General features: G+C 51.9%; 681 protein-coding genes, 18 tRNA genes, 1 other RNA gene, 3 pseudogenes and 1 riboswitch (1 of these 704 only partly in view). Of the genes and pseudogenes, 282 read left to right on the top strand and 421 right to left on the bottom strand.

What is annotated here, in order from left to right; translation table 11 throughout:
- Window positions 1-809 precede the first annotated feature (809 nt).
- Together ATY27_RS11240 and ATY27_RS11235 are read left to right on the top strand one after the other, a co-directional pair.
- On the top strand, window positions 810-971 hold the full coding sequence (locus ATY27_RS11240) for a hypothetical protein (RefSeq protein WP_208930739.1): 162 nt from the start codon (window positions 810-812) through the stop codon (window positions 969-971).
- A gap of 43 nt (window positions 972-1014) precedes the next feature.
- Window positions 1015-1872 (top strand): DUF481 domain-containing protein, encoded by an 858-nt coding sequence (locus tag ATY27_RS11235; RefSeq protein ID WP_208930738.1) that lies wholly within the window; start codon window positions 1015-1017, stop codon window positions 1870-1872.
- Window positions 1873-1900: 28 nt separating this feature from the next.
- Here the strand turns inward: ATY27_RS11235 and rlmM are convergent, their stop codons facing one another.
- From rlmM to mutY, 6 genes are all read right to left on the bottom strand, one after another.
- Window positions 1901-2971: a 23S rRNA (cytidine(2498)-2'-O)-methyltransferase RlmM gene (gene rlmM, locus ATY27_RS11230; protein WP_208930737.1), complete on the bottom strand. Its 1071-nt coding sequence runs from the start codon at window positions 2969-2971 to the stop codon at window positions 1901-1903.
- Complete coding sequence (locus tag ATY27_RS11225; RefSeq protein WP_208930736.1) at window positions 2971-3387, bottom strand: hypothetical protein; 417 nt, start codon at window positions 3385-3387, stop codon at window positions 2971-2973. Before ATY27_RS11225 ends, rlmM begins: the two co-directional genes overlap by 1 nt.
- Before the next feature lie 4 nt (window positions 3388-3391).
- Entirely contained in the window at window positions 3392-4153 is a 762-nt protein-coding gene (locus tag ATY27_RS11220) for an alpha/beta family hydrolase (protein ID WP_208930735.1), read from the bottom strand.
- Window positions 4154-4156: 3 nt separating this feature from the next.
- Window positions 4157-5098, bottom strand: coding sequence for a transcriptional regulator GcvA (locus tag ATY27_RS11215; protein WP_208930734.1), 942 nt, complete (start codon window positions 5096-5098; stop codon window positions 4157-4159).
- Window positions 5099-5112: 14 nt separating this feature from the next.
- On the bottom strand, window positions 5113-5388 hold the full coding sequence (locus ATY27_RS11210; protein WP_208930733.1) for an oxidative damage protection protein: 276 nt from the start codon (window positions 5386-5388) through the stop codon (window positions 5113-5115).
- Window positions 5389-5473: 85 nt separating this feature from the next.
- Window positions 5474-6520: an A/G-specific adenine glycosylase gene (gene mutY / locus ATY27_RS11205; RefSeq protein ID WP_244151276.1), complete on the bottom strand. Its 1047-nt coding sequence runs from the start codon at window positions 6518-6520 to the stop codon at window positions 5474-5476.
- Between the two features lie 130 nt (window positions 6521-6650).
- On the opposite strand from mutY, the gene trmB reads away from it, so the two are divergent.
- A complete protein-coding gene (gene trmB / locus ATY27_RS11200; RefSeq protein ID WP_208930732.1) occupies window positions 6651-7409 on the top strand; it encodes a tRNA (guanosine(46)-N7)-methyltransferase TrmB in 759 nt (252 codons plus the stop codon).
- Window positions 7409-8434, top strand: a complete 1026-nt coding sequence (locus ATY27_RS11195; RefSeq protein WP_208930731.1) for a methyltransferase — start codon at window positions 7409-7411, stop codon at window positions 8432-8434. Before trmB ends, ATY27_RS11195 begins: the two co-directional genes overlap by 1 nt.
- A 60-nt stretch (window positions 8435-8494) precedes the next feature.
- Here the strand turns inward: ATY27_RS11195 and ATY27_RS11190 are convergent, their stop codons facing one another.
- Entirely contained in the window at window positions 8495-8893 is a 399-nt protein-coding gene (locus tag ATY27_RS11190; RefSeq protein WP_208930730.1) for a DUF3293 domain-containing protein, read from the bottom strand.
- A 195-nt stretch (window positions 8894-9088) separates the two neighbouring features.
- On the opposite strand from ATY27_RS11190, the gene ATY27_RS11185 reads away from it, so the two are divergent.
- Together ATY27_RS11185 and arcA are read left to right on the top strand one after the other, a co-directional pair.
- Window positions 9089-10726 (top strand): ATP-binding protein, encoded by a 1638-nt coding sequence (locus ATY27_RS11185; protein ID WP_208930729.1) that lies wholly within the window; start codon window positions 9089-9091, stop codon window positions 10724-10726.
- A gap of 196 nt (window positions 10727-10922) precedes the next feature.
- The gene (arcA, locus tag ATY27_RS11180) at window positions 10923-11630 is read left to right on the top strand and encodes a two-component system response regulator ArcA (RefSeq protein WP_208930728.1); all 708 of its coding nucleotides are present in this window, start codon (window positions 10923-10925) and stop codon (window positions 11628-11630) included.
- 88 nt (window positions 11631-11718) lie between these two features.
- On the opposite strand, the gene ATY27_RS11175 is transcribed toward arcA, so the two are convergent.
- Complete coding sequence (locus ATY27_RS11175) at window positions 11719-14019, bottom strand: ATP-binding protein (RefSeq protein WP_208930727.1); 2301 nt, start codon at window positions 14017-14019, stop codon at window positions 11719-11721.
- 518 nt (window positions 14020-14537) lie between these two features.
- Between ATY27_RS11175 and folE2 the strand changes: the two genes are divergently transcribed.
- The 3 genes from folE2 (at window position 14538) to ATY27_RS11160 (ending at window position 21777) form a co-directional block, all read left to right on the top strand.
- On the top strand, window positions 14538-15464 hold the full coding sequence (gene folE2, locus ATY27_RS11170; protein ID WP_208930726.1) for a GTP cyclohydrolase FolE2: 927 nt from the start codon (window positions 14538-14540) through the stop codon (window positions 15462-15464).
- A 414-nt stretch (window positions 15465-15878) separates the two neighbouring features.
- Window positions 15879-20354 carry a glutamate synthase large subunit gene (gene gltB, locus ATY27_RS11165; RefSeq protein ID WP_208930725.1) on the top strand — a complete coding sequence of 1492 codons (4476 nt, stop codon included), beginning with the start codon at window positions 15879-15881 and terminating at the stop codon, window positions 20352-20354.
- A gap of 10 nt (window positions 20355-20364) precedes the next feature.
- On the top strand, window positions 20365-21777 hold the full coding sequence (locus ATY27_RS11160) for an FAD-dependent oxidoreductase (RefSeq protein WP_208930724.1): 1413 nt from the start codon (window positions 20365-20367) through the stop codon (window positions 21775-21777).
- Window positions 21778-21886: 109 nt separating this feature from the next.
- Here the strand turns inward: ATY27_RS11160 and ATY27_RS11155 are convergent, their stop codons facing one another.
- Window positions 21887-22606, bottom strand: coding sequence for a PEP-CTERM sorting domain-containing protein (locus ATY27_RS11155; protein ID WP_208930723.1), 720 nt, complete (start codon window positions 22604-22606; stop codon window positions 21887-21889).
- A 301-nt stretch (window positions 22607-22907) separates the two neighbouring features.
- Between ATY27_RS11155 and ATY27_RS11150 the strand changes: the two genes are divergently transcribed.
- A complete protein-coding gene (locus ATY27_RS11150) occupies window positions 22908-24431 on the top strand; it encodes an amidase (RefSeq protein ID WP_208930722.1) in 1524 nt (507 codons plus the stop codon).
- Window positions 24432-24485: 54 nt separating this feature from the next.
- On the opposite strand, the gene ATY27_RS11145 is transcribed toward ATY27_RS11150, so the two are convergent.
- A complete protein-coding gene (locus ATY27_RS11145; protein ID WP_208930721.1) occupies window positions 24486-24779 on the bottom strand; it encodes a DUF1840 domain-containing protein in 294 nt (97 codons plus the stop codon).
- A 198-nt stretch (window positions 24780-24977) separates the two neighbouring features.
- On the opposite strand from ATY27_RS11145, the gene aceK reads away from it, so the two are divergent.
- The gene (gene aceK, locus ATY27_RS11140) at window positions 24978-26726 is read left to right on the top strand and encodes a bifunctional isocitrate dehydrogenase kinase/phosphatase (protein ID WP_208930720.1); all 1749 of its coding nucleotides are present in this window, start codon (window positions 24978-24980) and stop codon (window positions 26724-26726) included.
- A 61-nt stretch (window positions 26727-26787) separates the two neighbouring features.
- Window positions 26788-27474, top strand: coding sequence for a tRNA-uridine aminocarboxypropyltransferase (locus ATY27_RS11135; protein WP_244151275.1), 687 nt, complete (start codon window positions 26788-26790; stop codon window positions 27472-27474).
- Here the strand turns inward: ATY27_RS11135 and ATY27_RS11130 are convergent.
- Entirely contained in the window at window positions 27471-28208 is a 738-nt protein-coding gene (locus ATY27_RS11130; RefSeq protein ID WP_208930719.1) for an alpha/beta hydrolase, read from the bottom strand. The two genes, ATY27_RS11135 and ATY27_RS11130, sit on opposite strands and share 4 nt — an antisense overlap.
- Window positions 28193-29197 (bottom strand): M14 family zinc carboxypeptidase, encoded by a 1005-nt coding sequence (locus tag ATY27_RS11125; RefSeq protein WP_244151274.1) that lies wholly within the window; start codon window positions 29195-29197, stop codon window positions 28193-28195. The genes ATY27_RS11130 and ATY27_RS11125 overlap by 16 nt, the downstream gene beginning before the upstream one ends.
- A gap of 168 nt (window positions 29198-29365) precedes the next feature.
- On the opposite strand from ATY27_RS11125, the gene ATY27_RS11120 reads away from it, so the two are divergent.
- Window positions 29366-29590, top strand: a complete 225-nt coding sequence (locus tag ATY27_RS11120) for a hypothetical protein (RefSeq protein ID WP_208930718.1) — start codon at window positions 29366-29368, stop codon at window positions 29588-29590.
- Here the strand turns inward: ATY27_RS11120 and ATY27_RS11115 are convergent, their stop codons facing one another.
- The 5 genes from ATY27_RS11115 to ATY27_RS11095 all read right to left on the bottom strand — a co-directional run bounded on the left by ATY27_RS11115 (window position 29591) and on the right by ATY27_RS11095 (window position 34872).
- Window positions 29591-30106, bottom strand: coding sequence for a GNAT family N-acetyltransferase (locus tag ATY27_RS11115; protein ID WP_208930717.1), 516 nt, complete (start codon window positions 30104-30106; stop codon window positions 29591-29593).
- A 63-nt stretch (window positions 30107-30169) separates the two neighbouring features.
- Window positions 30170-31663: an alanine/glycine:cation symporter family protein gene (locus tag ATY27_RS11110; protein WP_208930716.1), complete on the bottom strand. Its 1494-nt coding sequence runs from the start codon at window positions 31661-31663 to the stop codon at window positions 30170-30172.
- A gap of 210 nt (window positions 31664-31873) precedes the next feature.
- On the bottom strand, window positions 31874-32599 hold the full coding sequence (gene mtgA, locus ATY27_RS11105; RefSeq protein ID WP_244151273.1) for a monofunctional biosynthetic peptidoglycan transglycosylase: 726 nt from the start codon (window positions 32597-32599) through the stop codon (window positions 31874-31876).
- 57 nt (window positions 32600-32656) lie between these two features.
- Complete coding sequence (gene tyrA / locus ATY27_RS11100; protein WP_208930715.1) at window positions 32657-33805, bottom strand: bifunctional chorismate mutase/prephenate dehydrogenase; 1149 nt, start codon at window positions 33803-33805, stop codon at window positions 32657-32659.
- A gap of 8 nt (window positions 33806-33813) precedes the next feature.
- On the bottom strand, window positions 33814-34872 hold the full coding sequence (locus tag ATY27_RS11095; protein WP_208930714.1) for a 3-deoxy-7-phosphoheptulonate synthase: 1059 nt from the start codon (window positions 34870-34872) through the stop codon (window positions 33814-33816).
- Between the two features lie 365 nt (window positions 34873-35237).
- On the opposite strand from ATY27_RS11095, the gene ATY27_RS11090 reads away from it, so the two are divergent.
- The gene (locus ATY27_RS11090) at window positions 35238-35996 is read left to right on the top strand and encodes a transporter substrate-binding domain-containing protein (protein WP_208930713.1); all 759 of its coding nucleotides are present in this window, start codon (window positions 35238-35240) and stop codon (window positions 35994-35996) included.
- A gap of 17 nt (window positions 35997-36013) precedes the next feature.
- Here ATY27_RS11090 and ATY27_RS11085 read toward each other — a convergent pair whose 3' ends face one another.
- From ATY27_RS11085 to ffh, 6 genes are all read right to left on the bottom strand, one after another.
- Window positions 36014-37240, bottom strand: coding sequence for a threonine/serine exporter family protein (locus tag ATY27_RS11085; protein ID WP_208930712.1), 1227 nt, complete (start codon window positions 37238-37240; stop codon window positions 36014-36016).
- Window positions 37241-37491: 251 nt separating this feature from the next.
- Window positions 37492-37851 (bottom strand): 50S ribosomal protein L19, encoded by a 360-nt coding sequence (gene rplS / locus ATY27_RS11080; protein ID WP_208930711.1) that lies wholly within the window; start codon window positions 37849-37851, stop codon window positions 37492-37494.
- Window positions 37852-37885: 34 nt separating this feature from the next.
- Window positions 37886-38629: a tRNA (guanosine(37)-N1)-methyltransferase TrmD gene (gene trmD / locus ATY27_RS11075; RefSeq protein WP_208930710.1), complete on the bottom strand. Its 744-nt coding sequence runs from the start codon at window positions 38627-38629 to the stop codon at window positions 37886-37888.
- A gap of 17 nt (window positions 38630-38646) precedes the next feature.
- The gene (gene rimM, locus ATY27_RS11070; RefSeq protein ID WP_208930709.1) at window positions 38647-39171 is read right to left on the bottom strand and encodes a ribosome maturation factor RimM; all 525 of its coding nucleotides are present in this window, start codon (window positions 39169-39171) and stop codon (window positions 38647-38649) included.
- Window positions 39172-39199: 28 nt separating this feature from the next.
- Complete coding sequence (gene rpsP / locus ATY27_RS11065) at window positions 39200-39451, bottom strand: 30S ribosomal protein S16 (protein WP_208930708.1); 252 nt, start codon at window positions 39449-39451, stop codon at window positions 39200-39202.
- 337 nt (window positions 39452-39788) lie between these two features.
- The gene (gene ffh / locus ATY27_RS11060) at window positions 39789-41159 is read right to left on the bottom strand and encodes a signal recognition particle protein (RefSeq protein WP_208930707.1); all 1371 of its coding nucleotides are present in this window, start codon (window positions 41157-41159) and stop codon (window positions 39789-39791) included.
- A gap of 135 nt (window positions 41160-41294) precedes the next feature.
- Here ffh and ccsA point away from each other — a divergent pair, with 135 nt between their 5' ends.
- Window positions 41295-42092 carry a cytochrome c biogenesis protein CcsA gene (gene ccsA, locus ATY27_RS11055; protein ID WP_208930706.1) on the top strand — a complete coding sequence of 266 codons (798 nt, stop codon included), beginning with the start codon at window positions 41295-41297 and terminating at the stop codon, window positions 42090-42092.
- Between the two features lie 69 nt (window positions 42093-42161).
- Window positions 42162-43430 (top strand): CNNM domain-containing protein, encoded by a 1269-nt coding sequence (locus ATY27_RS11050; protein ID WP_208930705.1) that lies wholly within the window; start codon window positions 42162-42164, stop codon window positions 43428-43430.
- A gap of 279 nt (window positions 43431-43709) precedes the next feature.
- On the opposite strand, the gene gshA is transcribed toward ATY27_RS11050, so the two are convergent.
- On the bottom strand, window positions 43710-45305 hold the full coding sequence (gshA, locus tag ATY27_RS11045; protein ID WP_244151271.1) for a glutamate--cysteine ligase: 1596 nt from the start codon (window positions 45303-45305) through the stop codon (window positions 43710-43712).
- A gap of 114 nt (window positions 45306-45419) precedes the next feature.
- A complete protein-coding gene (locus ATY27_RS11040) occupies window positions 45420-45863 on the bottom strand; it encodes a CBS domain-containing protein (protein WP_208930703.1) in 444 nt (147 codons plus the stop codon).
- A gap of 156 nt (window positions 45864-46019) precedes the next feature.
- On the opposite strand from ATY27_RS11040, the gene ATY27_RS11035 reads away from it, so the two are divergent.
- Entirely contained in the window at window positions 46020-46487 is a 468-nt protein-coding gene (locus ATY27_RS11035; RefSeq protein ID WP_208930702.1) for a DUF4124 domain-containing protein, read from the top strand.
- A 58-nt stretch (window positions 46488-46545) separates the two neighbouring features.
- Here ATY27_RS11035 and clpB read toward each other — a convergent pair whose 3' ends face one another.
- The 3 genes from clpB to rluD all read right to left on the bottom strand — a co-directional run bounded on the left by clpB (window position 46546) and on the right by rluD (window position 50996).
- On the bottom strand, window positions 46546-49131 hold the full coding sequence (clpB, locus tag ATY27_RS11030; RefSeq protein ID WP_208930701.1) for an ATP-dependent chaperone ClpB: 2586 nt from the start codon (window positions 49129-49131) through the stop codon (window positions 46546-46548).
- A 114-nt stretch (window positions 49132-49245) separates the two neighbouring features.
- Window positions 49246-50022 (bottom strand): peptidoglycan editing factor PgeF, encoded by a 777-nt coding sequence (gene pgeF, locus ATY27_RS11025; RefSeq protein WP_208930700.1) that lies wholly within the window; start codon window positions 50020-50022, stop codon window positions 49246-49248.
- Window positions 50022-50996: a 23S rRNA pseudouridine(1911/1915/1917) synthase RluD gene (rluD, locus tag ATY27_RS11020; RefSeq protein ID WP_208930699.1), complete on the bottom strand. Its 975-nt coding sequence runs from the start codon at window positions 50994-50996 to the stop codon at window positions 50022-50024. Before rluD ends, pgeF begins: the two co-directional genes overlap by 1 nt.
- 125 nt (window positions 50997-51121) lie before the next feature.
- On the opposite strand from rluD, the gene ATY27_RS11015 reads away from it, so the two are divergent.
- On the top strand, window positions 51122-51871 hold the full coding sequence (locus ATY27_RS11015) for an outer membrane protein assembly factor BamD (RefSeq protein ID WP_208930698.1): 750 nt from the start codon (window positions 51122-51124) through the stop codon (window positions 51869-51871).
- Between the two features lie 67 nt (window positions 51872-51938).
- Here ATY27_RS11015 and radA read toward each other — a convergent pair whose 3' ends face one another.
- On the bottom strand, window positions 51939-53303 hold the full coding sequence (gene radA, locus ATY27_RS11010; protein WP_208930697.1) for a DNA repair protein RadA: 1365 nt from the start codon (window positions 53301-53303) through the stop codon (window positions 51939-51941).
- Between the two features lie 94 nt (window positions 53304-53397).
- Between radA and ATY27_RS11005 the strand changes: the two genes are divergently transcribed.
- Complete coding sequence (locus ATY27_RS11005) at window positions 53398-55935, top strand: PilZ domain-containing protein (protein WP_208930696.1); 2538 nt, start codon at window positions 53398-53400, stop codon at window positions 55933-55935.
- 28 nt (window positions 55936-55963) lie between these two features.
- Here ATY27_RS11005 and ATY27_RS11000 read toward each other — a convergent pair whose 3' ends face one another.
- Window positions 55964-56860, bottom strand: a complete 897-nt coding sequence (locus ATY27_RS11000) for an alpha/beta fold hydrolase (protein WP_208930695.1) — start codon at window positions 56858-56860, stop codon at window positions 55964-55966.
- Window positions 56857-57888 carry a phosphoserine phosphatase SerB gene (gene serB, locus ATY27_RS10995; RefSeq protein ID WP_244151270.1) on the bottom strand — a complete coding sequence of 344 codons (1032 nt, stop codon included), beginning with the start codon at window positions 57886-57888 and terminating at the stop codon, window positions 56857-56859. The genes ATY27_RS11000 and serB overlap by 4 nt, the downstream gene beginning before the upstream one ends.
- A gap of 79 nt (window positions 57889-57967) precedes the next feature.
- Here serB and ATY27_RS10990 point away from each other — a divergent pair, with 79 nt between their 5' ends.
- Complete coding sequence (locus ATY27_RS10990) at window positions 57968-58606, top strand: AhpA/YtjB family protein (protein ID WP_208930694.1); 639 nt, start codon at window positions 57968-57970, stop codon at window positions 58604-58606.
- Between the two features lie 16 nt (window positions 58607-58622).
- Here ATY27_RS10990 and ATY27_RS10985 read toward each other — a convergent pair whose 3' ends face one another.
- A complete protein-coding gene (locus ATY27_RS10985; protein WP_208930693.1) occupies window positions 58623-59438 on the bottom strand; it encodes a TatD family hydrolase in 816 nt (271 codons plus the stop codon).
- Between the two features lie 2 nt (window positions 59439-59440).
- Between ATY27_RS10985 and ATY27_RS10980 the strand changes: the two genes are divergently transcribed.
- Together ATY27_RS10980 and ATY27_RS10975 are read left to right on the top strand one after the other, a co-directional pair.
- Window positions 59441-59608, top strand: coding sequence for a hypothetical protein (locus ATY27_RS10980; RefSeq protein ID WP_208930692.1), 168 nt, complete (start codon window positions 59441-59443; stop codon window positions 59606-59608).
- Between the two features lie 141 nt (window positions 59609-59749).
- Window positions 59750-60718, top strand: coding sequence for a hypothetical protein (locus ATY27_RS10975; protein WP_208930691.1), 969 nt, complete (start codon window positions 59750-59752; stop codon window positions 60716-60718).
- Between the two features lie 327 nt (window positions 60719-61045).
- Here ATY27_RS10975 and ATY27_RS10970 read toward each other — a convergent pair whose 3' ends face one another.
- The 9 genes from ATY27_RS10970 to prfC all read right to left on the bottom strand — a co-directional run bounded on the left by ATY27_RS10970 (window position 61046) and on the right by prfC (window position 71433).
- On the bottom strand, window positions 61046-62734 hold the full coding sequence (locus tag ATY27_RS10970) for a M20/M25/M40 family metallo-hydrolase (RefSeq protein ID WP_208930690.1): 1689 nt from the start codon (window positions 62732-62734) through the stop codon (window positions 61046-61048).
- Between the two features lie 195 nt (window positions 62735-62929).
- The gene (locus ATY27_RS10965) at window positions 62930-64051 is read right to left on the bottom strand and encodes an ABC transporter permease (protein ID WP_208930689.1); all 1122 of its coding nucleotides are present in this window, start codon (window positions 64049-64051) and stop codon (window positions 62930-62932) included.
- Window positions 64014-65018: an ABC transporter ATP-binding protein gene (locus tag ATY27_RS10960; protein WP_208930688.1), complete on the bottom strand. Its 1005-nt coding sequence runs from the start codon at window positions 65016-65018 to the stop codon at window positions 64014-64016. Before ATY27_RS10960 ends, ATY27_RS10965 begins: the two co-directional genes overlap by 38 nt.
- A complete protein-coding gene (locus tag ATY27_RS10955) occupies window positions 65005-65964 on the bottom strand; it encodes an HlyD family efflux transporter periplasmic adaptor subunit (RefSeq protein WP_208930687.1) in 960 nt (319 codons plus the stop codon). Before ATY27_RS10955 ends, ATY27_RS10960 begins: the two co-directional genes overlap by 14 nt.
- Window positions 65957-66613: a TetR/AcrR family transcriptional regulator gene (locus ATY27_RS10950; protein WP_208930686.1), complete on the bottom strand. Its 657-nt coding sequence runs from the start codon at window positions 66611-66613 to the stop codon at window positions 65957-65959. The genes ATY27_RS10955 and ATY27_RS10950 overlap by 8 nt, the downstream gene beginning before the upstream one ends.
- A 66-nt stretch (window positions 66614-66679) precedes the next feature.
- The gene (locus ATY27_RS10945; protein ID WP_208930685.1) at window positions 66680-67258 is read right to left on the bottom strand and encodes a GNAT family N-acetyltransferase; all 579 of its coding nucleotides are present in this window, start codon (window positions 67256-67258) and stop codon (window positions 66680-66682) included.
- 101 nt (window positions 67259-67359) lie between these two features.
- Window positions 67360-67998 (bottom strand): pyridoxamine 5'-phosphate oxidase, encoded by a 639-nt coding sequence (pdxH, locus tag ATY27_RS10940; protein WP_208933488.1) that lies wholly within the window; start codon window positions 67996-67998, stop codon window positions 67360-67362.
- 70 nt (window positions 67999-68068) lie between these two features.
- Window positions 68069-69808 carry an arginine--tRNA ligase gene (gene argS / locus ATY27_RS10935; protein WP_208930684.1) on the bottom strand — a complete coding sequence of 580 codons (1740 nt, stop codon included), beginning with the start codon at window positions 69806-69808 and terminating at the stop codon, window positions 68069-68071.
- 26 nt (window positions 69809-69834) lie between these two features.
- On the bottom strand, window positions 69835-71433 hold the full coding sequence (gene prfC, locus ATY27_RS10930; RefSeq protein WP_208930683.1) for a peptide chain release factor 3: 1599 nt from the start codon (window positions 71431-71433) through the stop codon (window positions 69835-69837).
- A gap of 626 nt (window positions 71434-72059) precedes the next feature.
- On the opposite strand from prfC, the gene ATY27_RS10925 reads away from it, so the two are divergent.
- From ATY27_RS10925 to ATY27_RS10910, 4 genes are all read left to right on the top strand, one after another.
- Window positions 72060-72218 (top strand): hypothetical protein, encoded by a 159-nt coding sequence (locus ATY27_RS10925; RefSeq protein ID WP_208930682.1) that lies wholly within the window; start codon window positions 72060-72062, stop codon window positions 72216-72218.
- 18 nt (window positions 72219-72236) lie between these two features.
- Window positions 72237-72902 (top strand): hypothetical protein, encoded by a 666-nt coding sequence (locus tag ATY27_RS10920; RefSeq protein WP_208930681.1) that lies wholly within the window; start codon window positions 72237-72239, stop codon window positions 72900-72902.
- Window positions 72903-73265: 363 nt separating this feature from the next.
- A complete protein-coding gene (locus tag ATY27_RS10915) occupies window positions 73266-73805 on the top strand; it encodes a transposase (protein WP_208930680.1) in 540 nt (179 codons plus the stop codon).
- A gap of 95 nt (window positions 73806-73900) precedes the next feature.
- On the top strand, window positions 73901-74248 hold the full coding sequence (locus ATY27_RS10910) for a hypothetical protein (protein WP_208933544.1): 348 nt from the start codon (window positions 73901-73903) through the stop codon (window positions 74246-74248).
- A 20-nt stretch (window positions 74249-74268) separates the two neighbouring features.
- Here ATY27_RS10910 and ATY27_RS10905 read toward each other — a convergent pair.
- From ATY27_RS10905 to ATY27_RS10885, 5 genes and pseudogenes are all read right to left on the bottom strand, one after another.
- A pseudogene (locus ATY27_RS10905) lies at window positions 74269-74518 on the bottom strand (transposase); the annotation flags it as partial.
- A 469-nt stretch (window positions 74519-74987) separates the two neighbouring features.
- Window positions 74988-76166, bottom strand: a complete 1179-nt coding sequence (locus tag ATY27_RS10900; RefSeq protein ID WP_208930679.1) for a serine hydrolase domain-containing protein — start codon at window positions 76164-76166, stop codon at window positions 74988-74990.
- Window positions 76167-76194: 28 nt separating this feature from the next.
- Window positions 76195-76650 (bottom strand): ribosomal protein S18-alanine N-acetyltransferase, encoded by a 456-nt coding sequence (gene rimI / locus ATY27_RS10895; protein WP_208930678.1) that lies wholly within the window; start codon window positions 76648-76650, stop codon window positions 76195-76197.
- Entirely contained in the window at window positions 76647-77120 is a 474-nt protein-coding gene (locus ATY27_RS10890; protein ID WP_208930677.1) for a hypothetical protein, read from the bottom strand. Before ATY27_RS10890 ends, rimI begins: the two co-directional genes overlap by 4 nt.
- A gap of 33 nt (window positions 77121-77153) precedes the next feature.
- Window positions 77154-77230: transfer RNA gene (locus ATY27_RS10885), tRNA-Trp, on the bottom strand.
- Between the two features lie 273 nt (window positions 77231-77503).
- On the opposite strand from ATY27_RS10885, the gene ATY27_RS10880 reads away from it, so the two are divergent.
- Entirely contained in the window at window positions 77504-77890 is a 387-nt protein-coding gene (locus ATY27_RS10880) for a response regulator (RefSeq protein WP_208930676.1), read from the top strand.
- Between the two features lie 26 nt (window positions 77891-77916).
- Here the strand turns inward: ATY27_RS10880 and ATY27_RS10875 are convergent, their stop codons facing one another.
- On the bottom strand, window positions 77917-78261 hold the full coding sequence (locus ATY27_RS10875; RefSeq protein ID WP_208930675.1) for a HopJ type III effector protein: 345 nt from the start codon (window positions 78259-78261) through the stop codon (window positions 77917-77919).
- A gap of 74 nt (window positions 78262-78335) precedes the next feature.
- Between ATY27_RS10875 and ATY27_RS10870 the strand changes: the two genes are divergently transcribed.
- The 8 genes from ATY27_RS10870 (at window position 78336) to ATY27_RS10835 (ending at window position 89692) form a co-directional block, all read left to right on the top strand.
- Window positions 78336-79313, top strand: a complete 978-nt coding sequence (locus ATY27_RS10870) for a hypothetical protein (RefSeq protein WP_208930674.1) — start codon at window positions 78336-78338, stop codon at window positions 79311-79313.
- Between the two features lie 80 nt (window positions 79314-79393).
- On the top strand, window positions 79394-80839 hold the full coding sequence (locus ATY27_RS10865; RefSeq protein ID WP_208930673.1) for an AlkA N-terminal domain-containing protein: 1446 nt from the start codon (window positions 79394-79396) through the stop codon (window positions 80837-80839).
- A gap of 1 nt (window position 80840) precedes the next feature.
- Window positions 80841-81413: a methylated-DNA--[protein]-cysteine S-methyltransferase gene (locus tag ATY27_RS19985; protein ID WP_208930672.1), complete on the top strand. Its 573-nt coding sequence runs from the start codon at window positions 80841-80843 to the stop codon at window positions 81411-81413.
- Between the two features lie 85 nt (window positions 81414-81498).
- Window positions 81499-82386, top strand: a complete 888-nt coding sequence (locus tag ATY27_RS10855; protein ID WP_208930671.1) for a pirin family protein — start codon at window positions 81499-81501, stop codon at window positions 82384-82386.
- Between the two features lie 120 nt (window positions 82387-82506).
- The gene (gene mtnN, locus ATY27_RS10850) at window positions 82507-83211 is read left to right on the top strand and encodes a 5'-methylthioadenosine/S-adenosylhomocysteine nucleosidase (protein WP_208930670.1); all 705 of its coding nucleotides are present in this window, start codon (window positions 82507-82509) and stop codon (window positions 83209-83211) included.
- Window positions 83212-83217: 6 nt separating this feature from the next.
- Window positions 83218-84210 carry a cobalamin biosynthesis protein gene (locus ATY27_RS10845; protein ID WP_208930669.1) on the top strand — a complete coding sequence of 331 codons (993 nt, stop codon included), beginning with the start codon at window positions 83218-83220 and terminating at the stop codon, window positions 84208-84210.
- 20 nt (window positions 84211-84230) lie between these two features.
- Window positions 84231-88832 (top strand): EAL domain-containing protein, encoded by a 4602-nt coding sequence (locus ATY27_RS10840; protein ID WP_244151269.1) that lies wholly within the window; start codon window positions 84231-84233, stop codon window positions 88830-88832.
- A 5-nt stretch (window positions 88833-88837) separates the two neighbouring features.
- Window positions 88838-89692, top strand: a complete 855-nt coding sequence (locus ATY27_RS10835; RefSeq protein ID WP_208930668.1) for a DMT family transporter — start codon at window positions 88838-88840, stop codon at window positions 89690-89692.
- 16 nt (window positions 89693-89708) lie between these two features.
- On the opposite strand, the gene ATY27_RS10830 is transcribed toward ATY27_RS10835, so the two are convergent.
- Both ATY27_RS10830 and ATY27_RS10825 read right to left on the bottom strand, forming a co-directional pair.
- Complete coding sequence (locus ATY27_RS10830) at window positions 89709-90524, bottom strand: hypothetical protein (RefSeq protein ID WP_208930667.1); 816 nt, start codon at window positions 90522-90524, stop codon at window positions 89709-89711.
- 318 nt (window positions 90525-90842) lie between these two features.
- Window positions 90843-91250 carry a phosphate ABC transporter substrate-binding protein gene (locus ATY27_RS10825; RefSeq protein ID WP_208930666.1) on the bottom strand — a complete coding sequence of 136 codons (408 nt, stop codon included), beginning with the start codon at window positions 91248-91250 and terminating at the stop codon, window positions 90843-90845.
- A 205-nt stretch (window positions 91251-91455) separates the two neighbouring features.
- On the opposite strand from ATY27_RS10825, the gene miaB reads away from it, so the two are divergent.
- From miaB to ATY27_RS10795, 6 genes are all read left to right on the top strand, one after another.
- Window positions 91456-92892 (top strand): tRNA (N6-isopentenyl adenosine(37)-C2)-methylthiotransferase MiaB, encoded by a 1437-nt coding sequence (gene miaB, locus ATY27_RS10820; protein WP_208930665.1) that lies wholly within the window; start codon window positions 91456-91458, stop codon window positions 92890-92892.
- 93 nt (window positions 92893-92985) lie between these two features.
- Window positions 92986-94098, top strand: a complete 1113-nt coding sequence (locus ATY27_RS10815; protein WP_244151268.1) for a PhoH family protein — start codon at window positions 92986-92988, stop codon at window positions 94096-94098.
- Entirely contained in the window at window positions 94099-94554 is a 456-nt protein-coding gene (gene ybeY / locus ATY27_RS10810) for an rRNA maturation RNase YbeY (protein ID WP_208930663.1), read from the top strand.
- A gap of 21 nt (window positions 94555-94575) precedes the next feature.
- A complete protein-coding gene (locus ATY27_RS10805; RefSeq protein ID WP_208930662.1) occupies window positions 94576-95442 on the top strand; it encodes a transporter associated domain-containing protein in 867 nt (288 codons plus the stop codon).
- A gap of 33 nt (window positions 95443-95475) precedes the next feature.
- Entirely contained in the window at window positions 95476-97140 is a 1665-nt protein-coding gene (lnt, locus tag ATY27_RS10800; protein WP_244151267.1) for an apolipoprotein N-acyltransferase, read from the top strand.
- A 133-nt stretch (window positions 97141-97273) separates the two neighbouring features.
- Window positions 97274-97822, top strand: a complete 549-nt coding sequence (locus tag ATY27_RS10795; protein WP_279614555.1) for a glycine zipper 2TM domain-containing protein — start codon at window positions 97274-97276, stop codon at window positions 97820-97822.
- A gap of 64 nt (window positions 97823-97886) precedes the next feature.
- Here the strand turns inward: ATY27_RS10795 and ATY27_RS10790 are convergent, their stop codons facing one another.
- From ATY27_RS10790 to ATY27_RS10770, 5 genes are all read right to left on the bottom strand, one after another.
- Window positions 97887-98417, bottom strand: coding sequence for a cytochrome b (locus ATY27_RS10790; RefSeq protein WP_208930660.1), 531 nt, complete (start codon window positions 98415-98417; stop codon window positions 97887-97889).
- 119 nt (window positions 98418-98536) lie between these two features.
- Window positions 98537-98860, bottom strand: coding sequence for a hypothetical protein (locus tag ATY27_RS10785; protein WP_208930659.1), 324 nt, complete (start codon window positions 98858-98860; stop codon window positions 98537-98539).
- 18 nt (window positions 98861-98878) lie between these two features.
- Window positions 98879-99529 (bottom strand): DUF2959 domain-containing protein, encoded by a 651-nt coding sequence (locus ATY27_RS10780; protein ID WP_244151266.1) that lies wholly within the window; start codon window positions 99527-99529, stop codon window positions 98879-98881.
- A gap of 4 nt (window positions 99530-99533) precedes the next feature.
- On the bottom strand, window positions 99534-101954 hold the full coding sequence (locus ATY27_RS10775; RefSeq protein WP_208930658.1) for an ATP-binding protein: 2421 nt from the start codon (window positions 101952-101954) through the stop codon (window positions 99534-99536).
- A gap of 107 nt (window positions 101955-102061) precedes the next feature.
- Complete coding sequence (locus tag ATY27_RS10770; RefSeq protein ID WP_208930657.1) at window positions 102062-102523, bottom strand: hypothetical protein; 462 nt, start codon at window positions 102521-102523, stop codon at window positions 102062-102064.
- A gap of 326 nt (window positions 102524-102849) precedes the next feature.
- Here ATY27_RS10770 and ATY27_RS10765 point away from each other — a divergent pair, with 326 nt between their 5' ends.
- From ATY27_RS10765 to ATY27_RS10690, 16 genes are all read left to right on the top strand, one after another.
- Entirely contained in the window at window positions 102850-105723 is a 2874-nt protein-coding gene (locus tag ATY27_RS10765) for a TonB-dependent receptor (protein ID WP_208930656.1), read from the top strand.
- Window positions 105724-105865: 142 nt separating this feature from the next.
- Window positions 105866-107038, top strand: a complete 1173-nt coding sequence (locus tag ATY27_RS10760) for a serine hydrolase (protein WP_244151265.1) — start codon at window positions 105866-105868, stop codon at window positions 107036-107038.
- Window positions 107039-107186: 148 nt separating this feature from the next.
- On the top strand, window positions 107187-109835 hold the full coding sequence (gene leuS, locus ATY27_RS10755; protein WP_208930655.1) for a leucine--tRNA ligase: 2649 nt from the start codon (window positions 107187-107189) through the stop codon (window positions 109833-109835).
- Window positions 109835-110323, top strand: coding sequence for an LPS assembly lipoprotein LptE (lptE, locus tag ATY27_RS10750; protein ID WP_208930654.1), 489 nt, complete (start codon window positions 109835-109837; stop codon window positions 110321-110323). Before leuS ends, lptE begins: the two co-directional genes overlap by 1 nt.
- A 3-nt stretch (window positions 110324-110326) precedes the next feature.
- Window positions 110327-111367: a DNA polymerase III subunit delta gene (gene holA, locus ATY27_RS10745; RefSeq protein ID WP_208930653.1), complete on the top strand. Its 1041-nt coding sequence runs from the start codon at window positions 110327-110329 to the stop codon at window positions 111365-111367.
- Between the two features lie 4 nt (window positions 111368-111371).
- Entirely contained in the window at window positions 111372-112010 is a 639-nt protein-coding gene (nadD, locus tag ATY27_RS10740; protein ID WP_208930652.1) for a nicotinate-nucleotide adenylyltransferase, read from the top strand.
- Window positions 112011-112108: 98 nt separating this feature from the next.
- Window positions 112109-112429 (top strand): ribosome silencing factor, encoded by a 321-nt coding sequence (gene rsfS, locus ATY27_RS10735; RefSeq protein WP_208930651.1) that lies wholly within the window; start codon window positions 112109-112111, stop codon window positions 112427-112429.
- Window positions 112430-112432: 3 nt separating this feature from the next.
- Window positions 112433-112903 (top strand): 23S rRNA (pseudouridine(1915)-N(3))-methyltransferase RlmH, encoded by a 471-nt coding sequence (rlmH, locus tag ATY27_RS10730; RefSeq protein WP_208930650.1) that lies wholly within the window; start codon window positions 112433-112435, stop codon window positions 112901-112903.
- 3 nt (window positions 112904-112906) lie between these two features.
- Entirely contained in the window at window positions 112907-115126 is a 2220-nt protein-coding gene (mrdA, locus tag ATY27_RS10725; RefSeq protein ID WP_208930649.1) for a penicillin-binding protein 2, read from the top strand.
- Window positions 115123-116238 (top strand): rod shape-determining protein RodA, encoded by a 1116-nt coding sequence (gene rodA / locus ATY27_RS10720; RefSeq protein WP_208930648.1) that lies wholly within the window; start codon window positions 115123-115125, stop codon window positions 116236-116238. The genes mrdA and rodA overlap by 4 nt, the downstream gene beginning before the upstream one ends.
- Window positions 116235-117293, top strand: coding sequence for a septal ring lytic transglycosylase RlpA family protein (locus ATY27_RS19980; protein WP_279614554.1), 1059 nt, complete (start codon window positions 116235-116237; stop codon window positions 117291-117293). The genes rodA and ATY27_RS19980 overlap by 4 nt, the downstream gene beginning before the upstream one ends.
- Before the next feature lie 45 nt (window positions 117294-117338).
- Window positions 117339-118496 (top strand): D-alanyl-D-alanine carboxypeptidase family protein, encoded by a 1158-nt coding sequence (locus ATY27_RS10710; RefSeq protein WP_208930647.1) that lies wholly within the window; start codon window positions 117339-117341, stop codon window positions 118494-118496.
- A 110-nt stretch (window positions 118497-118606) separates the two neighbouring features.
- A complete protein-coding gene (gene ybeD / locus ATY27_RS10705) occupies window positions 118607-118888 on the top strand; it encodes a DUF493 family protein YbeD (RefSeq protein ID WP_208930646.1) in 282 nt (93 codons plus the stop codon).
- A gap of 86 nt (window positions 118889-118974) precedes the next feature.
- The gene (lipB, locus tag ATY27_RS10700) at window positions 118975-119622 is read left to right on the top strand and encodes a lipoyl(octanoyl) transferase LipB (RefSeq protein WP_208930645.1); all 648 of its coding nucleotides are present in this window, start codon (window positions 118975-118977) and stop codon (window positions 119620-119622) included.
- 5 nt (window positions 119623-119627) lie between these two features.
- Window positions 119628-120593, top strand: coding sequence for a lipoyl synthase (lipA, locus tag ATY27_RS10695; protein ID WP_208930644.1), 966 nt, complete (start codon window positions 119628-119630; stop codon window positions 120591-120593).
- Window positions 120594-120697: 104 nt separating this feature from the next.
- Entirely contained in the window at window positions 120698-121051 is a 354-nt protein-coding gene (locus tag ATY27_RS10690; protein ID WP_208930643.1) for a PilZ domain-containing protein, read from the top strand.
- Here the strand turns inward: ATY27_RS10690 and ATY27_RS10685 are convergent.
- The 17 genes from ATY27_RS10685 to rlmE all read right to left on the bottom strand — a co-directional run bounded on the left by ATY27_RS10685 (window position 121032) and on the right by rlmE (window position 138612).
- Entirely contained in the window at window positions 121032-122186 is a 1155-nt protein-coding gene (locus tag ATY27_RS10685) for a hypothetical protein (RefSeq protein WP_208930642.1), read from the bottom strand. The genes ATY27_RS10690 and ATY27_RS10685 overlap by 20 nt on opposite strands.
- Complete coding sequence (nlpI, locus tag ATY27_RS10680) at window positions 122176-123153, bottom strand: lipoprotein NlpI (RefSeq protein WP_208930641.1); 978 nt, start codon at window positions 123151-123153, stop codon at window positions 122176-122178. The genes ATY27_RS10685 and nlpI overlap by 11 nt, the downstream gene beginning before the upstream one ends.
- The gene (gene pnp / locus ATY27_RS10675; protein ID WP_208930640.1) at window positions 123134-125257 is read right to left on the bottom strand and encodes a polyribonucleotide nucleotidyltransferase; all 2124 of its coding nucleotides are present in this window, start codon (window positions 125255-125257) and stop codon (window positions 123134-123136) included. Before pnp ends, nlpI begins: the two co-directional genes overlap by 20 nt.
- Before the next feature lie 267 nt (window positions 125258-125524).
- Window positions 125525-125794 carry a 30S ribosomal protein S15 gene (rpsO, locus tag ATY27_RS10670; protein WP_208930639.1) on the bottom strand — a complete coding sequence of 90 codons (270 nt, stop codon included), beginning with the start codon at window positions 125792-125794 and terminating at the stop codon, window positions 125525-125527.
- A gap of 107 nt (window positions 125795-125901) precedes the next feature.
- The gene (gene truB / locus ATY27_RS10665; RefSeq protein WP_208930638.1) at window positions 125902-126828 is read right to left on the bottom strand and encodes a tRNA pseudouridine(55) synthase TruB; all 927 of its coding nucleotides are present in this window, start codon (window positions 126826-126828) and stop codon (window positions 125902-125904) included.
- 2 nt (window positions 126829-126830) lie between these two features.
- The gene (gene rbfA, locus ATY27_RS10660; protein WP_208930637.1) at window positions 126831-127265 is read right to left on the bottom strand and encodes a 30S ribosome-binding factor RbfA; all 435 of its coding nucleotides are present in this window, start codon (window positions 127263-127265) and stop codon (window positions 126831-126833) included.
- 77 nt (window positions 127266-127342) lie between these two features.
- Complete coding sequence (gene infB, locus ATY27_RS10655) at window positions 127343-130015, bottom strand: translation initiation factor IF-2 (protein WP_208930636.1); 2673 nt, start codon at window positions 130013-130015, stop codon at window positions 127343-127345.
- 24 nt (window positions 130016-130039) lie between these two features.
- Complete coding sequence (nusA, locus tag ATY27_RS10650; protein WP_208930635.1) at window positions 130040-131536, bottom strand: transcription termination factor NusA; 1497 nt, start codon at window positions 131534-131536, stop codon at window positions 130040-130042.
- 31 nt (window positions 131537-131567) lie between these two features.
- A complete protein-coding gene (gene rimP, locus ATY27_RS10645) occupies window positions 131568-132023 on the bottom strand; it encodes a ribosome maturation factor RimP (protein WP_208930634.1) in 456 nt (151 codons plus the stop codon).
- Between the two features lie 213 nt (window positions 132024-132236).
- A tRNA-Met gene (locus ATY27_RS10640) sits at window positions 132237-132313 on the bottom strand.
- A 119-nt stretch (window positions 132314-132432) separates the two neighbouring features.
- A tRNA-Leu gene (locus ATY27_RS10635) sits at window positions 132433-132516 on the bottom strand.
- Between the two features lie 25 nt (window positions 132517-132541).
- Complete coding sequence (gene secG / locus ATY27_RS10630) at window positions 132542-132886, bottom strand: preprotein translocase subunit SecG (RefSeq protein ID WP_208930633.1); 345 nt, start codon at window positions 132884-132886, stop codon at window positions 132542-132544.
- A gap of 2 nt (window positions 132887-132888) precedes the next feature.
- Window positions 132889-133629: a triose-phosphate isomerase gene (gene tpiA / locus ATY27_RS10625; RefSeq protein WP_208930632.1), complete on the bottom strand. Its 741-nt coding sequence runs from the start codon at window positions 133627-133629 to the stop codon at window positions 132889-132891.
- A 150-nt stretch (window positions 133630-133779) separates the two neighbouring features.
- The gene (gene glmM, locus ATY27_RS10620; protein WP_208930631.1) at window positions 133780-135114 is read right to left on the bottom strand and encodes a phosphoglucosamine mutase; all 1335 of its coding nucleotides are present in this window, start codon (window positions 135112-135114) and stop codon (window positions 133780-133782) included.
- Complete coding sequence (gene folP / locus ATY27_RS10615; protein WP_208930630.1) at window positions 135114-135953, bottom strand: dihydropteroate synthase; 840 nt, start codon at window positions 135951-135953, stop codon at window positions 135114-135116. Before folP ends, glmM begins: the two co-directional genes overlap by 1 nt.
- A gap of 56 nt (window positions 135954-136009) precedes the next feature.
- A complete protein-coding gene (gene ftsH, locus ATY27_RS10610; protein WP_208930629.1) occupies window positions 136010-137929 on the bottom strand; it encodes an ATP-dependent zinc metalloprotease FtsH in 1920 nt (639 codons plus the stop codon).
- A gap of 53 nt (window positions 137930-137982) precedes the next feature.
- Complete coding sequence (gene rlmE / locus ATY27_RS10605) at window positions 137983-138612, bottom strand: 23S rRNA (uridine(2552)-2'-O)-methyltransferase RlmE (protein ID WP_208930628.1); 630 nt, start codon at window positions 138610-138612, stop codon at window positions 137983-137985.
- Between the two features lie 83 nt (window positions 138613-138695).
- Between rlmE and yhbY the strand changes: the two genes are divergently transcribed.
- A complete protein-coding gene (gene yhbY, locus ATY27_RS10600) occupies window positions 138696-138992 on the top strand; it encodes a ribosome assembly RNA-binding protein YhbY (RefSeq protein WP_208930627.1) in 297 nt (98 codons plus the stop codon).
- An 11-nt stretch (window positions 138993-139003) separates the two neighbouring features.
- On the opposite strand, the gene ATY27_RS10595 is transcribed toward yhbY, so the two are convergent.
- From ATY27_RS10595 to ATY27_RS10560, 8 genes are all read right to left on the bottom strand, one after another.
- Window positions 139004-139435, bottom strand: coding sequence for a hypothetical protein (locus tag ATY27_RS10595; protein WP_208930626.1), 432 nt, complete (start codon window positions 139433-139435; stop codon window positions 139004-139006).
- A gap of 149 nt (window positions 139436-139584) precedes the next feature.
- Window positions 139585-140061: a transcription elongation factor GreA gene (gene greA / locus ATY27_RS10590; RefSeq protein WP_208930625.1), complete on the bottom strand. Its 477-nt coding sequence runs from the start codon at window positions 140059-140061 to the stop codon at window positions 139585-139587.
- A complete protein-coding gene (carB, locus tag ATY27_RS10585) occupies window positions 140058-143279 on the bottom strand; it encodes a carbamoyl-phosphate synthase large subunit (RefSeq protein WP_208930624.1) in 3222 nt (1073 codons plus the stop codon). The genes greA and carB overlap by 4 nt, the downstream gene beginning before the upstream one ends.
- Before the next feature lie 18 nt (window positions 143280-143297).
- Window positions 143298-144428 carry a glutamine-hydrolyzing carbamoyl-phosphate synthase small subunit gene (gene carA / locus ATY27_RS10580; protein ID WP_208930623.1) on the bottom strand — a complete coding sequence of 377 codons (1131 nt, stop codon included), beginning with the start codon at window positions 144426-144428 and terminating at the stop codon, window positions 143298-143300.
- A gap of 197 nt (window positions 144429-144625) precedes the next feature.
- Window positions 144626-145435 carry a 4-hydroxy-tetrahydrodipicolinate reductase gene (gene dapB / locus ATY27_RS10575; protein ID WP_208930622.1) on the bottom strand — a complete coding sequence of 270 codons (810 nt, stop codon included), beginning with the start codon at window positions 145433-145435 and terminating at the stop codon, window positions 144626-144628.
- 363 nt (window positions 145436-145798) lie between these two features.
- On the bottom strand, window positions 145799-146884 hold the full coding sequence (locus tag ATY27_RS10570; protein ID WP_208930621.1) for an aminoglycoside phosphotransferase family protein: 1086 nt from the start codon (window positions 146882-146884) through the stop codon (window positions 145799-145801).
- The gene (locus ATY27_RS10565) at window positions 146874-147803 is read right to left on the bottom strand and encodes an NDP-sugar synthase (RefSeq protein ID WP_208930620.1); all 930 of its coding nucleotides are present in this window, start codon (window positions 147801-147803) and stop codon (window positions 146874-146876) included. Before ATY27_RS10565 ends, ATY27_RS10570 begins: the two co-directional genes overlap by 11 nt.
- 108 nt (window positions 147804-147911) lie before the next feature.
- Window positions 147912-149066 carry an iron-containing alcohol dehydrogenase gene (locus ATY27_RS10560; protein ID WP_208930619.1) on the bottom strand — a complete coding sequence of 385 codons (1155 nt, stop codon included), beginning with the start codon at window positions 149064-149066 and terminating at the stop codon, window positions 147912-147914.
- A gap of 267 nt (window positions 149067-149333) precedes the next feature.
- Here ATY27_RS10560 and ATY27_RS10555 point away from each other — a divergent pair, with 267 nt between their 5' ends.
- The gene (locus ATY27_RS10555; protein WP_208930618.1) at window positions 149334-150644 is read left to right on the top strand and encodes a Na+/H+ antiporter NhaC family protein; all 1311 of its coding nucleotides are present in this window, start codon (window positions 149334-149336) and stop codon (window positions 150642-150644) included.
- A gap of 70 nt (window positions 150645-150714) precedes the next feature.
- Here the strand turns inward: ATY27_RS10555 and ATY27_RS10550 are convergent, their stop codons facing one another.
- The 3 genes from ATY27_RS10550 to dnaK form a co-directional block, all read right to left on the bottom strand.
- Window positions 150715-151518 (bottom strand): M48 family metallopeptidase, encoded by an 804-nt coding sequence (locus ATY27_RS10550; protein ID WP_208930617.1) that lies wholly within the window; start codon window positions 151516-151518, stop codon window positions 150715-150717.
- Between the two features lie 90 nt (window positions 151519-151608).
- The gene (gene dnaJ, locus ATY27_RS10545) at window positions 151609-152751 is read right to left on the bottom strand and encodes a molecular chaperone DnaJ (protein WP_208930616.1); all 1143 of its coding nucleotides are present in this window, start codon (window positions 152749-152751) and stop codon (window positions 151609-151611) included.
- 117 nt (window positions 152752-152868) lie between these two features.
- The gene (gene dnaK, locus ATY27_RS10540; RefSeq protein ID WP_208930615.1) at window positions 152869-154770 is read right to left on the bottom strand and encodes a molecular chaperone DnaK; all 1902 of its coding nucleotides are present in this window, start codon (window positions 154768-154770) and stop codon (window positions 152869-152871) included.
- Between the two features lie 251 nt (window positions 154771-155021).
- On the opposite strand from dnaK, the gene luxS reads away from it, so the two are divergent.
- On the top strand, window positions 155022-155528 hold the full coding sequence (gene luxS, locus ATY27_RS10535) for an S-ribosylhomocysteine lyase (RefSeq protein ID WP_208930614.1): 507 nt from the start codon (window positions 155022-155024) through the stop codon (window positions 155526-155528).
- 85 nt (window positions 155529-155613) lie between these two features.
- Here the strand turns inward: luxS and ATY27_RS10530 are convergent, their stop codons facing one another.
- The 6 genes from ATY27_RS10530 to ATY27_RS10505 all read right to left on the bottom strand — a co-directional run bounded on the left by ATY27_RS10530 (window position 155614) and on the right by ATY27_RS10505 (window position 165116).
- Window positions 155614-157812 carry a carbohydrate-binding protein gene (locus ATY27_RS10530; RefSeq protein WP_208930613.1) on the bottom strand — a complete coding sequence of 733 codons (2199 nt, stop codon included), beginning with the start codon at window positions 157810-157812 and terminating at the stop codon, window positions 155614-155616.
- A gap of 140 nt (window positions 157813-157952) precedes the next feature.
- Window positions 157953-160472, bottom strand: coding sequence for a TonB-dependent receptor (locus tag ATY27_RS10525; protein WP_208930612.1), 2520 nt, complete (start codon window positions 160470-160472; stop codon window positions 157953-157955).
- A gap of 207 nt (window positions 160473-160679) precedes the next feature.
- Window positions 160680-162302 (bottom strand): glycoside hydrolase family 3 N-terminal domain-containing protein, encoded by a 1623-nt coding sequence (locus ATY27_RS10520; RefSeq protein WP_208930611.1) that lies wholly within the window; start codon window positions 162300-162302, stop codon window positions 160680-160682.
- A gap of 6 nt (window positions 162303-162308) precedes the next feature.
- Window positions 162309-163082 carry an ATP-binding cassette domain-containing protein gene (locus ATY27_RS10515; RefSeq protein ID WP_208930610.1) on the bottom strand — a complete coding sequence of 258 codons (774 nt, stop codon included), beginning with the start codon at window positions 163080-163082 and terminating at the stop codon, window positions 162309-162311.
- Complete coding sequence (locus ATY27_RS10510) at window positions 163075-164040, bottom strand: ABC transporter permease (protein ID WP_244151264.1); 966 nt, start codon at window positions 164038-164040, stop codon at window positions 163075-163077. Before ATY27_RS10510 ends, ATY27_RS10515 begins: the two co-directional genes overlap by 8 nt.
- Entirely contained in the window at window positions 164037-165116 is a 1080-nt protein-coding gene (locus ATY27_RS10505; protein ID WP_208930609.1) for a substrate-binding domain-containing protein, read from the bottom strand. Before ATY27_RS10505 ends, ATY27_RS10510 begins: the two co-directional genes overlap by 4 nt.
- Window positions 165117-165299: 183 nt before the next feature.
- Between ATY27_RS10505 and ATY27_RS10500 the strand changes: the two genes are divergently transcribed.
- Window positions 165300-166532 (top strand): ROK family transcriptional regulator, encoded by a 1233-nt coding sequence (locus ATY27_RS10500; protein ID WP_208930608.1) that lies wholly within the window; start codon window positions 165300-165302, stop codon window positions 166530-166532.
- A 5-nt stretch (window positions 166533-166537) separates the two neighbouring features.
- On the opposite strand, the gene ATY27_RS10495 is transcribed toward ATY27_RS10500, so the two are convergent.
- The 4 genes from ATY27_RS10495 to ATY27_RS10480 form a co-directional block, all read right to left on the bottom strand.
- On the bottom strand, window positions 166538-168670 hold the full coding sequence (locus ATY27_RS10495; protein WP_208930607.1) for a polysaccharide biosynthesis tyrosine autokinase: 2133 nt from the start codon (window positions 168668-168670) through the stop codon (window positions 166538-166540).
- Entirely contained in the window at window positions 168670-169203 is a 534-nt protein-coding gene (locus tag ATY27_RS10490) for a polysaccharide biosynthesis/export family protein (protein ID WP_208930606.1), read from the bottom strand. Before ATY27_RS10490 ends, ATY27_RS10495 begins: the two co-directional genes overlap by 1 nt.
- The gene (locus ATY27_RS10485) at window positions 169197-170339 is read right to left on the bottom strand and encodes a hypothetical protein (RefSeq protein ID WP_208930605.1); all 1143 of its coding nucleotides are present in this window, start codon (window positions 170337-170339) and stop codon (window positions 169197-169199) included. Before ATY27_RS10485 ends, ATY27_RS10490 begins: the two co-directional genes overlap by 7 nt.
- 264 nt (window positions 170340-170603) lie before the next feature.
- Window positions 170604-172682: a methyl-accepting chemotaxis protein gene (locus ATY27_RS10480; RefSeq protein WP_208930604.1), complete on the bottom strand. Its 2079-nt coding sequence runs from the start codon at window positions 172680-172682 to the stop codon at window positions 170604-170606.
- A gap of 458 nt (window positions 172683-173140) precedes the next feature.
- Here ATY27_RS10480 and ATY27_RS10475 point away from each other — a divergent pair, with 458 nt between their 5' ends.
- Window positions 173141-173398 (top strand): hypothetical protein, encoded by a 258-nt coding sequence (locus tag ATY27_RS10475; protein ID WP_208930603.1) that lies wholly within the window; start codon window positions 173141-173143, stop codon window positions 173396-173398.
- Between the two features lie 522 nt (window positions 173399-173920).
- Here the strand turns inward: ATY27_RS10475 and ATY27_RS10470 are convergent.
- From ATY27_RS10470 to ATY27_RS10425, 10 genes are all read right to left on the bottom strand, one after another.
- Window positions 173921-173997 (bottom strand) — tRNA-Arg (locus tag ATY27_RS10470).
- 64 nt (window positions 173998-174061) lie between these two features.
- Window positions 174062-174138, bottom strand: a tRNA-Arg gene (locus ATY27_RS10465).
- An 18-nt stretch (window positions 174139-174156) separates the two neighbouring features.
- A tRNA-Ser gene (locus ATY27_RS10460) sits at window positions 174157-174246 on the bottom strand.
- Between the two features lie 167 nt (window positions 174247-174413).
- On the bottom strand, window positions 174414-174617 hold the full coding sequence (gene csrA / locus ATY27_RS10455; protein ID WP_031568392.1) for a carbon storage regulator CsrA: 204 nt from the start codon (window positions 174615-174617) through the stop codon (window positions 174414-174416).
- A gap of 111 nt (window positions 174618-174728) precedes the next feature.
- On the bottom strand, window positions 174729-175940 hold the full coding sequence (locus ATY27_RS10450) for an aspartate kinase (RefSeq protein ID WP_208930602.1): 1212 nt from the start codon (window positions 175938-175940) through the stop codon (window positions 174729-174731).
- A gap of 3 nt (window positions 175941-175943) precedes the next feature.
- Window positions 175944-178562: an alanine--tRNA ligase gene (gene alaS / locus ATY27_RS10445; RefSeq protein ID WP_347876422.1), complete on the bottom strand. Its 2619-nt coding sequence runs from the start codon at window positions 178560-178562 to the stop codon at window positions 175944-175946.
- 14 nt (window positions 178563-178576) lie between these two features.
- Window positions 178577-179044, bottom strand: a complete 468-nt coding sequence (locus tag ATY27_RS10440) for a regulatory protein RecX (protein ID WP_208930600.1) — start codon at window positions 179042-179044, stop codon at window positions 178577-178579.
- The gene (locus ATY27_RS10435; RefSeq protein WP_208930599.1) at window positions 179034-179777 is read right to left on the bottom strand and encodes a hypothetical protein; all 744 of its coding nucleotides are present in this window, start codon (window positions 179775-179777) and stop codon (window positions 179034-179036) included. The genes ATY27_RS10440 and ATY27_RS10435 overlap by 11 nt, the downstream gene beginning before the upstream one ends.
- Window positions 179774-180274: a WbuC family cupin fold metalloprotein gene (locus ATY27_RS10430; RefSeq protein ID WP_208930598.1), complete on the bottom strand. Its 501-nt coding sequence runs from the start codon at window positions 180272-180274 to the stop codon at window positions 179774-179776. The genes ATY27_RS10435 and ATY27_RS10430 overlap by 4 nt, the downstream gene beginning before the upstream one ends.
- A gap of 160 nt (window positions 180275-180434) precedes the next feature.
- Window positions 180435-182606, bottom strand: coding sequence for a S46 family peptidase (locus ATY27_RS10425; RefSeq protein WP_208930597.1), 2172 nt, complete (start codon window positions 182604-182606; stop codon window positions 180435-180437).
- 208 nt (window positions 182607-182814) lie between these two features.
- On the opposite strand from ATY27_RS10425, the gene ATY27_RS10420 reads away from it, so the two are divergent.
- Both ATY27_RS10420 and ATY27_RS10415 read left to right on the top strand, forming a co-directional pair.
- Window positions 182815-183309, top strand: coding sequence for a TIGR00645 family protein (locus tag ATY27_RS10420; protein WP_208930596.1), 495 nt, complete (start codon window positions 182815-182817; stop codon window positions 183307-183309).
- A gap of 79 nt (window positions 183310-183388) precedes the next feature.
- Window positions 183389-186979 (top strand): hybrid sensor histidine kinase/response regulator, encoded by a 3591-nt coding sequence (locus ATY27_RS10415; RefSeq protein ID WP_208930595.1) that lies wholly within the window; start codon window positions 183389-183391, stop codon window positions 186977-186979.
- A gap of 46 nt (window positions 186980-187025) precedes the next feature.
- Here the strand turns inward: ATY27_RS10415 and ATY27_RS10410 are convergent, their stop codons facing one another.
- The 5 genes from ATY27_RS10410 to hrcA all read right to left on the bottom strand — a co-directional run bounded on the left by ATY27_RS10410 (window position 187026) and on the right by hrcA (window position 194086).
- Complete coding sequence (locus ATY27_RS10410) at window positions 187026-187754, bottom strand: transporter substrate-binding domain-containing protein (RefSeq protein WP_208930594.1); 729 nt, start codon at window positions 187752-187754, stop codon at window positions 187026-187028.
- A gap of 54 nt (window positions 187755-187808) precedes the next feature.
- Window positions 187809-190760 carry a ligand-binding sensor domain-containing diguanylate cyclase gene (locus tag ATY27_RS10405; protein ID WP_208930593.1) on the bottom strand — a complete coding sequence of 984 codons (2952 nt, stop codon included), beginning with the start codon at window positions 190758-190760 and terminating at the stop codon, window positions 187809-187811.
- A gap of 40 nt (window positions 190761-190800) precedes the next feature.
- Window positions 190801-192288 carry an NAD-dependent succinate-semialdehyde dehydrogenase gene (locus tag ATY27_RS10400; protein WP_244151263.1) on the bottom strand — a complete coding sequence of 496 codons (1488 nt, stop codon included), beginning with the start codon at window positions 192286-192288 and terminating at the stop codon, window positions 190801-190803.
- 187 nt (window positions 192289-192475) lie between these two features.
- Complete coding sequence (grpE, locus tag ATY27_RS10395) at window positions 192476-193036, bottom strand: nucleotide exchange factor GrpE (RefSeq protein WP_208930592.1); 561 nt, start codon at window positions 193034-193036, stop codon at window positions 192476-192478.
- A gap of 42 nt (window positions 193037-193078) precedes the next feature.
- Window positions 193079-194086 (bottom strand): heat-inducible transcriptional repressor HrcA, encoded by a 1008-nt coding sequence (gene hrcA, locus ATY27_RS10390; protein WP_208930591.1) that lies wholly within the window; start codon window positions 194084-194086, stop codon window positions 193079-193081.
- Between the two features lie 201 nt (window positions 194087-194287).
- On the opposite strand from hrcA, the gene nadK reads away from it, so the two are divergent.
- The 3 genes from nadK to ATY27_RS10375 all read left to right on the top strand — a co-directional run bounded on the left by nadK (window position 194288) and on the right by ATY27_RS10375 (window position 197392).
- Window positions 194288-195169 (top strand): NAD(+) kinase, encoded by an 882-nt coding sequence (nadK, locus tag ATY27_RS10385; protein ID WP_208930590.1) that lies wholly within the window; start codon window positions 194288-194290, stop codon window positions 195167-195169.
- Window positions 195170-195272: 103 nt separating this feature from the next.
- Window positions 195273-196940: a DNA repair protein RecN gene (gene recN, locus ATY27_RS10380; RefSeq protein ID WP_208930589.1), complete on the top strand. Its 1668-nt coding sequence runs from the start codon at window positions 195273-195275 to the stop codon at window positions 196938-196940.
- A gap of 86 nt (window positions 196941-197026) precedes the next feature.
- Complete coding sequence (locus tag ATY27_RS10375; RefSeq protein ID WP_208930588.1) at window positions 197027-197392, top strand: outer membrane protein assembly factor BamE; 366 nt, start codon at window positions 197027-197029, stop codon at window positions 197390-197392.
- Window positions 197393-197602: 210 nt separating this feature from the next.
- Here the strand turns inward: ATY27_RS10375 and ATY27_RS10370 are convergent, their stop codons facing one another.
- Together ATY27_RS10370 and ATY27_RS10365 are read right to left on the bottom strand one after the other, a co-directional pair.
- The gene (locus ATY27_RS10370; RefSeq protein ID WP_208930587.1) at window positions 197603-197971 is read right to left on the bottom strand and encodes an RnfH family protein; all 369 of its coding nucleotides are present in this window, start codon (window positions 197969-197971) and stop codon (window positions 197603-197605) included.
- Entirely contained in the window at window positions 197964-198407 is a 444-nt protein-coding gene (locus ATY27_RS10365; RefSeq protein ID WP_208930586.1) for an SRPBCC family protein, read from the bottom strand. Before ATY27_RS10365 ends, ATY27_RS10370 begins: the two co-directional genes overlap by 8 nt.
- Window positions 198408-198521: 114 nt before the next feature.
- On the opposite strand from ATY27_RS10365, the gene smpB reads away from it, so the two are divergent.
- From smpB to ATY27_RS10315, 10 genes are all read left to right on the top strand, one after another.
- Entirely contained in the window at window positions 198522-199004 is a 483-nt protein-coding gene (gene smpB, locus ATY27_RS10360; protein WP_208930585.1) for an SsrA-binding protein SmpB, read from the top strand.
- Between the two features lie 154 nt (window positions 199005-199158).
- Window positions 199159-199516: a transfer-messenger RNA gene (ssrA, locus tag ATY27_RS10355) on the top strand.
- Between the two features lie 635 nt (window positions 199517-200151).
- Window positions 200152-200559, top strand: coding sequence for a nucleotidyltransferase domain-containing protein (locus ATY27_RS10350; RefSeq protein WP_244151262.1), 408 nt, complete (start codon window positions 200152-200154; stop codon window positions 200557-200559).
- Window positions 200549-200986: a DUF86 domain-containing protein gene (locus ATY27_RS10345; RefSeq protein ID WP_244151261.1), complete on the top strand. Its 438-nt coding sequence runs from the start codon at window positions 200549-200551 to the stop codon at window positions 200984-200986. Before ATY27_RS10350 ends, ATY27_RS10345 begins: the two co-directional genes overlap by 11 nt.
- Window positions 200987-201066: 80 nt before the next feature.
- Window positions 201067-201690: a DUF1294 domain-containing protein gene (locus tag ATY27_RS10340; protein ID WP_208930584.1), complete on the top strand. Its 624-nt coding sequence runs from the start codon at window positions 201067-201069 to the stop codon at window positions 201688-201690.
- A 73-nt stretch (window positions 201691-201763) separates the two neighbouring features.
- Window positions 201764-201985 carry a hypothetical protein gene (locus ATY27_RS10335; RefSeq protein ID WP_208930583.1) on the top strand — a complete coding sequence of 74 codons (222 nt, stop codon included), beginning with the start codon at window positions 201764-201766 and terminating at the stop codon, window positions 201983-201985.
- A 171-nt stretch (window positions 201986-202156) separates the two neighbouring features.
- Window positions 202157-203581 (top strand): APC family permease, encoded by a 1425-nt coding sequence (locus ATY27_RS10330; protein WP_208930582.1) that lies wholly within the window; start codon window positions 202157-202159, stop codon window positions 203579-203581.
- Window positions 203582-203807: 226 nt separating this feature from the next.
- Window positions 203808-204302 (top strand): Dps family protein, encoded by a 495-nt coding sequence (locus tag ATY27_RS10325; RefSeq protein ID WP_208930581.1) that lies wholly within the window; start codon window positions 203808-203810, stop codon window positions 204300-204302.
- Between the two features lie 158 nt (window positions 204303-204460).
- The gene (locus ATY27_RS10320) at window positions 204461-204937 is read left to right on the top strand and encodes a hypothetical protein (RefSeq protein WP_208930580.1); all 477 of its coding nucleotides are present in this window, start codon (window positions 204461-204463) and stop codon (window positions 204935-204937) included.
- Between the two features lie 83 nt (window positions 204938-205020).
- Window positions 205021-207828 carry a PAS domain S-box protein gene (locus ATY27_RS10315; RefSeq protein WP_208930579.1) on the top strand — a complete coding sequence of 936 codons (2808 nt, stop codon included), beginning with the start codon at window positions 205021-205023 and terminating at the stop codon, window positions 207826-207828.
- Window positions 207829-207876: 48 nt separating this feature from the next.
- Here the strand turns inward: ATY27_RS10315 and ATY27_RS10310 are convergent, their stop codons facing one another.
- The 3 genes from ATY27_RS10310 to ATY27_RS10300 form a co-directional block, all read right to left on the bottom strand.
- On the bottom strand, window positions 207877-209544 hold the full coding sequence (locus ATY27_RS10310) for a response regulator (RefSeq protein WP_208930578.1): 1668 nt from the start codon (window positions 209542-209544) through the stop codon (window positions 207877-207879).
- Between the two features lie 70 nt (window positions 209545-209614).
- The gene (locus ATY27_RS10305; protein ID WP_208930577.1) at window positions 209615-210874 is read right to left on the bottom strand and encodes an ABC transporter permease; all 1260 of its coding nucleotides are present in this window, start codon (window positions 210872-210874) and stop codon (window positions 209615-209617) included.
- Window positions 210865-211572 (bottom strand): ATP-binding cassette domain-containing protein, encoded by a 708-nt coding sequence (locus ATY27_RS10300; RefSeq protein WP_208930576.1) that lies wholly within the window; start codon window positions 211570-211572, stop codon window positions 210865-210867. Before ATY27_RS10300 ends, ATY27_RS10305 begins: the two co-directional genes overlap by 10 nt.
- A 72-nt stretch (window positions 211573-211644) precedes the next feature.
- Between ATY27_RS10300 and ATY27_RS10295 the strand changes: the two genes are divergently transcribed.
- Window positions 211645-212256, top strand: a complete 612-nt coding sequence (locus ATY27_RS10295) for a DUF3299 domain-containing protein (RefSeq protein WP_208930575.1) — start codon at window positions 211645-211647, stop codon at window positions 212254-212256.
- Between the two features lie 63 nt (window positions 212257-212319).
- Here the strand turns inward: ATY27_RS10295 and ATY27_RS10290 are convergent, their stop codons facing one another.
- Together ATY27_RS10290 and ATY27_RS10285 are read right to left on the bottom strand one after the other, a co-directional pair.
- Window positions 212320-212859, bottom strand: a complete 540-nt coding sequence (locus ATY27_RS10290) for a DUF2796 domain-containing protein (protein ID WP_208930574.1) — start codon at window positions 212857-212859, stop codon at window positions 212320-212322.
- 80 nt (window positions 212860-212939) lie between these two features.
- Complete coding sequence (locus ATY27_RS10285; RefSeq protein ID WP_208930573.1) at window positions 212940-214289, bottom strand: GAF domain-containing protein; 1350 nt, start codon at window positions 214287-214289, stop codon at window positions 212940-212942.
- A gap of 177 nt (window positions 214290-214466) precedes the next feature.
- Between ATY27_RS10285 and ATY27_RS10280 the strand changes: the two genes are divergently transcribed.
- The 3 genes from ATY27_RS10280 to ATY27_RS10270 are packed head-to-tail and all read left to right on the top strand — an operon-like array spanning window position 214467 to window position 218893.
- Window positions 214467-215990: a cryptochrome/photolyase family protein gene (locus ATY27_RS10280; protein WP_208930572.1), complete on the top strand. Its 1524-nt coding sequence runs from the start codon at window positions 214467-214469 to the stop codon at window positions 215988-215990.
- Entirely contained in the window at window positions 215987-217375 is a 1389-nt protein-coding gene (locus ATY27_RS10275; protein WP_208930571.1) for an FAD-binding domain-containing protein, read from the top strand. The genes ATY27_RS10280 and ATY27_RS10275 overlap by 4 nt, the downstream gene beginning before the upstream one ends.
- A gap of 3 nt (window positions 217376-217378) precedes the next feature.
- Window positions 217379-218893 carry an FAD-binding domain-containing protein gene (locus tag ATY27_RS10270; protein WP_208930570.1) on the top strand — a complete coding sequence of 505 codons (1515 nt, stop codon included), beginning with the start codon at window positions 217379-217381 and terminating at the stop codon, window positions 218891-218893.
- On the opposite strand, the gene ATY27_RS10265 is transcribed toward ATY27_RS10270, so the two are convergent.
- The 9 genes from ATY27_RS10265 to ATY27_RS10225 form a co-directional block, all read right to left on the bottom strand.
- Window positions 218872-219864, bottom strand: a complete 993-nt coding sequence (locus ATY27_RS10265; RefSeq protein WP_208930569.1) for a M28 family peptidase — start codon at window positions 219862-219864, stop codon at window positions 218872-218874. The genes ATY27_RS10270 and ATY27_RS10265 overlap by 22 nt on opposite strands.
- Window positions 219842-221017, bottom strand: coding sequence for a tetratricopeptide repeat protein (locus ATY27_RS10260; RefSeq protein WP_208930568.1), 1176 nt, complete (start codon window positions 221015-221017; stop codon window positions 219842-219844). Before ATY27_RS10260 ends, ATY27_RS10265 begins: the two co-directional genes overlap by 23 nt.
- A gap of 183 nt (window positions 221018-221200) precedes the next feature.
- On the bottom strand, window positions 221201-221689 hold the full coding sequence (gene sixA / locus ATY27_RS10255) for a phosphohistidine phosphatase SixA (RefSeq protein WP_208930567.1): 489 nt from the start codon (window positions 221687-221689) through the stop codon (window positions 221201-221203).
- A gap of 542 nt (window positions 221690-222231) precedes the next feature.
- Window positions 222232-222316: transfer RNA gene (locus tag ATY27_RS10250), tRNA-Leu, on the bottom strand.
- A gap of 46 nt (window positions 222317-222362) precedes the next feature.
- A tRNA-Leu gene (locus ATY27_RS10245) sits at window positions 222363-222447 on the bottom strand.
- Window positions 222448-222667: 220 nt separating this feature from the next.
- The gene (locus ATY27_RS10240) at window positions 222668-223621 is read right to left on the bottom strand and encodes a 2-oxoglutarate and iron-dependent oxygenase domain-containing protein (RefSeq protein WP_208930566.1); all 954 of its coding nucleotides are present in this window, start codon (window positions 223619-223621) and stop codon (window positions 222668-222670) included.
- Window positions 223622-223636: 15 nt separating this feature from the next.
- Window positions 223637-224851 (bottom strand): NupC/NupG family nucleoside CNT transporter, encoded by a 1215-nt coding sequence (locus ATY27_RS10235; protein WP_208930565.1) that lies wholly within the window; start codon window positions 224849-224851, stop codon window positions 223637-223639.
- 354 nt (window positions 224852-225205) lie between these two features.
- On the bottom strand, window positions 225206-225838 hold the full coding sequence (udk, locus tag ATY27_RS10230) for a uridine kinase (RefSeq protein ID WP_208930564.1): 633 nt from the start codon (window positions 225836-225838) through the stop codon (window positions 225206-225208).
- Window positions 225839-225996: 158 nt separating this feature from the next.
- Window positions 225997-229185 carry a TonB-dependent receptor gene (locus ATY27_RS10225; protein ID WP_208930563.1) on the bottom strand — a complete coding sequence of 1063 codons (3189 nt, stop codon included), beginning with the start codon at window positions 229183-229185 and terminating at the stop codon, window positions 225997-225999.
- Window positions 229186-229546: 361 nt separating this feature from the next.
- On the opposite strand from ATY27_RS10225, the gene ATY27_RS10220 reads away from it, so the two are divergent.
- Window positions 229547-230725, top strand: a complete 1179-nt coding sequence (locus ATY27_RS10220) for an endonuclease/exonuclease/phosphatase family protein (protein WP_208930562.1) — start codon at window positions 229547-229549, stop codon at window positions 230723-230725.
- A gap of 111 nt (window positions 230726-230836) precedes the next feature.
- Here the strand turns inward: ATY27_RS10220 and gpt are convergent, their stop codons facing one another.
- The 6 genes from gpt to ATY27_RS10190 form a co-directional block, all read right to left on the bottom strand.
- Window positions 230837-231313, bottom strand: a complete 477-nt coding sequence (gpt, locus tag ATY27_RS10215; protein WP_208930561.1) for a xanthine phosphoribosyltransferase — start codon at window positions 231311-231313, stop codon at window positions 230837-230839.
- A 15-nt stretch (window positions 231314-231328) separates the two neighbouring features.
- The gene (gene deoD / locus ATY27_RS10210; RefSeq protein WP_208930560.1) at window positions 231329-232030 is read right to left on the bottom strand and encodes a purine-nucleoside phosphorylase; all 702 of its coding nucleotides are present in this window, start codon (window positions 232028-232030) and stop codon (window positions 231329-231331) included.
- A gap of 20 nt (window positions 232031-232050) precedes the next feature.
- Window positions 232051-233268 carry a phosphopentomutase gene (locus ATY27_RS10205; RefSeq protein ID WP_208930559.1) on the bottom strand — a complete coding sequence of 406 codons (1218 nt, stop codon included), beginning with the start codon at window positions 233266-233268 and terminating at the stop codon, window positions 232051-232053.
- A gap of 323 nt (window positions 233269-233591) precedes the next feature.
- Window positions 233592-233667: transfer RNA gene (locus tag ATY27_RS10200), tRNA-Phe, on the bottom strand.
- A gap of 15 nt (window positions 233668-233682) precedes the next feature.
- A tRNA-Thr gene (locus tag ATY27_RS10195) sits at window positions 233683-233758 on the bottom strand.
- 69 nt (window positions 233759-233827) lie between these two features.
- Window positions 233828-233903: transfer RNA gene (locus ATY27_RS10190), tRNA-Phe, on the bottom strand.
- A 254-nt stretch (window positions 233904-234157) separates the two neighbouring features.
- Here ATY27_RS10190 and ATY27_RS10185 point away from each other — a divergent pair.
- The gene (locus ATY27_RS10185) at window positions 234158-236854 is read left to right on the top strand and encodes an ATP-binding protein (RefSeq protein WP_208930558.1); all 2697 of its coding nucleotides are present in this window, start codon (window positions 234158-234160) and stop codon (window positions 236852-236854) included.
- Window positions 236855-236894: 40 nt separating this feature from the next.
- Here the strand turns inward: ATY27_RS10185 and kdsA are convergent, their stop codons facing one another.
- The 6 genes from kdsA to hemA all read right to left on the bottom strand — a co-directional run bounded on the left by kdsA (window position 236895) and on the right by hemA (window position 243298).
- The gene (gene kdsA, locus ATY27_RS10180; protein WP_208933478.1) at window positions 236895-237734 is read right to left on the bottom strand and encodes a 3-deoxy-8-phosphooctulonate synthase; all 840 of its coding nucleotides are present in this window, start codon (window positions 237732-237734) and stop codon (window positions 236895-236897) included.
- A 63-nt stretch (window positions 237735-237797) separates the two neighbouring features.
- Window positions 237798-238172, bottom strand: coding sequence for a SirB2 family protein (locus ATY27_RS10175; protein WP_208930557.1), 375 nt, complete (start codon window positions 238170-238172; stop codon window positions 237798-237800).
- 160 nt (window positions 238173-238332) lie between these two features.
- Entirely contained in the window at window positions 238333-239886 is a 1554-nt protein-coding gene (locus ATY27_RS10170) for a DUF3369 domain-containing protein (RefSeq protein WP_208930556.1), read from the bottom strand.
- Between the two features lie 194 nt (window positions 239887-240080).
- Window positions 240081-240935, bottom strand: coding sequence for a peptide chain release factor N(5)-glutamine methyltransferase (gene prmC, locus ATY27_RS10165; protein ID WP_208930555.1), 855 nt, complete (start codon window positions 240933-240935; stop codon window positions 240081-240083).
- Window positions 240935-242026, bottom strand: a complete 1092-nt coding sequence (prfA, locus tag ATY27_RS10160) for a peptide chain release factor 1 (RefSeq protein ID WP_208930554.1) — start codon at window positions 242024-242026, stop codon at window positions 240935-240937. The genes prmC and prfA overlap by 1 nt, the downstream gene beginning before the upstream one ends.
- Before the next feature lie 30 nt (window positions 242027-242056).
- Window positions 242057-243298, bottom strand: coding sequence for a glutamyl-tRNA reductase (hemA, locus tag ATY27_RS10155; RefSeq protein ID WP_347876421.1), 1242 nt, complete (start codon window positions 243296-243298; stop codon window positions 242057-242059).
- Window positions 243299-243448: 150 nt separating this feature from the next.
- Between hemA and lolB the strand changes: the two genes are divergently transcribed.
- The 6 genes from lolB to ychF all read left to right on the top strand — a co-directional run bounded on the left by lolB (window position 243449) and on the right by ychF (window position 248454).
- Window positions 243449-244051: a lipoprotein insertase outer membrane protein LolB gene (gene lolB, locus ATY27_RS10150; protein ID WP_208930553.1), complete on the top strand. Its 603-nt coding sequence runs from the start codon at window positions 243449-243451 to the stop codon at window positions 244049-244051.
- Window positions 244048-244911 (top strand): 4-(cytidine 5'-diphospho)-2-C-methyl-D-erythritol kinase, encoded by an 864-nt coding sequence (gene ispE / locus ATY27_RS10145; protein ID WP_208930552.1) that lies wholly within the window; start codon window positions 244048-244050, stop codon window positions 244909-244911. Before lolB ends, ispE begins: the two co-directional genes overlap by 4 nt.
- Window positions 244912-244994: 83 nt before the next feature.
- A complete protein-coding gene (locus ATY27_RS10140) occupies window positions 244995-245930 on the top strand; it encodes a ribose-phosphate pyrophosphokinase (protein WP_106388982.1) in 936 nt (311 codons plus the stop codon).
- 181 nt (window positions 245931-246111) lie between these two features.
- Entirely contained in the window at window positions 246112-246711 is a 600-nt protein-coding gene (locus ATY27_RS10135) for a 50S ribosomal protein L25/general stress protein Ctc (protein WP_208930551.1), read from the top strand.
- The gene (pth, locus tag ATY27_RS10130; protein WP_208930550.1) at window positions 246711-247304 is read left to right on the top strand and encodes an aminoacyl-tRNA hydrolase; all 594 of its coding nucleotides are present in this window, start codon (window positions 246711-246713) and stop codon (window positions 247302-247304) included. The genes ATY27_RS10135 and pth overlap by 1 nt, the downstream gene beginning before the upstream one ends.
- Window positions 247305-247362: 58 nt before the next feature.
- Window positions 247363-248454, top strand: a complete 1092-nt coding sequence (gene ychF / locus ATY27_RS10125; RefSeq protein ID WP_208930549.1) for a redox-regulated ATPase YchF — start codon at window positions 247363-247365, stop codon at window positions 248452-248454.
- A 61-nt stretch (window positions 248455-248515) separates the two neighbouring features.
- Here the strand turns inward: ychF and ATY27_RS10120 are convergent, their stop codons facing one another.
- Window positions 248516-250060, bottom strand: a complete 1545-nt coding sequence (locus ATY27_RS10120; protein ID WP_208930548.1) for an oligopeptide:H+ symporter — start codon at window positions 250058-250060, stop codon at window positions 248516-248518.
- Between the two features lie 247 nt (window positions 250061-250307).
- Here ATY27_RS10120 and ATY27_RS10115 point away from each other — a divergent pair.
- The 4 genes from ATY27_RS10115 (at window position 250308) to ATY27_RS10100 (ending at window position 250732) form a co-directional block, all read left to right on the top strand.
- Window positions 250308-250384 (top strand) — tRNA-Met (locus ATY27_RS10115).
- Between the two features lie 27 nt (window positions 250385-250411).
- Window positions 250412-250496, top strand: a tRNA-Leu gene (locus ATY27_RS10110).
- A gap of 28 nt (window positions 250497-250524) precedes the next feature.
- A tRNA-Gln gene (locus ATY27_RS10105) sits at window positions 250525-250599 on the top strand.
- A 58-nt stretch (window positions 250600-250657) separates the two neighbouring features.
- Window positions 250658-250732: transfer RNA gene (locus ATY27_RS10100), tRNA-Gln, on the top strand.
- A 103-nt stretch (window positions 250733-250835) separates the two neighbouring features.
- Here ATY27_RS10100 and ATY27_RS10095 read toward each other — a convergent pair.
- Complete coding sequence (locus ATY27_RS10095; RefSeq protein WP_208930547.1) at window positions 250836-251993, bottom strand: FAD-dependent oxidoreductase; 1158 nt, start codon at window positions 251991-251993, stop codon at window positions 250836-250838.
- Between the two features lie 182 nt (window positions 251994-252175).
- On the opposite strand from ATY27_RS10095, the gene ATY27_RS10090 reads away from it, so the two are divergent.
- From ATY27_RS10090 to aguA, 3 genes are all read left to right on the top strand, one after another.
- The gene (locus ATY27_RS10090; RefSeq protein ID WP_244151260.1) at window positions 252176-252814 is read left to right on the top strand and encodes a peroxiredoxin-like family protein; all 639 of its coding nucleotides are present in this window, start codon (window positions 252176-252178) and stop codon (window positions 252812-252814) included.
- A gap of 250 nt (window positions 252815-253064) precedes the next feature.
- Entirely contained in the window at window positions 253065-253952 is an 888-nt protein-coding gene (gene aguB / locus ATY27_RS10085; protein ID WP_208930546.1) for an N-carbamoylputrescine amidase, read from the top strand.
- 110 nt (window positions 253953-254062) lie between these two features.
- The gene (gene aguA, locus ATY27_RS10080; RefSeq protein WP_244151259.1) at window positions 254063-255184 is read left to right on the top strand and encodes an agmatine deiminase; all 1122 of its coding nucleotides are present in this window, start codon (window positions 254063-254065) and stop codon (window positions 255182-255184) included.
- 66 nt (window positions 255185-255250) lie between these two features.
- Here aguA and ATY27_RS10075 read toward each other — a convergent pair whose 3' ends face one another.
- Complete coding sequence (locus ATY27_RS10075) at window positions 255251-257062, bottom strand: DUF885 domain-containing protein (RefSeq protein ID WP_208930545.1); 1812 nt, start codon at window positions 257060-257062, stop codon at window positions 255251-255253.
- A gap of 216 nt (window positions 257063-257278) precedes the next feature.
- Between ATY27_RS10075 and ppiC the strand changes: the two genes are divergently transcribed.
- The 3 genes and pseudogenes from ppiC to ATY27_RS19845 all read left to right on the top strand — a co-directional run.
- The gene (gene ppiC, locus ATY27_RS10070) at window positions 257279-257557 is read left to right on the top strand and encodes a peptidylprolyl isomerase PpiC (protein WP_031568523.1); all 279 of its coding nucleotides are present in this window, start codon (window positions 257279-257281) and stop codon (window positions 257555-257557) included.
- A 23-nt stretch (window positions 257558-257580) separates the two neighbouring features.
- Window positions 257581-258102 carry a GNAT family N-acetyltransferase gene (locus tag ATY27_RS10065; protein WP_208930544.1) on the top strand — a complete coding sequence of 174 codons (522 nt, stop codon included), beginning with the start codon at window positions 257581-257583 and terminating at the stop codon, window positions 258100-258102.
- A gap of 62 nt (window positions 258103-258164) precedes the next feature.
- Window positions 258165-258724 (top strand): annotated as a pseudogene (locus ATY27_RS19845) (transposase domain-containing protein); the annotation flags it as partial.
- A 12-nt stretch (window positions 258725-258736) separates the two neighbouring features.
- Here the strand turns inward: ATY27_RS19845 and ATY27_RS10050 are convergent.
- A complete protein-coding gene (locus ATY27_RS10050; protein ID WP_208930542.1) occupies window positions 258737-260023 on the bottom strand; it encodes a DEAD/DEAH box helicase in 1287 nt (428 codons plus the stop codon).
- A 36-nt stretch (window positions 260024-260059) separates the two neighbouring features.
- On the opposite strand from ATY27_RS10050, the gene ATY27_RS10045 reads away from it, so the two are divergent.
- On the top strand, window positions 260060-260434 hold the full coding sequence (locus tag ATY27_RS10045) for a GIY-YIG nuclease family protein (protein ID WP_244151258.1): 375 nt from the start codon (window positions 260060-260062) through the stop codon (window positions 260432-260434).
- A 69-nt stretch (window positions 260435-260503) separates the two neighbouring features.
- The gene (locus ATY27_RS10040; RefSeq protein WP_208930541.1) at window positions 260504-261442 is read left to right on the top strand and encodes an AEC family transporter; all 939 of its coding nucleotides are present in this window, start codon (window positions 260504-260506) and stop codon (window positions 261440-261442) included.
- Window positions 261443-261471: 29 nt separating this feature from the next.
- Here the strand turns inward: ATY27_RS10040 and ATY27_RS10035 are convergent, their stop codons facing one another.
- From ATY27_RS10035 to mpl, 6 genes are all read right to left on the bottom strand, one after another.
- Window positions 261472-262503, bottom strand: coding sequence for a M20/M25/M40 family metallo-hydrolase (locus tag ATY27_RS10035; protein WP_208930540.1), 1032 nt, complete (start codon window positions 262501-262503; stop codon window positions 261472-261474).
- Between the two features lie 133 nt (window positions 262504-262636).
- On the bottom strand, window positions 262637-264286 hold the full coding sequence (gene panP / locus ATY27_RS10030; RefSeq protein WP_208930539.1) for a pyridoxal-dependent aspartate 1-decarboxylase PanP: 1650 nt from the start codon (window positions 264284-264286) through the stop codon (window positions 262637-262639).
- Between the two features lie 208 nt (window positions 264287-264494).
- Window positions 264495-265268, bottom strand: a complete 774-nt coding sequence (locus tag ATY27_RS10025; protein WP_208930538.1) for an ABC transporter permease — start codon at window positions 265266-265268, stop codon at window positions 264495-264497.
- The gene (locus ATY27_RS10020; RefSeq protein WP_208930537.1) at window positions 265268-266185 is read right to left on the bottom strand and encodes an ABC transporter ATP-binding protein; all 918 of its coding nucleotides are present in this window, start codon (window positions 266183-266185) and stop codon (window positions 265268-265270) included. The genes ATY27_RS10025 and ATY27_RS10020 overlap by 1 nt, the downstream gene beginning before the upstream one ends.
- Window positions 266186-266247: 62 nt before the next feature.
- Complete coding sequence (locus ATY27_RS10015) at window positions 266248-266913, bottom strand: flavin prenyltransferase UbiX (RefSeq protein ID WP_208930536.1); 666 nt, start codon at window positions 266911-266913, stop codon at window positions 266248-266250.
- Window positions 266914-266993: 80 nt separating this feature from the next.
- Entirely contained in the window at window positions 266994-268355 is a 1362-nt protein-coding gene (gene mpl, locus ATY27_RS10010) for a UDP-N-acetylmuramate:L-alanyl-gamma-D-glutamyl-meso-diaminopimelate ligase (protein WP_208930535.1), read from the bottom strand.
- A 235-nt stretch (window positions 268356-268590) separates the two neighbouring features.
- On the opposite strand from mpl, the gene ATY27_RS10005 reads away from it, so the two are divergent.
- The 3 genes from ATY27_RS10005 (at window position 268591) to ATY27_RS09995 (ending at window position 272061) form a co-directional block, all read left to right on the top strand.
- Entirely contained in the window at window positions 268591-269583 is a 993-nt protein-coding gene (locus ATY27_RS10005; RefSeq protein WP_279614578.1) for a class 1 fructose-bisphosphatase, read from the top strand.
- Window positions 269584-269684: 101 nt separating this feature from the next.
- A complete protein-coding gene (gene ppa / locus ATY27_RS10000) occupies window positions 269685-270215 on the top strand; it encodes an inorganic diphosphatase (RefSeq protein ID WP_208930533.1) in 531 nt (176 codons plus the stop codon).
- A 292-nt stretch (window positions 270216-270507) separates the two neighbouring features.
- Window positions 270508-272061, top strand: a complete 1554-nt coding sequence (locus ATY27_RS09995) for a methyl-accepting chemotaxis protein (RefSeq protein ID WP_244151257.1) — start codon at window positions 270508-270510, stop codon at window positions 272059-272061.
- Between the two features lie 84 nt (window positions 272062-272145).
- Here the strand turns inward: ATY27_RS09995 and ATY27_RS09990 are convergent, their stop codons facing one another.
- Window positions 272146-274368, bottom strand: coding sequence for an EAL domain-containing protein (locus ATY27_RS09990; RefSeq protein ID WP_208930531.1), 2223 nt, complete (start codon window positions 274366-274368; stop codon window positions 272146-272148).
- 295 nt (window positions 274369-274663) lie between these two features.
- On the opposite strand from ATY27_RS09990, the gene ATY27_RS09985 reads away from it, so the two are divergent.
- Window positions 274664-275581, top strand: a complete 918-nt coding sequence (locus ATY27_RS09985; RefSeq protein WP_208930530.1) for a TIGR03899 family protein — start codon at window positions 274664-274666, stop codon at window positions 275579-275581.
- Here ATY27_RS09985 and ATY27_RS09980 read toward each other — a convergent pair.
- From ATY27_RS09980 to dusA, 7 genes are all read right to left on the bottom strand, one after another.
- A complete protein-coding gene (locus ATY27_RS09980; protein WP_208930529.1) occupies window positions 275556-277574 on the bottom strand; it encodes a response regulator in 2019 nt (672 codons plus the stop codon). The genes ATY27_RS09985 and ATY27_RS09980 overlap by 26 nt on opposite strands.
- Window positions 277575-277719: 145 nt before the next feature.
- A complete protein-coding gene (locus ATY27_RS09975) occupies window positions 277720-278463 on the bottom strand; it encodes a TIGR04219 family outer membrane beta-barrel protein (RefSeq protein WP_208930528.1) in 744 nt (247 codons plus the stop codon).
- 3 nt (window positions 278464-278466) lie between these two features.
- Complete coding sequence (locus ATY27_RS09970) at window positions 278467-279444, bottom strand: DUF2333 family protein (RefSeq protein WP_208930527.1); 978 nt, start codon at window positions 279442-279444, stop codon at window positions 278467-278469.
- A gap of 9 nt (window positions 279445-279453) precedes the next feature.
- Window positions 279454-279879, bottom strand: coding sequence for a copper chaperone PCu(A)C (locus ATY27_RS09965; protein WP_208930526.1), 426 nt, complete (start codon window positions 279877-279879; stop codon window positions 279454-279456).
- 53 nt (window positions 279880-279932) lie between these two features.
- A complete protein-coding gene (locus ATY27_RS09960; protein WP_208930525.1) occupies window positions 279933-280139 on the bottom strand; it encodes a PspC domain-containing protein in 207 nt (68 codons plus the stop codon).
- Between the two features lie 336 nt (window positions 280140-280475).
- Window positions 280476-280739, bottom strand: a complete 264-nt coding sequence (locus tag ATY27_RS09955) for a hypothetical protein (protein ID WP_208930524.1) — start codon at window positions 280737-280739, stop codon at window positions 280476-280478.
- A gap of 181 nt (window positions 280740-280920) precedes the next feature.
- Window positions 280921-281880 (bottom strand): tRNA dihydrouridine(20/20a) synthase DusA, encoded by a 960-nt coding sequence (gene dusA / locus ATY27_RS09950; protein ID WP_279614572.1) that lies wholly within the window; start codon window positions 281878-281880, stop codon window positions 280921-280923.
- A gap of 124 nt (window positions 281881-282004) precedes the next feature.
- On the opposite strand from dusA, the gene ATY27_RS09945 reads away from it, so the two are divergent.
- Together ATY27_RS09945 and ATY27_RS09940 are read left to right on the top strand one after the other, a co-directional pair.
- On the top strand, window positions 282005-282439 hold the full coding sequence (locus ATY27_RS09945) for a transcriptional repressor (protein WP_208933361.1): 435 nt from the start codon (window positions 282005-282007) through the stop codon (window positions 282437-282439).
- 184 nt (window positions 282440-282623) lie between these two features.
- Window positions 282624-283100 carry a chemotaxis protein CheX gene (locus ATY27_RS09940; RefSeq protein WP_031568563.1) on the top strand — a complete coding sequence of 159 codons (477 nt, stop codon included), beginning with the start codon at window positions 282624-282626 and terminating at the stop codon, window positions 283098-283100.
- Window positions 283101-283165: 65 nt separating this feature from the next.
- On the opposite strand, the gene alr is transcribed toward ATY27_RS09940, so the two are convergent.
- From alr to tsaE, 20 genes are all read right to left on the bottom strand, one after another.
- Window positions 283166-284245 carry an alanine racemase gene (gene alr, locus ATY27_RS09935; protein WP_208933360.1) on the bottom strand — a complete coding sequence of 360 codons (1080 nt, stop codon included), beginning with the start codon at window positions 284243-284245 and terminating at the stop codon, window positions 283166-283168.
- Window positions 284245-285633, bottom strand: a complete 1389-nt coding sequence (gene dnaB / locus ATY27_RS09930; RefSeq protein WP_208933359.1) for a replicative DNA helicase — start codon at window positions 285631-285633, stop codon at window positions 284245-284247. Before dnaB ends, alr begins: the two co-directional genes overlap by 1 nt.
- 258 nt (window positions 285634-285891) lie before the next feature.
- Window positions 285892-286344, bottom strand: coding sequence for a 50S ribosomal protein L9 (rplI, locus tag ATY27_RS09925; RefSeq protein ID WP_208933358.1), 453 nt, complete (start codon window positions 286342-286344; stop codon window positions 285892-285894).
- 32 nt (window positions 286345-286376) lie between these two features.
- On the bottom strand, window positions 286377-286604 hold the full coding sequence (gene rpsR, locus ATY27_RS09920) for a 30S ribosomal protein S18 (RefSeq protein ID WP_031568572.1): 228 nt from the start codon (window positions 286602-286604) through the stop codon (window positions 286377-286379).
- A 10-nt stretch (window positions 286605-286614) separates the two neighbouring features.
- The gene (priB, locus tag ATY27_RS09915) at window positions 286615-286917 is read right to left on the bottom strand and encodes a primosomal replication protein N (protein WP_208933357.1); all 303 of its coding nucleotides are present in this window, start codon (window positions 286915-286917) and stop codon (window positions 286615-286617) included.
- Between the two features lie 4 nt (window positions 286918-286921).
- Window positions 286922-287299 carry a 30S ribosomal protein S6 gene (rpsF, locus tag ATY27_RS09910; RefSeq protein WP_208933356.1) on the bottom strand — a complete coding sequence of 126 codons (378 nt, stop codon included), beginning with the start codon at window positions 287297-287299 and terminating at the stop codon, window positions 286922-286924.
- A 162-nt stretch (window positions 287300-287461) separates the two neighbouring features.
- Window positions 287462-288202 carry a 23S rRNA (guanosine(2251)-2'-O)-methyltransferase RlmB gene (gene rlmB / locus ATY27_RS09905; protein WP_208933355.1) on the bottom strand — a complete coding sequence of 247 codons (741 nt, stop codon included), beginning with the start codon at window positions 288200-288202 and terminating at the stop codon, window positions 287462-287464.
- 127 nt (window positions 288203-288329) lie between these two features.
- Complete coding sequence (rnr, locus tag ATY27_RS09900; protein ID WP_208933354.1) at window positions 288330-290711, bottom strand: ribonuclease R; 2382 nt, start codon at window positions 290709-290711, stop codon at window positions 288330-288332.
- A 152-nt stretch (window positions 290712-290863) separates the two neighbouring features.
- The gene (locus tag ATY27_RS09895) at window positions 290864-291403 is read right to left on the bottom strand and encodes a flagellar protein MotX (protein WP_244151429.1); all 540 of its coding nucleotides are present in this window, start codon (window positions 291401-291403) and stop codon (window positions 290864-290866) included.
- Window positions 291404-291651: 248 nt separating this feature from the next.
- A complete protein-coding gene (locus ATY27_RS09890) occupies window positions 291652-292950 on the bottom strand; it encodes an adenylosuccinate synthase (protein WP_208933353.1) in 1299 nt (432 codons plus the stop codon).
- Window positions 292951-293090: 140 nt separating this feature from the next.
- The gene (locus ATY27_RS09885; protein ID WP_208933352.1) at window positions 293091-293285 is read right to left on the bottom strand and encodes a DUF2065 domain-containing protein; all 195 of its coding nucleotides are present in this window, start codon (window positions 293283-293285) and stop codon (window positions 293091-293093) included.
- Entirely contained in the window at window positions 293282-294454 is a 1173-nt protein-coding gene (locus ATY27_RS09880) for an aminotransferase class V-fold PLP-dependent enzyme (RefSeq protein ID WP_208933351.1), read from the bottom strand. The genes ATY27_RS09885 and ATY27_RS09880 overlap by 4 nt, the downstream gene beginning before the upstream one ends.
- A 114-nt stretch (window positions 294455-294568) precedes the next feature.
- Window positions 294569-295447 (bottom strand): protease modulator HflC, encoded by an 879-nt coding sequence (hflC, locus tag ATY27_RS09875; RefSeq protein WP_208933350.1) that lies wholly within the window; start codon window positions 295445-295447, stop codon window positions 294569-294571.
- A 3-nt stretch (window positions 295448-295450) separates the two neighbouring features.
- Window positions 295451-296605 carry an FtsH protease activity modulator HflK gene (gene hflK / locus ATY27_RS09870; protein WP_208933349.1) on the bottom strand — a complete coding sequence of 385 codons (1155 nt, stop codon included), beginning with the start codon at window positions 296603-296605 and terminating at the stop codon, window positions 295451-295453.
- 49 nt (window positions 296606-296654) lie between these two features.
- On the bottom strand, window positions 296655-297938 hold the full coding sequence (gene hflX / locus ATY27_RS09865) for a ribosome rescue GTPase HflX (protein ID WP_208933348.1): 1284 nt from the start codon (window positions 297936-297938) through the stop codon (window positions 296655-296657).
- Between the two features lie 15 nt (window positions 297939-297953).
- Entirely contained in the window at window positions 297954-298211 is a 258-nt protein-coding gene (gene hfq, locus ATY27_RS09860) for an RNA chaperone Hfq (RefSeq protein WP_208933347.1), read from the bottom strand.
- A 93-nt stretch (window positions 298212-298304) separates the two neighbouring features.
- Entirely contained in the window at window positions 298305-299225 is a 921-nt protein-coding gene (gene miaA / locus ATY27_RS09855; protein ID WP_208933346.1) for a tRNA (adenosine(37)-N6)-dimethylallyltransferase MiaA, read from the bottom strand.
- Entirely contained in the window at window positions 299222-300997 is a 1776-nt protein-coding gene (gene mutL / locus ATY27_RS09850) for a DNA mismatch repair endonuclease MutL (RefSeq protein ID WP_208933345.1), read from the bottom strand. The genes miaA and mutL overlap by 4 nt, the downstream gene beginning before the upstream one ends.
- Entirely contained in the window at window positions 300994-302481 is a 1488-nt protein-coding gene (locus tag ATY27_RS09845; RefSeq protein WP_208933344.1) for an N-acetylmuramoyl-L-alanine amidase, read from the bottom strand. Before ATY27_RS09845 ends, mutL begins: the two co-directional genes overlap by 4 nt.
- 1 nt (window position 302482) lies before the next feature.
- On the bottom strand, window positions 302483-302950 hold the full coding sequence (gene tsaE / locus ATY27_RS09840) for a tRNA (adenosine(37)-N6)-threonylcarbamoyltransferase complex ATPase subunit type 1 TsaE (protein WP_208933343.1): 468 nt from the start codon (window positions 302948-302950) through the stop codon (window positions 302483-302485).
- Window positions 302951-303076: 126 nt separating this feature from the next.
- Between tsaE and queG the strand changes: the two genes are divergently transcribed.
- On the top strand, window positions 303077-304207 hold the full coding sequence (gene queG, locus ATY27_RS09835) for a tRNA epoxyqueuosine(34) reductase QueG (protein ID WP_208933342.1): 1131 nt from the start codon (window positions 303077-303079) through the stop codon (window positions 304205-304207).
- Here the strand turns inward: queG and ATY27_RS09830 are convergent.
- The 7 genes from ATY27_RS09830 to orn all read right to left on the bottom strand — a co-directional run bounded on the left by ATY27_RS09830 (window position 304176) and on the right by orn (window position 308291).
- Window positions 304176-304379, bottom strand: a complete 204-nt coding sequence (locus tag ATY27_RS09830) for a DUF1289 domain-containing protein (RefSeq protein WP_208933341.1) — start codon at window positions 304377-304379, stop codon at window positions 304176-304178. The genes queG and ATY27_RS09830 overlap by 32 nt on opposite strands.
- Window positions 304376-306601, bottom strand: a complete 2226-nt coding sequence (locus tag ATY27_RS09825) for an EAL domain-containing protein (protein WP_208933340.1) — start codon at window positions 306599-306601, stop codon at window positions 304376-304378. Before ATY27_RS09825 ends, ATY27_RS09830 begins: the two co-directional genes overlap by 4 nt.
- A 76-nt stretch (window positions 306602-306677) precedes the next feature.
- Window positions 306678-307172: a DUF4442 domain-containing protein gene (locus ATY27_RS09820; RefSeq protein WP_244151428.1), complete on the bottom strand. Its 495-nt coding sequence runs from the start codon at window positions 307170-307172 to the stop codon at window positions 306678-306680.
- A 204-nt stretch (window positions 307173-307376) separates the two neighbouring features.
- Window positions 307377-307452: transfer RNA gene (locus tag ATY27_RS09815), tRNA-Gly, on the bottom strand.
- Window positions 307453-307478: 26 nt separating this feature from the next.
- A tRNA-Gly gene (locus ATY27_RS09810) sits at window positions 307479-307554 on the bottom strand.
- A 17-nt stretch (window positions 307555-307571) separates the two neighbouring features.
- Window positions 307572-307647 (bottom strand) — tRNA-Gly (locus tag ATY27_RS09805).
- A 92-nt stretch (window positions 307648-307739) separates the two neighbouring features.
- A complete protein-coding gene (gene orn / locus ATY27_RS09800; protein WP_208933338.1) occupies window positions 307740-308291 on the bottom strand; it encodes an oligoribonuclease in 552 nt (183 codons plus the stop codon).
- A gap of 122 nt (window positions 308292-308413) precedes the next feature.
- On the opposite strand from orn, the gene rsgA reads away from it, so the two are divergent.
- Genes rsgA through ATY27_RS09785 form a run of 3 tightly spaced genes read left to right on the top strand, consistent with a single transcriptional unit; the run spans window position 308414 to window position 311065 of the window.
- Window positions 308414-309457 (top strand): small ribosomal subunit biogenesis GTPase RsgA, encoded by a 1044-nt coding sequence (gene rsgA, locus ATY27_RS09795; RefSeq protein WP_208933337.1) that lies wholly within the window; start codon window positions 308414-308416, stop codon window positions 309455-309457.
- A 21-nt stretch (window positions 309458-309478) separates the two neighbouring features.
- On the top strand, window positions 309479-310339 hold the full coding sequence (gene asd / locus ATY27_RS09790) for an archaetidylserine decarboxylase (protein WP_208933336.1): 861 nt from the start codon (window positions 309479-309481) through the stop codon (window positions 310337-310339).
- Between the two features lie 27 nt (window positions 310340-310366).
- Window positions 310367-311065 carry a glycerophosphodiester phosphodiesterase family protein gene (locus tag ATY27_RS09785; RefSeq protein WP_208933335.1) on the top strand — a complete coding sequence of 233 codons (699 nt, stop codon included), beginning with the start codon at window positions 310367-310369 and terminating at the stop codon, window positions 311063-311065.
- Between the two features lies 1 nt (window position 311066).
- On the opposite strand, the gene ATY27_RS09780 is transcribed toward ATY27_RS09785, so the two are convergent.
- Window positions 311067-311456, bottom strand: coding sequence for a MerC domain-containing protein (locus ATY27_RS09780; RefSeq protein ID WP_208933334.1), 390 nt, complete (start codon window positions 311454-311456; stop codon window positions 311067-311069).
- A 137-nt stretch (window positions 311457-311593) separates the two neighbouring features.
- On the opposite strand from ATY27_RS09780, the gene priC reads away from it, so the two are divergent.
- Window positions 311594-311899 carry a primosomal replication protein PriC gene (gene priC, locus ATY27_RS09775; protein WP_208933333.1) on the top strand — a complete coding sequence of 102 codons (306 nt, stop codon included), beginning with the start codon at window positions 311594-311596 and terminating at the stop codon, window positions 311897-311899.
- A 58-nt stretch (window positions 311900-311957) separates the two neighbouring features.
- Window positions 311958-312251: a hypothetical protein gene (locus ATY27_RS09770; RefSeq protein WP_208933332.1), complete on the top strand. Its 294-nt coding sequence runs from the start codon at window positions 311958-311960 to the stop codon at window positions 312249-312251.
- A 113-nt stretch (window positions 312252-312364) separates the two neighbouring features.
- Here ATY27_RS09770 and ATY27_RS09765 read toward each other — a convergent pair whose 3' ends face one another.
- A complete protein-coding gene (locus ATY27_RS09765) occupies window positions 312365-312880 on the bottom strand; it encodes a DUF3016 domain-containing protein (RefSeq protein WP_208933331.1) in 516 nt (171 codons plus the stop codon).
- Between the two features lie 163 nt (window positions 312881-313043).
- The gene (locus tag ATY27_RS09760) at window positions 313044-313496 is read right to left on the bottom strand and encodes a hypothetical protein (RefSeq protein ID WP_208933330.1); all 453 of its coding nucleotides are present in this window, start codon (window positions 313494-313496) and stop codon (window positions 313044-313046) included.
- Between the two features lie 156 nt (window positions 313497-313652).
- Between ATY27_RS09760 and ATY27_RS09755 the strand changes: the two genes are divergently transcribed.
- Complete coding sequence (locus tag ATY27_RS09755) at window positions 313653-317615, top strand: rhombosortase-dependent M36 family metallopeptidase (protein WP_208933329.1); 3963 nt, start codon at window positions 313653-313655, stop codon at window positions 317613-317615.
- Window positions 317616-317871: 256 nt separating this feature from the next.
- Here ATY27_RS09755 and groL read toward each other — a convergent pair whose 3' ends face one another.
- Both groL and ATY27_RS09745 read right to left on the bottom strand, forming a co-directional pair.
- Window positions 317872-319509: a chaperonin GroEL gene (gene groL / locus ATY27_RS09750; RefSeq protein ID WP_208933328.1), complete on the bottom strand. Its 1638-nt coding sequence runs from the start codon at window positions 319507-319509 to the stop codon at window positions 317872-317874.
- 49 nt (window positions 319510-319558) lie between these two features.
- Complete coding sequence (locus tag ATY27_RS09745; protein WP_208933327.1) at window positions 319559-319849, bottom strand: co-chaperone GroES; 291 nt, start codon at window positions 319847-319849, stop codon at window positions 319559-319561.
- Between the two features lie 234 nt (window positions 319850-320083).
- On the opposite strand from ATY27_RS09745, the gene cutA reads away from it, so the two are divergent.
- The 5 genes from cutA (at window position 320084) to accC (ending at window position 324809) form a co-directional block, all read left to right on the top strand.
- On the top strand, window positions 320084-320413 hold the full coding sequence (cutA, locus tag ATY27_RS09740; RefSeq protein WP_244151427.1) for a divalent-cation tolerance protein CutA: 330 nt from the start codon (window positions 320084-320086) through the stop codon (window positions 320411-320413).
- A complete protein-coding gene (locus ATY27_RS09735) occupies window positions 320406-322250 on the top strand; it encodes a protein-disulfide reductase DsbD (RefSeq protein WP_208933325.1) in 1845 nt (614 codons plus the stop codon). The genes cutA and ATY27_RS09735 overlap by 8 nt, the downstream gene beginning before the upstream one ends.
- A 260-nt stretch (window positions 322251-322510) precedes the next feature.
- Complete coding sequence (gene aroQ, locus ATY27_RS09730) at window positions 322511-322972, top strand: type II 3-dehydroquinate dehydratase (protein WP_208933324.1); 462 nt, start codon at window positions 322511-322513, stop codon at window positions 322970-322972.
- Between the two features lie 27 nt (window positions 322973-322999).
- Window positions 323000-323449 carry an acetyl-CoA carboxylase biotin carboxyl carrier protein gene (accB, locus tag ATY27_RS09725; RefSeq protein WP_208933323.1) on the top strand — a complete coding sequence of 150 codons (450 nt, stop codon included), beginning with the start codon at window positions 323000-323002 and terminating at the stop codon, window positions 323447-323449.
- Between the two features lie 16 nt (window positions 323450-323465).
- A complete protein-coding gene (gene accC / locus ATY27_RS09720; protein WP_208933322.1) occupies window positions 323466-324809 on the top strand; it encodes an acetyl-CoA carboxylase biotin carboxylase subunit in 1344 nt (447 codons plus the stop codon).
- Window positions 324810-324870: 61 nt separating this feature from the next.
- Here the strand turns inward: accC and ATY27_RS09715 are convergent, their stop codons facing one another.
- Window positions 324871-326010 carry a glycosyltransferase family 4 protein gene (locus ATY27_RS09715; RefSeq protein WP_244151445.1) on the bottom strand — a complete coding sequence of 380 codons (1140 nt, stop codon included), beginning with the start codon at window positions 326008-326010 and terminating at the stop codon, window positions 324871-324873.
- A 198-nt stretch (window positions 326011-326208) separates the two neighbouring features.
- Here ATY27_RS09715 and prmA point away from each other — a divergent pair, with 198 nt between their 5' ends.
- A complete protein-coding gene (prmA, locus tag ATY27_RS09710) occupies window positions 326209-327090 on the top strand; it encodes a 50S ribosomal protein L11 methyltransferase (protein ID WP_208933320.1) in 882 nt (293 codons plus the stop codon).
- Here the strand turns inward: prmA and ATY27_RS09705 are convergent.
- A complete protein-coding gene (locus tag ATY27_RS09705) occupies window positions 327087-327815 on the bottom strand; it encodes a 4'-phosphopantetheinyl transferase superfamily protein (RefSeq protein ID WP_208933319.1) in 729 nt (242 codons plus the stop codon). The genes prmA and ATY27_RS09705 overlap by 4 nt on opposite strands.
- A gap of 160 nt (window positions 327816-327975) precedes the next feature.
- On the opposite strand from ATY27_RS09705, the gene ATY27_RS09700 reads away from it, so the two are divergent.
- Entirely contained in the window at window positions 327976-328767 is a 792-nt protein-coding gene (locus tag ATY27_RS09700; protein WP_208933318.1) for a MipA/OmpV family protein, read from the top strand.
- A gap of 107 nt (window positions 328768-328874) precedes the next feature.
- Here ATY27_RS09700 and ATY27_RS09695 read toward each other — a convergent pair whose 3' ends face one another.
- Window positions 328875-339470: a non-ribosomal peptide synthetase gene (locus ATY27_RS09695; RefSeq protein ID WP_208933317.1), complete on the bottom strand. Its 10596-nt coding sequence runs from the start codon at window positions 339468-339470 to the stop codon at window positions 328875-328877.
- 32 nt (window positions 339471-339502) lie between these two features.
- Entirely contained in the window at window positions 339503-340981 is a 1479-nt protein-coding gene (locus tag ATY27_RS09690) for an MATE family efflux transporter (protein WP_208933316.1), read from the bottom strand.
- A gap of 284 nt (window positions 340982-341265) precedes the next feature.
- Between ATY27_RS09690 and ATY27_RS09685 the strand changes: the two genes are divergently transcribed.
- Genes ATY27_RS09685 through ATY27_RS09650 form a run of 8 tightly spaced genes read left to right on the top strand, consistent with a single transcriptional unit; the run spans window position 341266 to window position 348816 of the window.
- Window positions 341266-341961: an ABC transporter ATP-binding protein gene (locus ATY27_RS09685; protein ID WP_208933315.1), complete on the top strand. Its 696-nt coding sequence runs from the start codon at window positions 341266-341268 to the stop codon at window positions 341959-341961.
- Window positions 341958-343352 carry an FtsX-like permease family protein gene (locus ATY27_RS09680; RefSeq protein WP_208933314.1) on the top strand — a complete coding sequence of 465 codons (1395 nt, stop codon included), beginning with the start codon at window positions 341958-341960 and terminating at the stop codon, window positions 343350-343352. The genes ATY27_RS09685 and ATY27_RS09680 overlap by 4 nt, the downstream gene beginning before the upstream one ends.
- A 35-nt stretch (window positions 343353-343387) precedes the next feature.
- Complete coding sequence (locus tag ATY27_RS09675; RefSeq protein ID WP_208933313.1) at window positions 343388-344203, top strand: outer membrane lipoprotein-sorting protein; 816 nt, start codon at window positions 343388-343390, stop codon at window positions 344201-344203.
- Window positions 344204-344206: 3 nt separating this feature from the next.
- A complete protein-coding gene (locus ATY27_RS09670; RefSeq protein ID WP_208933312.1) occupies window positions 344207-345436 on the top strand; it encodes a hypothetical protein in 1230 nt (409 codons plus the stop codon).
- Window positions 345437-345450: 14 nt separating this feature from the next.
- Window positions 345451-346584 (top strand): histidine kinase, encoded by a 1134-nt coding sequence (locus tag ATY27_RS09665; protein ID WP_208933311.1) that lies wholly within the window; start codon window positions 345451-345453, stop codon window positions 346582-346584.
- A gap of 6 nt (window positions 346585-346590) precedes the next feature.
- Window positions 346591-347322, top strand: coding sequence for a LytTR family DNA-binding domain-containing protein (locus ATY27_RS09660; protein ID WP_208933310.1), 732 nt, complete (start codon window positions 346591-346593; stop codon window positions 347320-347322).
- Window positions 347323-347341: 19 nt separating this feature from the next.
- Window positions 347342-347998 (top strand): hypothetical protein, encoded by a 657-nt coding sequence (locus tag ATY27_RS09655; RefSeq protein WP_208933309.1) that lies wholly within the window; start codon window positions 347342-347344, stop codon window positions 347996-347998.
- Window positions 347998-348816 carry an alpha/beta fold hydrolase gene (locus ATY27_RS09650; protein ID WP_208933308.1) on the top strand — a complete coding sequence of 273 codons (819 nt, stop codon included), beginning with the start codon at window positions 347998-348000 and terminating at the stop codon, window positions 348814-348816. Before ATY27_RS09655 ends, ATY27_RS09650 begins: the two co-directional genes overlap by 1 nt.
- Here ATY27_RS09650 and ATY27_RS09645 read toward each other — a convergent pair.
- The 7 genes from ATY27_RS09645 to ATY27_RS09615 form a co-directional block, all read right to left on the bottom strand.
- Window positions 348796-349794, bottom strand: coding sequence for a hypothetical protein (locus ATY27_RS09645; protein WP_208933307.1), 999 nt, complete (start codon window positions 349792-349794; stop codon window positions 348796-348798). The two genes, ATY27_RS09650 and ATY27_RS09645, sit on opposite strands and share 21 nt — an antisense overlap.
- A 100-nt stretch (window positions 349795-349894) precedes the next feature.
- Complete coding sequence (locus ATY27_RS09640; protein ID WP_244151426.1) at window positions 349895-350947, bottom strand: hypothetical protein; 1053 nt, start codon at window positions 350945-350947, stop codon at window positions 349895-349897.
- Between the two features lie 224 nt (window positions 350948-351171).
- Window positions 351172-353175, bottom strand: a complete 2004-nt coding sequence (locus ATY27_RS09635; RefSeq protein WP_208933306.1) for a thiamine pyrophosphate-dependent enzyme — start codon at window positions 353173-353175, stop codon at window positions 351172-351174.
- Window positions 353176-353221: 46 nt separating this feature from the next.
- A complete protein-coding gene (locus ATY27_RS09630; RefSeq protein WP_208933305.1) occupies window positions 353222-353857 on the bottom strand; it encodes a 2-oxoacid:acceptor oxidoreductase family protein in 636 nt (211 codons plus the stop codon).
- Between the two features lie 17 nt (window positions 353858-353874).
- On the bottom strand, window positions 353875-358860 hold the full coding sequence (locus tag ATY27_RS09625; RefSeq protein ID WP_208933304.1) for a type I polyketide synthase: 4986 nt from the start codon (window positions 358858-358860) through the stop codon (window positions 353875-353877).
- A 9-nt stretch (window positions 358861-358869) separates the two neighbouring features.
- Window positions 358870-364548: a type I polyketide synthase gene (locus ATY27_RS09620; protein ID WP_208933303.1), complete on the bottom strand. Its 5679-nt coding sequence runs from the start codon at window positions 364546-364548 to the stop codon at window positions 358870-358872.
- Window positions 364549-364569: 21 nt separating this feature from the next.
- The gene (locus ATY27_RS09615; protein ID WP_208933302.1) at window positions 364570-370722 is read right to left on the bottom strand and encodes a type I polyketide synthase; all 6153 of its coding nucleotides are present in this window, start codon (window positions 370720-370722) and stop codon (window positions 364570-364572) included.
- A gap of 1232 nt (window positions 370723-371954) precedes the next feature.
- Between ATY27_RS09615 and dusB the strand changes: the two genes are divergently transcribed.
- The 6 genes from dusB (at window position 371955) to suhB (ending at window position 378427) form a co-directional block, all read left to right on the top strand.
- Window positions 371955-372926, top strand: coding sequence for a tRNA dihydrouridine synthase DusB (gene dusB / locus ATY27_RS09610; RefSeq protein WP_208933301.1), 972 nt, complete (start codon window positions 371955-371957; stop codon window positions 372924-372926).
- A gap of 18 nt (window positions 372927-372944) precedes the next feature.
- Window positions 372945-373235, top strand: a complete 291-nt coding sequence (gene fis / locus ATY27_RS09605; RefSeq protein ID WP_031568655.1) for a DNA-binding transcriptional regulator Fis — start codon at window positions 372945-372947, stop codon at window positions 373233-373235.
- A gap of 172 nt (window positions 373236-373407) precedes the next feature.
- A complete protein-coding gene (purH, locus tag ATY27_RS09600; RefSeq protein WP_208933300.1) occupies window positions 373408-374994 on the top strand; it encodes a bifunctional phosphoribosylaminoimidazolecarboxamide formyltransferase/IMP cyclohydrolase in 1587 nt (528 codons plus the stop codon).
- A gap of 74 nt (window positions 374995-375068) precedes the next feature.
- The gene (locus ATY27_RS09595; protein ID WP_208933299.1) at window positions 375069-375407 is read left to right on the top strand and encodes a DUF4144 family protein; all 339 of its coding nucleotides are present in this window, start codon (window positions 375069-375071) and stop codon (window positions 375405-375407) included.
- Between the two features lie 253 nt (window positions 375408-375660).
- Window positions 375661-377388, top strand: a complete 1728-nt coding sequence (locus tag ATY27_RS09590) for a potassium/proton antiporter (protein WP_208933298.1) — start codon at window positions 375661-375663, stop codon at window positions 377386-377388.
- Window positions 377389-377623: 235 nt separating this feature from the next.
- Window positions 377624-378427 (top strand): inositol-1-monophosphatase, encoded by an 804-nt coding sequence (gene suhB / locus ATY27_RS09585; protein WP_208933297.1) that lies wholly within the window; start codon window positions 377624-377626, stop codon window positions 378425-378427.
- A 67-nt stretch (window positions 378428-378494) separates the two neighbouring features.
- On the opposite strand, the gene ATY27_RS09580 is transcribed toward suhB, so the two are convergent.
- The 6 genes from ATY27_RS09580 to queA all read right to left on the bottom strand — a co-directional run bounded on the left by ATY27_RS09580 (window position 378495) and on the right by queA (window position 384548).
- Window positions 378495-378863 (bottom strand): rhodanese-like domain-containing protein, encoded by a 369-nt coding sequence (locus tag ATY27_RS09580; protein WP_208933296.1) that lies wholly within the window; start codon window positions 378861-378863, stop codon window positions 378495-378497.
- Window positions 378864-379042: 179 nt separating this feature from the next.
- The gene (gene secF, locus ATY27_RS09575) at window positions 379043-379984 is read right to left on the bottom strand and encodes a protein translocase subunit SecF (RefSeq protein WP_208933470.1); all 942 of its coding nucleotides are present in this window, start codon (window positions 379982-379984) and stop codon (window positions 379043-379045) included.
- A gap of 10 nt (window positions 379985-379994) precedes the next feature.
- Window positions 379995-381845 carry a protein translocase subunit SecD gene (secD, locus tag ATY27_RS09570; RefSeq protein WP_208933295.1) on the bottom strand — a complete coding sequence of 617 codons (1851 nt, stop codon included), beginning with the start codon at window positions 381843-381845 and terminating at the stop codon, window positions 379995-379997.
- Between the two features lie 26 nt (window positions 381846-381871).
- Window positions 381872-382210 carry a preprotein translocase subunit YajC gene (gene yajC, locus ATY27_RS09565; RefSeq protein ID WP_208933294.1) on the bottom strand — a complete coding sequence of 113 codons (339 nt, stop codon included), beginning with the start codon at window positions 382208-382210 and terminating at the stop codon, window positions 381872-381874.
- Between the two features lie 39 nt (window positions 382211-382249).
- Window positions 382250-383413, bottom strand: a complete 1164-nt coding sequence (tgt, locus tag ATY27_RS09560; RefSeq protein ID WP_208933293.1) for a tRNA guanosine(34) transglycosylase Tgt — start codon at window positions 383411-383413, stop codon at window positions 382250-382252.
- A gap of 100 nt (window positions 383414-383513) precedes the next feature.
- Complete coding sequence (queA, locus tag ATY27_RS09555; protein ID WP_208933292.1) at window positions 383514-384548, bottom strand: tRNA preQ1(34) S-adenosylmethionine ribosyltransferase-isomerase QueA; 1035 nt, start codon at window positions 384546-384548, stop codon at window positions 383514-383516.
- 211 nt (window positions 384549-384759) lie between these two features.
- Here queA and ATY27_RS09550 point away from each other — a divergent pair, with 211 nt between their 5' ends.
- Window positions 384760-384984, top strand: a complete 225-nt coding sequence (locus ATY27_RS09550) for a hypothetical protein (protein WP_208933291.1) — start codon at window positions 384760-384762, stop codon at window positions 384982-384984.
- 22 nt (window positions 384985-385006) lie between these two features.
- On the opposite strand, the gene ATY27_RS09545 is transcribed toward ATY27_RS09550, so the two are convergent.
- The 8 genes from ATY27_RS09545 to ATY27_RS09510 form a co-directional block, all read right to left on the bottom strand.
- Window positions 385007-385918 (bottom strand): hydrogen peroxide-inducible genes activator, encoded by a 912-nt coding sequence (locus ATY27_RS09545; protein WP_208933290.1) that lies wholly within the window; start codon window positions 385916-385918, stop codon window positions 385007-385009.
- 179 nt (window positions 385919-386097) lie between these two features.
- Window positions 386098-387369 (bottom strand): inorganic phosphate transporter, encoded by a 1272-nt coding sequence (locus ATY27_RS09540; RefSeq protein WP_208933289.1) that lies wholly within the window; start codon window positions 387367-387369, stop codon window positions 386098-386100.
- A 19-nt stretch (window positions 387370-387388) separates the two neighbouring features.
- On the bottom strand, window positions 387389-388063 hold the full coding sequence (locus tag ATY27_RS09535; RefSeq protein ID WP_208933288.1) for a TIGR00153 family protein: 675 nt from the start codon (window positions 388061-388063) through the stop codon (window positions 387389-387391).
- A gap of 163 nt (window positions 388064-388226) precedes the next feature.
- Window positions 388227-388937 (bottom strand): phosphate signaling complex protein PhoU, encoded by a 711-nt coding sequence (phoU, locus tag ATY27_RS09530; protein WP_208933287.1) that lies wholly within the window; start codon window positions 388935-388937, stop codon window positions 388227-388229.
- 26 nt (window positions 388938-388963) lie between these two features.
- Window positions 388964-389770, bottom strand: coding sequence for a phosphate ABC transporter ATP-binding protein PstB (pstB, locus tag ATY27_RS09525; protein ID WP_208933286.1), 807 nt, complete (start codon window positions 389768-389770; stop codon window positions 388964-388966).
- A 96-nt stretch (window positions 389771-389866) separates the two neighbouring features.
- Window positions 389867-391528, bottom strand: a complete 1662-nt coding sequence (gene pstA / locus ATY27_RS09520; RefSeq protein WP_208933285.1) for a phosphate ABC transporter permease PstA — start codon at window positions 391526-391528, stop codon at window positions 389867-389869.
- Window positions 391529-391543: 15 nt separating this feature from the next.
- Window positions 391544-393823, bottom strand: a complete 2280-nt coding sequence (locus tag ATY27_RS09515; protein WP_208933284.1) for an ABC transporter permease subunit — start codon at window positions 393821-393823, stop codon at window positions 391544-391546.
- A 200-nt stretch (window positions 393824-394023) separates the two neighbouring features.
- Window positions 394024-394968, bottom strand: coding sequence for a phosphate ABC transporter substrate-binding protein PstS family protein (locus ATY27_RS09510; RefSeq protein ID WP_279614577.1), 945 nt, complete (start codon window positions 394966-394968; stop codon window positions 394024-394026).
- Window positions 394969-395313: 345 nt separating this feature from the next.
- Between ATY27_RS09510 and ATY27_RS09505 the strand changes: the two genes are divergently transcribed.
- The 3 genes from ATY27_RS09505 to ppx all read left to right on the top strand — a co-directional run bounded on the left by ATY27_RS09505 (window position 395314) and on the right by ppx (window position 399594).
- Window positions 395314-395820, top strand: a complete 507-nt coding sequence (locus ATY27_RS09505) for an ACT domain-containing protein (protein ID WP_208933282.1) — start codon at window positions 395314-395316, stop codon at window positions 395818-395820.
- A gap of 121 nt (window positions 395821-395941) precedes the next feature.
- On the top strand, window positions 395942-398062 hold the full coding sequence (gene ppk1, locus ATY27_RS09500) for a polyphosphate kinase 1 (protein WP_244151425.1): 2121 nt from the start codon (window positions 395942-395944) through the stop codon (window positions 398060-398062).
- On the top strand, window positions 398059-399594 hold the full coding sequence (ppx, locus tag ATY27_RS09495) for an exopolyphosphatase (protein ID WP_208933281.1): 1536 nt from the start codon (window positions 398059-398061) through the stop codon (window positions 399592-399594). Before ppk1 ends, ppx begins: the two co-directional genes overlap by 4 nt.
- A 43-nt stretch (window positions 399595-399637) precedes the next feature.
- On the opposite strand, the gene ATY27_RS09490 is transcribed toward ppx, so the two are convergent.
- Entirely contained in the window at window positions 399638-400852 is a 1215-nt protein-coding gene (locus tag ATY27_RS09490; protein ID WP_208933280.1) for a DUF547 domain-containing protein, read from the bottom strand.
- Window positions 400853-401063: 211 nt separating this feature from the next.
- Between ATY27_RS09490 and ATY27_RS09485 the strand changes: the two genes are divergently transcribed.
- Window positions 401064-402380, top strand: coding sequence for an amidohydrolase (locus tag ATY27_RS09485; protein ID WP_208933279.1), 1317 nt, complete (start codon window positions 401064-401066; stop codon window positions 402378-402380).
- Window positions 402381-402456: 76 nt separating this feature from the next.
- Here ATY27_RS09485 and phoR read toward each other — a convergent pair whose 3' ends face one another.
- Together phoR and phoB are read right to left on the bottom strand one after the other, a co-directional pair.
- On the bottom strand, window positions 402457-403797 hold the full coding sequence (gene phoR / locus ATY27_RS09480; RefSeq protein WP_208933278.1) for a phosphate regulon sensor histidine kinase PhoR: 1341 nt from the start codon (window positions 403795-403797) through the stop codon (window positions 402457-402459).
- 57 nt (window positions 403798-403854) lie between these two features.
- On the bottom strand, window positions 403855-404541 hold the full coding sequence (gene phoB / locus ATY27_RS09475; RefSeq protein ID WP_031568707.1) for a phosphate regulon transcriptional regulator PhoB: 687 nt from the start codon (window positions 404539-404541) through the stop codon (window positions 403855-403857).
- A gap of 372 nt (window positions 404542-404913) precedes the next feature.
- Here phoB and ATY27_RS09470 point away from each other — a divergent pair, with 372 nt between their 5' ends.
- The 3 genes from ATY27_RS09470 to corA all read left to right on the top strand — a co-directional run bounded on the left by ATY27_RS09470 (window position 404914) and on the right by corA (window position 411735).
- Window positions 404914-407613, top strand: a complete 2700-nt coding sequence (locus tag ATY27_RS09470; protein ID WP_208933277.1) for a hypothetical protein — start codon at window positions 404914-404916, stop codon at window positions 407611-407613.
- Window positions 407614-407746: 133 nt separating this feature from the next.
- Window positions 407747-410449, top strand: a complete 2703-nt coding sequence (locus tag ATY27_RS09465; protein ID WP_208933276.1) for a TonB-dependent receptor — start codon at window positions 407747-407749, stop codon at window positions 410447-410449.
- 341 nt (window positions 410450-410790) lie between these two features.
- Window positions 410791-411735 carry a magnesium/cobalt transporter CorA gene (corA, locus tag ATY27_RS09460; RefSeq protein WP_208933275.1) on the top strand — a complete coding sequence of 315 codons (945 nt, stop codon included), beginning with the start codon at window positions 410791-410793 and terminating at the stop codon, window positions 411733-411735.
- Between the two features lie 46 nt (window positions 411736-411781).
- On the opposite strand, the gene ATY27_RS09455 is transcribed toward corA, so the two are convergent.
- Both ATY27_RS09455 and ATY27_RS09450 read right to left on the bottom strand, forming a co-directional pair.
- Window positions 411782-412696 (bottom strand): porin, encoded by a 915-nt coding sequence (locus ATY27_RS09455; protein WP_208933274.1) that lies wholly within the window; start codon window positions 412694-412696, stop codon window positions 411782-411784.
- Between the two features lie 214 nt (window positions 412697-412910).
- A complete protein-coding gene (locus tag ATY27_RS09450; RefSeq protein ID WP_208933273.1) occupies window positions 412911-414677 on the bottom strand; it encodes a phosphoethanolamine transferase in 1767 nt (588 codons plus the stop codon).
- A 256-nt stretch (window positions 414678-414933) separates the two neighbouring features.
- Between ATY27_RS09450 and ATY27_RS09445 the strand changes: the two genes are divergently transcribed.
- Window positions 414934-415644, top strand: a complete 711-nt coding sequence (locus tag ATY27_RS09445) for a SapC family protein (RefSeq protein WP_208933272.1) — start codon at window positions 414934-414936, stop codon at window positions 415642-415644.
- Between the two features lie 72 nt (window positions 415645-415716).
- Here the strand turns inward: ATY27_RS09445 and ATY27_RS09440 are convergent, their stop codons facing one another.
- A complete protein-coding gene (locus tag ATY27_RS09440; RefSeq protein ID WP_208933271.1) occupies window positions 415717-417501 on the bottom strand; it encodes a diguanylate cyclase in 1785 nt (594 codons plus the stop codon).
- 186 nt (window positions 417502-417687) lie between these two features.
- Between ATY27_RS09440 and ATY27_RS09435 the strand changes: the two genes are divergently transcribed.
- Window positions 417688-417903 carry a hypothetical protein gene (locus ATY27_RS09435; protein WP_208933270.1) on the top strand — a complete coding sequence of 72 codons (216 nt, stop codon included), beginning with the start codon at window positions 417688-417690 and terminating at the stop codon, window positions 417901-417903.
- Here the strand turns inward: ATY27_RS09435 and ATY27_RS09430 are convergent.
- Complete coding sequence (locus tag ATY27_RS09430) at window positions 417900-418538, bottom strand: TetR/AcrR family transcriptional regulator (RefSeq protein ID WP_208933269.1); 639 nt, start codon at window positions 418536-418538, stop codon at window positions 417900-417902. The genes ATY27_RS09435 and ATY27_RS09430 overlap by 4 nt on opposite strands.
- A gap of 374 nt (window positions 418539-418912) precedes the next feature.
- Here ATY27_RS09430 and ATY27_RS09425 point away from each other — a divergent pair, with 374 nt between their 5' ends.
- The 3 genes from ATY27_RS09425 to ATY27_RS09415 are packed head-to-tail and all read left to right on the top strand — an operon-like array spanning window position 418913 to window position 424719.
- On the top strand, window positions 418913-420178 hold the full coding sequence (locus ATY27_RS09425; protein ID WP_208933268.1) for an efflux RND transporter periplasmic adaptor subunit: 1266 nt from the start codon (window positions 418913-418915) through the stop codon (window positions 420176-420178).
- 13 nt (window positions 420179-420191) lie between these two features.
- On the top strand, window positions 420192-423368 hold the full coding sequence (locus tag ATY27_RS09420) for a multidrug efflux RND transporter permease subunit (RefSeq protein WP_208933267.1): 3177 nt from the start codon (window positions 420192-420194) through the stop codon (window positions 423366-423368).
- Window positions 423361-424719, top strand: coding sequence for a TolC family protein (locus tag ATY27_RS09415; RefSeq protein ID WP_208933266.1), 1359 nt, complete (start codon window positions 423361-423363; stop codon window positions 424717-424719). The genes ATY27_RS09420 and ATY27_RS09415 overlap by 8 nt, the downstream gene beginning before the upstream one ends.
- On the opposite strand, the gene ATY27_RS09410 is transcribed toward ATY27_RS09415, so the two are convergent.
- The gene (locus ATY27_RS09410; RefSeq protein ID WP_208933265.1) at window positions 424714-425478 is read right to left on the bottom strand and encodes a transporter substrate-binding domain-containing protein; all 765 of its coding nucleotides are present in this window, start codon (window positions 425476-425478) and stop codon (window positions 424714-424716) included. The genes ATY27_RS09415 and ATY27_RS09410 overlap by 6 nt on opposite strands.
- 58 nt (window positions 425479-425536) lie before the next feature.
- The gene (locus ATY27_RS09405; RefSeq protein WP_208933264.1) at window positions 425537-425878 is read right to left on the bottom strand and encodes a hypothetical protein; all 342 of its coding nucleotides are present in this window, start codon (window positions 425876-425878) and stop codon (window positions 425537-425539) included.
- A 232-nt stretch (window positions 425879-426110) separates the two neighbouring features.
- Here ATY27_RS09405 and ATY27_RS09400 point away from each other — a divergent pair, with 232 nt between their 5' ends.
- The gene (locus tag ATY27_RS09400) at window positions 426111-427049 is read left to right on the top strand and encodes a carbohydrate kinase (RefSeq protein ID WP_208933263.1); all 939 of its coding nucleotides are present in this window, start codon (window positions 426111-426113) and stop codon (window positions 427047-427049) included.
- A 72-nt stretch (window positions 427050-427121) separates the two neighbouring features.
- Window positions 427122-427505, top strand: a complete 384-nt coding sequence (locus ATY27_RS09395; protein WP_208933262.1) for a potassium channel family protein — start codon at window positions 427122-427124, stop codon at window positions 427503-427505.
- A 34-nt stretch (window positions 427506-427539) separates the two neighbouring features.
- Here the strand turns inward: ATY27_RS09395 and ATY27_RS09390 are convergent, their stop codons facing one another.
- The 4 genes from ATY27_RS09390 to ATY27_RS09375 all read right to left on the bottom strand — a co-directional run bounded on the left by ATY27_RS09390 (window position 427540) and on the right by ATY27_RS09375 (window position 437793).
- A complete protein-coding gene (locus ATY27_RS09390; RefSeq protein WP_208933261.1) occupies window positions 427540-429237 on the bottom strand; it encodes an alkaline phosphatase D family protein in 1698 nt (565 codons plus the stop codon).
- 293 nt (window positions 429238-429530) lie between these two features.
- Complete coding sequence (locus tag ATY27_RS09385; protein WP_208933260.1) at window positions 429531-431978, bottom strand: EAL domain-containing protein; 2448 nt, start codon at window positions 431976-431978, stop codon at window positions 429531-429533.
- 68 nt (window positions 431979-432046) lie between these two features.
- Window positions 432047-432988: a diguanylate cyclase gene (locus ATY27_RS09380; protein ID WP_208933259.1), complete on the bottom strand. Its 942-nt coding sequence runs from the start codon at window positions 432986-432988 to the stop codon at window positions 432047-432049.
- The gene (locus ATY27_RS09375) at window positions 432988-437793 is read right to left on the bottom strand and encodes a PAS domain S-box protein (protein WP_208933258.1); all 4806 of its coding nucleotides are present in this window, start codon (window positions 437791-437793) and stop codon (window positions 432988-432990) included. The genes ATY27_RS09380 and ATY27_RS09375 overlap by 1 nt, the downstream gene beginning before the upstream one ends.
- A 280-nt stretch (window positions 437794-438073) precedes the next feature.
- Between ATY27_RS09375 and ATY27_RS09370 the strand changes: the two genes are divergently transcribed.
- A complete protein-coding gene (locus ATY27_RS09370; protein WP_208933257.1) occupies window positions 438074-439552 on the top strand; it encodes a M20 family peptidase in 1479 nt (492 codons plus the stop codon).
- Between the two features lie 46 nt (window positions 439553-439598).
- Here ATY27_RS09370 and ATY27_RS09365 read toward each other — a convergent pair whose 3' ends face one another.
- The 4 genes from ATY27_RS09365 to ATY27_RS09350 form a co-directional block, all read right to left on the bottom strand.
- A complete protein-coding gene (locus tag ATY27_RS09365; RefSeq protein ID WP_208933256.1) occupies window positions 439599-440099 on the bottom strand; it encodes an Mpo1-like protein in 501 nt (166 codons plus the stop codon).
- Between the two features lie 452 nt (window positions 440100-440551).
- A complete protein-coding gene (locus ATY27_RS09360) occupies window positions 440552-441241 on the bottom strand; it encodes a Crp/Fnr family transcriptional regulator (protein WP_244151424.1) in 690 nt (229 codons plus the stop codon).
- A 7-nt stretch (window positions 441242-441248) separates the two neighbouring features.
- Window positions 441249-442322, bottom strand: a complete 1074-nt coding sequence (locus tag ATY27_RS09355; protein ID WP_208933255.1) for an HDOD domain-containing protein — start codon at window positions 442320-442322, stop codon at window positions 441249-441251.
- A 227-nt stretch (window positions 442323-442549) separates the two neighbouring features.
- A complete protein-coding gene (locus tag ATY27_RS09350; RefSeq protein WP_208933254.1) occupies window positions 442550-442927 on the bottom strand; it encodes a DUF6694 family lipoprotein in 378 nt (125 codons plus the stop codon).
- A 269-nt stretch (window positions 442928-443196) separates the two neighbouring features.
- On the opposite strand from ATY27_RS09350, the gene ATY27_RS09345 reads away from it, so the two are divergent.
- Both ATY27_RS09345 and ATY27_RS09340 read left to right on the top strand, forming a co-directional pair.
- Window positions 443197-443991, top strand: a complete 795-nt coding sequence (locus tag ATY27_RS09345) for a hypothetical protein (RefSeq protein WP_208933253.1) — start codon at window positions 443197-443199, stop codon at window positions 443989-443991.
- 99 nt (window positions 443992-444090) lie between these two features.
- The gene (locus tag ATY27_RS09340; RefSeq protein WP_208933252.1) at window positions 444091-445140 is read left to right on the top strand and encodes an alpha/beta fold hydrolase; all 1050 of its coding nucleotides are present in this window, start codon (window positions 444091-444093) and stop codon (window positions 445138-445140) included.
- 22 nt (window positions 445141-445162) lie between these two features.
- On the opposite strand, the gene ATY27_RS09335 is transcribed toward ATY27_RS09340, so the two are convergent.
- The 4 genes from ATY27_RS09335 to agaR are packed head-to-tail and all read right to left on the bottom strand — an operon-like array spanning window position 445163 to window position 449379.
- Complete coding sequence (locus tag ATY27_RS09335; RefSeq protein WP_208933251.1) at window positions 445163-446071, bottom strand: ROK family protein; 909 nt, start codon at window positions 446069-446071, stop codon at window positions 445163-445165.
- 5 nt (window positions 446072-446076) lie between these two features.
- The gene (locus tag ATY27_RS09330; protein ID WP_244151423.1) at window positions 446077-447249 is read right to left on the bottom strand and encodes an SIS domain-containing protein; all 1173 of its coding nucleotides are present in this window, start codon (window positions 447247-447249) and stop codon (window positions 446077-446079) included.
- 22 nt (window positions 447250-447271) lie between these two features.
- Window positions 447272-448594, bottom strand: a complete 1323-nt coding sequence (locus ATY27_RS09325; RefSeq protein ID WP_208933250.1) for a D-tagatose-bisphosphate aldolase, class II, non-catalytic subunit — start codon at window positions 448592-448594, stop codon at window positions 447272-447274.
- An 8-nt stretch (window positions 448595-448602) separates the two neighbouring features.
- Window positions 448603-449379: a transcriptional repressor AgaR gene (gene agaR, locus ATY27_RS09320; RefSeq protein WP_208933249.1), complete on the bottom strand. Its 777-nt coding sequence runs from the start codon at window positions 449377-449379 to the stop codon at window positions 448603-448605.
- 455 nt (window positions 449380-449834) lie between these two features.
- Here agaR and ATY27_RS09315 point away from each other — a divergent pair, with 455 nt between their 5' ends.
- The 6 genes from ATY27_RS09315 (at window position 449835) to ATY27_RS09290 (ending at window position 460550) form a co-directional block, all read left to right on the top strand.
- Complete coding sequence (locus ATY27_RS09315) at window positions 449835-452651, top strand: TonB-dependent receptor (RefSeq protein ID WP_208933248.1); 2817 nt, start codon at window positions 449835-449837, stop codon at window positions 452649-452651.
- Between the two features lie 239 nt (window positions 452652-452890).
- A complete protein-coding gene (locus ATY27_RS09310) occupies window positions 452891-453604 on the top strand; it encodes a hypothetical protein (RefSeq protein ID WP_208933247.1) in 714 nt (237 codons plus the stop codon).
- A gap of 119 nt (window positions 453605-453723) precedes the next feature.
- Entirely contained in the window at window positions 453724-454635 is a 912-nt protein-coding gene (locus tag ATY27_RS09305) for a glycosyltransferase (protein ID WP_208933246.1), read from the top strand.
- 83 nt (window positions 454636-454718) lie between these two features.
- Window positions 454719-458090: an NPCBM/NEW2 domain-containing protein gene (locus tag ATY27_RS09300; RefSeq protein WP_208933245.1), complete on the top strand. Its 3372-nt coding sequence runs from the start codon at window positions 454719-454721 to the stop codon at window positions 458088-458090.
- 150 nt (window positions 458091-458240) lie between these two features.
- Entirely contained in the window at window positions 458241-459740 is a 1500-nt protein-coding gene (locus ATY27_RS09295) for a leucyl aminopeptidase (RefSeq protein ID WP_208933244.1), read from the top strand.
- Between the two features lie 105 nt (window positions 459741-459845).
- Window positions 459846-460550, top strand: coding sequence for a PepSY domain-containing protein (locus tag ATY27_RS09290; RefSeq protein WP_244151422.1), 705 nt, complete (start codon window positions 459846-459848; stop codon window positions 460548-460550).
- Window positions 460551-460774: 224 nt separating this feature from the next.
- On the opposite strand, the gene ATY27_RS09285 is transcribed toward ATY27_RS09290, so the two are convergent.
- Complete coding sequence (locus ATY27_RS09285) at window positions 460775-463777, bottom strand: TonB-dependent receptor (protein WP_208933242.1); 3003 nt, start codon at window positions 463775-463777, stop codon at window positions 460775-460777.
- A gap of 294 nt (window positions 463778-464071) precedes the next feature.
- Between ATY27_RS09285 and ATY27_RS09280 the strand changes: the two genes are divergently transcribed.
- On the top strand, window positions 464072-464299 hold the full coding sequence (locus tag ATY27_RS09280) for a DUF2789 family protein (protein ID WP_208933240.1): 228 nt from the start codon (window positions 464072-464074) through the stop codon (window positions 464297-464299).
- Between the two features lie 8 nt (window positions 464300-464307).
- On the opposite strand, the gene ATY27_RS09275 is transcribed toward ATY27_RS09280, so the two are convergent.
- On the bottom strand, window positions 464308-465627 hold the full coding sequence (locus ATY27_RS09275) for a hypothetical protein (protein ID WP_208933238.1): 1320 nt from the start codon (window positions 465625-465627) through the stop codon (window positions 464308-464310).
- Between the two features lie 223 nt (window positions 465628-465850).
- On the opposite strand from ATY27_RS09275, the gene ATY27_RS09270 reads away from it, so the two are divergent.
- On the top strand, window positions 465851-467893 hold the full coding sequence (locus tag ATY27_RS09270; RefSeq protein WP_208933236.1) for a diguanylate cyclase: 2043 nt from the start codon (window positions 465851-465853) through the stop codon (window positions 467891-467893).
- A 20-nt stretch (window positions 467894-467913) separates the two neighbouring features.
- Here the strand turns inward: ATY27_RS09270 and ATY27_RS09265 are convergent, their stop codons facing one another.
- Entirely contained in the window at window positions 467914-468675 is a 762-nt protein-coding gene (locus tag ATY27_RS09265) for a transporter substrate-binding domain-containing protein (RefSeq protein ID WP_208933235.1), read from the bottom strand.
- A gap of 102 nt (window positions 468676-468777) precedes the next feature.
- Between ATY27_RS09265 and ATY27_RS09260 the strand changes: the two genes are divergently transcribed.
- A complete protein-coding gene (locus ATY27_RS09260; protein ID WP_244151421.1) occupies window positions 468778-469515 on the top strand; it encodes an outer membrane protein OmpK in 738 nt (245 codons plus the stop codon).
- Window positions 469516-469575: 60 nt separating this feature from the next.
- Here ATY27_RS09260 and tdh read toward each other — a convergent pair whose 3' ends face one another.
- The 9 genes and pseudogenes from tdh to ampD form a co-directional block, all read right to left on the bottom strand.
- Window positions 469576-470601, bottom strand: coding sequence for an L-threonine 3-dehydrogenase (gene tdh / locus ATY27_RS09255; protein ID WP_208933233.1), 1026 nt, complete (start codon window positions 470599-470601; stop codon window positions 469576-469578).
- Window positions 470602-470610: 9 nt separating this feature from the next.
- Window positions 470611-471807: a glycine C-acetyltransferase gene (locus ATY27_RS09250; RefSeq protein ID WP_208933231.1), complete on the bottom strand. Its 1197-nt coding sequence runs from the start codon at window positions 471805-471807 to the stop codon at window positions 470611-470613.
- 369 nt (window positions 471808-472176) lie between these two features.
- A complete protein-coding gene (gene lpdA, locus ATY27_RS09245) occupies window positions 472177-473589 on the bottom strand; it encodes a dihydrolipoyl dehydrogenase (RefSeq protein ID WP_208933229.1) in 1413 nt (470 codons plus the stop codon).
- 220 nt (window positions 473590-473809) lie between these two features.
- Window positions 473810-475441 carry a pyruvate dehydrogenase complex dihydrolipoyllysine-residue acetyltransferase gene (gene aceF / locus ATY27_RS09240; protein WP_208933228.1) on the bottom strand — a complete coding sequence of 544 codons (1632 nt, stop codon included), beginning with the start codon at window positions 475439-475441 and terminating at the stop codon, window positions 473810-473812.
- A gap of 11 nt (window positions 475442-475452) precedes the next feature.
- Window positions 475453-478119, bottom strand: a complete 2667-nt coding sequence (gene aceE / locus ATY27_RS09235) for a pyruvate dehydrogenase (acetyl-transferring), homodimeric type (protein WP_208933227.1) — start codon at window positions 478117-478119, stop codon at window positions 475453-475455.
- Window positions 478120-478181: 62 nt separating this feature from the next.
- Window positions 478182-478943 (bottom strand): pyruvate dehydrogenase complex transcriptional repressor PdhR, encoded by a 762-nt coding sequence (gene pdhR / locus ATY27_RS09230; RefSeq protein ID WP_208933226.1) that lies wholly within the window; start codon window positions 478941-478943, stop codon window positions 478182-478184.
- A 502-nt stretch (window positions 478944-479445) separates the two neighbouring features.
- Window positions 479446-480293 (bottom strand): annotated as a pseudogene (locus tag ATY27_RS09225) (IS1182 family transposase).
- A 112-nt stretch (window positions 480294-480405) separates the two neighbouring features.
- Complete coding sequence (ampE, locus tag ATY27_RS09220; RefSeq protein WP_208933225.1) at window positions 480406-481332, bottom strand: regulatory signaling modulator protein AmpE; 927 nt, start codon at window positions 481330-481332, stop codon at window positions 480406-480408.
- Window positions 481329-481949, bottom strand: a complete 621-nt coding sequence (ampD, locus tag ATY27_RS09215) for a 1,6-anhydro-N-acetylmuramyl-L-alanine amidase AmpD (protein WP_208933224.1) — start codon at window positions 481947-481949, stop codon at window positions 481329-481331. Before ampD ends, ampE begins: the two co-directional genes overlap by 4 nt.
- A 63-nt stretch (window positions 481950-482012) precedes the next feature.
- On the opposite strand from ampD, the gene ATY27_RS09210 reads away from it, so the two are divergent.
- The 9 genes from ATY27_RS09210 (at window position 482013) to yacG (ending at window position 490105) form a co-directional block, all read left to right on the top strand.
- Window positions 482013-482558: a retropepsin-like aspartic protease gene (locus tag ATY27_RS09210; RefSeq protein ID WP_208933223.1), complete on the top strand. Its 546-nt coding sequence runs from the start codon at window positions 482013-482015 to the stop codon at window positions 482556-482558.
- Window positions 482559-482582: 24 nt separating this feature from the next.
- The gene (nadC, locus tag ATY27_RS09205; RefSeq protein WP_208933222.1) at window positions 482583-483464 is read left to right on the top strand and encodes a carboxylating nicotinate-nucleotide diphosphorylase; all 882 of its coding nucleotides are present in this window, start codon (window positions 482583-482585) and stop codon (window positions 483462-483464) included.
- Window positions 483465-483882: 418 nt separating this feature from the next.
- Entirely contained in the window at window positions 483883-484302 is a 420-nt protein-coding gene (locus ATY27_RS09200) for a prepilin-type N-terminal cleavage/methylation domain-containing protein (protein WP_208933220.1), read from the top strand.
- Between the two features lie 185 nt (window positions 484303-484487).
- Window positions 484488-486182, top strand: a complete 1695-nt coding sequence (pilB, locus tag ATY27_RS09195) for a type IV-A pilus assembly ATPase PilB (protein WP_208933218.1) — start codon at window positions 484488-484490, stop codon at window positions 486180-486182.
- A gap of 42 nt (window positions 486183-486224) precedes the next feature.
- Entirely contained in the window at window positions 486225-487451 is a 1227-nt protein-coding gene (locus ATY27_RS09190) for a type II secretion system F family protein (protein ID WP_208933216.1), read from the top strand.
- Entirely contained in the window at window positions 487451-488359 is a 909-nt protein-coding gene (locus tag ATY27_RS09185; protein WP_208933214.1) for an A24 family peptidase, read from the top strand. Before ATY27_RS09190 ends, ATY27_RS09185 begins: the two co-directional genes overlap by 1 nt.
- Window positions 488360-488377: 18 nt before the next feature.
- A complete protein-coding gene (coaE, locus tag ATY27_RS09180) occupies window positions 488378-489001 on the top strand; it encodes a dephospho-CoA kinase (RefSeq protein ID WP_208933212.1) in 624 nt (207 codons plus the stop codon).
- A gap of 37 nt (window positions 489002-489038) precedes the next feature.
- Entirely contained in the window at window positions 489039-489800 is a 762-nt protein-coding gene (gene zapD / locus ATY27_RS09175) for a cell division protein ZapD (protein ID WP_208933210.1), read from the top strand.
- Between the two features lie 68 nt (window positions 489801-489868).
- Window positions 489869-490105, top strand: a complete 237-nt coding sequence (gene yacG, locus ATY27_RS09170) for a DNA gyrase inhibitor YacG (RefSeq protein ID WP_208933208.1) — start codon at window positions 489869-489871, stop codon at window positions 490103-490105.
- Between the two features lie 12 nt (window positions 490106-490117).
- On the opposite strand, the gene mutT is transcribed toward yacG, so the two are convergent.
- The 3 genes from mutT to ATY27_RS09155 form a co-directional block, all read right to left on the bottom strand.
- Entirely contained in the window at window positions 490118-490507 is a 390-nt protein-coding gene (gene mutT, locus ATY27_RS09165; RefSeq protein WP_208933206.1) for an 8-oxo-dGTP diphosphatase MutT, read from the bottom strand.
- Between the two features lie 424 nt (window positions 490508-490931).
- Window positions 490932-493643 (bottom strand): preprotein translocase subunit SecA, encoded by a 2712-nt coding sequence (gene secA, locus ATY27_RS09160; protein WP_208933205.1) that lies wholly within the window; start codon window positions 493641-493643, stop codon window positions 490932-490934.
- A gap of 18 nt (window positions 493644-493661) precedes the next feature.
- Window positions 493662-494618 (bottom strand): M23 family metallopeptidase, encoded by a 957-nt coding sequence (locus ATY27_RS09155; RefSeq protein WP_208933203.1) that lies wholly within the window; start codon window positions 494616-494618, stop codon window positions 493662-493664.
- 26 nt (window positions 494619-494644) lie between these two features.
- On the opposite strand from ATY27_RS09155, the gene ATY27_RS09150 reads away from it, so the two are divergent.
- Window positions 494645-495121: a DciA family protein gene (locus ATY27_RS09150; protein ID WP_208933201.1), complete on the top strand. Its 477-nt coding sequence runs from the start codon at window positions 494645-494647 to the stop codon at window positions 495119-495121.
- 66 nt (window positions 495122-495187) lie between these two features.
- Here the strand turns inward: ATY27_RS09150 and lpxC are convergent, their stop codons facing one another.
- The 20 genes from lpxC to ATY27_RS09050 all read right to left on the bottom strand — a co-directional run bounded on the left by lpxC (window position 495188) and on the right by ATY27_RS09050 (window position 518939).
- Entirely contained in the window at window positions 495188-496099 is a 912-nt protein-coding gene (gene lpxC, locus ATY27_RS09145; RefSeq protein WP_208933464.1) for a UDP-3-O-acyl-N-acetylglucosamine deacetylase, read from the bottom strand.
- Between the two features lie 142 nt (window positions 496100-496241).
- Window positions 496242-497456 carry a cell division protein FtsZ gene (gene ftsZ, locus ATY27_RS09140; RefSeq protein ID WP_208933199.1) on the bottom strand — a complete coding sequence of 405 codons (1215 nt, stop codon included), beginning with the start codon at window positions 497454-497456 and terminating at the stop codon, window positions 496242-496244.
- Between the two features lie 25 nt (window positions 497457-497481).
- Window positions 497482-498717 (bottom strand): cell division protein FtsA, encoded by a 1236-nt coding sequence (gene ftsA, locus ATY27_RS09135; protein WP_208933198.1) that lies wholly within the window; start codon window positions 498715-498717, stop codon window positions 497482-497484.
- Entirely contained in the window at window positions 498714-499475 is a 762-nt protein-coding gene (locus ATY27_RS09130; RefSeq protein WP_208933197.1) for a cell division protein FtsQ/DivIB, read from the bottom strand. Before ATY27_RS09130 ends, ftsA begins: the two co-directional genes overlap by 4 nt.
- Window positions 499472-500386 carry a D-alanine--D-alanine ligase gene (locus ATY27_RS09125; RefSeq protein ID WP_208933196.1) on the bottom strand — a complete coding sequence of 305 codons (915 nt, stop codon included), beginning with the start codon at window positions 500384-500386 and terminating at the stop codon, window positions 499472-499474. Before ATY27_RS09125 ends, ATY27_RS09130 begins: the two co-directional genes overlap by 4 nt.
- Window positions 500383-501804, bottom strand: coding sequence for a UDP-N-acetylmuramate--L-alanine ligase (gene murC, locus ATY27_RS09120; RefSeq protein ID WP_244151420.1), 1422 nt, complete (start codon window positions 501802-501804; stop codon window positions 500383-500385). Before murC ends, ATY27_RS09125 begins: the two co-directional genes overlap by 4 nt.
- A gap of 37 nt (window positions 501805-501841) precedes the next feature.
- A complete protein-coding gene (murG, locus tag ATY27_RS09115; RefSeq protein ID WP_208933194.1) occupies window positions 501842-502957 on the bottom strand; it encodes an undecaprenyldiphospho-muramoylpentapeptide beta-N-acetylglucosaminyltransferase in 1116 nt (371 codons plus the stop codon).
- Window positions 502950-504149 (bottom strand): putative lipid II flippase FtsW, encoded by a 1200-nt coding sequence (gene ftsW / locus ATY27_RS09110; protein WP_208933193.1) that lies wholly within the window; start codon window positions 504147-504149, stop codon window positions 502950-502952. Before ftsW ends, murG begins: the two co-directional genes overlap by 8 nt.
- A complete protein-coding gene (murD, locus tag ATY27_RS09105) occupies window positions 504146-505480 on the bottom strand; it encodes a UDP-N-acetylmuramoyl-L-alanine--D-glutamate ligase (RefSeq protein WP_208933192.1) in 1335 nt (444 codons plus the stop codon). The genes ftsW and murD overlap by 4 nt, the downstream gene beginning before the upstream one ends.
- Window positions 505481-505499: 19 nt before the next feature.
- A complete protein-coding gene (gene mraY, locus ATY27_RS09100) occupies window positions 505500-506582 on the bottom strand; it encodes a phospho-N-acetylmuramoyl-pentapeptide-transferase (RefSeq protein WP_208933190.1) in 1083 nt (360 codons plus the stop codon).
- On the bottom strand, window positions 506576-507952 hold the full coding sequence (gene murF / locus ATY27_RS09095) for a UDP-N-acetylmuramoyl-tripeptide--D-alanyl-D-alanine ligase (RefSeq protein ID WP_208933189.1): 1377 nt from the start codon (window positions 507950-507952) through the stop codon (window positions 506576-506578). Before murF ends, mraY begins: the two co-directional genes overlap by 7 nt.
- Window positions 507952-509463 carry a UDP-N-acetylmuramoyl-L-alanyl-D-glutamate--2,6-diaminopimelate ligase gene (locus ATY27_RS09090; protein ID WP_208933187.1) on the bottom strand — a complete coding sequence of 504 codons (1512 nt, stop codon included), beginning with the start codon at window positions 509461-509463 and terminating at the stop codon, window positions 507952-507954. Before ATY27_RS09090 ends, murF begins: the two co-directional genes overlap by 1 nt.
- Window positions 509453-511198: a penicillin-binding transpeptidase domain-containing protein gene (locus ATY27_RS09085; RefSeq protein ID WP_208933186.1), complete on the bottom strand. Its 1746-nt coding sequence runs from the start codon at window positions 511196-511198 to the stop codon at window positions 509453-509455. The genes ATY27_RS09090 and ATY27_RS09085 overlap by 11 nt, the downstream gene beginning before the upstream one ends.
- Complete coding sequence (gene ftsL / locus ATY27_RS09080; RefSeq protein WP_208933185.1) at window positions 511195-511503, bottom strand: cell division protein FtsL; 309 nt, start codon at window positions 511501-511503, stop codon at window positions 511195-511197. Before ftsL ends, ATY27_RS09085 begins: the two co-directional genes overlap by 4 nt.
- Window positions 511500-512468 carry a 16S rRNA (cytosine(1402)-N(4))-methyltransferase RsmH gene (gene rsmH, locus ATY27_RS09075; protein ID WP_208933184.1) on the bottom strand — a complete coding sequence of 323 codons (969 nt, stop codon included), beginning with the start codon at window positions 512466-512468 and terminating at the stop codon, window positions 511500-511502. The genes ftsL and rsmH overlap by 4 nt, the downstream gene beginning before the upstream one ends.
- The gene (mraZ, locus tag ATY27_RS09070) at window positions 512465-512935 is read right to left on the bottom strand and encodes a division/cell wall cluster transcriptional repressor MraZ (protein ID WP_208933183.1); all 471 of its coding nucleotides are present in this window, start codon (window positions 512933-512935) and stop codon (window positions 512465-512467) included. Before mraZ ends, rsmH begins: the two co-directional genes overlap by 4 nt.
- Before the next feature lie 506 nt (window positions 512936-513441).
- Window positions 513442-514533 (bottom strand): efflux RND transporter periplasmic adaptor subunit, encoded by a 1092-nt coding sequence (locus tag ATY27_RS09065; RefSeq protein WP_208933182.1) that lies wholly within the window; start codon window positions 514531-514533, stop codon window positions 513442-513444.
- Complete coding sequence (locus ATY27_RS09060; RefSeq protein WP_208933181.1) at window positions 514520-517606, bottom strand: efflux RND transporter permease subunit; 3087 nt, start codon at window positions 517604-517606, stop codon at window positions 514520-514522. Before ATY27_RS09060 ends, ATY27_RS09065 begins: the two co-directional genes overlap by 14 nt.
- A gap of 202 nt (window positions 517607-517808) precedes the next feature.
- Window positions 517809-518177: a VOC family protein gene (locus ATY27_RS09055; protein ID WP_208933180.1), complete on the bottom strand. Its 369-nt coding sequence runs from the start codon at window positions 518175-518177 to the stop codon at window positions 517809-517811.
- A 261-nt stretch (window positions 518178-518438) separates the two neighbouring features.
- Window positions 518439-518939, bottom strand: coding sequence for a hypothetical protein (locus ATY27_RS09050; protein ID WP_208933179.1), 501 nt, complete (start codon window positions 518937-518939; stop codon window positions 518439-518441).
- A gap of 410 nt (window positions 518940-519349) precedes the next feature.
- Between ATY27_RS09050 and ATY27_RS09045 the strand changes: the two genes are divergently transcribed.
- The gene (locus ATY27_RS09045) at window positions 519350-519676 is read left to right on the top strand and encodes a DUF4870 domain-containing protein (protein WP_208933178.1); all 327 of its coding nucleotides are present in this window, start codon (window positions 519350-519352) and stop codon (window positions 519674-519676) included.
- Window positions 519677-519680: 4 nt separating this feature from the next.
- On the opposite strand, the gene ATY27_RS09040 is transcribed toward ATY27_RS09045, so the two are convergent.
- Both ATY27_RS09040 and ATY27_RS09035 read right to left on the bottom strand, forming a co-directional pair.
- Window positions 519681-520517, bottom strand: coding sequence for an alpha/beta hydrolase-fold protein (locus tag ATY27_RS09040; RefSeq protein WP_208933177.1), 837 nt, complete (start codon window positions 520515-520517; stop codon window positions 519681-519683).
- A gap of 66 nt (window positions 520518-520583) precedes the next feature.
- Window positions 520584-521162, bottom strand: coding sequence for an outer membrane beta-barrel protein (locus ATY27_RS09035; RefSeq protein WP_208933176.1), 579 nt, complete (start codon window positions 521160-521162; stop codon window positions 520584-520586).
- A 233-nt stretch (window positions 521163-521395) separates the two neighbouring features.
- On the opposite strand from ATY27_RS09035, the gene ATY27_RS09030 reads away from it, so the two are divergent.
- Window positions 521396-521656: a superinfection immunity protein gene (locus ATY27_RS09030; protein WP_208933175.1), complete on the top strand. Its 261-nt coding sequence runs from the start codon at window positions 521396-521398 to the stop codon at window positions 521654-521656.
- 30 nt (window positions 521657-521686) lie between these two features.
- On the opposite strand, the gene ATY27_RS09025 is transcribed toward ATY27_RS09030, so the two are convergent.
- Window positions 521687-523300, bottom strand: coding sequence for a methyl-accepting chemotaxis protein (locus ATY27_RS09025; protein ID WP_208933174.1), 1614 nt, complete (start codon window positions 523298-523300; stop codon window positions 521687-521689).
- Between the two features lie 177 nt (window positions 523301-523477).
- Between ATY27_RS09025 and ATY27_RS09020 the strand changes: the two genes are divergently transcribed.
- Window positions 523478-524533: an ROK family transcriptional regulator gene (locus ATY27_RS09020; protein WP_208933173.1), complete on the top strand. Its 1056-nt coding sequence runs from the start codon at window positions 523478-523480 to the stop codon at window positions 524531-524533.
- A gap of 25 nt (window positions 524534-524558) precedes the next feature.
- Here the strand turns inward: ATY27_RS09020 and ATY27_RS09015 are convergent, their stop codons facing one another.
- From ATY27_RS09015 to ATY27_RS09000, 4 genes are all read right to left on the bottom strand, one after another.
- A complete protein-coding gene (locus ATY27_RS09015) occupies window positions 524559-526658 on the bottom strand; it encodes a hypothetical protein (protein ID WP_208933172.1) in 2100 nt (699 codons plus the stop codon).
- Window positions 526659-526776: 118 nt separating this feature from the next.
- Entirely contained in the window at window positions 526777-527664 is an 888-nt protein-coding gene (gene melR / locus ATY27_RS09010; protein WP_208933171.1) for a transcriptional regulator MelR, read from the bottom strand.
- 169 nt (window positions 527665-527833) lie between these two features.
- On the bottom strand, window positions 527834-529045 hold the full coding sequence (locus ATY27_RS09005) for an MFS transporter (RefSeq protein ID WP_208933170.1): 1212 nt from the start codon (window positions 529043-529045) through the stop codon (window positions 527834-527836).
- 10 nt (window positions 529046-529055) lie between these two features.
- Window positions 529056-529331, bottom strand: coding sequence for a hypothetical protein (locus tag ATY27_RS09000; protein WP_208933169.1), 276 nt, complete (start codon window positions 529329-529331; stop codon window positions 529056-529058).
- A 76-nt stretch (window positions 529332-529407) separates the two neighbouring features.
- Here ATY27_RS09000 and ATY27_RS08995 point away from each other — a divergent pair, with 76 nt between their 5' ends.
- Window positions 529408-530850, top strand: coding sequence for an IS1182 family transposase (locus ATY27_RS08995; RefSeq protein WP_208930740.1), 1443 nt, complete (start codon window positions 529408-529410; stop codon window positions 530848-530850).
- 249 nt (window positions 530851-531099) lie between these two features.
- Here ATY27_RS08995 and ATY27_RS08990 read toward each other — a convergent pair whose 3' ends face one another.
- Together ATY27_RS08990 and ilvC are read right to left on the bottom strand one after the other, a co-directional pair.
- Complete coding sequence (locus ATY27_RS08990) at window positions 531100-531534, bottom strand: methylglyoxal synthase (RefSeq protein ID WP_208932819.1); 435 nt, start codon at window positions 531532-531534, stop codon at window positions 531100-531102.
- Window positions 531535-531789: 255 nt separating this feature from the next.
- Window positions 531790-533271, bottom strand: a complete 1482-nt coding sequence (gene ilvC / locus ATY27_RS08985) for a ketol-acid reductoisomerase (RefSeq protein ID WP_208932820.1) — start codon at window positions 533269-533271, stop codon at window positions 531790-531792.
- 182 nt (window positions 533272-533453) lie between these two features.
- Between ilvC and ilvY the strand changes: the two genes are divergently transcribed.
- On the top strand, window positions 533454-534350 hold the full coding sequence (gene ilvY, locus ATY27_RS08980; protein WP_208932821.1) for an HTH-type transcriptional activator IlvY: 897 nt from the start codon (window positions 533454-533456) through the stop codon (window positions 534348-534350).
- On the opposite strand, the gene ATY27_RS08975 is transcribed toward ilvY, so the two are convergent.
- From ATY27_RS08975 to ATY27_RS08960, 4 genes are read right to left on the bottom strand one after another with little or no spacing between them, the layout of a single operon-like run.
- Window positions 534324-536735: an FtsX-like permease family protein gene (locus tag ATY27_RS08975; protein WP_208932822.1), complete on the bottom strand. Its 2412-nt coding sequence runs from the start codon at window positions 536733-536735 to the stop codon at window positions 534324-534326. The two genes, ilvY and ATY27_RS08975, sit on opposite strands and share 27 nt — an antisense overlap.
- On the bottom strand, window positions 536735-537517 hold the full coding sequence (locus ATY27_RS08970) for an ABC transporter ATP-binding protein (RefSeq protein WP_208932823.1): 783 nt from the start codon (window positions 537515-537517) through the stop codon (window positions 536735-536737). The genes ATY27_RS08975 and ATY27_RS08970 overlap by 1 nt, the downstream gene beginning before the upstream one ends.
- The gene (locus ATY27_RS08965; RefSeq protein WP_279614574.1) at window positions 537510-538055 is read right to left on the bottom strand and encodes an HlyD family efflux transporter periplasmic adaptor subunit; all 546 of its coding nucleotides are present in this window, start codon (window positions 538053-538055) and stop codon (window positions 537510-537512) included. The genes ATY27_RS08970 and ATY27_RS08965 overlap by 8 nt, the downstream gene beginning before the upstream one ends.
- A 3-nt stretch (window positions 538056-538058) precedes the next feature.
- Window positions 538059-538769 (bottom strand): hypothetical protein, encoded by a 711-nt coding sequence (locus tag ATY27_RS08960; protein ID WP_208932825.1) that lies wholly within the window; start codon window positions 538767-538769, stop codon window positions 538059-538061.
- Window positions 538770-539078: 309 nt separating this feature from the next.
- On the opposite strand from ATY27_RS08960, the gene ATY27_RS08955 reads away from it, so the two are divergent.
- Entirely contained in the window at window positions 539079-539273 is a 195-nt protein-coding gene (locus tag ATY27_RS08955; RefSeq protein ID WP_208932826.1) for a hypothetical protein, read from the top strand.
- 211 nt (window positions 539274-539484) lie between these two features.
- Here the strand turns inward: ATY27_RS08955 and ATY27_RS08950 are convergent, their stop codons facing one another.
- From ATY27_RS08950 to zapE, 9 genes are all read right to left on the bottom strand, one after another.
- Window positions 539485-540834 carry an IS1182 family transposase gene (locus ATY27_RS08950; RefSeq protein WP_208933168.1) on the bottom strand — a complete coding sequence of 450 codons (1350 nt, stop codon included), beginning with the start codon at window positions 540832-540834 and terminating at the stop codon, window positions 539485-539487.
- A 117-nt stretch (window positions 540835-540951) separates the two neighbouring features.
- Window positions 540952-541389 (bottom strand): ClpXP protease specificity-enhancing factor, encoded by a 438-nt coding sequence (locus ATY27_RS08945; protein ID WP_208933434.1) that lies wholly within the window; start codon window positions 541387-541389, stop codon window positions 540952-540954.
- Window positions 541390-541406: 17 nt separating this feature from the next.
- Window positions 541407-542042, bottom strand: a complete 636-nt coding sequence (gene sspA / locus ATY27_RS08940) for a stringent starvation protein SspA (protein ID WP_208932827.1) — start codon at window positions 542040-542042, stop codon at window positions 541407-541409.
- A gap of 60 nt (window positions 542043-542102) precedes the next feature.
- A complete protein-coding gene (locus ATY27_RS08935; protein ID WP_208932828.1) occupies window positions 542103-542843 on the bottom strand; it encodes a cytochrome c1 in 741 nt (246 codons plus the stop codon).
- Entirely contained in the window at window positions 542843-544117 is a 1275-nt protein-coding gene (locus tag ATY27_RS08930) for a cytochrome bc complex cytochrome b subunit (RefSeq protein WP_208932829.1), read from the bottom strand. Before ATY27_RS08930 ends, ATY27_RS08935 begins: the two co-directional genes overlap by 1 nt.
- The gene (gene petA, locus ATY27_RS08925; protein ID WP_208932830.1) at window positions 544117-544707 is read right to left on the bottom strand and encodes a ubiquinol-cytochrome c reductase iron-sulfur subunit; all 591 of its coding nucleotides are present in this window, start codon (window positions 544705-544707) and stop codon (window positions 544117-544119) included. The genes ATY27_RS08930 and petA overlap by 1 nt, the downstream gene beginning before the upstream one ends.
- Window positions 544708-545089: 382 nt before the next feature.
- Window positions 545090-545482: a 30S ribosomal protein S9 gene (gene rpsI / locus ATY27_RS08920; RefSeq protein WP_208932831.1), complete on the bottom strand. Its 393-nt coding sequence runs from the start codon at window positions 545480-545482 to the stop codon at window positions 545090-545092.
- A 13-nt stretch (window positions 545483-545495) separates the two neighbouring features.
- Window positions 545496-545924 carry a 50S ribosomal protein L13 gene (gene rplM / locus ATY27_RS08915; protein WP_208932832.1) on the bottom strand — a complete coding sequence of 143 codons (429 nt, stop codon included), beginning with the start codon at window positions 545922-545924 and terminating at the stop codon, window positions 545496-545498.
- A gap of 197 nt (window positions 545925-546121) precedes the next feature.
- Entirely contained in the window at window positions 546122-547213 is a 1092-nt protein-coding gene (gene zapE, locus ATY27_RS08910; RefSeq protein WP_208933435.1) for a cell division protein ZapE, read from the bottom strand.
- A 124-nt stretch (window positions 547214-547337) separates the two neighbouring features.
- On the opposite strand from zapE, the gene ATY27_RS08905 reads away from it, so the two are divergent.
- From ATY27_RS08905 to ATY27_RS08895, 3 genes are all read left to right on the top strand, one after another.
- Window positions 547338-547787, top strand: coding sequence for a YhcB family protein (locus tag ATY27_RS08905; protein WP_208932833.1), 450 nt, complete (start codon window positions 547338-547340; stop codon window positions 547785-547787).
- A gap of 58 nt (window positions 547788-547845) precedes the next feature.
- On the top strand, window positions 547846-549207 hold the full coding sequence (locus ATY27_RS08900; RefSeq protein WP_208932834.1) for a Do family serine endopeptidase: 1362 nt from the start codon (window positions 547846-547848) through the stop codon (window positions 549205-549207).
- Between the two features lie 179 nt (window positions 549208-549386).
- On the top strand, window positions 549387-550472 hold the full coding sequence (locus ATY27_RS08895; RefSeq protein ID WP_244151404.1) for a trypsin-like peptidase domain-containing protein: 1086 nt from the start codon (window positions 549387-549389) through the stop codon (window positions 550470-550472).
- Window positions 550473-550539: 67 nt separating this feature from the next.
- Here ATY27_RS08895 and murA read toward each other — a convergent pair whose 3' ends face one another.
- The 7 genes from murA to mlaF all read right to left on the bottom strand — a co-directional run bounded on the left by murA (window position 550540) and on the right by mlaF (window position 555203).
- A complete protein-coding gene (murA, locus tag ATY27_RS08890; protein ID WP_208932835.1) occupies window positions 550540-551802 on the bottom strand; it encodes a UDP-N-acetylglucosamine 1-carboxyvinyltransferase in 1263 nt (420 codons plus the stop codon).
- A gap of 6 nt (window positions 551803-551808) precedes the next feature.
- The gene (locus tag ATY27_RS08885) at window positions 551809-552066 is read right to left on the bottom strand and encodes a BolA family protein (protein WP_208932836.1); all 258 of its coding nucleotides are present in this window, start codon (window positions 552064-552066) and stop codon (window positions 551809-551811) included.
- 120 nt (window positions 552067-552186) lie between these two features.
- The gene (locus tag ATY27_RS08880; RefSeq protein ID WP_208932837.1) at window positions 552187-552477 is read right to left on the bottom strand and encodes an STAS domain-containing protein; all 291 of its coding nucleotides are present in this window, start codon (window positions 552475-552477) and stop codon (window positions 552187-552189) included.
- Complete coding sequence (locus ATY27_RS08875; protein WP_244151405.1) at window positions 552470-553141, bottom strand: ABC transporter substrate-binding protein; 672 nt, start codon at window positions 553139-553141, stop codon at window positions 552470-552472. The genes ATY27_RS08880 and ATY27_RS08875 overlap by 8 nt, the downstream gene beginning before the upstream one ends.
- On the bottom strand, window positions 553138-553605 hold the full coding sequence (gene mlaD / locus ATY27_RS08870; RefSeq protein WP_208932838.1) for an outer membrane lipid asymmetry maintenance protein MlaD: 468 nt from the start codon (window positions 553603-553605) through the stop codon (window positions 553138-553140). The genes ATY27_RS08875 and mlaD overlap by 4 nt, the downstream gene beginning before the upstream one ends.
- A 3-nt stretch (window positions 553606-553608) precedes the next feature.
- Entirely contained in the window at window positions 553609-554391 is a 783-nt protein-coding gene (mlaE, locus tag ATY27_RS08865) for a lipid asymmetry maintenance ABC transporter permease subunit MlaE (RefSeq protein ID WP_208933438.1), read from the bottom strand.
- Window positions 554388-555203, bottom strand: a complete 816-nt coding sequence (gene mlaF, locus ATY27_RS08860; RefSeq protein ID WP_208933439.1) for a phospholipid ABC transporter ATP-binding protein MlaF — start codon at window positions 555201-555203, stop codon at window positions 554388-554390. Before mlaF ends, mlaE begins: the two co-directional genes overlap by 4 nt.
- A 477-nt stretch (window positions 555204-555680) precedes the next feature.
- On the opposite strand from mlaF, the gene ATY27_RS08855 reads away from it, so the two are divergent.
- The 10 genes from ATY27_RS08855 to ATY27_RS08810 are packed head-to-tail and all read left to right on the top strand — an operon-like array spanning window position 555681 to window position 562409.
- The gene (locus ATY27_RS08855) at window positions 555681-556649 is read left to right on the top strand and encodes a KpsF/GutQ family sugar-phosphate isomerase (RefSeq protein WP_244151407.1); all 969 of its coding nucleotides are present in this window, start codon (window positions 555681-555683) and stop codon (window positions 556647-556649) included.
- Window positions 556650-557207 (top strand): 3-deoxy-manno-octulosonate-8-phosphatase KdsC, encoded by a 558-nt coding sequence (kdsC, locus tag ATY27_RS08850; protein WP_208932840.1) that lies wholly within the window; start codon window positions 556650-556652, stop codon window positions 557205-557207.
- On the top strand, window positions 557204-557761 hold the full coding sequence (gene lptC, locus ATY27_RS08845; RefSeq protein ID WP_208932841.1) for an LPS export ABC transporter periplasmic protein LptC: 558 nt from the start codon (window positions 557204-557206) through the stop codon (window positions 557759-557761). The genes kdsC and lptC overlap by 4 nt, the downstream gene beginning before the upstream one ends.
- Window positions 557748-558236 (top strand): lipopolysaccharide transport periplasmic protein LptA, encoded by a 489-nt coding sequence (lptA, locus tag ATY27_RS08840; protein ID WP_208932842.1) that lies wholly within the window; start codon window positions 557748-557750, stop codon window positions 558234-558236. Before lptC ends, lptA begins: the two co-directional genes overlap by 14 nt.
- Window position 558237: 1 nt before the next feature.
- The gene (lptB, locus tag ATY27_RS08835; RefSeq protein ID WP_208932843.1) at window positions 558238-558963 is read left to right on the top strand and encodes an LPS export ABC transporter ATP-binding protein; all 726 of its coding nucleotides are present in this window, start codon (window positions 558238-558240) and stop codon (window positions 558961-558963) included.
- Window positions 558964-559012: 49 nt separating this feature from the next.
- The gene (locus ATY27_RS08830) at window positions 559013-560491 is read left to right on the top strand and encodes an RNA polymerase factor sigma-54 (RefSeq protein ID WP_208932844.1); all 1479 of its coding nucleotides are present in this window, start codon (window positions 559013-559015) and stop codon (window positions 560489-560491) included.
- A 29-nt stretch (window positions 560492-560520) separates the two neighbouring features.
- Window positions 560521-560808, top strand: coding sequence for a ribosome hibernation promoting factor (hpf, locus tag ATY27_RS08825; RefSeq protein ID WP_031566773.1), 288 nt, complete (start codon window positions 560521-560523; stop codon window positions 560806-560808).
- A gap of 11 nt (window positions 560809-560819) precedes the next feature.
- Window positions 560820-561290, top strand: coding sequence for a PTS IIA-like nitrogen regulatory protein PtsN (gene ptsN, locus ATY27_RS08820; RefSeq protein ID WP_244151408.1), 471 nt, complete (start codon window positions 560820-560822; stop codon window positions 561288-561290).
- On the top strand, window positions 561287-562144 hold the full coding sequence (gene rapZ / locus ATY27_RS08815; protein WP_031566769.1) for an RNase adapter RapZ: 858 nt from the start codon (window positions 561287-561289) through the stop codon (window positions 562142-562144). The genes ptsN and rapZ overlap by 4 nt, the downstream gene beginning before the upstream one ends.
- On the top strand, window positions 562134-562409 hold the full coding sequence (locus ATY27_RS08810; RefSeq protein WP_208932845.1) for an HPr family phosphocarrier protein: 276 nt from the start codon (window positions 562134-562136) through the stop codon (window positions 562407-562409). The genes rapZ and ATY27_RS08810 overlap by 11 nt, the downstream gene beginning before the upstream one ends.
- 34 nt (window positions 562410-562443) lie before the next feature.
- On the opposite strand, the gene ATY27_RS08805 is transcribed toward ATY27_RS08810, so the two are convergent.
- From ATY27_RS08805 to ATY27_RS08770, 8 genes are all read right to left on the bottom strand, one after another.
- Window positions 562444-562779, bottom strand: coding sequence for a Na+/H+ antiporter subunit G (locus ATY27_RS08805; RefSeq protein WP_208932846.1), 336 nt, complete (start codon window positions 562777-562779; stop codon window positions 562444-562446).
- An 8-nt stretch (window positions 562780-562787) separates the two neighbouring features.
- On the bottom strand, window positions 562788-563057 hold the full coding sequence (locus ATY27_RS08800) for a K+/H+ antiporter subunit F (protein WP_208932847.1): 270 nt from the start codon (window positions 563055-563057) through the stop codon (window positions 562788-562790).
- The gene (locus tag ATY27_RS08795) at window positions 563045-563554 is read right to left on the bottom strand and encodes a Na+/H+ antiporter subunit E (protein ID WP_208932848.1); all 510 of its coding nucleotides are present in this window, start codon (window positions 563552-563554) and stop codon (window positions 563045-563047) included. The genes ATY27_RS08800 and ATY27_RS08795 overlap by 13 nt, the downstream gene beginning before the upstream one ends.
- On the bottom strand, window positions 563554-565035 hold the full coding sequence (locus ATY27_RS08790) for a monovalent cation/H+ antiporter subunit D (protein WP_208932849.1): 1482 nt from the start codon (window positions 565033-565035) through the stop codon (window positions 563554-563556). The genes ATY27_RS08795 and ATY27_RS08790 overlap by 1 nt, the downstream gene beginning before the upstream one ends.
- Window positions 565035-565376, bottom strand: a complete 342-nt coding sequence (locus tag ATY27_RS08785) for a Na+/H+ antiporter subunit C (protein WP_208932850.1) — start codon at window positions 565374-565376, stop codon at window positions 565035-565037. The genes ATY27_RS08790 and ATY27_RS08785 overlap by 1 nt, the downstream gene beginning before the upstream one ends.
- Window positions 565376-568177 (bottom strand): monovalent cation/H+ antiporter subunit A, encoded by a 2802-nt coding sequence (locus tag ATY27_RS08780; RefSeq protein ID WP_208932851.1) that lies wholly within the window; start codon window positions 568175-568177, stop codon window positions 565376-565378. The genes ATY27_RS08785 and ATY27_RS08780 overlap by 1 nt, the downstream gene beginning before the upstream one ends.
- Window positions 568178-568350: 173 nt before the next feature.
- The gene (gene nhaB / locus ATY27_RS08775) at window positions 568351-569919 is read right to left on the bottom strand and encodes a sodium/proton antiporter NhaB (RefSeq protein WP_208932852.1); all 1569 of its coding nucleotides are present in this window, start codon (window positions 569917-569919) and stop codon (window positions 568351-568353) included.
- A 332-nt stretch (window positions 569920-570251) separates the two neighbouring features.
- On the bottom strand, window positions 570252-572390 hold the full coding sequence (locus ATY27_RS08770; protein ID WP_244151409.1) for a S9 family peptidase: 2139 nt from the start codon (window positions 572388-572390) through the stop codon (window positions 570252-570254).
- Window positions 572391-572633: 243 nt separating this feature from the next.
- Here ATY27_RS08770 and ATY27_RS08765 point away from each other — a divergent pair, with 243 nt between their 5' ends.
- Complete coding sequence (locus tag ATY27_RS08765) at window positions 572634-572816, top strand: helix-turn-helix domain-containing protein (RefSeq protein WP_208932853.1); 183 nt, start codon at window positions 572634-572636, stop codon at window positions 572814-572816.
- Here ATY27_RS08765 and ATY27_RS08760 read toward each other — a convergent pair.
- The 4 genes from ATY27_RS08760 to ATY27_RS08745 are packed head-to-tail and all read right to left on the bottom strand — an operon-like array spanning window position 572790 to window position 576672.
- Window positions 572790-573686 (bottom strand): phosphotransferase, encoded by an 897-nt coding sequence (locus ATY27_RS08760; protein WP_208932854.1) that lies wholly within the window; start codon window positions 573684-573686, stop codon window positions 572790-572792. The genes ATY27_RS08765 and ATY27_RS08760 overlap by 27 nt on opposite strands.
- Window positions 573623-574264, bottom strand: a complete 642-nt coding sequence (pnuC, locus tag ATY27_RS08755; protein ID WP_208932855.1) for a nicotinamide riboside transporter PnuC — start codon at window positions 574262-574264, stop codon at window positions 573623-573625. Before pnuC ends, ATY27_RS08760 begins: the two co-directional genes overlap by 64 nt.
- Window positions 574261-574509: a YkoF family thiamine/hydroxymethylpyrimidine-binding protein gene (locus ATY27_RS08750; RefSeq protein WP_208932856.1), complete on the bottom strand. Its 249-nt coding sequence runs from the start codon at window positions 574507-574509 to the stop codon at window positions 574261-574263. Before ATY27_RS08750 ends, pnuC begins: the two co-directional genes overlap by 4 nt.
- A 21-nt stretch (window positions 574510-574530) precedes the next feature.
- Window positions 574531-576672: a TonB-dependent receptor gene (locus ATY27_RS08745; protein WP_208932857.1), complete on the bottom strand. Its 2142-nt coding sequence runs from the start codon at window positions 576670-576672 to the stop codon at window positions 574531-574533.
- Window positions 576673-576712: 40 nt separating this feature from the next.
- Window positions 576713-576809: riboswitch (TPP riboswitch) on the bottom strand.
- Between the two features lie 137 nt (window positions 576810-576946).
- Here ATY27_RS08745 and ATY27_RS08740 point away from each other — a divergent pair.
- On the top strand, window positions 576947-577282 hold the full coding sequence (locus ATY27_RS08740) for a hypothetical protein (protein WP_208932858.1): 336 nt from the start codon (window positions 576947-576949) through the stop codon (window positions 577280-577282).
- A 132-nt stretch (window positions 577283-577414) separates the two neighbouring features.
- Window positions 577415-579064, top strand: coding sequence for a BamA/TamA family outer membrane protein (locus ATY27_RS08735; RefSeq protein WP_208932859.1), 1650 nt, complete (start codon window positions 577415-577417; stop codon window positions 579062-579064).
- Between the two features lie 10 nt (window positions 579065-579074).
- Here the strand turns inward: ATY27_RS08735 and mutM are convergent, their stop codons facing one another.
- The 5 genes from mutM to radC all read right to left on the bottom strand — a co-directional run bounded on the left by mutM (window position 579075) and on the right by radC (window position 581796).
- Entirely contained in the window at window positions 579075-579884 is an 810-nt protein-coding gene (mutM, locus tag ATY27_RS08730) for a bifunctional DNA-formamidopyrimidine glycosylase/DNA-(apurinic or apyrimidinic site) lyase (RefSeq protein WP_208932860.1), read from the bottom strand.
- Between the two features lie 12 nt (window positions 579885-579896).
- Window positions 579897-580361, bottom strand: a complete 465-nt coding sequence (locus tag ATY27_RS08725) for a hypothetical protein (protein ID WP_208932861.1) — start codon at window positions 580359-580361, stop codon at window positions 579897-579899.
- Window positions 580362-580552: 191 nt separating this feature from the next.
- Entirely contained in the window at window positions 580553-580708 is a 156-nt protein-coding gene (gene rpmG, locus ATY27_RS08720; RefSeq protein WP_031566726.1) for a 50S ribosomal protein L33, read from the bottom strand.
- 11 nt (window positions 580709-580719) lie between these two features.
- A complete protein-coding gene (rpmB, locus tag ATY27_RS08715; RefSeq protein ID WP_208932862.1) occupies window positions 580720-580956 on the bottom strand; it encodes a 50S ribosomal protein L28 in 237 nt (78 codons plus the stop codon).
- Between the two features lie 165 nt (window positions 580957-581121).
- Window positions 581122-581796, bottom strand: coding sequence for a DNA repair protein RadC (radC, locus tag ATY27_RS08710; protein ID WP_208932863.1), 675 nt, complete (start codon window positions 581794-581796; stop codon window positions 581122-581124).
- Between the two features lie 60 nt (window positions 581797-581856).
- Between radC and coaBC the strand changes: the two genes are divergently transcribed.
- Genes coaBC through ATY27_RS08690 form a run of 4 tightly spaced genes read left to right on the top strand, consistent with a single transcriptional unit; the run spans window position 581857 to window position 585467 of the window.
- A complete protein-coding gene (gene coaBC, locus ATY27_RS08705; RefSeq protein WP_208932864.1) occupies window positions 581857-583086 on the top strand; it encodes a bifunctional phosphopantothenoylcysteine decarboxylase/phosphopantothenate--cysteine ligase CoaBC in 1230 nt (409 codons plus the stop codon).
- Window positions 583070-583528, top strand: coding sequence for a dUTP diphosphatase (gene dut, locus ATY27_RS08700; RefSeq protein ID WP_031566718.1), 459 nt, complete (start codon window positions 583070-583072; stop codon window positions 583526-583528). Before coaBC ends, dut begins: the two co-directional genes overlap by 17 nt.
- Before the next feature lie 6 nt (window positions 583529-583534).
- On the top strand, window positions 583535-584128 hold the full coding sequence (slmA, locus tag ATY27_RS08695; RefSeq protein ID WP_208932865.1) for a nucleoid occlusion factor SlmA: 594 nt from the start codon (window positions 583535-583537) through the stop codon (window positions 584126-584128).
- Between the two features lies 1 nt (window position 584129).
- Window positions 584130-585467 (top strand): sialate O-acetylesterase, encoded by a 1338-nt coding sequence (locus ATY27_RS08690; RefSeq protein ID WP_208932866.1) that lies wholly within the window; start codon window positions 584130-584132, stop codon window positions 585465-585467.
- On the opposite strand, the gene ATY27_RS08685 is transcribed toward ATY27_RS08690, so the two are convergent.
- From ATY27_RS08685 to rph, 4 genes are all read right to left on the bottom strand, one after another.
- A complete protein-coding gene (locus ATY27_RS08685) occupies window positions 585461-586228 on the bottom strand; it encodes a transporter substrate-binding domain-containing protein (RefSeq protein WP_208932867.1) in 768 nt (255 codons plus the stop codon). The two genes, ATY27_RS08690 and ATY27_RS08685, sit on opposite strands and share 7 nt — an antisense overlap.
- A gap of 92 nt (window positions 586229-586320) precedes the next feature.
- A complete protein-coding gene (locus ATY27_RS08680; protein WP_208933442.1) occupies window positions 586321-586692 on the bottom strand; it encodes a diacylglycerol kinase in 372 nt (123 codons plus the stop codon).
- Between the two features lie 130 nt (window positions 586693-586822).
- Complete coding sequence (gene pyrE / locus ATY27_RS08675; RefSeq protein WP_208932868.1) at window positions 586823-587464, bottom strand: orotate phosphoribosyltransferase; 642 nt, start codon at window positions 587462-587464, stop codon at window positions 586823-586825.
- Window positions 587465-587488: 24 nt separating this feature from the next.
- On the bottom strand, window positions 587489-588202 hold the full coding sequence (rph, locus tag ATY27_RS08670; protein ID WP_208932869.1) for a ribonuclease PH: 714 nt from the start codon (window positions 588200-588202) through the stop codon (window positions 587489-587491).
- Between the two features lie 241 nt (window positions 588203-588443).
- Here rph and ATY27_RS08665 point away from each other — a divergent pair, with 241 nt between their 5' ends.
- Window positions 588444-589304: a YicC/YloC family endoribonuclease gene (locus ATY27_RS08665; protein ID WP_208932870.1), complete on the top strand. Its 861-nt coding sequence runs from the start codon at window positions 588444-588446 to the stop codon at window positions 589302-589304.
- A gap of 201 nt (window positions 589305-589505) precedes the next feature.
- Entirely contained in the window at window positions 589506-590750 is a 1245-nt protein-coding gene (locus tag ATY27_RS08660) for a site-specific integrase (RefSeq protein WP_208933167.1), read from the top strand.
- Here ATY27_RS08660 and ATY27_RS08655 read toward each other — a convergent pair.
- Window positions 590737-591291: a hypothetical protein gene (locus ATY27_RS08655; protein WP_208932873.1), complete on the bottom strand. Its 555-nt coding sequence runs from the start codon at window positions 591289-591291 to the stop codon at window positions 590737-590739. The genes ATY27_RS08660 and ATY27_RS08655 overlap by 14 nt on opposite strands.
- Before the next feature lie 103 nt (window positions 591292-591394).
- Between ATY27_RS08655 and ATY27_RS08650 the strand changes: the two genes are divergently transcribed.
- Window positions 591395-591922: an H-NS histone family protein gene (locus ATY27_RS08650; RefSeq protein WP_208932874.1), complete on the top strand. Its 528-nt coding sequence runs from the start codon at window positions 591395-591397 to the stop codon at window positions 591920-591922.
- Between the two features lie 226 nt (window positions 591923-592148).
- Here ATY27_RS08650 and ATY27_RS08645 read toward each other — a convergent pair whose 3' ends face one another.
- The 10 genes from ATY27_RS08645 to ATY27_RS08600 all read right to left on the bottom strand — a co-directional run bounded on the left by ATY27_RS08645 (window position 592149) and on the right by ATY27_RS08600 (window position 603190).
- Entirely contained in the window at window positions 592149-593057 is a 909-nt protein-coding gene (locus ATY27_RS08645) for a hypothetical protein (RefSeq protein WP_208932875.1), read from the bottom strand.
- The gene (locus ATY27_RS08640) at window positions 593054-595030 is read right to left on the bottom strand and encodes a hypothetical protein (protein ID WP_208932876.1); all 1977 of its coding nucleotides are present in this window, start codon (window positions 595028-595030) and stop codon (window positions 593054-593056) included. Before ATY27_RS08640 ends, ATY27_RS08645 begins: the two co-directional genes overlap by 4 nt.
- Before the next feature lie 2 nt (window positions 595031-595032).
- Complete coding sequence (locus ATY27_RS08635) at window positions 595033-595929, bottom strand: hypothetical protein (protein WP_208932877.1); 897 nt, start codon at window positions 595927-595929, stop codon at window positions 595033-595035.
- Between the two features lie 4 nt (window positions 595930-595933).
- Entirely contained in the window at window positions 595934-597085 is a 1152-nt protein-coding gene (locus ATY27_RS08630) for an N-6 DNA methylase (protein WP_208932878.1), read from the bottom strand.
- 925 nt (window positions 597086-598010) lie between these two features.
- Window positions 598011-598841: a DUF2971 domain-containing protein gene (locus ATY27_RS08625; RefSeq protein ID WP_208932879.1), complete on the bottom strand. Its 831-nt coding sequence runs from the start codon at window positions 598839-598841 to the stop codon at window positions 598011-598013.
- A gap of 121 nt (window positions 598842-598962) precedes the next feature.
- Complete coding sequence (locus tag ATY27_RS08620) at window positions 598963-600267, bottom strand: type II toxin-antitoxin system HipA family toxin (RefSeq protein ID WP_208932880.1); 1305 nt, start codon at window positions 600265-600267, stop codon at window positions 598963-598965.
- Window positions 600254-600547 carry a helix-turn-helix transcriptional regulator gene (locus ATY27_RS08615; RefSeq protein WP_208932881.1) on the bottom strand — a complete coding sequence of 98 codons (294 nt, stop codon included), beginning with the start codon at window positions 600545-600547 and terminating at the stop codon, window positions 600254-600256. The genes ATY27_RS08620 and ATY27_RS08615 overlap by 14 nt, the downstream gene beginning before the upstream one ends.
- 129 nt (window positions 600548-600676) lie before the next feature.
- Complete coding sequence (locus tag ATY27_RS08610) at window positions 600677-601258, bottom strand: hypothetical protein (RefSeq protein ID WP_208932882.1); 582 nt, start codon at window positions 601256-601258, stop codon at window positions 600677-600679.
- 67 nt (window positions 601259-601325) lie between these two features.
- Window positions 601326-601844: a hypothetical protein gene (locus ATY27_RS08605; RefSeq protein WP_208932883.1), complete on the bottom strand. Its 519-nt coding sequence runs from the start codon at window positions 601842-601844 to the stop codon at window positions 601326-601328.
- A 122-nt stretch (window positions 601845-601966) separates the two neighbouring features.
- Window positions 601967-603190, bottom strand: a complete 1224-nt coding sequence (locus ATY27_RS08600) for a hypothetical protein (protein ID WP_208932884.1) — start codon at window positions 603188-603190, stop codon at window positions 601967-601969.
- A 229-nt stretch (window positions 603191-603419) separates the two neighbouring features.
- On the opposite strand from ATY27_RS08600, the gene ATY27_RS08595 reads away from it, so the two are divergent.
- From ATY27_RS08595 to ATY27_RS08530, 13 genes are all read left to right on the top strand, one after another.
- Entirely contained in the window at window positions 603420-605426 is a 2007-nt protein-coding gene (locus ATY27_RS08595) for an ATP-binding protein (RefSeq protein WP_208932885.1), read from the top strand.
- 16 nt (window positions 605427-605442) lie between these two features.
- Entirely contained in the window at window positions 605443-605940 is a 498-nt protein-coding gene (locus ATY27_RS08590) for a DUF6641 family protein (RefSeq protein WP_208932886.1), read from the top strand.
- A 117-nt stretch (window positions 605941-606057) separates the two neighbouring features.
- Window positions 606058-606465, top strand: a complete 408-nt coding sequence (locus ATY27_RS08585; protein ID WP_208932887.1) for a DUF2787 family protein — start codon at window positions 606058-606060, stop codon at window positions 606463-606465.
- A gap of 206 nt (window positions 606466-606671) precedes the next feature.
- Entirely contained in the window at window positions 606672-607091 is a 420-nt protein-coding gene (locus tag ATY27_RS08580) for a hypothetical protein (RefSeq protein ID WP_208932888.1), read from the top strand.
- A gap of 95 nt (window positions 607092-607186) precedes the next feature.
- On the top strand, window positions 607187-607501 hold the full coding sequence (locus ATY27_RS08575; RefSeq protein WP_208932889.1) for a hypothetical protein: 315 nt from the start codon (window positions 607187-607189) through the stop codon (window positions 607499-607501).
- A 1351-nt stretch (window positions 607502-608852) separates the two neighbouring features.
- Complete coding sequence (umuD, locus tag ATY27_RS08570) at window positions 608853-609293, top strand: translesion error-prone DNA polymerase V autoproteolytic subunit (protein ID WP_208932890.1); 441 nt, start codon at window positions 608853-608855, stop codon at window positions 609291-609293.
- Window positions 609294-609298: 5 nt separating this feature from the next.
- On the top strand, window positions 609299-610576 hold the full coding sequence (gene umuC / locus ATY27_RS08565; protein ID WP_208932891.1) for a translesion error-prone DNA polymerase V subunit UmuC: 1278 nt from the start codon (window positions 609299-609301) through the stop codon (window positions 610574-610576).
- 135 nt (window positions 610577-610711) lie between these two features.
- Window positions 610712-610963 carry a helix-turn-helix transcriptional regulator gene (locus ATY27_RS08560; RefSeq protein ID WP_208932892.1) on the top strand — a complete coding sequence of 84 codons (252 nt, stop codon included), beginning with the start codon at window positions 610712-610714 and terminating at the stop codon, window positions 610961-610963.
- A 177-nt stretch (window positions 610964-611140) separates the two neighbouring features.
- Window positions 611141-612379, top strand: coding sequence for a flagellin (locus ATY27_RS08555; RefSeq protein WP_208932893.1), 1239 nt, complete (start codon window positions 611141-611143; stop codon window positions 612377-612379).
- Between the two features lie 930 nt (window positions 612380-613309).
- The gene (locus tag ATY27_RS08545; protein ID WP_208932894.1) at window positions 613310-613813 is read left to right on the top strand and encodes a ParB N-terminal domain-containing protein; all 504 of its coding nucleotides are present in this window, start codon (window positions 613310-613312) and stop codon (window positions 613811-613813) included.
- Window positions 613814-613951: 138 nt separating this feature from the next.
- Entirely contained in the window at window positions 613952-614812 is an 861-nt protein-coding gene (locus tag ATY27_RS08540; protein WP_208932895.1) for a hypothetical protein, read from the top strand.
- A complete protein-coding gene (locus ATY27_RS08535) occupies window positions 614805-615383 on the top strand; it encodes a hypothetical protein (protein WP_208932896.1) in 579 nt (192 codons plus the stop codon). The genes ATY27_RS08540 and ATY27_RS08535 overlap by 8 nt, the downstream gene beginning before the upstream one ends.
- A complete protein-coding gene (locus tag ATY27_RS08530) occupies window positions 615352-616275 on the top strand; it encodes a hypothetical protein (RefSeq protein ID WP_208932897.1) in 924 nt (307 codons plus the stop codon). The genes ATY27_RS08535 and ATY27_RS08530 overlap by 32 nt, the downstream gene beginning before the upstream one ends.
- 298 nt (window positions 616276-616573) lie before the next feature.
- Here the strand turns inward: ATY27_RS08530 and ATY27_RS08525 are convergent, their stop codons facing one another.
- From ATY27_RS08525 to ATY27_RS08505, 5 genes are all read right to left on the bottom strand, one after another.
- Window positions 616574-617344, bottom strand: coding sequence for a hypothetical protein (locus ATY27_RS08525; protein ID WP_208932898.1), 771 nt, complete (start codon window positions 617342-617344; stop codon window positions 616574-616576).
- A 129-nt stretch (window positions 617345-617473) separates the two neighbouring features.
- Window positions 617474-617806 carry a hypothetical protein gene (locus tag ATY27_RS08520; protein WP_208932899.1) on the bottom strand — a complete coding sequence of 111 codons (333 nt, stop codon included), beginning with the start codon at window positions 617804-617806 and terminating at the stop codon, window positions 617474-617476.
- 281 nt (window positions 617807-618087) lie between these two features.
- On the bottom strand, window positions 618088-619230 hold the full coding sequence (locus ATY27_RS08515; RefSeq protein WP_208932900.1) for a hypothetical protein: 1143 nt from the start codon (window positions 619228-619230) through the stop codon (window positions 618088-618090).
- 908 nt (window positions 619231-620138) lie between these two features.
- The gene (locus ATY27_RS08510; protein WP_208932901.1) at window positions 620139-621260 is read right to left on the bottom strand and encodes a Fic family protein; all 1122 of its coding nucleotides are present in this window, start codon (window positions 621258-621260) and stop codon (window positions 620139-620141) included.
- A 74-nt stretch (window positions 621261-621334) separates the two neighbouring features.
- The gene (locus tag ATY27_RS08505; protein WP_208933545.1) at window positions 621335-621541 is read right to left on the bottom strand and encodes a hypothetical protein; all 207 of its coding nucleotides are present in this window, start codon (window positions 621539-621541) and stop codon (window positions 621335-621337) included.
- 220 nt (window positions 621542-621761) lie between these two features.
- Between ATY27_RS08505 and ATY27_RS08495 the strand changes: the two genes are divergently transcribed.
- From ATY27_RS08495 to ATY27_RS08485, 3 genes are all read left to right on the top strand, one after another.
- Window positions 621762-622487, top strand: coding sequence for a hypothetical protein (locus ATY27_RS08495; protein WP_208932904.1), 726 nt, complete (start codon window positions 621762-621764; stop codon window positions 622485-622487).
- 109 nt (window positions 622488-622596) lie between these two features.
- Window positions 622597-623193, top strand: a complete 597-nt coding sequence (locus tag ATY27_RS08490; protein ID WP_208932906.1) for a methyltransferase domain-containing protein — start codon at window positions 622597-622599, stop codon at window positions 623191-623193.
- Between the two features lie 15 nt (window positions 623194-623208).
- Complete coding sequence (locus ATY27_RS08485) at window positions 623209-624333, top strand: HNH endonuclease (protein WP_208932908.1); 1125 nt, start codon at window positions 623209-623211, stop codon at window positions 624331-624333.
- A gap of 88 nt (window positions 624334-624421) precedes the next feature.
- On the opposite strand, the gene ATY27_RS08480 is transcribed toward ATY27_RS08485, so the two are convergent.
- Window positions 624422-624871, bottom strand: coding sequence for a hypothetical protein (locus ATY27_RS08480; protein WP_208932910.1), 450 nt, complete (start codon window positions 624869-624871; stop codon window positions 624422-624424).
- 163 nt (window positions 624872-625034) lie between these two features.
- Between ATY27_RS08480 and ATY27_RS08475 the strand changes: the two genes are divergently transcribed.
- Window positions 625035-626030, top strand: coding sequence for a tetratricopeptide repeat protein (locus ATY27_RS08475; RefSeq protein WP_208932911.1), 996 nt, complete (start codon window positions 625035-625037; stop codon window positions 626028-626030).
- A 29-nt stretch (window positions 626031-626059) separates the two neighbouring features.
- Here the strand turns inward: ATY27_RS08475 and ATY27_RS08470 are convergent, their stop codons facing one another.
- From ATY27_RS08470 to ATY27_RS08460, 3 genes are read right to left on the bottom strand one after another with little or no spacing between them, the layout of a single operon-like run.
- A complete protein-coding gene (locus ATY27_RS08470) occupies window positions 626060-627031 on the bottom strand; it encodes a TlpA disulfide reductase family protein (RefSeq protein WP_208932918.1) in 972 nt (323 codons plus the stop codon).
- Window positions 627032-627046: 15 nt separating this feature from the next.
- Window positions 627047-627499, bottom strand: a complete 453-nt coding sequence (locus ATY27_RS08465) for a carboxymuconolactone decarboxylase family protein (protein ID WP_208932921.1) — start codon at window positions 627497-627499, stop codon at window positions 627047-627049.
- A 40-nt stretch (window positions 627500-627539) separates the two neighbouring features.
- Window positions 627540-628370, bottom strand: coding sequence for a helix-turn-helix domain-containing protein (locus ATY27_RS08460; protein ID WP_208932923.1), 831 nt, complete (start codon window positions 628368-628370; stop codon window positions 627540-627542).
- Window positions 628371-628721: 351 nt separating this feature from the next.
- On the opposite strand from ATY27_RS08460, the gene ATY27_RS08455 reads away from it, so the two are divergent.
- On the top strand, window positions 628722-629714 hold the full coding sequence (locus ATY27_RS08455; RefSeq protein WP_208932112.1) for an IS110 family transposase: 993 nt from the start codon (window positions 628722-628724) through the stop codon (window positions 629712-629714).
- A 101-nt stretch (window positions 629715-629815) separates the two neighbouring features.
- On the opposite strand, the gene ATY27_RS08450 is transcribed toward ATY27_RS08455, so the two are convergent.
- The 3 genes from ATY27_RS08450 to ATY27_RS08440 form a co-directional block, all read right to left on the bottom strand.
- A complete protein-coding gene (locus ATY27_RS08450) occupies window positions 629816-631003 on the bottom strand; it encodes a GGDEF domain-containing protein (protein WP_208933166.1) in 1188 nt (395 codons plus the stop codon).
- A 246-nt stretch (window positions 631004-631249) separates the two neighbouring features.
- Window positions 631250-634312: an efflux RND transporter permease subunit gene (locus ATY27_RS08445; RefSeq protein WP_208933165.1), complete on the bottom strand. Its 3063-nt coding sequence runs from the start codon at window positions 634310-634312 to the stop codon at window positions 631250-631252.
- Window positions 634309-635484: an efflux RND transporter periplasmic adaptor subunit gene (locus ATY27_RS08440; protein ID WP_208933164.1), complete on the bottom strand. Its 1176-nt coding sequence runs from the start codon at window positions 635482-635484 to the stop codon at window positions 634309-634311. The genes ATY27_RS08445 and ATY27_RS08440 overlap by 4 nt, the downstream gene beginning before the upstream one ends.
- Window positions 635485-635767: 283 nt before the next feature.
- Here ATY27_RS08440 and ATY27_RS08435 point away from each other — a divergent pair, with 283 nt between their 5' ends.
- From ATY27_RS08435 to ATY27_RS08405, 7 genes are all read left to right on the top strand, one after another.
- Window positions 635768-637561 carry an ATP-binding protein gene (locus tag ATY27_RS08435; protein WP_244151443.1) on the top strand — a complete coding sequence of 598 codons (1794 nt, stop codon included), beginning with the start codon at window positions 635768-635770 and terminating at the stop codon, window positions 637559-637561.
- A complete protein-coding gene (locus ATY27_RS08430; RefSeq protein ID WP_208933162.1) occupies window positions 637561-638946 on the top strand; it encodes a sigma-54 dependent transcriptional regulator in 1386 nt (461 codons plus the stop codon). Before ATY27_RS08435 ends, ATY27_RS08430 begins: the two co-directional genes overlap by 1 nt.
- A gap of 811 nt (window positions 638947-639757) precedes the next feature.
- Entirely contained in the window at window positions 639758-641074 is a 1317-nt protein-coding gene (locus tag ATY27_RS08425; protein ID WP_208933161.1) for a dicarboxylate/amino acid:cation symporter, read from the top strand.
- Window positions 641067-642029 (top strand): porin, encoded by a 963-nt coding sequence (locus ATY27_RS08420; RefSeq protein ID WP_208933160.1) that lies wholly within the window; start codon window positions 641067-641069, stop codon window positions 642027-642029. Before ATY27_RS08425 ends, ATY27_RS08420 begins: the two co-directional genes overlap by 8 nt.
- A 185-nt stretch (window positions 642030-642214) precedes the next feature.
- A complete protein-coding gene (locus tag ATY27_RS08415) occupies window positions 642215-642886 on the top strand; it encodes a CsgG/HfaB family protein (protein WP_208933159.1) in 672 nt (223 codons plus the stop codon).
- An 11-nt stretch (window positions 642887-642897) separates the two neighbouring features.
- Window positions 642898-643269, top strand: a complete 372-nt coding sequence (locus tag ATY27_RS08410; RefSeq protein ID WP_208933158.1) for a DUF4810 domain-containing protein — start codon at window positions 642898-642900, stop codon at window positions 643267-643269.
- 5 nt (window positions 643270-643274) lie between these two features.
- Entirely contained in the window at window positions 643275-643934 is a 660-nt protein-coding gene (locus ATY27_RS08405) for a DUF799 domain-containing protein (RefSeq protein WP_208933157.1), read from the top strand.
- Between the two features lie 72 nt (window positions 643935-644006).
- Here ATY27_RS08405 and ATY27_RS08400 read toward each other — a convergent pair whose 3' ends face one another.
- The 3 genes from ATY27_RS08400 to ATY27_RS08390 are packed head-to-tail and all read right to left on the bottom strand — an operon-like array spanning window position 644007 to window position 646140.
- A complete protein-coding gene (locus ATY27_RS08400) occupies window positions 644007-645035 on the bottom strand; it encodes a S41 family peptidase (RefSeq protein ID WP_208933156.1) in 1029 nt (342 codons plus the stop codon).
- Between the two features lie 52 nt (window positions 645036-645087).
- On the bottom strand, window positions 645088-645522 hold the full coding sequence (locus ATY27_RS08395) for a hypothetical protein (RefSeq protein ID WP_208933155.1): 435 nt from the start codon (window positions 645520-645522) through the stop codon (window positions 645088-645090).
- Window positions 645523-645576: 54 nt separating this feature from the next.
- Window positions 645577-646140 (bottom strand): nucleotidyltransferase family protein, encoded by a 564-nt coding sequence (locus ATY27_RS08390; RefSeq protein ID WP_208933154.1) that lies wholly within the window; start codon window positions 646138-646140, stop codon window positions 645577-645579.
- A 248-nt stretch (window positions 646141-646388) separates the two neighbouring features.
- Here ATY27_RS08390 and ATY27_RS08385 point away from each other — a divergent pair, with 248 nt between their 5' ends.
- From ATY27_RS08385 to ATY27_RS08360, 6 genes are all read left to right on the top strand, one after another.
- Complete coding sequence (locus tag ATY27_RS08385) at window positions 646389-647183, top strand: DUF4198 domain-containing protein (RefSeq protein WP_208933153.1); 795 nt, start codon at window positions 646389-646391, stop codon at window positions 647181-647183.
- A gap of 38 nt (window positions 647184-647221) precedes the next feature.
- Entirely contained in the window at window positions 647222-648193 is a 972-nt protein-coding gene (locus ATY27_RS08380) for a hypothetical protein (protein WP_208933152.1), read from the top strand.
- A 1-nt stretch (window position 648194) separates the two neighbouring features.
- A complete protein-coding gene (locus ATY27_RS08375) occupies window positions 648195-649628 on the top strand; it encodes a DUF2271 domain-containing protein (RefSeq protein ID WP_208933151.1) in 1434 nt (477 codons plus the stop codon).
- Between the two features lie 122 nt (window positions 649629-649750).
- Entirely contained in the window at window positions 649751-652057 is a 2307-nt protein-coding gene (locus tag ATY27_RS08370) for a TonB-dependent hemoglobin/transferrin/lactoferrin family receptor (protein ID WP_208933150.1), read from the top strand.
- Between the two features lie 277 nt (window positions 652058-652334).
- Entirely contained in the window at window positions 652335-652826 is a 492-nt protein-coding gene (locus ATY27_RS08365) for a cache domain-containing protein (RefSeq protein WP_208933149.1), read from the top strand.
- Between the two features lie 14 nt (window positions 652827-652840).
- Window positions 652841-654760: an ATP-binding protein gene (locus ATY27_RS08360; protein ID WP_208933148.1), complete on the top strand. Its 1920-nt coding sequence runs from the start codon at window positions 652841-652843 to the stop codon at window positions 654758-654760.
- A gap of 10 nt (window positions 654761-654770) precedes the next feature.
- On the opposite strand, the gene ATY27_RS08355 is transcribed toward ATY27_RS08360, so the two are convergent.
- The 11 genes from ATY27_RS08355 to ATY27_RS08305 all read right to left on the bottom strand — a co-directional run bounded on the left by ATY27_RS08355 (window position 654771) and on the right by ATY27_RS08305 (window position 667792).
- Window positions 654771-655703 (bottom strand): tetratricopeptide repeat protein, encoded by a 933-nt coding sequence (locus tag ATY27_RS08355; RefSeq protein WP_208933147.1) that lies wholly within the window; start codon window positions 655701-655703, stop codon window positions 654771-654773.
- A gap of 32 nt (window positions 655704-655735) precedes the next feature.
- Entirely contained in the window at window positions 655736-656605 is an 870-nt protein-coding gene (locus ATY27_RS08350; RefSeq protein ID WP_208933146.1) for a tetratricopeptide repeat protein, read from the bottom strand.
- A 296-nt stretch (window positions 656606-656901) separates the two neighbouring features.
- Window positions 656902-658020, bottom strand: a complete 1119-nt coding sequence (locus ATY27_RS08345; RefSeq protein ID WP_208933145.1) for a methyltransferase — start codon at window positions 658018-658020, stop codon at window positions 656902-656904.
- A 3-nt stretch (window positions 658021-658023) separates the two neighbouring features.
- A complete protein-coding gene (locus ATY27_RS08340) occupies window positions 658024-658650 on the bottom strand; it encodes a TetR/AcrR family transcriptional regulator (protein ID WP_208933144.1) in 627 nt (208 codons plus the stop codon).
- Between the two features lie 121 nt (window positions 658651-658771).
- Window positions 658772-661165: a family 20 glycosylhydrolase gene (locus ATY27_RS08335; RefSeq protein WP_208933143.1), complete on the bottom strand. Its 2394-nt coding sequence runs from the start codon at window positions 661163-661165 to the stop codon at window positions 658772-658774.
- The gene (locus tag ATY27_RS08330) at window positions 661155-662123 is read right to left on the bottom strand and encodes a PfkB family carbohydrate kinase (protein WP_208933142.1); all 969 of its coding nucleotides are present in this window, start codon (window positions 662121-662123) and stop codon (window positions 661155-661157) included. The genes ATY27_RS08335 and ATY27_RS08330 overlap by 11 nt, the downstream gene beginning before the upstream one ends.
- Window positions 662123-663667, bottom strand: a complete 1545-nt coding sequence (locus tag ATY27_RS08325; protein WP_208933141.1) for a sodium:solute symporter family protein — start codon at window positions 663665-663667, stop codon at window positions 662123-662125. Before ATY27_RS08325 ends, ATY27_RS08330 begins: the two co-directional genes overlap by 1 nt.
- 85 nt (window positions 663668-663752) lie before the next feature.
- Entirely contained in the window at window positions 663753-664136 is a 384-nt protein-coding gene (locus ATY27_RS08320; RefSeq protein WP_208933140.1) for a RidA family protein, read from the bottom strand.
- Window positions 664137-664141: 5 nt separating this feature from the next.
- Window positions 664142-665611, bottom strand: a complete 1470-nt coding sequence (locus ATY27_RS08315) for a D-aminoacylase (RefSeq protein ID WP_208933139.1) — start codon at window positions 665609-665611, stop codon at window positions 664142-664144.
- 23 nt (window positions 665612-665634) lie between these two features.
- Window positions 665635-666477: a MurR/RpiR family transcriptional regulator gene (locus tag ATY27_RS08310; protein WP_208933138.1), complete on the bottom strand. Its 843-nt coding sequence runs from the start codon at window positions 666475-666477 to the stop codon at window positions 665635-665637.
- A gap of 52 nt (window positions 666478-666529) precedes the next feature.
- Window positions 666530-667792: an alanine racemase gene (locus tag ATY27_RS08305; protein ID WP_208933137.1), complete on the bottom strand. Its 1263-nt coding sequence runs from the start codon at window positions 667790-667792 to the stop codon at window positions 666530-666532.
- A gap of 293 nt (window positions 667793-668085) precedes the next feature.
- Here ATY27_RS08305 and ATY27_RS08300 point away from each other — a divergent pair, with 293 nt between their 5' ends.
- Window positions 668086-671025 (top strand): TonB-dependent receptor, encoded by a 2940-nt coding sequence (locus ATY27_RS08300; protein ID WP_208933136.1) that lies wholly within the window; start codon window positions 668086-668088, stop codon window positions 671023-671025.
- A gap of 200 nt (window positions 671026-671225) precedes the next feature.
- Window positions 671226-671417 (top strand): DUF6435 family protein, encoded by a 192-nt coding sequence (locus tag ATY27_RS08295; protein ID WP_208933135.1) that lies wholly within the window; start codon window positions 671226-671228, stop codon window positions 671415-671417.
- Between the two features lie 259 nt (window positions 671418-671676).
- Here ATY27_RS08295 and ATY27_RS08290 read toward each other — a convergent pair whose 3' ends face one another.
- Together ATY27_RS08290 and ATY27_RS08285 are read right to left on the bottom strand one after the other, a co-directional pair.
- Entirely contained in the window at window positions 671677-674319 is a 2643-nt protein-coding gene (locus ATY27_RS08290; protein ID WP_208933134.1) for a CHASE domain-containing protein, read from the bottom strand.
- Window positions 674320-674408: 89 nt separating this feature from the next.
- The gene (locus ATY27_RS08285; RefSeq protein ID WP_208933133.1) at window positions 674409-675281 is read right to left on the bottom strand and encodes a LysR family transcriptional regulator ArgP; all 873 of its coding nucleotides are present in this window, start codon (window positions 675279-675281) and stop codon (window positions 674409-674411) included.
- Between the two features lie 131 nt (window positions 675282-675412).
- Here ATY27_RS08285 and ATY27_RS08280 point away from each other — a divergent pair, with 131 nt between their 5' ends.
- Together ATY27_RS08280 and ATY27_RS08275 are read left to right on the top strand one after the other, a co-directional pair.
- Entirely contained in the window at window positions 675413-676009 is a 597-nt protein-coding gene (locus ATY27_RS08280; RefSeq protein ID WP_208933132.1) for a LysE family transporter, read from the top strand.
- Window positions 676010-676270: 261 nt separating this feature from the next.
- Entirely contained in the window at window positions 676271-676630 is a 360-nt protein-coding gene (locus ATY27_RS08275) for a DUF4440 domain-containing protein (protein ID WP_347876420.1), read from the top strand.
- Window positions 676631-676649: 19 nt separating this feature from the next.
- On the opposite strand, the gene ATY27_RS08270 is transcribed toward ATY27_RS08275, so the two are convergent.
- On the bottom strand, window positions 676650-677483 hold the full coding sequence (locus ATY27_RS08270; RefSeq protein ID WP_208933130.1) for a CPBP family intramembrane glutamic endopeptidase: 834 nt from the start codon (window positions 677481-677483) through the stop codon (window positions 676650-676652).
- 166 nt (window positions 677484-677649) lie between these two features.
- Between ATY27_RS08270 and ATY27_RS08265 the strand changes: the two genes are divergently transcribed.
- From ATY27_RS08265 to recG, 11 genes are all read left to right on the top strand, one after another.
- Window positions 677650-678531, top strand: a complete 882-nt coding sequence (locus ATY27_RS08265) for a MaoC/PaaZ C-terminal domain-containing protein (RefSeq protein WP_208933129.1) — start codon at window positions 677650-677652, stop codon at window positions 678529-678531.
- Window positions 678512-680719 (top strand): alpha/beta fold hydrolase, encoded by a 2208-nt coding sequence (locus ATY27_RS08260; RefSeq protein WP_208933128.1) that lies wholly within the window; start codon window positions 678512-678514, stop codon window positions 680717-680719. Before ATY27_RS08265 ends, ATY27_RS08260 begins: the two co-directional genes overlap by 20 nt.
- A 95-nt stretch (window positions 680720-680814) precedes the next feature.
- Window positions 680815-681348, top strand: a complete 534-nt coding sequence (locus tag ATY27_RS08255) for a hypothetical protein (protein ID WP_208933127.1) — start codon at window positions 680815-680817, stop codon at window positions 681346-681348.
- A gap of 61 nt (window positions 681349-681409) precedes the next feature.
- On the top strand, window positions 681410-681898 hold the full coding sequence (locus ATY27_RS08250) for a DUF4442 domain-containing protein (protein WP_208933126.1): 489 nt from the start codon (window positions 681410-681412) through the stop codon (window positions 681896-681898).
- A 109-nt stretch (window positions 681899-682007) separates the two neighbouring features.
- The gene (gene gmk / locus ATY27_RS08245) at window positions 682008-682640 is read left to right on the top strand and encodes a guanylate kinase (protein ID WP_208933125.1); all 633 of its coding nucleotides are present in this window, start codon (window positions 682008-682010) and stop codon (window positions 682638-682640) included.
- Window positions 682641-682688: 48 nt separating this feature from the next.
- Complete coding sequence (rpoZ, locus tag ATY27_RS08240) at window positions 682689-682964, top strand: DNA-directed RNA polymerase subunit omega (protein WP_208933124.1); 276 nt, start codon at window positions 682689-682691, stop codon at window positions 682962-682964.
- A 120-nt stretch (window positions 682965-683084) separates the two neighbouring features.
- Complete coding sequence (gene spoT, locus ATY27_RS08235; RefSeq protein WP_208933123.1) at window positions 683085-685214, top strand: bifunctional GTP diphosphokinase/guanosine-3',5'-bis pyrophosphate 3'-pyrophosphohydrolase; 2130 nt, start codon at window positions 683085-683087, stop codon at window positions 685212-685214.
- Between the two features lie 5 nt (window positions 685215-685219).
- On the top strand, window positions 685220-685612 hold the full coding sequence (locus ATY27_RS08230) for a RidA family protein (RefSeq protein ID WP_208933122.1): 393 nt from the start codon (window positions 685220-685222) through the stop codon (window positions 685610-685612).
- A gap of 86 nt (window positions 685613-685698) precedes the next feature.
- Window positions 685699-686421 carry a transporter substrate-binding domain-containing protein gene (locus tag ATY27_RS08225; protein WP_208933121.1) on the top strand — a complete coding sequence of 241 codons (723 nt, stop codon included), beginning with the start codon at window positions 685699-685701 and terminating at the stop codon, window positions 686419-686421.
- Between the two features lie 30 nt (window positions 686422-686451).
- Window positions 686452-687219, top strand: coding sequence for a transporter substrate-binding domain-containing protein (locus tag ATY27_RS08220; RefSeq protein WP_208933120.1), 768 nt, complete (start codon window positions 686452-686454; stop codon window positions 687217-687219).
- Window positions 687220-687297: 78 nt separating this feature from the next.
- Window positions 687298-689403 (top strand): ATP-dependent DNA helicase RecG, encoded by a 2106-nt coding sequence (gene recG, locus ATY27_RS08215; protein WP_208933119.1) that lies wholly within the window; start codon window positions 687298-687300, stop codon window positions 689401-689403.
- Here recG and ATY27_RS08210 read toward each other — a convergent pair whose 3' ends face one another.
- Entirely contained in the window at window positions 689404-689667 is a 264-nt protein-coding gene (locus ATY27_RS08210) for a hypothetical protein (RefSeq protein ID WP_208933118.1), read from the bottom strand.
- A gap of 172 nt (window positions 689668-689839) precedes the next feature.
- On the opposite strand from ATY27_RS08210, the gene ATY27_RS08205 reads away from it, so the two are divergent.
- Both ATY27_RS08205 and fusA read left to right on the top strand, forming a co-directional pair.
- Complete coding sequence (locus ATY27_RS08205) at window positions 689840-690505, top strand: GntR family transcriptional regulator (RefSeq protein WP_208933117.1); 666 nt, start codon at window positions 689840-689842, stop codon at window positions 690503-690505.
- 187 nt (window positions 690506-690692) lie between these two features.
- Window positions 690693-692792, top strand: coding sequence for an elongation factor G (gene fusA / locus ATY27_RS08200; RefSeq protein WP_208933116.1), 2100 nt, complete (start codon window positions 690693-690695; stop codon window positions 692790-692792).
- Between the two features lie 74 nt (window positions 692793-692866).
- On the opposite strand, the gene ATY27_RS08195 is transcribed toward fusA, so the two are convergent.
- The 3 genes from ATY27_RS08195 to ATY27_RS08185 are packed head-to-tail and all read right to left on the bottom strand — an operon-like array spanning window position 692867 to window position 696418.
- Window positions 692867-694405, bottom strand: a complete 1539-nt coding sequence (locus ATY27_RS08195) for an aldehyde dehydrogenase (NADP(+)) (protein WP_208933115.1) — start codon at window positions 694403-694405, stop codon at window positions 692867-692869.
- Entirely contained in the window at window positions 694405-695406 is a 1002-nt protein-coding gene (locus ATY27_RS08190) for a 4-hydroxyproline epimerase (protein WP_208933114.1), read from the bottom strand. Before ATY27_RS08190 ends, ATY27_RS08195 begins: the two co-directional genes overlap by 1 nt.
- A 40-nt stretch (window positions 695407-695446) precedes the next feature.
- The gene (locus ATY27_RS08185) at window positions 695447-696418 is read right to left on the bottom strand and encodes a dihydrodipicolinate synthase family protein (RefSeq protein WP_208933113.1); all 972 of its coding nucleotides are present in this window, start codon (window positions 696416-696418) and stop codon (window positions 695447-695449) included.
- A 117-nt stretch (window positions 696419-696535) separates the two neighbouring features.
- Here ATY27_RS08185 and ATY27_RS08180 point away from each other — a divergent pair, with 117 nt between their 5' ends.
- The gene (locus tag ATY27_RS08180) at window positions 696536-697798 is read left to right on the top strand and encodes an FAD-dependent oxidoreductase (RefSeq protein WP_208933112.1); all 1263 of its coding nucleotides are present in this window, start codon (window positions 696536-696538) and stop codon (window positions 697796-697798) included.
- Between the two features lie 4 nt (window positions 697799-697802).
- Here ATY27_RS08180 and rarD read toward each other — a convergent pair whose 3' ends face one another.
- The 3 genes from rarD to ATY27_RS08165 form a co-directional block, all read right to left on the bottom strand.
- Window positions 697803-698693, bottom strand: a complete 891-nt coding sequence (rarD, locus tag ATY27_RS08175) for an EamA family transporter RarD (protein ID WP_208933111.1) — start codon at window positions 698691-698693, stop codon at window positions 697803-697805.
- A 208-nt stretch (window positions 698694-698901) separates the two neighbouring features.
- A complete protein-coding gene (locus tag ATY27_RS08170) occupies window positions 698902-699534 on the bottom strand; it encodes a hypothetical protein (RefSeq protein ID WP_208933110.1) in 633 nt (210 codons plus the stop codon).
- Entirely contained in the window at window positions 699521-699688 is a 168-nt protein-coding gene (locus tag ATY27_RS08165) for a hypothetical protein (protein WP_208933109.1), read from the bottom strand. Before ATY27_RS08165 ends, ATY27_RS08170 begins: the two co-directional genes overlap by 14 nt.
- Before the next feature lie 286 nt (window positions 699689-699974).
- Here ATY27_RS08165 and ATY27_RS08160 point away from each other — a divergent pair, with 286 nt between their 5' ends.
- Both ATY27_RS08160 and ATY27_RS08155 read left to right on the top strand, forming a co-directional pair.
- Window positions 699975-700664 (top strand): YafY family protein, encoded by a 690-nt coding sequence (locus ATY27_RS08160; protein WP_208933108.1) that lies wholly within the window; start codon window positions 699975-699977, stop codon window positions 700662-700664.
- A gap of 78 nt (window positions 700665-700742) precedes the next feature.
- Complete coding sequence (locus ATY27_RS08155) at window positions 700743-701129, top strand: VOC family protein (protein ID WP_208933107.1); 387 nt, start codon at window positions 700743-700745, stop codon at window positions 701127-701129.
- Window positions 701130-701402: 273 nt separating this feature from the next.
- On the opposite strand, the gene ATY27_RS08150 is transcribed toward ATY27_RS08155, so the two are convergent.
- Window positions 701403-701855, bottom strand: coding sequence for a thioesterase family protein (locus ATY27_RS08150; RefSeq protein ID WP_208933106.1), 453 nt, complete (start codon window positions 701853-701855; stop codon window positions 701403-701405).
- A 241-nt stretch (window positions 701856-702096) separates the two neighbouring features.
- Between ATY27_RS08150 and ATY27_RS08145 the strand changes: the two genes are divergently transcribed.
- From ATY27_RS08145 to ATY27_RS08135, 3 genes are all read left to right on the top strand, one after another.
- Window positions 702097-702786: a heavy metal response regulator transcription factor gene (locus ATY27_RS08145; RefSeq protein ID WP_208933105.1), complete on the top strand. Its 690-nt coding sequence runs from the start codon at window positions 702097-702099 to the stop codon at window positions 702784-702786.
- Window positions 702770-704188, top strand: coding sequence for a heavy metal sensor histidine kinase (locus ATY27_RS08140; RefSeq protein ID WP_208933104.1), 1419 nt, complete (start codon window positions 702770-702772; stop codon window positions 704186-704188). Before ATY27_RS08145 ends, ATY27_RS08140 begins: the two co-directional genes overlap by 17 nt.
- A gap of 191 nt (window positions 704189-704379) precedes the next feature.
- The gene (locus ATY27_RS08135) at window positions 704380-705339 is read left to right on the top strand and encodes an aspartyl/asparaginyl beta-hydroxylase domain-containing protein (RefSeq protein ID WP_208933103.1); all 960 of its coding nucleotides are present in this window, start codon (window positions 704380-704382) and stop codon (window positions 705337-705339) included.
- Window positions 705340-705408: 69 nt separating this feature from the next.
- On the opposite strand, the gene ATY27_RS08130 is transcribed toward ATY27_RS08135, so the two are convergent.
- Window positions 705409-707220 carry a PDZ domain-containing protein gene (locus tag ATY27_RS08130; RefSeq protein ID WP_208933102.1) on the bottom strand — a complete coding sequence of 604 codons (1812 nt, stop codon included), beginning with the start codon at window positions 707218-707220 and terminating at the stop codon, window positions 705409-705411.
- 299 nt (window positions 707221-707519) lie between these two features.
- Between ATY27_RS08130 and ATY27_RS08125 the strand changes: the two genes are divergently transcribed.
- Window positions 707520-708035 (top strand): PAS domain-containing protein, encoded by a 516-nt coding sequence (locus ATY27_RS08125; protein ID WP_208933101.1) that lies wholly within the window; start codon window positions 707520-707522, stop codon window positions 708033-708035.
- Complete coding sequence (locus tag ATY27_RS19975; RefSeq protein WP_208933100.1) at window positions 708010-709485, top strand: methyl-accepting chemotaxis protein; 1476 nt, start codon at window positions 708010-708012, stop codon at window positions 709483-709485. The genes ATY27_RS08125 and ATY27_RS19975 overlap by 26 nt, the downstream gene beginning before the upstream one ends.
- A 59-nt stretch (window positions 709486-709544) precedes the next feature.
- Here the strand turns inward: ATY27_RS19975 and ATY27_RS08115 are convergent, their stop codons facing one another.
- The 10 genes from ATY27_RS08115 to ATY27_RS08070 all read right to left on the bottom strand — a co-directional run bounded on the left by ATY27_RS08115 (window position 709545) and on the right by ATY27_RS08070 (window position 722477).
- Window positions 709545-710180 (bottom strand): outer membrane beta-barrel protein, encoded by a 636-nt coding sequence (locus ATY27_RS08115; protein WP_208933099.1) that lies wholly within the window; start codon window positions 710178-710180, stop codon window positions 709545-709547.
- A 176-nt stretch (window positions 710181-710356) separates the two neighbouring features.
- On the bottom strand, window positions 710357-712009 hold the full coding sequence (locus ATY27_RS08110; protein WP_208933098.1) for an ATP-binding cassette domain-containing protein: 1653 nt from the start codon (window positions 712007-712009) through the stop codon (window positions 710357-710359).
- Entirely contained in the window at window positions 712006-713793 is a 1788-nt protein-coding gene (gene cydD / locus ATY27_RS08105; RefSeq protein WP_208933097.1) for a thiol reductant ABC exporter subunit CydD, read from the bottom strand. The genes ATY27_RS08110 and cydD overlap by 4 nt, the downstream gene beginning before the upstream one ends.
- A complete protein-coding gene (gene cydX, locus ATY27_RS08100) occupies window positions 713765-713878 on the bottom strand; it encodes a cytochrome bd-I oxidase subunit CydX (protein WP_208933096.1) in 114 nt (37 codons plus the stop codon). The genes cydD and cydX overlap by 29 nt, the downstream gene beginning before the upstream one ends.
- Window positions 713879-713890: 12 nt before the next feature.
- Window positions 713891-715027 (bottom strand): cytochrome d ubiquinol oxidase subunit II, encoded by a 1137-nt coding sequence (cydB, locus tag ATY27_RS08095; protein WP_208933095.1) that lies wholly within the window; start codon window positions 715025-715027, stop codon window positions 713891-713893.
- Between the two features lies 1 nt (window position 715028).
- Window positions 715029-716585 (bottom strand): cytochrome ubiquinol oxidase subunit I, encoded by a 1557-nt coding sequence (locus ATY27_RS08090; RefSeq protein WP_208933094.1) that lies wholly within the window; start codon window positions 716583-716585, stop codon window positions 715029-715031.
- Between the two features lie 316 nt (window positions 716586-716901).
- Entirely contained in the window at window positions 716902-717972 is a 1071-nt protein-coding gene (locus ATY27_RS08085; protein ID WP_208933093.1) for a Gfo/Idh/MocA family oxidoreductase, read from the bottom strand.
- A 38-nt stretch (window positions 717973-718010) separates the two neighbouring features.
- Complete coding sequence (locus ATY27_RS08080) at window positions 718011-720392, bottom strand: NdvB protein (RefSeq protein WP_208933092.1); 2382 nt, start codon at window positions 720390-720392, stop codon at window positions 718011-718013.
- A complete protein-coding gene (locus tag ATY27_RS08075; RefSeq protein ID WP_208933091.1) occupies window positions 720392-721816 on the bottom strand; it encodes an MFS transporter in 1425 nt (474 codons plus the stop codon). The genes ATY27_RS08080 and ATY27_RS08075 overlap by 1 nt, the downstream gene beginning before the upstream one ends.
- 28 nt (window positions 721817-721844) lie before the next feature.
- Entirely contained in the window at window positions 721845-722477 is a 633-nt protein-coding gene (locus ATY27_RS08070) for a gluconokinase, GntK/IdnK-type (protein ID WP_244151419.1), read from the bottom strand.
- A gap of 198 nt (window positions 722478-722675) precedes the next feature.
- On the opposite strand from ATY27_RS08070, the gene ATY27_RS08065 reads away from it, so the two are divergent.
- The 5 genes from ATY27_RS08065 to ATY27_RS08045 all read left to right on the top strand — a co-directional run bounded on the left by ATY27_RS08065 (window position 722676) and on the right by ATY27_RS08045 (window position 726576).
- The gene (locus ATY27_RS08065; RefSeq protein WP_208933090.1) at window positions 722676-723701 is read left to right on the top strand and encodes a LacI family DNA-binding transcriptional regulator; all 1026 of its coding nucleotides are present in this window, start codon (window positions 722676-722678) and stop codon (window positions 723699-723701) included.
- A gap of 141 nt (window positions 723702-723842) precedes the next feature.
- Entirely contained in the window at window positions 723843-725357 is a 1515-nt protein-coding gene (locus tag ATY27_RS08060) for a serine hydrolase (protein ID WP_208933089.1), read from the top strand.
- 26 nt (window positions 725358-725383) lie between these two features.
- Window positions 725384-725776 carry a DUF6249 domain-containing protein gene (locus tag ATY27_RS08055; protein ID WP_208933088.1) on the top strand — a complete coding sequence of 131 codons (393 nt, stop codon included), beginning with the start codon at window positions 725384-725386 and terminating at the stop codon, window positions 725774-725776.
- A gap of 9 nt (window positions 725777-725785) precedes the next feature.
- Window positions 725786-726346 (top strand): RNA polymerase sigma factor, encoded by a 561-nt coding sequence (locus ATY27_RS08050; RefSeq protein ID WP_208933087.1) that lies wholly within the window; start codon window positions 725786-725788, stop codon window positions 726344-726346.
- On the top strand, window positions 726346-726576 hold the full coding sequence (locus tag ATY27_RS08045; RefSeq protein ID WP_208933086.1) for a hypothetical protein: 231 nt from the start codon (window positions 726346-726348) through the stop codon (window positions 726574-726576). The genes ATY27_RS08050 and ATY27_RS08045 overlap by 1 nt, the downstream gene beginning before the upstream one ends.
- A gap of 3 nt (window positions 726577-726579) precedes the next feature.
- Here the strand turns inward: ATY27_RS08045 and ATY27_RS08040 are convergent, their stop codons facing one another.
- Window positions 726580-727125, bottom strand: coding sequence for a DUF4256 domain-containing protein (locus ATY27_RS08040; RefSeq protein ID WP_208933085.1), 546 nt, complete (start codon window positions 727123-727125; stop codon window positions 726580-726582).
- 22 nt (window positions 727126-727147) lie between these two features.
- Entirely contained in the window at window positions 727148-727960 is an 813-nt protein-coding gene (locus tag ATY27_RS08035) for an AraC family transcriptional regulator (RefSeq protein ID WP_208933084.1), read from the bottom strand.
- Between the two features lie 111 nt (window positions 727961-728071).
- Between ATY27_RS08035 and ggt the strand changes: the two genes are divergently transcribed.
- Window positions 728072-729814: a gamma-glutamyltransferase gene (ggt, locus tag ATY27_RS08030; RefSeq protein WP_208933083.1), complete on the top strand. Its 1743-nt coding sequence runs from the start codon at window positions 728072-728074 to the stop codon at window positions 729812-729814.
- Between the two features lie 193 nt (window positions 729815-730007).
- Here the strand turns inward: ggt and ATY27_RS08025 are convergent, their stop codons facing one another.
- From ATY27_RS08025 to ATY27_RS08000, 6 genes are all read right to left on the bottom strand, one after another.
- Window positions 730008-732470, bottom strand: coding sequence for a TonB-dependent receptor (locus ATY27_RS08025; protein ID WP_208933082.1), 2463 nt, complete (start codon window positions 732468-732470; stop codon window positions 730008-730010).
- Between the two features lie 414 nt (window positions 732471-732884).
- A complete protein-coding gene (locus ATY27_RS08020) occupies window positions 732885-734078 on the bottom strand; it encodes a metallophosphoesterase (protein WP_208933081.1) in 1194 nt (397 codons plus the stop codon).
- Between the two features lie 25 nt (window positions 734079-734103).
- A complete protein-coding gene (locus ATY27_RS08015) occupies window positions 734104-734673 on the bottom strand; it encodes a hypothetical protein (protein ID WP_208933080.1) in 570 nt (189 codons plus the stop codon).
- Between the two features lies 1 nt (window position 734674).
- Window positions 734675-735052: a PadR family transcriptional regulator gene (locus ATY27_RS08010; protein WP_208933079.1), complete on the bottom strand. Its 378-nt coding sequence runs from the start codon at window positions 735050-735052 to the stop codon at window positions 734675-734677.
- A 377-nt stretch (window positions 735053-735429) separates the two neighbouring features.
- Complete coding sequence (locus ATY27_RS08005; RefSeq protein ID WP_208933078.1) at window positions 735430-736200, bottom strand: DUF3800 domain-containing protein; 771 nt, start codon at window positions 736198-736200, stop codon at window positions 735430-735432.
- Window positions 736193-738877, bottom strand: coding sequence for a DUF2339 domain-containing protein (locus ATY27_RS08000; protein WP_208933077.1), 2685 nt, complete (start codon window positions 738875-738877; stop codon window positions 736193-736195). The genes ATY27_RS08005 and ATY27_RS08000 overlap by 8 nt, the downstream gene beginning before the upstream one ends.
- Before the next feature lie 285 nt (window positions 738878-739162).
- On the opposite strand from ATY27_RS08000, the gene ATY27_RS07995 reads away from it, so the two are divergent.
- Complete coding sequence (locus ATY27_RS07995) at window positions 739163-739633, top strand: nuclear transport factor 2 family protein (RefSeq protein ID WP_208933076.1); 471 nt, start codon at window positions 739163-739165, stop codon at window positions 739631-739633.
- A gap of 96 nt (window positions 739634-739729) precedes the next feature.
- Here ATY27_RS07995 and ATY27_RS07990 read toward each other — a convergent pair whose 3' ends face one another.
- Window positions 739730-740602, bottom strand: a complete 873-nt coding sequence (locus tag ATY27_RS07990) for a LysR family transcriptional regulator (protein WP_208933075.1) — start codon at window positions 740600-740602, stop codon at window positions 739730-739732.
- A gap of 86 nt (window positions 740603-740688) precedes the next feature.
- Between ATY27_RS07990 and ATY27_RS07985 the strand changes: the two genes are divergently transcribed.
- Entirely contained in the window at window positions 740689-741156 is a 468-nt protein-coding gene (locus tag ATY27_RS07985; RefSeq protein WP_208933074.1) for a PACE efflux transporter, read from the top strand.
- 300 nt (window positions 741157-741456) lie between these two features.
- Here ATY27_RS07985 and ATY27_RS07980 read toward each other — a convergent pair whose 3' ends face one another.
- The 24 genes from ATY27_RS07980 to ATY27_RS07860 all read right to left on the bottom strand — a co-directional run bounded on the left by ATY27_RS07980 (window position 741457) and on the right by ATY27_RS07860 (window position 778273).
- Window positions 741457-744120 (bottom strand): ATP-binding domain-containing protein, encoded by a 2664-nt coding sequence (locus ATY27_RS07980; protein WP_208933073.1) that lies wholly within the window; start codon window positions 744118-744120, stop codon window positions 741457-741459.
- 127 nt (window positions 744121-744247) lie between these two features.
- The gene (locus ATY27_RS07975; RefSeq protein ID WP_208933072.1) at window positions 744248-746866 is read right to left on the bottom strand and encodes a S8 family peptidase; all 2619 of its coding nucleotides are present in this window, start codon (window positions 746864-746866) and stop codon (window positions 744248-744250) included.
- Between the two features lie 49 nt (window positions 746867-746915).
- On the bottom strand, window positions 746916-747905 hold the full coding sequence (locus ATY27_RS07970; protein WP_208933071.1) for an ATP-binding protein: 990 nt from the start codon (window positions 747903-747905) through the stop codon (window positions 746916-746918).
- A 490-nt stretch (window positions 747906-748395) separates the two neighbouring features.
- On the bottom strand, window positions 748396-749997 hold the full coding sequence (locus tag ATY27_RS07960; protein WP_208933069.1) for a Tn7-like element transposition protein TnsE: 1602 nt from the start codon (window positions 749995-749997) through the stop codon (window positions 748396-748398).
- 11 nt (window positions 749998-750008) lie between these two features.
- Complete coding sequence (locus tag ATY27_RS07955) at window positions 750009-751520, bottom strand: TnsD family Tn7-like transposition protein (protein WP_208933068.1); 1512 nt, start codon at window positions 751518-751520, stop codon at window positions 750009-750011.
- Between the two features lie 100 nt (window positions 751521-751620).
- Window positions 751621-752694 (bottom strand): hypothetical protein, encoded by a 1074-nt coding sequence (locus ATY27_RS07950; RefSeq protein ID WP_208933067.1) that lies wholly within the window; start codon window positions 752692-752694, stop codon window positions 751621-751623.
- A gap of 133 nt (window positions 752695-752827) precedes the next feature.
- Window positions 752828-754468 (bottom strand): AAA family ATPase, encoded by a 1641-nt coding sequence (locus ATY27_RS07945; protein ID WP_208933066.1) that lies wholly within the window; start codon window positions 754466-754468, stop codon window positions 752828-752830.
- The gene (locus ATY27_RS07940; protein ID WP_208933065.1) at window positions 754465-756558 is read right to left on the bottom strand and encodes a DDE-type integrase/transposase/recombinase; all 2094 of its coding nucleotides are present in this window, start codon (window positions 756556-756558) and stop codon (window positions 754465-754467) included. Before ATY27_RS07940 ends, ATY27_RS07945 begins: the two co-directional genes overlap by 4 nt.
- Complete coding sequence (locus ATY27_RS07935; RefSeq protein ID WP_208933064.1) at window positions 756542-757369, bottom strand: TnsA endonuclease N-terminal domain-containing protein; 828 nt, start codon at window positions 757367-757369, stop codon at window positions 756542-756544. The genes ATY27_RS07940 and ATY27_RS07935 overlap by 17 nt, the downstream gene beginning before the upstream one ends.
- Before the next feature lie 293 nt (window positions 757370-757662).
- Window positions 757663-760440, bottom strand: coding sequence for a ParA family protein (locus ATY27_RS07930; protein WP_208933063.1), 2778 nt, complete (start codon window positions 760438-760440; stop codon window positions 757663-757665).
- On the bottom strand, window positions 760437-760865 hold the full coding sequence (locus ATY27_RS07925; protein ID WP_208933062.1) for a hypothetical protein: 429 nt from the start codon (window positions 760863-760865) through the stop codon (window positions 760437-760439). Before ATY27_RS07925 ends, ATY27_RS07930 begins: the two co-directional genes overlap by 4 nt.
- A 361-nt stretch (window positions 760866-761226) precedes the next feature.
- Window positions 761227-763056, bottom strand: coding sequence for a glutamine--fructose-6-phosphate transaminase (isomerizing) (glmS, locus tag ATY27_RS07920; RefSeq protein WP_208933061.1), 1830 nt, complete (start codon window positions 763054-763056; stop codon window positions 761227-761229).
- 2 nt (window positions 763057-763058) lie between these two features.
- Entirely contained in the window at window positions 763059-763850 is a 792-nt protein-coding gene (locus ATY27_RS07915) for a DeoR family transcriptional regulator (RefSeq protein ID WP_208933060.1), read from the bottom strand.
- A gap of 94 nt (window positions 763851-763944) precedes the next feature.
- On the bottom strand, window positions 763945-767751 hold the full coding sequence (locus ATY27_RS07910) for a two-component regulator propeller domain-containing protein (RefSeq protein WP_208933059.1): 3807 nt from the start codon (window positions 767749-767751) through the stop codon (window positions 763945-763947).
- Window positions 767752-767868: 117 nt separating this feature from the next.
- A complete protein-coding gene (locus ATY27_RS07905; protein WP_208933058.1) occupies window positions 767869-768027 on the bottom strand; it encodes a hypothetical protein in 159 nt (52 codons plus the stop codon).
- A gap of 315 nt (window positions 768028-768342) precedes the next feature.
- Window positions 768343-769755, bottom strand: a complete 1413-nt coding sequence (locus tag ATY27_RS07900) for an HDOD domain-containing protein (RefSeq protein ID WP_208933057.1) — start codon at window positions 769753-769755, stop codon at window positions 768343-768345.
- A gap of 100 nt (window positions 769756-769855) precedes the next feature.
- Window positions 769856-770173 carry a DUF2288 domain-containing protein gene (locus tag ATY27_RS07895; protein WP_208933056.1) on the bottom strand — a complete coding sequence of 106 codons (318 nt, stop codon included), beginning with the start codon at window positions 770171-770173 and terminating at the stop codon, window positions 769856-769858.
- A 35-nt stretch (window positions 770174-770208) separates the two neighbouring features.
- The gene (locus tag ATY27_RS07890; protein WP_208933055.1) at window positions 770209-771573 is read right to left on the bottom strand and encodes a sigma 54-interacting transcriptional regulator; all 1365 of its coding nucleotides are present in this window, start codon (window positions 771571-771573) and stop codon (window positions 770209-770211) included.
- Window position 771574: 1 nt separating this feature from the next.
- Complete coding sequence (locus ATY27_RS07885) at window positions 771575-772153, bottom strand: hypothetical protein (RefSeq protein ID WP_208933054.1); 579 nt, start codon at window positions 772151-772153, stop codon at window positions 771575-771577.
- On the bottom strand, window positions 772150-773568 hold the full coding sequence (locus tag ATY27_RS07880; protein ID WP_208933053.1) for a HAMP domain-containing sensor histidine kinase: 1419 nt from the start codon (window positions 773566-773568) through the stop codon (window positions 772150-772152). The genes ATY27_RS07885 and ATY27_RS07880 overlap by 4 nt, the downstream gene beginning before the upstream one ends.
- A 127-nt stretch (window positions 773569-773695) precedes the next feature.
- Window positions 773696-774163, bottom strand: a complete 468-nt coding sequence (locus tag ATY27_RS07875) for a hypothetical protein (RefSeq protein ID WP_208933052.1) — start codon at window positions 774161-774163, stop codon at window positions 773696-773698.
- On the bottom strand, window positions 774147-776162 hold the full coding sequence (locus tag ATY27_RS07870) for a M64 family metallopeptidase (protein ID WP_208933051.1): 2016 nt from the start codon (window positions 776160-776162) through the stop codon (window positions 774147-774149). Before ATY27_RS07870 ends, ATY27_RS07875 begins: the two co-directional genes overlap by 17 nt.
- A gap of 174 nt (window positions 776163-776336) precedes the next feature.
- Window positions 776337-776531: a hypothetical protein gene (locus tag ATY27_RS07865; protein ID WP_208933050.1), complete on the bottom strand. Its 195-nt coding sequence runs from the start codon at window positions 776529-776531 to the stop codon at window positions 776337-776339.
- A 512-nt stretch (window positions 776532-777043) separates the two neighbouring features.
- Window positions 777044-778273: an adenosine deaminase family protein gene (locus ATY27_RS07860; RefSeq protein WP_208933049.1), complete on the bottom strand. Its 1230-nt coding sequence runs from the start codon at window positions 778271-778273 to the stop codon at window positions 777044-777046.
- A 392-nt stretch (window positions 778274-778665) separates the two neighbouring features.
- Between ATY27_RS07860 and ATY27_RS07855 the strand changes: the two genes are divergently transcribed.
- From ATY27_RS07855 to ATY27_RS07835, 5 genes are all read left to right on the top strand, one after another.
- Window positions 778666-779577, top strand: coding sequence for an ABC transporter substrate binding protein (locus ATY27_RS07855; RefSeq protein ID WP_208933048.1), 912 nt, complete (start codon window positions 778666-778668; stop codon window positions 779575-779577).
- A gap of 14 nt (window positions 779578-779591) precedes the next feature.
- On the top strand, window positions 779592-781145 hold the full coding sequence (locus ATY27_RS07850) for an ATP-binding protein (protein ID WP_208933047.1): 1554 nt from the start codon (window positions 779592-779594) through the stop codon (window positions 781143-781145).
- 76 nt (window positions 781146-781221) lie between these two features.
- Window positions 781222-783360 (top strand): TonB-dependent receptor, encoded by a 2139-nt coding sequence (locus tag ATY27_RS07845; RefSeq protein ID WP_208933046.1) that lies wholly within the window; start codon window positions 781222-781224, stop codon window positions 783358-783360.
- Window position 783361: 1 nt separating this feature from the next.
- Window positions 783362-784120 (top strand): citrate/2-methylcitrate synthase, encoded by a 759-nt coding sequence (locus ATY27_RS07840; protein ID WP_208933045.1) that lies wholly within the window; start codon window positions 783362-783364, stop codon window positions 784118-784120.
- Window positions 784098-784934, top strand: coding sequence for a hypothetical protein (locus tag ATY27_RS07835; protein ID WP_208933044.1), 837 nt, complete (start codon window positions 784098-784100; stop codon window positions 784932-784934). The genes ATY27_RS07840 and ATY27_RS07835 overlap by 23 nt, the downstream gene beginning before the upstream one ends.
- Before the next feature lie 58 nt (window positions 784935-784992).
- Here the strand turns inward: ATY27_RS07835 and ATY27_RS07830 are convergent, their stop codons facing one another.
- The 3 genes from ATY27_RS07830 to ATY27_RS07820 all read right to left on the bottom strand — a co-directional run bounded on the left by ATY27_RS07830 (window position 784993) and on the right by ATY27_RS07820 (window position 792805).
- Window positions 784993-786777 carry a thiamine pyrophosphate-binding protein gene (locus tag ATY27_RS07830; protein ID WP_208933043.1) on the bottom strand — a complete coding sequence of 595 codons (1785 nt, stop codon included), beginning with the start codon at window positions 786775-786777 and terminating at the stop codon, window positions 784993-784995.
- A gap of 102 nt (window positions 786778-786879) precedes the next feature.
- Window positions 786880-789291: an EAL domain-containing protein gene (locus ATY27_RS07825; protein WP_244151418.1), complete on the bottom strand. Its 2412-nt coding sequence runs from the start codon at window positions 789289-789291 to the stop codon at window positions 786880-786882.
- Between the two features lie 346 nt (window positions 789292-789637).
- Window positions 789638-792805: a DEAD/DEAH box helicase gene (locus ATY27_RS07820; protein WP_208933042.1), complete on the bottom strand. Its 3168-nt coding sequence runs from the start codon at window positions 792803-792805 to the stop codon at window positions 789638-789640.
- 236 nt (window positions 792806-793041) lie between these two features.
- On the opposite strand from ATY27_RS07820, the gene ATY27_RS07815 reads away from it, so the two are divergent.
- Window positions 793042-795138, top strand: coding sequence for an amidohydrolase family protein (locus ATY27_RS07815; RefSeq protein WP_208933041.1), 2097 nt, complete (start codon window positions 793042-793044; stop codon window positions 795136-795138).
- A 99-nt stretch (window positions 795139-795237) separates the two neighbouring features.
- Here ATY27_RS07815 and ATY27_RS07810 read toward each other — a convergent pair whose 3' ends face one another.
- The 4 genes from ATY27_RS07810 to ATY27_RS07795 form a co-directional block, all read right to left on the bottom strand.
- A complete protein-coding gene (locus tag ATY27_RS07810) occupies window positions 795238-795672 on the bottom strand; it encodes a DUF3429 domain-containing protein (RefSeq protein WP_208933040.1) in 435 nt (144 codons plus the stop codon).
- Window positions 795673-795796: 124 nt separating this feature from the next.
- Window positions 795797-796597 (bottom strand): hypothetical protein, encoded by an 801-nt coding sequence (locus ATY27_RS07805; RefSeq protein ID WP_208933039.1) that lies wholly within the window; start codon window positions 796595-796597, stop codon window positions 795797-795799.
- A 42-nt stretch (window positions 796598-796639) separates the two neighbouring features.
- Window positions 796640-797500, bottom strand: a complete 861-nt coding sequence (gene ubiA, locus ATY27_RS07800; protein ID WP_208933038.1) for a 4-hydroxybenzoate octaprenyltransferase — start codon at window positions 797498-797500, stop codon at window positions 796640-796642.
- A gap of 2 nt (window positions 797501-797502) precedes the next feature.
- Window positions 797503-798030: a chorismate lyase gene (locus ATY27_RS07795; RefSeq protein WP_208933037.1), complete on the bottom strand. Its 528-nt coding sequence runs from the start codon at window positions 798028-798030 to the stop codon at window positions 797503-797505.
- A gap of 246 nt (window positions 798031-798276) precedes the next feature.
- Between ATY27_RS07795 and ATY27_RS07790 the strand changes: the two genes are divergently transcribed.
- The gene (locus ATY27_RS07790; protein ID WP_244151417.1) at window positions 798277-798696 is read left to right on the top strand and encodes a flagellar basal body-associated FliL family protein; all 420 of its coding nucleotides are present in this window, start codon (window positions 798277-798279) and stop codon (window positions 798694-798696) included.
- Window positions 798697-798708: 12 nt separating this feature from the next.
- Here ATY27_RS07790 and ATY27_RS07785 read toward each other — a convergent pair whose 3' ends face one another.
- Together ATY27_RS07785 and glpE are read right to left on the bottom strand one after the other, a co-directional pair.
- A complete protein-coding gene (locus ATY27_RS07785; RefSeq protein ID WP_208933036.1) occupies window positions 798709-799533 on the bottom strand; it encodes a rhomboid family intramembrane serine protease in 825 nt (274 codons plus the stop codon).
- A gap of 5 nt (window positions 799534-799538) precedes the next feature.
- Window positions 799539-799862, bottom strand: a complete 324-nt coding sequence (gene glpE / locus ATY27_RS07780) for a thiosulfate sulfurtransferase GlpE (protein WP_208933035.1) — start codon at window positions 799860-799862, stop codon at window positions 799539-799541.
- Window positions 799863-800022: 160 nt separating this feature from the next.
- Here glpE and ATY27_RS07775 point away from each other — a divergent pair, with 160 nt between their 5' ends.
- From ATY27_RS07775 to ATY27_RS07750, 6 genes are all read left to right on the top strand, one after another.
- A complete protein-coding gene (locus tag ATY27_RS07775) occupies window positions 800023-800487 on the top strand; it encodes a hypothetical protein (RefSeq protein ID WP_208933034.1) in 465 nt (154 codons plus the stop codon).
- A gap of 150 nt (window positions 800488-800637) precedes the next feature.
- Window positions 800638-800784: a DUF2256 domain-containing protein gene (locus ATY27_RS19970; RefSeq protein ID WP_208933033.1), complete on the top strand. Its 147-nt coding sequence runs from the start codon at window positions 800638-800640 to the stop codon at window positions 800782-800784.
- A gap of 72 nt (window positions 800785-800856) precedes the next feature.
- Complete coding sequence (locus ATY27_RS07765) at window positions 800857-801852, top strand: hypothetical protein (protein WP_208933032.1); 996 nt, start codon at window positions 800857-800859, stop codon at window positions 801850-801852.
- A 131-nt stretch (window positions 801853-801983) separates the two neighbouring features.
- Window positions 801984-802856, top strand: coding sequence for an HDOD domain-containing protein (locus tag ATY27_RS07760; RefSeq protein WP_208933031.1), 873 nt, complete (start codon window positions 801984-801986; stop codon window positions 802854-802856).
- A 399-nt stretch (window positions 802857-803255) separates the two neighbouring features.
- Window positions 803256-804737: an MFS transporter gene (locus ATY27_RS07755; RefSeq protein ID WP_208933030.1), complete on the top strand. Its 1482-nt coding sequence runs from the start codon at window positions 803256-803258 to the stop codon at window positions 804735-804737.
- Window positions 804738-804760: 23 nt separating this feature from the next.
- Window positions 804761-807178: a glycoside hydrolase family 15 protein gene (locus ATY27_RS07750; protein ID WP_208933029.1), complete on the top strand. Its 2418-nt coding sequence runs from the start codon at window positions 804761-804763 to the stop codon at window positions 807176-807178.
- 112 nt (window positions 807179-807290) lie between these two features.
- Here the strand turns inward: ATY27_RS07750 and rlmF are convergent, their stop codons facing one another.
- The 3 genes from rlmF to ATY27_RS07735 are packed head-to-tail and all read right to left on the bottom strand — an operon-like array spanning window position 807291 to window position 809627.
- Entirely contained in the window at window positions 807291-808238 is a 948-nt protein-coding gene (gene rlmF / locus ATY27_RS07745; RefSeq protein ID WP_208933028.1) for a 23S rRNA (adenine(1618)-N(6))-methyltransferase RlmF, read from the bottom strand.
- Window positions 808238-809437 carry a LacI family DNA-binding transcriptional regulator gene (locus ATY27_RS07740; protein WP_244151416.1) on the bottom strand — a complete coding sequence of 400 codons (1200 nt, stop codon included), beginning with the start codon at window positions 809435-809437 and terminating at the stop codon, window positions 808238-808240. The genes rlmF and ATY27_RS07740 overlap by 1 nt, the downstream gene beginning before the upstream one ends.
- A 16-nt stretch (window positions 809438-809453) precedes the next feature.
- Window positions 809454-809627: a hypothetical protein gene (locus tag ATY27_RS07735; protein WP_208933027.1), complete on the bottom strand. Its 174-nt coding sequence runs from the start codon at window positions 809625-809627 to the stop codon at window positions 809454-809456.
- A gap of 58 nt (window positions 809628-809685) precedes the next feature.
- Here ATY27_RS07735 and ATY27_RS07730 point away from each other — a divergent pair, with 58 nt between their 5' ends.
- The 4 genes from ATY27_RS07730 to ATY27_RS07715 are packed head-to-tail and all read left to right on the top strand — an operon-like array spanning window position 809686 to window position 813015.
- A complete protein-coding gene (locus ATY27_RS07730) occupies window positions 809686-810675 on the top strand; it encodes a MipA/OmpV family protein (RefSeq protein WP_208933026.1) in 990 nt (329 codons plus the stop codon).
- Window positions 810675-811061: a DUF3019 domain-containing protein gene (locus tag ATY27_RS07725; protein ID WP_208933025.1), complete on the top strand. Its 387-nt coding sequence runs from the start codon at window positions 810675-810677 to the stop codon at window positions 811059-811061. The genes ATY27_RS07730 and ATY27_RS07725 overlap by 1 nt, the downstream gene beginning before the upstream one ends.
- On the top strand, window positions 811061-811753 hold the full coding sequence (locus ATY27_RS07720; protein WP_208933024.1) for a response regulator transcription factor: 693 nt from the start codon (window positions 811061-811063) through the stop codon (window positions 811751-811753). Before ATY27_RS07725 ends, ATY27_RS07720 begins: the two co-directional genes overlap by 1 nt.
- A 2-nt stretch (window positions 811754-811755) precedes the next feature.
- On the top strand, window positions 811756-813015 hold the full coding sequence (locus ATY27_RS07715) for an ATP-binding protein (protein WP_208933023.1): 1260 nt from the start codon (window positions 811756-811758) through the stop codon (window positions 813013-813015).
- 36 nt (window positions 813016-813051) lie between these two features.
- Here ATY27_RS07715 and ATY27_RS07710 read toward each other — a convergent pair whose 3' ends face one another.
- Window positions 813052-813138: the final stretch of a DUF3334 family protein gene (locus ATY27_RS07710; protein WP_208933022.1), read on the bottom strand. 591 nt of this gene lie beyond the right edge of the window; 87 of the gene's 678 nt are visible here — the last part of the coding sequence; its start codon lies off the right edge, out of view — the gene reads right to left on this strand; the stop codon is at window positions 813052-813054.

Raw genomic sequence — 813138 nt, 5'->3', positions numbered from 1 at the left:
CATCACGATGAGTTCAGGGGCTAGCTTTTGTAGCTTGCGCACCACAGCAGCATGGCCATCAGGTGTTTGGCTGAACTGTTCGGACTTACTGGTTTTGTCATCATCTCTGACGACCAAATCAACAGTCTTCGCAGCAACGTCAATCCCAACAAAACCACTCATATGCTTCCCCTTTGAACATCAAATAGGCCAGAATAGTCACCGGCTCCCCGACCTCGCACTTGATGCCCGGCTCGACCTTGTGATGCGAAGTCCTTGTAATACAAGGCTTCCGGATACTCTTCGAGTTGAGCAATGAGGCGGGGGGCTACTCTACGAACGAGGTCAGAATAAACAGCCTCAAGGTACGGACAGCCTCCCCGGTAAACTGGTTTTATTATCAATTCATTAAGGTTCAACATACAAGGTGCGGTCAGCGAAGCGCCACCGTACATGACGTTTAAAAAATGTCCGCTATTGGCACAAAGCGGTGAATCAAATGCGCTATCAAAACGGTCGGACGATAACAAAAGCAGACCGTCAGCCGCAGGGATAGCGGCTGACGAGCCTACATGGACGTATTTACGGCGTGTCTGCGTTGTTGTCGTCTGTGCCGTTTGGCACTGTTTTCTGACTTAATCATGTACGGAGTGTGACGCCCAAAGTGTTTCGCTTGCTGTTACCTGCGGCTATTCGTGGCGCCAAGTCTGTTTGCCGTGCAGATTCAATCGTTCTTGATGTACCAGTCCATATTGGTGCAATTCGCTTCGCTCCTCGCCCCCCTACCTCAGCACCAATGTGGTTCTAACAGCAAAACTCATTGAGTTTCAATGTCACTTCAAGCCATGATGCGGTATATCGCAAACGAATTTGGTGAAGCGACTGATGAGGTTTATTGGAATAAAAACTGCGTTAACGGTACTGAGTTTGCTACCTATACTGGCATTCGCAGCCAGCAGCGATCTCTATCAGGTGCGGCTGAAAAATGGTGATTGACTTAGTGGTGAGCTCAAAAGCAGTTCGGCGAGGGAGCTGGTGATCCATACCGCTTATGCCGGTGATGTGACGATTAAACGCAGTGAAGTGCAGGCGTTTAGTCCGCTACGCCAAAAGAACGAACAATCATCAACAGTAACCTCAGTTGCAACCACGCCACCAGCAGCCGCAGCGCCGGCCAAACCATGGTCTTTGCAGCTGGATTTAAGTGCGGCGACCCGTGCCGGTAAAGAGCAGGCACAAAACTACAGTCTGACTGAACGCTTTGAATATCGCCGTGGTGACTGGCGCAGTAAGTTTGATGCCAATTACGACTACGAAACCAAAGAAGCGGCGCGTAAAACCCACAAATATCAGTTAAATCCGGGGCTCGATTATTTCTACAGCCCGCAGCTGTTCTGGCGCGTCAATGCCGACTACAGCTACAACTATCTGGCCAGTGATTACAAAAATATTGATGCCAGTACCGGCCCCGGTTATGCGGTGTGGCAACAAGGTCCGACCCGGCTGGATTTGATTTTGCTGGTGGGTCACAAACTGGCTTATTTTCGTGAAGACGAAACCTTCCGGCTGCTGCCAGACTTTCATTCGCCGCTTGGTTATAACACAGCGTCTTTAGCCTGGGATTTCAGCCACAAATGGCCGGGGACTTTGCTGGAAGTGTATAGCGAAGGCAACTTGCTGGAGCTGCTAAGCCAGCCTTTCAGCATTTTTGATTTTGAGCGCGAACTGAATATAGAAACCGGCCTGCGTTATGCGCTGACCGACAAGATCCGCATCAGCTGGTCCTGGCATTACGACAGAACCGAACTGACGCTGTTACTACCGAAAATGCCACGCACCTCACTGGATTTGTTTGATTCCAAACAGAAAATCAGCATAGGTGCGGCGTTTTGAGTGCAAAGCCTGCAGCCGGAACTACGGCTCAGGCCTTACACAAATGTACGGTCACTTCTTCGCGGTCGTGAAACAGGTGGCGGACCTGGAATTTCACTTTTAAGCCGGCTTCGTCAAAACGTTGCTGCATTTCTGCCAGTACTTCCTGCACTGTTTCATAACGTTTTTTCATCGGCAGTTTCAGGTTAAAAATACTTTCCTGACACCAGCCGTTGATCAGCCAGTCGCAGATCAGCTGGCCTACCCGCTGCGGTTTTTCAATCATGTCGCAGACCAGCCAGTACACGTTGAATTTTTCTGGTTTGTACTTAAAGCCGTCAACCATAAAATGTTTGACCTGGCCGGTATTCATCAGGCTTTCGGCCATAGCGCCGTTGTCGATCGCCACGACCATCATTGAGCGTTTGACCAGCTGATAAGTCCAGCCGCCGGGGCAAGCGCCTAAATCGACCGCGCGCATACCGGATGCCAGCCGCGTGTCCCACTCATCACGCGGGATAAATTCGAGGAAAGCTTCTTCCAGTTTCAGCGTGCTACGACTTGGTGCTTCTGACGGGAACTTCAGCCGGCGGATGCCGTTTTCCAGCGAGTTGTTGTTCTCCGGGTAAGACATTGCCAGCAAGGCTTTTTGCCCGCTTTGCATAAACAGGTGCAATACCGGTGCGCGTAAATTTTCTTTTTTCAGCATAACGCCGGCCTGGCGCAGGCTTTGGCGCAGCGGCACTGTTAATTTACGCGCCAGCGTCGACAGTTCTTTGCCGTCGTTGGTGTCCGGATATTCAATCCGCAGCTCACCAATGCCGCTGACTTCGGCGCCGAGCAGCGTTTCCAGCACTGGCGCTATCCGATCGGTTGACGGCAACTCCAGCCAGTCGCCAATCACTAAGGCCCACTGGCGGATAAAAATCAGTTTTGAAAATGGGAAATCAATTAAAAACCGGTCCAGCGCGTCGCCGTCATAGGCTTCAAAAATGACAAAAGCATCATTGGCTTTGAGCTTACAAAAGCCAAACACACCATGTTGGCCGGCTTTGTCCTGAATTTCTGCCGCACATTCTTTTTCAAAACCTGAGCGGCAATACATCAACAATTGTTTCATTAGTTCTTCCGAAGCCAGGGGAGCAACATTAAGCCTACCCAGCAAAAAATCAGCATCTGACCGCCAATAGGTGCCAACTGGCGCCAATACAGCGGTAACTCAAATAATCCGGCCCAAACAGTGTAGACAAAACACCACAGGCCCAGATGAAAACCCAACATCACCAAACCAAGCAACATATGCTGCGGCCGGTTGAATTCGTCACGCCAGCCGCTATTGCGCGGCAGGCAATACAGCGACAGCACCAGTAGCGCTATCGCCTGAAACGCCAGTACGCCGGTACTGGAGACCAGCCGGCTAAATTCTTCTGTGACCATCACAAACTGAAAATGATGCGAAATCGCAGCGCTCATGCCAACAACCGCAGCACCATACAAACCGCACAGACTCAAACTCAGTTTCCAGATCCATTGCATGTGGTTACTCCTTGGTTGTTATAGGCGTCAAAACAGCATGGTGACTGCGGATAAATTCCGCCGCCGCTGTTGCTGCTTGCACAAATGCCGCATCCGGCGCTGTCGCAGCTTGCCGGGCCCGACTTTTCGGCAGCGCAAAATCGTGATCTGCCAGCGCCAGTTCCAGCACCGTTGCCGGCATAAAATCTGGTGACGGATCTGGCCCAGCTTGGCCGACACCGGCCTTTTGCAGATCTGCAGCTGAGCCAAAAGCATCCCGGCTGCCCTGACAAATCAGCAGCGGTCGTTGTAACTGCTGCAGAAAACTGCTGCGTAACAAAGTCACTTGCGCAGCTTTCACCGGATCTTTCGCCTTGGCTGGTGGACACAGCGGATAACCAAATACCAGCCCGCCTGCGACCTGCGGTGCTACTTCCGCGCCCGCCAGATACAAGCTGACGACCCGACCGCCTAAACTTTTACCAGCAAGCCACAAAGGCACTTGTTCTGCAGCCAGTGCAGCGCCGTTTTCGGCCTGGCTTAAGCTCTGAATCATCGCTTCCAGCTCTGGCAGCAGCTTTTCCGCTTTTGGCGCCACCTGCCGCTGGCCAGCCATAGTTTTTGCCATATAAGCAAAATTTGCAGCATGCACTTCAATGCCGGCTGCGGTTAACAGTGGGATCAACTGCTGAAAAAAAGCCGACTGTACTGATGCCCCGGCGCCATGCAGCAACAATAACCGCGCCAGCGTTGGCTGGGTCGCCGCCGGAAAAACCGATATAGCCATGGTTTAATCCTGCTCAGAGACCAGCGCAATATTAAACTGCTGCTCGTTAAAGGCTTCCTGCTCCTGCGCCACCAGTTTATTCATCCAGTCGCGAAACGCGGCAATTTTGCCAAGTTCAATCTGATTGTCGCGGCACACCAGATAATAAGCATCTTTACTTTGCAACACATGGTTAAATGGCACAATCAAGCGGCCAGATGTAATGTCCGGTCGCGCCAGAATATTGTGTGCCAGCGCCACGCCCTGGCCATGAATAGCGGCCTGTAACACCATCGCGGTATGACTGAAAATCGGCCCCTGATTGACATTAAAATGCTTAAAACCCTGGCTGGTAAACCAGGCTTTCCAGGCTTCACGGGTGCCATCATGCAATAGCGTATGAAAACGTAAATCCGCCGGTTCGTTTAAAGGTTTGGCACGATTTAACAACATCGGAGAACACACCGGCACCAGATATTCGGTATGCAGCTTGTCTGCGTGCAGATTGCGCCAGCTGCCGCGGCCATAATAAATCGCCACGTCGACATCGTCGGTCAGCGAACCTTCTTCGTAGTCGACAGCACGAATGCGCACATCAATATCTGGATTCAGTTCACTGAACAGGCTTAACCGAGGCACCAGCCACTGGATGGCAAAACTAGGCGGCAGACTGACCGTCAACGAGCCTTTGGCGCCGCGTGCCAGCAGTTTTTCAGTGGCTTCGTGTAATTGCAGGAAAATTTCTTTGATATCGAGGAAATAACCCTGGCCTTCTTCAGTGAGCAATAAAGAGCGGTTTTTCCGCATAAACAACTTGAGGCCAAGGTGATCTTCCAGCGCTTTGATTTGATGGCTGATCGCCGCCTGAGTGACGAACATTTCCTCTGCCGCTTTGGTAAAGCTTAAATGGCGGGCGGCCGTTTCAAAGGCTTTTAATGCGTTTAGCGGCGGCAGGCGACGGGCCATAGGTCAGTTCCGGCTTAAGATTTAGCTTGTGGCACATAGCCTTCAATATCAACAGCTTCGCCTTCAAACAAAAACTTCTGCATCTGCTCTTCCAGCAGTTTGCGATGTTCGAGGTTCATCATGTTGAGCTTTTTCTCATTGATCAGCATGGTCTGTTTGCTTTGCCACTGCGAAAACGCTTCTTTGCTGATGTTGTCGAAGATTTTTTTACCAAGCTCACCCGGATATAGCTGGAAATCCAGACCAGGGGCGGTTTTTTTCAGGAATACACAATATACATCGCGGGCCATTTAATATCTCCGAATAGCACAAGTGGCGCTATTGTAATGCATTTTAGTTTGGCTGCAGGCGTTTTTCGTAAATGCCGTCACAGCACTAGCCTGCTTTTAGCATTGATTGCAGGTAGAGCCGCACCGGCGCCGGTAAGCCAAAATCATCCAGACAACTCAGATCAACCCAGGCTTGTTCGGCGTTTTGCAGCGTCAATTCAGCTGCCCAGACTTTTGCCTGCAATTTGTAATGGGTGAACTGATGACTGAATTCGCCGGCAAGATCAGCATCTGCCGGTGCCAACTCAGGTTGCGGCAAACACCAAAGAGCTGGCCAGATGCCGGCGCCTGGTCTTTTTACCAGCAAGACTTTTTGTTGTTGGCGGATCAGCAAAAAATGGCCGTCTTTGACCGGTATGGTTTTTTTCGGTTTGGCATTGGGCAATGACGCAATCCGATTTTGCGCTAACGCCTGGCAATGCGTGGCCAGCGGACACAACTCACACAAAGGCTGGCGTGGTTTACAGACTGTAGTGCCTAAATCCAACAAACCCTGAGCAAAAGCGCGGCAATCCGCGTGTGTTTGTTGATGATTCGGCGTCAGCAACTCGGCTTTCGCCCAGAGTTGTTTTTCCAGCGCAGGAGTATTCGGGATACCGTCAAGCGCAAACAAGCGGCAATACAGGCGCCTGACGTTACCGTCGACGATAGGCCCATATTGCAGATAGGCAAACGACATGATGGCACCTGCGGTATAACGGCCCACGCCCGGCACCTGCAATAAAGCATCGAGCGTTGCCGGAAATTCGCCGAGCTCAGCGATATAACGGGCGGCTTTTTGTAAATTACGTGCCCGGGCATAATAACCAAGGCCCTGCCACAACCGCATCACTTCATCTTCAGCAGCAGCTGCCAGCGCTTCGGCATTTGGGAAGACCTGCATCCAGCGATTAAAATACGGGATCACAGTCGCAACCTGAGTCTGCTGCAGCATTAATTCAGACACCAGCACTTTGTATGGCGTGACGTCCTGTTGCCAGGGTAACTGATGACGACCATGACTGCGCTGCCACTCAATGACTTTGGCGCTAATCACAGCAAGTTCGGCACTGCCCGCACCTGGCGTTGTGTCTTTAATTCGCGTACTGCTCAAACTTATTTCCCGGCAACCGACTACTCAGGCCCGCAGTCTAAACGCATCGGCGCCAACTGCCAACAGATGCAGGTTGAGCATTGTGGCCACAGGCGGCATAATATGCGGCCTTTTTTAAGCGGAGTTCCCGATGAGTCAGCAAGCCAATCCCGACCAGTCAGTTTTAGCGCAACCGGATCTGCCGGATGCAGCAACATCGGCTGAAGAGCCGAAATATCTGCGTCGGATCCGCAGTTTTGTCCTGCGTGAAGGCCGCTTGACCAAAGGTCAGCAACGCAGCCTTGAACTGTTCTGGCCAACGATGGGGCTGGAATATCAGGCAGAGCTCTATGATTTAGAACAGGTTTTTGGTCGTAAAGCACCTTTAGTGCTGGAGATCGGTTTTGGCATGGGTAAATCGCTGGTGTCGATGGCCAAAGCGGCGCCACAGATGGATTTCATCGGCATCGAAGTGCACAAACCTGGCGTCGGCGCCTGTTTGGGTGAAGCCGAAACTGAAGCGGTGCAAAACCTGCGTTTGTTCGAACATGATGCGGTAGAAGTGCTGCGTGACTGCATTCCGGATGCGTCATTAGACACTATTCAATTATTCTTCCCGGACCCGTGGCATAAAAAACGCCACCATAAACGCCGTATTGTGCAGCCGGATTTTGTTCAGATGTTGCGGCAAAAACTGAAGATCGGCGGTGTGTTCCATCTGGCGACCGATTGGGAAAACTACGCGGAACATATGCTGGAAGTGATGATGGCTGCCGATGGTTACCGCAATCAGGCGGAAGATCAGCAGTACGTACCAAGACCTGATCACCGGCCATTAACTAAATTCGAAAACCGTGGCGTGAAACTTGGCCATGGCGTGTGGGATCTGATGTTTGAGCGGCAATCCTGATGTTGTTCCCACAAAGCCAGCTGGTGCTGCGCAACCGCAATGATTTACAGGGCAAAGTGCTGCTGGTCGAGCCAATGGCTGATGATCTGGCGCAGGAACTTCAGGCCGCCGCCGTCGATTTCAGTGTGTATTGCACCAACGCGGCTGTCGCTAAAGCTTTTGACCGTGCCCGCAACTGCTTTTTTTCCGCCCGGCTGGACTGCAAGGAACAATTCGACACTGTGGTGTTGTTTTATCCAAAAAGCAAAGAGCAGCTGGCGTTTACGCTGGCTGAACTGGCGCCTGTGATCAACGCCGACACGCTGGTGTATCTGGTTGGTGATAACAAAGGCGGGATTAAAAGCCTGGTCGCCCATGCCGAAAAGCTCGGGTTACATGCGCATAAGCTTGATAATGCTAAACATTGTCTGTGGTTTGTATTAAACGGGCTGTTTGATAAGCCGTTGCCAAAACAGGATTTTGGCCGGTTCACGCTGACAGCGCAGGTTGGCTCCAACAGCCAACAGCTGCAGTTTTGCTCGCTTCCCGGCGTGTTTAATCACGGAAAACTGGATGCTGGCACTGCACTGTTATTAAAAAATCTTGGTCATGTGCAGGCTGGCAAGGTACTGGATTTTGCCTGTGGCGCTGGCATCATCGGCGCCTTGCTGAAGCTGCAACAGCCAGCGCTGGAACTGTATGCCACTGATATCTGCGCGCTCGCTGTCGCATCGGCCCAAGCTACGCTGCAGCTGAATCAATTGCAGGGCACCACTTTGTGTCAGGACGGCCTGACTGCAAACTTGCCGAAGTTCCAGCACATTGTCAGTAACCCGCCATTTCATACCGGTTTAAAAACCGATTTGTCGGTAGCAGAGTTATTTATCAGCCAATGTAAGCAACATTTAACCACGGGCGGCACGCTGACGCTGGTCGCTAACGCCCATCTGCCTTATGCCCAGTGGCTGCAGGCAGCCTTTGGCAATGTCAAAGAACTGGCGCGCCAACAGGGCTTTGTTGTGTATTACAGTAAGTTTGCCGGCTGATTAGCATAAAAACTGGTCAACAGAAAAAGGCGCCTCAGGCGCCTTTTTTACAGCTGAACATCAGTCCGCCAGATAGATCTGCCGGCTTTGGTAAGTGCCAAGATATTCTTCGTGATTTTTAAACAAGGCCGGCACCAGATACAGCTCACCGGCTTCGACCCAATAAATGGCGTTCTGGCAAAATTTCCGCGCCAGTTCAACTGCTGTGGCTTTGTCACATAACACTGCCCAGCTATGTTCCTGAAATGATAAATCCGGTGAAGCGCCAATCAGTCGGCGATGAGGTAAATGTGCAGCATTTAAACGGGTTTCAAATTGACAGTCTAAAGTCAGATTCAACTGATGATGCTTTAAATCACCAAAAGGATTTTGCGCGCTGATGATGGCGAAATTGATTTGGTCGCCCAAAGGCTGGTGACACAAAAACACGCTGGTTTTATAGCTTTCCCACAGATCCATCAAGGGCTCCTGTCAGCAATTGCATGTCGGCGCTGACTATAACTCAGCCAAAGAATTTTGTCAGGTCGTTTGCTTAATTACCTGAAAGTGCATAACATCAGTCAGCGCTATCTCAAACGCGAAAGTCTCCGCCAAATCAATCAGATGTCGGAGCAATGCCTGGTGGGAATGTTGTAAGGGGCTGTGAACGGATACATGAATTCCTTATTACGTACGACATCTATCAAAGCAGCACTGAGCTGGGTTGTGATGCTGATCTGCAGTGTCACTCTGCTGGCATCGCTGACTATTTCCACGCTGCAGGACATCAGTTTTCAAAAGAAAAAGCTGATAGATCAGCTGCACGCCTACGCCAACATCATCGCATTTAACTCCGTTGCCGGCATTTTATATGATGATCCGGAGATCGAAGAAAACCGGTTGAAATCTTTTGCTGCTGTTGAAATTTTGCACAACATTCATATCTACAAATTAACAGCTGAAACCGGCGAGCTTAGTTTTTTTTCCAGTTATAACAGACGTGACGTCGGCCCCCACCCTACGCAATTCAGCAAAGTTGAAAAACTTCAGCAGCCACAGTTTGAAGGCGACATAGTCGAAATCAGCAAAGTTGTTGAGTTTGAAGGGAAAAAACTTGGTTATATCTACATTCGCGCCAGCATGGAAGAGCTTGGTAAATATATACAAAGCCGGGTTTTGTTTGATTTGCTGATCGCCGTCATTGCTTTGCTTTGCGCTTATTTTATCAGCCGCATGCTACAGCGCCGGTTTACCGCGCCGATTGAAACATTGCTAACAACTGTGCAAAAAGTAACCAAAGAAAAAAACTATTCGGTCAGAATGCCTGTCACCGACATTGAAGAGCTGCAAATGCTCGGTCGCGCCGTCAACAACATGCTCGAACGCATTGAACAGCAAATCAATAAACTGCAACAGGCAGAACAGGAAATTCGCCAGTTAAACCAAGGTCTTGAAGCAAAAATCAATGAACGGACTGTCGCGCTAAAAAGTTCGAATCAAGATCTGTTAAACACGCTCGAGACACTGCATCAGTACCAGAATCAGATTGTTGAAACCGAAAAAATGGCCAGTCTTGGCCAGATGGTGGCCGGCGTTGCGCATGAAGTAAATACGCCGATTGGACTCGGTGTAACGGCTTCGACGCTGATGCAGGACAAACTGACTGACATCCAAAAAGCCTTTGATGATAAAAAACTGACGTCGAACCAGCTGTCGAAATTCTTAAGTGAAAGCAAAGAAAATCTCGGCATCATCTATCGGAATCTGGAACGCGCCGCCAGTCTGATCCGCAGCTTCAAGCAGGTTGCGGTGGACCAATCAAACGAAAACCGCAGACAATTTAATATGTTGCAGCTGATGAATGAAGTCTTGTTGTCGCTGCGTCCTAATCTGAAAAAGACTCAGCATCAGGTGCTGGTCGAGTGTGATCCACAGCTTGAGATCGACAGCAAACCTGGCCCGATCAATCAGATCCTGATTAACCTGATTATGAATAGCCTGATCCACGCCTTTGAACACACCGATCACGGCACGATCAGCATCACGGTTAAATTTGAACAAAACCGCTGTCAGATCCGCTACAAAGACAACGGCTCTGGCGTGCCTGAACATATCAAAAAACGCATCTTCGACCCCTTCGTCACAACAAAACGTGGTGAAGGCGGCAGCGGCCTTGGCATGCACCTGGTTTATAACCTGGTGACCCAGGCACTAAACGGCAAAATAAGTCTGGAAAGTTCGTTGGGTGAAGGTGTCGATATCCTGTTTGATTTTCCGGTTATCGTCAAAAGTAGCGCAGCCTCCACGGTTTGAAATTCATAAGCACCTGTTTTAAAAAGAATATTTTTGGTGCAACCCCACATAATTAAGCAAATTCTAATTGTTAACAAAATCACTTGTTAACAATTGGACCCAAAGCTATAATTGCAAAAAAAATGACAACCGCTTGTCATTTGACCAGTTTCGACTCGCGCGAAAATCCAACATAGTTAACATAAGGTTTATCTCCATGCAGACGCCGGTGATTTTGATCGTTGAAGACGAGGAAGTAACCCGTTTAAACCTGGTCCAGTTGTTCGAAGGCGAAGGCTATGATGTCCTCGAAGCCATTAATGGTGAAGAGATGCATCAGCAACTGACCGACAATGCTGTCAATCTGATCGTTATGGACATTAATCTGCCAGGGAAAAATGGCTTAATTCTGGCGCGTGAATTACGCCAGAAAGAAAATATCGGTTTAATTTTCCTGACCGGCCGCGACAGCGAAGTTGATCGCATTCTGGGTCTGGAAATTGGCGCCGATGACTACCTGACCAAACCATTTAACCCACGTGAACTGACTATTCGCGCCCGCAATCTGTTAAGCCGCACTGTGGCTCAGCCTGTGGTCGAAGAACATAAGAGCGTCGTGAAGTTTAATGGCTGGACGCTGGACGAAAACAGCCGCAACCTGACATCACCAAAAGGTGTGTCACGCCGTCTGCCAAAAGGCGAATACCGCGCGCTGCGTCTGATGCTGGATACACCGGGTAAAATCTTCACCCGTGAACAGTTAATCCGCCACATGACAGGCCGTGATCTGCGTCCAAACGACCGGACCGTTGACGTGACTATCCGCCGCATTCGTAAGCATTTCGAATCGGACATCGATAGCCCGGAACTGATCAGCACTATCCACGGCGAAGGCTACCGCTTCGTCGGCAAGATTGAGAAATAATTCAGTCTGCAAAAACAACAACGGCGACTTTGGTCGCCGTTTTTATTTCCGACAGCTGAACATTGCGTTCCATCATGCGGTTTATCACCTAGCCCTCATAAGCACAGAGATACTCGTCAAGCAACTGCAGGTGCGCATCAATGGTCAGGTGGAATTCAATTAACTGACGTTGTACGGCAGTCCAGTTCGGTTCTTCAAGCTGCTCTAACTGCTTCGCCTGTTGCTGTACCCACAATAAACCAACCGATGCTGCGGCGCCTTTAAGCTTGTGCGCTGCATCCTGAAATTCCTGCAATTGCTGCATAGTGGCGGCTTCAACCATTTTATTGACGTAACCAGGCACTAATTGCTGAAACAGTTGCATACTGCGCTGCATCGGGCCTTTGCCCAGCGATTGCAGATAATCCTGCAACGTATTGGTATCAAGCACAGTATCCTGCGGCTCTTTATCGTCCTGTTCCTGAATTTGCTGCTGCCGCGAGGCGCTCGGCGAGAATAATCTGGCCAGCACCTGGTCCAGTTTATTGGTATTGATTGGTTTGGCTAAAGCACCGGCGATGCTGATGCCTTCAAGCTGTTGCTCGGCTTTACGCACATTGGCGCTTAACACGACAATCGGAATTTGCGCCAGATGCGGTTCTTGCTGCATAAAGCGCGCGATTTGGTCACCATTCATGTCCGGCAATTGCATATCGAGCAGCACCAAATCGATATCATCTTCTGTTTCCAGCAATGCCAGCGCATCTTCGCCGGTTTCAGCATGCACCACAGTATGGCCACGTTGTTCCAGTAAATTAGTGGCGATTTCAGCATTCAGTGGGACGTCTTCCACCAGCAAAACAGTCAGTTCCGGGCAAACCAACAGTTGGTTCAATTCAGGAGCCCGCTGTACTTCAGTTGGTAACCGGACTGTGAAATGGCTGCCCTGATTCATCTGGCTTTGCACAGTCACATGGCCACCCATGGCCTCCACCAGCGCTTTGGACACCGACAAACCAATGCCGGAGCCAACAATACTCAGACGCCGGCCGTCGCTGGATTTGTAATACATATCAAAGATGCGCTGTTGTTCATGCAGTGAAATACCAATGCCGGTATCGCTGACGACAAAAATCAGCTCTTGCCCGCACAATTCAGCATACAAACTGATTTCGCCACGCGCCGTGAACTTCACCGCATTACTGAGTAAATTCCACAACACCTGCCGCACCCGTGTCGGGTCCATCTTCAGGTAACCATGCAGTTCGCCGACTTGTTGTAACTTAAACGCCAGGCCTTTTTGCTGACAAATCAGTTCGGCAAAGTTGGCGATATCAAGAATAAACTGAGCTATATCGGTGCTTTGATACAGGATGTCCAAATCCTGCCGGTCGATTTTGTCTAAGTCGATGATGTCATTAAAGATATTGCCGAGTGTTTCGGCACTGCTGAAAATGGTATTGGCCCAGCTGCGCTGCTCGTTCGTTAAACGGGTTTCCAGCAAGCGCCGGGTCAGCCCTACAATACCATTTAGCGGCGTACGAAGTTCATGGCTTAATGTCGCGATAAACTTACCTTTATCCTGATAAGCGCGTTCCAGTGCCTGCTCTGCCATTTTCCTCGACGTGATATCACGACCAAAGCCAAGTAACCCGATGTATCTGCCCTGGCGATCGAAAAACGGCACCTTACGCATTTCAAACCACATTAACTGGCCATCCGGTGTGTTGTATTCCACATCCAGTGTCAGCTCGGCCTGATTCACCGACACTTCGTGGTCGGTCAGTATTGCCGCCGGCGCCATATCCGGCGCGTAAATCTCCGACGGATAATGGCCAATCAGCTCGCTCGAGCTTTTGCCTATCATCCGTTCGAACATTTTATTGCAGCTGGCGAATCGGCCGGTTTCGTCACGGTAATAAAACAAATCCGGCGAGCTGTCGACGATCGACTTCATCAGTAAGCTTTGTTCTTCGACTAATAGCTGGGTCTTTTTGCGCTCGGTAATTTCTTTGCGCAGTTCATCCACCGCCTGGCGTTTGGCCTGAAAGGCTTTTTTCCGCTCTTCAATTTCGAAGTTCAGCTGACGGATATTCTCCTGCAGGTTTTCGTTCAGGCGTTTTTCCTGCCGGGCAGAGTCCTGCAGATAAAATAAAGTGGCGTCGAGGTGTTTAATCAGATAAAGGCAGGCTGACACCAGAGGCGGCGCTGCCACTACAGCAAATAACACCGCACCGCTGATAAATTCCCAGTCAACCCGGTTATGCAGCGTCAGACTAAACGCTAATGCGATCAGGCCTGATGCGACAATGATCAGCAGAGTCGTCAGACTGAATAACTGCAACCAGCCCCACTGCTTCAGCACCAGCGCCAGCTGACTGACCCAGGGATGGATCCGGTATTGACTCATGCAGTTTGTACCTCTCCCTGCAACTGCAGGACTAAATCGCAACAGGTTCAGTCACAGCGTACCGCGTCTGACCGATAAAAAAGCAGGATAAAATCTGGCTGAACTATTAATAGTGCAGCCCTGTTTTGTCCCGGTTAGATTATCTTGTCCTGACTTCTTTGCCAATTGCAGATCATGGACCTGGCCGATTATTGCCCAGCAAATATCGGTGCAATCGCACTATTGCAACTCTGGCCACAGCAGAAGCCGCTGATCCGGCTTGCTTGTCAGTGCGTAAAGGAAAGGGGTAAAATACCCGACTAATTTTATCAGGTATTTATTCTTGTTTCTGCCAGAGCCGCCCCCACATAGCAGCTTATGACAGAGTAAATCCGAATCCGGTACGCAGATCGAACGAAAAAATGGATGGCACCTTTGCAAATTTTTCATAAGACAAATGTGTGAAGCTTGATAGAATGCCGGCCTTTTTACAGACAAAGCGTGCTGAAGTAGTCGCAACAGACAGTCCCGGAGATTTCATGCCGATAGCGATGCCAGATGTAGCCAACCAATCATGTGCCACCACTGAGGGCACTTTAGACTGGGTTGGCATGAGCCATATTGAAGTGCCATTGATGCTGGCGTTACACGGTGAAGCCCCGCGTCAGGTCAGCGCCAAAGTCGAAGCATTCGTCAACCTGGCCGACCCGAAAGCTAAAGGTATTCACATGTCGCGGCTGTACCTGGCGCTGGACGAATTGTCCCGTGAGTCCAGCCTGAGCCATGCCACCTTGTGTAACCTGCTCGACACTTTTATTACTACCCATGAAGATTTAAGCGATCAGGCTTTTGTGAAGTTTGATTTTGATCTGCATTTACGCCGCAAAGCCCTCATCACCGAAAAACAAGGCTGGAAAGCCTATCCGGTGACAATCACCGGTCAGGTGGTAGAAAAGCAGTTGCAGGTGGAACTGAAGGTTAATGTGCCTTATTCCTCGACATGTCCTTGTTCTGCCGCATTGGCGCGTCAGCTGATCCAGGAAGCTTTTGTCACCCGTTTTGCCGGTCAGCAGCAAATCAGCAGCGAATTAGTCGTCGATTGGCTTGGCACGACGCAAGGCATTGTCGCAACACCACACAGCCAGCGCTCAGTTGCTGAAGTTAAAGTGAAACTGCAACACAATGTAACCGAGTTTCCGATTGTGGCACTGATTGATGCGATTGAAGATGCACTGAAAACACCTGTGCAGGCAGCAGTCAAACGCGCTGACGAACAGGAATTTGCCCGCTTAAACGGTCAAAACCTGATGTTCTGTGAAGACGCCGCGCGCCGGCTGAAACATGCCTTAAATGGTTTGACTGAGTTTGAAGACTTCTGGCTGCGGGTGAATCATTATGAATCGCTGCATGCACACGATGCAGTTGCCGTGACCGTCAAAGGTTTGCAAGGTGGTTATCGCGCCTGAACCGGCCGACTATCACCCTGCTGAATAGCGCGCATATTTACCGCATATATCAGCGACTAAAAACCAACAAAAAGCTGCCAGTGGCAGCTTTTTTTTTATCTATCCTCAGGCATTAACCGGTTAAAAATGTCTATTTCTGTAATTTTATTACATTTCAACCGCCAATACAGATGCGATGAAGTACCGGCGTTCCGCCAAAAGTCATCTTGCAATTTCCAGCAAAAATCGGTATATCTGATAGCAGGTCTTTACGTTCAGACGTCCAGACCCCACTAGAATAAAAACTCTAACAGCCATTGACCCTTGAAAGTACGACCGTTATTTTCTTTCACACGTAAAAACCAAAATTAAAAGAATATAAATTCACTATTTTTACATTTTTATTTATGCAGGACAGGTTGGAGGGAGTGTGTCATGGCGTTGTATCACCACAGCCAGGCCAGAGAAAACTGTGGCTTTGGTCTGATCACCCATCTTGAAGGGGTGGCAAGTCACCGGATCGTCAGAACTGCAATCAGCGGTCTGGCCCGGATGCAGCATCGCGGTGGCATTTCAGCAGACGGCAAAACCGGTGACGGTTGCGGTCTGCTGATGCAGAAACCTGATAGTTTTTTCCGCGCTATTGCCGCGGAGAATAACTGGGTGCTGGGCAAAAAATATGGCGTCGGGATGATTTTTTTAAGTCAGGACCCGATTAAAGCAGAGCTGGCCAAATCCATTATTGAAGCTGAAATTACCCGCGAGACCTTAACACTGGTCGGCTGGCGCGAAGTGCCTACCGATGCCGCAGTGCTGGGACCTATTGCGGTCAGTTCAATGCCGAAAATTATGCAGGTGTTTGTCAGTGCCCAGCCAGGCTGGGGTGACCACGACCTGGAACGCCGCTTATATATGCTGCGTCGTCGCGCCGAAAAGCTGGTCGCCGAGCAATTGCCGGATGACAGCGATTTTTATATTCCGAGTTTTTCCAGTCTGGTCACCGTATTTAAAGGCCTGATGATGCCGGCTGATTTGCCGGGATTTTATCTGGACTTAGCGGATATCCGCATGGAAACGGCGATTTGCGTGTTCCACCAGCGCTTCTCAACCAACACCATGCCACGCTGGGCCTTAGCTCAGCCATTCCGTTTCCTGGCACATAACGGTGAAATCAATACCATCACCGGCAACCGGCAGTGGGCGCGGGCCCGGCAATACAAGTTTGCCTCGCCACTCATCCCGGATATGTCGCAGGCAGCACCTTATGTCAGCACCAAAGGCTCAGATTCCAGCTCGCTGGATAATATGCTGGAGTTGTTTTTAGCCGGTGGCATGGACTTGTTCCGCGCCATGCGCTTGCTGGTGCCGCCGGCATGGCAAGGCAATAAGGTGATGGACGACGACTTAAAAGCCTTTTATGAATTCAACTCGATGCATATGGAGCCGTGGGACGGTCCGGCCGGTATCGTGCTGACCAATGGTCAGCATGTCGCCTGTAATCTGGATCGTAACGGCTTGCGCCCTGCCCGTTTTGTTATCACCAAAGACAAGTTAATTACGCTGGCTTCTGAAGTCGGGATCTGGGATTACACTGCAGATGAAGTGCTGGAAAAAGGCCGCGTGGGCCCGGGCGAGATGCTGGCGATCGATACTCAAACCGGTACCATCTGGCGCTCCGACGAAATCGACGCCGACTTAAAAGCGCGTCACCCGTACCGGCATTGGCTGAACCAGAACGTGCAGCGCCTGGTGCCGTACGAGAAGTTTGAAACTGACCTCATCGGTAAACGTGTATTCTCTGATGACGAAATGCTGGTGCTGCATAAGCTGTTTAACTACAGCTATGAAGAAATTGACCAGGTCATCACAGTGCTGGCCAAAGACGGTCAGGAAGCGGTTGGCTCTATGGGCGACGATACGCCGATGGCGGTGCTGTCGCGTAAACCACGCACTTTCTACGATTATTTCCGTCAGCAATTTGCCCAGGTCACTAACCCGCCAATAGATCCATTGCGTGAAGCGCATGTGATGTCGCTGGCGACCAGTATTGGCCGCGAACACAATGTGTTCAGTGAAACAGCAGGCTATGCCCGTCGTATTCAGTTTGAATCGCCGGTGATGATGTATTCCGATCTGAAACAGCTGAAAACCGCAGATCAGAACTTCTATAAACATCACATTATCTCGCTGAACTATGCACCGGAAGAAGGTCTGGAAAATGCGCTGCGCCGCATTGCCGCTGAAGCAGTGTCCGTCGTGCGTGAAGACAATGTGGTGCTGGTGATCCTGACCGACCGCAAAATCCAGCAAGGTTTTGTGCCGGTACCGGCAGCCATGGGTGTTGGCGCCGTGCATCATGCCCTCGTCGACAACCAGCTGCGCTGTGATTCCAACATCATTATTGAAACCGCCGGCGCCCGTGACCCGCATCATTTCGCGGTGCTGGTCGGTTTAGGCGCCACCGGGATTTATCCGTTCCTGGCCTACGAGACCATCGAACAGCTGGTGGAAAAAGGCAATATCAACCTGACCGCCCGTCAGGCCGTGTTGAATTACCGCAAAGGCATCAACAAAGGTCTGTATAAGATCATGTCGAAAATGGGTATCTCCACAGTGGCCAGTTACCGCTGTTCGAACCTGTTTGAAGCAGTCGGGATCAATAAAAACGTGATGCAGCTGTGCTTCCCGGACGTGCCTTCGCGTTTAGGTGGTGCTGATTTCACTGATTTTGAAGCCGATGTACTGGTTCGCGCCAATACGGCATGGCTAAAACGTAAGCCGCTGACACACGGTGGTTTGCTGAAGTATGTGCATGACGGCGAATACCACGCCTATAACCCGGATGTGGTACAGACCTTACAAAAAGCGGTACGTAGCGGCGATTACGAGGACTACAAAGTCTATCGTGATGTGGTGAACACCCGCCCGGTTGCGCACATCCGCGATTTGTTTGCCCTCGATAAGACCAAAGCGACTCCGGTTGCGCTGGATAAAGTCGCGCCGCCAGAACGGCTGTATCCGCGTTTTGACAGTGCGGCGATGTCGATTGGCGCCTTGAGCCCGGAAGCGCATGAAGCGTTAGCTATTGCGATGAACCGGTTAGGTGGTCGTTCTAACTCGGGTGAAGGTGGTGAAGATCCACGCCGCTTTGGTACTGAAAAGAACAGTAAAATCAAACAAGTGGCTTCTGGCCGCTTCGGTGTAACGCCGCATTATCTGGTCAATGCAGAAGTTATCCAGATTAAAGTGGCACAGGGCGCCAAACCTGGTGAAGGTGGTCAGTTGCCGGGTGAAAAAGTCACAGCTGAAATAGCGCGGCTGCGTTATTCAGTGCCGGGCGTGACGCTGATCTCCCCTCCGCCGCATCACGATATTTATTCGATTGAAGATTTGTCGCAGCTGATTTTCGACTTAAAACAAGTTAATCCACAGGCGCTTATTTCGGTCAAACTGGTGTCAGAACCAGGTGTCGGTACTATCGCGACTGGTGTGGCTAAAGCTTATGCCGATCTCATTACAGTATCCGGCTATGACGGTGGCACCGGCGCCAGCCCGCTGACTTCGGTTAAATATGCCGGTAGCCCGTGGGAGCTGGGCCTTGCCGAAGTGCATCAGGCTTTAGTTGAAAACGGCCTGCGTGACCGCGTGCGGTTACAGGTGGACGGTGGTCTGAAAACTGGTCTGGACGTGGTCAAAGCTGCCATTTTAGGCGCCGAAAGCTTTGGTTTTGGTACCGGACCTATGGTGGCGCTTGGCTGTAAATTTCTGCGGATTTGCCACCTGAATAACTGCGCTACCGGCGTCGCAACGCAAGATGCCACGTTACGCCGCGATCATTTCAACGGTTTACCGGAAATGGTGATGAACTACTTTAAGTTTATCTCGCAGGAAGTGCGCGAACTGATGGCTGAACTGGGCGTCACCGAACTGACTGACCTCATTGGCCGCACTGATTTACTCAGCGTCAAACCGGGGGAAACTACGCGTCAGGCCAAGCTTGATTTAACGCCGATTTTGCTGGCGAGCGGTGTCCGTTCAGATAAATCACTGCATTGCATGCAAAGCAACGACCCGTTCGACAATGGCCCGCTGAACCAGTTGTTAGTGGAACGCTGCGCCGACATGGTTAAGTATAAAACCGGTGGCCGGCTCAATCTGGCGATCCGCAATACGGACCGTTCGGTTGGTGCCAAGTTATCCGGTTTAATTGCCCGCACCCACGGCAATCAGGGCATGGCGACTGAGCCGATTGAAGTGCAGTTTAACGGCACTGCGGGCCAGAGCTTCGGCGTCTGGAACGCCGGTGGTTTGCATCTGTCACTGCAAGGTGATGCCAACGACTATGTCGGGAAAGGCATGACTGGCGGGCAACTGGCGGTGTATCCACCTAAAGGCTGCAGCTTCGCCAAAGACAACGCCGCTATCGTCGGCAACACTTGCCTGTATGGCGCAACCGGCGGCCGTTTATATGCGGCGGGCCGCGCTGGCGAACGTTTTGCCGTGCGTAACTCCGGCGCTATTGCGGTGATTGAAGGCACTGGTGACAACTGCTGTGAATATATGACCGGCGGTGTGGTTGTAGTGCTGGGGCAGACTGGCGTGAACTTTGGCGCGGGTATGACCGGTGGTTTCGCTTATCTGTATGACGAGCAAAACGACCTCGACTTGCGTGTGAACAGCGAGCTGGTCGAAAGTCTGGAGATTAGTACACCTATTCTGCAGGAACATTTGCGTAGCCTGATCCATCAACATTTTGAAGCCACAGGCTCCGAACGCGCGCATCAGATCTTGTCGTCGTTCCAGAGCTGTTTAAGTAAATTTAAGCTGGTAAAACCAAAAACCAGCGACGTTAATACCCTGCTGGGCCACCGTGCCCGCTCGTCCGCCGAGCTGCGGGTTCAGGCGATGTAAGGAGGAACCTATGGCTCAGAACGTTTATCAGTTTATCGATGTAAAGCGGGTCGACCCACCGAAAAAATCGCTGGATGCCCGCACTATTGAGTTTGTTGAAATTTATCAGCCGATGACCGACACCCAGGCGGCTGGTCAGGCAGATCGCTGTTTGGACTGCGGCAATCCATATTGTGAATGGAAATGCCCGGTGCATAACTATATCCCGCAGTGGCTGAAGCTCGCCAATGACGGTCGCATTGTTGAAGCGGCGGAACTGGCTCACAAAACCAACTCGCTACCGGAAGTTTGTGGCCGCGTTTGTCCGCAGGACCGGCTTTGTGAAGGCGCCTGCACGCTCAACGAGGGGTTTGGCGCTGTCACTATCGGCTCTATCGAGAAGTACATCACCGACAAAGCCTTCCAGATGGGCTGGCGGCCAGATTTATCCGCCGTGGTGAAAACCGACAAAAAGGTGGCGGTGATTGGCGCAGGCCCGGCAGGCCTGGCTTGTGCCGACGTACTGGTCCGTAACGGCGTGACTCCAGTGGTGTTTGATAAATATCCGGAAATCGGCGGCCTGCTGACCTTTGGTATTCCGCCATTTAAGCTGGAAAAAGACGTACTGAAACTGCGCCGCGAGATCTTCACGGAAATGGGCATTGAGTTTCGCCTCAATACTACTGTGGGTGTCGAAGTCAGCTTTGACAGTCTGCTGGAACAGTATGATGCGGTGTTCCTGGCGCTTGGCACTTACACACCGATGCAAGGTGGCCTTGCCAATGAAAACGCGCCGGGTGTGTATGAAGCACTGCCGTATTTAATCGGCAATGTGAACAATCTGCACAACTGGACTACTGAACATCCGTTTGTCGATTTAAAAGGCAAAAAAGTCGTGGTACTGGGTGGTGGTGATACCGCGATGGACTGTGTGCGTACAGCTATTCGTCAGGGCGCCAGCAAAGTGATTTGTGCTTATCGTCGTGACGAAGCCAACATGCCGGGTTCGCGTCGTGAAGTACAGAATGCGCGTGAAGAAGGCGTCGAGTTCATGTTTAACCTGCAACCGCTGGGGATTGAAGTGAATGCCCAAGGTGAAGCCGTCGGTGTGAACGTGGTGACGACTGCTTTGGGTGCGCCGGATGCGAAAGGCCGCCGCTCACCAGAGCCGGTCGCAGGTTCAGAACAGGTGCTGGACGCGGATGCGGTGATCGTGGCATTTGGTTTCCAGCCAAGCCCGCCAAAATGGCTGGCTGATCAAGGCGTTGCGCTTGATAGCAAAGGCCGGGTTGTGGCGGCAGAAGACAGTCTGTTTCCGCTGCAAACCAGCCAACAGAAGATTTTTGCCGGTGGTGATATGGTGCGTGGCTCTGACTTAGTCGTCACAGCGATCGCGCAAGGCCGCAAAGCCGCCGAAGGTATTCTGGATTATCTGGCAGTTTAAAAGACTGTAGGCTCGACATCGCCGAAAATTGCTCCTGCATTTTCGGCGTACCGTCCTTCCATGGACATAAAAAAACCCGGCAAGCCGGGTTTTTTCTTAGCTGTGCAAATTAAGCACGTTTGCGTAAACGCAGAGCCAGTAAACCTAAGCCCAGCAGTGCAGCAGAAGCTGGTGCCGGAACGCCAGGAGTTGGTGGCAGGCTGCCTTCGTCGATCAGGGCATATTTCACCATGCCACCGGCGACCAGTACTTCACCAAAACCGTTACCCCAGAATTGGACTTTAGAGAACGATCCACTGTCATCAAATGCAGCAACAAAGATCTCATGGACTAAATCGCCGAATCTATTTTTAAACAGACCATCGCCATATTGAGAAGCTGAAGCAACCAGAATTGGTGCGCCATTGTCAAACGAGATGTATAAGTCAGTCGTTGGTTCGTGACAGCAAGTCGCCCAGTCACCTACTTCAAAACCAAATGAATTGATTGGATTGTCAAAAGTGAAAGTAATACCACTTACTTTTGAACCTAGAGCATCACGAGATGAACCATACGGGTCGATGCTCATGACGTCACCAGACATAGTGCCGTAGCTACCAAACCATACCGAACCACCATCGGTGCGCGAGATAGTGTAATCGCCGCGATCAACGACTGGACCACCCATCAGATCGGTCCAAATGTCAGTTTTAACAGTACCGCCGGCGTTGATGACTGTGGTGTTGAATTTTGCAGAACCTGTTGGGATCCCTTCAAACACAGTTGCAATAGTGGCTTGGGCAGAAGAAGCGGCTAACAGCAGTGCAGCTGCGAATAACTTAGATTTCACGATTAAAGTTCCTTGTCATTGGTTATTAAAGCGAGGTTCAATAAGCAGAAATTGTGCCATCGCAATTTAACTATTTAACTCATATAGTTAACCAATAATTAGCTGAACCTGTTTTAGCAACTTGTAAAAATATCAGACAAAGAAATTCGTTTTGTAAACAGAATAATTTTGAAAACAACGTTTAGTTGCGCATAGAAAAAATAACACAACATCTGCTGCAACTCTGTCACTGTTGAAATGTAATTTTTTTGTGAATTCAATTTTGGCGTGTTAGGGTAAGAACCTAGCACAGGAGATTGATATGTCTTTGATTCGTTTATCATCGCTCGTTATGACAGTTGCCACAGCCCTGGCCTTTTCTGCACAAAGCGCTGAACTGGCACGATTATCATTGTCACAAGCTCAGCAATTGCAACAGCAAGGCAAACTCAGTTCAGAAGCTCTGACACGCTATTATCTGAATCAAATCGCCACGATGGATAAACAAGGCCCTGCCCTGCATGCCATGACCGATATGGATCCTACAGCACTGACACAGGCCAGAATACTGGATGCCGAAAGGAAAGCAGGAAAAGTTCGCGGCCCGCTACATGGCATCCCTGTTGTACTCAAAGCCAACATCGCCACGGCAGACCAATTGCCAACTACGGCCGGGGCCCTGGTGCTGAAAGACTTTAAAACCAGTCAGGACGCCAGCTTAGTCCGGCAACTACGCGAGGCTGGCGTTGTGATCCTTGGCAAAACCAATTTATCAGAATGGGCAAACTTTCGTGGTGAGGGCTCAGCCAGTGGCTGGTCCGCGCTGGGCGGCCAAACTAAAAACCCTTATGTATTGAGCCAAAGCCCCTGTGGTTCCAGTTCAGGCTCAGGTGCTGCTGTCGCAGCGGATTTAACTTTATTGGCCATCGGCACTGAAACCGACGGCTCTATTACCTGCCCTGCCGCGATTAACAATATTGTCGGCATCAAACCGACGCACGGCGCTGTATCTGGCCACGGTATTATCCCTATCGCCAGCTCACAGGATACGGCAGGCCCAATGACACGCAACGTCGCCGATGCTGCAGCTTTGTTACAGGTCATCGCCACACCGCAAGCACAACAACGTTATGGCGACCTGAATGCAGCCATCGCGCAGCAGTCGGTGAAGCAAGTGGTGTTAGTGCGGCACTATGACAAAGATTATCCGGCGGTCGGCAAGATGCTGGACGAGCTGAAACAGCAGCTGACCGCTTTAGGGGTAACGGTGAAAGAACGTCAGACCTGGCAGTTGGCAGATTCTGTGTACCAGGATGAATTTAACGTCTTGGTTTATGAATACAAACGCGATTTAAATCAGTGGTTGCAGGATTTCAAAGCGCCGCCTGCCGCAACAGACATTAAAAGCATCATTGCCTTTAACCAACAACAAGGCAAAAGCGCTTTAGCATTTTTTGGTCAGCAATATTTAGAACAGGCGGAAGCCATCGACCTTGAGAAACAAAAAGCAGCCTATCAACAAGCCCGTCAGCGCTCGCAACAGCTGGCTGCGGCTTTATTAGATGAAGATTTGACCAATGATGCTTTAGTGATTGTGCCAGCGACCGGTCCCGCCTGGGCCATTGACCACGTTAAAGGCGATCAATATAACTTCGGCTCGGCCAGTGCAGCGGCCATTTCCGGTTATCCATCTTTAACCTTGCCGGCAGGCTTTGACGGTCATCTGCCGCTCGGCGTCAGTATCATCGGAAAACCATGGCAGGAAGCGCGCATAATTGGCCTGGCGCATGCGCTGGAACAACAACGCGGTCCGGCTGCGGCGCCGACGTACCGCACCAGCCTGTAAGACTGCTATGCCATAGAAGCCAGCAGTTTTAGCTGGCTTCTGGCCCCGTTTTAATCAATCCCAATGAATACTATGCTGTGCTTTCACTGCAGCTTTGAGCATAGCCAATAAAGGCACAGCCCTTTGTTTCAGGCCAACAGCCGGCTCTTCCCCGGGTTGCTGCGGCATTGGCGCGTCAGTCACATCTTCCAATGCTTCCTGCAACTGCCACAATGCCTGCGGTACATCGTCGGCATAAAATGCGCCCGGCACTTTTGGCTGCGCGCCCATCAGCTGAATGAGCTGTAATGCCGGCTCGCCAAACATAGTGATAGGGTAATGATCTTTGCTGTGGAAAGTGACTAGCATTTGTTTGCACTCCTCTGACACTGATAGCTCAAACAACGAAACGGGCGGGACCGACACTATACTCTGCTCCGGCCGCGTAGCTCAAGCGTCTCTGATTGCCCGGCAAAACAGACCTCTGAACAGTGCACTAAAGTTCGATTTACAGCCTGAACCGAACAAGGTATAACCAATAAATTGAGCATTAACTCTAAATATTCTATGCCACAAGCTCAGCATATCGCCGACATCATCATGCGTGGTTTTCGCCGCCATTTCCGGTTGTTTCAGCAAATTACCGCCAATGCGCAACAAAGATTCGCTGCCGCCGACTGGAGCGGTTTTTTAACCGACAATGCCGAACGCATCTCTTATTACGACACCAGAGTCAGCGAAACTATCGCCGTGCTACAACAGGAATTACCGGTCCATTGTCTGGATAAAGCCTTGTGGCAGCAAGTGAAACAGCATTATCTGGTTTACCTGCAATTCCACCCGCAGGCTGAACTGGCAGAAACCTTTTATAACTCGGTGTTTTGCCAGCTGTTCGACCGGCAATATTTCCATAATCAGAATATTTTTGTTGAATCAACCTTAAGCAAACAGCAATTGCCGGCGCCGGTGGCCTCGGTCTATGACAGTTATTTTCCGGCACAAGATGGCTTGCGCCAGTGTCTGCGCCGTATTCTGAGCGGTTTTAGTCTCGGTGTGCCTTTTGAAGATTTGGACCGTGACATCCGCCTGATCGTCAAAACCTTTGTGGCTCAGTCCAGCCATGGCCGCCATCCGGTCCATCAAATCCGTTTTGATATTCTAAAATCGGTGTTTTATCGCAATAAAGCAGCTTATGTGGTGGGCCGGGTGGTCAGTCCGGATGGCCAGCAGCCATTTATCATGCCGCTGCTCCATCAGCGCAGCCGCGGGCTTTATGTCGACAGCCTGCTCACAGACACCCAGCAAATGACCATCATCTTCGGTTTTTCCCGCGCCTATTTTATGGTCGATGTGCCGGTCCCTTCGGCCTTAGTGCATTTTTTAAAAGAACTGTTGCCGCATAAGACACTGGCTGAGCTGTATGCTTCCATCGGCCTGCATAAACAAGGCAAAACCGAGTTCTACCGGGAGCTGCTGCAACATCTGGCGCAAAGCCGCGATGCTTTTGTCGCGGCCCCCGGTATCCGCGGCATGGTGATGATGGTGTTTACACTGCCGTCATTTCCTTATGTGTTTAAAGTGATCCGCGACCGCTTCGCCGATACCAAACCCTTTGGTCGCGATACCGTTAAACGCCGCTATCACCTGGTCAAAACCCACGACCGGGTCGGCCGGATGGCTGATACACTGGAATATTCTGATGTTGCATTGCCGAGAAATCGCTTTTCGGCGGAACTACTGGCTGAGCTGCAACAAAGCATCGCCAGCTCGCTGGTGATCGAAGATGAGCTGGTGGTGATCAAGCATCTGTATATCGAACGCCGTATGTTGCCGCTGAATCTGGCGCTGGAGCAGGCCGGACCGGAGGAAAAACGCCGGCTGATGCAGGATTATGGTCAGGCACTGAAAGATATGATTGCCGCCAATATTTTTCCCGGCGATATGCTGCTGAAAAACTTTGGTGTCACCCGTCATGGCCGCGTGGTGTTTTACGACTACGACGAAGTGCAGTATTTGCTCGATATGAATTTCCGCGCTATACCAGCGCCACAGAACTGGGACGATATGCTCAGTGCCGAGCCCTGGTATCCAATCCACCCGGGCGATGTATTTCCGGAACAGATCGCCACTTTTGTCACAGCCCAGCCCGAACTGCGTGAGCTATTGCAGGCGCTGCACCCGGAACTGCTCGATGCCAGCTATTGGCAACAAAAACAGCAACGTATCCGTAGTGGCATAGTGGAAGATGTCTTCGCCTATCCGCAGCAGCAGCGGTTTGTCCGTTTGTACCCGCAGGAATTCAACCCGAAAAGCTAAAACACACTTCAGCACGGAACTACGTTAAAATGCCGGCCTTTTCAGCGGTCCGGATTTTATTTTGGCTAATGTAGTGCTGGAGCTGCGCCTGCGCGAGCTCGCTAAAACCACCAAACCTTTTAATGCCCGCGGCAGCAAAGTGATCCGTTGTGACGGTTGCCTACTGCCGAAAGCTGATTGTATCTGCGCGGCTATTCCAGCGCCTTCAGCCCGTAGCGCGTTTTTATTTCTGATGTATACCGGTGAATGCTATAAACCCAGCAACACAGGCCGGTTGATTGCGGATGTGGCCGCAGACAGTTATGCCTTTGTCTGGGATCGCACCAATCCGGATCCGGCATTACTACAACTGCTGCAGCAGCCGGACTACGCCCCCATTTTGGTATTCCCGCATGAATATGCCGCAGCTGAACGTTGCATCAGTACTGTCCCGGCCGTACTGCAAACAGGCACGAAGAAGCCACTTTTTGTGATGCTGGATGGCACCTGGCGCGAAGCTAAAAAGATGTTTACTAAAAGTCCCTATCTGGATGATTTTCCGGTCCTTGGCATCAATCCAACTGTCTCTTCAAGCTATTTGCTGCGCGAAGCTGTGCATTTGCATCAGCTATGTACTGCTGAAGTTGGCATAGAAGTGCTGCAACTGGCCGGCGACCATCAGGCATCACAGGATTTAACCGGTTATTTCCAGCATTTTCGTCGCCAATATATGGCGGGCAAACCGCATCTGCATTTTGACGAGAGCTAATCTGCATTCGCATAAAACTGTAGTAGCTGACCAAGTAACCAACCTGGTGCGTCCAATACCAGATCATGTCCGGCGTCAGGCAGCTGCCGATGCGGCACCTGCCAGTATTCTGCCAGCCGTTGGCTGCAGATCGGATGAACCAGCTGGTCCGCGCCACCGCTTAACAATAATATCGGGCATTGTGGTTTGGCTGGCAGACTAAACCGGCTGGCGGCCATCAGTTGCCGCAGCACATTGCGGCGCAGCACCGGCCTGTGTCTGGCAATATCAACGGCATGAAGTAATTGTTGTGGCTGCCAGTACTGGCTGGTCAACTGTAAGATCAGCCGTTCCCGTTGCAGCACAGGCGCAAAAAAAGCACTTAATACTTTCGGATACTGTTGCCAGCGTAAACGCTGATAAAATGGTGTAAGCGCGCCGGCACTGGTATTTATCAATACCAGAGATGCGACCTGTTGCGGTGCTAAGGCTTCCAGTTGCACGGCGAGCATGGCTCCAAGTGACATCGCCACCAAATGCCAGGGACCGGGATGCTGCCGGCGTATTCTGGGCAACATCAGTTCTGCCAGCCGCGCCATATCCGCCGGGCTTTGCTCCCGATGAAACTGACCCATCCCGGGCAGATCCTGACACAAAACTAACCTTCGGCTCTGCTGCGCCAGCGTTGTCGGGAAATCCCCCCAATGTGCTCTCTCGCGGGCTAAGCCGCGTAACAACACTACTGGCTGTACCATAAGTCATTCGCCTCCACGGCATTGCGACTATCCACTGTGGGCAGCCAATGTGCCGAAGCTGCCGTCGCCTGTAGCAAAAATTCGAACAAAATCAGGTGGCTGCGCAACACCCGTTTCACCCGGTGTGGTTTCACCGGATGGAACAAACCATGACTTTTAAATAGCTGAAACGGATTTTTCCGCACCCAATTCCAGGAGCCCATTTCCAGCGTCAGTGGCAGCATCAGGTGGTTATGCAATAAAGATTGATCAAACAGGTGGTCCCATAAATCACCGTGACATAAATAATGCCGGCACTGTGGCTCAAAAATGTAATTCTGATGTGGATAAGTCTGAAACAATAATTCCCGTAGCCGGTGCATTTGCGCCAGATGGGCAATCGGCTGCGTACTGGATTTCGCGTAAGGAAACCACAAGCGATCGGTCTGACCAAAACCGGAATGGCAATCCAGTACCAGTGAAAACGGTGCGCTGAACAACCGTTGCTGCACGAAATCGCACAACACCCGGCTTTCTGTTTCCAGCTGGTCGGCAGCGCCGCGAAACCAGGGAATAAATTTACTGTAACGTTGGCCACCGACTAAAAACGCCGCACCTTCCACACAGTCTTGCGGGCCATTACGCATTAAATCGACATGCCGGGCGTTAGAGCGCCAGCCCCGCGCCATTCCACCCGGGTTCAGCAAAGGCAATATATAAAGCTGGACCCGGTCGAACAGCGCGGCAAATTGCTGGTCCCAACGCAACCTGCTACACAAACTTTCCAGATAGGCCAACAACACCTGCGTGCCGATCCGTTCCAGCCCATGAATGCCACCCGTGAGCAACAATACCGGCTTGTCTGGCGCTGCATTGCCGATAGAGATCGCGTAAAGCGGAAATTGTTGGTCAGCAGCGCTGATCATCGCCAGGATCTGCGCACTGACGGGCGCTGGCGCATGCCGTAGCAGCAATTCCAGCTGATGCAGCTCTGGCAGAGAATCTTGCAAAGCCACTCCGGCAATAGTGGATAAAAACTCAGCATAAGGCACCACTGCCGCAGTTTTATGGCAATTTAGTGAAATTTCACCGCAAGCCACTGCTGGCCTTATCGTCAGTAGCGGACCATAGCCCGGCTGTGGCATAGTACCCGAAGGAATTATGCAATGGACCACACCATGACGTGCAAAACGCTGTTATTGCTAAGCCTGGTACTGCCAGCGCTGGTTGCCTGTCAGAACCCGCAACGCGGCAGCGAAGAATATTGGTTCAATAAGATGCGTGACGAGCAGCGCGCGCAGTGCCGGCTATTGCCGTCACCGTTGTCCGAAAGCTGCCTGAAGGATGTAGCGTCGAAAAAATACGAGGATTTTCAGCGCCAGCGTGACGGCGCTGAAAGCTGATTAAAGTGGGTCTAACTGATAAAAATCAACCAGTTTGTCTGAGCCCGGTATAATTTTTTGTCCGGCAGGCCGCATGCCGGTTTTCACAAGGATACGCTTGGACGCTAGGTTATCCGGCGACACGATGCCGCAAAGTTGATCCAGACCCAACACATCACGGGCATAAGCGACTACCGCTAACGCCGCCTCTGAGGTGTAGCCCTGTCCGCTATACTGGCGGAACAAAGCGTAACCGACATCCGGGAGCTGCAAATAATCTCGTTGCACCAGTCCGCACAAACCTAAAGTGGCGTTATCGGACAACCGCTCGACCAGAAATAAACCAAAGCCATGTTGCTGATAACTGGCGATTGCACCGTTAAGCAGATACTGCTCCGCCTGCTCGAGATTCCGCACTTGTTTATCACCGATATTCTGCAGAAACTCAGGTTCATTGACTAACAGCAGCATAGCCGGCGCATCTTTCAGTTCGGCGTGACGTAAGCGCAATCGGTCGGTGGTCAGGACTGTAGACATCAACTTTTCTCCCAAAAGAGCTGAATAAAACAAAGCCAGTCTTTGACTGGCTTTGTTCAGCGATTATCCGACGCGTTTCTGGTCTTGTTCTGCCAGTTTAGTCAGACTGGAACTTAACAATTCTTCGTCGGTTTTGCCTTCCCAATAATGGGCATTCTTAATACCGAGTTTTTCCGGATGGAATACCGGATCTTTGCCTTCCGCTTTTTGTGCTTCATAGTCACGCAAGCATTTAAAGGCGGTTTTGTGCAGCAGGATAATGGCAATGATGTTCAGCCAGGCCATCAGACCGACGCCAATATCACCCAATGCCCATGCCATATCTGCAGTTTTTACTGTGCCATAGACCACAGCCGCCATGATGCCGATTTTCAACAGGAAACCCAGCCAAGGCCGCGATACTGTGCGGTTGATATAGGCAATATTAGTTTCAGCGATGTAGTAATAAGCCACGATGGTAGTAAAAGCGAAGAACAACAGTGCAAAGGCTACGAACATTGAGCCAAATCCCGGCATGACGTTTTCAAGCGCGGTCTGGACATAACCAGGACCAGCTGCAACACCAGCCACACCGGTATAAATGGCCTGACCATCAGCAGCCTGCACATTGTACTGGCCAGTGATTAACAACATAAATGCAGTGGCGGAACAGACAAACAGCGTGTCTACATATACTGAAAACCCTTGTACCAGACCTTGTTTGGCCGGATGGGACACCGCAGCTGCCGACGATGCGTGTGGACCTGTACCCTGGCCGGCTTCATTTGAATAGACGCCGCGTTTAACGCCCCATTCGATTGCCAGGCCCAGAATAGCGCCATAAGCCGCTTCAGTGCCAAAAGCACTATTGATAATCAGTTTTAACACTACTGGCAATTGATCAATGTTTAATGCAATGACCACACAAGCCACAATAATGTATCCCAGCGCCATAAACGGTACGACGATTTCAGCAAAGGTTGCGATACGCTTTACACCGCCAAAAATTATAAAGCCAAGCGCAATAGCGAGAACTCCGGCTGTGACATTTGGTGAAACACCGACTGCCGTTTCCAGACTGGACGCGATAGAATTTGCCTGCACACCTGGTAATAAAAGACCCGTTGCAATCACTGTCGCGACAGCAAAAATCCAGGCATACCATTTCATGCCCAGACCTTTTTCGATGTAGAAGGCCGGACCGCCGCGATACTGGCCGTTGATTTTTTCTTTATAAACCTGGCCTAAAGTCGACTCGACAAACGCCGAACTGGCGCCTAAAAATGCCACCATCCACATCCAGAATACCGCGCCCGGACCACCAAAAGTGATCGCGGTTGCGACACCAGCGATATTGCCTGTGCCAACCCGTCCGGCCAGCGTCATCGTTAATGCCTGAAACGACGAAACACCACTGTCAGAGCTTTTGCCGTCAAACATCAGCCGGATCATTTCGCGCACATGACGTAATTGCAGGAAACGTGAGCGTATGGAGAAATACAGGCCCACCCCGAGACAAAGTGCGATTAACGCCTTGCTCCAGATGATGCCGTTCACCACAGCAACAAATTCATTCATTAGTACATTCCTCGGAGATTGTTATAGTGCGGTGCTATTGCTGCACCGTTGTCTGACAAGAGTCTGGCAAGGTCAGTAAGATGTCCCAAAGCCCACGGCAGATCAGCGTCATAAGATAACGACTAAAGTCGGATGCGCCCAGTATTATTTCGCTAATGTACGGCAGTTCTGCCGGGAAAAGCGGCAAAATGAGCAGAGGTAGGAGTAGTTTCAGCGCAGCTGCCGGTGCACTGACGTAAGCTGCTGCATTTGTTTCTGGATCCATTGCTGGCGTTTACGCACATATGGCGATGGCGCCTGAACCAAAAAACGGTGGGGGTTTGGCAACACAGCAGCCAATAATGCGGCTTGCGGCCGGGACAGTCGGGCCGCTGAAACGCCAAAATAACGCTGCGCCGCCGCTTCTGCGCCAAAGATACCAGGTCCAAATTCGACGCTGTTTAAATAGACTTCCAGAATGCGATTTTTGCCCCAGGCCCCCTCGATCAATAGGGTCAGGCCGCTCTCCAGGCCTTTACGCAACCAGCTGCGGCCAGTCCATAAAAATACGTTTTTAGCTGTTTGCTGACTGATTGTCGAAGCGCCACGCACTTTGCGGCCTTTGCTGTTATAGACCAGTGCTTTTTCAATGGCCTGCAAATCAAAGCCACTGTGTTGCAAAAATTTCTGATCCTCTGCTGCGACCACCGCCTGCATCAGATTTGGTGATATCTGCGTTAACGAACGCCACTGATGTCGTGCCTGATACTGAGTTTTACCATCCAGCCAGGCACTGAGCTGACGCTCCAGCATCACGCCGGTATAAGGCACAGGCAAGTATGCAAACAGCAACACCAGCGTCAGTACGCCAAGACTGCAGTAACGCAGCAGCAACAGCAGCGGGCGGAACAGAAAATTGAGGGATAATTTCAGCAAGTGATTGCAGACATTGAACAAAACCGGAGACCAGTCTAACTTGGTACTCCGGCTTTTAATAGTCAGAAAAAGTACAGTTTAACTGCGCTCATCCGCAGCCTTTTGCAGTAAACGCCGGCTTTCCTGCAGGAATTGGCTGGCAAGGGGACCAAAAAACTGCTGACCTTTGGCAAATTCTGCCATCAGTCCGGCTTTATCGCGCGCCGCCAGTAAATGTGATAACTGATTAAATCTGTGCTGATAACGCTGCAATAGCCCGGTAACAGCGACTGAACTCAGCATGATATCGGCATAGAGTTCGGCGTTCTGCGCAAACAGCCGGCCTACCATTGCCAGTTCCAGCCGGTAAATTGGCGAACTCAGCTCCAACAGTTGTGGCAAATCTGCCTGTTCTTCTGCCAGATGGACACCATAGACCAGTGAACTGAAATGGCGCATCGCCTGAATTAACTGCATCAGTTCATCGTGTTGCCGGGCATCTTTTTCGGTCAATACCGCGCCCCAGACACTGAACTGCTGCAATAACCATTGATATTGCTCTGCTGCACGACCGTGACAAACCACAACCACTTGTTTAACTATATTACTGATATCCGGGCCAAACATTGGATGCAGGCCAAGCACTGGCCCTGCATGTTGCTGTAGCATGGCAGCTAATGGCGCGGCTTTGATACTGGTAATATCGGCCAGGATACAGTTTGCCGGCAGCGTTGGAAGTTGCCGGATCACCTGTTCAGTCACCGCAATAGGTACTGCGAGTAATACAAGAGATGCATCAGCACAAATTTCTGCTGCCTGTGGCCAATCCGTTTGTTCCAGCACTGACACAACAAAACCCGAGCGCTGGAACAAACTAACAAAACGTTGACCCAGTGCGCCACGGCCACCGACTACAACGACCTTGCCGCCGCCTTCACGACAGCAGACAAAACCGGTTTCCTGCGTGGAATAGGATTCACGCATGACCCGGCGCAGTACATCTTCCACCAGCTCCGGCGACACACCTACTGTTTCTGCCTGTGCTCTGCGCGCCTCCAGCAACGCCTTCTCGCGCTCTGGCACATACAAAGGTAAGGCATATTGCTGTTTAACCTGACCGACCTGCGCCGTGACTTTGGCTCTGGCCGCTAAAAGCTGCACCAGCTGCGTATCAATCGCATCAATTTGCTGACGCAGCGGCGCCAACTCAGCGGCAGAAGCGGCTTGCGCCGAAGTAGAAATTGTCATGATGTTCCTCAGGCCGCCTGGCACACGCCTAACATCTGATGGTGCAGACCTGCCAAAAGTTGTGCTGTTGTCGCCCAGTCAATACAGGCATCAGTGACTGATACACCATATAACTCAGCCTTGCCGTTAACGATATTCTGTTTGCCACCACAGATGTTACTTTCCAGCATCAGGCCAATAATAGCGTCATTGCCCATCACCCGTTGTGCCACCACAGCTTCTGCCACCAATGGCTGCCGGTTATGGTCTTTGTTGGAATTGCCGTGGCTGCAATCAACCACAATGCCACGCGGTAACTGATGTTTGTCGAGTACGGCGACAGCCGCATTGATGCTTTCTGCGTCATAGTTCGGCTTGCTGCCGCCACGCAGAATAATATGTCCATCCGGGTTGCCCGCGGTTTGCACTAAAGCCACTTCGCCGCGTTGGTTAATCCCAATAAAACTATGCGGACTGGCAGCAGACTGCAGTGCGTTTAAGGCGATATTCAAATTACCATCAGTACCATTTTTGAAACCAACCGGCATCGATAAGCCGCTGGCCATTTCACGGTGGGTTTGGCTTTCTACTGTACGGGCGCCTATTGCCGCCCACGACACCAAATCTGACAGATATTGCGGGCTGATCGGGTCCAGAGCTTCAGTTGCCGTTGGCAACCCCATCTCAACAAGCTTCAGTAACAGCTCACGGCCGCGCGTCAGGCCGGTTTCCAAATCAAAGGAGTCGTCCAGGTGCGGATCGTTGATATAGCCTTTCCAGCCCACTGTTGTGCGTGGTTTTTCAAAATAGACCCGCATCACAATGTACAGACTGTCAGCGTATTTTAACTGCAAGGTTTTCAATTTTTCAGCGTAATCAATCGCCGCAACCGGATCATGGATCGAGCAGGGCCCGGTGATCACTAATAACCGTTTATCCCGGCCATGCACAATATCGGCGATCTCCCGGCGCGATTGTTGTACAAACAAGGCTCCCTGTTCTGATAATGGCAGCGCTTTTTTCAGCACCAGCGGCGGACTCAACGGTTTTTCCGCCAGAATACGTAAATCGTCAACTATTTTGCTCATCGCGTTCGCTCCTAAACTCAGCGGAAGTAAGTGTCAATTCGACTGGCCTTCCCTTAAAATCACATGTACATATATATGTACACTCTGTATTTTTATAATTACAATTTGCCGACATCTTAAAAAGCGCACGAAGTAATGTCAATGCCAGAAGTCAATAAATATGGCTAACACAATTAACATTGCGAGATAGTTACTTTTGTACACTTTTAATTACAATGTGAATTTTTGAGATCGACCATTTTGATCAAAACACAGCTTTTCTCCCGTTCTGACCAGCCCAGCGAACATTTTCCAGCCAGCGCTTGCCTGACCAGCCCGAGCTGATTACAGTTAGGATCCCGGAACTTCAAAGGTGTAGCAGCCGCGTGTCTAAAATACGAATCTGCAGCAATATTACTTTGCTACTGATGCTGGCCCCGGTGTCTGGCGCAGAGATCCGGGTATTGACGGAACACCTGCCGCCATTTCAGATTGATACACCTGGCGCTGCAACTGGCTTTGCTACCGATATAGTGCGGCAAACATTTCAGGATGCCGGGATTTCCTATCAGATTGAGTTTCAGTCCTGGAGCCGTGCTTACCAATTGGCTTTGCGTGACCCAAACACTTGTATTTATTCTATTTCTAAAAGCAAAGAGCGGCAGGCGCTGTTTCAGTGGATTGGCGAGCTGTCGTATAACACAACCGCAATTTACGGCATGGCGAGCCGGAGGGACATAAATCTGCAGTCGCTGGAACAGGCAAAAAATTATGTCACCGCGGTAACAAGAGACGATGTCACACATCACTATTTACTGCGGCATGGTTTTGAAGAAGGGAAAAATCTGTATGTGCTGGAAAATGTCTCCAGTATGCTGAATGTGCTGGCAAACCGGCGTCAGGGCATCGATTTGGTCATCATTAATGAAACCATTCTGAAGTATCGTGCAATAGAAGCCGGCCTGGCACCGGCTGAATTTCATAGACTGCTGGTGTTACCTGATTTGCCGCTGGACTTTCATCTGGCCTGCAGCCTGAAAACGCCGCCGGCCGTATTAACGCAATTACGCCACAGTCTGCAGGCTCTTAAAGCAGATGGCCGTTTTGATAAAATTGTCGCCGGCTGGTCAGAACGTCTGAACTAACGCTCAAACCCGCGCGGCTACAAACTCTTCTTCGGCGGCAATGCCACATTTGCAAAGATAAAACCTGCCACCAGAGACATAAAAATCAAAAAAGTCTGTTGGCCGATATGGTCGGTTGGCACCATATGTTCACCCGAGATAAAACTATTCAGGCCAATATAAGTTTTACTGCCTGGCACCAGTACAATCATGCCTTGCAACGAAACGATACTGGCTGGAGCATTCATCAATCGGGTAAACAAATTGCCATACACGCCAACGGCAAAAGCACCGACAAAAGCACCCAACGCTAAATCAAGATAGATCCCACCAAGCTGACTGGCACCATAAGCGATAAAGCCAGACATCAGGCCCCAGCTGATATGTTTGCGCCGGGCGCGAAAAACGATCACCAGGGATCCACATAAAATGGCGACAGCAAGCCAGGCCGTCCAGGCTTCAACCGCCTGCGTCGGCACATAATCGACTTTACCAAACAGGCGCTCGCCTAAGGCCATGCCTAGAAAGGCGCCAAAATACAATTTAAACAGGATCATGACGGCATCCATGATCCTGGCCGTGCCGGACACTAAATGCCGGGCAGCGGTTTCAGCAAAACCCAGTGTCAGGGCGAGCCCGGGTATAAACACGATAATCGCCGACAACACGACGATAGGGATATTTATTCGGGGATCAATATATGCAGCAAGTGCAGTGGCGCCTAAGGCTGAACTCATCGCCACCAGCGGTTCCAGCATATGAGTAACACGGCGGCTTTTTTCGGCCCACAGCACAAATAAATAGACGATTAAACTCAGACCAGTGGCATAAGCCACATCGAGCCAGCTGGCACGCATCAGCATGGCAAAAGCACCGCCGGCGGCACCATAAGCGAAAAAAGTCGCCCAGCGTGAGTATGGATTCGGCATCACCGCAATAGTATTCAGCCGCTCAGTCGCTTCTTGCAAAGTCATCTGATGCTTCAGTACGGCATCCACTACTTCGTCTGCACGCGATAAAGAGCCTAAATCCAGATCGCCAGGCATCACCCGCGCAACATGGGTATATTCGCTGTCTTCACCCGGTACCCAAATGACAAAAGTAAGTACGGTTGGGGTAATCGCAAATGAAGCACCAATATTGAGATCTTTGGCTACGTCCTGCAGGTGCGCTTCCAGTCGGTACGCTGGTGTGCCGAACTTATGCAGCATCTTGCCAAGCTTGACGATAAACTTTCGTTTTTCATTGAAATCAGAAGATTGCACTGGATTGTCCTTGTGGCACGGCTACCCGTCTACAGTTTGTTCATTCCATACTAACAGTGCAGAGTGACAAAACAAGGGATTAGACTAAGGTGATGATTTAATTGCTGTACTTTTAGCCGTCAGCCTGAATTTGCAGTAAAACGGACAATGAAGATCGTAGCAGGTCAGGAATTCATTTGAGATAAAGTGTATGACATTACCGGGCGTGATGAGGCATAAAAAAAGGCTGCCCGGGGGCAGCCTTCAAGTGCTTAGTTAAGCTTTTCGCGGATACGCGCTGATTTACCTGAACGATCGCGTAAGAAGTAAAGCTTGGCACGGCGTACTGCACCACGACGTTTCAGCGTGATGCTGTCAATCATTGGGCTGTGCGTTTGGAATACACGCTCAACACCTTCACCGTTCGAAATTTTACGAACTGTGAACGCTGAGTGTAAACCACGGTTACGTTTGGCAATAACAACGCCTTCGTAAGCCTGCAGACGAGTTTTATCGCCTTCTTTAACTTTAACTTGAACAATCACAGTGTCACCTGGACCGAAAGCTGGAACGTCTGTTTTCAGCTGTTCGTTTTCAAGTTCTTTGATGATGTTTTGGCTAACTTTGCTCATAACAATCTCACTTTACCTGGATAAACTATCGTTGCTACAACGCCTGGTGTTCCAATTGGAACTCTTCCAGAAGTTTGCGTTGCTCCTTAGTCAGAGCCAGGACATTTAACAATTCCGGACGCCGAAGCCAGGTTCTCCCGAGAGACTGCTTCAAACGCCAGCGTCTGATGTTTTCATGGTGTCCGCTGAGTAGTACAGCGGGAACCTGTTTGCCGTCTAACACTTCTGGTCTGGTATAGTGCGGACAATCCAGCAATCCGGAGGCAAACGAATCCTCAACTGCTGACATGTCATGCCCCAGTACGCCTGGTACCAGTCGCGATACCGCATCAATCAGCGTCATCGCAGGCAATTCGCCCCCACTCAGCACGTAATCGCCGATTGACCATTCTTCGTCAATTTCCGACTCTATTACGCGTTCATCAATCCCTTCGTAGCGACCTGCTACCAGCAACAGCTTTGGACGTTTCGCCAGTTCCGCGACCCCTGCCTGATCTAACTTACGGCCTTGCGGCGATAAGTAGATGGTATGGACCCCTTCCCCTGCGGCAGCTTTGGCGGCGCGAATTGCGTCGGTCAACGGCTGCACCATCATCAACATACCGGGACCGCCACCAAAAGGTCTGTCGTCAACAGTGTTATGTCTGTCCGAGGTAAAATCCCGCGGATTCCAGCACTGTAATTCAATCAGGCCATTTTTGACTGCCCGGCTGGTCACACCATATTTTGTGATTGCCTCGAACATCTGCGGAAACAGGGTTATCACCCCAAACCACATGTTGTACTGTCCGGACATTAAAAATCTGGGTCCCAGTCGACGATAATTCGTCCTTGCGCTTTATCCACAGTTTTGATGACAGAATCAGTCAAAAATGGAATCAAACGCTCTTTCTTACCAAATGCATCGGTCCGGTTTGCCTTCACAACGAGAACGTCGTTTGAGCCCGTTTCCATGATGTCATCCACTACGCCTAAGTCATAACCGGCTTCGTTTACCACGGTCAGACCCATCAGGTCTTTCCAGTAAAAGTCACCGTCATCAAGCGCGGGCAGACTGGTTTGAGTCACAGCGATTTCCGCATTCACGAAAACTTGTGCCTGGTCCCGGTCACTAACACCTTCCAGTTTGACGATTAAGCCATTGCTATGGCGTTTCCAACTGGAGATTTGCACTGGTTGCCATTTGCCCTGAGATTGGATCTGCCAGGGTGTGTAATCAAAAATCCCTTCCGGGATATCTGTGTAGGAAATTACTTTTAGCCACCCGTTGATACCGTAAACAGCACCAAACTTACCTAAGACAACTAAATCTTTACCCATCAAGGTTAATTCCTACCCAGTTTGCTAATTAAGCAGCAGCTTTTTTAGCAGCTTTTACCAGTGACGCAACGCGATCGCTCAGAGATGCACCTTGTGCAACCCAGTGATCAACGCGGTCCAGGTCGATGCGCGCTTTCTCTTCAGAACCGCCAGCGATTGGGTTAAAGAAACCCACGCGCTCAATGAAGCGGCCATCACGAGCAAAACGGCTGTCAGCGACCACAACTTGGTAAAATGGACGCTTTTTCGCGCCACCACGTTGTAAACGAATAGTTACCATACCGTCCTCTATTTCAATCGTTCAGGTTTTTGTAAATCAAAATCCCCGCGGTCAGGCCGCAGGGACGCCGAATTGTACGCGTTTTTCATTGTAATGCAAGGGATTTCAGGCTTTGCAGCCGGTTATCAGGCCAGTAATGCCAGTGGATGACTCTGTGGATAAGCTCTTGACAAGCTGTTGGGACAAGCGCTGAAGATACTGTGCGGATCACAAGGATCCAGCATGAAAATCGCTGCAGTCATCAGGCGTTTACTGAAGCGACATGGCAATTCTTAAGGCCATAAATACAAAAAGGCCACTGCGATGCAATGGCCCCTTGAACTAGTCCGTTCGAAGATTAACGTCCGCCGCCCGGCAAACCTGGCGGTAATTTACCACCCATCGCCCGCATCATTTTCATCATGCCACCTTTGCCACTCATTTGTTTCATCATTTTTTGCATCTGAGTGAATTGCTTCAGCAACTGATTGACGTCCTGCACTAAGGTGCCCGATCCGGCCGCGATGCGCTTTTTCCGCGAGCCTTTAATCAAATCCGGGAACTGGCGTTCTTTTGGCGTCATCGAATTGATGATGGCTTCCATTTTATTAAAGCTTTTATTGTTGATCTGATCTTTGGCGCCAGCCGGCAGATTCTTCATGCCCGGCAATTTGTCCAGCATCGACATCATGCCGCCCATACTGCGCATTTGTACCAGCTGGTCACGGAAATCTTCCAGACTAAAACCCTGACCCTTCATCATCTTTGCCGCGACTTTAGCAGCCTGATCGCGATCAACTTTCTGTTCCAGCTCTTCAATCAGGCTAAGAACATCGCCCATGCCGAGAATTCGCGATGCGATCCGATCCGGGTGGAATGGCTCTAAGGCATCGGTTTTTTCGCCCATACCGATAAACTTAATCGGTTTACCAGTGATGTGGCGGATAGATAAAGCAGCGCCACCGCGGGCATCACCGTCGGCTTTGGTCAGGATCACACCGGTCAGTGGCAGTGCTTCGTTAAAAGCTTTAGCGGTATTGGCGGCATCCTGACCTGTCATTGCATCAACAACAAACAGCGTTTCAATTGGTTTGATCGCCGCATGTAACGCTTTGATCTCATCCATCATTTCACTGTCGACGTGTAAACGGCCAGCGGTGTCGACCAACAGGATATCGTAGAAACCTAACTTAGCCGCGCTGATGGCTGCATTGGCGATATCCACCGGTTTTTGTGAAATATCACTGGGGAAAAACTCAACGCCTACATCTTTTGCCAACGTTTCCAGCTGTTTGATTGCCGCAGGGCGATACACGTCCGCCGATACCACCATCACTTTTTTCTTTTTACGTTCTTTTAAGAACTTGGCCAGTTTCGCCACTGAGGTGGTTTTACCTGCGCCTTGTAAACCGGCCATCAATACCACAGCCGGTGGCTGCGTATTCAGGGTCAGCTCTTCATTGGCTTCCCCCATCGCCTCTTCCAGCGCTTTTTTAACGATTTTGAGAAATTCCTGACCTGGTGTCAGACTCTTACTGACTTCAAGGCCTACCGAGCGCTCTTTCACCTGATTGACGAAATCACGTACGACTGGCAACGCCACGTCAGCTTCCAGCAGCGCCATGCGCACTTCACGCAAGGTTTCCTTGATGTTGTCTTCGGTCAGGCGGCCACGGCCACTGATATTTTTCAGCGTTCGGGTCAGGCGATCCGACAAATTCTCAAACATGGTCAAATCCGGTTCTGTCAAAAATGACCGCGATTATAACAAAGCAGGGGCAAGGCGTCAGCCTCAGGCTCTGTCAATCTGTCGCCTCTTCCCATACAATGCAGAAAAATATGCATTCAAATTGGAATTATTTGCATGTCGGCCGCATTCTTGCCTGTACTCGCCCTGTTATGTTACCTGGTCGCTGCTGTGATTGTGTCGCAGCGGCTTTATCACGCCGATGGGCCACGCCTGAAATTGCTGTTTTCAGTCGCCATTGCCGGCGTAGTCCTGCATATGCTGGGACTAAGTCAGAGCCTGTTTACTGCAGCAGGCCAGAATTTTAGCTTGCTGAATGTCAGTTCTCTGGTGTGCTGGCTAATTACCGCAGCTTTTACTGTCACCGCGCTGCGCACGCCGATTTTGTTACTGTTACCTATCGTGTATGGCTTTGCCGCTATGGTGCAACTGGCTGTCATTCTGTTGCCAGACGCTGTACAGCTGCAGCATTTTGAACACAGCCCCTGGTTGCTTATCCATATCATGGTCGCGTTTATTGCCTATGTGATTCTGATTATGGCGACTTTATATTCATTTCAGGTCAGCCTGATCAGTCAGCGGCTGAAACAGAGAACCCCGCTGCCAAGTGGCACTGTATTGCCACCTTTGATGCAGGCCGAACAACTTCTGTTCCGGCTGATTTTATTAGGCACTGTTCTACTGGGCATTACTGTATTCAGTGGCGCTGTGTTTAGCCAGGACTGGTTTGCCCGTCACAACTTGCATAAAAACGTACTGAGTACGCTTGGCTTTGTCGTTTTTGTCGTGTTGTTAGCGGGTCATCGGTTAGCCGGGTGGCGTGGACGGATCGCCAATGGTCTGACGATGAGCGGTAGCCTGTTACTGACTTTAGCTTACTTCGGCAGTCGCTTTGTGCGCGAAGTGCTGCTGTAGTCTGACTTGACGCTGTATCTGATTTCGCATATTAATTGAGGCTGAACGGCAACACAGGCATATTCCGACTTGGACGCAATCTCTACCAGCACGCTGCTGCTCATTCTGGCGTTTCTGGTGCTCTGCTCTGCTTATTTCTCCGCAACTGAAACTGCGATGATGTCGGTAAACCCCTACCGGCTGAAGCATTTATTAACCGAAAATCATCCCGGCGCCCAGCGTACGCATGCTCTATTACAACGACGGGACCGGCTGATTGGTCTCATTCTGGTCGGCAACAATCTGGTGAATATTGCCGCGTCAGCGATTGGTACAATTATCGGGATGCGTCTGTATGGTGACTATGGTATTGCAATTGCAACGGCCGTACTGACCCTGATAATTCTCATTTTCGGTGAAGTCACCCCGAAAACTTTGGCGGCATTACATCCGGAACGCGTCGCATTTCCCAGTAGTATATTGTTACGTCCGCTGATGAAGGTCTTTTACCCAGCGGTCTGGCTGGTTAATCATATTTGTAATAGCTTTCTCGGCTTGTTTGGCGTCAGTGCTGAACAACATCACGGTCACAGTCTCAGTAATGAAGAACTCAGGACTGTCGTGCACGAAGCCAGTGCTATATTGCCAGGTCAGCATCAGAGTATGCTGGTTGGTGTACTGGATCTGGAAAAAGCGACAGTTGAAGACATTATGGTGCCGCGCAACGAACTGGTTGGTATCGATATCAACGACGAGTGGAAAGATATCCTGCATCAACTGTCCATCACCCAGCACAGCCGTATTTTGCTGTACCGGGATAGCGTCGACGATGCCCTTGGTTTTTTGCACACGCGAGACATTATGCGGCTGGTGCTGAAAGAGCAGCTGAATAAAGCCAGTTTGTTACGGGCGGTGCATGATATTTATTTCATTCCGGAAGGCACCAGCCTGAACACCCAGTTAGTGAAGTTCCAGCATTCTAAGGAACGGATTGGCCTGGTGGTCGATGAATTTGGCGATATTCAGGGTTTGGTGACGCTGGAAGATATTCTGGAAGAAGTTGTTGGCGAATTCACCACAGATACCGCCGAAGCCAATAGTGAAGAGATCCGACCGCAGCCAGATGGCTCTTTTCTGGTTGAAGGCAGTATTAACCTGCGCGACCTGAACCGCGAGTTGCATCTGAACTTCCCTACCGACGGCCCGAAGACTTTTAATGGACTGGTGCTGGAGTATCTGGAAGACATCCCGCAATCAAACCTCAGTCTGAAACTGCTGGGATATCCTTTGGAGATCGTCGAAGTGCAGGACAATATGATAAAACTGGTCCGGCTTTATCCACATTTGAAGCAAGATTAAACCAGCTAAAAATCCCGAAAAAGCAAAGACTTGTAAAATAATTAAAAAAAACACAAATATTTCTGAACTTTCTTTTGCCGGCTTCGTCTGACTATTTGAATGGATTCTGCCAAGTTTTTGTTTTCATCCCTGGATTCTCCCTATCCTTAGTTTTACGGCCACTGATGTGGCCGTTTTTTTTGCCTGCTACTTATGACACAGAGCAGTTAAACCGCAGCCAGATGATAAAAAGCCCGCATTTTTGCGGGCTCTGGGTACGTCAATGCAACATGCTGCCGGCTAACAAGGTTTCTCAGCGAAATACTGTTGCAGGTACTCATCAAAACCGACGGTGTCCGCAGCTTCAATCTGTTGCTGCTCCTTCAGTGAATCTGCCGCCATCTGCATAAACTCGGCCTGCTGATAATGCTGATAATCACTGGCTAATAACTGCTGACGATACAAATTTGTCAGTTGCAGATTAACCTGGCCATTATCCTGTTGATTGGCCTGTAACATCGCCAGCATTTTGCCGGATGGTGTCCGCGCCGGGTCCAGTAAGCTCAGATAATACTGCTTCAGAACACTCTGGTAAGATCGGGCCGGGTCATCGGCACTTTGATAAGCATCATCCAGCCATGCCGCCAATGGCGACAGCTCAGCAAAAATCTCTTCTGCCCAGTCCTGCATCAACCGTGGCTGTCCGTCCTGATCTAATTCAAGATTCAACCGGCGACCATCGGTCACGACCTTTTTCAGATTCTGCTCTGTGACGGCCTGCGCCTGCGCATCTTGTTCCGGACTCTCTTCGAGCAGGCAATACAACAAAAACAAATCGAGAAAGCGCATTTGCTCGGCAGTGATCCCGACTGCACAGAATGGGTTCACATCCAGCGCACGTACTTCAATATACTCGACACCGCGCTTGGCTAGTGCACAAGTCGGCCGTTCACCGCTTTTGATTGTCCGTTTTGGCCGGATGGTCGAATAAAACTCGTTTTCAATTTGCAGGATATTGCTGTTCAGTTGCTGATGTTCACCTGTGTTTTCTTGTCCAATCCCCTGGTATTCAGGCGACGGCGTCGTGATCGCCTGATGCAACCCGCGAATATATTCCGGCAGATTGTTATAGGTAATCGCCAGACTGGACTGTGCACTGTTGGTATAACCCAAATCGCTCATCCGCAGTGAAGTGGCATAGGGCAGATACAAAGTACCGCTGCCAAGCGTCTGGAAACTGTATTTACTTTGCCGCCCCTGCAGAAATGATTTACACATTGCAGGCGACGCACCAAACAGGTACACAATCAGCCAGACATAACGCTTATAGTTGCGGATCAAATGCAGGTACTGTGCAGAAATAAACTCCTGCAGCGGCTGCGTATCACCAAGCATTTGCTGGTAATGCTGCCAGAAAGCCTCTGGGATTGAGAAGTTAAAATGCACGCCGCTGATGGCCTGCATCATGCTGCCATAGCGGTTCTTCAAGCCCTGGCGGTATAGCGTTTTCATTTTGCCAACATTCGATTCGCCATAATAGGCCAGTCGGATCTCGTCCTGATGCGCAATATAACAAGGCATACTGCCGGCACCGATCCGCTCATCCCCCAGCTGACGCATGGCAAAACGGTGAATATCGGTGAGCTGCGCCAGAGTGGTTTCAATGCTGGTCGTTGCCGGCGTAATAAACTCCAGCAAAGATTCGGAAAAATCTGTGGTGATCAGCGGATGCGTTAATGCCGAGCCCAGCGCCAGCGGGTGATCCTGCTGCGATAAACTGCCATCGGGCCTGATCCGTAAAGTTTCGCGTTCAATACCGCGACGAATACCAGTGATGTCGTTGCGCCACGGCGCGGTGCGCAAAGCGGCGATACGGGAGGTAAACAGCTGACTCAATTGCATTCCTTATCGGGTGATCAATGCACCCTCTAGTGTGAAAACGCGGCAGCAAGGCGCGGTCCGGATCCCTATCATTGGGGAGCTGAGCGTAAAAAACAAGGGAAGTTCAGCCTATTCCTCTTCTTCCTGTTGTCGGCGTCTGGACTGCTGACGTTGTACAATCAACCGCATTATATCTTTCCAGGACACAATACCCAGCAGCTTATGCTGTTGATTTGTCACCAGTAAACAGCTGATGTTGCGTTCAATCAATAAAGTTGCGGCCTGGATCACGGAAGTATCTGGCCCGACACAGACGACGGGACTGGTCATAATCGAACGTACTTTCCGACCTTGCGCAAACAGTTCTGCCGTTTGTTCTGAAGCTGAATCGACGACCGGACTCATCGCTTTATAAAAATCTTTGACCGACACAATACCAACGACCCGTTGCATACTGTCCACCACAGGAACATGTTGGTAATGCGCTTCGGTAAATATACTGCGCAGGCTGGCCAGGGTTGCTTCCGTATGTGTCACAACCACTTTTTTCGACATAATGGCGTCGATGGACATTGAGCGCCTCCGGTCAATTTCATTTATGAATCATTACTCTACCACTTGCAGCTGTCGAATCGCAAAGTGCAGCAGGTCAACGACAATTGCCCGTTAGCAGCAGCCAGGAATTCAGGTACACTGTGAGAAAGAACGGATTTTGGCAAGGGGTTCCCGATGAATGTTGCTTTGTATTGTCGCTTGCTGTGTGCTGCGCTGCTGGCGTTCGCCGTCAATGCTCAGGAATATTATCGCTGGCAGGATAACAACGGCCAGTTACATGTCAGTCAGACACCTCCGCCTGCCGGTATCGACTACGAAATTGTCGATACCCAGGCAAAGTCAACAGTGACCAAAGTGAAAGTCCCAGCTGCGGCCATACCAGTTAAACCGCTGGACGCAAAACAGATAGCGGCGTTAAACCAACAGGTTGAACAGGTTAATCAGCAACTGAAACAACAGAACTGCCAGCAGGCACGGATGAATAAACAGCGGCTGACGGCAGAAGCACCTGTATCTATAACCAATGCCGAAGGCGCAGAAGTTGCTTTAACAATGGAAATGCGGGCAGAGCAACTGGTGGTCACTGAACAACATATTCGCGAATTTTGCCAGCCAGAGTCCCCAGCCCCACGCAAAAAATAAAACAGCACACCGCCGCGTTTATGACGACGCAGCGGTGTGCTGTTGCATGCAATGATGCTCAGTGCAGGGGTTGGCTACTGATAATGAATTTATCAGCGGCAACATCAATGCGGATCAGGCTGTTGGGCGGGATATCGCCCCGCAACAGACTTTGCGCCAATGCGTTTTCGACATATTGCTGTACCGCGCGTTTGAGCGGCCTTGCCCCAAATACCGGGTCAAACCCAACTGCAGCAATGTGCTCAAGTGCGGCTTCGGACACCTCCAGACCATATTGCCGTTCAGCCAGCCGTTGCCGTAACCGATTTAGCTGGATACCTGCGATATTCTTAATTTGCGCATGATCGAGCGGATGGAACACCACCGTTTCATCGACACGGTTTAAAAACTCCGGTCTGAACTGCTGCGTCAGCACCTGCATCAGCATGCTTTTCATTTGCTCATAACTTTGGTCGGCATAGTGCTCCTGGATAAGATCTGAGCCTAAGTTCGATGTCATGATGATCACGGTATTCTTAAAGTCGACGGTACGGCCCTGCCCATCAGTCAACCGGCCATCATCCAGCACTTGTAGCAGGATGTTAAACACATCCGGATGGGCTTTTTCCACTTCATCCAACAACACCACTGAATAAGGCCGGCGGCGTACCGCTTCAGTCAGATAACCGCCTTCTTCATACCCGACATATCCCGGCGGTGCACCGACCAGGCGTGACACCGCGTGTTTCTCCATAAACTCCGACATATCAATACGTACCAACGCATCTTCACTGTCAAACAGGAAATTGGCCAATGCTTTAGTCAGCTCAGTTTTACCGACACCAGTCGGGCCTAAGAATAAAAACGACCCAATCGGTTTATTCGGATCAGACAAGCCGGCACGCGAACGGCGAATCGCATTCGATACTGCCGCCACCGCTTCAACCTGGCCGATAACCCGGCGCGCCAGCGCTTCTTCCATTCTGAGTAGTTTGTCGCGCTCACCTTCGAGCATTTTGCTGACCGGGATGCCGGTGGCTTTGGACAGTACTTCGGCAATTTCCTGCTCCGTCACTTTATTGCGCAGCAGTTTCATTTCATGCATTTCAGCCTGTGAAGCCAAATCCAGCCGTTTTTCCAGCGCCGGGATCCGTTCATATTTCAACTGTGACATGCGGTTCAAATCGCCGGCACGTCGCGCTACTTCCATATCAAGCCGTGCCTGTTCCAGATCGGCTTTGATACTTTGTGTGCCTTGTAATGCAGCTTTTTCCGAACTCCAGACCTCGTCCAGTTCGTTGTATTTAGCGTCCAACTCACGAATTTGCTCAAGAATAAAATCACGGCGTTTTTTACTGGCATCGTCGGTTTCTTTCGATAGCGCATTGTCTTCCAGCTTCAGCTGAATAATACGCCGCTCCAGCCGGTCCAGTTCTTCAGGTTTGGAATCCATCTGCATCCGGATGCTGGATGCCGCTTCATCAATTAAATCAATGGCTTTGTCGGGTAATTGCCGGTCTGCCACGTACCGGTGTGACAACATCGCCGCGGCAACTATCGCCGGATCTGTAATATCGACACCATGGTGCAACTCATAGCGCTCTTTCAGGCCGCGTAAAATAGCGATGGTGTCTTCCACTGAGGGTTCTTCCACCAGCACTTTTTGAAAACGCCGCTCCAGCGCCGCGTCTTTTTCGATGTATTTGCGGTATTCATCCAGTGTGGTTGCGCCTAAACAATGCAGCTCACCGCGCGCTAATGCCGGTTTTAACATATTGCCGGCATCCATCGCGCCATCGGCTTTACCGGCGCCGACCATCGTATGGATTTCGTCAATAAACAGAATGACACGGCCTTCTTCTTTAGCCAGTTCACTGAGTACCGCTTTTAACCGCTCTTCAAACTCGCCGCGATATTTGGCGCCAGCCAGCAATGCGCCTAAATCCAGCGACAGCACCCGTTTGTCTTTTAAACCTTCCGGCACTTCTTTATTGATAATGCGCAGTGCCAGCCCTTCAACAATGGCGGTTTTACCAACGCCTGGCTCGCCAATCAGCACCGGATTGTTTTTGGTACGGCGTTGCAGCACCTGAATACAACGGCGGATCTCTTCGTCGCGGCCAATGACCGGGTCTAGTTTGCCGGCTTCGGCGCGGGCAGTCAGGTCAATGGTGTATTTATTCAGTGCCTGCCGCGTATCTTCAGCGTTTGGATCATCGACTTTCTGACCAGCTCGCATTTGCTCGATAGCTTTTTCTACCGCATCTTTACTGACACCCAGACTTTTAAATAATGCACCGAGTTCGGCTTTGTCCTCACAGGCCGCCAGCACAAACAATTCACTGGAAATAAACTGGTCTTTGCGCTTTTGCGCCAGTTTGTCACACAGATTCAGCAGGTTGATCATGCTGGCCGACAGCTGCAGATTACCTTCAGTGCCTTCGACTTTCGGCAACCGTTCAATCGCCTGCGAAATTTTTGAGCGCAGGTCATGCAGATTGACGCCTATTTTGCTCAGCAGATCACGGACGGAGCCCCCTTCCTGATTCAGCAAAGCATGCATCAAATGTACAGGCTCAATAAACTGATGGTCACGGCCAAGCGCCAGCGACTGAGCTGTAGCGATGGCCTCCTGAAACTTGCTGGTGAAGCGATCTAAACGCATTGGAATACTCCCATCTGAAAACCTTGTTATGGCATAGATGGGGAACGCCTGCTGTTTTTTCAAGCGTTAGCCGTCAAAAAATTGACTTATGTCAAAAAACTATGGGGAATGCGGTCAATTAGCGGCAGTCAACCAAATCAAACTGGCTTGACGGCCGGTCTGACCGTCGCGTCGATAAGAATAGAACCGCTGCGGATCTGCAACAGTACAAAAGTCACCGCCATAAATTGCGCTGACACCGGCGGCTTGCAGCCGTTGTCTGGCCAGCAGATAGATGTCTGCCAGATATTTACCGGGGTTATGCGAGGGCACAAAAGCAGCTGCTGCCTGTGGATCTTTGGCGACAAAAGCCGCCCGCACTTCGCTGCCGACTTCAAAATTAATCGGGCCTATTGCCGGTCCGAGCCAGGCCAGCACTTCGGCCGGCTCAGGAAAATGCTGAAGTGTCGCTTCCAGCACACCATCACACAGGCCACGCCAGCCAGCATGCGCGGCCGCAACTTTTCGCCCTTGACGGTCACAAAACAACACCGGCAGACAATCCGCTGTCATCACAACCGCAGCAAGCCCGGGTATAGAAGTGACACTGGCATCGGCATCAGTCAGCTGACCTTGCCACAGATCTAGATCCAGCACCGCAATGCCATGCACCTGATTAAGCCAGGCTGGTTGCCGGGGCAAATCACAGTATTGCTGCAGCAACTGGCGATTTGCCAAAACAGCATCAGGTATATCACCAACATGAGTGCCAAGATTCAGCCCGGCATACACGCCTGCCGAGCTACCAAACTGAGACTGCGGCGCCAAACCGCGGCTGGTTGACAGCGCACGAACATGCGCCGGCGCCGGCCAGTCTGGCAACAGAAAATCCGGCGCGTCCAACCGCTGCATCAGCTGTTGTCCATGCCGTGTTGTAAGGTGTCGTTTCGCAGTGCCACAGTCAATGTGACCATATCTTCTGGTACCGGCGCATGCCATTCCAGCAATTCAAGGGTAATTGGATGCGCAAAACGTAACATCGCGGCATGCAGCGCCTGGCGGCGGAATGCGCGCAGTACCACTAACAAAGATTCATCCGCTTTGCGTGGCGGACGCGGCCGGCCAGCGTATACCGGATCGCCAACCAACGGATAGTTGATATACGTCATGTGCACACGGATTTGGTGGGTACGCCCCGTTTCGAGACGTAACCGCAACCGGGTGTGATTACGGAACTTCTCCATGACGCGGTAGTGTGTGACCGCTGGTTTACCACTGGACGTAACCGCCATGTGCGTACGTTTGGTTGGGTGACGGCCAATCGGCTCATCCACCATACCACCCGCGGTCATCGAACCATGCACAATGGCTTCATATTCGCGGGTGATTTCGCGGTTTTGCATCATCTCAACTAAATGGGTCTGCGCCGGGATGGTTTTCGCCACCACCATCAAACCCGTGGTGTCTTTGTCGAGGCGGTGAATAATGCCAGCGCGCGGCACTTCGCCAATGCCCGGACAATGATGCAATAACGCATTCAGCAGCGTGCCATCGTGATTGCCGGCGCCCGGGTGGACCACTAGTCCCGCCGGTTTGTTGATCACCAGAATATGTTCATCTTCATAAACAATATTCAGATCAATCGGTTCGGCTTCAAACCGCTCGTCTTCTTCAATCTCGGCATTGATCACGATATGTTCACCGCCGAGCAATTTTTCCCGCGGTGTGTCACACAGGCGGTTGTTGACGTTGACCCAGCCAGCCAGGATCCACTCTTTTATCCGCGAACGCGAATAATCGGGGAACATTTCGGCCAGAACCTGATCCAAGCGTTTGCCGTAAAGATGATCAGGTACTGTTTCTGTAAGTTTTATCTGTTTTGTCATGTCGGAACCGGTTATCCTCTGTGCATCACTGCACGCTCTGGGGTAGAATCGAAACTATTCTGCCTATTTTAACGATTTTATGCAGGACTAGACAGCCAAAGGCTGCAGTCTGAGTGGGTTTTTTAATGAAAGTGAAATTTTTCGCAGTTTTAGCAGTCGCCGCACTGCTGTCCGGATGTGCCGGCAACAAGCCAGCTGATGAGCTGGTTAACACCAACCAAACCGCCCAACAATCTTATAATGAAGCAAAAGCTGTATTAGATTCAGGCCTTTACAGTCGTGCCATCGAATTACTTAAAGGGATGGAAAGTCGCTATCCATTTGGTCCGATGGCCCGCCAGGTGCAACTAGACCTGATTTTCGCCTACAACCAGTCTGGTGATATAAAACAGTCACTGGCCAGTATTGACCGCTTTATTCGCCTCAATCCTAACCATCCGGACCTGGATTACGTGTATTACATGCGCGGCGTCAGCAATCTGCAGTCCGATCAGAACTCATTTCAGGAATTTTTTGGCATTGACCGGGCTGACCGCGACATCGCCAGTACGAAACAGGCATTCGACGATTTCAAGATCCTGACCAGTACTTATCCAAACAGTAAATATGCTGCAGCTGCCAAAACGCAGATGATTGTGATCAAAGAAAAACTGGTACGCCATGAATTGCTGATCGCTGATTATTACAGTCGCCGTGGCGCCCATTTAGCTGCTGCGAACCGTGCACGTTTTGTACTGGAAAATTATCGCGATTCTCCGCTGGTCCCGCAGGCGTTAGCACTGATGGTGAAAAGTTATGACGAGTTAGGTCTGACTAAACTGCGTGACGACGCCAAAGCGGTGTTGCAGTTGAACTTCCCGAACCAGCAAAGCTAAACCCATATCTCGTTGAAAAAGGCCACTGATGTGGCCTTTTTGCTATGTAGCGGGTTCAAAAAACTCCTCAGAGTGCTTCCAGCGCGTCACTGAGTTTGTTCACGCCAATCACCTGCATGCCCTCCAGCGGTTCTTTGGGGACATTGCTGTGCGGCACAATAGCCCGGCGAAAACCATGTTTGGCGGCCTCACGCAGACGTTCCTGGCCACTGGGCACTGGCCGGATCTCGCCGGATAACCCCACTTCACCAAACACCACCAAATCCATTGGCAGTGGTTTATTGCGAAAACTCGACACCAGCGCCAGCAAAGTAGCGAGGTCGGCGCCAGTCTCACCAACACGGACCCCACCGACCACGTTGACAAACACATCCTGATCAGCCATTTGGATCCCTGCGTGGCGGTGCATCACCGCCAGCAACATCGACAGCCGGTTTTGCTCCATCCCGACCGCAACTCGGCGTGGGTTATTCAGAGGCGAATAATCCACCAGCCCCTGAATTTCGACCAACAGCGGTCTGGTGCCTTCCCACAACACCATGACCAGCGAACCCGGCGCTTCTTCCTTGCCACGACTTAAAAAAATCGCGGATGGATTTTTCACTTCTTTCATGCCCTGGCCGGTCATCGCGAACACGCCTAACTCGTTTACTGCACCGAAACGGTTTTTATTGCCGCGCAGCGTGCGATAACGGCTGTCGCTGTCGCCGTCAAACATCACAGAACAATCGATACAATGTTCCAGCACTTTAGGCCCTGCTAAAGAACCATCTTTAGTCACATGCCCCACCATAATGACGGCGATTTGATGCTGTTTGGCAAAACGTGTCAGGTAGGCTGCACTTTCGCGCACCTGCGACACACTGCCCGGCGCCGACTGAATATCGGCCATCTGCATCACCTGAATCGAATCGATGACGATAATGCGGGGTTTTTCCTGCAGCGCCAGCTCACAAATGGTCTCGACCTGAGTTTCAGCCAACATTTTTAACTGGTTGGTCGGCAGCCCCAGCCGGTTGGCGCGCATTGCCACCTGCTGCAGTGATTCTTCCCCGGTGACATACAGCGCCGGCCCGGTCGATGCCAGATGACACATGATTTGTAGCAGCAAGGTACTTTTACCGGCGCCGGGATGACCGCCAATCAAAATCGCCGACCCCGGTACGATACCACCGCCAAGCACCCGATCAAACTCAGCAAAACCAGAGCTAAATCGCGGCACTTCCTGCAAATCGACCTGATCGAGCCGGATCACTTTAGCGACCGTTGCACCGGCATATCCGCCACTGCCGCCGCGACTGCCTTTGGCTGGCGCCGTCATTCTTACTTCACTGATGGTGTTCCATGCCCCACACTCTGTACACTGTCCTTGCCAGCGTACAAAATCGGCACCACATTCGTTACAGACATAAGCCGTCTTGGTTTTTGCCATCTTTGGCCTCAAAGTGATTGATAGGCATAATAATTGCTTTTATTGTATCGATATTAACACAGACCGTCGCAGTCAGACGGCACTACAGGGCAGAATGACAACACAGGATCTCCTCCCTTATCAGGGCATTATTGAGCGATTAAAACCCTTGCTGAACTCCAATGAGTTCAGCGAGGTTTTCGCCATTTTGACGCAAGAGATCCCGAAGCCCAAACAATTCCTGTTAAAAATGGAGCTGAAACGACTTGGTCAGCCCTGTAATTACTACATCGATTTGCGCGGTAGGGTCGACGGCGAAGTGCGCCCTTACGACCATGCCGGCAAAACCCATTATATGGACGACACTGCCGTCAAAGCCTTTGAACGCGGCATCAAACGTTATGGCCAGTACACACTTGGGCTGTACGAAGAAGTAATGAACACCGATAACAATTATCGGGTACGGCACAAACAGGAAACTGAACAACGGCTGCAGGCCGTGATTGCCGGCGAACCGTTGATCAATAAAGAATCCGCTTTGGAGACTGAGCAGGAACAAGACAAAGCCGGCCCCCGTATCGTGCAGTTCGCCAGTTATTGCAGCCGCGGTGAAGAACGGATGAACTTCACGATTGATATCGAAGTGGAGCTCGACAGTGGCGAAAAATTTCAGGCCAGCACCGTCGACTTGTCTGTTTCTGGCAGCAAACTGAAAGTCCCTGGCAGTCGCCGTCTGCAAAGTGGGCAGAAAATTGCCATCCATTTCACCGGTTTAGAGCAAGAGTTTGCCTTAGGTTTGTCGCATGGCATTCCCTACCAGGTGATTGACAGCGAAATCATTGATCGGGCGCAATATGTGCGGGTGAAACGGCTGCCGCTGGCGGATGAGCGTGGTTTTACCGATTTTCTCAAGCAGTTTATTCATGGCAATAAACGGCGCTACAAAGTCAATCTGGACAATACGCTGGATGCGGTGATCGTCAAAGGCTATGAGCAGTTTTATTTACCGCGCATCGCCTCTTTGCCGGTGTTTCTCGCGGTCAGAGATGGTTTGCCGGTGCCAATGTGTGCACTGACGACTGAAAATAACCGGCAGCACGTCCAGTATTTTCAGGACGAACGGCAACAATCAGTGCTGATGCAGATTCTGGCCGGAAAACGGCTGAAAAGCTGCTTACAAAAAGCGCCGGCTGAACGTTCCACTGTGTTGTATTGCTTCACTCATGCCGCCAAAGGCAAACTTTATTTTTATTCTGCTACCGCCGACGAGCTCGCTCAGCAACCACAGCTGCAGAACGTATTTTTTGGCTTTGGGGCACAGAAACCCAGCTGGCGGGTCTTTCATCTGGTCGTGCACCGCACGCACCCACAAGATGCCCATATCCTGATGTCGTTACCGGATACAGCCGATCAGGAAATTCAAAAACTGAATCAGCCGCCGCCACCGCAAGTGCTGCAGTTGATCCAGGAGTTCCGTTACGTTGCGGCACTGACCGAGATCAACCACAACGAAAGCAATCTGTTGTATCAACAAATTAGTTTTGATGAAAATTTACTTAGTCAGCTGAAGGTGTTTGGCCATCCGAAACTGGACGATCTGCCGCCGTTGGAATCGGTGGCAGTGCAATATGTCAATTTGCGCGCGGAAGGACGCTTTTTATACAAAACCCGCGTACTGCTAAAAATCAATAAAGAACAGTTTTTTGACGCGCACACCCGCGATTTTTCATCGCGTGGCTTACAAATTGAGTCGCACGAACCAGTGGCCTATCAAAAAGGCGACAAAATACAGCTGTCATTGCCGGACATGCAGAAGATCTCCAGTAAATATGGCCTGCAGGAACTCGACTACGAAGTCATGGCAGTCAGTAAAAATCAGCTGATTATGAATCTGCGGATCATTGAACAGGATCTGCCACACCAGGGAAGGTTGTTTTTTGAACAGCTGATCAAAAATAACAGAGCCAAACTGACGATGGCGGAAGAAACGCCAAAATTTGCCGGCCTCGGTCAGGCGCTGCGGAATATGTACGTGAAGGCCCTGAACAGCTTCCCGTTTTTTATGCACCGTCATGGCATCCGTTATGACTTAAATGTGCTGGGACGAGGCGCCGAACCGAATAATTTACATCGCTTGCTTGGCGTCTTTGCAGATGACAAAAGCAAACCGAATCTGCAGCCGTTATTGAAAAACAGCGCGACCAATCTGCATTTTGCCAACCAGCTCAAAGGCATGAAACGGCAGGACCCACCACGGACTTACGAAGTGTTTATCCGCTACCGGCAGAATCAACAAAAGTTTGAACAGAGCTTTATTACCGAATTCGATTTTGACCTGAAAACCACGCAGGCCAAACATTATTTTATTCAGGATGCACTCGCCAACGATTTATTGTTCTGTTTCCGCATTCATTTATCGCGCACCGGCCGGCCGGATACCGAGCACATTAATAAAGAACTGAGTTACATCAGCGTCTATGCCATTCACAAAGCCAAGGTGCTAGAAGAAGAGTTATGGAGTGTGGTTGGCGTCGGTGATGTCATTGATATCAGTGATGAGATCCTGTTGCGTTACAGCATCGCACCGGAACAAATCCAGCTACAACAGCAAAAACGCCGGACTTTTGTGCAGCAACAGGATCAGCAAAGCTAATCCAGCACCGCTAAACTGCACGCAGAGTTCATCCCGGCAATTTCAGCCATTCAGCCAGTTCAGCAAAATGCCCGGTCCGTGCTTTGGCCGAAGTCAGCATCGAAATATGGTCATAATCCAATGCATCGCCTTGCGCTTTGCCCAGTAGCCGGTATTGTGCTTGGTGCAGACCCGTTTCCTGCATCAGCAGTTTGACATCGGTCGCATGTCCGAGCACTAAATCATTTACGGCGGCGAAGAACATAGCCGGCGGCCAGTGCAGTTGCTGTGCAGCGGCACTGTAATCAAAGTTATCGGTCGGATCGACGAAATGAGGCTGTCTAATCCAATGAATGGTATCGCGTAAAAACTGTACCGGTTCATCGTCGGCCCCCAGTTTCCATTGCCTTGCCGGCAGATAACCACGCTTACCGGCCAGCCAAGGACAGAACTTGTTCCAGACCCAATCAACTTGCAGACTTTTACGCCAGGAACGGACGCTGATCCGCCTTTTGCTGCCAAAACAGACGATAGCCCGCACTTTGGCCAATAACTCAGGCTGGCGTGCCAAAGCAGCCAGCGCCACAACCCCACCCCAGCTATGGCAGACGATGCTGACCTTTTGTTGATGTCGGGCATAAATATCTTCGATCAGCGCCGGGATATCCTGACAAATCAACTGATGCTGGTTTTGATCAAAGCCACTGCTGACATGAGGTCTGGATAAACCACGGCCGGCAAAATCGGCACAGTATACGGAGAAGCCCTGATCGGCGAGAAAACAGCCCAGACCTTTGCCGGACTGGCTATAAAAAATCCGGCCGTTTTCAATAGCACCATGCAACATCAGCACCGGCGTTGCGCTGGCGTGGTGTGGCACCAGTGCTTTTACATGCAACTGGTAGACGCCCTGGTCCAGATAAATGGAATGTTGCTGATGCTTCATGCGCTGATATCTGAAGTATCAAACAAATATAATAACTGCAGTAATGAACCCTGGCGGATAGCGTATTGCGCTTTGGCCTGAACCAGCGGTTTAGCGTGGAAAGCGACACCAAGTCCGGCCACGGCCAGCATCGGCAGGTCATTGGCACCATCGCCGATAGCAACAGTCTGTCCATGCGGAATGTCCCGGCCAGCGGCGAGTTGTTGTACCACCTGCGCTTTGACTTGCGCATCGACAATATCCCCAACTACCTGTCCAGTCAGTTTGCCGTCGCGGATCTCCAGTACATTGGCAAAAGTCGCACTGAGCGCCAGACGTTGTTTCAAAGCTTCGGTAAAATAGGTAAAACCACCGGACGCAATCGCCACGGTCCAGTTGTGCTGCAGCAAGGTGGCAACTAACGCTTCGAGCCCCGGCATCAACGGCAATTGTTCAAGGACGGTCGCGAGCACCTGCTCCGGCGCATCTTTTAAAGTAGCAACACGCTGACGCAGGCTTTGGGCAAAATCCAGCTCACCGCGCATGGCGGCGGCAGTCACTGCCGCCACTTGTGGCCCGACACCAGCTAACAGCGCAATTTCATCAATACATTCAATCTGGATCGCAGTACTGTCCATATCCATCACTAACACGCCTGGCGTGGTCAGTTTGGGCTGTGTGGTCAGATAATTCAGTTCCAGTGTCAGCGTCGCGGCCAGTTCCCGCAATTGACTGACGGTTTCAGCACTCAGCTGCGTCTGCAGACGCAGCTCCAGTGCCGGCGCTAAATCCGCATGGGGCTGACAAGACAACGCCAGAACCGGCTGCGCCAGCGGCTGCAATATTTGTCGCAGCGTCATCATATTCAGTGCATCCGGCACACTGTCCCAGATCCGCAGTGTCGCTGCTGCAGGGGCTGAGATTTGCGCCGGACTGACCTGTAAGCCTTCTGCAGTCTCCTGCAAAAGCACGATCGGATGCTGTTGAAATAATTCAGGAAAAAACTGCTTTACTGGCTGAACTGCAATGTCGGACGAAAGACGACTCACGGGCGTACCTGTACTTTAAGTGGGCTGCGTGGCATTCTACCGGCATTTTTCCGGCCTTGTCAGCGGATCATCAGGTCAAATGTCAGTAAAAAAGCCAAAAAAATCAGCAAACATCTGGCGCAGCGTACAATTTGTACTGGCGATCAGTGGATTCGTGTTGTTACTGCAATGGTGGCAACAAAGCAATAAACATGGTGAGCAGCTGTTTGCTGAACAAAGTGCCGTGCTGATGCGCGAAACCTTAAAAGCGCTGGCACAAACCTGTGCTTATCTGATTGAAAACGACCAGCTCGAAGGCCTCAAAGCACTGACGCAACAAATGGCGTCCAATCCCTATCTGCACGATGTCGTGGTGTACGATGCCAATGGCGTACGTCTCAGTGAATCAGTGGGCAGCGAACCAGCGCGTTTATTGTACGCCCCGCAGACGCCGGATCATTTATTGCCGATGGTGCAGGAAATTTATCAGGGTAATCAGTTGCTTGGTTACATCAAAATCAGTCTGAAGCAATACAGCAGCTTTGATGCGGTGAGTAAAAGCTGGCATCAGCTGATGGAACAGGTGTTGTGGATGCTCGGTTTTACTGTCTTACTGGCACTGATGTTACGCGGATCGTTACAGGCGCTGTCGCATCGGCTGGCCTCCAATAAAGAATTGCACCACGCCGCACTCGACAGTCCCGAGCATCAGATCCACCACGTCCCGGCAAAAGACTAATACAAAAAGCCAGCAGCTAAACCGGCAGCTGCAGCGCATCCAGACTGTTTTGCCATAAAGCCTGTGCCAGCACATCGACAGACTCATGGCGCAGCGCGCATAGCTGGTTAAACACCAGCGCCAGTTGCGCCGGCGTGTTGACCTGGCCCTGAAAACCAGCCAGCGGCATCGCTGGTGCATCAGTTTCCAGCACCAAAGCTGACAGCGGCAGCTTTTTCACTGTATCGCGGGTTTTCTGTGCCCGTTCATAACTGATAGTGCCACCAATACCGAGTTTAAATCCCAGATCTAAAAAAGCATGTGCTTGCGCTGTACTGCCAGAAAATGCATGCAAAATACCGCCCTGACTAAACTGCTGGCGTTTTATTTCAGCTAATAATGCCGGCTGTGATTTGCGATGGTGCAGGATCACTGGTTTGCCAGCTTTGGCGGCAAGTGTCAGTTGCGCACTGAATAGCTGCTGTTGCCGTTGCTGCAGCTGCGTTGTGGCGGCGTCATCCGGTCCGCTTAAGGCAAAATCCAGCCCAATCTCGCCGACCGCGCATACGCCGGGTTCGGTGTGCAGACACTGCTGCAGTTGCGCCAGCTGCGCGTCCGTTGCGGTATCGGCCCACCAGGGATGAATGCCCAGTGCCAGTTCGATCTGCAGCGCTGACGTGTGTTGTTGCAGTTGTAATAACCCTGGCCAGCGTGCGGCTTCCACCGCAGGCACCAATATCCGCGTTACGCCGACGGCGGCAGCATCTGCGACGTGCAGCGGCAAGTCCGCCGCCAGCTCCGGTAAATCCAGATGGCAGTGCGTGTCAAATAATGGGGGGACAAGGCTTGGCATACATGAACTTCATCATTAGAAAGTTTGAAACGCAAGCAATTTCACGTTTGATGCAGCGGGAAAAAAGCAGAAAGCTGAGAACCCCCGCGAAAAAAAGGGTGCTGATGTTGGATAAAGATTATCTGGATATCGTGTTAGAAGCAGGAGTTGGCGTGATGCAGGCTAATTAGTAAGTATTCAAACGTCCACCTTGAGTGGGCCCTAATTCTGAATGCCGGTGATTAGGAGCATTACCTTGCAAATTCAAGAATTCAGAACTAGATAATTAACACTATTAGATAAAAGATAACAATAATCTGGAGCTGGTTTGAATGTCAAATGTGGACCCCCCAACTGGTGGAACTAAATCAAACGATGGAATGTACACTGCCGTCAAAGAATTCCTTGAAAGTTCAAAAGGAATAGCTCTTGTTGAGCAATCAATCATAGGATATGCAGTTGAACGCGCTGTACATGATGCAATAAAAAATTATCTTGTGCATCGAGTTTATCCTACTTTAACTTTTATAGTTGTAGTGCTAGGTTATTTTGGGTATTCATTATCTGATGCCAAAAACTCTGTAGAGACACAGCTCAAGATAATCGAGGAGCAAAAAAAATTGGTTGCTGCCAACTTGGAGACCTTGCAACAGAACATTGTAAATGCAAGGTTGAAAGTCGATAACTTAGTGCAGAAAGCTGAAATAACAGAGGAATTACTCCAAAGTCGCGCTGGCCATCAAGAAAAAATGTTACTTCATCAGTCAAATTATGCAATCCGATTGATTGAAGAAAATCAGCAAAAGCTTCAAAAGGAAGCAACTTCGATTAAAGAGTTAGATAATATAATTAGTGAAAACAAAGAAAAACTTATTAGTCTTGAACAACGTTCTGACCAAACTGAACAAAAAATACAATTGGGACTAAAAAAGGCAACAGTCCTCACAGATCTTGCAGAATTGCATGGCCGTTTAATAGATGCTGCAGTCATTGAATATGTCATTATGCGCTCAGGAACAAGGTCAGGCATGATTGAGTTACCACGGCAGAAAGGGGCATTTAAACTCCAGTTTGAGGTGCCTGACATCAAAGACAAATTTGAGCTGGTGTATAGACTTGACGGACGCAAACACAAATTGATGATAAGCAACAGTGATAAGTGGATTTGGTATCCAATAGTTGGAACTGACGGGTTATATGAGTTCCGTATAGATCATGTTTTTCATTCTGAAGGTAAAAAAGTACCTGATTTTTTGGCACTGCGGGTTCGGAGTACAATGCGACTTGCCCATGAGCCCTAGTGTGCGTGTATGAATAGAATTAGTTTCGACTTAATCTGATACAACGCCTTGGCATACAACGTCTTGAGCTGCAGGGGGTATCAGGAATTCCAACAGCAGCCAGCCGAAAAAGCAAGCCGGCAGTGGGGACTTTGTCACAAGCAGACATGTGATACCCGGTATCGCATACCGTTTATCGCAGAACGGCAATGTCATGGTGCGCATCGCTTCGCTCAGCGGCACCCTACGGATCATAAGCAAACGTAGGGTGCTGCCACGCGAAGCGCGGCGCACCAAAAAACAACCCAATCAAATGTCAGCTATTCGCCCACAACAGACTGCGACAGATCAAAGCTGACCACTTTCCAACGTGCGCTTTGCCTCAAGCTCAGCTTTGCGTTGTTCTTTCTGACTGTCCAGATCCTGCTGTTGTTGCTGCACAGCAGATGCCGGCGTTGGCATCGGTTTACGTGGCAGCTTTTTATCGGACATCGCTGCTTCATACAGGAAACCAGCCATGATCACCGACGCCTGTTTCAGGTCATCTTCAATCACATGATCAATAGAATCAATGTGCGTGTGATGCAGGCGGGTACTGTAATCCAGTGGGTCCTGAATAAACTGGAAGCCCGGCAAACCAACGTCATCAAAGGACTCATGGTCAGTGCCGCCGGTCGACCGTGGAGATACCGTGCCGCTCGTTAGATCCATATAAGGGCCAAACCAGTCGGTAAATACTGGCTTCACCGCCACATTGCCTTCGGTGTAAATACCGCGGAACTGGCCACTGCCGTTATCCATATTTAAGTAAACCGATAGCTTGTCATAACCAGCTTTTGGCGAAATTGGCCAGCCCGGGCTGGACCATAAATAACGCGGTAAGGCTTTTTCTGCTGGGTCTGTTGGCATTGGCCGACTCGCCAGGAAATCATTGACATAAGCGCGTGAGCCATACAGCCCCTGCTCTTCACCCGACCACAACGCGATACGAATGGTGCGTTTTGGTTTCACTTTCAGTTTCGACAAAATGCGTACCGCTTCCATCGCGACGGCGACACCGGCACCATTGTCCACCGCACCATCGCTGGCATGCCAGGAATCCAGATGCGCGCCGACCATCACCACTTCGGCGTTTTTATCCGTACCCGGAATTTCAGCAATAGTGTTGTAGGCGTTTTTGTCGTCATCATGGAACTGCGCTTTGATATCCAGCGTCAGCTGCGGCTGCTCTTTGCGGTCGAGCATCCGCAGCAATTGACCATAGTCTTCTTGTTCGATAATGATCGCCGGCACACCAAAGGTTTCACCGATTTTGTGCGATTTACCAAACACCCGCACCAATCCGCCCTGACGGCTGGAACGATAAATCACACCTGCAACCTGCTCTTTGACTAAAAAGGCACTCAGGGCTTTATTAAACTGGTAGGCCTGTTTGCGGCTGGCGCGCAGAGCCTTGGTCATCGCCGATTCATAACTCGGTCTGGCACCTGCTTCGCTGTCTTTTAGTTTATTGAGTTTGTCGCTACCCAGCCGTTCGAAAATGATAGTGTTTGGCGGCTCAATCTTCAGATCTTCGCCCATCATCAGAAATTTACCGCGTAACTTGCCGGCATATTGAGCAAGTTCGGCTTCAGTGTTGACATCAAACATCATCACGTCGCCGGCCACAGGCCCGTTGGTGCCGGGCGTCCAGGCCACCGGGATCCCATGCAAAGACACCGCTCTTGGCGCTGTCAGTGCGATGCTGGATGCCGATGAGCTCCAGCCACGACCAAATTCAAATGGATGCAATTCGGCATTTTTCAGGCCCCAGCTTTGCAGTTGTTTTAAAGTCCACTGGTTCGCAGCAGTCATTTGTGGCGATGCAGTCAGGCGCGGCCCAATTTCATCGGTCAGATATTCCAGTGTATGCAGCACTTCACTTTGATAGAGGCCTTCGTGGCGGATTTTGTTGGCCATTTCTAAGTCGGCGGCCAATGCCTGAGACACCGCGAGCGCCAGCACTGAAGCTGTCGTCGCTGCTAAAATTCGTTTCATAATCATGTTCCCGCTTTTATTTATTGTTGCTCTTTTGCCTCGCATAGCCGCAAGGTGTTCCCTTTCAGTGTTCCTTCGCAATGGCAGGAACAGGCAGAGATCAGACTCAGCCAGCACAAGACACAAGGCAACGGCTTTGCGGTCAACACAATATTTGTAACGACAATCCGCCGGCAACTTATCCGCAGCCAGGCTTCAATCCAGTCGCTTGCGAAATTGCAGCGTCGCCAGCGTCATGCCCACCACAATAAAAGCCGCTAACACCATGATATCGTTTAAAAGTGCAGTCCAATGGGCGTCACGCAATACCACAGCACGCACCAGCCGCACATAGTGCGTGGCCGGCAACAATTCTGCGATGTATTGCGCCGGTTTCGGCATCGCGACATAAGGGAACATAAAACCGGACAACAAAATCGATGGCAACAGGATAAACACCGTCAGTTGCATTGCCTGCAGCTGCGTTTGCGCTTTGGTCGAAATCAACAACCCCAGCGTCAGACTGGCCAGAATAAACAGCAAGGTCACCAGCCACAACGACAGCCATTGCTCAGGTAACGGCACGGCAAAGAGACCATGCCCGAGGCCAAGAATAATCGCCACCTGCAACAAACCAATCGCGATATAAGGCAGAATTTTCCCCAGCATCAGCTCAATCGGACGGATCGGCGTATTGATCAGAAACTCCATATTGCCTTGCTCGCGCTCGCGCACGATGGCTGCAGAAGTAAACAGGATCATTGTCATCGTCAGGATCACCGCAATCAGCCCTGGTACTATATTGACCGCGCTGCGCCGCTCCGGATTATAAAAATTCACCACATCAAATAACGCAGCGGGCGGCACTGCTGCTTCACGATGCACCGGCGCCAGCTGTGGCAACGGCATCTGCCTGAGCGCATTAATCGCATTGCTCAGCATCGGATCTGAACCATCGGTGATCCACTGCGCAATGGCCTTGCTGCTACCTCGCCGACGCTCGTCCAGCCGGCGCTCGAAATCGGCCGGGATCAGCAAAATCGCATTGACTTCACCAGCCGTCAGAGCCACCTGCGCGGACTGAACGTCGAAGCGACCTGTCACAAAACGCACCGCCTGCGATGCCTGCAAATCAGTGGTTAACTGCCTGGCGGCGCTGCTGCCGCTGTGGTCGACCAGCGCAGCCGGCACCTGACGCACATCGGTGTTGATGGCGTAACCAAACAGCATCAGCTGCACCAGCGGGATCATCACGATCATCGCAAAGGTGATGCGGTCACGCGATAACTGCCAGATCTCTTTACGAAAAATCGCGTGAATGCGAGACAGACTCAGCATATGCAGCTCCGGTGTTGGCAACAAAGACATCTTCAAGTGATGGGCGAACCGATTCAATCTGGTAGTCAGCACCGAGCCGGTGTTGCAGCTGCCCAAGATCCCAGCCGGCAGATTTATACACCAGCAACCGCAGGCGCTGGCCAATCTGTGCCGCCGACATGATTTGTGGCCACAGCAACAGTTGCCGGCGTAACCGGCGTAACTCAGGCCCACTGACCTCAAACACATCGGCCGCCATTTGCGCCATCAATTCGGTTGGGCTGCCGTCAGCTCTTTTTTCGCCGCGCTCGAGGATCGCCAACCGATGACAGCGCTCAGCTTCATCCATGTAATGGGTCGACACCAAAATCGTGGTGCCGGCATCGCTTAAATCAAACAGCCGCTCCCAGAATTCACGGCGGTTTTCCGGGTCGACTGCGGACGTCGGCTCATCGAGAAATAACAACGCCGGTTTGTGTATAGTTGCAGCGGCCAGCGCCAGGCGCTGCTTTTGGCCGCCGCTTAAGCTGCCGGCCCGCACCTGCTGTTTATCAGCCAGCTGGTACAAATCCAGCAATTCGCCGATGCGCTGAGTCCTTACGGCACGGCGGATTTGATAGATGCCAGCGACAAACTCCAGGTTCTCCCGCACTGTCAGATTGTCGTACAGCGAAAACTTTTGCGTCATGTAGCCGATGCGCTGGCGCAGTTGGTCCGCCTGACGCGGTAGTTCCAGCCCCAGCACTTTAATCACGCCACTACTTGGCGTTAACAAGCCGGTCAGCATCCGGATCGAGGTCGATTTGCCACAGCCATTGGGCCCGAGAAAGCCATAAATACAGCCCGTGGGAATTTGCAAATCAAGCAGATTCACCGCCAGATAGTCACCAAACCGCCGGCTCATGCCTTTGACATCGATCGCCAAAGCGCTATTGGCCACTTCAGCTGGCAACTGCTCTGAGGCAGCTGTCGGGTTATTGCGCAGCATCAGCAGACTCCGGTAATGCCAGCTGCACCGGCAGCCCGGTCGCCAGCGTCAGTTCTGTATGCAGGCTGATTTCGGTGACATACATCAGATGCGCCCGTTCGGCCTGATGTAACGCAAAATAAGGCGTAAAGCTGGCTTCAGTGGCAATTTTGCGCACGATGCCGGCGATCGGCTGAGACTGACCGTCCACGCGGATCTGCACCTGCTGACCAATTCTGAACTGTGATAACGCCGTTTGTGGCAAATAAACTCTGGCATAAGGCGCCGCGTCTGCTGCGATCACCGCCAGCACAGCACCTTGTGGTACCCGTTCACCAATATGGTACGGCAGATCTTCCAACACGCCGTCGCGACTGGCCACCAGCGTTAAGTCCGCCAGCAGTTTACGTTCGACATTCAGTGACTGCTGCGCACTTTCCAGTGCAAACCGGGCCTGACTGACTTGTTCTGGGCGACTGCCAGCCTGCAATTCCTGTAACTGCTGTGCGGCATCGGCATATTGCGCCTGGGCCAGCTGGCTACTCAGTTCCGCCGCATCCAGCTCAGCTTGTGCGACTAGTTTCTGCACACGTAGTTGCTTTGCCCTGTTGAGCTGACGCTCACTGTCAGCACGCCTGAGCTTCGCCTGTGCCAGCCGCGCCGCTGCGGCAGCAATTTGCTCAGCTCTGTTGCCCTGCAACAGCAATTCCAGTGCCGCCTGCGCACGCTGCACTTCAGCGCTGGCCTTATCGACTTTCAACTGCTGCAGTTTTGGGTCAAGTTGCAACAACACCTGGCCGGCTTTGATTTTGCTGCCTACCAACGCCGATTGCGTCAGGATCAGTTCGGTTGCCGGCGCCGTCAACAGCACCCGCTCCCGTTCCAGCGTGCCAAAAGCCGACGGCGGTTCTTGTGGCTGACAGGCGACCATTGCAACGCAAAGACTCAGTAAAACCAGTTTACGCATGGCTGTCTCCATTGGGTGCGGTTTGTAACAAACCATGACGCAGCACGTGCTGTTGGTGCGCCGCCAGTTGCTGCAAAAATTCCGGCGTCAGTTGCAGCCCAAGCGCCTGTTTCATAAAAGGCGGAATCACAAAAGGGAAAATCGCCAGGCTAAAACAGGTCAGCAGTGCATTAAATGGCAACAAACCTTGTTGTAGCTGGTCGGGAGCGCTCAGCACTTGCGCCAGGCTGCTCAACATCTGTTGGACAAAACCAGCAAACACCCGGCTGACAATCTGATATTCCGCCGAATCCACATTGTGCAGGGCGCGGAAAATTAAGGTCGGTAACAGCGGATGCGGTGCCATCACCGCATAATAAGCGGCCACTATCGCAGCCGGGTCGCGCAGCTCGGCCAGCCGCGCCTGCTGCTGTGCCAGTTGCAGCAAAGGTGCGATAGTTTCGCGTAACATAGCTTCAAACAAGCCGGCTTTATCGACAAAATAATAACGGATCATGCCGGCATTGACGCCGGCGGCCTGCGCAATCATCCGGGTGGTGACGCGCTCATAGCCCAGTTCAGAGAATAACAGCCGCGCCTGCACCAGCAGATGCTGCCGGGTATTATTCTGCTGCGCCACAGCGGCCGGGCGTCCGGCTTTGGTATTCATCAGCAAGTCTCCAAATTATCCAGCTGATGAATATGCTAGCCGCCGGTGAAACATTAAGCGATGAGATTAATTCTCCACCAGGGGCGGTTTTGGATAGTACCCACAGTCAGCAGGCAGATTGCGCGCCTGCCAGCATGTTTTATCCAGCCGGTAAAACACTGTGGCGCGGGCGACGCCGGTTGGGGATGTTGTTTCCGTGTGGGTATAACAAGCGCCGAGTTTTTCCACGGCGCGGCGTGAACGCAGATTGTGTTCACCGACGTGAAACCAAACTGTACTTACAAAACTAAAGGCATGGCTGAGCATCAGATGTTTTAATTCGCTATTAGTCGACCCGCCCCAACGTGAACGCACTAAGAAGGTGTAGCCAATCGCCACTTCGCGTTTGCCCGCGTCAAAATCGTAATAGCGGCTGGTCCCCAGCACTTCACTACTCTGCTTGTCGCAGATCAGATAAGCACCGCCACTGGCGAGACCGCTGTCAAATACCGGCCGGAACAGCTCCGGTTTATACCGTTCGGGCTCTGGGTGCAGAGTCCAAATCAACGGGTCGCTGGCCGCTTGCATCAGGGCCGGCCAATGTTCGGGTTGTAGCGGGATTAAGCGCAGGGTTGGGCTGGTTAAGACTTGTTGCAGAAGGTTCACTTGGTAAATCCGGTGCTGAAAACTGCCCCGAGCTTAAAGCGAAAACGGCGCAGCTATCAAGAGCTGCGCCGTAAACACTACGTTCACTGGACGACGCTGTTTTACGGGCAAAGCCGCTCGATGATCCAGCTGCCATCGGCTTGCTGGCTGTACATAAATCGGTCGTGCAAGCGGTGTTCACCACCCTGCCAAAACTCTATTTTATGCGGTTTGACCAAAAAGCCGCCCCAGAAACTCGGCACCGGCACTTCGCCGTGTTCGAACTTGTGTTTGATCTCGGCGAATTTCTGCATCAGCGCGAGGCGGGTCGACACAGGCCGGCTTTGTTCAGAGGCCCAGGCAGCGAGCTGGCTTTCTTTTGGTCTCGAGGTGAAATAATGCAACACCTGAGAGGTCGGAACGCGCTCGGCAGTGCCATAAACAATGACCTGACGCTCCAGTGGATGCCACGGAAAATGCAGACAGACTTTCGGATTGGCGCTGAGTTCCTGCGCTTTGCGGCTGCCGAGGTTAGTGTAAAACACAAAACCGTTCTGGCTGACGTCTTTTAGCAACACCAACCGCTGTGACGGCTGGCCTTCAGCATCGACACTGGCCACACACATTGCTGTAGGGTCTGGCAATTCGGCCGCGATGGCGTCTTTCAGCCAACCTTCAAACTGCACAAATGGATCCGGATTTAACTTATCCATGTCCAGTTTATCTTTGCTGTAGCTGCGGCGGATATCCGCGACATTCACACTCATGAACACTTCCTCTTTACAGAAACAGGCAGAAAAAAGGCCGGTTCTGACCAGCCTTTTTAACAGATTACATCCGCTCCATCACATCGATGCCAAGCAGATCCAACCCTTTGGCCAGCAGTTTAGCCACCAGGATACTGAGCATTAAACGGCTGTCGCGCAGCGCTGGTTCAATACCGTCTTTTAAAATCGGGCAGGCCTCGTAAAAACTCATGTACTGACTCGCCAGTTCATACAGGTAATTACACAGCAAGTTTGGCTGCGCATCTTTCATCACCTGTTGCAGCGTTTCTTCAAACTGCAGCACTTTCAGCGCCAGTTGTTTTTCCTGCAGCTCACCCAGTTGCAGCGTGGCACTGAAGCTGGCGCTGATGCCGGCGCGGCGCAAAATACTGCTGACGCGGGTGTAGGCATATTGCAGGTACGGCGCGGTGGCGCCTTCAAAGCTCAGCATGGCATCCCAGCTGAAGATATAGTCTGAGGTGCGGTTTTTCGACAGATCCGCAAATTTCACTGCACCAATGCCGACTTTGCGCGCCACTTCGGCGATTTCCTCAGCAGTTAATTCTGTTGATTTGCCTTTCACCACGGCTTCAGCGCGCACTACTGCTTCTTCCAGCAGTTCAGCCAGTTTAACGGTGCCACCGGTACGGGTTTTAAACGGCTTGCCGTCTTCACCCATCATAGTGCCGAACGGGCAATGCTCGTAAGCAGTGTCGTCGCGCAACAGTCCGGCTTTACGCGCCACCAGTTCCACTTGTTTAAAGTGCAGCGCCTGGCGGGCATCGGTGAAAATAATGATGCGGTCAACATTGAGTTCGTGGCTGCGATACTGACAGGCCGCCAAATCGGTGGTGGCATATAAAAAGCCGCCGCCGGTTTTTTGAATAATAAAAGGCGATGGATTGCCTTCTTTGTCGGCCAGCTCATGCAGGAACACAACTAAAGCGCCCTGATCTTCCACGGCAATGCCACGAGCCATTAAATCATCAACAATCGGCTGCAACATCGGGTTATAGGCCGATTCCGGCTTAATGTGGTCATGACCCAAAGTCACATTGAGCGTACGGTACACTTCTTCACTGTGCTTGACTGACGTATCGATAAACAGCTGCCACAGTTTTTGACAATGCGCGTCGCCGCCTTGCAGTTTCACCACATAATCACGCGATTTGTCAGCAAAACCGACTTCGTCATCAAAGCGTTTTTTCGCTTCGCGGTAGAAATCTTCTAAGTCCGCCAGCGCCACAGCTTCCAAATCAACGCCTGCAGCCAGCTTGTCTTCCAGATGCGCGATCAGCATGCCAAATTGCGTGCCCCAGTCGCCCATATGGTTCTGCCGGATAACTTTATCGCCCCAGAATTCCAGCGCGCGCACCACAGCATCACCGATAATAGTGGAACGTAAATGACCGACGTGCATCTCTTTGGCCAGGTTTGGTGCTGAATAATCGACAACAACCGTTTGCGGCGTGGTGTTGGCACTGACCCCTAAACGTGGGTCTGCCACTGCGTGCTGTAACTGCATCGCCAGCCAGTCTGGTTTTAACGTCACGTTGATAAAACCCGGGCCGGCGATCTCGACTTTATCGGCGATATCAGCCAATTCCAGCACGTCCACCAGTTGCTGCGCTAACGCGCGCGGGTTAGTTTTTAATAACTTGGCGGCCGCCATAGCGCCGTTAATCTGGTAATCACCAAATTCCACTTTGGTGCTTTGCGTCACGGCGGTATTGGTATCCGCCGGCAAGCCGACTTTGATCATTGCGGCCTGCGTTTTGGCGGCCAATAACTGTTTGATATTCATTTCGTATCCTGTGTAAAACCTTGAAATTAACCGGCGTGCGCGTGTTCGCGGGTCTTATGGAAACGGATCTTCGGATGCCGCTCCATCGACAAATTCAGGTTCACCATTGTCGGGGCCAGGTAACTTAAGTTATCCCCACCATCGAGCGCCAGATTGGTGCTGGCTTTGTTTTTAAATTCTTCCAGCGCTTTGCCATCTTCTGAATAGACCCAACGCGCCGTGCTGACGTTAACGCTTTCGTAAATCGCATCAACGTTGTATTCCGATTTCAAGCGGTGCACGACCACATCAAACTGCAGCACACCGACGGCGCCGACGATCAGGTCGTTGTTATCCAGCGGCCGGAATACCTGCACTGCGCCTTCTTCGGCCAACTGCACCAACCCTTTTAAAAGCTGCTTTTGTTTCAGCGGGTCACGCAGACGGATGCGGCGGAACAGTTCAGGCGCGAAGTTCGGAATACCGGTGAAAGTGAATTTTTCACCTGCGGTAAAAGTGTCGCCGATTTGAATGGTGCCGTGGTTATGTAAACCAATGATATCGCCCGGAAACGCTTCTTCAACGTGTTCGCGGTCGCCGGCGAGGAACGTCAGCGCATGCGGCACCAGCACATCTTTACCGATGCGGACATGATGCATTTTCATGCCTTTTTCGTATTTGCCGGAACAGATGCGTAAAAACGCCACGCGGTCGCGGTGTTTCGGGTCCATATTGGCCTGAATTTTAAACACAAAACCGGAGAAACCTTCTTCGGTCGGCTCGACGGTACGGCCGGTCGTCGCGCGGTGCTGTGGCGCCGGTGCCCATTCCGTCAGGCCATCCAGCATGTGGTCCACACCAAAGTTACCGAGGGCGGTACCAAAGAATACCGGTGTTAATTCACCTTTTAAGAAGGCTTCACGGTCAAATTCATGACTGGCGCCCTGCACCAGTTCCATTTGCTCGCGTAAATCCGCAGCAAAATAACCTAAACGTGCATCAAGCTCCGGATTATTGATGCCTTTGATGATATCGACATCCTGAATGGTGTGACCCATACCGGATTTATAAAAAATCACTTCATCGCGCAGGATATGGTAGATGCCTTTAAATTCTTTGCCTGAGCCAATTGGCCAGGTAATGGGCGCGCAGGCAATTTTCAGTACACTTTCCACTTCATCAAGCAAATCAATCGGATCGCGGATATCACGGTCCATTTTGTTCATAAAGGTGATGATTGGCGTGTCGCGCAGCCGGGTGACTTCCATCAGTTTGATGGTGCGTTCTTCGACACCTTTGGCGCCGTCGATCACCATCAGACAGCTATCGACTGCCGTCAGCGTGCGGTAAGTATCTTCCGAGAAGTCTTCGTGGCCCGGCGTATCGAGCAGGTTGACCAGACAATCAGCATATGGAAACTGCATCACAGAAGTCGTGACCGAGATCCCACGTTCTTTTTCCATTTCCATCCAGTCAGACGTAGCGTACTGGCCAGATTTTTTACCTTTCACGGTACCGGCTTTTTGGATCAAATGTCCGAATAACAGCACCTTTTCTGTAATGGTGGTTTTACCGGCATCCGGGTGAGAGATGATCGCAAAGGTGCGTCTACTATTGATTTCATTCAAAAAATCTTTATTTGCCATATCGAATTCTTAATTTATGTACACCGCTATGTAGTCAGCAGTAAAAGTACCTATGAAACGTGGCGCGCATTTTACCAGACCAGCTCCCTTGATTGAAATTTATCTCCGGATGTCTCAATTCACTGATTCCAACTATTGAACTTGGCCAGCACGCGGGTATCGGCAATGACAGTGGCTATCCGACGATAACAATCAGAAACAGATGCAAATTTACATCTAGTAAACACTATTAACATATTGACACACTTTTTGTTTTCATTGTAATCTCGATTTGCTTACAAAATAGCTATTTATGTTAATTTATAGTTAACTCTGGTAAGCGCTAATATTTAGATTCAATTCGACAAATTTCCGATGGATTATAGAAATGCAAATAGCTAAATATGGAATTAGTAAAGTATCTTCACGCTATTCAATGCTCGCGGCACTATTAGTCACAATCCCTTTATTTTCAGCACCAGCGCATGCAGATCTAACTATCTGCGTCGACGGAAAAGTAAGGGTTTGCACTGATTTAGGTTGTGGTACGTATGAGACGCCTCCCGGTGGTCTGTGTTTTGATAATAGTGGTGGCGGTGGCAGTGGTGGCGGTAGTGGCGGCCCTATCGCTTCTCCAGGCGGCGGCAATGGTGGCGGAACTGGTGGCGGAACTGGTGGCGGTGGCGGTGGCGGTGGCGCTGGCAGTGGAGACAGCGGTACAAACAAGGGCGGAAAAAAGAAAAAGAAATAACTTACAAGAAATTGAATTAGAAACTGAAAGACCGCATCATTTGCGGTCTTTGTAAAGATTGGAAGGTAAACTAATGAAAAAGGAAATCACTATTCTTCTGATTGGTTTGGTTACAGGAGCTGGTATTCTACACCTGCTCGAAACTGAGCCGGTGCGTGAAGTTCAGCTTGATATTGCCAACAATACTCAGTCGGTGATGACATCAGCAGCAGTAACTGATAATACCCGGCGAGGTGAAAACGGGCCAACTCGTGAAAACTCAGAACGAGCTACCCATGATTATCCAGAGCAGCCTTCTGGTAAGTCTGAAAGCTCTCCCTCGGCTTCGCCGACAGATCCCTATCAGGCCACAACGCTGCAACTTGCCAAAATTGCCGACAATGCGCAGTGGGCACAGAGTTTTCAAGGAAACTACAGTCCAGAAGCGGAAGCGGCAAACAAACATTTGACCCAACTTGCCGACACTTTTACGCGACAGTTTGGTAGTTATTACACTTCAGGCTGCAACCAACAATTTTGTGCGATGCTACTGCAAGGCTTTACAGAGAAACAGCAAGCGGAAGAGGCAATTGAACAAATGTTGATTAGCAAACAGCTGCCTAATTTTAAGTTCTACCGGCTCATGGAAGATGAAACAGGTATTGCAGTGCGTTTTAGTATTCCAATAGATAAAAATTATACGCCGACGACCGCAGAGTGGCAGTCATTTTCAGATAAGTTCAAGCCACAATCTCCATAATCAAAAATATTTCTTCTATGCCATCGTGTATGGTAAATATTTGTGGAGACCTACCAGGCTCACGACGAAGATTCGGGCGGGTGTCAGCAAATGCTCGCCTATTGAAGTACACTGCTAGGTAGTCGGCAGTTTATGCGGCCAAATTTAGTTGGCCACTAAAACCCACATATAGCTCGGTCGACAGCATCTTGAACCAAAGCTATAAGCCGATTGTTGAATCACGCCGGTAGAAGATTGACTTAAAAACCTGAAGTATCCCCAGAAGTTGTGTAGGTAAAACAATAATTCAGGCGCGGGAGGGAACATTCATGGCAGTCCCTGATCTGATCCTTCGCCAAAAATCACAAACCATGAATAACCGCCATGAAAGCTCAAGCTATGCTCGCCGATTTTCTCGACCTTGTCACCCCAAAAAATTTCCATAAACATCTTTTAAACTCGCTGACGGCATCGCTGCAGAGTTTACTCACCAACGGCCAGTGCACTGTCACTGCGATTGGTCGCGGCATTGATAGTGACGCCTCAGAGCGACATTGCATTAAACGGGCAGCCGATTACAACTGTCCGCATCTGCATAAGGCATTTTTAGCGAGATTGAAGGCGATGCTGCCCAAGCGCTGCTGGCCGGTCATCGTCACCGATGCAGGCTTCAAAGTGCCGTGGTTTAAGGAAGTGAGTGCCTTAGGCTGGCATTTTATTGGTCGGGTGCGCGGTCAGGTATCGCTCAGATTACCGGGCCAGAGTGAATTTATCAGCGTGGCGAAGGTGTATAAAAAGGCCCGGCAGCAGCCGATGGTTCTCGGCGAGATTGCGCTTGGTCAATCTCAGCAATATGCCTGTCGCGCCGTGCTTGCCGGTAAAGGCTGGAAACTGAAAAAAAAGCGACAAACATCTGCCGTTTAAAGAGCCATGGCTGCTGGTATCTAACCTGGCGTATTGCTTCAATTATGCAAAGAAAATCAACAAGCTTTATGCTGCAAGGATGCAAGGATGCAAGGATGCAAATTGAAGAAGCATTCCGCGACCAGAAAAGCCAGACGTACGGCCTTGGCAGCAACGCGCATCGGACGAAAAAGAAAGGCCGTTTAGCAGTGCTGCTTCTCTGGCGGCCTTGGCGATTCTGGGGATCCGTCAGCTTAAAAACACTTTCCCTCATTGTGCCACAATCACCCCCGCTTCATTTCAACCACGTTGTGATACAGCTCCGGATTCCTGATGCGCTGGATCCGATTCCACCAAGTCGTATAAGCCTCAACCTGCTCTGGCAGATAGTGGCAATGGTCATATGCCCCAGCATAAATGCAAATGTCGCTACGTTTGATTTTTGGCAAAGTAGGTTGCTTTGACCATTTGAATCTACAGCGGCCTTTTTTAGGATGGCTAAATCCTCAGCCTGATCAGCCAGTTGGCGACGCAACTTCTGCAGCCAGTTCCACTTCACGTTGACTGGTATTGGATATTTTCTCAGACGCTTTACGCCAGTTATAAATTTGGGTTTCAGAAATCTTCAGCTGTCTGGCGGCTTCGGCCACACCAACACGTTCTGCCAGTTTCAAGGCTTCTGCTTTACATTCAGCGGTATAGTTCTTGAGGTTCTTTTTGATTGTTAAAGTCACCTCGTTATGTGATTTCACTCACTTAGCGAGGTGTCCAGTACTGCTGGATCAGATTGGTAACCTAAAAACTGAAATTCTGTACACAGCTATGTAGTCAGTGCTGGTGAATGCAGATGAAATGTTTTGAGGCTTTTTGAATAAAATGAGCGGAGGATTTTTCTTTATCTATCGGGATCGGGCTTTGCAAAGGTGCGTTGAAATCGAATGAATTGGTTTGAAATGTTTTGAATTAAAGGCAATCGTCCAGATGCGAGATGATCGCAAAGGTTCTGCGTATACTGACTTCTTGGAGAAATTCTGCGCTGGCCATGCCTGAGTGAGTTCCGAATATAAGCTTAATGGGCGGCCGGCTCTGATGCAGTGTTGTACAGCAGCTGGAGTCCGGCGAAAAATGGCGCCGATTATAGCAGCAACCACGGCTTTGGCGAAGTGTGAAAACCAGCATTGCCAGCCGGATTTATCCCTGTTTTTATTGCACTGCCGGCAAAAACCATTGTGTCGCCAACTGCATCACAGCATTTTCCTGTGGCGCCACTTCCGTTGTCTGATTATTGGCCATCAGCAATAAGGTCAATTCCTGCTCCGGGATTGTAAAAACAAACTGGCCGCCATAACCCCAGGCCAGCTGACCGGCCGGTTGATTATTCTGTTTGAACAACCACCAGCCATAACCATATCCGCCGATACTTAACCCGGCAAAAGTGCGGCTGCGTGGTTGCTGTACACTTGCGCTCGTCATGACATAGGCCTGATCCAACACCTGCTGACTGCCCCAACGCCCCTGTTGCTGCCACAACAGACCTAGTTTAGCCAGATCACGTGCGGTGAGTTCCAGACCGGCGCCACCATTGTCATAACCATCTTTTAGTTTTTCCCAGCGAAAGTTACTGATGCCAAGCGGCATAAAAAGGACCTGACGGGCGTAGTCACGGGTGGCCATGCCGGTTTTCTCGCTGAGGATCACCGACAACAAATGAAAGTTGGCTGAGTTATAGCTAAATTCGGTACCTGGCTGCCGGGTTTGCTCTTGTTCCAGCACATAGCGGGTAGGATCTGCCGCCATCACCCATTGCTCAAAACCCGCCAGGGTGCTTTCGTCCCAGGCAAATCCGCTACGCATGCTGAGTAAATCCGCAACTGTGACAGGTGCTTTGCCATTTAGCAGCGCACGATAACGCTGTGGCAATAATTCGCTGATTGGCTGTTGCAGACTCTGAATTTTGCCCTGACTGATAGCAGCACCAATCAAATGACTGATCACCGTTTTGGTCACCGAACGCAAATGCAATAAATCAGTCGACTTGCGGCCGCTGAAATAAGCCTCGCCGACTAACCGGCCACGGCGTAACACCAATACTGCATACAATCCTGATGTAGCACGCGCGGCGTTGTAACCTTGCTCCAGCATCGATTCATTGAAGCCTTCCGCAGCTGCGGTACTGACCGGAAACGCCGGATTTTCGCTGGCGCGCCAGAGGACAGAGCCACTCACCGGGTTGTCACCGGTACTGTCTACCTGGTCAGTACCACCACAGGCACTGAGACAGACCAGCATCAGACAACACAGGCTGTAGCGTAAAAATGAAATGCCATTAGCAGAAAAATGTTTGCAGTACTGGACGAGAAAAATTTTGCAGATCAATTGCATAGAGCATCCCTGTTGCAGGTATGCCGTTTCAGAGTGACGGCATCGCCAATGACATGGCCATCAGGATAGCATCTTCTTTTCCACCCGGAGCCGGGTAGTATGCTGGTCTGACCCCAACCTGATGAAACCCCTGCTGGTGGTATAACGCAATCGCTTTATGATTCGATGCACGGACTTCCAGCCAGCAATCAGTCGCTTGCCGGCGCTCGGCTTCATCGAGAAAATGGTTTAACAGCGCTTTACCAATCGCCTTGCCCTGCTGCTGTGGATGCACGGCAATATCAAACAGGCTGGCTTCGCCGGCAACCAGCTCACCGATATAAAACCCTACCACCTGCTCATTGATAAGCGCTACGGCATTAAAATAGCGTTCGGAAAAACTGCTTAAAAAAGAGGATTCTGCCCAGGGATACGAAGTTGCGGCTTGTTCTGTGGCCAGCATCGCCGGAATATCTGCCGGCCTGGCACTGCGGATTTGGATCATGTCGGGTCCGTGTCGGTGGAGATTTCAGCCGGCAACTGCTGGACAAGACTTTGCCAGAGTTGTTTTTTGCTAGCTGCGGCCAAAAAATGTTGCGGAGGCGCGCTGAACAAACCTTCTGCGGTCAGATGAATGTCTGTTACAGCAGCCTGATAGAACCATTGAGCCTGAACACCGGCTTGCTGCAAAAACATCAACATATCCTGCACCAACGGTAAACTGGTCTCAGCGGTAGTCCACTGCGGGAGCACCGGTTCTGGTGGCATGGCTGCTGGTATGGATTGCAGTGCAGTCTTTTGCGAAACCGCGAAGTCTTGTGCCGCAGGGGCTGTGATCACAGCCGCATATTGAGGCGCCTGATAATCAGGCGCAGCCAAATCGGTTTGTAATGGTTGGATTTTTAAATGCTGTAAGAACTGCAGCTGCAGTTCTGACATGGCTGATGTGATGTTATTTGTCACTTCTGGATTCATCTCAGTACCTCGTTGGGTCTTGCCTGAGAGAATTGGCAGGGGCAGAGGGATTCGAACCCCCAACCATCGGTTTTGGAGACCGCTGTTCTACCAATTGGAACTATGCCCCTGTGATTGAGGCGCCATTATACAAAAGGAGTTGCAAAGGTAAAGCAAAAATCTCAGACAAAGCAATCGATTGCGCATAAATCAGCCAGAACGCTGACCAATCATCCAACTGATGCTGCACAATTCAGCTATATGCAGTTTTGCTTGTGTTAAAAAGATGCAATTGAAGAATGACTTTGCTAGCATGGCGCGCCTTTGGCAAAGCAAGGTTGCGGTCTTTGAAATCAACGACTACAACTTAGGAAGCAGGAAGTTGGATTACCAAGGATGTTTGCATGAAAATGACCGATTGTTCCGTACTAATCATTGACGATGTACCTTCAGTCAGAGAGTATTTACGTCAGACCCTGATGCTACTCGGCATCACCCATGTCAGCGAGGCGTCCAATGGTAGCCTCGGAATTAGTAGCTACACCAAACAACATCAGGATGTGGTGTTCCTCGATATAGAACTACCGGATTGCGACGGGAAGTCGCTGCTACGCCAACTGAAAGAAATCAATCCAAATGCTAATGTCGTGATTATGACAGCCCACAGCACAGTAGAAAATGTGCAGCAAAGTATCCTGGCTGGCGCTTGTGGTTTTATTGCTAAACCATTTTCGGCGAAAAAAATTGAATCTGTACTGGTGAAATGCCAGAAAAAAAGCCTGACTGCCTGAGCATTAACAGACTTGTCATTTGTGCGTTAAGGCTTGCCACTTAACGGCGCGCCGTGAAATTCCACACCATCCCAGCCGGTCCGGATAAAATTGCGGATATTGGCGTGATTGGTGCCTTTGACATCCGGCAATACCTCTAACCGGTAAAAATCACCAAATAGCTGCAGTGTCTGCGGCTCTGACAGCTGATGCAACAAGGCAAAAGCCAGAATTTTGCAAGAACCGTTGTTCTCCCCCGCCGCATTGGCTTGTTCACCATTCTGAAACGCCGTCGGGGTGAAATCGTATAAAGCATCAATTAACGTTATGGTTTGCTGGAAGCTGATGCTGTCCGGCTCGCTACTTAACTGTCGAAAAAAAGTTTCCAGCATAAAACCGCCTAAAGTTTGACCAAGTCCTGCCGATTACGCGATCAGCAATCCATCAATTCCGATGGGAGGATCCAATGAACATCATTAGCGCCACACAGGCCTTTAGTGCCCGTGAACAGCAGTTATTTCAACACAGCCGGATCGAAGTACAATCTTCACCGGTAGCACCCGCCACTCCCGCGACAACGACATCAGCGCAAACAGTTGATCCAAAGAGCGAAACCGAGTCTAAGTCATCCGACGAACAAAATGAAGATGGTCAGCAATTCAGCGCCAAAGAAAGTATTGGCACCGTCAAACGTATTCTGGAACAACTAAGCAGTGGCAAACTGCTGAGTTGGCTCGACGGCACAGCTTTTGACAAGATTCAGGCGCAGCAACAGCAACTGCACGACGAAGTGGCGCCGCCACCAGCGCCTGCTGAACGCACCATCATGGAATTTAATTATCGCTATCAGGCGGTCGAAGCCAGCTTTGCCGGTGCAGTACAGCTCGAAGATGGCAGCAGCCAGAGTTTTGCTTTTAGCTTCAGTATGCAGGAAACATATGCCAGCTTCAGTATCCGGCAAGAAGCGGTACTGCAAGACCCGTTAGTGCTCAGCACCACAGGCCAAAGCTTTCAGTGGACAGGCGCCAGTCAATCCTTTGATTTTTTCAGTAACGACACCAGTGCAGAACTTCCCACACTTGCTAATGGCCAGTATTACCTGAGTTATGATCGCAATCAGGATGGTCGTATCACGCAAGGTAAAGAATTATTTGGTCCCAGTACCGGCAGTGGTTTTGCTGAATTGGCCGCATTGGACGAAGATCAGGACGGCTTTGTCGATAGCAGCGACAGCGCCTGGCAACAACTGAGTATCTGGCGGCCCGGCGAAGCGCTGCAAAGTCTGACCGACGCCGGCATTGGTGCCATCTCGGCACAATCGGTTGCGACTTCGTTTGGGCTATATGATGGCGATGCACTGATGGCCCGTATTGCACGCAGCGGCATCTTTTTGTCTGAACAAGGCAATGTTGGCCTGCTGCAACAGGTCGATTTGAATATCTGATATTCAGTGCCGGATCTGGCTGATCCGCCATGATACTTCGCTGTACACTGCAGGCATAACTTAGTAGTGGAGCGCCGCCTGTGTACAGTGAAGTGTTACCCGCCGCCGAAACCTGCCAACAAGCCCGGTTAAGCCGTGACGCCCGCTTTGACGGACTGTTTTATATCGCAGTGAAAAGCACCGGCATCTACTGTCGCCCGGTTTGCCCGGCGCGTGCACCGGCAGAACATCAGGTGCAGTATTTTGCTTCTGCAGCCTCCGCTGCTGCTGCTGGCTTTCGGCCCTGTTTACGTTGCCGGCCTGACAGTGCACCCGGCTCTCCCGCCTGGCAAGGCAATCAAACTAGTCTGCGCCGTGCAATGAAACTGATCGATCAAGGTGCCCTGCAGGATGGCAATCAGGCCAGTCTGTGTGAACGCCTCGGCATCAGCGAGCGCTACTTACGCAAACTCTTTGCACAATATCTGGGCGTTTCGCCGAAACAATATGCCTTGTATCAACAAATCCTGTTTGCAAAACAACTGCTGCATCAAACCACCATGCCGGTGACTGATATTGCGGCCATGGCCGGATTTCACAGTCTGCGCCGCTTCCACGATGCGTTTAAACAACAACTACAACTGACACCAACACAAATACGGGGACAACGCATGTCGCAACATTCCGCAGTGATTGAGCTGGAATTGAGTTATCGCCCACCACTGGCCTGGCATTTATTGCTGGAGTTCTGGCAACTTCGCACCTTAACTGGGCTGGAATGGCTCGATGGCGAGCGTTATGGCCGATTGATTGACTGGCCGCCCGGCCAGGGTCAGCAACAAGGTTGGTTTGAGGTGCGACCAGTCCCGGATAAACATGCGCTGCAATTGCAACTACACTGGCAGCATCACGACACGCTATTGCCGGTGGTGAAACATATCCGGCGTTTACTGGATCTGGATGCCGATTTACAGGTCATCGAACAACATCTGCGCGGGCAACTGGGCGATAAAGTCAAAACCGGCCTGCGGATTCCGGGTGTCTGGTCCGCCTGGGAAGCAGGCATCCGCGCAATTTTGGGTCAACAGGTCAGTATTGCCGGCGCACGCGCACAGCTCAATCGCCTGTTGGTGCTGGGCTGCGAACAGGAGACGCCAAGCTGCGCTGCCGAGCATACCAGCGATTTGCAATGGCGGCAGTTTCCAACACCAGCACAAGTTCACGCCGATGCGTTATTGATGCTGAAAATTCCCGGCGCCCGGCGCCAAACCCTGTTAGCCCTTGCCGTCAGCATGATCACAGTGCCAGACCAACATCCATCGCAATGGCTGCCGATCAAAGGCATCGGTCCCTGGACTGTGGCTTATGCCTGTATGCGGGGTCTGTCAGAAACTGACGTCTGGCTCGGTGGCGATTTAGGCATTCAAAAAGCGCTGGCACGCCAGCACGCCGGTTTTGATGCGCAAAGCCTGTCACCCTGGCGCAGTTATGCCACATTACAACTTTGGTTTGGCCTGGCGGACAGCCCGGCGGCGCAAGGAGAATAAGATGTCATTACCGTTAAATACCGCTTATTGCCTGTCACCGCTAGGTGAACTGGAGATCCATGCCAGTACGGCCGGTCTTGTGGCCGTGCATTTCCCTGCAGTGCAGCAGGACCGAAGTCTGGCCAGCGCCCGGCATACGGAGTTGCCGGCGGCACTCGGTGCAAATACAGCTTTTGAACTGCTGCATCTACAAACGGACAGCCACACAAAGTCACTATTACAGGAAGCCGCAGAGCAGCTCCGACAATATTTCGCCGGCGAGCGCCAGACTTTTAACCTGCCCCTCGCCGCGCCCGGTACGACGTTTCAGCAGCAGGTCTGGCATCAATTGCGGCAGATCCCGTTTGGCCACACCCAAAGTTATGGCGAGCTGGCGCAGCGTCTTGGCAATAAAAATGCGATGCGCGCCGTCGGTGCCGCCAATGGCCGTAACCCAATCGCCATTATTGTGCCTTGTCACCGCGTCATCGGCGCTGACGGCAAACTGACCGGCTACGCCGGAGGGCTGGATCGGAAAATCTGGCTGCTGCAACATGAACAGCGTGTAGCTGGCCATTTTCATTCGATTATTTAGAACAAAAATGTGGATTCATTGCAATTTTACTTCGATTAGTTTTAGGGTTAACTAAGCTCCTCTCAAATCGCAGGATTTATTCATCATGAAAATTCGCCGCCTTGCCCAACTCTGGCCCGCCAAGCAAGTCTCTGACGGTGCCGGCGTCAAAATCCGCCGCAGCATTGGGCTGCAACCGCAATGGCGGCTCGATCCATTTCTGATGCTGGACTGTTTTGGCTCCGATGAAGCCGCTGATTATATCGCCGGCTTCCCGCCGCACCCGCATCGTGGCTTTGAGACCGTCACTTATATGCTGGACGGGCACATGCTGCATGAAGACCATCTGGGTAATCAGGGCCATCTGAAAAGCGGCGGAGTGCAATGGATGACGGCCGGCCGCGGCATTATCCACTCGGAAATGCCGCAGCAGGAATCAGGCCTGATGCGCGGTTTTCAACTGTGGCTGAATCTGCCGGCGGCGGAGAAAATGCAGGAACCTGCTTATCTGGATTTAGATCCGGCGCAAATCCCGTTGGCTGAGATCCCACAAGGTTTGATAAAAGTCATCGCCGGAACATTACAAAGCCCGGCCGATGCCGGTGCACCACTGCTGCCCGTGACCACAGGCCCGATCCGCGCGGCGTCGACGCAGCCGTTGTATCTGGACCTGCAACTGCACAGTGCGGCTGATTTAACGCTCGCCGTACCGGGCGGCCACAATGCGCTGATTTATCCCTACGAAGGCGAAGCCTGGCTCGGCGACCATCGGGTGCCGCAGCACCATGCGGGCGTGCTCACTGATGGCGATAGTCTGCAGCTGCGTACCGAAGGACCGGCCCGGATCATCGTGCTCGCCGGCAAACCGTTACAGGAACCTGTCGTGCAATACGGGCCTTTTGTGATGAACTCAGTGGCTGAGATTGAACAGGCGATTCAGGATTATCAGCAAGGCAAATTGACGGAAGGCGCCGCTAAAGTCCTGCAAATTTAAGCCGCGGCAAAGGCCACTGACGCACCCGAAGCACCCGGCGCGAAATCGCGCTGGGCCATTATCCTTCCGGCTTGTATAATGCCATTTTTGTCACAGGACTTATGTCACAGGACTATCCCTATGCAATTAATCGGTATTATCGGCGCAATGGAACAGGAAGTTGCGATCCTCAAAGCACAGCTCAGCAATATTGAAACCACCCGCGTCGCCAGTTTTGAATTTCACCGTGGCCAACTACAGGGCCATGACGTTGTGCTGGTTCAGTCCGGCATCGGTAAAGTCACCGCAGCTATTGCGACCACTTTGTTAATTCAGTTATTTCAGCCGTCGGCAGTGATTAACACCGGCTCTGCCGGTGGTTTTGACCCTGAACTGAATGTCGGCGATATCGTTGTCTCCACTGAATTACGCCATCACGATGTTGACGTCACCGCTTTTGGCTATGAACCAGGCCAGCTGCCACGTTTACCTGCCGCTTTTACCGCGGATCCAGCCTTAATGGCCGCCGCAGTGCGCAGTATCAATACGTTGGGTTTCTGCAAAACCAAAACCGGCCTTATTACCACCGGTGATGTGTTTATGTGCGATCCGGAACGGATCAATAAAACCCGTGCCACCTTCCCACAAATGCTTGCAGTCGAAATGGAAGGCGCGGCTATTGCGCAGGTTTGCCATCAGCTCAACACGCCATTTGTCGTGATCCGTAGCTTAAGTGATATTGCCGGCAAAGAATCACCAACCTCTTTTGACGCCTATCTGGAAATTGCGTCGAAAAACAGTAGCGCCATGGTGCTGGAATTGTTGCGCGAACTGCACGCAGCATAAGCAACGATGCCACAACTCGCTGCCCAATACTGGCAACTGCTGACACAGATCCCGGCCTTCGAGCCGGGACTGCTGTTTTTGCTGGCGGTCGTGCTGGCGCAATACGCCGCATTGCCACAGCAATATCAGTTTTGGCCACTGCTGCGCCTGCTCGCTCAACGCATCGAACTGAAAGTAAATAAAAGCACTGATAGCCGCTCACAGCAACGACTCGCCGGGGCATTGGCACTTTCAGTGATCTTGTTGCCAGTGCTGCTGTTGAGCTGGACTATGCGCCAGCTGTCAGAATGGCCGGTTGGCTTTGATGCCGTTCTGCTATATCTGTGCCTGGATTATCGTAATTACCAGTTACAGGTCCAGAGTGTGGCCAGCAGTTTACAACGCCAGCAATACCAGTTGGCCAAAGATCAGCTGCAACCACTGCTGCGACGTGAATGTGGAGCACTGTCTGCCACAGGTCTGGCTAAAGCCGGCATTGAAGTACTGGCGCAGCGTCAGGTCCGGCATGTGATAGCAGTACTGCTGTGGTATTTACTTGGCGGCGCGATGCTGGCTCTCAGTTACCGCTTATTACTGGAGCTGCAACAAGTCTGGTCCGGCAAATTACCCAGCCAGCGCGCTTTTAGCGGCGCAGTCAGTATCGGCGGGCGTTTTTTTACTGTGCCTGCGTTGTGGTTACAAGGGGCTCTAGTCGGATTGTTGTACCGATTTCGCCCAACTTTGCGTTATTTTCATACCAGCCTGGGCGCAGGGTTGCCCGCAGCTGATCATTGGTATCTGTCGGCCTGGAGCGCTGCGCTGCAACGCAATCTGGCCGGCCCTGTGATGTATCAGGGCACTAAACTGCGACGCGAGCGGATTGGTCCGGCAGAAAACCCGCAGCTCGCCGATTTGCAGCTGGCGCTGCAACTGAGCCGGCAAATTCAGCGCACGCTTTTTTTGCTGCTGTGCTGCGGTTTTGCACTGACGATGCTTTATCAATGGCCGCTGCCCTTCTGATGGATCCCACTGGACTTTTGATGAGTTTCTGCGTTATGTTCGCCGCCATACTTCAACAGCTGGTCAAAATATTGGCAACAAAAATGTCTGTGCTACGCCACAATTTATGCCATTTCCTGCTGTTGTTGCTCATCGGCGTCTGGACGCCGCAATCAACGGCCGCGCATACTGAACATGCAAATCCACCACTTTTAGCACCACTGACGACTGAGCAGGGTCTGATTAGCGGCACCATCAATCGTCTTTACATCGATAACACCGGTTTTTTGTGGCTGGCCACCGACCGGGGTCTGAACCGGTATGATGCCTATAAGGTGCAACAATTACCTTTGGCCGGTGATACACAGGTTGAACTGGATATTTCTCAGCTGCTGGAAGACAGTCAGCAACGCTTTTTTGTTGCAGCGAAAAATCAAGGGCTGTATCAGGTTGATCTACAGACGTCCGCGGCAGAACTGCTGACGCCGCTGCAGCAACTGGAAAGCGACACTACCCCGCAATTGTTTGATGTGATTGAACAACAACCTGATTTACTGCTGCTGGCAATCAATAAAGCCGTCTACCAACTGCAATTACCCGGCAGGCAACTGACTCAAATTTTTGAATTTGATGGCGGTAACAGCCTGATGTCGCGGATACGGCTGCTAAAAAAATTCAACCAGTTGCTGCTCATCGGCACGACACGTGGGCTCTATGTTTATGATTTAAAGAGCCAACAACACTGGCTGGTCGCGCTGACACAACTAAGCCCCGAACGCGGCGCTCAGCTGGTCCGGTCACTGGAAGTGACCAATAATCAGCTTTACCTGGCGATTGGCTCGCAACTTTATCAACTGACTGAAGACCAGTTGCGCCAGAGTGCCGTCGCGCCAATTGCTACAGCACCGTTTTTAACTGATTTGCAGATTAATAAAATCCTGCCGTATTTCGGCAAACTTTTACTTGGCTCCCATAAAGGCCTGTATCTGGCTACACCCGGCGCCGCGCAGGCGGAATTGCTCTGGCGTTTTACCGACAGCGTGCATGAAGTCGATCAGGACAGCATTACCGATCTGGTCCGCACACCAGATGGCGGCTTTTGGGTGGCCAGTCGCTTACAAGGCGCCTATTACTGGCACCCCCGCAGTACCCATTTTAATCATGTCCGGCTCGCCATGCCGCCAGTGGAACAGCCAATGTCTGCCCAGCCAGCCGGATACAGCCCCAGAGCGGTGCTGGCGTTGGCCGAAAGCCCGGCGAATCAGCTCGTGCTTGGCACCATTAATGGTTTAAAACGGCTGGATTTGCCGTCAGGCGCGGTGCAGGATCTGGCCTACCCGGATCCGTTGCCCGCCCTTTTTTCCCGAATTGTGGCGCGTATTTATCCGGATACCGCCGACAGACTTTGGCTACGTAGTGGCAACTCATTACATCTGTACTCAGCCAGCAGCGCGGAGTTTTTACCGCTACCGCTGCAAGACAGCCAGCAGCAACCCCTGATCCAGCTCCAGGCTGCCGGGCACTGGCGCGACCATGCTGGCGCCTTCTGGTACTACAACGCGGAAGATTATTATCGTTATCAACCGGCCGACGGCACACTGACAACTTTATCTGAGTTAAAACAAGCAGAGCCGCCCCATAGGGCGGGTCGTTTCCTTGGGCAGCGTCCGCAGCATCCGGAGCAAATATTTTTCAGTGCATCCGACCGGATCTGGTTGTTTAATCAGCGCGATCGCAGTGTGCAGAAGATCTATGAAGCGATGCCGTACCAACCAGGTCTTGCGCGACAGGCTGACAAAATGTGTGTCGATGGCCGCGGTGATCTGTGGTTTACCATCAGTGGCCTTGGCTTGCTGAGTTTTGACGGTCAGCAGTTAAAACTGAAACATCATCTGCATAAACAAAACGGTTTACCCAATAACGCCATCTATTCATGCGAAACCGACCTGAACGGCCAGCTATGGTTTGCCAGCCAACAAGGGCTGACCCGGCTCGACCCGGCCACACTGCGGCTGGAAGCCTTTGATAAAAACGATGGCCTGTCCGGCAGTGAGTTTACTTATGCCGCCAGCCTGAAGTTGTCCAATGGAAACCTGGCGTATGGCACCAATGCCGGTGTCACCTGGTTTAACCCGGCCGAGCTGCTAGAACCACCACAAAAGCCGGTGATTGCCATTACCCATATCGGGGCAATGAATCAGGCTAAGTCGACGTCGTTAAGCAATTTAAACGGCGCATCGTTCCGGTTTGCTTATGACAGCCTGGGCATTGAAGTCAGTTTTTCTGCGTTGAATTTTCGCGACAACGACAAAATCCTGTATAAATTCTGGCTTGAAGGCAACCGCGAAATTCGCTTTCCACAGCAACAGAGCGCCAGCGTTACTTTTCCACAGCTCGAGCCCGGCCTCTACACCTTTCACGTCAAAGCTCTTTCTCCACACAATGGGCTGGAAAGTGACACCGCAGTATTAACGCTGCGTATCGATCCGGCGCCTTGGTATTCACCAACGGCCCTGGCAAGCTATGCCGTGCTGGCGCTGATCCTGTTATTTTTGTGGCAGCACAATCGTTTGGCGCAAAAGCGCTTGCTGGCGCAGGCGCATTACAAAGTAAAAGCCAGTGAGCAGCGGCTGAAACAGGCACTGGAAGCAGTCAACAGCGGCGTGTGGGACTATCTAGTGCCAAAAAACAGCATGTATGCCCAACGTGTGCATGCGATGCTTGGTTACAGCGAAGAGTTAAATCCACTGTCGATGCAGCAACATCTGGCCCTGATCCACCCGGACGACCGCGATAGTTATCAACAAGCCTGGAACAAGTTTGTCAGTGCGCCCGACCGCAGTTTTGATTTTACTTATCGTATGCAGCATAAAAATGGCAGCTGGTTATGGTTCCGCGATATCGGCAAGGTAACAGAGACCAACAGTAATCAGGCACTACGTGTCATCGGCACCTATAGCAATATCACCGAAACTCGGGCCACCAAAGAAAAAGCGCGGTTATTTGGCGAAGCATTCCAGCAAACCCGCGATTGGGTGGTATTGCTCGACCCGGAACAACGGGTACTCGCCGCCAACCAGTCGTTTGCCGATGTGTTTGGCAACATGGATGACTATCTCGGCAATCCGCGTGTGCATGAACTGGGCATCAGTCTGAGCAGACGACGTTTTTACACCCGCCTGCTCGGTGGCATGCAGGCCAATCAGCACTGGCAAGGCGAAGAGCTGGTGTTAAGCCCGGACGGCACCGAACGCCCCACTCTGCTAAATATCAGCGCGGTGGGCGACGACGAACGGGTCGATTTCTATGTTTTGGTGTTTACCGATATTACCGCACAGAAACAAGCTGAAGATGATCTGCGTTATCTGGCGAATTATGATGCGCTGACCGGTTTACCAAACCGCGCACTGCTGACGGACCGTATTCTGCACGGTATCGAAACGGCCAAACGGGAAAAACGCTCACTGGCATTGTGTTTTATCGATTTGGACCGTTTTAAACAAATCAATGACAGTCTGGGTCATGACATCGGTGACTTGTTGCTAAAACAAGTGGCAAAACGTCTGAGCTCTATTTTACGGCTGACTGATACCGTGGCCCGGTTAGGCGGTGATGAGTTTGTCGTGCTGCTGGAAAGTTATAAAAACGACGACAATATCAGCCACGTGGCGCGCAAGATGTTGAAATCAATCGGGGAACCGATGCAGCTTGGCGTGCATTCGGTCAGTGTGTCCCCCAGTATCGGTATTGCCGTATATCCGGAAGACGCAGCCGACGCCGGTGAGTTGCTGAAACATGCAGACGTTGCGATGTACCATGCAAAAGATCTCGGCCGCAATAACTTCCAGTTTTTCATTCAGGAAATGAATGACAAAGCGCATATGCAACTGGCGCGTGAAACCCGGCTGCGCAGCGCCTGGCAACACAATGAATTCCTGAACTACTACCAGCCGATTTACGACAGCGTGCAACAGAAAATTGTTGGAGTCGAAGTGCTGATGCGCTGGCAGGATAGCGACCGTTTAGTGCCGCCAAATGATTTTATTCCGTTGGCGGAAGATTTACGGCTGATAGTGCCGATGACGCAGGCGTTGCTGGTCAGGGCGTTGGCTGATTTACAGCGCTGGCATCAGGCAGGTTTTCCATTGTATGTGTCAGTGAACCTGTCGCCCAGCCATCTGGAGCAGCAAAATCTGGCGCTGGAAACCGCGGCGTTATTGGCGCAGTACCAGTTACCGGCCAGTTGCCTGCGCTTTGAAGTCACCGAAAGTGCGCTGATGCAGGATCACCAAAGTGCCATCGCGACCATGCTGGCGCTGAGTGAATTGGGCGTTCAGCTGGCGCTCGACGATTTTGGTACCGGTTATTCTTCGCTGAAATATCTGAAAGAATTACCGATAGACGGCATTAAAATTGACCGCAGCTTTGTCAAAGATATCGGTATCGACCGCAATGATGAAACCATTATCGATGCCATGTTGAGCATGGCTAGCAGTCTTGGGATGTATTGTGTGGCCGAAGGCGTCGAAACGGAACAACAACTGGCGTTTTTCAGCCAGCGTGGTTGTCATTTAATTCAGGGGTATCTGTTTGGCAAACCGATGGCCGCGGATCAACTGCTCCGCAAGCTTCTACAAGATTGAACCCTGTGACACCTTCCCGACTCTATCTGGCTGCGGCTTTATTGTTATTGGCGGAAGCCTGCTTTGCCGGCATCGGTGCGCTGGTCAAACTGACCAGTGAGTCTGCCAGCCAGGTGCAGGTGGTGTTTTTCCGCAATTTTTTTGCGCTGTTGGTGATGCTGCCGTGGATCTACCTGCAAGGCATGCAAATACTGAAAACTGACCGCTGGTATTTACATCTGAGCCGGGCCACTACCGGCATCATTTCCATGTACTGTTTTTTCTATGTGATCAGCCAATTACCTTTAGCACAGGCCATGTTGGTCTTGCTGCTCTCGCCTTTTGTTGTGCCCATTATTGCCCGCTTCTGGCTAAATGAACGGCCAAGCCGCTTAACGTTGTTTGCCATTGGTTTGGGCTTTGTCGGCGTCTTTATTGCGATCCCAGTCAGTGAAGGCCCTGGCAATTGGTTGATGCTGGCGATTGGACTGTTGTCAGCGGTGCTGGTGGCGGTAACCAAAACCACCATCCGTTATATGTCGGATACCGAACCTGCCGCCCGCATCGTGTTTTATTTCTCGCTGCTGACGGCCATTATTTCTTTTATCCCGGTACCATTTGACTGGCATCCGTTGCCGGCAATCGCCTGGTGGGCCTTTGCCGGGATGGGGGTATTGGCCGCTGCCGGACAGATGGCAATGACCCGTGCTTATGCCTTAGCACCCGCCAGTGATATCGGGATGTGGACATACAGCAGCGTGGTATTTGCCGGATTGTTTGGTTATTTGTTCTGGCAGGAGCCGGTGTCAATGGCCTGGTCTGCCGGTGTGCTGATTATCTTTTATGCCGGTTATGTCACAAGCCGGCAGCGCTTGTTCTGAACGCTGCCGGTCTTGCTCAGAACACGCGATCGTAACTGATACTCAGCGCATTGGCATCGCCATAGGTTTGTTTAAACCACTGCCCACCACAATCCTGCCAGTGGTCCAGCTGTACTTTAACAGCAGCAGCAGAGCTGACGTCAAACCGCACCACAGCAGAGGATAACCGGTGTTTCTCCTGGTCCGCTTCTGTGGTCAGTTCCAGCGGATTCATTACATTGATTTTTTGCTGGTACAAACCATGTGTCAAATACCAGGCCCAGCCATCGAGCCTTTTGCCGCTTGTCAGGGTATAAGCCAAATCACGGCCATAAGACTCTGTGCGGTCGGAGAAAAACAACTCGGCACTGAAGATCCAGTCCTGATAATCAATCAAACCAGATGCACCAAACAGCATTTGTTCAGCAGGCGTGGACCAATCCTCGTTGTCACTGACTAAACGGCTTTGCGTATCGGACTTCATCAGCATCAGGCGGCCTTCAAACCAGTCGCGGTTCATCAGCACTTCGGCGCCGATGATTTTGCGCCAGCGCGTATCGGTTTCACTGTCGATGCCGTTATAAATTTTCATGTAATCATTGTCTTTGCGGGTTTCGCTGCCAGCAAAAGTATTGACCAGCCCACTCCAGTCGCCGGCCTGAAAACTATGATTCCAGTTAATCCCGTTGTAATTGACCGCTTCCCAACCATAGGTTTGCGGTGGCAGGTGCACCCACGGATAAGTGAAGCTGACATCCTGTTGTTCTGAGTAATAAAATAACGGTAAGCGCTTTCGGCCAACCTGTAGTAAATCATTGTCGCCCAGTTGCCAACCGGCATAAACCCATTCCACAGTTGGTCAGACAGCTGCAGATTGCCTTGCAAGCCCAATTTCGAGTCGGCAGCAAAATCCCAGCTGCTGTCAATGACACCCGACTGGGAAAAATCGGAAATCATACAAGGACAATTTATACCAATTTCATTTTTTCCCTGCACCGAGCCACTCAGCGTTTTGCCGGCAGCCAGAGTCATAAAACCACTCCAGTTAAACTCTGCCGCATACCCATTGTTGACAAACAACGTACACACAAGCAAAGGCAAAGCCTGCTGCTTAGGATTCAGCCAATTCATGTTATTTACTCCGGCATTAATAAAAGGCTAGCCCTGCGGCTCAGAAAGTGGCCAGTACTTTGACCTTATCTGTGACAGATGCTTTGTCGACGTAACCTATGACGCTCGGATTCTGACTGACCAGTTCGAGCATTTCTGCATCGGTACTGATCTCTTTTGGTGGTGTGCCTTTGCCGGTAAATACCAGCTTGGACCAATAAGCTTTAATCTGGCTGCCGGATTTATTCAGCACCTTCTGATTAAATTGTTCTGTGGTTTTGCTGCCTTCTGCCTGACCTAACGGTAAAGCAGCTTTGCCATCCGGAAAGCTTTTACTGCGTCCAAGGTAAATTTGCGCTATGGCTTCAGGATTTAACGCTGCGGCATTGGACGGATGTACAACAACTGCAACTTCGGCGAATACGGATGCACTGAGAAGTGCCAAAGGCACCCAAAGAATTTTCTTCATTTTAAGCTCCACGCTTGCCTTACAACTTTTTTGAAGTGTAGACCAGTATTCTGAACATACTGAACTGAAAGCAAAATTTTACCAATTCGCCAGATTGGCCCAAGGCTGCCACCGAATAACCTGCACAAGGCTGGTACTTGTGCGGGGTGTCAGTTAAAATACGCGCCATTTTTCCGTCCGACTTTTTTACAGGCAAATTCTGACCATGAGCAAAAAGCTGCACATTAAAACCTGGGGCTGCCAGATGAACGAATACGATTCATCCAAAATGGCTGACTTACTGGATGCCACTCATGGCTATACCCTGACTGAAGAAGCAGAAGAAGCGGATGTTATTTTATTAAACACCTGCTCTATCCGCGAAAAAGCCCAGGAAAAAGTGTTTCATCAGTTGGGCCGCTGGCGTCCGCTGAAAAAGAAAAATCCGAATTTAATCATTGGTGTTGGTGGCTGTGTCGCCTCGCAGGAAGGCGCCGCTATCCGTGAACGCGCGCCTTATGTTGACATCGTGTTTGGTCCGCAAACCTTGCACCGCCTGCCAGAAATGATCAATGCCGTCCGCGGTGACCGCTCTCCGGTGGTCGATGTTTCTTTCCCGGAAATTGAAAAATTTGACCGGCTGCCAGAACCAAAAGCCGAAGGTCCCAGCGCTTTTGTATCCATTATGGAAGGCTGCTCAAAATACTGTACGTTCTGCGTCGTGCCTTACACCCGCGGTGAAGAAGTCAGCCGCCCGCTCGATGATGTACTGCTGGAGATCGCGCAGCTGGCCGAACAAGGCGTGCGGGAAGTCAATCTGCTGGGGCAGAACGTCAACGCTTATCGCGGTGAAACGCACGATGGCCAGATTTGTCACTTTTCTGAATTACTGCGCCTGGTCGCCGCCATCGACGGCATTGACCGTATTCGCTACACCACGTCGCATCCGGTTGAATTTACTGACGATATTATTGAAGTCTATCGCGATATTCCTGAACTGGTAGACCATCTGCATTTACCGGTGCAAAGCGGATCTGACCGGATCCTGACGCTGATGAAACGCAACCATACCGCGATTGAGTACAAAGCCCAGATCCGTAAGCTGAAAAAAATCCGGCCCAATCTGTCGATGTCATCCGATTTTATCATCGGTTTCCCTGGTGAAACGGCGGAAGATTTTGCCCAGACCATGGACCTTATCAGCGCCATCGGCTTTGATATGAGTTTCAGCTTTATCTACAGCGCGCGGCCAGGCACGCCGGCGGCCGACCTGCCGGATGATGTGTCGGAAGACGAAAAAAAGCAGCGTCTTTATATTCTGCAGGACCGCATCAACCAGCAATCACTGCAAATCGCCCGTGGCATGTTGGGCACTGAACAGCGTATTCTGGTGGAAGGTCCGTCGAAAAAAGATCTGATGGAATTGACCGGCCGCACCGAGAACAATCGGGTGGTGAATTTCGAAGGCACGCCTGATATGATTGGGCAGTTCGTTGATGTCCGGATCACCGATGTGTTCACCAATTCCCTCAAAGGTGTAGTGATCAGAACGGAAGCAGAGATGGACCTGCGCCGGGAAATTTCCCCGCAACAAATTATGGCCCGGCAAAACCGGCCAGAAGGCAGCGCCGATGCACTCGGCGTCGCTACTTACCAACCCTGAACACCAGCTGCAGTTGCTGCAGGCCTGTAGTGTTGATAAGCAAGTCCGGTCACCATACCGGACTTTGTTTATCCAGCGATGAGAGAAGGACATTTGGACAACCCGATCAGCAGCCTAGAATTCAGTTTTACCCCCGCTGACCACCAGCGTCTTGCGATGTTATGTGGCCCTTTTGACGATCACCTGCATCAGATTGAACGGCGTTTTCGCGTACAAATCCAAAACCGCGAAGAAAAATTCCGCCTGCTTGGCCTGACCGAGCAACTACCACTGGTGCGTCAGTTGCTGGAGTCGCTGTATCTGGAAACTGTCTCCGCCAATGGCAAAATACAGCCATTGAGCCCGGAACAGGTCCATCTGAGTCTGAGCAGTGTGGAAAACCCAAGCAGTCTGGTCAGTGTGGATGCGGCGCAGAACGAAGTCAGCATCAAAACCAAAAAAGGGTTGATTAAAGGCCGCAACGCCAATCAAAGCCGTTATGTCGCCAATGTGCTGACCCATGACGTGACCTTTGGCATCGGTCCGGCTGGCACCGGTAAAACCTATCTGGCAGTCGCCTGTGCCGTCGATGCACTGGAAAAACAGCAGGTGCGCCGTATTGTGCTAACCCGCCCTGCCGTTGAAGCTGGTGAAAAGCTCGGCTTCCTGCCTGGTGATCTGGCGCAAAAAGTCGACCCGTATTTACGGCCTTTGTACGACGCGCTGTTTGATATGCTGGGCTTTGAAAAGGTTGAAAAGTACCTCGAACGCGGCACGATCGAAATCGCACCGCTGGCCTATATGCGCGGACGCACTTTAAGTGATGCCTTTATCATTCTCGACGAAAGCCAAAACACCACGGTCGAGCAAATGAAAATGTTTTTAACCCGGATTGGCTTTAATTCCAAAGCAGTGATCACCGGCGATGTCACCCAGATCGATTTACCACGCGGTCAGTATTCAGGTCTGAAACATGCTATCGACGTGTTGTCTGCAGTCGACGCACTGAGTTTCAACTATTTCCAGGCCAAAGATGTGGTGCGCCACCCAGTGGTGCAGAAGATTGTGATCGCTTATGAAGCGCACGAAAAAGCCGTGGCCGATGCCAAAGCGGCGGCACGTGCTGCTGAACAAGCTGAAATCGTTGAAAAAGCCGCCCAGCAGGCGCTTGCCGCTACGGCAGATCCTGTGGCCAAACCGGTACGCCGGCGCAGCAAAGAGGTTTAAATGGCGATTATCCTGGATTTACAGCAAGCCAGCACGGCAACAGACTTACCGACTGAAGCGGAGCTGCAACGGGTACTGGAAGCAGCGATTACGCCTTTTCAGGCTGACGCGGAAGTGACCATCCGCATCGTAGATGAAACCGAAAGCCAGCAGCTTAATTTTGATTATCGGGAAAAAGACAAACCGACCAATGTGCTGAGTTTCCCATTTCAGTGCCCACCGGGTATTGAGTTACCGTTGCTGGGTGATTTGGTGATCTGTGCTCAGGTTGTCGCGCGCGAAGCGCAGGAACAACAAAAAACCCTGCAGGCACATTGGGCGCATATGGTGGTACATGGCAGCTTGCATTTGCTCGGCTTTGACCATATAAATGACGCTGACGCCGAAGAAATGGAAGCGGAAGAGATCCAAATATTACAGGAACTTGGCTTTGCCAATCCCTATTTGATTGACTGAACATGGAGCTGATTTGAAGTCATGAGTGACGACAATCCACACTCGGGACGCGGTTCTGCCGTAAAATCCTGGTTAGAGCGCATTGCCGCGATTTTTACTGCAGAACCCCAAGACCTGTCCGATTTACAAGCGATCATCACCGAGGCCAATGCCCGCGCGTTAATCGACACTGATACCAAAGGCATGCTGCAAGGCGTGCTGGCAATCTCCAAAATGCGGGCACGCGATATCATGGTGCCACGCTCACAGATGGCGACTATTGATATCGACCAGCCACTGGAAGAATATCTGCCGATTTTATTGGAAAATAATCACAGCCGTTACCCGGTGGTCAATGAAGATAAAGACCACATCGAAGGCATTCTGATTGTTAAAGATATCCTGCAATATGCACTAAAGCCGCAGACTGAATGGCAGCTGCGCGACATCTTAAGACCGGCCGTCATTATTCCGGAAAGTAAAAGGGTTGATGCGCTGCTGAAAGATTTCCGCCAGCAACGTTACCATATGGCCATTGTGGTTGATGAATATGGCGGCGTGTCCGGCCTTATCACTATCGAAGATATTCTGGAGCAAATCGTCGGTGAAATTGAAGATGAGCACGATGAAATTGAAGGCTCCGACATTCGTAAGCTCGGCAGCCATGTATTTTTGGTCAGCGCTTTAACGCCCCTCGATGAATTTAATGAAGCCTTTGCCACCAGTTTTGATGAGGACGAAGCCAGTACCATTGGCGGTATTGTGCTACATGCCTTTGGTCATATGCCGGTGAAGGGTGAAAGTATCAGTCTCGGCGGTCTGACTTTTAAAGTGAACAAAGCGAACAATCGTCGTTTGGTGCAGTTACAGGTCATTAAGCCCAAAACTGACAGTGCCCAGGATGAATAATAGCGGCACGGACCGTGCCGCAGGATGAACTCAGTGCAATTCAGAATTTCCGCCCGCACCGGGCTGCTCAGCCTGCTGCTGCTATGCGCAGGTCTACTTAATACTTTTGCATTTGCGCCATATAGCTGGCACGCCCTGCCCCTGTTGACCCTAACTATATTGGCAGTCACTTTACGCCAGAGCCAGACCCCAGGTCAGGCTGCCTGGCTGGCCTATTGTTATGGTCTCGGCTGGTTTGGCCTGGGCGTCAGTTGGGTCCATGTCAGCATCGCCACTTTTGGCGGTATGCCACTGATTGCCAGTCTTGGTATTATGGCGTTGCTGGTTGCTTATTTGTCCTTGTTTCCTGCTCTCGCAGCCTATACTGCGGCCCGTTTGGTCGCAAATCGGTCGCACTACTGGCCATTGTTGTTAGCTGTCTGCTGGACGCTCAGCGAGAACCTGCGCTCCTGGCTCTTTACCGGCTTCCCGTGGTTATCACTCGGTTATAGTCAAACAGATGGTTGGCTCGCCAGTTATGCGCCGCTGGTTGGCGAAACCGGCATTAACTTTATCCTGCTGTTGGCCGCCGGTAGTTTTGCGTTGTTATGGCGTTATCAAGCAAACCGGGTGGCGCAGTGGCAGTTAGCCGCTGCGGTCATGTTGCTGGTGCTGGCCCCTGCGCCAAATCACTTCAAAGGCTGGCAGACAACTGGCGCACAAGTGCCGGTCGCGCTGGTACAGGGCAATATCCGTCAGGAGCTGCGCTGGGCGCCAGAGCAGGAACTGCCGACGATGAAAAAATATATGCAGCTGACCCGGCCGCAGCTGGCGGAGCGGCTGGTGATTTGGCCGGAAGCGGCGATCCCGCAGGTAGAACCTGAAGCGCAGGCTTATTTGTTTAACCTTGATATGCTGGCTGCAGAAAACAAAGCGGCGGTGGTCACCGGGATCCTCGATTGGAAACGCAATGGCGATGCCTACAATGGCATGATTGTGGTCGGTGATACCGGCGTGAAAGGCCAGATTTATCATTACGAAACGCGCAACCGCTACCAGAAACACCACCTGTTACCGATTGGCGAATTTGTGCCGTTTGAACGCTTCCTGCGTGACGTGGCACCATTTTTTGACCTGCCAAACAGTTCCTTCGCCCGCGGTGAATGGCAACAGCCGAATCTGCAGGCCAAAGGTTATCAGCTACTGGCAGCACTTTGTTTTGAAATCGCTTTTCCACGGCAGATCCGCGCCAATTTCAGCGATGACACCGATTTTTTGTTAACTGTCAGCAACGACGCCTGGTTTGGTGATTCACATGGCCCCTGGCAACATCTGGAAATTGCCCGGATGCGGGCGCTTGAATTTGGTCGTCCTCTGCTGCGTGCCACGAACACCGGCGTGACCGCGGCCGTTGGCGCCGATGGCCAGGTGCTGGCACAGCTGCCGCAATTTCAGGATGGCGTGCTGACGCTGGATGTTCCATTGACTCAGGGCCGTACGCTGTATAGCCAGGTTGGTGACTGGCCGCTATACGCGTTCTGCCTGCTGACCTGCGCCATGCTGTGGTGGCGGCAGCGCCAGCGCAAAGAGACGGCTCCTGCAGCGTTGTTCACGCCAGCCAACACTGCTGAACCTGTGAGTGTCACGCCGGTCGAGCCAATGGCTGAGCATGCGCCAGCAGAACCACCAACAAAAGAACGGATTGAGCCACATTTCTGAAACTTGTCTAACCTGCAGATGCTTGCACTTAAAGGGACAACTAATTTAGTAGTCCCTTTTTTCATTCAGCCACAATACAGTTACAGCCGGTTAGTCTGTCCACCAAGTCAGTCGGACTTTTCGGAGTATCTTTATGAGTAAAATGATGATCGTTGGTTCTATGTTAGGCGCAGCCGCTATTACTGCCTTAGGCGCCGTCGCCACCAACTACACCAGCAGCAAAAACAATCAACCACAATGGGTTGAAATCGTCAGCAGTAAAGCGCTGACAGAAACCTCCACTGAACCGCAACAACAATGCACCACTAAAAAAATCGCCAAGACCGCACCGGTACAGGACCAGCATGAAATTGCCGGCACTGTGATAGGAGCAGTGGTTGGTGGTGTACTGGGTAATCAGGTCGGTGGTGGTTCAGGTAAAAAACTGGCAACGGTTGCCGGTGCTGCCGCCGGTGGTTATGCCGGCAAACAAGTCCAGGAAGACATGCAGCAAAAAGATGTGAGCTATCAGGAACAACAAGTGTGCAAAACGGTGCAAAAGACCGTCGAGAAAACTATCGGCTATGAAGTGCGTTATCTGCATGATGGCGAGCTGAAGACCACGCAGGTCAGTCAGAAACCATCAGGCCGGATGTTATTGCAAGATGGCAAGCTGATGGCGGTAGAACCCGTCAGTTCGTAACCTTCAGCCGGGTTCCCGGCAGCGCTCTGGCCATTAATCCTGAAGGCCAAAGCGCTGCTTTTTCTTACTTCAGTTTCATCCGCACCAAGGTGTTGTCTTTGACAATATGGTGGTGGTAAATCGCCGCCAGCGCATGGATACCGATCAGTGCGTAACCGGCATCCGCCAGCAATTCGTGTAAATCTTCAAAAGTCCCGGCCAGCTCTTCATTCGGCGCGATCAACGCCGGTAATTCGAGCCCCCAAAACGGGATCACTTTGCCCTCGGCCGATAAAATCAGCCAACCCAACAATGGTAAACCAATTAACAGCGCGTACAGTGCCAGATGCACCAGCGCCGCCAGTTTGTGCTGCCACACCGGCGGCACAGGTTCAATCGCCGGATAAGGCTGGCGGCTGCGAAACCAGAGCCGCGCCACAGTCAACAGCAATACACTGAGTCCCAGCATATAGTGTACGGTCTTCATCAATTCACGTTCTGGACTGCCGCGTTCAAAATTACTGCGAAACTCCATGGTGCAATACACGGCAATAATCAGCAGAACAGTGATCCAGTGCAAAGCAATGGTTGGAAACGAATAACGGGATGTGCTCATCGGGTGGCTCCGTATCAAAATAATAATCTGCGCTCAGCATGCAGTATGCGATCGCAACAAACCTTGCGGTACCGCAAAGATAACAGCGAATGCTGAAGAAACTCTGAGTTACCAGCTAGTCACCAGCGGCCAAAATACTGGTCAATTAACAACATCAGATGATGATTTAGCTCTTCGACCAGTGTATCGGCGTCTGTCTGGTAACTGCTGCACAGCCGTTCGGCCTGACTGTCAGTCAGCACCCGACCAGCCAGCGAAAACTCTAACTCAGGTAACGATTTATCAAATCGTGGCGTCAACACCCATTGCATAAAGGCCGGGGTGTGACTACTCACCAGCGGCTGGGCAAACTGACAAAACTCGGTAATATATTGCGCGCCATCTGGCCCCAGACAACCAGGCTCCAGCCGGTAAGTCGCTACCACCACAGGTTTGTTTGTCATGCCCATTCCTTCGTGCTGTTAAGACTGTTTGATCGCTGCGATAAACTGGTTCGAGTCGGCAATAGCCCGGTTCATGTCCTGCACCAATTGCTCGACATCCTGTTGCAACACAGAGAATTCACCGGAAATTGCCCCGACCGCTTTCGCGTTCAGATTATGTTTTAAATACAATACATTATCCTGCAATACCCGCAATACCGGCGGCATTTTGCTCTCGGCGCGGCGCATGACTTTAACCAGTGCATCAAACTGACGTTTGGTATCGAGCAGCTTTTGTTTGCTCTCAGCCCGCAGTTTTTTATTCTGGTATTGTTTTAACTCATCATCCCATTCGTTAAACAGGTCAAACGCCACCAGCTCGACTTTATTGATGCGGCTACTGACGTCCGCCGCCGCTTTTTTACTGTCTTCATACTGGCTGTTCAGCGCTTCATAGCGGCCTTGCAGATCGCCGCCATGGAATCCGATCAACTGTGACAGCTGATCCAACGCATCTTTAAATTCCTGCTGACCGGCAATCTGCGCATCCCGCGCTTCTTCAACCCGGTCGATCAGGATGTCACGTTTATGAATACCCACCTTTTCCATCGCCGCATAATAAGCCGTCGAGCAGCCCCCCTGCGCCAACAATGTCGCCAGCATTAGCGCCAGCCATCCCATTTTTTTCATCAATTTAATTTTCCTCAGCGCCGCCATTGACCAATTCAGCAATGGCAGCAAGTTTTTGCATCGTCAGTGCGTTTAAGGTTTTTTTCGCATACTGGCCTTTGGCATTACGCTCGCCGGCGGTCAGACCGGTTAACAGCTCCAGCGCTTCATCCACAGTGCGCACCGTGTAAATGCTAAACAAGCCGGCTTCAACCGCATTGATCACATCCTGATGCAGCACCAAATGCAGCAGATTGCTGGCCGGGATCACCACGCCCTGCCGGCCGGTCAGGCCACGCGACTGACACAGCTTAAAGAAACCTTCAATTTTTTCGTTCACGCCGCCAATGGCCTGGACCTGACCATGTTGGTTGATCGAGCCGGTGATCGCCAGATCCTGCCGCAGTGGCATGCCGGAGATCGCCGAGATCAGCGCCAGCACTTCCGCCAGCGACGCACTGTCGCCGTCAATCAGGCCGTAAGATTGTTCCATCGCAATATTGGCGGACAGCGTCAGCGGGAATTGCTGCGCATATTTGGCGCCGAGATAACCGGTCAGCAACATCACACCTTTGGAATGGATGGCTTTACCGAGTTCGACTTCCCGCTCGATGTCGATCACACCATTTGAACCCGGATAGACAGTGGCACTGATCCGTGCCGGCGTACCAAAGGCAGTGTCGCCAATTTCGAGCACTGTCAGGCCGTTGATTTTACCAACGGCCCAGCCGTCGGAATCAATCAGGATCTGGCCTTCCTGAATATCTTCCAAAAATGACTCGCTGATGCGGCCGGTGCGGTATTGTTTGCCGGCTAAGGCCTGCTGCACATGGGCGCCGGTCAGCTCGGCATCGCCTTGCTGATTGGCGTAATAACAGGCTTCGCGCACCAGTTCCAGCACGTCGGCAAAGCGCGCCGATAGTTTGCGCTGATGTTCGGCCTGGCGGAAACTGAATAACAACAATTGCTTCAGACCACAGACCGTCAGCGGGCCTGCTTCCAGCTGCTGGATCTGATCCTGCAGCTGCAGCGACATATATTTAATGGTTTGATCATTAAGCGGCAGATAACTTTCAAAATCGGCCAGCACGCGGAACAATTCGTTAAATTCATCGTCAACGTCCTGCACCAGATAATACAAATCGCGCGAGCCGAGCAGCACCACTTTGACGCTAAGCGGAATGGCTTTGGGTGTGATAATGGTCGAGTTAGTAACCGCGTGTTCACTCAAGGTATCGATAACAATCTCGCCGGATTTCAGTGCCAGTTTCAGCGCGTCCCACACTGCGGGTTGCGTCAGCAGCCGGTCTGCGTCCAGGATCAGGTAACCGCCGTTGGCTTTATGCAAAGCGCCGGCGCGGATCATGCGGTAATTGGTGTACAAAGACCCCTGCGCCGAGCTGTATTCAACCCGGCCAAACAAATTGCCGTAACTGGGGTTGGCTTCAAACACAATAGGCGCGCCGGACATCGATTCGTGATGCACCAGCACATTGGGTACAAAGTCGTTGATAAAAAAGCTGCGGATATCCAGCTCTTCGGCTTTGTCGCTCTCCAGCTCTTCCGGCAACAATTCCAGCACCGCTTTCACCAGTTCCGGCCGCATTTCGCGTAAGTAACGCAAAATACCCAGCTCAGTGACATAGTCGTGTTCCAGCTGCTTTAACAGCGGTTTGATCGCCTGTTCGATCGTTTCGCGGCGCAGCGTACGCAGATTTTCCGATAACTCACGTTTCCACTGCGGCAATTCCAGCAGCTGCTCGTTCAGAATGGTTTCCAGCTCGCTGACCAGTTCGTAAAAAAACTGCCGTTTATCATCGGCCAGATTGGCAAATTCAGCATCGTCCAGCGGTTTGCCGTCGATCATTGGTGAAAAACTAACGGCGCCGTTTTCTTCGTACAGCACCACCTGTTTTTCCAGTGCTTTACGTTCCACCAGCGCGATGGCAGCTTCGTATTTATTGTCAAAAGCGGCATGGATGGCTTTTTTGCGCCGTTGATAACCCGGGTTATCAAAGGCGGCCGGGAAGGTGTCGAGCAGTTCGTCGATCAGCGCTTCGAGTTTTTTCACCAGCACGCGGCCTTCACCCGGCAACAGGCGCAGTGTTTGCGGTGTGCGTTCGTCGTCAAAATTATTCAGATAACACCAGTCATCCGGCGTTTCTTTTTCACTGGCCGCCTGCTGCAGAATATCCTGCACCAATGTGAAACGGCCCAAGGCCGGTTCGCCCATCACATACAGGTTATAGCCCGGCATATCCATGCCGATAGCAAAACCCAGCGCGGCCTTGGCACGGTCCTGACCGATAAAGGTGCTGCTGTATCCCGCCACGTCTAATGCATCTTTGATCTGGGCGTCGTCCAGTTGCGGGGATAGCTGCGCCGCACTAAGGGCGAGCAGCTGAAGTTTAGCGTCGGCAGCTTTGGTTACTGCAATTTGCGTCATGCCGTAGATTCCTTACAGGGATATACCGGCATACTAACAAAATCAGTAGCATGCCGAAAACATATCTGTGCTGTGGCACCAGATCTCTTTGGCACCACAGGAAAAGATCAGACCGGCAGGCCACGACGCAAAAAGTGCCCACCGCCGCAAGCCTGACAAGGGATCAGTTCCGCTGGATGGTTGTAATGCAACACTTCGTTGCATACACGACAAACATACAGCCCCATCCCGACCGGTTCGCCCTGCAGATACAACCCCTGATGCGACAGATCCTGCTCCAGTTCCTGCCATTCCACCTGGGTTTTATCAGTGACCTGGGCCAGCAGCTGCCACAAGGTTTCCGGCCAGATCGACGGCGGCTGCGGCTGTTGTTGCTGATGAAAAAAAGTTTCGATAAAAAGCTGGGTCTCGTAGGCGGTCAGCTCCCGGCCGGCTTTGACATAAGCACTGATGGTGTCGGCCAGCTGCAGCGCCGGTTTCAGCGTCGGATCAACGCCAGGCGGCTGTCGCTGCAGCATCTGATCAAGTTGCTGCAGCCAGTGCCGGTATTTTTGCATTAAATCAGCCATCTTCACCTCGTACCACAGACCCGTTGTAAGCCGAGTATAGCTGGCTGCGGTCAGGACATCCGCACAACATCAGCACACACAGCCCCAGATCAATGCCGGCCCCCATTGCAATCAGTGCCGGGCCAGCCCTGTATATTAATTGTACCGATTTTGTCGTTCATTATGATTTTTCTGTGAAATCACCGCAATTTTGTTGTTCCCGATTCATCAACTGTCTAGGTTGTCGCCGCTGCGGCCCCTAGTACCTATTTTATGAAAACAACTTCTCCCTGCGATCATGACGAACCGGGGGCTGCAGTACACAAGCCAATTAGAGGATATCCAGGATGTACAAAAATAATAAGCTGGCGATTGCCGTACAAATCGCCCTGAGTTTGGGTCTGGTCAGCCAGGCGCAGGCGCAACAAACCCAGACCGACGACAAAGTCGAACGGATTGAAGTGACGGGTTCAAAAATCAAACGGATCGGTGAATTATCGCCTACGCCAGTGACCGTGATCACTGGTGATTCTATCGTTGATGCGGGTGTCACCAACGTCGGTGAACTGCTCAATGACATGCCAAATGCTGTTACCGGACTGTCACCAGAAACCACCAACGGCACAATTTTCGCTTCCGGTCTGAACAACACAGCATTACGCGGTCTTGGTACTAACCGCACGCTGGTGCTGGTAAATGGCCGCCGTTTTGTTGGTTCTAACCCGGGCAACAGCGCAGTCGATTTAAACAACATTCCAACGGCGATGATCGAACGCATCGAAGTGTCCACCGGCGGTGCTTCCGCCGTGTACGGCTCTGACGCCGTGGCAGGTGTAGTGAACATCATCACGAAAAAATCATTTAACGGCTTTGAAGTCGATGCAGCGACCAGCCGGCCGTCACAAAGTGGCGGTGAAGAAGATTTTTACAGCCTGACTTTTGGCAACAGCGAAGGAAAATCCGATTTTATCGCTAACCTGACGTACGCAGAGCAGTCACAGATCCGCGGCAGTCAGCGTGATTTTGTCCGCGATGGTCTGATCATGATCGACAACCCGGATAACAAAACCGGCACTGACGGTATTCCTGGCCGTATTGTCTGGGAAAAAACCGGTAATCCAATTCTGATCAACTATGGCAAAACCGGTACTTTCGCAGTCGGCGGTAAGAATTATGTGTTTGCCAATGACGGTTCAGTACGTCCATTTGATATGAATGGCGGCACGGCTTATCCGTTCGTTACAGGCAGCGCCAACAACAGCCGTTATTTATCTGCGGACGGTGCGCCGGGCGATGGTTACAACACGCTGGACCACACTTACCTGCGCACCCCGCTGGAACGTCTGAACCTGAATATGAATTATGGTTATCAGATTAACGATGACCACCGTTTTACCTTTGAATCCACATATTCGAATACAAAAGCCTTTGGCGAAAGCTCTCCGGCATTTTTTGTATTAAGCGGTGCTAACGGTATCGACCCGCTGAACCCAATGCTGACTGACAGCGCGCGCAAGTTTTTTGCCGACAACAAAGTCACTTCACAAATCCAGAATACCTATCTGGCGGATATTTTCGGTAACCGTAAATACGACCAGAACCGTACTCTGGCCCGTGCGGCTATTGGCCTGGAAGGTGTGTTGACGGATACCTGGGGCTACGAAGCATATGCCCAGAAAGGCCATGTCGATGCCAATTCAAAATGGTTTGGTGAAATGCTGGAAGACCGCTTTTATGCCGCGATCCAGGCCACCCGTGATGCCAACGGCAATATTGTCTGTAAAGACGTGACCGCCCGTGCCCAAGGCTGTGTGCCGCTGAACATTTACGGCTCCGGCATGGCTTCTCAGTCTGCATTGGATTGGATCCGCACCGATGCAATGCGTGATGCCACATTGGATCAGGATGTTGCCGGTTTCACCCTGACCGGTGATATCTATGAATTGCCGGCCGGTATTGTTGGCTCGGCTTTCAGTGTGGAATACCGCAAAGAGCGTTCATCATCGTTGCCAGATCCGGCAATGCGTTCAGGCGCGTTATTTAACAACCAGTCCTCGCCTTTATCCGGTGAGTTCTCTGTGCGCGAAGCCTCTGCCGAATTCTCCGTGCCGTTACTGGCTGACCTGGCTTATGTCAAAGACCTGACGCTGGAAACTGCAGTCCGCGCGATGGATTACAGCACCACTGGCGGTGAAAATGCCTGGAAAATCAGTCTGAACTACACCATCAACGATGACCTGAAACTGCGGCTGAACCGGTCGAAATCCGTCCGGGCACCCAACATTGGTGAACTGTATAACCCGCCGGGCCAGACCTACAGTACGCTGGTGGATCCATGCCAGCAACTGCGCATCGACAGCGCCGGTGTGTACAAAGCCAACGTCGAGAAAAACTGTCGCGCTGATGGTATGCCACAAGGCTGGTCGCCAACACCAGCATGGGTCAATGGCGGCAATAAACCTGGCTTTATCATCGGTAACACCGATCTGAACAGCGAGCGCGCTTACGACATCACAGCCGGCTTCATCTATACACCGTCATACCTGGATGGTTTCAGCCTGACCGTGGATTACTGGAGCTTTAAGATCGCGGATATGATCGAAAGCCACACCGCCCAAAACGTGGTGAACTTCTGCTATCAGCTGGACAGCCTGGATAACCCGTATTGCTCACTGTTCACCCGCGATACAGTGACACGTGATATCACCAACTACTTCGTGAAGCCGGTGAACTCTGCGTCTGCCGAACTGGCAGGTTACGATATCGAAACCAACTATAAGTTTGATCTCGGCAACTACGGCAACCTGGACCTGCGTTTGATTGCAACTTACACCGATTATTGGAACCAAAACACCACAGGCCGGGCCGGTGATAACCGCAAGTATGCCGGCAGCTACGACACGTTCCGCTGGAAAGGCCGTTTTAACGCCAACTACAGCTATGACGACCTGTCGCTGGCATTAGGCGCAACCTATATCCACAGTTCAGTCTGGGATCGTAACGCCTGGACACCGGAAGTGAACAACTACAACGATATCGGCTCTTATATTGCCTGGGACTTAACCGGTAAATATAACCTGACCCCAGAGCTGCAATTACGCGCTGGCGTGCTGAATCTGGCGGACCGTCAACCGGTGCGCAACCCGAATACTTATAACTCGGGTGAGCACTACGACATTCTGGGTCGTCGTCTGACGCTGGGTGTGAACTACAAGTTCTAATCCCTACCCGGATTTAGTCCATAACCAAAGGAGAGCTTGCCTCTCCTTTTTTTCGCCCGCGATTTACCTGCATTGGTCGCAGCCCGGTTGCCTGTCGCCAATTCCGCCGACATGCTGCTGATTTGCATCAGGAGTGCAGCAATTGACCTGCCATGCTATTCGTCGCTTATGTGCTGTGCTGTTTGTGATCTCTATCCCGTCAATGGCCACGCTGTATTTCCCGCCGGCCGGCCAGTGGGCCGAAGCCACACCACAGAGCCTGCAGCTTAATCCACAGCGGCTGCAACAGGCGGTCGATTATGCAATCGCCAGCGAAAACAAAGCTCCCAAAGATCAAGCCATAGTGCAGGCCACCACTTTTGGTGCGCGCGAGCCTTATGATCAAATCATCGGGCCTATGAGTGTGCGGGCCGGCGCTAATGGCCTGATTGTGTATCAGGGCAAAGTCGTGGCGCGCTGGGGTGATGTCGACAAAGTTGATATGACGCACAGCATTACCAAAACTTTTTTAACCACTGTGACTGGTCTTGCGCTGCAACAGGGCCTGATCCACAACCTAAACGATAAAGTCGCAGCTTATATGCCACCGGGTGTGGATTTGTATCAGGGCGCGCATAACAGTCAGATCCGCTGGGAGCATTTATTACGTCAGAGCAGTGACTGGCAAGGCACCTTGTGGGGTAAACCGGACTGGGCCGACCGGCCGGAAGGCAAAACACCGGCCGACTGGCCACAGCGCCCACTGCGCACCCCCGGCAGTTTTTACAAATACAACGACGTGCGGATGAATCTGTTGGCGCTGTCCACTTTATATGTCTGGCGCAAACCACTGCCGCAGGTGTTACACGAACGGATTATGCAGCCGATTGGCGCATCGTCGACCTGGCGCTGGGTTGGCTATGACAATAGCTGGCTAGAGCTTGATGGTCAGAACATGCAGTCAGTGTCCGGTGGCGGTCACTGGGGCGGCGGTATGTTTATCAATGCCTGGGATTTGGCCCGTTTTGGTTATCTGTTTTTGCGTGACGGTAACTGGAATGGCCAGCAACTGGTCAGCCAGCAGTTTATTCAGCAAGCTCGCACGGGTGGCCCGGCTAACCCACAATATGGTTTTGCCAACTGGTTTTTAAATACCGATCAAAAAGCCCTGCCGAGTGCCCCCACCTCTGCGGTGACCTTTGAAGGCGCCGGCCGTAATGTGATTTATCTCGATAAAGAACATGATCTGCTGATTGTCACCCGCTGGATTGGCAATGGCCCCGAGCTCAATCAGCTGGTCGGCAAAGTACTGGCGGCGCTGCCTGCGGCAAATTAAGCCGATTCAGCTGCTATATGGCAGCAAGAAGCCGCTGTCAGGCCATCGTGGCAGTTGTTGCCACTGGCCTGAATGCGTTATCCTAACGGTAATAGTTTTTATTTTTTGCCCATATCCCCCGTGATATTTATCTGTTGAGATCCTTTGCATGCAAGCACCAGAAAACAGCACTCAGGCCCCTTCAGCGCAAGCCGTTGCAGCGCCATACGAACCGCGCCTGATTGAAACCGCGTTACAACAGCACTGGGCGAGCTCAAACGCCTTTAAAGTGACCGAAGACCCAAGCAAAGAAAAATACTACTGCCTGTCGATGTTTCCTTATCCAAGTGGCCGTTTGCACATGGGCCACGTGCGTAACTACACCATCGGTGATGTGATCAGCCGCTTCCAGCGCATGCAGGGTAAAAACGTCATGCAGCCAATGGGCTGGGATGCGTTTGGTCTGCCGGCAGAAAACGCCGCGATTGCTAACAAAACCGCGCCGGCCAAGTGGACCTACGCCAACATCGAGTACATGAAAAACCAGTTAAAACGCCTCGGTTTTGGTTATGACTGGGACCGCGAAATCGCCACCTGCAAACCAGAATATTACAAATGGGAACAATGGTTCTTCACCAAGCTGTTTGAAAAAGGTCTGGTCTACAAAAAAATGGCTACCGTCAACTGGGACCCGGTTGATCAGTGTGTACTGGCGAACGAGCAGGTCATTGACGGTCGCGGCTGGCGCTCAGGCGCGTTAGTAGAACAACGCGAGCTGGCGCAGTGGTTTATCAAAATCACCGACTATGCCGAAGAATTACTCAATGACCTAGACCAGCTGGACGAATGGCCAGAGCAGGTCAAAACCATGCAACGCAACTGGATCGGCCGCTCTGAAGGCGTCGAAATCAAGTTCAGCCTCGGCGGTTCCAGCTACGATTTCACCATTTACACGACGCGCCCGGATACGTTATTCGGCGTCACTTATGTCGCTATTGCGCCACAACACCCGCTGGCGCAAAAAGCAGCAAAGCTTGACGACAAGCTGGCGGCCTTTATTGAAGACTGCAAAGGCAATAAAGTTGCTGAAGCCGACATGGCCACCATGGAGAAAAAAGGTCATCCAACCGGTTTCTTCGCGGTCCACCCACTGACCGGCGAACAAGTGCCAATTTTTGTCGCCAACTTCGTGCTGATGGATTACGGCTCAGGCGCAGTAATGGCGGTGCCTGGCCATGACCAGCGTGATTTTGAATTCGCGACCAAATACGGCCTGCGGATCAAACAAGTGGTTGCACCGGCTGCAGGTTCTACATCTGTGGTGGATCTCAGCAAAGCGGCATTTACCGAAAAAGGCGTGTTAATCAACTCTGGTGAGTTTGACGGGCTGGAATTCAGCGCTGCATTTAAAGCGATCTCTGACAAGCTGGTGGCGAAAGGCGTCGGTCAGGTCAAAGTCAATTACCGGCTGCGCGACTGGGGCGTATCCCGTCAGCGCTATTGGGGCGCGCCAATTCCGGTACTGACGCTGGAAGACGGCACGCAAGTGCCGGTGCCTGCCGATCAACTGCCAGTGCGTTTACCGGAAGATGTGGTGATGGATGGCGTGAAATCGCCTATCAAAGCTGACCCGGAATGGGCCAAAACCAGCTATAACGGCAAAGCTGCTTTCCACGAAACAGATACGTTCGACACCTTTATGGAATCGAGCTGGTACTACGCCCGTTATTGCAGCCCGGACAGTACCGATATGATGTTGGACCCGACCAAAGCCAATTACTGGCTGCCGGTTGATCAGTACATCGGCGGCATTGAACATGCCATTCTGCACTTACTGTACTCGCGTTTTTTCCACAAACTGATGCGTGACGTTGGCCTGGTGCAATCGGATGAGCCATTCAAACGCCTGCTGTGTCAGGGCATGGTGCTGGCGGAAACTTTCTACCGCGACAACGAAGGCGGCAGCAAAACCTGGTTCTCGCCACAAGATGTCGCAGTTGAACGCGACGACAAAGGCCGTATCACCGGTGCTGTGCTGAAATCCGACGGTCAGAAAGTTGAATCGGCTGGCATGAGCAAAATGTCGAAGTCAAAAAATAACGGCATTGACCCGCAAACGGTGATCGACCAGTACGGCGCTGATACAGTACGACTGTTTATGATGTTCACGTCACCGCCAGAACAAACGCTGGAATGGCAGGATTCTGCCGTGGAAGGTGCGATGCGTTTCCTGCGCCGCGTCTGGACGCTGGTCAATGAATTTAACGCTTTTGGCCCGATTGACACACAACTCGCCGCGCTGGATAAAGCAGCATTAAATGCCGACCAGAAAGCGCTGCGCCGTGAACTGCATAAAACCATTGCCAAAGTGACCGACGACCTCGGCCGGCGTTATACCTTTAACACCGCAGTTGCCGCCATTATGGAGCTGATGAACAAGCTGCAAAAAGCCGCAACTGAGACCGCGCAGGATAAAGCCGTGTTGGCTGAAGCCATCATTGCCGTATTGCAGCTGCTGAACCCAATCACGCCGCATTTATCCCAATATCTGTGGAAAACACTGGGCCATAGCACTGAGCTGGAACAGAGCGGCTGGCCGCTGCTGGATGAATCCGCGCTGGTGGAAGACGCTAAGCTGGTAGTGGTACAGATCAACGGCAAAGTGCGCAGCAAAGTCACAGTGGCGCTTGATGCGACACAAGACGACGTGTTGGCACTGGCGATGGCCGAAGACATAGTTCAGAAGTACTTAGAGGGCGTTGAACTGAAAAAAGTCGTCTATGTACCAGGTAAACTGCTGAGCCTGGTGGTCGGCTGATGCGCGGCTGGCGTCTGTCTGTACAGGTGCTGCTGCCGCTGCTGCTGAGTCTGTTGCTCAGCAGCTGCGGATTTCAGTTACGCGGTTCATTACCTTTGGAAAAATATCCGGCGGTGTACCTGCAAGGCGATAAGCATTCCGAACTGCTGCAGCAATTGGGTTTGCAACTGGAACGTAATCAGGTCAAATTGCTCGACAGTTCAGACGCCGGCGCCGCCATTTTTGTGCTGGATTCTGACAGTCTGCAGCGCCGTACTTTGTCGTTGTTCCCAAACGGCCAGGTGGCGGAATATGAACTGATTTACAAAGTGAATTATCAGCTGGTATTGCCGGGGCAAGAGCCACGGCCATATCAGATTGAGCTGTACCGCGATTATCAGGACGACCCGTCCCGCGCGCTGGCAAAATCAAAAGAACTGGACCTGATGCTGACCGAGCTGCGCTCGCAGGCGGTCGCCCGCATTATCCGTCAGTTCGGCCGGCTGTAAGCCATGCTGAAACTCTATGCCAATCAACTGGCGGCCAGCTTAAAAAAACAGCTGGCCACCATTTATCTGGTATTTGGTGAAGAACCGCTGCAAAAACTGGAAAGCCTTGATGAGATCCGCGTGGCGGCCAAATCTAAGGGTTTTACCGAGCGGCAAAGTTATTTATTGGAAGCCCAATTAGACTGGGACAGTCTGTTCGGTGAATTTAACAGTCTGTCGCTGTTCTCCGATCGCAAGCTGATTGAGCTGGATCTCGGCACCAGTAAAATCACGCCGGCACAACAAGACCAGCTGAAAAAAATCCCGGCGATGCTGCATCCGGACATTTGTCTGGTGTTGCACGGCGCGCGAAACAGCGGTGAATTCAGTAAAACCAGCTGGTTTAAGACCTTGTCAGAACAAGGTGTGCAGGTGCAGTTTTACCCGCTGGACGACCATCAGTTTATGCGCTGGCTGAAAGAGCGAGCGCAGCAACTTGGCCTGAAGCTGCAAACTGACGCACTGCAATTATTGCAACACCATGCTGCCGGCAACTTACTGGCGGCACGGCAGGAGCTGGAAAAACTGGCGCTGACGGCTCAGGGCCAATGGCTCGATGGCGCCTTTTTACAACAATATCTGGCTGACCAATCGCATTTTACTGTGTTCCAGCTGGTTGACGCGCTGCTGGCGGGCCAGGGCGAAGAAGCCTTACATCGGCTGGATCGGCTGCTACAGCAGGATACCGAGCCGGTGATTATCGCCTGGCAGCTGCAAAAAGAAGCCACAACTTTACTGGCGCTGCAACAGGCAGGTCAGGTCGGTGACGAACAGTATAAAAAATATGGTATCTGGCCGAAGCGCCAGCCGCTTTACCAGCAGGCACTGCTGCGATTGTCAGCGAACTGGCTGCATTTTTTACTGCAGGAACTACAGACTTTTGACCGCGGTTTTAAATCCGGTCAGTTGACCCACACCGAAACCGCGCTGGCGCACCTGGTAACGCTGTTTATCAAACCGGTGCCCAAAGTTTTTTCGCTGCAGCAACTGGTTGCCGGGGACTAAGACAATGTCAACGCCCGCCCCGTCGCCCAAACTCCGTGGCTTTTACGGTGGTACTTTTGACCCTATTCATCAGGGGCATCTGCAGTCGGCGTTATTTGTGCAGCAATATTGTCAGCTCGATAGTCTGGACCTGCTACCTTGTCATTTACCACCACACCGCGACTCGCCAAGCAGTAGTCTGCACCGCGCCGAAATGGTGCGTCTGGCCATCGCACCTTATCCGCAGCTGCAGCTCAATTTACTGGAGTTGACACGGCATACGCCCTCTTACACCGTCGATACGCTGGAACAACTAAAACAGCAATATCCCGGCGATATCTTGTGCTTTGTCATCGGTATGGATTCACTGGCCTATCTGACGCGCTGGCACCGCTGGCGCGAGATCCTGACACTTTGCCATTTACTGGTGTTAGCCAGACCGGGTTACAGCAGCGCTGATGGCGATGCACCAGAGTTATTGCAACAGTTTGGTGCGACCAGCTTCACACAATTAAAACAAGCCAATTGCGGTCAAATTTTGCTGCTACCCAATCCACCGGTCGACGTCTCCGCCACGGCAATTCGCAGCGGTCAGGCCCCGGCGGCGCTGCAAATTTCAGCAGTGCAGGCTTACATCCGTCAGCATGGTCTGTATCCACAATAAAAATTGCGCAAAAGCCGGCACAAAGCCGGCTTCGCCGCTTTGGTTTGACCGGTAGAAACTGTTAACATGCAGTGTTAGCAATTGAAGGACTCCGCTCTGTGCACAGCCACCAATTAGTCGCCTTTGTGGTCGACAAACTCGACGACATGAAAGGCCGCGATATCATCCAGCTCGACGTCAAAGGCAAGTCTTCCGAAACCGAATATATGGTGATTTGTTCCGGCACTTCCAACCGCCACACGCGGTCTGTTGCCGGTTATCTGGTCAACGAAGCGCGCAAAGCCGGCCTGCATATCATCGGTACTGAAGGCGATCGCGGCGGAGAATGGGTGCTGATTGATTTGGGTGACGTGGTCGTGCATGTAATGCAGGAAGAATCCCGTCAGTTTTATCAACTGGAAAAACTCTGGGCGGCCTGATCAATGAAGCTGATGCTGATTGCCGTTGGCACCAAAATGCCTGCCTGGGTAACCACCGGATTTGAAGAATACGCCCGGCGTTTCCCGCGTGATATGCCGCTGGAGCTGATTGAGATCCCGGCCGGTAAACGCGGCAAAAATGCCGACATCAAACGTATTCTGGATCTTGAAGGCGAAAAAATGCTGGCAGCCGTGCCCAAAGGCGCCCGCATCATCACCTTGGAAGTAGAAGGCGGATATTGGTCCAGTCCACAGCTGTCACAAAAACTGGTGCAATGGCAACTCGATGGCCGCGATGTTTGTCTGCTGGTCGGCGGGCCTGAAGGCCTGGCGCCGGCCTGTATCGCGGCCAGTGAAGGCAAATGGTCGTTATCGGCCCTGACGTTGCCACATCCGCTGGTGCGGGTCGTGCTGGCTGAAAGCCTGTACCGCGCATGGAGTATCAGTACCAACCATCCTTATCACCGCGAGTAACGGATGCGTAAATCCCGTATTGCCATCGCCGACCTGGCCTTTGAAACCCTGCTGTTTAATCGCCGGGCATTATTTGCTTTTGGTTTTGTTCTGCTGTGTTTTGGCATCCTGATCGCCAACCTGTATAACCTGCAGGTGGTGCGTTATGAAGAATATTCCACCCGCGCCGACGGCAACCGCATCAAGCTGGTGCCACTGTCGCCGAATCGCGGCATGATTTTCGACCGGCGCGGCACTTTACTGGCGGAAAACGCACCAGTACATTCAGTGGAACTGGTCCCGGAACAAGTGCCGGATCTAGTCGCAGCAGTAGAGCAAATATCCGCCATTATCGACATCACGCCGGAGCAAAAAGCCGATTTTTTTAAAGAAGTGAAAGCGCAGCGCCGGTTTAAAAGTATCGCACTGAAAGAGTTACTGAGTGAGCAGGAAGTCGCGCGTCTCGCTGTGCATTTGCACAAACTCAAAGGCGTAACGCTGGAAGCACGCTTGACCCGCCATTATCCGTATGGTGACCTGCTGACGCATGCGCTGGGTTATATTGGCAAAATCAACGACAAAGAATTTAAGAAAATCGAAGAAGACGGCCAAAGCCCAAACTATGCCGCCACCCGGGATATGGGCAAAATCGGTATTGAACGTTTCTACGAAACCCAGCTACACGGCACTGTCGGATTTCAGGAAGTCGAAGTGAACAACCGTGGCCGGGTGATCCGCACGCTGCGCGAACAACCCGCTGTATCCGGCGATGACTTACATCTGACGCTGGATTTAGGCTTGCAATTAAAAGCTCAGGAAGCGCTGGGCGAGAACCGCGGCGCTATTGTCGCGCTGGATCCGCGCACCGGTGGCATTCTGGCGTTTTATTCGAACCCGTCGTATAACCCGAATTTATTTGTGCATGGCATCAGCGGCAAAGATTACCGCATGCTGCTCAATTCTCCCGACCGCCCGCTGGTGAACCGGATGACCCAAGGCGTTTACCCGCCGGCATCAACAGTGAAGCCTTTGATGGCTGTGGCAGGCCTGGAATCCGGCATCGTCACCGAACATACCCGAGTCCCGGATCCGGGCTTTTATCGTTTGCCAAAAGTCAGCCGGCCCTGGCGTGACCATATTAAGTATGGCCATGGTTATGTGGATGTTTATACCGGCATTATCAAAAGCTGTGATACCTATTTCTACGATCTGGCCTATAAAATGGGCGTCGACCGCATCTCCGACTTTATGCAAAAAGCAGGCTATGGCCATTTGTCCGGCATTGATATCGGTGAAGAAACCGCAGGTCTGATGCCCAGTCGCGAGTGGAAAAAAGTCCGGCGTAAACAAAACTGGGGGCCGGGTGATACCATCAACATCGGTATTGGTCAGGGTTACTGGCAGTCTACGCCGCTACAGATCGCGCTGACCACAGCGACACTGATCAACGATGGCGCCCGCATCACACCGCGCCTGGGTGAGAGCTTTCGTAACAGCACCGGCCAGACGTCGCTGTTAATGCCGTTGCAGCAGGTGATTGAAGTGGTCAATCCCCAAAACTGGGCCATCGCACGCGAAGCCATGTATCGCACAGCACATCAGGAAGGTGGGACCGCACGCGGTGCTTTTATCGGCGTCCCTTACACTGTCGGTGGTAAAACCGGCACGGCGCAAGTCATTAATATCGCCGCTGGCGTGAAATACAAAGCCAGCAACGTCAACGAACGTCATCGCGATAATGCATTGTTTGTCGGTTATGCGCCGCATGACAAACCGGAAATTGTTATTTCAGTCATTGTGGAAAACGTCGCCAGTGGCGGTGGTGGCACCAATGCTGCGCCCGTTGCCCGCCAGCTGATGGACTACTATTTCTCCGAGCAATACAACACACCGCAGTTGCCAGACCGCGCGACTGTACAAAAAATGCAGACTGAGCGCGCAGCGGCAATGGTGGCAAGGGAACAGCGTTATGCTGAACAGGCGGCGCGCGATAAAGCTGAAAAAGAGCTGGCGGCGCTTAAAGCCACTACCACTCAGGTGAATACAACGCCACCAGCTGCAGCAGCGGAGACCAACGCCGACAACGTACCGGCGCGTGGCCAGCCGCAAAATGCTGCGCCAGTGATCCTCACACCGGAGCCGGAAGATCTACCGGCGCCACAGCTGGACGATGAAACCCAACAAAATGGTCAGCAGCAAAATGGCGGCAACAACGCCACGGCCCCCACCGGAGGCGGTTTATGAATAGTTTCGCGGAAACCAGCAGCAACCGCCTGCAGCGCTGGCACATTGATTTACCATTACTGATTGGCTTGCTGTGCGCAACGATACTGGGCCTGCTCACCCTGTACAGCGCTGACGGACAAGACCTGGTCAAACTGGAACAGCAAGTTGCGCGGCTTGGCTTTGCGCTGGTGGTGATGTTTACACTGGCGCAAATTAATCCCAAAACCTATCAGCATTGGTCAGTACCGCTGTACTCTGTCGGTGTCGTGATGTTGGTGCTGGTCGAGTTGTTTGGTTATACCGCCAAAGGTTCCACCCGCTGGCTTGACCTCGGATTTACCAAATTCCAGCCATCCGAACTAATGAAGCTGGCAGTACCGATGGCCGTCGCCTGGTATATGGGGAATCAACCGATCCCGCCCCGGATCCGCGATATTCTGATTGGATTTGTCATCTGTCTGGTGCCGACATTGTTGATTGCCAAACAGCCGGATCTCGGCACGTCGATCCTGGTCTGTGTTGCCGGGGTCTTCGTGATATTTTTAAGCGGCATGAGCTGGAAGATCATCGGCGTGATCGCAGCACTAATCGCCGGTTTTATCCCCGTACTGTGGAATTTTCTGATGCATGATTACCAGCGCCAGCGGGTGTTAACGCTGCTGGACGAAGAGCGGGATCCACTTGGGAAAGGCTTCCAGATCATTCAGTCAAAAATCGCGATTGGTTCCGGCGGTATTGAAGGCAAAGGCTGGTTGCACGGTACTCAGTCACAGCTGGAGTTTTTGCCGGAACGGCATACCGACTTTATTTTTGCGGTTTATTCCGAAGAATTTGGTCTGATGGGTGTGCTGGCTCTGCTGGCGATTTACCTGTTTATTCTCGGACGCGGCCTGGTGATCGCCAGCCAGGCGCAGGACAATTACAGTAAGTTTCTCGCCGGTAGCATCACCCTGACGTTTTTTGTCTATGTGTTCGTCAATATCGGTATGGTATCTGGTATCCTGCCAGTAGTCGGTGTGCCGTTACCGCTAATTAGTTACGGCGGCACATCGATGGTTACTTTATTGGCCGGCTTTGGCATTCTGATGTCGATCAGTACCCACAAACGGATGTTAGCAAAACAATCATGAAGCACAGTTCCGCATTTTTCTCCCTGCCCTTTTGCGGCAAAAAAATATCCGTCATTGCGTTCGCAGTCGTGCTCAGCGCCTGTTCCAGTGCGCCTGAGCAATCAGACACTGGCCTGCGCGACAACATGGACCCGAATGCCGGCCGTTATTCGCAGGACAAAGACAGTATTCCGCTGCGATTGCCGACAGAAGATGAACTGCGTGACCCGGAACCAACGGTCGAAGGCTTAAGCCGTGGTGGCAACAAACCATACAATATTTATGGCGTAAATTACTCGCCTCGTACCGATATTCTGCAGTATGAAGAGCAAGGCACAGCAAGCTGGTATGGCAGTAAATTCCATGGTCATTTGACGTCAAACGGCGAAGTTTACAATGTCTTTTCGATGACCGCGGCGCATAAAACTCTGCCATTACCATCGTATGTGCGGGTGACCAACCTCGACAATTACCGCACGGCCATTGTGCGGGTCAATGATCGCGGGCCATTTCACGACAACCGCATTATCGATTTGTCATATTCAGCCGCCTACAAGCTCGGTATTTTTCCTGGCGGCACCGGACGGGTCAAACTGGAATTAATCTCATCGCCGGCGATGGCATCCCAGGAAAGTTTCGCCACGCCAATTGCCAAATTGCCGGATATTCCCTATCAGCCAGTGACACCCAGCGATCGTCCCAGCCGCAGCAATGAATTTGTCGAGCGGCCTTATAATCCGGCCGGGACTGCGACTGTCGCGGCACCGGTAACATCACCACAGATCGCGCCAACACAGGCGCGCAATACCAGCGCTAACCGCCCGCAGCTTGCTACTGCATCAAGTGCGGACGGCTGTTATATCCAGTTGCTCGCCAGCAGCGACAAAGCCAAAGTACAGCGGCTCGGGAACGAATTGCAGCAGCAGTTGTCCGTACCTACAGCGATTGAAACAGTGAACGGCTTATTCCGGCTACTGGCTGGTCCGTTACAAAACAATGCGCAGCATGTGCTGGACACAGTGCGTTCAGGTGAATATCCAAAAGCATATTTCACCAACAAAAGCTTATGTGGCTGAAAAGTCGAATTAAATTAACCTGTTAGCACAATAAGAAAGAGTCTCATGAATCAGTATCGTCGTCTTTTACTTGCCAGCAGCCTGAGCTGCTTTAGTTTTTTTGCCCATAGCCAGGCCGTGCAAATCACCCCTACTGCGCCGGAAGTCAACGCCAAAGGTTATATCCTGATTGATTTTCATACCGGTAAAGTATTGGCCGAAGGCAATGCTGATACCTCACTGGCACCAGCCAGTCTGACCAAGATGATGACCAGTTATGTTATTGGCACCGAAATCAAAAATGGTAATGTGAAGCCCACCGATCAGGTCACCATCAGTGAAAATGCCTGGGCCAAACAATACAGCGACTCCAGTAAAATGTTTATTGAAGTCGGCGCCACCATCTCAGTCGAAGAGTTAAACCGTGGCATTATCATCCAGTCGGGCAATGATGCCTGTGTCGCGATGGCCGAACATATCGCCGGCACTGAAGGCGCCTTTGTTGAGCTGATGAATGCACACGCCAAGCGGATTGGCATGGACAATACTACTTATGTCAATTCCCACGGCCTGCCGGATGAAGCACAGCGCACCACAGCGCGCGATATGGCGAAACTGTCTGTCGCGCTGATTAAAGATGTGCCGGACGAATACAAAATTTACTCAGAAAAAGAGTATGTATTTAATGGCATCAAGCAATACAACCGTAATGGCTTGTTATGGGATAAAAGCCTGAATGTTGACGGCATCAAAACCGGTCACACCTCAGAAGCCGGTTACAGCCTGATCACTTCTGCCACCAAAGATGGCATGCGGTTAATTTCCGTGGTGATGGGCACAGACAGCGCCAAAACCCGCGAAGCCGAAAACAAAAAACTGCTGACCTATGGCTTCCGCTTTTTCGAAACTTTCTCGCCATACAAGGCCGGTGAAGAATTTGCATCGCAGCGCGTCTGGCAAGGCAGCAAAGAAATGATCAGCCTGGGTGTCTTGAGCGAAACGCCAATCACCTTACAACGCGGTCAACGCAAGAATATCAAAGCCGATTTTAAACTGAGCCAACAGTTGGTAGCGCCTATCGCCAAAGGTCAGGTGGTGGGCACTGTTTATCTGAAACTGAATGAGGCCGATGTGGCAGAGTACCCATTAGTTGCTCTGGAAGATATTGAACAGGCAGGCATTTTTGGTCGTCTGGTCGATTACGTGAAGATGCAGTTGCAATAAACGCCACGTCAATATTGGCGCAATGCAGAAAGTCCCGGCACAGCCCGGGACTTTTTGTTAGAATAAGGCCCGTTTTTTTGCTGTTCCCCACCACAAGCAAGAGGTGACCTATGGTGACTGTGGTTAAAGATACCAAATTTGACGAATTTCTGGAGTTCCCCTGCGCTTTCACTTTCAAAGTGCTTGGCGTCGCACATGAGGATTTAGTGCCGCAAGTCATTGCAACACTGCATCAACATGCCGGTGCCAACGACTATGCTCCCAGCGTCAAACCATCCAGCAAAGGCAATTACCATTCTGTTTCGGTATCTGTTGTGGTGCGCGATAAAGACCATATCGAACTGCTGTATACCGAACTTGGCCGGCTTGAACTGGTCCGCTATGTCATGTAACGGCGATGTAATGCTCGCTCCGCGTGACACACACCGTATAATGCCGCCGGCGCTACGCTCTGCAGTACTGATCTGAGGAATGCATATTGGCCTGTTCTGATGCACTGATAATCCGCGATTTAGGTCAGGTTGATTACACGTCCACCTGGCAACGGATGCAGCAATTTACTGATCAGCGTGATGACAGCACTGTCGATGAGATCTGGTTGCTGGAACATCCGCCCGTATTCACCCAAGGCCAGGCCGGTAAAGCTGAGCACCTGCTGTTTCCTGGTGACATTCCGGTGGTCCAGGTGGATCGTGGTGGTCAGGTGACTTACCACGGCCCAGGCCAGCTAGTCGCTTATGTGCTGCTGAATATCAAACGTCGCAATTTAGGCGTTCGCCAGCTGGTGAACCTGATCGAACAAAGCATTATTGATACACTGGCGGCCAATCGGGTCAAGGCTTATGCCAAGAGTGACGCGCCCGGTGTCTATGTTGATGAAAAAAAAGTGGCCTCATTAGGCCTGCGCGTACGTAAAGGCTGTACCTTTCATGGTCTGGCGCTGAACGTCGATATGGATCTGTCGCCATTCTCCCGGATTAACCCTTGTGGGTATGCCGGCATGCAGATGGTACAAAGCAAAGATTTGGGCGGACCTGTCAGCATGCTGCAGGCAAAACAACAACTGACCGCACAGCTGGTAAAGCTGTTGAACGTCAGTGAATTTCAGGAAATAACAGGGTTTTAGTACAGATGACCAAAACTGCCCGTATGGAACCAGGCGTCAAGCTGCGTGATGCTGACAAAATGGCGTTAATTCCGGTAAAAGTGTTGCCAACGGAACCGGCAGAAATGCTGCGTAAGCCGGCCTGGCTAAAAATCAAATTACCGAAAAGTTCTGAACGCATCGACGAAATCAAAGGCGCGCTGCGAAAGCACGGCCTGCACTCCGTCTGCGAAGAAGCGTCTTGCCCGAATTTAACTGAATGTTTTAACCACGGCACTGCCACTTTTATGATCCTCGGCGCCATTTGTACCCGCCGTTGTCCGTTTTGCGACGTTGCGCATGGCCGCCCGCTGCCACCGAGCGCTGAAGAGCCGGAAAAACTGGCACTGACCATTAAAGACATGAAGCTGAAATATGTCGTGATCACCTCGGTTGATCGGGACGATCTGCGTGACGGTGGTGCTCAGCATTTTGCCGATTGTATCAGCGCCATCCGTCGTGAAACGCCGGCAATCAAAATTGAAGTGCTGGTACCGGATTTTCGCGGCCGCATGGACACGGCGCTGGATATTCTGACTCAGACACCGCCAGACGTGTTTAACCACAACCTGGAAACTGCTCCGCGCCTGTACAAACTGGCGCGGCCGGGTGCTGACTACAAATGGTCGCTGGAGCTGTTACGCCGTTATAAAGAGGCACATCCGGAAGTGTCGACCAAATCAGGACTGATGGTTGGCCTCGGTGAAACCACTGAAGAAATCATCGAAGTGATGAAAGACTTACGGGCGCACAACGTGGATATGCTGACGGTAGGTCAATATCTGCAACCAAGTAAACATCACCTGCCGGTCAAACGCTATATGCCACCGGAAGAGTTTGATGAAATCAAACGGATCGGCTTCGAACTTGGTTTTAAACATGTTGCCGCCGGGCCATTTGTCCGGTCGAGCTACCATGCTGACCGTCAGGCTGCCGGCGAAGACATCAGTTAATTCTGATTGGTGGATATGCGTTGATCTGGAACAGGCTGTGTCGCAACAGCCTGTTTTTTTTCAGCAAAAGGGCTTATGCTCTAAAAGTTTCTCAAGGAGCTGTCATGGACAACCGTAAGTTCAGCCGTATTTTATATAGTAATCAGGCGACCCTGCGTTTTCAGGGACAGAATTTCTTCACGCAAGTGACAGATCTGTCGTTAAAAGGCGCGCTGATCCAGCGCCCTGCAGAGTTCAAGGGACTGGTAGGTGAACATGCCCAATTGCAATTTCAGTTAGATCAATCTGAGTTAGTACTGGAAATGGACGTCAGTATTGCGCATATGCACCCTGGCTCAATTGGGCTGCGCTGTGAACGAATTGATATTGAAAGTGCCAGCCATCTGCGCCGGTTACTTGAGCTGAATCTTGGCGATGCTGAATTGTTAAGTCGCGAACTCAACGAGCTGTCGAACTAAGTCCTGCCGCGGTCAGGCCGTCCTGTGCGGCCGGATAGCCAAATGCAGCAGCCTGCTGCATCAACTGTTGCCAACTGACCATATCCTGCCGCTGGCGTGCCAGCGCCGCAAAATAATACTGCACCGGCATTACCTGTTGCGGCTGTTTCAACTGTTGCTGCATTAAATTGATATATAGAGCCGGAACCGGCAATTCAAAGTGCTGCATGTGGCTGTTTGCCTGAACCACGCGGAACACTTGTTTGTTTGCTGCGTCGCAGGTCGCGACTGGCGTTAACCGTACTTGCTCGGGGGCCAGTTGCCAATAATCGGCATAACGCGCCAAATCGGCGGCAGCAAACAGAATATTCGGCGTCAGATCTGTACGTTGGCATTCCGCTGCTGCCACAGGTGCCGGTAAAGCATATTCATCCAGAAAGCCCAAGGCATGACTGAATTCGTGGCGAAATAACGCTGGCGTGAAATTTTCCGGCAATTGCAACCAACCATTGTTAAAACTGGCTTGTCCGCGTCCGGCAACGACCATCAGCAGCTGTGCGCGGCCGCTGCTGACGATCCCCTGCAGCACCTGCGCATTGCATTGAATTCGTCTGCCTGGTGTCTCAGAACATTGCAGCGCCCGACTATCGACAAAGGCTGGCGGCAGAAAACATAAAGGTAAAGTGGCAAAAGAAGAAGCCGGCCAGTCCTGCCGAAACCGCTGCCAGTGACTGATAGCTGAGGCTGACGTCAGCACTGGCTGAATGTGCAGCTGACACTGCGCGGTGACCGGTTCTGGTGATAACTGAGGTGCGGCCAGGCCCTGTTGCTGCCAAAGTCCTAATAACGCAGCAGAATCTGGATCTGGTTGCTGCTGGCGCCATCGTTGTAATTGTTGATACTGCTTTAGTGGCCCTTGCTCAGGCTGCGTGAGCTGCAACCATTGTAATGCAGCAGCCGGATGGCCTTGCTGAATGGCTAACGCAAGATGTTCAGCGGCCTTCATTGGCAGCTGCGCCTGGATGGCCTGCTGCGCCTTGCTAAACTCCAAAGCGCCGGGCACAACCGTCTCGCTGGGCTGGCAAGCACTTAACAGCAATAAAAAAAAGCCAGCAAGCCGGCCTTTTTGTTGTGACAGCGCCTGATTAGTGCGCATGACCACTGTCCGGCGTTTCCGCAGGTTCTTGTGTTTGCTCGTGCTGATGATCTGGCTCTTGTTCGTGCGCCTGTTCGACCACCGCCTGACGTAAGCGGGTCATTTCCAGACGGGCATAACGATGTTCAACAAACTCATACACGTTCGTCGCCAGTGACTTTTTATAATATGCCACTGCCTGCGTCGGGTTTTGTTTCAGACCATGCCAGCGAGCCAGATAAAAATACACTTCGCACAGTTGCTCTGCTAATTGCCGCGGCTCTGTGACATCGCTGCTGGCTGCTTTTAACAGCTGTGCTTCGCTGATTTGCCCGAGGTAAAACGCCACAATCTGTGAAGACCAGGCTTTTTTATCCAAAGCGCTCTGATGTTTGGTCAGAGTGTCCAGTGCTTGTGGGGCAGATTGTTCAACCTGAGCCAGGTACAACCACAAACTACGATATGGATCGTCCGGTTTCATTGCCTGAAACTGTTGGAAATCGTTGATCGCCAACGCCAGTTTGCCATCATACTGCAACGCAATACCACGATTCAGATAGGCATACTGATACTTAGGTTCCAGCTCTAAAGCCGAATCAAACGCATCGTAGGCCTGCTCAAAATCACCGCTGACTGTATGCTGGATCCCGATAAAATTATAGGCATCCGCCATATCTGGCTGTAAACGCAGCGCACGCATAAAATCATAGCGCGCTAACGCCGACAAGCCGACGCTGTCGTACATCACACCGCGGTCATAATGCAGGCGGGCACGTTCAGGTTCAGACAGTTTGGCATTTTGTAACATTTCGCTGATACGGGCGACCGCTATTTCAGTGCGAAATGGTGCAGCAAGAGGTTCTGGTTCAAGCGGATCTTCAACGAGGATACCAACTGGCGCTGTTGGCACCAGTTGGCAGGCAGGCAATGCCACTACTGCAGCAAGCAGTAGTGGCGCCAGCAGCAGCTTAGTTAACTGCTTCGGCATGGGCTTCGCCCGCTTTGCTGTTGGCTTCTTTGATAGACAGACGGACACGGCCTTGTTTGTCTACTTCCAGTACCTTCACTTTGACTTTCTGACCCAGTTGCAGGTGTTCTGCCACATTGTTCACGCGCTCATCAGAGATTTGTGAAATGTGAACCAGACCATCTTTACCCGGTAATACGTTAACGAAGGCACCGAAATCAACAATACGCACCACTTCACCGTCATAGATAGCACCAACTTCAATCTCAGCAGTAATAGCTTCGATTTTGGCGATGGCGATACCAGCAGCGGCGCTGTTGGTGGCGGCAATTTTCACGGTACCATCATCTTCGATTTCGATAGTCGTGCCTGATTCTTCAGTGATCTGACGGATCACCGCGCCGCCTTTACCAATCACATCACGGATTTTCTCCGGGTTGATGTGTAAGGTATAGATACGTGGTGCGTGCTCAGACAGCTCTGAACGGTGCGTGCTGATTGCAGAATCCATTACGCCAAGGATATGGATCCGGGCGGCTTTGGCTTGTTTCAGTGCGATCTGCATGATTTCTTTGGTGATACCTTCGATCTTGATATCCATCTGCAGTGCAGTGATACCAGCAGTGGTACCGGCCACTTTGAAGTCCATGTCGCCCAGGTGATCTTCGTCACCGAGGATGTCTGACAGTACTACAAAGTTGTCGCCTTCTTTGACCAGACCCATCGCGATACCAGCAACAGATGCTTTGATTGGTACACCAGCGTCCATCAGCGCCAGAGAAGAACCACACACTGATGCCATTGAGCTTGAACCGTTTGATTCAGTGATTTCAGACACCATCCGTACTGTGTACGGGAATTTGTCGAATTCTGGCATCACTGCAGCAACACCACGTTTCGCCAGACGACCATGACCGATTTCACGGCGTTTTGGTGAACCGACCATGCCGGTTTCGCCAACCGAGAACGGAGGGAAGTTGTAGTGGAACAGGAAGTTATCGGTTTTGTCTGACAGCAGATCGTCTACTGTCTGCGCATCACGGGCAGTACCTAAAGTACAGGTCACCAGCGCCTGCGTCTCACCACGGGTGAACAGTGCAGAGCCGTGTGTGCGTGGCAGTAAGCCAGTCATCACAGACAAACCACGGATCATTTCGTTATCACGACCATCGATACGCGGCTCACCGGCGATGATACGGCTACGAACAATTTTTGATTCCAGGTTATGGAAGATGTCGCCGGCTTCGGTTTCGTTGAAGCTTTCACCTTCAGCCAGTTCAGCTTTGATTTTGGCAAACACTTCAGCTTTTATCGCGCCGATACGCTCGTAACGTTTTGCTTTCTCAGTAATACGGTACGCTTCGCCAACAGGGGCAGTCGACAGTGTTTCAATTTTGCTGATCAGCGTGTCATTTTTCGGTTTTGCGACCCAGTTCCAGGCCGGTTTTGCTGCTTCTGCGGCAAATTCAGCGATGGCTTTGATGGCGATCTGCATTTGGTCATGACCATAAACCACAGCACCTAACATGACGTCTTCTGACAGCACTTCAGCTTCAGATTCAACCATCAGTACTGCATTAGCAGTACCGGCTACAACCAGGTCCAGCTTGCTTGATTTCAGATCAGTTTCTGAAGGGTTCAGTACGTACTGGTCGTTGATATAACCAACGCGGGCAGCGCCAAGTGGACCGCTGAACGGAATACCAGAAATCGCCAGTGCGGCAGAAGTACCGAGCAAAGAGATGATGTCCGGCTGAATGTCCGGCTCAACAGAAACTACAGTCGCGATAACCTGAACTTCGTTAGTGAAGCCTTCAGGGAATAATGGGCGGATTGGGCGGTCAATCAGGCGCGAGGTTAATGTTTCGCCTTCACTCGGACGGCCTTCACGTTTGAAAAAGCCACCTGGGATACGACCGGCAGCATACATCTTTTCCTGATAGTTTACAGTCAGAGGGAAAAAGTCCTGACCTGGTTTTGGTTCTCTTTTACCAACAACAGTGACCAGCACTGCGGTGTCGCCCATGCTGGCTAATACGGCACCGTCAGCCTGACGGGCGATAACGCCTGTTTCTAACGTGACGGTATGCTGACCAAACTGGAATGATTTTACGATAGGATTCACTTGATATTTTTCCTTTGTCTTGTACGCGTGGATGAGGGCGCCTGATGGGCCTTTTACGCGGTGTATTTTTGGCTCGATATTGCGCGGCACAGTATAGCTGTTTCAGAGGCGGAAAAGATAGTTCAGGACCAGACAGTGGCAGGAAAAAGCGTCGCTTTTTATTGCAGGAAAACGGGCATCACAGGATTTTGCGGTATTCTCAGATCGGCATCGATTTCAGCCATAAAAAAAGGGGCCAAAAGCCCCTTTTCTCACTGGTTTGGTCGATTAACGACGCAGACCTAAACGCTCGATCAGTGCAGCGTAACGTGCAGAGTCTGAACGCTTCAGGTAATCCAGCAGTTTACGACGCTGAGAAACCATCCGTAACAGACCACGACGTGAGTGGAAGTCGTGTTTGTGTTCAGCGAAGTGTGGTTGCAGCTTGGCGATAGAGCCAGTCAGCAGAGCAACCTGAACTTCAGTAGAACCTGAGTCAGCAGCGTTTGCACCGAAATCGGCCAGGATTTTTGCTTTTTCAGCAGTAGTTAGTGACATAGTATCCTCCAGGATATTAAATACGATCGCAGCCAGGCACTAATCCAGCCTACGACCAAAAATGAGCGCGCATTCTAACACAGCATACTCGCAGTACAAGGATTATCTTAACTATTCGCCGTATTGAGCAAACGACGAACTTTGAGCTCAGCAGCGTCCTGCATGCCGACGCCAATAAAAGCCTGGCTTTCGTCATACAGTGCTATTGCATCACTCGGTCCCACTGGCAGTAATTCCAGTAGTTCAGGCGTTAACAACACAGTCTGGCCATGGCGAAGGCGTTTCACCGCAGCAGGGTCCAGCATCAGACGCGGCAAACCAGCCAGCGCATAGTCCATCGGTAATAACAGTGCATCCAGCCCGGCCCAATCCTGCGCCTGATTCAGCGGCGCCAAAAATTCGTCCGTCAACATCTGACTGGCCTGAAATGGCCCGACCTGAGTCCGGCGCAGCGCAGTAACATAAGCACCAGATCCCAGCGTTTCACCCAAATCATCAATCAGGGTACGGATATAAGTCCCTTTGCTGCAGTGCACGATAAACCGTGCGTCCTGTCCGTCAAAATCGAGCAAATCAAAGCGAAAGATGTTGATAGGCCTGGCTTCACGCGGCACTGTGATACCCTGACGCGCATATTTGTATAAAGGCTGGCCTTGATACTTCAGCGCCGAAAACATCGTTGGCACCTGCATTTGCGGGCCACGCATGCTTATTACCGCCGCCTGCAGCTGCTCCAGCACAAAATTAACCGGCTTTTCACTAATCACTTCACCGGCAGCATCTGAAGTATCAGTGCGCACACCAAAGCGCGCACTGACTTCATAGGTCTTGTCAGTGTCCAGCAGAAACTGGCTGAATTTGGTCGCTTCACCAAAACAGATCGGTAATAAACCAGAAGCCAGCGGATCTAAAGCGCCGGTGTGACCGGCTTTTTCCGCCTGAAATAACCAGCGCACGCGCTGTAAAATGCCATTACTGGACACTTCCAGCGGCTTATCTAACAGCAGAATGCCATCAACGATACGACGCGCCATTGTTATTCTTCTTCGTCTGACTTGGTCTCAGTACCTGGTCTTGGATCCAGCTCCTGGCCTGCTGCGACGCGTTTCTGTTCGTCACTTTTACGCACATTTTCAACCAGATTTGCCATCCGGATACCTTCATCCAGCGACTTATCGAAGTAAAAACGAACGGTTGGTACGATACGCGCCTGGATCCGCTTGGCGATCAGACTGCGGATAAAACCACTGGCATCATTCAGAATGTCGAGGTTTTGTTTTACCTTATCGGCTTCCAGTCCAAGGAAAGTCACATAGACCTTGGCGTGGGATAAGTCTTTTGACACATCCACATCAGAGACTGTGATCATGGTGTGTAAGCGTGGATCTTTAATTTCCCGTTGCAGAATCAGTGCCATTTCCTGCTGCATCTGCTGGGCGAGCCGGTCAACCCGGCTGAATTCTTTTGCCATAATTCTCACCTGAAATCAGAAACAAACAGGGGCCGCTGGCCCCTGCTTCATTTAATAATTTCTATTAACTCAATAGATTACAGTGTACGTTCAACCTGAACCACTTCGAATACTTCGATTTGGTCGCCTTCACGGACATCATTGTAGTTCTTCACGCCGATACCACACTCGAAGCCATTACGGACTTCAGAGACGTCGTCTTTAAAGCGACGCAGTGATTCCAGTTCACCTTCGTAGATCACCACGTTGTCACGCAGAACACGGATTGGTGCATTGCGTTTGACGATACCTTCAGTGACCATACAACCAGCAACTGCACCAAATTTCGGTGAGCGGAACACGTCACGAACCTGCGCCAGACCGATGATCTGCTGCTTAAACTCTGGAGCCAGCATACCGGTCATCGCCGCTTTCACTTCGTCCAACAGTTCATAAATGATGCTGTAGTAACGTAAGTCCAGCGCTTCGTCTTCGATGATCTTGCGGGCATTGGCCTCAGCACGAACGTTGAAGCCGATCACGATGGCTGAAGAAGCTGCTGCCAGAGTGGCGTCAGTTTCAGTGATACCACCAACACCACTACCGATGATGCGGATCTTCACTTCATCTGTAGACAGACGCGACAACGACTCGCTGATCGCTTCGACAGAACCCTGTACGTCAGCTTTCAGTACGATGTTCAGCTCGGCCACATCGCCTTCGGTCATGTTGGCAAACATGTTTTCCAGCTTAGATTTTTGCTGACGTGCCAGTTTGACGTCGCGGAATTTGCCTTGACGGTACAGGGCAACTTCACGGGCTTTGCGCTCGTCACGCACTACTGTCACTTCATCACCGGCAGACGGTACGCCTGACAGACCCAGAATTTCGACCGGGATTGACGGACCAGCTTCTTTCACGTCCTGACCATTTTCGTCGCGCATCGCACGGACACGACCGTATTCCAGACCACACAACACGATGTCGCCCTGACTCAGCGTACCTTCCTGTACCAGGATAGACGCTACAGGACCACGGCCTTTGTCAAGACGGGATTCAATGACTACACCACGCGCCATGCCTTCACGAACCGCTGTCAGTTCCAGCAATTCAGACTGCACCAGCAATGATTCCAGCAGGTCATCTATACCTAAGCCCGTTTTTGCAGAAACCTGCACGAACTGGGTATCGCCGCCCCATTCTTCTGAAATCACACCGTATTGCGACAATTCGTTACGCACACGGTCCGGATCTGCATCTGGTTTATCAATCTTGTTCACTGCCACCACGATTGGCACACCAGCTGCTTTCGCGTGCTGGATAGCTTCTTTGGTTTGTGGCATTACGCCGTCATCGGCTGCAACAACCAGTACGACAATGTCCGTCGCCTTGGCACCACGGGCACGCATCGATGTAAACGCGGCGTGACCTGGGGTATCGAGGAAGGTGATCATGCCACGGTCAGTTTCGACGTGGTAAGCACCGATATGCTGGGTGATACCACCGGCTTCGCCTGCAGCCACTTTCGCTTTACGGATATAGTCGAGTAATGAGGTTTTACCGTGGTCAACGTGACCCATCACCGTCACGACTGGCGCACGATGTTCCTGCGCACCTTCGCCTTCGCGATCTGCCATCACCGTTTCTTCCAGCTCGTTTTCACGAGTCAGCGTAAACTTGTGGCCCATCTCTTCACAGACGATGGCGGCAGTTTCCTGGTCGATCACCTGGTTAATGGTCGCCATAGCGCCCATTTTCATCATCACTTTGATGACTTCAGATGCTTTCACAGCCATCTTGGCAGCCAGTTCGGCTACAGTGATCGTTTCACCAATTTTCACTTCACGCTCCACCGGCTGCGCTGGCTTATTAAAACCATGCTGCATGCTGGTTGGGGTTTTCTTTTTCTTATGACGATTGGCGCGGTTAAAGGCGTCTTTATCGTCCGCGTCATCTTTTTTCTTGGCTTTGCCAACTGGCGCTTTTTTGCCATGACGACGACCGCCACGCTCATCGCGTGAATCTTCTTCATCTTCGGCACGTTTGGCGAAGACGTTGCTGGTCAGGTGGTAATCACCGACTTCAACCGCTGGTGCAGCTTCCTGTGACCAGCGCTCTGCGTTTTCTTCAGCCAGACGACGGGCTTCTTCGGCCTGACGCTGTGCTTCTAATTCCAGCTTACGCAGACGTTCAGCGTCTTGCTGAGCGATAATCCGCTCGGCTTCGCGTTTGGCTTCTTCTTTTGCCGTGCGACGTGCCGCTTCTTCCGGATCATCTTTCGCCAGCTGTGCACGTTCTGCTTCACGGCGTTTAGCATCGGCCGCTTTACGTTCTGCTTCAGCTTTCCGTTCAGCCTCGTCACGGGCGCGTTTTTCCGCGGCCTGACGTTCTGCTTCAAGACGCGCCTCTTCTTTCGCTTTTTCTTCGGCCAGACGCGCTTCTTCTTCGGCTTTTAATGCCGCTTCATCCATGATCGGACGTTTGACATAGGTTTTTTGCTTGCGCACTTCAACCTGAATTTCACGGTTGCGACCAGCGCCGCCGCTTACGCTCAGCGTTGATTTTTCTTTGCGCTTCAGCGTCAGCCGTGACGGCTCGCTGCTGGCACCACCATGTTGTTTACTCAGGTGCTCAAGCAGAGATTTTTTCTCATCTTCGCTGACCATCTGACCAGACTGCTTTGCAATACCTGCATCAGCAAATTGTTGAACCAACCGATCAACAGTCGTTCCCACATCACTGGCCAGTTTTTCTATCGTGACATCTGCCATGTAATAGTTTCCTCCGTTGACCTATCAGTTCTGCTCGCTAAACCAAACGATATTGCGTGCAGCCATAATTAATGCAGCAGCTTTTTCTTCTGCCATTTTTTCAATTTCAATCAAATCATCGACACCTAATTCGGCCAGATCATCGAGCGAAACCACACCTTTACTGGCCAGAACATAAGCGGTGTGGGTCTCCATTCCTTCCAGATTCAGCAGCGCTTCACTTGGCTGTGAACCTTCCAGTGATTCTTCACTGGCCAGTGCGCGGGTCGTCAGAACCGCTTTGGCGCGCTTACGTAACTCTTCGACTGTGTCTTCGTCCAGACCGTCGATGCTCAGTAATTCAGACACTGGCACATATGCCACTTCTTCCAGTGTGGAGAACCCTTCGTCGACCAGAATTGACGCGAAATCTTCGTCGATTTCCAGCGCGTCCATAAAGACGCTGAGGACTTTAGATGTCTCTTCCTGGTGCTTTTTCTTCATGTCAGATACTGACATGACGTTCAGTTCCCACTGTGTCAGCTGACTGGCAAGACGCACGTTCTGACCAGCACGGCCAATGGCCATCGGCAGATTAGAGTCTTCCACAGCGATGTCCATCGCATGTGCATCTTCGTCAACGATGATCGAAGCAACTTCAGCTGGTGCCATCGCGTTGATGACATATTGTGCGGAGTTATCATCGTACAACACGATGTCGACCCGCTCGCCACCTAACTCACCAGATACAGCCTGAACACGTGAACCGCGCATACCAACACAAGCGCCAACCGGGTCGATCCGGCGGTCGTTGGTTTTCACTGCGATTTTCGCGCGTGACCCCGGATCACGGGCTGCGCCACGGATTTCAATCATTTCTTCGCCAATTTCCGGCACTTCAATACGGAACAGCTCAATCAGCATTTCCGGGCGGGTCCGGCTTAAGAACAGCTGGGCACCACGGGCTTCCGGGTTCACTGCATACAACAAAGCACGGATGCGGTCGCCCGGACGGAATGTTTCGCGTGGGATCATCTCTTCACGGGCTAACATCGCTTCTGCGTTGTTGCCAAGGTCGACGATGACACTTTCACGGTTCACTTTTTTGACCACGCCGGTCACAAGCTCGCCAACCTGGTCAATATAAGCTTCAACAACCTGAGACCGTTCTGCTTCACGTACTTTTTGCACGATGACCTGCTTGGCCATCTGCGTGGTGATACGGTCAAATTGAATCGAATCAATTTGTTCTTCGACATAATCGCCGACATTTAACTCAGGTTCGTCGTACTGCGCTGCAGACAACGTCATTTCACGGAACGGATGTTCCTGCACCTGGTCATCCGGGATCACCAACCAGCGACGGAATGTTTCATATGAACCCGTTTTGCGGTCAATCGAGACACGAACTTCAATATCGCCTTCATTTTTCTTTTTAGTAGCTGCAGCCAGCGCAAATTCAAGCGCCTGGAAGATCTTTTCCCGTGGAACCGATTTCTCGTTTGAAACCGCATCAACAACTAATAGTATTTCTTTTGCCATGATTTATGCCTCACTAGAGCCGTGGTTCTGTTCAGAACACCGGAACTACGTTTGCTTTCTCTACATTATCCATAAGCAAACGATATGGTTTGCCATCCACTTCGATGACCAGCATGTCATCTTCAATTGCATTGAGGATCCCTTTGAAACGACGACGGCCATCTTGTGGGATGGCCAGTTTGACTTCAATTTTTTGTCCGACAACTTTGGCAAAATGTGCCAGCGTAAACAAAGGACGATCCAAACCCGGAGATGAAACCTCCAGATTGTATTCGTTAGGAATTGGGTCTTCGACATCAAGGATGGCGCTGACTTCACGGCTGATCAACGCACAGTGGTCAACATTAACCCCATCCGGATGATCAATAAACAAGCGTAAGGTGGAATGCCGCCCTGCCGCCATGAACTCGATGCCCAGCAGTTCAAAGCCATTGGCTGCAACTGTGGGTGCCAACAGCTCAGTTAAACGCTGTTCTTGTTTAGTCAAAGAGACCTCCGGAAATAAAAAAAGGGCATATAGCCCAGAATAGTAGTACAACGTTACCCCAGATATAAAAACGCCCCGACAGATCGGGGCGACTTTACACCGGTAAAACAGGATATCGCCAATCCCGTTCTAAATCTGGTTGCGAACTGAAGTTAACACTTGCGGTTCGCGACAACGATGGTTTCAAGCTGAAATTATCATTGCCGGTAAAAGTGGTTGCGGGAGCCGGATTTGAACCGACGACCTTCGGGTTATGAGCCCGACGAGCTACCAGGCTGCTCCATCCCGCGTCCGTAACTGGCGTGCATTATATAGTGGTGACCACTGTATCGCAACATATTGTTTTAGCAGTTGACACGTGAGTCTCGCTGCTACGTTACTGTATTCGAACCACAGCAACATCAAGAATTGGTGCCGAGAGCGGGACTCGAACCCGCATGCCTAGGGCACTACCACCTCAAGGTAGCGTGTATACCAATTTCACCATCTCGGCATTATTCAGAGGGATATCCGGGAGATTAATTACCGACCGGAATATCTTTTGAAGCTTCTTTTTTCTCTTCTGGCTTGGCTGGTGCAGTTTCTGCAGCAACCGGCGCAGCGATATTTTCAAATTCAGATTTTTTCTGGATATGTGATGTGTTGTAGTTGCCTAAAATCAGGCTTAACACAAAAAACAACACCGCCAGAATACTGGTTGAGCGTGTCAGGAAATTACCGCGACCTGCTGAACCAAAAATCGTTGCTGAAGCACCGGCACCGAATGAAGCGCCCATGTCCGCACCTTTACCATGCTGGATCAATACCAGTCCGATAATTGCCAGCGCGACGATTGCGTATAATACGATAATAATTTCGTACATCTTTATTCCTTTGCCATCTGGCAAATTGCAGCAAACTCTGCTGGTTTTAAACTGGCGCCACCGACCAGAGCACCATCGATGTCTGGCTGGCTAAACAGTGTTTGCCAATTTTCAGCATTCACACTGCCACCGTATAAAATTCTGACCTGCGCTGCCGCATGTTGGTCAATGCGCGCCAGGTGTTGCCTGATGAATGCATGCACTTGCTGTGCTTGCTCAGGCGTTGCTGTCAGTCCTGTGCCAATCGCCCAAACGGGTTCATAAGCAATCACGGTCCGGGCCAGCAAATCAGGGTGCGCAGCATACACTGCATCCAAATGCTGTGCAAGAACCCACATGGTTTTTTCTTGCTGCCTTTCGGATAAAGTCTCGCCAAAACAAATAATTGGCGTTACTCCGGCTGCGATTGCCTGCTGGGCTTTCTGCAATACAGTCGCATCAGTTTCGCCATATAGACTTCGACGCTCGCTGTGACCGAGAATGACATAATCGGCTCCGACGGCGCGAATCATATCAGCACTGATTTCACCTGTGAAGGCACCGGCCTTCTCACTGCTGGTATTTTGAGCGCCCAGGCAATATTTTGTCGATTTAGGAAAGTCAGCCAGAAATATTACAGGAGGGCAGATCAGAATTTCATGCGGGCAATCGATACTTTGCAGCATCGTTGCAGTGGCCTGCACCAACTCACGGTTCCCATTCATTTTCCAGTTTGCAGCGATAAGCGGACGGCGAAATGTCATGCGGACTCCCCTGTTTAAGCCGGCGCGATCTTAACGAACATCGGCCTTGCAGACAAGCAAAAGCCGAAAAAAACCTGTTGCACGATTTTTTCCGGCTTGAACATTTGCATGACTGCCCGCTGGCCTTTTTGCAGGCAAAAATGAAACTGACTAGCTCGCCAGCTTCACCGCCGCCGCAATCCGTTCGGCATATTCCTGTACCTGAGCTTGTTCTCTTCCTTCTACCATTACACGGATTAATGGTTCAGTACCGGACTTGCGGATTAAAACCCGGCCCTGGCCGTGTAATTCAGCTTCGACTTTCGCAATAACTTCTTTGACGTGCATGTTATCAAGCGGTGCCGAACCTTTTTCAAACTTCACATTGACCAGCACCTGCGGCAATTTCGTCATGCCGTGGCTTAAATCCGCCAGACTTAAATTAGTATCCATCATCGACGCAAGTACTTGCAGTGACGCAACAATGCCATCGCCGGTACCGGTATGATCAAGATTGATCACATGACCGGAATTTTCGCCACCGATGCGCCAGCCTTTCTCCTGCAGCAGCTCCATCACATAGCGATCGCCGACTTTACTGCGCACAAACGGAATATCAAGGTCGGCTAAAGCCAGTTCTAAGCCCATATTGCTCATCAGCGTACCGACCACCCCACCGGTCAGACGACCGCGTTGTTTGGCTGAACGGGCAATCATATAAATAATTTCATCACCATCAATCTGGCGACCTAAATGATCGACCATCATTACGCGATCGCCGTCGCCGTCGTAGGCGATGCCCAAATCAGCGCCGAGTTCAACCACCGCTTTTTGCAGGTCGTCCGTATGAGTTGCGCCACATTTTTCGTTGATATTGAGGCCGTTAGGCGTACAGGCGATGGTATGCACATCAGCACCGAGTTCGCGGAACACATTCGGGGCGATGTGATAAGTCGCACCATTGGCGCAGTCCAGCACGATTTTGTAGCCACTTAATGACATGTGATTTGGCAGGTGGCTTTTGCAGAACTCGATATAACGCCCGGACGCATCATCAATGCGCTGGGCTTTTCCCAATTTTTCCGACGGCTCACAGACCATCGGCTGTTCCAGCTCGGCTTCAATCGCCAGTTCAATCTCATCGTCGAGTTTGCTGCCGTCGCCGGAGAAAAATTTGATACCATTATCATAATATGGATTGTGCGAGGCACTGATCACGATCCCCGCTTCGGCTCGGAAAGTGTGGGTCAGATAAGAGACTGCCGGCGTCGGCATAGGGCCAAGCAGGCGCACATCAATGCCAGCAGAAATCAATCCGGCTTCCAGCGCTGTTTCCAGCAAATAACCAGAAATACGCGTGTCTTTGCCAATTAACACTTTGCGGGTACCGCGCTGCGACAATACGCGTCCGGCGGCCCAGCCTAATTTCATTGCAAATTCCGGTGTGATTGGAAACTCGCCGACACGGCCACGCACACCATCAGTTCCAAAAAACTTCCTGCTCATTAAATGACTCCAGATTTGGTCGCGGCAACAATGGCTAATGCATCTGCCGTTTCTTTGACATCATGGACACGAATGATCTGTGCCCCTTGCATAGCGGCTATTGTGGCACAGGCAATACTACCTGCCAAACGTTCTGATACATCACGCTTAAGTAGTTGCCCGATCATTGACTTACGTGACATTCCGGCCAATACCGGGTAGCCGGTAGCAACAAATTCAGACATTGCTGCCAGCAGCTGATAGTTATGACTGAGGCTTTTACCAAAGCCAAATCCAGGGTCCAGCATAATCTGGCTGGACGCGATGCCGGCGGCTTCACATTGTTGCGCGCGTTGCAGCAACCATTGCAGTACCTCAGTCACTACTTGCTGATAATCCGGCTGATGTTGCATTGAACGCGGTTGCCCTTGCATATGCATCAGGCAAACCGGCAGCTGGCTGGCTACTGCAACCTCTAGCGCTCCAGGCTCTTGCAAAGCGCGGACATCATTGATGATGTCCGCTCCGGCCAATACGGCCTGTCGCATCACTTCTGCTTTACTGGTGTCCACAGAAATGACGATATCAGTAAACTGACGCCGTATCGTGTGGATCACCGGCACGACCCTTTGCAGTTCATCATCCAGGCTGACATCGGCAGCGCCGGGTCGAGTGGACTCACCGCCGATATCGATAATATCAGCGCCAGCCGCGACCAGATCAGCGACGCGTGCCAGACAAGCGGTTTCGCCGGTAAATTGGCCACCATCAGAGAAAGAGTCAGGCGTCACATTGAGGATCGCCATCAGCCGGCTTTGCCGCAAATCCAGCCGACGCTGGCGGGGTAATAATAATTCCATCGGGACTCCAAACAGAAAACCCCGGCGAACCGGGGTTTTAATTTCACAACTCAGATTTAGCTGCCGTGGCTTTCGCTTGGCGTTGTATCTGCTGCCGGAGCTGCAGTTGCCGCTGTGCCACCAGAACCAGGTGCCTCCGGCTTTTTATCCTTTGGCTCCCAATGCTCAGGCGGACGTACGTCACGACGTGCCATCAAGTCATCGATTTGTTTGGCATCAATCGTTTCGTACTGCATCAGGCAATCTTTCATCGCGTGCAGAATATCGATATTGGCTTCGATCAGCTCTTTGGCGCGCACATAGTTACGGTCAATAAAATCACGGATCTCATGATCGATCATTTTGACTGTGTCTTCCGACATGTGTTTGTTTTTAGTCACAGAGCGCCCTAAAAACACTTCACCTTCTTCTTCGGCATATAACAGTGGTCCCAATTTTTCTGAGAAGCCCCACTGTGTCACCATCTTACGTGCCAGGTTGGTAGCGCGCTCGATGTCGTTGGAAGCACCGGTACTGACTGCTTCGCTGCCATAAATGATCTCCTCAGCGATCCGGCCACCAAACAACGAGCTGATCATACTTTCCAGGAATCGCTTCGAATGGCTGTAACGGTCCTGCTCCGGCAAGTACATGGTGACACCCAGGGCGCGGCCGCGCGGGATAATACTCACTTTGTACACCGGGTCGTGCTCAGGCACCAGACGACCAACAATGGCATGACCTGCTTCGTGATAAGCAGTCATCTCTTTTTCTTTCTCGGTCATCACCATCGAGCGACGTTCAGTGCCCATCATGATTTTGTCTTTGGCTTTTTCAAACTCATCCATCGACACAACCCGGCGATTGTTACGTGCTGCAAACAGCGCCGCTTCGTTGACCAGATTGGCTAAATCAGCACCAGAGAAACCTGGGGTACCACGCGCAATCAATGACGCGTCCACGCCGTCACCCAATGGGACTTTACGCATGTGAACTTTCAGAATTTGCTCACGGCCACGCACATCTGGCAAGCCTACAACGACCTGACGGTCAAAGCGGCCCGGCCGCAATAATGCTGGATCTAATACGTCTGGTCTGTTGGTCGCGGCAATAACGATAATGCCTTCGTTGCCATCAAAACCGTCCATTTCGACCAGCATCTGGTTCAATGTCTGTTCGCGCTCGTCATGACCACCGCCAAGACCTGCACCACGCTGACGGCCGACCGCATCAATTTCGTCGATGAAAATGATACATGGTGCGGCTTTTTTCGCTTGTTCGAACATGTCACGGACGCGGCTCGCACCAACACCAACAAACATTTCGACAAAATCAGAACCGGAAATGGTGAAAAACGGCACTTTGGCTTCACCGGCAATGGCTTTAGCCAGCAGCGTTTTACCAGTGCCCGGTGGGCCAACCATCAACACGCCTTTCGGGATACGGCCGCCCAGTTTCTGAAAGCGTGACGGATCTTTTAAGTAATCCACCAGCTCAGTCACTTCTTCTTTGGCTTCGTCACAACCAGCGACGTCCGCAAAAGTCGTTTTAATTTGGTCTTCGCCCATCAGGCGCGCACGGCTCTTACCAAAGGACATCGCGCCTTTGCCACCGCCGCCCTGCATCTGGCGCATAAAGAATATCCAGACGCCGATTAACAGCAGCATTGGGAACCAGGAAATAAAGATCTGGCCCAGCAAACTGGTTTCTTCCGGTTTCACACCGGTTGAGTCCACGTTGTTTTTGATCAGGTCGTCAAGCAGCTTCTCGTCATAGCCGCCTGGGATTGTAGTTTCAACCCGTTGTCCGTCTTTGCGTACCGCACGGACTACACCGCCCCGATCCACCTGGACTTCTCGGATTTGGCCCTGATTCACATCATTAATGAATTGGGTATAGCTTGTTGTTCTGTCAGACCGATCGGCCGGACTGAAACTGTTGAACATCGTCATCAGTACGACGGCGATCACCAGCCACACCATCAGATTCTTTGCCATGTCGCTCAAGGAAATAACCTCTTGTTACCAGAATTGCTTCTGTTGCTACTTTACTAGAGTTTGAAACCTGTCGCCACGATATATGTCTCGCTGGAACGGGCGCGGGACGAATCGGGTTTGCGGATCCGTACATTGGTAAATACGTCGCGGACCTGCTGGACAAAGGCATCGAACCCTTCCCCATGGAACACTTTGACGACAAAACTACCGTTTTTCTTCAGCACTTTGTTACACATATCCAGTGCCAGTTCGATCAGATACATGCTGCGGCTCTGGTCTACCGTCGCATTGCCACTCATATTCGGCGCCATATCAGACAACACGACGTCGACATTGCGGCCATCGATCCGGTTTAACAGTGCTTCGAGCACCGCATCTTCGCGAAAATCGCCCTGCAAAAACGCCACACCTGCCAGTGGGTCCATAGGCAGGATGTCACAGGCGATCACAATGCCCTCGCGCCCAACCAGCTCAGCCGCCAGTTGCGACCAACTGCCTGGGGCTGAGCCCAGATCTACGACTGTCATGCCGGATTTGATCAGTTTATCTTTCTGCTGGATCTCTTCGAGCTTAAACGAAGCCCGGGAACGCAGCCCCAGTTTTTGTGCTTTGTGCACAAAAGGATCGGTCACATGTTCTTGCAGCCAACGGCTGGAACTGGCCGAGCGCTTTTTCTTTGTCATGGAAACACTCTTAATTGGTCTTCCCTGCAAGATGGCGGTACAATGACGCTATTTCAAGCTTTCCAAACGGAAAAAGTCATTTTATGAGTCTTACTAACAAACAAAAGCAATTTTTAAAAGCCAAAGCACACGAGCTGAAGCCTGTGATCCTGCTCGGCGGCAATGGTCTGACGGAAGGCGTGATGGCCGAAGTTGATCTGGCGCTGGAACATCACGAACTGATTAAAATCAAAGTCCCGAGCATTGACCGGGAAGAAAAGGTTGCTGTCATGGATGCCATTATCCGTGAAGCAAAAGCCGACAAAGTTCAGGTGATCGGTCATATTTTGGTGCTGTACCGCGCCGCTAAAGAGAAAAAACTACAATTGCCACGCGGCTGATTGCAGCTCGTTTAGCCGGTTTTTTGATCTTCCGGCAACACATTCACCTCGAGAAAACCTGCCGCAAATAAATTGCGGCGGGCTTCATCTGCAGTATCTGCACGTTGTCTGACCAATGCATCGGGCATCTCAATCGCGGTGGCTTTGAGAAACTGCCAGCCAATTACATGGTCAGCCGGTAACAAGGCAATGACGTGGGCAAGGCCGTGTTGCACACACCAGTTCGAATTATCTGTCACGCCGGCGAAAATTTCTTTTGGGCTGGTCTGCCAATCCCGTACATCTAATACCAAAGCCCAGGGCCGATCGATGATTGGCTGCACTATGTCCCGGAAATCGCCGATATATTCTCTGATATCGCGGCTGGTCCAGACACCGATAGCCCGCACCCACAACGTTTGCTGTTCCAAACACAATTCGTAAGCTGGCTTGGCATCTTTCATAACAAAATCCTCTACGCGCTGATATCAGGCAATTGCGCCAGGTCCTGGTACCACAAGTCGCTGTGCAATTTAACCATATCTCTTTGTAAATAAAACGACAAAAGCGGCCGAAGCCGCTTTTTTCCGTCAATCCGAGACTAAAGTCGTAGTTAAAGGTACTTCACGTCCGTGATCTCAAACTCGACCACGCCGCTTGGTGTGGTGATATTGACAACATCGTCCTGCTGTTTACCAATCAAACCGCGTGCGATCGGCGAGTTAACCGAAATCAGATTGTTTTTGATATCGGCTTCGTCATCGCCAACGACTTTGTAGGTCACTTCTTCCTCTGAATCCAGATTCAGAATGGTGACTGTAGAGCCGAAGATCACTTTGCCGTTATTGGTCAGCTTAGTGATATCGATGATCTGCGCATTAGCCAACTTGCCTTCAATATCCTGGATCCGTCCTTCGCAGAACCCCTGCGCTTCACGCGCCGCATGGTATTCAGCGTTTTCTTTCAGATCACCGTGTTCACGCGCATCGGCAATCGCTTCTATAATTGCCGGCCGTTTCACTGTTTTCAGTTCATGCAGTTCATCGCGCAACCGTTGTGCGCCCTGAACTGTCATCGGGATTTGACTCATCCGTTTACTCTCTTATGTAACTCCTGCACCGAGTTCACTGTCGCAAACGCATTAGCAGCGTTGGCTTTACAGGTCGCAAATGCGGCATTCAGGGTCGTGGTGTAATTGGCCTTATGTTGCAGAGCGCCACGGCGTAACACTTTGGAATCTTCAATAGCCTGACGGCCTTCGGTGGTGTTCACGATGTAGCTGTACTCACCATTTTTAATCCGATCCAGAATGTGCGGACGACCTTCAAATACTTTGCTGACTGCACGGCATGGAATACCTGCGGCTTGCAATGCTTTCGCAGTACCGCCGGTGGCATCCAGTTCAAAACCAAGGGCGACCATGGTTTTCGCCAGCTCAACGACGCGCACTTTATCGCTATCACGTACTGAAAGTAAAGCGCGACCACCGGTTGGTATTAACGTCCCGGCGCCTAACTCTGCTTTGGCAAAGGCTTCAGCGAAAGTTTCGCCGACGCCCATGACTTCGCCGGTAGAGCGCATTTCAGGGCCAAGTAACGGGTCAACACCCGGGAACTTGTTAAACGGGATCACCACTTCTTTCACCGAGAAATATGGTGGAATAATTTCCGTGGTCACGCCCTGCTCTTGCAGTGATTTGCCTGCCATACAACGGGCACCGACTTTTGCCACGGCAACCCCGGTCGCTTTTGACACAAATGGCACAGTCCGGGCAGCGCGCGGATTGACTTCGATCAGGTAGACTTCACCGTCTTTGACCGCAAACTGGGTGTTCATCAAACCCACAACACCAAGTTCCAGTGCCAGTTTACGCACCTGTTCCCGCATCACGTCCTGGATTTGTTGACTCAGGCTATGTGGTGGTAATGAACAAGCCGAGTCACCAGAGTGCACACCCGCCTGTTCGATGTGCTCCATAATGCCACCGATGATCACATCAGTACCGTCACAGATCGCATCAATGTCCACTTCAATCGCATCATCGAGGAAACGATCCAGCAATACCGGCGAATCATTCGACACGCTGACGGCTTCCGTCATATAACGACGTAAGTCCTGGTCGTCGTACACGATTTCCATCGCACGGCCACCGAGGACATAAGACGGACGCACCACCATCGGATAACCAATGTCCGGTGCTTTCGCCAACGCTTCTTCCATGCTGGTAACAGTGGCGTTTTTCGGCTGTTTCAGGCCAAGACGCTCGACCGCCTGCTGGAAACGCTCGCGGTCTTCTGCGCGGTCAATCGCATCCGGTGAGGTGCCGATAATTGGCACGCCATTCGCTTCCAGTGCGCGTGCCAGCTTCAGTGGCGTTTGGCCACCGTATTGCACGATCACACCTTTAGGCTGTTCTTTACGCACGATTTCCAGCACATCTTCCAACGTAATGGATTCGAAATACAGCCGGTCCGAGGTGTCGTAATCGGTAGACACGGTTTCCGGGTTACAGTTGACCATAATGGTCTCGTAACCGTCTTCGCGCAGGGCTAACGCCGCGTGTACACAGCAATAATCGAATTCGATACCCTGACCAATGCGGTTCGGGCCACCACCGATGATCATGATTTTATCGCGGTTGCTTGGTGCCGCTTCACATTCTTCATCGTACGTGCTGTACATGTACGCAGTGTCTGAAGCAAATTCAGCCGCACAGGTATCGACGCGCTTGTACACCGGGTGCAGGCCAAAACCGTGGCGTTTTTTCCGCACTTCAGCTTCAGCAACGCCCAGCAGGTCGGCGATACGTTTATCAGCAAAACCTTTGCGTTTCAAAACCGTCAGACGCGCTTGATCCAGACCAGCAAAACCTGCGGCCTGAATGGCGGCTTCTTCTTTCACCAGATCTTCCAGCTGTACCAGGAACCATGGGTCGATATTCGTCAGCTTGAAAATCTCATCCATCGTCATGCCAAAACGGAAGGCATCGGCGATGTACCAAATCCGGTGTGAACCAGGTTCGCGCAATTCGCGGGTGATTTTCTCTTTCGCTTCCGGTGCATGAATGTCGATGATTGGGTCTAAACCACAAACACCAATTTCAAGGCCGCGCAGCGCCTTTTGCAGCGATTCCTGCTGATTGCGGCCAATCGCCATGACTTCACCAACCGATTTCATCTGGGTGGTCAGGCGGTCATTGGCACCAACAAATTTTTCAAAGTTAAAGCGTGGCACTTTGGTCACAACATAATCGATGCTCGGCTCGAACGACGCAGGCGTGCGACCGCCGGTGATGTCGTTGGCCAGCTCGTCCAGTGTATAACCAATCGCCAGTTTCGCTGCCACTTTGGCAATTGGGAAACCAGTGGCTTTTGATGCCAGCGCCGATGAACGGGATACACGCGGGTTCATTTCGATGATCACCATCCGGCCATCGACCGGGTTGATACCGAACTGCACGTTGGAACCGCCGGTTTCAACGCCGATTTCACGCAACACTGCCAGCGAGGCATTGCGCATGATTTGGTATTCTTTGTCAGTCAGCGTCTGGGCTGGTGCCACAGTGATTGAGTCACCGGTATGCACACCCATCGGGTCGAAGTTTTCAATGGAACAGACGATGATGCAGTTGTCGTTTTTATCCCGCACCACTTCCATCTCGTATTCTTTCCAGCCAATCAATGATTCATCGATCAGCAGCTCTTTAGTCGGCGATAAATCTAAGCCGCGGGCACAGATTTCGTCGAACTCTTCCCGGTTGTAGGCAATACCGCCGCCCGAGCCGCCCATCGTGAACGACGGACGGATAATGCATGGAAAACCGATGGTTTCCAGCACCTGGTAGGCTTCTTCCATCGAGTGGGCAAAACCGGCGCGTGGACAAGCCAGACCGATCGAACGCATGGCTTTGTCAAAGCGGCCACGGTCTTCCGCTTTGTCGATGGCGTCTGCAGTAGCGCCGATCATTTCGACATTGTATTTCGCCAGTACACCATGGCGCTCTAAATCCAGCGCACAGTTCAGTGCTGTCTGGCCGCCCATGGTCGGTAACACCGCACATGGCCGTTCTTTTTCGATGATTTTCTCTACCACCTGCCAGTGGATTGGCTCGATGTAAGTCGCATCGGCCATTTCCGGGTCTGTCATGATGGTCGCCGGATTCGAGTTTACCAGGATCACCCGGTAACCCTCTTCTTTCAGCGCTTTACAGGCCTGAGCGCCTGAGTAGTCAAATTCGCAGGCCTGGCCAATCACAATTGGGCCAGCGCCGAGGATTAAAATACTTTGAAGGTCGGTACGTTTTGGCATAGCTCTCTCAATCCTGGCTTATTTGGCGTTACGCTGTTGCATCAGTGCGATAAAGTGATCAAACAATTCACTGGCTTCATGCGGGCCCGGGCTTGCTTCAGGGTGGCCCTGAAAGCTGAATGCCGGTTTGTCCGTGCGATGAATGCCCTGCAGCGAGCCATCAAACAGCGACTTGTGCGTCGCACGCAGCGTGGCGGGCAAAGTGGCTTCATCCACGGCAAAACCATGGTTCTGCGCCGTGATTAACACTTTTGTACTGTCGAGGTTTTGCACCGGGTGGTTACCACCGTGGTGACCAAATTTCATCTTCAGTGTTTTGGCACCGCTGGCCAAAGCCAGTAACTGGTGACCCAGACAGATACCAAACACCGGAATGTCGGTCTCAAGGAAAGTCTTAATCGCTTCAATGGCATAAGTACAAGGCGCCGGGTCACCAGGACCGTTCGACAGGAAAATCCCATCCGGATTCAGCGCTAACACTTCTGCTGCTGGCGTTTGCGCCGGAACTACCGTTAAACGGCAGCCGCGATCAACCAACATACGCAGAATATTGCGTTTCACACCAAAATCGTAAGCAACGACGTGAAAGACTGACTCTGGTGCTTTTTTATGGCCCAGCCCCAGTTCCCAGCTGCCTTCGCTGAAGCTGTATGGCGCCTGGACTGTAACTTCTTTGGCCAGATCCATGCCGGACAACCCCGGGAAACTACGGGCCAGTTCCAGCGCTTTGGCTTCGTCGATATCGCCGGCCATCAGGCAGCCATTCTGAGCGCCTTTTTCACGCAGGATGCGGGTCAGTTTGCGGGTATCAATGTCGGCGATGCCGAGGACGTTGTGATCTTTGAGGTATTGACTAAGGGAACGTTGATTACGGAAATTTGAAGCAAGCAGAGGAAGGTCACGAATGATCAGGCCCTTGGCCCAGACTCTGCCGGATTCTTCGTCTTCATCATTGGTGCCGGTATTACCAATGTGGGGATAGGTCAAAGTGACCATTTGTTCTGCATACGAAGGGTCGGTCAGGATTTCCTGATACCCGGTCATTGAAGTATTAAACACCACTTCACCAACCGACACACCTTCAGCGCCAATGGCTCTACCACGAAATACGGTGCCGTCTTCCAGTACGAGCAGGGCGGACTTAGTCAAGATAACCTCCAAACAGCAAAAAACGGGCGTAAAATGCTGCTGTTTTACCACCCGTTTTGACCCAGAAATTGTGTACTCAGTTCTGCCTAGGCAAACCTGCTTATTCTAGGTCATTTGCGCTCTTTGGTCTAATTATATTTTGGTATTTTGCGAAAATAACGACTTAACTGACAAATTGCGTTTAAAACGGCAAAAATCTATGTTAAGTCTGCCAAACCCAGCACTTGCTGCATAGAATAAAGTCCGACCTGTTGATTTTTCAACCACAGCGCTGCTCGCAAAGCCCCCTGGGCAAAAGTGTTACGGCTGGAGGCTTTATGGCTGATTTCGAGGCGTTCCCCGATATCGGCAAACAGTGCGGTATGGTCGCCAATGATGTCACCGCCACGCACTGTGGCAAAACCGATGGTCTGCTGATCGCGCTCTCCTGTGATGCCTTCGCGGCCAAACACAGCGCATTGGCTTAAATCACGACCGATCGCTTTGGCAATGCTGTTGCCAATGGCTAACGCCGTGCCACTGGGTGCATCTTTTTTAAAGCGGTGATGGGCTTCGATAATTTCGATATCCGCACTCTGCCCCATCACCCGCGCTGCGGTTTGCACCAAGTGCAGCAGCAAATTGACGCCAACACTCATATTCGGCGCCCAGACAATCGGAATAATCTTACTTGCCGCCTGAACTTCAGCATATTGCGCATCGGTGAGCCCGGTGACACCAATCACCATGGCTTTTTTTGCCGCCACCGCCAGCTGCAAATGCGCCAGCATGGCCTCCGGCATCGTGAAATCAACCCAGACATCGGCTTTTTCGACTTCGGCCAGACTGGTTTCTGCTAACGGCAGCTGCAACTTGCCGCAGCCAGCCAGCTCGCCGGCATCGGTACCGGCAAGGTCAGAGCCTGTACGCACCGTCGCTGCGATCAATTGCAGCTGTTGCTCTTTTGCCACGGTAACCAAAGCACGGCCCATGCGGCCATTTGCACCAAAGATGCCAATTGAAGTCATTGGTAAGTTCCTGTTTTGCCAAAATGGCAGTCCAGACCGCCATATTTAAAAAAGTGGCTTATTAAAGCAAAAAATTGCCGGCGGCTCTAATCAAATTTGTAGTATCAGCGGCGCTGAGGATGATAAGACAGCGCTTTTCCAGGGGTAAACCCTGCGGATTGGCCGGACAAAGGTCCCACATCATTACTGACCTGCAGTGCATCGCCGAAATTTGCTCTGAGTACCAAGTCGCTGCATTTTCGATATACCGTATTTCCGCGAATAAAAAAAACGCACCCCGGAGGGTGCGTAAGTCAGACAACAACACTCACTCTGTCGGTAGGTGTGGCTGTTTAGTTGTAAATGGCAGGCAGAAATAACGAATTATTTTAGCAGTGGCTGTAATTGGTCTTGTTGTGCCAGTAAATCCAGATAGAGACGCAGCTGGTTTTCTGCCCGCTGTAGATTATGGTTGGGTCTGTGCACGGCAAAATAAGTGTCACCGTTTAAGTGGTCCGCGAGAAAGCGGATGCCAATCATCAGGCACATCACTTTGGCACCCAGCCACAAACTTTGCCGCTCGGCCGGCGTGATGATGCCGGCAAGACCTTGCAAATAACCTTGCGCCAGTGCAGTAAAAATCTCCGGACGGATCCGTACAGCGGCTGGATTTAATGAATCTTCCGGCTCTGGCGAACAGCAGGTACGCACCATATCGCCAAAATCAAACAACCAATAACCCGGCATGCAGGTGTCCAGATCAATAGCTGCAATGCCACGGCCTTCAGCATCTGAATACAACATATTATTGATTTTAGTGTCATTGTGGCAAACCCGGCGCGGTAAACCAACGCAAGTCTGCTCTAGTTCTGTCACCAGCGAACGCTGTGACAGGCAATAATTGACCAGATCCTGACACCCCGCCAGCCTGCCAACTTTATTGCCAGCAATGGCGTCGTCGAGCTGGCGAAAGCGGAAACCGAGATTATGAAAATCCGCGATCACGGTATACAGCTCATCGGCCGGGAAATCTGCCAGTGCGGCGGCAAACTGACCAAAGGTCAGCGCTGCGGCGAATGCCTGAGCTGGTGTGTCCACAACTTCAATACTGCGCCCGCCGTCAATAAAGGCTAAAGCGCGCAAATCTGCCTGCTCGCCACTCAAATAGTGACCATCATGGCGCGGCTGCTGCCGCAGAATTTGTAGCGGATATAAACCCTGCAGCTGTTTCCGCGTTAAGTGTTGCTCGATACGCAGTGCGTTGTCGACCAGATGCTGTGGCGATGGGAAAATCTGCGTATTGATTTGCTGCAAAATTAATTTTTGTATTGAATTCTCAATCAGATACGTCCGGTTAATATGGCCATTGCCAAACAGCCGTACAGTGGCTTCGGGCGTAAACTGATAAGCAGCCAGCACGTCTGCTGGCAATAAAGGCATAGCCGCAACGGCGGCGGATTCAACGGACATAACAACTACCTGATTGAGCGGCATCTTCTGCCAAAACATCTATTGTGCTGGATTGCATTTTATTGTCAAAAAAACTGCCAAGAGCCGCCAGATCGGCTGGATAAGTAATACCGTGCCAGGCTTCATCCGACACATAAACATCAAGGGGCTGGCCCTGTCTGATGGCCTGGTCCACTGCATAAGGCAGATAGGATTCGGCTTTCTCGCCTGGCCCAGCCAAAAAGAACTGCTGTAATTGGTGCGTAAGCCGAGTTAACAGCGCTGGCGTAAAGCCCCAGATGTTCATCGACACCAGCTGCTGCGCTGACAAACCACAGCGCAGCCCATCGGTATTGATACCGCTCAGGCTACCTTGTGCATCTGCTTTGATCTCGGTCCACTCCTCCACCTGAATTAAACGGCCGTCCCGCACGTCGCAACAGCCGCGGTTGACACCGCCGTGCTCCGATAATGTCAGCGTCAGCGGATAAGCCACCATGGCCCAATCAGCTGTGGATTGAGCAAAATGCCGGACCAGCAACTGCATCGCAGCAGCGCCGTAATAATCGTCGGCATTGATCACAATAAACGGCTGATTCAGCACCCGATGTGCGGACCAGACCGCATGTGCTGTGCCCCAGGGTTTGCTACGGCTGGCTACATCAGCGCTGACACCAGACGGCAGATCATCCAGCTGCTGCACCACCAAATCAACCTGTAAATCAGCGGGAAAGTTTGGTAATACTTGTTCTGCAAACGCCGCTTTCAGATTATGCCGGATCACCAACACCAAATGGCGCACACCGGCCTGATAGGCATCCATCACGCTGAAATACAATAAAGGCCGGCCTGTCTGACCAACAGTCGCCAGTTGCTTGTCGCCGCCAAACCGACTGCCCATGCCGCCAGCGAGGATTAATAACGAGACTTGCGCAGTCATTCCTTGTCTCCGGTATTTCGTCAACGACAGCGCCGGCAATGCCGGCGCTTGTTAACAATTAAACAACACTTTACCACAACACCGTGGTTTTCGCTTATCGGACCTGCGTCACAACGCCCGCTGCAGGATCTGCTGCACGACTTCCGGCGTGATATCGCCGTGTTCACCGAGCCGGTCGGCTTTTAATTCGGCCAGCTTCGCCACCACTGCGGCTTTAGCTTCGGCAGTGATGCCATAATCCGCCAGCCGCGTCGGTACGCCCATCTGCTCAAAGAACGCCCGGGTGTGGCTAATTGCTTCATCTATCAGCCGCTCTTCGTCGCTGTGCTGCAGACCAAATACACGACGACCATACTGCAATAACTTGTCGCGTTTTTGTTCGCGCTGCTGTTGCATCACCGCCGGCAATACAATGGCCAGCGTCTGCGCGTGGTCCAGACCATACAGTGCAGTCAACTGATGCCCAATCATATGGGTCGACCAGTCCTGCGGTACGCCAACGCCGATCAGACCATTCAGCGCCATTGTCGCGCTCCACATCAGATTGGCGCGGATATTATAATCCTGTGGTGCCTGGGCCGCTTTAGGCCCAAATTCCAGTAACGTTAACAACAAGCCTTCAGCAAAGCGATCTTGCACTGCCGCTCCCACCGGATAGGTCAGGTACTGTTCCATCACATGGATATAGGCATCAACGACACCATTTGCCAGCTGCTTGGCTGGTAATGAATAGGTCACTGTCGGGTCCAGCACGGCAAACTGCGGATACACCAACGGGCTGCCAAACGATAATTTCTGCTGCGTCGCCTGTTTCGTGATCACAGCAAACCCGTTACTTTCCGAACCGGTCGCCGGTAAGGTCAGCACACAACCCAGCGCCACAGCGTCTTTCAGCTTGGCTTGTTTGCTCAGAATGTCCCAGCCTTCGCCATCATAGCGCGCAGCTGCCGCGATATATTTGGTGCCATCGACGACGCTGCCACCACCGACCGCCAGCAGAAAGTCAATTTGCTGTGCATGGACCATTTCCACCGCTTTACTCAGCGTTTCATAACTTGGATTTGGTTCAATGCCACCAAACTCAAACAGCACCACATCCGCCAGTGCGGTCTTAACCTGATCATACACACCATTGTGTTTGATCGAGCCACCACCATAAGTCATTAACACCCGGGCACCCGAGGGGACCAGCTGGCGCAGTGCTTTGATTTGGCCTTCGCCAAACACAATGCGGGTCGGATTCTGGAAGGTAAAATTCAGCATAACGAGCTCCGGGAGAAGTGGTGAAAACACAGGAAACTACAGATCGGTCAGACAGATATGGTCGCCAAATGGTGTATTTCAAGGCAAAACATTCGGCATTTGCCGCAAATTGCGGTAAAACATCGATATAAGCAAGTCCGAATTCATATTGACTGGCCTTCTGGACGTCCTTATATTCCGCAAAATTATTAAAAATACAAAAAACACAAATTTAACTAAGAATGTAATGTCGCTGAATAAGCGGTAGCATTTATACCGAGGTTCATTATGTCCGGATCTGCTGTCGGCGCCAAACGGTCGTTATTGCCGTTGTTGCTGTTTGTAGTGTTATTTTTAGGCACTGGCCTGTACCTGCAAAGTCAGGGCGTCGCCTATGCGTTTTATCAACTGCCGGGACCAGTGGCGATCCTGCCGGCGTTAGTGCTGGCAGTCTGGTTACACCGGGCGCCGCTGACCGAATCTATTGACCTGTTGGTCAAAGGTGCCGGCAACAGCAATATCATCACCATGTGTATTATCTACTTGCTGGCAGGTGCTTTTGCAACCGTCGCGCAGGCCACCGGTGGTGTTGATGCGGTGGTCAACGCGGGTCTGAGTCTGGTCCCGCCCAGTCTGATTTTACCGGGCCTGTTTATCATTTCCGCCATAGTCGCAACGGCGATGGGTACGTCGATGGGCACTATTGGCGCCCTGGCGCCGATCGCGGTGGGTCTGTCACAACAAGCGCAGATAGAGCCGGCATTGATGGCAGGTGCATTGCTAAGCGGCGCCATGTTTGGCGACAATCTGTCGATTATCTCTGATACGACCATTGCAGCAACCCGCACTCAGGGTGCTGAAATGAAAGACAAATTCCGCGAAAACCTGAAAATTGCCGCACCTGCAGCACTATTGACCGTGTTGTTATTTGCCGGGATGGCAAGTACAGAACAGGTGATTGAGGCCAAAGCGTTCAGCTGGACCGGTGTGCTGCCGTATGCGGCCATTCTGGTACTGGCGATCGCCGGGATGAATGTGTTTGCCGTGCTGCTGCTTGGTATTGTACTGGCCGCACTGCAAGGCGTGTTGTTTGCCGACTATGCAGTGGCAAACCTGGGTAAAGATATCTTCAAAGGCTTTGGCAGCATGCAGGAAATTTTCCTGCTGTCGATGTTTGTTGGCGCCTTAGGCGAATTTGTTAAAGCGCAGGGCGGCCTGGCCTGGATCGCCGGTTTGATTGACGGACTGGCGAAAAGACTGAGACTTGCCGGCAATAAAGCGCAGCAGCTGGCCATTGCGGCACTGGTGTTTATCAGTAACCTCTGTATTGCCAATAACACAGTGGCGATAGTTCTGGCCGCTGATGTCAGCCGTGATTTGGCTGAGCATCACGACATCAGCCCAAGACGCAGTGCCAGCTTGCTGGACATCTTTTCCTGCATCAGTCAGGGGCTGGTGCCTTACGGTGCTCAGGCGCTGTTACTGGGTGCCAGCTTCAGCTTATCGCCATGGGATGTTGTGACTCAGAGTTATTATTGCCTGATTTTATTAGTCGTTGCGCTTGGCGTGATCTTGCTGCGGCCGGCGCGTGGTCACTGATGCTATTGATCAGCAACATGGCATAAAAAAATCCCGCAACAGCGGGATTTTTTTTACCGATCAAACAACGCTATTTATTACAGGCTGGCAGGCCGCCGTTGGCTTTACGCTGCTGGTATTCAGCATCGGCCTTGGGCATATTTTTTTGCAACGCTTTAATCCGATTCTCCGGCACCGGGTGACTGGATAGAATCTGCGGCGTACCGCCACTGCCTTGTTTTGCCATGTTTTGCCATAGCTTGACCGACTCTTCTGGTTTAAAGCCGGCTTTTGCCATCAATTCAAGCCCAATCAAATCCGCTTCTGACTCGTGCACCCGGCTAAACGGCAAAATCACGCCGACTTGCGCACCAAGGCCAAACGCGGTCGACAATTCAGTTTTAAACCGGGTATCCATCGCGCTTAGCGCCACATCGGCAACGCCTAAAGTGGCCTGTACCGCCTGATTACTGGATAAGCGTTCATTTGAATGACCCGACATCACGTGCGCTATCTCATGGCCAATCACCGCAGCCAGCTGATGCTGATTCTCGGCGACCAGTAACAAGCCGGTATAAACGCCGATTTTACCGCCAGGTAATGCAAAGGCATTGACCTGATCACTGTCAAATACAACGATTTCCCACGGATTTTGCTGGTACTTCGCCGGCGTCACACTAAGCACCTGCTTCGCCACACACTGCACATACTGATTGGTTTTTTTGTCTTTGCTGACCGGCGTTTTGGCTTTCAGATCTTCAAACGTCTGAATTCCCATTTTATTGACTTGGGTTTGATCAAATAACATCAATTGCGGCCGGCCTGTCGGCGACTCCGCACAAGCAGATATACCGAGCGCTAACAGCAAAGCACCGAGCGTAGATGGTTTTTTCATCTGAAATCCTGTTCGTAAAAAAACTAACAATTTGCCTGATCGCAGAAACAACACCGCCAGCGAGGCTGGCGGTGATTTTCAAGTAGGCGATTAACCGGTTAAATCGTCAAAGAACTTCTTCACACCATCGAAGAAGCCTTTCGATTTCGGTCTGTGGGTCGCTTCACCGTCGCCGCCCCAGCTTTCATCGAGCTGACGCAGCAGGTCTTTTTGTTTTTCTGACAAATTGACCGGTGTTTCCACCACCACTTTACAGACCAAATCACCAACTCCGCCGCCACGCACAGACTGCACGCCTTTACCGCGTAAACGGAACATTTTGTCGGTCTGAGTCTCGGCCGGGATCTTCAATTTGACGCGGCCATCTAAAGTCGGCACATCAATTTCGCCGCCAAGGGCGGCAATGGAGAAACTGATCGGCACTTCACAGGCCAAATTATTGCCGTCACGGACAAAGATCGGGTGGTCTTTGACATGCACCTGCACATACAGATCACCTGCTGGTGCGCCATGCATGCCCGCTTCACCTTCACCGGTTAAACGGATGCGATCGCCGGTATCTACGCCAGCCGGGATCTTCACTTTCAGCAGTTTGCTCTTTTCAACGCGACCGTCACCATGACATTTCGGGCACGGTTCCGGAATAATTTTGCCACGGCCGTTACAGGTCGGACAGGTTTGCTGTACGGCAAAAAAGCCCTGCCGCATCGTGACCTGACCATGGCCCTGACAGGTGCCGCAAGTCTTGGCAGAAGTACCTTTTTTCGCGCCTGAGCCATCACAAGTGTCACAAGCAACCAATGTCGGTACTTTGATCTCCAGCTCTTTGCCTTTGACCGCCTCTTCCAGACTCAGCTCCAGGTTGTAGCGTAAATCCGAACCGCGCTGTGCACGCTGTCCGCCACCACCACCCCGCCGGCCACCGCCGAAAATGTCACCAAATACGTCACCAAAAATATCGCCGAAGTCGCCGTTGCCGCCGCCAAAACCACCGGCGCCGCGATTTGGATCGACACCGGCATGACCGTATTGATCATAGGCGGCGCGTTTCTGGTCGTCATTCAGGATCTCGTAGGCTTCCTGAACTTCTTTAAATTTCTCTTCCATGGCTTTATCACCCTGCGTGCGATCAGGGTGATATTTCATCGCCAGGCGCTTATAAGCCTTTTTGATTTCTTTTTCATCGGCGCCTTTGCTGACGCCTAACACTTCGTAATAATCACGCTTTGACATAATGCTGCTTCAACTATTCAGGGTCAGCGGATAAACAAGCGACCGCCGGGGCGGTCGCTTTTACTGTAAAAATCCGGAAAACCGCAGCTTAAAGCTTCAGCCTTCCTAAGACAACGCTTACTTGTTGTCTTTCACTTCTTCAAACTCAGCGTCCACCACATCGTCGTTGGCGTTTTTGGCATTACCTGCCTCAGCGCCCGGGTTGTGTTGTTGCGCAGCTGCCTGCAGTTTTTGCGCGGCTTGCACCAGCGCCTGAGTTTTGGCTTCAATTTCAGCTTTGTCGCTGCCTTTGATCACGCTTTCCAGCGCACTGATCGCGGCTTCAATCTCTTGCTTGTCGTTGGTCGCAAGGTTGGCACCTGCTTCTTCGACCTGTTTACGGGTCGCGTGCACCAGTGCATCAGCCTGGTTGCGCGTCTGTACCAACTCTTCAAACTTCTTATCTTCTTCGGCGTTCAGCTCGGCATCGCGTACCATGCGTTGAATTTCGTCATCGGTCAGACCTGAAGAAGACTTGATAGTGATCTTCTGTTCTTTGCCGGTGTCTTTGTCTTTCGCCGATACGTGCAGAATACCATCGGCATCCAGGTCAAAAGTTACTTCGATTTGTGGCTCGCCACGGCGACCAGCACGAATGCCTTCTAAGTTAAACTGACCCAGTGATTTGTTCGCTGACGCTTGCTTGCGCTCACCCTGCAGCACGTGAATCGTTACGGCAGACTGATTGTCTTCTGCTGTTGAGAATGTTTGCGACTTCTTCGTTGGAATAGTCGTGTTTTTCTCAATCAGCGCTGTCATCACGCTGCCCATGGTTTCGATACCCAAAGACAGTGGCGTCACGTCCAGCAGTAATACGTCGGTCACATCACCAGACAGTACCGCGCCCTGGATAGCCGCGCCTACCGCAACCGCTTCGTCCGGGTTCACGTCTTTACGTGGCTCTTTGCCGAAGAAAGCGGTCACCGCTTCCTGTACTTTTGGCATCCGCGTCTGACCACCGACCAGAATGATATCGTTGATATCACTGACCGACAGATCAGCATCTTTTAATGCTTGTTTCAGCGGTTCAATGGTACGGGTGATTAAATCGTCCACCAGCGCTTCCAGTTTGGCGCGTGTCACTTTGATGTTCAGGTGTTTTGGACCTGTAGCATCAGCAGTGATGTACGGCAGATTCACTTCGGTCTGAGAGGCTGAAGACAGCTCAATTTTGGCCTTTTCCGCCGATTCTTTCAGACGTTGCATTGCCAGCGGGTCGTTACGCAGGTCAATACCTTGTTCTTTCTTGAACTCGTCGACCAGGTAGTTGATCAGACGTGAGTCGAAATCTTCACCACCTAAGTGGGTGTCACCGTTGGTCGACAGAACTTCAAAGGTTTGCTCGCCATCAACATCATCGATTTCAATAATCGAGATATCAAAAGTACCGCCACCTAAGTCATACACCGCAATTTTGGTGTCGCCTTTTTTCTTGTCCATACCATAAGCCAGCGCCGCAGCAGTTGGCTCGTTGATAATGCGCTTCACTTCCAGGCCAGCAATACGGCCGGCGTCTTTGGTCGCCTGACGCTGTGCATCGTTGAAGTAAGCTGGAACAGTGATCACCGCTTCAGTCACTGGTTCGCCCAGGTAATCTTCCGCAGTTTTCTTCATCTTTTTCAGCACTTCGGCAGAAATTTGCGGTGCTGCTAATTTCTTGCCTTTGACTTCAACCCAGGCGTCACCATTATCCGCACGGACAATTTGGTACGGCATGATTTTGATGTCGCGCTGCACTTCAGCGTCTTCGAAACGACGGCCGATCAGGCGTTTGATCGCAAACAAAGTATTTTTCGGGTTGGTGACGGCCTGACGTTTTGCCGGCTGACCGACCAGTACTTCACCATCTTCGGCATAAGCGATGATGGATGGTGTGGTGCGCGTGCCTTCAGCGTTCTCGATCACCCGAGGTTGATCGCCATCCAGAATGGCCACACAGCTGTTTGTTGTACCTAAGTCAATACCAATAATTCTGCCCATAATTTACTCCGCTCTATAATTTGGAACAATTTCATTGTGTTGACCAGTTAATGGGGTTAACCCCCAATGCATTCAAGGTTATTCCAATAAAATTTTTCATTTTTCTGCGTTTAACGGGGCGAAAACGCCGGTAAAGGCGGGAACTTCAGTGATTTGTCGCAGTCCGTCAGTCTGATACAACGGAATTTTCGTACCCAAGGTCAGACTGCACCGCTATAATCGGCCAACTTGCTTTTCTGGAGATACTTGGAATGCCATTACTCGACAGCTTTACCGTTGACCACACCATCATGAAAGCGCCGGCCGTGCGCGTGGCGAAAAAAATGACCACGCCAAAAGGCGACGACATCACTGTATTTGATTTGCGTTTTTGCGTGCCGAACCAGGAAATTCTGTCGGAAAAAGGCATCCATACGCTGGAACATTTATTCGCTGGTTTTATGCGTGACCATTTAAATGGCCAGGGTGTCGAAATCATCGACATCTCGCCAATGGGCTGTCGCACCGGCTTTTATATGAGCCTGATTGGCACACCGGACGAAGCGCGCGTTGCCAATGCCTGGCAAGCCGCAATGAACGATGTGCTGCAGGTGCAGGACCAGAATAAGATCCCGGAGCTGAATATCTACCAATGCGGTACTTATGAAATGCATTCGCTAACAGAGGCCAAACAGATCGCGCAAAACGTGATTGACCGAGGTGTTGGTGTCAACCGCAACGAAGAACTGACGCTGGCGCCAGAGTTTTTACAGCACTAAAAAAACCGGCCCGTTGCTGGGCCGGTTGGCAATATCTCCCGCCGGACAGGATGCCGGCCGAAGTTACATCGCACTCATCGCCGGCTCACTGACAAGCCGCGCCTTTGGTCCAGACTTCATTGGTACCAGGCGTATTGCCCTGCGTCCACCAGCGAGCCGTATACACAAAGCCCTGATAACTGACCTTATTGCCACCGACATAGACTTTGGTCGCTTCCCAGGCTGGCGTGGTACAGCTGCTGCCCGCGTCAAAACTGACCACCACTGTGCCACTGGCTTTGACCTGAGTCAGCGTCAGGCTGTTACTGATGGACTGAGCCACACCATTGACCAAAATGGATTTCACTTTAAATCCGGCATTCGGCGTGATGGTAAACAGCTGATTGCTATTGTCCCGCACCTGCACTGCACCGCTTGGCGTAATTACGCCGCCACTGCCGCTGACACTGGCATTGATGGTGTGATAGACAGCATTGGATGGGTCATCAATAGTCACATCACTGAAGCTGCCGCCTTTGAGGCCATAAAAATTGGCCGCAGTTAAATCGGTGATTTTGGTATTGAGTAAACGCAAAGTCTTGGTATCACCCTGCCCCTGACTGCTCACGAGACTGACTACTGTGGCGGTACCGTCTTGTGTCAGCTTCAGCGTGCTGAAGGTATAAGGAAAGGCACTTAAATTCAGCGTCGTATCCGCCGCTTTAAAATAGTCGACTGTTTTGGTCTGGCCCCAGCTCCAGCTGGTATTAGTCAGCAGTACGGTAAAACCTAAACGGTTGTAGCTGCCGGTCACATCAACAAACATCTCCGGGCTGACCTGGCTGCGATTAACGCCTTTGAGTTCAATCCAGGAATAAATGCCACCGTCTGCGGCCTGAGTACCGACAAACAGACTGCCATTGTCCTGAAATGCTTTGAGGTGTTTAAAGTCGATACCAGCAGTGCCGCGAATTTGGTCCGCCTGTGGGTTGAAGTTGTTGACGACAGATTTGCCACTCCAGGCCAAAGGATAAATTTGCCCGGCCTGGATCACGGCACCAATATTGGCCTGCACCTGTGCGACTGTGACATTTTCCAGTACCAGCGTCTGACCGGCAAAACTCAATTCAGCGCCCTGCACACCTTGGGTCACCACCAGGTTTGCCAGCGGATTGGCCACGGACCAGCCGCGCAACACTACGCGATCATCGCCGACGGTAAAGCTTTTTACCAAGGTGCGGCCATTGGCACTTTGATTCAGCTGGATCAGATCTTTGCCACCACCGGTCTGTACCACATCGTTGCCCCAGCCCGCCGCTAACACTTCGTTGTACGGACTGCCGCTGATTTGGTCATTGGCCGGCGTATCAAAAATGGTGTCGTAACCACCGAACTTATGAATATATGTGGTGATACAGGTACCGAGCTCGTCACAACTTTGCTGGTTTTTGATCAGTAAATCCGCCGTGCCCCAGGCGCCACGCAAATGTGCAGCCGCCAGCAGACCCGACATTGTCGCCTGAATGGTGATGTTATTGCCGTTTTCGTCTTTACCCGGCCAGCTTTTTGCCAAAGCCTGGGCCCAGGTCATATTGGCTTTGGTCAGCAGTTCCGTCATCACGCCATAGTTAAACCGCATCACGTCGCGGATCACCACTTCTTGCTTATCTGGTACTTTTAGGTCGGCAAAGCTGCTGACGCCGTTTTTACCGACAAAACTGCCCTGCCAGCGGTTCGTATCAGTCGCCAGAATAAAGTTACCGCCTGAGCCAGGGATTTCCGAGCGCGCTTGTTTGACACCATTGGCCCAGGTACTGTCCGGCATAAAGATATAAAAGCTGTCCAGCGTTTCATTGCCGATTGTCACTTGTTTCGGGCTGTAATAACCGGCAGAAATTAATACCGCCTCACCGAGCTGATAACCAATAAAACCCCAGGCATTCAGTGAGTTGTATTGCATGGTACGGAACATCGCCGCTTCATCGGCCGGGAATTCACTGTAAAAAGTGGCGACGCCGAGTTTCTGGAAAAACTCGCGGATAGTGGTGGCTTCTGAAATCATCGAACCGGTTACCGGGTCGCGGATGATCTGGCCCGGCGCTGTCACTTTGGCATAATTGTAGACCGGCTGATCCAGATTCTGCCGGTAAAACGCTGCTTTGGCCGGGTCGATACCGGATTCAAACGAGCGCATCGTATCAAGAAATTGCTGAAAACTGCCCTGAGCCGCCAGTGCCTGCGTACTCAACCCGAGACAACATAAGGTCACTAGTCGCTTCAATGGCCGCTTTAATAGAATATTCATAGGTAACTCCGCTGGATTAGAACAAAGGTTGGCAAAAGCCATCGCGTAATACCCTGAGCCCGGGCCCGGCTCAGGACGCAAAGCTGTGAAGGGATACCGTCAGCACAAAACTTCCGGTATCAGCCCGTCAACTATCCTTGTCAGAAGTCGTAACCAAACCGCACGCCGTACATCCGTGGCGGGTTATAAGTGGAGCGGATAAAACCATCGCGGAACTGGAAGTAATTGGCATTGCGCACAATCTCGTCGGTCAGGTTGCTACCGTAAGCTTCCAGCCACCAGTTGCCCTGCGCCGGCAATAACCGCACGCTGGCGTCGATTTTCCAGTAAGCGTCCTGCGCATCCGATAAATGCGCGCCGTCATAGTTGTTCAGCGAGGTGTACATTTTGCTTTGCCAGTGCGCGGTGATCTGCGGTTCCAGCGCATAACCCTGCGTCAGCTCCAGCGTATGTTTCAGCGTCAGACTGGTGGACCAGTCCGGTGAATACGGCAGGCTGTTGCCACTAATGTCGACTTTACCGGCGCAAGGCTTCTGGCCATATTCCAGCCGTTCACTGCAGTAATAAGCATCTTCAAACGGAATATCCTCGACCCGGGCATTGAGCCAGGCGACATAACCAGTCAGGCGGCCGCCCACCCAGGGAATATAATCCAGTTCCAGTTCCAGACCTTTTAACGACGCTTCGCCAATGTTGGTGGTGACGTTATGAGTCTTTTCACTGCCATCCGGCCGGGTGCCGACTTTCTGATTGTTGGTGACCTGCATATCGGTGTAGTCGCTGTAAAACAGCGCCACCGACAGGTTCATCTTGCCGTCCAGCAGACTGCCTTTATAACCGGCCTCGTAGTTCAACACTTCTTCCGGCCCATATGGCAGGTTGGAGTACTGACCACAGTCACAGATGTCGAAGTCTTCGAAGAAACCACCGGCTTTAAAGCCTGTCGCGACAAAGGCGTATAACAGGTCGTTGTTATCGAGGCGATAATCGGTGCCGAGTTTCCAGGTGCCTTTTTGCCAGTCTTCACTGGCGTATGTGCGCCGGCCAGCAGTTAACACCTGACCCAGTGGTGGATATGTGCCCATGTCTTTGGTCAGGCTGTCGCCCTGAATGCTGCCACTTTTGGTTGGGTCATATTTACCGTTGTAGTATTTGTCGCTGAACACCAGTTCATAACCGACGCCACCATTATCGATTTTCTCGTCACGGGTCTGGCGGTAACCAAAAGTCACCTGCTGTTTATCGGTCAGCTGATAGTCGAACTGGCCAAAAACGGCATCTGCGTTGGCTCGCCGGTCGTCCTGCGGATAAGAAAATGCCGCCGGATGATAACCAAGCGCGGAATGGCGCAGGCCGTGCACCAGCTCGACATCAAATTTGATTTTGTTTTTCTCGCGCATCGAAAACACACCGGTGACAAATTTCAGATCGGCGCTGGAATAAGTGAACTGCAGCTCGTGGATGGTCGATTTAAACTGCGCATCGGTGCGGGCATAACGGTCAAACAACAACGGATGACTGAAGCTGTCGAGCTTGGCACGGCTTGGCGCGGCGGCAAAACCGGCATCTTCGTCAAACAGCTGATAACGTTCCTGATCCGCCACGCTGAAACGGTAGTCAGCGCTCCACATATCGTTGATCAGCCAGTTCAGGTGTGAACGTGTGGTGTCGATGGTCATATCCATGTCGCCCGGCACGTTGATGTTGGCGTAGAACTGTTGCTGCGTACATTGGTCAACAGTACCTTTGGCCTGCTTACAGTCTTTTAAAAACAATTCACCGGCGCTTTTATCGGCAAAGTGTTCGAGGGTCAGATCCCAGGTCAGGCTGTCGGTTGGTACCCAACGCGCCAGCGCCCGGACCGCCTGTTTGTCGGCATTGCTGTAGTAGTCTTCTTTGCCAACGCGGCGGTTTTCCCGCTGGTCGGTGTCCGGCCGGCCATCAGCGACCATTGGCTTACCGGTAAATGGATCTATAATATCCGGTCTGTTGATATCCCGCACGTCATAATCCTGTTGGATATAGCCATCGCGGCGATCTGCCATCAATGCAAAACGCAATGCAAAGCGGTCATTGACGGCGATGTTGGTCAGGCCGCGCAGTTGTTTATGCGCATAGTTGCCGTAACCGAGCACCACGCTGGAGTAAGAATCTGAGGTGTCCGCTTTATTCGGGATCACGTTGATGGAGCCACCGGTAGAGTTGCGGCCAAATAAGGTACCTTGTGGACCGCGCAATACTTCAACCTGCGACACGTCGTACAGCAACGCCAACGCCCCTTGTGGCCGTGGTGAATAAATTCCGTCGATATGCACGCCGACTGCCGGATCGCCGATTTCAGTATTGTTACCGGAGCGCACCCCGCGAATGGATGCCTGAATACCGGAATCGGTACCAGAAACGACAAACTGGGTATTCGGAATACTGGTGGTCAGTTCACGTAATTCTTTGATGCCGCCGCGGGTCAGTTGATCCTGGCTAATCGCCGTGATTGCGCCCGGCGTTTCCATCAGATAGGTTTTGCGTTTACTGGCGGTGACCGAGATCCGTTCAATTTTGCCGTCGTCAGCGCTTACATTTTTGTTACTTTGCGCCACTGCAGTGCTGCTTAACAATGCAGCGGCCACGCAACAGCCCAGGTAAGTGATTTTGCCGTTCATCTGTAGTACCCCGTGTATTTTTATTGGTTTTGGACAGTTACAGCGCTAGCAATATCAACAAGTTACTACACAACCCCAATGCTTCCCGACATCAGAACTGCAACATTATTGTCTTACCTTTGCTGCTTAAATTTTAGTCTATTTGCTTTACTAATTATTTGTCAATTGTTTTGACTATTTATTCCATTAAAATAAATTGCGATTTATTTACAAATTTATGGCAGGTTCTGCCGGCAGTGTAACGGGCTGAGCCAATAACATGGCGGTGGCCGCCAACGCACTGCAACGCCGGCTGGAATAGCTGCACAGGTAAGTTTGCAGTTGTGGATAAGCGCTGAGTTCAGTGTCAGATCGCAGCGCCAGCAGCAGCACCTGCCCACCCCAGGCTTGCAGACATTGCTGTACCCGCTCGCGCTGACGTGGCAGATTGAGCCGGCTGCCCGGCAAAGGATAGTCTTCGCTCAGCAGCAGCAACGGCAATTCCGGACGTTGACCGCGTTCCAGCCAGCCGGCCAGCACAGGCCAGCTCAGCACTTCCACTTGAGCGCCGGCCTGTTGCAGCGCTGCCTGCAGCACGCTGCTTGCCGGTACCGCGTCGTTCGGACCAATGCCGCGGCTATTGCGGATCTGCGTATATTCCGCAGGATCGGCCATGCAGGCCAGATAAAATGGCTGCTGTAGCGGCAGCATCCCGGCCTCATCCCGCAGCACCCGACAAGCACGGCGGGCCGCTTCTGCAGCAACCGCGGCACCATCCGGCACTGGCCGGATTTTGGGCTCCGCCAGCTGATAACGCAGCAACAATACCCGCTGCAATGCGGCATCAATCACACCAGGCGCCAACTCGCCGCTTTGCACTGCCGCAATCACACCCTCGATGGTCTGACGTTGCAACGTCTGATAATCAGTGACGGCATTTTCATAGTGCTCTTCGCTTAACATAATCATGTCAGCACCAGCGCGCAGCGCCTGCACCGCGGCCTCTACCGGGCCATAGTGGCGGCGCATCGCCCCCATGTTCATACTGTCGGTCAGGATCACGCCATCAAACCCCAGTTGCTGCCGCAGCAAACCGGTCAAAATTGACGGCGACAACGTGGCCGGAAACTCAGCATCCAGCTGTGGATAACAGATATGGCTGGTCATCAGTAACGGCACGCCAGCCTCGATCGCCGCCACAAAAGGCTGCAAATGTGTATCGAGTAATTCGGTCAGCGCCAGATCCACTACCGGCAGGCCATTGTGACTGTCGGTCGCGGTGTCACCATGACCCGGAAAATGTTTGGCGCAGGCCAGCATGCCGGTCTGTAAAATCGCTGTCACTGCAGCACTGCTGTGACGTGACACTAAGGCAGGTTCAGCGCCAAAAGAACGCTGGCCGATGATAGGATTATCCGGATTGCTGTTCACATCGACGCAAGGCGCCAATAAAGTGTTGTAACCCAGCGCCTGCATTTGTAGCGCCATACTTTGATACTGCTGTGCGGTCAGCGCCACATCATCAACCACACCCAGTGCCAGATTGCCGGGGCCTGTGTCGGTAAAATCGGTCAACACACTCCAGGCTCCTTCCTGATCAACACCGAGGATCAGCGGCGCATCGACGCTGCGCAGTGCTGCCAGTTTCTGTAGCTCCAGATTCAGCGCGGCCGCTTGCTGTGGATCGGCGGCATTGTCGTCGGTCAGATAAAAACCACCGATCTGATATTGCTCGACCAACTGGCGGGCATAAGCCAGGTCCGGCCCGGCAAACGCCAGCATAAACAGCTGACCGACTTTATGTTCCAGCGACAGGCTGTCGATCAGCTGCCGGATGCGATGTTTCATCATTGCTCCTCAGGCGGCCAGCGCCGCACCGGTAATAAGTGCCACCAGATGTTCTTTGGTCACGTCGCCAAGCGCGACATCGGCCACCGAACAGCCCTGATACAACACCACGGCCCGATCGCAGGTTTCCAGCACATGCTGCATGTTGTGACTGATTAACAGCACCGCCACGCCCTGGGAGCTAATCAACCGGATCAGCTCGTTCACCTGCGCACTTTGCTCAACACCAAGCGCTGCGGTCGGCTCATCCATGATCACCAGATCAGCACCCCAGTTCACAGCACGGGCGATGGCTATTGCCTGGCGCTGACCGCCGGACAGACTCTGCACCCGGGCACTAAAATCCGGCATCCGGCTATTCAGCCGATGCAGCGATTTACGCGCTTGCCGCGCCATCGCCGCTTTGTCCAGCCAGCCGATAGCACGCAGCAACGGGTTTTTGCTTAGAATTTCCCGGTTTAAATACAGGTTGGTGGCGATATCAAACTCCGGCACCATCGCCAGATCCTGAAACACCGTTTCGATGCCAAGGGCGCGCGCCTGCTGTGGATTCGCCAGTTGTACTGCCTGACCGTTAAACAGGATGTCACCGCGGTCCGGCTGATGTATACCGGCCAGACATCGCACCAGCGTGGTTTTACCGGCACCATTGTCGCCAAGCAGTGCCACCACTTCGCCTTTTTGAATCGAAAAACTGACGTCTTTTAACGCCTGGACCGCGCCAAAAGCTTTGCCAAGATGGCGGATCTCTAAGGCGACCTGTCCCAATGCATTCCTAACCATTTTTCATCTCCCGCACACCAATCGCCACCGCCACAATCAGGATCACGCCACGCGCCACCATTTGCTCATTGGTAGAAAAACCTGACAGGATCAGGCCGTTATTAATCATCCCCATCAGCCAGGAACCAAGCACAGCGCCCAGAATGCAGACCCGTCCGCCAAACAGGCTGGTACCGCCAATCGCTACTGCTGCGATCACTGTCAGCAGATCCGCTTCACCCAGCGTATAACGCGCCCCCTGCAGCCGGCCTGCGTACAACAACCCCGCCAATGCCGCACCAGTGGCCGAAATCATCAACGCCTGCACCCGCAGCCGTTGCAATGCAATGCCCATTGCGCGGGCCGCCTGCGGCTGCCCACCCACCGCCAGTAAATGCCGGCCAAAACGCAGTTTATTCAGTAACAAATAGCCCAGCAGTGCCACCGCGACTGTCCACAGCAATAAGGTTGGGATACCCAACAGCTCGCCGCCGCCAAACCAGAAAATAAAGCCATCATGCAGCACCGGTACTGATTCCATGCCAGTCAGCTGCCGCGCCACGCCGGCCAGCACACTCATAGTGCCGAGCGTGATTAACAGGCTGGAAACCTGTAATTTTTCGGTCAGCAGGCCATTGATAAAACCCACCGCCGCACCTAGTCCCAGGGCTGCGGCCGTCGCGACCAACACGCCATACTGCGGCAGCAATAGAGCCGCGACTAAAGCACTGACCGCCACCACGGCGCCGATCGATAAATCGATATGACCTACCGCCAGGGCGAAACACAGCGCCACCGCCATCACAGTCACCGGCGTAGTCTGGCGGACAATATTGAGTAAATTGTCGAGGCTCAAAAATGCGGTGTCGTGCAGCAGCACTGCAAAAAAACTCAGTACAATCAGAAAGATGTAATAGATATAAGCGTCGCGGCGCAGCAGCAGCTGCTTCAGCATCGTCGCCTGGGTCTGAGTGGTCATCGGCTATTCTCCGTTGCGATGAAAGGTTGTAATACCGCCGGCAACTGACTATGAAAAGCACGTAACCAGCCTTCACTGATGTTGTGGCGATGTACGGTGTCAAATGGCACCAGCGTCAGCGCCGGTGTTGGCTGTTGCAGTTCAGCCAGTAATGCCACTTTGGCCATGGTCTGGCCAATCAGATAGGGTTGGTCGGCGATCGTCGCCAGCATGTTACCGTCACGCGCCAAATCCAGCAGATTGTTGACGCCAAGATCATGGGTGACCACACGGATATCCTTGCGCCCGGCAGCTCGCAGAGCTTCCAGCACGCCTTCGGCGGCGCTGTCCCATGACACATAAATCAGCTCTGTTTCCGGATGTTGCAGCAGCAATGCCGCCGCAACATCGCTGGTTTCCTGTTCGCGGACAAACCCCTTCCGTGCGACCAGCTGCAACTGTGGATGCGCCTTCAGCGCATTCGCGAAGGCTTGATCACGGGTGTTGGTGATGAAATAGTCGGCATCATGAAAAATCATCCCAACTTTAACCGGCTTGTTGCTGTATTCCGCCAACACCGATGCCGCGCGACGGCCCATACCAATCATGTCGTCAGTAACAATGCCGGCATAGTCAGCCGGATGCTGGAAACCGGCAACCGGATTACTCAGCAGCACCAGTTTTGCACCCTGCTTCGCCGCCCGTTGCAGGCTGCTTTTGACACTGGAAGGGTCAATCGCCAACGTCAGAATAAAATCCGGTTGCATCGTCGTGACATTTTCAATGTCCGCTACCTGCCGGGCCGGATCAAAGTTCGCATCGGTGACAGCGACTACATCGACACCGGCTGCGGTAAATTCTGCGCGGGCGCCAGCAGTGACCGCATTGATCCAGGCGCTGGAGCCGTGCCAGACCAGTGCGGCCCGGCGCTTCGTCGTTTTAAGTTGCTGCTGCTGAGCCGGCGTCAATATCACCTGTTCAGCGCGGGCTGCAGTGGTTAAATCCAGTGCCGGCGTCGCCGCGCGGACCGGCAGGCTGAGGACTGGCAACAGGCACATCAGTGCGAATTGCCGCCACTGTGGTTTTTTTTGTTTCACTCGACACCTTTTATTCACAACTTTGATAGATTGGTTATATTCCAACCAGCATCATTAAGTCAATCATTTTTACTAATAACTTTAAGCCGACAAATTGTTTGCGTTTGACGACGCTTCAGGTCAAGAATGACGGTCGATCTCCTGGCACGTAGTTCGTGCACAAACGCCAGACAAGGCCCTTGCATGAAAGGCTCTAACTCTAAACAAAACAAATCGTTAAATCTTCGGCTGGTACTGTCACAAGTGGCCACCCAAGGTCCGTTGTCGCGTGCCGATCTGGCGCGGGCCACGGCATTAACCAAACAGACCATCACCAATCTGGTTGATGAGCTGATCGCGCATCAACTGGTGATTGAGACAGGCCAGCTGAAAGTGGGCGTTGGCAAGCCATCGACGATGCTGATGCTGAATGGCCCGGGGTTGTTTAGTCTTGGCATCCGCGTCTGGCCGACCCGGATTGAACTGGCCTTAAGCGATTTAACCGGTCAGTTGTTACAGCATCAGACCCAGTCCCGGCAAAATGATGTCAGCCTGATTAGTCAGATCGGTCAGTTCAGTACGCTGTTTTTGCAGCAGTCGGCGCACAACCACAGTCAGCTGCTGGGTGCCGGCCTGACCATAGTATCGGCCTCAGTCAGTGAGCCGGAGCAGCGCCATCAGGAATTACAGCTGCTGCAACAACAGCTTGCCACTGCTTTGCAGCTGCCGGTTTGTGCCGCCCACACAGCGGCAGCCTGCGCGGCCTGGCAACTGCTGCATGGCGAGGCACGCCAGCTCAACAGCTTTTGTTATATCCATCTGGGCCAGCAAATCGATACGGCGATTGTATTTGAACGGCGGTTATTGCAGGGGCAACATGGCTTAACGGGGGCGTTGGGTGAGATTTTTGTCACGCCGGATCAGGATCACAGCAATGGTGATTTTGGCCGGCTGAATGATTTTGCTTCAGTGCGATCGCTGCAGCAATTTGTCGATAAAAAACTGCCTGGACTGCTACTGGATTCCGCGGACGGCTTTGACCGTCTCGCCATGCAGGCCGACAAACTGACCCCCTGGTTTGACCGCGCGACCGAACCGATGCGGGTGGCTATTCATACGCTGGAGACTCTGTTTAACTGCCAGACCATTATAATTGGCGGTGAAGTCAGTACCTGGTTTCTCGATAAACTGATCAGCAAATTGCGGCCATTCATTCCATCCATCGCGCAATATGGCCCGCGTGATGTACCGAGGCTGATTAAAACGCCACAAGTAGAGCAAGTGGCGATGCAAGGACTGACGGCGCTGCCGCTACATGCTGCGCTACGACCGGATCAAGCCCGGCAGGTCCTATTGCCCCCACAGGCGCAGCTGGATCCGCGGCAACAATTGTTATTTAGTATGGACAGTGCGGACACCGCAGAGGACGAACAATAAGCCAATCAGGCACGGCGTAAATTATCATGCAGCAGCTGACGCAGCGCGGACGGTTGTTTGGCGCGGGTGGCGGAGGTAGCGTAGTAGTTGGAGGTATCGTTTTTCACCCGGTTCAGGATCACGCCACCAATATTGACGCCTGACTGCGATAACAAATCCATTTTGGCGGCGAAGTCTACCAACGGCGTTTTTTTCACGTCCACCACCAACTCCAGCTTACCAACACATTTGGCCACCACCATCGCGTCCGACACCGACAAAATCGGCGGACATTCGATAATGACCCGGTCATACTTTTTCGCCAGCACTTTAAGCACCGCATCAAAGCGTGGCATCGACAGAAATAACAGCGGATTCATCGGCCGGATGCCGGATGGCAGGACATCGGCGTTCAGCTCTTTGCTGTAAAACACACATTGCTCAAAGGTATGGGTCTTTGCCAGCAGGTTGGTCAGGCCGGGCCGGTGCGGATTTTCTCCCAGCGCTTCGGCCAGTGCCGGAAAACGCAGATCAGCGTCGATAATGATCACCCGTTCCAGCTCAGAAAACGATTTAGCCAGCTGCAGACAAATACTCGATTTACCTTCATTGGGTGAAATTGATGTCAGCGCCAGCAATCGCTGCGTACCTAGTTGTTTATCCAGTAAAATATTGGTCCGTAATGACCGGATGTATTCCTGATACAAGGTGTATTGTTTGCCGGATTGCTGGATCACCGGCAGATTGCGGTCGATGCCTTTGATGCGGATTTGTGGCACCACGCCGAGTAACTTATAGCCATAACGCGTCGCGATATGCCGGTACTTCGAGGTGACATCGGCAAAAAAATGCAGGCAAAGCACCAGAAATACCGCACTGATAATGCCCAGAACAAAAGCGGCAACCGACAATAACAGCCGTTTAGGCCCTATTGGTTTGACCGGGACTATCGCCGGGTCGACCACAAAAATACTCGATGTTTTATTGATGTCTTTCATCAGTTCGGTTTCTTTCATTTTGTCCGACAACGTGGTCAGCAAATGCAGATTGGCCTGAATTTCAGCTTCGAGTTTTTTATGCACTTGTCCGACTCCAACCAGTTGCTCCAGTCGGGTGGTTGCAGCGTCAGCTTTCACTGCGATTTCCTGCAGATTGCGTTGTAAATCGCGTTGGCGGATTTGGAAATTGCCAGACAGTTTGTTCACTTCGCTGTTGAGCTGCTGGCTGGTCACTTCTATTTTGCGATTGGCGGCAATATAACGTGGGTGTTTCTCCAGATAACTGAGCCGTAGCTGGGCAAATTCCGCCTGTTGCATCGCCAGTTGTTGTTGCAGCGAGGCGATCACCGGCACTGCGGCCACCTCAGCGATATTGATCAGCGCTTCATAGTTCTGGCCCGCCTGTTGAATTTTATTCAGCAGAACAGACAGCTCATCGCTTTGTTTTTGCAGCAGGCGGCGCTCACTGAATAGCTGTGCGATTTCCTGCTTACTCAGTTCTATATCGCTGCTGATATCGATAATATTGCGTTCCTGCCGGAACTGCTGCAGCTTTTGCTCCGACTCGGTCAGCTTCAGCCGGACATCGTCCACCCGCTCTTTAATCCAATCGTTCGCCTGATGATTGTGCTGCTGCATCAGGCCGGTCTGATAATTCATGAAATGGGCAGCCAGCTGATTCACCACCTCTGCAGCGATAAATGGATTGTGGTGTTTATAGGAAATTTGTAACAACGTAGTTTTTGGTACTGCGGCCACGGATAGATCCGCCAGCAATGCCTGCACGTCATCCCGACGCATATCGTTCGGTAAACCAAGTTCAAGATCGGCCGGCAGATTCTTCACCACGTCCTGGGCAAATTGTGTGGAGGTCAACAGTTTAATTTGTGTATCAAGTTCATCGTTACCACCGCCCATCCCCGGGATCAGCGATTGCAGCGGATTGGCCGACAAGCCGCCTTTGATCATCAGCGTGGTGTCGGCGCGAAAAACCGAAGGCAATTGCGACACAAACGCAGTGACCAGCGCAAAAATGACTGTGGTGATCAGCACAATCAGCCAGCGCCGGGCCGACAGGATGGCCAGGATGACACTTAATTCAATCGCATCATTGGCCTGTTGTACCTGCTGCTGTTGCTGTTGTTGCTGCTGTGCCTGCATCAAAAAAAGCTCTTATCGATTTTAATCACATCACCGGGCAGGATGATCGTGTCCGAGCTGGCTTTAAACGTTGCTTTATCCGCACCACGCTGGATTTGCCAGGCACTGCGCGAAGCCCGGTCCAGCAAGCCGCCTGACAGCGCAATGGCCTGTTCCAGTGTGATATCCGGCTGATACGAATAGCTGCCAGGATTTCGCACTTCGCCATAGATGAAAAACGGTCGATAGCTGTCGACCGTGATCGAAACACTCGGTGCAACCAGATAACCATCTTTCAGCCGTTGTTCCAGATATTCTTTGGCGCTTTGCTGGGTATGACCGGTCAGCCGGATACTGCCCAGTAAAGGCATATCTATAAACCCCTGCTGGCTGATCTCAGCTGTCACCGACAGATCCGGTTCCAGATAAACACTGATTTTAATCGAGTCGCCGGGACCGAACTTGTAGCTTTGTAACCCCGGCGCAGCCGGAGTCTGTGCCTGCACAGATGCGAGCAATAACAGGCTCAGGAAAGCACTACACCACTTCACCATGACCAGCTGACCTCAGCCAGCAATTCGGCACGGTTGCGATCCGGTTGCTGTTGTTGGCGTTGATGCACCTGACTGAGTTGGACCAGGCTTTGCCATTGCTGTGCCCACTGCCAGCGCCAGCCTGCACTGAGCGCACTGCGGGTTCTGCGATAATCGCCCTGATCAAGACGGGACGTCAGCTGGCTGAGTTCAGCGCTGAACTGATGTGACTGATCATATTGCCAGCGCACACTGGCCGCATGACGGGTATCGAGCTGGCTGACACTGGCCGTAGCATAAGACAACACAGAGTTGCGGCCGCTTTGCAGTTGAAGCTGCCAGCGCTGGTCAAACTGCCAGAGGTTATCCAGCTGCCAGTAACTGCCCGTCGATTTTGCCAGTTGATTTGCCGGATAACTGCGCGAAAACCGGCCACCGGTCAGGCGGAAAAACTGCTGGCCGGTCCATTGCACAGCGAGACCGCCACCATATTGAGTCAGGTCGGTGCTTAGTTGATTCTGTTGTTCCTGGCGTCTTGCGACATCCAATACCAATGCGATATTTTCGTTAAGCTTGTGGCTGTATTGCGCTTCAGCAAAATCACTGTCTAAAGTGGAATAGCGTTGCTCACGGACATCTTGCTGACGTCGGTCTGTGCCAACAGTGACGCGCAGATTCTGGGTATCAGGTGCCCGGCCAAAACCAAGTGCAGCCTTTGCGCCGGATTGCTTTGCCAGTAAGGCCTGCTCTGCCGCTGACAAAAATTCTGCCGCGCTATCCCCGGCCAGATGCTGGTCTTTGCGTAAGGTCGCCTGTAACGACAGATCGGTTTGTGGTGTCAGAAACAAGCGTAATTCTGGCTGCAACTGATACAGCGTTTGCGCTAAATCGCTGGTGTCCCTGTAGTGTTGGCGGCTGATTTGCAGCGGCATTTGCAGACCATAACCTTCAAACAAACCAAGCCAATCCCAACGGATGCCAGCGATACCACTTTGGTCTGACTGACGCTGAATTGCGGTATTGAATAGATTGTTATTACTGTGCACACCAAGGAAGGCACTGAGCTCGTTGTGAGCCTGATCCCAGTCAGCGGCGACGCTTTGCGCTGAGGTGATTAAAAAAAGCGGTACAAATCCGACTAAATACGACCTGTTCATGCAAAATGCTCTTGAAAAATAAAATATCCATATTTTCCTTTTATTTTTCCCTTACCGCATGGTAATGGAGAACGAAAAAAAAACAAAGCCTTTATCCTGCGTCCAGCGCATTAAAATCGTGTAAAAATATTGATCACATCAGCCCATTCAGGATCGTCTGCAAATATGACGGAAAACGGCTTTTATATCAGTCAGGCGGCCAAAACAAAACGGCCAGATTGATACCACTCCGGCCGTTTTTTTTACGCAGCGCTGCGACAGGGCTCAAATCCGAAACTGCGCGACCACCTGATTTAACGCAGAAGCGGAATTATCCAGCTGACGGGCTTCCCCCGTTAGTTCCAGTGCATGCTCCGCGGTATTATCAACCAAAGCCGTGATCGCGGTCAGGCTGCGGTTAATATCATCAGCCACAATCGTTTGTTGCTCGGTTGCCACCGCAATCTGGGTGCTTTGTTGCTGCACAACCATGATAGCCGCGCTAATCGCAGTTAATGATTGTTGCATCGCCCGGGCGCGTTCCGCACTGACCTCAGTCTGACTGCGGCCCAATTGCATCACGTCTTCTGCCTGCTTGGCGATATGTTGCAGTTTTTCCACCATCCGGCGGATATCATCAGTACTTTCCCGGGTGCGTCCTGCCAATGAACGGACTTCATCAGCCACGACAGCAAAACCGCGGCCTTGCTCGCCGGCACGGGCCGCTTCGATAGCAGCATTTAATGCCAGCAGATTGGTCTGTTCAGCGATGCCTTTAATGACGTCGACCACAGTACCGATATTTTCAGATTCTTTGGCAAGTCCAACTACAACATCCACGGCAGATACCATGCTTTGATTCAGCGATTCCATATCATTGACCGCCAGCTCAGACAATTTCGCGCCTTGCTGGCCACGCACCTCAGCATCCGCTGCGGCCTGGCTGGTCGATTGCGCGTTTCGGCTGATCTCCTGCACGGTCGCGGCCATTTCCGTCACTGCAGCTGACACCGAGTCGATCTGCACCTTCTCGTGCTGGATCTCCTGATTGGTCAGCCCAACCACCTGGTTCAGGTGTTCACTGGACAATTTGACCTGTTCCGCCTGCTGTTGCGTTTGCGCCAGTGATTGGCGTAATTTGCTGACGAAAGTATTAAAATGCCGCGCCAGCGCGCCCACTTCATCCTGCTGTGCAATATCGATGCGCCGGGTCAGGTCACCATCGCCGCTGGCAATATCCTGCATAGCATGGGTCAGTTGTTGCAATGGTTTGGTGATGACCCCGGTCGTGATCATGATACTCGCCGTGATCAAGGCAAGGATCAGCAGCGCACCAAAGATTGACCACTGCACCGTCGATTCAATCGGCGCGTCGATTAACGCGGCTGGGATCAGGATACCAACCAGCCAGTTCATCTGCGGAAAATCGCGGCTGACCGGCTGGTAAGCAACATAATAATCCACCCCATTCAGCCGGACCTCGGCAAAACCAGCCTGGCTTTGCTGTGCCGCTTTCGCCAGCACAGCAAAACCGCTGCTATTTTTGTCTTTGTTATCCAGCCCCTGGATCGGGTCATTGGCTTTGGTCGTGATACCCGCCCGTCCGGAGAAATGCACAATCTGGCCTTTGCCATCGAGTAAAAACGGCAAGCCCTCACCCTGATAGCGAATGGTTTCCACTTTATCCCCGACTTTATTGATATGCAGATCCAGGCCACCAACACCAAGCAAAGTGCCATCCGGCAGGTACACCGGACCTTCCACGACGGCTGAGACGATGCCGGTGGTAAAATCGGCCGACGGTGAACCGACGAAAAACTTATTGTGCTTCATCGTCTCAATGTACCAAGGCCGTTGACTGGCGAAATAACCTTTGTCCACCACCCCTTTGTCTGGCCCATCCACGTCAACACCAGTCCTGGAGTCTTCGCGGAAATACTCGTCAGAACGGGTCAGCGCAAAAAATGCCGACAGGATATTGGCGTCGCCAGCGCTTATGGTTTTAAACGTCTGATTAATTTGCGGATAACCCTCAGCAGTTGCCAAATCGGTGCCACGCCCCGGATATTGTAAAAACCACTGCTGAAACTGTGGACTGTGTAAAAATGTCTTTGCGACCTGCGCATATTCCGCAAAGAACTGGCCCACAGCGACAGATTCTTTCTGCATCAGGCTATTTGCCTCTGCTTCCACCTGCGCTCTGGTTTGCGCCGCGATATGCTGGATCACCAGAAATGCAGCAACTGCTAATAAAATGGCCGTGGAGCCACCGACAGCAAACAAAATTTTCTTTTTTATTGATGTTATTTTTTGATACAACATAAAACCCCCAAACAAGTGCCGCTCCATCAAATCACAACGCATGAATTAAATCCAGCAGTTCAAATCAGACAATTAAATATATGATTCATAAGAATTAATTGAATTAGAAAGTCAGAATTCGCACCAATTCGAAGCATCTGAGCTGAATTGCATGACGACAGGCACAAAAATCGGGCATAAATCTGTACCAGCCGCGCTGTTTTGGCGCAGCAGATTTGCTTGCTCCGAACCGATCGCCGGCTTTTCAGGCACAACCGGCATGTAATAGCGCCTTAATCACTCAGGAGCGCCCTTAAACTCGCCACATGCTGAAGAGGCCTTACAGTGCGGCGGCTATGCGTGATTTTTGGATGAGGGGCCAAACAGAAGTTTAAGACGCAGAATATAATGTTCTGTTTTCACGCGACGAGCTCTGCGAGGAGCCGCGGGACGCAAAAACACAAAAACGCCGGGAGCGTTTTTGGACAGCTTTAGCTGGTCCCGCAGGGATTTTTGCCAGGATGGCAAAAACACAAAAACGCCGGGAGCGTTTTACACTCGCGACATCCTTGCCGCTCGCCTACCGGCAGCTGCGCTTTGCAAAACGGCTATCCTGCCGTTTTGTGGACAGCTTTAGCTGGTCCCGCAGGGATTTTTGCCAGGATGGCAAAAACACAAAAACGCCGGGAGCGTTTTACACTCGCGACATCCTTGCCGCTCGCCTACCGGCAGCTGCGCTGTGCAAAACGGCTATCCTGCCGTTTTGTGGACAGCTTTAGCTGGTCCCGCAGGGATTTTTGCCAGGATGGCAAAAACACAAAAACGCCGGGAGCGTTTTACACTCGCGACATCCTTGCCGCTCGCCTACCGGCAGCTGCGCTGTGCAAAACGGCTATCCTGCCGTTTTTTGGACAGCTTTAGCTGGTCCTGAAGGGATTTTTGCCAGGATGGCAAAAACAAAAAAACCTGCACTAAGCCGGTTTAATGGGTGAAATCAGCAGCGAGCGAGCCAACAATTTGGCTCGCTCTGATTTCACGCCTGTTGCTCTGCAACAGGCCGGAGGACGCAGGAGGATTACAGCTGGCTGCGCCAACTGCCCTTCGGGTCGCGCTGCGCGCGCTCGGTCGGCAAAGCCGACACGTCGAACCGTGAAGACGGGATCTCAGCATGCCATCAGTTTGGCATGCTGCCGGCTGAACGCGACGAGCTCCGCGAGGAGGGAGGTTCTCACCGCCTGCGTCATCAGTTCTTTATTTGGGGACTGGCTTTAAACAAAAAAACCTGCACTAAGCAGGTTTAATGGCGGACGCAGGAGGATTCGAACCTCCGACCGCTCGGTTCGTAGCCGAGTACTCTATCCAGCTGAGCTATGCGTCCTGGGAGTATGTCTTGCGACAGGTCTTACAATTTTCAATCTTGCTTGTAGTGCCAGTGTTTCAGATGGCGGACGCAGGAGGATTCGAACCTCCGACCGCTCGGTTCGTAGCCGAGTACTCTATCCAGCTGAGCTATGCGTCCATCTAATCTAAAAACAACTGGCGGAGGGAGAGGGATTCGAACCCTCGATAGAGTTTCCCCTATACACCCTTAGCAGGGGTGCGCCTTCAGCCACTCGGCCATCTCTCCGCGCTACGTTGCGGTGCGTATATTAATGTCTCAGGAAAATATGTCAAACAAAATTTTGAACCTGACTGTGCGATTGCCGACCTTTTAGACAATCTGCGCAATTAATAACGTAAACGACTACTTTTTACACAACAAAACAATAAAAACAATGATTTACGAAAACAGACTTATTGATCATCATCCTGGCTGTAACTGCCTGGTGTGCCCTTTTCCGCTTGTATCCGCATATAGATTTCTTCACGGTGTACCGATACTTCTTTTGGTGCATTCACACCGATCCGTACCTGATTACCTTTTACGCCTAATACAGTGACAGTCACTTCATCACCGATCATTAATGTCTCACCAACGCGACGGGTCAAAATAAGCATTCGTTTGCTCCTATCCTTTAGTCCCAGCTATTTAAACGACGCTTAGCCTTTCACCAACGCGTCCATGTTGCCAATCATAACTCAGCATTCAAATTTATGAAAATCCAGCGATTAATTATCACTGTTGAACAAAACCTGATGTAATTTTGCAGCGGCACCTTCAACCAGTTCCGGCGCCATTAATACAGAAAACCGACTTTCAGTCTGCGTCATCGCCCAAATCTGAATATTCAGCTGGTTTAATAGCTGATGGATCCGTGCGACCACATCGGGTTGCGACCTGACGCCGATACCGACCACCGACAGTTTAGCAAGATTTGCTTGAATGCGGTGCTGAGCGTCCCGACAATTTTTCAGCAAATTCTGTACATCGTCAGCAACTTGCAGCCAATCGCTGTTGGTCAGCACCAATTGCACCGTCAGCTGATCAGGCCACACGCCATATTGTTGCACCATATCCGTTTCAACGTTGCGCTCGGCCAGCAGGTTCAATAACCGGCAAAAATCAGTATGACTCAGCGCCTGCAACTGCAGAAACGTCAGGCCATGCTGGCAGGCAATACCGGATATTAACGGCAGTTGCATTGGATCTTCCTCGTAAGTCATCAGCGTGCCGGCATCCGGCCTGAAAGTCGATAACACGCGCAGCAGCACCCGATGCCGCCCGGCATATTCGACCGAGCGTGAGTGCAGCACTTTCGCACCGACACTGGCCAGCTCCAGCATGTCGCCAAACGGGATCTGGGGCAGCCGGCGGGCGCCGGAGCAAATGCGCGGGTCTATGGTGTATACGCCATCCACATCGGTATAGATCTGACATTCGTCAGCCTTTACTGCGGCAGCCAGCGCGACTGCCGACGTATCAGAGCCACCCCGCCCCAGCGTCGTCAGATTGCCTTCGATATCCCGCCCCTGAAAACCGGCGACCACTACAATATGGCCTTGTTCCAGTTCCAGCGCCAGTCGCTCGGTATCCACCCGTTCAATTCTGGCTTTGCCAAACTTGTTATCGGTATGAATACAGACCTGATCGGCCAACAGCGAAACTGCAGGGTAGCCACGTTTGACCAAGGCAATGGCCAGCAATGCGATAGTGACCTGTTCACCGGCAGCTGCCAGTACATCCAGCTCGCGCGCCGTGGCTTTCACATCGATACGTTGGGCCAGCCCGAGTAACCTATTGGTTTCCCCGGCCATTGCTGATACCACCGCAATCACTTTATGACCAGCCTGCACAGTGCGGATAATCAGATCCGCCACCGCTTCAATCCGTTCAGTGGTCCCTACCGAGGTTCCACCGAACTTTTGCACCAGTAATGCCACCTGTTACAGCTTCGCTGCCAGATAGTCTGTGGCCGCCGCTAATACCTTGCCAAGGCCGGCAACGTCTGTACCACCGGCTTGCGCCAGATCCGGCTTGCCGCCACCTTTACCACCCAGTTGCTCCGCCGCCCAGCCCACCAGCTGGCCGGCATTGACTTTATCGGTCAGGTCTTTGGTAACACCTGCAATCAGGCTGACTTTGCCGTCGCTGGCAGTGCCAAGCAGAATCACGCCGGAGCCGATGTTGTTTTTCAGCTCGTCGACCATAGTGCGGAAACCTTTTGGATCCACGCCGGACAGCTCTGCAATCAACACTTTAGTGCCGTTCAGCGCCACTGCTTTTTCCAGCAATGAAGCACCGGCAGCGCTGGCCATTTTCGCTTTCAGTTGTTCCAGTTCTTTTTCCAGCAGCTTGCTGCGGTCTAAAGTCTGGATCACCCGCTCGCCAATCGACAGCACATCGCCTTTTAACAAAGCCGCAACTTGTTGCGCTTGCTGTTCCAGTTTGTGTAAATAAGCCAGGGCGCCAACGCCGGTGACCGCTTCGATGCGGCGTACACCGGCAGCGATGCCGCTTTCTACGACGATCTTAAACAGACCGATATCGCCAGTGCGGGCCACATGCGTGCCGCCGCAGAGTTCAATCGAGAACTCGCCCATCGAAAGAACACGGACGTCGTCATCATATTTTTCACCGAACAGCGCCATAGCGCCGGCGGCTTTAGCCGCATCCAGCTGCATCAGCCGGGTCAGTACTTCATGGTTGGCCTGAATTTGCGCGTTCACCAGTTGTTCAATCTGGCGAACTTCGTCTGCTTTCACCGCTTCAAAATGGGCGAAGTCAAAACGCAGGCGGTCAGGACCAACTTGTGAGCCTTTTTGTACCACGTGCGCACCCAGTACCTGCTGCAGTGCAGCATGTAACAAGTGCGTTGCCGAGTGGTTTTTGCGGATAGCGCTGCGCCGTTCGTTATCAATTTGCGCATCGACACGCTCGCCGACGGATAAAGTACCGCTGATGGTGCCGCGATGCGCAAAGGCTTTGCCAATTTTCAGCGTATCGACCACAGTAAACACAGCGCCGGACGCCAGCGTGAATGTACCAGTGTCCCCCATCTGACCGCCGGACTCAGCATAAAATGGTGTCTGGTCCAGAATCACTAATGCTTGCTGGCCGTCGATCACAGACTCAACTTTTTCGCCATCACGGACGATTTCCAGCACCACCGCATTACCGTGTTGCTCGGTATAACCTGTAAAATCAGTCACTTGCTCAGAAGTTACCGTTTGGTTATAGTCCTGACCAAAGCTGGAAGCGGCCTGGGCGCGTTTGCGCTGGGCTTCCATTGCGGCTTCAAACCCTGCCAGATCAACGGTCAAACCTTGTTCGCGCGCGACATCGCTGGTCAAATCGACCGGAAAGCCATAAGTGTCATACAGCTTAAATACCACTTCGCCCGGAATTTCCTTGCTGTCGCCAAGCGCAGCCAGAGCATCTTTGAGCAGTAACAGACCACGTTCCAGCGTCTTGCCAAACTGCTCTTCTTCCATCCGCAGTACTTTTTCGATAATAGCTTGTTTTTCAATCAGTTCCGGATAAGCTTCGCCCATTTGGACTGCAAGTTCAGCCACTAACTTACTGAAGAATACGCCTTTGGCGCCCAGCTGATTGCCATGACGCACCGCGCGGCGGATGATGCGGCGCAGCACATAACCCCGGCCTTCATTGGATGGCATCACACCATCAGCGACCAGGAAAGAACAGGAACGGATATGGTCGGCGATCACGCGCAGCGATTTATTGTCTAAATCTGTCGTGCCGGTCACCGCTGCAGCCGCTTTGATCAGGCCCTGGAAGATATCGATTTCATAGTTACTGTGCACGTGTTGCAAAATCGCGGCAATCCGCTCCAGCCCCATGCCGGTATCGACGCTTGGTTTTGGCAGTGGTTCCATCCGGCCATCGGCGTGGCGGTTGAACTGCATAAAAACGTTGTTCCAAATCTCGATAAACCGGTCGCCATCTTCTTCCGGTGAGCCCGGTGGGCCACCCCAGATATGGTCGCCGTGGTCGTAGAAAATCTCGGTACAAGGACCGCACGGGCCTGTGTCACCCATGGCCCAGAAATTGTCTGAAGCAAAAGGTGCACCTTTGTTATCGCCGATGCGGATCGCCCGTTCCTTTGGCACACCGATTTGCTGGGTCCAGATATCAAAGGCTTCGTCATCCGTCGCGTAGACGGTGATCCATAGTTTTTCTTTTGGCAATTTGACCACTTCGGTCAGAAATTCCCAGGCGTATTTAATCGCATCTTCTTTGAAATAATCACCGAAACTGAAGTTACCCAGCATTTCAAAAAAGGTGTGGTGACGGGCGGTATAACCGACGTTTTCCAGATCGTTGTGTTTACCACCGGCGCGTACACAGCGCTGGGCCGTGACGGCGCGGCTGTAGCTGCGTTTGTCCTGACCGAGAAATACGTCTTTGAATTGCACCATGCCGGCGTTGGTAAACAACAGCGTTGGGTCATTGCCCGGAATTAACGAGCTGCTGGAAACAATTTGGTGGCCTTTACTGGCAAAAAAGTCCAGAAAGGCGCGGCGCAGTTGCGCAGAGGTCATGTACATAGGCTGTCCTAACTATCTGAATGTTGTAATGCGTAGCGGATCTGCTCCGAATTGAAGCCCCGGCGTTGTAAAAACGCCATCCGTTTTAATCGTTCTTTGTCTGAACCGGCCGCCAGCTCGCCGAATTTCTTCTGCACGCAGCTGCGGGCCAGTTCAAACCAATCGGGTTCAGCGCTGTCGAGCGCTTGTTGTAACAACTCCTGGTCCAGCCGGTGTTGCCGGCTTAATTGCCGCAGCACCGCAAGCCCCTGGCCTTTGCTGATGCAATGGCGCAATAACATCTCAGCAAAGCGCTGATCTGACTGGTATTGCTCCTGCTGACAACGTTCCAATGTTACCTGAGCCAAATCGTCATCTGCGCCACGCTGGCGCAGTTTATCCAGCAGTTCATGGCTGCTATGCTCGCGCCGGCTCAGCAAACCGATGGCTAATTGCCAGACTTGCTGCGCAGTCAAAACTTCAGGTTCAGACTTCAAACACTGCCGCCTCATCCGGCCGTGCCGGCGTCAGCACAAAAAATTCCCGGAACGACAGGAAAAAGCTGATGGCCAGCCAGGGCAAGACCAAAATCAACGGAATCATCATGGTAAATGGATTAGTAATACCGAGCAGCACCATCGCAAAAGGACCAGTCATCCCCAGCAGTACAGAGATAATACCAAACACCGTCAGCGCCGGTACATTGCGCCAGCACGCCATAAAACTGGCTTGCAGCACCGGCCACAGCCGCTGTTCCCGTAGAAAATAAATCACCGGCACCGCATAGGCAAATAACATCGCATTGACCGATGCCATCGCCACTAACGCAAATAATGCCAGTAAATCCGCCTCGCCGGTCTGCCACAATGGCACTTGTTGCACCAGCAACAGCTGACTCGGGATCGATAATAAAATATTCAGACCGGCCAGCCGGATAAAAGCCGCCCGATGGCTACTTTCTTTGACTGGTTGCCACAACAGCTCCAACGTCAGTGGTTTCTGTTGTTGGGCCCGCACAATGCAATCATAAAAACCAGCCATTAAAAACGGGCTCAGCAGTTGCGCAATCACCGCTAGCAACGGATGTACCATCCCAACCAATGATATAAGCAGCATCAGCCAGAACATCGCGAGTAACAGCATATGCTGGCGCAACAGCAGCCAGCCTTGTTTCAGCCAGTCCAGACCGGCTTTCGCCGGCGCCCGGCGGATCACTAATTGTAATTTCATCCGGCTATCTCCTGCCAAGTCGGGCTGACATCGCCCACGGTTGCAGCACAAAGCCACTGTTGAAAGAATGACGCCTGGGCGTCCTGCTCAGTCGGTGCAAAGGGCGCAAAATGCCGCGGCTGCGCCGGGTCAAATGGCCCTTGTTTGACTTCAAGAAATACAGCCCCCGGCCCCCGCGCCAACACGGTATGCCATTGGCCCGGGGCCAGTTCCAGGCTGGTGACCGCAGACCCGGCACAAAGGTGCCAACGGGCAGTTACTGTGCCGGCTTCGTCAAACTGCAAAAAGTCCACCGTGCCGGCCAGCATCACAAACAATTCCCACTGTTGTGATTCGGTATGTCGATGTGGCGGTACGTAACTGTCTGGCTGCATCGCTATGACTACCCGCTGCACCGGCTCAGCAAAACTTTGATGCAAATTCAAAAATGTCCGGCGCCGCGGCTGTTGTGCCGCAGTCGCGAGCAATTCAGTAAATAAGGCTTGATCTAATAACATACCAGCAAAAATTCGGTTTAATTGCGGTGAATTAAGGCGGCCTATCATACTGCAAATGTCTGCGCTTCCCATAGTGCTAAATCAGGGCAAAACCGCAGCCAGACTGACAAAAAAGGTGCCGTTGGCACCTTTTTTGTTTTAATCGCCGCATCAGCAGTGTTTACTCGCGGACAATCTCCATCTCCGCCGTCAGATTGGTCGCGCCATCGACTTTCTCCATTTGCCACAGCAGGTAGCGGCTGTCGACATGGATGGAGCGATTCAGCGCCGGATCGTAGTCATAATTACCAATAATGCCTTCAATCACGCCATCAAACAGCAAGCCAACCAATTCCGCTTTGCCGTTTAACGTCGGTGAGCCTGAGTTACCGCCAGTCGTGTCGACCGTGCTTAAAAAATTCACCGGGACCGTTTTCAGCTCAGGATGCGCGTACGCACTGAAGTCACCGGCAGCAATAGCTGCCAGTTGCGCCGCTGGCGCATTAAACGGGCTTTGGTCTGTGTGTTTTTCACTGATGCCCTTCAGCGTGGTAAACGGCTGATAGGCCACCCCATCGCGTGGCTGATAACCTTTCACTTCACCAAAAGTTACCCGTAACGTGCCGTTAGCATCGGCATACACCGGCTTCTGGCTGGCTTTGTTAAAGGCAATCACCGCTTCCATTACTTTGGGTCGTGCCACAGCCATTTTGCCGGCATGATTTTTACTGTCGTGTTCCAGTTGCAGATCGGTATCCGCCATTGCAACAGCGAACTGAATGGCCGGATCCTGACTGGCTTTAAACTCATCGACCGATTTCCCGATCCAGGCCAGCCGTTCAATCTCATCACCAAGCAGGCTTGTCTGATAAATCTGCGTCAGTTTGGCGCGCACAGCGGCTTCGTCAAACCCTTCTGCAATACCAAAATATTGATCAAATGCGACCAGACGCTGCGGTTTTGGCAGCGCCGCATAATGTTTCAGGAAATGTAACGCGATTTCTAAATCTACCGCGCCATCAAAACTACGTGACATCCGCTTCAAGCCGGCTTTGAACCGATCCAGATCGCGCTGCTGAAAACCGGTTTCGCGCTCTTCGTCGGATTTTTGTTGCTCTAACGCCAACCGGTACAATTTACGGCTGGTACTGAATAGCTGGGCATACTCGAAATAATTCAGGATCAAGTCACGTTGTTGGGTCGTCGTTTCTGCATCCAGCAATTGCTGCAGGCTCAACAAGGCCGGTTTGTACTTGGCTTTGCGCGAAGGCTCAGCTTCAATCCAGCGCTGCAGGACCGCTTCAAACTCATCTTTACGCTGTTGCGTGCCGCCTTTTTGGTAAGTCTGGATCATGCCATCATAGTTTTTCGCATAGTTGGCGAGGCGGGCCAAAATCGCTTCATATTTGATCCGCGCTTCAGTGCCTTCTGCGGCATGCTGTTTAATTAGCGCAATCGCTTCCTGCCGGTACTGGCGCGCAGCCGGCAGCACAGTGGTGAATTGATTGCGGACTTCAAAAGCAGTGTTATAGCGGTTGGTTCGGCCCGGATAGCCAAGGACCATAACAAAATCGCCTGCCTGGACGCCTTTGGCCGACACTTTCAGGGAACTTGGCGGCACAAAAGCGACGTTGTCGGCACTGTAATCCGCCGGTTTGCCATCTTTGCCGACATAAGCGCGGTAAAACGCATAATCACCGGTATGGCGTGGCCACATCCAGTTGTCGATGTCGCCGCCAAACACACCCACGCCCCCTGCCGGCGCATGCACCAACCGCACATCGCGGATCTCCAGTTGCTTGATCAGGTAATATTCAAGGCCACCGTGAAAACTGTAGACCTCACAGCGATAGCCGGCGGTTGCTTCACATTCAGCCACCAGCTCTTTACGCAGCTGATCGATTTTGTCAAAGCGGTCTTTGCCTTGCAGTTGCGGCGTCAGTTCCTGCTTAATTTGTTGGGTCACATTACTGACCGCTTCGGTCACTAAGATTTTACTGCCAGGCGCAGCCGGCAATTCTTCTGCCGGCGTTTTCGCCAAAAAACCCCGCTCAATCAGGTTGTTCTGCGCGGTGCTATTGTGCTGAATACTGCTGTACGCACAGTGGTGATTAGTCAGCGCAAGGCCTTGTTTTGACACAAAAGATGCGGTACAGCCACCGAGGCTAATCACTGCATTCATCGGGAAGGCGGTCAGTTCGGCAATAGATTTGGCATCTATTTGCAGACCTTTGGCTTTGAGTAGCGCTTCCAGTTCCGGCAACTGATGCGGTTGCCACATGCCTTCATCGGCGTTTGCCACAGCGGCCGTCAATACTGAGAATATCGACAACGCCAGCACAGAATTTTTCATTCAACGATTCCTTTAGATCCGTCCCGCGCCTGCATATCAGCTGACGGGTTCCACGACATGGATGATTTATCTGGATTTTGCCGCATTGTGCGATAAATCTGCCGGGGAATAACAGTCCCAGTCGCAGAAAAAATACAGAACTTGAAAAATCCGGCAGGATCCCCCAGATCCAGTGCAGTTTTAATCACCGGATGGCGCTGTAACGACGATGGAAAAACAAATTGAAACACTGATGTACGCCAGCCGCTGGCTGATGGCGCCGATTTATTTGGGACTGAGCCTGGTGCTTATTGCGCTCGGTATTAAATTTTTTCAGGAAATTTTCCATCTCCTGCCCAATATCATCGCCACCAAAGAGGCCGACTTGATCCTGGTGGTGTTGTCATTAATTGATATTGCGCTGGTCGGTGGGCTGATTGTGATGGTGATGTTTTCCGGTTATGAGAACTTCGTGTCGCGGCTGGACATTGATGAGTCGGCAGAGAAACTGAATTGGCTCGGCAAAGTCGACTCGGGTTCACTGAAAAATAAAGTCGCAGCCTCTATCGTGGCGATCTCTTCCATTCACCTGCTAAAAATATTTATGGACACGCCGAACATCGATAATGACAAAATCATGTGGTACCTGTTGATCCATATCACTTTTGTGTTATCAGCCTTTGTCATGGGCTACCTCGATAAACTGACGAAAGAGAAAGTCTGAAATTGACCCGGGCGGATGGCTGAGTTAGTTTAGGAGATCCGCGCTCTGCGCGGTCAGTCATACGCCACGAGGTTTTGCTGTGCAGGGATCCGCGCAAGTTTTTTACCGCTTCATCAAGGCCGCAGTCGTCGCACTGCTGGTGTTCAGTTATCCCCTGTTCTCGATGGAAGCGGGTCTGCCGCTGTTAAAAAACTTTAAGCCAAAAGACTACAATGCCGGCACCCAGAACTGGGCCATGCTGCAGGACAGTGATGGCTTGATTTACGCCGGCAATAACGTCGGTGTACTGGAATTCGACGGCGTGCACTGGCGCGTCATCGCGACCACCAATCAGTCCGTGGTGCGCTCGCTGGCACTGGGGCATGACGGCAGAATTTATGTCGGTGCCAAAGGCGACCTCGGTTATATCAACAAAGCCCGCCCGCAAGGCGCTCAGTTTATTTCGTGGCGCGACCGTATCCCTGCCGCCTACCGCAATTTTCAGGATATCCGCCAGACCTTTGTCACCGAACAGGGCGTATTGTTTGTTGCCCGCTCCTATCTGTTTTTGATTAACGACCAGGAAGTTCGCAGCTGGACCAGTGAGTCCGCCTTTATGAAAGCCTTTCAGCTTAATGACCGCATCCTGATTAAAGAACAGGATACTGGCCTGCTCGAACTGAAAGACGGGCGGCTGGAGCCGGTCAACAGCACGCAGCCACTGGCGGATAAAGCCGTGTTTATCGCAGAACAATGGAACGAAAATCAGGTGCTGATTGGCACCCGCGACGCCGGATTTTTTCTGTTGGGTCCAAATGGTATGCAACCATTTCAGATGCCCGCCAGCAAAGAACTGGATCAGGCGATGATTTATACCAGTCAGCGGCTGCGTAACGGCCTGCTGGCGATTGGCACGGTGCGGGACGGCATCTATCTGCTGGACCAGCAAGGCAACATCCACAGCCATATCAATAAGTTTTCCGGCATGCTCGATGACAATGTGCGCGCGCTGATGGAAGACCGCCAGCAAGGTCTGTGGGTGGCTATGGATCATGGATTGGCGCGGGTCGAAGCCTCCTCGGCCATCTCCATGTTTAATCATGTGATGGGCCTCAAAGGCAACGTGTTGTCGCTCCATCGCTATCAACAACAGTTATTTGCCGGTACCAGCCAGGGCTTGTTCCGGTTACAGGCCGACGGCGTGAAAGCGGCGCATTTCAGCGCCATTGATAACTTCAGCAACCAAACCTGGGATTTTGCCGATTTTGCCAACAGCATGTTGATTGCAAATAATAAAGGCGTTTATCAGTATCAGGATGGGCAGTCTGCACTGATCCTGGATACGCCGGTACCGGCCAAAGTATTGCTGGTGTCGCGCCAGCAGCCTGATACGGTCTGGGTGGGTTTGCAAAATGGCTTGCTGCGCCTGCAATACAGCGCCGGCCAGTGGCGCAATCTTGGGGTAGTCAGCGGCGTAGTCGGCAATCTGAACAGCCTGATTGAAGAGGCGGACGGTAGTCTGTGGATCGGGACGCTGGCGAATGGCGTATACCGGCTGCAATTTAATGGTGACAGACAAAAAACGCCATTACTGGACAATTTTACCGAAGCGGCCGGCTTACCCAGTCTGAACCGCAACTCGGTACATCGCTGGTCTGGTGGCCTGTTGTTTGCCACTGTCGCCGGTTTGTACCAGTTTAATCAGAGTACCCAGACCTTCGGCATCCATCCGGTGTTCAGCGGCCTGTTTGCGCAACAACCCTGGGTGCGCTCGCCAACGCAGGACAGCAGTGGCCGTATCTGGATGATTAACTGGGACAATCAGACCGGCGAACGTCAGGCCGGCGCTGCAGAAAAAACCGGGCCGGATCAGCCCTATCACTGGTCCACCGCGCCATTGTTTCCGCTCGCCGATACACCACTGGATGTGATCCTGGCCGAAGATGCAGCCATTACCTGGTTCGGTGGCGCCGAAGGTATCTTCCGCTTTGACGCCAGCCGGGTCAGCCGCAGCATTGTGGCGCATCCACCGCTGATCCGCCGGGTGATCAGTCGTGACAATCAAACGCACTTTGCCGGTGGTCAACTGGCCAAACTGCAACTGGCGTCAGACCAGAATTCATTGCGGCTTGAATATACGGTGCCGCGCTATGGCCATCTCGACACCAACCTGTTTCAGGTGCAGCTGGTCGGTAACGATCCGGCCTGGTCGGACTGGCACAATGAAACTTACCGCGATTACACCAACTTAGCACCGGGCAATTATCAGTTTAAATTGCGCTACAAAAACGCTTTTGGCGAGATCAGCGAAGCGACGCCGTTACATCTGCAAATCGCCGCCCCCTGGTACCAGAGCTGGTGGGCTTATGTGCTTTATCTACTCTCTGCCCTGGCGCTGATTAAAGTGCTGATTGGTTGGCGCGTGCGGCCGGTGTTACAGGAAAACAGCAAACTGGAAGATTTGGTCAGACAACGGACCCAACATCTGGAAGATACGATGCAGATGCTGGAAGGCGCCAAGCAAAAAGCGGAAACGGCTGCTGTGGCCAAAAGTGAGTTTCTGGCCAATATGAGCCATGAGATCCGCACGCCAATGAATGCCATTATTGGCTTTGCCCAGTTGGCGCAAAACAGTGAATCTTTTGCCGATCAGCAGCTGTATTTAAGTAAAATCACCGCGTCCAGTAAAATTTTATTAAGCATTATCAACGACATTCTTGATTTCTCAAAAGTCGAAGCCGGCAAACTTGAGTTAGAGCAGGTCCGCTTCCGGCTGCAGGATATGCTGCAGCAAATCCGCGATTTATTTATTGAACAGGCCCGGCAAAAACGGCTGGAACTGCAATTCAGTGTTGATCCGCAGGTGCCGGCCTGGCTGATTGGTGATCCGCTGCGTTTAAGTCAGGTGCTGATTAATTTACTGAGTAATGCCGTGAAATTCACCGGTCAGGGTAAGGTAGTATTGCTGGTCGATCTGGCGTTACAGGTGAATCCGCCGGAAACCGCCGCTGAAGTCTGGTTGCATTTTGCCGTGCAGGACACCGGGATCGGCCTCAGTCCGGAGCAATGTCAGAACCTGTTTCAGGCGTTCAGTCAGGCCGACACCTCGACCAGCCGTAAATATGGCGGTACCGGCCTGGGCCTCAGTATCGCCCAGCGTCTGGTGCAACTGATGGGTGGCCGCATCGAAGTGCAAAGCCTGGCGGGCATTGGCAGCACGTTCAGCTTTAGTATCCGCAGCTATCGCGCCGAAGCCAGCAGCCTGACCAATGCCAATACAACGCCGCCCCAGGCGTTGAACAGCAGCCTGTCAGACAACAATACAACACCTAAAGGCCGGATATTACTGGTGGAAGATAACAGCTATAACCAGACACTGGCGCGGATCATTCTGCAACATGCCGGCTTTGCCGTGGATGTAGCAGACCATGGTGAACAGGCGTTACAGCAACTGAGTCAGCATCAATATGCGTTGGTACTGATGGATGTGCATATGCCGACCATGGATGGCTATACCGCGACCCGGATCTTACGTCAGCAGGCGGTGCATGCGCGCCTACCGGTGATTGCGTTGACGGCACACGCCACTGAAGAATTCCGCCGCGAATGTCTGGAAGCCGGTATGAACGATTTTATCGCCAAGCCATTTGATGCCCGTACTCTGCTCAGCAAAGTACAGGAATGGGCGTAGCACTTTCAGGTAGATGTGTCAGCGCTGCCGGTTCAGCGCCACAGCATCACCGATAATGCGCCAGTATTTGTTCAAGTTGACCTTGCTGGCGCAAAGCTTTGATCGCCTGATCCAGCTGCAAGACCGTTGATTCAGCCAGCAGCGGTGAATACATGCACTGGATTTGATTGCGTTCTATTTCCACTGCATGCAGACCCTGCTTATCCTTCAGCAAATAACCATATTCAAATTCGGACACCACCACCGCGCTCAGATGTTTTTTCTGCAGATGGCGCAGGCTTTCCGCCGGCGAATAACTGTCCACGCGCTGCAACTGGCCACGGGCAAACAGTTCCGTCAGCGTTGGATAGACATAACCAAAGGTGGTGCCGACTTTGCCTTTACTGCGTTGGCTGAAATCAGTGAAATCGGCGAAATGCTCCGCCGAGATATACAGATCCCGGTGCACAAATAACGGTGGGCTCCAGCGTAATTGCGGATCGGTAAACCACTCTGGCGTGCCATTACAATAAAAATCCAGCTGGCCTTGAAGTAATAAATCAGTGACCCGTTTGCGCGGGATCGCTTCGATTTGTAGTGGACGGTTTAACGTGTGGGCTAACTGCTGATAAATATCAAACAGGATCCCGCCGACCGGGGTTTGCTGCTGATCGGTCAGCATAAAAGGCGGCGCATCGGCAATGTGTGGCACCCGCAGCGGCGTCTGGTCTGCCAGCGCTGCTGGCAACAGCAGCAGCCAGGTCATATTCAGCCAGCAGCAGGTTTTGACATTCAATGTGGCGACTCCGGTGTCCCTTGTTCAGACACTGAGCATAGCCGTAACCCCAGACTAACTGCAAACCCGGTTGCGGCCCTGCGCTTTAGCCTGATACAGCAGTTGATCGGCCCGGCTCAGTAACTTGTCGTAACTGCCGACATCCTCGTGTTGCGCCACGCCGAAACTGGCGGTCACCTGCAAGCCCGGCACATCGGCGCTGAAATCCAGCGCTGCGATCGCCAGCCGGATACGCTGACAGATCTCGACGGCGTGCGTCAAATCAGTTTGTGGCAATAACAACGCAAACTCTTCCCCACCCCAGCGGGCAATGCGGTCAATATCCCGTACCTGCTGGCGTAATAACTGCGCCAGTTGCTGCAACACCAAATCGCCGGCCTGATGTGACCAGCGATCATTGATAGTTTTAAAATGGTCGATATCCAGCATCACCAGACAGAGTGGCTGACCTGAGCGCTGCGCCCGGCTGAATTCAAATGCCAGTTGCTCATCAAAGGCGCGCCGGTTGGCAAGGCCAGTCAGGCCGTCTTCCCGGGCCTGTGCAGCAAATGCCTGCGCCTGCAGTTGTAATTGCTCCGCCAGCTGAGTTTTTTCCGTTACCGCCTGACGCAATGACTGCGCCTGCGCCAGTAACTCGGTGGTTTTGCCGGCCACCTGTAGTTTCAGCCGCAATTCCGACTGACTGAGCCGATACAGCCGCCAGCGCACAAAGCCAAACAGCGCACACAACATCAGCAATCCTGCCAGCATCTGCACCCAGCCTTTTTGCCAGAATAGCGGCAACACGGTAAATTCCACCCGGGCCACGTCCTTGTTCCAGTCACTTTCCGGATAAGCGGCACTGACCAGCAACCGATAATCGCCGGGCGGCAAATTGGTGTATTCGGCATGATTGGCGGTGCCGCGTTCGACCCAGTCCTGCTCAAAGCCCTGCAGTTGCGTGCGGTACAAAATCCGTGAAGGCATCACATAACTAAGCCCGGCAAACTGGACAACGACACGCAAAGTACCGGCCGGCAACTTGGCTTGCTGCAGGGCGACTGCCCGGCCATCCGCACTGAGTTGCTGCACCACCACAGGCGGAGGTTTCAGGCTGAACTGAGCGAGGCGGGACGGATCGACGGTGGCGACCCCCTGTGAAGTGGCAAACCATAAAGTCCCGTCGCGGCGCAAAGTGGCGGCTGGCACAGATCCACCGTTACATTGCGAGCTGAGCATGCCGTCGGCTTCGCCAAACATGTCGGAATTGCCCAAAGTGGCCTGGAGGCCATCAGCCACAGCATTGGCATCACTTTGACTGATACGGACAATGCCGCGGTTACTGCTGAGCCAAAATGCGCCGGCGCTGTCGGCCAATACGCTAAAAATTTTGTCTACCGGTAAACCGGCGGCACGACCTATCAGCCGTAACTGGTTTTTCTGCTGGTCATAACGCACCAGGCCACGGTCTGTGGCCAGCCACAACCAATCCGTACCGGGGGAATGATAAAAATCAAACACATACTCGGCCTGTTCCTGACTATGCAGATCCAGTGGCCGGATCGTACCGTCTGACCAGACTGCAGCCCCGGTACCTGTGCCAATCCACAGCTGGCCAGAGCGCCCAGGCTCCGCTGGCTGATAGTACAACGCCGAGACAAACAAACCTGGCAACCCATCGGCCGTGGTCAGCGTACTGATTTGCTGCTGGCGCAGCATATTGAGTCCACCCGAAGTGCCAAAGAACACCCGGTCACCGGCCAGCGCAATGGCGCGAATTTCATTACTGGCCAGGCCGTTGCTGCGATCGTAGCGGTCCGTTACCTTACCCTGGCGTAACCGATACACGCCATCGCTGTAAGTGCCAACCCAGACCTCACCGTGTTCACCTTCAGCCAGGCTTAATACCGAGACGCCGGCATCCAGTACGACCGGCTCCAGTTTGCCTGCCACCCAGCGATCGAGGCCACCGGCACTGCCGATCCAGACACTGCCATCGGAATGTTCCAGCACAGTGCGGACATAATTGTCTACCAGGCCCTGTTGTTGCGTCAGATTGGTAAAAGGCGTTTCGCGTAGCCGGTACAGACCAGCATTGGTGCCAACCCAGACACTCTGCTCGGTGTCCTGAAAAATGCTCAGCACCCGGTTATTTGGCAGGCCATCCTGCACACCCAGTTGTTCAAGCCCCAGCGCACTGACCCGTTGCAGCCCCTGATTAATAGTGCCGATCCAGATTTGCCCATCCGCCAGCACATGCAGCGCGGTGACGGCAACATTCGCCAGTGCCGGATGTACCAGTGCAAAATGATCACCGTCCTGGCGGAACAAGCCCTGCTCTGCACCAACCAGCAACTGCCCCTGCGCGTCCAGTGCCAGCATAAAGGCTTTGAGATCCGGTGCATCGGCCAGCAACGACACCTTTTCAAACCTGAGTTCAGCGGCAGTAGGATCAAGGCGATATACGCCCTGCAAAGTGGCAAACCACAAGATGCCGGCACGGTCTTGCAACAGTTTGTAGACCACCCGCACTGTCAGACCATCTGGCACGCCAAAGCGCTGATATTGCCCGTCGGCCAGCTGCCGGATCACGCCACCACCTTCAGTGGCAAACCACAGTTGGCCTTTGCTGTCGCGCAGCAAATCATTGATCAGATAACCAAGCGGCGGAAAACTTTGCCAATGACCATTGCTGACCCGGCTAAAGCCGCCGCGGGCACCGGCAACCAGCATACTGCCATCGTGTTCGCGGAAAAAAGTCCGCACCCCGACATCCGGCAATCCGGTCACACTGTCGCGGCCAAAAATGGTAAAACTGCGGCCATCATAGCGGGCCGCGCCTTCCCAAGTGGCCAGCCACAGATAGCCGTCGCCACTTTGATGAATATTGTTGATGGTGTTATGCGGCAGCCCGTCGCGGGTGGTCCAGCTTTCGCGGAAATAATCATGTAGCGGCGTGACCGCCTGTGCCGCGCCTGCCAGCAGCGTGCTGATGCCAAGCAACAACGTAAAGAAAATCCATTGCATTTGCTTCTCCGGTCACGACAGCCGATTAATCCGGCTGACCTTAATCAGCTAATTCCCAGCACAAGTGCTTCAGTTGCAGATAATCTGCCACGCCATATTTTGAGCCTTCCCGGCCAAAGCCGGCACTGCCCACACCACCAAACGGAATGCGGGCATCGGAAATTGCGGTCGCATTGATCCCGACCATGCCGGCGGTCAGTTGACGCGCCAGCCGGTAATTGCGTTTTTCGTCGGCGCCATACAGATAGGCCGCCAGACCGCCATCAGTCTGATTGGCCAACTGCAGCGCCTGCACTTCATCTGTGAAAGTCTGCAGCGTCAGCACCGGACCAAAGATCTCCTGCTGACATATCGCCATCTGCATCGTCACATCGGCCAGCAAAGTCGGCGGAAAAAAATAACCACCGGCCAGATCTGTGTTCAGTGCGGGGGATAAAGCCTGCTGACAGACCCGCCGCGCGCCTTGTTGTATTGCGCCGTCAACCAATTGCTGCACCTTGTGGACTGCCTTGGCCGAAATTAACGGGCCGATTTGTACAATGTCAGCCTGACCTGCGCCGACCTGCAACGCCATCACTGCGGCGGCGAGCCGCTGTTCCAGCGCGGGTGCTACCTGAGCATCGACCAGCACCCGGTTAATACAGATGCAGGTCTGGCCGGCATTACGGAATTTGGCCGCCATAATCCCATCCACCGCTGCATCCAGATCGGCGTCGGCAAATACCAGCACCGGCGCGTTGCCGCCCAGTTCCAGCGACAGTCGTTTTAACGTGGCAGCACTTTGTTGCATCAACAACCGGCCAACGGCTGTAGAGCCGGTGAAACTGACTTTGGCGACCTGTGGCGATGCGATCAGAAATGCCGCCAGCGGATCCGGTGTGGCGCAAGGCAACACCTGCAACACGCCAGGCGCAATGCCAGCTTCGATGGCGAGTTCCGCCAGCGCCAATGCGGTCAGTGGCGTAGCTTCGGCCGGTTTTAACAACACAGTACAGCCGGCCGCCAGCGCTGCGCCAAGTTTGCGCGTGACCATCGCGGCGGGGAAATTCCATGGTGTCAGCGCCAGCACCACACCAACCGGTTCAGGGATATTCAATAATTGCCGGCCAGCGACACTCGGATGTTGCCAGTCACCTTCCAGCCGCAGCGCTTCGCCGGCAAACCAGTTCAGATAAGAGGCCGCGTAATCGATTTCCGCCCGCGCTTCGGTAAGTGGTTTGCCCTGCTCCGCACACAGCAATTGCGCCAACCGCTCACGCTGTTGCAGCATCAGCTGTTGCCAGCGCTGTAATAATTGCGCCCGATCGTTGGCAGTGCTACGCCGCCACCAGGCAAAAGCGCTGGTCGCGGCACTAAGCGCCTCTGCGGCATCGTCCAGCGACGCCGAAGCAACCTGAGCCAGCACCTGTCCATTGGCCGGATTGAGAACAGAAAAACTGTGACTGCTTTGCCGCCACTGACCATCAATCAGCAAAGCACAAGGGGGCAACTGCAAGGGCGTCGGCATGGCGTCGGACATCAATTCCATCAGAAATTCCTTGTATTCAATCTTGCTGATAATACCCGCATTTTTCACGATTTCAGCAACGACGCGGATAAAAAAAACCGCCGGGAGCGGTTTTTAACAACGCAACGCGTTGGCCCGAAGGGTGAGCGCCAGGGATGTGGATACAAAAAAACCAGCCGAGGCTGGTTTTTTTATATCTGGCGACCGATTAATCCGGTTTTTTCGTCACGCCGACCATCGCCGGGCGCAATAAACGGCCATTCAGCTCATAGCCTTTTTGCATCACGAAAACAACAGTGTTCGGCGCCAGATCAGCATTTGGCTGAATTGACATCGCTTGATGGAAATCCGGGTTAAATGGCTGACCCTGCGGGTCAATTTGTTGCACACCATATTTGGCAACGGTGTCAATCAGGCCTTTTAACGTCAGCTCCACGCCTTCGGCCAGTGCTTTAACCGCTTCATTGGCCGGATCGATAAAGCCTAACGAGCGTTCCAGGTTGTCCAGTGCCGGTAATAAATCGCCGGCAAATTTTTCCAGCGCAAATTTATGCGCTTTTTCTACGTCCTGCGCCGCACGACGTTTCATATTCTCAGCTTCGGCGCGCACCCGCAGCGCTAAATCGGTCTGTTCGGCCGCTGTGGTTTTTGCCTTTTCCAGCTCAGCCTCAAGTTTAGCGATAATCTGTTGCTCATCAGACAGTTGCACTTGTTCCTGCTCTGTTTGCGTTGCTTGTTCCGCGCTTTGTACCATGTCTTGTTCGTTCATTGCTTACTTACTCCGAAATGAATGCGGCTATTATGGGGATTGTCACGGCTGATTCAAGTGCTTTGATAGCTGCAAGCCAACCGCTTCGACTAATGGGATTAAATGCGCGTAATGCATCCGGCTCGGGCCCAGCAACGCCAGCACGCGGTGCGGCTCGGCCTGATAGCGCAGCGCAATGATGCTGACATTGTGCAGTTCCGTGATACCCGACTCGCGGCCGAGAATTAATTTAGTGCACTGATCCTGTAACACCGGCGCTAAGATTTGCAGCAAACAGGCCGGCTGCTCCAGCAATTGCACCACTTGTTGCAACGCGGCATCAGGCTGATGTTCGGCTTCCTGTAATAAATGATGCTGACCATACACCAACGGCTGATTCTGCTGCATCTCGTCCAGACTGAGCTGCGCCATCACTTCCAGCAACAAGCGTTCAGTATCACCGCCTTCGGTACGCGCCATCAGCGCCAGCCGGCCAATCGCATCCGGCCAGCATTGGCCGCACAGCGCCGCATTCAGCACACAGAGACTACGGCTTAAGGTTTGTTGTGGGATATCAGCATTTTGCGCCAGCACCCTGTGTAACACGTCGCCTTCGGCATCAATGACCACCAACAGCAATTTATCCATTGCCAACCGCACCAGCTCTGCCTGACGGATCACCCGGCCACCGGCTTTTGGTGGACTGAGCAGACTGACCAGCCCGGTTAAGTTAGCCAGCAGCTGACCGGCGCGCTGGATCAGCACCGACGGCGGCAACTGCGGCAACAAAGTCTGTTGAATTTCATTCAGCCAACGCTGCGGCACCGCTTCGAGCTGCAGCATTTTATCGATAAACAGCCGGATCCCCTGCGTGGTCGGAATGCGGCCGGCCGAGGTATGTGGTGAACGGATCAGGCCCATTTGTTCGAGCTGGACCATGGTATTGCGCACTGTGGCAGAGCTGACCTGCAGGCCGCCTTGCTCGGAAATAAATTTCGACGATACCGGCGCTCCATCACTCAGGTACTGCTCAACGATCAGTTTCAGGATCAGCTCGGGCCGGCTCAGCATCAGGTTTGTTGCTCGTTAGGAATAAAACACTTGTCTATAGTGGGGATATAACCGAAAAAATCAATGACCTGATTTGCCGCAGGCGCAGCTGGCAAATGCGTCACCGCAGGAGCTGGCCTGTGATTCAGCCGCAGGAAAGTCTGGCAGCCACCGCCCCGGCTTTGTATACTCGGCCGATAAGCAGCAAGCGGAATGTCCTGCATGACTCCCAGTTTTCGCACTATTGGCCTTATCGGCAAACCCAATCATCAAGGCGCCAACCATACGCTGGTCAGTCTGTATCACTTCTTATGTAAATATGATGTCCGTATTCTGGTGGAAGAGCGTGTCGCCGCGACACTGGGACTGCCGGCCGTTGAAGCGGCCGATCTGGTCGATTTGGGTAAACAATGTGACCTAGCGATTGTCGTCGGTGGTGATGGCAATATGCTCGGTGCAGCGCGGGTGCTGGCACGCTTTGGCGTGGCCGTGCTTGGCGTCAACCGCGGTAATCTTGGTTTTCTGACCGACCTGTCACCGGAGAGTTTTCAGCTGCCGCTGTCAGAAGTTTTAGCTGGCCAGTTTGTCACCGAAAAACGCAATTTGCTGGAAATCGAAGTGCATCGCAACGATGCGATTAAAAGCAGCAACAGCGCCGTCAACGAAGCAGTACTACATGCCGACAAAGTCGCGCATATGATTGAATTTGAAGCCTATATTAATAACGAATTTGTGTTCAGCCAACGCAGCGACGGCCTGATTGTCAGCACGCCGACCGGTTCTACCGCGTATTCATTGTCTGGCGGTGGCCCGATCCTGACGCCTGAACTGGACGCAATGAGCCTGGTGCCGATGTTCCCGCACACGCTGAGCAGCCGGCCGCTGGTGGTAGCCGGCACCAGCGAGATCCGCCTAAAAGTGGCGCCGAGCAATGACGCGCACCTGCAGATCAGCTGCGACAGCCATGTGATCCTGGCGGTGATGCCCGGTGATGAAATTGTGATCCGCAAGCATCCGAAGCCACTGTTTCTGGTGCATCCACCGGGCTACAGTTATTTCCACGTGCTGCGCAATAAACTCGGCTGGGGCTCAAAACTCTATTAATCGTTTTGAATCATCACTTTATAAATTTTTTCATAATGCAGCTTGTCAGCCTGAAAAACACTGTATAAATTAACAGTCATTATCCGCCATGACTGGAACTGACATGCTGACCCATCTCCACATCAGTAACTTCGCGATAGTCCGAGCCCTTGAAATCGAATGGCAAGCCGGGATGACCACCATCACCGGCGAAACCGGCGCCGGCAAATCAATTTCCCTCGATGCCTTAGCACTGTGTCTCGGCGAGCGGGCCGACGGTCTGGCAGTCCGGCCGGGCGCAGACAAAGCCGATCTGGTCGCCACTTTTGAAATCAGTGCGTTACCCGCGGCACAACAGTGGCTGGCAGAACAAGATCTGGCCATGGGCCTGGAATGTATAGTCCGGCGGGTGATTGGGCACGAAGGCCGCTCCCGCGGTTATATCAATGGCGTGCAGGTACCGGCGCAGCAATTAAAAGCGCTGGGCCAATATCTGCTCAGCATCCATGGTCAGCATGCCCATCAGCAACTGTTAAAAAACGATTATCAACGCCAGCTGCTGGATGCTTTTGCCGCGCATCCGGAATTACTCAGTCAATGCAAACAACGCTGGAAACACGCGCAGCAGCTGAAAAGCGAATATCAGGCGCTGCAACAAAATCAGCAGCAACGGGAAGCACAGCGTCAGTTACTGGAATATCAGGTGGCAGAGCTCGACCAGTTTGCACCACAAGACGATGAATTCGCCGCGCTAGAAGCCGAACATCAGCGGTTAAGCCATAGCTCGGGCCTGATCCAAAGCAGTGAACTCGCATTGCAGCTGCTATATGACAACGATGAATCCAATGCTTTTGCCATGTTGCGTCAGGCTTGTTTTGCCGTCACCGACAGCGCCGCCGTCGATGCACAGCTGAGCCCTATCGAGCAGATGCTGCAGGAAGCATTGGTGCAAATTGAAGAAGCCAGCCGTGAACTGCGCCGGTATGCAGAACGGGTCGAAATCGATCCGGAACGCTTACTTGAAATCGATCAGCGCCTCAGTCAGTGGCTGAATCTGAGCCGGAAACACCAGATCGCACCTGACACGCTGGCGCTGCATCATCAGCTGCTCAGCCAACAATTACAGGCCTTGGCCGGCGATGACGAACGCTTAGTCGAGCTTGAACTGCATATCCAGCAAGCGCTGCGCGAATTCAGCAGCACGGCGGAACAACTCAGTGTCAGCCGGCAGCAGGCTGCGCTGGAACTGTCGGCCAGGATCGCCAGCAGTATGGCCGAGCTCAGCATGCATAACGCGCGCTTTTTTATTGATATCCAGCCACAGGCGCCCGAGCGCGCTAACGGCCACGGCTGGGATCAGATTGAATTTCTGGTCAGTACCAACCCGGGCCAGCCGCTGCAGCCGCTGCACAAAGTGGCTTCCGGCGGTGAGCTGTCGCGCATCAGTCTGGCAGTACAGGTGATCCTGGCAGACAAGGTCACAACCCCTACGCTGATTTTTGATGAAGTCGACGTTGGCATCAGCGGCCCGGTCGCCGCCGGAGTCGGCCGGATGCTGCGTCAGCTTGGCAGCAGCACTCAGCTGATTTGTGTCACGCATTTACCGCAGGTCGCGAGCCAGGGCCATCAGCAACTTTATGTGGAAAAATATACCGACGGCATACACACCGAAACCCGCATGCGCACACTGACCGACGATGAACGGGTGCAGGAAATTGCCCGCTTATTAGCCGGTGAAAACGTCAGTGCGCATGCAATTGCCAATGCCCGCGAACTTTTATGCACACCATAAGTCAGAACTTGGCACTTTAATCTTGGCCGGCGCTTGCGGTATGATGCCGGTCACTTTGCTAACTAAAGCTGATAATGAAGAGAATTATGCGCGAGTTGACGTTAAAAAAAGCCGGAGCCTGGCTGTTTGCCTCTGGCCTGATGCTGTCCGTGACAGCTTGCAGCAGCTGGATTTACCGGATCGATGTGCCGCAAGGCAACTTCCTGGAGCAAAAAGATATCGATAAATTGCGCATCCAGATGAGCAAAGAGCAAGTCCAGTATGTCCTCGGTAATCCGGTCGCTGAAAATAGTTTTGAAGACAACACCTGGCATTATTTTTATGCGTTAAAAGGTGGCCGCGGTGACAATTTTGAGAAGCAGCTGGTGCTGAATTTTCAAAATGGCAAGCTGGTCAAAATGACCGGTGATTTTGATACACCAAAAGAATTTAACGTACCGCTGGATCAATAAACCAGCAGGCAGTCCGGCCTCTATTTAGTGCTACGACAAATAGCACTGCTCCAAATAGCACTACGACCAACAGAAAATAAAAAACCCGCTTTAGTGCGGGTTTTTCTTTGGCTGCTCCGGCTCTCGCTTTATGCTGGTTCGACCGGCAACTGCCACACAGCTTTACTGCACCGCTTTACTACACCGCATTGCTGCACAGCAGGAAAAGCATCAGTGCGCTGAGTCCGAACCATCATGGTCGTGATTTTTATGCTGTTGTGGCCGGCCACCGGTAGTTTTATCGGCTCTGCCTTCTTCTTTGGCTTTATCCGCCCGCTTTTTCCGCATGTCTTTAGGATCTGCGATCAGTGGCCGGTAAATCTCAATCCGGTCGCCGGCGCTCAAAGAGTCTTCCAGCCGCACAGTCCGGCTCCAAATGCCCACTTTGTGCTGTGTCAGGTCAATTTCCGGATACATCCGCAAAATGCCAGAGCTTTCAATCGCTGATTTGACGGTAGCATCTACCGGTACACTGACACTGAGTAACGACTGACGCTGCGGTAACGCAAACGCCACTTCAATCAGAATGACATCAGCCATGTGATACTCCGTAGACTTGTTTGGCTCTGTTGGTAAACGCCTGCACCATGGCCCCGGTTAGTTCATTAAACACTTTGCCAAAGGCAAATTCGATTAATTTACTGGAGAATTCAAACTCCAGTTCCAGCACCACTTTACAAGCCTGGTCATTCAACGGCACAAAACGCCAGCCACCGCGCAGAAATTTAAACGGGCCGTCGACCAGCTCCATGCCAATGCGCTGATGCGGTTCTAAACGATTACGGGTAGTAAAACTCTGGGTGATACCGGCTTTACTGATATCTAAACGCGCGGTCTGTTCAGTATCTGTGCTGGACAGCACCACCGCATGACTGCAACCCGGCAGAAACTGCGGATATGAAGGTACGTCGTTAACCAGTTGATACATCTGTTGGCAGCTGTAAAAAACCAGCGCGCTGCGCTCAATTTGTGGCATACTCACTCCCCTGGATCAGGTCGGCGATTGTAACAGATCCTGCCCCTGTCACAAGTTTTCACGGCAGCGACACAAGCTGTGTTGCAAAGGCCCGCAAGTCTTCTCTGAGTTAGCATGACTAAGAAACAAAATCAAAAAGATCAGGGCGGTACCATCGCCCTCAACAGAAAAGCCCGCCACGAATACTCTCTTGAAGACAGATTCGAAGGCGGCATGGCATTGCAAGGTTGGGAAATTAAAAGTATCCGCCAGGGCAAAGCCAATATCGCTGATTCCTACGTCATTATTAAAGATGGCGAAGCCTATTTGTTCGGCGCCATAATCCAGCCACTGAACAGCGCCTCCAGCCATGTCGTCTGTGACCCCGAACGTTCACGCAAATTGCTGCTGAACAAACGCGAGATCAACAAACTGATTGGCGCCAAAGAGCGCGACGGCTACACCATGGTCGCAACCGCGATGTACTGGAAAGGCCCATGGGTCAAACTCGAATTCTACCTGGCCAAAGGTAAACGCGAATTCGATAAACGCGACGACATCAAAGACCGCGACTGGTCACGCGAAAAAGAACGGATGATGAAGCATTCCAAGCGCTGATTTTATTTGCCAGGGCTTGAAACTGGCGAATTGATCACCACTTAGAACTAAAGCAGCACAGAAAGGCGACAAAGCACAAAAGCATTGCTTGCCGCGACGTGCTGCAGGGCATAGAATGCCCACGTAACTGAAGCGTTCGCTTCACGAAGAATTCGGGGCTGATACTGGATTCGACGGGATTCACGAACTCCTAAGTGCATGCCGAGGGGCGGTTGGCCTCGTAAAAAGCCGCAAAAAAGTAGTCGCAAACGACGAAACATACGCAATCGCCGCCTAATAAGCGGTAGATGCTCTTCCCCTCACGCATGCCTATAAGCTGAGACTCTGGAAGATCACCCCTAATAGGATCGCATGGCGGCTTTGTCCGGAGCCAAGATGCTAAAACCAATCGGACTCGCCCAACGATAGCCTGCCATTCGGCGCTCCAAGGGTTAACCAAACGAATGGATAAGCATGTAGTACTGAAGACGTAGGTTTTTCGGACGGGGGTTCAAATCCCCCCAGCTCCACCACTTAAAGTAAAAGGCCACCTTCGGGTGGCCTTTTGCTTTAAGTGGTAGTGTTGTGGCGGATGCGAAGCCTCGTTCGGGGTTCAGCCGGAGCTTGCGTAGCAAGCGGAGACAACGCCCGCAGGGCGGCCTCTCGTTGTCAAACGAGAGGTGAGCGGCAAAGCCGCGAATAAATCCCTCCACTCGGGTGGCCTTTTGCTTTAAGTGGTAGTGTTGTGGCGGACGCGAAGCCAGGTTCGGGGTTCAGCCGGAGCTTGCGCAGCAAGCGGAGACAACGCCCGCAGGGCGGCCTCTCGTTGTCAAACGAGAGGTGAGCGGCAGAGCCGCGAATAAATCCCCACTCCGGTGATTTAATCGAAGCACCCACCTTCGGGTGGCCTTTTGCTTTAAGTGGTAGTGTTGTGGCGGACGCGAAGCCACGTTCGGGGTTCAGCCGGAGCTTGCGCAGCAAGCGGAGACAACGCCCGCAGGGCGGTAAATCCCCCCAGGCCACCTTCGGGTGGCCTTTTGCTTTTCTGGCCGCGACCTAAGACATTTACAGAATAAATCCGCCGAATTGTGCCGTCGGCTATTTAGTGTTCAGTATGTAAATGGTTACTATGGTTTTTATTGCGGGCGCAGATCCCTGGAACAATATTGTGACAACCTCATTCAACACTGAATTAATCCTGCAGCTGCTGCAGCAGCGCTTGCCAAACCTGCTTGCTGTTTATTTGTTTGGCAGTCAGGCCAGTGGCCAGGCGACTCCGTCCAGTGATGTCGATTTGGCGGTATTAGTGCCGGGTTATCTGGACTCGATTGAACTTTGGGATATCAGTGGCGATTTAGCTGAAGTGTTGCAACTGGAGGTTGATTTACTCGACTTTCGCGCCGCTTCAACGGTGATGCAGCATCAAATTCTCAGCACCGGCACGCGCTTATTAGCAACCGACCCACACATCAACAGCTACGAATCTGGTTTATTGTCCGATATGACGGATTTAAATGAAGCCCGGCAGGGTTTAATTGATGATATTCAGCAACAAGGCACAGTCTATGGCAAATGAACAGACAAAGGCGCCAGACGATGTGGTGCTGAATAAAGCCGCCAGCATCGAACGCGCGGTCAAACGAGCAGCAGAGGAATTTCATAAAGACCCGGCCAGTTTTGCCACCGATTTTACCCGGCAGGACGCAGCGGTGCTAAATATCCAGCGCGCTTGTGAAGCTGCGCTGGATATCGGCCAACACCTGATCCGCAAACACAAATTAGGCGTGCCACAAAGCTCACGCGATGTATTTACCCTACTCGCCGGCGCCAGTTTTATTCCGGCAGATCTCGCTGAACAATTGAAAAAAATGGTCGGATTTCGCAATATTGCTGTGCACGAATATCAGCGTCTGCAGTTGCCCATTACCGAGCACATTATTCAGCATCGCTTGGTCGATTTTCAGCGCTATTGTCAGCTGCTGCTGTGCAATCCAGCACTCTAATCCGGTCCTCTCATCAGGTACTTTAGTTTCATTGAACACAGCACAAAACGGACATTGTGCGGCAATCACCAAGGAATGCGATGTTAGCAGGCAGCAAACAAAAAGGTAAAATCAGTCAGTGGGATGACGACAAAGGCTACGGCTTTATTGAGCCCTGCCTCAAAGGCCCCCGACTTTTTGTCCACATCAGTGATTTCAGCCGCAAACCGCGGCGCCCGGTTGCCGGCGATATGGTGGTGTATCAGCCGACACAGGGCCCCGACGGCAAACACCGCGCAGCCAATGTGATCTTCAGCACACTGGATAAAGCCGCAACCGAACCCACCGCCGGCAAACGTAAACTCAGCAGCTTTCTGAGCCTTTGTTTTGTGATCTTATTCGCCATCGCCGTCTGGCTGCAAAAAGTGCCGTTGTCACTCGCTTATTGCTACCTGGCATGCTCGGTACTGACCTTCATCCTGTATTGGCATGACAAAGCCGCCGCCCGGCGCGGCAGCTGGCGCGTGCGGGAATCTACTTTATTACTGTTCGGACTACTCGGTGGCTGGCCCGGTGCCGTATTGGCACAACAAATCCTGCGGCACAAATCAGTCAAAGCCGCCTTTCGCAACTGGTTCTGGCTGACAGTCGGCCTGAATGTCTGCCTGTTGTTGCTGTGGTACGACCAAAGATTTATTGGCTTGCCTACAGGGTTATTTCACTAACCCATTCATTTAAAATTCATCCGCACCCGGTAGGCTGCAGTTATCCCTTGCTGCACATGTCCCGGAGTCTGAAATGGAAAAGCCTGTTTTACGTACTTTGTTAATTCTGACCGGTGTCGTGACGTTTTCGATTTCTGCCTGGTCGTCGGCGCCGGCGCGTTGTCTGGGTTTGCCGGATACGGATTTAAAGGCGATGTGCCTGGCGAAAGCGCAGTTGGATGTGCGCCGCTGTGGTGATATCAGCAGTCCGCTGTTGCAGCAACAATGTCAGGCGTCCGTCCAAACGCCATTCTGATTTCCCTGTTATTCGATTCCCCTGCTGGCAGCCTGGTCATTGTTGTCCTTTTGGCTGCCGGCTTTTTATTTGTCTGTTTCTTTTTCTGTAGTGGCGACAATGCCTTGCCGCGGTGGCGCAATTCTGGCTATGTTGGATTTATTCCCTGCCCACTGAAGCGACCAGCTGCCGATGCCGATCCCCGACCAGCCACATCTCTTAGCGCCATCACCTGCATCTGCCGGGTTTGCCACAGCTGCGTTGCCGCGCCAACTCGGTTTCTGGAGCTTGTGGTTACTGGTGATTAACGGGCTGATCGGCGCCGGTATTTTTGGTCTGCCGGCTGGTGCGGCGCGGCTGGCCGGTGATTTCAGTCTGTGGTTGTATCCGCTCTGCGCCCTGCTCATCCTGCCGGTGCTGTTGTGTTTTGCTGAGCTGTCGAGCCGCTTTGCCGGCAGTGGCGGCCCAGCGGTGTATGTCAGTGCGGCCTTTGGCCCGGCGGCCGGTTTTCAGGCTGGCTGGTTGTATTATCTGGCCCGGCTGGTGTCGGTAGCGGCCAATACCGTGTTACTGGTCGATTCGGTTTGTTATTTTCTGCCGGCACTGCAGGCAGGCCCGCAGCGACTGTTATTGCTGGTGGCAGTGCTGGGGGCGATGACGCTGCTGAACGTCTGGGGCGTGCGCAAAACGATGCGCTGGCTGGGCGCTTTAACTGTCGCCAAGCTCGCCGTATTGGTGGGTTTTGCGCTGGCTGGCTGCAGTGTGTTGCTGTGGCCAGCAACCAACACTTTGATACAAACGTTAAACCCTACTTTAAATACAGCGGTGCAATGGCAACCGCTGCTCAGCTACCCGGACATTGTCGACGGACCAGCTGCGCTGTTGTTATTGGTCTATGCCTTTGTTGGTTTTGAATCGGCGCTGATCCCGGCCGGTGAAGCCAAGAACCCGCAACGCGATTTGCCACGGGCGCTGATCTCGGCGCTGTTGCTGGTCACGCTGTTGTACATGGCGGTGCAGGCGGCCTGTCTGGCCTTATTACCCGATCTGGCGCACAGCAAAACGCCGCTGCTGGACGCCACAGCGCAGCTTGCGACACATTTGACCCCACACATATCCACGGAGTCCGCAGCAGCATTGATCAGTATCGCAACATCGTTGCTGATGCTGGGCATTATTGCTTCAGTCGCGGCCAATCTGCTTGGTGCGATGTTTTCCACGCCGCGGCTAAGTCATGCCTTAGCAGAACAAGGCCAGCTGCCGGCCTGGTTTGCCGCGGTGCATCCACGGTTTCTGACGCCGGCGCATGCCATCTGGTTTTTTGGCGGGCTGGCGTTGTTGCTGGCAAGCCTTGGCAGCTTTTTATATCTGGCTGCTGCCACAGTATTAATCCGCGCTTTGTTGTATGGTCTGTGCTGTGCAGCCTTGCCGGTGCTGCGCCGCCAGCAGCAATCCCCGCTGCAACTGCCGCTGGCCACACCTTTGCCATGGCTGGCGTGTATCGTCTGTCTATGGCTGGCATCACAGGTCAGCAGCACTTCAGTCTGGCTGACTGCTGCGCTCATCGCCTTAGGGCTTGCACTGTCGTTGCTGGCTAAAAGCGCATCAAAACGCTGAAAAGTTTATACCGTTCAAATGAATCGCAAGTGGTCGGTAATTTTCTGCCATATGTCGCCTGTAGCACCGTCAGCCAGGCCAGAACCGGCTATGCTGGGATTTATCGCCGTTCGTATGGCCATCAGGAAAATTGGCGGCAGCGGGCTTTAATTTTGCCGCTGCTGGCTCCACTTTAAATACAGTGACATCAATCAAGGGCTTAGGCTCTGGCATCCGAGGATTTAACATGGCGAAGAAACAACCGAAATCAGCGCAACTGGATATTGGCATTTCACTGGACCACCGGGAGAAAATCGTCAAAGGTTTATCCGCCCTGCTGGCCGACAGCTATACGCTGTATCTGATGACGCACAATTTCCACTGGAACGTGACCGGGCCGCAATTTAACAGCCTGCACAATATGTTTATGGCGCAGTACACCGAACAATGGAATGCGCTGGATATCATCGCCGAGCGCATTCGCGCGCTGGGTTTTCCGGCTCCGGGCACTTACAAAGAATTTGTTAAACTGACCTCGATTAAAGAAGTCGAAGGTGTGCCAAGTGCCAACGAGATGGTGCAACATCTGGTCACGGCGCAGGAAACCACGGCCCGCACTGCACGCAGTCTGTTTGAACTGGTCGGTGACGCCAATGACCAGCCGACCGCCGATGTGCTGACGCAACGGCTGAATGTTCACGAGAAAACCGCCTGGATGCTCAGAAGCCTGTTAGTCGAATAATCTCCCCCGATGCCAGCAGCATGTGCGCCATGCTGCTGACATTTTCAGCAAACTGTCGCAGCGCTGCCGGTGCAAGGTTGACAGCTCCTGCCATAGCACTGAAGATAACCGCCTGTATCCGCGCCCGCGTTGCTCCAGCGCTTTATAAAGGTTGTCCTGTGTCTGCATCTCCTCAACAAACATTTCTGCAAGGCCTTGGTCTTGGCATCGGCGCTGCGGCGTTATTGTTTTATTTCTGGCATACCGAAACGGTATATCAGCTGCAGCAACAGTGGCTCAGTGAACAAAAAGCCTTGCTGACGCCGCCAAAGCAAGTGCCGACGGCAGCCGACAACATCGAAACTATTGATTTGCTGATGCGCACCTATGCTGTCACCCCGGGCACTGAGGATGCGGATATGCGTGCAGCGCTGATCCAAAGCCGTCATCTGACGTTAGTGCAGCAATTGCAGCAAAGTACCCAGGTTGATATCAGTGATTTAGTGGACCCGGCCCGGCCTTTTAATGCCGCCCAGCTGTATGCCGCTTTATTACGGATCAAACAGCAACAGGAAAAACTGCAGGCACGTAAGCTGCTGGACGCCAGATTGCAGGCAAGCGCACCACAGCCGGCCGCCGTTAGTCCCCAGTCTTGATCCAGAAATATCTGTGAAGAAAAGATCTCGCCGCTGACTTTTCTGCGTACACTAGGAACAGCATTTTCCCAGTCACGGCAGCTATGAAGGCATTAATTCCATCCAACGAAACTGAACGACTGCAGGCGCTGCGTCAGCTGCATATCTTAGATACGCCCGCTGAAGCCGCCTTTGATGCCCTGACCGAGATCGCTGCGCAAATCAGCGGTGCCGGTTTTGCCGCCCTGACGCTGATTGACCAGAACCGGCAGTGGTTTAAAAGCACGTTCAACTTCTGTGAGCAGGAAAACAGCCGCGACAATTCATTCTGCTCCCACGCCATTTTAACGCCAAGCCAGCTGACCTATATCCCCGATGCCCGCCAAGACGCCAGAGTTGCCGACAATCCGCTGGTTACCTGCGCGGATGGCCTGCGTTTTTATGCCGGCGCGCCGCTGGTGCTGCGGGATAACCTGGCACTTGGCACCTTGTGTGTGTTTGATACCAAACCGTTAACCTTAACCGCGGCGCAGCAAAAATCGCTACTGCAACTGGCCGATCAGGCCGTTTTGCTGATGAACAACCGGTTATTACAACAACAAAGCGCCGAGCAGAACCTGCATTTGCAGCAGGAAAAAAACCGCATTGACGCCATCATCAATGGCACCAACATGGGCACCTGGGAATGGAACGTGCAAACCGGCAGCACTGTCTACAACCAATACTGGTACGGCATGCTGGGGCTGGATCCACTGACACAATCTGATGTTGATATCTGGCGCAGTCGGGTGCATCCGGAAGATTTGCCCGCCGCAGCCACTGCACTGGAACAACATTTTGCCGGCACGTCACCGTTTTTTGATGCGCGTTTTCGTATGCAACACCATCAAGGGCATTGGGTGTGGATCCACGCGGTCGGCCGCGTCATGGCCTGGACCGACGACCACCAGCCTTTGCTGATGTTTGGTACGCACCGCGACATCACCCAGGAGCGTGCTCAACAACAGGAAATGCAACGCACCCGCTCGCACCTGCAGGCGATTATCGATTCGTCCACCGAAGCCGCGATGATCTCGACCGATATTCATGGCGTGATCCGGCTGTTTAACCCCGGTGCTGAGCGGATGCTGGGTTATCAGGCCTCAGAGCTGGTCGGCACCAGTACGCCGGCTATCCTGCATGATCCAGACGAAGTGCGCGCCCGTGCCGCACAGCTGAGCGCCGAATATCAGCTGCCGATCGACGGCTTTGATGTGTTTGTCTACAAAGCGCGCCACGGCACCAGCGAAACGCGGCAATGGACTTATATTGGCAAGAATGGCGAGCGCAAACAGGTCCGCCTCAGCGTATCGGCCATCCGCACCGATCAGGGCGAAATCCGCGGTTACCTGGGCGTCGCCATTGATATCACCCAACTGGAACAACTGCATCACGCGTTGCTACTTAGCGAACAGCGCCATCGTTCTATGCTGGAAAACCTGCCGGGCGTGGTTTACCGCTGCATCAATGACGCACAGTGGACCATGTTATTTATCAGTGATGAAGTAGAAAAACTCACCGGTCACCCGGCCCGCAGTTTTATCCGCAATAAAAAGATTAACTTTGCCGAATTACAGCTGGCCGAAGATCAGCCCTTGCTGCGCGAAGTGGTCGACCGCGATCTGACTAACCACGCGCGCTTTAGTGTCGAATACCGCATCCGTCATGCCAACGGCGCCGTGCGCTGGGTGCAGGAGCTGGGACGTGGCATCTATGACCCCAATGGTGAATTGTTGTACATCGACGGATTTATCTGGGACGTCACCGCGCAAAAAGAAGTGCAGCTGGCCCTACGCGCCGGAGAGCAAAAGCTGGCCTCGTTGTATCAGCTGGCCCCGCTGGCGATCTTACTCAGTCAGTTTGACAGCGGTGAGATCCTGAACGTGAACCCGCAGTGGTACGAGTTATCCGGTCTCAGTGACGAGATCCCGGCCCTGCCGCTGCCGACCTTATTGTCGTTTAACCAAGTCCAACTGGAAGCCCGTCAGCAGGCTCTGGCCAGCAACGCTAGCTTTGGCCCGATCGAACTCGAATTGAGTCATGTCGAAGGGCAACAAATTCCGGTGCTGCTCAGTGAAGTGTTAATCCAAAACGCCAGCGGTACCGCGCAGGTCTGGTCGATTATTCAGGACATTACTGAGCGCCGGCGCATTGAGCAAATGAAAAACCAGTTTGTCTCGATGGTCAGCCACGAATTACGCACGCCGCTGACGGCCATTTCCGGCGCACTCGGCCTCATCAGTGGCGGCGCGCTGGGTCCATTGCCGGATGCGATGCAGCCGATGCTGCAAATCGCCTGCGATAACAGTGAAAAGCTGACGCAGCTGATTAACGATTTACTCGATATCGACAAACTGGTGGCTGGCAAAATGCAGTTTGAACTGCAGGATTGTTCGGTGCGTGAACTGCTGACACAAAGTGTGCGGCACAATCAGCCGTACGCCGACAAATTTCTTACCCGGATTGTGCTGGAACCCGGCCCCGACGCGGTGTTGTTGCTCGACCCGATGCGCTTTCACCAGATCATGGCGAATTTATTGTCCAACGCGGCGAAGTTTTCGCCGCCGGGCTCAGTGGTGGCGGTGCGGACTGAAAAAATCGCGCAGCAGCTGCGGATCAGCGTGCAGGATCAAGGGCCCGGCATTCCCGACAATTTCCGCGCGCGCATCTTTGAGAAATTCTCACAGGCCGATGCCGTGGACGCCCGCCAGCGCGGCGGTACCGGCCTGGGCCTCGCGATCGTGAAAGAACTGACCAACCGGCTGGGCGGTGAAATTGGGTTTGATAGTGTCACCGGACATGGCAGTTGTTTTTATCTGGAATTTGCCCTGGATCAGCAAGGCGAAGACAACAATGCCGGCGCTTTACATTAAAACTTCAAAAGGAGTTGCCGGCCCTTAGTTCGGGCCAGCCTGTGGATTTTACTCGTTGAGCACCGGAACCGGCGGCTGATACAAAATCACCTGATTGCGGCCGGCGCCTTTGGCCTGATACAGCGCCTGATCGGCATGTTCCACCACTACATCAACCTGCTGGCTGTCACTGCCGCTGGTCACGCCGGCACTGAGCGTGCAATGAAAGGTCTGGCCATTACTGACAAACGGAATACGGGCAAAAGCTTCGCGCAGCTGATTGACCACCTGACAGGCTTTATCCAGCTGACACTCCGGCAACACCAGTAAAAATTCTTCGCCGCCATAACGGCCAATCAAATCGGTTTTGCGCAGTTGTTGGCGTAACAAATTCGCCAGACTGCTAATCACCTGGTCGCCGGTCAAGTGGCCATAGACATCGTTAACCTTTTTAAAATGGTCAATGTCTAACATCGCCACACTGACGTTTTGTTGCAACCGGGCGGCGCGTTCCAGCTCAGCCCCCAGCCGCTCTTTGATATGCGCATGCTGCAGCAGGCCGGTCAGGCTGTCTTTGGTCATGACCTCGGCCAACTGGCGGGCACGCTGGGCACGGGCAAAGATCGCCACCACCAGCGCATTGTCACTGATTGGCTTGGTCAGGAAATCATCCCCGGCTTTAATCAGCGACGCCATCTGGCGGTCACTGTCAGTTTCGGAAGATAAATAGATAATAGGGACACCGAGCCATTCGTCCTGCAGCCGGACTGTCTGCGCCAGCTCGGGCCCGGAACATTCCGGCATATTAACGTCGAGCAAGATCACATCCGGATGAAAGCGCCGCAGCCCTTGAAAAATTTCGGCCGGATCGGTCAGGATCTCCGCCCGCAGCCCGGCATTTTGCAGCACCAGCGCATAATGCTGGGCTAACAACATGTCGTCATCAACAATCAGGACCCGAAAGGCATCGCGCTCACGGACCGACAACAGCCGTTGTAAGCGCGCTTCCAGCGTGGCCGGATTCAGCGGTTTGACAAAATAGCCGATCACCCCGGCCCGCACGGCCTGCAGGTAATGACTGAATTCATCCTGCGATGACAACACAAACAACGGAATAGGCTGGGCCTGCGGACATTGCAGATGACTCAGCGACTGAAAGGCCGCAGTGGAATCGTCCAGCGCATCTAAATCAACAATAATCACGTCGGGTGGATCAAGTTGAGCCGACGCAACTAACTGCGCTAAATCGGCAAAGCGTTCTACCTGATGGCCAAAGGTTTTTAACGTCTGGCCCATCGGTTGTGAAATCAATGGATCGTTACATAACAACAGGATGCGGGCATCGTTTTTATCCGCCCGTTTCTTTGGCTTGGTTTTGCTGAAACTTTGTGCACTTGGCTGACCGGCAGCTTGCTGCATTTCAACAAAAAACTGCTGCAGCAGCGCGTGTTCTTCCCGATCCGGCACTTGTTGCTGACTGAGCAGCGTTTTGACTTGCGACTCGATACTTTTGGCCACAGTGCCAACACGCGCCAGACCAAAAGTACCGGCGGAACCGGCCAGGGTATGAAAACGTAACACCAGCACAGCGGCCTGTTCCCGCCATTCGTGTGGTCCAGCCTGCATAAACTGCAACAGCAACCACTGCAACTGCGGGATCTCCTGTTGCAGACGCCGCAGGTATTGCTGGTTCAGTTCAGCCAGTTGTTGTTCCAGATTTGCCGGAATTCCGTCCATGCACTTCCCACATCAATATCAAGCAATTACTGCCTACTATAGCAAGGGCCGCAGCGCGACTCCAGCGCCGTCATAATCGCACCTGTAAACCCTGATTCAGACTTTGCCGGTATGCCTGTATCGCGGGCACTGCCCCCAGCAGCAACGCCAGACCTGTGACAATGCCGAGGCCAACTGCGGTATGCGGATGCCAGGCGAACAGGCTAATCACCAGACCATATTCACTGCTGAGCCAGGGTTGCAACGCCGCCAGACTGCCGGTCAGCAACAGGAAGGCGCCGGCGATACTGCACAGCGTCAGGATCAACACTTCCAGTTCAATCAGTAAAAATAATTGCCAAGGCCTGGCGCCAATGGCCCGAAGGATCGCCAGTTCACGCGCACGTTCCCGCTGTGCCGCCAATAAAGTGGTCGTCAGGCCAATCAGCGCCGCCAGTAACACTAACGCCGTGATCACCAGCAGCAGGTTTTCAACCACCACCAGCATTTGCCACAGCTCCGCCAGCGCGGCGCCGGGCAGGATCGCAGTCAGCGGTTCGGCTTTAAATTCATTGATTTGGCGCTGTACAGCAAAAGTCGCCACTTTTGATTTTAAGCCAAGCAAAGCGCCGGTCAGCACGCTGGGTTGCAGCGCCGCCAGCTCCGCTTCACTCAGAGTTTGTTTGGCTTTTCGCATCGCAGGTGCGCCGTTTTGCCAGCCCTGATGAATGGCTTCAATGCCGGTCAGACTGACGTGTACGGACTGATCAACCGGTGTACCTGTTGGCGCCAGGATCCCGACCACAGTAAATGGCTGGTCCTTATGCTGACTGAAACTGACTTTGCCCACACCGTGCGACAACACAATATCCTGTCCCAGCTGATAACCAAGCTTCTTCGCCACATCAGCGCCGAGCACAGTTTCATAAACAGAGGTAAATTCACGGCCGCTACTGAGCCGCAGCGGTTGCTGTTCGCCGTAGCGGAAATAGCGGAAATAGTCATTGTTGGTGCCCAACACCCGAAAACCACGGTGCGAATCGCCGAGCGCCAGCGGAATAGCCCAGCGTACCTGCGGATGGCGGCTGATTTGTTCAAAATGGGCGTAACTGATGTTATTGGTCGCGTTGCCAATGCGAAACACGGTGTACAGCAACAGATTGAGCTGACCGGAGCGCGCACCAACAATCAGATCTGTACCCGCCACTGTGCTGGTAAAACTGCGTTTGGCTTCGAGGCGCAGATGGTCAATCCCAAGCAATAAACTCAACGATATAATCAGTGAAAACAACGTCAGCCAGGCCGTGCCGCGCCGGCTCCATAAACTCTGTCGGGCCAGTTTCAGCAGCATAATGCCTCCGCGACTACTGGCGTCACGCCGTCCTGTAACCGATCCATATCAAGCTGAAAGCCAAAATACTGCGCCAGCGCCTGATCATGACTGACAAAAATCACCGTACTGCCGGCGTCATTGGCTTCCTGCAACAACACCCGCATAAAAGCATCGCGGTTGTCGGCGTCTAATGCGGATGTCGGTTCGTCGGCGATCAACAAGGTCGGTTTGCCCAGCAAGGCCCGCGCAATCGCGACCCGTTGCTGCTGACCGACGCTGAGCTGTGCCGCCGGCGCCTGCCAAAGATTGTCTGGCAGCTGCAACGCCGTTAATAAATCCCGGGCTCGCGCTCCATCAGCGGCTTTGCCGGAAAAGGCCTGCCCCAGTACCACGTTATCCAGCACCGATAAATAGGGGATCAGATTCAGTTGTTGAAACACCACACCGATCTCGCGGGCGCGGATATGGTCCCGTACCGCCGCTTTGTTGGGCTGCAGGCGTTGTTGTTGTAACCAGATCTCACCCTGTTGCAGCGTCAGCACGCCGCATAACAGGTTTAATAACGTGGTTTTACCGGAGCCGGAGGCGCCCCGCACAAACAAGTGTTGTCCGGTGGCTAATTGCAACGCCGGAATGTCCAGCGTGAAGGCCTGCCCCGGCCATTGATGTCGCAGATTTTTGAGTTCAACTGCGGGAATATTCAGATCCGCGGCCACAAGCTGTCCTGTGAAAAATGATATGATGCAATAAATCGTGATTTTATAACATATTGTCGGGAAAAAGCGCTTATGTTCAAACCGTTGTTAGTGGGATCCTGGCTGGTATTGGTCGCATCGGCGCCATTACAGGCCGCTGAAACAGCAAAAGCTGCAGAACAAGCACCAGCAGCGCGGGTCCTGCCCGCCGATAAAAGCAAAGTCATCGAACTGGAATGGACTGATCTGTTGCCTGACGCGGATTTACAAAAAATGGAAGGCTTACCGGAAGTCAGTCATGAAGGCGGCGAAGGCGCCGGCTCTGCCATCAACAAAAACCTCAATACCAGCAATGACCCATCAATGAAAGCCTGGGCTGACGTAATGTCCTCAGCCAATGTGCGTGGCGAGCTGAATGGTCGTCTGGTCAAAATTCCGGGATTTGTCGTGCCGATTGAATACGATGCAGACCAGAACATCACCGCTTTTTTCCTGGTGCCCTATTTTGGTGCTTGTATCCACGTACCACCACCACCACCGAACCAGATTGTGTATGTCAGCGGCGCGAAAAACTTAAAAGCCGATTTGATTTATAACCCATTCTGGATTGAAGGCACTCTCACCACAGATACGATGAGCCATGATCTGGCCAATTCGGCCTATAGTCTGAAAGTGAATAAGATCAGCGAATACGTTTACGAATAAATTCGTGACGATCTTCCGTAAAAAACACAGCAAATGCTGTGTTTTTTTATGCCGCTAACCGCCTTAGTTGGCCGGTGTTAAGTGAAATTCGCGTTGCTGTGGCGTCAGCGTCGCTGCGCCCTGTTGCTGCCCGCTTACCCATTGCACGTCAATCTGCTGCAGATCGGCGGCATGGCGAAACAAATCTAACCGCACCTCAGTCAGCGCGGCAGGGGTACTGCACTGGTAAGTTAAACTCAATTCGACATCGGCATGATGATGTGGATCCGGCGACTGCGGCCAGGGCTCATTCAACTGCTGTTGCTGCAACTGACACTTCGCCGCAGCCGGCAATTGCAACCACTGACCACTTTTTAACAACGTCTGGCTTTGCTGCCAGGCGGCTTTTTCTGCGGCGCTGCCAGGTGCATGTTCAAAACCGACTAAATTGGCGACCGGGCTTTCTAATAGCAGTTCGACTTGTTGTGCCTCAGTGGCAAAGCTCAGCTGCGCCTCGCCATGTACATGAGCCCCAAACGAGCCGCTCTGCTCAGACTCTGCCGCAGCGACGATAACTGGGATACTGAATACCGCCAGCAGTGGAATAACAGTGTGACAACGCATAGCAAATTCTCCACATCAGCAATGCTGCCGTTTCCGGCAAAATGTGACACTATAACAAATTTGTGCGACTGACCAGTTTGTTACGCCAGACAGCTGATTTGCAGGCCAAAACCCGGCCCGTCCAGCAGCTGCAATTCACCACAAAGTTTTTTCTCGACCAGCTGGCGCAAGATCGACATACCAAGGCCGGTGCCGCCCTGATGCGGTTTTGTGGTAAAAAACGGCTCAAAAATCTGCCGGCGCACTTGCGGGGTCAGGCCACAGCCATTATCGCGATAGACAAAACTCAGCTCATGCTGCTCATTGAGCGTGGCACTGATACTGATTGACGGATGCGCTGTGTCGGTAAATGCATGCAGGCAACTGTTGATCACCAGATTGGTCAGAATTTGTAACCAGACATCGGCGGCAGTGATCAACATCAGATTCGGATCAATATACACATCAGGAAACACCGGCACCTGTCGGGTGGCCGGGGTCAGGCTGGCGAGCAAATCCACCACCAGCTGACGAAACGCCACCGGCGCGGATTCGACCCGGGTCTGATGAGCGGCGGTGTCTTTGAATTGCTCCATCAGGCGCTGCGCCCGTTGCAAATTTGCCGTCACTAATAACGAACTCTCATGCATTTGCTCCAGCACCTGCATCGCCTGCGCGGCGCTGATCGTACGCTGACGCATGCCGTGGATAAAATCCTGCAGCCGCTGTTCCAGCAAGGAATTGGCGGTCAGCGCCACACCAAGCGGTGAATTCACTTCATGCGCGACGCCAGCGACGATCCCACCCAAAGTCGCCAGCCGGGCCTGTGCGGCCATCTGCTGATGCGCTCGCCGGACAATTTCATCTGAATCAGCCAGTTGCTGACTACGCAGCTCGACCCGTTGTTCCAGCTGCAGATTCAGTTGCTCCAGCTGGCTTTGTGCACTGAGAAAACGGTCGGCATTCAGCGCGCGTCCGACCTGATCAGCCAGCGCGGCGGCAAAACGGACCTCATTATCCTGCCAGTAGCGCGGTTGCCCGGTGTGCTCACAACAAATAATGCCGATCATTTTGCCAAGATGGCGCACTGGTAAATCCAGCATCGAAAAAATCTGGTGCGACCGCAAATAAGGCTCCAGAAACTCAGCGGTATTAGGGTCATGACGGGCATCATGTGCGACAATTGCGCGCTCGCGGCGCAGCGCCTGAAAATAGGCCGGAAACTGGCTGGCGTGTAATCGCAAAGGCTCCGTCGCCACCGCATGGCCATCCAATAACAGTTGGCACACCATGCTGTGATCATCCTGGTCATACAGCCACAAACTGACGCGCTGCACCTGCAAGCCGTTTTGGACGCTTTGTAAAATTAACTGACTGGCTTGATCCCAGGCCCCGAGGTCAATCAGCGGCGATGCAGAGACGTCCAGTAAAATTTGTTCCAGTGGATCCACAACACCCTCAAAATCCGGTTCGCTGAAAAACTAAACTAACGAAAAGTACCAGCGTTGTAAATTGTTCTGTCATGCCGATCCATTGATCCAGCACCGAACTTATCGCGTAGACACCTTTAGGTGCTGATTTTGCGATGAATTTCCCCAAATGTTATACAAATCAATGAATTCCTACTGATGCCGGCGTTGATTCTGCTGACCGCTGATCAGCTGAGCCCGGCGCTCAGTTCACTACGCGCGCTGCAACCCGGCGACCAGATCGTGATGGCCGAAGTGCAGACTGAAGCCCATTACGCGCCGCACCATCAGCTGAAACTGGTACTGCTCTTCAGTGCAATGCGTCACTTTGCCGCCACCCTGCAGGCGCAGGGACATCAGGTGCATTATTTCAACTACGAACAACAAGTACCTTCCCTGCTGGCCGCTGTCCGCCTGGTGCTGGCGCAACAGAGCGGCATCGACAGCGTCCGACTGACGGAACTGGCTGAACACCGGCTGGCGGCTGAGACGCAAAGCTGGCAACAACAACTGGGTCTGCCGGTTGAAATAGTCGAAGACGACCGGTTTATCTGCAGCCACGCCATGTTCCGGCGCTGGGCGGACGGCCGGCAGAGTTTTCGGATGGAATATTTTTACCGGGAAATGCGTCGTTATACCGGCCTGTTGATGGATGCAACCGGCCCGGTCGGCGGTCAATGGAATTTTGATGCAGAGAACCGGTTGCCCTGCCCCCCCGATTTAAAGTTACCACAGGCGCCAGAATTTGCGCCAGATGCGATCACCCTTGACGTGATCCGGATGGTGCAGCAGCAATTTGCCGGCCATATGGGTCAGGCGGAGCGCTTTTGTTTTGCTGTCACTGGCAAGGACGCCAGAGCAGCTTTTTTACACTTTGTGCAACATCGTCTGCCACTGTTTGGGAAATATCAGGATGCGATGCGCCAGGACGAAGCCTTTTTATTTCATAGTCTGGCCGGCATGTATCTGAATTGCGGCTTGCTTGACGCGCGCTGGGTTTGTCTGCAGGTTGAACAGGCATGGAAAGCCGGCGCGGTGCCGCTGGCCGCTGCTGAAGGCTTTATCCGCCAGATCATCGGTTGGCGTGAATATGTGCGCGGTTTGTACTGGCTGAAAATGCCCGAGTACCGCGAGTTAAACTATTTCGCCGCCGACCGGCCCTTGCCGGGCTGGTATTGGCATGCCGACACCAAAATGAACTGCATGTCGCAGGCGATCCAGCACACCATCAAGCATGCTTATTCGCACCATATTCAGCGCCTGATGCTGACCGGCAACTTTGCGCTGCTGGCCGGCCTGTCGGTGGACGAAGTGACCCAATGGTATCTGGCGGTATATGCCGATGCGTACGAATGGGTCGAACTGCCAAATACGCTCGGCATGGCGTTATTTGCTGACGGTGGTGTGCTGGCGTCGAAACCTTATGTCGCCAGCGGCAACTACATCGCCAAGATGAGCAACTACTGCCAGCACTGTCACTACGATGTGAAACAAAGCACCGGCCCGACGGCTTGTCCATTTAATGCGTTGTATTGGGACTTTATCGCCCGTAACAGTGACAAACTCGGCGGTAATGCCCGGATGCAACTGACTTATCAGCAATGGCGCCGTAAAAGTCCGGACGTGCAGCAGGCACTGCGCGACAAGGCTGCCGACCTTTTGATCCATCTGGAGCAACTATGACCCGTTGGCTGTTGTTATGTAATGACCTGTTGCGGCTCGACGACAACGCCCTGCTAAGCCTGCCGGAAACACGTGATGTTGGTCTGCTGGTGTGTATTTTGCCCGCTGCAGCCTACCGCAATGAGCGGGCCAGCCCACGCCGTTTGCAACAACAACTGGGTCTGATGACTGAATTTCAGCAGCGACTGGCCAGTCTTGGGATCCCGTTGTTATTGCGCCATGGTAAGCCGGCCACTGTGCTACGCCAGCTCTGCGCTCAGTATCAGATAAACCGGGTAGCTGCAGCAGAACCAACCGCCATCGATGAATATCGCTGGGGCACCGGTTTGCCGATGCAATATCTGGATCTGAATTCACTGTTGGCTGACGAATTAAGACCGGACCTTGCCACGTTACCGCGCAGCTTTACAGCATTTCGCCAGCAACGGGAACCTTTGCTGAACGTCAGCCCGCCACAGCAGCAGCCAGTGGCGGTGTCGCAGTTAAACGGCATTCTGAATGTAGCCACCGCTATCGCTTTATCAGATCTTCCGCCGATGCCTGCAGCGCCACCGGCAATAGTGGCGCCTGCGCTGGCCGCTCAGCTGAACGCGGGGATCAGTGACTGGCAGGCGCAGACCGAAACTGCGGCAATCGCGCATTTTGAACAATATCTGCAGCTGCATTTATCGCATTACAAGCTCAGCCGTAATGCGCTGATCGGCAGCGAATTTGCCAGTTTCCTGTCAATCCCACTAAGCAGGGGTACGCTGTCGGTGCGGCTGGCATGGCAGCTGATTGTGCAATATGAACAGAAATTTGGTCAGAGTGAATCCAGTTACTGGTTGCGGTTTGAACTGCTATGGCGGGAATATTTCCGCCATCTGCAACGTAAACATCCGTTGGCGTGTTTTCGCCATCAGGGGCTCGGTTTACATCTGGTGCCGGGACAGCCCGCAGTCGCCGGCGAAGGTTTCGAGCGTTGGTGCCGTGGTGAGACCGGTTTGCCGTTTATTGATGCCAATATGCGGCTGCTGGCACAAACCGGCTGGATGTCAAACCGTGGCCGGCAGAATGTCGCCAGTTATCTGATGTTTCAGCTCGGCTGTGACTGGCGCCTCGGCGCTGCCTGGTTTGAACAACAACTACTGGATTACGATGTGGCCAGTAACTGGGGCAACTGGGCTTATATTGCCGGCGCATTATATTCAGCCCCGCGCAGTTTTAATGCGCTGAAACAGGCGCTGGAATATGACGAGGCGGCCAGCTTTACCAGCTTGCTGCTCGGCAAAACGGCTGACGGTACACATCGTCATCAGCCTTATGCACAACCAGGCTGGCCGGCGCCCCAGGCCTGGACCTGGCAACAGTATTTGCAACAGCTGCAGCAACTGCCGGAACTCTGAACCATGCTGACGCTGGTCTGGTTTAAACGTGATCTGCGGATTGACGATCATGAACCTTTGGTACGCGCGCTGCAGCAAGGCGCGGTTTTACCGCTTTACATTATTGAACCGGATTATTGGCAGCAACCTGACACTTCGGTGCGCCAATGGCAATTTGTGCGCGATGCCGTCTATGGCTTACATCAGCAGCTGAGCCAACTGGGCCAACCTTTGCTGGTGCGACGCGGGCCAGCCACGCGGGTGCTGCGCGAGCTGTGCCGGGAATTCCCGCTGCAACAAGTGGTCAGTCATCAGGAAACCGGCAATCTGTGGACTTATCAGCGTGACGAAGCGGTCGGCAAACTGCTGCGGGAACTTGGGTTGCCTTGGCAGCAATATAGTCAGCATGCGGTTAAACGGCGTCTGCAGCATCGCGATCAATGGTTTGAGCAGGCCGATGCGTTTTTACGTAGTCCCTATGTTGCCACTCCGAATGCGTTGCCCTTTTTGACTGCGGCCCCGTGGCAAGAGGCATTGTGGCAGGCACCGCAGCGCCGAGAATTACCGCCGGTCGTGCAGATCCAGCAAGCGCATGCATTGCAACCGACACTGGATTCGTTCTGGCAGTTTCGGAGTAAACATTATCAGCGTGATATCTCAATTGCGGCGCGGGCCGGCCAGAGTTGTTCCAGGCTCAGTCCTTATCTGAGCGCCGGTCAGCTCAGTCTGCGCCAGCTGCAGCAACACACTTATCTGCAAATGAAACAACAAACCGATCCGCGACAACAGCAGGCCCTGGCGGCCTTTTTCAGCCGGCTGCGCTGGCATTGTCATTTTATGCAGAAACTGGAAGATGAACCGCGCATTGAATTTTCACCAATGCAGCCGCTGTATCAGGGGATGCGTGACCAGTTTGAACCGGCGTTGTTTCAGGCCTGGCAACGCGGTGAAACCGGTTATCCGCTGATCGATGCGGCGATGCGTTGTCTGGTCGCAACCGGCTGGCTGCATTTTCGGGCACGGGCGATGTTGGTGTCGTTTGCCAGCTACCAGCTGTGGCTGGACTGGCGCCCGGTGGCCTTGCATCTGGCCCGTTGCTTTACCGACTACGAACCCGGCATCCACTATCCCCAAATCCAGATGCAGGCTGGTACCACGTCAATCAATCCGAACCGGATGTATAACCCGCTGAAACAAAGCCTGACGAAAGACCCACAAGGTCATTTTATCCGCCAGTGGTGTCCGGAACTGGCGCGCTTGCCGAATGACTGGTTGCACCAGCCCTGGTTATTGCCCGCAACATTACAACGACACTATCAATGGGTGCCGGGGCGCGACTATCCCTTACCTATCGTCGATTTAGTTCAGGCGACCCGGCTGGCGCGCAGCCGGCTGACGCAATGGCACAGCCAATATGACAAACAAGTCTGGCAACAAGGCCGCGAAGTTGTGCGGGAACGCCATGCAAGCCGCAAACGGCCGCCAGAACGCCGCCCGTCTAAAACTGCACCGGCGCCTCAGTTAACGTTGGATTTCTGAGCCGCAGCCAGTTCAGCCAAAGGTAATGCGTCGGCCCAGCGCCGGCTTTGCTCAATCAATTCAAGCGCAGCACGGAAATACCCCGGATCAATCCGTTGCCAGTCATCTTGTGGCGTATGGTATTGCGGATGCACGTCGACACCAAAATACAAATACGGCATCCCGGCCTTACGAAACACCGCATGGTCACTGGCATTGGCCCAATCAACGGCGGCGTTGCTGTGGCGGCCGAGCCGTGACTGCCGGCCGTCATGCGCCAGCGTCAGTTTTAACGGCGTTTTTGCGGCGGCAGCGAACGTATTCAGCTGTGGTAATTGTTTTTTACCGGCCAGATACAAACGCTGATTCATTTCACCGCGGCTAATCATATCCAGATTGATATTCAGCAGCAGTTGCTCGCGCGGCACCGGCGGCGCCGCCAGAAACGCTTTAGCGCCATCCAGCCCCAGCTCTTCGGCGTCGGTCGCCACAAACCAATACGAATAGGCCGGACACTGCGTCATTGTCTGCGCTGCCAGATACAGCAAGCCAGCGACACCGGATGCATTGTCATCAGCGCCATTAAAGATCTTTTTGCCGCGGGGTTTCAGATGATCGTAATGGGCCGTGACGACGATATAGCGATCGGGATGCACACAGCCGCGCCGCAGACCCAGTACATTGACGCCCTGGCGTTGGCTAAAGCCTTCTTTAAACACAAAGGGTTGAAAATAACTGTCGCCCGGCGCTTGCAGCTGTAACTCAGTAAAACGCGCCTGCAGATATAGACGCGCCGCCTGATTGCCGGCCGTGCCAGTCGCGCGGCCAGCCATGTCGTCTGCTGACAACTGCTGCAGATCCTGCCAGGCCTGCATCCAGCTGGTGTCGCTATGCGCGCTATTGTTGGCTGACGCCAACGGCAGCATAACGCAGAGCGACAGCAGCAAGCCGATGCGCACAAGCTGCTGTTTAATCAGCTTGCGCCACTGCATTTAACATCTCAATTTTGTGGTCATACAAACGGCGATCGGCACCCGGAGCTGCATGCAGCCGCGCGCGCTGCAAATAGCCTGACGCCGCAGCATAGTCATGCTGCAGAATAGCCACACGCGCCAGACCAAACAACGCCTCCGGCATTTTTGGTTCTAAACGGATACTGCGGTGAAAAGCGATTTCTGCATCGTTAAACCGCTGTTGACTCAGTGCTTCATTGCCCTGCATCACAAAATAATACGGATTACGCAGTCGTGTTTGCTGCACTTTATCACTGAGCCGCATCGCTTCATCATGACGGCCCAGCAAGTCATATAAAATCGCCAGATTGGCCATGGTATTTGGATGTTCCGGTTCAAGTGCCAGACTTTGTAAATAGGCCAGTTCGGCGGCTTCGGGCATACTGCGCTGACGATACAATACAGCCAGATTATTCCAGGTAGCTGCGACGGCAGGCGCCACAGCAGCTGCTTCCTGTAAATACCGATAAGCTAAATCAAACTGCTGCGTCAGCATCGCATCTGCAGCTTTATTGTTGTAAAACAACGCCACGATATCCGCTTCGCGAATTTTGCGCACCGGCAGGCGCTCGCGTGAGCCGCCTGCCCGTTCAAAATCAATCAGGAAATTGTGATCAGCCGAAATAAAGGTTTTGGCCAGCGTTTGCAGATAAGGTGGCGTGACTATCAGATTGACATGGCCATTCAGCACACTGGTGCCATTGCGGGTGATCCAGTATTCAGGGATTTGCACATCCTGAAACTGTACGCGAAACCCCAGCGATCGTGCCAGACTATAAGACAAGATAGTCAGTGACAGGCAATTCGCTTCGCGTTGTTCATAGGTTTCTAATGCCGTGAGTGTGGCATTATTGACGTATTGCAAAGGGTCGGTCTGCTCACGAAAAATAAACTTCAATAACGCCAGGCTACGTTCCCGCGGGTCGCTGTAAGCAAGGACTTCCTGTCGCGCCTTCAGCACTAAATCTTCCGGCAGTTTAAAAATCTGTTCACGTGTTTCGATAGGTGTATCAACCGGCATAAATGCCTGATCTTGTAATAGATCGTCGGCGGAACGCAGCATTTGGCTGCTTGGCGTTTGCTGACAACCGGTTAATGCCGCAATCAACAGGATTAAAACTATTCGCCACATCACACACCTCCACCACAGCTGAAGTTGTCGCCCGTGGGATTTCAGGCAAGCAATACTTCAGCTTAGTGCTTTGTGACCCGTTTATGACCAATATTTGTGACCAGCAGGGCAAAGAAGGGATGAAAAGACGACCACAGGACTGGCAAACTCTGGCAACTTAACGTAACGCAAAGCGTCGGTTGATCAACGCATCAGCTGGCAAGGCAATGACCATAATAAACGCCAGCCCGCCTGCGCGTCGTATTGCACAGCCACCAGCGTGCCCTTTTTAATCGACAAGCGGTTTGCACTGCAGTCCAGCATCAGCGCCAACAACTGGGATAACTCAGGTTCGTGCCCGACTAATAGCAACTTAGCCGGCCAGTCTGCCCGTGCCTGTTCAATTTGTTCCAGCTGTATTTTCGCCGCGGTGCCATGCGATAACCACAAAGTTTCCTGAACTTCGGTTTGCACATCGGCACTGGCGCAAACCAGCATCGCAGTTTGTAAAGCACGGGGATAAGGACTGGTCAGCACCAGATCCGGCTGTAACTGCTGGCGGCGGACAAAATTGCCGATCCGCATCGCCTGCTGCCGGCCTTTTTCCACCAGACACCGGTCGACATCGGGCCGCAACACCGATCGGTCTTCTGCTTTGGTATGACGCAACAGGTAAATGGTTTGAACCGACATAATCACTCCGGGCACTGGTCAGCTCCCAGTGTCAGCGATCCAGATGACAACAACAAGACAGAAAGTAATCAGGCGAGATTCCGGTTGAACACCAGAGCCTCTGGCGAAGGCTGGTTGCGAAGCAATTTTTTACAGGGATGTAGAAAACACAAAACCGCTAGGAGGCGGTTTTGGACGGCGGAACGCCGGTCCCGCAGGGATTTTTGGCGAACGCCAAAAACACAAAAACGTCCGGAACGTTTTCACTCGCAACATCCATGTCGCTCGCCTGACGGCAGCTAAAGCTGTGCAACACGGCAATCCTACCGTTTTTTGGACCGCCATTGGGTGAAGCCGGTCTTTCAGCAAGCCAATAGTTTGGCTTGCTGCCGGCTGAACGCCTGCGCCTCTGGTGCAGGCCGGAGGGTCACGTAGTGACATTTTACAGGGATGTAAAATGCAAAAAATCGCCTGGAGCGATTTTTGACAGCCGCAGGCTGGTTGCGAAGCAATTTTCTACATGGATGTAGAAAACAAAAAATCCAGCATTAAGCTGGATTATTTGGTGCCTAGGGGGGGACTCGAACCCCCACGCCGCGAAGCGCTAACACCTGAAGCTAGTGTGTCTACCAATTCCACCACCGAGGCATGTGTTCTGCGTATTTTGCAATACGACTTTATTTGTCTGCGACTTTGGTGCCTAGGGGGGGACTCGAACCCCCACGCCGCGAAGCGCTAACACCTGAAGCTAGTGTGTCTACCAATTCCACCACCGAGGCATATGCCGCCGACGCCGTGCATATTATGCGCCACTGACAAAGTCGTCAACTGCTGAATGCAAAAAATCTGGCAAAAGCGGTTTGATTGCACAAATCATCAGCAACCTGCAGAAATCTGCAACAGAACCGCCTGCGTTGTCGCTTTTAATTGCCGGGTACGTCGTGCTGCCGGCATAAAAAAACGGAGCCCCGGGCTCCGTTTTTCAGATCAAAACTAAAATCAATACTTGGCTTTTTTCAGCAGACCAATTTCTTCCAGACGTTGTAATAAATAGTCGTTGGAATTAATCGGCTGCGGATAGCGGTCCGGATTCTCAGCACTGACACAAGAACTCAGCGTTTCGATAACAAAGTCCGGATTCGGGTGCATGAAAAACGGGATCGAATATCGTGGCTGACCTGCAGCAGCGCCAGCCGGATTCACCACGCGATGCGTCGTTGACGGTAGCACATGGTTAGTCAGACGTTGCAGCATATCGCCGATATTGACCACGATAGTGCCCGGAATGGTCGTCACAGGCAGCCAGCTGCCGTCGCGACGTAAAATTTCCAGACCTGATTCGTGTGAACCCACCAGTAAGGTGATCAGGTTAATATCTTCATGTTGGCCGGCGCGAATACTTTGCGTCGATGTATCCTGGATTGGCGGATAATGGATCGGCCGTAAAATCGAGTTGCCGTAATTCACTTTATCTGCGAAGTATTGTTGTTCTTGCTTTAAGAACAGCGCCAAAGCTTCCAGCACCTGGCAACCGAGGTTTTCCAGCGCCTGATACAGTGTATACGTCGCCGCCTTAAACTCTGGCACTTCGCTTGGCCAGACATTCGGATACAGGCATTCGTGCTGCGCCGGACCATTGAGCTCGCGGCCAACATGGAAAAACTCTTTTAAATCCGGATGCTTGCTGTCTTTGGCTTTCTCAACGCCAAATCCCGTGTAGCCCCGCGCGCCGCCTTGACCCGGCACATGGTACTGCTGTTTTACTTCAGTCGGTAAAGCAAAAAATTGTTTAATTGCTTTGTAGGTTTCCCCAACCACTTCGTCTGCAATGCCATGGCCACTAATACCACAGAATCCAAACTCAGTGTAGGCTTTGCCAATTTCGGCAACAAAGGCGTCTTTGTCGGTGGCAAACCGTCTGATGTCCAACGTAGGGACTTGTTGTTGAGTCATAATATCGACCTGTTTTTAACTTAACGAGAAGAAAAAGCCTGCAATTGCCGCACTCATCAGGTTCGCTAATGTTGCGGCAAACAGTGCTTTTAAACCCAGCTCTGCGATATCACTGCGCCGACTTGGCGCCATACTGCCAAGACCCCCCAGCAAAATGGCAATCGACGAGAAATTCGCAAAGCCACACAGCGCTATCGTGACAATAATCTGCGTATGCGCCGACAATTCACCGGCCTGCACATGCTTCATAAAATCAACGTAAGCGACAAATTCATTAATCACCAGTTTCTGACCGATAAAACTGCCGGCCAGACGTGCTTCTTCCCAGTTGACGCCCAGAATAAACGCCAGTGGCTGGAACAGATAACCAAATATCAGCTGCAGAGTCAGACCTTCAAAACCAGCCAGCCCCCCGACCCAGCCAACGATACCGTTGACCAGCGCAATCAGACCAACAAAAGCCAGTAACATTGCGCCAACATTCAGCGCCAGCTGCAAACCGCTGGCTGCGCCTGATGCGGCGGCGTCGATCACGTTGGTATTGTTTTCGTTTGAACTGATTTCGGTTAAATCGTTTTTCGGCGTATCCGTTTCCGGCAACAACAGTTTTGCCATCAACAGACCACCTGGTGCTGCCATAAAACTGGCCGCAATTAAATACTTAAGCTCTACACCCATACCGGCGTAACCCGCCAGTACCGAGCCGGCAACAGAAGCCAGGCCGCCTACCATCACGGCAAATAACTCAGAGCGGGTCATGGTCGGAATAAACGGCCGCACTACCAGTGGTGCTTCGGTCTGGCCAACAAAAATATTCGCCGCCGCGCTCATCGATTCCGGCCGGCTGGTACCAAGCAGTTTCTGTAAGCCACCACCAATGACGCCGATAACAACCTTCATCACGCCGATGTGATACAGCACCGCAATTAACGATGAAAAGAAAATAATGACGGTCAGCACGTGAATGGCAAACACAAAACCATATTTTTTCGCACCGGCATCACCGAATAAAAATAAAATGCCTTCGTTGGCATAACCAATCACCGCACCAACCGCGTTGGACACACTGATCAACACATCTTTGCCTGCCGGCACATATAGCACAAAAGCACCAATCGCCAGCTGTATTGCAAAAGCACCACCGACTGTGCGCCATTTAATGGCATGACGGTGGGTCGAGCAAAGATAAGCGATTAATAAGATGGCAGCGATGCCAACTAAACTCATCATATTGATTTTCCTTGGATTTTAGGTCCGCTACAGCACTGCGGAATTATTGTTCTTGTGATGCTGAAATCCTAGGATAGCATCAAAAGATCAAGTAGTTACAGTTTCAAAGCGGGAGCCGGAGCTGAGTGCTCTGGCTTGGAATTGCTCTTATGGGGTTGTCTGAACTTGAAGTTTTGCCGGTCGATTATATAGCAGAATACTTGCAGTTGAAAAGAGACTAATTTAACAGCAATGCAAACAAATAAAAGACAGAATATCCCTGCTTGTTCGCTACCAGTTCAAAGATAATCAACGACAATCACTAAAAACAACAAATCCCGCCTTAGCGGGATTTACTTACCATGTGACGCTCGCTTAATTGGCAAGCAAGGCGCGGATTTTTGTTTTCAGAATATCAATCGCAATCTGGTTTTTACCCCCGCGGGTCACCACGATATCAGCATATTGCTTAGACGGCGCAATGAATTCAAAAAAAGCCGGCCGCACGTAGTTTTCATATTGTTCTGTGATGGAACTGATAGTACGACCACGGTCTTCCACATCGCGTTTGATCCGGCGCAGCAAACAGATATCCAGCGGCGTATCCATAAATACTGTGATATTAAACTGCTCACGCAGGCGTGCATCGGTCAGCAATAAAATGCCTTCGACCAGCACCACTTTGGCTGGTTGCACTTTAATCGTCTCGGTTTTACGGGTATGAGTTTTATAACAATATTGCGGCATTTCCACCGCACTGCCGTCGCGTAGCTGCTGTAAATGCTGCGCCAGCAATTCGTGTTCAAAAGCTGCAGGATGGTCATAGTTGGTCAGCACGCGCTGGTCCATCGACAGATGATCCTGATTCCGGTAATAAGCATCCTCTGCCAACACGGAGATACGTTCTCCGCCAAATTCTGCCACCAATTCCTGATAGACGGTGGAAGCAAATAAACTTTTGCCAGACGCTGAAGCGCCGGCGATAGCGATGATGGTAGGTTTGGCCACGGTGAACTTCTTCGAATAGTCAGGTAGCAGTATTATTAACGATCAGCTCTGTTTTAACAGTTCAGACTGAAAATATCCTATCGCTCTGACAAGGTCATTAAAACAAAAAGGACGCTGGCTACTTGAGCCAGCGTCCTGCTATTACCAACAATCTGAAATCAGAACCGGTAACTTACACCAACTTTGATACGGTACGTTGACTCAGGAGCAAAGAACTCAGAGTAATGTACGTTCGGTGTCGTATTGATGTCCGGTGCACGATAAACCAGTTGTTTCGTGTTTGGATCGTATGAAGCATCCATCAGGTTGATAGAACCAAAACGAGTGCCGTATACCTGACCCCAATCATCGTTTAACAAGTTCAGGAAGTTAGTAATAGTCACATAGAATGTTCCGCTATCACCTTCAGTGAAACCTGGCAATTCCTGACGGATACTTACGTCCATTGAACTTACCCATGGTGAATCACCAGCGCCTTTCGGAGCAAAACCACCAGCATAACGGTCTAAACCAAGGGCTTTAACGCGCTCCATAAACAAGGTTTTGTCCTGAGCACTGAAAAAGCGGATAGCCGGGTCGTTTTCAGACGTCGGGATATATGCCAGGAAAGCTGAGTTCGTAGTTAATGGACTCAGGAAATCACCCGGGTTACGCAATGGACCGTTGGTGCCGCCATTGCCAGACTGGTCGTCCATATCAAGGTTATTCATGATATAGGTAACCGGACGGCCTGAACGACGCTCAAAGAACATATTGAAATTCGTTGGGTATCCGCTGATAAATTCAGCCGAATAATCCAGACTCAACACAAATCGGTGTTTTGTTTCGAATGTTGAGCGACCTAAGATTGCATCGTTACGATTAACAACGATGTTATTACCGAAGTTGCTGCTAGCAGTCGAACTAGTACTTACGTGTACATCTTCAACATCTTGATTTGTATAAGAGAAGGTAGAGCGAATACCACTTTCCCACTCTTTGCTCAATGTGGTGCTCAGGATCTTAGACTCAGCTTCCAGATCTGTATTCGTCAGCATGATATCGCGACGTAAAGCACTGTTTGAGCTGTAAACATTCATCAAGCCGTTCAGGATAGTACCAGTCTTGCGACCTGGAACATCCAGTGCTATGTCTTTCCAGTATGAATCGTCCTGTTTACGCATAAACATATATTCAGTCGACCATTGGAAGTCTTCACCAATGCCTGGAATTTCGAAAATATAATCGGCAGCCAGTTGTGCACGCCAATCAGATGGAAGCTCGTAGTTTGGATCGACGAAGTTCACATCGGCTGATAAAGCCCGACCTGATACAGCATCTATTAAAGCCTGCGGTACACGAGATAAATCAACATTGCTATAAACAGGTGAGCTGGACAGTGAACCTGTATCACCTACACCAACACCAGTGTTTGAATAACTGTTAGATACCCAAACCGTTGGCTGACCGCCAGAGAACCGGCCGACACCGCCGCGCAGAGTCAGGTCAACTGTTGCATTGTAAGTAAAGCCAAAACGAGGTAACAGAATATCGATCCCGTCCAGGTTCTCGGTATTTTCCAGACCGTTACGCTTAACAAACGCAGTGTTTAATGCAGGTACATCATTAGACGACAAACGCTCATATCGAACGCCGAGATCCAGCGTCAATTCATCACTGACTGCCCATTCGTCCTGCAGATACAGCGCATGCTCGTCACGAACGAAGCTAGCAGCTGCATCTGACGGGTCGCCACTGAAGGTATTGCGATAGTTAACTTTGGCGCGACGTGCAGCAAAATCAGCAAGGCTGGCAAACTCATACGAACCTTTAGTGTTTTGTAAAAACAGGTTGTAGATGTCTGAACGTTTCAGCTGATAACCAAATGTCAGGTGATGTTCATCCAGCAGGTAGTCGCCATCCGCAGCTAAAATCAAAATCTTTTTACGTAAATCATTTGAATGGCGCGACGTATCAGAGCCAATACCAATGTTGCCTTCGGTATTACGGGTTGCACCTGGAATAGTCTTGATAGTGACGTCGCCAATTGCACTGTTCAGTGAAGCCTGAACCGTGTCGACCTGCATATAAGTCGCACTTAATTGGGTAGAGAAATCAGAATTCCAATCAGAATACAGTTTGTATGCGAAGTTATTCAGCGTTTCTTCTTTGTTATACCAGTTTGACGACATCCGCAGTAAGTTGCGGCTTGTGGTCGTGTTTTCGGTTTTGTTGCCTTTGTTGTACTGATAAGTCAGAGCTGAACGATGCATATCGTTCATATTCCAATCTAATTTGATCAGCAGCTTTTCGTCATCTTCAATCGGAGTAAAGTCCCATGAACCAGCATCCTGTCCATAAACTTCTTTGGCAATACGAATAACTTCGTCATAGGAAGCTTGAGTTGCGAAAGCTTCATTCGATGAGCCTGAACCTTTTGGTCCCCAAATTGGCAGTGTTTTGTTTTCGAACTTTTCAACGGCGGTGAAGAAAAACAGTTTATCTTCAACAATGGCGCCACCTAACGTCGCACCGAAAGTCTTCGAATTGTAATCCAGTGGAACTTCACGATTAGTCAGTTTGCTGTAAGGGGTACCAGCCATGCTGTCATTCATGAATTCAAACATTACTGAACCAGCGGTATCATTTGTACCAGACTTGGTTACAGCATCAATTAACGCACCCTGAAAACCACTTGCTTTCGCATTAAACGGCGAAGTTTCGATGGAAATTTGATCAATTGCATCCATTGAAATTGGTGGACGTTGTGTCGGGTAACCATTCGAGTTCAGACCGAAATCATCGTTTTGAGCAATACCATCGATATTGATACTGTTAAAACGTGGGTTCATACCCGCAACAGACAATTCGTTGTTGTTACCTGGAGAGACAACAGCCAGCGGATTATTCCGGACCATATCTTTAATATCGCGATTCAGACTTGGTGATTTTTCAATCTGATCAGCACCAAAATAACTGGCAGCGCCACTCGATGAAGTTGCAATTGCAGCACCGGTAACCGCAATACGCTCAACGGAAGCAGACTGCAGCTGACGGTTTAACTGGTAAGTATCGCCCAGTTGCAAGAATACGTCACTAACGGTTTCATCGTTGTAAGTGTCTGAGTCAACTGTAACTTTATATGGACCACCCACGCGCAGACCAGAAGCAACAAAGTTACCGGATTCATTAGTGACGACAGTGCGGCTGGTGCCTGAAGGCACGTGCAGAATGATGACTTTGGTTCCTGCGGCGGCGGCGCCTTCAGGATTCGAAATACGACCGCGGATTGCTGAAGAAGTATCAGCGCTGGCATAGCTAGAACCTAAGGCTACGGCGACTGCCATAGCAATATGTCTGATTTTCATATCGTTTTTCACCTGGTAGTTGTAGGTATTGTCAAACCCTGAAATAAACCAAACTGTATGTCCAATTTGGGTGGCAAGCTTAACGCAGTAACATTACGTTTTTCTTACACAAGCTCTTGCTGATGAAATATTAATATCAGCACGCGGAACTTATCCGCACATCTGCAGTCAAGGTGCCTGATGTCATGCGAGTGTAACATATCAGACCAGAAATATGCAGGCAGCCTAAATAAGTTTGTTTAAATTTTCGCTGCATTTTGGCGACATTTGCAGCTATCCAGCCATCTAAATCCGAAACTTCTGGGATAACGTGCCAGATCTGGTTAGGCTAGTCTGGTCTTTTTACGCCGGGTTTTTACTGATGAAATCACAAATCACAAGTCTGTTGGCCGGACTGGGGCTCTGTGGAGGTCTGCACGTGCATGCAACTGAACTGACTATTGCCACCTTTAATGTCAGCATGGAATCCGAAAACTATGTTGCCAAAGGCAGCCCGCTGGGCCCACAAGTGCTGGTACGCGAACTGGCCAACGGCCAAAATGCACAAATTCGTAATATTGCAGCAATCCTGCAGCAGGTGCGGCCGGATATTCTGCTGTTAAACGAATTTGACTACATTGCAGACCCGGCGCAGGGTGTAACGCAATTCATTCAGCAGTATCTGCATAAACCACAGCATGGCGGTCAACCGCTGCAATATCCCTACTTTTATTACCAAACGGTCAATACCGGTCAGCCGAGCGGTTTTGATTTGAATAATGATGGCAAAGCCGAAGGCGCCGAAGACGCCTGGGGTTTTGGTCATTATCCGGGCCAATATGGCATGCTGGTGCTATCACGTTTCCCGATTGATGCCGAAAAAGCACGGACCTTTCAGCACTTTAAGTGGAAAGATTTGCCGGGACATAAAGTCACCACTAAAGCAGATGGCAGCCCCTGGTTCAGTAAAGACACCTGGGAGCAGATGCGCTTATCCAGTAAATCACATTGGGATTTACCGCTGAATGTCGATGGAAAGCCGCTGCATTTATTAATCAGTCACCCGACCCCACCGGTATTTGATGGCCCGGAAAACCGCAATGGCCATCGTAATCATGACGAAGTGAAGTTCTGGGTCGACTATATATCTGGCAAAGCCGACTACATCTATGACGACAAAGGTGGTCGCGGCGGTTATCAGACAGATGCACCTTTTGTGGTGATGGGGGATCAGAACTCGTCACCAGATGAAGGTGATGCGCATCGCGATGCCATTCAAGCCCTGGTTTATCACCCAAAAATCCAGCATGAACCTGTACCGCAAAGCGCTGGTGGCGCGGCGCACAGTCCGGATAATCCGCTGGCGAAATTCCACACCGCCGGCTGGCGGATGCGCGCTGATTATGTGCTGCCGTCAAAGCAAGGTATTACCGTACACAGCAGTGGTGTGTTCTGGCCGGTTAAAGGTGAAGCCTTATACGATGCAGTCGCCAGCCGCGGCGCCAGCTCGGATCACCGGCTGGTTTGGGTGAAGCTCAGTCTCACCGGCGAAAAAAAATAAGTCTTTTTTGCTGATCAACAGCGGCAATTGCTCTCACGCCGCCGTTGCACTGTCGGTTCATAGAAATAAAAAAGCAGCCGAAGCTGCTTTTTTTATTTCAAAGACAATTACTTACCGGGGTTGTTCCGCCAGTGGCGCGCTGTAGGCCAGCTCCATATCCCAAGGCAGATGGATCCAGGTGTCCTGCTCAATGTCGGTGACGTATTTGTCGACCAGTGCTTTACCTTGTGGCTTAGCATAGACAGTAGCAAAACAAGCTTTAGGAAACCGTTCACGCAGTGCGCGGGCGGTTTCACCGGTATCAACTAAATCGTCAATCACCAGCAAGCGCTCTGAATCTGGCAGCGTGGCATCTTTCAGCACCTGCAACGAGCGTTGTTGATCATGGTCATAACTGGAAACACAAATGGTGTCCAGCACGCGGATATTCAGTTCGCGCGCGATGATAGTTGCCGGCACCAGACCGCCGCGGCTGACCGCGACAATACTGTCAAAATTACCGTGCAGACACATTTTTGCCAGTTCTTTGGTCGCGCGGTGGAACGCTTCCCAGGACACATAAAAGTTTTTATTGCCGGATAAAGACATGTCAGAACTCTCCTGTTACACCAAGGCCAGCGCGATTTCGACCATTTCGTTGAAGCTGGTCTGACGCTCATCCGGGCTTAACGATTCACCGGTACGGATATGGTCTGAGACCGTCATGATCGCCAGCGCATTAATGCCATACTCGGCAGCAACGCCGTACAAACCGGCCGCTTCCATTTCCACGCCGAGAATGCCGTATTTTTCCAACGTATCAAACAGAGTGTCGCTTGGGTTGTAGAACAGGTCTGACGTAAAGACATTACCGACTTTCACGCCGATATTTTTCGCCCGGGCAGCAGCCACTGCGCGCTCCAGCAGGTCATAACTTGCCAGCGCGGCAAAATCCATACCCTGCAGACGGTTACGGTTCACGGCAGAATCAGTGCTGGCGCCCATAGCAACTACGACTTCACGCACTTTGACCGACAGCGGCAAGCCGCCACAAGAACCGATCCGGATAATGTTTTTTACACCATAAAACTTCACCAGCTCGGTGGCATAAATTGACATCGACGGCACGCCCATGCCTGAACCCATCACGCTGACCGGTTTGCCCTGATATTTACCGGTGAAGCCATACATATTGCGCACAGTGTTAATGCACTGCACGTCAGTCAGGAAGGTATCGGCGATATGTTTAGCGCGCAGCGGGTCGCCCGGCATCAACACAGTTTCAGCAAAAGCGCCAGCAGCGGCGTGGATATGTGGAGTGGTCATAAACTTAATTCTCTGATTATTTAATGAGTACGGGTGAGTTCTGTCAGGAACGACTGGCCATACGCCAGGGTATCCAATGCAAAATACTCAGCAAAGGTCTGGCCCATGTCGGCAAAGCTGGCGCGCTCGCCCAAAGAGCCGGCGGTGATTTGCGGGCCGTAACACAATACCGGCACATATTCCCGGGTGTGTTCGGTGCCAATCCAGGTTGGATCACAACCGTGATCTGCGGTCAGCAGCATCAGACTGTCTGGCTCCAGCATCGCCATCAGTTCCGGCAGCCGGCTGTCGAAATACTCCAGCGCGTCACCATAGCCAATCGGATCCCTGCGGTGGCCGTAGTTCTGGTCAAAATCCACCAGATTGGTGAAGATCAGGCTTTTATCCGGTGCGGCTTGATATTCGCTGATGGTTTTGTCCACCAGTGCCTCAAGGCCATTGGCCTTCACTGCTTTACTGATGCCCTGATGAGCGTAGATGTCAGCGATTTTACCTATGCTGACCACAGTGCCGCCGGCAGCGGTCAGTTTGTCCAGTACTGTCGGCGCTGGTGGTAATACCGAATAATCACGGCGGTTACCGGTACGGGCATAGTTATTTGGCGCATCGCCTGAAAATGGCCGCGCAATCACCCGGCCGATATTGTAATCGTCCAGCAACTGGCGGGCAGTTTCACAGAACTGATACAAGCGTTCCAGACCAAAATGGCTTTCGTGGGCAGCAACCTGAAACACGCTGTCGGCCGAGGTGTAACAAATCGGCATCCCGCTGCGGACATGTTCGTCACCGAGGCGCACCAGAATGTCGGTGCCAGACGCATGACAATTGCCCAGAATGCCGGGCACGCCGGTACGGCGGCATAATTCGTCGATCAGTTCTGGCGGAAAGCTGTGTTGTTTATTCAGGAAGTAGCCCCATTCAAACAACACAGGCACGCCGGCGATTTCCCAATGGCCACTTGGCGTATCTTTGCCACTCGACAACTCGCGGGCATAACCATAGGCCCCAACGGCGGGCTCATTGTCAGTCACGCAAGCCATTTCAGAAGAGGCCGCAAAAGCGGCTTTAACGAGACCCAGTCTCGCCAGGTTTGGCAGTTGCAACTGCCGGCCTTTTTGATTGGCAAAAGCCCGGGCAATACTGGCAAAGGTATTGGCCCCGCTATCACCAAATTTATCAGCGTCCGGCGCACTGCCGACACCAAAACTGTCCAATACCAGAATCACAGCTTTTTTCATGGATTGACCCCTACAGCGCTTGATCTGCAAGCCAGTGGACTCACAGCAGATTTGATAACCATAGCTGAAGCGGAAACTGTTGATACTCAGTCTGCACTGACCGCTGCTTTTTTCAGCAAAATGACAAAACCAGTCCCTTGTTGCAGCGCGAATGCAAAAAGGGGCACGCAGATTAGAACGAACGCGAAGAATTAGCAACAACTTAACTGATTGCTGACAACACAGGCCTGATAACAGAGCCTGATGAAGCGATGACAAGACAGAGAAAAAACAGACAACACTGAAAAACAAAAGCCCCGGACACTGTCCGGGGCTTGTTGTTTTGGTGCCCAGAGGCGGAATCGAACCACCGACACGCGGATTTTCAATCCGCTGCTCTACCGACTGAGCTATCTGGGCAAAACTGGTCTTGAATGGTGCCGCTTATCCGAGTCGAACGGATGACCTACTGATTACAAGTCAGTTGCTCTACCAACTGAGCTAAAGCGGCATATCTCAAGCGAAACGGTTTTTGCTTGTGTAGCGAATTGATGAGGAAAATCAAGACACTAAAAATTTGTGGTGCCCAGAGGCGGAATCGAACCACCGACACGCGGATTTTCAATCCGCTGCTCTACCGACTGAGCTATCTGGGCAACGGGGGGTATTAAACGGATTTTGCCGGATCAAGTCAACTTTTTTTTGGCAAGAGCCTGCTAACCGCTTATGGATTGACCAATTCCGGCTATTCTGCTGAAACTATCAGCATATTTTCAGTCAATGACGACGAATACAGGCATGGCTGATTTTGAACCCAGCCTGCTTAGGTCGCAAATTTTCTGAAAGTTCTCAGATAATTAGAAAATACTGATTAAAATGAAAGAACTTCCATCTACCCGTACCCATCCATATGCCGCAATCAAGCTTTAAAACGCCGCTGTTTCTCATCTGGCTATTGGCTGTTGGCAGTTGTTTATTGTTCAGTGCGCTCTGGTGCCAGTCCTGGTATCAACAACATCAGCACGAGAATGGACAACGGCTGCAATTGCAGCATCAGCTGCAGTTAATGAGTCAGTTGTTGCCGGCTAACATTGCAACCATGCCGTTGGAACAAGCGAATCAGCGGCTGATGAACCTGCTGGCTGCACCGCAGCAACAAGCCTTGTACCTGCTTGGCCCCAACCAAAAAGTACTGGCGCATACCCCTGGCCTCGCAGGTTTTAATCCGTTGCATCCTGAAGCCCTGACTGCGGAATTGCAGCTTGCGCGTCAATCAGTACCACAAGGGGAACTGATCCTGGTGGTGCGGCAGCTCCAGACCGACTGGCAGCTCTGGTTGTTACTGGCGGCGGCTGGTGCTTGCCTGTTGATATTGTTAGGGGCTGTGCCGATGCGTTTATTCGAGCGTCGTCTGCAACAGCAGCAGCAACAACTGATCGACTCATTACTGCTCTGTATTGGCAGGCAGCAGTTTGATTTGGTACTGCCTGTGCCGGATAGTTTGCAGGCACTGGAACATCCAATGCACTTGCTGTTACAACATTGCCGCGAACAACAACTGCTATTGGAAAAAGCGAAAGCCGATTGCTCCCTGTTACAACACGAACTGGATGACAAGATCCTGCAGCGCACCGAAGCGCTCGCCAGCGCCAAAATCAGTGCAGAACGGGCGAATGAAGCGAAATCGACTTTTCTCGCCACGATGAGTCATGAGATCCGGACTCCGATGAATGGCATCATCGGTACCGTCGATTTACTCCGAAATACGATGTTGAACAGCAATCAGTTCCGCCTGACCAATACGGTGCGTGAATCGGCCTTTGCGTTGTTACGCATTCTTGATGACATTCTGGATTTTTCCAAAATCGAAGCCGGCAAAATGGAAATCGAGCACATTCCATTGTCGCTGAACGAAGTGGTGGAAGCTGTCGCCCAAGTGATGTTCACTGTCGCATTACAGCGCCAGCTGCAGCTCAGTATTTTTGTTGACCCTGCCATCCCGGAAAGTCTGCTCGGTGATCCGGTGCGTCTGCGGCAGATCCTTTATAACCTGACCGGCAATGCAATTAAATTCACTGAAACCTTACCGGGACAACGTGGCAAGGTGCACATCAGGGCTGAACTAATCGACGATAATATGGAGTTTTGCCAGATCCGAATTTCGGTAACAGATAACGGCAAAGGCATGACCCCTCGTCAGCTGAATCAGTTATTCCAGCCATTTTTGCAGGCAGAAGGCTCAATCACGCGTAAATATGGCGGCACCGGCCTTGGTCTGTCGATTTGTCAGCATCTGACGGAACTGATGTTTGGCCGGATTGAAGTCCAGAGTGTGATTGGTAAAGGCAGTGAATTCAGTGTGTTGATACCGATGCGCCACGCCGAAGAAGACATCCCGCGCCAACAACCCGATCTGCTGAATCAGCGGGTGTTGATTTGCAGCGACGACAGCGCACAGCAGGAACTGCTGCAGCGGTATCTGGCATCTTTTGGTGCGACACCGGTGTTGGTCGGTCCGGCAGAATTGTGGTCATCGCAGCAGGAGGCAGATCTGGTTGTACTGGATTGCAGTCAGTCGCCGGAAAGTGCACTTCAGCAGTTACCTGTACCGCTACCTGTGCCGACTTTGTTACTGGTCGCCGCGGAATCCTCGCTGCGCAGTGCACCAGCCGGCAGCGAGGTGTTGGAGCTCAATCCGCTCTGTCGCAGCAGCCTGGCGACAGCATTGTTAAAACTACAGGGGCAGCTCAGCAACAAACCGACGTCGCAATTTCCGCAGACACTGGACAGCGGCCCGGCCGTCGCAGGCGAAAATGCGCCGTTGTTGTTATTGGCAGAAGACAATCCGATGAATCAAAAGGTATTGGTCGAACAGATACAAACGTTGGGTTATCGGGTCGAAGTGGCCGACGACGGTCAAATCGCGCTGGATAAATGGCGGCAATATCGTTACCCCCTGCTGCTGACCGATCTGCATATGCCAAACCTCAGCGGTTATGATTTGGCCCGGGCGATCCGCAAAGAAGCCGCGCAATATGATGATGAAGACATTGTATTTACCCGCATTGTTGCCATTACCGCCAATGCCCTCAAAGGTGAGGCGCAAAAATGCCTCAGTGTTGGTATGGATGACTATCTGACCAAACCGGTCGAACTGGCCAAACTGCATGCGGTGCTGCAGCGTTGGCTGCCGCTCGTTGCGCCTGAAGCGCCTGAGCCGCAACCAGCCATAGTCCAGAACATGCCGGCGGTACCGGAAGCCGCGGAGGTCAGCCCAATTTGTTTTACCACTATCGCCAATTTTCTGGGGCCGGATCCGGCGAAACATCAACAATATCTGAATTATTTTGTCAGTCATGCCGCCGATTTACTGATGCAACTAAAGGACGCCCGACAATTGCAACAGGCAGACGTCTGTCGCAGCCTGGCCCATCAGTTAAAATCGATGGCCAAGAGTGTGGGTGCTTTAGCATTGTCGGAATTGGCATTTCAGCTGGAACAGCGGGCAGAACAGCCATACTGGCCCGAATTGAGCGCATTGGCGGACGGGTTACAACAGAGTTATCAGCAAGTGGTGGTGTATGTGCAGGAACGCTACAAACGCTGAGCATCGCGCTGCAGCGTTTGTCACGGTTAAGGCGTATCGCTTAATTGGCAGATGTATCCAGCGGTGCAAAAGATTTCACCAATTGGTCCAACGCCTGCATTTGTTGCAGATAATCTTCTAACTTCGCCAGCGGTAACGCGCAAGGACCATCGCATTTGGCCTGATTTGGATCCGGATGCGCTTCGATAAACAGACCGGCCAGACCCAGGGCCATGCCAGAGCGTGCCAGCTGCGCCGCCTGTGCGCGACGACCATCGGCTGAATCGGTGCGACCGCCTGGTTTTTGCAGCGCATGGGTCGCGTCAAAAATCACCGGACCATATTGCTTCATTTCGTCCATACCCAGCATGTCAACAACCAGGTTGTTATAGCCAAAGCACGAACCACGTTCACACAGGATCACTTTGTCATTACCGGCTTCGGCAAACTTAGTGATGATATGGCGCATTTCATGCGGAGCCAGGAATTGTGGCTTCTTCACATTGATCACCGCACCGGTATTGGCCATGGCCACGACCAGATCGGTTTGACGTGCCAGAAACGCAGGCAACTGGATCACATCAACCACTTCTGCCACCGGAGCGGCCTGGTAGGGTTCATGTACGTCCGTGATCAGCGGAATATTAAAAGTGCGTTTAATTTCTTCAAAAATCCGCAACCCCTCTTCGAGGCCAGGGCCACGGTAAGAATGTACTGACGACCGGTTGGCTTTATCAAAAGACGCTTTAAACACATACGGAATACCGAGTTTTTCACAGACTCTGACATAGTGCTCTGCCACCTGCAGTGCCATGTCACGCGATTCCAGTACGTTCATACCACCAAACAATACAAAAGGTTTATCGTTGGCAACTTCCAGCTTACCAATCTGAATATTCATCGACGCCACGGGGGCCTCCTTCAATAATACGACCGACTGCTGCAGCCGGATACAAGTCCAAACTTAACCAAATAACACCGGAGTCTTAGTGATTGCCACGCGCACCATCAGTGCCAACCAGCCCAGAGCGCCGAAAAACGCGAACACCCGCAGCGCTTTGGTCCGGCCTTTTAACGCCATCACGCCAAGGGCGATGTAGGCCAGTAAACCGATAAATTTTTCAGTCAGCCACGGCGTGACAAATGGATATTGCTGAATGGTCAGCATCAGACCAACAGCAGATAACAACAAAAAGGTATCAATGACATGTGGCACTATTTTAAACAGTTTTTTCTGCAACAATGCGGAGTCACGCAGGCTCAGGACAAACCGAATAAATAACAACGACACACTGAGGGCAACCAATAACAGATGGGTATGTTTTAATGCCATGTACATTAGATTTTACTCCGGGATCAGATTGAGCAGACGCATGGGAACGACGCACAATCAATGGATTGGCTGAAGAAAAACGCATTTTGCATGTTCATCGCCAGATCGTCCATGCTTATCAGCAACAAAGCCACCAGAAGGTGGCTTTGTCAGCAGCGTATCGGCTTTATTCCTCGTCCGGATACTTAGTCAAAATCGCCTCAATTTTATCGATGCGGCTTTTCAGGATCTCCACCAGACGTGGGTCAAACTGGCGCCCCGCTTCGCTTTCAATGTGCGCCAGCGTTGCTTCGGCAGTCCAGGGGGATTTATAACAGCGGCGGTGCCGCAACGCATCATACACATCAGCGACTGCCGCAATACGGCCGTAGACATGAATTTCCTCGCCACGTTTGCCGGCCGGGTAACCACTGCCATCCCATTTTTCATGATGATCACGGGCGATCACCGCCCCCGCCTGAATAATGGCACGCTTGGAGTTTTTTAAGATCTCGTAACCGATGCTGGAATGGGTTTTCATCACTTCCCACTCGTGCTCAGCCAGTTTCATCGGTTTATTCAGGATGCCATCCGGGATACCCACTTTGCCAACATCATGCAATGGCGAGGCAAACATCAGTTTTTCTGCTTCATCACCCGGTAAGCCATAAGCCACGGCCAGTTCGTAGCAAATAAACGCGACGCGTTTGACATGATTGCCAGTTTCTATTGAGCGTTGTTCAACGGCCTCACTGAGCCGGTAAACAATCTCGCGTTGAGTATCTTCAATTTCATGCTGCAACTGCACGTTTTCATAGGCAATTTGCACGTTTTGCGAAAACAGCTCAATCAGCCGTTTTTGCGTTTCATTGACCTGATTCGGCAGCCCCGAGACATATAACAACGAACCATGGGTGAATTTACTGGTGCAGTAGGCCACCAGATAGTTTTCGCGATACACAATACTGCGGCTTCTGAGCGCCTGATGGAAAGCATCCATCAGCGTATGGTCCAGCACATCCGACACAGCACGGCCTTCCTGATGCTCAAACTCACCGAGACCGGCAAACACCACCAATTGGTCCGGATCGGTATTTTCGTGAATGTTACCGGCAACCAGTGACGAAGTGACCAGCAGCGCATTGTCATCGCAGCCCAAAATAGAAGTCAGTTGCTGCAGGACGCCATCGATGAACTGTTCCATCGAGTGCGAGGAAAACAAATCGGCAGAGGCCGTGATGATTTTCTCCAGACCGCGCCGGCTGTTGTCGATCGACAGAATATCGCGGTACGAGCGCAGGCTCGACATAATCACGGTAAAGAGTTTTTGTGCGGTCAGTTCGGTCTTGGATTTGTAGTCGTTGATGTCGTAATTGACAATCACCTGGCGTTCCGGCGCCTGTCCCGGTTGTCCGGTACGCAGGATAATGCGGACATAATGGTTGTGCAGTTCTTCACGGATGTAACGCGCCACAATCAGCCCGGCGTCATCAGATTCCATCACCACATCCAACAGAATAATGGCTGCATCGTGGTGGGTTTCAATCAGTTTCTTCGCTTCAGTGCCGGAATAAGCACTGAAAAACTCCAGATTTTTGCCCTGAAAGGCAAAATCACTGAGCGCCAGTTTCGTCACGGCGTGCACTTCCGGCTCATCGTCGACGATCAGAATTTTCCAGCTGCCGTTATGTTGCGGCGCCTGATCTTCCGGCTCATCCGCAAATAAAAAATCATTCGCCACGCTTGTTCCCTCTTGAGCTTCTGTCTGCTTAAGCTGATCTCTGTGCGACCTTCAGCTTAAGTGATTGAGATGAATTAATTATTTTAGTAATGAACAGAAATAGTTATATGCGCTAATCGCAGCGCGGTCAAAAAGATCGCCGCAAATTAGTCGTGGAAGTGATGGAGTGTTTACGTGGCGCGATGAGCTGCAGATCAGTCCGGCCGACTACCGCCGCTGATACGCCAGTTGCCGCCATAATCACGGCGTGATTGCACCGCGATAAAACCGGCATCCGTAAGGATTTGTTGTACCGCGTTGTGCTGCTGATGACCATGTTCAAGCCAGAGCCAACCGCCAGGCTGCAAATGTGCCGGCGCTTTGGCGCAAATTAACCGGATATCAGCAAGGCCGTCATCAGCTGCGACCAGCGCACTGAGCGGTTCATAGCGTACATCCCCTTGTTGCAGATGTGGGTCCGAGCCGTCGATATAAGGCGGGTTTGAAATGATCAGATCAAATCGTTTGCCGGCCACAGCCTGATACCAGTCACTTTGCACGACACTCGCATTGACCAGCTTTAGGCGACTGCGATTGCGCTCCGCCAGTGCAACGGCGTCCGGCGAAAAGTCGACAGCCGTGACTTGCCAGTCAGGCCGCTGCGACGCCAGCGTCAGCGCAATGGCGCCGGTTCCGGTACCCATATCCAACACTGTAGCTTCTGGCGGCAACGGCAGCGCCAGAGCTTGCTCAACCAATAGCTCTGTATCCGGTCTTGGGATCAATGTACAAGGGGCAACTTCGAGTTCCAGATCCCAGAACCACCAACGCCCGGTGATATAGGCGAGAGGCTCGCCACTGGCGCGTCGCTGTAACGCAGCATTTAAGCGGCTCAGTTCGGCGTCGCTCAGCGGTTGTTCCAGAAACAGCCGCTCACTGGCCGGATTTTTATCCAGCACATCGGCCCAGAGCCGGGTGGCTTCAAAAGCGAGATCGGTGGCGTGCGGGTCTTGCTGCGCCAGCGCCTGCAGCGCGTTTTCTGCCTGCTGCAGCCACTGACGCAATAACATCAGCGGTTTTCCTCGGCCAGTGCGGCCAGCTGGTCGGCCTGATATTCATGGCTAAGCGGACCTAATACCGGATCCAGATCACCTTCCATCACATCCAGCAGTTTATAGATGGTCAGATTGATACGGTGATCGGTCAAACGGCCTTGCGGGAAGTTATAGGTACGAATACGTTCAGAACGATCGCCCGACCCCACCAGTAACCGGCGTGTCGACTCTTCCGCCAGCCGGTGTTTTTCATCTTCAGCCGCCTGAATACGCGACTGCAGCACCGCCATGGCGCGCGCGCGGTTTTTATGCTGCGAACGCTCGTCCTGACATTCCACCACAATACCGGTTGGCAAGTGCGTAATACGGATCGCAGAATCGGTCCGGTTAACGTGTTGACCACCGGCCCCGGAAGCGCGGAACGTATCAACTTTTAAATCGGCCGGATTGATTTCAATGGCTTCACTTTCCGGCACTTCCGGCATAATCGCGACTGTACAGGCCGAGGTATGCACCCGGCCTTGTGATTCGGTGGCAGGGACGCGCTGCACACGGTGACCACCGGATTCGAACTTCAGCACACCATAAGCGCCGTCGCCCTGCACACTGACGATAATTTCTTTATAGCCGCCATGTTCACCGTCGTTAAAACTGATGATCTCAGTTTTAAAGCGGCGCTTTTCACAATAACGGCTGTACATGCGGAATAAATCACCGGCAAAAATCGCGGCTTCATCGCCACCGGCACCAGCGCGGATCTCAAGAAAACAGTTGTTGTTATCGTTCGGATCTTTCGGCAACAGCAGGATTTGTAATTCCTGGTCGAGGACTTCAATCCGTTCTTTACCCGATTTAAATTCTTCCTGCGCCATCTCCCGCATATCCGGATCGGCGTCTTTTAACATTTCTTCGGCGCTTTGCAAGTCGTCCTGCGCCTGACAATACAGCGCAAAATGCTGGGCGATCGGCTCCAGCTGACTATATTCGCGGGATAACTCGCGGAATTTATTCTGATCAGAGATCACGGCAGCGTCGCTTAACAGCGCCTGCACTTCTTCATAACGCTCGACCAGACCTTCGAGTTTGCGATATACCGATTCTTTCATGGAACAATAAATACCTGATTAAACATCCAACTACACATCTAACAGCGTGTTGATCAATGTTTGGGGTTGAGTAGTGTCATCTTGCAGCAACTGCCGGATAGTCCGGGTTGGCGCATGCATTAACCTGTTGCTGAGTTTAGTCGCTAATTCAGTCATCACCTTATCGGCACTCTGGCCGCTGGCGAGCTGATTCAGCGCCCGTTGTAATAATTCCTGCTTCACTGCGTCACAGCGTTCGCGGTAATCCCGCACCCAGTCGACATTGCCCTGCAGCGCCAGCCATTGACTGAAATCTGCCACGCCAACCGCAATCATCTGTTCGGCCTGCTCAGCGGCCGCCTGGCGGGACTGCATATTCTGCGCAACGATATTCTGTAAGTCATCGACGGTATACAGATACGCATCTTCAAGCTCTGCTACCTGTGCTTCGATATCACGTGGCACCGCTAAATCGACCAGAAACATCGGCTTGTGCCGGCGTTTTTTTAACGCCTGCTCCACCATGCCTTTGCCGACAATCGGCAAAGTACTGGCGGTGGAGCTGATCACCACATCGGCATCGACCAGCGCTTGCGGCACTTGCGCCAGGCTAATCGCCTGACCGTTAAACTGTGCCGCCAACCCGGCGGCTCTGTCATAAGAGCGATTTGCCACCGTCAGGTGTGCCGCACCTTGCTCCAGCAAATGTTTGGCAACCAATTCAATCGTTTCACCGGCGCCAATCAGTAACACTTTGACATCATTGAGTTTGCCGAAGATCTGCCGGGCCAGCGTCACCGCAGCAAAAGCTACCGACACTGCACTGGCGCCAATTTCAGTGTCGGTTCGCACCTGCTTGGCCACCGCAAAGGTTTTCTGGAATAGCCGTTCAAACACCGGCTGAATAGTACCCAACTGACGCGACTGACTATAAGCCTGCTTAACCTGACCAAGAATTTGCGGCTCACCAAGCACCAGTGAATCCAAACCGCAAGCGACGCGCATCAGGTGGGTCGAGGCGGCATCCGCGCTATGCAGATACAGATGCGGCTCGACTTCCTGCCGGTTCAGCTGATGAAATTGTGCCAGCCAGTCAATCACTTGTTTCGATTGTTCGCTGCTGCCGCTAAAATACAATTCAGTTCTGTTGCAGGTGGATACGATCACAGCATCAGTCACCGCCGTTTTGGCAGTCAGATCCAGCAGCGCATCAGCGACTTGCTCTGGCGCAAACGCCAGTTGCTCACGCAGGGCGACCGGCGCAGTTTTGTGATTGATGCCAAGTGCAAAAATAGCGATTCACCTGAAAATAAGTAAGGAAACTTTGGCAGGATATTGCCAGAGTACCGGATAAAGGGCGGATTGTACGAAAATCCACGGACGCTGAAAAGCCTGCTGCATAAGCTTGCAGGTCCGGCACATCACTTTAAAGCAGGAAAAACTGTGTTTTTAAAGCAAAATCTCTGGGCCAGCTGTTTGCTGGGCCTACTGTTAACCGGCTGCGCCAGCCAGCCGACACCCCAAGTTTCACGCCCACTCCCCGCCGCTGAACGCGAACAGGCGCTGGATGCGCTGACCGAATTTAAAGTGGTGGCGGCTCTGGGCGTCAAAGCACCCGGGGAAAATGTCAGTGGCACACTGAACTGGCAACAACACGGCGAATATTATCAGGCATCCATGACCAACTTCCTGGGTCTGACCGTGTTTGAACTGGAAACTCATCAACAAGGTGCGACAGTCAAAGTCGATGGTCAGACGCATCAGGCCATGTCTGCCGGTGCTTTACTGGATTATTTATCCGGCTGGTCTTTGCCGATTGAAGAGATGCAGTTGTGGCTCAAAGGCCTGCCTGGCCCCAGCAGTGAAAATTTACAACGCGACGGCATGGGCCGGCTGACCAGTTTTACTCTGACTGACAGCCGCGCGCGGCAATGGCAGGTCAGTTACAGTGATTTTTTCCCTGACGCCAAAGCACTGCCACGCAAAATGCAGCTGCAATCCGGCGAAACCCGCATCAAGCTGGTGATCCGGGAGTGGCAGCCATGACAGGCACTTTTATCAATAGCACGCTGATTTTACCGGCGCCGGCCAAACTGAATTTATTTTTGCATATCACCGGGCGGCGCGCGGACGGCTACCACAATCTGCAAACGCTGTTTCGCATGCTGGACGTGGGGGATGAGCTGAGTTTTCGCGCCAACCAAAGCGGTACTATCGATTTTCGCTGCTCAGATATCAGCATTGCTGGTAGTGACAATCTGGTCGTACGCGCCGCCCAGCTGCTGCGACCATTCGCCGCCCCCGATGCCGGTATCGACATTTTTTTAGAAAAATGCACGCCGATGGGCGGAGGTCTGGGGGGCGGCTCGTCTGATGCGGCAACCACGCTGCACGCGTTAAATGTCTTGTGGCAGCTGGGCTTGTCAACACAGCAGCTTGCCGATATCGGCTTAAAACTCGGGGCAGATGTGCCGGTGTTTGTGTTTGGTCAGACCGCCTTTGCTGAAGGCGTTGGCGAGCAGCTGCAGCCGGTTGAGTTAGCAGACTGCTGGTACTTAGTGGTGACACCGGATGCGCACGTCTCAACCGCTGCGGTATTTACCCATCCGGATTTAATTCGCGACAGTAAAGCACTGACGCTGGCAGATTTAATGACCAGTCCGTGGCGAAATGACTGTCAGCCACTGGTTGAACGTCTCTGTCCGCAGGTTGCAATAACCTTACAGTGGTTGGTAGAATACGCGCCGTCTCGAATGACGGGTACTGGTGCCAGTGTTTTCGCTGAATTCGCCGATGAACTCAGTGCTCGTCGCGCCCTGGCTGACCTGCCGGCTAATTGCCGCGGATTTGTCGCCCGGGGGCTCAACCAGTCGCCGCTGCTGACTGCGTTACGACATGCCGTATGACGAGGGATCAGCGCCCTTTTGCTGCCGGGTGCTGATTTCAGATTTTAACCGGAGCAATCCCTGAGGATCCTACCGTGCCCGACATGAAGATATTCGCTGGTAACGCCGTACCAGAACTCGCCAGAAAAATCGCCAGCCGCCTGTACATCAAGCTCGGCGATGCCGAAGTTGGCCGTTTCAGCGATGGAGAAGTCAGCGTTCAGATTAATGAAAACGTCCGTGGATCGGACGTTTTTATTATCCAGTCCACCTGCGCCCCGACCAACGATAACCTGATTGAACTGATCGTGATGGTCGATGCGCTGCGCCGCGCTTCTGCCGGTCGTATCACTGCGGTGATCCCGTATTTTGGTTATGCCCGCCAGGACCGTCGTGTCCGCTCTGCCCGGGTGCCTATCACGGCGAAAGTCGTGGCAGATTTCCTGTCGAGCGTCGGTGTTGACCGTGTATTGACCGTTGACCTGCATGCTGAACAAATCCAGGGTTTCTTCGACGTCCCGGTCGACAACGTTTTCGCCTCACCAGTGCTGCTGGATGATATGCGTAAGCGTGAGTTCCAGGCGCCAGTCGTGGTGTCTCCGGATATCGGTGGTGTGGTGCGTGCCCGTGCTATTGCCAAACTGCTGAACGATGCCGACCTCGCCATCATCGACAAACGCCGGCCAAAAGCCAACGTGGCGCAAGTGATGCACATTATCGGTGACGTCAAAGACCGCGACTGTATCATCGTCGACGACATGATCGACACCGGTGGTACCCTGTGTAAAGCGGCAGAAGCGTTAAAAGAACAAGGCGCCCGCCGTGTGTTTGCTTATGCTACGCACCCGGTGTTCTCGGGTAATGCCGCAGAAAACATCGCCAACTCAGTAATTGATGAACTGATCATCACCGACACTATTCCACTGTCGCCGGCCATGCAGGCCGTGAGCAAAGTGAAACAGCTGACGCTGAGTGAAATGATGGCGGAATGTATCCGCCGTATCAGCAACGAAGAATCGATTTCTTCGATGTTTGACTAACAGTCGACAGTGTTGATAAAAGCCGCTCCCAGAGCGGCTTTTTTGTTTGCCTGAACCTGGGGCCGGTGCTATTATGTCGCGCTTTTTTCCGCCAGAGCGCCTTGCGTTTTTCTGGTGAGAAAAAAATCTGAGCTGGTTTTCTGGTCGCGGAAACCGGCGTTCTTAATTTTTGGAGATCCAAATGTCTGAAGCCATTTACACGTTAAATGCCGAAATCCGTAACGACCTGGGGAAAGGTGCGAGCCGCCGCCTGCGTCACGCGGACAAAGTTCCTGCAATCATTTACGGTGGCCACCAAGCGCCTCTGTCAGTGACTCTGGACCACAACAAACTGATCCAGGCACAAGCCAACGAAGGTTTTTACACGCACATCCTGACTATCAATGTCGGCGGTGAAGAAGTAAAAGCAATCGTTAAAGCCATGCAACGTCACCCGTTCAAGCCAAAAGTCATGCACGTTGACTTCCAACGCGTTGAAGCTGGCCACGAGCTGCACACTGTAGTACCTCTGCACTTCGTTAACGAAGCTGCTGCTGGTAAAAAAGGTGGTATCGTTGCTCACCACATCAACGAAGTTGCTATCACAGTTCTGCCAGCTAACCTGCCAGAATTCATTGAAGTTGACCTGGCAGACGTTGAAGTTGGCGTAACTCTGCACCTGTCAGACCTGAAAGTTCCAGCCGGCGTGACTATCGCTGAACTGGCTAAAGGCGCTGGCCATGACCAGGCGGTTGTTTCTGTAAACAAACCAGCTGGTAAAGCGGAAGAAACTGCTGAGTAATGTCTGACTTTGTTCAGCTTATCGTGGGCCTGGGTAATCCAGGCCCCGAATATGAAAAAACCCGCCACAATGCCGGCCAATGGTTTGTTGAACAACTGGCCCGCCGCTATAACGTACCGTTAAAAGCCGACCCGAAATATTTTGGCCTGACAGGGAAATTCCTGTTAGCCGGGCAGGAAATCAAGTTGTTAATCCCCACCACTTATATGAATTTAAGTGGAAAAGCTGTTGCAGCAATGGCGCAGTTTTTTAAAGTCGCTCCAGAGCATATTCTGGTCGCGCACGACGAAATGGCGATAGCACCGGGCGTAGCCAAATTTAAGCTCGGTGGCGGTCATGCCGGTCACAATGGTTTAAAAGACATCACCAGTAAATTGGGCAATAATGCCAATTTTTACCGCCTGCGTTTAGGTATCGGCCATCCAGGTCATAAAGACCTCGTCACCGGATACGTGTTGGGCAAAGCCCCGCAAGCAGAGCAAAAATTGATAGAGGACGCGCTCGACGAATCGTTGCGTTGCCTTGAGCTGTGGCAAAAAGACGGCCTCGTCAAAGCCCAGCATCGTTTACACAGTTTTATCGCCACGACCTGAGGGTCTGGTAACAGCGGCTGCGCTATCTTGGCGCCGGCTCAGCACTGAGGATATTTCCATGGGTTTTAAATGTGGCATCGTTGGTTTACCCAACGTCGGTAAATCTACACTGTTTAACGCGCTGACCAAAGCGGGTATCGAAGCGGCGAACTTCCCGTTTTGTACCATTGAACCGAATACCGGCGTGGTGCCTGTGCCGGATCCGCGTCTGACGCAACTGGCTGACATCGTCAAACCACAACGTATCCTGCCAACCACAATGGAATTTGTTGATATCGCAGGTCTGGTCAAAGGCGCATCTAAAGGCGAAGGTCTTGGTAACAAGTTCCTGGCCAACATCCGCGAAACCGACGCCATCGGCCACGTCGTGCGCTGTTTTGAAGATGAAAACGTGATCCACGTTGCCAACAAAGTCGACCCGGCTGACGACATCGATACCATCAATATGGAATTAGTGCTGGCCGATATGGATAGCGCAGAAAAAGCCATTTTCCGCGTCAGCAAAAAAGCCAAAGCCGGTGACAAAGACGCCAAAGCTGAAATTGAAGTGCTGGAAAAGGTGAAAGCTCACTTAGAATCAGGCCTGACGCTGCGCCAGCTGGAGCTGTCGCCAGAAGAAAAAGCGCTGATTTCTTACATGAATTTCCTGACCATCAAACCAACCATGTACATCGCCAACGTGCTGGAAGATGGTTTTGAAAATAACCCACACCTCGATGTTGTGCGCGAAATTGCCGCCAAAGAAGGCGCTATTGTCGTGCCGGTTTGCGCCGCCATTGAATCAGAAATCTCTGAACTGGAAGATGACGAAAAAGCCGAATTCTTAGAATCAATGGGCTTAAATGAACCTGGTTTAAACCGGGTGATCCGCGGCGGTTATTCATTATTGAATCTGCACACCTATTTCACCGCTGGTGTGAAAGAAGTGCGCGCCTGGACTATTCCGGTTGGTGCCACCGCACCACAAGCTGCCGGCGTGATCCACACCGACTTCGAACGCGGTTTCATCCGCGCCCAAGTGGTGTCATTTGACGACTTTATCGCTTGTAACGGTGAAGCCGGTGCCAAAGAAGCCGGGAAATTAAAAGTTGAAGGCAAAACTTACGTCTGTAAAGACGGTGACGTGATGCACTTCTTGTTTAACGTCTGATTAGTTTTCTGCCAAAAAAAAGCCCGCGCTGCGGGCTTTTTTTATAGGCACAAGGCGCAGCTTAACCCGCCGCCCGATAGTTATCGACCAGCTGATAGCGCCTTGCATATAACGCGAATACACTGGCAGCCAGCAGCGCAAAAGCCGCAAAGAAGTACATCAAAAACGCCGTCTGACTAAGACCTGTACTGTCGACATGCGATAACACAGCTTCGCTGCGGATACTATTATTGGCCACCAACACCCACAGGTTACCGATCGTGACCGATAGCTGCCAAAATGCCGTGATAATGCCTTTCATCGCGGCCGGCGCCTGGCTATAGGCAAATTCCAGCCCGGTCGCAGAGACCAACACCTCACCAAAGGTCAGCAAGGCATACGGCAGCATCTGCCATAAAATACTGACAATATGACCATTATCCAGCCAAACCTGCAGGCTGCCCGCCACTATCCAGGCAAAACCGGAGAAAGCAATCCCCGCCCCCATCCGGCGTAATGCCGTGATTTTTAAGCCAGATCGTTCCAATAGCGGATAAAGCACAAAGTTATTAAACGGGATCAGGATCATCACCAACAACGGATTCAGCGCCTGCATCATCGCCGGTTCAAACCACTCAGGCCGGCTCATCAGATTTGCCTGTAATACCCAGGTCGAAGCTTTTTGATCAAACAAAGACCAGAATGGCGTGACCAGCGCAAACAGCACTAATACCCGCAATACCACTCGTACCCCATCCACTGCGTCATCCGGATGGACCCCACGCGCACGCTCAAGCTGCAAGGCGGCACCACCTCCGCCAAAACCAATCATAAAAACTAAAGCCAGACAGAAAGCCGCAACAAATCCTAAATTAGGTGTTTGTGACAGCGAAAATAACGCGAGCGCCACACCGGTACAGGCCAGATACAAGCCTTTATCTGCGTGACCAGCCTGTTTACTTAACAGCGCTGTTTTCACCACCTGCAAAAAGCTATGCGGATTATCCGGTTCCGGCGCAACGTGCACGTAGCGGCTGCGTCCAAGCCAAAAAAACAACGTGGCCAGCGCCATCAGCGCGCCAGGCAAACCAAAAGCCCATGCGGCGCCATAGTGTTTCAGCACCAGCGGCATCGATAATGACGCGAAAAACGAACCGAAGTTGATGGTGAAATAAAACCAGTCAAAAGCTTTGCGGGCCAGATGTTTATTCGACTGGTCAAATTGGTCGCCCATAAAAGCCGACACCAGCGGTTTGATGCCGCCGGAGCCTAAAGCAATTAAAAACAGACCGGCATAAAAACCTTCTTTGTTGGTCTCAAACATCGCCAGAAAAGCGTGGCCAATACAGTACAGAATACTTAGGTACAAAATAGTGCGGTATTTACCGAGGAATTTGTCGGCCAGATATCCGCCCAGCAGCGGAAAAAAATACACACCGATGACAAAGGAGTGGAAAATGTCTTTGGCTTCACCAGCGCGGAATTGTTCCGGCACCGACAGCAGCAACGCTGTCATCAAAAACGGCGTCAGAATATTGCGCATACCGTAAAAACTGAAGCGTTCACAGGCCTCACTGGCAATAATGTATGGAAGTTGGCGCGGCCAGCGCGCAGATTTATCAGTCATTAGTCATCCAATGGCGATTGTTCACGTATAAAAGGTTAGTAGCGATACTATCGCAAAAGCGCCAAGTGCCAAACCTTATCGGTCTTAGCGGCGATGATTTCGCCAGAAATTGCTGCGAACTGCAGCAAGGCGAACATAAATTCAGCAAACGATTCAAATGCATGGATTTGTGGCAAAAAAACGGTTGACGCAAAAAACATGGATGAGCATAATACGCGCCACTTGCTTAGGACAACTAAGACGCAGTGGCTACATAGCTCAGCTGGTTAGAGCACAGCACTCATAATGCTGGGGTCGCAGGTTCGATTCCCGCTGTAGCCACCACTTTCTCTGCGTTGTTCGCCGTAAATTGCGGAAATGGCGAAATTGGTAGACGCACTGGATTTAGGTTCCAGCGCCGCGAGGCGTGAGAGTTCGAGTCTCTCTTTCCGCACCAAAGCAAGTAAGAATTCTGCAGTTTCTGCAGGGGTATAGCCAAGCGGTAAGGCAGCGGGTTTTGATCCCGCCATTCTGGGGTTCGAATCCCTGTACCCCTGCCATTAATTTTAGTGGCAGTATGGTCATCAGTTCATACGTTACAGCCACATGTGTTTCTGCAGGGGTATAGCCAAGCGGTAAGGCAGCGGGTTTTGATCCCGCCATTCTGGGGTTCGAATCCCTGTACCCCTGCCATTCTTTGATAACCCAGCTTCGGCTGGGTTTTCTTTTTTATAACCAAATAAAAAAGCTGCAGATTTGCAGCCTTTTTGTTTCGACAAGCATTGGTTTCACTGCGTCACACTAATCCCGCTGCATATTTACCCACATAAGTTTTTAGCGGCCCTGCTTTTGCGGCCATCTGTAACCCGAGCCGGCGCAGCTGTACCAACGGTGTCAGTTTGCTGCTGAACACCTGATAAAACACATCCATCGCGGACATCATCAATAAATTCGCCTTACGCCTTTCACTCTCGTATTGGGCTAACAACGCAGGGGCAGCCAAATCAGCACCGGCAGCGAACTGTTTAATCAGTAATGCGGCCAGACACTGCGCGTCGGCAAAACCAAGATTGACACCCTGCCCTGCCAGTGGATTGATGGTATGCGCTGCATCACCGGCCAATACCAGACGCCCTTTGACATATTGATTGGCGTGACTTCGGGTCAGCGGGAAATAACCTTGTTTGATCACACTAAATTCACCAAGTACCGCCGGGAAATGCTGTCTGATTTGTTGTTCCAGCTGTTGTGGCGGCAGCGCTGCAAGTTGCTGTATGCGCAGATGGTCGTCATACCACACCAATGATGCCTCGCGGCCCGGCAGTGGCAAATAAGCCCGTGGCCCTTGTGGCGTAAACTGCTGCCAGGTCATCGGCAATGCATCGTAGCTGGTGCGGACGTGCACCAACAAACAGGCTTGGCTGTACTGCCAGCCCAGTGAGCCAATCCCCGCCAGTTGCTTCAGTTGCGACTGTGCCCCGTCGGCAGCAATCAACAGACGAGCTTTAATCTCACCCTGATCGGTCTGCAGACTGGCATAGTCGTTAAATTGCTGATACCCCAGCAGCTGAACCGGGCAAAACAGTTCGACGGTGTCCGGTAAATGTTGCCATAACGCCTGCTGAATATGTAAATTCTCGATGATGTGACCGAGGTGATCTTCACCCAATTCGGCGGCAGTAAAATCCAGCGGTGCCGCATCCCCTTCAAAAGCACGTAATGTTGCGTAAGGAGCCAGCCGGCTGCTTAATAGGCGCGGCCAGGCGCCGAGGTCTTTGAGCCATTGTTCACTGCGTCGGTTAATTGCACTGACCCGCAAGTCCACGTCACTGTGTTCGCTGATCGTGACTGGCATTTGCCGCTCCAGTAACGCAACTTTCATACCCGCTCGCGCTGTTGCCACAGCCAAAGCCGCGCCAACCATGCCGCCACCGACAATTGCAATATCAAACACGCTGACCTGCCTTATTCATGATGACCATCAAACACTTATCCTGAGCCGGTATTTTACGCAGCTTCAGCACCTGAAAGCTGCGGTAAATCACAAAATGACAATTTTTTTCGTTGGATGAACAAAAACAGGCAGACTGCGGGTCTGTTCATGCCAATGACTTTAATTAACCACAGGCCCAAGCTATGACCCGTTACCAACAGATGTTATTGTCCATCCCGCTGTTGCTTTGTACTTTTTTTGCCGGTGCGGCAGAGATTGCCTTAAAACCTGAGTTAATCCGACCTCTATTAAACGGTCAGTCAGTACCTGCCGGATTACAGGTGCAGGATAGTACAGGTGCCACTGTCGATTTGTCGGCTTTGATAAGCCAGCAAAAAACCATTCTGGTGTTCTATCGCGGTGGTTGGTGCCCCTATTGCAACACGCAACTGGCCGGCCTTCGTGATATTTCCCCGCAACTACAAAAGCTGGGTTACCGCATTTTGGCAGTCAGCCCTGAATTACCGGCAGCCAGTGCTAAGTCGGAACAAATGACCAAAGACGCAGCATTGAATTACCAGCTGTTGTCCGATTCTCACCTCAATGCTCTGCAGGGCTTTGGTGTGGCGTATTACATGGATGCAGCGACAGAGAAAACCTATAAAGGTACTTATGGCATACAGCTGACCTATGACAGTACCGGTCAGGCTGTGCTACCGGCGCCGGCCGTTTTTATTGTCAGTAAAAGCGGCGAAATTCAGTTCAGTTATGTGCATATCAATTACAAAACCCGCCTGCAACCACGGTTGTTGCTGTTGGCCGCTGAACTGGCCAATCAATAAGCCTGCCAAAATCGCATAAAAACCTAATGAATATCCGCGAATGCCGAATAGAAATTCGCGGATAATTCATCTCAGGCAAGGTACGGAAAAATCAGCAGAATTTCATTGACCCGCGGGGAAAAATCCGGCATTTTGCGCGGCCAAACTGCATTATGTGCCCGTCCATTACTGCCCGTCAGTCTTTGCTGCGGTGACGATAAGTGGCTAAAGTAATGTGTCCATTTTGTTCTTTTGCCAGGAGATGCTTTGCATGCGTAAGGTAACTGTTGCTGCCACTCAGATGATCGGTGGCTGGAATGTGGAAGAAAATATCGCCCGCGGTGAAAAACTGGTGCGTGATGCTGCGGCAAAAGGTGCCCAAATTATCCTGCTGCAGGAACTGTTTGAACGTAACTACTTCTGCCAGAAACAAAAACCAGAATATTTGGAATTCGCTACACCGCTGGAAAACAATCAGGCGGTCGCGCATTTCACTAAAATCGCTAAAGAGCTGAAGGTGGTTCTGCCAATCAGCTTTTATGAACGCGCCGGTAACTGCCTGTACAACAGCGTGGCAGTGATTGATGCCGACGGCACTTATCTTGGTACTTATCGCAAGAGCCACATCCCGGACGGCCCGGGTTACAGCGAAAAATACTATTTCACGCCAGGTGATTCCGGTTTTAAAGTCTGGGACACCGCCTACGCCAAAATCGGTATCGGTATTTGCTGGGATCAGTGGTTCCCGGAATGTGCCCGCACTATGGCACTGATGGGCGCAGAACTGCTGTTCTACCCAACAGCCATTGGCAGCGAGCCGCATGACCCGACTATTTCTTCGCGCGACCACTGGCAACGCACGCAACAAGGTCACGCGGCTGCCAATCTGGTGCCGCTGATTGCATCGAACCGCATCGGTACTGAATCTGAACAGGATTTCTCTATCACTTTCTATGGCAGCTCATTTATTGCTGACCAGTTTGGTGCCAAAGTGCAGGAAGCCGATGAAGTCAGCGAAGCGGTGCTGGTGCATAGTTTTGACCTCGACGAGCTGGCGCATATCCGCCGTAGCTGGGGCGTCTACCGTGACCGCCGCATCGACCTGTTTGAGACCTTGCTGACCAAAGACGGCAAAACAGTGCCTAAAAACAGCAACTAAGTGCGCTGCGGCACCACCGCAGGAAATCAGTGACAGACGAACTTCAGGCCGGATTATTCTGGCCTGACGACTTTTCAGCAGTATGTTGAACCTTGAACAAGGAACCTGACGTGAGCGGATTTATTTCAGATCGCACCTTACAAAGCACGCCCCGCGCTGATGGCTTTTATATGCCCGCCGAATGGGCCCGCCACAAACAAACCTGGCTGGTGTGGCCAGAGCGGACCGATAACTGGCGTTTAGGCGCGAAACCGGCACAACAAGCTTTTGTGGCAGTGATCCGTGCTATTGCCCGGTTTGAACCAGTGACAGTGATGGCGTCAGCCCGTCAGTTTGCCAATGCGCAGGCACAGTTGAGCCTGCAGGAAACCGTGCATCCGATCCGTGTCGTGGAAGTGTCCAATAACGACGCCTGGTGCCGTGACACCGGCCCAACTTTTGTCACCAACGGCAAAGAAGTGCGGGGCATCGATTGGACCTTTAACGCCTGGGGCGGCCTCAATGGCGGCCTGTATTTCCCGTGGGATCTGGACGACCAGGTCGCGCAAAAAGTGCTGAATATCGAAGGGCTGCCGCGCTATCGCACTGAAGGTTTTGTGCTGGAAGGCGGCGCCATTCACTCCGACGGTGAAGGCACTTTATTGACCACCGCCGAATGTTTGCTCAATCCAAACCGCAACCCGGATTTGACAAAAGCGCAAATTGAACAACAACTCAGTGACTACCTCGGTATTGATAAAGTGATTTGGCTGGAAGAAGGCATTTTTAACGACGAGACCGATGGTCATGTCGATAATATGTGCTGTTTTGTCCGTCCGGGCGAAGTACTGCTGGCCTGGACCGATGACGAATCCGACCCGCAATACACCCGCTCGCGCGCGGCGCTCACAGTGCTGGAAAACAGCACAGACGCCAAAGGCCGGCCTTTTATCGTGCATAAACTGCCGGTACCGGGCCCGTTACTGGCCAATGCCGAAGAATATGACAGTGTCGACTTAACAGGTGCTGCGGTACCGCGCGAAGCCGAAGCCCGCCTGGCTGGCTCTTATATCAACTTTTATCTGTGTAACGGCGGTTTGATCCTACCAACCTTTGACGATCCGATGGATAACGTTGCCGCAGATATCCTCGCCAAGGTGTTTCCGCAGCATCAGGTGGTGACTGTGCCTGGCCGTGAAATTCTGTTAGGTGGTGGCAACGTGCATTGTATTACTCAACAACAACCTGCGTAACGAAAGTTACAATGTGAAAAAGGCGCCATCAGGCGCCTTTTTGTTATCGAATGGTCTAATACCTGACTAGGCCGCTTTTTTCGCTGCGATATACTGGTCAACCACCCGTTCCAGGATCGTCAGTGGCATCGAGCCATTTTGCAGCACCACGTCATGGAAATCGGTCAGCTTAAACTTATCACCCAGTTCCTGCTGTGCTTTGTTGCGTAGTTCCAGTAATTTCATCATGCCGACTTTATAAGCGCAGGCTTGGCCCGGCATCACGATATAACGCTCAATTTCAGCTTCCACATCCGATTTCGCCATACCGGCATTACCGGACATATAAGCAATGGCCTGTTCCCGGGTCCAGCGTTTGTGATGAATACCGGTATCAACCACCAGCCGGATGGCGCGGAACAGCTCAGCCTGCAGCCGGCCTAAATCACCAAAAGGATCATCTTTATAGAGACCCAGCTCAGCCATCAGCCGTTCGGTGTACAGCGCCCAGCCTTCGGCATAGACGGTAAATGGCAGAATATTGCGGAAGGTTGGTAAGCCTTTCAGTTCCTGTTGGATCGCAATCTGGAAATGATGGCCTGGAATACCTTCGTGCACTGCCAGTGTTTTCATGCCAAATTTAGGCGTCGCGCGGATATCGTACAGATTGGCAAAAAATACACCTGGCCGTGAGCCGTCCATCGCAGGCCCATTGTAATAAGCTCCGGGCGAGGTTTTCTCAGCAAATTCAGGGACGCGTTGCACGTCCATAGGGGCTTTCGGTCTGATATTAAACGCCGGTACTAACCGGGTCTCAATATCAGCCAGAATGGTTTTGTAATCAGCCAGAATTTGCTGGCGGCCTTCATTGCTATCCGGATACAAAAACCGCGGATCATCGCCTAAGGCTGTCATCATCTGCGCAACATTATCGCCAGTGATGCCTTGCGCCTGCAGGATCGCCAACATTTCCTGCTGGATACGCGCCACCTCAGCAAGACCCAGCAAGTGGATTTGTTCCGGTGTCATGTCTGTCGTGGTGTGTTGTTTCAGTGCATAAGCATAATACTGGTCACCCTCCGGTAGCTTCCAGACGCCGTCATCGGTGGTCGCGCTGGCGACTGTATCTGTCAGATAGCCGGTCAGTTTCTGATAGCCAGGCAACACTGATTGTTCAATGGCCGCTTTGACCTGGGTGGTCAGTTGAGTGCGGTCAGCTTCAGTCAGACCGTCAATTTTTGTGATGGCAGTGCTGAAGTGGGTATACAGCAGTTGCTGATCAACAGCACCGGAGGTGAACCCCTGTACTTCATTCAGTACTTTCTCCAGCACAAAACGCGGTGGCACCACGCCTTTGGCGGCGCGGATATTTAAATCTTCCACCACCTGGCCAAAAACCCGGTCAAACTGCTGCAACCGGCTGATATATTGCTCTGCGTCCGTTTTGTCTTTGAGCTGGTGCGTATTGACCATAAAGCGCGGCAGCATACTCTGCACACCAAATAGCTGATTGACCGGGTAATCGTGATAACGCCACTTCTCGCCTTCGGCCTGATGCGCCATAAACCACTCCAGCATGTCGTAGTTCAGTTTTTCGGCTTCGGTCATGCTGTTACGGTCATATTGACGCAAAGTCGCCAGATCGGCTTTCAGTTTGGCAAACTGTTTATCGCCACTGGCCTGTGAGCGATCGTCCAGCTCAGCATTATGACCACGAATACCTACCCCCTCGAGTAAGCGTAACTGACTCAACAATTCCGGGCTTTGCAGACCAAATTCGAGGAAAACCCGCTCATAAAACACCCGGCTTGAAACCGGTTTAAACCAAATGGCATTCACCACAAATGCCGCCAGCGCCAGAAGCGCCAACAACAATAAACGTCCAACCCATTTCCACATCAGTATTCCCCTTTTTTATTTTTATAAAACAGATGCTTAAACAATAATGTCAGCAACTGCTTCCACCATAACCAAGACTGCACAAAAAAAACACAATTAAACTGGTCCGCGCTGCATATTTTTTTTAGTTCCGTTTTCGATTAAACTATGCGCCCATTGCAAAAGGTCCGCCCAGGAAGGCAGAGCTGCTCATTTTAAGTCGTAGGAGTACTCAGTATGGCCAAAGCCTGTGCATGTCATATCCTGGTCAAGACCCAGGAAGAAGCGGAACAACTGAAAAAACAACTGGCCAAAGGCGCCAATTTTCAGGACCTTGCGAAGAAACATTCATTATGTCCTTCCGGTAAAAAAGGCGGAGATCTCGGTGAGTTCAGACCGGGTCAGATGGTCAAAGCCTTTGACGAAGTTGTGTTTAAAAAGCCTGTACTGGAAGTTCACGGCCCGGTGAAAACCCAGTTTGGCTTTCATCTGATTAAAACCTTATATCGCGCCTGAGGCGCAGATAAAGCGAGTGCTGCATGCAGATTATTCAGTGTCAGTTTGAGTCCGAAGCGGCGCAGATCCTCGAGATCTTCAACCACGCCATTTTGCACACCACGGCACTGTATGAATACAAACCCCGCACCATGACGACGATGCAGCAGTGGTTTGCCAATAAAAGCGCCGGTAACTTTCCCGTCATCGGAATCAAAGCCGACGACGGCACGCTGCTGGCTTTTGGTAGTTATGGCACTTTCCGTGCCTTTCCGGCGTTTAAGTATTCAGTTGAACATTCGGTGTATGTGCATCCGGATCACCAGGGCAAAGGCCTCGGTAAGCAGATGCTGCAATTGCTGATTGAAGCGGGCCAAACGCAGGGTTATCACTTATTGATCGGTGGTATTGATGCGGAAAACAGCGCCAGTATCGCGCTGCATCAGAAACTTGGTTTTGTTCACAGTGGCACTATCAGCCAAGCAGGCTTTAAATTTGGGCGCTGGCTGAACCTGGCGTTTTATCAGCTGACGCTGCCGACGCCGCTGCAGCCACACGATGATTAGTCCGTGAAATAGCAAAAGCCCGCTTAACGCGCAATGCAGATCAGTTAAGAGTACTTGACCGATCCTGGCAGTGTAGGAAAATCCGGAACCCGTCATAGGTTCCGGATTTTTTTATGCCGTTAATTCAGGATTTAACCGAAGTCATTGAGATGTCCGGGGAGCCCGTCGCCCGGATGGAAGTATTTGCCAACCATATTCCAGATGAATGGGTCCGTATCGCCGCGGCCTTATCCGACAAGGTCACTATCCGCCGCAGGCGATTGCCCGCTGATATGGTGTTGTGGCTGGTGGTCGGTATGGCTTTTTTTCGCAATGAACCTATCTCAGAAGNCTCTTGCTGGGATACAATCTGGTCCGAAGAGAAGCCAGTCAGGCAGCAGTCGCGCACAAACGAGCCCCTGATGAAGTCAGCTTTAAGTTTGCCTGTCAGTTTATAGCCAACAAACTGGCGATGATGGCAGGCGCTATCTCACCATCGCACACGGCAAGAAGACTGTCAGAGCTGCGCGGTTGTATCGGCAATCTGTTTATAGAAAAACGCCCCAGGCCAGCAAGGCCCAGGGCGGTGAAGATATCCAAAACCCGTTATCCGGTAAACCGCAATGCGGCTCCACTTAAGTGAAGAGCATTGCGCTTAACGCGGGCGTTTTTTTCCGGTCAGTTCTGCGCGTAAACGCGCTTTTTCCTGCGACAGTTTACGGTTATTGGACTGTTTTTTCTTCAGCTGGATCTCTTCCTGTTCCTCGGCAGATTTGTGCGTGCCTTTGCTGGAATGATTAAAGCGAGGGTCGTGCTCGTAACCGGGAAATACCTGTTGCGCGATCACCTGCTTGGTCAAGACCTCAATCTCTTTGAGCATCGGTAAATCGTCCGGGGTCACCAGCGTCACGGCAAGGCCTATATTGCCGGCGCGGCCGGTACGCCCGATACGATGTACATAGTCTTCGGCCTGATGCGGTAAATCAAAATTGACCACTATCGGCAGCTCTTCAATATCAAGACCACGCGCAGCGATGTCAGTCGCGACCAACACCCGGACTTTGCCTTCTTTAAAATCCTGTAACACTTTGCTGCGATGGCCCTGGCTCTTGTCGCCATGGATCGCCTGGGCATCAATGCCATCGAGCTGCAACTGCTTACTTAACCGGTCGGCGCCAAACTTAGTGCGACTGAAGATCAGCACCTGTTGCCAGTTCTTTTTGCCGATGACCTCGGAAATTAATTCACGTTTACGCTGTGAATCCACCCGATACGCCAGCTGTTCAACCCCTGTAGCAGTGGAGTTGGCTTTAGCCACTTCAACCAGCACCGGGTTATTCAGCAACGAATCCGCCAGCGTTTTAATTTCCGGTGAGAAAGTAGCAGAGAAAAACAGCGTCTGACGCTCGGCCGGCAGTTTCGCCATGATGCGGCGGATATCGTGGATAAAACCCATATCGAGCATCCGGTCGGCTTCATCCAGTACCAGCACTTCCAGCTGATACAGACTGATGCTTTGCTGATGCAGATGGTCCAGCAGTCGCCCGGGTGTTGCGATCAGAATGTCGAGACCACCAGCCGCCTGCTCCAGCTGTGGATTGACGGATACCCCGCCATAAAACACCGCGGTTTTCAGGCTCAGATGCCGCGCATATGCGGCGACGTTATCTGCTACTTGCTGCGCCAGTTCGCGTGTCGGTGTTAAGATCAGACATCGTACCTGTTTTGCCACGAGCGGCGTGGTGCTGGTACTGAGCTTTTGTAAAATCGGTAAAGTGAAAGCTGCGGTTTTACCGGTGCCGGTCTGGGCGCCACCTAACACGTCTTTACCTTGTAAAATCAATGGGATAGTTTGTTGCTGAATCGGCGTGGGCGTTTGATAGCCTTGCTCGGCGATGGCCGCTAAAATAGACGGCGCTAAGGCCAAATCGGTAAATTGCATAACACCTCAACGAACAACCAGAATGCAGGAGCACAATTGCAGAGCGCGATTATAGCAGAAACAGACCCGCTGCCGAACACCCAGTGGCAGCTCTATGTGCTGCGCACCGCGGCTGGCAATCTCTATACCGGAATTTCGACCGATCCGCAGCGCCGTCTGCGTCAGCATCAGGGTGAACTGACCGGTGGGTCCCGCGCCTTACGTGGTAAAGGCCCGCTGCAGCTGGTCTGGCTTTTTCCGGCGCAAAACCGCAGCCACGCCAGCGTGCTGGAATATCAGCTGAAGCAACTGAAGAAGACCGATAAAGAACGGCTAATTAGCGGCAGCTGGCAACCCGAATGGCTACAACTCAATCCAGAGCCTGTGGCTGCAGTAACCGCAACGACAATTGCTTCCACCGAAGTCGCATAGGCAAGACAAAGCAAAACCGGTAATCTGCCTGCAGAGCCTGTTGTCTTCTTATCTGAGATTTGTTGCACCTTGGACAATTTTATCCTGATCCTGATTTACCTGAGCCTTGGCTTTGCCATGCGCCGGGTGCCGAAATTCCCGACCGAAACACCGGTCGTGCTGAATACTTTTGTCATGTATATCGCGTTGCCGGCGCTGGTGCTGCAGAAAATCCCTTCATTGCATTTTTCCTGGGATTTGTTGATCCCGGCGTTAGTGCCGTGGCTTTTGTTATTGCTGGTCAGTGCGCTGATCTTAGTGCTTGGCCGGCTGTTGCGCTGGTCGCGCGACATTATTGTCGCACTGCTGATAGTGTTGCCACTTGGTAATACATCGTTTCTAGGTTTCCCGATGATAGAAGCGCTGTTTGGTGGCGACTGGCTGCCTTATGCGATGATTTATGACCAAATCGGCTCATTTGTCGCGCTTGCCACCTGGTCAACAATATTGGCCGCGCTCTATGGCAACGCACAGATTGGCCCGGATGGCAGCAGTCAGCCCGCACAAAAAGTGGCACCTGCCGCCATGGCGATGCGTATTCTGACCTTCCCGCCTTTTCTGGCGTTGCTGACTGGTTTATTAATGAAGTCCTGGACCTATCCGCCACTGCTACAAACGACGCTGGATAACCTAGCGGGCACCCTGGTGCCGCTGATTATGTTTGCCGTAGGCTTTCAGTTGAAGTTCTCTTTGGCGGGCGAGCGCTTGTCGCCGCTGCTAAGCGGTCTTGGCATCAAATTGCTGCTGATGCCGCTTATTGTCCTGACGGGTGCCATGCTGCTGGGATTATCGGGCAAAGCCGTGCAGGTGTCGGTATTTGAAGCAGCGATGCCACCGATGATCTCGGCCGGCGCTATTGCGATGATGGCTGGTCTGGCGCCACGGCTGGTTGCGGCACTCGTTGGCTTTGGCTTATTACTGAGTTTTATTACGCTGCCGCTATGGGCCTGGTTGCTGCACCAGCTGTAACACCGGTGCATCGACTGGTTTTATTACGCTTAATCTTTGCTGCGCAAGGGCGTCAAATCAGCACTGTCTAACAGCAACAATGCGGACAGGATGGTCTCGCTGACTTTGTGATAAAAATCGATATCAGCGCGTTCAAAGGTATCCGTCGGCCGATGATAGTCCGGATGATCCGGCACGCCGAAATAGACAAATGGCACGCCGTGACGGGCAAACACCGCATGATCGCTGGCACTGCTCCAATCCTGTGTCTGTCCGACCAGCGCGGATGGCCGGTCGTGACCGAATTTTAACGCGACCAGACTGTCCTGTTGCAGCGGCTGCAGCAGCGGGAGCAACGCCGGATGCTGATAGGTGCCAACCGCAAACAGCCGGGCCTGAGTGTCGCGGCTTAACATATCCAGATTCACATTCAGCGCCAACTGTTCGGGCTTTAACAGCTTGCCGTCAAATAATTGCTGACTGCCACGCATGCCCTGCTCTTCATGGTCTACAGCTGCAAAGATCAGTGTGTGACGCGGTGGATGCGTCTGAAAGTACGTCGCCAGCGCCAGCAATGCTGCCACCCCTGAGGCGTTATCATCGGACCCCGGATATATCCGGCCTTTGTGAACACCTAAATGATCATAATGCGCCGTGATGACAATCGTCGCTAACTGCGTTTCGACACCGTTGATTTTTCCAACAAAATTCACTCCAGCGCCGTTACTGTCGGTCTGATAGGCTTGCTGGAATCCATCACTGCCGGCCGGCACTAAGCTCAATTCGCTGAAACGACGCTGCAGAAACTCTCTGGCCAGGAGGCTACCCTGCTGACCGGGCCGACGCCCTGCCATCTCCGTTGACGCCAGCGTACTGAAGTCCGCTGTTTGCTGTAGCTGGTCAAGCCGGGGCTGATAATCGCTGCGGCCAACATCAGGCTGCGCGTCGATCCGTGCTTGTTCAGCTCTGGTCAACTGCTGCTGACCTACCTGATAAAAAGGCCAGATTGCTGCAGACAGCACCAAACCTATTGCACAACCTGTTACCAGCAAGCGGCTGCTGTGTCGGACCGATAAAGACATGCATTGACTCCGTTGAATTAAATGACAGTCCCGGATCAGGAACTGGCACCTGAATGCGATCAAAAATGGCGACCAAGCCGCCATTTTTATGTCCTTTTGCGACCTTGCTCAACAGCAAAGTTGCAACCAGATGTTAATAATCGCGCGCCAGCTGCAACAACTTCGGCAGGAACTCTTTATCCATTTTCGCCAGCTCCACTTGCTCATCCAGCACATCATGCAGGATTTGATCGGTAGTTAACGGATTGGCCAGCACTATACGAAATACCACCGTATCCTGCCGGTGATAACGTGCCGGTGTCAATCGCGTGCGCGACACAAAGGATTTGCCCTCTTCACGCTGCCGCTTCTGGATAAACTTGGTCAGGCCGCTCAGCAAATCATTAAATTTCTTTAAGCGCTCAAGGTCGCCGGCCGCTTTGGCTTTCTGCATCGCTTGCTGCACTGATGCCGGCACATAGCGATAAGTCAGCAAACACAGCTCAGGCGCGGTCACTAACTCAAAATCTGCGTGTAAATCAATCAGACCAGCAAAATAACGCGCCTTTTCCAGACTACGGTTAATCAGAATTTCATAGCCTTTGCGGCCAATCACCTGCAAACAGGCATGCACCAGCATCGCCATGCCAGGGCGCGAACCTTCTAAAGTCTGACTGCCCAAATCTTTGGAGCCTTTACGCAGAATATATTCGGCATGATGTTCAATGGCGTGGGCACTGGATGGATGTTTAAACACCACCATGCCGGCGCCCATCGGCACATACATTTGTTTATGCGCATCGATAGTGACAGAGTCCGCCAGCTCAATACCTTTGAGCAGATAGCGGTAACTCTCAGATAATAAAGTGGCGCCGCCCCAGGCCGCATCGACATGAAAATGACATTGCAGTTCAGTGGCCAGGGCTGCAAGATCGGCCAGCGGGTCGACATTGCCAGTTTCAGTGGTGCCGGCCACGCCCACAATCGCCATCACGCGGATATGCCGCGCCTGCAGCTCCAAGGCTTTTTCGCGCATCTTAACGACGTCAACTTTGTTGTCGGCGTCGGTTGGGATCGGAATCAGCATGTCGCGGCCGATGCCGAGGATGTCCGCTGCTTTTTTCAGGGAATAATGGCCCCGTTCAGACACCAGGATCGCCAGATCGTCATACCCATAATGCCGCATGGCACGGAACAAGCCTTCTTTGGCTACGCCTTTAAAATCTCCGTCTGGTTTTAGCAGGCGGTTACGCGCGATCCACAGCGCAGTCATGTTCGCAACAGTGCCACCGGAGCAAAACGCGCCCAATGAATGATTGGCGCTATGCTGCCATTTTTTATAGAAGCCTTCAGTTTCGCCATACACCAGGTGGTGCATCATGCCGAGCACCTGGCGTTCCAGTGGAGTAAAGGCTTTAGACGTCTCGATTTTGACCAGATTCTGGTTCAGACCCACCATCATTTTTGACAGCGGTAACACGAAATACGGCAAGGCTGACGTCATGTGGCCAATGAAACTGGGCGCTGCCGTGTGGACGGAATGCGCGACCAGCTTTTCCATAATATTTTCGGCGTAATCCGACACAAAACTAGGTTCTGCCGGGATCTGATAAGCCTGGAAATCACGCTCGATTTGCCACAGCGGTTTTTCCACCGCCACAATGCTTTCGCGCAGGAAACCAGCCAGATTCTGCGAAATGTTCTGTTCGATGATGCTCAGCGTCGAATCCGGTGCTTCAGGGACGGTAAAGATCCGCCACAGGGCCTCTTCGGACGCTGTCGCCAGTCGTTTGTTATCTGTCATTTATCCTCGCCGTGGTAAGCTCAGACTCTGCGGTCTGTTGGCGCAGTGATGCGCATGGGCTCTGATCTGGCCCAAAAGAAGCAATGTACTAAAACACATTCCAAATGTCTTTAAAAAATATCCTGACTGGTCCGTGCAGTATGGGATTGCGAAGTATGGATAGTGCAGTGCAATCAGCAGACGCTGACCGCACTGCACAGGCTTAGCGCTAGCTACGCAGCCCGGTACCTCGCTGGATCAAACGCATCGCCACAGCAAACAACAACATAATCAGGCTAATCAGCACTGAGTACGCCAAAGTCAGACTGACATCAGAATGCCCCAAAAAGCCATAACGAAAGGCGTTCACCATGTACACAATCGGATTGAGCGTCGACACGCCCTGCCAGAACTCAGGCAACAGGCTCAGCGAATAAAACACACCACCCAGGTAGGTCAAAGGCGTCAACACAAAGGTCGGTACTATGCTGATGTCGTCAAACGTCTTGGCATAGATAGCATTAATCAGCCCACCCAGCGAAAACACCGCTGAAGTTAACAGCACCGTGCTGACAATGACCCACAGATGATGGATGCGGATATCGACAAAAAACAAACTGAGGATGGTGACAATCAAGCCGACCAGCACACCACGCGCCACACCGCCACCGACAAAGCCAAGCACAATGATGTAGTTGGGTACCGGCGCGACCAGCAGCTCCTCGACATTCCGCTGGAACTTGGCACTGAAAAAACTCGACGCCACGTTGGCATAAGAGTTGGTGATCACCGACATCATAATCAGGCCAGGCACAATAAATTCCATGTAACTGAAGCCATGGATCTGGCCAATCTGGCTGCCGATTAAATTGCCGAAGATGACAAAATACAACGTCATCGTAATGGCCGGCGGCACCAGCGTCTGCACCCAAATCCGCAGGAATCTGTTGGTTTCTTTATTCAGAATACATTGCAGTGCAATCAGATATCTTGGTTTAAACATCAGTGTTTCCCCTCACCAATCAGGCTGACAAACAACTCTTCCAGCCGGTTGGCTTTATTTCGCATCGACAACACTGTGATGTCCTGCGCCGCCAGTGCAGCGAATACGGCATTGAGCCCCTGATTTTTTTCCACATCCACTTCAAAGCTATGCTCGTCGAGTTTGCGGGTAACAAAGCCTGGCAATGTCAGGTCTGTGATGCCCGCCTTTAAATCCAGCACAAATGTTTCTTTATTCAGTTTACCCAGCAAGGTTTTCATCGAAGTGTTTTCAATGATGCGGCCTTTATCGATGATGGCAATATTGCGACACAGCATTTCCGCCTCTTCCAGATAATGCGTGGTCAAAATGATGGTGACGCCCTGGGCGTTAATTTCTTTGAGGAATTCCCACATCGAACGGCGCAGTTCGATGTCGACGCCCGCCGTTGGTTCATCCAGGATTAGCAGCTTCGGTTCGTGCATCAACGCGCGGGCGATCATCAGCCGGCGTTTCATGCCACCGGATAATTCGCGCGAACGCGCGTGGCGCTTTTCCCACAAGCCAAGTTGTCCGAGGTATTTTTCGGCCCGCACTAAGGCGACACTTTTCGGCACACCGTAATAACCCGCCTGATTCACCACAATCTGCAGCACAGTCTCAAACTGGTTAAAGTTAAACTCCTGTGGCACTAAACCTAGCTGACTTTTCGCATCTTCAAGATGAGTATCTGTATCATAATCAAAGACTTTAACCGAGCCAGATGTCTTGTTTACCAAGGCACTGATGATACCGATGGTGGTACTTTTGCCAGCGCCATTGGGCCCCAGCAGCGCAAAAAAATCGCCTTGTTGCACGTCGAGGTCAATGCCATTTAAGGCTTTGGTGCCACTTTTGTAGGACTTGTGTAAAGCGCGGATCGATAAAGCCAGCGTCACAGCGTTCTCCTCTATTATTGCCAGGCGATTTTATATCGTGATTGGACCAACCTTGTTACGGGTCAATCCTTGGTCGAATGTGGCTGATAGCCCCAACGCGGCATCAGCTGCTGTGGCAGTCCCAAATGGTCCAGCAATCTGGCCACAATAAAATCTATCAGATCTTCAATGGTCTTAGGCTGGTGATAAAAACCAGGTGCAGCCGGCATGATAGTGGCGCCTAAACGCGCTAACGCCAGCAGGTTTTCCAGATGCAATGCACTTAATGGCGCTTCACGCGGCACCAGAATCAACTGGCCTTTTTCCTTCAATACCACATCGGCTGCCCGTTCAATCAGGTTGTCACTCATGCCATGCGCGATGGCCGCGACAGTCCCGGTTGAACACGGGCATATCACCATGGTTTTCGGCGCGGCAGAGCCGGACGCGACCGGCGAAAACCAGTCATCTTTGCCATAGACAGCCAGTAGATGGGGGGCACAGCCAAAGATTTCAACCAGTTGGGCCTGACAGGCCTGTGGATTGCCATTCAGTTTCAAATCGTGTTCTGTCGCAAAGACTACTTTTGCCGCACTGGAGATCAGCAAATGTACCTTTACTTCCAGGCTCAGCAGCACTTGCAGCAAGCGCCAGCCATACAAAGCACCGGACGCGCCGGTAAAAGCCAGCGTGACTTCACGCTTAGGGGAAACATTGTGTTGAACGTTCAGATCATCACTTACTTGCATAAAACTGCCTTTTTGCTGCATGCGGGTGTCTGCAGCAGTCTGGATTCAGACCTCTGCGGACATCGGCAAAAATGGATGGCTCAACCAGCAGCCAGCGCCTGTAATAACTTGTCGTGAATGCCGCCGAAACCGCCGTTACTCATCACCAGAATCGAATCACCCGGCTGCGCCGTTGCCACAATCCGCTGCACCAATGCTGCTATATCCTGTTCAACCAGTGCCGGAATGCCACATTCTTTGCTGATTTGGCCGGCAAGCGCACCAAGCGACCAACCGCTATTGGCTGGTTCAAACAAGAACACCTGATCGGCATTTTGCAGTGACGCCGGTAACGCTTCTTTGTGCACGCCCATGCGCATCGTATTTGAGCGCGGTTCCAGTACGGCCAGGATGCGTTTTTGGCCCACCCGGGCCCGTAGTCCGGCCAGCGTGGTTTCAATTGCGGTTGGGTGATGGGCAAAATCATCATAGACGCTGATATCATTGACGACGCCTTTGAGCTCGAGCCGGCGTTTCGGTGCAATAAACTGATTCAGTGCTTCAATCGCGATGGCTACTGGCACGCCGGCATGTTGCGCCGCCGCCAGCGCCATCAGGCCATTGTCGACACTATGCTGGCCACATAAAGTCCAGTTGACGGTGCCTTTGACTTCGCCACGGAAACTGACTTCAAAGGCTGAGCCATCGGCCTGTAGCAGACGCACCTGCCAGTCGGTACCGCTTTGTTGCTGCTCGCTCCAACAGCCCATTTCCAGCACTTGCTGCACAGCCGGTACATTGGCTTGCGACAGCACTAAGCCGTTACCTGGCACCATCCGCAATAAATGATGAAATTGGCGCTGAATGGCCGCAAGGTCCGGGAAAATATCGGCGTGATCAAATTCAAGATTATTCAGAATTAACGTGCGGGGCCGGTAATGCACAAACTTACTGCGTTTATCAAAAAACGCCGTGTCGTACTCGTCGGCTTCGATAACAAAAAACGGCGCATCACCTAAGCGGGCCGACACATCGAAGTTTTGCGGGATGCCGCCAATCAGAAAGCCAGGCTTCATGCCGGCAAATTCTAAAATCCACGCCAGCATCGTCGTCGTCGTGGTTTTACCGTGGGTACCTGACACCGCTAAGACCCAGCGGTCTCTGAGCACGGTTTCCGCCAGCCACTGCGGTCCGGAGGTATAAGGAATGTTGCGATTGAGCACATACTCGACACAAGGGTTACCGCGCGACATCGCGTTGCCGATGATCACCAAATCCGGTGCGGGTTCCAGTTGTGCCGGATCATAGCCCTGCGTCAGGCTGATCCCAAGTTCTTCGAGCTGTGTGCTCATCGGCGGATACACATTGGCGTCAGAACCTGTGACCCGATGGCCTAAACTCTTGGCGATGGCAGCAATGCCGCCCATAAAAGTCCCGCAAATACCCAAAATATGAAGATGCATTCAATAATCCTGCTATTGATGAACCGATTCTATGCTAAGCACCAATGGTACAAAGCATTCTGCCGGTGTTTTGCCGCATTGTAACAAAAGAACAACCGGCTTTTTCGAAATAAAATCGGTGATAAAAATGCAATTTTTGCACAGATTCTTTAAACTCTGGCCGGATCAAATGTCAGGTCGGCCAGCAGAGCCCTCGTAGAATTTCAATGAAGACCGGCATAGTCCTCAACCTTACATCAAACAAAAGGAAACACCGATGCGCCGTCTGGCTCCCGTATTGCGACAAGATGGGGTCGATACCGACCTGATTGCCCTGATTAAAACCATTCTGGCGGCCTGCAAAGAGATCTCCTTCCGAGTTGGCCAAGGTGCGCTGGCTGGCGTATTAGGCTCCACGCTGGATGAAAATATCCAGGGCGAAACGCAGAAAAAACTCGATGTACTCGCCAACGAATTACTTAAAGACATGATCCTGGAAACTGGTGTGGTTAAAGCCATCTCCAGCGAAGAGGAAGACAACACGGTTGCCGGCAATCCGCAAGGCCGTTATCTGGTTACTTTTGACCCGCTGGATGGCTCGTCAAATACTGATATCAATAGCCTGATTGGCACCATTTTTTCAATTCTACCGGCACAAGCCGACCTCGACGCAGCAGACCCGGCGCAATTTTTACAGCCTGGCACCGCGCAATTGGCTGCCGGTTATGTGTTGTATGGCCCGTCAACGATGCTGGCGCTGACCACAGGCCAGGGCACCCGCCTCTACACACTGGATAAAACCTATGGCGGATTCCTGTTAACCCAGGAAGAAGTGGCAATTCCGTCAGTCACCGCTGAATTTGCCATCAATATGTCAAACCAACGCTACTGGCAACCTGGCATGCAGGCCTATGTCGGCGATTTGCTGCTGGGCAAAGCCGGGCCGCGTGGCAAAAACTTTAATATGCGCTGGATAGCGGCTATGGTCGGCGATGTGCACCGTATCCTGTGCCGCGGCGGTATCTTTATGTATCCGACCGACAACAAAGATCCTAACAAACCGGACAAGTTGCGCCTGATGTATGAAGCCAATCCGATGAGTTTTCTGGTCGAGCAAGCAGGCGGCGCCAGTTCTACCGGCTACCAACGCATCATGGACATCCAGCCTGTGGACATTCACCAGCGTGTTGCGGTGATCCTGGGCTCAAAACATGAAGTCGACAGTTGCCTGAAGTATCATCAGGCCTGAGTAAAAGCAGCGTCCGACCAAAGTCAGGGCGCACAAACATAGCCATTTTTGACGCCGCCGGTATAATAGGCGGCATATTTTTTAATGCATAAGGAAGCATCATGAGCTTAAGTCTGGTTCCGGCAGGCAAGAATCTGCCAGATGAAATCAACGTCATCATCGAAATTCCGGCCAATGCCGACCCGATCAAATATGAAGTCGACAAAGACAGCGGTACTGTCTGGGTTGACCGTTTTATGTCAACACCAATGTTCTATCCGTGCAACTACGGTTTTGTGAACCACACATTGTCACTGGATGGTGACCCGGTCGACGTGCTGGTGCCAACGCCATATCCACTGGTACCAGGCGCTGTGATCAAATGCCGTCCGGTTGCAGTGCTGAAAATGGCTGATGAAGCCGGTGAAGATGCCAAAGTTCTGGCAGTACCAATCAGCAAACTGACCAAAATTTACGACCATATTCAGGACATCAACGACGTGCCTGAACTGCTGAAAAACCAAATCCAGCACTTCTTCGAACGTTATAAAGAACTGGAACCTGGCAAATGGGTCAAGGTGATTGGCTGGGGCGACAAAGCTGAAGCCAAAGCAGAGATCCAAACCTCATTCGAACGCGCACAAAACAAATAAGCTGATTTGTTTTGCTAATACAGGCCCGCATGACGGGCCTGTTTCATTTATACCGCCAAATCACGAATTTTCTGCACTATCCCTTTCTTTACATTCAGAAATTCTGTTCTAATGCGTTCAGATTGCAGCGGCATCGGAATTTGCTGTCTATACTGGCAATTGATTTCAAATCAAAGACATTCAAAATAAAACCGGCCTTTGCGCTGATCCAACGGGGTATTCATCTATGGAATTTTTGCAACGCCTTTCGATTGCGAAAAAAATCTATTTAATTCCTCTCATAGGCACCCTGATGTTTGTGGTGTTTTTGGGGCTCTCGACTAAAACTGCACTGAGTAACGTAAAAACGTTAGAAAACACCCGGGATATTCAATTCCCTGTGTTGCAAGCCTCTGAAAGTGCTCTGGTCTCTTTAGAACGTCTGAAAGAGTCTCTCGCCAGTGCCGTCACCACCGGTGACGAAGAAGCATTGAATGGCGCCAATAAACTCGCCGAACAAATGAAAAAACAACTAACGACTGTCGGTCAGCTTGAATCCGGAGTGAGCCGCGAAGTCAGTCAGATCCTGCAGTCATTTGATGCTTATTACAGCGTCGCCTTTAAAGTGTCACAAGAGATGGTCAGCAACACAGCTGACATGGCATCCATTGGTGAACGTTCGCAAAAAATGAATGCGGATTACGAAAACACCGTGAAAAAACTGACATCATTTCGCGATGTGCAGCTGAACGAGTTCAAACATTCGATTGATGATGCTAATGGTCAGGCATCGCAGATGATTACCGTCGGTGTGATCATGATGGTGATCACGGTGCTGGCGTTATTTGGCACCGCATTACCGGTGGTGCGTGGCATCGACAGCAGCCTCGGGCACATTATCCGTTCATTGCGCGACCTCGCTAAAGAAGACGGTGATTTGACCGTACGCATCGAAACCAAATCGAAAGATGAGTTGGGTGACCTGGCGTTCTGGTTTAATTCCTTTATGGAAAAGCTGCAAGGCGTGGTCAAAGAAATTGTTAATACTGCGTTGCCTTTGTCTTCGCTGGCAAAAGATTTACATCAACTGACAGACGACACCAACAGAACTATCGCCGTGCAACGTAAGGCGGCAGATCAGGCCAAAATCGCTGTCGATGATATGAGTAATAGTGTGATTGCCGAGGCCAGCAGCGCCAATGAAGCCTCCAGCGCAGCCAATGACTCCAATACAGCGGCAGATCGCGGTCAGCAAACCGTTGGCGTCACAGTCAACAATATCCGTCAGTTGGCGAGCAACGTACAGGAAGCATCAGAAGTGATTCTGAAACTTGAAACTGATGCGAATCAGGTTGGTGCTGTACTGGATGTGATTAAAGGCATCGCAGAACAAACCAACTTACTGGCACTGAACGCAGCAATTGAAGCGGCCCGTGCAGGTGAGCAAGGCCGTGGTTTTGCGGTTGTGGCTGATGAAGTGCGTACTCTGGCTTCTAGAACACAAAAATCGACCGAAGAAATTCAGAAAACCATTGAACAACTGCAATCTGCCGCACGTTCAGCAGTGCAGAAAATGCAACAAAGTACGGTACAAGCTGATCAGAGTGTGACATCAGCTAACCAGGCCGGTGATTCACTGCAGGCTATTACGACCAGCATCCGGCGTATTCGCGAGATGAATCAGCACATTGCCTCTGCTACTGAAGAGCAGCAAGTGATGGCTGGCACTATCGTAGGCCACGTGGTGGATATCGTGAAACACACTGAGCATACGTCTCAAAGCGCGGGTCATATCGCAAAAGCCAGCCGCGAATTGGCGAACCTGGCACAGAATCTGGAAAATATTGCCCGGTTGTTCCGCGTGTGATGCGGGAAAATGCAGCGACGGATGCCGCTGCAGCAATAAAAAATGCCGCTGAATGCGGCATTTTTTATTGCTGACAGATAGCAACTAAGGCTGCCAGTTGCGGATAAACGCCAACAAATCAGGCGTTGGCATCGGCTTCGCATACATAAAGCCCTGTACTTCATCACAGCCCATCGCTTTTACCGCAGCAGCCTGCTCCGGCGTTTCGATACCCTCAGCGATAGTCGACAGCCCTAAACGCTTACCGAGGCTCACAATAGTCTCCGCAATCACAGAGCCATTTGGCTTAGCACAATCGCGCACAAATGCTCGATCTACTTTGATCCGATCCAACGGTAATTGTTGCAAATAACTCAGGCTGGAAAAACCAATGCCAAAATCATCAATAGCTACTTTTATGCCATAGGTTTTCAACTGATTCAGTGCTTCGATCACAATCTTCGGTTCGTCCATCACCACAGATTCAGTAATTTCAAGCTCAAGCAATTGCGGATCAATTTGCGATGCCTGAACGGCTTCAATGACCGATTTAACAAAATGCGGACTTCTGAATTGTGGCATTGATACGTTCACTGCAATGCGTAAAGGTTCCAGACCTTGTTCAGCCAGATAACGGATTTGTTGGCAAGCCTGCCGGATCACCCAATCGCCGATCTCAACAATCAATCCAGAATACTCGGCCAGCGGAATAAACACGGCAGGGGAAATATAGCCGCCCTGCCCATCCGGCCAGCGCAGCAGCGCTTCCATGCCAATGACTTTGTTGTCACTGAGCGAAATTTGCGGCTGATACCATAACGCCAATTTATCCTGACTGAAGTCCTGCCGCAGCCGGCGCAACAGAGCCAGGCGTTCAGCCATCTGATCTTCAAGTTCAGTATGGTAATACTCATAATTTTGCGACAGGCTTTTTTTCGCCCGGTTCAAGGCGATATAGACCTGTTTCAGGATACCGAGACCCTGCCGCACGCTATCAGTCAGGCGGCAAAAACCGAAGGTCGCATTGATTTGCAGGCTATGCTCCGACGCCAGAAATGGTTCGGCAAACACCGCATTGAGCCGCTGCGGCGTCAAATCCGCTTCTGGTCCAATCAAACCAAACACGTCAGCACCAATCCTGGCAATTTGTGCAACTTCACCAAAAGTCACAACCAGACGCCGGGTCACAGACACCAGCAATTCGTTGCCAACTTCCTGACCTAAGCCATCATTGACGTCCGAAAAATGGTCAATATCAATCAGCACTGCAACTGTATTCTCCGGCGCCAGACGACGGGTTTCCTGCAATAACTGCGTGTATTCGTTTCGGTTCGGCGTTTTTGTCAGCGGATCTATATAAGCCGCATGTTTTAACTGTTGAAACAACGTGACGTTTTCATAACCAATTGAAATATTGCTTAAAAACACCTCAATCAACTGGCGATCAAAATCTTCAATTGGTCGGTTGGTTTCGATGTAGACCGCCGCACAGTGTTCGGCGTTGCCCAGATACAAAACGGTATCAAAAGCAGTAAAAATATGCCGTTTTTCCGCCAGACAATGCAGGATTTGCTGAATAATCCGTTCGTTACCAAGCCGTTCAAGTTTGCACTTGATATAAGGTGCATAATGCCCAGCCGCGCCCAGTACATAGACGTTTTCACTGGCGGAGCCGTCGTCTTCAATTTGTGCGCATAACACACCTTCAGCATGCAGACCAATCAGCGACGAAATTTGCGTCACGACGCCTTCAGAAAACTCGTGTAGCGAATGCTGTTCCAACAAATTGGCGCCGGCATTGATGATTTTCTGCAGTCCCAGCCGGTTTTGATTAATAGTTCGAATTTGCTGGTAAGAACGAATGGAGGAAATAATCGAGGTAACCAGCTTGCTGCGGGTCAGTTCTGTCTTGGTTTTATAATCGTTGATGTCATATTCTTTGATGACACTCTCTTCCGGCGCATAACCCGGCTGCCCGGTCCGCAATACAATGCGGACTTCGTCCATACCCAGCTGTTCGCGGATCTGCTGCACAACGAGCAAACCCGCGTCGTCAGATTCCATCACTACGTCGAGTAAAATCACGGCGATATGTGGGTTTTTCTTCAGAAATTCGATAGCGGCACGGCCAGAGTAGGCATGGTGAAATACCAGCTTGCGACCTTGTACTAATAAATCACTTAACGCCAGTCTGGTGACAGTGTGGATCTCTTCATCATCGTCAACGATCAGTAAGTGCCATTCGCCCGTCACCTGCGGCGCGGGTGTATACACGCTATCGTCTTCTGCGAGAAACAGAAAATCATCATCTGTTACTTTTGACACCATTCAACGACCTTATCCTTAGAGTCTCACCGGGCAACACTGCGTGGTCTTCCATGTTGTTGTGCCTGAACGTATCCGTTCATACTACCTGTGAGTCAACATCAACGACTGATTTTGTGCCTTATTACACTATACTCTTAAGTAAAAATTGCAATCAATTTTGCGTCAGCCCTTGGTTGCGGCAGCTGTTAAAAAGCCGTTCACCGAATAAAATCAAATGTTTTTAGCCGGATCTCTGGCGACGGGTCGTTGCGGGCCGATACAATCATTTCAGCAGTCGCAGCAGGAATCGTCTCTGATGAGCAAAATTCAACCCATGTCTGGTCAACAACGCTTACGACAACTGGCAAAACGCCAGCTCGGTCAGGAACTGGCATCCCGCCCCCGCCAGGATCCCCACGACAATACCATCTCAATTCAACAAGTCCGTCAGGCCAGTGCCGTACATCAACAACTTTCCTCACGTGCAGGTATCGGCGCAGATCTCGATGTCCCTGAAGATACCTTAAGTACCCGCGCCGAACGACGTCGCCAAATGACTGTAGAGCGCCAGCAGTACAATCTGGAAAAAGTGATGGTGCTGGCGCAGGAATATTGTACTGACCAAGCGGTTAGCCAGGAGTTAGACCCAGATTGGTTCTATCATTTTTGTGAACTGGTACAGAACATTTCTGCCTTATCAATGCAAAAACTCTGGGCCCGGATCCTCGCCGCCGAAATCAGTATGCCCGGCAGTTTCTCTTACAAAACACTGAATATATTGCGGCAAATGCATCACAAAGACGCGCAGGCGTTGCAACTGGCTAGCAGTCTGAGTTGCCGCATTTCCGCCCAGGAGCCGTCGCACATTTATTTCAGTTATCTACAGCAAGGCTCGTTTTGGCAATGGATCCGCGGCCGGCATCGTGGTGTGTTGAATTTAAGTCAATTCGGTTTAACCTACCCACAAATCCTCAGCCTGACCGATCTGGGTCTGTTACATCCGGCAGAAATTGAAAGTGGCGTGATGAACAAAGGGCAAACACTGCAATGGATTTTTCCACAAACGCCTCTGCAAGGGCGGCTTAAAGCAAATGGCATCGTGTTGCAGTATTATAAATTCACCAACAATGGTGCTGAACTGATGAGTCTGTTAAACAGTCCGGTACAACCACTGTTCCTGCAGGCATTGCAGACGTTGTTCAGCAGTGTTATTGAGTTTCAGCCAACGGCCTGATCCGGGACATAATATGGGCTATTTTGCGGGCATCCAATGGTTTAGTCATCACGTCATCCATTCCGGCGAGACGGAAACTGACAGCCTCCTCCGGCAACGCATGACCGGTAAACGCCAGTATTACAGTCTGCTGGTGATGGCGTAACTGCCGGATCCGTTTTGTCACTTCAATGCCGCTGAGGTCCGGCAATTGAATATCCATCAGGATCAACTGGTAACGGCTATGACTGGCTAGTTTTAACGCTTCATGGCCAGTGGTGGCAAAATCGATACTGATGCCCTGCCCGGATAACATCGCGCGGACAAAACTCAGATTGGTTGGATTGTCATCAACAATTAGTAGTTGCTGACTGGAAAATTGACTACCAGGCTGCGGCAGGTCCTGCAGATCTGCAAGCAGTAACGGCGATTTAAATTGATTCCCGGCCAGCTGAGCGCCAAAACGCTGCTGCAAACTTTCCGGTGCAAACAGGATCAGCTGGTAACGGCTACTGATTTGCTGCAGCTCTGCCAATTCATTATCAGTCATCACTTCATGATTCCAATGCACCACGACAGTGTCAATCAGCCGACTTTGCAATGCAGCTTTCAGCTCCGTTAAACTGTTGGTTGCAACAACCTGTTCACTGACCCCAAGCAGACTGTGGCGCCACAGTGCCAACCGACAAGGCCTTGGGTCATAGATGACCAGACTCTGGAACCTCCGGCTTAACAACGGCTTTTGCCCACTAACCCGAATACTGAGATCCAGACGAGTTCCCAGATCAGCGAGCTCCTGAATTTGTAGCTCAGCGGATAGCTGTTGCAACAACTCGCGACAGATCTCAAATGGAATATCTTCCCAATGTGGATCAGCCAATCCGCCCTGCACCAACACCTGACGATTTCGGGCACTCAGACTCTTACCGGAATATTGGATTTTTAATTGCAGTTTATCGCGCGCCCCAGAATCCAGCCGGTAGCTAATCAACAGCTCTTTGCCATCAATCAGCGGTTTAACCGCTAACAGCAATGAATGCAGCAGTTGTTGCATGATCTGACCATCCATCTCGGCCTGATAACGACTTGCTTCCGGATCTTCATCGGGTAACAACAAAATCGCTGCAGGCCACATCGGCTGGATGGCTCGGACGGCCTGTGCAAACCATTGTGGGATGCCCTGCAATGTCAGATTCGGCTCTGCAATTTGCTGCAGTTTGCGGTTTAACATCGCCATCCAATGCGCAAGTTCTGCTTGGTGCAACTGAGGTGCCTGACTGGCCAGACTCTGCCAACACTGCAAAGCGCGACTTAGTTGTAAGACTTTTCGCTCTGACTGCGTCAATTGTTGTCGAATCTCAGTTTGTTGTTCCACATGCAGTTTTTGCTGACTCTGCATAATCTGCAGATTCAGTGTGGCCTGATGAGCTGACACGTCATGTTGCATCGCCAGTTGTTGGACCGCGAGGCTCAGTTGATTGATTTCCGTCTCAGCCAAACTCTGGCTCCGGAAGGACTCGGGAACACTCTGCCAGATTTGATTAAAAAACTGCTTATGCCGGCGCAGCAGTACCTGGCTACCTGACCAAAATGCAACAGCAGCAGCAAGTAAAAAATAGATCCAGACATATGACACAGGAACGTCCATCGCGCGGATCACTAATTGTCTGCCATCGCTCAGTGACTGATGCCAGAGCGTTGGGCTTTGTTGCTGTGTATCCCCGACTACCGGCAGTGAACTGTTAACGCTCTCTCCAACTAAAACCAGCTGCTTACCATGGGCATCAAGCAACTCCAGACTCAGCAGTTCAACAGGGGAATTGGTCCTCGCAAAAGTCATCAGCTCAGCAGCATAAACCGGTTCGGCGTTCAGGTGATTACTGAGATGTTCTGCAACGCGGCTCAACTGTAATAGCTGATTTTCTGCCTGCAGCTGGTACTGCAGCCAACAGGCCGACAGAGCAGCCGTCAGCAACGCTGTGACCATAGCAAAAAGCAATTTAGGCTTGAGCATAATGCGGTTCCGAATCACCAGGCACCCACAAAACCGCGGCGGGAGGTGGGCGCAGGAAAAACGTCAGTATAGCGGTGTTGGTTTTCTCGCAGCAACCGTCTGCGACGTTAGTTTTGTGTATTTTACGTACATTTTTTTAACAAAATCAAAAATCGACATCAATCCCGATAAAACCTCCGTCATTGGCCGCGGTAAAATCTAATTGATCGCGATTGCTGATATTGGTCTGGGAGTGTTGCCAGCCTGCCCGCAGATGCGCCTGAAACATCGCAATATCGATAAAACGCCAGGCGATGCCACTGCGCCAGTCATAATTTTGGTCGCTTTGATACCGACTGTAATTACCAGTAAAAAACCAATGGGTATCAGTGCCCCACAGCCCGATCTCTGCATCGACAAACACCATCGGTAAAACGACTGACAGTTCACGGGATGCCGCTGTTGACGAAGTAGTCAACCCGACATCAGACTGTAATAAACGTGCAGTAAGCCCCAAATCCAGACTGAGTACAGGGTTATCTAAAACCTCGTAGTATCCTGTTAAATCAATATGTTTCATAGAGTTATGCTGCGAGGCTATAGTACCGGCAGCAAACGTTTTTTGTGCAAGCACTAACGAATTTGTGAGCGCCGCATTCGCACTTACATCGGAATGCTGGTAGCGTACTGCGATATTGGGCAGCAACGGCAGTGGATGTTCAAATCGGCCATTCCAGGCCAGTTCAGTCGCATCATCCAATACGAGCCGACCAGCTTTACCTCGATCGCCGGCAGATAGCTTTGGTTGCACCTGCCAATAATCCACACCGATTCTGGCGCCGAGCATATCAGCCTGAGCGCTGCCCGCTGTAACCATAAACCCCACAATCATTCCATTGAGAACCCGCATTATTTATCCTTGTGCTAATAATTCAGTCAAATCAATCAGCGCCGCATTGGCTCTGGAAATATAGTTTGCCATGACCAGGCTGTGGTTAGCCAACATGCCGAAACCACTGCCATTTAACACCATCGGTGTCCAGATGGTTTGTTGCGTGGATTCCAGCTCGCGAATAATCTGCTGCAGACTGACGGTCGCATTCTTACGTTGCAATACGTCGGCGAAATCTACTTCAATCGCTTTTAGCAGATGCAACAGCGCCCAACTGGCACCCCGGGCTTCATAAAACTCATTGTCGATCCGCATCCAGGATGTTTTGATCATCATCTCATCCGGCGTCAACGTCGATTGCCGCGCGGCAATATCGCCGGCCAAATCAGTATTGAGACGGTCCTGGCCAACACTGGCGCTCAGGCGTTGACTATAACTGCCTAAGCGCTTTTCAACTTGTTTCAGCCAATCTCTTAAGTTGTCTGCTCTGGCAAAGAACTGATGCTCCTGATTGCCAGGCGCCATTAACCCCTGACGATACTGCCGCAACAATTTGATTGCGGCGGTATATTCCTCTTCTGGCGACGGGATCGCCCAGCTGCGATGTTCAATATTAAATTTCGGCTGGATCTGTTTCAACAGACTGTTTTCGACTGATTGCGACTGCGACCTGCTCAGGTCCGCCCGCATCGCCAGCGCCATGTCACGGATCATTTCCAAAGCGCCAAGCTCCCAGGCAGGAATATCATCCATCAGGATAAACGGCGGCAAAATATCATTGCTGATATAACCGCCAGGCTTGTACAGCAAGGTCTCAGTAATGTGGATTAAGGTATTTGTTGTGGTAAAGCCCACCACAGGTTTTTCACCCGCGGCCGCGGTTTGTGCTACAGCGACGACATCGAACGTGGCTGGCTCGTCGCTGTAATAAAGCGTCATCCCCCAACCAATCAGCACTGTTGTGAGAAACAATGCCAGGGCAATCATCAGCTTGTGCATATCTGGTTCCTACTGTTTGGGGATCCGAGTCACGTTTGCACTGACCGATTGCATAGTTCCATCCGACCAACGTAATTGTAGCGGGACTTGCTGACCAAGCTGAATCGGCTGGGTCGGGCCAAATAGCATCAAATGCAAACCACCGGGCTGCAAGTGCACACTTTGGCCAGGCGCTACCGCAATTTTATCGACTTCAACCATTTGCATCATCCCGTCCATCATCTGGTGCGCATGAAGTTCAACCGAATCATGCAGTGGGCTGGTCACAGCCAGCAACGCAATGGCATCAGTGCCGGTATTTCTGATTGAAAAATATCCGGCGCTTAATGTTTTACCCGGCAGTGGCTGGCGTACTGTTGCATTGCTGATCTCAATCTGTGCAGCCAGAACGTTCAGGGTAAAACTACTTAAAATAATCATAATGAGTTGACGCATCAAAGGCTCCTGCGAATGTCATCGCAACATCTTACACAGGAGCCGGCAATTTGTCAGACAACATAACGGCTTGGCAATATTAATGCTGCAGCAAGGTATGCCACAAACATCACGCCTGGCAGAGTCAAAAATGCCAGCACGGCGATACAGCGGATCAACGTTGCATTATGACCATAAGCTCGGGCCAACCCACTGCACACCCCTGCAATCTTGCGATCGGCTTTATTACAATACCAGCGATTTTCATGGCGAGTTCTCATCGCAGTCTCCTGATTGTTAAGATTCACAGAAAGACAATCAAATGATGTGCCAACTATTTTTACCATAAAAATCATATAGATAAGTTGAGCTCTAGCTACTGCAGATAACAATGAAAGGAAAAAAGCTAAAAATAGGCTGTGAATGCTAAAAAGTGATTATTTTGACTAACGGTCAACAACAAGGTAAAAAAAACCCGGTACTGCTAAGACCGGGTTGCGGGAGGGATATCTGAGGGCGGCAATAACCATAACCAAAGTTTTGCCGTAATGAATATGCTGAACACAGGGAGCAAAAACATCCCAAGCAGCTGCGGAGACAGCGCCAGAATCACAACTTTACTCCACGACAGCGACAGTGTTACTGTCGAGGCCTGCAACAACATCCACTTGCACTGTTTCTGATTCATCAGTCACAGCTTCTGCCAGGCTTTCTGCCAGAGATTGTTTTAATTGTTCAGCAATATTGTGTTTCATCTCAGCAGCTTGCTCAGCAATTTGTGCTGTGGCGATTGCTGTCAGTTCACCGACCGGATCTGCATGTGCAATGCTATGGCTAAACAGGATGGTGGCGGCAAAAACGATTGATGTAATTGATTTCATGATAGTTTCCTCGTTGGTTAATTTCACTGACTACAAACAATGAATTACAATCCTTGTGCCAACTCAGAAAACTATTTTATCACATTGTTTTTTATATGTTTTTTTATAAAAGCCATTTAGACCGAAACGACGAAAGACATATAAAAAAACAAAAAGTGGTTAATTTAACCACTTTTTAGTATCACTCTGGAACTTTCGCTAATGCCGCAAGCATCACCTCAGGCCCACTTGTCGGCAAATGACCCGTTTCACTTAAATGGCGCCGCCACAGCCGGGCTCCCGGCACGCCCTGAAAGATCCCCAGCATATGCCGCGCAATATGCCAAAAACGCGCACCTTGCTGCATTTGGAGTTCGATATAAGGCAGCATTTCACGTACCAATTGATGTGGAGTCAGTACCGGCCGCGGATCACCATAGAGGGCATTGTCAATCTGTGCCAATAACAACGGATTGGTGTAAGCCTCCCGCCCAACCATGACCCCGTCCAGGTATTGCAAATGGGTCAGGCATTCTTCAACAGTCTTTACGCCGCCATTAATCGAGATATCCAGATCTGGAAACTGCTGTTTCAGCTGATACACCCGTGGATAATTCAGTGGCGGCACTTCGCGGTTCTCTTTTGGGCTCAGGCCCTGTAACCAGGCTTTACGCGCATGAATAATAAACTGCGAGCAGCCGGCTTCGCTGACAATGCCAACAAAATCAGTCAAAAACTGCATATCGTCGGAATCATCAATACCAATGCGGGTTTTCACTGTAACCGGGATATCCACCACAGCGCGCATTGCACTGACACATGCCGCGACTTGCGCTGGCTGGGCCATCAGACACGCGCCAAACATGCCATTTTGTACCCGATCGGACGGGCAACCAACATTGATATTAATCGCATCATAACCATGTTGCTGACACAACAGCGCAGACTTCGCCATCGCCTCCGGATCTGAACCACCGAGTTGCACCACAACCGGATGTTCTTCTTCGTTAAACGACAGATAGTCGCCCTGACCAAATAAAATAGCGCCGGTTGTAACCATTTCAGTATAGAGCACAGCATGGTGGCTTAATTTACGATGGAAATAACGGCAATGTTTATCAGTCCAATCGAGCATTGGTGCGACAGAAAATTTATGATTCAAGATGACCTCCAGCAAGGGTCGGCATTTTAACCTGAATCACTGAGTTTTGTGATGGGCACGCCGATTTATCCGATTTTAATCTGTGTTACACTCGTAAAAAATTATGAAGCAGGTACAGACAGACATGTCAGTTGAGAGCTTAGTGCTGCGCGCACAACGCATTTGTGATCAGAATGGTGCCAGATTCACGTCGATCCGGGAAAAGGTGTTCCGTTTGTTGGCAGGCACCCATAGCGGTGTCGGTGCCTACGAATTGCTGGAGCAACTGAAGCAAACAGAACCTGCTGCAAAACCTGCTACCATTTACCGTGCGCTGGAATTTTTGACGGAGCAAGGCTTTATCCACAAAATTGAGTCCAGCAACGCTTTTATGCTGTGTCACCATTTTGATCATCATCATCCTGCTCAATTATTGATCTGTCAGCAGTGTGGGCACGTAGAAGAATTGCATTCAAATGTACTTTTTAAAGAATTCAGTAGCTTAGCTGACGCGAAAGGATTCAAGATTCAGCAACAGACCATCGAAGCCAGAGGCTTATGTAAGAACTGTCAGAACTAGTGGTTTTTGTGTAAGGTAGCTGACTCGGCAGAGCAAACGGATTTATTTCGACAGATTTTTAATGGATTTCGCTACGAAACTATCTCAAAAACAAAGAGCTAGTCTTGTTTATTCTATAAAATCTGCCTAACCTTAACGTCAGGGTAAAAAGCCAGGTGACGAACCAAAGCAGCGGGTCTTTTCAATGAATGTCGAGTATGTGAATCCATTCTTATCGTCGTTAGTGAATGTGCTGAGCACCATGGCCAATACAACAATTGTGCCCGGGCAGCCCCGAATCAAAAAAGATGAAGTCGCACGTGGCGATGTGTCTGGTTTAATCGGCATGATTGGTCCCCAGACAAAAGGGTCGTTCTCAGTGAGTTTTGAAGAATCACTGGCACTGGAAATCATGAACCGGATGTTGGGTGAGAAGCCAAAAACCATCAATGAAGAAGTGACCGATATGGTGGGTGAAATCACCAATATGGTCACTGGTGGGGCAAAACGAATCCTGGGTGAAAAAGGCTATGAATTCAGTATGGCTACACCAGTAGTTGTGTCTGGGAAAGGCCATACAATCACCCACAAATGCGATGGTCCGAAAATTCTGATGCCATTTGACTCCGAGTTTGGCAAAGTGCATATCGAAGTCAGTTTCGATAATCAGGGCGGCGGCTAAAACAGCCCTCAGCAACTAATTAGAAAGGTCGGTGTTAATACCGGCCTTTTTATTTGCCCTAAATCTCAATCACCTACGTATCTGAATTGGACACGACTGGTAATATTGCACAGCAACTCGTACGGGATGGTTTGCACTTGTTCGGCAATTTCTTCCACAGGTAAATCTTCTCCCCAAAGTATCACTTGTGCACCATGGGGGATTTCGTCATCACCAATATCGACTGTGGTCATATCCATTGAAACGCGCCCAACTATCGGATAGCGTTTGCCGTTAATCAGGACCGGCGTGCCGCACGGCGCATTCCGTGGGTAGCCATCGCCATAACCAATAGCAACTACCGCCAGTCTTGTATCTTCAGGGGCTACCCAGCTGGCTCCGTAACCAACTGCATCACCTTGCCTGACCTGCCTGACTGCAATTACTGAACTGCTGAATGTCATAACCGGCCGCAGGCCGTGTGCTCCCGATCGCCCTTTCTCCATAGGCGATACCCCGTACAGTGCCAGACCAGGCCTTACCCAATCGCCATGGCTTTGCGGCCACCCCACCACCCCTGCTGAATTGGCAATACTCAACTCGCCAGCCGCATTGCCGATGGTCTGCCGGAATACCGCCAGTTGTCGTTGTGTAGCAGGATTGTCAGGTTCATCAGCACAGGAAAAATGCGTCATCAGCCGCATTGGCTGCAATACGTTTTTGCTTTGGCAAAGCTTATGATAAATCTCTTTAAAATCAGCGGGTTCAACCCCTAACCTGTGCATACCACTATCTACTTTTAACCAGACATGGATGGGCGATTCCAACTCCGCTTTAACCAGTGCCTCAACTTGTGCTGGGTGATGCACCACGACCTGCAGGTTCGAAGCAACAATCTGCGATAACTCGTCAGCGTGGAAAAAACCTTCCAGCAATACGATTGGTTTAACGATACCACCAGCGCGCAGCATTAAAGCTTCATCAATCCGCGCGACCCCAAAGGCATGGACATCTTTCAACTGAGCGGCAACCGCCAGCAAGCCATGGCCATAGGCGTTGGCTTTGAGCACTGCGAGGATCTTACTGTGCGGCGCCATATCGCGAATGCGTTCGACATTGTGTAATAAGGCGCTGGTATTGATTTGTGCAAGAGGTCTGCGACTCATCAGTACTCATCCTCAAAACGGGCGGTACCGGCGTAGTTGTCAAACCGGGAGTAACGGCCGTGGAAGGTCAGACGAACCCGGCCAATTGGACCGTTCCGCTGTTTACCGATAATGACTTCTGCGGTGCCTTTATCCGGGCTGTCGTCGTGATAAACCTCGTCACGATAAATAAACATGATGAGGTCGGCATCCTGCTCGATGGAGCCGGATTCACGGAGATCCGAGTTGACTGGGCGTTTATCAGCCCGTTGTTCCAGTGAGCGGTTCAGCTGCGACAGCGCAACCACAGGTACCTTTAATTCTTTCGCCAGTGCTTTTAAAGAGCGTGAGATTTCAGCAATCTCCAACGTACGGTTGTCCGACAAGCCTGGCACAGTCATCAATTGCAGGTAGTCCACCATGATCATAGACAGGCCACCATGCTCCCGTGCCACCCGGCGTGCACGGGAACGAACTTCCGTAGGCGTCAGGCCTGATGCATCGTCGATATACATTTTGCCTTTGCTGTTCAGCAGTTCAATCGCGGAAGATAAGCGTGCCCAGTCTTCATCATCCAGCTGACCAGTCCGCACTTTGGTCTGGTCAATGCGGCCCAGCGAGGCCAGCATCCGCATCATAATTTGTTCAGATGGCATCTCTAAACTGAAGATTAATACCGGTTTATCACTGCTTATCGCTGCATGTTCACAGAGATTCATTGCAAAAGTGGTTTTACCCATCGAAGGACGCGCGGCAACAATAATCAAATCCGACGGCTGCATTCCGTTGGTCATTTTGTCGAGGTCCATATAGCCAGTCGATACTCCCGTCAACCCGCCCGCGCTGGGGTTACGGAACAGCGCATCAATCTTATCGATGGTTTTCGCCAGTATACTGTTGATCGGCTCCGGACCTTCATTGGCGTCAGCGCGTTGTTCGGCAATTTTAAACACTTTGGTTTCGGCAAAATCCAACAACTCTGCACTGCTGCGGCCTTGTGGGTCATAACCGGCGTCGGCGATGTCATGCGCCACTGAAATCATGTCGCGCACGACGGCTCGTTCACGCACAATATCAGCGTAAGCCAGGATATTAGCCGCACTGGGCGTGTTTTTCGCGATTTCACCGATATAGGCAAAACCACCGATATCGTCGAGCTGTTGATTGCGCTCCAGCCATTCCGAAACAGTGATCAGGTCTATCGGCTGGTTCAGCTCGGCGATGGCGGTCATTGCTTTGAAGATATGCTTGTGGGAACGCAGGTAAAAATCCTGCTCTACAACCTTTTCGGACACTTTGTCCCAGGCATCATTATCCAGCATCAGACCGCCGAGCACAGATTGTTCGGCTTCAATAGAATGTGGCGGCATTTTTACCGCAGCGACTTGTTTATCTTTTATGTTTGCCATAACACCCAATAGCTTGAACTGAGCAGAACACCGGAGAGATCAGGCGTTGGTTTCCACGAAACTGCGGCAGCAACCAGACGCTGAAAATAAGAAGCCTAGCCTAGCATTTTTCATGGCACTGAGCAGCGGAAAATTTAGAAGACGGTAACCATCTGTCGCGAAAACAAACAAGGCGATAGATCTGGTGAAGAAATCAAAAGGAGAATGACAGCGGGGAGATACTGACACGGTAACAACGTTACCGTGTCAGTCAGAGGCTTATGCCTCAGCAACAACAACCAGTTTAACGGTTGCAGTAACTTCAGCATGCAGCTGCAGGTCGATGTCAAAAGAACCAACGTCACGCAGAGTACCGTTTGGCAGTTTAACTTCGGCTTTAGTAACAGCTACACCGGCTTCAGTGATCGCATCAGCGATGTCACGAGTACCGATAGAACCGAACAGTTTGCCTTCGTCACCAGCTTTAGCAGCGATAGTAACTTCGCCCAGCTCAGCAACTTTAGCAGCACGTTCTTGCGCAGCAACCAGGTTAGCAACCAGTTTGGCTTCTAACTCAGCACGGCGTGCTTCAAATTTTTCGATGTTAGCTTTGGTAGCTGGAACTGCTTTTCCTTGTGGGAATAAGAAGTTACGGGCATAACCAGATTTAACAACCACTTTGTCGCCTAAACCACCCAGGTTAGCAACTTTATCCAACAGAATGATATCCATTGTTTAATCCTCTCTGTATCGTTGAACCAGGCTTATGCGTGTGAATCGCTGTATGGCAGCAGAGCCAGGTAGCGGGCGCGTTTGATGGCGCGAGCTAATTGGCGCTGATACTTAGCGCTGGTACCAGTGATACGGCTAGGAACAATTTTGCCACTTTCAGTGACATAATTTTTTAAAGTAGCGGTATCTTTGTAGTCGATCTCTTGCACGCCTTCGGCAGAGAAACGGCAGAATTTACGGCGACGGAAATAACGGGCCATGAACTTTCTCCTAACTTAAAATTTCAATCTGTTGGGCATGGAGCACAAGCTTCGCCTGTCCGCTCCGGGTCTGATGCCGGTTTAAAAAGCCTTGCACCCTGACCACACTACCCTGCATCAAATTGTGACTTTGTCTGCTCAACTCGCCGGTTACCACCACATGAATGCGCAGGTAACTTGCTCTGTTGTATCCGGCTTCCAGTTGCATCGACTTGTGCTCAAGCACTAAGTACAGATGCGGGATGCCGGCAGGACTCTCGTTCCGGTCGGGCTGACGGCAAATGACGCCAGTAATGACCAGACAGTTGTCCATCAGATTACTCGTCGTTTGCTACCTGCTCTTCAGAGTCACGCGGAGCACGGTCACGACGTTCTTCACGTACTTTTGCCATTGGTGATGGCTCAGTGACAGCACCGTTTGTGCGCATGATCAGGTTACGCAGTACAGCATCGTTGTAGCGGAAGTTAGTTTCCAGTTCATCGATCACTGCTTGTGGCGCTTCTACGTTCAACAGAACATAGTGGGCTTTGTGCAGTTTTTCGATTGGGTAAGCCAGTTGACGGCGGCCCCAGTCTTCCAGACGGTGGATAGAACCGCCAGCTTCTTTGATAGCACCAGTGTAACGTTCGATCATACCTGGGACTTGTTCACTCTGATCAGGGTGAACCATAAACACGATTTCGTAATGACGCATGGTAGCTCCTTACGGTTAATTAGCCTCGGGTGAGCTCGACCAGACTCGCATAGAGGCAAGGAACATGGATGTGGGTCGAAGGTCGCGTATTCTACGGATCGATCGACCGAAATACAAGCAGTTAATCAGCTTTGACGTAATTCAGCCGGTCATGTTCCGCATTTAGCCGGTCGTGCGCTGACGCACGGCTTCATACAAGCAAATCCCGGTCGCAACGGACACGTTTAAGCTTGAAACTGCACCGAACATCGGGATTTTCACCAGTCCATCACACAACTCTTTTGTTAAACGCCGCAGGCCATCCCCTTCCGCGCCCATCGCCAGCGCCAACGGTCCGCTGAGACTGGCCTGATAAATAGTAGTCTCGGTTTCGCCGGCAGCACCCAATACCCAGACCCCTGCATCTTTTAATTCCCGGATCGTTCGGGCCAGGTTAGTCACGGCGATAAATGGCACCGCTTCAGCAGCGCCACAGGCGACTTTCCGAACCACTGCAGTGAGCTTCGCGGCCCGATCTTTTGGCGCTATCACCGCATGGACGCCCGCAGCATCTGCACTGCGTAAAATAGCGCCGAGGTTATGCGGGTCGGTAATACCATCCAGAATCAACAGGAACGGCTGCGCTTGAGTGTCGAGGATGCGTTTTAAGTCATTTTCGTCGCCGGCGTCAGACAAACGGGCTTTGGCGACGACACCCTGATGCTGCGCGCCGTCAACTTTTTCATCCAGTGTTTTACGCTGGCAGAACTGTACGGAGATGCCGGATTTACGTGCTTGCTGGATCAGCGGTGTCATCCGCTGATCTTCGCGGTCTTTTAACACAAACAGTTCCAGCACATCCTCTGGATGACGTTCCATAAAAGCGCTGACCGAGTGCAGGCCAAAAATAAAATCTGTGCTCATAAGAGTTCTCAAAATGCAACAGGCGCAAAAGCGCCTGTTGTGGTCGATAACCAAAGATGGTCAGGTGAATGGACGGCAGTGTAGCAAAAACTATTTGTTTTTTCAGCCTGCCGTCGTCTGCCCCGGCTTACTTACGCCGGCGTGGCGCTTTTGTTGCGCCGCCATCGGCTGTTTTCGCACCAGATTTGGCACGAGGCTTACTACCGCTACGACCAGCCTTGGTTTTGCCGGGGCGCTGAGTTGGATCTGCAACCGCGCGGCCTTTTTTCGTCGAATGGCCTTTACCCGCTTTACTATCCGTTGCCGGCGCTTTTTTTCCGCCACCTTTGGCACTTTGTACTGTGGTCACGACACCCAAATCGATTTTGCGCGCTTCGAGATTCACCGCCAGCACTTTGACTTCCAGCAAATCACCCATGCGATAACTTTGTTTACTGTGCTCGCCCATCAATACCTGGCGTTCAGTATCAAAATGATAATAATCGTTTGGCAACGACGTGACATGCACCAAGCCTTCAATATACAAATCAACCAAGCGGACAAACAAACCAAAGCTGGTCACAGTTGCAACCACGCCCTGGAAAGTGGCACCGAGGTGATCCTGCATATACTCGCATTTCAGCCAGTCGGACACTTCACGCGTCGCATCGTCGGCGCGGCGTTCGGTCATCGAACACTGTTCGCCGAGCGGCACCATTTGCTCATGGCTGTATCCACGGGCGCCGTTCACCGGCTCGCCTTGTTTATGCAGCACAGCTTTGATCGCGCGGTGCAGCAATAAGTCCGGGTACCGACGAATTGGCGAGGTGAAATGCGCATATGCTTCCAGCGCCAGACCGAAGTGGCCCTGATTATCCGGCTGATACACCGCCTGTTTCAGCGAACGCAGCAACGTCGTTTCAATCAGTTCTTTGTCCGGACGGTCACCAATTTTTGCCAACAGCTGCGTCAGTTCCAGCGGCGTTGGTTCGCTTGGTAAATCTGCGGTAATACCAAGCTCCAGCAAGAAGCGCTTAAAGTTAGCAAAACGATCGGCATCTGGCTGTTCATGTACGCGATACAGCGCCGGAGCTTCATTTTTTTCTACCAGTTTGGCTGCTGCGACGTTGGCCAGGATCATACATTCTTCGATGATCTTGTGCGCTTCGTTGCGGTGAATTGGCACTATCTGCTCAATCTTGCGGTGGCTGTTGAAAATAAACCGCGTCTCAACTGTTTCAAACTCTATCGCACCGCGACCGGCGCGAACTTTGGCCATTTGTTTATATAGCGAATTCAGATTGTCGATATTGGTGAGATTCTCTGCATACTGCTGGCGCAGTTCCGGGTCACCCTGCAAAATCGCATGGACTTTGTTGTAGGTCAGCCGGGCTTTGGAATGCATCACTGCTTCATAAAACCGGTAACTGCCGAGTTTGCCTTGTGCACTGATATGCATATCGGCGACAAAACACAGGCGGTCTACATGTGGGTTTAACGAACACAGGCCGTTTGACAACGCCTCCGGTAACATCGGAACCACGTGGTCCGGGAAATAGACCGAGTTGCCACGGTCCAACGCTTCACGGTCAAGCGCGGTATCCGGTTGCACATAAGCGGTGACGTCAGCGATCGCGACCCACAAGTGCCAACCACCGTCTTCCTTACGTTCACAATACACCGCATCGTCAAAGTCGCGCGCATCTTCGCCATCGATGGTGATGAGGCCAATATCGGTTAAATCGACACGTCCGGCTTTAGCCGCTGCCGGCACTTCGGCGCCAAACTGACTGACTTGCTGTTCTACAGCCTGAGAAAAGGTATGAGGGATGTTGTGATTACGGATCGCTACTTCGATTTCCATACCAGGCGCCATATGTTCACCCAGCACTTCGACAACTTTGCCAACGGCATTGATACGCTTCGATGGTCGGCTGGTCACTTCGGCCAACACAATTTGCCCATGGCGTGCGCCGTTTTCGTCACCGGCCGGGATCACGATATCCTGCGCAATACGCGGATCTTCAGGCACCACAACGGCCAAGGCAAAATCTTTGAAATAACGGCCGACAATTGGCTCTTTGCGCGGTTCCAGCACCCGGACAATCCGCGCTTCGACTTTATCTTTGCCCTTAATTTCACCGGCACTGGCCAGAACAACATCACCCGGTAGCAGACGCTGCATTTCAAAATTCGGGATATACCAGTCAGGTCCACCCAGCTCTCGTTTCAGAAAGCCAAAGCCTTCACGATGGCCCAGCACTGTGCCTTTCACCAGGTCCAGGTCGTCGACCAGACCATAGCGTTTGGTTTTGGTAAACAGCAACTGGCCATCACGCTCCATCGCGCGCAGCCGTTTTTTCAGTGCGAATAATGCTTCTTCATCGGTCAGGTTAAGTTCTGCCGCTAATTCGTCGAAGTAGGCAGGTTGTTGCCGCTGTTTGATGTGTTCGAGGATAAATTCCCGGCTTGGGATAGGGTTTTCATATTTTTCTTGCTCACGCGCAAGATGCGGATCTTTGATCGTCATGGAGACTCTTTCGTTGAATAACTGCGGCAAGTTTAACAGTCTGGCGCGGAATTTTCACTGAAACTGCAGAAATCTTCAGCAAACTGTCACAAAACCCCGGCAAACAGAGATGCATTCAGACGAAATGAGGTTATACGGTATCCTGAATGTGATCAGAGTGGTTTTACCGCTCTGGCAATTACGCTCTCAGGCATCCGAGCAGCAAGTCCTTTGAGTGCTTTATCGATGCGTGCGTGCATGTCCTTGTCAGCCGTAATTGAATGGTGTAACCAGCGATACACGGTTTCATAATCTGTCGGGCTGCCCTGGTCAGCCAGAAATAATTCCGCAAGACGTACCTGAGCACTCAGGTTGCCCATGGCACCGGCCTGATACAAATACTGTTGAGCCTTACCAAGGTCCTTTTGCACTAACTTGCCTTGCTGGTAATAGCGACCGACCTGTTCCAGTCCCTCTGGCAATCCCTGCAGCGCTGAAGCCAGCATCAGATCCCAGCCACGTTCAGCGTTTTTAGGCACACAAATACCAAACGCCAGCATGTCACCGAACAAAAACTGATAGGCCGGCAGCTTCATAATGTCTGCACGCGCTTCAATATCTTTGACCAATTGGCACTCATCCGCCTGCACACGCTTTAAATGGGTATTGCTGCGGATCATTTCCAGCAGTTCATCCTGCGTATAGATCTGCACGACCCCGAACTCCGTCAGGGCTTCCTGTGCCGTAGCAGGCGTTACAATCACAGCAACGGACAGAATCATTGCACGGCAAGACCAAACAAACTTTTTCAAAGCAGCCACCAGGTCAGAATAATGACGCTATGCACTCGCACAGCAACTCAGGCAAAAAGAATACAAAATTTGTGCCTGATTGAAAAATATAGCCAGAGGTTGTCGATCAAGGAACATAAAAAAACGCTGCCGGAGCAGCGTTTTTCTGATTACGCCTCGTACGGATGGCGTAGAACAATCGTCTGAACCCGATCCGGGCCGGTCGACACGATGTCGATTGGCACTTCGGTGATTTCTTCCAGACGTTTGACGTAGTTGCGCGCCGCTTGCGGCAAGGCATCCAGCGACTGCACACCAAAAGTGGATTCGGTCCAGCCAGGCATCGATTCATATACCGGTGTGACCAGTTCATAACCTTCAGCGGCCATTGGTGGTACTGTGGAAACTGAACCATCTGGCTGACGATAACCAACACAAATCTTCACTTCAGTCAGGCCATCCAGTACATCCAGTTTCGTCAAACAGAAACCTGAAATACTGTTCAGCTGCACTGCACGACGCACAGCAACAGCATCAAACCAGCCACAACGACGTTTACGGCCAGTAGTTGCGCCAAACTCGTGGCCTTTCACGCCGAGGTACTCGCCAATCTCACAATCCAGCTCAGTCGGGAATGGACCAGAACCCACACGTGTTGTGTACGCTTTCACGATACCGAGGACGTAGTCCAGGTAGCATGGGCCGAAACCGGCACCTGTCGCGACACCACCTGCAGTGGTATTAGAAGACGTGACATAAGGGTAAGTGCCATGGTCGATATCGAGCAGGGTTCCCTGCGCGCCTTCGAACATGATTTCTTTGCCAGCTTTACGGGCTTTATCCAGTAAATCAGTCACGTCAACAACCATCGACTTCAGCATATCTGCTAAAGCTAAAGCATTGTCCAGTGTGGTCTGATAATCGACCGCATCGACTTTGTAATATTGCGTCAGAGTGAAGTTATGCAGTTCCATCAGCGCTTTTAATTTCTCAGCAAACAGTTCTTTATTGAACAGATCACCGACGCGCAGACTACGACGAGCCACTTTATCTTCGTATGCAGGGCCAATACCACGGCCAGTCGTGCCAATTTTCTTGTCGCCACGCGCCTGTTCACGGGCGACGTCTAAAGCGACATGGAATGGCAGGATCAGCGGACAGGCTTCCGATAGCACCAGGCGCTCACGCACCGGCACACCGCGCTGTTCCAGCATGGTCATCTCTTTGAGCAACGCTTCCGGAGATAACACCACGCCGTTGCCAATCACACATTTTACGTTGTCACGTAAAATGCCTGATGGGATCAGGTGCAGTACGGTTTTTTCCCCGTCAATCACCAGAGTATGACCGGCATTATGACCGCCCTGGTAACGCACAACGAAACTCGCCTTGTCGGTTAATAAATCGACAATCTTACCTTTTCCTTCGTCACCCCATTGGGTGCCGAGCACTACAACGTTCTTGGCCATGGTTCCTGCATCATGGAAAAAAATTAGGCGGGGATTCTAGCAAATTCAAAGTCAAAGTTCAGCCGCAAGGGCAAAAAAAAACCAGCTTATATTTCAGCTGGTTGATTTCGCTTGGAATTAAAATGAGGACGTCTGGATTTCTATGGCACTAACAGCCACCATAACCAGCAAATACCGGCAAAAACCAGCACTAAACCAAGCTGACGTAAATTTTGTACCGGCTCTGCAGACAGTTTGCGTAAATAAGCCTGCCAGCGATTTGGGAACAACAACGGCCCAATACCTTCAACGACCAGTAATAAGGCCAGCGCCGGCCAAATCCAGTCTGTCGTCATGGCAATTCCTTTTTCAGGCAATCTAAATCAATATCTGCGGCCTGATGATACAGCGCAAAACCAAAGCGCAAGCGGTCACCGCGATAATCGGTTTCGATCCGGTGTTGCTTCAACAAGGCCGATAATTCCGCCACTGCGGCAGCATCTGGTCCGCGAAATGTGAAGAAATGCCCATGCACAGCTAAATCTTCAGCGAGTAAATGCGCCCGATTCAGCCAAGGATGTTGTAACGCATCGAGCACCTGCAAAAAAGTTTGCTGCAGTTGCTGCACATGATGGTGGATGGCACTGACGGTCAGACCGTCCGCGGCAAACAATTCCAACACCGCCTGCAGCCGGTATAACGCTGTCAGATCCATCGTTGCGCCGGCAAACTGATAACCGTCTGCAGCATATCCCACCTGCTGGCTTTTCACGCCAGCCAAGGCTCCAAACTCAGCAAACCAGCCGGTATAGACCGGCCTGAAAGCGTTGCTTTGCGGTACTAGCATAAAACAACAGCCCTCACCGCCCTGCGCATATTTATAAGCGCCAGCCAGATAAAAGACCCTGCCTTCCAACATAGACAGATCAGTCGGAAGCGCCATAAAGCCGTGATAGCCATCGATAGCGATTGTCGCCTGACACTGATGCTCTAACTGTGTTACTAAACCATTCAGATCAGCAACGACCAGGCCTGAGTTAAAAAATACCTGACTGAAAAAGACCAAATCCGGTTGCAGTGCTGTGGCCGCATCGACAAAACGCTGAGGAAAAGTAGCAAAAGGCTCAGTCGGCACTTTCACGACCTGTACCCTCTGGTCCTCCATTAACCGGTTTATCTGGCGGGAAAACGAATGAAATTCACTGTCAGTCGTCAACACTTTAAACCCGGCAGACCAGTCGAAGCAGCTGAGTAAACGAAATAACAGCTCATGTGTATTGGGAGCAAACACCAGCTGCTGCGGCTGTTTGATGTTCAATACATTGGCGATGAGCTGTTGCACCCGCGGGACTTTCTGACCAAACATCATGTCCCATTTATCATCGACCAACGCAGCGGTATCATCCCAATACTGCAGCATGGCGTCCCGCGTAACGTCGGGCCAATAGTGGTGGGAATGACAGGCATAATGCTGGGTATTCGGGTGAGCAGCGAGAAAACGCTGATAATATTTTTTGTAACTCATTCTTCACTCCGGCAGAGCTAAAATCACGGCGACAGCGCTACTCACAGCAAGACAGATTGACGCTATCCAACGTTAAAAAAAAGGCCCGCAAGCGGGCCTTTTCCGGCAATCAACTCAGTTGCCTGACATTGACTGCATATGCTTAAAGAACTCGTTATCCGGCTGGATAATCATTACGTCTGATTTATTCTGGAAGCTGTTGCGGTAGGCTTCCATGCTTCGGACGAAGCTGAAAAAATCGGCGTTTTTACTATAAGCATCGGCATATGTCTTCGCCGCTTCGGCATCGCCTTCACCTTTAGTGGTACGGGCGTTACGCTCAGCGTCTGCCACCATAATGGTGACTTTAGCATCCACATCCGAACGCAGCACTTCAGCTTTTTCCATCCCGCGAGCGCGATGTTCTTTCGCCACAGCTGTCCGCTCAGCACGCATCCGCTGGAAGATGTTGTTACTGATCTCGTCTGGCAGGTTGATTTTCTTCACCCGCACGTCAACGATCTCAATACCAAGTTCATCAGAACCTTTGGACGCTTGCGCCATCGCTTTAACCATCAGTTCAGACCGCTCGCCAGAGACGATTTGCTGAATGGTACGGGTACCAAATTCAGTACGCAGACCGTTGTTAATATACTGTTTTAACAAGTTTTCAGCACGTTCCGTCCGACCGCCGGTCGCTAAATAGTACTTACCGAAGTCTTTAATCTTCCACTTCACGTAACTATCAACCAACAAATCTTTTTTCTCTGACGTCACAAAGCGGTCTGCCGGATCGTCCAGCGTTTGTACTTTGGCATCGAGCTTTCGCACGGTTTCAACCAGTGGTAGCTTGAAATGCATCCCGGGCTCAAATACCCGGATAGAGCCTTCCGCAGTCCGCTGAATTTTACTGAATTGGAACACAATACCGCGTTCACCTTCCTGTACTACAAACACAGAAGAAGTCGCGACAATCACACCTACCGCAATCACGCCTAACAGGAAATTTCTCATCGCTTAACCCCTTCCTGTCCGGCCGCTGTCAGAACGTGGCGTCGTTGGCCGCACGTCCTGCTGACGGGCATCAGGCAATTGCAAACGAGGATCAACCGCTTGTGGCTGCGGTGCTGCGCCGGAATTTGACTGATTGATCATTTTATCCAGTGGGATATACATCATGTTATTGCCGTTTTTGACGTCAACCAACACTTTGGAAGTATTGGCATACACTTGTTCCATCGTTTCGATATATAAACGTTTACGCGTGACTTCCGGCGCTGCCAGGTATTCCGGCAACAGTTTCTGGAAGCGTGCGACTTCACCTTGCGCTTTTAACAGCACTTGTTGTTTGTAGGCTTTGGCTTCCTGTTCCATCCGGTAGACCTGGCCACTGGCTCTGGGCTCGATTTCACGGGCATAAGCCTCAGCTTCACGGATAAAACGTTGTTCATCTTCTTGTGCGGCAATCGCATCATCAAAAGAAGCTTTCACTTCTTCCGGTGGACGGGCGTCGCGGAAGTTGACGTCGACAATCTGCAGACCCAAATTATATGGCTTAATAATCGCGTCCAGCTCGACGCGGGTATTCTGACGAATCAATTCCCGGCCTTTGGTCAGCACATCATCCATCAATGAATGCCCTACGACATAACGTAATGCTGCATCTGTGGCCTGCATCAGACTACTATCCGGATCGACCACGGCAAACTTGTAGGCGCGTGGGTCTTCGATGCGATATTGCACTTCAAAAGTCACCCGAACCAGGTTCTGATCCTGCGTCAGCATAAATCCGTCAGTTTTCAGCGTCTCAACACTCGACACGTCGACTGGCAGTACCTGATCAATAAAAGTAGGTTTCCAGTTAATGCCCGGATTTACTTCGCCGTGATATTGGCCAAGGCGTAATACCACACCGCGTTCAGATTCTTTGATAGTGTAGATACCGCTGGCCAGCCAGCCTAAGAGCGCCAGAACCAAAACGAGTGTAACAATGGCTGAGCTGCCACCGCCACCTGCACTGCTGGCACCACCGGAACCACCACCAAAAATGCCGCCGAGCTTTTTGCTCAGATTACGGAATACTTCGTCCATATCTGGCGGGCCCTGATTGCGCCCTCCCTGATTCCAGGGATCATTATTCTTGCCGTTATTACCCGGCTCGTTCCAAGCCATACGTTACTCCGTGTTGCTTCAGAAGGTTAAAAGTTACTATATCAAAATCTTAAGTCGTCAGGACACAGCTTTGTAACAGTGCCTGACTTTGTTTGTTCAGTCTTTCCCATAACGCCAGTGACAACTGGATATGCAGCAAACAGTTGCCATCTTCATCAAATAGTTCCTGCCGCACGCAGCCGGCTTCATGCAACTTCGCCCGCCAGTTCAATGTGTCCGGTGGCAAACGCAACTGCATGGTCAGATATCGATCTGATAACCTCGCCACGATAGCACGGGAAAGCAAATCCAGCCCCACACCATTTTGTGCCGAAATATACACGGCCTGTGGCACACCATATTCATCAAATTCAATGCGCGGTTCTTGCTCTGCCCGGTCGATTTTGTTGTATACCCGCAGCTGCGGCAAATCATCAGCTTCGATTTCATGCAACACATGCTGGACCTGGGCAATATTGTCTTCCAGCCTGGCGTCGGAGACATCTATCACATGCAACTGCAAATCTGCTTCACGGGTTTCCTGCAATGTCGATTTAAAAGCTGCCACCAGATCATGGGGCAGATGACGGATAAAACCAACGGTGTCAGCAAAAATCAATGCACCAAAGTCTGGGAAACGCACCTGGCGCAATGTTGGATCTAAAGTCGCAAACAGCTGGTCCGCAGCATAAACGTCAGCCTGCGTCAGCTTGTTAAATAAAGTAGATTTGCCGGCATTGGTGTAACCGACCAGCGACACCACAGGCACTTCGGCGCGTTGGCGGGCTTTACGGCCGGTTTCCCGCTGGCGGCTGACTTTGTCAAGACGCTGCATCAAGGCACTGATACGGTCGCGTAACAATCGCCGATCAGTTTCCAGTGCAGTCTCACCGGGACCACGCAAGCCGATCCCGCCTTTTTGCCGCTCGTTGTCAAAACCGCGGATTAAACGGGATGCCAGATGTTTCAGCTGCGCCAGCTCCACCTGAAGTTTCCCTTCGAAACTGCGGGCACGCTGCGCAAAAATATCGAGGATCAAGGTAGTGCGATCGATGACTTTGCATTGACAAAGCCGTTCAAGATTGCGGGTCTGGGCGGGTGACAAACTGTGATTAAAGATAATCACGTCTGCAGAATACTGCTGAACTGCAGCCGCAATTTCTTGTGCTTTGCCGCTGCCAACAAACAAGCGTGCGTCTATGGTCTGACGTGGGCCTGTTACAACTGTGGCAGCGTGCACGCCTGCGGACGAAACCAGCATCCGCAGTTCATCAAGATCTTCCCGCGCATGTTCCTGCGGAAAGGTGATATGGACAAGGATCGCTTGTTCAGCCGGCTGATGAAGGTCAAACAAGCAATATAGTCCTGATTACTCTTCCAGCTCGTCGTCACCAGAACCACTACCGTGCGTGGTCATAGTGTTTACCGCACGTGCCGGGACTACTGTTGAAATTGCATGCTTGTAGACCATTTGGCTTACGGTGTTCTTCAGCAGAATGACAAACTGATCAAATGACTCAATCTGGCCTTGCAGCTTAATCCCATTTACAAGGTAAATGGACACAGGAATACGTTCCCGCCGTAAAGTGTTTAAAAATGGGTCTTGTAAAGATTGGCCCTTTGCCATTTGCCGCTTTCCTTTTTCTTTGTTCTGATTCTTGATATATGGATTATTATATTATTTTCAAGTCGTTAAATAACGCTTTTTTTCTTCACTAATTTAGCGTAGCGAAGTTAAAACAGCTTGCAAGTTTTCTTGCAGAGTTAAATCAGCATTTAACCAGCTTAAATTCTGCCAGCTGCGAAGCCATGTCAGCTGGCGTTTTGCCAGTTGTCTCGTTGCGGCAACACCACGATACACCATCTCGTCATAAGGCACTAGCCCGTCCAGATAGTCCCACATCTGCCGATAGCCCACACAACGTATAGACGGCAAATCAGGATGTAGATCAGTACGTTGTTTTAGAAGTCGCACTTCCTGCTCAAAACCTAGTGCCAGCATCTGTTCAAAACGCAGTGCTATGCGCCGGTGCAGTTCAGCCCGTTCAGTCGGCGCTATGGCAAATTGACAGACCGGATACGGAAAAGGTTCGCCTTTCTCTGCAGTCAGGTCAGTCAGGCTGCGGCCGGTCAGCCGAAAAACTTCCAGTGCCCGGTTAATCCGCTGCGGATCATTTGGATGAATTCGCGCGGCCGAAACCGGATCTACCTGAGCCAACTGGCCGTGCAGCGCAGCCCAGCCTTGCACAGCGGCTTCAGCTTCAATCTGCGCACGGATTTCTGGCGAAGCCTCCGGCAGTGGTGAAATGCCTTCCAGTAACGCCTTAAAATACAACATGGTGCCACCGACCAATAGTGGCAGTGCGCCACGTTGCTGTATATCAGCAATAAGTCTTAGTGCATCCGTCCGGAAATCTGCCGCTGAATAGCTCTGCGCCGGATCGAGAATATCAATCAGATGATGCGGCACTGCAGCCAGCTCCGCTGCGCTTGGTTTAGCGGTACCAATGTCCATCCCGCGATAAATCAATGCACTGTCGACGCTGATAATCTCTACCGGCTGCTGTTCGGCCAGCGCCAGCGCCAGCGCAGTTTTACCCGATGCGGTCGGCCCCATCAAAAATACCACCGGAGCAGTCATTGGTCTCTCTCCTGTAATTGTTGACGTGCCGCGGTTAAACCAACCGGCACGGCACACCAATGTTCCGGGTGTTGCAATAACCCCATTTCAGTCTGTAACAGCAGTTGAGCTGACAATAGCTGCCGGCTTAACAACAACTGCAATAGTTGTTGCCACATGAGCGTCAGCTCTGTTTGCGCGGACCAGCCTGACCACCACACCGGTAATACATGACTTAATGGAGTGCCTTGCAGTAACTGCGGCACAGCGCGAATGATCAGGATTTGATTGCTCAGCACCAGATCAAATCCCATTTGACAGAGCAATCCGGCTCTCGCGGTTAGCAAGCTGACTTCTGCGGGTTCGAGCCGCAAGCGCTCCGGCAACAACAACGCCGCAGATGCCACATTTTTTAAAGCCAACAGCGGCGCGATACTGGCCGGAACATCTAGCAACCACAGCTGGTCCTGCTGCATGACCAATAGCTCCGTGCTGCTGACCTGCAGGCTACCTGGCGGCATATCACTGGCTGTGGCAACTACGGGTGTGACAACCGGCGTCTTTGCCGGTTGTTCCTGTACCAAGGCGGTCCAGTCACTGCCCGCTGACATGTGATCCCGCGCCGGCGTCAAACCGCCATAACTGCGGACTGGCTGAACGCTGTGACTGCTGCCAGAACTGTTAAAGACATCATGATTGCTGAACGCCCCTCTTTGCGGCGCAGACGACATTGGCTGACGTTGCTGCACAACCTGACTTTGATTCACTTGCTCCGCCAGTAATAAATCGTTTTGCGCTGTTTGCGTCAGCATCTGACTCAACGCACTGAACACAAAATCATGCACCAGTCGAGCCTGATGAAACCGTACTTCGTGTTTGGCCGGATGCACGTTGACGTCGACCTGCTCCGGGTCGATTTGCAGATACAACACAAAAGCCGGAAGTGCTTCCGGTGCCAGCATCTCGGCATACGCCTGGCGGATGGCATGATTCAGCAATTTATCACGCATCATGCGGCCATTGACGTAGCTGTATTGGCATTGTAATTGTGCACTACAAGCTGCCGCCGGCAGGATCCAGCCACTAAGCTGCATGTGTTCGTACTGACTTTCAACATAACAGGCCGCCTGCGCGAAACTGCGGCCACATAACTGCTGAATGCGGCGTTGCCGCCCGGCGTCGTCAGTCACTGCTTTGAGTTGGCGCACCAGCTGACCATTATGCGTTAAGGTCCAGCTGACATCGTCACGACTGAGCGCCAGCCGTTTCACCAGCTCTTCAATATGACTAAATTCGGTTTTATCAGATTTCAGGAAACGCCGGCGGGCCGGTGTATTAAAAAACAAGTCGAGTACTTCAATACTGGTGCCAACCGGATGGGCGGCGGGCTTGATTTGCACCGCCATATCACGGCCTTCCGCCATCGCCTGCCAGGCCGAATCCTGGCTGGCCGGCCTGGATGTCAGTGTCAGCCTTGATACTGAACTGATACTGGCCAACGCTTCACCGCGAAACCCGAGGCTGACAATTTGTGCCAGATCGGCAAAATCATGAATTTTCGAAGTGGCGTGGCGACTGAGGGCCAGGGTTAATTCATCTTTGGCAATGCCCTGACCATTGTCCCGCACGCGCAGCAATTTGCTACCACCTTTCTCCACATCAATATGAATATCAGTGGCACCAGCATCGAGACTGTTTTCGACCAGCTCCTTGATCACCGATGCTGGCCGTTCTACCACTTCACCGGCAGCGATCTGATTTGCCAGCTGAGGAGGTAGCAGCCGGATCGTCATGACTGCGGCACCCGCAGCGTCTGGCCGATGCGGATATTGTCAGACTTCAGCTGGTTGATTTGACGCAGCCGCGACATTGGCACACCGTATTTGCGCGCCAGCATCGATAAAGATTCACCCGATTTGACTTTGTGGGTCACCAGCCTTGCGCTGCCTTCGCTTCGGGCTGGAAGTATCGGCCCTGCCACTTTGGCAGTGTTGCTGCGTGGGCCCGATGCAGTTGGGCTCGACGACGCCGGCAAGCTGGTACTGGCACCGCTACTCCGTGTAGTGGCCGATTCAGCCGGCATCTGCAGGTTATTTTTGCCCCGCCACTGCGCCAGCGCACTGTCAGCCGGTGGCGACTGTTGAAAATGTTTTTTCAGCGCGCGAAACATTGCATTCGCCAGCTTCTGCTGGTGCGAGGCTGTTTTCAGCTTTTGCTCTTCGTTGTGGTTCGAGATGTAGCCAGTTTCTACCAGAATCGATGGGATATCCGGCGCCTTTAACACACCAAGACTGGCCGCTTGCGGCTGTTTTTTGTGCAATTTAGTAACATCGTCCAGCTCGCTCAATACTTGGGCTGCAACTTCAAAGCCGGTGGTCATGGAATGATTCATCGACAAATCCAGCACCGTCTGGGCCAGATAACGCTCGTTGGCAGAATCTTTAATCACCTCAGCCACACCACCTAGTAATTCTGAATGCTGCTCAGTCTGTTCCATCATCCGGCCAACTTCGGTGGTGGCGCGTTTTAATGACAATACCCAGACCGATGCGCCACTGGCTTTGCGGTTTTCTGCAGCATCAGCGTGGATGGATACCAGCAAATCAGCTTGTTTACTGCGTGCCACATCAGGTCTTTTACTTGGATAGATATAATAATCGCCAGTGCGGGTCTGCACCGCTTTAAAGCCGGGTTCTTTGTTCAGCAACGCGGCCAGTTTTTCTGCGACAGCCATCGTGATGTGTTTTTCGTAGGTGCCTTTTGGCCCAACAGCACCAGGATCATGGCCGCCGTGACCGGCATCGATGGCAATAATAATGTCACGGCCACCACTGCTGCCCGTAGTGCGTCGTGGCGGTGGTGGCGCGACAAAGGCTTTTTCCGCCTGCACATCAGTCAGATCCAGCACCAGCCGGTGGCCATAGCGATCTGATGGTGGCAAAGCAAAGGCTTTTTCAGTGGATTCGCGGCTTAAATCCAGCAGCACGCGGATAGAGGTTTTACCCGCAACTTTTTGCACCCGGATCGCTTTCACCAGTTCCGATGCGCCGGACATTTTGCCAAGTTTTGGCTCACTGACGCCGTCAATTTCCAGCGTCACTAACGAGCCTTGTTTGGCCAGCAAGCGGAACACTGGTTTTTGCTCCACGTCAAACACCACGCGTGTGCTGTCCGGTGACGGCCAAATCCGTACGCTGTCGATTTTATTTGCCGCCATAGCGACAAAACTGCAGAGCGTCAGGCAGAGGCCTAAGCCAAACATCCGGAAAAAATTCATATCAGACAATCAGTTCCAACATCGCTGCGCCACGTGCCGTCAGTGCGCTGATGTGCAACTGACGGGCCGAAGCGCTGGTTATTTTCAGTTGCAGGTCCAAATCAGGCACCGGCAATAAAGGCTGGCCGCGCTCGGGCCATTCCACCACACATAAATGTTCAGGGGCAAAATAATCGCGGATCCCCATAAACTCGAGTTCTTCCGGATCATGCAGCCGGTACAAATCAAAATGAAACACCGCCAATGTATCCAGCTGGTAGGATTCCACCAGGGTATAGGTCGGACTTTTAACATTGCCCTGATGACCCAGCGCCTGCAACAAATATCGGCTGAAGGTAGTTTTGCCGGCCCCCAGATCACCATGCAGATAAATCACAGCGCCGTACCGACAGCTTTGCGCCAGCTTACTTGCCAATGCCTTTGTGGCAATTTCATCACTGAGTTCGATCTGACGGGAAAGTCCGGGCATGGGCGGTTTGGCCTGTAAAACATCAACACAATGCTAATGCTACCAAAATCAACGCGTCAGCACTACCGCGCTGCACATTGAGCAGTGTGGTAACATCTGGCGATTCACGGCGTCTCATCCTCAGTTATGACTAACACTTTCTGCACCGACTGGTCTGCACTTGCGGCCGAAATCAAAGACTGGGCCCGACAGCTGGGTTTCAGTGCCTGTGGTATTGCCGATACCGATTTGCAAAGCGAAGAATCCAGGCTGCAACAATGGTTAGATGCCGGTTTTCATGGTGAAATGGAATATATGGCGTCTCATGGCATGAAACGGGCCCGGCCACAGGAACTGCTGCCGGGGACACTGCGGGTGATATCGGTCCGGATGGACTACTTGCCAGTGCAAGCTGGTTTTGCCACCAACCTGGCTGATCCAAACCTGGGATATATCAGTCGTTATGCGTTGGGACGGGATTATCACAAAGTACTGCGCCAACGGCTGAAACAGCTTGGCGAACGTATTGCTGGCAGAGTCAGTGATTTAGGTTTCCGGCCTTTTGTGGATTCGGCGCCGGTACTGGAACGTCCGCTCGCGGCCAAAGCAGGCCTCGGCTGGATTGGCAAACACAGCCTGTTACTCAGCGAAGAGGCCGGCTCCTGGTTTTTCCTCGGCGAACTGCTGGTGAACATTCCACTGCCCATTGACCAGCCCATCGAAAAAGACTGCGGCAATTGTGTCGCCTGTATCACCAGTTGCCCGACCGGCGCTATCGTGGCGCCTTTTGTGGTCGATGCCCGGCGCTGTATCAGTTACCTGACGATTGAATTAAAAGATGATATTCCGGAAGAATTGCGGCCGCTGCTCGGCAACCGTATTTATGGCTGTGATGATTGTCAGTTGGTTTGCCCGGTAAACCGCGCTGCCCCGCTAACGCAGGAACCAGACTTCCAGCGCCGGCCACAATGGCGTGACCAGTCACTGCTGCATTTATTCGGCTGGAGCGAAGCGGCGTTCCTGCAGTGGACCGAAGGCTCAGCTATTCGCCGGATTGGCTATCAGCGCTGGCAACGCAATCTGGCAGTGGCGCTGGGGAATGCACCACACTCGCCGGACATAATGCAGGCGCTACAGGATTACCGGGGTGACGCGATGGTGCAGCGTCATGTCGACTGGGCATTGTTGCAGCAACAACAAAAAGCTGCGCAGGTGCTGAGCCGGGCGCAACAACGCCTGGTGCGGATTATTCAGATCGGTTTGCCGCGCGACGCTTAAAATGGCTGTCGGCCATCTGCTGCAACCGTTGTTGTGAACGTTGCAAAATCTGCTGTTTTTCCTGTTCACTGGCCTGATGCCAGCCGGTGATCTCCGGCAATGACCGTCCACAGCCCAAACAGACATCCTGCGGGTCCAGGCAACAATTGCGTACACATGGCTGTTCAGTCATATAAAAGCCTGCGGTTGCTGCACCAAAGAGACAAAATCAGCTTTTGCCAGTGGCCGCGCACAGTAATAGCCCTGAATGTAATCACAGCCAAGTTGCAGTAATAAATCAAACTGCTCGCGGGTTTCCACCCCTTCTGCCACGACCTGCACATCCAGCACTTTTGCCATATTAATCAACACCGCAACTAAAGCGCAGGCTTTATCCTGCTCGGCGATATGATTGATAAAACTCTTATCAATTTTAATAAAATCAACCGGATAGCGGCTCAAGTAATTCAGTGCTGAATAGCCGGTACCAAAATCATCAATAGCCAGCTTCACGCCTTGCTGGTGCAGACTCAACACATTAGATTGTTGTACTGACACAGTGTCCATAAACACCGACTCGGTAATTTCCAGAATCAACTGTTCCGGCTGCAGACCAGCGCTACTCAGCTGTGCCAGCCATTCATCGGCAACTTTGCTTTGATTAAACTCCTGGCTACTACGATTGACTGAGATCTGCAAATCAAGCCCAAGCTGTTGAAATAACTGCATATCAGCAATAGCCTGCTGTAAAATCCACTGGCCGAGTGGACGAATAGCACCAGTACGTTCGGCGACCGGAATAAAGTCAAAAGGCGAAATCAGGCCCCGCTCCGGATGTTGCCAACGTACCAGAGCTTCGCCTTTACTGAAGCGCCGGGCCGCGACATCAAAAATCGGTTGGTACACCAGAAAAAACTGACGCTGTTCAATGCCTTTGAGAATTTCATGGTGCAGGTGGACAAAATGATCGGCTTCTTTTTGCATACCGGCATCATAGAAATGAAAAGTATTGCGCCCCAGATGTTTAGCGGCATACATGGCACGATCAGCATGTTTGAGCAAATCAATCGCGAGCAAACCATCATTTGGGTAAATCGCTACACCAATACTGGTCGAGATCGACAATGGGGTATTGCGCACCATAAATGGCGCCTGAAACGATTTTAATAACGTCTGGCAGAACTGCTCGAGCGCTTCGGGCGGGCACGGCCCCGGCAGGACCAACACAAACTCATCCCCGCCAGAGCGCGCCACCAGCTCAGGCCCATGCAATTGCTCTAATAACCGGTCCGCAACCAGTTGCAGTAATTGATCGCCAACCGGATGACCCAAACTTTCATTGACCTGCTTAAATTCATCCAAATCCAGACTGAGCACAGCCAATTGGCTGCGCTGCGCTTTGGCATGTTTGAGCATCAGTTCAAGCTGTCCGAGCAGCACAGACCGATTCGCCAATCCGGTCAGTGGGTCAAAACTGGCCTGCCAGGCCACAGTTTGCAGCGCTTGCTGCCGTTCTTGTGACAAACGCAACAACACGTAAAGACCCATACTCAGCAAAAAAATCAGCAAAATACCGGCCGGTAAAAACAGTGCTGGCAGCCCTGCCAACAGCGGCATATGTTGTTTTGGAAACGCATGTAAACGCCATTGGCCATTAGGCAAGCGAATATTAGCGTACACAGAAGGTAATCCCTGCAATACCTGATCGCCCCAAAACAGTTCGGGATTATGGATGTCGCCATCGCGGCCGGATAAACCCAGGTAATAATCAGGCTGTAGTTTTTCCAGTAGAGTTTGCTGCAGCAAACGTTCCAGTGGGATCACCGCCGCAATAATGCCCCACAACTGTTTGTCCGTCAGGAATACCGGCACCCGCAGCACCAGACCACTGCCGCCCTGCACCAGTTGGACCGGTCCGGCTAACAAAGGCCCGCCAGAGCTGACGGCTTTTTCAATCGCCGCATATTGTTCCGGTACCAGCCGGTAATTGACCCCCAGCGCGGCTTCATTGCCAGCCAGTGGATAGACATAACGGATCACCAGATCCGGCGCCAAAGCAATGTGGCGAAAAAGCGGATAATCATTTAATAACAAACGGATACGGGCATCAAGCTCGGACAACGACTGGGTAGGGTTTAAGACGATTTCGGTGCGCAGCGATTCGCTGACCACCACCGCGGTACGCACTGCAGCCTCGACCGCCGCCGCATGGTGACTGACTTGCTGTAACAACTGGTAGCGTTCGACCTCAATATTCTTTTGCTGCTGTTGCCACACTAATGCTGCGAGCAGCAACATCAACAACAGTGCTAAAGCGACTGCAACACGCTTAGGGTGTCGCACCAGCCAGGACAAATGTAAATCTTGACGCGTACCGGGGAGCCTGCTGCCTGCTTTGAGCTCTGTTGTTGTCACTTGCCATTCCTGTCGCCTGTCTTGTTGCCAAATCTAACAGGGATCAGACTGGCCTGCCAGTTCTCGTAACAATTGGTTATTTGCGAACTTTCGGGATCCAGGCCCAGGTAAACAGCGCTTCAACCGGCTCGACCCCCAGTTGGTCTTTGATTGATACCCGGATCACCACTTCACCCTTATCTTCGCTGCGGATTTGACTGATTTGAGCATCGTCCAGCTGCGCCTGGGCGGTCAAAGCACCGGTAGATCGCTTTAAATACTGGATTTGCATCGATTTTAATAATGGAATTTTGTCATCCGGCACATGCATACCAAGCAAAAAGCCGCTGGCAGATTCACCTAACAAGGCAGTCGCTGCTGCATGAACCGAGCCTATATGATTCTGGACCTTTTTACGGTTGGCTAGTTTCAGCCGGGATTTATGTAAGTCAAGTTGTTCCACCTGTACACCTGCAGTACCGGCAAACTTAATAGTGCGGCCGAACAACAGCGATAGTAGCCAGCTACGGCAAAAAGCCGGTGCCGAATTTACCTTCTGCACAAGACGACTGAGTTTATTCTGATTTTGCATACTGGTCATACCTGAGAAATTTGGCGCTACGCTAACAGTCCGCGCCACAGAGTACAAGTATGCGAAGTCCTGGTACGGATGCAAATTTGCTTAAACAGAGAAAAGACAAGCAATAACGGCATTACTGCACTGCAAGCTCATGGGCGTGTGCAAACAAGCTGTTTGATTACATTCTGATGGGATACGACGAAGAATCTATTCGACTGGAGCGGGCAACGAGACTCGAACTCGTGACCTCGACCTTGGCAAGGTAGCGCTCTACCAACTGAGCTATGCCCGCTCTCTGAAACGAAGAATCTTGAAATTTGGAGCGGGCAACGAGACTCGAACTCGTGACCTCGACCTTGGCAAGGTAGCGCTCTACCAACTGAGCTATGCCCGCATCCAGGCTGAAGATTTTGGAGCGGGCAACGAGACTCGAACTCGTGACCTCGACCTTGGCAAGGTAGCGCTCTACCAACTGAGCTATGCCCGCATAAAATCTTCAGCAGCGCTGCTTCAGTTCAAACGAACTTTGTGAAGCAAGCGCGGCGCATTTTACAAAATCACTCTGAGTTTGCAAGCGTTTTATGCAGGCAAACGGAAAAAGTGCTGCTGATAGGTGACTAATTCAGCAATTGAGTCGCGAATGTCGTCCAGCGCCAGATGACTTGATGATTTATTCACCAGCTTGGTCACCGCCGGATTCCAGCGTTTTGCCAATTCTTTTACAGTACTGACGTCTAAGTTGCGGTAATGGAAAAACGCTTCCAATTTTGGCGCGTACTTCACCAGAAAACGTCGGTCCTGACCGATACTGTTGCCGCACATCGGTGACTTACCGGCAGAAACATACTGAGATAAAAACGCTATCGTTTGCTCAACAGCGCTGTCCAGATCGGTTTCGCTGTCACGGCAGCGTTGCGTCAGGCCACTTTTGCCGTGCTGCTCCACGCACCAGGCGCTCATGTTATCGAGGATGTCACCCGACGTTTTAATCGCAAAAGTCGGACCTTCCGCCAGAATATTCAGATTGCTGTCCGTGACAATAGTCGCCATTTCCAGGATCACATCGGTCTCCGGCTCTAACCCGGTCATTTCCAAATCGATCCACACCAGATTGTTATCATTCACTGCCATTTGCCGCCCCTTGCGCTTGTACTTTGTTAGTTTGCTGAATGCTAGTATGATACTACGCCCCGTGCCATCTGGAAAACGCCGCGCCCGTCGCCGTGACTTCCTTTGCAACAGACAGATTAAGCGTGACTAAAAAGAAACACCTGACACAGCGCCAGACCGACCGCATCGCCGGCAACCAGCAAAAACGGCTGGACCGCCTGGCACAAAAAGCGGCCAAAGCCGATCAACAAATTGAACAGGCTGCTTTTAGTGAGGCAGAACCTGGGATCGTGATCAGCCGTTTTGGCCAGCACGCCGACATCGAAGCAAAAGATGGCACTATTACCCGATGTAATTTGCGGCGCACCATTGGATCACTGGTATGCGGTGATGCAGTGGTATTTCGCCGCGCGCTGCAATCCCAGGGCACTATCGACGGCGTGGTCGAAGCGGTACAGGAACGTACTTCAGTGTTAAGCCGGCCCGACTTTTACGACGGGTTAAAACCCGTTGCAGCGAATATCGATTTATTGATTATTGTCTCGGCCGTTCTGCCGGCACTGTCGCTGAATATTATTGATCGTTATTTGGTTGCGGCCGAAACGATGCAAATCAAACCATTGTTATTACTCAACAAAATTGATTTGCTCAGCGAGCCGCAGCGCGCTGAGGTTGAACAACAACTCGAGATTTATCGAAAAATTGGTTATGAAACCCTGCTGCTCAGCGCCAAAAGTGGTGAAGGCATGGCGCAACTCGATCACTATTTAAGCCAAGGCACCAGCATTTTTGTTGGTCAGTCCGGCGTTGGTAAATCTTCTTTATTAAACAATCTACTGCCAGAGATGGGGGTTGTGACGCAGGAAGTGTCCGATGTGTCCGGTCTTGGCCAGCACACCACCACGGTGGCACGGCTGTATCATTTACCACAAGGTGGCCAGTTGATTGATTCACCCGGCATTCGGGAATTTGCCTTGTGGCATTTATCCGATGAAGAAGTCAGCTGGGGTTACCGCGAATTCCGCCCTTGGCTTGGCCGCTGTAAATTCCGCGATTGCACCCATGGCAACGATCCGGGTTGTGCACTGCATCATGCAGTAGACAACGGCGATATCGCTGTGGAACGTTTTGATAACTATCATAAAATCCTGCTCAGTATGGCGCAGGACAAGCCTGCTTATCTTTAAATTCACGAGGTTATTTCCCCGATGGACCAGCTTAAAATTACTCTGCAATACATTCTGCCCAAACACCTGATTTCCCGGCTGGTCGGTTATCTGGCCGCAGCCCGGCTGGGGTTTATCAGTCATGCGCTGATGAAACTTTTTATCCGGGCTTATGGCATCAATATGGCAGAAGCCCGGTATGAGAATGCCAGCGATTACGCCAGTTTCAATGAATTTTTTACCCGGCCACTGAAAGACGGTGCCCGCCCTGTTGTTGCCGACGCGCAGACTCTGGCGCATCCGGTTGATGGCGCTATCAGTCAGGCCGGCGCTATTGCCGGTGACCAGCTGCTTCAGGCGAAAGGCCATTTTTATACTGTTAAAGCGTTACTGGGCGGTGATGACGCAACCGCAGCTGAATTCACCGACGGTACTTTTGCCTGTATCTATCTGGCACCAAAAGACTATCACCGCATTCACATGCCGATCACCGGCACCTTACGTGAGATGATTTACGTACCGGGCGAGTTGTTTTCGGTCAATCCGCTGACCGCCGCCAATGTACCTGGCCTCTTTGCCCGCAATGAGCGGGTCGTAACGATTTTTGATACTGAAGCGGGCCCGATGGCGCTGGTTTTAGTGGGTGCGACTATTGTTGCCAGTATTGAAACTGTCTGGGCCGGCACAGTCACCCCCCCTACCGGCAGTGAAGTATTCCGCTGGCAATATCCGTCTGATGGCCCGAACGCGGTAAAACTGGAAAAAGGCGCCGAAATGGGTCGATTTAAGCTGGGCTCCACTGTAGTGCTGACCTTCGCGAAGGATGCTGTCGAGTTGCTGCCGACCAATTTCCCGGGCGCAGTAACGCGCATGGGCACAGCGTTTGCGACTAAACTGAGCTAATCGCTGCACTTTTTCACCGGAGTACTGATGAAAATTTTCGCCCACCGCGGTGTCAGTGGCCATTATCCGGAAAACACGCTGCAGGCATTCACTGCAGCACTGGAAACCGGTTGTCAGGCAATTGAACTGGATGTGTTTTTACACTGTGGTGAGCTGGTGGTGATCCATGACCGTCAGGTCGACCGGACTACCAATGGTAAAGGCTACCTGGAAGATTTCAGTCCGGCCGAACTGCGCCAGCTGGATGCCGGCAACGGGGAATCGATTCCGACGCTGTGGCAGGTCCTGCAGCTATGTGCCAATCAGCTGGAAATCAACATCGAGCTTAAAGGCCATGACACTGCGGCCCCTGTGGTCGCGTTGCTGCAACAGGCGCAACAGCAGCTAGGTTTGCGGCTCGAGACTATTTTGTTGTCTTCATTTCACCATCCGCTGCTGCAACAGCTCAAATCACTGAATCCGGCACTGCGGCTTGCAGTGTTAATCGGCCATTATCCGGCGGATGGCGTTGAGATAGCGACTCGGCTTGGCGCCGTCGCGCTAAATTGTGATCGGGGTTTTGTCGATGCAGCGCTGGTGCAGGCGGCGCACCAGGCAGAACTGAATTTGTATGTGTATACCGTGAACCAACGACGGGAACTGCTGGCACTGCGTGATATTGGCGTCGATGGCGTGTTTTGTAACTACCCAAAAGAAGCGCTGCAGTGGCTGCATGGTCAAAGTTAAATTAGTGAGTTTCGCAGCTGTGGCATTGATTACATAAGCGGATATTCAGAATGTGCGCCAGAACCACAAAAGCAGCGCCTACTATCAACACAAAATGTTCGTATTCATGGCCCAGCAAGTCTTTTTGCCAGTAGATAAAACCGCCGAGAAATAACGAATAAAAAGGATAGAGTTTGCGGTGATAACGATGAAAACCGGCAAACAGCGTGATAAAACCGAGTACCATCGTAATAAGCAGAATGATCCGCTCAAAAGCATGATTGTGTACTGAGGTCAGCCCAAGTAAAGGTAATACAGGCAACAATACCGGCAGCATAATGCAGTGGATGGCGCACAACGATGTGACGGCGATCCCTACTTTATCTAAAGTGTGGCGGATATTGTCGAACATAAAAGCCCCCAGGCGCTGATGAAATGAGATGATATAACAAATCTGACAACATTTGAATGGGTACTGAGAAAAAGTCTGGCACTGCAAGTTCAGCCGTCTCTATGGCATAATCCTGTTTTTATTGATGAGACCACGCGATGGAACAATTACTACAGCAACTTGATCAGAATTTAAAAGAACTGTACCGCAAAGCGCTGGATGCAGATGCGATACTGGACGACCTGCAGCAACAGGGACATGGCAAATATCAGCAAATCTTCCCGGCCGGCCTGTTTCAGATTGAAAGTAACCGATTCATGCCGTACTTGTCAGAAACTGCAGAACAAATCTCGGCGATCCGGCAAACTCAGCAGTTTAATACCGCCACTCTGGAGAACGTAGTCAAGCAGCTACAACATCTGCACAAGACGCTGGCTGAATTCCGTGCAGCATTGGTCAGATAATCTATACTGCCATATGGCTGTGGTGATTCAATGAGTTGGCAAGTCTGTGGAGGTGCATATGGTGACAACCACCAGCGTGATGTCGCAAGACGCCTTGCGAATTGCGGCGCGCAGTCAAAGCAATACGGATCAGCCAAGAACAGATACATCCGTACAACGGCAACAAGTCATCAAAAATGTTGCGGTTTCGCAGCAGCAAAACCAACTCAGTGCACTGCCGGAAACATCATCTGCAGACCCATCTAACGATAGTGTCCGCGTCAGCAGCACTATCGGTAAAGCTGCCAGCAGCGGTATGTTAACCCGCGATGAGGCTGTCGCCATCTATCAGAAAATAGCGAACATGCTCTGACAACTATTCCTATCGCGCACGCTTAACAGACTTAAACTGATAAAAAACGCTGCCGTAGATAATTTGCGGCAGCGTTATGTTATCTCAATAAACTGAAGTCATTTATTAACAAACTAAGGTTTGCTGAACTTTGGTGTCAGATGCTTTTGAAACCAGTTTTTCAGCATTTGTTTTTCATAAACGAACTCGGTGTTTCCGAGGCCAATCGGCGACGAGTTCATAAATCCCATATCTTTGACTTTCACATCCTGTTCAGCGGCAACAACCTGCCCTGTGCTGTCAAGTAACTGATAATCAAAGGTCATTCGCGGGAAATAGATTTCTTTAATCACCCGGATATCGCTATGGTCAATCCGATACATCGGATTGACGTCACCGGCCAGATCCAAATCTTTCACTGTGATTTGCAAAGTATGCCCGGCTGGTAATTTTTCAGCGAAATCAGCCCAAATTTTGTCAAAGGCACTGATCACACGTTTTTGATAAGATTTTTTTGTACCGGACGAAGGTCGGATATCACTGTATTTTTCCGGATGCTGCCAGTTGACCTTGATTGTCGGTTCCTGCTGACTGGCCAACGCAGTTGCGCTAATAAATACGCCAAGCATTAAAAAGACTAAGGTTCGCATTGCTAAACTCCTGAAATTACTTAACCGGCACCATGACAAGAAACACTTCACATTGTCACAGCTACTCTGGACACTATATCGCCATTTTAGTGGAACTGCAGTGCTGAAATGTCAGAAGCTGTGGCGTTGTGTAATTCAGCTTTACATGATTCTGACATCGAGGCTAGCGATCTGCTGCCGGCTTTAGTGGCAGGTAACGAATTTGCCATTCCAGCTTTAAGCCGTTAACTTTTTTCAGCTGCTGCTCGGCCTGCATCAATTCTGCCATAGTCCCTGTTAACAGATACGTTCCAGCAGCAATTTCATTTACAGTCATTTTGTTATTATCTTTTAAATACTTGCCGAACGACATAGTCGACGTCTTGCCACTTACAACTAACTGATTTAACAGATGTACCGCTTGAAAAATCTGCCCATCATAAAGCACCCAATGGTCTGGGTAACGCTGCAATAAGCGGTATTTTGTGCCGTTAATGTAAACAAAGGCTGCCATGTTACCGTTGATTGACAATGGTACTGATCGTGGTTTAGCCGTTATATGCTGGGATCCGGCATCTGCAGGCCAGACACACAGGCAGCATAAGCAACTGAATAATATAAATTTAATGAATTCCATATCGCTTCCTCCTAATTAAAAATGATTAAAATTGCAGCATCTTACTGACTTATGATTATCAGTTATAAAACTTTTATTGCCAAAACATTCACGACAGAGTTATAACTCCGCGTGGCTATGCCTACAATTTTTAACAAAAAATACAAAGGAACATGAATGAGTAATTTTAAACGTTCAGCAATTGCAATTTTCGTCAGCACTGCAATTGCGCTGCCTGCTGCATCCGTCTTCGCAGATACATTACAGCAAATGGCTGCTGAGCAAGGACAAGCTGTCCCGATTGCGCAAGAAACGCCAACAGTCTCTGGTATGCGCAACCAGTATGATGAACAGACTGGTGCCGCAACTTTCAGCTGGGCACCTGCAGGCTTGCAGAAACCAAATATTGCTGCTGTCGCAGCTGAATACCAATTAGAATATGCGGCAACCTTTTACCTGAATGCCCTGACCGGCGCAGCCGCCAAAGGTCAGCTTGTTCAGTTGACTCCTGTGATGGTAAATTCTTATCAGTCTGAAGATGGGATAAAAACTGCAAAATTCCGTCAGCAATTTATGGGCATTGAAGTATTCAACAAAGAATACAATATCCTGATGGACGCTGAATTTAATCTGGTCGCAGGTTCTGGCCAATTATCAGACGTCAGCCTTGCCAAGACTACACTGGCAGCCAAGCCGAAGTTTGCTTTTGCAGATGACGCTATCCGTGCAGCTTATAAAGCAGCTGGCGGTAATGAAGGCGATCTGCAGTTAAGCGAACAAGCTCAACAAGAACAATATGCTGTATTCAGCGCCAGTGCCGATTCAGGTGTTAAAGTCCTGGGCGAGCCGCGGGTCAAACCAGTATTCTTCGAGAAAAAAGGCAAGCTGATCGCGGCTCAATACGTCGAACTGGAAACCAGTAACGATGATGCACTGGACTCAGATTTTTATAGTTATGTCATTGCCGGCGACAGCGGCGAAGTTCTGTTTAAAAATAACCTGAAAGCACATGCGGCCAGTTTTGATTACCGTATTTATGCCGACAGCAATGGCACGCCATGGGACGGTCCACACGGCAACGTTGTTCCGGCGACCAGCGAAGACCAGGTCGATGTAACTGCTTATTTGGCAGCACCATTGGTTAAGCTGACTCATGGCCCAATCAGTACCAAAGATGCATGGTTAAAGGATGATGCCACCACCACGTCGGGCAATAACGTCTTTGCTTATGTCGATGCGATTGCACCGGATGGATTTACTACAGGTGACTATTCAGCCGAAGTCACTGGCCCATTAGTTTTTGACTACAAGTACCGCACCAACGAAGCTGAAACGTCAGTCAATAACCGCAAAGCCGCTATCGTTAACCTGTTCTATATGAACAACTACTTACATGATTTGTTTTATGATTATGGCTTTGATGAAAAAGCTGGTAATGCCCAATTGGTGAACTTTGGTCGCGGCGGTGTTGAAGGCGACCCGCTGAAAGCCGAAGTTCAGGATAACTCTGGCTTTAACAATGCCAATATGTCGACGCCTGCTGATGGCCGCTCACCGCGGATGCAAATGTTCCTTTGGGACAGTAAAGATGCCAAATTCGGTAAGGACTATGGTGTTACCGCAAAAGCAACAGATGGTACCAATCTGACTATCACTGCCGTACAACGTTCAGGTTTTGGCCAGGGTCAATTTGATGTCAGCGGCCAGTTGGTTGAATTTGTTGATATTCAGGCACCAACCCGTGATGCTTGCCAAGCCGCAGCAACCCCTGCCTCATTAAAAGGCAAAATTGCCATTCTGGACCGTGGAACCTGTACGTTCACCGTTAAAGTCAAACAAGCACAAGATGCCGGCGCTCTTGCAGTCATCGTCGTGAACAACTCTGCCAGCGGCTTACCGGGTATGGGTGGCACCGATGCAACGGTGAAAATTCCAAACGTTGGTATTTCTCAGGCCGAGGGCGCTGCGATTTATGCCGCATTAAAAGCCGGTAAAACCATTGATGTCCGTCTGTTTAATAACAAACCGTTTAAAGACAGTTCATGGGATAACGCCATTGTCGCCCATGAATGGGGTCATTACATCAGTAACCGTCTGGTTGGTAACGGCAACGGCCTGTATAACCAACAAGGTGGCTCGATGGGTGAAGGCTGGGGTGATTTCCATGCCCTGATGACAGTCTCCGATGCGAAAGATCTGGAATTGAGTGGCAATGACAAGCTGCAGCGCGCGTATGCAGCGATCAGTTATGTAGATTCGTTCTATCACGGTATTCGTCAGTACCCTTATGCTGCAGACAAGAAACTGAACCCGCTGACTTTCAGCCATATCGAAGTGGGTAAAGGGGTTGCGCTGGACCAGGACGGCAATGCAGAAGTGCACTCGGCCGGTGAACTGTGGGCGGCAGCGCTGTGGGAAGGTTTTGTCAACTTAGTCAATGACGATCGTCACAGCTTCAACGATGCTAAACACCGCATGTTAGGCTATCTGGTCAACGGTTATAAGATGACGCCGGTAGGCCCGACTTATACCGAAGCCCGGGATGCGGTATTGGCCGCTGCTTATGCCAAAGATCCTGCCGACTATAAGCTGCTATTAAAAGCCTTTGCTGCTCGCGGTATGGGCCTGGGTGCAAAATCGCCACATCGTGATGACCCGAAACATATAGGCGTCGTTGAGTCAACCAAGACTGAACTGAACACTTTTGAAGTGGCAGGCCACACATTTAACAATAACTTTGACTCAGCCACTGCAGGCTTCTGTAGCAATAACGGTATCCTCGACAACGGTGAAACCGGTACTGTCAGCTTTAAAATCAGCAACCGCGGCAGTGCAAAACTGGCAGGCGTCAAAGGGAAAGTTGAAGTGACCAGTGGCCACGCGGTAACACTGGCCAACAATGGCGAAGTCACAATTCCAAATCTGGATTTATTTGCCAGCGCCAGCACCAGCCCGCTGCAGTACAAATTAAGTGGCGCGAAAACCGCCGACAATCTGACGTTTAAACTGAGCTTCCCTGGCCTCGCTGCGGATATCGTCAGTTCAGATTACACGTTAGGCCAGATGGTCAATCTGGGCTTTAAAGCGGCAGCACCAGTCAATATGCAAGCGACAGACAACACCGAAACCTACGCGTCTCTGGAAAACTTCAAAGAGCGGGTTTTAGCTGGTGGTGACATGGCGAAAAACAGCCGGGTGCTGGAAGACATCCTGATGTCAATCGTCAATAGCGCAGGCCAGGATTTAGGCAATCAATATATGCTGATCCGTAACAATGGCTTCAGCTCCGATGTTGCTTATGAAACCAAAGCGTTTGAAGTTGGTTATGCCGGTGATTTCGTACTGAGCTTCTGGCATTTGTACGCTTTTGAAGATGCATACGACGGTGGTGTAGTTGAAATCAGTATCAACGGTTCTGATTGGGTTGACGTCACTAAAGTGCAAATTGGCACCGCCAACAACGCCCCGGTTTACGCAAGTTTCAGTAACGGCGGTTACAACAATAAACTGGCCGAACTACTGCCAGGCCGCAAAGCCTTTACTGGTCTGATGCCATCTTTGGGTGGTGTTGAGTCAGTGAACTTCGGCACAGCATTAAACGGCAACCAGGTTAAACTGCGCTTCCGTGCAGTGGCAGACAGCAATACAGCTAATTACGGCTGGTTATTGGACAACATTAAAGTCAGCAACATAACAACGTCGGTATACCACGATGTCGTAGCAGGTGACAGTCTGGCTTGTAGCAACCGTACGCCAATTATCAGCAAAGTTGAAGCAAGTGCAGCTGCTGTCAACGAAACTGGTTCTTTCACTTTGACCGCAACAGCAACTGACCGCGACACCGCTGATAAACTCACTTACAGCTGGAAACAGGTAAGCGGTACTGCAGCGACGCTGGCCAACGCTGGTACCGCTACAGCAACAGTTACAGCGCCTTCCATCAGCACTGCGTCTGAAGATCTGGTGTTTGAAGTGTCAGTATCTGACGGAACTGCCACAACAAAATCAACTGTGACAGTCAAAGTCAACGACGTACCAGTACCAGTTGAAGTCAAACCAGTGAAAAAAGGTGGCGGTAGCTTCGGTTGGTTTACCCTGCTGTTAGCCCCACTGGCGTTATTACGTCGCCGTAATAAATAATCACTGTATTACACAAGTGATATAAGCCCAGAGCACCGCCGGAATCGGCGGTGCTTTTTTATTTACCATCAAGGGCTTGGCTTATTGTAAACATCTGCAGGTATGTCAGTCAGAACAGAACAACTCAGTGTCAATTGGCGAGTTTAGTCCGAAATGACTGAAAGATTTGCTGACGAACCAAAGGACGACATGACCACAGGCAATAAAAAACCCGGCTCATGCCGGGTTTTTCTATAAGAAACAATGATGTAATGAATTACATCATGCCGCCCATACCACCCATGCCGCCCATGTCAGGCATTGCTGGTGCATCTTTCTTCGGCAGCTCAGTCACCATAGCTTCGGTGGTGATCATCAAAGAACCCACAGATGCAGCGAACTGCAGAGCAGAACGCGTCACTTTGGTTGGATCGAGAATACCCATTTCCAGCATGTCGCCGTAGATACCGGTTGCTGCGTTGTAACCGTAGTTACCGCTGCCGTTTTTCACGTTATTGACGACTACTGATGGCTCTTCACCGGCGTTATCAACAATTTGACGCAGTGGCGCTTCCATCGCGCGCAGCGCAATTTTGATACCGTGATTCTGGTCTTCATTGATACCACGCAGCTCGCTGAGCTTGCCGGCAACACGCACCAGCGCCACACCGCCGCCAGGTACTACGCCTTCTTCTACTGCAGCACGGGTTGCGTGCAGTGCGTCTTCCACACGGGCTTTTTTCTCTTTCATTTCGATTTCAGTCGACGCGCCGACTTTGATCACTGCCACGCCACCGGCCAGTTTAGCCAGACGTTCCTGCAGTTTTTCTTTGTCGTAGTCAGAAGTGGCATCTTCCACTTGCTGACGGATTTGTTTAACGCGGGCGCTGATCGCATCCTGGCTGCCGGCACCGTCGATCACTGTTGTGTTGTCTTTCGTGATCACGACACGCTTAGCTGTACCTAAATCTTCCAGTGTTGCTTTTTCCAGTTCCAGGCCGATTTCTTCTGAAATCACCACACCACCGGTTAACACTGCGATGTCTTGCAGCATGGCTTTACGGCGATCACCGAAGCCTGGTGCTTTAACAGCAGACACTTTGACGATGCCACGCATGTTGTTGACAACCAGCGTTGCTAAGGCTTCGCCTTCCAAATCTTCAGCGATGATCAGCAGTGGTTTGCCTGACTTGGCGACGCCTTCCAGGACTGGTAACAGTTCACGGATATTGCTGATTTTCTTGTCCACAGTCAGGATAAACGGGTTATCCAGCTCGACCTGGCCTGCTTCCGGATTATTGATGAAGTATGGTGACAAATAGCCACGGTCAAACTGCATACCTTCAACCACAGCCAGCTCGTTGGCCAGACCCTGGCCTTCTTCGACTGTGATCACGCCTTCTTTACCGACTTTGTCCATCGCATTGGCGATGATCTGACCGATTTCGTCATCAGAGTTCGCAGAAATAGTGCCGACCTGTGCGATCGCTTTGGTATCAGTGCAAGGCTGTGACAGAGCTTTTAATTCCGCCACGGCTACAATCACTGCTTTGTCGATACCGCGTTTTAAATCCATCGGATTCATACCAGCAGCAACAGCTTTGACGCCTTCGTTGATGATGTTCTGCGCCAGCACTGTGGCAGTGGTGGTACCGTCACCGGCTTCGTCGTTGGCTTTAGAAGCAACTTCTTTCACCATCTGAGCGCCCATGTTTTCGAACTTGTCTTCCAGTTCGATTTCTTTCGCCACGGATACACCGTCTTTGGTGATCATCGGTGCGCCGAAAGATTTGTCCAGAATGACATTACGGCCTTTTGGGCCCAGGGTTACGCGCACTGCGTTTGCTAAAATATTGACGCCTTTAAGCATCTTGTTACGGGCTTCATCGCCAAAACGTACGTCTTTTGCAGCCATTTTTACTTACCTCAAATCAATTCAATGCAGGGAAATGTCAAAACTGAAATTATTCAGTGATGATGCCAAGGATGTTGTCTTCTTTAGTGATCACGTATTCCTGACCGTCAATTTTCTCAGAACGCTCGACGTAAGCACCAAAAATTACTTTGTCACCCACTTTGACTTCCAGCGGACGAACGCTGCCGTTTTCCAGAATACGGCCCAAGCCCACTGCAACAACTTCACCGCGGGTTGACTTCTCAGCTGAGGCGCCAGTCAATACAATGCCACCGGCTGATTTGCTTTCGGCTTCCAGACGCTTGATGATGACGCGATCATGTAATGGACGAATATTCATGTTTAAAGCTCCTGAACATGGTTTGTGGTTTTACACCCAAATACTGGGTTAAAAAATTTTTGTATCCGGGATATGGGGTAAAGTCCGTAAAAAACCAAGGGGATTGGCAGAAGATTTTTAAAACTGCAGTAGTGCTTGGAATAAAATCGCGTAAAGGCCGGTCTGGTAATATGGCATCGCGCTGGCTGGTTTCTGAATAATTCTGATTAAGCCACTGAAGAGATGGAGCTTTCTGTGACAACAACTATGCAGATTATTTTATGTAACTGTCCGGATGAACAAATTGCCGAACAGATCGCCCGGCAGTTACTCAGCATGCAACAGGCTGCCTGCATCAATATTCTGCCAGGGGTCCGCTCGATTTATCGCTGGCAGGGGCAAATCGAGACATCCGTGGAAGTCGCGATGTTAATCAAAGCACCGGTGGCACAGTTTGACGCAATCAGTCAGACCATTTGCCGGCTGCATCCGTATACTGTACCGGAAATTATTGCAGTCCCGGTCACACAGGGCTTTTTACCTTATCTGCACTGGGTCAATGAGGAATGTTTACCGAATGAATAAATCAAAGTTGCTGGCAGCAATATCGATGTTTGTTTTGTTGTCGCAGAGTCTGTTGAGCGGTGTGATGGCCGATCCGTTACAAAGCCCGCAAAGCAGCCAAAATCCATTGCCGGCGCAAAATATTCTGAGCGCACTGCAACAACCCAAATTTTTACCCGTCGATCAGGCATTTATGCTGGATTTTGCCCAAAGTGGTGAGTCCGTGCGCATTAGTTTTCAGATTGCTGACGGGTACTACTTATATAAGCACAAACTGAAAATCGCCGGTGTGGCGGTTAACTTCAGTAATCCGGCTTTACCGGCTGGTTTGCCGCATGAAGACGAATATTTTGGCAAAGCCGAAATCTACCGCCATCAGCTGGTATTCGACGTCAAACTGGCCAATATCGATGCCGACGCCAAACTAAAAATCCGTTATCAGGGCTGCGCGGAAGCAGGCTTGTGTTATCCATTGGAAACCCGTGAAATCCCGCTGATCAGCCAAGCCCCTGCCAAGACCGCCGCGACAGATAGTGGAGCAGATAGTGGAGCAGACACTGCTGGCAATACAGCACCGGTCTCCAGTCAGATTAGCCTGGCCGAACGCCTCAGCTCCGATAAAAGCCTGCTGACGTTAGGGGTGTTTTTCCTGCTCGGCCTGGGCCTGGCATTCACACCTTGTGTCTTTCCGATGTACCCCATTCTGACCAGTATTATTGTGGGTCAGGGCCAGCAGCTCAGCCATGGCCGCGCTTTCCGTTTATCTTTTGCTTATGTGCAGGGCATGGCACTAACCTATTCACTGCTTGGTTTAGTCGTCGCCAGTGCCGGCGTGAAGTTTCAGGCCGCCTTTCAGCATCCGGCCGTGCTCATCGGCATCAGTGTGTTATTCGTGCTGCTGGCTGGCGCAATGTTTGGCTGGTTCAATCTGCAGTTACCGGCGCGCTGGACCGAAAAACTCACCGCGACCAGCAACCGGCAACAAGGCGGATCGCTCAAAGGCGCGCTGGTGATGGGCGCATTGTCAGGCCTGGTGGCCTCGCCCTGTACGACCGCGCCGCTGACCGGTGTGTTGCTGTATATCGCGCAAAGCGGCGATTTAGCTTATGGCGCGCTGGTGCTGTACATCTTAAGTCTGGGCATGGGCCTGCCGTTATTGCTGCTTGGCAGCAGTGGTGGCAAATGGCTGCCTAAACCTGGCGCCTGGATGGACGTGATTAAAGCCATTTTCGGTTTCCTGCTGTTATCAGTGCCGTTAATGCTGCTATCACGCATCGTGCCGGCCGAAGTTTTACTGGTGCTTGGCTCGTTATTAGCACTAGGCTTTGCGCTGTATCTGCAGCAAGTGCAGCAACTGCTGAAAACTGCCGTGGCAAAAAGCCTGTGCTGGCTGGTCGCCACGCTGTTGGTATGCAGCGTTGTAATAGCGAATTATCGGCAATGGCTGGCACCAGAACCACAGGCACAGTCCGTTGCAGTAAGCACACAACAAGCCGGCCAGTTTATCGACATTAAAACCCTGGCGGATTTGGATGCACAGCTTTTAGAAGCCAAAGCGCAAAACCAGTTTGTGATGCTGGATTTGTTCGCTGAGTGGTGTGTCGCCTGTAAAGAATTCGAGCACATTACTTTTGCTGACGGCGGCGTTAAAACCGAAATGGCGAAAATCCGTTTATTACGCATCGATGTGACCAAAGCCACAGAGCAGGATCAGCAGGTTTTGGACAAGTTTCAGGTGCTGGGATTGCCAACTTTATTGTTTTTTGCACCGAACGGCAGCGAATTAACTACATCACGCATCACTGGCTTTATGGGGCCAGCTGAGTTCAAAGCCCATTTAATCCAGCTGCAGCAATAAGCCTGCAGCACAAGGCCGGCGTGGCCTGCAAAACTGCTCGGACCACGCCAGTCTCCTACCGAATCTCCCTGTACAACAACAGCTGCGAAAAGTTCCCATCTGCTGATAAGACCAGTATTTTGCTGCCATTTGCTGCGATTTCACTATAATGAGGCGCAAATCTGCAAATGCCTGCCGCATTTCTGTGAAAAAGATTGTTTTTTCGCCGACCTTTGGCAGGATGGAAGCAGATCCAGAATTATCAACGGAATAATCGACAAATGACTGCCAAATTACGGATTTTGCTGTTAAACGGTCCGAACCTGAATATGCTGGGGCAACGTGAACCGCATATTTATGGCGCACAAACACTGGGCCAGATTGTCAGCGACTTACAGCAGTATGCCAGCACATTGCAGGTGGAATTATCCCATCTGCAGTCCAATGCCGAGCATGAACTGGTCGGTGCTATCCAGCAAAGCCTGGGACAACAGGACTACATCATTATCAATCCAGGCGCTTTCACCCATACCAGTGTTGCGATTCGCGACGCCTTACTGGCGGTGGCCATCCCATTTATTGAAGTACATTTGTCGAACGTACATGCCCGTGAAGCATTTCGCCGGCATTCTTATTTATCAGATATCGCAAAAGGCGTGATTTGTGGTCTGGGAGCTAACGGTTACCGTTATGCGCTCGACTCTGCAGTGGCAACACTGACCAGCACGCCACGAAACCCATAAATTCCAACCAAGTTAGGCGCAAACGTCATGGATATTAGAAAAATTAAAAAACTGATCGAACTTCTGGAAGAATCTGGCATTAATGAGCTGGAGATCACCGAAGGTGAAGAATCTGTGCGCATCAGTCGTGGTGGCCCGGTGCAACAATACGCTCCAGTGCACTACACCGCAGCACCCGCTGCACCAGCCGCTGCTCCGGCACCTGCAGCAGCGCCTGCGGCACCAGCCGCTCCAGTGGCAACCGGTTATCAGCTGCGCTCACCGATGGTGGGTTCTTTCTACCGTGCTGCGTCACCAACGTCGAAAAACTTCGCTGAAGTGGGTCAAACGGTCAAAGTCGGCGATACGCTGTGTATCGTTGAAGCGATGAAAATGATGAACCAGATCCAGTCAGACAAAGCCGGCGTTATCACGGCCATTCTGGTAGAAAACGGCGAGCCGGTTGAATTTGACCAGCCTTTATTTGTGATCGAATAACCGAAAAGGCCGACACATGTTAGAAAAAGTGCTGATAGCCAACCGGGGCGAAATTGCGCTGCGTATCTTACGCGCCTGCAAAGAACTCGGTATCAAAACTGTCGCGGTGCACTCCACCGTCGACCGTAATCTCAAGCACGTGCTGCTGGCGGACGAGACCATTTGTATTGGCCCTGCCCCATCACCACAAAGCTACCTGAATATTCCGGCATTAATCGCCGCTGCAGAAGTCACCAATGCCCAGGCGATTCACCCTGGTTATGGTTTCCTCGCTGAGCGCGCCGATTTCGCCCAACAGGTTGAAGACAGCGGCCTGGTCTTTATCGGACCACGTCCTGAATCCATCAGTCTGATGGGTGACAAAGTCTCTGCGATTGAAGCGATGAAAAAAGCCGGTGTGCCTTGTGTACCAGGTTCTGACGGTGCGGTCGGTGACGATGCTGACACCAACAAAGCCATCGCCAAACGCATTGGTTACCCGATCATCGTCAAAGCTGCCGGCGGCGGCGGTGGTCGTGGCATGCGTGTGGTACGCGGTGAAGATGAACTGGTGTCGTCAATTGAGATGACCAAAGCCGAAGCCAAAGCTGCTTTTGGTAACGACATGGTTTACATGGAGAAATTCCTGGAAAACCCACGTCATATCGAAATTCAGGTATTGGCAGATGGTCAGGGCAAAGCCATTCACTTAGGTGAGCGCGACTGCTCGATGCAGCGTCGTCACCAGAAAGTCGTCGAAGAAGCACCAGCACCAGGCATCACGCAGGAACAACGCGACTTTATCGGTGGCCGTTGTGTGCAGGCTTGTATCGACCTGAACTATCGCGGTGCCGGTACTTTTGAATTCCTGTATGAAAACGGTGAGTTCTTCTTTATCGAGATGAACACCCGTATTCAGGTAGAACACCCGGTCACTGAAATGATCACCGGTGTGGATTTGATTAAAGAGCAGCTGCGCATTGCCTCTGGTATGCCGCTCAGCATCAAGCAATCTGATATTGTCATTCGCGGCCATGCGGTGGAATGCCGGATCAACGCGGAAGATCCAAAAACCTTTATCCCGTCGCCGGGTACTATCACCCGCTTCCACCCACCAGGTGGTAATGGCGTGCGCTGGGATTCGCATATTTATGCCGATTACACAGTGCCGCCAAACTATGACTCGATGGTCGGCAAGCTGATCACTTACGGTGAGAACCGGGCTATTGCCATCGCGCGTATGCGCAACGCACTGAGTGAACTGCTGGTCGGTGGCATTAAAACCAATATCGATTTGCATAAAGAGATTATGACGGATGCCAACTTTAATCAGGGTGGCACCAACATTCATTATCTCGAGCACAAGCTCGGTATCAAATAACGCCTTGAACTGAAAAAAAAGCCAGTCTGCGCAACAGACTGGCTTTTTTTATACCGATGATTTAGCCCAAAGCGCCAACTGAACGTTGGCGGATATTCGCCAACACCTGCAGCCAGTCTTGCTGCCAGCGCGATTTGCTGAAGCTCTGCTGCGCGGTTTGCCAGGCCATCAGCGCCAGCTTTTCCGCTTTATCCGGCGTATCGAGTAACTGACTCAGCCGCTGCACTAGTTCGGCTTCGTCTGGCATACAAATCAAACCATTGTGCTGGTCTAACACCATATTGCTCAGGCCACCAACATTAGTCGTCACAACAGCACAACCTGCCGCCATAGCCTCTGCGAGGCTTAACGACGTGCCTTCAGAACCAACAGATGGCAATAACACCATATGATGTTGTAAATGCACTGTGAGGCTTTGCGATGGTTCATAACAGAAAATGCTGACTCGCGGTTCGTCGGCGAATTGTTGTTGCAGTGAGGTCAATAATGGCCCGTCCCCGGCGAAACTCACCTGTAACTGCGGATAGCGCTGCAACAGACGCTGCACGACCCGGCTGGCCAGCGGGATACCACGATAATCAACAAAACGCCGGGCGATCAGCAGCCGCAACGGGCCTGTTGCCGGCCATTTCCGTTGGATCTGCGCGTGACTGGCCAATTCGAGACAGAAGTTTGGGATCACAGTCCAGCGCTGTAGAGGACTCATGTCACGACAGGTGCGATACCAGTTAATAAAGTTATGGTCGACACAGACCAAATCCCGACACTGCCGGACGTACGACAAATACTTGCGTTGTGACAACCAGCTTTTGACTGTCGCCAGCAAGCCCGATCCTTTACCGGGTTTGTCCCAGGAGACTCCATGCTGTATCGCGATAGTGCGGGGTAAATCAGAGGGGACAAAATAGCTGTCTGTCGCAAAAATCAGCCAATCGGCAACAGGGTCAAAATCCTGCCGGACCGCCTGAAACAATGCATGTTTTTTCCGGTTACCACGACAACCACGGCAATCAATCCCACGAATTTCAATGCCGGCGTAACTGGTAATAAAACTGTGCCGGGCTGGCTGCAACACAATGACCTGATAGCCTTGGTGCTGAAATAACTCGCTTAAGGCCAGAATGTAATTTTCAATGCCACCGAGATGCAGCTGGCCGGTTTCTGGCAGGTAAAACTGGCGATAAATCACATATAACTTCATCAATGGACAGCCCCAAAATGGAAAACCGCCATAGGTTATATTTTGACAATCATTTGTAAAGATAAAAAGTTAATTAATTTGTTTTTTACTGTAAACGAAAGGTCGCTATGCAGGAATTTGATAAAAGCGCCGGCCCGCCTGCCCCAGCCGGTTTCAAACTGATATAATCCGCCGCTTTGATTGCTGCCGGAAATCGCTATGCCCTGGATCCAACTGCGCGTAAACACCACTGAAAAACATGCTGAGACGGTCAGCGACATGCTGATGAGCTGGGGCGCCCAGGCCGTCAGTTTTGTCGATGCGCAGGACACTCCTATCTATGAACCCATGCCCGGAGAAGTGATTTATTGGGCGAATACTGTGGTGGTAGGTCTGTTTGATGCGGAACACCCGATGGACAAAGTGATCCGCAAACTGGAGCAAGTCAGTTTGTTTAAGCATGGCGTGCAGTACAAGCTGGAGCAACTGGAAGACAAAGACTGGGAACGCGAATGGATGGACAACTTCCACCCGATCCGCTTTGGTCAACGGCTGTGGGTTTGCCCGAGCTGGCGTGAAATTCCGGACCCGACTGCCGTCAACGTGATGCTTGACCCAGGCCTCGCCTTTGGTACCGGCACGCACCCAACCACCGCATTATGTATGGAATGGCTCGACAGTCAGGATTTAACTGACAGCCTCGTCGTCGATTTTGGCTGTGGTTCCGGCATTCTGGGCATTGCAGCGCTGAAACTCGGTGGCAAACGTGTGGTCGGGATCGACATCGACCCGCAAGCCATTGAAGCCAGTACCGCCAATGCGGCGCGCAATGGCGTTGCCGGTCAGATTGAACTGTATTTACCCAAAGACCAGCCAAAGTTAGAAGCTGATGTGGTGGTGGCCAATATTCTCGCCGGTCCGCTGGCTGAACTGAGTCAGATCATCAGTGCTTATGTGCGGCCGGGTGGCCTGCTTGCTCTGTCCGGCATCCTGGAAAGTCAGGCACAATCGGTGATTGACGCCTACCGCAACGAATTTGACTTCGACCCGGTCGCCGTCAAAGAAGAATGGGTGCGCTTGAGTGCACGCAAAAAAGCCTAAACACCCGCGCCTGACGCTGCTGTGCGGCTGCTGACTTCGGTCAGCACCTGCACGCCGTGCGGGCTCGTCTGATATTCCAGCCATATCTCGTTACCGGCGCACCAGTCTGCAGACCAATCTTGCGTCAGTTGCAGCAGGATTTGTGAAGCAGTGATCGCCATGACTCTGGCCGCGCTGAACTCCATGATTTGCCGGCAATCCGGATACAAGGCTTTATACAGCGCTTCTTTGGCGGCAAAAATCAGCGTCAGCTGCTGCGCCAACGTCATGTTGCTGTTTTCGCGTTGACACCACTGCTGTTCGTCCGCCGATAAAATGGCCGGCGCCAGTTCCTGATACTGCGCCGAAGTCAGCCATTGCTCGAGGTCAACACCAAGACGCCGCCCGGTGTGGCTGCCAAGTCCCGCCAACACCAAGTCACCACTATGTGACACAGAACCTTGTTGACCTGCAGGCCAACACGGACTGCGATCGGCACCAGGCAGAATTTGCGCGGGTGTCAGCCCCAGCTGGTGCTGCAACCGGCGCAGCAACAGACGAGCCGCCAGATATTCCGCCTGACGTTTTGGCACCGCCTGAGCGATTTGCGCCGGCCATGCAATCGCATTGTCAGCCGCCAGCTGGTGCAGGTCCACCCGCGCTAACAATGGCGCAAAGCCAGCGTTACACAAGTGCCAGCCCCGCCACTGCCACTGCTGCAGGTTGTGAAACAATTGTGCAGTCATCTCTGTTCCAATAAATAAGTCTGTGGCGGAAATTAACACCGCCTGTCCGGTTAGTCAGCCGTTTATCCGCTGCCAATACCTTTAATCTGATAGCGCAGCTGGCTGTTATGCCGGCCGTTACAGTAAGGCTCTCTGACTTTATTTCTGCCAAGGAGCTTTTATGTCTGCGTTATATCGCCCTTCCCGCCTGTTCGCGCCGTGCGCCGGGTTGCTGTTCAGTCTGCACTGTTCTGACGTGATCGCAGCACCATGGCAATTTGAAGCCGGCGCCGGTGTGCTGAGCCAACAGCAGGTGTGGAAAAAAATGCCCACCGTCAGTAGTGTCATTCCGTATTTTATCGCCAGCAATGGTCCGTGGCGCCTCGGTTTTGATCAGGGTAACCTGGTTAGCTACAGCCTGGTCGAAGACGAAAACTTCCGCTTGTATGCCGGCGCAGGTATTCGCGACAACGGCTATGACGCCGATACCAGCCTGAGTTCAAAGCTGTCTGACGACCCGGTGTTCACTGGTTATCAGGCGCCGGATACTGAAATCACCGGTTCCGTCGGCATGCGTTGGTATTGGTTTTCGGTGCAGCTGGCGCAGCAGCTGAACGAAGACCGCAACGCCCAGGTGGTCGATCTGGCGCTGGAACTGCCGTTGTATCAGCATCAATCCGGCTTGCGCCTGATGGCCGTAGCGGCCGCCAGCTGGATGAATGCCGATTACACCCAGCGGATTTATGGTGTGGCCCCCGGCAATCAGAACCTCAGTGTCGGCCGGCCGGTGTTTCATCCGGATGCTGAAGTGAATTACCGGCTGGACCTGCGCGTACAATATCCGCTGAGTGCCCAGACTGTGCTGTTAGGCAGTGCCGGCATCACGCAACTGGCTGATAACCTGCAACAAAGCCCGTTGGTTGACGAAGAACGCAGTATCGAAGCGATGTTATTGCTGGTATATCGCTTCTGATCTCCGCAGAGCATCCGCCAAGCCCGCCTGATGGCGGGCTTTTTGTTGCCTTCTGTTTACCCTCATTTCAGCCCGGCGGTTACGCCGGGCTCTCCCATCAAAAAGGCCTACAACAATGCTTTTAACCTTGCTGCCAGCGCCGGTGCGGACAACATACTCAGATGGTCGCCTTCAACCTGTTGTAGCTGCAAACTACCTTTCAGATACTGTTTCAATTGACGACGCAAATGCGTACGCGGATGCGCGGTGGCAAATTCGTCGCCATAAATCAGCCAGCTTTCGCCCTGAAACTTCGGCCCCGGCTTAAACTGCCGGTACAACTCAGCCTGAGCTGAAGCGATTGCCAACAAGGCATCCAGTTCGGTCTGCCAGTCCTTCGCGGGCAACAAACCGGCCTGTTGCATCAGCTGGACCAGCGCAACACGATATTGCGCCGGTTCGCTGAACGTTTGGGCCGGCTCTGCTAATGCACGGCATAACAGCTGGTACATCTCAGTCGCGGCATCGGCCATTGCACTGGTGGCGGCTACCGGATGCAAATCTACATCCAATAAACATAAAGTCACCTGCTCACCCTGCCCCTGCAGCGCACAGGCCAGCTGATAAGCAATGCGGCCGCCGAGCGAGTGGCCGGCAATGCGGTATGGCCCCTTTGGCTGAGCCTGTCGCAGTACCTGCAGGTAATCTTCAGTCAATAAGGTCCAATCATGATGTGGCGCCAGCTGGCCGAGCCGGCCTTGCGGCTCGGCCACCCACACTTGTGCCTGACCACGCAGCTGGCGCGCCAGCGGCAACATCGCCGCACTGACGGCACCTGCGCCCGGGATCAGCCACCAGTCCGGCAGACCCGGTTGTGGCTCCAGTACAACCCAGCGCACCGTATCAGCTGCGTCGCCGTTCTGCGGCCGTTGACCGCCATCAATCAGCGCCGCCAGACTGCGGATATCGGCATGGCTGAACAGGTCGGCCAGACTGAGCAATGGCCAGTCCAGCGTGCGGCCATGCTGATTAAGCTGTTGTATCAGCGAGATACTGAGCAACGAATGACCACCAAGGTCAAAGAAACTGGCCGTGACATCATCTACTGGCTGCGCCAGCACCTGCTGATAAATCTGCTGCAACCGCGTTTCAGTGGCCGTCGCCGGTGGCTGGCTTTGCCGATGTTGTGGTTGCGGCGATGGCAAGGCTTTACGGTCAATTTTGCCGTTGCTGTTCAGCGGAAAGACCTCAAGCTCCAGCCAATACGCCGGTTGCATATAAGCCGGCAGTTGCTGCTGCAGATAACTGCGCAGCGCTTGTTCTGTCACTTGCTCTGTCACACCGGCTGCCGCACTGCGTTGCCAGTACAGCACCAGCTGCGGTTGCTCGCGCACGATCAGCGCCAATGCTACCGCCTGCTCGACGGCAGGATGCTGGCGCAGCTGACTTTCAATATCGCCCAGTTCGATCCTGAACCCATTGATTTTCACCTGATGATCCAGCCGGCCTAAAAACGCCAGCTGGCCACCCGGCAATTGCCGCACCAAATCGCCGGTGCGATACATCTGCTGACCCAGCACCCGGCTTTGTGGCAAAAACGGATCCGGCAAGAAATGCCGTGCCGTCAGCTCTGGCCGGTTGCGATATCCAGCGGCGACACAAGGACCACTCAGATACAGTTCGCCGGCAACGCCTGGCGGCTGCAACAGCCCGGCCGGACTTAATACATAACTGCGGATGCCCGGTAATAAATCTGCGACCGGCGCCACACCCTGACTGGCAAAATCGGCCGTGCTGCGGATCGGTGCAGCCGACACCCAGATGGTCGCTTCGGTGGGCCCATACACATTCCACAAGCTGCCACCGCCGGCTAACAGTTGCAGCGCCAGCGGCTGACTCAACGCCTCGCCGCCGCATAACATCACAAGGCCTGGCTTGCTGCGCCAGCCTGACATTAATAACCCCTGCCAGGTCGCTGGCGTGGCCTGCAGCAGGCGGATATCAAACCGGTCCAGCCAGTGCTGCAGCTGCTGCGGATCACGCGCATCTTCAGTCGGCATCAGTACTGTGCGGCCCCCCCACAGCAGCGGCAACCACAGCTCGAGCACAGATATATCGAAGGTCACTGTAGTAATGGCCAGCAGCGCCTGCTGTGGCTGAAAGCCGATGCGGGCGGCAATCTGATTCAGACATTCCAGCACTGAACTTAAATACACCTGCACGCCTTTTGGCACGCCGGTCGAACCCGAGGTGTAAATCAGATACGCCAGCGGATCTGCCGGCAGTTGCACTGTTGGTGCACTATGCGGCTGTTGTTGCACAGCCTGCAACTGCTGTGGCGCATCACAGAGCCAAAGAGCTGCTGCGCCGGCCTGCAATGCCAGCGACTGATAACAGCTGCTGACCAGCGTCAGTGCCACCGCAGCATCGTCCAGCACTGCCTGCAAGCGGGCGGCCGGCTGCATTGGATCCAGCGGCACATAAGCACAGCCCAGTTTCCACAGCGCCAGAATGCTCACCGGCAACTGGTGATCGCGGCGCAGCAATAAAGCCACGCGTTGCCCCGGCTGCAATCCTGCGGCAAACAGGGCGTGTGCCAGTTGATTGGCGTTTGTGTCCAATTGCTGATAACTCAGCGCCTGCTGCGCATCCGCGACGGCAATATTGTCGCCAAAGCGCAATTGCTGTTGTTGCCACTGCGCCAGAAAATCAGCACGCCGGGCAAAGGACACCCGATCTTCCGTCAGCACAGGCTGTGCCGCCAATAGTTGTTGCTGCCGGGCGCTGTCGAGCAGCGGCAACCGTGCCAGTGGCCGTAATGCTTCAGTGCGCACCAGTTGCAGCGTCAGCACCAGCGCGTCTAACAGCGCCTGTGCCGTGTCGCGGCTGAATATTGCGCAGGCATAATCCAGTCGCAGCAGCAGTTGTTGCTGTTGCAGCTGTAAGTTCAGACTGAGATCAAAGCGCGCCTGCACTGTATCCGGCGCTAATAACGTCAGGCCCCGTGCGGTCAGCGCGCTGTCATCTGATACATCCATCGACATAAAGATTTGGAACAACGGGTGGATCGCCGCTTCGCGCGGTGGATTCAGCATGGCCACTAACAATTCAAACGGATAATCCTGATATTGCTGGGCACGATGTAATTGTTGCCGGCTTTGTTCTAACAGCGCGGTGAAATGCTGCGCCGGATCACAATCCAGCCGCAGCACCAGTGTGTTGACGAAAAAGCCGACTAACGGTTGCAACGCCGCCTGGGTCCGGTTCAGTACCGGCGTACCAACGACAATATCCGGCTGCCCGCTCCAGCGCGCCAGCACATGGGCAAATGCGGCATGGCACAGTGAAAACAGACTGGCCTGATGGCTGTGGGCGAATTGTTGTAATGCCTGCAGCTCATCCAGCGTCAGGGCAACGCTGACACTGGCGCCACGATCATCCGGCAGCGGCGGCCGGACATAATCCAACGGCAGCGCATGCACCGGCGGTAACTGCGCCAGCGTCTCGCGGAAATACTGCTCGGCCGCAGCAAAATAACCCGCATCCGCCAGCTGATGCTGCCATAGCGCGTAATCGCCATATTGCAGCGGCAATGCTGCAAATACAGCGCCATCTGGCGCGGATGACTGCTGTAACTGCTGATAGCACTGCAGCAAGCCGTTGATCAGCAAGTCCACTGACCAGCCATCGCCGGCAATATGGTGCAAATTAAACAGCAGATATTGCCGGCCTTGACATTGCACCAGCGCCAGTCGCCACAACAAATCCTGTGTCAGGTTAAATGGCGTGCGGGCGTGCGCAGCCGCCACGGTGCGCAGTGCCGCTAAATCAGCCACGTCCAGCCGCAGCAGTTGGAACTGCACCTGCGGCTGCACGCGTTGCCAGCTTTGGCCAGCTTGTTCCACCAGCACAGTCCGTAAAATTTCATGTTGGGCCGTCAGCTGATTGGCAGCCTGCTCCAGCACATCGGCGTCGAGCAGCGAGTCCAGCTGTATCGTTGCACTGATATGATATTGCGCCGATCCTGGCTGTAACTGTTCAATAAACCACAGCCGCTGCTGGCTGAACGACAGCGGTAACAAGTCGCCGCTGGCCGCTGGCCGCGCCGCCAACACCGGCCACTGCTGGTTTTCTACGTGTAGTAATGCGGCCATCGCCGCCAGCGTGCTGTGGCGGAAAATATCACGCACCACCAGTTCGCGGCCAAACTGCTGGCGGATCAATGCCAGTAACCGTATGGATAATAACGAATGCCCGCCCAGCGCAAAAAAATCAGCCTGGCGGCTTTGCACCTGTACGCCCAGCAGCTGCTGCCATAACTCAGCCAGTTGCTGTTCAGTGCCGGCGGCCGGCGGCTCGCCGGCAGTTTGAGCAAAGGCCTGCTCGTCCGGCTGTGGTAAGGCTTTACGGTCGATTTTGCCATTCGGTAACAACGGCCATTCGGCCAGTTGCGAAATGGCCGACGGCAACATAAATTGCGGTAATTTGCGGCTTAAATGCTGGCGCAGAGCCTCAGTGTCAATCGGCTCTGCAGCGCGCAGATAAGCCAGCAAACGCCAGCGACCTTCCGGCTGATCTGCCAGCACCAGCGCACTGTCAACTGCCGGGAATTGCAAAATCTGCGCTTCGATATCACTGAGCTCAATGCGGAAACCATTTAATTTGACCTGATCATCCTGCCGGCCAAAAAATTCCAGCTGACCGTCGCTGTTCCAGCGCGCCAGATCGCCACTGCGATACCAGATCCCGGCCTCATCCTGGCTCCACAACGGCGCCGGACAAAACACCGCCGCGGTTTGCTCAGGCCGGTGCAGATAACCCCGGCTGACGCCTGGCCCGGCGATCCACAATTCGCCAATGGCGCCAGGCGGTAACAAACGCCGCTCAGCATCCAGAATGTAACAACGGTTGGCGCCAACCGGCCGGCCCAGCGGAATTTGATGCTGCCGCGGCACCAGCCGGCTGATGGGGTAACAGGTGGCTGTGACTGTGGTTTCTGTCGGGCCATAGGCGTTGATCAGCCGGATCTGCTGTGCGCTGCTGTGCAACCAACGCCGGACTTGCGGCAGCGGTGCCGCCTCACCGCCGATAATGACCAGCCGCAGCGCCGGGTCAAACTGATCCGGTAAGGCACCGGTCAGTTCGCTCCAGAATGCGGTCGGCAAATTCAGTACACTAAGCTGCTGCTCCTGCACTTGCTGCCAGAACCGCGCCGGGCTGTCCAACCAGTCGGCTTCCCGCAGCACCAGACAAGCACCGCTGTACCAGCTGGCAAAAATCTCTTCGATGGAAATATCAAAATTGATACTGCTGAACTGCAAGACCCGGTCCTGCGGCTGCAACTGATATGCCTGCTGCATCGCCTGCACCAGATGCAATAACTGCGGCTGCGCCACCAGCACCCCCTTCGGTGTGCCGGTAGAACCTGAGGTATAAATCAGATAAACATCCGCGTCCGGCATTGGTTCCGGCAGCGGCGCTGCAGCTAATTCGGCTAACTGCGCCGGGCTGAACCAGTGTTGCCAGCATTGCTGCAACACTTTTCCCACAACAGGCGCGCCCGCGCTGAACCGCCTGACTTGCTCCGGCTCAGTCAGGATCAAGGCCGGCCCGGCATCATCAACAATCTGCTGCAAGCGCGCATCCGGATACGCCGGGTCCAGCGGCAAATAGATGGCGCCGAGCCGCTGCAACGCCAGTACAGTCACCAGCAATGGCACCGAGCGCTGCAGGCACAGAGCCACCACAGCACCGGCACCGATGCCGTCACGCTGCAGCGCCGCGGCCACAATCTGACTGTGTTGCCACAACTGTTGATAACTCAGGCATGCGTTGCCTTGGGCTAAGGCGGCTTGGTCGCCCTGCTGCTGCGCCAGCCATGCCAGCCGGGCCAACACAGTGTTATGCACAGGCGCTGGTGTCGTATCCAGCGAGGCGACATCCGCTGCGATCTCGCCACGGCCTGTCAGCAACAAGGCACGCTGGCTTGGACTCACCGCATCCAGCGTTGTCCAGGCCGTGCTGGCCAGCAATGTATTTGGGTGTTGCAACATCTGCTGCAACAAGGTCTGATAACTGTCAGCCAGCCGCGCAATAGTGGCCGCACTGAATAAATCTGAGTTGTACTCAAACGCAAAGGCAAAAGCGCTGCTTTCGGTACTGACTTCCAGTGTCAGTTCAAAACGGGCCTGCTGCTCGCTACCTGCAGCTTTACGCAGCTGTAAATCACCCAGCTGCATATCCGCCAGCCCCGGCGGATCCATGCTGAACATGATCTGGAACAGCGGTGAATATTGGCTTTGCCGCATTGGCTGCAGCGCTTCGACCAGTTTTTCAAACGGATATTCCTGATGCTGCTGCGCCAGCGCCACCTGCTGCTGCACCTGTTGTAGCAAAGTACTGACTGACCAGGCTGGATCCAGCTGCTGGCGCAGCACCAGCGTATTGACAAAAAAGCCGGCCAGATTGCCCAGCTCCGGCTGGGCCCGGTTGGCCACCGGGGTACCGATGACAAGGTCACGGCTCTGGCTGTATTTTTCCAGCAACAGATAAAAAGCGCTTAACAACAGCGTAAATAAACTGACCTGCTGCTGTCGGGCCAGCTGCACCAGCGCCTGGCCCTGATCTGGTTCCAGCTGAAACGCCAACCAGCCACCCTGCTGACTTTGTTGTTCCGGCCGGTCAAAATCAAGTGGCAGCTGATGTACAGGCGGCGCACCGGCCAATGTCTGTTGCCAGAAACTAAGCTGCTGTTGCCAATGCTGCTGCACTTCTGCGCTCTGTTGCCATAACACATAGTCGGTATATTGCAGCGGCAGTGCCGCCAACGGCGGTTCGATACCGGCCGACGCGGCATCGTCCGCTTCATTGGCCAGAGCCTGATACACAGTGGCAAATTCGGTGGCGAGTACCGCCATCGACCAGCCATCGGTGGCGATATGGTGCAGATTCAACACCAACAGCCCACGCTCTGCATCGATTTGCAGGTACCAGGCGCGTAATTTCAGGTCCGTCGCGAGATCAAACGGCTGCGCCAATAAAGCGGCCACCCGCTGCTGCACTTCAGTCCCGGTCAGACCGGCCACGTTGCTGCATTGCAACAGCGTCGCAGGCAATGGCAATGGCTGCTGCCAAAGCTGGCCAGCATCATCTTCGTACAGGCCAAAATGTAACGGCTGATGGCGGGCCAATAATTGCAGTAAGGCCTTGTCGGCACGCTGCGGCTCAAATGGCCCGTCGACCTGCCAGACCAGCGGCACATGGTACATGCTCTGGCCTGCCGACCAGCGTTCAACAAACCACAACCGCTGCTGCGACGCCGACAACGGGTACCGCTGCTGTGCCGGCAATGCCCGTAGCGGCGGCAAGCCCAGCACCGCGCCCGCCCGACCTGCCGCATCGATCCGCTGCGCCATATCGGCTAAATCGCTACTGCTGACAATATCGGCCAGGCCAACCGGCACCGGCCAGTGCTGACGAATCTGCGCCAGCAAGCGCGCTGCCAGTAAACTATGACCACCGAGCGCGTAAAAATTATCCTGCCGGCCGACCTCGGCAACCTGCAGCAGATCCTGCCAGAATCCGGCCAGCATCTGTTCGGTCGCACCAAGTGGCGCGATAAATGGCGTGCGCTGATAATCGGTTTCCTCTGGTTGCGGCAGCGCCTGTTTATCCAGCTTGCCGTTGGCGGTCAGCGGCATTTTATCGAGCAATACCAAAGCAGCCGGCAGCATATAATCCGGTAACGCTGCACGTAGCGCCTGCCGTACCGGTTCACGCACGGACTCTGGCGCGGCCAGATATCCAATCAGCTCCGCCCCCGCACCGCTGCCAATCACCCGGACCACCGCCTCGCGCACCTGCGGCTGCGCCAGTAACACTGCTTCGATTTCTGCCAGTTCAATACGAAAACCGCGCAGCTTTACTTGCAGGTCGATGCGGCCAAGATATTGCAGCTGACCTTCTGGTAACCAGCGCACTAAATCGCCGGTGCGATACAGCTGACCGTCGGCAAATGGATTGTTGATGAATTTTTCGCTGTTCAGCTCTGGCCGCTGCCAGTAACCGGCGCCAACGCCCGGCCCGCCAATCAACAGCTCGCCCGGCACGCCCGGCGGCACCAGCCGCAACGATGCATCCACTACATACAGCTGCGCTTCAGCGACACTGCCGCCCATCTGCATCCGCGGAAAATCCGGTAATAGCTGGCCCTGAGTACAATAAATCGAGGTTTCAGTCGGACCATAACTGTTCAGTAGCCGGCGACCATGCGCCCAGCGCCGGGCCAGCGTATCCGGGCAGGCTTCGCCGCCAATCAGCATCGTCTGCACCGTGCGCCAGGCGTCGACATTCAGATACGGCATCAAGGCCGGTGTTAACAGCGCATGGGTCAGCTGATCACGCGCGACCGCCTGATCCAGCGCCGCCGGATCACGGATCACGGCCGGCGGATACAGGTATAAAGTCGCACCACTACACAGCGCCCAGAAAAACTCGACGAGGCCGGCATCAAAACTAAAAGAAGCGAATTGCAACACCCGACAACCCGGGCCAAGGCCAAGCTGCGGAATTTGTTGCCACAATAAGCGGTTGACGCCGAGATGCTGCAACTGCGCCCCTTTTGGCAGACCGGTCGTGCCCGAGGTGTACACCAGATACATCAGCTGCTGCAAATCGCCGCTACACGGCGGTGGCGTTACCGCGGCGGCGTCTGCAGCAGAAAGATCCAGCAGATCCAGGTCCAGCCGCTGACATGCAGCCGGCAGTGCCACAGTGACAGTGCTTTCGCTCAGCATCAGGGTTGCCGCACTGTCAGTCAGAATATGGGTGATCCGATTTAGCGGGTACTCCGGATCAACCGGCACAAACACCGCGCCGGCTTTGAGCACGGCCAAAAAGGCCACCGCCAGCAGCGGCCCACGGGACAGACTAATGGCCACCCGTTGCCCTGTGGTGACGCCATGCGCCAACAACAAATGTGCCAGCTGGTTGGCCTGCTGGTCGAGTGTGGCATAGCTGATCTGTTGCTGCTGGTACACCAACGCTATCTGGTCCGGCTGCTGCTGCGCCTGATATTCCACCCACTGCTGAATTTGCCAGTCACGCCAGTGCTGCGGCAATGCTGCTGTTGGGTCCACTACTGGCGGCTGCTGAAAACTTGTCAGCAGCTGTTGCTGCTGTGCCGACAACCAGCCGAGTGTGCGAAGCTGCGCCTGGGGTTGCGCCGCCATCTGCTGATACAGCGCCAGTAACGCGTCGAGCCAGTGTTGCAGGATGTCGGTGGCAAACAAAGCCGATGCATAATGCAGATTCAGCCCGACTTGTCCTTGCTGCTCAATCAGCTCCAGACACAAATCAAAGCTGCTGACGCCCGGATCAAACGGCAGGTCGCGTACTTGTAAGCCCGGCAGGTCCAGCACCCGATCTTCGGCATTTTCATAAACAAACATCACGTCAAACAATGGGTTGCGCGCTGTGGTCTGCACCGGCCCGGAGTTGTGCGTCAGCAGATCTTCAAACGGGAACGCCTGATGCTGATAAGCGCCGACACAACGGCTGCGCACTTGTTGCAGCAACTCCGCTAACGTCTGTTGCTCATTAATATCCTGCGCCAGTACCAGCGTATTGGTGTACATCCCCATGGTATGTTCGGCCGCTTCATTGCCCCGCACCACGGCCGGCACCCCGACCTGCACTTCCTGCTGCCGGCACAACCGCGACAGCCATAACTGGCAGCCGGCCAGCAACAACATAAACAGACTGACCTGATGTTGCCGTGCCGTCTGTTTTAATGCGGCGGTCAGCGCCGGGTTCAGCGCGCTGAATAACCGGCCGCCGCTGAACGACTGTCGCGCCGGCCGGCTGTGGCATAACGGCAGCTCAGTCGGTGGCCGCTGTGGCAGTTGTTGCTGCTGCCAATAAGCTGCATCACGCTGATAACGTTCAGAGCGGCGATATTGCTGCTCCCAATCGAGATAATCGCCATATTGCTGACTGACCGGCGCCAGCGTCTCGCCCTGATACTGCTGCAACAATTCGCGGACAAACACCGACAGCGAAAAACCGTCGCTGATCGCATGATGGAAGTCGGTCAGCAGCAGATGGTGATCCGGCGCCAGCTGTAACAGCCAGACCCGGGCCAGCGGCGCAGCACTCAATTCAAACGGCTGCAGTAAAGCGCGTAGTGCCTCGGGCACCGTTGTGCTGTCCTGGTCGCGCCAATCCTGACACTGCAGTTTAAAATCAGCTGCCGGCAAAATCTGTTGCCAGAACAGTTCGTCCGAGTCGTGCCGTTGTTGCTGGTGCAAGGTGGTGCGCAGCACCTGATGGCGTGCCACCAGCAGCTGCATCGTCTGCTGCAGTTTTGCCAGGTCAAGCGGCCCCTGCAGTTCCGTCAGTGACGTGATGTGATAAGACAATTCCGCATCCGGTTGCTGACACAGCAGATATAAGCGTCGTTGTGCCGATGTCATCGGCAGCCATTCGGGCTGCGTTGCCACCACTGGCAGCGACACCTGTGCGGTAGACGTGGCCGGGTCTGCCGATAGCGGCTGCACCCCGGCTACCGACGGCTGCGTCGCTACAATCATCTGGCGTTTCGGCTGCTTTGCCTGCAGCTGTTGCAGCTGGACAGACATCAGTTGCTGCATCTGGCTCATCCGCGCCAATTGCTGCACAAACAACGTGATCAATGCCTGACTACGGCCTGGTTGGGAAGTTTTCACACATCACTCCTTTTTATCACTTCAAAGCGCGGTCAGGCCGCATCAGAACAGGGATTGGCTGGGTCGGTTGCCGCCGGCGAATTGTCATTGCGTTGTAACTTTGTTGCAGATGCCGGTGATGGCCGCCATAACGCCAGCAGCAGACACAGTGCACCTAAACCGGCCGCTGCCACGTCGGTGGCGACAAAAGCCCACCAAATGCCGCTTGTGGCCCACCAGGCGGGAAAAATAAAGACAAACGGCAGGAAAAACAGATAGTTATGTGACAGGTAAATCAACAGCGCCAGCCCAGCCCGACCGGTTGACAGAAAAAAACCGGCCGAGACAAAAAACAACGCATAGAGCGGAAACGCCAGACAGGCCGCTTTAGTGATCTCAATCGCCGCGCTATTGACCCCGGTCGGCGCCATAAATGCGGCAAACAACCAGGTCGGTTGCAGATACATCAGTGCGTACACCGCACTGGCGTAGGCCAAAGTCCAGCCTAAGGCGGCATAAACGGTCAGCCGCAGCCGCCGTTGATCCGCGGCGCCGGCATGATAGGCCGCCAGCGTCTGAAAGGCAGCCGCCAGGCCTTGCAGCGGCATCACCACAATCACCATCATTTTGATAAAAAGACCAAAGGCCGCTGTGGCCAGCAGCACATCTGCACCACTTAAAGCGCCGGTAACAGCCAGCTGACTGTTCACCGCAGCGACCATCAGGCCAATGCCCAGCTGATTTAAAAACAGTGGCAGACCCAGCAATAACAACTCGCGTTTGATCCCCGGCGCTGCACGCCGGCGCAGCCAACGCAAACCACCATCCGTGGCCTCTTTTGCGCCAGAGCACCAGCGATGCAGCCGGTTACGTTCGCCCTGGATCAGCCACCAGGCTAACAACGCCGCCAACAGTTGCGACAGCGCCGTGGCGACACCGGCCCCCAACACGCCCCAGTCCAGGCCAATAATGAATAAGATATTAAACAACACATTGAGCAGACAGCTGCTGACCACGACAATCACCATCAGCCGCACGCGGGCCTGGGCGCGGAATGCCTCACACCAGACCTGCGCCAGCAGTGCCGGGACCGTCGCCAGCAGCACCGGATAGCCATAATCCAGTGCACCCGCCAGCACATCGGCCGGCGTTTGCAGTAGCGCCAATAACGCCGGCAGTGCAGCACAAAGACCGGCGGTCAGTGCCAGTCCTAACCAGAGCGTCAGGACTGTGGCCTGCCACAAAGCTTTGCGGCCATTCGCCGGCTTGCCGGCACCTAAAGCCCGCGTTAACACACTGGCCAACGAGCCGCCTAAAGCTGTGCCAACAGCGGCCACCAGCATCTGCAGCGGAAAAATCACTGATAACGCGGCAATGGCGCGGTCGCTCTGGCTGAACTGACTGATAAATGCCATGTCGACGGCGTTGGCCAGTGCACCAAATACCAGCGACAACATAATGGGCAGCGCGAGGCGCCCCAGCGTTGGAAATACCGGCGCAGCGGCAAGTGTGGATAAAGCAGGTCCGGACATGAGGTACTCCTGATTAAAAGCAGTCCCACCCCGGTCAACAAAACCGACAGTGGCTGCCCTGCCAAAGTGCCGCCACAATATGACAAGCTGTTAACGTCAACTTGATGAAATGTTTATTTTTTTCTGATGAAGCCCGGCATAAAAAAGCAAAAAAACGTCGCCGCGCGCTTTATCCGCCGCCAACGCGCTTTGCGCCAAAAAACAACGCCTTATCACAATTCACAGCCAGTACCCGGTAAAAGCCGCAGGCTAAGCACATCTGATCAGCCTGAAGGAGTCACGGCATGAGCCTGGCGCAATTGCAACATTTGTCGAAAACGTATGCCCTTGGCCAACTGCGGGTACAGGCGCTAACCGATGTCAGCCTGCAGCTGCAACCTGCCTGCTTTACCGTATTGTCCGGTCCGTCCGGCAGCGGTAAAACCACGCTGTTGAATCTGATCGCCGGTATTGATCGGCCGGACCAGGGTGATGTGAGCATTGCCGGGCAGTCACTACAGCAGCTCAGCGACAATGCGCTGACCGATTTCCGTGCCCGCCACATCGGCTATATCTTTCAGAATTTCAATTTGTTACCAGTGTTGTCGGCGTTTGAAAACGTCGAATATCCGCTGCGGCTGAATCAGACGCCGGCGGCACAACGACGGAAAAGAGTGCTGGAGCTGCTCGATGCGGTGGGCCTCGCCGACAAAAGCAACCACCGGCCTAATCAACTGTCCGGTGGTCAGCGCCAGCGCGTCGCCATTGCCCGGGCGCTGGTGCATCAACCGCTGCTGGTGCTTGCCGATGAGCCGACCGCCAACCTCGACAGTCAGACCGGTGCGCAGATCATCCTGCTGATGCGCGACCTGCAGCGACAACAAAAAACCGCCTTTGTGTTTTCTTCGCATGACCCGCAGGTGATCGCCAGCGCTGATCATCTGGTGTTGTTAAAAGACGGGCATCTGCAATCCCCTCAGCCGTTACAGGAGGCCGTATGATCGCCCTGGCACTACGCAATTTGTGGCGCAATCAGCGCCGCTCCGCTACGACGTTGCTGGCCATGATGATTGGCATGTTGTCGATTTTGTTATTCGGTGGTTACAGCCGCACTGTGTATTACGGCCTGGAAACCGATTTTGTCGGCCGTAGCGGCCATCTGCAGTTACAACGCAAAGACTATTTCTGGTTTGGCAGCGGCGACCCGCAGGGGTACAGCCTGCAAAACTACACTGAGCTTGTCACTGATATTCAGCAGGATCCGGTGCTGGCGCCGTTGCTGCGCGTGGTGACGCCGGTGCTGCAATTTGGTGGCATCGCCGGCAACTTTGACGCCGGCCTGTCCAAACTGGTGATAGTCCAGGGTGTCGACGTCGAAGGGCAAAATCAGTTGCGGCAATGGAATGATTATCAGCTGGCGATCACACCGGAGCTGCTGAGCATAGATCCGACAGCCCCGGATCAAGCCGAGATTGGCATCGGCGTGGCGCGGATGCTGCAACTGTGCACGCAACTGGCACTAAAGGATTGCCCGCAAGCGGAAGCCGGCAGCCCAGCCTCCGACGCCGGCACATTGTCCGCCGATATCACCGCCCTCGCCGTCACGACAGCGCAGAGTACAACGGCCAGTCGCGACCAGAGCGGTGCCAGACTGGAACTGTTGGCGGCCAGCACCGGCGGTGCGCCCAATGTCAGCCGGCTGCAGATCAACCGCGCAGTGACCACCGGCGCCAAAGAGCTGGATGAAGTCTATCTGGCGATGCAGCTACAGCAGGCTCAAACGCTGCTGTATGGCGAGGCCGGTCAACGCGTCACCGCACTGCAAATCCAGCTGCAACACAGTGCAGATTTAGAACTGGCCCGTGCCCGGCTGCAACAGCTCATCGACAGCCGCTGGCAACAACAACCGCTGGAGGTACATGACTTCCAGACGCTGAATCCGGCTTTTGGCCAAATCACCGGCATGTTTTCCGCCATCTTTGGTTTTATCACCATCCTGATCAGCGCCATTGTGTTGTTTACCGTCGGCAACACCATGAGCATGGCCGTGCTGGAACGGACGGTAGAAATCGGTACTTTGCGCACCCTCGGCCTGCGTCGCAGCGGTATCCGCCGGCTGTTTGTCAGTGAAGGGTTATTGCTCGGCCTGACCGGCGCCGTGCTGGGCACTCTGCTGGCGCTGCTGCTGGCCGCGTTGATTAATCAGGCCGGTTTTGCCTGGTTGCCGCCTGGCAGCAGCAATCCGGTCCCCATTACCATCCGCTTGTGGGGTGAACATCAGATGTTACTCAGTATCAGCCTGACGGTGGTGCTGGTCGCGACTGTCTCAGCCTGGTGGCCGGCACGGCGGGCGGCACAGCAGGATGTGGTCGACGCATTACGTTATGTCTGATTTGACATTAATTAATTGAATTCATAGGTGATTTGATGAGAACCCTCCATCACACTCCGCGCTTTTACCTGCTGCTGGGCCTGCTGTTCGCCGCAGCCACAGCGCCGCTGGCTTCAGCACAGGCACAGGCAGGCAGTAGCAACAGCGAGGCTCAGGCCTTATTGCAACGCGCGGATGAAGTCAGAAATCCGCGACAGTCGTACCGGGTGACCTCCACGTTGATTGAGTATCGCAACGGCAAGGAAATCAGCCGCAATCAACTGGCGGTATTTACCCGCTACGAAGCAGACACCCGGCAATTTCGCAACCTGATCCGCTTTTTGCAGCCGCGCCGTGACAACGGCAAGTTGCTGCTCAAAGACGGCGCCGATCTGTGGTTTTACGATCCGGCCGGGAAAGCCAGCATCCGGATTTCGGCGCAGCAACGTTTGTTAGGTCAGGCCGCCAATGGCGACGTCGTGACCACAGACCTGATTCGGGATTACAGCGCAGTACAGACCGGCACCGCCACCTTGCAGGATGCTGAAGGACAAAGCCGCGACACTGTGCAGCTTGAGCTCAGTGCGCGTCATCCGGATGTTACTTATGCCCGCATGCAGTTGTGGCTGGACCCGGCCAACGGCCAGTCCGTCAAAGCGGCCTTGTATGCACAAAGTGGCACTTTGCTGAAAACCGCCTGGTTCCGCCATTACAAACCGGCACTGGGGCAACTGCGCCCGACCGAGACCATCATCATTGACGGATTAAATCCACAGTTGGTGACGGTGATCCAAAGTCAGGACCATCAGGCGATGGACGTGCCGGCGCAGTGGCTGCAACGCCAGGCGCTGGAAAGTTTTAACGGACGATAAGCGATGTGGCCGCTGCTGTATCTCAGTTTGTTACAAAGCGATCCCCTGCCCGGCGCCGATCTGCAGGCTTTTGCGCTGGCCGATCAGAGCAAAGCTGGCGCGGCGACACCGGCGGACTGGCAACTGTCTGCCGAAGCAGCGCTGACGACGCTCGGCACGCCGGGGGCGAAACAGCAGCACTGGCAAAACCGCCTGGCGCTGGACAGCCGTTACAGTCAGACCAGTGACGATGGCTCACTGTATCTGCGCTGGAACAGCCGCATTGACCATTTTGGCGGCAACAGTTTTGGCGACAATAGCGCTGAGGGCAGTGACAGCACGACCATGATGTCGTGGAAAGAGCTGTATGGCGGTTATCGCTGGAATGACAGCTGGCAAACCGAATTTGGCCGGATCAATCAGAAAAATGGCGTGGCACGGGGTTTTAATCCGACCGACTTTTTTGCTGGCGCCGCAGTGCGGGCACAAATCTCCCAACAACCGGCCGTGCTGCGTGAACAACGGCTGGGCAGCCTGATGCTGCGCCAGCAATGGCTTGGCGATGCGCAAGCGCTGACGTTTTTATTCAGTCCAAAACTCAGCACCGAGGCCGATGACGCGCCACTCGCCTTTGACTGGGCTCGCACGAACAACACCGATCGCTGGCAGTTCAGCGCCGAACAACAGCTCGGCAGCGGATGGACGCTCGGGCTGATGGCATATCAGGCGCAAGCGCAGGCACGGCAATATGGCCTCAACCTCAGTGGTGCGCTGAATGAACGCTGGTTGTATCACCTCGAAGCCGCCAGCGGCAACCAGCCCCGCTGGCCAGCCGGCACCGGTAGCAGTACCGGCCGGATCGCCAGTGGCTTCAGTTACAGCCTGGCTTTACCGCTGACGCTGACGCTGGAGTGGCAATATGACGAAGCCGGTCTGAACCGGCAGGACTGGCTGGAACTGCTGCAGCAACCGGCGCTGTGGCAACAATATCTGCAGCAACGTCAGGGCCAGCAGCCCACCCGGCAGGCGTGGTTATTTCAGGCGCACAGTCAGCAATGGTCGGCCGGTTTTGACTGGTCTGCCCTGTGGTTGCATGATTTGCAAGATAACAGTGATATGTTATTAACCGAATTAACATGGATTAAACCTGAGTATGACATGGTGCTGCAATGGCAATGGGCGCCGGGCCCACGCCGCAGTCACTATGGCGCCGTCGGCAGCCAATTGCAGCTGCTGCTGCGTTATTACTTTTGACAAGAGCTGAATATATGCCTGCACCTGCTGCACAACCAAAAGATTTACGCCACTGGCTACGCGAGATCCTGATTTTGCTGGCAATTAATTTTGTCATCGCCAGTCTGATGTACCTGCTGGACGACAGCACCAGCTGGCCGGTGAAGCTGGTGTATGCCAACGCGGTCGGTTGCTGTATCTGGGGCCTGACTCAACTCGGCCATCTGCTGGCACGCCAGCGGTTGCCGGTCTGGCTGATCCAGTTACTGGCAGTGCCGCCGGGTTTATATCTCGGCCTGAAGATCGCCGCTGGATTGGGTTCGCCCGACGTGTTTCAGTTTATGCAGCAAAACCCCGACATCGGCTGGCGCAGTCTGATTTTGCCGCTGGTGGTTGCCATTATTGCCGCCAGCTTTGTACTGGTACGTTATCAGGGCCAGGTGTATCGCGCCGAACTGGAGCGGGAACGCCGGTTGCTGGCCGAATACCGCCAGGCCGATACGCAGGCGCAGCTGATGTTTTTGCAGGCGCAAATTGAACCGCATTTTTTGTTTAACACGTTGGCCAATGTGCATAGCCTGATCATGTTTAATCCACAACAGGCACAAACGATGCTGACGCATTTTAACGGTTATTTGCGCGCCAGCCTGCAGCGCACCCGCCGGCCTTTGTCGACTTTGCACCATGAGATGGAACTGATTGAAAAGCTTCTGGAAATTGCCCGTATTCGCCTCGGTGACCGCTTATCTTTTGACATTGATATTGCGCCGGAACTGCACGGCAAACTGCTGCCGCCGTTGCTGCTGCAACCGCTGGTCGAAAATGCACTGGCGCATGGCATCGAACCGTCTCTGCTCAAAGGCCATATCCGGGTGCATGCCGAACAACATGGTGAACAGCTATGCCTGAAAGTCACCGACAATGGCGTTGGTCTGGAAGCGCAGACGCTGCAATCCACCAGTGGTATTGGCCTCGCGAATGTGCGTAACCGCCTGCATCACTTGTATGGCGACAAAGCAAGACTTGCGCTGTTCGACAATCCGCCGCACGGCTGCATCAGTGAATTGTGCCTGCCGATGTCGGCGCTGGACACGCCACCGGCGGTGTTGTTGCAGGACGCTGCCCCGGCAGAACAATCACCCGCCCGTGCCGGCTTTAACCAAGAGTAACGCCATATGCCTACCGCATTAATCGCTGATGACGAACCCTTATTGCTGAATTATTTGTGTGACCGCCTCAGGCATTTATGGCCGGAGCTGGAGCTGGTCGCCACCGCCCGCAATGGCGTGGAAGCACTGAGTCTGGTGCATCAGCACAAACCGGATTTTGCTTTTCTGGATATCCGCATGCCGGGCCTGAACGGTCTGCAGGTCGCCGAAAGTCTGCAACAGACCCGCGCGGTGTTTGTCACCGCCTTTGATGAATATGCCGTCGCGGCGTTTGAACGCGCAGCGGCCGATTATTTATTAAAACCGGTGTCAGATGAGCGCCTGAAAAAATGTATCGACCGGCTGCGTCAGCAATTACAGCCCGACCCGGCCGTATTGGCCAAATGCCTGGCGGGTCTGCAGGCCCAACACAACAAACTGCATTGGTTTCATGTTGGCCTCGCCAATCAGACGCGGTTGGTGGCGCTGGATGAAGTGTTATTTTTTCAGGCCTCTGATAAATACACCGAACTGGTCACGGCCCATGAACGCCATGTGATCCGCACCCCGCTCAAAGAGCTGATCCGCCAGCTTGACGCGCATTTATATGCGCAGGTGCACCGCAGTTACATCGTCAGTCTTCGCGCCATCGCCTTTGTCGAAAAAGATCTGTTTGGCCGTCATCAGATCCATCTGAAAGAACACCCGGATGTGTTACCGCTGAGCCGCTCTTTTACGGCGCAGTTTAAACAAATGTAAGGAAACAGGAGTCAAAAATATGCGTAAATTCATGTTGTTATCATCTGTCACTTTGCTGGCACTGTCAGGCTGTAAAGTCAGCGCAGTGCGGGACATCATCAAAGACTATGACTACAAAAACAGTTATCAGCTGATCAATGCCAGCACCGCTCCGGTCGACATCCATATCGGCGCCCACGACTACACCGGCAAAGCGCCGAATATCAGCGACAGCAAATATCGTGTCGGCAGCCTGGAAGCCGGCCAGGACAGCATCAGTGTCAAAGTCAAACGTGACAACATCGACTTCCGCGTGTCTGTACAGAGTTTTCACCGGCTGGACAAAAACGGCAGCAACCATCTGGTTTATGACGTGAAAAACGACGACGACCAGACCGTGGTGGCCTGGCAGGATCAGAACACCTATCGGATCAGTGCGTTTAAAAAACAAAGCAGTGATCAAAGCGGCGTGTATCGGGTGCGATTTTTTGCCACCGTCAGTGGTATCGAAGTCAAAGCCGGCGGCAGCACGCAGCTGTTGGAAAAAGGTCAGCCGAGTAACTGGTTCAGCCTGCAAAATTGCAAAGGTGAATTCAGCATCAACGGCAAAGCGCTGGACCTGTGCCAGGCCACCGCCGGCCAAAGTTTTTTAGCGGTGATTGATGCCGGCAAAGTGCTGAGCCTGAGCCGCGGCTGATGACAAATTCTGCAGCTGACAGCTGCTGGTTCAGCCCACAGCGCCCGCAAAGCGCAGCGCAGTTACCGGCGCTGCTGCTGGCGGTGCCTTTTGCCGGCGGCAACGAACATGTGTACCGGCCCTGGCTGCCATTGCTGCCGCCCTGGTTGGAAGTACAGACAGTACAGTTACCGGGGCGTGGCCGGCGTTTTCACCAGCGTAACGACCTGTCGATTGAGCAAATGGCCGCGGCGATCGTGGCGGATCTGCCGGCGCTCGCAGCCAACCGGCCCTGGGTATTGTATGGCCACAGTATGGGAGCGCGCATCGCTTTTGAGATGCTGCATCTGTTGCCGGCAGCGTTACAACCGACGGCCGTGGTGCTGAGCGGCGCGCGGGCACCGTTTTTGCCGCCAACCACCCGTGACGTGGCCAACAAAGACCGCGCGGCCTTTATTCAGTTGCTGCGTGACATGAACGGTACCCCGGCGGAGATCCTGCAAAACGATGAATTACTGGATTTATTCCTGCCGATGTTGCAACGCGATTTTGCTCATGTTGAACAGTACAGAAGCCCGGCAGACCGCCTGCCATTGGCGGGGCCGCCGTGTTGGATCTTTGGTGGTGACGCGGATCCGGATATCAGCGCCGCCGATCTTGCCGCCTGGCAACAGTGTTTCAGCACACCCGTGGCGGTCACAGTGCTGAGCGGCGATCACTTTTTTATCTTTGCCCACGGCGCGACCCTGTTAGCACCGATGCTGCAAAGCCTGGCGCTGCGACCAAGCCTGACCACAGCAGCGCCTGTGCCGCAACGGTTAACGGCTGATCTGCTGTAACAAAGCCGCACTTTGCAGCGCCTGCGCATCCGGCTGATACGGCGTGCGGCTGAGCGCGGCCGGATCAAAATCCCCCAGCGCCACCGGCGCTGCTAATGGCCGGCCATAACCGGTGGTCGCGCCTGGCACCGGTGGTGCCAGCTCCAGCTGCAAACGGCTGAGTTCGGCATCAAAGCGCTCAGCCGGTAACACTGAATGATGCGCCCGCAGCCGGATCGACTGACTGCCGCTTGGCAGTACAAACTCACCCTGTAAAATTGCCAGCGGTTTGGCCGGCCTTTGCTGGAGGCCTAACACCGCCTGCACCCGGTATAACCCGGCTTTCTGTACCTGCAACTGTAACGGCAACACCAAATCAGTGTCGTCCGCTTCCAGTACACCAGTTTGTTCCAGCCATGCGACTGGCTGACTGTAACTGAGCCGCGCCAGCGCACCATGGCCCGGTTCACTCTCGACACTGAGTTCCAACTCCGGCGGGAAATCGCTCTGACCGGCCAGCTCAAGCCGGAACACACCGTCGGGTTCGGCCGCGAGTTCGCCGCTACTCACTAACTCTGCTGCAGTGCTACTACGCAGCCGATACCGGATCAGCGCCGGTTGTTCGCCTTTAATTTGCACTGTGGCTTTGATCGGTTGCGGGTAACTGAAGCGGTATTGCTCCAGTTGCAACGACCAGACGATGCCGTCATCCAGCGGTACTGTCACGGCCGCGGCAACCGGGGCTTCGGTTTGCGCCAGATTGGCCGCCGTCACCGCCTGTGAATAAGGCGGTGTCAGCAATTGTTCGGCAAATTGCTGCACCGGATCTGCCGGCGCCTGGGCCTGCGTCGCTACAGGTGGTGGCACTGGTTGCAGTTCAGCTTTATTTTCGACCACCCCGGCCGGGCTGACGGCAGTTTGACTGTCGTGCTGCCAATACCCAATGGCTAAAATCCCGCCAACAGACAGCAATAACAACAGGTAAATTTTCGGTCTCATCCGGACTCCTTGTCAGCAGATTCGCCCCATGCAGGGCGCAAAAGCAGCGGCCGGCGTACCGTACCGCTGCAATAATTTCCTGATTTAAACCATCATCAGATCACAGCGCTTTCTTCTGCACTAATGCCGATACCGGCGTGCTGGCTGAATCGACGACATAACGGTAAGTACCGCTAAATGGCCATTTCGCTTTTTCGTCTTTGCTGGCAATGCTGAGCCGGCCCGGGCCAAAACTGACATTATTGCTGGCCGTGGTGTATTTGCCGTTGGTTTTGTTGCTAACCAGCGCCGAATGCGAATAGCCCAGCGCCATCAGTAACGGCACGTGGTTGGGCAGAAAACTGGTCACCGCATCGGACGATGCACCGACTTTGCCGTCCAAATCGACCTGATTGCTGCAGCTGACAAAAGCACCGGCTCTGGCTGCACCACAAGACGAATGGCTGGCGACCACGCCATCATCCTGTCCCGGCAGGAAAGTATCAGTGACCCAGTAAAAATCGGTGCCACCGCCAACAAAGCGCACACGTGGCACCCGGTTTTGCGGCGCACTGACCAAGGCACGGGCGGTGTTGACCGACAGGTCATTTAACACACCAACATTGGCACGGGTCGGTTCAAAACCCAACCAGGCCTGCACCGCTTTTTTCGCCAGCGTTCCGGCTTTGCCATCGGCGACATTCAGCGCTACATCCGCCAGTTCAGAACCACCGCCGGCACCGGCAAAGTCAAAAGTAGCGATAATATTTAATGGCTGTAAGCCGGCATTACGTAACCAGTTGGCCTGATTCTCCAGCAGATAACGCGCGACCAGATCGCCAGTCGAATGCGTCACCAGCACACAGCCGCTCTGACACAGATTGTCGCGGGACATCTGCTGCAATTTTGGCCACAAATAATGCGTGGCAATTTTGCCTTCAATCCGTTCATGCGACGGCCAGTCGATCCGCGCGCTGGCATGTTGCAACCAGAATTCCTGCCAGTATGTTTCGCCATTGGCAGTCACGGCAGCGGCATCCGGCCGGCTTTGTAACTGAGATGGCTGGAAGCCATGCAGCAACACATATTTGTAGTCAGCCGCTTGTGCGGTGCTCATCTGTGCAATTCCCAGCGTGGCAGCCAGTGCCAGCGTCAGCAGGTGTTTTTTCATCATCGTGGTCCTTCGTTGAGTTGATCTGTGGCCTGAGCCATACCTGTCGGCTGACAGGCGACCCCAAGATAAAAAACCCCCACTGAAACTCAATGACAACCGCCTCGGAAAACTTGCTATTTTTTTGATATTTTTACCGACATTCAACTCATTTAACTGCTTTTAACTACAGAAAACACCATTCATCGGCATCAGCGACCATTGGGCCGCCCATGCTGCGTTCCGGCTCAATCGGCCGGATAAAATTGCACCGGTTCGGCCGCACTGGCAGTTTTGACCGCTTTGGCCGCCTGCCGCTGCAAAATCTGATGTAACGACTGCTCGATGCGGTTTAACAGCGGCGCCAGCCAGCGCTGCTGATTTAACCGCCGGATGATCCTGGCCCAGGGCAATTTGCCGGCGAGTCGGGCGACCGGTTTTGCCAGCGGCCCCGCTTTTGGCACCAGCATGCTGACCGACAGCGGCACAATCGCTTGCTCCGGACAGAGCTGACTGCACAAGCCACAACCGATACAGCTGCTGCTGATCGCAATCTGCGCTTTGTCCTGATCCAGATCCGTCACATCGAAGTTCTGGCAGTTGGTATCGCGCACACAATCGCCGCAACTGGTGCACACAGATTCGAGAATGGTGTAGCGAAACGGCGTATCTTCTTTGATGTTCAGTTCCTGCACACAGCTGCCTTTGAGCACCAGCACCGACAAGGCCGGCCGCGCCAGTTCGAGATCGAGCCAGCATTCGATCGCTTTAGGTTCCAGTGACGGCAACACCTGGCAATGTACAACGCCCAGACTGCGCAGCAGTTCGAGCCATTGCGGCGCCGCCAGCGACAGACTGGTGTATTGCAAGCCGGTCATCGCCGAACCACTGTTATCCAGAATGATCACTGTACCGGGGCATTGCTGGCGTGCCAGCGCCATCAGCCCGGTCATGCCGGAGTGGAAAAAGGTCGAATCCCCAAGTACCGCTACACATTCGGTCGCGGCCTGTGGCCCGAGACCATCCAGATAACCCTGCAACATGCCAAGGCTGGCGCCCATACACAAATTGGTGTGCAAAGCACTGAACGGCTCCAGCGATCCGAGCGTCGAACAGCCAATATCGCCGACGACATACAGCTTGCGGTCACGTAAAATCTGAAAAATGCCGGTATGCGGACAACCGCCACAAAAACCGGGTAACCGCGGTGGCAAATTATCCAGCCAGCGGATATCGATGCTGCCAGGCTGCGTGGCACGAATATAGCTGTCGAGTTCTGGCGCCTGTGGGCTCTGCAGCGTTTGCAGACTGAATTCACCGACGCCGTCATAATCCGGTTTATCCAGCGTCGGGATACCAAGGCTACGCACTTGCTGATCGAGATAACCAGACGACTCTTCCGCGACTAGCACACGATCACAGAGCGCGGCAAAAGCGCGGATCTGCTGTGCCGGCAACGGATAGACCAGTTGCAACCGCAACAGCGGCAGGTCCTGACCAAGCATTTCCTGCACCACGCCGGATGGAAAACCACTGCTGATAATGCCAAGCGGATAACGATGCTGCAGTTTGTCCGGCAATGTCCGGACACACAGGCTGTCGGCAATATTGCTGCCCGCCAGTGCCTGCAGATTATGGTTACGCCGTTCATGACAACCCGGCACAAAAGCAGGCAGCAGCAAATATTTCTGGATCGGCGTGGCAAATGCACCGGGTATGTCCGATGGCTTGCGCTCCAGCCGTTCCAGCTTGTCTTTGCTATAACAGAGCCGCGAGGTCAGCCGCAGTACCACTGGTAAATCAAACTGCTCCGACAATTCAAATGCCAGCGCAGACAGCATTTTGGCTTCCTGCACTGTGGCCGGCTCCAGCACCGGCACCCCGGCGGCCAGACAAAGCTGGCGGGTATCCTGTTCATTTTGCGAATTGCGCGCGCCCGGGTCGTCGCCCACCACCACCACCAGGCCACCGACCACGCCGGTATAGGCCAGATTAAAAAACGGATCGGCCGCCACATTCAGCCCGACATGTTTCATCACCACCATAGTGCGGGCGCCGCTGTGACAGGCGCCCGCCGCCATTTCCATTGCGACTTTTTCATTAGTCGCCCAGCTGCTTTTCACCTCTGGCAATCGTTGCATCGCTTCGACAATTTCCGTCACCGGACTGCCCGGATAGGAATACAGCGTTTTCAGGCCGGCTTCCCAGGCGCCAAAAGCCACGGCTTCACACCCTGAGTGATAATTCAGCATTGTTATGTCCTTGTGTACTCAACAGCAAAGCGGGTTTTGCCTGTGATCAGGCCCGTTTCAGCGCATGCTCCGGCGCGGCCGGCAAATCCTGTTGTTCCAGCCAGTCAAAACCAGCCGCCAGGGCGCGCTGATTCGACGCCAGATAAGCCGGCGCCACGGTTTCACTCAGCAGTTGCAGCGCAAAACTGTGCGAAAAGCCATAGCTCGCACAGAACACGCCAAACATCACCGCCGAACTGAATTTGTCGGCCAGTTGTTCGCGACGCAGCAGCTGTTGCATCGGGATCAGCAGCAAACTGCAATGTGCGCTAAATGCCTGCACAATGTGCTGCAGATCCGGATATTGCCGCTGTCGCGCCAGACTGCGGCCGGTCGGGAACTGCAAGTCCGACAACAAGGTCACAGTGCCGCGCTGACACAACGGCAATTTGCGCAGCGCTTCGAGCGGTTCCAGCCCCAGCAAATAATCGGTGTGCTGCGAGTACAGGCAGGAGGTTTCAATCTCACGGCCCGCGCGCACCACTGCGCTGACACTGCCGGTGCGCTGGGCAATGCCACGTTCTTCTGACGTGATCACCCGCGGGTGACGTTGATACAAAGCCATGCCCGTCAACCGGGTCAGCAGGATATTGCCAAGACCACCGACACCGGTGATCACCACATTGGTATAGGACTTCCGCATACAAAACTCCTTTTGTGTCAGATGGTTAAAACCGTTGATTCGTTGGTGCCCGCCGCATTGACGCTGGCTGGTGGTTGCTGGCGGTAAAACGCAAACCCGCCCTGGCGTAACTGTGCGACCGCCTCGCGGCACGCCGACACTATGATGTTGAGATCGCTTGGTTGGTGGGCCACAGAGAGGAAACAGGTGCGGCGCTCCCAGACATACACGCCTTTGCTCAGCAGCAGACTGAAGAACAGTTGTTGCTGCAGCGGCAGCAAACGGAAATCAACGCCGCCGCACGGGTCAAAGCGGAATAACGAACCGAAATGGCTCAGCTGTAACGGCACGTTGTCGGCACTGAAATATTGATTCAGTTGCGCCACCAGATCCGCGGTCAGCGCATTGACCTGCTGCTGCAATGCGCCACCGCTGTCGCGCAGGCGTAATAACACGGCGCGGGCCGCCGTCATCGTCAGCGGATGTTTGCAGAAAGTACCGGCAAAGACGGTGGTTTTCTGCAGCGGCGCTGAGTCGTCGCCGTACTGCCAGCTGCCACCGTCAATACAGCCCATGTACTGCGCTTTACCGGCCACCACGCCAAGCGGCATGCCACCGCCGAGCACTTTGCCGTAGGTGACCAAATCGGCCTGTACAGCAAAATGTTGTTGCGCGCCCTTTGGTCCGGTGCGAAAGCCAGTGATGATTTCATCAATGATCAGCAGACAACCCTGTTGCTGCGTCAGTGTGCGTAATTGCTGCAAAAATGCCGCTGGCTGCAGCCCCGGTTTGCGGCTTTGTACCGGCTCCACCAGCACAGCGGCGATCTCACCGGCTTGTGCGGCAATAGCGGCCAGCGCTTCATCACTGCCGTAGCGCAGCACGATGACATCCTCGACCATGCCGGCCGGAATGCCCGGCGCGCTTGGCACTGTGCCGTACTCGCCGCTATCGGCCAGCACGCCATCATAAGTACCGTGATACGAATCTTTGAAAATCACCAGTTTCGGCCGCTGCGTCACAGTGCGAGCAACGCGGATCGCCACAGTGACGGCTTCGGAGCCGGTATTACAGAACGCCACCCGCTCGACACCGGTCAGTTCGGCGATAAGACTGGCCACTTCACCGGCCAGCGCATTTTGCGGGCCTAAATCAACACCCAGTGCCAGCTGTTGGCTGATGGCATCGCGGACAAAATCCGGGTTGTGGCCAAAAAATCCGACGCCATAACTGCCGGAAATATCCAGATATTCGTTGCCGTCAACATCGGAAAAGCGCGCACCGGCTGACTGGGCTGATACGATTGGGTAGACCATTTCTTTTAAGGTCAGACTGAAGTTCAGACTGGCGATCCAATCCGCCAGTACCGGGCGATATTTGCCGGCATAGGCTTTCGACTGCCCGGTCCGGGCCACGTGCGCCGCGATCAGTTGTTGCACAAAAGCCAGCTGCTGCGGATTTAAGCCTTCGCGGTTAAAGGTCATGCCGCGCGCCTGATTGCCGGCGTTGGTAGTCTGAGCCACGCTGGCCGGCGGGCGCTGCTGCGGTGCGGCAACAACCGGATTAACGCCGGTCTGTGTGGTCGATGGCGCGGCCGATGGTGCAACAAGCGGCGCGGCCGCTGCTTCGCTGACCACTTCCTGCGCCCCTTCTGCCAGCGCCAGCACCTGTAGCTGCTGTGCCATCAGCTGATTCATCTGATCCATTTGCGCCAGCTGCAGTTGCAGCAGTTGCGCCAGACCCGGTTCGAGCGCAGCGCCAAAAGCAGTGCCTGACTGCGGCAATGTCGGTAACATGGCTGCGGCCGCCTGGGGCATAGCAGGCATTGCCACGGCAGGCATTGTCATCGCAGGCTGAACCGACGCTGCTGTAACGACCTGAGGCGCTGGTGCCAGCTGTGTCAGTAGCTGCTGCGGATACTCGCTGAGTAAAAAGCCGGCCAGTGCGCTGACCGAACTATGTTGCTGAAACAGCTGCTCGACCGGCACTTCCAGCTGATATTTCTGCTGCAACCGTTGTTGTAGCTGCACCACCATCAGACTGTCCAGTCCCAGTTCAAACCAGTGGGCATCGGCATTAATCTCGCTGCTGTCCAGCCCGGAGATCTGGCTGATCATCTGCTGCAATTGCGCCTGTAGCTGTGGTTGGGGGTTATGCGCCGGCACATGGCCTGAGGCAGGTACGGCAGATTCAGAAAAAGGCATCACAGACTCCTGCACCAGCCCGCTGGGCTTGGTGTTGTCATTTAACGGGATCCAGAATTGAGTATGTTCAAAGGGGTATGGCGGCAATTGCCGGCGTGGCAAAGTCGCGACAGGCGAGCTGTACAGCGCCGGCCATTGCAATGGCAGACCGGCTTGCCACAGCGCTGCAACCGCACTGAGCCAGGCGCGGTCGGCCGGCCAGCTTTTGCGCAGACTGCACAGCACCAGCTGCTGCGGATAATCGCTGCCAAGCAGCGCACTTAAAGTTGAATGGCCGCCAAGTTCCAGCAAAATGCCAGATTGCGCTGCCGCTACTGCGATCGCCTGACGGAACTGCACCGGGGCGGTGATTTGTGCGGCCCAGTAAGCCGGCGTTAAATCCGTCACCCTGAGCGGCTCACCAGTCACGTCGGAAATGCAGGGCAAGCGCCCGGCTGAAGGCTGGATATGGGCGATAGCCGCCGCGAATTGTGCCGTGATGCCGGCAAAAGCCGGACTGTGAAAGGCCTGCTCCACGTCCAGCAATTTGGCGCGGATTTGCTGCGCCTCCGCCCAGGCCTGAGCCAACACAATCGCGGTGGCATCACCACTGAGCGTGATACTGCTGCTGGCATTGTCGGCCGCCAGCACTAACATAGCGTCCGGCGCTTCTGCACTGACTGCTGCCTGGCACTCAGGCCAGCGTGTCGCCGCCATCTGCAGCGCCAACATCTGGCCCGCACCACAGGTCTGCATCAGCTGACCGCGGATACAAGCCAGTTCCAGCGCCTGCTGCTGGCTATAAAATCCGGCCACTGCTGCGGCTGAAATGCCGCCAATACTATGGCCAACCAGTTGCGCCGGCAGCAGACCGAGGCTTTGCCACAAGGCCGCCAATGCCCATTGCAGCGCAACAATCGCCGGCTGGGTATATTGGGTTTGCGCCAGCACCTGCTGCGCTTCCTGCATTTGCCCTTCTGCCGGATACAACAACGCCAGCAGCGACCAGCCCCGTTCGCGGGTCAGATAAGCTTCGGCCTGATCCAGCGCAGCGCGAAACACTGGATAGTGCTGATATAGCGCAAACCCCATCTGCAACGACTGACTGCCCTGGCCGCTGAAACACCAGGTTTGCTGCAGATTGCTACGTTTGGCCGGCAGTTCCGCAGTGGTCTGCCATTGCCGGCATTGCTCAGCAAGGCCAGCCGCACTGTCGGCCAGCAGCGGCAAGCGCAGCGGTAAACTGGCCCTGCTGCGCCAGACACTGGCACAAAACGCGTCCAGTTCCGGCTCGGAGGTCAGCGCCTGTTGATACAGCTCGCTAAGCTGCGCCAGTGCCGCCGGGCTTTTGGCCGTCAGCGGCAACAGCTGCCAGCGCCCTGCTGAGCCGGTAACTGAGTCTGTGACGGCGGCGGCTTGGCCATCTGCCGCCTGTGCCACCGGAGCGCGCAAGATCACATGCGCATTGCTGCCGCTAAAACCAAAAGCGCTGATACCACAGGTCAGCCGGCCACTGCGTGCCTCTACGGCGGTCAGTTCGGTTTGCATCTGCAGTGGCAATTGCTCCAGCTGAATGAGCGGGTTAGCGTGCTCAAAATGCAGACTGGCCGGCAATTGCTGCGCCCGGATCGACAACACCAGCTTGATCAGGCCGGCGATGCCAGCCGCCGCTTCCAAATGGCCGATCTGCGATTTGACGCTGCCGATCCGCACCGGCTGGTCCACACCGGCAAACACTTCTGCTAAGGCCTGTGCTTCAATCGGGTCGCCAAGCGGTGTGCCGGTACCATGCAATTCGACATAATCCACTTCAGCCGGCTCTACGCCGGCAGCCTTCAGCGCCTGCCGGATCACCTGCTGCTGCGCCAGACCATTCGGCGCGGTCAGGCCATTACTGCGGCCGTCCTGATTAATCGCACTGCCACAGACCAGCGCCAGCACTTCATCAGCGGCCGCAATCGCATCGGCTTCGCGTTTTAATACCAGCACACCACAACCTTCACCGCGGCCATAACCATCGGCGCGGGCATCAAAGGTTTTGCAACGACCATCCGGCGCTAACGCATCCAGTTGCGAAAATGCGACAAAAGGCTCAGGCGTCAGCATCAGGTTAACGCCGGCCACTAGCGCCAAATCACATTCACCGGCGCGCAGACTTTGCAGCGCCTGATGCAACGCCACCAACGACGAGGAGCAGGCCGTGTCCACTGCAAAACAAGGGCCATGCCAGTCATAAAAATAACTGAGCCGGCCGGATGCCGTGCTGGCATGCACGCCCGTCAGCGCATAAGCACTGATACTGTCCGGGTTGAGTGAGCCCATATGGGCTTTAAAATAATCGTTACTGCTAAGGCCGACAAAAACGCCGGTATTACTGCCGCGCAACTGCTGTGGATCCAGCCCGGCATGCTGCAACGCCTGCCAGCTGACTTCAAGCAAATGCCGCTGCTGCGGATCCAGTGCTTTGGCTTCGACCGGTGTGATGTCAAAAAACCGGGCATCAAAGCCGGCGACATCGTCGATAAAACTAGCGTGACGGACATAACTGCGGCCAGTTTTTTTCGGCTGGCGCTGCGGGTCAAACCAATGCTCCGCGGCAAAACGGCTGGCCGGCACCAGCCCGACCGCATCAACACCGCCGGCCAACAGCTGCCAATAACCTTCGGCATCGTTGGCGCCGGCCGGAAAACGACAGCCAACACCAATCACTGCGATCGGCGCCTGCTGCTGTGCCTGACGGGCTTTGAGGTCGGCATCCAGTTTCTGGATCTGACCGGCGGCCCGACGCAAAGCTTCTTTGTATTTCAGTTCGGTTTGTTGATCCATATGTTGATTCATCATCCGCTCCGCTTAATCCAGCAACGCGGCGATATCCGCCAGCACGTCCGCGCTGCTGTCAGCAACCACGGTTTTCGGCAGCAATTCCGGCAAGGCCTGCTGCAGCAAATAGTCGGCGGCTTTGCGTAAGCTTGGATAATTAAAGAAAAACGACGCTGGTAACTTCACCTGATAAGCACTCGCCAGCTGACTGCGCGCTTCGACCATCATCAGCGAATCCGCACCGAGATCCATCAACGGCAGGTCCGGATCCAGGCTTTGCTGCGGGCTGTAGCCCAACACTTTGGCGGTAATAGTGGTCATCTGCTGCAACAACAACGGCAGTCGTTGTGATGGTTCGGCTTGCTGCAACAACTGCAGCCAGGCCGGTGCAGCGTTGTGACCCGCCGCCGCCGCAACAGTCTGTTGCTGTGGCAGCAAACTGCTGAATAAACCCAAACGCTGCGCCGGTGCGGCATAGTCCTGATGTCGTGCCCAGTCCATCTCCACCACGGCTGGCGCCGCAACGGTATGACTTAGTAGCTGCCATAAGGCGGCCATCGCCTGCGCCGGGCTCAGGCTGTGAATACCACGGGCGGCCAAGCGGTCGCCGCGTCTGGCATCATCACTGGCCATACCGCCATCGAGCCAAGGGCCCCAGTTCACCGATGTCGCGGCCAGTCCCTGCTGCCGGCGCAGCGACGCCAAAGCATTGAGGAACTGATTCGCAGCGACATAGTTACTCTGGCCCGGGCTGCCAAACAATGCTGTGACTGAGCTGAACAGCACAAAACAGTCCAGTGCGAGATGCTGCGTCGCCTGATGCAAGTGCCAGGCGCCCAGCGCTTTACCGGCAAACACCGCCGCAAAACGGCCCGCGTTCTGATCGGCGATCAGCCCATCGTCCAGCACGCCGGCGCAGTGGAACACCCCGGCCAGATCCGGCAGTTCGCCGATAAGCGCCGCGACTGCGGCGGCATCTGCCATATCCAGCGTCTGATAATGCACTTCGGCCGGGTTGTCGCCAGTCCCAGATAACTGCTGTAGCCATTGTTGCGTCTCTTTATCCGCTGCTTTGCGGCCGGTCAGTACCAGCTTGCGCGCGCCGCGTTGCAACAATGATGCAGCAACTTGCCGGCCAAGCGCCCCGAGGCCACCGCTAATCAGATAAGTCCGGTTTGGTTCAGGCGTGTACGCCGCCAGTGCCGGCAGACGTAAACGTTCCAGCCTTGCCACTGCCGCTTGTTCGTGTTGCAGCTGCCACAAAGGTTCATGGGCCGTCGTTGCCGCATCCGCCTGTAACAACTGGCTTAACGCCGTGATATCGCCGGCGGTAAGACCGGATTCTGCAGATGTCAGCCCTGTTGTTATCACGGTGCCGCGCCACAAGTCTGCATGTTCCAGCGCAATCACCTGAGCCAGGCCAAGCAGCGCCGATTGTGCCAGTGCCGCTTCGGCAGTGCTGTCGAGCAGCAACCACAGTTGCAGCGGCTGGCCGGTCAGGGCTATCTGTTGCACCAGCGTCAGCAGCGTCTGATAGTGGCTGCTCAGATCTTGCTGAAACTCGGCATTGTGCGGCTGTAAATCCAGCGCCGCGGCATACACCAGCTGCGCCGGCGCTGTGGCACTGGCACCTGATGTCAGACAGTGTTGCCACAAAGCCGGCAGTTCAGCGGCCTGGCTCAGGTCCAAATGCAGATGATGCAGCGCCGGCATCGCCGCCTGGGCGACCTGCGACTCACTGACCGTCGACCAGATCAGGCTGATCTGATGGCCCTCTGCACTTAACTGCTCAGCAAGCCGGGTGGCTACACCATTGCGGTCGGCCAGCAGCAGATAATGCTGTGCCTGAGTGTGCGCCTGCGGTAATGCAACCGCCTGCCACTCCTGCTGATACAACAAAGGTGCAGTGTTCACCTGCAGGTTACGCAGCAGCACCGATTCCGCGCTGCGCTTAGCGGTGATGCCTTCAATGGTCAACAGCACAGTGCCATCGGCGGCGCAGACCGTGATATCGCTGGTCATTACATCGGAGCCCTGGCGCACATCATAATCGCGGGTATAAGCCCAGACCTCGGCTGGAATATTGCTGGCATACAGGCAGACCCGCCCGACTGAAATTGGAATAAAAGCCCGGCGGTCCTGCTGTAACTGGTTAAAATCCAGTGCTGAGACCGGTAAAGAGGTGTGAAACAACGAGTCGATTAAGCCCGGATATACCAGATAGATGTCGCGATCCGGCACATCAGCTTTTAATGTCAGGCGTGACAAGCCTTCGTTGTGGCCTTTCCACACTTGCTGGATGCGGCGAAAGCCATCGCCAAGTTTAAAACCAAGACCTTCGAAAAACTGATTAAAAGCACTGACATCCACTTCGCTGTTGAACTGCTGGCGTAACGCAGCCAGATCCAGTGGCCCTGGTTGAATGTGGCCGCCACTGTCTGTCCGGCTACTCTCTGTCTGGCTTATTTGCACGCGGCCACTGCAGTGCCGGGTAAACTCGCTGCCGGCCTGTAAAGCGTCCCGACTGACCAGTTCAAACTGATATTGCCCGCTCTGCTCAGGTGTCAGGATCACCTGCCCGGCACGGCACTCGCCGTCCCTTGCAATTAATGGTGCCAGGAAATCAATCTGTTCCAATACGGCGACATCTTGCTTTAGCACGTCGCGCGCGGCAGATAACAACAATGACACATGGGCTGCGGCCGGTGAGATCGGCGTGTCATAGACAATATGCTCTGCCATAAAATACGGTGTGTTGGCGCTATATTCGCGACCATAAACAATCTGACCACCCAGAGCTGGCGTCTCGAGGCGCTGCCCTAACAGCGCATGTTGTGTGTTGACGCTGAGCTGACTGACGGCATTGCTGCCTGACTGACTTAGTGCCGCTTGTGAAATCCCAGGTTGTAAAAGATCATACCGCAGCGGCATCCAGTGTGATTCGCGCTGGAACGGATAAGTCGGAATGGCGATACGCCGCGCCTGTTGTTGCTGATAAAACGCGGCCACCCCCGCCATTGGCTGACGCAACTGCAACTGACCTAAGGCCAGCAGATAAGTCTGCAGACCCGGCTGGTCGCGTTTCTGACTGGCGAGCAATGCCGGTGCTGGAACTGAGGCCGCAGACTGGCTTTGCAACAGCCGGCGCGCGAGGCCTGTCAGCGTATCTGTGGTACCCACTTCCAGCAGCACTTGTACCTGCTGCTGTTGCAGGTATTGCAGCACCGGCAGGAACAACACCGCTTCGCGCACATGGGCGACCCAATAGTCCGGCCGGGTCAGCGCTTTTTTCTCCGGCTGGCCGGTCAGTGCGCTGACAAAAGTCAATTTAGGTTCATGATATTGCACAGTCGCAGCCACCGCGGCGAAGTCTGCCAGCACCGGCTCCATCAGCGGCGAGTGGAAACCGTGCGACACCACCAAAGGCCGGATTTCCAGCTCCTGTGCCTGACAATCAGCGATAAACTGCGCCATCGCATCCAGCGCACCGGAAACCACCGTCACATCAGTGGCATTCACCGCCGCCACCGACAGCTGCCCCCGGTAGCCGAGCAGCAAACTATCGACCGCAGGGCGCGCGGCAAATACCGCCGTCATACCGCCAGCGCCCGGTGCCTGCTGCATCAGCCGGCCGCGCGCGGCCACCAGCCGCACCGCATCGGCGAGACTGAACACACCGGCGACCACTGCCGCGGCATATTCACCAATACTGTGACCAGCGACATACTGCGGCGCCACGCCGTCGGCCAGCCATTGCTGCGCCAGGGCATATTGCACGGCAAAAATCGCCGGCTGGGCGTACGCTGTGTCATTAATCAGCTCCGAAGGTTGCTCCGGCCATAACACATCCTGCAGCGGCAATGGCAACTCGGCAGCAAACAGCGCCAGCACTTCGTCCAGCGCCTGGCGGAATACCGGCAACTGCTGATACAACTGCAGCGCCATGCCAACATATTGGGAGCCCTGACCGGTAAACAGCAGCGCCAGCGACTGTGGTTTATGGTCGTGACTACTCAGACGGGCCCGATCTGGCCCCTGCAGCTGGCCATCGGCAATTTGGCGTAACGCGCTGATAGCACTGTCTTTATCGCTGACCACCAGCGCCAGACGTTCCTGAAATAAACTGCGGCCACAGGCTGAGGTGAAAGCCAGATCGGCCAGTTCCACGCTGTGCAGCTGCAGGAAATCGGCGAAACGCTCGGCCTGTTGCTGCAATGCACTGAGCTGACGGCCACTTAAGATCAATAATTGCGCGCGGCTGCTGTGCAGCTGACGATCGACCTTCGGCGCCTCTTCGACAATGACATGACTGTTGGTACCGCTAAAACCAAAAGAACTTAAACCAGCCCGGCGTACACCGTCATTGTCCGCATCACCACCAACCTGCCAGTCCTGCAGCCGGTCGACCACCTGCACCGGCGCCCCCTGCCACTGAATATGCGGATTCGGCGTAGCAAAATTCAGACTGGCCGGTAACTGGCGGTGCGACAGCGACAACAATAATTTAATCAGCCCGGAAATAGCCGCCGCCGGTTCCAGATGACCCAGATTGGTTTTGACCGAACCGAGTTTCAGCGGCTGTGTCGCTGGCCGGCCGGCGCCGTACACCGTTTGCAGCGCTTCGACTTCAATCGGATCGCCAAGCGGCGTACCGGTGCCGTGTGCTTCGACATAATCGACATCAAGCGGCTGCAAGCCGGCATTTTGCAAGGCTTGGCGGATAACTTTTTGCTGGGCAAGGCCACTCGGCGCAGTGAAGCCATTGCTGCGGCCATCCTGATTCACCGCAGTACCGCGCACCAGCGCCATGATCGGGTCGCCATCGCGCAGCGCGTCCGACAGCCGTTTCACCACGACCAGACCACAGCCTTCGGCGCGGACATAACCACTGGCGTCAGCGTCAAAAGTCCGCACCATGCCGTGTGGCGAAATCGCCTGTAGTTTGGTAAATGCGATATGGGCCAGCGGCGTCAGGATGAGGTTCACACCGCCGACCAGCGCTAAGTCCGACTCGCCGCTGCGCAAACTCTGACAGGCCAGATGCAAGGCCACATTAGAGGATGAACAGGCGGTATCGACTGTGACCGCCGGGCCTTCAAAACCAAAGGTGTACGACAAGCGGCCGGCCGCCGTGCTGTGGGTGGCGCCGGTCATGCTGTACGCGTCGATAGAGGCCGGATCGCCGGATTTTAAATGGGCGTGCGCATAATCATCGCTCGACATGCCAATAAACACGCTGGTGGCAGAACCTTTCAGCTGCTGCGGGTCCAGTGCCGCTACTTCCATCGCTTCCCACGCCACTTCTAATAACAGCCGTTGTTGTGGATCCAGCGCTTTGGCTTCTTTGGGCGATACGGCAAAAAACTGATGGTCAAACTGGTCCAGCGCCAGCTGCAAATAACCGCCATGGGTCGTGTACATTTTGCCGGGCGCTTTTTGCTCCGCGGCATAATAATGCCCGGCATCCCAGCGCGCCGGGTCCACCGGTGTGATGGTATTAATGCCGTCCGCCAACACCTGCCAGAATTGCTGCAGGTCATTGGCACCGCCCGGAAAGCGGCAGCTGGCACCGATGATCGCCAGCGGTTCAGTGCGTTGTTGCTGCAACTGCTGCAACTTGTCCTGAGCTTTTTTATATTCAACAAAAAGTTTTTTCATCGCCTCAGCTGAAGTGTTGGTTTCAGGCCGGGTCTGGTTGTGTTCGCTCATAGGTACTCCGTCTCCATCGGGTTAAACAGCACTGAATTCCTGCAGGATCAGCGCATTGAGCTCTGCTTCCGACAGGTCTTCCAGGTAATTAAATGATTGGCTAGTGGCCGCTTCGGCTGCGGTTGAGTTTGTTGTTGCTGTGGCCGTTACAGCGCCGAACAGCTGCTGGCATAATTCGCCGGCAAGTAAGGGGATTGTTGGAAAGTTAAACAGCAGGCTGACCGGCAGACGCAGCGCCAGTTGCTGGTTGAGCGTACTTCGGATCGTCACCGCCGCCAGTGAATCAACCCCCTGCGCCATCAGTGACTGCTCAAAATTGACGTGAAGACCGGTGATGGCCTCCACCTGGGCGCAAAGCCAGTCCTGCAGCGCCAGTTCGGCTTGTGGCCGCGGCAACTGACGCCAATAGCTGATATCGACGCTGCAATTGGCTGCGCCAGGAGTTGGGTTGGTAGCTGGCAGGTTTTGCTGCGAGTGCAACAGCGATTGCAGCAGCGCCGGCTGTTGTAATGCACCTGCCAGCACCGGCCAGTCGGCCTGTGCCAGCACCAGCTGACCGGATGTATTGGCCAACCTGGCCCAATATGGCTGTAACAATTCCGGCGTCAGCCATTGATAGCCTTGCGCGCTGATCTTGTTAGATTGTGCCTGTGCCATGCCGCCTTGTGCTGTGCTGCTTTGCCAGGGACCAAAACAGAGCGCAACACCGGGCAGGCCCTGCGCTGCGCGCAGCTGCGCCAGACCATTCATAAAACCATTGGCGATGGCGTAATTCGCCTGACCAAAATTACCAAACACAGCTGCAACTGAACTGAACAGTACAAACTGACGCAGCGGCAAGCCCAGACTAAGCTGGTGCAGATTCAGACTGCCGCGCACTTTAGGTGCCAGCACGTCTGCCAGCTGCGCCGCACTCATCCGCGCCAGACTGACATCGGCCAGTTGGCCGGCGCAGTGCCAGACCGCCTGTAACGGCGGCAATGTTGTGCTGATCCACTGCAGGCAATTCGCCAGCGCGGTGGCATCACAGACATCGGCGTGGGACCAGTGCACCCGCTGTTGCAGCAAAGGATCCGGTAAAATGGCCGCCAACCAGTCGGCAAAATCAGCCGGTTCGGCGCGCCGGCTGCAGATCACCACCGCAGTGGCCCCCATCGCGAACAGCTGCGGCAACACGACAGCACCCAGTGCACTCTGACCGCCGGTCAGCAGCACCGTGCCGTCTAGTGGGGTACCGTTTAGCGCGGTGCCGTTTAATCTGGCGCCGTCCGGCGCAAACTCACTTGAGGCGCTACCGTCCCGCACAGCGTCGGCCGGCAACAACTGGGGTTGCAACCATTGACCCACACCGTCGACGCGCTGATAACGTCTGATCTGACCTTGTGGTGTCGCATCAAAAGTACTGAGCGCCTGCTGCAACACGGCTGGCTGGCAATCCACCGGCAATATCAGCAGATCGGCTATTTGGCCCGGATATTCCAGCCGCAGAACTTGTTGCAAGGCGCAGATCGCCCCGCTGTGCGCAGTGTCGGCCGCCCCCTGCAACCTGCTATGTTCAGTGTTAGTTTGCAGCACCAGCTGCAGCTGTTGCCCCGTGGCCAGCAGTGCCGGGATCTGCTGACGCAGCCATTCGGTTTGCCGCTCCAGCGCAGCGGCCGACTGGCCATCCGCACAATGTGGGGGAAATTCCAGCGCAGGCAGGATCAGCACTTGCTTATCAGCATGTTGGAACAGGACTTCCGCCCGTTGAAAATGACTTAACACGTCCTGCCAGCTTTGCGGCAACACGCCTTCTGGCGCGACGCTGTAACACAAATTCGCCGTGGCCTGCGCCGCGTTGAGCTGCGAAGTTTCAGCCACAGCCTGCCATTCGGTGCGCCAGCACAACGGTGTGGCAACCGGCCTGAATTTCCCGAGTAATGCCTGCTGGTCGGTTTGTTTGACCGCAAATTCATCCGCCAGCAGCTTCAGTTGCCCATCTGCACCAAACACCAGCACCCGGCCGGTCAGCAAAGTGCCCTGCGCCTGACTTTCGCTGAAACACCAGTAATAAGGTTGATCCAGCGCAGCAAACTGCGTGACTTCGCCGATGCTGAACGGAATGTAAATCCAGCCGCCTTGCTGCATCTGCGCGATCAGATCCGGCACTGAACAAATCAGCGTCTGCAGCAATGAATCCATCAGCCCAGGCGCGACGATGGCCCCGGCGTTATCCTGCTCTGCCAGCGCTTCGACCCTGCACCAGGCTTGGTGCGGTCCGCTGTGCCAAATCTGCTGAATGCGCTGATAACCAGTGCCAAGCTGATAACCCAGCCCGGTCAGATGCTGGTACCAGGGCGCGGCTGCTGTTGCTGCGGCCGCCACGGCGATTGCCTGCTGCGGCCATACTTGCTGCAGCCGCCGTTGTTGTAGCTGATACAGGCTGTCCGGCGTCGCAACAATCTCGGCGCGGGCATGCAGCAGCCAATCTGCCGCCGGCGACGCGGTTTCATCGCTGCTGCGCAGTTCTGCGACCAGCTGTGCGCCGCCGCCATTGACCAAAGGCCCTTGCAACGTCAGCTGCACCGAGCGCTGCGTTTTGCTCAGCACCAGCGGTTGATGCAGTTCGAGCTGGCGGATACTCAGTGGCTGCGACGAGCCCAGTTCCGGTAATGCAGTCAACAGCATCGCCAGATGTGCAGCGGCGGGCGAAATCGGCGTATTAAAAATCAGATGCTGAGCCAGAAACTGCTGCGAGCGGTCAAACTGCAGACTGTACCAGCACAGGTCCGGCACTGCAGAAAGTTGCTGCCGGCGATTCATCAGTGCCGGAGCCTGTGCGTTGGCGGTGTTCGTTACAACTGGCTGTGGTAACGGATCCAGCCAGAAGGTCTTTTTCTGATAAGGATAAAGTGGCAACTGCGCTGACGTACCAGGCTTGGCCGGGCCAAACCAGCGCTGCAATGCCGGCCAGTGGATGTCGGCACCTTGCTGGTAAGCGCTCGCGATCTGTGTCAGCAGCCATTGCCGGTCTGGCCAGTGTGGCAGTGGCAACTCTGTAGCCTGTTCCGGCGCCACTACTGATGCCTCAGACAAAGTCGTGTCGATGCCGGCTTCGGTGCATAACAACAAAGCCAGCTGCTCGCGCAATAATTCAGTCGCTGCAACCTGGGTGGCCGCATGTTGGCTGACCGAGAGCTCCGCCTGTTGCAGACAGCAGCGCCAGCGGGTGTGGAGCTCAGCAGAGCACGGCAATAACACATCCGCCGGCAGGCTGTCGGTTTGCTGCCACAACTGCAAGTAGCTATCGGCGTCTGCAATGCTGAGCGGAGCGAATTGCCGGCTCAGCGCAGGAACCTGTACGACTGCCGGCTCTGCCAGAAACGCAGTCAGTTGCTGTGCGAGGCCGGCAACGTCGGCGGCAACAATAGCCAAACGATAACGCTGATGCGGGCGCTGCAGATAACTGGCGCGGCACAAGTCGGCAACCGGCAGTTCTGTGATTGCCAGCCAACGCTGCGCCAAAACCGACAGCGCTTGCGGTGAACGGGCACTGAGCGTCAATAAATGTGGCGGCTGGTCAGCGGCCGCCGCAACGGCCGGCTGACTAATCACTGGCTGAGCAATCTCCGGCTGTGGCACTGCTTTTAAGATGACATGGGCATTGGTACCGCTAAAACCAAAGGAGCTGACCGCGGCATAAGGCACAGCGCGCGACGCATTGGCCTGCACCACCTGCAGTCTGAGGCCGGTAAAATCAATCAATGGACTAGGCTGGACAAAATTAGCGGTTGCCACCAATTGCTGCTGCGACAACATTAATGTGGATTTAATCACCGACAAAATACCGGCCGCCGCTTCCAGATGACCAAACTGGGTTTTGCCGGAGCCAATCAATAAAGGCTCATCGCGATCTGCGGCCTGGCCGTACACAGTTCCCAGCGCTTTGGCTTCAATCGGATCACCCAGCGGCGTGCCGGTACCATGCGTTTCAACATACCCGACCTGAGCCGCACTGATACCGGCGCGTTGCAATGCGGTGCGGATCACTTGTTGCTGGGCGGCGCCATTGGGGGCTGTCAGATTACTGGACATGCCATCCTGATTGACCGCAGTTGCCGCAATCAGCGCCAGGATTTGGTCGCCGTCCGCTTCGGCCTGGGCGCGCGATTTCAGTACCAGCACGCCACAGCCTTCGCCGCGTACATAACCATTGGCGCCGTCGGCAAAAGCGCGGCAGACACCGTCCGGCGATAAAGCACCGAGCGCAGAAAAACAGACAAACAGATGTGGTGTCAGCAACAGGTTGACGCCACCGACCAACGCAGTGCTGCATTCGCCATGACGAATGGCCTGACAGGCATCATGCAGCGCCACCAGCGACGAGGAACAGGCGGTATCAACGGCTTTATTTGGCCCCTGCACTCCCAACCAGTACGACAAACGCCCCGCCGCCGCGCTGTACATACAGCCCGACCCGGTATAAGTGCCGATCCGGTTCAGGTCACTGCTATAGAGTTGCGATGCTTTATAGTCATCAGTGGAGATGCCGATAAAAACGCCGGTGTCGCGCGCTAAGGTGCGGCCAGGTACCAGTCCGGCGTGCTGAATCGCTTCCAGACTAACTTCCAGCAACAGCCGCTGCTGCGGATCCAGTGCCCGGGCTTCCGCCGGTGAAATATCAAATAACGCCGCGTCAAATTGTTGTGGGTCCCAATCCTGTAAAAAACCGGCCCATTTCGACCGGCTTTTGCCCGGCTGATCATCAGAAGCGTAATAAGCATCAGCCTGCCAGCGCTCGGCCGGCACTTCGCGGATCGCTGAATTCCCCTGCACCAGTTGTTGCCAAAATGACTGCGGGTCGTTGGCGCCACCGGGGAACCGACAGCCGAGGCCGATAATGGCAATTTCATCGTCAACAGATACTGCAGGCACCGCGGCGCTGCAGAGTGGTGTTGAAGCTGTATTCGCCAGCGCCGCCGCCAGCTGTGCTGGTGTTGGGTGGTCAAAGCACCAGCTCAGATCCGGCTCGCAGTGCAATGCCGCCGCCAGGCGCTGACAAAATCCGATCACCTGTACCGATGTTAAGCCAAGCTGAAAAAAGCCACGCTGTGGATCTAACGGCGCAGCAACATCAGCCGGTAATAATGGCTGCAGTTGTTGCACAATCAGCGCAAGCAGGTCGGATTCAGTGCGCCGGTGCGGCGTGGCAGATTGCGCCGCGATGTTGTGGGCTGTCGCCAGCTGCGCCAGAGTCTGCTGCAAACTGAGCCGGCATTCTTCGCCGCGTTTTAGCGTCGGCAGCACCTGAATAGCCCGACCGGATGTTTTGACAATTTCATGCAGACAAAACAGCAAAATATGGTGCGGCGCGATTTCCAGCAACGTATCAGCGCCGTCTGCCAGCATCGCCTGAACCGCCGGATAAAATTGCACGGGCTGGCGGATATGTTGTTGCCAGTAATCCGGTGTCAGCTCGTCGGCATCAAGTTTACGGCCGCGCAGACTGGAATATAACTGCAGCAGGGCGGGAGCCTTTACAACATTCAGTGCCGGCATGTCCGCGTCGCCTTCCGGCAAATACGGACTGTGAAACGGCACAGCACCGCTTAACAGCCGGGCGAATTTTTGCTGCGCCTGCTGCTGCGCCACCAGCGCTTCCAGTTGTGCTGTCGGGCCGCTGACGATTTGAATGGACGGGCTGTTACAGGCGGACAGCACCACGCCTTGCCACAGCTCAGCGGCATGGCTGCGCGCTTCGGCCATTTCCGCGGTGCTGATACAAAGTTGTGCCATGGCGTAACCAGATTGCGCAGCGGCGCGGCTGATCAGCTGATTGTGGCTGTGCATCAGCGCCAGCGCCTGTCCGACCTCCAACACACCTGCAGCACAGGCGGCGGCAAATTCACCGGTACTGTGACCGAGCACCATATCAAACTGCAGGCCTGCCGCCTGTAACTGCCGGAACAGCGCCAGTTGCACGGCAAAAATGCATGGATTGGCGATCGCGGGTTGCGCGAGCATGCTGCTGTACGGATCTGCGATGACTTTTAATACTGACCAGCCAAATTGCTGCTGTACCTGCTGGTCCAATGTCACCAGTTCCTGCTGAAAAATGGGAAAATGCGATTGCAGGGATACAGCCATCTGTGGCCATTGCGACCCCATGCCCGAAAAAATGCCCGCCAGTTTCATTGCCGTTTCCTTGTCTGAGTTCCATCAAAGATCTGTCAGTGCTGCTGGTGGCTGGATAAAACCGTGATAAAGCCCGCTTTATCACTGGCGACTGATCAGGTTTCCGGACCAGGCAATAACAGTCACTGACGAAGTGGCGGCCATGCTACGAAGGAAGTTTGCAGTTTTATTTACATCGAAGTTATTTATGTTTGATATTTATCTGATAACAAATAGTTAACTGTTAAGCAAAATCACTGGTCCGGCTATAGGGCAACTGGCGCCGGTTTTACGTCTCTTCGTCGCTGTTTTGTGGTTTGCGGTGAAACACCGACGAAAACTCATCCTGACATTCAAATCGCGTTTTTTTGCGCGGCAGCTGCCAGCATGACAGCGAAATGACAGACAAGCGGGATGACATGACAAAACATCGCCGGACTGTGACAGCTAAATCCGCCAACTTAGGGACAAAGGCGGAGGTCATTGGTCCGGAAATATCACCACTTAATCGCAGACAGTCGGATCTGACTGTCATTCCAAGAATGAGATGTTATACTATCACATTTGTGAGCTGTCGGCAGGCACATACAGCTCTGAAATCCAAAAACCATGTTCCTGGGATTTTCGCCTGTGGCACCTGAATATTCAGGTGCCTTTTTTTTATGTCCACGGATGGACGGTACACGGAAAACGCAGGAGCAGTTTTCCGGGCTGGCCAAGGATGGACGGTACGCGGAAAACGCAGGAGCAGTTTTCCGGGCTGGCCAAGGATGGACGGTACGCGGAAAACGCAGGAGCAGTTTTCCGGGCTGGCCACGGATGGACGGTACCCAGAAAACGCAGGAGCAGTTTTCCGGGCTGGCCAAGGATGGACGGTACGCGGAAAACGCAGGAGCAGTTTTCCGGGCTGGCCACGGATGGACGGTACACGGAAAACGCAGGAGCAGTTTTCCGGGCTGGCCTGCCATTTGATAGCGTGCAAACATCATTTATTCGGGGACTCGAGCAACAAATTCACTACTTATTGTCTCTGGCTTGTGGTGACATTTTGCACAGCAGCACAATTATCTGTGGCAAATCTTCACGCCAACCCGCATTCCCAAAACCGATAAGTCCAATTTTCAGCCGTTTAGCGATTGTCAACCCGCCAACCCCCGATAAATTTATATTTTTGTTTAAATATTAGCCTTTGCATTGTGGGCAAAAATCCGTAAACTTAGCGCCCCTTGAGGGTAGACCCCAGAGATAGAGCGGTGCGCATCGGTCCTTATCAACTTGACAACAATGTGATTTGTGCCCCGATGGCTGGTGTAACAGATTTCACTTTTCGTGAGCTGTGCCGCCGGTTTGGTGCCGGTTTAGCTGTATCAGAAATGATGTCCAGCAATCCTTTGGTCTGGCAAAGCGAAAAGTCATTGAAACGGATGACGCATGCAGATGAATCGGGTTTACGCTCGGTGCAGATTGCAGGTGCGGATCCGCAGCAGATGGCGGAAGCTGCCCAATTTAACGTCGAACATGGCGCCCAGATTATCGACATCAATATGGGTTGTCCGGCGAAGAAAGTGAATAAGAAGCTGGCGGGTTCGGCACTGTTACAGTACCCGGATTTAGTCGAGCAGATTATTCAGGCGGTTGTCGGTGCAGTGGATGTGCCGGTGACGCTGAAAATCCGTACAGGCTGGGACCCGGAACACAAAAACGGGGTTCAGATCGCACGGATCGCCGAGGATAACGGCATTCAGGCACTGGCGGTACATGGCCGTACCAAAGCCTGTATGTATAAAGGTGAAGCCGAATACGACACTATCCGCGCAATTAAGCGGGCCGTGGCTATTCCGGTGGTTGCCAATGGTGATATCGACAACGTACAAAAAGCCCGGTTTGTGCTCGATTATACCGGTGCCGACGCCATTATGATTGGCCGTGCGGCGCAGGGCCGGCCCTGGATTTTCCGGGAAGTGGTGCACTACCTGACCACAGGACAAGAACTCCCTCCGCCTGCATTGCAGGAAGTGAAGGAGATTTTGCTGGAACATGTCCGCGGTCTGCACCAGCTTTATGGTGATGTGTTAGGTCCAAGAGTCGCCCGTAAACATGTCGGGTGGTATCTGGCCGAACAAGACAGCGCGGGACTGTTCCGCAGTGAATTTAATGGTATTGAGGCTGCCAGCCGGCAACTCGATGCTTTAAATCTGTATTTCGAACAACTAGCAGCAACCTAACGTAAAAGAGACTAGGCAATGTTTAATCAAAACGTGACTTCGCCATTTATCACCAACGCCCATGTACAGACTCAGGAAAAACCGCAGCCTTTAAGTAACGCGGTACAAAAAGCGGTGGCGAATTACCTGCAACAGCTGAACGGTCAGGACGTCAACGACCTGTACGAGCTGGTCCTGTCAGAGCTGGAACGCCCTCTGCTGGAAGAAGTGATGAAATATACCCGCGGCAACCAGACCCGGGCCGCGAACCTGATGGGCATCAACCGCGGCACGCTGCGTAAGAAGCTGAAACAATACGGCATGAGTTAATGCCCCCGCGGGAGGAGTCCCGCCAGAAAGCACCTTCGGGTGCTTTTTTGTTTCTCAAAGCCTGGTTCTTGCTGTGACCAGCTTTGACAGGACAAGCCAGGTTTCCCCGACTATTCTTCTGCAACCCTTGGCTGTCCATTCCTAAATTTTTAATTAACAGAAGAGACTGACGATGAGCTCAAACTTACCAATCCGTCGCGCGCTGCTCAGCGTGTCTGATAAAACTGGTATCCTGGAATTCGCCACTGCATTGCATGCACAGGGCGTTGAACTGCTGTCGACCGGTGGTACCGCGAAGTTACTGGCTGATGCCGGTATTCCGGTCACTGAAGTATCTGATTACACCGGTCACCCGGAAATTATGGATGGCCGGGTCAAAACCCTGCATCCAAAAGTCCATGGCGGCATCTTAGGCCGTCGTGGCACTGACGAAGGCGTGATGACAACGCACAGCATCAAACCGATCGATTTAGTCGTAGTAAATCTGTATCCATTCGCGCAAACCGTGGCCAAAGCCGGTTGCACGCTGGAAGATGCGGTCGAGAACATCGATATCGGCGGCCCGACTATGGTACGCGCTGCTGCGAAGAACCACAAAGATGTGACTATTGTGGTGAACGCTGCAGACTACAACAAAGTACTGGCGGAAATGGCCGCCAACAATGGCGCCACCACGCATGCGACCCGCTTCAGTCTGGCCATCAGCGCCTATGAGCACACGGCGCAATATGACGGCATGATCGCCAATTACTTCGGGACTATGCTGAGCGCTTACGACACCCCGGAAGCAGCGCCAAGCAAGTTCCCGCGCACCTTCAATAGCCAGTTCACCAAGAAACAAGATCTGCGTTACGGTGAAAACAGCCATCAGGCCGCTGCTTTTTATGTTGAAAACAACATTCAGGAAGCTTCGGTGGCCAGCGCGACGCAGCTGCAGGGTAAAGAGCTGTCGTACAACAATATCGCCGACACTGATGCCGCACTGGAATGCGTGAAAGAATTCGCCGAACCAGCCTGTGTTATCGTCAAACACGCCAACCCATGTGGTGTGGCGATTGGCGACGATATTCTGGCCGCATACAACCGTGCTTACCAGACCGATCCGACCTCAGCTTTTGGTGGCATCATCGCTTTTAACCGCGAGTTAGATGCGACCACAGCCGAAGCCATTGTCAGCCGGCAGTTTGTTGAAGTCATTATCGCGCCAACTGCAACCGCAGAAGCCGCAGCAGTTGTGGCGAAAAAGCCAAATGTACGTCTGCTGGTTTGTGGTCAGTGGGCAGACAAAACCACTGGTTTTGACATCAAACGCGTCAACGGCGGTGTGTTAGTGCAGGACCGCGACCAGAAGATGGTAGGCCTGGATGACTTAAAAGTTGTGACTAAACGTCAGCCAACTGCGGATGAACTGCGTGATTTACTGTTCTGCTGGAAAGTGGCCAAATACGTCAAATCCAATGCCATTGTGTACGCCAAAGATTCGATGACCATTGGCGTTGGTGCCGGCCAGATGAGCCGCGTCTACAGCGCCAAAATCGCTGGTATTAAAGCTGCCGACGAAAATCTGGAAGTCAAAGGCTCAGTGATGGCCTCTGATGCCTTCTTCCCGTTCCGCGATGGTATCGATGCTGCCGCTGCGGCTGGCATCAAAGCGGTGATCCAGCCTGGCGGCTCGATGCGTGATGCAGAAGTCATCGCAGCCGCAGACGAGCACGGCATGACGATGGTCTTCACCGGCGTGCGGCATTTCCGCCACTAAGCTTGAGTCTCGACCTTTAACAACGGCAGCTTTGGCTGCCGTTTTTTTATCCAAAGACAACAGGACCAGAACCGATGACACAGATCCAGTATCCCGCTTTATTCTGTTATGCAGGGGTGGATGAAATGTTGCGACTGAACGACGAAGTTGCACTACAAAATGTACTGGTCAACTCGCACGCACTGCTGCCAGATGCTGATCACATCATCGATAGTCTGGGATTGGAGTGGCTGATAGATAGTGAAAGACACATCTACCCGTCTGAGCGCTGCTGGTCATTGCCCCAGCTGACCATCAGAGTACAGCTACATTTTTTTGCTCAGGCTCAAAGCTGTGTCAGCAAAATTCAGGCGCCAGATTTGCAATCTTTGATCCTGATGATTAACTGCGATGAAGATACCTGGCATACCTGATATCTCTGCGTGATTATTGGTGAAACAGTACCATCTGGCCGACTTTAACAACGAAATAGGCAATAACAAGATATTTTAGGTATATCACTCGCAGTAAATGCATAGATATATTTAAAAACACATACCACAAGACATTGTATTTATTATGTTTTAATTTTTAATTCGATCAATTGGTGAATTAATCATTGAAATTACCATCTAATGCCTGCATTTTTATTGTTATCTCTACACAGCCAACCTTGGGAGGCTCGCATTGGACGCTACCACCATCAATCATTTATTCCTGCTGGGTGCAGTCCTGGTTGCTGCCGCCATCATGATGAGTTCGGTCGCCAGTAAGATTGGCGTGCCTATATTGGTTATCTTTCTTGGTGTTGGCATGTTTGCCGGCATCGACGGCCCTGGCGGTATTGCGTTTGACGATTATTCCATGGCCTATCTGGTCGGTAACCTCGCGCTTGCTGTGATCCTGCTGGATGGTGGTATGCGCACCAACGTTAAAAGTTTCCGCGTCGCTTTAGGCCCTTCGCTGTCGCTGGCGACAGTTGGCGTGATGATTACAGCTGGCCTCACCGGTTTTGCTGCTGCCTGGTTGTTTGATCTCACGATACTGGAAGGTTTACTGATTGGCGCTATTGTCGGCTCCACCGACGCGGCCGTGGTGTTTAATTTGCTGAACGGCAAAGGCCTGAACGAACGGGTTGGCGCCACGCTTGAAATCGAATCGGGCAGTAACGACCCGATGGCGATGTTCCTGACGGTGACTCTGATTTCAATGCTGGCAGCCGGTCAAACCAGCTTTGACTGGAAAGTCGTAGTGAGTCTGTTTCAGCAATTTGGCGTGGGGATTTTGCTCGGCCTCGCCGGTGGCTGGGTGCTGCTGCAGCTGATTAACAAAATCCAGATTGCCGATGGCCTCTATCCATTATTGGCCGTCAGTGGCGGTTTGTTCCTGTATGCCGTGTCCGGTTCAGTCGGCGGCAGCGGTATTTTAAGTGTGTATGTCTGTGGTCTGGTGCTCGGCAATCAGCCAATCCGCAACCGCCACGGCATCGTGCATATGTTCGACGGTCTGGCCTGGCTCAGTCAAATCGGCATGTTCCTGGTACTGGGTTTATTACTGACACCCAGTCAGTTGCTGCCAATTGCAGTGCCGGCGCTGCTGCTGTCGCTGTGGATGATTTTGTTCGCCCGGCCTTTGTCGGTGTTTATCGGCCTGCTGCCGTTTAAGAGTTTTACACTGCGTGAGCGCACTTTTATCTCCTGGGTCGGTCTGCGTGGCGCGGTCCCCGTGATTCTGGCGGTATTCCCGCTGATGGCCGGGCTACCTAATGCCCAGCTATTTTTTAATGTGGCGTTTTTTATCGTGCTGGTATCGCTGTTACTACAAGGCACTACGCTGGGCTTCTTTGCAAAAAAAGCCCACGTGGTGGTACCGCCGATGCCATCGCCCATTTCGCGTGCTGGCATCGAAGTGCAGCTGGCCAGCCAATGGGAAATGTTTGTCTATAAACTGAACCCGGACAAATGGTGTATTGGCAGCGAACTGAAGCAACTGAATATGCCGGACAACACCCGCATCGTGGCACTGTTTCGCGACAATCTGTTACTGCACCCGTCTGGCAGTACCCGGCTGCTGGCTGGCGATATCCTGTGTATTATCGGTCATGATGCTGATTTGCCGGTGCTGGGCCGCATGTTCAGTGAAACGCCACAACGTAACTTCGACTTTGATTTTTTTGGTGATTTTATGTTGGACGGCGCAGCAAAACTGGATGATTTGGCCATGTTCTACTCGCTGGATTTATCCGACTGCGGCGACGCCGTGACTTTGGCAGACTTTATTGCGAAAAAACTGGGCGGAAAACCGGTCGTCGGCGACACCTTGCTCTGGTCCGGTATGAGCTGGATAGTGGCAGAACTGGACGGTCAGCAAATTCGCCGGGTTGGCGTAAAGGCACAAGGCGAGACGGAAGTCTGAGTTCAGTTCAGCAAACCCGCTGGCGGGTATCGCTTCGCTCTGCCCGCGCTACGATTCTGAGGCAGTCATCCAGGGTGCAATGAGCACGCGAATTGCACCAAAACCTAAAGACAAAGGGTGACGTGCATGCATCCGGCACTGCCGGACAGCCGAAAATCCCTTTACTTTTACCGCCTAACGGCTACAATACGCGCCGCTCTTTTGACTGTTCTTTATACAATAAGGTATTCACTCTATGCATCCGATGTTAAACATCGCTGTTCGTGCTGCGCGTGGCGCAGGCAATATCATCGCCCGGGCCTGTGGTCAACTCGACATGGTTCAGACCAGCCAAAAAGGCACCAACGACTTTGTCACTAACGTCGACAAAGAAGCAGAACAGGCAATAGTGCAAATCCTGCGTAAATCCTACCCAACCCACGATATCGTTGGCGAAGAAGGTGGCGACTACGGCAGTTTTAACAGTGAATACCAATGGATCATCGACCCGCTCGATGGTACCGCCAACTTTATCAAAGGCATCCCCCACTTCGCCGTTTCTATCGCGCTGCGCCACAATGGCAAGCTCGATCAGGCCGTCATTTATGATCCGCTGCGTGGTGAAGTGTTTACCGCCAGCCGTGGTGGTGGCGCGCAATTAAATGGTCGCCGTATTCGCGTGACCAATGCCACTGACTTAACCGGCACTATTCTGGCAACGGGTTTCCCGTTTAAGCAAAAGCATCACCTTGATGCTTACACCGAAACCTTTAAAACCTTCTTCACCACTGCTGCAGACGTCCGTCGTTCAGGCTCAGCTGCATTGGACCTGGCTTATGTAGCTGCCGGTCGCTTAGACGGTTTCTGGGAAATAGGCTTAAAACCATGGGATATCGCTGCAGGTGAACTGATTGTGCGTGAAGCCGGTGGTCTGGTCAGCGATTTCGTTGGCGGCAATAACCAGCTGAAAAGCGGTAACGTTGTTGCCGGCAATCCAAAAGTGCTGGCTGCAATGTTAAAAGGTATGCGTCCGCATCTGACCGAATCGCTGATGCGCTAAGCATCCCCCAATAAAAACGCCGGCAATTGCCGGCGTTTTTTATTCAGAGCATTGAATCCGCAATTGCTTAATCATGCGCGACCGGCAAACCGGCATTGACCCAGGCGGTATAACCACCAGCCAGACTCAGTACATCGCTATAACCCATCTGTTGCAACGCATCGGCCGCCAAGGCTGAACGGAAACCACCACCGCAATATAAAATCAAAGTCTGTTGTTTATCCTGAACTTTGCTTTCGATATCACGTTCAATCACACCTTTACCGATGTGCATCGCTTGCGGCAAATGGCCTTTTTGCCATTCCAGATCTTCCCGCACATCAATCAGTACACAAGGTGTCTGGTGGGCGTTATATTGCTCGATAGTGATTTCTTTTACCCGGCTTTTCGCTGCTTCGACCATCGCCAGAAAACCGGCATTATGTTGTTTACTCATCTGTTGCTCCTTGACCTTCAGGTTTTGTCGCTGCACCATCACTATACCCCGGGTCACAGGGCCTGGCTTGTGCGGTATGCCTTCCTTACCCCGACAGACCCGAACATTATTCATGGATGTTCGGCGTACCATACTTTCTGTAAATAAAAAAGCCAGTCATTAGACTGGCTTTTCGCAAGTTAGATAGACGGGGTATCCGCCCCTTCTTTTTCAATCACTGTGGGCATCAGATCTTCGCGGCTGGCGCCTAAAATCACTGCGACCGCACTGGCGATATAAATTGATGAATAAGTACCGATGGCAATACCGAACAACAGTGCCGTGGCAAAACCGTGGATCATGGCCCCACCCATAAAGAACAATACGATCAATGTTAAAGCTGTCGTAAAGGATGTCATCGTGGTGCGGCTTAATGTCGAGGTAATCGCTTCATTGACGGTTTCATCCACAGTCGCATCCCGTAACTTACGGAATGTTTCCCGGATCCGGTCAAATACGACGATGGTATCGTTGATGGAATAACCAATCAGAGCCAAAACCGCGGCCAGCACGGTCAGGTCAAACTCCATGCCGGTCACCGAGAACATCCCAAGCGTAATGATCACGTCGTGCAGTAATGACGCCACTGCCCCCACCGAAAAACGCCATTCGAAGCGCGCGGCCACATAAATCAGGATCCCCACCAGCGCAGCCAGCACCGCCAGAAAACCATCTTCTTTCAGTTCATCACCGACGGACGAACCGACAACATCGACTTTGTTGACTGTCACCGGGGTCGCTGCAACAGTATTAATGACTTGCAAAATTTGCTCGCCAATGGCTTTTTGCTGGACTCCATCACGCGGTGCGATCCGGATCATGACATCCTGGCTACTGCCAAAATACTGCACCTGCGCATCGGCAAAACCTGCGCCAGCCAAAGCAGTACGCACTTTATCCAGCTCAGCTTGTTGCTGGAACTGGACTTCAATCACTGTACCACCAGTAAAGTCCAGGCCCAGATTCAGACCCTTCGTAAACAAACTCACCAATGAGCCCAACACCAGCAGGGTCGAGAAAATCAACGCAGGCCATTTGAGCTTCATAAAGTTCAGCGAATTTTTAAAGATAAATAAACGCATCATTAGTTCCTTATACCGGTAGCGAAGCGCCACGGCGCTGGCCCCAGACGGCGTTAACGATAAGGCGTGTCACCACCACCGCAGTAAAAATCGATGTCAGAATGCCTAGTGCCAGTGTGATAGCAAAGCCTTTAACCGGACCAGTTCCGACGCCAAACAGAATCAGTGCCACCAACAAGGTGGTGATATTCGAGTCGGCGATAGTGGCAAAAGCACGGTCATAGCCTTCGTGAATGGCTTGCATCGCAGAACGACCATTCGCCAGTTCTTCACGGATCCGCTCGTTAATCAGTACGTTGGCATCAACAGCCATACCAACCGTCAACAAAATACCCGCCATACCTGGTAAAGTCAGTGTCGCACCAGGGATCATTGCAATCATGCCGACCAACAATACCAGGTTACAGGTCAACGCAATATTCGCGACCAGACCAAACCACTTGTAGTACACCACCATGAAGCCAACAACCGCGAGCATGCCCCACATAATGGCATTCATGCCGAGGTCGATGTTTTCCTGACCCAGACTTGGGCCAATAGTGCGCTCTTCCACAATCTGAATAGGTGCGATCAGGGCACCGGCACGCAGTAATACTGCCAGGTTCTGCGCTTCGCCTGGCGCATCGAGGCCAGTGATGCGGAAGCTGCGGCCTAAACGCGCCTGGATAGTGGCAACCGACACCACTTCTTCTTTTTTCTCCAGAATGGTTTTGCCATCAGCGTCTTTTTTACCGGTTGGCTTGTATTCGATAAAGACAGTGGCCATCGCTTTACCTATCGCATCCTTAGTGGAGACCGAGAAGCTGTTGCCACCTTTGGCATCCAGATCAATATTGACCTGTGGCCGGCTGTATTCATCAAAACCTGCGTTAGCACCAACAATATGGTTACCTGTCAGCATGATGCGTTTTTGCAGTACTACCGGCGCACCACTACGATCATAAAACAGCTGTGACGCAGGTGGAACTCGGCCTGCAGCAGCACTGGCGACATCGGCAGTTTCGTCGACCAGACGGAATTCCAGTGTCGCCGTCGCGCCAAGAATTTCTTTAGCGCGTGCCGTGTCCTGTACGCCAGGTAATTGCACCACAATACGCTCTGCACCCTGACGTTGAACCAATGGTTCAGCTACGCCGATGGCGTTGACGCGGTTACGGATAATAGTAATGTTCTGGGCGACCGCATCTTCACGCAGCGCTTTGACTTTGGCTTCGCTGAAACCAACCAATAAAGTATTGTCAGCACCTTCGGTGTATACCATTTCGCGGTCTTTTTCCGACAGCACTTTCTGCGCCGCTTTAACATCTTCCGCGTTGCGGAACGTTAACACCACCTGCTGTTTTGGCAGGTCGGCCGTGACAGAGCGGTACCGCACTTTGGCTTCACGCAGATCGGTGCGGTAGTTTTGCACCAGGTCGTTGACGTTTTTGTCCATCGCGGTTTTCATGTCAATTTCCATCAGGAAATGCACACCACCGCGTAAATCCAGACCCAGTTTCATCGGCGCAGCACCAATGCTGTCCATCCAGGCCGGCGTCGCCGGCGCCAGATTCAGCGCTGTGACATATTTGTCACCAAGCAACGTCTCAATGACTTCACGGGCTTTTAACTGATCTTCAGTCGTCAGAAAACGCGCCAGCACCTGACCGTCTTCTAACACCACACTTTTGCTGCTGATTTGTTTGGCAGTCAGTTCAGTGCTGATTTTCTCGACCACTTCTGCGCTAACTTCAGCACCACGGGTCGCGTTGATTTGCAGCGACGGATCGCTGGGGTAGATGTTCGGTAAGGCGTAGATAAAACTGACAGCCATCACCACTACGACCAGCAAATAACGCCAGATTGAGTTTTGATTTAACACGGTAAATTCCTTTCGGGCTGCCGCTTTTACAGCGATTTCATCGTGCCTTTCGGCAGTACGGCACTGATAGAGCCTTTTTGCACAGTCACTTCAGTGGTGTCGTTCAGTGCAATCACCACAAAATCTTTGTCTTCTGCAATTTTAGCGATTCGACCGACCAGGCCACCTTGCGTCAGCACTTCATCCCCTTTAGCCAGCGATGCCATCAGGTTTTTGTGCTCTTTCATCCGTTTACTTTGTGGACGGAAAATCATGAAGTAAAAAATCAGACCAAACGCGGCCAACATAATGACCAGATCAAGACCACCACCAGGCTGACCGGCTGCTGCCGTTTGTGCCTGTGCATCAGAAATAAAAAAACTCATATGTATCCCCTTAAAATTTTTAAGCTTAATTTCAAATTGTTATTCAGCGGACGCAGTCTCTGAACTCTGTTCCAACACCGGAACTGGCGCATCAAGCGCTGGCACAGTCAGGCCACGACGGGCATAAAAGTCCGTGATAAAGTCCTGCAGTGTGCCTTGTTCAATCGCATTGCGTAAGCCCTGCATTAATTTCTGGTAATGGTGCAGGTTATGGATAGTATTCAGCCGGGCACCCAGGATCTCATTACAACGGTCGAGATGATGGAGATATGCGCGCGAATAGTTTTTACAAGTGTAACAGTCGCAATTTTCATCCAAAGGCGCGATATCGTCTTTGTATTTGGCATTGCGGATCTTAATCACACCATTACTGACAAACAGATGACCGTTGCGGGCATTACGGGTTGGCATCACACAGTCGAACATATCAATGCCACGACGCACGCCTTCCACCAGATCTTCCGGTTTGCCCACGCCCATCAGATAACGCGGTTTATGTACCGGCATTTTGTCTGTGGTGTGATTGAGAATTTTGATCATTTCATGTTTCGGTTCACCAACCGATAAACCACCGATGGCGTAACCATCAAAGCCGATGTCTTCCAGACCGTTTAATGACACATCGCGCAAGTTTGGATACATGCCGCCCTGAATGATGCCAAACAGCGCCGAAGGATTATCACCATGTGCCTCTTTGCTGCGTTTTGCCCAGCGCAAAGACATTTCCATCGATTTTTTCGCTTGCTGCTCAGTGGCAGGATATGGCGTACATTCGTCGAAAATCATCACGATATCAGAGCCTAAATCACGCTGAACCTGCATCGAACGCTCTGGCGTCAGCTGGATTTTTTCTCCGTTCAGTGGAGAGCGAAACGTCACACCTTCTTCTTTAATTTTGCGCAGTTCACCGAGACTGAACACCTGAAAACCGCCTGAGTCGGTCAGGATTGGTTTGTCCCAATGCATGAAATCATGTAAATCGCCGTGTTTCCGGATGATTTCGGTGCCAGGGCGCAGCATCAGGTGAAAGGTATTACCCAGGCAGATTTGGGCGCCGGTAGCGGCCAGCTCTTCCGGCGTCATGCCTTTCACGGTGCCGTAGGTACCCACCGGCATAAACGCCGGGGTATCGACCACACCACGGGCAAATGTCATACGACCGCGGCGGGCTTTGCCGTCGGTTTTCATTAACTCAAATTTCATTGTGACCTCATTGACCGGAAAAACAGTCCGGCCTTTTTAAAAACGCCCGATTGTAGCAGAAAGCCAGGCGGATGTTGACTGTCCGTCCAGGCTGCGCCAATTAAAGGATCAGCATCGCGTCGCCATAGGAATAAAACCGATACTGCTGCGCAATAGCTTCCTGATAGGCCTGCATGATGATATCTCTGCTGCACAGCGCCGACACCAGCATAATCAACGTCGATTCCGGTAAATGGAAATTGGTGATCAGGCCATCAATAACGGCAAACTGATAACCCGGATAGATAAAAATCTGTGTATCGCCGTAGTAAGGCTGCAATGGTTGTCCGGCTTTGATGGCAAACTGGGCGGCTGATTCGAGTGACCGCACCGATGTAGTGCCAACTGCGATCACGCGGTTGCCCCGTGCTTTACAGGCTTCCACTGCAGCGACCACTTCTGGTGGCACTTCGATATATTCAGCGTGCATCTGGTGTTCAAGAATATTGTCGACCCGCACTGGCTGGAAAGTGCCGGCGCCGACGTGCAGCGTGACAAAAGCAAACTCAACGCCTTTGGCTTTCAGTGCCGCCAGCAGCGGCTCATCAAAATGCAATCCAGCGGTCGGCGCTGCCACTGCACCTGGCTTGGCGTTATAAACGGTCTGATAACGCTCGCGGTCACTGGCCGCATCCGGTCTGTCGATATAAGGCGGCAGAGGCATATGACCTAGCCGTTCCAGCATCGCCAGTACCGGCTCGTCTGATAACAACGTCAGTTCAAATAACTCACCGTGACGGCAGGTCATCTCAACTTCGGCATCCTGTTCCAGGATTAAACGATTACCCGGTTTTGGTGCTTTGCTGGCACGGATATGCGCCAGAAAGCGTTTATCATCGAGCAAACGCTCGACCAACACTTCGACTTTGCCGCCAGACGCTTTCTGGCCAAATAATCGCGCCGGAATGACGCGGGTGTTGTTGAACACCAGCAGGTCACCGGGATTGATGGCATCCAGTACGGCTTTGAACTGGCTATGTTCAATAGTTCCGGTCTGGCGCTGTAATTTCAGCAACCGGCTGGCAGAACGTTCAGGCTGGGGGTAACGGGCAATCAGCTGCTCAGGCAGCTCAAAAGAAAAATCTGATTTTTGCATAGCAGGTCCGCTTTACTGACAAACACTGAGACATCGGGTGAAAAAACAGCGCACAGTCTACTGATCCGGCCACAGTTTCTCAATGTCTCTGCGGCGTTTGGCTTACAGAAATAAACGCCAAAATCGCCGTGGCTTCTGTACTGACTGCTCTATAATCGAAGAAAGCGCAGGATGCGCGTTAACATTGGCTATGTAGATACAGGGAGTCGCAATGGATATCTGGTTTAGTCTGATCTTGTTGGCTGCAAGTCAAATCATCTTATGCTGGTACAGTTATCAGCTTGCCACCGAAAAAGGCTACCCGCCGCTGTTGTTTGCCGGCGCGGGTCTTCTGCCACTACTCAATCTTATTGCGCTGATGCTGTTGTTATTATTACCAGACCGGCGACTAGCCGAGCATCAGCTGTATTTCAGTAAATTCCGCCAACGCCCTTGAATCGCACTGTCGTGTCGCCGGCTTAGCCGGCGCACTTTTGTTGCAACACTTCAGCGATCAGTGTTGCCATCAGCCGGTAATTGCGGGATTTACTCGAGGTGGGTCGCCAGGCCACACCGATATCGCGCGCGGCGCCGCTGCTGGAAGGCGCCTGACTAATCAGTTCAGTGCCCTGCAACAACCCGCTGTTAATCGCCATTTGCGGCATAAAAGTGACACCAAGTTTGTTATTCACCATTTGCGTTAACGTATGCAAGCTGGTAGCAAAAAACGGGTTCACTTTACGCGAATCTTCCAGTTCACAGGCCTTCACCGCATGACCGGTCAGACAATGCTCCCGCTCCAGTAAAAAGATGCTTTCATCTGGCCACTGCGAAATATCCTGGCTGAAGCCGCGATCCTGCCAGTCTTTGTGTAACACCAGTTTAAAGCCGTCCTGCGCCAGTACTTCGGTATGCAAGGCTCCGGTCTCATACGGCAGCGCCAATAACACCATATCCAGCCGGCCTTCGGTCAGTGCCCGCAATGAGTTTTCTGAGGTGTCTTCGCGCAGTAACAACTGCAGCTCCGGAAAACGCTGACGACACAACGCCATCACTTCACTGAGCACAAAAGGCGCAATAGTCGGAATACAACCGAGGCGAAACTGTCCGGTCATTGGCTTGCCCTGATTCCGGGCAAAATCGGCCAGTTCTTCACATTGTTCAATGATATAGCGGGCCTGACGCACTACATCCTCACCTAATGAGGTGAAAATAAAGGTTTTGTGGTCACGCTCCAGCAACTGGGCATCGATGGTTTCTTCCAGATTGGCAATGGCGGCGCTTAACGTTGACTGGCCGATATAACAGGCATCGGCAGCGCGGCCAAAATGTTGGTGTTCATGTAAGGCGAGTAAATATTGCAGTTGTTTCACGCTGGGCAGTCGTTTCATCGTAAATTCCGTTATAAATTTTGATTTACCCGCAAAGATAGCGATGAAGATGCTAGTCCAGTGATTTGGTGCCCGCAAGCAAAATGCGCTGAGCGCCGCACCAACTTTGGTCGATAGCTGCGGTTTCTCTACACACAAAAAAGCCGCCCGAAGGCGGCTGATCTGATTGAAAGGATGTTTTACGCAAGGCCTACAATGAATTTGATGACGTAGAAGAACAAAATCGACAGCAAAGCACCGATCGGTAACGTCACTACCCAGGAAATAAAGATATTGCGGATCACATTAAGGTTCAGTGCTGCAATGCCCCGCGCCATGCCCACACCAAGTACTGCACCAACCAAGGTTTGAGTTGTTGAAATTGGCAGACCCATGCCTGAAGCAATAACGACTGTACTGGCGGCTGCAATTTCCGCGGCAAAACCACGGCTTGGCGTCAAATGCGTGATATTTTCACCAATAGTCCGGATAACTTTCGCACCCAAAGTCGCCAGACCAATCACGATACCAACGGCCCCGAGTGGCAGGATCCACCAATCCAGCGACACTTTGTCCAGAATTTGGCCACCAGACTGGATGATGCCAACAACTGCAGCCAAAGGCCCGATGGCATTCGCAACGTCGTTGGAGCCGTGCGCAAATGCCATACAGCAGGCGGTGAAAATCATCAGAATGCCGAAAATTTTCTCCACGTTGGTGAAGTGCATTTCTTTATCTGCATCCGGATCAATTTTCAAGCGACTGATCGCAAAGGCACCAATCAATGCAACAGCCAGCGCAATGGCAAAACATAACAAAATACCTTCGTTGGTTGATAGATCCAAACCAACATGTTTTAAGCCCTTAGTAACCGTGACATACGACATAATGTAAGCGGCAAAAAACATGTAGTAAGGCACGAATTTCTTCGCGGCTTTTAACGGGCTGTCTGTGTTAAAAATGAAATGCTGGGCACTCATAAAGATTAAGAATGCCAACACACCTGATAGCAACGGTGTGACTACCCAACTACCGACAATGCCGCCGACAGCATCCCAGTGCACGTAGTCCATGCCAACGCCGACCGAAGCAAAACCGATAATTGCGCCAACAATTGAATGAGTTGTTGATACCGGCCAGCCATAATGAGATGCAACCAACAACCAGGTGCCTGCAGCTAATAATGAGCCAATCATGCCGTATACCAGCAATTGCGGTACATCTTTAAAGGCCTCGGCATCTACGATACCACTGCGAATGGTTGATGTGACTTCACCACCGGCCAACCAGGCGCCTGACGCTTCAAAGATCGCCGCAATGATTAGTGCTTGTTTTAAAGTTAAGGCTTTAGAACCAACCGAAGTTCCCATTGCATTGGCAACGTCATTTGCACCAACACCATAAGCCATAAAAAAGCCAAACAGTGCTGCAACAATTACCAGCACATGGCCATATTGAGCCAAAATTTCCATGAATTTTTACCTATAGCGCTTAACGAGCCAACATGATTTCGAGACGTGAACCGACTTTTAACGCAGTATCAGCTAAATCGCCGACCCACTCTAAAGTACGGTACAGAAACATCACATCAACGGGATTCAATGCATTTTCAGATTTGCGCACGAATTTCCGCAAACTGATTTGCATTTCGTCAGTGTCGTGTTCGATTTCGTCGATTTTTGCGATCATTTTGATCACCATATCAACTTCACGGCCACGGAAACCTGTTTCCAGCAATTCGTCCAATTCGTTGATCGCTTCACACGCCAGGGCGACGGCATCAATACAACGTTGCAGGTAAGCATTAAATTCTTGTTGGATAGGTTCCGGAATTTCCAGCTCCCGGCCTAACACCCGACCGGTAATATCTTTGGTTTTATTAGCAATTTTATCCTGTTGCGATACGAGCTCGAGAATATCGGTACGGTCTACCGGTAAAAACAGGCCACGTGGTAAATGCACGCGGATATCGCGTTTTAAATTGTCAGCTTCTTTTTCCAGGCTAACGATTACTTTTCTTACTTCCGCTGCAGTGTCCCAATCCTTGTTATATACGGCTGCAAAAAACGGCAGTAACTGCTCGCTGGCCGCCAGGACTTTACGAATGTGTTCTTCAATCGGTTTGATTGGAGATTTTGCGAAAACAGCCAAAAATGCACTTGGCATAGCTTTGCCTCTTGGTTTTGTAGTGGACGAAAGTCGGTGCGTATTTTACTGCAACGGCCGCGTAATAAAAACGCGCCTGCACAGATAAAACAACAAAGCCGACAGGTATTTTACACCCTGTCGGCTTGACTTCCGCGAATTTCAGCACCTATTCAGCGAAAATTCAGCTGCGGGCGTTTTGTTCCAGGCTATCTTCGTCGCTATGACGCACATCGCGGCCTTTAACAAAAGAAATCACGTACTCAGAAATGTTTTTACAGCGATCACCGATGCGTTCCAACGCACGGGCGGACCACAGCACATTCATGATTTTGGGAATGGAACGTGGATCTTCCATCATGTACGTCATCAATTGACGGGTGATAGCTTCATATTCGCGGTCGACTTTTTTGTCTTCTTTGTACACCGCTAAGGCTGCTTCCACGTCCATCCGGGCGAATGCGTCCAATACATCGTGCAGCATCTGCGCGACATGACGGCCCATATTCTCCAGATTGACCAGCAAATCCTGCTGCGCACTGCTGAAGGATTCCAGGGCAACTTTAGCGATCCGCTCCGCTTCATCACCAATGCGTTCCAAATCAGAAATCGCCCGGATGATGGTCAGAATTAAGCGTAAGTCACTGGCGGCAGGCTGACGTTTCGCAATAATACGCGTACATTCTGCGTCAATTTTGATTTCCCAGTCATTGACCAGCAAATCATTGGCAATCACCTGTTGCGCCAGTTCAGCATTGCTGCCGGCAATCGCATTCAGTGCATCCGACAGCTGCTGCTCAATCAAGCCACCCATCGCCATGATGTGGTTACGGATCTGCTCAATCTCGTCATTAAACTGACTGGAAATGTGTTTGGTTAAATTCAGTTTGTCCATGTGAAACCTCTGCTTAAGTCTGGTAATTAACCAAAACGGCCAGTGATGTAGTCTTCAGTCTGCTGTTGCGACGGGTTGGTAAACATCTTGTTTGTCGCCGCGTATTCGACCAGATTGCCCATGTACATAAAGGCAGTATAGTCCGATACCCGTGCCGCCTGTTGCATGTTGTGCGTCACAATCACAATGGTGTAACGGTCTTTCAGCTCGTTGATTAATTCTTCAATCTTCAGCGTGGAGATTGGGTCCAGTGCCGACGCCGGTTCATCCAGCAGCAACACTTCAGGCTCAATCGCAATCGCACGGGCGATCACCAAACGTTGTTGCTGACCACCAGACAGACCAAAAGCGTTGTCGTGTAAACGGTCTTTCACTTCGTTCCACAGCGCTGCGCCTTTGAGCGAGGTTTCGACCACTTCGTCCAGCACGCGGCGGTCATTTACGCCTTGCAGACGCAGGCCATAAGCCACGTTTTCATAAATGGTTTTCGGAAACGGGTTCGGCTTCTGGAACACCATGCCAACCTGACGGCGCAGCTCGGCGACGTCGACTGATTTGTCATAGATATTCTGACCGTCGAGCAGGATCTGCCCTTCGATACGACAGATATCCACCAGATCGTTCATCCGGTTAAAGCAACGGAGTAAAGTGGATTTACCACAACCTGACGGGCCGATAAATGCCGTCACGCGTTTTTCCGGGATCAGCATATTGATGGTTTTTAACGCCTGCGATTCCGCGTAGTACAAACGCAGGTCTTTCACTTCCAGCTTGATTTTTTCGTCTGCCAGATTCAGCTCACTGTAGCCGTTCAGAGTTTGTTGTGTGGTCATACGTCAGTTCACTCTTAAAATTCAGTTCAGGTTCTGTGGCGGGATGTCATTTGCCCCGCCACCTGGTGCCCGCAGGCACCGATGGATCCGCTTGTTCTAGTCAGACTCGCCGCGATATTTTTCCCGCAGCTTGTTACGTAAATGGATAGCAGCCATATTCAGCACCACAATCAGCACTACCAGCACCAACGCCGTGGCGTACAACAACGGCCGCGATGCTTCAACGTTTGGACTCTGGAAACCCACATCGTAAACATGGAAACCTAAGTGCATGATTTTCTGATCAAGATGCACGAACGGGAAAGTACCGTCGACTGGTAATGTCGGTGCTAATTTCACCACACCGACTAACATCAGTGGCGCTACTTCACCGGCAGCCCGCGCAATAGACAGGATCAGGCCCGTCATCATCGCCGGGGTTGCCAGTGGCACAACGACTTTCCATAAAGTTTCAGATTTAGTCGCACCCAGCGCCAGACTGCCCATCCGGATCGTACTTGGAATACGCGACAACCCTTCTTCAGTGGACACAATGACCACCGGCAGTGTCAGCAACGCCAGCGTCAGAGAAGCCCAGAACAGACCTGGTGTGCCGAAAGTCGGTGCCGGCAGTTTCTCCGGATAAAACAAGGCGTCGATATTGCCACCCATGATGTAGACAAAAAAGCCCAGACCAAATACGCCATATACAATCGATGGCACACCGGCCAGGTTGTAGACGGAAATACGGATGATCTTCAGCAATGTGCCTTGTTTGGCATATTCACGCAGGTAAATTGCGGCCAGCACACCGAATGGCGTCACAATAATCGACATCAGAATCACCATAGTGATAGTGCCGAAAATGGCCGGAAAAATACCGCCTTCTGTGTTGGCTTCGCGTGGATCATCACTTAAGAAGTTCCAAATCGCGCCGACGTAATGCACCGATTTTTCCAGCAATGACATTTGATTCGGCATGTGCGCGTGCACAATATTCGCCAGGCTAATCGTCAGCTCTTTGCCTTCAGCGGTGACGACTTTCAGGCTGTCACGTTTTGCTTCAGTGTACAGCGCTTCCAGTTTTTGCTGTAACTCCGCATATTGCGCGTCCAGCATTGCCTGATCTTCGGCGGCTTGCTGTGTATAAACACTGATTTCCGCAGCCGTTGCGCCTTGTAACTCCAGCGTGCGCTTGCCAAGACGTAACGCTTCCAGCGCCTTGTTAATCTTACCGATATCACCCTTTTCAATGTCAGTGATCTGGTCCTGCAGGGCGTTGGCACGCGACATTGCCGCCTGTAAGGCCGGCCACAGTGCTTCACCTTCGGCCACTACTTTGTCCTGCTGTAGTAACTGTTGCGGGAAGCCCTGGAAGTTACCCCACTCGCGCCGTTCGATCACGATGGCATTGTCTGGTTTTGTCCAGCCAGCCAAATCATGCTCGAGGAACCAGGCAAAATCACGGCCATAGACGTCGCGGTTCGCCAGCTTTAATAAATACCGTGCATAAAATTCCGCATCATCCGGTACCGCTACGCCTGAATCTTTCAGCGTGATACGGCTGACCTGTTCGGTGCGCACATGCTCAGCCAACAAGGTTTTTTTGCTGCCATCGGCCTGTATAGCTTCAACCTGTTGCAAATCAGCCGGCCAGAAGTGACTGCCACCTTGCACTGCAATCAGACCCAATACGCCAATCACCATCACCAGACAAAGCGCGATAGCACCGGCGTTTAACCAAATCCACGGAGTTCCCGTTTTAAACCAAGCTCTCATGCCGTTCACTCCGAATTACAGATTACTGAAGCGTTGACGTAACCGCTGCCGGATCACTTCCGCCAACGTGTTAAAAATAAAGGTAAAGACAAACAACACCAGCGCCGCCAGGAATAACACCCGGAAGTGAGTACTGCCGACCGCCGTTTCCGGCAGCTCTACCGCGATGTTGGCTGACAGCGTCCGCATGCCTTCAAACAGGTTGAAGTTCACTACCGGACTGTTGCCCGTGGCCATCAGTACAATCATGGTTTCACCGACAGCGCGACCAAAACCGACCATCACTGCCGCGAAGATACCTGGGCTCGCCGTTGGTAGTACCACGCCTACCATGGTCTGCCATGGTGTCGCACCGAGTGCCAATGACCCTTGGGTTAAATGGCGTGGCACGTTAAACACCGCATCTTCTGCAATCGAGAAAATATTTGGAATAACGGCAAAACCCATCGCGATCCCAACCACCAGCGCATTACGCTGGTCATAAGTGATGCCATTATCAGTGAACCACTGGCGCAAACTACCGTTGAAGAACAGTTGATCAACCCCCGGACTTAAGCTGACACACAACCAGATAAAGCCGACGATCATTGGAATTAACACCACCACTTCCCAGCCCAGGCCAAACCGCTCGCGCCAGCTGCGCGGGAAGAACCGCCACAGGTAAGCGGTTAGCAACATCATCAGCGGCAGCAGCAACAGAATGGCAAAGACCGCACTGAGGTATTTCTCGACAAAAGGCGCCAGCCACAAACCGGCGAGGAAACCCAAAATAACCGTTGGCAACGCCGCCATAATTTCAATGGTCGGTTTGACCTTACCGCGTAACTTTGGCGTCATAAAATAGGCGGTATACAGCGCGCTCATGATGGCCAGCGGCGTGGCAAACAACATGGCAAACAGCGCAGCTTTTAACGTACCGAGTGCCAGCGGCACCAGGCTCATTTTGGCTTCAAACTCATCAGAACCTGAAGATGCCTGCCAGATATAGTCCTTTTCGCCACGGCCTTCATACCAGACTTCATTCCACATCGCCTTCCAGCTAACATCCGGGTGCGCATTTTCCAGCGCAAAACGCTGTACTTTGCCATCAGCGGCAAATGCCAGTAATGCAGTGTTGATTGGACTGATCGCGATACGTTCGAAATTAGTGCCTTCCAGCAACGGTTCCAGCGCTAAAGTGCGGGCTGACGTGCCGTAATGAATACCAAGATTGGCAGCAGCATCTAATACCAGGAAACCTTTGCGCGAATACTCAGGTTCAATCTGGCGAATTGCCGCAGGATGTTGTTCAAAATCACGGATGTGTTTTAAGTGGAAATTGTTGTGCTCATCGCGCACCAGAAACCACTGGCTCAGACTGCCGTCTGAACCACCAACAATCAGCGAGACCGCACCAACTAAAAACTCGACCGCAGTCACTTGTTTGCCGGCCGCTACAGCACTGACCGCTTCGACGTAACGGGCCTGTGCCGGATCGGTCACATCGTAGTAGTGGATCTTTTCATTGCCTTCAGCGATGAACAAATTGTGCAGCGTGGTATCAAGCAAAATCCGGCTGACGTCTTTTGGTGCATCCGGTAACGGATAATCGGTACGCACCAGTGTCGTCTCGCCGGTCATAAACTCAGTTTGTGCTTCAAACACGTGGTAGCTCAGGCGACCATCAGCAGCAAACGCAACCAACGCTGTGCCCGCACTGCCTTCCTGTACCGCCAGACTCTTTAACGCCTGACCCGGATTTAAATCCAGCGGAGTTTCACCAAGCGGATAAGTAACCACTGGCACCACTTTGCGTTTGTCATCCGGATAACTCAGGTTGTATTCGTGTTTGATCACCAGCGCCTGACCATTGGATAAACCGAGTGCCAGCAAGCCTGAGCGGGGTTCGCCACGGGCAAACGCTGAAATCGTGGTTTGTGCCGGAAGTTGCAGCTGCACTTTTTCGCCAGCCTGACCGGTCAGCGCATCAAAGAATTGCAGTTCACCGGCCGCCGAGACATTCAACCCGACTTCACTGTAGCGTTCCAGGTTGGTATACAACGGTTTACTGCTGTTGATCTGGTAGTTTTGCTCAGGTTCAACGCTGGCCGACGAAAAAATCGGCCCAACTTCAGAAAACAGATAAACAAAAATAGTCGCAAAGGCTGCGACCACACTGATGCCGGCAAATGCGATACCGTATTTGGACATTTTATCTTTAAAACTGCGCCAGCGGCGCAGACGGGCCCGTTTCTCACCACTTGGCAATAATGATTGCCTTGTAGTGACAGGAGCTGACGTGGAGGTCTGTTGCATGTTTACACATCCAGGACTGACTTTTCGGATGCTGCAAAGCTTAGATGAGTTTTATGTCAGAAATATTACAGTGCAGATTTTTGTCATAAATTAGCAATATTCAGCAGCTGACTGACCGGAAAACCGCGGATTGGCGACCACGCAGCAAACCGATGTCAACGCAAAAGGCGCCCGCAGGCGCCTTGACAAAAATCTGAGATTTACTTGATACCAAGTTCGGCCAGAATTTTCGCGGCTACTTTGTTCGGAACTGGCACATAACCGTCGCGAACCACAATCTCCTGACCGCGTTTTGATAACACCAGTTTGATAAACTCGCGTTCCATTGGCGTCAGTTCTTTGTTCGGGTGTTTGTTGACATAAACAAACAGGAAACGGGACAGTGGGTATTTGCCATCCAATGCGTGGTCAGCAGTTGGTTCAACAAAAGGTGAACCTTCTTTTTTCGCCAGTGGCAGTGCACGGACACCAGAAGTCACATAACCGATCCCTGAGTAGCCGATACCGTTAATCGACTCACTGACGCCCTGAACTACTGATGCAGAACCTGGTTGTTCGTTGATGCTGGATTTGAAATCGCCTTTACACAGCGCATGTTCTTTGAAGTAACCGTAAGTACCGGATACGGCGTTGCGGCTGTACATGGTGAAGTCGCGATTCGCCCACGCACCATCCAGACCCAGCTGACCCCAGCGCGTCACATCTTCTTTGTAACCACATTTGCGGGTCGCTGAAAACACGGCGTCAACCTGTGCCATGGTCATGCCTTTGATTGGGTTATCTTTATTGACGTAAACCGCCAGTAAGTCGACCGCAACCGGCACTGCAGTTGGCTTGTAACCGAATTTGGCTTCAAACGCCTGAATTTCACTTGGTTTCATCGCACGGCTCATTGGGCCGAAGTTTGAAGTACCTTCAGTCAATGCCGTTGGTGCCGTAGAAGAACCGGCACCCTGAATTTGAATGTTCACATTTGGGTACAGTTTGCGGTAATCTTCAGCCCACAACGTCATCAGGTTGTTCAGCGTATCAGAACCGATACTGGAAATACTGCCCGATACGCCTGAGGCTTTCTGGTAGTCAGGTAAAGCCGGGTCAACTTTAGTCACCGCAGCGGCTTGAAAACTGAAAGTGGCAGCGATAATGGCCGCAGTCGATAAAATTTTAAAAGTTTTCACCTTAAAGTCCTCTTGTTGGCAATCGCAAGCCTGTGCCTGCAGTTCACGCTAAACATCATATGTCGGTAATATGACAATAATATGACGAGAAAACAGTCTGGCGAATTTCCAGCAAAAATCGACCAACAGTGTTGTTTTTTTAAAGTGGCTGGCTATAGTTTCGGCTGGCTGGGCGCCCGGATGGTTACCCGTGTGGACACTGGTCAAGTTGCTTTAATAACAAAAATTACATTTTAATATGATATATTTTTTACGCTGAATCCAGATTGTCGTGGGATTTACAGTGCCGTACTAAAAACAAGGAAATGCGCTATGAAGCAGTTGGTTTTAACGTTGATCGGACAGGATAAAGCCGGCCTGGTCGAACAACTTGCAACGTTGATTGCCGAATACCACGGCAATTGGACCGCAAGTAACCTGAGCCATCTGGCTGGTTACTTCGCCGGGATTTTACAGGTTGAAGTGGCAGAACAACATGTGGCGGCTTTAACCGCTGCGCTGCAACAGATGAAGGATCTGGATATCCGCGTACAACATGGGGTGGACTCCCGCGTCAACGAGCAGAAACTGCTAAAGTTCGTCATCACCGGCAATGACAGACCGGGTATTGTGCGTGAACTGTCGTCGGTCATTAAACATAAAGGCACCAACATCATTCACTTTGAAAGCTCTAAACAAAGCGCACCGAATTGGGGTGTGCCACTGTTTAATGCGATCGCGACTGTTGAGCTGCCGGAAGGCCTGAACAAAGACGAAGTGGTACAGGCGCTCGAAGACATTGCCTCAGATGTGATGGTCGATGTTGAAAATCTGAACTGAAACCGTTCTGTCCAACAATAGCCCGTGCATGTTCTGACGTGACGGGCTATCTTATTCATAATTCTTTCATCAAATTGCCATAGATTAGGCTCAGCCCCTCCCCCGCAGTGATGGAACTGATATGGAACTACCAAACAATTCAGAACACCCGATGCATTATTTTCCAAAAGAATTAAGCTGGCTTGCTTTTAATGAACGCGTGTTGCAGGAAGCTGCAGATGAACGCAACCCATTAATTGAGCGCCTGCGTTTTCTCGGCATTTATTCCAATAACATGGACGAGTTCTACCGGGTGCGGGTGGCGGACGTGAAGCGGCGGATCATGCTGCAGATGTATCACCATGAAGACGCCAGTCAAACAGAGCATTTATTGAAACAAATTCAACAGTTTGTGTTGCGCCTCGGTGCCAAGTTTAATGCCATCCATATGGACCTGCAGCTTGGTTTGCGCAAACATAACATCGAATTTATTGACCAGCACAAGCTGAACGAATCGCAAAGCGCCTGGGTTAAATCCTATTTCAAAGAAAAAGTGCTGCGGCATATCTCGCCGGTGCTGTTGTCAAATGAACACCTGCAGTTATCAAAACGCCTGGAAGACAATGCCACTTACCTGATGGTGGAAATGACCGGACAGGGCAAACCGGAGTATGCCATCGTGCAGGTTCCGACGGATGATGTGTCGCGTTTTCTGGAACTGCCAATAGCATTAAACCGCACCAAACGCCGCGGCAGGTATCGCCACCAGTTTATGATGCTGGACGATGTGATCATTCACTGCCTGCGCGACTTGTTCGCTGGTTTCTTTGATTTCTGCGACATCCAGGCCTACTCGATGAAGCTGACCAAAGACGCCGAGTATGACTTAAGCGAATCACTGGACCAGAGCTTGCTCGACAAGATGTCGCACGGGATCCGGCAACGGCTGGAATCTGAGCCGGTGCGACTGGTTTATGACGTGTCGATGCCTGAGCATATGCTGAAAATATTGCGCAAACTGCTGGGCGCTAACACGCTGGACGCATTGATCCCCGGCGGTCGTTACCGGAATTTCAAAGATTTCATTAATTTCCCGTACACCGGCCACGCCAGTCTGGAGTTTTCGCCGCTGCCGCCATTGCCAAGTCCGGATTTTGAACAACATAACACCACCTTTGATGCGATCCGCAGCAATGACGTGTTATTGCATTACCCGTATCACAACTTCACTTATTTCACCGAATGGGTGCGTCAGGCGTCGTTTGACCCCAAAGTGAAGTCGATCAAAATGACGATGTACCGCGTGGCAAAAAATTCGCGGGTGATCCACTCCCTGCTTGATGCGGTCAGAAATGGTAAAAAAGTCACTGTAGTGGTCGAGCTCAAAGCACGCTTTGACGAAGAAAATAATATTCAGTGGGCCCGGCGCATGACGCAGGCCGGTGTACAGGTGGTGTTTGGCCTGACCACACTGAAAATTCACTCCAAGCTCTGCATCGTCAGCCGCGAAGAAAAAGCCGGACTGGTGAAATATGCCCATATTGGTACCGGCAATTTCAACGAAAAAACCGCACGGATTTATACCGATATGAGCTTATTTACTTGTCACAATGAAATTTGTGATGAAGTGGATCAGGTATTTGAATTTGTCGAATACAGCTACAAACCCTTTGTGTTTAAACACTTAATTGTGTCGCCGACCTGGAGCCGGCCTAAACTGAATCAACTGATCCAACGCGAAATTGACTTTGCTTTGAGCGGGCGCAAAGCAGAAATTGTGCTGAAGCTGAACAATCTGGTCGATGATCCGATTGTTGATCTGCTGTATAAAGCCAGCCAGGCCGGCGTGAAGATCCGGATTATCGTGCGCGGCATGTGTTCGCTGATCCCGGGTATTCCGGGTAAAAGTCACAATATCAAAGTGATCAGTGTGTTGGACCGTTACCTCGAACATGCCCGGGTCTACCAGTTCTTTAATGGCGGCGATATCGATTTATATCTGTCATCTGCGGACTGGATGACACGCAATATTGAAATGCGCGTCGAAGTGGGCGTACCGATTTATGATGCGCGCATTAAGCAACAAATTATGACAGTGCTCGATTTGCAGTGGAATGACAACGTCAAAGCCCGCCTGATCGACAAAGAACAAAGCAACCCTTATGTCAAAAGGGGCAACAGAAAAAGTATCAGGTCTCAGCAGGCGATTTATGACTATCTCGCCAGCCAGCAACTGGGACCGACTATTCAGGCAGAGTTATGACCCATCTGACGCCAAATGCGTTGTCTGCCGCCGAATTAATTGCGGCGGTAGACTTAGGCTCCAACAGTTTTCACCTGGTGATCGCGCGTATCGTTGACGGTGCGCTGCAATTGTTGCATCGGGAAAAACAAAAAGTTCAGCTGGCCGATGGGCTGGATGAACAGCAGATGCTCAGCGATGAAGCGATGCAGCGCGGCCTGACCGTGTTGCGTCAATTCGCCGATACACTCAAAGACATGCCCTCACAATCCGTCCGTGTGATCGCCACCTACACCTTGCGCCGGGCGAAAAACAGCGCACGCTTTTTGCAACAGGCGCAGGACGTGTTTCCGTTTCCGATTGAAGTCATTGCCGGGCAAGAAGAAGCGCGGTTGATTTATCAGGGCGTCGCTCACTTTGAAACTTACACCGGTCAACGGCTGGTTATCGATATTGGCGGTGGCAGTACTGAATTTGCCATTGGTGTGGATTTTCAACCGCTGAAACTGGCCAGCCGCAATATGGGCTGTGTCAGCTTCGCCAAATTCTATTTCCCGCGTGGCCGCATCAGCCCAAAACGATTTGAACGGGCGCTGATGCATGCCGAACAGGAACTGGAAATCATCTACACCGGGTATAAAAATACCGGCTGGCAACAGGCTGTGGGGACTTCCGGTACGATCAAAACCATTAAGGATATTGTCAGCGGGCTTGGCTGGCATCCACATGTGATTAAGCTCGAACATCTGGAAAAACTGCAACAACTGTTGTTGGAAGTTGAGATTTGCGATGCGTTAAATCTGCCCGGTCTGACGGAAGATCGCAAGCAGTTGCTGGCACCGGGTCTTGCGATTTTACTGGCATCGTTCCGGATGCTGGGGATCGACGAGATGGTGTATGTCGACGCAGCCCTGCGCGAAGGTGTGTTGTATGAGATGAGTGATCGGCTGCAACATCAGGATATTCGTCAACATACGATTCAAAGCCTGATCAAACGTTATGTAGTCGATGCAGAACAGGCCGGCCGGGTCAGCCAGACCGTGCAGACCTTGTGGGCTCAAACGCAGACCCAGTGGCAGCTCAGTGCAGAATGGGGCCAACTATTACAGTTTGCCTGTTATGTTTATGAAATTGGCCTGCAGATCAACTCATCCAGCGTGCAACGACACAGTGCTTATATCCTGAATAATTCCAACTTGCCAGGCTTTAACCAGGAACAACAACGGGTACTGGCCAGTCTGGTGCGCTATCACCGGCGGAAGATCAAACCGGACGATATCACGCCATTTTATCTGTATCGTCAGAGCGATTTTTACTACGCACTGTGTCTGTTTCGCCTGGCGATATTACTGAATCAGAAACGGCGGGAAGATATTCTGCCGGAGATCCAGGTGCATGCTGCGGCGCAGCAACTGACGTTGTTACTGCCTGATAGCTGGTATCAGCAGCATACCGTGTTGGCTGCGGATTTACGCTCAGAGCAACAGTTTATCAAACGATTGGGTCTGACCTTAAGTTGTCCGGGCCTGCCTGAACTCAGCGACGAGAATTAAAGGAAAGCGCTGCGGAACCCGCCGCAGCGCTGAAGTTGCCGGTTTACTGGCCGGATTTATCGTGTTGTTGTCCGCTTTCGGTCTTTTCTTTTGCTGCTTTCGCTTCAGCTTCCGTCAGATCGGTCACTGTCACTACCCCACCGCGATTTTCATGATTCAGTTTCAGTTCTTTTAATTTTTGCACCTGGTCAGCCGAGAAGCGGCCATAAGTGACAGACTTCGCCTGTACTGTACTTGCCATCAGCTCCAGGTTGGTAACCTCCTCCGACCCGACCATTGTGCCGCCCTGCGAAAACGCGCCCAGCAAAGCAGCGTCGTTGGTCGCCGCCCCGCCGCCATAATTCCGGCTGGTGCCGTAGATGTCGGTAACGGTCCAATCGTCGATATCTGCCACCAGCGTTTTCGCTTCATCCAGCAACGGAATTTCATCTTCACGCAGATACTCACGCAGGTGATTACGCAGATCAGTCTCAAAGTCCGGGAAATAGCTGGCATTACGCTGATAAAAACCAGCAACGCGGAAAGTCTTGCCATCCGGGTAAGTGCCGCGGTTCGTGTTGATAAAATCATTGGCATTAAACTGCAGCGAACGGTTCAGATTGGCGCCGGTATAGGCATATTTGCGGATGCTGGGGCTGCCGATATAACCCTGATACAAACCATAAATCACCAGCACTTCGTCCGGATATTTCTGTTTCAGCACGCCGTACTGAATGTCATTCAGACTTAGCTGCATACCACCGGTATTGATCAACTTTTTACTGAGTACACCGTCTTTGGCCGTGACAAAGTCTTCCAGACTCTTTAACGGATAGACTTTATTGATTTCATCAATCACTACGACGTTGTACAGGTTTAACCAGAATGCAATTTGTTCTTTTTTGCTGAGCTGATTTAGCGGGACCTCAGATGGCACTGCCTCAAGGCTGACGCGGATTTTACTGATCACGGCGGCCATTTCTGGATTTTTCTTAAACTCTTCAAAAAACAGCCGGTTACCGGCATTGGTTGTCAAAGTATTAAAATTATTTTTCAGCCGGGTACTAACCGTCGAAGACGATGACTTGGACTTTTTCCGGCTCGGTGGACCCGACATCAGCACCGCGGCATTTAATACATAATCCAGATCGTCATAATTAATGGTGATAGCAGAATCCTGAGTTTCACCTTGCCAGGCATCCGGTAACGTCAAATCACTGGCTTGCGCCGAAAAGCTTCCCAGCACAAGCAGGCACCACAGTAGCGATGTTCGCAGCATTTCTTATTCTCCTTTTTGTCGGTTTCAGTGCTCTTTCCACATTAGGCGAATAAATCATCAGTCTCAACTATTGTTTCAATCAACCAGCTATGGCGTTAACCAATCTGCTGTTGTTATTTCTGTCCGGACCACTATCTATGGTTGGCAAGCACAGATTTACTGGTTAAGTTAACCATTGTCCCTTTTCTGTTATTCCCTGTCGGAGTGTTCCATGCGTGGTCGTCTCACCTCTCTTGCCATCGCCTGCGCCGCTTGTTGCGCTGGTCTGCCAGCAGCACAAGCCGCTGATATTAAAACTGATCTGACGCCGGCCATCAGCGCCGTAATGCCGCAGGTGATTAGCTGGCGCCGTGATTTGCACCAGCATCCGGAGCTATCCAACCGGGAAAAACGCACCAGTGCAATGGTTGCTGCCGAGCTGAAAAAACTGGGGCTGGAAGTGCAGACCGGTATCGCCCACACCGGCGTGGTCGGACTGTTAAAAGGTGGCAAGCCTGGCAAGCTGGTGGCGCTGCGCGCTGACATGGATGCACTGCCGGTGAAAGAACAAGTGGATCTGCCGTTTGCATCCAAAGCGGTGGCGGAATTTAATGGTCAGCAAGTCGGCGTGATGCACGCCTGCGGCCACGATGCGCATGTCGCGATGCTGTTAGGCACTGCGACAGTGCTTACTAAGATGAAAGCGCAGCTATCCGGCGATGTGATGTTTATCTTCCAGCCAGCGGAAGAAGGCCCACCACCGGGTGAAGACGGCGGCGCAAAGCTGATGCTCAAAGAAGGTATTTTTGCCAAACGTAAACCCGATGCGATTTTTGGCGTGCACGTCTGGCCCGGCCCTGCCGGGCAGTTACAGGTGAAACCTGAAGGCATTATGGCGGCGGCGGACAGCTTTGAGATCACCGTCAAAGGCGTACAGGTGCATGGCTCCAGTCCGTGGCGTGGCATCGACCCTGTCGCGGTCACAGGTCAGCTCATCACCGCCCTGCATCAAATCCCGGCGCGTCAGCTCGATGTGACCCAGGCACCGGCGGTGATGTCGATTGGTCAGGTGCATGGTGGCGTGCGCTGGAATATTATTCCGGATGAAGTGAAACTCGGTGGCACGATCCGGACCTTTGACCCGGTGATGCGCGAACAGCTGATTCAAAAAATGCAGCACACCAGTGAACATATTGCAGCCGCCAGCGGCGCGACGGCGCATTTCCATTCACAAAGCTTTGCAGCTGTGACCTGGAATCACGCCGGCCTCACTGAATGGGCGATGCCGTCACTGAATTGGGCCGGTGCCAAAGCCGGTGTCAGCCCGATTAAGCCGATCACCGCTTCGGAAGATTTTTCCTTTTTCCAGCAGGAAGTGCCGGGCGTGTTTTTATTCCTTGGCATCGCCGAACCCGGCCAGCCAATTGAAAAGACGGCCCCCAATCACTCGCCATTTTTCCGCGTCTATGAACCAGCAATGGAAAATGGTGTGCGGGCAATGGCAGGTTTAGCAGTAGATTTTCTGGCACAGGCGCCGGTATTGAAGTAGTCCCGGCCAGCGTACGGCGACGCTTCCGCTTGCCGTATCTACCGAACTCCATTCAAACACCAGCGAAGCAAGTAGCTTATTTCAGCTTCTTTGGTAGCTTTGGCTGATTCGCAGTTAACTCACCCACCACTAACTCCGGCGGCAGCGCAAACGAAAATGAGCTGCCGCGTTTCGGCTCGCTGAAAATCATCAACCTGCTCTGATGGCGCGACAACACATGTTTGACGATGGCCAAACCCAGGCCTGTACCGCCAGTAGTGCGTGCCCGGGCCTGATCAACGCGGTAAAACCGTTCTGTGAGACGTTTGACGTGTTGCGGCGCTATGCCTTCGCCATTGTCGGTCACCGTAAAGACAGCTTTGTGGTGTTCACGCCGCCAGCTGACTTTGATGTCGCCACCGTCCGGCGTGTACTTGATCGCGTTGGTCACCAGATTGGAAAAAGCACTGCGTAACTCTTCGGTGATGGCATTGACGCGTAAATTCAGGTCGATATCAAAACTGATTTGATGCTGTTTTTCCCGGTTCAGGCTATGTGCTTCCTGTTCCAGTAACGTCAGCATCGCCGGTACATCGACGTTTTCGTCATAATGCACTTTGGCGGCAGCTTCAATCCGCGACAAAGTCAGCAGCTGCTGTACCAGATTGTCCATCCGCTTGGTCTGGTCGAGCATCACTGAATGGGCTTTTTGCCAGATCGCCTGCTGTGGCAGGTGTTCAGGCTCCATCATCTCCAGGTAGCCCTGCAGTACAGTCAGCGGCGTGCGCAGTTCATGCGACACATTGGCGACGAAGTCTTTGCGGATTTGCTCAAGTTGTTTGAGCTGCGTGATATCGCGGATAATCAGCAGATATTGTTTTTCACCATATTGCAGTACGCGATATTCCAGCGTCAGATCTTCAGTCAGCGGTGAAGGTAATTCGATTGCCTGTTCGAAGTTCTGCTGCTGCAGATATTGCTGAAATTCCGGATTGCGAATCAGGTTATCAATGCGCTGGCGTTCATCCATCGGCCAGCGTAGGCCGGCCATCTGCTGTGCCAGCTTGTTACACCAGACGATAGTCCAGTCCAGGCTCAGCACCACAATGGCGTCCGGCAAGGCTTCGGCACCGTCGCGAAAGCGCCGGACCAACGCACGTAAATCTTTGTTTTTCTTCCGCGCTTTACGTTGCCGGTAGTAAATCCCGTCAAACACCTGCTGCCAGCTGCCATCACCGGCCGGTGGTGACAATTTCCGGTCTCGCCAGAGCCATTTATCAAGCAAAAACAGATGTTTGTAGTGCCAGGCGATGATGCCGGCCGCAAGCAATAACAGGAATTCAGTGGTCAGGTCAAACAACCAGCCCAGTGCAGCCGCCAGCAGTGCAAGCCCGGCTAACCGGCTGAGAATAACCCGTTTGGACAGTAATAAACGCATAACACCTACTTGGTTGCGCCGACCCGTGTTAATCACAGGTCGCGCGGCAGTCTGAGGTTATTTTACCGAAAAACGATAGCCAGAGCCACGGACGGTTTGCACTAACCGATCATGACCGCCATGGGAGATGGCTTTACGCAGGCGACGAATATGCACATCGACTGTGCGATCTTCGACATAAACATTGGTGCCCCAGACGTGGTCCAGTAACTGTTCGCGGCTGTACACCCGCTCCGGATGTGTCATAAAAAAGTGCAGCAAACGGAATTCAGTTGGTCCCATATCCAGTGGCTGGTCTACTGCTGTCACGCGGTGTGACACCGGGTCCAGTTTCAGGCCCTGCACTTCAATCACTTCATCCAGACTAGTCGGTGCGACGCGGCGGATCACTGCTTTGATGCGAGCCATTAATTCTTTTGGCGAGAATGGCTTGGTGACATAGTCATCCGCGCCTACTTCAAGGCCGCGCACTTTGTCTTCTTCTTCACCGCGCGCCGTGATCATAATGATCGGGATGCTGCGGGTCAGTTCATGTTGTTTCATTTTTTTCGCGATTTGGATGCCACTGCCACCTGGCAGCATCCAGTCCAGCAACACTAAATCCGGGTAAGGTTCTACCAGCTGATTAATCGCGCTGTCAAAATCTGCCGCTGTGCTGGCCTGATATCCATTTTGTTCCAGCACAAAACACAACATATCGCGAATTGGTGCTTCATCTTCCACTATCAGAATTCGTCTCGACATAGCCTGTTACCATCATCCGAGGTTTTGGGTACTGCAATCAGTATCCCGCCTAATTATGACAAAATTATGAAAGTCGGCAGTTCCCGCGTCGACTTCTTCACAACTCGTTTGCATACATGACAACCGTATGCCGTTTTTGCGACTTGCTTTGCTGCTACAGCACAAATCGCGGCGACAAAATATTGCCAACCGGGAAGACAGTTCCGTGACTATTTTGTGAAGGTTTTTTGACAGCATTCACGCCAACATGCGCCATTGCTGGAGATTGGTCTACTGTCATCTGCTTGCCAACATTCTGTCATAAAACAGTCACGCCCGGGATTTACCGTCTCTGCAGTTTTTTACTGACCCACTGCATCGACGGAGATTAAGATGGCATTCGGCAAGATTTTAAAGTTAAGCGCAATTTCGACTGCTTTGTTCCTGGCTGGTTGTGGCGGCGGTGACATTGTGATTAGCACTGGCGCTGGCGCGACCACTCCTACTACACCAACCACACCTACCACGCCAACCAGCAAATGCCCGAGCTTTGCCAAAGAAGGCGCTGCAGTCGGTGGCATCAGCAAGACGATTTGTGAAGTCACCGGCACGCTGACCGCCGACGCGACTTTCACTTCAGGCATCGTTTGGGCTTTAAGCGGTAAAGTACAAGTCGGTAACGACAACGCGAACAGTGCGACACTGACGATTGAGCCAGGCACAACGGTGTTCGGTAAATCAGGCGCCGATTTCTTAGTCGTCGCCCGCGGTTCGAAAATCAGTGCAGTCGGCTCAGCCAACGCGCCTATCGTGTTTACCTCAGTCAATGACATGATTGGTACTGCCAATGATGCGTCTGCCGGCCAATGGGGCGGTATCGTGCTGCTCGGTAAAGCACCAACCAACAAGTGTGATGCAGCAGCGCTGGCCACTTGTAAAATTGAAGCTGAAGGCAACGCCGGCCCATACGGTGGTGACCGCCCAACAGACGGCAGCGGTATCCTGAAATTTGTGCAGGTGAAATACGCTGGTTATGAAGTTATTAAAGATAACGAATTAAACGGTGTGACTTTCGCCGGTGTCGGTTCTGGCACTGTGGTCGATTACCTGCAAGTGCACAACAACTCAGACGATGGTGTTGAATTCTTCGGCGGTAACGTTGATGTTAAACACTTAGTACTGACCGGTAACCGCGACGACTCACTGGACTGGGCAGATGGCTGGACCGGTCGAGTGCAACACGTACTGATCCGTCACAACCCGAACAATCTGGAAGCGAACCGCGCCATTGAAGCGGATAACCAGTCTTCTAAATTTGACGCCGCGCCAGTATCTAAACCACGTATTTCGAACATGACTATTATCGGTAACGCCTTTACATCAGCGGCCGCCGATTCTGAAGGTATCCTGCTGCGCGCCGGTACCGCTGGTGAGATTTACAACACCATCATCACCGGGCCAAAAGGCATGGGCGAGTGTTTTGAAATCGAAACACCGGAATCTGTGGCGAACGCTAACAGCGGAAAAATCATCTTCCGTAACTCTATTGTGAACTGCCCGGAAAACTTCAAATCACCAAAAGACGCTGCCGGCAACACGCTGTTAGACGTGGCGAAATGGTTTGCGGCACAACCAGGCAACAGCGTAGCTGACCCGTTATTAGGTGGTTACATGCCAGCGGCAACTTCACCTGCACTGGGCAAAGGCTACAACATGCAGAACTTTGTTGACCCATGGTTCGACAATACCAACTACATCGGTGCTTTTGATGGTGCGACCGACTGGACCAAAGGCTGGACGCACGGTTTACACGCCAGCAATGCTGCTCTGACCGCCTGCCCGGCTGGTACTACAGAAGTCGCGTCACTGACCGGCAAACTGAACTGTGAAGTTAAAGGCACTCTGACCAGCAACGTGGCATTAAAAGCCGGTGCTGATTACGTGTTAAACGGCAAAGTGACTGTCGGTGGTGACAACACCACTTCAGCAACACTGAGCATTGACCCGGGCGTGCGGATTTACGGTAAATCAGGCTCTGATTATCTGGTTGTGGCCCGCGGCAGCAAAATCATGGCTGAAGGTTCACCAACTGCACCAATCGTGTTCACTTCACTGCAAGACGTGATTGGCTCAGCCACCCGTGCCGGCCAATGGGGCGGTATCGTGGTACTGGGTAATGCACCAAGCAACAAGTGTGACCAGGCTGCAACCACTTGTTCTATCGAAGCTGAAGGCAACGCCGGCCCATACGGTGGTTACAAAGCGGATGATAACTCTGGTGTGATCAAATACGTGCAAATCCGTAACGCTGGTTATGAAGTCATCAAGGACAACGAATTAAACGGTCTGACTCTGGCTGGCGTAGGTAAAGGCACTGTGGTTGACCACATCCAAATCCATAAAAACCTCGATGACGGTCTGGAACTGTTCGGCGGTACTGTCAACGTGAAATATGTGGTGTTAACCGGTAACGAAGACGATTCACTGGACTGGACTGACGGCTGGAACGGCAAAGCCCAATTCCTGCTGGTCAAACACGATGCAGCGAACACGGTCACCAACCGTGGTATCGAAGCAGACAACCAGTCAACAAATTTCTCTGCCACGCCACTGTCTGAGCCAACAGTTGCCAACATGACCATCATCGGTAACACCTTTAAGTCTGCCGATATGGATTCAGAAGGCATCCTGCTGCGCGCCGGTACTTCTGCCAAGCTGCACAACATCCTGATTGCAGGTCCAAAAACAGACACTGGCGCCATGGGCGAATGTCTGGAAATTGAATCAACGCAATCTCAGGCCTTAGCAGCCAGCGCCAAACTGGTCATCACGCACTCAGTACTGGGTTGCCCGGAACCGTTTAAAGGTACCGTATCGCCAACCATGACTGTGAAGCAGTGGTTTGAAGGCCAGCAAGGCAACAAAACTGCCGCGGATCAGGCTGCAGTGCTGAACGGTATGTACACCATCGACACGACAGCTGCCAAAGATATGGCTGCTGTAGATAGCTTCTTCACCAAGACCACCTTTGTCGGCGCCATGGATGCTGCCAATGACTGGACCAAAGGCTGGACCACTGGTTTAGGCAACTAAGCATGATAAAAAGCCGGCTTTTGAGTTATCAAAGGCCGGCTTTGTGCTGAGAAATATTTTTGTGAAGAACCCGGCAATGACCGGGCAGATAAAAACTCAGGCTGGCATTCGCAGCCGACAGGATTCAGAAAAAATGAGCAGCTTGCACCCATTTGGCCCATTTCATTTAAACCGCAACCGCGTCACCCGCGCAGTTCTGCTGGCCTTAAGTGCCACCACTGCCCTGCCGTTGACCGCGGCTGTCGCACAGGAAGCAGCAGCGCCGGCAGTAACAAGCCCGGCGCCAGCCAGCGAAACACAGGCCGTCGAACGGATCAACGTTTCCGGCCGGCTGTTAAGCTCAGCCGCCGCTACTGCAGAAGAACGCCGTCAGCAACCTTTTGTTGCTGAATTGCTGGGTATGGACCAAATCTCCCGCGCCGGTGACGGCAACGCAGCCGCCGCTTTACGCCGGGTGACTGGTCTGACGCTGGTCAAAGACAAATTTATTTATGTACGCGGCCTTGGTGAGCGTTACTCATCCACGCTGTTAAACGGCGCACAGGTACCAAGTCCGGATCCGACGCGTAACGTCGTGCCAATGGATATGTTTCCGGCCGGCATTATCGAAAGTATGGTGGTGCAGAAGTCTTATTCCCCGGAATTACCAGCCGCATTTGGTGGCGGTAATATCAATATCCGCACCAGCAGTATCCCGTTGGAACAGGTGTTCAGTTTCTCGGTAGGCACCGAATACAACAGCCTGAGCAGTGACAAAGGCCTTGATTATACCGGTGGCGGCGATGACTGGCGTGGTCAGGACGATGGCACCCGCGGTCTGTCCGATCCGTTCCGTGCTGCTGTAGCCCAATATGGTTCGCTGGATCTGGTGAAGATTGCTCAGGGCCTTGGTGGTGTTAATGCCGACAATCTGGCCAAAGCTGAACTGATCAACCGCAATCTCGGTCTGGAAATGAATCGCGATCTCGATGTACGCGAAAAAAGCTTAAGTCCGGCTTATGATGCCAGTATGTCGTGGGGCAACCGTTTTGATATCGCCGACCACGTGTTTGGCGTGATGGCCGGTGTCAGCTACGACCAGTCCAGCGAAAACAGCAAAGATCAGGAGCGTTATTATTCGATCACCACCGGCACTGATTTAACCCCGCTGAACCGCTACGACAATATTCTGCGCACTGAGCACCAGGTCAAACTGTCTGGCATGCTGAACTTCGGTTTTGAGTGGGACAATAATCACCGCTTTGAAACCTCCAGCATCTATTTGCAGGACACTAAAGATCGGATCAAACGCAAAATTGGTGACTCGATTGAGACTATCAACGAAGCGAATCGCGAAAACGAATTTTACAACATCCTGTATGAAGAGCGCTCAATGCTCAGCAACCAGATCCGCGGTAAACATACGCTGGACTGGGCAGGTGACCTGAATATCGACTGGCAATACACCGACGCTAAAGCTGAGCGGAATGCGCCGGGCGAAGTCGAGTATTTGTACGTGCGCTCGCTGGACGATGCCGGCAAACTGCAAAGCAAAACGATGCGTCGCAGCGACAACGCGGTGATTTATCAGTTCGGCAATATGCAGGACAACACCGAAAACGTCAGCTGGAACGCCAAGTACCCACTGTCGACCGAAAAAACCGAATGGACGTTCAGCACTGGTTACAGCTACTTCGAACGTCAGCGTGACGCCTCGACTGCGCGCTACAAGTTTGATACCCGTGGTTTTTCCAACGCCGACCTGAGTCTGGCCTATAGCCAGGTGTTTTCGGACGCTAATATCCAAAATGCAGCGAAACGCTTCCAGATCTCGGATGTGACCGGCGATGCAGACGACTACAAAGCAGCACAGATGATTGATGCCGCTTATGTCGCGATGGAAGCTACCTATGACTACACCTGGCGCGTCAATCTGGGTGTGCGTTATGAAGATTTCCGTCAGGTTTCTATCCCGCTGAACCCGTCAACCGGCGCGGTGCAGGGTGATATCACCAAGATGCCAATTCAGGAAGATGACCTGTACCCGGCCCTCTCGGTTACCTGGATGCGCACTGAAGAGACGCAAATTCGTTTTGGTTTCAGCGAAACAGTGGTTCGTCCTGACTTGCGTGAAGTCACGCCGGTGCTGTTTATCGACCCAATCACTGATTTTAAAGTGATGGGCTTTGCTGACCTGAAGAGTACCGACATCAAAGGCTATGACATGCGGTTTGAATCTTACTTAGATTCCGGCAGCAACTACAGCATCGGTGTGTTCTACAAGGACATGATCAATCCGATTGAAGCCATTGAACTGAAAGGCTCAGACGGTAACCTGCTGATGTCGTTCCGCAACGCCTTAGCCGGTGAAGTCTACGGGATTGAAGCGGAAATGCTGCAAAAGCTCGACATGTTCGAAGGCAGCTTTGGCCAGTTTGTGGATAACTTCTTTATCAACACCAACCTGACGCTGAGCAAATCAGAAATCGAAATGCAGGCATTAGGCGAGTCGAATCTGACCAATCTGGTGCGGCCATTAACCGGTCACAGTAAAAACGTGGTGAACTTCCAGCTTGGTTATGATTCCGACAACGAAGATCACACAGCCACTTTGACTTACAACGTGTTTGGCAAACGCATCGCCTTCGCCGGTATTGATGGCAAAGATGACGCGTATGAACAACCGTTCCACTCGCTGGATTTCACATACAGCTACACGGTGCTGCCGGAAGGTAACCTGAAGTTCTCGGTGAAAAACCTGCTGAACGAAGAAACAGAAATTCTGCAGCAAGGCGAAATTCTGCAAAAACGTGAAGAAGGTGTCAGTGTTGGCTTAAGTTACAGCCAGAAGTTCTGATAAGGCCCTGAAGGGTTACATTGAACCGGTTGGAGAACCGCGGGCGCTGGCAAGGATTGCCGCACCGCGGTTCTGTTTTATTCGCGACTGCAGCCAGCTGTTCTGACCAGCTTTACCTTGACCAGACCCGTACAGGTTCTTTAAGATCAACTTAACTTTTTGCCAGAGGCTGCTTTTCCTTGGACATACCCAGTCGATCTGCTTTGTTGTAATTCGGTCTGCCGCCTCTTCCTGCCTTGTATCGCCAGGTCAGTTGCAGTCTGACCGGCCTATTGCCACCGCAAAGTATTTTCTCGCACTGTGTTGTCCCTGGACCTCGTCTTTTTACCAGGAGTCACCTGATGCTGCGGATCTTCACCGTACAACAACAAAAACTGGAACGGCTCGAGCTGCAAAGCGCCGAGCAAGTGCAGCAGGCGATTTGGCTCGATTTACAGGAGCCGGATGAAGCAGAACGGAGTTTCATCAGTGATCAATTTGGCCAACAGTTAGCGCTCAGGGCCGAACTGGACGATATCGAGGCTTCCGCGCGTTTTTTCGAGGACGAAGATGGCCTGCATGTCCACTCGTTGTTTTTTTATCAGGAAGATCGCGCGGCGACCACCACGGTGGCATTTACCATTCGCGATGGCCGGCTTTTTACGCTGCGTGAGCGTGAACTGCCGGTGTTTCGCCTGTACCGGATGCGTGCACGCAATGCGCATTTGCAAAGCAGTAATGCGTTTGAGCTGTTATTGGATTTATTTGAAGTCAAAATTGAGCAGTTAGCGGATAGCATCGAAGAGATCTCGCTGGCGCTCGAAGCCATTAGCCAGGTGATTTTACAGGGCAAACAAAATGAAGCCTTTCAGGAATCGCTGTCGCGGCTGACCGAACTGGAAGATATGAGCTGGAAAGTGCGGTTGTGTCTGATGGATACCCAACGCGCCATCAGCTTTTTACTGCGTAAAGCGCGATTACCGGCCGATCAGCTGGAACAGGCGCGCGACGTCTTACGCGACGTCGAATCGCTGCTGCCGCACAATGAATCCTTCTCGCAGCGCGTCAACTTTCTGCTGCAATCGGCGATGGGTTTTATCAACATCGAACAAAACCGCATCATCAAAATCTTCTCGGTGGTATCGGTAATTTTCCTGCCGCCCACACTGGTGGCCAGTAGCTACGGCATGAACTTCGCGCATATGCCGGAATTGAACCTGCAGTTTGGTTATCCGCTGGCGCTTGGGCTGATGTTGATAGCCGGCCTCACGCCTTATCTGTTTTTTAAACGAAAAGGTTGGCTCTGAAAACAAAAAACCGGCAAATGCCGGTTTTTTGTTGTTGATGAGAGCATCAGAACTTATGTTCGATACCAATCGCCAGATAGTCGGTATCGGCTTTGTTATAGAAATCAAAGCTGCTGTACCAGGCGAATAATTTCGTTTCTTTACCGAGTTTGTAATCAGTGCCCAGGCTATAACCGTCGTGGTCTTCCAGCGTCTGGTACTGTGCTTTCAGTTCAAACTTATCCAGCGGATAAGCTGCGTTCAGCAGATAACCATCTTCTTTTTTGCCGCCTGCCATCACTTCCTGTTGATGTAAACCTGCACCCAGTTTGATTTTCGCAACTTTGCCTTGTACAAACACGCGGCTGCTATCGTAGCCATTCACATCGTTGTCCATCGAAACCGAAGCAAACAGCGGGCTGTCTTTCAGACCTTCGTCACCGTACATCAGCGCAACAGACTGACCATCCTGGCCTTTTTCTGAGTCTTCCATGATATGGCTGACCATCAGCGAGAAACCGGCAAATTTTGGCGTGATATAAGCCAAAGAATTGTTCATACGGTTTTCGCCTTTCCACAAAGTTTTGATATCGGCTTCGTAGTCGTTAAACAGGTCCATTTTGCCTTGCGACAGCTTTAATGCGGTGTCATTGCGGCCGGCTTTAATGGTACCGAAACTGCCAGTCAGACCAATAAACTGGTCGCGGCCTTTAATATTTTTTTCGTTCGCGTCATCAGTCAGGTCGACTTCCCATTCCAGCTGATAAATCAGCGTCAGGTCGTTTTCCAGTTTGTAGTCGCCTTTGACGCCAAAGCGGGAAGCATTGCTTTTTAATTCGGAGAACTGACCGGCACCGTCATCTGAGCTTTGCGCCGACACGTTAATTTTACCGTAAACGGTCAGAGGATCAGCCTGTACAGTGCCAGCAGCACCAAACAGACCCAACAACACGGCAGCGACCACAACTTTTTTTGCGAACATGGTTAAATCCTTCTTTTTTATGAAGAACGGCATTCTTTGCAACAGAATGGCTTCAGTATAAACAGCGCCAGCAATTTGCAAGGAAAGCGCGAGTAAAAACAGGTGTTTTTATGACGCAATGACAGTTTCATGAATCTTTTGCGTATCTTTCATGGCGTTGTCATGTCGGTTGGATGGCTATTTTATGGCGTATTTATGACAACATTATGACAGCTCACTTATTGCCACTCGGATTGGCACTGGTCTGACCCTGCGGCAGCAGCCGGCACTGCCCGGTTTTTGCCGATTTGTCGAAATCTATGCCGGTCCAGAGCACTCGCGATTGCGGTCTAAAAGCCGGATTGGCATAACTCAATGCAATTTGCTGCGATGGGTAATGAATGTCAGCCAGTTGCACCATCGTATGGAAAGTCTGACTGGTCAATAACGGCAATTGCGCTGCTTTGTTGAGTTGTTGGGTTTTCTGCGGAAACTGCTTGCTGAACAGTTCAGAGCCCCACCACAGCGCACCGACCCGATAGTCGAGTTCAGTATTATGGCCATGACCGCTTTTATCGCAGTCACCGTCAAAGATATTCTCGCCATGGTCGGACACCAGTAACAAGCTGGCTATCGCTTGCTGTTTTTGCAGCTGCCTGATAAGACCAGACAGCACAAAGTCGGTGTACAACACACTGTTGTCGTAGGCGTTGTTTAGTAGTTCACGGTTGGCTTTATCATGCATGCCGATGTTCTGGCCTTTCCCCGAGGGTAAAAACCGATCAAACTCCGGCGGATAGCGGTCGGTGTAACTGAAATGGCTGCCGAGCGTATGCAATACAATCAGCTGTTTCTGCTCGTTACGTGCCAACACCCGCTGGAAAGCGTCCAACAATACTGCATCGTAAAAGCCTTCTTTTTTATAACCAACCGGGTTCAGATACTGCACTTCATCCGCTTCACTGGCATGCAAAGCAACTGAAGAATCATGCACACCAAGCGGGCTTTGCGTCGATAACCAATATGTCCGAAAGCCCGCTTCGCCAAATGCTGCGACCAAAGATTTTTCGCTGAAAAAATAACTGTGATCAGCGGCGGTTTTACGCGAAATCAGTACCGGCACCGACATTCGCGTCCAGGCCCAGGGACTGATCATATCCTTAAAACTGACGACACCCGGGATACTGGCCAACTCTGGCGTAGTGGCACGCGGATAACCATTGAGCTGCAAGCGGTCAGGCCGCAAGGTTTCGCCAATCACCAGCACATAGATTTGCCGTTCGCCGAATACTTCCGGCTGGGCGGCGCCGAAGCGAAAGTCGCGGCTTTTGGCGGCAACTGCGTTCAGCGCCTGTTGTTGCACCCGGTATTCGTTACCTGCCAACAGCAGGTTGAGCGGAAAACTCTGATAAAACAAATTATGACTTTGCGGCAACGGCCGCCGGCTCAGTGCGGTCTGCGTCGCGTCGGCCTGCTGCACTACCGGATAATCAATGGCGTATTGGCGTTCCTGCATCATCACCCAGCACATACCCGTTACAGTGCAGCCCCAGATCAGCGGCCGCAGATAACGGGGCCACTGCAGTTGTGCAGCTAACAGCACACTGCTGGTCAGGCCAAATAACAATAAAATGCCTAACAAGGCCGCAAACAACAGCCAGCCGATGCCGGACAAGTAGCCGGCGGCCTCGGCCAAATCCGTTTCAGCGATGATTGCCATGGCGTGCGCATCGGTCGCTTTGCCGTAAGTCAGCTGATAAAACCATTCCTGTGGTACTAACAGCGCTAAAGGCAACCACAACCATACCGAACGGCCGAACGAGCGCTGCAGCGACAATAGCAATAACAACAACAGCAAAGCCGGCAAAATACCGAGCCGCAGCCAGAGCACCAGGTCCTGTCCGCGTTGCAGCACCAGATATTGTGGCGATAACAACAGCAGCAACAAACACAGCAGCAATACAACGGCCAGTGGACGGCTTTGCGGCAGTTTATTTATCATCCGGTACAATATCCTCGTTGCAGATCAGCGGCAGAAGTGGCGCAAATCGGCGGCATTATTCATAAATTCAGCCTGTTACTCAACCAGTCGCAACAACCACTGTCGGGCCATGCAAAGTACGTAACATTTTTCTGCTGAAGGGCGCTGGCATTCTGTCATATTTTTATAGTATGGTGCTCGCGACTTTATAAAAACCGGCCACCATGCGGATGCCCGTCAATGCTGGCCTCAGACAAGATCCAAAGGAAGTAGTAACATGCTCGCTCAACCAGTAGCTCTGACCCAGGACCAACACAAAGACCTGCGTATCCTGCCAAAATTCTCCGTTGAAATTCTGGAAAACCGCCATGTGGCGCCATTGATGCTGCAGGAATTCACCGCCGCTGCGCCATTTTATCCAATTTTCTTCTTAAAAGCCGCTGATGCGGACGTTTACAATCCGGTTGCCGTGTTTGGTCTGCAGGAAGCACAAAACCTGTTCCTGGAAAACGGCGAATGGAAAGGCGAATATGTACCTGCCGGCATTCGTGCTTACCCATTCACGCTGGCACAAGCGACCGACGAGCAGTTGGTTCTGTGTGTGAACGAACAAGCGGACAATGTCAGCCGCACTGAAGGTCAGGCGTTGTTTGACGCTGAAGGCAAAGCGACTGAATTCTTCGATGGTATCAACACGTTCTTCAAAGACTATATCGATGCCAATACCGTCAGCCGTAACATCCTGAATCAAATCACCGAAATGGGCCTGTTTAAAGCCGATGGCCTGCAATACCGTGATCTGGCGGGCAACGAACGTCGCCTGAATGGTTTCCACGTGATTGACCGCGAAAAATTCGACGCGCTGAGCGACGAGCAGTTCCTGCAACTGCGTAAGTTTGGTGTGTTACCGGCAATTTACGCCCATTTCACTTCACTGGAACGGATTGGCGTGTTGATCGCCCGTTTACCGGCTGCTGCTGCCGTGTAAATTTAGTGCGTAAGTAAAAAAAGCGACTTGATGTCGCTTTTTTTTCGGCCTGACCATTCAGGTCTATAGCATTCAGGCATACTCACGGGCCAGCTGGACGCAATTTTTCCCGGCCGCTTTGGCGTCGTACATGGCGCGGTCTGCCGCATCAATCAGCGCTTCCGCCGGTGTTTCACCGCCTGAACTGATCGCCACGCCAATGCTGACGCCGATACTAATTTGTTCAGCCCCATGATAAAACGGCAGCTGCATTTGTTTCAGCAGCCGCTGTGTTAACTGCACCAACACAGCACCACGACTGAGCCCTTCGCAGATCAGTAAAAATTCATCACCGCCGATCCGACAAATAACATCGCTTTCGCGCACAGTTTCGCGTAAACGCTCGCTGGCTTCATACAACACTTTGTCACCGACCAAATGACCGAGCTGGTCATTGACGGTTTTAAATCCATCCAGATCCAGATACAGCAAGGCCAGACTGCTGCGTTGGCGCCGGGCCCGGGCTATCGCCTGATGCAGCTGTTGATACATGGCATTGCGATTCGCCAGGCCAGTCAATGGGTCCGTGGTGGCAAGCAACTGCAGCCGCACATTCATCGTTTCGAGTTCGGCGGTGCGTTCTGTTACTTTCTGCGCCAGTTGATTTTCATGTTCACGCAGTTGCTGCACCAGCTGTTGCTGCGCGTCCAGCATCTGTTGCTGTGCCCTGCTGTGTTGCAATTTTAACTGATTAAAACGCGCCGCCAGGCCAAAAGACACCAGTAACATTTCCAGTGCCGAGCCCAGCTGCATCGCATGGATAGTGAAAAAGTTTGATGGCAATAAACCCAAATTACGCAGCGACATCACGATAGTGCCCAGCAACAACATCGACCAGGCCAGCGCGAATAAACGAGCACCTGGCGCGCGGTTTAATACACTTTGGATCGCGCACAGCGTCAGCACCAGCACAATCAAAATGCCAATCAGCGACATCACAATCAGCGCCTGCTGCACCGGCATCACCAGCACTGCCAGCAGCGACGCGGCCATCAGCCACGCCATCGGCCGCAGGAATTTATCCCATAACGGGCTGAATTGGGGGGTGTCCAGAAATGCCCGGGTAAACAACACCGCCATCAGACTGGCGCCGGTAAAACCCAGCGGCAGCATGCGATTCGATAATTCAGGCAGATCCGGCCACAGATAAATTGCGCCCAGTCCATTTAACGAGGCTGACCCCGCGCCAAAACACAGCACAAACAAGACATACCACAGGAAAACTTTTTCGCGCAGCACCATAAATAACAGCAGGTTATAACCAGCCAATGCCAGCAAAGCGCCAAAATACAAGGCGGGCGCCAGATAATTCTGTGCGGTCGTCAACACAAAGTCATCGTCACTGAGCAGTTGATTTTGCAGCGTCATACTGCCCTGACTTTCAACCCGCAACCACAGTGTGGTGATGTCGTCTTGCGTTAAATCTAACGGGAATACCGCCTGGCGATGCACCAGTGCGCGCTGTTGCAGCGCAACCATATCGCCGCTTTGCAACTGCCGGACGCCATGGCTGTCTTCCAGATAGAGCGTCAGCTGGTCGAGTGAAGGATAAGTAAACAACCACCACCAGCGGCCTGATTGCGCTGGAGTAACCTTTAACAGCAGCCAAATGGCGCCTTGCCGGTAGCCATAACTGAGATCTTCGCGCAGCGGCATCTGAAAATCGGCCTGCAACGCCCGCACTTGCTCAAACGTCAACTGGCCTTGTGGATCAAGCAGAACCTGCACATCCTGCTGCGTCCCGCAACAGTTCGGCCCTTTTAGCAGTAACGGATCTGCCAACGCGCCGAAGGTCAGCAACAATAGACAAAGACTCAACCATCTACTGCGCAACAATTCAGCCCCCGTCATGTGATGCTAAAAATCTTGGTAATGAATGTACCTGCCCGCTCCAGACTGGTCAATCAACGACTCAGGCACAACGGCATTGCCACCATGACACTGGCGAAGCAGATGACATTCAGGCAGCATAACCGCATGCTTTCGCTATCGAGCGACATGTTGATGAGAAACCGTCTTGGTTATATCGTGGCCTTGCTGTGTATCAGCCTGCTGCCAGAACTCGCGGCGGCGCCGGCGCCCTGGTATAAATGGCAAAGCGTTAAAACCGGCCATTACATCTGCAAACAAACGGAGCCGGGGCCCGGCTGGGTGCGTCACAGCGGGCCTTACCTCGATGCGGGGTGCCGGAAACTGCAAAAACCACCGTCAGCGGGTTAATTCTGTCCAGCTGGAAAGGCCCGCAGTGCAGTCCGGGCAATATTATGTAGTTGTTCAGCACAGGCGCCGTTGGTTGCCTGCACCGACAAGCCCTGCAATACAGTAATAATAAAACCAGCCAACCCTTGTGGATCCGCATCGGCTGGCAAATCGCCGGCCGCTTTGGCCTGCTCAAAACGTTGCACCAACTGCTCAAAACCGGCTTTACGCCGTGCAATCAACGCATCTTTCACCGACTGACCACTGTCACTGCAGGCTAAAGCGCCCTGCACCATCAGACATCCCGGCGGATGCAGCGGATTGCTGTGTTCAGCCGCAGCACCAAGCAGAATACGTTCCGCTACCCGATATGCCGTGGGTTCTGCCATCGACGGATAAAAAAATGCGCTGGGGCGATTTTCATAGCGCTCGATGGCTTTGAGAAACAACTGTTCTTTATTGCCAAAAGCCGCATACAGGCTGGGTTTGTTGATGCCCATGGCTTCGGTCAGATCAGGCAAAGATGCGCCTTCGTAGCCTTTTTGCCAGAACACTTCGAGCGCTTTTTGCAGCGCAGTTTCTAAATCAAAAGCGCGTGGCCGGCCAACCGGTGCGCTGTTGTTACATGGGGTGCTGTTTAGTGTGTTTGCACTCATCACTACCTCTGTGGCGGTCTGTTCGCATGAACAAGAGCGCCCTTTATCTGCATGGGCCAGAGAATAACGCAGCAGCCCGGCCTGGTAAACAGTTCGGCAGCTTCACCACTGAACTGAATCCCCAATACGGCTGCAATGCTTATTCACTGACAGCTTTTTTTCTGCTTATAACCCACAGAATCGCTGCCCTGCGAAAAAGTTCCAAAGATTCTTACCGATCAGTACAAAATTAAATTGACTCTGCGGTGCTTTTCTATATATTTACCGGTCAGTACATTATACCAATCAGTACAGAAGTCAAGCAATACAGACTTTCAAGCGGTATGGTGCCAAAAACCTAATGATACCGAACCTGATAAAGAGGAATTTCCGTGATGGCCAGACCCCAGTTAAAACTGCCCCGTCGCTTGCTGTTGACCAGCCTGGCAGCCTTAGTGCTTGCCGCCTGTCAGCCTGGCGCCCCAACTGCAAGTGGCCCGACCGCTGTTAAAGTGGATGTCGCTACCGTCCTCAGTCAGCAAATCAGTGAAACCGACGAATACACCGGTCGGCTACAGGCGCCGGAATCAGTGAGCCTGATGCCACGCGTCTCGGGTTACCTTGCCAAAGTACATTTTACTGAAGGTAGCAAAGTGGCCGCCGGTGATTTGTTATTCAGTCTCGATAACGCACCTTTTGCCGCCGAAGTGGCGCGCCTGAGTGCCAGTCAGACTGAAGCCAAAAGCGCACTGGCGCTGGCCGAACGCGAATATCAGCGCGCGCTGAGCCTGAAAAAGCAAAATGCCATCGCCACAGAACTGCTCGACAGCCGCTTTAGCCGGTTTGAACAAGCCAAAGCACAGCTCGCTGCTACCACAGCGGCGCTGAAAAAAGCCGAGCTGGACTTGTCCTATACCGAGATCCGCGCGCCAATCTCCGGCGTTGTGTCTAACGCTTTTATTACTGCCGGTAACTATGTCCATGCCGGCCAATCGGTACTGACCAGTCTGGTGTCGACCGGCCGCATTTATGCCTGGTTTGATGCCGACGAACAAAGCCTGCTGCGTTATCTCGGCCTCGACAGTGCCACCGGTACCGCCAGTCAGCTGCAGCAACAGCAGCGCCCGGTGTTACTGGCATTAAGCGGCAGCACTGAGTTCCGTCATCAGGGCACCATCGACTTTATCGACAACCAGCTCAATGCCGCCACCGGTACGATCCGCATCCGCGCCAGTTTTGATAACACTGATGCGAGCTTACTCCCCGGTTTATTCGCCCGACTGAAACTGACCGGCAGTGCACCTTATCAGGCCGTGCTGGTCGACGATAAAGCCATTGGTACTGATTTATCCAGCCGTTTTGTGTTGGTAGTGGACGCCAAAGGCACGCTGCAATACCGCCCTGTCACGCTCGGCGAAAGAGCTGGTGGATTGCGCATTATCAAAACTGGCCTGAAACCAGCGGAGCAAGTGGTCGTTAATGGTCTGCAACGGGTCCGTCCCGGTGTCGTGATTGAACCGAACCGGGTCGAAATGGCCACGCCACAGCAGCTGGCCGTCCTTGCGACTGAACAACAACCTTTTCGCATCGCGCAGCAACCGGCTTCCCCACAAGGCACCGGCAGCAGCGTAAGCGCCAGCGCCAGCGGTGCCGGTCAATAACGGGAGCATCGTTATGTTATCGAATTATTTTTTACGCCGGCCGATCTTTGCTGCCGTATTGTCGCTGCTGTTTGTCATCAGTGGCGCCATCGCGGTTTGGCAACTGCCGATCACTGAATACCCGGAAGTGGTGCCGCCAACGGTGGTCGTCACCGCCAGCTATCCGGGCGCGAACCCAAAAGTCATCGCTGACACAGTCGCCAGCCCGCTGGAGCAGGAAATCAACGGCGTGGAAAACATGCTGTATATGTCATCGCAGGCCACCAGCGACGGTCGCATGACGCTGACCATCACTTTTGCCATTGGCAGTGACGTCGACAAAGCGCAGTCGCAAGTGCAGGCCCGGGTTGACCGCGCCAAACCGCGTTTACCGCAGGAAGTGCAGCGGCTTGGTATTGTCACGGAAAAATCCTCGCCGGATTTAACCATGGTGGTGCATTTAACCTCGCCGGATGACCGCTATGACATGTTGTATTTGTCCAACTATGCCGCACAAAACATCAAAGACGAACTGGCCCGGATTGAAGGTGTCGGTGCTGTGCGCTTGTTTGGTGCCAGCGAATACAGCATGCGCGTCTGGTTAGATCCGAATAAAGTCGCCGCGCTTGGTCTGACGCCGCCGCAAATCGTCAATGCCATTCGCGAGCAGAACCAACAGGCAGCCGCCGGTAGTTTGGGCGCGCAACCTTCTGGCAGCAGTGAATTTCAGCTGCTGATCAACGTCAAAGGCCGGCTGACATCCACTGAAGAATTCGGCGATATCATTATCAAAACCGGCGCCAACGGCGAACTCAGTTACCTCAAAGATGTGGCCCGGCTGGAACTGGGCGCCAGTTCTTATGCTCTGCGATCGCTGCTGGATAACAAAGACGCCATCGCTATTCCGGTGTTTCAGGCGTCTGGCTCCAATGCGATCCAAATCTCAGATGATGTGCGCGCCCGGATGGCCGAACTTGCGCAGAATTTCCCGCAAGGTCTGAGTTACGACATCGTTTACGACCCGACGGTGTTTGTGCGCGGCTCGATTGAAGCTGTGGTGAAAACGCTGTTTGAAGCCATTTTACTGGTCGTGCTGGTGGTGGTGCTGTTCCTGCAAACCTGGCGCGCGTCCATCATCCCGCTGGTAGCAGTGCCGGTGTCGCTGATTGGTACTTTTGCCTTTATGCACCTGTTTGGTTTTTCACTGAACGCGCTGAGCTTATTTGGTCTGGTGCTGGCGATTGGTATTGTCGTTGACGACGCCATCGTCGTGGTGGAAAACGTCGAGCGCAATATCGAAGCCGGTTTGTCACCGCTCGCCGCCACACAGCAGGCGATGAAAGAAGTCACAGGCCCGATTATTGCCACCACGCTGGTGCTGGCTGCTGTGTTTGTACCAACGGCCTTTATGACCGGTCTGACCGGCCAGTTCTATAAACAGTTTGCGTTGACTATTACCATTTCGACGGTGATTTCCGCACTGAACTCGCTGACGTTAAGCCCGGCTTTAGCTGCGCTGCTGTTAAAACCACATGGTGCCGCACCGGATAAACTGACAGTGCTGCTCGACAAGTTATTTGGTCGTCTGGTGTTCAAGCCATTTAACCGGTTGTTTGCCCGTGGCAGCGAGCGTTACGGTAAAGCCGTCAGCAAAATCATTCGTTTTGGCGGCCTGACCGGCGTGTTGTATCTGGGTTTACTCGGTCTTACCGGCGGCATTTTTGCCAATACGCCAACCGGTTATGTGCCGCAGCAAGACAAACAGTATCTGGTGGCTTTTGCCCAGTTGCCGGACGCTGCCTCGCTGGAGCGTACTGAAGCTGTGATTAAGCAGATGTCAGAAATCGCGCTGAAACACCCTGGTGTAGCGCACTCTGTCGCCTTCCCTGGCTTGTCGATCAACGGTTTTACCAATAGTCCGAACGCCGGCATTGTATTTACACCACTGAAAGACTTCAGTGAACGGCAAGACCCGTCGTTGTCCGCCGGTGCTATTGCTGCTGACTTAAACGCCCAGTTTGCCGGTATTCAGGACGCCTTTATCGCCATCTTCCCACCACCACCGGTGCAGGGTCTTGGCACTATCGGCGGTTTCCGTCTGCAGCTGGAAGACAAAGCCAACCTTGGGTATGAAGAGCTGTTTAAAGTCACGATGGCGGTGCAGATGAAAGCCTGGCAAACACCGGAACTGGCCGGCGTATTCTCGGGTTATCAGGTTAATGTGCCGCAGCTGGATTTGGATGTCGACCGCGTCAAAGCCAAAGCGCAGGGTGTGTCGTTAGATGATCTGTTTGCAACACTGCAGGGTTATTTGGGCGGTACTTATGCCAACGACTTTAACCAGTTTGGCCGCACTTATCAGGTCAATGTGCAGGCGGACGAAGCCTTCCGGCAGGATCCGGCGCAGATTGCCAATCTGAAAGTGAATAACCAGCATGGTGAGCTGGTGCCTATTGGCAGTTTTGTTAACGTGAACCACAGCGCAGGCCCGGACCGCGTCATGCATTACAACGGCTTTACTACCGCCGAAATTAATGGTGGGCCGGCGCCGGGCTACAGCAGTGGAGAAGCACGTGCGGCTATTGAAAAAATTCTGGCCGAGACGCTGCCACCTGGCATCAGCTATGAGTGGACTGAACTGACTTATCAGCAAATTCTGGCCGGTCATGCCGAATATCTGGTGTTCCCGCTGGTATTGTTGTTGGTCTTCATGGTGCTCGCCGCCTTGTATGAAAGCCTGCGTTTACCGCTCGCTATCCTGCTGATTGTGCCGATGACGCTGTTGTCCGCGATGATTGGGGTTTGGATCTTCGGCGGTGACAACAACATCTTTACCCAAATCGGCTTGATTGTATTGGTGGGTTTAGCGACCAAAAACGCCATCCTGATTGTCGAGTTCGCCCGGGAAAAACAACAACACGGCATGACTGCGCTGCAAGCAGTGCAGGAAGCAGCCCGCTTACGGTTACGGCCAATTCTGATGACGTCGATTGCCTTTGTGATGGGCGTGGTGCCGCTGGTGTTTAGCAGTGGTGCCGGCGCCGAAATGCGTCAGGCCATGGGCGTGGCGGTGTTTGCCGGCATGATTGGTGTGACCTTTTTTGGCCTGCTGTTAACGCCGCTGTTCTACACCATGCTGGCTGGCAAAAAACCAGCGCAGATCAGCGAAAATACCAACCTGCCAAACCATGTCGGGGTGACTCATGACTAATTTGTTTCGTCCATCGGCCCTTGCCCTGCTGCTCAGTCTGAGCCTCGGCGGCTGCGTTAGCAGTGAATATCAGATCCCGGCTCAGCTGACTGCCGAACAGCCATTGCCGGCGCAATACCAGCTGGAGGCTGCGCCGGCGCAATGGTGGCAGCAACTGAATGATCCGCAGCTGATGACACTGTTACAGCAGGCCGGCGCGCAAAACGCCAGCTTGCTGGCAGCCAGCGCCAACATAAAACGCTATGCCGCGCTGCAAAGTGACGCTGCAGATAATGACTTGCCACAGCTCACCGCAACTGCAGGCATGGAGCGCTCACAACAAGGCAAAGACGGCGTCGTCTCCAGCCGCTATCAGCAAGGCGCCAGCCTTGCCTGGCAGCTGGATTTATCCGGCGCTGTGGCCTTGGCTGAACAAGCTGCACAGCAGGACCGCGAAATCGCTCTGCTACGGTTACAGGAAGTGCAGCTGGCTGTGCTGACGCAGGTCGCCCGGCATTATGGCGACTGGCTGGGCGCTCAACTGCAAATTGATGTGGCTCAGGCTAATCTGGCGAACCTGGCCAAGACCCGCAGCATAGTGCAGGCGCAACTCGATGCCGGCAGCGCTTCTGCGCTGGAACTGACCCGGTTGCAGGCGCAGGTGTATCAGGTTGAAGCCGGATTACCAGCGCTGTATCTGCAGCAGTCGCAGGCCGAGCTGGCGCTGGCCGCACTGACCGCGCAAACGGAGGTGCAGCTGATTAAACGCAGCCTGCCACAATTCAGTCAGCCGCTGGCGCTGTCGCAGTGGCAGGACGCGCTGGCCAAACGCCCCGATCTGGCGATTGCTGAACGACAGCTCGCCAAAGCCCATACGCAGCTGGCTATTGATAAAGCCGCCTGGTATCCGCAGTTGTCGCTGCAGGGTTTTCTTGGTTTTGTCTCGCTCGGTAGTGTCAAAACCGGCAGCGACCAGCAAAGCTGGAGCCTGGCTCCGAGTTTAAGCCTGCCGGCGGCGGATCCGATGTCCGTGGCCGATCGCATCGACGCCAGTACCGCCGGCACTGAAGTGGCGCTGCAACAATATCGGGCCCAGGTGTTTTCGGTGGTTAGGGATCTCAAAGGCAGTCTCGATACTTACAATCAGGGCCGGCGCGCGCAGTTATTGCAGCAGCAACAGCTGGCCGCCAGCGCCGAAGCAGTACGGCTGACGCAATTGCGCTATCAAAGTGGGATGGCCGATTTTCTGCAACTGCTGGACTCTGAGCGGGAATTGCTCAGTGCACGTGATCAAGCTGCCAGACTGAGCCTCGCCAATTATCAGCATATGGTTGGTTTGTATCAGGAGTTCGCCGCCGGGCTGGTGTTATAGCGGTTTTTTCACCGGTTGTTTGACGGTCAGCTGCCAGCTGTATTTTTGCAACAACGCTTTAAAATCGCCATGACTGGCACGGGCGCTGATGTAATTATCCAGCAGCTGGCGCTGCAGCGGTTTTAAGCGCGGCGAATACACGCAATGCAACTGATAATGCGCCAGCTGCAGCTGTTGCAGCCGGTTCACCGGGAGCAGGTAATGCGCCTCAATTTCTGACATCACCACAGTGTCTGCTTTGCCAGCAAGGAAGGCAGACGCTGCTTCTTCCGGTGACAAATAGTCCTGTCGGGTTAAGCGTCCGGCCCGAAACAACGGTTCCAGTTCCGGATATTTGTAGCCGCTGGTGGTTGCAACCAGCGCTTTTTGTTGCGCCAATCCCTGCAGATTATCCAGTGGCTGATGGCTGAGCAACACATCGGCATAACCAAATAACGGCGGACTCCAGCGCAACAGTGGTTCGGGATACCAGGCCGGATTGGCCCGGCAATACACATCGGCGGCACTTTTTAATAAAGCACCGGCGATATCCGCGCGACGAAATGCTTTCAGTTGCAACTGCAGACCCAGCTGTTGACTCAGTTCGCGATAGATATCAATCAGATAACCAGAATGTGGGGTGGTGTCCGTGCCGCGGATAAAAGCCGGTGGCGTAATAAAATCACCGTAAACAGCAATCAGAGGTGCATCTGCGGCCTGGACCAGGCTGGTCATCAGGCAAGCGCTTAGCAATGGCAGTAATTTCGATTTTTTGCCCACAACATCAGTCCCTGTGGTTTTTTTAACCAGTCTACGCGCTGGCGCGCTCACTGACCAGTCAGATCTGTGCCTGGGCCAGACCCGTACGATCACGCCGGCGATAGGTAGGATGTTTGATGGCGCTCTGCCCGACCTGGAAGCGCTGGCAAAAGAACTGCAGCACGGCGTCTACGCTTAAACGGGCATAAGGCAATTGATGCCGGGCAATCACTGCAGCCCCGAGTTGGGTCAGGATTTGCTCCAGCGACTGGCCGGTTGGTTTTGGTAAACGATAGAGTTGAAACAGAAAATTGATAGCGGACACTGCATAAGAAGCCCCCGTTTGCACCCGGATCAATTGCAGTTCCTGTAAGCGGAAGCCAATGTCGCGGATACGTTGTAAGCGGATGTGCTCGGTCATGATGCGGGTCCTTTATCAAACTGCAGATACAGCTGTATCGGGCCTGCCCGGTCAAACTTGAGCGACATTCGTCACGCAATTCGGCTGATTGTGCTTAATTTTATTTAGATCAGTCAGTTAAGTTGGAAATGGCGTTGATGCCGCAACACCTGGAAAAATATTTCCGATCGCCCCTTTAATAACATAATGTGATTAATTAAGCTGTATGTCTTATCTATACGAGGAGAACAGCATGATTGCGGTGATTGGCGAAAACGTTATTGATATTTTCACTGAAGCTGATGGCCGTTTTATCGCCAAAACCGGCGGTTCTCCGCTGAATCTGGCGATCGCCTGCGCACTGCAGCAGGTGCCGGTCAGTTATTTGTCGCCCTTGTCGTCAGACGCTTTTGGCGATGCGTTTTTGCAGTTATTGCAGCAACGTGGTGTCACTGCCGGTTGGCCGAAACGTTCCGCCGCGCCCAGTTCACTGGCGTTTGTCCGCATCGATGCCAATGGCCAGCCCAGTTACAGCCTATACCGTCAGGGTATCGCTGACCGTGATTACAGCGCGGAACAGCTGATTGCCGCACTGCCGGCGGACTGCCGCATTTTACATACCGGCTCACTGGCGTTAGAACCACAGGATGCCGGGAAATTATTGCCAGTGTTACAAGCAGCCAAAGCGCGGGCCATTCGCCTCAGTGTCGATATCAACGTGCGTTTGCAGTTTGTTACCGATGTGGCGGCTTACCGCAGCCACATTGAACAAGTGCTGCTGCTGGCGGATTACATCAAAGTCAGCGATGAAGATTTAGCCGCGCTCTACCCCACGCTGGAGCTGCAAAGTGCCGTCAGTCAGGTCCGTACAGTCGCCCCGACAGCCCTGCTGGCGCTGACTTGTGGCGCAGAAGGCGCAACTTTGTTTCTGGGTCAGCAAAGCCTGTTTCAGCCGGTGATCAAACCGACGGTCTTTATCGATACTGTTGGTGCCGGCGATACCTTTTTTGCCAATTTACTGGTGCAATTGCTGCAACTGCATCCGGTCGGCCAGGCGCTGAGCACGCTGGACCTGGCGCAATGCCGCACTGCGCTGCAACGCGCCTGTCTGGCCGCCAGTCTGAATATTGCTAAAGCCGGTTGTGAACCGCCGGAAAAAAACACGCTGGATCAGGCCATGGCAATGCTATGAGCCCGGGGACTTGGTCGGCCACAAACTCTTTGTTATGCTGCGGTTAATACATAATATTTGGATCTGTGGTCGATGAAGAAGTTATTGATTTATATTGCAAACCGGCTATGGCTTATTATCGCGTTGTATGCCGCCAGCCTGATTTTTGGTGCTGTTAGTTTTGCCATTCTGGAACAAAAATCACTGGCCGACGGTCTGTGGTGGGCCACAGTCACGTCACTGACCATTGGCTATGGCGACCTGACACCAGTCACCCCGGCCGGTCGCATCGTCGGAATTTTATTTGGTCACTTCTGGATTTTTATCGTGATCCCGATGATTGTCGCCAACATCATTATGCATCTGGTCGAAGACAAACATCTGTTCAGTGACGAAGAACAACGCGAGCTGATGCAGCGCTTAAAACGGATTGAATCCAGGCTGACCCAGCAGGAACAAGACAATATCCGTTCCTGAAGTCAGCCTGTTTATGTTCCTGTTCTTGCACCTGTCAGCGTTTAGCGATCTGCTGCTGATAAGGCGCCAGCCACTTTGCAGATTGCACGTGGACAGACTCCAGCTGATGCCACTGTGCCAGACAAGCCTGCGCATTGATCTGCAGCAGCAGATAACCACGATGGGCCAGTTCGCACCACTGCAATTCGTCAATCAGCTGAGGTAGAACAGACGAGAGTTCTGCCGCCTGCGCCGCATCCAGTTGCAGATATTGTTCGATGCCCGGTGATGAAACAGACGCAGTCGCCAGCTCAGTCGCGACAAATTCGCCGCTGCTGGTTTTCAGTTCACTGTGCCAGGCATTATGGGTATCACCGGCCAGTACCAGCACTTGCCGGCCGCTGGCCCGCAACATCTGGTACAGCCGTTCACGCTCAACCGGAAACCCATCCCAGGCATCGAGGTTATAAGGCAAGGAACCTGCCAGCCGTTGTTGTTCCGTTTTGTTTAAGCTGCCGGCTGGCCGTTGTTTCAGTGCCGCCAGTTCACGCAACTGCGCCGCCAGCGCCGGGCCGGGTTTGGCCAGCGCTGCCAGCGCTTCCCCCGGTAACTCCATCCGCGCCATCAAGACTTGTTGTGCCAATACCTGCCACTGACAGCTGGATTGCTCTAAGCCCTGTGCTAACCAGTCAAATTGCGCACTGCCGAGCAAGGTGCGGGCAGGATCGCGTACCGCTTTGACCATCGCGGCGACATCCAGCTGGCCATCGCGCTGAAACTGCGGGAAATCCAGCCACTGGCTACGGGCACAGACGCGGGTATCCAGCAAATAAAACTGCACTAAATCGCCATAAGCCAGGCTGCGGTACAGCGGTTCGCCACTGTGAACCTGTGGCCGGATCGGCAGCCATTCATAATACGCCTGCAATGCGGCCAGTTTTCGCGCCTGGAAATCGCCTTCAGTGGCGCTGTGGTTTTCAGCACCACCGGTCCAGGTGTCATTGGCAATTTCGTGGTCATCCCAGACCAGTAAAAACGGATGACGGCCGTGTAGTTGCTGCAGTGCCTGATCTGCGCGATAACAGGCGTAGCGACGGCGATAGTCGTTCAAATTCAATAGTTCACAGCGATTATCCGTCGCATATAAACGACCAAATTCAGCGGCCCGTTCGGTGGCATAACCATCCGCGGCATATTCGTACAGATAGTCACCGAGGTGGATCACCGCATCCAGGTCCTGGCGTTCGGCCAGCTGCTGATAGACATGGAAATAACCGGCCGGGAAATTGCTGCAGCTGACCACGGCAAAACGGGCTTCGGCTAATGTCCCTTGCGGCAGGGTGCGGGTGCGGCCAACCGGCGAACTGACAGTGCCGGCGCGGAACCGGTAAAAATAGGCGGTGCCGGCAACCAGACCGGCGGCGTCGACTTTGCAGCAATAATCCTGCTCTGCGCGCGCGACACAATCGGCGGCTACTACCAATTGACTGAAGGCAGCATCTGTCGCGACTTCCAGCCGAAGCGTCACGCTAGCCAGCGGCCCTGCCGGCGTAACACGGGTCCACAGCACGACACGGTCATGCAGCGGATCACCGCTGGCCACACCATGATCAAAGCTCAGCGGAAACGCCGGTTCAGTGCTGGCGGCTTCCGTTGCTGGCATGCTGACACAACCGCTGACTGTGCTAAAACCACCGGCCGCCGCCAACATGGCAGATACCCGTAAAAACTCGCGACGACTCCACTGCTTCATAACAAACTCCAGATTATTTTCCCAAGAGTTTGCAAGCGACAGATGACGGCCAGATGACGATTGACATAAAGATCTCAGGCCATAAATCCTTCACAGAAATGTCAGAATTTTGCCGCACAAGCTTGCCAGAATGCGCTCGGCTTCTTCCTGTGGCCCGCCTGAAAAGGCTGAGTTTGTTGTGTATCCTTGTCCTTGGTCCCTGCCGAATTCTTGGGATCCATCCAGGCAGCGTCAGTTGACGCTGCCTTTTTTATTGATTTGCCACATGGTTATATGGTCAGCAGGTTCATGATTCAGGCAGTGACTGTCTGCGGGAAAAACGTCTGCCAGGGTGCCGGATGCCCCAGGCCATAGCCCTGGCCATAATGCACACCGATACTGCGTAGCAGCACACAAGTGGCTTCATCGGGCACAAATTCAGCAATGGTCTGAATTTGCATACTGCGGGCAATATCAGCCATCGCCCGTACCATCACGGCATCGGTGGCATTTTGCGTCATCGCTTTGACAAAAGAGCCATCGATTTTCAGATAATCCACCGGCAAGTGCTTCAGATAAGCAAAAGACGACATACCGACGCCAAAATCATCCAACGCAAACTTGCAGCCAATCTGCCGCAGACTATCGATAAAACGATTGGCGGCTGCCATGTTGGTAATTGCTGCTGTTTCGGTGATCTCAAAACAAATCTTCGCCGCCGGAATGGCAAACAGCTGCAGCTTCTGCTGAATAAATGGCAATAAGTCCGGGTCGCTCAGCGAAGGCCCGGACAAATTGATAGCGATTTTATCCATCAAAGGCAGCTGCGCCGGTGTTGCTGCCAGTTGCTGCAACACCCGGCGGATCACCCAACGGTCAATCAAGCCCATCAAACCCTGTTGCTCCGCCAGCGGAATAAACAGAGCCGGACTGACCATCGCACCATCGGTATCGCGTAGCCGGAGCAGAACTTCGAGGTGCAGGCCTTGTGGTGGCACCGACAACGACACAATCGGCTGGGCATACAATTCAAAGCGGTGTTCGTCCAGCGCGGTATGCAATAACGACAATAACTGGCGCTGTTGCTGCAGATGATTCAGCTCAGGTCCGTCTGCATCGACGATAAAATAACGATTGCGGCCCTGATTTTTCGCCAGATAACAACCGCTGTCAGCAGCCTTTAATAAGTCGGTCAAGCCGCTCTGTTCGCCACCAAGCGCCACCACCCCGATACTGGCGCCGATGGTGAAAATTTGTTGCTCCCAGCTAAACCGAAACGCCGCGATGCGACTGAGTAGTTGTTGCAGATGGGCGCTGACCGCAGGCATGCTGCGCCCGGCCAGCACCAGACAAAATTCATCGCCACCGACGCGGGCCAGAATATCGGCGTGATGCAGATCAATACTGAGCAGGCTGGCGACATTACGCAGCAACTCGTCCCCAGCCAGATGGCCGCAGCTGTCATTGATATGTTTAAACTGATCCATGTCGATGTAACACAATGCGCCGCCCTGCGCTGTGGTCAGCAATGCAGCCAGCCGTTGTTCAAACGCGTAGCGATTAAGCAGACCGGTCAGTTGATCATGCTCTGCCTGATAACGGATCTGTTGTTGCAATCCGTGTTCACGGCTGACGTCGCGAAAGGTCAGCGCCAGACCTTGCGCCGATTTCACCACCTGCAAGCGCAGCCAGCTGGCATGAATCAGGCCAGACGGCTGTGGCAGCACCGCTTCAAAAGGTTCGCCCGACTGATCGACATCGGCACAGCGACGGAAAAACCAGTTGGCACTCAATTGTTTACACAACAACGCCAGCGACTGACCTGCCAGTAATAACGATGGATCACACAGCTGGGCAGCAACTTTGTTACTGTGTTGCAGTAGAAAATCCGGCCCGTCCGGTCCCTGACAACGCGCCAGCAACAAAATCGCATCGAGCGACGCATCGGCCGCGGACTGATACAGTTGCTGAAAACGCCGCACCTGTGCTTCTTTAGCGAACTGACGGTACAACAATAATCCGATACACAAGGCGATCAGACTGCCAATCCCGGCAAGCCACCAGCTGGTCTGCCAGATATCCGACTGGCTTTGCACACTGAAATGCCAGCGCCGGCCGGCAAAATCCAGCGGTTGTCTGACGACTGGGGCACTGCCAGCCAAAGAGCCGGATTGATGCAACACGGCGTCGCCATCCTGCATCAGAAAACTGAGTCCGCCTTCGGCCAGTTCACTGGTATACACGCCTAAAATCGTGTTGATATCAAAAAAGGCCGCAACATAACCATGCGGTTTGCCTTGCATACTGATCGCACGCATCACCACCAGGCTTTGCGGCCGATCGGGCGGGTACAACACAGCTGTGGTCGCACCGGACGGAACCCCCAGCAGGGTGGGCAGATGTTGCCGCAGCAACTGTTTGCGGTTTTGCGGATCAATGGACCACAACACCGCGCCCTGACGGTCCAATAATGCTAAATCACGTAACCCTGGCAGCATTTTTGCCAGCGTCACAGCCCGGACATTAAACCAGTCAATTTCATTAGCGCTGGACACCGGCCAGTGTCCGACCAAATCATCGAGCGCACGTACCCGATCTGCCGCCATAATTTCCAGCGCATTACTGACTTGCTGCGCGACAGTGCGGGCTTTAATTTCACTGGTTTTCTGATTACTGACGCCCAGATAAAATGCGACAGTCAGGATACCCAGCAGGATAATAACAGTGGCGATACTGGCGACAAGAGCGGGGCGACGTTGCATAGACTTCTCCGGTAAACCGGGGCAGTCTATGTCGTCAATATGACAAAAATAAGTCAGTTGGTGCGGTGTTAAACCCCAGCCCAGTGGCTGGACTGCAGCTGAGCCCGGCCCTGTTGTTTGGCTTTGTACAACAATTGGTCAGCCTGTTGCAGCAACTGCCGCGGCTGATTCTGCTCTTGCGGCACGGTACTGGACAGCCCTGCACTCAGCGTGATGATGCCGCCCGGCGTCAACGGATGCGGTAGTGCCAGCTGGACGATTTTTTGTAACATATTCTGTGCCAGATACTGCGCGCCGGTCAGATCGGTGCGCGGCAATAACACCGCAAACTCTTCGCCACCAAAACGCGCCAGTAAGTCGTAGGGCCGGCCCATAGCCTGTTGCATCGTTTTGGCGACCTGACGCAGACATTCGTCGCCAGCCAGATGACCAAATTCATCGTTATATTGTTTGAAATAATCGATATCCAGCATCAGCAGCGACAATGGCTCCTGCGTCCGGCAACAGCTGCGCCAGTCCAGTTCCAGTTGCTGATCAAAACGCCGGCGGTTGGCGATCCCGGTCAGGCCGTCAACCTGCGAAATTGTCCGCAGTAAATCAGCCTGTTGTTTCAATTGCAGCTGAGTTTTCACCCGGGCTTTGGTAATTATGGGGTTAACCGGTTTGTGGATAAAATCTACAGCGCCCAGTTCAAACCCCCGCACTTCGTCCGCTTCATCAAAATGTGAAGTGATAAAAATCACCGGAATATCCGCCAGTTCCGGGTCAGCTTTTAACCGGCGGCACACTTCATAACCATCCATGCGCGGCATCACGACGTCCAGCAGGATCAGATCCGGATGCAGCTCATAACACTTCTCCAGCGCCTGCTCACCATTCAGCGCAATAAATACATCAAATTCGTGACGGAACATTTCATACATCACGCGGATATTCAGCTGGTGATCGTCGACCAATAACAAACGGGGCTGACCGCCCGGTGTGGCATACCATTGCGTGTAATGCGACATCAATGAACCTTCCTTGTTGGTGATTGCAGCTCTTGTTGCGACAATGTCAGTTGCTGCAAAGTAAACAGGGCTGCAGTGAAATTAAGTTGTTCAACCTGGGCCGACAACACGGCAAAAGCGGGATCCATCGCCGCCAGACGAGCTGCTAAATCAAGCGCGGTTAAATGTTGCTGGGTCAGCGCCAGCTGCAATTGCGCCACCAAATCAGCCACCTCCGGCTGTTCAGACTGCTCCGATGCTGGCCGGTTCCCTGATTGCCGCAAAGCCGCAGTGACAAGCGCTGACAACTGCGGCTGAATGACCTCAGTAAACTGTTGCAGGCTTTGCGTCACCAGCGCAGCAATTTCAGTCAGATCCGGCGTCAGCCCTTGTTGCAGTGTCTGACCGGCAGTACGCAGTACCGCCGCCAAATGCACGGCTCCCAAAGTCGCCGCCACGCCTTGTAAGGTATGCAGCACAGCATGACGGCCGTCATGGCTGGTCGCCGCTTCGTATTGCTGACGTTGTTGCTGCCATTCCTGCGGGAACTGGGCCCAGGCTTGCTGCAACAAGCCGGCATTCTGACCAAAACGCTGCAGCATCTGCGCCAGGGGTTGTAACAGGGTTTGTGCTGTATCCGCATCGGGCGCCGATACCGGCTGCGGTGCGGCCAGTGGCAGCATTTGCCGGTGCTGACACAGCGCCAGTAATTGCGGACACAAGGTTTTCAGATCAATCGGCTTGGCAATATGCGCATTCATGCCAGCGGCCTGACAGGCTACCTGATCATCTGCGGTCGCATTTGCAGTCATTGCCACAATCGGCAACTGGGCCGCATCAAAGCGCTGACGGATCCGCCGGGTTGCCGCCAACCCATCCATTCCAGGCATTTGTAAATCCATCAACACCAAATCAAAAGTTTGCTGCTGCACCAGCGCCACCGCCATAAAACCATCGACAGCCAGCGTGACGCGGGCACCGGCTGACAGCAACAACTGCTCGGCAACCTGACGATTCAGTGCATTGTCTTCAACCACCAGCAACGACAAGCCCTGCAGCGGCTTCATCGCCACGGTCGCTGACACTGTCTGCGGTTTTAACCCGGGTTGTAGTACCTTTTGCAACCGCTGATGCAGTTGTTGCGGCGTGACTGGTTTAATCAGCACATCCAGCACGGGCTGGTCACTTTGCCGGGCCAGCTGTTGCAACACTTCGCTTTCAAATGCGGTCACCATCATCAGTAACGGCGGTGTGCCTTGACTGCTTTGCTGCAAAATACTGCGGGCAGTTTGCAGGCCGTCCATGCCCGGCATACGCCAGTCCAGCAAGACCAGCTGAAACGGTGAGTCTGTATCCTGTGCCTGTTGGACCTGCTGCAATGCGGTCTCACCATCGCCGACTGCTGTCGCCTCGCAGCCCAGCTGCTGCAGGCTGGCCACCAGACTTTGTCGCACCAGCGGTTGATCGTCGACTACCAGCACGCGCAAATTTGCCAGTGCAGATGGGGGCAACATCTGCTGTGCGTCCTGCACCGGTAAGTCGAGGACAAAACTGAAACAACTGCCCTGCCCCGGATCACTCCGCAGCTGCAGCTCTGCCGACATCAGCGCCAGCAAGCGCTGACAGATCACCAGACCCAACCCGGTGCCGCCAAAACGCCGGCTAGTGGAGGCTTCCGCCTGGCTAAATGCGCTGAACAGACGTTGCTGCTGTGCCAAGGAGATGCCGATCCCACTGTCTTCGATGCTAAAAGCCAGCCGGACCCGGTCGGAAGTTCCTTCCAGGCGGCGGACGCGCAGCTGGACATAACCCTGTTGGGTAAACTTCAGTGCATTACCGCCCAGATTGACCAGTACCTGTTGCAGGCGTAACCGGTCGGCCAGCACAACCGCCGGCAGATCTGGTGCCAGATCCAGCAATAATTCCACATGTGGATTCTGATGCGTCGCGCCCAGCAATACAGCCACGTCATGGAAAAACGCCGCCAGCGGCAACGGCGCCGGGTCCAGCTCGAGCCGGCCGGCATCAATTTTGGAAAAATCGAGAATATTGTTCAGCAAGCTCAACAGGGCAGTCGCGGCAATTTGCGATTTACTGGCATAGTCGGCCTGTAAATCGCTGAGCGCAGTTTGCTGTAACAACTGCAGCATGCCGAGCACCGCATTGAGCGGCGTGCGGATCTCATGGCTCATGTTGGCAAGGAACTGTGTTTTCGCCTGATTAGCAGCATCTGCCTGCTCTTTGGCCTGGCGCAGCTCCAGTTCCAGCTCGCGCTGCGCCGTAATGTCCAGATTGATGCCGGTCATCCGCCATGGGCTGCCATCCGCTTTACGCTCCACGGTGGCGCCGCCCAGAATGTACCTGACGCCGTGATCCGGCGTCACAATACGAAACACCGGATCGTACAGCCGTACACCATCCAACGCTTGCTGTAGCCGGGCTTCGGTCGCGACCAAATCGTCCGGATGGACACGTTCGCGCCAGTGCTGATAGTTCAGGCCACCCTGCGCCAGCTGCGGATCCTGCTGATAAATATCAAACATCCGGCCATTCCACCACAGCTCATTGTTGTCCGGATGCCAGGTCCAGACGCCGAGCAGTGCCACATCCGCCGCAATGCTGAGCTGATCCCGTAACATGGTCAAATCCAGCTCTGATTGCAGTTGCTCACTGAAATCCAGCGCGATCAGCAAAAAGCCGAGTAATTCACAACTGGTATCGCGGATCGCGGTCAGCGTCAGTAATACCGGTACAGTACTGCCATCCTGACAAATCAGCGCGCTGCGCCAGGTCTCTGGGGTCCCGGTGCGTGCCAGATGCGCCAGCATATCGGCCTGCGTGTCACCACTGAGCCCTAATTCGCGCGCCCGCAGCGCCAGCTCGGTCGGACTGAGCAAGGCGGTTAACGGCGCCCGGCCTGCCATCGCCGAGGCTTCAAAGCCCAACATCAGTTCGGCGCCACGGTTAAACAACTGCACCTGACCGTGACGGTCCAGACTGATGATAGCCACTTCTGAGGCGGCGCTTAATACAGTATCAATCAACTGATGTAACTCGGCGCGGTGGGCTTCGGCCTGTTTGCGCGCCGTGATATCACTGGATAAGGCAATATAACGCTCAGTCAGCCCCGCTGCATTGCGCAGCGGCATGATCACCGTATCGTACCAGCGCAGTTGCCCGCTCTGATGCCGGTTACAGATCTCACCACGCCAGGCCTGCTGTTGACCGATTTGCTGCCAGAGCGCTTGCCAGAACAGGGGCGGATGGACCCCGGCATTAACCAGCTGATGGGTCTGTCCGATCAGCTGCTGGCGGCTATAACCAAGGCTTTGGCAAAACACCGGATTGACGTCGAGTATGCGGCCGGACGGATCGGTTTCCACATACAAAAACTGCGCATTGATGGTTTCCAGCAGAGTCTTATGCTGACGCAGCGCCTGATCAAGCTGACGCCGGCTCGCCACCAGCTCGCCGATATCCCGCACTGTTTTTGCCGCGGCGATGATCCGGCCTTTCTCGTCAAACACCGGTGACACATTCACCAGCACGTCCAGCAGTGTTCCGGATTTATGCCGGCGCTGCGTGACAAATTGCTTCACACTGTCGCCGTTTTGAAGCTGCTGCAGGATCTGCAGCTCCTGATAACTCAGTTCCGGCGGAATGATCAATGCAGTCAGCGGCTGTCCGACCGCTTCGTCAGCAGCCCAGCCAAACATCTGCTCAGCGCCCTGATTCCAACTGGTCACTACGCCCTGTAGATCTTTACCGATAATGGCATCATTTGAGCTGCGCACAATCGCCGCCAGCCGGCTGCGCTGATCGTTAAATTGCTGCCGTGACAGATAAATCCGCATGCCCATGCTGGCACTCAGCGTCAGCAATAAGGTCAGCAGCAAGCCAAGCAATCCATGCAAGCGTGGCGACGGCAATCCGAGGCTTTGTACATACATCGGGTCTGATCGCAAAGTCCATTGCCACTGGCGGCCGAAGACCGACGCTTGCAGGATCACTTCGCCCGTCATGGTCTGCGGTGACGGCATCTCCAGATCTGACTGGAAAAACACCGTCGGATCGCCAGTGATATCAGTCATCTGCAGGTGCACTCCGGGGTTTTGTGGCAATAAATCCTGCAACACTTCGCCAGCGATGAGCGGCGCATAACTCCAGCCCTGCAGCAACAACTGACGCTGTGCCACTGAATCCGGCGTCAGCCAGTCGCGATAGACCGGCAACAACATCAGAAACGCCTGTAATGGCCGGCCACTGGCCTGCACCAGCGTGACAGGCCCGGTCAGACGAGGCTCCCCGCTTTGCATCGCAGCCAGCGCGGCGGCATAACGGCGTGGTTCGGAACTGATATCCAGCCCGACGGCGGCACGATTACGCGCCAGCGGTTCAATGTATTGAATGATGAAATGCTCGTGCGGATGGGCGGCAAGTGCAGTCAGTTTAAAATCGGCGGAACCGCTCTGGCGCGCCTGCGCCAGAAAAGCTGATAAATGATCAGGCGCAACCCGGTGGATATAACCAAAGCCATGGGCGCCCGGAAATTCGACCGGCAAATCACGGCTTTGGCTATAGCGGGCAAAGCTTTGTTGACTGAGCGCCGTACCTGCGGTCAACACATGCCCGCGCACACCACGCAGGCCATATTGATAACGCCACAGCCGGTCTTTACTGTGTTCAACAGCCTGCCGGGCGACTTCGGTCAGCGCCGTCAGCGTACGTTGTTGGTTCTGCTGATCCAGCCAGTTCACGTACAGCAAACTGAGCACCACGCCAGTACCGCATAAAATACTGGCCAGCCACAGCGGCCAGCCTGTCATCTCCCGGGGGCTGCCTCCCCCACCTGAAACCTTGTGAAACTGCAACATGTGACTGGTACTCTCCGCGGATCCCTGTGCGGCCGTCTTCACTGACCCCTGACTTTTGAAACTAGCAGAGTCACAGTGGATGTCCATTTTTCAGCGACAAACAACCGGAAAAAACTGGTGTTACCCGCATGAAAACCTTACATTCAATCATGCAGATATAATGGATAAATACTGGCCATCTGCAGCGAATGAACAGTAAAAAGCACGAAAACAGACATTCCGGGAACTTCTGATGCTAAAAAAAATGATTTGGATAGCAGCGGTCAGCCTACTGTTGTTAATGGCGGTGCTGACAGTGAGAACGTTGAGTTTCAGCCCGGCGGCACCGGTACCGGCAGAGCCGGTCACGCTGGATGTCGATGTGGCAACCGTCAGCCAGCATTTGTCGGAAGCGATCCGCTTTCAGACTATCTCCTACGACAACAGTGCCAAACGCGACGCAGCAAAATTCCGCAACTTTATTCAGTGGCTGCAGCAAACTTACCCGCTGCTGCACCAACAACTGGAGCTGACGCCGGTCAATGAACTGACCCTGTTGTATCGCTGGAAAGGTCAGGACAGCAATAAAGCGGCCGTGCTGTTATCCGCCCATTATGATGTGGTGCCGGTCACGCCGGGCACTGAAAAACTGTGGCAACAAGCGCCCTTTTCCGGCGCTATTGCCGACGGATTTGTCTGGGGTCGCGGCGCGATGGACGACAAAGGCGCCGCCGTCTCGATGCTCGAAGCAATCACCTTATTACTGCAGCAAGGCTTTCAGCCACCACATGATGTTTATCTGGCGCTGACGCACGACGAAGAGATCGGCAGTATTGAAGGTGCGGCGGCGGTCAGTACTTTGCTGCAGCAGCGTCAGATCAACCTGGCCTGGTCGCTGGATGAAGGATCATTTGTCCTGCGTCAGATGGTGCCGGGTGTAGCCGCCGATGTCGCCAGTATTAATGTCGCCGAGAAAGGCTTTTTGAATCTGCAGTTAACGGTACAAAGTCCGGGTGGCCACAGTTCGATGCCGCCGGCGGAAACGGCGGTCAGTATTCTGGCCCGCGCCTTGACCCGGCTGACCGATCAACCGGTTGCCGGTGGGATCGATGGCCTGACTGCCGACTTTTATGACCAACTGGGGCCGCATATGGCCTGGTTAGAACGGATGTTGCTGGCGAACCGCTGGTTGTTTGGCCCGCTGCTGGAACATCAGCTCAGTAAAATTCCGACTGCCAATGCCATGCTCAGAACGACCACGGCACCAACTATGCTGACCGGCAGTATTAAAGCCAATGTGTTGCCGCAACAAGCCAGCGCTATTGTCAATTTCCGCCTGCATCCGCGTGACAATGTGGATGCGGTGCTGGCGCACGCCACTGAGGTGATTGCAGATCCGCGGGTGGAACTCAGTGTGGTACAGGGGATGGCAGCATCCAGAGTATCCGATAAACAGGCAGTGGGTTTTGCCAGCATCGGTGCCGCTGCACAGCGCGCTTATGCTGCCCAGTCCGGCGGCGCGCCGACAGAGATGATTGTGGTTTCAGGTCTCACCATCGGCGGTACTGACAGCCGGATGTATGAAACCGTCGCCAAAGACAGTTACCGCTTTAACCCGATGCTGCTGACGTCAGCAGAACTCGGTGGTTTTCATGGCAACAATGAACGTATCAGCCAGGACAATCTGCACAAAGCAGTGCTGTTTTACCACACGCTGTTAGGCAGTCTCTAAGCATCATTTAGCATCAAGCCCTGCCTGTGCAGGGCTTGATCCCACTTTAAGAGCGGCGTTGTACCGGCCCGGCGTCTGCTTCAATTTGTTGTTGTAACGCTTTGGCAAAACCGGCCATGAAGGCCCATTCCGCCACAATAAACAGCGGACCAATCAGCAGGCCCATCAGATCATCGACAAATGCCGGTTTTTTGCCCTCAAAGTAATGACCAATAAACTGCAATACCCAACCGATGACAAACACAGCCACCGACGCCCACAACCATTGTGCCCCGGCCCATAACACCAGTTGTTGTGACAGCGCATAACATAAACCGCTGAAGGCCAGCATCAGCATACCAAATTTCAGATCGAGCACCAGGTAATACAGGTTACTCAGCACAAACAACAGCAGCGCTGCACTGATTGCTGTGCCAAATACCGGAAATGACAACATGCCAAACACACTGATCACAATCAATGGGATGCCGGCAAAGTGCGTCTGAATATTCCGCGGATCGCGATGGTAACGCGCATATAAACTGAGTTGTTCTGTTAGAGTCCGCATCTTTTTTTCCTTATTTTTCTCAATGAAACTAGGGCGTGTTGACGTTTGGTGTTTGTTTTTGCAGCAGTTTGGCACCACGCGGTGGCCGGCTTATGCAAGGCAGTGCGAGCGTCGTACGTGGTACCCAGTGTGTTATTCTACACAAACGAGCACTAACGCCGCAGAAAGAGCTGCCAAACGCTGCCCGAAGGGTTCGTTTGGTGGCGCTTTGGGCTTTGTGGCCTGCATGGATGCAGGTCAGGGGCGAGAGCAGGAGCGGTAGCTTCACTCGTTGCTCACATAGAATCACTATGCTACGCGCCTCGTTTCGCGCCCAAAACGCCACCACCACGCGGTGGCCGAAACGAACAAAACTTAATCACCAAACGTCAACACGCCCTAGCAATGTACGATCGGGTTCTGCTGGATTCTGTCAGGTACCCGACAATTTGCAACTTGGGAGCCACAGCAGATCAGGTCAACAAAGTACCCTGTTGTGCCAGCTGTACCAGCGCCGGCCGGTTCAGCACTTCGATGGTACCGTAACTGGTTTGCAGCAATCCGGCCTGTGCCAGCTGGCGCAACAGCTGATTAGTGGTCTGGCGCGATAACGATAACAACTGGCCCAGTTGTTCCTGTTGCAGCGGGATCTGCAGCTGCTGATCATGGCTGAGCTGACATAATCGCCGCGCCAGCCGTTGCAACGCTGGTAACAGCGCCCGATCTTCCAGCTCCACAAACAACAGACGAAGTTTCACCGTTAACAGCTGGCCAAAACGCTGCCACCACAGCGGGTCTTGTTGCACCAGCTGCTGCAGTGCTGCTTTGGGAAATTGCAGCAGCTGACTGTCGGTCAGTGCCTGCACATCATGGGTGCGCGGCATTTGATCAAACCAGGCGATTTCACCCAGCCACTGCCCAGGCGTCAGTAGTGTCAGCAACGCTTGTTGGCCAGATTGATGTAAGCCAGAAATGAGCAACTGTCCCTGCAGCACCACATAAATACCGCAGAATGGCGCGCCCCGGCAAAACAGCGGCTGACCCGCACTCAGCGTCCGGCGCCGGCCTTGTTGCAGCAGCTGCTGTTGTTGAGCTTCGGAAAAACCGCCAAACCAGGGATCGGTTTGTAACACACCGCGTTCGGCCGGGCTCAGCTCTGACAAATCCAGCTCAGCCTCCAGCCAGATTCACAGGCGCAGCAGGCCAATAGGCTCTGAGTCCACGCGCAATCAGCACAGCCTCCAGCTCGGCGTCCAGCGCTGTAGCAGTTTGGCGCTGGCGGGCCAGATACAGGCAGAGTGCGGCTGGCTTCTCAGCACAACTGGCCAGTTGCTGCTGTTGTAGCAGCAGATCGGCAAGTCCAGGGGCAAAACCCCATAACGTCAGCATAAAAGCACCCGCCTGGGCCGGGTCGATGGCACTGATATCGCCGGTCGCCCCCTGTAATAACGCCAGACCAAGCTGATGAAATAAAGCCGCAACGACGACTTGCTCCAGCGCAGCGTTATCGAGGCCAAGCCACTGCCCGACCTGACGACAGCTGCTGGCCAATTGCAACGATGCCAATTCGCTGTCGGTCTTCAGGCGATCGCCAGCCAAGGCCGGGGCGACACTGAGCGCCAGTAACAAGCCGTATAACAGACTTAAGCCAAGCCGGCTGATCGCCATCTGCACGGACGCTGTGTCGTGGTTAAATCCCATATAAGCCGAGTTCGCCAGCTGTAACAAGCGCGCACTGAGCACCAGATCCTGCTCGATCACCTCCGCCAACCGGTCAATCCGCACATCCGGATCCAGTAATAATTGTTGGAGTTGTTGGATCACCGGTGGGATCACCGGTAAATGCGTACAGGCCAGCAATTGCTGATGACAGACAGGTGGCAGCTTTAACGCCGCCAGTGCCTGTGCAATCTGTATCAGCTGCTGTAGTGCCTGTGGTTGCAGCGGTTGCGGATAAAACAGATGAAAATCAGCAATATACGGCAGCAGTTGTTCATCCTGACAATCCGGCACCGTCAGCACGCGAATACTGCGCTTGCCGAGCGCAGCAAGTTCAGCGACAGCTTGCTGTTGCAGCTGGTCGACAATCAGTAAGGTCGGGGTCGGCTGGGAGTGCAGCGCCTGTGCCGTATTCAGCCGAAGCAGCGTCCAGCCGGCAGGCAGTCGCGGCAGACCATCTTGCGCCATGCCGGCCTCATCAGCCGCCGGGCATGGCTCACAAATCCAATAAATCTGATCTGACACGCTCACCTCCGTCTGTGCTGCTATAGCGTTCTGACTGCCAGTGTCGTGTGCAGTCAGCAAAATCGTTGTTGCAACATCATAACGCAGACCTCACGGTGCCACATCATCCGGAGCACCGCTGGGATGTTCATCGCGCCTTTAGTCATGCATCAAGATACAGCAGAAAGCGCACTTATTTCATTGTAGAGTTTTTTCTGACAGCCGGATCAGCCGCGCCTGTCCGAGTTTTATTGTAGTCTTTTCGCCTGCTCAATGACTTGCAGATAGGTCAGACCATGGGTTTGCTGGCCAAGAAACTGATAATTAACATGCTGCATGGCAGTATCGCTGTGTAATAACGCCGCCGCCTGCTGCTGGCCGGAGTGTACCTGAATTTTCACCAGCGCCAATAAGAATTCAGCTTGTTGTGATTGCGGCATACTGCGCACAATGCGCTGTACACTTTGTTCTGTCGATGCTGCGTTACTGCCATCAATAGTCAGGCTGCGATAGGTTTGCGGTGCACTGCAGGCCTGCAAGGCCAGTACCACCAATCCAACTACTGCACTTATTGTCGCTTTGCCGACTCTGGTTACATTCAGTCTTTTCAATGTGTGTTTTCGCATTCCTTCGACCTCACTCAGATTGATGTTAACAAGGTGTATTTTTCAGCTCGCTCTGTTTTAACAAAAATTATTGCGGACGACCAGCCAAAGCGTATTGAAATTTTACGCGCGATTTGTGACTTAGCCGCGGCTACGACAATGGGTCGTCTGCCGGTGACAGGCATTATTGTTGCAGTATCAGCCTTGATCTGTTGGTTGTGATGGAACCTCTGACTTTCGCACCGGTCAGACAGCGCTACAGGTGATGTGAAGATCCAGGAAATCTGTTGTTGCTGAACAAGTTAAACTCATTGAATGCCTTAATGTTGTGGTCATTGCTGGGGCATCTGGCGCTAACGGCGCTGGTGCTGCAACAGCAGTTTGTCTACCGGTCCCCCGCAATACCGCCAGCGCCGTTACAGGTATTTGCCGTGACACGCCTGCCGCAGCGTCCGCCACCGGTTGTGCCAGCAATTCAGCCTGCAGCAGAACCTGCAGTCAAACCGCCAGCCCCGACACCAGCGCCGGTGCAGCCGCCGGTACCGCAAAAGCGGCCGGAACCAATGCGCACACCAGCAGCCGTCAGTCCGGCAAAAATGAGCCCAGCCAAAATCAGTCCGGTAAAAATAAGTCCAGCCGAAACCAGCCCAGCCCAAACCAGCACAGCGCCAGTCCCAACCCGAGCCGCGCCAGCCGATCGGCCGCTTGATCTTTCTGCCGTATTCAGCAGCGTGCAGCAACAGGCCGCGCGCCGGGAATTGTCAGCGGCTGAACTGGCGGCGTTGTCAGCCCCAAAAACTGAAACAAGCCCCAGATCTGTAACCACCGCACCATCCAGCGCAGTGCGCCGGCCGGCAGTAAAACCCGGCAGCGGACCTGCCGGCGATGTGCTGGAAACACTGGCAAACGGCAATCAGCTGGTGCGCGTTGGCAAACAATGTGTGCTGGCCTCGCCCGGAGCTGATTTGCGCAAAGATATTCACAGCATGAAGCTGGTCGCCTGTGGCGCCGGCGGCAATAGCGAACAAGATAAAATCGATGCGCACTTTGAGCAGGTGATGTCGAAGATTGGCCAACACCGCTAAGCGGTAAATTCTCGCCTGCTTATCCCTTTGCCCGTTATCGCGAGCACCCGCACTATGACACTGATGGCATTGTCGTCAATTGTCGTACTGTGAGAACACATGATGGTCGGTCTGATACTGAAATACCTGTTGTTACTTTCTGCTCTGCTGGCCAGCCTGACGCTGGCTGCGTTGCCTGCCGGCTCCCGGCTCTATCCGCTGCCGGATGGCGCCTTACATGTGCGATTGCTGCAACCAGATAGATTAAAAAACCAAAACGTCGACACTGCTATTGTGTTGATCGCCGGGCCCAATCAGAACTTTCATGCCGACAGCGCCTGGTTTGCGCTGCTGCAACCATTGCTGGCACAGCAGTACCGCACTTATGCCGTCGACCGGCAAAGCAGTGGTTTCAGTTCAGACACGGCCCGGCCATCGTACCGCAAATTCGCCACCGATCTGGCCAAAGTACTGCCGCAGCTGCAGGCAAAAAAGTTTTTGCTGGTCAGCTTTGCCAGCAGCAGTATCACCGCGCGCCTGCTGGCCGATGATCCGGCTGTGGCAACATGGCTCGCAGGGCTGGTGCTGATTGACCCGGATGTCCCCACCCCCGCAGCGCAGGCGCTGTATAACGGATACCCGGCCGACTGGTATCGCGCCAATCTCGATGCCTTGTTGCCAAAACTGGCCAGAGGCGCCTGGAATGAGCGCACGGCGCAAAAACTCAGCGCCGAACTGGCCCATCTGCAGCAGATTGTGCCGGCGCAGCTGCAACCACAGACTGACTGGGATTATGTACAACAGGTGTTTGCGACACGTCAGTCCATGCCACGCCAGCAGGCGCGTGCCATTGAAATTGCGGAATATCAGGCCGATTTAGCGTTGTATAACCAAAGCCCCTGGCTGTACAGCCGCTTACCGGTGTCGGTGATAGATGGTGATTTTGAAGCACCGCTGATCGCCGCGGCGACTGAAGACAAGGCGCAGCTGCAACGCTGGCGCCAGGATGGTCTGGACTGGGGAAAATCACTGGCCGACAACAGCGGTGGCCGTTATCTGACATTGGCAGACACTGAACATTTATTGATGTTCAGTGCCGGCCCAGCGCTGGCCGAATTCATTGGTCAACTGCTGGCTAACCCTGCCGCCACAAAAACAGCGGCCCGGTAATGCCCTAGTTAATCCTGCCACTTCAACCTGCCAGCCGGGCGCCCAGAATAGCCGCACCGCGTTCGCCGCTGGCGGCACCATATTCGGCCCGGCGCACCGGCGGCACCGTCACGCCACTGAATAAATGCCGGCCAATCGCTGCCGGCAAGGCCTGGAAAATTTCATCGATGTCAGAAAGACCGCCACCAATCACCAGCACATCCGGATCATAGGCCAGCACTTGTGCGGCCAGGGCAGCGCCAAGTGCGTCGAGATAACAGGCAAAACAATGTTGTGCCACCGGTTCGGCACGTCGCAGCGCCTGTAACCAGTCATAAGTGCTGTGATCCTGCTGACTGAAATGGCTGTACAGCCGCGCGAGGCCAGTACCGGAAATATAAGTCTCGGCACACCCCTCCAGACCGCAACCACAGCGATACAGCGGCAATTGATATTGCATCAGCACGCGGGCCGCAATCGACTGATGCCCCAGCTCACCGGCCAGCTGGTGGCGGCCCTGATAAATCTCGCCATCGACACACAAACCGCCACCAGCACCAGTGCCGAGAATAACCCCAAACACCCGGCTGAAACCGCGGCCCGCGCCCAATAAAGCTTCCGATAATACGAATAACCGGCAGTCATTACCGATCGCCACCGGTCGCTGTAACAGTGTGGTCAGATCAACGCCGACCCGCTGCTGGTTCAGACAAGCCACGTTGGACGAAATGACCAGCCCTTCGGCCGCCACCACGCCGGGCAAAGCGATGCCAAGCGGCGCTTTGGCAGCAAATTTGGCATCTGCCAACGCCACCTGCGCATGGACGGTGTCGAGGAACTCGTCGTAGTCAGTGGTTGGTGTCTGTACACGCCAACGTTCGGCCAGCACAAACTGTGCATCAAATACAGCGATTTCGATTTTGGTGCCACCAATATCCAGGCCATAAATCATCTGGCTCACTCCGTGTCTGCACTTGGCGAAAATGGATACAGCGTCACGCCCTGCACCACCCGGTTCACTTCACCGGTTGGGCACGGATTATCCGGCGAAATGCCGAGCTGCAACGCTTTAAAAAACGCCAGTGCCTGACAATAGACAATCAGCGGCAGCGCCAGCCAGGCATCCAACAGTGCGTCACCGCCTTTATAGCCGTCGGCGTGTAATAAAGTGGTATAAGCCGCACGGCGGTCTCGCGTCACTTCTTCATATAAATCAATGTCATATTTTGCCGTGTAGCCGTCGTTGGAGCGCAGGATAAACACCTGCGTCTGCGCATTGACCACCGATTTCGGCCCATGGCGAAAACCCAGCGTGCTTTCATAAAAACTGGTGATTTGGCCGGCGGTCAGTTCCAGATATTTCAGCGCCGCTTCGCGGGCAATACCGGCCAGCACACCGGAACCAACAAACACCACGCGCTCGGCCGGTAATTCGGCCTGATGGCGGATCGCAGAACTTTGTGCCAGCAGCTGTTCAGTCACCGCGACCGTATTTTCCAGCTGCCCCGCATCCGGACAAAACAGCCACAAGGTTGCCAGGTACATACCGGTAAAGCTGCTGGTCATGGCAAAACTGCGGTCATGACAAGCGTCCGGCAGCTGCAACACCGCACTTTGCCGGTGTTGCCGGCCATATTGCGCCAGCTGGCCATCGGCATTACAAGTGATCACCAGATGGCGGCAATCCGGCAGCAGTTGATCGGCCAGCTGCACCGCTTTTAAACTTTCCGGGCTGTTGCCGGAGCGACCAAAACTGACCAATAAAGTAGGCTGATCGGCATGGAAATATTGCGCCGGATTACTGACCAGATCTGTGGTGCTGATCGCCTCCAGTCGCTGCGTGTTTAACGGCGATTGTGCTGCCAGATGCGACGCCAGATGTGGTAACAACGCCTGACCGATATAAGCCGAAGTGCCGGCGCCAGTCAGAATGATCCGCAGCCGCGGCTGCGCCAGTTGTGCCTGCAGATAATGATTCAGCGCAATATCTGCCTGAATTTGCCTGACAATTTGCTGCCACAGCATCGGCTGCTGCGCAATTTCACGCGCTGTCCACTCTGCAGCGGCTTCACGCAGCGCGTTGCTGCCAAGACCAAGCCAACGATCATCCGATAAATTATAAAGTCCCACGGCCACTCTCCTGTACTACTTTTCAGGCGGCTTCTGCACGCTGTGCATCAACGCGACAATCTCCAGCCAGACCACAGGCGCTGGCATACATCTTCAGCACCAGACCGATGTGGTGCTGCAGTAACGCTTCTGGCGCACTACTCAGTTCGCCGTTTAGCAGCGCCTGATATTGCAGCGGCATAAACTGACTGAGCAGTGGTAGCGGAATGGCCACGGTACCGAGATTTTGCAGCAGGCGGCTGACCGCCTGTTGCAGCTCAGGCTGCTGCCAGTAATAGCGGATACGGTCACTGAAACTGTATTGCCGCAGCAGTTGCTGCTCGACGGCATTGCCCGGATAAAACCGTTGCCAGTGCTGCGGCTGCAGTTGCATCACCCGCTCAGATACGGCGATCAGATGCGACTGCTGTTCCACCGCCACCAGCTGCTGCTCGATATAACAGAGCGCAAATAAGGCTTCGCGCAGCGCAAAGGTCAGCTGCGGCCCGACTTTGAGGATGGCAAAATGCTGTTGCACCAGTTGCTGATAGCGGCTGGGCGGCTGGAAATCGGTGGAATGGGCTTCAAACACCAGTTGTGGGTCTTTGGCAATAAAATCAGCCAGTTGTGTACTTGCGACCGCATCAAAGGCATGCACCTGAGTGTTGTCAAATTCAACACCGGGCTGTACCACCACAGCAATGACTTTGTGCCAGACATCAGGGCCAAGCCCCAGTGTGGCAAACGCCTGCTGATGCAGGGTTATTGTCTCCGCCACATTGGCCACCGGCGTTGGTTGCAGTTCATGCTCCAGCGTGGCCACGCCACCAGGTGCCGGCACTTCAGTGCCGATGACATAACACAGGCTTGTTGGCTCAGCCATGCTGCTGGCAGTCTGCTCGGCGACCTGACACAAGCGGGCGGCACGCCCGGCGATGAGCATATCCGGCAACGGCATGAGATCATCAGCACAGGGCATGCTGGTGTCGAGGTGAATTTTGCCAAAACCGGCACGAACATAAGCTGCAATCAGCGTTTCCGCTTTAGCCATGGCCTCAGGGGCAGGCAGTGCTGTCCAGCAGACCGGACCTAAATGATCACCGCCAAAACATAACTGCTGCTCTGGCAGGCCCTGCTCTGCCGCCATCTCTTTAACGAATTTAATAAAATCAGACGGTTGCATACCAGTGTAACCACCGTCCTGATTGACCTGATTGGCAGTTGCCTCAATCAGCAGCAAGGAGTTGTCCGCTTTCGCCTGTTGGATGGCCGCTTGAAGCACCATAGGGTGCGCCGAACAAACCGCATATATTCCTTTGCTCTGGCCTTGTTTATTCGCCCTGAGCAATTCAAGCAAAGCGTTCATATCTCTCCTTATGGACTGATGATATGCACCTGCACCCCCATTCTGGTCAGCTCTTCCACATACAGCGGCGGGATGCCGGCGTCTGTCACCAGGGTGTGCACTTGCATGGCACTACAAATCAGATGAAAACCACGCCGGTCAAACTTCGATGAATCGGTGACCACCACGACTTCGCGGGCCACTTCACACATCAGCCGGTTTAACGTGGCTTCCGCTTCAAAATGGGTCGACAAGCCGGTTTTTAAATCAAAGCCGTCGACACCCAAAACTACTTTGTCGAACTGATAGTGCTTCAGTGCCTGTTCGGCCTGGGCACCATAAAACGACATCGATTTTTTCCTGAGCGTACCGCCGGTCATCATCACTTCGACTTTGTCGACCTGCGACAACTCCAGCGCGATATTCAGACCATTGGTCATCACAATCAGGTTTTTGTGTTCGCGTAAATTGGCTGCCACTTCTTCGGTCGTGGTGCCGGAATCGAGGATGATGCGTTCATCATCTTTAATCAGCGCCGCCACGGCACGGCCAAGCCGCTGCTTTAATTCCGAATGTTTTTGTCGTTTCTCTTTTAACGACAGCTCCCGGCTCAGGTCATCGTTGACCATGGCACCGCCACGCGAGCGCACCAGCAATCTTTTGCTGTCCAGTACCGCCAAATCACTGCGGATCGTCACTTCAGACACACCAAAGCGTTGTGACAATTCCGCTACTGACACCTTGCCCTGCAGGTTGGTCAGCCGGACTATTTCCTGCTGTCGTTCAATGGTATTTAAGGCTTCCACCTCATCTCCCTGCCCGCTGTCGGGCTGTTGCGTTGTACCTTACCAGCAAAAACAAAACTTTCAATACCTTTCGTTTTATTTCTTTTGCTGCATTCTCAGTAAATTCTGCTGATATTTAATGGTCTACATTACCAAAAGGCAATCAAGAAAACATAATTATCAATTTAAAATCAGTTACTTATACAAAATTTGCGCGATTTAACAAATGCATCAGCATAACTTTCAGATCTATTCGAAGTTAATTTTAGCGTCAAATCATCTAAACGAAAACCAAATAAACCTTGCGATCATTTTCGTTTCAGCGTTATAAAGAATCTCGAAAGGTTTTGATCGCTGTCGTAATCGCCAAACTGTCATCAAACTGTGCTTTCACAGCAGTTTACGCCAACTGACGTCCTGACGATATCTGCTTTCGGAATTTTCAAAACAATAAATAACCACAGCGTGGAGGGACTATGTCACAGGGTAAATTTCGTTATCACCAGCTGGCGCAGCTGGTGATGCTGGCCGTACTGGCACCGCAGCAGGCTTTCGCTGCCGATGCGGACAGCGACAAACAAAAGCAGAAAAAAGCCGACACCGAGCAGGTCGAAAAGATCCAGGTCACCGGTATTCGCAGCAGTATTAAAGAAGCATTGTTTTTAAAACAAAACGCCGTGTCGGTCATTGACGTCGTCGTCGCCGAGGATATCGGCAAGTTTCCCGACGAAAACCTGGCCGAGGCGTTACAGCGGATGCCGGGTATCACCATCAGCCGCAATGGTGGTGAAGGCCAGAAAATTATGGTCCGCGGTATGGGCGAAGGTTACAACGTCACGACTATCAATGGTCGCAAACTCGCCTCCGAAAGCAGTGGCCGCGATTTTAACTACGACACTATCGCGTCAGAACTTGTCAGCACCCTTGCAGTGTACAAGTCACCGGAAGCACGGCTGATTGAAGGCGGTATTGGTGCAGTCGTAGATGTACAAACCCGTAAACCCTTAGATCTTGGCGGTTTTACCTTGACTGGTTCAGCCAAGGGCATTTATGAATCGCGCACCAGTGATGTGCATCCGCACGCTTCGTTGCTGGTTGGGGATATTTATCAGGACGGCAGCCTTGGTGTGTTATTTTCAGCCGCATATTCCCGTAAAACACTGCGCAACGACACTTATGAAGCCGCCGGCTTCTACGATCCGTCGGAAAATGTCACGGATGAAGCAACCATAGGCGTCGATCAGAATAAAGATGGCACTATCGGCAGCAATGAGTTATTCCCGTCAAAAATCCCCGGTTATATGTATTTTGCCAACGAACAGGATGTGCGCGAACGCATCGGGACCACCCTCGCACTGCAATATCAGCCTAATGATCGCTTTGAGCTGATGGTCGATGGCTTATACAGCCGCTATACCACTGACGGAGCCAAATATCAGATTGGTTTTGTCAATTATGACGAATCCTGGACACCAGGTACCCCCGTGTTTACCGATGCCGTATTTGGCGATGATGGTCGGATCGTGGCGGTGAAGCAAAGCAACAAGCCGATGGTTGAATTGCTGAATTTGTCCGAGCCGCGTCAGACCGACACCTGGATGCTTGGTGCCAACACAAAATGGCAACTGAATGAACAATGGCAACTGGTGACAGATCTGTCGCATTCCGAGGCTCAGGACAAAAATGACGGTGATAATAAATTCATTGTTGCCCGTGGTTTTGTCGACTCTATTGGTATCAACTACAACACCGGCAATATGATCCCGGATGTCATTCTGGCGCCTGAACTCACGGCAAATCAGCCATTTGGTGCACATTACAGCCGCAATACCGGCACCGGCGTAAAAGACAGCATCGATGATGCAAAATTGTTTGCTGAATTTTCACCCGCAGACAGTTGGATCAGTAAAGTTGAACTTGGTCTGAACTACGTCCGGCAGGCGAAAACACAAAACCAATATGCCTCGAAAAATCCCAGCATGTTCAGCCGTGGCGGTTATTATCTGACACAGAATAAGTTCGCCTTTGATAACAGTACAGTCTTTAAACAAGGTGAATTTGAGCTGTTTCGTATTCCACAGTCGGTGTTCAGGCCGGCAAACTTTGATAAGTTTCTCGACGGTGAACCTGGTGTACATCCGTCACCTTGGCCAAGTTTCGATTATGACGAACTGTTGACTTATTATCGCAGTATCAATGCGCAGGCGGCAGACCAGTTTATCGCACCAAGCCTGAATCAATCCGGCGCCTTTACTATTACAGAAGCCGTCAGTACCGCTTATGTTCAGCTTAAGATTGATCAGGAAGTGGCGGGGATGCCTTATATGCTGAACATCGGCCTGCGAGGCAGTAAAACTGCTGTCAGCTCCGATGGTTTCGTGCAAAATCTGACCGCGATTAAACTGGACGACAAAGGCCAACCCATCGGCAATGAATGGCGACAAACTTCGGCTGTCAGCCACGCTGGCGATTACAGCAAAATTCTGCCAAGTCTGAATTTCCGACTGAATCTGCAGGATGATTTGCTGTTGCGGCTCTCTGCGGCCAAAGTCATGAGCCGGCCTAATCTGGATTATCTGAAGCCTTGGGTCGCACTGGACTTCACCAACCGTAAAAACGGTCTGCCACAACTCACCACAGGTCAGCCCGATGTACCACCCGAATTAGCGAATCAGGCCGACTTAACTCTGGAATGGTATATCGCTGATAGCAGCCAGCTGGCGGGCGGCTTATTTCTGAAAGATATTCAATCCTTTATTGAAACCAGCGGTGTTGCCGGTAATGACTATGGCAGTGCGTACTACATCAACAAACCGAAGAATTCACCTTACGGTGCTAAGGTTCAGGGCGCCGAAATTGCCTGGAGTCAGTCTTTAGAGCAACTGTTACCGGCGCCATTTGACGGACTTGGCTTTCAGTTAAATTACACTTGGGTTGATAGTCGCTACGATGATCCGGCACGCCAGGAGCTGCCCTTCCAGGATATGTCCAAAAACTCTTACAACGCGGTGATTTACTATGAAAAAGATGCGCTACAGGCACGCCTTGCCTACAACTGGCGCAGTAAATTCCTGCGTCTGGCAGAAGATTGGGGCGGGCCAAGCTGGGTCGCTGATTATGGTCAGCTTGATGCAAGCCTCAGCTATGAGCTGAATTCACATCTGACGCTCTTTACTGAGGCATCAAATCTCAGCAACGAACGTTATTGGGGCTATGTCAAACAACCGGATCAGGTCAACTGGCTGGAACGCTTTGGCACCCAGGTGGCGGTCGGTGTACGCGGCACCTTCTAATTGGCAAACCCTGACAGCAAGCAGGTGAGTACATATTTACATGCTTGCTGTCCAGCTATTGGATCGCAATGGTAAGTTTCTTACTGCGTATAGGAGCTAACTAAAATAATACTCTTTTCACTATACAAAATTAATCTAATTCAGCAGTGTGACATTTACGCTCTATTTGTTATTTTTTTGTTTGACTTTAGTTAATTTGTTAATTAGCTTAATATTTGAAATCAACAAAGGAGTAAAACATGAAATACCTATTTGCCTCATTAGCGATTTTTGCATCCAGTCCAATTTTCGCAGCCCAAGACATGCATCTTGAAAAGAAAACAGAAAAAAACATCCAATTAACAAAGCACATTATCGATTTAGGGATTGCGTCACATTTAGGACTGAATGAAGAACAGTATCAACAGCTAGAACGATACCTTTCAAATGATATAAATTTGTATTCAGAACTTAACATTACACCACTAAACCAAGAGAATGAATATGAAGAGTTCATGAAGAATTATCAGCCAGAGAATATCAGCACACACATCTACAAAGAAAAACTAATTCAAAAATTAAACGAGAAAGAAAAAATTGTCGCTGAACATCTAAAAATGTCAGTAAGTGACCTAAGGCAGATAATAATCAGCTATTACGATTACAAATCTTTGATTGATACATTGGGTCGTCAAGGTGCACAAGAACAAATAGACAAATCCGAACAACTTTTTAACCCTACATTGTGTGGCCCAGTGATAAGTCTAAATATTAGCGGGTTCAGTAGTGCAGCTTCCACTGTAGAGATAACGTTTGCTTTTGAGAGAAACGGGCTCGGCGGTTCATTCACTTCAGACTATGCGACAATAGTTGACAGAAATGGTAACTCCCAAGTATTCCAAAAAAGCTGGTTCAGTAGTGTAGCTTTCAGGGCGCCTTCAAGTGTGCAAAGATCATGTATACCAGCCGGTTAGAAATATAAAGGGTGGCTATACATAGCCCCGCTAAAAAACTTAGCACTTAGTAATCAGGGGACATAAATTGTGAAATTTATGTCCTAAAAAATCAGAATTGGTACATATGCAGAAAAATAATGAATAGCACCACATTTATCATAACCGTATATAATGAAGGTCCAAATCTTGAACAAACATTGAAAAGCATCCGAAGCTCTGCATCAAGTTGTATTGACATAATAGTTGTAAATGATTTTTCAACTGACAACTGGGATTATCAGATTTCGTGCAATAAGTACAATGCTACATTAATTAACAACAATCTTAGAATAGGCGTCGCAGCCAGCCGGGAAATCGGTATAGAAGCAGCCAAAACCGAGTTCATTTTCATAACTGATGCCCACATGAAGTTTCCCAATAATGACTGGATAATCACAATCGAGAAAAGAATAAAAGAAAACCCTAGAGGCATTTACTGCACAACATCAGTTAAAATAGATAGAAAGTTTAATTACATTGAAAATGAAAATAAACTCCGCGGGGCTTATATTGTATTTGAGTCATCACCAAACTACCAGCCTCTAACCCCTATCTTTTTTGAAGATCACAAAAAAAGAAATGAAATACCATGCATACTTGGAGCGAACTACGCCCTATCAAAAGAATATTACAAAAAAATAGGCGGATTAAAAGGCTTGCAGCACTGGGGAGGCGATGAATTACTACTGAGCGCAAAAACATTCATTGAGGGAGGCTCGTGTTTTTTAATTAACGAAATAGAAATAGGCCACCTCTACAGAAAATCATTTCCATACAGCATTGACGAAAACAAAATAAATGCAAACAAAATATTTATTACAAAATCTCTTTTTGAAAACCCACAGGAATACTTGAAAATGCTTACAAGCAGAATGAAAAACCCAGAAATTGCTCTCAGCATGATTGATGATAATGAAATAGCAAAAACCAGAGAAATAATATCAAAGATAAAATCAAGAAGCATGATAGAATTTGTAAAATTCAACAACTATTGCCGATTCGGCAGTTAGACATTTGCTGAAATCACGTTAAACGTTATATTTAATTTATTCGAACACAAATTAGAATCATATTATCTGAGGAATGCTGAAAAATGTTAACGTTGGTTGCTAAGTTGCTGCTGGATAACCAATCTACAAGACGCCCATTTGCTGGTGCGCTTGCTATGCTGCTACTGACGGCGCCCATAGCCAGCGCTGCGCCTGTTGGCAATCTGACCGCGCTACAACCACAGGCAGGCTCAGTGCAACTTTCCACAGACGCCAATGTGGCCATTGAGATCCAACTATTAAAACCAGATTTATTGCGCATCCGCGCCGGCCTCAACGGCGTCCTTACCGATGAAGGCAGTAAAGCCGCACCTATCGTGATCAAAACCGACTATGCGCAGGTAGCCTATCAGCAAAAAGATATGGCTGACTACCAGCTAATCAGCACCGAAGCGATGGCGCTGCGTATCTATAAAAAACCACTGACTTTTGCATTGTATAAAGCCGACAACCAGACCTTAATAGTGCAGGAACTGCAGCCGCTGGAACTGAATGACAGCAAAGGCAGCGCGCAAAGCGTGCAGACGCTGAGTACTGCGCCGGACGAACGGTTTTACGGCGGTGGCCAGCAAAATGGTGCTTTTGAGTTTAAAGGCAAAAGCATGGAAATTTCCTATTCCGGCGGCTGGGAAGAAGGCGACAGACCAAGCCCGGCGCCTTTTTACCTGTCGAGCAAAGGCTACGGCGTGCTCAGAAATACCTGGGCCAACGGCAGCTATGACTTCCGCTCTGCCGAATACTTAAACCTGTCGCATCAGGAAGGCCGCTTTGATGCTTATTATTTTGTTGGCGGCTCGGTTCAGGACGTCTTAGCCGATTACACCGAACTGACCGGCCGCGCCAGACTGATCCCACGCTGGGCCTTTGAATATGGCGACGCCGACTGTTACAACGACGGCGACAACGTGAAAAAGCCCGGCACAGTGCCAGATGGCTGGAGCGACGGCCCGACCGGTACCACGCCGGATGTGGTGGATACTGTTGCAAAAAAATACCGTGAACACGATATGCCGGGCGGCTGGATCTTACCCAATGACGGTTATGGCTGTGGTTACACCGATTTACCAAAAGTCGTCAAAGGCCTGGCTAAATACGGTTTCAGAACCGGCCTTTGGACCGAAAACGGCGTCGATAAAATCGCCTGGGAAGTAGGCACTGCTGGCACCCGCGCGCAAAAACTCGACGTGGCCTGGACCGGCCAGGGTTATCAGTTTGCCTTAGATGCCAACAAAGCCGCAGCAGACGGCATCCTGAATAACTCGGACTCACGACCATTCTTATGGACAGTGATGGGCTGGGCTGGCATGCAGCGCTACGCCGTGACCTGGACCGGTGACCAGTCCGCCAGCTGGGACTATATCCGCTGGCATATTCCGACGCTGATTGGCTCAGGTCTGTCTGGTCAGGCCTATGCCACCGGCGATGTCGACGCAATTTTTGGCGGCAGCCCCGAGACTTATACCCGTGATTTACAGTGGAAAGCTTTCACACCGGTGCTGATGGGTATGTCTGGTTGGTCGAAAGCGGCGCGCAAACACCCCTGGTGGTATGACGAGCCCTATCGCAGCATCAACCGCGATTATCTAAAACTGAAAATGCGCCTGACACCTTATATGTACACGTTGGCGCAGCAGACCGAACAGACCGGCGCGCCTATTGTGCGCGGCCTGATGTGGGATTATCCGCAAACACCCAAAGCGTTGACCGAAGCACATAAGTATCAGTTTTTGCTCGGCCGCGATTTACTGGTGGCGCCGGTGTATCGCTCCCAAACCGCCAGTCAGGGCTGGCGCAAAAACGTGTTTTTACCGCAAGGCCAATGGCTTGATTATTGGGATGGCCGCGTTGTGGACGCACCTGAAGCGGGCCATTTACTCGACTACAAGGTGGATTTAAAAACGATTCCGCTATTTGTCCGCGCCGGCGCTATTCTGCCGATGTATGACGCCATGTTGTATGACGGCGAAAAACCTAAAGATGTACTGACGCTGGATATCTACCCCTTTGGCGACAGCACATACACCTTGTATGAAGATGACGGCAGCAGCCGGCAGTATCAGCAAGGGGCTTTCAGTACGCAGCAATTTAAAGTCAAAGCGCCCACTTTTGCCGCCGGTAAAGCCGGTGATATTCAGGTCGATATCGCGCCGGTGACTGGCCAATATCAGGGCCAGGAAATTGCGCGGGTGTATCAGCTGCAGTTGCATAGCCGGGTCAAGCCAGATGCAATCAAGCTGGATGGTCAAACGCTCACAGCACTGCCAGACGCAACCGCCTTTGCTAAAGCGAGCAGTGGCTGGTATTTCAACAGCGAAAAATATGGTGTTGTCCATGTCAAAACGGCTAAAACCGATATCCGCCAGCCACTCAGTTTCACGGTACAGATTAATGGCGCGCAGAGCCTTGCCACGACCGCCGGCTATGACAAAGCGCCGGACCTTGGCAATGAAATCGCCGCGGACAGCATTCTGGTGCTGAACCGGCCGGCCGAAGAATCCGGGCATGTGCTGGAAAACGCTTTTGACGGTAAACCCGGCACCTGGTTTCGTACCAAACGCGACCAGTCGGTGAAAACCGGTGCACATGAGTTCACGCTGGCACTCGGCGAACGGCGTATGGTGAATGGCTTTGAAATTGCCCCGCGCAATGACCAACATTGGCAATATGGCCAGGTCGCCGACTATGAGGTTTATCTGGGCGATAACAATGGCGAATGGGGTCAGCCGGTCGCGCGGGGCCGCCTGCAAAAACTACAGCAAAAACAAAAAGTCGAGTTTGCTGCTAAACCCGGCAGCTTGTTTCGCTTTCGCATCTTAAGTACACAAGATCAGGCCGAAGCCGATCCGATGGTCACCGCGGCGGCGCAAGGCAGCGCCAAAGCCTATAACGCCTTGTTGCCCAAAGTAGTCAGCCCGATTGCGATTTCTGAGTTCCGCGTACTGCAGCAACCAGAACCTGAGACTGAGCCGGTCCAGCTGTTTTTGGCAGAGCAAACAGCGCAACGCAGCGACAATGCTGTTGGCCCGGTCGAGCTGAATCAAAGTAATGGCGGCAACAAAGCCAAAGATGGCAGCCTGATGTCGATGAACGGCCTGAAATTCCGTAAAGGACTTGGTGTATCAGCACAGAGCCGGATTGATTATCAGCTCACCGGCCAATGGCGCCTGCTGCGGGCTGATGTTGGTATCGACGACAGCTGCCGCGATCAAGGCGGTGTGCAATTCCAGATCTTCGGCGACGATAAATTGCTGTATGACTCTGGTCTGGTACAGGCGCCCGCTGTGGTCAAACCGGAGCTGGATATCCGCGGTATTCGCTTACTAAGTCTACGCACAACGGGTGGAAAATCAGGCGTCTGTGCCAACTGGGCCAATGCTTCAGTGCTGGGATATCCGGCAAAAAATGGCAAGTTGTAATTGCCCGCAATGAACACAAGCCGGCCATCAGGCCGGCTTTTTTGTAACAGTATCACAATTCGTCGGCTTGTTCCGGCCGTCAGCCGCATTCCGCTGCACCAACTGCCTGTTCTCACGTATCAATATGCTTTTCACACTCCGGGAGTTTTTATGCGCTTACAACACTCATTTGCCCTGCTGGCTTTGGCCGTCAGCTGCGTGGCTCAGGCCGCCATAGCTCCACAATATCAGTATCTGAACGCGTTGCCGGCGCCACAGGATACTTTGGTACTGCCCCTGCGCAGCAGCGACCTCAGTAATAGCAGCCATAGTCTGCTGGCCGACCCACAACTGAAACAACAGCTGGCCGCTGCCGGATTTACCGGCAAAGCCGGCAGCATCAGCCAGCTGTATCAGGTCGCAGGTTATCAGCGTGTGTTGCTATTGGGGCTTGGCGACAAACCAGTGATCGCCGATGACAAACTGGCCGCCTATGGCGGCGATTTAGCTGCGGCGCTGGACAAAAGCAGCGCTCAGCAGGTCACTATCGATGGCAGATATCTGGCGGCCATAGCGCAGCTGATTCACGGCCTGGAGCTACGGGCCTATCGGTTTGACCAGCTGAAATCCAAAGCTGAAACCCCGCGTAAATTAGCGGTCGATGTGGTAGTTGCCGATGTCAAAAGCGCCGTCCAACAACATCAACAGCTACAAGCGGTGGCCGGGGGTGTCTATCTGGCGCGCGATCTGACCAATCTACCAGCCGCTGATTTAACGCCACAAAGTTTTGCCGAAGCCGCTCTGGCGCTACAAAAACTGGGGGTTAAGGTGACAGTACTGGATGAAAAAGCCATCGACAAACTGGGCATGGGCGCTTTGGCCGCAGTCGGCCGTGGCAGTGACCGTCCGCCGCGACTAGTTGTCGCCCATTGGCAGGGCGACGACAAAGCGCCGCTGGCGTTAGTTGGCAAAGGCATTACTTTTGATACCGGCGGTTATAACCTGAAAACCGATGATGAATCGATAGTACGGATGACCAGTGACATGGCAGGTGCGGCGGCAGTGCTCGGCACTATCAAAGCACTGGCGCTGCAACAAGCCAAAGTGAATGTGGTGGGCCTGATGGCGATGGCGGAAAACATGATTTCATCCAACGCTTACCTGCCCGGCGATGTGTTAAAAACCGCACAGGGCCTGACCGTTCAAATCACCTCGACAGATGCGGAAGGCCGTTTGGTGATGGCCGATGCGATGTGGTACGCCCGCAAAGAATATCAGCCACGCGCGATGGTTGATATTGCCACGTTAACCGGCAGTAAAGTCGGTGCTTTGGGTAGCTACTATGCCGGGCTATTCACTGAAGATGAATCCCTGACCAGTGCATTGTTACAGGCGGCTCAAAGTAGTGGCGAACCTTTATGGCGTTTGCCGCTCAGCGATGAATTTGCCAGCGAACTGAAAAGCGATATCGCTGATTTACGTAATACCGGCAAAACCACAGGAGCGTCCACTGCAGCCTGGTTCTTAAAACAATTCGCCGGAGACACCCCTTGGGCCCACCTGGATATCGCCGGCAATGCACTGGCCAACAGCGACAAAGGTGTTAATCCGGTTGGCGCGACTGGCTTTGGTGTGCGCTTATTGACGCAATGGAGCTTGCAGCAGCCATAAATCACTCAATGACTCAAAGAGCCCCTGCGACTTATTGTCGCAGGGGCTTTTTTATTTCTACACGACTGCTAAAGTAATTTTCTGATAAAAATCTGAGCCTTAGCTATGTCCATCTTTAACATGCGCCACGAACGTTTCTGGCGCCAACTACATTTTTATCTCGGGCTGGTGCTGTCTTTGCAATTACTGGCCTGGTTTGCCAGTGGTGTGGTGATGAGCTGGTTTCCTATTGAACAGGTGCGTGGCGAACATTTGCAATTGCCGGCACCAGAGGTGCGCTGGAACGATGCCGCGATCACGCCGGCCTCAGCATTGCAACAAGCGCCAAAGGCGTTTCAGCAAGCGCAGCTCAGCCTGAGCCAACGCGATGCAGAGCCTGTTTATCAGTTACAGCACCACGACCAACAGTTGTTTATCAGTGCGTTGTCCGGGCAAGTGCTGACGCCGTTGAGCGAGCCAGAGGTGCAGAAGCTGGCGCAACAACGCTACCAAGGTACCGGCACAATCCACAGTGCCAACCTGCTAGTACAGGCGCCTGCTGAGGTGCGTGGATTAACCCCGCCGTTATGGCAGGTCAGTTTTGCAGACGATGAACAAACCGCGTTTTATTTCCATCCGGTCACCGGGCAATTACAACGCGTGCGCACTGATACCTGGCGCTTATACGACTTCTTCTGGATGCTGCATATCATGGATTACGAGGACCGCAGCGACTTTAATCATCCGTTACTGATCATCAGCGCCGGCAGTGCTCTGGGATTTACGCTTGGTGGTTTTGTCTTGCTGTATTTTCGGCTGCGCCGCAAATAACCACAAACCGCTCCCTGCGTTTTTCCAGGCCATTCGCGCAGCCCATAGCGTTCATAAGGTGTCACGCCAACAGTTTGGCGTGACGAAATCCCTGATTCACTATACCAACCATCCATGGTTATGCACCACAAACCGCTCCCTGCGTTTGCGGTATACCAACCATCCATGGTTATAAAAAAAGCCGCAGGGTCGCTGCGGCTTGGTAGTTCCGGGCTTTTCAGCTATCAGAACTTATAACGCAATACCACTTCAGCATATCTTGGCGCCTGGAAATCCGTCGGTGTCATGAAATTCAGGTTCGGACGGGTTTCAGTGCGGCCATAATCGCCGGTCTCGTTGTATTTCGTTACAGTGGAGCTGTTCAGCAGATTTTGCACGTTCAGCTGTGCTTCCAGCTGGTCATTGGCCCAGGATGGAATGTAACGCAGTGACAGACCCAGATCTTTGGTCCATGGTGTCCGGCCAAACTGACCGCGGGTTGTGGCTTTGGCTTCGCCATTTGCATCAACACAGTAGAACGCCGATGCAGAGTAGTTGCCAAGGTTAGATTGATCCACACCCAGACCATCCAGCGGTACATAACCATTACAGTTCACTGGGCGGCCGGATGTGACGTTCAGGGTGGCAGAAATCATCAGTTCGTCGGTCAGATCAAAACCACCGAACAATTTCAGCGCATGACGACGATCATTAGGCAGATAACCTTCTGTGTTCGTCATAAAACGTTCGTGGTCGAAGTCCTGGGTCAAACCGGCATCGTCTTGTTCCAGCGTCGAGTTAACATAACCTTCGGCGTTGCCTTTGCTGAAAGACAACAGATAAGACGCCTGCAGATACCAGCCATCACGTTTGGCACGGCCTAAGGTGAATTCCAGACCTTGATACTCACGTTTGTATTCCGGCAGTTTCAGGTAGCTGTTTGGTACAGTCGAATCCACCAACACGCCGTCACCGGCCACATCGATCATCATTTGCAGGTCTTTGCCCGGATTCATGATGATACAGTGCGCCAGCGAATGGTAGTCGAAGTCTTTGTAACCTTTGTCTTTTGCCCAATCGACAAAAGGCTGCGCCGAGCAATAGTCATCCATACCATCGCCAACCTGACGATTGATGTACTTCACACCACCAGTCCATTCGTCGTTCAACTCTGCCTGGTAACCGAGGATCAGTTCATCCTGATACATCGGGCTCAGGTTAGACGCCGCAATAGTCGCCGGATTCGCTGCACTACGATCCGCCGGGATAAATTTACCAATCTCCGGCCCTAACTTAACCGGCGCGCCGGTTTTCGCATCTTCAGCACCAGTGTGCAGCCAGTAACGGGTGTCAAACCACTCGACACCGGCAGCCCGGATATTGGTGTTGGCGGCAACCGGAATGTAATAACGACCCAGGGTACCAAACACTTTCTGGCTGGAATCCCCCGCCAGGTCATAGGTAAAGCCAAGCCGTGGAGCGACGTTATTTTTCGCTTCGACAAAGTTCACGCCATCGGCGTTGGTGTTTTCAAAACCTTCCAGACGCAGACCACCGTAAATCAGCCACTGCTCAGTCAGCTGCCAGCTGTCTTCCAGATAAAACGCGCTGTTTTGTACCGTATATTTGGCCGATGCCGTGCCGCGGTCCCAGGTCCGGATATATTCGGTATTGGCCGGCAGTTTCACCAGGTTTACTGTGCCGCCATTCGCACCGGTTTTGTAATATCGGTAGTAATAGTTGTTGTGACCTACGCCGGTCTGCAATTTACCGGCAACGCCAGACTCCCACTCATCCATGTCGATACCGGCACGCAGCGTATGGTCGCCAAAGCGATATTCAGCGTCCAGACGGAACGCAACGCGCTGGTCGGTATTCGGTCCGAAGTTCGGGTCACGGATATCGACCTGCTGGGTATTCCAGCAACCTTTATAATCCAGCGCCGGATTAGTGCGGCCGTCCCAAACCCGCGGACATTCCCAGCCGTCCAGTTGATCTGGGGTATCAAAAATTTCCGCATACAGACGACCCACAGTTGCAGACAGCGTGAAATCGTCGGTGATGATGCCCGTGTACTTCCCAATCAGCAGATTACCACCGTCATTACGCTGCCGGTCAGCCAGGATGTCAGTACCGTGGTGGCCGCTAAAAGCTTCAGCTTCTGGCTTCTCGTAATCCACCTGATGCACTTTGCGTTTGTTCAGCAGGCCGGTAAATTCAAACAGGTGGTTTTCTGTGATATGCCAGTCGAGTTTTAACAGACCACGAGGTGATGTTGTGTCTTCAGCCATGGTGATGCGGCCACTGTTGTGTGTCGCCGGCTGATAGTCATGCCATTCATTGTCCACCAGTTCGATGGCGGAATAGATAAAGAGTTTGTCTTCCAGCAGCGGACCACCGCCCTGCAACACATAGTTACGGGTATCAGTGGTATCCGCAGAGCGGTAAGCCTGGTATTTTTTGGTACCCGGATCGATGGAAACTGCATCACGGGCCGACGCACGCCAGGAACTTGGCGCCAGATAAGCAGAAGCGCCAAACTCCCACTCGTTGCTGCCTTTTTTACTGACCACGTTAATGACGCCGCCTAAAGATCGGCCATATTCCGCGCCATAACCACCGGTTTTGATCTGCTGCTGACTGATCGCTTCAAATGGCAGTGTGGCAAAACCAAGCAAAGTCCTGGCGTTGGTGATGTCAAAACCATTCAGGTAATAACCGTTTTCCGCGACAGACGCGCCACCAATGGCCGCATAAAAACCATCTTTTTTATCACCAAAGCCGGTGTCACCAGCCACGGTCCCTGGCGCCAGCAGAGCAACGGATGTCAGGTTGCGCGGTACCGGTAAGCTGGACAATTCGTCGGCACTGAATACGGTGGTAGATTCAACAGAGGATGTGTCGATGGCCGCAATACGCTGACCGACCACGTTGATGACTTCGGTATTGTCGCCACCAAAGGCGACATTGGTACCAGTGCCGATATTAACATTTACGTCAAATTTCTCACCACTGCTGCTGACCTGGTATTTGCCGACAGGTAAAGCAACAAAGCGATAGCGACCGTTGGCATCTGCCGTGACCTGCCGTTTTAAGCCCGTTTGCGGACTGACCAGCGTGATAGTGCTGCCCGCTTTGGCCTGGCCATAAATAGAACCGGACGAGTTATCCGCCCAAACCGGTGTATGCATGCCGTACACAGCCGCAAACGCCAGTGCCAGTTTATTCAGATAGTTTTTATGTTTCATGTTATTTCCCACAGACTTCCCGAAGGGCAAGTCATTTTTTTTATTAAAATCAGAGGTGTAACTAGGAAGTACTCACTAAAACTGTTTGAAGCAGTTGCAATGTCACAATCCCATCTTAATTTGTTACATAAAATTACATTTATATCAAATTTAAATTTATATTTGATTAACGTTGTTTTGTTTTTTCTAATACATGGAAATTGCAATTAATTCTTGAATAAAGCGAAGTACAGGCGGATGTTGGTCAGAGCGACTATGCTGAAAAAGAGTTGAACTGCACCAAGGAGGTAGATCATGGATACCAGTAAACACAATTTGTATACCCTGTTCGACCAGCTGGGGTTGCCCAGTGACGATGCCAGTATTGAACGTTTCGCCCGGCACTACCGGCTCAGTGAAGGCCAAAGTCTGTATCAGGCGGAGTTCTGGACGCCGGCACAGGCAAGTTTTCTGCGCGACGCCTTTCATCAGGATGCGGAATGGTCAGATGCGCTGGATCAGCTCAATGGTCTGATGCGCTAGAGCGTGGATCAGGGCTTAATCTGATAAAGTGGCAATGCGTTTAACCGACGATCGATTTCGGCGACCATCTGTTGATAGACCGCCGAATCGATCGACTGATATTGCTGTTCAAACATGGCTTGCGGCAAACCTTCGGGCAAGCGGCTTTTATTCGGAAATAATTCCTGTTCGGTCCGATCCTGCAGCGTGAAGAATTGCTGCACCGCACGGGCCGATTGCGCTGAGGCGACGGCCAAACGGGCAAAACGGATGCCGGCACGGTCAGCCAGCAAGTCAACAAAACTAAATCCACTACCGCCATTGAGTGAATCCAGTAATTCTTTTGCTTCACCAACTGCGGATGACAACCGTTGATTACCCAGCACATGTAAGCTGGCAGAATAAACAAAATGCTGTTGTAAATCCGGTCGGCGCGCCAACGTCACCCGCGGCGGTTTGCCTTGCGGATTGGTTTTTACTTCATTGACCAGCAGCTGCAGATTTCGTCCGCCGAGCAGCTGTGCCAGGGCCAGGATCACCGCCTGATTTTCCCGCACCGCCTGTTCCGGCGCATCTTTGCTGCGCCGATCGGCTTCACGCATCAGCACTTGCAGATAACTAATCAGACTATGCGACGGCTGCGTTGTGGCCTGTTGTTGACTGTGGGCCAGCGCCAGCGCGTAATAATGTTCAATCAGCGCTGTTTGTTGGTCGGAGCCGAACCATTGCTTATACAGACTGACACCAGATGATTTCAGCTGGCTGAGACTAAACCCCTCTGACTTACTGAGTTCAACCTTGACCGCATCCTGCTGCACTGTCACTGAACGTACTTTTGCCAGTAACGCAGCGCCTTCGCCAGGACCCCACAGTTGATCAGCCACCCAGCCCAGCAGGCCCAGCGCCATATCTCCTGGCAACGTCAGCCGGCCAAGTTGTACCTGCCGCACCTGCAAAGGTCCGGCTGAGGGTTCAATCTGAATATCTGCATTGATATAAAGCCGGTAGGACAACAAGTCCAGCGGCATCGTCATCAGAATGGTCAGGCCGGCCGGATTAATCTGAGTTTTGCCCTGAAAGCCCGGTAAGGTGCGGCTTGCCAGCGCGAAGGCCGCATTGAGTTCGTCAGCGTTGGTTTGAATAACCAGTTGTTGGCCCGGGTCGCGCATCGACTGATTCAGGTTGTTGAATAACTGCTGGCTGTTACGCACTGCAGCCGCATTCAGCTGCCCCGTCTCACTGAGCAATGGCGTGCGTTGCAGCAATAACACCGCCAGCAATGCCAGCACTGTGGCAAGCAACAGCAGTAAAGTCAGGATCTGACGGAAAAGATGCTGGACAGCCTGCATCAATCAACCTCAAGTGGCGCAAAGGCCATTATCTTAACAGAAGGATTTGCCGTGGCGCGACGATTTCTGCCGCAGTCTGGTTTGTAACTAAATATTCTGCTAAACAGACACTTGCTACTACCGCTTCGCCTGCTTTTCTGGCTAAGATAACAGCACTATCGCAGATGCGAAGCGCCCGTGCCAGGCGCCATTACAACGACAATAAATTCGCTGAGGAGTTCGTTTGAACCGATTTAACTCTATCGTCGGCCGTGGTCTGCTTGTCCTTGGATTTCTGCTCTGCACCGTTCGCGCAGACCCGCTGGACACACAACTGGACCAGTTCCTGCAGTTGACGAATGAGCAGCCGGCACAGGCGTCTGCATTAATCCAGAGCCTCGAAGCACAACTGACGCCGGATACCGCAGCGCTGACCCGCGCCCGGCTTTGGTCCTATTTGGGTGGCGATTTTCGCGACAAACAAGATTTTACCAAAGCCCAGCATTACATTGATCTCAGCCTGGAGCTGGCTGAGCAAGTACAAAGCGACGATATCCGTGCCGAAGCGCTGACTGACCAACTGTCGCTGTATCGTGCAGAAAATAAACCGGGCAAAGCCCGCGCACTGGTCAGCCAACTGCAGGAAACGCTGGCCAGCGCCAATCTGGAACGCATCCGCTATTACGCGGCCAATACGCTGGGTAATTTCCTGCAGGCGGAAGATCAATACGAACAAGCACTGCAGGCTTATTATCAGGCATTTCATGCTATTGAAAACTCGACAGATCCGCGGACTGCTGTGCGTAAAATCTATCTACAGGGTGCTATTGCCGGCCTGAATACAGTCCTGGCGCAGTATTCAAAAGCCGACGAATTGCTGCAAATCGCGATTAAACAGGCTCTGGCACAACCAGAACTGAATTTTATGCTGCCGGATCTGTACCTGCAGCTCGGCGTCAATTACGCATCCCAGCAACTAAATGCCGAGGCGGAACAGGCCAATCAACAAGGACTGCAGTGGGCACGTAAACTAAACAACAATTTTTCCGTTACCACGCTGCTCAATAACCTCGGCGACCTGCGGCTGAAACAAGGGCAATATGCTGAGGCTGTGCCGCTGTTTGTCGAAGCGAAACAACTGGCGGAACAACAACATTACGACGCCATGACGCTGACCGCTGAATTTAATCTCGGTTATATCAAAGTGTTGCAAGGCAACTATGCCGAAGGTCTAACGCAAATGGCCGCCATGGTTGCTAAGGCTCGCGAACTGCAACTGGCGGATACTGAATTACTGAGTTATGTCGGAGAGTTGGCAGATGCCTACGGCACCGCGAAGGCCCATGCTGACGAAGCCCGTTTACTGCGCGAGTACAATGCGCTCAGTCAGAACATTTTTAAAACCGACCGGGACCAGGAAATAAGCGCCTTGCAGGAAGCCTTTTCTGCCAAAGAAAAAGCTAAACAAATTGAAAGCCTGCAGCAACAAAACCAACTGAAATCGGCTGAAATAGCCCAAACGCAATTACAGCAACGGGTGATGTTTTTATTTGGTCTGGTCGTATTACTGGTAACCATCTTGTTATATCTGCTGTACCGCAAGGTCCGTAATGCCAACCAGCTGTTACGGCATGCCAACGACCAGCTGGCATATAACTCGTTGCACGACCCGCTGACCGGTTTACTGAATCGCCGCTCTTTGCATGAATTTATGCAAAAACGCACTGAACAAGGTGAACGCCGGCAGTTGCCAACCGCCGACACTGATGGGTTTATCCTGCTGGATGTTGATTATTTTAAACATATTAATGACCATCACGGTCATGCTGCCGGCGATGTGGTGTTGATTGAAATCGGCCGCCGGCTGAAGCAACTGACGCGACAAGGCGACATGGTACTGCGCTGGGGCGGCGAAGAGTTTCTGATTGTACTGCGCAATCTGAACCAAACGGCCTTGACCAATTTCACCAACCGCGCCTTGCAGGTGATTGGCAGCGAACCTGTGATCTATCAGAATGTCAGTATTCAGGTAACCGCATCCGCCGGTTTCCTGACGCTGCCGTTTGCCGGCATTGACGAACATCAGCTGAACTGGGAAAAAGCACTCAAACTGGCGGATATGGCATTATATATGGGCAAAGTACATGGCCGTAACCGCGGTTATGGTCTGGTCGCGTTACACCGGCCTTATGAAGAGCTGCGGGCACAACTGGAAACTGACCTCAGTTTACCCATCGAACAAGGTCATCTGGAAATCACCCTGGTGCTCGGGCCACCGCAGGCCTGAAACATTTTTAGCTTGTGATGTTATGGCAGACAAGGCGGTGGTGAGGCAGCTTGTGCATTACCAAAATAACGCTCCTGTAACAGCGGATAAGCGGCAGATTGCTGAAACTGCTGTAACGCCTGATTAAATTTTACGGCCAGCCCCGCATCGCGAAACGCGGCCCGATACAATGTCGGCGTATATAAAGCGTGGACTTGCACCTGACTGGCATGGTCAGTTTTACTGTTGTAGTAATGGAAAATATTCATATCCATCACCACCACCTGCACCCGTTGTTTCTGCAACATGTCCACCTGTGTCCGTGGGTCCACTGTCTCGCGATAGCTGGGCGATGCCATAGCTATCCGCCGGTAGTCATCCGGTAACACCAACGTCGCATTCTGGAAAGCCAGGATCGACAGATTATCCAGGTCCAACAGACTATTCAGCACAAGCTGATTGGCAGCCAGCGTCACCGCCACATTTTGATAGCGGATATAAGGGCAGCTGTAGAAAATGTCAGCTACGTCCTGACCGGGCTTCTGCAGCGTGGCAATATCGCCAATCCCCTGCTGCAACAGCGTCAGAATGCGTTTGTTTGGAACATAGGTAAATTCTACTTGCTGCGCCATCCGTTGCGCGATTTCACGCAGCAATTCAATTTCATATCCGTCCGAGCTGTCGACCTGAATATAAGGCGGCTTATTCATCCCCACCAGCACCTGTAACGGTGTCGTGGACAAAGCGGACGGCACCGTCAATACACTGAAACAAATAAAGCAACTCTTGAGCAACAGGCGCATCGGCTTCACTCCGCAAACTCAGCTTCACTAAGCATAGCGGAGGAAATGGCGCCAACAACAATGCTGGCTATACTGCAAACACCTGATGTTGCGGAGTTGCAGATGAAAAGACTCAGAAAGTTTGCGCTGTTGTGGCTTTTCAGTAGTACTGTGATGCCGCAGCCTGCCTATGCGGAAGTGTTGTGGCAGGATTTCCGCCTGACTTATCTCAATGGCAGTAATTACCGGCTGGGCGACTCACAGCGTCAGGTACTGACGATTGAACATGCAGCCGCCACTTCCTGGGGCGACAGCTTTTTTTTCCTCGACCATATGAAATCCGGCAATGGTCAGCACAGCAATTATGCCGAACTGCAGCCCCGGTTTAGCCTCGGCAAAAACGGCTGGCAACTGGCACCCGGCGGGCTGATTAAAGATGTGTTGCTGGCGAGCCATATTGAGATGTCATCGCAACGCACCAACCTGCTGTATGGCGTAGGCTTTGATTTAGCGGTGCCCGGTCTGAAATTTACCCAGCTGAATTTTTACCGGCGTAATAATGAACAAGTTAACGATAACTGGCAGGCCACGCTGGTTTGGGGCGCACCGTTTCAAGTTGGCGGTCAGTCGTTTTTATACGATGGTTTTGTCGACTGGGCCAGCGGCAGCGTGGATCAGCACACCAACCTGAACTGGACGTCCCAACTGAAGTGGCTGGCAAGCTCGATGTGGCAAGGCAAAAGCCAGGTCTGGCTCGGCGTGGAGTACGTCTGGTGGCGCCATAAGTTTGGTGTCATTGACAGCCCATCGCTGCGCAGCCACGAGAATAATCTGAATCTGCTGTTGAAATGGCATTTCTAGAGGGCGCTTAATAACAACGCCGGCGCAAGGCCGGCGTTGGAAACATCGCAGTCGGATGGTCTACTCCCAGTTCAGCACGACTTTGCCGCTCTGACCCGAACACATAATGTCAAAGCCTTGCTGGAACTCAGCAACCGGCATTTCGTGGGTGACGATTGGCGTAAGGTCCAGACCAGATTGGATCAGACTTGCCATTTTGTACCAGGTCTCGAACATTTCGCGGCCATAAATACCTTTTATCACCAGGCCTTTAAAAATCACTTTGTTCCAATCCACCGCCATATCAGACGGCGGAATGCCTAACATCGCAATTTTGCCACCGTGGTTGATGGTGTCGAGCATCGAGCGGAATGCCGACGGCACACCGGACATCTCTAAACCGACATCAAAACCTTCGGTCATGCCCAACTCGGTCATCACATCAGTCAGATTTTGTTTGCTGACATCCACAGCGCGGGTCGCGCCCATCTTCAGCGCCAGTTCGAGCCGGAATGGGTTGACGTCAGTGATGACAATATGGCGGGCACCGACATGGCGCGCCACGGCCACCGCCATAATGCCAATCGGGCCGGCGCCGGTGATCAGCACATCTTCACCCACCAAATCAAACGACAAGGTTGTGTGGACAGCATTGCCGAACGGGTCAAAAATCGCGGCGATATTGTCCGGGATATTGTCCGGAATTTTAAAGGCGTTAAAGGCCGGGATCACCAGATATTCGGCAAAAGAACCTTGCCGGTTCACACCAACACCAATGGTGTTGCGGCACAGATGCACGCGACCGGCGCGGCAATTGCGGCAATGGCCACAAACTAAATGGCCTTCGCCTGACACGCGGTCACCCACGGAAAAACCGCGCACTTCTGAGCCCATACCAACCACGACACCGACGTATTCGTGGCCAACTACCATGCCGTGCGGAATGGTTTTTTGTGCCCAGTCGTCCCACTTGTAGATATGCACGTCAGTGCCACAAATCGCAGTCTTTTTAATTTTGATTAAAACGTCGTTAGGGCCGACTTCCGGCATTGGTACTTCGGTTTGCCAAATACCCGGTTCTGCTTTTAATTTCGCTAATGCTTTCATGTTGTTACCTTAAGCGATCACGCCCATGTCTTTACCGGTACGGATAAAAGCAGCAATGGCTTTATCCAGCTGCGCTTTGCTGTGTGCGGCCGAAATTTGCGTGCGAATGCGCGCCTGACCTTTTGGCACCACCGGGAACGAGAATCCAACCACATACACGCCTTGTTCCAGCATGCGACGGGCAAATTCACCGGCAACTTTCGCATCGCCCAACATCACCGGGATGATGGCGTGGTCTTTACCAGCCAGCGTGAAACCGGCAGCCGTCATCTGTTCACGGAAATAAGCGGCGTTATCCCAGAGTTTAGCTCTGAGCGCGTCGCCTTGCGCCAGTAAATCGAGCACTTTGATCGACGCTGTGACAATCGAAGGCGCCAGGCTGTTGGAGAATAAATACGGCCGCGAACGCTGTCTGAGCCATTCGATCACCTCTTTTTTCCCTGAGGTGTAACCGCCTGAGGCACCGCCTAAGGCTTTGCCAAGTGTCCCGGTGATGATGTCGACCCGGTCTAACACGTCGCAGTATTCATGGGTGCCACGGCCATTTTTGCCAACAAAACCAACGGCATGACTGTCATCGACCATCACCAGGGCATTGTATTTGTCGGCTAAATCACAAATCGATTTCAGGTCGGCAATGACGCCATCCATCGAGAACACACCATCGGTGGCGATCAGTTTAAAGCGTGCGCCATCGGCATCGGCTTGTTTTAACTGGGCTTCTAATTCTGCCATATCGTTATTGGCATAACGATACCGTTTGGCTTTACACAGCCGCACGCCGTCGATGATTGACGCATGGTTCAGTGCATCGGAGATCACCGCATCTTCGGCACCTAAAATGGTTTCAAACAAGCCGCCATTGGCGTCAAAGCAGCTGGAATACAAAATGGTGTCTTCAGTACCTAAAAACGCACTGATACGCGCTTCGAGGGTTTTGTGGATATCCTGAGTACCACAGATAAAACGCACTGAGGCGACACCAAAGCCGTGACTGTCGAGTCCTTGCTGCGCGGCAGCAATCAGTTCTGGCGAATTGGCGAGGCCAAGATAGTTATTGGCGCAGAAGTTTAACACCTGCTCGCCGTTGACGGTGACATCAGAAAATTGCTGCGACGTGATGATCCGTTCGCCTTTGTACAGGCCTTCGGCTTTCACATCGTCGATTTGTTGCTGGATATGGCCGAGGAACGCGGAATTGCGCATGGAGCCTCCTGTTGGGACATTGGTATTTATACCCTTCTTCTTTGCAGATTTGGCGTTGTTGGCTGCTTGCACGCACATAGGTCACTATGTCCGCACAGTCTGGTTTAATTGCCGCCTGGCCAAATTTGCAATGATTTTGGGTATATTATTATCGAAGGTATTCGAAATCATCATTTATTTTCGATAAATCACAATTGAATGCTTCTGCTTGGTTTGGCGCCGATTGTACCGCAAAGATTGGCATATCGCAGTGAAAATGCGGCTGGTCGGTGCACAGCAGGAACAGTTACAGCAGAATATGGAATCGGTCAGAGTCTCAAAAACAACTAAGGCCGCAGAGGCGGCCTTAGTCTTAGCGAAACAACAAAGTTATTTCTTTTTCGCTTTTGGATTTGGCAGGTCGGTGATTGAACCTTCGTACATCTCAGCCGCCAGACCGATTGATTCGTTCAGCGTTGGGTGGGCGTGGATAGTCAGTGCGATATCTTCAGCATCTGCGCCCATTTCGACCGCTAAACAAATCTCACCGAGCATTTCACCGGCATTGATACCGACAATAGCGCCACCGAGAATACGGTGCGTTTCTTTGTCGAAAATCAGCTTGGTGAAGCCTTCAGTGCGGGCTGAAGCGATAGCACGGCCAGAAGCTGCCCATGGGAAAGTCGCGGTTTCGATGGCAACGCCTTTCTCTTTGGCTTCTTTCTCGGTGATACCGACCCAGGCCATTTCCGGATCTGTGTAAGCCACAGATGGAATGCAACGCGGGTCGAAGAAGTGTTTCATGCCAGAAATCACTTCGGCGGCAACGTGGCCTTCGTGTACGGCTTTGTGCGCCAGCATTGGCTGACCAATCACGTCGCCGATGGCGAAAATGTGTGGCACGTTGGTGCGCAATTGTTTGTCGACGTTGATGAAACCACGTTCATCGACGTTCACGCCTGCTTTTGCTGCATCCAGCAGGCTGCCGTTTGGACGACGACCGACTGCGACCAGAATTTTGTCGTAACGAACCGGTGAAGCCGGTGCGTTTTTGCCTTCGAAGGTCACATACAGACCATCGGCTTTGGCTTCAACTGCCGTCACTTTGGTTGACAGCATCAGCGTATAATTGTCTTTGTTGTACTTGGTGTAGGCTTTCACCAGGTCCGCATCTGCCGCCGGAACCAGCTGGTCGGCAAATTCAACCACAGACACTTTAGAGCCTAAAGCGCGGTACACAGTACCCATTTCCAGACCGATGATACCGCCGCCTAATACCAGCATTTCGCCCGGAATGTCTTTTAATTCCAGTGCGCCAGTAGAATCGATGACACGTGGGTCATCTTTTGGAATGAATGGCAGTGCAACTGGCTCAGAACCGGCAGCAATGATGGCGCTGTCAAAAGTGATGGTGGTATCACCAACAACCAGTGTGTTCGGGCCAGTGAATTTACCGTAGCCATTCACCACTTTGACTTTACGCATTTTAGCCATGCCGTTCAGACCGTTGGTCAGCTGACCTACGACTTTGTCTTTCCAGGCACGGATTTTATCTAAATCGATTTGTGGTGCGCCGAAGGTCACACCGTGAGATGCCATATCGCGGGCGTCATCAATGACTTTGGCAACGTGTAATAAGGCTTTAGACGGGATACAGCCAACATTTAAGCAGACACCGCCAAGGGTGCTGCGGGCTTCAACTAAGGTCACTTCCAGACCTAAATCGGCTGCACGGAATGCAGCTGAATAACCACCAGGGCCAGCGCCCAGCACTACTACCTGAGTTTTGATTTCGTTGCTCATTGTTTTACCTTGCTATTTTAGCTTGCAATTTTACTTGCTTCGGGCTCGTAGGTTGCCACGGCAGCGCCGGTGGCACAGCGTAAAAGTTGGCGGATTTTAGCACCCTGCCTGAAAGATGTCCCGTAACTTTTCAGCCACATCAACATCAGCAACAACAACATCAGACGGGGGGCTGTTGCGACCGCAACAACAGCGGCAGCCTTAGCTGCCGCTTACTGCTTTACATAATAATCTGACGAATATCAGCCAGATAAGATGCCAGCGTTGCGGTGAAACGCGCCGCTAAAGCACCATCGATCACGCGGTGATCGTAAGACACCGACAACGGCACCATCAGGCGTGGCTGGAAGGCTTTACCATCCCATTTCGGCTTGATATCCGATTTCGACACGCCGAGGATCGCCACTTCCGGTGCATTGACGATAGGCGTAAACGCCGTGCCGCCGATACCGCCGAGGCTGGAGATGGTGAAACAACCACCCTGCATATCCGCCGCCGTCAGTTTGCCTTCGCGTGCTTTAACCGAAATTTCCTGCAGCTCGCGTGACAATTCAATAATGCCTTTTTTATTGACGTCACGAACCACCGGCACCACTAAGCCATTTGGCGTATCGACCGCAATGCCTAAGTGCACGTATTTCTTCAGAATCAAACTTGCGCCATCTTCTGACAAAGAGCTGTTAAAGGTCGGGAATTCTTCCAGCGCCTTCGCTGCGGCTTTCATGATAAACACCAGCGGGGTGTATTTGACGCCGAGTTTTTTCTTCTCTGCCAGACTGTTCTGATCTTTACGGAATTCTTCCAGATCAGTGATGTCAGCTTCGTCAAACTGGGTCACATGCGGAATGCGCACCCAGTTACGGTGTAAGTTAGCACCAGACAACTTCTGAATACGCGACAGTGGTTTTTCTTCCACTGCACCGAACTTGCTGAAATCCACTTTTGGCCAAGGGATCAGGTCAAAACCAACACTGTTGCCACTGCTGGTCACACTGCCTTTGCCTGATGCGACCTGAGCAATAATGTTTTTCACATAATTTTGTACGTCTTCGCGCTGCACCCGGCCTTTGCGTGCTGTACCTGTCACTTTAGACAAATCAACACCAAATTCCCGGGCTAAGCGACGTACCACTGGTGATGCATGGGCAAACGCGGCGCTTTCTGTTACTACACTGTCAGCCACAGCTGCGGCTGGCGCAGGGCTTGCCGGCGCAGATGCTGCTGGAGCTGGGGTCGCGGCAACTGGGGCTGCAACAGGAGCTGCTGGCGCTGCTGCTGCAACTGATGCTGGCGCTGCCGCGCCGGTCGAAAATACAAAGACTAACGAACCGGTTTGTACCTTGTCGCCAACTTTGACTTTGACTTCGGTCACAGTACCAGCGAAAGGTGCCGGCACTTCCATCGCCGCTTTGTCGCCTTCGACTGATAACAGGGATTGTTCTGCTTTAACCACGTCGCCGACTTTGACCAGTACTTCAGTGACTTCAACCGCATCACCACCGATATCCGGTACTTTGACTTCTTTGCTTTCGGTAACCGCTGCGACAACCGGCGCTGCCGCAACAGGTGCTGCAGCTACTGGCGCAGCAACAGGAGCTGGAGCGGCAACTGGTACCGAATTGGCACCGGCAAATACCATAATCAGCGAACCGGTCTTAACTTTATCACCGGCTTTTACCCGAATTTCCTGCACCACACCGGCCTGCGCGGCCGGCACTTCCATCGAGGCTTTATCGCCTTCAACTGACAGCAGCGACTGGTCGACACTGACGCTATCGCCGACTTTCACCAGAATTTCGGTGACTTCCACTTCATCCGCGCCGATATCCGGCACAAAAATTTCGATTGTCATTGCCATTCCTCTTATGCGAACAGTGGGTTCGGCTTGTTGGTGTCGATGCCAAAGCGCACGATCGCATCCGCCACCAGTTGTTTGTCGATAGTGCCTTGTTTTGCCAGCTCACGCAGCGCAGCCAGCACCACGTAACCGGCATTCACTTCAAAGTGACGGCGCAGGTTTTCGCGGCTGTCTGAGCGGCCAAAACCGTCGGTACCCAGCACTTTGTACGACACTGCCGGCACAAAAGCACGGACCTGGTCGACATAGTTTTTGATGTAGTCGGTTGCAGCAATCGCAGGCTCTTTGCCCATGACCTGAGCAATGTACGGCACTTTTTCTGCTTCGCTTGGGTGCAGCATATTGTGACGTTCACAGTCCTGACCATCACGGGCCAGTTCATTAAACGAGGTCACTGAATACACGTCTGAAGCGATGCCGTATTCTTCTGACAGGATCTCAGCAGCACGGCGCACTTCATTCAGGATGGTGCCTGAACCCAGTAACTGCACTTTGCCTTTGTTGCCGGTCAGCGTTTCCAGCTTGTAAATACCACGACGAATACCTTCTTCAGCACCTTGTGGCATTGCCGGGTGATGATAGTTTTCATTCATCACCGTGATGTAGTAGTAGACGTTTTCTTGCGCCGGGCCATACATGCGGCGGATACCGTCCTGCATGATCACAGCCAGCTCGTAAGCGTAAGTCGGATCATAAGAGATACAGTTTGGCACTGTGCCGGCCAGGATATGGCTGTGACCATCTTCGTGCTGTAAGCCTTCACCGTTTAACGTGGTGCGGCCAGCAGTAGCGCCTAACAGGAAACCACGGGCTTGTTGATCGCCCGCCAACCAGGCCATATCACCGACACGCTGGAAGCCAAACATCGAGTAATAAATGTAGAACGGGATCATCGGCAGATCGTTGGTGCTGTATGACGTTGCCGCAGCTACCCAGGATGCCATCGCGCCCAGTTCGTTGATACCTTCCTGTAACACCTGGCCAGATGTTTCTTCTTTGTAATACGACACAATAGCGCGGTCTTCCGGCGTATAGGTCTGGCCGTGCGGGTTATAAATACCGATTTGGCGGAATAACCCTTCCATACCAAAGGTACGGGCTTCGTCGGCAATAATCGGCACAATTTGCTGGCCGATATTCGGATCTTTTAACAGAATGTTCAGACCACGGACAAAGGCCATCGTCGTCGAAATCTCACGTTTTTGCTCTTCCAGCAGGCCTTCAAACACTGGCAATTCTGGCAGCGTCAGTGGCTTGGTGAAGTTCGGTAAACGCACCGGCGTGTAACCGTTTAATGCATCGCGGCGGGCATGCAAATACTGATGCTCAGGCGAACCTTCCGGCAGCGTCAGGTACGGCAGGCTGTATACATCCTCTTCAGACAGATATTCTTCCAGATTCAGACGTTTACGGATCTGCAGCACATGCGTCATATCCATTTTCTTCACCTGGTGGGCGATGTTTTTGCCTTCAGCGGCTTCACCCATGCCATAACCTTTGATGGTTTTGGCCAGAATCACGGTCGGACGACCTTTTGTCTCTTGCGCCGCTTTAAAGGCAGCATAAAGTTTAGACGGCTCATGGCCCCCGCGTTTTAATGCGAAGATTTCTTCGTCAGTCATATCGGCTACTAATGCCGCGGTTTCCGGGTAACGGCCGAAGAAATGCTGACGCACGTATGCGCCGTCTTTGGCTTTATAAGTCTGATAATCACCATCGATGGTTTCATTCATCAGCTGCAGCAGCTTGCCGGTGGTGTCTTTGGCCAGCAGCTTGTCCCAGCCACTGCCCCATACCACTTTGATCACGTTCCAGCCGGCGCCACGGAATAAACCTTCCAGTTCCTGGATGATTTTGCCGTTGCCCATCACCGGGCCGTCTAAACGCTGCAGGTTACAGTTGACGAGGAAACACAGGTTATCCAGTTTTTCCCGCGCGGCGAACGACAGCGATCCCCGGCTTTCCGGCTCGTCCATCTCACCGTCACCGAGGAAGGCGTACACGCGTTGTGCACTGGTGTCTTTCATGCCACGGCCGTGCAAGTACTTCAGGAAACGCGCCTGATAAATCGACGTGATTGGGCCTAAGCCCATCGATACGGTCGGGAACTGCCAGAACTCCGGCATCAGTTTCGGGTGTGGGTAAGACGATAAACCTTCACCACCGACTTCCTGACGGAAGTTGTCCAGCTGATCTGCCGTTAAGCGGCCTTCAACAAAAGCACGGGCATAAATCCCCGGTGAAATGTGGCCTTGGTAATACACCAGATCGCCGCCGTCTTTTTCGTTCGGCGCACGGAAGAAGTGGTTAAAACAGGTTTCGTAAAACGCGGCAGCGGACTGATAAGACGCCATGTGGCCACCCAGTTCCAGCTCTTTTTTCGAGGCGCGCAGCACGATCATGATGGCGTTCCAGCGGATCACCGAGCGGATCTTTTTCTCCAGATTCACATCGCCCGGATAAGCCGGTTCCTGCTGCGGCGGAATAGTGTTGATATAGTTGGTGGTGATGCCGGTTGGCATGTCCACACCTTCCAGCCGCGCCTGTTCCAGCACCTGCTCGAGCAGGAATTGCGCCCGCTCCACACCTTCGGTGCGTACTACGGATTCCAGCGCTTCCAACCACTCCTGGGTTTCGAGCACGTCGACGTCAACCTTATTGACTTCAGACATATCAATTTTCCTTTCAAACCGTCCTGCCGCGCAGGACCTCAATGTTATTGTTCTGCTAGCGCTTAGTTCTGTTGCGAACGACGCAGCGAGCGTTCAAGTCGTGAGCGTTCCCGGTCGGCTTCCAGCAAAGCCTCTTCAATAAAGGCCAGATGGCTGTTGCTGGCTTGCCGGGCTTGTTCCGGCTCACCATTGATCACCGCTTCCATTAACCGTTGCCGATGTGAATTCAGCTGGCCCACAATGCCGTCCTTCTGCTGCAGAATTTCCAGGTTCAACCGGATATTCTGCTCCACCAGCGGCGTTAAGCCGCGCACCAGATGCAAAAGCACCACATTATGGGATGCTTCTGCCACTGCTGAATAAAACCGTCCAACCGCTGCAGCTTCAGCATTAATATCTTGCTGCTGCTGGGCCAGACAGATGTCGTCGTAGCGTTGTTTAATCTGCCCGTAGTCGTTGGCAGTGCCACGCAGCGCCGCGTAATAAGCACAGATGCCTTCTAAGGCGTGACGAAACTCCAGTAAATCAAATTGTGATTCGGGATGACGGCCAATCAGTTCAAATAACGGATCAGTGAGGCCACCGACCAAAGTGTCGCAAACAAAAGTGCCGCCGCCTTGTTTGCGGCTAACCAGGCCTTTAGCTTCGAGCTTTTGCAAAGCCTCCCGCACTGATGGCCGCGACACTTCAAATTGTTCGGCCAGTTCACGTTCGGTCGGTAATTTCTGGCCAGGCGCAAAGCTGCCTTCGAGCAACATTTGCTCCAGCTGTCCGACGATTTGATCCGACAATTTCGCCGGTTTAATTTTGAGTGCGTTTTTCATGGCTTCAACAGCGTAGCAAAGCCGCGCTGTTTGTCATTCCTGTCCAGGGCTGTTGTTATTGTCGGCGCTTTGACTGTCACGCCGTGTAAATTGGTAAGACCATTTTACTTTATTGCGCATCAAGTTAGCAGAAAAGGCTCAGGCTGTAAATCAGTCAACGCCAAGCTGGTTGAATTTCGCCCATAAAACTTAGAGCTTAAACTCTAGAAAATCGATCGGCAGGTCAGAAAACTTAATTGGTCAGACCATTAAAGGTAAACAGTGCTAACGTCCGCACTTCCCGCAGATCGCGGAGCGATGGATGCAATAAAAAAACGCCACAGTGTGGCGTCAGATTAATGACAAACCCCAGTTTTCTGGGGTTTGTGCTTTTCAGGAGTGGTGCATTCTCCGTCAGTGGTCATGGCTTAATAATGAGTTGTGGGTTGTTGAATTTGATTGGGCTGGTGTTGAATGAGCCGGCATTTGGCTTGGTTGATAGGGATTTAGGCTTGAGACTGGCTCAGGCGGCCAGCAGTAACGCCATTTTCTTGATGTTTTGCGCAGCACCCGCCAGCAGACATTGCATCTGGACTTTTTCCAGCCCTCTGAAGCGGGCATAGCGGTGGCCGTGGTGTTGTTTGGCGTCCGCGAAGCTACGCTCTACTGTTTCTTTGCGCCTTTTGTAAATCTTCTTGCCCCATGMGCTTAACCGGGTTTCATTGGCTGCCTCTTTGGCCGTTTCAAATACGTGTCGGGTCAATACTTTGGTGTGATTCTCACTTTTCGTGCAGCGGCTGCGGATAGGACAATCTTTGCATTTGTTGCGGTCGGATTTGTACTCACGATACCCGGCACGATTGGTGGTGCTGTACTGCAGCAGTTCGCCTTGCGGGCANTATTCTTATTGGCACTGGCTTTTAAGTGCGTGCTGTCGGTGTAAAGCACGCGGCCGCCAATCAACCTTTTGGCAATGGCCTGCTCAACAATCCGGTCGAAGACCCGTTGGAACACATCAGTCCCGTTGAAACGGCGAATACGGTTCTGACTGAGTGTTGAAGCGTCCGGTACTTTATCGGTCAGCGACAAACGCAAAAACCAGCGATAGGCCACATTGACCTCAATCTCCTGCATCAGCCGGCGCTCACTGGGCACGCCAAACAAATAACCAAGTAGCATGATTTTAAACAACATCACCGGGTCAATCGCTGGGCGGCCATTGTCTTTACAATACAAATCAGCGACTTCAGCACGGATAAATTCAAAATCTATGGTGGTATCGATTTTACGAACCAGATGGTTTTGTGGCACCAGCTGTTCCAGTGTCACCATTTCAAGCTGATGTTGTTGCGGGGAGATATCTCTGAGCATGAGGGCAGCTCCTGTTTGGACTCCCTCTATTAGATCAAAGGCCTGGATCTACGTCCAGGCCTTTGTCAGCAGTCTGACGCCACAGTGTGGCGTTTTTTTACAATAGGTTGCGTTAACTCAGCCAACCGCTGAGCGTCAGAACAGCCACCAGGGCAAGGAAAAACAGCACATTGCGTTTTGCCAGAGCAACAGCACTGACCGCTGCTTCCTGCGAATTCAGCAATTCCTCCGGCACTGGCTCAGCCGCCTGACTCAGTTCAGTCAGCAATTGTGGTGCACTCATCTGCATAGCACCGGCATGTTGTAGCAACACCGCGCTGGTGCGGCTGAAGTCACCGACCAACGCCAGGCCTAAACCAAACAATCGGACCGGCAACCAGTCAGCCCAGTGCAGCAGATCATCGGCAAACAGACGCCAGCCGGCTGAGGCCGGTGCAGAGTCAGTGGCAGTAGCCGGCGTTTCGGTCTCAGGCGCAGCGTCATCGGATACCGCTACAGTGTCTGCAGCAGGCAAAACAGTGTTGCGATCGTAAGTCATCGGCTCAGCGAGCTGGCGCAGACAGGCATAAGCCACGGCGCCAAATGCGCCCAGCAGTGCGTACCAAAACAACACGGCGGCATAATAACGAAAATTCAGCCAGATCAACTGCGGTCCATAAGTCAGCTCTGGCGCGCCCTGGGCCTGCCGCATTTGTTGCATGCACAGAAAGGCCGCTTGCTCATCGTCACGCTGACAAGCATTCAAAAATTGCTTGTACTGCTGCCGGTAATGCCAGCTACCAATACAGAGCAACAGCACCACGGTATTCAGCATGAGCTGAAACAACCAGAACTGCACACTATATATAAGCAGCGCAATCACTACCGCCGGCAACAACCACCCGAGCAACAGAAAATAAGGCTGCTGGCGGATACTGCCGACATTGCCGGAACTACAAAACCGCAGGTAAGGCTGTAAGTAAGTCACTAACTGCCAGGCCTGTCCGCGCACCGCGAGACGCTCAACAATTAATGCGATCAGCATGCTTAACAACGTCATAAAGGTTCTCCTGCGCTCGGATCTGAATGGATAGAGTTCGCCGGCGCAACGCCGAGTAACTGAAAATAATACGGCCAGTCAAAAGCTGCGCCCGGATCGGTTTTACGGCCCGACGCAATATCGCTGTGGCCGACAATCCGCTGTGGATTGATTGCCGGGAACTGGCGCAATAACTGTCGGCTGAGACCGGCCAGTGCCAAATATTGCTCCTCGGTATACGGTAGGTCGTCGGTGCCTTCCAGCTCAATACCAATCGAAAAGTCATTACATTTGTCGCGGCCAGCAAACAGGCTGAGACCGGCATGCCAGGCGCGTTTGCTGAAAGGTACATACTGCCAGATGCGGCCATCCCGATAAATTACACAATGCGCCGAGACACGCACGCCTTGCAGCCGGGCAAAGTATGGATGTGCGGTACAATCCAGGCGGCCACCAAAGAAGTCATCAATATAAGGGGTAGAAAAAGTGGCAGGCGGTAAACTGATGTTGTGGATCACCAGCAGACTAATGTCAGCCGGATCGGGTCTGTCGTCAAAATGGCTGCAGGGCCGACTGACCAGTTCCACTGGTTGCGGTTGCTGCAATGCCGCATTAAATGCGGGATCCCGTGGAGCCATACTTGGCAAAGCCTTTCCTCAATGGTTATGCTGTCGCTTTATTCTCTGCGCCATGGCAATTGAATGCAAGCTTCAGATCCGACTCCACCGCCACAACCGCCTGACAGTACCGCACGCTTTGGTCGCAGTTTTGCCTGGATTGCATGGTTGCTGGTCCTGGCGTTGGTATATCTGTTTTTTGATGACGCGCTGGAGCAACAACGTAACCCGAACCAGCAATTGCAGCAAGAACTTGGTGCCACAGGCGAACGGGTGGTTGTGCTGGATGCCAACCGGCAGGGTCATTATGTCGGGACTTTGTTACTGAATGGCCAGCCTGTTGATTTTCTGCTGGATACCGGCGCCACTGCAGTGGCGGTCTCTGAACAGGTTGCAACGCGCACCGGCATGGTCAAAGGGACGCCTTATCAAAGTGCCACTGCCAATGGGGTGGTGACAGTGCATCGCAGCCGGATCGCTGAACTTAAGCTCGGTGACATTGTGCTCCGCGATCTCGACGCCAGTATTGTGCCCAATCTGGCAGGCGCAGAGATTTTGCTAGGAATGAGCGCATTAAACCATTTAGAATTTACTAAACAGCAGCAACAGCTGCGGCTGATCCAAAGATAAGCTGCCCTCAACGATAAGAATGTTATGCAAAGCACTGATACCGAATTAAGCCATCAGGAACGCCTGATGCAAGAGATCCGGCGGGGCGTCAGCCACGCGCTGGCAGAAGATTTAGGCTATTTACCGATCCAGCAAGGCGACATTACCGCCTCTATGATCCCACCTGAGCAACAAGCCACCGCCACAGTTATCACGCGGGAAGACTGTGTGGTCTGTGGCACAGCCTGGGTTGACGAGGTGTTCGCACAACTGTCAGACCAGGCGGTGATCCAATGGTTTGTGCAGGATGGTGACAAAGTGACGGCAAATACGGTGCTGTGTGAAATTAGTGGTCCTGCCCGCATTTTGCTGACCGGCGAGCGTACTGCACTGAATTTTCTGCAGACCTTAAGCGGCACTGCGACGACCACTGCGCGTTATGTCGCGTTATTAAATGGCAGCAAAACCCGGCTGCTGGATACCCGTAAAACGGTGCCCGGTATGCGGCTGGCGCAAAAATACGCCGTTAGCTGTGGCGGCGGCAAAAATCACCGCATTGGTCTGTACGATGCCTTCCTGATCAAGGAAAACCATATAGCGGCCGCCGGTTCCATTGCGAATGCAGTACAAAGTGCGCGACAAAATTTCCCTGGTAAAACGGTCGAGGTCGAAGTCGAAGACTTAACGGAGCTGGAGCAAGCTTTGGCGGCCGGTGCGGATATCATCATGCTGGATAATTTCCATATCGCCGACATCATGCAGGCGGTGGTATTGAATCAGGGTAAAGCAAAGCTGGAGGTCTCCGGCAATGTAACCGCAGAGTCACTGAAAGCGCTGGCCAGTACCAATGTTGACTACATTTCCAGCGGCGCTTTGACTAAAAATGTGCAGGCGATCGACCTGTCCATGCGCTTACGCGTGCGCTGAGCAGCATTTGTTTGCCCTCAGGCAAGCTTGATGCCGCTACCGCAGATTGAATAGCCAGCATATGCTGGCTTTTTATTAGCCGCTTGAACCAAAAAAGCACTGGCTGTCAAGTGTCCTGCGCCGTGATTAACGCAACACATAATTACCCCATTTTATTAACACAATCTTATTCTCTATATATTTCAATGAGTAATTTTGATTGGCTCGAATATTGCATTTTATTCAAAACTTAAACCAATCTGCCAAAATCACCAATTCCCAACTTGGGTAAATCGGAAAAATAACATTTATTTTCATGACGTTATAATGAAAAAAAATAAATAATTACAAAATCGAATTTTTTTCTTGCGTAACATTTAAATTTGTCCAGAATAGAAAACAGCCCCCCGGGTTCATTACACACAAACGGAGATGTACTATGAAACGTAATCAAGGTTTCACCTTAATCGAATTAATGATCGTTGTTGCAATCATCGGTATCCTGGCTGCAGTTGCGCTGCCGGCCTACCAGACATACACGGCAAAAGCTAAATTTTCTGAAGTAGTGAACGCAACAGCAGGTTTGAAAACTGCGGTTGAAGTTTGTGCACTGGACAAAGGCGCAGTGGACGATTGCAGTGACGGTGCGAACGGCCCGGGTTACAACATCGCTGATATCACTGATGCCTACGGCAATGTCGCCGGTGTCACTGTTGCTGGCGGCGTTATTACTGCAACCGCAGGCTCTTCAAACGGCTTAGCCGGCGAAACTTATATTCTTAACGGTACTTTCGCCAATGGCCAGGTTACCTGGAAAAAAGACGAAAACAGTACTTGTGTCGCTGCTGGCTACTGTTAATAGTTTCTCCTGAAAAAAGGCCGCTTTATGCGGCTTTTTTTATTGCGGTTAAAAGTAGTGTTCTGTTGAACACAACAAAATATGGACCCTATCCGGACAATCGCCGTAATTAAACTTGAATCAGCTACTTTTGTTGGCATAATCAGAGATATACTGATTTTTTGCTGTTTTGCAGGACCGTTTTTATGGCACTAAACCCACAATCCATTCTGCTGCGTCGACTGAGCCAGGCAGGTTTAGTGGATTCCGGGTTGGCCCAACGTTTGATAGTCGAAAAATCCAGTCAATATCAAAACGTTGCTGAACTTCTGATCTCCGAAAAACTCATTACTGCAAAATCTCTGGCAGAAAATGTCGCTTCTTTTACCATGCACAGCCTGATCGACCTGGATTTTTATGATCTGGAATTTGTGCCGGAACAGGAACGTAACGAAAAACTGATCCGGAAACATCAGGTACTACCGCTCGGTAAACGCGGCCGGACATTGTTCCTTGGCGTGGTTGATCCAACCGATATGCAGCCAGTGGAAGATTTTGAATTCAGCACCGGTCTGCACGCTGAATTAATTGTGGTTGAATATGACAAACTGCTGAAGCTGATTGAGCGGGTTTTTGACAGTAAAAATACCGATAGCTTTGCTGGTTCTGATTGGGACTTATCGTCGTTAGGTGTGAGCGACAGTGACGAGCTCGACGAAAAACCAGGCAGTGACGCAGAAGACCAGCCAATCATCACCTTCATCAACAAAATGCTGCACGACGCCGTCCGTAAAGGCGCGTCGGATTTGCACTTTGAGCCTTATGAAAAAAGTTACCGCATCCGCTTTCGCATTGACGGCATTTTACATGAAGTAGCTGCACCGCCGGTTGCGCTGGCCGGCAGGCTGTCCGCCCGGCTGAAGGTCATGTCGCGGCTCGATATCGCGGAAAAACGTGTGCCGCAGGATGGTCGGATCAAACTCAAACTGTCACAGAAAAAATCTATCGACTTTCGCGTCAGCAGCTTACCCACCCTGTGGGGCGAAAAAATTGTAATGCGGATCCTCGATTCTGACAGCGCGATGCTTGGCATCGACATTCTGGGTTATGAAGAATCGCAAAAACAATTGTATCTGACCGCACTGGAACAACCTCAGGGCATGATCCTGGTGACAGGCCCCACCGGTAGCGGCAAAACGGTGTCCCTCTATACTGGTTTGAATATTCTGAATACCGAAGAGACGAACATCTCCACCGCCGAAGATCCGGTGGAAATTAACCTAGCGGGTATCAATCAGGTGCAGATGAACGTTAAAGCCGGCCTGACCTTCCCTATCGCACTGAAAGCATTTTTGCGGCAGGACCCGGATGTGATTATGGTCGGTGAGATCCGCGACCTCGAAACCGCTGAGATTGCCATTAAAGCAGCACAAACCGGCCACTTAGTGTTAAGCACCCTGCATACTAATTCCGCCCCTGAAACGCTGACCCGCTTGTTAAACATGGGGGTGCCTGCTTATAACGTGGCCAGCTCAGTCTCATTAATCATTGCACAGCGGCTGGCACGGCGATTATGTAATCACTGTAAAACGCCCGAGCTGTTACCGGAAGCTGAATTGATGCGCCAGGGCTTTACTGCTGAGCAATTGCCTACAATGAAGTTGTTTAAACCAGCCGGCTGCGAGTATTGCACCGGCGGTTATAAAGGCCGTGTTGGTATTTACGAGGTGATGCCCATTTCTGCAGTGATTGCGGAAAAAATCATGGCCGGTGATAACTCGTTAGAAATCGCTAAACAGGCACAGCGCGAAGGTATCAATAATTTACGTCAGTCCGGCTTGTTAAAAGCAGCCGCCGGCCTGACCAGCCTGGCGGAAATTAACCGGGTGACCAACGCCTGACCGGGCATGTAGACGTCAACAGGCTTAGCACAAGGAATTATTATGGCGGCCGCTCCGAAAATAAAAGAGTTGGATAACTACGACTGGAAAGGCATCAACCGGCGCGGCAAAAAAACGCAGGGAGAAATCAAAGCCAGTTCGATCATGGAAGCCAAAGCCTTGTTGCGCCAGCAAGGCATCACGCCGTCTTTGGTGCGTAAACAAGCCAAACCGCTGTTTGGCGGTGACCCTAAAATTGTGCCGGTTGATATCGCCATTGTGACCCGGCAAATCGCCACTATGCTGCAAGCAGGTGTGCCTTTAGTGCAGTCGATTGACCTGATCGCCACAGGTTCAGAGAAAAAAAACCTGCGCGTACTGATGCAGAAAATATCGCTGAAAGTCCAAAGTGGTCTGCCGCTGTCGGAAGTGCTGCGCGAACAACCTAAGTATTTCGATGAGTTGTATTGCGACCTGGTTAAATCCGGCGAACAATCGGGTGCATTGGACCGGATTTTTGATCGCATCGCCATCTACAAAGAAAAAGCCGAAGCGCTGAAGTCAAAAATCAAAAAAGCGATGTTTTACCCGATCGCTGTGGTCATTGTTGCACTGATCGTCACGTCGATTCTGCTGATTTTTGTTGTACCACAATTTGCTGAAATCTTTGCCGGCTTTGGCGCTGAATTGCCGGCATTTACCTTATTTGTCGTCAAACTATCGGAACTGATGCAGGCCTATTGGTGGGTCGTGCTGGGTAGTATTGTGATTGCGTTTAAAGTGATCGGCAAAATGTATAACACCAGCCTGTCGTTTCGTACCGGTGCCGATGCGATGATCCTCAAAGCGCCAGTGGTTGGCGATATTCTGAACAAAGCTGCAGTGGCGCGTTATGCCCGCACTTTATCAACGACCTTTGCCGCTGGTGTACCGCTGATTGAAGCATTAGAATCCGCGGCCGGTGCGGCAGGTAATGAAATTTACCGCAACGCCATCATGGAAGTCCGCGCCGATGTGTCGGCCGGTGGCCAAATGTTCAGTTCAATGAAGACCACCAACCGGTTCCCGGAAATGGTGATCCAGATGGTATCGATTGGGGAAGAATCCGGCTCGCTCGATGATATGCTGGCACGGGTTGCGAATATTTATGAACAGGAAGTCGACGATGCAGTTGACGGCTTAACCGCCCTGCTGGAACCGCTGATTATGGCCGTGCTGGGCGTGTTAATCGGCGGTCTGATCGTTGCGATGTATTTGCCAATTTTCCAAATGGGTGCGGTGATCAAATAATGCCATTTTCCGAACAGTTTCAACTTACTCTTACCTTTTTGCAACAACATCCACTTTGGCTGTTGAGCACTGTGTTCCTGTTCAGCCTGTGTGTCGGCAGTTTTCTGAATGTCGTGATTTACCGATTACCGAAGATGATGGAACAAAGCTGGCAGCAGGAGTACCAGGAGTATTTTCACCCGGCTGACAGTGAACCGACTGATGGCAAACCGGCCACGCCGACTTTTAACCTCGCGACACCGCGTTCACGCTGCCCAAAGTGTAATACGCAGTTGTCAGCGCTCGATAACATCCCCCTGCTCAGCTGGTTAACGTTAGGCGGCAAATGCCGCTACTGTAAAGCGCCAATCAGTGCCCGTTATCCGGCGGTTGAGTTACTCACTGCAGTGTTATCCACCGTGGTGGTATGGCAAACCGGTGCGACAGGCCTTGGCGCACTGATGCTGGTGATAACCTGGTGTCTGATCGCACTGACTTTTATCGATATTGACAAAATGTTGTTGCCGGACCAAATCACCTTGCCATTGCTGTGGCTGGTACTGGCCGCCTCCGCGCTTGGTATTGGCATGGCGCCGCAACAAGCCATCATTGGCGCCGCTTGTGGCTATTTAGCACTGTGGTCGGTGTACTGGGCCTTTAAACTGCTGACCGGCAAAGAAGGTATGGGTTATGGCGACTTTAAACTGCTGGCGATTTTTGGTGCCTTGCTTGGCTGGCAACAGCTGCCGCTGATCATTCTGTTATCGTCGCTGGTCGGTGCTGTGATTGGCAGCATCATGTTAGCGGTGCAGAAAAAGCAGCAAAGCACCGCCATTCCATTTGGTCCTTATATTGCCGCTGCCGGCTGGATCGCGATGTTGTGGGGCACCCAAATCAGTGATGCTTACCTGCGTAGCATTGGTGTGTAAACCAATGAGATATCCGCTGTGAGTCAATTCTGGGTCGGGCTGACCGGCGGCATTGGCAGTGGCAAGTCCACTGTCGCTGAAGAATTTGTCCGGCTCGGCGTTCAGCAAGTTGATGCTGATATTGTCGCGCGGCAAGTTGTCGCGCCGGGCACTGAGGCACTGGATACAATAGTGCAGCAGTTTGGCGACGCAGTCAGAAGCTCAGATGGCCAGCTGGATCGGGCCAGGCTACGCCAGATTGTGTTTAGCGACGAGGCCGCCAAAACCTGGCTGAACCAGTTATTACACCCGCTGATCCGCCAGGAAATGCTCCGGCAGCTATCTGAGGCCACCTCCCCTTACGTGTTACTGGTCGCCCCGTTATTGCTGGAAAACAAACTGGACCAGTTGGTCGATACTGTATTGGTGGTTGATGTGTCTGAACAGACCCAAATCACACGCACCAGCGAGCGCGATGGCAGCCCAATTCCGCTGGTGCAATCGATCATGGCAGCGCAATGCAGCCGACAGCAGCGTCTGGCGCGCGCCAACTACGTGATCAGCAATGAAGGCAGCATCGAAGCCTTACAGGCCAAGGTCGCGGAACTGCACCGGAACTTTCTGCGTTCAGCCGAAGAAAAACTAGCCAAATCGTTGACTTAGGTTTATTTTAATCCAATTATCTGCATAAAAACGGAGTATGCGACTTTTGACAGAAAGCTGCCTGGTATACGAACACCCGCTGAATGAAAAAGTCCGTACTTATTTGCGCGTCGAATACTTGTTTCAACAAGTCCACCATCAGCTTGCATTAGCCAACGAATCGCAACAGCTTGGTTTTTTCACGTCATTATTTGCGCTGATCGAAGTACTGGATCGCAATGACATCCGGCCTGATTTGATTAAAGATGTGGAGCGCTGTGAAGGCGCCTTGGTGAACTGGTCGCGCCACCCGCATATCTCCGATGAATTGCTGAGCAACATGTTGCAAAAATCTGTGCGTCTGCAAAGCGAGTTGCTGCGTGGCGCCAAATTTGCCAATGTGCTTAAAGATGACAAATTTCTCGGCCCACTACGGCAACGCTTTTTTATCCCGGGCGGCACCTGCTATTTTGACCTGCCCCAATTGCAATACTGGTATACGTTGGATCTGGCCACCCGGCATAAACAAGCGCAGGATTGGATCGCACACTTAGCACTGGTCGAGCAGGCTATCAGTTTTGTGCTGACGTTTATCCGCGAACGTGGACAATTCCAGCCTGCCAGTGCTGAAAACGGCTTTTTTCAGAGTAATACTGAACAATTTGAACTGTTACGGGTACGCTACCCGCTCAGCTATGGCTGTTATCCGACCATCAGTGGCAATAAATATCGTTACGCCATCCGCTTTATGCAGCTGTGTGATACACAGGGCCGCGCAACCACTGATCAACAAATTGCTTTTGAACTGGCCTGTTGTTAGAAACTTTAAAGCGAGGCCGCAGATGCCGTATAATAGGCCCCCGTTTTTCCCGCGTTGAGTAACCCCTGATGTCTCCTACTATTGTGCAATGCCCGACTTGTCAGATCGATGTGATCTGGCAGGCTGAGTCGAAGTTCCGGCCATTTTGCAGCGATCGCTGTCGTTTAATAGATTTGGGTGAATGGGCCAGCGAGAGCCGGCGCATCGCCGATAAACGACCACTTGAAGCCGGCATTGGCGATGCCGACCTGTTGGCACTGGAAGACGAACTGATGCAACAGGACAATCAGTTTTTTAAAGACTAAGCGCTACTGTCGTTAAAACAGCGTGGCGACAGCAGCCAGGATCGGCGCATTCGCATCTGGAAACTGATGGTCCTGTAACGCGCTGTGATGCACCCAGGCCACTTGCTGGCCTTCCCGCCCCTCTCCATCGCCTTGTGGGTTTATCACGTGCCATACGTCCAACAGCACGCGTTTTTCCGGATAATCATACTCCAGCTGCAATAACGGTACTGCGTCTGTCACTACCAAACCCACTTCTTCCCATAACTCGCGGTGTAATGCCTGCAATACCGTTTCGTCTTTTTCCACTTTGCCGCCGGGAAACTCCCAGCGTCCGCCCTGATGCAGCTGTTCTGGTCTTTTGCTGATAAACACCTGCTCGCCACGGGTGATCACGCCAACAGCGACATGGATAGATTTCATTGTTTTTCCTTATTTGCATAGTGTCGCTTCAGCGACAAGCGGCGACATCTATTTTTGCCTGAGCACCGCCGAAAATCTCCGGGTACCGCGTACCAGCATTTGCCATTTGCAGAGCAAATGGCGTTCATCAGGCGAAACGCCAAACTGTTGGCGTTTCGAAAGCCCTGAATTCACCATACCGTCCATCCATGGACATCGCCGAAAAACTCCGGGTACCGCGTACCAGCATTTGACATTTGCAGAGCAAATGGCGTTCATCAGGCGAAACGCCAAACTGTTGGCGTTTCAAAAGCCCTGAATTCACCATACCGTCCTTCCATGGACATCGCCGAAAATTGCTCCTGCATTATCGGCATACCGTCCTTCCATGGACATAAAAAAAGCAGAGCGAGCTCTGCTTTTTCCCCTGGCACCGCCGGCTTTATCAGCTCAGCTTGCCATGACACTGTTTGTATTTTTTACCCGAGCCACAAGGACATGGGTCGTTGCGGCCGATTTTATCGGCTTCGCGGAAGACCGGGCCTGGTGGCGTCGCCGGAACTTCGCCCCCCACATGCTCAGCTTCGGCATGTTGGTATTCCATTTCAATCTGCTCGGCTTTGCGGCGCTGCTCTTCAACGGCTTCAACATCTTCCGGTGCACGGATTTGTACGCGACTCAGCACGCCGATCACGTCCAGTTTCAGCTGGTCCAGCATGGTTGAGAACAGTTCGAAGGCTTCGCGTTTGTATTCCTGTTTCGGGTTCTTTTGCGCATAACCACGCAGGTTGATACCCTGACGCAAATGATCCATTGCCGCCAGATGCTCTTTCCAGTGCGTATCAAGGCTTTGCAACATCACTGCTTTTTCAAACTGACGTAGTACCGGCGCACCCACCATCTCTTCTTTGAGCTGATAAGTTTTCTCGACGACATCCTGAATACGCTCACGCAGCTTTTCTTCAAACAGTTTGTTGTCGTCGGCCAGCCATTTTGCAATCGGCATGTCGATGCCAAAGTCTTTGCGGAAACGGGCTTCCAGACCAGGAATATCCCACATTTCATCTAAAGACTGTGGCGGGATATACTGGCTCATCACCGTCTCAACCACATCCTGCCGTACGGCAGCGATAGTTTCGGTAATATCATCCGCAGCCAGCAATTCATTGCGCTGCTCGTACACCACTTTGCGTTGGTCGTTAGCAACGTCATCAAATTCAAGCAATTGCTTACGGATATCAAAGTTACGCGCTTCAACTTTACGCTGGGCGTTTTCAATGGCACGGCTGACCAGTGGGTGTTCAATCGCTTCACCCGGCTCCATGCCGAGTTTCCGCATCATACCGGCCATGCGATCTGACGCGAAAATCCGCATTAACGCATCATCAAGTGCCAGGTAAAAACGGCTGGAACCGGCATCACCCTGACGACCAGCACGACCACGCAGCTGATTATCAATCCGGCGCGATTCATGCCGCTCAGTACCGATGATATGTAAACCACCGGCGGCGATTACCGCGTCATGGCGTTGTTGCCATTCGGCTTTTAATGCCGCAATTTGTTCTTCTGAAGGATTGTCGAGCTTAGCAACATCCGACTGCCAGTTACCGCCAAGCACGATATCGGTACCACGACCGGCCATGTTGGTGGCGATAGTCACTGTGCCCGGACGACCGGCTTCAGCGATGATCTGCGCTTCATTGGCGTGGAATTTGGCATTCAGCACCTGATGCGGGATCTTGTCTTTATGCAGTAACGTCGACAGATACTCTGAGCTTTCAATCGATGCGGTACCGACCAGCACCGGCCGGGCTGCAGCGCGGGTCTGTTCGATATCTTTGATAATCGCCTGATATTTCTCTTCTGCGGTCAGGTACACCAGATCCGGCATATCTTTGCGGACCATAGGTCTGTTCGTTGGTACGACGATGGTTTCAAGGCCATAAATCGTCTGGAATTCAAAAGCTTCTGTATCGGCAGTACCGGTCATGCCGGCCAGTTTGTCGTACAGACGGAAATAATTCTGGAAGGTGATTGAGGCCAGTGTCTGGTTCTCGTTCTGGATCCGCACACCTTCTTTGGCTTCAATCGCCTGGTGCAGACCTTCAGACCAGCGACGACCTTCCATTGTACGGCCGGTGTGTTCGTCGACGATGACAATCTGATTTTCTTTGATCACATAGTCTACGTCTTTCTTAAACAGGTTGTGCGCGCGCAAACCGGCATAAACGTGGTGTAACAAGGTGATATTCGTCGCTGAATACAGCGAATCGCCCGGCTGCATCAGGCCGCGTTCTACCAGAATTTCTTCAACCCGGATCTGACCGCGTTCAGTCAGGTAAATCTGCTTGGCTTTTTCGTCGATGGTGTAATGACCATCGCCCATTTCGCCTTCTTCATCTTCTTTGTCCTGACGCTGCAGCATCGGCACCACCTGATCAATCTGGCGGTACAGCTCTGAGCTGTCCTCAGCCTGGCCGGAGATGATCAATGGGGTACGGGCTTCGTCGATCAGAATGGAGTCGACTTCATCGATGACGGCATAGGCCAAATCACGTTGTACCCGGTCTGGCATACTGAATGCCATATTATCGCGCAGGTAATCAAAGCCAAATTCGTTATTAGTGCCGTAAGTGATGTCGGCGTTATAGGCCTGCTGCTTTTCCATATGCTGCATGCCTGGCACGTTCACACCCACAGTCAAACCGAGGAAATTAAACAGTGGCTCATTGGTGGCCGCATCACGGCGTGCCAGATAGTCGTTGACGGTAATGACGTGCACAGCCCGGCCGCTAAGAGCATTCAGATAGGCCGGTAGTGTTGCAGTCAGCGTTTTACCTTCACCGGTGCGCATTTCAGAGATTTTGCCCTGATGCAGCACAATACCGCCGATCAGCTGGACGTCGAAGTGACGCATGCCAAACACACGTTTACTGGCTTCACGGACAGTGGCAAAGGCTTCAGGCAGTAAATCATCCAGCGAGACACCGTCGGTAAACCGTTGCTTAAAATCCGCGGTTTTCTGTTGCAGTTCAGCATCAGACAAAGCGGCAAACTGGCTTTCCATTGCATTAATCTGTTCTACTGTTTTGCGCAGTTTTTTCAGATAACGATCGTTCCGGCTACCAACTAATTTGGTAAAAAGCTTTCCTAACATTGTCCTGGTACCACTATTTTAATGTTGAGACCGCAGTGCGGTCCTGGCAGAGCCATATAGTCTGTTATTGAGCGGGCCGATGAAAGCCTGCGGATTCATTTGTTTACCATTTCTGAGCACTTCGTAGTGCACATGAGGACCGGTTGATCGGCCGGTGTTGCCCAGCGTAGCCACTTGTTGCCCTTTGTCGACCAACTGGCCAATCTGAACATTCACTGCTTTCGCATGTGCATAGCGGGTGCGATAACCGCCGGCATGTTCAATTTCAACCATCCGGCCGTAGCCAAAACGTTCACCGGCCCAGGTCACGATACCACCGGCAGTCGCTATAACGGCACTGCCCTCTTCACCGGCAAAATCAACCCCCTGATGGATGGCGGGTTCACCGGTAAACGGATCGGTCCGCACGCCAAAAGCTGAGGATAAATACCCGGCAAGCACCGGTCGGCCAGACAACTGACTGTTTAATCCAATATGGTGATTCAGATCGAGAGATTCAAGCAGACTAAAGCGGGATTGTTCGTGCACCAGATCCTGCTCAAGCTCAGACATACGTTGCAGCATATCAGTCACTTCAAACAACCCCTGGCTGCTGGTGGTCTGTGCAGGTCCGCCCATCGGCGGTGGCTGCCGCAGATTAAACTGTTCCGCCGACAGATCAGCGGCATCAATTAATCGTTCGCCGACCATATTCAGGCGATTCACCTGTGCCTGTAACGAGGCAACTTTTGCAGTCAGTGCCGCGATTTGATGCTCGGCTTGTTGGCGGATCGCCAATACCTCGGCATTTTCAGCGGCCACACCTGGCACTGGACTCAGCGGGTAAGTTGCCGGGTCTGTCCAGATCCGGCCTAAGGCCACACCTGCACCGACGGCGATACAAAACAGCAACGCCGCACTGACCAGCCGCTGACTGGCGGTGGTTCCAAAACGACCGCTGTGATGTCGGTCATCCGGAAAAACTGTTAGACTCATGGGACCTCAGTTTCTGTGTTTTTGTTATGGCCCGCTATTCGCGCAAACCTGTCGACCTGATGACGCTGTTGCAACAAAACCCTGTGTATCAGGGGCAACAGCAAGCAGATATAGTGCGACACCTTAATACCGAATTAATGCAGATTCTGCAACTGGAAAAGCTGACTTTCTGTAAGGTGAACCGGGTTCAGGCCGGCCGGGTACAAATTATGTGCAGCTCTGCAAGCTGGGCAATGAGCCTCAAAATGCAGAACGGCGACATTCTAACGAAATTCCGCCAGAATGTCCTGCCTGAATGTATGGGCATTGATATTGAAGTCAATCCGAATCTGGATTTACGTTATCAGACCTTGACCCCACAAGCGGCAGATCAGCCTGCAGCACGCCAAATCAGTGAACAAGCCGCCGGTTATTTGTTAGCGAGCGCGGAGAATGCTGATCCGGTACTGGCCGATAAATTACGCAAACTGGCGGCATTGGCGCAGGCCGGCAAAAAGTCGTGACGGGCTGAGCTTCAGCACAAACAAAAGGCGACCGAAGTCGCCTTTTTGCTGATATGTCTGCCCGGTTTACGCCAGTTGCGGTGCCAGATAAGAAATCGGCAACTGCGCCGGCTTGTCGAAGGTGACAAACTCCCAGTTTTCCTGATTCGCCAGCACCGCGCATAACAGCTGATTGTTCAGTGCATGGCCGGTTTTGTAGGCTTTAAATTCACCCAGAATGCTGTAACCGGCCATATATAAATCGCCGATTGCATCGAGGATCTTGTGTTTAATAAATTCGTCGTCGTAACGCAGGCCATCCTGATTCAGCACACGGAACTCATCCAGCACAACGGCGTTATCAAAACTGCCGCCCAACGCCAGATTATTCGCCCGCAGATATTCAATATCCTGCAGGAAACCAAAAGTGCGGGCACGGCTGATATCTTTGATAAAACCTGCAGCAGAGAAATCAACTTTCATATGCTGACGGGTTTCAGAAATGACCGGATGGTCAAAGTCGATCGCAAAGTCGATGCGAAAACCGTGGTGCGGCTTAAACTCAGCCCACTTGTCGCCATCTTCGACGCGTACGGTTTTCTTTATGCGGATAAACTTTTTCGCCAGTTTCTGTTCAGAAACACCGGCTTCCAGCAGCAGATACACAAATGGATTGGCGCTGCCGTCCATGATCGGGATCTCGGCCGAATCAACCTCAACAATCAGATTGTCGATGCCGAGGCCGGCGACCGCCGCCATCAGGTGTTCAGTCGTCGATAACCGGACGCCCTGAGGATTAATCAGACAGGTACACATCACTGTGTCACCCACCAGTTCCGGTGCGACTTTAAAGTCGACCACCGGGTTCAGATCGACACGACGGAACACAATTCCTGTGTTGTCAGGCGCAGGCCGGAGAGTAAGCGTAACCTTTTCGCCTTTGTGTAAACCCACTCCGATGGAGCTGATGGTCTTCGTGATAGTACGTTGTTTAATCATCATTTTTTCCTGTTCAAAAACTGAACAATCCCAAACGGCGGCGAAGCATAGCATATGTTAACAACATTGCCAATGCTACAGGTCCGACTTCAGACTGGCTTTATGACTGAAAGTTTCAGCTTAAATCCAGCGATTTTTTCGATTAATCGGCTTGCTTGCGCAGGAACGCCGGGATGTCGAAAATATCAATATTGGCTTTGTTATCGGCCTGTGGCTTGCTTTGTGGCGCTTCTACTGCCGCCATCGCTGGCTGCGCATCACGCATTTCACGCGCTGTGTTACCGGCATGACCATACACGCTGCCGCCGTGACCATAACCGGCAGGCGAGCCAGCACTGTAACCACCGCGTACTGGCTCGGCACGGTGATGACCATGTACCAGGCTGATATCCGGACGGCGTTCTGCGCCAATACCGGTTGCAACCACAGTCACGCGCAGTTCATCCGACATTTCCGGATCAATGACCGCACCAACAACAACAGTCGCATTCTCAGACGCGAAAGCTTTGACGGCGTTACCAACAATTTCAAACTCTTCGATGGTCAGGTCTAAACCAGCAGTGATATTGACCAGAATGCCTTTCGCACCAGACAAATCAATATCTTCCAGCAGCGGGCTGGAAATCGCCTGCTCTGCAGCTTCTTCCGCGCGGTCCGGACCAGTGGCACGGCCAGTACCCATCATTGCAGTTCCCATTTCTGACATCACGGTACGCACGTCGGCGAAATCGACGTTGATGAGGCCAGGACGAGTGATCAGTTCGGCAATACCCTGAACAGCGCCAAGCAGTACATTGTTCGCAGCTTTAAATGCATCGAGCAGGCTGGTGCCTTTGCCCAATACTTTTAATAATTTATCGTTTGGAATAGTGATCAAAGAATCGACATGTTTTGCCAGTTCATTGATACCTTCGTCGGCGTAATTGGAGCGTTTTTTGCCTTCAAACGGGAATGGCTTGGTCACGACAGCAACAGTCAGAATACCCAGCTCTTTGGCCACTTGTGCGACGATTGGCGCTGCACCAGTACCAGTACCACCACCCATACCGGCGGCGATAAATACCATGTCCGCACCCATGATGGTTTTTTTGATGGTGTCACGGTCTTCTTCTGCAGAACGACGACCAACTTCCGGATTGGCACCGGCACCTAAACCTTTGGTCACATTCGCGCCCAGTTGCAGCGTAACATTCGCGGACGAATTACGCAGTGCCTGCGCATCGGTATTGGCGGCAATAAATTCCACCCCTTCAATGTTGCTGGCAACCATGTATTCGACAGCGTTACCGCCACCGCCACCGACGCCAACCACTTTGATGACAGCTTCTTCGCTGTGGTTTTCCATTAACTCAAACATGTTGCTCTCTCCGTTTTACGCTTACTCAAAACTCGCCTTTAAACCAGCTGGTCAGTTTTTTCACAAAACCGCCAACTGACTCCCGTGCCGCCACTGCTTTTTTCTGCTGGGCACGTGCATCTTTGCCATACAATAACAGACCGACCACACTGGCATAAGCCGGGTCGTTCACATACTCGGTCAAACCGGTAATATTGGCCGGATAACCCAGCCGCACCGGCATCTGGAAAATATCTTCGGCAAACTCGACCGCCCCTTCCATCTTGGCGGTACCACCGGTCAGTACCACACCGGCGGCAATTTGCTCTTCCAGACCACTGGCGCGGATCTCTTCCACCACCAGTTCAAATAATTCCTGATAACGCGGCTCCACCACTTCGGCCAGCGTGTGCCGTGACATGCTGCGGGCAGGACGGCCGCCCACGCTTGGCACTTCAATGTTTTCTTCTTTACCCACCATGCTGCGCAGCGCGCAGGCATACTGAATTTTAATATCTTCAGCATGGCCAATCGGCGTACGGAAGATCTTGGCGATATCGCTGGTAACCTGATTACCGGCTACCGGGATCACCGCGGTGTGCCGCAACGCACCGTTGGTATAAATCGAAATATCGATAGTACCGCCACCCATATCGACGACACAGACACCCAGTTCTTTTTCATCGTCGGTCAGGATGGCAAAGCTTGACGCCAGCGAGCTGAATATCAGCTGATCAACATGTAAACTACAGCGCTCGACACATTTTTCAATGTTCTTCGCCATATCGTTGGCGCAGGTGATGATGTGTGCTTTAGCTTCCATCCGCACCCCGGACATGCCGATCGGGCTTTTAATACCTTCCTGCATGTCAACCGAAAATTCCTGTGGCAACACATGCAACAACCGGCGTTCAGCGGAAATGGGCACCGATTTGGCGGCGTGGATCACGTTCGCCACGTCTTCAGCGGTCACTTCAGTGTCGTTGATCGGCACCATGCCACTTTCGTTCTGACAACGGATATGTTTGCCGGTAATGCCCAAATACACAGACGACACGCGACAATCGGCCATCAGTTCAGCTTCATCAATGGCACGTTGCACCGATTGCACTACCAGATTCAAATCGTTGACACCACCTTTATCCATACCGCGGGCAATGTGCGTGCCGACGCCGACAATCGCCAGCTGGTTATCTGCGGTGATCTCACCGACCACGGCTTTAATTTGCGAGGTGCCGATATCTAAGCCAACAATCAGATCCCGATCTAACGACTTGGTCATGCTTTTCTCTTTTCCGTTATCACCGGAGGCGCGTACTGCACCGCCAATCCTGTGTCATACCGCAAATCGACTTGTACTATCGCTTCCGGTTTATGTTTTACCACCACCGGATACAGGTCGATAAATCGCTGTACCCGTTTTAATGTATCTTCGCGACCCAATTTCAGGGCGATACCGTTGCTGAGCTGGACTTCCCAGGCAAAGCGTTCAGTCACTGACAAGCCTGCCGCATCAAACTGATGTAACGCCAGCAACGCCTGCACTTTACCGTACATACTCAGTGCGTCCTGCTCGGCGCCTTCCGGGCCAAACAGTTTTGGCAAAGCCGCCTGCAGTTGTTCCAGCGGCGCGCGGAACACTTCGCCGCGTTTGTTCAGCAGATAGTCTTTGTTCCAGATCGCCACAGGGCTGTGTTCAGTCACCACCACCACCAGGGTACCGGGCCACTGTTTTCGCACAGCCACCTGATGCACCCATGGCTGTTGCTGTAAAAAGGCGGCGATCTCGTCGACATCCAGTTTGAAATAGTTGCCAACCAGATGCTGCTGCAACTTGCTGTGCAGTTGCCCGGGCTGGATATGGCCAAAATCACCATAGAGCTTCACTTGTTTGATCGGCGCGGTCTGCTGATGTTGCATCCAGCTGCTGACCTTCACACCGAACCAAATCACCAGCGCCAGTGCACAGAAAAAAAACACCACACCACCAACAAAAGCCGGGGTGTAAGGGGTTTTCTGACTCTGACGCAGTGCACTCATAGCGATTGCTCTAATATCTTCGCGACTAGTTGTTCAAAGCTGTAACCGGCCGCACGTGCGGCCATCGGCACCAGCGATTTTTCAGTCATACCCGGTACTGTATTCACTTCGAGCAAGCGGAACTGGCCATCGCTGTCGAGCATCGCATCGACGCGGCCCCAGCCGCTGGCGCCGACAGCTTTAAAAGCGGCCATCGCCGATTGTTGCAAGCTGGCTGTTTGTTCTGCGCTGATTGGCGCCGGACACAGATACTCAGTGCTGTTCGACTGATACTTAGCTTCGTAATCATAAAACGCACGCGGCGTGCGCATTTCAATCACCGGCAGCGCCTGGCCATCTAACATCGACACAGTAAATTCACGGCCGTTAATCCACTGTTCCACCAACACAGCATCGTCATATTCAAACGCCAGCGCTAACGCCTGTTCCAGCTCTGCAGCGGTCGTGGCCGCAGACATACCGATACTCGAACCTTCATTGGCCGGCTTGACCATTACTTTGCCATTAAGCTCTGCCAGCATTGCGGCGTAATCAATATTCTCGCCTTTTTGCGCGACGCGAAATGGCGCTGTCGGTAAACCATGCGCGCTAAACAAAAATTTGCAGCGAATTTTGTCCATTGCCAACGCTGAACCGAGCACACCTGAGCCGGTGTAAGGCATATCATGCAGTTGCAGCGCGCCCTGCATCGTGCCGTCTTCGCCGCCACGGCCATGCAATACGATAAACACCCGGTCAAAGGCCTGAGTTTCCAACGCGCTGAGTGGTTGCTCTTTTGGATCAAAGGCATGGGCATCAATGCCTTGCGCCTGTAATGCTTTAAGCACTGCAGCACCTGACTTCAGCGACACTTCCCGTTCCGCTGAAGTCCCGCCAAACATCACGGCGACTTTGCCAAATTTACTGCTCATGATGCACTCCCGGCGCTTTGTTTCATCAATTCAATATTCAGTTGCTGCGCCGCCAGCTGTTTTGCCAGCGCACCTATATTGCCGGCACCTTGTGTCATCAGCACATCGCCATCCTGTAACACATCAGCCAGTGCCGCGGCTAAATCGGCCGGCGTGGCGACATAAATAGGATCGAGCTGGCCGCGGGCACGGATGCTGCGGCATAAGCTGCGGCTATCGGCGCCTGCAATTGGCGCTTCACCAGCGCTGTACACTTCCAGCAACAATAAACTGTCGACAGTGGACAACACTTTGGCAAAATCTTCGTATAAATCGCGGGTGCGGGTGTAGCGGTGAGGCTGATACGCCATCACCAGGCGCCGCTCTGGCCAGGCGCTGCGGGCAGCGGCCACGGTTGCAGCCACTTCGCTTGGATGATGGCCATAATCATCGACCAGCAACACTTTGCCTCGACCAGTGTCGAATTCGCCGTACTGCTGGAAACGCCGGCCGATACCTTCAAACTTTTTCAGCGCAGCCAGAATAGCTGTTTCCGGCACGCCCTCATCCTGCGACATGGCAAAAGCCGCCGTCGCGTTTAATGCGTTGTGGCGGCCGGCCAGGTTCAGCTCGATGCTGCGGCTGTGTTTGGCCGGGTCTGTCACGACAAAATGCGTTTTGGTACCGGCCTGACTGAATTCGCTGATGCGATAATCAGCATCGTCGCTAAAGCCGTACGTGATCACAGTGCGGCCAATGCGTGGCATCAGTTCACGTAACACCGGGTCATCGATACACAGCACCACAGCGCCGTAAAATGGCAGGTTGTGGCAGAATTCCAGGTAGGTCGATTTCATCTTTTCGAAATCGCCCTGATAGGTTTCCATGTGGTCCGGTTCGATATTGGTAATGATGGCGGCCATTGGCTGCAGATGCAGGAAGGACGCATCGCTTTCGTCCGCTTCCGCGATTAGGAAACGGCCAGAACCCAGCCGGGCATTAGTGCCGGCAGAATTCAATAATCCGCCGATGACAAAAGTCGGATCAGCACCAGCTTCAGCAAAAATGGACGACACCAGACTGGTGGTGGTGGTTTTACCGTGGGTGCCGGCGATGGCAATGCCATGGCGGTAACGCATCAGTTCAGCCAGCATCTGGGCGCGTCGCACCACCGGAATACGTTGTTCCAGTGCAGCGCTGACTTCCGGGTTATCAGCTTTCACAGCGCTGGACACCACAACCACGCTGGCGCCCTGAATATGCGCTGCGTCGTGGCCAAATTTAATCTCGGCACCCAGTGCCGTCAGTCGTTCGACCACCGGATTAGGGCCCAAATCTGAGCCAGAAATTTTGTAACCTTCATTCAGCAGGACTTCGGCGATACCGCCCATCCCTGCACCACCAATCCCGACAAAATGAATGCGATCAACACGACGCATTGCAGTTTTCTCCGGGTGCATGGTTTTCATTATCATATTAATTCACACCTGTCAGACGTCGACAAACATCTGCAACCTGTTCAGCTGCATCGTCGATGGCACAAGAACGTGCCAGTTGTGCCATGTGCGCCAGTGGCGTCTTATCGGACAACCAGCTTTGCAGCAGCGGCACTAAAATTTCCGGTTTTAATTCAGCCTGAGGCAGCAATAATGCAGCCTGCTTCGATACCAACACACTGGCGTTAGCCGTCTGATGATCATCAATTGCCGTCGGCAGAGGTACAAACAGCGCTGCCACCCCGACACAAGCCACTTCACTGACCGTCAGTGCGCCGGCCCGGCAAATCACCACATCAGCCCAACGATAGGCCTCGGCCATATCGTCAATAAAAGCAGTGACTTGCACTTCAAGATTTGCCGGCTTGGTGGCATAGGCCAATTCGGTTTGTACCTGTTCAAGTTGTCCGGTCTGATGACGGACCTTGATCTGGCCAGAAGCCGCGGCCTGCTTCAGGATCGGCGGTAAAGCCTGATTAAAAACCCTGGCTCCTAAACTACCACCGACGATCAAAATATTTAAGCTTTTCTGCAAATAATTCTGCGGATTTAACCCGATTAGCGCCTGGCGTACCGGATTTCCCAACACAATCCGCTGTGGCTGATCGGAAAAGGCTTGCGGGAACGCGACCAACACCTGATCGGCGATGCGCGCTAACAACTTATTGGTCGTCCCAGCTACGGCATTTTGTTCATGGATCACCAGCGGAATGCCATCCAGCCAGGCGGCAAATCCGCCAGGACCACTGGCATAGCCACCAAATCCAAGTACCAGACTGGGTCTGAGTTGTTTTACCAGCGATCTGACCTGACAAACTGAACGCCACAACATCCATGGCGCTTGCAACAGCGAACGCCAGCCTTTGCCACGTAAACCGGCCACGCTGATTGTATGCAGCGGATAACCAAACCCCGGCACCAGCCGCGCTTCCATCCGATCCGCAGTACCGAGCCAATGGACGACCCAGCCATCAGCAGCCAGCACATCAGCCACGGCGCGCGCCGGAAAAATATGACCACCGGTGCCGCCAGCCATGATCAGCACTGTTGGTCTGAGTGCATTCGCCGGAACTTCCGGTATGGTAAGTTCAGGCATGAACGCCTCCGCTGATCGCGTGTTTGCCTTTGAGGCGCACTTCAAAATCGATTCTGAGCACAATGGCTGCGGCCACCAGCATGATCACCAGACTACTGCCGCCTGAGCTGACAAACGGTAGCGTCAGGCCTTTGGTTGGCAACGCGCCGGTCGCCACGCCGATATTGACGAAGGTCTGACAGCCAATCCAGATCGCGATGGAATACGCCAGAAAGCCATGAAAACTCATACCTTTTTGCACTGCGCGTTTCCCAATCCACAGCGCCCGCACCAGCATCAGAAATAACAAGCCGCCAACCGTGATGACGCCCAATAAGCCGGTTTCCTCTGCGATGATTGCCAGTATAAAATCGGTATGAGCCTCCGGCAGATACTCCAGTTTTTGCACTGAATTGCCGAGACCTTGACCTGAAAGACCACCACGGCCAAACGCCATCAGCGATTGCGTCAGCTGATAACCGCTGCCAAAGGGGTCGGCCCACGGATCCAGAAACGCAGTCACCCGTCGCCAGCGATATTCGCTGTAGACAATCAACACCGCCATCGATGCCAGACCGGTCAGGATCAAGCCAAAAAACTGCCAAAGCTTGGCACCGGCTAAAAACAACAGCACTACGCTGGTGCCGAACATCACAATCACAGTACCGAGGTCGGGCTGCATCAGCAGTAATACCGCAAACACAAATAACACCAACAACGGCTTTAAAAAGCCTTTAAAGTTTTCAATGACTTCTTCATGCCGGCGCACCAGATAGCTCGACAAGTAGATAAAAAAGAATAACTTGGCCGGTTCTGCCGCCTGAATACCAATAGGACCAACATAGAGCCAGCGGGTACTGCCGTTGACGTTGCGGCCAAACGCCAGAACGGCGATGAGGCCGAGGATCCCCAACACCAGCAACACCATACTGCCTTGCAGCCACCGATCAATAGGGACATTCAGTGCCAGATAGGCGCAGCCGACACCAATCACAATGTAAACAAGATGACGGATCGCATAATGCAGCGGCTCGCCAAACAATCGTTCCGCCACCGGCACTGAGGCGCTGGTGACCATGACAAAACCGATACCGAGCAACAGGATCATCAGCGTAAAGAAAAAACGGTCATAACTGACGCCATCTTCCGCGCGCCACCAGTCGACCCAATGCTCGACTAACTGTTCGCCATGTTGCACTAACCACGCTTTCATTTGATCACCTGCAGCACAGCATCAGCGAACAAACGGCCGCGTTCTTCGTAGTTTTTAAACATATCCAGGCTGGCACAAGCCGGCGATAACAACACCATGTCACCGGTGTTGGCCAGTGCCGCGGCCTGTTTAACCGCAGCAGTCAAATCGGCAACCTGGATCGAACCAGGTACCAAAGACGCAATGGCCGGACCGTCGCGTCCAAGCGTGATCACCTGATCCACCTGTTGCCGCAATACGGTCGCCAGCTCAGAAAAATCAACGCCTTTACCATCGCCACCGGCGATCAGAATTAACTTGCCCGACACATCGGCGCGCAAGCCTGCGATCGCCGCCAACGTGGCGCCTACATTGGTCGCCTTGGAATCATTGACCCAACGCACACCCGCATGGTCAGCCACTAAGGCACAACGATGTGGTAATGGCTGATAGGTTTTTAACGCCTGTACCAATGCTTCGCGACTGCAGCCAACCGCTAAGGCTAAAGCACAAGACGCCAGTGCATTAAATTGATTATGCCGGCCGACCATTGACATCTGGTTCACCGGCATTAACGGCGCACCATCGACCAACAACCAGGTTTCACCCTGCTGTTGCACCAGACCATAACCATCCTGCGGTTGTTGCAGGTTCAGGCCAATTTGTGGCGCAGCGCAACCGAGTGGCCGCGTCAGTGGGTCTTCGGCGTTGTAGATCGCCACATCGGTATGCAGATAAATCCGTTGTTTAGCTGCAGTATAGGCGGCCATGGTGCCGTGGCGATCGAGATGATCTTCGGTCACGTTCAGATTCGCCGCCGCACGTAGTTTTAAACTATGGGTCGTGTCGAGCTGAAAACTGGACAACTCCAGCACATAGACTTTTGCGTCAGTTCTTTCCAGCGCATCCAATACTGCCAGACCAATATTGCCGGCGGCTAAAGCGTTGATGCCGCTGCAATTCAGCATATGTTCGGTCAGTGTAGTGACTGTCGATTTACCGTTTGAACCAGTCACGGCCACTACCGGTTTCTCATTACACAGGGCGAATAACTCCACGTCGCCCATCAGCTGTGCGCCCTGCGCTGTGGCAAATCGGATCGCTGGATGACTGGTATCCAGACCCGGACTGACCAGCAGCACATCCATTCGTGCCAGCCGGTTCGCGTCCAGTTCGCCACAATAAATACCATCGACTTTTTCCGCCGGAATGGCCTCAACGCCTGCCACTTTGAAGCGGGTATCCATCAGCACCGGCTTGACGCCTTGTTTCAGCAAAAAACGCACAGTCGCAAGGCCGGTCACCCCAAGCCCAATCACCGCTACTCTTTTGCCCTGAAACAGCTTTGTCATGCGAGAATATTCCTTTGCGTTAACGCAGTTTTAAGGTCGCTAAACCAATCAGCACAAAAATAATCGACAGGATCCAGAAGCGCACAATGACGCGAGGTTCCGGCCAGCCTTTTAATTCATAGTGATGGTGAATAGGCGCCATACGGAAGATGCGCTGGCCGCGTAATTTGTAAGAACCGACCTGCAGGATCACCGACATTGTTTCGATGACAAAAATACCGCCCATCACAATTAGTACAATTTCCTGGCGCACCAGTACCGCGATCACGCCGAGTAATGCGCCGAGTGCCAATGAACCGACGTCGCCCATAAACACTTGTGCCGGATAGGTGTTGAACCATAAAAAGCCAAGGCCAGCGCCGACCATACTGGTACAGACCACCACCAGTTCAGAGGTCAGCGGTAAATGCGGAATATTCAGATAGTTAGCAAACACAGCGTTGCCGCTGACGTAAGCGATAATGGCAAATGCTGCCGCCACCATCACAGTTGGCACAATAGCAAGACCGTCTAAACCATCGGTCAGGTTGACCGCGTTGGAGAAACCAACCATGACAAAATAAGTGGTAACCAGGAAAAACAGCCCGAGCTGAGGCAATACATCTTTAACAAAAGGCACCAGCAATGACGTTTCGGCCGGCCGTTCCGCAGTGGCATACAGGAAAATCGCCGTCACCAGCGCAAACACGGATTGCCAGAAATATTTCCAGCGTGCGATTAAGCCTTTTGGGTCTTTGCGGATGACTTTGCGGTAATCGTCGATAAAACCAATCCAACCATAAGCAACCAACACAAACAGCACAACCCAGACGTATTTATTGCTCAGGTCGGCCCACAGCAGCGTGCTGATGCCGATCGAGCCTAAAATCAGCAAACCGCCCATAGTCGGCGTGCCTTTTTTAGAGAAATGGCTCTCAGGGCCGTCATTGCGCACGGTCTGGCCGATTTGCAGACGCTGCAGCGCGGCAATCAGTTTCGGGCCAAAATACAGGCTCAGCAATAATGCCGTCAGGACGCCCAAGATGGCGCGAAACGTCAGATAGCTGAATACGTTAAAAGCATTGATATATTGAGTCAGAAACTCGGCTAACCAAACTAACATGCGCTTGTCTCCTGCTGACATCTTTCTAGCAAGTCCTGAACGACTAATTCCATCCGGGCGCTGCGCGAGCCTTTGACCAGAATGGACACTTCTTCTTTGTTCTTTAATAGTGCATGCAATTTACTCAGCAGATGGTCACGCGAGCTGAAATGCGCGCCTTGCTGATGGAATTGCTCACTGGCGTTCTGTGATAACACGCCTAAGGTGAACAGTCCGTTAATTCCCGCCTGTTTGGCGTAGATCCCCACTTCTTCGTGGTAGATCCGTGCATCCGGTCCCAATTCACCCATATCGCCCAAAACGAAATAACGCTGACCGCCATAAGATGCCAACAAATCAATGGCCGCTTTGGCTGATTCCACATTGGCATTGTAGGTATCGTCAATAATGCGCAGACCAGCTTTGGGCTGATAGACGTTAATCCGGCCTTTCACCGGCTGCATCGCAGCGAGGCCAAGTTGCACATCAGTCAGGCTGGCACCCAGCGCAAGCACTGCGGCAGTGGCTGCTAAGGCGTTATGCACATTGTGTTTGCCCGGCAACGTCAACTGCACAAAGCAGTGACCTTGTGGTGTATGTAACTCAAAACCGGCACAGCCTTCCGCATCCAGTTCAATATTATCGGCATAGATATCAGCATGTTGGGTGGCACTGAAACTCTGCACATTCAAGTGCTGGACTTTGGGTAACCAATAACTGTGATAGTCCGAATCCAGTGGCAGGATGGCGGTGCCGCCAGCCGATAAACCACTGTAAATTTCACCTTTGGCACGGGCGACGCCAAAAATATCGCCAAAGCCTTCAATATGCGCTGGTGCGACAATGGTGATCAGCGCTACGTCCGGTTTCACCAGCGAGCTGGTATACGCAATTTCACCTAAGTGATTGGCGCCGAGTTCCATTACGGCAAAATTGTGGCTTTCATGCAGCCGCAATAAGGTCAGCGGCACGCCGATTTCGTTATTAAAATTGCCGGCGGTGGCCAGTACATTACCGATACGCGATAAGATCGCGGCCATCATTTCTTTCACTGTGGTTTTGCCGACACTGCCGGTGACCGCCACAGTTTTTAGTTTCAACTTACTTTTGACCAGTGCGCCGAGCTGGCCTAACGCCAGCCGGGTATCCGCCACTATTAATTGTGGGACCGGCACATCCAGGTGCCGGGTCACCACCAGCGCACAGGCTCCTTTATTCACGACTTCTTCGGCAAACTTATGGCCGTCAAAATTCGGACCTTGCAGGGCAATAAACAAATCACCCGGTGCAATCTGCCGGCTGTCTGTACTGACACTGTTGATTGCAACATCAGCACCGACCAAGCGGGCCGATAATGCCGTGGCTATTTCACTGGCCATTAATGTGATCATCAGCTCATCTCCGCCAATAAATCATTGATAAATTTACGTTCGTCATAGTCCCGCACGATATTTCCCAATACCTGATAACTCTCGTGGCCTTTACCGGCCACCAGGATCATGTCATGCGCGTGGGCTTCAATCAGGGCCAGTTTAATGGCGGATTCCCGATCAGGTTCGATCTGGCAGTTGGCGCCGGTTTGCATACCGGCAGCAATGTCTTTACAGATATCGAGTACAGCTTCAGTGCGGGGGTTGTCGGCAGTAATGATAACATGATCCGCGTGCTGTTCGGCGATTTGTCCCATTAAAGGTCGTTTGCCTTTGTCCCGGTCGCCACCACAGCCAAATACACACCAGATCCGGCCACGGCTTTGTTGTCTGAGCGCCTGCAGACTTTGTTTAAGTGCATCAGGGGTATGGGCATAATCCACCACCAGCGACACATCATCCGGGAAATGCCATAACTCCATGCGGCCGGCAACGGCTTTGAGTTTTTTCACCGCGTCAACAATGGCAGACAGTTTGTGGCCACACTGCAATAACGCACCGACCGCGGCCAGCACATTTTGCACGTTAAATTCGGCCAGTAACGGGATTTGTAAATCAAAGTCGCCCAGATGACTATGCAGGCGCAGATGAAAACCTTTGCCGTCTGAGCGCAGGTGGTCATAACCCAAATATTGCGGATAACCGGCACAATCAGCTAAACGACCGTAAACCAGCACCGGTACCTCACAGTCCGCGGCCAGCGTTTTGCCAAAGTCGTCAGACACATTAATCACTGCAGTCTTGCACTGCTCAGCACGAAACAGCTGCGCTTTGGCGGCGCCATAAGCTTCCATCGTGCCATGATAGTCCAGATGATCACGGCTTAAATTAGTAAACACCGCCACTTTAAATTGCAGGCCAGCAACACGCTGTTGCACCAGCGCGTGAGATGACACTTCCATCGCAGTGCGCAGACGCCCTTGCTCGCAAAAACCATAAAATATCCGATGTAAATCTACCAGATGAGGCGTGGTATTTTGCAGTGGTGTCAGCGCTGTATATGGGCCGTAGCCCAAAGTACCGACCACTGCGGCAGGCTTGCCAAGCATGTCAGACAGCTGATTAACAAAAATCGCCGTACTGGATTTACCGTTGGTGCCGGTGATGCCAATCAGTTCCAGCCGCTGCGCCGCTTCATGATAAAAACTACTGACCAGCGCTGGCAGCACACTAAGCAGATCCGGCCAGACACAAACCTGGGGTTCCAGCGCAAGACCGGCATCGCCCTCAGCCAGACTATCGGTCAGGATCAACGCAGCACCGCTATGAATAGCCTGACGGATATAGCGGTTACCATGCCCACCAACTCCGGGTAGCGCCAGAAAAATATCACCATTTTTCAGATATTTAGAATTGTACTGCAAATCTGCAGCAGCAGTTATTTCTGGTAGCTTCTCTAACGCACAAAGCGACTGCCCTGCGGCAGTCGCTTTGAACGGAGTCAACCAGCGCTGAAGTCGGTTAACCTGCATCGGGACCTCCGGTCACCTTAGTAATACGGCTGTCATTGCCATCAGGTGGTAAATTCAGCAGTTGCATCGCAGCCCCCATCACAGTGCTGAACACCGGAGCCGCCACTTCACCGCCATAATAATAATCACCGCTGGGTTCGTTAATAATGACTACGCAAGCCAGACGCGGGCTTGAGATTGGCCCAATGCCGGCAAATGAACCGATATAGTCGTTGCCATAACCACCGGCAATGGCTTTTTTCGCAGTGCCTGTTTTACCGCCAACCCGATAACCCGGTACCCGGGCTTTGGTCGCAGTACCACCTTTTTCTGTCACTTGTTCCAGCATCTCCACCATAGCGTCGGCATACTGTTCCGACACCACTTGTTTACCGGCCGGCGGCTGGTCAGATTTTAACAGCGTGAGTGGCCGGACTACGCCACCATTGGCAATCGCCGAATACATTTTGGCCAGTTGCACTGCTGTCACAGACAAGCCGTAACCAAAGGATAAAGTAGCGCGTTCATGATCAGACCAGCGCGCGCGTTCCCGCAACATGCCAGCACTCTCACCGACCAGACCAAGACCGGTGTCCGAACCGATCCCCATGTCGTAATACATATCGAGCAGCTCTTCATGCGGCATGCCAAGCGCCAGGCGGGTCACGCCAATGTTGGATGACTTGCGCATAATGCCGGTCAGATCCAGATCGCCATAACCATTAGTGTCCTGCACCCGACGGCCACCGACCATAATAGTGCCGTGACCGGTCGCAATGACGGTATTCATGTTGGCAGTACCATTTTCCAGCGCCGCTAACACCGGCAACGGCTTAATGGTTGAACCCGGCTCAAAAGTGTCGGTGATCGCGCGATTACGGAAGCGGTGTACCGCGGTATTTTTACGGTTATTTGGGTTATACGACGGACTATTGACCATCGCCAACACTTCACCGGTATGCACATCGACCAACACCAGCGAGCCTGAAGCTGCACCAAAAGTCAGCACGGCTTTTTTCAGCTCGCGATAAGCCACCGCCTGAATACGCTGATCAATCGACAACTGTAAATTGCGTGATGCAGTCGCATCTTCCTGCTCCAGCACTTCAATTTCGCGGCCTTTAGCGTCTTTACGCACCAGCTTACGACCCGGAGTGCCTTTTAAAATACTGTCAAACTGCCGCTCAACACCTTCGACGCCATGATCGTCAACGTTGGTAAAACCAAGGATATGGGCAGTCACTTCACCCGATGGGTAATAGCGTTTGGATTCTTGCTTGAAATAAACGCCTGGCACCTTCAGTTTGCGGATGTAATCCACAGTGGCAGGACTGGCCTGACGCTGCAGATAGACATAACGTTTTTTCTTGTCGCTGGCGATTTTCTTGGTCAGCTCTTCCGGCGTCACCTGCAGCATTTCGGCTAACGCATGCCAGCGGCGCTGATCTTTATTGGCACCGGCTTCAATGACCATTTTTGAATCAGCGTAAATCGATTCTACCGGTACGCTGACAGCCAGCTCTTCGCCATTACGATCAGTGATCATGCCGCGCAGTACGTCGTCAGACTTGACGCGCAATGAGCGTAAGTCGCCCTGGGCAATCAGTTTGTCTGGTTCAATCACCTGTAAATAGGCAGCGCGTGCGATTAATCCAACAAATACAGTGGATAACGTCAGCACGACAAAAGCAAAACGCCAGCTGATTAAAGTGGGTTGTTTGCGACTCTTTGCCTGACGGCCGGTGCTTTTTCTCATGGTTCATCCACCACTATATCTTGCTGTCCAAGCGGACGAACCATCAGCAGCTGTTTCTTTGCCAGCTCTTCAACGCGGCTATGTTCAGACAAAGCACGCTGTTCGACCAATAAATTGCGCCATTCCATATCCAGCGCATCCCGTTGTTGAAATAATTTGTCCTGGCTAATCGTCAGCTGCCGGTTCATATGCGTCAGCTCAATTACCGCCAGGGCCGACCCCATAGCGCCAATCAACAGCAGGATCACCAGCTTGTGCTGGGCTAAATCCTGTAAAATCAGGCGATTGAGCCGAATCGCACTCATGCTTTAGCCTTTGGCGAGCTTGCCGCCATGCGCTCTGCCACCCGTAATACCGCGCTGCGTGAGCGCGGATTGGCTGCCAGTTCGGCATCAGACGGCATCATCGCTTTGCCAATCAGCTTCAGAGCCAGATCCTGGCGCATTTGCGCTTCAGTCAACACAATGCCTTTAGGCAGCTGTGCCGGCTTACTGTGTTTGCGCATAAATTGTTTGACCAGCCGGTCTTCCAGCGAATGAAAGCTAATCACGGCCAGACGTCCGCCCGGCTTTAACACTGTCAACGCCGCTTCTAACGCTTGATTGACCTGTTCCAGCTCACTGTTGATATAAATGCGGATGCCCTGAAAACTGCGCGTAGCCGGATGTTTTTTCTCTTTAAAACTTTTTGGCACGACGCGGGCGATTAATGCCGCCAGCTGTGCGGTGCGGGTAAAAGGTTCAGTGACGCGCGCTTCAACGATTGCGTTGGCGATCTTCCAGGCGAATTTCTCTTCACCGTATTCGCGCAGCACAAAAGTGATGTCTTCGACGTCGGCTTTAGCCAGCCAGGCGGCAGCAGAAATACCGGAGGTTGGGTCCATCCGCATGTCTAAAGGGCCGTCACGCATAAAACTAAAACCGCGCTCGGCGTCGTCCAGTTGCGGGGATGACACACCCAAATCCAGTAAAATGCCGTCGACTGCACCGGTGATTTGCTGGTCTGCAGCCACAGTAGCCAGCTCAGCAAAAGCACAATGACTGATATGAAAACGCGCGTCTTTGGCAAACTCATCGGCGGCTGCGGCTGCAATGGCTGACGGGTCGCGGTCAATAGCAAACAAGCGACCTGCTGGACCGAGCTGGCTTAACACCACCCGGCTATGCCCTCCCCTGCCAAAGGTGCCGTCGACATAAATGCCGTCAGGCCGAATGGCGAGGCCTTCGATGGTTTCGGTTAACAAGACTGAAATGTGTGCGGGCTGGCTCATAAGGACAAATCCATTAAACGTTCTGACAGCTCGGCATCACCGGCCTGGGCAAGTTCCTGTTCAGCAGCCATGTCTTCAGCAACGCGCTGATGCCAGGTCTCTTCATCCCAGATCTCAAATTTGTTTAGTTGTCCCACCAGGCGTAAGCCTTTGCTTAAGTGCGCATGGGAGCGCAGCGTGGCGGGAAGCAGAATGCGGCCGTTTTTGTCCATTTCACAATCGGTGGCATGGCCCAATAACAGGCGTTTTAAGCGTTGTTCCTGCGGGTTGAAGCTCGACAGCCGTTTCAGTTTCTCTTCGATTTCTTCCCATTCGGACAATGGATACAGCAGCAAGCAGGGATCTTTATGGTCGATCGTACAGATCAGTTGGCCACTGGCGTCAGATAACAACAGGTCACGGTAACGCGTTGGCAGCGTCAACCGACCCTTGTCGTCCAGGCTCAGAGCAAAAGACCCACGAAACATGAATTGATCCCACTTGGTTATTATTTGATCCGTAGAAGATCCACACTGACCCACAATCTTCCACAATGTCACAGTTTAGGGCTGCAAATTCAGCATTGTCAAGGCGAAACCCCACTGGATCGATCGAATAAGATCCAATAAAAATGCGGCTTGCGGCGAAGGTGGGAAAAAAGGGGGAAAAAGTGGGAGAAAAATCCACGGATCAGCAGATCAAGGGGTAAAAAGTGTCGCGTAACCAGCAGCAACTGACTGTGGCAGCAAACAGATTCGGTTGGCTATCCAGCCATCCATGTCGATTGATTCAGGCCGCAGCGACGGCTTGCAGGAGGGGGTGTAGTGCACTCAGTGCAATAGTGACATCGGACGATGTACGCCACGTGGTGGCCAGCAGGCTGCGCTTGCCGCTAGCTGCGATCTGGCGTTAAGGGGGAACGGAGTTGCTGGGCATCACATGCTGGGCGTCACACGCCCAATGCGCAGGGCGTGGAGGCCAAAATTAACTGGTTTTATTGCACGCCGGCGCGACTGCCGGCCAGTTTAAACTCTTCAGCACTGAGTACACGCACAGCGGCCCCATCGGTCAGCGTATCCGCGCCGCGAACTACCAGCTGATCACCGCTGCTGAGAGCGCCCTCCACCTGTAACCATTCGCCCTGGCCCTGGCCTAACGCCACTTTGACCTGCTGCGCTTTATTGGCGGCAACCTTGAATACTGAATGTTGTTTCTGTGCTAATACCAGCGCATCACGGTGGATCACCAGGCTATCGCGCGCCACCGCAGTTGGAATGCCGACACTCACCAGCTGGCCAACCTGAAAGCCATTGCCTTTGGCCTGCAGCCTTACTTCAAAGGTCTGCGAACGGTTATCAGATACCGGTATTGTCGATTGCACGGTCAGCGAGCGCTGGCCCTGCTGGTCAAATACGCTGACCTGCTGGCCCGGCTGCACATAAGCGGCGTATTGCAGCGGCGCAAACACCCGAACTTCGAGCTGGTCCAGATTCACCAATTGCAGCAAAGGTGCACTGCGGCTGATCTCTTCACCAATCTGATGAAACCGCTGACTGACGACACCAGCAAACGGTGCTTTTAATTCGGCCCGGTTCAGCTGATCCTGCAATTGCGCCAATGACGCCTGACTCAGCTCAATATCGGCCCGCGCCAGATCAGCTTCTGCCTGTGTCTGATCGACCAGCGTCTGCGATACCAGCGCTTTACCGAGCAGACTACGCTGGCGCGCCAGTTCTTTATCCAACCGCAACGACTGGATCTGTGCGCGTTTTAACTGCGCCTGCAGCTCAGATGCACGCAACTGCAATGGCTTCAGATCCAGCCGCGCCAGCACGTCACCGGCCTGCACTTGTTGGCCAGGTTCTGCGATCCAGTCCAGCCGGCCGTCGACGCCGGTACTTAAATTCGACTGATACTTACTTTGCACCTGGCCGGACACCATCATGGTCGGGGCTATTTGCATGGTCCGCACTGCAGCGGTACTGACGACGCGCTCTGGCGCCTTTTCCTGCGCACTCAGCACTGGCGTGGTCAGCGCTGCGCCAAACAACAGGCTTAGCAGTAGTTTTTTCTCAGGCAATTTCATGGGATACCTCGGCAACATAAATTGGTTTTTCCCGGCGTTTGGCCGGCAAAGCCTGCAACATCGCAGGCACTAAAATCAGACTGAACAACATACTAAAAGTCATACCACCGACAATGACAATGGCCAGGCCGCGATAGATTTCGGTACCGACGCCGGGGATCAGCGCCAGCGGCAACATGCCAAAAATACTGGTCAGGGTACTCATTAAAATCGGGCGCGCCCGAATTTGTACTGCAAATTCAATCGCCTCCAGCTGCGCCATGCCAAGCTGTAACGACTGGCGATACTGCTCAACTAACAAAATCGCATTGTTGACGACCAGACCCAGCAGGATGATAAAACCAATCATCGTCAGTAAATCCAGTGACTGAAACACAAAGAGATTCAACAGTTTCAGACCAATCACACCGCCAGCCAGCGCCATCGGCATCGTCAGCAGCACCAGCAGACTGTCCCGCGCCGATTTAAACAGCGCCGCCATCAGTAAAAACAGGATCAGTACCGCCACCACAAAGTTCGCCAGCATCGAACTCATCGCTTTTTCCAACCGATCGGCACTGCCGCGAAATTGCACCGTCATGTCGTTGCCATGTTTGTTGCGTAGTGGTTGTACGATGTCCTGCTGCAACACATTGACCACATCTTCCAGTGCCATCGTTGCCGGTGGCGACACTTGTAAGCTGACGGTACGCAGGCCATTGACCCTTAACAAGGTAGTTGGGCCAACAGTGCGCTGCATCTGCGTCAGCTGGCCAAGCGTCTGTACACCGGCTTGTTGGGTGAACACAGGTGTGGCCTGCAATTGTTCCGGATTATCCCAGGCCGGCGCGCGCAGAATAATATCCATCCGCTCGTTGCCGTCGAATTGCTCACCGACATAAATGCCATCGGTGACTGCGCGAATTGCCGTCGCTACCGAAAAACGGTCAATGCCGGCCTGCGCGATGTTGTGTTCATCCGGCAGAATGCGCAGTTCTGGCTGGTTTTGTTGTAAGCCCGGTTCGGCCTGCACATTGGCGCCAGGTAACTTTTGTTCTATCAGAGTCTTGGCTGCAGCGGCCTGCGCCATCAGGAAATCGGTATCAGGCCCCTGGAAATCAACAAACATTTCGCGGCCCGAGTTAAAACCAAAATTCAGTAAGCTGGCGCGGAAACTGAAGGACTCGGTATCCGGCAAGTCTTTTAAGATCTCAGTGCGGAGCAAAGTCAGCATATCGTTGACTGAGCGTGGGTCTTCCGGATAAATAAACAACACGTTAAAGGCAGAGAACATCGACAAGTTATAGCCTTTAATTGCCGGGTATTTTTTATCCTCGTAATAGGGTTTCAGTCGTTTGACCAGCAACTGGCCAATTTCCTGTTCCATCACTTTGATATTGCCGCCCGGCGGCAAGGTAAAACCGGTAAAAATACCATCACCATTGGCCTGCGGCAGGAAGTCAGCCTTCGGCAGTAACAACATCATCAACAACATGGCGCCCGGCACTAAGGCCAGCGACCAGCCAATAGCACGGGTTTTACCTTTGGTCAGCCGCATCACACCACGGCTCAGCTGCACCCAGCGCGTCGCCAGCGGATCTGGTTTGATATCCGTCGCTTTAAACCACAACATGGTGCAGACCGGTAACAGCGTCAGCGAAACCAGCATCGAAGCGGAAATCGACACGGCCAGTGTCAGCGCCAAATCGTAAAACAGCTGGCCTTCAACGCCTTGCATATAAAGCACCGGTAAGAATATCGCCACTGTGGTGGCGGTAGATGCCAATAACGCACCACCAACCTGGCGGCAACCGAGTTTGATTGCAGCACCAAGCGCCTGCCCTTGCTGCATCAGCCGGACAATATTTTCCTGCACGACAATCGCCGCATCCAGCACCATGCCAACAGCAAAAGCCAGGCCTGCCAGTGAAATCACATTGAGGCTACGGCCAAACGCCTGCAGCACGACAAAGGCAATCAGCAAACAGACCGGAATAGTCAGACCAATCAGCGCGGTCGCTTTCCAACCGCGCAGGAAGATATACAGAATGCCGAGACTCAGCGCGACGCCAAGCCACAGGTTGGAATTGACCAGCGCAATGGCGCGGCGAATATGGATAGAGGCATCAAAACTCAGTTCCATTTCCAGTTGTTGCGGCGCCAGAATGTCGCGGTTCAGCTCCACAATGGCCTTATTCACTTCATCCAGAATGGCCACTGTATTGGAGTTTTCACCACGCTCCAGTGTCAGATAATACGCCGGCAAGCCGTTGCGTTTGGTAAAGCCGTTGATTTCCGGATAACCCAGTTCAACCTCAGCAATTTCCTGCAGATATACCGGCCGGCCCTGGTTGTAAGAGACAATCATCCGGGCATAATCCGCCGGTTCAAACTGCCCTTCAAACCGGACTGTATATTGCCGGCGGCCCACTTCAGCAAAACCGCCGGACATATTGACCGAACGGCTGATACTGCTTTGCAGTTGTTCAATGCCGATGCCAAGTGCGGCCATTTTGTATGGGTCAAAAGTGATATGCAGTTCACGCGGTAAATCCGACGCCAGCTGTACATTGCTGACGCCGGAAATGGCACGCAGCCGTGGCCCGACGTTGTCACGAATCAGTTTCAGATAAGGGCCAAAATCATCACCGGCTTGCGGGTTCATTTGTTTGATCAGAATCGATGCGACATTACCGCGCCCGCTGCCGACGTTAATCTGTGGTTCGGCCGCTTCACGTGGCCGCGGTGGCGCCTGATTCAGTGCATTGATCACATCCAGCATGGCGCGCTGCATATCCTGACCCACTTCAAAGGTCAGCGAAATCGAGCCATAGCCCTGACCGACATTACTTTGGATCTCCACCACACCGGGTACGTTGCGCAGGGTATTTTCCTGCGGCTCGATAATAGTGGCTTCCATCTCCTGCGGCGCCGCTGCGCGCCAGCCGTTATTGATAAAGATTTGCGGCCGGTCCAGATCCGGCAACAGCTGAATAGGCAGTTTGTATAACGCCAGCAGGCCAAACAATAAAATAAGGCACACCAGCACAAAAGTCGCTGCAGGGTTTTTGCAGGCAGCACGGGTCAGATCCATGGTCATATTTCCACATCGAACATGCGGCGAGTATATGAGCCAATGATGAAATTCCCAGTCAAATCTGGGACAGACGACAGATAAAATGCAACAAAATATTTAGTTGGGTCATTGGTCTTATTTAGGTCTGTACTGGTCGCAATACGGCTGAGAATGCCCCGCCTGACAGAGTCATCAACAGTTCTGACAGAGTCATCAAAGGCTATAGCACCTGACCGATGCGCAGCAAACTACCATCTGCATCAATCACCGCAAATTCGCGCATGCCCCAGGGTTTGTTTTCCAGTGCCGTGATGCGTGGGATGCCATGCAGAGGTAAATCCGCCTGGCGAAAAGCAGTATAAATATTATCAACATCCTGTACCCGGCAATAACAACCAAAAGCGGATTCGGCCGGAATCAGCGTTGTATGCAGGAAAAAATGGATCTCCAGGGCGCCGCGTTTAAAAATGGCATATTCACCGTGTGGCGAAACCACATCACCGCTGAACCCCAGTTGCTGATAAAAACGCAGGGTGTCCGCCATAGACCGGCTGGGTAATAAAGGGATAGCGATATCTGCGGTGGTCATCAGTACTCCATCTGTTTCATTGAAATTGAACTGCTTCTCACACCGGGCTGCGACAGCGTTCATCCCGTGAGTGACGCCAGGCGCCGGGTAACTGTCTTGCAGCAGTCGATAATTTTTACCGCAGTACCTGCAATAAGACTGACTTGCTGCTCTGTATCGAGTGTTTTAAACAGCTGACTTGATATGTCGGCAAAACTGGTTCCGGCATCGTTCAAGGTGTGATTAAATTTTCTGTTAATGCATATGGCTCCCACCGCAGATTTAGTTGGCAAAATTCCATTCGGTGCGGTCAGGACAGTGCGCCACCGGTTGATTTTGTTCTAATACATCTGAGGTCGTCCAACACTCGTCATAAACTGAACAGTAACAAATTTCAACTTTCAGCTTGTCACTGGCGTCATACATCTGACGCGCCAGCGCTTTGTCTTTGATAGTTAGGGCATCCAGCATCTGATTCGCCGGCAACGTCACATTGCTGGCAAATGACGAGCCCCAATTGCCATTGAATTTCGGGTTAAACCGTTCAATGAATTGCTGCCAGTTCTGCACGGATTTGCCGTCATATTGCACACGCATACTTTTAATGATTGCCGGTCCAGTCCCACGGTTCATCAACAAAAAACGAAAACCAGTATCGTTAAAACTGACACCGCCGCCTAAGCTGGGCCATAACGACGCACGGGCATAAGCCCGGCTGGTATACGCTGAATGGATGGTCGCTGCAGCCGTGACCAATGACACCAATAAAGCGGACACAGCCATAATCATTTCTGGCGAAAATTTTCTGTTTTGTACTGCCACCCTCTGCTCCTCCGGCCGTAATTTGGATCTGACATTTAAATTGCCAAATTCAGCACAAAATACAACCGCTATTCACATTTTGTTGCCAAAACGACAAGCTTGTTGCAGAGCAGCCGCCATGCGACTACTGGCAGTGCAAGCACCATTACTTGTCCCAACAAGTTCTTCGGCGCTATGGTTATTCGACGCCTCGTTTTGCAACCAACACTCAATCACCACAGATTGGCCGAAGCCAAAAAGACTTTCTGATCAACCATCAACAGTCCCTCACCATATCAGCATTATGGCTTGATACAGCAGTTTACAAGCTGTCCTGTGCTGCAGTAGTCTGCGGTGACCTCTCGATAAAATGAATGCCTGCAAGGACTCACATGGACAATCTGTATACTCCGGATAAAGACAGTAAAAACATCGCCGCTATCACCCATATCGCAGCAATTTTCTTTGCCTTTCTGGCGCCATTAGCCGTTTATCTGCTGAAAAGTGACGATGTTTTTGTCAAAGAAACCGCAAAGGAATGCCTGAACTTTGCGATCACCGTGTTGTTGGTTTATATCGTGCTGGGGATCAGTATTATTGGCATCAGTCTGATGCCGCTGTTGTGGCTGGTCACAGTGGTGTTGTACGTGCTGGCCGCGAAAGGCGCCACCGAAGGCCAGATCTTCCGCTTTCCACTGACCTGGCGCTTACTGCAGTAACAGTTCAGGGTTTGGCGTATAACCACAACACCGCCTGACGGAACTCGGCCGCCCAGGCGGCTTCGTTGTGTCCGGCATCCGGCGCCAGCTTAAACTGGCGTTGGCCCTGACTTGCCGGCAACTTGTCCACTGCCTGATAAACCTGACTGGCTTGTTCGGCCATGCCACCGCCCTCATCCCCACCGACATAAAAATACCAGCGGGCATCGACCGGGACCGGGCTTTGCTGATAACGGGTTACGGCAGTATCGGTGATCCAATAAGACGGCGAAAAAATACCGATTTTACTGAAGGTGTCGCCGGCTTCTAATGCGGCAAAATGACTGAATAAGCCGCCCATTGAGCTGCCCATGATGCCGGTATTGGCGGCATCCGGCAGCGTGCGGTAATGTTGGTCGATATAGGGTTTGACCACGTCGCGCAGCAGGGCCAGGTAAGCGGCGGCCTCAGATTTGCCATATTCCGCATGGTTGTGCGGATTCAGCTCCGTCATCCGGTGTTCACCGCCATTGTCGATGCCCACCACAATCAACTGCAGCTGATCTGCCGTCGCTAATTGATTCAGGATCTCGTCGACCTGCCATTCGCCGGCATATGCGGTACTTTTATCAAACAAATTCTGACCGTCGTGCATATACAGCACCGGATAACGCTGATTGGCGCTGTTGTTATAACCCGGTGGCAGATACAGCCGGACGGTACGTTGCCGGTCCAGGCCTGGGATAGTGAAGGTCGTGGTCAATACGGTGACATTTGCAGCTGCACTGGGTGTGCGATCCGGCTCTGCTGTGCAGCTGATGATAGTAAAAAGCAAAGCGATGACATAAAGCAGATTTTTCATGGTGGCGAGCCTGCTGCGGAGGGAAACTATCAGCCTACCGCAGCAGTGTTCACTCCGCCAGTTCGATCAGAAGCGGTAGCCGAGGCTCAGACGGAAAGTGTCTGCCTGCAGGTTATTTTTCTTAAACAAATGGACTATTTCAGCCCGGCCAAACCACTGAGCACTGAAATTTTGCTCCAGGCCAAAGCCGAACAAAGCATGCGTTAACTTGTCGTCGACCTCTTTGTAACTGATAGTGGTTTTGACACTGCCATCCGGTAAAGTCTTTTTGGATGCCACGAAATGATAATAGCCCTGATGCTCAACAGTGCTGATCCCAGCCCGGTAAAAGAACAGGCTATCATCACCAAGACTGGTTTTACCCAGAACCGATACGGTTAACGCATCACTATCCAGCCGGTTTTGTCCGATCTCTGTATTCGTTTTAGTCGCAAACAACTGTTCAGCACTCAGTTCTACCGACCAGTCACGGTTGATCACATACCCGCTGCCGATCTGATAACCTGACCCGCTCACATCAAAAGGTTCACCACTGCGACTGTATTGCGCGCCGGCGACCGCATAAAAATCAGTCGCTGCTTGCGCCTGCAACGCCAGCACAGAAACCCCGATTAACAACATTTTTGAGCATACACGCAACATCATAAGTTCCCTTTTTAGACACTAAAGTTCTTTCCAAAATACATTAAATAAATGTTAACTGCAAGCGTGTCCGCCACGACATCGGTACCATTGCCATGGCATCAGTCGCCGTTTTTCCTGATGTAGCGCCGTTTATCACTATTTTGCCCTGCAGGCGGCCAACCGGTGCAGAATATGATCATCTGCTGCACAACAGCGGTGTGCAGCCAAACAACCCTGACCAGCCGGAGAGACTGATGAACGATATGATGCAAACTTTCAGCAATGCCAGCCCTATGTTCTGGGCCACCTTAATTCCGCTCGTGCTGTTTATCTGGTTTTTACCGGTGATCCTGGCGGCATTTTTTAACAGGCCACATCTGAAGTACATCGCCATCGCGGCGGTGCCGGCCGGTTTGTCGTTTATCGCCTGGGGCGCGCTGATAGTCTGGGCCTGCAGTGGTAAAGTCAGTGGTCGTTTTAACCAATGGTTCGAGAAACAACAAGGGCGCCCTTAAGCGCCCTTTGCATACACTGCAGCCAGCGTCTCAGCTGACTTTAAACTTACCGACCAATCCAAACAGCATCTGTGACAAGGTGCTGATTTCATTCGATAACTGGTCGTTACGTTTCGCCACTTCACCGGCGGCCAGCGCCTGATCATTCAGCGCATACAGGTTTTTACTGATCTCATCCGACACTGTGGTCTGCTGTTCAGTCGCAGCTGCTGTGCGTACCGCCATATCATTAACCTGCAGACTGGACTGCATAATGTCCTGAAATACCTGCTCGGCCCGGGCGAAGTTATTCACCGTCAAATCGGCGTTGTCCTTACCGCTGCCGATGGCCTGACGCGACTCCGTCACGCGCAGATGTAACTGCTCAATCATCTGCTGAATATGATTGGTGCTTTGTTGGGTGCGCGAAGCCAGCGTGCGTACTTCATCGGCGACCACGGCAAAACCGCGGCCATGTTCACCGGCACGCGCTGCTTCAATCGCCGCATTCAGCGCCAGTAAGTTGGTCTGATCGGCGATACTGCGGATCACTTCCAGCACCGAAGAAATGGTCGACGAACTTTGTTCCAGCTCTTCGGCCGCTCCCAGTGCCTGATGCACGTCCCGGGTTAAATTCTGCATGCTGCTGTTGACTACTTTGACCACTTCCAGGCCCTGACCGGCACTGCGTTTGGCCTGCTCAGATACTTGCGCTGTATCGGTAGCTACCTGCGCCATTTCTTTATTCGCCATCGCCATTTCATGCACGGCACTGACTATCGAATCGGACGCGGTATTCAGTGACTGGGTGATCGCACTGGTCCTGTCGGCCGATTCAGACAAATGCCCGGTCAACTGGCTGAGCTGATTGGCCTGGCGCAAAATGGCCGCGATCATGTCACATTGCTTACTGATGAAGTTATTGAATTCATGTGCTAAATCAGCCACTTCATCTTTGGTGTCGATCTGCAACCGCGCGGTTAAATCACCATCACCATTGGCGATGTCACTGAGGCGGGCAGATAAAGTGCGGATTTGTTCGGCCAGTTTTTTCGGCCCTTGGTAACTGAACCAGCCGGCAACCACCAGCAATAACAACGACAGACCATAGACCCAGGTTTTGGTCATGGTGATATTGGCATTGAGCTCTTTTTGCTCCTGTTCAGATCGTGCCAAAGCAGCTTCGCCGGCTTTATCCAGCACATCACGTAGTGCAGCAAACTCAGTTTGTTCCTGCTCGGCCAATGCGGTTTTTTGTCCTGCATCCTGATTATCCAGCAAGGTCACTGCACTTTGCTGCCAACGCTGAAACTGCGTGTCGAAGCCGGAAAAACGGCCAGTAATATCAGGGTAAGCTCTAAGAGTACTCAGGTACTGATCAAATCGTTCTTTCACCTGTGCCGCATTGTCAGCAAAATCTTTGCGCTCGGCAGCGACATCACCAATCCCACTGAGCACATGAGTCGTGGCGAGCTTCGCCTGATAAATATCGCGGTCGGCATTTAATACCAATGAGATTGCCTGTAAAAATTTCTCGGCCTGCACTTCCAGCGCTTTATGCTGCATGGCGATTAAACTGCTGAACATTAACATCACAGTGAGCAGGCTGACGCCTAACATCACCACCGGAATACTGCTTTTGACTCTGATACTCTGCCAGTTCATTGTGATCTGCCTCTATCCTGAGAATTGCCGGAAAACACCCGGGCGGATGTTTCGCTATTGGGGTATTGCTCAGTATGGCCGTCTCTGCCGACTTCTGCCAAATCTGCTCCGGAATCAGTCAGATGCGATATGATGTTTCGCGATCTCAATCGCATGATGGCGACAAGGAAAAAACAGGTGAGAACAGCAGCAAATTCCGCCACCCTCGGCGACCTGAATGTCAGACTATTATTGGGCGCCGTGCGCAGACGCGCACAGGTATCCAGACCAGAACTGGCGGCGGAACTGGGCTTGTCGTTACAGGCCGTGACGCGGATTGTTGCTGGCCTTTGTCGCGACGGATTGCTCCAAAGCTGCGGCAAAAAAACCTTAGGCGTGGGCCAGCCGACCCAGTTTTTTCAGCTGGTGCCAGACGCAGTGTTCAGCATCGGTATTCAATTGCAACGCACACAACTACAACTGGTGCTGGTCGATTTCTGCGGTAATATTCTGCGCCGCCAGCACTACCCGTTAAGCGACTGGTTGCCCCGGCATGTACAACCCGCCTTATTGCAGCAAACCCGGCAGTTATTGGCGCAGCTGTCTATGCAGCAACAACAGCGACTCTGTGGTATCGGCCTCGCCATGCCCTGGTTTGCCGGTAACAGTCAGTTTGCCGCGCGGTTATATCCACAACTCAGTGATGACCAGCTGCAAGCCCTGCAACAGGCCTGGCACGGCGTTGACCCCGCAGCCGATTTGCAGGCTGAATTACAGTTAGCGGTGTTTCCGGAAAATGATGGCTCCGCCGCCGCCGCTGCAGAGTTGTGGCTCGGTAAACCGGTGGCCGCGGATTTTTTATATCTGTATCTGGACCAGTTAGTCGCAGGTGGGCTGGTACTGAACGGCCAGCTCTGGCGTGGCCGTCATGGTAACGCTGCGCATCTGGCGGTATTGCCCGTCAAGCAGGGCGAATTGCTCCTGCAGCAACCGGACGCCAATACCATCAACATAGGGCTGCAAGCCGCCATTGCCTTGTTGGATATCCCGTTGGTGATTATTGACAGTGCGGGTGCTACGGCAGAACTGCCCGCTTTATTGGCAGAATTAGAGCAGCGGATGCAGCATTGGCCAGCCATGGGGCTGCTGGCGCCGACACTGCAGCAGGGCAGCCTCGGCGCCGACGCGATGCTGCTCGGTGCCGCCATGCTGCCGCTTTATCAGGCTTTTGCGCCGGACCGCACCGTGCTTTAAAGCCATTCTGGCCACTGTGCCTTTGTTACTTCTGCTTGGACTTCAGCTGCAATTCCACTGCATCGACCCCATCCCAGCCGATCTGACGCGGGTTTTGCCCTTCTATAGACAAAACTATCTGATAAGGCGTAGCGCCAGTGGTCATATTGCGGCTCACACACAGGTCAAAATTACTGGCAAAAGCGCGGATGTGGCGCAGGCACATGCCATTCCAGCCGGCTGGTAACCGCGGTGCCAGCGTAAATCGGTCAAAGCCGGTCGGTTCAATGCCAAATAAACCTTCGGTGATGACGCGGGCGTACAAACCACTTTCCGCGGATAAATGCCGCTGATCGCCTTCCGGCCAGGCTTCGACGGCAAAAGGTACATGCTCGCCGAGTAACCGTTTGCGGCTGTAATACTTCAGATATTTCATTGCAGTATCAGTGGCGCCGGCGTTAAACATGCCGCGAAAGGCATACAGCGTTGCACGGTCCCAGAAGGTTTTATCGCCGGATGCAGTGTAAATACCGTTTTCGCTCCACAGTTGCGGTGACAACAACGCCGCCAGCGTGCCGGCTTTTTGTTCGTTAAATCCCATCACCAGTGGCAATGCTATCCAGGCGCGTAAGCGGGTATTGCCGGCGTAATAGCGCCAGGTGTCATACCCTTCCACTTCGCCGGCAAAATAACTCAGCATCGCCTTCCGTAGCTGGTTTGCCTCAGTGTTCAGCGCGCTGGCTTTGGCCGCATCACCCAGTGCCTGATATAACAGCGCAGATGACTGTAAAGCGCCAAACGCGAGCATATTGGTACTGAGATTAACTTTGCCGGCCGGAAAGCGGTTTTCCAGCTCGTCGCTATCCGAAGCGATCACGCCGTCAGCGGTTTTTTGTCGTTGGTTATAGGCCAGACACCAGTCGATCAGCGGCAACAACTGCCGCGCCTGCTGCGGGTCGCCGCTCGCCAGTGCATAGCGGCTGGCGCCATAAGCCACCATGGCACAATCGCCGCGATCGCCGGCACCATTCCAGATATCCAGCCCCTCGGCGATGATTGACGATGGCAGCGCTGTATAGGCCGGATTAATAAACCGGGCGAAGTGGGCAAAGCTGTTGCGCGCCGACTCGTTGCCGTTGGCATCGCCCAGAAATGGGAAAAACGGGTTGACGTACTCGGCCTGATCATTGGCCCAGATCGCCGCATAATAACGCCCGCCACCAGGGCCATGCAGCAAGCCGCCTTTTGTGCGGAAGATACTCTCGGCCGCGCGGAGTTTGGCAAAGGCAAACATCTGATTCAGCACCGGATCCGGCGTTTCCAGCTGCAGATTTTGCTGCAGTGACTGCACATAATGCTGACGCTGGCGCAAAGTATCGGCGGCCGCTTCAGCGCTGAACCCGGCGCTTAACTCAACAGTCTGTGTTGCAGGCACCGCACTGAAACTCAGCTGCCAGCTTTTTTCCCCGCCCGGTGCTAAGGTGATCTCACCGGCAAAATCACTGCGCGCCTGAATATGGTAACTGCCGTCAACGCCTTTGGCGGCATCCGTCAGCAACTGATACTGCAGCGGGTCGACACTGACAGTCAGTGCAGTATCACCGGTGTTTTTTAATGTTTGTTGTTCAATGATAAAAGCGCCGGTTGGACTAGGCGCCAGCGTGCGGGTCAGCTGCAAACCGGCACTTAACCGGCTTTGGATCTGCAGCAGGCCGTCGTAGGTCACCTGTTCCGGCAGTTCCTTCGTCAGCAGCACACCGTTTTGCCGCAAACGCGGCGACACCTCAATGCCAAAGGTATGAATTAAGCTGGCATGGGTGTCATTTGGCAGCGTGCGCAGCATTGGCCACACCACTTTACGATTCAGCACCAGCTGGCCGGCCGCGTCGGTGCCGTAATAAATAATCGCCGACACCTGCTCGCCGCTGAATTCCAGATGATCCTGATGCTGATCTTTCACTTGCCAGCGAATGCCATTCGGCTGCAGCTGCCAGCGATCTTTCAGGCTATCGGCCAGGCTGTTGATATCGGTCGCCTCGGCAGTAACGGGCACGCTGCTGTTGCCAGTTGCCGGCGGCAATGGCTCTTGCCGGGTGCAGGCCAGCAGCAAACAACTACAACACATCAGTACAATAGTTCGGGTCATTGGGGGCTCCTGAGTAAAAAAAAGTCAACACAGACGACTGCCACGGATTGCACCATGTCCGGTCCGGCCAAGGCTTATGCCGGCGTGACCATTCATTCCGGAAAAATAAGCTGGTGCTCTATGCGCGGATCTTTTGCGTACGGTCCCGATATTGCTGCGGTGTCATTTTCAGCTCCTGCTGGAAAATGTCGTAAAACCGGCTGATCGAACCAAATCCGGCTTCAATCGCAATGGTCAGCACCCCTTGTTCGGTGTCGACCAATAACGCCTGGGCATGCAGCAGCCGCAAGCGGTTAATATATTGTTTTATTGAGATTTTCATCACGCGGTGGAACAACTTCATCGCATAATTCGGATGTAAACCAGTCGCAGACGCCACATCACTGATGGTGACTTTCTGATCATAGTGGTCGGCGATATAACGCAGCATCGTGTCGATATGCGACAGGCCGGTCACCGGGTTTTTCTGCTCCTTGCGCGGGGTTTTATCGTCAGTGCCGAGGCACTGATAACTTTCCAACGCCATGCGCCGGATGCGGCCCCGAATTTCACTGATCACCTGCGCGGTCAGCGCTTCGTTTTTTTGCGCCAGATCGATATCCCACAGCCGGGTCAGCTCCAGATCGCTCAGGTGTGCCGTGTCGGCCACCAGCACATCACCGCGCAGCAAAGCCCCGATAAATTCACTCGGCAACTTCCACTGTTGAAACGCCTGCAACGGGATGTAGATATTGACCATATAACCGTCGCCGCTGCTGCTGGTCAGCTGGTGTGGGATCGACGCCCAGAACAGCACCATGCGCCCGGCCGGGATCGTCACAGCGCGGCCATTCATCAGATAGACCGCAGTACAGTCAAACAGGAAATTGACCTCAATATGACCATGCCAGTGGCTATGCGGCATCACGTCAGGCTTGTGCACCCGAAAGCCAAATTTGTGTTCATTGCCTTGCCGCGTCAGCGGACTGCTGTAATCAAAAATAATGCGATTGAGCCACTCTTGCATGACCGACCTCCGGCGTGAATCCAACCTGAGATTAAATACTGTATACAATATTCGCAAGTGACAGGTGATAAAACCGGAAGATCATCGTGTGAAACAGGAAGTACCCGGCAGGCGGAGGCAGTGCCGACTCATCGCCGTCACTGTTGCAGGTCAAAGTAAACAGGAAGTTTTATCCGGCTGTTGCAGCAGGTTGTAGCGGCGCTTCGCGAATGGGTAAATTCGCCAGTGCAGCCACCGCCGCCAACGCCATATCGGCGTACCACATCCAGCTGTAATCACCTTGCACCGTCAGCGCAATACCACCAAGCCAGGCGCCAAAAAAGCCGCCAATCTGATGGGAAAACAATGCGATACCAAACAAAGTAGCCAGATAACGGGTGCCAAATAATTTGCCGACTATTGCCGCAGTCGGGGGTACAGTCGCCAGCCAGGTAAAGCCAAGGCCAGCGGCAAACAGGTAGAAGGTCCATTCGGTTTTTGGCAGCAATAAATAAACAGCGATGAGCAGCGCCCGGCTGCCATACATCGCCGCCAGCACATACTTGCTACGATATTTCGCTACGCACGATCCGGCATACAAACTGCCGGCAATGTTAGCAAGGCCGATGATAGCTAACGACCAGCTCGCTACATCCGCCGGTAAACCGCACAAACTGACTTCACCGGGTAAATGCGTCACCAGAAAAGCGATATGAAAGCCGCAGGTGAAAAAACCAAAACTGAGCAAGGCGTAGCTGCGATCTGCCAGCGCTTCACCAATGGCATGACGCATGCCTTTGTCATCAGCGTGTTTCACCGGTGCAGTGGTGCCACCGGTAAATTTGGCAATCAGCGGAATAGTCGCCAGCGCTGCCAGCGCCAGCACCCACATCGCGCCCATCCAGCCGACCGCCTGGATCAGTTTCTGCGACACAGGCGCAAACACAAATTGGCCAAAAGAGCCGCCGGCATTGATAATCCCCGACGCAGTGCCGCGCGCTTCAACCGGTAACCGCTGTGACGCCGCACCGATCAGCACAGAAAATCCACTTAACCCAGAACCGACAGCGGTCAAAAGGCCCACAGTCAACACCAGGCTCCAGGTGCCTGTGGCAAAAGGTGTCAGCGCACAACCGGCCGCCAGCAGCAGCAAGCCGCCGATGAGCACAGGTCCGGCACCAAAACGGTCAGCCAACGCGCCCGCCACCGGCTGCGCCGCGCCCCAGCTGAGCTGCGCAATCGCCATGGCAAAGCTGATGGCCGCAATGCCCATGCCGGTCGAGCCGCTGATTGGACTGACAAACAAACCAAACGACTGCCGGATCCCCATCGACACCATCAGAATACCAGCAGCGGCCAGTACGATGACCAGCACATCGGGACGACGTACACTTTGAAACATCAGGACGACCTTAAGCAAAGTTGAATCCAGCATGATGCCGCCTGCGTACAAAAATCACCAGCAGCGGTTTTGGCAACAGTGCGTTGCCGGATAGCAGTTCTGCATACAGATCTGAAGAAATGCCCGTGTAGCACGGCTGAGCGAGCACAGTCGCCACTGCGTTCGCCCGCTCGCATCTACCAGCGCTGACTTTGCTGGAATTTGAGGATGGCTGCTTTGAGCGCAGGCTGTGTGAAAACTGCTGATCACCTTTTGGTCTAAATGGTCGGTTTTTATGATCAATCATTCTGGATATACCTGAACTGTCGTAGGTCAGCAGCTCTAAACTTATCTGCATACGAATCAACCTAGTGTGCGCAGCCATGACAGAACATATCAAAGGTCAAGACAGATACCAGGTCACTCTGTTGCCGGAAGCGTTGGACGACTTTGTCAGTGGTGATAATCCAGTCAGAGTCATCGATATCTTTGTGAATGGTCTACAGCTTAAAGCGCTTGGCTTTGACGGCGTGGAAGCAAAACAAACCGGACGTCCCGGCTATCACCCTGCCACGATGTTAAAACTCTATATTTACGGTTATTTGAATCGTATCCAATCTTCACGTCGGCTGGAAAAGGAAGCCAATCGTAATGTAGAACTGATGTGGTTGCTGGAGCGGCTGACACCTGATTTTAAAACCATTGCGGACTTCAGAAAAAACAACAGTAAAGGGATTAAGAATGCTTGCCGTGCCTTTATTGACCTATGTCGACAGATGCAAATGTTCACGGATATCACTGTGGCCATCGATGGCAGTAAATTTAAGGCAGTGAACAGCAAACAAAATAACTTCACGCCGCAAAAAGCGAAAGACTATATAGCGAGGGTCGAACAAAGCATAAGTAACTATCTTGAAAAGCTCGATAAAGCTGACCGCGACGCACAGACTGATGTAAATGCTGAGTTAACCGCAACAAAACTGGCATGGCTAAAGAAACGTTTAGGCGAACTACAAGAAATCCAACAAACTGTTGAACAGCAACCAGATAAGCAACTGTCTTTAACCGATCCTGACTCCCGGTTAATGAAAACAAATAACATGAATCGGCAAGTCTGTTACAACGTGCAAACTGCGGTGGATACGAAGAATCATCTGATTGTTGCCCATGAAGTCACGAACACCACTGACCGTGGCCAGCTGCACTCGGTAACTCAGTTGGCTCAGGCAGCTGTTGGCAAAAAGGATATAACCGTACTCGCCGACAAAGGCTATTACAGCCGCAACGATATTAAAGCAGTGCTTGATACCGGAGCTGTAGCCCTGGTGCCAAAAGGTGATACTTCTGGCGCTGATCGCAAAGGCCTTTTTAACCGCTCGTTGTTTAAGTATGACCAGGAAAAAGATATTTATATTTGCCCGACAGGTAACGAGCTTCAGAATAGGTTTGTAGGTGTTGAAGACGGTTTGGAGCTGCAAATGTACTTTAACTGTATCGCCTGTCGCGACTGCAGTCAGCGTTCGAAATGCACCACATCCAAAGTAGCCGCAAGGCGTATAAAACGATGGGTTCATGAAGATGAAATGGAAGTTATGCAGGCAAGGCTGGATGCATTACCGCAAACTGCGCTTGTACGTAAGCAAACGGTAGAGCACCCATTTGGAACGATCAAAATGTGGATGGGAGCCACTCATTTCCTGATGCGACGATTTAAAAACGTCAGTACAGAAATTAGTTTGCATATTCTGGCTTATAACCTGAAAAGGATGATATCGATCTGGGGGACGGCAGGATTGGCCAGTAGGCTAGAAGAACTCTACGGCTAGCAGCACTTGCCATTTTTACCGCTGCTTAGCGCCGTATCGCAACAAATACCAGGCCATATAAACCTCCCTTTAATACCTGTCTAAAAATCACAGCATGTAGAGTCATTTGTAACGCTTGATGCTGGGGAACATGCCGCGATACAGCAAAAATGAGTTTTTACACAGCCTGCACTCATAGCCGCCATTCACTGCATCACTTGCACTTCGCTGCCGCTTTGGTTACCCAGCTCCAGACTCACCCGAACACCATCATTTCGCCGGATCAAACCGACGCTGATGCGCACTGAAATCCGGCACCGAGCGCTGATAATCGGTCTGGAACAAACTGGAATGCACAATAAAATCCGCGGTGGCTTTGTTACATGCCACCGGGATATTCCATACCACGGCGAGGCGGATCAGCGCTTTGACATCCGGATCATGCGGCTGAGAACTCAAGGGATCCCAGAAAAACACCAGCCAGTCGATTTTTTGCTCGGCAATTAAAGCGCCGATTTGCTGGTCGCCGCCCAAAGGCCCGCTGGCAAAACAATGCACTGGCAGCTGCAATTTGTCGCTGATCAGCCGTCCCGTTGTGCCGGTTGCGTATAAGGTTTTATGTTGGAAAAAACCGGCATGAGTGGCGACCCAATCCAACAGTTCAGCTTTTTTACCGTCATGGGCGATGAGCGCGATCGATTTCATTAAGAACCTTCTGTTTTATCAGTTGGATGTGGACGTATAACAGTGCAATGTCTGGTGTGTTTCGCGTTGCTCTAAACACCCTACCCGCTAAATGTCATGTAGCACCATAGATGGTGCACATAATAAATTGCCTGGAGCAATTTTTAATAACGCAAAGCGTTGGCCCGTAGGGAAATTGCCAAAAAAAAGCCCGGCAAAGCCGGGCAAACAACCAAGGTCCACGTAAAAAACTCAGTGTGGGGTTGGTAGCGCTACTTAAGCGCTAACTACAATCCGCTTCATCGCGGTCATGTAACCCCGTAATGTCTTGCCAACGATTTCCACCGGGTGATTGCGGATGGCATCGTTTACTTCAATCAATCGCACGTTATCAACACCGTTGCTGCCTGCAGCTAAACCTTTGCCGAGCAGTTCAGGGCTGATGTTGTTCACCAGGTCGCGCAGCATCGGCACTGCAGCGTTGCTGAACAGGTAGTTACCGTATTCGGCAGTGTCACTGATCACCACGTTCATCTCATACAGACGTTTCCGCGCAATGGTATTGGCAATCAGTGGCGTCTCGTGCAGAGACTCGTAATAAGCAGATTCTTCGACAATACCGGCTTCCACCATGGTATCAAACGCCAGCTCTACCCCTGCTTTAACCATGGCGACTAACAAAATCGCCCGGTCGAAATAATCTTGTTCTGCGATGTTTTCACTAGATACCGGTGCATTTTCAAAACCGCTTTGACGGGTTTCTTCGCGCCAGCCAAACAGTTGTTTGTCATCGTTCGCCCAGTCCGCCATCATGGTCTCGGAGAATTTACCGGAGATGATGTCGTCCATATGTTTGGCGAACAGCGGCTGCAGAATGCCTTTTAATTGCTCAGCTAAGTCGTACGCTTTGATTTTCGCCGGGTTCGACAGGCGGTCCATCATGTTGGTGATGCCACCATGTTTCAGCGCTTCGGTAATGGTTTCCCAGCCGAACTGGATTAACTTGGCAGCAAAACCGGCTTCGTAACCATCAGCAACCAGCTTGTCATAAGCCAGGATCGCACCGGTCTGTAACATGCCGCACAGGATGGTCTGTTCGCCCATCAAATCTGATTTCACTTCAGCCACAAAGCTGGATTCCAGCACGCCGGCACGGTCGCCGCCGGTAGCAGAAGCGTATGCTTTGGCGATCGCCAGGCCGTTGCCATTCGGGTCGTTTTCCGGATGCACCGCAATCAGCGTCGGTACACCAAAACCGCGTTTGTATTCTTCGCGCACTTCAGTACCCGGGCACTTCGGCGCCACCATGATGACGGTGATGTCTTTGCGGATCTGGGTGCCTTCTTCAACGATATTAAAACCGTGTGAATAAGCCAGCGTCGCGCCTTGTTTCATCAGCGGCATTACGGCTTTAACGACCGAAGTATGCTGTTTGTCCGGCGTCAGGTTCAGCACCAGATCCGCCGTTGGAATTAATTCTTCGTAAGTGCCTACGGTGAAACCATTTTCACTGGCTTGCAGGAAAGATTTGCGTTTTTGCGCAATGGCGTCAGCCCGCAGTGCATAAGAAATATTCACACCAGAATCGCGCATGTTCAGGCCCTGGTTTAAACCCTGAGCACCACAGCCAACGATGACTACTTTCCAACCTTTGATAAAGTTACAACCGTCTGCAAACTCTGCTTTTTGCATGAAACGGCATTTGCCCAGCTGCTTTAACTGCTGGCGTAAGTTCAGTGTGTTGAAATAATTAGCCATGTGTCGATCCTGAAAATTCTGGTTTGCCGGTCTGACAGTGCAACAAGCACTTCAGCACTTCTGGCAGAACAACGCTCTGTGCGCTGTTTTGATAAAGCCAGCATACGACGCTGGTTTCATTGCGTGAAGTGATATATTCTCAAAACAGTATTTCACTTTTTGCAATTAAGAATCAGCATCTGATGGATATCCGCAGCGCCCAGCTTTACCTGCATCTGGCCAGCAGCCTGAATTTCAGTAAAACCAGTGAACAGCTGTATGTGTCGCCGTCGACGTTGACGCGGATTATTCAGCGGCTGGAAGATGATTTAGGTGTGCAGTTATTTAGCCGCGACAAAAGGTCAGTGCGGTTAACGCCGGCAGGTGTGCGTTTTCAGCAGTTTGTGAAGCAATATCTGGCCGACTGGCATCAGCTGCAGGTGGATTTGTCGTTAACGTCAGACGCACTGCAGGGCGAGCTCCGGCTGTTTTGTACCGTCACCGCAAGCTACAGCCATTTGCCGGCCATTCTGGATAAATTCCGCCTGCTTTGCCCCAAGGCCGAAATCAGCCTGACCACCGGCGACGCCGCACTGGCGCTGGATAAAGTCAAAAACGACGAAGCCGATATTGCGCTGGCCGTGTATCCGCCGAATTTACCGCTGAATATTGCCTTTGCCAGTATCGCCAAATTACCGCTGCAGCTGATTGCGCCGGTGATCCCCTGCAAGGTCAATGATTTATTGAGTGAAGCGACTGTGGACTGGGACAAAGTCCCGCTGATCGTGCCGGAACATGGCCCGGCGCGTAGCCGCCTCGATGCCTGGCTCAAATACCAGGGCATCACGCCGAATATTGTCGCCAAAGTGGAAGGCCATGAGGCGATGGTCAGTATGGTCGCGCTGGGCACCGGTGTGGCCATCGCGCCTGATCCTGTAGTGCAGCACAGCCCGGTGCGTGACCGGGTGCGCGTGCTGGCGCTGGATTACCAGTTTGCCCCTTTTGATTTAGGCATCTGTATGCAATCCAAACGCCTGCACGAACCACTGATGCGCGCCTTCTGGCAAGTCGCTTCAGGTGGCCCGGCCCTGCAACAATAAGGCGATGGGCTTTTGCAACAAGCGCAGCGCCGGCAGCGCGGTCGCCAGCAGCACCAGTGCCAGCATCATCACCAGCGCCGGCAACACAGCGCTGTGCTGAAACACCGGCGCCCCGAGTTTGCCGCTGAGCCAGGGCGAAAGCCCCCATAGCAACACAGCGCATACCGGCACACTGAATAGTAATAACCCAAGCTGATGGCCACATAAGCGGCTGATTAAACCCGGCACTGTGGCGCCAACAGCCAGTTTGGTTGCCAGCACACTTTGCTCTAACAGCAGCTGAGTTTTCAGCTGGTAATACAAACTTAACGCGGCGAGCAGGCTAATCACGCCGGCTAACAGCATAGAAATGCGGGCAAAAATCCAATAAGGTTCATTCATTTGCTCTAGTTGAGTGGCTAAAGTGCCCCGGTAGCTGATGTCTAAATCCTGGCCTTGCCGGTCAGCCCAGTCTTCCAGTGCTGTAGTCACTTCGTCGACTAACTTTAGATTTGTGGTGAGGGTCAGATATTTGTGCGGCCCCCAGCCATTAGGTTTCAGTTGGGTGTACATCATCGGCATTGGTGCTGCAGCGACACCGCGATGCGGCAAGTCTTTCACCACTCCGCGGATTTGTACCTGCACTTCGAAGGGCGCCATGTAGCTCAAACTCATGCCGGGTAAATCTGCATAGGTCTGGCCAGGCTCCAGCAAAGGATCCGCCAATGCCTGGTTAATTATAATCCCATCGATGTCTGTTGCCATATCACCTGCTAACAGCTCAGCACCTAAAAATTGCAAATAACTGCTGCTGACCATCATACTGCCGACAAACATCTCAAGGCTGTGCCCCGCGACTGTCGTCGTCAGTTTTCGTTCTTCAGGCTCAGTAAAGGGCACAGATAATGCGATTTGCTCTGGAGTATAAACCCCGAACTCACCACGTTGCAGCTTCGCATCAGGCTGAATGCCAGGGTTTAACTGCAACTGCAGCTCTTCAAATGGCAACCAGCGGCTGATAGCCTTTTCCTGCTGTAGCAATTGAAACTGCAGCGACAACGCCAGCACCAACGCCAGACCGGCAAAACTCAGTTGCAGCACCTGCTGCGCCCACGCCAGCCGTTGCTGCAACAAGTTACGCTGGCCTTGGCGATTACGAAACATCCGGGCGCGGCGCAGCAGCCATAGCAGTGGCAGCTGACTGCACAGCAGTAAAAATACAGTCAGCACCAACACGGCAATGGCGGCATAACCCCAATCAAAAGGCACGCCAGCGCTGCCAAAATACTGCTGATACACCTTGAGCCCAGCCAACAAGCCAGCCCCTTGCCAATACAACAACCCACCAGTAGCGACAGCAGCGCACCAAAGCGGTAACTGCTCCAGCGCCAGCTGCCGACTTAGCTGTCGGCTACGGGCACCCAACACCTGACGCATACCCATTTCATGTTGGCGCTGCACCAGCTGGCCTATCAGGCAAAACACCAGGTTAATAGCCACCACGGCGCCACATAACAAAGTCAGGCAACATAGCAGCCAGAACTGTTGTAGCAGGTCAGCACGTTGTTCCGGAAAAAGCTCAATCCCGGGAATAATGTCGGCCTGGTGTTTATCTTCAATCATTTTAAAAGCTTGCAGACCTAACCATTCAACCGGCGTTGCATCATAGTTTTCGGTCAGCACAGACAAATCGACCGGACCTTTAAGCCGAATAAAGCCAATACTATTTGGCAGATTTTCTGTCATCGCCAGTGCTTTCGGGCCTGGACCTTTGCTGACATCGTGGCCTTTATCACTGTCCAGTAATGATAAAAACCGGTCCTCCCATGGTAACCATAAACCCGGTCGTTTTTCGGTAAAGCGGTCCATAGCAGGAGGTAACACCGCAGCAACCAGATAGCGTTTATCACTGTTACGCACCAGCACTTCCAGCCCCTGAACTTCTGGCTTGCCCAATAGTTGCCATAACCAATGACTTAAGTAAACCGGCTGCGATTGACCGGTTTGTTGTGAAAAAAATGGAGTTTTAAGCCCCAGCACTTCTGGTAGATTTTCGCTGTAAAACATCAGCTGTGTGCGGTCGATATTCTGTTCTGCGATTCGTAACTCACTGGGTTTAAAACGGGCAATGGCCAACTCAACTACCTCTGGCCGCTGCTTTAACCGGTACAACTCCGCATTGCTAACGGGCCGATAACGACCTTGCGGGTCGGTGCGGTGTACAGTCGCCACTAAATCTGCCGGTTGCGCCCAGCCCGGCAACGGTGTGCGCAGCTGCGGCCCTAATTGCAGTAACAGCAACAATAATGCACTGAAACAGCCTAAGCCAAGCGCCAGTAAACTCCATTGCAGGCGCTGGCCCCGCCATAAGCGCCAGCTAAACTTCAGCGTGAACAGCACATGCATCAGCTGGCCCTCTGCTCAGTCGCTGGCATATTGACTGAGGTAGTCGCTGCCATAACAGCAGTTGGCTGTGTTGCTGTTGCGACAAACTGACCATCAGCCAGATACAAACGGCGCTGCGCTCTTGCTGCCAGCTGTGGGTCATGCGTTACCATCAGCACAGTCGCGCCATCCTGGTGCAGCTTGCTCAGCAGGTTCATCACAATTTCCGCGCTTTGCGAATCGAGGTTACCGGTTGGTTCATCCGCCAATAACAAGCTCGGGTTAGTAATCAGCGCCCGCGCTATTGCCACCCGTTGCTGCTGACCGCCGGATAACTGCTCGGGATACGCATCCAGCTTGTCAGACAGTTCCACCTGCGCCAGCACTTGCGCCGCCCGGCTGCGGTACTCGGCTGCTTTGACGCCGGCTAAATACCGCAGTGGTAAACTGACATTCTCTGCCACTGTCATGCTGCTAATCAGGTTAAAGTTCTGAAAAATCCAGCCAATATGTCGGTTACGCAGCACACTATGCTGGTAAGCCGACAACCCCGGCACCGACTGACCAAGCAGCAAATACTCGCCGGCTGAAAAGCAATCTAGCAAGCCAATAATCGATAACAAGGTTGATTTACCACTGCCGGAACGGCCTTCAATCGCGACAAACTCGCCACGTGTTACCTGAAAATCCAGTGCCTGTAACACCGGCAGTTGCAGCTTACCCTGAGTAAAGACTTTAGATGCCTGCCGGATGTCGATGAGGGTTTCCGCCTGATGCGTTGCTGTGTTATTGGCTTCAGCCATTGAGGTCCTCCGGTGCAATTACTTCGTTGTTTAACAGTGCCGCCGGCACCTGCAATAAAATTTGTTCACCGGCTTTGACGCCATCTAACAGCTGCATTTGTTTGGCGGTCAGACTGCCGATCAGTACTTCGCGGCGCTGGTACTGTGCCGAAGACGCATCCCAGACAAACAGCGCCTGGCGTTGTTGTGGTTTTTGAATGTACGAAGCGCGGTCGCTGAGCAGGGTTTGTTCTTGGGACCCAACATTGATATCAGCTTTGACTTCAATATTGGCGCGGGCGGTATCTGGTAGGTCACTTAACAGGGTCACATCAACCCGTAAAAAGTTGTCCACCACATTAGGCGACACCCAGCTGACTTCACCGAGCATGGGTTTACCTTTGATATTCAGCGTCACCGCCTGGCCGGGTTTGACTAAAGCCGCATCGACAGCACCGATTTTCAGCTCCGCTAACAATTGCCCGGGCTCAGCTACTTGCCCCAAAGCTTGCCCCACCACCACCTGACTGCCCGGTTTTAAGCTTTCATCGAGCGCAATCAGCTAGCCGCTGATATCGCTGCTGACGGCCAACGCCAGCACATCCTGTTTGGCAATATCCCGTTGTTTTTCCGCGCGTTGCCGGTTGAGTTCCGCTGCAGACAGCCGGTTTTGGCTGGATCTGGCAAAGCCTTTAAGTTTTTCTTCGGCCAGCAGTACTTTCTGTTTGGCCTGCGTCAGCAATGCTTCGCTTTGGGCAAAATCCAGCGCTGAGACAATTTGCTTTTGATACAACTCTTGTTTGGCGGCCAGCTGGGTTTGCAACAGTTGTTGCTCGGCCTGGGCCAGCCGTAAATCATGCTGCAGTTGCAACTGTTCTTGCTCCAGCTGCTGCAGCAATAAAAATTCGGCCTGCTGCGCTTGTAATGCCAGCTCCTGCTCTTCCAGCTGGCGCTGTAATTTTGGATTGACCAGTTGCAAAATCGGCTGCCCGGCGTCAAGCATAGCGCCGGGCCTTTGCGCCAGCTGCAACACCCGGCCTTCGGTCATTGCGATCAGACTTTGCACTTTTTGCGGGACTAAAACGCCAAAGGCACTGATTTGATTGTCCAGAGTCCCCTGCTGTATCCGGCTGGTCTGCTGCTGTAATGATGCAGGTGAGGCAGAAAAGAAACCGGATATCAGCATGCCCAGTGCTAAGGTAACCAGAGTTATCACGCCAAGAATTATTTTGGGTTGTTGCCAGAAAGGGAAACGATCAGTGGGGATATGCATCAGCAACACGTCCTGTGTGAAAAGTCTGCCAAAATCAAAGCAGATAAACTCAATTTGAAAATTCGAAATGTAATATTTTTGTTTCTGTAGTTCAACAACTGTTGCAACAACACAAATTCAGCCTAAATAAAATCAACTTGAAAAACCTGATGAAACATTGATATCGGTTGGTGATAGCGTCTGTGCGACCTTGCTGGAGCGTTGCGTTCCCGTAAGAGATTTACCAAACCTTTACCTGCCTTTTCACCTGATTGACGTGTTAATCACTACACTCAGTCCGTAAATAACCAACACGATAAAGGACCTTAGATGCAAAAGTTAACGGGTGCGGTGATAAGAGTCTGGCTGATGGGCTTATTCGCGATGGTGGTACTGTCAGGTTGTGTGGTGCATCCGGCACATCACCGGCATGTGGTGGTGGCAAAGCCGGTGCCGAAGACCGTGGTGGTTAAGCAGGTAGTCGTGAAAAAACCTGTGGTCGTGCGAAAAGTCGTGGTGCACTGAATTGCCGGGCCCGAAAATAAAAAAGCCGCATAGAGCGGCTTTCAGATTAATGACAAACCCCAGTTTTCTGGGGTTTGCGCTTTTCAGGAGTGGTGCATTCTCCGTCAGTGGTCATGGCTTAATAATGTTGTGGGTTGTTGAATTTGATTGGGCTGGTGTTGAATGAGCTGGCATTTGGCTTGGTTGATAGAGATTTAGGCTTGAGACTGGCTCAGGCGGCCAGCAGTAACGCCATTTTCTTGATGTTTTGCGCAGCACCCGCCAGCAGACATTGCATTTGGACTTTTTCCAGCCCTCTGAAGCGGGCATAGCGGTGGCCGTGGTGTTGTTTGGCGTCCGCGAAGCTACGCTCTACTGTTTCTTTGCGCCTTTTGTAAATCTTCTTGCCCCATGCGCTTAACCGGGTTTCATTGGCTGCCTCTTTGGCCGTTTCAAATACGTGTCGGGTCAATACTTTGGTGTGATTCTCACTTTTCGTGCAGCGGCTGCGGATAGGACAATCTTTGCATTTGTTGCGGTCGGATTTGTACTCACGATACCCGGCACGATTGGTGGTGCTGTACTGCAGCAGTTCGCCTTGCGGGCAGCGGTAACAATCGCTGTCTTTATCGTAGTCAAACGCGCTTTTGCGCAATAAGTCTTTGCCTTTGTTGGGCCGGCGGTAGCCCATCACCGGCTCAATTTGCCGCGCTTTAATCAGGTGGCACAGCATCGCAGTGTTGTAGCCCGCATCCAGCCCAACCGCGACCGGCTCAAGCTGGAAACGCTGCAGTTGCCGGTCAAGCCTCGCAATATAAGGCTGACTGTCGTGCTGATTGCCAGGCGTGACGTGCGTGTCAGTAATAAGGCCGTGCCGGCCATCGACGGTGCGGTGGTCGAGGTAAAAAAAGCCCTGCGGTTTGCCTTCGCGCGTCATAAAACCACTGTCAGGGTCTGTGGTACTGGCTTTTATCTCGCTCAGTTCACAGACGCTGTCATCCTTGGGAGCCAGTGGCTTTTTTCCGGCGGCTTTGCGCTCCTCCTCAATCGCCGCGTTGAGCTGGTCGACATAGGCCGAGGTACTGGCTGCCACTAACTTATTGATGGATTTATTCTTATTGGCACTGGCTTTTAAGTGCGTGCTGTCGGTGTAAAGCACGCGGCCGCCAATCAACCTTTTGGCAATGGCCTGCTCAACAATCCGGTCGAAGACCCGTTGGAACACATCAGTCCCGTTGAAACGGCGAATACGGTTCTGACTGAGCGTTGAAGCGTCCGGTACTTTATCGGTCAGCGACAAACGCAAAAACCAGCGATAGGCCACATTGACCTCAATCTCCTGCATCAGCCGGCGCTCACTGGGCACGCCAAACAAATAACCAAGCAGCATGATTTTGAACAGCATCACCGGGTCAATCGCCGGCCGGCCATTGTCTTTACAATACAAATCAGCGACTTCAGTACGGATAAACTCAAAATCTATGGTGGTATCGATTTTACGAACCAGATGGTTTTGTGGCACCAGCTGTTCCAGTGTCACCATTTCAAGCTGATGTTGTTGCGGGGAGATATCTCTGAGCATGAGGGCAGCTCCTGTTTGGACTCCCTCTATTAGATCAAAGGCCTGGATCTACGTCCAGGCCTTTGTCAGCAGTCTGAAAGCCGCATAGAGCGGCTTTTTGGTTTACACAGGCAATGCCTATTTCACTACCCGTAAATGGCTGCCTTTTTTCGGCTTGTCATCATCCGGACCGGGTTCCGGGCTGTCACTGACTGCGGCTTCTTCAACGTCAGTATCCGCGTCATCCAGCTCATCTTCCTGCCATTCTTCTTCCGGCGTGAACATAGTGCCAGCGCCATTTTCACGGGCATAAATCGCCAGCACAGAACGCTGTGGAATATACAGCGCAAACGGATTGCCGCTAAACCGGGCATTAAAAGTCACTGCATCATTACCCAGCAATAAATTGCCAATAGCGCCCGGGCTGATATTCAGCACAATTTGACCATCTTTGACATGCTGCAATGGTACTTTCACGCCAGGCATAGTGGCATCAACGACCAGATAAGGTGTGCAGTTGTTATCGACAATCCACTCGTAAAAAGCACGCAACAGATAAGGCCGGTTTGGAGTCATTTGCATGATGAATTCTCTTAATACATACCGGGATGAATACGGCGCTCTGCTTCAGTCAGTGACTGTTGAAAGGCATCGCGTTCGAACATCCGCAGCATATAATTTTTAATTGGTTTGCTGCCAGGGCCGGACAACTCAATGCCAAGCAGTGGCAGGCGCCATAACAACGCTGACAGGTATACGTCCTGTAAGCTGAATTCGTCACTCATAAAAAACGGTGAGTCAGCAAAAATCGGCGCGGTCGATAACAGACTTTCACGTAAATCGTGCCGGGCATCGGCTGCGCCGGGTGCATCGGCCAGAATCTTATTAGCAAGACCATACCAGTCGCGTTTGATGCGATACATCATCAGCCGGGTTTGGCCACGCGCGACCGGATAGACCGGCAGTAATGGCGGATGCGGAAAACGCTCGTCCAGATATTCCATGATGATATCGGCCTGATACAACGCCAAATCGCGATCAATCAGTGTGGGCAAACTACCATATGGATTCACTTCATACACGTCTTCCGGCAGGTTGCCGGGATGGACGACCAGAATATCTGCACTGATGCCTTTTTCGGCCAGCACCATCCGCACGTGATGGCTATCCATATCGGCTGCGGCACTGAACAAAGTCATTGTATTACGTCTGCTGGCGTTGCTCGCCATGGCTTCCTCCGAAAAAGGCAAAGGGGCCTTGCGGCCCCTTATACTGACAGCGCGTGGCGCTTAATGAACGTCTTTCCAGTATTCTTTCTTCAGCAGGAATGCCAACACAAAGAAAATAAACAGGAAGATCATTACTTTAATACCCAGGCTGTGGGATTCAAGTTTAGAAGGCTCGCCAGTGTACTCCAGATAGTTAACCAGATCTGCTACAGCACGGTCATATTCTTCCGGACTAAGTTCACCTGATCCATCGGCGACAATACCGACATAAACTTCTTTCGACTCACCATCGACCATCTGTGTTTCGTGTTTTTTATGCGGAATACCCTGCAATTCCTGCAGCACATGCGGCATACCAACCAGTGGGAACACTTCGTTGTTCACGCCAAATGGACGTGTCGGGTCTGCATAAAACGAGCGCAGGTAGGTGTAAATCCAATCCGGACCACGCACCCTGGCCACGTTGGTCAGATCCGGTGGCGGCGCACCAAACCATCTGGCCAAATCGGCTTTTGGCGTTGAGTTCTTAATGAAATCACCGACTTTATTTGCCGTAAACGCCAGCTCTTTCATCCCGACGTCATCCGGAATACCTAAATCCCGGAACGTACGTGAATAACGTTGGTACTCCATCTGGTGACAACCCAGACAGTAGTTCTGGAACATCTTAGCGCCGCGCTGCAATGATTCTTTGTCATGCAGGTTAATCGGTGCTTTGTCCAGGTGGACAGCAACACCACCTGCAGCCAACACTGAAGCAGACGTCACCAGTGCCAGTACTGAGAATAACTTTTTCAGCATTATGACAACCTCACAGGCAATGGTTTGGTTTTTTCGTTTTTGCTGTACCACCACAGTAAACCGAAGAAGCCGAAGTAAGCAAAAGATGCGATCTGTGCAAACAGTGTATATGTCGGTGTTGCTGGTAATACACCCAGAACCCCTAACACAATAAAGCTAATCACAAAGTTAACCAGATTCAGTTTGTGCAGTGTTGAGCGGTAGCGCACTGAACGCACTTTACAGCGATCTAACCACGGTAACAGTGCCAGCAGAATGATGGCTGCGAACATCAGGATCGCGCCCCACAACTGGTCCGGAATCGCCCGCAGAATGGCGTAAAACGGCGTGAAATACCACACCGGAGCAATGTGGTCAGGTGTTTTCATCGGATTCGCAGGTTCAAAGTTCGGCGCTTCTAACAGGTAGCCACCGCCTTCAGGTGCAAAGAAAATCACTGCACAGAAGATAATCAGGAAGCCCACCACGCCAACGATATCTTTCACCGTGTAATATGGGTGGAATGGAATCGCATCGACGATGATTTTCTTGCCACCTTTGGTGAAATATTCATGGAAGGTGAATTTCTCTGAGACGTTATTCTCAAATTTCTGCCCTTCGTTTGGTACTTTAACATCGATACCATCCGGGTTATTTGAGCCCACTTCGTGCAATGCAATGATGTGTAAGAACACCAGAATGACCAGCACCAGTGGCAGCGCAATGACGTGTAACGCAAAGAAACGGTTCAATGTTGCGCCGGAAATGACGTAGTCGCCGCGGATCCACAGCGTTAAATCATCACCAATCCCCGGAATAACACCGAAAATTGAAATAATAACCTGAGCACCCCAGAACGACATCTGGCCCCATGGCAGCAGGTAGCCCATGAAAGCTTCAGCCATCAGCACGACAAAAATCAGCATACCGAAGATCCACAGCAGCTCACGTGGTTTCTGGTAAGAGCCGTACATCATGCCGCGGAACATGTGCAGATACACAACTACAAAAAAGGCAGAAGCACCGGTTGAGTGCATATATCGCAGCAGCCAGCCGTAGTCGACATCGCGCATGATGTATTCAACAGAAGCAAAAGCGCGTTCAGCAGAAGGCTCGAAATTCATCGTTAACCAGATGCCGGTGACAATCTGGTTTACCAGTACCAGCATCGCTAAGGAGCCGAAGAAGTACCAGAAATTGAAGTTTTTTGGCGCCGGGTACTGCATCACATGGAGATTCATCTTCTCCATAAATGGCATGCGGTACTCAATCCAACTCATGAAATTTTTAAACATCAGGCAGTCCCCTCGTCAACACCGATAACCAGCGTTGTGTCATCAGTGAACATATATGGTGGGATCATCAGGTTTTTTGGCGCAGGAACGCCGGAAAACACCCGACCAGCCATGTCATACGTGGAGCCGTGACATGGGCAGAAGAAACCAGATGCGATCCCTTCAACATGGGCATCAAAATCAGCCATCTTGTAAGTTGGAGAGCAGCCCAGGTGGGTACAAATACCGACCGCGACAAACACTTCTGGTTTTTTCGAGCGATGCTGGTTCTTCGCATAAGCCGGCTGCTGTTCTTCGTCAGAATTCGGATCCCGTAGCTGACCTTCAACGGCCGCCAGACTTTTTAACATATCCGGTGTACGGTTCACGACCCACACCGGTTTACCGCGCCATTCCACCCGAATTAACTGACCTGGCTCGAGTTTGCCGATATTCGCAGTAACAGGCGCACCGGCTTGTTTTGCTTTTTCACTCGGATTCCAGGAAGCAATAAAGGGAACGGCTGCTCCAACAGCACCAACACCACCTACAACAGAGGTCGCGATGGTCAGGAAGCGACGGCGACCATGATCAACTGGCGCATTGCTCATCCACTCATCTCCACGTTTACGCTTAAAACTTAAGCAGTTTAAGCGGCTGAATTACAGCGATTATTATAAGTTGCAAAATACGGCGGATCATAATGAAAAGCCCTGCCTGTTACAAGGATTTACACTGATTCTATGCGACCAGCTGCAGTTTTTTTTCGCAATTTTTTGATCCCGGACAATGTGGGCAACAGACTGAATTTGCTTTACAAATTACTAACGATAAGCAGCAGCGCATCTGAGCAGAGCGTGCACCTTTATCACCATAGCTGTTTTATGCCGGACGCAAACAAGTATTACCGGACTTTGTCGAATTACCAGAGTGCAGAGCATTGTTTCAGACGAAAAAAAACCCGGCAGAAGCCGGGTTTTTCGGGAAAACGAATTAACGTTTTGAGTACTGTGGGCGCTTACGCGCTTTGTGCAGACCGACTTTCTTACGTTCTACCTTACGAGCGTCGCGGGTTACGAAACCAGCTTTACGCAGCGCAGGACGCAGAGATTCGTCAAATTCCATCAGTGCACGGGTGATACCGTGACGGATAGCACCAGCCTGACCAGAAATACCACCACCTTTAACAGTGATGTACATGTCAAACTTGCCAACCATTTCAACTAACTCTAATGGTTGCATAACAACCATACGAGCAGTTTCACGACCGAAGTATTCAGTGATAGTACGTTGGTTGATAACGATGTTACCAGCACCCGCTTTCAGGAATACACGTGCAGTAGAGGTCTTACGACGACCAGTACCGTAATATTGATTCTGTGCCATGTCTATGCTCCCGTTAGATGTCTAAAACTTGTGGTTGCTGGGCAGCGTGCTGATGCTCGGCGCCTGCATACACTTTTAACTTACGGAACATAGCGCGACCCAGTGGACCTTTTGGCAGCATGCCTTTGATCGCGGTCTCCAGTACCATCTCAGGTTTTTTATCCAGCAGCTTTTCAAAGTTAATTTCTTTGATGCCACCTGGGAAACCAGAGTGAGAATAGTACATTTTGTTTTTCGCTTTGTTACCAGTTACAGTCACTTTGTCAGCGTTAACTACGATGATGTAGTCGCCGGTGTCAACGTGTGGCGTGTATTCTGGCTTGTGCTTGCCGCGCAGACGGCTAGCGATTTCAGTTGACAGACGACCCAGGGTTTTACCTGCGGCATCAACAACGAACCAGTCGCGAGTTACGCTTTCTGGTTTAGCAGTAAAAGTTTTCATCAAAAACTACCCAAAAATAAATATGTTACACCTTACACAACCTACTCAGGCTGCGTCGTTTATCGTACCCCTTCGAGTACTGCAAACTGCCAGGCTACGGCAGAATCAGGCTGTAACGTGGGCCGGCGGCGGATTATAAAGGAAGGCTGCACAAAAAACAGCTGTTTTGTGCAGATTTTTTCGATCGAATCAGTGTTTTACGGCAGATGGGCCAGCGCCAGATAATCCTGTGACTGCATTTCCTGCAGACGGCTCAGGCAGCGCCGGAACTCAAACGACAGAATTCCCTGCGTGTACAGCTGCTCCATTGGCAATTCTGCCGAAATAATCAGCTTCACTTTACGCTCATAAAACTCATCGACCAACGCGATAAAACGGCGCGCCACATCGTCATTGCCCTGCCCCATCTGCTTCACACCGCTTAGCAGCAGCGTATGGTAGATTTTCGACAGTTCCATGTAGTCATACTGGCTGCGCATCGTTTCGCATAACTCACTGAATTCAAACCAGATAATGCCATCAGCCTCACGTCGATACTGCAGCTTGCGGCTGGCAATTTCAATCTGGCCATCCTGCTGTCGCGGCTCGACCGACAACGCCAAAAAATACTGCTGCAAATTTTGCTCAGCTTTTTCATCGAGCGGCGCGTGATAGATTTCTGCCTGCTGCAAAGTGCGTAAGCGGTAATCAATCCCACTGTCGACATTCACTACATCGGTATATTGTTTAATCAATGCAATCGCCGGCAAAAACCGCGCGCGCTGCAAGCCATTACGGTATAAACCATCCGGCTCAATGTTCGATGTCGCCACCAGCGTGATGCCGCGGGCAAACAAGGCCTGCATCAGCGTGCCCAGGATCATCGCATCAGTGATATCCGAGACAAAAAACTCGTCAAAACAGATGATATCCACATCACGTTTGAAGTGGTCCGCGACTTTTTCCAATGGATTGGGCTCACCCGCCAACGCTTTCAGTTCGTCATGGACTTTGTGCATAAACCGGTGAAAATGCACACGCAGTTTGCGGTTCCCGGGTAAACATTCAAAAAATGTATCTACCAGATAGGTCTTGCCACGGCCAACACCGCCCCAGAAATACAAACCTTTAAGCGGGTTTGATTCAGGCTTCTTCCCTAATAACTTATTGAAAATAGTAATTTTTTTAGGAGCGTGACTGACAAAATCGTCATACAGGCGTTGCAGTTGCAACACGGCATGTTGCTGAGCGGCATCAAACTGAAAATCGGGGCGCTGTAAATCAAGCTGATATTTTTGCTGTGGCGTCATCATACAATGCAGTGCGGGCGCAGGTTCTGGCCGGGAAAAGTTAACGCTTATAGTAACATGCCTTACCACTACCGATAAGAAGATCGGTTACACTTGACAGTAAATCGTAGTTCCAGGAGTTGTTATGTTGATGTCTTCCATTCTTTGGCTGATAGCCGGTTTAGTGATTGGTGCTGCAGCCGCCCGTTTTTACAGTGTCCGGCAATTTAATCAGAACAAACTGCAGGTTGAACTCGAAGAGAGTAAATCCCAGTTGCAAAATTATCGCACGGAAGTGTCCGACCATCTGGAGACCACCCAACGGCTGATGAGTCAGTTGCAGGATAACTACGAACAAATCGTCCGCCATATGGCCAGTACCAAGATGACGCTGGTCGACAAAGCCCCGGTGCAACGCCCGACGCATTTGAATTATTTGTCGACAGATACAGCGGAACATATTCGTAAATCGCTTGGCCAAATCGATGAACGCCGACGCAAACAAGTGTCACATGCACAGCAACCGCTTGATTATGCGGGCCATTCCAGCGGGTTGATGAAAACCTTCCCAACAGAAAAAAATTCAGGAAACTGAAACTTTTTAAAAATGCACCGGTCTTCAGAGGCAGTTACCCGATGGAGACAAGTGCGTTATGAATATGAAGTTATCCTTTGTCACCGCAAGTATTCTTGCAGTTTTTCTGTTAGCTCAACCAAGCCCTGCAGCGGCTAAACTCCCTTTCTTCGGTGCCGAAGCCGGCACCGAAATGCCTAGCCTGGCCCCGATGCTCGACAAAGTGACCCCTGCCGTCGTCAACATTAACGTTGCTGGCAACCGCGAAGTGCGTCAACGGGTGCCGGATGCGTTCCAACAGTTTTTTGGTCAAGGCGAAATGCGCCGCTCTCAGCCATTCCGCGGTTTGGGTTCCGGCGTCATCATTGATGCCGCCAAAGGTTATGTGGTTACCAACTCTCATGTCATTAATCAAGCCGATGAAATTCAGGTCACCTTAAAAGATGGCCGGACTTTTGATGCAAAAAAAATCGGTGAAGATCCGGACAGCGATATCGCACTGTTGCAAATCAAAGCCGACAACCTGACCGCTATCACGGTCTCGGATTCTGACACGCTGCGGGTCGGCGATTTTACCGTCGCCATTGGTAATCCGTTTGGTTTAGGTCAAACCGTCACTTCCGGTATTGTCAGTGCGCTTGGCCGCGGTGGTCTTGATATTGAAAAATATGAAGATTTCATCCAGACCGACGCAGCGATCAATAGCGGTAACTCCGGTGGTGCTCTGGTCAACTTAAAAGGTGAGCTGATTGGTATTAACACCGCCATATTAGGACCAAATGGCGGCAATATCGGTATCGGTTTTGCTATTCCGTCGACGATGATGAAAAATCTGGTTAATCAAATTATTGAATTTGGCGAAGTAAAACGTGGCGTGCTCGGTATTGAAGGGAATGACCTGAATGCCGAACTGGCAAAAAATATGAACGTAAAAACCAACAAAGGTGTGTTTGTTGGCAAAGTAACACCAAATTCCGGCGCGGAAAAAGCGGGGATAAAAGCGGGTGATGCGATCGTAAGCCTGAATGGTAAGCCAATCCAGAGCATGTCTGAACTGCGTGCCAAAGTTGGTACACTCGGGGTAGGTAAATCGGTCAAACTTGGTGTTTTGCGCGAAGATAAACAGGTCTCGCTGGATGTAAAACTTTCTGCCGCGGATCAGGCTAATGTCACCGCAGCGAATTTGCATGACATGTTGGCTGGAGCCAACTTTGCTAACGGTAAAACTGCCGACGGCGATGCGGGCGTGTTGATTGTTGAAGTTGCCGACGGATCGCCGGCAGCAAGGCTAGGATTGGCGAAAAACGATGTGATTATCGGTGTGGGGCGTACTCGTATTGAAAATATCAATCAGCTCCGTACTATCCTGGAAGGGGCGCAAGGTGTGATTGCTCTGCAAATTCAACGGGATAACACTGTATTCTATACGTTGATCCGTTAATTCGTACCATCAGATAAAGCCGGGGCAACCCGGCTTTTTATTTGCAAAAATGCTGAAGCCTGGCTATGTCCAAGCAGGCCACGACAAGCCCAATTTCATGATCAGTAACGTTTTTTCTGCTGCAGCTTTGCCGGCATCAATGCTATGCTGAAACATTCCTGAGCTCAGATAGAACTGTCGTGACTAATTTCCTGCTGCTGATTTTTAAGGGCGTGGCCTATGGGCTGGCACTTGCACTGCTTTACCTGCTTCTTGCCCCGTCCGGGCAATTGCAGCTTGCCCATCTGCTGCAGCCTGAAGAATCCGAGCCAGCCGCCATATCTTATGCCAGAGCAGTCCGCGCCGCGGCACCAGCAGTAGTTAATGTTTATACGCGCAGTACTCAATTGGACGAGCGCTCGTATGAGCGCCGTGTCATCCAGAATCAATCACTGGGTTCGGGCGTGATCATGCGCAGCGATGGTTATATCGTGACCAATTACCACGTCGTACACGGTGCCGACCAAATCGTCGTTGCGCTGCAGGATGGCCGGCAGCTCGATGCACTGTTGATCGGCCAGGATCAAATGACCGACCTTGCCGTGCTGAAAGTCGAAGCAGAAGATCTGCCGGTTATTCCACAAAATCCGGAACTGGCGCCACAAGTCGGCGACCTGGTACTTGCGATTGGTAACCCGTTAAATCTGGGCCAATCAATCACTCAAGGCATTATCAGCGCGACAGGCCGGGCTGGCCTCAGTACCAATTCATACACCGATTTTATGCAAATGGACGCGGCCATCAATGAAGGCAACTCAGGTGGCGCGCTGGTCAATAGTAATGGCGTGTTAGTCGGCATTAATACCGCTGCGTTTCAGCGTCAGCGCAATCTGGAAGTGCAGGGAATTTTCTTTGCTGTGCCGTATAAACTGGCCGCGACTGTGATGCAAAAGCTGATTAAACACGGGCGAGTTGTGCGGGGGGCGCTTGGGATGAATGGTATTCCGGTCGTTAATGCTGCTGGCGAGCGTCAGGTATCAACCGGTCAGCCATTTTATGGCGTGCTGATCGACCAGGTTGAGCCTTTTGGTCCTGCTGATACTGCCGGCGTGCAACAAGGCGATATTCTGTTGCAGGTCGATCATAAGGCACTGACGAGCGTTGGTCAGGCCTTGGACATCGTGGCTGAAACCGAGCCTGGCTCAGAGATTGATTTATTACTGGAAAGGCAAGGTCAAAAAGTGACGCTCAAATGCCGGATAGGCTTAAGGCCTGAAGCTGAATAGACGTCAATGCTGACAACAAAAACGCCCGCAACCGCGGGCATTTTTTTAAGCACATAATACAGAGTGATTAAACCGGCGCGTTAATCCGTGTTATCTCTGCACCTAATTTCTGCAACTTAAACTCGATCTGCTCGTAACCACGGTCAATATGATAAATGCGGTCAACAACAGTGTCGCCTTGCGCAACCAGACCAGCAATCACCAGACTGGCTGATGCACGCAGATCAGTCGCCATCACTTGCGCGGCGTTCAGCTGTGGCGTGTGCTGACACACAGCCGTATTGCCTTCCAGCTGGATCAGCGCACCCATCCGCTGCAGTTCCGGCACATGCATAAAGCGATTTTCAAAGATAGTCTCGGTAACAACGCCGACTCCACTTGCCACCACATTGAGCACAGTGAACTGCGCCTGCATATCGGTCGGAAAGCCCGGATGTGGCACTGTTTTCACGTTGACAGAATTTAAGCTACGCCCAGTCATATTCAGGCGGATCCAATCAGCCCCGGTGGTGACTTCAGCACCGGCTTCCCGTAATTTTTCCATCACGACTTCAAGTTCAGCCGGATCGGTATTGGTACAGGTCACATCCCCGCCAGTAACGGCCGCAGCGACCAGAAAAGTGCCGGTTTCAATCCGATCCGGCAGCACTTTGTGCTTGGCACCGACTAACGACGGCACCCCTTCAATCCGGATTGTTGCACTGCCAGCACCACTGATTTTCGCTCCTAAAGCAATCAGATAATTAGCTAAATCAACTACTTCAGGCTCACGGGCAGCATTTTCGATGATGGTCACACCATCAGCCAGCGTTGCCGCCATCAACAGGTTTTCGGTGCCAGTGACACTGACCATGTCCATCACCAGATGTGCGCCTTTTAACCGGTCAACCCGCGCTTTGATATAGCCATTTTCCACGACAATCTGCGCACCCATTTTACGCAGGCCATCGATGTGCAGATTGACCGGACGCGCACCGATCGCGCAGCCACCCGGTAACGATACTTCGGCATAACCAAAACGGGCTAACAATGGCCCTAACGCCAGAATAGATGCGCGCATTGTGCGCACCAGCTCGTATGGCGCCAGCTGACTGGTGATGTTGGTCGCGTCGACGGTCACCCGATCAGCGTCACGCTCAACGACGGCGCCAAACATCCGCAGCAGTTTAAATGTGGTGTCGATATCTTTTAACGCAGGCACATTACTGATCACTGATGGCTGTTCAGCCAGCAGGGTTGCAAACAGGATCGGTAATGCGGCGTTTTTCGCACCGGAAATAGATACTTCGCCTTGCAGGCGGGCGCCGCCTTTGACTAAAAATTGTTGCATCTTTGCTTACACCGGCGGGTTAAGGAGTTTTTCACGACGCCATTGGGTTGGCGTGAAGGCTTTAATTTGCAGGGCATGAATACTGCCGTTGGCAATATCACTCATCAGCGGTGCGTACACCAGCTGCTGTTGTTTTACCCGGCTCAAGCCGTCAAAACAATCGCCCACGGCCGTGACAGAGTAATGACTGCCATCAGTTTTCACATACACTTCAGCCAGTTGCAGCTGCTCAAGCAACCGCTGTTCAATCTCTTTACAATCCATCTGGATACCCTTGTGCCACAGTGTGGTGGTTTGCGAGCGTCCGTTAACCGGACAATCGCCAAAAATAAAACCCGGCGTACTGGCGCCGGGTTGTCATTATATCCTGCCTCGGAGTGCTTTTCAGCTCTCTGTCGGTAAAAGGCTTAATACATCACTGACCGCAGCCAGTGAACGCAATTGCGCCGGCATGCCACGTAACGTGACCTGCAGAGATTTTGCCTTTGCCTGCGACAATACCTGGATCAGCCAGGCCAGGCCTGCTGTATCCACATGCTTTAATGCGGCAAGGTCAAACACCGCATTGCCCTGCAGACTCTGCAATGGTTTAAATGGCCAGAACTGCACGACGGTGTTGCGATCCAGCTCGCCGCTGAATACCAGTACTTGCTGTTCCTGACGGATCTCAAGCATTTTTCGCTTTCTCAGGCGCTTTGATCGGCGCTTTGGCTTTCTCTTCTAACTGCGCAGCCACGCTGACCAAGCCTTGCTGACGGATCAGGCTGCCCAGTTCAGAACGCTTGCTATCCAGTAAAGAAATACCTTCGGCGACCATGTCAAAGACCAACCAGTTACTCGCACCTTTGACGCGACGCAGTTTAAATTCGATTTTGATATCCGGTTTACCAGGGTCGATCACCCGGGTTTTGATCGTGATAATTTTCTTTTGGGCTTCAATCGGTTGACCCGGTTCAATCATCACTTGCTGATCGCGATACTGGGTAAATACACCGGCATAAGTACCAACCATGTAGTTCTGGAAGGCGCCAACAAAAGTATTAAAATCTTCCTTCGGCACTGTATTCAGTTTGACTGCGTTGCCAATGACATAACCAGCTGCGTAACGGCTGTCGATATAAGGCACCAGCTCTTCTGTGACGATTGTACGCAGAATTTCCGGATCCTTTTTGATGTCAGCCTGTTGCCGGGCAATACGTTGGAAGGTTTTATCTGCCAGCACTTCCATCATTTTGTATGGGTCGTCATATTTCGGCACTGCAGCGTCTGCCGCCTGAGCCTGCGAAAACGCCAGCAGCGCAGTCGCCGCCAGCAATACTTTGAATAATGCTTTCATCATTGATTCCCACGATTGAATAAGAACTGGCCAATGAGCTCTTCCAGCACAATGGCGGATTTGGTGTCTTCGATGTAGTCACCGTTTTTCAGAATTTCAACGTTCTCATCGACAAAACCCGGCTGTAATCCGATGTATTGTTCCCCCAGTAGCCCTGAGGTCAGGATCGCCAGTGAACTGGTTTCCGGAAAATTGTTATAACTGCTGTTGATCTCCAGTGTAACCACCGGTTGAAACGATTCCGGATCTAACTGAATTGACGCGACCCGTCCAACCACAACACCACCGACTTTGATCGGTGAACGCGCCTTCAGGCCGCCAATATTTTCAAACTTAGCTAATAACTGATAGCTCTGATCCGAACCGGCGACACCGGTATTGGCCACTTTGAGTGCCAATAACAACAACGCTGCGATCGCCAATGCGACAAAAAAACCTACAAATAACTCTAATTTACGTGATGCCATTTCTCATCCACCAAACATGACAGCGGTTAATACAAAATCAAAACCCAGTACAGCCAGTGAGGCTGTCACCACAGTCTGAGTCGTTGCCTGACTGATCCCTTCCGACGTTGGGACCGCATCAAAACCTTTGTGCAGCGCAATCACAGTCACCACAAAGGCAAACACGATACTTTTGATCACGCCATTAATGACATCCTGCTGGAAATCGACATTAGCCTGCATCGCAGACCAGTAGCCGCCACCATCAACACCGAGCCAGTCGACACCAACCAGATGGCCGCCCAGAATGCCGACCGCATTAAAAATCAGCGCCAATAATGGCATACTGATGACGCCGGCCCAGAACCGAGGCGCGATGACCCGACGCAGCGGATCAACAGCCATCATCTCCATACTCGACAACTGTTCCGTGGCTTTCATCAGACCGATCTCTGCGGTCAGCGCACTGCCCGCCCGACCGGCAAACAGTAACGCAGTCACGACCGGTCCCAGTTCACGTAACAGACTGAGCGCTACCAAAGGCCCTAACATCTGTTCGGCACCGAACTTAGCCAGAACTGTATAGCCTTGCAGCGCCAGCACCATGCCGATAAACAGGCCGGATACCAGAATGATCAGCAATGACAACACACCGACCACATAAATCTGTTTCATATACAGATGCCAGTTCTTCAGCGGCCGTGGCCGCCCCCATAAGGCACCAAACAACATCAGAGTTGCCCGGCCAAGGCCCTGCAACGTACCTAGTGTGTTGGCACCTAACTGCTGGATTTGATTCAGCATCAGCGGCTTAACTCCATTAATTCAGTAGCATAATCGGCTGCTTTAAAGTGGAACGGCACAGGCCCGTCCGCTTGTCCCTGCAGGAATTGCTGCACCAGCGGTGATTCGTGTTGGCGCAACTGCTCGGGTGTACCGTGGCCAATGACACGACGTTCCGCCACCACATAAACGTAATCGGCGATACTCATCACTTCAGCGACGTCATGCGACACAACAATAGAAGTCAGCCCCAACGCATCATTCAAGGAGCGTATCAACCGGACTATCACGCCCATTGAAATCGGATCCTGTCCGGCAAATGGCTCGTCGTACATAATCAATTGCGGATCTAATGCAATAGCCCGCGCCAGTGCCGCGCGGCGCGCCATGCCACCGGAGAGTTCTGCCGGCATTAAATCCCGGGCGCCGCGTAACCCAACCGCTTCAAGCTTCATCAGCACCATTGTGCGGATAATGGCTTCCGGCAGCCGGGTATGTTCGCGAATCGGAAATGCGACGTTGTCGAACACCGACATCTCGGTAAACAACGCGCCACTCTGGAATAACATGCTCATTTTTTTGCGGGCCTGATACAGCTCCTGCCGGCTGAGCGTGGGAATATTAGCCCCCTCAAACAGGATTTTGCCGCTGTCCGGCTTTAACTGACCACCTATCAGCCGTAGCAGTGTCGTTTTACCGATGCCGCTTGGCCCCATGATCGCGGTAACTTTGCCCCGCTGAAATTGCATACTCATGTCGTCATAGATGACACGATCGCCGCGGCGGAAAGTCAAATTCTGAATATCAACCAATGGCTTATCCAAACCAAACTCCATTCGTTTCTCGCTATGCACATTCCTGGCCGGAGTGCTGATTCCGGTCCCTGCACTGGCAGGCGGGAAAAAACGGCGCAATATACGGTGACTGACAGTACTATGCAAGGCAAACGCCTAATTAATCACCGCATTTTAACCGCATTCAGCACCGGCGTCGCTCTGAAAAATTGTAATTATCAGTTGCAGAATTTAGAACTGTCGGCCTTTACCTCACCGGTAGCTCCGACAAGTGTGGCACTGGCCACTTATCAGCTGCTGAAAAGTTGTCATCGCAACAAGCTTGTGCTGCTTGAATACGGCCATCGGTTCAGGTTTTTTTGCAATTACCGGACAGAAACTGGAAAATGCTGCGTTATCAACGCCTGCTTTCAGCTTTTGGCTGATTGCATTTGCTTATAATTCGCATTTTGCCGGCGTTAACTGAATATCAGCTTAATAGAGCTGTGGTGTCAGGCACGAATGGGCTGGAGGATTGGGGTGAGCACGAATTTTTGCGAGACCGCCACGCGGGTGCTGGATATCGAAGCTAAGGCAATCATTGGCCTTAAAATATATATAGATCAAAGCTTTAATGATGCCTGCCATTTATTCTTCAATACGCGCGGCAGGGTCATTGTCAGTGGTATGGGCAAATCCGGCCATATTGGCAATAAAATTGCCGCCACGCTGGCATCAACAGGTACACCGGCCTTTTTTGTCCATCCGGGCGAAGCCAGTCACGGTGACCTCGGCATGATCACCCAAGCCGATGTGGTGCTGGCCTTATCTAATTCCGGTGAAACCGAAGAAATTCTGAAGTTACTGCCGGTACTCAAACGCCAGGGTATTGCGATTGTCGCGATGACTGGTAACCCGGACTCCACACTGGCAAAGCTGGCGGATATACATTTGTGTGCCCGCGTCGAACAGGAAGCCTGCCCGCTTGGTCTGGCCCCAACTGCCAGCACCACCGCAGCGCTGGCATTGGGTGATGCTATCGCCGTTGCTTTACTGGAAGCCCGGGGCTTTTCCGCTGATGATTTTGCCTTGTCCCATCCGGGCGGCAGTCTCGGCCGGCGTCTGTTACTGCGCATCAGTGATGTGATGCACGATGGCAATCAAATTCCACTGGTTGACGAGCAAGCGACCATTTCAGCCGCACTGCTGGAAATTTCCCGTAAAGGCCTCGGCATGACTGGGGTATTAAATGCGCAAGGTCAACTAGCCGGCATTTTTACCGATGGTGACCTGCGGCGGATCCTTGACCAGCGCATTGACATTCATCAGACGCTGATTGTCAGCGTGATGACGCGGAACTGTGTCACAATCCGGTCAGAGCTGCTGGCCGCTGAGGCGCTGAAAATTATGGAGCAAAAGAAAATTAATGCCCTGATGGTCGTCGATGCCAACAAAGTGCCGGTCGGCGCACTGAACATGCACGATTTATTGCGCGCAGGAGTGCTCTGAATGACATTGGGTTATCGAGAACTTTATCAGCCTTTAAGCGCCGAAGCAGAAGAAAAAGCAAGCCAGATCAAACTGTTAATTTGCGACATTGACGGAGTTTTTTCCGACGGCCGTATTTATCTGGGTAACGACGGCGAAGAACTGAAAGCGTTTCATACACGCGATGGTTACGGCGTCAAAGCACTGCGCCAGGCCGGCATTGAAGTGGCTATTATTACCGGACGACGTTCATTGATCGTCGAAAAACGTATGCAGGCTTTGACGGTACAGCATATTTTTCAGGGCCAGGAAGATAAAATGCCGGCATATCAGCAATTAAAACAGCAGATGATGCTGGCCGATCAACACATCGCATACATAGGTGATGACTTATCTGACTGGGCCGTGATGCAACATGTGGGTCTGTCTGTTGCCGTCGCTGATGCGCATCCATTGTTGCGCCAGCGGGCGACTCTGACGACCAGCTTGCCGGGTGGTTTTGGCGCTGTACGCGAACTTTGTGACCTGTTATTACTCTCTCAGCACAAGTTTGGTAATTTTTCAGGAAGCAGCACATGATCAGGCAATTGTTCTGGTTATTTCTGGTACTCACCGGCGCCACAGTGTTATACAGCTGGATTGAAGCGGCTGATGAACCAAAGCAAAAACCAGTCGAACGTGAACTGGTACCGGATTTTGTTGCCTACCAGCTAACCCGGCGCAGTTTTGATAAAGACGGCAATTTGTCCGGTCAGGTCAAAGCCGCGCAGATGGCACATTTTGAACAGCTGGGTCAGATCCAGTTTGAACAACCGGCCTACACGCTGTATGAAGATCGGCAGCCGCGTTGGCAAATCAGCAGTGCCCAGGGCGTGTTTTATCAGGATAATAAGGTCATTCTGGAGCAGAATGTCCAGGTGGATAACCTGCATTCTGACGAAATGTTTAAACAAATTCAGACCGAACAGCTGGAAATGCTGCTCGATACGCAAATGCTGCAAACCGACCATCCGGTACTGGTACTGGGCCAGAGTTTTCAAATCCATGGTCAGGGTCTGCAAGCTGATTTAGCCGCGCAAAAATTGCGCCTGTTCAAGCATCAGGGGACGGTATATCAACATGAAAATCAATAAGCTGGGTTGTTTGTGCCTGCTGCTAATCAGTATAACCGCTACAGCAAAAACAACCGACTTCAGCGAACCTATTGAAGTCAACGCGGACCGCAACGAAGCCAGCCTGAAACAGCAAATGCTGGTTTACTCCGGCAATGTCATCGTCAAACAAGGCACTTTATTGATTAAAGCGGAAAAGCTGACAGTCGATCGCTCCGCCGGAGAAGGTAAAGAAGTATTCATCGCTGTTGGGCAACCTGCGGTGTACTCACAAGTGCTGGATGGTGACAAACCGATCCAGGCCAGCGCCGAAGAAATTCGTTATGCCATGGCGACCCGGGTGCTGACCCTGACCGGTAAAGCGGAAATCACCCAGAGTGGCAGCCTGGTACGAAGCGCCAAAATTGAATATGACCTGTTGAAACAACAACTCAGTGCCGAAGGTGAAAAAGGCAAAGAACGGGTCACAACTATCTTTACCTCTGAAGGAAAATAGGGTGAAAAAGCTTGTTGCTGCGCACCTGGCGAAGAGTTACAAAGGCCGCCAGGTAGTCAAAGACGTCAGTCTGGAAGTAGGTGCCGGCCAGATTGTTGGATTATTAGGTCCAAATGGCGCCGGCAAGACCACCACATTTTATATGATTGTAGGCCTGGTGCCGTCTGACAAAGGCCAAATCACTTTGGGCGGTAATGACATCACTTTTGATCCGATCCATGCCCGCGCCCGGCAGGGGATTGGTTATCTGCCGCAGGAAAGCTCGATTTTCCGTAAATTAACGGTGTTTGAGAACCTGATGGCAATCTTACAAATCCGCAAAGATCTGACCGAAGATCAGCGCGAACAAACTGCCGACGAACTGTTGGATGAATTTAATATCACCCATATCCGCAACAGTCTGGGCATGAGTCTGTCCGGTGGCGAACGGCGTCGCGTCGAAATCGCCCGGGCATTGGCGGCCAATCCGGCATTCATTCTGCTGGATGAGCCCTTTGCCGGTGTAGACCCAATCTCAGTGCTCGACATCAAAAAAATCATTCAGCACCTGCGTAATCGTGGCATCGGTGTGTTAATTACCGACCATAATGTCCGCGAGACCCTTGATGTTTGTGAGATCGCCTATATCGTCAGTCATGGGGAGCTGATCGCCTCTGGTACACCGGCTGAGGTATTGGCCAACCAGCAAGTCAGAGATGTATACCTCGGTGATCAATTCAGGCTATAGTTAGCAAAAAACCAGTCCCCAGCTGGTCGTCAGGAGTGACAAGAAGTACATGAAGCCATCTTTACAACTTCGGCTTGGACAGCAACTAACAATGACGCCTCAGCTGCAGCAAGCCATCAAGCTGCTTCAGCTGTCGACCATTGAATTGCAACAGGAAATCCAGGAAGCACTGGATGCCAACCCCCTGCTTGAAGCCGAAGATGAATTTAGTTTTTCCGAAGCCCCCAGCGGCAATGAATTGCAGAATACTGACCCTGCACCTGAACATAACAGCGCTGATGAATATGCTGAACCAGAAGTACCGGACAGCAGCGAGTCGATGACCGAACAGAACATCAAAGAAGATTTGCCCCTCGACAGCAACTGGGACGACCTGGTCAGTGCAGCCCCGGTTTCCGGTACAGGCTCACCTGACGAAGATACCGTGTTCCAGGGCGAAACCACGGAAACCTTACAGGATTATCTGCGCTGGCAAATGCAGCTGACGCCGTTTAGCGAAACGGACCGTGCCATTGCCGAAATTATTATCGAAGCCATCGACGAAAACGGCCTGCTGACTATCAGCTGTGAGGACGTGCTCGAATCGCTGGGCCTTGATGACATCGAAGCGGACGAAGTGGAAGCCGTGTTGAAACGGATCCAGCTTTTTGACCCGGTTGGTGTGGGTGCCCGCACGATCCAGGAATGTTTATTGATTCAGTTGCGCCAGTTTGACCCGCATACACCGTTCCTGAAAGAAACCTGCGAAATAATTAAGCATCACAGCGAATATTTAGCCAATCGTGATTTCCGTTCTCTGATGCGCGTGTCTAAACTGAAAGAAGATGATCTGCGTGAAGTAATGCGACTCATCCACAGCCTGAATCCCCGCCCTGGCGCGGATGTGATCCGGCAGGAACAGCAGTATACGGTGCCGGACGTGTCGGTGAAGAAAGTTAAAGGCCGCTGGATGGTCGAACTGAATCCCGATGCCTTTCCGAAGATCCGAATTAATGAACAATACGCGGCGATGTCGCGACAAGTACGCAATTCATCAGACAGCCAGTTTATCCGCTCGCATCTGCAGGAAGCCAAGTGGTTCCTGAAGAGTCTGGAGAGTCGCAACGAAACGTTATTAAAAGTGGCCAACTGTATCGTTCAGCAACAACAGGCGTTTTTTGAACACGGCGAAGAAGCCATGAAGCCGATGGTGCTGAATGATGTGGCAGAGATGGTCGGCATGCACGAATCAACGATTTCCCGGGTCACCACCCAGAAATATATGCATACCCCGCGCGGAATTTTTGAACTTAAGTTCTTCTTTTCCAGTCACGTCAGTACAGAGAGCGGCGGCGAATGTTCGTCAACCGCGATCCGTGCCTTTATTAAGAAATTGGTGGCGGCGGAAAATCCGGCCAAACCGCTCAGTGATAGCAGAATGGCCGAGATCCTGTCGGAACAGGGGATAAACGTCGCGCGGCGTACCATCGCCAAGTATCGGGAATCTCTTTATATTCCGCCGTCTAATCAACGTAAGAGCTTGCTCTAAGTAAGTGCTCACCTAAGAAGGAAATGTCTATGCAAATTAATCTAACTGGTCGTCATGTAGAAATTACTGCAGCACTGAGAGAATATGTAGACAGCAAATTTGCCAAGCTTGAGAGACATTTTGACCATATCAACAATGTGCATGTCGTGCTCAATGTCGAGAAGTTAAAACAAATCGCCGAAGCCAAACTGCATTTAAACGGCGGAGAGGTGTTTGCGCAGTGTGAAGATGATAACATGTACGCCGCGATTGACCTGTTGATCGATAAACTGGATCGTCAGGTCATCAAACACAAAGAGAAAATTTCTCGTCACTGAACTCTGGATTTATGAACCTAAGCTCAATGTTGTCGGAGGACTGCACAAAAAGTGCGGTCCTTTTTAATAGTAAAAAACGCATCCTTGAGTACATCGCGGAGCTTGCACACCAGCATATGCCGGAATTGCCAGAGTCCACTGTATTCGAAGCGCTGATGGCGCGGGAAAAGCTTGGCTCTACCGGCATCGGTGGTGGCATTGCCATTCCACATGGCAAGCTCAAAGGCGTGACGACTCCTGTACTGGTGTTTGTCGTCAGTCAGGATGCCATCCAGTTCGATGCAATTGATAACCAGGCTGTGGATATCTTCTGCGCCATCCTCATTCCGGAAAATCAGTGCCAGACGCATCTGACGACGTTAGCCGGCATCGCCCGTCTGCTTAGTCAAAAGGATCTGACGCGAAAAATCCGTCATGCCGGCACTGATCAGGCTCTGTATCAGTTGCTGCTCAGCCATGCTGACACAGGCACCCCCAAATGAAACTATTGGTTGTCAGCGGCAGGTCAGGCTCAGGGAAATCCGTCGCGTTACGGGTGATGGAAGATTTGGGTTACTACTGCGTTGACAATATTCCGGTCAATTTGTTGCCCACACTCGCCAATGCGGTGATGGGACAATATGAACGGGTCGCCGTCAGTATTGATGTGCGCAACTTACCGCAGGAACCAGAGGAACTCACCGAGATCCTGTCTTACCTGCCACGTAAAGTTGAACTGACCATCTTGTATCTGGACGCCGACCACACCAGTCTGATCAAGCGCTTCAGTGAAACGCGCCGGTTACACCCGTTGTCGCATCAGGCGATGTCACTGGATGAAGCGATTCAGCGCGAGCAGCAGCTGCTTGACCCCATCTCCAGTCGCGCTGACCTGTATATCGACACCACCGAACTGAACGTGCATCAGCTGACCGAGCAGTTACGCGAACGGATCCTCGGGCAAAAAACCGGTCGTCTGGTGATGTTATTTGAATCATTTGGCTTTAAATACGGCATCCCAAAAGACGCAGATTTTGTATTTGACGCCCGCTTCCTGCCTAACCCGCACTGGGAACCGGAACTGAAAATACTGACCGGTTTAGACCAGCCGGTAAAAGATTATCTGGAAGCCCAGCCAGTGGTCGCTAAATATACCTGGCAAATCAACAGCTTTATCAGCACCTGGTTGCCACACCTCGAACGCAATAACCGCAGTTACCTGACGATTGCCATCGGTTGTACCGGTGGACAACATCGTTCGGTTTATATTGTTGAGTCTTTGGCAGAAAGCTTCCGCGCTTTACGCGAGGATGTACAAATCCGCCACCGGGAGTTAGTTCGTCACCATGGCAAATAGTTTTAAAGACACTGTGACCATCGTCAATCAATTGGGCCTTCATGCCCGTGCCGCCACTAAATTGGCACAGCTGTGTATGCAGTTTGATGCCAAAATCGAACTGCAGCAGGATGGCCGCAGCGCCGATGCCAGCAGTGTGCTGGCGTTATTAATGCTGGCGAGCAGCAAGGGCAAAAATGTTGATGTGGTTACCAGCGGTGAACAGGCTGAAGCGGCACTGGTCGCGGTAACCACATTGATCCGCGCCGGTTTCGACGAAAACTGATACCTTCACCGAGCTAAATTCCAGCCTTACGGATTCAGTCTTTCGGTATTCTGTCCTGTCCCTGCGCGTTGTCACAGGCTTTCAGCTGATGATGTAACGCCACTTTAATCAGCATATGCGCGGTCACAGGCGCTGAAATAAACAAAAATAACGCAATTAGCAGTTGTTGCAGGCTCAGCGTCTGCTGCTGCAGATTAAAATACAACAGCGACGCGAGAACAAGGCTACCGAGCCCGAGCGTTGTGGCTTTGGTTGGACCGTGTAGCCGGGTATAAAAATCTGGTAACTTCAGCAGCGCCACCGACCCCAGCAACACAAACACTGCGCCTAAAAGTAAAAAAACACTGATCACCCACTCCAGTATGCTCATCCCGCCTCCTACTCGATAATATCGCCGCGCAGCATAAACTTGCAGATCGCAACTGTACTGACAAACCCCAGCATCGCAATCAGCAGCGCTGCTTCGAAATACAGCTGGGTCGATACGTAAACTCCGTACACCAGCAACAACGCGATACTGTTGATGTACATGGTATCCAGTGCCAGCAAACGGTCAGCCAGATCCGGCCCCCGCAATAACGACAAGCCATTTAGCAGCAGCGCAAACACGATCACACTCATCACGCCAATCAGGATCAGACTGAACATGCAAAAATCTCCTTCAGCGGCATTTCATAGCGCTGTTTCAGCTCCGCGATCAAACGCGCTTCATCCTGTAGATCTAACACGTGTAATAACAAAAACTGTGGCTTGTCTGCATTACGCGGCAGTAGCTCGGCGCTGACAGTGCCGGGAGTCAGGCAAATCGTGCCAGCCAGAATTGTCAGCGGCAACGGCTCAGTCAAGTCCAGTGGCAGTAAGACAAAACCTGGCCGCATTGCACTGTTTGGCCCGAGTACGATTTTGATCACCTGCAAATTAGCAACGATAATGTCCCATAACACTATCAGCAGATACCGCAGCAACAAGCCATAACGGCGCACTGCCGGCTGGGTTTCACGAAAACCACGACTGATCCATGGGATCAGCAGTGCCAACAAAACGCCCGTCAACACAATCAGCGGTGCGAAACTGTTGTGCAGCGCGCACCAGACCAAAAGCAACGACGCGCTGCGCAACGGCGTGGCAAATAATGTCTGTTTCATCAGTGTACTCCCGCGCCAGCCTGCAGCTGCGCAATGGCATCAAGGCAAAATTGGGTCCACCAGTTGCCACACAGCACCAACGACAGGCCAGATAACAATAATAGAGCCACTGCGCTCACCGGCAGCCGGCTGGCCGGATTTAAATCCTGCGCCGCTGAGTTGGCCCGCCAGAACAGCATACTGCCGGCCCGGCTCAATGCAATCAGAACCGCCAGACTACTCAGTAACAGCACCGCTATCAGCAACATCCCCGACGAGTGACTGGTCATGCCCTGGAGCAGCCACAACTTGGCGACAAAACCAGAAAAAGGTGGCATGCCAATCACTACCAGTGCGCTCAGTGCAAACAACCAACCATACAGTTGCGCCTGGACCAGCCTGGGGCCTGGCACCAGGCGATCGCCGACACTACCGCGTTGCTGGCCTATCTGGTCGGCCAATAAAAACCAGACCGCACCAATCCAGCTGGAATGAACGGCATACAACAAGGCAGCAGCTTTGACTTCAGCCACGCCACTGCCCAGCGCAGTCAGTAAGGTGCCGGCTGATAACAATACCAGCGCCGCCGCCATGCCTTTTAAATCCACCGCAGCCAGCACCATCGCCGTGGCCAGCAGCATCGTCAGCATGCCGCCCCACCACAGCAATGTATCGCCATAACCACTTAGCGTACCGGCTGTTGCGCCAAACAACAGACCAAACACCCGCAGCAGGCTATAAATACCGACTTTAGTCATCACCGCAAAAATCGCCGCCACACTGGCATTGGCCTGACTGTAAGCCGCTGGTAACCAGAAATGAAACGGCAACAACGCAGCTTTTAAACCAAACACGATCAGCAACAGTGCCGCCGCCGCTTTCACTGCCAACGCCTGCGACGGCTCCAGCATACTGATGCGCTGCGCCATGTCGGCCATATGCAAAGACCCGAGCATTGCGTAAAGCAGCGCCAGCGCCAGTAAAAACAGCGCCGAACCGACCAGATTCAGCACCACATAATGCAGCGCCGCCTGGATGCGTTTTTTGCCACCGCCATGCACTAACAAGCCGTAGGACGAAATCAGCAGCACTTCAAAAAATACAAACAGATTAAACAAATCGCCGGTCAGGAAAGCTCCATTGAGCCCCATCAACAAGAAATGCAATAACGTATGGAAATACGCCCCTTTTTCATCATCGCCACCGCAACTGTAAAGCGTCACCGCCAGCGCTAACAGCGACGTCAGCCAGACAAACAGCACCGACAGTTGGTCCGCCACCAGCAAAATGCCAAACGGCTGCGCCCAGTTACCCAGTAAATAATGCTGTGCCGGCACATTCGTCTGCTGCCACAACAGCATCGAGCTGACGAACAACGTCAGTAGCATTGCCACGACACTAAAACTACGTCGCAGTTGTGCAGCCCCCGTCAGCGGTTGCAGCAACAATAAAACCGCAAACAAAGCCGGCAATAAAATCGGCAGAATGACTATATGCGACATCAGGGCATCCCCCGCTTCGGCGCGCGCTGGTTATCCAATTCGTCGTGCCCAAGCTCGGCCCGCGAACGGATCGCCAACACGACCAGGAATGCGGTCATGGCAAAACCAATCACGATTGCGGTCAGCACCAGTGCCTGCGGCAGCGGATCAGCGTAGCGAGCAGAAGCCCCCAGCACAGCGCCGGCGCCAGTAGTCAGCCCACCACTGACAAAAATAAACAGATTCACTGCATATGACAGCATGGTCAGGCCCAGCATTACGGCAAAGGTACGCCCCCGCAGCAGTAATAACACACCACAGCCGGTTAGCAGGCCGATGGCCACCGCCAGTAATAATTCCATCAGGTTTGCTCCTTATGTTCCGGTTTATATCTGGTTGTCAGCTTGCCCAGATTTGCCAGGATCAACAGCGTGGAACCCACCACTGTCAGGTAAACCCCTAAATCAAATGCCATCGCACTGGCCAGCTCAATTTGCCCCAGCAATGGCAGTTGGAAATAATCAAACCAGGAAGTTAAAAACGGCTTACCAAATAGCCAGCTGAAAGCACCAGTCAGTCCCGCAATTAAAATGCCGCTCGCGATCAGCGCGGAAAACCGCAGGTTTAACCGTGGTTTGACCCAATCCACACCGTGGGCAATGTATTGCAATATCAGCGCAACGGCCGTGACAAGACCCGCCACAAAGCCGCCACCAGGCAGGTTGTGGCCGCGGAAAAAGATGTATACCGACACCAGCAGCGCCAGCGGTAATAAGCCCTGAGATACCACCCGCAATAACAACGGATGCGCATCCAGTGCCCAGTTACGGCCATCAGCGTCAGCACTGGGTTTAAACCGGGGAATGCCGGTCAGCAACTTGTAAATTCCAAGCGCTGCAATCCCCAGCACTGTGATCTCACCAAAGGTATCAAAACCACGGAAATCGACCAGGATCACATTAACCACATTGGTACCGCCACCACCGCTTTTGGCATTGGCCAGAAAATAAGCCGACACCGAATCCACCTGTTGTGTCAGCATCAGATACGCCAGGCTGCCGATCACAATGGCACAAGCGCCAGCCAGTACCAGATCACGCAATAAGGTCGAATGTGCGCTTTGTTTCTGGCTGCGGTGCGGTAAAAAATACAGCGCCAGCATCAGCAACACCGCAGTCGCAACCTCCACGGCCAGCTGGGTTAACGCCAGATCCGGCGCGGAAAAGCGGATAAACAACAAACTCAGCATCAGCCCGACCACCGACACCATGATCAGTGCCAGCAGCCGTTGTCGTTGCCATAGCACCGTTGCAACAGCAGCCAGTACCATCACCAGTAATAACGCGGCAGTCAGCAGGTCCGGAGCCAGCGTCGGCCGCGGTCCCTGTAAATCGGTCAGTTGCAACAGCGGATAACCCGCCAGCAAGACCATCGCCCACAGGATGATCGCAATGTACCACTGCAGACGACCGGGCTCGGCCCATTGACTGATCCGGCGACAAGTGTGCACCAGACGTTGTACCAGCGCTTCAAAGCGATAGATTGCCAATGTCGACTGGAAACCGGCCTGAAACAAAAACAACTGTTTACGGTTGATATACAGCACAATGCCGGCAAAAAACGCCACTGCACTCATCAATAGCGGCAGATTCAGCCCATGCCATAACGCCAGGCTATAAGCCGGCGGCGCTTGCTGCAATGCAGCTGTTGAGGCTGCCAGCAAAATATCGCCCACCAGCCACTGTGGAAATAAACCGACGCCAATACACAGCGCCACCAGAATCTCCATCGGCACCCGCATATACCGCGGCGGCTCGTGTGGGGTTTTGTCGAGACCTATTGGCTTGCCGTTAAAAAATACGTCGTGGATAAAGCGGGCGGAATAGGCCACTGAAAACATCGCCGCGACCGTCGCCAGCAACGGCAATAACCAGCTGAGTGACCCCAGCACACTCTGATGCAAGGTCTGACTGAAAAACATCTCTTTTGATAAAAAACCATTGAGTAGCGGCACGCCCGCCATTGATGCAGCTGCCACCATCGCCAGACTGGCAGTTACTGGCATAAAATGCCATAAACCATTGATCTTACGCATATCACGCGAACCGGTTTCGTGGTCGATAATACCGGCAGCCATAAACAACGACGCTTTAAACACGGCATGGTTGATGATATGAAAAATGGCGGCGACTGTCGCGAGGTCAGTATCCAACCCCAGTAACAAGGTAATCAGCCCCAGATGCGAAATGGTCGAGTAAGCCAACAGGCCTTTGATATCGTGCTGAAATAAAGCGAAATAGGCGCCAGTCAGCAGTGTCAGCAATCCCGCGAGACTCACCAGACTGAACCACAAATCGGTTCCTGCCAGTGCCGGATATAAGCGGATCAACAGGAAAATCCCGGCTTTGACCATAGTCGCCGAATGCAGATAAGCGCTGACAGGCGTTGGCGCCGCCATTGCATTGGGTAACCAGAAATGAAACGGAAATTGGGCGGATTTGGTAAAAGCGCCCAGCAGTACCAAGGTCAGGATCAGCGGATATTGGGCATGAGCAACAATCTCCGATCCTTTACTGAGGATAACATCAAGCTGATAACTGCCAGCAACCTGCCCGAGCAACACCAGGCCGACCAGCAACGCCAGACCACCGGCGGCCGTCACTGTGAGCGCCAGGCGGGCGCCTTTGCGCGCATCAGACCGATGCGACCAGTAACTAATGAGTAGAAATGAGCTGATACTGGTCAGTTCCCAGAACAGCCAGAGTTGCAGAACGTTGCCCGACAATACGATGCCAAGCATCGCCTGCATAAACAGCAGCAGGCACGCATAAAACCGGCCCATCGGGTCTTTTGGGCTCAGGTAATAGCGGGCATAGAAAATCACCAACAGGCCAATGCCGAAGATCAGCAGGACAAACAGCAGCGCCAGTGCGTCTAAGCGCAACGTCCATTGCAGCCCCAATAATGGCAACCATTGCCATTGTTGTTGCAGCACCTCGCCCTGTAAGACTGATGGCATCAACGGTGCTAACAGCAGCAAGCCCAGTAATGGCGTTGCTAATGCAACAGCGGTTTGTTGATTTCGGCTGAGCTGCCGGACACACAGCAGCAGTAAAATACTGATCAGAGGCGCTGACAAAATCCAGGGGAGTAACGACACCATGTCATAGCCTCTTTAGCAGGGTTGTGTGTGCAATGCGCAGTCAAAACCCGGTACAGGCTCACACAACAGATTAAAAGTTATCCTGATTTGTCTGGGTGGCTGGGGGCGAAAACAAGCCCCCAATCGCTCAACAGGGCATTCCGGCCGATGAATGCCCAAATCCAAACGCTGAATTAATGCGCCGCACCCGGCACATAGTGATGGATCCAACCTACGCTGTAGAAATAATGGGTCACTTCCGGTAACACAAACACCGTAGCCGCTAACCCTACAATCGTCAGAACAATGGTATAAGGCACTGCCATCCACACCATCCGCATATAAGACAGCCGGATGAGCGGTGCTAACGCGCTGGTCAACAGGAACAGGAACGCTGCCTGGCCGTTTGGCGTCGCCACACTTGGCAGGTTTGTACCCGCATTAATCGCAATAGCCAACATTTCAAACTGCTCACGGCTGATCCGGCCCGCTTCCCACGCAGCTTTTACTTCGTTGATGTAAACAGTGCCAACAAAGACATTGTCACTGACCATTGATAACACACCGTTTGCCATAAACAACACTGCCAGTTGCAACTGCCCGTCAAACGTCAGTACCCAGGTAATGATTGGGGTAAACAGATGCTGGTCAATAATTACCGCGACTACGGCAAAAAACACCACCAACAGGGCGGTAAAAGGTAGCGCTTCTTTAAATGCATTGCCGATGGCATGTTCGTCGGTGACACCACAAAAAGTGGTTGCGAGGATAATCACCATCAGACCAATCAGGCCAACCGACGCAATATGCAGGCTCAGACACAGGATCAACAATACGGAAATAACTCCTTGTACCCAAAGCTTGGAGATATCCGAAGCGGTCAGTTTTGCGCTTTGGTGTGCATCATAGTCAACCAGCACTGTGCGCACCGCATCCGGCATTTTGTAACCAAAATCAAACCACTTTAGCTTCTCTACCAGCGCAGTGGTCAACAAACCTGCAATGAGAACCGGTACACTGACCGCACACATCCGCAGCGCAAACTCAGCAAAACCCCACTCAACCGCTTCTGCGATGATCAGGTTTTGCGGCTCACCCACCATAGTCGCTACGCCGCCCAAGGCAGTACCGACACCGGCATGCATCAGCAGGTTACGCAGGAAACCACGGAAATTCTCCAAATCGGTACGCGACAACTCACGGACCTCACCATCAGCATTGTGATCGTGACTATCCAGAAAAGTCTTGCCTGACGATATTTTGTGATAAATCGCGTAAAAGCCTACCGCTACGCTAATCACCACGGCCACCACAGTCAGCGCATCGAGGAAGGCCGATAAAAATGCCGCCATGACACAAAACGCCAGCGAAATGCCGGTTTTGGATTTCACCCGCAACAACAACTTGGTAAACACAAACAACAGCAGATCTTTGACGAAGTTAATGCCGGCAACCATGAACACCAGCAGCAGGATTACTTCAATATTGACGGAGACTTCATGCATGACTTTTTCAGTACTGGTCATGCCCATTGCGATCGCCTGAATTGCTAACAAGCCACCGGGTAATAATGGGTAACACTTTAATGCCATCGCCAGCGTAAAAATAAATTCCAGCACCAACAACCAGCCGGCGACATAAGGGTTCTGAATAAATACCAATGGATTCAAAAACAGAAAGGCAATTATGGTTAGTTTGAACCAGTTGGGCGATTGCCCGAGAAAATTGGTGTACAACGCCAGCGCAGTGCCAGATGGTTTCATAGCGGATCTCACTTGTTATTATCTGATTTGATCTTCAACGGCAGTTTCGTCAACGTTTAATGTAGCGTAACTGAGATGATTCGCCTGCCCTGCCAAAGGGTAAATTACGGTCCAGTCCCGAAAAACATCAACGACGTCAGATTCTTATACCTGAGTTAAAGCAAATATGTCTATGGCAGCTCCATGACAATTGTGAATACAACCTGAAATTTGCGACCGGTTTACCAGCCTTGTCGCCGACCAACATCTGTGCGTTGTTATATAGTCCATCGCAAAAAAAAGCCCGGCAAACACGCCGGGCTTTGTTTTATACATCTTATATTGCTGATATATCAGGATTTCTTATCCAGTAGCGACAGAATAAAGGCATATTCCTGCGCCACTTCTTTCATCCGCGAGAAACGACCGGATTTACCACCGTGACCCGCTTCCATATTGGTGCGGAATAATAACGGTTGCGCGTCAGTTTTTTCAGTTCTGAGCTTCGCCACCCACTTGGCCGGTTCAAAATACTGCACTTGTGAATCGTGCAGACCTGTTGTCACCAGCAGTGCCGGGTAAGCCTGCTTCTTCACCTGGTCATAAGGCGAATAGGACAGCATATAGTCGTAATAGGCTTTTTGTTTTGGGTTGCCCCATTCATCAAACTCGTTGGTGGTCAGTGGGATTGATTCATCCAGCATCGTCGTGACCACATCAACAAAAGGCACGTTGGCCACTAAAGCGCGGTATTTCTCCGGCGCCATATTGGCAACAGCCCCCATCAACAGACCACCAGCGCTACCGCCCATGCCAAAGACTTTGTCTTTCGCGGCATACTGCTGTTTGACCAGATAGTCGGTGACATCAATGTAATCAGTGAAGGTATTGATTTTCTTCAGTAATTTGCCGTCTTCATACCAGTGACGCCCCATTTCCTGGCCACCACGGATATGAGCAATGGCATAAACAAAACCACGGTCGACTAATGACAACACGCTGGCGCGGAAGCTTGGCGCAGATGAAGAGCCGTAAGAGCCATAAGCGTACTGATACAGTGGCGCTGAACCATCCTTGTTAAAGCCTTTGCGGTATAACAAACTGACCGGCACTTTGGTACCGTCGCGGGCTTCAGCCCAGACCCGTTCGGTCTGATAGTTGGCGCGGTCAAAACCACCTAACACTTCCTGTTGCTTCAGCAGACGTTTTTCGCCACTGCGTAAATTCACTTCATAAACGGAATTCGGCGTGGTCAGCGAGGTATAGCTGTAGCGCAACCATTCGGTGTTTTGTTCCAGATTCACATCGGTTGCTGCGACATACACAGGTTCATCCGAACTGATATAGCTGGCTTTCGCCGGGTTTTGCCACGGCAACACACGGATGCGGTTTAAACCTTCACTGCGTTCGTTAATTGCCAGATAGTCGTTAAACAACTGAAAAGATTCGATAAACACGTTCTTGTCATGCGCCAGTAATTCAGTCCAGCGTGCGCGGTCGCCGATTTGATCGTCAGACACGGCCATGATGCGGTTATTCGGTGCATTCCAGTCAGTGCTGATGATCCAGCGTTTGCCCAAATGGTCCGCTTCGTATTTGAAGTCGCGCTGGCGCGGTGCAATGGCCTTAAACTCGCCTGTTGGCTGGTTGGCCGGAAGTACGCGGATCTCTGAGGACACCGTACTACCCAGCCACAACACAACAAACTGGTCATCACTGCTGTTACCGATACCGGTGTAGAAGCTGGTATCTTTTTCTTCATACATCAGCACGTCTTTGGCCACCGCTTCACCGAGCTGATGGCGGCGGATTTTATTGCCTAATAAAGTTTGTTTGTCTTTTTCAATATAAAACAGATGCTTGCTGTCGGATGACCACGCCAGCGACGCTTCTACGCCGGTCAGAACATCCGGTAAATCTTTGCCGGTTCTGAGGTCGCGAACCCGCACCGTGTATTGGCGGCGGCCATTCGTGTCTTCGGCATAGGCAACCAGATTATTATCCGGACTGACGGCATAATTACCGACCTGATAAAAATCTTTGCCGGCGGCCATTTTGTTGACGTCCAGCAGCACCTGTTCTTCGCCGGTTTTCAGCACTTTCCGCAAATACACCGGATACTGCTGGCCGGTTTCATAACGGGTATAAAAGCTGTAATCGCCTTTTTTCGCCGGCACTGAACTGTCGTCCTGCTTGATGCGGCCAATAATTTCGTCAGTCAGTTTATTGGTCAGATCCTGATACTTATCGGCATATTGTTGGTAATAGGCGTTTTCAGCCTGCAGATGCGCCAACACTTTCGGGTCTTGTCGTTTGTCATCGCGCATCCAGTAATACGGATCCACGCGGTCGCCGTTGGCTGATTTTACGGTATAAGGGATTTGTTCCGCCACGGGAGCCTGCACTGGTTGACCAGCCTGGCTGATGCCGCTGATTAACATTGCGCCGGCGCCCAATAGTGCGGTCCATTGAGAGAGAGGTCGATTTGCCATTTTCGCTTCCTGTTATTTTTTTGCTTCATGCTCATACATTTACAACTTTGCTTGTTTAACATATTTGACACAAGGCTGCCCACTGGAATGCGCTCAAACGACAGCGTTGGCCGCCTTATAAAGTGTAACTAAGGATTATTTCCCGACTTAATCGTTTTAAATTTCGCCTGTTCCGGCAATCAGTATTCACAAACCAGAATATCTGCGCTTATATTACTGAGATACATCACGCAGGAAACCATCATGGCTTTAATGACTGTAGCCGAAGTAGCGGCTTTTTTATCAATTCAGGATATCCGGGTCGAACGACTGGCACGGGAAAATTTATTAGTACCGGCCGACAAGGATGCTGCAGGCAAACCGATGTTTGAAGAAGAAGACGTGAAGCGTTACAAGGTGTTAGCTGAGCGTCTTGGCGGCATCTGAATGCTGACAAGGGAACTGGCGTAATGTAAGTTGCGCCAGTTTTGCTTTATCTGCACCACCTTCCAGCGATTTGTACCACAACCAGCAAAACCCACTATATAACAATGACGCTAACTGCAACCGCTCGGCTAAATCTTGCCGCGCTTGGGGGCGGAATTGCAGATATAGACTCAGCAATTGTTCCTGCTCCTTCGCATTCAGCTGCAGATTCAAACATAACGCTGCCAAATCAAAGGCACTGTCGGCTTGCTGGCAATACTCATAATCAATCAGCCATAACTGCTGGTGCTGCAACAAAATATTGCCGCTGTGCAAATCCATATGACACAACACCTGGTCACCCGGTAATAAGCTGAATGCGCTGGCTGCAGTGCGAAGTCGTTGCCAGTCCTGCTCATCACCCGCACTCCAGGCATCGTTAAACACTTTGTCGCGCAGTTGTTGCAGATAGATAAAGGGGTCTAACACCGGCGTCTGCACTTTCAGCTTGTGCAGCCGCACCAGTTTTTCCACCAGCTGCAATAAATGCGTATGGTGTAGCTCCCAGTCAAAATGCCGGCTGTGAGTCAGAAAATCACTGATCAGAATGCGTTGGTGGTTGTTCAGGCACAACGGCGCTGGCGCGACGCCAACGGCAGCTGCGGCATGCTGACAGCGCAGTTCCTGTTGCCGGCACACGCCGGCCACGCCAGGTTTATAGTGCCGCACCAGATAATGACCACGCTGGGTATGCACATAATAATTGTCATTGGTGCTACTGGCCGCCAGCTTTTGCAATGCCAGCGGCACATGATTAGCAAAAAACTCTAGCCGCTGACACAGATGCCAGATGCGTTGTTCAGTTGCTGTTGCCGGTAGTTGCTGCGCCATGCGAAATATCCCGAAGCTGCGGTCAGCGTATAAATAACAAAAAGCGCACTGAAAAAATACAGATCTTTTTGCAGATACATATAAATAGAAGCCGCATCAATGACAATCCAGTACAACCAATTGGAGACGACTTTCTTCGCGACCAGGTAGGTTGTCACCACGGCAAAACAACTGATTTGCGCACCAAGCCAGGCAAAATCGGTACTGGTGAATTGCTGCATCACAAAGCCCAGACACAAACCGGCAGCCGCCGTCAGACTGATGAGCAGCAGATGCTGCGAACCACGCCACTCCACCACCTGCTGCGCCTGACCGCTCTGATTGCGCAGTTGCTGCCAGTTCCACCAGCCATACAGCGCCATTCCGGCGTAATACAGCTGCAGCAGTGCATCGGTGTAGAGATTCGCGCTCAGCATGATTTGCAACGTCAGCACGGTACTGGCCAATGCTGCCGGCCAACACCACAGGCTATGGCGGATCGCCAGCACTGTGTACGATAGCGCCAGCACTGTCGCAATCAGCTCCAGCGCTGTCTGTAGCTGCCATTGATTCAGCAACTGCTGCCACAGTTCCATCATGGCCGCAGGTCACCGTGCAGGAACTTCACGACAAACACCACTTTGCCATAACGTTCAAACGACCAGCGAATACAGCGTTGCAGCGCCGCCATCACCGTATCGTATTCACCAAAAATCTGTGTGCTCATGGTATTGGTCAGCACGTGCAGGCCGGCTTCTTTATTCAGTTCTTCGATAAAACCTTTAATAGGCTCGATGTAATCGCTGGTCAGCGGATATTTACTGATTTCGATCGAAAGTTGCATCACGATGTCCTTTTAATTGATTCAGAACTGATAAGTCGCGGTCAGACCGATCCGGCGTGGTTCGCCAAATTGCTCATATAAATGGTCGGTATAACCATCACGCGGGTCGTTACCGAAATAAAAACCACGCACACCGTAGGTTTCATCCAGCAGATTGCGGCTCCACAGTGCCAATTCCCACTGAGACCACTGATAGCTTGCCCGGAGATTCAGCAAATTACTGTGCGAAGCACGGATGTTTTCAGAATCTGAGTAGTAATAGCCATCTTTGTGTGCATACTGCGCCGAAATTTGCAGTGCTTCCAGCGGCGACCAATCGGCGCCGACACTGAATTGATACTCAGGCGCCTGCGCTTGAGCGCGACCACTCATATCGAGGCCACCTTTGGTGACAAAACCGCGGATCTCCGACTTCAGCACAGCACCACTGAAATGCGCCACCAACGCAGGGGTCAGCTGCCAGCGGTTTTCGGTTTCCAGACCATAATTGCGGCCACTAAATGCATTATCGATATAACCGACAAACTTCGTACCTTGATTAATCCAGGCTTTGAGCTGCATATCGTCCCGCCACATGTAAAACGCCGAGACCCGGCTGACCAGCGTGTGGTCAGCATTTTGACCTTTCACGCCAAATTCAGCGTTAATCAGCTGCTCCGGCGCGAAAGTGGCTTTGCTGAGTAAGAAATCCTTTAACCCGGTCAGTTTGGGGTTCAGGGTTTCAGCCAGGGCTTCCCCATTCACCCCACCTACCTTATACCCTTTGGAGACTAAGCCATAAATCTGACTCAGCGGGCTGACTTGATAGGCAAGGCTGAGTTTGCCGCCCCACATCTGGTCATCACCTTCAGTACGGATACCGTTATTGTCGGTATATTCATCCTGATATTGCTCCAAACGGCCACCATAAGTCAGCGTCAGGTCTGATGCTAATTGCTGTTCATTCTCTGCATAAACAGCCAGATTCTGCCGTTCGAAATCACTGATAAAATTCTGTTCAAGCCAGGTATATAAGCGCGTTAAATCAATCGTTTGCTGGCTGGCATACAGACCGGCCACCCAGTTGTGACCTTGTTGATTTTTACTGATGAACCGTTGTTCAAGACTCAGAAAATCGCGATCGCGTAAATATTGGTCAGTCGATGAATATTCATCCGGGTGCAACCCGACATAACCCCAATCTTCGTCGTAACCATAATCAGTGTCGGCTTTTAACAGGCTAAGCTGTGTCAGGCTATCTACGCTGGCAAAACCTTGGTACTGCAATTTCAGCGCGCTGGCATCGACATCTTGTTTATCCTGACCGGGTTGGTCTGACAAGGTTGTACGATTACGATCAAGCGAAAAAGCATCGTAGCCATTGTCGATGTTGTGATGGTTCCACAACCAGTCGAGTGTTAAATCCTGATTCGGTTGGTAGCGCGTTTTCAAGCGGAACGTGGTTTCATCGATGCCGTTGGTGTCTTCGCGTTGCAGAAAATCGTTACGGATAAAGCCATCAGATTTTTGCTGATCAGCCACCAGTCGCACAGCAAATTGTTCTGTCAGCGCCTGATTTAAAGTCATGCTGGCCTGCCAGCTGTCGTAATTCGCAGCGGTCAGTTGTACGCGACCTTCGCTGGCAAACATCGGGTCAGCTGTTTGCAGGTTCAGCATACCTGCCAGTGCATTGGCGCCAAAACGAGTCGCTTCCGGGCCACGGAATACTTCGAGCTGTGCGGTGTCGGCCAGCGACAACAGTCCTAGGGCTGAGTAGTCGATGCCGTCGACCAGCAAGCCCACCGATGGATTGATGTTATCGACAAACTCACTGCGCTCACCCACGCCACGCATTTGTAAAAAACGACTGCGCGACGCGCCGGCGGACGCGTTCAAGTTTGCGATATTGGCAAGTAAATCATCAAGATGCTGCGCAGATTGGCGTTTGATGTCGGTTTCGCCCAGTACGACGACACTACCCGGCAGTTTTTGCAGATTGGTCTGGCGAAAATCCCCACGCACCTCAATACGTTCGACATCCTGCACAGTGACAGCCTGCTCTTCAGCATGTATTGCGCCGGACACAAGCAAGGCAATAGCAGATAACGCCGGTAAAAACGGCGGACGCTGAAGAGTTACAGACGAAAAATGACCGACAGATAAAGGCGAGAATGCACGTAACATCAACTTACTCCGGTTGGGACCGGGATCATGCGCGCGCAGCTGGAAGTTTTCACACCATCCCTCCGCCGGTATGACCCGGATCAGGTTCTAAGGGTTTGCCTTGCGGCATCTCAGCTTTCGCACCCCTTGGTTTGGCCGGCAGTTTAGCGGCTTTTCTGTACAGTCGCAAGAAATCAGAAAAATTCATCTGGGTACAAGCTGGCAAAATATTTTTCAGCAGCTAGGGTTAATCAGAACGTCATTTTTGACGTGCAGTTATAACAAGAGGAAAACTATGAAAAAAAGTCTTATCATCCTGTTGGCAGCCGGGGCTCTGACCAGCAACATCGCTTTTGCTGAGGAATCAGAAGAAGTTGTTTACTCTACCGAAGGCTATTGCCTGTTATCCAATGAAGGCGCCTCAGACGAATATCTGAAAGCCTACGCCAAAAAACTTGGCGCTAAACCAACCAATTCAGTTTGCGCCAGCTTCAAAAAAATCGTTGAAGAATCACGGCCACGTGAATGGGATTATCCCGCCGGTCGTGCTTATCCGGGCAGCGTGATCAAGCTGTCACCGAGCCAGGTCGCATTATTAAAATCACTGAAGAAAAAAGACGGCAAAATGTAAGTCGCCTGCTCAGCTCTGCCATTTGGCAGAGCTGATCTCCTTGTTATTTCTCACAATTTTATCTTCCCTCTTGCATTTCTGTGTCAAAGCGCATTAACTGAGCCGCATCGTTCCGGAACCAAGGAAGCTGTGATGCGACGGATCCGATCCCTGCCGATCTTACTGAGCATGGCTGTATTGCTGACGCTCAGCGGCAAAACAATGGCTGCAGAGGACTGCACCACACTCTCTGCAACTGAAACCCTGCCCACTGCGGCACAACATTGGCGTATCGCTAAAGTCCTGTTTGCCCGTAACGACATTTTTGATCTGAACAACAAACACAGCGTCTGGTTTCACCGCTTTGCCAATGAGTATCATGTGATCACCAGCGAGTCCGCACTGCGTGAAGACCTGTTGTTTCAGGAAGGCGACCGGTTGGACCAAGCCGTACTGGCTGAAACCGAACGCCTGTTGCGCGCCAGACGATATTTGCGCCATGCCGAAATCACTATCTACGCCTATTGTCCGGCCAGCCAGACCGTGCAGGTCACAGTACAAACCTGGGACAACTGGTCACTATTGCCGCGAATTTCTCTCGGCCACACCGGTGGCGCGACCAAAGCCAATCTGGGCCTGGCCGAAGATAACCTGTGGGGCACCGGCAATCAGGCACAAATTGAATACTTCACCGACAGTGAGCGCGATGGTTACAAGCTGCAGTTTCATAGCCCCAATATCAGTGGCAGTCACTGGCAAACGACTATGCAATATGCCGATACTTCAGACGGTGAAAGTTACCGGCTAAATCTGGCAAAACCCTTTTACCGGCTGTCTTCCGAGCGCGCCTACAATCTGGATATTTTCAAAGAAATCAAAGATATCAGTGAATATGCCCGCGGAGATGTCTACAACGAATACAAAAGTAACCAACAGTTAATCGAATTAAGCAGCGGCTGGAGTTTCTGGCGGGACAGCGACAGTGTGCAGCACCTGAATACCGGTGTGACGCTGGACGAACGCAAATTTGATTTGAACAACGACAGTACGCAGCCGCCGCCGGAGAACCGCGATTTATCTCAGGTCTGGCTCAGCTGGGAGTTTTTACAATCGGATTATCGCGAGCTCACCAACTTCTTTTTGTGGAACCGGGTCGAGGATGTCAATTTTGGCTGGCAGGCATCCCTGCGGCTAGGTCGCTTGCTGGAAAGCCTGGGCGCAGACCAAGGCGGCTGGCATTGGCAGGCCAAAGTGCAAAAGAACTTTGAGATCAATGATATCAGCTGGTTAGTCGGCCAAATCAGCTATTCACAGTTACACCGTAACCAGTTGCAGGAGCAGCAGTTGTTTCAAAGCGAGTTGCGTTATGTCCGGCATTTGTCGGCACAACAAGTACTAATCGCTCAGCTGCAATGGTCGGTGGGTAAAAACCTGTTTCGCGACCAGCGTATGACCATCGGCGGTGACGAAGGCATGCGCGCCTTCCCGCTTTATTATCAAACCGGCGATAAAGCCGCGATAGCGTCGCTGGAGTACCGCTATATCACGCACTGGCATGTGTATCAGTTGCTGGATGTGGCATTGGCAGGTTTTATTGATGCCGGGCGGGCCTGGGATAATCCGCAGCGACCGGCAGGCCCGGACGATGATCAGAATCTGGCCGGTTATGGCATCGGCATCCGCCTGTTACCCAGCCACTCCAGCCGCGGCAGTGTGATCAGTATCGATTTGGCAAAACCAGTCAGCGACAATCCGGAATTATCCGGCTGGCGCTGGCGTCTGATCGCGAAAAAGCCGTTTTAATGCCGACCCGCTAGGCCTGACAATGCCGGCAGAACACCGTGCTGCGCTGGCCTAAACGGATCTCCTCAAGCAGACTGTTGCAGCTGATACAGGCTGCGCCGCCACGTCCATACACCAGTAGTTCCTGCTTAAAATAACCCGGTTTGCCGTCGGCCTGACTAAAGTCTTTTAACGTGGTGCCACCTTGCGTGATGGCCTGCGCCAGGATCTGTTTCACCACTTCGACCAACACTGCGCATTGCGCCAAAGTCAGTTGATTAGCCGGTTTGGTCGGCAAGATGCCGGCTTTAAACAGGGATTCATTGGCGTAAATATTCCCCACGCCAACCACGACATGATTATCCATCAGCACCAGTTTGATGGCGCTACTGCGTTTTTGGCAATGCGAGAACAACTGCTCCGCGTGAAACGCAGGCGTCAGTGGTTCTGGCCCTAAAGTGGTTAACAACGGATGATCAGTGCCGGTTGCTTGCCACAGCACAGCACCAAAACGACGGGTATCGTTCAGACGTAATAAGGTCTGGTTATCCAGCACAATATCGACATGGTCATGCTTACCGGTGGGCGTATCGGCGCTGAGGATCTTCAGATTGCCGGACATACCGAGGTGCAAAATAATACTGCCGCCAGGCACTTCAATAAGCAAATATTTGGCACGGCGGCTGACGTTTAGCACCGGCGCATTCGTCACATTCATCACTTCTGCCGGCACCGGCCAGCGTAACATTGGCTGGCGCACATCAATACGACGAATGGTTCTGTTCGACAGGTGTGGCGTGATGCCTAACCGAGAGACTTCGACTTCTGGCAATTCAGGCATAACAACTCCGGTTTAACGTAAAGAAGGCGGGCACAGCTTGTCAGCGGTAGCCTGATCGATCGGGAATAACACTTGCTGATGCTGCAGATACCATTGCTGTTGGTCAACCGCAATGAGCCACAGCATCGGTTGCGCCTCACCACTTTGATAAAGCAAGACGCGGCACACATGCGCCAGAATTTGTGGGCCATCCTCTTTTGCGGCAGGTAACTGAAAATCTTGCCAATACTGCAAAATCGTTTCTGCTGCTGGCAGCTCCAGTTGCGGTTCGAAGCGCCAGGCCGGCCCGGCTTGCTTGAGCGTCGCGCGCGGGAACTGCACTTGCAGCAGTTTTTGACCCGGCGCAACGATGCTGATGGTCTGGTCGCGGTTTAACATAAAAGCCAGATGGCTGGGCGCTATGTAAAACAGGAAAAACAGTGCCAGCACACCGAAGATAATCAGATTGTTCCAGGATTGACGGGATAATCTCAGCATAGCATTCGTTGATGACCTGAAGATGCTGGCAGTGTACCGGATAGAGTTGCAGTCGCCAATTTGTCTGATCTCTGGCTTCGAGTGTTGCGATCGTTTCAGAGAGAGGTATTTCAAACGGCTGCGGATTTACCACAGGCTAAAAAAACAAAACCCGACACAAGGCCGGGTTTTGCTTTTGGAAATAAATCCGATTACTTGATTTTCGCTTCTTTGAAAATCACGTGCTTGCGCACTTTAGGATCGAATTTTTTGATTTCCATTTTTTCTGGCATGGTGCGCTTGTTCTTATCAGTTGTATAGAAGAAGCCAGTACCAGCAGAAGAAACTAAACGGATCTTATCGCGCATTTGCTAATTCCTTAAACCTTTTGACCTTGCTTACGCAGGTCAGCTAAAACGGCATCGATACCATTTTTATCGATGATACGCATAGCCTTAGTTGTCAGGCGCAGCGTGACGAAACGGTTTTCACTGTCAACCCAGAAACGGTGAGTTTGCAGGTTTGGCAGGAAACGGCGCTTAGTTGCGTTGTTGGCGTGTGAACGACGGTTACCTACCATCGGACCTTTGCCAGTGATTTGGCATACTCTAGACATGTCAATAAATCTCCAAAATTACTTCAGCTCGAGCTATCGTCATCCTTCTGGCCAAGAAGAATGCCCCGGATTTCTGAAAGGGCGCAATTTATACACGATCAGCTAAAAAAACTCAAGCAATAATGCCTGAACTTTACGCATAGATCGTGCTGATCCTTTCAGATCTTAAAGCCAGCCGCGTTCGGCAAAGGATATGACCTCGGCGTCGCCGACCACAAAGTGATCCAATAACTTAATGTCGACCAAAGCCATAGCTTGGGTCAGGCGCTCCGTTATCGCTCTGTCAGCGCGACTCGGCTCAGCAACTCCGGATGGATGATTGTGAGCCAAAATAACGGCGGCGGCATTATGCGCTAAAGCAGCCTGAACTACAATACGCGGATAGACCGGCGAGGCATCTATCGTGCCATAAAATAACGGTTCGGCTTTGATCAGCCGGTGTTGGCTGTCTAAATACAAAGTCATAAAGACTTCCCGCGTTTCAAGGCCAATGCTGTATTGCAAATAATGTTTCACCATGCCGGGGTCAGAGAACACCGTATCGCGCTGCATATGCTGATATAAACAGCGCTTACACAGCTCCAGCACCGCCTGGGTTTTCACATACCGATGCACGCCAAGCCCTTTGTGCCGGCAGAACTGGCCGCGTGGCGCAGCGAAAAACGCCCGCACACCACCGAAGTCGTTTAATAGCTGCCGCGACATCGCCACCGCATCGAGGCCAGCGCAGCCGTGGCCGAGGAAAATGGCCAGTAATTCGCCGTCGGATAAAGCGCCGGCGCCGTAACTTAATAGTTTTTCCCGCGGTTGTTCGGCCGTCGGCCATTGCTTGATGGTCATGATTACTCGTCCTTGAGTTCGTGGTATCTTATCGGCCAGTTTCTGGCTGATGGTTTCCTTATGCACAACATCCTTGCTGGTAAAAAGATCCTGCTTGGGATCAGCGGTGGCATTGCTGCCTACAAATCTGCAGATCTGGTCCGCCGCCTTAAAGAGCGTGGCGCTGACGTCCGGGTGATCCTGACGCCAGCCGCTGCTGAATTTATTACCCCTCTGACGCTACAGGCACTGTCCGGCAATCCGGTGGGCCAGTCGTTGCTGGACCCGGCGGCTGAAGCTGCGATGGGCCATATCGAGCTGGCCAAATGGGCCGACTTTATCTTAGTAGCACCCGCCTCGGCGGACGTGATCGCCCGCATCACCCATGGCCTCGCAAATGATCTGCTGACCACCTGCATCCTGGCAAGCAACGCGCCGCTGGCGATCGCACCGGCGATGAATCAGCAGATGTATAAGAACATAGCGACCCAAGCCAATTTATCAACTTTAATTTCACGAAACATTCACATATTTGGGCCTAATGCCGGTGAACAGGCGTGCGGCGATGTCGGGCCGGGCCGGATGCTGGAACCGCTGCAGCTGGTCGATGCCATGATTGGCGTGCTGGCTGCACCGGCGCAGCAACCACTGCAAGGCGTGAAAGTGACCATTACTGCCGGGCCGACACGTGAAGCGATTGACCCGGTGCGTTACATCAGCAACCACAGTTCCGGCAAGATGGGTTATGCCCTCGCAACCGCTGCTGCAGCACTTGGTGCTGAAGTGACGCTGATTAGTGGCCCGGTGCAATTGGCCACGCCAACCGGTGTAACGCGCATTGATGTCACCACCGCCGAACAGATGTATGTCAGCAGCATGCAACAAGCGCCTAACAGCGACATTTTTATCGGCTGCGCTGCTGTAGCTGATTTTCGCGTGGCTGCGCTCGCGTCACAGAAAATCAAAAAAACTGCCGACAATGACGGCCTGACGCTGCAGTTGGTGAAAAACCCGGACATTATCGCCAGTGTCGCGGCGCTCACTACGCAACGGCCTTTTACTGTCGGTTTTGCCGCCGAGACAGAAAAAGTCGCGGAATATGCCCGGCAAAAACTGCAAAAGAAAAACCTCAACCTGATATGTGCCAACGACGTGTCTGATCCGGCGCTTGGCTTTAACAGCGAACAAAACGCCATCACGGTGTACAGCAACACGGCTGAATTCGCGCTGGGCCAACGCAGCAAAACCGACCTGGCCCAAGCCTTAATTTCCCTGATTTATGAGCAATACCAACATGAAAAAAAGCATTGAACTGAAAATCCTCGACCGCCGCATTGGTACTGAATACCCGTTGCCGGAATACGCCACGCCAGGTTCTGCCGGTTTGGATTTACGTGCGTTATTAGACGAACCGCTGACGCTGTTACCAGGCCAGACTGAACTGATCCCGACCGGCCTTGCCATTCACATCGGCGATGCCAACCTGTGCGCGACGATTCTGCCGCGCTCCGGCATGGGCCACAAAAACGGCATCGTGCTCGGCAATCTGGTAGGCCTCATTGATTCGGATTATCAGGGCCAGCTGATGATTTCAACCTGGAACCGCGGTCAAAACGCTTTTACTATTCAGCCGGGCGACCGCATTGCCCAGCTGGTGTTTATGCCAGTCGTGCAGGCGCAATTTGAACTGGTCGAAGAATTCGACACCTCTGAGCGCGGTGAAGGTGGATTTGGCCACTCAGGCCGGTCGTAACCGCTGATGTCGACGCCCAGAAGCAGCAATCGCAAAGCAGAAATTCTGGATGCGCTGGCCGTGATGCTGGAAAAAAGCCCCGGTCAGCGTATTACTACCGCCGCACTTGCGGTGCAAGTGGGCGTCACTGAAGCCGCGTTATACCGTCATTTCCCCAGCAAAGCGCGGATGTTTGAAGGCTTGCTTGACCTGATTGAGCACGAACTGCAACACGAATTCCGCATCATTTTTCAAACCCACAAACAAGCCGAAGCGCGTATTCAGCTGATGCTGGAAGCTTTGCTGCAATTCGCCGGCCGCAGGCCCGGCTTATGCCGGCTGCTGACCAGTGAAGCCTTACAGGGTGAACAGGAACGGCTGCGCGAACGGGTCTGTCAGCTGCTCGACGGGCTGGAAAAACAACTGAAGCAATGCTTGCGTGAGCGTAAACTCGGCACCGGCAAACGCCATGGTGACGAAGCGGCGGTGGCCAATTTGTTGCTCGCCTTTATCGAAGGCCGGTTGCTTCAGTATGTCCGCAGCGGTTTTAAAGAACCGCCGCATCAGAGTTTTGCCAGCCAGTGGCCCGCACTGAAAGCGGCACTGTTCGCGCAGGACTAACATGGCGCGGATGAGCATGATCCGCCTGACCGCGAGATGGTCATCAGGCGCGGTGCTGCAACATAACGAGCCGCAGCAGTTGAGCGGCACTGCCGCGCCAAAGCAACTTCTGCGCGTCACCTTACAATCCCAACACAAGCTTTATCAGGTCGAAACCCACACCGACGCCCAAGGTGTTTTCAGCGTCGACATTCCGCCACAGCCGCCATCTGGCCCCTGGACTTGCACCATCACGTTGGCTGACGTTGTGCTTATCAGTTTGCACGACCTGTGGTTTGGCCAATTGCTGTTATTTGCCGGTCAGTCCAATGTTGGCTGGCCGCTGGCGCGCTATCCTGACCAGCTTTCCGCAGCCCTGCAACTTCCGGCTGCTGACGCTTTGTGTAACGTACGCTGTTATGTTACCGATGCGGCCGATCTGCACGGCACCGGGCAATGGCTGCAACAAAATAGTGCCAGTTATCCGCACTGGCCGGCGCTGCTGTATCACTTCAGTCATGAATACGTGGCCAGCACTTTAAGTTCGCAAAGCCCGATGATGCTCGGTCTGGTCGATTTGAGCTGGCCAGGTTCTGCGATTGACGCCTGGACCGAAGCTTCTGTTCCTGCCAGCAGCCCGTGGCAACCGGGCGCTTTATTCGCCGCAAAGCTGGCGCCCTGGCTGCAACAGCCCTTTGCTGCGTTGTTGTGGTATCAGGGCGAGCAGGATGCGATGGGCAAAGAGGCTGCTCACTATGCTGACAAACTGCAGCAATGGCTACACAGTTGCCGCCGCTACGCCGGTTGGGATTTCCCGCTGTTGTTGGTACAAATCGCCGGCTTTGGCAAGCCGGGCTTGCCGGACCTGCAACATGGTTTTGTCCAGGTGCGCCTCGCACAGCAACAACTTGCTGCGGTGACACCCAACTGTGCTTTAGTGTCGGCCGCTGATTTGGGCGACGAGAAGGATATTCATCCGCCTTTAAAAGCCGAATTGGCGCGGCGACTGGTGCTGGCGTTGGCTGCATTACTCAGCGGCCAGCGCGCTGCCGGCTTGTGGCTGGCAACACTGCAACACCACAGCGCCGGCACTTTCCTGCAATTGCCGGTGCAAGCCGGCGCCGCACGCTGGCAGGGTCGCACGACTCCACTCACAGGGTTTTATTGCATGAATGCAAAGGGGCAGATTCGCGAAGTGCAGGCAGAACTCAGTGCCGATGGTCAGCAGATCCTGCTGCAACTGCCGCCCGAAACCAGCATATTGCTGTATGGTTTGTCCGCGCAGCCGCAGCTGAGCTTGTACACAGCACAAGGCGAACCTTTGTTGCCACAGAAATGGTCGGTGCCAGCTGTTTATTGACCACTGGCTGCACTTTGCCGGGCGGCTTCGTAGGCTTGACGCTGCGCCGCCAGATGACGCCAGACGGTCTGGCAACGTTCGGGATTTTCCTGACAATATTTCGGCGAAAAGGCTAAATACAGCGGCATGCTGAAAAGCGGCTGCTCGAGCTGGCGCACCTGCGCCGCAGCCGGATGTTGGCGGAACTGCTGCAAGGTGGTACCGGGTGGAATGACGTAACCGTCGATGCGACGATTCAACAGTAAATCAACGCCCTGATTAATATCCAGCTCCAGCGGTGACAACGCATTCAGGTCACGCAGCCGTTGCTCGGCGACATAACCTTTCAGTGTGATCAGGCCATATTGCAGACCGAGAAAACGCTGACCGTCCCATTGCACTTTGCTGTCTTTGCGTACAAAAATCAGATAAGGCACGTCGTACAAGGCCTGGCTTGGATCCGGCGCGCCGTTGCGTTCGGGAAACTGATATTCCTTTGCCCGCTCCGCCGTCCAGCCTATCGACAACAAACCGGTCACGCGTCCGGTCCGGACTTGAGCGAGGCAACGCTGCCAGGGCAAATTAATAAAAGTCGCCTGAGGTAATTGCTGCAATACCCAGCCCGCTACACGGGCGGTATGCTGACCATAAATGCGCTGGCCGGCCACTACTACAGGTTGTTGGTTGACGCTGTCGACAGGTCCGTCATAACAAAAGGTTTCCGCCGCAAACAGCGGCGGATGCAATAAGCAAAGGAGTAAAAAGAACCTGCGCACAAACATCAGGTGGACAGCTCCGGCATTGGTAAAATATCACCATAGCACAACTGCATTGCTGCAGCGTATCCATTTTAGGAACCATCACCCGCATTCACTCAGTGCAGTAATTGCCAGATCGCTGCGCCCCATACCAAGGCAACAATAGTCAGGCTTAAGGTAACCGCAGCAGAGCCCATGTCTTTGGCGCGGCCGGACAGTTCATGGCGTTCCAGACTCACACGGTCGGTCAGCGCTTCAATTGCTGAATTCAGCAGCTCAACTATCAGCACCAATAACAACACACCGACCAGCAAAGCCCAGTGGCCAACCGATTCAGCCAGCACAAAAGATAATGGAAACATCAGCATCGCAAGCAAAGCTTCCTGCCGGAACGCCGCTTCAAACCGCCAGGCGGCGACAAAGCCTTTACGTGAACATTCAGTTGCTTTCAGAATGCGGCCAACACCGCTGCCGTTTGGTTTGTTGATCAACACAGACTCCGCTTTAAAACAATCAGGCCAGCATCGCTGGCCTGTACAGATGACAGAACGCTTTCATTTATCGCAGCTTAAGCTTAACAATTCCTGAAGACAAATCTGTCCGATCCCTACGCCAATCTCAGACGCCAAACTCAGCGCGGTAAGCTTTGACCGCATCCAGATGCGCAGCCATTTCTGGTTTGCCTTCGAGGTATTGGATTAAGTCTTTCAGACCAATGATCGACACCACTTTGGTACCAAAATCACGTTCCACTTCCTGGATGGCCGACAGTTCGCCTTTGCCGCGTTCCTGCCGATCCAGTGCGATCAGCACGCCAGCCAGTTCCGCGCCCTGCGCCTGAATGATTTCCATCGATTCGCGGATCGCAGTGCCGGCGGTGATCACATCATCGACCAGCATGATGCGGCCTTTTAATGGCGAACCTACCAGACTGCCGCCTTCACCATGGGTTTTAGCTTCTTTGCGGTTAAAGCAGTACGGTACGTCGCGGTCATGGTGTTCCGCTAAGGCGACGGCTGTGGTCGTCGCGATCGGAATACCTTTATAGGCCGGGCCAAACAACACGTCGAAATCAATGCCGGCATCCATCAGCGCCGCAGCATAAAAGCGGCCCAGTTTCGCCAGATCGCCGCCGGTATTAAACAAACCGGCGTTAAAGAAATACGGGCTGGTACGGCCGGATTTCAGCGTAAATGAACCAAATTTCAGCACCTGACGCGACAGGGCAAATTCAATAAATTCTTGTTGAAAAGCTTTCATCGGAAGACCTTTTAGACAGATTCGTTATGCCAAAACACGTTTTTGTTCGTCGACGATTTCGCGGATCGCGTCTTTCGCCAGCGCCAGCATCGCCTGCATTTCTTCGAAGCTGAATGGCTCGGCTTCGGCAGTACCCTGAATTTCAATCAGTTTGCCGGTTTCGGTCATCACCACGTTCATGTCAGTTTCAGCGGCTGAATCTTCAACGTATTCCAGGTCAGCCACAGGTTCGCCTTTGTAGATACCGACAGACACTGCAGCAACCATGTATTTTAATGGGTTGGTTTTAATCATGCCTTTGGCGCGCATAAAGTTCAGTGCGTCACATAAAGCTACGCAAGCGCCGGTGATGGCTGCTGTGCGGGTGCCGCCGTCGGCCTGGATCACGTCGCAGTCGAACGTGATGGTGTTTTCACCGAGCAGTTTTAAATCGACTGCAGCGCGCAGGGCGCGACCGATTAAACGTTGGATTTCCATGGTGCGACCGGCTTGTTTACCACGGGCGGCCTCGCGGTCGTTGCGGGTATGGGTAGAACGCGGCAGCATGCCGTATTCCGCGGTGATCCAGCCTTTACCCTGGCCTTTCATAAAACGTGGCACTCCTTCTTCAACCGACGCGGTGCACAACACTTTGGTGTTACCAAACTCAACCAGCACCGAACCTTCGGCGTGGGCAGTGAATTGACGGGTGAAACTGATAGGACGGATCTGACTGGCTGTTCTGCCGCTTGGACGCATGGGAAACCTCGGTGGTCGCTGAATGAGCGAAAAATGATGGCGGCATTATAGGGCTTTCACCATCATCCTGCCATCTATACCCTTCTTGCTTTGAGATCCGGAGGGCCTCGTCGCATCCACTAACGACAACACCGTCGAAACAGGCCCGGATCTGCGATGATTTTGGCGATATTCGCCTAACGCCGATGTTCTGGGTATACTCGGAATTTCCGCTATTCCAGATGTATAAAAGGATAATCGCATGATCCACAGCATGACCGCTTTTGCCCGTCACGAAATTAAAGCGACCTGGGGCAACGCCGTATGGGAGATCCGTTCAGTTAACCAAAGATATCTCGAGAGTTATTTTCGGTTACCCGAGCAATTCCGTGGCATGGAAAGCCTGCTGCGCGACAAACTGCGCCAGAGCCTGCAACGCGGCAAAGTGGAAGTGAATCTGCGTTATAACGCAGCACAGCAAAGCGGCGATTTAAAGATTAATGAAGCCTTCGCCGGCCAGTTAATCAAAGCGGCGCAGGCGTTAACGGCGCAGTGCCCGCAAGCCCAGCTGAATATCGCCGACATCCTGCGCTGGCCCGGCGTGATGGAAACACAAGAAGAAGACATGGACTCAGTGCAAGCCGAATTGCTGGCCGGTTTTGACATCGCGATGAAAGATTTCCTCGCCGGCCGTGGCCGCGAAGGCGTGGCGATTGAACAGCTGATCCGTGATCGCCTCGACCAAATCACCACCCACGTCGCCAACTTACGCGTACATCTGCCACAAGCACTGCAATGGCAACGCGACAAAATGCTGACCCGCTTACAGGAAATCAAAGCCGAGATGGACCAAAACCGCCTCGAGCAGGAAATGGCCTTCCTGGCACAAAAATCCGACGTCGCCGAAGAACTCGACCGCCTCGACGCCCACATCAAAGAAACCCGCCATCACCTAAAACAAGGTGGCGCCATCGGCCGTCGTCTCGACTTTATGATGCAAGAATTTAACCGCGAATCGAATACGTTGTCGTCAAAGGCGATTTCTACCGAGATCACCAATACGGCGGTGGAGCTGAAGGTGTTGATTGAGCAGATGCGGGAGCAGATCCAGAATGTCGAATAAATTTCCAAACTGTTTCAAACTGCTTCATTGAATCATAAGTAGCTGATTTAAAAATAATTACATAATCATACTGTATCTTTATAACCCAAGCAGCACCAATCAGATGGTTACCAGTTTGGTTACCAGTTGCACTATTGCAATACATCAAAATGGTTACTAGTATAAGCTCCATAAGTGTCGAATTTATGGAGCTTTTTCCGCATGATCACAGTTTCTGAGCTCAAAAAAATCATCAGTGCAGGCTTACCTGTCCGTAAGCCTGTTGGTAGTAACCTCTACTTCCGTCTGAACCAATACAGTGTGGCTAGTTGGGAATTCCGCTATGTCATCAATGGCAAACGGCGCTACATGACTATTGGTAAATACCCTGAGATGTCGCTTTCTGAAGCCAACCGAAAAGCTGGTGAAATGACAGCGCTAAGGAATGAAGGCAAAGATCCACTGGTTGAGAAAAACCGAGCGCAATCTGCTCAAGCCTACAATTGCGATCGGCTTTTTGATGACTGGTTCGAACATGACCTGCGGCCACGGTTAAAACACCCACAAATTCCCTATCGCATCTACGGCAAAGATATTCATCCTGTTATCGGTGAGCTATCGGTTGCGTCCGTCACGCCATTGGATATCCGAAAAATACTGGTAAATATTCGCGAATCAAAGCGACCAACGGTCTGCAACGATGCTCTAATGTATATGAAGCAGCTGTTTCAGCATGGCATCAAGATCGGTCTGCTAACTAACAACCCTGCAGCAACCTTTACCACGAATGATGCAGGTGGCATCGAAGAAGCGAAAAGCAGGGCTTTGACTGAAGAAGAAATAGCCGAAGTGTTTCGAGTGTTTCGCGAAAACATCAGCAGTTTTGGGCGTGATAACTACATCGCTTGCTGCCTGTTCTTGATGTTAGGCGTTCGTAAATCGGAGCTTTGTGAAGCCAAGTGGTCTGAATTCGACTTAGACAATGCCTTGTGGCACCTGCCAAAAGAAAGGATGAAAACCGGTGTCCCCATCACTATTCCATTACCGTCACAAGCAATGCTGCTATTCAAGACGCTTAAAGTGTTTGCTGGTTTTTCTGAATACGTGTTTCCAGCCAGACAACACAGCAAAAAACCTCATGTTGGCTCAGATACGTTAAACCGAGCAATCACCAAATGTTTTGGTCATGAGGCTGGCCGTAAGGTTCAACCAACCAATTTGATGGGAGATATCACCTGTTTTAGTGTGCATGACCTTCGCCGAACCTTCCGCACCATGTGTGCCAAGTTAGGCATTTCAGGTGATGTGGCAGAACGTTGTTTGAACCATAAGCTCAAAGGTGTTGAGGGTATTTATGACCGTCACGACTACCTTGAAGAGCGCAGAATTGCTCATCAAAGAGTTGCTGACAGATTAGAGCAATACTTTGACCTCAAAAGTCTGACATCAGAATTTATTGACCTTTGATTACGTCCATCACCATTTTATCGAGGGTGCCGGGAGGAGCTACCGTCACCTCACTTTTAACCCGTTCAGGCAGTTTCTTGACGACATGCACCTTGGAAAATGCTTTACGGATTTTGTCCTTTTCGTCGGCAGCTGTGAGTTTGTCAGCAGCCAAATCCAGCAGTGTGGTAACCGCAACTTGATAAGACACTCGCCGCTTATTCAAATAAGTAGCAACTGATGACTGCAATAGCGCAGCTACTTCTTTGGTTAAAGTAATTTTCTTTTTCGGTAACGCATAACGACGCGACTTTTCCGCATCGATGATCTGTTTCTTCAATTTTGGTAAATCAGCTTTATCGGAAATTTTATCGATCAACTTATTCAGCTTTACAGCTACATCCATTTGATCTTTTTTCTTCTGTTTGCCGAAGCCATCCAATAGCACAAGACATTGATCAACAAATTTAAATGCTGAATGTTCAGGTGAGACATCGCTACGCAATTTCTTGATTAAAGATTTTGCGCCATCCTTGAATACGCGTGTTTTAATAGTTGCCATAACTTAAGCCTCTTTAACCATATGAATGAACAAACAATAGTGCATGACACGCAGAAATTGAGTAACCTAAAGGTATTCGATCTCACCAACCAATGGAAATACCATGTCTATTCTGCTTGATAAAAAAGAACTGAAAAAAGCCGCCAAAGAAATCTCTGTTGCCAAAATTCATGAAGCGATTGAAGTACTGCAATCAGTCATCGCTGATCGTCAAAAAGAAATTGATACCATCGAACAAATTAAACAACTGGCAAAAGCACAAGGTTTCTCTCTTGAGCAACTCGGCCTGCAACTGACAACCAATGTCGTTGCTGAAGTGGTTGAAGAAAAAGTCGAAGCTGGAAAACGTCCAACCAAACCTAAGTTCAAAACGCTGAATCCAGAAAGCCAATTTTTCTATGTTGAAAATGGCAAGTTACACTTGCTGAAAACACATACCATGAAAAAAGGCTTGGAAGAACGTGGTATTAAAGTTGTGCCATTTGCTAAGGTCGAAAAGAAATTTCAAAGTGAGATATCACCACTGATTGCTGAAGCAGTAGCTCAAGCGACAGAAAGCTTTAACTCTAAGGTTGAAATTTGGAATGCTTGGGCAGAGCAGAATGGTAATGAGATATTAACTCAGAAGTAGATACAAATATGGAAGATCTAATTCACTCTAGAGATGAGTTCATATTAGATCTTTCATTATTATCTTCACTTTATTCAATGCATCTGCAATAAAATTAATTATTTTATATATTTGAAATGCAAAAAATAACTTAACAATAGTGAAAAAATAGAAATAGTTACCTTATCAAATATTGATTAAATTATGAGTGAGTAGCTACTCAAAACTTAACGAAATTACTAAAAATTTAATCAACCTTAAATTTCCATATATGCACTATATCTGAGCCTTCAGTTCTATTCTTTTTCTTCCTAACAAAATCAAAAGCCACTATTACATTTTTATTATTAATCGCAAACTGCGCAGCTGCTATAGTTGCAGGTTTAGTTCCAATTGGAACTAAACATAGGATTTTTCGCTCGTAGCTTAGAGAACAATAAACCTTATTAATAGATTCATAAGTAGATATAGGATCATTAGCACCTGCATATCTAATCCCGAATTTGTTGTAGCCTAATAACTTAGATAGCTGTTCACTATTATTCGATAGAGTAATATTTTCCCAGCCAGATTTAAAAGCCGGTACTCCGATTAGGCAAAATGTTTTATCCGTTATGTATTCTTCACAGTGGATTAAAGTGCCAAGTCTATGGCCTTCGAATCCGAGACACACAAATATTTGTGAATCAGCCGTTGTACCTACAAAAGGAGGAATTAATTGTAGACCATGACCATCATCTGACAGATCAAAAACTTTTGAATCTGATACATCAGTTGAAACGTGCTCTCTGTATCCAGTCGGCTGGACATAGAGAACATCAAAATCGACTTTTTTCATGTCAAAAATGCGAAATAACTGCAATATCTCTGGCAACGCTAAAGATGTAGCATCCAATAAATATTTACCTTTCAACACCGGTATACTTGCAATATCAGCAAGATTATATATAGAATCACCTAATTTAAGTTTGACTAGATCTGGATTGTATTCAACAGATACTAATTTATGCGAGACACGACTGCAGAATTCAGAAACCCAACCACTTCTCTCATCCAAGCTTTCTGCACTAGTAAATGTTACGTCATAATACTTATCGCTTACAAAACTTGTAATTTTATGGGCAGTTTTATTTAACCAATCATAAATTGAAATCATAATAAAACACCCTGAACAACCTCATCCTCAGTGCATTTCCACTTAATCTGAAATTTTTTCCTTAAACTATCAAACTCTTCGGAACTACCAGCAACTATAGTTTTAAAATCATCTACAGTTAATAGAACACCTCGCATCTTCCTATAAGATATGCCAAATTTTGGTGCATAGACTGGGTTCAATTGGAATTCAATGTTATACGAATCAGCTTCGTCCTTTTGCCTGCGAGAATCGCTTGCAACAATTACTCTCCAACTAAGGGCTGACTCAATGATATTCTCAAGATCTACATCCGAGCCTGCAAAATCGTATTTAAGAGAAAAAACAGTTCTTTCGGGCTCAGTTTGGTAGCTGCTTTTTTGAGAAATCCTGAACAGCTCTCCAATTCTATTAACAAGATGAGATAGTTTTCTTCCAAATGGAGGATAACTGATGACTTCTCGAACCAAATCGGAACTAGTTGAAACAGCACCTAAATGCATTCCTGATAGAGAAATGGGAGAAATATCTTCCAAATATATATAGTTTAATTTGCTATCTATGTCATTGGACATTTTAAGAGCATTCAAACAGATTTCTTTAAAGTGTCTGACATTTGGTGATGTCATTGTGATAAAACGTTCGAAACCAGCATATACAGGCAGATTAACGGAAGCATTTTGTAAGTTTAAAGAAATTAAAGTACTAAACTCATAACTTTTAATTTTATCTAAAAATCTTCTATTTCTCTCATTTGATTTTTCTTCGTTTAGGTATGCAGCTATTTCTTTTAAATCGAAATTTCGTTGCCTATGCGTACCCAAAATTGTGATAGCAAAGCTCGGATCTGAAAAAATTTTTTCAATCTGATTTTTAGAAAAACTCAACGTTTCTAGTAATCTTAGTAACTTATTTCTAATCGCTGTATTTGCTACTGCTGTACTTGATATGTCCTTAACCGATGGAGTAGGAAGTATTCTGTTCAATAAACTTACAACTGAGTCTTGGTAACTAGGGTTCTTCCTAGACTCAATATTATCTCTATTTCCTAAGAACTCTGGAGTCAACTCTTCTATATTACACTTTATACCCGCATTCTGTAATGTAAGTAGAAAAATTTCAGCCGCAAATATTCTATAGTCAGATTTTATGAATTCATCAAGATTATAGGACACGTAATCATCAGGAGCTTGAAGCCATTGGTCTGTAGTTGTCTCATTCGTTGGCGCTGCATTGGATTTATATGCTACATTCCAACTCAGTGAACTTGTAGATTCCTTACGGTAAGAATTAAGTAATCGCTGCTGATTTTCTGTTAGTAACTCGAATTCGTCGATAAAAATTTTAAAATTTGTTTCAGAAAAATCAGAACACTCATTTCTTATACAATCTAATAGGTATTGAACAACATATTTTGTTTCAAACGAGGGTAACCCATCTAAATTAACCGGATTCAGTCTAGTAGAAAGTTGGTATTTTTGGTCAGAAATCCATGTAAAAATATCACTGAAGTTTGAGACTTTTTGTTTTGAAATAATGGTTAAAACTCGCCAGAACTTTCCATTTTCTAGTAATTCATTTTTAATATTTTCAAAGTGGAAAGATGCATTCTTCACAAATTTACATATTTCTTCAACTAGTGATAAAGTCGAATGCACAGAAAAAAATCTCAAAGCATCATCACCTAGCCAGCTAGACTTTAACCCTTGGCAATATGCAATATCTGGTTTCCAGTAAAACAAAACGTATTTCAACTCATTTGGTTCAACATTTTTTAAATTAACATCAAATCTAGTTGCATGAGAAAAATGTTGAATATATGTACTTTTTCCTGAGCCTCTAGAACCAACTAGTGCAATTGAATGCGACAAATTTCTTAAATCGAGCCGATCAATGAAGAAAGGAACAACAAATTTATTTAATACACTGCCATTATTGCTTTGGAATTCGAGGCGAGCTGTTGATAGTTTGTTAATTAATTCATTTAGAAGCATAGTTATAACCTCCGTCCAAAAAGTTGATTCCAGTTTCCACGATCGCTTCGATGCCAAAGAATTGAAGGTGCTTGGTTTGGACATCCCCATTGAAAAACAATAGGTATACATGAATCATTATCACCCATCCAGTAGCTACTTTTTGGCGCATATTTTTCTTTCATCGTCATGAAATGAGCTATAACATCTTTTACCGTATTTTTTTGGTCGTTTTTGAATAAAGATGTTTGATTTACATTTAAAAAGGCGTGCTCGTCTTTGAGAACTTCACATGGTAGAACTATTAATTTTGGAAATCTTTCGATCAGATTGCAAATTCCTGACTCAAGAGCAACGAGTGGACAGTATATTATTGTCATGTGTTTAATCTGTTCATCAAGTTTAAACTCTGCCGCAAACTGATCTGTAAATTGTCTGCCACTACCTAAAAAGTCATCTATTAATATTAATGCCTTAGGTGCATTGGTAGATGGCGTAAATGCGTAATAGTTAGTTTCAAGTATAGAGGATAACATCCTGTAAATAGTGCTACCGGACTCACCATGTTCGTTCTCAATTTTCACTGGCAAAAATTTAATTAGATGGGCCAATCTTCCACTTTTTAACTTTGAAATCCATTCGAGCAAATCTGTATCGCGTAAAATATCATTTTCTTTTAATACCTGCCAAAGTAAAGAATTAAACAGTGTTTGGTAACTTGATATAGCCATCTCTTTACTGCGAACTATAAGGCTATCAAGTAATTGTAAAGCAACATATTCATCTATCTCGCTATCAAAATTCCCAAGCCAAGCATGTACAACTTCAATATCAAATGGCCATATTTTCGTATCGCAATAAGTTCTAATTCTAGATTTTACTAAACTTTTGAAAACTCCATAATTATCCGGTAATTCCATTTTTTTATCCTAATAACCGACAAATATATTCTTGCGTTATGTATTTCGCACCTACACCAAGTGCTGAATTTGTAATGTATTCAACACCATCACTGGAGGATATTTTACTCCATAAATATTGTCCAATTACTAAGTTTTTAGGTCTAATTACAATTACGCAGTCACTTACCGGTGCATTTCCATCTTTAATAAATGCAATTCTTCCAATGCATCTGGTTCCGACACGAGCTATTAAGATATCACCGGATTTTGCAAAACTTTCATGCTCTTCATCGAATTGTGGAATATAGATTTCAGTAGGTGCTACTGGGAGATCTGATGTGTGAATGTGAAATTTATACTTCAGTGAACAGCTCTTATTGCTGAGGCTACCCCTAAAAATTTTGTAATCTTCATTTTTGTAAACAGGTAATGTTGAATGTGATTTATTGTGATATGAGTAATCTGCACGTAAAATTGCACAAGATTTTTCTATAAAAATACTACTCTTACTTAGGTAATCTGTGATTTTAATATCATACACGAAGTCATCAATTTTCCTCATTGAGATATTAAGTATAAATGTTTCAGCTTCTGTTTTATGAAAGCTGTTCCTTGGAAGTTGTATTATTTCATTAACCTTGTAATTTTCGAAAATATGCTTTCTTAACTTTCTCCAACGTATTCCGGTTAGGAGACCAGCCGGTAGTATTATGCCAATCTGGCCCTCTTCTGTAAGAAGCCTAATGTTTTGTGCTAAAAAAATTATTTCTGCCGGTATGGTTTTTGTATTCTTCCCAATGCAAAACTCTAATCCAGCTTTTTTTAAAACTTCCCTGCAGTTTCTATCTATACTTTTGGAATAGAATGGAGGGTTTGATAATAGTAAATCTACACTCCCGTAATTTAATCTAATATAATCGGGAAGTTCTAAACAAAAACCATCAAGATGGATTGCCTCGATTAATTTTTTTTCATTTGCTTCAGTAACATTTTTTGAATCTAGATCAATACCGACCAAACTAATGTTTCGCCACCTTCTTTTAGCTGCAAGTAATAGATCACCTGAACCAAAACCCAAATCTAGAGCAATTAATGGATTATTCATGCTAATTGTATTAACAAGGCTGTCACTGAATTCATTTCTTGTATAATACTGATTCAAATTATCGGTCATATCTTTTCTTCAATATGTAACGTTAAAATCCGTTTTTAAAAAATTTCGCCAATGATAGTATTAACAACTGAAATTAAATATATAATTCCAACAAGCAATCAATTAACATCTTAGAATTTATTGCCTTGATAATCCAATCGAGTGTGGATAGAAACACGCAAATTTATTTTATGATAAATGTCTTAATTCCAATTTTGCTAAATAATATATAACTTTACACCTAGCTATAGACAAAGCGTATGAGTCATAGTTGCGAGAGCGCCTTCAGTCAATAGTCCTCATGATAAACGCTAATAAACTTTAATGCGCATTGTTTAAAACTACCGTTTAAAGATCAAAATCGGCCTAACTGTTCTTCTCCATACCCTGCGCTTCAATACTTGCCTGCTAGCAGAATACGATTAATAAAGTAGCACACTGTCTGCATGTTTAACAGAATTCTCCGGCCAAAAACACCCTAATATATGAGAATATTTTATACTTTGACGCAGTTAATTGATGTAACTCTTAAGTATTTTTACATCAGTCATTCCGTATAGTTCAATGAATTTTCACATACACAGCTGTGTATATATGGCTTTTCGTCATATTCTGGTGTCTGAGTTTCGCTTAAGATTGGAGCTTCAGTTATTTATCAGTAAGGCTTCTAGCGGTATCACAGTCAACGGTTGCTCAACGTCCGCGTCATGTCAAACATTTATAAACGAATATACAATGGCATCGTTGTCGAATTCGGAAAAGTTTGCTCCATGTTCACGAACATAGCTTGAGTGTTCTTCTAGCAGCCCAATTAGATGGTTGTTTACGCTTCGTAAACGTTCATAACAAATCACTGCCGGCAGTGCTTTATTGATTTTATTAGACTCTCTATTTGTTATGACTGCACGCAGTTTTCACCCGAAAATAGTCAGCGATAAAAAATTTGTTAACCCACAGGACGATATGGGATTTTTGATGCTTTTACATCAATAAAAAATTCTATGTTTCCTTGGCTAATCTGCCAATCCTTTTCAATTGCCCTGACATATTCAGACATCGATGCCAATGCCAATTCTTGACTTGGGTGAGGACCAACAGTCACCGATTTAATACACTCTAAAGGTAAATCTAATTCTACATATGGTACAAGCAAATCACCTTTTGGTCTGTATTTCACTTCATATTCGAAATCATGCATGTAGGGAGAAATTATTATTCTGGATTCTTTTTCTTCTTGGAATCCAATGTGTTTGTAAATAGCCGCTTGAAGATATAACGAAAAAGAAGCATTAATTGTGTCTGGCCCGTGCATACCATTGTATTTACGGAAGGCATTGCTTGTAGAGACAATTGAATCCAAAGCATGCTCCTGAGCGCTAATTAATTTTTCATCATCTCGGTATAAGCATTTTTGGAGCTTTGATACTTCGCTTTCAATGATTGTTGAATCAAACTCAATTGCATAGGAGCCGTAAGCTCGCCATTGACTTAAGCAATCACCATCGGAGCTTAATGAGAAAACATATAATGGATCCTCCCCCACAACACACATTCTAGAATTAGATATTTCATTGAGCAAAAACGACTTAGCCATTTCCCAATACTCATGGTTAGAATAAATATTAGGAGAAGCAGACACGATATTTTTAAGCAACAATTCCATTCCAATATGTAATTCTTTTGAATCATTTAAAAACCGAATATCGGTTATCCAAATCTTTCTGTTTTTCAAAATGGAATAAACTGCTGCAACACTTGTATAATGATACAATCTCATAGTATATCCTGCCTACATTAAATATAAAAAAACTTATGTCTATTTACAACTTGTCATAAGTTTTGGTACCAAACTAACATTCATACGTAACATCATAATGGAGTGATAGGCTTGATACTTTCTACATGAAAATCGATCTGTTTTCGATTCGGACACGCTCCAACTGATTCGAAATAAGCTTAATCGTGTTTGCAGAAACGCCATTCGCCTTAGCCACCACCGCGAATTGCTGCATCAGTTCAACTACTTCTTTAATCACTTGCTGTGCTTGCGACCAATTAGCAAAGTTCGCTTGTGCTGCTAACTTTTGCATCGCTTTGAGCGTGGGTGTTTTACCATAGCCGACAAAGGCAGTTGCATGTTCACCATATGCGGATGGACTAAAGGTAACATCATAAAAAGGTGCGAGTTGCCACTGGCCGTTGTCATCCTGTAAAAATGCAGAGTTTTTGCTGTGGTCATCCTGATTCAGCGCAAACAGGTTAAATACCGCACGCTTAAATTGTTGTTGGCCTGCAGCAGGACTTTTACAGAGTGCGCTACTGACTTTAATCAGATCTTCGTAATCCAAACTTGGCAGTCTGAAATTAGCATCAAGCAGTCCGCAGGTACTGAGCAAATGCAAGCGACCTTCGACATGCTTATTGGAAGTTACATCAAACCGCTTTAATGCTAACCAATGTCGCTTTACTGCACCGTCAGTAGATTCAAGCAATTTCCAGCCAGGCACATCAATACCAACAGTTTTTGCCAGCTGTAAATAAGTAGCCTCGCACATCCCTTCTTCATGACCAAGTGCTAATCGCTCAGAAGTAAACTTAACCAACCAAGCTTCAGCATTTTCAAAAGTGGTGGTGCTGCAGCGCTGACTATCGTTTGGTGTAAAATAAAGTTGTGCTTTAGGACGAGCTCCACCAGAACTACCAGCCTGTACTAACGCAGCCAGCACATCTTCGGTATGACCATCAAAAAATAGCTGTGCTTCTGTGCCTAAAGTATTCAGGTCAAAATACTCATGCGGATTTTGCATACTAAGTTCAGACACTGGCTGAAACGACAGTGCACCCATGCCGCGATTGCCTACGAAGGCGAGTCTATCCATTGCAGTAACTTGTGAAGGCAGTAACTGATGTTGTCGAAACAATCTGTCCATCAGCAGCATGCCCCAACCATCAGGTAAGGAATCTGCAAATACACCATGCAAACCGAAATGCGGTTCAGCTGGTGCAAGTTGCAGTGAAGTATCAGCTTTGAGTTTAAACGGCGACAAATTGCCAAACTTTTGCAGATAGTCCGCCTGATATTGAAAGAACGTACCTTGACGGTTTTGCGCCATCACGCCAACCAATACCTGCTCACCAGTCGCTAGAGTGCGGTACACATCTAACCGGTTGGTTCGCTTGAATGCATTTTTATCGAGGCTCATTCGCTAATACCTCATCAATGCTGGTTGGTAATGGTTTTACATGACCTGTATTCGTTAACTGTTGCAGCCGCGAGAGCTCGTCAACCGATTGCCACAACATCAGAAATTGTCTTAGTGAGATCTGACCGGTTGTTTCAAACTTTTTAATCGTGGCAGCAGGCACTAAACTTTTTTCCGCTAAGTCGTCTCGTGACCATTTACGCTGCTTACGCTGATCACGTAACCACTGACAGAGATCAGTTTGCACATCGTGGACTGACAACAGGCTTAAGTGTTCCATAGCACCTCAATAGATACATCTGTATCCATTTTTCTCATAAAATTCATTGTATGGATACTATTATAGCTATTTATAGAGTTACATTGGCTGATGAACTGAATATTTGCCAACAAAATTCAGTATACGAAATCAGTTTGGCTCGTTAGAGAAGTAGAGATGAACACGAGTGATACCGGCTTCTTGCCATTTTCCTGCTCGGAATTCAGGACGAGAACGCAGATTACCAAGTAAGTTGGATGAAGCATTAAACCTATCGGCATTCCAAACTTTTGACTCAACAGTACCATTGGCGTAACGAGTCTCGATGACGGCTTGCTTATTCAGTAAAAGCTTTTGTTTAAAAACTTGTTCATCTGAGGGTTCAAAGGTGATTGTTAATACACCTGCGCGTTTCGTGGAATTTTTAGGCGTGCTTTCTGCACTGTGAAGCTTCTGTTTAGCTTGCTTGGGTTTTGCATCATATTTGCGGTGACATTCGCGACACAGAATCAAGATAGACTTTTCAAGTGGTTGATGTTCTTCGATAAAACGTTCTTCGAACTTTTCAATATTTACAGAGACAATACCATCAATAGAATCTTGACTCAGAATTGATTCAATAATGTCATTTCTGTCTCGACCGTGCACATGAGCAGACTCAAGATTTTCTTTTGCATCACAATGCTGGCAGGCGGAAATTTGAGCCTTATGGTTTTTAGTCAGTTGTTGCACCCGATTGCGTAAGCGTGGACCGATATGCGTTTAAACTCCTTGTGAGTACCAGTAAATGCAGCCATGTTTAGATATCTCGCATTGATTTGAAACGAAATCTGATGTCAATATTCTGTTCAATCATTTCTAGATCAGCAATCGAAAGCTCACCTTTGCCGTTGGCTATATTTAAGAGCTTTGCATGAATAGGTGTTTCGCTTGTTACAACGTCAGCTAGTTGTGCAGACCAAGTTGCTGAAAGCTGCGGATAGTCTGAATTTCCCTCACAATGTTTTAGGATTAGACCAAGGTAACCAAGCCAATCTGGAAATCGACACATTTGAGCTATCGCCAATAAATCAGCATCATGACAAATTTTTAGAATGGCCTGTATTTGTGCCTTGCTAAATCTGTATGGGTATTGACCAAGTGTTCGAAACTCAGAATTTTCGGCATGAATTGGCCAGTCAGGATCCGTTGGTGATTTACCATTAGCCAGTTCAGCAAACGCATACCGAAAATGCATATGGCCGCAGGTTGTGCAGAATAGCTTCCAACACCAATTTTCCGATGATGCTAACTTACAGAGCTCTTCAAACTGGTTCACTTTAAATCTCTATTTGTTCATACGTGGATAAACGTATCAATACTATTGTTTATTTGTCTAGCACAATAGGAACTTGAGGTGCTTGAAGTTGGGTAAAAATAAACCGATTGCTATCAGAAGGTTTATCTATCACAGAGTAAGTTTTTACAATTTCTCAGACTTTTGGCAAATCTGCGAGTAATATCATCCATGAATTTCGAAGTGTCCACAATATACCGATCAAGAACTACTCTGATTCTCTGTTGCGCCATTACATATGTCATGTGGAATCCTCTATTGACTATACTCAGCACTAGCCATTGAAAATCATCATGACCTAGATCAGGATCACTTAAAAAGTTCATATCATAGAACTTAAAGCCATGGTCATTCTTATAGAAGAAACTGCAATCCAACTGATTCATGCTGTAATATCTGCGTTTACCGTTAAAGCCTTTATTGTTAGAGTTATATTGCTTTGCCACAAACTCAAATCTTGAAACAATTATCAGACCCATATTTTTATTATTTTCAGCAGCGTACTGAGATGTCTTGAAGTATGCTTTTTTCCCTTTTGAGCTTTGTGAAGAAACAATTGCTGACTCCATTAATCGCTTATGCCTAGGTTGATAATCAGACTTTGATCTACCTCTCGAATTTCCTCTAAATGTCAGCATACATGGATGAATGCCATTAAAGTCTACTCTCATTTCAACATGAGTTGGCACAGCATTTTTCAATGCGGAATAGTATGAATCGCCAAACCAGTGTTTCAGCAATACAACTATCCGAGATAATCCAGATTTTCTTTTACCACTAAAATTTAAGCTGATTTTTGCAAATCGATTCTCCTGTTCTTTACTTCTGCCAAACGGCTGATAATGAAGTACAACCTTTGCGACATCACAGGTTACTTCTATGCAATGAAGAAACTTTATTCTATTTGCCTTGTGGGCGGGCAAACTATAAGATTTGACACAAACATCGGGATCAGACTGCAAATAACGAACAAGGCCACAAAATTTTTCTTTCGGCAAATCAACAGTAAACTCAACCTTATCTAGTCCTACCTTATACATTCTTCTGTCATTTAAAATACAATTAATTTGGTGTGAAACACCGCTATAGTTGTTTGCAATGAATTCAGCCATAACCTCCATTGCAGATTCAGACATCCCCCCATTCTCGTTATAAGACCTTGAAATAGCATTTGACAACTCATCATAATAACCTTGCATTTCACAATAAAAATCTTTAACAAAAACAAACCTACCAGATAAAACATGAATTAATTTATTTTTCACGACCTCACGATTAGAAAAAGATTCTAACTTACATTTAGATGCACTTAAATCATTCAATTCCACTACCTCCGCATTAAACAACTCACAAAAAGCCTAATTTTTAACAGTGCTATTAGATTGAACTATTCGAGCTGTGTCAAAAACACCTAATTACAGGATTAATATAAAATTATATAATATAACCACAATCCACTTGATATTAATTTACAGTTTCCTTTTTTACATAAACACCTTTGCCTTTCATATAAAGGCATTACACAGAACATATATTCCTCTTTTATAGGAAAACGATATGGTCAAAAAACAAAGAACAGGCTTTGAGTTCTTAGCCTGCAGGTATGCTATTGGCGTTTTGCAGAGTGGAGACTTCACAGAGCTTGATGAATGCATCCATCGAGCAAGCTTGGCAAGGCTGTCTGGTATCAGCGCACTGCGTTATTCGAAGCTGAGCTTTGAGGAATGTGTAGCTAAGTTGGCGATTGCAGATAAGTCGGTTAAATCAACACAGTTGATTGAGCACAACGCAAACTTTCTAATCGAATGCCTTTCGCTGCCAGCCAATGCATTGGAGTTAGTGACATTTATCTTGGTACTTAATGCTCATGCGCCACTGAGACATATGTTGTCTGCGGTTGAAGCTAATGACCTGCACGATCAGCTGGAGATTTCACTGTGTGAACAACTAGCCATTGATGTTGACCAAGCTCGTGAAGTCGTAAAGACCCTATTTGGCTTTGGTCTACTTAAAGACATGAACTTGATGCATCCGTCAGATCTTGAAATACCAGAGCATTTACGAATGCAGCTACGTAAAACCAAGATATCCAGTAAAGAAGAGCTGCTATCTGCTGTGCTTATTGAAAGCGATGCTGCAGCCTTCAATATCAACGAATTTCCACACATCAACAGCAATCTGGTGTGCAACTATTTGGAAAATGCAGTACTCGCTGAATTAACCGGAATAAATGTACTTTTTTATGGGCCGCCTGGTGTAGGCAAATCAGAATTTGCTCGCGCATTGTCTGACCATCTATCGCGTTACTTGTTCGAAGTGAGAGCCGTCAGTATCAAAGATGGTCAGTTTACCGATGATGAGCGCGCACCAAAGATTGATAAGCAGCGAGTGTCTTATCTGCAATTTATCAATCAGATGCTGAATGCCAATAACCAGTCCATGCTTTTGATCGATGAATGTGAATCACTGTTTATATCTGCTGATTTACAGTATTCGAAAGAGCAACTACATCGGTTACTGGAGAAGAACAATGTGCCGAGTATTTGGATCACTAACCATGTGGAGTGTATTGAAGAGAGCTTTTTGCGCAGGTTTAAGTTGGTACTGGAATTTCCGCAACCAACACGACAAATGGTGCAATCGCTAGCAACTGAGGCCTTTGCAGGCTTAAAGGTATCCAATAAGTTTGTTCAACAATTAGTGCCGACGGCGAACTTATCACATGCTCTGATAGCCAACGCTGCTCATGTTGCCAAAACCATTGGTAGTAAAGGCAAAGAGGCTGAACAAATCATTATGGATGTTGTTGAGTCGAGCTTACGTGCTGCAGATCTGTGGAATGACGAACCGAGTTATCAGCAAGCGCTTGATTTTGATATCACCCTATTAAACATCAAACAGGCTGCAGCAGAACTGGAACAGATCCGTTATGCGATTGAACGAAATGAACCTATTCGCGTGTTACTCAGTGGTCCTGCTGGTACTGGCAAAACGGCATTTGCACACTATTTAGCACAACAGTGTCAGCGTGATATCAATCGAGTGAAATGCTCCGATGTACTGGATAAGTACGTTGGTGAAAGCGAAAAGAATGTGGCTCGCCTATTCCAGACCGCGCATCGTGACAAACAGATATTGCTGCTGGATGAAGTCGATTCACTGCTAAGTAGTCGTGAACGATTGCACAACCAGTATGAAATTCAGTTGGTAAACGAGTTACTGACGCAAATGGAATGTTTTACGCAACCGCTATTTGCTGCAACCAACTTTGATTCGTTACTGGATAAAGCAGTGCTGCGACGATTCGATTTCAAATTGGATTGCGATTACCTGAAAACGCATCAGGTACAGCAGTTATATAAGCAGCTTCTCGCGGTTAAAACGCTCACGGCCACTGAGCAATCGTACCTTGAACAGCTGCGAAATCTAACAGTTGGAGATTTTGCAATTCTCGCTCGGCGGATCAAGTTTCTGCCAGCACAAAACCATCGTTCATCAGCGCTGCAACTGTTGAACGAAGAAAACAAACGCAAGGCCATCAAACCACAAATCGGCTTTATCTAAGCCAAAGGAAAACATCATGACCACAACTTTATTGAGTTCGCTCAAGGCTATCGCTCGTCCTGAAATCGTCAAATCGCCAGTTTTGGCCAAACGGATGAAGCTAATTGAACGGCTAGAAGAACAGTTAGCAATGGTAAATGCCAAGCTAGCGAATCAGCCGTTTAGCTTTATTCGAGAGAAGACAATCACCGATCCTACTACCGGTGACAAACACATCAAGCAGATACCACGAAAAGTTCGTCAGTGGTTTTTTGACAATGCTGGCCACTTTTATTTTGAGGTGCGTTTTGCCGGAAAAACATTTGAAGTTGAAAGTGGCAAACCAACGATTGATGTTGGTGCATTGAGTAATTTGCCTGCACTTATTGCGTTGCTTATCCAAGCAGTCGAGAAAAGCGAACTCGATCAGTTTCTTCGGAGCACTGATAGCACTGATAGCACCGAACAAATCGATAAATTGGATAGTGACACCGTTCACTCATCGACTAAGCCAAAGACTGCTCGGAAATCCTAAATCGCTGCTGCAGCAAACTCATCTTTATCCCAAGTAAGAGCGAACTAATAAGCCTGACCAAGCGCTGCACATTCGCTCGTTCTTACAAAATGCAAAACTGTAAATATAAGGAAGGAAATGATGAAAACAATTTCATCCTCCAAACTGCCACTTAATCCAGAACTGGCAGAACAGCTCGCGAATTTCATCCCAAAAAGTTTAGCGGATAAATCCGTTGTATTGAATTTTCGCGACAGCACATATTCACCTGAAACCGGAGGTTACCATCCAGTAGAGATTAGTCTTCGACTATTAACCAGCAATCATTGGCAAATTTCATACATCACCGATTTCTGTTTTGTTGGCCAAGGTGACTTTACTGAATTGGCAAAGTGCCTCGATTTTGATGTCGGCCAGAATGTGTATCAGGACTTATATCAATGCTCTGAGTTAAGTGCAGGTCTTGAGATGTTTAAGCTGTGGCAAACCAACTTTATGGCTTACCTAAAAATGGAGGTGTTTGAAATCACTGCCTCAAAGTTGTAACCGCTTACGAATACCAAAACTGTAAATCCAACTGAGCAGACGGTAGCTGAGCTACTGAAAGCAAACCTGTAAATCCAAACAAGCAGACAGTAGCTGAGCTACTGAGAGAAAAACTGTAAATCAACTAGTGAAATGAAGTGCAAACCAAATCCATTTGGGCTGCGCTTGGCGAATGCTATTGCCTAAATTTACCATGAGGAAATTTTATGGATGTCTTTAAGATTACCAACCCAACCATAAGTCGGAACAAAAAGTTCTGCTCGTTTTTTTCAACGATTGCGAGATGGCAAGCGACTAAAAAAACCGAAAACATCTACTGCGGTTCATTCCAAGTGAATGAGCAATCCGAGCCAATAGGACAATTCGAGTTTGACTACACAATGACATCCAAAGGGCAAATTACACTTCTTGAGTTGCGCATCTTTAAGTACGACCAAGGCAATCACATTAAAATTGCCACATACAATTTTATTACAAACTCAATTAAGATTCATCGACTCAAGGCAACCAGTGTGCTCAACCGATACCTGACTAACCTGAAAAAGTTGATGGATTGGTTCTGCGCTGAGTACGAATTCAATGCACTCAGACAGACTGAATTCAGCCTCTTTGCTCACAACGAATAACCAACATTAACTAAGCCAAAACCAACTTTTTCCAGATATGAACCAAATATCTGGCGGTTTCCTTTTGTCCAAAATTCAGTAGTAAGGTGTATTTTATGAAACAAGTGAACGCAGAATTCAAACCGTTTTATCAGAATAAAAATGCAGAAAAGAAGTATCAAATAGCCTCACCTGCAGAGAGAATTGAAGCACTCAGACTTGCTGGCCATACAGACAAAGCGATTGATGAGGGTATACGTTGTAAGCTCACCGGTATTTCAAGATCAACTTGGGACCGGATGTCGAAGGATAAAGAAGTTCCTAAACCATTTGCGGGGTTCAAGAAAAACCGTTGGATGCTGTCTGAGATTTTAGTTTTTATGTATCGCAAGTCAGGAATCCTTCCTCAACCTAACGACAATACGAACTGAAAAGTCATGATGAAAGTTAAATGATGTGATCTTTCGTCAATAGATCACATCACACAATAATGCTCAAAAAATAACCACAAAAAAGTTTATTCATATCTGTAAATGTTAGAAATGCCATTTTTCTGCAGAAAAACGCTGATTTCAAACTTTAGATAAAGTTTAAACTTGTCAAAAGGACAAATTTTAAAAGATTTTCTTTTAGTTTAATTTTTGGACGTACATTTTTATGGAAATTAATTCTTTTTTCTAAGCATTCTGCTCGGATCTGTTAAGGGTCTAATTTACCAATCGGTGTCAGAAATCTGGCTCATTAACTCGTCAAAAATTGGGGTAACAAGTCGCAAGAGAGTTGCACGTTCTATCGGCTTTCGCCAATTTTCAACTGCGGAAAATTAAGTAGTGAGGATTACAGTTAATCAGTTTTCACTCACTGTTACGACTCAAATAAGAATTACCGAAATTGATTCATATGTTCATTCCTTGCAAAATCGATTGCTGGACTCAGAAATTGAACTCTACTGGACTCTAAATCAATTTGAGCACAATGCTGCATATATGCAAATTTCATTCATATGGTAATTTGCTAATACTAATGTGACCTGCCTAAAGTTTCGCAGCAATCTGCCACATTCTGAATGGTCAGATCTCACTATTAAGTCGATGTATCTCAGGAATCACGTTGAGTAAAAGCAGAAGGGTTTTATCAGCGATTTTTCAACCTACGCTCTCAAAAGGTAGATAGCAAACGAAGTGTTTTCTGTTGGGATCGAACTTCGCAAAGCTGACCAATTAATCTTCAGATGAAGATGAGTTTGCAACAGATAACGTTTATTTTTTGTAAACTTATTGGTTGTTAGCTCTTGAATATCGAGAATAGAATTAGTGGCACAAGCAAAAAGTATCTCCGTCTGTGGGCGGTCATACAGAGATGATACGACTGACCAAAACTCACCTTACACGAATTTTTGCCTCAAACATTCTGCTGAATGTTTTGCTTTCTGTGTGCAACGAGTCAAGCACTTAGAAAGTGCTAGGTAAGCTGCCCCCAACTCTTCATGCTAAAAAGTGAGTGTCAGCTCAACCTTTAGTAACTACGAACAAGTAGCAGCGAACGAATTATCGATTAAAATTACTTATCGAAAGGTAACTCTCACAGCAATGCAACACTTAACAATAGAGGCCATTAGCCCAGTCTTGCGTGAGATCTCACAGCTTGCATTTGAGTTGTACTCCACAACAAACCTACCTCACGTTACTTGAAGATTTGTACATTTTGCCAGTAATGAACTGATTTGACATTTCATAATAGCATGCGAAAATAACTGTATACATATACAGTTATTAAGTGATTATGAATATTAGTATTCTCGGAAAAATTGAGCGCAGGACGATAGTGAAGTTGCCTTTGTATATGTCTAAAGTAGCAGCAGGTTTTCCGTCACCAGCACAAGATTACGTAGAGCAAACACTCGATCTGAATGAGCTATGCGTCAAACGGCCTGCTGCAACTTTTTTCGTACGCGTTGAAGGTGACTCAATGATCGAGGCTGGAATCCTGTCGAATGATATCCTAATAGTGGATCGCTCTGTGCGTCCTGCGCATGGTGATATCGTTGTTGCTCAGGTGAATAACGAATTTACAGTTAAAGAATTACAACTAAAGCCAAAGCTGATGTTGGTGCCACGAAATAGCGCTTTCTCCCCAATAGAACTTGCTGACGAAGCAGAGCTGCAGATTTTTGGTGTGGTAACCAATGTACTAAGGCAGATGACGCGCTCGTCGAAGAATTAATAGTTATGAGTAAGGTTTTTGCACTAGTAGACTGTAATAACTTTTATGCTTCTTGCGAGAAGTTGTTCAGACCTGACTTGGCCAATACACCAGTGGTAGTCCTATCAAACAATGATGGCTGCGTGGTTGCTCGTTCAAAGGAGGCAAAAGCACTCGGTATAAAAATGGGCGTTCCTTACTTTCAGGTCAGAGAACTGGTAGAAAAGCATGGCGTCGTAGCATTTTCATCAAACTATGCACTTTATGCCGACATTTCTGCACGAGTGATGACGACACTGGAGCAACTTGCGCCATCTGTTGAGGTGTACTCTATTGATGAAGCTTTTTTAGATCTCACTGGTATTTCCTCATGCACAGAGCTCAACGAATTTGCTAAACAAGTCAAAACAACAATTTTGAATTGGACTGGTATTCATGTTTGCGTAGGTATTGCACCAAGCAAAACTTTGGCGAAATTAGCCAATCACGCGGCCAAAAAATGGAGTAAAACCGGTGGAGTTGTTGATCTAACAGACAGGGATAGACAGCGAAAATTGATGGCTTTATTACCTGTCAGCGAAGTTTGGGGCATTGGCGGTAGAATCACTAAACGTCTTAACGAAATGGGTATCCACACTGCATTGCAACTCGCAGACACTCCAGCAAAACAAATTAGAAAGCAATTTTCCGTTGTTGTTGAACGCACAGTGCAAGAGTTAAATGGCGAATCCTGTTTAAGCCTTATCGAAGTAGAGAGTAAGAAAAAAGAAATAGTGAGCTCTCGCTCGTTCAGCGAACGAATTCTTGACCAAAAACAAATGATTGAGGCGGTTTCAGAATACACTCATAGAGTTTGTGAAAAACTCAGAGCACAGCAATGTAAGGCCAAGCAACTGACTGTTTTCATCCGTACAAGTCCGTTTAGCGACCACCAAACCGATCCTTATTACGCAAACTCCGCTTCAGGCCAGCTCGTTTACCCAAGTAGCGATACGCGAGACTTTTTGCATTTAACCGCCGAATTATTGTCGAAGATCTGGAAAGATGGTTATCGGTACGCTAAGTCAGGTGTCATGCTGACCGATTTTTATGACGAAAATATCTTACAGCAGCAACTGTTTGCAGATGAATCAGGTTCCGAATGCAATCCAGCACTGATGGCAGTGATTGACCAGATCAATCAGCAACACAAAAGGAATGCCATCTTTTTTGCTGCTAAAGGCACGCAGCAAAATTGGTCTATGAAAAGAAGCTTACTTTCGCCTTCATACACGACTAAATGGTCGGATTTACCAAAAATTTAGCCGTTATCAATTTAACGTTTTAAGATTAATCACATAAAAAAGGCTTATAAGCCTAGACTCAAACGCCACGGCTTTTACGCTGTAGATTTTAAACCTAGTTTTTAATCATAGTCCGCACTTATATGGGTGGGATTTATGATGGACATGAAAGACTTTTTAACCCAAATGGGCCGCAACGCGAGTAGCTTGCGTCAGCAGAAAAAACTTACGCAAATGAACGTAGCTTCAAAGGCAGGTCTCGATCTTAGTCTTGTTAGTCGTCTTGAACGTGGAACGATCAATCCAAGCATTGGCACACTTCTCAAACTTGCTAAAGGTCTAGATTGCGACCTTAAAGATCTGATTCCAGATACTGCTCAATACTCCATCGAAGACATCACAAACTAGAAAACTGATAAGTTCCTTAGCTTTACACCGTCACAACTTAAAATTTCTTTAGCTCGATTTGCAAATATATTTACCTAAAGATACTACAGGTAGCGACGATACATCCTTACAAATAAGGCATTTACACCTAGGCTGATCAGCCTTGCTTCAAATGCTTATAATAAGGAAAGCTCAGGAATGTACGTCAACACAAATGTATCTGCCCTAAATGCGCAGCGGCAACTACTCGGCTCCGGAGTAAGTTTGACCAAAGCATTCGAACGTCTGTCGTCTGGATTGCGAATCAACTCTGCAGCAGATGATGCTGCAGGTTTACAGATCAGTAATCGCCTGACTTCTCAAGTTGGCGGTTTAAATCAGGCAATTCAAAACGCAAATGACGGCATTTCCTTAGCTCAAGTCGCAGAAGGCGCAATGGAAGAAATCACCAATGCGCTACAGCGTATGCGTGTCTTAGCAGTTCAGGCCGAAAACGGTATTAATTCGTTTGCTGACAGAGAAGCACTGCAAAAGGAAGTCTTAGCTCTGCAAAAAGAGATTGATCGCATAGCCACTACTACCGAATTCGGTGGCCAAAAACTGCTGGATGGCAATTATAAAAGTACCTTTCTTGTAGGCGCGAATGCTGGCCAAACAATCGATATTGACTTAACAGCATATGGTGCGATGAATACTGGTGATTTATGGGTATCTGAAGTAGATGTTACGCAGACAAAGTCTCAGAGTGATGGAGAGCGAATTTATGTAGGTTCTGAATTTGATGGTTACTCGAATAGCGTTTTTTACAATCAGAATCAGCATTTCGATTTCGTAACACCACCGACGGTTTATGCTGGTACTCCTGGTACTACTGTCTCGGGTATTGTGGTACGTCTGAATGACGGCCCTTGGACTAAAATTCCAAGCTATTTTACTGCAACCGGTTCGCGAGAAGATTTCGTAAATGCTTTTAACAATACCTTCGGTCGGAACGTACTTCATGCAAATTCATTCGGTAGTGTTCGAGTGGAAGAAGACGCCACTTTCCAGTTTGCCTATGAAGGGTTAGCTGCCACAGCTACCGAAGCTACAGCGCGGGAACAAGAACTTTTTATGCTTACCGGTATTTGGAATTTATCTGGAAATACACCCTACGGTAGCACTGATTTCAATACATCAATTATTGATAGAGCATTAGAAAAAGTTGATAGCGCCAGAGCTTATTTAGGAGCACAACAGAACAGATTTCAATCTACTATCCGTAACTTAAGCAACGTATCTGAAAACGTTTCTGCAGCCAGAAGCCGGATACGTGACACTGACTACGCACGCGAAACTGCTGAACTCACTCGTTCGCAGATTTTACAGCAAGCCGCAACTTCTTTGCTTGGACAAGCTAATCAGAGACCTCAAGCTGCATTGAGTCTGTTAAGCTAAAAAAGCATAGGGGGAAAAAATAAAAAACAAACGGAATCGTCAATGGGTGTACTTGCATTCGTCCAAATTAATCCGTTCAGTTCAATACCACCAAACGATCCCTCACTTAATACGCTAATTCTATTAACGGCCAGTTGGTTCATGCCTGCTCTAAAAGAGATTTCTGCATTTCGTCACAAGCTAATGCCAAAATAGAAAGATGGATCCAAAGATGTAGAGGCAAGCGTGATGATGTCTGAACTGTGCGAAAACGACAGCACGCAATATGAACTATTCTTTGCGGTATCACCAATTGCAGCAAATACCAACCTGATGAATGTAGTCGAGTAAATCAACCAGCAACATGGCAAAAACACTATCTTCATTGCAATCAAAAGCACAGAATTGGTCTTGGGACGGAATTTACTATCATCTACTTGCACGACGATTTGGTCGGAATTGGTGATTGTTAGATAAAATATGAACCTTTGTGGCTATATCAGGTTTTACTTATTCACTAAAATATCTTCGAACTAACCTGATAGTCAGTTAAGATGGGTAATTGCATTTGATTTACCACCTCATTGCAACCTGCCCTTATCACGTGTTGCAAATCAATCGCACCAACATTTTCACGGAAAGTACCACATTATCGGATGGCGGCTTTGTGCCAAAACGGACATGCAGCGTTGTAATAAATGCCTAATAATTACTTCTTTTACTAGTACAAACTGCTGGATAAATTCTCAAGGATCCAGCTTGAGTAAATTCAAGAACAACTAGCGTACTGTATGTATAAGTTTTGCCGGTCGCAAATTTTCTAACTCCAGAAAAATCTGTTGAAATAGAGGTACATCAGCGTTAGTTTGGTACGAGCTAAATTCGGAAAATAAGGCTTAAAAACGTTCGGCTTGCGGGCAGCCTGCCTTTGAAAATGGATTGTTTTATCTTATGAATACTGAACTAGACATCAATAAATTTCTTGAAGAGAGAGGTAGAGCTATGAGGAAATCGAGGCTTACTGATGAACTTATCTCTACTTATAAAAAATCTACTCCAAATGTAACTCCAATTTGGGATTCGACTCCCCACTCAATTCAGTTTAATGATATCAGTGATGAGATCTTGAAGGCAGGAATAGATATTTATACAGCTTCGCATTCGGATGTATGGTGTGGGATCTACCAGCCAAAAATATATGATAAAGGTACATTGTGGCAAGATATACATGATAGTGGAAAAATTGCTCGTGTTATTGAAGCTTGGGAAAATAAAAAAGCACTTTCACCATTGTTTTTTGTCAAGCACGGAAGTAAAGATATGGCCTTAGTAGCAGATGGTAAGCACCGCTTAACGGTGGCTAGACATATGGGGTGTGATTATATTCCGTTTATGGTTCAGACAGACAAAAGTGATTGGGTATCACGTGCAATTCCTTCCGCAAGGAAGATATAACAAGTCCATTAACTTCGCTCATTCGGCGCTTGGCGCGCTAAAGCGTGCGGTTATTGAGGCGTTATACGATGCAGTGTGCATCAGCACTCGACCAAAATCGGAAGTTTAAAAAGACTGTATTGAAGGCTATAAATTTAAATGGAAAGTATTTATAGGACTATTTTCTTCTGTCAAAGAGTTAACGACAATTACAATATTTTTTATGGTCATTCGATTTATTGGAAATTGACGAGCTTAGACTATGTGATTGATGGATGGAAGAGAAAAAATATTCAAGGCGATATATACGCCTTCTTTGTTGACTTGCCAAGCTTTGATGCAATTGATCAACTGATTAGCAGTAAGCGCTTAGAAATAAATGCAAACGCAAAAAAACACATCTTGATTTTCCAATGGGAACAAAGCGATGCAAATTTTTTAATCAATGACGCTAGCGATAATGAATATAAGCCATTCATTTCATTATGTTCAAAAGCAATCTACTACTACTCAACCATAGAGAGTGAGTTCATAGAAGATTTTCTTCGCGAAAAGAAAGAGTCTATATCCAGACTAGAGGAAGAATATATTACTCCTTTAGCTAAGAATCCTCACTTGCTGAATACCTTTGCAATATACACACCAACAAGAATTGAAACATCTTTGCAGAATGTTAGAGATCAGAAGAATCATATAACAGGAGTTGAATTTCATATAAATGACATTTTCGGTGAGTATCAAGATTGTCAGGTAAATTTTCTTCTTAGCAGTGAGGGGGAAAACGATAAAGGTAGTTTCAAGCTGTCTGATGAACCAAAAATAATCAGCACCCGATTTGACCCAGATTATATGGAGATATCCATTCAACATGGCGAAGAAGTTGTATTTGAAGAAAAGTGTTATTTTGTTAAATCGATTAACATAAATATGAAAATCATATCAGGAAGCATAAAGACAAATAGCGGGACGGTTCCGACGCATAGCTCTTCATCATTTACAATAGGTGGCGATAGTGAATAGCTGGAAAGAGCGGAAGAAGAAGTTAAGTACGTCATTAGACTATGATCCATTAACTACGATCCCTATGATTGAGGGGGGATCTGACAATTTAACCGTAATGCAAGCAAGAATTAGAAATGAATTTGATCGACTTGATTGCAAAAGAATAACTATAATTGACCAGTATTTTCTTCCCTCTGATATAGATTTCATAATTCATACATTCGCATCGTTGCATGGAAGGAAAATCAGGATCCTAACCAAGCTTGCTGATCCCAAGAATGTCGAGCAAAAACAAACACACGAGTCTAATTTCAAGGAAGCTATTAAGCAGGTTGAGAAAAAAGGAATATTTTCTGAATTCAAGATCTATAAAGCCAATATTCCAATACATGATAGATATTTTATATCTGAAGATCTGAGTACGAATTCACCCTGCCTGTCTCTTGGAACATCTATCAATATGCTGTTTCAGAGCTATAGCTGCATTATTAAGATAGAAAACAATTCATTTAAAAGACAAGTTCTGAAGCTGGCGGACCTCTGTATTCAGAGCGGCAATGAAATTAGAGAGTGGGAAGATGGGCGATAAATCATTGAACAATCAAAACGATGAGGCTGACCTTTCTAAAATTGAAAATGGAAATTTATTTAGAGAAGGCGCAGACTATACCTATAGTTTTACCGGTGATGTAACGGATGCCTGCATTGACGCTTCAAGGTACGTAAATCCGTATGGTTTAAGACACTCATTGAGCGCAGAAATTATTAATCTAGTAGATGGCAAAGCTAATATCCAAGAGAGATTGGATATAGCAAAGCTCGATAAGAAAAATGTAATAGCTGCTTATTTGGTGACATATCAGCATTATACTATTAATGATATTTATAATTTGCTTGTGTCGGAGGATGAATATTTGGTGTCTATTGGGGTTGGGCTTGCCGTCATAAATGATAATCCTCTAATAATACCGCGCTCTAACATTGAAGGCCTATATAAATATTTCCGCTCTCGCGAGATAAAGTCGGATCAATTGATTCACTTCATCTCTGATGATTTTATAAGTTGTTCTTTCCGAAGAATGCTGAAAGAAGAAAGAGTAATTTTTACATGGATGATCAACAATCTAATTTCTCTGATGGATGTTGATGCAATAAGCGTCGATCAAAATTCTGATTTATTTGTCAGCCTTCTAAGAGACAAAGACTATCTGAATGAAACACACATGGCTCTGTTTCTTTTAGCTATCAAAAAAAGACCAAATCTCATCGAAGATATCCTAAAATTGAATTTATGCATTGACCCATTCACCAAGCAATATAATTATCCAAAATGGCTAAAAGAGGTTAGAAAATTTTTCTTTATTTCTAATCTCAGGGATTCTCTGCCGGAGGGATATAGTAGTGGAGAAACTTTATTGTTTGATAAAAGGAAATCTGAGCTATACAGAATTAATAAGAATGATCGGAGTTTGGAAATGTGATTCATTAGTGTCTTTGGATTTTGGGTCATGATCCGAATAACATATAACAAGGACGCAGCAATCTGAGCCGATGTTTGAGGCGTTAATTGCCGTTTTTCGCTCAAAGCTGACTATCAATTAAATGGATGATTGCCGAAACTGGTGGTTATTTGAAAATTCAACTGGTGGTAAGCAGCCTGTGGTCTGGATTGTAAATTGGCCTATCGTTTTGCAGTTAAGAGCGAGTAACTGAAATTAGAGCCTGCTTTTACGGCTTTGATAGAGCGTACAAAAAGACTAGTTAGATAACACTTGTCTTTTATGTATGCTGGTAGTATTCATTCGATACAAAATTTGATGCCTCGGTTTGTTTTCCATGAACTAATAAATAAAGATCAAGTACCGGAGGGGGCTTTGCTCTATTGATATGAATTGAATAAGACTGTATTGTTTTTACAACATTGATTAATTCTTTGTTACTGGGATTTTCAGACGACAAGATGCCTAATTTTCGTGCGGATTTTAATACAGCTGAATCAGGCTTGATACAGTCATACCCTAATGAAGTTAGCAAATGTAGCAGAGATGTAGTTTCTCTGAAAAATGGAATGCTAGTACGTTGAAATTCCTTTTTTAGGGTACTAAATCCAGCCCAAAAATTACTCAAGTCATCACTGCAAGTGATATGTTTTGAAATATTTGAATTCATCAAAGAATTGCTAATGAGAGGTATTTTTCTAGCAAGCATAACTATTTGAAATATTTTTGTTTGCTGGCGTATCCCCTTGATGCTTTCCCAGTGTTCGTCAACTAAATCGCATGGATTAATTTTAGAAACTTTTTTAGTATCGAAGTTATAAAATACTTTATCAAGAGAGCCGCTTTCAATAACATTTTTTACAACGTTTGATTGAGCTTGTTGACTATATACAACAAGAATAGCTAGATGGCGTAACAAGGCATCGTGGTTGGTTAAATCAATTCCAATTGCTCGGTTACGGATTTTTAAATTTTCATCAAAAATTTCAAGCTTGTATATATCAACAAGTTTAATCATTTCAGTTATCTTTACAACCAGATTCCCTTCCATTACCTTCCATTACCTTCCTATTGCTATTCATGTTAAAATACACACAGCCCATTTATTGGCAATTTTAAAAAAATTACTCAATATGACTGGCAATAAAACTTACATAAAGGCGAGTATTACTTATTCACTTTAACTCAACTCTCCTGATTGATACGCATCAAGGTATTTATAAACTTGCTTTACTTTATCGTCAAATTGCAAGGATAAAGTTTTGTGCCCTGGTTGATTTCTATCAATAGTCAGTCCATCTAAAGATGGTACAACAAAGCTCACATCATTATTTTCCGCATTCGGCCGTGCGATTACTTCTTTAAATCCTAAATATTCAATATTAGAAACTTGGACGTCAGGAGTCTCAAATACACTTGCTATCAGTGATTTTTTTGGAGCGCTTACTATTTTCTTTTGCTCGCCATAGCCATTTTTAGTAGTGACTTCGTAAAATCTTGCTTTTTTCGCCATAGTTCTCTCTTTTCAAAAAAAATAAAACAGTCAATCTTTCACTAACCTTATTAAATATATTGCTTTGTGTCTAGTGGTAGTTATTCAAGTTTGATATATCTTTCGGAAAGCTTAGCTTCTGACACAGAACTGGTCAGCACTTTGAAAGTATTGCGGAAAATACCCACGATGCAGAAATCCACCACATATTTACTGATATGGAACCATACAGACAAATATTGAGCATGCTAATAAATTTTCCTTAACTCGGAGCGTGCAGGTGAGTCAAGTATTCTAAATACTCATAATTCATCGCATTGTATCTGCACATTGAGTGAGCACTTTATCATTGGCACACTAACAGGCTGTAGGTATTTAACTTCCACTCGACTTGTCTTTCTAGCTATAGCTTGACTTTCTATTTTAGAACCTATTGTCCCAGCTACAATACCATTCCCATTAGGACCATCATTGTAAATCAATTCTTGATATCCAATTTGTCTTCCAACTTCATCGTAAAATACCGCTGAAAAAGATGCCGATGTTCCATATAATTTACTTTCAGGTGGTGATTTTAATTCCCACTCAAAAAACAAAGCTTTTTCTCGAGATGTCGAATCGGCAACCTTTGCTTTCGAAATTGTCAGAGCATTTTTAAAGTAATTATCAGCTTGAATAACTATCAGTCGTCTATAGGCATCAGCTGCACGGCCAAGATCAATAGAGACAATATAATCGGGATCAAGCTCTGCCAATTTCTTAATCGTATTGTTATATGTTTGAAAGTCAGAAGCAACTTGCTGCTCACCTCTGAGCCTGAGTTCTTCAATCGCTTTTGTGTACTCGGAGCTATTAAAATGAAAATGTGTATGGTTTTTTAGTATTAGCTGGTCTATCTCCCTCAAAGATTCAGTTAATAGCTGGATCTTTCGATATTTTTCCTTCCTTTCCTTTACTCCTGCCAGATCAAGAAATACACCATCATTATTTAGAGTAAAAGTTTCTTCAGTTGTGGTATATTCGAGTGTTTGCACGGTAAGCAAACCTTTTTCAAAGTTAACCTGCGCTTGTTCAATTTTGTCTTTCGAATACTCCAAAGCGAACTCATTGAAAAAACCAAGCTCATGTAGTAGCGCTGGGTGTTTAAAAGTTACTTTGATTAATTTTTTATCACCATCAACAGTGTGTGGATGAACAATTGAGGAGGAATTGCTATAAAGAAATCTCTCTAGCTCAAAATACCGACTTGCACCTGACAATCGAGGTTTAAGACGATTGTAATCCAGCTTTTCCCACTCTTCAGACGTCATTGAGCTCTTATCAGCAGAACTTAAGAGGTTGTAATCCGGTGTAGTGTAAAAATTCTCTATTTTTTCTTCTGGGGATTCCTGTTTGCTGCAAGAAATCATTAAGAGAGTCAGAGATATAAAAATAAAACGAGCCATATTATCGTCCTTGGTTAACTCGGCAATCGATATTAGCGCATATGCGATCAACCTGAAAATCAGTCATAAGGCTTCAAGAAAGGACTTTGCGGTTCGCAATTCGATTTCCTTAATACCTAATGCATTTTTGGCGTCTTCTAACGATACAGTGTACCCATCACAAATATCCATTAGTCCATATGTTATAGCAAGAGCAAAACTCTACTCTACCCTTGCCCTCTCAAAATCTTCGATACTTTGCACGATACAACTATTCAGCAGAATTAGCGGGTGTGTCCTGTACTGGAAGAATCAACATTTCGGACGTGATTTTAAGGTCTGATAAAGGAATGGCATCTTCAGTAATTTTGGCATGCATAAGAATTACCCAACTCTTTTCTTGAGCCCATTTAAATTCTGTTAACACACGCTGTTAAATAATATGCCAGTAAACCAGCTCTATTCAGAAAGATGTGGTGGAGTGGCAGCTACTGTGCTGTTTGTTCGATGACAGGTCGGATGCTTGCAAGACTACTGACTCAACACAGTTGCGGTTCGCTGATTCAGTCCATCACAGTCGGTGACAACTAGCATTGGGCCACCGAAGGAGTTATGATATTTGATGACCTATAGCATCGTCCTATGCGCACCACTCAAGGCCAACCAAACTGCCTCATTCAGCATCACAAACATGGTTACCAGTATGGTTACCAGTCGAGAGACGTTTTCGCTTGATGACTATATATATCAATGATTTACAGTTTTCACTCAATAAACAGATCCAGAACGTGGAGTGATGTTTCTGGCTAGGACTAAGCCACTTTTATAAATCATATCTTAATGATTTATAAAGCTTTACAACTGCCTACAGCCATTCAGCCGCTGACAACTGGTTACCACATAGGTAGCCAGTTTTGTTTTTGCAGAAGCTAAGACTGAGCCAGCCGATACCGCGTACTCCTACCCCCTGCCCCAGTATTCACCAAACACCCCAACTCAACCAGCTGGGCCAGATGGCGTGTAGCGGTAGCCGGGCTTACTTTGGCAACTTTACTGTATTGACTGTTGTTAATACCTTCACTGAAATCGCCGTCCAATAACCGGTTCAGCACTTTGACTTGTTCCTTGCTCAGTCGGGTTTGGTCCACGCGCTGCCAAAATCTGGTTTTTTGCAGCGTTTGTTCGATATCCGCCAGCACCTGGCGCATGCTGGCAGCCAATGTATCGAGGAACCAGCTTAACCAGGCGGTGATGTCAGTGTCCCCTCGTTGGCTTTGCTCAAGGATATCGTAGTAACTATTTCGACGTTCCAGGATGGCAACCGACATGGCGTAAAAGCGGATGGACTGATGCTCTGCCTGCGCCAGCGCGAGGTCGGTCAACAGCCTGGCTAACCGGCCATTGCCATCTTCCATCGGGTGAATAGTGATAAACCAGAAATGCGCGATGCCGGCGCGCAGCAACGGGTCTAAATCGTTACTTTCTCTTGAGCGGTTAAACCAGTCGATAAAGCATTGCAGTTCACGCTCTAACAGCTGCCGGGGGGGCGCTTCGAAATGTACTTTAGGCTTGTCTATGCGACCAGAAACAACCTGCATGGGTTCATTACCGCGCAGCTGACCACCCTGCACTCGCTGCACCAGTGAACTGTCAGACGGGAACAACCAGGCATGCCATTGCAATAAGCGCTCTAAAGTTAACGGCTGCTGCCAGTTGCCAATTGCATCGGTCACCATAGCGGCAAGGCCATCAGATTGCAGCGTTGTTGCATATGGCTGCGGCTCTGCGATACCAAGCTTACGGGCCAAAGACGATCGCACCACGCTGTGATTCAGCTTCTCGCCTTCAATAGCGCTGGACGTGAGGACATTTGCCAGCATGGTATCAAGAGCAGCTTCCTCGTTTGCCTGCACACCCATTTTACCCAGCAGTAACCCTTGCAAAAAATGCAGCTCACGTAACATCGGCGACAGTTCAGCCAGATCATAACGAAAAGCCGGCGATACCTCTTGCTGACCGCCAGGCCAGTCCGGTTGTTGCCAGATCCACATAGACAGGACTCCTGCTGATTGAGGGGAATAACATCGATAATCTAATCAATTAATGAGGTGAATAGCAAATCTATTCACCTCAGCAGATGCAATTGAAGATATGCAGGTAACGGGTGATAGCGCGCCAGATTCAGCTGTACTAACAGCAACAGGGCGTTCCACATATTGGCAAAGATTTCTTCACTGCTATGCTGCAGCGCAGCGAAATGTTGCTTCTCCCCCCTGCCGCCGGCCGCATTGTCCCCGAGTTCAACATGGAGCAAATTCGCGAATTGATCCATGCGCCATTTCGGCTGATCTACCTCAGGCAGGCCAACGAGGTTTTACTCATTCGGGTCTGGCGCAGTGAAAGACAGCTGGCATTACCGGATAGCGAAATATAAACAAGCCCCAAAAAATATATGAAGCAAATAAGGCTTTTTTCATGCGGTGGGTAAGGTGGCGTGCTTAAACAACTGTCGGCCAGTCCGGGAGCTGCTTGCAGCATCAAATTTGCGGCATATGGCTATCGGCGAAATAGCTTCAGTACATTCAGTTGCAGCCAAAAACGGAACAAGATATAAACATGCATCAGCTAGGAGCACATTGATGAAAACCCCAAAAACCGTTAAAAGCCTGGAAGACTTTGGCCGTATACAGCTCTCCCCTTCATTTTTTATGCGAGATTTTTTGTATTCAGAGATCTCTCAAATCGAAGGCATCCCTAATATGCCGGATTATCCAGATGTTGCAATCGCGGCCGGACGTGAATTATGCCAGCGTCTGTTAGAACCATTACAAACCAAGTTTGGTCGCATCAGTATTCGCTCGGCATATCGCTCGCCAGCAGTGAATGCCAAAGGGGCGGAGAATAACAACCAGTACAACTGCTCGCGGAATGAAGCCAATTATGCGGGTCATATATGGGACTATCGTGATGCCGATGGTTGCATGGGCGCAACTGCCTGCATCGTCGTGAATTCATTTGTGCCTTATTACGAGCGTACCGGCCAGTGGCAGGCTTTGGCCTGGTGGATCCACGACCATCTGCCAGATTATTCCCACATGTGTTTTTACTCCAAACTTGCTGCCTTTAACCTGTCATGGCATGAAAAACCGCAAAAAATCATTAAAAGCTATATTGGCGACAGCAAAGGCACCTTAACCAAACCGGGCATGGCAAATTTTAGTGGCGATCACAGTGCTGAATATCAGGCATGGTTAGATGAAATTGGAGCGGAGCTTTGAGGCTTGCAAGGTCATATAGATTCAACCAACAACAGCATAGTAAGCAAGCCATACACCCAGTAAAGTAGCGTGATGATTTCAACTAATCCGTCTCAAACAGGATGTTGTGATGAGCCTTTACCACGACAAAGCAGAAGAATTTGTCTACCAATATGAATCGGTCAACGCAGAAGAAGTGCATCAGCAGTGGTTAGCATTGCTGAATAACATCAAGCCCGGTAAGGCCCTTGATGTTGGTGCGGGTTCTGGTCGGGATGCACGGTTTCTGACTAGCCGGGGTTTTGCTGTTACTGCAGTTGAACCTGCAGATGCGTTGCGTGTTCTGGCCGAAAAACTCTCGCAACAACTACCCATTCAATGGTTGTCGGATTTGTTACCGGACTTACCCAAAGTGCAGGCGCTACAGCAACAGTTTGATTTAGTGTTACTTTCTGCCGTCTGGATGCATCTGTCGTCTGACGAACGGCAGCAGACTCTGCCAATGTTATGCAGTTTATTAGCGCACGACGGCTTGCTGGTCCTGACACTGCGCCACGGCAGTTTTAATGACGGCCGTCTAAGTTATCCGGTAACAAGTGCTGAAATTCTCGCGCTGGTACAACAGCATCAGCTGCTACTGACACCAGTCCTTGTCAGTGATTTAGTCAGCGATACCCTTGGCCGCAGCGATGTGGCATGGCAGACTGTGGTTCTGAAAAAGGGATAAATAGGTCAATCACGGATGAGTCTCGAATTTTACCTGCAGAAGTTTCAGGATCTGAACACACTCCGGCAAAACGGCCACAGCAAACCACATAAAGTCTGTATGTTGCTGGCAGTGATGGATTTAATCAGTATCGGGGCTATCCATCAGAACAAAATTGAATTCAATGACGCCTTAAAGCATTGCTTCAGCAGCCATTTTCAGCGGTTACGGGCAGGGACTGATGCCGACACACCGGAAAACCCATTCTTCCATTTACGCTCCGACGGCTTTTGGCATCTGCATTATCAACCCGGTATTGATGCCAGCACGGTCGACCGCTTCAGTAAAAGTAAAATCGCTTATGCCAGCCTCGACGCTGAACTCTTTGAATTTTTCAAAAGCAGTATTATTTGCAGCGACCTGCGTTTAGCGCTGACGATGAATCTGACACGTTTGCCGGAGCTTTATCAGCGCTGGGCGCAAAGTCTGGGTAAATCGGAAAAAACCGTCAGCAATTATCTGAATGCGGTGCAAGGCAATTTGAGCAAAATGGCCAAAGCGCATGGACTGGCCGATCGCAATCTGACAGACCTTGCCTCATTCCATCAATATCAGCGCACCACTACGCCATTACGTGAACTGGCGGAGTTTAAAGCTCAGGATGAACGTGGCAAAAAGATGTACAGCAGTGCGTTAAAAAGTTATGGCGAGTTTTTGGCAGACTTAGGTCAGGTGGACGTCGCCGCAGATGTGGACGAGATCATGGCGTCCCCAGGTTTGTCGCCTACTGAAAAAACTGTGTTGGTCAACACCCGATTAGGACAGGGTCTTTTCCGTGAAAACCTGATCCAACAGTGGCAAGGCTGCGCTGTGACTGGTTATCCAATGCCGGCCATGCTGGTCGCTTCACATATCAAACCCTGGCGCGCCGCCAACAATTTAGAGCGTCTGGATCCGAATAACGGTTTATTACTGCTGGCCAATCTCGACAAGGCTTTTGATAAAGGCTTTATCAGCTTCGCTCAGAGTGGCGACATCATGTTGTCCCCGTTGCTGGAGCAACCTGATGTGTTGGGCATCCACTCTAATATGCGGTTAAAACTGCGGGAAGCCCACCAGCCCTATCTGGCTTATCACCATCAACATATTTTCGTGCAGTAGATGCCCACCAGATAAAGTACGGCTTACTCCTCTTCGACAATTTACTCACATCAAAAGCAGAATAACCCAACAATTCCCCTCACCAACCTCACTCGCCCTCCTCCACCACCAACGGTGTCCACAGCTGTTTCCAGCGTTCGGTTTTGGTGTCTGCTGCTAATAATCTGGGTTGCACTGTCACCGCTTCAGCAAACGGGCTTCCCGGCTTCAGCAGAGAAGCGTTAACGGCGCCGACGCAGATCTCTGCTTCGCGGTAGCAGACGGCGACGATGGTTTGGCATTGGCTGCAGGCGAGGAATTCGGCTTGTGCTGAACCTTGCCGGAGCCGCTGCAGCGGCCTGGAGCTGTGGATCTGCAGTTGGCCTTTGGCGTCGGATAAATACTGCAGGTTGCGGCTGGTGCAGAAGTCGCAGTCGCAGCGGCGTGGCGCGTAGGCTGATGCTGGCTGTGGCAGCTGAATTTCAACGGTTACCGCTCCACATAAACAGCTGCCACATAAACAGTTGCCGCCAGGGCTGGTACCGGTCGTTGTTTGCATCTGAATACCCTGATTTGCCGATTGTCATGCCTCAGATTAACGGAACGCTCCGGGCTTGCACAGTCGGCCAACTTGTCTGCTATTTTTCAATAAACCAGCGGGCCTGCCACGGCGAGATATGCGGCCTGTCCTTGTCCCTGCTTTGTCTCATTTCAGAGGCATAATGAAAGAGATCCTGTTGGCCTTGTGTTTACTTCACGCTCATTCCAGTGCTGCGGCAGACGCCTTTGACGAAGCGCGTGCGGCGGCGCTGACCCGCCCTGCGGAGACCATCGCCTTATTTGAAGCGCAGCTGCCGGTACTGAGCGATACGCCGGCCTGGTATCAGCGCGACTGGCTGGTCTTAAGTGCGCGGGCCTACACCCGGTTGCAGCGTTTTGGCGAAGCTGAGCATAACCTGCGCCGGGCTGATGCGTTGTTAAATGCAGGACTGAGTAAAACCGATTTGTTACTGGCCGCCGGTTTCGTCAATTTTATGCAGCAGAAGTATCCGGCAGCATTTTATTGGTATCAATGCAGCGCCCACTTTGATTTACCGCCGGTGGAACAGGCGCGGGTTGACATGAGCCTCGGCCAAATCAGCTACATTCAGGGCGATTTTGCCAAAGCCACGACCTATTTCGAGCAAAGCCTTGCGGCCGCAACTCTGTACAAACAGCCGGCGCTGGTGGCTTTGCTGCAAAACAATCTCGGCCTGGTGTTGTGGCGTCAGCAGCAGTACCAGCCGGCCCTGAAGCAGTTACGCCAGGCAATGTATGGTTATACCCAGTTGCAGGAACGCTATTCCCTGCAGATGGCGTCGCTGAATTTACTGACAGTGGTGGTGTCGCAGCAGGACTGGCCGGCGTTTGACCGCTATGCCCGCAGTATCAGCAGCACTATCGATAAAAAAGCGCCGGCCGAATTACAGCACTACCTGGCGCTGCTGCAGGCCTTGCGTAAGACTACGCGGCCTGTACTACCGGCAGATCTGCGACAGCTGCAGCAACTGGCGGCGCCTTTGCGTATTCCGGGGCTGGTGCAAAACGCGGCGCTGCTGTTACAGCAAGCCGGTGCCGGCAGCGGCATCACGCCGGCACCAGCACTCAACCCGCAGCAGGATTTACGCCTGCCGCAACTCGAGCAGCAATGCGGGCCTTATGTCAGTACCAGCCACTAAACCCCGGCAATGCCGCTGCAGTTCAGCAGTTAACGGGCCGCCAGCTGGCTCATCACCTGTGCCGGATTGCTGAAATCAGTGATTTCCTGCAGCACTTTGCCATTGGCGACCTTTAACAATACCGGAATTTGCCGCACGTTAAAGTGTTGAAATAACACACCATGGTGGTCAATCTGAAACGGCACCTGCATCTTGTACAGTGTATTAAATTCGGCCAAGGCTTTGTCGTCAGTCCACAGGTGATTAACGACGCCGGTCCAGCGCACTTTGGGAAACTTAGCCGCCAGCGCGTTTAATTGCTGTTGCGCCTGCTGGCACTGCGCCGACATCACAGGCCGCGACTCTTTTAAATACCAGTCGCACCAGGTGGCGCTGATAAACAGATAATGCTCGCCGGTTAAAAAAGGCTGCAGCCGTTGTTGTTGTGCTGCGGCGCTCAGGGTTTCGCTGGACGCCGGCGGCAACTGCTGACCTTGCGCTAACCGCGCGAGAAAGCCATCCAGCGCCTGGTCCGACTCATGAGTACTGTAAACCTGCTCGCCGGCGGTATTTAGCAGCACTGAAAACGGTGTGCCGACTAAACCCAGCTGCACCGCCAGCTTGCCTTCAACATCGCGCCACACCGGCATAGTCAGGCCAAACTTGTTGACCACCTGCCGGATATCCTCAGGCGCTTCGTTGATATCGATATTCACTGCGACAAAATTCACCTTGTCGCCAAACTGTTGATACAGCTTCTGAAAATGCGGCATTTGCTGCATACAGGGCTGGCACCAGGTTGCCCACATTTTGATGTAAACCGGCTTGCTGGCATCTAAGCTAGTCAGGTTGCTCACCTTGTCGCCCGGAAACGCCTGCAGCGGTACGGTGCGATACGCCGGAACTTCGCGATAAGCCGGTTCTGCGGCGCTGGCTAAACCCGACAGGCTCATGAGCAGCAGGGCAAACAGGGCAAACAGGGCCCGACCGGCGGTGGTGGTGAAGATCTTGGTTTGCTGCATGAAAGATTCCTCAGGTTAAAAATCCGGCTGAAAGTGAAAGCCCACAGCGATGCGGTTCCAGCTGTTGATGATAGTGATCATCACGGTTAAATCCAGAATTTGCGCGTCGCTGTATTCTGCCGCAACCGCAGCAAAATCAGCATCTGACACGCCGTGTTGCGCCACCAGCGTTAGCGCTTCGGTCCAGCGCAGCGCGGCCTGTTCGGCCGGTGTGAACACCCCACCCACTTCGCGCCAGGCCGGCAATACATCCAGCCGTTGCTGCAACTCGCCGTCTTTGCGTGCTTCACCGGCATGCATATGCTGGCAAAAAGCACAGCCGTTGAGTTGCGATGCGCGCAGTTTAATCAGGTGAATCAAGCTGTGCGGCAAGCCGGACGCTTCAGTCGCTTTGGCCAAAGCCATCATATGTTGCAGCAGTGCCGGCTGCATTTTGTAAACCTGAGTCCGGCTGATACGTTCTGACATAAACACCTCCATTGGTTGAGGTGCTCAGTCTATAAATCTGCTAACGCCCGGCCTTGGAGATTTGCGACATCTTGCGTTTTTTATACTGGCCCGGCGTCTGGCCGGTCAGGCGATAAAAATGCAGATGCAGATGGGCCTGATCGTAAAAGCCGGCCTGCTGCGCCACGCTGGCAAGCTCGGCAGCCGGGTTCTGGCTGAGGATAAACCGCGCCAACCGCACCTTCAGCATCAGCTGTAATTGTGCCGGTGACAAACCGGTTTCCAGCTTAAAGCGTCGTTCATACTGACGCCGGCTTTTCGGTAACTGCTGATATAAGTGCTGTAAATCCGCCGCCGGCTGCTGTAGCAGCTGCAGACTATGCAGTACAAGCTGTTGGCCAGAGATGATGGCTTCGGCCAAGCCCAGTAACCAGCATTCAATGGCATTCAGCTGCGCTGCGACGTCGCTTTGGTCAGCTAACAGGTCCAGCAACTGAGTTAGCCCCGCTATATTGGCCAGTTGCAGGTCAAGCTGCGGCGCCGTGAGTTCGGCCGGACTGATGCCAAGCAGCTGGAAAGCACCGGTCGGCTGAAAGCGCACACTGAGCAACTGCTGACCTGCGCGGAACTGACTGTGCGTCAGCTTTGGCGCATACTGCAGCCAGGCTTGGGGCAGCTGGCCGGCGGTAAATTCAATAGTCAGATTGCTGCCGCCGTCCGGATACAGCGCATGGCTTGGTACCTCGCCACTGTCCGCCGGTATGCGCAACGACCAGTACAACTGCACCCAGGGCTGCAACTGAGTGCAAGCGGCGCGCTGCTGAAAACCCGGCAACGATTGCTGCAGTTGCGGTTGTAAAACTGTTTGGATTTGCTGGGTGGACGCGGTCATCGGGTGTTGTTTTGTGGCAGTGATAAACGCAGCTTATGCGGCATTAAGCGGCGGAGCAAGCGGGTGCAGACGGCCAGTTCGTACGGTGGCGCTCGCGCTTACCGTACCTTGTATGTTGAACCTTAATGAATTGATAATAAAACCAGTTTACCGGGGAGGCTGTCCGTACCTTGAGGCTGTTTATTCTGACCTCGTTCGTAGAGTAGCCCCCCGCCTCATTGCTCAACTCGAAGAGTATCCGGAAGCCTTGTATTACAAGGACTTCGCATCACAAGGTCGAGCCGGGCATCAAGTGCGAGGTCGGGGAGCCGGTGACTATTCTGGCCTATTTGATGTTCAAAGGGGAAGCATATGAGTGGTTTTGTTGGGATTGACGTTGCTGCGAAGACTGTTGATTTGGTAGTCAGAGATGATGACAAAACCAGTAAGTCCGAACAGTTCAGCCAAACACCTGATGGCCATGCTGCTGTGGTGCGCAAGCTACAAAAGCTAGCCCCTGAACTCATCGTGATGGAAGCAACCGGGATTTATTATCTCGACCTTGCGGTGGCGTTAGCGAAGGCAAATTTGCCCGTGGCAGTGATTAATCCCAAGAGTTTTCATCACTTTGCAGCGCTTAAGCTTAATGGCAACAAAACAGATGCGGTCGATGCTGCACTACTGGCAGAGTTCGCGCAGTGCATGAGACCGCGCTTATGGACGCTGCCTCAAGATGAACTGCTTGGACTTCGCGATATTGGCCGGCAGCTCAACCGGTTAACAGGCAGTCGCACTCAGGCAAAGAATCGTTTGCATGCGTTGATGTCCAAAGGGATGACGTTGCCAATGCTGATTGAAGACGAGCAGGAAGGCATTGAGCAACTGGAACGACGCATCAAACGTCTGACTCAGGCAGCTTTGACACTGATTGTCAGTAATGAAATCTTAGCTGCACACTTTGACCGACTGACGGCCGCCAAAGGCATTGGCGAGACCAGTGCCATCGCGATATTGGCGGAGTTGTGCGTATTGCCATCGACGATGAAAGCCCCGCAGGTCAGTCGTTATGCGGGACTGGACGTACGCAAAACCGAATCTGGTAGCAGCGTCAACAAACCCGGGCGCCTGAGCAAAGCGGGTAATGCCTATCTGCGTGCAGCTCTGTACATGCCAGCAATGAGCGCAGTTCGTCATGATGTCAGAGCCAGAGCGTTTTATGAGGCGTTAACCGGGCGTGGCAAAAAGAAAATCCAGGCACAATGCGCCGTAATGCGGAAATATCTGGTTGGCATCTGGGCCTGCATGCAGACCCAGACTACCTTCGACTCAAGTTTGTTGTTCAGCGAAAAGCACCTGAACCATTGACCGGAAACAGAGTATCTACCAGAGCAAAAATCCGTAGGTACGGCAAGCGCCAGCGTCGCCGTACATAACCCATGCGGCGTACATTGGTGAAAACATGTCGTTCACCCCCGCCGTTCTTCGCCGCTGTAGAGCCGGTAACCGTTGCGACCTTGTTGTTTCACCTGATACATGGCGCTGTCGGCTTTTTCCAGCAGTTCGGCCAGTTCCTGACCGTGGCGTGGGTGCAGGCTGACGCCGATGCTGGCGCCGAGTTCATAGCTGTGGCCGTCAATCTCCACCGGTTGCTGCAGTTGCTTCAGCAGTTTGGCGGCGATTTCCTGCACGTATTGCTCCTGTTCGATTTGGGTGGCGATCACAACAAATTCGTCGCCGCCGATGCGGGCGCAAATGTCGGTGCTGCGCAGGCTGGCTTTGAGCCGGCGCGCCACTTCCTGCAGCACTAAATCCCCGGTTTTGTGGCCGGCGCTGTCGTTAATCGGTTTGAAGTTATCGAGGTCGATATAAAACACCGCTAAGGCCTGATGTGGCCGGTTCGCCAGCTGCAGTGCCTGACCAAACAATACGTCGACATATCTTTTATTGCTAAGGCCGGTTAAAGGGTCCTGATAAGCCAGCTCCAGCGCTTTGGCTTCGGATTCGGTCAGCCGGCGGCAAAACAGTACTATGACAGTGCTCAGGATCAGCAGGTATTGCACCATAGCCAATACAGTGCCAAACACAAAACCTTGCTGGCGCCAGTCCGGCAATAACCACAGATACAAGGGCACTATCAACAGCCAGTGCAGTGCCAGCAGAGCCGCGATGCTGACGATGCCGGATTTCAGCCAGTGCGGCAGCCGGATGCGGCAGCGGTAGACCGCCAGTGCCAATAACAACAGCGCCAGCATATTAAAAACTGCGAGGCCTGAATCATAGATAACCCGGGGTAACCCAAGATGGCCATAAGCGAAGATCCAGCCAAGCAATAAAGCGACAGCGCTGTAAAGCCAGCGGTCAGTGATCATCCCACCGCCCGGCAGCAACACCGCACCAAAAAACCGGAAAGCGCCGAGTAATAACAACAACTTTTCCAGCGCGATAAACACGCCATACCAGAGCAAACCAGAGGCGGCGTCGGTTTCGGTTGGCAGCAATAACATGGCAAGGCGGGCACAGCAGGCGGCGAGCGCGGCGAAGGCCCAACAGGTGATGCCGGGGTTGGTGCGCGGCACCAGCCGGGCGCATAAAAACAGCAGAAACAACATGAAATACACGGTGCTGCCGACTGCATGCATGATTGGATACAGCATAAATCGCCCCTGCCTTCTTCAAATGAGACCGGATAAAACGCGATTTGATAACACAGCTGGTGGAATCAGATTTGGCTTTTCACTGGCTGCAGGGTCAAAGCAGCCGGTAGCGGAAAAGCGTTACACAGCATGATTGGGGACAGCGAAACTTGTCAAGCGGACTTGTGTCGGCTACAGCGCATCATGAAAAAACGCAATGCGCTGTACTAATGCGCTGTACCACGAAAAAAAGGCGCTGAGCGCCGATTAGGCCTGCCGGCGTTTTTGCAAAAACAACTTATCCAGCGTCAGAAACACCACAGGCGTGGTCAGTAACGTCAGGATCTGGCTAAAGGCCAGCCCACCGACAATCGCCACCCCAAGCGGCACCCGGAGTTCAGAACCGGTGCCAAAGCCAAGCAGCAGCGGCACTGCGCCGAGAATCGCGGCGAGCGTCGTCATCATGATAGGGCGAAACCGCACCAGACAGGCCTGGTGAATGGCATCACGTGCGCTTAAGCCCTGTTCGCGCTGCGCCTGCAGGGCAAAGTCGACCATCAGAATGCCGTTTTTCTTCACGATACCGATGAGCAGAATGATGCCAATCAGCGCCATGATGGAGAAATCTAAGCCCCATAACCACAGCAGCCCGATAGCGCCAATCGCCGCTGAAGGCAAGGTCGACAAAATCGTCAGCGGATGGACAAAACTCTCATACAACACACCGAGGATGATATAAACCGCCAGCAATGCAGTCAGGATCAGCAGCGGCTGACTGGCGAGTGAATCCTGAAACGCCTGCGCAGCACCTAAGAAAGTACCGAGCACCGCCGCTGGCATATTCAGCTCAGCGCGCGCCTGTTCCAGCGCTTTCACCGCATCGCCAAGCGCCACGCCGGCCGCCAGGTTAAAGGAGATATTCGCCGCCGGCTGCATACCGTGGTGGGCAATCACCACAGGGCCACTTTGTGCCGGCAACACTTTGGCAAAGCTCAGTAGCGGCACCATGTCGCCGGTCAGCGGCGAGCGCAGGTAGAAATAATTCAGGCTGTCGGCGCGGCCACGTTGTTCGGGGCTTACTTCCAGAATCACATTGTATTGGTTGGTTTCGGTCTGATATTCGCTGATTTGGCGCTGGCCAAAAGCGTCATACAAAGCCTGGTCCAGATCAGCGGCGGTAAAACCCAAGCGCGCTGCTGCCTGGCGGTCCAGTTCCAGCCGGATGATATTAGCGTCCCACTGCAGGTCATTGGATAAATCGGTGAACAGCGGGTTTTGCCGAAGTTTTGCCGTGAGCTGATTGGTCCAGCTCGCCAGTTCGTCGCTATCCAGCGCTTTTAACACATACTGATACTGCGCCCGGCCCTGGTTGGCGCCTAAGTTAATATCCTGCGAGGCGCGTAAAAACACCTGCAGCCCAGGGATTTGCGCAAACTGCGGCCGCAAGCGGTCGATGATTTCACTGGCGCTGGCGTCGCGGTCATCCGGGTCGCTCAGCACTATCCAGATCCGTCCTGCCCCGGTCGAATTATTGCCGCCGACCGCATGGTTAAAGCCAGTGATGTCCGGGTCTTTACGCAGGATATCTTCCAGCTGCTTGTGTTTGGCCACCATGTCTTCATAGGAAATATCCGACGCGGCCTGGGTAGAACCGATGACAAAACCAGTGTCCTGCAGCGGGAAAAACCCTTTTGGGATAGCGATAAAGCTTGCCACACTGCCGGCCAGCGTCAGGCCAAACACGCAAAGCATCACACGCTGATGCGCTAAAGCCCAGGTCAGCACCCGGTCATAACGCTGCACCAGCCGGTCGAACAAGCCGGGATTGTTGGCATCATGATGCGGCGCTTTATCCATAAAAATCGACGCCAGCGTCGGGGCTAAGGTCAGACACACCACTACTGAAATCAAAATAGCCGCGGCGGCGGTTAACGAGAATTCCAGAAACAGCCGGCCGATAATACCACCCATAAACAGCAGCGGAATAAAAGCGGCAATCAGCGACACTGAAATCGAAATCACGGTAAAACCAATCTCTTGCGCGCCTTTCAGTGCCGCTTCGGTTTTACTGAGACCAAGTTCGAGATAACAGTGGATATTCTCAATGACGACAATGGCATCATCAACGATAAAGCCGACCGCGATCACTATCGCCACCAGGGTTAAGTTGTTGATACTAAAGCCCGCCAGATACATAAAAGCGCAGGTGGCGATCAGGGATACCAGCAGCACAGCCGTGACTATTAAGGTCGCCGACCACTGCTTTAAAAACGCCGCCATCACCGCGATCACCAGCACCACGGCAATCGCCAGTGTCAGTTCTACCTCGGCCAGCGAGGCGCGGATGGTGCGGGTGCGGTCGTTAAACACTTCCACTTTGATGTCGGCCGGTAACGCCGACATCAGCTGCGGCAGTGCCGCCTGAATGGCATCGGCGGTCGCGACTATATTGGCGCCGGGCTGACGGCGGATGATCAGCGCCACACCCGATTCACCATTCGGCCAAATTTGCACAAAATCATTTTCTGCACCGGCCACCACGTTGGCGACATCCCGCAAATACACCGGATTGCCATTGTCATATTTGACGATGAGCTGGCCATATTCGTCGGCACTGAAAATCTGGTCGTTGACCGCCAGCGTCGACACCCGGTTCGCACCAAACAGCGCGCCTTTGGGCTGATTCACACTGGCTTTTTGCACCACGGCTCGGATATCGGCCAACGTTAAGTTATTCGCCGCCAGCACTTCCGGCCGCGCCTGAATACGAATGGCCGGCTTTTGCTGACCACCAATAAATACCTCGCCGACGCCATAAATCTGGCTGAGCTGACGCGCCAGCACGGTTTCCGCCAAATCACTGATTTGGCTGCGTGACAGCGTTTCCGAGGTCACGCCGATGATGAGGATCGGGCTGTCCGACGGATTGGCTTTGCGCCAGGTTGGCTGATTCGGCATATCCGGCAAACGGCCGGCGGCCTGATTCAGCGCTGCCTGCACTTCCTGCGCGGCGGCGTCGATGTCTTTTTCCAGCACAAACTGCAACGTGATATTGACCGAACCGAGCGCGCTGCTGGAGGTCATTTCGGTAATGCCGGGCACGACACTGAGCGCGACTTCTAACGGTGTGGCGACTGCTGAGGCCATCGTTTCCGCACTGGCACCGGGTAATCGCGCGCTGACTTCAATGGTCGGGAATTCGGCTTCCGGCAAAGGCGCAATCGACAGGCGCGGAAAGGCCAGAATGCCCATCAGCACCAAAGCACAGGTCAGCAGAACGGTGCCGATCGGGTGATGCATACACCAGGCAAAAATACTGCGGCTATTCATGCTGCATGCTCCGCCGCGGCTTGTTTCGCGTCTTTTTTCGCTTTGTTTGCTTGTGCTTGCTCGGCCGCGGTTTTAATCACCACGGTCGCGCCCGGCCGTAACCGGCTCTGGCCATCGACGACCACTTGCTGGCCGGCACTGACACCGCTGACGACGACCACAGTCTCGGTGCTTTCCAGCACCTGCACCGGCTGCACTTTGGCTTTGTCGCCGTCGACAAACCAGACAAAAGCGCCTTGTGGCCCTTGTTGCAGCGCTTTGACCGGAATGGTCAGCGCCTGAGTTAATAATCTACTGCGAAGCGCCACCACCACAGTCTGCGCCGGCCATAAGGCCTGCGCCGGATTGGCAAAATCAGCTTTGACACGGATAGTACCGCTGCCGGCACTGACTTTGTTGTCGACGACGGTCAAAGTGCCGCTGGCCAGTTTGTCGCCACCATCACGCACGAAGGCTTCGACCGGCACCGCCTGCTGCTGGCGCACCTGCTGCATCAGCTGTTGTAACTGCGGTAACTGCGCTTGAGGTAAAGCCATTTCGACGCTGATCGGGTCGAGCTGCACCACGGAAAATAAGCCCTGCGTATCAGACGGACGCACATAGTTGCCGGCATCGACATTGCGGATGCCGACCTGGCCGGCAATAGGGGCATGAATTTGCGTGAACGACAGCTGCACTTGCTGCGCATTGATTTGTGCTTCGACGCTTTGCAGCTCGGCTTGTAGCTGTTGCACTGTGGCCTGCTGCTGGTCTTTTTGCTGAGCCGAAATGGCCTGGCTCTGGCTTAAATTCTGATAACGTTTTAAATCGCGTTTGGCCACATTCAGTTTGGCTTCTGCCACTGCGCGCTGCGCCTGGGCCTGCGCCAGCGCGGCTTTAATGGCGCGGTCATCCAGCGTGGCCAGTAACTGACCGGCTGTGACCATATCACCTTCGCGCACCAGTACCTGCTGCAATAAACCATCGACCTGCGGCCGGATCTCCACGCTTTGTTGTGGCTTCACCTGACCGATACCGCGCAGCCAGACCGGCACGTCTTGCGCAGTCACCACAGCCACCACCACCGGAACCCCCGCTTGCATTCTCGCCGCTTGTGGTTTTTCCTGCGCAGTTGCATTGCTGAAAACAGCGAGCAGACCGAGGGTGGCCAATAAGACCTGTGATAATTGCATGGATGTACTCCCGAAAAGTTGCGGCGCGGCGGACAGCTGCTCAATGATGCCGTTATTCTGCCCAAGCAAAACGCAGGAAAGATCGGTCGCGATCAACAGATGCGGCCAAGCCCCGGCGAAAGGCGATTAATGCGTGGTGATATCACTGAAATTAACAGGAATTACCGGCAAGTAACAGCGCAGAGCGGAGTGAGCACCATGGCAATGCGCCGCAATTGCCGCCTGCGCCGCTTGCCCTTACACTGTCACTTCATGCTGATTTCAGGAACTCATTGTGCTTCGAATGCCCCGTCCGGCACTGCTGCTGTGTTATCTGCTGTTGCTGTTGTTGACGGCAGCGGCCTGCCAGCACTGGATTTATCAGGATTTACGCGCCCAGGCGGTCAGTCAGAGTCACAATCTGGCGGCCTTTCTGCGCCATAGTATTGGCCGCCACGCCAATCTGCCGGCCCAGCTGGGCCAAAGCCCGCTACTGCAACAGTGGTTAGCGCAGCAGGATATTCCGGCGCTGAACCATTATCTGGCGGAGCTGCAGCAAAGCGCCGGCGTCGCCGATCTGTATCTGGTCAGCACCGCCGGCATAGTACTGGCCAGCAGCAACAGTGCCGAAGCCGCTTCTTATGTCGGCCGTGATTTTGGCTTTCGGCCTTATGTGCTGGCCGCGCTGCAGCGCCAGCCAGGGTTTTATTATGCGCTCGGTCATACCAGCGGCATGCGTGGTGTTTATTACAGTGCGCCGATGCTGCAGGATGCGGCGAACCCGGCCAGCCCGGTGCTGGCCGTGCTGGTGGCAAAAGTAGATTTAGAACCACTGGAGCTGCAACAACAACAAATCGCCGGTCTGGCCGGCAGCCATTTTATTGTTACCGGCCAAAGCAATGAGATTTTCCTGTCCGACGTGCCAGCCTGGCGTTTGACCAAGCTCGATAATCAGCCGCTGAGTGCCACCGAACAACAACGTTATCTGACGAAAAACATCACCGCACTGCAACACAGCCAGCGCCGCGCAATACTGACGCCTTGGCAGCAGCTATGGCGAATGCCGTTGGCCGGCGATCAACGTAATTTCCTCGCCCAGTCGCAGGACCTGACCGAATTTGGCTGGCAGCTAACGGTGCTGACGCCGGCTACAGACGCCTATCAGCAACTGAGCACCGCTTTGCTGCTGACGACCTTGCTGTTTGTTATTTTGTTGCTCGGTTGGCGCCTGCAGCGCGAACGGCAAAAACGGGCGGCACAGCTGGAACAACATGCGCGGCAGCTGGAGCAGCGTGTCATCGCCCGCACCGCCGATCTGGCCGCCAGTAACCAACAACTGGTAGCGCAGATCCGCCAGCGCGAACAAACCGAAACCGCGCTGGCGCAAACCGAACAGGAACTGGTGCAGGCCGCGAAACTCGCCACCATCGGCAGTTTGTCTGCGTCGCTGAATCATGAGCTGAATCAGCCACTGACCGCGCTGTCGAGCTACAGCCAGACCACTGCCAAAATGCTGGATAAAGCCATGTACAGCGAAGCGCGGCAAAACCTGCAGGCGATGCAGCAGCTGATCGCCAGGCTCAGTAATATCGTCGCGCAGTTTAAAGATTTCAGCCGCAAAAGCGCCGGCAAAAACCAACCGGTGGATATCAACAAACTGGTCCTGGATGCGGTCGGTCTGGTACACCATCAGTGCCAGCGCCAGGGTGTCAAAGTGCGGCTGCAGCTACCGGAAGTGCCGCCGCAGGTACTGGGCGACCCAATCCAGCTGGAACAGGTGCTGGTTAACTTACTGACCAACGCGCTGCAGGCGATGCAACAACAAACCGATGCTGCGCTGGCTGTGGCGGTCAAAACACAGGAAACGCAGGTGCAGATCCTATTAAAAGATCAGGGCCCTGGCATTGAACCGCATCACCTAGAACGAATTTTTGAAGCCTTTTTCACCACCAAACAACGCGACGGCCTGGGGCTTGGCTTGTCGATTTCGCAGCGCATTATCCAGTCGTTTGCCGGTAAACTGGAGGTGCGCAATCACCCGCAGGGCGGCGCTGAGTTTTGTGTTACTTTGCCGCTATTACCGATGGAAACCTGCTGATGCCACTCTCTGTCACTGAATCTATGCCGCAGATCCTGTTTATCGATGATGAAGCCGAGATCCGCACTGTGGTTGAACAGCTGTTCCGCCTCGAAGGGCTGCGTTGCAGCAGCACGGCCAATCCGGGCGCGCTGCTAAAACAACTCGGGACTGAAGGCTATGGTCAGGACTTTCCCGGCATAGTCATCACCGATATCCATATGCCGGCGATGCATGGGCTGGAATTGATGCAGGCTATTCACGCCATCGATGCCGAAATTCCGGTGGTGGTGCTGACCGGTTATGGCGCCGTGTCACTCGCGGTCAAAGCGCTGCAACAAGGCGCTTATGATTTTCTGGAAAAACCCTTTGATAACACCCATTTGCTCGAAGTGGCGCAGCGCGCACTGGAAAAACGCGCGCTGGTGCTGGAAAACCGCCAGCTGAAAGCCTCAGTCGCACGGGCGCAGCAACCGGGTATGAGGATCCTCGGCCAAAGTCCGGCCATGGTGCAGCTGCGCAGCGTGCTGGATGCCGTACTGGACGCGCCAGCCGATGTGCTGATTTTTGGCGAAACCGGCTGTGGCAAAGAGTTGGTTGCGCGTTATCTGCATGAACAAAGCAGCCGGCGCGAGCATAACTTTGTTGCGATCAACTGCGGCGCCATTCCGGAACAGTTGATTGAAAGCGAACTGTTTGGTACCGACGCCGGCGCTTATACCGGCGCGGAGAAAAAACGCGCCGGCAAATTTGAATTCGCCAATGGCGGCACGCTGTTTCTCGATGAAATTGAAAGTACGCCGCTGTCGTTGCAGGTCAAACTGCTGCGGGTACTGGAAGAACGCCGCGTCACCCGGCTGGGCTCGAACCAGCCGGTCGCGCTGGACCTGCGCATTATTGCCGCCACTAAAACCGACTTAAAACAACTGGCCGCCAGCGGGGCTTTTCGCGCCGATTTGTATTACCGCTTAAGTCTGGTCGAAGTCAGCCTGCCGCCTTTACGCGAACGGCGCGACGACCTGATGTTGCTGTTCAGTCATTTTGCCCTGGTCGCGGCGGCACGGTTTCACAAAGAATATCAGCCACTGACGCCTTCTCAGGTGCAGCAATTACAACAACATGACTGGCCCGGCAACGTGCGCGAATTACGCAATATGGCCGAGCGTTATGTGCTGCTTGGCCCGGCCGTCTGTTTTGGTAAAACCGACACCCTGAACGATGGCATCAGCAGCCTGATGTCGCTGCAGCAACGGGTCGAAGCTTACGAAAAAAGCTTGATTGAAGAAGCGCTGAACCAGCACCACGGCTCGATCAAAGACGTGATGCAGGAACTCGGCCTCGCCCGCAAAACCCTGTACGACAAAATGGCCAGGTATCAGCTGACCCGAAGGGATTTTTTGGAGTAATTTCGATGCTGGATTCTGCTGGATTCATTTTTATCTTCACCGATAGACCGTCTAGCAAAGAGTTCACTCTTGTCTTTGAACTGGCGTTCGGCTGTTTCGCCCTTTGGGCGAGTTACTTTTTATCGCGATAAAAAGTAACCAAAAAGCGCTCGCCCGGTTCCACTCGAAAGCCCGTCTGAAAAATCGCCGTCCAAGGCGAAAACGTAACTCGCTGGGCGCTACCGTCGCCCAGCTCAGACACTCGTTTTCTTAAAACCTTGGCCAACGATTTTCAGCCGGCTCGCTCCAACGGGCAGCCTGCTGCAGCATCAAGATTTGTTTTTAATTCACTCGAGTCAAAAGCAGTAACATCTCAGAAAACCAATTCCCCGTTGGAGCGAGCCGATGCAAATCAGCGGTTTGAGGTTTTAAGACGGCGGGTGTCTGAGCAGGCTGACGGTAGCAGCCTGCGAGTTACGCCGGCGCCTCAAACTGTTGATTTTCATCGGGCTTTCGAGCGTAACCGGGGTCGGTTTTTCTTTGGTTACTTTCTTTTGCTGAAACAAAAGAAAGTGACTCACCGTTAGGTGAACTCTTTGCTAAGCGGTCTCAACGCAAAAGACAAAGTTATGATGCCCGCCACCGGCGGAAAAAGTGACAAATGCTAGATCAACCTGTGTGAAAATCCACACAAAACCAAACACCACTAATATCAACAACATTATAACCAATTAATAAATAAGGATATATTCACGATGAAAGTTCTGGCCCAGCCTTTGCCTAAGTCAAAACGACAGGGAGATTTCCTCCGCTAACTTAAAAAGAGAACAAGATGAAACAAGCAACAGGCCGGCTGTTTTCCAGCCTCTACTTTCAGGTGCTGCTCGCCATCACCATTGGTATCACGCTCGGACACTTTTATCCGGACACCGGCACGGCGATGCAGCCGCTCGGTACCGCGTTTATCAAACTGATTAAGATGATTATCGCGCCGATCATTTTCTGTACCGTGGTGATTGGTATCGCCGGCATGGAAGATATGAAGCGGGTTGGCAAAACTGGTGGTTATGCTTTGTTGTATTTTGAAGTAGTCTCGACCGTGGCGCTGGTGATTGGTCTGGTGGTGATTAACCTGGTGCAGCCAGGCACTGGCATGCATATCGACCCGGCCAGCCTCGATCAGCAATCGATCAGCAAATACACCGCCCCCGGCCAGATGCAGACAGTGACCGATTTCTTGCTGAATATCATTCCAACCAGCGTGTTTGACGCCTTTGCCCGCGGTGACATGTTGCAGGTGCTGTTCTTCTCTATCCTGTTTGGTTTTGCGCTGCAGCGCCTCGGCGGCCGGCAGAATATCCTGTTCACTTATATCGAAAAAAGCTCGGAACTGCTATTTGCCATCGTGCATATGCTGATGAAAGTCGCGCCAATTGGTGCTTTTGGTGCCATGGCCTTTACCATCGGTAAATACGGCATCGGCACACTGTGGTCGCTGGCGGGCCTGATGGCCACTTTCTACGCGACTTGTCTGCTGTTTATTTTTATCGTGTTAGGGGCTATTGCGCGCTACCACGGCTTTTCTATCACCAAATTTATTCGTTATATCCGCGAAGAGCTGCTGATTGTGCTCGGCACTTCATCGAGTGAATCGGTGCTGCCACGGATGATGACCAAACTGGAAAAACTCGGTGCGACTAAATCAACGGTCGGCCTGGTGATCCCAACCGGTTATTCGTTTAACTTAGACGGCACGGCGATTTACCTGACGATGGCTGCAGTATTTATCGCCCAGGCCACTGATACACCGATGGATCTAACTCAGCAGCTGACCTTGCTGGCCGTGTTGCTGGTCACCTCCAAAGGCTCGGCGGGCGTGACCGGCAGCGGCTTTATCGTGCTGGCCGCCACGCTGGCGTCTGTGGGTTCTGTGCCGGTGGCCGGCATTGCGTTAATTCTGGGCATCGACCGCTTTATGTCTGAGGCGCGCGCTTTGACCAATCTGATTGGCAATGGCGTGGCAACGTTAGTCGTCGCCAAATGGTGTGGTGAACTCAATAGTGAGACGCTCGACCGTGAATTGGCGCAGGGCCCGGCGGCGCCTGCAACCCCGGTGATGGTCAGCAGTACAGAGGCGCAAAATGCATAAAGTTTTATTCACGACTGTTGCTGGCTTGGTTGCAGTGGCAGCGCCGCTGCAGGCCAAGGATTTTAATTGGGATTTTTACGGCAAACTCGACATACAGGCGCTTTATGCCGACGCCAATCTGCTGCGATACGCCGACGAAGGCTGGCAAATCGAAGCGCCGTTCAGCCGGCTAGGATTCAAAGCTGATCAGGCTTTAACTGACGACTTAAAGCTGATTGTTGTCTACGAATGGCAGGTCAATGGCCTGGACGACAGTAATAAAGGCCATCGGTTTGGCAGCCGTAATACTTATTTTGGTATCGCCAGTAACAGCTATGGCGAACTGACTTTTGGTAAAAACGACTCTAAGTTTAAAAAGTCCGAAGGCAAAATCGACTTATTTAACGAGACCTTAGCTGATATGGCGCAGCTGACGCCCGGTCAGGACCGGTTGGAAAATATCGTCAGTTACCAAAGCCCAAAACTGGGGTTATGGCAATGGAGCGCGACTTATCAGACCGGTGCCAGTGACGAAACTGCTGGTGGTTATGACTGGAGCCTCAGTTACGGTGACGCCGCTTTTAAGCAAGCGCCTTATTATCTTGCTTATGCCCGCGCCAACGAACTGAATAACATCAGTGCAGACCGCCTGCTGGCACATGCGCTGCTGCATGAATCGACGCTTGGCACTTTGTCCGGCGGCCTGATGTGGCAGCATAGTGAGCATCAGACTAAACCGCTAAAAGGCAATGCCTGGCTGGCAGAACTGCAGCTAAAGCGCGATGCGCTGGCGTACAAGCTGCAGTATATGCAGGACCACAGCCGTACCCGGCATGCGGAAGAGGGCTACAGCTGGTCGGTGGGTGCGGACTACAGCCTTCGCAAAGACCTGACTGCTTATCTGCTTGGCACCCAACTGGAGCTAGAAACCCAGCACGACAGCGCCGCCGCTGTCGGCATCAAGTGGGTGTTTTAACAAGTCTACCAGGCGCGGCAACCCTGCTGCGCCTGCTTTATACCGGCGGCCCCTTCGCCATCTCCGCGTGAGAGGCGTTGCCGTACAGAAAAGCACCGCTTGTTCAGCTGAAGTTTAAATTTCCAATGTTTAACTGCAGAAGTCCTGTTACTCTTTTGCAACTTCTAATGAAAAAGGAAATTTACATGAAACGTACCTTCCGTACCTTTGCGCTGGCATTACCCCTTTTGGTGTTAGCTGGCTGTACCGCCACCGAATCGTCCCGCACCATCGAAGCACCAAAAGTCAACGCCGCCTACCAGCCTTATCAGGGCCAAAAAAGCAAACTGGTGGTGGGTAAATTCCAAAATCGTTCAAATTTCCAAAATGGCATTTTTAACGCCGAAGTCGATCAGTTAGGCTCGCAGGCCAAAACTATTCTGATCACACATTTACAACAAACCAATCGTTTTCTGGTGATGGACCGCGCCAATATGGCCGAACTGTCACAAGAAGCTCAGTTTGCCGGCGCCAAACAAAATGTGATCGGCGCTAAATATGTTGTCACTGGCGACGTCACTGAATTTGGCCGTAAACAAACCGGCGACAAACAACTGTTTGGTCTGCTCGGCAAAGGCAAAGAACAAATCGCCTATGCCAAAGTGGCGTTAAACATTGTTGATGTGGAAACCTCAGCCGTAGTGTTCTCCGCGATGGGCGCCGGTGAATACAGCCTGTCCAACCGTGAAGTGATTGGTTTTGGCGGCAGTGCCGGTTACGACGCCACGTTAAACGGTAAAGTGTTAGATCTGGCTTTACGTGAGGCGGTCAACAACCTCGTCAATGGCATCAGTAATAATCAATGGCAACCGCAGTGAGACTTTCCGGCATGGACGCAAAAATGATGGCGCCAAAAGCAGTGTTGATGGTCGCGATAGCTATCGCGACTTTAACCGGCTGCGAGACCACCAAGCCGTTATATCACTACGGTTCTTACCAAACGAATGTGTACGAACACTTTAAAAACGAAGATTCAGCTGTTACTGAGCAAATCGAAGCACTGGAAAAAACTATCCGCGAAACCAACCGCAATAAGCTGCAGGTAGGCCCTGGCCTTTACGCGCATCTGGGCTTCCTGTATCTGCAAAGCGGACAGCGCGATACCGGCCTTGCTTATCTGCAAAAAGAAAAGCAGCTGTACCCGGAATCAACCCATTTTATCGACTTTTTACTGAAAAACGCCAAGGCAGGTCAGTCATGAATGCTATGAAATTATCTGTAGCTTTGCTGCTGACCCTGATCCTGGCTGGTTGTGCGACTACGAAGGCGCCGATGGATTACAGCGCTTTTAAGCAAAGTAATCCAAAGTCGATTCTGGTGTTACCGCCCACTAACCAAACGTCCGAGGTCATTGCACCTTACGGCGTGCTGGCCAATGTCACAGTGCCGCTGGCCGAAGCCGGTTATTATGTGTTTCCGGTAGCGCTGGTCAATGAAACCTTTAAAAACAATGGCCTGACCGTGGCTGAAGATATCCACGCCGTGGCACCGAAAAAACTCAATGAGATTTTTGGTGCGGATGCGGTGCTGTATATCGACATCGAGGAGTACGGCACTTCTTATGCCGTGCTGTCCAGCGACACTGTGGTGGTGGTCAAAGCACGCTTAACCGACAGCAAAACTAACGTTACTCTGTGGGAAGGCAAAGCCAGCGCTTCCAGCAGTGAACAGAACAACAATGGCGGCGGCGGTATTGTCGGCATGTTAGTCGAAGCGGCCGTCACGCAGATCATGGAAACAGCGTTGGATACCGGTTTTGATATCGCCGCCATTGCTTCCAACCGGTTGTTATCCCCACAAATTCACAATGGCCTGTTATATGGCCCGCGCTCACCCTTTTATGGCAAAGAAAAGCCGGTGAAATAGCACGGCCTGCAGCTATTAGAGCGGCAAAAGCCCCCGGAACCCGGGGGCTTTTTATCTACAGGGATGGATGCTTTATTTGGCCTGCCGCTGCTGCTCCAACAGTAACGCCTGTTGCAGCGCCCGCGCTGCCGGTACTTTGATATCAGGGATCACGCCGCGTTGCTCAAAGTTATCACCGCTTTTTGGAAACAGCGGCCGGGCCAGTGGGATCCGCACAAACAACCAGTCAGTCACCGCCATCGCGCCAGTATAGTGCGCAAGACCTGCACTGATTTCGCCAATGACTGTGGCGCGGCCCTGCTGCTGCAGCGCGTAACTGAAAAACTCAGCGGCACTGACCTGCTCGGCTGATTGCAATACATACAACGGCATTTGCAGCTGTTTTTGTAGTAACACTTTTGCCCTGACTTCTTCGGGTTGATCGGTATTTCGGCTTTCCAGCTGCCATAACAAGGTTTCCGCCGGCACAAAATGGCTGAGCAGATAACGCACCAGTTCCGGCGAGCCACCGGCGCTTTCGCGCAAATCGATAATCAGCGCACGGCTTCGGCTTAAAAACTGCAGCGCCTGCGACGCCACATCAAAAGCCTCATCCGCCTGCACAAACTTATTCAGCTTCAGATAACCAATATTGCCGGGCAGGATACTGAGCTGCTCAAAGGCAAAGTTGTTGCGGCGTTTTTCAGCGGTTTCATGGCGGATATGTGTGACTTCGCCGTACTGCGCTGTCAGTTCCAGCCCGAGATGTCCGTCTTTGCCAACGGCACGCAGCCAATCCCCCACCTCATCGACGAACTGTGCTTTGCTCTGCAGATGGTTAAACCTGCCAGCAGCTTCAGCTTTGATCAGTGCCGCAGACAGCTGTGCCGCCATCTCTGGCAACACATAATGCTGGGCTAACACGGTGGCCAGCTGCGTCAGCGCGGTGTTGCGCTCAGCTGGCGTGAGGATGTGCTGCGCTGCAACAGACTTATCCGGAACAGCCGTTTGCGCGGCGACCGGAACACCGATGGATTGCAGAATAATGATCAGGAACAACACCAGCAGAACGAACAAACGCCAACGGCTTTTCACCGGCGTTTTTTGTTTGAAATTTGACATAAACACCTCTATTGATTGGAAAAAATTAACTTTTCAAATGCAATAGAGAAAATCAGTGATACAGCTGACTTTTACAGCAGAGATTGGCATCACGCCAAAGCCCAAGGCGAAAACTGCGCCTCGGTCCGGCGCGGATAAACCAGGCCAGTACCAGCACCACCGGCAGCAACAACGCCAGCAGGCGCAGCAACAGCAGCACAGGTTCAGCAATGAGCACATACAGCGGTTGTTGTTTTGCATGTAAAAATAACTGCGGGCTGCTGCGTTCACTTTGCGCCTGCAGCAACATCGGTTCCGTCTGATCCGCTGCGCTTTGCCACAAAGTCGCAACAGCAGATGGCGCTGGCGATTCTTCACCGCTGTGTGGCCCGACGACAAAGGCCAGCAACCATACCAGTGACAATGCACAAAGCAGCACGGCCCATTGCCGGCGGTAACCGACCGCTATACGAGCGTCGTCAGAAGGTGGGCGGTGAGAATCGGTCATTCGCAACTGATCTGGCCATAGGTGAATTGTCGATTTGGGGGGCCTGCCTGCAGTTTACAAGGTGTTTGACTCAAGATTAATCTGCAATTGCGGCCACAGCTGCAACCAGCGCTTCGCTGCGACGCGCTCAGCAAACACCTCAGGCCGTGGGAAATCAGGATTAATCGCCACTTGCAGCGACCAGTTCAGTGCGAGGCCAAAAGGGGCAAAAAATTCCAGCCTGCCGTCGTCCAACAAGCGCACGCCGACACAAGTTGGCTGCTCGACCCAGCGCCGGATACCATCGCCGCAGTGCTGATAAGGCGGATGACCATGTTTCAGATGCATCCGCGCCTGATTGCGCACTTCAAAACACTGGCCGGGAAATTGCGCGGCTAACTGCTGCTCCAGCTGCACTTCGCGCACGGTGCTCAGATCTGCCGGGTCAAAAAATACCAGGTCAATGTCATTGAGCGGCGTGTGCGGACACTGATGTACTGCATCCCAAATCGCGTTCCGTAAAAAACCGGCCGCCAGATACCAGTCCGGTAATTGCAGCGCCCGCGCCGCCCGCAAACAATCCATCCGCCACGGATCCGCCAGCAGCAATGCCACGGTCTTGGTTTGCCACTTGTCCATAGGGATCCTTTTGCTGTTTCTTGTGGTGAAGCTTGCCAGTTCCGAGGTCTGAGATCGACCTTTTTTATGCCCGCCGCCTTGCGCTGAAAGCACCAAAGCCCTGATTTGTAGCTTTGTGCCAGAAGCTGACATCAAACCTGGATCGGCCTTTATGATCCGATCCCATGCGCACTTTTATTGCGAATAATTCTCATTTGATCTAATAATGCAGATGCGAGTCATTCTCAACTAGAAGGTAACATCCTGTCATGTCAATAAAACCCTTATTTTTAGCGCTATGCTGCGCGCTGCCACTAATCCCAGCACAAGCCCATGTGCCTTATCTGGCACCAGCCAGTTTTGAGCCTGTGCGTGGCTGGGTCAGCTTAGAAGCGGCGTTCGCCGAGCAGTTTTTCCTGCCGGAAGCCAAGTTTGATCAAAGTGATTTTCAGGTGACCGGGCCGGATGGCATGGTGCGCGCACCAAAAGAGCAGGTGGCCGTTAAAAGCCGCACTGTGTTGGATGATGAACTGAAAACCGACGGTACCTACAAATACAGCACGGGTCAGCGCTTTGGCGCTGTGTTTCATAGCTATGTGCTGAACGGTAAAACCGAAAACAGCCGGGAGCCAGATTTTGTTCTGCCTAAAGGTGCCACACTCAAAGCGCATTTTCAGAGTGTAACCCGCGCCGAAACCTATATCAGCAAAGGCAAACCGGACCAAAAGGCGCTCAATGCCAGCGGCAAAGGGCTGGAGCTGCAGTTTATCAGCCACCCAAATGACCTGTACGCCGGCCAGCCAGTCAATGGCTTGTTGCTGCTCGATGGCAAACCATTGGCAAACAGCACACTGGAATTACATCGCGCCGCCAGCGCTCAGGCCAGTCAGGACAAAACCGCGCCACTGCAAATCAACAGCAACGCCCGCGGCGAATTCACGCTGACACCACCACAAGCCGGCACTTACTTGTTGTTGGCCCGCCACCGGGCGGCGGCACCACCAGGCGCTAAAGCACCGCTTTACAGCTACACCAGCACGGCCGTATTTGAAGCGGCGGAATGAAATTCACAGTCCTACCAAGGTGATATCAGGAGAACCCTATGATGATGCAACCCAAAACTATCCGGCATTTTTTACTGTTGAGCAGCCTGTATTTGCTCGGACAGACCGCCACAGCGCAACAGACCAACAGCCGCCAGCCCGAGCGCACCCATCAGCCGACGCTGCAGGCAAAAATCGATTTCATTGCTGAATTTGACCAAAACAACGACGGCCAGGTCAGTCACACCGAGTTTTTCAGTAGCCGCCAGCAACGGCTGGCCGCGATGGACCTGCAACACAATGCGCAGATCGACGTCGCCGGTTATCAGGCCGAATACGCCGACCGGCTGGACCAACGCCTGGCTGCGGACCGCAAAAGCCAGCTGAAACAAACCGAAGTGCGTTTTGCCGCGGTCGACAAAAATCAGGATGGTCGCATCAGCCCGGCGGAATACCAGGCGTCCGGCCAGAGTGCCTTCGTTTTTATCGACAGTAACAAAGATGGCCAGATTTCAAAAACAGACAGCAAAGCCGATCCGGCGCCGGCCCGTCGCGGCCAAAACGCTGCTACAGCACAGCCGCAACGCCGGCCGGCGCTGGTGATGCCGACCACCCACAGCGTCAGCGGCATGCTGGCTATGTATGACGTCGACCACGACGGGGCAGTGTCAGCGGCTGAATATCTGCAGATCCGCCAACAAGCCTTTGCCCGCACTGATACGGACCACAACGGCGATTTGTCACCGGCCGAGTACATGCAGGAATTTACCGACCGCGTCGACCAGCAGATCGCCAAAACCCGCAGCGCGCAGCTGAAACAGGCCGAGGTCCGCTTCAAAGCACTGGATAAAGACGCCAACGGCATTTTAAGTGCCGCCGAATACCATCAATCCGGCCAGCGCATGTTCAGCCGCTGGGATACCGACCATAACCGGCTGGTCAGCCGGACAGAAGCCTTGCCTGTGGCTGAGACAGCGCAAGTGCCGGTTGAGCCGTCTAAACCAAAAGCAGCGACACGGACGGCGCCCTGAGATGAAAGCCATCTTCAGTCTGCTGGTGCTTGGCAGCTGTTGGGTTCAGGCGCAAACGTTGACGTTGCCGGGGCCGCTGACAGTTGAAATCAGCGGTATCAATAGTGCGCAGCAGCAACAACTGCAGCAGGAACTGACACAGGAATTGCCGCAGCAATGGGCACTATTGCAGGACCAACAATACTGGCCAGCGGCTGAAACATTTGCCGCGACGGGCCAATGGCCCGCGCATGCGGCGTTATTGCAACAGGCCTGGCAGCAATGTGAAGCCTGGTGGCAGCAGCAACGCAGCTATCACTGCCGTTTTGGTGCAGCCAGAAAGTTGTGGCAACAGCAAAATACCGCTGAAGTGCCGGATCGGGTGCAGTTGCGTCACAGCGCGCGCCAGATCCTCCAGCAAAGTGGTGCAGACATCCGGCTGCTGCCGGATCTGCAAGCCTTTGCCCAGGCAGTATTGCTGGACAATGTGCTGGCCAAAGTCCGCACTGCATGGCCAAAAGCCAGCCTGCGGCTGCGCTTTGGCAACTGGCAGACACAGCTCGGTACACAGGCTGCGGACGCGTCAGCATTTGGTCAACAAGACACAAATCCGCTGACCGCCATCCGGTTACAGCAGCAGGTATTACTGCAAGCGAACGGGTCGCAGCGCAGCCATACAGACCTCGTCTGGTACCCGGCAGAAGCCTGGCCGGTGCAGTACGGGCCTGCGGTTGCAGTGACCAGCCAGAGTTTCAGCCGCGCCTGGTTGCTGGCACAAGCGCTGGTGTCCGCCAGCCCAACACAGCGCCGGCAATGGCTGGCGCAGCACAATGACGGGGAAAGTGCTGGAGACAGTTATGGGAACAGAGACGCTGCACTGTGGCGCGAATGGCAACAAGATCCGGCCGTAGCTGCCAGGTTTCAGCCGTCAGCGGGCTGGTATCAACAGTTGCAGGCCGCTGCTGCCTATCAGCAACTGCAGCAAATACAGCTGCAGCTGGAATTACCACAACAGGGCAGCACGGCGAAACGGCCTTATGTCAGTGTCTGGCTCAGTCAGCACGGACAGTGGCAGGCCCAGCTGGTGTTACTCGGCGAGCAACCGCGTTGGTATGCCGAACTGCGCAGCTGGTGGCGTCAGGCCGGCAGCAGCCACAACTTTGACCAGCTGGCCGGCGCCACGCGCAGATCCGGTTTGCATCAGTTTCACTGGGACGCCCGGCTGGCCGACGGCAGGCCCTTGCCCGCCGGAGATTACACCCTGCATCTGGAAGCAGCACGTGAAGGCGGCGGTCGTGAGCAGTTGAAACTGCCACTGCACTGGCCACTGCAACAACCGTTACTGCTGCAGGGCCAGCGGGAGCTGGGACAAATCCGGGTCAAAGTCCACCGCGCTGACCACCTGGCTGTCCAGCCCGTTGACCAACCAATAGCCAGAGTCAGCCCTTCCGGCTAACACACGCAGAAACTCCGAAAATCCGATGAAAAACCGGCACTGCTATGTAGCAGGGTCTGGCTGGCTGCAGCCTGAAAAAAACTAAATCACAAAATAAACATATGATTTATAAGGAATACATCATGTCACCTCGTTATTCATTATTGATGCTGGCATTAAGTCCGGTCTTGCTGACCACTCCGGCACTGGCCGCGGATGCCGCATCGGCCAAAACACTGGATGCGGTCGAAGTCAAAGCCACCGCACTCAACACCAGTCCACAGTTAAAACAACAGCAGCTCAGTAGCAAAGACATCGAAACGCAGCAAATCAGCAATCTGGCAGATTTAGTGCGGATGGTGCCTGGGGTGAATCTGACTGATATCGGCCGCTTTGGCTCCAGCGGTTTTAACATCCGTGGTGTTGAAGGGGACAGAGTCAAAATTGCCGTCGACGGCCTGGCACTGGGGGAAACCATGGATCCGGACAGCCATGCCCCTTATGAATTTTTCCGCTCAGGCCTTGGTGGCATCGACCCGGATGCGTTAAAACAGGTCACTATCCTGAAAGGGGCTGACGCCATCAGTGCCGGCAGTGGTGCTTTGGGAGGCGCCGTGCTGTTTCAGACCAAAGATCCGGCCGACTTTCTCAGTGCCAGCGGCGACGACGGCGCGCTGAAACTGAAAAGCCAGTACAGCGGTAACAACAGCGAATGGCTGCAGAGCCTGACGGGTGCCGCCCGCACCGGCCGGTTGGAAAGTCTGCTGGTCTACACCCACCGCGATGGTGAAGAAACCCAGAGTTATGACAGCCACAGCACAGTGACAGGCCCCGGCAGCACCAGCGCCGATCCACAAAGCATGCAAAGCCAGAACCTGCTGCTGAAACTGCACTACAGCTTGTTACCGGATCACAGCATCGGCTACAGCCTCGACAGCTACCAGTCCGACAGCAGCTTGCAGAACCTGTCGCGGCAGGACCAGACCTACTTGAGCCGCACGGGTCTTGACGACAGCGAACGCGATAAACACAGCCTGCAATATGAATATCTGGCCGGATTGCCCTGGTTTGACAGCATGCAGCTGAAATTTGACCAGCAGAACAACCGCAACCACGGCCTGACCCGGATGACAGTGACTGCAACCTGTCCGCAAAATGTAACACCCTGCATCCGCGAAGAAGACCGTGATTTCCGCCAGAAATTAACCCAGTGGACCGCCGCTTTTGATAAAGAGCTCAGCAATGACCAGCTGCAGCAACAATGGACTTATGGTCTGCAGGCACAAAACAAAACGGTCAGCTCAGCCGCCATAGACCGGCGTTTTGTCGGCCAGACCAAAACACTCGCCACCCTGGAAGTGGACCCGGCATTTGTCCCTGTCACCGCCATCCGCACGCGCTCAGTCTATGCCCGCAACAATCTGAGCCTGACCGGCACAGCATGGTCACTGGGCTTAGGTGCACGTTACGATCAGCTTGACTATGACCCGCAGTTATCCGCCACTTATCAGGACAAAACCGGCTCGGTGAAAGCAGTCGATTTTGGCGCGGCCAGCTATCAGGCCCAGTTGCACTATCAGCTGGATGAACGTCAACGCCTGAGTCTGCAGGCTGGCCGGGGGTTCCGCGCACCAACCACTGAGGATATGTATTTACAGACCAGCACCACCAGTTTGCAGGAAGCGGTCAGCGGCAACACTGTGACAGTGCCGACGGCACAGTCCAACCCCGCACTGAAACCCGAGCATAGCCTGAACCTGGAGCTGGCCTATCAACTGACACTGGAAAACAGTGCCCATCAACTCTCTGTATTTCGCGACCGCTATAGCGACATGATTCAGACCGCGCAATTCACCCTCAATCCAGCCACTGTCTATCAAAGTTGTGTACGCGGCGTCTGCAGCAAACAAAATGGTGCTGTGTACAGCATGCCGGTGAACATTGATGCGGCCGTGGTGAAAGGCGTTGAGCTGGAAGGTCACTGGCAGGCGGATGCAAACTGGCGGTTGAACTGGGCAGCCACTTATCAACAAGGTGACGAGCAAAATGGCGAACCTCTGCTCAGTGTGATGCCGTGGAGTGCCGTGCTTGGTGTCGGTTATCAACTCAATGATGACGTGCGTCTGCTGCTGAATAACCGTTATCAGGCGGCGAAACAGGCCTCAGATGCCTGGGTCTACAGCAGCAATGGCGTGCAAACCGCCGCCACGCCTTATCTGAGTAACAGCGCTTTGGTCAGCGATCTGGCCCTGCAATGGCAGTTCCACGACCAGCTGGCGCTGACCGCAGGTGTATTTAATCTGCTGGATAAAGCGTACTACCGCTGGGAACGGCTGCAATATGTCACGCAATCGGTCGGCGCTGTGCGTGGTGGCGTCAGTGGCGACGGCATCCGGCGTTATCTGGAATCCGGTCGCTACGGCAAAGTCAGCCTGAGCTTAAGTTTTTAACAACTCACCGTGCTGCAGAGATCTGGCTTCCCAGATCTCTGCAGCGCTAAGCACTGCAATAAACCTGCATTCTTACCTTGCGCGCAGCGACCTTACTTCACTCTGCTCCTGCCGGTTTTTACTTTAAAATCAATTTGATAATTATTTCAGCACCATTTAAGGTTGGCGAGGTTAAAGATCTGTTTTTGCTGGATCTGTGCATAGACTGGACTATGCTGCAAATTTAGCGAATGCAACGCTACAGGCTGTCGACCACACCTGTGATCAGGAGGCTGTCTTGCGGGCTCAAATACTTACCATCATGGTTTGCGCTTTGCTTTGCCTGTGCCCTGGCGCCTTTGCAGACACAGAAAGCAGCCAGGAGACAGATGCCATACAATTGCTGCAATTGGCACAACAATATTTGCAGACGCATGGCGTTGAAGCATCCATTGTCGAATTTAACCGGCTGGACAGTCCTTTTAATGTCAAAAGCGCGATTAACCCCTATGGCGATATGTATCTGTTTACTCTGGACTCTAAAGGTTATCAGCGCGTGCATGGAAAAAACCCAAAGATCCGCAATAAAGTGATGCTTGAAATGCGCGACATCGATGGTATTTATTTAATCAAACTGATGGTCGATGCTTGTTTTGCCAGCAAAGATGGCAAAGGCTGGGTTGAATATCGCTGGCCCCATCCGATCACGAAAACAGTGCAGAAAAAACGCGGTTATGTCGAGAAAGTCAAAGATGCTGATTTTTGTATTGGCACTGGGATTTACCTCTGAAACAAGAGCAATACATGTCTGAATCGCACAGCCCCACGTCCAAATCAGCGTCTGTCACTTTATGGTTATGGCTGTTCAGTGGCCTGACCGTTATCGTGATTATTGCGCAGTGCGGCCGTGCTATCTGGCAGGATCAAAAACTGACGCTGGCTTCTGAGTATCAGAATGGTCTGATTGCGGTGCGATTATTAGATGAACATGCCACGCAGACGATCCGCGAAGCCGAAAACAGTCTGCGGACTGTGGTGCATGAAATCCGTCAGGCTGGCATGTCCGGCCGCATTACCGATCAGACTATCCGCGAAATTCTGACCAAGGCACAGCCGTTTAACCAAGTGATGAAAGCGCTGCAATTTGTCACGCCGCAACGCCAGGCCTGGGTCAATACCATCGACTACCCGGCCTACCAGACGGATGCGGATGACCGGACTTATATCTCCGCATTATTGGCAGATCCAACCAACACCACCACCATTATTGGTCAGCCATTCCAGCGCTTTTATGATGCCGAGCTGATCGTGCCGATTGCGATGAATGTGCAGAGCGCGCAGGGAGATTACCTTGGCATTATCAGTACCGATATTAGCGTGTCTTATTTCAGCAGCGTGTACCAGCGCGTTGCAAAAGACAGCGGCGCTATGGTGTCATTGTTCACCAACGACGGCGTCATTATTGTCCGCTTTCCGTTAGATTCGGCCCAGGTTGGCCAGCGCATCACCGATACCCGATTGCTGCAAAATCTGGCAAAGCGCCCGGCCGAAGGCATGTTTGAAGACCGGCAGTTTCTCGACCAGAGCAATACCCGGGAACGTTATTACACTTACCGCAAAATCGCGTTATATCCAATCATCACGGTATTTGCCCGGGAAAAGCAGGAAGTGTTAGCGCCTTTTTATGAGCGCAGTAAAGCGCGGATTTTAATCGCGGCCGGCACCGTGCTGTTTGTGTTGCTGCTCAGTTTTCTGCTGTGGCGCTATATCACCAGGCTACATCAGTCAGAATCGATGCTGCGACAGGCAGAGCTGGAGGTCCGCAGCATGAATACCGGGCTGGAGCACAAAGTGCAGGAACGCACAGCCAGTCTGAAGACGGCCAACGCTGATTTGGAAAAAGCTCTGGCCACTTTGCAATGTATGCAGGAAGAAATGTTCCGCAGCGAAAAAATGGCGGCGTTGGGCCATCTGGTCGCCGGCATTTCCCACGAGCTGAATACACCAATCGGCAATTGCCTGATGGTTGCCAGTACGTTGAAAGAACGCTGCTCCGAGTTACAGCAGGAAATGGACAATCCGCTGCCACGCCGCTCAGTGTTAGCCCGGCTTGTCAGTGAATCAGCGCAAGGTTCAGATATTATTGAAAAAAGTCTGCATCGCGCGGCACAACTAATCCAGAGCTTTAAACAAGTGTCTTTAGATCAGGCCACTGACCACAGGCGCAGCTTTGAGCTGCAACAGCTGCTGGAAGAGGTGGTGCTGACGCTGGAGCCCACCTGTAAACGCAAGCGACATCAACTGATCTGCCAGTTCGAAGCCAATATTATGCTGGACGGCTATCCCGGTGCGCTGGCGCAGATCATCACCAACTTCGTCAACAATGCAATTTTGCATGCGTTTCCGGAGTCTGTGCACGGCGAAATGCGACTGACCACGCAGCGGTTGCCGGCTGATAAAGTGGAAATTAGCTTCAGTGACAATGGTGTCGGCATTAGTCCACAGCATCAAAATCGGGTATTTGACCCGTTTTTTACCACGCGGCTTGGCCAAGGTGGTTCGGGCCTTGGTTTACATATCGTCTATAACCTGGTGACGACAGGACTAGGTGGTGTGATCAGTATGCAAAGTGTGGCGGGACAAGGTACCGAATTTAAAATTGTCATCCCACTGGTCGCGCCGCAAAGCAGCAGCGACGTGGCCAAAACAAGCGGCGCTGAATAAGCAAACACCGCTAGCCTTCCAGGTGCGCCTGCTTTAATTGCTGGTACAACGCCTTGTGACCCTCACCTAACACCCGCACATCAACCTGCTGCAGATAAGTCAGCGCGGTTTGGCGATCCTGCAACTGACCATATAACTCAGCCAGGCGCAGCAGGTGGGTTGCCTGTTGCACGGCATCCACGTCGACACGCATATAAGGCAATGATTTTTCATAATAATCTGCTGCCAGACCATATTGTCCCAACAGCTGGTAAGTGCGGGCCAGATTGCCATAAGCCACGATTATCTTGCCGTTTTGGCCGCTGGGTAAAATGGCATCCAGCGCCAGCTTGCGCGAATAGGCGGCCTGTTCAAGTTGGCCTTTCGCATGCTGCACCAACGCCTTATTACTGTTCAGTTCAAAACCAAACACCGGATCCTTACTTTTGCTGAATCGATGCTCCGCCGACAGCAGCAGCGTCCAGGCCTTGTCATGCGCGCCAAATACGGCTTGTAAATTTGCCAGTTCCAGCATGCGCAAAGGATCGGCAAAAGCCTGATACATCTCGGAAAGTTGTGCTGAAGCCAGATCGGCATAATGCCGGGCCTGCGTCATCCGGCCAAAGGATTTCAGCATTTTGGCATGGTAAAAATACAGCTGCGTACGAAATACCGGCGGTAACGCAGGTTGTTGCAGCAGTTGTTCGGTTTGTTGTAACAAAGCGGCAAACTGATGTTTGTCGTACAGATAATCCAGCTGATACGAGGTCAGCTTAAACCACTGTACCGACTGCGGCGTCACGTCAGCCAGTTGTCGTTGCAATAACTGCAGGCAAGGGGTCGCCGGCTCGGTCTGGCAGAACTCTTCATGATCACTCAGATGCTCAGCCGCCAGCAGCCGTTGACCAGGCAGCAGCGCGGTCAGACCAAGCACAAACAGTATGAATTTCAGGTCTTTAATCATGCTTCAGGTTGTAACTCAGTCCAGCTCCAGCGTCAATCAGCACTGCAATGCGGCACTGGCAGTAGTAGTTGCTGCTGCAACAGGCTATGAGCCGGCCGGAATACCGTTTCAAGCAATGTAGTGTCGATGCGGGACAATACCTGTCTGGCCTCGGCATACTGCTGCAGTTGGCAATGCAGCTGCGCCGAGCGTAATAAATGCAGCTGCCGGCGCACGTCGTCCGCACCCGGCAACATTATCTGCAACGACTGCTGATAATAATGCAGCGCCAAACCGTATTGACCCAACAATTGATAAGTGCGGCCCAGATTACCGGATGCGACACTGATTTTGCCTGCATCACCGGTCGGTTTGATCGCGTCCAGCGCCAATTTGCGTGAATAAGCCGCATCAGCCAGCCGGCCGTTGGCCTGTTGCACTAAAGCCTTATTAGTATTCAGTTCGAACCAAAAAACCGGGTCTTTGCTTTTGCTATAACGACTGTCGGCCAGCACCAGCAACTGCCAGGCTTGCGCCTGTTCCCCCATCACCGAATGCAGATTGGCCAGTTCGACCAATCGCAGCGGATCAGCAAAGGCCTGAAACAGTTGTTCTAAATCGTTGGCGGCTAAATCGGCATAGTGCAGCGCCTGAATCCGCTGGCCTTTGGCATGCAGAATTTTCGCCTGATAAAAATACAACTGGGTGCGAAAGACGGCGGGCACAGCTTCCAGCTGCAGCAGCTGGGTCGTTTGTGTCGCCAGATCATCTTCCAGATGTTTATCAAAAAAATAATCCAGCTGATAGGATTTCAGCTGATACCAGCGCACCGAAAACGCTTCCGACTGCGCCAGAGCCTGTTGGAGTTGCTCCAGACAAGCTGTCGCCGGATCCTGTCGGCAAAATGCTTCGTGATCATTCATATGCTCGACCGCGTTGACAACCGCAGGTAGCAACCAGACAAAGCAACAGCACAACAAGCCTAATCTATACATGTACAACTACTAAACAACATTTTCAGTTGTTGTACCCCGCAGTTGCGATCTGGTCAATCGGTGCGTTGAGCAAATTCGCGCAAATCACAATGTAAACGTAGTTGCCATTTGCTGCCACTCTGCTGTTTACACAGAAAATATGGGGTCTTATCAGAACCACCGGCTGGCTATGGCGAAGCGGTCGTCACCACGCCATATCTATCGGGATATGCCGCCATTACAGGTTAACCCCAGCTTGGTGTTAACACCTGAATGCTGGCAAATGAGCGTAACTGCACTAATTCTTCTCTGACTAAACCACATTGTGAAAACAGCCTGAGCCATTCACTCCCGGTGCGTTCGCGCCCTCTTGTCCCCATCAGCATTTGCATGTCAAAAGACGCACTGGCAGCATCAACAGCGGTATCAGCAAGCACCAATTCCAATATCGCAATTTTTGCTCCTGTAGTACCACAAGCGGTTGCGACCTGACGCAGAACCTGTATCGCCGTACTGTCATCCATTCCATGTAACACTGCAGATAATAAAAACACATCCTGCTCATCCCGAGCTGAAGGTATCTGCTGCAAAATGTTCCCAGCTAAAAATTGCAGTCGGTCATTTTTCGTTTCGGGTCGGTCATGCCAATAGCGCCGGGCTTCGGCGATCACTGCTGGCCGGTCAACCACCAAGGCTTCCACCCCTGCGTGACGCTGCAAAATGGCATATGATTTACTGCCACGCGAACCGCCTAAATCGATCACCCGGCGGAAACGGCTCCAGTCAAAATCGGTTGCAAAAGCGTCACCAGTGAGACTTTCCACACAATCCATCGCTGCAGAAAATAACTGATCAAAGTCTGGCTGTTCATTCAGTTGCTCGAATAAAGTCGCACCGTGGCTTAACTCAAAAGGCGCTTTGCCCTCGCGTATGCCTTGTTCAAGCTGTTCAAACCATGGCCGGCTCATCATTTCACTGTTGTGCATTAAAATCATGGCCCGCACAGACTGTGGATGGTCACGCCGTAAATGAGCGGAAACCAAATTGTTTCGAAAGCGCCGGCCTGCCGACTCCGCAAAAATGCCAAGTGCAGACAGAAATCTCAGTAAACGCGCAACTGAATCCGGATCACAATGCACTCTGGCTGCAATTTCATCGGCATCCAGGCAATCGTCTGCCAGTACTGCTGCGATATCCAGCCTTGTTGCAACATAGAGTGCCCGAGATTGCCAAAAAGCTGAACCAACCTGAATCAGACGAACAGGCGCTGGGATCATCCTTAATGGTAAGCGCTGCAACCAGGCACCAAAACGCATTACTTTATTATATCGGCGCACTGCACCAGCGTTGATCTGAAAACTCATCGGTCATGCTCCTTGCTTGCGTGGCAAGCCGCCACTCAGGCCAGCGGCAAACAACTGACCATTAAAGAGGGCCAACTGGCGGAAAAACTCAGTGTCCATCGGACGAGCCATTTGTTCTTCAAAAATATTTTTCAGCAGGACTGGCGTCATTGCCAGACTGACAAAAGCCAGCCGCAGAAAATCCGGGTCAATATCTGTTGCGATCTGTGCTGAGGCTTTTAACTCCCCGACTCGCCGGGCTCCTTTACTGCGCCCTCTTTCCAGCAATTGTTGGATAAAGCGCCGTCCCGGCCCTTGATTCAGCGCCAGCACTTTGAGGATCAGTTTGGGAAACTCAGGCTTTTCATTCATGGTTTCATAATAAAGCTTCAGATAGTCACTAAATCCCCCGGTGGTTTCGAGCAGGGGGCCGTCTAATGCATTCAACAGCGGTGACAGAGTTTCACGAATCATTTCTTCGTACAAACCCTCTTTGTTACCAAAATAGTAACGAATCATAGATACATTGGCATTGGCAAGTTCGGCAATCTGGCGTGTACTGACCTGATGATAATCGTCAGACAAAAAGCACTGCTGCGCCGCCAGTAATAACCGCGCACGCACCGAATTGTCAGTCGTTAAAGTTGTCATTGCATAGTCCTCATGGTGTGAGATTAGGCTATCAGCGCAACAACTTTTCCCCCAAGCGTTTTCGTCAATCAGTTTGACGCAGTTGATTGAATCAGTGCGACCATATCAGTTTGAGCCAAATTCACTGTTGGGCACAGCGATCGGCCCAGTCCAGCGCGGCGGTTGCCGGCGCAAACACTGCTTCACCGGCCGGTTGCAACAGCTTGAGCAACTGGCTTGCCTTGTCAGTGGATGAAATCTTCGCACTGATGATCTGACTGAACTGGCGCTGCTGTGCGAGCAAGCGCTGTAATTCCGGCGCGGCTATGGCGATACCAGCTAACTGTTGTTGCTGCCGGATAAACGCTTGCTGCCACACCGGCCAGTCTTTGGGTAACAAACAGGCCGGCGCGTCCGCAAAACCTTGTTGCAGCATCAATAACGCCGGCGGCTCCAGCAGCAACGCATCGGCGAGCTGGTTTAATGGTTCATCCAGGTGATAACGGCCAGCAGCCGTTTTTAAATGATGACGACCATAATAATGCAGCGGCTGCAGATATTGGCTGAAGTCCTGCAATGCCTGACGCTGCGGAGCAGTCAGCGCACCGGACACACCAGCCAGTTCGCGTGCCGCCCATTGTTGCAAGCTGGCCTGCGCCTGCTGCCGGTGTAACAAGCCAATCTGCTGCGCATAATCGTCTATCTGCTGCAAACGAGTTGGTAAAGCAGCAATATGCTGCGATCCAGCCGGTGACCAGAAGCGCTCAGCCACAACAAACAGCCGCGGCCATAATTTGTTATCGAGCAATTCAGCCGACACCAGTTCAGTCCAAAGTGCGGCTTCACCGCCCCACAGCAGTTTTTGCTGGGCAGGGGTCAGCGCGGGCGTGGCGGCGACTGGCTGATAAAGCTCAGCGCCAAGGTCCAGCGGATAACTGTGATTGCCAATCAGCGCCAGCGCTTGTGCCGGCTTGCCACTCTGTAATATGAAGCGCAGTTGTACCGGTCCGAGATAATTGGCGGCATCGACGCGCACCTGTAGCGCGGTATCACCTGGCGTTACCGGCCAGACCCGCACTTGGGCCGGCACCACACCACGGCCCGTGGCTGCGAGACTGCCCTGCCATTGGCCGTTTTTGGTCTGATATAACCGCACAGTGCCGGTCACCGCCTTGCCGTTTAGCCGCTGCAAGCGATAGCCAAACTGCATCTGCTGCTTCATATCAGTCAGCACAGGCAAAGGCGCGGTGACCAAGAGCGGGTCATTTTGCCAGTGATAGGCCGCCGGCTGCGGCATATCCAGATAAAAACCAGCTGACAATAACGCCGGATGGCCGGCACGCACGGCGGCACCCAAAGCATCCTGACCTTGCCAGCTTTGCACCAGCGTAGTTTGTGGCAATGCCGGATGCAGCGTTTCATCCCAGCCGATCATCCGCCGCTGTTGTTGCTGTAACAATTGCGCCAGCTGCTGATTAAAATACGCCTGCAGGGCGTGGCCATCGGCGAGCTGCTGTTGCTGCATCAGACGCTGAATTTTATTGTTCGCCAGCCAGTGATCGGCTTTGACTTCATCGCCACCGATGTGCAGATAAGGATCGGGAAACAACTGGCGCCACTCGGCCACTAACGCCTGAATAAACTGCCAGGTCGCCGCACTGCTGATATCTAATACCGGTGCGAACACGCCAAAACTCCGCTCCGCCGGCAAAGGCATTAATCCCTGCTGGTCCAGCACCGCATCGGGCCAGGCCAGCAATTCCGGGTAGGCCATACCAATGGCTGACGCATGGCCGGGCAAATCCAGTTCAGGCACCACGCGGATACCACGGGCGGCGGCATAAACGACGAGTTCCTGCACTTCAGCCTGAGTATAAAACTGACCCTGACTGGCCAATTGGTGCAGTTTAGGATAAGCCTTCGATTCGATGCGCCAACCCTGATCATCGGTTAAATGCCAGTGCAGCACATTCAGTTTGGCGGCAGCCATGCCATCGAGCGTGCGACGGATATCCGCCAGCGGAATAAAACGCCGCGCGCTGTCGAGTAACAAGCCGCGCCAACGAAAACGTGGTTGGTCTTTAATGGTCACCGCCGGCACTGTGCAGCTGCTGGTATTTGCTGTGGCACTATGGTCGCAACGGATCAGCTGACTCAGCGTCATCAGGCCGTATAACACACCAGTGCTGGTGTTGGCGTTTAAGCTGATACGCGCTTGGTTGATGTCGAGCTGATAACTTTCATCATCGTCCGGGCCCGGCAGATCAATAGCCTGACGCACCCGGATCTGCAATTGTGCCTGGGCCGGCGCAACCTGACGGAGCTGTAATTGTGGCTGAAACTGTGCCAGTAACTGCAGCGCAGCGCTATGCCGGGAAACATCCGGGCCTTCAACAGCAACCCCCAATGACTTTGGTATTGGCACCAGGGTACCAGTGCCTTGCAGCTGCGCCGGCTGCGGCATCAGTACTGGCAACTCAGCGCGCGCAGCACAGCTAATCGCTAAACAACCCAACAGCAGAAACTTAGACCGCATCGGAAACCTCCATCTGCCGCGACAACAATGGCATCAATGCCGGATCGATAATCGCGCCATGTTGCTGCACCACCGCAGCGGCTAATTGATGTCCTGACCTTGCCGAATGAGCCAGCGCGGCATCAGTCAGTGCAGCAGGTTCAGACAAAAAACGCGCTAAAAAACCGGCAGCGAACGCATCACCGGCACCACTGCTGTCGACAACTTGTGGCACTGGTTGGGCAGAAACCTGCAGTCTGGTGGTGCCCTGCCCAATCCAGCATGGCGCCGGACCGCATTTCAGCACCACAGTACGCGCGCCGGCCTGCAACGCCGCGTCGACTAAAGCGGCAGCACCGGCGCTGGGTTTTTGCCAAATCAGCCGCTCGTCACTGTCGGTAAGCAGCGCCAGCGCACACAGCGGTAACAGCAGTTGTTGCCAGCGTGATGCGGTGGTATTGGCCCACAACAAGGGCCGGAAATTATTATCAAAGATCAGCTTGCCACCCCGACGGACAAAGCCCGCCACAGTGCTGTACAGCCGCATCCGATCTGGCTCGGCGAGGATCGCCATACTGATGCCACTGAGATACAGCGCATCCAGGCTACCGTCCGCCAGCGCCTGCTCCAATTCCGTTGTGGCTCTGCAAAAGTACTGCCGTACCGCACTGTCGTCACGCTGATAACGGAAACTGCGCTCACCGGCGGCATCGATATCAATCCAGTACTGGCCCAGCGTTTTATCCGGATGACGGCCAACCCGCAGCGACAACCCTTCCGCCGTCAGCGTTGTGGCCAACTGATCGCTGGCGTCGTCTTGCCCCAGCATGGTGAAATACTGCACGACCAGATCGGCGCCGGTTTGCCGGCTGAACCGGTGCAAATACAACGCGGTATTGAATGTGTCGCCGCCAAAACCATAACCCAGACCATCAGCCCGGTGTTCACGCATCACTTCACCGAAAAAACCAATCCGCATCAGCGCACCTCCGCCTGTGTGGCAGACGGGTAGGTAGCGGTTGTCTGAGCGGTAATCGCCGACTGATCTGTGACCCGCCCGGCCGCCAGCAGCACCAGCGCTTCACTGCGACTGATCGCCACTGGTTTCGTCAGCAGACTGCCGACAATCGCGGCCAGCAGACTCAGCAACGTTGCCGGGATCACCGGATTCCCCCAGAATGCCTGCGCGCCCGGCCACCACAACACTGTCAACGACACCAGCGGCGCCATCACAAGCGCCGCCAGTGCGCCGGTTTTATTCAGCCGGGTCCAGCGCAGCCCCAATACCGCCACGGCAAATAAACCCGATAACACCATGCCGACCATCGTCGTGATATAGCCGATGATATTGTCGGCCAGCAGAGCAAAACCAAGCGCCAGCGCGACCACAGCTACCAGGCCAAAACGCGACAACAACACCACTTGTTCCGGTGGTGGCAAACGGCCACACACCACTTTGTACAAATCGCCGACTAATACCGACACGCCGGCGATCGCATCTGAACTGGCGCTGGATAAAGTCGCCGAAATACCGGCCAGCAGCACCAACACCCCAAGCGCCAGCGGCAAGGTATTCAGCGCCAGAAACGGGAACGCATAAGACGGATTATCCAGCGCCGGCGCCAGTTGCAGCGCTGCGAGGCCCAATACGGCCGGGATCAATGAGAAAAACAGATAAAGTACGCCAGACCAGACAAAGGACTTGCGGATCGCGCTGACATCTTTGCCGGAGTAAATACGCTGGCGAAAACTCGGTGTCGCCAGCACGCCGATGGCCACAGCCACCGCCAACGACAAACCCGGTAACCAGCTGCTGGCCTGCGCTGCACTCTGCCGCGCCGACAGTACACTGGCTTGCGCCTCAATCGCATCAACACCACCGACCGCCACCAAGGCAAACCCGGCCATCAGCACAAAGCCGCAGAACAGGATCAATGCCTGAATGGCATCAGTCCAGACCACTGCGGTATAACCGCCAATCACCACATAAATGGCAAATCCGGCGGCAATTAATAACTTACTCTCGGTTAAACTGAGGCCGGTTAACCAGGCCAGATACATACTGCCGCCGAGAATGTGTGCGCCAAGCCAGCCAATACAGGCAATAAAAATCAGCACGCCAACGACATGGCGCACCTGTTTATCCGCGCCGGTGTAATAACTCAGCTCTTCCGCCATCGTCAGAAAATTAAAGCGTCGCAGCGGCGCGAACCACCAGGCCAGCAATAAAATGCCGATACCGCCGCCGAGGCCATATAACACGCCACCCCAGCCATGCTGATAGGCATAACCGACCGCGCCCATCGACGAGCCGGTACCCACCATAGTCGCCACTGTGGTGCCGAGCATCAGCCAGAATGGCAGCGCACGGCCACCGAGTAAAAAATCTTCACCACTTTGCTGTGCATCGCCATGCTGGCGACGCGATACCCACCAGCCAAGTGCAATCATCGCCAGCAGATAGACGGCAAAACCCGCCAGAAACAGCCATTGCTGCTCTGTTTGTTGCATTGTTTGTTGCATGAAATCTTATTCCCTGTTGCGCTGTCGCGCTGATATTCAGCCACACAGACTGGCGGCTCTGTGGCCGCCTTGCTTTGCTGCGTGATCAACTGCCTTTGTAGCAGGTGACGTCGACTTCGACTTTGCAATCCACCACCAGATCGGCCACGGCGCAGATGCGGGCCGGCGGATGGGCGCCAAACACTTCGCGGAACACTTTGTTGAAGGAGCCGAAATAACGCGGATCGGTCAGCACCACAGTGACGTGCACCACATGCTCCAGGCCATAACCAGCTTCCTGCATGATGTCGAGACAGTTCTGGATCGCCAGTCGCGACTGTTCAACAATGCCGCCTTCGACCACTTCGCCATCTTTCATCGGCGTCTGGCCGGACACGTACAACCAGCCGCCGGCTTCCACCGCGCGGGAAAAAGGTAAAAACTGACCACCGGTGCCGGTGCCGCCTTCAGCGCCAAATCTGCGGATCATGGGTATTACTCCTGTACATTGTTGGAAGATAAACGCGGCAGGAAACGGCCGGCCCGAACACCGGTCGCCGCCCCCTGCTGATAACTGAGCACACCATTGACCCAGACTGCCTGAATCCCAGCGGCACAGGCCACCGGGCTGGTGAAAGTGGCAGTGTCACGCACCAGTGCCGGGTCAAATAACACCAAATCAGCCTGATACCCTTCCTGCAGCAACCCCCTGCCAGCCAGATTAAAATTCGTCGCTGACAACGCTGTCATTTTATGCACAGCTTCAGGCAGGCCAAACAGTTGCAGATCGCGGCAATAATGGCCCAGCACCCGCGGAAAAGCGCCCCACAGCCGTGGATGTGGCTGCGGATCACAAGGCAAACCATCGGAGCCAATCATGCTAAAAGGTGCCTGCAGAAACCGCTGCACATCGGTTTCATTCATACCGTGGTAAACCGCACCGGCCGGCATCAACCGGCTTGCGGCTTCCACCAGGCTGCAGTGCCAGTCGGCGGCAATGTCGGCCAATAAACGCCCGGCCATCGTTGGCTCCGGCTCAGACCAGGTAATGAAAATGTCGAAATCGCCGGTGACCTGCGCCAGATCCAATGTGCTGGAACTGGCCGAATACGGATAACAGTCGCAGCTGAATGCTTGCTGTTGCCGTCTGGCCGCAAAAAAGTCGAGTACTTCGGCAGAACGGCCCCAATTCGCCACGCCGGCGCATTTTAAATGCGACACGACCACCGGCACTTGCAGCGCCTGACCTAAATCGGCCGCTTCAGTCAGCGCGTCGAGAATACCGTCAAATTCGGTGCGTAAATGCGTGGTGTAAATCGCACCGGCAGCCGAGAGCGGCGCCGCCAATGCCAATAATTCCGCCGCCGGCGCCTGACTGGCGTTGTGATAAGCCAGGCCCGAACTTAAACCCAAAGCACCTTGCGCCAGCGCCGCTTCCAACATGGCACGCATCTGGCTGATTTCGGCCGGCGTTGCCGCACGGTCAAGCCGATCCATGGTGCTGGCTCTGAGCGCCGTATGGCCGACCAACGCCGCCACATTCACCGCCGGCTGCGCGGCATCAACAGCAGCGGCATAGTCGGCAAAAGCGGGATAACTGAAATCGGCACTTTGGCCGAGCAGATTCATCGGATCCGGTACTGTGGTGGAGCGCAGCGTCACCGGTGCGGCACTGATACCACAGTTGCCGGTGATCACTGTGGTGACGCCCTGACTGAGTTTCGCCAGCAGTTGCGGATTACGCAGCACTTCCAGATCGTCATGGGTATGCACGTCAATAAAACCCGGCGCCAGCACCAAACCATGCGCATCCAGCACTGTGGCGGCCCGTACGTCCGGTGCAGATAAATCGCCGATGGCGGCGATTTTACCGGCCGCTACGGCCAAATCGGCCTGCCAGCCCGGCCGGCCACTGCCATCGAGCAGCATGGCGCCACGGATCAGCAGATCAAATTGATACGGCATGTCGCTCCCGGCATGTTGCACTGTTAATCCCCTAACGGCAGGCGCTCTGGCCCCTGACGATGTTCGTCCAGCTCATGTTTGATCCGGCGCAGTTTCTCGCGCGATTTACGCTGATTCAGCACGGCTACCTGGCTGACCAAAATGTCGATCGCCGCCAGCATCACATAACGTGAAGCACTGGGTTTATAAATGAAATCAGATTCTTGCGTCATAATTGGCAGGTGAATATCCGCCAGCGCGGACAAACGGCTATCCGGGCAAATCGCAATCACCTGGCTGCCATAATCTTTGGCAATTTGCACCGCCGCTTCGACATCGGGGCTGTAACCACTTAACGACAAACACAACACCACATCGCCTTTGTCGACGCTGGCCGCCGTCATCCGCATCATCAGTGGATCTGAATAAGCATTGCTTGGCACACAAAGCCGGAATAACCGGTTATGAACTTCCTGTGCCAGCACAGAGCTGCCGCCACCAACGCCAAAAATCAGCACCTTTGGCGCGGCAATCATCAGCTGTGCTGCGGCATCTGTCACTTCCGGCCGGATCAGACCACTATTGAGCTGTAGAATGTCGATGATGGCGCTGTAAATTGCCGGGATGTCTTTTTGCTCAACCGGTTTTTCGTTGATAAAGCGCTCACCAATCGCCGCCGACTGCGCCAGCCGTAATTTCAGCTCGCGCACGTTGGTGCACTGCAGCGCGCGCGCCAGCCGGGTGATACTGGCGTGGCTGACACCAGCTTTGTCGGCCAGATCATTGATAGGCGCATTGGCCGCATAATTCAGGTCGTGCAGGATAAACCGCGCGACTTTCTGCTCAGATGGCCTTAAGTGGGCCAGGCATTCATGAATTCTTGACACAATATCCACAGGGTAAAATCCTTTGGCCTGGTGCAGGCGTTATATCTGCTGATTAAAACTCGGTCGCCAGCACACGGCGCACGACAAAATCTGCATCCAATACCGCCAGTTGCCGCCATTTATCCAGTGTCAGACAAGGGTGTGATGCAGAAAAAGCCAGCATATCACCAACGACCAAATCTGTGTCAGCCGGGAGCTGCAGCTGCAGATGCTGGTCCATAATTTTGCTGGCCAACCAGCCCGGCCCCACCGCAACCGGGGCCGTCATCCCCCTGCGATACCACAGTTGCGGCTGCGGCAAACCGGCGTCAAAAGCGACATCGCGTTTACCAAGACCAATGATCGCAAGGCCAGGTTCAGGCCGCGACAATACATAGCCCCACAGCTGCAGCGCGTCTTCCAGTGCGCCCGGCACCAGGCAGGCCTGCGGACTGCGCGCCAGCACCTGTAGCTGTGCGTCCTGGTAAATACCGCTGTCGTGCAAAGCATAACAACCGGGGCGCAGCACCAGCGCAAACCCCTGCTGGCTTAATGTACTTTGCTGAAACTCGTCGGCGACCAGATCATAATTGGCCGACCCGGCACCACTGACCAGCAGTTGGCCGGTCGGTGTTGGTTGTAACCAGCCGGCTTGGTGCAGCGCCAACGTGGTCTGATAACAATCGCGGATAAATTGGCGCAGCGCGGTTTCATCCCCTTTCACCATGCCTTCGTAAAACTCGACACCACAGAGCTGCAGCGCCGGATAGTGACGGATTTGCGCGGCCAGCTTCAGCGCCGCAGCCTCCCCGCGTACGCCACAACGCCCGCCGGGCACCCCCAGTTCCAATAACAGATTCAGGCGAACGCCGGCATCGGCCATACACTGCTGCAGCGTAGGCAACTGCGCCGCATCATCAACCAGACAATAAAACTCCAGCCCTGCCGCGATTAGTGCTGCCACCTGACGTTGTTCGGTACGGCCAACCAACGGATTGGCCAACAGAATACGCTGCAGACCAGCGCGGGCCGCACTTTGCACTTGTGGCACTGTCGCCAGCGTCATGCCCCAGGCGCCGGCGGCCTGCTGCGCGCGGAATAATTCCGGTGTCATCGCGGTTTTGCCATGCGGCGCCAGCAAGGCCTGACTTTGTGTGGCGAATCTGGCCATCCAGGCTAAGTTGCGCTGTAAGGCCGGCCAGTTCAGCGTCGCAACCGGCAGGCACAGATCACCGTCCAGCAAGGACCAGCCCTGTTGCCCGAATTGCGCCCAGTCACCTAATCCTTTTCCGGTTTGCGCCAAACCGTCTATTGAAACGTTAGCTAAATCAGTCACTTCAGCATTCCTCTTTTTACAGCCCGGCTTGTTAATCCCGCCGCTACCGGCCAAAACACCACCAGATCCCGCTGTAAAAATAATCGTTGTGTTACATTAAAATATCGTGTTAAAACATAACAAGCAATAGTGATTATAAAAGTTATTTAATAACATAAATGGATTTTGCATGGTTTCACCGCACTCAAAAACGGCGGGCGACGCCGGCCATTCCGGCGGATTTCACCCGGAAATAAGGCCAGCGCGACCTGCACATCAAAGGTGAAAACAACAAGTTATTGCAGAGGAACAACATGTCACACCCACAATTTCGCATCAGCCTGCTGGCCATGTCCGTGGCGATGCTGCTGAGCGCAACAGCACAGGCCCAAACCACACAGCAAGCAGCGACGGCCAAAACCGCTGAACAGGAAGTCGAACGTCTCGAGATCCGCGGTATTGCCGCCAGTAACAAACAAAACCTGAATAACAAAAGATTCAGTGAACAGGTGGTCGACACTATCACCGCCGAAGATTTAGGCAAGCTACCGGATGTCACTATCACGGACACGCTGCAGCGCATTCCCGGCGTGCAGATCCGCCGCTCCGCCGGTGAAGGCTCAACGGTCAACGTGCGCGGTATGCCGCAAGTCACTACGCTGCTGAACGGCGAACAATTTTTATCCGCCGGCTCCTTAACCACAGTGCAGCCGGATTTTACCGACATCCCGTCGGCGCTGATCGCCGGTATCGACGTACTGAAATCACCGATGGCCAATGTGTTATCCGGCGGCATTTCCGGCACACTGGATTTAAAAACCTGGCGGCCTTTGGACTTAAAACCCGGCAGCACTTTTGCCTTTAACACCGAATTGACCCGCGGCAGCTTATCGAAAGAAAACGACGGCAAAGTGTCGTTATTTGGCGGTTATAAATCCGACGATGAAAAATTTGCCGCCGTGATGACGCTGTCTTATGACCAGAACAATCTCGCCAACTATTTAAATGGCGCCATCCTCAATGCGATGGAAGTGATTGGCGAAAACGAAAAAGATAAACGCGACTTCAACGGCGACAAAGACAATAACGATACTTTTTTTACCCAGCGTTATTACGGCGTGATGGACCGCACCACCGAGCGCGATCGCATCGGCGCTAATGCCTCAGTACAGTATGTCTTGAGCGATACGTTGACGCTGACTGCCGATCTGTTTCACACCCAGATGGACGACGCCGACCGCAAGCAAGGCCTGATGGTCGACAGCGCGCGCGGCAATAACTGGGCTTATTCTGACCAATTTATCCCGCGCGCCGACGGTCCGCTTGGCGGCAACATTTACACCGTCAGCGAAGCGCTGTATCAGGTGCGCCGTGTCAGTGCTTATTCTGAAAGTCTGACCAACGATCGCGAATCGACCAATATCAATCTGCAGCTCGACTTTGATAACAAAGACAACTTTTCCGGTTCGGTGCGCTATTTACGCGGCGACGCCAGCCGTGATCATACCGAAAACGTCGCGCATGCTTATGTCACCAGCGGCGCGCAACATGGCCTGATGCGTAACGTTGGCAACGGCGTCGAGCCCGTCAACCCACGCGGTTATGGCCCGGCCGATATTCCGGTCCAGTTCAGCCGCGGTGGCAAATATATCCGCTTGAGTTACCCGCAAGGCTTTGCCCAGGACATCAAACGCACCAATTTAGTCTCGACCTACTCTGAAAATAACTTCCACGAAGAAGCTACGCTCGACGTGCTGCGCGCTGACGGCAAATATGCCTTTGAACTGGGTGATATTCAGTCGGTGTCTTTTGGCCTGCGCACCGCTAAACGTGATGTTGAGCGCGACACATTTATCCTGGTCGCACCATTTAAAACCGGCAACTTGTCTGCAGACGTGATGTGGAAAGACTCAGGTGCGTCTTTAGGTGACACCAACGGTGACGGCGTGGCGAACGTCGCGCTGGGAGATTTAACCTTAGGCCGCGCCTGGTATTTTGATGAACTGCCGGCCGGTTGGGTGCATCAGGTCAACGGTTTTGGCCCGGCAAGTTCCGACAGCTTTTATCTGATTAACCCCAAAGCGCTGGATAACCCGTTTGCGTCACAAAACCAGCTGTATCCGGGCAATAAAAAGCTGTCCGATCCGGCCAAAAGTTACGGCGTAACCCAGACCGACCACAGCGCTTATCTGAAACTGGATTTAGACGGTGAGCTCGGCAGCCTGCCGTATCAGGCCAATATCGGCGCCCAGTACATCAAAACCGATCTGGAGATTTTGCAGAATCTGGTCGGTAGCGCGCGGCCCTGTTCACTCTGTACTGCCGCGATTAAAGCCGGTGAAGAGCAAATTAACCGCGACGACGACACCGTGTTGCCATCGGCCAACTTACGGCTGGACCTCAGCGATGAGCTGATCCTGCGCGCTGCTTACGGCAAAACCATGACCAATCTGGATTTCAGTAAATTGGCCGGTGGTGTCTCAGTCGGCCGCACCCGCGCCGGTGACGTGTTAGCCAAAGAATATGGCGTGTCGCCAGATTTACTGGTGGCGGTCAGCGGTCGCCAGAATGGTAACCCTTTACTGGAGCCATGGCGTTCGACCAACTACAACCTCGGTCTGGAGTGGTATTACGACAGCGCGAGCTTAGTCAGCGTGGGTCTGTTCCGGATGAATATCGATTCCTTTATCGAAAAAGGCCAGGTGATGAAAGGCCTGCCGGATATCGACGGTGTGGTACGACGTGAAGTACCGGTTGACACCGAAATTAACGGCAAAGGCGGCACCGTCAAAGGCGTCGAAGTGACCTGGCAACAAAGTTTCGATTTCCTGCCAGGTGTCTGGAGCGGCCTTGGTACCACACTGAACTACACCTATGCACCATCCGACAGCGCCAACAAAGATGTGTATGGCGCGACTTTGCCAATTCAGGACAACTCAGAGAATTCCGGCAATGCGGTGCTGTGGTATGAAAAAGACGGTCTGCAACTGCGTGTGGCGGCGAACTACCGCAGCGACCGGTTGGATTCTTTGGCGATCCCACTTGGCAAGGGCGTGGTGCCAATCTGGACCCAATCAACGGTGTATGTCGACGCATCGGCCAGCTACGACCTGTTTGACCACAGCAGCGTCTACCTGCAGGTCAGCAACCTGACCGGCGAGTTCGAAAACAACTACGCGCAGTGGCGCGACCATGTGATTTACCAAAACGTCTACGAAAAACGCTGGACGCTCGGCTGGCGCAGCCGCTTCTGATCCGGCGATTCGGACCACTCCCTGTTTGAGTGCGGTACTTGGGGCCTTCGGGCCCCTTTTTTTATCAGTAGCAATGTTTCGCTATCTGAGCACTGCGGTATCCGGTATGTCTGGCGGATTTAAGATTGTTAAAACTGACCGATCTGGCCCTGCGCCGCGTAGCTACCACTGAACTATCCAACTTCAGGTAACAAGCAGCTATGTTTAATTTCTTTAAGCGCGACCCGCTGAAAAAACTGCGCCAGCAATACGATGCCAAAGCCGAGCAGGCCATGCTGGCACAACGTAAAGGCGATATGCGGTTATTCGCCGATTTAACCGCAGAAGCCGAAGAACTGTGGGCGCAATATCAACAACTGCAACAAGCCACACAGTCGGAACCACAGGCTTAGCCGATTGCTTTGTTAGTTCATTGGCGCCTGCACAGATCCCAATGACACTATCTGTACATCTCAGTGAGAATGAAAAATAGCGTATCTGATTCGGTGGCTGGTGGTGGCTGATACGTAGTTTTGTGCCAGTTGCGGATATTGGATGAACCGTATGGGTAGGGCTTGCCCCTACCCATAGTCCGCGAAATTCGGGTAGGGACAAGCCCTACCCCTACACTGTATCGGAGATCCGTAATTCGCTCATAGCCACCATCCCCTTTCATACACCGGCCAATGGCAGTGTGATGTAAAAGGTACTGCCTTTGCCTTCAACGCTGTCAAATCCAATAGTGCCGTGCATTCGCGTCATCAGTTCCTTACAAATGCTGAGACCAAGTCCGGTGCCGCCGCGCTGGCGGGCGTCCGAACCGTCGGCCTGGGCGAACTTCTGAAAAATACGCGAGCGGAATTCAGCCGGAATACCCGGCCCTTTGTCACAAACCTTCACCAGCACGCTGTTGTCTTTGATTGCAGCAATAATTTGTACCGGGCAATCCGGCGCGGAAAACTTCACGGCATTGCTAATCAGATTGCTCAGTACCTGTTGCAGTCGCTGCTCATTCACCATCACCTTCACATCTGCCGGCAGCAGCTGTAAATCTAACCGCAGACTCACGGCAAAATTATCGGCATAGCCCTGATTCTGCTGCAGCGCCAGCTCCAGTTGAGCCGACAGGCTGGCCGGTGCCAGCGTCAGACTGGATTCACCCAGCTCAAGTTTTTCAATATCCAGAATGTCATTTACCAGCGCAGCAAGACGCGCAGTATTTTGCTGCGCCATCTGCAGCATGTTGCCGGCGCTCTGTGGAATTTGGCCCAATACACCGGCATTCACCAGATCCAGTGCCCCTTTGATTGAGGTGAGCGGCGTACGCAACTCATGACTGATTGTCGCGACAAATTCCCGTTTCAACCGTTCCACCTTTTTCCGTTCGCTGATGTCATGTAACAGACAGATATACCAGGTGCGTTCGGGCAGTACATAATTACTAAGACTCACCTCAAGTTCAAGCGGACTGTGCGTTGCAGTCAGCCCGGCAGTTTCCACCGGCCGCCCCTGCCAGGACTGCAACAAGGGCTGAATGCTATGCTGCAATCCAGGCAACATGGTCCCAATCGGCAAGGCCCGGAACTGACGTTCGCTGTAACCAAATAATTGCTGCGCAGCAGCATTGGCGCGATCGATCTGGCCAGACGAATCGAAAATCAGGATCGCCTCGGCGGCATTGTCCAAAATGCCGCTCAGCTCCAGCGTACGTTGACGCACAAGCTGGCGTACGTGTTCAGCCCGACCGGTCACCGACAACAAAAAACCACCCAGCAAACTGCACAGCAACAAACCACCGGCCAGAATGGCCCAGGACTGCAGGCTGCTTTGGGCACTGAGGAACTGCTCACTCGGCAGGATCTCGATACTGAAGCTGCGTCCGCCAACGTCAAAATCTTCCTGCCATACCAGCGGTCTGGCATAGGCCGGGATTGCCGAACTGACCTTGCTGAACACGGCTTGCGCCGGCGCAACACTGGTGTCGGTGACCTCTAACTGAAAACTGTCTGGCGGGTAGGCACTGAGTGCGGCATCAATCACATCAGCAATATGCAGCACTGCCACCACATAACCGCGCAATGACTGCTGCCGCCCGGTCACCGAAGTCGGCGGCTTTGCTGTGGTATACACCGGATAAAACAACAACATGCCGGTTTTTTGTACCTCATCCTGAATCAGCGCCAGCGGTGCTGTCAGGGTGGCGCGGCCCTGGTCACGGGCGACTTGCATGGCACTGTGGCGCCGTGCTTCCGAGCCCACGTCGTAACCGACTGCCTTGCGGTTTTGCGCCAACGGCTCGATAAAAGTGATCGGAAAATAGTCAGATCGCGCTGTGGCTGAGATCAGCTGATTGCCAGAATTGCGTTCGCTGATCACAAAGCCGGCATTGCCATTAGTCTGCATGTCGGCCTCAAACGCCGGCCGTTGCGCGGCGGTTACCCGGGCGTTCCAGCTGACCGCGCGGATCCCCGGATAGTCTCTGACCAGCGGGTCGACAAAAATTGCGAAATCGCTGCTGCCGACGCTGGCCGACGCGGCAAACAGCCGCTCTATCGGCCCAACCGAACTGGTATGTAACGCGATAGCGGATTTGATGCTTTGCACCATCAATTTGGCTTGTTCGTGAAAATGTTGTTGCAGCCGGCTCTGTTCGTCGGCACTGGTGCGGAAAAATAACACTACCATCAACACACAGCTCAGCAACAATGGCAGGCCGACAGTGCCGATACGGCTACGCCAGAGCTCGCGCGGCCTGGCGAAGGCAATAAACATCAACGGTGCGGCGATCAGCACACCGATGCTGTCGCCGATCCACCAGCTCCACCAACTGAACAGAGTCTGGCCCGGCGTAATAATGTTATGCAGGTACAACACAGCGGTGCCAACACTGGCGCTGAACAGACATGTCAGTGGTCCGCCAATCAGCAGCAACAGCATAATGCTGCGGTCTTCAGTCAGTGGATTGGGGAAGCCGATAAACCGACGGATCAGCCAGCAGGCACACAGACACTGCAGTGTCGTGCCCAGTGCAATACCGCAGGCGACCGGCAAATGCTGCCAGCCCAATTGCGTCACACTGGCAACGGCTATTGACAGGTTCAACAGCATTGAGCCGAGAAACACCCCGAGCAGCAGCGGATAGCCCCATATCAGCACCGCCGCCAGCGCCACACCGACTGGCGGAAAAATCGCACTGACAAATCCCGGCGGGATCGCCAGTAACATCGCCAGTCGTCCGGTGATCAGGAACGCCAGCGCCAGCAGCATGATTTTTCCGGCAATTGAAGCAAAATGCAAAGTCGAAGTTGCGCTCATCAGCGCTCCCTGCAGGTATCTGTTATCCCGTCCAAATTAAAGGTAAACCGGTTGGTTCCGCAAGCCGGGATTGGCTGAAAGCCAAAACTTCAGCCAATCGGCACCAGACACTGACTGGCACCGGCCAGCACCTGCAGTCGTAACTGTTGCAGTAACGGGCTTTCGGTTTGCCAATGATGCCAATACAGCGGCGTATCGAGATAGTAACCGGGCGCGAGGTCAATCAGCTCGCCATTGGCAAAATGCGCCTGCATCTGTAGCTCCGGTAACAGGCCAAAACCGAGTCCGGCCAGTACCGCTTTTAAAAACCCTTCAGACGATGGGCAGAGATGGACGTGGCTGGGGCTGATGCCGGCGATATCCTGTAAAAAACGGTGTTGCAGCGCATCATCGCTGCTAAATACCAGACATGGCGCCTGTGCCAGCAGCGCCGCCGACAATGGCTGCAGCTGATAGCGCCGGACAAAATCCGGGCTTGCCACCGCGCGGTAGCGCAGCGCGCCGAGCGGCATCACGGCGCCGCCATTCAGTGGCTGCGGGCTGTCGCAGATACAGGCCATCACATCACCTTGTTTCATCCGCTTCAGACTGACCGACTGATCTTCCACCACCAAATCAAAACACAGTTGTGGCTGATCCGGTAACACCAGTGCTTGTGGCAGCCAGGTTGCCAGAGAATCGGCATTGGTGGCCAGACGCAATAGTTGTACTTCCTGATCAGCCAGACCCAGCGCCGCTTCCATCTGCCGCACCTGCTGCAAGTGATTCAGCAGCCGCTGTCCTGCCAGCGTCGGTTTTGGCGGTGTAGATCGTTGCAATACCGGCTGGCCGAGTACCGCTTCAAGTTGTTTGATCCGCCGGCTTATCGCCGACTGCGTCAGGTGCAGCTGCGCCGCCGCTTTTTCAAAGCCACCTTGCGCCGTCACCGCAGCCAGCGCCTGTAACAATCGATAATCCAGCATCAGTTGCTCCTGAACAAATCAAACTCAGACTGAATCTATGATTTTTATGCATGTATCACAATTATTATTCGTTAGATTCATAGTAAAGCACTGGGTATGCTCAGATCTGCAACACCAGCAGGAGCAATCAAATGTGGTCATTTTTTACCGGGTTCAGTGTCGGACTGAGCCTGATTGTCGCCATCGGCGGGCAGAATATCTGGGTATTAAGTCAAAGCATGGCAGGCGCCAACCGGCTGGTGATCGCGACGGTCTGTATCCTCTGTGACGCGCTGCTGATCGTTGCCGGTGTCAGTAGTATCGCCACGCTGCAACGGTGGATCCCGCCACTGGTACCATTGCTGACCGTCGCCGGCGTGTTGTTGCTGTTATATCTGGCTTTTGGCGCGGCGAAGCGTGCCTGGCAAGGCAATTCCGGCCTCAACACCGACGCGCAGGTGCAATTGCAGTCGAGTGGAAAAACCGCGCTGACAGCGCTGGCTATCACCTTGCTGAATCCGCACGTTTATCTCGACACCGTGGTGTTGCTGGGCAGTCTTGGTAATGCACAGCCGTCACCATTTTGGTTCACTGTTGGGGCCTGCCTGGCGTCATTTTGCTGGTTCAGCGCGCTGACCGGCTTTGCGCCAAAATTAAAATTGCTGTTGAGTTCGCCGCTGCGCTGGCGCCTGTTTGATGGCAGTGTGGCGCTGTTGCTATCGCTGATCGCCATCAAACTGGCGCTATAAACCGAATCTACAAAGGCGCTGCCGGCAATTGTAACAGCCGGCATATCCGCTAACGTTTTCGTGCTGGTCAAGGCATCTTCACGCGTGCAGGATCTGGGCCCTGTGGCCGATACCATCAACAAGGAACCGTCGATGTCATTGTTTTTCAATTCTTTTGCCGCACCAATCCGCAGTAGCTTATGGCTGACGGCTGTGCTGATGGCAGGCACCATCGCTTCGGCGTAAGCGGCAACCCCTGCAGCCGAGAGCAGCGCCGCGAAACTGGCGCAGGACTATGTCCGTGCCACCTCTGGTTTTGATCAGGTCTTGCTGCAACAAATACTGGCGCCGGACTATCAGGAAATCTCACCGGTTGGTGAAGTCGATGCCAGAGACAAAGTGATCAGCTTTTATCCGGCCGCCGCCAAAGCCAAAGCACCGCCAGTCACGCCGGTGTTATCTGAACTGAGCAACCGGGTCTATGGCGACCAGCTGGTGATCAGCACCGGCAAACTAACCTACAGTTTTGCCGGTACCCCACATAGCCGTAGCATGCGCGTGCAGTTTGTCAGCGCGCTGCAGCAGAACCGCTGGCAGTTAGTGTCGGCGCAGTTCACCGGCATTCCTGCAGCGAAAAAATAACGCCGACAGACCAGGCACTTCAGGCTGCTGCACTGCCGCGCCAGCGCCATAAACATACGGTGAACAAAATCACCGTGATTAAGCCGGGGACGCTGGCTTCCAGACCAAAACTGCCGCCACTGAGCCAGTCCGGGCAACCGGCGGCAATGACCGGGCTGAGCATGCCCTGTTCGGCTGAACCTGACACGCCAAAGCCTAATAATGTCCCTTGGGTAAAATTCGCCATAAAATGCAGGCCAATTGGCAGCGCCAAGCTACGGGTGCGCAGATACGCCAGACCAAACATCAGCGATGCGATGAAAATATTCAGCATCGCCAGATAATGCCAGCTGTCACCTTGTTTCAGCGCCGAGGCATGGTTCAGCACAAAATAAGCCGACATGGCCAGTTGCGCCGGCCAGCTGCCGATGCCGTCGATCAGGCGCTGAAACATAAAGCCGCGAAAGGTCAGCTCTTCAGTCACCGCCACACCAACAAACAACAATAATGCTGCCAACAATGCTGTTTGCCCCAACCCATGCCATTGCCAGCTGAGCTGACCGGTCAACGTTAACAACAACGCCGGCAATGCCATCAGGCCAGCCCCCAGTAACACACCAGCCGCCAGCTGTCGCAGCCATTGCCGATCCAGCGCGCCAAACAACTGCGCCTGCGGTCTACCGCGCAAACGCTGGCACAACAGCGATACCAACAACACAAGCACGGCTTGCATCCAGGGCGCCAGTTCGAAGCCCAAACTGCTGCTGAGCATAATCAGCGGAAAAACGCCGGCGGCCAACAGCAGGAAAAACAGCGCGATCCACCAGCCGTTACGCAGCTCCCCGTCGCTATGTCTGAAGATAGTTTTGAACATCTGTGATCCTATGGAATAGCAATACGCATTAATCACGATAAAAAAGCAGCAACAAGTTGTCTGTAGCTGAATTGTAAGCAGTCTGACAAATCGTCACTGGCCCGGCTGGGCGCTCCGGCTGCGCTCTGATAAGCTCGATTTACTGTAAGTTATTTTTGGGGATGTGATGCAGGAAAATACTGTCAGACTGCAGCCGTTATCAGGCCCGCTCTGGCTATTATTGTGCCGGGCCGGCCTCAGTCTGGTACGGCCAGAGCGTGATCTTGGTGCCGATACCCGGCAGTTCCGCCATCAGCTCCCTGCACCTGCAGCCGCCGCCATCAGCGCCTACCAGCAGCATTTTGGCTTTGCGCCCGAAGCTGTCCCCTTGTGTTTTTATTATCCGCTGCTGCAACGGGCGCAGCTTGCCAGTATGTTGCAATGCCGCGGCTTACGCGTCGCCGGACTGATCCATACAGACAACCAGCTGGAGGCGCTGCAGGCACAAACCCCGCAAATGCTATGCGGCAACGGTCCTGTGCAAATCGACACAACACTGCATACAGAGAACAATGAAAAAGGCCTGTATTTACGCGTTGAACAACAGCTGTGGCAACAAGGAAGGCAGGTTCTGCGTGCCAGCAGCGGCTATCTGTTAAAAAAAATCCCCCGCAGCGCTGCGCCTGGTGCAAAAGCGACAACAGCACCGGCTTCAGAACAGCACCACACTGTGTTGACACAGATCCAGACCCAACCGGATGCGGCCCGCCGTTATGCCCGTTTATCCGGCGATTTTAATCCGATCCATTTATGGCACTGGTCGGCGCGGTTATTTGGCCAACGTCAGCCAATTTTACACGGTATGGCGAGCGCAGCGTTGTTATGCCAAAGCCTGCAACATCCACTGCAAAGTCTGACCTTAGGCTTTCGCAAACCGGTGTATCCGGGCACATCGTTACAGCTATGCCGGATCACAGACGGTGTTTATCAGTTGTATGACGGCCAGCGGCTGTGTCTGGAAGCGGACCTGCGTTACTGGCCGGATGCTCATGCATTCGACACCAATTAGCCGGGCCCTGCTCGTGATGTGGCGCCGCGGTTTGTGGTGCTGGAGCGCTGCGCTGCTGTTTTCTGCCAGCGCCACAGCGTTTGCAGAGGCAAAGCCGACGCCATTGTCCCAGACCAGCGCAGCTGACCTCGCATTACTGATCCAACAAACTGAACAACAGCAAGCGCTGCCGCTGTATCCACTGGCGTATTTTTTTCAGCCCGAACAGTTCAGCGATCCCCGCCTGACCAAACCGCTGCTGTCGCCGGATGGCCAGTGGCTGTTGTATTGGCGCCAACAGGGCTTTAGTTATTGGTTATGTCGCAGCCGTGGCGATGGCGAAGAACAGGTGCTGCTGAAACAACGTCAACCGCCACCGCCATCGATGGCATTCAGCAATGACCAACAAGGCGTGTGGCTCGGCGCCGCCGATCTGCTGCAGTATCTCGATCTGAACCGAAAACAGTTGCGCACCATCTGGCAACCGGGTTTTGCCCTGCCCGGTTCGAAACAATTGCCCGGCAAATCAGCCGTGTCGTTACTGCAACTCAGTAGCCACGGCGGTATTTTGCAATGGCAGCATGCGGCCCGGGGACAGGTTGACCACCAGTACTGGCTGGTCAATGCACAAAGTACAGCACGGCTGCTGCATCAACAAACACAGCCACTGCAACAGTTGTGGCTCAGCAGCGAGGCAAAACCCGATCTGCTGCTACAGTTCAGTGGCCAACGCTTTGATACCGAAATACTGGTGCGGCAGCAGACCACTCAACAGTTCCAACCGTTGTTATTGTGCCCCGCACCCGCCCGCTGTGTGCCGTTAGCCCGGCAACACCACACAGGCCACTGGTGGCTGCTTAGTGATCTGCAACGCGACAGGCTGAGCTTATTGCAGTTGAATACTGGTGGCAGTCCGGTTTGGCTGGATGCCTCAGAGACTGGTGCTGCTGCGCGCCAGCCTGATCTCAGCAATGTGCTGTTCAGCGCCAGCGGTGACTTGCTGGCCAGCGCCCGGCTGACCGATCAGCTGCGCTGGTTTGGTCATACAACGGCCTGGCAGCAACTACTGCCAAAGGTGCAGGCACTGGCGCCGTCCGGCTCGATGCAGCTGCAACTGGCGGCGCAAAATCGGGTTTTACTGGTCAGTTTCAGCTTCAGTGACCGCCAACAGCCACAGCACTGGCGGCTGCAAATCAGCCCGCAAGGCCAACTGCAACAGGCGCAACCACTGCAACTGACACCACCACGCCAGGAATGGCCCGGAGTAGCAGCGCGGTTGTTGCTATGGCCGGCCAATGATGGCGAGACCATCCCGGGATATGTCTATTTGCCGCCGGGCCGGCCGCTGGCGCAGTCGCCGATCATCGCCTTGCCGCATGGCGGTCCGTTTGAACAGAGCAAACCCGAATATAACGCGCTGGTGCAGTTGCTGGTGAATCGTGGTTTTATTGTGCTGCAACCAAATTACCGCAGTTCCACCGGGTTTGGCCGGCGTTTTATCACGCTGGCACGCGGCGATTTTGGTCAGCATAATCCGGCGTTGCAGGATGTGCTGAGCGGCCTGGACTGGCTGATCAAGCATGGCATCGGCGACGCGCAGCAACAGGCGATCATCGGCCATTCGTTTGGCGGTTATCTGGCGTTGCAGGGTCTCAGCACTGAACCGCAACGCTTTCGCTTTGGTCTGGCACTGGCGGCACCGGTGGATTTGGCGACAACACTGCAGCGCTATGTGCCGCAGCTCGGCGCGACACCACAACAACGCCCGCTGGATCTTGAACTCAATGACTTTGGGGTGCGTTGGCAAGATCCGGCATGGCAGCAACAATTGCGCCGTGAAGCGCCGCTGGTACAGGCCGCACAGATCCAGCGCCCGCTGTATCTATGGGCCGGCAGACTGGATGATCGGATCGATGCCGGCACACTGCTGCAATATCAGCAGCTGTTACAACAACTGCAAAAACCGGCACGACTGTGGTTGGATCCAAACGCCGGTCATCAGCCACACACACTACTATCGCGCCAGTTGCAGCTGTATCTGACTGCCAGCATCAGCCTGGCGCACCTCAAAACCGCCGCGCCATTGTTGCCGATGCCGCCTGCTCAGGCTACCAAACAAACCGGCTTATCGCTGCAACAGGCCAGTCTGGAAGAGCTGGACCAACAACTACAGGCATTAGAAATTGTGTTGCCTCCCGCTGCAAATTAACAGTTAATTAACTAAGCTATGGTTTCTGCGGATCAACAAATCCGCAGCAAACTGCCGGGCGCATGGAGTGCCCGCCTGCTCACAAGGACATCGTGATGACCCCGAACCTCCATTTTTTTGCTGTCGCGCTGCTGGCTGCAGCCCCTGCCATGGCGCAGGTTGAACAATTTAATGTCGCTCAGTGCGCGCAGTTACATTTGGCGCTGGAACAAAATCGAGATCTGCAGCGCCGTGGTTATCGGCTGAAACAAGAGCTGAAAATCAGAGGGCAGCAGGCCCAGCTGGAACTGCAGTTACACTATCATTGCCAGCAGCCCGCGGAACAAACATCACCATTGGCGCGGCAACCAACACGCCGCCAGTTAACCAGACGCCCGCCCCCGGTCCCCACGCACGCACCGGCAAAAACCCGCGCTGCGCCCGGACTGCAAATCTCTGAGATCCAGGTAAAAGCGCCGTATCAGGGCGCCAAACTGACCGCCTGGTTACAGTTTTATCAACCGCCATTTTATTGTTACGGCGTGCGCCAGACCACGCGGATCCGCCAATGTGTCGAGCAACGCCAGCAAGCGCAGCAGCAATTTGAACAACAATATGCCGAACCGGCCACTGGCGTGCAGACACCATGACTTGTCTGACCAGTAGCAGTCGGATATGCTGTGGACCGAATTTTTTCTTTGCGGAGTTGTGATGAAAGTCACTATTAAACAAGCCCAGCGCATGTTGTTCTGGTTCGGTCTGCGGTATATCCCGCTGATCGGTTTTTGCAGCCCGAAAATCCGCGAGATGTCGGACAACCATCTGGCGGTCAGCATGCCGCACAACTGGCGCACCAAAAACCATCTGGGCAGTATCTATTTTGGCGCACTGGCGATTGGCGCGGATTTAGCCGGTGCTTTTCTGGTGTTCAGCAAAGCGCGTGAACGCGGCATCAACGCCAATTTTGCTTTTAAAGATGTCAAAGGCGAATTTTTAAAACGGCCGGAAGCAGAAGTCTGGTTTCGCAGCAATGACGGCGCACTTATCGACGCCATGATGGACGAATCCATTGCCACCGGGCAGCGCATCAATAAAACCGTCAGCATCACAGTGACCTGCCCTTCGCTGCACGGCGACGAACCGATGGCTCATTTCGAGCTGACGCTTTCAGTCAAAGCCACTGCCAAAAAAGCCGGTTGAACCGGCGCTGGCCCTACTGTAGCCGCTCTGTCGCAGCAATTGCAGCAGACGGCAGTTCTGCGTACACTGCGGTTTTTGTTGGCAGAGCACCTTTTCAGAGAATTCCCGCATGCAACACTTACCCGGCAACCTGTTTATTCTGTCTGCACCAAGTGGTGCCGGCAAATCAAGCCTGATCAATGCCTTACTGGCACAACATCAGGACATGCAACTGAGTGTGTCCCATACTACCCGGGCACCCAGACCAGGCGAAACCGATGGTGTGCATTATCATTTTGTCAGTGTCGAACAGTTCAAACAGCTGATTGCCGAAGGTGTTTTTTTAGAATGGGCTGAAGTTTTCGGCAATTTTTATGGCACGTCGCGCCGTGCCATCGAAACCGAGCTCGCCAAAGGCCGCGATGTGTTTCTCGACATCGACTGGCAAGGCGCACAGCAGATCCGGCCACAGGTACCCGGCGTGTTATCGGTATTTATTCTGCCGCCAAGCGTAGCGGAACTGGAGAAACGCCTGAATAACCGCGGCACCGACAGCGCGGAAGTCATCGCAAAACGGATGGCGCAGGCGCAAAGCGAGATCAGCCATGTCACTGAATATGATTATGTTTTAATCAATGATGACTTTCAGCAGTGTCTGCAGCAGTTTGCCGCTGTGGTGCTTTGCCAGCGTCTGACACTGGCCAAGCAACAACAGAAGCAACCCGCCTTGTTTGCCAGCTTGTTGGCTACAACGGCAAAATAGCGTACACTAACCGGCTTTGAACGAATCAGTCTTATCCCGGAGTGCAAAATGGCGCGCGTAACAGTCGAAGATGCAGTAAATAAAATTGGTAATCGTTTTGACCTGATCCTGGTCGCTTCACGCCGCGCCCGTCAGCTCTCGGTAGAAGGCAAAGAAGCAATGGTCGACGTCGAAAACGACAAATGCACTGTAGTTGCGTTGCGCGAAATCGAAAAAGGCCTGATCACCGCCGACATCCTGGACCAACAGGAACGCCGCGATCAACTGCAACAAGAAGCTTCAGAAATGGCTGCTGTTGCTGCAATCATCGGTTCAGATCACTAATTCCGCCGATCTGAAGCTGAATGCCAACGGGGCCTCCCGTTGGCAAGCCTTTAAAATCCACGTATATTTGAGCTTGTAAGCGGATATTGCCCTGATATCCGGATCCGGAGTCTCATCACTGTGTATTTATTTGAAGGTCTGAAACAACAGATCAGTGCGTACTTGCCGCCTGAGCAGGTTGCCCTGGTGCAACAGGCCTACATGCTTGCGCGCGATGCCCACGCCCCGCAGTTCCGCTCCAGTGGTGAACCTTATATTACCCATCCGGTGGCCGTGACCAGCATTCTGGCTGACATGCGGATGGACCACGAAACGCTGATGGCAGCCCTCTGCCACGACGTGATCGAAGATACCGAATACAACTACGATGATCTGCACCAGCGTTTTGGCGCCACTGTGGCCGAACTGGTACAGGGTGTCTCGAAACTCGATAAAGTAAAATTCAAAGATATCAAAGAGTTCGAAGTCACCAACCTGCAAAAAATGTTTCTGGCGATGACGCAGGATATTCGGGTGATCCTGATCAAACTGGCCGATCGCACGCACAATATGCGCACCATCGGCGCGTTAAAACCAGAGAAACGCCGCCGTATCGCCCGCGAAACCCTTGAGCTCTACGCGCCTATCGCCAATCGGCTCGGTATCCACAACATCAAAAATGAACTGGAAGACTGGGGTTTCCGCGCTTTATATCCGATGCGTTATCGCGCACTGGAAACTGCCGTTAAACAGGCGCGTGGCAACCGCAGCGAAATCATCGACAAAATTCAGAGTGAAATCTCCGCCCGCATTCGCGACGCCGGCATCAATGCTGATGTCAAAGGCCGGGAAAAACACCTGTACAGCATCTATCGCAAGATGAAAAGCAAAGAGCTGATGTTCAACGATGTGATGGATATCTACGGCTTCCGTGTCATCGTCGACAGTGTCGATTCCTGTTATCGCGTGTTGGGTGTCGTGCACAACCTGTACAAGCCGATTGAGATCCGCTTTAAAGATTACATCGCCATCCCAAAACAAAACGGCTACCAGTCGCTGCATACCTCGTTGGTGGGGCCGCATGGTATCCCGGTCGAGATCCAGATGCGCACCCGCGATATGGACGAAATGGCCGACAACGGAATCGCCGCGCACTGGAAATATAAAAAGTCCGGCGAACAGGGCGATAGTGCTGCGCAAATCCGCGCCCGCCGTTGGATGCAAAGCTTGCTGGAAATTCAGCAAAGCGCCGGCAACAGCTACGATTTTGTCGAAAACGTTAAAACCGAACTGTACCCGGATGAGCTGTATGTCTTTACGCCAAAAGGCAAAATTGTTGAATTGCCGATTGGCGCCAACGCCGTTGATTTTGCCTATGCCGTGCATACCGATATTGGTAACCGCTGTGTCGGCGTACGTGTCGACCGCAAACCTTACCCGCTGACCAAAGCGCTGGAAACCGGCCAGACCGTTGAGATCATCACCAGTCCGGGTGGCAAACCCAATGCCAGCTGGCTGAACTACGTCGTGACCAGCCGTGCCATTATGGGCATCCGTAATTTCCTGAAAAAACAGCAACAAAGTGAAGCTGTTGCGCTGGGTAAACGCCTGCTCGGATCGGCACTGGGTGAAGTGAAAATTGAAGCCATAGCGCCTGAACGAATCGATCGGGTGCTGGCGCACACAACGAAAAAGACCCTCGACGAGTTGTATGCGGATATTGGCTTGGGCAACCAGCTCCCCATCGCTGTGGCACGCCGGTTACTCGGTGAATTTGATGAAGCCAGCAGCGCCGCACAGACGCCGGTCGATGGCAGCCTGCCATCCAAAGTCAAAGCGGTGATTATCGGCTCAGAAGGCTTGCTGACGACCTTTGCCAAATGCTGCCGGCCGATCCCGGGCGACCCAATCGCTGCCAGTGCGTCTCCCGGCAAGGGTTTGAACGTGCACCGTGCCGAATGCCGCAATATCCGCGGCTGGGAAAAAGAGCCGGGTAAATATTTCCCGGTGAAATGGGACAAAACCAGCGATAAACAATTTCTGGTCGATATCCGTGTATTTATCGTCAACAAACAAGGCATGCTGGCCAAATTGACCACAGTGATCGCGTCGCAGGACTCCAATATTCAGGATCTGGCGACCGACGATCGCGATTCCGGCGATTACGTGATTAAAATCACTTTATCGGTACGGGACCGCATTCATCTGGCCAATGTCATGCGTAAGATCCGGGTCACGCCGGATGTGATTAAAGTTTACAGAAGGAAGTAACCAGCATGTCCAAAGTCATTATCAGCACTGCCGAAGCCCCGGCCGCTATCGGCACTTATTCTCAGGCGGTTAAGATTGGTACGACTGTCTACCTGAGCGGTCAAATTCCGCTGGTGCCTGCAACGATGCAGCTGGTGTCGGAAGATTTTGCCGAGCAGGCGCATCAGGTATTTAAAAACCTGGCAGCGGTCTGTGACGCTGCCGGCGGCAGCATTAACGATATGGTGAAGGTGAATATCTTCCTGACCGACCTCAGCAAGTTTGCCACCGTCAACGAAATTATGGCGCAATACTATAGCCAGCCATATCCGGCGCGCGCTGCAGTCCAGGTCAGCGCGCTGCCACGCGCCGCCCAGATTGAAATTGACGGTGTGATGGAGCTGCCATCAACCAATTAAGCAAACTGCACCGCTGGCTGCGTCAGCCACTGGTCTTTATCGCGGCCCTGCTGTCATCTGCTGCCCAAGCTGCAGATGACAAGCCAGTGCTGTACTGGTGTCTGGACCATTTCCCTCATTTTCACGAATTCCAGCGCCCTGATCGTCCGGTCGGTGCCTCTGTTGACCTGATGCAGGAACTGGCACGTCGCGCCGGGTTTACCATTGAATTCAGCCCGCGCACGCCGGTCGCCCGCTGCTTCCGCCAGATGGCGAGCGGTGAAGCCGATCTGATGACCAATCTGAACAAGACGCCGGAACGCCAGGCCTTGATGCAGATGTTTCCGTATAGCGAACGCATTCCGGAATCGTTGTACCTGCGCGGCAATGATCCACGCACGATCAATCAACTCAGTCAACTTGAACACCTGACGCTGGCGACAGTGCGAAACTACGCCTATCATCCGGATCTGATGACGCTGATCCGTCATCTGGGGCCAAACCGTCAGGTCGAAGTCGCCAGCATCGCTGCGGGTTTTGATGTGTTGGCCAAAGGCCGGGTGGATGGCCTGATAGTGCCGCGCTTCAGCTCGCTGGATTATCTGTACAACACACCAAGGTTACACCAGAAGTTTAAACGCGCCCCGCTGATGCTGAAAACAGCGACACCACAATTTATCTACATCGGGTTTTCGCGGCATAGCCGTCACCCGGAACTGGCTGGCGTGATTGAACGCACAATCGCAGAAATGATGGCAGACGGAACTGTCAGCCGCTTATACGCACCGGATGCAGGACAAACCGATTTAACTATTTTGGTTGGTAACTAAAGGCAGGCCTCTGGCCGCAGGGAGTTGCAGATGTCAGCACGGTTCGGGCTAATTGCACTGTTTTTGCTATGCAGCAGCTTGCCAGTCAGCGCTGCCGATGACGTAGCTTTAGCCGCAGATCACGCCAAACCAACCTTGCAATGGTGCCTGCACCACCTGCCACCCCGCCACAGCTATTTGCCCGGCCAACAGCCGACAGGGCCGATGGTCGATATGATGCAGGAACTGGCCACTGCCAGCGGTTTTACTCTGACGTTCAGTCCACCCACGCCAACCAGCCGCTGTCTGAAATTACTCGAACAAGGCAAAACTGATTTGATGATGGGGCTGGTGTTCACCGAAGAGCGCAATGCAGTGTATTTGATGGCACCATTTGATGAAGTGCGGATGACCAGTTTTTTTGTCGCACCGCACAGCCCGGTGCTGCAGAATCAGCAAGACCTGCGCGGCCGGATCGTCGTGCTGACGAAAGATCGGATTTACCCGCCTTCATTTATGAAACTCTTGCAGGAGTTGCATATGCGGGTGGTCTGGGGGAAAGATCTGGAAAGCGCGCTGGCGCTGCTGTTGTATCAACAAGCTGAATTGTACGCCGGACCTTTGCACTACACCGCGCTTGAACTGCAGAAAAATCCGCGCTTTAAAACCCTCAAATTAAACGACTGGCAATTGCCATCAGATCCCAGTCAGCAAAGCTATCTCGCGATGTCGCGGCTCAGTCCGCATCGTGACCTGTGGCCGGTGCTTGCCGCCGAACTGCAGAAAATGGTCGACGCGAAAAAAACCCATTTTTATTGAAGTCAACGTGATGCCCAGCAAATCACGCTGGTTTTCCGTTATGATGCCGGATATGACTGTCTGCGGACCTGACTGAATTTGAGCCGGACCTCCCTCGCTAATCTTGCCATCGTACATCTCAAAGGTGTGGGTGCCAAAACCGCTGCTTTGCTGGAAAAACTGGGCCTGCATTCAGTACAGGACATTTTGTTCCACCTGCCATTACGTTATGAAGACCGCACCCGCGTCTGTCCAATCGCGGACACCTGGCCGGCGCAGCAAGTCAGTGTGCAGGGTGTGGTGCAAAGCAGTGAGATCACCTTTGGTAAAAGGCGCAGCTGGGTCGTAGTCCTGCGCGACGGCAGCGGCTCCATCACGTTGCGGTTTTTCCATTTCAGCGCGGCGCAAAAAAATGCCGTCGAACCCGGTGTGATGCTGCGCTGTTTCGGCGAAATTAAACGCGGCATGCGTGGTGTTGAGATGCTGCATCCTGAATACAAAGTAATGAAAGATGATGCAGGCCCTGAACTTGCCGAAACGCTGACGCCGGTGTATCCGACCACGGAAGGACTAAAACAAGGCAGCTGGCGCACGCTGACGGAACAGGCATTAGTCGAACTGCGCCGCGCTGCGCCGGAAGAATATCTGGCGCCGTTGTTTGCCATGCAAAGTCAGCAGGCTGGCCACTGGCAGGCCTGGAGCCTCAGCGATGCGTTGTTCTACCTGCACCGGCCACCACCGGATGCCTCATTGCAACTACTCGAGCTGGGTCAGCACCCGGCACAACAACGGCTGATTTTTGAGGAGCTGGTCGCGCAGCAACTCAGTATGCTGCAGATCAGAAGTCAGTCGCGCGGTCAGGCCGCCCGCGCGATAGGCGCAGATCCGCACTTTACGCCGCAATTACTCGCCAGTTTGCCGTTCAGCCCCACCGGTGCGCAACAGCGGGTTCTGGCCGATATTCAGCATGATTTAGCCAAAACTGAACCTATGCTGCGGCTGGTGCAGGGCGATGTCGGTTCCGGTAAAACGCTGGTCGCGGCGTTATCCGCCTTGCCGGTGATCCATGCCGGTTTTCAGGTCGCACTTATGGCGCCAACTGAACTGCTGGCAGAACAACATGCCGCTACTTTCCGGCGCTGGCTGGAGCCACTGGGCATCCAAATCGCCTGGCTCGGCGGTAAAAGTAAAGGCAAAGCCCGTGATGCTGAACTGGCAGCCATTGCCGATGGCAGTGCCCGGCTGGTGATCGGCACTCATGCGTTATTTCAGCAGCAGGTCCAGTTTGCTGCTCTGGCATTGGCCATCATCGATGAGCAACACCGCTTTGGTGTGCATCAGCGCCTCGAACTGCGTGCCAAAGGCGCTGTGCAGGGTTTTGCGCCCCATCAACTGGTGATGACCGCGACGCCCATCCCACGCACGCTGGCGATGACCGCCTACGCCGATTTGGATACCTCGATCATCGATGAACTGCCACCGGGCCGCACACCAGTCACCACTGTGGCCGTGCCGGATACGCGTCGGGCCGAAGTCGTCAGCCGGGTCAAGCAAGTCGTGCTGGAACAAGGCCGGCAAGCCTATTGGGTCTGTACCCTGATTGACGAATCCGATGCATTGCAATGTCAGGCCGCGGAGATCACGGCCTCCGAACTGACTGCCGCGCTGCCAGAACTGAAGATTGGTTTAGTCCATGGCCGGTTAAAAAGCAGCGAAAAACAAGCGGTGATGCAGGCATTTGCACGCAACGAATTACAACTGTTGGTGGCAACCACAGTGATCGAAGTAGGTGTCGATGTACCGAACGCCAGCCTGATGATCATCGAAAACCCGGAACGACTGGGTCTGGCGCAGCTGCATCAGCTCAGAGGCCGGGTTGGCCGTGGCAGCGCGGCGTCACATTGTGTGCTGTTGTTTCACGCGCCATTATCGCCGACCGCGCAGGCACGTCTGAGCGTGCTCAGAGACAGCAATGACGGTTTTGTCATCGCCCAGCGTGATTTAGAAATTCGCGGTCCCGGTGAATTACTTGGCACCCGTCAGACCGGCCTCGTCAGCTATCGCATCGCTGATTTAAGCCGGGATCAGGACTTTATTCCGGCAGCACAGCAAGCTGCACGGCAGCTGTGGCAACAAGACCCGCGCGGCAGCGAAGCGTTGATCCGGCGCTGGCTTGGCTATCGCGAGTTGTATGCCCAGGCCTGATCAGGCTTCCAGCCACAATTTGCGTACCGCTGCGACCGATGGATGAGAGATCAGCACTTGCGCTTCGTCCAGCAGTTGCGCAGCGTCAATCGGCTGCTGCAGATGTAAACGCAGCACCAGGCAGGCTTCGTCGTGATACTGCGCCAGCTCAGGTGCGCTGATATCGTGCACTGCCGGGTGTTTCAGGTCATAACCACATTGTTCGGCAACTTCCTGCAGGGTCACGTCATCATCGGATATTTCAACTGCAATAAATAATTTCATCTGCCTGGTTCCGTGAAGCTGTATAGTAAGCGCCGATTGTGCCACAAAGCAGCCGTGTACCGCAGCTGTACCGACCATCTGCCGACGGCTGATGAAAACTGTTGGACGCAGAGCTGCATCTGCTTGGTATACTGTATTTTTTTGTGTTCCAGCCAAAAACAGCGGATCCCTGATGAGTATCGAATACAAAACCCGTACCCAAGTTGTCGCGGAAGTGATCCGGCAGAAAATTCTGTCCGGTGAAATCAAAGGCGGCGCGCCGCTGCGCCAGGCCGCATTAGCCGAAGAGCTGAACGTCAGCCGCATTCCGATCCGTGAAGCCTTATTGCAGCTTGAAGCCGAAGGACTGGTTGAGTTTGAAGCGCATAAAGGCGCCACTGCCACGCGCTTGTCGGCTGACCAGGTCTGTGAACTGTTTGAGCTGCGCGCAATGCTGGAAACGGATTTATTGCGCCGCGCTATTCCGTTATTGACTGCACAGGACCTGGCAGACGCCGAATCGTTGCGCCAGCAAATGTCCAGCGCGTATCAGCAGCAAGACAGTTCCGGCAGCTGGAGCGTGCTGAACACGCAGTTCCATCTGACCTTGTACCGCGCTGCCGGCCGGCCGCTCAGTTTTGAGCTGGTGCAACAATTGCTGACCACGGCAGATCGTTACATCCGCGTCCATCTGATGCTGGCAGGTGGTGTGCAAAAAGCAGATCCGGAACATAGCGAACTGCTAAAATATTGCCGTGAAGGCAAGGTAGACGCGGCCTGCGCCCTGCTGCAACAGCATATTCTGGGTGCAGCTGAGGAAGTAAAAAATATCGTCGCGAGTTTGCAGCAGGCAGGCTGATGTGACGATTCTGCGTCACAGCAAAAACACATTCAGACGGCTGCACTGCCAAACTTTGACCAGTACAGCCAATAAATTGCGACAGATCTGTGAATCCGACGCGGTCGCTGCTTTTTTTTCGGGCAAAACCGGATCTTTTCCTGTATATTGTCGCCCTATTTTCAAACCCTAGCTTATCGAGATGACTATGTCAGCAGATTTATCGTTATACAGAAACATTGGTATCTTCGCCCACGTTGATGCCGGCAAAACCACTACTACCGAACGTATCCTGAAACTGACCGGTAAAATCCATAAGATAGGTGAAGTTCACGAAGGTGAATCTACCACCGACTTCATGGTTCAGGAAGCTGAGCGCGGTATTACTATCCAGTCAGCCGCTGTAACCTGTTTCTGGAAAGGTTTCCGTTTCAACGTTATCGATACCCCGGGTCACGTTGACTTCACCGTTGAAGTTTACCGTTCTCTGAAAGTTCTGGATGGTGGTATCGGTGTATTCTGTGGTTCTGGCGGTGTTGAACCTCAGTCAGAAACCAACTGGCGTTATGCCAACGATGCGAAAGTATCGCGTCTGATCTTCGTTAACAAGTTAGACCGTATCGGTGCTGACTTCATCCGCGTCACAGAACAAGTAAAAAACGTTCTGGGCGCACAGCCATTAATCATGACTCTGCCAATCGGCCGCGAAGATACCTTCGTTGGTGTGGTTGACCTGCTGTCTGAAAAAGCTTACGTGTGGGATGACTCTGGCCTGCCAGAAAACTACAAAGTCACTGATATCCCGGCTGACATGCTGGATGACGTTGCTATGTACCGCGAACAGCTGATCGAAACTGCTGTTGAGCAGGACGATGACCTGTTAATGGCGTACATGGAAGGCGAAATGCCAACTGTGGAACAAGTTAAAGCTTGTATCCGTAAAGGTACCCGTGAACTGGCATTCTTCCCAACTTACTGTGGTTCAGCCTTCAAAAACAAAGGTATGCAATTACTGTTAGACGCAGTTGTTGATTACCTGCCATCACCAACAGAAGTAAACCCACAGCCACTGACTGACGAAGAAGGCGCGCCAACTGGCCAATACGCTATCGTTTCAGCAGACGAGCCATTCCGCGCTCTGGCATTCAAAATCATGGACGACCGTTTCGGCGCCCTGACCTTTATCCGTATTTACTCAGGTGTTCTGAATAAGGGTGATACCTTACTGAACTCATTCACTGGTAAAACCGAGCGTATCGGCCGTATGGTTGAGATGAACGCGAACGACCGTACTGACCTGACGACAGCTCAGGCCGGTGACATCATCGCGTTAGTAGGTCTGAAGAACAACACGCAAACTGGTCACACACTGTGTGATCCAAAAGCAGAATGTACTTTAGAACCAATGATCTTCCCAGAGCCGGTTATCTCTATCTCTGTCACGCCAAAAGACAAAGGTTCAGTTGAGAAAATGGGTATCGCCATCGGTAAGATGGTTGCAGAAGATCCAACTTTCCGTGTTGAAACTGATGTTGATTCAGGCGAAACCATCCTCAAAGGCATGGGTGAACTGCACTTAGATATCAAAGTAGACATCCTGAAACGTACTTACGGTGTTGAATTAGTCGTAGGTCAGCCACAGGTTGCTTACCGCGAAACGATCACCCGTGAAGTTGAAGACAGCTACACGCACAAGAAACAATCTGGTGGTTCAGGTCAATACGGTAAAATCGACTACCGCATTCGTCCAGGTGAGCAAAACTCAGGCTTCACTTTCAAATCAACAGTTGTTGGTGGTAGCGTACCAAAAGAATTCATGCCTGCAATCGAGAAAGGTTTCCAGAGCATGATGTCAACCGGTACTATGGCTGGCTTCCCGGTATTAGACGTAGAAGTTGAAGTATTCGACGGTGGTTTCCACGCAGTTGACTCCTCAGCCATCGCGTTCGAAATCGCTGCGAAAGGTGCATTCCGTCAAACTATGCCTAAAGCTGGTGCTCAGCTGTTAGAGCCAATCATGAAAGTTGACGTGTTCACGCCAGAAGACCACGTTGGTGACGTTATCGGTGACTTAAACCGTCGTCGCGGCATGATCTCTGGTCAGGAAGCTGGTGTAACTGGCGTTCGGATCAAAGGCGATGTACCACTGTCTGAGATGTTCGGTTATATCTCTACACTGCGTACTATGACTTCTGGCCGTGGCCAGTTCTCTATGGAATTCTCTCACTACTCGCCATGCCCGGCGAACGTGTCTGAAGCAGTTATTGCCAAAGAGAAAGAAAAGAAAGCTGCCGCTGCTAAGAACTAATTAGCCGTCAGTGACAAAAAAACCCGCGAAAGCGGGTTTTTTTATTTGGGTTTGTTCAGACTCAGCAACGCAGGTTATGCACCAAAATTCTGCCAGCACAAAGGCCGGACAAAACGCTGATAAGCCGCGGTGCCAACCGCCGTAAAGCGCAGATCAGTACTGGCTGGGAAAGGCCCGCCATGATGCATTGCCGCACAGACTTCGACGCCGGTCGGCATCTGATTGCGGATCAATCTGCCCGCCAGATCCGGTAATTGCTGAACCAATGCCGCATGCGTCTGTAAATCCTGCTCAGTGCCATACACAGTCGCCGTCAGTTGACCATGCAAGCTGGGTAATATCGTCAATAACTCAGCCAGACTGCGATAGCGGATTAACACCGTCGCAGGGCCAAAAATCTCCTGCTGCAGCTGCGGTAAATCAGCCCACGACACCGCGTCCATGACAAACAGTCGCGGTAACACCTGACAGCCCGCCTCGCCCACGTCGCTACTTCCCATCGCCACAGTCGCCACGCCTTCCAGCCCGTTTAACAGCGCACAGCCATGCCGATACGACCCGGCAATTTTCGGCGTCAGCAACGTGACAGCTGAAGTCGCGTTGAAACTGGCTGCGAGTGTCTGCAACAACACGGGGGTTTCCGCCTGTTCCGGCACAAACACCAGGCCAGGCCGGGTACAGAACTGCCCATTGCCTTGCAACACCGACTGCGCCAATGCGGTCGCGAAACTATCGCCGTGCTGCGCTAACTGATCCGGCAACAAAAACAGCGGGTTTTGTGAACCCAGTTCGCCATAAAACGGCACCGGCACGGTACGCTGCTGGATCAACCGCTGGAAATGCAGGCCCAATTGCTGTGAACCAGTAAAGGCCACAGCTTTAATCACCGCATGCTGTATCAACTGTTCGGCAAACGCATGTTGCTGCGCAAACACCAGCTGAAACACTCCTGCTGGCAAATCACAGTCACGACGCGCCCGATCAATCGCCTGCGCCACCAGTGCCGATGTAGCCGGGTGCGCATTATGTGCTTTGACAATGACCGGGCAGCCCGCCGCCAAAGCACTGGCGGTATCGCCACCGGCCACCGAAAATGCCAGTGGAAAGTTACTGGCAGCAAACACCAGCACCGGCCCCAGCGGCACAACGTCCAGCCGCAGCTCCGGCCCAGGCAGTGGCACACGCTGCGGTTGCGCGCTTTGATATACAGTGTCTGCCGGCTCATTCAGCAGCGCGGCAAACAACCGCAACTGCGCACAGGTGCGGCCACGTTCTCCTTCAACCCGCGCCTGCGGTAAGGCGGTTTCTGCCATCACCGTGTCAATCAGCACTGCTCCCAGCGCTTCAATTTCCAGCGCGGCCTGGCGTAAAAACGCCGCCCGTTGCGCCCGGCTGGTGTAGCGGTACAGACTAAATGCTGCCGCGGCACTATCAGTCAGTTGTTGCAGTTCTGCCGAACCAGCTTCCGGGAAATACCAGGGCAACGCGCTGTTTTGCGCCGGTGCATAGCTGTGAAATGCCGTATCAGCCTCACCTTGCCAGCAGCCATCGATCAGGTGCTGTGCATGAAACGGCGTGTCGCGATCGCGCAGCCTGTGGGTAAAAGTATTCATTAACGTACCTCAAAACCAAAAGCATAAGGATCCGCATCATCGACACGGATCTGGTTGGCGCCATACACCTGCGCCCAACCGGCGATTGACGGGATCATCGCCGGCAGACCCGCCACTTCAGTTGCGGCTTCCACCACACCGGTGAACTGGCTGCCGATAATGCTTTCATGGACAAAACGGTCACCGACTTTGAGCTGACCCCGTGCATACAGCTGCGCCATCCGCGCACTGGTGCCGGTGCCACAAGGTGAGCGGTCAATCGCGCCGTCGCCATAAAACACCGCATTGGCGGCATCTGAGCCCGGAGTTTTTGGTTGGCCGGTCCACTGCACATGACTGATGCCGGAAATACTGGCATCAAGCGGATGCACACAGGAATAATGCTGATTGGCGACAGTGCGCAGCAACGGGCTGTAACGCAGCACATCGGCGGCAGTCCAATGCTCCAGACCAGGGAAATTGGCCTGTGGTTCGACAATTAAATAGAAATTGCCGCCATAGGCCACGTCAAAGCGGATCAGGCCCAGGCCCGGCACTTCAACCTCACCGTCTTTAATCGCCAGAAAAGACGCGACGTTACGGATCTTCACCGAAGTCACTTTGTCGCCGTCGCGCTGATAACTGATTTGTACCTGACCGGCTGGCACATCCAGCACCAACTGCCCCGGCACTTTTGGCTGCAATAGACCCGCTTCCAGTGCCGCCGTCACTGTGCCGATGGTACCGTGCCCACACATTGGCAGACAGCCGCTGGTTTCGATAAACAGCACCGACGCATCGGCATTGGTGCTGCAGGGCGGATACAAAAATGCGCCGGACATCATGGCGTGGCCACGCGGTTCAAACATCAGCGCCTGACGGATCCAGTCAAACCGGGCCAGAAAATCCAGCCGTTTTTCGCTCATAGTCTGGCCGTTCAGCTGCGGATGGCCGCTGGTGACCAGTCGCACCGGATTGCCGCAAGTATGGGCGTCGATACAAAAAAAGGTGCCTTTCAGCATCGGTATGCTCCTGATTGACCGCTGCCGGCCAGATGATGAATTATTGCTGCAGCAGACGCTGATAATGGCTCAGATCCGGCCGGCTCGCGAGCGCCTCGGCCAGCACTTTTTCCACATAAGCGCGCTCATCGCCAATTAACGTCAGCCTTGGCAGACGTACCTGCTCACTACCGCGCCCGACCAATTGCTCAGCGAATTTGATGCATTGCACCAATGTCGGGATGGTATCGAGGCGCAGCAACGGCATAAACCAGCGATAAATTTCACGCGCTTCTGTTAAGTAGCCGGCACGGGCCAACGCAAACAAAGTGACAGACTCGCGCGGGAAGACGTTGGTCAGACCGGAGATCCAGCCGGTTGCGCCGAGCAGCACCGACTCCAGCGCAATATCGTCGACACCACAGAAAATGACAAAGCGATCGCCAAAGCGGCTTTGCAGCTCGGTGATGCGACGCGTATCAGTGGTCGATTCTTTAATCGCGACAATGTTCGGCTCTTCCGCCAGAACTGCCGTCATCTGCAGGTTGATATCAACACCATAACTGACCGGATTGTTGTAAATCATGATCGGTAAAGTTGTCGCGCGCGCGACGGTCTGATAATGCACCAGCACTTCGCGATCGGTGCCGCGATAGACCACGGCCGGCAACAACATAATGCCATCCACGCCGATTTGTTGCGCATCCTGCACATAGACCACCGCATCTGTGGCACTATGTTCCGTACACCCGGCGATCACCGGGATCCGGCCAGCAACGGTCCGTACTGTGTGCTGCAGAAATTCACGTTTTTCGGCGGCGCTGAGTGACGCATTCTCGCCGATAGTGCCAAGCGCGATGATGCCGTCGATGCCATCGGTGATCAGTTGTTCCAGCATCCGCTGGTTTTCAGCAAAGTTAATGCCGCCATCGGCATGAAACTGCGTTGAAATCGCCGGAAATACCCCGGCCCAATTCACACTGAATGGGCTACGCTGGGTAGATGAAGTTGTGGTGTTAGTTGTAGTGGGCATAGACCCATCCCCTGTAATTGAAATTGCATTGACGTTCGAACTTGATTTTAGGATATTGTATACAATCTTATCAATCAAGCAAAATATACGCTGGGAAGAAGAGGGACAGAACTACAGATGCAACTCATCAGTGTGATAGGCGCAGGCGTCGTTGGCCTTGCGACTGCAGTACAACTGCAACAGGCCGGTTATCAGGTGACTCTCATCGACAAAGACGGACCAGCCGCTGGTTGTTCCAGCGGCAATGCCGGTCATTTTGCGACGGAACAGGTGTTCCCGCTGGCATCTTTTGCCGTGCTGCGACAATTACCCATCATGTTATTAAATCCGACCGGGCCGCTGCGCTTGCGTGCTGGTTATTTGCTGCGGGCGCTGCCGTGGTTGCTGCGCTTCGTCGCCAACGTCGCCCCTGGCCGGCAACAGGCGCTGCAGCAGGCACTTAGTGCGTTAAACCAGCAGGCACTGCCGGCGTGGCAACGGCTATTGGCGGTGACGCAGGCCGAGGATCTGGTGCAGTATCGCGGCGCACTGTTGGTGTCTGAACAAGTCAGCCTGAAAAAACTGGCTGCGACATTCAGGCAATATCAGCAGGCCGGTGTGTCGGTGCGCTGGCTGGAACAAGCCGCGTTAATGGCCCGCGAACCGGCGCTCAGTCACAAAGTGCAAGGCGCGATCGAATTCCCTGATGTGGCGCATACGGTTGATCCATATGCACTATGCATGCGGTTGTTTGCCAAATTTCAGGCACTTGGTGGTGAGTTTCGCCAACATGAAGTGCGCCGCATCAGAGCACATGCCGATGGCTATATGTTAGATCTGGCCGAAGGTACGGCGGCAGGCTACAGCGGTCAGATGGCGCAGCAAATCCGCACGCCGCAGCTGGTGATCAGTGCCGGTGCCTGGTCGCATCAGCTGTGCCGGCAACTGGGCTGGAAAGTGCCGCTGGAAGCGGAACGTGGTTATCATCTGATGACACAAAGCCGGCCGCTGCAATGCCCGGTCAGTTCGCTCGAACGCAAGTTCATCATGACGCCGATGCAGCAAGGGTTGCGGCTGGCCGGCACTGTGGAATTTGCCGGCCGCAGCAGCAAACCGGATTACCGCCGCGCAAAAGTGTTATTGCGCCACGCCAATCAGCTGCTGGCCGAACCCACGGCCGCCGATCCGCAGGCTGAACCCTGGGCGGGTAACCGGCCGTCGTTACCGGATTCATTACCGGTGCTTGGCGCCTGCCCGAAACACCCGGGTGTATTTTACAACTTCGGCCATCAGCATCTGGGACTGACGTGGGCGGCCTGTAGTGCGGAAATATTGCTGGCCACCATCCGGGGTGACAAGCCAGCCGTGGCGGTCACGCCCTACCGCATTAACCGGTTCTGAAGATTCAGCGCGGGCGGCGCAAATGCCGCCAGGCGTCGAAGGAATACAGGCCTAACGCGGCCCAGATAAAACCAAAGGTCAGCAGTTTGCTCGGATCCAACGCCTCGTTATACAGAAACACGCCAAATACAAACATAAAACTCGGGCCTATGTACTGGAAAAACCCCATCGTTGACAGCTGCAGCCGTTTCGCCGCCGCGATAAAACAAAGCAGAGGCACTGTGGTCACCACACCGGCGGCCACTAACCACAGATTCAGACTGAGTGGATTTTGCGTCAGGTTGGCATAAGGACTGTCGGCAAACTGCCACCAATAAAATAACGCCAATGGCATCAGCAGCAGCGATTCAATAAACAGCCCGCTGATCGCATCGGTCGCCAGTTTTTTCCGGAACAGGCCATACAACGCAAAGCTGCCGGCCAGCACTAACGCGATCCATGGCAAAGAGCCAAAATGGATCAGCTGCAGCACCACACCCCCAAACGCCAGCGCTACCGCAGTCCACTGCAGTGGCCGCAGCCGCTCGCCGAGAAACACCATGCCAAGCAGTACGTTCAGCAGCGGATTAATGTAATAACCAAGACTGGCGTCCAGCATATGCTGATTGTTGACGGCCCAGATAAACAATCCCCAGTTGCCGGCCAGTAACAACGCGGTCCCCAGCATCGCGGCCACCATTTTGGGCTGGCGTAACACCGCGGCCACTTTCGGCCATTGCTGCAACGCCGTCAGCACAATGGCCAGTAACAGGAAAGACCAGACAATGCGGTGCAACAGAATTTCCAGCGCAGGTACTTCGTCTATCTGTTTGAAATATAAGGGGGCTATTCCCCAGAGGGTATAAGCAGTCGCCGCAAAAGCGCCGCCGATTTTTTGTTCGCGCGTCAGTGACATTCCGGGATTCGCCTTGCACCGGCCCAACGCAGATTTATCCGATATAAAACTGCGGGCCGGCAAAGCCGACATTTTACCGGATGTGCGCCGCGCTAGATACCTGACCACAGGCAACGGATTGTTTATCAGCAGAAACAATGAAGGAGGTCAGTGTGCTGCCGCCGGCGCTGTCTCCGTGATCTGCACGTCGCCGCAGGCTGAACTTTTGTCATACAGGTAACGGGGGATTCTGGCAAAACTCAACCCAGTCGCGTTCCTGTAAATTAAACATCAGCCGCATCAGTTCACCGACTGTCTTTGCGCCATACTCAGGCAGCAGCGTGTATTCCAGCCGGATAACCGGCGCCAGATCCACCGGACTGGCTTTAAACAATGGTTGCAGATAATACAATTGCAGCGGTTTAGCCTGACCGGCAAAGCGTTGCTGCAAATAGGTCTGGTAAAAAGTGGCAGCGTCAGCACCAAACTGGTAGGTGTAGCGATGATAGTCCTGCGTTGCATCCGGACCTGACACTTGTTGCAGTTTCAGAGCAAACTCAGTCGTTTGCAACTCACCGCCGGCCATGTAGACCAACTCAGCCATTGCGGTGGCAGTGCCCGGCCCCAGCTCACGCCGGCTTATCAGATGCAATTGCCACTGCCGGATATCTGAAGTCTGCAGTTCAGCGGTGAAATAAACTCTTTGTATCCACTGCGGGTACTGTTGCCGCAACGCCAGCGGTTGGGCTTTCCAGCTGGCCGCACCGGCTTCAACCGTCGCCTGTTTCACTTTGCCCAGCACACTGCAACCAGCGCTCAGTTGTATCAGTAAGACCAGCAGCCAAAGTTTACAGCAGCGCATAAATCTCTGCGGCAAACTGCGCGGCGGTCTGATTACTGCTCAGCACCACTTGCTGTACTTTTTGATTTTTCAGATCAAAACTCCCTAAAGTCGTGATGACGCTGCAAACAAATTCTATGGTTATTTCCTGATTTTGTTGTTTCAGATGTTTCAATTTGGCTTTGCGCCGCGAAATACACGTTGTTTCTGCATCAGCCAGAGTCATTCACCGGCAGTCCGCGACTACAAAGCCGGGACTATCAATAACAGCAAAAAAACGCAGCGAAAATGCCTAAGCTTCTGACATCAAAAAACTATCAAAATAAACATATTTTTATCATATGCAACTATAAATATAATTTTTTGCCTTCTGACGCATTTCCTGATCAGATTGCTGGCACAGCTCCTCGCCCTGCATTTATGCTAACCAGGCGTTTTCCTGCGCGATGGAGTGAAGTGACATGGCCAGATCAAACCGCCTGCTCGAATTGCTGCAATTATTGCGGCACTACCGCTACCCTGTCAGCGCACAGGTGCTGGCGACGACCCTGCAAATCAGTGTCCGTACTCTGTATCGCGATATTGCGACATTGCAGCAACAAGGCGCTGATATTGAAGGCGAAGCTGGTGTTGGCTATCTGCTCAGACCGGGTTTTATGCTGCCACCACTGATGTTCAGTCAGGATGAATTAGAGGCGTTAGTCCTGGGACAACGTTGGGTCAGTAAACATGGCGATCCGCGCCTGGCTGCGGCAGCCACCGAGGCGTTAACCAAAATTGCCGCTGTATTGCCAGAATCACTGCGCGACGCGCTGGACGCCAATGCCTTACTGGTGGGATCTGCAGCGATACCGGCCGCACAACAGCCAGATTTGGCGCTGATCCGTCAGGCGATCCGCAGCCAGCGTAAATTGCTGCTGAGTTACCAGGACGGCAATGGCAGCAGCAGCGAGCGAACCGTCTGGCCGGTGGCGTTGGGTTATTTCGACAATTGCCGGGTGCTTGCAGCCTGGTGTGAACTGCGTCAGCAATTTCGGCACTTTCGCACTGACCGGATGCTGAGTTGTGGGGTGCTGGAGCAACGTTATCCGCAACGACGCCAGCAATTATTGCAGCAGTGGCGGCGGGAGCAGCAGATCCCGGCGTCGTAACACGCCCTAAACACTACTGACAAAAACTGTCAGTAGTCATTGTTATCCTGCCTGCGTCTTTTCACAGGAGTTATCAGGATGCAACACCCGTCATTTGTGATTTTGTATGTCGAAAATCCTGGCCACAGCGCCACTTTTTACCAACAACTCTTTGCCGTAGCGCCAGTGGAAGCCAGCCCTGGTTTTGCCATGTTTGTGCTGAATTCAGGCCTGCGGCTCGGCTTGTGGCACCGTCAGCACATAGTGCCGGCTACCACGCTGGATGCAGCTCTGCCGGCCGGTGGTTGCTGTGAGCTGGTATTCCAGCTTGCAGACAGTGCGGCATTAGAAGCGGCCTATCAGCAATGTCTGCACAAGCAACTGCCGGTTGCGCTTGCGCCGGTGCAACTGGAATTTGGCGAGACATTTGTCGTGTTGGACCCCGATCAGCACCGCTTGCGGTTTTATGTGCCAGGCAAGATGTGAGTCGATTGGCGTTAGATGCTGTGCAGCGAACTGCTTGTGTGACAGCATCCTGCCCGGCCCGCCGGCGGAGCGGCTGAACAGCCTTTCGCGGAGCTCAAGGCGCTTATCCGGCAACAGGCAACATTAGTTGCATGTTGAGATCCCGGATTCGCAGTAAAAACGGCAACAGGCAACGCAGGTTGCCTGTTGAGATCCCTCCCCCGGCCCTTCGCAGAGCTCAGGGCTTGATACCCAGCGAGACGCCAAACTGTTGGCGTCTCGAAACCCCGGGTATCACCCAACTAAGTAGGTGCCGGTGCCGAGGGCTATGTGCAGGCCTTCGTTGTTGTGCAGTTCCATCCGGCAGACGCAGACTTTGTTGCCGGAGCGGATCACCTGCGCCGTAGCGATAAACTCGTCACCGCGGCCGGGGCGCAGGTAGTCAGTGCGGATGTCGATGGTGCTCATCTTGCCGAGTTTGGCCGCAAGCTGGCTTTGATCTGTGGTGTCGAGGCGCACCAGCGCACTGGACACCGCCATGATGCCGCCGACGACGTCCAGTACGGACGCAATCACACCGCCATGCAAAATCTGTTGTACCGGATTACCAACCAGCTCGGTTTTCCACTGAAACCGCACTTCAGCCCGTTCCGCCGAAAACCCGGTGACGCGTAGCCCCAGCAACTGATTAAACGGCATTTGCTGAAACACGGACGCGATAAAAGGCAATAAATCGGTGGTCTGCATAACGAGGCTCCATAGTGGCGGCTGCGAACAACCAACCCACAATCACTGGTACGAGCAGTTAAGTTACTGCGCTGCTGGTGCGCTGTAAAGCGTTAGCGCACAAGCAAACGCGGCCATCACAGCAGTAATATGACAGGATTGTCATCCGGCAGTCATCTGGTTGTCGGCTGCATCCCGGCATCTTAAGCTGTTATGCTGCGCTGTAACTGGTGGCCGTTGCCATTGCCTGAAGAGAGTCACAATGCGTTTATTGATCGTCGAAGATGAAATGAAAACCGGTGATTACCTGAAACAGGGTTTTATCGAAGCAGGTTTTAATCCGACCTTGTGCCGCAATGGCCTTGATGGCCATCATCTGGCGATGACGGAAGATTTTGAACTGATCATTCTCGACGTGATGCTGCCGGATGTCGACGGATTGCGCATTGTCAAAGCACTGCGACAAGCCGAACGCCACACACCGGTCTTACTGCTGAGCGCTCTCGATACGGTTGACGACCGGGTGCGTGGATTGGAGCTTGGTGCCGACGACTATCTGGTCAAGCCTTTTGCCTTTAATGAACTACTGGCAAGAGCCCGCACTTTGCTGCGACGTGGTCAGCTCGCGCCGCAATCAGACCGGTTGCAGGCGGCAGATTTAGTCCTCGAGGTGGCGAAACGCCGCGCCAGCCGGGCCGGTAAAAAGCTCAATCTGACGCCGAAAGAATTCGCTTTGCTGGAATTATTGCTGCGCCGCAGTGGTGAAGTGCTGCCGCGCACCTTAATCGCCAGCCAGGTCTGGGATATGAATTTTGACTCAGACACCAACGTCATCGACGTCGCGGTGCGGCGGCTTCGCAGCAAAGTCGACGACGACCATGCGCTGAAACTGATCCACACAGTGCGCGGCATGGGCTACAAGCTGGAGGTGCCGGATGACGACGCCCTCTGAGCAGACCAATCAACCCAAGCCATTATCGCTGGCAACCCGGGTGCTGCTGTTTGTTGCACTGGCCGTGCTGCTTTGTGCCGCGCTGTTGGCGACGATGCTGCAAAATTCGATCGAAGCGCATTTTGCCGAACAGGATGCCGGTGAACTACAGGCGGTCGCGCACTCGGTGCTGCATACGCTACAGGACCCGACTTTAGCCCCGCAGCAGCATCATGCCAGCCTGCATCAGGTGTTAACTGGTCATCATCAGACTTATTATCTGGTGCTGGATGCCAACGAACAACCGGCCCTCAGTGCCGACGGTGCCGATCTGACACCGTTATTTAACCTGACCCGCGCGGTCGAACAAATCACTCCTGCCGATTTAGTCAGCTGGCAACAAGCCGAACACACTTATCGCGGCGCCATTTTGCAGGGACCAAACGGTATCCGCATCGCGGTGGCGATGGAAATGGAGTTTCACCTGCACTACCTGTATTTGCTGCGCTGGACTTTATGGCTGACCATCGCCGCAGCCGTCGCACTGATTTTACTGGCGGCCTGGTTTGGTGTACGTCAGGGGCTGTTGCCGCTGCACCGCCTGAGCAATGATATCCGCCAAATCAGCGCCGAGCGCTTACACGTGCGGCTGGAACCAAGCCAGGTACCGGCAGAACTGGCTGAACTGGTGCAAAGTTTTAATCAGATGATTGAAAATCTGCAGCAAGGCTTCGCCCGCTTGTCGGAGTTTTCTGCCGATATCGCCCATGAACTGCGCACACCATTGAGTAACCTCATCACCCAGACTCAGGTCAGCCTCAGCAAAGAGCGCAGTCTCGAAGAATATCGCGAGCTGTTGTACTCCAATCTGGAGGAACAGGAACGGCTGGCCCGGATGGTCAGCGACATGCTGTGGCTGGCAAAAACTGAGCATGGCCTGCATAAACTGCAGCTGGAGCCGGTTGCACTGGCATCGATCTGTCAGCAGTTGTTTGAGTTTTTTGAAGTGATTGCCGATGAAAAAAATGTGCAGCTGCACTACGAAGGGCCGGCGCTGACCATCAACGCCGATAAACTCATGTTGCAACGAGCCTTGTCGAATTTGTTATCCAATGCCATCCGTCATGCTGCAGCGCACAGCACAGTACAGATTAAGGTGAGCCCCACGGCAACCCAGATTGAAATACGGGTGATTAATCAGGGTCTTCTGATTGGCGCTGAGCATCTACCGCGTTTATTTGAACGTTTTTACCGTGCCGATCCGTCCCGGCAACGCCACAGCGAAGGCGCCGGTCTTGGCCTGTCTATGGTGAAATCCATTGTTGAATTACATGGCGCACAGATCAGTGCCTGTTCCGTTTTAAACAACAGCCTGGAAGCCAATCAGGCTCAGACTGAATTTGTGCTGCACTGGCCACAATGAATGCTGCTGGACAGAATGCCCTGCTTCCGGCTAAGTTAAGGCTATTGTGCCTTTGTCCAACGCTGTCATCACACTGCAACAGCCTTGTGATGAGCTAACAGGCCAGAACCACCCCGAAAATAAATCCGGACGATCCGACTGCCCAGGCAGTACGTATCGTCAGCAATAAGAATAACAACAGGGATTTTTTTATGCTGTTCACGCTGTTTATCGTCTGCTGGTTTTCCGCTTCAATGTATTATGTGTACCAGCTGCGCGGCGACGCCCGTTATCAGAGTTTTAGCCAGTATTTACGCAAAAGCTGGCCGATTTTTGCCCCATTTAACTGCGTGTTGTATCTGTTTACCAAACGCAAAGCACAAGGCGCTTATATTGACCCGGCGCAGTATAAAAATCTGCATTTAATCCAACAGAACTACCCAACCATCCTGGCCGAAGCCAAAGCCCTATTTGAAAACAAAGCCTTCTGCCAGACCAATGAACCCGGTAGCCCTGGTTATTATGACGTCGGTTTCCGCACTTTCTTTAAATACGGCTGGAGTAAATTTTATCTGTGCTGGTATGGCTATCAGCATGAAAGCGCAAAAAAGAGCTGCCCGCAAACGCTGGCTGTTCTGCAGCAAATTCCGGAAATTAAAGGCGCAATGTTTTCAATTCTGCCGCCGAATTCTCAGCTGACCATTCACTCCGATCCGCTTGCGTGTTCGCTGAGGTACCACTTTGGCCTGATGGTACCGAATTCACCGGATTGTTTTATCAACGTGGACGGTAAAGCGGCGCATTGGCGCGACGGTGAAGCTTTTATTTTTGATGAAACGTTCCCGCATTTTGTTCGCAACGACACCGATCAGTATCGCCTGATCCTGATGTGTGACATTGAAAGACCGATGTATTGGCCAGGCAGATTATTTAATTTCTTTTATGGTTTCCTGGTGCGCACCACTGTGGTGCCAAACACCGCCGAAGATAAAGTGGGTAAAGCCAGTGCTTTGTTTGCCAAGGTGTCGCCGCTGCTGGGACAAGGCAAAACCATGAAAAAGACCAAACCTCGCTTATACAAAGTGGTGAAATACAGCCTGAATACCACATTGCTGGTGCTGTTTTATCTGCTGTTGCATGGGATTTATCAGGTGGTTGCCAGCGTGGTCTGACAGCTGCCACTATCCATATTGCGCTGTAAGAAGGCCGGTTTAACACCGGCCTTCTTACCTCAACAAGCTCTAGAGTTTTTTCGCCCCTAACCAGGCATCGCGGCGCTTCACACTGGCGCGGCTGGCTTTGCTGTCCAGGCTTAGCTTCAATGTTGGATCTGCTGCCACTGTGATATTGACACTGTGTTCCTGATCAAACCGGCGGAACTTCAGTGCCAGCACATCACCCGGACGCGCGGCTTTTAACGCGGTATCAATATCATCCGCTGTGCGTAACCGAACATTGCCGAGCTGTAACAACAAATCGCCGTCGGTCACCCCGGCACTGGCCCAGGGACTGCCGTCGCGCGACACCGATTGCACCTGCACCGCATCACCAAATGTATTCAGCGTCAGCGGCCCCAGCCAGGCTTTGTCCGGATGGGCCGGGCTTAACGTCAAACCCATTTGCGCAAATAACGCGGTAAAATCCGGCAAGGCCGGGCCCTGAATACTGTCGCGGAAAAACGCGGCGGCAAACTCAGCATCACCACTGACTTCGGCCAATGCCTGCTGAATATCCGCCAGCTGATAAGGTTGTTCCGGTTTGCCAAAGCGTTGCCACATCAGTTGCATCAACGCATCGAGGTCGCTGTTGTATTGGGTGCGCAATGTTAAATCCAGCGCCAGCGCCACCACTTCGCCATAGGTGTAGTAGGACAGAAAGTGATTGCCATAGTTGGTTTTATCGACGGCAACTCCGGCATCAACAAACACAGCCTGTTGGCTGACAGCCGCCGGACCGGACCAACGCCGCGCCGGTGTTTGTAACGTCTGGTTCAGCGGTTTTTGCACTTTTTCCAGATAGGTATCCAAATCAAAGTGACTGCTGCGTTTTAGCGCCAGCTTGCCGTAATAGTTGGTAAAACCTTCGGCAAACCATAATGCATCGCTCATATTGGTCTGGCTGTAGTCAAACGGCTCCAGGTTTTTCGGTCGGATCCGTTCGACATTCCAGGCATGGAAAAACTCGTGGGAAATGGTTTCAATCTGAGCAAATTCGTTCTGCGCCAGCGAGCTCTCACTCGTAACCACTGTTGAATTACGGTGTTCCATACCATCGCCGTCCACGCCGGGCAAATAGTCGGCGATAAAGGTATACCGCTGGTTGGCAAAATCCGGCAACTCGCCAAAAATCGCCTGTTGCTGGCGCACCACGGCCTGGGTTTTCTCTAACAGCACTTTGGCTTCATCGGCGCTGCCGGCATGATGCAGCGCCAGTTCAATCTGATAGGTTTTACCGGCAGATGCCTGGCTAAAGCTCAGCAACTGATGCTCACTGAGCTCCAGCGGGCTATCCATCAGATAATCCAGCTGTGGTGCCGTCAACGAGCCATCCGGTTGCGGATACAGCTGCGTCGCCGCGCGCCAGCCTGCCGGCAAAGTTTTCAGGCTGACCGTGGCCGGTTTTGCCCGCAACGACGGTGCAAACAGCAGTGAAGCCGGCATATTCAGGTGCACATGGCGGCTGTCAATCTGGTTATAAGTGCCGTCAGCATGATTGCCAAACAACAGGTAACTGACCTGCACCTCGCCCTGATGACCACTAACCTGCCAGCTGGTCGGAGACAGGCGTTGCAGCGCCAGCGGGTTGCCCTGACCATCCAGCGCTTTGAGCGCATAGATATTCTTGGCAAAGTCATGCCGGGCATAGCGACCCGGCGACGCGGAAGACATTTGCAGCAATAAAGGTGTGGTATCTGGCAGCACAAACCGAGCGCTGATCGCCACTTGATGGCGGTCATGGCCAGCCAGATCCAGCTGATAATGGCTGTCGGCCAGCACCGGCCCCGTCAACCCTGCCAGTAACAAAACCAGCGTACAACGATTCAATAACAACATGATGCTCCTTGATCAGCAATCAGGCCGCAGTGGCCGGATATGTCACTGCAATAAAATCAGTTAATCACAGCGCATACCGGTACCGCAAAGCATTTAAACGGACTCAGCTGTGATTGGTCGCAATAAAAAAATGTATGAAGCCCTTGATCTGTATCAGGACTTTGCGCATTAGCACGCAATTGAAAAATGAATTCCTCTACAATTTCGGCACAAGCTGCACCACCACTACAACCATGCCGGCTCCACCGGGCCAGGAACCGCAGCCGTCGTGCCATACCAAGCAGGGAGAACCAGCATCTATGCCGCACAAATCGCCACTGACCGGTCGGGAGGTCAGTCTGGAGGACGAATCTTTTATCGTCACCAAAACAGACCTGAACGGCATCATCAGCTATGCCAACCGCACTTTTATGCAGATCTCCGGTTACCGGGAAGCGGAGTTGCTGGGCCAGCCGCAAAATATTGTGCGCCATCCCGACATGCCCAAAGGCTTGTTTAAATTCATGTGGCAGCAGATCGCCGCCGGAGAAGAATGCTTTGCTTACGTCAATAACAGAGCGAAAAACGGCGACAACTATTGGGTATTTGCCAATGTGTCGCCGGTATTCAGCGGGCAACGCCGTCATACCGGTTACTTTTCCTGCCGCCGCAAACCGACCCGGGCAGCTATCGATAAGGTGACCCCAATTTACCGGCAGATGCTTCACATCGAGCAACAACATCCATCCGACCGCGGCGAACAATCGATGCGTTGGTTAATAAAAATGATTGAACAGGACTTTGGCAGCTATGAAAAATTTGTTCTGGGGCTCTAAGTTTGCCTTGCTGCTGGTCAGCTTTAATCTGATTTTATTACTGATTCTGGGCTTAAACAGTATCCCGGCGGTGCCATGGTTTGTGTCCTGGGGCCTGTATGGTCTGACTGTGATCGCCAGTCTGCTGGCGTTCCGGCGCGTCGCGGTACCGCTCCGGGTACTGCAGCAAATCCGCGATATTCTGAAAAACGCCCGGGATGGTGATTTTAGTGCCCGCATCACCCAGGTTCCCAACATGGGCGAAGTTGGCCAGGTTGCCTGGGAGGTCAACGAAATGTTTGATCAACTCGAGACCTATTTCCGCGAAGTCGGTACCACTTTTGCCCGCGTCGAACAGGAGCGTTTTGGCCGGCCGGCGCAAGTAAACGGTATGTGTGGGGGCTTTCACCAATCCTTAATTGATATCAACAAAGCGATAGAACATGTCGAACAGAATTACCGCAACGTGGTGAAAAATCGTTTGTTGTCATCTATGCAGTCGATGAATGCAGCGAACACTAAAGGTAACCTGCATATGACCCAACAGGATTTGTCGCAAATTACTGACCAGATTGTTCAGATAGGACAAATTGCAACCGCAACTGCTGAACGGGCGACTGATAGCTGTAGCACCATTCAGCAAGTGCTGGAGAGTTTTGCAGTTAACAGACAACTGACGAAGCAAAGCCGTGATGCGGTTATCGAGCTGAATGCGATGGGCGCACAAATTAATGGCATCCTGGACCTGATTGGCAATATTGCTGACCAAACCAATCTGCTGGCACTGAATGCCGCCATTGAAGCCGCCCGTGCCGGTGAGCATGGCCGCGGGTTTGCCGTGGTTGCGCAAGAGGTAAAAACTCTGGCCGAACATACTAAAAAAGCCACCGGGGATATTAATCAGGTGGTTGGTCAGTTCCAGCGGCAAAGTGAAGGTATCCTGCATCATCAGCAACAACTTAATGACAGCGCCGGCGTCATGATGCAGCAACTGGATGCACTGCAGCAGAGTTTCGTGGCTTTAGCCGCAAACGCTGAACAGGCGCAGCAACAAGTGCAAAAAGCCCGCATCACCACTTTTACGTCACTGGTCAAAGTGGACCACATTGTCTACAAACAAAATGCCTATGCCGCTTTTAATACCGGCACACAGAGCCAGGAAGCCATCGCTGTGAAAGTCGATCATCAACAATGCCGGATGGGCAAATGGTATCTGGGCGACGGCCGCACTTTGTTTGGTCACCTGCCCAGTTACCGGGCGCTGGAACAACCTCACCAGCAAGTGCATCAGATTGTGCATCAGATGCTCGACTCCATTGATTTGGACTGGCAAGTTGAGTCTGCAGTACAGGAGCATATTCTAAGCTGTTACAGTCACATGGAAACTGCCAGCCAAGCGGTGTTTATTGGTCTGAACGCGCTGCAGCAGGAGGCGCAGGCTGAGTTTGGCGCCAGTCCGGCGCAGAATTAGCCAGATTCCAGTCAGAAAAAAGCCGCTGCGGTCAGCGGCTTTTTGTCAGGCAAGTTTGCTCAGAACCGGTAACTGAGCGTGAGTTGCAGCACGCGCACATCTTCCGGCTCCAGCGCGATTTGCTGCCAGCCAACACCAGTCGCCCAATGTGCATTGGGCAGATACTGCAACGCCAGACCGTAATACAGATCAGTGCCGTCGGTTTTGCTGTGCAATGTCGTGCCGTTCATGCTGCTGTCGATGTCACTTTGCCAGGCCATCAGGCCGAGCGGCAGTTGTAAGCGCCAGTGTTGCTGCTGCCACAACCCAATCCGCACGCCGGTATACAAGCCATCTCCCAACACTGGCGTCAAACGCTGCACCGCCTGATGATATTGCGCCGGCGTCAGGGTTTGCGTGCTGAGATCAACACTGGCATCGCCCAAATTCTGATAGCCCAGCTCCAAATCCAGTCGCTCCAGCCATTGCCAGTGCAGGCTCAGACTCAGTGCCGTATCGCTGTCATCCAGATTTTGTAAGGTGCCGGAAGGGAGTCCGGCCAACACACTTTTATCCGCCTGATTGGCTTTGCTTTGCCCCACCCCCAGTTGCAGGCCGAAGTCAGCCGCCTGTGCTGCGCCGAAGTAAAAAGTCAGCAAGCAAACTACCAGTTTAAATGCCTGACTAAAAAAGCGAACAACCTGAGCATCCTTCATCAAAATCCTCCGGAAAACAATAATGTCCTGTAACAGGTATAGGCGAGGGTTGTATTGGGGACAAATGGAAAATATGGCATTAAGCAGGCAAATCAAAACAATAAAACATCCCGCCGTTCAGACTAACCGGGCCATTACCCAGTATCAACACAACGCGTATTCTGGCAGTTTTTTAGTTACAACTGCCAGTGGCGGTTAAACAGACCATCTTGCTGTTGCTGATGACTGGCAATGAGCAAAATGCCACTTTGTTGAAAAGCAGCCAGTCGCTGCAACAGTTGCTGCGCCAGCTGTTGTTGCAAGCCGGCAAACGGTTCGTCGAGCAGCAACACCGCTGGTTTTTGTAGCAGTAAGCGCGCCAGCGCAAACCGTTTTAGTTCACCGCCGGATAAGCCGACGCCATAATCACCGAGCACCGTCAATAAGCCATGCGGTTGGCGCGTCAGCCAGTCATCCAGCCCAACCAGTGCCAGTACCTGCAACAATTCTTCGTCGGTCGCCGCTGGTTTGGCGAGACGCAGATCCGCTGCCACCGACAAGCCAAACAGATAAGGCCGCTGTGGCAGATAACCAAGCTGTTGATACAGCGCCGCAGTCGGCCACTGCTCAAGTGCCAGATCCTGTAACAATATAGCGCCAGCTAAGGCCGGTATTTCCGCTGCCAGCGTTTGCAGCAAACTACTTTTGCCACAACCAGACGGGCCTTTTAATAGCACAACGTCCCCTTGTTGAAAGCTTGCACTGACCTCGCCAAGCGGCTGTTGGAAGCCAAATTGCAACTGCCGGATCTCCAGCGTCATGCTTTGACTTAAATCCGGCGCTGCCGCAGCGACATCCGGCGATGAACATACCGGCGCTGCCAGGGCATTACAGCGCTGCTGCGCGGCTCTGAGCTGGCCATAACTTTGTGGCAGCAATAACAGTGGAAATAACAACTCGGACAGCCCCAGCCATGCGAGCACCAGGCCAAGCCATAGTGGCACTTCAAGCGGAAACGGTTGTTGCGCCTGTAGCGCGACGAGCATCGGCCAGCATAAAGCCGCGAGGCCCGCCAACATCAGACACTGCAACAGCAGCTGGGCCGCCAGCTGGCCATACTGCTGGTGTTGCTGTAATTGCAGCACCTGTTGATCCAGACGGATAAACTGCTGCTGGCGCTGTTGCCAATGGCCGGTGGTTAACAAAGTGGTCAGCAACTGCAGGTTTTCCAGCAGCTGACCACGCCGTTGACCCTGCAGCTGAACTTCCTCCGCGGCTTGTTGCACAAGCCCGCGCGCGCCTGTGCGGGAAAAAATGACAATAGCCAGCATCAGAACCAGCAACACCGACGCTATCAACCAGAAGGCGCCGGGCAACAGCACAAACAGCAGCAACAAAAAAGCCGCACTCAGCAAGCTGGCATAACCCAATGGATTCAGCAGCCGCAGCGGCAGCTGATCCAGCACATCGATATCGGCAATCAGCCGCTGTAAGCGATCGCCACAAGCTAATACTGTGTGACCGGTTTGATGGGCAAGAGACACAAACACCTGCAGCCGCAGCACCGCCAGCAAACGTAGCACCAGGGCATGCGACAACACCCGTTCACCATAACGACCGGCGGTGCGGATGATGGCAAACAGCCGGATCAAAGCGCCGGGTCTTAAATAATTAAAACTGGCGCCCACCCCGGCTGCCGCGGCAGCGCTGATAAACCAACCGGACCAGGCCAACAGTGCCACAGTGGCAAATACCGTCAGCACGCCCAGACTGAAACTAAAACTCCAGCCCGCTTTGTGGGTCAGCCACAGATCGCGTAAACGGATCTGGCCGTGTGTTTGTTGCTTCATCCGACCACCCCGAGCGGTTGCCGGCCGATGATTTGCCCCTGCTGTAACAACAAAGCGCCATCCAGAAAACTCAGCTGCTGCCACTGATGGCTGGCGATCAGCAACGTACGGCCCAAACTGAGTTGCGCCAGCAACACCGCCAACCCAGCGGCAGTGTCCTGGTCCAGCTCAGCAAAAGGTTCGTCCAGCAACCATAAGGGCCGGTCAGCCAGTAACAGCCGTGCCAAACAGAGCCGCTGCTGCTGGCCACCGGACAAGCCCTGTCCGGCTTCCCCCAATGAATAATCAAGCGCAGTAGCCACGCCAAGTTCCGCCAGCAGCCCAACCTGCTGCAACGCAGCGGTCAACGCAGCATCAGTGGCACCAGGCAACGCCATCCGTAAATTCTCGGCCACAGTGCCGGCGAACAATTCCGGGGTTTGCGTCAGATAACTCAGTTGCGACCACAGCATTGGCCGGTTCGCCGTATCAACAGGCTTGCCGGCAAACCAGTAATCGCCACTAAAGTCGGCAAAACCGGCCAGTAATTGCAAAAACGACGATTTGCCACTGCCGCTGTCACCCTGCAGCAGCAAGCGCTCGCCAGCCTTGATTTGTAATTGTGGGATCAACAGCCGCGGCTGAGCTTCACTACCAAGCCGGATCTGCTGCAATTGGAGCAGTGGCGTGTTTTCGCTGGGCGAACATACTGTGGGCAGACTGTCCTGAGCTGGTTTGCCTGCCGGTTGCATCGGCAATGAAGGCAACAGCCACAAGGGCTTTAAGGCCAGCGCAGCGGCTTCAGCCTGCGCTTTAGCATGATAATCAGTGCCGAGCTGACGTAGTGGCTGATAAAATTCCGGCGCCAGCAACAAGATAAAAAACGCCGGCGCAAAAGCCACCGGCACCCCACCTTTGGCCCAGGGTAATTCACCCAAAAGCCCGAGGCCTAAATACAACGCCACCAGCGCGATGGCCAGTGAGGCAAATAATTCCAGCACTGCAGTCGACAAAAACGCCAGCCGCAGCACCTGTAATGAGCTTTGCCGATAGCGCTCTGTGGCATGCTCCAGCTGCGCTGTGGCCTGCGGGATCGCATTGAGCCGGCGCAGCAGCGATAAGCCTTGCAGAAATTGCCACAGTCGAGCGCCCATCCGGCCCAATTCTGCCAGTTTTTCACTGCTGGCTTTACTGGCTTCGCGGCCCACTAACACCATAAATAGCGGCACCAACGGCGCCGTCAGCAGTAATAACAAGCCGGCCAGCGGACTATGCCAGCACACCACCACAGCGATAAGCAATGGCGTCCAGATCACCTGAAATAACTGTGGCCAATAGCGGCTGATATAGCCATCCAGCGCATCAATCTGCTCGGTCAGTAAAGTCGACAACAAACCGTCACTGCCAAAGCGTTGCCGCGCCGGTCCCTGCGCCGCCAGCTTGTTTAACAGCTGCTGGCGCAGATCAGTACGCAATAAACGACTACTTTGTTGGGTCAGTAAATCACGCAGCAGCAGGCACAGCTGACGCAACAGAAAAGCCAGCGCAAACTGCCACAACAAAACAAAGGGAAATTCCGGCGCAGGCCTGTCCGTTAAAAGTGTTCCGGCCGGCAGAGCAGCAGCCAGCATGGCATCGGCCAACAAGGCCAGACACCACATCTGCCAAAGCAACAGCGGCACTGACAGTGCCGCTGCAAATACCGCCAGCAGCAACTTTGGCCGGTAAGGCTGCAGCCACTGCTGTAATAAGGGCCGGGCGTTATTCAGAACAGGCTTATTCAGAGCCCTGGTCCTCTTCCGCATAGCCATTTAATTCCAGCCACATCGCATTGATAATGCCAAAAGAACAGGCCAGCAAGACTCCTAAAATCCAGGCGAAATACCACATAATCTTGTCCTTTTAATACAGTGAGTGGGTGTTGTTGCTGATGTGCTGCGCGTTAATCCGGCCAAACATCTTGATGTAACTCCAGATGGTATAACCCAGCACAATAGGCACAAAGACACAGGCAACAAAGAACATAATCTTTAATGTCAGTTCGCTTGAAGTCGCGTCCCACATGGTCAGGCTGTGATTGGGCATTGAACTCGACGGCATCACAAAAGGAAACATCGCGATGCCACAAGTTAAAATCACCCCGGCCTGACCTAATGAAGTCAGCAGGAATGCCAGCGCGCCTGTGCCGGCTTTACTCAATAAGCCACTGAGCGCAAATGCCGCCACGCCTGATACTGGTGCCAGCCACAGCAGCGGATAGTCGGCGAAATTCTGCAGCCAGGCGCCACTGCGCACTTCAACGGTTTTACTGACCGCATTGTTAATAGCGTTACCATCCAGAGCACTGGTGACCACATAGCCATCAATACCGGCATTGAGCCAGACCCCGGCCAATACAAACAAAGCCGCCGCGCCTAAACCAGCAATAAAACCCACGGTTTGACTGCGTTTTTGCACATCACCTTCAGTTTTCATCTGCAGATAAGCCGCGCCTTGGCTAACAAACATCAGCAAGCTCAACACGCCCACCAACAACGCAAAGGGGTTTAACAGCGCAAAGAAGCTACCGGTGTATTTGATACGCAGCAATTCGTCAAAATGAAACGGCACCCCTTGCAGCAAATTACCAAAGGCCACGCCGAAAATGATTGGCGGCACGGCCGAGCCAAAGGTCAGCGCCCAGTCCCAGTTGCTGCGCCAGACCGGGTTTTCCAGCTTGGAGCGGTAATCAAAGCCAATTGGACGCATAAACAAAGCGGCCAAAGTCAGCATCATTGCCAGATAAAAACCACTGAAAGCGGTGGCATACACCGGCGGCCAGGCGGCAAACAAGGCGCCACCGGCAGTGATGAGCCAAACCTGATTACCGTCCCAATGCGGTGCGACAGCGTTAATCATCACGCGCCGGTCCATATCGTCTTTGCCGACCACTTTTAATAAAGCGCCGACGCCCATATCAAAACCGTCGGTGATGGCAAAGCCAATCAACAACACACCAACTAATAACCACCAGATAAATCTCAAAAATTCGTAATCCATGTTACACCTCAGTCGCTTTGCCGGTTTCGAAATCATATTTGCCGGTATGCAGGCTGGACGGGCCTTTGCGGGCGAAATGCTGCATCAGCCAGACTTCGATAATCAGGAAAATGGTATAGAGCACTGAAATCAGGATCAGACTGGTCCAGATCTCCGCCGGGGTTAAACCAGAAGCAGCCAGATGGGTGGGTAATACTTCACCGACCGCCCAGGGCTGACGGCCATATTCAGCGACAAACCAGCCGGCCTCACAGGCGATCCACGGCAGTGGTAAGCCCAGTACCGCGGCGCGTAATAACCAGGTTGGTTTCTTTTCCAGTCGTTTCGCGCTGTAGTAAAAACTCAGCGCAAAAATCACCAGCAAGGCAAAACCCGCCGCGACCATGATGCGGAAACTCCAGAACATCGGCGCCACTTTTGGGATACTGCCATCTACTGCCGCCTGAATCTGTTCAGGCGTGGCTTTGGTTGGGTCTTCTGCATAAGCCGTGACTAGCAGGCCATAGCCTAAGTCTTTTTTCACGCTGTCAAAAGCCGCTTTGGTCTCAGCCGAGGTATCACCAGCACGCAGCAGACGCAATAAGCGATAGGCTTCGATACCGTTGACGATACGGGCGCGGTGTTGCTCTTTTAAGTCCTTCAGACCACTGACCGGTTCATCCAGTGAACGGGTCGCAATCAGACCGAGCGCGTAAGGAATTTTGACGGCGTAATCAGTGGTTTGAGTTTCACTGTTTGGCACACCAATCACAGTAAAAGATGCCGGTGCCGGATGGGTGTCCCACTCGGCTTCAACAGCGGCCAGCTTCACTTTTTGCACGTCACCCAGCTCATAACCGGATTCATCACCGAGCACAATTACCGACACAGACGCCGCCAGACCAAAGGCCGAAGCGATGGCAAAACTGCGGCGGGCGAAAGCTAAATCGCGGCCTTTGAGCATATACCAGGCCGAAATCGCTAAGATAAACATCGCACCAGTGACATAACCAGCCGACACGGTATGGACAAATTTGACCTGCGCTACCGGGTTAAAAATGACTTCGCTGAAGCTGGTCATTTCCATCCGCATCGTCACATAGTTAAATTCAGCGCCCACCGGGTTTTGCATCCAGCCATTGGCGATCAGAATCCACAAGGCCGACAGGTTGGAACCCAGCGCCACCAGCCAGGTTACGGCTAAATGCTGCACCTTGCTTAAGCGGTCCCAGCCGAAGAAAAACAAACCAACCAACGTCGATTCGAGGAAAAATGCCATCAGGCCTTCAATCGCCAGCGGCGCGCCAAAAATGTCGCCAACATAATGCGAATAATAGGACCAGTTGGTGCCGAACTGGAATTCCATCGCGATACCGGTGGTGACCCCGAGCGCGAAGTTAATGGCAAATAACTTGCCCCAGAATTTGGTCATATCGCGGTAAATTTCTTTGCCGGTCATCACATAAACCGACTCCATGATCGCCAGTAAAAACGTCATACCAAGCGTCAGTGGCACAAATAAGAAGTGGTACATTGCCGTAAAGGCAAACTGCAAGCGCGAGAGTTCGACGATATCCATCCACCGTCTCCTGTGTGTTAACTTAATTAATTACTAATATACAGTGCACCAATCGAAAGCGTCGTTGCTGAAAGCTATTGGGTTGATCAGCATCAAAGATTGCGACCACCAAAGAGATACCCCTTTTGAGACCCGCGGTTTTATTGTCCGCCTGTAGCGTCTGGTTTACTTTGATTAGAATCAAACTGTCGGAGAGGAAATCGCATCGCAGCAGAATAACTCGCAGCGGCTTTCGTATGCGAAATCCGCTGAAGTATTGAAGTGGAATGTTTTTTTTGCAAACCGGCGGCTGTTGCCGTGGTGGGCGAAGATTCGACTAGTTGCCTGGTCGTGGCATTAGCCCGGCCGCCTGATACAAAGCGTCAATACCCTGCATTTGTGTCAGCGCATCCGAGCCGCCGGTCAGCGGCGTGGCACCGTGCTGCAGGCAATCCAGCAAGTGTTGCAGCTGGTAGAAATATGTGGTTCGGCCGTCGGTCTGTGGCGGTATTTGCCGGGACTCCCCCTGCAGCGGGCTGTCAGCTGTGGCCGCTGTCAGCTGCAACTGATAACCCTGCTGTGGTGCGACCAGATTATCAATGGTCAGGCAACCATGTGTGCCCTCCAGCTGCAGATAAGCCAGATGCTGCGTGCCCAGATGTTCTGCCATCGAACACCCCAGATGTGCCGTCACTGCCGGTGCTGTTGCCGGCATAAATAACAGCTTGGCGCTGAAACTGCTGTCCACTTGTGGACTGTCACAAATCGCGCCGGCGTGCTGGATCTGATAGCTATCTCCAAACAAAGTGCGTAACCAATGCAGCGGATAACAACCCAAATCCATCAAAGCGCCGCCACCAAGCGCCAGCTCATGGCGTAACGAGCCGGCAAATGCCGGGATCCGCACCGAAAAATGACTGCGCGCAGTATGAATGTCGCCGAGAGCACCGCTGTGCAACAGTGCTTCCACTTGCAAAAACAGCGGGTGAAAGCGGTAGTGATAACCTTCCAGCAACAGCACTTGCCGGCTATCAGCAGCTTCCAGCATTGCTTTGGCCTGCAGTGCATTCATCGCAAAAGGTTTTTCGCACAGCACATGTTTACCGGCGCGCGCGGCGGCAATACTCCAGGTCGCATGCAAAGACGCCGGTAAGGCGTTGTACACCAGATCAATGTCCGGATCGTCCAGCAATGCCTGATAACTGCCATAACTTTTGGCAATGCCATGTGACGCCGCAAAGGCATCGGCTTTGGCCTGCGAAGATGCAGCCACCGCCACCACTTCAGCACGGTCGGCCAGCAATAATACCGGCTCCAGCACAGCACGGGCGCTGATCCGCGCCGCGCCCAACAGCCCAATCCGCACTTTAGCTGGGGTTGGGGCTGACTCAGTGTCATATACCGGCATCGCTGACTCCTTGATTGCTCTTTACTGTTTGGCTGTCATCACAACGGCAACAAAACCCGCAAGCGGTACGTTTGGCCGGCCACAATGTCAGGCAGCACATTAGCTGCCAACATCTGTTCGCCAAGGTAAATCTGCATGCTTTGGATCCCGGCCTGTCGTGTCAGGCTGAGTTCAACAGTCGCGCCGCGGAACTGCCGGCGCACTGATGCTTCTGGCCAATGCGCCGGCAGCTGCGGCTGGATCCGCAGCCCGTTGCCTTCACCTTTCAGGCCAAACAGATGTTCAATCAGGCAGCGGTACACCCAATGCACAGTGCCGGTATTAAACAGCTGACTGGAGCGGCCGGCCGTGCGTGGATACTGGCTATAAGCGCCGCGATAATAATTCGGCAAAAATACCGGCAACTGGCCACGCTGACGCTGATCGGCTTCATCGTCTGACGGCAGCATCTGGCGCAGCGTGTGAAAGGCCCGATCGGCATCGCCAATCTGATACAAGGCATACAGATAAAACGCTGCCGCATGGTTATACACAGAACCGTTTTCGGCCGAACCCGGGAATTTCTGTGTGACGCGGCCCACATCATCCCGCATCGCGGTATAAGCCGGCGCCAGCATTTGCACGCCATACGGGGTTTGCAACTGGGTATCCACGGCCTGCAACAACGCCTGTTGCTGCGCCGCACTGGCTGCACCGCTTAACAATGCCCAGCTTTGCGGGTTCAGGTAAATCCGTCCCTCAGGGTCTTTGCTGATGCCAAACACGACGTTGTCGTCGGTGATGCCACGGCCATACCACTGGCCATCCCACAGATAATGGTTCACCGCCTGATTAAAAGCTGCTGCTTTGGCGCGGTAATCGTCCGCCAGCGCCGTTTCGCCTTGAGTCTCAATGAGTTCCGCCCAGGTATTCAGTGCATAAGCCGCGGCAAGGCTGAGCCAGCCCGACACACCACGGCCTTTGTAGCCGACCATATTCATCGGGTCACACCAGTCGCCCTGCTCGATGTAACTTAAACAACGCTCGTCTTTTTTCTGCCAGAGCCAATGCATAGCGCGGTGCAGATGTTCGCGCACAGTAGTGGTGCCGGCGGCGGTTTCTTTGTAGCCGACTTGCTCGTCCAGCACCGACCAATCGTTGGTTTCATCAAGATAAGCGCGCAGAAACAGCGGCAGCCAGACACATTGGTCGGTATGCGGCACCTGATTGATATATTTCAGCTGCGCATCCGGATGCAGCAAAATGCCGTCCGGCATTTCGCCGCTCTGATGCTGCTGCGACAGCGCCGTCAACAGCGCCTGCCGGGCCGTCTGCGGCGCCAGATAGGCCATGCCCATATTGTCCTGCAGATAGTTGCGTGTCTGTGGATCTGTGGTCAGCCGGTTCACTTCACCGTGGTAATACACCTGGCGCGGCAGCCACTGATTAACAAAATTATCCAGGCCCGTATCCGGTGTGCGGATCTGAATAGCTGGTGTTATCGCGTCCATGCGCGCCTGACTTTGGGCAATAGCTGCAGCAAAGCCGTCGCTCTGCGCCGAGCCAAAAAACCGCTGCCGGATGGCGGCGATTTCGGCCAGATCTTTAGCCGGACCAAACACAAAGCGGAATAACTCATTGGCCCCGACGCCAAGCTCCATATCGTACTGCAGCACACAAGCCGGGGTTTCATAATCAGCATTGCTGTTTGTGAGCCTGTCAGCGCTGACACCAGCCGGCGCTGCCAGCCCACCTTCGCCTTCAAACTGCTGCTGATTCGCTTCCCACGCCAGCGGCGCGCGTTCTGCCAGTAAAAAGGTCTGATCTTTAAAGTCTTTTTGTTTGAAATAGTCCGGATATTTTTGGTAAGGCGTCACGCTGCTGCAGACCACGGCCTGCAAATCGGCTTCATAACGGCCGCCCTGATTCATCCAGGACATATAGCCAACCGGGAAATACGGGTACAGACTGAGTCGGCGCGTGGCGGTGCCTAAATTTCGCACCCGCAACTGCCACAGTTCCAGCGGCGCATCCGGCGCCAGAGCCAGCCGCCATTCCAGCCGCAATTCCCCATCCAGTTCCAGCTGCCAACAGATGTCGGCCGCGCCTGCGGAAAACACGAATTTTGCCGGCTGCCGGCGAACTGGTTCATAAGGTACCGACCACAGCTCGCCACTGTCCTGATCTTTGACATACACAAACCGGCCAGGATGATGGGCGTAATACGGCTGCTCCGGTTGCATAAAAGTTTTGGCTTCCAGATTCGGCGCATGGGCGTATTTGGCCGGTTCCGGCTGCATAAACTGGGCAGTGGCATAACCACGGCAGTTCAGCTGGATCATCATGGCTGGGTTCCATAAGAACGCGGCGGCCTGCGGCATGGCGGTGGCACTGAACAATTGATAACGCTGCCCCGTAGCGTCCGGATTCATCAAAGGCATCAGGTTTTACTCCCGGAAATATCGGTATCAGAAACAGAACTATCTTTATCATTGGCGGCTTCACGTCGTGCGGTCAGCTCCTGTTGCAGCGCAGTGACCTGAGCTTCAGACAACGGATAACACCACATCACAGCCGCAGCCAGCAGCGCGACAATGCCGGGGATCAGCGACATCAGCCACAAAATACCTTGTTGCGAACCGGCATTTTGCTCCGCGTTGGCGACATACCCCAGCAGCGCCAGCACCCAGCCGATGGTGGCCGATGCGAGCGCGCCACCGAGTTTTTGCGAAAAAGTCGCGGCCGAAAACGTCATGGCCGTAGCGCGCCGGCCAGTGCGCCATTCGTTGTAATCCGCGCTGTCGGCGTACATCGAAAATGCCAGCGGTGACTTCGGCCCCAGCACAAAACCAATCGCCAGATTCAGCGCAAATACCAATGTAATGTTATCCGGCGGCACAAAATACAGCGCCAGCGACATCACACCGGCCAGGCTCATCAGCAACATCATCAGGGTCTTTTTCGCCAGAAAGCGCGTCATCAAAGGGGTCGATGCGGCGCCAAGTGCCAGCGCTAACATGTAACTGGACAAAAACTCGCCGACCAGCTGTGGCTGCTGCAGATAATATTTGAAGTAATACACCGCGCTGCTGGCGCGCATCGTGATGGTGATCATGATCACCAGCGCCAGGCAAAACAGCACCAGCCAGGGTTTGTTGCCGGCCAAATCGCGGATGTCCTGCCACACCGGCGCCGGCACAGTGCTAACCGGCTGAATGCGCTCGCGGGTCGTGGCAAAAGTGACGAGAAATAGCAGCGCCGCCGCCACACCAAACAACCCCATCGTCAGCTGCCAGCCAAGCACGTCATCGCCTTGCCCCAACAAAGGCACCAGTTTAGGTGTCAGATAAGTGACTAAAATGCCGCCGGTAAAACCACCGATAAAACGGAAACTGACCAGCGTGGTGCGGTCCTGACTGTTGGCAGTGATGACGCCGGACAGCGCTGAATACGGAATATTAATGCCGGTATAAATCAGCATCAGCAGGCTGTAAGTGCCATAGGCCCAGATTAATTTGCCGTCGGCGTCGAGATCGGGCGTGGTGTAAGTCAGCACACCGGCGCCCGCCAGCGGTAACGCCAGCCACAACAGATAAGGCCGGAACTTACCAAAACGCGTGCGGGTCCGGTCGGCGATAGCGCCCATCATCGGGTCGGTAAAAGCATCAATGATTTTGGTGATCAACATCATAGTGCCGGCTGCGGCGGCAGAGATGCCAAACACATCGGTATAAAAAATCAGTAAAAATGCCGAGATATTGGCCCAGTAGAAGTTAAAGCCGATGTCGCCGACGCCATAACCGACTTTTTCGCCAAGCCCAAGCCGCTGTGCTGCAGGACTGGTGCTGCTGGTGGTGTTTGTCATTTTGCTAACCCTGTATCATCCGGCACGGTCACATCGCCGGTTTTGTGTTAGCGCTATCAGCAGTCAGCTGCAACGCCTGAAAGATGTTTTTAAGTTGTTCCGGCACAGGCAACCGCAGGTCCAGCCACAACACGTCCGGCTCCAGCACCGGCACCTGCATCGTCGCGAGCTGACTATGCAACATAGATTCGGGCATAAAATGCGCCGTACGGGCGCGTAACCGTGCCGCCAGCACGTCGGCCGGGCCATGCAGATAGACGAATAACGGCGCTGCCGCTGCTGCGCGGATTTGCGCCCGTTGCTGCTGAATCAGCCCCGAGTAACTCAGTACTGTTGGCAGGCCTTGGGCCTGTTGTTGCTGTAGCGCCTGACACAACAAACCGACCCAGTGCTGACGCAGTTCCGGCGTGAGCGGCTGGCCAGATGCCATCATTTGCTTGGCAGTGGCGGAATGAAAATCGTCGCCTTCCAGAAAGGTCCAGCCCAGCGCGTCTGCGCAGTGCCTTGCCAGGGTAGATTTGCCGCTGCCGGCAACCCCCATCAGAATTAATGTTTGCGGCTTGTGCCCACTGACGCCGGGAGCAACAGCATGGCTTGAACCTGTCATCTGTTCTGGGGTGCTTAACGCTGATGGGTCGTCAGCTGCGGTATCACGCGGCATCTGCCTGTCCTTCTTTTGCTGGGATCCGGTGCTGCTGTCCGGGAATAAAGAAATCGCTTACAACAATGCTGACACAGCTTAATTCAGACAAAATGTTAGCGCAACCATTTTGACCTCAATAGCGATTTTCCGTTAAGGTAAGCCGATTCTTTATTTGTACAGCAGCTGCCAGCAGCATCACCCGCAGGACTCCCGCCGATGAATCGTAAACCCAATTTAAAAGATGTGGCTGAACTGGCCGGTGTCAGTGCTATCACAGTATCGCGGGTGCTGACGACGCCGGAAAAAGTGTCGGACAAACTGCGGCAGAAAATTGAACAGGCGATCCACGAACTGGGTTATATCCGCAACCACGCCGCCAGCGCGCTGGCTTCCAACCGCTCCGGTGTGCTGGCGGTGATCATCCCGTCTTTGTCCAATATCGTGTTTAACGAAGTGCTGCAGGGCATTTACAGCGCAGTGAAGCCACACCAGCTGCAGGTTATCCTCGGTGATTGCCATTATTCGCCGTTGGAAGAAGAAAAACTGATCGCCACTTTGTTAAGCCAGGCACCGGAAGGCGTGATCCTGACCGGCACCGACCAGACCGATTACGCCCGCAAACTGTTGCAAAACGCTGGCATTCCGGTGGTCCAGCTGATGGAACTGACCGACCAGCCGATTGATATCAATATCGGTTTTTCCCATCTGGACGCCGGTATGGCGATGACCCAACATCTGCTGGCGCGCGGTTATCGCCGGATTGGGTTTCTCGGCGCCCGGATGGATCCGCGCACGCAACAACGCCTGGCTGGCTTTAAGCGCGCAATTGAAGACTGGAACCTGGCACAGGCCCGTGAGTCTCAGGCGTTGTGCCAGCAGTTTGTCGTCACTACGGGCCAGTCGTCGTCGATTAAACTTGGTGGCCAGCTGCTACAGGCCGTAATGGCCGAATCGCAGGGTCAGTGTGATGCGGTGTTTTGCTGCAACGACGACCTGGCGCTTGGTGCTTTGTTTGAAGCACGCAAGATGAACCTGCGGGTCCCTGCCGACCTCGCCATCGCCGGTTTTAATGACCTCGAAGCTTCGGCACTGGTCGAACCCGGTATTACCAGCGTGGCAGCGCCGCGTTTTGCCATGGGCAAACAGGCGGTAGAACTACTGATGCAAAAGGCCAGCGGCGGGCAACGTGAATTCTCCCCGATCGACGTGGGTTACAGCATTATGGTGCGCGGCTCGACCTGAGCACAGCTCTGGCCTGCACTGTACCCAATAACGCCGCCATCTTAGGCCGGATTTTTTTTCGCAAAAATATTCGCTAAAGTGAAATCCAAAGCCAATCCGGCGTGCATCTAAGTTTCAGCATATTCAACCGGAGAACCCAAAATGCTGAAACTCACTTTATCCCTGCTCACGGCGGCTGTATTCAGCCTGTGCTGTAAAACCGCAGAAGCGGCACAGATGCCATATACCGCGGAAACGCTGCATCAGATACTGAGCGCCAAAGACGCAGAATTTTTCCAACGCGGTTTTAATCAGTGTGATCTGGCTTATCTGGAGACCACCGTCAGCCCCGAGCTGAAGTTTTACCACGATCGCGGCGGTTTTCAGGATAAAAAACTCTTTATGCAAAGTGTCCGGCAACACCTGTGCAGTGACCCGGCACATAAGCCGATCCGCAAACTGGTTGCCGGCAGTTTACGGACTTTTCCGTTATACAAAGACCAAACGCTGTACGGCGCAATCCAGCACGGGGAACATGAATTTTACCTGCGCGAGCCCGGCAAAACCGATCGGCTGACCGGAACGGCACGTTTTACTTCGGTCTGGCTAAAGCAAGGCGACGACTGGATCCTCAGTGACGTGCTGAGTTATGACCATCAGGACCCTGGCGTCAGCGCGCCTGAAGCAGTGGCCGTCGCTCCCAACAAACCCATTACAGAGCCGTCTGCCGCCTTTATCAAAGGCTTATTGAAACAACATCAGGTGCCGGCGCTGGGCCTGGGTTTGATCAGTAACGGCAAGCTGCAGTCCGTGCGGGTCTATGGTGAATTACAACAAGGGGTGCCGGCGCCGGCCAATACCTTGTTTAAAGTGGCGTCGCTGACCAAACCTATTGTCAGCCTGCTGACCTTGCGTCTGGTTGGCGCAGGCAAACTCAGCCTGGATGAAAAACTGGCGCAATATTGGGTGGACCCCGATATAAAAGCGGACCCGCGCCACCTGTTATTAACACCGAGGCTGGTACTCACCCATCAGACTGGTTTTGCCAACTGGCGTTATTTAGAGCCAACTAAAAAACTGCAGTTTCAGTTTCAGCCCGGTACCAGGCATCAGTATTCCGGCGAAGGCTTTGAATATCTGCGTAAAGCGCTGGAAGCGAAATTTGGCCAGCCGCTGGAACAGCTGGCAGAACAGTATGTATTCACGCCGGCCGGCATGACAGATACGCATTTTTACTGGACGCCGGCAGTCGACGAGCAGCGTTATGCCCGTAACCACGATGCCAAAGGCGAGCAGCTGCCACTGGAAAAATATACCACCGCCAATGCCGCGGCCAACCTGCTGACCACAGTCGAAGACTACAGCAAGTTTCTGTTGTTTGTGCTGGCCCAACAACAGGCGATGCCGGCTCTTTACCAGCAAATGCAGAGCATTCAGGTACCACTCAAAGCCAATAATGGCGTTGGCCTTGGCTGGGAAATTTTTTCCGGCTTTTCGACCGGCGAAGCACTATTACTGCATACCGGCAGAGATCCGGGAGTATCTACCGCAGCCATGCTGTTTCCGCAAAGCGGCAATGGCTATGTGATTTTTATGAATGGCGACAACAATGTCCCGGTGCTTGAACAACTGCTGCCACAGTTGTACCTTGGCGCTGAACTGTGGCAGCGCAAATAAGCCACGAATAACAACGGATAAAAGTGATGAATGGTCAAGAGTGGGCAGAGATCCTGGTACCTTTAATTTCGTTCAGTGCGGGAGTGGCTGTACTGGCGTTGTTATTGCTGTACAAGTACAAGAAAAAGCAGCTGTTTTTGCAGATGGTCGAACGCACTCTGCACCAACAGGCGCCGCTGCAGCCGGAGACCATCCGCGAAGTCGCTAACCACTTTTTCTCTGCCAACCGCGACTTACGCAAAGGCATTTTTTTGCTGGTGCTGGCGCTGGCCATTCTGGCTTTTTCTGCTCTGGCCGATTTTCGTCAAAACGGCAATCTGGATTTAAATGATGCCCTGAACGGTATTGCGATGTTGCCGGGGATGCTGGGTCTGGCCTTTTTACTGTTGGCCAGGCTTGACCGCCAGCGGTCGCGTTAAGCCAGCACTGTGGCAAAACCGCCATCCAACCGGCCAGCGCTGCAACAGGCATCAGTCGACCAACTGGTTGCTATCGTGCAGGCCTGTGGCGACAACGCGGCTTTTAATGAACTATTTGGCCGGTTTGAGCGCAAACTGCGGGCATTTTTATTGTATAAATCCAGCGACAGCAAGTTTGAAGTTGATGATTTAATGCAGGAAACTTACGTCAAAGCCTTCCTGCATATCGTTCAGTATCAGCAACAGGCGGAGTTTTCGACCTGGCTGTTACGCATAGCCATCAATGAGTTATTGCAGGCCAAACGCGCGCAAGGCATTTTTGTCCGGCTGAAACAACGCTGGTTTCACAGCGAACCGCAAGCGCAGAGCCATACCGACCAGAGCGCCGAACAGCGCGACGCGGCGGCCTTACTGGCATGCCTCAGTGATGTGCAGCAGCAAGTCTTTGTTTGTGCTGAATTTTATGGTTATTCACAAAGCGAAATTGCCGAGCAGTTGCAGTTGCCGCTCGGCAGCGTCAAAACCTACATGAAACAGGCGCGCGACGCGCTCGACAGGATAAGCAGCTGATGATGAAACTGAAATGGCAACTCCGGCTGCGGCTTTGGCTGTGGCAACAACGCCGCTATCTGATCCTGAGCGCTGCCAGCCTGCTGGCTGCAGTGCTGCTGCTGGCAGGCAACGCCATGTTGCTGTCGTTGGTGCCGGCATTACCGGTGATGGCAGTACCGCTGCTGACTTTGGGTCAGCTGGGCATTGCCGGGCTTTTAGTGACGCTGGTGCTGATAGTGTCTGATTAACAGTTACACCCGTACCAGCCCGCGAAACCCGCGGGCGGCGTAATAAGAATCAGCACCATTGTGGTAGATAAAGACCTGATCATAACGCCGGTCGCCAAACAGCGCCCCGCCTAAGCTACGGATTTCAGCCGGCGTGGCAATCCAGCTGGAAGTTTTTTGATCCACCGCCTTGATGCTTTGCAATAAGCGGTATTGCTGTTCGTTTAATAGCTCAATGCCAATCTGCGCTGCCAGTTCACTGACGCAACCAGCTGGTTTGTTGGCTTTGCGTGCATCCAGCGCTTTGCGGTCAAAACACAAACTACGCCGCCCAATTGGGCTTTCTGCCGAGAAATCACAAAACAGCAATTCGCCGGTTTGCGCATCCACCGCCAGCAGATTTGGTTCGCCGCCGCTGGCTTCCATCGCCGCCAGCACTTCAAGTTTGGCCGGTGCAGCCTGCAGCCTAGCCTGTATTTGTGGCCAGCTCAGGTCTGGATGGCGCTCAGGGTGTCCTGTAAAACGTTGTTGCAAAATATCCAGCATTGTTGATACGGCTAACAAATCCATAAACTATCTCCGCTATCGTTTTTTACTGCTGCTGTAGGGCTGCCCACACCTTGGGAGTAGTGCCAAAACACTGTTTAAAATGCCGGTGCAGATGACTCTGATCGGTAAAGCCGCAACAGATGGCGACCTGAACCAGCGGCAAGCCACGTTCTATCAGGGTTTTCGCTTTCTGCAGCCGTTTCAGGATCACGTAGCGGTAAGGCGTGGTGCCGTACAGTGCCCTGAAATCCCGGGTGACCTGCCACTTACTGTATTGGGAAATCACCGCCAGTTCATCCAGCGTGATCTCGGCAGGCATACAGGCATCGACGGCAATCATATCGTCGATATATTGCCGTACCCGGTTCATTGCCTGATAGTTGGCTTTGGTATGCCGGATGCTGTTGCTGGTGTTTTGCTGCAAACAGCAAGCAAATGAATAGATCAGCTCCTGCTGCTCTAAGATTTCCAGTGGTCGATTAAACTCTGCTAACAACGCACTGGCGATGCGGACAAAATGCAGGTCTTTGGATACACCGCCGGGCAAAAACGGCAAACTTGCGCCTTGTAGAACCTGTTGCACCTCGGCCGGATCAATAGTGATGGCGCGATAGGCAAACGGACTTTCAGTACCGGCCTGACCATCATGCAGTTCGTCAGGGTGCAGTATCACTACCTCGCCCGGCAATGAATGGCGCAGTTCACCGCGATAATGAAAACTTTGCACACCGGATGTCGTTAAGGCCAGTGTATAAGTATCGTGACGATGCGGCGCATAAGCCAGACCGCTGAAACAAGCTTCGAATCGCTCTGTCTCCCCGGCGGCACGTTTGACCCATCCCTGGTTTTTCCTCATCGGGGGCGATACTCCTGAATGTAGGGGCTGTTGGCAGCGCAATATCGTGCAATAACATGCTCAGTGATGGCTTTACTATATCGCTGAATGTAAACCATTTGGAAATTAAACATGATCGATGGACTGAAACGATTTTTACTCTGGACGCTGGCAATTGCCACTGTGGTCGCCATTGCGGCCATTGTCGCCGGTTTTTCCTTCCGCGCAGGCTTAGGTACGCCGACAGAACAATTCCACGAAAAGGCGGTCTATGCGCCCAACGGCGTGGTCAGCACCAGTCAGCCACTGGCCAGTCAGGCTGGTTTAGCGGTGCTGCAGCACGGCGGCAATGCGGTGGATGCGGCAGTGACTGCCGCTGCGGTATTAAGTGTGGTCGAGCCTTATATGACCGGCATCGGTGGCGACATGTATGCCATGGTTTGGCTGGAAAAAGAGCAGCGGCTGGTCGGCATTAATGGCAGTGGCCATGCCGGCGCTTTGATGACTTTTGACGCCATTGCCAAACGTGGACGCATTCCCGGTGAAGGCCCACTGTCGATAACACTCCCCGGTGCTTTATCCGGTTGGGCCAAACTGCTGGAAGCCCATGGCACCTTGACCCTGGCCGAGGCGCTGGCGCCGGCCATCGCGCTGGCTGAACAGGGTTTTCCGGTGTCCAAAGCCACAGCCAACGAGTGGGCTTTGTTTGAAGGACAAATCAATTGGGACCCGGGCGCCCGCGCCACCTTTCTCATCGATGGCAAACGCACGCCTGCCGCCGGTGAATGGTTTACCAACCCCGATTATGCTAATTCGCTGAAGCTCATCGCTGCCGAAGGGCCACAAGCACTGTATGGCGGGCCATTAGGTGAAAAGATTGCCGCCGGTGTGCAGGCGCTGGGCGGCTTTTTAACCGCAGCGGATTTTGCCAATTACAGCGCCGAATGGGTCGAGCCGATGTCGGTCTCCTATAAAGGCTACCGGTTGTGGGAATTACCGCCTAATGGTCAGGGCATTGCCGCCTTAGAAATGCTGAAGATTTTAGAGCCTTATGATTTGGCTGCCATGCAGCACAATTCTGCCGACTATCTGCACCATTTGATTGAAGCAAAAAAACTGGCCTACGCTGATTTGGAGCATTTTGTTGGTGACCCTGCTTTTATGCAGATAAAGCCTGAACAGTTATTGTCCGACGAAGTGATCGCTAGGCGCCGGACTTTTCTGGATGCCGGCAAGGCCATGACCAGGGCTGATCCGGAACCTTCGCTGACGACCAGCGATACCACATACCTGAGCACAGCAGACAAAGACGGTAATATGGTGTCCTTTATTAATAGCCTCGCCGGCCCTTTTGGTTCCGGCATTGTGGTGCCGGGCACTGGTTTTGCACTGCAAAACCGCGGTGTCGGATTATCGGCGCAAGCCGGCAGAGCCAATACCGTCGCGCCCGGCCGGCGGCCATTTCATACTATTATTCCCGGCTTTGTCACCAAAACAGACGCGCAAGGGAAACAACAGCCCTGGCTGAGTTTTGGCATTGTTGGCGGGCCGCAGCAGCCGCAGGCGCATGTGCAGGTGCTGCTGAATATGCTGGTGTTTAATATGGACATTCAGGAAGCCATCGATGCGCCGAGGTTCCGGCACTGGGAAGACAACAGAGTGAGCTTTGAGCAAGCGATCTCACCAAACACCGTTGAGCGTTTATATAGCATGGGCCATGCGCCGCAAAACCCCGTGATGGCGACAGCGCAGGGCTTTTTTCATGGCAATAATCCCGGATTGATCTTTGGCGGTGGCCAGGGCGTGATGAAAGCAGAGAAAGGTTATATCGCCGGCTCTGATTCCAGACGCGACGGCGTAGCAGCGGCTTACTGAACAATGCATGCCATGGCGGTAAAGACGGTACTTACCGGATAAAAAAACTGCCAGCGAGCTGGCAGGTGTATTCACACGAATTGCAGGACAATGCAAAAAAGCGGGTAAACAGGGCAGAGCAAAAGTCACACGAGAGTTAAAAGGCCCGGCGGAGTTCGCCGGGCCTGCGGTCTTCTGACAAAATTACCGCAGTTTAGTCAAAGCTGACATTAAAGCGCACGCCAAAAGTACGTGGCGCCTGCCACATATAATTTGGCACCGGGTCGCCATGCGTGCGGCCCTGATCACTCTTGATGTCACGGTCTGACACGTTGTTGATAAAAGCTTCTAAGCTCCAGTCGGCATTGACCGGCTCGTAGCTCAGGCTCAGGTCCAGTTTGCTGTATGCATCCTGCCGGTCGATATCAGCAGCAAATGGCAGATTACGGAAGCCGGCCGGTCTGTCGCCGCGGTTGGCCGGGTCAAACCAAACTTCCGAGGAATAACTTAAGCGAGCCCGCGGTTTTAACGTCGCGCCACTTCGCAGGCCAATCTGATGCTCATAACTTAACGATGCGCTGAACTCCGGCGCCAGCACCAATTTGTTGCCACTAAAATCCAGCAGGTTTGGCTGACTGGCCACGCCGGCTGACGGGTTAAACAGCTTGCCATCCGCACCGTACTTAGAATCTGTGGTCAGGAACTCATCATACTTGGCGTCCAGCACAGATGCCGACATACTCAGCTCGCCATTACTGCCCACCAGATACCGGCCTTCCAGCTCCAAACCGTTAATAGTCGCTTTACCGGCGTTGGTTTTACGCAGTAAATCAGCGCCTGTTGCCGTCACCACGTTACTGGTCACCTGCAGATCTGTGTATTCGGTGGAGAATAAAGTGGCGAACAGCTGCAGGCTCTTGTCAAAGAACATGCCTTTCATACCGAACTCAATACTCTGGTTTTCTTCCGGCGCGACATAAGCATTGGTGCCGGCCGCTTCGTCGTTGTTGGCGGCGATAATGGCATTCAGCGCGGCCTGGTCAAACGGGCCTGTGCCTTTATAGCTGCCACCATCCTGAATAGTGCCGGACTTAAAGCCGGTGGCATAAGAGCCGTACATCATGATGTCGCTGCTCAGGTCATATTCCAGCCGTGCCATGCCGGTGGTTTTATCCCATTCTGGGCTGGTGTCGTTGTAGGAATCGACCCAGCATTGGCCCGGTTGTACCAGGAACTTATTCGGCGCCAGGCCACCGAGCAGGTTAGACGGATCTGCTGCGTTGTTTGGGAACACCGTCAGTGCTTTATTTTCAGTGCGTTTGACATCCGGACACATAATGTTGCGGCCGCCACGGTCCCAGCGTTCGTCTTTGGTGTAACGCAGGCCGGCACTGAGGCGCCAGTCGTCATTCAGGTGATAAGTACTTTGTGCATACAGGCTGTTAGACAACAAACCACGGTCTGGCTGGCGATATGTGGACCAGAGGTTTTTATTTGGCGTTTTACCGCCTTCGTAGTCGTTCCCCGGGTGCACAATGTCAAAGTGCGTCAGGTTATTTTCTTTGAAGTAGAAATATCCGACCATCCACTGCAACTGCTCGCCGTCGGCATTTTTCAGCTGCAATTCGTGTTGGACCGCTTCGTGTGTACATTCGACACAACCGCCCCACTCGTATTTGGTCAGGCTCCAGGTGCGGTCCCACACTGAGACACGGCTGGAATCGGTATAACCACCGATATAAGAGGCTTCCACGCCGGAATCAAAACGGTAGTTGATACGGGTGCGTAATGAGTCAATCTGGAAATCGTTGTAACCCGGTTCCTGCACATAAGAACTGCGGTCTGAGCCACCAGTCAGTGTTGGGATCTGGCCTGTGCCTTTGTCGGTGAAATTTTCATAAGAGAAAGTCCAGTCAATATTGTCGGCTGGCTGATAAAAAGTGCTGATGCGCGCCGCGGCTAAATCAGTCGAGCCATATTTATCACCAAGCGCCGATCCCGGCAGGAAATCCACCACGCCTTCGGACTGATCCGACGCTGCAGCGACACGCACCGCAAAGGTTTCACTGAGTGGCATATTCAGTGCTGCACGCACCGCTTTGCGGTCATAGTTACCGAGCGTCACTTCAGCGTTGCCTTCAACACCGTCCAGCCGCGCTTTGGCAGTATGTAAATTCACCACACCACCGGTGGCGTTACGGCCAAATAAAGTGCCTTGCGGGCCACGCAGAATTTCTGCGCCTTCTAAGTCAAACATCAGCGCGGACGCGCCTTGCGAGCGGGCGGAATAAACGCCGTCAATGTGGAAGGCCACTGCCGGATCGCCACTTTCAGTCTGGTCGGAAGAACCAATACCGCGGATGTAGACCATCGGCGTGTTCTGTGTGCCGTTTTGGGCAATTTGCAGACTCGGCACTATGCCCTGCAGGTCATCCAGTTGCAGCACGTGGTTTTCGTCCAGGGTTTTCTGGTCAAAAGCTGTCACCGCCAAAGGCGTTTCCCGCAAGGTTGTAACCCTTTTGGTCGCAGTGACGGATATAACTTCAATCTCGCGTTCGGCGTTGTCGCCGGCCTGTGTTTGTTGTTCTGACTCTTGTGCCTGCGCCAATGCCGGTAAAGTGCCGGTCAGCAGCAGACTGGTAAAGAGCGCCAGTGGGCGGAGTGGGAATTTGTTCACGTTTAGATACCTATCCTGTTGACGGTGGAGTCGCCAGCCTGACAGCGCAACCAATTTGCGCAACTGCCGGCCAATCTGTTTGTATGGCTGTACCCAATACGGCTGAAGCCCTGCTTTATCTGACTTAGTTATCAGAACCAGCAATGCACCACATAGGCCATGCTACTGAGTCCGGCTAAATTACCTACAACAAAATGTTAGCGCAACCATTTTATGAAACATTCTGCAAAATTTGCGATAAATACCTGCTATTCGCACAGCGTCGCTACGACAGATAAACTGGCTGTTTTTTAATCATCACACGATGTGCAGTCAGGAATTAGCAGAGATTTTCATACAATGATTGCGCAATCAGCAGCTGCATTCACTGCTGATTGCAAGGAGAATTACCGCAGGATAAAGCGGCCGGCAGGCTTATAACGGATCGGCACTGCCGTCTGCCAGCAAGCGGAAATACTGGCCGTCACGGATCAGCAGGCCCTCGCTGCTGCGCGGCGGGATGCTGCCACGATAGTCGCGCGGCTGGCGCACGTTAATCGCCAGCACTTTGCCGTTAAACAAGCTGTGTACCCGGCGCTGCGGCGTATGACCCACCACTACTGCACTGGCATCAAAGGCGGTCAGCGTTTTTTCCACTTCGGTTTGAGTTAAATCCGCGTCGAAATAACCGCGATACCAGGACGGGCCGTCGCGGGTCGATAACAACAGGTCGCTGGCTGCGGCATTTTTCTTTGGATAAAAAGCTGTGCGATAGTTTGCCCGGACTATGGTATTCATATCTTCCAGCGAATAATTCCGTGTTGCCAGCTTAGGATGTAAGCCGCCGTGCACAAACAAATGGCCATTGATCAGTTCCGCGGTATTTTTGCTGGCCAGCCAGCGACCGAGCAGACTGTTATCGCCATATAAATCAATTTGTTGCTTGCCCAGCACTGTCGCGACAAACTGGTATTTTTTATCTGCGGCCTGAAAATTGCCCTGCAGGTTTTTGATTTCATGATTACCGAGGATGTAATGCACAGTGCCGCCCTGAGCCCGCGCCGCCTGTTCCAGCTGATAAATGAACCATAACACTTGCGTGGTTGAAGGCCCGCGATCGGTCATGTCCCCGAGTAACACCAGATGGCCCTTGCCAAAGGTCCAGTTCAGATTTGCATCGATGACCCGGTGCGCCTGCAAAAAATCGCGCAGGGTTTTGTAGGCACTTTCGATATCAGAAATGGCCAGAATGGGTTCATTGTCCTGATAACGGAGCGGCGGTGGGATAAAACTGCCATCTGGCGCCCGGTCCGGGCTGCTGCCATCAATCGTCAGGGCAAAATGGTTGTCTTCCAGTGGAAAATACACCTGCGTCTGTACCTTGGCTGTCAGCGGCACTGTTTGTTGCTCGAGATAAAAGCCGGATTCACCATCGCCGCGGATAAAATTCAGCTGCATCTGGTCGCCGACAAAAAACACATGCGGGCCTTCGCCGCCAACTTTATAAGCCCGGCGGTCGTCGCCGTAATCGATATCGATACTAAATACCACCGCAAGGCCGAGCGCCAGACCCAGCAGGACAAGGCTGGTGAAGCTGAAATGTTTCAGATTAGTCCAGAGCAGTTTCATCAATAATTCCTTTTAAATCCTGCACTCACATATGTTGCTTCAGCACATGCAGCACTTTACGGGTCAGTAAGGCGACTCCAGCTGCCAGCAATGTCGCCACCGGCACTATCCACCAGCCCATCACCTCGGGCGTTGCCAGCGGCGGCACCGAAACAAATCCCACGACGATGCTGTTGCCGTGCGGTGTAGACCAGACACCGACTGATCCTGGCAGCAGGAATTTCGCCCCGGCGACAAATAACAAACTCAGCGCCGTGCTGAAACCGAACACCGCCATGGCGAAATACAAACTGGCGGTTACCGTCTTTTTCACCCGCTGAATAGCCCGGAAGCCACGCGGCGGCGGCGCGCCTTCTTCGATATGGGCGACATACAACGCCGCCAGCTGGCGCGCCTCGCCAAAGCCACGCAGAATTTCTGCCACGTCTGCGGTTTGGCCGGCGGCAGTCTGCTGCTCCAGCACATCAAACAAATGGCTTTCAATTTCGCGGATCACTTCCTGCGTTTCATGCGGCGCAAGCCGGGATAAATAACGACGTAAATCATTGAGATAACGATGGATCATCTCGTTATTGTGCAATTCAGCTGCAGACATCTCAGACTCCTGTATTCGGTAGCGGTTGCGGGCCCGGGTTGGTCAGCAGCCATTCAATATCGCTGACAGACTGGCGCCAGAGCCGGGTCAGATCGGTGAGCTTTTTGTTGCCAAGAGGGGTTAGCTGGTAGTACTTACGCGGTCGGGTCTCGCCTTCCTGCACCCACTGCGCATCGACCAGTTCGTCGCGTTTCAGCCGGTCCAGCAGCGGATACAAAGTACCTTCGCTGATCGTCGTCGACGGCAGGCTTTGCAACAATTTCAGTAGTTCCAGCCCATATAAAGTGCGCTGCTGCAGCGCCGCCAGAATGGCCAGCTCCAGCGTGCCTTTACGCAGCTGCACTTCCCATTTTTCCATCAGAGCTTCGGTTGAGTTCATTTTTCACCTGTATTGGACCTGGGTATCGGCTATACCATGTATTAAACAATACCATGCAATACAAGGCATGCTACTGAGCATAGTTTCAGCTGATGAAAAGATCAACGATTTTTTTGGTACCAACAGGCAAATCACAGGAAGTAAGACGTTATTCCGTTTGTCGTATTGAGTGGAGTAGCCATTAAAATGGTCGCGAGAGCCTGCAACCGGCAGGGCGGCATTGGCTGATGAAAAATTATTGAAAATTGAGCAAGCGATCCGCTACACTGCCTAGCAAGTGGATTGGGAGTACCCGGTCGGCGTCATAACCTCGGTGAGTATCATCGGGGTTTTTCGCTATCTGGGGCCGGGAAAACTGCTGTGTCCGAGCTTAGTTTTCAAGGAAAATGCTTCAAACCCCATTGGTCAAAACCTTCCCCAACGGCACATCGCCCACCTTCGCAATAGAACTTTGATTTGAGAATATCAAATGCACGATTCAATTGTTGTAGATTAAGGACGTGTCTGCCGATTGGTCGGGCTACCAAATCTGCCAATTGCAGACCTGCTGAGTTGGATGCTTTTGCCGCCATTCGAATTTTAAATGGAAGTTGGTGCTGATATTTGTTTTCACCATCACAGATCCGACGAAACTCAAGTTCCAACTCGTTATCTTCTTTTTGTCCACGTCGTTCAACAATCACATGTGTTAAAAGCTGCTGCTGATTCTTTTCTATCATCAAGTCGTATAGTGTTTCCAGGCAGTGTTTTAACGCTACGTGGTACAAGTTACCAATCTCTATCGGGCTTCGAACTTTATTCTTTTCAATGACACAGGACGCCAGAATAAAATTGCTTCGTTCAATAATGTCAGTTAAACGGGTCAGAAATTGGAGCTTCTCTTCCCGGTTTTTAAAGCTGGTAAAATCACCTTTTTCCTTTCGGATCTCATGTTCGTGCAAAATAACCAGATCATGACCGAAATAATCAAGTTTCAGCTGTTGCAGCTGTGGAACGACGTTATGGAGATAATGTCCTTTATAAAATATACAAAAGGCCAGAACAAAGACCGGATATTCCTTATCAATCGCAGTGATTCCATGGTCTCCACTCTCGTCAACGTAGACGATGAAATCGCTAAAACCATGTTGCTGAGCTGTTTTACGCATTGCCGCTCCCCTTCGGCATCGGTGCTTTAATGCCAATCAACACGGTCAGGCCACCGACTGTGATAAAAGACACGATCCGGCTCAGTGAACCGGCATCGGCCAAATCGACCAGAAACAGCTTCACCAGCACTACCGCCAACAAGGTGGCGCCGGCCTGCCAGCGCAGCCGGTGCGCCAGCAGATGACCGCGCAGCATCAACACTAATGCCAGCAGCGTCCAGCCGACGGATAGTCCAAGCTGCACTTCGCTGCTCTGCCACAGCGGGTCAAATTGCCACGGCAACTGCAGCAGCAGCGCAATGGCGCGCACCAAAAGCACTGTGGCACTAATAAAAGTGAACGCCGCCATGAGCTGCGCGGCCCGCGCTGTTAACGTCAAAACACGCTGTATCGCCCGCCATTGCAACGCTGCGACTATCACTGCACCGAGCATCACTACATCCGGGCAGTTCAGCAATGGATAACCAGTGGCCGGCTCAACCAGACTCCAGCCCCATAGCAACACCAAGCCAGCAAGCCAGGGCAAAGGCAACCGTGTTAAAAACAGCGCAGGCGCTGCCGGATGCGGCCAGCGCTGCTGCACCGATAACCACAGGCATAACAACATCGGGACCGCGACTGCAATAAAGAACAGCCCCAGCATCTGCTGATTGTCCAATTGCCAGCTGTTCGTCAGATACCGCGCCTGCCACACCATCAAAACGCCAACCAGCCAGGGCATCGCCAGCAAATACAATGGCTTGCTGACCTGAGTCTGGCGCAGCCAGCGGTAATGACTGACCAGCACCAGACTGAGCGCAGCAATACCGGCCAGCGACAACACCGGCTGCCAGCTGTCGTGCCGCAATTCTGCGTAAAACTCGGCGCCATACCAGCAGCTAAGCAGCGGCAATAACCACCAGCCAAAACGCTGCAACGTCGGCAACGGCCAGCGCTGATACAGTGCGGACGCCAGCAATAACGACAACGCCGCTGCCGCGATTTGCGCCGCGAAGGGCTGCGCCAGATGACCATCCAGTTCGGCAAAAAACGCCAGATGCCAGAAGAGCCAACCAAGCAAGCCCCACAGCAGCACTAACCCGTTTTCACCAGGCAATAACCGGGTCGCCGCCGGCTTGCGGTCGCTGCTCACCGACAACCACAACAACGAAACAGCCAGCACCAGAATATTGATAAAGTCGCCCTGCACCAACCACCAGCTGCCGGTCTGTACCGGCAATTCACTGGCAAAAGCGACCAGCGCCCCCGCCATCAGCAGATAAGCACCGGCGCGGCTGGCGCGGCTTTGCTGTAAAAACCCCAGCCAGCATAAACCGGCCGCTTCTAAGGCCCAACCAAACGCCGTCCAGCTGGCGCCCTGCGACATTGGCAGTACCAGAGAACCAAACAGCAGCGCAAAGCCAAGCTGGATCTGGCCAAAACGGCGTAAATCGTCACGCTGTTGCCGGCGCACCAGCAGATACATGGCGCCATACACCAACGCATACACTGCCGCACTCACGCTATCGCCCTGGCTAAAATGGTTCGTCAGCAACAGTTGCTGGCTAAAAGATAGGAGCGGCAAACCAAACACCAGACTACCATCAATAAAACCGCGGCTCTGATGGCCCTGGCGTAGCGTAAAACGATAACCAATCAACAGGTACATCAGGAAATAAACGGCGAAAAACGGTTGCACCAGCGCATAGTCGCTGCTGTGGTAATTGACCAGCTGCCAGGCCAGCGCAATACCAAAAGTCGCAACAAATCCTGTCCAGTTCAGCCAGCGCCATTGCCGGTACCAGGCCAGTAGCAACACACCGCTATTGAGCAACAGATAATAGCTGAACAGCCCGACAAAACGGTTCGAGCCGTCTGACGTCAGCAGTGGCACTAAAAAACCACCGGCGGTAGCCAAAATCGCCAGTGCCTGGGATTGCTGCAGCAGCGCCAGGCCACTACCCGCGAGCACTGTCAGCAACATCAGCGCAAAGGCGGTAGAAGTGCCAATCATCGGGTAATATTTGCAGGCGGCAAACAAGGTCAGGTAGACCACAGCAAAACCGGCGCCCTGCAGCAGAGCCGCATTGTTACCAAGCCGGCGCCGTTTCCACCAGCCAACGCCAACCAGACCGGCGCCACAACAGCCGATAAAACCAAGGCGCAATTCCATCGACAACAAGCCTTGATGGGCGAAATAAGTGGCGAGAAAACTCAGGCCTAAAAACAATACGGTGAGGCCGGCCAAAACCAGCGGGCTGACCTGACGAAACAGCTGCAGCAAAGGCTGCAACCAGGGCATAGCGGGAGCATTAACTTGTGGTGGCGAACGCCAGGGATCTGCAGCATTGCTGGTTATGGCGGCTTTAGCAGCAGAATAAAGCGGTTCAGCGCCAGCCGAGTCTGACGTGGTCCGACTGTCTGCTGGTTCGGCGTCTGTCGGGGCAGACGGCATTTGCGCCCGAAGTTCGGCGGTCTCAATAATTCCTGTCGCACAAATTACAGACCGCTGCGGTGTTTGCTGACCCAGCTGCTTTACCTGCTGCTGTAATGCCAAGAGCTGTGCTTCCAGTGCAGCCGCTTTGCGCCAGGCATCTAATGCCAGACCGAGCGCAAGCCCCAATACGGCACCAATGATAGTCTCGCCTTCCAGCACCCCCAGGCTATAACCGGCGATAAATCCAAGCAGTGCCCACATGCTGTAACGTCCCTGAAATATGCTTTGGCCTTACCTTAGCACCAGAATCCGGATGGCAACAAGCCGACGAAAAACCGCGCAGCCGCAGGTTCAGATCATTTGTAGCAAGCCGTATCTGTCACCAACAGCCGGCAACCCTTTGCTGTCAGGGCAACACGGCAGTAAACCAAGGCTTGTTTCCTGTGACTGTAAGTAAATTTTACCTGCCTGACATTTTTCTACTGGTTTAGGTCTGTATCGCTTCGCACCATTACAGCGCTGACTGATTAACCATGAAGGACATTTATGCGTCACTCCACTATCACTTCACCTGCTGTTGCAGCTTTACTGATGTTTTGTTTTCCGTCTGCGGCCAATGCGGCAGGTCCTACTCCATCGCAACTTGCCGAACAGGCTGCGACCCAATATGTACAGGCAACTGTTACTTTTGATGGCGCGGCACTGGAGAAGCTGTTGGCGCCGACTTATCAGGAAATTTCGCCAATCGGCGAAGTGGATTCCAGAGCCCGGGTTATTGGTTTTTACCCGGCATCCGCCAAAGGTAATTCGCCGGATGTTAGGGCTGAACTCAGCGAGTGGCAAAGCCAGACTCTGCAACCAGGCCTGGTGCTGAGCACAGCTAAACTGACTTACCATTTCTTAAAAGCCAGCAGAACCCGCGACCTTCGTGTGCAATTTGTCAGCACTGAGATCGAGGGGCGCTGGCAACTGGTATCCAGCCAATACACGCCAATCCAACCGAAAAAACCGAAGTAAACATCTGACATAGCAAAGGCTGCGGTTGTGCACTGCAGCCATGACGTTGTCTGGGTTGTGATTTATTCAGTTCTGGCGAAGCAGTGCTGCACACCGCTAGACAGACAATAATCTGCGCCTTAACCACAAAGCTGCCGGACCAGGCGTTTTGCTGCGATGTTGCCACAGCTCAAGCTGTACGGGCAGCATCTGCGTGCCTGCATCCTGCACCGACAGCACTTTCATGTTGCCTTGCAGATGGCGGGGTTCAAGCACATGTGCCGGCAACCAGGCCCAGCCGATGCCTTGCTCAACCATCGCCAAAACCGCGATATCCCCTTCCAGCCACCAGACCTGGCCAGACAATCGGCCCCGTTGTTTTTCTGCACTTTTGCCACGCCCCGCGACCATCAGTTGGCGGTATTGCTGCAAGTCTGCCGGCGAGACGATATCGAGTTGGGCCAGCGGATGCTGTACCGACACTGCCGCGACAAAGCGCAACTGCTGCAGTGGCCAGCGTAAGAATTGCTCTGAAGCTGACTGCGGCTGGAAGCAGATGCCTAAATCGGCCGTGCCGTCGGCTAACAATTGGGTTAAATCCTCCAGCAACGGAAACATAATCTGCACTTCCAGTTTCGGAAAAGTCTGCGCCAGCTCCGCCAAAATCGGGGCTAACCAGGGCAGCTGCCCTTCATCATCAACCGCCAGGCGTAAATTGGTTTCGGTACCAGCCGCCAGATCAACGGCCAGCTCTTTCAGCTGGTTGCATTGCATATGCACCAGTTTTGCCTGCTGCAGGATCTGCACACCAGCGTCGGTGAGCTTAGGGTAGCGACCACTGCGATCAAACAGCTGCAGATCTAAATCAATCTCCAGATCACTGATGGCAGTGCTGACTGCTGACTGCGCTTTACCAAGCTTACGGGCTGCCGCAGAAAATGAGCCGGTGCTGACTACCGCTAACAAAGTTTCAAGTTGTTGCAGATTCATGTATCTGTTTTTCAGATGTTATCTAACTTAGTAATCTGGATATTAGCAGATACATTGGCGTCATCATTGTTTTGTGGAGCACTTTGATGAATCAATCATCTGAACCAACGCCAGTTAACACAGGCCGTTCCACCGCCGACAGACTGCGCATGGCGATAGGTTTTGAAGTGATTGGCCTGTTGCTGCTGATCCCAATCGGCAGCCTGATCCTGAACAAATCAGCCACAGAACTTGGCTGGCTCGCCGTGCTGATGTCGCTGCTGGCAACCTGGTGGAATTATCAGTTTAATCAATTATTTGACCGATATTACCTGGCACCGCGCAGTAGAACCTGTAAAACGCAGCCGGAACGGATTTGGCATGCGGTGGGGTTCGAAAGTGGTCTGCTCATCGCCATTTTACCTTTGACTGCATGGTATCTGCAGATGTCCATGTTCGATGCGCTGTTACTCGACTTGGGCTTTATGCTGTTTTATCTGGTGTATGGCTACTTCTATCATTGGTTGTACGACGTGGTGTTTCCGCCCGCTGTGCTTTGCAGTAGCCAGAGATAACCTTGATTTTGACCTTTACCGCGCCGATGCACCTGATAGATGGCAGCTCCTCAGGAAAATCTGATTTTTATGTTTTGCAGCCCAAAAATAAAAAAGGCTCCGGTTTCGCGGAGCCTTTGCTATTAATGTGGGGTGACAAAACAGATCTAAAAAAATGCTGACTTAACCCATACTTCAGAAGCTCACTTGGCAAAAAAATAACAAAATAGTTAAAAACAAAAGCTCATTCACACTTTTTGCGATCTAAAAGTAAATGACAAAATAATTCTAAAAAAACACTAGGCACAAATAAGTTCAAACTCACCAAGTTGAGTCAAAGCAATCTTTGAGTGGTTGCAGCTTTTCTGGCAATTCACCGTGACATACCAACCCTAGATAGGTTGCTGCGCGGGTTGCACCCACATACAGATAACGATCAAAAAGATCAGGTTTATCCCGAGCTAGATTGTCGACACCCGCAAAGAAAACTGCCTCAAACTCCAATCCCTTAATATGCTTGATATCAAACACTCGCACATCGGTACCTTCACCTAATGCCTTACCCTCCTCACATGCAACAGCACTGAGATTCACTTCCTCAAGGTATTGAGACAGTTTTTCTGCCATTGGCTTTACCTCATGCTCTGCATTTACCAGTACGGCAATGGTTGGCAATAACCTTACAGACCTCTCTACTTCTTTAATCCGCTCAGCCATCCATTGAACTCCGTTTTCTTGCCCGGCAAACTCTTTTAATACAGGGCTTACTCCATCATGAGTACTCTCGTCAGGTATTTGACCTAAGGTACATAAATCACCACCTTGTAATCGCAACAGCGATTCAGCAAAGGCATTCAGTTTTCGGCTCTGCCGATAGATAGTTTGAACAGGCTTAACAGTGATCGATGGCAAAGCCCAGCGAAGCTGTTCTTGCCGGCGAATGCCAGTTGACGTAATACGCTGATTAAAATCACCACAAGCGAAAAACGATCGACTTTCTAAACTGGTTAAATTGGCCATGCAAGCAAGTTCCAACATAGAGAAGTCAGTCGCTTCGTCAACCATCACCTGGGTACGGAATAGTTCAGCGATGTTCATCAAATAGCCAAACCTTGGTTCCTCAATCGCCTTACTCGCATAGGATTGCATCAGCACTTTGCGAGCATTTTTCAACGTCAGCAAAATAATGGCATCTAACTCAATATTTGATAAATGCTCTCGGTTGTATTGCGCTTCGATATAGAAATCATCTGCAATCACTTTATCTTTGCGAAAGCTTTGATAGCTGCTTGGAATATCGGTGACGTAGTGCTTGTGACTGCTAACAAATCGTCGCAAGCCGTTTTGCAAACTGATATGCCGACCTATTTCCACCAACACCTCTTTGGGAGGCAATAACTCGCCTAGAAATTGTACAACAGCATTTGAGCGAGACCCTTTCGATAGACTACGCTTTAAATATCGGGTCCGAGCGAGTGCTTTAATCGCTGTAATGTATGCTTTTACACCAATCTGCAATGCCGACTGGCTCTGTGCAATAGAAATCTCTGGCTCATCATCATCAAACGCTTCTTCATCATCCGGTTCATCTTCTTGTTGTAGACCCTCTAAATAGTTTGCCAAGCGCTCAAATACCAGCTTATCGCGGTTATACAGCCGGCTACGTTCTTTTTTTATAAGCTCATCTGCTACCGTTTTCGAGTCAGCCAAAGCTTGTTTTAGCGTACTTTCTTTTTCATTGAGAAAACGGTAAATACTAACGAGTGATTGGCGATCAATGCTTGAGGTAACGCCATCCAATAGTTGAAGTAGCTGTTGCTCAGACTCTGAAGCGGCTGCGGCCACAATGTCCCGGCCATCCACAAGCTGCTGACTCAACCGCTGCTCATGAAACTGACTAAATGCCTCAAACCAAGTGGTCGAGTCCTCTATTACAGCATTAGAGACGGACACCATATCGGGTTTTAATGTAAAACGGCCACTATTAGCGCTCCGCAAAATCGAGAGAGTGTTGCGAGCAATGTCATTACGAAAGCTCCCCCATGTACGAATATGCGAGTCTGACGCAGGCACTTGCTCCCTGCTAAAGGCCTCCTTCAAATAATGCTTAAGCAACTCCGAGGGGGTGAACATCAACCAATTGCTAGCATGTGGACGTAATCGACTCCCCGATTCAGCAATATGTCGTTCATCGCTTTCAAGATATTCAAAATCTAGCTTTTGACCCAAACGTTTGATCAGAGTAGTCGTTTTGCCTGTACCTGGAGGGCCCAATATAATCAACTGACTATCCAAAGGCAGACGAAAAATCTCTCCTTGGAACTGATCCAAAATCGGTTGATCGCGCAAATTCATTGCTGTTCGAATCTGATGACGAATACCTGCAACAACTCCACTTTTCGCATCGAATTGTTCGAGTAAAAGGTCTAGTTCATCTGCATTATCCAGCCCTTCAGATATTAACAAAGCTCTTAATGAATCGATGGTATAAGGAGATTTATCCCAGTGGCGATAGATAGTGTGGTCAGAATCCCACCCCCTTGTATCGTGCTTAGGGCGATAGGTGATTTTCTCGATGACCACGAATTTTTTTTGTTGGCCATCAACCGTCACTGTTGATTCATCCCCAGGGAAAATCTCCGCTAATCGACCAAGGGGAGAGCGGTAACTGGCGAACTCAGTTTTAGATGGCAGGGATAAGTTGCTATTTCGGGCAATATAAATGACGCGTTGCTTATCTTCGTCATCCTCTAGAACCAAGCGGACAATAGCTGGTTCGGTGGCCAACGTTTGCAAAGCTTCGTGTTGACTTTGCTGAATGCTACTCAGATTACGAAATGCATTGCCACCGGTTAGTGTATTACCAGCGGCAAAACTGTCAGTGTGCACTCGTTGAGTTATAAGTTTAGCATTGGCGGTATCAGCAATTTCCGTAAGGGTTGTCAGAGACTCTTCGGCTAGCAGTGTAAAATCCATTTCAGTCATCAGTTTAGCTCTCTCTTATCATTTACCCCGAGCCTGCAAAGCAAGGAGCGGGGGGATTACGGACTCACCTAATAGAGTCTAATTTTGTATAATCATTTGATTAATAGGCAACATTGAATATCTGGTTTTATAGAATGCTCAATTGCTGTTTAACTACTGCTTCTAAACGCGTCTTAACTTGGCTATATATAGGTAACTTACTCCCTGGAGCATCTACAGTTACCATCAACGCATATTTAATTGACTTTCCAGTCACTCCAGCCCTCTCTCTGCAATTCACCTGGATTGTTAGCAAATCTCCGACTGAGAGATCTGACACTTTTTTTCCTGCATATACAGCATGAAATGCAGTCCCATTTTGAGTATGAGAGTGATAGTAATCGCCTTCAGGCACCTGAAGATCTTGTTTATTTGCACCACTAACCCAAAGCTTGGCTCCGTTGTACTTGATTGATGCAGGGTTGGTTGGAGCAAACCACGCTAAGGTAACAATGACTCGTCGATTTACGTTGGTAGCGTTTAAACATAATGGAAGCGGAAACTGGTAAACATGGCAGCCTTCATGCTCCAGCTCATTGGTATACAGCATAGTTGCTTGCTGATCGTTGCATGAATGAATACGATCTTCATCTACTACCCCAAAACCTAGAAACTGGTTTAAATCCGATTTAAAAGTATTTGTCTTCTCTTCGGTTTTAAACAGTTCTGTTAGTTGAATTTTGGGTTCCGGATAAAACTGGGCTCCGTGAATAAGCATAGCCTTCATAATGACTGCGTCTGGAGCTTTTGATAAAGCAGCTCTTGCTGTTGCATCTGATTTCAGCGACGTTAATGTTTCATACAAAAAGCCAAGCCTTCTCGTCGCTAGCGCTGCTGCATTACTTGTACCGGTCGTAAAATGATAACGAGTTATATCTGCTGGATGAGGCCCCACACAAGCCACTTTCTGCCCAGGTCCGAGTGAGCTCGCTGCACGCGGAATCAATTCTACGGGCTGATTTTGCGAATAAGTCCTGTTTGTGTACATCTGGCGACCACCAGGCATCATCAACTCAGGTTTTACTGAAAAATTTTTACCCAAAGTAATTGGGCTAAATGGACTAACCATATAAGGTGTCACAAGTGGATCAATAAGATTGGGATGAATGTCACCGCTATAGTTGTCGAAGTGATAGCCCTTTACTGTAATCGCATTGATCGATTCAGCCGGCGACATCATTCTCTGGCTATGCCTGTCTTGATGAAGTGCAGAAAGTATGAGGCGCTCACGGTCATAATCACTTAAACACTTGAACGCATCCTCAGAAATACCTTTAAGAACAATACGCTTGTTGTGGTTACCCGCACTAACAACAAAGAGTACGTTGTATTTATACGATAACCAGTCGAGCATTTTCGCCCAAGGACTCATTTCTGTGTCAAACAAACGGAACATGTCACCGACAGATAAGTTGATAACCTTTATCGAAGGCGCAGCGGCAGAGAATCCGTCTTCAGGTTCAAATAAGCGCTTAACTGCTCGGTGAATCAAATCCAAAGGCAGCATATCTTCAGGTATTGTTTCCTGCCGCCTTCGACTTACAACAAATGTGTCCGAAGGAGCCATAATTGGTCTGACATAAACTTTACGCGTATAGGGTTGATAACCTGTTTCATTCCCCATATCACCATGCAGAATAAGTGATGCCATTTCAGTACCATGGCTCTGTTCGCCAGAGTTAAAGTAACGACTCTCTAATTGGTCGGGGTCGTCAACTATTAATCGGTCTTTTAGTGCCACATGGTTTGTAAAGGGATATCCGTCAAAAAGAGCTAGTACTGGTAAGGTATCATCTGTCAGATAGTCATCTTCTATTTCCGGGAAATTTAATTGAGGTTGATCTTCACCGAAGTCATCACTGACACCTGCTGAACATTGTCCAACAGGCCTGAAAAACATAGTATCGTCACACCTGATTAGATCATTCTCTGTAAGGCAGTCAATTATTGATTGAGCATGCTGCCTCGGGATGCGGCCTAATACCCCGTGATATCGGATTTCCTCAAAAACGTATCGATTAACAAAAACGCCACCGCAGTCCTGGATAAGCTTTTTTATGCGACCTTCAACTTGTTGACGATGGGAAGGGCTTTCTCTGAACCAAAGCTCAGCCTCAAAAGGAATGAACTCAGCAGAATCATACTGCAATCGGTAGTACCAATCGTCTAAAAGACCTGTATTTTTAATTCTGTCAGAAGAGTTCCAGAACCTTAAGTCATGCAACTGTAGAAATGCATCGCGGAGTTTGGCTAAGCCTCGGGGAATATGTCCGCTATCTTTGTATTCAGTCCATATACTAAGAAGTTTAGCCAGACCTTGTCGGTTGCTCATGGTTATGTACAAGGTAGTTGTTGAGTCAATGCGTTTTCCATCATCATCTAAAAGATAGACAAATTCATCTTCAACCTCATCACCGACAGTGCTTAATAGAAACTCAAAGCCGGGAACATTCCTTATGGCTTTCTCAAAATTAGCGATGCTACCGATCACCTCTAAAACCAATACTCTTTCAGGTACTAACCCATCTGTACTTTGTTTCAAAGCAGAAAATTCAGCAAACTGCTGATTGAGTTCTTTGAATCGCTCATCAAATCGTTGATATTGCTGAGCTGCGCCTGGTTTATGAATGGTTGGGCCACCACGCGGAGGTTTTGGTGGCGTTCCATTAAATGGAGGAGGAAATATTAAATGAGGGTGTTTATCCATATGCTTTCAACAACATAATGAACTTAGCTTACATCAAGCTATCACCTTTTTATTGCGGTTTGTACTTATTTTTCCAACGCTCAAGAACCTTCATTGTAATTTCAGAAACATTACGCTCACTCATTGGCAGAGATAATATAAATTTCCTTCTTACCTCTAGTGCAAAGGATTCAAGCTCAGCGAAACTAAAGCCACTCATCACGTTTGCAATCTCAGCTAAAGGGACGCCCATATCCTGAATAGTTCTCTGTTGGAACAAAGATAACCATTGCTCAGCCATTTTCTGATCTGGCTTAGGTATGCTTAACTGAATTTGGAAACGACGCCACATAGCCTTGTCTAACATAGACTGATGGTTTGTAGCCGCAATCACAACTACATGACTCGGCAAGTTATCGATTTGTTTCAGCAAAGCGTTAACAACTCGCTTGGCCTCACCATTGTCATTCTCGTCTTCACGCTCTTTCCCTATTGCATCAAATTCATCAAAGAATAAAACACAGCGCCGACTTCTGACCAAATCAAACAGAGCGTCAAGCTTTTGCGCAGTTTCACCTAAATACTTGCTGAAAATGCCCTCATAGCTCACAACGTAAAAAGGCAACATCAAGTGATTTGCAATGGCTTCCGCCAATGAGGTTTTACCATTTCCCGGAGCGCCAAAAAGCAGAATTTTATGTCTGGGCTCAACACCATAAGACCGAAGTAGATCTTTTCTGGCGTGCTCTTCGAAAAGCTCTGTGCACTGCTCGCGCAAATCGTCAGGCAGCACCAAGTCATCTATCGTTTTTTCAGCGCGCAACTCAAAAAAGACATTTCGGGCATTAGCATCGGAACTATCGAGGAATGAAGGTGAACCAGAGAAGTCTGGGCCGAATGAATCAGCTTCAGACAATAAAGTACGCACTCGCTCGGCAAAACTATGGTGATGCCGGGCAGATGCGTCAGCTGCGATTGCTTCGACGGTCATTTTGAATCTTGGAATATCACCTCTAATTCCGTTTTTAACCAGATTCAAAACTAAATCAGAACGTGCCATTTGCTCTCCTGAGTGCCTTCAGCTTAGTCATTATTTTTATTGCTTCGCACCGTCGGGATTTAAGTGTAACGAAGCTGTTGCGAATCGACAACTTTTCAAATTATAATTCAATTTCAACATGAATTCTATAGCGTTATTGAATTATTGGGCTCAAAAGAAATGAATATCAAAAACAACGAGTCATCAACTTCAATTTTCAAACAAGCCTTTGAATTAACAAGGAAATCACAGGAAGAGTTCGGTGAGTTAATAGGGAAAAATCAGTCTCAGGTATCGAAGTACCTCCGAGGACAGATAGCTCCATCAGCGGAATCAATTATTCACTGCATGAATATCATTCACAGGGAAGGACTTGCCACGGAACATTGTCCAGCAACAACGGAGTTACTTCTTAAGATTCAAAAATTAAAAGGCTCAGAATACGCAACTCTGCGTAAAGCTCTGCATACGATGATAGATGCGGTCATAAATAACAGTAATTCGAAGTCGATCACAGATTTTGAAGAAACCTCAACGCCCAGCTTTCAATAGACTCTAATGGAATATTCCCAGCCTCAGCACCCTGATGCTTCGGATGGTTGATGCCAACGTGGTTACGCTCGCCAAACAGGCTATCCAATAACTCATTTGGCCAGCTAATTGATTTTGCGACAACCCCCTTGCGGATCTGCAGGAAATGGTCAATCCAATCCTGCAGTTCAGAGCCAAATAGCACTTTGGTTGAAAGCATCTTAATTCCATCAGAAGTATCTACTTCCAGTAGTACAGCCTCAGTTGCTTTATAACGAATCCTGACGGCTTTAATAGCCCGAGGAGAACCATCCTCAAGCTGATGTTGTTTGCTGCGACCTACTTTTGGCAGAGACTGGGTTTCTTGCTGCAATATTGAACATTTGTACTTTGTGACTAACACCTGCAGCATGTGATCAAAGCTTTTAAAGCGACTGGCAAACTGTCGCTCCCGATCGGTTATATCCTGTTTTCCACCAACATCTGCGGCAGGCAAAGTGCCGCCTTGGTAAGGTTCATCTGTACTAACCTCCCGACCAGCTTCCTTATCAGTAAGCTCGTCCACAATTAGCTTACTGCTGTCTTTTACATTCTCTTGTTTGTAGACATCAAATGGCTTGGTGAAACTGACCCAGGATAAATCCCCCTCTAAAACTAAGGTTTCGTTTTGGTCAGAGGCGGATTCTTCGTCATCGACCTCAAACTCCTCAGCACTGTCTTGCCAGTTCACACCGCCAGAGCCAGCACGGACACCTTCCTCATTTTGCTCTTTTTTAACAAAGGCAGAATTAATAAATGCAACGCGGTCTGGAATATCAACATCAAACACGATACCGATGATTTCTTCGATTAAATAATGACTTTTACTTGTGTTGTACCTTCCCCTGACATGAAGTTGCCAATTGGTCATTGGTGGTGGTTCAAAACTAAAACGCCAACTCTCCAGCGCCCCTTTCAGCTCCCGATTTAACTGATAATGACGGTAAATACTTTGGTAGGACGCCATTGCTGTGGGGTCAGTGAGTAGCCATGCTAGTAATCGCTTGGTGCCGCTTTGATTAAAAGCACTTTTGGGAAAAGTGCTTGTTTTCAGCACATGGATGTCAACATGGTTTCGATCCGGATACGGCTGTACATCAAACTCTAATTGTAAGGTTGCACTGCTAAGACAAGCGCGACATAGATAAGAGTTCACCAGAAAAATGGCTCGCGCGAGTTCAAGTTGCGGTAATACAACCAAATCACCTTTTCCGCCATCAAAACAGAATGCGTTCTGAATGCCCTCTTTATCTCTGACCGATTGGAAAGCGCTTAATTCTGGAAACGCGGACAAGGTGCTAGCAGAAATCTGATAACCAGGTTTGAAAGTGAACACTCGATCCACACGGCGAGATTGTCGTTTTTGGCTGTTAATCAACTTTCCCCGACTGATAACAGGGATATTTGCCAAACGCGTATGCTTTTTGTCTTGAATAGGACGACACCACAAGGCAAGCGACCAGTCAGCCACATTGTTGTAGCGGAAAAAGTCACCGATATGTACCACTAATGAATCGTCGCCAAATCCTTTGATTTTCGTCAAGCCAACTCCTGTCAAAACAACTGCAATTCTTTCAGCACCCTTTTAGTATCTGGTGTCAGCCGCTCTTTGCTCAATCCTGCTTTACGCAGTACAACCCATTTTTTCAATAGTCCGGAGTTTTGGTAAAGCCCAAAACAAGTATTAGCTAATCGCCTTAACTGATATTCGGTAATAGTTTCAGTGTACCGCTGTAAATACATCCTAACCAGCGGTAATTTATCAAGATTTTTTTCTATCGTGCTTCGATTTGGTAAGCGAGCTAAAAGGTAGTTAGCGGAAAACCTCGGGCCGGTATAATGCGGTTCAGTATCTGCAAGCAGCTTACGCAACTGTCTAATCGCGGCCAGCTCTCGTCGATGCCAGTCGACTTTAAGACTCGGCAAATCTCTTGGCAGTTTGTGTTGCTTGTTAAATTCCATAAGCCAGGCTTTGTCATTTCGGTATAGCCAAGCGTATAAAGCGCCCCCAAGACCTACCTTTCTTGCAGCTTTAGTCCCACGTTCCAGAGCCAATGTCTGCCAGGTTTCACGTTTTTGCGTATCGACCACAGTTGGAGTCTCAGCAGTACAAGTCACATCCAATGCAGGCCAAACCTTGCCACCCAATTTCCGCACCTGGTTGAGAATTTCAGCAGGAGTCATTCCAGGTAACAGAGCTGCCCATACAATTAAATGCTCCAGATAACTAAAGGCCTTACGGTGCTTCCGAAACATCGATCTCAGCCAAAAGCTTTCACTAATAGGTCCGTGCAGATAAAGCTCAGACAAGGCTCGAACAGAGAATTGTTGCTGGATACGCTCATATACCAGGCCGTGCAAAACTTGTTTGCCTCTGGAGAACCCAAAATCAGCAGCCAGACTATGATAAAACTTTGTCCACTGTTCAAATGATGGCGATACCTCCGGGGACAACTGAATTAGCTCTCGAGATAAACAGGCAAGCACCATCTGCTCAGAACCTACGTCAGCGCTGCTTTGTGTTTTACCGATAGCTTGTTGCAAGGGTAAAAATAAATGCCGATGATCGCCTATGTTTTCAGATAGCAAAGTTAATGGACCGTGATCAGGACAAACGACAAGACCAGGAAAATACCACTCACGCAACCAGAAACATTCCCCGTGCGTCTTTAGTTGCTGCTGTAAACAAGCAGCACAATAGCGGAACCCATTTACTGATTTAACTCGGGAAGCCGCAACACCAAGCATTAAGTGGACAGCCCCCTGCGAGCTTGCTGCCATCATCTTCAATGCCTTAAGCCTGTGCTCTTCAGAAACAAAAGGGGCATACAGTGGGAATAGCGTGTGCTGATAAACCAGCTCATCAACAGAATATCGGCCTGTTCTTTTCAGCTGGTTAGAAATAGCCTGCAGATGACAAGGAAGATCCATGGTGGCAATCACCTTGCGATCACCATACACCTCATCCAATAATTGTTTAGGGCTAGATATACCGAGATAAGTGCCAGTTCGAGCTACTGTGCTGTAAATAAGCTCATTTGGATAGGGGACCGGAAAGTTGAGCATAGCTGCTAACTCAGGAAGCGAATATAAGCTGTTAAATATAGGCCTTATGACTCAATCAGTATCAGTTTGTCCTGATGTATCCTTTGGACAATGCAAACTTTTACTTATCAGATGTACGTTTTTTGGGGTCTTGAACTAACGCCTGAGCTTTTTCTGGCGGCTGTTTTTGTAAGGCACCATTAACGTGGTCATTAGCGTTGCTTCCCTGCAATATTTTGGGTAACGATGCCAGGGACTTAGATAAGTTTTTTTGTGTCTCACCTTGGCTAGCAAGTAAAGCATTCTGCCTTTCGATAAGACGTTCTAGTACCGCTGAAGACTGATTTGCGGATTGAAGTCCTTGATAAGAGAAGATAGCTGTCACCACGAGAGTGAGAAGCCCTAAGCCAAACATTACGTTATTCCATCTCTGTGCTTTCTGCGCATTTAAAGCCGAATCCAGACTCATCTGCACACCCAACTCATTCATATTATTCACTAGCTGAGAAACAGCACTCATCTCCTTTGCCAATTCACTGATCGAACGATTTGTTTCATAAATGGGATTTTCTGGAATATTGGGGATTGGAGGCATCTCAAAATCGCGCTGAGAATAACCAAATGGTTTCTTCAAGAGATCACCTGAAAGCCGCATATTCTCTTCAAACAGATTACGGGTTTTGGCAGAGAACAAACCGGAAGTACTATCGAATTTTTCCATCATCCGACGACGGTAGTTTTCGTGATAATCCTTAAGTACGTAAAACAGAAAACTACAATTATCTTCGATCCCAACTCTCTTTTTTTCGTCGGTCATGAGCCGCGTGATATCTATAGAAAATTTATTTTTTTCTTCAGTGGGCGTTTTGTATTTATTAATATTAACGTCCTGAAGTAAAGAACAATTAAAACTTATGAATTTTTGACAAAAGCTATCTAGGTCATCTTTTGAAAGCAAAATACTTTGCTCGGGAGTAAGGCGTTCTTCACTTGGGTCTCTCAGATTTTCAGAAACGACGCAAAGCTTCGTAATCAAGAAACGGACGAATACTTCCGCATCGGCGTCTTTGTTCTTAACAAGCCATTCGCTCACTTCAGCTTCAGCCCCAATCGTATAGCTGTGGCAAAGAATAGAACCCAACGCGTCGGTGCGGAATAAAAATCGACCTATATACGCCAAATCAGAAATCTGCATAACCAAGGGTATCCCTTTGTTGTATTTGTAATAAGTACCTGTGCAACTGACGCCGTATAAAACAAATTTATCAACTTCTGCTTCTGAGACTTCTGGCCGTTCACAGAAGGTGTATATTGCTTACAACAGAGCCTTAACTAACCCATTTCCTCAAATCAAATAATATACCTTTAGCACCTAAAGCAGAATGCACACAAGTTGCCGACGATTGCTGAGAACTGATGTATCGCAGATCGTCATTAGCCAAAGTATCCCACTGATCAGGTTTGGTATTCTTAGCACGTATTTTCGGTTGTTCTGGTGTAACTGAATCGTCGGTATCTGACAGCCAATTCAAAATTACTGGTAACAGTTGGGGGCGAGTTAGCTTCGGATTCTCAGCAAATGCTTTACGCACCGTGGCAACAAGCAGGCTTGAGTCATAATCGTCTTTGAGCATCAGGTAGATTCTGCGTTCGTCGTCTGTTGCGAGTTGTTTGAGTGCTAACTCCTCTGGGGTTTCGACTTTCATGCCAGCAATGTCCCTTTGCAATTGAATAAGTCTCTTATCCATTTCAGGCAGCATCAAATCAGAATACTGCGCAATTTTTTCCGGAACGCCAGATCGAAGAGCCTTCAGCATAGGATGAACAGGTTTTAGCTCGTCTTTATATACCTGTTTCATTAGGCCAGGAGTGAGTCGCTCCTTACCCAAAGCCAAGGCTCTTAACTGAGACAACACAAAAAGCTTAACAACGATATCCATAACGCCCTGGCTCAGGTCATACCAAAGGTCCCGTAAATCGTCGGTCAACACCAAATCCTTGCTCTGCAATAATTGCAGCTTCCAGAGGTTATCGGTAAAGGCAACCCACTCAGGGTTACGCTTACCGTTGGGTCCTTGTTTCATCGGTTCCCAAAAAATCGCACCTAAACCTGAACCGCGTCGGGCTGACCTGAGATCAATTTCAAAAATCTCCCTGGCTTTAGGCGTTCCAATCAGCATGACTGGCACACCAATGGTGTTCACCATGGTCACGAAAAAATTCAGCATCGCTTCCGGGCCACCAGATTTCACCCGGCTTAAATGCTGGATCTCATCAATAACGAGCAAACCTACCGCATGGGCGTTAGCTATCTGAGCCATCAGTGCCAGCATAGTCTCAATACCATTACGTTTGAGGCCATATTTTTTCTCATAATTCGAGCCCAACGCCTTATCCAGCGCCCGAAAAAAGTTCAGGCAAATTTCTTTAAGCGAACCATTGTGTGAACAGTCTACTTTCAGGTAAACCACTTGCTCAAAATTCATAGTCGGGTGATAAATGACTTGAGGATAGGTGTCCAGGATGCGCGCTAAAGACGTTGTTTTTCCACTGCCAGAGCAGCCGATCAGCAGCATACTTTGAGCTGTGGATTTCGCCTCTTCAAATCTAAAGCTGGACAAATCGCCGCTTTGAACTCTTTCGTAGCCATTTTGTAAGTGGCGCTGCAGGTCGCCTGTTTTAGGATTCCGGCCAACATAGCCGCCACGAATCATTAGCGAAACACGCTCACTCAGTAGCATGTGAGAGCCCAGTGGCTGGAAAAAGTCGTAGGTGATACGGCAGATACTGTGGGCGCGAACAACCCTTGGCTTCTGCAGATCTGACGCATCGAAAAGTGATATTGAACGAAGAGCTGCAGCACTGTTTACAGATTCCTGCAGTGGCGGTAAAGCTTCGATAAACGGATTACCTTTATAAGCTGTGACATCGGCGTCCCGATAGACGGCATCAATTTTTGTTGCGCTCATTTAGGTTCTCCATCCTGGTCACCAAACAAGTCCGGAACATAGTTTGGCAGACTGTAATCCTCTTCGGCGTCTCGCAAAGGAATCACTGGTGCAAGCACTTTGTCTTTTACTTCATTTGTAGGCCTGGCTCGCTGCAGCTGTTCAGCTTCACGTGCCTCTTTTTTATTACCCCTGATCTGTGCAATACGCTTTTGGCCTGACTCTTTAATGGCTGGAGTTGCGCGGATAGCACTGGTAGTTTTTTCTTTTATAAAAGCATCCAGTTCCCGCCGTTTCGCATCTTCATCCAGTCTGGCATTTGCCATATTATGTTTCTGCTGGGCCTGAAGCTCCCAAGCTTGCCAGAATGTCAGTCCTCTAAATTGGCGACTGCGATCAGTAAGAGTACAAGTCCAGTAGGTCCGGCTACCTGGCTGTGGAAACAGATAAATGGTATCTGCAGAGCCCGGGTTGTAAGCAGCCTCCAGTTTCTGAGAACGCTGAATATCCGGGCTTCGCAGTAGCCATCCTTCTCGCAGAAATTCTGGACAGCTGTAGTAGATACCCCACATATTTGCGCCATATTGGGAAATACTGACCTTTTGCCGTGGCAACAAAGCAATCCTTAACTGCTCAGAATCAACCTGCCTTAAACTACCAACCCTGTGCTGCATGCCCCAGTTCCATAGATGAATTGGAATTGAAGGGATATCAGCAGGCAGGTCCGCATCACGATCGTACTTATCCATCACATGGTAGTTGTTTCGGAAAAGAATAGTCTTCAACATTATTTGGGCGAAGTCAGTGATCGTCATTACGGCGTCAAGGCGATAATCCCGCTCTCCGTGTTTTTTCACTCTGTTACCAGTAACAACACCAGGCACATAGGGTTTAAATTCGGCCTGAAGAGTACGGAAACAACTTTCAACAATACCCTTGGCGTCACCACGTCTCGGAGGTGCGCTTTCGACCCGCAGATTAAACCCAGTAATCAGCGCGTCCAACTGATGGCTCATCATCTCACCGCGGTCTGCCAGAATGACATCAGGCAAACCAACACATGGCCATTCGTCCGGAGTGATATCTATACCAAGAGACTTACAGGAGGTAACCTTCTCAGTGCAGGCAATTGCCACAGCCTGCATAGCCACCACATAGGAAGGGTTGTCAAAACCAATATAAAAGCCAGCTATCATTCGGCTGAACACATCAATCACGATGTAAAGGGTAGGCCTGCCGATAATTTTACTGCGGTCGTCATCTGCAACCAGATAAATATCAGCAATAGTTGCATCAATCTCATATCGGCTGCCAGGGCCCAGCACATGGGCAGTTGCAGTGCTGGTTAAAGGGCGAATATCCTTTTTGTAGACGCCAGGATTCGTACTTTCAAGTAATCGCTGTGGTTTCTTGTACTCACGGTTATAGAAATACCGGAACTGCCGTAACGTGGGGAAATCTTCAGGCAAGACTTCAGGGTGATACTGTGCAAACAAATCCCTGAAACGACGATACGCGACCGTTGTTTGAAGTTTTTTCTGAGTTAATAAGTGCTTTTCTATACTGACCCGAAATATTCGTTCAACATCGACGGTGACTTTAATCCCCGAACCATCGCCGTATAACCGGCTACGGCCAACTTTTGTTGTGCCTGATGCCGCTCTGGATTTCCCCGGGGCTCCACTGTTTTTGAAGTCAGGCAATAAAGCATTGGGCTTCTGACCTCGCTGCCAAAACCTGCGAAGTAGCTTATAAATAGTCGCTTTGGTTGCTACACCAGCCATCTCAACTTCAGTCACCCGTCGCGCTCTGGCTTTAGTTTCAAAACACAGCTCGTCAACAATAATGGGCTGAATAATAGTCAGTGCTTTTTCACGTCGATTAAATGCAACAGACCCAACTTCTGGCTCTTCATCATGCAGAAATGCGTACGGGTCCGTGCTTCTGAGCAACCGGCCTTCATCCAGGTAGGAAATAAGCTTCAGTTCCAGGATAAATTCAGGGAACCCCTTATCGCTGTCGATTTGGATCCAGACGAGCTCGCCCGGATGCACAGCTAAGATACGATAGGGCTGTTCGTCAAATCTCAGAACCTCATTGATTTGCCACATGCAGCAAGGCCTCCATATCTTCAAACTGACAGAACCTGAGCTCTGATGCCTTCACAGAACGAAACGCTTTATTGATATTAAATTTGATAAAGCCATTGGCTACCAAAGTCCGAACATCTCGTAAGCTGTGGCCGAGCTCCAGCTCGTATGCGGTATCCAGATGTTTGCAAATATCAATGACCTTTGAGTCCTGAGCTTTGCTAAATGCCTTAGATAAAAATGGCAGCTGAGCTAACAAAGCAGGATCCACTGCAGCATCATTTTTTGTTGGATATAACCATTCGATGTTCTGTTTTATCACCAGATCAATTTCTTCTTCGGTGACAAGAAACCATGGGATTTGCTTTAACTGCCAGTAGCGCCTTTCCAGCTCCAACTTCTCGATGATCTCAGGCTTGGCCAACTCATTCACTGGTTTCACCTGAATAGCGAACTGTCTGTCATGACCCGTCGTAGCGTCGACAAGGAAATCTGACGACATAACCTGGTCAACACCTCGGACAGAAGGATGTCTCAGTTGATGCTCTGCAGCGAGAGCTCGGGTTTCATCTCGCTTTAAAGGGAATTGCTCCCTGATATCTGTAATGTCTGACGACCATTCAAGCACAAGAAAAACTGCTAATTCCAGATCGGAAAGCAGATGATGAACCCGCCGCGTTTTATGAGAGTAAATACGATGAGAACGCCCATCTGATGGGACATCCTGAACATGAAACCAGGGCTTATAATGTTGTCCATGACCCTGACCGCGCCCGTTCTTGATGCGACGGGCAATTTCAGTTTCTGAAAGCGATTGCTGCGCTCTAGCCATAAAAAAAGTCCAGTATGCTTTTTAAACAGCATAACTGGACTTTAATGGTTTACAACTATTTTGTTCTGTTTAGTTCTTTGCTGTCACGCTTTAAGACTATTTTGTCCTGTTTAGAACTATTATGTCAGACCACAATTAAAACATTTTAAATCAAATGCTTATTCAACAGTCACTGATTTCGCCAGATTGCGTGGCTGGTCGACGTCTGTACCTTTGATGATGGCGACGTAGTAGCTCAGCAGGAATTTAACTGAGGAACAAAATTATCTATTCATATTTCTCAAATATGATTATTACAGCGGAATACTTCCAATATTTTTCTTTAATAAAGCCTGCATACGCGGACGACCAGCTGCAGAAGTTTCAAAACCCAAACCCGAACGGTAAATCTCAGGTAAAAACAAACGTTGTGCACCTAAGTTGCCATCAATGTCTTCATAAATCACACCGATTTCTTGTAATGCAATTAGAAGAGTGGGTAATTGTACCAATCCGGCCTGATTTGCGCTAAATGGTACACTTAGATTGCGAATGTTCTGGTTCGTCATCACCTCTGACCATCGTCTTAATGCGGCAATTTCAGCTTTAGCTTCTGTGACTTTCTCTTTACTACATTCAGGAATAGCTTTACGCATTGATTCGGGTGCTATCAACCGGTCAGGCCAAGTTTGACCTGTTCGCTTTTCCTCTTCAATTGCAGCAAACTTAAGAAATCGGACCAAATCTCGCGCCTGCACATTACCTTTAAGATCGCATAATGCTGCATAAACCCATCGGGCAGAATAGGCTTCTTTGGACTTTTCTGTACCTAGCTTTTTTCCCCAAAGATGTTCAAGTTCAGTCTTAAGGTCCTCCAGATGCATTGATTCAAGGGGTTTAGACTGAGGATAGACACCTGCTTGACTGCTTAGCATATAGGCAAGCCGTAAAAAGCTCTCAGCATTCCAATGCAATCTAAACGGCTGAAAACGTTGTAGTAATTGCCCTAGATTTTGACGAATGGTGGCCTGTACGTAGTCAATTCGAACAAACACAAGCACACCTAAATGCGGATTGGCTAATTCGCTAATTCGATTAGTCAACCTAAGTAAAGCCTGAATAGCGTCTCCGGCAGGACTCTCTTCAGCATCGCTAAACGCATCCTCAATACCGTCGAAAACAAGAATGGTTCGAATGGATTTGCTAATCAAAAGATCATTGACAGCTGAGATTCCTCCGACTGATAAACCAAATTGGCTCGCAATCAAATCATCCCAAAAACTCTCCCAATAATCAGGTGGACTCTGAATAGCAGACTTAATGCGCAAATTTACGTCGTTGCCGCTAAGTAGGTTTGAATTATTACCATCAATTAAAGCAAGCGTTCTACGTTGAGCTGTTTTAATTTCACCATCTGGCGTATCACCTATGTTGGTTGACCAAAGGACAGGGAAAATAGCTGCTTCAGTTATATTTGTGCGATCAAAGCCAAGCTTTTCCAGAAAGGTTTGCCATGACGCCGCTTGCACTATTTTTCGGAACGTGAAAGTCTTACCAGCCCCCTTGGCGCCGATCATAAGCACGTTTGGTAGCTCGTTAGCAAAGTGTTTGCCCAAGTTAAGTAATGGTTCTATTGCTAAGATCGAGCTTTCTTGTCGACCTTCTGCAAACTCTGCGGCTTCACAAACTCTGCGCAATGATGCAGCTAAGGTACCCGCTCTGGGAACGTCGGATTGCCCAGCATGTACTTCCACTCGCTCTAGCACAACGCTTGGTTGTGTATACAGTGAATGCGCCCACTCTAAAGCACTTAAATACAAACGTTGCGATTGTGGCAAGCTCTCAAGTGCTTCGCGAAGTGAACCAATAGACATTAAGCTACTTAGAAACTCAGCTTCCAACCATTGCACTGAGGGTGTGAGCGGGTCTTCGGCTGGATACGCAGAATTTAAAGTCTTAAGTGCTTTTTCATAATGTCCTGCTTCTTTCAACTCTTTAGTCAACATGCTCAAAATGACCGTAGGTCGAGAATCCTCATACCAAGCAGCTGGCAACTTGCGATTACTCGCATAAAGCCTTCGCAATACTTCTTCCATCCCCAAGACAGACTGAGGCGCAACAGTGCTGACAAGAAAGTGATCGACACGAGGATCAAATAAGATTGGACTCGCTAGCTCGCTTAAACCTGCACGTAAATCGATGAAGACCACATCAACTTCTAGACGTAAACCAAGCGCATGCAAATGGTCGCTTAATTGCCATGGGTTATCTTGGTTTCGAGCTAAATGCTCGGGAGTGACAGGCATGTCCAGAATTTCAGCCAAATTTAATGCAGCAGGCAAAACAAATAACTCGCGATGCAGCCCTCCTACACTTAATGAAGTCTTGCGTAACTCTTCGGCAAAAAAATCTAAACTAGTGTCCACACCAGCTGGCGGATAGTGTAAAGCTTCGAGTAACTGTACAAACGAGACTGTAGGTCGATTGCTGTCATCCAACCAGAAACTGACACCTGGTGCTTCTAAGTCTGCATCAATTATTAATATCTTTTTGTTTCCTGGACTTACATCACGCAGACATGCTGTTACATATGTCATTAATGCCGTTGTGCGTCCTACCCCGCCTTTAAACGAGTGAAATGAAACCAAATCTGGTCCTTCGTCAAAACGATTCGGAACGCAATAATCATGAATAAGAGGATTCAGTTCTTCGGCATGCGACGTTTCGTCGCTATCCATCTCTATTTCATCTACCGTAGGTAAATAACTGACATCTCGCCACAATGGATATCTTTGACTAACAGGCTGTGAATCCCGAGCATATTCTTGATAAAAATCGACAGGGTAGAGCACATTACCAATACGAAGCTTAATAGCTTGTTGATGATACGATCGTCCAAATACTTGTCCTAGCCATGCCTCAACTTTCGAGGCCGATTCTGGTGTATGACGGATCTCCATACCACTAGAAAAACAATCTATCCCTAACACATAATCTGGAAGTTGTGTCCACAGTGACGTGCTCTGTTTCAAAGTCCGTTCTACGTCCAACCAGGTCAGTAAACGCGAGGCAGTTATTGTTTGGTCGTTCATTTCAGTTCCCCTTGAATCCAATTCAGCACATTTTGCAATTGCCGTTCACAATCATGATCACTGGGAGCAGAACATTTGCCACCGTATCTCCATGCTTGATGTAGTATGCGAATATCACCTGTTCGAGGCACAGTTACTCCACTCTGTGTAAAAGGCTCCAACCTTAAATCTGAGGGCAAATCCAATTTACTCCCCACCCTTAGATCTCTTAACAACTGGCGCAAATCGTGACCTGTTTTGTCAATGTCACTTTTATCAAACACTTCGCGGCTATTACGTTTTAACCAAACAGCTTTTAATCCGCACTCTACCGCATAGAACATAAGTAAACGATGTGGGTTTTCGCGATTTTCTGTATTTGCAACATTAGACAACTCTCGCCACGCTCTTTTTAACTCTCGCGCTGTAAAAGGAATTGCACTCATAGGAGAAGCTCCAATGCCACTTTTCACCACCACTTGTGTTACTTAGTTTTTGTTTTATGCGACTTACTGCTCACAGATATTAAAACTCCAGCTCTCTACATGTGGCGCTTTAAAAGGTGATGTAAGTATTTGCATTATGGAATTCTGAGTGCGTCTATATGTAAGAGCATCAGAAACATTCAATATTGAAACAAACTAAAAAATTTGGCGATAATTTAAATGAATAAAAAATCCAGCTAACTTATTGCGAGCATAGCCGGATTTTCTCGAGTTAAAAAGCTATTTATACAGCTACATCATAAGGAATTAAGTGTTGGATAATTTCAACAAACAAAGCCTATATAGCCCAAAAATCAAACACTTATTCAACAGTCACTGATTTCGCCAAATTGCGTGGCTGGTCGACGTCTGTGCCTTTGATGATGGCGACGTAGTAGCTCAGCAGCTGCAGCGGGATGGTGTAGATGATTGGTGCGATCAGCGGGTGCACGTGTGGCACGTTGACTACACGCTGCGTGGCATCTGACTTAAAGTGGGCGTCGGCATCGGCGAACACATACAAAATACCGCCACGGGCGCGCACTTCTTCAACGTTGGACTGCAGTTTTTCCAGCAGTTCGTTGTTCGGTGCGACCACGATGATTGGCATTTGCGCGTCAATCAGTGCCAGTGGGCCGTGCTTCAGTTCACCGGCAGCGTAAGCTTCAGCGTGGATGTACGAAATTTCTTTCAGCTTCAGTGCACCTTCCATCGCGATTGGATATTGGTCACCGCGGCCTAAGAACAACGAATTGTGCTTGTCAGCAAACTCTTCTGCCAGCTTTTCAATGCTGCCAGCCAGTTCCAGCGTTTGTTCTAACTTGACTGGTAATGAGCGCAGCGCTGCAACCATTTCTTGTTGCTGTGCTGCGGTTAAACCATTGTATTTACCAATCGCCAGCGTCAGCATCGCCAGGCCAACTAACTGAGTTGTAAAGGCTTTTGTCGACGCCACGCCAATTTCAGCACCGGCACGGGTCATAAAGGCTAAGTCAGATTCGCGCACTAACGAAGAACCGGCCACGTTACAGATAGTTAAACTGCCGACATAACCCGCTTCTTTGGCCAGACGCAGCGCCGCTAAGGTGTCGGCTGTTTCGCCAGATTGAGAAATACTGACTAACAAGCTGTTTGGCTGCACAAAAGATTTGCGGTAACGGAATTCAGAAGCGATTTCGACGTTACAGGAAATGCCACCTAACGATTCCAGCCAGTAACGCGCCACCATGCCTGAGTGGTAAGAAGTACCACAGGCAACGATTTGCACGTGTTTAACTTTCTTAAACAACTCAGCAGCGCCGTTACCGAAGGTTTCATCCAGCACCGATTCATTGCTTAAGCGGCCTTCCAACGTGTTGTTGATCGCATGCGGCTGCTCGTAAATTTCTTTCAGCATAAAATGGCGGTATTGGCCTTTGTCACCGGCGTCATAAGTCGCGCTCGATTCAATGACAGCCCGTTCAACTTTCTCACCATTTTTGTCGTACACAGTGACGCTGAAACGGGTAATTTCCGCGACGTCACCTTCTTCCAGGAACATAAAACGACGGGTCACCGGTAACAGTGCCAGCTGATCAGAAGCGATAAAGTTTTCGCCGATGCCCAGGCCAATCACCAGCGGGCTGCCAGAGCGCGCCACCACTAAATGCGACGGGTCGGTTTTGTCCATCAGTACAGTACCGTAAGCGCCGCTGAACTGTTTTACTGATTTTTGTACCGCAGCCAGCAAAGAGCCTGCAGTTTTGAATTCTTCTTCGACTAAGTGCGCAATGACTTCAGTGTCAGTATCAGAATTAAATACATAGCCTTTGCCTTTCAGCATTTCGCGCAGCGGGCCATGGTTTTCGATGATGCCGTTATGCACGACAGAGATTTTGTCGGAGACGTGTGGATGCGCGTTACGCTCAGAAGGTTCACCGTGGGTGGCCCAGCGCGTGTGCGCGATACCGGTGCCGCCAATAGTCGGGTTTAACTTCACCGCATCGGACAGTTCTTTCACTTTGCCTAAACGGCGGATGCGCTGCAGCTCACCGGTTGGGCTCACAACGGCAACGCCGGCTGAGTCATAACCGCGATATTCCAGACGGCGTAAACCTTCGACCAGAATGTCGACGACGTCACGTTGCGCTACTGCGCCTACTATTCCACACATATTTACTCCGATGTCGTTTGATCAGTTGAAACAGGGGCACAGATCACCCGGACGCCCTGCTGTTCTATTTGCCTTTTTGCCGTGTCGGGTAACTTGTCGTCTGTTACCAGGATTTTTATCGACGTCCACGGTAGTTCGAGATTATGAATTTTGCGGCCGATTTTATCCGATTCCACCATCACCACCACTTCTCGCGCCACTTCCGCCATCACCCGGCTTAAGCTGGTCAGTTCGTTAAAAGTGGTGGTACCGCGTTGTAAATCGATGCCATCGGCACCGATAAACAGCTGGTCAAAATCGTAGGCCCGCAGCACCTGTTCCGCCAGCTGGCCCTGAAAAGACTCAGACTGTGCGTCCCAGCTGCCGCCGGTCATTAATAACTTGGGTTCGTGTTCGAGTTCACGCAGGCTGTTGGCGATGTATAAAGAGTTGGTCATCACCACCAGGCCTTGTTTGGCCGACAGCTCCGGCAGCAACGCAGCCGTGGTGCTGCCACTGTCGAGAATAATGCGGTAGTGGTCTTTGATCAGCGCTGCTGCTGCTTTGGCCAGCGCCTGCTTGCGGGCAGAAATGGTTGAAGGGCCGGCTTCGCTGATCAGCTCATGCGGCAACTGCACGGCACCGCCGTAACGGCGTAACAACAAGCCGTTATCTTCCAGTGCAGTTAAATCTTTGCGAATCGTCACTTCTGAGGTTTCAAACCGCAGCGCCAAATCATCGACACTGACTTCGCCCTGTTCGGCCAGCAAATCCAGAATACTGCGGCGTCTTTGTTGGGTATTGCGTTTATTCATCAGTGTGATTGCGCTTAAATTTCGGTTTAAGTTTCGATTCGAAAGATATTCTATCTATTCGAAATATTATTGCAAGCTTTTCGCCTTGCAGGCGCTAATCCGGCCGACGCAGCATTGGCAGCAAGATACGATAACTCAGGCCCTGGCCGGCTTCACTGCGCGCCTGAATACTACCGTTCAGTTCGACCGTCACCAGATTGTAGATAATGTGACTGCCAAGACCACTGTAGCCCTGATGCCGCTTGGTCGTAAAGAACGGCTCAAACAAGCGTGGCAGTAAATCCGCTGGCATGCCCTGACCATTGTCCTGATATTGGATCAATATCTGCGAGCCCTGCTGGCTGAGCTGTAACCGCACCTGACGATCTGCTTGCTGCGGTAAAAACGCATGCTGCAGTGAATTCATCAGCAGATGCTCTAACAACCGCGCCAGGATGCCGGCGTCAGCCACCAACACCAGGCCGGGCTGTGGCTGATAATCAACGGTACAGGACGCCTTTTTCAGTTCAGGTTCCAGCGCCATCAGCACTTCAGCAAAATAACTGCTGAGTTCCAGCTCACGCACACTGATCGCGGTGCGATCGACCGCGACCTGTTTAAAACTCTGCACCAGTGCCGCAACACGTTGGGTGTTATTGACCAGCATCTGGCACGTCGCAATAGCCCCTTCCAGATAGTCGTTAAACGCCTGTACTGTCAGCCGTTTGTCCTGCTGCTGCTGGCTAATTTGCGTCAATTCATGTTGCAGATGGCTGGCTGCGGTGACGCAGATACCCAGCGGCGTATTGATTTCATGCGCCACACCGGCCACCAGTCCACCCAAGGATGCCATTTTTTCCTGCATCACCAGTTGTTCGCGGGTTTGTTGCAGCCGGTGCACGACATTGGCATTGGCCACCGCGATGGCGATAGTGCTGCATAAAGTGCGCAGCAAATCGGCTTGTTCATTTAAAAATGCATATTGCTGCGGGCTTTGCACGGTCAGACAGCCAATTTGCTCGCCTTTGACACTGAGTGGGAAATACAACACAGATTGCATCGCCCCCCCAACCAGCGGGGTTGGCAGCTCAGGCAAATACAATAAAAAATCTTGCCGTGTGCGCGTCTGGATCTCGCGTTGCTGGGCAAAACATACCGCTGCGAGGTTGGACTGGCCCTGCAGCATCAGCTCAAAGGGTGGCATCAGCTGACCATTCTCCACCCAGTGGCCAAACTCCAGCACCTGTTGCTCGTCTTTGTACACGCCGATCGCCAGCACATGCACATCCATCAGGTCATTCAGGCTGCGATGCACCAGCAGTAAAATTTCCTGCAGATCTAACGACGACGTGATCTGTCGCGCCACTGTTTGCAGTAGTGATAAATCCCGGTAAGAGTTACTCAGCGCCTGATGCTGACTTTTCAGTTCGCTGGTGCGCTGGTCTACCACTTTTTCCAGCCATAAGCGTGTTTTGCGCTCGTGCCGCAGCCGGTATTGCATCACAAACCAGATCAGGCTTAAAACCAGCAACGCCATCAGACCTTTAAACCACCAGGTCAGCCACCAGGGCGGCAGAATGTCGATGTTAATCTGATTGGCAGGCTGGCCGGCCCAGCTCTGGCCCGGCGAACGCGCCATCACTTCAAACTGGTAACGACCCGGCGCCAGCCGCGTATAGGTGGCCACCGGATTCACCGCGTCGGTTTCTATCCAGTCCCGATCAAAACCAAGTAACCGGTAGCGGTATTGCATCGACAACGGGTCAACAAAATTCAGTGCCGAAAAATGCAGACTGAACATGTCCTGCTCGTAACGCAGCTGAATCTGTTCAGCGAATCCCGGCGCCTTTTGCAGCAGAATGTCCGGACTGCCAACCTGCACTTGATGATTAAACAGGCTAAATCCGGTCAGCCGCACCGGCAGGGCCGTATCTGGTTCCAGCAGATTTTTGGCCGGATAAATGTCCAGCCCCTGGCTGCCACCGCGATATTGCCGCTGCTGCGGGTCGATAAACCAGGCACCTATCCAGGTCGTGCTTTGAAAACCATGCATCTCGCCAAATTGCACCAAACCGCCGGGCAGCAATTTATTGCGGTACAACAACAAAAATTGCGGCGCCGCTTCCAGGTATTTGTCGTGGTCAGTGGGACTCAGATACGCTTTAAAGCCATCGACGCTGTCCGCCTGTTGTGGGTGATACAACACGCGGTGGTTAATATTGCCGGCACGGATCCACAGGTGGCCCCCTTCCGGATAAATCAGCTGAATACCATCAAAGCGCAGGCCAGAGCCGTCAGATGCTTGCCAGCTCTTCAGTTGGCCGGTGTTTTTATGCAGCCGGACCAACCCTTGATCCGCCAGGCCAATCCAGAGGAAATCCTGCGCATCACTGGCCAGAATAGAAACGACGGCATTGTCCAGCGCAACACCGGGTCTGACCGTCTGATGGAAATGCCGGACCTGCCCCTGCTCCAGCAAAAACAAGCCTTCGCCCCGGCTACCAATCCACAACCGATCGGCACTGTCCAGATGCAGGTTGCCGATATGTGGCTGCTGTCCCTCGCGTAAAGACTGCAGCTGCCATTGCCGGGTCGCCGGCGCAAAACTGAACAATCCGGCATCGGTGCCGACGTACACCAGACCGTTCTTTGCCTGCACCACTTGGCGCGCCAGTGTCGGTTGCTTGGCAAGACCCGGGATCACCGGCAGCGGCCAGCGTTGCACCGCATAACGTCCGAGATCAAGTTCAGCCAGACCAGCATCACGATTGGCCAGCCAGATTTGCTGGTCAGATAAATACCAGATGCCAAAAACATCACCGTGCGCCAGCAACTTGTTGTCGCCCGGGCCCAGTGGAATATTGCGCACCTGTTGTGCCTGTGCTGACAAACCAAACACGCCGACCGGGGTTTTCAGCCATAACGTGCGTTGTTGGTCAAACAGCAGACCGGTCAGGTTGTTGCTCGGTAACTGATAACTGACCAGCGGATTGGCTTTAAACAATTGCCAGCGGTCACTGCCGGCTGGTGCATACCACAGCCCTTTGTCATAGCTGCTGACCCAGCGGCCGCCGCTCCGATCAAAACCGATATCCGTCAGCAAGCCCTGCTGCAGTAACGCCGGTTGATTACGCTCTGCGCGTAAAATACCGCTGGCGCTGTCAAACTGATACAAACCGCCGCCGTAACTGGTCAGCCAGATCTGGCCCTGTGCATCGGCCGTAATCGCGGTGACTGCAGCTGTGGTTAGCGCAGAACTATGCACGCTCAGCAGCTGTTTGTGGCCTTGTTGCGGATGCCAGCGGATCGCACCGCCTTGTAACACACTGCGGTTACGCAGCGGTGCATTGCCGGTGCCAATCCATAAATAACCGCTGCTATCGCGAAATAACTCGTTGATATACAAGCTATCCAGTTCATTTAACGGTAACGGCAATGCGACTGTTTCCAGCCGGGCATTATCCGGATCCCAGCGTAATAAACCACCGCCATAGGTACCGACCCACAGCTCGCCGGCAGGGTCCTGGTAAACCACTGAAATTTCAACTTGCTGCTGCTCGCCGGGCAGCGTCGGCAATGGCACACGGCTGAATTGTTCTGTCGCCGGATTAAAACGATTCAGCCCGCCATAGCGGGTGCCAATCCACAGGCTGCCCTGCCGGTCGACCAATAAACTGGAGACCCAATCTGCCGACATCGCATTGGTTTTAGCCGGATCGGCCTGGTAGGCTTTGACTTGCTGACCGTCGAACCGATACAGCCCGTGCTGCGTACCGATCCACAAAAAACCTTGTTGGTCCTGCGCCAGCGCTGTCGCTTGGGCAAGTTTTGGTGAGACCCGGGTCAGATTCAGAAAGCGGCTGTACACCTCTGAGTGTTCAATGCGAATACCGCCAGTCGACGGCGCCGCGGTCAATCGCATTGAAACGCTGCATAACAATATGAGCAGGCAGTAAATCCGCCAGTTCAGCATCTGTATCTATCCGGATAAAAAGCGACTCTGACCAGTATTGTTGCTTTTCCCTGCCACTGCAATAACTCAACGACTATGTACCGACCATAAAGTACTGATCAGCATCAGCAATAACCAACCGCCGACCAGTGCCAGCAGCTTTGCATCCGGTCGCCGGTACAACCACCAGTCCAGACTGCAGACCAGTAGTGCCGGCCAAATGATCCATAAACTTAATCCCAGCATTTTGCCGCTCCTGTGGGGAAATCCTGCGATCAAAATAATTTAAATGAGAATTATTTGCAATTAGAAAAAAGACCAGTTAAGGTATGCAACGTCAGGATGACACACCGATTCTTGCCCGGTGCATGGAAGGATCCACTCCACGGTAGACCCGGTCTTCGATTGGGTGTTTGCTGTTCTGCAGTGACTTTGCGGGGGACGTTTGCGCCGTCCCCCGTTTTTTTGGTATCCAGTACGTGGTACCCAGTACGTGCTACCCAGAGTATTTTGGTGCTGCGCGGCCATCCATGGCGCTCAGCCGTCGGGCCAACGCTGGGATTAGTCTGTCGCTTTGGTTTCGGTTTGTTGCAGCATCAGCATCAATAATTGCGCCGTCAGTTCAAATTCGGTTTGTTGGCGCTCGTCCAGACTTTTGCCGGCAGCGTCGGCATATAACAAGCCAAATAAACGTTTATCCACGCGCACAGACGCGACAAAACAATCGCCGTCATAGGGCAGAAACTGTTGCAAAGCTCCCAGTGACGGCGCGTATTGTTGTTTTTTATGCCAGCACACCTGGTCCTGGCGCAACAAATCGTACAACACTTCGCCTTTGTGCAGCTGTTCCAGCGAAATGGCGGCCTGATTGCGCCACAACTGAGTGTCGCGGCCGGCGACATAACTGGGTACAAAACTTTTACTCTGATAATCCATCAGTAACAACGCCACCCGTGGCAGGCCTACGCCCTCCTGTAAACAAATGACGGTGGCGTGCAGCAGGCGCGACAAGCTGTCGTTGACCCGTTGTAATTTCAGCAAAGTATTCAGCTGGGTACTGAATTCATAGCCGGTACGCTCCAGCTCTTCATTTTGCGCCAAAATTTGCGCCCGGTTTGGTAATAAAGGGACCAGGCCTTCGGCGTTGTATTGGTTGGCGGTCAGCGCCGCTTCTTCGGCCATCAACAACACTTGTTGCTGACTTTCTTCCAGCGTCAGTTGGCAGATTTGCGCCACCTGTGCACAATTTTCCAGCATTTTGGCACTTTGCAGACCGGCACTGAGGTGCACACTGATACTGTCGGCCAGATTGACCAAAGCACCGACAGACCCGGTTGGCACACTTTGTTGCACCGCCTCCAGAATGAAGTCGCCAAGCTTCCATTCTTTCACCAGTTCCCGGCTCAGATGGTCGATGCCAACACCCAAAAATTTCATCGCGATGGCATGTTCATCGTCTGGATATTCGCGACATTCACGGACAAAGTTCTCTGCCACCGGTTCGCGTGTGGCCAGCAGGGCCAGTTTACCGATATGACGCAGCAATGCGGCAATAAAGACTAATTCGCGCTTCGCCGCATCGGCCCGCGGCACCAGCGCCCGGGCCTGCACAGCAGCGTGAAACGATTGACTAAGTTGTTGCAGCAGTAACTGGCGCGGCTTGCCTTGCAAAAAGCTGTCGATCAGGCTGCTGGCCAATGTGATGTTTTTGATTTCGAGAAAACCGACCTGGATAATAGCGCGGGATACTGTCTGGATCGGCTTGCCCGATCTGTTGTAATGCACAGCATTGGCGACGCGTAATACTTTGCTGGTCAGGCCGGCATCCCGCAGCACAATCTTTGCTAAGTCGTCAGCATTGCCTTCATTGCGTTCATCCAGCTGACATATTTGCTGTACCACTAAATCCAGTGCCGGCATTTGCTGGTTCAGGATTAATTTCAGCCAAGCCTGCAGACCTCTGATCTCACTCATCACGAACGCCTCTTCTTACGCCGATACTGCAAATATTTCAGTGTAGTTGGTCATCGCGCCCACTGGGTATCGCAGCAGACGGATACAACGAAGACAGCACTTAGTGAATATGTTTGTCCTGTACCAGCACCCAGGGCGATACCACTACCGCCCACAGCTCGGCGTTATGCTGATGCCAGTGGCTGGCACGGGCGTCCTCAACACGCTGCAGCTGGCCAGCTTGTAACCAGCCAGACACCTGCTGTTTGTCATCGATGGCAAAGGCATAGGCCACTTCCACCAAATCGAGGCCGGCGACCACTTCAATCACCGCACCGGCGGCATAAAACTTCTGTAGTTCGTGCCAGTGGATCCGCGCCGTTTCGCCGGTAATTTTTGCCTTCAGGACTGCGGGTTCCGTCTCAAAATTGTCGTGCATACTTGGGTCTCATTACAGGATTACAAAGTGCCGTTTTATTCAGGATCGTCGCCTTGCTCTGATACCTGCGCAGCACTTAATTCATGTTTTTTCAATAACTTGTGGAAATCAGTCCGGTTGCGACCAGCCAATTCCGCCGCGCGGGTGACATTGCCTTCGGCCATTTTTAACACCCGCACCAGATACTGCCGTTCAAACTGATCGCGCGCTTCACTGAGCGTGGGCCAGAAACTGCGGTTTTGTTCCAGCGCCTGGCTGACCAGCGCCAGACTGACCACCGGGTTACTGGTCAGCGCCACACATTGCTCAACCACGTTCACCAATTGGCGCACGTTGCCCGGCCATTGTGCGGTGACCAGCGCCTGCATCGCATCTTCGGAAAAACGGTTGACCTGCACACCATGACGCTCTGCACTTTGCTGCAACACATGCCGCGCCAGCAAGGGAATATCTTCAGCCCGCTCGCGCAGCGTCGGCAGTTGCAGATTCACCACATTGAGCCGGTAATACAAATCTTCGCGGAAGCTTTGTTCCTGCATTGCCTGCTTTAAATCGCGGTGCGTGGCAGAAATCACCCGCACATCAATTGGAATAGACTTGGCGCTGCCGACCGGACGAATTTGCCGTTCTTGCAAAGCCCGCAATAATTTCACCTGCAGCGGCAATGGCATATCACCGATTTCATCGAGAAACAAAGTGCCGCCGTCGGCTTCACGGAATAAACCAGCATGTTCGGTCACGGCACCGGTAAAAGCGCCTTTGGCGTGGCCAAATAACTCGGATTCCAACAAATGCTCCGGCAAGGCGCCGCAGTTAATCGCGACAAAATTGCGGCGGGCGCGTGGACTGGCCTGATGGATCGCATTCGCCAACAACTCTTTACCAGTGCCGCTGGCACCGGTGATCAGCACGCTGACATCGCGTTGCGCCACCCGATACGCCTGATCCAGTACCTGTTCCATCGTTTTGCTGCGCGTGACAATCGCCTGGCGCCAGCTGTCTTTGCTTGGCACATGGGATTGATTCACCGCTTTTTGCAGAATATCGCGCAGCTCGACGTTATTCAGTGGTTTGGTCAGAAAACCAAATACACCACGTTGCGTTGCTGCCACCGCTTCCGGAATGGAACCATGCGCCGTCATCAGCACCACCGGTAAGCCCGGACTGCGTTTGGCGATTTCATCAAACAGTGCCATGCCATCCAGACCCGGCATACGTAAATCACTGAGCACCACATCCACCGGCTGTTTTGCCAGTAAGGTCAGGGCGGTTTCGGCACAGTCGGCGGAGATGACCTGATAACCTTCGCCTTCAAGGCGCAATGTCATCAGGCGTAATAAACTCGGATCGTCATCGACCAGCAATAAACGGGCATTGTTCCCTGTGTTGGTGCCTGTCACGTTAACCTCCGCCTGACTGGTTCAGCTTGGCTTCGATTTGGGTCAAGGCCTCAATTTTCTTCTGTAAATCGGCGTTTTGTTTTTGCAGTTTATCCAGATTGTCCTGTTGCTGGCCGTTCAGCCGGCCCAGCGCTTTGACCGCAGATTCAGACTCCAGCAATTTCTGGTTAAAGGCATAGTCCCAGCGCAGCAATGCTGCGAGTCCAGCCGGCAGCCGGCTCAGCTGCTCACTGAGCTGATTTTGCGCGCGGAACCGCACCGCATAAGGTGTGTCCGGATGAATGCGCAATAACAGGTTCTGTAACTCACCCACCGGGGTTTTATCCAGGGTTTTAGCCACAGCGTCGCGCTGCGCACTGGTCATTTGTAATACATCGCCGCGATAATTTTGCCAGGCACTCAGCGTCGCGCTGTCATCTGATAACGCCAGCTGCGGTTTCACCGGGGCCGGTTGTTCCTTTGGCAGTTCCACAACTTTTTCCGGCGCCGGTTTTGGCTTTAAGATCACCGGCAATGGCGCCGGCACACCCTGACAACCAGCCAGCAGCAGACTCACCCCAACCAGGGTCCACTTATTCATACATGTTCCTCAACCATAGGCAGGCGGACACGAATACAGACGTCGGCATAATTCACATCGACAATCTCAGCCATGCCCCCCAATAATCGCGCGCAATCGGATACAATCGACAGACCCAGACCAGAGCCCTGCACCGCGTCAAAACGTGGTGCTTTGCCGCGTTGAAACGGCTCGAACAGCTTGGCTCTGAGCTCTGCCGGGATCGGCGTACCGTTATTCGCCACATCCAATAACATAAATTTTTCGTGCGGCCGCAAAATCACCCACACCGGGCTACCCTCGCCACCATAGGCCTGCGCGTTATTAATCAGATTATCCAGAATACGCCGAAATAACATCGCATCGGTATAAATCCGCGGCAGCTGACAGTCCAGCTGGATGAATTGCTGGCGTTGCTGCAGTGACAACGCATGATCGGCAAAGCAACTGTCCAATAACTGCGTGCTGTCATGCCAGCCAAATTCAGGTTTCGCCTGCTGTAACAGCCGGTTGTAATCAAGTAATTGTTCTGTCAGCTGACTCAGCCGGTCGGCACTGCCATTGAGCAACGTCACTACTTCCATCTGCTGCGCATTCAGTGGGCCCACCAGCTGTTCACTCAGTAAAGCACAGCCTTCTCTGATACTGGACAATGGTGTTTTCAGTTCATGCGAGGCATGGCGCAGCAGAATCAGCCGCAATGCTTCCAGCTGCTGTAGCCTTGAAGCCAGCCAACGCAGCTGCTCACCAAGCTCAGTCAACTCGCGTGGCCCGACAACTTGTTCATGTGGAAAATGATGACTGGCCTGTCCGATAGATCGGATCATCGTATCCAGTTGTTTAATCGGCGAGGCGATCCGCGCTTGCGCCCACAGCACCAACAACAGGGTCAGCACCACCAGCGTCACCGATTGCCAGGCCAACTGATTTTGCGCATCCACCACAAAGTTCTGCTGAGTTTGCAGCCGTTGCTCCAGCCGCTGCCAGATCTGCTCGGTCAGCTGCTGTTGTTGTTGCCTGAGCGTCAGCAAGGTCGGTGATAATTCTTCGTTACTGGCATGCAGAAAATTCTGCAATAACGTGGTGACTTGCGCGGCCTGCGCCTGACACAGCAGCGGGGCGTCCAGATCCAGACAAACCTGTTGCAGCATCTGCTGATAATTCATTAAATGTGTCGTCGCCAGCCGGCTTAACGAATCGGTGCGTAATATACCGAACTGGCGCACCGCCCGTTCGATATCGATCACCAGGTTCTGCATATTCTCTGCGCGTTTCACGCTATCGACTGAAGACTCAGCTTCTGCCACCGCAAAACGACTGACATCCGACAAGGCGCTGTTACTTTGCCACAGCAATACCGCCAGCGGGATCAACGCCAGGAAAAAACTTAATAAGATAAATTGCCGCAATGAGGCCGGCTGGATAGGACTTCGCATGCCGAAGGCTCCGCATCAATCAGGCGCATCAGGCGCCGGTCTGGGACTCTGGCGCCTATCATAGCGGATTTGTATACGACAACTCACGGTCAATTCTGTAGTTTTGCCGGCACAACCTGCCAACGGCTTATTTTAACTGCAGTTCGGCGGCAAATTGTTGTAATGACAGCTGTTGTTGCGGACTGTTGGCCTTGACCGGCTGGCCTGGAGTTTCCGCCCATTGCAACTGCAACAGACTGGCATCCGGCTGTGCCGGCAACACCAACATAAAATCCCCTTCATCCCGCACGACAAACTGGTGGCCTTGTGCCGACCCCGGCAGCATCGGCACCCGGATGATCCGCGGATCATCCATCGACACTTGCTGCAGCACTTTGCCATCGGCATTTTTCAGACTGACAGTCACAGCGCCGGTTTGGCTCAGTTGCGTGGTCCGGCGTTGCCCATCCGGGATCTGCACCCGTTGTATTTGCTGAATTTCGCTGCCATTGACATCAAAAGCGACTTTGACCACCCAGAACTCTGCGGCACTCAGCGGCGCCGCAACACAGAGATACAGGCCAAGTACACTGACGAACTTATTGGATCTGAACATGCCATTGAACCTCTCTGCTGACCAGCGCTGACGCTTTGACTAAACCGCTGATATCGGTGATCACGGCGGTTATCTGATAGTTCTGTTGTTGGTCCTGACAGCAGCTGATGTCGGTTTTGTTATCAAACTGCGGCATGGCCTGACCATTTAAATACCACTGCACTTTTTGCTGAGCGCTGCCGACCGACAGCGCAAACGAAAACTGCTGAGTCTGACCACGCGCCTGCACGACTTGTTGCTGTTGTGGTTGCCGGCTGTGATACATACCGATGTTCTGGTACAGCTGATTGACCCAGGCCTCACCGTTCACTTCGCCAATCGGCTGACCCAGCGCCAGCATAAAACTGTTATTTTTGGGGCGGTAAAAACCTTTACTGCTGTAATAACCGCCTTCAAACAAACCGACACCGGCCTGACCCGGCTGTGTGGGTACTTGAGAAGGATCACTGAACCAGTGCCGCCATTTCACCTGAGTTAAATCAGTTAGTTGTGTGATATTGGCATAACAGTTTTCGCAATAGCCCGGTAAATACAAATGCGCATTGGCATCGTCGATATACTCATCCGCCAACTGGGCAAAGGTATGGCCCAGTTCATGGATAGCGATATCAGCTGCGCTCTGATGCAGCGTAAACGTCGAGATAGAACCGCCAGCGCCGCCATATTTACTGCTGTTACCGGCAACCAGGACAAAATCAAACTGCGGATAATGCCGGAACACATAGCCGAATACTTTACTGCTGTTGACACAATACAAGCGGTCAATGCCGGCACAGCCAAAATTGCCATCAAATAAAGTATCCACCAACGTGTTAGTTGACGGGTCATCGGCGCCACTTTGCGCTGAAACAGCATCCAGAACATGCAGGCTCCAGCCGTCACGATGCGTGCCGATTTCTTTACTGTTGAAAAACACCTGACTGAATTTTACCGCGGCCTCCCGCAGTTTTTGTTGCTCTGCAGCAGTGAAACCATCGCCGACAATGACCAGATTTAACCTGTTACTTTGCACCGGGCCAACCAAAGTACGGCCCATGCCATTGCCATTTGGGATAGCCACCAGGACCTTTTGCTTGTATTGGGCTGTGGCACCTTGTGAGTCTGTCGCCTGCAGGAGCAACTCGGTGTCGAGCGCCGTGGTACGCGCCAATACCTGCAACCCTGCGCCGGTCTGCGCGCTATCCAGCCGGAATAACTCTGGTTGCGTATGACTCAGTACCACAGCATCTCCATCAACATCTTCAATGCCGTATTGCAGCGGATAAACGCTCCCGGCATCCAATAAAGCCGGGAGCGGCGTGACGGTCAGCGTTGGCGCATCGTTAACAGCTGCCAGCGTGATCTCCGTCTGAAAAGCCACTTCGGCGCCTTTGCCATCAGAGACCTGAACCTGCAGCCTAATTTTGCCATTAAGATTTGCCAGCGGTTTCAGATGAATCTCTCCGGCCGGATTAACCGTGACACCCGCATTCGCCGGTGCAGCGCTTTGTAATGTAAAGATCAGCGGATCTTTGTCCACATCCGTCGCTTTCAGCTGAAAGATCGCTGCAACGTCTTCTGTCCCTGCAAACTGTTGCAGCTGCGCCACTGGCAGGTCATTGACGTTTTGAATACTGAGCCGTGCTGTGGCGGCGACTGGTGTATTTTTACCGTCGCTGACGGTGTACGAAAAACTGGCTTCGCCGGCATAGTCTGCGGTTGGCTGGTAAGAAAAGCGGCCGTCGCTTTGCAACGTCACCAGGCCTTCTGCCTGACTCTGGCTGGTCAGCTGATAACTCAACGCATCATTGTCAGCATCACTGGCGCTGAGCTGCGCCTGCAGGCTGCTGTCTTCATTCAGCTGGAATGTATTTGCCCCCGGTACAGGCGCAACATTTTGTGGTGTAGGTGGTGGAGTGGGTGTGCTGTCAGCTCCGCCTCCGCCACAGCCAGCCAGAATGCTCAGGCTTAACAGACAACATCCAAATTGCCAACATAAGCGGAACCAGGGTCGTTGCATGCAAAACCATCCTTGTCTGTTTATAAAATGTTATCAGATTAGCCTATCACAGTTCTGCGTGGCCTGATGACAGGTCTGAGTTGTGCTTTTAAGTTGATGCCAAACCCAGCTATAGCAAACTGCGGACGAAAAAAAACCGGTCAGTTGACCGGTTCTTTCTGAAAGCGTTGGCGCTTATGCGTTTGCTGTTACACCAGCGGTACGTGCTTTACGCACTTTTGCTGCCTGACGGTTGTATGCATCTGTAAATTGCGCTTTTTCCAGTTTACGTACGGCTTCACCGTTGACGTCGATTTTGCGCAGATAAGTTACAAACACAAAGGCATTAACCACGAAGAAAACTGCTGCTGCGATTAAAAATGTGTCCATCTTACACCTCATTACATCACCGGATTCTGACCGGTCTTAAGACTGTGATTACCGTTGGTTTCAGGTAAAAAACGGAAGTGGAACTCTCTGTATCACTTGCGTTATTTACCTGCTTGATAATCTATATGCAGACGGCGTGCCAACTTAAAATTAATTATCTATCTCATTGTTTTTATTTAATATTATTAATTTTTCCAGCATAAGATCGCTGAAAGAGTCTGGGTAGGATCTAAGGATCTGTTGCTAATTAGCGACAGCAAACAGCAGGTAAATATTTTATATATATAAATCAATATGTTAGCCTGTATCTTTTTTGCGACAGTTTTACCCTTCCGAGCAAATACATGGTTATTTATAATTATTTCAATAAGTTAATCATCACCCGTCTTGTGCAAAATATCCGTAACCAGGCGTGAGTTGCCAGTTTCGCCTGAACCAGACGACTGCAGTACCGGCGGCCAGAAAACACAAAAGCGCCAGAAGGCGCTTTTGTGTTGTGTAAAAAAGCAGATTTAATTGATAAAACCGTATTTGCGTGACACCACATCAAAGTAATTCAGACACTGCTTGGCATATTCGCGTTTTTCCACATAGCTGCCTGGGAAAAAGCTCTTTTTGAAACCATATGCCACCATGTCTTTGAGGCGTTTCAACGGGATATCAAAATTATCTACCGCCAGCTGATACTCGCGGCTGACGGTGGTATTCGACACCAGCCGGTTGTCGGTGCAAATCACTGTGGCGATGCGGTTTTCCAGCATATCTTTGAACTTGTGCTGCTTGATATCGGTGATCGCCGGGTTGGTTTGCAGGTTTGACGTCAGGCACACTTCAACTGCAATGCGTTTATCGGCAATATATGACGCTAACTCTTTGATATATTTCTGCTTATCCGTTATTGCCGGATCTTTAATCATCTCCGGAATAAACATGGAATAACCGTGGCCAATCCGATCGGCATAACATTCAGTAATAGCTTCAAACACCGACTCGGCGCCATAGGCTTCGCCAGCATGCAAAGTTTTCAGCAAGAAATGCTGGTGGGCATATTCGTACACTTCTTTAAAATTGTGCGCCGGGAAACCAGACTCCTGCCCGGCCAAATCCAGAGCAACTATCGGGATCCCCGCTTCATCGCGTAAACGTACGCTGGCACGGACCAGTTCCATCGCCGCCAGTTTGATCACCTGCATCGGCTCGAAATCACGCATTAACTGGAACAGGTTGGTGTAATACGGCGAAAACCCTTTGCCGCTGAACATCCGCATCGCACAATTGATAATGCCGTAGGCAAAAGGCGGTCTGTGACCATGCTGGACCTGATCATGCGCATTGTATTCATGCATAGCACGTTTCAGACCGTTATTGACGGTATGCATGATACGGTCGAAATCGATCCCGACGGCCGGATCCATCAATAACTGCGGTGCAAACCGGACTTCGATGTAATTCACGCCTTCGGCCTGGTTATCCAGCGCCAGTTCATAGGCTGCCTGCTCCAGATTTTCCAGATCGCGCAGCACACCGCAGGTGTATTGGAAGCCATGCAGGTATTCACCCAGATTGTTGTAGCGATCTTTAAACACCAGCGCTTTCATCCCTTCTACCGTATTAGACGGCAGGATCAGTTTGCTGCGCTGCGCCATGTCAATCAGCGACTCGAGGCGCAAACTGCCATCCAGATGCAAATGTAAGTCAGATTTTGGCATTTCTTTAATAAAATCAGCGGAATAAAAAGGCATGGCTGTTCCTGAAGCTAAAAATACGGCTGGTTCTCATTATAATAGTTTGAACTGACGACTTCGCAGAAACAATGAAAAATGTAGTAACACAGCATAGACGCAGCTGATGCATCAACCTTTTCCGTTGGCCCTTACAACAAAACCGGGTTACATCTGCTTTGGGTGAATCTGCTTAGGCACCAGACTTTTGCCCCAAGCGCGGACAAGATGGATACTGAAGTCTAACGGAACGCTAAGTAACTAATATTTCAGATAAATTTGGAAACAACCGCGATCATGCAGGATTTTTTGACAAATGGATACTTTCTAGCCCAATATTGACTGTTAAGTTCAAAATGACACTTTGAGCATGCTTGATCGGCGTGTAAAAATTGGTGAGTCAAAAGGATTTTATGCGTTGTAAGGCTGCCTATACCATCAGCATTTTGATACCAGCGATGATGGCTACGGCCAAACTGCTGGCTGCTGATTTGACGGTGGTCTACCCGCAAGTCAAAGCGCCTTACAATGAAATTTTTGAGCAAATCATCCGGGGTATTGAACATCAACAACAAGATGGGCTGCAGCTCTACCCGCTTGATGGCAAATCCCCATTAGAAAACACTGCAAAAGAATTGTCGCGGGATCCGAGCAATCTGGTCATTGCTTTAGGTAAAAGTGGCTATCAAGTCGCACAAAAAATTCAACAAACGAATAACGTCGTCGTCAGTGCGCTGCCGTTGCAACCTGCAGGACTCGCAGGCATCAGCTTGTTAACTGACCCGAAAGTTTTGTTTACCTCGCTGAAAATGCTCGCGCCGGCCATTAAAAAAGTCCATGTGGTGTATTCAGATCCCAGTCGCTGGATGATCCAAATCGCTGTGGCGCAAGCCTCTGATTTTGGCATCGAAGTCATCGCGGAAGAAGTGAAAGACCTGAAAGATGCGGTCAAAACTTATCAGGACCTGTTACAAAACATCGATCCAGCCAGTAACGCAGTTTGGTTACCGTTCGATGCAATCACCGCGAATGAGCAAGTTATTTTACCCCAAGTGATTGAATTAGCGTGGGAACGCAACATTGTCTTGTTTTCAAGTAAACCGGAACACGCCAAACGCGGTGCGCTTTTCTCTACTTTTCCCGATCATTTTGAGTTAGGCCGGGAACTGGTCATTTTGGTGCAGCAACTGCAACAAGGTAAAGCCGCAGCAACAGTAGTACCGCTGCAACAGGTGCAATTAGCAGTAAATCTGCGCACCGCAGCCCATTTAGGTATGGAGTACAAACAGGAAGTTTTACGACAAATTCCGATAACATTCAGATAAGCGTAAAGCAGACCATGACACACCCGGTAAAACCCACCCTCAAACACCAATTACTGCGCTTGCTGCTGCCGAGTATGTTGGTGTTGGTTGGCACGCTCGGCGTGTTATTTGTGTTGCTGACGTCACGATTTTCCAATCAACAGATGCTGTCGAATACTGAACAACTGGCGCGTTCTTTTGCCGAACAATCTGTGTTGGCCCTGTTAACCGGCAGTACGGTGAACGCCGAGCCTGTGCTGCAGCAAATGAAGACATTTCCCGACTTTGTCGGGGCAGGTCTTTGGAGCAAAGAAAACCAGCTGCTGGTGTGGCATGGTGACACGCAGACAGCTGAAACTTTCAAAGATCTGCTGGCAGAGCCGGCCACTGATGAGATCCGGATTTGGCAGCTTGATCAGCAGGTGTTCCTGGCCGCTGCTGTTCAGGTACAGGAAAATACCGAACACGCCGAGGCTGAGCTGTCACTGGATGCCCCATCGAGTCTGCCGCTGGGTTATGCTTTGCTGGTATTCAGCAAGGCCCGGTTGCAACAGCAAATCGGCCATAGCCTGCTGATCAGCCTTGGCGCCGTGGCGCTGGCGGCATTGATCATTTTGTGGTTTATCAGCAACTGGGTGCAAAAAACCACTTTGCCGCTCAGGCAGTTATCCGAGCGCATGCAAAGTGATGATTTCCTGCGCCAGGCCAACTCGCCAGTCAGTGGCGGCAGCTCTGAGATCCAGCATATCAGCCTGGCTTATCAACAGATGGCCGCGGCGATCCTTGAACGCGATGAAGCACTGCGTCTGCACCAGCAAAAATTAGAGACGCTGGTCGAGATCCGGACCCGTGAGCTCACTACTGCACGGGATGCCGCATTGACCGCCAGTCGGCACAAATCTGAATTTCTGGCCAATATTACCCATGAACTGCGCACGCCTCTGCAATCGGTTATTGGCTATATTGATTTGGTCAACGAACAGCTTGAGTTTACCGACTACGCGGACCTGACTGACGACCTGAACCGGGCGCAACGCAATGCAGAAAACTTATTAAAGATGATCAATAGCTTGCTGGATTTTTCCAAAATTGAAGCAGGTAAAATGGAGCTACATCTGAGCCGGGTGCGGGTATCGCAGGTGATCCAGCAGTGCGTGGACCTGATCAAACCTTTGCTGCAGAGCAATCAGTTGCAGCTGGACATCAGCAACAAGGGACTGGAATTGTGGATTGATGGGGAAAAATTATTACAAGTATTGGTAAACCTGATGAGTAACGCGTGCAAATACACCGAATCAGGACGTATTACTTTACGTGTGCACACAGAAGGTAATCAATGCGAGTTCAGTATTACCGACACTGGTTGCGGTATAGACCCACACCAGCTTGAACAAATTTTTATGCCCTTTTATCAGGTTGATGGCACTCAAAGCCGTCGGAGCGGCGGCACAGGCCTTGGCTTAGCCATCACCCGGCAGTTTGTCGAACTGATGGGCGGTACAGTCACAGCAATGAGTCAATTGCACCAGGGTTCCGTTTTCGTCGTCCGAGTTCCGATATCAAAGACAGAACTCTATGTAAATCAATAGATTCTGGACAAACAAATCGATTCATGTCGATACTCTTTGTGCAGCGCAAGATGGTTCGGCTTAAAGGAAGCATTTCATGAAGCTCAATTTGTTTGTTCGCGCAATGATTTGGATGGCGGGTAGTTCAGTTTTTTCGGCCATGGCAGTCAACCAGGATATAGCACAAGACGAACTGGATGATTTTTATGGTGAGGTCGACGTTGTCAGCATTGCCACCGGCACGAAGAAGCGCATAGACAAAGCCCCGGCCGTGACGACATTGATAACTGCCGAAGACATTGCCCGAATGGGCGCCAGTCATCTCGATGAAGTGCTCGAAATGGTGCCAGGTCTGCATATTTCTCCATCGACCATCAGCCGGCTGGATTCTGTGTATTCTATCCGCGGCATTCAAACTGGCTTTAATCCGCAAGTTTTAGTGCTATTGAACGGCACTGAGTTTAAAAACAGTTTCTCCGGTGGTTTACCTTATACATTCCGCTTTCCAGCCAACGTGATAGAACGGGTTGAAGTCATCCGTGGTCCCGGCACCGCCGTTTATGGTGCCGACGCCTTCTCTGGCGTTATCAATATTGTCACCAAAAACTTAGCTGAAACTGCCACTAATGCCGGGATGCGGGTTGGCAGCTTTGACAGCCGTGACATCTGGCTGCAAACCGGGGGGAAATGGCAAGATATAGAATTAGGCTTTGCCCTCGAACATCAGCAGTCCGATGGTGATCCGGATCGGATTGCGAATTCTGACCAACAAACGGTATTTGACCGGGTATTCCGGACTGCTGTTTCAAAAGCACCCGGCACTTTGGCGACCCGCTACGATATTATTGATGCTCATACCAGTGCCAAATTGCAGAATTGGAAATGGGAACAATGGTGGTGGCAGCAACGCGATGGCGGTTTAGGCCCCGGTGGTGCACAAGCACTGGATAGCACGGGTTATCAAAAATTCCGCGACTATCGCAGTAAACTTACTCATACGCAGGATCTCAGCAGTCATTTAACCTGGACCAATGACCTGTCTTATATGGACGCCCGCAGCGAAACCTATTTTGTCCTGTTCCCTGCCGGCGCCATATTGCCCATTGGGGCTGATGGCAATATCAATTTCGCCAAACCCAATGGCCTCGTGACTTTCACCGACGGCTACATCGGCAGTCCACACAGTAATCATAAAGACAGCCGTTTTAACAGCATCCTGAATTACAAAGCATTGAAAGATCACGAGGTACGCTTTGAACTTGGCTGGTTTGAACAAAAACTGACACCGCGCGAATATAAGAATTTTGGGCCAGGCGTGATTGATGGAAAAACCCCGACAGTCAATGGGAACCTAACAGATTTAACCGGCAGCGATTACATCTATGTGAAGCCAATCAGCCGCACCAACCGCCACCTGAGTGTACAGGATATCTGGCAGGTAGCCGCAGATTGGGAGGTCACCTACGGTGTTCGTTATGATTATTTCTCTGATTTCGGCTCAACCGTCAACCCACGCGCGGCTGTGGTGTGGAATACAGCGCATAATTTAACAACCAAACTCTTATACGGCAGTGCGTTCAGGGCGCCGTCGTTTAATGAGTTGTTCCTGCAAAACAATCCATCTGGTTTGGGCAACCCGGCGTTGGATCCGGAAACCATCGATACCACAGAACTGGTGTTTGATTATCAGCTGAACTTTGACAATCACTTAGTTCTCAACATGTATCGGTTCAAAGCCATAGATTTAATAGATAAAGCGCCAGTGCCGGGCACTTCGTTTTTGCAAACCGCAAACGTGTTTGATTTAAACGGCAAAGGGGCCGAATTTGAATGGACTTATAAACCAGCCTCACTATGGCGGGTTGATTTCAACTTTGCTTACCAAAATACCGAAAATGCAGCAACCGGCCAACGGGTCGCCAATGCCCCCGGCCAATCCGCCTCTTTGCGGCTTTATTATGATGTAAACAGCAATTGGCAATTATCCGGCTGGGCGCACTGGATTGCTGACCGGCGCAGGGCACAAACCGACACGCGGCCGCCACTGGCAGACTATCAGCTATGGAACTTGTCGCTGAATTACCAACCGGGCGACAGTCCATGGCGGGTAAAAACTTCGGTGCGCAACCTGTTTGATAAAGCAGTGTACGAGCCAAGCGGTACGGCTATCAGCAACGATTTCCTGATGGAAGGACGTAGTCTGCACCTTCAGGTCAGTTACAACTGGCAACTCTGAAATGACAAAAGATTTTGTTTACGCGAGGCATGCCAGCACTCAAATCACTGCGGAAGTCGCGGCGGCAGATAATCCCTATGTAGCGGTGCAGCAACACATTTTCGGCTATGAGTTAGCCGAACTGATGCAAAAGCGCAGTTTTACTGACGTGTTGTATTTATTGCTGACCGGCGAGCTGCCAACTGCAGCACAAGCCCAGTTGCTGAGCCAGTTACAGATCGCCTTGTGTAATGCCGGCCCTCGTCATCCGGCAACCCGCGCCGTGATGACTGCAGCCATCAGTAAAGCACGGCCAGAGCATTTGCTGCCGATTGGTCTGCAAGTACTGGGAGGCGAACGTCAGGGTGCAGCGGCTGTCGCTGAAGCATGGCAAGCGCTGCAAGACTGCCTGAGCCAAAACGACTTCCAGCCGGCCCTGCAGCCACTACCGGCAGGCTTCGGTCAGGTGTATGCCGGTGTTGACCCCCTGCAGGCGCGCCTGCTGACCCAGCTCAGCAGTTTACCGGCGGCAGGCCCGGCGCTGCGACTCTGCAATCAACTGCAATCGCATTGGCAGCCACAACAGCAAGGTATCTTAGACATTGGCTTATGTGCGGCTTGTTGTCTGGATTTGGGCATCGGTAAACGCGAAAGTATCGGGCTGTTTCAGCTTTTGCGGGCTCCGGGTTTATTAGCCCATGGTATGGAACAAACCCACAAACCGATCACAGACTCGCCCTTATTGTCGGATGACGACTATGAATTCCAACAAGACCGATAAATACGCCTTATGGGACGCCCGCCGTGGCCGCATTGTCACCAAAATTGGGAAGTGGGTTGGCGGTGAAGATGTGCAGATCCGGCAGTACTCGTTATTGCATGATTTGTTTATGCAAAAAAGCTACATGCAGGTCCTGGTGCTGAATGCGACGGGACGCCTGATCAGTACCGAACTCGCCTGCTGGCTAGAAAACAATTTTATGGTGATGAGTTATCCTGATGCGCGGATTTGGTGTAATCAGGTTGGTGCTTTTGCCGGTCAAATGCAGACAAGTCCGAGCGCAGCAACTGCCGCGGGCTGTCTGGCCGCCGACTCCCGCGCTTATGGCGGCAGCCTGACCTCCAGGTTAGCCATGCAGTTTATTCAGCACGCAGTGCAACAAATTCAGGCCGGTATGACGTTAGAAGAGCTGGTGTCCAGTGTGCCACTCCGTCACGGCAAACCTGCCATCATTGGCTTTGCCCGGCCTGTATCCCGCCATGATGAACGGATAGAGCCCCACCGGAACATGACCGCCGCACTGGGGTTTGCCGATGGCCCGCATCTGACGCTGGCGAATCAATTGTCAGATTATTTACTGGCAACTTATGGCATGGGTATCAATATTGGCGGTTACACTGCAGCCTTTATGTCCGATCAGGGTTTTACCCCGGACGATGTTTACCGGATTAAAAATCTGTGTGTGGCCAGTGGCGTTACGGCCTGTTATATCGACCAATTGCAGCAACCGCAGCATAGTTTTCTGGCATTGCAATGCCAGGACGTCCGTTACGACGGGATAGCGCCGCGCCCGGTACCGGACGCAGAGCCCTGACCCGGCACACACGATTTAGCTCCGCCGGCCGGGCGCCTGGCGGAGCTTGTCTGTGCAATCACCCGCCTGGAGTCATCGACACATTTTGCAGGCTTTGCACCCGTGACAGCATCGGCGGGATCTCCTCCCGATCAATCCGCACATCCAGCAAAGTTGGCCCGTTACTAGTGAAAATGCTATTCAGATCAATACGCTGCAGCTGCTCGACTGATTCAATCACAAATGCATCTATCCCCACAGCCTGAGCCATTTGCGCATAATTCACGCTCCCGAGTTCAAATCCAACCGCTTCGGCGTTGCCCAGGCGCTGACCATGCATCACCATGCCCATCACGCCATCATTGAGCACGATAAACAAAATGGGCAGGTTTTGTTGTTTTGCTACGGTGATTTCCTGCGCGCTCATCAGGTAAGCCCCATCGCCGGTGACACAGACATGCGGGGAGCGGCTGGCATCGCCCAGAGCCGAACCGATGACGGCGCCGATAGCCCAGGCCATTGAACCAAGTCCCATCGCAATATGAAATTTGCCATTGCACTCGGATCGTTGATAGTAGTGTATCGCCCAGGTCCAGGCATTGCCGGCATCCGCAAAGAAGCGGCTATCCACCGGCAACGAGCGGGCCAGCTGACAAAACAGCGTTTGTGGTTTGAATGGGACAGATGTATGTGTCATCGCATCCGCATCACGCCAGACGCTGCGGCCGCCAAGCGCATTCAGTCCGGCAACACCGCCAAAATCCGGCCAGCATTTTCCCCATTTTTTCTGCGCTTGTTGTACTTCATCAACCAATTTCTTAAAAATGGCCGGTAATGATCCGCACACATGTAAACGGGCCATTGGTGAACGGGTGAAATGTTCAACACTCGAATCAATATGGATGAGCCGGTGATTTATCAATTCTTCCGACCAGCCACTGGTTCCCAGCTCTCCGAGCGCTGCTCCGATCGCCAGTACCAGGTCAAGTTTTCCATCGACATCAGACAACAGCTCAGCAGCACTGCTATGGCCGGCAAAACCGAACACGCCGCGGTACAGCGGATGCGTTTCGTCGACCCAACGTTTACCCATCGGTCCTGACACAAAGGGCGCGTTCAGTAATGTAGCCAATTGCATGATTGAAGAAGAAGCATCTTTGCAGCCGTCACCGATAAACAAGGCAATATGTTTGGCCTGAGACAATTCCTGGATCAGTTTTTCCAGCCCAACTTTATCAGTCAGCTGGAATTGTTGGGTCAGCAGTTCTGGTTTTACTTTTGGTAAATAGCCGGCATCGGATCGCAAAATATCGGATGGGATTGAGATATGTACAGGTCCGGCCGGAATACGGCTACTGGCCATCACTGCCGCGATCAGTTTATTTTCCAGCTGCTCCTGGTGACTGACCAAAGAGTTATAGCGGGTACAGTGCCGGAAGATACCGACAATGTCGATGGCGGCACAGGATGAATCCTGCAAAGCGCGCCGGCCAAACTTCGGCAATGGTGTTTGGGCGGTGATCACCAGCATCGGCACGTTGTCGGCGTACGCACTGGCAACGCCAGTCAACAAGTTAGTGGCGCCTGGACCTGTAGTCGCACAGCAGACGCCCAACTTGCCGGTTTCTCTGGCGTAGCCGTCTGCCATAAACGCTGCACCGGCTTCGTGTCGGGCAACCACTGCGCGCACGCCTCCGCGTCGTTCACTGCGGGCTAATGCATTAAACAGTGGCTCTATGGCGCCTCCGGGCACGCCAAACACATATTCAACACCCAATATATTTAAATACTCGACCAATAGATCGGCATAAGTCACTAATTCCTTGTCTATCCGCTGTCCTTGCTCCACTGAAAGATCATGCATTGGATATACCTTATGGATAGTACCGAGGTGCTGTTACCTCAGCCTAGGGTATATCACAAAAGTGGTTAAATTTACAGCAGGGATATTAAGTAAGGCTATGAATTAGAAAGTTTTTTCCAGAAGTTCAATCGGCAGTGGTTTGCTAATATGGTAGCCCTGCGCGTAGTCGACACCCAGTTGCTGCAGCAGCGTCAGAATTTGTTCATTTTCGACAAATTCTGCAACTGATTTACGGCCCAATGCATGGGCAATTTCAGCCATAGCTTTGACCAGTACAAAATCCATCGCGTCCTGGTGCATGTTTTTGACAAAAGAACCGTCGATTTTGATACTGCTGGCTGGTAGTTGTTTGATGTAACTGAAGGTGCTGAATCCGGTACCAAAATCGTCGATAGAAAACTCACAGCCCAACCGATTCAATTGATTAAACATGGCGCAAGTACCGGCAATATTGTTCAGGCTGGCGGTTTCAGTCAGTTCAAACACCACACGGCTTGGCGCTACCTGGTACTTCAGCAGTGTTTGTTCGATCCATGGCACTAAGCGTTCATCACGAAACGCCTGAGCTGACAGGTTTATCGCCACTTTTTTCAACACCGGATGACGACTCATCATCTCAATGGTTTTACCAATGACCTGATGATCCAGCAGATTGATGTCTTCGACCTGTTCCAGTGCCTGAATAAACTCACCGGGATAAACAATGTTACCGTTTAAATTCAATCGAACTAAAGCTTCGTAATAGACTATCTCGGCAGTACGCACACACATAATGGGCTGAAAATGCATGACAATGTGGTCGTTCACTATGGCTTCGCGCAATTGCTGCGCCCACTGTAACGAGTTGCGCAACTTGTCACTGGCCGCATCACTCACGCTGTAGCAATGCGCTCTGTTGCGTCCTTTGGCCTTGGCAACATACAAGGCAATATCCGCTTGTTGTAAGTACACTTGGGCATCGGGCTGACTGCCATCAACAATGGTCACTCCGATACTGCAGCTTAAGGTATACACCTTATCCATCAACCGGTAAGGTTGCGCGTCCAGCGCGACACATAGCCTTGTCGCTAATTCGTTGGCCTGCTCTAAGGTTTTGTCAGGCGATATCACCACAAATTCATCACCGCCAACCCGGCATAACAAGTCGTCAGCACTTAGCCCCATAGCCAACCGGTTTGCCACTTCACGTAAAATCGCATCGCCCTGTGAATGACCATGGGAGTCATTCACGACCTTGAAATGGTCCAAATCAATATACATTAAGGCATGTAATTGTTTGTCGCTCGCCAGCGCCGCGATGCGCATCAGCTCCCGATCGCTGAAGTGGCGGTTGTACAGGCCGGTCAGTGGATCGTGCATCGCCAGATGTTGCAGTTCTTGCTCGGCTTTTTTCCGCTCATCAATATTTTCTAAGGTCACAGTGACCCCTGAAATTTTATCAGGCAGCGCCGCCATGTTCAGTGACATCCAGAAATTCGGCTGTGCCAATTGCAGTTCAGCGCGCCACTGTTCAAGATCACCTGCACATATTGCTGCCAGCTGTGCCCGCACCAGCGTCTGATCTGCCGGCCGCAAAAAATGCAGAAAGGAAGCGGGGTCGGCAACAGCGCTGTACGCCGTCAGGTCGTACCAGGCCCGGTTAGCAAACTTGATAGTGCCAGCGCTGGTGAGTTCCATTAATACGGTCGACACGTGATCAAGTACGCGCTGATGCACTTCTGACAAGTCCCGGTAGCGCTCTTCGCTGCCGGCTAATTGCTGCACCTTTTGCTTAAATTGTTCATTGCTGATCAGAAAATCTTCGCGCATGGCCGCAACGTCAATCACCCGGCGCAGTTGTTCGGCGCGGAAAGGTTTATTGACAAAATCAGCGGCGCCTTGCAGCATCATTTGCTCGGCTAATTCAATGCCGCCATGCGCTGTCATTACAACGACCGATTGTTTCGGATTCAGCTGCATAATCTCAGCTAACACTTCCTGGCCGTTCAGCTCAGGCAGCATCACATCCAGCAACACTAAGGCATAACTGCCGCTACGCCGGTACATGTCGACGGCTTGTGGACCGGTGACGGCGATCTCCACGTCATAATTTGGCAGCACAATTCTTTTCGCCAATTCGGCAATATCGGCATCATCTTCGACAATCAAAATGGTCTGACGCTGTTGGGATCTGTGGCCAGCTTGTTGAAAACGCGCAACAATCTGCGGTATTTGCGCGATGTGCTCTTTTGGCAGTACCAAATCAATAGCATAAGCCCGCGCGGTCGTTTCAGTGATCCGTTCGCAGTAGGTAGCACTGAGCAGGATAATTGGTGTTTTTTCTTCACATTTCAACACGTTGGCTCTGACTAGACGCGCGAGGCGCCAGCCATCAATCCCACCGATCTCAATTTCCGTTAAGATCAGGTCTACGTGTTTTTGTTTGAGTATGGTGATAGCATCGGCGCTGTTATTCACAACAATGAGTTGCAAGGCAGCAGATTCAGGCAAGAACTGCTGGACAGCCTCTTGCATTTGCTCGCCAGCTACCAACAACATCACATACTTAACCTGCACTAGCCATTCACCTTAACCTGGTTTGGTTTTGCACAAACATTGTGAATAAAGGACGAGCATATCTTCAAGCAACTCTGCGACGCAAGCAGATTCATTGTCTGGGTATGTGCTTTGGGGTCTGTGGCACGCGTGTATTGAACTGAAGCCACAAGCCATTTCTCAACTGATTTTGTGTCAGTGCTTTTTCCAGACAAAAGCGCCTCCGGACCAGAAACCAAATAGTCTGAAGATTCTGAGAGTTAGAAACGGTTCGAGATTTCTCTAACCAATAATCAGTAGCAGGCGGCCATCACCACCTGCAACTTCAACTCTCACCAAACAATGCCAGTAAATCCATCGCGCTGCCTTGCCATGGCTGGCCCTGGGTGCCGGCGAACAGCTGGTCGGCGAGGCCGCGTTTGTATTGCTGCATCTGCTGCACTTTTTCTTCGACCGTGTGGCGGGCGATCAGCTTGTAAACAAATACCGCCTTATCCTGGCCGATGCGGTGCGCACGGTCGGTCGCCTGATTTTCTGCCGCCGGATTCCACCAGGGGTCGTAGTGGATCACGGTATCCGCTGCCGTTAAGTTCAATCCGGTGCCGCCGGCTTTGAGGCTGATCAGGAAAATTGGATTGTCGCCGTGCTGGAAATCGTCAATTTGTTGCTGACGATTTTTGGTCTGGCCGGTCAGTTTGCTGTACGGGATGCCGAGGTACTGCAGTTCCTGCTCAATTAAGCCCAACATACTGGCGAACTGACTGAACAACAGAATTTTACGGCCTTCTTCAATCATCTCGGGGACGTTGTCCCTGAGCCATTCCAGTTTGGCATTGTGTTTAACCGACTGCGCCTGTTCAATCGGCACCAGCCGCGCATCGCAGCAAGCCTGACGTAACTTCAGCAATGCATCGAGGAATTCGATTTGACTGGCCGCCACGCCTTTTTTCAGGAACAGCTCGCGCACTTTGGTTTCCATCACCAGCCGGATACTTTCGTATAAATTGCGCTGATCATGTTCCAGTTCCAGCAACTGGATGATCTCGGTTTTTTCCGGCAGTTCAGTCGCCACCTGATTTTTGGTACGACGCAGCATAAAAGGCGCGATGCGTTGTTTCAGCGCATTGGAACGCTCCATATCACCATGTTTTTCAATTGGTTTACGGAACACTTGCTGGAAATAGGTTTCAGTGCCCAGCAGGCCCGGTAACACAAAATCAAACAAGGACTTCAGCTCGCCTAAATGGTTTTCCAGCGGTGTGCCGCTCAGGGCCAGCCGAAATCCGGCTTTAAGTAACCGCACAGCCTGCGCGGCCTGACTGCCGGAATTCTTGATATGCTGCGCTTCATCCAACACCACCAGACTAAAGCGCAAATGCTGGTAGACCTTGATATCCCGCACGATCAACGGATAGGTGGTGACCAGCAAATCGTAATCAGCAAGCTGTTCAAACAAATGCTGACGCTTGCTGCCATAGATTTGCAGCACCCGCAGTTCCGGTGTGAACCGTGCCGCTTCCTGCTGCCAGTTGCCAAGTAAACTGGTCGGACAGACAATCAACACCGGCTCGTTCAGCCGGCCGGCTTCACGTTCACTTTGGATAAAACTTAACGTCTGCAGCGTTTTACCAAGCCCCATGTCGTCAGCCAGAATACCGCCAAGACCGTAGGTGCGCAGGAAGCTGAGCCAGTTCAGACCTTGCTGCTGATAGGGCCGCAACGTTGCTTGCAGTCGTGCCGGCACCGGTACTTCGGCGATGCCATCAAATTGCTGCAGCTGCGAACTTAAGTTCGCGACCCGGCTGGCATTAAGGTATTTCACTTCGGCCGCGCCCGGCGGCGGTAAAATCGCCGCCTTGTAGTCGGGCAGTTCCAGCTCCAGCGGATCTTTTTGCAGGTTCAGCAACTCGACAATGGTATCAATAAGCGGCTGGATTAAGCTCACCGGCAACGCCAGCTGGCCTTGCGGTAACTTCAGCCAAATTTCCTGCTGCGCGGTCGGCAGGCCATATTGCCGTAACCACTGCGTGATCAACGGCAACAATGGCACCTGGACGCCATCCACTTCCACTTCAATCGCGACGCCAAAACCGCCTTTGGCTTTGTCCTGCACTTTCAGATAAGGCCGGTCGCTCAGAATCGCCTGATTAAAATTGCTGTCCTGCTCGACGCGCCAACCGGCGTCACGCAGTTCCGGCAACGCTTGCAGCAATTGCTGCCATAACAGCGGGTTATCCGGGCCTTCGCCGGTGCCAAAACTGGCTTTGTCTTTGCCCGGATCCAGCTGCACCAGCCCAAGCTCAGTCAGTTGCTCCAGTGCCTGCACTTCGATCTGGCGCTGGCGTTTGATAAACAGACGTTCATTATTGTGCTGAATTTCAGTCTGATGCGCGGTTAAATCCAGCGGCAGCCGATGGCCACCATAATCAAAACTAAGCAGCGCTCTGTCCTGACCGGCATCGGTCTGGCCCAGTTTTAACACCGGCACTGCATCGGCTTCGAGCCGGCTTAAGCCAACGCCACGTGGGATTGGCAGGCTGACATTGGCAAACAACTGCTGCAGCCGCACCAGACTATCCGCCGCTGCATTGGCCGGTACCGGCGGCATTCGCGATAACAGCTTCAGCTCACGGCCACTCAGTTCAGTATCCAGTAACCCGAGCTGATAATTGCTGGTGTCGAGATAACAAGGTGGCTGGGTATAAACCACTTCCAGATCCGCATCATCGCCTAAATCCCACACCAACGTGTAGCCATCCTTGCCCGCCAGCCAGTGCAATTGCAGCGGGCGGGGTTCGCTCCAGCGTAGCGGATGCCGTGCTTCGCCAAAATAGCAGCGGCCGGTTGCCATGATCTGCTGCAGCAAGGCATAACCCCAATCGTCTTCCAGCAGCGCCTGATCTTTTAAATTCTGCGCGCGGAATAAATTCAGCAGCCGAAAGTCCGCTTCTTCAATCCAATACGGCTGTAGATAACCGGAGAAATCCTGTGCACTGATGGCCGTGCCTTTACTGTAACCACCTTTTTTACTGCTCTTTACCCGGCGCGGGTACAACTGCAGACCACTCTGGCCGTAGCTGAGGATATACAGCACCACTTCGCGCAGCTTGTTGCTGTCCGCTGACTGACCGGTCTGACGCTCGGCATCGGCGAACCATTGCGTCAACTGACGCAGCGGCAACTGCTGCAGATCAACTTGCTGATGCTCCCACGACTGTTTTAATTTCAACAACACCGCCAGCACATGTTTGCAACGACCGCCGACCGGGCAGCTGCAGGAATCCGTCAGAGACCAGTCACCATCCTGTTGTTTTAACGACAGATATTGCCGGTACGGTGCCAATGCTTCGCCCCAGACCTGTGCACTGACCGAAGATAAATCTTCGTTGTACTCCAGTTTGATCACTTTACCCGCCTGCCAGTAGGCACGCGCACGCTGAAAGGTTGCAGGATCAAACCAGAGTTGTAATTGCACAGGACTTATCGGAAACACAGCAGGGTTATTCCTTCACGGAAAAAAGGCAAACCGCTAGTCTACCCCAATGCAGCATGATGCCAAAGCGTCCCGCCGGATCTTTGGTCGATTTCTGCAACTAAGCTCAGAGCGAATTCTTGCTAAAAAGCGACCAACGACCGGAAATGTCCGGTCATATTGGCTGAGCAGATTGAGTACGGTTGGCGAAATTGCATTATGCTGGCTGCTCGAACGAGAAAAACCGGGAACATCTAATGAAAATCAAAACCCTTAGCTTGCTGACGATGCTGGCTTTTGCCCAGCAGGCGTTGGCGGCAGAACAAACCAAATACACTATTCTGGTCGATAACGGCGTCAAAGCCGGTGAGCAGATCGTTGATATCAACGACAACGGCGAGACCTCGGTCCGGTTTATTTTTAAAGACAACGGCCGCGGGCCGGAAATTAACGAAACCATTAAGCTGAATAAAGACGGTTTTATCACCGACTATCAGGCCAAAGGCGCCACCACTTTTGGCTCTGTCGTCAATGAAACCTTTAAAATCGAAGGTGGCACCGCGCGTTGGAGCACCGGCAAAGAACAAGGCAGCGCTAAATACAGCCAAAATGCCATGTATTTACCGGTAGACGGCACCCCACAGCTGGCAACTATTGCCATTGCCGCCATGGCCAAAAGCGGTAAAAACAGCCTGCCATTGCTGCCAAGCGGTACCTTACAACAACAAGTCGCCGGTGAACTGATTGTCGAAAATGCCGGCGAGAAACAGCAAATTCAGCTGCTGGTGCAGACTGGCATTGGCTTTGAACCGAATTTTGTCTGGGCCACCAAAGGTGAAAAACCGCGGCTGTTTGCCAGTATTGCGCCCGGTTATCTGACGCTGATTGAAGAAGGCTGGCAAGGCAACGCTGATGCGATGCTGGCTCTGCAGCTCAAAGCTGAAACCCAGTTGCTGGAAAAAATGGCCACTGAGCTGCCAAAAGAACTGCATGGCCTGACCGTCGTGCGTAATGCGCGGATCTTCGACAGCGTCACGCTGCAGGTCGGCGCGCCAAGCGACATCTACCTGCTGCGCGGTAAAATTACCACAGTGGTACCAGCCGGCTCGTTACAAAGCCCGGTACAACATGAAATTGATGCGGCGAACCGCATTGTAGTGCCTGGCCTGTTTGATATGCACGGCCATATCTCACGCTGGGAAGGTCCGTTACACCTGGCCGCTGGCGTCACCACGCTGCGCGATATGGGCAACGACAACGCCAATATGCAGCTGATGATCGATGAAATTGCTCACGACCAGTTGCTGGCGCCAACCATAGTACCGACCGGTTTTCTCGAAGGTGAAAGCCCGTACTCGTCACGCAGCGGTTTTGTGGTGAAAGACTTAGCCGGCGCCAAACAAGCCATTGACTGGTATGCCGCGCATGGTTATCCGCAGCTGAAGATTTACAACTCATTTCCGAAAGCGATCTTAAAAGACACAGTCGCCTATGCGCACAGCCGTGGCCTTCGGGTCAGTGGCCATGTGCCGGCATTTTTAAAAGCGGAAGATGTGATTGCGGCCGGTTTTGACGAAATTCAGCATATCAACCAGTTGCTGCTGAATTTCCTGGTCAAGCCAGAAACCGATACCCGCACGCTTGAGCGTTTCTACCTGCCAGCGAAACAAGTGGCGGATTTGGACCTTAACAGCAAAAAAGTACAGGATTTCATCAAATTACTGAAAGACAATCATCTGTCAGTCGACCCGACGCTGGCGACTTTTGATTTCCTGAAAAAAGTCGACGGCACTGTTGGTGAACCTTGGCGCGCTATTGTGAAAAACCTGCCGCCGGATGTGCAGCGTGGTTATGCCCGTGCCGAACTGGACATTCCGGATGACGCGACCGCAGCCCGCTATGCCAAGTCCTACGCCAAAATGGTTGAGTTCGTCGGCATGATGTACAAAGCCGGTATTCCGGTAGTGGCTGGCACAGACGAACTGGCCGGTTTTACCTTACAGGGTGAACTGGAGTTGCTGGTCAAAGCCGGTTTAACCCCGGCGCAGGCGCTGCAGGTGGCCACGTTAAACGGTGCGAAATTCAGCAAAGTAGCGGAGTCCAAAGGCCAGATTAAACCTGGTTTTGATGCGGATTTATTGCTGGTCGACGGCGACCCGACAAAAAACATTGCCGACATCCGGCAGTTAGCGTTAGTCGTCACCCAAGGCAAAGCCATGGTGCCATCGCAGATTTATCAGCGTATTGGCGTGCAGCCTTTTGTGAAGACCACAGTCAGCATCCGCGATTTTGCTGAACCTGCGGGTAAAGCAGCCAGCGGCGGCGCCAGAACCGGCCATCGCCATATGCATTAATAGTTTCGGTTGCAGCAATGACAAACCCGGCGGACGCCGGGTTTGTTTTCTGCACATAACGTATGGTACGCCGAAATTGCAGCAGCAATATTTCAGCGATTAAAGCAGTAAAAACAACAATAAAGCCGCGTGACAACCTACCACCACAGCAGTCAGTTGTTTGCGCAATTGCAGATAAGCCGGGTGATATTGTTGGTCCAGTTCAAACCAGCGCTCACCCAGCCGCAGCGCAACAAACAACAGCAGTTCGACAGTTAAAGTCGCGCCTTGCGGTAAAAAACCAGCGAGAAAACTCAGCACCGGCAAACTAACCGCAAAAACAGCCAAAGGCCAGACCGACAGGCGCTGCGACCAGACCGGCCACAACACTCCTGCCATAAAACCCAGAATAATAGCGCTGTAGCGCTGAAACATCGCTAAGGCATCAAAACCCGGCAACGGGAAAAACGTCAGCAAGCTCAGGGCCAGAAACGGCAACAGACCGAGATAACCGAGAATATGTAAAGCGGGCATAGTGCTCTTGGAATTGTCCATTTAGAAAACCTTACGGCAAAGCGCTGCATTTGGATCGCAGCACCATAACATCTGATGATGTCAGCATGCGAAGAAGCCGGCAGAACGCCGGAAAAATCTGCTAAAACTGCTGCAACAGGCGCGGTTACTGCCGCTTAGTATTGACCGGCAGAATCGGTTGGACCTGACCACTAATGCCAAACGGGGACCACGTACCGTGAAACATCAACTGATCATTGGGCCGCAAGTCGTCATACAGGTGTTCATTCCTGATACACAAAGACCGATAGTTGTTGGTGCCAAATCGCAGTAACAGGCGGAATTTGCAGCCACTGCCATAGTCACGTCGCATATCCACCAGCAACACTTGTCGTTGCACAGGCTGCGCACTGGCCTGGTGACCGAGCCAGCTGAATGTACCGGTCAGACTAAAGCCAAAAAGCACAGCAAAAAAATACAACATCGCTCGCTGTTTATATGCCGGCAGAGGCGGATATTGCTCCGATAACCAACGCGCTAAATAGTGCTGATGCTGACGACTATGCAACATCCAGGCTTCAGCCAGCAGCAGAAAAATCACGATACAGATCCCATAGCTGGCATTCACCGGTTGGAAAATACTGTCGAATAACTGTAACAGCAGCAGTACCAGCGACATGACCAGCAATAACAACACACTGACCCACCATGGACTGCCATAGCTATCCTGAGAGCCGGTCTCTATCAAAGGGGACGACAGTTGATTCGGCACGGCATTGCCGGTCTGCACGATCAGGTATTGTGGTGGATTGGTGGCCGGGATCTGCTGTTCACGATACCGCACCCCACGAACCGCCAGTTCAGCACGGATCTGTTGCAACAATCGTGGCTGTTTTTTGCGATCAAGTCCGGCGAGTTGCTCCAACAAGTCGGCTGTGGTTGTCGATGTAAGTTCAGATTGCACCATGTCGTCGGGCCTCCTGCCCTGGCCACTTATTACTCTGGCCTCTTATTGCCCAAGCACAATGCCGGCAAACAACACAGCACCGACATAGTGATTGTGTAAAAAAGCGCGGAAACACCCGTCGCGGCCTTTTCTTGCCAGCCGGTGCTGATAAAAAAACAACAGCAGCACGATCAACAGCGCATAGCTGTAAGCCTCGCCGAGTCCGGCCAGCTGACCGGCAAACTCCAATAACGCCAGCGTGGCGAGTTGTAATAAAGCGATGATCCAAAAGCCATAACGGCCAAATAACCGCGCCGTAGACTTCACACCAATTTTCTCGTCGTCGGCCTGATCAACCATTGCATAAAACGTATCATAGGCAACTGTCCACAACAGGTTGGCGCCATACAACACCCAAACCAGCAACGGCAACTGGCCCTGAATGGCCATAAAACTCATCGGCATGCCCCAGCTGAACGCAGCGCCAAGTACCACTTGTGGCAGGTGCGTGACCCGCTTCATAAAAGGATAAATAGCGGCGAGAAACACCGCAACGCCGCTTAACAGCACAGTCTGCCAGTTCAGAAACAGTAGCAGGCTGGCCGACAGCGCCAGCAACAGTGCAAACAGCTGCAGCGCTTCCGTACTGCTGACACGACCGGCCGCCAGTGGCCGGTTTTTCGTGCGCTCAACAGCACCATCAAAATTGCGATCGGCATAATCGTTGATGACACAACCGGCAGAGCGCATCAGCACCACTCCGAGGCCAAACACCAGCAACATGGTCAAACCCGGATAACCATCGGCGGCCAGCCACAGGGCCCAGGCCGTTGGCCACAACAGCAGGTAAATGCCAATCGGCTTATCCAGCCGCATCAGTTGCTTATATTCAGGCCAATGCGCGAGAGTCAGTTGCCAGCTCATGCTCAGATAAACTCCGTTAAAGCAGGTAAATACAATTCCTGCACCAGTAATTCATGCTGTGACAAAGTGAAATAGGAACGACGGCCCCAGAGCTGAGGCAACACACCTAATCCGGGTAACTGCAGACCTTCGGCAAATTCAGCAATCTCAATGGTGCTGCGGCTGAGTTCCGGTTGCGTGAAGATATAATGACCCAACGGTACCGCGCCAAGCATTGCCAAAGGTTGCAGCGCCAGCACTGTGTGATCAGGTAAAAAACTCTGTGCATAGATGCAGGGTTGCTGATCCAGCAACAACACTACTTCCCGCAATAATCCGTGCCGGGTCTGCCAGCGCTGCTGTAAAAAAGCAGGCAGTTCAATATCTTGTTGTCGCACTAAATGAAGGCTAAACGCACGGCCTGTGCGCTGCAAGCGCGCAGTTAATGAACCGGCTTCCAATAACCAATCCAGCCAAATTGGCGTTATCCCTTCCGGCTTGTGTTCGGACCAGTTCGCCTGCCAAATCGGCGCCATGTCGACATCAATCAATCAAACACCTGTACTACAGCAGTCACATCAAGGCCGGCATCATACCAAGTTCTGCGGCAAGATTTCATCCGGCAAAATGACCGCGGTAAAAACGGCTTTGACAGCGCGGGTAAAATCAACCATAAATCGAAGCAGCACCAGCAACAATGTTGCTGATTATTTTCTCTGCTCCCCCGCACTGTCAGGATAGTGTTCTGCAGTGCTCTCGGGTAAACTTGTTAACAAACCAATTAAACGGACTCTGCTGTGTTAGCCAACAAGACTCTTTTCGGCCTTATCTTACTGTTGTTCGTGCCTGTTGTTTTTGCCCAGGAGCCTGCTGCAGCGGCACCGGCACAGCCTAAAGTGGTTTATCATGGTTTTGATCCGGATATCGTCACCAACTATGTGTCCGAGAGCCAAAAATCGCTGGGTTATGTCCGCGTCACCATGGAGCTGATGATCAAAGATGAAAAATTTCTGCCGATGATTGAGCATCATGAACCGCTCATTCTGGATGCCATTGTTGGTGTATTTGGCAAAGAAATGGATACTACGATTAAGTCATTGCAGGGCCGCGAAGAAGTCCGGATGAAAATCCTGCAAAAAGTGAATGAATTATTGAAAAAAGAAACAGGGGCGGAATTGGTACAGGACGTGTTATTCACCAAGTATCTGTACCAATAACCTGTTCACCACTCAGCGATGCGGGCGTCTTGCCAGCATCGCTACTGCCATACCACAGACAAAACCGCTCAAGTGAGCCCAGTTCGCCGTATTGACCCACAGCAAATCGGCAAATCCCAATGCCAGAAACCCCAGCGCCATCACCAAATCTGGCTTCGACAGTTGTAATGGCTGGGTTGGAAAGCGCCAGCCATACAGCCAGACAAAGCCAAAAATCGCATAGACGACGCCGGACAGACCGCCAAAATTGGGCCCGACCAGTAAAAATTGTGTGGTGTTACTGATAAGCCCCGCTAACAGCGTCAACCATAACAACTGCCGGCTGCCCAGCCATACTTCCAGCCGGCCCCCGTAAATCCATAATGCCAGTAAATTAAACATCAGATGCGACGCTGAAAAGTGCAGGAACATCGGACCCCACCAGCGGTAACTCAGTATTTCGAGTTCACCCGCTTGAAAAAATCTCAAAGATTCAAACACCTGCTGTGGCCAAATCTGTAGTGCGATAAACACCAGCAGCGCCGGCAAGCTTAGCAACCAGACCACCGGGCCGGTTTGTTGCAAAAATCCCTGGCCTAATGCCGCCAGACCACTGTTGCCGGTTTGTGCGGCAGGCTGACTACGTTGCCAGGTCGCATCCCTATATTTGTCCAGTTCAGGCTGCTGCAAAAACTGCTGCAACTCAATCTCTACTGCTGCAACGTCGGCCTCTTCGCAGAACAATTCGGCATGCTGTGGACTATGTACCACGACACTGACTGCCCAGTGCCGGCTCAGACAATAATCAGCAAAAGTTTGCGCGGCTGCGGCTGAATTCAGAGCTGCCAGTTTGTGCATACCGTTTATTCCTTTAAGGCCGCGCTCGGATATTGCCCGCGCCAGCTCTCGAAACCGCCATCCATGCTATACACAGTGTCAAATCCCTGTTCAACCAGATACTGAGCAGCCCCCTGGCTGGAACGGCCGTGATAACACACCACCACCACCGGTGTTTCTGGCGGCGTTTGTTGCATAAACTGATGCAAAGTACCGTTGGTCAGATGATATGCACCGGCAATATGTGCGTCGGCAAAACTCTGATCATCGCGGATATCGGCAATGACGACCTGACCGGCCTGCAATGCGGCAAAAGTGTCACTGGTTGAAATGTGTTTAAATTGGCTCATGACAAGGCGCTCTCCAAGGATTGGCTGCGCGCATGGTAGCCCAGCTGTGACAAAAGATCAGCAACCCAACCGACAAAGCCGCCTTTGCTGCAAATTTATGCTTCTGCAACACGGCAGCCTTAGGTACAATAGACGGCCTGTTGTGTTTTGAGTGCCTGCCATGTCTGACAATCGCCTGTTTTTAGTGTACGACCCTGCCTTTGACGATATGGATGCAGAAGGCTGTCCAGCCTTTGGTTATGTGCTGTTATTTAACGAAGCTGACGCCGATTTGTATAAATCCGGCGAAAATCCACCGTTTGCCGCAGTGTCGTTGTTGTTTACTGACCATGCCGACGAAAGCATCAGCGGCGATTTACTCGGCTGGGCGCAGCTGGATGCACCGGAATTACAGGACTTCCCACTCGGTTATTTCTTTATGCTAATGGAGCAGGCCGCTCAGGTCGCCATTAATGCCTATCGGCAGGTGGGTCATGTGCCGGACCGCCTGATCGCCTTAAACATGCCTGAAGATGACCTGATCCAATTTGATGTGCAGTTTGCCAACCTGCAGCTGGAAGACAAAGATGCCGAAGTACAGCTGGCCCAGCAGATGATGGCAGGCCGGCCTTATCTCGACTCATAAACCAGCGCCGTTTATTACACCACACATCCGTTTCCTGTCCTGCCGCGTACCTGAACATTATTATCCCATCACTATTGCGGGCTGACAGAAGCCACGCAGGCTTCCTGCTGTGCGTGCCCGCCATACTTTTTCAGTTCAGGAGCGATTCAGTTGCCGCATCACAAATTGGCATTACCTGAAAAAACCTGTCCGGTTTGCCAACGGCCTTTTAGCTGGCGGAAAAAATGGCAACGGGACTGGGCAATGGTGAAATATTGCTCAGAACGTTGTCGGCGCCAGAGCAAAGGTCAGACCTGATCTGAGTCAAATCGCGCATACAGTAACCATCAGGCTAATCTTCGTTAACCAAATAATCACAAGGGCTTACTGATGAAAACTGCTTTATTGCTCTGCGCGTCGATATTCTCCGGATTGCTGCATAGTCAGACTGACGTCTCCGCCGCACAAATTCAGGGTTGGCTGGAGAAAGACCAGTTCAACAACATTGAAAAACACGTCACCGCGCTGCCAACTTTTACCTCCGATGTCGCACTGCAACAGGCGCATGCCCAGGCACTGATTGGTCTGAATCAGGCAGAAAATGCCGCTGATTTTCTGCAAAAAGCCCACAAAGCTTTCCCTAACGATGCTGATTTGCTGCAAATGGCGGCGATGAATCAATTTACGCTGGCACAACAAGCCAGCATTTTTTCGGCCGCAGGCCACGCCAAAGATGGTCTGGCGTTATTAAAACAAGCAGTTCAGCTGGCGCCGGATGATGGCGATTTGCAACTGAACCTGATTGGCTTTTATCTGCAGGCGCCGGGCATTGCCGGTGGTGATGAAGATGAAGGCAAAAAGCTGGCAAAGGCACTGGCTGAAAAAGATCCGGTCGCAGGCCCGCTGGCGCAGGCCATGGTACTCGACAGTGACGACAACACCGATGCAGCTTTAAAAGTCATCGATGCCGCGCTGCAGCAACAACCGCAACAATCCCGTCTGCTGGCACACAAAGCCGCACTGCTGGTGAGCAAAAAGCAGGCCGCCGAGGCAGTAGCCTTATATCAGCAAGCTGCGCAATATGCAGAAAAACCAAAACAAAAATTCGGTTATCTATATCAGATTGGCCGGCTGGCTGCAGTCGAGCAACAAGACAAAGCCGCCGGGAAACAGGCCCTGCAACAGTTTATTGAATATTATCAGGACGGTGAAAATCAACAGTTGCCCTGGGCCCGTGTACGTTTAGCGCAAATTCATCTGCAGGAGCAGGACAAAGCAGCTGCAGAACAAGCGTTACAGCCGGTGTTGGCGTTGAATGACAAAGAAGAAAAACTGGAAAAAGAACTGAAAACGTTGCAAAAACAACTGAAAAAGCTGAAAAGCTAAGTTAGCTCAGTCTGAGACCGGCGGTCGGCCAGGCCCGCCGGCTACTTCTAATCAGACACTGCAGTTCACCCATATAGCGGATATACTAGGCTCTATTCAGATCAGTCCTTTGCCTTCCGGAGTCTGGCTATATGGTCAAACCTATTGATATGAAAGCGGTCGAACAAGCACTTACCGGTTTCACTATTCCCCCACAACCTGAAGTTCTGCTGCGCATTAAACAAGAACTGGATCGTGAAGATCCGGATATCAATACCATCGCGACTTTGATCAATATGGATATCGGTATCGCTGGTTTTACCCTTAAAGTTGTGAACTCGGCCTATTTTGGCCTGCGCCGAAAAATCAGCTCGATTGAGCATGCCTGCAAGTTCCTTGGCTTAAATCGCGTCGTTAAGCTCGTCTCCAGTGTGGTGCTGCGATTTACCCTCAGCGACGGTCAGTCCGACCCATTTACCTTGCGCCAGTGGAACAGTGCCATGGATGTCGGCAGTGCCGCGATGTTAATCGCGCAGCATTTGCGGCTTGGCTCTGAGTGTGCCGACGATTGTTATTCAATTGGCCTGTTTCACAATGCCGGCATGGCGCTGATCCACGCCCAGTTTCCGGACTATCCGAAAGTCCTGACTGTCGGACTGAGCAAACAAATGGCCTTTGCCGAAATCGAGCAGCGTTTTTTTAATACCAGCCATGAAATGCTGGGTTTTATGATTGCGCAAAGCTGGGGCCTGGCGGCGGAGATCAGTAATGTGATCGCTTATCACCATCAGCCTGAATTGATGTTGCATTCGACCGATTTGTACGAAAAAAGGCTGTTTGCCATTTTAAAACTGGCGGAACATATGGTCGGCGAGCAAAGCAGTTTATTTGGTGTGGCCGACGACAGCAGCTGGGATGCCATTGCCGATCTGGTGCTCGACACGCTGGAACTGGATGAAATGCATTTGTTAGACCTCGGTGATTTTCTGCTGGAAAACGGTGTCGAGAACCAGTTCCATCGTTGAACAGTGACGCGGTGCCCCTGCACCAGATGTAGTCAGGCCGGCCCGCTGTGGCCGGTTTTTTGTTTCAGACTGGTGCAACGCTCAATTCTTTGGGCATGCGAATGCCTCATTTCGCCGCATCCATGCCAGCTTGAATACGTATTCATGTTGTTGTAGCCGGCAAAGCACGTTATCAAAGACAACTGGTTGTCTGCCTGCATGATTTTTTACGCTGCACGCACTACCCACTGGTTCCTGGAAACACAGTTGCGGGGAGCATCAACTCCCCATTTTTTTCTGTGTTTTTTCTGACATATTCTTGGGAAAACCATAGGCTTAACCGCATTCTGCTATGCTGGATCCGGAGCCACAGGCCCATATAACAACAAAGCACAAACCATCTAATCACGGGGATTCATTATGCAGCAGGCCAAACCCAATCTGAGTTTCTGGCAGATCTGGAACATGTGCTTCGGCTTTTTAGGCATTCAGTTCGGTTTCGCTTTGCAAAACGGTAACGTCAGCCGCATTTTTCAGACTTTAGGCGCCAGTATCGACGAGCTGCCAATCCTGTGGATCGCCGGCCCCCTGACCGGTTTATTGGTACAACCTATTGTCGGTTATTATTCGGACCGCACCTGGAACCGGCTCGGCCGGCGTCGGCCTTATTTCTTTTACGGCGCAGTTCTGACTACTATGGCCTTGTTTTTTCTGCCGAATTCGCCAAGTTTGTGGATGGCTGCCGGCATGTTGTGGATCCTCGACGCATCCATCAATATCACGATGGAACCATTCAGAGCTTTTGTTGGTGACAACCTGAATGAGCAACAACGTCCGCTTGGCTTTTCCATGCAGAGTTTTTTTATCGGCATCGGTGCCGTTGTTGCCTCCGCCCTGCCCTACATGCTGAACAACTGGTTTGAAGTGGCCAATACTGCCGCGCCCGGCGAAATTCCTGATTCCGTGCGGTATTCATTTTATGCCGGCGGTATTGTGCTGTTTATCGCGGTGCTGTGGACCGTGATGCGATCCACCGAATACAGCCCGACGCAACTGGCCGCCTTTGGCGAAGCCCATGAAGATGAGGTTGCCGGCACCAACCAACGGCGTTACTGGCAGCCGGGCACCATTGCCAGCATTGTCGGTGCGCTGTCACTGGCGCTGGTCTGGCAGTTCAGTCTGGATAAACAACTTTATATCCTTGGCGGCGCATTACTGGCCTTTGGTCTGCTGCAATATTGGGTGTCTGCGGCCAAGGGCAAAGGTAACTTTGGCATGGTGGTGCAAATTGTCGATGATCTGTACCAAATGCCGGGCCGGATGCGCCAGTTGGCTGTGGTGCAGTTTTTCTCCTGGTTTGCGTTGTTTGCCTTGTGGATTTATACCACCGCAGCGGTAACATCCGTGCACTATGGCAGCTCAGATCCAACATCCGCCGCCTACAACGACGGCGCTGACTGGGTTGGCATGTTGTTCGCGTTTTACAATGGTTTTGCCGCGCTGGCCGCGCTGGTGATCCCATACATTGTCCGTCGCACGTCGCTGCAAATCGCGCACTGTATCAATCTGGTCCTCGGCGCAGCTGGTTATCTGTCGTTTTTAATCATTAAAGACCCGGCCTTGTTGTGGATCTCGATGATTGGTGTCGGTTTTGCCTGGGCGTCGATTTTATCCTTACCTTACGCGATGCTGGCTGATGCGCTGCCTGCCGGCAAAATGGGCGTGTACATGGGCATGTTTAACTTCTTTATCGTACTGCCTCAGCTACTGGCCGCGACTATTTTGGGTTCGCTGGTCAATCACCTGTTTAACGCCGAAGCCATTTACGCGCTGGCGCTGGGTGCCGCCAGTCTGCTCATCGCAGCGGTTTATGTGCTGACAGTCAAAACCGAAACACGCTGAGACAGCGACACAGGAATATGCTCATGAAACAAATTTTTGCCCTGACTGCCTTAACCAGCGCCTTATGGCTGACCGGCTGCCAAAAAGCGCCTGTCAGTAACGTCGAGGTGGCGCCAGGTGCTCCCGGTCAGGTGTCGACCTGGTCTTATGCCAGTAAAACCGGTATCGGCACCTCGTACGAACAATATCAGCAAGGCGTCTACAGCGACAAAGCAGCCACCGGGACAGTCTCCAAAGTCTGGTTCTCGCTGGCGCAAGGCATTCTGACTGAGACGATGGCAGGTTTGATCCATCAGGCACAGCTGCGTGAAATGCAGCTGATCGTTCAGGGCAAAGATTTTGTCGACGAAGAAAAAACGGCCACGATCAGCCACATCGATTATCTGGCCAAAGACGGGGCCGGTCGGCCGCTGTCGCTGGCTTATCAGGTCGTCAATAAGGCCAAAAATGGCCAGTATCAAATCGAAAAGCAGTACTTCACGGACCCAGCCGGTCAGTCGATGGTCGTGCGCACCACTTTTAAAGCGCTTAGCAACGGTTTGACGGTGTATTCCTACGTCGACCCTGCCCTGGCCAATACCGGCAGCAATGACAGCGCGACCTGGGCAGATGGCATATTACAGGCGCAGGATGGTAACAGCAGCCTGACTTTGCTGACAGTACCGGCACCAGTGAGCGGTACTGTTGGTTTTGTTGGTGTGTCGGATGGTCTGAGTACGCTGAAAAGCACCGGACAATTCAGCGCCTATGCCAGCACCGGCGACAGCAAGGGGAACGTTGCCGCACTGTTGCAACACGCCACGCTGCAACAAGGTGAATCGGCCAGCTGGACCCAGGTGATTGGGTTTGCCGAAAACGCACAACAAAGCCGTGCTGAAGCACAACAAACGCTGGACCGTGGCATTGACACTGTCCTTGCCAGTTACAACGGTGACGGTGATGCGATCGGCTGGCGTGATTATCTGCAAAGCCTGCCAGCGCTGGCCGGCCTGAGCAGCCAGAGTACCGATCAAGGCAAGCTGTTGTACGCCAGCGCATTGGTACTGAAAGCCCAGGAAGATAAAACCCATGCCGGCGCTTTTATTGCGTCTTTATCCAATCCGTGGGGCGAAGTGAAATCGGCCGAACAGGCCCAAACCGGTTACAAAGCGGTCTGGCCACGCGATTTTTATCAGGTCGCGATGGCACTGCTCGCACTTGGTGATAGTGAAAGCCCAAAAGTAGCCTTTCAATATCTGCAAAAAGTGCAGGTGAATGCCAACACGCCAGGTTATCAGGGCACGCCTGGCTGGTTCCTGCAGAAAACTCATGTCGACGGCACGCTGGAATGGGTCGGGATCCAACTGGATCAGACCGCGATGCCCATCATGCTCGGCTGGCGATTGTGGCAGGACGGCATCCTCAGCGATGCGGAAATTACCACCTGGTATCACAGCATGCTGAAACCTGCCGCCGACTTTCTGGCGCATGGTGGCAAAGTCAAACTGGACTGGAATGACATCGAGCTGAAAACACCGGCAACGCAGCAGGAACGCTGGGAAGAACAATACGGCTATTCACCGTCGACGATGGCGGCCATCATCAGCGGGCTGGTCAATGCTGCCGATATCGCCGCAAAAGCGGGTGACAGTGCCGGTGCAGCGATCTATCAGCAAAAAGCTGACGAGTTTGCCGGCAAGCTGGAAGCGTTGACCTACACCGAACAGGGCCAGCTGAAAACCGCGCCCGGCGATGGTCCTTACAGTGACGGAAAATATTATCTGCGGATCAACAGCAATGAAAATCCAAACGACAACAGCGCGCTGGAGCTGCGTAACGGCCAGGCCGACACCCGTGAAGGCAGTGTGGTCGATGGCGGTTTCCTCGAACTGGTGCGTTATGGCGTGCGCAGGGCCGACCATCCGGCTGTGCTCGCGACTTTAGGTGAAATGGATGACCTGTCGTTACCGGATCTCACGCGTGTCCGCTATGAATTCCAGACCGCTGCAGGTCAGACCGTCTCTGGCTGGCGCCGTTACGGCATCGATGGCTATGGCGAGGACATTGTCAGCGGCGAAGCTTATGCCAATGGCCCAGGTCAAACTAATACGGCCGGACAACGCGGGCGGGTCTGGCCGTTTTTCTCCGGCGAGCGCGGTCACTATGAACTGGCCCGGGCTTTGTTGCAAAAACCGCAGCTGAGCGCAACCGAATTGGCCCCACTGCGCACGCAGTATGTCGGCGCGATGGAACATTTTGCCAATGACGGCCTGATGCTACCGGAACAAGTGTTTGATGGTGTGGGTAATAACAGCCATTACCAGTACCAATCCGGTGAAGGGACCAACGGCGCAACACCATTGGCCTGGACGCACGCTGAGTACATCAAACTGCTCCGTTCATTGCAGGACCAGAAAGTGTGGGACCGTTATCCGCTGGTAGAACAGCGTTACGCGAAATAAACCTGCGCCTCTGTGCTGGTACGATGGGCTTGTGCGATGCACCGGCCCGACTCTCCCGCTCCCGGTTAGCTGTGGCGATGCAGCTGGCCGGGAGTTTTTTATTTCCCGATCACTAGAGGCTGCTTCGACGCCAGCGATGTTGCCGCCATAACGCAGCCAGTTCAGGTGTCAGAAAACTCCAGGCCAGGATCCGGCTTTGTTTGTTGCCTTGCGCCATGGCAATAACCTGCACCTGAGTCGCGCCCAACTGCTGCAGTTGCTGTTGCAGTTTTGCCAGGTGTTGCTGTTTGGAGACCAGCGTGGTGAACCAGTAGACCTGATTAGCAAAATCTTTGCTTTCCGCCAGCATCTGACGCAAAAACACCGGCTCACCGCCGTCACACCACAGTTCGTTGGCCTGACCGGCAAAATTCAGCGGCGCCTCGCTACTGATGCCCAAATTCCGTTGTTTTCGCGCACTGCCCGCGGCGGCTGCAGCCGGACTGTCATGAAATGGTGGATTGCATAATGTCAGGTCCAGATAATCACCGGGCTTGATCACACCGTGAAAAATCGCCTGTGGCTTGTGCTGGGTCCGCAGGCTTATCTGGCGCTGCAGACCGTTTTCCTCGATCAACATAGCCGCATTTGTCAGCGCTGTTGTATCAATATCACTACCAATCGCCTGCCAGCGCATTGCTTTTGCCGCCAGCAAGCAATAAATCAAATTGGCGCCACAGCCAATATCCAGCAGCTGTACTGCGCTGGCCGGGACTTTTTTGCCCTGATGGCTGTCGGTCAGCAGGTCCTGCAGATAAAGCAAATAATCCAGCCGCCCCGGCACAGCGGGGCACAGATAACCGGTAGGGAGCTGATAGTGCTTCAGATCAAATTGCCACTGCAACAACGCAGTATTCAACAGCTGTACCGCCTCAGGATCCGCAAAATTCAGCGTATCCCGGCCATCGGGTGTGGCTTTCTGGTGCGCAGTCAGACCAGGTTGCAGCTGCGCCAGTTCCTCCAGCGGATAAGGTGCCGCAAACGGGTTGCGCGGATGCAGGGTGGTTTTAGTCGGGGTCATTAAGAAGTACTGGTGACCTGCGTGCTACCACATGAGCGCCGCACAATCATTTTCGGTTCAATTTCAGTCTGGCTGATACTTTCTTGCGCAATCAGTTTCAACAGGTTGACCACTAACATTTCACCGGCCAGCGTGGTGTTTTGCTGAATTGTCGTTAATGGCGGCGTACAGAAACTGGCCATTGGAATGTCGTCAAAACCAACCACCGCTACATCTTCCGGCACGCGCAGACCCGCGGCCTGCACCGCGCGGATCACGCCGATCGCGATCAAATCACTGGCGGTAAAAATCGCACGCGGACGATGTCCGGCGGCAAATAATTGTTGAGTCGCACTGTAACCGGCTTGCTCAGTGGAAATCGCATCAAATTGCGGCACATCCTGTGGGCGAATACCATGTTCTGCCAGTACGTCAAGATAGCCCTGATAGCGCTCAAAAAACTCCGGCGCATGATCGGAAGCAATGCCAATAAACGCAAAACTGCGATAGCCAAGTTCCAATAAATGCGTCGCCGCCTGACGGCCACCTTCACGATTGTTACTGCGGATGGTGAACTCAGGATGCCCCTCGACCTGCGCGCCCCAGCAAACAAAATGGGTCTGTTGGGCCAATAACTGTTGCAGCTTTTCTTCGTAATCGATGTAATCACCGTAGCCGAGCAAAATAATGCCATCGGCTTTTTTGCTGTCTTCGTAATCAGCATGCCAGTCATTGCTGAGCTGCTGAAAAGAAATCAATAAATCATGACCACGTTTGGTACAGGCCCGGGTGATGCTGCCAAGCATGGATAAGAAAAACGGATTAATTTGTGAATCGTCGACGGTAGGATCTTCAAACAATAACAATGCCAGCGTGCCGCTGCATTGTTTCCGCAGATTACTGGCATTTTTGTCGACTTTATAATTCAGTTGTTTGGCGATCGCGAAGATTTTATCTTTGGTTTCCTGATTGACCGCCGGACTATCCCGCAATGCCCGGGATACTGTCGATTGTGACACACCCGCCAGATAGGCAATATCAAACGAAGTCGCTTTTCCTTTCATACCGCAAAATTCCCCATAGGCCTGCAACGCCAGGTTACCGCGGGTCTGCATAATTGCGCGACGGAATCCGCGCGCGGTCAGACCTGACATCAGGCTGCTAAGGTGCCACAACAGGCTGCGGCCGGCAAGCAAACTGGCCGCATAAAAGCCTGGCATCGACCAGTATCAGGAATTATTGGCTGGGTTTAGCGCTCAGTTGCTGAGCCACCGCACTGACGTGGGGTTGGCTGGCATGCGGGGATGGCGATGTATGCACACAAGAGCCCAGCAAATTCAGTAACACGAAGGCCAGGATCTGTTGGCGGCAAAACCGCCAAGGGGCTGGTACATTAAATTCAGTTTGCACTGTGTTTCTCCATTCACAAAGCGTCGGGCCAGTCTATGCAAGACTTCAGGACGCTTCTGTGACAATTCCCCGGCCAATTTGTGAAACAATGTTATTTTTGCTGCCTGACACCTGCCGCGATGCTAAAGTGCCGACAATTGCAGCACCACAGGCTCTGGTCATGATGTTACGGGCATTGTACTTAATTATTCTGGTTTTGGGTGTCTCTACACCTGTACAAGCCGACTGTACGGACGCCAACGCACCAGAACCATGTATCACCACGGCCCAATGGCAGTTTAGTCTGGCTATGGGTGCCGGATACCGATCCAACCCGCTTTATGGCGGCCACAATATTCCGCTCTGGTTAATGCCGGATCTCAGTTATTACGGCGAACACTGGTTTTTTGACAATGCCACCCTCGGTTACAGCTGGGAACTCAGACCGGACCTGCAACTCAGTCTGGTCAGCCGCCTCAACGAAGAACAGGGGTATTTCCGTCGACGCTCACCCGTCAACCTGTTTGAATCACAATTTATTTCTGATATGGGCGTGGCAGGCCCGGTGCAAAAAGTTGCAATGAAACAAGAACTTTCTATCGCACAGGCAGACAAAAGGCCATTGGCTCTGGATGCTGGTCTGCAGCTCAACTGGTTTTTGCCCGGACTGCATCTTAAATTGAACTGGTGGCACGATATCAGCCAGCAATATGATGGCCAACATCTGCGACTGGCGGCCAGCACAGGCTGGCACAGCCGCATCGGCCACTGGCAAATTGGCGCTGCACTGGCATGGAAGGATCAGCACTTAATGCACACCTATTATGGTCTCAACGCGCAAGAAGGTGACGGTCTGGAATACCGTGCCCAGGCCAGCTGGCAACCCGAAGTCAGCCTGCAATGGCAATTTCCGCTCAGTGAACGTTGGCAACTATTGAGTTTATGGCGTTATCGCTGGCTCAATGCAGATGTTGCAACACCGGCCGCGCCGGGCCGGATGCAGAGTCCGTTGTTGCAGGAATCCACAGTTAAAAGCTGGTTTCTCGGCTTTAGTTACCGGTTCCTCTGATGCGATCTGTGGTTTTGCTGGCAATGCTGTGGAGCGGCCTGGTGCAGGCGATGCAGACGGACGCGCAATGTGATCGTGCTCTGTGTTGGCAGGTTCAACCCGTCGTTTGCATCGCTAATCAGACCGCCGATAGCTGCCAACTGGATTTTCAGCTGTCGTGGCAACATCCTCAACCTATTTCCGTCTGCGCAGAGTTGGCTGGCCAATCATTACAGTGCTGGCAGCAACAAACGTCCGGTCGGCTGCAATATCAGGCGCAACTGGACGGGCCGGGCCAACTGCACTTGCTGGTCGATGGCAAGATGCGTCTGAGCCGGCAATTATCGGTTTTAAGTCGTCAGCCGGATCGTAAACGCCGGTTAGTCGCCCCCTGGAGTGTGTTCTGATGAGTAAAATTCTGTTAGTCGAAGATGACCAACGTCTGGCCAGTCTGGTGCAAAGCTTTTTGCAACAACACGGTTATAGTGTCCAAATTTGTGACAATGGCTTGCAAGCCGAACAAGCCTGCAAGGAATTTGGCCCGGAGCTGGTCGTGCTTGATCTGATGTTACCAGGTCTGGATGGCTTCGCCGTCTGCCGGGCTTTACGCGGCTGGTATCGCCAGCCCATTCTGATGCTGACTGCCAAACAAAGTGATATCGATCAGGTGTTGGGGCTGGAACTTGGCGCAGATGACTATGTGATTAAACCGGTAGAACCCCGCGTCTTACTGGCCCGGATTCATGCGCTGCTGCGCCGTACTCAGGGTGGCACCACCGCAGATCAACAGCGTCTGGAATTTGGCAAACTAAAACTGAATCAATCTGCCCGCGAGGCCTACTATGCCGAGCAGCTGGTCGAGCTGACCAGTTACGAATTTGACCTGCTGTGGATGCTGGCCAAACACGCCGGTCAAACCGTGCGGCGCGAAGCCATTCACAAACAGATCATTGGCCGTGAATACGATGGCCTGGATCGGACGGTGGACGTGCGTGTGTCGCATTTGCGCCGGAAACTGGGCGACAATGCTGAAACGCCATTTCGCATCAAAACAGTCTGGGGCAAAGGCTATCTGTTTGTCGCCGACGCCTGGAACTGAGCATGCGCCGGTTATTCCTGCGATTTTATCTGTTTATCTTATTGGTATTACTGGCGATCGGCTGGTCGGTCGAACGATTGTGGGAACAAAGCCAGAGCCCGGAATTGCCAGGCTGGGTTGAATTACTCGGGCAAAGTCTGGCCTACCAGTTGACGACACCAGATCTCAGTGCCGAACAGGTTGCCGCCCAACTGAGTTTGCCACTGCAGTCGCTGCCCGCGCAAAGTATTGCCTGGTCTGACGCCGAGCAACAGGCGCTGGAACGTGGCCAGCTGGTGCCACTATTCAGTGATAACCAGGTGTACTTTTATCAGACGCAGCACGATCAACTGCTGCAGTTTGGTCCGGTGCAGGTGGAAGCTCCGGTACACAACACTTACCTGTTTACCCTGTTATTTTTTCTGTTGCTGGGTGTCGCGCTGGCCGGCTGGCTCTGGCCGGTGGCCCGTGATATTGAACGACTGCAACGCCAGTTACACCAGTTTGGTCAGGGTATGCAGATGCCGGATCCACCGCTGCCGGAAAGCTCATTACTGGCCCCTATCGCCCGTAGCGTGCGGCAAATGGCCAGCCAAATCATCCGGTTGATGTCGCTGCAACGCGAAATGACGCATGCGGTCTCTCATGAATTGCGCACCCCGCTGGCCCGGCTAAAATTCGCGCTGGAGTTACAGCCATTGGCTGACAGCGAAAAGCAGGCGATGCAACAAGATCTGGCCGAGCTTGACCAGTTGGTCGACGAAATGCTGGATTACGCCCGGCTCGAAGCGCAAACCGTCCGACTGACTTTTGAAGAGGTCGACCTGGTCGAGTTACTGGAAAACCTGCTGGAAAAACTGGCACCGTTGCCCGGGGCACCGATATTGCTGCAACGCCCGGCCCGCTTGCGCTGGACCTGTGATGGTCATTATCTGGAACGGGCGCTGCAGAATTTGCTGTTGAATGCCAAACGATATGCCCGCAGTCAGGTGATGCTGACCGTGCAGCAGCATAGCAACCGGCTGCAACTGGTGGTGGAAGATGATGGCCCGGGCATTCCGCCCGACCAGCGTGAAGCCATATTGCAGCCGTTTGTCAGGGTCGATCAAAGTCGCAGCCGCGATAAAGGTGGATTTGGCCTGGGGCTGGCGATTGTCAGTCGCATTGTCGGCTGGCATCAGGGCCGGTTGTGGATCGATGACTCGCTGCTCGGTGGCGCCCGCTTTAGCCTGTCATTGCCGGCAGATCCGGCCGGTGGCAAAAAAAAACCGCGGTCTGAATAACCGCGGTTTTGCTTTTATCTTGGTCAATCTGCAGGACTACAGCCCAAGATTGGCGAGGAAATCATCGTCTACATCGTTCCCTGCTGCCGGTGTGGTATCGGCACTGGGCTGGCTGTGCGCATT

Source organism: Rheinheimera sp. F8 (genome assembly GCF_001518915.1).
The sequence above is the reverse complement of the archived record's forward strand: the minus strand, read 5'-3'. Positions and strand labels throughout refer to the sequence as shown.

Bases quoted from the DNA above. Each gene is read 5' to 3' on its own strand.
- ATY27_RS11240 (WP_208930739.1), top strand. From the start codon at position 810: ATGTCACTTCAAGCCATGATGCGGTATATCGCAAACGAATTTGGTGAA.
- rlmM (WP_208930737.1), bottom strand. From the start codon at position 2,971: ATGAAACAATTGTTGATGTATTGCCGCTCAGGTTTTGAAAAAGAATGT.
- ATY27_RS11225 (WP_208930736.1), bottom strand. From the start codon at position 3,387: ATGCAATGGATCTGGAAACTGAGTTTGAGTCTGTGCGGTTTGTATGGT.
- ATY27_RS11220 (WP_208930735.1), bottom strand. From the start codon at position 4,153: ATGGCTATATCGGTTTTTCCGGCGGCGACCCAGCCAACGCTGGCGCGG.
- ATY27_RS11215 (WP_208930734.1), bottom strand. From the start codon at position 5,098: ATGGCCCGTCGCCTGCCGCCGCTAAACGCATTAAAAGCCTTTGAAACG.
- ATY27_RS11210 (WP_208930733.1), bottom strand. From the start codon at position 5,388: ATGGCCCGCGATGTATATTGTGTATTCCTGAAAAAAACCGCCCCTGGT.
- trmB (WP_208930732.1), top strand. From the start codon at position 6,651: ATGAGTCAGCAAGCCAATCCCGACCAGTCAGTTTTAGCGCAACCGGAT.
- ATY27_RS11195 (WP_208930731.1), top strand. From the start codon at position 7,409: ATGTTGTTCCCACAAAGCCAGCTGGTGCTGCGCAACCGCAATGATTTA.
- ATY27_RS11190 (WP_208930730.1), bottom strand. From the start codon at position 8,893: ATGGATCTGTGGGAAAGCTATAAAACCAGCGTGTTTTTGTGTCACCAG.
- ATY27_RS11185 (WP_208930729.1), top strand. From the start codon at position 9,089: ATGAATTCCTTATTACGTACGACATCTATCAAAGCAGCACTGAGCTGG.
- arcA (WP_208930728.1), top strand. From the start codon at position 10,923: ATGCAGACGCCGGTGATTTTGATCGTTGAAGACGAGGAAGTAACCCGT.
- ATY27_RS11175 (WP_208930727.1), bottom strand. From the start codon at position 14,019: ATGAGTCAATACCGGATCCATCCCTGGGTCAGTCAGCTGGCGCTGGTG.
- folE2 (WP_208930726.1), top strand. From the start codon at position 14,538: ATGCCGATAGCGATGCCAGATGTAGCCAACCAATCATGTGCCACCACT.
- gltB (WP_208930725.1), top strand. From the start codon at position 15,879: ATGGCGTTGTATCACCACAGCCAGGCCAGAGAAAACTGTGGCTTTGGT.
- ATY27_RS11160 (WP_208930724.1), top strand. From the start codon at position 20,365: ATGGCTCAGAACGTTTATCAGTTTATCGATGTAAAGCGGGTCGACCCA.
- ATY27_RS11150 (WP_208930722.1), top strand. From the start codon at position 22,908: ATGTCTTTGATTCGTTTATCATCGCTCGTTATGACAGTTGCCACAGCC.
- ATY27_RS11145 (WP_208930721.1), bottom strand. From the start codon at position 24,779: ATGCTAGTCACTTTCCACAGCAAAGATCATTACCCTATCACTATGTTT.
- aceK (WP_208930720.1), top strand. From the start codon at position 24,978: ATGCCACAAGCTCAGCATATCGCCGACATCATCATGCGTGGTTTTCGC.
- ATY27_RS11130 (WP_208930719.1), bottom strand. From the start codon at position 28,208: ATGGTACAGCCAGTAGTGTTGTTACGCGGCTTAGCCCGCGAGAGAGCA.
- ATY27_RS11120 (WP_208930718.1), top strand. From the start codon at position 29,366: ATGACGTGCAAAACGCTGTTATTGCTAAGCCTGGTACTGCCAGCGCTG.
- ATY27_RS11115 (WP_208930717.1), bottom strand. From the start codon at position 30,106: ATGTCTACAGTCCTGACCACCGACCGATTGCGCTTACGTCACGCCGAA.
- ATY27_RS11110 (WP_208930716.1), bottom strand. From the start codon at position 31,663: ATGAATGAATTTGTTGCTGTGGTGAACGGCATCATCTGGAGCAAGGCG.
- tyrA (WP_208930715.1), bottom strand. From the start codon at position 33,805: ATGACAATTTCTACTTCGGCGCAAGCCGCTTCTGCCGCTGAGTTGGCG.
- ATY27_RS11095 (WP_208930714.1), bottom strand. From the start codon at position 34,872: ATGAGCAAAATAGTTGACGATTTACGTATTCTGGCGGAAAAACCGTTG.
- rplS (WP_208930711.1), bottom strand. From the start codon at position 37,851: ATGAGCAAAGTTAGCCAAAACATCATCAAAGAACTTGAAAACGAACAG.
- trmD (WP_208930710.1), bottom strand. From the start codon at position 38,629: ATGTGGTTTGGGGTGATAACCCTGTTTCCGCAGATGTTCGAGGCAATC.
- rimM (WP_208930709.1), bottom strand. From the start codon at position 39,171: ATGGGTAAAGATTTAGTTGTCTTAGGTAAGTTTGGTGCTGTTTACGGT.
- rpsP (WP_208930708.1), bottom strand. From the start codon at position 39,451: ATGGTAACTATTCGTTTACAACGTGGTGGCGCGAAAAAGCGTCCATTT.
- ffh (WP_208930707.1), bottom strand. From the start codon at position 41,159: ATGTTTGAGAATTTGTCGGATCGCCTGACCCGAACGCTGAAAAATATC.
- ccsA (WP_208930706.1), top strand. From the start codon at position 41,295: ATGTCGGCCGCATTCTTGCCTGTACTCGCCCTGTTATGTTACCTGGTC.
- ATY27_RS11040 (WP_208930703.1), bottom strand. From the start codon at position 45,863: ATGTCCATCGACGCCATTATGTCGAAAAAAGTGGTTGTGACACATACG.
- ATY27_RS11035 (WP_208930702.1), top strand. From the start codon at position 46,020: ATGAATGTTGCTTTGTATTGTCGCTTGCTGTGTGCTGCGCTGCTGGCG.
- clpB (WP_208930701.1), bottom strand. From the start codon at position 49,131: ATGCGTTTAGATCGCTTCACCAGCAAGTTTCAGGAGGCCATCGCTACA.
- pgeF (WP_208930700.1), bottom strand. From the start codon at position 50,022: ATGCAGCGGTTGGACGCGCCGGATTTTCTGTTGCCAGACTGGCCGGCG.
- rluD (WP_208930699.1), bottom strand. From the start codon at position 50,996: ATGACAAAACAGATAAAACTTACAGAAACAGTACCTGATCATCTTTAC.
- ATY27_RS11015 (WP_208930698.1), top strand. From the start codon at position 51,122: ATGAAAGTGAAATTTTTCGCAGTTTTAGCAGTCGCCGCACTGCTGTCC.
- radA (WP_208930697.1), bottom strand. From the start codon at position 53,303: ATGGCAAAAACCAAGACGGCTTATGTCTGTAACGAATGTGGTGCCGAT.
- ATY27_RS11005 (WP_208930696.1), top strand. From the start codon at position 53,398: ATGACAACACAGGATCTCCTCCCTTATCAGGGCATTATTGAGCGATTA.
- ATY27_RS11000 (WP_208930695.1), bottom strand. From the start codon at position 56,860: ATGAAGCATCAGCAACATTCCATTTATCTGGACCAGGGCGTCTACCAG.
- ATY27_RS10990 (WP_208930694.1), top strand. From the start codon at position 57,968: ATGTCAGTAAAAAAGCCAAAAAAATCAGCAAACATCTGGCGCAGCGTA.
- ATY27_RS10985 (WP_208930693.1), bottom strand. From the start codon at position 59,438: ATGCCAAGCCTTGTCCCCCCATTATTTGACACGCACTGCCATCTGGAT.
- ATY27_RS10980 (WP_208930692.1), top strand. From the start codon at position 59,441: ATGAACTTCATCATTAGAAAGTTTGAAACGCAAGCAATTTCACGTTTG.
- ATY27_RS10975 (WP_208930691.1), top strand. From the start codon at position 59,750: ATGTCAAATGTGGACCCCCCAACTGGTGGAACTAAATCAAACGATGGA.
- ATY27_RS10970 (WP_208930690.1), bottom strand. From the start codon at position 62,734: ATGAAACGAATTTTAGCAGCGACGACAGCTTCAGTGCTGGCGCTCGCG.
- ATY27_RS10965 (WP_208930689.1), bottom strand. From the start codon at position 64,051: ATGCTGAGTCTGTCTCGCATTCACGCGATTTTTCGTAAAGAGATCTGG.
- ATY27_RS10960 (WP_208930688.1), bottom strand. From the start codon at position 65,018: ATGCTGCGCAATAACCCGACAGCTGCCTCAGAGCAGTTGCCAGCTGAA.
- ATY27_RS10955 (WP_208930687.1), bottom strand. From the start codon at position 65,964: ATGCGTAAACTGGTTTTACTGAGTCTTTGCGTTGCAATGGTCGCCTGT.
- ATY27_RS10950 (WP_208930686.1), bottom strand. From the start codon at position 66,613: ATGAATACCAAAGCCGGACGCCCGGCCGCTGTGGCGCAGCAGAATAAT.
- argS (WP_208930684.1), bottom strand. From the start codon at position 69,808: ATGAATATCAAACAGTTATTGGCCGCCAAAACGCAGGCCGCAATGATC.
- prfC (WP_208930683.1), bottom strand. From the start codon at position 71,433: ATGGCAAATAAAGATTTTTTGAATGAAATCAATAGTAGACGCACCTTT.
- ATY27_RS10925 (WP_208930682.1), top strand. From the start codon at position 72,060: ATGGTGGCGGAACTGGTGGCGGAACTGGTGGCGGTGGCGGTGGCGGTG.
- ATY27_RS10920 (WP_208930681.1), top strand. From the start codon at position 72,237: ATGAAAAAGGAAATCACTATTCTTCTGATTGGTTTGGTTACAGGAGCT.
- ATY27_RS10915 (WP_208930680.1), top strand. From the start codon at position 73,266: ATGAAAGCTCAAGCTATGCTCGCCGATTTTCTCGACCTTGTCACCCCA.
- ATY27_RS10910 (WP_208933544.1), top strand. From the start codon at position 73,901: ATGCAAATTGAAGAAGCATTCCGCGACCAGAAAAGCCAGACGTACGGC.
- ATY27_RS10900 (WP_208930679.1), bottom strand. From the start codon at position 76,166: ATGCAATTGATCTGCAAAATTTTTCTCGTCCAGTACTGCAAACATTTT.
- rimI (WP_208930678.1), bottom strand. From the start codon at position 76,650: ATGATCCAAATCCGCAGTGCCAGGCCGGCAGATATTCCGGCGATGCTG.
- ATY27_RS10890 (WP_208930677.1), bottom strand. From the start codon at position 77,120: ATGAATCCAGAAGTGACAAATAACATCACATCAGCCATGTCAGAACTG.
- ATY27_RS10880 (WP_208930676.1), top strand. From the start codon at position 77,504: ATGAAAATGACCGATTGTTCCGTACTAATCATTGACGATGTACCTTCA.
- ATY27_RS10875 (WP_208930675.1), bottom strand. From the start codon at position 78,261: ATGCTGGAAACTTTTTTTCGACAGTTAAGTAGCGAGCCGGACAGCATC.
- ATY27_RS10870 (WP_208930674.1), top strand. From the start codon at position 78,336: ATGAACATCATTAGCGCCACACAGGCCTTTAGTGCCCGTGAACAGCAG.
- ATY27_RS19985 (WP_208930672.1), top strand. From the start codon at position 80,841: ATGTCATTACCGTTAAATACCGCTTATTGCCTGTCACCGCTAGGTGAA.
- ATY27_RS10855 (WP_208930671.1), top strand. From the start codon at position 81,499: ATGAAAATTCGCCGCCTTGCCCAACTCTGGCCCGCCAAGCAAGTCTCT.
- mtnN (WP_208930670.1), top strand. From the start codon at position 82,507: ATGCAATTAATCGGTATTATCGGCGCAATGGAACAGGAAGTTGCGATC.
- ATY27_RS10845 (WP_208930669.1), top strand. From the start codon at position 83,218: ATGCCACAACTCGCTGCCCAATACTGGCAACTGCTGACACAGATCCCG.
- ATY27_RS10840 (WP_244151269.1), top strand. From the start codon at position 84,231: ATGAGTTTCTGCGTTATGTTCGCCGCCATACTTCAACAGCTGGTCAAA.
- ATY27_RS10825 (WP_208930666.1), bottom strand. From the start codon at position 91,250: ATGAAGAAAATTCTTTGGGTGCCTTTGGCACTTCTCAGTGCATCCGTA.
- miaB (WP_208930665.1), top strand. From the start codon at position 91,456: ATGAGCAAAAAGCTGCACATTAAAACCTGGGGCTGCCAGATGAACGAA.
- ybeY (WP_208930663.1), top strand. From the start codon at position 94,099: ATGGCGATTATCCTGGATTTACAGCAAGCCAGCACGGCAACAGACTTA.
- ATY27_RS10805 (WP_208930662.1), top strand. From the start codon at position 94,576: ATGAGTGACGACAATCCACACTCGGGACGCGGTTCTGCCGTAAAATCC.
- ATY27_RS10795 (WP_279614555.1), top strand. From the start codon at position 97,274: ATGAGTAAAATGATGATCGTTGGTTCTATGTTAGGCGCAGCCGCTATT.
- ATY27_RS10790 (WP_208930660.1), bottom strand. From the start codon at position 98,417: ATGAGCACATCCCGTTATTCGTTTCCAACCATTGCTTTGCACTGGATC.
- ATY27_RS10785 (WP_208930659.1), bottom strand. From the start codon at position 98,860: ATGACAAACAAACCTGTGGTGGTAGCGACTTACCGGCTGGAGCCTGGT.
- ATY27_RS10780 (WP_244151266.1), bottom strand. From the start codon at position 99,529: ATGAAAAAAATGGGATGGCTGGCGCTAATGCTGGCGACATTGTTGGCG.
- ATY27_RS10775 (WP_208930658.1), bottom strand. From the start codon at position 101,954: ATGACGCAAATTGCAGTAACCAAAGCTGCCGACGCTAAACTTCAGCTG.
- ATY27_RS10770 (WP_208930657.1), bottom strand. From the start codon at position 102,523: ATGGCTGATTTAATGCAAAAATACCGGCACTGGCTGCAGCAACTTGAT.
- ATY27_RS10765 (WP_208930656.1), top strand. From the start codon at position 102,850: ATGTACAAAAATAATAAGCTGGCGATTGCCGTACAAATCGCCCTGAGT.
- leuS (WP_208930655.1), top strand. From the start codon at position 107,187: ATGCAAGCACCAGAAAACAGCACTCAGGCCCCTTCAGCGCAAGCCGTT.
- lptE (WP_208930654.1), top strand. From the start codon at position 109,835: ATGCGCGGCTGGCGTCTGTCTGTACAGGTGCTGCTGCCGCTGCTGCTG.
- holA (WP_208930653.1), top strand. From the start codon at position 110,327: ATGCTGAAACTCTATGCCAATCAACTGGCGGCCAGCTTAAAAAAACAG.
- nadD (WP_208930652.1), top strand. From the start codon at position 111,372: ATGTCAACGCCCGCCCCGTCGCCCAAACTCCGTGGCTTTTACGGTGGT.
- rlmH (WP_208930650.1), top strand. From the start codon at position 112,433: ATGAAGCTGATGCTGATTGCCGTTGGCACCAAAATGCCTGCCTGGGTA.
- mrdA (WP_208930649.1), top strand. From the start codon at position 112,907: ATGCGTAAATCCCGTATTGCCATCGCCGACCTGGCCTTTGAAACCCTG.
- rodA (WP_208930648.1), top strand. From the start codon at position 115,123: ATGAATAGTTTCGCGGAAACCAGCAGCAACCGCCTGCAGCGCTGGCAC.
- ATY27_RS19980 (WP_279614554.1), top strand. From the start codon at position 116,235: ATGAAGCACAGTTCCGCATTTTTCTCCCTGCCCTTTTGCGGCAAAAAA.
- ATY27_RS10710 (WP_208930647.1), top strand. From the start codon at position 117,339: ATGAATCAGTATCGTCGTCTTTTACTTGCCAGCAGCCTGAGCTGCTTT.
- ybeD (WP_208930646.1), top strand. From the start codon at position 118,607: ATGGTGACTGTGGTTAAAGATACCAAATTTGACGAATTTCTGGAGTTC.
- lipA (WP_208930644.1), top strand. From the start codon at position 119,628: ATGACCAAAACTGCCCGTATGGAACCAGGCGTCAAGCTGCGTGATGCT.
- ATY27_RS10690 (WP_208930643.1), top strand. From the start codon at position 120,698: ATGGACAACCGTAAGTTCAGCCGTATTTTATATAGTAATCAGGCGACC.
- ATY27_RS10685 (WP_208930642.1), bottom strand. From the start codon at position 122,186: ATGCGCACTAATCAGGCGCTGTCACAACAAAAAGGCCGGCTTGCTGGC.
- nlpI (WP_208930641.1), bottom strand. From the start codon at position 123,153: ATGCCGAAGCAGTTAACTAAGCTGCTGCTGGCGCCACTACTGCTTGCT.
- rpsO (WP_208930639.1), bottom strand. From the start codon at position 125,794: ATGTCACTAACTACTGCTGAAAAAGCAAAAATCCTGGCCGATTTCGGT.
- truB (WP_208930638.1), bottom strand. From the start codon at position 126,828: ATGGCGCGTCGTATCGTTGATGGCATTCTGCTGTTAGATAAGCCGCTG.
- rbfA (WP_208930637.1), bottom strand. From the start codon at position 127,265: ATGGCAAAAGAATTCAGCCGGGTTGACCGGCTCGCCCAGCAGATGCAG.
- infB (WP_208930636.1), bottom strand. From the start codon at position 130,015: ATGGCAGATGTCACGATAGAAAAACTGGCCAGTGATGTGGGAACGACT.
- nusA (WP_208930635.1), bottom strand. From the start codon at position 131,536: ATGGCAAAAGAAATACTATTAGTTGTTGATGCGGTTTCAAACGAGAAA.
- secG (WP_208930633.1), bottom strand. From the start codon at position 132,886: ATGTACGAAATTATTATCGTATTATACGCAATCGTCGCGCTGGCAATT.
- tpiA (WP_208930632.1), bottom strand. From the start codon at position 133,629: ATGACATTTCGCCGTCCGCTTATCGCTGCAAACTGGAAAATGAATGGG.
- glmM (WP_208930631.1), bottom strand. From the start codon at position 135,114: ATGAGCAGGAAGTTTTTTGGAACTGATGGTGTGCGTGGCCGTGTCGGC.
- folP (WP_208930630.1), bottom strand. From the start codon at position 135,953: ATGGAATTATTATTACCCCGCCAGCGTCGGCTGGATTTGCGGCAAAGC.
- ftsH (WP_208930629.1), bottom strand. From the start codon at position 137,929: ATGGCAAAGAATCTGATGGTGTGGCTGGTGATCGCCGTCGTACTGATG.
- rlmE (WP_208930628.1), bottom strand. From the start codon at position 138,612: ATGACAAAGAAAAAGCGCTCGGCCAGTTCCAGCCGTTGGCTGCAAGAA.
- yhbY (WP_208930627.1), top strand. From the start codon at position 138,696: ATGAGTCTTACTAACAAACAAAAGCAATTTTTAAAAGCCAAAGCACAC.
- ATY27_RS10595 (WP_208930626.1), bottom strand. From the start codon at position 139,435: ATGAAAGATGCCAAGCCAGCTTACGAATTGTGTTTGGAACAGCAAACG.
- greA (WP_208930625.1), bottom strand. From the start codon at position 140,061: ATGAGTCAAATCCCGATGACAGTTCAGGGCGCACAACGGTTGCGCGAT.
- carB (WP_208930624.1), bottom strand. From the start codon at position 143,279: ATGCCAAAACGTACCGACCTTCAAAGTATTTTAATCCTCGGCGCTGGC.
- dapB (WP_208930622.1), bottom strand. From the start codon at position 145,435: ATGACTTCAATTGGCATCTTTGGTGCAAATGGCCGCATGGGCCGTGCT.
- ATY27_RS10570 (WP_208930621.1), bottom strand. From the start codon at position 146,884: ATGTCCGTTGAATCCGCCGCCGTTGCGGCTATGCCTTTATTGCCAGCA.
- ATY27_RS10565 (WP_208930620.1), bottom strand. From the start codon at position 147,803: ATGACTGCGCAAGTCTCGTTATTAATCCTCGCTGGCGGCATGGGCAGT.
- ATY27_RS10560 (WP_208930619.1), bottom strand. From the start codon at position 149,066: ATGCTGAATTTTACCTTCCAGAATCCGACCCGCATTGTGTTTGGCGAA.
- ATY27_RS10555 (WP_208930618.1), top strand. From the start codon at position 149,334: ATGTCCGGATCTGCTGTCGGCGCCAAACGGTCGTTATTGCCGTTGTTG.
- ATY27_RS10550 (WP_208930617.1), bottom strand. From the start codon at position 151,518: ATGAAAAAACCATCTACGCTCGGTGCTTTGCTGTTAGCGCTCGGTATA.
- dnaJ (WP_208930616.1), bottom strand. From the start codon at position 152,751: ATGTCAAAGCGTGATTATTACGAAGTGTTAGGCGTCAGCAAAGGCGCC.
- dnaK (WP_208930615.1), bottom strand. From the start codon at position 154,770: ATGGGCAGAATTATTGGTATTGACTTAGGTACAACAAACAGCTGTGTG.
- luxS (WP_208930614.1), top strand. From the start codon at position 155,022: ATGCCATTACTCGACAGCTTTACCGTTGACCACACCATCATGAAAGCG.
- ATY27_RS10530 (WP_208930613.1), bottom strand. From the start codon at position 157,812: ATGAATATTCTATTAAAGCGGCCATTGAAGCGACTAGTGACCTTATGT.
- ATY27_RS10525 (WP_208930612.1), bottom strand. From the start codon at position 160,472: ATGAACGGCAAAATCACTTACCTGGGCTGTTGCGTGGCCGCTGCATTG.
- ATY27_RS10520 (WP_208930611.1), bottom strand. From the start codon at position 162,302: ATGATGAAACATCGCATCCGGCAGCTGATCGACAGCCTGTCGCTGGAA.
- ATY27_RS10515 (WP_208930610.1), bottom strand. From the start codon at position 163,082: ATGGTTAGGAATGCATTGGGACAGGTCGCCTTAGAGATCCGCCATCTT.
- ATY27_RS10510 (WP_244151264.1), bottom strand. From the start codon at position 164,040: ATGACCACTCAGACCCAGGCGACGATGCTGAAGCAGCTGCTGCTGCGC.
- ATY27_RS10500 (WP_208930608.1), top strand. From the start codon at position 165,300: ATGAAAGGCTCTAACTCTAAACAAAACAAATCGTTAAATCTTCGGCTG.
- ATY27_RS10495 (WP_208930607.1), bottom strand. From the start codon at position 168,670: ATGCAGGCACAGCAGCAACAACAGCAACAGCAGCAGGTACAACAGGCC.
- ATY27_RS10490 (WP_208930606.1), bottom strand. From the start codon at position 169,203: ATGGTGAAGTGGTGTAGTGCTTTCCTGAGCCTGTTATTGCTCGCATCT.
- ATY27_RS10485 (WP_208930605.1), bottom strand. From the start codon at position 170,339: ATGAACAGGTCGTATTTAGTCGGATTTGTACCGCTTTTTTTAATCACC.
- ATY27_RS10480 (WP_208930604.1), bottom strand. From the start codon at position 172,682: ATGCGTTGTGATTTGATGGAGCGGCACTTGTTTGGGGGTTTTATGTTG.
- ATY27_RS10475 (WP_208930603.1), top strand. From the start codon at position 173,141: ATGGCAAAAACACAAAAACGCCGGGAGCGTTTTACACTCGCGACATCC.
- csrA (WP_031568392.1), bottom strand. From the start codon at position 174,617: ATGCTTATTTTGACCCGTCGCGTTGGTGAGACATTAATGATCGGTGAT.
- alaS (WP_347876422.1), bottom strand. From the start codon at position 178,562: ATGACCTCTGCGCAACTGCGCCGCGCCTTTCTGGACTTTTTTGCCAGT.
- ATY27_RS10435 (WP_208930599.1), bottom strand. From the start codon at position 179,777: ATGAAATTACAATTAGTGATCCGCCGGGCGCCGGCGAAAGCCGGTCTG.
- ATY27_RS10430 (WP_208930598.1), bottom strand. From the start codon at position 180,274: ATGTTATTAGATCAAGCCTTATTTACTGAATTGCTCGCGACTGCGGCA.
- ATY27_RS10425 (WP_208930597.1), bottom strand. From the start codon at position 182,606: ATGAAAAATTCTGTGCTGGCGTTGTCGATATTCTCAGTATTGACGGCC.
- ATY27_RS10420 (WP_208930596.1), top strand. From the start codon at position 182,815: ATGGAAAAACAAATTGAAACACTGATGTACGCCAGCCGCTGGCTGATG.
- ATY27_RS10405 (WP_208930593.1), bottom strand. From the start codon at position 190,760: ATGCAATGGATTTTCTTTACGTTGTTGCTTGGCATCAGCACGCTGCTG.
- ATY27_RS10400 (WP_244151263.1), bottom strand. From the start codon at position 192,288: ATGGAATTGATGTCCGACGCCATGCCGACGCCCTTGCAGTTGCCCCCT.
- grpE (WP_208930592.1), bottom strand. From the start codon at position 193,036: ATGAACGAACAAGACATGGTACAAAGCGCGGAACAAGCAACGCAAACA.
- hrcA (WP_208930591.1), bottom strand. From the start codon at position 194,086: ATGCTGAGCCGGCCCGAGCTGATCCTGAAACTGATCGTTGAGCAGTAC.
- nadK (WP_208930590.1), top strand. From the start codon at position 194,288: ATGACTCCCAGTTTTCGCACTATTGGCCTTATCGGCAAACCCAATCAT.
- recN (WP_208930589.1), top strand. From the start codon at position 195,273: ATGCTGACCCATCTCCACATCAGTAACTTCGCGATAGTCCGAGCCCTT.
- ATY27_RS10375 (WP_208930588.1), top strand. From the start codon at position 197,027: ATGCGCGAGTTGACGTTAAAAAAAGCCGGAGCCTGGCTGTTTGCCTCT.
- ATY27_RS10370 (WP_208930587.1), bottom strand. From the start codon at position 197,971: ATGGCTGATGTCATTCTGATTGAAGTGGCGTTTGCGTTACCGCAGCGT.
- ATY27_RS10365 (WP_208930586.1), bottom strand. From the start codon at position 198,407: ATGCCACAAATTGAGCGCAGCGCGCTGGTTTTTTACAGCTGCCAACAG.
- smpB (WP_208930585.1), top strand. From the start codon at position 198,522: ATGACTAAGAAACAAAATCAAAAAGATCAGGGCGGTACCATCGCCCTC.
- ATY27_RS10345 (WP_244151261.1), top strand. From the start codon at position 200,549: ATGGCAAATGAACAGACAAAGGCGCCAGACGATGTGGTGCTGAATAAA.
- ATY27_RS10340 (WP_208930584.1), top strand. From the start codon at position 201,067: ATGTTAGCAGGCAGCAAACAAAAAGGTAAAATCAGTCAGTGGGATGAC.
- ATY27_RS10335 (WP_208930583.1), top strand. From the start codon at position 201,764: ATGGAAAAGCCTGTTTTACGTACTTTGTTAATTCTGACCGGTGTCGTG.
- ATY27_RS10330 (WP_208930582.1), top strand. From the start codon at position 202,157: ATGCCGATCCCCGACCAGCCACATCTCTTAGCGCCATCACCTGCATCT.
- ATY27_RS10325 (WP_208930581.1), top strand. From the start codon at position 203,808: ATGGCGAAGAAACAACCGAAATCAGCGCAACTGGATATTGGCATTTCA.
- ATY27_RS10315 (WP_208930579.1), top strand. From the start codon at position 205,021: ATGAAGGCATTAATTCCATCCAACGAAACTGAACGACTGCAGGCGCTG.
- ATY27_RS10310 (WP_208930578.1), bottom strand. From the start codon at position 209,544: ATGGACGGAATTCCGGCAAATCTGGAACAACAACTGGCTGAACTGAAC.
- ATY27_RS10305 (WP_208930577.1), bottom strand. From the start codon at position 210,874: ATGCTGCTGAAACTGGCCCGACAGAGTTTATGGAGCCGGCGCGGCACG.
- ATY27_RS10295 (WP_208930575.1), top strand. From the start codon at position 211,645: ATGTTCAAACCGTTGTTAGTGGGATCCTGGCTGGTATTGGTCGCATCG.
- ATY27_RS10290 (WP_208930574.1), bottom strand. From the start codon at position 212,859: ATGCGTTGTCACACTGTTATTCCACTGCTGGCGGTATTCAGTATCCCA.
- ATY27_RS10280 (WP_208930572.1), top strand. From the start codon at position 214,467: ATGCCGGCGTTGATTCTGCTGACCGCTGATCAGCTGAGCCCGGCGCTC.
- ATY27_RS10275 (WP_208930571.1), top strand. From the start codon at position 215,987: ATGACCCGTTGGCTGTTGTTATGTAATGACCTGTTGCGGCTCGACGAC.
- ATY27_RS10270 (WP_208930570.1), top strand. From the start codon at position 217,379: ATGCTGACGCTGGTCTGGTTTAAACGTGATCTGCGGATTGACGATCAT.
- ATY27_RS10265 (WP_208930569.1), bottom strand. From the start codon at position 219,864: ATGCAGTGGCGCAAGCTGATTAAACAGCAGCTTGTGCGCATCGGCTTG.
- ATY27_RS10260 (WP_208930568.1), bottom strand. From the start codon at position 221,017: ATGTGGCGAATAGTTTTAATCCTGTTGATTGCGGCATTAACCGGTTGT.
- sixA (WP_208930567.1), bottom strand. From the start codon at position 221,689: ATGTCGGTTCAAACCATTTACCTGTTGCGTCATACCAAAGCAGAAGAC.
- ATY27_RS10240 (WP_208930566.1), bottom strand. From the start codon at position 223,621: ATGACTCAACAACAAGTCCCTACGTTGGACATCAGACGGTTTGCCACC.
- ATY27_RS10235 (WP_208930565.1), bottom strand. From the start codon at position 224,851: ATGATGAGTTTAGTTGGCATCGCTGCCATCTTATTAATCGCTTATCTT.
- ATY27_RS10225 (WP_208930563.1), bottom strand. From the start codon at position 229,185: ATGAAAATCAGACATATTGCTATGGCAGTCGCCGTAGCCTTAGGTTCT.
- ATY27_RS10220 (WP_208930562.1), top strand. From the start codon at position 229,547: ATGAAATCACAAATCACAAGTCTGTTGGCCGGACTGGGGCTCTGTGGA.
- gpt (WP_208930561.1), bottom strand. From the start codon at position 231,313: ATGTCTTTATCCGGCAATAAAAACTTTTATGTGTCCTGGGAAGCGTTC.
- deoD (WP_208930560.1), bottom strand. From the start codon at position 232,030: ATGACCACTCCACATATCCACGCCGCTGCTGGCGCTTTTGCTGAAACT.
- ATY27_RS10205 (WP_208930559.1), bottom strand. From the start codon at position 233,268: ATGAAAAAAGCTGTGATTCTGGTATTGGACAGTTTTGGTGTCGGCAGT.
- ATY27_RS10185 (WP_208930558.1), top strand. From the start codon at position 234,158: ATGCCGCAATCAAGCTTTAAAACGCCGCTGTTTCTCATCTGGCTATTG.
- kdsA (WP_208933478.1), bottom strand. From the start codon at position 237,734: ATGAATATTCAGATTGGTAAGCTGGAAGTTGCCAACGATAAACCTTTT.
- ATY27_RS10175 (WP_208930557.1), bottom strand. From the start codon at position 238,172: ATGTACATGGCATTAAAACATACCCATCTGTTATTGGTTGCCCTCAGT.
- prmC (WP_208930555.1), bottom strand. From the start codon at position 240,935: ATGTTATTGCGTCAGTGGCTGCAGCAGGCAGAAAACGCGCTGCAGGCG.
- prfA (WP_208930554.1), bottom strand. From the start codon at position 242,026: ATGAAAGAATCGGTATATCGCAAACTCGAAGGTCTGGTCGAGCGTTAT.
- ispE (WP_208930552.1), top strand. From the start codon at position 244,048: ATGACAGGCACTTTTATCAATAGCACGCTGATTTTACCGGCGCCGGCC.
- ATY27_RS10140 (WP_106388982.1), top strand. From the start codon at position 244,995: ATGAAGATATTCGCTGGTAACGCCGTACCAGAACTCGCCAGAAAAATC.
- ATY27_RS10135 (WP_208930551.1), top strand. From the start codon at position 246,112: ATGTCTGAAGCCATTTACACGTTAAATGCCGAAATCCGTAACGACCTG.
- pth (WP_208930550.1), top strand. From the start codon at position 246,711: ATGTCTGACTTTGTTCAGCTTATCGTGGGCCTGGGTAATCCAGGCCCC.
- ychF (WP_208930549.1), top strand. From the start codon at position 247,363: ATGGGTTTTAAATGTGGCATCGTTGGTTTACCCAACGTCGGTAAATCT.
- ATY27_RS10120 (WP_208930548.1), bottom strand. From the start codon at position 250,060: ATGACTGATAAATCTGCGCGCTGGCCGCGCCAACTTCCATACATTATT.
- ATY27_RS10090 (WP_244151260.1), top strand. From the start codon at position 252,176: ATGACCCGTTACCAACAGATGTTATTGTCCATCCCGCTGTTGCTTTGT.
- aguB (WP_208930546.1), top strand. From the start codon at position 253,065: ATGCGTAAGGTAACTGTTGCTGCCACTCAGATGATCGGTGGCTGGAAT.
- ATY27_RS10075 (WP_208930545.1), bottom strand. From the start codon at position 257,062: ATGTGGAAATGGGTTGGACGTTTATTGTTGTTGGCGCTTCTGGCGCTG.
- ppiC (WP_031568523.1), top strand. From the start codon at position 257,279: ATGGCCAAAGCCTGTGCATGTCATATCCTGGTCAAGACCCAGGAAGAA.
- ATY27_RS10065 (WP_208930544.1), top strand. From the start codon at position 257,581: ATGCAGATTATTCAGTGTCAGTTTGAGTCCGAAGCGGCGCAGATCCTC.
- ATY27_RS10050 (WP_208930542.1), bottom strand. From the start codon at position 260,023: ATGCAATTTACCGATTTGGCCTTAGCGCCGTCTATTTTAGCGGCCATC.
- ATY27_RS10035 (WP_208930540.1), bottom strand. From the start codon at position 262,503: ATGTCTTTATCGGTCCGACACAGCAGCCGCTTGCTGGTAACAGGTTGT.
- panP (WP_208930539.1), bottom strand. From the start codon at position 264,286: ATGACAGATAACAAACGACTGGCGACAGCGTCCGAAGAGGCCCTGTGG.
- ATY27_RS10025 (WP_208930538.1), bottom strand. From the start codon at position 265,268: ATGTTTAAACCAAGATATCTGATTGCACTGCAATGTATTCTGAATAAA.
- ATY27_RS10015 (WP_208930536.1), bottom strand. From the start codon at position 266,913: ATGCAAGTAAGTGATGATCTGAACGTTCAACACAATGTTTCCCCTAAG.
- mpl (WP_208930535.1), bottom strand. From the start codon at position 268,355: ATGCATCTTCATATTTTGGGTATTTGCGGGACTTTTATGGGCGGCATT.
- ppa (WP_208930533.1), top strand. From the start codon at position 269,685: ATGAGCTTAAGTCTGGTTCCGGCAGGCAAGAATCTGCCAGATGAAATC.
- ATY27_RS09995 (WP_244151257.1), top strand. From the start codon at position 270,508: ATGTTTGTGGTGTTTTTGGGGCTCTCGACTAAAACTGCACTGAGTAAC.
- ATY27_RS09990 (WP_208930531.1), bottom strand. From the start codon at position 274,368: ATGGTGTCAAAAGTAACAGATGATGATTTTCTGTTTCTCGCAGAAGAC.
- ATY27_RS09985 (WP_208930530.1), top strand. From the start codon at position 274,664: ATGAGCAAAATTCAACCCATGTCTGGTCAACAACGCTTACGACAACTG.
- ATY27_RS09980 (WP_208930529.1), bottom strand. From the start codon at position 277,574: ATGCTCAAGCCTAAATTGCTTTTTGCTATGGTCACAGCGTTGCTGACG.
- ATY27_RS09975 (WP_208930528.1), bottom strand. From the start codon at position 278,463: ATGCGGGTTCTCAATGGAATGATTGTGGGGTTTATGGTTACAGCGGGC.
- ATY27_RS09970 (WP_208930527.1), bottom strand. From the start codon at position 279,444: ATGCACAAGCTGATGATTGCCCTGGCATTGTTTCTCACAACAGTGCTG.
- ATY27_RS09965 (WP_208930526.1), bottom strand. From the start codon at position 279,879: ATGCGTCAACTCATTATGATTATTTTAAGTAGTTTTACCCTGAACGTT.
- ATY27_RS09960 (WP_208930525.1), bottom strand. From the start codon at position 280,139: ATGAGAACTCGCCATGAAAATCGCTGGTATTGTAATAAAGCCGATCGC.
- ATY27_RS09955 (WP_208930524.1), bottom strand. From the start codon at position 280,739: ATGAAATCAATTACATCAATCGTTTTTGCCGCCACCATCCTGTTTAGC.
- ATY27_RS09945 (WP_208933361.1), top strand. From the start codon at position 282,005: ATGTCAGTTGAGAGCTTAGTGCTGCGCGCACAACGCATTTGTGATCAG.
- ATY27_RS09940 (WP_031568563.1), top strand. From the start codon at position 282,624: ATGAATGTCGAGTATGTGAATCCATTCTTATCGTCGTTAGTGAATGTG.
- alr (WP_208933360.1), bottom strand. From the start codon at position 284,245: ATGAGTCGCAGACCTCTTGCACAAATCAATACCAGCGCCTTATTACAC.
- dnaB (WP_208933359.1), bottom strand. From the start codon at position 285,633: ATGGCAAACATAAAAGATAAACAAGTCGCTGCGGTAAAAATGCCGCCA.
- rplI (WP_208933358.1), bottom strand. From the start codon at position 286,344: ATGGATATCATTCTGTTGGATAAAGTTGCTAACCTGGGTGGTTTAGGC.
- rpsR (WP_031568572.1), bottom strand. From the start codon at position 286,604: ATGGCCCGTTATTTCCGTCGCCGTAAATTCTGCCGTTTCTCTGCCGAA.
- priB (WP_208933357.1), bottom strand. From the start codon at position 286,917: ATGGACAACTGTCTGGTCATTACTGGCGTCATTTGCCGTCAGCCCGAC.
- rpsF (WP_208933356.1), bottom strand. From the start codon at position 287,299: ATGCGTCATTACGAAATCGTGTTTATGGTTCACCCTGATCAGAGTGAA.
- rlmB (WP_208933355.1), bottom strand. From the start codon at position 288,202: ATGAGCACAGATTTTATTTTTGGCCTGCACTCGGTCAGCGCTTTTATG.
- rnr (WP_208933354.1), bottom strand. From the start codon at position 290,711: ATGACGATCAAAGATCCGCATCTTGCGCGTGAGCAAGAAAAATATGAA.
- ATY27_RS09890 (WP_208933353.1), bottom strand. From the start codon at position 292,950: ATGGCCAAGAACGTTGTAGTGCTCGGCACCCAATGGGGTGACGAAGGA.
- ATY27_RS09885 (WP_208933352.1), bottom strand. From the start codon at position 293,285: ATGACGACAGACTGGATTTGGCCGGCGCTGGCCTTATTACTGGTCGTT.
- ATY27_RS09880 (WP_208933351.1), bottom strand. From the start codon at position 294,454: ATGAGTTACAAAAAATATTATCAGCGTTTTCTCGCTGCTCACCCGAAT.
- hflC (WP_208933350.1), bottom strand. From the start codon at position 295,447: ATGAGAAATTTCCTGTTAGGCGTGATTGCGGTAGGTGTGATTGTCGCG.
- hflK (WP_208933349.1), bottom strand. From the start codon at position 296,605: ATGGCTTGGAACGAGCCGGGTAATAACGGCAAGAATAATGATCCCTGG.
- hfq (WP_208933347.1), bottom strand. From the start codon at position 298,211: ATGGCAAAGGGCCAATCTTTACAAGACCCATTTTTAAACACTTTACGG.
- miaA (WP_208933346.1), bottom strand. From the start codon at position 299,225: ATGACTGCTCCGGTGGTATTTTTGATGGGGCCGACCGCATCGGGTAAA.
- mutL (WP_208933345.1), bottom strand. From the start codon at position 300,997: ATGACGATCCGGCTGCTACCTCCTCAGCTGGCAAATCAGATCGCTGCC.
- ATY27_RS09845 (WP_208933344.1), bottom strand. From the start codon at position 302,481: ATGAATTTTTTCCGGATGTTTGGCTTAGGCCTCTGCCTGACGCTCTGC.
- tsaE (WP_208933343.1), bottom strand. From the start codon at position 302,950: ATGCCCGGACTTTCCCGTCAGATCGAACTCAGTGATGAAATTGCCACA.
- queG (WP_208933342.1), top strand. From the start codon at position 303,077: ATGACTAACACTTTCTGCACCGACTGGTCTGCACTTGCGGCCGAAATC.
- ATY27_RS09830 (WP_208933341.1), bottom strand. From the start codon at position 304,379: ATGACTGAACAGCCATGTGTACGCAATTGTTGCCTGGACCCGCAGGAT.
- ATY27_RS09820 (WP_244151428.1), bottom strand. From the start codon at position 307,172: ATGCAAAATCAGAATAAACTCAGTCGTCTTGTGCAGAAGGTAAATTCG.
- orn (WP_208933338.1), bottom strand. From the start codon at position 308,291: ATGGCAGTGAATGATAACAATCTGGTGTGGATCGATTTGGAAATGACC.
- asd (WP_208933336.1), top strand. From the start codon at position 309,479: ATGGACCAGCTTAAAATTACTCTGCAATACATTCTGCCCAAACACCTG.
- ATY27_RS09785 (WP_208933335.1), top strand. From the start codon at position 310,367: ATGAAAATTTTCGCCCACCGCGGTGTCAGTGGCCATTATCCGGAAAAC.
- ATY27_RS09780 (WP_208933334.1), bottom strand. From the start codon at position 311,456: ATGTTCGACAATATCCGCCACACTTTAGATAAAGTAGGGATCGCCGTC.
- priC (WP_208933333.1), top strand. From the start codon at position 311,594: ATGGAACAATTACTACAGCAACTTGATCAGAATTTAAAAGAACTGTAC.
- ATY27_RS09770 (WP_208933332.1), top strand. From the start codon at position 311,958: ATGGTGACAACCACCAGCGTGATGTCGCAAGACGCCTTGCGAATTGCG.
- ATY27_RS09765 (WP_208933331.1), bottom strand. From the start codon at position 312,880: ATGCGAACCTTAGTCTTTTTAATGCTTGGCGTATTTATTAGCGCAACT.
- ATY27_RS09760 (WP_208933330.1), bottom strand. From the start codon at position 313,496: ATGGAATTCATTAAATTTATATTATTCAGTTGCTTATGCTGCCTGTGT.
- ATY27_RS09755 (WP_208933329.1), top strand. From the start codon at position 313,653: ATGAGTAATTTTAAACGTTCAGCAATTGCAATTTTCGTCAGCACTGCA.
- groL (WP_208933328.1), bottom strand. From the start codon at position 319,509: ATGGCTGCAAAAGACGTACGTTTTGGCGATGAAGCCCGTAACAAGATG.
- ATY27_RS09745 (WP_208933327.1), bottom strand. From the start codon at position 319,849: ATGAATATTCGTCCATTACATGATCGCGTCATCATCAAGCGTCTGGAA.
- ATY27_RS09735 (WP_208933325.1), top strand. From the start codon at position 320,406: ATGAATAAATCAAAGTTGCTGGCAGCAATATCGATGTTTGTTTTGTTG.
- aroQ (WP_208933324.1), top strand. From the start codon at position 322,511: ATGACTGCCAAATTACGGATTTTGCTGTTAAACGGTCCGAACCTGAAT.
- accB (WP_208933323.1), top strand. From the start codon at position 323,000: ATGGATATTAGAAAAATTAAAAAACTGATCGAACTTCTGGAAGAATCT.
- accC (WP_208933322.1), top strand. From the start codon at position 323,466: ATGTTAGAAAAAGTGCTGATAGCCAACCGGGGCGAAATTGCGCTGCGT.
- ATY27_RS09715 (WP_244151445.1), bottom strand. From the start codon at position 326,010: ATGAAGTTATATGTGATTTATCGCCAGTTTTACCTGCCAGAAACCGGC.
- prmA (WP_208933320.1), top strand. From the start codon at position 326,209: ATGCCCTGGATCCAACTGCGCGTAAACACCACTGAAAAACATGCTGAG.
- ATY27_RS09705 (WP_208933319.1), bottom strand. From the start codon at position 327,815: ATGACTGCACAATTGTTTCACAACCTGCAGCAGTGGCAGTGGCGGGGC.
- ATY27_RS09700 (WP_208933318.1), top strand. From the start codon at position 327,976: ATGTCTGCGTTATATCGCCCTTCCCGCCTGTTCGCGCCGTGCGCCGGG.
- ATY27_RS09690 (WP_208933316.1), bottom strand. From the start codon at position 340,981: ATGTCCGGACCTGCTTTATCCACACTTGCCGCTGCGCCGGTATTTCCA.
- ATY27_RS09685 (WP_208933315.1), top strand. From the start codon at position 341,266: ATGAGCCTGGCGCAATTGCAACATTTGTCGAAAACGTATGCCCTTGGC.
- ATY27_RS09680 (WP_208933314.1), top strand. From the start codon at position 341,958: ATGATCGCCCTGGCACTACGCAATTTGTGGCGCAATCAGCGCCGCTCC.
- ATY27_RS09675 (WP_208933313.1), top strand. From the start codon at position 343,388: ATGAGAACCCTCCATCACACTCCGCGCTTTTACCTGCTGCTGGGCCTG.
- ATY27_RS09670 (WP_208933312.1), top strand. From the start codon at position 344,207: ATGTGGCCGCTGCTGTATCTCAGTTTGTTACAAAGCGATCCCCTGCCC.
- ATY27_RS09665 (WP_208933311.1), top strand. From the start codon at position 345,451: ATGCCTGCACCTGCTGCACAACCAAAAGATTTACGCCACTGGCTACGC.
- ATY27_RS09660 (WP_208933310.1), top strand. From the start codon at position 346,591: ATGCCTACCGCATTAATCGCTGATGACGAACCCTTATTGCTGAATTAT.
- ATY27_RS09655 (WP_208933309.1), top strand. From the start codon at position 347,342: ATGCGTAAATTCATGTTGTTATCATCTGTCACTTTGCTGGCACTGTCA.
- ATY27_RS09650 (WP_208933308.1), top strand. From the start codon at position 347,998: ATGACAAATTCTGCAGCTGACAGCTGCTGGTTCAGCCCACAGCGCCCG.
- ATY27_RS09645 (WP_208933307.1), bottom strand. From the start codon at position 349,794: ATGAGACCGAAAATTTACCTGTTGTTATTGCTGTCTGTTGGCGGGATT.
- ATY27_RS09640 (WP_244151426.1), bottom strand. From the start codon at position 350,947: ATGATGAAAAAACACCTGCTGACGCTGGCACTGGCTGCCACGCTGGGA.
- ATY27_RS09635 (WP_208933306.1), bottom strand. From the start codon at position 353,175: ATGCTGAATTATCACTCAGGGTGTGAAGCCGTGGCTTTTGGCGCCTGG.
- ATY27_RS09630 (WP_208933305.1), bottom strand. From the start codon at position 353,857: ATGCGGAAGTCCTATACCAATGTGGTGATCACCGGTGTCGGTGGTCTT.
- ATY27_RS09625 (WP_208933304.1), bottom strand. From the start codon at position 358,860: ATGATGAATCAACATATGGATCAACAAACCGAACTGAAATACAAAGAA.
- ATY27_RS09620 (WP_208933303.1), bottom strand. From the start codon at position 364,548: ATGAGCGAACACAACCAGACCCGGCCTGAAACCAACACTTCAGCTGAG.
- ATY27_RS09615 (WP_208933302.1), bottom strand. From the start codon at position 370,722: ATGAAACTGGCGGGCATTTTTTCGGGCATGGGGTCGCAATGGCCACAG.
- fis (WP_031568655.1), top strand. From the start codon at position 372,945: ATGTTTAATCAAAACGTGACTTCGCCATTTATCACCAACGCCCATGTA.
- purH (WP_208933300.1), top strand. From the start codon at position 373,408: ATGAGCTCAAACTTACCAATCCGTCGCGCGCTGCTCAGCGTGTCTGAT.
- ATY27_RS09595 (WP_208933299.1), top strand. From the start codon at position 375,069: ATGACACAGATCCAGTATCCCGCTTTATTCTGTTATGCAGGGGTGGAT.
- suhB (WP_208933297.1), top strand. From the start codon at position 377,624: ATGCATCCGATGTTAAACATCGCTGTTCGTGCTGCGCGTGGCGCAGGC.
- ATY27_RS09580 (WP_208933296.1), bottom strand. From the start codon at position 378,863: ATGAGTAAACAACATAATGCCGGTTTTCTGGCGATGGTCGAAGCAGCG.
- secF (WP_208933470.1), bottom strand. From the start codon at position 379,984: ATGCGTTTATTTATCTTTAAAAATTCGCTGAACTTTATGAAGCTCAAA.
- yajC (WP_208933294.1), bottom strand. From the start codon at position 382,210: ATGAGTTTTTTTATTTCTGATGCACAGGCACAAACGGCAGCAGCCGGT.
- tgt (WP_208933293.1), bottom strand. From the start codon at position 383,413: ATGAAATTTGAGTTAATGAAAACCGACGGCAAAGCCCGCCGCGGTCGT.
- queA (WP_208933292.1), bottom strand. From the start codon at position 384,548: ATGCAAAAATCAGATTTTTCTTTTGAGCTGCCTGAGCAGCTGATTGCC.
- ATY27_RS09550 (WP_208933291.1), top strand. From the start codon at position 384,760: ATGGATATCTGGTTTAGTCTGATCTTGTTGGCTGCAAGTCAAATCATC.
- ATY27_RS09545 (WP_208933290.1), bottom strand. From the start codon at position 385,918: ATGAAACGACTGCCCAGCGTGAAACAACTGCAATATTTACTCGCCTTA.
- ATY27_RS09540 (WP_208933289.1), bottom strand. From the start codon at position 387,369: ATGGAAATTTTGGCTCAATATGGCCATGTGCTGGTAATTGTTGCAGCA.
- ATY27_RS09535 (WP_208933288.1), bottom strand. From the start codon at position 388,063: ATGCCAAGTGCATTTTTGGCTGTTTTCGCAAAATCTCCAATCAAACCG.
- phoU (WP_208933287.1), bottom strand. From the start codon at position 388,937: ATGGACAAACTGAATTTAACCAAACACATTTCCAGTCAGTTTAATGAC.
- pstB (WP_208933286.1), bottom strand. From the start codon at position 389,770: ATGACCACACAACAAACTCTGAACGGCTACAGTGAGCTGAATCTGGCA.
- pstA (WP_208933285.1), bottom strand. From the start codon at position 391,528: ATGAGAGCTTGGTTTAAAACGGGAACTCCGTGGATTTGGTTAAACGCC.
- ATY27_RS09515 (WP_208933284.1), bottom strand. From the start codon at position 393,823: ATGCAACAGACCTCCACGTCAGCTCCTGTCACTACAAGGCAATCATTA.
- ATY27_RS09505 (WP_208933282.1), top strand. From the start codon at position 395,314: ATGAAGCAGTTGGTTTTAACGTTGATCGGACAGGATAAAGCCGGCCTG.
- ppk1 (WP_244151425.1), top strand. From the start codon at position 395,942: ATGGAACTACCAAACAATTCAGAACACCCGATGCATTATTTTCCAAAA.
- ppx (WP_208933281.1), top strand. From the start codon at position 398,059: ATGACCCATCTGACGCCAAATGCGTTGTCTGCCGCCGAATTAATTGCG.
- ATY27_RS09490 (WP_208933280.1), bottom strand. From the start codon at position 400,852: ATGCTGCGAACATCGCTACTGTGGTGCCTGCTTGTGCTGGGAAGCTTT.
- ATY27_RS09485 (WP_208933279.1), top strand. From the start codon at position 401,064: ATGCGTGGTCGTCTCACCTCTCTTGCCATCGCCTGCGCCGCTTGTTGC.
- phoR (WP_208933278.1), bottom strand. From the start codon at position 403,797: ATGCGTTTATTACTGTCCAAACGGGTTATTCTCAGCCGGTTAGCCGGG.
- phoB (WP_031568707.1), bottom strand. From the start codon at position 404,541: ATGTCGAGACGAATTCTGATAGTGGAAGATGAAGCACCAATTCGCGAT.
- ATY27_RS09470 (WP_208933277.1), top strand. From the start codon at position 404,914: ATGGCATTCGGCAAGATTTTAAAGTTAAGCGCAATTTCGACTGCTTTG.
- ATY27_RS09465 (WP_208933276.1), top strand. From the start codon at position 407,747: ATGAGCAGCTTGCACCCATTTGGCCCATTTCATTTAAACCGCAACCGC.
- corA (WP_208933275.1), top strand. From the start codon at position 410,791: ATGCTGCGGATCTTCACCGTACAACAACAAAAACTGGAACGGCTCGAG.
- ATY27_RS09455 (WP_208933274.1), bottom strand. From the start codon at position 412,696: ATGTTCGCAAAAAAAGTTGTGGTCGCTGCCGTGTTGTTGGGTCTGTTT.
- ATY27_RS09450 (WP_208933273.1), bottom strand. From the start codon at position 414,677: ATGATAAATAAACTGCCGCAAAGCCGTCCACTGGCCGTTGTATTGCTG.
- ATY27_RS09445 (WP_208933272.1), top strand. From the start codon at position 414,934: ATGCTCGCTCAACCAGTAGCTCTGACCCAGGACCAACACAAAGACCTG.
- ATY27_RS09435 (WP_208933270.1), top strand. From the start codon at position 417,688: ATGAGAAACCGTCTTGGTTATATCGTGGCCTTGCTGTGTATCAGCCTG.
- ATY27_RS09430 (WP_208933269.1), bottom strand. From the start codon at position 418,538: ATGAGTGCAAACACACTAAACAGCACCCCATGTAACAACAGCGCACCG.
- ATY27_RS09425 (WP_208933268.1), top strand. From the start codon at position 418,913: ATGGCCAGACCCCAGTTAAAACTGCCCCGTCGCTTGCTGTTGACCAGC.
- ATY27_RS09420 (WP_208933267.1), top strand. From the start codon at position 420,192: ATGTTATCGAATTATTTTTTACGCCGGCCGATCTTTGCTGCCGTATTG.
- ATY27_RS09415 (WP_208933266.1), top strand. From the start codon at position 423,361: ATGACTAATTTGTTTCGTCCATCGGCCCTTGCCCTGCTGCTCAGTCTG.
- ATY27_RS09405 (WP_208933264.1), bottom strand. From the start codon at position 425,878: ATGACCGAGCACATCCGCTTACAACGTATCCGCGACATTGGCTTCCGC.
- ATY27_RS09400 (WP_208933263.1), top strand. From the start codon at position 426,111: ATGATTGCGGTGATTGGCGAAAACGTTATTGATATTTTCACTGAAGCT.
- ATY27_RS09395 (WP_208933262.1), top strand. From the start codon at position 427,122: ATGAAGAAGTTATTGATTTATATTGCAAACCGGCTATGGCTTATTATC.
- ATY27_RS09390 (WP_208933261.1), bottom strand. From the start codon at position 429,237: ATGAAGCAGTGGAGTCGTCGCGAGTTTTTACGGGTATCTGCCATGTTG.
- ATY27_RS09385 (WP_208933260.1), bottom strand. From the start codon at position 431,978: ATGCAACGTCGCCCCGCTCTTGTCGCCAGTATCGCCACTGTTATTATC.
- ATY27_RS09380 (WP_208933259.1), bottom strand. From the start codon at position 432,988: ATGTCGCATTACACGCAATGGTATGCCACACCGGGCGGTCAGCCCCGT.
- ATY27_RS09375 (WP_208933258.1), bottom strand. From the start codon at position 437,793: ATGACAGGCTGGCCGCTGTGGCTGGCCAGTATTTTATGCGGTACTGGC.
- ATY27_RS09370 (WP_208933257.1), top strand. From the start codon at position 438,074: ATGCTAAAAAAAATGATTTGGATAGCAGCGGTCAGCCTACTGTTGTTA.
- ATY27_RS09365 (WP_208933256.1), bottom strand. From the start codon at position 440,099: ATGCGGACTCTAACAGAACAACTCAGTTTATATGCGCGTTACCATCGC.
- ATY27_RS09350 (WP_208933254.1), bottom strand. From the start codon at position 442,927: ATGCGAAAACACACATTGAAAAGACTGAATGTAACCAGAGTCGGCAAA.
- ATY27_RS09340 (WP_208933252.1), top strand. From the start codon at position 444,091: ATGATGGTCGGTCTGATACTGAAATACCTGTTGTTACTTTCTGCTCTG.
- ATY27_RS09335 (WP_208933251.1), bottom strand. From the start codon at position 446,071: ATGATTTATGGCCTGGATATTGGTGGCACCAAAATCGAAATCGCTGTA.
- ATY27_RS09325 (WP_208933250.1), bottom strand. From the start codon at position 448,594: ATGAACGCTTTGCTTGAATTGCTCAGGGCGAATAAACAAGGCCAGAGC.
- ATY27_RS09315 (WP_208933248.1), top strand. From the start codon at position 449,835: ATGTCACAGGGTAAATTTCGTTATCACCAGCTGGCGCAGCTGGTGATG.
- ATY27_RS09310 (WP_208933247.1), top strand. From the start codon at position 452,891: ATGAAATACCTATTTGCCTCATTAGCGATTTTTGCATCCAGTCCAATT.
- ATY27_RS09305 (WP_208933246.1), top strand. From the start codon at position 453,724: ATGAATAGCACCACATTTATCATAACCGTATATAATGAAGGTCCAAAT.
- ATY27_RS09300 (WP_208933245.1), top strand. From the start codon at position 454,719: ATGTTAACGTTGGTTGCTAAGTTGCTGCTGGATAACCAATCTACAAGA.
- ATY27_RS09295 (WP_208933244.1), top strand. From the start codon at position 458,241: ATGCGCTTACAACACTCATTTGCCCTGCTGGCTTTGGCCGTCAGCTGC.
- ATY27_RS09290 (WP_244151422.1), top strand. From the start codon at position 459,846: ATGTCCATCTTTAACATGCGCCACGAACGTTTCTGGCGCCAACTACAT.
- ATY27_RS09285 (WP_208933242.1), bottom strand. From the start codon at position 463,777: ATGAAACATAAAAACTATCTGAATAAACTGGCACTGGCGTTTGCGGCT.
- ATY27_RS09280 (WP_208933240.1), top strand. From the start codon at position 464,072: ATGGATACCAGTAAACACAATTTGTATACCCTGTTCGACCAGCTGGGG.
- ATY27_RS09275 (WP_208933238.1), bottom strand. From the start codon at position 465,627: ATGCAGGCTGTCCAGCATCTTTTCCGTCAGATCCTGACTTTACTGCTG.
- ATY27_RS09265 (WP_208933235.1), bottom strand. From the start codon at position 468,675: ATGCGCCTGTTGCTCAAGAGTTGCTTTATTTGTTTCAGTGTATTGACG.
- ATY27_RS09260 (WP_244151421.1), top strand. From the start codon at position 468,778: ATGAAAAGACTCAGAAAGTTTGCGCTGTTGTGGCTTTTCAGTAGTACT.
- tdh (WP_208933233.1), bottom strand. From the start codon at position 470,601: ATGAAAGCATTAGCGAAATTAAAAGCAGAACCGGGTATTTGGCAAACC.
- ATY27_RS09250 (WP_208933231.1), bottom strand. From the start codon at position 471,807: ATGCGCAATTCCGCGTTCCTCGGCCATATCCAGCAACAAATCGACGAT.
- lpdA (WP_208933229.1), bottom strand. From the start codon at position 473,589: ATGAGCAACGAAATCAAAACTCAGGTAGTAGTGCTGGGCGCTGGCCCT.
- aceF (WP_208933228.1), bottom strand. From the start codon at position 475,441: ATGACAATCGAAATTTTTGTGCCGGATATCGGCGCGGATGAAGTGGAA.
- aceE (WP_208933227.1), bottom strand. From the start codon at position 478,119: ATGTCTGAAGTCAATAAGGTTGACGTCGACGTGCTCGAAACCCAGGAG.
- pdhR (WP_208933226.1), bottom strand. From the start codon at position 478,943: ATGAAAAACGCACTCAAAATTAAACCGGCGAAATTGTCGGATCAAATC.
- ampE (WP_208933225.1), bottom strand. From the start codon at position 481,332: ATGACGTTGTTAAGCATGCTGATCGCATTAATTGTTGAGCGTCTCGCG.
- ampD (WP_208933224.1), bottom strand. From the start codon at position 481,949: ATGGCTCCACGGGATCCCGCATTTAATGCGGCATTGCAGCAACCGCAA.
- ATY27_RS09210 (WP_208933223.1), top strand. From the start codon at position 482,013: ATGCAAGCTTCAGATCCGACTCCACCGCCACAACCGCCTGACAGTACC.
- nadC (WP_208933222.1), top strand. From the start codon at position 482,583: ATGCAAAGCACTGATACCGAATTAAGCCATCAGGAACGCCTGATGCAA.
- ATY27_RS09200 (WP_208933220.1), top strand. From the start codon at position 483,883: ATGAAACGTAATCAAGGTTTCACCTTAATCGAATTAATGATCGTTGTT.
- pilB (WP_208933218.1), top strand. From the start codon at position 484,488: ATGGCACTAAACCCACAATCCATTCTGCTGCGTCGACTGAGCCAGGCA.
- ATY27_RS09190 (WP_208933216.1), top strand. From the start codon at position 486,225: ATGGCGGCCGCTCCGAAAATAAAAGAGTTGGATAACTACGACTGGAAA.
- ATY27_RS09185 (WP_208933214.1), top strand. From the start codon at position 487,451: ATGCCATTTTCCGAACAGTTTCAACTTACTCTTACCTTTTTGCAACAA.
- zapD (WP_208933210.1), top strand. From the start codon at position 489,039: ATGCGACTTTTGACAGAAAGCTGCCTGGTATACGAACACCCGCTGAAT.
- yacG (WP_208933208.1), top strand. From the start codon at position 489,869: ATGTCTCCTACTATTGTGCAATGCCCGACTTGTCAGATCGATGTGATC.
- mutT (WP_208933206.1), bottom strand. From the start codon at position 490,507: ATGAAATCTATCCATGTCGCTGTTGGCGTGATCACCCGTGGCGAGCAG.
- secA (WP_208933205.1), bottom strand. From the start codon at position 493,643: ATGTTAGGAAAGCTTTTTACCAAATTAGTTGGTAGCCGGAACGATCGT.
- ATY27_RS09155 (WP_208933203.1), bottom strand. From the start codon at position 494,618: ATGAGTCTAACAGTTTTTCCGGATGACCGACATCACAGCGGTCGTTTT.
- ATY27_RS09150 (WP_208933201.1), top strand. From the start codon at position 494,645: ATGGCCCGCTATTCGCGCAAACCTGTCGACCTGATGACGCTGTTGCAA.
- lpxC (WP_208933464.1), bottom strand. From the start codon at position 496,099: ATGATTAAACAACGTACTATCACGAAGACCATCAGCTCCATCGGAGTG.
- ftsZ (WP_208933199.1), bottom strand. From the start codon at position 497,456: ATGTTTGAGTTAATGGAAAACCACAGCGAAGAAGCTGTCATCAAAGTG.
- ftsA (WP_208933198.1), bottom strand. From the start codon at position 498,717: ATGACCAAGTCGTTAGATCGGGATCTGATTGTTGGCTTAGATATCGGC.
- ATY27_RS09130 (WP_208933197.1), bottom strand. From the start codon at position 499,475: ATGAGTGCACTGCGTCAGAGTCAGAAAACCCCTTACACCCCGGCTTTT.
- ATY27_RS09125 (WP_208933196.1), bottom strand. From the start codon at position 500,386: ATGAGCAGTAAATTTGGCAAAGTCGCCGTGATGTTTGGCGGGACTTCA.
- murC (WP_244151420.1), bottom strand. From the start codon at position 501,804: ATGCGTCGTGTTGATCGCATTCATTTTGTCGGGATTGGTGGTGCAGGG.
- murG (WP_208933194.1), bottom strand. From the start codon at position 502,957: ATGCCTGAACTTACCATACCGGAAGTTCCGGCGAATGCACTCAGACCA.
- ftsW (WP_208933193.1), bottom strand. From the start codon at position 504,149: ATGAAAGCGTGGTTAGTGCAACATGGCGAACAGTTAGTCGAGCATTGG.
- murD (WP_208933192.1), bottom strand. From the start codon at position 505,480: ATGACAAAGCTGTTTCAGGGCAAAAGAGTAGCGGTGATTGGGCTTGGG.
- mraY (WP_208933190.1), bottom strand. From the start codon at position 506,582: ATGTTAGTTTGGTTAGCCGAGTTTCTGACTCAATATATCAATGCTTTT.
- murF (WP_208933189.1), bottom strand. From the start codon at position 507,952: ATGATCACATTAATGGCCAGTGAAATAGCCACGGCATTATCGGCCCGC.
- ATY27_RS09090 (WP_208933187.1), bottom strand. From the start codon at position 509,463: ATGCAGGTTAACCGACTTCAGCGCTGGTTGACTCCGTTCAAAGCGACT.
- ATY27_RS09085 (WP_208933186.1), bottom strand. From the start codon at position 511,198: ATGAGAAAAAGCACCGGCCGTCAGGCAAAGAGTCGCAAACAACCCACT.
- ftsL (WP_208933185.1), bottom strand. From the start codon at position 511,503: ATGAGTGCGATTCGGCTCAATCGCCTGATTTTACAGGATTTAGCCCAG.
- rsmH (WP_208933184.1), bottom strand. From the start codon at position 512,468: ATGAGCCAGCCCGCACACATTTCAGTCTTGTTAACCGAAACCATCGAA.
- mraZ (WP_208933183.1), bottom strand. From the start codon at position 512,935: ATGTTTCGTGGGTCTTTTGCTCTGAGCCTGGACGACAAGGGTCGGTTG.
- ATY27_RS09065 (WP_208933182.1), bottom strand. From the start codon at position 514,533: ATGAAATTGCCTGAGAAAAAACTACTGCTAAGCCTGTTGTTTGGCGCA.
- ATY27_RS09060 (WP_208933181.1), bottom strand. From the start codon at position 517,606: ATGGATCTGACCCGTGCTGCCTGCAAAAACCCTGCAGCGACTTTTGTG.
- ATY27_RS09055 (WP_208933180.1), bottom strand. From the start codon at position 518,177: ATGACCACCGCAGATATCGCTATCCCTTTATTACCCAGCCGGTCTATG.
- ATY27_RS09050 (WP_208933179.1), bottom strand. From the start codon at position 518,939: ATGGCTGTGTCCGCTTTATTGGTGTCATTGGTCACGGCTGCAGCGACC.
- ATY27_RS09045 (WP_208933178.1), top strand. From the start codon at position 519,350: ATGGACAATCTGTATACTCCGGATAAAGACAGTAAAAACATCGCCGCT.
- ATY27_RS09040 (WP_208933177.1), bottom strand. From the start codon at position 520,517: ATGAAAAATCTGCTTTATGTCATCGCTTTGCTTTTTACTATCATCAGC.
- ATY27_RS09035 (WP_208933176.1), bottom strand. From the start codon at position 521,162: ATGATGTTGCGTGTATGCTCAAAAATGTTGTTAATCGGGGTTTCTGTG.
- ATY27_RS09030 (WP_208933175.1), top strand. From the start codon at position 521,396: ATGAACGATATGATGCAAACTTTCAGCAATGCCAGCCCTATGTTCTGG.
- ATY27_RS09025 (WP_208933174.1), bottom strand. From the start codon at position 523,300: ATGAACTGGCAGAGTATCAGAGTCAAAAGCAGTATTCCGGTGGTGATG.
- ATY27_RS09015 (WP_208933172.1), bottom strand. From the start codon at position 526,658: ATGACCCGAACTATTGTACTGATGTGTTGTAGTTGTTTGCTGCTGGCC.
- melR (WP_208933171.1), bottom strand. From the start codon at position 527,664: ATGCAAGAGTGGCTCAATCGCATTATTTTTGATTACAGCAGTCCGCTG.
- ATY27_RS09005 (WP_208933170.1), bottom strand. From the start codon at position 529,045: ATGTTTCAAAGTGTACGTCGTCCCGATGTGCTGGTCATCGTACTGGCC.
- ATY27_RS09000 (WP_208933169.1), bottom strand. From the start codon at position 529,331: ATGATTGATCATAAAAACCGACCATTTAGACCAAAAGGTGATCAGCAG.
- ATY27_RS08995 (WP_208930740.1), top strand. From the start codon at position 529,408: ATGACAGAACATATCAAAGGTCAAGACAGATACCAGGTCACTCTGTTG.
- ATY27_RS08990 (WP_208932819.1), bottom strand. From the start codon at position 531,534: ATGAAATCGATCGCGCTCATCGCCCATGACGGTAAAAAAGCTGAACTG.
- ilvC (WP_208932820.1), bottom strand. From the start codon at position 533,271: ATGGCTAATTATTTCAACACACTGAACTTACGCCAGCAGTTAAAGCAG.
- ilvY (WP_208932821.1), top strand. From the start codon at position 533,454: ATGGATATCCGCAGCGCCCAGCTTTACCTGCATCTGGCCAGCAGCCTG.
- ATY27_RS08975 (WP_208932822.1), bottom strand. From the start codon at position 536,735: ATGCATGTGCTGTTCACGCTGAAGTTTAGCTGGCGCTTATGGCGGGGC.
- ATY27_RS08970 (WP_208932823.1), bottom strand. From the start codon at position 537,517: ATGGCTGAAGCCAATAACACAGCAACGCATCAGGCGGAAACCCTCATC.
- ATY27_RS08960 (WP_208932825.1), bottom strand. From the start codon at position 538,769: ATGCATATCCCCACTGATCGTTTCCCTTTCTGGCAACAACCCAAAATA.
- ATY27_RS08955 (WP_208932826.1), top strand. From the start codon at position 539,079: ATGCAAAAGTTAACGGGTGCGGTGATAAGAGTCTGGCTGATGGGCTTA.
- ATY27_RS08950 (WP_208933168.1), bottom strand. From the start codon at position 540,834: ATGCTCAGAGATATCTCCCCGCAACAACATCAGCTTGAAATGGTGACA.
- ATY27_RS08945 (WP_208933434.1), bottom strand. From the start codon at position 541,389: ATGACTCCAAACCGGCCTTATCTGTTGCGTGCTTTTTACGAGTGGATT.
- sspA (WP_208932827.1), bottom strand. From the start codon at position 542,042: ATGGCGAGCAACGCCAGCAGACGTAATACAATGACTTTGTTCAGTGCC.
- ATY27_RS08935 (WP_208932828.1), bottom strand. From the start codon at position 542,843: ATGCTGAAAAAGTTATTCTCAGTACTGGCACTGGTGACGTCTGCTTCA.
- ATY27_RS08930 (WP_208932829.1), bottom strand. From the start codon at position 544,117: ATGTTTAAAAATTTCATGAGTTGGATTGAGTACCGCATGCCATTTATG.
- petA (WP_208932830.1), bottom strand. From the start codon at position 544,707: ATGAGCAATGCGCCAGTTGATCATGGTCGCCGTCGCTTCCTGACCATC.
- rpsI (WP_208932831.1), bottom strand. From the start codon at position 545,482: ATGGCACAGAATCAATATTACGGTACTGGTCGTCGTAAGACCTCTACT.
- rplM (WP_208932832.1), bottom strand. From the start codon at position 545,924: ATGAAAACTTTTACTGCTAAACCAGAAAGCGTAACTCGCGACTGGTTC.
- zapE (WP_208933435.1), bottom strand. From the start codon at position 547,213: ATGACGCCACAGCAAAAATATCAGCTTGATTTACAGCGCCCCGATTTT.
- ATY27_RS08905 (WP_208932833.1), top strand. From the start codon at position 547,338: ATGTTGATGTCTTCCATTCTTTGGCTGATAGCCGGTTTAGTGATTGGT.
- ATY27_RS08900 (WP_208932834.1), top strand. From the start codon at position 547,846: ATGAATATGAAGTTATCCTTTGTCACCGCAAGTATTCTTGCAGTTTTT.
- murA (WP_208932835.1), bottom strand. From the start codon at position 551,802: ATGCAACAATTTTTAGTCAAAGGCGGCGCCCGCCTGCAAGGCGAAGTA.
- ATY27_RS08885 (WP_208932836.1), bottom strand. From the start codon at position 552,066: ATGGATTGTAAAGAGATTGAACAGCGGTTGCTTGAGCAGCTGCAACTG.
- ATY27_RS08880 (WP_208932837.1), bottom strand. From the start codon at position 552,477: ATGCTTGAGATCCGTCAGGAACAGCAAGTACTGGTATTCAGCGGCGAG.
- ATY27_RS08875 (WP_244151405.1), bottom strand. From the start codon at position 553,141: ATGATGAAAGCATTATTCAAAGTATTGCTGGCGGCGACTGCGCTGCTG.
- mlaD (WP_208932838.1), bottom strand. From the start codon at position 553,605: ATGGCATCACGTAAATTAGAGTTATTTGTAGGTTTTTTTGTCGCATTG.
- mlaF (WP_208933439.1), bottom strand. From the start codon at position 555,203: ATGGAGTTTGGTTTGGATAAGCCATTGGTTGATATTCAGAATTTGACT.
- kdsC (WP_208932840.1), top strand. From the start codon at position 556,650: ATGACATTGGGTTATCGAGAACTTTATCAGCCTTTAAGCGCCGAAGCA.
- lptC (WP_208932841.1), top strand. From the start codon at position 557,204: ATGATCAGGCAATTGTTCTGGTTATTTCTGGTACTCACCGGCGCCACA.
- lptA (WP_208932842.1), top strand. From the start codon at position 557,748: ATGAAAATCAATAAGCTGGGTTGTTTGTGCCTGCTGCTAATCAGTATA.
- ATY27_RS08830 (WP_208932844.1), top strand. From the start codon at position 559,013: ATGAAGCCATCTTTACAACTTCGGCTTGGACAGCAACTAACAATGACG.
- hpf (WP_031566773.1), top strand. From the start codon at position 560,521: ATGCAAATTAATCTAACTGGTCGTCATGTAGAAATTACTGCAGCACTG.
- ptsN (WP_244151408.1), top strand. From the start codon at position 560,820: ATGAACCTAAGCTCAATGTTGTCGGAGGACTGCACAAAAAGTGCGGTC.
- rapZ (WP_031566769.1), top strand. From the start codon at position 561,287: ATGAAACTATTGGTTGTCAGCGGCAGGTCAGGCTCAGGGAAATCCGTC.
- ATY27_RS08810 (WP_208932845.1), top strand. From the start codon at position 562,134: ATGGCAAATAGTTTTAAAGACACTGTGACCATCGTCAATCAATTGGGC.
- ATY27_RS08805 (WP_208932846.1), bottom strand. From the start codon at position 562,779: ATGAGCATACTGGAGTGGGTGATCAGTGTTTTTTTACTTTTAGGCGCA.
- ATY27_RS08800 (WP_208932847.1), bottom strand. From the start codon at position 563,057: ATGTTCAGTCTGATCCTGATTGGCGTGATGAGTGTGATCGTGTTTGCG.
- ATY27_RS08795 (WP_208932848.1), bottom strand. From the start codon at position 563,554: ATGAAACAGACATTATTTGCCACGCCGTTGCGCAGCGCGTCGTTGCTT.
- ATY27_RS08790 (WP_208932849.1), bottom strand. From the start codon at position 565,035: ATGTCGCATATAGTCATTCTGCCGATTTTATTGCCGGCTTTGTTTGCG.
- ATY27_RS08785 (WP_208932850.1), bottom strand. From the start codon at position 565,376: ATGGAATTATTACTGGCGGTGGCCATCGGCCTGCTAACCGGCTGTGGT.
- ATY27_RS08780 (WP_208932851.1), bottom strand. From the start codon at position 568,177: ATGGTGTCGTTACTCCCCTGGATTTTGTCAGCGCCTCTGATCAGTATT.
- nhaB (WP_208932852.1), bottom strand. From the start codon at position 569,919: ATGAAACCATCTGGCACTGCGCTGGCGTTGTACACCAATTTTCTCGGG.
- ATY27_RS08770 (WP_244151409.1), bottom strand. From the start codon at position 572,390: ATGGCAAATCGACCTCTCTCTCAATGGACCGCACTATTGGGCGCCGGC.
- ATY27_RS08765 (WP_208932853.1), top strand. From the start codon at position 572,634: ATGGCTTTAATGACTGTAGCCGAAGTAGCGGCTTTTTTATCAATTCAG.
- ATY27_RS08760 (WP_208932854.1), bottom strand. From the start codon at position 573,686: ATGGCGCAGCAACTACCGGCAACAGCAACTGAACAACGCATCTGGCAT.
- pnuC (WP_208932855.1), bottom strand. From the start codon at position 574,264: ATGATGGAACTGTGGCAGCAGTTGCTGAATCAATGGCAGCTACAGACA.
- ATY27_RS08750 (WP_208932856.1), bottom strand. From the start codon at position 574,509: ATGCAACTTTCGATCGAAATCAGTAAATATCCGCTGACCAGCGATTAC.
- ATY27_RS08745 (WP_208932857.1), bottom strand. From the start codon at position 576,672: ATGTTACGTGCATTCTCGCCTTTATCTGTCGGTCATTTTTCGTCTGTA.
- ATY27_RS08740 (WP_208932858.1), top strand. From the start codon at position 576,947: ATGAAAAAAAGTCTTATCATCCTGTTGGCAGCCGGGGCTCTGACCAGC.
- ATY27_RS08735 (WP_208932859.1), top strand. From the start codon at position 577,415: ATGCGACGGATCCGATCCCTGCCGATCTTACTGAGCATGGCTGTATTG.
- mutM (WP_208932860.1), bottom strand. From the start codon at position 579,884: ATGCCTGAATTGCCAGAAGTCGAAGTCTCTCGGTTAGGCATCACGCCA.
- ATY27_RS08725 (WP_208932861.1), bottom strand. From the start codon at position 580,361: ATGCTGAGATTATCCCGTCAATCCTGGAACAATCTGATTATCTTCGGT.
- rpmG (WP_031566726.1), bottom strand. From the start codon at position 580,708: ATGCGCGATAAGATCCGTTTAGTTTCTTCTGCTGGTACTGGCTTCTTC.
- rpmB (WP_208932862.1), bottom strand. From the start codon at position 580,956: ATGTCTAGAGTATGCCAAATCACTGGCAAAGGTCCGATGGTAGGTAAC.
- radC (WP_208932863.1), bottom strand. From the start codon at position 581,796: ATGACCATCAAGCAATGGCCGACGGCCGAACAACCGCGGGAAAAACTA.
- coaBC (WP_208932864.1), top strand. From the start codon at position 581,857: ATGCACAACATCCTTGCTGGTAAAAAGATCCTGCTTGGGATCAGCGGT.
- dut (WP_031566718.1), top strand. From the start codon at position 583,070: ATGAAAAAAAGCATTGAACTGAAAATCCTCGACCGCCGCATTGGTACT.
- slmA (WP_208932865.1), top strand. From the start codon at position 583,535: ATGTCGACGCCCAGAAGCAGCAATCGCAAAGCAGAAATTCTGGATGCG.
- ATY27_RS08690 (WP_208932866.1), top strand. From the start codon at position 584,130: ATGGCGCGGATGAGCATGATCCGCCTGACCGCGAGATGGTCATCAGGC.
- ATY27_RS08685 (WP_208932867.1), bottom strand. From the start codon at position 586,228: ATGTTTGTGCGCAGGTTCTTTTTACTCCTTTGCTTATTGCATCCGCCG.
- pyrE (WP_208932868.1), bottom strand. From the start codon at position 587,464: ATGAAAGCTTTTCAACAAGAATTTATTGAATTTGCCCTGTCGCGTCAG.
- rph (WP_208932869.1), bottom strand. From the start codon at position 588,202: ATGCGTCCAAGCGGCAGAACAGCCAGTCAGATCCGTCCTATCAGTTTC.
- ATY27_RS08665 (WP_208932870.1), top strand. From the start codon at position 588,444: ATGATCCACAGCATGACCGCTTTTGCCCGTCACGAAATTAAAGCGACC.
- ATY27_RS08660 (WP_208933167.1), top strand. From the start codon at position 589,506: ATGATCACAGTTTCTGAGCTCAAAAAAATCATCAGTGCAGGCTTACCT.
- ATY27_RS08655 (WP_208932873.1), bottom strand. From the start codon at position 591,291: ATGGCAACTATTAAAACACGCGTATTCAAGGATGGCGCAAAATCTTTA.
- ATY27_RS08650 (WP_208932874.1), top strand. From the start codon at position 591,395: ATGTCTATTCTGCTTGATAAAAAAGAACTGAAAAAAGCCGCCAAAGAA.
- ATY27_RS08645 (WP_208932875.1), bottom strand. From the start codon at position 593,057: ATGATTTCAATTTATGATTGGTTAAATAAAACTGCCCATAAAATTACA.
- ATY27_RS08640 (WP_208932876.1), bottom strand. From the start codon at position 595,030: ATGCTTCTAAATGAATTAATTAACAAACTATCAACAGCTCGCCTCGAA.
- ATY27_RS08635 (WP_208932877.1), bottom strand. From the start codon at position 595,929: ATGGAATTACCGGATAATTATGGAGTTTTCAAAAGTTTAGTAAAATCT.
- ATY27_RS08630 (WP_208932878.1), bottom strand. From the start codon at position 597,085: ATGACCGATAATTTGAATCAGTATTATACAAGAAATGAATTCAGTGAC.
- ATY27_RS08625 (WP_208932879.1), bottom strand. From the start codon at position 598,841: ATGAGATTGTATCATTATACAAGTGTTGCAGCAGTTTATTCCATTTTG.
- ATY27_RS08620 (WP_208932880.1), bottom strand. From the start codon at position 600,267: ATGAGCCTCGATAAAAATGCATTCAAGCGAACCAACCGGTTAGATGTG.
- ATY27_RS08615 (WP_208932881.1), bottom strand. From the start codon at position 600,547: ATGGAACACTTAAGCCTGTTGTCAGTCCACGATGTGCAAACTGATCTC.
- ATY27_RS08595 (WP_208932885.1), top strand. From the start codon at position 603,420: ATGGTCAAAAAACAAAGAACAGGCTTTGAGTTCTTAGCCTGCAGGTAT.
- ATY27_RS08590 (WP_208932886.1), top strand. From the start codon at position 605,443: ATGACCACAACTTTATTGAGTTCGCTCAAGGCTATCGCTCGTCCTGAA.
- ATY27_RS08585 (WP_208932887.1), top strand. From the start codon at position 606,058: ATGATGAAAACAATTTCATCCTCCAAACTGCCACTTAATCCAGAACTG.
- ATY27_RS08580 (WP_208932888.1), top strand. From the start codon at position 606,672: ATGGATGTCTTTAAGATTACCAACCCAACCATAAGTCGGAACAAAAAG.
- ATY27_RS08575 (WP_208932889.1), top strand. From the start codon at position 607,187: ATGAAACAAGTGAACGCAGAATTCAAACCGTTTTATCAGAATAAAAAT.
- umuD (WP_208932890.1), top strand. From the start codon at position 608,853: ATGAATATTAGTATTCTCGGAAAAATTGAGCGCAGGACGATAGTGAAG.
- umuC (WP_208932891.1), top strand. From the start codon at position 609,299: ATGAGTAAGGTTTTTGCACTAGTAGACTGTAATAACTTTTATGCTTCT.
- ATY27_RS08560 (WP_208932892.1), top strand. From the start codon at position 610,712: ATGATGGACATGAAAGACTTTTTAACCCAAATGGGCCGCAACGCGAGT.
- ATY27_RS08555 (WP_208932893.1), top strand. From the start codon at position 611,141: ATGTACGTCAACACAAATGTATCTGCCCTAAATGCGCAGCGGCAACTA.
- ATY27_RS08545 (WP_208932894.1), top strand. From the start codon at position 613,310: ATGAATACTGAACTAGACATCAATAAATTTCTTGAAGAGAGAGGTAGA.
- ATY27_RS08540 (WP_208932895.1), top strand. From the start codon at position 613,952: ATGGAAAGTATTTATAGGACTATTTTCTTCTGTCAAAGAGTTAACGAC.
- ATY27_RS08530 (WP_208932897.1), top strand. From the start codon at position 615,352: ATGAAATTAGAGAGTGGGAAGATGGGCGATAAATCATTGAACAATCAA.
- ATY27_RS08525 (WP_208932898.1), bottom strand. From the start codon at position 617,344: ATGGAAGGGAATCTGGTTGTAAAGATAACTGAAATGATTAAACTTGTT.
- ATY27_RS08520 (WP_208932899.1), bottom strand. From the start codon at position 617,806: ATGGCGAAAAAAGCAAGATTTTACGAAGTCACTACTAAAAATGGCTAT.
- ATY27_RS08515 (WP_208932900.1), bottom strand. From the start codon at position 619,230: ATGGCTCGTTTTATTTTTATATCTCTGACTCTCTTAATGATTTCTTGC.
- ATY27_RS08510 (WP_208932901.1), bottom strand. From the start codon at position 621,260: ATGTGGATCTGGCAACAACCGGACTGGCCTGGCGGTCAGCAAGAGGTA.
- ATY27_RS08505 (WP_208933545.1), bottom strand. From the start codon at position 621,541: ATGGATCAATTCGCGAATTTGCTCCATGTTGAACTCGGGGACAATGCG.
- ATY27_RS08495 (WP_208932904.1), top strand. From the start codon at position 621,762: ATGGCTATCGGCGAAATAGCTTCAGTACATTCAGTTGCAGCCAAAAAC.
- ATY27_RS08490 (WP_208932906.1), top strand. From the start codon at position 622,597: ATGAGCCTTTACCACGACAAAGCAGAAGAATTTGTCTACCAATATGAA.
- ATY27_RS08485 (WP_208932908.1), top strand. From the start codon at position 623,209: ATGAGTCTCGAATTTTACCTGCAGAAGTTTCAGGATCTGAACACACTC.
- ATY27_RS08480 (WP_208932910.1), bottom strand. From the start codon at position 624,871: ATGCAAACAACGACCGGTACCAGCCCTGGCGGCAACTGTTTATGTGGC.
- ATY27_RS08475 (WP_208932911.1), top strand. From the start codon at position 625,035: ATGAAAGAGATCCTGTTGGCCTTGTGTTTACTTCACGCTCATTCCAGT.
- ATY27_RS08470 (WP_208932918.1), bottom strand. From the start codon at position 627,031: ATGCAGCAAACCAAGATCTTCACCACCACCGCCGGTCGGGCCCTGTTT.
- ATY27_RS08465 (WP_208932921.1), bottom strand. From the start codon at position 627,499: ATGTCAGAACGTATCAGCCGGACTCAGGTTTACAAAATGCAGCCGGCA.
- ATY27_RS08460 (WP_208932923.1), bottom strand. From the start codon at position 628,370: ATGACCGCGTCCACCCAGCAAATCCAAACAGTTTTACAACCGCAACTG.
- ATY27_RS08455 (WP_208932112.1), top strand. From the start codon at position 628,722: ATGAGTGGTTTTGTTGGGATTGACGTTGCTGCGAAGACTGTTGATTTG.
- ATY27_RS08450 (WP_208933166.1), bottom strand. From the start codon at position 631,003: ATGCTGTATCCAATCATGCATGCAGTCGGCAGCACCGTGTATTTCATG.
- ATY27_RS08445 (WP_208933165.1), bottom strand. From the start codon at position 634,312: ATGAATAGCCGCAGTATTTTTGCCTGGTGTATGCATCACCCGATCGGC.
- ATY27_RS08440 (WP_208933164.1), bottom strand. From the start codon at position 635,484: ATGCAATTATCACAGGTCTTATTGGCCACCCTCGGTCTGCTCGCTGTT.
- ATY27_RS08435 (WP_244151443.1), top strand. From the start codon at position 635,768: ATGCCCCGTCCGGCACTGCTGCTGTGTTATCTGCTGTTGCTGTTGTTG.
- ATY27_RS08430 (WP_208933162.1), top strand. From the start codon at position 637,561: ATGCCACTCTCTGTCACTGAATCTATGCCGCAGATCCTGTTTATCGAT.
- ATY27_RS08425 (WP_208933161.1), top strand. From the start codon at position 639,758: ATGAAACAAGCAACAGGCCGGCTGTTTTCCAGCCTCTACTTTCAGGTG.
- ATY27_RS08420 (WP_208933160.1), top strand. From the start codon at position 641,067: ATGCATAAAGTTTTATTCACGACTGTTGCTGGCTTGGTTGCAGTGGCA.
- ATY27_RS08415 (WP_208933159.1), top strand. From the start codon at position 642,215: ATGAAACGTACCTTCCGTACCTTTGCGCTGGCATTACCCCTTTTGGTG.
- ATY27_RS08410 (WP_208933158.1), top strand. From the start codon at position 642,898: ATGGACGCAAAAATGATGGCGCCAAAAGCAGTGTTGATGGTCGCGATA.
- ATY27_RS08405 (WP_208933157.1), top strand. From the start codon at position 643,275: ATGAAATTATCTGTAGCTTTGCTGCTGACCCTGATCCTGGCTGGTTGT.
- ATY27_RS08400 (WP_208933156.1), bottom strand. From the start codon at position 645,035: ATGTCAAATTTCAAACAAAAAACGCCGGTGAAAAGCCGTTGGCGTTTG.
- ATY27_RS08395 (WP_208933155.1), bottom strand. From the start codon at position 645,522: ATGACCGATTCTCACCGCCCACCTTCTGACGACGCTCGTATAGCGGTC.
- ATY27_RS08390 (WP_208933154.1), bottom strand. From the start codon at position 646,140: ATGGACAAGTGGCAAACCAAGACCGTGGCATTGCTGCTGGCGGATCCG.
- ATY27_RS08385 (WP_208933153.1), top strand. From the start codon at position 646,389: ATGTCAATAAAACCCTTATTTTTAGCGCTATGCTGCGCGCTGCCACTA.
- ATY27_RS08380 (WP_208933152.1), top strand. From the start codon at position 647,222: ATGATGATGCAACCCAAAACTATCCGGCATTTTTTACTGTTGAGCAGC.
- ATY27_RS08375 (WP_208933151.1), top strand. From the start codon at position 648,195: ATGAAAGCCATCTTCAGTCTGCTGGTGCTTGGCAGCTGTTGGGTTCAG.
- ATY27_RS08370 (WP_208933150.1), top strand. From the start codon at position 649,751: ATGTCACCTCGTTATTCATTATTGATGCTGGCATTAAGTCCGGTCTTG.
- ATY27_RS08360 (WP_208933148.1), top strand. From the start codon at position 652,841: ATGTCTGAATCGCACAGCCCCACGTCCAAATCAGCGTCTGTCACTTTA.
- ATY27_RS08355 (WP_208933147.1), bottom strand. From the start codon at position 655,703: ATGATTAAAGACCTGAAATTCATACTGTTTGTGCTTGGTCTGACCGCG.
- ATY27_RS08350 (WP_208933146.1), bottom strand. From the start codon at position 656,605: ATGAATGATCACGAAGCATTTTGCCGACAGGATCCGGCGACAGCTTGT.
- ATY27_RS08345 (WP_208933145.1), bottom strand. From the start codon at position 658,020: ATGAGTTTTCAGATCAACGCTGGTGCAGTGCGCCGATATAATAAAGTA.
- ATY27_RS08340 (WP_208933144.1), bottom strand. From the start codon at position 658,650: ATGACAACTTTAACGACTGACAATTCGGTGCGTGCGCGGTTATTACTG.
- ATY27_RS08335 (WP_208933143.1), bottom strand. From the start codon at position 661,165: ATGCGGTCTAAGTTTCTGCTGTTGGGTTGTTTAGCGATTAGCTGTGCT.
- ATY27_RS08330 (WP_208933142.1), bottom strand. From the start codon at position 662,123: ATGCGGATTGGTTTTTTCGGTGAAGTGATGCGTGAACACCGGGCTGAT.
- ATY27_RS08325 (WP_208933141.1), bottom strand. From the start codon at position 663,667: ATGCAACAAACAATGCAACAAACAGAGCAGCAATGGCTGTTTCTGGCG.
- ATY27_RS08320 (WP_208933140.1), bottom strand. From the start codon at position 664,136: ATGATCCGCAGATTTGGCGCTGAAGGCGGCACCGGCACCGGTGGTCAG.
- ATY27_RS08315 (WP_208933139.1), bottom strand. From the start codon at position 665,611: ATGCCGTATCAATTTGATCTGCTGATCCGTGGCGCCATGCTGCTCGAT.
- ATY27_RS08300 (WP_208933136.1), top strand. From the start codon at position 668,086: ATGTCACACCCACAATTTCGCATCAGCCTGCTGGCCATGTCCGTGGCG.
- ATY27_RS08295 (WP_208933135.1), top strand. From the start codon at position 671,226: ATGTTTAATTTCTTTAAGCGCGACCCGCTGAAAAAACTGCGCCAGCAA.
- ATY27_RS08290 (WP_208933134.1), bottom strand. From the start codon at position 674,319: ATGAGCGCAACTTCGACTTTGCATTTTGCTTCAATTGCCGGAAAAATC.
- ATY27_RS08285 (WP_208933133.1), bottom strand. From the start codon at position 675,281: ATGCTGGATTATCGATTGTTACAGGCGCTGGCTGCGGTGACGGCGCAA.
- ATY27_RS08280 (WP_208933132.1), top strand. From the start codon at position 675,413: ATGTGGTCATTTTTTACCGGGTTCAGTGTCGGACTGAGCCTGATTGTC.
- ATY27_RS08270 (WP_208933130.1), bottom strand. From the start codon at position 677,483: ATGTTCAAAACTATCTTCAGACATAGCGACGGGGAGCTGCGTAACGGC.
- ATY27_RS08265 (WP_208933129.1), top strand. From the start codon at position 677,650: ATGCAGGAAAATACTGTCAGACTGCAGCCGTTATCAGGCCCGCTCTGG.
- ATY27_RS08260 (WP_208933128.1), top strand. From the start codon at position 678,512: ATGCATTCGACACCAATTAGCCGGGCCCTGCTCGTGATGTGGCGCCGC.
- ATY27_RS08255 (WP_208933127.1), top strand. From the start codon at position 680,815: ATGACCCCGAACCTCCATTTTTTTGCTGTCGCGCTGCTGGCTGCAGCC.
- ATY27_RS08250 (WP_208933126.1), top strand. From the start codon at position 681,410: ATGAAAGTCACTATTAAACAAGCCCAGCGCATGTTGTTCTGGTTCGGT.
- gmk (WP_208933125.1), top strand. From the start codon at position 682,008: ATGCAACACTTACCCGGCAACCTGTTTATTCTGTCTGCACCAAGTGGT.
- rpoZ (WP_208933124.1), top strand. From the start codon at position 682,689: ATGGCGCGCGTAACAGTCGAAGATGCAGTAAATAAAATTGGTAATCGT.
- ATY27_RS08230 (WP_208933122.1), top strand. From the start codon at position 685,220: ATGTCCAAAGTCATTATCAGCACTGCCGAAGCCCCGGCCGCTATCGGC.
- ATY27_RS08220 (WP_208933120.1), top strand. From the start codon at position 686,452: ATGTCAGCACGGTTCGGGCTAATTGCACTGTTTTTGCTATGCAGCAGC.
- ATY27_RS08210 (WP_208933118.1), bottom strand. From the start codon at position 689,667: ATGAAATTATTTATTGCAGTTGAAATATCCGATGATGACGTGACCCTG.
- ATY27_RS08205 (WP_208933117.1), top strand. From the start codon at position 689,840: ATGAGTATCGAATACAAAACCCGTACCCAAGTTGTCGCGGAAGTGATC.
- fusA (WP_208933116.1), top strand. From the start codon at position 690,693: ATGTCAGCAGATTTATCGTTATACAGAAACATTGGTATCTTCGCCCAC.
- ATY27_RS08195 (WP_208933115.1), bottom strand. From the start codon at position 694,405: ATGAATACTTTTACCCACAGGCTGCGCGATCGCGACACGCCGTTTCAT.
- ATY27_RS08190 (WP_208933114.1), bottom strand. From the start codon at position 695,406: ATGCTGAAAGGCACCTTTTTTTGTATCGACGCCCATACTTGCGGCAAT.
- ATY27_RS08185 (WP_208933113.1), bottom strand. From the start codon at position 696,418: ATGCCCACTACAACTAACACCACAACTTCATCTACCCAGCGTAGCCCA.
- ATY27_RS08180 (WP_208933112.1), top strand. From the start codon at position 696,536: ATGCAACTCATCAGTGTGATAGGCGCAGGCGTCGTTGGCCTTGCGACT.
- rarD (WP_208933111.1), bottom strand. From the start codon at position 698,693: ATGTCACTGACGCGCGAACAAAAAATCGGCGGCGCTTTTGCGGCGACT.
- ATY27_RS08170 (WP_208933110.1), bottom strand. From the start codon at position 699,534: ATGCGCTGCTGTAAACTTTGGCTGCTGGTCTTACTGATACAACTGAGC.
- ATY27_RS08160 (WP_208933108.1), top strand. From the start codon at position 699,975: ATGGCCAGATCAAACCGCCTGCTCGAATTGCTGCAATTATTGCGGCAC.
- ATY27_RS08155 (WP_208933107.1), top strand. From the start codon at position 700,743: ATGCAACACCCGTCATTTGTGATTTTGTATGTCGAAAATCCTGGCCAC.
- ATY27_RS08150 (WP_208933106.1), bottom strand. From the start codon at position 701,855: ATGCAGACCACCGATTTATTGCCTTTTATCGCGTCCGTGTTTCAGCAA.
- ATY27_RS08145 (WP_208933105.1), top strand. From the start codon at position 702,097: ATGCGTTTATTGATCGTCGAAGATGAAATGAAAACCGGTGATTACCTG.
- ATY27_RS08140 (WP_208933104.1), top strand. From the start codon at position 702,770: ATGACGACGCCCTCTGAGCAGACCAATCAACCCAAGCCATTATCGCTG.
- ATY27_RS08135 (WP_208933103.1), top strand. From the start codon at position 704,380: ATGCTGTTCACGCTGTTTATCGTCTGCTGGTTTTCCGCTTCAATGTAT.
- ATY27_RS08130 (WP_208933102.1), bottom strand. From the start codon at position 707,220: ATGTTGTTATTGAATCGTTGTACGCTGGTTTTGTTACTGGCAGGGTTG.
- ATY27_RS08125 (WP_208933101.1), top strand. From the start codon at position 707,520: ATGCCGCACAAATCGCCACTGACCGGTCGGGAGGTCAGTCTGGAGGAC.
- ATY27_RS19975 (WP_208933100.1), top strand. From the start codon at position 708,010: ATGAAAAATTTGTTCTGGGGCTCTAAGTTTGCCTTGCTGCTGGTCAGC.
- ATY27_RS08115 (WP_208933099.1), bottom strand. From the start codon at position 710,180: ATGAAGGATGCTCAGGTTGTTCGCTTTTTTAGTCAGGCATTTAAACTG.
- ATY27_RS08110 (WP_208933098.1), bottom strand. From the start codon at position 712,009: ATGAAGCAACAAACACACGGCCAGATCCGTTTACGCGATCTGTGGCTG.
- cydD (WP_208933097.1), bottom strand. From the start codon at position 713,793: ATGCGGAAGAGGACCAGGGCTCTGAATAAGCCTGTTCTGAATAACGCC.
- cydX (WP_208933096.1), bottom strand. From the start codon at position 713,878: ATGTGGTATTTCGCCTGGATTTTAGGAGTCTTGCTGGCCTGTTCTTTT.
- cydB (WP_208933095.1), bottom strand. From the start codon at position 715,027: ATGGATTACGAATTTTTGAGATTTATCTGGTGGTTATTAGTTGGTGTG.
- ATY27_RS08090 (WP_208933094.1), bottom strand. From the start codon at position 716,585: ATGGATATCGTCGAACTCTCGCGCTTGCAGTTTGCCTTTACGGCAATG.
- ATY27_RS08085 (WP_208933093.1), bottom strand. From the start codon at position 717,972: ATGCCGGTATATGACACTGAGTCAGCCCCAACCCCAGCTAAAGTGCGG.
- ATY27_RS08080 (WP_208933092.1), bottom strand. From the start codon at position 720,392: ATGCCTTTGATGAATCCGGACGCTACGGGGCAGCGTTATCAATTGTTC.
- ATY27_RS08075 (WP_208933091.1), bottom strand. From the start codon at position 721,816: ATGACAAACACCACCAGCAGCACCAGTCCTGCAGCACAGCGGCTTGGG.
- ATY27_RS08070 (WP_244151419.1), bottom strand. From the start codon at position 722,477: ATGCCGCGTGATACCGCAGCTGACGACCCATCAGCGTTAAGCACCCCA.
- ATY27_RS08065 (WP_208933090.1), top strand. From the start codon at position 722,676: ATGAATCGTAAACCCAATTTAAAAGATGTGGCTGAACTGGCCGGTGTC.
- ATY27_RS08060 (WP_208933089.1), top strand. From the start codon at position 723,843: ATGCTGAAACTCACTTTATCCCTGCTCACGGCGGCTGTATTCAGCCTG.
- ATY27_RS08055 (WP_208933088.1), top strand. From the start codon at position 725,384: ATGAATGGTCAAGAGTGGGCAGAGATCCTGGTACCTTTAATTTCGTTC.
- ATY27_RS08045 (WP_208933086.1), top strand. From the start codon at position 726,346: ATGATGAAACTGAAATGGCAACTCCGGCTGCGGCTTTGGCTGTGGCAA.
- ATY27_RS08040 (WP_208933085.1), bottom strand. From the start codon at position 727,125: ATGGATTTGTTAGCCGTATCAACAATGCTGGATATTTTGCAACAACGT.
- ATY27_RS08035 (WP_208933084.1), bottom strand. From the start codon at position 727,960: ATGAGGAAAAACCAGGGATGGGTCAAACGTGCCGCCGGGGAGACAGAG.
- ggt (WP_208933083.1), top strand. From the start codon at position 728,072: ATGATCGATGGACTGAAACGATTTTTACTCTGGACGCTGGCAATTGCC.
- ATY27_RS08020 (WP_208933081.1), bottom strand. From the start codon at position 734,078: ATGAAACTGCTCTGGACTAATCTGAAACATTTCAGCTTCACCAGCCTT.
- ATY27_RS08015 (WP_208933080.1), bottom strand. From the start codon at position 734,673: ATGTCTGCAGCTGAATTGCACAATAACGAGATGATCCATCGTTATCTC.
- ATY27_RS08010 (WP_208933079.1), bottom strand. From the start codon at position 735,052: ATGAACTCAACCGAAGCTCTGATGGAAAAATGGGAAGTGCAGCTGCGT.
- ATY27_RS08005 (WP_208933078.1), bottom strand. From the start codon at position 736,200: ATGCGTAAAACAGCTCAGCAACATGGTTTTAGCGATTTCATCGTCTAC.
- ATY27_RS08000 (WP_208933077.1), bottom strand. From the start codon at position 738,877: ATGTGGGCACTGCTTGGATTTATCGCCGGTTATAGCCTGGGGGTGCTG.
- ATY27_RS07995 (WP_208933076.1), top strand. From the start codon at position 739,163: ATGCGTCACTCCACTATCACTTCACCTGCTGTTGCAGCTTTACTGATG.
- ATY27_RS07990 (WP_208933075.1), bottom strand. From the start codon at position 740,602: ATGAATCTGCAACAACTTGAAACTTTGTTAGCGGTAGTCAGCACCGGC.
- ATY27_RS07985 (WP_208933074.1), top strand. From the start codon at position 740,689: ATGAATCAATCATCTGAACCAACGCCAGTTAACACAGGCCGTTCCACC.
- ATY27_RS07980 (WP_208933073.1), bottom strand. From the start codon at position 744,120: ATGACTGAAATGGATTTTACACTGCTAGCCGAAGAGTCTCTGACAACC.
- ATY27_RS07975 (WP_208933072.1), bottom strand. From the start codon at position 746,866: ATGGATAAACACCCTCATTTAATATTTCCTCCTCCATTTAATGGAACG.
- ATY27_RS07970 (WP_208933071.1), bottom strand. From the start codon at position 747,905: ATGGCACGTTCTGATTTAGTTTTGAATCTGGTTAAAAACGGAATTAGA.
- ATY27_RS07955 (WP_208933068.1), bottom strand. From the start codon at position 751,520: ATGCTCAACTTTCCGGTCCCCTATCCAAATGAGCTTATTTACAGCACA.
- ATY27_RS07950 (WP_208933067.1), bottom strand. From the start codon at position 752,694: ATGCAGATTTCTGATTTGGCGTATATAGGTCGATTTTTATTCCGCACC.
- ATY27_RS07945 (WP_208933066.1), bottom strand. From the start codon at position 754,468: ATGAGCGCAACAAAAATTGATGCCGTCTATCGGGACGCCGATGTCACA.
- ATY27_RS07940 (WP_208933065.1), bottom strand. From the start codon at position 756,558: ATGTGGCAAATCAATGAGGTTCTGAGATTTGACGAACAGCCCTATCGT.
- ATY27_RS07935 (WP_208933064.1), bottom strand. From the start codon at position 757,369: ATGGCTAGAGCGCAGCAATCGCTTTCAGAAACTGAAATTGCCCGTCGC.
- ATY27_RS07930 (WP_208933063.1), bottom strand. From the start codon at position 760,440: ATGAACGACCAAACAATAACTGCCTCGCGTTTACTGACCTGGTTGGAC.
- ATY27_RS07925 (WP_208933062.1), bottom strand. From the start codon at position 760,865: ATGAGTGCAATTCCTTTTACAGCGCGAGAGTTAAAAAGAGCGTGGCGA.
- glmS (WP_208933061.1), bottom strand. From the start codon at position 763,056: ATGTGTGGAATAGTAGGCGCAGTAGCGCAACGTGACGTCGTCGACATT.
- ATY27_RS07915 (WP_208933060.1), bottom strand. From the start codon at position 763,850: ATGAATAAACGCAATACCCAACAAAGACGCCGCAGTATTCTGGATTTG.
- ATY27_RS07910 (WP_208933059.1), bottom strand. From the start codon at position 767,751: ATGCGATTGACCGCGGCGCCGTCGACTGGCGGTATTCGCATTGAACAC.
- ATY27_RS07905 (WP_208933058.1), bottom strand. From the start codon at position 768,027: ATGCTGGGATTAAGTTTATGGATCATTTGGCCGGCACTACTGGTCTGC.
- ATY27_RS07900 (WP_208933057.1), bottom strand. From the start codon at position 769,755: ATGAGTGAGATCAGAGGTCTGCAGGCTTGGCTGAAATTAATCCTGAAC.
- ATY27_RS07895 (WP_208933056.1), bottom strand. From the start codon at position 770,173: ATGCACGACAATTTTGAGACGGAACCCGCAGTCCTGAAGGCAAAAATT.
- ATY27_RS07885 (WP_208933054.1), bottom strand. From the start codon at position 772,153: ATGAATAAGTGGACCCTGGTTGGGGTGAGTCTGCTGCTGGCTGGTTGT.
- ATY27_RS07880 (WP_208933053.1), bottom strand. From the start codon at position 773,568: ATGCGAAGTCCTATCCAGCCGGCCTCATTGCGGCAATTTATCTTATTA.
- ATY27_RS07875 (WP_208933052.1), bottom strand. From the start codon at position 774,163: ATGTTCAGATCCAATAAGTTCGTCAGTGTACTTGGCCTGTATCTCTGT.
- ATY27_RS07870 (WP_208933051.1), bottom strand. From the start codon at position 776,162: ATGCAACGACCCTGGTTCCGCTTATGTTGGCAATTTGGATGTTGTCTG.
- ATY27_RS07865 (WP_208933050.1), bottom strand. From the start codon at position 776,531: ATGGACACATTTTTAATCGCAGCAGCAGTTTTCTTCGTGGTTAATGCC.
- ATY27_RS07860 (WP_208933049.1), bottom strand. From the start codon at position 778,273: ATGCCTTTTTATTCCGCTGATTTTATTAAAGAAATGCCAAAATCTGAC.
- ATY27_RS07855 (WP_208933048.1), top strand. From the start codon at position 778,666: ATGCGTTGTAAGGCTGCCTATACCATCAGCATTTTGATACCAGCGATG.
- ATY27_RS07850 (WP_208933047.1), top strand. From the start codon at position 779,592: ATGACACACCCGGTAAAACCCACCCTCAAACACCAATTACTGCGCTTG.
- ATY27_RS07845 (WP_208933046.1), top strand. From the start codon at position 781,222: ATGAAGCTCAATTTGTTTGTTCGCGCAATGATTTGGATGGCGGGTAGT.
- ATY27_RS07840 (WP_208933045.1), top strand. From the start codon at position 783,362: ATGACAAAAGATTTTGTTTACGCGAGGCATGCCAGCACTCAAATCACT.
- ATY27_RS07835 (WP_208933044.1), top strand. From the start codon at position 784,098: ATGAATTCCAACAAGACCGATAAATACGCCTTATGGGACGCCCGCCGT.
- ATY27_RS07830 (WP_208933043.1), bottom strand. From the start codon at position 786,777: ATGCATGATCTTTCAGTGGAGCAAGGACAGCGGATAGACAAGGAATTA.
- ATY27_RS07825 (WP_244151418.1), bottom strand. From the start codon at position 789,291: ATGCAAGAGGCTGTCCAGCAGTTCTTGCCTGAATCTGCTGCCTTGCAA.
- ATY27_RS07815 (WP_208933041.1), top strand. From the start codon at position 793,042: ATGAAAATCAAAACCCTTAGCTTGCTGACGATGCTGGCTTTTGCCCAG.
- ATY27_RS07810 (WP_208933040.1), bottom strand. From the start codon at position 795,672: ATGGACAATTCCAAGAGCACTATGCCCGCTTTACATATTCTCGGTTAT.
- ATY27_RS07805 (WP_208933039.1), bottom strand. From the start codon at position 796,597: ATGGTGCAATCTGAACTTACATCGACAACCACAGCCGACTTGTTGGAG.
- ubiA (WP_208933038.1), bottom strand. From the start codon at position 797,500: ATGAGCTGGCAACTGACTCTCGCGCATTGGCCTGAATATAAGCAACTG.
- ATY27_RS07785 (WP_208933036.1), bottom strand. From the start codon at position 799,533: ATGCACAAACTGGCAGCTCTGAATTCAGCCGCAGCCGCGCAAACTTTT.
- glpE (WP_208933035.1), bottom strand. From the start codon at position 799,862: ATGAGCCAATTTAAACACATTTCAACCAGTGACACTTTTGCCGCATTG.
- ATY27_RS07775 (WP_208933034.1), top strand. From the start codon at position 800,023: ATGTCTGACAATCGCCTGTTTTTAGTGTACGACCCTGCCTTTGACGAT.
- ATY27_RS07765 (WP_208933032.1), top strand. From the start codon at position 800,857: ATGAAAACTGCTTTATTGCTCTGCGCGTCGATATTCTCCGGATTGCTG.
- ATY27_RS07760 (WP_208933031.1), top strand. From the start codon at position 801,984: ATGGTCAAACCTATTGATATGAAAGCGGTCGAACAAGCACTTACCGGT.
- ATY27_RS07755 (WP_208933030.1), top strand. From the start codon at position 803,256: ATGCAGCAGGCCAAACCCAATCTGAGTTTCTGGCAGATCTGGAACATG.
- ATY27_RS07750 (WP_208933029.1), top strand. From the start codon at position 804,761: ATGAAACAAATTTTTGCCCTGACTGCCTTAACCAGCGCCTTATGGCTG.
- rlmF (WP_208933028.1), bottom strand. From the start codon at position 808,238: ATGACCCCGACTAAAACCACCCTGCATCCGCGCAACCCGTTTGCGGCA.
- ATY27_RS07740 (WP_244151416.1), bottom strand. From the start codon at position 809,437: ATGCCAGGCTTTTATGCGGCCAGTTTGCTTGCCGGCCGCAGCCTGTTG.
- ATY27_RS07725 (WP_208933025.1), top strand. From the start codon at position 810,675: ATGCGATCTGTGGTTTTGCTGGCAATGCTGTGGAGCGGCCTGGTGCAG.
- ATY27_RS07720 (WP_208933024.1), top strand. From the start codon at position 811,061: ATGAGTAAAATTCTGTTAGTCGAAGATGACCAACGTCTGGCCAGTCTG.
- ATY27_RS07715 (WP_208933023.1), top strand. From the start codon at position 811,756: ATGCGCCGGTTATTCCTGCGATTTTATCTGTTTATCTTATTGGTATTA.